Annotated in this window: 814 protein-coding genes, 14 tRNA genes, 9 rRNA genes, 7 pseudogenes, 7 riboswitches and 1 other annotated feature (2 of these 852 running past the window's edge); of the genes and pseudogenes, 491 read left to right on the top strand and 353 right to left on the bottom strand. The window is 68.8% G+C overall.

The window, feature by feature from the left end:
* The 5 genes from ABC337_RS05505 to ABC337_RS05485 form a co-directional block, all read right to left on the bottom strand.
* On the bottom strand, positions 1-389 hold the 5' end (the start) of the coding sequence (locus ABC337_RS05505) for an Lhr family helicase (protein ID WP_412884830.1). The gene continues 4,681 nt to the left of window position 1, outside the view; the window shows 389 of its 5,070 coding nt (coding positions 1-389); it begins with the start codon at positions 387-389; the stop codon falls past the left edge of the window.
* Between the two features lie 55 nt (positions 390-444).
* Positions 445-1,098 (bottom strand): DUF4232 domain-containing protein, encoded by a 654-nt coding sequence (locus tag ABC337_RS05500; protein ID WP_412884831.1) that lies wholly within the window; start codon positions 1,096-1,098, stop codon positions 445-447.
* A 118-nt stretch (positions 1,099-1,216) separates the two neighbouring features.
* Complete coding sequence (locus ABC337_RS05495) at positions 1,217-1,990, bottom strand: YcnI family copper-binding membrane protein (protein WP_412884832.1); 774 nt, start codon at positions 1,988-1,990, stop codon at positions 1,217-1,219.
* 132 nt (positions 1,991-2,122) lie between these two features.
* A complete protein-coding gene (locus tag ABC337_RS05490) occupies positions 2,123-2,743 on the bottom strand; it encodes a hypothetical protein (protein ID WP_412884833.1) in 621 nt (206 codons plus the stop codon).
* Between the two features lie 90 nt (positions 2,744-2,833).
* Positions 2,834-3,154: a DUF1905 domain-containing protein gene (locus ABC337_RS05485; protein ID WP_412884984.1), complete on the bottom strand. Its 321-nt coding sequence runs from the start codon at positions 3,152-3,154 to the stop codon at positions 2,834-2,836.
* A 182-nt stretch (positions 3,155-3,336) separates the two neighbouring features.
* Here ABC337_RS05485 and ABC337_RS05480 point away from each other — a divergent pair, with 182 nt between their 5' ends.
* Positions 3,337-3,771 (top strand): hypothetical protein, encoded by a 435-nt coding sequence (locus tag ABC337_RS05480; RefSeq protein ID WP_412884834.1) that lies wholly within the window; start codon positions 3,337-3,339, stop codon positions 3,769-3,771.
* Between the two features lie 17 nt (positions 3,772-3,788).
* Here ABC337_RS05480 and ABC337_RS05475 read toward each other — a convergent pair whose 3' ends face one another.
* The 3 genes from ABC337_RS05475 to ABC337_RS05465 form a co-directional block, all read right to left on the bottom strand.
* Positions 3,789-4,544, bottom strand: a complete 756-nt coding sequence (locus ABC337_RS05475) for a GAF and ANTAR domain-containing protein (protein ID WP_412884835.1) — start codon at positions 4,542-4,544, stop codon at positions 3,789-3,791.
* An 881-nt stretch (positions 4,545-5,425) separates the two neighbouring features.
* A complete protein-coding gene (locus ABC337_RS05470) occupies positions 5,426-5,851 on the bottom strand; it encodes a low affinity iron permease family protein (RefSeq protein ID WP_412884836.1) in 426 nt (141 codons plus the stop codon).
* A gap of 136 nt (positions 5,852-5,987) precedes the next feature.
* Positions 5,988-7,337, bottom strand: coding sequence for an ABC transporter substrate-binding protein (locus ABC337_RS05465; RefSeq protein WP_412884837.1), 1,350 nt, complete (start codon positions 7,335-7,337; stop codon positions 5,988-5,990).
* A 218-nt stretch (positions 7,338-7,555) separates the two neighbouring features.
* On the opposite strand from ABC337_RS05465, the gene ABC337_RS05460 reads away from it, so the two are divergent.
* Entirely contained in the window at positions 7,556-8,524 is a 969-nt protein-coding gene (locus ABC337_RS05460; RefSeq protein WP_290256669.1) for a carbohydrate ABC transporter permease, read from the top strand.
* A complete protein-coding gene (locus ABC337_RS05455; protein ID WP_412884838.1) occupies positions 8,524-9,483 on the top strand; it encodes a carbohydrate ABC transporter permease in 960 nt (319 codons plus the stop codon). Before ABC337_RS05460 ends, ABC337_RS05455 begins: the two co-directional genes overlap by 1 nt.
* A gap of 416 nt (positions 9,484-9,899) precedes the next feature.
* Here ABC337_RS05455 and ABC337_RS05450 read toward each other — a convergent pair whose 3' ends face one another.
* The 3 genes from ABC337_RS05450 to ABC337_RS05440 form a co-directional block, all read right to left on the bottom strand.
* The gene (locus ABC337_RS05450) at positions 9,900-10,685 is read right to left on the bottom strand and encodes a hypothetical protein (RefSeq protein ID WP_412884839.1); all 786 of its coding nucleotides are present in this window, start codon (positions 10,683-10,685) and stop codon (positions 9,900-9,902) included.
* A gap of 20 nt (positions 10,686-10,705) precedes the next feature.
* Positions 10,706-11,341, bottom strand: a complete 636-nt coding sequence (locus ABC337_RS05445) for an ABC transporter ATP-binding protein (protein WP_412884840.1) — start codon at positions 11,339-11,341, stop codon at positions 10,706-10,708.
* 62 nt (positions 11,342-11,403) lie between these two features.
* The gene (locus ABC337_RS05440; protein ID WP_412884841.1) at positions 11,404-11,952 is read right to left on the bottom strand and encodes a helix-turn-helix domain-containing protein; all 549 of its coding nucleotides are present in this window, start codon (positions 11,950-11,952) and stop codon (positions 11,404-11,406) included.
* 118 nt (positions 11,953-12,070) lie between these two features.
* Between ABC337_RS05440 and ABC337_RS05435 the strand changes: the two genes are divergently transcribed.
* Positions 12,071-14,395 carry a putative bifunctional diguanylate cyclase/phosphodiesterase gene (locus ABC337_RS05435; RefSeq protein ID WP_412884842.1) on the top strand — a complete coding sequence of 775 codons (2,325 nt, stop codon included), beginning with the start codon at positions 12,071-12,073 and terminating at the stop codon, positions 14,393-14,395.
* Positions 14,396-14,437: 42 nt separating this feature from the next.
* Positions 14,438-14,827 (top strand): rhodanese-like domain-containing protein, encoded by a 390-nt coding sequence (locus ABC337_RS05430; protein ID WP_412884843.1) that lies wholly within the window; start codon positions 14,438-14,440, stop codon positions 14,825-14,827.
* A 186-nt stretch (positions 14,828-15,013) separates the two neighbouring features.
* On the opposite strand, the gene ABC337_RS05425 is transcribed toward ABC337_RS05430, so the two are convergent.
* Positions 15,014-15,241, bottom strand: a complete 228-nt coding sequence (locus ABC337_RS05425; protein WP_412884844.1) for a DUF2188 domain-containing protein — start codon at positions 15,239-15,241, stop codon at positions 15,014-15,016.
* A 214-nt stretch (positions 15,242-15,455) separates the two neighbouring features.
* Complete coding sequence (locus ABC337_RS05420; protein ID WP_412884845.1) at positions 15,456-16,400, bottom strand: SRPBCC family protein; 945 nt, start codon at positions 16,398-16,400, stop codon at positions 15,456-15,458.
* A gap of 211 nt (positions 16,401-16,611) precedes the next feature.
* Between ABC337_RS05420 and ABC337_RS05415 the strand changes: the two genes are divergently transcribed.
* From ABC337_RS05415 to ABC337_RS05400, 4 genes are all read left to right on the top strand, one after another.
* Complete coding sequence (locus ABC337_RS05415; protein WP_412884846.1) at positions 16,612-17,376, top strand: histidine phosphatase family protein; 765 nt, start codon at positions 16,612-16,614, stop codon at positions 17,374-17,376.
* Entirely contained in the window at positions 17,360-18,247 is an 888-nt protein-coding gene (locus ABC337_RS05410) for an NAD(P)H-hydrate dehydratase (RefSeq protein ID WP_412884847.1), read from the top strand. Before ABC337_RS05415 ends, ABC337_RS05410 begins: the two co-directional genes overlap by 17 nt.
* Positions 18,248-18,367: 120 nt before the next feature.
* Entirely contained in the window at positions 18,368-20,872 is a 2,505-nt protein-coding gene (locus tag ABC337_RS05405; protein ID WP_412884848.1) for a molybdopterin oxidoreductase family protein, read from the top strand.
* Positions 20,869-21,330 carry a hypothetical protein gene (locus ABC337_RS05400; RefSeq protein WP_412884849.1) on the top strand — a complete coding sequence of 154 codons (462 nt, stop codon included), beginning with the start codon at positions 20,869-20,871 and terminating at the stop codon, positions 21,328-21,330. Before ABC337_RS05405 ends, ABC337_RS05400 begins: the two co-directional genes overlap by 4 nt.
* A 179-nt stretch (positions 21,331-21,509) precedes the next feature.
* Here ABC337_RS05400 and ABC337_RS05395 read toward each other — a convergent pair.
* Positions 21,510-21,599, bottom strand: a tRNA-Ser gene (locus ABC337_RS05395).
* Positions 21,600-21,726: 127 nt separating this feature from the next.
* Between ABC337_RS05395 and ABC337_RS05390 the strand changes: the two genes are divergently transcribed.
* The 4 genes from ABC337_RS05390 to ABC337_RS05375 all read left to right on the top strand — a co-directional run bounded on the left by ABC337_RS05390 (position 21,727) and on the right by ABC337_RS05375 (position 25,589).
* Complete coding sequence (locus tag ABC337_RS05390) at positions 21,727-22,752, top strand: dehydrogenase (protein ID WP_412884850.1); 1,026 nt, start codon at positions 21,727-21,729, stop codon at positions 22,750-22,752.
* Between the two features lie 3 nt (positions 22,753-22,755).
* Positions 22,756-23,154, top strand: a complete 399-nt coding sequence (locus tag ABC337_RS05385) for a 6-pyruvoyl trahydropterin synthase family protein (RefSeq protein WP_412884851.1) — start codon at positions 22,756-22,758, stop codon at positions 23,152-23,154.
* 6 nt (positions 23,155-23,160) lie between these two features.
* Positions 23,161-24,255 carry a glycosyltransferase family 4 protein gene (locus ABC337_RS05380; RefSeq protein WP_412884852.1) on the top strand — a complete coding sequence of 365 codons (1,095 nt, stop codon included), beginning with the start codon at positions 23,161-23,163 and terminating at the stop codon, positions 24,253-24,255.
* Between the two features lie 83 nt (positions 24,256-24,338).
* A complete protein-coding gene (locus ABC337_RS05375) occupies positions 24,339-25,589 on the top strand; it encodes a DNA glycosylase AlkZ-like family protein (protein ID WP_412884853.1) in 1,251 nt (416 codons plus the stop codon).
* A 48-nt stretch (positions 25,590-25,637) separates the two neighbouring features.
* Here ABC337_RS05375 and ABC337_RS05370 read toward each other — a convergent pair whose 3' ends face one another.
* Complete coding sequence (locus ABC337_RS05370; protein WP_412884854.1) at positions 25,638-26,141, bottom strand: nucleoside deaminase; 504 nt, start codon at positions 26,139-26,141, stop codon at positions 25,638-25,640.
* A 68-nt stretch (positions 26,142-26,209) separates the two neighbouring features.
* Between ABC337_RS05370 and ABC337_RS05365 the strand changes: the two genes are divergently transcribed.
* On the top strand, positions 26,210-27,073 hold the full coding sequence (locus tag ABC337_RS05365; RefSeq protein WP_412884855.1) for a phosphatase PAP2 family protein: 864 nt from the start codon (positions 26,210-26,212) through the stop codon (positions 27,071-27,073).
* A gap of 12 nt (positions 27,074-27,085) precedes the next feature.
* On the top strand, positions 27,086-27,721 hold the full coding sequence (upp, locus tag ABC337_RS05360) for a uracil phosphoribosyltransferase (protein WP_043478170.1): 636 nt from the start codon (positions 27,086-27,088) through the stop codon (positions 27,719-27,721).
* 120 nt (positions 27,722-27,841) lie between these two features.
* On the opposite strand, the gene ABC337_RS05355 is transcribed toward upp, so the two are convergent.
* Positions 27,842-28,594 carry an aggregation-promoting factor C-terminal-like domain-containing protein gene (locus tag ABC337_RS05355; RefSeq protein ID WP_412884856.1) on the bottom strand — a complete coding sequence of 251 codons (753 nt, stop codon included), beginning with the start codon at positions 28,592-28,594 and terminating at the stop codon, positions 27,842-27,844.
* Positions 28,593-28,775, bottom strand: a riboswitch (cyclic di-AMP (ydaO/yuaA leader). It overlaps the preceding gene by 2 nt.
* A 266-nt stretch (positions 28,776-29,041) precedes the next feature.
* Between ABC337_RS05355 and ABC337_RS05350 the strand changes: the two genes are divergently transcribed.
* Together ABC337_RS05350 and ABC337_RS05345 are read left to right on the top strand one after the other, a co-directional pair.
* Positions 29,042-29,464, top strand: a complete 423-nt coding sequence (locus ABC337_RS05350) for a transposase (RefSeq protein WP_412882304.1) — start codon at positions 29,042-29,044, stop codon at positions 29,462-29,464.
* Positions 29,428-30,474 carry an IS3 family transposase gene (locus ABC337_RS05345; RefSeq protein WP_412882303.1) on the top strand — a complete coding sequence of 349 codons (1,047 nt, stop codon included), beginning with the start codon at positions 29,428-29,430 and terminating at the stop codon, positions 30,472-30,474. Before ABC337_RS05350 ends, ABC337_RS05345 begins: the two co-directional genes overlap by 37 nt.
* Positions 30,475-30,535: 61 nt before the next feature.
* Here the strand turns inward: ABC337_RS05345 and ABC337_RS05340 are convergent, their stop codons facing one another.
* From ABC337_RS05340 to ABC337_RS05320, 5 genes are all read right to left on the bottom strand, one after another.
* Positions 30,536-32,707, bottom strand: a complete 2,172-nt coding sequence (locus ABC337_RS05340) for an ArnT family glycosyltransferase (protein ID WP_412884857.1) — start codon at positions 32,705-32,707, stop codon at positions 30,536-30,538.
* A 3-nt stretch (positions 32,708-32,710) separates the two neighbouring features.
* Positions 32,711-34,849 (bottom strand): glycosyltransferase family 39 protein, encoded by a 2,139-nt coding sequence (locus ABC337_RS05335; RefSeq protein WP_412884858.1) that lies wholly within the window; start codon positions 34,847-34,849, stop codon positions 32,711-32,713.
* Positions 34,850-36,316, bottom strand: coding sequence for a bifunctional glycosyltransferase family 2/GtrA family protein (locus tag ABC337_RS05330; protein WP_412884859.1), 1,467 nt, complete (start codon positions 36,314-36,316; stop codon positions 34,850-34,852).
* Between the two features lie 77 nt (positions 36,317-36,393).
* Positions 36,394-37,953, bottom strand: a complete 1,560-nt coding sequence (locus ABC337_RS05325; RefSeq protein WP_412884860.1) for a HAMP domain-containing sensor histidine kinase — start codon at positions 37,951-37,953, stop codon at positions 36,394-36,396.
* Positions 37,954-37,956: 3 nt separating this feature from the next.
* Positions 37,957-38,697, bottom strand: a complete 741-nt coding sequence (locus ABC337_RS05320; protein ID WP_412884861.1) for a response regulator transcription factor — start codon at positions 38,695-38,697, stop codon at positions 37,957-37,959.
* A 204-nt stretch (positions 38,698-38,901) separates the two neighbouring features.
* Here ABC337_RS05320 and ABC337_RS05315 point away from each other — a divergent pair, with 204 nt between their 5' ends.
* The 5 genes from ABC337_RS05315 (at position 38,902) to ABC337_RS05295 (ending at position 43,786) form a co-directional block, all read left to right on the top strand.
* Positions 38,902-39,936, top strand: a complete 1,035-nt coding sequence (locus ABC337_RS05315; protein ID WP_412884862.1) for a hypothetical protein — start codon at positions 38,902-38,904, stop codon at positions 39,934-39,936.
* Between the two features lie 527 nt (positions 39,937-40,463).
* The gene (locus ABC337_RS05310) at positions 40,464-41,336 is read left to right on the top strand and encodes a winged helix-turn-helix domain-containing protein (protein WP_412884863.1); all 873 of its coding nucleotides are present in this window, start codon (positions 40,464-40,466) and stop codon (positions 41,334-41,336) included.
* 47 nt (positions 41,337-41,383) lie between these two features.
* Positions 41,384-41,911 carry a SixA phosphatase family protein gene (locus ABC337_RS05305; RefSeq protein ID WP_412884864.1) on the top strand — a complete coding sequence of 176 codons (528 nt, stop codon included), beginning with the start codon at positions 41,384-41,386 and terminating at the stop codon, positions 41,909-41,911.
* Positions 41,912-42,022: 111 nt separating this feature from the next.
* Positions 42,023-42,646 (top strand): hypothetical protein, encoded by a 624-nt coding sequence (locus ABC337_RS05300; RefSeq protein ID WP_412884865.1) that lies wholly within the window; start codon positions 42,023-42,025, stop codon positions 42,644-42,646.
* 36 nt (positions 42,647-42,682) lie between these two features.
* Entirely contained in the window at positions 42,683-43,786 is a 1,104-nt protein-coding gene (locus ABC337_RS05295) for an EamA family transporter (protein ID WP_412884866.1), read from the top strand.
* A gap of 665 nt (positions 43,787-44,451) precedes the next feature.
* Here ABC337_RS05295 and ABC337_RS05290 read toward each other — a convergent pair.
* The 5 genes from ABC337_RS05290 to ABC337_RS05270 form a co-directional block, all read right to left on the bottom strand.
* Positions 44,452-45,075, bottom strand: coding sequence for a TetR/AcrR family transcriptional regulator (locus tag ABC337_RS05290; protein ID WP_412884867.1), 624 nt, complete (start codon positions 45,073-45,075; stop codon positions 44,452-44,454).
* Positions 45,072-47,117 carry a YhgE/Pip family protein gene (locus ABC337_RS05285; RefSeq protein ID WP_412884868.1) on the bottom strand — a complete coding sequence of 682 codons (2,046 nt, stop codon included), beginning with the start codon at positions 47,115-47,117 and terminating at the stop codon, positions 45,072-45,074. Before ABC337_RS05285 ends, ABC337_RS05290 begins: the two co-directional genes overlap by 4 nt.
* A complete protein-coding gene (locus tag ABC337_RS05280; RefSeq protein ID WP_412884869.1) occupies positions 47,114-47,851 on the bottom strand; it encodes an ABC transporter ATP-binding protein in 738 nt (245 codons plus the stop codon). The genes ABC337_RS05285 and ABC337_RS05280 overlap by 4 nt, the downstream gene beginning before the upstream one ends.
* Positions 47,852-47,956: 105 nt before the next feature.
* Complete coding sequence (locus tag ABC337_RS05275; protein WP_412884870.1) at positions 47,957-49,411, bottom strand: dihydrolipoyl dehydrogenase family protein; 1,455 nt, start codon at positions 49,409-49,411, stop codon at positions 47,957-47,959.
* A 209-nt stretch (positions 49,412-49,620) separates the two neighbouring features.
* A tRNA-Arg gene (locus tag ABC337_RS05270) sits at positions 49,621-49,694 on the bottom strand.
* 278 nt (positions 49,695-49,972) lie between these two features.
* On the opposite strand from ABC337_RS05270, the gene ABC337_RS05265 reads away from it, so the two are divergent.
* Complete coding sequence (locus tag ABC337_RS05265; RefSeq protein ID WP_412884871.1) at positions 49,973-51,808, top strand: phosphoenolpyruvate carboxykinase (GTP); 1,836 nt, start codon at positions 49,973-49,975, stop codon at positions 51,806-51,808.
* A gap of 87 nt (positions 51,809-51,895) precedes the next feature.
* On the opposite strand, the gene ABC337_RS05260 is transcribed toward ABC337_RS05265, so the two are convergent.
* The 4 genes from ABC337_RS05260 to ABC337_RS05245 all read right to left on the bottom strand — a co-directional run bounded on the left by ABC337_RS05260 (position 51,896) and on the right by ABC337_RS05245 (position 55,641).
* Positions 51,896-53,062 (bottom strand): globin domain-containing protein, encoded by a 1,167-nt coding sequence (locus ABC337_RS05260; RefSeq protein ID WP_412884872.1) that lies wholly within the window; start codon positions 53,060-53,062, stop codon positions 51,896-51,898.
* A gap of 224 nt (positions 53,063-53,286) precedes the next feature.
* The gene (locus tag ABC337_RS05255; protein ID WP_412884873.1) at positions 53,287-53,736 is read right to left on the bottom strand and encodes an RrF2 family transcriptional regulator; all 450 of its coding nucleotides are present in this window, start codon (positions 53,734-53,736) and stop codon (positions 53,287-53,289) included.
* 14 nt (positions 53,737-53,750) lie between these two features.
* On the bottom strand, positions 53,751-54,218 hold the full coding sequence (locus tag ABC337_RS05250; RefSeq protein WP_412884874.1) for a hypothetical protein: 468 nt from the start codon (positions 54,216-54,218) through the stop codon (positions 53,751-53,753).
* A gap of 4 nt (positions 54,219-54,222) precedes the next feature.
* The gene (locus tag ABC337_RS05245) at positions 54,223-55,641 is read right to left on the bottom strand and encodes a phosphomannomutase/phosphoglucomutase (protein ID WP_412884875.1); all 1,419 of its coding nucleotides are present in this window, start codon (positions 55,639-55,641) and stop codon (positions 54,223-54,225) included.
* 160 nt (positions 55,642-55,801) lie between these two features.
* Between ABC337_RS05245 and ABC337_RS05240 the strand changes: the two genes are divergently transcribed.
* Positions 55,802-57,958 (top strand): RecQ family ATP-dependent DNA helicase, encoded by a 2,157-nt coding sequence (locus ABC337_RS05240; protein WP_412884876.1) that lies wholly within the window; start codon positions 55,802-55,804, stop codon positions 57,956-57,958.
* Positions 57,959-58,004: 46 nt separating this feature from the next.
* On the opposite strand, the gene ABC337_RS05235 is transcribed toward ABC337_RS05240, so the two are convergent.
* Positions 58,005-58,092 (bottom strand) — tRNA-Ser (locus tag ABC337_RS05235).
* A 73-nt stretch (positions 58,093-58,165) separates the two neighbouring features.
* Positions 58,166-60,412, bottom strand: coding sequence for a prolyl oligopeptidase family serine peptidase (locus ABC337_RS05230; protein ID WP_412884877.1), 2,247 nt, complete (start codon positions 60,410-60,412; stop codon positions 58,166-58,168).
* A 74-nt stretch (positions 60,413-60,486) separates the two neighbouring features.
* Here ABC337_RS05230 and ABC337_RS05225 point away from each other — a divergent pair, with 74 nt between their 5' ends.
* A complete protein-coding gene (locus ABC337_RS05225; protein ID WP_412893214.1) occupies positions 60,487-62,490 on the top strand; it encodes an FAD/NAD(P)-binding protein in 2,004 nt (667 codons plus the stop codon).
* A gap of 114 nt (positions 62,491-62,604) precedes the next feature.
* Here the strand turns inward: ABC337_RS05225 and ABC337_RS05220 are convergent, their stop codons facing one another.
* Positions 62,605-67,149, bottom strand: coding sequence for an ExeM/NucH family extracellular endonuclease (locus ABC337_RS05220; RefSeq protein WP_412884879.1), 4,545 nt, complete (start codon positions 67,147-67,149; stop codon positions 62,605-62,607).
* Positions 67,150-67,606: 457 nt separating this feature from the next.
* On the bottom strand, positions 67,607-68,155 hold the full coding sequence (locus tag ABC337_RS05215) for a TspO/MBR family protein (protein ID WP_412884880.1): 549 nt from the start codon (positions 68,153-68,155) through the stop codon (positions 67,607-67,609).
* Between the two features lie 592 nt (positions 68,156-68,747).
* On the opposite strand from ABC337_RS05215, the gene ABC337_RS05210 reads away from it, so the two are divergent.
* The gene (locus tag ABC337_RS05210) at positions 68,748-69,440 is read left to right on the top strand and encodes a PAS and ANTAR domain-containing protein (RefSeq protein WP_412884881.1); all 693 of its coding nucleotides are present in this window, start codon (positions 68,748-68,750) and stop codon (positions 69,438-69,440) included.
* Here ABC337_RS05210 and ABC337_RS05205 read toward each other — a convergent pair.
* Complete coding sequence (locus ABC337_RS05205; protein ID WP_412884882.1) at positions 69,376-70,089, bottom strand: TetR/AcrR family transcriptional regulator C-terminal domain-containing protein; 714 nt, start codon at positions 70,087-70,089, stop codon at positions 69,376-69,378. The genes ABC337_RS05210 and ABC337_RS05205 overlap by 65 nt on opposite strands.
* Before the next feature lie 208 nt (positions 70,090-70,297).
* On the opposite strand from ABC337_RS05205, the gene ABC337_RS05200 reads away from it, so the two are divergent.
* Positions 70,298-70,555: a hypothetical protein gene (locus ABC337_RS05200; protein ID WP_412884883.1), complete on the top strand. Its 258-nt coding sequence runs from the start codon at positions 70,298-70,300 to the stop codon at positions 70,553-70,555.
* 150 nt (positions 70,556-70,705) lie between these two features.
* Here the strand turns inward: ABC337_RS05200 and ABC337_RS05195 are convergent, their stop codons facing one another.
* Both ABC337_RS05195 and ABC337_RS05190 read right to left on the bottom strand, forming a co-directional pair.
* Positions 70,706-71,416 (bottom strand): EAL domain-containing protein, encoded by a 711-nt coding sequence (locus ABC337_RS05195; protein WP_412884884.1) that lies wholly within the window; start codon positions 71,414-71,416, stop codon positions 70,706-70,708.
* Positions 71,417-71,659: 243 nt separating this feature from the next.
* Positions 71,660-71,747: transfer RNA gene (locus ABC337_RS05190), tRNA-Ser, on the bottom strand.
* 154 nt (positions 71,748-71,901) lie between these two features.
* Between ABC337_RS05190 and ABC337_RS05185 the strand changes: the two genes are divergently transcribed.
* The 7 genes from ABC337_RS05185 (at position 71,902) to ABC337_RS05155 (ending at position 78,430) form a co-directional block, all read left to right on the top strand.
* Positions 71,902-72,885, top strand: a complete 984-nt coding sequence (locus tag ABC337_RS05185) for an NAD(P)H-quinone oxidoreductase (RefSeq protein ID WP_412884885.1) — start codon at positions 71,902-71,904, stop codon at positions 72,883-72,885.
* A gap of 131 nt (positions 72,886-73,016) precedes the next feature.
* Positions 73,017-73,550, top strand: coding sequence for a PadR family transcriptional regulator (locus ABC337_RS05180; RefSeq protein ID WP_412884886.1), 534 nt, complete (start codon positions 73,017-73,019; stop codon positions 73,548-73,550).
* A 156-nt stretch (positions 73,551-73,706) separates the two neighbouring features.
* Complete coding sequence (locus ABC337_RS05175) at positions 73,707-75,998, top strand: carbon starvation CstA family protein (RefSeq protein ID WP_412884985.1); 2,292 nt, start codon at positions 73,707-73,709, stop codon at positions 75,996-75,998.
* An 11-nt stretch (positions 75,999-76,009) separates the two neighbouring features.
* Positions 76,010-76,201, top strand: a complete 192-nt coding sequence (locus ABC337_RS05170; protein ID WP_412884887.1) for a YbdD/YjiX family protein — start codon at positions 76,010-76,012, stop codon at positions 76,199-76,201.
* A 169-nt stretch (positions 76,202-76,370) separates the two neighbouring features.
* Positions 76,371-77,018, top strand: a complete 648-nt coding sequence (locus ABC337_RS05165) for a bacterial proteasome activator family protein (RefSeq protein WP_412884888.1) — start codon at positions 76,371-76,373, stop codon at positions 77,016-77,018.
* Positions 77,019-77,024: 6 nt separating this feature from the next.
* Positions 77,025-77,471, top strand: coding sequence for a hypothetical protein (locus ABC337_RS05160; RefSeq protein WP_412884889.1), 447 nt, complete (start codon positions 77,025-77,027; stop codon positions 77,469-77,471).
* Positions 77,472-77,584: 113 nt separating this feature from the next.
* Complete coding sequence (locus ABC337_RS05155) at positions 77,585-78,430, top strand: aldo/keto reductase (protein WP_412884890.1); 846 nt, start codon at positions 77,585-77,587, stop codon at positions 78,428-78,430.
* 170 nt (positions 78,431-78,600) lie between these two features.
* Here the strand turns inward: ABC337_RS05155 and ABC337_RS05150 are convergent, their stop codons facing one another.
* Entirely contained in the window at positions 78,601-78,798 is a 198-nt protein-coding gene (locus ABC337_RS05150; protein ID WP_412884891.1) for a hypothetical protein, read from the bottom strand.
* A 38-nt stretch (positions 78,799-78,836) separates the two neighbouring features.
* Positions 78,837-79,832 carry a hypothetical protein gene (locus ABC337_RS05145; RefSeq protein WP_412884892.1) on the bottom strand — a complete coding sequence of 332 codons (996 nt, stop codon included), beginning with the start codon at positions 79,830-79,832 and terminating at the stop codon, positions 78,837-78,839.
* A 72-nt stretch (positions 79,833-79,904) separates the two neighbouring features.
* On the opposite strand from ABC337_RS05145, the gene ABC337_RS05140 reads away from it, so the two are divergent.
* Positions 79,905-80,378, top strand: a complete 474-nt coding sequence (locus tag ABC337_RS05140; RefSeq protein WP_412884893.1) for a hypothetical protein — start codon at positions 79,905-79,907, stop codon at positions 80,376-80,378.
* Here the strand turns inward: ABC337_RS05140 and ABC337_RS05135 are convergent.
* Entirely contained in the window at positions 80,338-81,621 is a 1,284-nt protein-coding gene (locus tag ABC337_RS05135) for an MFS transporter (protein WP_412884894.1), read from the bottom strand. The genes ABC337_RS05140 and ABC337_RS05135 overlap by 41 nt on opposite strands.
* Before the next feature lie 104 nt (positions 81,622-81,725).
* Between ABC337_RS05135 and ABC337_RS05130 the strand changes: the two genes are divergently transcribed.
* The 3 genes from ABC337_RS05130 to ABC337_RS05120 all read left to right on the top strand — a co-directional run bounded on the left by ABC337_RS05130 (position 81,726) and on the right by ABC337_RS05120 (position 84,756).
* Positions 81,726-82,829: a hypothetical protein gene (locus ABC337_RS05130; protein WP_412884895.1), complete on the top strand. Its 1,104-nt coding sequence runs from the start codon at positions 81,726-81,728 to the stop codon at positions 82,827-82,829.
* An 89-nt stretch (positions 82,830-82,918) separates the two neighbouring features.
* On the top strand, positions 82,919-84,142 hold the full coding sequence (locus tag ABC337_RS05125; protein ID WP_412884896.1) for a coiled-coil domain-containing protein: 1,224 nt from the start codon (positions 82,919-82,921) through the stop codon (positions 84,140-84,142).
* 38 nt (positions 84,143-84,180) lie between these two features.
* Positions 84,181-84,756 (top strand): M15 family metallopeptidase, encoded by a 576-nt coding sequence (locus ABC337_RS05120; protein ID WP_412884897.1) that lies wholly within the window; start codon positions 84,181-84,183, stop codon positions 84,754-84,756.
* Between the two features lie 437 nt (positions 84,757-85,193).
* Here ABC337_RS05120 and ABC337_RS05115 read toward each other — a convergent pair whose 3' ends face one another.
* The gene (locus tag ABC337_RS05115) at positions 85,194-86,108 is read right to left on the bottom strand and encodes an Ltp family lipoprotein (protein WP_412884898.1); all 915 of its coding nucleotides are present in this window, start codon (positions 86,106-86,108) and stop codon (positions 85,194-85,196) included.
* 1,295 nt (positions 86,109-87,403) lie between these two features.
* Between ABC337_RS05115 and ABC337_RS05110 the strand changes: the two genes are divergently transcribed.
* Positions 87,404-88,609, top strand: coding sequence for a tyrosine-type recombinase/integrase (locus ABC337_RS05110; RefSeq protein WP_412884899.1), 1,206 nt, complete (start codon positions 87,404-87,406; stop codon positions 88,607-88,609).
* A gap of 365 nt (positions 88,610-88,974) precedes the next feature.
* Positions 88,975-89,394 carry a hypothetical protein gene (locus ABC337_RS05105; protein WP_412893213.1) on the top strand — a complete coding sequence of 140 codons (420 nt, stop codon included), beginning with the start codon at positions 88,975-88,977 and terminating at the stop codon, positions 89,392-89,394.
* Between the two features lie 3 nt (positions 89,395-89,397).
* Here the strand turns inward: ABC337_RS05105 and ABC337_RS05100 are convergent, their stop codons facing one another.
* The 41 genes from ABC337_RS05100 to ABC337_RS04900 form a co-directional block, all read right to left on the bottom strand.
* Positions 89,398-89,748 (bottom strand): hypothetical protein, encoded by a 351-nt coding sequence (locus tag ABC337_RS05100; RefSeq protein WP_412884901.1) that lies wholly within the window; start codon positions 89,746-89,748, stop codon positions 89,398-89,400.
* Positions 89,749-90,295: 547 nt separating this feature from the next.
* Complete coding sequence (locus ABC337_RS05095) at positions 90,296-91,255, bottom strand: LAPAL motif-containing putative phage structural protein (RefSeq protein ID WP_412884902.1); 960 nt, start codon at positions 91,253-91,255, stop codon at positions 90,296-90,298.
* A 229-nt stretch (positions 91,256-91,484) separates the two neighbouring features.
* Positions 91,485-91,802 (bottom strand): hypothetical protein, encoded by a 318-nt coding sequence (locus tag ABC337_RS05090; RefSeq protein ID WP_412884903.1) that lies wholly within the window; start codon positions 91,800-91,802, stop codon positions 91,485-91,487.
* A complete protein-coding gene (locus tag ABC337_RS05085; RefSeq protein WP_412884904.1) occupies positions 91,795-92,679 on the bottom strand; it encodes a M23 family metallopeptidase in 885 nt (294 codons plus the stop codon). The genes ABC337_RS05090 and ABC337_RS05085 overlap by 8 nt, the downstream gene beginning before the upstream one ends.
* Positions 92,676-93,326, bottom strand: coding sequence for a hypothetical protein (locus tag ABC337_RS05080; RefSeq protein ID WP_412884905.1), 651 nt, complete (start codon positions 93,324-93,326; stop codon positions 92,676-92,678). Before ABC337_RS05080 ends, ABC337_RS05085 begins: the two co-directional genes overlap by 4 nt.
* Positions 93,323-93,598, bottom strand: a complete 276-nt coding sequence (locus tag ABC337_RS05075; protein ID WP_412883276.1) for a hypothetical protein — start codon at positions 93,596-93,598, stop codon at positions 93,323-93,325. Before ABC337_RS05075 ends, ABC337_RS05080 begins: the two co-directional genes overlap by 4 nt.
* Before the next feature lie 21 nt (positions 93,599-93,619).
* On the bottom strand, positions 93,620-93,769 hold the full coding sequence (locus ABC337_RS05070; RefSeq protein ID WP_412883275.1) for a hypothetical protein: 150 nt from the start codon (positions 93,767-93,769) through the stop codon (positions 93,620-93,622).
* A gap of 12 nt (positions 93,770-93,781) precedes the next feature.
* A complete protein-coding gene (locus ABC337_RS05065) occupies positions 93,782-95,092 on the bottom strand; it encodes a hypothetical protein (RefSeq protein WP_412893212.1) in 1,311 nt (436 codons plus the stop codon).
* A complete protein-coding gene (locus ABC337_RS05060; protein ID WP_412885021.1) occupies positions 95,092-96,177 on the bottom strand; it encodes a hypothetical protein in 1,086 nt (361 codons plus the stop codon). Before ABC337_RS05060 ends, ABC337_RS05065 begins: the two co-directional genes overlap by 1 nt.
* Positions 96,178-96,188: 11 nt before the next feature.
* On the bottom strand, positions 96,189-97,235 hold the full coding sequence (locus ABC337_RS05055; RefSeq protein ID WP_412885020.1) for a hypothetical protein: 1,047 nt from the start codon (positions 97,233-97,235) through the stop codon (positions 96,189-96,191).
* 3 nt (positions 97,236-97,238) lie between these two features.
* The gene (locus ABC337_RS05050) at positions 97,239-98,120 is read right to left on the bottom strand and encodes a hypothetical protein (RefSeq protein ID WP_412893211.1); all 882 of its coding nucleotides are present in this window, start codon (positions 98,118-98,120) and stop codon (positions 97,239-97,241) included.
* On the bottom strand, positions 98,120-101,836 hold the full coding sequence (locus ABC337_RS05045; protein WP_412885018.1) for a peptidoglycan DD-metalloendopeptidase family protein: 3,717 nt from the start codon (positions 101,834-101,836) through the stop codon (positions 98,120-98,122). The genes ABC337_RS05050 and ABC337_RS05045 overlap by 1 nt, the downstream gene beginning before the upstream one ends.
* A gap of 22 nt (positions 101,837-101,858) precedes the next feature.
* The gene (locus ABC337_RS05040) at positions 101,859-102,254 is read right to left on the bottom strand and encodes a hypothetical protein (RefSeq protein ID WP_412885017.1); all 396 of its coding nucleotides are present in this window, start codon (positions 102,252-102,254) and stop codon (positions 101,859-101,861) included.
* Between the two features lie 50 nt (positions 102,255-102,304).
* Positions 102,305-102,649: a hypothetical protein gene (locus ABC337_RS05035; protein WP_412885016.1), complete on the bottom strand. Its 345-nt coding sequence runs from the start codon at positions 102,647-102,649 to the stop codon at positions 102,305-102,307.
* 31 nt (positions 102,650-102,680) lie between these two features.
* Entirely contained in the window at positions 102,681-102,851 is a 171-nt protein-coding gene (locus ABC337_RS05030) for a hypothetical protein (RefSeq protein ID WP_412885015.1), read from the bottom strand.
* A gap of 88 nt (positions 102,852-102,939) precedes the next feature.
* Positions 102,940-103,605 carry a hypothetical protein gene (locus tag ABC337_RS05025; protein WP_412885014.1) on the bottom strand — a complete coding sequence of 222 codons (666 nt, stop codon included), beginning with the start codon at positions 103,603-103,605 and terminating at the stop codon, positions 102,940-102,942.
* A gap of 53 nt (positions 103,606-103,658) precedes the next feature.
* Positions 103,659-104,066, bottom strand: a complete 408-nt coding sequence (locus tag ABC337_RS05020; RefSeq protein ID WP_412885013.1) for a hypothetical protein — start codon at positions 104,064-104,066, stop codon at positions 103,659-103,661.
* Positions 104,067-104,701: 635 nt separating this feature from the next.
* Positions 104,702-105,106, bottom strand: coding sequence for a hypothetical protein (locus tag ABC337_RS05015; RefSeq protein WP_412885012.1), 405 nt, complete (start codon positions 105,104-105,106; stop codon positions 104,702-104,704).
* A 5-nt stretch (positions 105,107-105,111) separates the two neighbouring features.
* Positions 105,112-105,411, bottom strand: coding sequence for a hypothetical protein (locus tag ABC337_RS05010; protein WP_412885011.1), 300 nt, complete (start codon positions 105,409-105,411; stop codon positions 105,112-105,114).
* Positions 105,412-105,467: 56 nt separating this feature from the next.
* A complete protein-coding gene (locus ABC337_RS05005) occupies positions 105,468-106,487 on the bottom strand; it encodes a major capsid protein (protein ID WP_412885010.1) in 1,020 nt (339 codons plus the stop codon).
* A gap of 11 nt (positions 106,488-106,498) precedes the next feature.
* On the bottom strand, positions 106,499-106,870 hold the full coding sequence (locus tag ABC337_RS05000) for a head decoration protein (RefSeq protein WP_412885009.1): 372 nt from the start codon (positions 106,868-106,870) through the stop codon (positions 106,499-106,501).
* Between the two features lie 23 nt (positions 106,871-106,893).
* On the bottom strand, positions 106,894-107,520 hold the full coding sequence (locus ABC337_RS04995; protein WP_412885008.1) for a hypothetical protein: 627 nt from the start codon (positions 107,518-107,520) through the stop codon (positions 106,894-106,896).
* 68 nt (positions 107,521-107,588) lie between these two features.
* Positions 107,589-108,326 (bottom strand): VG15 protein, encoded by a 738-nt coding sequence (locus ABC337_RS04990; protein WP_412885007.1) that lies wholly within the window; start codon positions 108,324-108,326, stop codon positions 107,589-107,591.
* A gap of 2 nt (positions 108,327-108,328) precedes the next feature.
* Positions 108,329-109,915 (bottom strand): hypothetical protein, encoded by a 1,587-nt coding sequence (locus tag ABC337_RS04985; protein WP_412885006.1) that lies wholly within the window; start codon positions 109,913-109,915, stop codon positions 108,329-108,331.
* Between the two features lie 12 nt (positions 109,916-109,927).
* Positions 109,928-111,433, bottom strand: a complete 1,506-nt coding sequence (locus ABC337_RS04980; RefSeq protein WP_412885005.1) for a hypothetical protein — start codon at positions 111,431-111,433, stop codon at positions 109,928-109,930.
* 16 nt (positions 111,434-111,449) lie between these two features.
* Positions 111,450-111,848: a hypothetical protein gene (locus tag ABC337_RS04975; RefSeq protein ID WP_412885004.1), complete on the bottom strand. Its 399-nt coding sequence runs from the start codon at positions 111,846-111,848 to the stop codon at positions 111,450-111,452.
* A 9-nt stretch (positions 111,849-111,857) separates the two neighbouring features.
* Positions 111,858-112,199, bottom strand: coding sequence for a hypothetical protein (locus ABC337_RS04970; RefSeq protein WP_412885003.1), 342 nt, complete (start codon positions 112,197-112,199; stop codon positions 111,858-111,860).
* 9 nt (positions 112,200-112,208) lie between these two features.
* Entirely contained in the window at positions 112,209-112,613 is a 405-nt protein-coding gene (locus ABC337_RS04965) for a bifunctional DNA primase/polymerase (RefSeq protein WP_412885002.1), read from the bottom strand.
* A gap of 435 nt (positions 112,614-113,048) precedes the next feature.
* The gene (locus tag ABC337_RS04960; RefSeq protein ID WP_412885001.1) at positions 113,049-113,354 is read right to left on the bottom strand and encodes an HNH endonuclease; all 306 of its coding nucleotides are present in this window, start codon (positions 113,352-113,354) and stop codon (positions 113,049-113,051) included.
* Positions 113,354-113,617 (bottom strand): hypothetical protein, encoded by a 264-nt coding sequence (locus ABC337_RS04955; RefSeq protein WP_412885000.1) that lies wholly within the window; start codon positions 113,615-113,617, stop codon positions 113,354-113,356. Before ABC337_RS04955 ends, ABC337_RS04960 begins: the two co-directional genes overlap by 1 nt.
* 369 nt (positions 113,618-113,986) lie before the next feature.
* A complete protein-coding gene (locus tag ABC337_RS04950) occupies positions 113,987-114,604 on the bottom strand; it encodes a hypothetical protein (protein WP_412884999.1) in 618 nt (205 codons plus the stop codon).
* Positions 114,601-114,816: a hypothetical protein gene (locus ABC337_RS04945; RefSeq protein ID WP_412884998.1), complete on the bottom strand. Its 216-nt coding sequence runs from the start codon at positions 114,814-114,816 to the stop codon at positions 114,601-114,603. Before ABC337_RS04945 ends, ABC337_RS04950 begins: the two co-directional genes overlap by 4 nt.
* Positions 114,816-115,193 (bottom strand): hypothetical protein, encoded by a 378-nt coding sequence (locus tag ABC337_RS04940; protein ID WP_412884997.1) that lies wholly within the window; start codon positions 115,191-115,193, stop codon positions 114,816-114,818. The genes ABC337_RS04945 and ABC337_RS04940 overlap by 1 nt, the downstream gene beginning before the upstream one ends.
* Positions 115,190-115,615, bottom strand: a complete 426-nt coding sequence (locus ABC337_RS04935; RefSeq protein WP_412884996.1) for a RusA family crossover junction endodeoxyribonuclease — start codon at positions 115,613-115,615, stop codon at positions 115,190-115,192. The genes ABC337_RS04940 and ABC337_RS04935 overlap by 4 nt, the downstream gene beginning before the upstream one ends.
* A complete protein-coding gene (locus ABC337_RS04930; RefSeq protein ID WP_412884995.1) occupies positions 115,612-115,770 on the bottom strand; it encodes a hypothetical protein in 159 nt (52 codons plus the stop codon). The genes ABC337_RS04935 and ABC337_RS04930 overlap by 4 nt, the downstream gene beginning before the upstream one ends.
* Before the next feature lie 14 nt (positions 115,771-115,784).
* Positions 115,785-116,096: a hypothetical protein gene (locus ABC337_RS04925; RefSeq protein WP_412884994.1), complete on the bottom strand. Its 312-nt coding sequence runs from the start codon at positions 116,094-116,096 to the stop codon at positions 115,785-115,787.
* Positions 116,093-116,287 (bottom strand): hypothetical protein, encoded by a 195-nt coding sequence (locus tag ABC337_RS04920; RefSeq protein ID WP_412884993.1) that lies wholly within the window; start codon positions 116,285-116,287, stop codon positions 116,093-116,095. The genes ABC337_RS04925 and ABC337_RS04920 overlap by 4 nt, the downstream gene beginning before the upstream one ends.
* Positions 116,284-116,634 (bottom strand): hypothetical protein, encoded by a 351-nt coding sequence (locus ABC337_RS04915; RefSeq protein ID WP_412884992.1) that lies wholly within the window; start codon positions 116,632-116,634, stop codon positions 116,284-116,286. Before ABC337_RS04915 ends, ABC337_RS04920 begins: the two co-directional genes overlap by 4 nt.
* Positions 116,631-116,885, bottom strand: coding sequence for a hypothetical protein (locus ABC337_RS04910; RefSeq protein WP_412884991.1), 255 nt, complete (start codon positions 116,883-116,885; stop codon positions 116,631-116,633). The genes ABC337_RS04915 and ABC337_RS04910 overlap by 4 nt, the downstream gene beginning before the upstream one ends.
* Entirely contained in the window at positions 116,882-117,298 is a 417-nt protein-coding gene (locus ABC337_RS04905; protein WP_412884990.1) for a hypothetical protein, read from the bottom strand. Before ABC337_RS04905 ends, ABC337_RS04910 begins: the two co-directional genes overlap by 4 nt.
* A gap of 202 nt (positions 117,299-117,500) precedes the next feature.
* Positions 117,501-117,989, bottom strand: coding sequence for a hypothetical protein (locus tag ABC337_RS04900; protein ID WP_412884989.1), 489 nt, complete (start codon positions 117,987-117,989; stop codon positions 117,501-117,503).
* Positions 117,990-118,047: 58 nt separating this feature from the next.
* Between ABC337_RS04900 and ABC337_RS04895 the strand changes: the two genes are divergently transcribed.
* Entirely contained in the window at positions 118,048-118,251 is a 204-nt protein-coding gene (locus tag ABC337_RS04895) for a hypothetical protein (protein WP_412884988.1), read from the top strand.
* 8 nt (positions 118,252-118,259) lie between these two features.
* Here the strand turns inward: ABC337_RS04895 and ABC337_RS04890 are convergent, their stop codons facing one another.
* The 28 genes from ABC337_RS04890 to ABC337_RS04755 form a co-directional block, all read right to left on the bottom strand.
* Entirely contained in the window at positions 118,260-119,921 is a 1,662-nt protein-coding gene (locus ABC337_RS04890) for a DNA cytosine methyltransferase (protein WP_412893210.1), read from the bottom strand.
* Positions 119,918-120,313, bottom strand: a complete 396-nt coding sequence (locus ABC337_RS04885; RefSeq protein WP_412893209.1) for a hypothetical protein — start codon at positions 120,311-120,313, stop codon at positions 119,918-119,920. The genes ABC337_RS04890 and ABC337_RS04885 overlap by 4 nt, the downstream gene beginning before the upstream one ends.
* A 26-nt stretch (positions 120,314-120,339) precedes the next feature.
* Positions 120,340-121,416, bottom strand: a complete 1,077-nt coding sequence (gene dnaN / locus ABC337_RS04880) for a DNA polymerase III subunit beta (RefSeq protein WP_412882121.1) — start codon at positions 121,414-121,416, stop codon at positions 120,340-120,342.
* A 271-nt stretch (positions 121,417-121,687) separates the two neighbouring features.
* Complete coding sequence (locus ABC337_RS04875; RefSeq protein WP_412882122.1) at positions 121,688-124,207, bottom strand: DNA methyltransferase; 2,520 nt, start codon at positions 124,205-124,207, stop codon at positions 121,688-121,690.
* Positions 124,204-124,437: a hypothetical protein gene (locus tag ABC337_RS04870; protein ID WP_412882123.1), complete on the bottom strand. Its 234-nt coding sequence runs from the start codon at positions 124,435-124,437 to the stop codon at positions 124,204-124,206. The genes ABC337_RS04875 and ABC337_RS04870 overlap by 4 nt, the downstream gene beginning before the upstream one ends.
* A complete protein-coding gene (locus ABC337_RS04865; RefSeq protein ID WP_412882124.1) occupies positions 124,434-124,730 on the bottom strand; it encodes a glutaredoxin family protein in 297 nt (98 codons plus the stop codon). Before ABC337_RS04865 ends, ABC337_RS04870 begins: the two co-directional genes overlap by 4 nt.
* Positions 124,731-124,790: 60 nt before the next feature.
* Positions 124,791-124,964: a hypothetical protein gene (locus tag ABC337_RS04860; protein ID WP_412882125.1), complete on the bottom strand. Its 174-nt coding sequence runs from the start codon at positions 124,962-124,964 to the stop codon at positions 124,791-124,793.
* A 90-nt stretch (positions 124,965-125,054) separates the two neighbouring features.
* A complete protein-coding gene (locus ABC337_RS04855; RefSeq protein ID WP_412882126.1) occupies positions 125,055-125,477 on the bottom strand; it encodes a hypothetical protein in 423 nt (140 codons plus the stop codon).
* A complete protein-coding gene (locus ABC337_RS04850; protein WP_412882127.1) occupies positions 125,474-126,688 on the bottom strand; it encodes an AAA family ATPase in 1,215 nt (404 codons plus the stop codon). The genes ABC337_RS04855 and ABC337_RS04850 overlap by 4 nt, the downstream gene beginning before the upstream one ends.
* Positions 126,685-127,299, bottom strand: coding sequence for a hypothetical protein (locus ABC337_RS04845; protein WP_412882128.1), 615 nt, complete (start codon positions 127,297-127,299; stop codon positions 126,685-126,687). The genes ABC337_RS04850 and ABC337_RS04845 overlap by 4 nt, the downstream gene beginning before the upstream one ends.
* A complete protein-coding gene (locus ABC337_RS04840) occupies positions 127,296-128,117 on the bottom strand; it encodes a YqaJ viral recombinase family protein (protein ID WP_412882129.1) in 822 nt (273 codons plus the stop codon). Before ABC337_RS04840 ends, ABC337_RS04845 begins: the two co-directional genes overlap by 4 nt.
* A 78-nt stretch (positions 128,118-128,195) precedes the next feature.
* A complete protein-coding gene (locus ABC337_RS04835) occupies positions 128,196-128,414 on the bottom strand; it encodes a hypothetical protein (RefSeq protein WP_412882130.1) in 219 nt (72 codons plus the stop codon).
* Entirely contained in the window at positions 128,411-128,815 is a 405-nt protein-coding gene (locus ABC337_RS04830) for a hypothetical protein (RefSeq protein WP_412882131.1), read from the bottom strand. The genes ABC337_RS04835 and ABC337_RS04830 overlap by 4 nt, the downstream gene beginning before the upstream one ends.
* Complete coding sequence (locus ABC337_RS04825; protein ID WP_412882132.1) at positions 128,812-129,294, bottom strand: HNH endonuclease; 483 nt, start codon at positions 129,292-129,294, stop codon at positions 128,812-128,814. The genes ABC337_RS04830 and ABC337_RS04825 overlap by 4 nt, the downstream gene beginning before the upstream one ends.
* 107 nt (positions 129,295-129,401) lie before the next feature.
* On the bottom strand, positions 129,402-129,638 hold the full coding sequence (locus ABC337_RS04820; RefSeq protein WP_412882133.1) for a hypothetical protein: 237 nt from the start codon (positions 129,636-129,638) through the stop codon (positions 129,402-129,404).
* A 58-nt stretch (positions 129,639-129,696) separates the two neighbouring features.
* Complete coding sequence (locus ABC337_RS04815; protein WP_412882134.1) at positions 129,697-130,020, bottom strand: hypothetical protein; 324 nt, start codon at positions 130,018-130,020, stop codon at positions 129,697-129,699.
* Positions 130,017-130,235 carry a hypothetical protein gene (locus ABC337_RS04810; RefSeq protein WP_412882135.1) on the bottom strand — a complete coding sequence of 73 codons (219 nt, stop codon included), beginning with the start codon at positions 130,233-130,235 and terminating at the stop codon, positions 130,017-130,019. The genes ABC337_RS04815 and ABC337_RS04810 overlap by 4 nt, the downstream gene beginning before the upstream one ends.
* Positions 130,232-130,414 carry a hypothetical protein gene (locus ABC337_RS04805; RefSeq protein WP_412882136.1) on the bottom strand — a complete coding sequence of 61 codons (183 nt, stop codon included), beginning with the start codon at positions 130,412-130,414 and terminating at the stop codon, positions 130,232-130,234. Before ABC337_RS04805 ends, ABC337_RS04810 begins: the two co-directional genes overlap by 4 nt.
* Positions 130,411-130,725: a hypothetical protein gene (locus ABC337_RS04800; protein WP_412882137.1), complete on the bottom strand. Its 315-nt coding sequence runs from the start codon at positions 130,723-130,725 to the stop codon at positions 130,411-130,413. Before ABC337_RS04800 ends, ABC337_RS04805 begins: the two co-directional genes overlap by 4 nt.
* On the bottom strand, positions 130,722-131,009 hold the full coding sequence (locus ABC337_RS04795; protein WP_412882138.1) for a hypothetical protein: 288 nt from the start codon (positions 131,007-131,009) through the stop codon (positions 130,722-130,724). Before ABC337_RS04795 ends, ABC337_RS04800 begins: the two co-directional genes overlap by 4 nt.
* A gap of 109 nt (positions 131,010-131,118) precedes the next feature.
* The gene (locus tag ABC337_RS04790; RefSeq protein WP_412882139.1) at positions 131,119-131,310 is read right to left on the bottom strand and encodes a hypothetical protein; all 192 of its coding nucleotides are present in this window, start codon (positions 131,308-131,310) and stop codon (positions 131,119-131,121) included.
* A complete protein-coding gene (locus tag ABC337_RS04785) occupies positions 131,303-131,491 on the bottom strand; it encodes a hypothetical protein (RefSeq protein ID WP_412882140.1) in 189 nt (62 codons plus the stop codon). Before ABC337_RS04785 ends, ABC337_RS04790 begins: the two co-directional genes overlap by 8 nt.
* Entirely contained in the window at positions 131,488-131,637 is a 150-nt protein-coding gene (locus ABC337_RS04780) for a hypothetical protein (RefSeq protein WP_412882141.1), read from the bottom strand. Before ABC337_RS04780 ends, ABC337_RS04785 begins: the two co-directional genes overlap by 4 nt.
* A complete protein-coding gene (locus ABC337_RS04775) occupies positions 131,634-131,906 on the bottom strand; it encodes a hypothetical protein (protein WP_412882142.1) in 273 nt (90 codons plus the stop codon). Before ABC337_RS04775 ends, ABC337_RS04780 begins: the two co-directional genes overlap by 4 nt.
* On the bottom strand, positions 131,903-132,094 hold the full coding sequence (locus ABC337_RS04770) for a hypothetical protein (protein WP_412882143.1): 192 nt from the start codon (positions 132,092-132,094) through the stop codon (positions 131,903-131,905). Before ABC337_RS04770 ends, ABC337_RS04775 begins: the two co-directional genes overlap by 4 nt.
* Entirely contained in the window at positions 132,091-132,330 is a 240-nt protein-coding gene (locus tag ABC337_RS04765) for a hypothetical protein (RefSeq protein WP_412882144.1), read from the bottom strand. The genes ABC337_RS04770 and ABC337_RS04765 overlap by 4 nt, the downstream gene beginning before the upstream one ends.
* Before the next feature lie 118 nt (positions 132,331-132,448).
* Positions 132,449-132,634: a helix-turn-helix domain-containing protein gene (locus ABC337_RS04760; RefSeq protein WP_412882145.1), complete on the bottom strand. Its 186-nt coding sequence runs from the start codon at positions 132,632-132,634 to the stop codon at positions 132,449-132,451.
* A complete protein-coding gene (locus ABC337_RS04755; protein WP_412882146.1) occupies positions 132,631-132,897 on the bottom strand; it encodes a helix-turn-helix domain-containing protein in 267 nt (88 codons plus the stop codon). Before ABC337_RS04755 ends, ABC337_RS04760 begins: the two co-directional genes overlap by 4 nt.
* Before the next feature lie 150 nt (positions 132,898-133,047).
* On the opposite strand from ABC337_RS04755, the gene ABC337_RS04750 reads away from it, so the two are divergent.
* The gene (locus ABC337_RS04750; protein WP_412882147.1) at positions 133,048-133,287 is read left to right on the top strand and encodes a helix-turn-helix domain-containing protein; all 240 of its coding nucleotides are present in this window, start codon (positions 133,048-133,050) and stop codon (positions 133,285-133,287) included.
* A gap of 367 nt (positions 133,288-133,654) precedes the next feature.
* Positions 133,655-133,867, top strand: coding sequence for a hypothetical protein (locus ABC337_RS04745; protein ID WP_412882148.1), 213 nt, complete (start codon positions 133,655-133,657; stop codon positions 133,865-133,867).
* Between the two features lie 185 nt (positions 133,868-134,052).
* On the opposite strand, the gene ABC337_RS04740 is transcribed toward ABC337_RS04745, so the two are convergent.
* From ABC337_RS04740 to tmk, 4 genes are all read right to left on the bottom strand, one after another.
* Positions 134,053-134,125 (bottom strand) — tRNA-Thr (locus ABC337_RS04740).
* A gap of 113 nt (positions 134,126-134,238) precedes the next feature.
* Complete coding sequence (locus ABC337_RS04735; protein ID WP_412882149.1) at positions 134,239-135,822, bottom strand: alpha/beta hydrolase; 1,584 nt, start codon at positions 135,820-135,822, stop codon at positions 134,239-134,241.
* Positions 135,823-135,873: 51 nt separating this feature from the next.
* A complete protein-coding gene (locus ABC337_RS04730) occupies positions 135,874-137,016 on the bottom strand; it encodes a DNA polymerase III subunit delta' (protein WP_412882150.1) in 1,143 nt (380 codons plus the stop codon).
* Positions 137,013-137,693 carry a dTMP kinase gene (gene tmk, locus ABC337_RS04725; RefSeq protein ID WP_412882151.1) on the bottom strand — a complete coding sequence of 227 codons (681 nt, stop codon included), beginning with the start codon at positions 137,691-137,693 and terminating at the stop codon, positions 137,013-137,015. The genes ABC337_RS04730 and tmk overlap by 4 nt, the downstream gene beginning before the upstream one ends.
* 87 nt (positions 137,694-137,780) lie before the next feature.
* On the opposite strand from tmk, the gene ABC337_RS04720 reads away from it, so the two are divergent.
* Positions 137,781-138,965 (top strand): trans-sulfuration enzyme family protein, encoded by a 1,185-nt coding sequence (locus tag ABC337_RS04720; RefSeq protein WP_412882152.1) that lies wholly within the window; start codon positions 137,781-137,783, stop codon positions 138,963-138,965.
* A gap of 9 nt (positions 138,966-138,974) precedes the next feature.
* Positions 138,975-139,328: a DUF2516 family protein gene (locus tag ABC337_RS04715; RefSeq protein WP_290256501.1), complete on the top strand. Its 354-nt coding sequence runs from the start codon at positions 138,975-138,977 to the stop codon at positions 139,326-139,328.
* Here ABC337_RS04715 and ABC337_RS04710 read toward each other — a convergent pair.
* Positions 139,313-140,191: a class I SAM-dependent methyltransferase gene (locus tag ABC337_RS04710; RefSeq protein WP_412882153.1), complete on the bottom strand. Its 879-nt coding sequence runs from the start codon at positions 140,189-140,191 to the stop codon at positions 139,313-139,315. The two genes, ABC337_RS04715 and ABC337_RS04710, sit on opposite strands and share 16 nt — an antisense overlap.
* 121 nt (positions 140,192-140,312) lie before the next feature.
* Between ABC337_RS04710 and ABC337_RS04705 the strand changes: the two genes are divergently transcribed.
* Positions 140,313-141,059, top strand: a complete 747-nt coding sequence (locus tag ABC337_RS04705; protein ID WP_412882154.1) for a phosphoglyceromutase — start codon at positions 140,313-140,315, stop codon at positions 141,057-141,059.
* 113 nt (positions 141,060-141,172) lie between these two features.
* Here the strand turns inward: ABC337_RS04705 and phoU are convergent, their stop codons facing one another.
* Positions 141,173-141,835 carry a phosphate signaling complex protein PhoU gene (gene phoU, locus ABC337_RS04700; RefSeq protein WP_412882155.1) on the bottom strand — a complete coding sequence of 221 codons (663 nt, stop codon included), beginning with the start codon at positions 141,833-141,835 and terminating at the stop codon, positions 141,173-141,175.
* A 206-nt stretch (positions 141,836-142,041) separates the two neighbouring features.
* Here phoU and ABC337_RS04695 point away from each other — a divergent pair, with 206 nt between their 5' ends.
* Both ABC337_RS04695 and ABC337_RS04690 read left to right on the top strand, forming a co-directional pair.
* On the top strand, positions 142,042-143,256 hold the full coding sequence (locus ABC337_RS04695; RefSeq protein ID WP_412883215.1) for a sensor histidine kinase: 1,215 nt from the start codon (positions 142,042-142,044) through the stop codon (positions 143,254-143,256).
* Complete coding sequence (locus ABC337_RS04690; protein WP_290258926.1) at positions 143,253-143,933, top strand: response regulator transcription factor; 681 nt, start codon at positions 143,253-143,255, stop codon at positions 143,931-143,933. The genes ABC337_RS04695 and ABC337_RS04690 overlap by 4 nt, the downstream gene beginning before the upstream one ends.
* A gap of 108 nt (positions 143,934-144,041) precedes the next feature.
* Here the strand turns inward: ABC337_RS04690 and ABC337_RS04685 are convergent, their stop codons facing one another.
* Complete coding sequence (locus tag ABC337_RS04685; RefSeq protein ID WP_412883216.1) at positions 144,042-144,617, bottom strand: hypothetical protein; 576 nt, start codon at positions 144,615-144,617, stop codon at positions 144,042-144,044.
* Between the two features lie 338 nt (positions 144,618-144,955).
* Here ABC337_RS04685 and ABC337_RS04680 point away from each other — a divergent pair, with 338 nt between their 5' ends.
* The 6 genes from ABC337_RS04680 (at position 144,956) to rlmB (ending at position 149,919) form a co-directional block, all read left to right on the top strand.
* Complete coding sequence (locus ABC337_RS04680) at positions 144,956-145,438, top strand: CarD family transcriptional regulator (RefSeq protein ID WP_026266570.1); 483 nt, start codon at positions 144,956-144,958, stop codon at positions 145,436-145,438.
* Positions 145,439-145,596: 158 nt separating this feature from the next.
* A complete protein-coding gene (gene ispD / locus ABC337_RS04675; RefSeq protein WP_412882156.1) occupies positions 145,597-146,397 on the top strand; it encodes a 2-C-methyl-D-erythritol 4-phosphate cytidylyltransferase in 801 nt (266 codons plus the stop codon).
* Between the two features lie 2 nt (positions 146,398-146,399).
* Positions 146,400-146,927 (top strand): 2-C-methyl-D-erythritol 2,4-cyclodiphosphate synthase, encoded by a 528-nt coding sequence (ispF, locus tag ABC337_RS04670; RefSeq protein ID WP_412882157.1) that lies wholly within the window; start codon positions 146,400-146,402, stop codon positions 146,925-146,927.
* Positions 146,928-146,967: 40 nt separating this feature from the next.
* On the top strand, positions 146,968-147,324 hold the full coding sequence (locus ABC337_RS04665) for a hypothetical protein (protein ID WP_412882158.1): 357 nt from the start codon (positions 146,968-146,970) through the stop codon (positions 147,322-147,324).
* A 42-nt stretch (positions 147,325-147,366) separates the two neighbouring features.
* Complete coding sequence (gene cysS / locus ABC337_RS04660) at positions 147,367-148,821, top strand: cysteine--tRNA ligase (protein WP_412882159.1); 1,455 nt, start codon at positions 147,367-147,369, stop codon at positions 148,819-148,821.
* 111 nt (positions 148,822-148,932) lie between these two features.
* Positions 148,933-149,919 carry a 23S rRNA (guanosine(2251)-2'-O)-methyltransferase RlmB gene (gene rlmB / locus ABC337_RS04655; RefSeq protein ID WP_412882160.1) on the top strand — a complete coding sequence of 329 codons (987 nt, stop codon included), beginning with the start codon at positions 148,933-148,935 and terminating at the stop codon, positions 149,917-149,919.
* Positions 149,920-149,995: 76 nt separating this feature from the next.
* Here rlmB and ABC337_RS04650 read toward each other — a convergent pair whose 3' ends face one another.
* Positions 149,996-150,802, bottom strand: a complete 807-nt coding sequence (locus ABC337_RS04650; protein ID WP_412882161.1) for a carbon-nitrogen hydrolase family protein — start codon at positions 150,800-150,802, stop codon at positions 149,996-149,998.
* 176 nt (positions 150,803-150,978) lie between these two features.
* Here ABC337_RS04650 and glgX point away from each other — a divergent pair, with 176 nt between their 5' ends.
* Genes glgX through ABC337_RS04635 form a run of 3 tightly spaced genes read left to right on the top strand, consistent with a single transcriptional unit; the run spans position 150,979 to position 154,029 of the window.
* A complete protein-coding gene (gene glgX, locus ABC337_RS04645; protein ID WP_412882162.1) occupies positions 150,979-153,093 on the top strand; it encodes a glycogen debranching protein GlgX in 2,115 nt (704 codons plus the stop codon).
* 12 nt (positions 153,094-153,105) lie between these two features.
* Complete coding sequence (locus ABC337_RS04640; RefSeq protein WP_412882163.1) at positions 153,106-153,666, top strand: guanyl-specific ribonuclease; 561 nt, start codon at positions 153,106-153,108, stop codon at positions 153,664-153,666.
* A gap of 6 nt (positions 153,667-153,672) precedes the next feature.
* Positions 153,673-154,029 (top strand): barstar family protein, encoded by a 357-nt coding sequence (locus ABC337_RS04635; RefSeq protein WP_412882164.1) that lies wholly within the window; start codon positions 153,673-153,675, stop codon positions 154,027-154,029.
* 9 nt (positions 154,030-154,038) lie between these two features.
* Here ABC337_RS04635 and glgP read toward each other — a convergent pair whose 3' ends face one another.
* Positions 154,039-156,657: an alpha-glucan family phosphorylase gene (gene glgP / locus ABC337_RS04630; RefSeq protein ID WP_412882165.1), complete on the bottom strand. Its 2,619-nt coding sequence runs from the start codon at positions 156,655-156,657 to the stop codon at positions 154,039-154,041.
* Between the two features lie 140 nt (positions 156,658-156,797).
* On the opposite strand from glgP, the gene ABC337_RS04625 reads away from it, so the two are divergent.
* From ABC337_RS04625 to ABC337_RS04595, 7 genes are all read left to right on the top strand, one after another.
* A complete protein-coding gene (locus ABC337_RS04625) occupies positions 156,798-158,879 on the top strand; it encodes an alpha-1,4-glucan--maltose-1-phosphate maltosyltransferase (protein ID WP_412882166.1) in 2,082 nt (693 codons plus the stop codon).
* Positions 158,876-160,672, top strand: coding sequence for a maltose alpha-D-glucosyltransferase (treS, locus tag ABC337_RS04620; protein ID WP_290258912.1), 1,797 nt, complete (start codon positions 158,876-158,878; stop codon positions 160,670-160,672). Before ABC337_RS04625 ends, treS begins: the two co-directional genes overlap by 4 nt.
* 1 nt (position 160,673) lies before the next feature.
* Positions 160,674-164,390: a 1,4-alpha-glucan branching enzyme gene (locus ABC337_RS04615; RefSeq protein WP_412882167.1), complete on the top strand. Its 3,717-nt coding sequence runs from the start codon at positions 160,674-160,676 to the stop codon at positions 164,388-164,390.
* A 523-nt stretch (positions 164,391-164,913) separates the two neighbouring features.
* Positions 164,914-166,435 (top strand): 16S ribosomal RNA (locus ABC337_RS04610).
* Positions 166,436-167,002: 567 nt separating this feature from the next.
* A 23S ribosomal RNA gene (locus ABC337_RS04605) occupies positions 167,003-170,127 on the top strand.
* A gap of 216 nt (positions 170,128-170,343) precedes the next feature.
* Positions 170,344-170,460, top strand: a 5S ribosomal RNA gene (gene rrf, locus ABC337_RS04600).
* Together the 16S, 23S and 5S rRNA genes form the textbook arrangement of a ribosomal RNA operon.
* A gap of 158 nt (positions 170,461-170,618) precedes the next feature.
* Entirely contained in the window at positions 170,619-171,107 is a 489-nt protein-coding gene (locus ABC337_RS04595) for an SRPBCC family protein (protein WP_412882168.1), read from the top strand.
* Positions 171,108-171,254: 147 nt separating this feature from the next.
* On the opposite strand, the gene ABC337_RS04590 is transcribed toward ABC337_RS04595, so the two are convergent.
* Together ABC337_RS04590 and ABC337_RS04585 are read right to left on the bottom strand one after the other, a co-directional pair.
* Positions 171,255-172,289: a LacI family DNA-binding transcriptional regulator gene (locus tag ABC337_RS04590; protein ID WP_412882169.1), complete on the bottom strand. Its 1,035-nt coding sequence runs from the start codon at positions 172,287-172,289 to the stop codon at positions 171,255-171,257.
* 2 nt (positions 172,290-172,291) lie between these two features.
* Positions 172,292-174,028, bottom strand: a complete 1,737-nt coding sequence (locus ABC337_RS04585; protein WP_412882170.1) for a glycoside hydrolase family 13 protein — start codon at positions 174,026-174,028, stop codon at positions 172,292-172,294.
* Positions 174,029-174,371: 343 nt separating this feature from the next.
* Here ABC337_RS04585 and ABC337_RS04580 point away from each other — a divergent pair, with 343 nt between their 5' ends.
* The 5 genes from ABC337_RS04580 (at position 174,372) to ABC337_RS04560 (ending at position 181,746) form a co-directional block, all read left to right on the top strand.
* A complete protein-coding gene (locus ABC337_RS04580) occupies positions 174,372-175,676 on the top strand; it encodes a sugar ABC transporter substrate-binding protein (RefSeq protein WP_412882171.1) in 1,305 nt (434 codons plus the stop codon).
* A 126-nt stretch (positions 175,677-175,802) separates the two neighbouring features.
* Positions 175,803-177,464, top strand: a complete 1,662-nt coding sequence (locus ABC337_RS04575; protein ID WP_412882172.1) for an ABC transporter permease subunit — start codon at positions 175,803-175,805, stop codon at positions 177,462-177,464.
* Entirely contained in the window at positions 177,461-178,459 is a 999-nt protein-coding gene (locus ABC337_RS04570) for a sugar ABC transporter permease (RefSeq protein WP_412882173.1), read from the top strand. The genes ABC337_RS04575 and ABC337_RS04570 overlap by 4 nt, the downstream gene beginning before the upstream one ends.
* Position 178,460: 1 nt before the next feature.
* Positions 178,461-180,329: a glycoside hydrolase family 13 protein gene (locus tag ABC337_RS04565; protein WP_412882174.1), complete on the top strand. Its 1,869-nt coding sequence runs from the start codon at positions 178,461-178,463 to the stop codon at positions 180,327-180,329.
* Positions 180,330-180,375: 46 nt separating this feature from the next.
* Positions 180,376-181,746, top strand: a complete 1,371-nt coding sequence (locus ABC337_RS04560; RefSeq protein WP_412882175.1) for an FAD-binding oxidoreductase — start codon at positions 180,376-180,378, stop codon at positions 181,744-181,746.
* A 90-nt stretch (positions 181,747-181,836) separates the two neighbouring features.
* Here the strand turns inward: ABC337_RS04560 and ABC337_RS04555 are convergent, their stop codons facing one another.
* Together ABC337_RS04555 and ABC337_RS04550 are read right to left on the bottom strand one after the other, a co-directional pair.
* Complete coding sequence (locus ABC337_RS04555; RefSeq protein WP_412883217.1) at positions 181,837-183,252, bottom strand: DUF4032 domain-containing protein; 1,416 nt, start codon at positions 183,250-183,252, stop codon at positions 181,837-181,839.
* Positions 183,253-183,372: 120 nt separating this feature from the next.
* Positions 183,373-184,455 (bottom strand): ABC transporter ATP-binding protein, encoded by a 1,083-nt coding sequence (locus tag ABC337_RS04550; RefSeq protein ID WP_412882176.1) that lies wholly within the window; start codon positions 184,453-184,455, stop codon positions 183,373-183,375.
* A gap of 247 nt (positions 184,456-184,702) precedes the next feature.
* On the opposite strand from ABC337_RS04550, the gene ABC337_RS04545 reads away from it, so the two are divergent.
* Complete coding sequence (locus ABC337_RS04545; RefSeq protein WP_412882177.1) at positions 184,703-185,113, top strand: VOC family protein; 411 nt, start codon at positions 184,703-184,705, stop codon at positions 185,111-185,113.
* 70 nt (positions 185,114-185,183) lie between these two features.
* On the opposite strand, the gene otsB is transcribed toward ABC337_RS04545, so the two are convergent.
* Both otsB and ABC337_RS04535 read right to left on the bottom strand, forming a co-directional pair.
* Positions 185,184-185,990, bottom strand: coding sequence for a trehalose-phosphatase (gene otsB, locus ABC337_RS04540; RefSeq protein WP_412882178.1), 807 nt, complete (start codon positions 185,988-185,990; stop codon positions 185,184-185,186).
* Positions 185,980-187,389 (bottom strand): alpha,alpha-trehalose-phosphate synthase (UDP-forming), encoded by a 1,410-nt coding sequence (locus ABC337_RS04535; protein WP_412883218.1) that lies wholly within the window; start codon positions 187,387-187,389, stop codon positions 185,980-185,982. The genes otsB and ABC337_RS04535 overlap by 11 nt, the downstream gene beginning before the upstream one ends.
* A 294-nt stretch (positions 187,390-187,683) precedes the next feature.
* Between ABC337_RS04535 and ABC337_RS04530 the strand changes: the two genes are divergently transcribed.
* Both ABC337_RS04530 and ABC337_RS04525 read left to right on the top strand, forming a co-directional pair.
* On the top strand, positions 187,684-188,574 hold the full coding sequence (locus ABC337_RS04530) for a DsbA family protein (RefSeq protein WP_412882179.1): 891 nt from the start codon (positions 187,684-187,686) through the stop codon (positions 188,572-188,574).
* Between the two features lie 156 nt (positions 188,575-188,730).
* A tRNA-Thr gene (locus ABC337_RS04525) sits at positions 188,731-188,804 on the top strand.
* 62 nt (positions 188,805-188,866) lie between these two features.
* Here ABC337_RS04525 and ABC337_RS04520 read toward each other — a convergent pair.
* Genes ABC337_RS04520 through ABC337_RS04510 form a run of 3 tightly spaced genes read right to left on the bottom strand, consistent with a single transcriptional unit; the run spans position 188,867 to position 191,021 of the window.
* Positions 188,867-189,430: a hypothetical protein gene (locus ABC337_RS04520; protein WP_412882180.1), complete on the bottom strand. Its 564-nt coding sequence runs from the start codon at positions 189,428-189,430 to the stop codon at positions 188,867-188,869.
* Between the two features lie 17 nt (positions 189,431-189,447).
* On the bottom strand, positions 189,448-190,200 hold the full coding sequence (locus tag ABC337_RS04515) for a FadR/GntR family transcriptional regulator (RefSeq protein ID WP_412882181.1): 753 nt from the start codon (positions 190,198-190,200) through the stop codon (positions 189,448-189,450).
* Complete coding sequence (locus ABC337_RS04510; RefSeq protein ID WP_412882182.1) at positions 190,197-191,021, bottom strand: IclR family transcriptional regulator; 825 nt, start codon at positions 191,019-191,021, stop codon at positions 190,197-190,199. The genes ABC337_RS04515 and ABC337_RS04510 overlap by 4 nt, the downstream gene beginning before the upstream one ends.
* A 253-nt stretch (positions 191,022-191,274) precedes the next feature.
* On the opposite strand from ABC337_RS04510, the gene ABC337_RS04505 reads away from it, so the two are divergent.
* The 6 genes from ABC337_RS04505 (at position 191,275) to ABC337_RS04480 (ending at position 196,531) form a co-directional block, all read left to right on the top strand.
* The gene (locus ABC337_RS04505; protein ID WP_412882183.1) at positions 191,275-192,597 is read left to right on the top strand and encodes an MFS transporter; all 1,323 of its coding nucleotides are present in this window, start codon (positions 191,275-191,277) and stop codon (positions 192,595-192,597) included.
* A complete protein-coding gene (locus ABC337_RS04500; protein ID WP_412882184.1) occupies positions 192,594-193,892 on the top strand; it encodes a CaiB/BaiF CoA transferase family protein in 1,299 nt (432 codons plus the stop codon). The genes ABC337_RS04505 and ABC337_RS04500 overlap by 4 nt, the downstream gene beginning before the upstream one ends.
* Positions 193,889-194,674 carry an enoyl-CoA hydratase/isomerase family protein gene (locus tag ABC337_RS04495; RefSeq protein WP_412882185.1) on the top strand — a complete coding sequence of 262 codons (786 nt, stop codon included), beginning with the start codon at positions 193,889-193,891 and terminating at the stop codon, positions 194,672-194,674. The genes ABC337_RS04500 and ABC337_RS04495 overlap by 4 nt, the downstream gene beginning before the upstream one ends.
* Positions 194,675-194,759: 85 nt before the next feature.
* Positions 194,760-195,248: a GyrI-like domain-containing protein gene (locus tag ABC337_RS04490; protein ID WP_412882186.1), complete on the top strand. Its 489-nt coding sequence runs from the start codon at positions 194,760-194,762 to the stop codon at positions 195,246-195,248.
* 165 nt (positions 195,249-195,413) lie between these two features.
* The gene (locus tag ABC337_RS04485; protein ID WP_056741192.1) at positions 195,414-195,716 is read left to right on the top strand and encodes a DUF4193 domain-containing protein; all 303 of its coding nucleotides are present in this window, start codon (positions 195,414-195,416) and stop codon (positions 195,714-195,716) included.
* A 254-nt stretch (positions 195,717-195,970) separates the two neighbouring features.
* Positions 195,971-196,531 carry an AMIN-like domain-containing (lipo)protein gene (locus ABC337_RS04480; RefSeq protein ID WP_459562703.1) on the top strand — a complete coding sequence of 187 codons (561 nt, stop codon included), beginning with the start codon at positions 195,971-195,973 and terminating at the stop codon, positions 196,529-196,531.
* 26 nt (positions 196,532-196,557) lie between these two features.
* Here the strand turns inward: ABC337_RS04480 and fliW are convergent, their stop codons facing one another.
* The 4 genes from fliW to ABC337_RS04460 are packed head-to-tail and all read right to left on the bottom strand — an operon-like array spanning position 196,558 to position 199,738.
* Entirely contained in the window at positions 196,558-196,947 is a 390-nt protein-coding gene (gene fliW / locus ABC337_RS04475; protein ID WP_412882188.1) for a flagellar assembly protein FliW, read from the bottom strand.
* A complete protein-coding gene (gene flgL, locus ABC337_RS04470) occupies positions 196,944-197,831 on the bottom strand; it encodes a flagellar hook-associated protein FlgL (protein ID WP_412882189.1) in 888 nt (295 codons plus the stop codon). Before flgL ends, fliW begins: the two co-directional genes overlap by 4 nt.
* 4 nt (positions 197,832-197,835) lie before the next feature.
* Entirely contained in the window at positions 197,836-199,242 is a 1,407-nt protein-coding gene (gene flgK / locus ABC337_RS04465) for a flagellar hook-associated protein FlgK (RefSeq protein ID WP_412882190.1), read from the bottom strand.
* 10 nt (positions 199,243-199,252) lie between these two features.
* A complete protein-coding gene (locus ABC337_RS04460; RefSeq protein ID WP_290258766.1) occupies positions 199,253-199,738 on the bottom strand; it encodes a flagellar protein FlgN in 486 nt (161 codons plus the stop codon).
* 293 nt (positions 199,739-200,031) lie between these two features.
* On the opposite strand from ABC337_RS04460, the gene ABC337_RS04455 reads away from it, so the two are divergent.
* From ABC337_RS04455 to ABC337_RS04315, 29 genes are all read left to right on the top strand, one after another.
* A complete protein-coding gene (locus tag ABC337_RS04455; protein ID WP_412882191.1) occupies positions 200,032-200,907 on the top strand; it encodes a flagellin N-terminal helical domain-containing protein in 876 nt (291 codons plus the stop codon).
* A gap of 179 nt (positions 200,908-201,086) precedes the next feature.
* A complete protein-coding gene (gene fliD / locus ABC337_RS04450; protein ID WP_412882192.1) occupies positions 201,087-202,415 on the top strand; it encodes a flagellar filament capping protein FliD in 1,329 nt (442 codons plus the stop codon).
* Positions 202,415-202,921, top strand: coding sequence for a flagellar export chaperone FliS (locus tag ABC337_RS04445; RefSeq protein WP_412882193.1), 507 nt, complete (start codon positions 202,415-202,417; stop codon positions 202,919-202,921). The genes fliD and ABC337_RS04445 overlap by 1 nt, the downstream gene beginning before the upstream one ends.
* A complete protein-coding gene (locus tag ABC337_RS04440) occupies positions 202,914-203,303 on the top strand; it encodes a hypothetical protein (RefSeq protein WP_412882194.1) in 390 nt (129 codons plus the stop codon). Before ABC337_RS04445 ends, ABC337_RS04440 begins: the two co-directional genes overlap by 8 nt.
* Positions 203,304-203,473: 170 nt before the next feature.
* Positions 203,474-203,815 (top strand): flagellar basal body rod protein FlgB, encoded by a 342-nt coding sequence (flgB, locus tag ABC337_RS04435; protein ID WP_400159970.1) that lies wholly within the window; start codon positions 203,474-203,476, stop codon positions 203,813-203,815.
* Entirely contained in the window at positions 203,815-204,207 is a 393-nt protein-coding gene (locus ABC337_RS04430) for a flagellar basal body rod protein FlgC (protein ID WP_412882195.1), read from the top strand. The genes flgB and ABC337_RS04430 overlap by 1 nt, the downstream gene beginning before the upstream one ends.
* On the top strand, positions 204,207-204,512 hold the full coding sequence (gene fliE / locus ABC337_RS04425) for a flagellar hook-basal body complex protein FliE (RefSeq protein WP_412882196.1): 306 nt from the start codon (positions 204,207-204,209) through the stop codon (positions 204,510-204,512). Before ABC337_RS04430 ends, fliE begins: the two co-directional genes overlap by 1 nt.
* On the top strand, positions 204,512-206,128 hold the full coding sequence (fliF, locus tag ABC337_RS04420) for a flagellar basal-body MS-ring/collar protein FliF (RefSeq protein ID WP_412882197.1): 1,617 nt from the start codon (positions 204,512-204,514) through the stop codon (positions 206,126-206,128). The genes fliE and fliF overlap by 1 nt, the downstream gene beginning before the upstream one ends.
* On the top strand, positions 206,125-207,138 hold the full coding sequence (gene fliG, locus ABC337_RS04415) for a flagellar motor switch protein FliG (RefSeq protein ID WP_412882198.1): 1,014 nt from the start codon (positions 206,125-206,127) through the stop codon (positions 207,136-207,138). Before fliF ends, fliG begins: the two co-directional genes overlap by 4 nt.
* Positions 207,128-207,814 carry a FliH/SctL family protein gene (locus tag ABC337_RS04410; RefSeq protein WP_412882199.1) on the top strand — a complete coding sequence of 229 codons (687 nt, stop codon included), beginning with the start codon at positions 207,128-207,130 and terminating at the stop codon, positions 207,812-207,814. Before fliG ends, ABC337_RS04410 begins: the two co-directional genes overlap by 11 nt.
* On the top strand, positions 207,811-209,139 hold the full coding sequence (locus ABC337_RS04405) for a FliI/YscN family ATPase (protein WP_412882200.1): 1,329 nt from the start codon (positions 207,811-207,813) through the stop codon (positions 209,137-209,139). Before ABC337_RS04410 ends, ABC337_RS04405 begins: the two co-directional genes overlap by 4 nt.
* Entirely contained in the window at positions 209,136-209,570 is a 435-nt protein-coding gene (locus tag ABC337_RS04400; protein WP_412882201.1) for a flagellar export protein FliJ, read from the top strand. Before ABC337_RS04405 ends, ABC337_RS04400 begins: the two co-directional genes overlap by 4 nt.
* A complete protein-coding gene (locus tag ABC337_RS04395; RefSeq protein WP_412882202.1) occupies positions 209,567-210,259 on the top strand; it encodes a C40 family peptidase in 693 nt (230 codons plus the stop codon). The genes ABC337_RS04400 and ABC337_RS04395 overlap by 4 nt, the downstream gene beginning before the upstream one ends.
* Positions 210,256-211,950, top strand: a complete 1,695-nt coding sequence (locus tag ABC337_RS04390; RefSeq protein ID WP_412882203.1) for a flagellar hook-length control protein FliK — start codon at positions 210,256-210,258, stop codon at positions 211,948-211,950. Before ABC337_RS04395 ends, ABC337_RS04390 begins: the two co-directional genes overlap by 4 nt.
* Before the next feature lie 18 nt (positions 211,951-211,968).
* Positions 211,969-212,412 (top strand): flagellar hook assembly protein FlgD, encoded by a 444-nt coding sequence (locus ABC337_RS04385; protein WP_412882204.1) that lies wholly within the window; start codon positions 211,969-211,971, stop codon positions 212,410-212,412.
* A gap of 30 nt (positions 212,413-212,442) precedes the next feature.
* Positions 212,443-213,612, top strand: coding sequence for a flagellar hook protein FlgE (locus ABC337_RS04380; protein ID WP_412882205.1), 1,170 nt, complete (start codon positions 212,443-212,445; stop codon positions 213,610-213,612).
* Between the two features lie 223 nt (positions 213,613-213,835).
* Positions 213,836-214,123, top strand: coding sequence for a flagellar FlbD family protein (locus tag ABC337_RS04375; protein ID WP_412882206.1), 288 nt, complete (start codon positions 213,836-213,838; stop codon positions 214,121-214,123).
* Between the two features lie 3 nt (positions 214,124-214,126).
* Positions 214,127-214,948 (top strand): motility protein A, encoded by an 822-nt coding sequence (locus tag ABC337_RS04370; protein WP_412882207.1) that lies wholly within the window; start codon positions 214,127-214,129, stop codon positions 214,946-214,948.
* Positions 214,945-215,826 (top strand): OmpA/MotB family protein, encoded by an 882-nt coding sequence (locus ABC337_RS04365; RefSeq protein ID WP_412882208.1) that lies wholly within the window; start codon positions 214,945-214,947, stop codon positions 215,824-215,826. The genes ABC337_RS04370 and ABC337_RS04365 overlap by 4 nt, the downstream gene beginning before the upstream one ends.
* 58 nt (positions 215,827-215,884) lie before the next feature.
* Positions 215,885-216,772 carry a flagellar motor switch protein FliM gene (locus ABC337_RS04360; protein WP_400159998.1) on the top strand — a complete coding sequence of 296 codons (888 nt, stop codon included), beginning with the start codon at positions 215,885-215,887 and terminating at the stop codon, positions 216,770-216,772.
* Positions 216,769-217,497, top strand: a complete 729-nt coding sequence (gene fliN, locus ABC337_RS04355) for a flagellar motor switch protein FliN (protein ID WP_290258742.1) — start codon at positions 216,769-216,771, stop codon at positions 217,495-217,497. Before ABC337_RS04360 ends, fliN begins: the two co-directional genes overlap by 4 nt.
* Positions 217,498-218,100 (top strand): flagellar biosynthetic protein FliO, encoded by a 603-nt coding sequence (gene fliO / locus ABC337_RS04350; protein WP_412882209.1) that lies wholly within the window; start codon positions 217,498-217,500, stop codon positions 218,098-218,100.
* Positions 218,097-218,966 (top strand): flagellar type III secretion system pore protein FliP, encoded by an 870-nt coding sequence (fliP, locus tag ABC337_RS04345; RefSeq protein ID WP_412882210.1) that lies wholly within the window; start codon positions 218,097-218,099, stop codon positions 218,964-218,966. Before fliO ends, fliP begins: the two co-directional genes overlap by 4 nt.
* Entirely contained in the window at positions 218,963-219,238 is a 276-nt protein-coding gene (gene fliQ, locus ABC337_RS04340) for a flagellar biosynthesis protein FliQ (protein ID WP_290258740.1), read from the top strand. The genes fliP and fliQ overlap by 4 nt, the downstream gene beginning before the upstream one ends.
* 1 nt (position 219,239) lies before the next feature.
* Entirely contained in the window at positions 219,240-219,998 is a 759-nt protein-coding gene (locus ABC337_RS04335; protein WP_412882211.1) for a flagellar biosynthetic protein FliR, read from the top strand.
* Complete coding sequence (locus ABC337_RS04330) at positions 219,998-221,080, top strand: EscU/YscU/HrcU family type III secretion system export apparatus switch protein (protein ID WP_412882212.1); 1,083 nt, start codon at positions 219,998-220,000, stop codon at positions 221,078-221,080. Before ABC337_RS04335 ends, ABC337_RS04330 begins: the two co-directional genes overlap by 1 nt.
* A gap of 40 nt (positions 221,081-221,120) precedes the next feature.
* Complete coding sequence (locus tag ABC337_RS04325) at positions 221,121-223,169, top strand: flagellar biosynthesis protein FlhA (RefSeq protein WP_412882213.1); 2,049 nt, start codon at positions 221,121-221,123, stop codon at positions 223,167-223,169.
* Complete coding sequence (locus ABC337_RS04320; RefSeq protein ID WP_412882214.1) at positions 223,147-224,604, top strand: hypothetical protein; 1,458 nt, start codon at positions 223,147-223,149, stop codon at positions 224,602-224,604. Before ABC337_RS04325 ends, ABC337_RS04320 begins: the two co-directional genes overlap by 23 nt.
* A 9-nt stretch (positions 224,605-224,613) precedes the next feature.
* On the top strand, positions 224,614-224,958 hold the full coding sequence (locus tag ABC337_RS04315; RefSeq protein WP_412882215.1) for a carbon storage regulator: 345 nt from the start codon (positions 224,614-224,616) through the stop codon (positions 224,956-224,958).
* On the opposite strand, the gene flgN is transcribed toward ABC337_RS04315, so the two are convergent.
* On the bottom strand, positions 224,955-225,476 hold the full coding sequence (flgN, locus tag ABC337_RS04310) for a flagellar export chaperone FlgN (protein ID WP_412882216.1): 522 nt from the start codon (positions 225,474-225,476) through the stop codon (positions 224,955-224,957). The genes ABC337_RS04315 and flgN overlap by 4 nt on opposite strands.
* Before the next feature lie 216 nt (positions 225,477-225,692).
* Between flgN and ABC337_RS04305 the strand changes: the two genes are divergently transcribed.
* Complete coding sequence (locus tag ABC337_RS04305) at positions 225,693-226,511, top strand: sigma-70 family RNA polymerase sigma factor (protein WP_412882217.1); 819 nt, start codon at positions 225,693-225,695, stop codon at positions 226,509-226,511.
* A gap of 122 nt (positions 226,512-226,633) precedes the next feature.
* Entirely contained in the window at positions 226,634-227,116 is a 483-nt protein-coding gene (locus ABC337_RS04300) for a Dps family protein (RefSeq protein WP_377973075.1), read from the top strand.
* A 93-nt stretch (positions 227,117-227,209) separates the two neighbouring features.
* On the opposite strand, the gene ABC337_RS04295 is transcribed toward ABC337_RS04300, so the two are convergent.
* Complete coding sequence (locus tag ABC337_RS04295) at positions 227,210-228,772, bottom strand: MFS transporter (RefSeq protein ID WP_412882218.1); 1,563 nt, start codon at positions 228,770-228,772, stop codon at positions 227,210-227,212.
* 67 nt (positions 228,773-228,839) lie between these two features.
* On the opposite strand from ABC337_RS04295, the gene ABC337_RS04290 reads away from it, so the two are divergent.
* The 6 genes from ABC337_RS04290 (at position 228,840) to ABC337_RS04265 (ending at position 237,641) form a co-directional block, all read left to right on the top strand.
* The gene (locus ABC337_RS04290; RefSeq protein ID WP_412882219.1) at positions 228,840-229,379 is read left to right on the top strand and encodes a TetR family transcriptional regulator; all 540 of its coding nucleotides are present in this window, start codon (positions 228,840-228,842) and stop codon (positions 229,377-229,379) included.
* Positions 229,380-229,759: 380 nt separating this feature from the next.
* Positions 229,760-229,857, top strand: a riboswitch (glycine riboswitch).
* Positions 229,858-230,015: 158 nt separating this feature from the next.
* Positions 230,016-232,889, top strand: a complete 2,874-nt coding sequence (gene gcvP / locus ABC337_RS04285; protein ID WP_412882220.1) for an aminomethyl-transferring glycine dehydrogenase — start codon at positions 230,016-230,018, stop codon at positions 232,887-232,889.
* Positions 232,890-232,897: 8 nt separating this feature from the next.
* Positions 232,898-234,061 (top strand): glycine cleavage system aminomethyltransferase GcvT, encoded by a 1,164-nt coding sequence (gene gcvT, locus ABC337_RS04280; RefSeq protein WP_412882221.1) that lies wholly within the window; start codon positions 232,898-232,900, stop codon positions 234,059-234,061.
* 75 nt (positions 234,062-234,136) lie between these two features.
* Entirely contained in the window at positions 234,137-234,523 is a 387-nt protein-coding gene (gcvH, locus tag ABC337_RS04275; RefSeq protein ID WP_412882222.1) for a glycine cleavage system protein GcvH, read from the top strand.
* The gene (glyA, locus tag ABC337_RS04270) at positions 234,520-235,848 is read left to right on the top strand and encodes a serine hydroxymethyltransferase (protein WP_412882223.1); all 1,329 of its coding nucleotides are present in this window, start codon (positions 234,520-234,522) and stop codon (positions 235,846-235,848) included. Before gcvH (ABC337_RS04275) ends, glyA (ABC337_RS04270) begins: the two co-directional genes overlap by 4 nt.
* A 380-nt stretch (positions 235,849-236,228) precedes the next feature.
* The gene (locus tag ABC337_RS04265) at positions 236,229-237,641 is read left to right on the top strand and encodes an L-serine ammonia-lyase (RefSeq protein WP_412882224.1); all 1,413 of its coding nucleotides are present in this window, start codon (positions 236,229-236,231) and stop codon (positions 237,639-237,641) included.
* Between the two features lie 9 nt (positions 237,642-237,650).
* Here ABC337_RS04265 and ABC337_RS04260 read toward each other — a convergent pair whose 3' ends face one another.
* Positions 237,651-238,214, bottom strand: coding sequence for a TspO/MBR family protein (locus ABC337_RS04260; protein WP_412882225.1), 564 nt, complete (start codon positions 238,212-238,214; stop codon positions 237,651-237,653).
* Positions 238,215-238,347: 133 nt separating this feature from the next.
* On the opposite strand from ABC337_RS04260, the gene ABC337_RS04255 reads away from it, so the two are divergent.
* Entirely contained in the window at positions 238,348-239,421 is a 1,074-nt protein-coding gene (locus tag ABC337_RS04255; RefSeq protein ID WP_412882226.1) for a lipid II:glycine glycyltransferase FemX, read from the top strand.
* A 32-nt stretch (positions 239,422-239,453) separates the two neighbouring features.
* Positions 239,454-240,950, top strand: a complete 1,497-nt coding sequence (locus ABC337_RS04250; RefSeq protein WP_290258720.1) for a threonine/serine exporter family protein — start codon at positions 239,454-239,456, stop codon at positions 240,948-240,950.
* A 46-nt stretch (positions 240,951-240,996) separates the two neighbouring features.
* On the opposite strand, the gene ABC337_RS04245 is transcribed toward ABC337_RS04250, so the two are convergent.
* Positions 240,997-241,839, bottom strand: coding sequence for a siderophore-interacting protein (locus ABC337_RS04245; RefSeq protein ID WP_412882227.1), 843 nt, complete (start codon positions 241,837-241,839; stop codon positions 240,997-240,999).
* Positions 241,840-241,955: 116 nt separating this feature from the next.
* On the bottom strand, positions 241,956-242,705 hold the full coding sequence (locus tag ABC337_RS04240; RefSeq protein WP_412883219.1) for a uracil-DNA glycosylase: 750 nt from the start codon (positions 242,703-242,705) through the stop codon (positions 241,956-241,958).
* 214 nt (positions 242,706-242,919) lie between these two features.
* Here ABC337_RS04240 and ABC337_RS04235 point away from each other — a divergent pair, with 214 nt between their 5' ends.
* From ABC337_RS04235 to ABC337_RS04210, 6 genes are all read left to right on the top strand, one after another.
* On the top strand, positions 242,920-243,252 hold the full coding sequence (locus ABC337_RS04235) for a DUF3263 domain-containing protein (RefSeq protein WP_412882228.1): 333 nt from the start codon (positions 242,920-242,922) through the stop codon (positions 243,250-243,252).
* 102 nt (positions 243,253-243,354) lie between these two features.
* On the top strand, positions 243,355-243,993 hold the full coding sequence (locus ABC337_RS04230) for a LytR C-terminal domain-containing protein (protein WP_412882229.1): 639 nt from the start codon (positions 243,355-243,357) through the stop codon (positions 243,991-243,993).
* Between the two features lie 166 nt (positions 243,994-244,159).
* Entirely contained in the window at positions 244,160-244,363 is a 204-nt protein-coding gene (locus ABC337_RS04225) for a cold-shock protein (protein WP_290258717.1), read from the top strand.
* Between the two features lie 17 nt (positions 244,364-244,380).
* A complete protein-coding gene (locus ABC337_RS04220) occupies positions 244,381-245,700 on the top strand; it encodes an ABC transporter substrate-binding protein (RefSeq protein ID WP_412882230.1) in 1,320 nt (439 codons plus the stop codon).
* A 286-nt stretch (positions 245,701-245,986) separates the two neighbouring features.
* A complete protein-coding gene (gene groL, locus ABC337_RS04215; protein ID WP_290258716.1) occupies positions 245,987-247,624 on the top strand; it encodes a chaperonin GroEL in 1,638 nt (545 codons plus the stop codon).
* Positions 247,625-247,785: 161 nt separating this feature from the next.
* Positions 247,786-248,835: an RNase H family protein gene (locus tag ABC337_RS04210; RefSeq protein ID WP_412882231.1), complete on the top strand. Its 1,050-nt coding sequence runs from the start codon at positions 247,786-247,788 to the stop codon at positions 248,833-248,835.
* 3 nt (positions 248,836-248,838) lie between these two features.
* Here the strand turns inward: ABC337_RS04210 and ABC337_RS04205 are convergent, their stop codons facing one another.
* The 3 genes from ABC337_RS04205 to ABC337_RS04195 all read right to left on the bottom strand — a co-directional run bounded on the left by ABC337_RS04205 (position 248,839) and on the right by ABC337_RS04195 (position 251,587).
* Positions 248,839-249,126: a WXG100 family type VII secretion target gene (locus ABC337_RS04205; protein WP_412882232.1), complete on the bottom strand. Its 288-nt coding sequence runs from the start codon at positions 249,124-249,126 to the stop codon at positions 248,839-248,841.
* A 164-nt stretch (positions 249,127-249,290) separates the two neighbouring features.
* A complete protein-coding gene (locus ABC337_RS04200; RefSeq protein WP_412882233.1) occupies positions 249,291-250,874 on the bottom strand; it encodes a sensor histidine kinase in 1,584 nt (527 codons plus the stop codon).
* Between the two features lie 2 nt (positions 250,875-250,876).
* A complete protein-coding gene (locus ABC337_RS04195; RefSeq protein WP_412882234.1) occupies positions 250,877-251,587 on the bottom strand; it encodes a response regulator transcription factor in 711 nt (236 codons plus the stop codon).
* Positions 251,588-251,771: 184 nt separating this feature from the next.
* Between ABC337_RS04195 and ABC337_RS04190 the strand changes: the two genes are divergently transcribed.
* Entirely contained in the window at positions 251,772-252,038 is a 267-nt protein-coding gene (locus ABC337_RS04190; RefSeq protein ID WP_290258710.1) for a hypothetical protein, read from the top strand.
* 1 nt (position 252,039) lies between these two features.
* Entirely contained in the window at positions 252,040-252,915 is an 876-nt protein-coding gene (locus ABC337_RS04185) for an FHA domain-containing protein (protein WP_412882235.1), read from the top strand.
* Positions 252,916-253,035: 120 nt separating this feature from the next.
* Here the strand turns inward: ABC337_RS04185 and ABC337_RS04180 are convergent, their stop codons facing one another.
* Genes ABC337_RS04180 through ABC337_RS04170 form a run of 3 tightly spaced genes read right to left on the bottom strand, consistent with a single transcriptional unit; the run spans position 253,036 to position 257,433 of the window.
* Positions 253,036-254,682: a DNA repair helicase XPB gene (locus ABC337_RS04180; RefSeq protein ID WP_412882236.1), complete on the bottom strand. Its 1,647-nt coding sequence runs from the start codon at positions 254,680-254,682 to the stop codon at positions 253,036-253,038.
* Positions 254,679-257,189 (bottom strand): helicase-associated domain-containing protein, encoded by a 2,511-nt coding sequence (locus tag ABC337_RS04175; protein WP_412882237.1) that lies wholly within the window; start codon positions 257,187-257,189, stop codon positions 254,679-254,681. The genes ABC337_RS04180 and ABC337_RS04175 overlap by 4 nt, the downstream gene beginning before the upstream one ends.
* Before the next feature lie 10 nt (positions 257,190-257,199).
* Complete coding sequence (locus ABC337_RS04170) at positions 257,200-257,433, bottom strand: hypothetical protein (protein WP_412882238.1); 234 nt, start codon at positions 257,431-257,433, stop codon at positions 257,200-257,202.
* 177 nt (positions 257,434-257,610) lie between these two features.
* Here ABC337_RS04170 and ABC337_RS04165 point away from each other — a divergent pair, with 177 nt between their 5' ends.
* The 3 genes from ABC337_RS04165 to ABC337_RS04155 are packed head-to-tail and all read left to right on the top strand — an operon-like array spanning position 257,611 to position 260,044.
* Positions 257,611-257,994 carry a cold-shock protein gene (locus ABC337_RS04165; protein WP_290258705.1) on the top strand — a complete coding sequence of 128 codons (384 nt, stop codon included), beginning with the start codon at positions 257,611-257,613 and terminating at the stop codon, positions 257,992-257,994.
* Between the two features lie 10 nt (positions 257,995-258,004).
* Entirely contained in the window at positions 258,005-258,670 is a 666-nt protein-coding gene (locus ABC337_RS04160) for a DUF3027 domain-containing protein (protein ID WP_412882239.1), read from the top strand.
* A 42-nt stretch (positions 258,671-258,712) separates the two neighbouring features.
* The gene (locus ABC337_RS04155; RefSeq protein WP_412882240.1) at positions 258,713-260,044 is read left to right on the top strand and encodes an MFS transporter; all 1,332 of its coding nucleotides are present in this window, start codon (positions 258,713-258,715) and stop codon (positions 260,042-260,044) included.
* A 25-nt stretch (positions 260,045-260,069) separates the two neighbouring features.
* Here the strand turns inward: ABC337_RS04155 and serC are convergent, their stop codons facing one another.
* A complete protein-coding gene (gene serC, locus ABC337_RS04150) occupies positions 260,070-261,200 on the bottom strand; it encodes a phosphoserine transaminase (RefSeq protein ID WP_412882241.1) in 1,131 nt (376 codons plus the stop codon).
* 253 nt (positions 261,201-261,453) lie between these two features.
* Here serC and ABC337_RS04145 point away from each other — a divergent pair, with 253 nt between their 5' ends.
* The 9 genes from ABC337_RS04145 to ABC337_RS04105 all read left to right on the top strand — a co-directional run bounded on the left by ABC337_RS04145 (position 261,454) and on the right by ABC337_RS04105 (position 271,934).
* Entirely contained in the window at positions 261,454-262,149 is a 696-nt protein-coding gene (locus ABC337_RS04145; protein ID WP_412882242.1) for an iron-dependent transcriptional repressor DtxR, read from the top strand.
* Between the two features lie 129 nt (positions 262,150-262,278).
* A riboswitch (cyclic di-AMP (ydaO/yuaA leader) is annotated at positions 262,279-262,510 on the top strand.
* Positions 262,511-262,514: 4 nt separating this feature from the next.
* Positions 262,515-263,333: a peptidoglycan DD-metalloendopeptidase family protein gene (locus tag ABC337_RS04140; protein WP_412882243.1), complete on the top strand. Its 819-nt coding sequence runs from the start codon at positions 262,515-262,517 to the stop codon at positions 263,331-263,333.
* A 147-nt stretch (positions 263,334-263,480) separates the two neighbouring features.
* Positions 263,481-263,639, top strand: a riboswitch (cyclic di-AMP (ydaO/yuaA leader).
* A 266-nt stretch (positions 263,640-263,905) separates the two neighbouring features.
* Complete coding sequence (locus tag ABC337_RS04135; RefSeq protein WP_412882244.1) at positions 263,906-264,679, top strand: NlpC/P60 family protein; 774 nt, start codon at positions 263,906-263,908, stop codon at positions 264,677-264,679.
* A gap of 255 nt (positions 264,680-264,934) precedes the next feature.
* Positions 264,935-265,435 carry an HNH endonuclease gene (locus ABC337_RS04130; RefSeq protein ID WP_364138737.1) on the top strand — a complete coding sequence of 167 codons (501 nt, stop codon included), beginning with the start codon at positions 264,935-264,937 and terminating at the stop codon, positions 265,433-265,435.
* Positions 265,436-265,471: 36 nt separating this feature from the next.
* On the top strand, positions 265,472-266,119 hold the full coding sequence (gene mobA / locus ABC337_RS04125) for a molybdenum cofactor guanylyltransferase (protein WP_412882245.1): 648 nt from the start codon (positions 265,472-265,474) through the stop codon (positions 266,117-266,119).
* 10 nt (positions 266,120-266,129) lie between these two features.
* Positions 266,130-266,414, top strand: a complete 285-nt coding sequence (locus ABC337_RS04120) for a DUF6457 domain-containing protein (protein WP_290258694.1) — start codon at positions 266,130-266,132, stop codon at positions 266,412-266,414.
* Positions 266,411-267,784, top strand: coding sequence for a molybdopterin molybdotransferase MoeA (locus ABC337_RS04115; RefSeq protein ID WP_412882246.1), 1,374 nt, complete (start codon positions 266,411-266,413; stop codon positions 267,782-267,784). The genes ABC337_RS04120 and ABC337_RS04115 overlap by 4 nt, the downstream gene beginning before the upstream one ends.
* A gap of 156 nt (positions 267,785-267,940) precedes the next feature.
* Entirely contained in the window at positions 267,941-268,810 is an 870-nt protein-coding gene (gene fdhD, locus ABC337_RS04110; protein ID WP_412882247.1) for a formate dehydrogenase accessory sulfurtransferase FdhD, read from the top strand.
* 103 nt (positions 268,811-268,913) lie between these two features.
* Positions 268,914-271,934, top strand: a complete 3,021-nt coding sequence (locus tag ABC337_RS04105; RefSeq protein ID WP_412882248.1) for an alpha-mannosidase — start codon at positions 268,914-268,916, stop codon at positions 271,932-271,934.
* A gap of 231 nt (positions 271,935-272,165) precedes the next feature.
* Here the strand turns inward: ABC337_RS04105 and ABC337_RS04100 are convergent, their stop codons facing one another.
* From ABC337_RS04100 to ABC337_RS04085, 4 genes are all read right to left on the bottom strand, one after another.
* Positions 272,166-272,900, bottom strand: coding sequence for a hypothetical protein (locus ABC337_RS04100; protein WP_412882249.1), 735 nt, complete (start codon positions 272,898-272,900; stop codon positions 272,166-272,168).
* Between the two features lie 12 nt (positions 272,901-272,912).
* On the bottom strand, positions 272,913-273,662 hold the full coding sequence (locus ABC337_RS04095) for a hypothetical protein (protein ID WP_412882250.1): 750 nt from the start codon (positions 273,660-273,662) through the stop codon (positions 272,913-272,915).
* Positions 273,659-274,378 (bottom strand): hypothetical protein, encoded by a 720-nt coding sequence (locus ABC337_RS04090; RefSeq protein ID WP_412882251.1) that lies wholly within the window; start codon positions 274,376-274,378, stop codon positions 273,659-273,661. The genes ABC337_RS04095 and ABC337_RS04090 overlap by 4 nt, the downstream gene beginning before the upstream one ends.
* Before the next feature lie 102 nt (positions 274,379-274,480).
* Positions 274,481-275,260: a hypothetical protein gene (locus tag ABC337_RS04085; protein ID WP_412882252.1), complete on the bottom strand. Its 780-nt coding sequence runs from the start codon at positions 275,258-275,260 to the stop codon at positions 274,481-274,483.
* Positions 275,261-275,493: 233 nt separating this feature from the next.
* Here ABC337_RS04085 and ABC337_RS04080 point away from each other — a divergent pair, with 233 nt between their 5' ends.
* Complete coding sequence (locus tag ABC337_RS04080; protein WP_412882253.1) at positions 275,494-277,164, top strand: ABC-F family ATP-binding cassette domain-containing protein; 1,671 nt, start codon at positions 275,494-275,496, stop codon at positions 277,162-277,164.
* Positions 277,161-279,074 (top strand): ABC transporter ATP-binding protein, encoded by a 1,914-nt coding sequence (locus tag ABC337_RS04075; RefSeq protein WP_412882254.1) that lies wholly within the window; start codon positions 277,161-277,163, stop codon positions 279,072-279,074. The genes ABC337_RS04080 and ABC337_RS04075 overlap by 4 nt, the downstream gene beginning before the upstream one ends.
* 53 nt (positions 279,075-279,127) lie before the next feature.
* On the opposite strand, the gene ABC337_RS04070 is transcribed toward ABC337_RS04075, so the two are convergent.
* The 3 genes and pseudogenes from ABC337_RS04070 to ABC337_RS04060 all read right to left on the bottom strand — a co-directional run bounded on the left by ABC337_RS04070 (position 279,128) and on the right by ABC337_RS04060 (position 280,140).
* Entirely contained in the window at positions 279,128-279,526 is a 399-nt protein-coding gene (locus ABC337_RS04070; protein ID WP_412883220.1) for an NUDIX hydrolase, read from the bottom strand.
* Positions 279,527-279,589: 63 nt separating this feature from the next.
* Positions 279,590-280,066, bottom strand: a pseudogene (locus tag ABC337_RS04065) (DUF6314 family protein); the annotation flags it as partial.
* Between the two features lies 1 nt (position 280,067).
* A tRNA-Arg gene (locus tag ABC337_RS04060) sits at positions 280,068-280,140 on the bottom strand.
* Between the two features lie 85 nt (positions 280,141-280,225).
* On the opposite strand from ABC337_RS04060, the gene ABC337_RS04055 reads away from it, so the two are divergent.
* From ABC337_RS04055 to ABC337_RS04045, 3 genes are all read left to right on the top strand, one after another.
* On the top strand, positions 280,226-280,999 hold the full coding sequence (locus ABC337_RS04055; protein ID WP_412882255.1) for a DUF998 domain-containing protein: 774 nt from the start codon (positions 280,226-280,228) through the stop codon (positions 280,997-280,999).
* A gap of 294 nt (positions 281,000-281,293) precedes the next feature.
* Complete coding sequence (locus tag ABC337_RS04050) at positions 281,294-281,704, top strand: DUF7793 family protein (RefSeq protein WP_412882256.1); 411 nt, start codon at positions 281,294-281,296, stop codon at positions 281,702-281,704.
* Positions 281,701-283,233, top strand: coding sequence for a putative bifunctional diguanylate cyclase/phosphodiesterase (locus ABC337_RS04045; protein ID WP_412882257.1), 1,533 nt, complete (start codon positions 281,701-281,703; stop codon positions 283,231-283,233). The genes ABC337_RS04050 and ABC337_RS04045 overlap by 4 nt, the downstream gene beginning before the upstream one ends.
* Positions 283,234-283,323: 90 nt before the next feature.
* On the opposite strand, the gene ABC337_RS04040 is transcribed toward ABC337_RS04045, so the two are convergent.
* Positions 283,324-283,467 (bottom strand): hypothetical protein, encoded by a 144-nt coding sequence (locus tag ABC337_RS04040; protein WP_412882258.1) that lies wholly within the window; start codon positions 283,465-283,467, stop codon positions 283,324-283,326.
* A 194-nt stretch (positions 283,468-283,661) separates the two neighbouring features.
* On the opposite strand from ABC337_RS04040, the gene ABC337_RS04035 reads away from it, so the two are divergent.
* Entirely contained in the window at positions 283,662-284,729 is a 1,068-nt protein-coding gene (locus ABC337_RS04035) for a tetratricopeptide repeat protein (RefSeq protein ID WP_412882259.1), read from the top strand.
* Here the strand turns inward: ABC337_RS04035 and ABC337_RS04030 are convergent.
* A complete protein-coding gene (locus ABC337_RS04030; RefSeq protein WP_412882260.1) occupies positions 284,726-285,367 on the bottom strand; it encodes a hypothetical protein in 642 nt (213 codons plus the stop codon). The genes ABC337_RS04035 and ABC337_RS04030 overlap by 4 nt on opposite strands.
* A gap of 57 nt (positions 285,368-285,424) precedes the next feature.
* On the opposite strand from ABC337_RS04030, the gene ABC337_RS04025 reads away from it, so the two are divergent.
* The 5 genes from ABC337_RS04025 to sucD all read left to right on the top strand — a co-directional run bounded on the left by ABC337_RS04025 (position 285,425) and on the right by sucD (position 291,924).
* The gene (locus ABC337_RS04025; protein ID WP_412882261.1) at positions 285,425-286,312 is read left to right on the top strand and encodes an inositol monophosphatase family protein; all 888 of its coding nucleotides are present in this window, start codon (positions 285,425-285,427) and stop codon (positions 286,310-286,312) included.
* A gap of 51 nt (positions 286,313-286,363) precedes the next feature.
* Entirely contained in the window at positions 286,364-288,865 is a 2,502-nt protein-coding gene (pcrA, locus tag ABC337_RS04020) for a DNA helicase PcrA (RefSeq protein ID WP_412883221.1), read from the top strand.
* Between the two features lie 44 nt (positions 288,866-288,909).
* On the top strand, positions 288,910-289,617 hold the full coding sequence (locus ABC337_RS04015) for a hypothetical protein (protein WP_412882262.1): 708 nt from the start codon (positions 288,910-288,912) through the stop codon (positions 289,615-289,617).
* A gap of 224 nt (positions 289,618-289,841) precedes the next feature.
* The gene (gene sucC, locus ABC337_RS04010) at positions 289,842-291,011 is read left to right on the top strand and encodes an ADP-forming succinate--CoA ligase subunit beta (protein ID WP_290258673.1); all 1,170 of its coding nucleotides are present in this window, start codon (positions 289,842-289,844) and stop codon (positions 291,009-291,011) included.
* A 10-nt stretch (positions 291,012-291,021) separates the two neighbouring features.
* Positions 291,022-291,924 carry a succinate--CoA ligase subunit alpha gene (gene sucD, locus ABC337_RS04005; protein ID WP_290258672.1) on the top strand — a complete coding sequence of 301 codons (903 nt, stop codon included), beginning with the start codon at positions 291,022-291,024 and terminating at the stop codon, positions 291,922-291,924.
* A gap of 119 nt (positions 291,925-292,043) precedes the next feature.
* Here sucD and ABC337_RS04000 read toward each other — a convergent pair whose 3' ends face one another.
* The 3 genes from ABC337_RS04000 to ABC337_RS03990 form a co-directional block, all read right to left on the bottom strand.
* Entirely contained in the window at positions 292,044-292,526 is a 483-nt protein-coding gene (locus ABC337_RS04000; RefSeq protein ID WP_412882263.1) for an SRPBCC family protein, read from the bottom strand.
* The gene (locus tag ABC337_RS03995; RefSeq protein ID WP_364138691.1) at positions 292,523-292,882 is read right to left on the bottom strand and encodes an ArsR/SmtB family transcription factor; all 360 of its coding nucleotides are present in this window, start codon (positions 292,880-292,882) and stop codon (positions 292,523-292,525) included. Before ABC337_RS03995 ends, ABC337_RS04000 begins: the two co-directional genes overlap by 4 nt.
* 196 nt (positions 292,883-293,078) lie before the next feature.
* Positions 293,079-293,528, bottom strand: coding sequence for a MarR family winged helix-turn-helix transcriptional regulator (locus ABC337_RS03990; RefSeq protein ID WP_412882264.1), 450 nt, complete (start codon positions 293,526-293,528; stop codon positions 293,079-293,081).
* 168 nt (positions 293,529-293,696) lie between these two features.
* On the opposite strand from ABC337_RS03990, the gene ABC337_RS03985 reads away from it, so the two are divergent.
* Positions 293,697-294,998 carry an MFS transporter gene (locus ABC337_RS03985; RefSeq protein WP_412882265.1) on the top strand — a complete coding sequence of 434 codons (1,302 nt, stop codon included), beginning with the start codon at positions 293,697-293,699 and terminating at the stop codon, positions 294,996-294,998.
* On the opposite strand, the gene ABC337_RS03980 is transcribed toward ABC337_RS03985, so the two are convergent.
* Positions 294,995-295,771 (bottom strand): gamma-glutamyl-gamma-aminobutyrate hydrolase family protein, encoded by a 777-nt coding sequence (locus ABC337_RS03980; protein ID WP_412882266.1) that lies wholly within the window; start codon positions 295,769-295,771, stop codon positions 294,995-294,997. The two genes, ABC337_RS03985 and ABC337_RS03980, sit on opposite strands and share 4 nt — an antisense overlap.
* A 74-nt stretch (positions 295,772-295,845) precedes the next feature.
* Here ABC337_RS03980 and ABC337_RS03975 point away from each other — a divergent pair, with 74 nt between their 5' ends.
* A complete protein-coding gene (locus ABC337_RS03975; protein ID WP_412882267.1) occupies positions 295,846-296,349 on the top strand; it encodes an SRPBCC family protein in 504 nt (167 codons plus the stop codon).
* A 6-nt stretch (positions 296,350-296,355) separates the two neighbouring features.
* Positions 296,356-297,489 carry an LOG family protein gene (locus ABC337_RS03970; RefSeq protein WP_412882268.1) on the top strand — a complete coding sequence of 378 codons (1,134 nt, stop codon included), beginning with the start codon at positions 296,356-296,358 and terminating at the stop codon, positions 297,487-297,489.
* 3 nt (positions 297,490-297,492) lie between these two features.
* Here the strand turns inward: ABC337_RS03970 and ABC337_RS03965 are convergent, their stop codons facing one another.
* From ABC337_RS03965 to ABC337_RS03930, 8 genes are all read right to left on the bottom strand, one after another.
* Entirely contained in the window at positions 297,493-298,452 is a 960-nt protein-coding gene (locus ABC337_RS03965; protein WP_412882269.1) for a matrixin family metalloprotease, read from the bottom strand.
* Complete coding sequence (locus ABC337_RS03960; protein ID WP_412882270.1) at positions 298,452-299,618, bottom strand: VIT1/CCC1 transporter family protein; 1,167 nt, start codon at positions 299,616-299,618, stop codon at positions 298,452-298,454. The genes ABC337_RS03965 and ABC337_RS03960 overlap by 1 nt, the downstream gene beginning before the upstream one ends.
* A 148-nt stretch (positions 299,619-299,766) precedes the next feature.
* Positions 299,767-300,618: an HpcH/HpaI aldolase family protein gene (locus ABC337_RS03955; protein ID WP_412882271.1), complete on the bottom strand. Its 852-nt coding sequence runs from the start codon at positions 300,616-300,618 to the stop codon at positions 299,767-299,769.
* A complete protein-coding gene (gene hpaH / locus ABC337_RS03950) occupies positions 300,603-301,388 on the bottom strand; it encodes a 2-oxo-hept-4-ene-1,7-dioate hydratase (protein ID WP_412882272.1) in 786 nt (261 codons plus the stop codon). The genes ABC337_RS03955 and hpaH overlap by 16 nt, the downstream gene beginning before the upstream one ends.
* A 2-nt stretch (positions 301,389-301,390) precedes the next feature.
* Positions 301,391-302,476: a 3,4-dihydroxyphenylacetate 2,3-dioxygenase gene (hpaD, locus tag ABC337_RS03945; RefSeq protein WP_412882273.1), complete on the bottom strand. Its 1,086-nt coding sequence runs from the start codon at positions 302,474-302,476 to the stop codon at positions 301,391-301,393.
* 90 nt (positions 302,477-302,566) lie between these two features.
* The gene (hpaE, locus tag ABC337_RS03940) at positions 302,567-304,102 is read right to left on the bottom strand and encodes a 5-carboxymethyl-2-hydroxymuconate semialdehyde dehydrogenase (RefSeq protein WP_412882274.1); all 1,536 of its coding nucleotides are present in this window, start codon (positions 304,100-304,102) and stop codon (positions 302,567-302,569) included.
* Positions 304,103-304,138: 36 nt separating this feature from the next.
* On the bottom strand, positions 304,139-304,819 hold the full coding sequence (locus ABC337_RS03935) for a GntR family transcriptional regulator (protein ID WP_412882275.1): 681 nt from the start codon (positions 304,817-304,819) through the stop codon (positions 304,139-304,141).
* Positions 304,812-306,293, bottom strand: a complete 1,482-nt coding sequence (locus tag ABC337_RS03930; RefSeq protein ID WP_412882276.1) for a fumarylacetoacetate hydrolase family protein — start codon at positions 306,291-306,293, stop codon at positions 304,812-304,814. Before ABC337_RS03930 ends, ABC337_RS03935 begins: the two co-directional genes overlap by 8 nt.
* Before the next feature lie 239 nt (positions 306,294-306,532).
* Here ABC337_RS03930 and ABC337_RS03925 point away from each other — a divergent pair, with 239 nt between their 5' ends.
* Positions 306,533-308,434 (top strand): FAD-binding monooxygenase, encoded by a 1,902-nt coding sequence (locus ABC337_RS03925; protein WP_412882277.1) that lies wholly within the window; start codon positions 306,533-306,535, stop codon positions 308,432-308,434.
* Positions 308,435-308,631: 197 nt separating this feature from the next.
* Complete coding sequence (locus ABC337_RS03920; RefSeq protein ID WP_364138655.1) at positions 308,632-308,865, top strand: hypothetical protein; 234 nt, start codon at positions 308,632-308,634, stop codon at positions 308,863-308,865.
* Positions 308,866-308,939: 74 nt separating this feature from the next.
* On the opposite strand, the gene ABC337_RS03915 is transcribed toward ABC337_RS03920, so the two are convergent.
* The gene (locus tag ABC337_RS03915; RefSeq protein ID WP_412882278.1) at positions 308,940-310,469 is read right to left on the bottom strand and encodes a sodium:solute symporter family protein; all 1,530 of its coding nucleotides are present in this window, start codon (positions 310,467-310,469) and stop codon (positions 308,940-308,942) included.
* 270 nt (positions 310,470-310,739) lie between these two features.
* On the opposite strand from ABC337_RS03915, the gene ABC337_RS03910 reads away from it, so the two are divergent.
* From ABC337_RS03910 to ABC337_RS03860, 11 genes are all read left to right on the top strand, one after another.
* Entirely contained in the window at positions 310,740-311,315 is a 576-nt protein-coding gene (locus ABC337_RS03910; protein ID WP_412882279.1) for a helix-turn-helix domain-containing protein, read from the top strand.
* Positions 311,316-311,947: 632 nt separating this feature from the next.
* Positions 311,948-313,039: an agmatinase gene (gene speB / locus ABC337_RS03905; RefSeq protein WP_412882280.1), complete on the top strand. Its 1,092-nt coding sequence runs from the start codon at positions 311,948-311,950 to the stop codon at positions 313,037-313,039.
* Positions 313,036-314,700, top strand: coding sequence for a thiamine pyrophosphate-binding protein (locus tag ABC337_RS03900; protein WP_412882281.1), 1,665 nt, complete (start codon positions 313,036-313,038; stop codon positions 314,698-314,700). Before speB ends, ABC337_RS03900 begins: the two co-directional genes overlap by 4 nt.
* Positions 314,701-314,896: 196 nt before the next feature.
* Positions 314,897-315,382, top strand: a complete 486-nt coding sequence (locus ABC337_RS03895) for a MarR family winged helix-turn-helix transcriptional regulator (protein ID WP_290258649.1) — start codon at positions 314,897-314,899, stop codon at positions 315,380-315,382.
* Between the two features lie 4 nt (positions 315,383-315,386).
* On the top strand, positions 315,387-317,525 hold the full coding sequence (locus ABC337_RS03890; RefSeq protein WP_412882282.1) for an MFS transporter: 2,139 nt from the start codon (positions 315,387-315,389) through the stop codon (positions 317,523-317,525).
* Positions 317,526-317,735: 210 nt separating this feature from the next.
* Complete coding sequence (locus tag ABC337_RS03885) at positions 317,736-319,469, top strand: ABC transporter ATP-binding protein (RefSeq protein ID WP_412882283.1); 1,734 nt, start codon at positions 317,736-317,738, stop codon at positions 319,467-319,469.
* A 140-nt stretch (positions 319,470-319,609) separates the two neighbouring features.
* Positions 319,610-321,550: an ABC transporter ATP-binding protein gene (locus ABC337_RS03880; protein WP_412883222.1), complete on the top strand. Its 1,941-nt coding sequence runs from the start codon at positions 319,610-319,612 to the stop codon at positions 321,548-321,550.
* 125 nt (positions 321,551-321,675) lie between these two features.
* On the top strand, positions 321,676-322,095 hold the full coding sequence (locus tag ABC337_RS03875) for an acyl-CoA thioesterase (RefSeq protein ID WP_412883223.1): 420 nt from the start codon (positions 321,676-321,678) through the stop codon (positions 322,093-322,095).
* 125 nt (positions 322,096-322,220) lie between these two features.
* Positions 322,221-322,475: a hypothetical protein gene (locus tag ABC337_RS03870; RefSeq protein ID WP_412882284.1), complete on the top strand. Its 255-nt coding sequence runs from the start codon at positions 322,221-322,223 to the stop codon at positions 322,473-322,475.
* A gap of 92 nt (positions 322,476-322,567) precedes the next feature.
* Entirely contained in the window at positions 322,568-324,799 is a 2,232-nt protein-coding gene (locus ABC337_RS03865; RefSeq protein WP_412882285.1) for an McrB family protein, read from the top strand.
* A 121-nt stretch (positions 324,800-324,920) separates the two neighbouring features.
* Positions 324,921-326,117, top strand: coding sequence for a 5-methylcytosine restriction system specificity protein McrC (locus tag ABC337_RS03860; protein WP_412883224.1), 1,197 nt, complete (start codon positions 324,921-324,923; stop codon positions 326,115-326,117).
* Positions 326,118-326,132: 15 nt separating this feature from the next.
* Here ABC337_RS03860 and ABC337_RS03855 read toward each other — a convergent pair whose 3' ends face one another.
* From ABC337_RS03855 to ABC337_RS03845, 3 genes are all read right to left on the bottom strand, one after another.
* Positions 326,133-326,390 (bottom strand): hypothetical protein, encoded by a 258-nt coding sequence (locus ABC337_RS03855; protein WP_412882286.1) that lies wholly within the window; start codon positions 326,388-326,390, stop codon positions 326,133-326,135.
* A 241-nt stretch (positions 326,391-326,631) separates the two neighbouring features.
* Positions 326,632-327,135: a very short patch repair endonuclease gene (locus ABC337_RS03850; RefSeq protein ID WP_412882287.1), complete on the bottom strand. Its 504-nt coding sequence runs from the start codon at positions 327,133-327,135 to the stop codon at positions 326,632-326,634.
* Positions 327,136-327,208: 73 nt separating this feature from the next.
* The gene (locus tag ABC337_RS03845; RefSeq protein ID WP_412882288.1) at positions 327,209-327,643 is read right to left on the bottom strand and encodes a pyridoxamine 5'-phosphate oxidase family protein; all 435 of its coding nucleotides are present in this window, start codon (positions 327,641-327,643) and stop codon (positions 327,209-327,211) included.
* 198 nt (positions 327,644-327,841) lie between these two features.
* Between ABC337_RS03845 and ABC337_RS03840 the strand changes: the two genes are divergently transcribed.
* The 3 genes from ABC337_RS03840 (at position 327,842) to ABC337_RS03830 (ending at position 330,597) form a co-directional block, all read left to right on the top strand.
* Positions 327,842-328,483, top strand: coding sequence for a DUF6318 family protein (locus ABC337_RS03840; RefSeq protein ID WP_412882289.1), 642 nt, complete (start codon positions 327,842-327,844; stop codon positions 328,481-328,483).
* Positions 328,450-329,415 (top strand): hypothetical protein, encoded by a 966-nt coding sequence (locus tag ABC337_RS03835; protein ID WP_412882290.1) that lies wholly within the window; start codon positions 328,450-328,452, stop codon positions 329,413-329,415. The genes ABC337_RS03840 and ABC337_RS03835 overlap by 34 nt, the downstream gene beginning before the upstream one ends.
* A 111-nt stretch (positions 329,416-329,526) precedes the next feature.
* Positions 329,527-330,597 carry an alkene reductase gene (locus ABC337_RS03830; RefSeq protein WP_412882291.1) on the top strand — a complete coding sequence of 357 codons (1,071 nt, stop codon included), beginning with the start codon at positions 329,527-329,529 and terminating at the stop codon, positions 330,595-330,597.
* An 85-nt stretch (positions 330,598-330,682) separates the two neighbouring features.
* Here the strand turns inward: ABC337_RS03830 and ABC337_RS03825 are convergent, their stop codons facing one another.
* On the bottom strand, positions 330,683-334,339 hold the full coding sequence (locus ABC337_RS03825) for a TM0106 family RecB-like putative nuclease (protein WP_412882292.1): 3,657 nt from the start codon (positions 334,337-334,339) through the stop codon (positions 330,683-330,685).
* A 148-nt stretch (positions 334,340-334,487) separates the two neighbouring features.
* Between ABC337_RS03825 and ABC337_RS03820 the strand changes: the two genes are divergently transcribed.
* The 5 genes from ABC337_RS03820 (at position 334,488) to ABC337_RS03800 (ending at position 341,094) form a co-directional block, all read left to right on the top strand.
* Positions 334,488-335,069: an SOUL family heme-binding protein gene (locus ABC337_RS03820; protein WP_412882293.1), complete on the top strand. Its 582-nt coding sequence runs from the start codon at positions 334,488-334,490 to the stop codon at positions 335,067-335,069.
* Positions 335,070-335,083: 14 nt separating this feature from the next.
* Positions 335,084-337,519 carry a Tex family protein gene (locus ABC337_RS03815; protein ID WP_412882294.1) on the top strand — a complete coding sequence of 812 codons (2,436 nt, stop codon included), beginning with the start codon at positions 335,084-335,086 and terminating at the stop codon, positions 337,517-337,519.
* 206 nt (positions 337,520-337,725) lie between these two features.
* Complete coding sequence (locus tag ABC337_RS03810) at positions 337,726-339,120, top strand: OFA family MFS transporter (RefSeq protein ID WP_412882295.1); 1,395 nt, start codon at positions 337,726-337,728, stop codon at positions 339,118-339,120.
* Position 339,121: 1 nt separating this feature from the next.
* A complete protein-coding gene (locus ABC337_RS03805) occupies positions 339,122-339,265 on the top strand; it encodes an MFS transporter small subunit (protein WP_412882296.1) in 144 nt (47 codons plus the stop codon).
* Positions 339,266-339,267: 2 nt separating this feature from the next.
* Positions 339,268-341,094: a gamma-glutamyltransferase family protein gene (locus ABC337_RS03800; RefSeq protein ID WP_412882297.1), complete on the top strand. Its 1,827-nt coding sequence runs from the start codon at positions 339,268-339,270 to the stop codon at positions 341,092-341,094.
* Between the two features lie 63 nt (positions 341,095-341,157).
* Here the strand turns inward: ABC337_RS03800 and ABC337_RS03795 are convergent, their stop codons facing one another.
* The 9 genes from ABC337_RS03795 to ABC337_RS03755 all read right to left on the bottom strand — a co-directional run bounded on the left by ABC337_RS03795 (position 341,158) and on the right by ABC337_RS03755 (position 348,502).
* Positions 341,158-341,673: a hypothetical protein gene (locus ABC337_RS03795; RefSeq protein WP_412882298.1), complete on the bottom strand. Its 516-nt coding sequence runs from the start codon at positions 341,671-341,673 to the stop codon at positions 341,158-341,160.
* Positions 341,674-341,824: 151 nt separating this feature from the next.
* Positions 341,825-342,562 carry a YqjF family protein gene (locus ABC337_RS03790; protein WP_412882299.1) on the bottom strand — a complete coding sequence of 246 codons (738 nt, stop codon included), beginning with the start codon at positions 342,560-342,562 and terminating at the stop codon, positions 341,825-341,827.
* Entirely contained in the window at positions 342,562-343,341 is a 780-nt protein-coding gene (locus tag ABC337_RS03785; RefSeq protein WP_412882300.1) for an isocitrate lyase/PEP mutase family protein, read from the bottom strand. The genes ABC337_RS03790 and ABC337_RS03785 overlap by 1 nt, the downstream gene beginning before the upstream one ends.
* Before the next feature lie 60 nt (positions 343,342-343,401).
* A complete protein-coding gene (locus ABC337_RS03780) occupies positions 343,402-343,791 on the bottom strand; it encodes a DUF1622 domain-containing protein (protein WP_412882301.1) in 390 nt (129 codons plus the stop codon).
* A gap of 48 nt (positions 343,792-343,839) precedes the next feature.
* A complete protein-coding gene (locus ABC337_RS03775; RefSeq protein ID WP_412882302.1) occupies positions 343,840-344,754 on the bottom strand; it encodes an SDR family oxidoreductase in 915 nt (304 codons plus the stop codon).
* 131 nt (positions 344,755-344,885) lie between these two features.
* A complete protein-coding gene (locus ABC337_RS03770; RefSeq protein ID WP_412882303.1) occupies positions 344,886-345,932 on the bottom strand; it encodes an IS3 family transposase in 1,047 nt (348 codons plus the stop codon).
* Positions 345,896-346,318 carry a transposase gene (locus tag ABC337_RS03765; protein ID WP_412882304.1) on the bottom strand — a complete coding sequence of 141 codons (423 nt, stop codon included), beginning with the start codon at positions 346,316-346,318 and terminating at the stop codon, positions 345,896-345,898. The genes ABC337_RS03770 and ABC337_RS03765 overlap by 37 nt, the downstream gene beginning before the upstream one ends.
* 140 nt (positions 346,319-346,458) lie before the next feature.
* Positions 346,459-347,364: a nuclease-related domain-containing protein gene (locus ABC337_RS03760; protein ID WP_412882305.1), complete on the bottom strand. Its 906-nt coding sequence runs from the start codon at positions 347,362-347,364 to the stop codon at positions 346,459-346,461.
* 235 nt (positions 347,365-347,599) lie between these two features.
* Positions 347,600-348,502, bottom strand: coding sequence for an MSMEG_6728 family protein (locus tag ABC337_RS03755; RefSeq protein ID WP_412882306.1), 903 nt, complete (start codon positions 348,500-348,502; stop codon positions 347,600-347,602).
* 145 nt (positions 348,503-348,647) lie between these two features.
* Here ABC337_RS03755 and ABC337_RS03750 point away from each other — a divergent pair, with 145 nt between their 5' ends.
* Positions 348,648-349,220, top strand: a complete 573-nt coding sequence (locus ABC337_RS03750) for a hypothetical protein (RefSeq protein WP_412882307.1) — start codon at positions 348,648-348,650, stop codon at positions 349,218-349,220.
* A gap of 84 nt (positions 349,221-349,304) precedes the next feature.
* On the opposite strand, the gene ABC337_RS03745 is transcribed toward ABC337_RS03750, so the two are convergent.
* Complete coding sequence (locus tag ABC337_RS03745; protein WP_412882308.1) at positions 349,305-349,958, bottom strand: transglycosylase family protein; 654 nt, start codon at positions 349,956-349,958, stop codon at positions 349,305-349,307.
* A gap of 220 nt (positions 349,959-350,178) precedes the next feature.
* Positions 350,179-352,806: an excinuclease ABC subunit UvrA gene (locus tag ABC337_RS03740; RefSeq protein WP_412882309.1), complete on the bottom strand. Its 2,628-nt coding sequence runs from the start codon at positions 352,804-352,806 to the stop codon at positions 350,179-350,181.
* A 48-nt stretch (positions 352,807-352,854) separates the two neighbouring features.
* On the opposite strand from ABC337_RS03740, the gene ABC337_RS03735 reads away from it, so the two are divergent.
* Complete coding sequence (locus ABC337_RS03735) at positions 352,855-353,964, top strand: adenosine deaminase (RefSeq protein ID WP_412882310.1); 1,110 nt, start codon at positions 352,855-352,857, stop codon at positions 353,962-353,964.
* Positions 353,965-353,988: 24 nt separating this feature from the next.
* Here ABC337_RS03735 and ABC337_RS03730 read toward each other — a convergent pair whose 3' ends face one another.
* Together ABC337_RS03730 and ABC337_RS03725 are read right to left on the bottom strand one after the other, a co-directional pair.
* Complete coding sequence (locus ABC337_RS03730; RefSeq protein WP_412882311.1) at positions 353,989-354,963, bottom strand: aldo/keto reductase; 975 nt, start codon at positions 354,961-354,963, stop codon at positions 353,989-353,991.
* 110 nt (positions 354,964-355,073) lie between these two features.
* On the bottom strand, positions 355,074-355,517 hold the full coding sequence (locus ABC337_RS03725; RefSeq protein WP_412882312.1) for a DUF2177 family protein: 444 nt from the start codon (positions 355,515-355,517) through the stop codon (positions 355,074-355,076).
* Positions 355,518-355,655: 138 nt separating this feature from the next.
* On the opposite strand from ABC337_RS03725, the gene ABC337_RS03720 reads away from it, so the two are divergent.
* Positions 355,656-356,522, top strand: a complete 867-nt coding sequence (locus ABC337_RS03720; RefSeq protein WP_412882313.1) for a DUF1295 domain-containing protein — start codon at positions 355,656-355,658, stop codon at positions 356,520-356,522.
* A 130-nt stretch (positions 356,523-356,652) separates the two neighbouring features.
* The gene (locus ABC337_RS03715; protein ID WP_412882314.1) at positions 356,653-357,522 is read left to right on the top strand and encodes a pullulanase X25 domain-containing protein; all 870 of its coding nucleotides are present in this window, start codon (positions 356,653-356,655) and stop codon (positions 357,520-357,522) included.
* 384 nt (positions 357,523-357,906) lie between these two features.
* On the opposite strand, the gene ABC337_RS03710 is transcribed toward ABC337_RS03715, so the two are convergent.
* Entirely contained in the window at positions 357,907-359,094 is a 1,188-nt protein-coding gene (locus ABC337_RS03710) for a mechanosensitive ion channel family protein (protein ID WP_412882315.1), read from the bottom strand.
* Between the two features lie 71 nt (positions 359,095-359,165).
* On the bottom strand, positions 359,166-359,435 hold the full coding sequence (locus ABC337_RS03705; protein WP_356903580.1) for a YegP family protein: 270 nt from the start codon (positions 359,433-359,435) through the stop codon (positions 359,166-359,168).
* A gap of 164 nt (positions 359,436-359,599) precedes the next feature.
* Between ABC337_RS03705 and ABC337_RS03700 the strand changes: the two genes are divergently transcribed.
* Positions 359,600-359,917: an acylphosphatase gene (locus tag ABC337_RS03700; RefSeq protein ID WP_412882316.1), complete on the top strand. Its 318-nt coding sequence runs from the start codon at positions 359,600-359,602 to the stop codon at positions 359,915-359,917.
* 40 nt (positions 359,918-359,957) lie between these two features.
* Here the strand turns inward: ABC337_RS03700 and ABC337_RS03695 are convergent, their stop codons facing one another.
* Positions 359,958-361,652, bottom strand: coding sequence for a RecQ family ATP-dependent DNA helicase (locus ABC337_RS03695; RefSeq protein WP_412883225.1), 1,695 nt, complete (start codon positions 361,650-361,652; stop codon positions 359,958-359,960).
* Positions 361,653-361,904: 252 nt separating this feature from the next.
* Here ABC337_RS03695 and ABC337_RS03690 point away from each other — a divergent pair, with 252 nt between their 5' ends.
* Entirely contained in the window at positions 361,905-363,269 is a 1,365-nt protein-coding gene (locus ABC337_RS03690) for an MFS transporter (RefSeq protein ID WP_412882317.1), read from the top strand.
* Positions 363,270-363,297: 28 nt separating this feature from the next.
* Here ABC337_RS03690 and ABC337_RS03685 read toward each other — a convergent pair whose 3' ends face one another.
* The 10 genes from ABC337_RS03685 to ABC337_RS03640 all read right to left on the bottom strand — a co-directional run bounded on the left by ABC337_RS03685 (position 363,298) and on the right by ABC337_RS03640 (position 375,961).
* Positions 363,298-364,014 (bottom strand): YoaK family protein, encoded by a 717-nt coding sequence (locus ABC337_RS03685; protein WP_412882318.1) that lies wholly within the window; start codon positions 364,012-364,014, stop codon positions 363,298-363,300.
* Positions 364,015-364,064: 50 nt separating this feature from the next.
* Positions 364,065-365,285 (bottom strand): amidase family protein, encoded by a 1,221-nt coding sequence (locus ABC337_RS03680; RefSeq protein WP_412882319.1) that lies wholly within the window; start codon positions 365,283-365,285, stop codon positions 364,065-364,067.
* Positions 365,282-366,409 (bottom strand): acetamidase/formamidase family protein, encoded by a 1,128-nt coding sequence (locus ABC337_RS03675; protein ID WP_412882320.1) that lies wholly within the window; start codon positions 366,407-366,409, stop codon positions 365,282-365,284. Before ABC337_RS03675 ends, ABC337_RS03680 begins: the two co-directional genes overlap by 4 nt.
* Before the next feature lie 25 nt (positions 366,410-366,434).
* On the bottom strand, positions 366,435-367,151 hold the full coding sequence (locus ABC337_RS03670) for a FadR/GntR family transcriptional regulator (RefSeq protein ID WP_412882321.1): 717 nt from the start codon (positions 367,149-367,151) through the stop codon (positions 366,435-366,437).
* Positions 367,152-367,247: 96 nt separating this feature from the next.
* Complete coding sequence (locus ABC337_RS03665; protein ID WP_412882322.1) at positions 367,248-368,663, bottom strand: MFS transporter; 1,416 nt, start codon at positions 368,661-368,663, stop codon at positions 367,248-367,250.
* 224 nt (positions 368,664-368,887) lie between these two features.
* Positions 368,888-369,466, bottom strand: a complete 579-nt coding sequence (locus tag ABC337_RS03660; RefSeq protein ID WP_412882323.1) for a histidine phosphatase family protein — start codon at positions 369,464-369,466, stop codon at positions 368,888-368,890.
* 89 nt (positions 369,467-369,555) lie between these two features.
* The gene (locus tag ABC337_RS03655; RefSeq protein ID WP_412882324.1) at positions 369,556-370,755 is read right to left on the bottom strand and encodes a TerC family protein; all 1,200 of its coding nucleotides are present in this window, start codon (positions 370,753-370,755) and stop codon (positions 369,556-369,558) included.
* Between the two features lie 114 nt (positions 370,756-370,869).
* Entirely contained in the window at positions 370,870-371,649 is a 780-nt protein-coding gene (locus tag ABC337_RS03650; protein WP_412882325.1) for a DinB family protein, read from the bottom strand.
* Positions 371,650-371,731: 82 nt separating this feature from the next.
* The gene (locus ABC337_RS03645) at positions 371,732-371,923 is read right to left on the bottom strand and encodes a hypothetical protein (RefSeq protein WP_412882326.1); all 192 of its coding nucleotides are present in this window, start codon (positions 371,921-371,923) and stop codon (positions 371,732-371,734) included.
* Positions 371,924-372,151: 228 nt separating this feature from the next.
* Complete coding sequence (locus ABC337_RS03640) at positions 372,152-375,961, bottom strand: 5'-methylthioadenosine/S-adenosylhomocysteine nucleosidase family protein (protein WP_412882327.1); 3,810 nt, start codon at positions 375,959-375,961, stop codon at positions 372,152-372,154.
* 350 nt (positions 375,962-376,311) lie between these two features.
* Between ABC337_RS03640 and ABC337_RS03635 the strand changes: the two genes are divergently transcribed.
* Positions 376,312-379,446 carry a DEAD/DEAH box helicase gene (locus ABC337_RS03635; RefSeq protein ID WP_412883226.1) on the top strand — a complete coding sequence of 1,045 codons (3,135 nt, stop codon included), beginning with the start codon at positions 376,312-376,314 and terminating at the stop codon, positions 379,444-379,446.
* Between the two features lie 784 nt (positions 379,447-380,230).
* Here ABC337_RS03635 and ABC337_RS03630 read toward each other — a convergent pair.
* The 4 genes from ABC337_RS03630 to ABC337_RS03615 form a co-directional block, all read right to left on the bottom strand.
* Positions 380,231-380,806, bottom strand: coding sequence for a hypothetical protein (locus ABC337_RS03630; RefSeq protein WP_412882328.1), 576 nt, complete (start codon positions 380,804-380,806; stop codon positions 380,231-380,233).
* 303 nt (positions 380,807-381,109) lie between these two features.
* Entirely contained in the window at positions 381,110-381,907 is a 798-nt protein-coding gene (locus ABC337_RS03625; RefSeq protein WP_412882329.1) for a hypothetical protein, read from the bottom strand.
* Positions 381,907-382,629 carry a hypothetical protein gene (locus ABC337_RS03620; RefSeq protein WP_412882330.1) on the bottom strand — a complete coding sequence of 241 codons (723 nt, stop codon included), beginning with the start codon at positions 382,627-382,629 and terminating at the stop codon, positions 381,907-381,909. The genes ABC337_RS03625 and ABC337_RS03620 overlap by 1 nt, the downstream gene beginning before the upstream one ends.
* A gap of 205 nt (positions 382,630-382,834) precedes the next feature.
* Positions 382,835-383,788 (bottom strand): GIY-YIG nuclease family protein, encoded by a 954-nt coding sequence (locus ABC337_RS03615; RefSeq protein ID WP_412882331.1) that lies wholly within the window; start codon positions 383,786-383,788, stop codon positions 382,835-382,837.
* 312 nt (positions 383,789-384,100) lie between these two features.
* Here ABC337_RS03615 and drmD point away from each other — a divergent pair, with 312 nt between their 5' ends.
* The 6 genes from drmD to ABC337_RS03585 are packed head-to-tail and all read left to right on the top strand — an operon-like array spanning position 384,101 to position 398,380.
* Positions 384,101-387,247 (top strand): DISARM system SNF2-like helicase DrmD, encoded by a 3,147-nt coding sequence (drmD, locus tag ABC337_RS03610; protein ID WP_412882332.1) that lies wholly within the window; start codon positions 384,101-384,103, stop codon positions 387,245-387,247.
* A complete protein-coding gene (locus tag ABC337_RS03605) occupies positions 387,247-391,329 on the top strand; it encodes an Eco57I restriction-modification methylase domain-containing protein (protein WP_412882333.1) in 4,083 nt (1,360 codons plus the stop codon). Before drmD ends, ABC337_RS03605 begins: the two co-directional genes overlap by 1 nt.
* Positions 391,326-395,042 (top strand): DISARM system helicase DrmA, encoded by a 3,717-nt coding sequence (drmA, locus tag ABC337_RS03600; protein ID WP_412882334.1) that lies wholly within the window; start codon positions 391,326-391,328, stop codon positions 395,040-395,042. The genes ABC337_RS03605 and drmA overlap by 4 nt, the downstream gene beginning before the upstream one ends.
* Positions 395,042-397,120 (top strand): DrmB family protein, encoded by a 2,079-nt coding sequence (drmB, locus tag ABC337_RS03595; protein WP_412882335.1) that lies wholly within the window; start codon positions 395,042-395,044, stop codon positions 397,118-397,120. Before drmA ends, drmB begins: the two co-directional genes overlap by 1 nt.
* Positions 397,110-397,820 carry a DISARM system phospholipase D-like protein DrmC gene (gene drmC, locus ABC337_RS03590; protein ID WP_412882336.1) on the top strand — a complete coding sequence of 237 codons (711 nt, stop codon included), beginning with the start codon at positions 397,110-397,112 and terminating at the stop codon, positions 397,818-397,820. The genes drmB and drmC overlap by 11 nt, the downstream gene beginning before the upstream one ends.
* A gap of 29 nt (positions 397,821-397,849) precedes the next feature.
* The gene (locus ABC337_RS03585; RefSeq protein WP_412882337.1) at positions 397,850-398,380 is read left to right on the top strand and encodes a hypothetical protein; all 531 of its coding nucleotides are present in this window, start codon (positions 397,850-397,852) and stop codon (positions 398,378-398,380) included.
* 72 nt (positions 398,381-398,452) lie between these two features.
* On the opposite strand, the gene ABC337_RS03580 is transcribed toward ABC337_RS03585, so the two are convergent.
* From ABC337_RS03580 to ABC337_RS03570, 3 genes are all read right to left on the bottom strand, one after another.
* Positions 398,453-399,103 (bottom strand): helicase associated domain-containing protein, encoded by a 651-nt coding sequence (locus tag ABC337_RS03580; protein WP_412882338.1) that lies wholly within the window; start codon positions 399,101-399,103, stop codon positions 398,453-398,455.
* 418 nt (positions 399,104-399,521) lie between these two features.
* Positions 399,522-399,770 (bottom strand): hypothetical protein, encoded by a 249-nt coding sequence (locus tag ABC337_RS03575; protein WP_412882339.1) that lies wholly within the window; start codon positions 399,768-399,770, stop codon positions 399,522-399,524.
* Between the two features lie 498 nt (positions 399,771-400,268).
* Complete coding sequence (locus tag ABC337_RS03570; protein ID WP_412882340.1) at positions 400,269-400,571, bottom strand: hypothetical protein; 303 nt, start codon at positions 400,569-400,571, stop codon at positions 400,269-400,271.
* Positions 400,572-400,661: 90 nt separating this feature from the next.
* Here ABC337_RS03570 and ABC337_RS03565 point away from each other — a divergent pair, with 90 nt between their 5' ends.
* From ABC337_RS03565 to ABC337_RS03545, 5 genes are all read left to right on the top strand, one after another.
* Entirely contained in the window at positions 400,662-401,057 is a 396-nt protein-coding gene (locus ABC337_RS03565; protein WP_412882341.1) for a hypothetical protein, read from the top strand.
* Entirely contained in the window at positions 401,050-401,532 is a 483-nt protein-coding gene (locus ABC337_RS03560) for a hypothetical protein (protein ID WP_412882342.1), read from the top strand. Before ABC337_RS03565 ends, ABC337_RS03560 begins: the two co-directional genes overlap by 8 nt.
* Before the next feature lie 446 nt (positions 401,533-401,978).
* Positions 401,979-402,230, top strand: a complete 252-nt coding sequence (locus tag ABC337_RS03555) for a helix-turn-helix domain-containing protein (protein ID WP_412882343.1) — start codon at positions 401,979-401,981, stop codon at positions 402,228-402,230.
* 139 nt (positions 402,231-402,369) lie between these two features.
* Positions 402,370-402,654, top strand: coding sequence for a hypothetical protein (locus tag ABC337_RS03550; protein WP_412893208.1), 285 nt, complete (start codon positions 402,370-402,372; stop codon positions 402,652-402,654).
* A gap of 75 nt (positions 402,655-402,729) precedes the next feature.
* Positions 402,730-403,902 (top strand): ATP-binding protein, encoded by a 1,173-nt coding sequence (locus tag ABC337_RS03545; RefSeq protein ID WP_412882345.1) that lies wholly within the window; start codon positions 402,730-402,732, stop codon positions 403,900-403,902.
* 343 nt (positions 403,903-404,245) lie between these two features.
* Here the strand turns inward: ABC337_RS03545 and ABC337_RS03540 are convergent, their stop codons facing one another.
* The 5 genes and pseudogenes from ABC337_RS03540 to ABC337_RS03520 all read right to left on the bottom strand — a co-directional run bounded on the left by ABC337_RS03540 (position 404,246) and on the right by ABC337_RS03520 (position 410,543).
* Positions 404,246-406,114: an ATP-binding protein gene (locus ABC337_RS03540; RefSeq protein ID WP_412893301.1), complete on the bottom strand. Its 1,869-nt coding sequence runs from the start codon at positions 406,112-406,114 to the stop codon at positions 404,246-404,248.
* 203 nt (positions 406,115-406,317) lie between these two features.
* Positions 406,318-407,574: an SIR2 family protein gene (locus tag ABC337_RS03535; RefSeq protein WP_412882347.1), complete on the bottom strand. Its 1,257-nt coding sequence runs from the start codon at positions 407,572-407,574 to the stop codon at positions 406,318-406,320.
* A gap of 1,163 nt (positions 407,575-408,737) precedes the next feature.
* A pseudogene (locus ABC337_RS03530) lies at positions 408,738-409,505 on the bottom strand (SLC13 family permease); the annotation flags it as partial.
* A 17-nt stretch (positions 409,506-409,522) separates the two neighbouring features.
* A pseudogene (locus ABC337_RS03525) lies at positions 409,523-409,881 on the bottom strand (TfoX/Sxy family protein).
* Positions 409,882-410,090: 209 nt separating this feature from the next.
* Positions 410,091-410,543: a DUF4383 domain-containing protein gene (locus tag ABC337_RS03520; protein WP_412882348.1), complete on the bottom strand. Its 453-nt coding sequence runs from the start codon at positions 410,541-410,543 to the stop codon at positions 410,091-410,093.
* Positions 410,544-410,733: 190 nt separating this feature from the next.
* On the opposite strand from ABC337_RS03520, the gene ABC337_RS03515 reads away from it, so the two are divergent.
* The 4 genes and pseudogenes from ABC337_RS03515 to ABC337_RS03500 all read left to right on the top strand — a co-directional run bounded on the left by ABC337_RS03515 (position 410,734) and on the right by ABC337_RS03500 (position 414,636).
* Positions 410,734-411,222 (top strand): SRPBCC family protein, encoded by a 489-nt coding sequence (locus ABC337_RS03515; RefSeq protein WP_412882349.1) that lies wholly within the window; start codon positions 410,734-410,736, stop codon positions 411,220-411,222.
* Between the two features lie 20 nt (positions 411,223-411,242).
* A complete protein-coding gene (locus ABC337_RS03510; RefSeq protein WP_412882350.1) occupies positions 411,243-412,472 on the top strand; it encodes an acyltransferase family protein in 1,230 nt (409 codons plus the stop codon).
* Between the two features lie 207 nt (positions 412,473-412,679).
* Positions 412,680-412,883 (top strand): cold-shock protein, encoded by a 204-nt coding sequence (locus ABC337_RS03505; protein WP_208747914.1) that lies wholly within the window; start codon positions 412,680-412,682, stop codon positions 412,881-412,883.
* Between the two features lie 143 nt (positions 412,884-413,026).
* Positions 413,027-414,636 (top strand): annotated as a pseudogene (locus ABC337_RS03500) (alkaline phosphatase D family protein).
* Positions 414,637-414,809: 173 nt separating this feature from the next.
* On the opposite strand, the gene ABC337_RS03495 reads toward ABC337_RS03500, so the two are convergent.
* Positions 414,810-415,703, bottom strand: a complete 894-nt coding sequence (locus ABC337_RS03495; protein WP_412882352.1) for a glucose 1-dehydrogenase — start codon at positions 415,701-415,703, stop codon at positions 414,810-414,812.
* A 217-nt stretch (positions 415,704-415,920) separates the two neighbouring features.
* Between ABC337_RS03495 and ABC337_RS03490 the strand changes: the two genes are divergently transcribed.
* From ABC337_RS03490 to rrf (ABC337_RS03475), 4 genes are all read left to right on the top strand, one after another.
* Positions 415,921-416,556 (top strand): hypothetical protein, encoded by a 636-nt coding sequence (locus ABC337_RS03490; RefSeq protein WP_412882353.1) that lies wholly within the window; start codon positions 415,921-415,923, stop codon positions 416,554-416,556.
* A gap of 583 nt (positions 416,557-417,139) precedes the next feature.
* Positions 417,140-418,663, top strand: a 16S ribosomal RNA gene (locus ABC337_RS03485).
* 567 nt (positions 418,664-419,230) lie between these two features.
* A 23S ribosomal RNA gene (locus tag ABC337_RS03480) occupies positions 419,231-422,355 on the top strand.
* Between the two features lie 221 nt (positions 422,356-422,576).
* Positions 422,577-422,693, top strand: a 5S ribosomal RNA gene (gene rrf, locus ABC337_RS03475).
* Positions 422,694-422,789: 96 nt separating this feature from the next.
* Here the strand turns inward: rrf (ABC337_RS03475) and ABC337_RS03470 are convergent.
* Together ABC337_RS03470 and ABC337_RS03465 are read right to left on the bottom strand one after the other, a co-directional pair.
* Positions 422,790-423,437 carry a glycoside hydrolase family 16 protein gene (locus ABC337_RS03470; RefSeq protein ID WP_412893207.1) on the bottom strand — a complete coding sequence of 216 codons (648 nt, stop codon included), beginning with the start codon at positions 423,435-423,437 and terminating at the stop codon, positions 422,790-422,792.
* A complete protein-coding gene (locus tag ABC337_RS03465; protein WP_412893206.1) occupies positions 423,389-423,739 on the bottom strand; it encodes a hypothetical protein in 351 nt (116 codons plus the stop codon). Before ABC337_RS03465 ends, ABC337_RS03470 begins: the two co-directional genes overlap by 49 nt.
* A 326-nt stretch (positions 423,740-424,065) precedes the next feature.
* Between ABC337_RS03465 and ABC337_RS03460 the strand changes: the two genes are divergently transcribed.
* The gene (locus ABC337_RS03460; protein ID WP_412882354.1) at positions 424,066-424,896 is read left to right on the top strand and encodes an SDR family NAD(P)-dependent oxidoreductase; all 831 of its coding nucleotides are present in this window, start codon (positions 424,066-424,068) and stop codon (positions 424,894-424,896) included.
* A 51-nt stretch (positions 424,897-424,947) separates the two neighbouring features.
* On the opposite strand, the gene ABC337_RS03455 is transcribed toward ABC337_RS03460, so the two are convergent.
* The 8 genes from ABC337_RS03455 to ABC337_RS03420 all read right to left on the bottom strand — a co-directional run bounded on the left by ABC337_RS03455 (position 424,948) and on the right by ABC337_RS03420 (position 436,124).
* Positions 424,948-426,756 (bottom strand): putative bifunctional diguanylate cyclase/phosphodiesterase, encoded by a 1,809-nt coding sequence (locus tag ABC337_RS03455; protein WP_412882355.1) that lies wholly within the window; start codon positions 426,754-426,756, stop codon positions 424,948-424,950.
* Positions 426,757-426,910: 154 nt separating this feature from the next.
* The gene (locus ABC337_RS03450; RefSeq protein WP_412882356.1) at positions 426,911-429,010 is read right to left on the bottom strand and encodes an EAL domain-containing protein; all 2,100 of its coding nucleotides are present in this window, start codon (positions 429,008-429,010) and stop codon (positions 426,911-426,913) included.
* Positions 429,011-429,102: 92 nt separating this feature from the next.
* Positions 429,103-430,890 carry a putative bifunctional diguanylate cyclase/phosphodiesterase gene (locus ABC337_RS03445; RefSeq protein ID WP_412882357.1) on the bottom strand — a complete coding sequence of 596 codons (1,788 nt, stop codon included), beginning with the start codon at positions 430,888-430,890 and terminating at the stop codon, positions 429,103-429,105.
* A 216-nt stretch (positions 430,891-431,106) separates the two neighbouring features.
* Positions 431,107-432,477, bottom strand: coding sequence for a UDP-glucose dehydrogenase family protein (locus ABC337_RS03440; RefSeq protein ID WP_412882358.1), 1,371 nt, complete (start codon positions 432,475-432,477; stop codon positions 431,107-431,109).
* Positions 432,474-433,643 carry a glycosyltransferase family 4 protein gene (locus tag ABC337_RS03435; RefSeq protein WP_412882359.1) on the bottom strand — a complete coding sequence of 390 codons (1,170 nt, stop codon included), beginning with the start codon at positions 433,641-433,643 and terminating at the stop codon, positions 432,474-432,476. The genes ABC337_RS03440 and ABC337_RS03435 overlap by 4 nt, the downstream gene beginning before the upstream one ends.
* Before the next feature lie 81 nt (positions 433,644-433,724).
* Positions 433,725-433,973 carry a hypothetical protein gene (locus tag ABC337_RS03430; RefSeq protein WP_290258814.1) on the bottom strand — a complete coding sequence of 83 codons (249 nt, stop codon included), beginning with the start codon at positions 433,971-433,973 and terminating at the stop codon, positions 433,725-433,727.
* A 9-nt stretch (positions 433,974-433,982) separates the two neighbouring features.
* On the bottom strand, positions 433,983-435,470 hold the full coding sequence (locus tag ABC337_RS03425) for a flotillin family protein (RefSeq protein ID WP_412882360.1): 1,488 nt from the start codon (positions 435,468-435,470) through the stop codon (positions 433,983-433,985).
* Between the two features lie 186 nt (positions 435,471-435,656).
* Entirely contained in the window at positions 435,657-436,124 is a 468-nt protein-coding gene (locus ABC337_RS03420) for a DUF4383 domain-containing protein (protein WP_412882361.1), read from the bottom strand.
* Between the two features lie 131 nt (positions 436,125-436,255).
* On the opposite strand from ABC337_RS03420, the gene ABC337_RS03415 reads away from it, so the two are divergent.
* Complete coding sequence (locus ABC337_RS03415; RefSeq protein WP_412882362.1) at positions 436,256-437,605, top strand: cell division protein PerM; 1,350 nt, start codon at positions 436,256-436,258, stop codon at positions 437,603-437,605.
* Between the two features lie 17 nt (positions 437,606-437,622).
* On the opposite strand, the gene ABC337_RS03410 is transcribed toward ABC337_RS03415, so the two are convergent.
* Positions 437,623-438,015 (bottom strand): hypothetical protein, encoded by a 393-nt coding sequence (locus ABC337_RS03410; protein ID WP_412882363.1) that lies wholly within the window; start codon positions 438,013-438,015, stop codon positions 437,623-437,625.
* A gap of 39 nt (positions 438,016-438,054) precedes the next feature.
* On the opposite strand from ABC337_RS03410, the gene purN reads away from it, so the two are divergent.
* The 3 genes from purN to ABC337_RS03395 all read left to right on the top strand — a co-directional run bounded on the left by purN (position 438,055) and on the right by ABC337_RS03395 (position 439,714).
* A complete protein-coding gene (gene purN, locus ABC337_RS03405) occupies positions 438,055-438,624 on the top strand; it encodes a phosphoribosylglycinamide formyltransferase (RefSeq protein WP_412882364.1) in 570 nt (189 codons plus the stop codon).
* Positions 438,625-438,736: 112 nt separating this feature from the next.
* Positions 438,737-438,865, top strand: coding sequence for a hypothetical protein (locus tag ABC337_RS03400; protein WP_412882365.1), 129 nt, complete (start codon positions 438,737-438,739; stop codon positions 438,863-438,865).
* 138 nt (positions 438,866-439,003) lie between these two features.
* The gene (locus ABC337_RS03395; RefSeq protein WP_412893205.1) at positions 439,004-439,714 is read left to right on the top strand and encodes a GIY-YIG nuclease family protein; all 711 of its coding nucleotides are present in this window, start codon (positions 439,004-439,006) and stop codon (positions 439,712-439,714) included.
* 100 nt (positions 439,715-439,814) lie between these two features.
* Here ABC337_RS03395 and ABC337_RS03390 read toward each other — a convergent pair whose 3' ends face one another.
* Positions 439,815-441,167, bottom strand: coding sequence for an MFS transporter (locus ABC337_RS03390; RefSeq protein ID WP_412882367.1), 1,353 nt, complete (start codon positions 441,165-441,167; stop codon positions 439,815-439,817).
* Between the two features lie 187 nt (positions 441,168-441,354).
* Between ABC337_RS03390 and purH the strand changes: the two genes are divergently transcribed.
* Entirely contained in the window at positions 441,355-443,040 is a 1,686-nt protein-coding gene (gene purH, locus ABC337_RS03385) for a bifunctional phosphoribosylaminoimidazolecarboxamide formyltransferase/IMP cyclohydrolase (protein WP_412882368.1), read from the top strand.
* 231 nt (positions 443,041-443,271) lie between these two features.
* Here purH and ABC337_RS03380 read toward each other — a convergent pair whose 3' ends face one another.
* Positions 443,272-444,273 (bottom strand): trypsin-like serine peptidase, encoded by a 1,002-nt coding sequence (locus tag ABC337_RS03380; RefSeq protein ID WP_412882369.1) that lies wholly within the window; start codon positions 444,271-444,273, stop codon positions 443,272-443,274.
* Positions 444,274-444,535: 262 nt separating this feature from the next.
* On the opposite strand from ABC337_RS03380, the gene ABC337_RS03375 reads away from it, so the two are divergent.
* A complete protein-coding gene (locus ABC337_RS03375; protein WP_412882370.1) occupies positions 444,536-446,755 on the top strand; it encodes an NADP-dependent isocitrate dehydrogenase in 2,220 nt (739 codons plus the stop codon).
* 108 nt (positions 446,756-446,863) lie between these two features.
* Here ABC337_RS03375 and ABC337_RS03370 read toward each other — a convergent pair whose 3' ends face one another.
* The 12 genes from ABC337_RS03370 to purU all read right to left on the bottom strand — a co-directional run bounded on the left by ABC337_RS03370 (position 446,864) and on the right by purU (position 460,103).
* Complete coding sequence (locus tag ABC337_RS03370; RefSeq protein ID WP_412882371.1) at positions 446,864-447,481, bottom strand: SRPBCC family protein; 618 nt, start codon at positions 447,479-447,481, stop codon at positions 446,864-446,866.
* A 139-nt stretch (positions 447,482-447,620) separates the two neighbouring features.
* Positions 447,621-448,163 (bottom strand): mucin-associated surface protein, encoded by a 543-nt coding sequence (locus ABC337_RS03365; RefSeq protein ID WP_412882372.1) that lies wholly within the window; start codon positions 448,161-448,163, stop codon positions 447,621-447,623.
* Positions 448,160-449,476, bottom strand: coding sequence for a serine/threonine-protein kinase (locus tag ABC337_RS03360; protein ID WP_412882373.1), 1,317 nt, complete (start codon positions 449,474-449,476; stop codon positions 448,160-448,162). The genes ABC337_RS03365 and ABC337_RS03360 overlap by 4 nt, the downstream gene beginning before the upstream one ends.
* A gap of 536 nt (positions 449,477-450,012) precedes the next feature.
* Positions 450,013-451,311, bottom strand: coding sequence for a hypothetical protein (locus tag ABC337_RS03355; protein ID WP_412882374.1), 1,299 nt, complete (start codon positions 451,309-451,311; stop codon positions 450,013-450,015).
* A gap of 144 nt (positions 451,312-451,455) precedes the next feature.
* Entirely contained in the window at positions 451,456-452,532 is a 1,077-nt protein-coding gene (locus tag ABC337_RS03350; protein ID WP_412882375.1) for a Gfo/Idh/MocA family protein, read from the bottom strand.
* A 145-nt stretch (positions 452,533-452,677) separates the two neighbouring features.
* Positions 452,678-453,778, bottom strand: coding sequence for a substrate-binding domain-containing protein (locus tag ABC337_RS03345; protein ID WP_412882376.1), 1,101 nt, complete (start codon positions 453,776-453,778; stop codon positions 452,678-452,680).
* 63 nt (positions 453,779-453,841) lie between these two features.
* A complete protein-coding gene (gene mmsB, locus ABC337_RS03340) occupies positions 453,842-455,110 on the bottom strand; it encodes a multiple monosaccharide ABC transporter permease (protein ID WP_412882377.1) in 1,269 nt (422 codons plus the stop codon).
* Between the two features lie 43 nt (positions 455,111-455,153).
* Positions 455,154-456,710, bottom strand: a complete 1,557-nt coding sequence (mmsA, locus tag ABC337_RS03335) for a multiple monosaccharide ABC transporter ATP-binding protein (protein WP_412882378.1) — start codon at positions 456,708-456,710, stop codon at positions 455,154-455,156.
* A gap of 130 nt (positions 456,711-456,840) precedes the next feature.
* Positions 456,841-458,031: an ROK family transcriptional regulator gene (locus ABC337_RS03330; RefSeq protein ID WP_290258833.1), complete on the bottom strand. Its 1,191-nt coding sequence runs from the start codon at positions 458,029-458,031 to the stop codon at positions 456,841-456,843.
* A gap of 109 nt (positions 458,032-458,140) precedes the next feature.
* The gene (locus ABC337_RS03325; RefSeq protein WP_412882379.1) at positions 458,141-458,659 is read right to left on the bottom strand and encodes a gamma carbonic anhydrase family protein; all 519 of its coding nucleotides are present in this window, start codon (positions 458,657-458,659) and stop codon (positions 458,141-458,143) included.
* An 85-nt stretch (positions 458,660-458,744) separates the two neighbouring features.
* A complete protein-coding gene (locus tag ABC337_RS03320) occupies positions 458,745-459,188 on the bottom strand; it encodes a methyltransferase domain-containing protein (RefSeq protein WP_412882380.1) in 444 nt (147 codons plus the stop codon).
* 54 nt (positions 459,189-459,242) lie between these two features.
* Positions 459,243-460,103, bottom strand: a complete 861-nt coding sequence (gene purU / locus ABC337_RS03315) for a formyltetrahydrofolate deformylase (RefSeq protein ID WP_412882381.1) — start codon at positions 460,101-460,103, stop codon at positions 459,243-459,245.
* A 32-nt stretch (positions 460,104-460,135) separates the two neighbouring features.
* Positions 460,136-460,221, top strand: a riboswitch (ZMP/ZTP riboswitch).
* Between the two features lie 123 nt (positions 460,222-460,344).
* Here purU and glyA (ABC337_RS03310) point away from each other — a divergent pair.
* The 10 genes from glyA (ABC337_RS03310) to ABC337_RS03265 all read left to right on the top strand — a co-directional run bounded on the left by glyA (ABC337_RS03310) (position 460,345) and on the right by ABC337_RS03265 (position 469,772).
* Positions 460,345-461,646, top strand: coding sequence for a serine hydroxymethyltransferase (gene glyA / locus ABC337_RS03310; protein ID WP_364136760.1), 1,302 nt, complete (start codon positions 460,345-460,347; stop codon positions 461,644-461,646).
* 17 nt (positions 461,647-461,663) lie between these two features.
* Positions 461,664-462,557: a bifunctional methylenetetrahydrofolate dehydrogenase/methenyltetrahydrofolate cyclohydrolase gene (locus tag ABC337_RS03305; RefSeq protein ID WP_412882382.1), complete on the top strand. Its 894-nt coding sequence runs from the start codon at positions 461,664-461,666 to the stop codon at positions 462,555-462,557.
* 252 nt (positions 462,558-462,809) lie between these two features.
* Positions 462,810-463,685: an ABC transporter ATP-binding protein gene (locus ABC337_RS03300; protein WP_290258869.1), complete on the top strand. Its 876-nt coding sequence runs from the start codon at positions 462,810-462,812 to the stop codon at positions 463,683-463,685.
* A 10-nt stretch (positions 463,686-463,695) separates the two neighbouring features.
* Entirely contained in the window at positions 463,696-464,520 is an 825-nt protein-coding gene (locus ABC337_RS03295; RefSeq protein WP_412882383.1) for an ABC transporter permease, read from the top strand.
* Complete coding sequence (locus tag ABC337_RS03290) at positions 464,517-465,368, top strand: ABC transporter permease (RefSeq protein WP_412882384.1); 852 nt, start codon at positions 464,517-464,519, stop codon at positions 465,366-465,368. The genes ABC337_RS03295 and ABC337_RS03290 overlap by 4 nt, the downstream gene beginning before the upstream one ends.
* 96 nt (positions 465,369-465,464) lie before the next feature.
* Positions 465,465-466,034 (top strand): hypothetical protein, encoded by a 570-nt coding sequence (locus ABC337_RS03285; RefSeq protein ID WP_412882385.1) that lies wholly within the window; start codon positions 465,465-465,467, stop codon positions 466,032-466,034.
* Positions 466,035-466,044: 10 nt separating this feature from the next.
* Complete coding sequence (locus tag ABC337_RS03280) at positions 466,045-466,878, top strand: exodeoxyribonuclease III (RefSeq protein WP_412882386.1); 834 nt, start codon at positions 466,045-466,047, stop codon at positions 466,876-466,878.
* A gap of 15 nt (positions 466,879-466,893) precedes the next feature.
* The gene (trpS, locus tag ABC337_RS03275) at positions 466,894-467,991 is read left to right on the top strand and encodes a tryptophan--tRNA ligase (RefSeq protein WP_412882387.1); all 1,098 of its coding nucleotides are present in this window, start codon (positions 466,894-466,896) and stop codon (positions 467,989-467,991) included.
* A gap of 112 nt (positions 467,992-468,103) precedes the next feature.
* A complete protein-coding gene (locus ABC337_RS03270; protein WP_412883227.1) occupies positions 468,104-468,673 on the top strand; it encodes a 2'-5' RNA ligase family protein in 570 nt (189 codons plus the stop codon).
* Positions 468,618-469,772: a YihY/virulence factor BrkB family protein gene (locus tag ABC337_RS03265; RefSeq protein ID WP_412882388.1), complete on the top strand. Its 1,155-nt coding sequence runs from the start codon at positions 468,618-468,620 to the stop codon at positions 469,770-469,772. The genes ABC337_RS03270 and ABC337_RS03265 overlap by 56 nt, the downstream gene beginning before the upstream one ends.
* On the opposite strand, the gene ABC337_RS03260 is transcribed toward ABC337_RS03265, so the two are convergent.
* From ABC337_RS03260 to sdhC, 5 genes are all read right to left on the bottom strand, one after another.
* Complete coding sequence (locus ABC337_RS03260) at positions 469,729-470,499, bottom strand: alpha/beta hydrolase family protein (protein WP_412882389.1); 771 nt, start codon at positions 470,497-470,499, stop codon at positions 469,729-469,731. The genes ABC337_RS03265 and ABC337_RS03260 overlap by 44 nt on opposite strands.
* A 134-nt stretch (positions 470,500-470,633) precedes the next feature.
* Complete coding sequence (locus ABC337_RS03255) at positions 470,634-471,416, bottom strand: succinate dehydrogenase iron-sulfur subunit (protein ID WP_290258846.1); 783 nt, start codon at positions 471,414-471,416, stop codon at positions 470,634-470,636.
* 1 nt (position 471,417) lies between these two features.
* Positions 471,418-473,217, bottom strand: coding sequence for a succinate dehydrogenase flavoprotein subunit (sdhA, locus tag ABC337_RS03250; protein ID WP_412882390.1), 1,800 nt, complete (start codon positions 473,215-473,217; stop codon positions 471,418-471,420).
* Positions 473,218-473,334: 117 nt separating this feature from the next.
* Entirely contained in the window at positions 473,335-473,817 is a 483-nt protein-coding gene (locus ABC337_RS03245) for a succinate dehydrogenase hydrophobic membrane anchor subunit (protein WP_412882391.1), read from the bottom strand.
* Between the two features lie 2 nt (positions 473,818-473,819).
* The gene (gene sdhC, locus ABC337_RS03240; RefSeq protein WP_412882392.1) at positions 473,820-474,200 is read right to left on the bottom strand and encodes a succinate dehydrogenase, cytochrome b556 subunit; all 381 of its coding nucleotides are present in this window, start codon (positions 474,198-474,200) and stop codon (positions 473,820-473,822) included.
* Positions 474,201-474,457: 257 nt separating this feature from the next.
* On the opposite strand from sdhC, the gene ABC337_RS03235 reads away from it, so the two are divergent.
* From ABC337_RS03235 to ABC337_RS03120, 24 genes are all read left to right on the top strand, one after another.
* Positions 474,458-475,612, top strand: coding sequence for a mannose-1-phosphate guanylyltransferase (locus ABC337_RS03235; protein WP_364136779.1), 1,155 nt, complete (start codon positions 474,458-474,460; stop codon positions 475,610-475,612).
* Positions 475,613-475,742: 130 nt separating this feature from the next.
* The gene (locus ABC337_RS03230) at positions 475,743-476,951 is read left to right on the top strand and encodes an amidohydrolase (RefSeq protein ID WP_412882393.1); all 1,209 of its coding nucleotides are present in this window, start codon (positions 475,743-475,745) and stop codon (positions 476,949-476,951) included.
* Positions 476,952-477,153: 202 nt separating this feature from the next.
* Complete coding sequence (locus ABC337_RS03225; protein WP_412882394.1) at positions 477,154-477,639, top strand: MarR family winged helix-turn-helix transcriptional regulator; 486 nt, start codon at positions 477,154-477,156, stop codon at positions 477,637-477,639.
* A 64-nt stretch (positions 477,640-477,703) separates the two neighbouring features.
* Positions 477,704-478,135: an organic hydroperoxide resistance protein gene (locus ABC337_RS03220; RefSeq protein WP_412882395.1), complete on the top strand. Its 432-nt coding sequence runs from the start codon at positions 477,704-477,706 to the stop codon at positions 478,133-478,135.
* Positions 478,132-479,157, top strand: coding sequence for an NADP-dependent oxidoreductase (locus ABC337_RS03215; RefSeq protein ID WP_412893204.1), 1,026 nt, complete (start codon positions 478,132-478,134; stop codon positions 479,155-479,157). Before ABC337_RS03220 ends, ABC337_RS03215 begins: the two co-directional genes overlap by 4 nt.
* Before the next feature lie 332 nt (positions 479,158-479,489).
* The gene (locus tag ABC337_RS03210) at positions 479,490-480,602 is read left to right on the top strand and encodes a BMP family lipoprotein (protein WP_412882397.1); all 1,113 of its coding nucleotides are present in this window, start codon (positions 479,490-479,492) and stop codon (positions 480,600-480,602) included.
* 228 nt (positions 480,603-480,830) lie between these two features.
* The gene (locus ABC337_RS03205) at positions 480,831-482,426 is read left to right on the top strand and encodes an ABC transporter ATP-binding protein (protein WP_400160482.1); all 1,596 of its coding nucleotides are present in this window, start codon (positions 480,831-480,833) and stop codon (positions 482,424-482,426) included.
* Positions 482,419-483,777, top strand: a complete 1,359-nt coding sequence (locus ABC337_RS03200) for an ABC transporter permease (RefSeq protein WP_412882398.1) — start codon at positions 482,419-482,421, stop codon at positions 483,775-483,777. Before ABC337_RS03205 ends, ABC337_RS03200 begins: the two co-directional genes overlap by 8 nt.
* Positions 483,774-485,285: an ABC transporter permease gene (locus tag ABC337_RS03195; protein WP_412882399.1), complete on the top strand. Its 1,512-nt coding sequence runs from the start codon at positions 483,774-483,776 to the stop codon at positions 485,283-485,285. The genes ABC337_RS03200 and ABC337_RS03195 overlap by 4 nt, the downstream gene beginning before the upstream one ends.
* Positions 485,282-485,725 carry a cytidine deaminase gene (locus ABC337_RS03190; RefSeq protein ID WP_412882400.1) on the top strand — a complete coding sequence of 148 codons (444 nt, stop codon included), beginning with the start codon at positions 485,282-485,284 and terminating at the stop codon, positions 485,723-485,725. Before ABC337_RS03195 ends, ABC337_RS03190 begins: the two co-directional genes overlap by 4 nt.
* The gene (locus ABC337_RS03185; RefSeq protein WP_412882401.1) at positions 485,722-487,053 is read left to right on the top strand and encodes a thymidine phosphorylase; all 1,332 of its coding nucleotides are present in this window, start codon (positions 485,722-485,724) and stop codon (positions 487,051-487,053) included. The genes ABC337_RS03190 and ABC337_RS03185 overlap by 4 nt, the downstream gene beginning before the upstream one ends.
* A gap of 79 nt (positions 487,054-487,132) precedes the next feature.
* Complete coding sequence (locus ABC337_RS03180) at positions 487,133-487,744, top strand: DedA family protein (protein WP_412882402.1); 612 nt, start codon at positions 487,133-487,135, stop codon at positions 487,742-487,744.
* A 165-nt stretch (positions 487,745-487,909) separates the two neighbouring features.
* Positions 487,910-488,632 (top strand): DedA family protein, encoded by a 723-nt coding sequence (locus tag ABC337_RS03175; RefSeq protein WP_412882403.1) that lies wholly within the window; start codon positions 487,910-487,912, stop codon positions 488,630-488,632.
* 33 nt (positions 488,633-488,665) lie between these two features.
* The gene (locus ABC337_RS03170) at positions 488,666-489,823 is read left to right on the top strand and encodes an adenosine deaminase (protein ID WP_412882404.1); all 1,158 of its coding nucleotides are present in this window, start codon (positions 488,666-488,668) and stop codon (positions 489,821-489,823) included.
* Between the two features lie 79 nt (positions 489,824-489,902).
* Positions 489,903-490,565: a MazG nucleotide pyrophosphohydrolase domain-containing protein gene (locus ABC337_RS03165; RefSeq protein ID WP_412883228.1), complete on the top strand. Its 663-nt coding sequence runs from the start codon at positions 489,903-489,905 to the stop codon at positions 490,563-490,565.
* Positions 490,566-490,707: 142 nt separating this feature from the next.
* Complete coding sequence (eno, locus tag ABC337_RS03160; protein WP_364136802.1) at positions 490,708-491,988, top strand: phosphopyruvate hydratase; 1,281 nt, start codon at positions 490,708-490,710, stop codon at positions 491,986-491,988.
* A gap of 121 nt (positions 491,989-492,109) precedes the next feature.
* Positions 492,110-492,874, top strand: a complete 765-nt coding sequence (locus tag ABC337_RS03155) for an FtsB family cell division protein (RefSeq protein ID WP_412882405.1) — start codon at positions 492,110-492,112, stop codon at positions 492,872-492,874.
* A 65-nt stretch (positions 492,875-492,939) separates the two neighbouring features.
* A complete protein-coding gene (locus ABC337_RS03150; RefSeq protein ID WP_412882406.1) occupies positions 492,940-493,674 on the top strand; it encodes a DUF501 domain-containing protein in 735 nt (244 codons plus the stop codon).
* Entirely contained in the window at positions 493,671-494,621 is a 951-nt protein-coding gene (locus ABC337_RS03145) for a Ppx/GppA phosphatase family protein (protein WP_412882407.1), read from the top strand. Before ABC337_RS03150 ends, ABC337_RS03145 begins: the two co-directional genes overlap by 4 nt.
* Before the next feature lie 51 nt (positions 494,622-494,672).
* Complete coding sequence (locus tag ABC337_RS03140; protein ID WP_412882408.1) at positions 494,673-496,079, top strand: S8 family serine peptidase; 1,407 nt, start codon at positions 494,673-494,675, stop codon at positions 496,077-496,079.
* A 34-nt stretch (positions 496,080-496,113) separates the two neighbouring features.
* Positions 496,114-497,505, top strand: a complete 1,392-nt coding sequence (locus ABC337_RS03135) for an NAD(P)/FAD-dependent oxidoreductase (protein WP_412882409.1) — start codon at positions 496,114-496,116, stop codon at positions 497,503-497,505.
* 189 nt (positions 497,506-497,694) lie between these two features.
* The gene (locus tag ABC337_RS03130; protein WP_412882410.1) at positions 497,695-498,672 is read left to right on the top strand and encodes a GNAT family N-acetyltransferase; all 978 of its coding nucleotides are present in this window, start codon (positions 497,695-497,697) and stop codon (positions 498,670-498,672) included.
* A 29-nt stretch (positions 498,673-498,701) separates the two neighbouring features.
* Positions 498,702-498,775: transfer RNA gene (locus ABC337_RS03125), tRNA-Leu, on the top strand.
* A gap of 268 nt (positions 498,776-499,043) precedes the next feature.
* Positions 499,044-500,405: an ABC transporter substrate-binding protein gene (locus ABC337_RS03120; RefSeq protein ID WP_412882411.1), complete on the top strand. Its 1,362-nt coding sequence runs from the start codon at positions 499,044-499,046 to the stop codon at positions 500,403-500,405.
* Positions 500,406-500,878: 473 nt separating this feature from the next.
* Here the strand turns inward: ABC337_RS03120 and ABC337_RS03115 are convergent, their stop codons facing one another.
* The 4 genes from ABC337_RS03115 to ABC337_RS03100 are packed head-to-tail and all read right to left on the bottom strand — an operon-like array spanning position 500,879 to position 505,031.
* Positions 500,879-501,652, bottom strand: a complete 774-nt coding sequence (locus tag ABC337_RS03115) for an ABC transporter ATP-binding protein (protein ID WP_290258566.1) — start codon at positions 501,650-501,652, stop codon at positions 500,879-500,881.
* Complete coding sequence (locus ABC337_RS03110; RefSeq protein ID WP_412882412.1) at positions 501,649-502,764, bottom strand: ABC transporter ATP-binding protein; 1,116 nt, start codon at positions 502,762-502,764, stop codon at positions 501,649-501,651. Before ABC337_RS03110 ends, ABC337_RS03115 begins: the two co-directional genes overlap by 4 nt.
* Positions 502,761-503,729, bottom strand: coding sequence for a branched-chain amino acid ABC transporter permease (locus tag ABC337_RS03105; RefSeq protein ID WP_290258564.1), 969 nt, complete (start codon positions 503,727-503,729; stop codon positions 502,761-502,763). Before ABC337_RS03105 ends, ABC337_RS03110 begins: the two co-directional genes overlap by 4 nt.
* 9 nt (positions 503,730-503,738) lie before the next feature.
* The gene (locus ABC337_RS03100) at positions 503,739-505,031 is read right to left on the bottom strand and encodes a branched-chain amino acid ABC transporter permease (protein WP_412882413.1); all 1,293 of its coding nucleotides are present in this window, start codon (positions 505,029-505,031) and stop codon (positions 503,739-503,741) included.
* 488 nt (positions 505,032-505,519) lie between these two features.
* Between ABC337_RS03100 and ABC337_RS03095 the strand changes: the two genes are divergently transcribed.
* The 5 genes from ABC337_RS03095 to ABC337_RS03075 all read left to right on the top strand — a co-directional run bounded on the left by ABC337_RS03095 (position 505,520) and on the right by ABC337_RS03075 (position 510,863).
* On the top strand, positions 505,520-506,476 hold the full coding sequence (locus ABC337_RS03095; protein ID WP_412882414.1) for a Bax inhibitor-1/YccA family membrane protein: 957 nt from the start codon (positions 505,520-505,522) through the stop codon (positions 506,474-506,476).
* A 158-nt stretch (positions 506,477-506,634) separates the two neighbouring features.
* The gene (locus tag ABC337_RS03090) at positions 506,635-507,600 is read left to right on the top strand and encodes an aldose 1-epimerase family protein (protein ID WP_412882415.1); all 966 of its coding nucleotides are present in this window, start codon (positions 506,635-506,637) and stop codon (positions 507,598-507,600) included.
* A 38-nt stretch (positions 507,601-507,638) separates the two neighbouring features.
* Positions 507,639-509,006, top strand: coding sequence for an AI-2E family transporter (locus ABC337_RS03085; protein ID WP_412882416.1), 1,368 nt, complete (start codon positions 507,639-507,641; stop codon positions 509,004-509,006).
* Positions 509,007-509,009: 3 nt separating this feature from the next.
* The gene (ilvA, locus tag ABC337_RS03080; protein ID WP_290258559.1) at positions 509,010-510,248 is read left to right on the top strand and encodes a threonine ammonia-lyase; all 1,239 of its coding nucleotides are present in this window, start codon (positions 509,010-509,012) and stop codon (positions 510,246-510,248) included.
* Between the two features lie 9 nt (positions 510,249-510,257).
* On the top strand, positions 510,258-510,863 hold the full coding sequence (locus ABC337_RS03075; protein ID WP_412882417.1) for a rhomboid family intramembrane serine protease: 606 nt from the start codon (positions 510,258-510,260) through the stop codon (positions 510,861-510,863).
* An 84-nt stretch (positions 510,864-510,947) separates the two neighbouring features.
* Here ABC337_RS03075 and greA read toward each other — a convergent pair whose 3' ends face one another.
* Together greA and ABC337_RS03065 are read right to left on the bottom strand one after the other, a co-directional pair.
* Entirely contained in the window at positions 510,948-511,442 is a 495-nt protein-coding gene (gene greA, locus ABC337_RS03070) for a transcription elongation factor GreA (protein WP_412882418.1), read from the bottom strand.
* 225 nt (positions 511,443-511,667) lie between these two features.
* A complete protein-coding gene (locus tag ABC337_RS03065) occupies positions 511,668-512,171 on the bottom strand; it encodes a DUF4307 domain-containing protein (protein WP_412882419.1) in 504 nt (167 codons plus the stop codon).
* 80 nt (positions 512,172-512,251) lie between these two features.
* Between ABC337_RS03065 and mca the strand changes: the two genes are divergently transcribed.
* The 4 genes from mca to ABC337_RS03045 all read left to right on the top strand — a co-directional run bounded on the left by mca (position 512,252) and on the right by ABC337_RS03045 (position 516,463).
* Entirely contained in the window at positions 512,252-513,157 is a 906-nt protein-coding gene (gene mca, locus ABC337_RS03060) for a mycothiol conjugate amidase Mca (protein ID WP_412882420.1), read from the top strand.
* Positions 513,158-513,235: 78 nt separating this feature from the next.
* On the top strand, positions 513,236-513,601 hold the full coding sequence (locus ABC337_RS03055; RefSeq protein WP_412882421.1) for a hypothetical protein: 366 nt from the start codon (positions 513,236-513,238) through the stop codon (positions 513,599-513,601).
* Between the two features lie 28 nt (positions 513,602-513,629).
* Positions 513,630-515,792 carry a thioredoxin domain-containing protein gene (locus ABC337_RS03050; protein WP_412882422.1) on the top strand — a complete coding sequence of 721 codons (2,163 nt, stop codon included), beginning with the start codon at positions 513,630-513,632 and terminating at the stop codon, positions 515,790-515,792.
* Positions 515,789-516,463 carry an HAD family hydrolase gene (locus ABC337_RS03045; protein WP_412882423.1) on the top strand — a complete coding sequence of 225 codons (675 nt, stop codon included), beginning with the start codon at positions 515,789-515,791 and terminating at the stop codon, positions 516,461-516,463. The genes ABC337_RS03050 and ABC337_RS03045 overlap by 4 nt, the downstream gene beginning before the upstream one ends.
* A gap of 165 nt (positions 516,464-516,628) precedes the next feature.
* Here ABC337_RS03045 and trhA read toward each other — a convergent pair whose 3' ends face one another.
* On the bottom strand, positions 516,629-517,270 hold the full coding sequence (gene trhA / locus ABC337_RS03040) for a PAQR family membrane homeostasis protein TrhA (protein ID WP_412883229.1): 642 nt from the start codon (positions 517,268-517,270) through the stop codon (positions 516,629-516,631).
* Between the two features lie 277 nt (positions 517,271-517,547).
* Here trhA and ABC337_RS03035 point away from each other — a divergent pair, with 277 nt between their 5' ends.
* A complete protein-coding gene (locus ABC337_RS03035) occupies positions 517,548-518,309 on the top strand; it encodes an isoprenyl transferase (protein WP_412882424.1) in 762 nt (253 codons plus the stop codon).
* A 238-nt stretch (positions 518,310-518,547) separates the two neighbouring features.
* Positions 518,548-519,948 carry an RNA 5'-3' helicase PhoH2 gene (phoH2, locus tag ABC337_RS03030; protein ID WP_290258550.1) on the top strand — a complete coding sequence of 467 codons (1,401 nt, stop codon included), beginning with the start codon at positions 518,548-518,550 and terminating at the stop codon, positions 519,946-519,948.
* 567 nt (positions 519,949-520,515) lie between these two features.
* Here the strand turns inward: phoH2 and ABC337_RS03025 are convergent.
* Positions 520,516-521,163, bottom strand: coding sequence for a GNAT family N-acetyltransferase (locus ABC337_RS03025; RefSeq protein ID WP_412882425.1), 648 nt, complete (start codon positions 521,161-521,163; stop codon positions 520,516-520,518).
* A 94-nt stretch (positions 521,164-521,257) separates the two neighbouring features.
* Between ABC337_RS03025 and ABC337_RS03020 the strand changes: the two genes are divergently transcribed.
* Positions 521,258-521,803, top strand: coding sequence for a prepilin peptidase (locus tag ABC337_RS03020; RefSeq protein WP_412882426.1), 546 nt, complete (start codon positions 521,258-521,260; stop codon positions 521,801-521,803).
* A 10-nt stretch (positions 521,804-521,813) separates the two neighbouring features.
* Positions 521,814-522,284 (top strand): NUDIX hydrolase, encoded by a 471-nt coding sequence (locus ABC337_RS03015; protein WP_412882427.1) that lies wholly within the window; start codon positions 521,814-521,816, stop codon positions 522,282-522,284.
* A gap of 128 nt (positions 522,285-522,412) precedes the next feature.
* Here the strand turns inward: ABC337_RS03015 and ABC337_RS03010 are convergent, their stop codons facing one another.
* From ABC337_RS03010 to ABC337_RS03000, 3 genes are all read right to left on the bottom strand, one after another.
* Positions 522,413-523,849, bottom strand: coding sequence for a class II fumarate hydratase (locus ABC337_RS03010; protein WP_290258546.1), 1,437 nt, complete (start codon positions 523,847-523,849; stop codon positions 522,413-522,415).
* Between the two features lie 82 nt (positions 523,850-523,931).
* Positions 523,932-524,546 carry a carbonic anhydrase gene (locus ABC337_RS03005; RefSeq protein WP_412882428.1) on the bottom strand — a complete coding sequence of 205 codons (615 nt, stop codon included), beginning with the start codon at positions 524,544-524,546 and terminating at the stop codon, positions 523,932-523,934.
* Positions 524,547-524,556: 10 nt separating this feature from the next.
* Positions 524,557-525,216, bottom strand: coding sequence for a DUF4245 domain-containing protein (locus ABC337_RS03000; protein ID WP_412882429.1), 660 nt, complete (start codon positions 525,214-525,216; stop codon positions 524,557-524,559).
* Between the two features lie 229 nt (positions 525,217-525,445).
* Between ABC337_RS03000 and glpX the strand changes: the two genes are divergently transcribed.
* Together glpX and galE are read left to right on the top strand one after the other, a co-directional pair.
* Positions 525,446-526,483, top strand: a complete 1,038-nt coding sequence (gene glpX / locus ABC337_RS02995; protein ID WP_290258543.1) for a class II fructose-bisphosphatase — start codon at positions 525,446-525,448, stop codon at positions 526,481-526,483.
* 79 nt (positions 526,484-526,562) lie between these two features.
* Positions 526,563-527,531, top strand: coding sequence for a UDP-glucose 4-epimerase GalE (galE, locus tag ABC337_RS02990; protein WP_412882430.1), 969 nt, complete (start codon positions 526,563-526,565; stop codon positions 527,529-527,531).
* A gap of 101 nt (positions 527,532-527,632) precedes the next feature.
* Here galE and ABC337_RS02985 read toward each other — a convergent pair whose 3' ends face one another.
* From ABC337_RS02985 to ABC337_RS02965, 5 genes are read right to left on the bottom strand one after another with little or no spacing between them, the layout of a single operon-like run.
* Positions 527,633-528,592 (bottom strand): lipid II:glycine glycyltransferase FemX, encoded by a 960-nt coding sequence (locus ABC337_RS02985; protein ID WP_412882431.1) that lies wholly within the window; start codon positions 528,590-528,592, stop codon positions 527,633-527,635.
* 2 nt (positions 528,593-528,594) lie between these two features.
* The gene (gene manA, locus ABC337_RS02980) at positions 528,595-529,848 is read right to left on the bottom strand and encodes a mannose-6-phosphate isomerase, class I (RefSeq protein WP_412882432.1); all 1,254 of its coding nucleotides are present in this window, start codon (positions 529,846-529,848) and stop codon (positions 528,595-528,597) included.
* Between the two features lie 11 nt (positions 529,849-529,859).
* Positions 529,860-531,530: an LCP family protein gene (locus tag ABC337_RS02975; RefSeq protein WP_412882433.1), complete on the bottom strand. Its 1,671-nt coding sequence runs from the start codon at positions 531,528-531,530 to the stop codon at positions 529,860-529,862.
* Between the two features lie 11 nt (positions 531,531-531,541).
* Complete coding sequence (purE, locus tag ABC337_RS02970; RefSeq protein WP_412882434.1) at positions 531,542-532,111, bottom strand: 5-(carboxyamino)imidazole ribonucleotide mutase; 570 nt, start codon at positions 532,109-532,111, stop codon at positions 531,542-531,544.
* The gene (locus ABC337_RS02965) at positions 532,108-533,253 is read right to left on the bottom strand and encodes a 5-(carboxyamino)imidazole ribonucleotide synthase (protein WP_412883230.1); all 1,146 of its coding nucleotides are present in this window, start codon (positions 533,251-533,253) and stop codon (positions 532,108-532,110) included. Before ABC337_RS02965 ends, purE begins: the two co-directional genes overlap by 4 nt.
* Before the next feature lie 200 nt (positions 533,254-533,453).
* Here ABC337_RS02965 and ABC337_RS02960 point away from each other — a divergent pair, with 200 nt between their 5' ends.
* The gene (locus ABC337_RS02960) at positions 533,454-534,020 is read left to right on the top strand and encodes a GtrA family protein (protein ID WP_412882435.1); all 567 of its coding nucleotides are present in this window, start codon (positions 533,454-533,456) and stop codon (positions 534,018-534,020) included.
* 57 nt (positions 534,021-534,077) lie between these two features.
* Here ABC337_RS02960 and ABC337_RS02955 read toward each other — a convergent pair whose 3' ends face one another.
* Positions 534,078-534,830 carry a TIGR03089 family protein gene (locus ABC337_RS02955; protein WP_412882436.1) on the bottom strand — a complete coding sequence of 251 codons (753 nt, stop codon included), beginning with the start codon at positions 534,828-534,830 and terminating at the stop codon, positions 534,078-534,080.
* 439 nt (positions 534,831-535,269) lie between these two features.
* On the opposite strand from ABC337_RS02955, the gene ABC337_RS02950 reads away from it, so the two are divergent.
* The 3 genes from ABC337_RS02950 to ABC337_RS02940 are packed head-to-tail and all read left to right on the top strand — an operon-like array spanning position 535,270 to position 541,128.
* Entirely contained in the window at positions 535,270-535,815 is a 546-nt protein-coding gene (locus ABC337_RS02950; protein WP_412882437.1) for a WhiB family transcriptional regulator, read from the top strand.
* A 29-nt stretch (positions 535,816-535,844) separates the two neighbouring features.
* Positions 535,845-539,387 (top strand): glycosyltransferase family 2 protein, encoded by a 3,543-nt coding sequence (locus ABC337_RS02945; protein WP_412882438.1) that lies wholly within the window; start codon positions 535,845-535,847, stop codon positions 539,385-539,387.
* Positions 539,380-541,128 (top strand): DUF5719 family protein, encoded by a 1,749-nt coding sequence (locus ABC337_RS02940; protein WP_412882439.1) that lies wholly within the window; start codon positions 539,380-539,382, stop codon positions 541,126-541,128. The genes ABC337_RS02945 and ABC337_RS02940 overlap by 8 nt, the downstream gene beginning before the upstream one ends.
* Here the strand turns inward: ABC337_RS02940 and ABC337_RS02935 are convergent.
* Positions 541,125-541,625: a metallopeptidase family protein gene (locus ABC337_RS02935; RefSeq protein WP_412882440.1), complete on the bottom strand. Its 501-nt coding sequence runs from the start codon at positions 541,623-541,625 to the stop codon at positions 541,125-541,127. The genes ABC337_RS02940 and ABC337_RS02935 overlap by 4 nt on opposite strands.
* 121 nt (positions 541,626-541,746) lie before the next feature.
* Between ABC337_RS02935 and ABC337_RS02930 the strand changes: the two genes are divergently transcribed.
* From ABC337_RS02930 to ABC337_RS02905, 6 genes are all read left to right on the top strand, one after another.
* On the top strand, positions 541,747-542,154 hold the full coding sequence (locus tag ABC337_RS02930; protein WP_412882441.1) for a DUF3499 domain-containing protein: 408 nt from the start codon (positions 541,747-541,749) through the stop codon (positions 542,152-542,154).
* Between the two features lie 96 nt (positions 542,155-542,250).
* The gene (locus tag ABC337_RS02925; RefSeq protein WP_412883231.1) at positions 542,251-542,496 is read left to right on the top strand and encodes a hypothetical protein; all 246 of its coding nucleotides are present in this window, start codon (positions 542,251-542,253) and stop codon (positions 542,494-542,496) included.
* Positions 542,497-542,636: 140 nt separating this feature from the next.
* Complete coding sequence (gene ahcY / locus ABC337_RS02920) at positions 542,637-544,115, top strand: adenosylhomocysteinase (protein ID WP_412882442.1); 1,479 nt, start codon at positions 542,637-542,639, stop codon at positions 544,113-544,115.
* A 166-nt stretch (positions 544,116-544,281) separates the two neighbouring features.
* Positions 544,282-545,508: a L,D-transpeptidase gene (locus ABC337_RS02915; RefSeq protein ID WP_412882443.1), complete on the top strand. Its 1,227-nt coding sequence runs from the start codon at positions 544,282-544,284 to the stop codon at positions 545,506-545,508.
* Positions 545,487-546,722, top strand: a complete 1,236-nt coding sequence (locus tag ABC337_RS02910; protein WP_412882444.1) for a L,D-transpeptidase — start codon at positions 545,487-545,489, stop codon at positions 546,720-546,722. The genes ABC337_RS02915 and ABC337_RS02910 overlap by 22 nt, the downstream gene beginning before the upstream one ends.
* Before the next feature lie 150 nt (positions 546,723-546,872).
* Entirely contained in the window at positions 546,873-548,141 is a 1,269-nt protein-coding gene (locus ABC337_RS02905; protein ID WP_412882445.1) for a TIGR01906 family membrane protein, read from the top strand.
* A 63-nt stretch (positions 548,142-548,204) separates the two neighbouring features.
* Here the strand turns inward: ABC337_RS02905 and ABC337_RS02900 are convergent, their stop codons facing one another.
* Entirely contained in the window at positions 548,205-550,034 is a 1,830-nt protein-coding gene (locus ABC337_RS02900; RefSeq protein ID WP_412882446.1) for an AMP-dependent synthetase/ligase, read from the bottom strand.
* A 62-nt stretch (positions 550,035-550,096) separates the two neighbouring features.
* Positions 550,097-551,848, bottom strand: coding sequence for a dolichyl-phosphate-mannose--protein mannosyltransferase (locus ABC337_RS02895; protein WP_412882447.1), 1,752 nt, complete (start codon positions 551,846-551,848; stop codon positions 550,097-550,099).
* Between the two features lie 149 nt (positions 551,849-551,997).
* Here ABC337_RS02895 and rsmI point away from each other — a divergent pair, with 149 nt between their 5' ends.
* Positions 551,998-552,819: a 16S rRNA (cytidine(1402)-2'-O)-methyltransferase gene (gene rsmI / locus ABC337_RS02890; protein WP_412883232.1), complete on the top strand. Its 822-nt coding sequence runs from the start codon at positions 551,998-552,000 to the stop codon at positions 552,817-552,819.
* Between the two features lie 232 nt (positions 552,820-553,051).
* Positions 553,052-554,551, top strand: coding sequence for an NAD-dependent succinate-semialdehyde dehydrogenase (locus ABC337_RS02885; RefSeq protein WP_364136874.1), 1,500 nt, complete (start codon positions 553,052-553,054; stop codon positions 554,549-554,551).
* Here the strand turns inward: ABC337_RS02885 and ABC337_RS02880 are convergent.
* Genes ABC337_RS02880 through ABC337_RS02870 form a run of 3 tightly spaced genes read right to left on the bottom strand, consistent with a single transcriptional unit; the run spans position 554,548 to position 559,601 of the window.
* Positions 554,548-557,136: a transglutaminase TgpA family protein gene (locus tag ABC337_RS02880; protein WP_412882448.1), complete on the bottom strand. Its 2,589-nt coding sequence runs from the start codon at positions 557,134-557,136 to the stop codon at positions 554,548-554,550. The two genes, ABC337_RS02885 and ABC337_RS02880, sit on opposite strands and share 4 nt — an antisense overlap.
* Positions 557,133-558,509 carry a DUF58 domain-containing protein gene (locus tag ABC337_RS02875; protein ID WP_412882449.1) on the bottom strand — a complete coding sequence of 459 codons (1,377 nt, stop codon included), beginning with the start codon at positions 558,507-558,509 and terminating at the stop codon, positions 557,133-557,135. Before ABC337_RS02875 ends, ABC337_RS02880 begins: the two co-directional genes overlap by 4 nt.
* A gap of 12 nt (positions 558,510-558,521) precedes the next feature.
* The gene (locus ABC337_RS02870) at positions 558,522-559,601 is read right to left on the bottom strand and encodes an AAA family ATPase (protein ID WP_412882450.1); all 1,080 of its coding nucleotides are present in this window, start codon (positions 559,599-559,601) and stop codon (positions 558,522-558,524) included.
* 162 nt (positions 559,602-559,763) lie between these two features.
* Here ABC337_RS02870 and ABC337_RS02865 point away from each other — a divergent pair, with 162 nt between their 5' ends.
* From ABC337_RS02865 to ABC337_RS02845, 5 genes are all read left to right on the top strand, one after another.
* Positions 559,764-560,678, top strand: a complete 915-nt coding sequence (locus tag ABC337_RS02865; protein WP_412882451.1) for a TatD family hydrolase — start codon at positions 559,764-559,766, stop codon at positions 560,676-560,678.
* Between the two features lie 293 nt (positions 560,679-560,971).
* Positions 560,972-562,174, top strand: coding sequence for a resuscitation-promoting factor (locus ABC337_RS02860; RefSeq protein ID WP_412882452.1), 1,203 nt, complete (start codon positions 560,972-560,974; stop codon positions 562,172-562,174).
* A 328-nt stretch (positions 562,175-562,502) separates the two neighbouring features.
* Positions 562,503-563,327 (top strand): 16S rRNA (adenine(1518)-N(6)/adenine(1519)-N(6))-dimethyltransferase RsmA, encoded by an 825-nt coding sequence (rsmA, locus tag ABC337_RS02855; RefSeq protein WP_412883233.1) that lies wholly within the window; start codon positions 562,503-562,505, stop codon positions 563,325-563,327.
* Between the two features lie 98 nt (positions 563,328-563,425).
* A complete protein-coding gene (locus ABC337_RS02850; RefSeq protein WP_412882453.1) occupies positions 563,426-564,388 on the top strand; it encodes a 4-(cytidine 5'-diphospho)-2-C-methyl-D-erythritol kinase in 963 nt (320 codons plus the stop codon).
* 57 nt (positions 564,389-564,445) lie between these two features.
* On the top strand, positions 564,446-566,275 hold the full coding sequence (locus tag ABC337_RS02845; protein WP_412882454.1) for an ABC-F family ATP-binding cassette domain-containing protein: 1,830 nt from the start codon (positions 564,446-564,448) through the stop codon (positions 566,273-566,275).
* Between the two features lie 546 nt (positions 566,276-566,821).
* Here the strand turns inward: ABC337_RS02845 and ABC337_RS02840 are convergent.
* Entirely contained in the window at positions 566,822-567,421 is a 600-nt protein-coding gene (locus tag ABC337_RS02840; RefSeq protein WP_412883234.1) for a TetR/AcrR family transcriptional regulator, read from the bottom strand.
* Positions 567,422-567,619: 198 nt separating this feature from the next.
* Between ABC337_RS02840 and ABC337_RS02835 the strand changes: the two genes are divergently transcribed.
* From ABC337_RS02835 to sufU, 11 genes are all read left to right on the top strand, one after another.
* Positions 567,620-567,691, top strand: a tRNA-Gln gene (locus ABC337_RS02835).
* 107 nt (positions 567,692-567,798) lie between these two features.
* Positions 567,799-569,286: a bifunctional UDP-N-acetylglucosamine diphosphorylase/glucosamine-1-phosphate N-acetyltransferase GlmU gene (gene glmU / locus ABC337_RS02830; RefSeq protein ID WP_412882455.1), complete on the top strand. Its 1,488-nt coding sequence runs from the start codon at positions 567,799-567,801 to the stop codon at positions 569,284-569,286.
* 5 nt (positions 569,287-569,291) lie between these two features.
* Positions 569,292-570,272, top strand: coding sequence for a ribose-phosphate diphosphokinase (locus ABC337_RS02825; RefSeq protein ID WP_290258513.1), 981 nt, complete (start codon positions 569,292-569,294; stop codon positions 570,270-570,272).
* Positions 570,273-570,497: 225 nt separating this feature from the next.
* Positions 570,498-571,127 carry a 50S ribosomal protein L25/general stress protein Ctc gene (locus ABC337_RS02820; RefSeq protein WP_412882456.1) on the top strand — a complete coding sequence of 210 codons (630 nt, stop codon included), beginning with the start codon at positions 570,498-570,500 and terminating at the stop codon, positions 571,125-571,127.
* Positions 571,128-571,224: 97 nt separating this feature from the next.
* Complete coding sequence (gene pth / locus ABC337_RS02815; RefSeq protein WP_412882457.1) at positions 571,225-571,812, top strand: aminoacyl-tRNA hydrolase; 588 nt, start codon at positions 571,225-571,227, stop codon at positions 571,810-571,812.
* Between the two features lie 214 nt (positions 571,813-572,026).
* Positions 572,027-574,759 carry a helix-turn-helix transcriptional regulator gene (locus tag ABC337_RS02810; RefSeq protein WP_412882458.1) on the top strand — a complete coding sequence of 911 codons (2,733 nt, stop codon included), beginning with the start codon at positions 572,027-572,029 and terminating at the stop codon, positions 574,757-574,759.
* A complete protein-coding gene (locus tag ABC337_RS02805) occupies positions 574,746-577,469 on the top strand; it encodes a helix-turn-helix transcriptional regulator (protein ID WP_412882459.1) in 2,724 nt (907 codons plus the stop codon). Before ABC337_RS02810 ends, ABC337_RS02805 begins: the two co-directional genes overlap by 14 nt.
* 291 nt (positions 577,470-577,760) lie before the next feature.
* Entirely contained in the window at positions 577,761-580,499 is a 2,739-nt protein-coding gene (locus ABC337_RS02800) for a helix-turn-helix transcriptional regulator (RefSeq protein WP_412882460.1), read from the top strand.
* Positions 580,500-580,566: 67 nt separating this feature from the next.
* A complete protein-coding gene (locus ABC337_RS02795) occupies positions 580,567-583,275 on the top strand; it encodes a LuxR C-terminal-related transcriptional regulator (RefSeq protein ID WP_412882461.1) in 2,709 nt (902 codons plus the stop codon).
* Positions 583,276-583,842: 567 nt separating this feature from the next.
* The gene (locus ABC337_RS02790; protein ID WP_412882462.1) at positions 583,843-585,150 is read left to right on the top strand and encodes an aminotransferase class V-fold PLP-dependent enzyme; all 1,308 of its coding nucleotides are present in this window, start codon (positions 583,843-583,845) and stop codon (positions 585,148-585,150) included.
* Positions 585,151-585,159: 9 nt separating this feature from the next.
* The gene (sufU, locus tag ABC337_RS02785; protein ID WP_412882463.1) at positions 585,160-585,627 is read left to right on the top strand and encodes a Fe-S cluster assembly sulfur transfer protein SufU; all 468 of its coding nucleotides are present in this window, start codon (positions 585,160-585,162) and stop codon (positions 585,625-585,627) included.
* Here sufU and ABC337_RS02780 read toward each other — a convergent pair.
* The 4 genes from ABC337_RS02780 to ABC337_RS02765 all read right to left on the bottom strand — a co-directional run bounded on the left by ABC337_RS02780 (position 585,624) and on the right by ABC337_RS02765 (position 588,219).
* Positions 585,624-585,755 carry a hypothetical protein gene (locus tag ABC337_RS02780; RefSeq protein ID WP_412882464.1) on the bottom strand — a complete coding sequence of 44 codons (132 nt, stop codon included), beginning with the start codon at positions 585,753-585,755 and terminating at the stop codon, positions 585,624-585,626. The genes sufU and ABC337_RS02780 overlap by 4 nt on opposite strands.
* Before the next feature lie 137 nt (positions 585,756-585,892).
* Positions 585,893-586,111: an SCO4848 family membrane protein gene (locus ABC337_RS02775; protein ID WP_290258502.1), complete on the bottom strand. Its 219-nt coding sequence runs from the start codon at positions 586,109-586,111 to the stop codon at positions 585,893-585,895.
* Positions 586,112-586,114: 3 nt separating this feature from the next.
* Entirely contained in the window at positions 586,115-586,612 is a 498-nt protein-coding gene (locus ABC337_RS02770) for a DUF2505 domain-containing protein (protein ID WP_412882465.1), read from the bottom strand.
* Positions 586,613-586,659: 47 nt separating this feature from the next.
* Positions 586,660-588,219 (bottom strand): SDR family oxidoreductase, encoded by a 1,560-nt coding sequence (locus ABC337_RS02765; RefSeq protein WP_412882466.1) that lies wholly within the window; start codon positions 588,217-588,219, stop codon positions 586,660-586,662.
* A gap of 240 nt (positions 588,220-588,459) precedes the next feature.
* On the opposite strand from ABC337_RS02765, the gene mfd reads away from it, so the two are divergent.
* Together mfd and ABC337_RS02755 are read left to right on the top strand one after the other, a co-directional pair.
* Positions 588,460-592,104 carry a transcription-repair coupling factor gene (gene mfd, locus ABC337_RS02760; protein WP_412882467.1) on the top strand — a complete coding sequence of 1,215 codons (3,645 nt, stop codon included), beginning with the start codon at positions 588,460-588,462 and terminating at the stop codon, positions 592,102-592,104.
* A gap of 6 nt (positions 592,105-592,110) precedes the next feature.
* Positions 592,111-592,935, top strand: a complete 825-nt coding sequence (locus tag ABC337_RS02755; RefSeq protein WP_412882468.1) for a metal-dependent hydrolase — start codon at positions 592,111-592,113, stop codon at positions 592,933-592,935.
* A 73-nt stretch (positions 592,936-593,008) separates the two neighbouring features.
* Here ABC337_RS02755 and ABC337_RS02750 read toward each other — a convergent pair whose 3' ends face one another.
* The 8 genes and pseudogenes from ABC337_RS02750 to ABC337_RS02715 form a co-directional block, all read right to left on the bottom strand.
* Positions 593,009-593,242: a hypothetical protein gene (locus ABC337_RS02750; RefSeq protein WP_412882469.1), complete on the bottom strand. Its 234-nt coding sequence runs from the start codon at positions 593,240-593,242 to the stop codon at positions 593,009-593,011.
* A gap of 61 nt (positions 593,243-593,303) precedes the next feature.
* On the bottom strand, positions 593,304-594,035 hold the full coding sequence (gene deoC, locus ABC337_RS02745; protein ID WP_364136913.1) for a deoxyribose-phosphate aldolase: 732 nt from the start codon (positions 594,033-594,035) through the stop codon (positions 593,304-593,306).
* A gap of 111 nt (positions 594,036-594,146) precedes the next feature.
* On the bottom strand, positions 594,147-595,022 hold the full coding sequence (locus ABC337_RS02740; RefSeq protein WP_412882470.1) for an FAD-dependent oxidoreductase: 876 nt from the start codon (positions 595,020-595,022) through the stop codon (positions 594,147-594,149).
* A gap of 151 nt (positions 595,023-595,173) precedes the next feature.
* Positions 595,174-596,316 (bottom strand): uroporphyrinogen-III synthase, encoded by a 1,143-nt coding sequence (locus ABC337_RS02735; RefSeq protein WP_412883235.1) that lies wholly within the window; start codon positions 596,314-596,316, stop codon positions 595,174-595,176.
* A gap of 5 nt (positions 596,317-596,321) precedes the next feature.
* Positions 596,322-597,347 carry a uroporphyrinogen-III C-methyltransferase gene (cobA, locus tag ABC337_RS02730; protein ID WP_412882471.1) on the bottom strand — a complete coding sequence of 342 codons (1,026 nt, stop codon included), beginning with the start codon at positions 597,345-597,347 and terminating at the stop codon, positions 596,322-596,324.
* 2 nt (positions 597,348-597,349) lie between these two features.
* Positions 597,350-598,087: a nitrite reductase large subunit NirB family protein gene (locus ABC337_RS02725; RefSeq protein ID WP_412882472.1), complete on the bottom strand. Its 738-nt coding sequence runs from the start codon at positions 598,085-598,087 to the stop codon at positions 597,350-597,352.
* Positions 598,056-598,175 (bottom strand) — tRNA-OTHER (locus ABC337_RS02720). Before ABC337_RS02720 ends, ABC337_RS02725 begins: the two co-directional genes overlap by 32 nt.
* A pseudogene (locus tag ABC337_RS02715) lies at positions 598,145-599,917 on the bottom strand (FAD-dependent oxidoreductase); the annotation flags it as partial. The gene ABC337_RS02720 and the pseudogene ABC337_RS02715, both read right to left, overlap by 31 nt.
* Positions 599,918-600,283: 366 nt before the next feature.
* Between ABC337_RS02715 and nirD the strand changes: the two are divergent.
* Positions 600,284-600,667: a nitrite reductase small subunit NirD gene (gene nirD, locus ABC337_RS02710; RefSeq protein ID WP_412882473.1), complete on the top strand. Its 384-nt coding sequence runs from the start codon at positions 600,284-600,286 to the stop codon at positions 600,665-600,667.
* Positions 600,668-600,689: 22 nt separating this feature from the next.
* Here nirD and ABC337_RS02705 read toward each other — a convergent pair whose 3' ends face one another.
* Positions 600,690-602,465, bottom strand: a complete 1,776-nt coding sequence (locus tag ABC337_RS02705; RefSeq protein ID WP_412882474.1) for a phospho-sugar mutase — start codon at positions 602,463-602,465, stop codon at positions 600,690-600,692.
* A gap of 181 nt (positions 602,466-602,646) precedes the next feature.
* Between ABC337_RS02705 and ABC337_RS02700 the strand changes: the two genes are divergently transcribed.
* Positions 602,647-603,120, top strand: coding sequence for an RrF2 family transcriptional regulator (locus ABC337_RS02700; protein WP_412883236.1), 474 nt, complete (start codon positions 602,647-602,649; stop codon positions 603,118-603,120).
* A gap of 10 nt (positions 603,121-603,130) precedes the next feature.
* Here ABC337_RS02700 and ABC337_RS02695 read toward each other — a convergent pair whose 3' ends face one another.
* On the bottom strand, positions 603,131-603,949 hold the full coding sequence (locus ABC337_RS02695) for a purine-nucleoside phosphorylase (RefSeq protein WP_412882475.1): 819 nt from the start codon (positions 603,947-603,949) through the stop codon (positions 603,131-603,133).
* 83 nt (positions 603,950-604,032) lie between these two features.
* On the opposite strand from ABC337_RS02695, the gene ABC337_RS02690 reads away from it, so the two are divergent.
* A complete protein-coding gene (locus tag ABC337_RS02690; RefSeq protein WP_412882476.1) occupies positions 604,033-605,448 on the top strand; it encodes an NAD(P)H-quinone dehydrogenase in 1,416 nt (471 codons plus the stop codon).
* A gap of 47 nt (positions 605,449-605,495) precedes the next feature.
* Here the strand turns inward: ABC337_RS02690 and ABC337_RS02685 are convergent, their stop codons facing one another.
* From ABC337_RS02685 to ABC337_RS02675, 3 genes are all read right to left on the bottom strand, one after another.
* Positions 605,496-606,953 carry an aldehyde dehydrogenase family protein gene (locus tag ABC337_RS02685; protein WP_412882477.1) on the bottom strand — a complete coding sequence of 486 codons (1,458 nt, stop codon included), beginning with the start codon at positions 606,951-606,953 and terminating at the stop codon, positions 605,496-605,498.
* Positions 606,954-607,081: 128 nt separating this feature from the next.
* The gene (locus ABC337_RS02680; RefSeq protein WP_412882478.1) at positions 607,082-607,948 is read right to left on the bottom strand and encodes a right-handed parallel beta-helix repeat-containing protein; all 867 of its coding nucleotides are present in this window, start codon (positions 607,946-607,948) and stop codon (positions 607,082-607,084) included.
* 231 nt (positions 607,949-608,179) lie between these two features.
* Positions 608,180-608,764 carry a hypothetical protein gene (locus tag ABC337_RS02675; protein ID WP_412882479.1) on the bottom strand — a complete coding sequence of 195 codons (585 nt, stop codon included), beginning with the start codon at positions 608,762-608,764 and terminating at the stop codon, positions 608,180-608,182.
* 160 nt (positions 608,765-608,924) lie between these two features.
* Between ABC337_RS02675 and ABC337_RS02670 the strand changes: the two genes are divergently transcribed.
* Both ABC337_RS02670 and ABC337_RS02665 read left to right on the top strand, forming a co-directional pair.
* Positions 608,925-610,189, top strand: a protein-coding gene (locus ABC337_RS02670; RefSeq protein WP_412882480.1) for an IS3 family transposase whose coding sequence is annotated in 2 segments (ribosomal slippage) — positions 608,925-609,198 and positions 609,198-610,189 — 1,266 coding nt in all. Because the reading frame shifts where the segments join, the coding sequence is not laid out codon by codon here.
* Positions 609,194-609,328: a sequence feature (AL1L pseudoknot), on the top strand. (Overlaps the previous gene by 135 nt.)
* Before the next feature lie 369 nt (positions 610,190-610,558).
* Complete coding sequence (locus ABC337_RS02665; RefSeq protein ID WP_412882481.1) at positions 610,559-610,840, top strand: hypothetical protein; 282 nt, start codon at positions 610,559-610,561, stop codon at positions 610,838-610,840.
* A 276-nt stretch (positions 610,841-611,116) separates the two neighbouring features.
* Here ABC337_RS02665 and ABC337_RS02660 read toward each other — a convergent pair whose 3' ends face one another.
* Positions 611,117-611,866, bottom strand: a complete 750-nt coding sequence (locus ABC337_RS02660) for a hypothetical protein (RefSeq protein ID WP_412882482.1) — start codon at positions 611,864-611,866, stop codon at positions 611,117-611,119.
* A 607-nt stretch (positions 611,867-612,473) separates the two neighbouring features.
* Between ABC337_RS02660 and ABC337_RS02655 the strand changes: the two genes are divergently transcribed.
* On the top strand, positions 612,474-613,454 hold the full coding sequence (locus ABC337_RS02655; RefSeq protein WP_412882483.1) for a DUF4062 domain-containing protein: 981 nt from the start codon (positions 612,474-612,476) through the stop codon (positions 613,452-613,454).
* 288 nt (positions 613,455-613,742) lie between these two features.
* Here ABC337_RS02655 and ABC337_RS02650 read toward each other — a convergent pair whose 3' ends face one another.
* From ABC337_RS02650 to ABC337_RS02635, 4 genes are all read right to left on the bottom strand, one after another.
* A complete protein-coding gene (locus tag ABC337_RS02650) occupies positions 613,743-614,669 on the bottom strand; it encodes a toll/interleukin-1 receptor domain-containing protein (RefSeq protein WP_412893203.1) in 927 nt (308 codons plus the stop codon).
* 388 nt (positions 614,670-615,057) lie between these two features.
* Positions 615,058-616,614 carry an FAD-dependent oxidoreductase gene (locus ABC337_RS02645; RefSeq protein ID WP_412882485.1) on the bottom strand — a complete coding sequence of 519 codons (1,557 nt, stop codon included), beginning with the start codon at positions 616,612-616,614 and terminating at the stop codon, positions 615,058-615,060.
* A complete protein-coding gene (locus tag ABC337_RS02640; protein ID WP_412893202.1) occupies positions 616,611-618,773 on the bottom strand; it encodes a molybdopterin oxidoreductase family protein in 2,163 nt (720 codons plus the stop codon). The genes ABC337_RS02645 and ABC337_RS02640 overlap by 4 nt, the downstream gene beginning before the upstream one ends.
* On the bottom strand, positions 618,774-620,168 hold the full coding sequence (locus tag ABC337_RS02635) for an MFS transporter (RefSeq protein ID WP_412882487.1): 1,395 nt from the start codon (positions 620,166-620,168) through the stop codon (positions 618,774-618,776). It lies immediately after the preceding gene.
* A gap of 285 nt (positions 620,169-620,453) precedes the next feature.
* Here ABC337_RS02635 and ABC337_RS02630 point away from each other — a divergent pair, with 285 nt between their 5' ends.
* Positions 620,454-621,863: an MFS transporter gene (locus tag ABC337_RS02630; protein WP_412882488.1), complete on the top strand. Its 1,410-nt coding sequence runs from the start codon at positions 620,454-620,456 to the stop codon at positions 621,861-621,863.
* Positions 621,864-621,994: 131 nt separating this feature from the next.
* On the opposite strand, the gene ABC337_RS02625 is transcribed toward ABC337_RS02630, so the two are convergent.
* The 3 genes from ABC337_RS02625 to ABC337_RS02615 all read right to left on the bottom strand — a co-directional run bounded on the left by ABC337_RS02625 (position 621,995) and on the right by ABC337_RS02615 (position 625,403).
* Positions 621,995-622,726, bottom strand: a complete 732-nt coding sequence (locus tag ABC337_RS02625; protein WP_412882489.1) for a glutamine amidotransferase — start codon at positions 622,724-622,726, stop codon at positions 621,995-621,997.
* Positions 622,727-622,759: 33 nt separating this feature from the next.
* Positions 622,760-624,592, bottom strand: coding sequence for an acetyl/propionyl/methylcrotonyl-CoA carboxylase subunit alpha (locus tag ABC337_RS02620; RefSeq protein WP_412883237.1), 1,833 nt, complete (start codon positions 624,590-624,592; stop codon positions 622,760-622,762).
* Between the two features lie 133 nt (positions 624,593-624,725).
* A complete protein-coding gene (locus tag ABC337_RS02615) occupies positions 624,726-625,403 on the bottom strand; it encodes a Maf family protein (RefSeq protein WP_412882490.1) in 678 nt (225 codons plus the stop codon).
* Positions 625,404-625,525: 122 nt separating this feature from the next.
* On the opposite strand from ABC337_RS02615, the gene ABC337_RS02610 reads away from it, so the two are divergent.
* Together ABC337_RS02610 and ABC337_RS02605 are read left to right on the top strand one after the other, a co-directional pair.
* Positions 625,526-625,819: a hypothetical protein gene (locus tag ABC337_RS02610; protein WP_412882491.1), complete on the top strand. Its 294-nt coding sequence runs from the start codon at positions 625,526-625,528 to the stop codon at positions 625,817-625,819.
* A gap of 3 nt (positions 625,820-625,822) precedes the next feature.
* Entirely contained in the window at positions 625,823-627,181 is a 1,359-nt protein-coding gene (locus ABC337_RS02605) for an HNH endonuclease (protein ID WP_412882492.1), read from the top strand.
* 182 nt (positions 627,182-627,363) lie between these two features.
* On the opposite strand, the gene ABC337_RS02600 is transcribed toward ABC337_RS02605, so the two are convergent.
* Genes ABC337_RS02600 through ABC337_RS02590 form a run of 3 tightly spaced genes read right to left on the bottom strand, consistent with a single transcriptional unit; the run spans position 627,364 to position 631,032 of the window.
* Positions 627,364-629,904 carry an MMPL family transporter gene (locus ABC337_RS02600; protein ID WP_412882493.1) on the bottom strand — a complete coding sequence of 847 codons (2,541 nt, stop codon included), beginning with the start codon at positions 629,902-629,904 and terminating at the stop codon, positions 627,364-627,366.
* A 1-nt stretch (position 629,905) separates the two neighbouring features.
* Positions 629,906-630,619, bottom strand: coding sequence for a TetR/AcrR family transcriptional regulator (locus tag ABC337_RS02595; RefSeq protein ID WP_412882494.1), 714 nt, complete (start codon positions 630,617-630,619; stop codon positions 629,906-629,908).
* 38 nt (positions 630,620-630,657) lie between these two features.
* A complete protein-coding gene (locus tag ABC337_RS02590) occupies positions 630,658-631,032 on the bottom strand; it encodes a YbjQ family protein (RefSeq protein WP_364136960.1) in 375 nt (124 codons plus the stop codon).
* 180 nt (positions 631,033-631,212) lie between these two features.
* Here ABC337_RS02590 and ABC337_RS02585 point away from each other — a divergent pair, with 180 nt between their 5' ends.
* Positions 631,213-631,782, top strand: coding sequence for a hypothetical protein (locus tag ABC337_RS02585; protein WP_412882495.1), 570 nt, complete (start codon positions 631,213-631,215; stop codon positions 631,780-631,782).
* An 89-nt stretch (positions 631,783-631,871) separates the two neighbouring features.
* On the opposite strand, the gene ABC337_RS02580 is transcribed toward ABC337_RS02585, so the two are convergent.
* The gene (locus ABC337_RS02580) at positions 631,872-633,329 is read right to left on the bottom strand and encodes a dicarboxylate/amino acid:cation symporter (protein WP_412882496.1); all 1,458 of its coding nucleotides are present in this window, start codon (positions 633,327-633,329) and stop codon (positions 631,872-631,874) included.
* 184 nt (positions 633,330-633,513) lie between these two features.
* On the opposite strand from ABC337_RS02580, the gene ABC337_RS02575 reads away from it, so the two are divergent.
* Positions 633,514-633,873, top strand: a complete 360-nt coding sequence (locus tag ABC337_RS02575; protein WP_412882497.1) for a VOC family protein — start codon at positions 633,514-633,516, stop codon at positions 633,871-633,873.
* 10 nt (positions 633,874-633,883) lie between these two features.
* Here ABC337_RS02575 and ABC337_RS02570 read toward each other — a convergent pair whose 3' ends face one another.
* The 3 genes from ABC337_RS02570 to ABC337_RS02560 are packed head-to-tail and all read right to left on the bottom strand — an operon-like array spanning position 633,884 to position 637,448.
* Entirely contained in the window at positions 633,884-635,584 is a 1,701-nt protein-coding gene (locus tag ABC337_RS02570; RefSeq protein WP_412882498.1) for a DUF885 domain-containing protein, read from the bottom strand.
* Between the two features lie 50 nt (positions 635,585-635,634).
* The gene (locus tag ABC337_RS02565) at positions 635,635-635,868 is read right to left on the bottom strand and encodes an acyl-CoA carboxylase subunit epsilon (protein WP_412882499.1); all 234 of its coding nucleotides are present in this window, start codon (positions 635,866-635,868) and stop codon (positions 635,635-635,637) included.
* Positions 635,865-637,448: an acyl-CoA carboxylase subunit beta gene (locus tag ABC337_RS02560; RefSeq protein ID WP_412882500.1), complete on the bottom strand. Its 1,584-nt coding sequence runs from the start codon at positions 637,446-637,448 to the stop codon at positions 635,865-635,867. Before ABC337_RS02560 ends, ABC337_RS02565 begins: the two co-directional genes overlap by 4 nt.
* Positions 637,449-637,694: 246 nt before the next feature.
* Between ABC337_RS02560 and ABC337_RS02555 the strand changes: the two genes are divergently transcribed.
* From ABC337_RS02555 to ABC337_RS02460, 20 genes are all read left to right on the top strand, one after another.
* Positions 637,695-638,597 carry an SDR family oxidoreductase gene (locus ABC337_RS02555; RefSeq protein WP_412882501.1) on the top strand — a complete coding sequence of 301 codons (903 nt, stop codon included), beginning with the start codon at positions 637,695-637,697 and terminating at the stop codon, positions 638,595-638,597.
* 72 nt (positions 638,598-638,669) lie between these two features.
* Positions 638,670-639,578, top strand: coding sequence for a biotin--[acetyl-CoA-carboxylase] ligase (locus tag ABC337_RS02550; RefSeq protein WP_412882502.1), 909 nt, complete (start codon positions 638,670-638,672; stop codon positions 639,576-639,578).
* Positions 639,571-640,167 (top strand): PH domain-containing protein, encoded by a 597-nt coding sequence (locus ABC337_RS02545; protein WP_412882503.1) that lies wholly within the window; start codon positions 639,571-639,573, stop codon positions 640,165-640,167. Before ABC337_RS02550 ends, ABC337_RS02545 begins: the two co-directional genes overlap by 8 nt.
* Complete coding sequence (locus ABC337_RS02540) at positions 640,157-641,521, top strand: adenylate/guanylate cyclase domain-containing protein (RefSeq protein ID WP_412882504.1); 1,365 nt, start codon at positions 640,157-640,159, stop codon at positions 641,519-641,521. The genes ABC337_RS02545 and ABC337_RS02540 overlap by 11 nt, the downstream gene beginning before the upstream one ends.
* Positions 641,522-641,823: 302 nt before the next feature.
* On the top strand, positions 641,824-647,841 hold the full coding sequence (locus ABC337_RS02535; protein ID WP_412883238.1) for an Ig-like domain-containing protein: 6,018 nt from the start codon (positions 641,824-641,826) through the stop codon (positions 647,839-647,841).
* 91 nt (positions 647,842-647,932) lie between these two features.
* A complete protein-coding gene (locus ABC337_RS02530) occupies positions 647,933-648,904 on the top strand; it encodes an AAA family ATPase (protein WP_364136980.1) in 972 nt (323 codons plus the stop codon).
* Positions 648,905-648,950: 46 nt separating this feature from the next.
* Entirely contained in the window at positions 648,951-650,282 is a 1,332-nt protein-coding gene (locus ABC337_RS02525) for a DUF58 domain-containing protein (protein ID WP_412882505.1), read from the top strand.
* Positions 650,279-652,780: a transglutaminase TgpA family protein gene (locus ABC337_RS02520; protein WP_412882506.1), complete on the top strand. Its 2,502-nt coding sequence runs from the start codon at positions 650,279-650,281 to the stop codon at positions 652,778-652,780. The genes ABC337_RS02525 and ABC337_RS02520 overlap by 4 nt, the downstream gene beginning before the upstream one ends.
* Before the next feature lie 26 nt (positions 652,781-652,806).
* Positions 652,807-654,246, top strand: coding sequence for an RDD family protein (locus ABC337_RS02515; RefSeq protein WP_412883239.1), 1,440 nt, complete (start codon positions 652,807-652,809; stop codon positions 654,244-654,246).
* Positions 654,243-655,271 (top strand): PP2C family protein-serine/threonine phosphatase, encoded by a 1,029-nt coding sequence (locus tag ABC337_RS02510; RefSeq protein WP_412882507.1) that lies wholly within the window; start codon positions 654,243-654,245, stop codon positions 655,269-655,271. Before ABC337_RS02515 ends, ABC337_RS02510 begins: the two co-directional genes overlap by 4 nt.
* The gene (locus ABC337_RS02505; RefSeq protein WP_412882508.1) at positions 655,258-657,096 is read left to right on the top strand and encodes an FHA domain-containing protein; all 1,839 of its coding nucleotides are present in this window, start codon (positions 655,258-655,260) and stop codon (positions 657,094-657,096) included. Before ABC337_RS02510 ends, ABC337_RS02505 begins: the two co-directional genes overlap by 14 nt.
* Entirely contained in the window at positions 657,093-658,805 is a 1,713-nt protein-coding gene (locus ABC337_RS02500; RefSeq protein ID WP_412882509.1) for a serine/threonine-protein kinase, read from the top strand. The genes ABC337_RS02505 and ABC337_RS02500 overlap by 4 nt, the downstream gene beginning before the upstream one ends.
* Before the next feature lie 25 nt (positions 658,806-658,830).
* Positions 658,831-659,535, top strand: a complete 705-nt coding sequence (locus ABC337_RS02495; RefSeq protein WP_400159372.1) for a hypothetical protein — start codon at positions 658,831-658,833, stop codon at positions 659,533-659,535.
* Positions 659,532-663,989: a type VII secretion EssC family protein gene (locus ABC337_RS02490; RefSeq protein ID WP_412882510.1), complete on the top strand. Its 4,458-nt coding sequence runs from the start codon at positions 659,532-659,534 to the stop codon at positions 663,987-663,989. The genes ABC337_RS02495 and ABC337_RS02490 overlap by 4 nt, the downstream gene beginning before the upstream one ends.
* 66 nt (positions 663,990-664,055) lie before the next feature.
* Positions 664,056-665,357, top strand: a complete 1,302-nt coding sequence (locus tag ABC337_RS02485; RefSeq protein WP_412882511.1) for an LssY C-terminal domain-containing protein — start codon at positions 664,056-664,058, stop codon at positions 665,355-665,357.
* Between the two features lie 87 nt (positions 665,358-665,444).
* Positions 665,445-665,711 carry a hypothetical protein gene (locus ABC337_RS02480; RefSeq protein ID WP_290257160.1) on the top strand — a complete coding sequence of 89 codons (267 nt, stop codon included), beginning with the start codon at positions 665,445-665,447 and terminating at the stop codon, positions 665,709-665,711.
* Positions 665,712-665,865: 154 nt separating this feature from the next.
* A complete protein-coding gene (gene ligA / locus ABC337_RS02475) occupies positions 665,866-668,133 on the top strand; it encodes an NAD-dependent DNA ligase LigA (protein WP_412882512.1) in 2,268 nt (755 codons plus the stop codon).
* The gene (locus tag ABC337_RS02470) at positions 668,130-668,960 is read left to right on the top strand and encodes an inositol monophosphatase family protein (RefSeq protein ID WP_412882513.1); all 831 of its coding nucleotides are present in this window, start codon (positions 668,130-668,132) and stop codon (positions 668,958-668,960) included. The genes ligA and ABC337_RS02470 overlap by 4 nt, the downstream gene beginning before the upstream one ends.
* A 64-nt stretch (positions 668,961-669,024) precedes the next feature.
* Complete coding sequence (locus ABC337_RS02465) at positions 669,025-669,528, top strand: GNAT family N-acetyltransferase (protein WP_290258445.1); 504 nt, start codon at positions 669,025-669,027, stop codon at positions 669,526-669,528.
* A 55-nt stretch (positions 669,529-669,583) separates the two neighbouring features.
* Positions 669,584-670,105, top strand: coding sequence for a hypothetical protein (locus ABC337_RS02460; RefSeq protein WP_412882514.1), 522 nt, complete (start codon positions 669,584-669,586; stop codon positions 670,103-670,105).
* Here the strand turns inward: ABC337_RS02460 and ABC337_RS02455 are convergent.
* Both ABC337_RS02455 and ABC337_RS02450 read right to left on the bottom strand, forming a co-directional pair.
* On the bottom strand, positions 670,095-670,760 hold the full coding sequence (locus ABC337_RS02455) for a response regulator (RefSeq protein ID WP_412882515.1): 666 nt from the start codon (positions 670,758-670,760) through the stop codon (positions 670,095-670,097). The genes ABC337_RS02460 and ABC337_RS02455 overlap by 11 nt on opposite strands.
* Positions 670,753-672,489, bottom strand: coding sequence for a sensor histidine kinase (locus ABC337_RS02450; protein WP_412882516.1), 1,737 nt, complete (start codon positions 672,487-672,489; stop codon positions 670,753-670,755). The genes ABC337_RS02455 and ABC337_RS02450 overlap by 8 nt, the downstream gene beginning before the upstream one ends.
* A gap of 162 nt (positions 672,490-672,651) precedes the next feature.
* Between ABC337_RS02450 and ABC337_RS02445 the strand changes: the two genes are divergently transcribed.
* The 4 genes from ABC337_RS02445 (at position 672,652) to gatB (ending at position 677,924) form a co-directional block, all read left to right on the top strand.
* Positions 672,652-674,142: a CitMHS family transporter gene (locus ABC337_RS02445; protein ID WP_412883240.1), complete on the top strand. Its 1,491-nt coding sequence runs from the start codon at positions 672,652-672,654 to the stop codon at positions 674,140-674,142.
* Between the two features lie 393 nt (positions 674,143-674,535).
* On the top strand, positions 674,536-674,832 hold the full coding sequence (gatC, locus tag ABC337_RS02440) for an Asp-tRNA(Asn)/Glu-tRNA(Gln) amidotransferase subunit GatC (protein ID WP_011691167.1): 297 nt from the start codon (positions 674,536-674,538) through the stop codon (positions 674,830-674,832).
* Positions 674,833-674,835: 3 nt separating this feature from the next.
* Complete coding sequence (gatA, locus tag ABC337_RS02435; RefSeq protein ID WP_412882517.1) at positions 674,836-676,419, top strand: Asp-tRNA(Asn)/Glu-tRNA(Gln) amidotransferase subunit GatA; 1,584 nt, start codon at positions 674,836-674,838, stop codon at positions 676,417-676,419.
* On the top strand, positions 676,419-677,924 hold the full coding sequence (gene gatB / locus ABC337_RS02430) for an Asp-tRNA(Asn)/Glu-tRNA(Gln) amidotransferase subunit GatB (RefSeq protein ID WP_412882518.1): 1,506 nt from the start codon (positions 676,419-676,421) through the stop codon (positions 677,922-677,924). The genes gatA and gatB overlap by 1 nt, the downstream gene beginning before the upstream one ends.
* Positions 677,925-677,947: 23 nt before the next feature.
* Here gatB and ABC337_RS02425 read toward each other — a convergent pair whose 3' ends face one another.
* Positions 677,948-678,856, bottom strand: a complete 909-nt coding sequence (locus ABC337_RS02425) for a LysR family transcriptional regulator (RefSeq protein WP_412882519.1) — start codon at positions 678,854-678,856, stop codon at positions 677,948-677,950.
* 144 nt (positions 678,857-679,000) lie between these two features.
* On the opposite strand from ABC337_RS02425, the gene tdh reads away from it, so the two are divergent.
* From tdh to hutI, 4 genes are read left to right on the top strand one after another with little or no spacing between them, the layout of a single operon-like run.
* Complete coding sequence (gene tdh, locus ABC337_RS02420) at positions 679,001-680,047, top strand: L-threonine 3-dehydrogenase (RefSeq protein ID WP_412882520.1); 1,047 nt, start codon at positions 679,001-679,003, stop codon at positions 680,045-680,047.
* A 57-nt stretch (positions 680,048-680,104) separates the two neighbouring features.
* Entirely contained in the window at positions 680,105-681,319 is a 1,215-nt protein-coding gene (locus ABC337_RS02415) for a glycine C-acetyltransferase (RefSeq protein ID WP_412882521.1), read from the top strand.
* A 57-nt stretch (positions 681,320-681,376) separates the two neighbouring features.
* Positions 681,377-682,492, top strand: coding sequence for an NAD(P)/FAD-dependent oxidoreductase (locus ABC337_RS02410; RefSeq protein ID WP_412882522.1), 1,116 nt, complete (start codon positions 681,377-681,379; stop codon positions 682,490-682,492).
* An 11-nt stretch (positions 682,493-682,503) separates the two neighbouring features.
* Positions 682,504-683,715, top strand: a complete 1,212-nt coding sequence (hutI, locus tag ABC337_RS02405) for an imidazolonepropionase (protein ID WP_412882523.1) — start codon at positions 682,504-682,506, stop codon at positions 683,713-683,715.
* Between the two features lie 6 nt (positions 683,716-683,721).
* Here the strand turns inward: hutI and ABC337_RS02400 are convergent, their stop codons facing one another.
* On the bottom strand, positions 683,722-684,378 hold the full coding sequence (locus ABC337_RS02400) for a histidine phosphatase family protein (protein WP_412883241.1): 657 nt from the start codon (positions 684,376-684,378) through the stop codon (positions 683,722-683,724).
* An 80-nt stretch (positions 684,379-684,458) separates the two neighbouring features.
* Here ABC337_RS02400 and ABC337_RS02395 point away from each other — a divergent pair, with 80 nt between their 5' ends.
* Positions 684,459-685,229 carry a CPBP family intramembrane glutamic endopeptidase gene (locus ABC337_RS02395; protein ID WP_412882524.1) on the top strand — a complete coding sequence of 257 codons (771 nt, stop codon included), beginning with the start codon at positions 684,459-684,461 and terminating at the stop codon, positions 685,227-685,229.
* Between the two features lie 136 nt (positions 685,230-685,365).
* Here the strand turns inward: ABC337_RS02395 and ABC337_RS02390 are convergent, their stop codons facing one another.
* Entirely contained in the window at positions 685,366-686,004 is a 639-nt protein-coding gene (locus ABC337_RS02390; RefSeq protein ID WP_290258432.1) for a VOC family protein, read from the bottom strand.
* Positions 686,005-686,196: 192 nt separating this feature from the next.
* Positions 686,197-686,313: riboswitch (SAM riboswitch) on the top strand.
* A gap of 85 nt (positions 686,314-686,398) precedes the next feature.
* On the opposite strand from ABC337_RS02390, the gene ABC337_RS02385 reads away from it, so the two are divergent.
* From ABC337_RS02385 to ABC337_RS02365, 5 genes are all read left to right on the top strand, one after another.
* On the top strand, positions 686,399-687,715 hold the full coding sequence (locus ABC337_RS02385) for a bifunctional o-acetylhomoserine/o-acetylserine sulfhydrylase (RefSeq protein ID WP_412882525.1): 1,317 nt from the start codon (positions 686,399-686,401) through the stop codon (positions 687,713-687,715).
* A 183-nt stretch (positions 687,716-687,898) separates the two neighbouring features.
* Positions 687,899-688,014: riboswitch (SAM riboswitch) on the top strand.
* A 13-nt stretch (positions 688,015-688,027) separates the two neighbouring features.
* Positions 688,028-689,176: a homoserine O-acetyltransferase MetX gene (metX, locus tag ABC337_RS02380; protein WP_412882526.1), complete on the top strand. Its 1,149-nt coding sequence runs from the start codon at positions 688,028-688,030 to the stop codon at positions 689,174-689,176.
* Positions 689,177-689,367: 191 nt separating this feature from the next.
* Positions 689,368-690,750 carry an MFS transporter gene (locus tag ABC337_RS02375; RefSeq protein ID WP_412882527.1) on the top strand — a complete coding sequence of 461 codons (1,383 nt, stop codon included), beginning with the start codon at positions 689,368-689,370 and terminating at the stop codon, positions 690,748-690,750.
* A gap of 186 nt (positions 690,751-690,936) precedes the next feature.
* A complete protein-coding gene (locus ABC337_RS02370) occupies positions 690,937-691,932 on the top strand; it encodes an NADP-dependent oxidoreductase (protein ID WP_412882528.1) in 996 nt (331 codons plus the stop codon).
* A 146-nt stretch (positions 691,933-692,078) separates the two neighbouring features.
* Positions 692,079-692,681: a TetR/AcrR family transcriptional regulator gene (locus tag ABC337_RS02365; RefSeq protein WP_412882529.1), complete on the top strand. Its 603-nt coding sequence runs from the start codon at positions 692,079-692,081 to the stop codon at positions 692,679-692,681.
* Between the two features lie 14 nt (positions 692,682-692,695).
* Here ABC337_RS02365 and ABC337_RS02360 read toward each other — a convergent pair whose 3' ends face one another.
* Positions 692,696-693,595, bottom strand: coding sequence for a LysR family transcriptional regulator (locus tag ABC337_RS02360; RefSeq protein ID WP_412882530.1), 900 nt, complete (start codon positions 693,593-693,595; stop codon positions 692,696-692,698).
* Positions 693,596-693,767: 172 nt separating this feature from the next.
* Between ABC337_RS02360 and mmsB (ABC337_RS02355) the strand changes: the two genes are divergently transcribed.
* Both mmsB (ABC337_RS02355) and ABC337_RS02350 read left to right on the top strand, forming a co-directional pair.
* Entirely contained in the window at positions 693,768-694,670 is a 903-nt protein-coding gene (gene mmsB, locus ABC337_RS02355) for a 3-hydroxyisobutyrate dehydrogenase (RefSeq protein WP_412882531.1), read from the top strand.
* Positions 694,671-694,697: 27 nt separating this feature from the next.
* Entirely contained in the window at positions 694,698-696,182 is a 1,485-nt protein-coding gene (locus ABC337_RS02350; protein WP_412882532.1) for a CoA-acylating methylmalonate-semialdehyde dehydrogenase, read from the top strand.
* Between the two features lie 18 nt (positions 696,183-696,200).
* Here ABC337_RS02350 and ABC337_RS02345 read toward each other — a convergent pair whose 3' ends face one another.
* Both ABC337_RS02345 and ABC337_RS02340 read right to left on the bottom strand, forming a co-directional pair.
* Positions 696,201-696,764, bottom strand: a complete 564-nt coding sequence (locus tag ABC337_RS02345) for a hypothetical protein (RefSeq protein ID WP_412882533.1) — start codon at positions 696,762-696,764, stop codon at positions 696,201-696,203.
* Between the two features lie 65 nt (positions 696,765-696,829).
* Entirely contained in the window at positions 696,830-697,669 is an 840-nt protein-coding gene (locus tag ABC337_RS02340) for an SGNH/GDSL hydrolase family protein (protein WP_412883242.1), read from the bottom strand.
* Positions 697,670-697,817: 148 nt separating this feature from the next.
* Between ABC337_RS02340 and ABC337_RS02335 the strand changes: the two genes are divergently transcribed.
* Complete coding sequence (locus tag ABC337_RS02335; protein ID WP_412882534.1) at positions 697,818-698,480, top strand: alpha/beta hydrolase; 663 nt, start codon at positions 697,818-697,820, stop codon at positions 698,478-698,480.
* 20 nt (positions 698,481-698,500) lie between these two features.
* Here the strand turns inward: ABC337_RS02335 and ABC337_RS02330 are convergent, their stop codons facing one another.
* A complete protein-coding gene (locus ABC337_RS02330) occupies positions 698,501-698,737 on the bottom strand; it encodes an RNA-binding S4 domain-containing protein (RefSeq protein WP_290258422.1) in 237 nt (78 codons plus the stop codon).
* 33 nt (positions 698,738-698,770) lie between these two features.
* Between ABC337_RS02330 and ABC337_RS02325 the strand changes: the two genes are divergently transcribed.
* From ABC337_RS02325 to ABC337_RS02315, 3 genes are all read left to right on the top strand, one after another.
* On the top strand, positions 698,771-699,745 hold the full coding sequence (locus ABC337_RS02325) for a DMT family transporter (protein WP_412882536.1): 975 nt from the start codon (positions 698,771-698,773) through the stop codon (positions 699,743-699,745).
* Positions 699,746-699,870: 125 nt separating this feature from the next.
* The gene (locus ABC337_RS02320) at positions 699,871-701,256 is read left to right on the top strand and encodes a glycine--tRNA ligase (protein WP_412882537.1); all 1,386 of its coding nucleotides are present in this window, start codon (positions 699,871-699,873) and stop codon (positions 701,254-701,256) included.
* Between the two features lie 2 nt (positions 701,257-701,258).
* Entirely contained in the window at positions 701,259-702,284 is a 1,026-nt protein-coding gene (locus ABC337_RS02315) for a GNAT family N-acetyltransferase (protein ID WP_412882538.1), read from the top strand.
* A gap of 71 nt (positions 702,285-702,355) precedes the next feature.
* On the opposite strand, the gene ABC337_RS02310 is transcribed toward ABC337_RS02315, so the two are convergent.
* From ABC337_RS02310 to ABC337_RS02295, 4 genes are all read right to left on the bottom strand, one after another.
* Positions 702,356-703,801, bottom strand: coding sequence for a short-chain fatty acid transporter (locus ABC337_RS02310; protein WP_412882539.1), 1,446 nt, complete (start codon positions 703,799-703,801; stop codon positions 702,356-702,358).
* A gap of 189 nt (positions 703,802-703,990) precedes the next feature.
* A complete protein-coding gene (locus ABC337_RS02305) occupies positions 703,991-704,821 on the bottom strand; it encodes a lysophospholipid acyltransferase family protein (protein ID WP_412883243.1) in 831 nt (276 codons plus the stop codon).
* Positions 704,821-705,660, bottom strand: a complete 840-nt coding sequence (locus tag ABC337_RS02300) for a DUF1295 domain-containing protein (protein WP_412882540.1) — start codon at positions 705,658-705,660, stop codon at positions 704,821-704,823. The genes ABC337_RS02305 and ABC337_RS02300 overlap by 1 nt, the downstream gene beginning before the upstream one ends.
* On the bottom strand, positions 705,660-706,406 hold the full coding sequence (locus ABC337_RS02295) for an alpha/beta hydrolase (protein WP_412882541.1): 747 nt from the start codon (positions 706,404-706,406) through the stop codon (positions 705,660-705,662). The genes ABC337_RS02300 and ABC337_RS02295 overlap by 1 nt, the downstream gene beginning before the upstream one ends.
* Positions 706,407-706,593: 187 nt before the next feature.
* Between ABC337_RS02295 and ABC337_RS02290 the strand changes: the two genes are divergently transcribed.
* From ABC337_RS02290 to ABC337_RS02265, 6 genes are all read left to right on the top strand, one after another.
* A complete protein-coding gene (locus ABC337_RS02290; protein WP_412882542.1) occupies positions 706,594-708,057 on the top strand; it encodes a YibE/F family protein in 1,464 nt (487 codons plus the stop codon).
* 47 nt (positions 708,058-708,104) lie between these two features.
* Positions 708,105-709,283 (top strand): tRNA dihydrouridine synthase DusB, encoded by a 1,179-nt coding sequence (gene dusB / locus ABC337_RS02285; protein WP_290258413.1) that lies wholly within the window; start codon positions 708,105-708,107, stop codon positions 709,281-709,283.
* A complete protein-coding gene (locus tag ABC337_RS02280; RefSeq protein ID WP_364137057.1) occupies positions 709,276-710,565 on the top strand; it encodes a deoxyguanosinetriphosphate triphosphohydrolase in 1,290 nt (429 codons plus the stop codon). The genes dusB and ABC337_RS02280 overlap by 8 nt, the downstream gene beginning before the upstream one ends.
* A gap of 25 nt (positions 710,566-710,590) precedes the next feature.
* Positions 710,591-712,594, top strand: coding sequence for a DNA primase (dnaG, locus tag ABC337_RS02275; protein WP_412882543.1), 2,004 nt, complete (start codon positions 710,591-710,593; stop codon positions 712,592-712,594).
* A gap of 81 nt (positions 712,595-712,675) precedes the next feature.
* Positions 712,676-712,748 (top strand) — tRNA-Asn (locus ABC337_RS02270).
* Positions 712,749-712,873: 125 nt separating this feature from the next.
* A tRNA-Asn gene (locus ABC337_RS02265) sits at positions 712,874-712,946 on the top strand.
* Positions 712,947-712,999: 53 nt separating this feature from the next.
* On the opposite strand, the gene ABC337_RS02260 is transcribed toward ABC337_RS02265, so the two are convergent.
* Both ABC337_RS02260 and ABC337_RS02255 read right to left on the bottom strand, forming a co-directional pair.
* A complete protein-coding gene (locus ABC337_RS02260; RefSeq protein WP_412882544.1) occupies positions 713,000-713,407 on the bottom strand; it encodes a hypothetical protein in 408 nt (135 codons plus the stop codon).
* 156 nt (positions 713,408-713,563) lie between these two features.
* Entirely contained in the window at positions 713,564-714,787 is a 1,224-nt protein-coding gene (locus tag ABC337_RS02255; protein ID WP_412882545.1) for a multidrug effflux MFS transporter, read from the bottom strand.
* Between the two features lie 264 nt (positions 714,788-715,051).
* On the opposite strand from ABC337_RS02255, the gene ABC337_RS02250 reads away from it, so the two are divergent.
* The 6 genes from ABC337_RS02250 (at position 715,052) to ABC337_RS02225 (ending at position 720,470) form a co-directional block, all read left to right on the top strand.
* On the top strand, positions 715,052-715,939 hold the full coding sequence (locus ABC337_RS02250) for a phage holin family protein (protein ID WP_412882546.1): 888 nt from the start codon (positions 715,052-715,054) through the stop codon (positions 715,937-715,939).
* A gap of 54 nt (positions 715,940-715,993) precedes the next feature.
* Positions 715,994-716,662 carry a CDP-alcohol phosphatidyltransferase family protein gene (locus tag ABC337_RS02245; protein WP_412882547.1) on the top strand — a complete coding sequence of 223 codons (669 nt, stop codon included), beginning with the start codon at positions 715,994-715,996 and terminating at the stop codon, positions 716,660-716,662.
* Complete coding sequence (locus ABC337_RS02240; protein ID WP_412882548.1) at positions 716,662-717,567, top strand: DMT family transporter; 906 nt, start codon at positions 716,662-716,664, stop codon at positions 717,565-717,567. Before ABC337_RS02245 ends, ABC337_RS02240 begins: the two co-directional genes overlap by 1 nt.
* Before the next feature lie 100 nt (positions 717,568-717,667).
* Positions 717,668-718,867: a glycosyltransferase gene (locus tag ABC337_RS02235; protein WP_364137319.1), complete on the top strand. Its 1,200-nt coding sequence runs from the start codon at positions 717,668-717,670 to the stop codon at positions 718,865-718,867.
* Between the two features lie 100 nt (positions 718,868-718,967).
* Positions 718,968-719,044, top strand: a tRNA-Ile gene (locus ABC337_RS02230).
* Positions 719,045-719,279: 235 nt separating this feature from the next.
* Complete coding sequence (locus ABC337_RS02225; RefSeq protein ID WP_377972256.1) at positions 719,280-720,470, top strand: acyl-CoA dehydrogenase family protein; 1,191 nt, start codon at positions 719,280-719,282, stop codon at positions 720,468-720,470.
* Between the two features lie 78 nt (positions 720,471-720,548).
* Here ABC337_RS02225 and ABC337_RS02220 read toward each other — a convergent pair.
* Positions 720,549-721,136, bottom strand: a pseudogene (locus tag ABC337_RS02220) (murein hydrolase activator EnvC family protein); the annotation flags it as partial.
* A 504-nt stretch (positions 721,137-721,640) separates the two neighbouring features.
* Here ABC337_RS02220 and rpsB point away from each other — a divergent pair.
* From rpsB to ABC337_RS02190, 6 genes are all read left to right on the top strand, one after another.
* Entirely contained in the window at positions 721,641-722,519 is an 879-nt protein-coding gene (gene rpsB / locus ABC337_RS02215; RefSeq protein ID WP_412882549.1) for a 30S ribosomal protein S2, read from the top strand.
* A gap of 138 nt (positions 722,520-722,657) precedes the next feature.
* Positions 722,658-723,494 carry a translation elongation factor Ts gene (tsf, locus tag ABC337_RS02210; protein ID WP_290258403.1) on the top strand — a complete coding sequence of 279 codons (837 nt, stop codon included), beginning with the start codon at positions 722,658-722,660 and terminating at the stop codon, positions 723,492-723,494.
* A 153-nt stretch (positions 723,495-723,647) separates the two neighbouring features.
* Positions 723,648-724,385 (top strand): UMP kinase, encoded by a 738-nt coding sequence (gene pyrH / locus ABC337_RS02205; protein ID WP_290258402.1) that lies wholly within the window; start codon positions 723,648-723,650, stop codon positions 724,383-724,385.
* Between the two features lie 75 nt (positions 724,386-724,460).
* Complete coding sequence (gene frr, locus ABC337_RS02200) at positions 724,461-725,018, top strand: ribosome recycling factor (protein ID WP_290258401.1); 558 nt, start codon at positions 724,461-724,463, stop codon at positions 725,016-725,018.
* Positions 725,018-725,938, top strand: coding sequence for a phosphatidate cytidylyltransferase (locus ABC337_RS02195; protein WP_364137075.1), 921 nt, complete (start codon positions 725,018-725,020; stop codon positions 725,936-725,938). The genes frr and ABC337_RS02195 overlap by 1 nt, the downstream gene beginning before the upstream one ends.
* A gap of 146 nt (positions 725,939-726,084) precedes the next feature.
* Positions 726,085-726,663 carry a DivIVA domain-containing protein gene (locus tag ABC337_RS02190; RefSeq protein ID WP_290258577.1) on the top strand — a complete coding sequence of 193 codons (579 nt, stop codon included), beginning with the start codon at positions 726,085-726,087 and terminating at the stop codon, positions 726,661-726,663.
* Positions 726,664-726,697: 34 nt separating this feature from the next.
* Here ABC337_RS02190 and ABC337_RS02185 read toward each other — a convergent pair whose 3' ends face one another.
* The 4 genes from ABC337_RS02185 to ABC337_RS02170 all read right to left on the bottom strand — a co-directional run bounded on the left by ABC337_RS02185 (position 726,698) and on the right by ABC337_RS02170 (position 730,608).
* Positions 726,698-728,164: a sodium/solute symporter gene (locus ABC337_RS02185; RefSeq protein ID WP_290258399.1), complete on the bottom strand. Its 1,467-nt coding sequence runs from the start codon at positions 728,162-728,164 to the stop codon at positions 726,698-726,700.
* A gap of 7 nt (positions 728,165-728,171) precedes the next feature.
* Positions 728,172-728,615 (bottom strand): DUF485 domain-containing protein, encoded by a 444-nt coding sequence (locus ABC337_RS02180; protein ID WP_412882550.1) that lies wholly within the window; start codon positions 728,613-728,615, stop codon positions 728,172-728,174.
* Positions 728,612-729,331: a LytR/AlgR family response regulator transcription factor gene (locus ABC337_RS02175; protein WP_290258397.1), complete on the bottom strand. Its 720-nt coding sequence runs from the start codon at positions 729,329-729,331 to the stop codon at positions 728,612-728,614. Before ABC337_RS02175 ends, ABC337_RS02180 begins: the two co-directional genes overlap by 4 nt.
* Positions 729,332-729,396: 65 nt before the next feature.
* A complete protein-coding gene (locus tag ABC337_RS02170; protein ID WP_412882551.1) occupies positions 729,397-730,608 on the bottom strand; it encodes a sensor histidine kinase in 1,212 nt (403 codons plus the stop codon).
* A 197-nt stretch (positions 730,609-730,805) separates the two neighbouring features.
* Between ABC337_RS02170 and ABC337_RS02165 the strand changes: the two genes are divergently transcribed.
* Positions 730,806-731,186, top strand: coding sequence for a DUF485 domain-containing protein (locus ABC337_RS02165; protein WP_412883244.1), 381 nt, complete (start codon positions 730,806-730,808; stop codon positions 731,184-731,186).
* Positions 731,183-732,811 (top strand): solute symporter family protein, encoded by a 1,629-nt coding sequence (locus tag ABC337_RS02160; protein WP_290258395.1) that lies wholly within the window; start codon positions 731,183-731,185, stop codon positions 732,809-732,811. The genes ABC337_RS02165 and ABC337_RS02160 overlap by 4 nt, the downstream gene beginning before the upstream one ends.
* An 80-nt stretch (positions 732,812-732,891) precedes the next feature.
* Here ABC337_RS02160 and ABC337_RS02155 read toward each other — a convergent pair whose 3' ends face one another.
* Entirely contained in the window at positions 732,892-733,365 is a 474-nt protein-coding gene (locus tag ABC337_RS02155) for an Lrp/AsnC family transcriptional regulator (protein ID WP_290258394.1), read from the bottom strand.
* A 197-nt stretch (positions 733,366-733,562) separates the two neighbouring features.
* Between ABC337_RS02155 and pdhA the strand changes: the two genes are divergently transcribed.
* From pdhA to ABC337_RS02140, 3 genes are read left to right on the top strand one after another with little or no spacing between them, the layout of a single operon-like run.
* Positions 733,563-734,741 carry a pyruvate dehydrogenase (acetyl-transferring) E1 component subunit alpha gene (pdhA, locus tag ABC337_RS02150; RefSeq protein ID WP_412882552.1) on the top strand — a complete coding sequence of 393 codons (1,179 nt, stop codon included), beginning with the start codon at positions 733,563-733,565 and terminating at the stop codon, positions 734,739-734,741.
* Positions 734,741-735,751: an alpha-ketoacid dehydrogenase subunit beta gene (locus ABC337_RS02145; RefSeq protein WP_290258392.1), complete on the top strand. Its 1,011-nt coding sequence runs from the start codon at positions 734,741-734,743 to the stop codon at positions 735,749-735,751. The genes pdhA and ABC337_RS02145 overlap by 1 nt, the downstream gene beginning before the upstream one ends.
* Positions 735,748-737,148 (top strand): dihydrolipoamide acetyltransferase family protein, encoded by a 1,401-nt coding sequence (locus ABC337_RS02140; protein ID WP_412882553.1) that lies wholly within the window; start codon positions 735,748-735,750, stop codon positions 737,146-737,148. The genes ABC337_RS02145 and ABC337_RS02140 overlap by 4 nt, the downstream gene beginning before the upstream one ends.
* 233 nt (positions 737,149-737,381) lie before the next feature.
* On the opposite strand, the gene ABC337_RS02135 is transcribed toward ABC337_RS02140, so the two are convergent.
* Positions 737,382-738,002, bottom strand: a complete 621-nt coding sequence (locus ABC337_RS02135; RefSeq protein ID WP_364137092.1) for an SACE_7040 family transcriptional regulator — start codon at positions 738,000-738,002, stop codon at positions 737,382-737,384.
* 206 nt (positions 738,003-738,208) lie between these two features.
* Between ABC337_RS02135 and ABC337_RS02130 the strand changes: the two genes are divergently transcribed.
* From ABC337_RS02130 to ABC337_RS02100, 7 genes are read left to right on the top strand one after another with little or no spacing between them, the layout of a single operon-like run.
* Positions 738,209-739,816, top strand: coding sequence for a carboxyl transferase domain-containing protein (locus tag ABC337_RS02130; protein ID WP_412882554.1), 1,608 nt, complete (start codon positions 738,209-738,211; stop codon positions 739,814-739,816).
* 8 nt (positions 739,817-739,824) lie between these two features.
* Positions 739,825-741,999, top strand: coding sequence for an acetyl/propionyl/methylcrotonyl-CoA carboxylase subunit alpha (locus ABC337_RS02125; protein WP_412882555.1), 2,175 nt, complete (start codon positions 739,825-739,827; stop codon positions 741,997-741,999).
* A gap of 5 nt (positions 742,000-742,004) precedes the next feature.
* A complete protein-coding gene (locus tag ABC337_RS02120; protein ID WP_412882556.1) occupies positions 742,005-743,180 on the top strand; it encodes an acyl-CoA dehydrogenase family protein in 1,176 nt (391 codons plus the stop codon).
* Between the two features lie 21 nt (positions 743,181-743,201).
* Positions 743,202-744,026, top strand: coding sequence for a CoA transferase subunit A (locus ABC337_RS02115; protein ID WP_412882557.1), 825 nt, complete (start codon positions 743,202-743,204; stop codon positions 744,024-744,026).
* A 2-nt stretch (positions 744,027-744,028) separates the two neighbouring features.
* Complete coding sequence (locus ABC337_RS02110; RefSeq protein WP_412882558.1) at positions 744,029-744,811, top strand: CoA transferase subunit B; 783 nt, start codon at positions 744,029-744,031, stop codon at positions 744,809-744,811.
* Positions 744,808-745,425: a MaoC family dehydratase gene (locus tag ABC337_RS02105; protein ID WP_412882559.1), complete on the top strand. Its 618-nt coding sequence runs from the start codon at positions 744,808-744,810 to the stop codon at positions 745,423-745,425. Before ABC337_RS02110 ends, ABC337_RS02105 begins: the two co-directional genes overlap by 4 nt.
* A complete protein-coding gene (locus tag ABC337_RS02100) occupies positions 745,422-746,255 on the top strand; it encodes an HpcH/HpaI aldolase/citrate lyase family protein (RefSeq protein ID WP_412882560.1) in 834 nt (277 codons plus the stop codon). The genes ABC337_RS02105 and ABC337_RS02100 overlap by 4 nt, the downstream gene beginning before the upstream one ends.
* A 227-nt stretch (positions 746,256-746,482) precedes the next feature.
* On the opposite strand, the gene ABC337_RS02095 is transcribed toward ABC337_RS02100, so the two are convergent.
* Together ABC337_RS02095 and ABC337_RS02090 are read right to left on the bottom strand one after the other, a co-directional pair.
* Positions 746,483-747,265 carry a response regulator gene (locus ABC337_RS02095; protein ID WP_412882561.1) on the bottom strand — a complete coding sequence of 261 codons (783 nt, stop codon included), beginning with the start codon at positions 747,263-747,265 and terminating at the stop codon, positions 746,483-746,485.
* Complete coding sequence (locus tag ABC337_RS02090; RefSeq protein ID WP_412882562.1) at positions 747,262-748,932, bottom strand: ATP-binding protein; 1,671 nt, start codon at positions 748,930-748,932, stop codon at positions 747,262-747,264. Before ABC337_RS02090 ends, ABC337_RS02095 begins: the two co-directional genes overlap by 4 nt.
* Before the next feature lie 172 nt (positions 748,933-749,104).
* Between ABC337_RS02090 and ABC337_RS02085 the strand changes: the two genes are divergently transcribed.
* The 3 genes from ABC337_RS02085 to ABC337_RS02075 are packed head-to-tail and all read left to right on the top strand — an operon-like array spanning position 749,105 to position 752,191.
* Positions 749,105-750,124 carry a Bug family tripartite tricarboxylate transporter substrate binding protein gene (locus ABC337_RS02085; protein WP_412882563.1) on the top strand — a complete coding sequence of 340 codons (1,020 nt, stop codon included), beginning with the start codon at positions 749,105-749,107 and terminating at the stop codon, positions 750,122-750,124.
* Positions 750,125-750,126: 2 nt separating this feature from the next.
* Positions 750,127-750,666 (top strand): tripartite tricarboxylate transporter TctB family protein, encoded by a 540-nt coding sequence (locus tag ABC337_RS02080; RefSeq protein WP_290258378.1) that lies wholly within the window; start codon positions 750,127-750,129, stop codon positions 750,664-750,666.
* Entirely contained in the window at positions 750,659-752,191 is a 1,533-nt protein-coding gene (locus tag ABC337_RS02075) for a tripartite tricarboxylate transporter permease (protein WP_290258377.1), read from the top strand. The genes ABC337_RS02080 and ABC337_RS02075 overlap by 8 nt, the downstream gene beginning before the upstream one ends.
* A gap of 105 nt (positions 752,192-752,296) precedes the next feature.
* Here the strand turns inward: ABC337_RS02075 and ABC337_RS02070 are convergent, their stop codons facing one another.
* Positions 752,297-753,793 carry a lipase maturation factor family protein gene (locus ABC337_RS02070; protein WP_412882564.1) on the bottom strand — a complete coding sequence of 499 codons (1,497 nt, stop codon included), beginning with the start codon at positions 753,791-753,793 and terminating at the stop codon, positions 752,297-752,299.
* Positions 753,794-753,867: 74 nt separating this feature from the next.
* Here ABC337_RS02070 and dxr point away from each other — a divergent pair, with 74 nt between their 5' ends.
* The 10 genes from dxr (at position 753,868) to ABC337_RS02020 (ending at position 764,849) form a co-directional block, all read left to right on the top strand.
* Positions 753,868-755,082, top strand: coding sequence for a 1-deoxy-D-xylulose-5-phosphate reductoisomerase (dxr, locus tag ABC337_RS02065; RefSeq protein ID WP_412882565.1), 1,215 nt, complete (start codon positions 753,868-753,870; stop codon positions 755,080-755,082).
* An 11-nt stretch (positions 755,083-755,093) separates the two neighbouring features.
* Positions 755,094-756,425, top strand: coding sequence for a M50 family metallopeptidase (locus ABC337_RS02060; RefSeq protein WP_412882566.1), 1,332 nt, complete (start codon positions 755,094-755,096; stop codon positions 756,423-756,425).
* 87 nt (positions 756,426-756,512) lie between these two features.
* A complete protein-coding gene (locus tag ABC337_RS02055) occupies positions 756,513-757,262 on the top strand; it encodes a MarR family transcriptional regulator (RefSeq protein ID WP_412882567.1) in 750 nt (249 codons plus the stop codon).
* The gene (locus tag ABC337_RS02050; RefSeq protein ID WP_412882568.1) at positions 757,259-757,804 is read left to right on the top strand and encodes a hypothetical protein; all 546 of its coding nucleotides are present in this window, start codon (positions 757,259-757,261) and stop codon (positions 757,802-757,804) included. Before ABC337_RS02055 ends, ABC337_RS02050 begins: the two co-directional genes overlap by 4 nt.
* Positions 757,805-757,854: 50 nt before the next feature.
* Positions 757,855-758,148, top strand: a complete 294-nt coding sequence (locus ABC337_RS02045) for a YciI family protein (RefSeq protein WP_412882569.1) — start codon at positions 757,855-757,857, stop codon at positions 758,146-758,148.
* Positions 758,149-758,196: 48 nt separating this feature from the next.
* Positions 758,197-759,363, top strand: coding sequence for a flavodoxin-dependent (E)-4-hydroxy-3-methylbut-2-enyl-diphosphate synthase (gene ispG / locus ABC337_RS02040; protein WP_412882570.1), 1,167 nt, complete (start codon positions 758,197-758,199; stop codon positions 759,361-759,363).
* Positions 759,326-760,213 carry a GNAT family N-acetyltransferase gene (locus ABC337_RS02035; protein ID WP_412883245.1) on the top strand — a complete coding sequence of 296 codons (888 nt, stop codon included), beginning with the start codon at positions 759,326-759,328 and terminating at the stop codon, positions 760,211-760,213. The genes ispG and ABC337_RS02035 overlap by 38 nt, the downstream gene beginning before the upstream one ends.
* 473 nt (positions 760,214-760,686) lie before the next feature.
* Complete coding sequence (locus tag ABC337_RS02030; protein WP_412882571.1) at positions 760,687-762,498, top strand: proline--tRNA ligase; 1,812 nt, start codon at positions 760,687-760,689, stop codon at positions 762,496-762,498.
* 12 nt (positions 762,499-762,510) lie between these two features.
* On the top strand, positions 762,511-763,305 hold the full coding sequence (locus ABC337_RS02025; protein ID WP_412882572.1) for a sulfite exporter TauE/SafE family protein: 795 nt from the start codon (positions 762,511-762,513) through the stop codon (positions 763,303-763,305).
* 107 nt (positions 763,306-763,412) lie between these two features.
* Positions 763,413-764,849 (top strand): pyridoxal phosphate-dependent decarboxylase family protein, encoded by a 1,437-nt coding sequence (locus ABC337_RS02020; RefSeq protein WP_412882573.1) that lies wholly within the window; start codon positions 763,413-763,415, stop codon positions 764,847-764,849.
* Between the two features lie 35 nt (positions 764,850-764,884).
* Here ABC337_RS02020 and ABC337_RS02015 read toward each other — a convergent pair whose 3' ends face one another.
* The 3 genes from ABC337_RS02015 to ABC337_RS02005 all read right to left on the bottom strand — a co-directional run bounded on the left by ABC337_RS02015 (position 764,885) and on the right by ABC337_RS02005 (position 767,958).
* Entirely contained in the window at positions 764,885-765,922 is a 1,038-nt protein-coding gene (locus ABC337_RS02015) for an aminoglycoside phosphotransferase family protein (protein WP_412882574.1), read from the bottom strand.
* Positions 765,923-765,945: 23 nt separating this feature from the next.
* Positions 765,946-766,677, bottom strand: a complete 732-nt coding sequence (locus tag ABC337_RS02010; protein WP_412882575.1) for a VIT1/CCC1 transporter family protein — start codon at positions 766,675-766,677, stop codon at positions 765,946-765,948.
* A gap of 102 nt (positions 766,678-766,779) precedes the next feature.
* Positions 766,780-767,958 (bottom strand): DUF4439 domain-containing protein, encoded by a 1,179-nt coding sequence (locus ABC337_RS02005; RefSeq protein ID WP_412882576.1) that lies wholly within the window; start codon positions 767,956-767,958, stop codon positions 766,780-766,782.
* 157 nt (positions 767,959-768,115) lie between these two features.
* Here ABC337_RS02005 and ABC337_RS02000 point away from each other — a divergent pair, with 157 nt between their 5' ends.
* The 6 genes from ABC337_RS02000 (at position 768,116) to trxA (ending at position 774,643) form a co-directional block, all read left to right on the top strand.
* Positions 768,116-768,730 (top strand): ribosome maturation factor RimP, encoded by a 615-nt coding sequence (locus ABC337_RS02000; protein ID WP_412882577.1) that lies wholly within the window; start codon positions 768,116-768,118, stop codon positions 768,728-768,730.
* Entirely contained in the window at positions 768,730-769,710 is a 981-nt protein-coding gene (gene nusA, locus ABC337_RS01995; protein ID WP_290258361.1) for a transcription termination factor NusA, read from the top strand. The genes ABC337_RS02000 and nusA overlap by 1 nt, the downstream gene beginning before the upstream one ends.
* A gap of 215 nt (positions 769,711-769,925) precedes the next feature.
* Positions 769,926-770,264 (top strand): YlxR family protein, encoded by a 339-nt coding sequence (locus ABC337_RS01990; RefSeq protein WP_400159431.1) that lies wholly within the window; start codon positions 769,926-769,928, stop codon positions 770,262-770,264.
* A 152-nt stretch (positions 770,265-770,416) separates the two neighbouring features.
* On the top strand, positions 770,417-773,263 hold the full coding sequence (gene infB, locus ABC337_RS01985) for a translation initiation factor IF-2 (protein WP_412882578.1): 2,847 nt from the start codon (positions 770,417-770,419) through the stop codon (positions 773,261-773,263).
* Positions 773,264-773,500: 237 nt separating this feature from the next.
* Complete coding sequence (rbfA, locus tag ABC337_RS01980) at positions 773,501-774,025, top strand: 30S ribosome-binding factor RbfA (RefSeq protein ID WP_412882579.1); 525 nt, start codon at positions 773,501-773,503, stop codon at positions 774,023-774,025.
* A 168-nt stretch (positions 774,026-774,193) separates the two neighbouring features.
* A complete protein-coding gene (gene trxA, locus ABC337_RS01975; protein WP_412882580.1) occupies positions 774,194-774,643 on the top strand; it encodes a thioredoxin in 450 nt (149 codons plus the stop codon).
* A gap of 56 nt (positions 774,644-774,699) precedes the next feature.
* On the opposite strand, the gene ABC337_RS01970 is transcribed toward trxA, so the two are convergent.
* Together ABC337_RS01970 and ABC337_RS01965 are read right to left on the bottom strand one after the other, a co-directional pair.
* Positions 774,700-774,897, bottom strand: coding sequence for a hypothetical protein (locus ABC337_RS01970; RefSeq protein WP_290258355.1), 198 nt, complete (start codon positions 774,895-774,897; stop codon positions 774,700-774,702).
* Between the two features lie 60 nt (positions 774,898-774,957).
* Positions 774,958-776,166 (bottom strand): pyridoxal phosphate-dependent aminotransferase, encoded by a 1,209-nt coding sequence (locus tag ABC337_RS01965; protein WP_412882581.1) that lies wholly within the window; start codon positions 776,164-776,166, stop codon positions 774,958-774,960.
* 135 nt (positions 776,167-776,301) lie between these two features.
* Here ABC337_RS01965 and truB point away from each other — a divergent pair, with 135 nt between their 5' ends.
* From truB to ABC337_RS01945, 4 genes are all read left to right on the top strand, one after another.
* Complete coding sequence (gene truB / locus ABC337_RS01960; protein WP_412882582.1) at positions 776,302-777,222, top strand: tRNA pseudouridine(55) synthase TruB; 921 nt, start codon at positions 776,302-776,304, stop codon at positions 777,220-777,222.
* Positions 777,223-777,224: 2 nt separating this feature from the next.
* Positions 777,225-777,578: a hypothetical protein gene (locus ABC337_RS01955; RefSeq protein ID WP_412882583.1), complete on the top strand. Its 354-nt coding sequence runs from the start codon at positions 777,225-777,227 to the stop codon at positions 777,576-777,578.
* 22 nt (positions 777,579-777,600) lie between these two features.
* Positions 777,601-778,170 (top strand): hypothetical protein, encoded by a 570-nt coding sequence (locus ABC337_RS01950; RefSeq protein WP_412882584.1) that lies wholly within the window; start codon positions 777,601-777,603, stop codon positions 778,168-778,170.
* Positions 778,171-778,732: 562 nt separating this feature from the next.
* Positions 778,733-779,161: a MarR family winged helix-turn-helix transcriptional regulator gene (locus ABC337_RS01945; protein WP_290258351.1), complete on the top strand. Its 429-nt coding sequence runs from the start codon at positions 778,733-778,735 to the stop codon at positions 779,159-779,161.
* A 39-nt stretch (positions 779,162-779,200) separates the two neighbouring features.
* Here the strand turns inward: ABC337_RS01945 and ABC337_RS01940 are convergent, their stop codons facing one another.
* Positions 779,201-779,755: an NUDIX domain-containing protein gene (locus ABC337_RS01940; RefSeq protein ID WP_412882585.1), complete on the bottom strand. Its 555-nt coding sequence runs from the start codon at positions 779,753-779,755 to the stop codon at positions 779,201-779,203.
* Between the two features lie 439 nt (positions 779,756-780,194).
* Between ABC337_RS01940 and ABC337_RS01935 the strand changes: the two genes are divergently transcribed.
* On the top strand, positions 780,195-781,676 hold the full coding sequence (locus ABC337_RS01935) for an HNH endonuclease signature motif containing protein (RefSeq protein WP_412893201.1): 1,482 nt from the start codon (positions 780,195-780,197) through the stop codon (positions 781,674-781,676).
* A 33-nt stretch (positions 781,677-781,709) separates the two neighbouring features.
* On the opposite strand, the gene ABC337_RS01930 is transcribed toward ABC337_RS01935, so the two are convergent.
* Positions 781,710-782,132, bottom strand: a complete 423-nt coding sequence (locus tag ABC337_RS01930) for a GNAT family N-acetyltransferase (RefSeq protein WP_412882587.1) — start codon at positions 782,130-782,132, stop codon at positions 781,710-781,712.
* Between the two features lie 26 nt (positions 782,133-782,158).
* Between ABC337_RS01930 and ABC337_RS01925 the strand changes: the two genes are divergently transcribed.
* The 7 genes from ABC337_RS01925 to ABC337_RS01895 all read left to right on the top strand — a co-directional run bounded on the left by ABC337_RS01925 (position 782,159) and on the right by ABC337_RS01895 (position 790,433).
* A complete protein-coding gene (locus ABC337_RS01925; protein WP_412882588.1) occupies positions 782,159-782,773 on the top strand; it encodes a P-loop NTPase family protein in 615 nt (204 codons plus the stop codon).
* A gap of 73 nt (positions 782,774-782,846) precedes the next feature.
* Entirely contained in the window at positions 782,847-783,887 is a 1,041-nt protein-coding gene (locus tag ABC337_RS01920; protein ID WP_412882589.1) for a bifunctional riboflavin kinase/FAD synthetase, read from the top strand.
* Positions 783,888-783,915: 28 nt separating this feature from the next.
* Positions 783,916-784,770 carry a tryptophan 2,3-dioxygenase gene (kynA, locus tag ABC337_RS01915; protein ID WP_412882590.1) on the top strand — a complete coding sequence of 285 codons (855 nt, stop codon included), beginning with the start codon at positions 783,916-783,918 and terminating at the stop codon, positions 784,768-784,770.
* A complete protein-coding gene (gene kynU / locus ABC337_RS01910) occupies positions 784,767-786,023 on the top strand; it encodes a kynureninase (RefSeq protein ID WP_412882591.1) in 1,257 nt (418 codons plus the stop codon). Before kynA ends, kynU begins: the two co-directional genes overlap by 4 nt.
* 186 nt (positions 786,024-786,209) lie before the next feature.
* Positions 786,210-786,479 (top strand): 30S ribosomal protein S15, encoded by a 270-nt coding sequence (gene rpsO / locus ABC337_RS01905; RefSeq protein ID WP_290258342.1) that lies wholly within the window; start codon positions 786,210-786,212, stop codon positions 786,477-786,479.
* A gap of 247 nt (positions 786,480-786,726) precedes the next feature.
* Entirely contained in the window at positions 786,727-788,958 is a 2,232-nt protein-coding gene (locus ABC337_RS01900) for a polyribonucleotide nucleotidyltransferase (RefSeq protein ID WP_412882592.1), read from the top strand.
* A 131-nt stretch (positions 788,959-789,089) separates the two neighbouring features.
* Positions 789,090-790,433, top strand: coding sequence for a M16 family metallopeptidase (locus tag ABC337_RS01895; protein WP_412882593.1), 1,344 nt, complete (start codon positions 789,090-789,092; stop codon positions 790,431-790,433).
* On the opposite strand, the gene ABC337_RS01890 is transcribed toward ABC337_RS01895, so the two are convergent.
* Entirely contained in the window at positions 790,430-790,939 is a 510-nt protein-coding gene (locus tag ABC337_RS01890) for a DUF1579 domain-containing protein (RefSeq protein ID WP_412882594.1), read from the bottom strand. The genes ABC337_RS01895 and ABC337_RS01890 overlap by 4 nt on opposite strands.
* Positions 790,940-791,240: 301 nt before the next feature.
* On the opposite strand from ABC337_RS01890, the gene ABC337_RS01885 reads away from it, so the two are divergent.
* From ABC337_RS01885 to ABC337_RS01850, 8 genes are all read left to right on the top strand, one after another.
* Positions 791,241-792,434: a substrate-binding domain-containing protein gene (locus ABC337_RS01885; RefSeq protein WP_290258337.1), complete on the top strand. Its 1,194-nt coding sequence runs from the start codon at positions 791,241-791,243 to the stop codon at positions 792,432-792,434.
* An 80-nt stretch (positions 792,435-792,514) separates the two neighbouring features.
* Positions 792,515-793,279: an ABC transporter ATP-binding protein gene (locus tag ABC337_RS01880; protein WP_290258336.1), complete on the top strand. Its 765-nt coding sequence runs from the start codon at positions 792,515-792,517 to the stop codon at positions 793,277-793,279.
* Complete coding sequence (locus ABC337_RS01875; protein ID WP_412882595.1) at positions 793,276-794,082, top strand: ABC transporter ATP-binding protein; 807 nt, start codon at positions 793,276-793,278, stop codon at positions 794,080-794,082. The genes ABC337_RS01880 and ABC337_RS01875 overlap by 4 nt, the downstream gene beginning before the upstream one ends.
* Entirely contained in the window at positions 794,079-794,954 is an 876-nt protein-coding gene (locus ABC337_RS01870; RefSeq protein ID WP_290258334.1) for a branched-chain amino acid ABC transporter permease, read from the top strand. The genes ABC337_RS01875 and ABC337_RS01870 overlap by 4 nt, the downstream gene beginning before the upstream one ends.
* A complete protein-coding gene (locus tag ABC337_RS01865; protein WP_412882596.1) occupies positions 794,951-796,204 on the top strand; it encodes a branched-chain amino acid ABC transporter permease in 1,254 nt (417 codons plus the stop codon). The genes ABC337_RS01870 and ABC337_RS01865 overlap by 4 nt, the downstream gene beginning before the upstream one ends.
* Positions 796,201-797,850, top strand: a complete 1,650-nt coding sequence (locus tag ABC337_RS01860; protein WP_364137186.1) for a class I adenylate-forming enzyme family protein — start codon at positions 796,201-796,203, stop codon at positions 797,848-797,850. The genes ABC337_RS01865 and ABC337_RS01860 overlap by 4 nt, the downstream gene beginning before the upstream one ends.
* Positions 797,847-798,527, top strand: coding sequence for a TetR/AcrR family transcriptional regulator (locus ABC337_RS01855; RefSeq protein ID WP_412882597.1), 681 nt, complete (start codon positions 797,847-797,849; stop codon positions 798,525-798,527). The genes ABC337_RS01860 and ABC337_RS01855 overlap by 4 nt, the downstream gene beginning before the upstream one ends.
* The gene (locus ABC337_RS01850) at positions 798,524-799,432 is read left to right on the top strand and encodes an alpha/beta hydrolase (RefSeq protein ID WP_290258330.1); all 909 of its coding nucleotides are present in this window, start codon (positions 798,524-798,526) and stop codon (positions 799,430-799,432) included. Before ABC337_RS01855 ends, ABC337_RS01850 begins: the two co-directional genes overlap by 4 nt.
* Before the next feature lie 15 nt (positions 799,433-799,447).
* On the opposite strand, the gene ABC337_RS01845 is transcribed toward ABC337_RS01850, so the two are convergent.
* Positions 799,448-799,714: a MoaD/ThiS family protein gene (locus ABC337_RS01845; RefSeq protein WP_412882598.1), complete on the bottom strand. Its 267-nt coding sequence runs from the start codon at positions 799,712-799,714 to the stop codon at positions 799,448-799,450.
* A gap of 7 nt (positions 799,715-799,721) precedes the next feature.
* Positions 799,722-800,852 (bottom strand): GTP 3',8-cyclase MoaA, encoded by a 1,131-nt coding sequence (gene moaA / locus ABC337_RS01840; RefSeq protein WP_412882599.1) that lies wholly within the window; start codon positions 800,850-800,852, stop codon positions 799,722-799,724.
* Positions 800,853-801,018: 166 nt separating this feature from the next.
* On the opposite strand from moaA, the gene ABC337_RS01835 reads away from it, so the two are divergent.
* From ABC337_RS01835 to ABC337_RS01805, 7 genes are all read left to right on the top strand, one after another.
* On the top strand, positions 801,019-802,647 hold the full coding sequence (locus ABC337_RS01835; RefSeq protein WP_412883246.1) for a molybdopterin-dependent oxidoreductase: 1,629 nt from the start codon (positions 801,019-801,021) through the stop codon (positions 802,645-802,647).
* 65 nt (positions 802,648-802,712) lie between these two features.
* Positions 802,713-803,942, top strand: coding sequence for a molybdopterin molybdotransferase MoeA (locus tag ABC337_RS01830; protein ID WP_412882600.1), 1,230 nt, complete (start codon positions 802,713-802,715; stop codon positions 803,940-803,942).
* Positions 803,930-804,427 (top strand): cyclic pyranopterin monophosphate synthase MoaC, encoded by a 498-nt coding sequence (moaC, locus tag ABC337_RS01825; RefSeq protein WP_412882601.1) that lies wholly within the window; start codon positions 803,930-803,932, stop codon positions 804,425-804,427. The genes ABC337_RS01830 and moaC overlap by 13 nt, the downstream gene beginning before the upstream one ends.
* Before the next feature lie 83 nt (positions 804,428-804,510).
* Positions 804,511-804,990: a MogA/MoaB family molybdenum cofactor biosynthesis protein gene (locus ABC337_RS01820; protein WP_412883247.1), complete on the top strand. Its 480-nt coding sequence runs from the start codon at positions 804,511-804,513 to the stop codon at positions 804,988-804,990.
* Positions 804,980-805,516: a molybdenum cofactor biosynthesis protein MoaE gene (locus ABC337_RS01815; protein WP_412882602.1), complete on the top strand. Its 537-nt coding sequence runs from the start codon at positions 804,980-804,982 to the stop codon at positions 805,514-805,516. Before ABC337_RS01820 ends, ABC337_RS01815 begins: the two co-directional genes overlap by 11 nt.
* Positions 805,517-805,609: 93 nt before the next feature.
* A complete protein-coding gene (dapB, locus tag ABC337_RS01810) occupies positions 805,610-806,368 on the top strand; it encodes a 4-hydroxy-tetrahydrodipicolinate reductase (protein ID WP_412882603.1) in 759 nt (252 codons plus the stop codon).
* Positions 806,368-806,862, top strand: coding sequence for a hypothetical protein (locus tag ABC337_RS01805; RefSeq protein ID WP_412882604.1), 495 nt, complete (start codon positions 806,368-806,370; stop codon positions 806,860-806,862). The genes dapB and ABC337_RS01805 overlap by 1 nt, the downstream gene beginning before the upstream one ends.
* Here ABC337_RS01805 and ABC337_RS01800 read toward each other — a convergent pair.
* Positions 806,859-808,094, bottom strand: coding sequence for a heparan-alpha-glucosaminide N-acetyltransferase domain-containing protein (locus ABC337_RS01800; RefSeq protein WP_412882605.1), 1,236 nt, complete (start codon positions 808,092-808,094; stop codon positions 806,859-806,861). The genes ABC337_RS01805 and ABC337_RS01800 overlap by 4 nt on opposite strands.
* 70 nt (positions 808,095-808,164) lie before the next feature.
* On the opposite strand from ABC337_RS01800, the gene ABC337_RS01795 reads away from it, so the two are divergent.
* The 7 genes from ABC337_RS01795 (at position 808,165) to ABC337_RS01765 (ending at position 816,153) form a co-directional block, all read left to right on the top strand.
* Positions 808,165-808,521: a hypothetical protein gene (locus ABC337_RS01795; protein WP_412882606.1), complete on the top strand. Its 357-nt coding sequence runs from the start codon at positions 808,165-808,167 to the stop codon at positions 808,519-808,521.
* A gap of 58 nt (positions 808,522-808,579) precedes the next feature.
* Positions 808,580-809,488, top strand: coding sequence for a 4-hydroxy-tetrahydrodipicolinate synthase (gene dapA, locus ABC337_RS01790; RefSeq protein WP_290258317.1), 909 nt, complete (start codon positions 808,580-808,582; stop codon positions 809,486-809,488).
* Positions 809,489-809,548: 60 nt separating this feature from the next.
* Positions 809,549-811,237 (top strand): ribonuclease J, encoded by a 1,689-nt coding sequence (locus ABC337_RS01785; RefSeq protein WP_290258316.1) that lies wholly within the window; start codon positions 809,549-809,551, stop codon positions 811,235-811,237.
* Between the two features lie 242 nt (positions 811,238-811,479).
* Entirely contained in the window at positions 811,480-814,395 is a 2,916-nt protein-coding gene (locus ABC337_RS01780) for an FtsK/SpoIIIE family DNA translocase (RefSeq protein WP_412882607.1), read from the top strand.
* Between the two features lie 25 nt (positions 814,396-814,420).
* Complete coding sequence (gene pgsA / locus ABC337_RS01775; protein ID WP_364137215.1) at positions 814,421-815,059, top strand: CDP-diacylglycerol--glycerol-3-phosphate 3-phosphatidyltransferase; 639 nt, start codon at positions 814,421-814,423, stop codon at positions 815,057-815,059.
* The gene (locus ABC337_RS01770; protein ID WP_412882608.1) at positions 815,056-815,574 is read left to right on the top strand and encodes a CinA family protein; all 519 of its coding nucleotides are present in this window, start codon (positions 815,056-815,058) and stop codon (positions 815,572-815,574) included. Before pgsA ends, ABC337_RS01770 begins: the two co-directional genes overlap by 4 nt.
* Positions 815,575-815,712: 138 nt before the next feature.
* Positions 815,713-816,153: a helix-turn-helix domain-containing protein gene (locus ABC337_RS01765; protein ID WP_412882609.1), complete on the top strand. Its 441-nt coding sequence runs from the start codon at positions 815,713-815,715 to the stop codon at positions 816,151-816,153.
* Positions 816,154-816,228: 75 nt separating this feature from the next.
* On the opposite strand, the gene ABC337_RS01760 is transcribed toward ABC337_RS01765, so the two are convergent.
* Positions 816,229-816,759, bottom strand: coding sequence for a MarR family winged helix-turn-helix transcriptional regulator (locus ABC337_RS01760; protein WP_412882610.1), 531 nt, complete (start codon positions 816,757-816,759; stop codon positions 816,229-816,231).
* A gap of 44 nt (positions 816,760-816,803) precedes the next feature.
* Between ABC337_RS01760 and ABC337_RS01755 the strand changes: the two genes are divergently transcribed.
* The 3 genes from ABC337_RS01755 (at position 816,804) to ABC337_RS01745 (ending at position 818,917) form a co-directional block, all read left to right on the top strand.
* Positions 816,804-817,040, top strand: a complete 237-nt coding sequence (locus ABC337_RS01755; RefSeq protein ID WP_290258310.1) for a DUF3046 domain-containing protein — start codon at positions 816,804-816,806, stop codon at positions 817,038-817,040.
* Positions 817,041-817,293: 253 nt separating this feature from the next.
* Entirely contained in the window at positions 817,294-818,343 is a 1,050-nt protein-coding gene (gene recA, locus ABC337_RS01750; protein WP_290258309.1) for a recombinase RecA, read from the top strand.
* Positions 818,344-818,401: 58 nt separating this feature from the next.
* On the top strand, positions 818,402-818,917 hold the full coding sequence (locus ABC337_RS01745) for a regulatory protein RecX (RefSeq protein WP_412882611.1): 516 nt from the start codon (positions 818,402-818,404) through the stop codon (positions 818,915-818,917).
* A 57-nt stretch (positions 818,918-818,974) separates the two neighbouring features.
* Here the strand turns inward: ABC337_RS01745 and ABC337_RS01740 are convergent, their stop codons facing one another.
* Positions 818,975-819,286 (bottom strand): helix-turn-helix domain-containing protein, encoded by a 312-nt coding sequence (locus ABC337_RS01740; protein ID WP_412882612.1) that lies wholly within the window; start codon positions 819,284-819,286, stop codon positions 818,975-818,977.
* Between the two features lie 43 nt (positions 819,287-819,329).
* Here ABC337_RS01740 and map point away from each other — a divergent pair, with 43 nt between their 5' ends.
* The 4 genes from map to dapF are packed head-to-tail and all read left to right on the top strand — an operon-like array spanning position 819,330 to position 823,616.
* Complete coding sequence (map, locus tag ABC337_RS01735) at positions 819,330-820,106, top strand: type I methionyl aminopeptidase (RefSeq protein WP_412882613.1); 777 nt, start codon at positions 819,330-819,332, stop codon at positions 820,104-820,106.
* Positions 820,107-820,140: 34 nt separating this feature from the next.
* Positions 820,141-821,706: a tRNA (N6-isopentenyl adenosine(37)-C2)-methylthiotransferase MiaB gene (gene miaB / locus ABC337_RS01730; RefSeq protein WP_412882614.1), complete on the top strand. Its 1,566-nt coding sequence runs from the start codon at positions 820,141-820,143 to the stop codon at positions 821,704-821,706.
* 4 nt (positions 821,707-821,710) lie between these two features.
* On the top strand, positions 821,711-822,667 hold the full coding sequence (gene miaA / locus ABC337_RS01725) for a tRNA (adenosine(37)-N6)-dimethylallyltransferase MiaA (protein WP_412882615.1): 957 nt from the start codon (positions 821,711-821,713) through the stop codon (positions 822,665-822,667).
* Positions 822,660-823,616, top strand: a complete 957-nt coding sequence (gene dapF, locus ABC337_RS01720; RefSeq protein WP_412882616.1) for a diaminopimelate epimerase — start codon at positions 822,660-822,662, stop codon at positions 823,614-823,616. Before miaA ends, dapF begins: the two co-directional genes overlap by 8 nt.
* Here dapF and ABC337_RS01715 read toward each other — a convergent pair.
* Positions 823,597-824,211, bottom strand: a complete 615-nt coding sequence (locus ABC337_RS01715; protein ID WP_364137228.1) for a class I SAM-dependent methyltransferase — start codon at positions 824,209-824,211, stop codon at positions 823,597-823,599. The genes dapF and ABC337_RS01715 overlap by 20 nt on opposite strands.
* Positions 824,212-824,705: 494 nt before the next feature.
* Between ABC337_RS01715 and hflX the strand changes: the two genes are divergently transcribed.
* Together hflX and ABC337_RS01705 are read left to right on the top strand one after the other, a co-directional pair.
* Positions 824,706-826,283, top strand: coding sequence for a GTPase HflX (gene hflX, locus ABC337_RS01710; protein WP_412882617.1), 1,578 nt, complete (start codon positions 824,706-824,708; stop codon positions 826,281-826,283).
* A complete protein-coding gene (locus ABC337_RS01705; RefSeq protein ID WP_412882618.1) occupies positions 826,276-828,366 on the top strand; it encodes an ATP-dependent DNA helicase in 2,091 nt (696 codons plus the stop codon). Before hflX ends, ABC337_RS01705 begins: the two co-directional genes overlap by 8 nt.
* Before the next feature lie 129 nt (positions 828,367-828,495).
* On the opposite strand, the gene lexA is transcribed toward ABC337_RS01705, so the two are convergent.
* A complete protein-coding gene (gene lexA, locus ABC337_RS01700) occupies positions 828,496-829,245 on the bottom strand; it encodes a transcriptional repressor LexA (protein WP_290258299.1) in 750 nt (249 codons plus the stop codon).
* A gap of 615 nt (positions 829,246-829,860) precedes the next feature.
* On the opposite strand from lexA, the gene ABC337_RS01695 reads away from it, so the two are divergent.
* The 8 genes and pseudogenes from ABC337_RS01695 (at position 829,861) to ABC337_RS01660 (ending at position 836,222) form a co-directional block, all read left to right on the top strand.
* Positions 829,861-830,166 carry a LysM peptidoglycan-binding domain-containing protein gene (locus ABC337_RS01695; protein WP_290258573.1) on the top strand — a complete coding sequence of 102 codons (306 nt, stop codon included), beginning with the start codon at positions 829,861-829,863 and terminating at the stop codon, positions 830,164-830,166.
* Positions 830,167-830,284: 118 nt separating this feature from the next.
* Positions 830,285-831,394 (top strand): histidinol-phosphate transaminase, encoded by a 1,110-nt coding sequence (locus ABC337_RS01690; protein WP_412882619.1) that lies wholly within the window; start codon positions 830,285-830,287, stop codon positions 831,392-831,394.
* 170 nt (positions 831,395-831,564) lie between these two features.
* On the top strand, positions 831,565-832,191 hold the full coding sequence (hisB, locus tag ABC337_RS01685) for an imidazoleglycerol-phosphate dehydratase HisB (protein ID WP_290258297.1): 627 nt from the start codon (positions 831,565-831,567) through the stop codon (positions 832,189-832,191).
* Complete coding sequence (hisH, locus tag ABC337_RS01680) at positions 832,188-832,958, top strand: imidazole glycerol phosphate synthase subunit HisH (protein WP_377973428.1); 771 nt, start codon at positions 832,188-832,190, stop codon at positions 832,956-832,958. The genes hisB and hisH overlap by 4 nt, the downstream gene beginning before the upstream one ends.
* Positions 832,959-833,117, top strand: a complete 159-nt coding sequence (locus ABC337_RS01675) for a hypothetical protein (RefSeq protein ID WP_290258295.1) — start codon at positions 832,959-832,961, stop codon at positions 833,115-833,117. It begins immediately after the preceding gene.
* 43 nt (positions 833,118-833,160) lie between these two features.
* Positions 833,161-833,907 (top strand): bifunctional 1-(5-phosphoribosyl)-5-((5-phosphoribosylamino)methylideneamino)imidazole-4-carboxamide isomerase/phosphoribosylanthranilate isomerase PriA, encoded by a 747-nt coding sequence (gene priA, locus ABC337_RS01670; protein WP_290258294.1) that lies wholly within the window; start codon positions 833,161-833,163, stop codon positions 833,905-833,907.
* 12 nt (positions 833,908-833,919) lie between these two features.
* Positions 833,920-834,825, top strand: a complete 906-nt coding sequence (locus ABC337_RS01665) for an SseB family protein (RefSeq protein WP_400159466.1) — start codon at positions 833,920-833,922, stop codon at positions 834,823-834,825.
* A gap of 79 nt (positions 834,826-834,904) precedes the next feature.
* Positions 834,905-836,222, top strand: a pseudogene (locus tag ABC337_RS01660) (MFS transporter).
* Positions 836,223-836,312: 90 nt separating this feature from the next.
* Here the strand turns inward: ABC337_RS01660 and ABC337_RS01655 are convergent.
* A complete protein-coding gene (locus ABC337_RS01655) occupies positions 836,313-836,699 on the bottom strand; it encodes a DUF1844 domain-containing protein (protein WP_290258291.1) in 387 nt (128 codons plus the stop codon).
* Between the two features lie 349 nt (positions 836,700-837,048).
* Here ABC337_RS01655 and infC point away from each other — a divergent pair, with 349 nt between their 5' ends.
* From infC to ABC337_RS01635, 4 genes are all read left to right on the top strand, one after another.
* Positions 837,049-838,089 carry a translation initiation factor IF-3 gene (gene infC / locus ABC337_RS01650; RefSeq protein ID WP_412882620.1) on the top strand — a complete coding sequence of 347 codons (1,041 nt, stop codon included), beginning with the start codon at positions 837,049-837,051 and terminating at the stop codon, positions 838,087-838,089.
* A 115-nt stretch (positions 838,090-838,204) separates the two neighbouring features.
* Positions 838,205-838,399 carry a 50S ribosomal protein L35 gene (gene rpmI / locus ABC337_RS01645; RefSeq protein WP_009358635.1) on the top strand — a complete coding sequence of 65 codons (195 nt, stop codon included), beginning with the start codon at positions 838,205-838,207 and terminating at the stop codon, positions 838,397-838,399.
* Positions 838,400-838,517: 118 nt separating this feature from the next.
* Positions 838,518-838,976, top strand: coding sequence for a 50S ribosomal protein L20 (gene rplT, locus ABC337_RS01640; RefSeq protein ID WP_290258288.1), 459 nt, complete (start codon positions 838,518-838,520; stop codon positions 838,974-838,976).
* Between the two features lie 70 nt (positions 838,977-839,046).
* A complete protein-coding gene (locus ABC337_RS01635) occupies positions 839,047-839,946 on the top strand; it encodes a TrmH family RNA methyltransferase (protein ID WP_412882621.1) in 900 nt (299 codons plus the stop codon).
* A gap of 117 nt (positions 839,947-840,063) precedes the next feature.
* Here ABC337_RS01635 and ABC337_RS01630 read toward each other — a convergent pair whose 3' ends face one another.
* Positions 840,064-840,330: a GlsB/YeaQ/YmgE family stress response membrane protein gene (locus tag ABC337_RS01630; protein ID WP_056740672.1), complete on the bottom strand. Its 267-nt coding sequence runs from the start codon at positions 840,328-840,330 to the stop codon at positions 840,064-840,066.
* 226 nt (positions 840,331-840,556) lie between these two features.
* On the opposite strand from ABC337_RS01630, the gene ABC337_RS01625 reads away from it, so the two are divergent.
* The gene (locus ABC337_RS01625; RefSeq protein ID WP_412882622.1) at positions 840,557-841,477 is read left to right on the top strand and encodes a cation diffusion facilitator family transporter; all 921 of its coding nucleotides are present in this window, start codon (positions 840,557-840,559) and stop codon (positions 841,475-841,477) included.
* Positions 841,478-841,540: 63 nt separating this feature from the next.
* Here the strand turns inward: ABC337_RS01625 and ABC337_RS01620 are convergent, their stop codons facing one another.
* The gene (locus ABC337_RS01620; protein ID WP_412882623.1) at positions 841,541-842,749 is read right to left on the bottom strand and encodes an MFS transporter; all 1,209 of its coding nucleotides are present in this window, start codon (positions 842,747-842,749) and stop codon (positions 841,541-841,543) included.
* A 176-nt stretch (positions 842,750-842,925) separates the two neighbouring features.
* On the opposite strand from ABC337_RS01620, the gene ABC337_RS01615 reads away from it, so the two are divergent.
* Positions 842,926-843,369 carry a (deoxy)nucleoside triphosphate pyrophosphohydrolase gene (locus ABC337_RS01615; RefSeq protein WP_412882624.1) on the top strand — a complete coding sequence of 148 codons (444 nt, stop codon included), beginning with the start codon at positions 842,926-842,928 and terminating at the stop codon, positions 843,367-843,369.
* Between the two features lie 178 nt (positions 843,370-843,547).
* On the opposite strand, the gene ABC337_RS01610 is transcribed toward ABC337_RS01615, so the two are convergent.
* Entirely contained in the window at positions 843,548-844,675 is a 1,128-nt protein-coding gene (locus ABC337_RS01610) for an Rv2578c family radical SAM protein (protein ID WP_412882625.1), read from the bottom strand.
* Between the two features lie 330 nt (positions 844,676-845,005).
* Between ABC337_RS01610 and pcp the strand changes: the two genes are divergently transcribed.
* Positions 845,006-845,647 (top strand): pyroglutamyl-peptidase I, encoded by a 642-nt coding sequence (pcp, locus tag ABC337_RS01605; protein WP_412882626.1) that lies wholly within the window; start codon positions 845,006-845,008, stop codon positions 845,645-845,647.
* 37 nt (positions 845,648-845,684) lie between these two features.
* Here the strand turns inward: pcp and ABC337_RS01600 are convergent, their stop codons facing one another.
* Positions 845,685-846,323 carry an SIMPL domain-containing protein gene (locus tag ABC337_RS01600; RefSeq protein ID WP_412882627.1) on the bottom strand — a complete coding sequence of 213 codons (639 nt, stop codon included), beginning with the start codon at positions 846,321-846,323 and terminating at the stop codon, positions 845,685-845,687.
* A 7-nt stretch (positions 846,324-846,330) separates the two neighbouring features.
* The gene (locus ABC337_RS01595) at positions 846,331-846,909 is read right to left on the bottom strand and encodes a hypothetical protein (RefSeq protein ID WP_412882628.1); all 579 of its coding nucleotides are present in this window, start codon (positions 846,907-846,909) and stop codon (positions 846,331-846,333) included.
* Positions 846,910-846,995: 86 nt separating this feature from the next.
* Here ABC337_RS01595 and pheS point away from each other — a divergent pair, with 86 nt between their 5' ends.
* Both pheS and pheT read left to right on the top strand, forming a co-directional pair.
* Positions 846,996-848,057 carry a phenylalanine--tRNA ligase subunit alpha gene (gene pheS / locus ABC337_RS01590; protein ID WP_412882629.1) on the top strand — a complete coding sequence of 354 codons (1,062 nt, stop codon included), beginning with the start codon at positions 846,996-846,998 and terminating at the stop codon, positions 848,055-848,057.
* A 2-nt stretch (positions 848,058-848,059) separates the two neighbouring features.
* Complete coding sequence (gene pheT, locus ABC337_RS01585) at positions 848,060-850,603, top strand: phenylalanine--tRNA ligase subunit beta (protein WP_412882630.1); 2,544 nt, start codon at positions 848,060-848,062, stop codon at positions 850,601-850,603.
* Positions 850,604-850,711: 108 nt separating this feature from the next.
* On the opposite strand, the gene ABC337_RS01580 is transcribed toward pheT, so the two are convergent.
* Entirely contained in the window at positions 850,712-851,677 is a 966-nt protein-coding gene (locus ABC337_RS01580; RefSeq protein WP_412882631.1) for a quinone oxidoreductase family protein, read from the bottom strand.
* Positions 851,678-851,866: 189 nt separating this feature from the next.
* Between ABC337_RS01580 and argC the strand changes: the two genes are divergently transcribed.
* The 10 genes from argC to ABC337_RS01530 all read left to right on the top strand — a co-directional run bounded on the left by argC (position 851,867) and on the right by ABC337_RS01530 (position 862,211).
* Positions 851,867-852,898, top strand: coding sequence for an N-acetyl-gamma-glutamyl-phosphate reductase (gene argC / locus ABC337_RS01575; protein ID WP_412882632.1), 1,032 nt, complete (start codon positions 851,867-851,869; stop codon positions 852,896-852,898).
* Positions 852,895-854,061 carry a bifunctional glutamate N-acetyltransferase/amino-acid acetyltransferase ArgJ gene (gene argJ / locus ABC337_RS01570; protein WP_412882633.1) on the top strand — a complete coding sequence of 389 codons (1,167 nt, stop codon included), beginning with the start codon at positions 852,895-852,897 and terminating at the stop codon, positions 854,059-854,061. Before argC ends, argJ begins: the two co-directional genes overlap by 4 nt.
* Positions 854,062-854,117: 56 nt before the next feature.
* Complete coding sequence (gene argB / locus ABC337_RS01565) at positions 854,118-855,050, top strand: acetylglutamate kinase (protein WP_412882634.1); 933 nt, start codon at positions 854,118-854,120, stop codon at positions 855,048-855,050.
* Between the two features lie 170 nt (positions 855,051-855,220).
* On the top strand, positions 855,221-856,447 hold the full coding sequence (locus ABC337_RS01560) for an acetylornithine transaminase (RefSeq protein ID WP_412883248.1): 1,227 nt from the start codon (positions 855,221-855,223) through the stop codon (positions 856,445-856,447).
* 11 nt (positions 856,448-856,458) lie between these two features.
* Positions 856,459-857,451: an ornithine carbamoyltransferase gene (gene argF, locus ABC337_RS01555; RefSeq protein WP_412883249.1), complete on the top strand. Its 993-nt coding sequence runs from the start codon at positions 856,459-856,461 to the stop codon at positions 857,449-857,451.
* On the top strand, positions 857,451-857,981 hold the full coding sequence (locus ABC337_RS01550) for an arginine repressor (protein WP_412882635.1): 531 nt from the start codon (positions 857,451-857,453) through the stop codon (positions 857,979-857,981). The genes argF and ABC337_RS01550 overlap by 1 nt, the downstream gene beginning before the upstream one ends.
* 70 nt (positions 857,982-858,051) lie before the next feature.
* Entirely contained in the window at positions 858,052-859,257 is a 1,206-nt protein-coding gene (locus ABC337_RS01545) for an argininosuccinate synthase (RefSeq protein ID WP_412882636.1), read from the top strand.
* A gap of 5 nt (positions 859,258-859,262) precedes the next feature.
* Positions 859,263-860,699: an argininosuccinate lyase gene (gene argH / locus ABC337_RS01540; RefSeq protein ID WP_412882637.1), complete on the top strand. Its 1,437-nt coding sequence runs from the start codon at positions 859,263-859,265 to the stop codon at positions 860,697-860,699.
* 173 nt (positions 860,700-860,872) lie between these two features.
* The gene (locus ABC337_RS01535; RefSeq protein WP_412882638.1) at positions 860,873-861,394 is read left to right on the top strand and encodes a pyridoxine/pyridoxamine 5'-phosphate oxidase; all 522 of its coding nucleotides are present in this window, start codon (positions 860,873-860,875) and stop codon (positions 861,392-861,394) included.
* Between the two features lie 76 nt (positions 861,395-861,470).
* Positions 861,471-862,211 carry a maleylpyruvate isomerase family mycothiol-dependent enzyme gene (locus tag ABC337_RS01530; RefSeq protein ID WP_412882639.1) on the top strand — a complete coding sequence of 247 codons (741 nt, stop codon included), beginning with the start codon at positions 861,471-861,473 and terminating at the stop codon, positions 862,209-862,211.
* A 22-nt stretch (positions 862,212-862,233) separates the two neighbouring features.
* On the opposite strand, the gene ABC337_RS01525 is transcribed toward ABC337_RS01530, so the two are convergent.
* Both ABC337_RS01525 and ABC337_RS01520 read right to left on the bottom strand, forming a co-directional pair.
* The gene (locus tag ABC337_RS01525; RefSeq protein ID WP_412882640.1) at positions 862,234-862,743 is read right to left on the bottom strand and encodes a methylated-DNA--[protein]-cysteine S-methyltransferase; all 510 of its coding nucleotides are present in this window, start codon (positions 862,741-862,743) and stop codon (positions 862,234-862,236) included.
* Positions 862,740-864,290, bottom strand: a complete 1,551-nt coding sequence (locus tag ABC337_RS01520) for a DNA-3-methyladenine glycosylase 2 family protein (protein WP_412882641.1) — start codon at positions 864,288-864,290, stop codon at positions 862,740-862,742. Before ABC337_RS01520 ends, ABC337_RS01525 begins: the two co-directional genes overlap by 4 nt.
* Before the next feature lie 131 nt (positions 864,291-864,421).
* Here ABC337_RS01520 and ABC337_RS01515 point away from each other — a divergent pair, with 131 nt between their 5' ends.
* The 7 genes from ABC337_RS01515 to rrf (ABC337_RS01485) all read left to right on the top strand — a co-directional run bounded on the left by ABC337_RS01515 (position 864,422) and on the right by rrf (ABC337_RS01485) (position 875,468).
* Positions 864,422-865,081 carry a DNA-3-methyladenine glycosylase gene (locus tag ABC337_RS01515; RefSeq protein ID WP_412882642.1) on the top strand — a complete coding sequence of 220 codons (660 nt, stop codon included), beginning with the start codon at positions 864,422-864,424 and terminating at the stop codon, positions 865,079-865,081.
* Between the two features lie 93 nt (positions 865,082-865,174).
* Positions 865,175-865,681: an adenine phosphoribosyltransferase gene (locus ABC337_RS01510; RefSeq protein ID WP_290258570.1), complete on the top strand. Its 507-nt coding sequence runs from the start codon at positions 865,175-865,177 to the stop codon at positions 865,679-865,681.
* A 159-nt stretch (positions 865,682-865,840) separates the two neighbouring features.
* Positions 865,841-868,069, top strand: coding sequence for a HelD family protein (locus tag ABC337_RS01505; protein WP_412882643.1), 2,229 nt, complete (start codon positions 865,841-865,843; stop codon positions 868,067-868,069).
* A gap of 31 nt (positions 868,070-868,100) precedes the next feature.
* Positions 868,101-869,411 carry a tyrosine--tRNA ligase gene (gene tyrS / locus ABC337_RS01500; protein ID WP_412882644.1) on the top strand — a complete coding sequence of 437 codons (1,311 nt, stop codon included), beginning with the start codon at positions 868,101-868,103 and terminating at the stop codon, positions 869,409-869,411.
* 499 nt (positions 869,412-869,910) lie between these two features.
* Positions 869,911-871,434 (top strand): 16S ribosomal RNA (locus ABC337_RS01495).
* A 567-nt stretch (positions 871,435-872,001) separates the two neighbouring features.
* A 23S ribosomal RNA gene (locus tag ABC337_RS01490) occupies positions 872,002-875,126 on the top strand.
* Between the two features lie 225 nt (positions 875,127-875,351).
* Positions 875,352-875,468, top strand: a 5S ribosomal RNA gene (rrf, locus tag ABC337_RS01485).
* 444 nt (positions 875,469-875,912) lie between these two features.
* Here the strand turns inward: rrf (ABC337_RS01485) and ABC337_RS01480 are convergent.
* Complete coding sequence (locus ABC337_RS01480) at positions 875,913-876,686, bottom strand: hypothetical protein (RefSeq protein WP_412882645.1); 774 nt, start codon at positions 876,684-876,686, stop codon at positions 875,913-875,915.
* A gap of 36 nt (positions 876,687-876,722) precedes the next feature.
* Between ABC337_RS01480 and ABC337_RS01475 the strand changes: the two genes are divergently transcribed.
* The 13 genes from ABC337_RS01475 (at position 876,723) to ABC337_RS01415 (ending at position 889,076) form a co-directional block, all read left to right on the top strand.
* On the top strand, positions 876,723-877,589 hold the full coding sequence (locus tag ABC337_RS01475) for a hypothetical protein (protein WP_412882646.1): 867 nt from the start codon (positions 876,723-876,725) through the stop codon (positions 877,587-877,589).
* A 6-nt stretch (positions 877,590-877,595) separates the two neighbouring features.
* The gene (locus ABC337_RS01470) at positions 877,596-878,588 is read left to right on the top strand and encodes an HAD-IIA family hydrolase (protein WP_412882647.1); all 993 of its coding nucleotides are present in this window, start codon (positions 877,596-877,598) and stop codon (positions 878,586-878,588) included.
* A gap of 10 nt (positions 878,589-878,598) precedes the next feature.
* Positions 878,599-878,850 carry a hypothetical protein gene (locus tag ABC337_RS01465; protein ID WP_412882648.1) on the top strand — a complete coding sequence of 84 codons (252 nt, stop codon included), beginning with the start codon at positions 878,599-878,601 and terminating at the stop codon, positions 878,848-878,850.
* A complete protein-coding gene (locus ABC337_RS01460; protein ID WP_412882649.1) occupies positions 878,847-879,653 on the top strand; it encodes a TlyA family RNA methyltransferase in 807 nt (268 codons plus the stop codon). The genes ABC337_RS01465 and ABC337_RS01460 overlap by 4 nt, the downstream gene beginning before the upstream one ends.
* Positions 879,654-879,697: 44 nt before the next feature.
* Entirely contained in the window at positions 879,698-880,696 is a 999-nt protein-coding gene (locus ABC337_RS01455; protein ID WP_412882650.1) for an NAD kinase, read from the top strand.
* 3 nt (positions 880,697-880,699) lie between these two features.
* Positions 880,700-882,439 (top strand): DNA repair protein RecN, encoded by a 1,740-nt coding sequence (recN, locus tag ABC337_RS01450; protein WP_412882651.1) that lies wholly within the window; start codon positions 880,700-880,702, stop codon positions 882,437-882,439.
* 63 nt (positions 882,440-882,502) lie between these two features.
* Positions 882,503-884,293, top strand: coding sequence for a CTP synthase (pyrG, locus tag ABC337_RS01445; RefSeq protein ID WP_412882652.1), 1,791 nt, complete (start codon positions 882,503-882,505; stop codon positions 884,291-884,293).
* A 26-nt stretch (positions 884,294-884,319) separates the two neighbouring features.
* Complete coding sequence (locus ABC337_RS01440) at positions 884,320-884,985, top strand: NUDIX domain-containing protein (protein ID WP_412882653.1); 666 nt, start codon at positions 884,320-884,322, stop codon at positions 884,983-884,985.
* Positions 884,982-886,031: a site-specific tyrosine recombinase XerD gene (gene xerD / locus ABC337_RS01435; RefSeq protein ID WP_412882654.1), complete on the top strand. Its 1,050-nt coding sequence runs from the start codon at positions 884,982-884,984 to the stop codon at positions 886,029-886,031. The genes ABC337_RS01440 and xerD overlap by 4 nt, the downstream gene beginning before the upstream one ends.
* A gap of 133 nt (positions 886,032-886,164) precedes the next feature.
* A complete protein-coding gene (locus ABC337_RS01430) occupies positions 886,165-886,668 on the top strand; it encodes an RNA polymerase sigma factor (RefSeq protein WP_412882655.1) in 504 nt (167 codons plus the stop codon).
* A gap of 2 nt (positions 886,669-886,670) precedes the next feature.
* A complete protein-coding gene (locus tag ABC337_RS01425) occupies positions 886,671-887,483 on the top strand; it encodes a hypothetical protein (RefSeq protein WP_412882656.1) in 813 nt (270 codons plus the stop codon).
* Between the two features lie 35 nt (positions 887,484-887,518).
* Positions 887,519-888,031, top strand: coding sequence for an 8-oxo-dGTP diphosphatase (locus ABC337_RS01420; RefSeq protein ID WP_412882657.1), 513 nt, complete (start codon positions 887,519-887,521; stop codon positions 888,029-888,031).
* A 133-nt stretch (positions 888,032-888,164) separates the two neighbouring features.
* Positions 888,165-889,076 (top strand): hypothetical protein, encoded by a 912-nt coding sequence (locus ABC337_RS01415; protein WP_412882658.1) that lies wholly within the window; start codon positions 888,165-888,167, stop codon positions 889,074-889,076.
* 112 nt (positions 889,077-889,188) lie between these two features.
* Here ABC337_RS01415 and ABC337_RS01410 read toward each other — a convergent pair whose 3' ends face one another.
* The 4 genes from ABC337_RS01410 to ABC337_RS01395 are packed head-to-tail and all read right to left on the bottom strand — an operon-like array spanning position 889,189 to position 893,479.
* The gene (locus ABC337_RS01410) at positions 889,189-890,328 is read right to left on the bottom strand and encodes a bifunctional 2-methylcitrate synthase/citrate synthase (RefSeq protein ID WP_412882659.1); all 1,140 of its coding nucleotides are present in this window, start codon (positions 890,326-890,328) and stop codon (positions 889,189-889,191) included.
* 60 nt (positions 890,329-890,388) lie between these two features.
* A complete protein-coding gene (prpB, locus tag ABC337_RS01405; protein WP_412882660.1) occupies positions 890,389-891,291 on the bottom strand; it encodes a methylisocitrate lyase in 903 nt (300 codons plus the stop codon).
* Positions 891,291-892,811 carry an MmgE/PrpD family protein gene (locus ABC337_RS01400; RefSeq protein WP_412882661.1) on the bottom strand — a complete coding sequence of 507 codons (1,521 nt, stop codon included), beginning with the start codon at positions 892,809-892,811 and terminating at the stop codon, positions 891,291-891,293. Before ABC337_RS01400 ends, prpB begins: the two co-directional genes overlap by 1 nt.
* A 26-nt stretch (positions 892,812-892,837) precedes the next feature.
* Positions 892,838-893,479, bottom strand: a complete 642-nt coding sequence (locus ABC337_RS01395; protein WP_412882662.1) for a GntR family transcriptional regulator — start codon at positions 893,477-893,479, stop codon at positions 892,838-892,840.
* Between the two features lie 156 nt (positions 893,480-893,635).
* Between ABC337_RS01395 and ABC337_RS01390 the strand changes: the two genes are divergently transcribed.
* A complete protein-coding gene (locus ABC337_RS01390) occupies positions 893,636-895,618 on the top strand; it encodes a propionyl-CoA synthetase (RefSeq protein ID WP_412882663.1) in 1,983 nt (660 codons plus the stop codon).
* Between the two features lie 24 nt (positions 895,619-895,642).
* Here ABC337_RS01390 and ABC337_RS01385 read toward each other — a convergent pair whose 3' ends face one another.
* Both ABC337_RS01385 and ABC337_RS01380 read right to left on the bottom strand, forming a co-directional pair.
* On the bottom strand, positions 895,643-896,362 hold the full coding sequence (locus ABC337_RS01385; RefSeq protein WP_412882664.1) for a response regulator: 720 nt from the start codon (positions 896,360-896,362) through the stop codon (positions 895,643-895,645).
* Positions 896,355-898,100, bottom strand: a complete 1,746-nt coding sequence (locus ABC337_RS01380) for a sensor histidine kinase (RefSeq protein WP_412882665.1) — start codon at positions 898,098-898,100, stop codon at positions 896,355-896,357. The genes ABC337_RS01385 and ABC337_RS01380 overlap by 8 nt, the downstream gene beginning before the upstream one ends.
* Positions 898,101-898,234: 134 nt before the next feature.
* Between ABC337_RS01380 and ABC337_RS01375 the strand changes: the two genes are divergently transcribed.
* From ABC337_RS01375 to ABC337_RS01330, 10 genes are all read left to right on the top strand, one after another.
* Positions 898,235-899,590, top strand: a complete 1,356-nt coding sequence (locus ABC337_RS01375; RefSeq protein WP_412882666.1) for a cation:dicarboxylate symporter family transporter — start codon at positions 898,235-898,237, stop codon at positions 899,588-899,590.
* Positions 899,591-899,844: 254 nt separating this feature from the next.
* Positions 899,845-900,744 carry a ParA family protein gene (locus tag ABC337_RS01370; RefSeq protein WP_364137898.1) on the top strand — a complete coding sequence of 300 codons (900 nt, stop codon included), beginning with the start codon at positions 899,845-899,847 and terminating at the stop codon, positions 900,742-900,744.
* A 5-nt stretch (positions 900,745-900,749) separates the two neighbouring features.
* On the top strand, positions 900,750-901,598 hold the full coding sequence (locus tag ABC337_RS01365; protein ID WP_412882667.1) for a segregation and condensation protein A: 849 nt from the start codon (positions 900,750-900,752) through the stop codon (positions 901,596-901,598).
* Positions 901,595-902,263 carry an SMC-Scp complex subunit ScpB gene (gene scpB / locus ABC337_RS01360; RefSeq protein ID WP_412882668.1) on the top strand — a complete coding sequence of 223 codons (669 nt, stop codon included), beginning with the start codon at positions 901,595-901,597 and terminating at the stop codon, positions 902,261-902,263. The genes ABC337_RS01365 and scpB overlap by 4 nt, the downstream gene beginning before the upstream one ends.
* A 67-nt stretch (positions 902,264-902,330) precedes the next feature.
* Positions 902,331-903,533 (top strand): pseudouridine synthase, encoded by a 1,203-nt coding sequence (locus ABC337_RS01355; RefSeq protein WP_412882669.1) that lies wholly within the window; start codon positions 902,331-902,333, stop codon positions 903,531-903,533.
* A gap of 2 nt (positions 903,534-903,535) precedes the next feature.
* The gene (locus tag ABC337_RS01350; protein WP_412882670.1) at positions 903,536-904,645 is read left to right on the top strand and encodes a prephenate dehydrogenase; all 1,110 of its coding nucleotides are present in this window, start codon (positions 903,536-903,538) and stop codon (positions 904,643-904,645) included.
* A complete protein-coding gene (gene cmk, locus ABC337_RS01345; RefSeq protein WP_290258221.1) occupies positions 904,645-905,376 on the top strand; it encodes a (d)CMP kinase in 732 nt (243 codons plus the stop codon). The genes ABC337_RS01350 and cmk overlap by 1 nt, the downstream gene beginning before the upstream one ends.
* 43 nt (positions 905,377-905,419) lie before the next feature.
* Positions 905,420-906,148 (top strand): lysophospholipid acyltransferase family protein, encoded by a 729-nt coding sequence (locus ABC337_RS01340; protein ID WP_412883250.1) that lies wholly within the window; start codon positions 905,420-905,422, stop codon positions 906,146-906,148.
* Positions 906,145-907,695 carry a ribosome biogenesis GTPase Der gene (gene der, locus ABC337_RS01335; RefSeq protein WP_412882671.1) on the top strand — a complete coding sequence of 517 codons (1,551 nt, stop codon included), beginning with the start codon at positions 906,145-906,147 and terminating at the stop codon, positions 907,693-907,695. The genes ABC337_RS01340 and der overlap by 4 nt, the downstream gene beginning before the upstream one ends.
* Positions 907,696-907,856: 161 nt before the next feature.
* Positions 907,857-907,933 (top strand) — tRNA-Pro (locus ABC337_RS01330).
* A gap of 94 nt (positions 907,934-908,027) precedes the next feature.
* Here ABC337_RS01330 and ABC337_RS01325 read toward each other — a convergent pair.
* On the bottom strand, positions 908,028-908,897 hold the full coding sequence (locus ABC337_RS01325) for an Fpg/Nei family DNA glycosylase (RefSeq protein ID WP_412882672.1): 870 nt from the start codon (positions 908,895-908,897) through the stop codon (positions 908,028-908,030).
* 205 nt (positions 908,898-909,102) lie between these two features.
* Here ABC337_RS01325 and gcvH (ABC337_RS01320) point away from each other — a divergent pair, with 205 nt between their 5' ends.
* The 5 genes from gcvH (ABC337_RS01320) (at position 909,103) to ABC337_RS01300 (ending at position 912,193) form a co-directional block, all read left to right on the top strand.
* A complete protein-coding gene (gene gcvH, locus ABC337_RS01320) occupies positions 909,103-909,489 on the top strand; it encodes a glycine cleavage system protein GcvH (protein WP_290258217.1) in 387 nt (128 codons plus the stop codon).
* A gap of 130 nt (positions 909,490-909,619) precedes the next feature.
* Complete coding sequence (locus ABC337_RS01315; RefSeq protein WP_412882673.1) at positions 909,620-910,093, top strand: FHA domain-containing protein; 474 nt, start codon at positions 909,620-909,622, stop codon at positions 910,091-910,093.
* Between the two features lie 23 nt (positions 910,094-910,116).
* Positions 910,117-910,833 (top strand): transcriptional regulator FtsR, encoded by a 717-nt coding sequence (gene ftsR, locus ABC337_RS01310; protein ID WP_412882674.1) that lies wholly within the window; start codon positions 910,117-910,119, stop codon positions 910,831-910,833.
* Positions 910,833-911,336 carry a bifunctional nuclease family protein gene (locus tag ABC337_RS01305; protein ID WP_290258214.1) on the top strand — a complete coding sequence of 168 codons (504 nt, stop codon included), beginning with the start codon at positions 910,833-910,835 and terminating at the stop codon, positions 911,334-911,336. Before ftsR ends, ABC337_RS01305 begins: the two co-directional genes overlap by 1 nt.
* A 260-nt stretch (positions 911,337-911,596) precedes the next feature.
* The gene (locus ABC337_RS01300) at positions 911,597-912,193 is read left to right on the top strand and encodes a MerR family transcriptional regulator (RefSeq protein WP_290258212.1); all 597 of its coding nucleotides are present in this window, start codon (positions 911,597-911,599) and stop codon (positions 912,191-912,193) included.
* 83 nt (positions 912,194-912,276) lie between these two features.
* On the opposite strand, the gene ABC337_RS01295 is transcribed toward ABC337_RS01300, so the two are convergent.
* Positions 912,277-913,134, bottom strand: a complete 858-nt coding sequence (locus ABC337_RS01295; RefSeq protein WP_412882675.1) for a ParA family protein — start codon at positions 913,132-913,134, stop codon at positions 912,277-912,279.
* Between the two features lie 385 nt (positions 913,135-913,519).
* On the opposite strand from ABC337_RS01295, the gene ABC337_RS01290 reads away from it, so the two are divergent.
* On the top strand, positions 913,520-916,815 hold the 5' portion of the coding sequence (locus ABC337_RS01290; RefSeq protein ID WP_412882676.1) for a pyruvate carboxylase. Its footprint extends 103 nt past the window's final position; only the first 3,296 of its 3,399 coding nucleotides appear in the window; the start codon lies at positions 913,520-913,522; its stop codon lies off the right edge, out of view.

The raw sequence follows: 916,815 nt of genomic DNA, 5'->3' as shown, positions 1-916,815 counted from the left end.
CCGATCAGCGGGGCGCGGAGGTTCCGTTCGACGTCGACGCCCAGGGCCTTGAGCGGGGAGATGTAGAGGACGCGGGTCTTGCGTTTGGGGGTCTTGCGGCGGCCCTTCTTCGCAGGCTCGGCAGCGGCAGCGGCCTCGGCGGCCGGGTCAGGGCCCGCCGGAGCGGAGACGAGCAGCCGGTCCAGCGCCCAGAGGAAGGCGGCCAGGGTCTTGCCCGACCCGGTGGGGGCCACCACCAGGGCGTGCGAGCCGGAGGAGATGGCGTTCCAGGCGCCGTTCTGCGCCGGGGTGGGCGCGGAAAAGGCCCCCAGGAACCACTCCCGGGTCGGCCGGCTGAACCGGTCCATCGCGTCGGCCGCGAGCGTGGTCGCGAGCTCCTGCCCCTTCATTCCTCCATCATGCCTTACGGCACCGACAGTCTTTGGCGGGGGCCGGACCGCCCGGTTACATCGCGGTGAAGGCGCCGATGGTCAGCAGGTTGATGCCGGCGTTGCTGCAGGCGTCCTTGGGTGCGGCGAGGAACAGGGAAGCCGTGTCCTCGGGCGGGTAGACGCGGAAACCGGCGGCCGGGGTGCGGGTGCAGTCGGGGTAGTTGCCGGCCTGGGTGTAGCGGAGGGTGGCGCTGCCGGCCTGGCCCGGGGCGAGGAGCACGTCCGTGGCCGGGGTGGAATCGTCGCGGGTGGCTGCGGCGCCGATGGGGTCGCCGTCGGCGCCGGCGGTGAGGGAGACACCGGCGAAGCCCTTGAGGACGCACGGTTCAGTGCCGGTGTTGGTGAGGATGAGCTTGCTGTAGACGCTGCCGGCGGCCCCGCCGCCGGTGGAGTCGAGGGTGCCCTTGAGGTTCGCGGCCTTGCAGAGTGCGGGGCCCGCCGCGGCGCCGGAAGCTGCCGGGGACGAGGATGCGGGCGCGGACGACGCCGAAGCGCTGGGCGCCGCCGAGGAGGTGGCCGGTGCCGCCGTCGTGGACTGAGCGGACGAGGGCGATGCGCTGGCGCTTTGAGTCTGGGCCTGGCCGCACCCGCTCAGCAGTAGGACCGCCGCAGCGGCTGCCGTTACTGAAGTGATTGCTGCTTTGCGATTCATCTGCTGAGGCCTCATGGGACCACTGTTATGCGCCGTGGTTCCCCTCGTCAACGGTGCCACGACGCGGAAACCCGATTGATGCCCGGATTGTGATTTCCGGGCATCAACCGGGGGTCAGATCACGGGGCGGGTGCTACTTGGCGGCGGGACGCCGGCCGCGCAGCAGCGCCACCCCGCCCAGCACCAGGCCGCCGATCCCGGCGGCGAGGCCGGCCCAGCTACGGGCCTGCGCTCCGCCGTCGTCGTTGCCGTGGGTGTCCGCCGACGTCGTCTCCGCCGTCTGTGCCATGCCGTCCCCGGAGGCCGCTGCGCCATGGCCGCCGTGCCCGTCGTCTGCCTTCGCCGGGGTGATGGTCACGGACGGAGCGGGGGTCTTCAGGGACTCCTCGTCCTGGCCGGCCTGCGGGATCTGAGACCAGTCGGTCTGGCCCGTCTCGCAGCTCTGCAGGGTGGGGAAGTACAGGGTCTTCCCGGCCATGTCCGGCAATTTCACAGACAGCACCAAGGTGTCGCGCAGCTCGTGGCTCAACGGCGCCTTGGCCGTGTAGACGATCTGGCTGGTCCGCTTGGTGATGGAGGAGCCGTCCGCCAGCTTTTTGGGTTGGGCGAGTTCCTCGGTGACCTTGGACGCGGTCCAGTTGGGGTTGACCGTGGGCTGCGCGTCGTTGAGTTCCTGGGGCAGCGTGATGGTCATCTTGGTGGTGCCGGCCTGGTCGCAGCCGTGCGGGATGGCGAACGTCAGCAGCGAGTAGGAGTTGGCGGCGGTGTTGTCCGGGGTGGCCTCGACGTGGGCGGAGGCGGCGCTCACCCCGGTCAGCAGCAGCGCGGCGGTGCCGCCCGCCACGGCGGCGGCGGCGGTGAAAGTGCGGCGCAGGGCGGAAGGGATGGAACTGGTGCGGGTCATCATCGTTGTGGTGCCTTTCGGGCGTGCGCGCATCAGGGCGCGCGGAAGCGGGGTGGCGCGGCGCGGGCACTGCGCAGAGGCCCCGGTTAATCCGGGGCGGACCGGCAGATTCGGCCGCGGCCGAAGAAGGGTGGGTTAGACGACGACGGCGCTCGGCGGCCCGCGGCGGCAGTCCCGCCGGAGGTTGCGCCACGGCAGCGGCAGTGCGGGCTCGTCCCGGAACGGCAGGACGGGGACCGCGGCGCGGGGCGCGGGAAGGGCTTCGGGCAGCCGGATCAGCGGACGCAGCCAGGCGGCCAGCGACCAGAGGGCGGCCTCGCCCCGGGCCAGCAGCAGCGCGCAGACGAGTGTGGCCAGGGCGTGGCCGGCGATCATCCACATCGCCAGGCCGGAGTCCAGATCGTGGTGTTCGAGCGTGCCCGCGGGGTGCGGGAGCAGCGTCGGGACCTGGTGGTGCGACGGGACGGGAGCGCCGCCGTCGGCCGCTGCGGCGGGGCCGCTGAGGGCGGAAAACGCCTCGTGCAGCACCACCTGACCGGTTCCCAGCAGCCCGGTCATGGCGGCGGCGTTCAGCTTGAGCCGGGTGGCGGCGGTGGCCGCAAGGCCGGTCAGGGCCAGGACGGCGCCGAAGATCCCCGGGATGGGAAGGTCTCCGCCGGCGATCACGTGCGCCGCGGCGGCCAGTCCCACCATGGTGGCGGCCACCAGGGCCGCGCGGAGCGCGTGGGAGGGCGCCCGGGCACGGGTGTGGCGCACGGTGACCTCCCTGACGGCATCTGGCGGGCTGCGGACGGGCCAATTCTACCGTTTGTCGAACTGGCTGCGGTGCCGCGACGGGGAGGCCCGTCACATAGTGGGACCGGTGCCGTTCGCCGCCCGGCCGTTGCGCGGCGCCACGGACAGGGACACCTCGACGTCGTCGCCTACTTCGAGCCGTTCGCCGAGCCGGACGTGCTTGCGCACGGGCAGCACGTAGCCGCCGTCACGGGGCAGGAGCGAGGTCTCCCACTCCGTGCCGCCGATGCTGACGGCCACGGGGATGGCACCCCAGCCGTAGCTTGCCTCGGCGGCCTCGGCATGGATCTCCTCGGACGCATCCGGCGGGAGGGCCAGCCAATAGAAGGGCGCCGGCCCGCGCCACTCGAAAAGCTCCGCCCGAAAGGTCATGTCCACGGCTCAGCACGGTAGTGGCCAGGGCTGCTGTTGGCAATGGTTCCCCGCGGGCTCTCCGCGTCTCCCGAGCCGCCGGATCCGCGCTGGACAATCCAATAAAGCTAGATAGACTAGTTAAAATTGCAAGCAAGCTTACTAAAGGGGTGATTCGAATGACGGCAGTAGCCAACCGGAGAATGGCAGGACCCGCGGCCGGAGTGCACGCGGAGTCGCTGCGGAGGTTCCACGAGCCGGCGCGCCCGGCCGTCCCTTCGAATCAGCCCGCGGCGGCTCCCTTCGATGCGGACGGGACGCCCATGCACTGCGGTGCGAAGATGACGTCCACGCCGAGCCCGACGACGTTGCTCCCATGGGCACAGTTCCACACCGGCGAGGGCGAGTGGGTTTGCACCTGCGGGTTCCGCCGGCCGGCAGATTCCTCATCCGACCCTTTGGCCGCGGTTCGCGCAGCGGGGGCCCGGCTGGAGAGCCTGCAGTGGGAAATCGACGCTGCGGAGGCCTCCCTGGCCGCCGCCGTTCGAAGCGCCACAGAGGCCGGCGTCGAGGCGAAGGCGCTGATGCTGGAGACGGGTCTTACATCGATCGAGCTTCTGGACCTGCAATTGCGCTGAGGAGGGTGCGGCACGGCTTAGGCGAAATGGGTCGTGATCTTGCCGCCCCCTGCCGACTCGACAATGGAGGCGGCTACGTCCCGAAGCTTGATGTTTCGGTGGTTCGAGGCTGACTTGATGATGGCAAAGGCTTCCTCCTGGGTGCAGCGGTTTTGAGCGATAACGATGCCCACCGCCATATCGATGATCGTCCGGGACGTCATCGCCAGCTTCAGGTTCTCGGCGGCTCTGCTGTGTTCGCTCAGGAGAAGTGCGAGTCGGAGGCCCTTTGCGGCCTGGGCGACAAAGGTGCGGGCCCGCTCCACCGCTCCGCCGTCCAGAGCGTGGGCGGTCTCGGAATACAGGTTGAGGCCCGCGCGCGCCGAGTTGTCCGGGAGATAAAACGGTACGGCGAGTACGGAGCGGACGCCGTGGGCCATCGCCATGTAGTTGTAGTCGGGGAACGTGGTGTCGCTGGCGAGGTCCGGTATGTGAACCACCAACTGTCTCCTGCTGGCCATCAGGCAGGGGCCCTCGTCCAGCTGGTATTGAAGCTCATCCAGCATCAGGGCCTTCTCACCGCTGCTGGCCACAGTCCCCGCCTCGCCGTGGCGTAGCAGGGTGATACCGCAAAAGACCTCGCCCTTCTGGGAGGAGAGGGTAGCCGCCGCGTAACAAGCGAGTTCGTCGAGGAAATCGGCCACATCCTGGGTTTCCAGCAGCAGGTCCTGCAGATCCAGCGCTATGGGCTCGGTGCTGCCGGTGCCCGGCTCGGGATCTTTAACGGAGGTCATGTCTCATAGTTACGCCGATCCCCGGCCGGCGCTAGGGGCAGCCGGCAGGCCGATGGTTCCCTGCGGCCGTTGTGAACAGTCTGTCCTGTGATCTGCTTAGCGCCGGCTCGAAGGTCTCCGGGATAGGGCCGCCCCCCAATGAAGCGGCCCTATCCGGAGGTCGCGCCGACGGCGCAGGATCGCGGCGAGGGGCTCCGTCCTTCCGGTCGGGGAGCGCGCCGGCCCAGTTCCTTGTCGATGTGGTCGAGAAGGTCCAGCCACAGGGAGGGTGCTTCGCTGCCACCGCCGTTCAGCGCCGCGCGGCCAGTGCCCTGAGATCGGATGAAGGCACATCGGACCAGCTTGGATGCCTAAAGAACATCCGTGCCGGCGGCCCGGGGTGGCCGCTCACGCCGCCTGCGCCTGCGTTCGCCGGCCTGCCACCTGAGGGGCGTGCCGTGGTCCGCTCACTGATGAGGTCCTAACCCCGATGTCTTTCAACAAGTCCGGGGCTTCGTCCCATGCATAGGCGAGGAAGCTGTCGTCCAGGAACAGATCGCATTGCGGGAGGGCGCGTTGTGCCCTGGCACATACCGCTTGAAGTGCCCGCACGTTATGCCGGGTGAGGACCCCGACGGGACGAATCGTGACCGACGAAGCGTCAAGGTCAACCGAAACCGTGACGCCGATTTTTCCGGTGGTCATAGAAGCAAATCTCTCTATGGAACACGAAGGGCCGCGTCTTGACCCACAAGCAGGGTACGGTGCCTGGTACTGAACGCGGAAGTAACTTAGGTCACTTTTTTGGGAGAAGGTTCTCCCGGCCATATATCCCCCGGCGGCAGATCTCCGGGCCGCAGCGCAGTTGATCCAACCTTGCGGAGGCGCCGGGGAAGGGGATGCTAGGCCAGACCCGCGCTCGCCGGCGGGCGCGACTCTCCGTCCCGGCCCGCCTGCCCGGCGGCCCCGGCGATCCGCTTCCGCTGGGCCTCAATTTCCTTCTCGCCTTCATGCTCCGCGTCGTAGAGCTTGGCATTGCCGACCTGGAGCTCGAGCATCAGGGCGTCAAGCTTCACGTGCAGGGCCGCCGTGTCGCGGTTCTGGGTGTTCTGAATGATGAAGACCATGAGGAACGTGACAATCGTCGTGCCGGTATTGATCACCAGCTGCCAGGTGTCGGAGAAACCGAGGAGAGGGCCGGTGCAGGCCCAGATGATCAGGACGACCACCGCACCGACGAAAACCCAGGCGTGGCCGAGGACTGCCGCCGTCCGGGTCGTAAACCGTGTAAAGATATCCGGGCGTTCCCGCCCCGCCTGCTGAACCATACCGTCACGCTTTCCCTTGCGGAGTGCCGGCCCGGCAGGAGTTGGACGGCCGGTTTTCCGGTTACCTTCAGTGTGGCACCAACCGGTCATTCCGCGCCGCAGTCCGTGCCTGACCGCAGCGCGGAATGACGGCAGCCTAGGAACCTGACTGGTCGTAGGCGCGCTTGGCGGCGGCCTGGGCGTCGGCAAGCGCCTTGCCCGGATCCTTGGTCCCCAGCAGGGCCGAGGCGATGGCGTTGTTCAGTTCCGTTTTGATGGTTTGCCCCGCGGGGGAGGCACCCAGGGTCTTCCCGGCCGGGAGGACGTCGTAGTACGTCTTGATTGTTTCGTCGAAGCCGGCATTGCCGCTTGGCTTGACGAAGGTGTCCCTGATCAACTTGTCGGCCGACGGGGAACCGGTGAACAGCCCGGTGTTGATACCGCCCGGCGTTGATGCGATCTTCTGTGCCCGTGCCTCCCCGGCGGCCTTCCATGCGTCGTCGGTGACCAGTGAGGTCATCCACGCGCAGGCGGCGTTGGGATTCTTAGCGTTCGCGGGGATGACGAAGGACGTTCCCCCTGCCACGGTGAACGGCTTGCCGTCCTTGTCCTTGAAAGGAACGGCGGACAAGTTCAGGGACTGCGAGTAGGGGGCCAGGACGTTGACGTACCACTGGGCGTCGACCTGGGCACCCACCTGGTTCTTGACGAACTGGTTCTGCTTACCGAACGTGTCGAAGGAATCGGAGAAGCTCTTGGCCTTGGCATAGCCGCCCTGCGCGTCATAGATCTGTTTCAGGAAACTGATCGCGGCTGCGTTGGCCGGGTCGTCCAGGATGGGGGCTCCCTTGTCGTCCACCAGCCGTCCGCCCTGGCCGAGGATCCACAGTTCGGCCTGCCCGGCGGCCACCGGGTCGAAGCCGAGCGTTGAGGGGTTACCGCCGTCGGTCTTCGACGCTTTTCCGACGGCGTCCAGCAGCTTCGTCTTGTCTGAGGTGTCAATGTCCGCAGCCGCCACGCCGGCGCCCTGGAGAACCTTCTGGTTCAGGATGATGGCTGCCGGCTGATAGAACTGCGGCACTGCCCAGACCTTGTCCTGATAGGTCACCTGTTGGGTGACGGCAGGGTAGAACTGCTTTGCCGGGTCCATGCCTTGGGCCTTGAAGCAGCCGTCCAGCGGCTTGATCAGCCCCTGGGCGGCGTAGGTCGCGACGAACGCGCGGTCCATCTGGACGACGTCGGGTACCTCACCGCTGGCCGCGCGGGTCGTGAATTTCTGCGCATCGAACGGCGTCTGATCCATCGTGATCTTCACGTTCGAGAGCTGGGACGATGCGTAGCCCATGCGTGCCTTGCCGACGTCGTCGGCGTTATCGAAGGCCCATGCCGTGATCGTCCCCGAGGCTTCCTTGGAAAAGTCCGCGCTCGCCGCCGGGGCACTGGTGCCCCCGCCGCCGCAGGCAGTCAAAGCGGTCACCGCCAGGGCCAGCACTGCGGTGTTCGTCATCTTTCGAAAATGCATCTTTGCATCCTCCCCAATCGTCGATGGTGGTGGTCGCTGCCGCGAGACCCTCGGCTAAAAGCGATTCGGGTGCAACACTGTAAGCAAGCTTCCTATTTCGAAAGCTAGCCCACGCCGCGGTGTGACGCAAGGGACCGGCCCCGATGCCGGTGCGCGGCGGGGCAGAGACCGCCGTGGAACCACGGGAGAAAGGGTGATGCCACATGACAGCCGAATCAGCCGCGCGAATCCGGCGCCCCGGGGGCAAGCCCCGGAAGGCCCGGGCACACCGGGTGAAGTACAACCGCAGGGAGGCCCTGGCTGGCTATCTGTTCATCTCCCCGTGGATCGTGGGCTTCCTCGTTTTCATGCTCGGTGCGATGGTCTACAGCCTGGTCATCTCCTTCAGCCGCTACAACCTGGCGACGAACGTGGCCAAGCCCGCCGGCGTGACCAACTACCAGCTCCTGTTTCAGGATCCGAAGGTCGCCTCCTCACTGGCCAACACGCTCTTCTACGCGGTCATGGCCGTTCCCCTGGAGATCTGTGTCGCCCTGGGGCTGGCCCTGCTCCTGAACCGCGTGGGCCGGGGTGCCGGGATTTTCCGGACCATCTACTACCTGCCCAAGATGACGCCGTCGGTGGCGACCGCGGCGGTTTTTCTGCTGCTGCTCAACGGCAACACGGGGGCCATCAACCAGGCGTTGGCGTTCTTCGGCATCTCGGGACCGCAATGGTTGATCGACCCGGCGTGGGTCAAACCCTCGATCGTGCTGATGACGCTGTGGGGCGTCAGCGGCACCATGGTGATCTTCCTGGCCGCACTCAAGAACGTGCCGCGGGAACTCTACGAGGTCGCGGCCCTGGACGGTGCCGGGCCGGTGCGGAAATTCTTCTCCATCACCGTCCCGATGATCTCGGGGGCCATCTTCTTCAACGTGATCGTCCTGACAATTGCCGCGCTCCAGGTGTTCGACCAGGCGTACCTGCTCTTCTGGCGGGACCAGACCAGCGCCTCGCCGGAGGCCTCGCTGTTCTACGGCATTTACCTGTTCCAGCAGGCCTTCCGGGAATTCAATTTTGGGTTCGCCTCTGCCATGGCCTGGGTGCTGTTCGTGCTGATCCTGCTGATCAGCCTGATCCAGGTCCGGTTGGGAAACCGGTTCGTCTACTACGAGGGGGAGAAGCGCTGATGGCCACGACCAATACCGAAACCGGCGCGACGCCGGAGGCCGGCCCGCTGCTGGCGGAAGCTGACCGTTCCGCCACTGCCACGCCTGCCCCGGCCCCGCGCCGTCGTGTCCGGCGTCCCCGCACCACGGCCAGCAAGGTGGTGCTCGGCGTCGTCCTGATGGTGATCAGTGCCGTGTTCCTGTACCCCCTCGTGTGGCTCATTGCCGCCAGCCTCAAGCCCCGCGGGGAGGTTTTCGACAACGCACTGATTCCCGCGACGTTTTCCCCGCAGAACTACGTCGAAGTCTGGGATCAGCTCCCGCTGGTGAACTGGGTGACCAACAGCTTCCTCATCGCGGTGCTGGCCGCCACCCTGGTGACGCTCTCCAGTTCCCTGGTCGCCTTCGGGTTTGCCTACTTCCGTTTCCCGGGCCGGAACATCCTTTTCGGTCTTGTGCTGGCGACGATGATGTTGCCGGGCGCCGTGACCATGGTGCCGCAGTACCTCATCTGGAAGAACCTGGGCGTGCTGGGCACCTGGATACCGCTCTTCGGGATGAATCTCTTTGGCTCGGCGTTCTATATCTTCCTGCAGCGGCAATTCTTCCTGGGACTGCCACGGGAGCTCTTCGAGGCCGCGCGGATCGACGGCGCCAGCTACTTCGGCTTGTTCCGCAGGATAGCCCTGCCGCTATCCGTTCCGTCGCTCGTAGTGATCTTCATCTTCGAGTTCCAGGCAAGCTGGAACAACCTGCAGTCCGCGCTCATCTACCTCAACGCCGGTTCTGTCCAGGGCTTCACGGCACCGCTGGGGATCGCCTATGCCATGACCAAATACAGCCCCACTAACGGCGGTCAGGGCGACTATCAGTACGTCATGGTCGCAACACTTTTGATCACGCTCCCCATGCTCATCCTCTTCGCTTTCGGACAGCGTCACTTCATTGAGGGGGTTGCCACCGAAGGCAGGAAGGGGTAGCCGGGCTGCCGTGAAAGTCGGGGGGGGGGCGGCCGCCCGCATATTGACCTTCACATAACGGGGGAACACGATGGAGTGATCGGGGCGGCGCCCGGTCACCTCATCGTCTCGCGCCGTCCCGGCAACCAAGCCTCGAAGCCTTAGGAAAGGACGCATCGTGAGTGAAACTCCGGAATCCGGCGGCCGCCTCCACAGCGAAGATCCGGCCGAGGGTGTGGACAGTGACGGCGCGGCGACACCCGCGGGTGGGCCGGATCAGGGAAGCCGCAGTCATGCTGAAGAGCCATCAGAAGGGCCCGACGCCGGGGACGACGGCGCCCGGCCCAGTGCGCCTGACGCCGGGGCGGGGGAGCCGGAAGTCCCGTAGCTCTCTTTCGAAGTGTCGGCGGCCCGAGCTCTTCTTCCCGGGTACGGGCTCAGGCGCCCAGTACTTTGCTGCTGCGGAAGCCCAGTGCCGTCACCCTGACCAGAATCGCGGAGCCGGTGAGCGTGGCGGCCAGCAGGGCACCGAGCATCGGCACTATCCATGAGGACTGCAGAAGAATCGCCGGCACGATCAGCAATCCCGGGAGTACGGCCAGGAGGCGGATAGGGCCGCCATTCATCCCGGCCTTGGACTCCAGGCTGCCGGGGTACAGCAGCGCCCCGAGGAGTGTGGCTGCGGCGGACCAGAGGCCCATCGATAAGGGCACGACAATGAGCGCAGCGGTGTAGGCGGGAGTCACCCGGACACCAAGACCTCCAGCGAAGGCGGCGAAGGCGGCTGCTCCCGCAAAGGTCACCGTCGCCACGGCCCAGGACGCCGCCGTCATCCACAATCCGGCGCCCAGGTAGGCGTCAAAGAGCCGGCGGCGCGGAATGGGGCTGGCCAAGAGCGCCTCGATGGCACCACCGCCGACGTCGTCTGCCACGACCCCCGGGATCGTCAGCGTGGCGATCAGCGCCACGAGCATTCCCAGGATGGCTGGAGTCATCGTCATCAGGTACGTCGTCATGGGTGCGAACATCCCTGCGGCGTCGTGGACGGTGACTATACCGGCCCCCGCGTCCTGCCCGATTTCGCCCGGCCACGAGGCCCCTGCCAGATTCTGCGTGCCGGCGAACACCATAACCCCCAACGCTGCTCCGGCGACGGCGGCAAGCCAGACGGCGGTACTTCGCTGCTGGCGCCAGGCCCGCCTCGCAAAAGCGAGACTTCTCATGAGCATCAGAGTTGCCGGTGTCATGCGGCTGCCCCGAAAGCGGCAAGGATCTCAGTTTCGGTAACGGGTGTGCTGCCGGGTGAGAGTTTCACCAGGCTGAACCCGTCAATAATGAGATAGGTCCGGGCAATCTGGAGCGCCTCCGGAACGCTGTGCGTCGAGTACAGCACGGTGCGGGTCTCTCCCCACTGTCGGAGCAGCTCCTGGGTCTGCGCCGCGTAGACCGGATCAAGCCCGCTGAGGGGCTCGTCGAGAACAATGAACGCCGGGTCGGTCATCGCGAGCCGGGCAAGGTCGGCCCGCTGACGCTGACCGCGGCTGAGCTGCTTTACCTTCAGTTGCATCAAGGTTCCCAGATCGAACCGTTCGACCAGCTCCGCCACGCTAACGGTGGTGGCCCCGGGGTAGGTGGCCGTCATGTCGCTCCAGAATGAAAGATTCTGCTCAACAGTGAGTGCGGACGCCAGGGCTGACTCGTGTCCCAGATACCCGATCCGTGAGCGCACCGCCGCGCCATCTTCGACAGGGTGGCCGAGGACCGTGCAGCTGCCGCCAAGCGGCGGGATGATTCCGCACAGTGTGCGCATCAGGGTGGTTTTTCCGGCCCCGTTCCTGCCAAGAAGCGCCGTCACGCCGGGTTCGAGCTCAAGGTCCATCGGCCCCACCTTGACGCTGCCCTCATAGCCAATGGTGAGGCCCGAGAGTTCCGCTGTCGCCCTCATTCCGGAGCACCGCCGTCGGTCGGGGGTACCGGTAACAGCACCGTCGTCAGCTTGTGCTTTCGCCGCCCGCCTCCCGGCCCGTTCGACCTCAAGGACGTTAACTCCTTGAGGACCGTTTGGAGGAAGGCGTCCACCTCCTTCGGGGTGGCCCAAAAGTCGGCCTGAGCGAAGTTGACCCGGTCGGCCAGGAGGTCCGGCGGGGCGCCGTGTACGTAAGCTCCAAAATCTCTGATCAGCCCGGTGCTGAAGACCGTGAAGACTGTCAGCAGTTCCTCGCTGCTCAGCGACATCAGTTCGTCCGCGGTGGGGTTCGCCACTCCCGGCGCTATCCGGTAAGTCCTCTCGATGGCGCCGCGTATCTGTTCTTCAGCAACGACGTCGATCAGGCCGTGACGCGCCAGGATGGCGATGTGGCGGTACAAGGTGGCGACGGGGACGTCGGGGATCCGCTCCCTGATGGCATGTGTGGTGAGGCCTTCCTCGCCGAGAAGGGCCTGGACAATGCGCAGTCTCACGGGATGCAGTAGCTGGGATGAGTTCGCCATACGCCCACAGTATCATTATCGATATTGATACTGTTGGACTGGGGTTCCTCGTTCCGGTTACCCCGTGCGGTCCGAGGTCGATAGTGCGACGGGAGAGATGTCTTCGATGAGGGGCCTTATGAACGATCCGACCTTGCGTGCCGTCCGCGCCGCCAGCGCGTCCCGACGGCTCCGGATCGGATTTTCGGCGGCCCTGCTGGCCGGTGCCGCGATCTACTCAACGGGGGTGTTCCTTCGGGAGTCGGACGCCTTCAGCCCGCTGGTCGATGGCTTCCTGTCGCAGCTTACGGAGTGGCTGCCGGCGGCGGTTTGCTGGTTCATGGCCCTGCGGAGGCGCGGTCGGGGACCGGAGCTCGCCTTGGTCGCCGGGGCCCTGTCGTGCCAGGCCGCCGGCGACACGTACTACATGGTCCTTTCCGCCACCGGCCAGGTCGTTCCCGTCCCGTCCCCGGCGGACATTGGGTATATCGGCTTCTACATTCTGTTTCTCGCGGCACTGTGGTCGATCGTGCGGCGACGCCTTGCATCGATGGCGTGGCCCGTCGTCCTCGATGGCATCGTGGGAGGCCTTGGTGCTGCCGCTGTGCTGGCCGTACTCATGGACCCGGTGATGGCCGAAATCATGTCTTCCGGCCAGCGGTCGGCCACGGCGGTCATTGGGGCCGTCTACCCGCTCCTCGATCTGCTACTGGCGGCGACCGTCCTGGGTATCGCCGCTACGCCCGGACGTGTCCTGGGGCGTGGATGGATCCTGCTGGTCACCGGGCTGCTGCTCTACACCGCTGCCGACGTCGTCTACATCGATCTCCAGCTCCGCGGCCTTTACGCGGTGGGGACACCCCTGGACCTTGCCTGGGCGGTCGGCACGGCGTTGATTGGGTGCTGGGCTGCTTTCCACGGCACCCCGCGGCGACGCTCGCTAAGGGACGTGTCGTGCGTGCCAGTCCAGGCAGTTCCGGGGCTGGCGACGCTGGCGGGGCTGGGTGTCCTCCTGCTGGGGACGCAGGTCCACATCATGCTGCTTGCGGTGGTGCTGGCCGGTCTGACTCTCGCCTCGGCGGCGTTGCCGTTGGTCTTCCGGCAACGCATCCGCCTGTTGGATGCGACCCGGCAAGCACGAACGGACGAACTCACTGGGCTTCCCAACCGGCGGGCTTTGTACTCCGATGTACCGGGCCGACTTGCGGATGTCCACCGCAGCAGTGCAGTGCTCCTGCTGGACTTGGACAAGTTCAAGGAAGTCAACGACGGGCTGGGTCACCATGTGGGGGATGAGCTCTTGAAGCATGTTGCCGCCCGGCTTGTGGGGACCCTGCGGCCGGAAGACTTCCTGGCGCGTATGGGCGGGGATGAGTTCCTTGTCCATCTGGCCGACTGCGGGCCGAGAGCTGCGGAGACAGTTGCCCTGGCCCTGCGGGATGCGCTGGGCGAGGCGTTTGACCTGGGCGGTGTGGTGGTACAGGTCAACGCCAGCATCGGCATTGCGAGCTTTCCCGAGCACGGCACGGAACTGGGGTTGCTGATGCGAAAAGCGGATATGGCCATGTACGCGGCCAAGTCCACGCGCAGTGGCCACGCCCTCTACACCGGTGTCACGGGCGGCCCCGGAAACACGCACTTCCACAGCGTGCAGTCCCTGAACGAGGCGCTGAGCCAGGGTCAGCTGGTGCTGCATTTCCAGCCAAAGCTGGAGCTCGGAACGGGGCAGGTCCGCGGCGTGGAGGCTCTCGTTCGATGGGACCACCCGACATTGGGGCTGCTGCAACCCGACGCGTTCCTTGACCGCTTTGAGGAGGCCGGCCTGATGCCGGCCTTGACGGAAGTTGTCCTCGGCGCGGCCCTGGACCAGGCGGCACGCTGGGAAGCGCAAAAGCTCGGAATATCGGTTGCAGTCAATCTTTCGGCCAGATCCATCATGGATTCACGCCTGCCGGCGAAGGTTGCCGCGATGGCAGACGCGCGCGGGCTCCCTGCCTCGGTGCTGGTTGTCGAAATCACCGAGGACGTCCTGGTGGCAGACAGGGCCCGCGCTACCGCTGTCCTGGCGGCGCTTCGCAGTATGGGGGTCAAGATTGCGGTCGATGATTTTGGCAAAGGCTTCAGCTCGCTGTCCTATCTGCGCGAACTGCCCCTCGACGAGCTGAAACTCGATAAGTCCTTCATTTTCACCATGCTGGACGACGCGCGTGCCACGGCCTTGGTTGTCTCGACCATCGATTTGGCGCATAGCCTCGGGTTCGAAATGACCGCTGAGGGCGTCGAAAGTGAGGAGGTGTACCGGGCGCTGGCGGAATTCGGCTGCGACCTCGCCCAGGGTTATTTCATCTCCAGACCGGTCCCGGCGGGGGAGCTGACCGCGTGGCTGGCCTCCCGCGGTTCTGACGAGATCGCGGGTTTTGCGATCGCCACAGACGTTGACTTCGCCGGATCGGCGAGGCAGTAGCCCTGCGTTCAGAGCGATGGCGGATTCGATGAGGCTTTCGCCATGATCCGTCAGTCTTTTCGTTCGATCGACGAGCTGCTGCTCGCGAGCCGCGCCAACCTGGACCGTGTGTCTGCGTCAGAGCTTGACGGGGAAGTCGCGGCAGGGGCCCTCGTCGTCGACACGCGGCCGGTGGACCAGCGGGAGCGGGACGGCGCCCTTCCGCTTGCGATCGTCATCGACCGAAACGTCCTCGAGTGGCGGCTCGATCCTTCCAGCGCGCACCGGCTTCCGATGGCACCCGACTACGATCGGCGGATTGTGATTGTCTGTGATGAGGGCTACAGCTCCAGCCTTGCCGCAGAAACCCTGCAGCAATTGGGCCTCTCAAGGGCGACCGACCTTATTGGAGGTTTCCAGGCCTGGGCTGCGTGGCGGCAGGAAGCCGGCTAGCCCGCTGCGCTGTTTTCCGAGGCTCGCCAGCGCACTGTCTTCCGAGGCTCGCCAGATGTTCGGCCCGGTTGGCTCCGGCCGGAGCGCCGCTTCGCTCACCAGACTTCCCTCGAGGTGAGGGAGGGTCCGCCACGCCGGACCCTCCCTCACCTCCTGCATGCCTTGGCGGTCAACCCGCCTCGGGCCTTAGCCCGGGACGTTTCGTGGATCGTTGCCGTAGCTGTTCTTTTCGGAGATCACACCGTCCTGGTTCTTGATGATGTGATCGACCTTGTCGCCCCGGGCGGCCTCCCGTCCTGCAACGACCGCGTCCTCTTTGGAGCTGTAGCCGGCCCCGAAGGCCCGCTGGGCACCATCGCGCTTGTTCTTCCACTGTCCGTCTTCGTAGTACGTCTCAATATCTCCCTGAGGCATTACACGCTCCTTCTGCCGTTCGGTTCAGCTGCCTGACGTTGGGTAGCGAAAAGCCCCGCGGCACTGGGGGACCACGGGGCATTTCCAAGGCATTCTCCGCCGCATGGGGGGGACGGGCGGAGAAGCTGACACCAACCTAATAGAAAGTAGGCTTATGGTTCAAGCCTCAGCGCCTTTCCGGCGCGGCGGAGGATCGGGCGAATGGCGGTCGCTTTCAGTGCTGGCCCAGGCTGCCGCCGGCCGGGGGAAGAGTCCCCTCGACGCCATTGCGTCGCTCGTCACGTTCGGCCTGGCTTGCGGTGTCGGCGGCGGCCGTGCCGTCCGAGTCGCCGTCGTCGTCGATCAGTCCGTTGGTCTGATCGAAGAGCTTGGCGACAGACCGTTCCGCAGGCCGCTCCATGGCTGAAGCGCTGCCGCTTCCGGCAGGCGTAGTTGTGTCGGTGCCGGCAGGGAAGACGCTCCCGGTGGTGCCCGTCGGTGGAACGGCGTCGGTTGCCCGTGCCGTCCCGGCATCCGCCGTAGTCGCAGGGCCCGCGCCGGTACTGTCGTGGTGTGGGGAGTCTCCGCGTCCCACGGCCGCGGCCACCCCTGCCGCAGCTGCGGCCAGCCCGACGCCGGCTATTACCTTTCCGGATACCCCCGCCGTGCCGCTGTCGCCCCGGGAGGCGGCGGCGTCTTCGATCCCCGGGGTGCCGGAGGAGCCGTGGCCTTGGACGGTACCGCGCCAAGCGCCCGTGGCGTAACCCTCGTCCTCGATGAAAGCCTTGAACCGGTCCAGGTCGTTTTCGGCCTGCCTGGCGACGACGTTGAGCTTGTCGCCCACCGTTTCAACCATGCCCTCCGGTTCGTATTCGAGGGAGAGCTCCACGGACGTCTGACCGCCGCCCAGGTCTTCAAAGGTCACCGCGCCGGCGTTGGTCGCTCCCTCCATGGCAGCCCACGCTACTTTTTGATCAGGGATCTGCTCCAGGATTCTTGCCTGCCACTGGCGGCGCACCCCGGCAATCTCCGCCGTCCATTCCAGGCGGTCGTCGCTGAGCTGCTGCACGCTCTTCACCCCGGACATGAAGTGCGGAAATTCCTCGAACTGAGTCCATTGGTTGTAGGCCACGCTCACGGGAACGTTCACCAGGATGCGTTTCTCGACTTTCGTGCTCACGGTGTCTCCTTCGACTCTGTAGGAACAAACCAGTGATCAACTGATCATCAGTATGCTTAGTTTATCGAGGATTCCGCCTTGCGGCCAGAGCAGAGGTGACTCTCTGCGGCCAACCCGGTAGCGGCGCGGGAGCCAATCCCGGGCCGTTTTTCACGGGACATCGCTGGGCCGCTGCAGTATGGTGGGCACCTTCCGACGCAAGGAGGAGCACGTGAACAGTCATCGAAGCAACGTCGCCGGGGAGGCCGGTATCACCGCGCTGGTGCTGATCCGCCACGGGGAAAGCGAGGGGAATGTTGCGGCGACGCGGGCCAGGGAGGCGGGCGCGCAGGTGATAGAGGTCCCGGCCCGTGACGCCGACGTCGATCTCTCCGAGACCGGGAGGGAGCAGGCGCTGGCCTTGGGCCGCCTGCTGGCAGGCGTCTCCGAGCAGTTCCCGGTGTGGTCCTCCCCCTACGCCAGGGCCCGGGAGACCGCCGAACTGGCACTGGAGGTCGCAGGGTGGGACCGATTGCCCCGCCTGGACGAACGGCTCCGGGACCGCGAATTGGGAATCCTTGACCGTTTGACCTCCGCCGGCGTGGAGGCCAGGTTCCCTGAGGAAGGAGAACGCCGGCGCTGGCTCGGGAAGTTTTACTACCGGCCACCAGGCGGCGAGTCCTGGGCCGACGTGGTGCTCCGGCTGCGGTCGCTGCTTTCAGACCTGGACAGGGAGCACCCCGGCCAGGAGGTACTGCTGGTCTGCCATGACGCCCTCATCCTGCTCTTCCGGTACGTTTTGCTGGGGCTCACCGAGGCGGACCTGCTGGACCTGGCCGCACGCACCACCATTCTCAACGCATCCGTCAGCCGGTTCGTCCGGGAGGGCGGCACCGGACCGTGGCAACTGGCCGGGTTCAATGAGGCTGACCATCTGCGGTCCTATGGCGCCCCCGTCACTGAGCACGCGGGAGAGTCCAATGTCCACCCGCGCTAAGCCGCCGATCCCGCTGACGCCCACGTTGCTGCGCGGCTGGCCGCTGCCCGGCGGGGGCTCCGGGAAGGCGGACCGCGGCTCGGTGCTGGTTATTGGGGGCGCGCGCAAGACCCCGGGGGCCGCGCTCCTGGCCGGTGTCGCGGCACTTCGTTCCGGCGCCGGCCGGCTGACGCTGGCGGTGGCCGAATCGACCGCCGTCCACGTGGCGGTGGCGCTGCCGGAAAGCGGCGTCCTGGGCCTGCCGGAAAGCGCCAGGGGCTCAGTGAAGGGTTCGTCCGCTTCCCTGCTCGTCGACGAATTCGCCGCGGCAGACGCCGTCCTAATCGGTCCCGGCCTGGACAACAAGGACGAGGCCCTGGCGCTTCTTCGCGGACTGCTCGTGCCGGCGCGGACGCCCCCGAGTGGCGGTCCCGCGGTCGTCCTGGATGCGTTCGCCCTCGGCTGCTTGCCCGAACTGGATGCCGACCTGGGCCCGTGGGCGGGTCGGCTGATCCTGACCCCTAACCCCACCGAGGCGGCCATCCTCTTGCAACGGGAGATCGGCGACCTTGGCCGCGATATCCGGACTATCGCGAGCCGGTATCAGGCCGTGGTCAGCTGCCAGGGGTTGATTGCGGAACCCGACGGCGAGTCCTGGGAGGTCAGCACCGGGCACAGTGGGCTGGGGACCTCGGGCAGCGGCGACGTGTTGGCCGGCGCGATCACGGGGCTGCGGGCCCGCGGTACGACGGGACCCCAGGCCGCCTGTTGGGGCTCTCACCTGCATGCCACCGCAGGGGACAGGTTGGCCAGCAGACTGGGCGGGCTGGGTTACCTTGCCCGGGAACTCTGCGATGAGTTGCCGCCGCTGATGGTGGAACTCAGCAGCTGATCAGCCGCCCGGTCGGGCTGGCTGCCCAAGCGGCCGGAAAGATCGATTCCGTAGCGCGGGAAGAGCCACAGCGCCTAGTATCCGTGGGAGAACCGGCTGTGGACTAACGGAAGGAAGACCATGGTGGACCGCATTGGCAACATTTGGGGAAGCCGCACCCCCTATCCCCGGGACGGTCTCTGGCCGGTACGGGTGGATCAGGCGCTCGCGGAGGGCGTCGCTGAAGACGACGTCGATCGCTGGGTCCAGTCCGCCTGCGTGCTCTGCAGCAACGGCTGCGCCTGCGACATCGCGGTCAAGGACGGTGCCATGGTCGGGATCCGGGGCCGGGCAGGGGACCTGGTCAATCACGGCCGGCTTGGCCCCAAGGGCCTCTTCGCCAGCTGGCAGGGCGTTTCCCACCGGGACCGGCTCACCAGTCCGTTGATCCGTAAGAACGGTCGCCTGGTGGAATGCGATTGGGACACCGCCATGAACCGCATCGTCGAACGCAGCCAACAGCTTTTGCGGGAGCGCGGTCCGCTGAGCCACGGCTTCTACACCAGCGGACAGCTTTTCCTTGAGGAGTACTACGCCCTCGCCATCATCGGGAAGGCGGGAATCGGGACGCCGCATATGGACGGCAACACCCGGCTCTGCACGGCCACCGCGGCCGCGTCGCTGAAGGAGACGTTCGGGGCGGACGGCCAGCCCGGGTCCTACACCGACATCGATAGCTGTGACGCGATATTCCTCTACGGCCACAACATGGCCGAGACCCAGACTGTCCTGTGGTCCCGGGTGCTGGACCGCATCGCCGGCCCGAACCCGCCCAAAGTCGTTTGCATCGATCCCCGCGAGACGGAGGTGGCCCGCCACGCCGACGTGCACCTCGCCGTGCGGCCGGGCACCAACCTCGCTCTGATGAACGCCCTGGTCCATGAAGTGCTGGCCCGCGGCTGGGTGGACGAGGACTACGTCAAGGCGCACACCGTGGGCCTCGATGAGCTGAAGGCCACCGTGGCGTCCTGGACACCGGAGGCTGCCGCGGCGGTCTGCGACGTCAAGGCGGCGGATATCCGGGAGGCCGCGCGGATTTTCGGCGCCTCGGAGCGGGTCCTTTCCACCGTGTTGCAGGGCTTCTACCAGTCGGCGCAGGCGACAGCCTCGTCCTGCCAGGTCAACAACCTGCACCTCCTGCGGGGACTGTTGGGGAGGCCCGGCTGCGGAATCCTGCAGATGAACGGCCAGCCGACCGCGCAGAACAACCGGGAATGCGGTGCCGACGGTGACCTGCCGGGTTTCCGTAACTGGGAAAACCCGGCCCATATAGCCGAGCTCGCCGATCTCTGGGACGTCGACCCACTGACCATCCCGCACTGGGCGCCGCCGACGCATGCGATGCAGATCTTCCGCTACGCCGAGCAGGGGTCCATCGAGTTCCTGTGGATCTCCGCCACCAACCCCGCCGTCTCCATGCCCGACCTCGCCCGGATCCGGAAGATACTGGCCAAACCTGACCTCTTTGTGGTGGTGCAGGATCTGTACCTGACCGAAACGGCGCAGGCTGCTGACGTCGTCCTGCCGGCGGCCGCCTGGGGCGAGAAGACCGGCACCTTCACCAACGTCAACCGCACAGTCCACCTCTCGGATAAGGCTGTGGACCCGCCTGGATCCGCCCGCAGCGACCTCGACATCTTCCTGGATTATGCGCGGCGGATGAATTTCCGGACGCTTCAGGGCGGGCCGTTGCTGCCATGGAACGGCCCCGAGGACGGCTTCAACGCCTGGCGGGAGTGTTCGCGGGGCCGGCCCTGCGACTACAGCGGGATGAGCTACGGCCGGCTCCGCGGCGGCAGCGGCATGCCCTGGCCCTGCAACGAGGAAAACCCCGATGGCCGCGACCGGCTCTACGCGGACGGGGTTTTCCCCACCGACGCGGACTACTGCGAAAGTTACGGCCATGACCTCTTAACCGGCGCAACCGTGGGGTCAGAGATGTTCCGTGCCACGGTACCCGGCGGCAAGGCGGTGCTGAAGACGGCCGATTACCTGCCGCCGCACGAAGAGCCCGACGGCCGGTTCCCCATGCGCTACACGACCGGACGCACTGCCTACCATTTCCACACCAGGACCAAGACCGGCAGGTCCCGGCCCCTAAACCGCGCCGCACCCTCCGCCTGGATCGAGCTTTCCCCGGACGACGCCCAACGGTACGGCATCAGTGAGGGAGACCTCACCCGCGTCACGTCCCGCCGGGGCCGGATCGAGGTCCCGGCGCGGATCAGCGACATCCGCCCGGGAACGGTTTTCGCCCCGTTCCACTACGGCTACTGGGACGACGGCGGCTCGCCCGGCGAGCACCCGAGCGCGGCCAACGAACTCACCATCACCGAGTGGGACCCGGTGTCCAAGCAGCCAGTGTTCAAGAACGCGGCAGTCAACGTCCAAAAGATCGCCGACGGCGCGGGGCCGGCACCCGCCCCCACAACGACCGCCTCCCGGCCGGCCAGCGGCGGCCCGGCGTTGCCCGCGACCACCGGCGTGGGTGGCGAGGCGAGCGAGTCCGTGGGTGCGGCGCCGCCGCGGTTCCCCCAGGCGATCAAGGGAGCCCCGGCGCCAGCCGGAAAGGACGGCACGCGATGAACATTTCCCTTTACCTGGGCATGCTGCACCGGGCCGAGGCCACCCTGGCGGAATCCTTTCGGCAAGTCGCCGACGGCCACGGCGCCGAACCGGACGTCCATTTCCTGTGCCACTCCCTGGCCAACCAGTGCGACGAGCACAGCCGGCTGTTGCATCCGCTGGTGGAGCGCTACGGCGAGGACCTCTCCGACACGGAGCCGGAGCGGTTGCACGCCGAGGGGCTCTCCGGCACCCGCAGTGGGCCGGTGGGCCTGCTCCGGGACCTGCAGGATCTCTACCTTCTGGCCAGCTTCGTCGATGTGACCTGGACCATGATCAAGCAGGCCGGCTCGGCGCTCCGGGACCGGGACATGCTGGAGGTGGTCTCACACTGTGAGGGAGAAACCGCGGTGCAGCTGCGCTGGCTGCAGACCCGGATGAAGCAGGCGGCTCCCCAGGCCCTTGTGGCCGCCAGATAGGGCGAGGTGCAAGCTGCCGGAGCTTCACCGCGTCCTCTATCTCGACGGCTGACGTGGAAAAGTCGCGGCCGTCAGGCTCGGGCGATCAGTCTTGCCAATGCGTTGCCGGGTCTCACTCCCGGGCAAAGCAAAAGCCCCTGCTTCCCTTGTAAATAAGGGGAGGCAGGGGCTTCGCTACGTGGCGGTGACGGTGGGATTTGAACCCACGTTGGCTTTTACACCAAACAACATTTCGAGTGTTGCACCTTCGGCCGCTCGGACACGTCACCAACCTGACTAGGGTACCGGAGCGCGGGGCCGAACCCCAAAACGGGCGCCGCACACCGGGGACGCCGCGCCCGGGCCGCCCCGGGAAGCTTCCGGCGACGCCCGCCCGGCACTAGATTCGACAGCACAATGACTATTTCGAACACGCCCTCCGCCCGGACCGCCGGCACCGCCACCTCCTACTGGACCGTCGGCCCCGAACAGGGGGAACTCCGCACCGAGGACCTGCCGGCGCCGGGACCCGGCGAGGCCCTGGTCCGCTCCCTCTACTCCGGCATCAGCAAGGGCACCGAGATGGTGGTGCACAACGCCCGCGTCCCCAGCTGCGTCGCCGATGCCATGGCCGCCCCGCACCAGGAGGGCAGCTTCCCCGGCCCCGTGAAGTTCGGCTACCTCTCGGTCGGCGTCGTCGAAGCCGGACCGGACGAATGGCAGGGCAAAACCGTCTTCTGCCTGCACCCGCACCAGGACCGCTACATCGTGCCCGTCACCTCCCTCACCGAGGTCCCCGCCGGCGTCCCCGCCCGCCGCGCCGTGCTCACCGGCACCGTGGAAACCGCCGTCAACGCCCTCTGGGAAGCCGGCCCGCGGCTGGGGGACCGGGTGGCCGTGATCGGCGCCGGACTGGTCGGCGGCATGGTGGCCAAGCTCCTCGCCGGCTTCCCGCTGGAACGGCTGCAGCTGATCGACATCGACCCGGCCAAGCGCGCCTTCGCGGACACCCTCGGCGTCGAGTTCAGCCACCCGGATGACGCCGCGGGCGACTGCGACATCGTCATCCACTGCTCCGCCTCGCAGGCCGGACTGGAACGGGCCCTGCAACTCGTGGGCGACGAGGGCGAGATCATCGAAATGTCCTGGTACGCGGACCGCAGCATCAGCCTGCCCCTCGGCGAGGACTTCCACGCCCGGCGCCTCTCCATCCGCGCCAGCCAGGTGGGCGTCGTCGCGCGCGCCCGCCGGCACCGCCGCACCACCGCCGACCGGCTGACCCTCGCCGTATCGCTGCTCCGCGACCCCGCCTTCGAGGCCTTCCTCACCGGGACCTCCCGCTTCGAGGAACTGCCCGACGTCGTCCAACGGCTCTCCGACGGCACCCTGGACGCCCTCTGCCACGTCATCGAATACCCGCACACCACAGAAACCACGAGGTAATCCGTGTTCAGCCTGACCGTCCGCAGCAACTTCATGATCGCCCACAGCCTGCCCCGCCCGGCGTTCGGCCCCGCGCAGGGCATGCACGGCGCCACCTTCGTTACCGAGGTGACCTTCCGACGCCGGAGCCTGAACCAGGACGCGATCGTCCTGGACATCGGCGAGGCGGGCGAGGTGCTGGGCGCCGTCCTCTCCGGCCTGAACTACAAGAACCTGGACGAGCACCCCGATTTCGCCGGCAAGCTGAGCACCACCGAGGCCCTGGCGCAGTACATCGCCGACGCCGTGGCCGCGCAGATCCGGGAGGGCGACGACGGGCGCGCGCTCGCGGGCATCGACGTCACCCTGCGCGAGACGCCGGACGCGTGGGCCAGCTACTCGCTCGAGTTCGACGCCGGCTAGCCTCCCGTGCAGCCCTCCGCAGTCCGCCTGATCCTGCCCGGCAACGTCCGCCACAACTCCGGCGGCAACGCCTACAACGCCGCCCTGGTCCGTGCGCTCGACGCGCTTGGGGTGCCCGTCTCGACAAAGACGGCCGACGGCGGCTGGCCGGTGGGCAGCCCGGAGGACCGGGAAGCGCTGGGAAACCTGCTCGCGGAACCGGCCGGGCCCGCGACGGTCACCCTGATCGACGGCCTGGCGGCCTGCGGCGCCCCGGAGCAACTGGAAGCCGCCGCCGACGCGGGAAACCCTGTGTGGATCCTGCTGCACATGCCCCTGGACGGGTTCCCGGAGCTGGAACGCCGGGCTGTGGCGGCCGCGGCCGGGGTGATCTGCAGCAGCAGTTCGGCCGCGGCGGACCTTCGCACCCGGCACGGCCTCGACGTCGGAGGCACTGGCACGGACAGCACGCCCGTCGCCGTCGCGCTGCCCGGGACCGACCCTGCAGACCCCGCAAGCGGGTCCACCCCGCCGCACCTGGCCATGGTGGCCGCGCTGCTGCCGAACAAGAGCCAGCTGCTGTTCCTCCGGGCGCTCGCCGGCCTGACCGACCTGGACTGGACCGCCGCCCTAGTAGGGGCGGACACCGCGGACCCTGAGTACGCCGCCCAGCTCCGCGCCGAGACGGAACGGCTAGGCCTCGGTGGCCGGGTCCGGATTCCCGGAGAGCTCCGCGGGGCCGCCCTGGAAACCGAGTGGGCACGGACCGACCTCACCCTTCTCATCTCGCGCGCGGAGACCTACGGACTAGCCGTCACCGAATCCCTCGCCCGCGGCATCCCCGCCATCATCCGGCGGGGGACCGGGGCACTGGAGGCGCTCACGGCCGGTACGCCGCAGGCAGGACGACAAGCGGCGGCGGACGATGTGGACGACGCCGGACTCCCGGGCGCCGCCGTCGCGCTCGCCGAGGACCCCGCACCCCTGACGGCCCTGCTGCGCCGCTGGCTCACCGAGCCGAAGCTCCGGGAGCGGTGGCGCAGCAATGCGCTCGACGCCCGGCAGCACTTGCCCGGCTGGGATGGGACCGCCCGTACAGTGCTGCAGATCCTGGGCCGCTAACGCGCCGCACGGAGCACCCGCCTGAGCCAGCGGAAAAGGCCCGCCCTGTACCGCCGACCACGGCATGGATGGACAATGGGCGCATGAGCACCCAGCCAGCCACGGTCAGCCTTCCGCCCGAGAGCCTCACCGCCGCGAACCTCCGCGCATGGTCCTGGCGCCGGCAGGGCCTGGACGGGTCGCTGGCCGGCTTAACCGCCGGGCAAGTCCTCGCGCAGGCGGGCTGGGCACGCTCCGTCGGCGGCGCCAACCCCTACCTTTCCCTGTTCGCCCGCGCCGGCCTCCGCCGCGGCGAGGTGGACGCCGACGTCGAGGCCCAGCGGATCCTGGAACTGCCGACGGCGCGCGGCTGCACCTACGTCCTGGGCATGGACGACTTTGCCTGGGCGCTGCGCCTGGGCCGCCCCGCCGCGGAGACCGCCGTCGCGGTGCTCACCCGGCTGGGCGTGGATCGCGGCGAGATCACCCTGCTCGAGGAGCAGGTCCGGCACGTCCTCGCCGAGGCCGGCACCCCGCTGGACCCGCGGCAGCTCAAGGAGGAACTCGGCGACGCGGTCCAGAGCCTGGGGGAGGAGGGGAAGAAGAAGGGCGCCGCCACCACGCTCCCCGCGGCGCTGGGCATCCTGCAGGCGGAGGGCCGGATCCGGCGCGTTCCCGCGGACGGGCGCCTGGACCGGCAGCGGTACGCCTACGAAGCTTGGGACCTGCCCGGCTCCGACCTCACCGACGAGGAGGTCCGCGCCCTGCTGATGCGCCGCTACCTCGGCTGGACCGGCGGCGCCACCGCCAAGCAGTCCCAGTGGTTCACGGGTTTCACCGTGGCGCAGACACGCACGGCGCTCGGCGCCGCGGGCGCCGTCGAGGTTCCACTCCCCGGGGACGCGGGCAAAGACAGTGCGGTGCTGTGGATGCTGCCCGACGACGTCGACCGCCTCGCCGCCTTTCAGGCTCCGGCGGAGGAACAGATCCAGCTGCTCGCCGGGACCGATTCGCTGGTACTCCTGCGGCGGAACGCGGCCGAGCTGCTGGACGAAGCGGACCACCGCAAGGCCGGGCTCAGCTCGCTGGCGCTGCAGGCGGACCTGCCGGACCACCCGATCCTGGACCGGGGCCGGATCATCGGGCTGTGGCAGTACGACCCGGCCACCGAGGCGATCGCTGCCTGGGTCTTCGGGGACCTGACGCCCGCGGTGAGTCGTCGGATCGTGGAGGTGGAGGCCTGGATCCGGGAGGACCTTGGCGACTTCCGGGCCTTCAGCCTCGACGCGCCGGCCTCCCGGCGGAAGAGGATCGACGCGCTCCGGGCCTCGACGACGGCCACCGCCGAACGGTAAGCGGGACCAGGGGACGCCGGGATTAGGGGAGGAAACAGGGGGGAGGGATCAGGCGCCGCGGTGCTCCGCGAAGAAGTCCCGCAGCAGGTCCCCGCACTCCCGCTCGCGCACCCCGCCGTAGACCTCCACCCAGTGGTTCAGCCGGCGCTCGCGGAGGATGTCGAACACGGACCCCGCGGCGCCCGCCTTCTCATCCCAGGCGCCGAACACCACGCGGGGAATGCGGGCCAGCACCACCGCGCCGGCGCACATCGCACACGGCTCCAGCGTCACCACCAGGGTGCAGTCCGCCAACCGCCAGCCGTCGTCGCGCGCCCCCTCGGAGGCACGGCGCTCGCGGAGCCGTGCGGCGGCTTCCCGGATGGCCACCATCTCGGCGTGCGCCGTCGGGTCCCCGAGAGCCTCCCGCTCGTTCCGGCCGGTGCCCAGCACCGTCCCGTCCGGGCCGATCACCACGGCCCCAATCGGCACGTCCGCGGTGGCGAGGGCCTGCCGCGCCTCGATCAGGGCGAGGCCCATCCACTCGGCATGGCGGGGCTCGGGCGATGTCATGGCTCAATGGTAGTTTCGATCCTAAGCAAGCTGTGCACCGTGGGTGCACCGGACGTCGGGAGAACGCAGTGAGCACCAGGACTGAGAGCTGGCTGATGCGGCGCTGGGGCAGATGGGTGGTGCCCTACGCCGCGCTGTGGATCACTATGCTGCTGGGCGGCATCGCCGTGGTGGCGCTGGCCCTGACCAGCGCCGAGGTCTACGACAACGTGGTGGACGACGCCGGCCTGGCCAACCTGGACAAGCCCACGCTCGCCGCCATGGAACGGCTCCGCAACCCCGGCTTGGATGCGTTCGTCACAGGGTTTACCAACATCGGCGGCGGCATCGGCATGCCCATCCTGGCCAGCATCCTCACCGCGCTGTTGATCTGGCGGACCCGGACCTGGCGCCCGCTGATCCTCATCGGCGGGGCGGCAGCCGTCTCCGTCACCGCCACCTCCCTGGGCAAGAAGCTCATCGGCCGCACCCGGCCCGACTTCGCCGACGCCGTCCCGCCCTACGAGACCTCGCCGTCGTTCCCCAGCGGCCACACCCTGAACACCACCGTAGTCATCTCACTCGTGGTGTACCTCACCTGCCTGCAGGTCCATCGCACCATCGCCCGGGTGGGATTGATCACGGCCGGGGCTCTCTTCATCATCGCGATGGGCATGAGCCGGGTGTTCCTGGGCCATCACTGGATGACCGACGTGATCTTCGGCTGGGCGCTGGGCCTGGGCTGGGTGGGCATCGTGATCCTGGCGCACCGGCTGTTCCACGTGATCAGACACCGGGAACGGACCGGCCCGGCACCCACCTTCGACAATGACCAGCACCTGCGGGAGAGGGCGCCGGACGGGCACCACGACGCCGGAACCGCGCCTGCTCGCAGGGTGGCGGACGACGCCGGGACCCCCGGCGGGCGGGGGCGGTCCGAAGCGTCCGGATGATAGTTTTGACCCATGCGCACTCTCGTTGTCGACCACCCGCTGGTGGCCCATAAGCTCACCGTTCTGCGGGACAAGAACACCCCGTCACCCGTCTTCCGCCAGCTCACCGAAGAGCTGGTCACGCTGCTGGCGTACGAGGCCACCCGCGACGTGCGCACCGAACCGGTCACCATCGAGACCCCGGTCAGCACCACCATCGGTACGGCCTTCACCAAGCCCACCCCGCTGGTGGTCCCGATCCTCCGCGCCGGCCTCGGCATGCTCGAGGGGATGACCAAGCTGGTCCCCACCGCGGAGGTCGGCTTCCTGGGCATGGCCCGCGACGAGGAAACCCTGGACATCATCACCTACGCCGAGCGGCTCCCCGAGGACCTGACCGACCGTCAGATCTTCGTCCTGGACCCGATGCTGGCCACCGGCGGCACCCTGCGCGAGGCGATCAAGTTCCTCTTCAAGCGCGGCGCCTCCGACGTCACCTGCATCTGCCTGCTGGCCGCCCCCGAGGGCCTGGCCAAGCTGGAGGAAGAGCTCTCCGATGCCAACGTCACGATCGTTCTGGCCTCGATCGACGAGAAGCTCAACGAGAAGTCCTACATCGTCCCCGGCCTGGGCGACGCCGGCGACCGGCTCTACGGCATCGCCGGGTAGCGCCCTTACGCATCCTTTCGAGGACTCGCCCGGGCTACCCGGGACACAGCAAAGGCACCGGATCTGAGAAGATCGGTGCCTTTGCTGTGTCTGCGCGACGTGGCTGCAGCTTCTAGCGGCTTAGTACCAGTTGTTCGCGTAGTGGAAGTTCAGGGCGCCGCAGGGGGAGCCGTACCGTTCCTGCACGTACTGCAGGCCCCAGTTGATCTGGGTGCGGTAGTTGGTCATGTAGTCCGCGCCGGCGCTGGCCATCTTCTCGGCCGGGAGGGACTGGACTACGCCGTACGCACCGCTGGAGGGGTTGGTGGCCGTGGTCTTCCAGTCCGACTCGCGGGTCCAGAGCTTCATCAGGCACTGCATCTCGCTCGGGGCCCAGCCGTGGGCCGGCAGCTGCGAGGCGGCGTAGGCCTGGGCGCCGGCGGGATCGTCGACGGCCACCGGCTGCGGGGCCGGGGCGGGTGCCGCGGCGGGGGCCGGAGCGGCCGGTGCGGGAGCCGGGGTGGACGGAGCGGGGGTGGACGCGGCCGGAGCCGGAGTCTCGGGGGTGACCTTGGAGGCCTGGGCTTCGACGCTGGCCGGCGCCGTGGCCGGGGTGTAGTTGCCGAGCCGTTCCAGATCGGAGAGCTGCAGGCTCGGGGCCTGGGTTGCGGTCGCGGCCGGGGCGGTGGTGCCGGTGGCCTGGCCCGCGGCGCCGGCGCCCAGCAGCACGGCAGCCGCGGTCAGCGCGACGGCGGTGAGCTTGCCCTTGGAGCCAAAGGTGGTGCGGCCTCGGGTGGCCGAGCCCTGGGCCGGGTCGGCGCGGTGGCGCGCGACGTCGGCCGAGGAGGTGCGTTTAGCGCCTTTTAGGCGCACGGGTGCCTTGTGTTCAGTCATGTTCGCCTCTCAACGCCTACGGAGTTAGCTGTCGGGTTCGGATGAGAAATCCGGCCGCTCGGATCATCAACGAGTCGGCTTAACCCCAAGGGGTGCATGGATGCAGGTGCCCGGGAACTCTGGGTTCCCCGTCTCTGCCTCAATCCATGGAATCCGGGAAGCGGCAGAGTTTGGCGTCAGACCCGGATATGCGGCCAGATCGATGGCCGCACCATAAAAACGGTACCGGACTTTCTCTCGCATGTCACATTTAGGTAACGCCGCGGTGTGGCTGGTTGCCGATTCGCGGTGGCCGGGGTCCGGTTTTCGGGCCGTTTCGACGGTTCCCTGCACGCTCGACGCCTGGACCCTGTGTGTCAGGCTGTTGTGTGACAGGTTTCCTGTCGTTCACGGTCGGGCGTTCGGGGCGGGGAAAGGTCCGTAATGGATTTTGTGATCCCTTCGCGTGTGTCTAACCGGAGCCACTTCACTCTCGCGCAGAAACACGCGATTCTCGAGGAGTACGACAAGTGCCTTGAACGCGGTTCCAGGACCGCGTTCAGCAGGGCGGTCGGCATCACCGATGGAACTCTTCGGCTCTGGGTCCGGCAGCGTGAGGCCGGGGAGTTGAGGTCCAATGCCGCGCCAGGAAGTGAGGACCAGCGCTTGAATGCCGGAGATAAGCAACAGCTCAAACGGGTCTTGAGAGAGAACGAGATCCTTAAAGCCAAACTGGCCCGGTCCGAGGCCGCGGTGGACATTCTGGGAAAAGCTTCCGCGCTCTTGGACGCGATGGCCAGGAGCGCGGCGGCAACGGACCCGCACCTTCCGGACCCGGACCCGGGCCGGCCCGAATGGTTGATCCCAAAGTCTGGAAAGGAATCGCCCTGACCTTTGCCGGGCACCTGGTCTCGGCCGGCTGGTCAGCGGTGAGGACCTGCGCCCTGCTCGGTCTTCACCGCACCACCTGGTACCGGCATCTGAACCCCGCTCCTCCCGCCGGAGTCACCCTCCCGCATAAGGGCCGGGCCTACCCGAACCGGATCAGCACGGCTGAGGCTAAGGAATTCATGGAACGGCTCAACTCCGAGGACTACGGGAACCTCTCGGTCACCCAGGCCTACTACCGGATGCTCGATTCCGGGCGCTGTTCCTTCTCGATCGCCTCAGCCCACCGGATCGTGGCCGCGCACGGGCAAAACGGGGACCGCCGGGTTCAACGCGGCGGCACCGGCTCCCGGCAACGGGTCAAACCTGTCCTGAACGCGGACGCCCCGAACCAGCTCTGGAGCTGGGACATCACGATGCTCCACGGGCCCGGGAGACACACCTACCGGCTCTACACCATCATGGATGTCTACTCCCGCAAGGTCGTCGGGCACCGGGTTGAACACACCGAAACAGCCGCCCTCGCCGCCGCCCTGATCCGGGACGCCGTCACCGGAAACCACCACAGCCCCACGGTCCTGCACGCCGATAACGGGGCCCCGATGCGGGCCGGCACAACCCTGGACCTGGCCCGGGCACTGGGCATCGAGCTCTCCTACTCCCGGCCCCGGGTCTCCGATGACAACCCGTACTCGGAGTCCCTGTTCAAGACCGTCAAATATGACCTCGACTTCCCCCGCCGGTTCCAGGACCTGGACCACGCCCGGGACCACATGGCCGCGTTCTTCACCGACTACAACACCAACCACCGCCACAGCGGACTGAACTACTACACCCCCGACACCGTCCACCACGGCCGGATCGAGCAGGCACGCAGCCAACGCCAAGCCACCCTCGACGCCTCCTACAACCGCAACCCGCACCGATACCACCGCAAACCCACCGCACCCGGAGCCCCACCCCCAGCCGGCATCAACCACAAACAAACCACCCAGCTGTCACAAACAGCTTGATACATACCGTGGAGACGTCTAAGCGGCAGGGAGCCGTCGAAACGGGGAGCGTCCGGCCCGGTTACTTCGCCAGCAGGTACACCGTGGTGCCGCCGATGCTCTGGGCGGGGTAGGTGGACGCCACCCACTCGGCGATCCTGGCGGCGTCGTCCGATCCGCTCTCGCCCTGCATGGTGCGTCCGGCGATGAAGTAGTGGATCCGGCCGTCGGCGACGTACTGCTGGAACTGCTCGAGCGTGGGTGCGGGGTCGGTGCCGTTGAACCCGCCCACGGCCATCACGGGCAGCTGCGTGGCGAGCTGATAACCCGCGGCGTTGTTGGACCCGACGACGGCGGCCGCCCAGGTGTAGCGGCCGGCGTCCGTTTCGAGGGCATTCACCAGGTCCGACGACGGCGTGGTCGCGCCGAGCAACCCGCCCATGCCGCCGCCCTGGCCGCGGCCGGTGCCAGTTGTTCCAGTCCCGTTGGTTCGTCCGAAAGGCGTGCCCTGCGCGTTGCCCATGGCTCCTCCGGTGCCGCCGAACATGGCCGGCAGGCCCGCCCTGCCACCCACGGCGGGCCCGGCGCTGACGATCGAGCCGGAATGGGCCGTCGAGGCGGTGGACAGCGAGTACGCCAGGGGACCGGCAAGGGCCGCGACGACGGCGAGTCCCGCCGTCGTTCGTGCCAGCTGCCCCGCCGTCGGTCCGGCCGGGAACAGCGGGCTGATGGTGCCGCCCGCGGACGCCCCCGCGAAGTCCCGGACGGCCGGAACCATCACGCCGACGGCGGCGGCCAGCGCCGCGATCAGCACCAGCCAGCGCAGCCACGGGACGAACGCGGGCGTGCGGCCCAGCAACTCGAAGGCCATGAACCCGGCCGCTGCCACCGCCGCGGCGAGCGTCCCGGCGGCCACGGGCTGATCCCGCCGCTGCCACAACAACACCGACCCCAGGCCGGCCAGCCCGGCGACGCCCGGCGCCAGCGCCACCATGTAATAGGGGTGGATGATCCCGGCCATCAGGCTGAACGTCAGCCCGGTGACCAGCACCCAGCCGCCCCAGACCACCACGGAGGCGCGGACCGCGTCGGTCCGTGGGGCGCGCCGGCCGAGCCACAGCAGGCCGGCGGCCAGCAGCAGCACCGACGGCAGCAGCCACGCGATCTGCCCGCCGAACTCGCTGTTGAAGAGCCGGAATAGGCCGGGGGTGCCCCAGCCGTTGCCGCCGCCGACGCTGCCGGTCTCGTCCCCGCTGAGCCGGCCCAGCCCGTTGTAACCCAGGGTCAATTCCAGGATCGAGTTGCCCTGCGAGCCGCCGATGTAGGGCCGGTCCGCCGCCGGGGTGAGCTCGACGGCGGCCAGCCACCAGCCGGCCGCCGCCACCATCGCCGCGCCCGTCGCCAGCAGGTGCAGCACCCGCCGGCCCACTCCTGCCGGTCCGGCGAGCAGGTAGGCCGCGGCGAAGCCAGGGACCACCAGCAGCACCTGCAGCTGCTTGGTCAGGAAGCCGAAGCCCAGCAGCGCCCCGGCCAGCAGCAGCCAGCGCACCCGGCCGTCCTGGATGGCCCGCAGCACCGCGTAGGCGGCCGCGGTCATCAGCAGGACCAGCAGGGCGTCCGGGTTGTTGAAGCGGAACATCAGCACCGCCACCGGGGTCAGGGCCATCACCGCACCCGCGATCAGGCCGGCGCGGTGCGCCAGCCGGGCGTCCGCCGTCGCGGGTGCCGCGGCCCGGCGGACGGCCAGATAGACCAGCCACACCGTTGCGACGCCCATCAACGCCTCGGGGACCAGGACGCTCCAGGAGCTCAGGCCGAAGATCCGCACGGACAGGCCCATGATCCAGAGCGATGCCGGCGGCTTGTCCACCGTGATGGCGTTCGCCGCGTCGGAGGATCCGAAGAACCAGGCCGTCCAGTCCTGGGACCCGGCCTGCGCCGCCGCGGAATAGAAGGCGTTCGCCCACCCCGATACGCCGAGGTTCCAGAGGTAGAGCAGCGCGGTCCCGGCCAGCAGGACGGCCAGTTCCGCCCGGTGCGCTAGGGCCTGGCGCCGGGGGACGGCAGCTTGGTGCGGGAGTCCCGGGGCCTGCGGCCCGCGGTTCTGTCGGCGGGCGCCGCGCCAGTGTGACGGGCGCTGGCCGGAGCCGGAGCCGGAGCCGGCAGCGTCGGGGGCGGGGACTGCGCCGGGCCCGGGTCGGGCGGGGGAGGCGACGGCGGACGCGGTGCTGGTGAGGTCGGTAGAGGCACTCATGGCTTAGCCCGCCAGCTTGTAGACGGTGGTGGATCCGACGGTCTGTGCCGGGTAGTTGGCGGCGACCCAGGCCGCGACCTCGGAGTTTCCGCCCCGGCCGCCGCCCATTCCGCCCATGCCGCCGCCGGCGATGAAGTAGCCGATCTCGCCGCGGTCCACCATGGCCTGGAACTGGGCCAGGGTGGGGTACGGGTCCCCGCCGTTCCATCCGCCGAGGGCAATGACGTTGGTCCCGGTGGCGAGCTCCAGGTCCGCCGCGGAGGTGGCGCCGGAGACGATCCCGGACCACTTCGCCGTCGAGGTCTTCAACAGCGCGACCAACTCCGTGGAAGCGGCACTGCCTTCCGGACCGCCGGCGCCGCCCGCGGTGAGGCCGCCCGCATTCCGGGCCGCCGAGTCCTGGCCGCCGGGGACGCCGGCGCCGTCGGTGGTTCCGGTCCCGGTGCCCCGCGTCCGGCCTGCCGCGCCGAAGCCGCCCATGGCGGAGCCCGTGGGCCCGGCGGTCGGGATCGAACCGGAGTGCGGCTGGGCCGCCGTCGCGAACGTCCACGCCGCCGTGCCCAGGCCGCCGGCCAGGAGCGTGAGCATCACGACGCCGGCGGTCGCCGCCTTGCGCAGCGCGGCGGGGATGGCCCGCAGCCGGTCAAGCTGCAGCATTAGCGCCGCCGCGGAGAGCACGCCCAGGACCACCACAGCCACGCGTAGCCCGGGCAGCCAGGACGGGTCCCGGCCCAGGAGCACCGCGGACCAGATCGACGTCGCGAGCACGGTGACGGCCAGGACCAGCCGCGCCGGCCAGAACGACCGGCCGCGCCACAGCTGCACGCCGCCCAGGCCCACGAGGGCCGCGACCGCCGGGGCCAGCGCCACCGCGTAGTACGGGTGCACGATGCCGCTCATGAAGCTGAAGATGCCGGCGGTGACCACCAGCCACCCGCCCCAGAGCAACAGGGCCGCACGGGTCCTTGAGGTCCGGGCCTCGCGCCGGGTGAACCACAGGCCTGCCAGCAGGAGGATCAGCGCCGCGGGCAGCAGCCAGGACACCTCGCCGCCGAAGCTGGTGCCGAACATCCGGGCGATCCCGGCGGCCCCGCCGAAGCTGGCGTTCCCGCCGAATCCACCCGCGCCGGCGCCACCGGCCGCACCCCCGAGGCCGGCCGCGCCGGCAGCGCTTCCAAGGTCAGATGCCCCGCCGAAGCCGGCAGAGCCACCCGGCCGGCCTTCGCCGGACCCGGTAATCCGGCCCAGGCCGTTGTAGCCGAAGGTCAGTTCGAGGAAGCTGTTGGTGGTGGAACCGGCCATGTACGGACGGGCCGACGCCGGGGTCAGCTGGAACAGCGCCACATAGCTGCCGGCGACCACCAGGATTCCGGCGGCCGCACCCAGCAGGTGCAGCAGCCTGCGCCGGAGGCTGACCGGGGCGGCCCAGAGGTAGGCCAGACCCAGCCCCGGCACGATCAGGAAGCCCTGCAGCATCTTGCCCAGGAACGCCAGGCCGATCACCGCGCCGGCCGCGGCGAGCCAGCCCCAGCCGGCTTTCTCAATGGCGCGGGTGGTGAGGTAGGCCGCGAGCACCAGGCAGAGGGTCAGCATGGCGTCGGGGTTGTTGAAGCGGAACATCAGGGCGGCCACCGGGGTGAGCGCGAGGGCGCCGCCGGCCAGCAGGCCCGCGGCGGGACCGGAGACCCGCTTCAGGGTCAGGTACAGCAGCCCGACGGCGGCCACGCCCATGAGCGCCTGGGGCACCAGCATGCTGAGCGGGGAGAAGCCGAAGATCCTGCCGGCCAGGGCGGGGATCCAGAGGGCGGCCGGGGGCTTGTCCACGGTGATGGCGTTACCGGCGTCCAGGGATCCGAACAGCAGGGCGGTCCAGTCCTTGGTTCCGGCCTGGATGGCCGCGGCGTAGAAAGTGTTGCCGTAGCCGGTGGCCGCGAGGTTCCACAGGTAGAGCACTGTGGTCCCGATGAGCACCAGGGCGGCGGAGGGCCGGACCCAGCGCGGCTGGTCACCGAACAGCAGGCGCCGGCGGCGGGAAGCCGAGGAATCGGGCGTCTCGGACGTGGCGGCCGGCAGTGGCGAGTCGGTGCGGGGGAGCGGGCCGGAAGGCCGGGTTCCGTCGGCGGGGCTGAGGGTGGCGGTCATTTATCGGGCCGTTTCTGTGGGGAGGGACGCGGTGGCGGCGGACTGCGCCGGGGTGCCGGACTCGGGGAGCGCTGAAGGCGGGGCTGCAGTTCCGGGGCGGGCCCGGAACACCACCAGCCGGAAGAGCAGGAATTTCACGGCGGTGGCCGCGAGGTTGGCCGCGGTGACGGTGGCGAGTTCCACCCAGCGGTCGGGGGTGCCGCCGGAGGCTCCGTGCACCAGCAGCAGCGCCCCGGAGGTCAGGCCGAGCCCCAGCCCGAAGACGAGCAGACCCTCGAAGTGGTGGCGGGCCGCGTAGCTGCTGCCCTGGATGCCGAAGGTGAAGCGCCGGTTGGCGGCGGTGTTGGCCACGGCGGTGATCAGCAGCGCCAGGAAGTTGGCCATCTGTGGGTCCATGATGCCGCGGCAGACCAGGAAGATCAGCAGATAGGCCAGGGTGGAGGCGACGCCGATGCTGCCGAACCGGACCAGCTGCCCGAAGAGGCTGCCGCCGGGGCTTTGTTCGGGTCCGCGGGAGGACGCCGGCAGCGGTCCGCGGGCCAGCGCGGCCCGCAGCTCCGGGACGGGGATCTTGCCGGAGAGCAGGTCACGGCTGAGGCGGGCCATGCCGCGCAGGTCCGCGGCCGCCGTCTGGACGATGTCGACGCTTGAGTCCGGATCGTCGGTCCAGTCCACCGGGACCTCATGCACCCGCAGCCCGCAGCGTTCGGCGAGCACCAGCAGCTCGGTGTCGAAGAACCAGGCGTTGTCCAGGGTGTGCGGCAGGAGTTCCTGGGCGATGTCGGCCCGGATGGCCTTGAACCCGCACTGGGCATCGCTGAAGTGCGCGCCGAGGAGCGAGTGCAGCAGGAAGTTGTAGCCGCGCGAGATGAACTCCCGCTTCGGGCCCCGGATGACGCGGGAGTTGCGGGTCAGGCGCGTGCCGATCGCCAAGTCCGAGTGGCCGGAGATCAGCGGGGCCAGCAGCGGTCCCAGCGCGGCAAGGTCCGTGGAGAGGTCTACGTCCATGTACGCCAGGACGGGCGACGGCGACGCGAGCCAGACCCGGCGCAGCGCATTGCCGCGGCCCTTTTCGGCCATGTGCACGACGGCGACTTCCGGCAGTTCGCGGGCCACCCGTTCGGCGGTCTGCAGCGTTGAATCGGTGCTGGCGTTGTCCGCCACGGTGATCCGGAACGGGTGCGGGAAGGAACCCAGCAGGTAGGCGTGGAGCCGGCGCAGGCAGGCTTCGAGGTCGCGTTCCTCGTTGAAGACGGGGATGGTGACGTCCAGTACCGGCACCGCTGACCGGGTGTCGATCGGCGATCGGCGGCGGCCGACGCCGGTCAGCGCCGCCGGGAGCGGCGCTGCCGGGGCCGAAGCTGCCGGGCCGGCGCTGGTGACGGATCCGGGCGCGGCCGACTGGGTGCCGGCGGGGGCGGGCCCGGAACGGGACAGGGTACCTGGTGCCTGGTCTGTGGAAGTCATGACTCCACTGTCCCGGCCCCCGGTATGAGGGGATTGGGGGAATGCTGTGTGCCTGCTGTGGAAGTCCGCGCGGGCGGTCAGGCGGGCGGGGCCGCCGGCAGCCGGACCGCGAATTCGGTCCGGCCCGGACGCGAGCTGACCTCCACGGTGCCGCCGTGCGCCGCCACGATCGACTGCACGATCGACAGGCCCAGCCCGCTGGTGCCCTGCACCGCCGTCGCCGTCGCGATTGCCCCGGGGGCCGAACCGGGACCCGCCGTGCCCCGGGCGCCCGCGCGTTCGGCGGGGTTGGCGCGGGAGGCGTCGGCGCGGGCGAACCGGGCGAAGACCTTGCCCAGGAATTCGGGGGCGATCCCGGCGCCGTCGTCGGTCACAGACACCACGGCGCTGCCGTCGGCGGACCGCATCACGCGGGTGACCACGGTGGTGCCCGGTTCCGTGTGTTTGCGGGCGTTGGAGAGCAGGTTCGCGAGGACCTGGTGCAGGGCCGTGGTGTCGCCGCGCACCACCACCGGCTCGTCCGGGAGGTCCAGCTTCCAACTCCGGTCCGGGGCCATGACCTTCTCGTCGCTGACCGTTTCGACGGCCAGCTGGGTGAGGTCGACGTCGGTGAGCTTCAGCGGCTGCCCCTCGTCCAGCCGGGCCAGCAGCAGCAGGTCCTCCACCAGGGCGGTCATCCGCTCCGACTGGCTCTGCACCCGGGCCAGCGATTTCTCGCCGTCGGGGGTGAAGTGCTCGGTCATCCGCATCAGCTCCGTGTAGCCGCGGATGGCGGTCAGCGGGGTGCGGAGCTCGTGCGAGGCGTCCGCGACGAACTGACGCACCTTCATCTCGCTCTCCTGCCGGGCCTGCAGGGCGTTCGAGACGTTGTCCAGCATCTGGTTCAGCGCGTGGCCCACGCTGCCCACCTCCGTGCCGGGGTGCGCGGCCGACGCCGGGACGCGGACGCCCAGCGCCACCTCGCCGGCGTCGAGCGGCAGGCGGGAGACCTTGGTGGCCACCTCGGAGAGCTTCTCCAGCGGCTCCATGGTGCGCCGGATGAGGGCGGTGCCGATCAGGCCGATCAGCACCAGTCCGCCGGCGGACACCGCGGCGAGGGTGCCGACGAGGGACCCGAGCGTGTTCTGTTTTTCCTCCAGCGGCAGGCCCGTGACGATGATGTCCCCGTACTGGGTCTGCGAGGCGATCAGCCGGTAGGCGCCTGCTGACAGTGTCCGGTCCACCGGGGCGGCGTTGGGCGTCAGCGCCAGAAGCACGGCATTGTCATCCGCCGAGAGACTCTTACGGGTAGCATCCCCGGCGAGGAAACCGGCGCTGGCAATCCTGCCGTTCTGTTCCCGGGCGTTGAGTGTGCCGATGCCTTGGCCCTTTGCCTCCAGCGGGTCCGGGCGCCCGCCGGGGCTTCCGGAGTCCGGGCGGCCAAACTCATTTGAGCGGTGGGCGGCAGCGCCGAGTTGCTCATCCAGCTGCCGGGTCAGGAACGAGTCCATTGAGACGTAGCTGAAGACGCCCACCGCCCCGCAGATGGTCACCAGCAGGGCCATGGCGACGAGCACCAGCCGGGTGCGCAGGTGCCAGGTGGAGGGGTTGCGCCAGTCGTGCCCGGGGGCGGGCGTGACACCGGAGAGAGTTGGCACGGATCAGTCCGCCGGTTTCAGGACGTAGCCCGCGCCGCGGACGGTGTGGATCATCGGGGCGTGGTTGGCGTCGATCTTTTTGCGCAGGTAGGAGATGTAGAGCTCCACGATGTTGGCCTGGCCGCCGAAGTCGTAGTCCCAGACGCGGTCCAGGATCTGGGCCTTGCTGATGACCCGCTTGGGGTTCTCCATCAGGTAGCGCAGCAGCTCGAACTGGGTGGCCGTCAGGTGCAGTTCCTCGCCGGCGCGGGTCACGTCCCGGGTGTCCACGTTCAGGACAAGGTCCCCGACGACGAGCTCGGCGGTGTCCATGGCGGCGACGCCGGAGCGCTGGACCAGGCGGTGCAGGCGCAGCAGGACTTCCTCCATGCTGAAGGGTTTGGTGACGTAGTCATCCCCGCCCGCGGCGAGGCCGGTGATGCGGTCCTGCACGGCGTCCTTGGCGGTGAGGAACAGCGCCGGCACCTCGGGCGCGAAGGCGCGGATCCGGCTCAGGAGTTCGACGCCGTCGAACCCCGGGAGCATCACGTCCAGCACCAGTACGTCGGGCCGGAAGTCCTTGGCCAGCTTGACCGCCTCCGGGCCGTCAGCGGCCACCGCCACGGACCAGCCGGCCATCCGCAGGCCCATGCTCATAAGTTCGGAGAGGCTGGGTTCGTCGTCCACCACCAGGGCACGGATGGGGGAGCCGTCCGGGTGGGTCAGCTGCGGAAGGTTGTTGGTCATGGAGTGAGACGAGGCCATGGTTCGACTCTCCGTTCTGCCGGTTAGGTGCGGCTTTGGGGATCCTGTGCGGCACCTGTGAATCCCAGCCTACCCAGCTGGGCGCCGCCGGGGCAGCACCGCGTTTGCGGGTCACAGGCGCGGCTGGAAAACCTCACAGGCCCGGCACAGCCTGCCTGCGCACGCTGGGGGAAACAGCACCGCCTTCCAGTCAGGAGAACCAGCATGAACCACCAGCAGCCCGAAGAGATCCCCCAGTCCGGCGGCGCCGGCCACAACCCGGCCACCGCCCCGCTGCCGGGGTCTGCGCCGCGTCCGGTCTCGGCCCCGCAGCCGGTGACCATGTCACAGCAGGAATCCGTGCCGCGGCAGGAGCCGGCGCATCAGCAGGAATCTGCACAGGGGTGGGGCGCGCCGTCGTACTCCGCCGGAGCCGCGCATTCCGGAGCCGCGCATTCCGGCCAGCCGGACCAGCCACGCCAGCCGGGTCCCAGCGGGTATTCCGCCCAGGCGGCGCCGTCGCCGGCAGCTCCGGGGTGGGGCGCGCCCTCCGGCCGGGCCGCCGGCGCCCAGGAGGACAAGCCGTGGACCGTCCGGCGCGGCCTCGCCGTCGGCGGCGTGGCGGCCGTTATCGCCGTCGGCGCCGGAGCCGGCGTGTACGCGCTGACCTCCAGCTCGGCCGCGGCCAGCGGGGACGGCGCGGCCGCGGGCGGCCCGCAGTTGAACGGCCAGGGCATGCCCGGAGGCCAGCAGGGCGGCCAGGCCGGGGGCTCGGCCACGGGCCGCGGCGGCTTCGGCCCGGACGGGTTGGGCGGGATGGCCGGCGGTCTCTCCGCCGCCGTGCACGCCGAATACGTCGTCCTCGACGGCACCACCTACACCTCCATGGCGGAGCAGCTGGGCACGGTGACCGAGGTCAGTTCGACGTCCGTGACGGTCAAGAGCGCCGACGGCTTCACCCGCAGCTACGCCCTGGGGGACGGGGTGACGGTCAGCGCCATGCAGCAGCGCCGCCAGCAGTCCGGCGGTACCGGTTCAACCGGGTCCCAGCTCAGTGTGGCTGACATCGTCTCCGGGGCGACCGTGAGGCTGACCGCCACCAAGGATGGGTCCGGCTACTCGGCGAAGTCCGTGATGCTGGTGGCGGCGACGGCCACCGGCGGGACCGGCGCGGGGGACCCCGGCATGGGGCAGCCGGGCGACGGACAGTCGGGCGGCGGCCAGGGCGACGGACAGGCGGACTCCGGACAGTCGAACTAGCGGTCCCAGGCGGGCGGGAAGCTCGTTTTGAGAGTGACCACTCTGTGGACATTTCGATGCGAATGCCTGCTGTGGGCGGAATGCCGTCCTCGGCCATCACTCCGAACGCAATTGGCAAATGAGAGCCTACATTCGAAGAATATTCGAATGTAGGCTCTCATTTCGTCGTTGAAGGGTTCGGATGCGCCGAATTCGGGGCCCCGTAGAATTGTGATTTGCGCGACAATCGCAGCATTCGTCTCACTATGCGGACTTTCAGGTCCATTGTTACTTGCTAGTTCGCTTTGTTACGTTGCACACTTCAACTGTGAACAAGAACTCAACAGCACCTGCAGCCGCAGTTTCCGGGATCAGCGCACCAGCTGGTACTGAGATGCGCTGTTGTCGAATGCACGCCTAACTTCTCCACCCCAGAACGTTTATAGGCATTCGCCCCCAGCCCAGAGTCGGGCGCCCTCCCCAGTTTCATTGCGGGGACCCAGCATTCGAGCCGCGATGACGGCCATTCACATTGAGGTAAGCATTCCATGTCAGTTGCATCCGGATACGTCCACATCTCCGTTCGAAACGCCGCCAAGGCCGGCCAGGCCTCCGGCATCCGCCAGGGCTTCGGCGGCCGCCCCAGCTTCGGCCCGGCGGGATCCGGCACCAGCTACCCCGCCCCCGGCTACGCGGCTCAGGGCTACAACCCCACCTCGTACGGACAGCTGCGCGCCGTCCCCGCGGCCGACTCCGCACCCGCCACCGCCCCCACCCCGGTCATCGCCGCCGGTGAGGCTGCCGTCCGCCCGGTGCCCTCCGACAACGTCGCCCGCGGCTTCGTCCTCTACATGGGCATCGACGAGGAGACCGCCGCCGCCGCCGGGACCTCCATCGCCAAGCTGGCCCAGGAGATCCGCGCCTACGCCCAGTCGCTCGTGGCCGGCGCGGAGAGCTACGCCGCCGTCGCCGTCGCCCCGGCCTCCGCTCCGGGATCCGCGCTCGACGTCGTCCGCTCCACTTTCGGTGACCCCACCGCAGGTGCCGCCCGGCAGCGCGCCGAAACCGCCCGCCTGCAGCAGGCCCAGGAACCGCGCCCGTCCGGCGTCCTGATCGACCTGGCCCGCCGTGAGGTGGCGCTCGACGGCGAATCGCTGAACCTGACGTTCAAGGAATTCGAACTGCTGAACTACCTGGTGGAGAACGGCACCCGCACCGTGGGCCGCGACGAACTCCTGGAGGGCCTGTGGCGGAACGCCGAAGAGGTCCCCAACGAGCGCACCATCGACGTGCACATCCGCCGTCTCCGCTCGAAGCTCGGCCGCCTGGCGAACACGGTCCGCACGGTCCGCGGCCAGGGCTACCGCTTCTACGAGCACCCCGAGGTCGTTGTCTGGGCCGCTCCGGAATACTCCATCTAGTGCCCCGGAGGCACCGCCGCGGCGGTGCCTCCGGCTAGGCTTGGCCCATGAGCCAGCACCACCTTCGACGCCTTGTGATCATGCGCCACGCCAAGGCCGACTGGCCGGGCGGCGTGGCGGACCACGACCGGCCTCTGGAAGAGCGGGGCCACCGGGACGCGCCCGTGGCCGGCGCCTGGTTGCTGAAGCACGGCGTCGTCCCAGACTTCATCCTCTGCTCCAGTGCCCTGCGCACCCGGCAGACCTGCACCTGGGTGTGCAGCGAGCTGGGCGACAAGGCCCCCACCCCCAAACTTGAACCGGGCCTTTATGGGGCATCGGCGCTGGGAATGCTCTCGGTGATCAACCACGTCCCGGACACCGTCTCCACGCTGATGGTCATCTCCCACATGCCCGGCGTGCAGGACCTGGCCATGCACCTGGCCTCCCGCGACTCGAACCACGACGCCTACATGGACGCGGCCACCCGCTACCCCACCAGCGGCCTGACGGTCCTGGAGACCGAGAAGCCCTGGGCCGAACTGGACGGCCAGGACGCCAGGCTGACCCACTTCACGGTGCCGCGCGCCCGCTGATTGTCGGTGCGCCGTGCCATAGTCAGGCATCAGGTGGTGGTGTTTACTGAGCCTGTCGGGGCAGTTGCACTGCGGCCGGCAGGTAAGGCAACCGAGGAAAGGTGGATCAACGTGGATTCAGGACAGCTCGTGGGGATTATCGTCGGCATTGTTGTCGTGCTGGCGATCATTGCGGTGGCGGTCAGCATCAGCCGGAAGCGCCGGACGGATGCGGACCGCAACCGTGCTGCCGAGATGCGCGAGAAGGCGGAAGCGGATCAGCTCGCCGCGAAGGAACATGAGGCCAAGGCCGCGCGCGCGGAAGCGGACGCCAAGGCCGCCGAAGTCGAGGCCGAACGCCTCCGCCAGCAGGCGCGAGGCACCCAGGAACAGGCGGCGTCGGTGCGTGCCGGCGCCGAGGAGCAGCTACGCAAGGCGGATGAGGTGGACCCCGACGTCGAGTCGACCCGCCGCGGGCACGAGCCCGCACCGGACACCGGACAGCTCCGCCGGGACCGGAGCCACCGGGGGACCGCCGATGACCGGGACGAGGCAGGCACGCACCCGAACGGCGCACACGCGGCGGCCGAGCGGGCCGCGACCGAGCGTGCCGCGGGGGAGCGCCCGGTGGGGGAGCGCCAGGTCGGGGAGCGCCCCGTCGGCGACACCGCGGGGGTGGACGCAGCCCGCGCTCCGTCGCCCGATGTCCGTCACGACGCCGGTCCGGCGCACGGCGAGCGGCCACGCAATCTCTGAGGCCAACCCGGGCACCACAGTCAGCAGGGCTGCCCGGTGAGCCCCCGGCACTCGGCCCTGGCCCTGCTGGTGGCCCTGCTCTGGGGCGTCAACTTCGTCGCCATTGACCTCGGCCTGCATCCGCCCGGCGGAACCATGCCTCCGCTGCTCTTCGTCGCGATGCGCTTCGCCCTGGTGGTGTTCCCCTGCATCTTCTTCATCCGGAAACCGGACGTCAGTTGGCGGGTGATCATTGTTGTCGGGCTGCTGATGAGCGCCGGCCAGTTCGGCCTGCTCTACCTGGGAATGGCCCTCGGCATGCCCGCCGGCCTGGCCTCCCTGGTCATCCAGGCGCAGGTCCTGATGACCGTCCTGCTGGCCGCCGGCATCCTATCCGAGCGGCCCACCCGGCGGCAGCTCGCCGGCGTGATCCTGGGCATCGTGGGCCTGGCGGTGGTGGCGGTGGGCCGCAGCCTGGTGGCCCCGCTGCTGCCCCTGCTGATAGTGCTCGCGGCCGCGCTCTCCTGGGCCGGCGGCAACGTGGTGGTGCGACGGGCGAAGGCCGCCTCCGGCCTGGGCCTGGTGGTCTGGTCCGGGGCGGTGGTGCCGCTGCCGCTGGCCGGACTTTCGCTCCTGCTGGACGGCCCGGCCGCCGTGTCAGACGCGCTGCTCCAGGTCCAGCCGGTCACCCTGATCACCGCGCTGTACACCGCGGTCTTCGGCTCGCTGATCGGGTACGGCATCTGGAACCGGCTGCTGGGGCTCTATCCGTCCTCCGCGGTGGTGCCGTTCACCCTGCTGGTGCCCGTGGTGGGGATGACGGCGGCCTGGCTGGTGCTGGCGGAGCGGCCGTCAGTGGCGGAGATCGCCGGCGGGCTGGTGCTGCTGGCCGGGGTGGCGACGGCCGTGCTGCGGGGACGAAACGGTCCGGCTCAGCGCCGGGTGGCGGACCGGCCCGGGGTGGCCGCTGACCCAGGGCGCGGGGCTGCCGTGCCTCCGCCCTTCGCCGCGGAGGGCGCCTTGGCCCCGGCCTTGGCTCCGGAAGCCCTGGGCACCGACGCGGTGGAACCGGACGATGTGGAACGTGAAGACGTGGAGCCGGCTGACGTCGGCGGCGAGGGTTTGGCGGCGGGACGGGCCGCGGGCCGGGCGGTCGACTGACGGGAGGACGTCGCCTGGCGGGCGGCAGGCTGACGGGCTGGTTGCCGTGACGACGCCGGCTGCCGAGCGGTGCCCTGCCGTGCGCCATTTAGCCCCGCCGTCGCCGGACGCGCCGTACCCTGGCGGGCGGGTGCCTGCCGCGGAACCGCCGTCGCCGGCCTCGACTGCCGCGCCGCGGGACGGCGCTGGGCCGTTCCGGCGCGGCCGGGGGTGCGCGCGGCGGGCCGGCCGCCGCGGATCCCCGGAGCGGGGCGCCGCCCGGGCAGCACCGTGCCCGCGATGAGCAGCAGCAGGGTGAAAGCGCCGGACAGCGCCGAAAGATAGAAGTACAGGTCCGGGTGGTCGGCGTCGACCTTCGTGGAGATGGCCTCCGGATCCGGGTTGAAGGCGAGTCCCCATTGGCGGAGGAATGCTATGCCGAAAGCGATGAAGAGGACACTGCCCACCCCGCTGGCCAGCAGGGTCTTGTGCCGACGTCGGACCAGCATCTCGGTCACGCACGCCACGTAGGCCAGCGCCGCGGCCGCCAGGAACCACAGCGCCACCGTCCCGTTGAGGGTGGATCCGGCGAGCACCAGCAGGGCCAGCGCCGCGAGGGCGGCTCCGATGGCGGTCTTCCCGCTTCTCCCCATGTGGCGCATGGAGTCCATCATCCCCGAGCGGGGCTACTTCAGGACGTAGCCACGCATGCTGGCCATGATTGCGGCGACGCTCTGTTCCCGGGTTCGCTCCGGGTTGTAGGTCTGCCGGTCCAGGCCCACGACGAAGCAGGCGCCGAAGATCGCGGTCTCCAGGCTGCCGCGGGAGATGTCCGGATCCACGGGGTAGCGGGCGGCCACGGCCTCGATCGAGGCCCGGATGACGCCCAGGAGGCGGCCGCGCAGCTCGGCGAAGGTGTCCTGCCACTCGCTGGGGGTGCGCCAGTTCTCGCTGACCCAAAGGCGGGCGAAGGACGGGTACTCGGCCATGAAGTCCATCGCCTGGCCGATCATCGCGTCCATCGCCAGAAGCGGGTCGTCGGCCTCGTCCTTGACGCTGAGCAGCCGCGTCATGAGGATGTCCACGCCGTACCGCAGCAGCTGCGCGATCAGGTCCGACTTGCTGCCGAAGTTGTAGTAGACCGTGCCCTTGGATACGCCCGCGGCGGCGGCGATCTCATCCACCGTCACGCCGGCCGCGCCGCGTTCGCCGATCAACTCCATCGAGGCCTCGAACAGCTTCTGCTTGGTGGCCCCGGTGCGCCCGGGCCGGAGCTTCTTGTCCCCGGCCTCGGTGGCGTTGCTGGTCATACCGCGATCTCCGGTTTCAGGGTCTTGAGCGTCCAGAACTTGTGTTTGTGGACGGCGACGGCGGACATCGCCAGTCCCAGCACAGTGTAGCCAACCAGGCCCAGCATCACGGGCACGATCCCGGCCAGGTCGGCGCCGTAGATCAGGTGCCGCATGCCGCCCACCACGTAGCCCATCGGCAGGACCTGGTGCACCAGGTGCAGCGGCTCGGGCGTGGTCTGCCACGGGAACGTGCCGCCGGAGGAGACCAGCTGCAGGACCAGCAGGATCAGCACCACCAGCTTGCCGGGGGTGCCCAGCAGCGCCACGATGCCCTGGATGATGGCGCTGAAGGCCATCGCCGCGGCGAGCATCAGCACCCACATCAGCACCGGGTGGACCGGGTTCAGGCCCAGTCCCACGTCCACCACCAGGGTGAGCAGGCTGGCCTGGACGGCCGCGACGGTCAGGAACGGCAGCCAGCCGCCGGCGGCGATCTTCCACGACGGCGCGTTGGAGGCCAGGGCACGCTGCGTGATCGGGCGCATGGCCTGGACCAGCATGAAGATGCCGATCCACAGGGCGAGGGTCAGGAAGAAGGGCGCGAGCCCGGCGCCGTAGGACCCGGCCTTGGCCTGGGAGACGTTGCTGACGGCCACCGGGTCGGCCATGACCTTGGCCAGGCTGTTCTTCTGCGAGTCGTCCGGGTTGGGGACCTGTCCCGCGCCCTTGGCGATCTCCCCGGCCAGGGTGCCGGCGCCGTCGGCCGCCTTGGCGGAGCCGCTGTCCAGCTGCGCCGCACCGTCGTCGAGCTGCGCTGCGCCGTCGGAGAGCTTGTCGGCTCCGGCCGCGGCGTTCTTTTCCCCGCTGGCCAGGGCCGCGGAGCCGCCCGCCAGCTGGTCGGCGCCGGCGGAGGCCTTGCCTACGGCGTCGGTGAGGGCCGGCGTTGCCCCGGCGAGCCGGGAGGCGCCCGCGCTGACGGCTGCCGAGCCGTCCGCGAGCTGCTGGATCTGCCCGGCGGCGCCCTTCAGTGCGGCGGCCGCGCCGGAGGGGGCGGGGGTGTTGTGGGCGTCGTAGTCGGCCATCAGCGCGTCGGCCTGGGGCTGGAGCATCAGCCCGGAGGCCACCAGACGGGCGGTCGACTCCACCACCTTGGCGCGCTGGGCCTGCGCAGCGGCCTGGTCCGCCGCGGCCATCTGCCCGGCCAGGCCCTGGACCTTGGCGTTGAGCGCGGCGTTCCCGGCGGCCACCTGGGCGGCGCCGTCGGCCAGCTGCCGCGAGTCCTGCGGCAGGGTGGCGGTCTTGTCCTTGAGCTGGCCCAGCCCGGAGGAGAGCTGCCCCGCGCCGCTGTTGAGGGCGTTGGCACCGTCGAGCAGCTTGTGCTGGCCGGCCGCGAGCTCGGCGGCCCCGCTTCGGAGCGACCCGGTGCCCTCGTGCAGGGAGGCCGCGCCGGTGTGCAGCGAGGAAACGCCGTCGGCGAGGCTGTGCGCGCCGTCGGAGGCCTTGAGCATCTGCGAGTGGATGGTTCCGAAGCCGGTCAGCAGCTGGTTGGCGGTCTCCTCACCCACCTCCTTGGCCACCGTGCCGTGGACCGCCGTCGTCAGCTTGTCCACGATGGTGCTCAGGAGGTAGTTGTTCGCGTCGTTGGTGGTGACGTTCAGCATGGCCTGATTGGCGGCGTCGAAGCTGCCGGGGGAGGCCAGGTTGGCGGAGAAATCGCGGGGGATCTTCAGGGCGAAGGCGTACTTGCCGCTGCTGACGCCCTCGTCCGCGTCCGCGGAGCTGGAGACCTGCTGCCAGTTGAAGACGTGGCTCTCCAGCAGGCTGTCCGCCACCTTGTGGCCGGCGTCCAGGCGGGAGCCGTCGGCGGTGGTGGCGCCGCTGTCCTCGACCACCAGGGCGGCGTCGATCTGGTTCAGCTTCCCGTACGGGTCCCAGTTGGCGTAGAGGTACACCGCGCCGTAGAGCAGCGGCACCAGGGTCAGGGCCAGGATGGTCAGCTTCGGGAGCAGGCCACCGGTCATGCGCTTGAGTTCGGAGCGGGCCAGCCGCAAGACGGTCATCGGATGTCCTCGGTTTCAACGACGGGTTCGGCGGGGGCCAGCGCTGCGGCGGGGTCCCCGGTGGGGAAAAGTGTTTGGGGATCTTCGGGTTCGTCGGCGGCTTCTGCGGCTTCAGCGGCGTTGCCGATCGCGGCGACTGGACCGGTCCAGCCGGCGGGGACGGCGGCGACGGTGGCGACGACGGCGAGGGGCCGGCCGGCGTCGTACGCGAGCTCCTCAAGCCGGGGCAGCCAGTCCGCCGGGTCGCCGCTGTGGCGGTCGGGGGAGTCCACCACCAGCAGGTCCGTCCGCGGGTTGGCCAACGCCAGCGCGGTCAGGAGCTCCAGTCGGCGGTCGGCGGCCAGGTCATCGGCCCAGGCGCCGGCGATGTCCTCGAACCGGTTGACCTTGAGCCACGGCGTGCTGAGCAGGGCCCCGCGGTACCGGCGGGGGACCAAGGCGAGGTCCTCGGTCACTAGGTCGCGGACGCTCAGGTGCGGCTCGGGTTCGTTCACGCCCGGGGCGTCGACGACGGCGGCGCGCTGCCGCAGCTGCTTGATCCGGCCGTGGCGGTCCCACTCGACGGTGCCGGCGGAGGGCTTCATCCGCCCGGACAGGGTCAGGGCCAGGGCGGTGCGCTGGTCCTGGCGGTCGCCGGTGACGAGCAGCAGCTCGCCGCGGGCCGCCTGCAGTGAGGTGGGCGGGAGCAGCGGGACGCGCCGGCCCTTGACGGAGACCTGGTGAACGCTGAGCACGGAAAGGAGCCTTTCGCAGAAGTTATCTGCTTCAAGGCTAACTAAACTGACCGGTCAGTTCAAATAGATGTGGGGAACGGAACAGCCCCGGTTCCCCGGGAGCGGCTACAGCCCGTAACTCTCCAGCAGCCGCAGCCACACCTCGCTGATAGTCGGGTAGGAGGGGACGGCGTGCCACAGCCGGTCCAGCGGCACCTCGCCCACGATGGCGATCGTGGCGGCGTGCAGCAGCTCGGCCACGTCCGGGCCGGCGAAGGTGGCGCCGAGGAGGACCCGGCGGTCCTCGTCCACCACCAGCTGCGCCCAGCCTTTGTAGTGCTCCGAGTGCAGGGAGGAGCCTGCCACCTCAATCGGCAGCTCCACCGTGGTCGCCGTGTAGCCGTCCTTCTTCGCCTGCTCCAGGCTGCGGCCAACGCCGGCCAGTTCCGGGTCGGTGAAGACCACGTTGGGAACGGCGTGCTCGTCGGCGGTCTGGGCGTAGCGGCTCCACGGGGCCGGGTCGTTGGTCAGGGAGCCGTCGGCGCGGGCGGCGATCGCGTCACCGGTGGCGCGGGCCTCGTATTTGCCCTGGTGGGTCAGCATCACCTTGCCGGCCGCGTCGCCCACGGCGTAAAGCCAGGGTCCGGCGGCGTTGCCTTCCGCGTCCTGGACCAGGCCGGTGGCGTCGGTGCGCAGTTTCAGTTCCTTGCCATCCCCGGCGGCCAGGCCCACGCTCTCCAGGCCGAGTCCCTCCAGTGCGGGGTGGCGGCCGGTGGCCACGAGGAGCTTGTCCACGGTGACGGTGCCGCCGCCGGTCTCCAGGGTGAGGGAGCCGTCGTCGTTGGTAGCGACGCTCTTGGTAGCGGTGTTGACGTGAATTTCGACGCCGTCGGCCCGCAACCCGGCCTTGACCAGGTCCGCCGCTTCCTCCGGATAAGACCCCAGCAGGGCGCCGCGGGCCACCACGGTCACGGAGGAGCCCAGTCGGGCGAAGGCCTGCGCCAGTTCGGTGCCGGCCACGCCGCCGCCCAGGACGCCCAGGCGCTCGGGGATCTCGTGGGCGGAGGTGGCCTCCCGCGTGGTCCAGAAGTCGACGTCGTCCAGGCCCTCGATCGGCGGAATGCTGGGACGGGACCCGGTGGCGATGACGACGGCGCGGTTGGCGGTGAGGGCATAGCTGTTGCCGTCGAGGCCGGCCACCTCCACGCGGCGCTCGCCGGTGAGCCAGCCGTGGCCGCGGATCAGTTCGATGCCGGTGTTCTCCACCCACTCGACCTGGCTGTCGTCCTGCCAGTTGGAGGTGAAGTAGTCGCGGCGTTTCAGGACGGCGTCGGTGTCCAGGACCCGGGTGACCGCCTCTTCGGCGCCGGGGACGCTCTGGGCTCCGTGCAGTGCCGTGCCTGGCCGCAGGAGGGCCTTCGACGGCATGCAGGCCCAGTAGGAGCATTCGCCGCCCACCAGTTCCGCCTCGATCAGGACCGCGGTGAGGCCGCCCTTGACCACCCGCTCCGCAACGTTCTCGCCCACGGCGCCAGCGCCGATCACGATGACATCGAATTCCCGTTCAATCTGCGCCGTCATGGCAACAGCCTAGCCCCGCGCGGTCCGCGCTACGGTTCCGGACTGGCGCGCCGCGGACCCGGGGTGCGCCGGTCCGATTCCGCCGCGGATTTCCCGGAACCTCCGCGCCCGGCACTGTGCCCGCCCTGCGCCCGGAACTCTGGGGGCACGGCTGCCTGCGGGCATAAAAAAATCCGCACCGGCGGACCGGTGCGGATTTCTTTTCTCTGTGCGCCCAAAGGGATTCGAACCCCTGACCTTCTGTTCCGTAGACAGACGCTCTATCCAGCTGAGCTATGGGCGCATCTTCGGCTCTTCGGAGTTTCTCGCTCCCCCGAACCTCGAATTACTTTACGCGAGGTGTGCCGCGAGTGCCAAATCGAGGGCGCTGTAATCTCCACGACTAGACCGGTCTATGTGACCTTGATCACAAATAAACCATCGCTTGGACTTACTATTCCGCGAAATGTCGCGGTTTTTGCTTTTGCCCGGCGCCGTCAAGACGCAATAAGTCCCGAATCTGAATCTACGCCGACCCCTAGCATTTAGGACACACCACTGAACCCGAAGAAGGGAACCGTAATGGGCGATCTGGCGAACATGCCGCTGCTTGAGAAAGCACCCACCACGCATGCCGGTCTACTGGCATGGGTTGAAGAGGTAGCCGAACTGACCCGGCCGGATCGGATCCACTGGGTTGATGGTTCGGAAGAGGAGAACACGCGTCTCACTGACGAGCTCGTTGCCGCCGGCACCCTGACCCGGCTGAACGAAAAGCTGTTCCCCAACTCCTTTGCGGCGTTCTCCGATCCCGCCGACGTTGCCCGGGTCGAGGAACAGACCTTCATCTGCTCGGAGAACGAGCGCGACGCCGGCTTCACCAACAACTGGATGGAACCGTCGCAGATGAAGGAGAAGCTGCGCGGCCTGTTCAGCGGCTCCATGCGCGGCCGCACCATGTACGTTATTCCCTTCGTGATGGGCCACCTCGACGCCGAGGATCCCAAGTTCGGCGTCGAGATCACCGACAGCGCCTACGTCGTCGCCTCCATGCGGATCATGGCGACCATCGGCACCAAGGTGCTGGACAAGATCACCGCCACCAACGCCTTCTACGTCCCCGCCCTGCACTCCCTGGGCGCGCCGCTGGAAGAGGGCCAGGCCGACGTCACCTGGCCATGCAACCCGGAGAAGTGGATCGTGCACTTCCCCGAGGAGCGATCCATCTGGTCCTACGGCTCCGGCTACGGCGGCAACGCCCTGCTGGGCAAGAAGTGCTACGCCCTGCGCATCGCCTCGGTGATGGCCCGGGACGAGGACTGGCTGGCCGAGCACATGCTCATCCTCAAGCTCACCTCCCCGGAGAAGAAGTCGTACTACGTCTCCGCGGCGTTCCCGTCCGCCTGCGGCAAGACCAACCTCGCCCTCCTCGACCCCACCATCGATGGCTGGGAGGTCGAGACCCTCGGCGACGACATCACCTGGATGCGGATCGGCAAGGAAGGTGAGCTGCGCGCCACCAACCCGGAGGCAGGCCTCTTCGGCGTCGCCCCCGGCACCGGCTGGGGCACCAACCCGAACGCCATGCGCGCCATTGCCAAGGGCCACAGCATCTTCACCAACGTCGCGCTCACCGACGACGGCGGCGTGTGGTGGGAGGGCATGACCGACGAAGTGCATGCTCACCTGATCGACTGGCAGGGCAACGACTGGACCCCGGACTCGGACAAGCCGGCCGCGCACCCGAACTCGCGCTTCTGCACCCCGATCTCCCAGGTCGACATGCTCGCCGAGGAGTACTACAACCCCGAGGGCGTCGAAATCTCCGCGATCCTCTTCGGCGGCCGCCGCAAGACAACGGTGCCGCTGGTGACCGAAGCCCGCGACTGGACCAACGGCATCTTCATGGGGTCCACCCTCTCATCCGAGACCACCGCCGCCGCCTCCGGCCAGGTGGGCGTGCTGCGCCGCGACCCGATGGCCATGCTGCCCTTCATGGGCTACGACGCCGGTGACTACCTCAAGCACTGGATCAGCGTCTCGGGCAAGGCCAACCCGGAGCGCCTGCCGCACATCTTCCTGGTGAACTGGTTCCGGCGCACCGCTGACGGCGGCTTCGCCTGGCCCGGCTTCGGTGACAACGCCCGAGTCCTCAAGTGGGCCATCGAGCGCATCGAGGGCAAGGCTGACGCCGTCGAGACTCCCATCGGCTACGTCCCCACCGGCGATGCCCTGGACCTGACCGGCCTGGACCTGACCCACGCCCACGTCGAGGACGCCGTCCGCGTGGACCGTGAGGAATGGGACACCGAGCTGGCCTCCATCGAGGAGTGGTACGCCCGCTTCGGCGACTCGCTGCCCGACGCCCTGCGAGCCGAACTTGAGTCGCTCAAGGCCCGGATGGCCTCGCACTCCTAGCCTTACGGCACCACGACGGCGGCCCCGCACCTTCACAGGTGCGGGGCCGCCGTCTGTTTAACGTTGAGCAGTCGGTCCGGCCGGGTCCTAGTTGGCGAGCCAGATGTCCGGGCCGAAGACCTCGTAGTGGATCTTCGTGGCGGGGATCCCGGCGTTGATCGCCTCGTTGCGGATGTTCTTCATGAACGGCAGCGGGCCGCACAAGTACAGGGATGCGTCCGCGGGCAGGTCCACCTCGCGCAGGCTCATGAACCCTTCGCAGGCGGGGGTTCCCGCCGCCGGGCGTTCGAGCCAGAGCTGCAGCTCAGCGCCGTCGAGGCGTTCGACGTCGTCGGTCATCTGGGAGCGCAGCGCCCAGCTCTCCAGCGTGCTTTCGGCGTGCAACACCAGCACCCGGCGGTCCGAGCCCTCGGCGGCGAGCGAGCGCAGGATGGAGGCCGACGGCGTGCAGCCGATGCCGGCCGAGGCCAGCACCACCGGGCCGTCGCCCTCCTTGAGGGTGATCTCGCCGTAGGGGTTGGAGATCTCGAGGATGTCGCCGACCTGGACGTTCCTGTGCAGGACGGGGGAGACCTCGCCGCCGTCGTCGATCTTGGTGGTGAAGGTGCGGCTGGTCCCGGCGTCGCCGGAGAGGGAGTACTGGCGGACCTGGCGCACGCCGTCCGGAAGGGTGACCTTGACGCTCACGTACTGGCCGGGCAGCGCGGCCGTGACCGGGGTGCTGTCCGCGGGTTCCAGGACAAAGGTCATGGAGCCAGTGCCGGCGGGGCGCTTGGCTGCCACCCGCCACGGGGTCCACATTGCGTCGTTGGCCTGCGCGGCGTAGAGGCCCTTCTCCAGTTTGATCAGCGCGTCGGCCATCAGCCAGTACACCTCGGTCCACGCCTCCGCGATCTCGGGGGTGATGACCTCGGCCAGATCTTCGGCGATGGCGGCGAAGAGGTGCTCGTAGACCACCTGGTACTGCGGTTCGGTGATGCCGAGGGAAGCGTGCCGGTGGGCGATGCGGGAGAGGACGGTCTCCGGCAGGGTACCGGGGTTGGCCACCAGGTGGCTGGCGAAGGCGGCGATGCTCCCGGCGAGAGCCTGCTGCTGGTTGCCGTTGCGCTGGTTGGACCGGCTAAAGAGGCCGTCCAGCAGTTCCGGGTGTGCGCCGAAGAGCCGGGCGTAGAACTTGGGGGTGATGTCTCCGATGCGGGATCCGACCAGCGGCAGGGTGGCCTCGATGACGGGGAAGGACTTGTCCGAGAGCATGTGCTGACTCCTGAGGTAGTGGTCCGGCGTCTTCAGGCGGACCCTGTGCGTCCATACTGGTATTTCAAATACAAGTATTTACATACACTTTTCTACAGCTCGTAGAAGTTCGGTGCAAATCGTGACCGGGCGGCGGGCGGCTTGGGGTTCCGGGCGCGGGACGGTTCCGTGGGCTGCGGCGCCGGGCGCTGCTTCTCAGTGCTCGGGGTGCGCAGCTGTGCCGCTTAGAGGTCGGGTCGCAGGCCGATCGAGGCGAAGACGGGGTTCATCTGCCGTTCGGTGGGCAGTGAGGAGATGACGATGTCGTCGAGTTCGCGGTAGAAGGCCTCGCGGGCCCGGTGCAGGGCGCCCCGGAGGTGGCATTCGGCGATCAGCGGGCAGGTGCCGCCGGGCACCTCGCAGTCGGCTGGATCCTGCCGGGTGTCGAGGGCGCGCAGCAGCTCGCCCACGGTGGCGCGGCGGCCGGCGGCGCTGAGCCGGGATCCGCCGTGGCGGCCGCGTTCGACGTCGATCAGCCTCATCATCCGCAGGTTGGCCATGGCTTTGCTGACGTGGTTGTACGGGGTGCCGACGGCATCGGCGACGGCCTGCGTGGTGAGCAGGCCGCCGCCGGGGGCTGCCGCCAGGACCATCATGGCCCGCAGGCTGACGTCGGCGAAGGCGTTGATCCTCATGGTCTGCTGTTGGTCTAGTCCACCCAGACGGTGGGCTCGTTGGAGTCCGCCGCGAGATCCCCGAAGTGGAGGTCCCCGCTGTCGTCGCCGGAGTAGGGAAGGACGGCGGCAAAGACGTTGCCGTCGCGGTGTTCGGCCGCGACGTGGATGGCGTCGGAGTCTTCCTCCACCAGCGTGATGTCGCAGACGATCGCCGCGGCGCGGAACTCGTCCCGGTGCTGGCGGAGGAGTTCCGTCAGGTCGGCGATCATGGCGTCGGCGTCGAAGTCCCCGTCCGTGCCGTCGGCGGCGTCGGCCGGTGTAACCGCCACCAGCCGCACCTCGTCGTCGTTCTGGACCACGAGGGCGAAGGGCAGGAATCCGCCGTTGCGCTCAAGCTGCTCCTGGGCCGCGCCGACGCCGGTACCCAGCAGGTTCTCCAGGTCCGTGGCGCTGGCTTCGGGCACGGAGCTGCGCCAGGAACCGGTGGCCGGGCTGCTCACCCGGTTAGCCCCGGACCACGGACAGCACCCGGTCGCGGATGCGTTCCATGGTTTCCTGGTCCGTGGCCTCGACGTTCAGGCGAAGGAAAGGCTCGGTGTTGGACGGGCGCAGGTTGAACCAGTAGCTGCCGTCGGCGGCGATGAAGGTGCTGCCGTCCAGGTAGTCGATCTCGACGTCCTCGGTGTGGAAATCCTGCCGGACCCGCTCCACGGCGGCGGCCTTGTCCTCGATCTCGGAGTTGATCTCGCCGGAGGACCGGTACGGCTCGTACTCGCGGCCCAGGTCGGAGAGCGGGCCGTCCTGTTCGCCCAGTGCGGCCAGAACGTGCATGGCGGCCAGCATGCCGGTGTCAGCGTTCCAGAAGTCGCGGAAGTAGAAGTGCGCGGAGTGTTCGCCGCCGAAGATGGCGCCCTCCGCGGCCATCACTGCCTTGATGAAGGAGTGGCCCACACGGGTGCGGACGGCGCGGCCTCCGTCAGTGGCGACCAGTTCGGGGACCGCCCGTGAGGTCAGGAGGTTGTGGATGATCGTGGGGGTGTCCTCGCCGTTGGCCTTGGCGCGGGCGATCTCGCGGCGGGCCACCATGCCCGTGACGGCCGAGGGGGAGACCGGCTCACCCTTCTCGTCGATCACGAAGCAGCGGTCGGCGTCGCCGTCGAACGCCAGGCCGATGTCGGCGCCGTGCTCCACGACTGCGGCCTGCAGGTCGCGCAGGTTTTCCGGTTCCAGCGGGTTGGCCGGGTGGTTCGGGAACGAGCCGTCCAGTTCGAAGTACAGCGGCACGATCTCCAGCGGCAGCTTGGGCAGCAGCGTGTCGCCGAGGACCGCGGGGGTGGTCATGCCTGCCATGCCGTTGCCGGCGTCGACCACGACCTTCAGCGGGCGGGAGCCGCTGAGGTCCACGAGGCTGCGCAGGTACTCGGAGTAGTCCTTGAGGACGTCGCGGACGCTGATCAGACCGCGGGTGCCCTGGGCGGGGATGGTGCCGGCGTTGAGGTATTCCTCGGCGCGGGCCTGGATCTCCTTGAGTCCGGTCTCGGAGGAGATCGGGACGGCGCCGGCCTTGGCCATCTTGATGCCGTTGTATTCGGCGGGGTTGTGGCTGGCGGTGAAGGTGGCGCCGGCGGCGTTGAGCTTGCCGCAGGCGAAGTAGAGCTCGTCGGTGGAGATCAGATCCAGCAGCTGGACGTTGGCCCCGCGGGTGGCGGCGCCGTTGGCGAAGGCCCGGCTGAACTCGGGGGAGGAGGGGCGCATGTCGCCGCCGACCAGGACCGTTTGTCCGCTCAGTTCGAGGACGTCGACGAAGGCGGCGCCAACTGCTTCGACGATCTCGACGGTGATCGAGTCGCCGACGATGCCGCGCACGTCGTAGGCCTTGAAGGAGGCCGAGAGGTCATAGGTCCTGGTCTGTTCGCTAGTCACGGGCACCATCTTACGGTGAACGGTCCGCCGCGCAGCCGAAACAGGTCCGCTTATGTGGATTTCCCGGGAGACGTTGTCCACATAGGGGCTGGCGGGCTTCGTCGCTGTCGGAGGGGGCTGGGATACTGAAGCAATGGCCACTTCCCAGAACGCACCAGTCATGCCCCAGGAACCAACGGCCGAGGAATCTACGACGCGGGCCCAGGCGCAGGACGTGCTGCGCGAGCTCGTCGGAAACCCGGGAGCGGACTTCCACGAGGGGCAGTTCGAGGCCATCGAGGCGTTGGTCGACGGCGGCAGGCGGGCCCTCGTGGTCCAGCGCACCGGTTGGGGCAAGTCCGCGGTGTACTTCGTCGCGTCCCTGCTGCTGCGCCGCCGCGGCGCCGGCCCCACCCTGATTGTGTCGCCGCTGCTGGCCCTGATGCGGGACCAGGTTGCCGCCGCAGCCCGGGCCGGGGTCCGGGCCGTGGCCATCAACTCGGCCAACCAGCTCGAATGGGACACCGTCCGGGAGCAGCTCGCGGCCGACGAGGTGGACGTCCTCCTCGTGTCCCCGGAACGGCTCACCAACCCCTCCTTCCGCGAGAACCAGCTCCCCGAACTGGTCCGGCGCACCGGCCTCTTGGTGATCGATGAGGCGCACTGCATCTCCGACTGGGGCCACGACTTCCGGCCGGACTACCGCCGCATCGCCGACCTGATCACCCAACTGCCGGACAGCGTTCCCGTCCTGGCCACCACGGCCACCGCCAATTCCCGGGTGGTCCACGACATTGAGGAACAGCTCGGCGAGGGCGTCCTGACCATCCGAGGCGCCCTGGGCCGGGACTCCCTCCGGCTTGGCGTCCTCCGGCTCCCGGATTCACGCGAGCGGCTGGGCTGGCTGCTGACCCACCTGCGGGACCTCCCCGGCAGCGGCATCATCTACACGCTGACCGTCTCCGCGGCCGAGGACACCGCCCGGCTGCTGGCCGAGGCCGGGCACAACGTGCTCTCCTACACCGGCAGGACCGACCCGGCGGACCGGGAACGGGCGGAGCAGCTGCTCAAGGACAACGAGGTGAAGGCGCTGGTGGCCACCTCGGCCCTCGGCATGGGCTTCGACAAGCCTGACCTCGGCTTCGTAGTACACCTGGGTGCCCCGTCCTCGCCCGTGGCGTACTACCAGCAGGTGGGCCGTGCGGGCCGTGGCGCCGCGAACGCGGACGTCCTGCTGCTGCCCGGTTCCGAGGACCGGGATATCTGGCAGTACTTCGCCACGGCGTCAATGCCCTCGGAGGAGAAGGCCGCGGCGGTGTTGACCGCGCTGGCCGAGGCCGGAACTGCCGTCTCCACCGTCGCCCTGGAAGCACGCGTGGACCTGCGCCGGACGCCGCTGGAACTGCTCCTCAAGGTCTTGGCCGTTGACGGGGCCGTGGAGCGGGTGGGCGGCGGCTGGCGCTCCACTGGCGTGCCCTGGGTCTACGACGCCGAACGGTACCGCCGGATCGCCGAGGCCCGCGTGGACGAGCAGGACTCCATCGTGATCTACCAGGACACCGCCGGCTGCCGGATGGAGTACATTACCTCCGTTCTCGACGACGAGACCGCCCACCCCTGCGGGCGGTGCGACAACTGCGCCGGCCGGTGGTTCCCGGCCGACATCGCCGCCGACGCTACCCAGACCGCCGATGCCACGCTCAGCCGCGCCGGGATCGTGCTGGAGCCCCGTCTGCAGTGGCCCAGCGGCATGGACCGCCTGGGCGTGGCCGTCAAGGGCAAGATCAAGCCCGAGGAGAGCGTGGCCAACGGCCGGGCACTCGCCCGCCTGACGGACCTCGGCTGGGGCGGCGCGCTGCGCGAGACGTTCGCCGCCGGCGCCCCGGACCGTGCCGTGGACCCGGCGATGCTGCGGGCATGCGTCCAGGTGCTGCGCGAGTGGGGGCAGGGCGATTCCCGGACCCCCGGCTGGAGCGGGGCAGGCCGGCCGGCGGGAATCGTCAGCGTCCCGTCCCGGAGCAAGCCGGAACTGGTCGACTCGCTGGCCCGCGGCATCTCGGAGATCGGCCGCATTCCGTACCTCGGCGCGCTGCAGCTGGCCCACGGCGGACCCACGGGCGGCCGCGGCGGCAACAGCGCGTACCGGCTCGCGGGCGTCTGGGAGCGACTGGTGGTGGGCCCGGAACTGGAGGCTGCCCTCTCCTCGATCCAGGGCCAGAGCGTGATGCTGATCGATGACCTGGTGGACAGCCGCTGGAGCGTCACCGTGGCGGGCCGGGCCCTGCGCCAGGCCGGCGCGGGAGCCGTGCTCCCCCTGGTGCTGGGCCAGGCCGGCTAGGACCCCGGGTACGCAAAAGGCCCCGGTCCAGGACCGGGGCCAAACGCGGAGACGGGGGGATTTGAACCCCCGGTGGAGTTGTGCCCCACACTTCATTAGCAGTGAAGCCCATTCGGCCGCTCTGGCACGTCTCCATCCGCTATCACTAGCCCACCAAGGATACGCAGAAGCGGCCATGCAGCGCAAAACGGTTGGCGGGCCGCCGGGTCAGGCGCCGCTGCCCGCCAGCGCCCGCCAGAGGAAGTGCTGGCTTCGGCTCTGCAGCGCCGCGGCCTGCCGGTTGTCCGAGGCCCCGGCGTGGCCGCCCTCGAGCGCCTCGTGGAACCACACGTTGGGGATCCCCATCGCCTGCATCCGTGCCGCCATCTTGCGCGCCTGCACCGGCCCCACCCGGTCGTCCGAGGTGGCGGTCCAGATCAGCGTCTCCGGATACTCGACCCCGTCCCGGAGCAGGTGGTAGGGCGAGAACGTCCGGATGAACTCCCACTGGCCGGCGTCGTCCGGGTCGCCGTACTCGCCGATCCAGGAATAGCCGGCGGAGAGTTTGCTGTACCGGCGCATGTCCAGCAGCGGCACACCACAGGAGACGGCGCCGAAAAGCTCCGGGTACTGGGTGAGCATGTTTCCCACCAGCAGGCCGCCGTTGGAGCCGCCCACGCAGCCAAGCCGTTCCCGCGAGGTCACGCCGCGGGAGATCAGGTCCCTGGCCACCGCGGCGAAGTCCTCGTAGGCGCGGTGCCGGTTCTCCTGGAGGGCGGCGCGGTGCCAGGCGGGCCCGTATTCGCCGCCGCCGCGGATGTTGGCCACCACGTAGACGCCGCCGCGGCTGTGCGGGGCACCGCCGTCGGCCCCGGCCATCTCCTCGGTCCGGCGTTCCAGCCAGGCGCGGCCCACCACGCCGCTGTAGGCAGGGGTGCGGGAGACCTCGAATCCGCCGTAGCCGGAGAGCTGGGTGGGGTTCTGGCCGTCGAGGACCAGGCCGCGCGCCGCGATCTGGAAGTAGGGCACGCGGGTCCCGTCCTGGGAGACGGCGAAGTGCTGCTGCACCTCGTAGGCGTCCTCCTCGAAGAACGACGGCGCCGTGCGCACCACCTCGTGGTTGCTGACCACCCCGTCGACGCCGGCGCGGGTGAGCGTGCCGCGGGTGAGGGTGGTGGGCGTGGTGAAGCCGGTGGCCACCAGCCAGAAGTCGTTGCCCCCGGAGACCCCCGAGACCCCGGCGTCCCCGGAGCCGTCCGCGCCCTCGGCGGTGTCCTCGTCGTCGACGGCGTAGGCGTTCACGTCGTGCAGCGGCGGGCAGGCGTCCAGGACCTTGACCGCCCAGGCCGAGTCGGTGCCGGGCCGCTGCGGGTCCAGCACCCGGATCTCAGAGGACACATCGCGCAGCAGGTTCAGCAGCAGGAAGTCCCGGGTCCAGCTCCAGGACTGCAGCGAGGTGTGCTCATCCGGGGTGAACAGCACGGACAGGTCGCGGCCTCCGGCGAGGAAGGAGTCGAAGTTCACGGCCAGCAGGGAGCCCGCGGGGTAGCTGGTGCCCTCCAGGGTCCAGTCCTTCTGCGGCCGGAACAGGAGCCAGTCCCGGTGCGAGCTGACGTTCACGTCCGCGGGCACATCGATCTCCACCCACTGCCCGTCCACCAGCACGGAGGTGCGGGTCTCGAAGAAGCTGACCCAGTCCACGGCGAAGGTCCGCTCGTAGCCGGGCGTCGAATCATGCACCACCAGGGCCATCATGTGCTCTTCGGGGATTTCGAACAGCGTTTCGGCGTCGGCCAGGGTCCCGCCGCGGCGCAGCACGACGCCGGTGCTGGCGTAGGAGGACGTGGTCCGCGGCAGCCCCTCGGCGGTGCTGGAGACCAGCAGGGTGTCGGCGTCCAGCCAGGACGCGTTGCCCTTGGCGGTGGGCAGGTCGAAGCCGCCCTCGGCCGGGTCCACGAAGGCGCGGCGTTCGACGTCGAACTCGCGGTAGCGGTTGGCGTCGCCGCCGTCGGGGGAGAGCGCCAGCAGCGCCCGGCGGTGCTCGCCGCCGTCGGCCGGGCGGAGGAAGTTGGCTCCGTGGAAGACCCATTCCTGGCCCTCCTCGGCTGCCAGGGCGTCGACGTCCAGGAGGACCTCCCACGCGGGCGAGCCCGCCCGGTAGCTGTCCCAGTCGGTACGCCGCCACAGGCCCTTGGGGTTGGTGCCGTCCTTCCAGAAGTTGTAGTACCAGCGGCCGTGCTTGGCGACCATGGCGATCCGGTCGGTGGAGTCCAGGACTTCCAGGATGCGCTCCTGCAGCTCCGCGTAATCCGCGTCCTCCAGCAGTTCCTCGGTGCGGGCGTTCTGCTCGCGGACCCAGGCCAGCTGTTCCTCGCCGTAGATCTCCTCCAGCCAGATGTTTTCGTCAACGGGTTCGGGCGCGGCCCCCGGGGCGGCACCGGACACGGGGAATTGCTCAGCAGCAGTGGTGGTCATGGGCCCATCCAAGCAACTGCCTCGCCGGGCAGGCAAGTCAAGCCGCCGGGCCCGATGCCGATACTCTGGATGCCGTGGCAATAACGCAGAGCATCCGGACGGCACTGATCGGCGCCGGTCCTCGGGGCACCAGCGTGTTGGAACGGCTGCTCGCCAACTGGGCCCCCGCGGCCCCCGGCGCCAGCCTGCGGATCGACGTCATCGACCCCTACCCGGCCGGCCCGGGGCACGTCTGGCGGCCGGAGCAGTCGCGGCTCTACCTGATGAACACCCAATCGTTCTACCCCACCGTGGTGCCCCAGGACCCCGGTCTCGCGCCCCCGCTGGCCGGCGGGACCTTCGAGCAGTGGCGGCAACGCCAACGCCAGGACCCGGACGATGCGCTCAGCGGCGCCGAACGAGAAGAACTCAGCGCGCTGGAGGCCACCGGATTCCCCAGCCGTGCGCTGTACGGCCGCTACCTGCGGCACACCCTCGAGGAGTTGGTCGCTGCGGCGCCCGAAGGCGTCACCGTCACCTTCCACCGGACGTCCGCGACGGCGGTCCGCCCCGTCACACGTGAGGACGAAGCCGACGGCGGGTTCGACGTTGAACTCGCGGACGGGACCTCGCTGCGGGCAAGGTCGGTGGTGCTGGCCCTGGGCCACCTGGAATCCCGGCTGAACCCCGAACAGCGCGAGCTGCAGGCGGCCGCCGGTGAACTCGGCCTGACCTACCTTCCGCCGGCCGTCCCGGCCGACGTCGACTGGTCCGCCATTCCGGCCGTGCAGCCGGTGCTGGTGCGCGGCATGGGGCTGAACTTCTTCGACGTGATGGGCCAGCTGACCGAGGGCCGGGGCGGGACGTTCCTGCCCTGGGACGACGGCGCCGGGTTCACCTACCTGCCCTCGGGCCGGGAACCGTTCATCATCGCAGCGTCCCGCCGGGGCACCCCGTACCGGGCGAAGGCCACCCTCTCCGGCTACTACCCGGCCTCGGTCAGCCTCCGGTACCTCACGGAGGAAGCGGTGGGCCGGTTCGCCGCCGCCGGCGTGGTGCCCGCCTTCGACCACGACCTGTGGCCGCTGCTGCACCGCGACGCAGTCTGGGCCTACTACTCCACCCTGGCGCGCTCGCAGCCGAACGCCGTCGGACCCGGCCCGGAACGCTTCCTGGCCCTGCTGGAAGAAGCGCTGCACCCGCACGCGCACTCCACCGCCAGGTGGGAGGACGCCGCCACCGAGGTCATCGAGGCGCACGTGGACCCCGCCTGCCGGCTGGACCTGCTGGGCCTGGCCGCGCCACTTGCCGGGCGAAGCTTCGCCTCCCGGGCGGAGCTGGACGCGGCGGTCACGGACTACCTGCTCGACGACGCCCGGCGCTCCGCTCTGGGCGAGGACGACCCGGTGAAGATGACCATCGGCGCGCTGCACCATGGACGCGCCGTGCTGAAGTCCGTGGTGGCCGACGGCGGCATCACCGACAAGTCCTGGGTGGCCGGGCTGCGCGGCTGGTTCGAGGCCTTTGTGGAGGGGCTGGCCAGCGGGCCGCCCGCCCTGCGCGCCGAGCAGCTCGCGGCGCTGGTCCGCGCCGGTGTGGTTAGCTTTGTCGGCCCCGACCCGAAGTTCGGGGTGGACCGCAAGGCCGGCGTGTTCACGGCCGCCTCCCCGTGGGTCGGCGGACCGGGAGAGACTCCGGGGTCAGCCACGGGCATCGCGCCGGCGGAAACCCCGGCCCGGGTCGAGGCATCCGTCCTGGTGGAGGCACTGGCGCCGGCGAACCGGGTGGGCGTCAACGCCTCGCCCCTGCTCGAACAGCTGCTCGCCGACGGCCTGGTCCGGCCGCGCCTGACCATGACCGCCGAGGGCATCCCGCTGCAGAGCACCGGCCTGGACGTCGTCCCGCACCCGTACCGCCCGGTGGCCGCGAACGGCGCCGTGACGGAGGGGGTCTACGTCCTCGGGCTGCAGCTCTCCGCCGCGCAGTGGGGCACCGCGATCGCCGCGGAGGCCCGGCAGGCGCAGGGCCCGGTCTACCGCAGCGGGCAACGGACCCTGCGCGACGCCGACGAGATCGCCCGGGACATCCTCGGCGGCTGAGGCCCCCAACGACAACAGGCACGCCCCGACCCCGGACCGGGCGGCGGACCCACCGCACTGGTGGTCCACCGTTCCGGCCGGGGCGGGGCGTGCCCGTTCCCGCCTGTCAGGGCATCAGCCCCGCAGGCACTTCTGGTACTTCACCCAAGCGATGCCGTACTTGACCCAGCCGGCCAGGTCGTACCACTTGGTCGGCGGCGCCGGGGCGGTGCAGACCGGTGCCGGCGGGGCGCTGGCCGCCACCTGCACCGCGGTCTTCACCACGGTGCCGGACTCGACTGCGGTGAGCACCAGGGTGCCGGTGCCCGCGGCCGCACCCGCGGGCACGGCGAGGTTGACCGAGGCGGCGCCGGCCGAGACCGGGACGGTGCCCAGCGCGGTGACCTTCCCGGCGGCGTCGGTGAACTCGGCCCGCAGCGAGGCGTTGACCGGGCTGCCAAGCGAGGTGAGGTCCAGCTTCGAGACCGCCAGGGTGATGGCCTCTCCGCCCTTGACCTCGGCCGCGGTGGTGTTGACCACGGCCACGGAACGGCGTGCGAAGTCCGGCGAGACGGGATTGTGCGCCTTCAAGTAGGCGATCCACGCGTCCCGGTCCACCAGCCCGGAGTCCTTCGTGCCGGCGCCGGCGGTGAAGATCCGGAAGTTGTCGCCGCCGGTGGCCAGGAAGCTGAACGTGCCGATCCGGTACGACTTCGCCGGATCGATCAGCCCACCGTTGACCCGGATCGCGGTGATCCGGTCCCCCGCGGCGCGGGCAGCGTCGTAGGTGTAGTTCACGTTCTTGGACAGGCCCAGCTGCTGGTAGGCGCGGCTGGGAACCGTGCCGTCCGGGTTGGTCTGCCATTGCTGCTCCAGCAGCGTCTTGAACTGCGCGCCCGTCAAGGTGGTGGTCCAGAGGTTGTTCACGAACGGCAGGACCGCGTTGGCCTCGGCGTAGGTGATGGTGCCGTCCGGGGCGTAGTACAACTCGTTGCGCAGGCCGCCCGGGTTCACGACGCCGATCTCGGCGCCCCCCAGTTCGGGTGCCTTCAGTGCGTCCACCAGCGAGTCGGCCACGAGGTTGCCCAGGGTGGACTCGCTGCTGCGGTCATCGCGGACGGCGGGGGAGCCGCCGAATGCGGTGGTGATATCCGCGGTGACCTTGCCGACCGGCTGGTTGCCGATCATGGCGGCGTCCGCGACGGCCTTGTCCACGATGGCCTTGACCGCGGCGACGCGCGGGTAGGCGGCGATCAGGTCTGCCCCCGGATCCGTGCTGCGCTTGACGTTGGCCGCCTTGTAACCGGTGACGGACATGGTCTTGGTGTCGATGGTGAGCTGGATCTGGCCGATGAACTCGCCGTAGTTGCCGGTCTGGACGATCGGGCGGGTCTTGCCGGTCGGCTGGCCCGCGGCGTCCAGGACCGGTGCGTCCCAGGCGTACTGCTTGTGCGTGTGGCCGTTAAAGATCGCGGCCACGTCCCGGCTGACCTTCTGGACCATCGCCGCGAACGGGCCGCCGGCGGCGACTTCCTGCTCCAGGGTGGCGCCTTCAGGCGCTCCGGACCCGGCGCCGTCGTGGTTTTCGACCACGATCACGTCGGCCAGCTTGTCCGCCTTGATTTTCGCGGCGGCCCGGTTGATGGCCTCGACCGGATCGCCGAACTCGAGGTCCGCGATGCCGGCAGGGGTGACCAGCGCCGGGACTTCCTGGGTGACGGTGCCGATCACGGCCACCTTGATGCCGTTCAGCTCCAGCACGGTGTACTCGGGCAGCACCGGCTCGGTGGTGCCCTTCTTGTAGACGTTGGCGCCCAGGTACGGGAACTTGGCGTTCGCGCCGCCGGCGATCACGCGGTCACGCAGGTCGGCCCAGCCGCCGTCGAACTCGTGGTTACCCACGGCAGAGGTGCGCAGTTCCAGGGTGTTGAGCACGTCGATGGTCGGCTGGTCCTTGGCCACCGCGGAGGCGAACAGGGAGGCGCCGATGTTGTCGCCGGCGGAGAGGAACGCGGTGGCGCCGGGGGCGGCGGCAGCGCGGAGCTTCTCGATGGTGCCGGCGAACTGCACGGTGTTGGAGTCGATCCGGCCGTGGAAGTCGTTGATTCCCAACAGGTTGAGTTCGACGCTGGCCGGGAGGGCCGGGTCGGCCTTCAGGTCCAGGCCCACCACCACGGGGTCGTGGTCGCTGGCGCGGAACTGGTTAGGGGCGTAGTAGTCGGTGACGTTGTTGTTGTAGCGGCTGTACTCCAGCGCCACGGATTCCACCGAGTTGATGTTCCAGATGTCCGCGCCGGTGACGGCCGCGTTGGCCGCCGGGGAGGCGAGGATGTGGTCCAGGGAGCCCACCAGGCCGCCGAAGAGATAGGAGTGCTTGGCGGAGCCGTCGGCGTTCCTGGCCTTCTCGTCCTGGTTGACGTACCCGGCGCCGGTGAGGACGTTGATCGGGTCCTCCTTGGCGTAGGAGTTGAAGTCGCCGACCAGGAAGACCTTGTCCGTGCCCTTGGACTTCTGCAGCTCGTCGGCGAAGGCCAGCAGGGACTGCGCCTGGGCGGTGCGGGCGAGGTTGGAGTTGCCCTGGCCCTTGTCCGTGTCGTCCGGGGTCGCGGCGGAGCCCTTGGACTTGAAGTGGTTGGCGATCGCGATGAACTTCTTGTCATCGGAGGCGCCGGCCGGCTTGAAGACCTGGGCCAGCGGCTTGCGGGCGCTGGCGAAGGCCACGGTGTCGTTGAGGATGATGGACTCGCCCACCGGTTCGGCGGCGGCCTTCTTGAAGATGAACGCGGTGCGGATCATGTCCTCGTCGGACAGCGGGGGCGCGTTGGCGGGGGTGCGGACGTAGTCCCAGATGCCGGGGGTGGCAACGTTCAGGGCGTCCACCAGGGTGGACAGGGCGGCGTCGCGGCTCTTGCCGAACTGGGCCGAGTTCTCCACCTCCATCAGGGTGACGACGTCGGCGCCGGACTTGGAGATCGCGGCAACGATCTTGTCCTGCTGGCGCTTGAAGTTCTCCGCGTTCGCGGCGCCGCGGACGTTGCAGCCGCCCTGGACGGTGATCGGGTTGCCGGCGCGGTCCTTGTAGAACGTGCAGCCGGCCACCTGGTCGCCGGTGGTGGAGAAGTAGTTCAGCACGTTGAAGGAGGCGAGCTTGAGGCTGCCGCCCACGGCCGCGGGGGCATCCGCGCGGGTGGCGCCGAAGCGGGCAGGCTGGACCGTGGCGGCGTTCGCCGGGGTCAGCTGGGTCAGCGGCTGGAACTTCCAGGCGTTGTTCGCGTAGCCCAGGACCACGTTGGTCGTGAACGTTACGGGGGAGCCGACGCGGACCGGGTCGGTGCCGGTCAGGTAAGGCAGCGGCTGGGCCTTGGCGGCGGCGTCCTTGAGGAAGTTGGTGGTGGCGCCGTCGTCGAGCTTGATGCCGCGTTCCGCGTTGGCCGCCACCGTGGCGGTGTAGTCGGCGGAGCCGTAGGGTGCGACGGCGGTGGGCTGCTCGAGCGGGGTGGTGCCCCCGGCCAGGCCGATCTCGCCGTACTGGTTCAGCGAGAAGTTGTCCGCCACCGTGACGGGGCCCTGCGGGGTCAGCAGCATGCCCTCGAGGGATTCACGGAACGCCTCGCTGGCAGGGAGGCTGAAGCCGGTGGCCTTGACCTCCGGGGCGGCCTCGGCCAGTGCGGCGATCCCCGTGGTGCCGGCGACGTTGAGCTGGGTCATGCCGTAGTACTCGGCGATCTCGCCGGTCACCTCGAGGTAGTCGCCGATCTTCACGGAGGCGACGGCGGCGGGGGCGTAGACGAAGATGCCGTCGGAAGCGGTGTGGTTGGCCGGGGTCAGGTCGCCGCCGGTGCCGGGGGTCTGCAGGTAGAAGCCGGAGATCCCGCCGGTGGGGTAGGCCGCGGTGACCTTGCCCCGGGTGGTGGCGGTGGTGCCGGTGAACGGGCTGGCCGCGCCGGTGCCCTGGATCTCGGCGATGGTGCGGTTCACCGGGGGAGTGCCCGGGGCCGGGTCGACAGGAGCGGCGGTGCCGTTGGTCGCGCCGGGGGTGATGACGGTGTTGAGGCCGAAGTCCGTCGCGTTGTTGTTGCTGTCCACACCGTTGGCGCGGTTGAGGCTGCGGACGTCGCCGGTGCCCGACGGGGCGGCCGCGGCCTGGCTCTCGAAGGTGTTCGAGCTGCCGTAGCCGAGGATGTCCGCGACGTTGGCGGGCTCGATCACAGAGCCGGTGCCCAGCGGGTTCAGGGCCGCCGGCTGCTTGGCCAGGATGATCGTGCCGCCGCCGACGGCGGGGTTGAACCCTGTGGCCGTGGCGTCCGCCGCGGGCAGATCCTGGCCGATGGCGCCATTGCTTCCGGCCTTGAGCAGGTAGAACCCCTTGGCCGCGATGGTGCCGGTGAGCGGCGCCGTCGAGCTGGGCGCCCCGGCGCCGGTCGCGGAGCGGTACTGGATGGACCAGCCCTCCAGGGATACGGGTGCGTCAGAGGAGTTGTACAGCTCCACGAACTTGTTCTTGTAGGCGGCTCCGGCGCTGCCGCCGCTGAGGTACGCCTCGTTGATGGTCACCGGCGATGTTCCGGCGGCAGCCGGCGAGACCTCCAGTGCTGCGGCCGGAACGGCTGTCAGCGGGGCGGCGATGAGCCCCGCTGACAGCGCGGTACCCAGCGCTGTTTTCCATGGTGTGATTTTCATTCGCTCTAACTCTCATGAAGATGCCCGGGTAAGGGCTGGGTGCGGTGTCCGGGGTTGTGGCCCCGCGGACGGGCCGGGCTGCTCCTGGTCAAGCAGGTCCCGGCACAGCAAAACAGGGGTGAATGAACACGGAGTGAATGACGTGAGCACTCGGCGGGGCGTTCCCCAGCGAAACGCCCAGCAGCCGGCGCGGAAACCCCACCAAAGGTGTCCCCGGCGACGGGTGTTGGTTGGTATTACGGTGCGTCCAGGCCTTTCCCCGGGCCCGGACACCCCAAAAGAGTACCGACCACTCTCCGCCGGGTCAGCGGGTGGCCGGTGCTGGTTAACGCAATTTTTCCAAAAGATTTACTTAGGGTTGGGACGCCGGGGCGCGCCGGAGAGCCGGCGCTCGCGGCCTGGCGGGCCGGGGTCCTGGGCGGTAAGTCCTGGTGAGGGGTCTGATGTGGCGGGGAGGTCAGTGCCGGCCGGGGTTCAGCCGGGCGATCGCGGCGGACAGGACCGTGGCGAAGCCGCACCAGAGCGGATAAGGAACCAGCGCGACGCCGGCGGTGCGGTTGAGCGTGTAGGTGCGGCGGGCGAGGTCGGCGCTGCTGAGTGCCAGCACCCCGGCCTCGGCCGCGGCCAGCCAGGGCTTCCGGGAGCGCCAGAAGAGCCAGCTCCACCCGGCGTTGAGTGCGAGATTGGCGGCCAGGGCGGCGCGGTAGGCGCGGATTGCCTTTTGCCGTTCCGCTGCGGCGGGTCTGCCGGACGGGCGGGCCTCGCCCGCCGTGGCCTCGTTGCCGTGGGCGCCCGCCGGGCCGCCGCTATTGAGGGCGACGGCGGAGGTCACCGCGATGTCCGCGTAGAGCGCGGTCCAGACAATCGGGAACGCCAGGGTGGGAGGCTGCCACTCCGGCTTCCGGAGCGTCGTGTACCAGCGGCTGTCCGGGGCCGTGGCCAGCCCGCCCAGGGCGGCGGTTGCGGCGGTGGCGGCGGCGGTCCACACCAGGGTGAGCGCTTTCATTGCGGTTCCTCGTTCCGTTGCGGGCGGCGTGGAACCAGACTAACGCCGCCGCTGCGACGGACAAAGGGACTGCGCAGGGCAGCCGGTGCGGGTTCCTGCCGGCACTACGGCGGCTCCGCGATGCACCGGCGTCGGGAGCTCAAAGATCCGTTTTAAACCCTTGGGCCGGCCGGTCCATTTTGTTACTCTGGGAAAGGTCATGCAGGCGGCCACTACCCAATGACGGGAGGGCCTGCCTGATGCGCCACTATCAACCGCGGGGCGCCGTCGTCGGCCCCGCCATCACCGGTGTCAGGTGCCGCCACGGCCCCTGAACCCTCTCTGGAATTCCCCGAACCTGTCACGCCGTACGCCCGGCGTCGGCCGTGTTTCGGATATGGGTGCGCCCCGATGCTATTGGGGGATGCATCGGGGCGCTGGTCGAAAGCATATCCCGGGGCGCATTGCAAGTCAAATGACCGCCGAGGCCCGGTGGAGGAAAGCGGAGTGTGGCCCGCAGTTATTGGGGGCGGGCCACACACCATTCCCGGTCAGGCCGGCGCCCCGGCTCCGCATCACGCGCGCCCGGCCTGGGACGAGAAGGAGGAAGGCTATGACCGAAACTCCTGGCTGCGCCTATGCCAGCGGGGTGAACGCCTCGGTTCTGCCGGCCGGGACCTTTGTGCTGGACGGGCCCACCCGGTGCATGTCCTGGTCCGATGAGCTGTACGCGATCCACGGGTATAAACGCGGCGAGGTCGTCCCCACGCTGGCTCTGACCCTGGCCCACAAGCACCCGGGGGACCTGCCCCGGATCGAGGCGGTCAGCGCCGAACTGTTCACCCATGGCGGCCATGTGGCCATCTATCACCGCATCATCGACGCCCAATCCCACGAACATCGGGTGCTGACGGCCGGCGAGGCAGTGCTCGACGACGCCGGCCGGCTCGCCAGCGTCTCGGGCGTCATGCTGGATCTCACGTCCACGATTCAGTGGGAAACCGAGCTCGCCGCGCGGGACGCCGTCCGCCGTGCCATGGCAACCCGGGGGACCATCGCCAAGGCAGAGGGCCTCCTGATGGGCAGGCTGGGCATTGGTTCCGATGAGGCCTTCAAACTTCTTACGTCCTTCAGTAATAACCGCAACGTCAAGCTCGCCGGGGTGGCGCAGGCGCTGGTGTCCCTGGCGGACAACCCTGCCGAGGCGCCGGCGCTCGGGGCCATGATCGATGAGCTCCGGCTCAGGAGGCGGGAGCCGGTTCCTGCGGCGAAAGCCGGGCGGCCAGGCCGGACAACAGGATTGTGAGCCCCTGATCCAGTTCCGCCTTGCCGTCATAGTCGACGAGGACAGCGGCCAGATTCCGGAGGTGCGGGAACTCCCGCGCCGGGAGCTGGTGGAGGCCCAGCTGCAGCAGCGCCTCGCTCTCCTCCGGGTCCACCACGAATTCCTGCAACTCGTTGAGGATGTGGCCGTAGAGGTAGCCGTAGTAGGCCCGGTACACGTGCAGGGCATCGCTCGGGGCGAACCCGGCCCCGACCAGCAGGGAGAGGATCCGCTCCAGCGGCCTGAGGGTGCCCCGCGGCCGCAGGCCCAGCGGCGTGGACAACGGCCGGGTCACCAGCAGGGGGACGACATTGGGGTGGCGCAGCGCCACCTCGCGCAGGCTATGGGCGATGCGCCGGAGGTGAAGCTGCCAGTCCGCGGTCTCGGGAAACGTTTCCAGCTCCTCGAATACCAACTCCGTCACCCCATCCAGCAGGGCGGCCCGGTTCTCCGCGTAGCGGTAGAGGCCCATGGGATCCCGGCCCAGCGCCTGGCCCAGGCGCCGCATGGTGAGCGCGTCCAGCCCCTCCTCATCGACCAGCCGGAGGGCCGCGGCGAGGACCAGTTCCCGGCTCAGCCGCGGCTTGGCGGCGGAGGACGACGGCGGGGAGGGGTTTTCCGCGGGGGGCATGGCGATCCGTTCGGATGGACCGGGAAGCCGGGGGCCACGCTGGTCCCCGGTGCTTTGCCCGGCAGGCTTGCTTCAACCCCAGTCTACGCGTACCGTCTACAGTGTAGAGAAGTTGAGGCTTCTCACCCGGGCGCCCCGTGCACGGCGGTCCGGTTCGCCGCTGCAGCCCTCGGCGGCACCACAGCACCCCAGCGGAAATGAGCCAACCATGGCAGATTCGCAATTTGACCAGTTCCTCCTCGAAGCAACCACCTCCGACGCCTCCGCAATGGCCGGCGTTGACCGTGACTGCCTTTACGGCGTCTACACCAGTTGGTGCTTCCTGACCCAGTCCGTTCCCCGGCCCGAAGACACCTTCTGGGCCGCGATGAGACAAAAACGCATCCGTCCCGGCCGCACGCCGCTCCGTATCAAGGGCCCGGCAGCCGCGGATTACATCATGTCCACCTACCCCGGAATGATCTAGGCATCAGCAGCTTGATCGATCTCCGGCGATAGCTACAGAGCATCAGAAAAGAGGGCCGCGGTCCGGCCGAATGGTCGGACCGCGGCCCTCTTTCGCGTGTACCGGCCGGTCCGAGGACGGGCGGTAGCACCTAGAGGCGCGACGGTGCTACTACGCGACGGCGGGAACCTCGTGCAGCTCGCGGACGGCGGGGAGTTCCTCGAAGGCGGGCTTGGCGAACCAGTACCCCTGGAAGAGGCGGATGCCTGCGTCCTTCAACATCCGGTACTCGGCCTCGGTTTCGATGCCCTCGGCCAGAACGTTGATATCGAGTTTTTCGGCGATGCCAACGATCCCGTCCACCACGGCCTGCCGTGCCGGGCTGGTGTCCACGTCGCGGAGGAGCTTCATGTCGATCTTGAGTAGGTCCGGCTGGAAATCCACCAGCAGGCCCAGTCCTGCATGCCCGGCACCGAAGTCGTCGATGGCGGTGGTGAAGCCGTGCTTGCGGTATTCGGTGATGATGTTCTGCAGGTGCGCGGTGTCGGCGACCTCTTCGTTCTCCGTGAACTCGAACATGATGGCCGACGTCGGGAAGTTGTTCCGCCGGGCCGCGGACAGCGTGGCACGCAGGCAGGCGGCCGGCTCATAGACGGCGTTCGGCATGAAGTTGATCGAGAGCATCAGGGGCTCGTCCGCGGGGAACAGGCGGGAGGCGAGCTCGATCGCCTTGACCCGGCAGTCCTGGTCAAAGCGGTACTTCTGTTCGGGGGAGACCTGGGACAGAACCGAGTAGGCACCCTCACCGGCGAGCCCGCGCACCAATGCCTCGTAGCCCCATACACGGCCGGCGACGGCGTCGTAAATGGGCTGAAAAGCCATGCTGAAATCGAAGTCGAGTTTCGAGGCAGTGCTGCAGCCGTCGCAGGGCATAGGGGCGTCCTTTCGTGGTTTAGGTCCACCGTAGGTCCACCGCCCCGGCTCACCCCGAAACCGGCCGTCCGCATTTTTCCGTGTCGGTGGCGTCCAAACCGGTCAAACGCCCGCCCAGGTACGGGAAAGGCCGGTGGCCGCAGCCTCTCAGCTGCGGCCACCGGCCTCGTGTTGCGCCCTGGGCGCATCCCGCGGAAGGTAAGAGATTCGAACTCTTGGTACGGGGTTACCGCACACTGGTTTTCAAGACCAGCTCCTTCGGCCGCTCGGACAACCTTCCCTCCCGCGTAGTCTTTCATAGTCGGCGGACGGCCACAAAAGTCTTGATGGTCGTCGCCGGTGTCCCCGCCGCGTCCTAGGCTGGGGGGCAGTGCACGTACGGCTGGCCGTAGCCGGCGGGCAGGCAAGACATCGGTGAAGAAGCGGAGAACTCCATGAAGGCTGTCTACATCTCAGAGCCCGGCGGACCGGAGGTCCTGGAGGTGCGGGACGTTCCCGCGCCGGTGCCCGGCCCCGGTGAGGTCCTCATCGACGTCGTGGCCGCCGGGCTGAACCGGGCGGATGTCCAGCAGCGCCGCGGGTTCTACCCGCCGCCCCCGGGTGCCTCGGAGATTCCCGGGCTGGAGGTCTCGGGCCGGATCGCGGGTTTTGGCCCGGGCGTCACCAAGCCCTTCTCCCAGGGTGACAAGGTTGTGGCCCTGCTGGCAGGCGGCGGCTACGCCGAGCAGGTCGCGGTACCGGCCGGCCAGGTGCTGCGCGTCCCCGACGGCGTCGACCTGGTCACCGCCGCGTCCCTGCCCGAGGTGGCGGCCACCGTGTACTCCAACCTCGTCATGACCGCCCAGCTGCGCGCCGGCGAGACCGTCCTGATTCACGGCGCCACCGGCGGCATCGGAACCATGGCCATCCAAATGGCCAAGGCGCTCGGTGCGCACGTGGCCACCACCGCCGGCAACGACGAGAAGGTGGGAACCGCCAAGGCCTTCCTGGGCGCCGACATCGCGATCAACTATGCCGAGGAGGACTTCCCGGCGAGCCTCAAGGCGCAGAACGGCGGCCACGGCGCGGACGTGATCCTCGACGTCGTCGGCGCCAAGTACCTGGCGAAGAACATTGAGGCGCTGGCGGACTACGGCCGGCTGGTGGTGATCGGGCTGCAGGGCGGGACCACCGCGGAACTGGACCTGGGGCAGCTGCTGCGCAAGCGGGCGGCGATCATCGCCACGTCACTGCGGCCCCGCCCGGTGGAGGAAAAAACCGTCATCATGGACGCGGTCCGCGACGCCGTCTGGCCGCTCCTGGTGGACGGGCAGATCCGGACGCTGGTGGCCAAAACCTTCCCGCTGGACCAGGTCCGGGAGGCCCACCGCTACTTCGACTCCGGCGAGCACATGGGCAAGATCCTGCTGGTGATGTGAGCGGAAACATGCCGTTCCGGGCATAGCCAGGCACACCACCGCGGGTGAATCACGATACTGTAATTCCATGCACGGTATACACGCGTCTTGGGGCGCGTGTATCCCGTCGCCCTGCTAGCGTCGGGTACACCATGTCTATCCGCCACAGCCTGCTCGCGCTGCTGCAGGACCGCCCCCGCTACGGTTACCAGCTGCGGACGGAATTTCACGAACGCACCGGCTCCGCCTGGCCGCTGAACATCGGGCAGGTCTACACCACCCTGGACCGCCTTGAACGCGACGGCATGATCTCCCGCGACGGCGACGACGGCGCAGGCCACATTCTCTACAGCCTCACCCCGGCGGGCGCCGACGAAGTGCAGACCTGGCTGCGGACCCCGGTGGGGCGCAGCAACCCGCCGCGGAACGAGCTGGCCATCAAACTCGCCCTCGCCCTGACCCTCCCCGGAGCGGACGTCGGCGGAATCATCCAGGCCCAGCGGGCTGTCTCCATCCGTGCGCTGCAGGAATACACCAGGGCCCGACGCGACGCGGCCGCCCAGCCGCGGCTCACCGACACCGCCCGGCTGCTGGTGCTCGACTCCCTGATCTTCCAGACGGAGGCGGAGGTGCGCTGGCTGGACCTCTGCGAGGCCCGCCTGATGCAGCTCACCGGCCCCGCCTGAGCCGCCGTTGGGCGCGGCGTCCTTACCGTCCGGCGATCGGTCCGGCGCGGCGTCGCCACCGGACCCCATTCGGACCGGCCCGTTGGTAGGGTGCCATGGGGCAGGTCTGACCATTGGCCTGTCCGATGGGTTTCTCAAGGAGGAGACATGGGCACCATGCCAGCTGGCAGGCCACAGACCGCTGATCCCGACGACGGCATCACGCCGGTTCCGGGGCTGCCGCCGACGGCCGTTGACGAGACCGTCCGCGAGGCGGAAGAACGCAAGTGGACCCCGGGGAAAATCGCCCTCTGGGCCGCGATCGCCCTGCTGGGCGGCGTCGCCTGGTTCATGCTGGCGATCATCCGCGGCGAGACGGTCAACGCGATCTGGTTCGTGTTCGCCTCCGTCTGCACCTATCTGATCGGGTACCGGTTCTACTCGAAGGTCATCGAGCGGTACATCACCAGGCCCAATGACCGCCGCGCCACCCCGGCCGAATACAAGGCCGACGGCAAGGACTACGTCCGCACGGACCGCAACGTCCTCTTCGGCCACCACTTCGCCGCCATCGCCGGCGCCGGCCCGCTCGTCGGACCGGTCATCGCCGCGCAGATGGGCTACCTGCCCGGCACCATCTGGATCATCATCGGCGTCGTCCTCGCCGGGGCCGTCCAGGACTACTTAGTCCTCTTCTTCTCCATGCGCCGCGGCGGCCGTTCCCTCGGCCAGATGGCCCGCGAGGAACTCGGCGTCATCGGCGGCACCGCCGCCCTGATCGCCACGCTGCTGATCATGATCATCATCGTCGCCATTCTGGCCCTCGTCGTCGTCAACGCCCTCGGCGAAAGCCCATGGGGTGTCTTCTCCGTCGGCATGACCATCCCGATCGCCCTGTTCATGGGTGTCTACCTGCGCTACCTCCGGCCCGGCAAGGTCATGGAAGTCTCCATCATCGGCTTCGTGCTCCTGATGGCCGCCATCATCGGTGGCGGCGCCGTTGCCGGTACCGAATGGGGCGCGGCGTTCTTCCACCTGGACAAGGTCACCATCGCCTGGGGCCTGATCATCTACGGCTTCATCGCCGCGATCCTGCCCGTGTGGCTGCTGCTGGCCCCGCGCGACTACCTCTCCACCTTCATGAAGATCGGCGTGATCGTCATGCTGGCGCTGGCCATCATCGTGGTCCGCCCGGAAATCACCGTCCCGGCCTTCAGCGAATTCGCCTCCCGCGACAACGGCCCGGTCTTCTCCGGCGCCGTGTTCCCGTTCCTGTTCGTCACCATCGCCTGCGGCGCCCTCTCCGGGTTCCACGCCCTGATCTCCTCCGGCACCACGCCGAAGCTGATCGAGAAGGAACGCCAGACCCGCCTGATCGGCTACGGCGGCATGCTGATGGAATCCTTCGTCGCGATCATGGCGCTGGTTGCGGCCATCTCGATCGACCGCGGCATCTACTTCGCCATGAACGCCCCGACGGCGCTGACCGGCGGCACCGTGGAAACGGCCTCGCAGTGGGTCAACAGCCTGGGCCTGGCCGGGGTCAACATCACCCCGGACGTGCTCGCCCAGACCGCCAAGGACGTGGGGGAGCAGAGCATCATCTCCCGCTCCGGCGGCGCCCCGACGCTCGCCGTCGGCCTGGCCCACATCATGCAGCAGTTCATCGGCGGCACCGCCATGATGGCGTTCTGGTACCACTTCGCCATCATGTTCGAGGCGCTGTTCATCCTCACCGCCGTCGACGCCGGCACCCGCGTGGCCCGCTTCATGCTGCAGGACTCGATCGGCAACTTCGTTCCCAAGTTCAAGGACCACTCCTGGCGGCCGGGTGCGTGGCTGACCACCGCCGTCATGGTGCTGGCCTGGGGCGCCGTGCTGCTGATGGGTGTCACCGATCCGCTGGGCGGCATCAACACGCTGTTCCCGCTGTTCGGCATCGCCAACCAGCTGCTTGCCGCGATCGCCCTCGCCGTCGTGCTGGCCATTGTCGCCAAGCGCGGGACGTTCAAGTACCTGTGGATCGTGGCGCTCCCGCTGGCTTTTGCGGCCGTCGTGACCATCACCGCCAGCTTCTACAAAATCTTCTCGCCGGTGCCGGCGGTGGGCTACTTCGCCCAGAACGCGGCGTTCGCCAAGGCCCTCGCCGACGGCAAGACCTCCTTTGGGACGGCGAAGACGACGGCGGCCATGGAGGCCGTGGTCCGCAACACCATGATCCAGGGCTGGCTTTCGGTGATCTTCGTGGTGCTGAGCATCATCGTCATCATCACAGCCGTGATCGCCGCCGTGAAGGCCTACCGCAATGCCGCCAAGGGCATCGCCAACGTCGAGTACGAGGACCCCGCGCAGCCGTCGCGCGTCTTCGCCCCGGCGGGCGTCATCCCGACCCCGGCAGAGCGGGAGCTGCAGGCCGAGTGGGACAAGCTGCCCGCCGACCGCCGGCTCGAACACTCCGCGCGGCACTAACGGAGCCGGCCATGAACGCACTCCTCACGGGCCTGCGCGGCTTCGCCGGCTACTTCAGCGGCGTCCTCGGGGCAGACGCGTACCGGAAGTACCTGGAACACCACCGGGATTCCGGGCACGCCGGAGCCCCGCTTACCGAGCGGGAATTCTGGCGGGACCACACGGACCGCCAGGACACCAACCCGCAGGGCCGGTGCTGCTAGCCCCGGGCCTGATCGACGACGGCGCCGCCGGGGAACCCCGTGTTCCCCGGCGGCGCTTTTGCGTGTCGCGGGCTTTGTTCCTGGTGGCGGGCGGCCGTGGGTGTGCGCGTGATGTGCCCCGGCGTCATGAAGCCCTTCCCAGCCCGGATCCGCGTGAGAGTATGAAGCCATGAGCGAGCCGACCGACGTGCAGCCCGGCGAGGAGACCCCCGTGGAGGGCATAGCCACCCCCGCAGGCACACCCGAGACCACGCTTCCGGACGGGTCGTCCGGCACCCAGACCCCCGAGGCGGCCGCACCCGGCCGGCCGCGCGGCAGCCACGTCCAGGATCTGGTGGACGAACCGGCGAAGGTCATGCGGATCGGGACCATGCTGAAGCAGCTGCTGGACGAGGTGAAGTCCGCCCCGCTGGACGACGCCGCCCGGGTCAGGCTCGCCGAAATCCACAAACGCTCCATCCGCGAACTCGAGGATGGGCTGGCCCCCGAGCTGGTCCAGGAACTGGAACGCATCCACCTGCCCTTCAACGAGAGCGGCGCCCCCTCTGACGCGGAGCTGCGCATCGCCCAGGCCCAGCTGGTCGGCTGGCTGGAAGGGCTCTTCCACGGCATCCAGGCCGCCATCGCCGCCCAGCACGCCGCCCGCGAACACGCAGCCGCCCAGATGCAGCTACGCCAGCTGCCGCCCGGCACCATGATCGCCCCCGGCGTCATCATCGGGGAGAACGGCGAACCGCAGCGGGCAGCGGAGCCGCGGCCGGGCGCGGATCCGGCCCAGCCCGCGGACCCGGACCACGGCCCGGGCCAGTACCTCTAGGGCGCCATGGGATTCTTCAGCGCCGCACGGCAGGGCCGCAAGGACGACGCCGAACTCGGCAAGGGCCTCTGGCGGCGCGCCCACGACCGCTTCGTCCGGGGCCTGGACCGCTACCACCAGGTCCTGGAAGGCGTCGAGGACGAAGCGCTGTACGGGGAACTCGTCGAGATCGCCAACGAACTCTCCGACCTGGCCGTCCGGGTCCGTGCGGTCTGCACCGAGGCCCAGCGCCGCTCGCCCAGCGAGGGCCTGGACATCCCGGGGAACCTCGCCGCGGTGCACCGGGCACTTTCCACGGCGGGGAACTCGCTGGCCATGACGGCGGAGGCTGCCGCGATGCTGCGCCTGGCCGTGGGCCCGGTCCCGGTCGGCGCGGCATCGGTGCGCCGGCGTGCCGAGAACGTCGTCGAACACGTCCAAGACGCCGAACGGCAGCTCGCCGCCGCCTCATAACGCGTTCCGTCTCCGCGCCAACGAAGGGGCGTAGGGATATTCCGGGTTAAGCGGCTAGCTTAGCCGCGCCCGCAACGCTGGTTTCCGGACCGAGGGCTTGGCAGGATACAACAATGACTTCTTCACCTGAACTGACTTTCAATGACGGCAACACCATCCCTCAGCTCGGTTACGGCGTGTGGCAGGTCGAGGACGACGTCGCAGAAAAGGTCGTAGGCCAGGCCTTCGAGGCCGGCTTCCGCCACATCGACACGGCCAAGATCTACGGAAACGAGGCCGGCGTCGGCCGCGCGATCGCCAGCTCCGGCCTGAAGCCGGAGGAAATCTTCATCACCACCAAGCTGTGGAACTCGGACCAGGGCTACGAATCCACCCTGAAGGCGTTCGAGGAATCCATGGACCGCCTGGGCCTGGAGACCCTGGACCTGTACCTGATCCACTGGATGCAGCCCAAGCAGCAGAAGTACGTGGACACCTGGAAGGCGCTCATCGAGCTCCAGAAGCAGGGCCGCGTGAAGTCGATCGGCGTCTCCAACTTCTCCAAGGAAGGCCTGCAGGAACTCATCGACGCCACCGGCGTCGTCCCGGCCATCCACCAGATCGAGCTGCACCCGTTCTTCAACCAGGCTGACCTGCGCGAGTTCGGGGCCGCCAACGGCATCCTCACTCAGGCCTGGTCGCCGCTGGGCCAGGGCGGAGAGCTGCTGGAGAGCGCTGTCATCAAGGAGATCGCCGCCAAGCACGATGCCACCCCGGCCCAGGTGGTCATCGCCTGGCACCTGGCCATCGGCAACGTCGTGATCCCCAAGTCCGTCACCGAGTCCCGGATCCGCGAGAACTACGCGGCCCTGGATGTCACCCTGGACGAGACCGACATCCAGGCCATCAACGGCCTGGACCGCACCGCCGAGGGTGCCGGCCGGATCGGCCCCGACCCGGCCGTGTCCGACTTCGCCTAAGCCGCGAAGCCGGCGGACCTCACCGCCTCGCAAGGCCCCTGCGGGCGTGACCACGTCACGTCCGCGGGGGCCTTTGCCGTGCCTGCTCCGCCGCTGATCGGCTGGCTCCTAAGCGGCGGGGCTCGGCCGGTGCCCAAGCGGCGGGGCTCTCCGGCGCCTGAGCGGCGGGCTTAGGCGGCGGCGCGGGCCGCCGTCGGGCGCACGACGTCGATGACCGCCCAGCCGTCCTCGTCCCGCACCTGGCGGCAGGCGAAACGCTCGGCGGATGCGGCGTCGTCAAAGGACTCGGTGCGGATCCGTCCGCAATCGCCGTCCAGATAGGTAACTTCCCAGTATTCGGCTGCTGCTGATGCCTGTTGCTGTTCCATGGAATTAAGTCTGCAACCGGCCTCTGACACTCACGCCGTTAGCCGGCCGGTGTGTCTCCCAACCGCAGGACACGCTCCCGGGCCAGGTCCTCCCGCCGGCGGTCCCGGTCCGCGGCACGGCCGGCCTGCCGGGCCGCCGTCACCGCGGACTCCCGTTGCTTCCGGGCCTCCCGCAGGCGTTCTTCCGCCGCCGCGAGTTCCTTGGCCAGCCGCGCCACCTCCGCGGACAGGGCCTCTGCCTGTTCGGCCGCTTCGTTCAGCGCCGCCGCCGTGCGGTCTTCCTCCCCGCGGCTGGTGAGTGCAGCCTCGGATGCCTCCTCCAGCGCGGCCTGGGCCCGCTCCAACGCGCTGGGGCCGGGCGGCCGCCGCTGTCCCACCGCGCGCAACCGGGGTTCAGACCGTTCCGTGGCTTTCGCCCCGGCGCCCGCCGCCTTTTCCCCCGAGGGCCGGGGCGCCCCCGTGGCTCCCTTCGGGCCGGCTTTCACCCCGGTCACGGGACCGGGCGCTCCGGGAACGGCCACGGCGCCGTCGAGGTCCACCACGTCGACGCCGTCCGCGCTCAGGGCGCGCAACAGCCGTCCGCTGCACACCGCGTCGGCCGCGCCCCGGTCCGCCGTCGCCGCCCGCAGCGTCTCCTCGATTTCCGTCGCGAGGGCGGCACTGATGGCGCGCCCCTGCTGGGCGGCGGCGTCCCGGGCGGCCTCTACGGCGGCCGCCAGCTGGGTCCGGCGCTCCCGTGCCAGGCTGCGCAGCGCGGCGGCATCGAGGCTGTCCTGCGCCCGGCGCATGGCGGTCCCCAGTTCCGCCAGGCCGGCGAGCAGCTCGGGGCGCTGGCGGGCCAGCATGTTCACCGCCCAGGCGCTGACGGAGGGCTTGGGCAGCGTCCGGACCTCCGCCGCCAGGGAGCGGCTCTCTGGGGTGCGTGCCGACGCGGCCAGCAGCTCCTTCGCGGCCGCGGCCCGCGCCGGGACAAACCCGTCGAACGCCGTGGCGTAGAGCCGCGCCGCGATGCCCGCCAGCTCGTCCGTTGACATGCAAGAATCATAGAAGCTCCGGCCCAATCGCCGGGGGCGCGCAGCGCACGTTCACCGTAGGAGAGCCCCCACGTGATTGAGATTGCCGGCCTCCCGGCCCACATCCTCCTTGTCCACGCCGTCGTCGTCCTCGGCCCCATCGCCGGCGTCGCGGCGATCGTGTACGCCGTAGCCCCCCGCTGGCGCCGGCTCCTGGCCTGGCCGCTGGCCGTGCTCTCGCTGCTGTTGGTGCCGGTGTCCCTGGTGACCGCGCAGGCCGGAGAGCAGCTGGAGAAGGCCCGCCCGGCGACCAAGTTGATCCGCGAACACGCCGAACAGGGCGACGTACTGAAGTACGTCTCGGTGATCTTCTTCGTGTTCGTCGCCGCGATGATCGTGGTCAGCTACGAACCGATCGGCCGCCGCTTCGCATTCCTGGGCAGCCTGCGGGAAAACCGCACCGTCCGGATCATCCTCCTCGTCGCTGGAGCCCTGGCCGGCGTCCTCTTCATCTACCAGACCATCGTCACCGGTCACTCGGGCGCGGTGTCCGTCTGGTCCCGCTGACCGCCGCCAGCAACAGCACCAGCGCCACGGCCTGAAGCGCGACGACGGACGCCACCAGCGCCGGCCGGAACGGGTAGAGCGCTCCGTACAGCGCCCCGCCCGCCAGCGCCCCCGCCCCCTCGAAGGCGGCGAACACCCCGTACGCCGAACCCTGCCGCGCCGCGGGGACGATGTCCGCGACCAGCGCCTTGACCGTTGAGTCCTGGATCCCGGTCGCGGCGCCCCAGACCGCCACGCCCGCCAGCGCCGGCCCGGCGGCCGGCGAAAGGGCCAGGACGGGCACCAGCGCGACGAGCACCGGCAGCACCAGCAGCACCGCCCCGCCGGCACGGTCGTAAAGGTATCCGCTGGCCAGCGCGCCGAGCGCCGCGGCGCCCATGGCGGCGGCGTAGAGCAGCGGCACCACGGCCACCGGGACATCGACCGCTGTGCTCAGGTGGAAGGAAATTACGCCGAACGCCACCAGCCCGGCGCTCCAGAAGAAGGCGCCGACGGCAAAGCGCAGGAAGACCGGCGAGAACAACGACGGCGCCACCGCGACGCCGGGACCGGCACCAGGGCCGGGTACCCGCCGGCGGAGCCAGACCAGGAGCGTCAGGGCAGCGACTGCGGGTATGGCCAGGACGGCGAACGCGGCCTGCAGGAGACCCGTCGCGGCCAGGACCGCGGCGACCAGCACCGGACCCAGCAAGGCTCCGACCAAATCCAGGGCCTTGTGGGCGGCGAACCCCCGCCCGCGGCCCACGTCCGCCGCTGCGGCAGCCAACAGCACCGTCTTGGCCGGGCTGCGGACGGCCTTGCCCACCCTGTCCGCGATGATCAGCACCGAAGCCGCGGCCAGTGCTGACGCTCCCAGACCTGGTGTCACCGCCAGCAGCGGCACGCTCACCACGGTCATGGCGTACCCGGCCACGGTGAAGCTCCAGTACCGCCGGGTGCGGTCCGCCCAGGGACCGAACACCACCCGCAGGCCCTGCGCCGCCGCCTCCGCTCCGCCGGTGACCAGCCCCACCACCAGCGCCGTCGCGCCGAGCTGGCCGAGCAGGGGGCCGGCGAGGGAACGGGCGCCGTCGGACACCAAGTCGGTGACCAGGCTGACTAGGCCGAAGCCCGCCACGGTGCCCCAGGCGCGGTTCCGCCGCGGAACGGGGCTGCCTCCCGGGGCCCGGTTCCTCGGCCGCGGGTGTGTCCCGCTCGTGGCGGCCGGTTGAGGATCCGGCGGGTCCGGTGCTGGGCCTTCCATGGCATCAGAATCGCCCACCGGGAGCCCGGCTACAAGGGCTCCCGTGCGGCGCGGCCGGGCTTACAGGTGCCGGGCCGCGGACGATGGTGAGAGTATGAGCAACGATGACTGAGCCCCAGAACCACTTTCCGCCGCCCGGGCACGATGCCGGGCCGCCGCGCGTCGCAGCCTGGCAGCTCGAGGAGATGACCGGCGGCCCGGACGGGGCAGCTTCCTGGTGGGAGGAGCAGGAGGCGCGCGCACCGCGGGAGTCCTTGGGGCGGCGGAGTTCCCGGGCCGCGGGCCGGGTGCTGGGGCTGCTGTTCCGGACCGTCGCGGTGGTCAGCGCCGCGGTCCTGATCGCCGCCGGCGCGTTGTACCTGCACGGTGACCTGTCGCCGTCCGGATTGTTGGGACGTTTCCTTCCCGGACCGGCGGGGCAGCCGCTGCCGAAGGCCGGCGCCGCACAGGGGGCCGCCCAGCCGCCCGCCGCCCCTGGAGCCGGTGCCGCTGACGGCGCGGCTCCTGCGCCGCGGGCCGTAACGGACCACCCGCCGGGAGGCCTGGAGGAAAATGCATCCCCGCTTGGTTCCCCGGCCCCGCTTGCCCGCACGTCGCCGTCGTACGCGTTCCTGCACAAGGGGGACGACGGCAAGCCCTACACCTACGACCCGTGCCGGCCGATCCACTACGTCACCCGCGCCGCCAACTCGCCCGCGGACGGGCCGGTGCTGATCCGGGAGGCGGTGGCCGCTGTCTCCCGCGCCACCGGGCTGGTCTTCATTGACGACGGCGCCACCGCCGAGGCGCCCGCGGCCGAGCACAAGTCCTACCAGCCGGAGCTGTACGGGAACCGGTGGGCGCCGGTGCTGATCGCCTGGGAGACGACGGCGGAGGAGCCGCGGTTCACGAACAAGGCCGTCGGCACGAACGTCATGGGCCTGGGCGGCAGCGAAGCCGTCAGCATCGGCAACTCGGGCTTCACGTATGTCAGCGGCCAGCTGGAACTGAACGGACCTGCGATGCAGGCCATGATCGGCCGCGAGGGTCCGGCACAGGCCCGCGGCGTGATCGAACACGAGCTGGGCCACGTGGTGGGACTGGACCACGTGCAGGATCCCTCGCAGCTGATGAACCCCACGGACTCGATCGGCGTGACCACGTACCAGGCCGGCGACCTCACGGGCCTGGCGGCGCTCGGCCAGGGTCCCTGCCGGCCTGAGATCTAGGCGGCGCAGGGCCCTCACGGAAGACGCCCAGCGCCGTCGAGTAGGCTCTGGTGCCTATGTGGGGTTCTACGTTCATGTTGAGGGTGCCGATGGGCAAAGCCTGCGCGGTGCTGACGGTCGCGCTGCTGGCCGCCGTGGCCGCCGCGCCGACGGCCGGGGCCGACGACGCGCCGCCCTCCGGCTACCCCTCGTGGGCTGACGTCCAGGCCGCCAAGGGCAATGTCGATGCGAAGGACGCCGAGATCCAGAAGATCAACGGCCTCCTGGACGGGTTGGAGCAACAGGCCTCCTCCCTGGGCGCCGCGGCGGTGCGGGCGGGACTGGACTACGCCGTGGCGCACAACAACCTCGAGGCCTCGACGGCGAAGCTGGCCTCCCTGAAAGAGAAAACCGCAGCAGCCCATGCCACCGCCGACAAGCTTCACCGGCAAACGGGTGCCCTCGCCGCCCACGACTACATGGGCGGGGCCACGGACCTCGGGCCGTTCTCGGTGATGGACACACTCCAGAGCAAGGACGGTCTGCAGAAGCTGGACGTCATGCAGTTCGTCGCCCAACGAACCACGGACCTGTACAACAACTCCCGCGCCGCCGAGGCGGCTGCGGCGTCCCTGGATGCCCAGCAGTCGGTTGAGCAGGCCGAAAATCAGCGGCTCGCCGATGACGCCCAGGCCAAGCTGGCCGCCGCGCAGGACGCCCAGCGGGCCACCCAGGAGAAAGTCGACGAGGAAACCAAATACAGCGGGACCCTCACTGCGCAGCTCGCAACCCTCAAGGACACCAGCGCCGCGGTTGAGCAGAATTTCCGCGCCGGGCAGGAAGCCCAGGCCGCCTACGAGGCCCAGCAGGAAGCCCGCCGGCAAGCAGCTGCAGCGGCAGCGGCAGCGGCGGCCAGGGCGGCTGCAGCGGCTAACGCTGCGGCGGCTGCGCGGACACCCGCGCCCGCGCCCGCACCTGCGCCGGCCCCGACAGTGGTGACCCCGGAGATTCCGGGCGGCGCCGTCAACGACCCCGCCGGTGCCCAGGCGTTCGCCTCCAGCCAGCTCGGCGCCCACGGCTGGGGTGGCGACCAGATGGGCTGCCTGGTCAAGCTCTGGAACCAGGAGTCGAGCTGGATGACCAACGCCACCAACCCTTCCAGCGGCGCGTACGGCGTAGCGCAGGCCCTGCCGCCGGAGAAATATTCGTCCACCGGATCCGACTGGCTGACCAACTACCGGACCCAGATTTCCTGGGGGCTCGGCTACATCGCCGGACGGTACGGGTCGCCCTGCGGCGCCTGGGACCACGAAGTGTCCAACAACTGGTACTGAGACGGACCGTCCCTCCGGACTCCGCCAGAATGATGAACATGCCTAGACCTGCCGAGAACCGTGTCAAGAACGTCACCGCACAGATGCTCCCGCACACGTACCGCGAGGGCTGTCCGGTAGTCCTGTCGGACCTCCGCGCGGTCAGCTTCGATCACCTCGGCTTCGACGACGCCGTCCACGAGGGCACACTCATCGTCCACCGGATGATCGCGGCGCCGATCCTGGAGGCGTTCACCGCCGCGCTGGAGATGGGCTTTCCCATCCGGCAGGCCATTCCGATCGACGATCCGGCCTTCAAAGGCGATGACTTCGTCTCCATGGCAGCCAACAACACCTCGTGCTTCAACTACCGCACGATTGCCGGCACTGACAGGGTGTCCATGCACTCGTGGGGACTGGCCGTGGACATCAACCCGGCGCTGAACCCCTACCTGGCCGAGGACGGAATCTGGTACCCGGACGACTCGAACGTGGACCGCAGCGCCCGGCCCGGAGTCTTCACTGCAGATCATCCCCTGACGGAAATCCTGCAAGGCCTGGGCTTCGACTGGGGCGGCTCGTGGGCCCAGCCGGATTTCCACCATTTTGAATGGCGCCAGGGACCGCCGGCCTGAATGGCTTCGGCCCGCAGGTCCCCGAGCTGCGGGTTACGTTCCTGCTCATTCCTAAGAATGCGCAACGGCCCACAGCACTTCGTTGTGGGGTCCCTCACCGGCGAGGCTGGCCACGAATTTGGATGGGGGAACGTGAGACAGCTTCATCGAGGACATAGCGGCTATCCATGGAGCTCGGCATTGGCCCATTCGGCCCACCTTCGTCCGGGCGCCTTCTGTGGCAGGACGTCGGACTCGATAGAGTCCACCTCGAAGCCTTCACCGTGCATCTCGGTGATCTCTTGGGCACCTGGGCCATGTGGCGGGCGGGGTGGAAGTTGGGCCGGAGTTTCACCAGATTGTCAGTGTGCCCTGCACTCATCGACGACCCTCCTGGGGGCCGCCAATGTGGCGGCCCGGCAGGAAGCAGCGGCGCTGCTGGCAGAGGTGTCCGCCCCTTAGAGGCCTGTCGTGCTGACGCCGTACTCGGCCTGCTCCGGGGTGAAGCCCTCAAAGATCAGCTGGTCGAGAAGGCTTGCCCGAGAGAACGATGTGTAGGCCAGGTAGCTCTTGGCAGATTTGGCCGCTTGTTCGTTCCAGTCGACTTTCACGCGGTCCACAGCCCAGGTCGAATCAGCGACGGAATACTTTTCAAAGACGAGCTGGTCAATCAGGCTCTTGCGGGAGAACGCCGTGTAGTCGAGGTAGTCCGCTGCTGCACGCAGGGCGTTCTGCTGGCTGAGGGTGCCGAGCTTAGCTGCAGCTTCAGCGTCGGCCTTGGCCTTCGCGGCAGCGGCATCAGCGTCAGCCTTCGCTTTGGCATCCGCATCGGCTTTCTCCTTTGCGGCGGCCGCGTCGGCGTCAGCCTTTGCTTTCGCATCAGCGTCGGCCTTGGCCTTCGCAGCCGCGGCATCAGCGTCAGCTTTTGCTTTGGCGTCAGCATCTGCTTTCGCCTTGGCAGCTGCTGCGTCAGCGTCGGCCTTCGCCTTGGCAACTGCCGGGTCCTCCGTCTTGGTCTCCACCGGGGCCGGGGCGGCTGCAGCCGCCACAGAGTTTTTCGCCGTGGCGGACGTCGTACCGGATCCGGCGCGGGCTGCAGAGTTGCCGATCAGGCTGAGCAGGATGACGCAGACGGTGATGATCAGCGCGAGCCTCTTGTGCCGGCCGTAACCCTCCAGCGGAAGCCCCTGCTTGTCCCGCGTCCTGTTGGTGAGTAGCAGGATGAGGTCGACGAGGGCCCAGATGCCAAGGCCGCCAAGGGTGACGAGCTTGAGGATGCCTGTTCCGACCTTGCCGAGGTAGAAGCGGTCGACACCAAGAACGCCCAGGAGGAGCGAGAGCAGCCATGTCGTCAGGAACGATTTCTGGCTCATTTGCGGCGGCCCGTATGAGTTCGCGGGCGGGTAGGGTGCGAGATACGGGGGCTGGCTCATAGGAGACCTTTCAGGAGACCCTTGGCCGGCGTGCTATGCGAACCGTGCAGGGTTAGTGCGGAGTTGGGCGCGCATGGACGTAGCGTCACGTGCAGTGCCGTCCGCAGTGGCGGCAGAGCGCCCCAGCCTACAGTCACAAGCATTTTGCTTCCCCCAGTAGCGTCGCGGGCGCAGGTGCCCGCAAAGCGGACAATACACTGAATCGACAAAATGGGAAGACCTAGTTCCTCAATTGGACTTTCGTCAACGGGGCCAACCCCCGAATGAATCGTAGCGCCGCGGCCTGGGGGAGCTGGCGCCGGCTGGCCGCACACATCACCCCCCCAAAATTTTGCTCCGGATCTGCTCGCCCGCGCCTTGCTATCGTCGGCGGCAAAGCTCGCATGACTCCTTTGTTCAGCGACACCTTTGAGCCCCTGCTGGGGCCAATGGGCGTCTGAATCTGGCTGGAACCCTTCAGTGGCGGCGCCAGTGCGGCCTGCACCCCCCCGCACGCCAACTGGCCCCAGCCCGGCTAAGGCGACTACCCGTCTTTGGCTGGATTGAGGCCGGACCACGTCTCACACAGCGCCGGGAGGGGCGGTAGGTGAGCGTTCCTACCTCCGCGGTTTCGCCCGTGTCATCGGGCAGCTCCGCTGCAGAGGCCCACCCGCCGTCGGCGGAGAACTAACCCGTGGGGCATCGAATTAATGGACGCCATCGGGGCTATGGCCAGCGCAATGCCGGAGCTTGCGAATCAACCTAGGACGAGCTTCCCGTGATTCGGTGGTCGCGGCCATAAGCCGCTTTAGAAGGGCCGGATCGGGCGCACAGTGGGCCCAATCACGCTCGGACGCACAGTGGACTCAATCACGAAGGATCATTACCGCGCTCTTGGGGTCCTGGGGCCCACGCATTGGGTGGGGTGTGGCGCATGGAGGACCTGAGAATTACAACGAGCGCGCCAGGCAAAAAGGGCCATAAGAGGCCCCCGGGCCGACCACCACAAAAGAAAAACCCCGCTCATTCCTAAGAATGGCGGGGTATTCAGAGCTTCCTATCAGAATCGAACTGATGACCTTTTCATTACGAGTGAAACGCTCCGGTAGACTTATGGCATGAGCTGCCCGAGAAAACCGCGGAATCTAGGGGTTTTTACATCTACGGAGTATGCACATGCATGAGCAAGGGTGCTCAGTAATGAGTACACTAATGAGTACACCCGACGTGGGTTGTCATTTCAGGGAGGAACTTCGTTGGCAAGAGGCAAGGGCGACGGCTCGCTATTCAAGGACTCCCGCGGGCTGTGGACGGTGCGGATCGAGCTGCCGCCGGGCCCAGGTGGAAAGCGCAGGCAGAAGGTCATCCGTCGGAAAGACAAGAAGGCTGCCGTGGCCGAGATGGCGGTGATCAAGAAGGAGCTCGACAAGCTCGGCGACCTGCCGACGTCGACTCTCACCGTAGAGAAGTGGCTCCGTCGCTGGATCGATGAGATCGCCCCAAACGAGATCCGGCCCAAGTCCTATGCCTCCTACAAGTCCACCGTTGACGGCTGGCTGATACCGACCCTGGGCAGCAAGAAGATCGATGCGCTCAATGCCGATCACGTGCGGCAGATGTTCAAGATCATTCAGTCCACCCCGAAGAGCCTCAAGCTGCGCGACACTGACCCGAAGGAGTGGCCGGCGGGCACAGTGATGGTCGGCGCTGACACTGCCATCAAGGCGCACGCCGTCCTGTCATCCGCACTGAAGACGGCCATGCGCGAGGGGAAGGCAACCCGCAACGTGTGCGAGATGGTCGACCCGCCCCGCAAAGCGAAGATCGAGCAGAACGCGCTCAGCACCGAGCAGGCAATCGAATTGCTCGCGCACCTCACGACACGCGACGACCGCGCACTGTGGGCGACCTACCTGCTCACCGGGGCCCGCCGCGGCGAGATCCTCGGCCTCGAAGCTGACCGGGTAACCGATCACCTTGACCTTTCCTGGCAGCTGCTCCGCATCACCGACATCAAGACGGCGCCGGCCGACTACGAGTACCGGCACCTCGAGGGCACCCTGTACCTGACGCGGCCGAAGTCGCAGTCCGGGTGGCGGATCCTGCCGGTCGTTGAGCCTCTGAAGTCGATCCTTGCGCTTCACATGCGCGGCCGGGGAGAGGGATTGATCTTCACCCGCAACGGTCGCCCGTGGGACCCGGACGGCGCCACCGAGGCGTGGGCGAAGCTCCTTGCCGAAGCGGGCCTGCCAGACGACATCGTGCTGCACGGCGCACGGCACACGGCCGTCGACCTTCTCGATGCTGCTGGCGTCGATTGGGACACGATCAAGGACATCGTCGGCCACTCCACCAAGAAGATGTCGCAGGCCTACAGGACCAAGGTCGACATGAAGCGACTGACCGGGGCCCTAGAACAGATGAGCAAGATGCTTGAGCCTGGCAAAGACGGGGGGATTTGAACCCCATCTGGAAACTCGTTCGAGAGCGCACTTCTACCGCGCCAGCAAAGGGAAGTAGGCCTTTTTGGGGCGGATAATCAAAACCGCAGAAACAGCGTGATCGGGGGTAATTCGATCCTCCATCCCCCCAATGGGGGGGACCGCCCGATCGGCGTGTCACCTGCCCGCTAGGATGGCAGTTCATCAATCAACCAGGGGGACCATTGAAGCGCGCATCCATCATTCTCGCCACCGCGGCCGCACTTTCGCTAAGCGCATGCGCGGGGGCGCCGGCACCTTCAGCGACGTCAGTCGGCACTGAGGCCGGGGACGTCGCTGGCGCCCCGGGGACGGCTACGCCCACGGCCACGCCGAGGCCAACGGCGGTGGAGGTTGACCTCTCAAAAGCGAAGACCGGCAAAACGTCCACCGGAGTCGAGGTTACGTTCACTGGTACCCGCGTAGCTGACGCCTCGGAGGTCGCGAGCGAGCCGACGGCCGGGATGGTGCCCCTTGTGATCCAGTTCGAGTACCGCAACCAGGGGGCCCAAGCTGTAAAGCTCCAGCCCGTGCCGCTCACGGTCTACTACGGACCGGACAAGTACGAGGCGAAGCAGCCCACGCTCTATCAAGGTGGGATGACCCGAACAGAGCTGCCCAAGCAGATCGCCCCGGGGTCCACCGTGCCGGTCGCGGACACGTTCCTGGTACCGGCCGAAGCAATTCTTTCCGTAGAGGTGGACCCCGGCGGCTCGTCAACGCCCGGCGCGCTTCCCGTCATTTTCGCGGGTGTGCCGGTCAAGTAATCGCTAGGCGGGAGGGAACCCGGGTAGGCGGTCGCCCCAGCGCACGCCGCGGAGGTTCTCCGGACATCTGTGGTACTCCCATATGTCCCACTCGGAGGCGGTGGCACGCTCGACTGCGGCGCCGTCTACCCAGGTCCAGTGCTTTCGACGGTCATCGTCCTCCCACTCCACAAGGATTGAATCGCCATTCCAGCGGGCGGCGAGCGCGTAGACGGACAGGGGCAGCGGCACGGTACACAGAGTGACCCTGACCTTTGGGTAGCGTCCGTACTGCCATGAGTGGGTCTCGGCCGGGCGTCCAGGTGGCTCTTGGGTGTACGTGTAGGTCACGCCGTCGAGGGTGAAGCTGGGCATACTTCAACATTACGGGCCATCTGGGGGTTTTAATTTAAGACGACGGCCGTTAAGCTCAGCGGATTAAATTCGTTGGGGGAATCATGAAGGCACAGCCTTGCACTTCACATCACTTCGTCAGAAACCTGGCCGGTCAGAGCCTCAGCGGCCAATGCGTATATTGCGGCCGCGGTCCGATCCGTCGGGCGCTGGCGAAGATCTTCAGCGGCCGAACAGCGGCACGGCCGACGACAGCCGCCCACGAACGGAACCGCGCAGAGTGGGATGCGCTCAGCACTCCCATCAGTGAGGAACGCGCCGCCCGGCCAGCTCCCGGGTCTAACGCAGCGTAGCGTCTCATAACGCAAAGAAGCGCCCCACCCCGCTTGGGGTGGGGCGCTCTGAAACGGAACCGCAGCTGCGCTACCGATAGAGCTTGGAGATCGCCAGGCATCCGATAAGAGTGGGAGCAACCAGTATGAGCGGTGTTGTCCCCCGCACTCCGATGCCGACTAAGCCTACGGCTATCGAAACGACAGCTATGAACAGAACTGCCAAGCTGAGGGTGTCAATCCTCCGGTGCCGGCTCCGGCGAGTCGGGCTCTTGTGGTGAGGAATCCTGATTGTCATCATCTGCTCCTCGTCTCTTGCGGGAAACTTTTGTGAGAGACCATTGCGTAGAATTTCGCCCGTTTTTGGTGGTGATAACTTCGTGGATCGTAACATCGAAAATGTCGTTTTTGTGGAGGGCCAAGCCGCGATCCAACTGAAGTAGAAACTCCTCGTCCTCTATCTTAGCCTTGCGAGTTCCGTGGAGAGTCTTCACGGTCCACTTCTCACCTCGCCGGAAGTCGATCGCTCGGAGTTGAGCCTCGGCCTCGAAGTCCGACTCGCGCTCTTCTACGTCGTCAATTTCTCGTACTGCGGCTCGATAGTCGTCACGACCGACGACAAGGTCCGGTGCCGCGCCCATGATTTGGCTCGTGGTCTCGGTCGCGTCACCGTCTCTCACTTCCAGCAGATCAGCGTCATCACCCAGCGGCGCCATGATCTTGCTCAACGTCTTCCGCGTGCGGCGCTTCTTGGTGTTGAGCTCCTCCCAAACCTTCCGGGGGACCTCCTCGGGGCTACCGTTCTTGAACTTGACCTTCACGTTGCCGTTGTCGAGGTAATCAAAGTCGTCGACGACGTCACCCCGCACGAGTTTCACGCCTGTGCCGATGGCCCACGTCAGGGCCGCGCCCGCTGAGCCTGAGATGCTGACGGCGCCCTCAGGGTTGGCTGCCGCCCATTGCACGACGGCCTCAATGATGAAAGAGCCCTTTTCCGGTGGACGCACGCGAATTTCCGGATGGGCCCCCTCTCCATACAGACCAGCCTTGGCCATCTGGGCGTTCAGCTCCACTAGGCCCTGAAGCGCCTCTGCCATCTCTGCGGCATTAAGGTCGTGGATGGTGCCCGCCTCATCGGAGAAGCGCAGCTGGACCAATCCATCCGTGAGCTCGCCAACCTGCTCATTCTTTTCCACGCCGAATTCCCCCAACATTTTCCTTGGTCATGCGAGAGGCAAGTCCCCTCAGCTGATCGCTCCATTATGGTCCACCGTCGCCCAGTCTCGGACGCAAGAAACGCCCCCGCGCTAGCCGGGGGCGGCTGCATGCGCAGGGGCGTTTCAGGAGGCGGCCCTCCGAATGGTTGGGGAACCGGAGAGTCACGGCAAACGTACTGGCCGTGGCCAACCAGAGTCAATAACTTGGTCAGTTCAGTTGCTGATCCTCCGGCGTGAACCAGCGGAGGATGCGGTACTTACGCAGCCACTCGTTGACGCCGGGCACGGCCAGGACGCGGGTGACGACGGCGGCCAGAGCGGTAGCTGCGATAAGCGTGCCGTTGAGGCCGATGAAGACCCACCCGGGAAGGTAGACCTCGTAGGGCTTGAGAGCGTCGATGACTGCCAGCAGGACGCCGTTCAGCAGCGGGAACGCCGCTACTGCGACGGCGAGTGCCGTGCGGAGGACTGCGGAGCGCGGGTTGCGCTCCTGGGTGGATGTGGGCTCTGCGCGGTGGTCAGCCATTGACGACCACCTTCAGCCGATCAGCCACGAGCGTTGCCATGTCGCCGCCGAAGGCATCCACGACAGCCTTAGCGATCGCGTCCGGGTCTGCGGGCGCGGACTGGCTAGCGAGGCTGGCCAGCGTCCGGCCCTTGTTGGCGAGGTCGCCACGCAGGTCGACGTCGAGGGCGGGCAGGCCCTTGACGCTGTTCTTGATCTCGTCGAGTACCCCGCGGACATCGGTCTGGAAACTGCGGAGCTTGTCAAACTCTCCGCGGGCATCAATTTCGAATTGTGCAGACAATTCATCCTCCTGGCTGATAGGTGTGACGGCGCCGCCCATAGCGGCAATCCCTTCGCCCCACACGGTTGTGGGGTCGATGCGGCCGAAGATTCGTCCGCCTCCGGTCGAGTAGGTCAGGTCCACGATGCGTTCGGTGTGTAGGTGCGGGCCGAGTTGCCCATCCTTGCCGGCGGAGCTGTCGCCGGAGAGTGCGACGAGCTGGCCTTCCGCCACCTTCTGCCCGTAGCTGACCTTCCATTGGGACAGGTGGGCGTATACGTCGTAGTCGTTTTCGGCGACCTTGATGACGAGCAGCCGGCCGCCGAAGCGCTTGTAGAAGGCGAAGCGCTGGAAGTAGCCGGATGCGGACCATGATTCGTCGCCGGGCAGGTTGACGTCCCAGTCGCAAAGCACGACGGTCCCGGCGCGGGCCGCCCGGACTGGGGTGCCTACCGGGCAGCCGACATCCGTGCCGGCGTGGCCGTCGTGCTGGTAGTCCCCGTACATGGAGACAAGCACCTGCACCATCGTCCCCTTCGGGTCCCCGACGACTCCACCCGTGGCTAGGGAGCCGAAGCCCTGGGTTATGTCGAACTCGCTGGATACGGGCCTCATGGTGTGCCTCCTGAGCAGGTGTAGGTCGATGAACCTGGCGGGTTCGGGGTACAGGTGTAGGGCATCCCGAGGTAGGTGAAGGTAAACGAGGAAGGGCCGCTGCCAGCGGGGCCTTGCTCGCCTCTCGGACCCGGCTGGCCGGCCGGGCCCGGTGGGCCTGGCACTGTGGAGTCGGCGCCCGGAGGGCCGGGTGGTCCTGCCGGGCCCGGGACGGTCGAATCGGCCCCCTTCTCACCCCGCGGCCCGGGGACCTTCGAGTCAGCGCCGGCCGGGCCGGGGACCGTTGAGTCTTTGCCTGGGTCGCCCTTTGGCCCAGCAACTGATTGGCCATCGACCCCATCAACTCCGTCGCGGCCGGGCGGCCCGGGATCACCCTTGGGGCCGGGGATCGCCTCGGTCGGGTTCTGCTGGACCTGCTCGGCCTTCGCGCAGAGGTCCCGGTCGTTGACCAGGAGCCGGCCCTGGCTGGCGCAGACGGTCTGGATGTCCTGGGCGAGGGTCTGGCTGTTGGCCTGGGCGGTGTTGCGCTCCGCCATCGCCGAGACCTGGTTGTAGGCGGTCCAGCCGACGCCCAGCGCGATGACGATGGCGAGAACGAAGAAGGCCCACCGGGGCGGGAAGGGTTTACGGTGTGTGTGCTGGCTCATGCTGTCCTGCCTCGGGCTTCGTCGCGGAGCTGGTCGATGGTTTCCTCAGCGGCCCGCAGCTCCTCGCGGGTGAGTTTGTGGTCGGCGCGTTCCTCGCGCAGCTCCTTCCGGGCCGCCTCCCGCTCGGCGTTTGCCGTGGCGATGTCGGCCCGCAGTGACTCGGCGCGTTCTTTGTCGAATCGCCGGTAGAGGAGATACCAGCCTGTGACGCCGCCGGCGGCGACGAAGGGGGCGGTGAGAGCTTTGGCCAGCTCGACGATCTGCGGGTCCACACGCGGGCCTCCAGGTTCCGGCTAGGCAGGGGCATCTTCGGTTGTGGCGCTGGTGGCGAGGATGTCGACGAGCTGGCGGGCGATGTCGACGGCCGCGGTGTCGGGCGCTGTCCCGGCCGCGGTGACCTGCGTGCCGTTGGGATTACTGATCGTGATGCTGATGTGCGGCACAGAGTCTCCTGGTTAGTCGCTGATTTTGGTGACGCGGATCGTGTAGGACATGACGCGGGTAGCGCCGCTGATTTGGACGATGTAGATGTGGAACTGCTGGCCGGCGGTTAGGCGGATGTTGGGGATTGACCCGGCGCCCTGGTCGTCGGTCTGGATCACCGGGCCCTTGCAGAACATCGGCCCGGACATGGGTTCTACCGAGATAGCTGAGCGTGAGTTCGTTGCTGTGACGCCGGACGGGAAGCGCATGCCAACACTGATCGCATAGGTCCCGGTGTCACGGATCTGGGCTACGTCCTGGCTGATCATGGTGAGCAGGCCGGTGTCCGTGGACACGTTCGGGTCTGCGGTGATGATGCCCGGGCCCCACACGGTGCTGTCTGGTGTTGAGGTCGTGCCGGAGCGTTCCCAGTGCTTGAGGATCCGCGGGCCTTTAGCGTCTAGCGCGGTCTGCGTGGCCGTGCTGATCGGTTTGGCGGTGTCAGCGGTGTTGTCAACGTTGCTGAGGCCAACGTCGGCTTTCACAAGGGTTACGGCTCCGGTCTTGCCCGCGACCGAAGACACCGCCCCGGACCCGCCGCTTATCGGGGCGCCGTTCTGGGTTAGCGCCCCGGTGGTCTGCAGGTCGATGTTCCCGGCACCATCCATGACGATGGCCGAGGCCCCCGCCGCACTGTTGGACTCCAGCCAAAGCTTCCCGCCGAGCTTGGTGCGGAGGCGGGCGAACAAGGTTGCGCGCCAGGTGAAGTGCCCGATATTCAACACGCCAGCCGGATCAGAAGAGGAATCAATCTTGAAGCGCGCCTCGGAGACAGAATCGCTATTCGTGTAGCCCAGGTCAACGCCATCAACGCGAACGTTCAGGTTAGTTGCTGTCGGGCCGGCCTGCGGCTGGACGCCAGCATTGAATGAGCCTCCGATCGAGAGGTTCGTGCTGTTATCGCCGGTCGTCCCAGAGATGAAGATGTCATTGCCGCTGCGGGTATAGATACGCGCCCCGGCGCTGTTGCCGAAGATGCCGGACCCGAATTCGATCCCTGGGGATAGGTAAGTGCCGGCGCCGCCGACATTTTCGTAGGTGCCGACTTTCGAGTACACCTCGTATGGCACACCAGCATCGGTGACGCCTTGGCCGATGACGCGGACGGTGCCGCCGGCAGAGACGTTGATGTCGCCTAGCAGGTCGAGTGTTCCGCCTGCCCCGATGGTGGAGCTTGATGCGTTGCGGGCCGATGACCGGCGTTCAGCTTCCCGGGCGTTTTCCTCTGCCCGGCGTTTAGCGTCCGTGGGGGAGAACGGGCGGGGGATGAGCGAGGTTTCCATCAGCCTCCGATCTGTGCCAGCACTGGTTTGTACACGCCGTTCTCGGGGGATAGTGACCAGCCGACGACGGGCCACACCTTGTCGAGCGTCAGTGACGGGCAATCGATGATGACGTGGGCAGTGTCGCCGAGTGCGAAGTCGCCGAGCCGGGTGAAGTCTTCGCCGAAACCCGGGTTCCGGGCCTTGAGCTCGATGACCTCTTGGCCGCCGAACAACTGCGCCGCTACCGCCATGGCATGGGAGTCGATCGTCGACTGTTCCTTGACGTTGGAGAATGATTTCCGGACCTCGATGCGCGGCCAGCCGGCAGCTTCCCGTTCGACGTCGATAACCGGCGAGGACATGACCTTGGAGTCGCCCTCACCCTCGCCGATCGCCACGACGTGGGTGGCCGCGTTCCCGGAGGACCAGTCGTCGTCGTGATCAAAGTCTTCGACGTTCTGCCCGAGCTCGAAGAAATGCGCCGGGTTCTCGTCCCGGTTGCCCAGGTAGGGGTAGCCGGTGCGGGCGATCTTGCGGACGAACGTGTGCTCGTCATCGCCCCACACGACGTCAATGGTCCAGTTGAATCCGTCGATGAGGGCGGCGAGTTCGTTCACGCGGTCGTACACGCGGGCGTTCTCGTCGTCCGCGTAGTCGTGGTCCCGCAGCCTGCCGGACGGTGGGCAGTCGTACTCCATGCCGATGCTGTCCCCGGCCACTGCGATCAGTTGCCGGAAGATCACTGACGTCTGGTCCTGCTGGCGGAAGGACATCGTGGGCACGTACCGTTCGATCAAGTACGCCTCGATCGTGCGGCAGGGGTACTTCACCATGCTCTTGAGGGTCTTCGGGCGCCGGTAGGGGATGCCGTGCCACACGATTCGGTCATCTTCGTCCACGACGAGGATGAGGGACCGCCAGGGGAGGATGTCCTGCGCCCAGTTCTCGTTCACCGGGGCGCCGTCCTCATCGAACAGGGGAAGTGAGAGGGTGCCTTCCCCGTATGCCTGTAGCAGCCGGGAAAGGTCCCCATCGAAGGTCATGGGGTACTCGTTGAGGAAGTCGCCGGAGACGAGTTCGCAGATTTTGAAACGGTACGACATGCCGCTCCTTACTACTGCCACCAGCTAGAGGTCAACGTGAAGTACCAGCCCGTGTCGGCAGCGATCGTCGCGCCGCCCGGGATGCGGAAGGCCATCGTGCCGTCTGTTCCGACGCGCACAACGGGCTCAGCCTTGCCCACCGCAGAGCCATCGTTGAGAGTGCAGAAGGAGTCGACCGGTACGACGGGGCGCCATCCGTCAGGCACGACCCCAACAAGGAGGCTCCCGAAGCTCCCGTTGATGGAGAAGTCCTTGCCGGTAGCGGTCCTGGTCACGCGGGCCACGCACTGCACAAGGGTCAGGCCGCCGGTGGTCCGTGTCTTGATGAAGCCGCCGGAAACAGTCCAGCCAGAGTCCGGCGGCAGCATCAGCACAGAATCCGCGGCGCCGATCCATGCGCCGCCGTAGCAACGCTCAATCAGGCCACCTTTGTCCATGCGCTCGACCGCGAGCCCATCCCACTTCGGGAAGGTGTCACGCTCGGCCTGGTTGCGGACCTTGACGGGCGCGCCGGCGGCTGCGGTGAAGGGCCGGCGGTCGGTAATCGTCGGGTTGCCGGTGCCGTTCTTCGGCATGTCGATGTCCGCGATGTTGAAGAACGTCGACACGCCGTCCGCGGCGCCCGGGTCGGCCGGGTAGCCGCCTCCGGTGAGTGCCGTAGGTGACGGCTGGCCGGTGATGAGCCGGAAGCGTGCCTTGCGCGCCGTGGAGCCGCCGTTATCGGGGTCCAGGACCTCGAATACGAGCCGGTCACGGCGCGGGTTGGTGCTGTCCGCCGGGGTCAGGGTGTCGACCGTGAGGACGGTCGCCGCGCCGGAGAAGTACGCTCCCTTGCCGGTGCCGGCCACACACGGGCCAGGGCCGACTTGGACGTTCTGGCCGGACAGGGACGGGACGAGTGCGCGCGGGTCCAGCACACCGGAGCGGGCTGCCGCCGCCGAGGCGCCCGCCGCTACCAGGCCGCCAAAGTCGCGCCGCAGCGTCTCGGCGTCGTAGGCAGGGCCCGAAACGGTGTCCGGGGAGTTGATGAACGTCGGGGTGAGTGCGTCAACAGGCATGGTCTACCTCCAAGCGCTCGAAGCGAAAAGCTCCATCGAGGCAATGTCGTTTTGAATGGATGAATCGAATTTGAAGGTCATCCCGTCCGCCGGGACGATCCACGGACCGACGAGCTTGTTCCGACGCGAGACGTTCCCGTTGATTCGGACCACCCGCCGGTCGAGGTCGATGTCGACGTACTGACCAGCGGGCACAGGCTCGATGTACCGCTGTACCTGGATGGCGTCCCCGAGGGTCGCTGTGATCGTGAAGTCCGGCAGTGGCCCTCGGATCCGCAATAGGGCAGGCGGTGTAGCGTTCCCTGATGTGCCGAGGACGACCTGGCCGGAGGCTACGACTGCCGCGACCCGGATGCCGCCGGGGGATAAGAGCAAACCGGGAGGAACTATCCGGAGTCCGCCTGTGACCTTTGGCAGTCCGGCCGGGCGGGCGATGAACGTCGGCCCCGAACCGTCCCCAGCCAGCAACCGAACATCAGCGGCGACGAGCTGGACAGATATGTCCACGTGATGGTCGGTGATCTGCTTTATTGAAGGTCGCCCCTCTTGCTTGACCATCCGGTGTTTCATCACGCCGCCGTCGACCAGCACCAGAGGGGCTAATGTCCGGACGGGTATGGCCGCCTTGAACGCATCTCGTGCACTGGTGGCCTCAGCCCGCGTCCGAGCCAGCAGCCGCGCCTTCAGGACGAGTGCCGGCGGCTCCAGGAACGTCGGTTCCACCCTGCCGCCGTCACCGTATACATTCGGCGTTACACCGCCCCTCGCTGCCGCAGGGTCGTCCCAGTTTTCGACATCCTTCACAAGCCAGCGGACTCCAGCCGGGTCGGTCCCTGAAAGGTCGAAACCGTTCAGGGACCAACCGATGCCTCGATCTAGCCGCATCAGACTCCTTCCATTGCCCGAGACAAGGCCATGACCCTGGCTCGGTCCGACGACATGTCGGGGATGATGATCTGGCGGGCACTCCGGACTGCCTCGGTGAGGCGGTCGAGAGCGTCACTGTCGAAGCCGGCGGACTGCGTGGCGATGCGGTGGACGTCAGCCCACTGCTGCGGGTTGAGGATCGCCTCCGGCTTGCCGGTGCGGTTGACCACCTGCGATACGCCCGGCGGCAGGATGCCGCCGAGGTCGTATAGGGCGGGGTCCCCGGCAGCAGAACCCTTCCCGCCGCCCGTGATGAGGTCCGAGACGCTCATGAAGATCTTCTTACCCACGCCGATGGCGAGGTCAGCGATCATCCCGGCGGCCGGGAAAGCGTCCCGGAATTTCGACAGCAGCCCATCGATAATCCCGGCGAGCGGGTTGAACCCGCCACCGGATGGGATGCCGGCGCCAGCCAGATATCCGTGAGGGTCGATGTCGTTCGGCCACCCCCCGGAGAAGGTGCCGAAGTGCAGGTGAGGTCCGGACGAGATGCCCGTGTTGCCTGACAGGCCGATCTGCTGGCCACCGCGGACCATATCGCCAACCTTCACCGCCATGGACGAGAGGTGAGCGAACCACTCCTGAATGCCGGATTGGCCGTCGATGTGAATCTCGTTGCCGCCCCAGACGCCCGGCGACTGAACACCAGGGCCGGACCAGGAAACACGTCCCGCCTCAGTAGCGAACACCGGAGTGCCCACGCCGGCCGCGAAGTCGACGCCCTTGTGGACCCGGTTGTAGCCCTGAGTCTCGAGTAGCTGCTTCAGCGGGCTCACGATTCCACCCTTGGCAAGGCCTTCACCGAATAGCGCCCTGGCCTCGGATGCTTTCCGGCCCATGATGGCGGCCTTGTTCATCGCGTAGAGGCGGGCCCGTTCGTACGGATCCTGCATGACTTCGGAGACGTAGACGCCCTCGCCCCTCCGCATTGGGACGAGCTGGTCATCACCGTTGCGCCAGGACGACTGGCCGGGCAGCACGCCGCCGCGGGCGAACCCTTTGGGAAGCGCCACCCGGGGCAGCTTGTCGATGCCTGGGAGGATACCGGCCACTGTGTTGAATGCGCCGATCAGGCCGTCGTTGATGACCGTGTCGATGACAAACCGAACAGGCATCTTGGCGATGTCGATTAGCTTGTCCCACGCTGTTTTGACGAAACCTACGCCTGCGTCGAAAGCATCGGGGATCGTCTTGGTGATGAAGTTCGAGAGGGCATCGAACACGGGCCGGATAACGTTTTCCCAAACCCACTTGATCGCGTTCCCGACTGCGTCGAACACCGGCTTGATGCCGTTCGAGTACATCCAGGTGGCGGCGTTCGGGATGACCACCGTGAAGCAGTTAGTCAGCATGTCGAAGACGGGCTTGAGCATGGTGGTCCACACCCAGCTCACCGCTGACCCAATCGCGTTGAACACGGGCTGGATCGCGTTGACGTAGAGCCAGTTCAGGGCTGACGGGATCACGACCGTGAGCATGTTTACCCACGAGTCGAACAGGGGTTTGACCACGAAATCCCAGACCCACTGCATGGTCGATCCGATGGCGTTGAATACCGGGACAATCACGACGTCATGCAGCCAGGTGAAGGCTGCAGCGAACACGTCCCGAATGAAACCAACGGCACCGTTGAAGATGCCGACAGCGAAGTTCCACCAGTCCGCGATCGTGTTGCCGATCCCGGTCCAGGTGGCGATCATCTGGTTCCAGAAGACCATGAAGATCGGCGCCAGTACGTAGGTGATGACCGAGGCGATGAGCTGGCCGACGCCGCGGAAGAACAGCAGGAAGCCGCCGATGATGACGGCCGCGGAATCGAAAACCGGCTTTATGGCAGATTCGTAGAAGGACCGGAACCCGTCACCCACGACCTTGACGGCCGCGGAAATCCCGCCGAAGACAGGCTTGATGACGGTGTTGTAGAGCCAGTCGAAGGCTGAGCCCACCCCGGATGATGCTTGGCCGGCGCCCTCCGACAGTGCCCCGAATGCGTCACCAACTGCCCCAACGGCACCAGCAATCCAGTCAAATACCGGCTTGATCCAATCCGTCCACAGGGAGGAGAAGAATCCGCCGATTGCTGAGATCGCCGCGTTCCATCCGGGCACGACAGTGTTGGTGAACCAGTCGGCGACGCCGCCGATCACGGACTGGATGAAGCCCCAGACGTTCTTGACGAGGTCCCGGCCCATCTCTGTCTGCGTGAAGAACCAGACCAGCGCGGTGACAAGGCCGATCACGGCGAAAACGATGATGCCGATCAGGTTGGACCGCATCGCATCGTTCAGCCGGTAGAAGGCCAAGGATGCCGCGATGGCCGTCCACGCCATAGCCGTCTGAGCAGCAGCGAGGCCCCCGGTGGCAAGGGCGTGGAGGGCGAGTGTTGTCGTGTAGATCTTGAACGCGGCGACCGCACCACCGACGCCGATGGCCAGTGATTCTAGCCAGTCCCTGTTGTCCTTTACCCACTGCCCCATGGCCTGCAGCTGGGGCACCAGATCGGTCTTGATGTAGGAACCGACGCCTTTCAGGGCTTCCTTCAGGTCAAAACCGGCCTGCATCAAGGGGTGAATGGTCCCACCGAACGAGTCCATATCCTCGCGGCTAGACTGCAGGCCCCAAGAGAACGTCTTGATGCCACCCGCGATTTCAAAGAACGCGTCTCGCCCACGCAGCAGGAAGTCCACGAACGGGGAGTCCTCAGCCCAGCCGAACGCGGCTTCGAGCTTCCCCGTATAGTCGCCCTTCACGATCAGGTCGTAGAGCCCCTGGGCGCCGACCATCGCCTGATCAACGAACTCGCCGACGCGGGCGCCGGCAACCTTCGCCCCCTCTTCGAGCGGTTTCATCCACTCGATCGCGCCCGCAAAGAAGTCGCGGATCTTCGGGTAGACGCCGCTGAGCAGGTTCGCTCCGATGCGGCTGACGGCAGCCATCGTGTTCTTGAAGGCGCCCTGCAGGGTTTCGCCCGACTTCAGTGCGGCGCCACCAAGACCAGCCTCCATCGCTTTCTGGAAGGTCTCGAAGTTGATCTTGCCCTCGGACGCGAGCTTGACCGTCTCCTCGGCAGACTTGCCGAGCTCCTTGCCGAGCAGCTGAATGATGGGGATGCCAGCATCGTTGAGCTGGGCAATTACATCGCCTTGGATCTTGTTCGACGACGCGACCTTGTTGAAGATCGCACCCATCTCGCCCATGCCGACGCCAGCGATGGTCGCTGCGTCGCCTGTCAGCTTCAGCGTGCGTTCTAGTTCCTTGCCCGGCTTCACACCGGCCGCGACCGCACCAGCTGCCACGGTCGCGGCCTCGTCCATGCCGAACGCCGTGCCCTTCACGGCGGCCATCGCGTTGTTCATGATGGCCGTTACGGACTCGACGTCGTGGCCGAGTCCAGAGAGCTTTGCCTTGGCGTTCTCGATGGCCTGCAATCGGCCGAAGCCCTTGAAGAGCGCAGTGCCGAATGCCGCCCCAACGGTAAGGCCGCCGGAGATTCCTGCGGCCTTCATCGCGCCGCCGAAGAAGCCGGTTACAGCCCCGGTGAACTTGCCGCCGAATCCCTTGCCAGCCTTATCGCCAGCTCGCTCGCCGACGCCGTCTAGCTCGCGCCCTACGTTCTCCTGGAGCCCCTTGAAAGACGGTCGGATCAGTACGTCAGCTACGCCGATCGTGGGCATGGGGCCTCCAAATGTGCAGTTATTAGATGTCGTCTGCCGTGAATCCGAACTGGCCGACGAACGCCTCAGCCCAGCTGCGTTCCGCAGATGCGATGGCGCGGTCGATCTCCGTGTACGGGGCGGGGAAGGGCGTCTCTTCGCCGGGCTTGCCGCCCGATGCCGCGATGCTGACCTGGCGCAGTCCCTTGATCGCGTGGAGAATCTCGCGCAGGATCGTGGCGGTGAGGTCGAACTCGGAAATTTTGGGGGACCACGCCTCGGCGTTGTCCTGGGTGTTCAAGCGAAGCTCGGCCAGCATGATGGCCGTTTCGGGGTCGTTCGCTATCGCCTCGTTGAGCCGGCAAGCGGTGGGCAGGTTGTCGATTAGTTCGAGCAACCCCACCCACCGCTTGGCCGCGTACCACTCCGCGAGGTCCACGCCGCACTCGTGGTGCAGGTCGTACCGGATTTGCGGGCGGTACCGCTTGATCAGCTCTTCGAGGCGGTATCTTCCCCCGGGGTGCCAACGGTCTGCTGGTAGTAGTTCATGACGCGCTCGATAAGTGCGGCGTGAACGCGGAGGGGGAGCTTCGCGGCGACGTACGCCTCGTAGTCGGCCTTGGTGAGCCACTCCTCGAGCAGCTTGAAGTCGGTGCGATCGGCGCCCTCGAACTGGTCGAAGAACGCCTTCGCCTCCACGGCCGGCATGTCGTACAGGTCGGGGAAGGTGATGCGCTTGCCCGACTTCAGGGCCAGCACGAACGGTTCCGGCTTGGCGACTTCAGCTTCGAGAGCAGCGAGGGACAGGTGAACGGTCGGCTTGTCAGCAGCCATGGTGATACCTCCGGGTGTGAGGGTTGGTGGGTTACTTGCGGGGCTTGGGGTCAGCGGGAGGCGCCGCATCGGGTGCGGCGTCGGCCTCGCGGACAGCCGCGGTCTTCGCCTTCTGCTCGGTGAAACCGTCGCGGCGAAGCTCAGCCGCCTCGGTCGGAACGGCGGTCTCGATGACCAGGCCATCCTTGATGAAACGTGGCATTGGAACTCCTAAAAAGTTGCCGGGGGTGAGTGGGTACGGTGCGCGGCGCCACACCCGGAAAACGCCGCGCACCGGGATTGAAGGGGCGTTACTGAGTCGCCGTGAAGCCGAGGACGTCCTTGTACTTCAGGGCCCCGGTACCGCCGAGGTAGTGACGGACGGGCGTGCCCGTTTCCTCGTCCACGAAGACGTCGAGGGTGAGGTCGCTCTTGACCGGGTCGGAACCGCCCCATGCTTCCTCGCCGGAGTCGGCGAGCTTCACGGAGCCGTAGCCCTTGCCCATGACCCAGTTCTCGCTGGCCGGGCCGTCATTGCCGAGGATGAGCAGCTTGTACTCTTCGCCGGAGGGCAGATCGACCTCGTCGAAGACGATTTCCCCGCTGGTCGCATCCTGGGTTACCGCGGACAGGTCCTGCCCGTACTTCAGCTCGAGGATGTGGCGACGGCCGTGCTCCAGCGGAGTGAAGGTCACCTGCCGGGCGACTTTCGTGATGTCGGAGCGGGCCGGCGTCGCGTAACCGAGCGCGTCCACGTCCTCCTTGGTGATGGACCGCGAGAACTTGTAGCCGTCCGGGGTGACGATTCCGACAGGCTTCCAGCCGAGAGCCTTGAGGTCGATGAGGCCGCCGCCGACAGCGAAGATGCTCTCCGGCAGTTCGACGTCGGACTTTCCGAGGAAAGCGACGGCCCGCTGGACCTTCCGGATTAGCTTCCGCTCGTTGGCGTCGGCCTGAATAGTTGCAAAAGTAGGCATAGCGAATAGACCCCTTCCAGGGCTCAGAGTTTTGTTGAATCCCCGAACGGGGCTTAGATCGGCCGGGTCGTGACCATGAACGTCGCGACGGCCTTGTTGAGCGTGTCCGATTGGTAGGGGACGTCCTCCGGGACGCCGTCGACCTCGATCTTGTCGATGTACCCGGACGGTGTTTCGATGTCCTCACCGCAGATGGATGACGAGATCGACTCCAGTGTGCTCACGGCTTGCTGGCCCGGCGCGTACACCTCGATGGTTCGACGGTCCACGCGGTCAACGAAGCCGGTCTTGCCGCCCGGGGCGCCGTAGATGAGCGCCAAAGGGAACGGGCCATCGAGCGCGCCGTAGTCGCCGGCCGGAAGGTGGTAGACCGCCCGGACAGTTTCACCCAAGTGCCGTGCCCCGTTGACCAGGTCGAAGAGAGCATCACGGGTGTCCGGGAAAACGAGCGCTTCGATCACTTGCCCCTGCTCTCCATGGACTCGGCAACGCGGTTTAGGATCGCGTCGCGGGTGTCTCTCCAGTCCGGTCGGGTCTCGCGGACGATCGCGCCTGCGCGCCGCTCGTTCGCCCAGCCCGCCAGGACAGTGGCCGACTGGGCGCTGTACTCGCCCCGCCCAACCGCCTCAGCGTTCCCCGCCAGCCGTTGCCCTGCGGCCAGGGTGGCTTCACCGACGGGAGCCGAGGTCCCGAACTCGCGGAGCCCTGAATCATCAGCCCGGTAATTGCGTGATCCCCGGACCCTCTGAAGCGCCATCAGGACATCACCAAGCCGATTTCCCAGCCGAGCTGCCACTCGCCGGGTCGGCCATCCACGGACCATGTCCCAGCCATACGCTTACCGGCCGGAACCCGGATCCGATCAGCGGGTAGGAAACGGAAGCCGTCATCGTGGATATCCCGGTACAAGGCCGCAGTCGAGCTCGTGACATCGGACCGGTCGACGGGATCAGCGGTGGCACGGGGTGCAATCGCACAGTCCTTGACCGGGATCTCCTGAGTAGGCAGCGGGTTGCCTTTAGCGTCTCGCCCACCACCCCGGAGAACCACGACATCCGTTCGCCAGGACTTTGGGAACCTCGAAACGATGCCCACGTCAGCCTCCCGGATGAATCGTCCACGCTTGCCGACGCGGCTTCGACTTCCCCAGCAACCTCTTGTCGGCGGCCGTTAAGTACAGGTCCCCGTCCGGGTTCCGAAGCTTCCCGCCCATCGAGAACGGGCCAGTGCCGAACTGGAATGACTCGAAACCGGCAGTTGGCTCGTCGTCGCTCACGTCCATGGCACGTTTCACCATGCGACTGACGACAAGCCTCGGAATGTCCGGATCAATGCCGCCATCCTCGACCGCCGCAGTGAGGCGCTGGTCGAGGTCCGGGTAGTTGCCCCGAACCTCGACCGACGCCTCATGGAGCTTCTGCTTGGCGACCTCGTCCGCTTCAGCGGGGAGATCCGGCCAGTGCAGCTTCAGGTCGGCCAGGGTCGCGTAATCGCTGGCCACCGGGACTACTTCCGGGGCCGGCCGCGGCGGGCCGGTGCGGGCGCAGTGAAGTTCGGCTGCTCGTCGGAGGCCTCCGACTCGGCGGCGTCATCCTCTGCGCTGCCGCCATCCTCTGTGCTGGCTTCCGCGGGATCCGCTTCGGACTCTTCCCCCTCGGCCTCGCCTTCAGGCTCAGCCCCGGGAACGAGGCAATGCTCGCCCACCCGGCTGACAGCCCAGTCCGGCAGTTCGTCACCCGGCGCCAGGACGACAAGTTCGCCGGCCTCGCCCCAGATCGACACGTGCGTTTTCAAAGTACGTGACATGCGTTCCCCTTTCGGGCCGCGTGGCGGCGGGATTTGCAACCCGCCGCCAAACACGGCTACAGGACGGTGGCGGCCAGCGTCAGGTTGGTGTTCGCCGGCACCGGCAGGGCGATGGCCGAAGCCTTGGTCCACAGGCCGACCGGGTCCTTGTCCGAGTAGGAGCCGACGACAACGCCAGGCGCCTCGGTGGCATCGATGCCGTAGTCGGAGTCCAGCGCCTCGGCCGTGACGCCCCAGAGGGTTTCGCCGAGCTTCCGGTCCGCCGGGGGCAGGAACAGCACCTTCTTGGGGTCGAGGATCGACTTTGCGGCGCCGTCGTCACCCTCCACCTGCGCTTCGTAGGTGCTGAGCGGCGGGAGGCCGAACGACTGCAGCAGGGCGTTGATCGCGTCGATCGTGACGATCTGCTGGGTCGAGCCCGCGGGAAGGGTCATCGACCGGATCGACGCGTTGCGCATCAGCGAGGACTGGACGTCCTGGCTGGTGAGTGTCGCACCCGGGCGGACACCGTTGGTGGCGACGTAGACCTTCTGCCAGGCGAGCAGGTCATCGATCGGGTTGGACCCGTCGACGTTCCACTTCGTGGCCGCGGTCTGCGTGTGGGTCGCCTTCCGGCCGAAGTCGGCCTCAAGGGTGAGGCCGTTCTCGGACAGGGTGACCTTGCCCTCGGTGAGAGCCTGGCCGCGGGCGACCTCTACGCGGGCGTGGATGCCACGCGCCAGATCGACGGCGTCGTTCAGGATCGCGTCCACGATGCCGGAGTCGAGCTTCCGCATCTTCAGCCGGTCGTACTCCGACAGGCGGCGCTTCTCCGAGATCGGGGGCAGTTCGCCGCTGATCCGGTCGATGCCCCGGCGGCCGGAGATCGGGGACTCGGTGTCCCAGGCGCGGTACTTGGCGACACGGGCGAGGCCGCCGCCGCCGACCGTTGCCCGGAAGTCGATGTCGTCGGTTTCGACGTCGGGCAGGAACGCGGACAGGCCGAACGCGTTCTGCGGCAGATCGGCGAGTGCCTCGCGGACGTATCCGGTCAGCTCCGTGGGAGTGATGTACTCACTGGAAAGAACAAGAGCCATGGTGCGCCTCCTTAGGCGAAGATGATCCGGCCGCTGGCAGAGGTCTGCCCGGCCGCGTCGACGGATACGGGCAGCTTGGCGGCGATGACTCGGCCGTGCTCAAGCAGTGCGGCGCCGACTGGCGTCGCCGGGTCAGCAGGTACGGACACCGCGGTGAAGAGGAAGCCGGCCAGCGGCTTCGTGGTTGCCCACAGGCCGTACTTGCCGTTGCCGAGCTTCTGGAGCGGCAGGCCAGACTTCAGGAAGCCGCCCGGGTAGTGGTCGGCCTTGGTGAACGTCGAAACGTCCAGGGTGATGCTCTGCGCGGCATTGGTGCCGTGCGCAGATCCGAGCCAAGACTGGTCGTCCTGACCGAAAGACGCCCGCTTGATAGCGATGTCCATGGTCCCTCCTTGGGGAAAGTTGGTTACTTTTTCTTGTTGCGGCTTGCGTACAGGTCACGGCCGGCGGCGATGGAGCCACCCGCCGCGTTGTTGTCGCCGGAGCGGTGTCCGGATCCGGGTACCGGATCCGGCTTGGGAGCTTTCCCCTCGGCCTTGGCGTACAGCTCGGAGATCTTCTTTGCCGATGCGAGGTAGGAGGCCTCGTCCGTGCCGGTAACCAGATCTTGGTATTCCGCCGGCACGGGGTGCGTAGCCAGCGCGGTCAGCCGGGCATTGGTCTTCTCCAGGTTCCGGGCTCGCTCTTCCGCCTCGGAGGCTTTCTGGTTAGCCCGCTCGATGTCGGAAAGCTTCGCGTCCTCGGCCGCCTTGATCTTGGCCTCGGCGTCCGCGGCGCGCTTCTCGGCTGCTTCCCGAGCTTCGCGCTCGGCCTTCAGAGCCTTGATGCCGCCTTCCCCGAGCTTCTCGTCGGCGGCCTTGGCTGCGGCGGCGTCGGCAACCGCTTTGGCCTCGGCCTCAGCAGCCGCCTTCGCGGCAGCCTCTTCGTCCGTCTCCATGACGGCATCGCCGAACGTTTTCCGGTGGAACGCCATCAGCGCAGTGAGCCCGCCAGGGGCGGTGATGTCGATGCCGTGGGGGAACTGCTTAGTCATGGGAAAGCTCCTTCTTGAGTGCCGCATCGCACGGCGATAAACCCTGCCCGCGTCGCACGGAAGGGAAACTAGTGGGTATGCACGCCGTCAGTGACGCGGTTAGGGAACTCGCGTCGGAATGCGGCGGCGATCTCTTTCATGTCGCCAGAGCCGGCGGAATCGCGGGCCACGGAGTACATGTCGTAGAAGTCGTCCGGGAGGTAGCCCGGCGGGTATTCGTCACCCCGCCGCAAGGGCACGGCCTGACAGTCGCAGAGGCCGTGGTACTTGGAACCATCTGCACGGTGAGAGGCGGACTTCTCGGAGAGGTAAACGGCATCCCGGGAGGCCAGGATCAGGCACCACGAACATGTCTTCGGGCCGGTAGGGACTCGGGCCCAGAGCGCACCCTCTCGGCGGGCATTCCAGACGATGGTGTCGCGGCCGTGCTGCTTCACGTACTTGTCGGTCGCCACCTTTAGAGCACCGAGCATGGCCGCCGGCTCGGGCGACCATAGCTGGCCAGCCAGATACCGGACCTTCTTCTCGATACGGTCCGTGGTGACCGAAGCAGCGGCCGGGGCTGTCACGCGAAACGATCCCGCGGCCCCCGCACGGAGCTCGTCGTACCAGTCCATGGCCAGCACCTCAGCCACCTGCCCGTACTGTGCAACCAGCACGGGCAGGAACTCCAGCAGGGCGTTGCGTACAGCCTCCGGCCTGGACAGGTCGAGCGCTGCGAAATAGGCGGCCAACTCGTCCGCGACCCGGGCCGAAAGCTCCGTGGTTACCGACCGGTACCGTTCAATCGAAGTCCGATCCACCACGGCTAAGCACCCTCACGGATCATGATTGGGTTACCCGGGATGAACTTCACCCCTGCAAGCCCGACTTGCTCGGCCGCTGAGTCGGCGTCCACGCCTGCGCGGCGGAGAGTACCCAGCGCGCCCGCCTTCGCAGCGAGCAGCTGAGCTTGTTTCAGCTGCTCATCCACAGGCCCCGCAGTGCCGTCGCTGAATACCGGAGCGTTGGACGACTTCGCAGCGGCCAGAAGGGTATCCAGGCGATTCCCTCCGGCCTGTCCTTTGCGGTAGGCGTTCATGCGTTCGATCTGGCCCTTGTCCAGGCCGTAGACCTCCATGGCCACCTCTGGATCACCGTCGGGGAACGTTTGGGTAAACTTCAAACCCGCGTCTGCCTGCGCAGCCTTCGAGGCGGTGCCCGGGTCAAGGAAATGCGCCCGAAGCCCGCGCAGTTCCTTTTCCATTGTCGGCGTCCACTCGCCGTTCCTGACCGCTAGAACGTTCCTGGCAAGGTCGATGCGGGACATCCCGATGCTCGGAAGTTCCGCCTCCACAACCGAAACAAGGTCAGACTCGTTGGCCCGGATTGCATCTGCGGAAGATGGGTTGTCGTGGATGATGCCCAGGTATCCGACTGGAATCGACGTCTCGCTGGAGACCATGAGGCCGATTGTCCGGAGCATGTCTCCATGCGGCTGCATGGTCGCCTGAGCCAGCTGCTGCAGCGTCGGCTTGACCAAATCACCGGTCTCTTCGTCGCGGGTGGCCGGCAAAGCCCAGACGCCACCGATCAGGGCATCGAGCGGGGAAATGCGCTTTCCGTTGGCGTCGGTGAAGTGCTCTTCCTCGGCGCCCAGAAGAGCGCGCTGAGGTCCCGAATAGAACTCGGCGTTCACTTCCTGCCGCAGCAAGGTCCGAACCGCCATGTCCGTGAAGCCCATCAGCGGGCGACTGATCCTCGAATATCCGAACGGGCGGTCCAAGGCGCGGCCCCAGACGTACGGGGTGCACGTGACTCGGCCGGCGATGCCAACGTAGCGTTCCGTGACAGTCCACGCCTTGCGGATGAACTGGACGCGGAGTGTTTCGCCCGGCAGGTACAGCAGCGCTTCCCAACGGCCCACAAGCTCCAGCGCCATGGTGACCCGGTTCGTGCGCGGGTCAATCTCAGCCGTAGCTTCGAGAGCCGTGCGGGCCGCGACAATGACGTCCGACTCGCCCCTGCCCGTATCGCCGGGAGTGACGAATACGAATGCAACCGAGTGCTGCAGAGAGGCTTCAATGGCCATGCGCTCCACCGCGGCGAAGTGGTTGTCACCGAAGACCTCATCAAGATCATCGAGCATTGACGACTCCCGGCCGAGAGTGAAACCGTCGGGCCGAATCCGTCGGGCCGGGACCTTCACGGCCTTGCTCGCCCACCCGATGGCGACTTGGAAGTCCTGCATGTGAGGCGGAATCGAAAACCCGATCTTGTCCAGGCGCTTCTTCGAGTCGTGGTACGACGTCCGAAGCCGGTTACGGTCAGCCTTCCGGCGGATCACCGTAAGCATCCGAGTGAATACCGAAGCCTCCGAAGCACTCAAGGGGCGAACCAGCTCCTGACCAGCCAAGCGGGCCACCTCCTAAAAAACGATTGCGCCGCGCTTCTTTTCGGCAGAGTTGGTGAAGCGTCGGGCGAACTTCTTGGCGCCGAAGAACGCACATGTGACGGCCACGATCGGGCCGAGGTCAGCATCAAGGCTGTCGCGGTTCCACTTGAACGAACCCGGACGGTTCTTCACCGTCTCCTGCACCGTGTGCCGGGCCGACTCGTCAAGATGCTCTTGGCCGAAATGCCACACCGACGGGTGTTTCTCGACCGCCTCATGCAGTAGCCCGCACGCCTGCGTGTACTCCTTGGCTTCGAGGATGAAGACCTTCATTTTCTTCTTCTTCAGCAGAGGCTCCAGGAGGTCCCGGCACGGTGAGAACGCATCGATCACGATCGGAATGCGCCTCTTGGCCCGCTCCCACAGCCACTCGACGAGGGCGGTGGTTCCGGCGTCATCGAACGGCGCCTCAGCGGCCAGCTCGAGATAGATTTCGGCGCCCTCGGTGAACTGGGAGACGCCGATTGAAACCTTCGTCCGCTCCGGGTTCATGTCAACGCCGTAAGCCGCGATCTGCCAGTCCGGATCCGGGTCATCAATGACCCGTTCGCCCCACTTCGTGAATGCCTTCTTGCCGGCATCCGTCGGCGTGGGCCACATGTTCAGCCGCTCGCGAGCGTACGACCGCGGAGAGAACTCGTTGAGCTCGTCCTGAATCGTCTCCGTCGCTATGCGGATTCCGAGCGCGGGGTTAGCTGCAGCTGCGTTGGTCAGGTCCCGGACGAACACTGCCAGCTCGGTATCCGTCATCTTGTCGACGTCGCCGCTCGCTGAGTGCTCGACCCAGGCGGCGCGCTTGTTCTTGCCCGTCACCGCGTTGTTCCGAACGCGCACGAACGGCTCGCCGCGCTCCGACAAGTCCCGCGGGGGCGTGCCCATAAAGATCGTCACCGGATCGCCACCAGGCGCGGCCGAGATGGTCGGCTTCAAAGCCTCCTGCTCGTCCTCTTCGTACTCCTGGGCCTCATCGACCACCAAGACATCGAAAGAGCTACCGCGGCCGGCGCCACCCGTGCGGGCGCCGAGCTCGATCATGCCGCCGTTGTTCAGCACGATCGCTTCCTGGCCGTTGGTCTTGCGGATCTCAACGACCATCGCGTTCAGCTCAGGAAACCGGGCATTCGGGTCATCGACCTTCTGCCCAAAGAACGACATGAGCCGCTTGAATGCCTTCCGCGCCGACGGCAGCAGGTGCGACGTGTGCAGGATCTTCAGGCCAAGGACGACCATCAGGTAAAGCTCGACAGCCTCCAGTGCGCCGTTCTTACCGTTCTGGCGAGGGACCGATATGCCCCACGTGCCGGCGCACCACTTACCCGTCGTCGTGGTCCGAAGCCAAGCCCGAACAACATTCGCCTGCCACTCATCAAGCGTCAGGCCATAGCTCTGGGCAAGATCAATCGCCGCTTCGGCGTGGTCGCAGGAATACCCACGGGGCGAAGGGGCGATGAAGAAGCGGGCATCCTGAGAACCGATCAACCCGCACCACCACCGATCAAGCCTTCTTCAAACCACGCGCCTTGATTCGATCCAGCGGGGTGACATTCGCTCCAGTCGGAACGGCAGCAGGAGCGGCTGGGGCCTTCGCAGCGGACTCGACGGGGGCAAGTTTCGAGAGGATGGTCGAGAACGCGATTGCCTGCTGGCGGGCCTCGGAAAATACGTGTTGGAACTTCACCTCGACGTTGTACTCGCCGTCTTCGCTGCCCTCCATGTGCAGACGGAACTGCATCAGGTTCAGGACGCCTTTCCCCTGGATGATGTTGTCGAGCTCATCCAGCCGGTCGGCCAGGCGCGCAGCCTCGAGCACCAGAGCATTCCGAGGGACATCGCTTCCGGACAACGCCTCCCAAACGGCGAGCCCGCGCTCACCAAGGCCAGCAGGAACGTCCACGAGCACCTCCTACAGGTAGCCGATGAACATCGGATTCTTTGAGCTGGCAAGGCAAGCCGCGATTTCGGCCGCGACATGTTCGTCTGCCAGTTCAGCCGGAACATACACTCGATCGAGCGAGAGCCCGCGGTGCCCGTGGGAGCGAACGCTTACGAATTGAACCGATCCGCCGGCGGGAGTGCGTACCGACTCTGCGCCGTTCGTCCTCCGAACCACGCAGCTTTCCGGGGCGATAGCAGCAACAGCATCAAACGCCATACGAGCGTCAGAAAGACTTGCGACGAAGAACGCCACACGGGATCCTTCCAAGGCCGCCCCCAGTGCGGTGATCGCATGCTCCTGAACGCTCAAGAGGGCCTCCTACAAGATCAGCTTGTTTCCCGTCACCGCGATGTACCGGCCGGATGTGTACCGCTCGATGTTCCTGCCGTCCCGGATCTTCCGGCCCGGCCCTTCCGGGGCCTCGATGAAGAGATGGACACCTTCTCCAGACTGCGACACTTCGGCGAAGATCACCGCCTCAGAGAAGGTCCGGATGTACTCGGCAGCCCAGTCAGCCAGGACCCCACCATCTAAGCAGTGATCCAAATCGATGCAGCCGATACCGTCACCCAGGACAAAGCCCAGACCGACACCAGCACTCGATGCTTTCGCGTCTGCGTACGAGGCCCACGTTGAAGGATCGGTCGCGCTCGCAGGCTTCCCCGCAATGGTCACCGGCCGCTTCGTGGAAGTGCGTCGCACCCACCGTGTGCGCCCCGTCATTGCCGCTGGGATAGTGCGCCGGCGGGATAGGCGCTTGCGACACCGAGCAGAGCAGGTCCGCGCCTGGGAGCGGTACAGCCTCAGCGACTCCCCGCACTCCTCGCAAACCCGATTCGACATGCTTCAATTCTATCGCAATGTCACACTTTTTCGTTGCAAACAAAGGGAAGTAGAAGCATTCGATATTGGGGCCACGCCGCCCGCGAGAGCAAAATCGACCGAGGTCAAAAAGCCCTACAAGCAGGCGGCGCGGCAGTCTCAGCGGCTCTCGAAGGCCAGCAGCGAAATGCCAGCGCCCGGCCCATGGAGCTCGGGGGGAGATATTTCGCTATGCCTGGGGAGCGAGGCGCGGGGGTGGGGGGAGGGTATCCCCGCCACCCCTTTCCCGCATGGGGTTTGGGATAAGGAAAAGCGTTATCCACCGGTTATCCACAGTCACCATTGGCGGCTGGTCTTCAGGGGTTTGGCGGCTAGGACGGTCGCGGTCTTTGGTGCTGGTCGGTTGCCTTTGGATTGGTTGCAGCGTCGGCAGCACACGCGGAGGTTTTCGAGCTTGTCTTGACCGCCGTTTGCATGGGCGTGGACGTGGTCTGGCTCTGCACTGGCCGGGGTCCTGCTGGTCTCGTAGTCGAGCTTGACCTGGCAGTAGGGACAACGGTCTATGCCTTGCGCTTGTGCGAGGTGGAGTGCGCGCTTCCGGACTTTCTTCCATTGGCTGGTGCCAGTGCGTGACGTGGCCATCAGGGATCGAGCGGGTCGTCAGGATCGTTCGTCCCGCCGCCGGCTGCGAGCCATTCGGCCTGGATCTCCGTAAGCCCAATGGATGAGTGCATTGCTCCCCGGGCTTCATGGAAGTACCCGGTGATGTTGTCGGCGAGTGGCCGGTCGAGGTTGATGAACGCTGCTGTGAGGACGTAGTCGGTGACTACCCTGCTCTCGCCACACTCGTCGGTGAGGTGGTCTTGCAACGCTTTTTCGAGGTCGGCCTTGGTCTGTTGGCTCATGCCGTTGCCTCCTGAAGTCTGCGGTTGCAGCCCCTTCTCGGATGGGGCACCCGTTCCGGCCTACTCAGTTACCGGCATCATCATCTTGACCGCGTTTCGCCCGGCTCCTACTTGTCGGTCACCGGGGTACGTATGGATCTACTTGCGAGGCCGCGGTCCGTCTGGGGTTTGCCGGCGTGCGTTCGATCGGTGGGCGAGACGGGATTCGAACCCGCATCTCTTGGCTTGTAGGCCGCGACGACTTAGCCGTTTGTCGCACTCGCCCGGCGCCGACCGGTATGGGGGTCCGGTCGGTGCCTGCTTTTGGGTAACAAAAAAGCCGCCCGGTGAGGAGCGGCTGTATTTCGAGACTTGTGGCCTCGACGGGACTCAGACTACCTGCACTTCAGTCACTTCGGCAACATGGTCTTTGGGTGTGTCGGCGGCTGCTCGGAGCCATTTGAGGTTGTCCCCGTTCCATTCGGCTCCGCACCCGTCGCATTTGGCTGTCCAGGCGGCTGGGGGCGCGATGGTTTCGGCTTCGTCGTCCCAGTAGTGGACGCTGATGCATGGTTCGCGTTCGGGTCCGTGGAAGCGTTCCGAGCAGGCTGGGCAGGGGATCGATGGGCGCCATGGTGGCCGCTTGGATTCGAGCATTTCGCGGATGTTGTTGATCCAGCCGGTGGTCACCTTTTCGAGGTAGTCCTGCCATTCTGGCGATTGGATGGACGCCCAGGAGGTGATGAGCTCGACGATGCCGCCCTGGTATTCGCGGCCGGTCATTTCGAAGTGCTCGTTGAGGGCTTCGGCTTTGAGTTCGGTTTCGATGCGGACGGCTGCGGAGTTGACGATCATCCCTGCGCCACCTGTTCCGCCACCGATTGCACCGAGGTTGGATCGGCATGCGGCCCTGAGCTCGGCGAGGAGGGGTGGCTTCTCGGTCAGGTCCCCGTCGATGAGGCTCCAGTGGGGCCGGGTTAGCTGGTGGATGTTGTCGGGCAGGGTCATGTGTAGTCCCCGATCTGTTCGATGGCTTTGGTTGCGATGCGCATCATGCCGACGGCTTGGACATGGGGGATTGGTGAGATGCCCCAGACGCAGCCGGCTCCGACGTTGTTGCCGTCCATGCGCTGGTAGGTGGCGATGATGATCGCGCCTGTCACGAATGCGTCGTCGGGGATGCTGAGGTTGACGGGTGCGCCGCCGATGTCGTGGATCATCAATCCATCACCACCCGGATTTGGCGCATGCGGGCTTCCTCGTCCGCCGGGTTCCTGTAGCTGAGAATCAACTCGATCAGATCGGCCTGATCCTGTTTGCGCTTGCCCCGGATCTGCTTCTGTTCTTCGGTCTCTTCGGCCACGCCGCACGCGGGCTTTTCTTTGACATTCCGGACCCGAGCGACATTCCAGCTGCCGTACGCCTTGATGGCCTTCTGGCAGGCCTGCGCCGAGTCCTTGGCGGCTAGCTGGATGGTGATGTCGTCAAAACCGCTGCGGTACAGCACGACGTCGAAGAGCTTGGGGCCCGTGTCTGCGTCGGCAGTGCTCTCGGGGTTCGGGGCCTTGGCGGAGTCTGCCGTTCCGCTTGTTGTCATGGTTGCTCCTTGGGGATTCTGGCGTGGTCGATGGTGATCATGACTCCGGGGTTGCCGTGGTAGGTCTTGGCGGCGGTGAAGCTGACGATTCGGGCGTCGTCGACGATCACGCCGGGGATCACAGCTTTGGTTTTCCGGTGCTTGGTGGTGCTGAGTGAATCGAAAACTGCTCGGGTGAGTTTGTCGAGGTCAGGTTTTACCGCGGGGAGTGGCCATCGTGGTCGTTGTGGCCGGCGGAGTTGGAAGACGAGGGACACGGTGATTGGCCCGTCGATTGGTGCGCCTTCGTGTTTGGCCAGGGTTGCTGCCCGGATACTGTCCCGCCATTCCTTGAGGGGTGCTTTCACTCCGACGATGCGGCCGCGGAAGACGTCGACGGATCCTTGGGGGACGGGTGCGCCTGGGACGAATACGTGGATCACTTGCGGCCACCCTGTTCCTGCGCCGTGACATTCCGAAGCATTTCGATAGTCATGATCTCGGCAGCATGTTCGCTCCACCCGGCGTTGACGTATTGGGCCTTGATCCCTGTCATGATGGAAACGAAGAGTGCGTATTCTTCGAGCTTCGCCAGCATCTCGCTACCCGTTGTCATCGTCCGCCCCACTTCCGCCGGTCACGCAGAAGGGCTGGGTCGTGTGGGAGGTTGGTCGGCGTTGCGAGTGCGTCGGCTAAGGGCTTGAAGGCTGATGCGATGGTCTCTGCGAATGACATGCCCAGCTCGGTGATTGCTTCCGCGAAGTCGGTGACGGAATCGACCAGGGGTTTCGACGCGTGGTCGAAGGTCCTGGTGTGCCGCAGCTGGTTCTCTTGGGCCCCGAACAGATCGGCGCTCGTCGGTGACGTGTAGTCACAGGCCAGGCATTCATACACCCAGCGGGCTTTGGCTTCCTTGCGGATCATCGGGTCGCCTCCGCGGGTGCTTCGGCGAGGACGAGCTCGTGCGGGCCGAACCAGAGCGGGTGCTCGTCCTGAACGCGAACACGGAACGGGTAGTGCGCGCCTGGCACGACGTCTTCGATGCTGCCGACGTCATCGAATTGACGGCACCCGCGGGCGATGACCCGGACGTGGTCGCCGATCTTGAACTTCATGGCTTCTCCTTGTGGTCGGTGTGGGTGGTGCTGAGTGGGAAGTCGTGGCCGGACTTGTGGCCGGCTGGGAGGATGCAGGGCGCGTAGATGTGCCGCCAGGTCCGCCAGATTTCGACGACGCCGTTGACGGTGCTGAATGGCTTGACGTCCACGGTTTCGGTGTCGTGGGATGGCGCAGCGCACGGCTTGGCGTCTTCGTCGAGGTACTGGGCCGGGGCATCATCGAAGACGTCGTTCGAGGCCCAGCAGAGACCGCAGTCGTGGCAGACGTACTGGTCACCGTCGTGCTCGAGGGTGGCGCCGCAGGATCCGCAGTCGATTGAGACGTTGATGGTTGGCAGGCTCATTGCTGAGCCCCACCCAGACCGATGGGCTTGCGGTAGGGGTTGTCGGCTTTGAGGATCGATGCCGATGTCGAGCCGATCTGCCAGCGTCGGTCCGCCTCGTCCACTGCTGCGTCCCAGCCAGTTGCGAGCAGCTCACGCCGGGACTCTTCGAGCCGCTCGGATGAACGCACGATCTGGTTCGCCAACCCTGCGTTGACGCGTTCGAGGTGGGCGATGCGTCCGCGCAAGTCGGTTTCGTTGGTGTCGCTCATTGCTCTCCTTTTGGAATGGAAGAAGCCGCCCCGGTTGGGACGGCTTCGTGGTCTTCGTCTTCTGGTTCGTGGTGTTTGCCGATCCGGTCGGCTGGGCGGATGCCGGCTTTGACGTCGGCGTGGCAGGAGCGGCAGCTGTAGCCCTCCTGCCCGATGTGGTCCTCGCAAGGTGGCGGCTTGGGTAGTCGGGCCCGGGCAGCTTCTGGCCAGTGCGGGCCGGGGTGGAAGATCGGGCCCGGGGTCTGGCAGGTGCGTTCCATGGCCTTGGTCGTGGCGGCGATGGTCAGGGCACCCAGGCTGACGATGTCGCGGTGCTTCTCGATGAGTGAGACCAGCGAGGCGACGGGCCAGTCCGGGCGGATCTCGTGGAGCAGGTAGGCGACGGCCCGGCTTTGCTGGTCCGTGATGGTCAATTTGGGATTTCCTTTCAAGCCAAAAAAGCACGCCCTGGTGAGTTAAGAAACAGACTTGGTTGGCACATTTAGGTGGAGGTGTGAAGGTGCAGGTGTTAGGTGCAGGTGTTACCGATGCCTTTCAAGACCCCTTCGGTAAAGCCTTTCGGGACGGCTGGCGGAACCCTTTACCGAACCCTTTCCGGAACCCTTTCGGGATGGGTTAGGAATTGTCGCCGGATACCATTTCGCGGGGGTTGATTGACCTGCTCGCCAAGGCATCCTTTAGGGCTACCCAGCTCGTCCACTCGGGGTTTTCCGCCTGCAAACGGTGCAGCTCGTGAACGACGACGCCCCGGATGCTCCTGGACGCCACGGACGCGTACGCCTTCGCCACGGCAGCGCCCATGTTCCGCTGCTTCAGGAGCCCGTCGCTCCGCATAAACGAGCGGACGAGGACCTCTTCGGTGTCCTCGTCCGCCACAATGTAGACGTTCTCGATGAGCTCCTGCGCGGCGGATTCGAGGACATCCAGGGTGAGGCCACTCGCCTTCGGGACGATGCGTTTCAGGCGCCAGTCCACGACGCCGCAGTGACTCAGGTCAGCGTGAGTGGACAGGTGGATGAAAAGCCATTGGGCCATGGGGGACAGGTCAAGGAAGTCATCATCAACCCAGATGCTCACCTTGATCTGCCCATACTGCCTAGCCATTGTGGGTCCTTTCTGGCGGGGCCGCCGTAGTGTCTGTGTCGGCTGCCATAATGGGCGGATGGGAAATTTTTCGAAGGTCTACACGCTGAGCTTTTCCGACGACGACAGCCGAGGATTCAACCTGACGCTTGGGGAGTTGAGGGAATTCGTAGAGCATGCCAAGGCTCACGGCGCGGAGGATGCTGACCCGATCTTCCCGGAGCTGGAGCGCGAGGTAGACGTCGTCGGTATGAGCATCCACATCAACCCCAACGTCCCCTAGGGACCCGGTCACGCCGCCACAACCGACCCGCTTCCGGCGAGCGACAGGGCTGCAACGATGAACAGATCCCGAGCCGCAGGAGGGGTAACCGCGTTGCCAGCTTGCTTGACCTGTTCTCGCTTGTTGCCGGTCATGATGTAGCTTTTCGGGAATGCCATGCCGGCGCTGATTTCGTAGGGTTCTAGCATCCGAAATTCGCATTCCTCGATGTCGGGGACGGTCCACTCGGTGATGCCGTGGTGCTGGCCGCCCGCACTGAAGGTCCCGAACGGGTCCGACGTAGGGGCATTGGACGCCGCCAGGTGCTCTGGTGAGGTGCCGCGCATCGTGGTGACCATCGCGAACTGGTCCGTGGTGCTTATCGTCGGGATGGCTTTGGCCACCGGGTGCATCTGCCCGTTGCCGTAGTACTCCATGAGCATGTGGCTGCCCGGTGGCGCGATGAGCGACTGGTGCCCCGCCGTCGTGATGGTGCCCATCGGCTCCGTGGCGGGCTTGGACATCTCCGCACCGGACCCGCGGCTCGAGTTGTTCCGCATGATCAGCGGCAGCGCGAGCAGGCCTGTTTCGTTGCGGGTCGTTTGCGTCCGCATGGGATCGCTGGGCAGCTGCGCAACCTTCCCGTCCCGGCCTTCCACTGGCACGAGGAGTGACCGGGTGTAGCTGGTCGTCTGGGTCTGGAACGGTTCCGAGTGGACGGGGTTGATGATCTCGGCGCCGCGGACGGCATCGATGCTCACCGCTTTCCCGTGGTAGCGCTTGAGCCCGGCAGCGATCCTGGCCATGGTCTTGGGAACCAGCGGCCTGGTACGGTCGCCGATGCGCTGACCCCGAAGCTTCCAGTCGATCGCGGAGGCAGCCGGCAGCCATCCCGGTTCGATGATGGCGTTGCGGCATTTCGTGTTCGGGCAGCGGTAGACGTACTGGGCTTTGTAGCGGCCCCACCGGTAGTTCGGGTTCTTCCATGACTGGACGCAGCGCACCGTCTCGTCGCAGGTCGCGCAGTGGGCCAGCGGCATGAGCAGGTCGAAGTTCGGCTTGGGGTTTCCCTTGAGCCAGAACATCACGTACATCCGGTCACGGGACTGTGGAGCCGGGAGGCCGCCGAGCTGGGCGTGCATCGAGTTCATGTAGACGATGTGGTGGTGGTAGCCGAGGGCGTCCATGGCCATCAGCCAGGCGTCGAACATGACCCACTTCGCCGCATCGACGACGTTTTCCGTGATGATGAGCTTGTACTTGTGCCACTCCGCGAACCGGGGCACGTCCCACATGGTCGCCCGGGAGCGGTCGGCCGCCTCGTCCGCGATGGAGTCCCCGAAGAGGTCCGCCTGGTTGGTGATCCGCTTCTTGCCCTTCGCCACTGAGTGGTTCGTGCACTCGGGGGAAGCCCACAGGATGTCCGAAGTCGCGATGTAGCGGGGGTCCGTAATCTGGATGTCAGCACAGACGTGATCCGTTTCGGGGTGATTCGCGTTGTGCGTCTCGATGGCACGGGCCCAGTGGTTCATGGCCGTCTTGATCGTGACCCCAGGAACCTCCAGCGCCCCGGTTGAGGATCCGCCGGCGCCGCAGAACATATCCGTCGCGGTTAGCTCGTTGTTCGCCTGCTGCATGTGATGCTGCAGCTCGGTCAGGATGTCTTGCCGCTCAAGCAGTGCAGTGCTCATTTGGTGTCTTTCTGGTCGATTCGGGTCTTCGCCTCGGCGGCGATCTTTTCGGGGTCGAGGCCGCGCTCAATGGCCCACTGCCACAGCACTTCGGGGTAGTAGTCGCCGCCTTCGAGCTTGTCTTCGAGGGCGTCGGCCATGGTGTCCGCCCATGCCCGGTTATAGCCCTGCACTTCGATGAGGACGTCAGCGATGACGGCGTCCAGGAGGTACGCGAAGCAGTGCATGTTGCCGCGGAGGATACGGCGCTCCTTGGCCGCCTCGTCCTCGTCGCCGGGACGGTCGCTGAGGGCCGTGGTGAAGTACTCCAGCTGTGCAACCCCCTCTTCGAGGCTGCGGCGGATCAGAATGTCCGCGGTGATTACTGGCGCCGGGAACTCGGCGGGCAGCATTTCCTGACCAACGATCTCGGCCCCCATCAGAGACGCACCGGCATGAGGAGGTGGCGGAGGCCGTCGTGGCCGCCGACGAGTGCGGGCTTCTTGATGCTGTCCTGGAAGCCGAGAACAACCTCCGTCGCCGGGGTGACGGAGAGGGACCATGCGAGGTAGGCGGGGTTGAACGCGACCTGCACGTCGTCGCCACTGACCAGGCACTGGATCGTTTCGGTTCCGGTCGCGTCCTCGCCCGTGCCGGCGTCGACGGTCATAGCCCCGTCCTTAGTGGTGAGCCGGACCGGGGTGTTGCGTTCGGCGACGAGAGCGACCCTGGCCAGCACTTCGGCGAACTCTGCCCGATCCACGGTCACGTCCGTTTCGGTGACATCCGGGAAAAGGGCTTTGATCTTGGGGAAGTCACCGTCGAGGAGGATCGCAGTGGTTGCCCTGTTGCCCGTGCGGATTCCGACGAGATTTCCGTCGGCGAGGAATGAGGCCTCCCCGGCCAGCGTCTTGACGACGTCGGTGAGCCAGGCGGCGCGGACCAGGAGGTTGACGTCCCCGCCGGAGGGCTGCCACGGGATTGTGACCTCGGCGAGGCGGTACCGGTCGGTGGTACGCATGGTGAGCTCGTTCCCTTCGGAGACCAGATGCACGCCCATGAGGACCGGGACGGAATCGTCGGTGGAGGCGGCGCCGATGACCTGGCCAACGGCGGCTGCGAACACGTCTCCGTCGATCGTCCCGGCGACCGGGGGCAGGTCGGGCATTGGTGGGAACTCGGAGACGGGCATGGCCGCCATGGTGAACACTGCGGACCCTGCGGTGAGGGTGGCGCGGCGCTCGTCAACGGTGACGGTCACGCTCTTGCGGCCGAACTTACGGATGATGTCCGTGAACATGCGCCCCTGCAGTAGGACCGTGCCGGGCTCGGTGACTTCGGCGGCGACCTGGGTGCGGGCCGACTTCTCGTAGTCGAAGCCGCTGATCCTGAGGCCGCCCTGCTGGGCTTCGATCAGGAGGCCGGACAGGACAGGAACGGGCGGGCGGGGGCTGATGCCCTTGGAAGCGTAAGCTGCGGCGTCGGCGAGGGCGTCCGCGGTGAGGGTGAACTTCATGAGGCTCTTCTTTCGGTGTGTGTGGATGATTGGACCCATTGCTGCAGGGCTACTGCGAGTTCGCCGGCGGCGTCTGTGACCTGTATTTGGACGGCCGTGATGTTGCGTTGCGCGGCCTCAGTGTCGCCGCCGTATCGTTGTGCGGCCGCGTGTTCGATGTGCGCCCGCCGTAGCCTGTGGTCCCACGCGTCTTTGATGGCGCGGGCCTCGTCGTACCTGGCTTTCAGCACCTCGGACTCGGTTGCTGGCCGTCGGTTGGGGCGCCTCTCTGTCATGACGCGTCCGGTAGCCCTTCAAGGTCGAAGAGGGTGGGCATGTCCTGTTTGCGCTCTTCGGCTTCGAGGTACTTGACGGAGTCGAGGAAGTAGCCGGGGTTGAGCTCGCTGGATCGCCCCTGCCGACCGAGCATCAGCGCCCTAAGGGGGACGGTGCCGAGGCCGCCGAAGGGGTCAAAGACTTTGTCCCCGGGGTTGGTGTACCGCTCGATGAGCCTGTCCACGATGTCGAACTGGAGTGGGCAGACGTGCATCTGGACGTTCCTGCGCTTCTGCTCCCCGTTGAGGGTGAGCATTCGGTTGACGTCATGCCAGACGTCCGGTGCCCAGGATCCTGGCATGAGGGACATGAACGTGGCCGGCAGTGCGCCCCTACCTTGGAGCGCTTCACCGATGCGGACGTGGCTCTCGTAGTCGTAGACCTCGGTCAACGTCTGCTCAGTGAAGAGCTTGGAGCGCTGCTCGACCGGGAGTCCAGCGAGCTCGTCAGGCGTGAGGTGCCGGTTGCCGCTCGAGCGCCAGTTCGCGTGGGCGTCAACCTGCCAGCGGGCCAGTGAGTAGTCCTCCTTCTCCTTGACCACTCGCTCGTCGGCGTAGCCCTTGGATCGGTCGGTCTGGGGCTTGTGGAACAGGAGGATGTATTCGGGGGAGCCGACGCCCATCTTGGTCCCGTCCTTCCGCATCTCCGTGTACCCGAGTCGGTAGGTCTGGTTGTTCTCGCGGACGACGTCGGTGACCACGGTGATCATGCCCATGTAGTCGAAGCCGTGCTTCACGCCGTGGAAGAGCGCCTCGGCGTGGAAGGGGCTGACGGTGGGGATGCCGGCGCCGGTCACGTTGCCGAAGTTGATGCGGTCTTTCACGTGGCAGGCGTAGATGCGGCCAGGCTTGAGCACCTTGAGCAGCTGCGGGGTGAGGAAGTCCATCTGAGCCCAGAAGTGGTCGTTGTCGTCGGTGTGCCCGAAGTCGCTGTAGTCCGGGGTGTACTCGTAGTGGTTGGAGAATGGGATGGACGTGACGATCATGTCCACGGAGTTCTCGTCCATGTGGTTCGTGGTTTCGTCGACGCAGTCGTTGTTGGCTAGGGTCCAGCCTTCCCCGGACGCTTCGACGCGTTCGACGCCCATGGTGCGAGTCAGGGCCTCGGTGATGGAGTTCCGGGACAGCCCGTACTTCTTGATGATGTCCGTCATGGTTGATGTCAGCTCTCTGTGCTGGGCCCATTTGTCTTTGAGGGAGGTGACGACTTCACCCTCGGATTCGGCGTGGATGAGGTGCACCGTGCAGGGCCGTGTCTGGCCGAATCGTTGGATGCGGTGGCAGGCCTGGATGGTGTCGTTGAACTTGTAGGTGACGCCGGCGAAGATCGCCACGTTCGCCTGCTGCAGGTTGAGGCCTTGGCCGAGCATCACGGGCTTCCCGATCAGGGCGTAGGTTTCCCGGTCCCGCCACTTGTCGAGTCGTCGCTCAGCCTCGTCGGTGTCCAAGGATCCGTGGACGCTGGAGTAGCTGATCCCAGCCGCCTTGAGTGCCGCCTCGATCGCGCTCTGTTCGTCGTTCAGGTCGCACCAGAGGATGATCTGCCCGTCGTCACTGGCGTGGTGGTCGGCGACCATCTCCATGAGCTTCCCGATGCGGGCAGGGAGGCTGTCACGCTTCTCCTTGGCCACGCCCTGAAGGTCTTTGGCGCCGCCCCGGAATAGCCGTGCCTGGCCGTCGCGGTCCACCCCTGCGGTGGTGTGGTCGACGGGCACTTCGACCCAGTCGATGTGCAGCGGGGGCAGGTCGTAGCCCTCGTCCGAGTAGCCGAGGTCGGAGGGCTTCTGGAGGAAGATCGACCAGCTGTTCAGCCACATGAAGAACTCGTCCCGCTTGTGCGGGTAGAGGGTGAGGTTGTTTGCCTGGGTGGAGTCGCGCTGGAACCACCGGGTGAGTGCCTGGCCGGTGTCCATGACGCCGAGGAATCCGGCGTAGTGGATGAGTTCCTTGTACCGGTTGGGGGAGGGCGTGGCGGTGGCGACGAACCGGTACGGGACGTTGGCGAAAAGGCTGAGGAAGGTCTGGTAGGTCTTCGAGCCGAAGCTGCGCAGGACGCCGGCCTCGTCAAGGCTGACCGCAGCGAACAGGTCGACGTCGAGTTTCCCGTCGCGGACCGTCTCGTAGTTGGTGATGTAGATGCCGTCGCCGGCCACTTCCTCGGCCCGGCGGATGAAGGTGACATCGATGTCGAGTTTGCGGCCGTCACGGATGAACTCGCCGCGGACGCCGAGCGGGGCGATGATCAGGGCCCTGCCGCCGGCATGGTCGATGGTGAGGCGCAGGGTCTCCAGCTGCATGATGGACTTGCCCATGCCGAACGCTGCGAAGATCGCCCGGCGTCCGCCCTCTACCGCCCACCGGACGATGTCCCGCTGGTGATCTTTCAGGATGGGGTTAACGGCCGTCGCGGTGACAGGCTGCCCGTAGTTGCGCTCGAAGTCTGCCTTCGCCTTCAGGAACTCGGTGTAATCGCTCATCGGTTCTCTTTCGGGTACGAAAAAGGCCGCTTGGTGGCGGCCTTGGGTGTGGGGCGCTGTTCGCGCATGACGTTGCGGATCGCTTCGTCTTGGGTGGGGTTTCGGTATGTTCGCCTGGCGTTGTCGTCGGCGTCTTCGGTTTGCCGGGTGATGATGTGGTGGTCGCAGCGGTAGCCGGTGAGGCATACCCCGAATGCGCCGCGGCACACGTGGCAGCAGCGGTCGCTCATGCGACTTCGGCGTCGGGGCGGGCGGTGATGTGCTGCTCGATCATTCCGATGTCGAACTGGGTCCAGTGGACGTCGCCTTCGATGGTGGAGACGTAGACGACTGGTGCGGCCGTGTAGCCCAGCTGCTTGATGAAGTTGAGGGCGGTTTCGTCCTGGCTGACGTCGACCTTCGTGAAGTGGATGCGGTGCTTCCGCAGCTTGCGTTCGGTGGCATCGCACTGGACGCAGCGGGGCTTGCCATAAAGGACCACCGCGACGCCGTCGCGGGCTTGGATGTCTTCTGCGTGGTTCATGGGTTCCTTCGGTGTTGCGCGGCGCCCGGCCGGGGAGCGGCCGGGCGCCGGGTGTGTGGGCTAGTTGGTGAAGTAGGCGAACCCGACGCGGGTCTTGTCAGTTGCAGGGTCATAAACGGCCGTGACGGCTCGGAGCGATTCGCCGAGGTTGTTCGGGCCCTTGACTTCGCCGATGATGTGGGTGCAGTCGCCCGGGTAGGTGGCGAAACGGACAGGTGCTGCTGTGGTGGTCATGGCATTCCTTTGCTTGTGGGCATGAAAAAAGCCGCTCTCTGGCGGCTTGTGGTCGGTCGGGTTGGTCCGGTAATCCCCGGGCTTAGTCGTTTACGGGTTGTCTTCATCGATGAACGATGACGCGTGGGACTTGATGTCCAGCACCTTTTCGTTGGTGATTCCGGCGATGCCACAGGAAATTGAGCCCAATCCGCCTTTGCCTTCGAAGAGGACGATGACTTGCTTGCCGGGTAGCTGTTCCCAGCGGTCGACGCCGACGGTCTCAAGGATCCGCATGATGTGGTCGAGGCCGTACGCTGTGCCGAATCGGCCGAGGTGCTTGCCGTCGTCGTCCTTGCGTGGCTCGTCCAGGGTGTAGCCGCCGACGCCAATCCCGCCGCCTTTCCACTCGATGTGCAGCATGGCTGTCATGATGCCGGGGTCCTGCGTGCCGAGTGACGTGCTCTTGATGGTGCCGATCTGACCGGAGTATGTCTTTCCTTCGTGCTCGACGGTCGTCTTGATGGTGGTCATGCCTTCACGCTCCCGTCTTCGATGATGATTCCGCGGCCGTCGCCATCACCGACCATCTCGATCCACACCTGGTAGTCGTGCTCCTTCGCCGCAGCTTCGACAAGTGCGAGGTTGTCTGAGTCGAGCAGGGAGCCGTCGGCGATGCGGATGACACGGAGCTTGGGGTTGAGTGCAATTGCCATGGCCAGCGATACGCGCAGCTGCTCGGCCCCGGATGCCTGCTTGAAGGGGACGCCACGGTAGGTGACGCCGGTTTCGTCGAAGCCGAGACCATCGATGGGGAAGGTCGCGGATTCGAGGCCGGCAGCCTTCTGAGCGTCGATCTCTTGAATGGCGTCCGTGAGGGTTTCCGCTTCCTGCTGGGCGATGAGCAGGTCGGCGCGGACCTGCTCACCCGCCTTGCGCTTGCGGACAGCGGTGTTGATTGCCTCGGCGCCGTCCACCTGGGCTTCGATCGCGTCGAGGTCGACTTTCTCCGGAGCCGAGTCCACGCGATCCTGAGCTTCCCGCAGCTGCCGCTCAGCCTCTTCCAGTTCGAGCCTGACCCGCTCCACCTTGCCGGCCCAGCCGTCCCGCTCCGTTAGGGCCACATCGATCTGGTGGTTGAGCGCCTGTCCGTCTCGGTAGGCGTTGACGAGCGCCGAGACGCTGACCTCTTCGTCCGGCAGGTCGGCCGTCGTCGTGCCGTACTCCGCGGTCCGGGCGGTCAGTTCCTTGACCTTGCGGTTGGCGTCCGTTCGCCGCTCGAAGATGTCCTTCCGCTCGGTTGCGAGCTCGTCCAGGTCGAACGGCAGGTCAACGAGGTTCAGCAGGGTGGCCAGCTGGTCTTTGTCGGAGAGCTGGGTGAAAGCGAGCGGGTCGAGAGACAGCTTGCCGAGGAGGTCATCAAGCTTGGCCTGGCCCTTGGGGTAGACGGCTCCGTCGGGGGATTTGACGGTGAGCGTGGACCCGGAAGAGGTGAACTTGCGGGTGACGATGAGGTCCTCGGTTTCGAGGACAATCTCGGCGCGTTCCTCACCTTCCCGGATTGGCTTCGGCGTGGTCTTTGCGTTCACGCCTCCGAGGGCCGCGGTGATGCTGTCGAGGATGGACGTCTTGCCCTGCCCGTTCTTCCCGGCCACGATGACGAGGTTGCCGTCCGGGTCGGGGACGATCTCGGCGGCGGTGAGGCGCTTGTAGTTCGTGGATGCGAGTCGGATGATCTTGCTCATGCGTTTGGCTCCTGGGGGTCGTTCGCTTGGATGGTGGCGAGGATGTTCTGCGCTTCCTCGGCGGTGATCTTGTTCGGGTGGGTCCATGTGGCGCCGATGACTTGCCCGGCTATGGCGAGCATCTGCTTGCCGTCGCCTTCGTGGCCAGCAGCGGTTAGTGCGCTGGTGATCGCCTGCCATTGCTCCCGCCAGGGTTCGGAGGGTTGCTGGGACTGAGCGGCTGCTTCGTCGGGCAGGGGCTGGACGGTGTAGGTCCGGCGTGTTCCGCGGGCGACGGTGATCGGAACGTTCAACGGCTTGCCCCCGATGTGGGAGAGGTGGGAGATGCGGATCCCGCCCGGCACTTCCTTGCCGAACCGGACGGTCGGGTCCTTGTAGAGCGTGACGCGCCGGCCAACCCACACTGAGGCCTGATCGCCCCACGCCTCCATGAGGACGCGGAGCATTCCCAGTGGCGGCCGCCAGACTCGGCCTTCCCCTTCAACGAGTTCGACGTCGTACTTCTGTTCGGCCGCCCCGTTCTTCACCCCTGCGACGGTGAAGATCCGCGGGCCCCCGGTGAAGTCGTCGGCGTTCCATTGGTCTGAGCGTGGCTCGGCGGTGATTTTCACAGCTTCAACTCCAGTTCTAGGTAGTGGTCGATCCGCTCGGTGTCGGGCATGTTGGCGGTGGCGTTGAGGTAGTTGCTGACCATGCCGGTGGCCGTCGTCTCGAAGTGCCTGGCAGCGTTGAGGATGGCCGCATGCCAGACCGGGTCCGGGTAGACACGTTTGGTCCAGAGCTTCATGCCGCCGCAGTAGCTGGTGTAGTCGATCCACGCCCGGCCGGAGACGAGCAACCCTGTCTGCAGCTGGGCCATGTTCTCTCCCGGCACCTCATCGGCCAGGACCGTCTTGAGCTGCGCTTTCTGGGCGCGGCTCTTGATCTCGATGAGCCCGTCTTCACCAACGAGACCATCCGGCGAGTACCCGATCTTGAAGCCGTCGTAGTGCCGGACCATGAATCCGAGTTCGGTGACGGGTGCGTGGTGTTCGGAGTAGGAGGCTCGGGCGTATGGCTCGTCGAGGGTGCCGCGTTCCATGGCCCGGGACTGTTGGGCTGGTTCGACGTGGCCGGTGATGCGTTCGGCGGCGAGGGTCATGATGAGGCCGAGCGCCGTGTCGCTGGTGACATCGGCGGCGATGACCCGATCCAGTTCCCGGGCGGCGGATGCCCGGGCTGGGTGGAGTGTTTTGAGGGGCCCGGGTGATCGTTTCCCGGTGCACGGGTCGCCAACGGTGGAACCGCATTCCGGGCAGTCGGTTTCGATGGCGGTGGGTTGGCGGGAGGTGACGAGCTGGCCGATTACGGAGGCGGTGATAATGCCGCACCGCTCCGCCAGCCATTCGTCACTGCCTTGGGCGAGGTTCTCGAAGGTTTGTAGGCTCATGTGTCCCCAATCTGGGCAATAAAAAACCGCCTATCCGGCGGTGGTTGAGTATTGGTAATCAGTCGTTCACGGCTTGGGCTAGATGCGCGTCAGTCCGGACCGCTCAGGAACAAGCGCGTGGGCCTCCGGGAACAGGTCGGACGCAGCAGCGAGTTCCGCAACGTCTTCCGCGTCGTGGGCGAAGGCATTGAGCTTGTCCGCAATTGCCTGGGCTTCGTTGATGGACGCCTGCAGCTTGTCCGCTTCTTTGCCCGCCATATCCCGTAGCCGGTAGATCACGTCTAGGAAGTCGCTCATCCCTGTGCCTTCTTCCGTTCGTGGATTCCGGCTACCAGCGCCCGGCCCTCAATGTGCGTGGCGCGCTCTTTGAGCCACCGGTCAGTGTCACCGCGACGGACAGCAAGGACGCGCTCGTACTCGGCCCGGCCATCGTCGCCCGGCTTCACGTAGGGGAGCCTGGCCAGTTCGTCCGCGGCTTCCCTGAGTGCTTCGGCCTGCGCCTCAGCGAACAGGGGCGCCAACACGGCGGCCTGATGGGCGGCGAGACCTTCGACGCCGTCAGCAGGGTTCGGGTCGCCCCATGTGTAGATCACCGCGCCGCACCCGTCGCACTTGTCAACGTATGGCTTGGCATCCGTGTGCGATGACCTCGACCAGTGCTCGGCGAGTACCTTGGCGATCTGTTCCTGGCTGATCATGAAGCCTTCCTATCCGTGTCGTTGTGGGTGTAGAGCTCATTGCGCTTTGCTACGACAGCTTTCTCGGCTTCTCGAAGATCGGTAAAGTAGCCGACGTTGTAACTGCGGTTAGCATGCCTAACGACGGCATGCCACTTTCCGACATCGGTCTTCCAGTAGACGCCTCGAACCCCGGACGAATGATTGTTCCTCTGAGCGCCGATAAGGTTTTCGCGGTTCTGCTTGTGGCTTGCTAGCCGCAGGTGCGCGGGCTTTACGCATGCTTTGTTGTGGCACCTGTGGTCGATCTGCGCTCCTGCCGGTATGGGGCCGACGTAGGTCTCATAGGAGAAGCGGTGGGCTTTCACTTGCTTACCGGACACGCACAGCGCGCCGTACCCCTTGGTGTTCTTGCGTCCGGTCCATTCCCAGCATTCCGCCGTATCGTCCACGCTTGCCCAGAATCGTTCGACCGCCGGGACGTTGTTGGCGAATGCCATATTGAGGTCCGTCAGATCCTTGCCGGCGTGCCACTGGTTGTAGTGCCCTGCACACATTCCGCGTGCCCGGAGCGGCCGCTCGCAGCCGGGAAACTTACACATTGGCGTCATTTCCCCAGCGCCTCGGACAAGGCGGCGCGGATGTTGTCGGCGGCCTTCACGGACAGGTGGCCGTTGTTCTTGTCGCCGTAAGCATCCGCGATGAGATTAATGAGTAGGTTTCGACTAGGAATCAGGTGCGGGGCCGCAGCTTCGAGCATGTGCCGGGCAACGTCTCTTGGAAACACGGCTTTACGATCTGCCCACGCGGACAGTGCCGCTTCTACCGCTTCGTCAGGGATCACTTGGCGACCTCTGCTTCGAGTCTCGCTTTGATGGGGGCGAGTGCCTGGTCCGGGGTGCTCATGCTGCAGCCTCGTCGGAGTTGTGGAGAACCGATGCGGGGAGGTTGATCTCCTCGGGGGTGAGACCGATGTCTCCGCCCCAGAGGTACCAGTAGCCTTCGCCGTCCTTCTGCGCGGAGTCTTCGCCGCCGTTGGATAGGATCACCGAACCCTCAGCCAGCGCGTCGAGTTCCTCCACGGTGGTGATCGTCCGGGGCTTCCGGTAGCCGGCGGCAAGGATGTGGTCGGCTACGTCCATGTCCTGCTGACACGGGGTTTCGCAGGCGTCCTCGCCATAGGCCTCGATAATCACGGAGGCCAGTTCGTCGCGTTCGGTGCTCATCGGGTCTCCTCTGCGGTGCGGATCTTGTCCTTGTGGTCCCGGTGCCACTGCTTCCTGGCGTTTCCCGAGGTGAGGTAGTCGGACTTAGAACCGCAAGAACAGAGCGCGAAACCCCATCCTCCGGTGCCCTGGTAAATCCTGGCCCCGCGCTTGTCGTGGGCGGCCCCTTCGCCGTGCAGCTCGTGGCCGGCGAGGCGGGTGCTGGTCTTGCTCATCGGGTCTCCTGTGCGTGTTGGGTTTCGAGGGTGTTGAGCCGGGCGCGTGCGGTTTCGGCTTCCCGGTAGGCCTGTTCGGCGCGGGCGGTGGCGTCTGCTGCGTCGCGGCGGGCTTTCAGCAACGCCCGGTAACGGGTCGCCGACTCCACCGGGGGAGTGATCGAAGCACCCGGGATCACGGGATCACCTCGATGTGTTCGGGCAGGACGTGGACGGGCTTCCGGTGCAGGTCGAACGCCACAAGAAATGCGGTGACGCGCTCCTTCGGGATGAACGTGATGGGCTCGTCGTAGCCGTTGTACTGGTTCTCGCCGTTGGCCAGGGTGCGCTTGCCGATAATGATGCCCTCGCCGGCGCCGTCCAGTTCGCCCTTGTACGTCAGCTTCGGCGTCCACTTCTTCTCCCACTGACTGGACCCTGGGATCTCTACATAGCGGCGCTCGAGGTGGGAGACGAAGTGGACGCGCTGGCCGAACACGTAGCCGCTCATGCTAGGTCCAGCCGTTCGATGATGGTCTGGTTGAGCCGCTGGGCATTGTCGGACCGGGGCTTGAGCGGCGCCTTGGCGTATGACGCCTCAACGTTCGCCTGGTAAGCGATGAGGTTGGCGGTCCGCTGTTCGTAAGTGAGGGCAAGCGTGGCTTCGATCTGCCCATCGATGGCCTCGACGAGAATGCTTGCCTCTGTCTCGCCCTCCTGTGACTGCCATTCGTGAAGGCCCTCCTGGCGGAACTTCGCCATGGCCACGTGTGTGTTGGTCGCGGTGTCGCTCATTTGCCTGCCCCGAACTGGTAGTGGCGGCCGGGGACCAACTGGGCGCCGAGGATGTCGGTGAGGCGGCGGGTGAACCGCCACGGGGACCGACGGCGGGGATTGGTTATGGTCATGCTGTCCTTCTCTCGGTTGCTGCCAGAAGCTGGCGAAGATTGCGGGTGATGCGGCGGGAGACGCGCAGAAGGATCCTGGCGTCGAGTTCGGTGGGTTTGCCAGCGTGACGGCGGGCGACTGCTTCAAGGGACGCCACCGTGGCCTCAGCGGACGCGAGGGCGGCGGCGATAGCCACAGGATCAATCACGATCCCACCGCCCGTCCTTCCGCAGCTGGTCCGCGTACTCGTCCGCCTCATCCTGGGCGATGGCGGCCAAGCACTCAGTGCACTCGTCACAGTCGCCGTCCTCGCACTGGTCGATGTCGTCCGGCGGGGTCATGTTCTCGAAGTAGCGTTCGGCCGATGCGAACCCGGGCATGCCGCTCATTTGCCCTCGCATTCAACACAGCCGGAACTGGGCCCGTGCATCAGGTGGTAGGCATCTATCCGGTCCAAGCGGATTGCCCGGGGGATGTACACGACCGCACCGAAGATCACCGCGGCGAATACGAGCATGAAGAAACCGTTGATCACTGACCTGCTCCTTGGACTTTGCGGCGCCAGGTACGGATGACCCCGTGCCGGCGCGTGGTGGTGTTACTGGTCGTGAAGCCGTCCGCTTCGATGTACCCGAGCGTCTTCGCGGCGATGAACGCGGCGCCGACATGGTTCGGGTGCGGGGCCGGGCGCATTTCCCGGCGGAGATCATCCGCAGTGACAAGACTCTGCGCGTTCACCAGACCCTCGATCGTGGCGACCGCGTCCGCAGACCAGTTGTTGTCCTCCAGGACTGCTGCCTTCACCGCTTACCCCTTCGATAGGCACTGTTGTCTTCCTCGGTGCGCTGCTCACGGGCCCGGTCGATGATGAACGCGAGCTCGTCCGGGCTGATGGGGGAGTGCTTGACCTTTTGGCCGCCAGTCGGCCGCCCCTGTATCGGCTGCCTGCTGAGGTTCCGGCGGGTGCCGCGGCGGGCGCCTGTGTCGCTCATGCCGCCTCCGCAACTCGACGGGCGGCCGCCGCTTCGTTCGCCTGCTGCATGACGTTCTTGACCGCTTCCTCGCCGGTCGGATCCTGGTGTTGCAGCACGTACGCTTCCGCGTCCTCCTGCAACCAGCCCTCGCAGCGCTTCTCGAACCGCCGGGCAGACTTCTTCATCTGCGAGAACGTGAGACCGAGGCCGTCTTCCGTGTTCTTACGCATCACGATGGGGAGCAAATTGGGCATGACGAATCGCCCTTTCTCCGGCAGTGGAACACCGGGTGAGGTAAAGAGGTGTGGGTGGGGTGCCCTGATGCGGGCGAAAGGTGGATCTGGCCGGCGCCTGGCGCTGCGGCTGGTACTGCTACTTGCTTGGCGGTTCTGCGGGGAGCTGGTCGAGCCAAGCGTCAAGGTCCGCGTGGCGGATGACTGCTTTTGTGTTCGCGTATCGGGCGAGCAGGTGGCCGTCGTATACGGCTTGCTTGATGGTGCGGATGGAGTAGCCGGTCTGCTGCGCGGCTTGCTCGTAGGTGTAGGCGATCTGGCTCATACCGCCGCCGCCATGAAGTCTGCTGGGAGGATGGTCGACGGTGCTACGTTGAGTGCTCCAGCGACTTTGCGGAGTTCTTCGACTGTGAAGCTGCGGGCGTCGTCGCGGTGCTGTTCGAGGCTGCGTCGGAGTTTGGAGTACGAGAGGCCGGTGTTCTCGGCGAGGGCCTTCCTGGTGATGCCCTTGACGATCATGGCGTGCATGATTCGGTCTGCTACGTCGGCGTCTGCCGCGTTGTTCACGTGGCGTGTTGTGGTGTTCATGTAGCCACCGTAAGTGTTCGTTCGGACAATCGCAAGTACGACACATTGGCGTGTCTCAGTAGTCCGTTTCGAAAATTGAGTAGTCCGTTTGGGCAACAAAAGTTGCCGAAGGAGTTGTTAAGTTGTCCAAATGTAGTTAAGTTTGGACACATGAACACGTTTGAGGGACTCGAAGCAGCCATTGCCACCCAGATCAAGGTGGAGCTGGTCGAGCGGTCTATGGACCAAAAGGACCTGGCCGAGGCTATCGAGATTGAGCGCGCAACCCTCAATCGCTACATGACGGGCAAGCGCTCAATCCCGATGCCGACCTTCTTTCGGATCGCCGAAACCTTCGGCTTGAGCCCGCGTCAGCTCATGGAGCGCGCCGAGGCTCGACTGTCTCGATGAGTTCTGATGGGCGCACGCCGGCGAGTTCGGCAGCGTCCACCAGGTCGCGCACCGTCTCGATTTTCCTGGCTTCTACGCCCATTCATACCCCCGCTTGTAAATTCGAATATCTGTTCGAGTAATCAACCCTATCGGCATCCGCCGACATTGTGAATGAGTACACCCACGCCAGCTAATTTAGCGCATCTACAGTGCAAAGCTGGTCGCCGGCGGGGGTGAAGCTGGGATACACCTGTGAGCACATATGTGACGACACAGCTTGTATGGGACGTTCGTGCAGGTCAGGGCGCAGTTCGGCCGAATTCTCGCTTAGATTGTTGCAATGCCCAGTGGTTCTGAGCCGACTCCCGGCGCCTTTTCGAGAGCCGTGACAGCAGAGCTCCGAGGAGTTATGGGCCGCCACGGGATCAGCGCCAGGCAGATAGCCGATGCTGCCAACCGCTCGCCCGGCTACGTGACGAAGCGGCTCCGCGACGAGGCGTCATTCACCACCCAAGACCTGGCTGACATATGCGCTGGTATCAACCTGGACCTGTTGGCCCTTCTGGTGGCCTCCGTGCGGGCCTCCAAGCGCCTCTGAGACGACGAAAAGCCCCCGCACTCGTGGATGTGAGTGCGGGGGCTTTTTTGTACGCCAGCGAGGCGGTGCGCTGCGACGCATCCGGGTGCACGACTATGAGCAATGAGTACACCGTGGAGTACACCTGAGCAATTTCGGGAAACGAAAAATCCCCCAGGACCGTTGAGTTCTAGGGGATTTCTTCGAGCTTCCTATCAGAATCGAACTGATGACCTTTTCATTACGAGTGAAACGCTCTACCGACTGAGCTAAGGAAGCACCGCGTGAGCCTCCGGCGGACCGGGCGGATCATGCAAGAGTCAACTGTAATGGAGGGTCCGCGCCCGGGTCAAAATGACCGGAACGGACGCGGACACAGCCCCGGAACGGCCCTAGCAGACGGTGTTGTCCGCCGGGGTTTTGCCGTCCACGAGGTACCCGTCCACCGCGTTGCCGATGCAACTGTTGGACCGGCCGTAGGCGGTGTGGCCCTCACCCTTCCAGGTCAGCAGCGAGGCCTTGCCCAGCTGCTTCCGCAGCGAACCGGCCCACTCCACCGGCGTCGCAGGGTCCCCGGTGGTGCCGATGACCACGATGTCCGTGGAGCCCTTGTACTGCACCGGTGCGGGGGTGCGCTGGCTCTTGTACGGCCAGTCCTTGCAGCTGGTGGCGCCGTAGGCGAAGTAGTAGCCCAGGGTGGGGGAGAGCTGGCGGAGGCGCTGGTCTTCGGCCCGCATCTCGGCGGTGTCCGCGTCCATCGGGTAGTCCAGGCAGTTGACGGCGGTGAAGGCAAAGGTGGAGTTCGCCGAGTAGGTCCCGTTCGGTTCCCGGTCCGCGCCGAAGTCGGAGAGCCGCAGCATGGGGGAGACATCGCCCTTCTTGGCGCTGTCCAGGGCCTGGGTCAGCAGGGGCCAGTTGTCGTCGTTGTAGAACGGCAGGATGAAGCCGCTAACGAACATCGAGGCGTTGACCACCCGGCCGTCCTTGGCGGTCTTCGGGCTGGCTTCGACGGACGCGATGATGTCCTGGATCTCCCGGATGGCGTCGTCGGCGCTGCCGCTGAAGGGGCAGCCGCTGTTCTGCAGGCAGTGCGTGACGTACGCGCGGATCGCCTTCTCGAACGCCTTCGCCTGGCCGGCGGTCAGCTCCTCGTAGTTCAGCGACGGATCGAGTGCCCCGTCCAGGACCATGTGGCCCACGTTGTCCGGGAACAGGGAGGCGTAGGTGGAGCCCAGGAACGTGCCGTAGGAGTAGCCAAGGTAGTTCAGCTTCGCGTCGTTGAGCACCCCGCGCAGCACGTCCATGTCCTTGGCGGCGCTGACGGTGTCCACGTGGCCCAGGACCGGGCCGGTCTTCTCCGCGCACTTGGCGGCGATCGCCTTGTTGTCAGCGAGGGCGTCGGCCAGGCCGGCGTCGGTGTCCATCTTGTAGACCTTGGCGCGGTTCGCGTCCCGCTCCTGGTCGGTGAGGCAGGTGACCGGCGCGGAACGCTTGACCCCGCGCGGGTCGAAGCCGATGACGTCGTAGTTCGCCCTGACCTTGTCGGAGATGTTCGTGGCGCCGGCGTCCCGCACAAAGTCGACGCCGGACCCGCCGGGGCCGCCCGGGTTGACCAGAAGGCTGCCCTTCTTGTTGCCGCCCTTGGCCGCCAGCTTCAGGATGGCGAGGTCGATGCTGCCGCCGTCGGGCTTGCTGTAGTCCACCGGGACCTTGACCTTGGCGCACTGGAAGTCACCCTCGCAGCGGGACCAGGTCAGCTGCTGGGTGTAGAAGCTGCGCAGTTCCGCCGGAGCCGCGGCCGCGATGGACGGATCGGCGGACGCGGGGGCCGCGGAGGACTGGTTGTTGCCCGACCCGAACAGCGTGCAGGACGAGAGCACCAGGGCCAGCACCAGGCCCAGTGCCAGGGCGCCGGCCGAGCGCAGGCCGGACCACGGGGGTCGGCTGCCGGCGGGCCGGGATGGTGCTGACGTCATGCGGTTCTCCTCGGGACAGACAACGTAAAAGAGCGGGACAGAAGCTGGGGGTCAGATGAGGCTGGCGGCCATGGACTCGACCGCCAGCAGGGGAGCGACGTTGGAGGTGGTGATCCGTTGCCGGGCGGTGTTGATGGCATCCATCCGCGCCAGCGTCGTCTCCGGGGTGGAGCGGCCGGCGAATTCCTGGAGTTCGTCGCGGAGTTCGAGGTTGACCAGGTCCACGGCGTTGCCCATCTGGATGATCAGCACGTCGCGGTAGAAGGACAGGAGGTCCGTCAGCGTGCGGTCCAGCGAGTCCGTGATGGAGCGCTTGGCCCGCCGCTTCTGGTCATCCTCCAGCTGTTTGACCTGGCCGCGCATCGCCGGCGGCAGCGGGCCGCTCTCGGGGGCGCCCAGGGTGGCCAGCAGCGCGGCCCTCTCGGCGGCGTCGCGCTCCTCGTTGGAGCTGGTGGCTTCCTCCGTGGCGATCTTCACCAGCTTGTCCGCCATCATGACGGCGGCGGTGACCCCGCGCAGGTGCAGCGGGAACCGGACCGTGTCCAGCCGGCGCTGCCGGGCGTCCGGGTCCCGGGCCAGCCGGCGGGCGATGCCCACGTGGCTCTGCGCGGCGCGGGCGGCGCGCTCGGCGACGTCGGGTGCGATCCCGTCCCGGCTGACCAGGAGTGCGGCGACGTCGGCCGCGGGCGGCAGCCGCAGGGCCACGGGGCGGCAGCGGGACCGGATGGTCACCAGCACGTCCGCGGGGGAGGGGGCGCAGAGCATCCAGATGGTCCGCGGGGTGGGTTCCTCGATGGCCTTGAGCAGCACGTTGGTGGTCCGCTCCGCCATCCGGTCCGCGTCTTCCACCACGATGATCCGCCACCGCGCCGAGGACGGCCGGTTCCCGGCGGTGGACACCAGTTCGCGGGCCTCGTCGATGGTGATGGTGACCTTCTCGGTGCGCACGAACGTCACGTCCGAGTGCGTCTCGCCGACGATCGTCTGGCAGGCGTGGCACTGCCCGCAGCCGCGCCGGCTGATGTCGTCCTGGTCGCAGTTCAGGGCCGCGGCGAAGGCCTTGGCGGCGTTGGAGCGGCCGGATCCCGGCGGCCCCGTGAAGAGCCAGGCGTGGGTCAGGCCCTCGCCCTCCGCGGCCTGCCGGAGCTGGTCGACGACGGCGGGCTGGCCCTGCAGGTCGTCCCAGACACTCATGCCGAGCTGCCTTGCCGGAGCGCCAGCAGCGCGTCCACCCGGTCCGCGATCTGCGCAGCCAGGTCATCCACCGGCAGGTGCGCGTCCAGGACCAGGTACTGGCCCGGCCGCGCCGCCGCGAGCTCGAGGAAGGCGCCGCGGATCCGGGCGTGGAAGTCGTCCGCCTCGGATTCGAGCCGGTCCTCGGCTGCATCCCCGGCGGTGCGGCGGCGGCGCCCGTCCGCGGGGTCGACGTCGAGCAGGACGGTCAGGTCCGGCCAGAGCCCGGCGGTGGCCCACTCGTTGATCTCGCGCACCCGGTCCGTGCCCAGATGCCGGCCGGCGCCCTGGTAGGCGACGGAGGAGTCGATGTAACGGTCGGTCAGGACCACGTCGCCGCGTTCCAGGGCCGGCCGCAGGACCTGCTCGGCGTGGGCGGCGCGGGAGGCGGCGAAAATCAGCGCCTCGGTCCGGCCGTCGATCTCGCCGTGGCCGTGGTCAAGCACCAGGGAGCGCAGCTTCTCGCCAATCGGGGTACCCCCGGGCTCCCGGGTGCGCAGGACGGTGAGGCCGCGTGACTCCAGCGCCGCGGCCAGCGCGGCCGCCTGCGTGGACTTGCCGGCGCCGTCGCCGCCTTCGAAGGCGATCAACAGGCCGGGGAACGGCCCGCGGGCAGGGCCGGGAGTCTGGGAAGTCACTGCTCTAGCGTACCGACAACCACGGACACTGTGCTGGTGCGCCGTAACGCCCTGCGGGTCCCGCGCCGCCCCACGTACCCTGTCAGCATGAGTCTCTCCGAAGATCAGGCCGCCGTGCTGTCCGCCGAAACCGTCGTGGTCGCGGCGGGCCGTCCGCCGCGCGAACGCGACGCCCCGGTCAACCCGCCGCTGGTGCTGTCCTCCACCTACTTCGGCACCGGGCCGCTGGGCCCCGGCGACCGCGGCTACGGCCGGTACTCCAACCCCACCTGGGACCCTTTCGAGGAGGCCCTGGCGCAGCTGGAGGGAGCCTCACTGCCAGGGCTGCTCTACGCCTCCGGGCTTGCGGCCGTCAGCTCGGCGCTCTCCCTGGTCCCGCCGCAGAGCGTGCTGGTGATGCCCTCGCACAGCTATGCCGGTTCACTGGTGATGGCTACCGAACTGGCCGAGGCCGGGGCACTGGAACTGCGGACCGTGGACATCGCGGACACGGACGCCGTCCTGGCCCAGCTGGCGCCCGCGCAGGGCAAGCCGGCCAGCGTGCTTTGGCTGGAGAGCCCCACCAACCCGATGCTCGGCGTCGCGGACATCCGCGCCCTCACCGCCGCAGCCCACGACGCCGGGGCCATCGTCATCACGGACAACACCTTCTCCACCCCGCTGGTGCAACAGCCGCTGTCCCTGGGCTCCGACGTCGTGCTGCACTCGGTGACCAAGTACCTCGCCGGGCACTCCGACGTCGTCCTCGGCGCCCTGGTGACCTCGGATGAGGCGCTGCACGCCCGCCTGCTGCACCACCGCACCATCCACGGCGGGATCGCCGGGCCGTTCGAGGCCTGGCTGGCGCTGCGCGGGCTGCGCACCTTGGCGCTGCGGATCGAACGCTCGCAGGCGTCTGCCGCCATCCTCGCGGAGCGTCTGGCCCGTCATCCCCGGGTGGGCAGCATCCGGTACCCGGGCCTTCCCACGGACCCCGGCCATCAGCGGGCCAAGGAGCAGATGACGGGCTTCGGCTCGATCCTTTGCATCGAAATGGCTCCCGCGGGCGGGCTGAGCGGCGCTGACGCGGCGGACCGGATGATCACCGGCCTGCGGCTCTGGCTGCCCGCCACCTCCCTTGGCGGGGTGGAATCCCTGATCGAACGGCGGCGCCGGCACACCGCCGAGCCGCTCAGCGTGCCGGAGAGTCTGGTGCGCCTCAGCGTCGGGATCGAAAATGTCGAGGACCTGTGGGCCGATTTGGAGCAGGCCCTCGCCACTTTGGACGGTTAGGCTTGGGACATGGACGGACGCTTGCTGATTGACTTTGCCGACAGGGGAATCTACTTCCTCCTTGCCTTGGTGGCCCTGGGGCTCGAGGTGTGGGCATTCTTCGACTGCCTGCGGCACAAGCCCAACGCGTTCGAGGCCATGTCCAAGCGCACCAAGACCTTCTGGCTCGCCCTCACCGGCGGCGCCCTGGCCATCGGCCTGCTGTCCCTGCTGGGCGGCGGCGGTGGCTTCTTCGGCCCGCTGGGTCTGTTCGGCCTCGCGGCCGTCACCGCGGCCTCCGTTTACCTCGCGGACGTCCGTCCGGCCGTCCGCGACGCCGGCCGCGGCGGCAGCCGCAATATGGGCCCTTACGGCCCCTGGTGACCCTGGCGGCCGCCCTCCGCGGCCAGTAATCCGGCAGGAGCCACCGCGGCCCAGGCCACGGACAGTTCCCCGAGCCGCCAGCGGGACGGCCCGTCCAGCACGGGCCAGCCGGCCTCCCGCAGCGCACGGCAGGTTGCCACCCAGCGCTGCCGGTGCCCGAAGGAAGCCAACGGCGCCGCCTCCAGCCAGGCCTTGTCCAGTGCCTGCAGGAAGGTGTGCACCTTCTCGCCGGGAACGTTGCGGTGGATCAGGGCCTTCGGGAGCCGTTCGGCAATCTCGGATGGCAGCTCCACGGACCCGAAGCGCAGGGACAATCCCAGGCTGATCGGACCCCCGGCGTCGAGCGCCACCCAGGTGACGTTCCGCCCGATCTCGTCGCAGGTCCCGTCGACGAAGAGTCCGCCGGGAGCCAGCCGGTCCTGGACCAGCCGCCAGATCGCCGGGACGTCGGCCTCCTCATACTGGCGGAGCACGTTGAAGGCCCGCACCAGCACGGGCCGGCCGGGCACCGGCAGTTCGAAGCCGCCCAGTTGAAAGCTCAGCCCGGGCCGTTCCAGCGCCTTCGCCTGGCGGACCCGTTCCGGTTCGATCTCGATGCCCACCACACGGACATCCGGGCGGACGGCGGAGAGCCGCTGGAAAAGTTCGACGGCGGTGGCGGGGGAGGCGCCGTAGCCCAGGTCCACCACCAGGGGGTCGGCCGCGGTGCGCAGCCGCCACGCCTGCGGCCCGGCCAGCCACCGGTCCACCCGGCGCATCCGGTTGGGGTTGGTGGTGCCGCGGGTCACGTTGCCCACCGGCCGCCCGGCGCGTGTTCCGCCCCGGGGTCCGGGGGACGCCACCCGCTCAGCCTTCTGCACCACGGCTTAACCCTAGCCTCCGGCCGGTTGGCCGGGTGCAGAAGCCCGGGTGCAGGAGCCCCTGTGCGGGAGCCCCGGTGTAACGGACGGCGCCGCCGGCGGGGGCTCGGCTAGGATGACAACCATGACTTACAAGCTGATCCTGCTGCGCCACGGGCACAGCGAATGGAACGCCAAGAATCTGTTCACCGGCTGGGTGGACGTGGACCTGAATGACCAGGGACGGGCCGAGGCGGTGCGCGGCGGCGAGTTGCTCGCGGAGAACAACGTCCTCCCGGACATCCTCTACACCTCGCGCCTGAAGCGGGCCATCAACACCGCCAACCTGGCCCTCGACAAGGCGGACCGCGGCTGGATCGACGTCAAGCGTGACTGGCGCCTGAACGAGCGCCACTACGGAGCGCTGCAGGGCAAGGACAAGGCCCAGACCCTGGCCGAGTACGGCGAGGAGCAGTTCATGACCTGGCGCCGGTCCTACGACACCCCGCCGCCGCCCCTGGCCGACGACTCCGAGTTCTCCCAGGTGGGCGACCCGCGCTACAAGGACCTCGGCGACGAGATGCCCCGCACCGAATGCCTCAAGGACGTTCTGGTCCGACTCCTGCCGTACTGGGAATCGGACATCAAGGAAGACCTGAAGGCCGGCAAGACCGTGCTGGTGACCGCCCACGGCAACTCCCTGCGCGCCCTGGTCAAGCACCTGGACGGGATCAGCGACGAGGACATCGCCGGCCTGAACATCCCCACCGGCATCCCGCTGGTCTACGACCTGGACGAGAACTTCAAGCCGCTGAACCCGGGCGGAACGTACCTTGACCCGGAGGCCGCTGCCGAGTCCATCAAGGCCGTGGCGAACCAGGGCAAGAAGTAGCCCCGGAAGTTCCCCGGAAACGTCGACGGCGGCCGTCCACCCCCAAGGTGGACGGCCGCCGTCGTTTGTTCTGAATCGTTTGCGAGGAAGCGCCGCTAGCGGTCCTAGCGCTACTAGCTGTGCTCGATGCTGTTCGGGTGCCAGGCACCGGTGACCAGGTAGGTCACCTTCTGCGCCACGGACACGCCGTGGTCTGCGAAGCGCTCGAAGTAGCGGCTGGCCAGGGCCACGTCCACGGTGGTGGCGGCGGACTCGGCCCAGTCGCCGCGGGCGATCGCCTTGAACACGGACAGGTGCAGGTCGTTGACGGTGGTGTTGGCCTTCAGGATGTCCCGGGCCACCTCCAGGTCGCGGGTCTCCAGCAGGATGGTCAGCTTTTCGGCGATCTCCAGGTCAGCCTTCGCGAACTCCCGGAACGTGTCCTGCAGCGGCGCGGGGATGACGTTGGCCGGGTAGCGGAGCCGGGCCAGCTGGGCGATGTGCCGGGCGAGGTCGCCCATCCGCTCCAGCGAGGCGCTCATCCGCAGCGAGCCGACGATCATGCGTAGGTCGCTGGCCACCGGGCCCTGGAGGGCCAGGATGTCGATGGCGCGCTCGTCGAGGCTGTTCTGCAGGAAGTCGATGCGGGCATCGGCGGCAATGACGTCCTCGGCGAGGTCGACGTCGGCACCTTCGAAAGCGGTGGTGGCCTTCTCGAAGGCCTCGCTGACCAGCTTGGAAATCTCTACGAGCTGTTCACCGACCTGGGCGAGCTCTTCCTGAAAAACCTTACGCACGGGGCGTCCTTTCCTCGTCAACGTCGCGGACGGCCGCTGGGCCGGCAACGTCTGGTTTCGCCGTAGCGGCGTTCAACCTGCCACCCTGCCACTCGTCGGTGAACTGTTGCGCCCCACTAGATGAACGTTAGCTGAACCAGCCCCGGAACCGCACACGTTTTCAATTGAGCCGCCCGCGCACCGCATAAGCTGGAGCCGTGGATCCAATGCTCATCGGTGTGATCGCGGGCCTCATCGGCTTGGCGCTCGGCGTCTTCGGCGTGCTCGCGTTCCGCCTCAGCGAACAGCAGCGCCGGATCAGCGACGTCGAAACCGACGAACCCTCCCTGCCCGAGGGCGCCGCCGAGGTCCTGGCCGTCCTGGGCCGGGCGTTCGTGGTGGTGGACGCGATCGACGGCGTCGTCCGGGCCAGTCCCGCCGCCTACGCCTACGGCCTGGTCCGCGGGCATACCGTGGTCCACCAGCAGCTGCTCGAGCTGACCGCCAAGGTCCGCCGCGACGGCGTGATCCTGGAGAAGCAGCTCGAACTGCCCCGCGGCCCGCTCGGCCAGGGGACCCTGATCGTCCAGGTCCGTGCGGCCATGCTCGGTGAGGAATACATCCTGCTCCTGGCCGATGACCGCACCGAAATCACCCGCACCGAGGAGATCCGCAACGACTTCGTCGCCAACGTCTCGCACGAGCTGAAGACCCCGGTCGGGGCGATCTCGCTGCTGGCCGAGGCGCTGGAGGCCTCCCCGGATGACGAGGAAGCGGTCCGCCGCTTCGCCAAGCGGATGCACAAGGAGTCCACCCGGCTTGCCGCCCTGGTGCAGGACATCATCGAACTCTCCCGGCTGCAGGGCGCCAACGTCGCCCAGGCCGCGCACCCGGTGGACATCAACACCGTCGTCGCCGAGGCCGTGGACCGCTCCCAGCTGCCGGCCGAGAGCAAGAACATCGAGATCGTGGTCGGCGGCCGGACCGACGCGATGGTCTACGGCGACCAGGACCTCCTCGTCACCGCCCTGCGCAACCTGATCGACAACGCCATCCGCTACTCGCCGGAGAACACCCGCGTCGGGGTCGGCGTCCGCTCCCGCGACGGCCTGGTGTCCGTCTCCGTGACGGACCAGGGCGAGGGCCTGAGCCCGGAGGACCAGGAGCGCGTGTTCGAGCGCTTCTACCGGGTGGACTCGGCGCGCTCCCGCCACACCGGCGGCACCGGGCTGGGCCTGAGCATCGTCAAGCACGTCATGGCCAACCACGGCGGCGAGGTCACGCTCTGGTCCCAGCCGGGCCAGGGCTCCACCTTCACCCTCCGGCTGCCGGAGATGGAAGGCCAGGACGCACCCGCCGTCGATCCGCGCCGGGCACCCCACAGCGAACGACCCGAACGACGCGACGCCGCCGGCGTCCATGAACAAGGAGCTAGCGCTTGAGCCGGATTCTTATTGTCGAGGACGAGGAGTCCTTCAGCGACCCGCTGTCCTTCCTCCTGGGGAAGGAAGGGTTCGAGGTGGAAGTCGTGGACAACGGCCTCGATGCAATCACCGAGTTCGACCGCAACGGCGCCGATCTGGTCCTCCTGGACCTGCAGCTGCCCGGGCAGTCCGGTACGGAGGTCTGCCGGCAGCTGCGGCAGCGTTCCTCGGTCCCGGTCATCATGCTGACCGCCAAGGACGCCGAGATCGACAAGGTGGTGGGCCTGGAACTCGGCGCCGACGACTACGTCACCAAGCCCTACTCCTCCCGCGAGCTCGTCGCCCGCGTCAGGGCCGTGCTGCGCCGGCACGGCGAACCGGAGGAGCTGGTTTCCAGCACCGTTCAGGCGGGCCCGGTCCGGATGGACGTCGAAAGGCACGTCGTCAGCGTCCAGGGCGAGCAGGTCTCCCTGCCGCTGAAGGAGTTCGAACTGCTGGAAATGCTGCTGCGCAACTCCGGCCGCGTCCTGACCCGCGGGCAGCTGATCGACCGGGTCTGGGGGTCTGACTACGTCGGCGACACCAAGACCCTCGACGTGCACGTCAAGCGGCTGCGCAGCAAGATCGAGCCGGACCCCTCCGCACCGCGGCACCTGATCACCGTCCGCGGCCTGGGCTACAAGTTCGAGCCCTAAACGAACCTACTGCGTACAGCCGGCACGGTGCAGATCGGGCCGGCATAACAAAGGAGCGGCACCCCGCGAGGGGTGCCGCTCCTTTGTTTTTGTGGTGCCTGGTGCCGGTTAGCGGCTGGCCGTCGGGGACGGCGTCGCGGATTCGGAGGCCGACGACGACGGCGAGGCCGAGCTGGACGCCGAGCTCGAGGAGGTGGCCGTCGGGGTCGGGGTCGGGATGTACTTCTTGTAATCCGTGATCGTGCCGTCCAGCACCGGCATGTTGAACTTGGCCTTCATGTTGGTGGCACTCTCGGAGAGGGTGACCTCCACCAGCGAACCGGGCTTCCCGCCGGTGGTGCTCAGGGTTGCAGAGTCGGTGCTGTCGTTGAGCAGGACGTAGGAGTTCTTCTTGACCGGCACCTGGGTCTGCGAGCCGCTGGCACCGTTGATGGTCAGCGTGACGTCGTTGGACGAGGTGTTGTACACGGCACCGAGCACGCGGCCGGGCTTGTTCTCACCGTCGGAGACGATCATCATGTTGCGCAGCTGCACCGGGCCGAGGTCCGTGCGGGTTCCGTCGGAGGCGGAGTACTGCACCGAGGTCTGCTGGGGGTTGATGTAGCCGCAACCGGAGACGGACAGCAGGCCAATGCCAAGTGCCGCCGTTGCCATTGCCAGCTTGCCGCGCCGGCCCGGGGTCATCGCAGTGAAACGCACGTCACGCACTCCTTGAGAGTCTTGAAACAGTATTCAGCCATAGCCTATCGGCAACCGGGCCCAAACGAGGATTCCTATGCCGCCCCGGTGACGCTATGAAGGGAGCCGTGCAGCGGGCCCCGGCGTCCCCGCCGTCGTCGTTGGCGGCCTCCTGAAGCACCTTGGCGCGGCCCACGCAATGCACTATTATCCGCATCCGTCAAGGGGTTTGAGCCGCCGATTGGGGCCATTTTCCGCGGAATCTCGCGGTTTCTACGCCGGAACCATGCCAGTCGTATGCCTTAATCGTGATAAACTGGTCTGCGGGAAAGGGGAATGTCCACATGGTTTTTGAGGTCGGCGAGACAGTAGTTTACCCTCACCACGGTGCAGCAAAAATTGAAGAGATCAAGATGCGCACTGTCAAGGGCGAAGAGAAAATGTATCTCAAGCTCAAGGTGGCTCAGGGTGATCTGACCATTGAAGTTCCAGCAGAAAACGTTGACCTTGTTGGGGTCCGGGACGTAGTGGGCAAGGAAGGCCTGGAGCACGTGTTTGACGTGCTTCGTGCCGAGTTCACTGAAGAGCCCACCAACTGGTCGCGTCGTTACAAGGCAAACCTGGAAAAGCTTGCCTCCGGTGACGTGATCAAGGTAGCCGAGGTCGTCCGCGACCTGTGGCGCCGCGACCACGACCGCGGTCTCTCCGCAGGGGAGAAGCGCATGCTGGCCAAGGCCCGCCAGATTCTGATTTCAGAACTGGCTCTGGCTGAGAAGACCGACGAGGAGAAGGCTGCAAGCGTTCTCGACGAGGTCCTGGCTTCCTAACTAAGAATCGAACCCCGGTGGCGTCAGGCCGCCGGGGCTTCTTTTTGCCCAAAACCGGCCCAACTGACTCGCAGTAGATGCCGTTATGGGCCCTCAAAACGGCATCAACTGCCAGCTAGTTGGGTCCCGCCCACCGGCCGGGACGTAGGCTTGAGCGCATGACTACTCCATCGGCCGCCCCCGTCACCGCGGTCATCCTCGTGGCCGCCGGATCCGGCCAGCGGCTGGGTTACGGAATGCCCAAGGCCAAGGTCCCCCTGGGCGGGGACAGCATCCTCATCCACGCCCTCCGCGGGGTCGCCGCCGCCGGGGTCGCCCGGCAGATCTGCGTCGCACTCCCGCCCGGAGACCGGGAGCTGGCCGCGCAGTGCGAGGCGTTCGCCGAGGAACTGCGGCACGGTGGCGGGGACGGGACGGAGACCCCCGAGATCACGGCCGTCGACGGCGGCGCCAGCCGCGCCGATTCGGTGCGCGCCGCCCTGGCCGCCCTGCACCCGGGCACCCGGTCCGTCCTGGTGCACGACGCCGCCCGGGCCCTGGCACCGGAGGCCGTCTTCCATCGCGTGGCCGAGGCCCTGGCCGCCGGAGCGCAGGCCGTCATCCCCGTCCTGCCCGTGGTGGACACGGTGAAGACCGTCGCCCGGACCACCGGCCCGGATGCGGACATCGCGCCGGAACTGGTCACCGGCACCGCACCCCGGGAGGCGCTGCGCGCCGTCCAGACCCCGCAGGGCTTCGGCCTGGACACCCTCCGCCGGGCCCACGAATCCGCTGAAGCATTCGACGAAGCCCAGGCGGCCGCCGTCACCGACGACGCCATGCTGGTGGAACTGCTGGGCGTTCCCGTCCACGCGGTCCGCGGCGCCAGCCAGTCGCTGAAGATCACCACACCGCTGGACCTGATCCTGGCCGAGGGCCTGCTTGAGGGTCCCCTCGGCGCCCGCTGGGTGGAAGGCTGACCATGGAACCGGAGCAACGCCCCCTGCTGCCGCGCACCGGCATCGGCATCGACGTCCACGCCTACGCCCCGGACGAGGCACCCCAGCCGCTCTGGCTCGGCGGCCTCCACTGGGAGGGTGAGCGCGGGCTGGCCGGCCACTCCGACGCCGACCCGGTGGCCCACGCCGCGGCCGACGCCCTGTTCTCCGCCTGCGGCATCGGCGACCTCGGCACCCACTTCGGCACGGACCGGCCCGAATACGCCGGAGCCTCCGGCGTCACCCTGCTGACCGAGGCGGCCCGGATCGTCCGCGCCGCCGGCTGGGAGATCGGCAACATCGCCGTACAGTTCGTCGCCAACCGGCCCAAGTTCGGCCCCCGCCGGGAGGAGTCCCAGCGGGTGCTCAGCGAGGCGGCCGGAGCCCCTGTCAGCGTCACCGCCACCACCAGCGACGGGCTCGGTTTCACCGGCCGCGGCGAGGGCATCGCGGCCACCGCCACCGCCCTGGTCTACCCGGCCGACTCCGCCGGCGGCGCCGATCTGGCCTAGGCTTAACGGACAACCCCGCCCGGAACGTCAGGAGTTTCCCGTGAAAAAGCTAGCCCCCGCCGTCGTCCTCGCCACAGGACTGCTGCTGGCCGGGTGCGCCGGATCCACCCCGCCTGCCGCCAGCCCCACGCCGTCGCGCATGAGCGTGGACGAGAGCTGCAAGTTCCTGAACACGGACACCTTCGTGCCCACGGGCAGCGACAAGGACAAGGCCGGGCAGATCAGCAAGCACTACCAGGAGGTCGCGGACAAGGTGGCCCCCGAGGTGGCCGAACCCATCCAGAAGATGGCCGACGTCATGAAGCAGGTCGCGGGCAGCTCCACCGGAGTCCGGACCACCGACCAGCTCAACCAGCTGCGCCAGAACATGGACCAGATCGGCCAGCACTGCAAGTAACGGACCAGCCGGCGGCAACCCCGCATCGGCTAGTCTGGACCGGTGACCCTGCGCTTCTATGACACTGCATCCGCCGAAGTCCGCGACTTCGTCCCCCTGGTTCCGGGGAAGGTAAGCCTCTACTACTGCGGCGCCACGGTGCAGGGCATGCCTCACGTCGGTCACATCCGCTCCGCGATCGCCTTCGACCAGCTCACCCGCTGGCTGCAGTACCGAGGCTTCCGGGTCACCACGGTCCGCAACGTCACGGACATTGACGACAAGATCCTCGCCAAGTCCGCCGAGTCGTTCGCGCCCGGCGTCGACGAGGGCGACGGCACCGTCCGCGAAGAGGAATGGTGGGCGCTGGCCTACCGCTACGAGCAGGAATTCCGTAAGGCATACGACACCCTGGGCGTCTCCAGGCCCACCTACGAGCCCCGTGCCACGGGCCACATCCCCGAGATGCACGCCCTGATTCAGCTGCTGATCGACCGCGGCCACGCCTACCCGGCGCTCGATGACTCCGGCGACGTTTACTTCGATGTCCGCTCCTGGTCCGCCTACGGGTCCCTGACCCGGCAGAAGATCGAGGACATGCAGGGCGCCCCCGACGCCGACCCGCGCGGGAAGAAGGACCCCCGGGACTTCGCGCTCTGGAAGGGCCACAAGGACGGCGAGCCGACGACGGCGAGCTGGGCCTCCCCGTGGGGCGCCGGCCGCCCGGGCTGGCACCTCGAGTGCTCCGCGATGGTCACCAAATACCTCGGCACCGAGTTCGACATCCACGGCGGCGGCCTGGACCTGCGCTTCCCGCACCACGAGAACGAAATGGCCCAGTCCCAGGCGGCCGGCCACGGCTTCGCGAACTTCTGGATGCACAACGGCATGGTCACCTACGCCGGCGAGAAGATGTCCAAGTCCATCGGCAACACCATCAGCCCGGCCGAGATGCTCGAACTAGCCCCGCCGCGGGTGGTCCGCTACTACCTCGGCCAGGCCCAGTACCGCTCTGTGCTGGACTACCAGCCCACCTCGCTGCAGGAAGCCGCCGCCGCCGTCGAACGCATCGACGGGTTCATCAGCCGCGCCGTGCGGGCCCTGTCCGACGGCGGGAACTACAGCATCTCCACCTATGGCGCCGTTCCAGAGGCGTTCGAACGCGCCATGGACGATGACCTGAACGTCCCGCAGGCCCTCGCCGTCCTGCACGAGACCGTCCGGGCCGGCAACACCGCCCTGACCGACGGCCGGACCGAAGACGCCCGCCAGGCCCTGCACCAGGTCCACGACATGCTGCGGGTCCTCGGCCTGAACGACACCGCTGCCCCCGCGGTGGACGGCCAGGCCACCACCGCGCTCGGCGTGCTGGTGGAGGCGCAGCTGGCAGCCCGGGCGCAGGCGAGGGCGGCCAAGGACTGGCCCGCCTCCGACGCCATCCGGGACACCTTGGCCGCGGCCGGCGTCGTCGTCGAGGACGGCGCGGACGGCGCCAGCTGGAGCCTCAAGCGCGGCTGAGCCCCGGCGGCCGGGCGGCCCGCCGCACCCGCGCGGTCGAGGATTTAACCCGAGTCAGTAGACTGGAGTCCAGACTTATCAACGATTCGCGTACTTCAAAGGGTGAAACTCATGGCCAATAACGGTCGCCGCTCGGTCAAACAGAAGAAGGGTCCCACCGTCGGGACCGGCGGCCATGGCCGTAAGGCCCTCGAAGGCAAGGGCCCCACTCCCAAGGCGGAGGACCGGGTCTACCACAAGGCCCACAAGAACAAGCAGCTCGCGGAACGCTCCGCCGCCAAGCGCGGTACCGGAGCCCGCAGCGCCGGCGCCCGCTCCGGCCCCAAGGGCCGCGCCACCGAGGAAGTCGTCACCGGCCGCAACTCCGTGGTCGAGGCGCTCCGCGCCGGCATCCCCGCCAAGGCCCTGCACGTGGCCATCCGCATCGAGATGGACGACCGGGTCAAGGAATCCCTGAAGATCGCGGCCGAGCGCGGCATTCCGCTGCTGGAAACCGGCAAGCCCGAGCTGGACCGGATGACCGACGACGCCATCCACCAGGGCCTGGTCCTGCAGATCCCGCCGTACGAGTACCAGGACGCCTACGAGCTGGCCGAGGAAACCGTCGAGGCGTGGAAGGTGGGCCACATTGCCAATGCCCCGCTCTTCGTCGCCCTCGACGGCATCACCGACCCCCGCAACCTCGGCGCGATCATCCGCTCCGTCTCCGCGTTCAGCGGCCACGGCGTGATCGTTCCCGAGCGCCGGTCCGTCGGCGTGACCGCCTCGGCCTGGAAGACCAGCGCCGGCGCAGCGGTCCGCGTCCCGGTGGCCCGCGCCGCGAACCTCAACAGCACGCTGAAGGCGTTCAAGAACATGGGCATCTTCGTCCTCGGCCTGGACGGCGACGGCGACGTCTCGCTGCCGGACCTGGCGCTGGCGAAGGAACCGGTCTGCATCGTGGTCGGGTCCGAGGGCAAGGGCCTGAGCCGCCTGGTCCGAGAAAACTGCGACCAGATCGTCTCCATCCCGATCGACTCCGCGATGGAATCGCTCAACGCCTCGATGGCCGTCGGCATCTCGCTCTACGAGATCTCCCGCCAGCGCGCCGCCAAGTAAATCGCATCGCGGACGCTCCCTCACCTCAGGTGAGGGAGCGTTGTGGTTTAACGCGCCGGATGTGGGGGAGCGCCAGCTAGAAGCGGTGGCGGTTGGCGAGGACCGGGAGGCTCTTGCGGGCGGCGTCGACCTCGGCGGGGTCCAGGTCCACGAACAGCAGGTCCGGTTCCGCGCCGAGTTCGGCGATCGCCTCGCCGAAGGGGGAAGCCACCAGGGAATGCCCGACGCCGGTGGGGGCGGTGCCCCGGACCTCGAGTCCGGCACTGGACGGGTCGGCCTGACCGCAGGCCACCACGAAGCTGGTCGAGTCTGCGGCGCGGGCCCGTGCCAGCAACGCCCACTGCTCCGCCTTGCCCGGTCCGCTGCCCCAGGAGGCGCTCACCAGGGTTACGACGGCGCCCCGGTCGGCGAGCTCCGTGAACAGGTCCGGGAAACGCACGTCGTAGCAGGTGGCGAGGCCCATGGTGACGCCGCCGACGTCGAACGTCACCGGCTCCGTGCCGGCCTCCACCGTGTCGGACTCGGCAAAGCCGAAAGCATCGAAGAGGTGGATCTTGTCGTAGCTGGCGGACACGCCCGGCCCGGTGGCGAGCAGGGTGTTCCGGACCCGGGGCGATCCATCCTTGGCAGATCCCGGCGTGAACATTCCGGCCACCAGCACCAGGTCCTGCTCCGCGGCGATGGCCCGGACGGCCGAGGCCCACGGTCCATCCAGCGGTTCGGCGATGTCCACCAGCGAGTTGCCGAAGGCCCGCATGGTGGCCTCCGGGAAGACCACCAAGTCTGCGCCGCCGGCCTTGGCCCGCGCGGCATACTCCCGGACAAGGTCAAGGTTCCGGTCCATGTCGCGGCCGGTGATGATTTGCGCCAGTGCTATCCGCACGGTTACCTCCAGTTCGGTGCCTGCCTCCAGTATGCCGCGCGGGCCACGCCAGGGCTCGCGCCGCCCGGACGCGCCAGCATCCGCCAGCGCCCGGACGCGCCGGCCCGGGTCATCCGCCGTCGTAACCCGACGGCGTGGAGACGGTGCGGGAGTCGGCCCCGGCTAAGCTATGACCAATGGTCAAGTCCTTTGTAGATTCCGCAACGACCGTGGATGCCTCACGGCCGCTTCCGCTGGGACTGAGCGTGCCGCGCACCGGCTCCCCGGAGACCGACGATCCGCGCGGCTCCTCGGTGAACGTGGCCGTCTATGCCCCCGCCGTCGCCACCCTCGAGGTGGTTTACCAGGCTCCGGGCCGCGGCTGGCAGGTCAAGGCGCTGCCGAACGTTACCGCCGGCGTGCACCACGGCATCGTCGAGGGTCTGCCGGTCGGCTCGCGCTACGGGCTGCGGGCGGCGCCGGAGGCCGAGGCCCTGCCCGTCCCGGTTCCCACCCAGGATTTCGACGACGACGGCGTGCAGCCGCTGTTGCTCGATCCGTATGGCCGCGCCGTGGATCAGCGGGAGAAGCTGATCACCAACGTCCGGATGGCCGGTGACTTCGACTGGGGCGTAGACCGTGCCCCCGCCACGCCGTGGCGTGACACCATCATCTACGAGGCGCACGTGCGCGGGCAGACCATGCTCCACCCGGACATTCCGGAACACCTGCAGGGCACCTACGCCGGCATGGCGCACCCGGCCATGGTCGAGCACCTGGTCTCGTTGGGCGTCACGGCGGTCCAGCTCCTGCCGGTCCACTTCCACCTGGACGAGGCCCACCTGCAGAACCTTGGCCTGACCAACTACTGGGGCTACAACACGGCCGCCTTCTTCGCCCCGCACCCGGACTACGCCACGCAGGCCGCCCGCGACGCCGGGCCGCAGGCGGTGCAGGACGAGTTCAAGGGCATGGTCAAGCTGCTCCACGCGGCCGGCCTCGAGGTGATCCTCGACGTCGTCTACAACCACACCGCGGAGGCCGGTCCGGACGGGCCTGCGCTGAGTTTCCGCGGCCTGGGCGAGCTGCAGTACTACCGCCACGACGGCCAGGGCCGCTACGTGGACACCACCGGCTGCGGCAACTCCCTGAACTTCGGCGAACCCCGGGTGGTGCAGCTGGTCCTCGATTCCCTGCGCTACTGGGTCAACGAATTCCACGTTGACGGCTTCCGTTTCGACCTTGCCGTCACGCTCTGCCGGAACGCGGCCAACGAGTTCGACCCCCGGCACCCGTTCCTGGTGGCCGTCGCCGCCGATCCGGTCCTCTCCGAGGCCAAGCTGATCGCCGAACCCTGGGATGTGGGCTACGGCGGCTGGCAGACCGGCCGGTTCCCGCCCGGGTGGGTGGACTGGAACGACCACTTCCGCGACGCCGTCCGCACCTTCTGGCTTGCGGACCGGGCCGCGATCGAGTCCGGCGGCCACGGCGGCTCCGTGGCGAAGCTGGCCGACGCCCTCTCCGGCTCCGCGGCGCTGTTTGCCGGCTCCGGCCGGAACCGGCTGGCCTCGGTTAACCTCATCACCGCCCACGACGGGTTCACCCTTGCGGACCTTGTCTCCTACGACCGCAAGCACAACGAGGCCAACGGCGAGCAGAACCGGGACGGCCACGGCGACAACCGCAGCTTCAACCACGGCTTCGAGGGCCCCACCGAGGACGAGGCCATCCTGGCCAAGCGCGCGCAGAGCAGCCGCAACCTGATGGCATCCCTGATGATCTCGCAGGGCGTGCCGATGATCACCGCCGGCGACGAGGTGGGCCGTACCCAGCAGGGCAACAACAACGCCTACTGCCAGGACAACCCGGTGACCTGGATCGACTGGACCAGCACTCCCGAATCGCACTCGATGCTCCGCAGCACCAAGCGCGTCATCCGGCTGCGCAAGGAGTTCCTCGCCGGCCAGCCGCACGACTACCCTGCCCGGGAGCGTCAGTCCTACTTCCACTGGTTCGACGTCGACGGCCGGCAGATGTCCGCCGAACGCTGGCAGGACCCCGCCCACCGGGTGGTGCAGCTGCTGGTGGGTTCCGACGTCGGCCGCGTGGTGGGCCTGGTGGTGGTCAACGGCGGCGCCGACGACGTCAAGGTCACCCTGCCGCCCGTCCCGCACGACGACGGCACCGGCCAGCGGATCTACGAGCTGCGGCTCACCACCTCGGAGTGGCACGACCGCCGGCAGGGCGTCCGGATCGCCTTCGGTGAACGCGACGTGGTCCAGGCGAACAGCATCAGCATCTACCGCATCTAGGGGGAACCGGAGATGACCACCAAACGCCTCAGCACCCTGATCGGGGCGCTCCTGACCCTGGCGGTGCTCGTGCTGGTGGTCGCCGGGATCCCGCGGACGGGCGACTCCCCGAGCACTGCAACGTCGCCGGCCCACACCAGTGCCGCCGCCAGCGCCAAGCCCTCCGCCAGCGCCGGCGTCTCTGCCAGCGCCAAGCCCTCCGCCAGCGCCGGCGTCTCTGCCAGCGCCAAGCCTTCCGGAAGCCCGGCCGCAGCGCGCCCCACGGGAACCAGCGTCGCGAACCCGTCCAGGCTGCCCGAGGTCAGGGCCTCGGAGTTGCCGGCCGAGGCGCGGCAGGTCCTGGTGCTGATCGCGCGCGGCGGTCCCTATCCGTACAGCAGGGACAACATCACCTTCGGTAACTTCAAGCGGGTGCTGCCGCAGAAGCCCTCGGGCTACTACCGGGAGTTCACGGTTCCCACGCCCGGCGAGTCGGACCGTGGCGCACGGCGGATCATCGCCGGAGACGCGGGGGAGAAGTACTACACCGCGGACCACTATTCATCGTTTTCATTCATCGCCGAAGGCAAGTAGGGACCCATGAAGATCTATTCCGCAGACACCTGGACGCCCGAGGAGCTGCAGGCGCAGGTCCGCGACGCCGGCCGCCGGACGCTGATTGTCCCCGCGGCCAACACGAAGAAAGAGGTCCTGGCGGCCTTCGGCGAGGTGCTGGATTTCCCCGAGCACTATGGCGTGAACCTCGACGCCCTCAACGATTCCCTGCACGACTTTGCCGACGCAGCCGGCGACGACGGGCACGGCCCGGTCACGGTGATCTGGCAGGTCACCGCCGCCTTCCGCGCCGACCGCGCCTTCGGCGTCATCTGCGAAATCCTGCAGGACGCCGAAAGCTACGCCGGCAAGGACCTCAAGGTCATCACCGTCTGCCTGTAGTCGACCAGCTCAGGCGTTGACGATGAGTCCGAGTTCGGCCTTCGACGCCAGGCCGGCATGCTTGGGCAGCACCCGGATGGTGTAGCCGAAGGACCCGGAGCGGTCGATCACCAGGGTGCCGCTGAACAGGTAGCGGCCCTTGCCCAGGTCCTCCACGGAGGTCAGCTCCACCACCGTGACGTCCGTGAGCTCGTCGCTGTCCTCGGCGCGGCCGTAGGCCACCTCCACGGCGACGTCCTCCGGCGGCAGGTCGTGCAGCGCGATGTAGGCGTTGACCTGCAGGTCGTCGCCGATCTGCGGGTCCTCGGAGACGCCCACGGAGTCCACGTGCTCCACCTGGATCTGCGGCCACGCGGCGCGGACCGTGGAGCACCAGGCGGCCAGCGACTTCGCCTCGGCGTAGCCGTGCGCGGACGCCTGGCGGCCGGCCAGCGCGGCGGGCCGGTACAAGACATTGACGTAGTCCTTGAGCATCCGCTCCGCGGACACCGCCGGTCCCAGGTGGGTCATGGTGTGCTTGATCATGGACACCCAGTGGGTGGGGACCGCCTGCGGACCGGACTGTGACGGCCCGGCCGCACCGGCGCCGTCGGAGACCGTGAGGCCGTAGAACTTCGGCGCCACCTGGGTCTCGAGCAGCTCGTACAGGGCGGCCGCCTCGATGTCGTCGCGCTCCTCGGGGGACGCGTCGTTGTTGGCGGTGGGGATCGCCCAGCCGTTCTCGCCGTCGTACATCTCATCCCACCAGCCGTCCAGCACCGAGAGGTTCAGGGAGCCGTTGATGGCCGCCTTCATCCCGGAGGTGCCGCAGGCCTCGAGCGGGCGCAGCGGGTTGTTCAGCCAGACGTCACAGCCGGGGAAGAGCGTGCGGGCCATCGCGATGTCGTAGTTGGGTAGGAAGACGATCCGGTGCCGCACCGCGGGGTCGTCGGTGAACCGGACCAGGTCCTGGATCATCTTCTTGCCAGCGTCGTCCGCCGGGTGCGATTTGCCGGCGATGACCAGCTGGATGGGGTGGGTCTCGTGCAGCAGGAGCGCCTTGAGCCGCGCGGGGTCACGGAGCATCAGGGTGAGCCGCTTGTAGGTCGGCACGCGGCGCGCGAAGCCGACCGTGAGGACATCCGGGTCCAGGACGGAATCGGTCCAGGACAGCTCGGCGTCGGCCGCTCCGCGCTTCTTCCACGCCGCACGGAGCCGGCGCCGGACGTCCTCCACCAGGGAGACCCGCATTTCCCGGCGCAGCGCCCAGAGCTCTTCGTCGCTGACGTTGTAGGCGAGGTCCCAGCGGCCCTCGGACTCCGCGTCGGCCCCGAACCGGTCGCGGGCCAGCTGGGAGACGCGCGGGTCCACCCAGGTGGGGACGTGGACGCCGTTGGTCACCGAGGTGATGGGCACCTCCGCGTGGTCGAAACCCGGCCAGAGCGCGGCGAACATCCCGCGGGAAACCACGCCGTGCAGCTTGGCCACGCCGTTGGCGCGCTGGGCCAGGCGCAGGCCCATGACGGCCATGTTGAAGACGAAGGGGTTGCCGTCGGCGAAGTCCTCGCGGCCCAGGTCCAGGATCTTGTCCAGCGGAACGTCCGGGGCGAGGCCGGCGGAGAAGAAGTGCTCAATCTGGGAGATCTCGAACCGGTCGATGCCCGCGGGAACCGGGGTGTGGGTGGTGAAGACGGTGGAGGCGCGGCCGGCGGTGAGCGCCTCGTCCCAGCCCAGGGCGGTGTCCCCGGACATGAGTTCCTGGATCCGTTCGACGCCGAGGAAGCCGGCATGGCCCTCGTTGGTGTGGAAGACCTCCGGCGCGGGTGCCCCGGTGAGCCGCTGGTAGGCGCGCAGCGCCTTCACCCCGCCCATGCCCAGCAGGAGTTCCTGCTGGAGGCGGTGGTCGCCGCCGCCGCCGTAGAGCCGGTCCGTGATGCCGCGGGCGGCGTCGTCGTTGCCGGCCACGTTCGAATCCAGCAGCAGCAGCGGCACGCGGCCGACGTCGGCGCGCCAGACGTGCGCCAGCAGCCGGCGGCCGTGGGGGAGCGGCAGGGAGATTTCCACCGGCCGGCCGTTGCCGTCCGGGGAGGCCTCGCGCAGCAGCGTCAGGGGCAGCCCGTCCGGGTCCAGCACGGGGTAGGTTTCCTGCTGCCAGGCGTCCCGGGAGAGGGACTGTTTAAAGTACCCGGCCTGGTAGAGCAGGCCGACGCCGATCAGCGGCACCCCGAGGTCGGAGGCGGCCTTCAGGTGGTCACCGGCGAGGATGCCGAGGCCGCCGGAGTACTGCGGCAGGACCTCGGTGATGCCGAACTCGGGGGAGAAGTAGGCGATGCAGCGGGGCGCGTCCTCGCCCAGGCTCTGGTACCAGCGGGGCTGCTCCAGGTACTGGTCCAGGTCCGCCGCGGCCTCGTGCACGCGGCGCACCACATCCTGGTCCGCGGCGAGGCGCTGCAGCTCTTCCCGGCTGACCAGACCCAGGAACGTCACCGGATCCTGCGCGCTCTCGGCCCAGATGGCCGGGTTCAGCTGCTCGAACAATTCGCGGGTGGGCAGGTGCCACGACCAGCGAAGGTTGGTGGCCAGCCGCGCCAGGGGCCGGATCGGTTCGGGAAGAACGGTTCTGACGGTAAATCTCCGGATAGCCTTCACCTGCGAAACACTAACCGACAACTCCGGACCCCGGAACAGTTCCGGGTTTCTTTCCGGTAAATGTCGGATGGCGCTTCGGATGACCCCAAAAAACGGAGCAGCCTTAGCATTCTGTGCGATTTGTAGATAACGTCGAGCCTGTGACGACTAACTCCCGAACCAGCGCCGTGTCCAAGCAAAAGCCGAAGGCCCTGATCACCGATGGGTTGAAATTCGGCAGGTTTCCGATCACCAACGTCCAGCCGTCGGTCGAGGGCGGTAAATTCCCCGCCAAGGCCACCGTCGGCGAGAGCATTGTCGTCGCCGCGACCGCGTTCCGCGAGGGCCACGACATGCTCGGCGTCAGCGCGGTCCTGCTGGACCCGCGCGGCAAGGAACGCCAGCGGATCCGCCTCGAGCCCCCGCGGGGCGACCGCGGCAAGGGTACGGATCTCTGGGAAGGCCTGCTGACCCCCACCGCCACCGGCAAGTGGTCCTACGTGATTGAGGCCTGGCACGACCGCTACGGCACGTGGCACCACAACGCCGAGGTCAAGGTCGAAGCCGGGATCGACGTCGAGCTCATGCTCGCCGAGGGCGCGGCGCTCCTGACCGAGGCGTCCGAGAATCCCAGCCGCCCGTCCGCGGACCGCCGCACCCTCCGGATCGCAGCCGCCGGCCTCGCCGACGGTTCGAAGACCCCTGAGGAGCGCCTCGGCGCAGGCTTCGGCGCGGACGTCGCCGCCGTCGTCGCCCGCCAGCCCATCCGTGAACTCGTCACCGTGTCCGAGCCATACCCGCTGCTGGTCGAGCGCGAACTCGCCGGCCGCGGCGCCTGGTACGAATTCTTCCCCCGCTCCGAGGGTGCCGTCCGCAACCACGAGACCGGCGAATGGACCTCCGGCACCTTCCGCACCGCGGCGGAGCGCCTCGACGCCGTCGCCGCCATGGGCTTCGACGTTATCTACATGCCCCCGATCCACCCGATCGGCACCCAGCACCGCAAGGGACCGAACAACACGCTCATCGCCGGACCGCACGACCCCGGCTCCCCGTGGGCGATCGGCGCGGAGGAGGGTGGCCACGACGCCATCCACCCGGACCTGGGCAGCTTCGAGGACTTCGACGCTTTCGTGGCCCGCGCCGGCGAACTGGGCCTTGAGGTGGCCCTCGACCTGGCCCTGCAGGCCGCCCCGGACCACCCCTGGGTCAAGAGCCACCCCGAATGGTTCACCACCCGGGTGGACGGCAGCATCGCCTACGCCGAAAACCCGCCCAAAAAATACCAAGATATTTTCCCGCTGAATTTCGACAACGATCCCGCGGGGCTGTCCAACGAAATCCTGCGCGTTGTTCAACTGTGGATCAGCCACGGGGTGAAGATTTTCCGCGTGGATAACCCGCACACCAAGCCGGTGTGGTTCTGGGAATGGCTGATTGCCAAGGTCAACAAAAAGAACCCCGACGTCGTCTTCCTGGCTGAGGCGTTCACCCGCCCCGCCATGATGCATGCGCTCGGCCGGGCCGGATTCCAGCAGTCCTACTCGTACTTCACTTGGCGCAATACCAAGGAGGAACTGGAGAAGTATTTCCAGGAAATCAGCCATGAATCCCCGGCCTATTTCCGGCCGAACTTCTTCGTGAACACCCCGGACATCCTGACCGAGTACCTGCAGTTCGGCGGGCCGGCGGCCTTCAAGATCCGCGCCGCCCTGGCCTCGACCGCCAGCCCGCTGTGGGGCGTCTACGCCGGCTACGAGCTCTACGAGCACGTCGCCCGGCCCGGCGCCGAGGAGTACATCGACAACGAGAAGTTCGAGTACAAGGCCCGCGACTGGGATGCCGCCACGGAATCCGGCCGCACCCTGGCCCCGTACCTGACCCGCCTGAACGCGATCCGGCACGCCCACCCGGCGCTGGGGGACCTGCAGAACCTGACCCTGCACGCCAGCACGGACAGCTCCACGGTGGTCTACTCCAAGCACAAGACGCTGGCCGACGGCACCAAGGACACCCTGATCGTTGTGGTCAACGTGGACCCGCACAGCCCCCGCGAAAGCACGGTCACCATTGACCGCGCAGCCCTGGAACTGGACCCGGACGACCTGACTCACAACGGCGGCTACGTCGTCGAGGACCTGATCTCCGGTGAGAGCTGGGAGTGGGGCGAGTACAACTACGTCCGCCTCGACCCCCACATCGAACCCGCCCACATCCTCAACGTCCGGAGGTCCCGCCCGTGAGCTTTAGTCCGAGCAACCCCAGCCAGCACTTCACGCCCAAGGGGACCTTTGAACTGAATGCCCCCGGCCTGCAGCACGACCCGCATTGGTACCGCAAGGCGGTCTTCTACGAGGTGCTGGTCCGCGGCTTCGCCGACGGGAACGGGGACGGCTCCGGCGACTTCCACGGCCTGATCGAGAAGCTCGACTACCTGCAGTGGCTGGGTGTGGACTGCCTCTGGCTGCCCCCGTTCTTCCAGTCCCCGCTGCGCGACGGTGGCTACGACATCTCGGATTACAACTCCGTGCTGGACGAATTCGGCACCATCAGCGACTTCAAGCGCCTGGTGGCCGAGGCCCACGCCCGCGGCGTCCGCGTCATCATCGACCTGCCCCTGAACCACACCTCGGACCAGCACCCCTGGTTCCAAGAGTCCCGCAAGGACCCGGACGGTCCCTTCGGCGACTTCTACGTCTGGAGCGACACGGACGAGAAGTACCAGGACGCCCGCATCATCTTCGTGGATACCGAGGAATCCAACTGGACCTTCGACCCGATCCGCCGCCAGTTCTTCTGGCACAGGTTCTTCAGCCACCAGCCGGACCTGAACTTCGAAAACCCCAAGGTCATCGACGCCGTGTTCGACGTCGTCCGCTTCTGGCTGGACCAGGGCATCGACGGCTTCCGGGCCGACGCGATCCCCTACCTCTTCGAAGAGGAGGGCACCAACTGCGAGAACCTGCCGGCCACCCACGAGTTCCTCCGCCAGCTGCGGAAAATGGTGGACGAGAGCTACCCCGGCCGCGTCATCATTGCCGAGGCCAACCAGCCGCCGGCGGAGGTCGTGGAGTATTTCGGCACCGAGGAGGAGCCGGAGTGCCACATGGCGTTCCACTTCCCCATCATGCCGCGGCTCTACTACGCGCTGCGCGACCAGAAGGCCGCGCCGATCATCGAGACCATGCGGGACACCCCGGCCATCCCGGAAGGCGCCCAGTGGGGCACGTTCCTGCGCAACCACGACGAGCTGACCCTGGAAATGGTCACCTCCGACGAGCGCGCCGCGATGCTTGGGTGGTACGCCCCGGATCCGCGCATGCGCGCCAACATCGGCATCCGGCGCCGGCTCGCGCCGCTGCTGGACAACTCCCGGTCCGAGATCGAGCTGATCAACGCGCTGCTGCTGTCCCTGCCGGGCAGCCCTTTCCTGTACTACGGGGACGAGATCGGCATGGGCGATAACATCTGGCTCGAGGACCGCGACGCCGTGCGCACGCCGATGCAGTGGAACCCGGACCGTAATGCGGGCTTCTCCAACGCCGACCCGGGCAAGCTCTACCTTCCGGTGATCCAGTCGCTGGTCTACAACTACAGCATGGCCAACGTCGAGGCCGAGGCCGCGCACTCCGGGTCGCTGCTGCGCTGGACCCGGCAGATCCTCAGCGTCCGCAAGAACCACCCGGCGTTCGGGCTCGGGTCCTTCAAGCACGTCGAGGCGGACCACGACGTCGTCCTGGCCTACCTGCGGGAGCTCCCGGCCGGGAACGCCGCCGGCGAGGACCCGGAGACCATCCTTTGCGTCTTCAACCTCTCCCAGCACCCGGTGGCCACGTCGCTCCGGGTCCCGCAACTGGCCGGCCGCGGCCTGCGGGACGTCTTCGGCGGCCAGGCCTTCCCCGGCATCGCCGAGGACGGGACCCTGACCCTGACCCTGGGCAGCCACGATTTCTTCTGGCTGCGGGTCCGCTCGGCCGCCTCCAACCCGGCGTCGCCCCACACCCAGGCGATGCCTATCCTGTCCATCGAAGGCTGACATGACCCGACCGACCCTTTCCCCCGCCCTGGACGCGCTTCTGCGCAGCTGGCTGCCGCGCCAGCGCTGGTTCCCGGTCAAGAGCGCGCACTTCAGCTTCGAACCCGTGGGCAGCGTGACCCTCGAAGCGCCCGTGCCGGCCGTGCCCTCCCGGGGTGCGCCGGCAGGAGACGGCGGTGCCCGGTTCGAGGTGCTGCTGCTGGCCGTGACCTACCCGACGGCGGACGGCGACCGGACCGACGTCGTCCAGGTCCCGCTGAGCTTCCGGACCCTGCCCCTGCCCGGTGCCGGCGCGGCCCTCCTCGGCGAGATCCAGGCCGACGGTGGCACGGCGGGCGGCTGGGTGTACGACGGCGTCCACGACGCGGCGTTCATCGCCGCGTGGCTGGAAGTGATGCGCTCCCGCGGCGCCACCGCTGACGGGTCGGCCACCGGCGAGCTGGTCGACTCCGACCACCGGCTGCCGCACGCCACCGGCAAGGTCCGGGTGCTCTCCGGTGAACAGTCCAACAGCTCGGTGATCGTCGACGACGGCACCTCCGCCGCGATCATGAAGTTCTTCCGCGTCCTCTCCGAGGGCCAGAACCCCGAGGTCGAAATCGGCGCCGCCCTGACCGCGGGGCGCACCGCCGAGGTCCCCGCGACCCTCGGCTGGGTGACCGGTGAGTGGACCGTCACTGACGGGTCGGTTCCGGATGTGGCCGGCGGCCGGGCTGCACGCGCCGAACTGGCCGTCGCCCACGAATTCCTCGCCGGCGGCCTGGACGCGTGGCGGCTCGCCGTCGACGCGGCCCGCACCGGAACCGATTTCACCGCCGAAGCGCACGCCCTCGGCGTCGCCACCGCCACTGTCCACCGCCGCCTCGCCGAGGCGCTCGGCACGGCGTCAGAAGCCGTTCCGGGCGGGGACATTGCCCCCGGCGTCGCCCAGCGGGTCCGCCAGTCCTGGGCCGAGGCGGGCACCGCCGTCGGACCCTTCGATGACGCCCTGCAGTCCCTGCTCGCCCGGCTCGCCGGGACCAGCGACGGCCAGCTGCAGCGGATCCACGGGGACCTTCACCTCGGCCAGATCCTCCGGGTCCCCGGCGCCGCCGGCCAGCCCGCACGCTGGGCGATCCTCGACTTCGAGGGCGAGCCCCTGCGGCCCGTCTCCGAACGGAACTTCCCCGACGTGCCGCTCCGCGACGTCGTCGGCATGCTGCGCTCCTTCGACTACGCTGCCGGTGCGGCCGCCCGCGAGGACGACGGCGCCGCCGTCCCCGAAGAGTGGGTGGATGACTGCGCCTCGGCGTTCCTCGCCGGCTACGCCGAGGTCACCCCCGGCACCATCGACCGTGACTCGCCCTTGTTCACCGCCCTGTGGCTGGACAAGGCGCTCTACGAAGTTGTTTACGAACTACGAAACAGGCCCGACTGGCTCGCCATCCCGGTGAATGCATCCCGTCGTCTCCTTGGCAGTACTGGCTCCGGCGCTCCCGTCGAAGCCGCAGCGGAAGGTAAGAACATGACTGGCTCAGCACGTACCGAACGGCCCGGAGCACCGCTCCCCGTCGACGCGGACACCCTCGCCCGGGTGGCCGCGGGGGAGCACCACGCCCCGCACTCCGTCCTCGGCGCCCACCTCGACGATTACGGCCACGTCACCATCCGTACCGTGAAGCACATGGCCGAATCCGTCTCAGTGGTGACGTCCGCCGGCATCACTCCCATGACGCACGAGGCCGGCGGAGTGTGGGTGGCCATCCTCGAACCGCTCGACGCCGGCCATGTCCCGGACTACCGGCTGGAGGTCCGCTACGAGGACCAGGACGCGGTCCGCACCGACGAGCCGTACCGCTACCTGCCCACCGTGGGCGAAGTCGACCTGCACCTGATCGGGGAAGGCAGGCACGAACGGCTCTGGGACGTCCTCGGCGCCCACGTCCAGCACTACAAGTCCTCCCTCGGCGATGTCGACGGTGTGTCCTTCGCCGTCTGGGCCCCCAACGCCCAGGCCGTGCGCGTCAAGGGTGACTTCAACGGCTGGGACGGCCGCGAGAACTCGATGCGCTCGCTCGGGTCCTCCGGGGTGTGGGAGATCTTCATCCCCGGCGTTATGGCAGGGGCGTGCTACAAGTTCGAGATCAAGACCCGGCACGGGCACTGGGTGGAGAAGGCCGACCCGCTGGCGTTCGGCACCGAGGTCCCGCCGCTGACCGCATCCCGCGTCGTCGAGCCCTCCTACGTCTTCAAGGACGAGGAGTGGATGAAGGCCCGGGCCGCCCGCGATCCGCACAACGCGCCGATGAGCGTCTACGAGGTGCACCTCGGGTCCTGGCGCGTCGGCCTGGACTACAAGCAGTTGGCCAAGGAACTCGTGGAGTACGTGAAGTGGCTCGGCTTCACGCACGTGGAGTTCATGCCCGTCGCCGAGCACCCGTTCGGCGGCTCCTGGGGCTACCAGGTCACCTCCTACTTCGCGCCGACCTCCCGCTTCGGGCACCCGGACGAGTTCCGGCACCTGGTGGACGAACTGCACCAGGCCGGCATCGGCGTGCTGCTGGACTGGGTCCCGGCCCACTTCCCCAAGGACGCCTGGGCGCTGGCGAAGTTCGACGGCGAGCCGCTGTACGAGCACTCGGACCCGAATCTCGGCGAGCACCCGGACTGGGGAACGCTGATCTTCGACTTCGGGCGCAGCGAGGTGCGCAACTTCCTGGTCGCCAACGCCCTGTATTGGCTGGACGAGTTCCACATCGACGGCCTGCGGGTGGACGCCGTCGCCTCCATGCTCTACCTGGACTACTCCCGCAAGGAGGGCCAGTGGCAGCCCAACCGCTTCGGCGGCCGCGAGAACCTTGAGGCGATCTCCTTCCTGCAGGAGGCCAACGCCACGGTCTACAAGACCCACCCCGGCGCGGTGATGATCGCCGAGGAGTCCACCGCGTTCCCCGGCGTCACCGCCCCCACGGACCAGGGTGGCCTGGGCTTCGGGCTCAAGTGGAACATGGGCTGGATGCACGACTCCCTGAAGTACATGGCCGAGGATCCTTACAACCGCAAGTGGCACCACGGCACTATCACCTTCTCCATGGTCTACGCCTACACGGAGAACTTCCTGCTGCCGATTAGCCATGACGAGGTGGTCCACGGCAAGGGATCGATGCTGCGTAAGATGCCCGGCGACCGCTGGCAGCAGCTGGCCAACCTGCGCGCGTTCCTGGGCTACCAGTGGGCGCACCCGGGCAAGCAGCTGATCTTCATGGGCACCGAGTTCGGCCAGGAAGCCGAATGGTCCGAGCAGTACGGGTTGGACTGGTGGCTCGCAGACATCCCTGCCCACCGCGGCGTGCAGCTGCTCACCAAGGACCTGAACGAGCTTTACAGCTCGACGCCGGCCCTCTACGAGCGGGACAACGATCCGGAAGGGTTCCAGTGGATCAACGGCGGGGACTCGGACCGCAACGTCCTCACGTTCATCCGCCGTGACGCCGACGGTAACCCGCTGGTGGTGGCGCTGAACTTCTCCGGCGCCCCGCACCACGACTTCCGCCTGGGCGTCCCGGCCGCGGGGCAGTGGCAGGAAGTGCTGAACACCGACGCCTCGGCTTACGGGGGATCGGGCGTGACGAACGACGGCGGCCTGACCGCGTCTGCCGACGGGATCGACGGCCAGCCCGCCTCGCTGACCGTCACGCTGCCGCCACTGGGTGCGGCCTACTTCAAGGCCGCCGAGTAACACTCCAGGGAAAGGCCCGGAACCCTCGCGGTTCCGGGTCTTTCTGGTGTCCGGGGGCTTGTTCGAGCCTTGGGTCGCGTGGTCTACGGGGCTGGTTCGGGGCGGGCTTTGGGCCGGCCCCCGGGCCGGCGGGGGCGTGCTCCGGGGCCCCGCTTTGTCACCGCGGCCGAGTGGTGGTAGAGTTTATTTCCGCGCTGCTCCCCGGAGTTGATCCGCTGAGAAGACCACGAAGGCCACCGCCAACTGGATCGGGACGCTGATTTGACTAGGGCGAAGTGCGCGGGTAAGTTTGAAAAGTTGCTCCGGAGCGAGTCGCGGCCCTTGTGGGTTGTGGTGGTGCCGGGTGTGTCTGTTGTTTGAGAACTCAATAGTGTGCCAAGTTTGTTGATACCGATTGTTTTATTGATTGGTTGATTATGCTGTGTTGTCCACCCCGTGGATGGCATGGTTTTCAGCTGGTTTCAAATTTTGTGCAGCGCGTTTCTGCCGTTTTCCCGGTGGTGCGTGTTGTGTCTGTTTGTTTTCAACGGAGAGTTTGATCCTGGCTCAGGATGAACGCTGGCGGCGTGCTTAACACATGCAAGTCGAACGATGATGCCAGCTTGCTGGTGGATTAGTGGCGAACGGGTGAGTAACACGTGAGTAACCTGCCCTTAACTCTGGGATAAGCCTGGGAAACTGGGTCTAATACCGGATATGACTCCTCATCGCATGGTGGGGGGTGGAAAGCTTTTGTGGTTTTGGATGGACTCGCGGCCTATCAGCTTGTTGGTGAGGTAATGGCTCACCAAGGCGACGACGGGTAGCCGGCCTGAGAGGGTGACCGGCCACACTGGGACTGAGACACGGCCCAGACTCCTACGGGAGGCAGCAGTGGGGAATATTGCACAATGGGCGGAAGCCTGATGCAGCGACGCCGCGTGAGGGATGACGGCCTTCGGGTTGTAAACCTCTTTCAGTAGGGAAGAAGCGAAAGTGACGGTACCTGCAGAAGAAGCGCCGGCTAACTACGTGCCAGCAGCCGCGGTAATACGTAGGGCGCAAGCGTTATCCGGAATTATTGGGCGTAAAGAGCTCGTAGGCGGTTTGTCGCGTCTGCCGTGAAAGTCCGGGGCTCAACTCCGGATCTGCGGTGGGTACGGGCAGACTAGAGTGATGTAGGGGAGACTGGAATTCCTGGTGTAGCGGTGAAATGCGCAGATATCAGGAGGAACACCGATGGCGAAGGCAGGTCTCTGGGCATTAACTGACGCTGAGGAGCGAAAGCATGGGGAGCGAACAGGATTAGATACCCTGGTAGTCCATGCCGTAAACGTTGGGCACTAGGTGTGGGGGACATTCCACGTTTTCCGCGCCGTAGCTAACGCATTAAGTGCCCCGCCTGGGGAGTACGGCCGCAAGGCTAAAACTCAAAGGAATTGACGGGGGCCCGCACAAGCGGCGGAGCATGCGGATTAATTCGATGCAACGCGAAGAACCTTACCAAGGCTTGACATGAACCGGTAAGACCTGGAAACAGGTCCCCCACTTGTGGTCGGTTTACAGGTGGTGCATGGTTGTCGTCAGCTCGTGTCGTGAGATGTTGGGTTAAGTCCCGCAACGAGCGCAACCCTCGTTCCATGTTGCCAGCGCGTTATGGCGGGGACTCATGGGAGACTGCCGGGGTCAACTCGGAGGAAGGTGGGGACGACGTCAAATCATCATGCCCCTTATGTCTTGGGCTTCACGCATGCTACAATGGCCGGTACAAAGGGTTGCGATACTGTGAGGTGGAGCTAATCCCAAAAAGCCGGTCTCAGTTCGGATTGGGGTCTGCAACTCGACCCCATGAAGTCGGAGTCGCTAGTAATCGCAGATCAGCAACGCTGCGGTGAATACGTTCCCGGGCCTTGTACACACCGCCCGTCAAGTCACGAAAGTTGGTAACACCCGAAGCCGGTGGCCTAACCCCTTGTGGGAGGGAGCTGTCGAAGGTGGGACTGGCGATTGGGACTAAGTCGTAACAAGGTAGCCGTACCGGAAGGTGCGGCTGGATCACCTCCTTTCTAAGGAGCGCCTACAACAACCCCGCCTGGTCTAAGTACTGGTGTGGTGGTGTTGTCAGGAGTAGGCCCGTTGCGCAGACGCAAGTTCTGCGGCGGGTGCTCATGGGTGGAATATCAATGAATAGGTGCCTGTCGGGTTTTGCCGGTGGTTAGTACGGAAGACGCGCTCCCTTGTGGGGTGGGTGTTCCTGGAACGCTTCGGTGAGGTATCCGGTGGGTAGTGTTTGGCACACTGTTGGGTCCTGAGACAACAGGACCATGGCCTGTGTCTGCCTCCTTTTGGGGGTGGGTGCGGGGTGTGGGTTTTGTGTGTTTCTGGTTTCCTGGCTGCGACGCCCTGCGCGCTGTCGACCTTCTGCTTTTGGCAGGGGGTTGGTGTGTGGGGTGTGTGGTACGGGGTTGTTGTTTGAGAACTACATAGTGGACGCGAGCATCTTTTATAAGAAGCAATTTCCAAGAATATGAACCTGGATCTGGCTGCGCTCGATGGTGTCACCCTTTGGGGTGGTGTTGTTGTGGTGTGGTTGGTTTCTGTGGTTCTCTCGAAATTACTCCTTGATCTTTTGTGGTCAAGTTTTTAAGAGCACACGGTGGATGCCTTGGCATTAGGAGCCGAAGAAGGACGTAGGAATCTGCGATAAGCCTGGGGGAGTCGATAACCGGACTGTGATCCCAGGGTGTCCGAATGGGGAAACCCCGCCAGGGGCGCGAGTTGCCTGGTGACCCGCATCTGAACACATAGGGTGCGTGGAGGGAACGCGGGGAAGTGAAACATCTCAGTACCCGCAGGAAGAGAAAACAATAGTGATTCCGTTAGTAGTGGCGAGCGAACGCGGATCAGGCTAAACCGTTCCATGTGTGATAGCCGGCGGGCGTTGCATGGTCGGGGTTGTGGGACTTTCCGTTCTGTCTCTGCCGGGACAGTGGGGTGAGAGCGTGGGCATAGGTGAACGGTCTTGAAAGGCCGGCCAGAGAGGGTGTGAGCCCCGTAACCGAAATGTTTTTACGCCGCCTGGAGAGTATCCCAAGTAGCACGGGGCCCGAGAAATCCCGTGCGAATCTGTCAGGACCACCTGATAAGCCTAAATACTCCCTAATGACCGATAGCGGACCAGTACCGTGAGGGAAAGGTGAAAAGTACCCCGGGAGGGGAGTGAAACAGTACCTGAAACCGTGTGCTTACAATCCGTCGGAGCAGCCTTGTAGTTGTGACGGCGTGCCTTTTGAAGAATGAGCCTGCGAGTTAGTGTTACGTCGCGAGGTTAACCCGTGTGGGGAAGCCGTAGCGAAAGCGAGTCTGAATAGGGCGTTGCAGTGGCGTGATCTAGACCCGAAGCGAAGTGATCTACCCATGGCCAGGTTGAAGCGACGGTAAGACGTCGTGGAGGACCGAACCCACTTCAGTTGAAAATGGAGGGGATGAGCTGTGGGTAGGGGTGAAAGGCCAATCAAACTTCGTGATAGCTGGTTCTCCCCGAAATGCATTTAGGTGCAGCGTTGCGTGTTTCTTATCGGAGGTAGAGCTACTGGATGGCTAATGGGCCCTACAAGGTTACTGACGTCAGCCAAACTCCGAATGCCGGTAAGTGAGAGCGCAGCAGTGAGACTGTGGGGGATAAGCTTCATAGTCGAGAGGGAAACAGCCCAGACCACCAACTAAGGCCCCTAAGCGTGTGCTAAGTGGGAAAGGATGTGGAGTTGCGAAGACAACCAGGAGGTTGGCTTAGAAGCAGCCATCCTTAAAAGAGTGCGTAATAGCTCACTGGTCAAGTGATTCCGCGCCGACAATGTAGCGGGGCTCAAGTACACCGCCGAAGTTGTGGCATTCAGATTTTTGCTAAGCCCTTGTGGTTCAGGCGTCTGGATGGGTAGGGGAGCGTCGTGTGGGCAGTGAAGTCGCGGTGTAAACCAGCGGTGGAGCCTACACGAGTGAGAATGCAGGCATGAGTAGCGAAAGACGGGTGAGAAACCCGTCCGCCGAATGATCAAGGGTTCCAGGGTCAAGCTAATCTGCCCTGGGTAAGTCGGGACCTAAGGCGAGGCCGACAGGCGTAGTCGATGGACAACGGGTTGATATTCCCGTACCGGCGAAAAACCGCCCATGTTGAACAGGGGATACTAACCGCCCGAGACCTGCCCGATCACCCTTGTGGTGTGAGGGTTTTGGTGGAGCGCGGGACCTGAACCTGGGAGGCAAGCGTATTAACAGGTGTGACGCAGGAAGGTAGCCGGGCCGGGCGATGGTTGCCCCGGTCTAAGGATGTAGGGCGAACGGTAGGCAAATCCGCTGTTCATGATGCCTGAGACCCGATGGGACCCCCGTATGGGGGGATCCGGTGATCCTATGCTGCCGAGAAAAGCATCGACGCGAGGTTTTAGCCGCCCGTACCCCAAACCGACACAGGTGATCAGGTAGAGAATACTAAGGCGATCGAGAGAATTATGGTTAAGGAACTCGGCAAAATGCCCCCGTAACTTCGGGAGAAGGGGGGCCCCTATCGTGATGGACACTAGCTGTCCGGAGCGTGGCGGGGCCGCAGAGACCAGGGGGAAGCGACTGTTTACTAAAAACACAGGTCCGTGCGAAGTCGCAAGACGATGTATACGGACTGACTCCTGCCCGGTGCTGGAAGGTTAAGAGGACCGGTTAGCCGCAAGGCGAAGCTGAGAATTTAAGCCCCAGTAAACGGCGGTGGTAACTATAACCATCCTAAGGTAGCGAAATTCCTTGTCGGGTAAGTTCCGACCTGCACGAATGGAGTAACGACTTCCCCGCTGTCTCAACCATAAACTCGGCGAAATTGCAGTACGAGTAAAGATGCTCGTTACGCGCAGCAGGACGGAAAGACCCCGAGACCTTTACTATAGTTTGGTATTGGTGTTCGGAGTGGCTTGTGTAGGATAGGTGGGAGACGTTGAAGCCCGGACGCCAGTTCGGGTGGAGTCATCGTTGAAATACCACTCTGGTCACTTTGGACATCTAACTTCGGCCCGTAATCCGGGTCAGGGACAGTGCCTGATGGGTAGTTTAACTGGGGCGGTTGCCTCCTAAAAAGTAACGGAGGCGCCCAAAGGTTCCCTCAGCCTGGTTGGCAATCAGGTGTCGAGTGTAAGTGCACAAGGGAGCTTGACTGTGAGAGAGACATCTCGAGCAGGGACGAAAGTCGGGACTAGTGATCCGGCGGTACATTGTGGAATGGCCGTCGCTCAACGGATAAAAGGTACCTCGGGGATAACAGGCTGATCTTGCCCAAGAGTCCATATCGACGGCATGGTTTGGCACCTCGATGTCGGCTCGTCGCATCCTGGGGCTGGAGTAGGTCCCAAGGGTTGGGCTGTTCGCCCATTAAAGCGGTACGCGAGCTGGGTTTAGAACGTCGTGAGACAGTTCGGTCCCTATCCGCTGCGCGCGCAGGAAATTTGAGAAGGGCTGTCCTTAGTACGAGAGGACCGGGACGGACGAACCTCTGGTGTGTCAGTTGTACTGCCAAGTGCACCGCTGATTAGCTACGTTCGGATGGGATAACCGCTGAAAGCATCTAAGCGGGAAGCTCGCTTCAAGATGAGATTTCCATACACCTTGCGTGTGAGAGGCCCCCAGCCAGACCACTGGGTTGATAGGCCGGATGTGGAAGCGAGGACTAAAGACTCGTGAAGCTGACCGGTACTAATAGGCCGATAACTTACACCACACACCACCCCCAAACACGTTTGGCGGGTGGGTATGAAGAACAAGACTGCTTGCGTCCACTATGTGGTTCCCAACCAACAAACCCGCCACCGGGTTGCGTTGACTGGCGAACCGAATGAATATAATTGAATACAACACCACACTGCCCTAACAAGCAGAGTTGTAACCACAAGAGATTTCCCGCCAACCCCCAGGGGTTCGGTCCGGGTAACAGGGTTACGGCGGTCATAGCGTGGGGGAAACGCCCGGTCCCATTCCGAACCCGGAAGCTAAGACCCACAGCGCCGATGGTACTGCACCCGGGAGGGTGTGGGAGAGTAGGTCACCGCCGGACATAATTTAGCGGCTCAGGCCCCGACACTTAGTGTCGGGGCCTGAGCTCTTTAACGACCACAGCAGCAACGGCGTACGAACTACTTCCGCCGTGGCCAGGGGCGGAACCGGGAGAGTGGGCGGGCTGGTGCACGGGTAGCCCTAGTAGAGTTGATGCCCATGGATAACCTCTTCAGCCACGCAGCACCCGCCCCAGAGCCAGGGCCTTCCGAGGGCCTCGACCCGCTGGTGTGCACCGTCGTCGTGCCCGGCGCCGTGGCCAGGGCGTTCGTGGGTTTCACCGAGCACACGCACCTGTGGTGGCCGCTCGATGAGCACGGCGTGTACGGGGCCGGCTCGTACGTGGAGTTCGAGGAAAACCTGATCCTGGAAACCGCGGACGACGGCCGGACCTCCATTTGGGGGACCATCGATGACTGGCAGCCGCCGCTGTCCTTCCACGCCAGCTGGCACCCCGGAACCCAGGCGCTGTGGTCCACGGAGATCCGCGTAGCGTTCCGGGCAGTGGATGCCGGTACCGAGCTCCGGCTGGTTCACAGCGGCTGGGAAGGCGCCGAGCACCCGGCAGTGACCCGTGACGAATATCAAGGGCTCTGGCCGATGATTCTGCAGCGCTATGTCCGCTTCATGGGCGGCAATCAAGGCTAACCCCGCAGGCCACGTACGCTCCTTCCCAGTTACCCGGCAGGGAGGTGCGCGATCGGCCCCCGAAAGGTCCACAATCAGCTCTCTACGGCTGAGCGGATGCTCGGCCCGCGGGAGTAACCGGGCAGGAACGTACGCCAGCCGGCGGTGCTAGCGCAGCGGAGAGGTGTCGGCCGGGGGCACGGCCGTGCTGGAGCGGATCACGAACCGGGTGGGGTATTCCATGTCCGCCGCTGCGGGCTCCCCGCCGCCGCCCTCCAGCCCCTCCAGCAGGCGCCGGACGGCCAGTGCACCCTGGCCGCGGGCATCCTGGTCGATGGTGGTGAGGCCGAAGACCTCGCCCAGCTCGTGGCCGTCGATGCCGATGACCGAGAGGTCTTCAGGAATGCGAAGCCCGAAGTCGCGGGCCGCGAGGATGGTGCCGATCGCCATCTCATCGGAGGCGGCGAAGACAGCCGTCGGACGCTCCGGGGAGCTCCCCAGCAGTTGCCGGGCGCTGGCGTACGCCCCCTGGATGGTGAAGTCGGCGGAGACCAGCCACTCCGGCCGAACCGGAAGGCCGGCGCCGTGCATCGCCGCCGTGAAACCTGCCTGGCGGGTGCCGGGCAGGCGGAAGTCCTTGTCGTAGGCGGCGTCGCCGGTCATGTGCGCAATCCGGCTGTGCCCCAGCTGGATCAGATGCCGGGCGGCGGCCTCCGCAAGGCCCGAGTCGTTGATCCGGATGGTGGGAGCACCCGGAAGGGGACCGCCGATGCCCACGATGGGCCGGTGGATGGCCAGCAGCTGCTGGATCTCCGCTTCGCTGAGCTCCAGGGACACCGCAATGACCGCATCCACCCGCTTGCGCAGCAGGAAGTCGTTCAGGACGCTGTGCCGCCGCTCCTCGCCGTCGCTGACGTTGTACAGCGTGAGGTCGTATCCGGCGTCCAGCAGGGTGGCCGAGACACCCTCCACCACTGCGGAGAAGAACCAGCGGTGCACGGACGGAACCACGACGCCGACATTGTGGTTCCGCCCGGACGCCAGGCTGGAGGCATGGTACGAGAGCACGAACCCGAGTTCCGCGGCCGCCGCCTGGGCCAGCGCGCGGCTGCGGGGGGAGACGTTGCCCTTGCCGCTCAAGGCGCGCGAAACGGTGGCGATGGAGAGGCCGGCCCGTTCCGCGACGTCCTTGATGCCGGGCATTTTCAGCTCTCCGTGTCCTCGATGTAGATTTCCAGCCAAACAGTTTCCCCTGAGCCTAACTGATGCTCCGGGGCGTTGATGCCGGCGGCCGCGGAGCTGCGGAGCAGCACGGTTCCGGCGGGCAGGTCGAGCGGTTCGTGGCTCACATTCATCAGCACCGCGACGGTGCCGTTCAGGTAGCCCAGCGAGGTGTCCGTGGACCAGTCCTCGAGCCAAGCCAGGGAGCCCTCGCCGAGGCGCAGCTGCCGGCGCAGGGCGAGCATGCTGCGGTAGAGGCTCAGGTGCGACGACGGCGAGGCGGCCTGCGTGTCCCGGGCCAGGGTTCCGAAGCTCTCCGGCTGGGGCAGCCACGGGTCAGCGCCGGAGCCGAAGCCGTTGTTCGGCTCGCCTGCCCGCCACGGTAGCGGCACACGGCAGCCGTCGCGGCCCAGCCGCTCCCCACCGGTCCGCCCGAAGGTGGGGTCCTGGCGCTGGTGGTCGGGGATGTCGATGCCGTCCGGCAGGCCAAGTTCCTCTCCCTGGTAGAGGTACGCCCCGCCGGGCAGGCCCAGCATGAACATGGTGGCAGCGGCGGCGCGGGCGCGGCCGAGCTCGGCGTTCGGCTGCGGGTCGGCCGGGCCGATGCCGTCGCCGTCGCGGGGTGCCTGGCCGTCGTAGCCGAAGCGGGTGGCGTGCCGGACGACGTCGTGGTTGGACAGCACCCAGGTGCTCGGGGCGCCAACGGCGTCCAGGGCATTCAGTGACTCGGTCACCACGCGGCGCATGCGGTGCGGGTCCAGGCCGGCGTGCAGGTACGGGAAGTTGAAAGCCTGGTGCATCTCGTCCGGGCGCACCCAGTCGGCAAGCCGGGGGAGGGGGTCCACGTTGGCCTCGGCGCAGAGGATCCGGTCCGGACCGTATTCGGCCAGGATCCGGCGCCAGGCGCGGTAGATGTCGTGCAGGGCCGGCTGGCCGAACATCGGCGCCTCGTGGCCCGGGAAGCCGTCTGAGCTGTTGCCGTCCGCGCGGCCGCCCCATGCCGGCAGGCCGGGGGCCTTGACCAGGGCGTGGGCGACGTCGACGCGGAAGCCGGACACGCCCCGGTCCAGCCAGAACCGCAGCACGCGTTCGAACTCGGCGTGGACGGCGTCGTTGTCCCAGTTGAAGTCCGGCTGGGAAGAATCGAAGAGGTGCAGGTACCACTGGCCAGCGGTGCCGTCGGGTTCGGTGATCCGGGTCCAGGCCGGTCCGCCGAAGTGCGACTGCCAGTTGTTCGGGGGAAGCTCGCCGGACTCACCGAGGCCGTCGCGGAAGATGAACATGTCCCGCTCCGGGCCGTCGGCCGGGGCGGCGAGGGCGGCCTGGAACGCAGCGTGCTGGTCCGAGCAGTGGTTGGGCACCAGGTCCACGATCAGCCGCAGGCCCAATCGCTTGGCCTCGGCCATCATGGCGTCGAAGTCGTCCAGGGTGCCGAAGAGCGGGTCCACGTCGCAGTAGTCGCTGACGTCGTAGCCGGCGTCGCGCTGCGGGGAGCGGTAGAAGGGGGAGAGCCAGACGGCGTCGACGTCCAGCTCGGCGAGCTGCGGCAGCTCCGCCGTGATCCCGGCGAGGTCGCCCACGCCGTCGCCGTTCAGGTCGCGGAAGGACCGGGGGTAGACCTGGTAAATGACGGCGGAACGCCACCAACCGGGAGTGTGGTCTGCGGCGTGCACCAGGGTCAACGGGCCGGCGACTGCGGCGGGGACTGTATCAACTGACATGCCGGTAATCGTAAGGCCGAAAACACCGAATTGAAAGCGCTTCCAGCGGTTAGGTCCCTTGGGTGTCGCTGCTGCCAAGGCGCCGCCGTCGGGCCAAGAAGCGCACATTCCCCGTAAATCCAGGAAAATTGGGGCCCAATCAGCTGCGAACGGCTATTTGTCGAGTTTCCGGAGGCCCGGGCCCACGACACGCCCGGTAAACGCCGACTTCCCAAACTACCTACTGGCGTGTAACTTGGAAGCGCTTGCAGCTGTGAGCCACATCACCGACGATGCCACCAGGCCCGACTCGATCCGATCGGGCCTCTCGTGTGGATGCAGGATCTTTATGAAAGGGACACCAATGAAGGTGCAGAACACCCTCACCACCGGCACCAGCCGCCGGGTTTTCACGGCAGGTGCCGTCTCCGTCGTGGCCGCGCTGGCCCTCAGTGCCTGCGGCGGCGCGGCAGCCACCTCCCCGGCCTCGCCTTCCGCCACCGCCAAGCCGGACCTCAAGGCCTCCGGTGCCAGCACCATCACCATGTGGGTCGACGCCGAGCGCTCCCCGGCGCTGAAGGACATCACCGCCAAGTTCCAGGCCGACACCGGCATCGAGGTCAAGCTGGTGGTCAAGGACTTCGCCGCCGTCCGTGACGACTTCATCACCCAGGTTCCCACCGGCAAGGGCCCGGACCTGATCGTCGGACCGCACGACTGGGTAGGCAAGTTCGTCCAGAACGGCGTGATCGCCCCCGTCGAACTCGGCGACAAGAAGGGCTCCTTCCAGGATTCCTCGATCAAGGCCATGACCTACGACGGCTCGGTCTACGGTGTCCCGTACGCGATCGAGAACATCGCGCTGCTGCGCAACACGGCAATCGTCTCCGAATCCGCCAAGACCATGGACGAGGTCATCAGCAACGGCAAGAAGGCCGTCGCCGACGGCAAGGCCAAGTTCCCGTTCCTGGTGGGCATGGACCCCAAGCAGGGAGACCCGTACCACCTGTACCCGCTGCAGTCCTCGATGGGTTCGCAGGTCTTCGGTAAGGCTTCCGACGGCGGCTACGACCCCAAGCAGCTACTCATCGGCGACGCCGCGGGCGTCGAATTCGCCAAGAAGCTCGCCGCCTGGGGTGACGCCGGCGAAAAGATCATCAACTCCAACATCACCGGTGACATCGCCAAGGAGAAGTTCCTGGCCGGGGAATCCCCGTACTACCTGACCGGCCCGTGGAACGTTCCGGACGTGCAGAAGAAGGGCATCAAGTTCGCTGTTGACCCGCTGCCGACCGCGGGCGACCAGCCGGCGCAGCCGTTCATCGGCGTCAACGGCTTCTTCATCAGCTCCAAGAGCGCCAACGCCCTGGCCACCAACGAGTTCGTCACCAACTACCTCACCTCCGAGGCAGCGCAGGACTCCATGTACAAGGCCGGCGGCCGCCCGCCGGCACTGAAGGCCTCCTTCGACAAGGCCGCCAGCGACCCGGTCGTCGCGGCCTTCGGCAAAATCGGCGCCACCGGCGTCCCGATGCCGGCCATCCCGGAAATGAGCGCCGTCTGGGCTGACTGGGGTGCAACCGAACTGTCCCTGATCAAGGGCCAGGGCGACCCGGCCGCCGACTGGGCCAAGATGGCTGCCAGCATCAAGACCAAGATCGGGGGCTAGCCCCCGCCCCGGATCCCGCCGCCGCGCACAGCCGCGGCGGCGGGATCCGGACAGCTCCGGGCCGGGCGGCACCACACCGCCCGGCCCGTTCCTGCATCACCTGCTTCTCCCAAGGACTGAAGAGCCATGCCAGATACAGAACTCCGCGAGGGCACCGACCCCGCCGCCGCACCGCCAACCCCGGGCGCGGGATCCCGCACGGGCAAGCGCACGGGACGGCAGGCCGGGTCAGCCCGCCGCCGCACCTCCCCGGACGGGACCAAGGGCATCATCGCCAAGATCGTCCTGCTGGGCCTGGTCGACGCCCTGGCTGTCTTCGTCCTGACCATGCTGTTCCTCAGCCATTCCTGGACCGTCCTGGTGGTCTCCGCCGTCGTGGTCCTGGCGATCAACTGGATCTACCTGCGCAAGGGCGGCCTCCCGGCCAAATACCTGGCCCCCGGCGTCCTGTTCCTGCTCATCTTCCAGGTCTTCGTGGTGGTCTTCAGCGGCTACATCGCCTTCACCAACTACGGCGACGGGCACAACAGCACCAAGGATGACGCGATCTCCGCGATCCAGCTCACCGCCCAGAAACGCGTTCCTGACTCTCCGGCCTACAAGACCTCGGTCCTGGCTAAGGGCGATTCGTTCTACCTGCTCTTCACCGACCCGGCCGGCAAGGTCTCCCTCGGCAGCACGGACAAGCCCCTCGAGGACGCCGCCGGCGCGGTCAAGGACTCCACCGGCAAGGCCAAGTCCCTGGACGGCTACCAGACCCTGAACTTCCAGGAGATCGTCGCCAACCAGCAGAAGATCCTGGCCCTGACCGTTCCCGTCTCCGCCGACCCGGCCGACGGAACCCTGCGCACCGCGGACGGCAGCAACGCCTACCAGTTCAAGCCCTCGCTGAAATACGACGCCGGAGCGGACACCTTCACGGACACGGACAGCGGCGCCGTCTACCGCGACAACGGGAAGGGCGCCTTCGCCGCTGCCGACGGTCAGACGCTCTCCACCGGCTGGAAGATCGACGTCGGCTTCGAAAACTTCTCCCGCGCCTTCACCGACCCGAGCCTGCGCGGCCCGCTCGTGGGCGTCATCCTCTGGACCTTCACCTTCGCCATCGCCTCCGTGGCGCTGACCTTCGCGCTGGGCCTGTTCCTGGCGATCGCCTTCAACCGCGAGGACCTCAAGGGCAAGAGGGTCTACCGGATCCTGATGATCCTGCCCTACGCGTTCCCCGCCTTCCTCACCGGCCTGGTCTGGTCCGGCATCCTCAACCCGGAGTTCGGCTGGCTGAACCAGACGCTCCTGGGCGGCGCCCACATCGGCTGGCTGACGGACCCCGTGCTGGCCAAGATCAGCGTCCTGGTGGTCAACCTCTGGCTCGGCTACCCGTACATGTTCCTGGTCTGCACCGGTGCGCTGCAGTCCCTGCCCACCGAACTGGACGAAGCCGCCCGGATGGACGGCGCCAGCGCCTGGCGGGTGTTCCGCTCGATCAAGCTGCCGCTGCTGCTGGTCTCGATCGCCCCGCTGCTGATCTCGTCCTTTGCCTTCAACTTCAACAACTTCAACGTCATCTTCATGCTCACCGGCGGCGGGCCGCGCTTCGCGGACACCACCCGGGACATCGGCGCCACGGACATCCTGATCACCCTGGTCTACAAGGTGGCCTTCGGGCAGGGCACCGGCCGCGACTACGGACTGGCTAGTGCCCTGGCCATCATTATCTTCATCATCGTGGCCACCGTATCGGCCATCAGCTTCAAGCAGACCAAGGCACTCGAGGACGTGAACTCATGAACGGGCCAGCACCGCGCACCGCATCGTCGGCGACCCCGACGGACCAGGCCACCGGGACGACGGCGGAGCCGGCAACGGGGGAGGGCGCCCGGGCCACCGCCGCCGACGTCGAACGCCTCAAGTCCCTGCACCGCCGCCGCCCCTTCGGCGTCTGGTTCGCGGACAAGGGCTGGCGGCACCTGGTGGGTATCGCCGTGACCATCTTCGCGGTCTTCCCGCTGCTCTACGTGCTCTCCGCCGCGCTGAACTCCACCGGCACCCTGGTGGGATCCAACGCCCTGTTCAGCAAGATCGATTTTGGCAACTTCACCGCCCTGTTCAACATCCCGTCCCGGCCCTTCGCCCGCTGGTTCCTGAACACGCTGGTGGTCGGCGGCATCACCTCCGCGGCCACCGTCTTCCTCGGCGCCATGGCGGCCTACGCGTTCTCCCGGATGCGCTTCACCGGCCGCCGGGTGGGGCTGCTCAGCCTGCTGCTGCTGCAGATGTTCCCGCAGCTGCTCGCCGTCGTCGCGATCTTCCTGCTCCTCAGCGGCATCTCCGAGGTCATCCCGGCCCTGGGCCTGGGCAGCCAGCTGGGCTTGATCATGGTCTACCTGGGCGGCGCCCTGGGCGTGAACACCTACCTGATGTACGGGTTCTTCAACACCGTGCCGCAGTCCCTGGACGAGGCGGCCAAGATCGACGGCGCCAGCCACACCCAGATCTTCTTCGGCATCATCATGCGCCTGGTCACCCCGATCCTGGCCGTCGTGGGGCTCCTGACCTACATCGCCATCTCCGGCGAGTTCGTCATCGCCTCTGTCGTGCTGACCGACCCGGACAGCCAGACCCTCGCCGTCGGCCTCTACTCCTTCGTTGCCCAGCAGCGCTCGGAGAACTGGGGCGTCTTCGCCGCCGGCGCCGTGATCTCCGCCCTGCCGGTCATGGCCCTGTTCCTCTACCTGCAGCGCTACATCGTCAGTGGCCTCACGGCCGGCTCGGTCAAGGGCTAGGGTGTCCGGCGCCGCTGCCGCCGGGCTCCTGCCGCACCACGACGGCTCCGCGCTCCACGCCCCGGACGGCGTGGAGCGCGGCGGCCCCGTCGGCCTGCGGCTCCGGATCCCCGCAGGGTGGGGCCAGGCGTCCCGCGTCTGGCTCCGCTCCCTGCACGACGGGGAACCCCGCTACGATCCCTGCGTCCTCCTCGGGAGCGCCGACGGGTGGACGTGGTGGGAGGCGGCGACGACGGCCACCAACCCCGTCCTCCGCTACCGGTTCCTGATCGAGGCCGGCGGCCGGAACTGGCAGCTTAACGCCCAGGGCCTCTCCGGCCGGGACGTCTCCGACTACGCCGACTTCCGGCTGGGCACCTACCCGGCCGGGCCGGACTGGCTGCGGACCGGGACCATGTACCAGATCTTCCCGGACCGCTTCGCCCGCTCCGCCCAGGCGGACACGCACCCGGCACCGGACTGGGCTGTCCCCGCGGACTGGCACACCACCCCGGTGGAAGGCGCCTCCGCGGTGACGCCCTACCAGTTCTACGGCGGCGACCTGCCCGGCATCACCGAACGGCTGGACCACATCCAGGCGCTCGGGGCGGACATCATCTACCTCACCCCGTTCTTCCCGGCCCGCTCCAACCACCGCTACGACGCCGCCACCTTCGCCACCGTGGACCCGCTCCTCGGCGGAGACCGGGCGCTGGTGGACCTCGTGGAGGCGGCGCACGCCCGGGGCCTCAAGGTAATGGGTGACCTCACCGCCAACCACTCCGGCGACGCCCATGAATGGTTCCGGAACGCCCTGTCCGGCCCGGACGCGCCGGAGGCCGGCTACTACTACTTCTCCCCGGACCACGGCAGCTACGAGGCCTGGTACGGCGTGCCCTCCCTGCCGAAGCTCAACTGGTCCTCGGAAGCGCTGCGCGATGCGTTCGTCCGTGACGAGGACTCGCCGGTAGCCCGCTGGCTCCGGCCGCCGTTCAACCTGGACGGCTGGCGGATCGACGTCGGCAACATGACCGGACGGCTCGGCGCCACGGACCTCAACCAGGACGTGGCCCGGCTGATCGCGGACCGGGTCCGCGGCATCAACCCGGACGCGGCGCTGCTGGCCGAGTCGACCAACGACGCGGCCCCGGACTTCAGCGGCGAGCACTGGCACGGCGCCATGACCTACTCGAACTTCACCCGCCCGCTCTGGGCCTGGCTGGCCGGCGACGCCGAGCACGTGAACTTCTTCGGCACCCCGCTGCCCGGGCCCGGCCGGATCGACGCCGCCGAATTCCTCGCCACCCACCAGGACCTGGCGGCCGCGTTCAGCTGGGACGTCCGCCGGCAGAACATGAACGCGCTGAACAGCCACGACACCGCCCGCGCCGCCACCGCCATGGTCGACGGCGGCCAGCAGCTGGGTGCGGTGCTGATGTTCACACTGCCCGGCGTGCCGGTGCTTTTCGCCGGCGACGAATTCGGCCTTACCGGGGACAACGGCGAATTCTCCCGGACTCCCATGCCCTGGGAGCGCCCCGACCGGGTCCGCCGCGACCTCCGTGGCCTTTACGCCGCACTGTCAGGGCTGCGCCGGGACCAGCCGGCGCTCACCGCGGGCGGAATCCGCTGGCTCCACGCCGACGGGGACGTACTGGCCTTCCTGCGGGAAACCGCCGGTGCGACAGTGCTGGTGGCCGTCACCCGGGCCGCCGCCGACGCGGCGCTCGACCGCGCCCTGCTGACCGCCGCACAGTGGGAGGGCCTGGGCGGCGCACCCGCGCTCGCCGTCGGGGATCTGGCGTTTGATGTCGCCGGGGCACGGCTGCGCTCCGCAGGCCCGGCCGCGGCCGTCTGGCTACTGCCGGGGGTAACCGTCCCGGACGCCTAGACTGGGTCCGACACAGAGCGGGTTCAACGGCGAACGGGAGCAGGACATGCGCGGCATCATTGGGGATCTGACGGCGGCCCTGGGGACGGACAAGGTCGTGACGGAGGATCCGGCGCTCGCCGCCTATGCCGTGGACCAGGCACCCGTCCTGGACTACCAGCTGCCGCAGGCCGTGGTCTTCGCCGAGTCCGTCGAGGACGTGCAGGCCGTGGTCCGGGCCTGCGCCGCCCGCCGGGTTCCGCTCGTGGCCCGCGGCGCCGGCACCGGCGTCTCCGGCGGAGCACACGCCAGTGAGGGCTGCGTGGTCCTCGGCCTGGAGAAGATGAACCGCATCCTGGACCTCAACCCCGATGACGAGACCGCCGTCGTCGAACCCGGCGTCGTCAACGCCGACCTCAACGCGGCCGCCGCCGTGCACGGCCTCATGTACGCCCCTGACCCTGCCAGTTACCGCAGCTCCACGATCGGCGGCAACGTCGCCACCAACGCCGGGGGCCTGCGCTGCGCCAAGTACGGGGTCACGCGGGACTCGGTGCTGGCCCTCGACGTCGTCCTGGCCGATGGAACCCTGATCCACACCGGACATCAGACCTTCAAGGGCGTGGCCGGTTACGACCTGACCGGCCTGTTTGTCGGCTCCGAGGGGACGCTCGGGATCGTCGTCGGGATCACCGTCCGGCTGAAGTACCTCCCGCGCGAGGTGCACACCATCGCCGCGTTCTACCCGGACTTCCGCAGCGCCGCGGCCGGGGTGCTGGCCGTGGGCAAGGCCCGGGTGCAGCCTGCCATCATGGAACTGCTGGACAGCGGCACCCTCGCCCAGCTCGACGCCATGCACGGCTCCACCCTCTCGGCCCGGGGCGCCTCGCTGCTGCTGCTCCAGACGGACGGTTTCGGCGCTGCCGCCGAGGCCGCCGCCATTCGGCCGCTGCTGGCCGCGGGCGGCGCGGTGGTGACCATGGAGGCGGACGCGGAAGCGGAGGCTCTGGTGGAGCTGCGCCGGCACAGCCGCGGCGCCGAGGTTGACGACGAGTACCGGGTGGGCGAGGACGTCGCCGTCCCGCGCTCCCGGCTGGTGGATTACGTGGCCGAACTCGAGGCGATGGCGGCCCGGCACGAGGTCCAGCTGAAGGTGGTGGCGCACGCCGGGGACGGCAACCTGCACCCCACGTTCTGGGTGGACCGGGACGGGGACGGCGTGGACCCGGGCGCGATGGAACGCCTGGGCGCCGCGCTGGACGAGTCGGTGACCGTGGCCCTCGCGATGGGCGGCACCATCACGGGCGAGCACGGTGTGGGCCAGTACAAGCTGCGCTGGCTGGGCCTGGAGCAGAAGGAACCGGTCCGCGGGTTGCAACACCGGATCAAGGAACTCTTCGACCCGGCCGGGATCCTCAATCCCGGCAAGGCCATCTAAGCGACGGCCGACCCAACTGACTCGCAGCCATGGCCGTTTTGGCGGCTGAAAACAGCCGTAACTGCGAGTCAGTTGGGGGTGGGGGAGGGATCAGTCGTCGGCGTCCGGGTACTCGTCTTCCTCGGTCTCGTCCTCGTCGTAGCGGGACTCCTCGGTCTCGACCTCAAGGATCTTGAGCAGTTCGGTATCCGGGTTCAGCATGATCGCGGCCTCGTCGCGCCGGTGCCGCAGCTCGGAATCGATGTAGGACTGCACAGCCTCGGCCAGTGGGATGTGCCGGTTCTCCTTCTCGGACATGTACCAGCGGTGCTCGAGGATCTCGTGGACGGCCTCCGCCGGTTCGAGTTTCCCGGACAGGTCGCGGGGGATGGCGCGGACGATCGGCTCGAAGATCTGGCTGACCCAGAGGTGGGCGCTGTACTCCTCATCCATGCCGGGGTTGTTGTCCGCGCGGAACGAGTCCATGTCGTTCAGCAGCCGCCGGGCTTGGTTCTCCTGGGCGTCCAGGCCGGTGAGCCGCAGCAGCCGGCGCTGGTGGTGACCGGCGTCGACCACCTTGGGCTGGAGCTGGATGGTGGAACCGTTCTGGGTGGTCTTGATCGCGTATTCCTCGACGTCGAAGCCGAGTTCGTTGAGCCGCCGGATGCGTGCGGCCACCCGCCAGCGCTCGCCGACCTCGAAGGATTCCTTCTCCGTCAGCTCGGTCCAGAGCCTGCGGTAGCTCTCCATGATCAGCTCGCTGGTGGCCACCGGGTCCACCTTCTCCTCGATCAGACCGCCGTCGAGCAGGTCCATCAGCTCCCCGGCGATGTTGACCCGGGCGATTTCCAGGTCGTACTCGCGCTGGCCGGTGGACAGGTCCGGGTACAGCTCGCCGGTCTCGGCGTCCACCAGGTAGGCGGCGAAGGCGCCCGCGTCGCGGCGGAACAGGGTGTTCGAGAGGGACACGTCGCCCCAGTAGAAGCCGATCAGGTGCAGGCGGACCAGCAGCAGGGCCTGCGCGTCGATCAGGCGGGTCAGGGTGTCCTTGCGCAGCATCTGCGAGAACAGGGCGCGGTAGGGCATGGAGAACTTCAGGTGCCGGGTCACCAGCACGGGGTTCAGGGGCTTGCCGTCCGGAGTGGTGCGGCCGGTGATGACCGCCACGGGCTCCACGCAGGGGACATCCAGCCGGGCCAGCTTGCGGAGCATGTGGTACTCGTGCCGGGCGATGTGCTCGGAGGTTTCCTTGATGGCGATGACCGAGCCGCCCAGGTGCGCGAACCGGACGATGTGCCGGGAGATACCGCGGGGGAGGGCGGCCAGGTACTCGGCGGGCCAGTCTTCGAGGGCGATGTGCCAGGGCAGGTCCAGCAGTTCCGGCTCGGTGGCGGCCGCGGTGATGCTCAGGGAGCTGGAGATCGCCTTGTCGTCATTGGCGCTCGCGGGCACGTACCGGGGCAGCTTGCCGATCTGGCCGTAGTCGGTGGGTTCGTCGTGCCACTGGGCACCGTTGTCCTCGCTCATGCGGTTCTCCTCGGTCATGGGGCAATTCTCCCGCACCCGGCGGCGGCGCGCCTAACCACGGGGCGGTTAACGGCCGACGGCGGCCCTCCCGCAGGAGGACCGCCGTCGGTTAAGACCGAGTCAGTCGCCGAGGCGCAGGCCGGTCTTGGTGTCGAACAGGTGCACGTGGCCGGACTGCGGGCGGACCCAGATGGTCTCACCCTTCATCGGCGGGCGGCGGCCGTCGACGCGGGCGACGATGTCGTGGTCCTTGCCGTCGAGCGTGGTGTGACCGTAGACGTAGGCGTCGGCGCCGAGTTCCTCGACGACGTCGACCTCAACCTGCAGGCCCTCGCCCTGGCCGGCGGTCTCCAGGTCCTCGGGACGGGTGCCGAGGGTGACGGTGGAGCCGGAGGCATCCTCGAGGACGTCGCGCGGCACCGGGTAAACGGTTCCGCCGAACTGGACGCCGCCGTCGACGACGGGCAGTTCCAGCAGGTTCATGGCGGGGGAGCCGATGAAGCCGGCGACGAAGACGTTCTTCGGCTTGTCGTAGAGGTTGCGCGGGGTGTCCACCTGCATCAGCAGGCCGTCCTTGAGCACGGCCACGCGGTCGCCCATGGTCATGGCCTCGACCTGGTCGTGGGTGACGTAGACGGTGGTGACGCCCAAGCGGCGGGTCAGCGACGCGATCTGGGTGCGGGTCTGGACGCGGAGCTTGGCGTCGAGGTTGGAGAGCGGTTCGTCCATCAGGAAGACCTGCGGGTTACGGACGATCGCGCGGCCCATGGCGACGCGCTGGCGCTGGCCGCCGGAGAGGGCCTTCGGCTTGCGGTCCAGGTACGGCTCGAGGTCCAGCAGCTTGGCGGCTTCGCGGACGCGCTCGGCCCGCTCTTCCTTGCTGACGCCGGCGATCTTGAGGGCGAAGCCCATGTTGTCCGCGACGGTCATGTGCGGGTACAGGGCGTAGTTCTGGAACACCATCGCGATGTCGCGGTCCTTGGGCGGCATGTCGGTGACGTCACGGTCACCGATCAGGATGCGGCCGGAGTTGACGTCTTCCAGGCCTGCGAGCATGCGCAGGGAGGTGGACTTGCCGCAGCCGGAGGGGCCGACGAGAACCAGGAATTCGCCGTCGGCGATTTCGATGTTCAGCTTGTCGACCGCGGGCTTTTCGGTGCCCGGGTAGAGCCGCGTTGCGTTGTCAAAAGTAACTGTTGCCACAGTTTTCAATCCCTTCACCGGCAGGTACGTGCCGGACGATCCGTTGTGAATGGTCTTTTTATTCAGTTGTGAGTCTTGCGCCTGCTCCCCGGCCGAAGCCGAGGAGCAGCCAGCGACGCCGCACGGTAGCTGTGCGCCACACCACATAAAGAGTATGTCAGATGGATCGAGAATGGGGGAAAAGGTTACGGATGTCACTGGTGATCCCTGCCACCCGGTGCCGTGCGGGCCTGTGTAGGCTGTGCGCATGACGGCCCTCCAGATCTACGTGAGTTTCCCCGGTACCGCGCGTGAGGCCCTCGGGTTCTACGCCGATGTCTTTGGCGGTGACCTGGCCCTGTTCACCTATGAGCAGTTCAACCGCACCGACGGGCCCGCCCAGGCGATCGCCCACGGCGAGCTGCGGGGGGACGTGCGCCTGGCGGGCTCCGACGCGGCAGAGGGCGAAGCCACGGTCCGGTGCGAGGGCCTGATGCTCTCGCTGCTGGGGACGGCCGAGCCGGCGGTCCTGCACCGGTGGTTCGACCGGCTGGCCGACGGCGGACGCGTGGTGGACCCGCTGGGCCCGAAACCCTGGGGCGCCTCCGACGGCCAGGTGGTGGACCGGCATGGACTGCACTGGCTGATCGGCTATGAACCGGAGTCCTCCCCCAACTGACTGGCAGGTAAGGCCGTTATGGGCGCTCAAAACGGCCTGATCTGCCAGTCAGTTGGGGCGCCGGCATTGCCTAGCTGCCGACCGCGGCCTTCCGCTCGCGCAGCAGCGCCTCCAGCAGTTCTGACACGTGCGGCGGGGCTTCCACCCGGAACTCCGCCTGGGTGAAGTCCAGGCCCACCTTGACGCCCAGGTCGCCTGAAACCAAGCTGCGCAGGGCGTCCTCGTCCGTGGTGTCGTCCCCGGCGAAGACCACTGCTGTCGCGCCCGTGGCCTGCCGCAGGAAGGACACCGCCTCGCCCTTGGAGGCGTGGACCACGGAGGTCTCCAGGACCCGGTTGCCGGTCTTCACGAAAACCCCGGCGCGGTCCTTCAGTGCGGACTTCGCCGCGGCCACGGCGTCCTCGGCCACGTCGTCCGCGGCCAGGCGGGTGTGCAGCACGACGCCGGCCGGCTTCTCCTCGAGCAGGGTGCCGGGTGCCACGTGGACGATCTCCTCCAGGACGGCCCGCACGTCGGCGAGGAGCCGGCGCTGGTCCTCGTCGAGCTGAAGCTCGGCCGAGCCCGGACCCATCCAGATTTCCGCGCCGTGGCTGCCGATCAGCAGGGTCTTCTCCGGCGGGGACGCGACCGAACGCAGGCTGTCCAGCGCACGGCCGGAAATCAGCGCCGTCGTGGTTCGAGGCAGGTCGGCCAGGGCAGCGAACGCGGCGGCCGAGCGGGGAAGGGCGCGGGAGTCCTCCGCGTGATCCACCAGCGGGGCCATGGTGCCATCGAAGTCCATGGCCACCAGCAGTTCCTCGGTGCCGGCGATCCGCCGCACGGCGGCCAGCAGTTCCGGCGTCAGTGAGAGCTTGGGGGTGTTGGCCTCAGGAGTCATCACGCACCACCTTTTCCTGCAGGGCCTTCAGGAAGTCCGCGGACCAGAGATCGACGTCGTTGGTCAGGATTTGCCGACGCATGGCCCTCATCCGGCGGGCGGCCTCGGCGGGCTCCATGTTCACGGCCCGCATGATGGTGTCCTTGAGCCCGTCGATGTCGTGCGGGTTCATCAGCAGCGCCTGCTTCAGCTGGTCCGCGGCGCCGGCGAACTCGCTAAGCACCAGCGCGCCGTCGTTGTTGGTGCGGGCCGTGACGTATTCCTTGGCGACGAGGTTCATGCCGTCGCGCAGGGCCGTTACCAGCATGACATCCGCGGCCAGGTACAGCGCCACCATCTCCTCGATGGGGTAGCTGTGGTGAAGGTAGCGGACCGCGGTGTTCTGCATGGTGTCGTAGGTGCCGTTGATGTGACCGACCGTGCCCTCGACCTCCTCGCGCAGCAGCCGGTACTGCTCCACCCGCTCCCGGCTGGGGCTGGCCACCTGGATCAGGGACGCGTCCTCGACCGTGACTTTGCCGTCCTCGAGGAGTTCCTCATAGGCCTTGAGCCGGTGCCGGATGCCCTTGGTGTAATCCAGCCGGTCCACGCCCAGCAGGATGGTCTTGGGGTTGCCGAGGTCGCGGCGGATCTGCTTGGCCCGCTCGATGACCTCCGGCTTCTGCGCCAGCTCGCTGATCTGTTTCACATCGATGGAGATGGGGAAGGCCTGGGCCCGCGCGATGTGGGTGGTTTCGCCGTCGGCGCCCTTGACGTGCACCTGCTGCTGCTTGACGCTGGCGCCGAGGAACCGGCGGGCGGAGCGCATGAAGTTGCCGGCGTCGCTGCTGCGCTGGAAGCCGATCAGGTCCGCGCCCAGCAGGCCGTCGATGATCGCGCGGCGCCAGGGCAACTGGGCGAAGATCTCCGGCGGCGGGAACGGGATGTGGTTGAAGAAGCCGATCTTCAGGTCCGGGCGTTGCTCCCGGAGCATCCGGGGGACCAGCTGCAGCTGGTAGTCCTGCACCCAAACCGTGGCGCCCTCGGCGGCGTGCCGGATGACGGCGTCGGCGAACCGCTTGTTGACCTTCCGGTACGTGTCCCACCAGGCGCGGTGGAACTCGGGCGGGGCGATTACGTCGTGGTAGAGCGGCCAGAGGGTCGCGTTGGAGAAGCCCTCGTAATACAGTTCGACGTCGCGGGTGCTCAGCTGCACCGGGATCAGGTCGATGCCGCCATGGCTGAACGGTTCGAGGTGCTCGTCCGGGGCGCCGTGCCAGCCCACCCAGGCGCCGTCGGTCTTGGTCATCATCGGCGCCAGCGCCGTGACCAGGCCGCCGGGGGAGCGGCGCCAGCCGTCCTCGCAGCCGGGCTCGTCCGGGGAGCAACGGTCCACCGGCATGCGGTTGGACACGACCATGAAATCGAAACGGTCGACGTCGTCCGTCCCGCCCTGGCGCCCTCCCCCCGCGGGCTGCTCGTCCGCTTGGTGTGCTGCGTGCTCGGTGCGCTGCTCGCGCTCGGTTGCTTGCATTAGTGCCCCCTGGGGTCGCTTGTGGCTTGTGTTCACCCTATCGGGGCGGAATCTTCCGGGCTATTCGTCCGTTGGGCACACGGGAAGAAACTTGAAAGCGCAAGCTCCCCAGCTTTCTCACCTAAAATGATGACCGTGCCACCCGCTGGCGCAGTCCAGGCCGATCGACACGAGGAACCAATGAGCCCCGCAAACGAACCCCGTCAGTCCAAAGCTGAGCGCACCGCCGCGGCCCGCGAGAAGGCCCGTGAGATCCGTGAGGCCCAGCTGAAGAAGGACAAGCGCAACAAGCTGCTCATTGGCTGGGGCATCGTCGCCGCCGTCGTCGCCATCATCGTGGTGGTGGCCCTCGTGGTGACCTCCAACATCAAGAACAACGCTCCCGTGGCCGATTCCGGGCCCACCCCGGCCAACGGCAACGTCCACGGCGGCGTGACCCTGCTGGCCAACACGGAGGTGGCGAAGACTGACGCCGCCACGGTCAAGCTCTCCGATGTTCCCGCAGCCCCCGCCACCCCGCCGGCGGACATCAAGGCGCCCGGCGCCGAGGCCGAGGCCGGCAAGCCGGTCAAGGTGGTCCTCTACATCGACTTCATCTGCCCGGTCTGCAAGAACTTCGAAGCGCAGTACAACGACACCCTGACCAAGCTTCGCAACGACGGCAAGATCACGGTCGAGTACCGTCCGCTGGGCTTCTTGGACACCCGCTCCACCACCAACTACTCCTCCCGCGCCGCCGCCGCCGCGGCCTGCGTGGTGAACGAGTCGCCGGAGAAGTACGCGGCGTTCGTGGATGCGCTGTTCGCCAAGCAGCCTGCGGAAGGTTCCGCGGGCCTGTCCGACAACGAGCTGAAGAAGCTGGCCACGGATACCGGGGCCAAGAGCATCGACAAGTGCGTGGATGACAAGACCTACCGGCCGTACGTGAAGTACACGACCCAGGAAGCCGCGGCCATCGGGGTCACCGGTACGCCGACCGTCTTCGTCGAGGGCAAGCAGTGGGGCAAGGGCGACAGCGCCAACACCCCGTTCGACCAGTACCTGCAGGCAGCGGTGGACGCCAAGAAGTAACCACCACTTCCGCTGGTGCGGCCCGGTCCCGGATTCCTCCGGGGCCGGGCCGCTTTCGTATGGCGGGGCGCATTTTTTACCGCCGGGCATCGGTGGGCTACCCTTATCTAGCCGTTGTCCTCCCGCGCTTTCCGCCGGATGCGACGACGGCGGATTGCCTCCTTAGCTCAGTTGGCCAGAGCACCGCTCTTGTAAAGCGGGGGTCGTCGGTTCGAATCCGACAGGGGGCCCAGCGAAACCCCTCCGTTCCGGCGATTGTGCCCGGAACGGAGGGGTTCTTTTTTAGCCGGGCTCAGGGTCCGGTGATCCGGATGCCGGCCACCGCTCCGGTCCACGGGCCGGTGGGATTTTTTCGGGTCAACTGAACGCTCACGGGGCCAGGCAGGAGGCTCACCGTCCGGGAGGTTGGGGCGGCGCAGTCCACATTGATGGAGGTGGGGCCGGCGGGTGTCTCGTCCTGGAAGATCAAGATCTGCGCGGCATCGACCCCGACGCAGGCGGCCGTGACCTGGTAGTCGCCAGCAGTTTTTACCCGCCCCGCCTTACTGAAGCCGACGCCGTTGCCGTCCGCCGGACCGGAATCGGTGAGCGCCACGGGCCCCGTCGGCCCGGCGAGCAGCCTCTCCAGTTCGGCCTCGTTCCGCTGCTGCGCGGCCAGGACATCCGGTGGTGGGCCGGCGGGGATGGTGCGGCCCGCCCTGGGGATGGCCGCCGACGTCGCTGTGGCAGGCGGCCGCTCACCGCCGTCGTCCTCGTAGGTGCAGCCGGCCAGCGATCCGGCCGCCACGCACAGCAGCACGGCCCCGGTCAGCACAGCACCGGGCCGGATGGTCTTCGTTCCCCCACGACGTGACATGGGGCCGAGTCTAACCGCTACGCGCCGGGGGAGGCCTGCCGCGGGGACACTTCCTGGGCCCGCTCGTAGAACCACTCGATGTGCTCGCGCAGCAGCCGGGCCGCGCGCTCGCCGTCCTGGTCCCGGACGGCGTCGTAGATCCCGTGGTGCTGGGCACGCAGGACCGCGAGGACCTCCGGCCAGGACTCCATTGCGTCCATGGCGCCCTTGACGTAGTCCACGATCGCGCCGCTGAGCGACTCCATCATGGTGGCGACCACCGTGTTGCCGGCCAGGGAGCTGAGCGCGACGTGGAACCGGGCGTCGAGTTCGTGGAAGGTGGGCCGGTCCAGCTCCGGATCGTCCATGGCTTCCAGGAGCTGGGCCGCCTGCTCCAGACCCGCATCGCCCTCGTCGCGGGGCCGGGTGGCGGCGGCCTGCGCCGACCAGGTCTCCAGCAGGATGCGGGTCTGCACGATGTCCTCCACCGGCAGCCGGTTGCTGGCCACGTGCAGCCGGAGGGCCGAGGACAGGCCGGCAGACGGGTTTGAAATGACGATCGCCCCGGAGGTGGGTCCGGACCCGACCGAGCTGCGCAGCACGCCCATCGCGTCCAGGATGCGGATGGCCTCCCGCACCGAGGCGCGGGAGATCCCGTAGTTCTCGGCCAGGGTCCGCTCGCCGGGCAGCCGGTCGCCGAGCTTGATCTTCCCGGACCGCAGGTCCGCCTCGATGTCCTGCAGCAGCGCGTCATAGGTACGACGGCGGGGTGCGGCGTCGGCAACGGTCACGGATGGTTCCCTTCGATGGCGAATGCTGGCGTTGAGTCCCGGTAGCCCAAGGCGGCGCTGGCTTCCCGGGCGGCGCGGGCCACCATCGGGCCCAGCCGCGGGACATCCGCCTCGCTGACCCGCTGGGTCGGGAAGCCCAGGCCGAGGACGGCCGCGAGCTGCCCGTCGTAGCGGAAGACGGGAGCGCTGATGGACCCGACGTCGCTGTTGCGTTCCCCGAACGCGGCGAAGAAGCCCTGCTCGCGGGCCTGCTCCGCCTGCGCGTCGAGCTGCTCCCAGCTGATCGGAGTGACATCGGTGAACCGGGTCAGCTCGGTGTCCTTGAGGGCCTCCCGCGCTCCCGGGTCGAAGGCCAGGAAGATCTTGCCCGGCGCACCGGCATGGATCGGCATCACCTGGCCCACCAGGAAGGGCCGCATCACGACGTGCAGGGTCTCTGCCACGGCAACCACGGTGCGGAACTGCCCGTCCCGCATGTAGACGCAGGCAGTCTCCCCGCTGTCGTCACGGAGCTGCTGGATGATCGGGTGCAGCAGCCGGACCACGTCTAGGCCCAGGGTGCCCGGCGCGGCCCACTGGACCAGCCGCAGGCCGATCCGGTAGCGGTCGCCGTCGCGGTCCAGGAAACCCTCGCGGACCATGTTCTGCACCAGCCGCTGGCAGGTACTCGCCGGCAAGCCGGTGGCCCGTGCGATCTGCTGCAGCGTCGGTTCCGGTGCATCGATCGAGAAGCAGTTCAGGATGTCGCTGACCTTGCCCAGCACAAGGATGGGGGTCGTCCGGTCACTCTGCTCTTTTGCCGCCGCGTTGCCAGCTGCCACCTGCCACCGTCTTTCTCTACGGGTGTCCATCATAGCCAGCGGGTCCGGGTGTCCCTGCGGATTCCCCGCCCCGCGAGCGTCGGCTAAACCTCCGTGTTTCCATTGACAGCTCCACACTAAACCCGCAATATGGGTTGCGAAACCATATTGTGGGTTTTGCGTCGAGGGGAGAGGGCCAAGAGCCCGCGTCCGCCCGGCAAGGCCTCCATCCAAGCAAGGGCATTGGGCCCAGCCGCGTCATAACAACGGAGTGATGATGACAGTTCAGGCAGTAACCCGAGAGCAGGCCGCACGGCGTGCAACCGTCGCCAGCGTCGTGGGCACCACCATCGAGTGGTACGACTTTTTCCTCTACGGGACGGCGGCGGCGCTGGTCTTCCCCCAGCTGTTCTTCCCCGGCCAGAACGCCTTCGCCGGTGTTCTCTTCGCCTTCGGCACCCAGTTCGTGGGCTTCGTGGCCCGCCCCGTCGGCGCCGCGATCTTCGGCCACTACGGTGACCGGATCGGCCGCAAGACCACCCTCATGGTCACCCTCTTCCTGATGGCCTTCGGCACCGTGCTGATCGGCTTCCTGCCCACCTACCAGGCCATCGGCGTCGCCGCCCCGATCCTGCTGACCCTGCTCCGGATCATCCAGGGCATCGGCGTCGGCGGCGAATGGGGCGGCTCCGTGCTGCTCAGCATGGAATGGGGCCACCAGCAGCGCCGCGGCTTCTCCGCCAGCTGGCCGCAGATCGGCGTGCCGCTCGGCCTGGTGCTCTCCACCGGCGTCGTCCGGATCACCTCCGGCATCACCGGCACCGAGGGCTTTGCCTCCTTCGGCTGGCGTATCCCGTTCATCATCAGCATCCTGCTGATCGGCGTAGGCCTCTTCGTCCGGATGCGCGTGATCGAGAGCCCCGAATTCGAAGCCATCCGCAAGTCCAACAAGGTCGTCCGCAACCCCCTGCTGGAGGTCATCAAGCGTCAGCCGAAGGAAATCCTCCTCTCGGCCCTGGTCCGCATGTCCGAGCAGGCACCGTTCTACCTCTTCATCACCTTCGTGATCACCTACGCCGTCAAGCACCTGCAGCTCAACAGCAACTCGATCCTGGACGACACCTTGATCGCCGCCGCGCTGGGCCTGGTCAGCGTCCCGTTCTTCGGCTGGCTCTCGGACCGCTTCGGCCGGCGCAAGGTCTACGGCGTGGGCATTGTGCTGACCGCCATCTTCGCCTTCCCGTACTTCGCCCTCCTGGACACCCGGGAACCCTTCATCGTGGGCGTCGCGATCGTGGTCAGCCTGATCCTGCACGACATCCAGTACGGTCCGCAGGCTGCACTGATCGCGGAGAGCTTCGACGCCGACATCCGCTACACCGGCGCCGGCCTGGGCTACCAGCTGGCCAGCGTGGTGGCCGGCGGTCCCGCGCCGCTGATCGCCGCGGCCCTGCTGGCCCAGTACGGGAACTCGACGGCGATCGCGCTGTACATCATCGGCTGCTGCGCCGTCGCCATGGTGGCCCTGATCTTCCTGCCCAAGGCCGGCCACCGCTTCCAGGCCAGCGCCGCCACCAAGACGGAAGCCACGGTATGAGCCTGACAGACACCGCACCCCGCCAAGAGGCAACGAACGAGGCCGGGGCGGCAGCCCCGCAGACGGCAGGGCCGCAGACGGCGGCCCGGCCGGAGACCACGGACGCCACCGGCCCGCTGAAGGACCTGCTGGTCCTGGACCTGAGCCGGATCCTGTCCGGACCGTTCGCCACCATGACCCTTGCGGACCTGGGCGCCGACGTCATCAAGATCGAACAGCCAGGCTCCGGCGACGACACCCGCCAGTGGGGCCCTCCGTTCCAGGGCGAGGAAGCCGCGTACTTCCTGTCCGTGAACCGGAACAAGCGCAGCCTCGCCGTCGACCTCAAGTCCCCCGAGGGACTCGAGGTGGTCCGGGAGCTCGCCCGCCGCGCCGACATCGTGGTGGAGAACTTCCGGCCCGGCACCGCCGCCCGCCTGGGCCTGGGCTACGAGGAGCTGTCCAAGGACAACCCCGGCCTGGTCTACGCCTCCATCAGCGGCTACGGCCAGACCGGTCCGGACGCGCTCCGGCCCGGCTACGACGCGATCGCCCAGGCCCGCAGCGGCATCATGAGCGTCACCGGCGAGACCGATGGGCCGCCCGTTCGGGTCGGCGTCAGCAGCGCGGACCTGGTCGCCGGGATGTGGGCAACCATCGGCGTCCTGGCCGCCCTGCACGAGAAGCAGCGCACCGGTCAGGGCCAGTGGGTGGACATCAGCCTGCTTGACGGGTCCGTCTCCTGGCTGACCTACGTCTCCAGCGGCTACTTCGCCAGCGGCGAGGTTCCGCGCCGCTACGGCTCGGCCCACCCCACGATCGCCCCCTACCAGGCGTTCGCCACCGCGGACGGCTTCGTCATGGTCGCCGTCGGCAACGACGGACTCTGGCGGCGCTTCGCTCAGGAACTCGGGGACGCGGCGCTCGCCGCAGATCCGCGGTACGCGAGCAATCCGTCCCGCGTCGCCCACCGGGAGGAGCTCATTCCCGCGATCGAGGCCATCATGCGGACCCGCACCACGGAGGACTGGGTGCTCGCCCTGGACGAGGCGGGCGTCCCGGTGGGTCCGATCCAGACGGTGGACCAGGCGCTTGTTGACCCCCAGGTCCTGGCCCGGGGCATGGTGGCCGAGCTGGACCACCCGACGGCCGGACCCATGAAGGTGGTGGGTTGCCCGGTGCGGCTGACCCGGACGCCCGCCTCGGTGCGTACCGCGCCGCCGGTCCTGGGCCAGGACACGGACCAGGTGCTGGCGTCGCTGGGCCTGGACACGGACCGGATCCAGGCCCTGCACAGCAGCGGCGCGGTGCAGTGACGGCCGCGGTGGGGCACGCCCCGGGGATCCGGCTGGATATCGACGACGACGGCGTCGCCCGCCTTGAGGTGGGCATCGGTGAACGCTTCAACGCCCTCGACTCGGACCAGTGGCGGGCGCTCGCGGCCGAGGCCCGGGCGCTCGCCGCGGACCCCGCCGTCCGTGCCGTGGTGATCCGGGGCGCCGGCGGGACCTTCTGCTCCGGCTCCGACCTGCGCGAATGGCAGGACGCCAGCGGGGACCAGGTGACCGGCGCCTTCGGTGCCATCGAGGAGGCGCTTCAGGCCGTGGAGGCCATCCCGGTGCCGACCGTGGCCCTGGTGCAGGGTGTCGCCACGGGCGCGGGCTGCCAGCTGGCGCTCGCCTGCGACCTGCAGGTGCTGGAGGAGACGGCGCGGATCGGGATGCCCATCGCCCGGCTGGGGATGCTGATCCCGCCCACCTTTGCCAACCGGATGTCCCTGCGGATTGGGCCGTCCCGGACCAAGGATCTGCTCTTCGGCGGCCGGATCCTCTCCGCCGCCGAGGCCTACGCGATGGGATTCGTCAGCACCCTGGTGGGCCCCGGCCGTGGTCCTGCGGCGGTGGCGGGGCTGACGGAACAGTGGGCCGGCCTGTCGCTGGCCTCGCTGCGGGCGTCCAAGGCGGCGGTCAACCAAGGACTGGCCCCGGTGGAACAGCCGGCGAAGGCGTTGCCGCTGGGTCCGGCCGCGGATCCGGTGGAGTTCCGGGCACGGGTAAGCCGGTTCCTGCACCGCAACCGCCGTCCCGCCGCGTCCTAGGGGCGCAGGGGAGTTGCCGGCGGGGGACCGACCTGGGGTCCAACCGGCACTTGACCGGAACCGGGGGCGCGGGGAGGGTGGCCGTATGAACGAACACCAGCCCCACGCCGCCCCGGAGATCACCGTCAGCGACCGGCAGGAGCAGCCCACCGCGGTCATCCACGAAACCGTGCCGATGGCGGACCTGCGGGACTTCTTCGACCGGGCCTACCGGTCCGTCATGACCGCGGTCCAGCAACAAAACGTCCAGCTGGCGGGCCCGCCGTTCGCGCTGTACCGGGGGATGCCCACCGACGTCGTCGACGTCGAAGCCGGCTTCCCCCTGGCCGGCCCCTACCCGGGAGGGGGTGACGGCGCCGTCGTCGCCGGAACCCTGCCCGGCGGCAGGGCGCTGGAGGCGACGCATGTCGGCCCCTACGACACCCTGCCGCAGACCTACGGCGCCGTCATGGCCAGGATGCAGGCGGACGGGCTCACCCCGGGGGAGGCCATGTGGGAGTACTACCTCACCGACCCGGCCGCGGAGCCGGACCCCGCCACCTGGAAAACGCTGGTGGTCTGGCCGGTCGCCTGAGCCGGGCAGGCAGAATAAAACCGACATTTTCCGCGCCACCACGGGGATTTTTTGCCTAAGATGTCGCCTTGCGCACACTATTCTTCAACTTCTGCGATGATGCCCTAAACTGCTTCACTGAGGTGCCTGAAATGGCGCTATGCAGCAACGAAAGTGAATCCCGTTATGGCTACCGATTACGACGCCCCACGCAAGACAGAAGAAGAATCTCCCGCTGAATCGCTGGAGGCCCTTCAGGCGTCCCGTGGCGGCGGCGCCCAGACTGCTGTTATCGATGTCGACGAGAACGACACCGCCGAGGGCATCGACCTTCCCGGCGCCGATCTTTCCGGCGAAGAACTGACCGTGATCGTCGTTCCCGAACAGTCCGACGAATTCACCTGCTCTTCCTGCTTCCTGGTCCGTCACCGGTCCCAGGTCGCCAAGGAAAAGAACGGCCTGAAGTACTGCCGCGACTGCGAGGGCTAAACAGCCTTCCCATCGGGCCGGAATCACGGCCCGAATCTATATTTACCGCTTGAGCGCCCGGCGCCGACTCCCATGGGGAGCGGCGCTGGGCGCTTTTGTGTGCCGCTTTTCTACTCCGGCGTTACCTGCGGTTGATGACGGGTCACGGTTGATGGACCGTCGGACCTTGGGCCCTCCCCGCCAGGCGGCAGCAGGCCTAAGCTGAAGGAATCCGGAGGAAGCATGGGATCCGGGTGGCTTGAGGGGTGGCAGTGATGACTCGTTTCCGTTCACAGAAACCTGCAGGCTGGCTGATGGCCTTGCTGCTCGCGGCCGGGCTGCTGTTGGCGGCTCCGGGGGCCGCCGTCGCAGCGCCCTATTGCGGGCAGGTGTGGGGCTCGCTGGCCAAGTCCGATCCGGCGATGGGCCGGGCGCCGGTGACGAACGTCCGGACGGGGCAGCACTACTGCTTCGACCGTCTGGTGGTGGATCTCAAGGGGCCGGCGGGCGGCTACACCGTGCGGTACGTCCCGCAGGTGGCCCAGGAAGGGTCCGGGTTGCCCGTGCCGCTGCGCGGCCAGGCGTTCCTGCAGATCACGGTTAATTCACCGGCCTACGACGACGCCGGGCAGGCCACGTATTCGCCGGCCAACAAGAACGAACTGACGGACGTCACCGGATACCGGACGTTCCGCCAGGTCGCCTGGGCTGGCAGTTTCGAGGGGTACAGCACCCTGGGACTCGGGGTGCGGGCCCGGCTGCCATTCCGGGTGTTCACACTGCCCGGCCCTGACACGGGTTCACGGCTGGTGATCGACGTCGGCCACTACTGGTAGGCGCTAAGCCGGGCCGGTTACGGCTTTTAGGCGGCGCCGAGGACGGCCCGGAGCGGATACTCCCTGCCGTCCAACACCAACTGGGTGCACTTACGGGCGGTCTCGTTCAGCACGATCGGCGCCATCAGGTTCACCGTGGTGCCCTCGGGGGAGTGGTTGACCACTACGAGCAGCCGGGGCGCCTCACCGTCGGAGAGCTCCAGGGCTTCCAGCGCGGGGCGCGGGAGGCGGGGGCTGTAGTCCGGAACGAAAACGGCGGCGTCGGCCAGGAACAGCCGGACGGGCGCGGACTCCGATTCGAGGGCGAAGAGGCCCGGGGCGCTGTCGATGCTGCGGAGCGCGAAGTCGTGGACGGCTTCCAGCCCCGGCATGGGGGCGGTGAAGGTCACGGGGGTGCTGCTCAGGACGGAGTTCATCGCAGGAAGTCCATCAGCGTGGGCTGCAGGACCCGCGCCGTGGCGGCCAGGGCCACCTGGTAGTTGGTTTCCTGGAGCTTCAGGTCCATGATCACGCTGCCGAGGTCAGCTTTTTCAATCCCGGTCCGCTGGGCGTCCAAGGAAGCCTCCATTCCTGTGTTGACGGTGCCGGCGCGGTCCAGTTGCGCCTGGCGCGCTCCAACGTCGGCGCGTCCGTTGACGATTTTCTTGTAGGCGTCGTCGATCTCGCTCACCCGTGGCAGGGTGTCGGCGCCGTTGCGCAGGTCCGTAGCCAGTTTATTGACAGTATCGAAGACCGAGCCGGTACCGCTGCCGAAGATCGTGCCGCCGTCGGCGTCCACCCGCACGGTCTGCGTCTCGCTGATGCGCCGTTCCACTGGGCTCGTCCCGGCGGCGACGAACGTCGGCGGCATTGCGCCGTCAAAGGGCATTGCCTTATCTGAATTGCCCGCGAAGATGTTGCGGCCGAGGTGTTTGGAATTGGCAACGTTGATGAGGTCCTGGTTCAGCGAGTCCAGTTCGTTGGCAATCGCGTCCTTGCCGGACTGCGGCAGCGTGCCGTTGCCGGCCTGGACGGTGAGGTCCTTGATCCGCTGCATCACGTTGCCGGCCTGCTGCAGGGCGGAGTCGGCCGCCGACAACCAGGTATTTCCGTCGTCGATGTTCCGGCCGTACTGGGCATTCGCAGCCTGCAGCGCGCGGGTGGCCAGCGCCTGCGCGGTGGCGGCGGGGTCGTCCGAGGGGCGCGAGATTTTGTTGAGCGTGCTCGCCTTGTCCTGCAGGTCGGCCAGCTTGGACTGCTGCGTCTGCAGGGTCCGCTGCGCCGCCGCGGTCATAGTCAGGTTTGTAACCCGGTTCAGCATGGTTCTACCTTCCTACCAGGCCGGTGCGGTTGATCAGGACGTCAAGGGCTTCGTCGACGGCGGTCATGACGCGTGCCGCCGCCTGGTAGGCGTGCTGGTTGGTGAGCAGGTTGACGTTTTCCTCGTCCAGGCTGACGGAGGTCTGGGATGCCCGGCCTGTCACCGCGGAGGCCTGGGTTGCTGCGGCGAGGTCTTCGCGTTGCTGGGCTCCCCGGGATTGCACCCCGATGCCGGTGACGATGCCGGACCAGAGCTTATCCGGGGATGTGGAGCCGGTGCCCAGCTGGGCCATGGCGTCGGCGACGCTGGTGTCGAACGCGCCGGAGCTTGACTTGCCGAGGGCCACTGCGGAGGTGGAGGCCGGTCCCTTGATACCGAGCGCGGCCGAGGGGCCGGTGATGGTGAAGAAGTCCGTGCCCGTGGTGCCGCTTCCCGTGGTGCCGGTCTGGTGGACAGCGTTGACGGCCGTGGCCAACGCCGTGGCGAGCCCGTTGTAGGAGGCGGCTGCCTCCGCGATTGCGCCTCCGTTGCCGCCGGCGGCCGGGGCAAGTACCGAGAGCGCCCCGGCGATTTCCCCACCATCTATTGAAGCGACGCCATCCGGGTTCTTCCAGAGCAGCTGCACGGGCGCGCCGAGGGCGTCCGTGGACTGCCCGGACAAGGCCAGAGGACGGACGGAGGTGCCCATGACCAGGGCGTTCCCACCGATGTGGACATCCACGGTGCCGTCCGGCTGCTCCCGGACGGTGCCGCCGGCCAGGCGGGCAATGGTTTCGGTGAGCTTTGCGCGGGCGTCGATCAGTTCGTTGGCTGTCCCGCCGGCGGCGACCGTGGAGCGGATGGTCGCGTTATAGGCCGCCACCTGGCTGGCGGCAGCATTGACAGCGTCCACGGTGTCGGAGGCCTTGGCGCGGACGCTGCTCCACTGAGCCTGCAGGGCCTGGTAGCCGGTCGAAATTTTGTCAGTGAGCGAGTTGGCAGCAGTCAGCAGCAGACCCTTGGGCCCGTCGTCGTCCGGCTGCCTGGCGGCTCCCTGCCAGGCGGCCCAAAAACCCTGCAGGGCTGTGGAGATGCCATTGTCTCCGGGCTCCTGGAGCACGCCTTCAATTCCCTGGAGTGCGGCGGAGCGGGTGCTGGCGTAACCGGCCTGTGCGCTGGCGGAGCGGACGCCGGCGTCCAGGCTGGTGTTGCCAAGCCTGGCGATGGAGTCGACGGAGACCCCCTGGCCCACCTCCGGGCGGCCCGAGCCGTTGAGGCCCTGGGCGGGCGCGGCGATGGCGGACTGCTCGACCCGCTGCCGGGTGTAGCCATCGGTCGCGGCGTTGGCGATGTTCTGGCCGGCCACCGTCATGGCCTGCTGTGCGGCAGTCAGCCCGCGATAGGCGGTATTCAGGGCGCCGAAGGTACTCATGGTCGCTTCCTTAGAATCGCTGGTCGAAGATGCGTGATCCGGCGGAGTCTCCGGTTTTCCCTTGGGCGTCGTAGGTGCCGGCCGCGGCCGGTCGCAGATCCGCCAGGGACTCCTGGGTGGAGCGGACCGCAGAGCGCAGGTACTGCTCGTTGGCGTCCCGGAGTTCCTTGATGAGGGATGTCTGTCGGGTGAGCGCGGTCAGGTGGGCCGTCAGCACCTCGGCCCAGGCGCCCTCCGGCGCGGCCGCTGCCAATTCGCTGAGCGTTGCGTCCGTCGGAAGCCCCCACGTTTCTGCGACGACGGCGGCCTCGATGGTCCGGGCCAGGCTCGCCTCGGACAGGTGTCCGAGCACCTGCTCGACTTCCTTGGTGCCGTGCGGCAGCCAGCGTGATTTGCCGGACGTCAGGAGCAATTGCTCCTCTTCGAGCTTAAACGTCAGTACGTCCAGGAGTTCACGCTCCCGCCAAAGCAAGGCAGAAAGTTCGTGGATGGCCATGATCCGGACGGCTCCCTCAGTGGTGTCGATGATGCGCGGGTGAATCGGTACCTACTGCGGCGGTGTGCAGCGTGCGGACGGTGCGGACCGCAGCAGGGTTCGTACAAACTATCGGCAGGGTTTCCGCAGGTGTTAGCAGGAATAAGGCTGATAACTGCTGGTGCGACGCCGGCGGTTGTCGCCAAAAAGAATTTTCGATTTCTCCTTACCTGCCTCCCCACCGGGGCGATAACTACTCCTGAAGGCCCACGGATGGGCCATCGCTTACAGTCCCAACTCACGGAGGAAATACCATGGGCTTCGTTATCAACAACAACCTCGCGGCGAACAACTCGTACCGCAACCTGAACGCTACTCAGAGCGACCTTTCCAAGTCCCTGGAGAAGCTGTCCACCGGCCTGCGCATCAACCGCGCCGGCGACGACGCGGCCGGTCTGGCTATCTCGGAGGGCCTGAAGGCCCAGGTGACCGGTTCGGCCCAGGCCGCCCGCAACGCGCAGGACGGCATCTCGGTCATCCAGACCACTGAAGGCGCCCTGACCGAGGTTCACTCCATCCTGCAGCGCATGCGTGACCTCGCTGTCCAGGGTGCCTCGGATACGAACAACGCCGACGCCCGCACCGCCATCAAGAACGAAGGCGATTCCCTGGGCCAGGAGCTGGACCGCCTCACCAAGGGAACCAACTTCAACGGCATCGACCTGCTGAAGGGTGCAACCGGCGCGGGCGTTACCGCCACGGCGACCCCGGGCTCCCTGGAGATACAGGTCGGCACCGGCGGCACCTCCGGCACCGACAGCATTAAGATCAAGGTCGGCGACGTGTCGACTGCAGTCGGTGCGCTGTCCAGCGCCACGACCGCCGGCGACTTCCTTGTGGACACGGCCACCAACGCCCAGACCACGATTGGCAAGATCGATACCGCGATCAAGAACATCTCCGCACAGCGTGCCGACCTCGGTGCCGCGCAGAACCGTCTTGAGCACACCATCAAGTCGCTGAACGTTGCCGGTGAGAACCTGCAGGCCGCACAGTCCCGCATCGCCGACGTCGACATGGCGTCGGAAATGGTCAAGTTCACCAAGGCGAACATCCTGTCCCAGGCAGGCACCGCGATGCTGGCCCAGGCCAACCAGTCCAGCCAGGGCGTTCTTTCCCTCCTGCGCTAGGCCTGATCCGGCAGGCTTCTAGTTCATAGGCGCCTTCCACCCTGGTCGGACGAAGAGACACCCCCGATCACCGCGAAGGGCCGGATGATGGCATAACCATCGTCCGGCCCTTACGCGCAACATCAATACTCCAAAAAATAAGCGATAAAGACGAACTTCTTCAGCAAGGAGAGGCAGCGATGGGAATTTCCCTCGACGGACTGGCCAGTGGGCTGGACACCACCGCCCTGATCAGCTCCATCATGCAGACCGAGGCGCTGCCCCAGACCCTGCTCAAGAACAAGTCCTACGACGTCCAAAATATGGTGTCGGCCCTTCAGGGGCTGAACAACAAGGTCGCCGCCCTGGCCACGCAGGCCACTGCCGCCGCCAAGCCTGCAGCGTTGGACCTCTACACCGCCACCACGACCAGCCCCAACGTCACAGCGACGACGTCGAGCGGCGCGAAGCCCGGTTCCCTCGACTTCCAGGTAACCCAACTTGCCCAGACCCAGGTCACGGTGACGCCCATGGTTAACGGCGTGACCGGTTGGCCCTATACCACCCTGACGATCAACACCGGCGGGGCGAACTACACGGTTACTCCGGCCTCCAACAGCCTGGACGACGTCGTCAGCGCGGTCAATGCCTCCGGTTCGGGTGTCACCGCAAGCAAGGTCGACGTGGGCGGCGGAAACTTCCGCCTCCAGTTCACCGCGGCCAAGTCCGGAACCGCCGGCGCCTTTACCATCACCGACCCCGGCACCACCTACACGGACGTCAAAACCGCGCAGGATGCGCAGGTGACGCTGTGGCCCAACTCAACCGTCGCGCAGACCGTGACCTCCTCGACGAACACCTTCACCAACCTGCTCCCCGGAGTGACCATCACGGCCAAGGACGTCACCACCGGAACCGCGACGCTGACGATCGCCAGCGACAACGCAGGCATCACCAAGATGGCCTCGGACCTGGTGGACGGTGTCAATGGAATCTTTTCCTACGTAGCCAGCCGGACGGCCGTCAGCACCAGCACCACGACCACCGGAACGACGACCTCCGCCGGAATTTTCTCCGGCGACAGCACGGTCCGCTCCGTGAATCAGGACATTTTGTCTGCCGCTTCGTTGCCTGTCGGCACGCCGCCGACCTCGCCCTCGGACATGGGCATCAGCATCACCAAGACCGGCACGATGGAATTCGACGCCACCAAGTTCGGTGCGGCCCTGGCCGCCGACCCGGCAGGCACGAAGGCGAAGGTGCAGGAAATCGCCGGGCGGATCGCGGCGGCGGCGACGGCTGGCTCGGATCCCTACACCGGCTCCCTGACCACCACCATCAAGGGCCAGCAGTCCGAGGTCAGTGACTTGGCGAGCCAGATCAGCGACTGGGACACCCGGCTCGCGGACCGCCAAGCGACGCTCAAGAGCACTTACTCGGCCCTTGAGGTGGCCATGAGTAACATGAAGGCTCAACAGTCCTGGCTTTCCTCGCAGCTGGCAGGCCTCTCCACCGGAAGTTCCAAGTAATGACAAGCAACCCCCTCGGCGGCTTCGGTGCCGGCTACGGCACCAGCCAGCGCAACCAGTACCTGGAGGACTCGGTACTGTCTGCACCACCGGCCCGACTGCTGACCATGCTCTACGACCGCTTGCTGCTGGACCTTGGCCGCGCCGAGACGGCGCAGCAGGCCGCCAACTGGCAAGTCGCCTCCGAGAACCTGCTCCATGGCCAGTCCATCATCGCCGAGCTGATTTCCTCTCTGAAGACCGACTCCTGGGACGGTGCCGATGGCCTGCTGGGGCTCTACAACTACGCCTTCACGGCCCTGGTCAACGCCAACATCCAGCGCAACCCCGAGCTGACCCGTGAGGCGATCGACCTCTTGGAACCGCTGCGCCAGGCCTGGCACGAGGCGGCGGCAGCGATCCCCGCCGCGCAGCCCACCCGCGCCGCGGCGCCGTCGTCCTTCGCCGCCGCAGGGTCCTGGGCTGCCTCCTCCGGAGCGGGAAGCGGGAGCCTGGGCTTTGGCTGAACAAGAGTCTCGGGGGGAGGGCCAGCTCGACGAGCACACCGATGATCCCGCAGCCGCCGCATGGCTCCTGGTGCTGGACGTCCTGGAAATGGCCGTGACTGCAGCGGAGAGAACCCTGAACGATCCGCTCGGGCCGCTCTCGGCGCCGCTGCACCAGCCGGAGTCAGCGCTGCCCGTGCAACGCTGGAGCCCGCCGGTGCTCAGCGGACCCCTGCCTCCCGAGGCCCGGCGCCGCGCCATGGCCCTCTCCGCAGCGCAGGAGCGTGTGGCCAAACGCCTGGAGGCGGCCAAACAGGACGTTTCCCGCCAGCTCCACGCGCTCAGCACCGTCCCGAGCCTGAGCTCCCCGTCACGGGCCGTGTACCTCGACGTTCAGGGCTGATTTCCGGGGACAGGCCCGGTCGCCGGCATTCGGCAAAATCCTCCCGAAAAAGTTGTTTCAAATTTCCCTAACGCGGCCCTGAGCTGTGCCGATAACCACAGTAAGAGCACGGATCGCTCGTTTCCCGGCCACGGATCGGCCAAGCCCCACCCTTTCCCAGGCAGGACTCTGTGCTCGAATCCGTGACTTCCGCCGCCCTGGCCAGCGCCCTCAACGGGTTGTCCCAGCGCCAGCGCGCGATCGCGAACAACATCGCGAACGTCAACACGCCGAATTACCATGCCCAGCGCGTCAGCTTCGAGGATGCCCTGGCCCAATCGGTGCAGTCCGGCGACGGCCGTGTGCAGGCCACGACGGCGTCCTCCCTGGAACCCACCCAGCTCAACGGCAACAACGTGAACCTGGATACCGAGACGCTTTCCAACATTGACACCGTGCTCCGTTTCCAGTTCGCCTCCCGTGCGATCGGCTACGAATTCAGCGGCGTCCGTTCGGCAATGAGGACCAACTAATGACCTTTGACGCCATCGGCATCGCCGGGTCCGCCCTCACGGTCCACCGCAAGTGGCTCGACGCTGTCTCGGACAACCTCGCCAACATGAACAACGTTTCCGCCACGTCCGGCAATGCCTTCCAGCAGAAGTACGTGGAGGCGTCCGAAAGCCCGGACGGCGAGGGTGTCTACGTCAAGAGCACACCCCTGGGCAGCGGCGCCGGGCGAATCGTTTACCAGCCGGACCACCCGCTGGCGGATGCGAACGGCAACGTGAAGTACCCGGACATCGACATGGCCGAACAGATGGGCTCCCTGATTGTCGCCCAGCGCGGCTACCAGGCCAACGCCCAGGTGGTCGACCGCGCCCGTGAGACCTACATGGCTGCCCTTGAGATTGGACGATCCTGATGCCCGTTTCCCCCATCGCCCCGGTCCAGGGCGTCATGCCCACGGACTACGTGGGCGGAGCCTCTGCCGTCTCCGGCACCGACGGTTCCGGCTTCGCGGCGTCCCTCACCGGCGCCGTCGATAACCTCCAGCAGCTGCAGACCACGTCGAACCAGCTGGCCGTCTCCGCCGTCACCGGCAACCTCAACGACATCCAGGACGCCACCATCGCCGCCACCCGCGCCCAGGTCACCCTGGAACTGGTCGCCTCGCTGCGCAACAAGGGCGTTGACGCGTTCAACGAGATCATGAGGATGCAGGCCTGATGCCTCCGCAGATCACCATCTTCTTCCAGCGCTTTGGCAACGGACTCAAAAGCTTCACCACCGGCCAGCGCACCCTGGCCGTCATCGGCGCTGCCCTCCTGGTGGTCGGCATCGTCGCGCTCTCGGCCTGGCTGTCCAAGCCGTCCATGACGCCGCTGTTCTCCGGCCTGAAGAGCGCCGACGCCAGCGCGATCGTCGACCAGCTGAAAAAGGACAGCGTCCCCTACGAGCTCAGCGACGGCGGCGCCACCGTCCTGGTGCCGCAGGAAAAGGTCTACGACGAGCGCCTTAAGGCGGCCTCCGCCGGACTGCCCACCGCGGCCGCCACCGGCTATTCGCTGCTGGACAAGATGGGTGTCACGTCCTCGGAGTTCCAGCAGTCGGTCACCTACAAGCGGGCCCTCGAAGGCGAACTCGCCAGCACCATCGGCGCCATGGAAGGCGTGAAGACCGCCGCCGTCCGGCTGGCCATCCCGGAGAAGACCGTCTTCGTCTCCAAGACCCCGGACACCACCGCCTCCGTCTTCATCGAGACCGCCCCCGGCGTGACCCTCTCCAGCGACAAGGTCCAGGCGATCGTCCACCTGACCTCCGCCGCGATTGAAAACCTCAAGCCCTCCAACGTCTCGGTCGTGGACTCCCAGGGCAACGTCCTGTCCACGGTCGGCGGCACGACGGCGGGCAGCTCCTCCAAACAGGCCACGGACTACCAGCAGCGCACCGGCGACGCCGTCCGCGCCGTCCTGGACCGCGTGGTGGGCCCGGGGAACTCCACGGTGGCCGTCGCCGCGGACGTGACCGGCGAATCCGCGCAGCAGAAGAGCGAGACCTTCTCCAACACCGCCGGCGCCCTGCCGCTGAGCGAGTCGTCCAAGACGGAGAAATACACCGGCACCGGGGGAGGCGCCGCCGGCGTCCTAGGCCCGGACAACATCTCCGTCCCCGGCGGCAGCAGCGGCAACGGCAACTTCGACTCCACCACCGAGACCAAGAACAACGCCGTCAACAAGGTCACCGAGGACCGCACCATCCCGCCGGGAGCGATCAAGCGCCAGACCATCTCCGTGGCCGTCAGCCAGTCCGCCGCCGGCGGCCTGAACATCGGCTCCCTCACGGCCCTGGTCACCTCCGCCGCCGGAGTCGACAAGAACCGCGGCGACGTCGTCACCGTCGAGGTGATCCCCTTCAGCACCGCGGCGGCCGACCAGGCCAACGCCTCCCTGGATGCCGCCAAGGCCGAGATCGAGGCGCAGAAGCAGCAGGCCTTCTTCGGCACCCTCATCACCGCCGGCAGCATCCTGCTGGGCCTGTTGATCCTGGCCCTCATCATCACGATCATCCTGCGCCGCCGCCAGAAGCGGGAACCGGTGGACCTGGGCGAACGCCTGGACCTGCTGCCGCCCGTTCCCACCGTCACCGCGCTGGATCCGGCACCGGCAACCTCCGCCATTCCGCTGATCGCCCGGCCGCTGGAGCCCCTGCCGCTGCCCGCACCGGCCCCCGAGGTCCTCGAGGCCGAGCGCCGCATGCAGGAAATCGACGCCATGGTGGCCAACAACCCGGAGAAGGCCGCGGACTACCTGCGCGGCCTGATGGATGACAGGCAGCCGGTATGAAAACCGGTGAGGCCCTGACCGGCACGCAGCGTGCCGCCGTCGTGCTGATGCAGATGAGCCCCACCAACGCAGCCCTGGTGATGGCGCAGCTGACCGACATGGAGGCCGAGGAGATCGCCGCGGAGATCGTTCGGCTCCGCAAGGTGGACCCGGAGACCGCCGAGAAGATCATGAAGGACTTCCACGAGGCCGCCCTCAGCAGCCCGCGCTCCGCCCGCGGCGGCCGGGAACTGGCCGAGGGCCTGCTGGAGGCCTCCTTCGGTTCGGAGAAGGCCGCCGGCCTGATCAACCGCCTGACCGTGAACATGGCCGGCAAGTCCTTCGAGTTCCTCGAGGACATCGAGCCGGTACAGATCCTGGCACTGATCGACGGCGAACTGCCGCAGACCATCGCCCTGGTCCTGGCCCACCTGAGCCCCCGCAAGGCCTCCGCTGTGATGTCCGGGCTGCCCGGCTCGCTGCGTGCCGACGTCGCCCTCAGCATCGCCACCATGGGCTCCGGCGCGCCCGAGGCGATCGGCATCGTCGCGGACACCCTGAAGCTCCGCGGCGGCGCCGCCGTCTCGCAGCAGGCCTCCAAGGTGGTGGGCGGCATCCAGCCGCTGCTGGAGATCATCAACCGGACCGACGCCGGCACCGAACGCTCCGTCCTGGACGGCCTCGACCTGCTGGACCCGGACCTGGCGGTAGAGATCCGCGCCCAGATGGTCACCTTCGACGACATCATCAAGCTCGAACGCCGCGACGTGCAGCTGGTGCTCCGCGGCCTGGACGCTTCGGTGCTGGCGGTGGCCATGAAGGGCGCCACCGAGCAGGTCCTGGAGACCATCACCACCAACGTCTCCGGCCGCAACCTGGAGATCCTGGAGTCGGAGATTGCCGCGCTCGGCCCGCTCCGCGCCTCGCAGATCGAGGAGGCGCGCGCCGCCGTCGTCCGCTCCATCCGCGAGCTGGTCGACGAGGGCCAGATCGTCATCCACCGCGGGGACGAAGAGGACTATGTTTACTGACGGGCGGAGCCCCGCGAGCGCGACGACGGCGGACGCCGCGGGGGAGGCTCCTGCCCGGATCGTCTTCCCGTCGCTGCGCTCCACCGGCCCCGCCAACGAGCAGGCCGGCTACACCGAGGGCCACGCCGCCGGGTACGCCGCCGGCGTCCGCGCAGCCGCCAAGGAACAGCGCCGCTGGCGTGACCGGATGGCCGCCGAACAGGCAGCTTCCCTGGCCGCCGGGCAGCAGGACCTGGACCGCGCCGTCCGAGCCCTGGCCGTCGCCCGCACCGACTTCGCCCACCGCAACGTCCAGGCCCTGCACGACGCCGAAGAGGTGCTGGCGCGTACCGCCCTGGAACTGGCCGAGGCGATCCTCGGTTACGAACTCGCCGAGGGTACCCGGACGGCCCGCGCCGCGCTGGCCCGGGCCCTCTCCGGGTCCGACGCCGCCACCGTCCTGGCCATCCGGCTGCACCCGGCCGACATCGAGGTCCTGCGCCGCGAAGGGCAGGACGAACCCGGCGGGCTGCCGCTCGTGGCGGACCCGTCCCTGCAGCGCGGCGATGCCAAGGTCGAATATCAGCAGGGCTGGCTCGACGCCAGCCTCGGCACCGCCCTGGCCCGGGCCAAGGCGGCCCTGCTCGACGACCACCAATACCCCGCCGCCCCTCCCGCTCCGGGAGGCCGGCCATGAAAACGCTGTGGCGGCCCCGTGCCGCTGACTTCGAGGCCGCCCTCGCCGCTGCCGCTCCGCAGCGCGTCGGCATCGTCACCTCCGTCATGGGCCTGGGCCTGGAGGTCTCCGGCCTGGACTGCGCGCTCGGTGACCTGCTCACGGTGGGCGAAAACCCCGGGCTCGACGCCGAGGTGGTCGCCGCCCTGGACGGTTCCGTGCGGTGTATGCCGCTGGGACGGCTCGCCGGCATTGCCGCCGGGGACCCGGTCCGTGCCAAGGGCGGAAACGTTCTGGTGCCCACCGGCGCGGGGCTCTTCGGCCGCGTCCTGGACGGCCTGGGCCGGCCGATCGACGACAAGGGCCCGCTGCTCAGCGGCCCGCGCGTGCCGATCGACAACGAGGCGCCCAACGCCATGAAACGCGCCCGGATCGACACCCCGCTGCAGACCGGGGTGCGGGTCCTGGACACCATGACCACTCTTGGCAAGGGCCAGCGCATGGGCCTCTTCGCCGGCTCCGGCGTCGGCAAGTCCTCCCTGCTGTCCATGATCGCCCGGGGCACCGACGCCCAGGTGTCCGTGATCGCCCTGGTGGGGGAGCGCGGCCGTGAAGTCCGCGAATTCCTCGAGGACGACCTCGGCCCCGAAGGTCTGGCCCGCTCCGTCGTCGTGGTCGCCACCTCCGACGAGCCGGCCCTCATGCGCATGCGTGCGGCCTTCACCGCCACCCGGATCGCCGAGTCCTTCCGCGACGCCGGGCAGGACGTGGTCCTAATGATGGACTCGCTCACCCGCGTGGCCATGGCCCAGCGCGAGATCGGCCTCTCCGCCGGCGAACCGCCCGCCACCCGCGGCTACCCGCCGTCGACCTTCTCCATTCTGGCCCGCCTGCTGGAGCGCGCCGGCACCGCCGAAACCGGGTCCGTGACCGGCATCTACACGGTCCTGGTGGACGGCGACGACCACAACGAACCGATCGCCGACGCGGCCCGCTCCATCCTGGATGGGCACGTGGTGCTGGACCGCAAGCTTGCCGTGACCGGCCATTTTCCGTCCGTGGACGTGCTCGGCTCCGTCTCCCGCGTCGCATCCAAGGTCAACGCCCGGCCGCACCTGGCCGCCGCCGCAGCCCTGCGAAAGGTCATGGCGGCCCGCAAGTCCGCGCAGGACCTGATCGACGTCGGCGCCTACCAGTCCGGCACCAACCCGCTCGTGGACGCGGCGCTGGCCAACGAAGATGCCGTGGCCGCGTTCCTGCAGCAGCCGATGGAAGAGTCAACCCCCCACCCCGAGTCCTGGCGCCAGCTGGGCCACCTCACGTCGATCCTGGGAGCCGCAGCATGAGCCGGCAATTCTCACTGGCCGGGTTGTTGCGCCTGCGCCAAATCCAGCAGGACCAGGCCGCCTCCGGCCTGGCCCGCGCCCGGTCACGGTCCACCTCGGCGCGCGCCCGGGAAGCCTCGGTGCGCCGCCAGCTGGCGGACACTGACCCGGACATCGTCAGCTCGGCGTCGATGCGTGCCGTCGCGGCGGCCCGCTCGGCGTCGCACAGCATGCTGGCGGACCTGCAGACCCTCAGCCGCGTGGCCGAAGCCGACGAGACGGCAGCACGCGAGGAGTTCATCGCCGCGCGCACCCGCTCGGTGGGACTGGAGAAGCTGGCCGCCCGGCACCACGCCGAGGTCGCCTCCGAGGAGCTCCGCGCCGAACAGTCCGCCCTGGATGAGATTTCCTCCACCATCTGGCACCGGGACGAACAGCAGGTGCGCTCATGAGCATGGCGGAGGCCCTGGGCCGGATGCAGGGCATCCAATCGATGATCGCGGAACTGACCCGTCCCGCGCAGACCGCGCAAAGCACCGCCGCGGCGCAGAAGGCCTCGGCCGTGTCAACGCTGGCGTCCGGCACCGGAACCGCAAACTCCGCTGCATTCACCGACGCGCTCACGGCGGCCCTCGGCGGCACCGGCGGCACCACGCAGACCGACCTGTCTTCCCTGACCGGTGCGGCCCCGGGCCTGGGCCTGGGCGCCCTGACCGGACTCGCCCTCCCGACCACCCCCGCAGCAGCGCCGGTCGCCGCGGGCGGCGCCACCGGCACCGACGTCGTCGCCATGGCCAAGAAGTACATCGGCGTGCCGTACGTCTGGGGCGGGACCAACCCGGCCACGGGCATGGATTGCTCCGGCTTCACCCAGCGGGTCTTCAAGGACCTGGGCGTCGACATTCCCCGCGTCGTCAGCGACCAGATGAAGGTGGGCACCCCGGTGGCTTCCCTGGCCCAGGCCAAGCCGGGTGACCTGCTGATCAGCTTCGGCGGCAACCACATCTCCATCTACCTCGGCAACGGCAAGGCGATCGACGCCCCCGTCCCCGGGAAAACCATCCAGATCCGGGACGCCTGGGAGCAGCAGTCCAACCTGACCGCGATCCGCCGGATTGTCCCGGCCGGAGCCGGCTCGTGAAGGCCCCGGTGTCGGCGGACCTGGCGTCCGCCCTCACGAAGACCACGGCCGCGGCACGCGGCGCGCAGTCGGGTTCCCGTTCCGCCGCGGGGACGGGGGAACGCTTCGGCAGTGCCCTGAACGACGCCGTCGAGGGCGCCACGCGCAGGTCCCAGCCGGAAACCACGCACGACGCCGGTGCCCGGGCAGGGCGCCCGGCGCCGACTGCCGTCGACGACCGTTCCGGGCACGACCGCGGCGCCGCAGGCCACTCGGCTGGCAAGCCAGCGCGCCGCGCCGGCACGTCCGCGCCGGCCGACGAAGCCGCCGGCGCTGCTGCCGGTGCGTCTGCCCCTGCCACTGCGATGCAGCCTGCCGCTCCGCAGGCCGTTGCGACGCAGATCGGGGCACCGCAGGCCGGTGCCGCATCCTCCGCTGCGGCCGAGCCGACGTCGGCCACCCCTGATCTGACCGGAGTGGGGACCGCCGGCACCCCGATTGCCGATCCCGGTGCCGCTCAGCTCGGCGCCGCGACCGGCGGGTCGGCAGCCACCCCGACAGCCCAGGCAGCCGTAGCCGCCGACGGCCTAAGCCGGCAGGGGGCGCTCGCGCGCACCCTTGGCCAGGCCGCAGCGCCGGCAGGAAGTCCCACCGCAACCGGAGGCCAGGCAGCCGGAACCGCAGCCGGACCTATCGCTGGCCTTGCCACTACAGCGCCCGCTGTGGCCTCCGCGGCTCAGCAGTTCGCATCAGCCGCGACCGCCGCCGCCGGTGGGGCCGGCGCCCGTCCCGGCTCCGCAGCCGCGGACCACCAGCCGGAGAGCCCAGCCGCAGGAATCGTTGCCGCGGATCCTGCCGCCGGGACCATCACCCCAACGACCGGACCATCCAGCCTCTTGCCGGGTCAGGACCGGACCGGCGTCGTGGGCGCCGCAGGCGTAGCCGCAGCCGCGCCCACCAGCGCCCAGGCAGGCGCTGCATCCGTGGCAGTGCCGGCCGTCTTCGCCTCGGCTGTGTCGGTTGCGCAGCCGGTTCCGGCGGCGGCTGCCGCCGTCGGAGCGCCCGCCACACCCGACGCCGCCGGAACCCCGGCCACCGTGGCTCCCGCCGCCGACGCCTCGGCCGCCGCTGCCTTCGCCGGTGCAACCGCTGCCCCGACCGCGCCGTCGGCCGTGCCGGCGTCGGCCGCACCCGCACCTGCCGCCCCGCCCGCCGCACCGCAGCCGCCGCTGCTGCCCCAGTTGGCGAAGCCTCTCTTCACCCTCGCCGCGGCCGCGCCCGGACAGCACATCATGACCCTGAAGGTTTCCCCTGAGGACCTGGGACCGCTCACCGTCCGCGCGCATATCGACGCGACCGGGGTGCGGATCGAGCTGTTCGCCCCGGCGGAGGCCGGCCGCGAGGCGGTGCGGGGACTCCTGCCCGAACTGCGGAAGGAACTCGCCGGTGCCGGCTTCAGTGCCAGCCTGAACCTCTCGGACCAGAACGGGCCGCCGGCAGGCGGCCAGGACGGCGGCCAGCAAAACCGGCCCGATGCCTGGCTGGACGGTGGACAGGACCCGGGCCGGGGAGGTTACGGGTCCGGCAGCGGCCAGGACGCCCCGGGCGCCCGCCGGCCGGGCCACCGCTGGGACGCCCTGGCGGACGAAAGTTTGCTCCGCACCGCCAGGATCCTGAACGGCCCCCAAACCACCCTCGACATTCTCGTCTGACACAAAGGAACGCGACTCATGACGATCCAGCCGATTGCTCCGCAGCCGGTCACCCCGCAGGCTGTCGGGGGGACCTCAACGCCGGCGTCCGCCGTGCGCTCACCCGTCCAGACTATGGACGCCAACGTGTTCATGACGCTGCTGGTGGCCCAGATGAAGAACCAGAACCCCAGCGCCCCGATGGACACCAACCAGATGATGAGCCAGACCATCCAGCTCTCCATGATGGAAAAGACCACCGAGATGACCACCAACAGCAAGGAAGCGTTCTCGCTGCAGATGCGCTCCGCCGCCGCCCAGTTGGTGGGGCACAACGTCGACTACACCCTCAGCGACGGCACCACCGGAACCGGCCTCGCCGGGTCCGTGTCCTTCGCCGGCGCGGTGCCGACCGTCAAGGTCGGCACCCTCTCCATCCCGCTCGATTCGATTTCCGGCATTACGGCGCCCGCCGCCTCCTAATCAGCTCTTCCCCGTAGAAAGGCAGTTCCCATGCTCCGCTCGCTGTACTCCGGAATCTCCGGCCTCCGTGCCCACCAGACCATGCTCGACGTCACCGGCAACAACATTGCCAACGTCAACACGGCGGGCTTCAAGTCCTCCACCACCCAGTTCCAGGACACCCTGTCCCAGATGACCCAGGGCGCGTCCGCCCCGCAGGGCCAGACCGGCGGCAGCAACCCGGCGCAGATCGGCCTCGGCGTGCGGGTGGCCGGCGTCAGCACCAACTTCTCCCAGGGCTCCTCGCAGAGCACCGGCCGCGCCACGGACATGATGATCTCCGGCGACGGCTTCTTCATCACCAACAAGGGCGGCCAGCAGCTCTTCACCCGCGCCGGGTCCATGACCTTCGACGCCAACAGCCAGCTGGTCAGCCCCGACGGCGGCATCCTGCAGGGCTGGACCGCCAACGGCGGCACCGTGGACCCGGCCGGTCCGATCGGCAACATCACGCTGAACCCGAACACCATGGTGGCCACGGCCACGAAGAAGGTCACGCTGGACGGCAACCTGCCCAGCGACGCCGCCGATGGAACCTCCCTCCAGCGTGTCGTCAAGGTCTACGACCCCAGCGGCGCCGAAAGCACCCTGACCCTGAACTTCGCGTTCGACAAAACCGCAGGAAAGTGGAACGTCGCGGATGGGACGACTCCCATCGGTTCCATGACCTTCTCCGCCGATGGGAAGCTGAGCTCCGCGGGAACCCTGACGACCGCCGGCGGCCTGACCGTCGACGTGTCCAAGGTCTCCGGCTACGCCACGATGAACTCCCTTACGGTTGCGGGCCAGGACGGCGCGCCCGTGGGCAAGCTCGAATCCTTCACCCTCGGCAACGACGGCTCCCTCATCGGGTCCTTCAGCAACGGCACCAAGCAGGTGCTCGCCAAGATCGCCCTGGCCAAGTTCACCAACCCTGCCGGCCTGGAGAAGGCCGGCGGATCCTCCTACGTCGCCACCGCCAACTCCGGCAACGTCCAGCTCGGCGCGGCCGGCGACCCCGGCATCGGCACCCTCGCCGGCGGCTCCCTGGAAATGTCCAACGTGGACCTCTCCCAGGAGTTCACCAACCTGATCGTCGCCCAGCGCGGCTTCCAGGCCAACGCCCGCATCATCACCACCTCGGACGAGGTCCTGCAGGAGCTCACCCAGCTCAAGCGCTAGCACCGCCGTCTTCGTTGCCCTATCACTCACCGCGGCCAAACCGGCCGGATAACAGCCGTGAGTGATGGGGCAACGCGCCGTGCCGGGTGATCATGCACCCGGGGGAGTGGGGCCCGGGACTGCCCCTGCCTAACGAACGGGCCCTGCCGGCCGACAGTGAAGGGAGAACACCCGTCCCGCCTGTCCGCCCCCGGCCAGGCCGTCCCCAAAGCAGAATCGGCCCATGATCGTCGTCACACGCCTCAACGGAACGCGCTTCGCGGTCAACCCGGACCTGATTGAACGGATCCACGAGAGCCCGGATACCCATCTGGTCACGCTCGACGGCGCCGCCTACGTGGTGCTGGAAAGCCTGGCCGAAGTGGTCGAACTGATCGCCGACTACCGCGCCTACGTGCTGAGCAAAGCCCGGGACTTTCCCGCAGTGACCGGCTATCCGCTGAGCCTGGTCCCGGACGCGGAGACGGACGACGACGCCGGCTTGCCGGACCCCGAAGCACCGAGGAAGTAACCCATGGATCCCGCAACAATCGTCGGAATACTCCTCGCCTTCGGTGCCGTGATCAGCATGGTCTTCATAGAAGGCGGCAACATCACGTCGCTGCTGCTGCCGGGGCCCATGGTCCTGGTGTTCGGCGCCACCCTGGCCGTCGGCCTGGCCGGCAACACGCTCAAGGACGTCATCCAGGCGTTCAAAGCCGTGCCGGCAATGTTCATGGGCAAGACCGCCAAGCCGCAGGAAAGCATCGACCAAATGGTCCGCTTCGCGGAGAAGGCCCGCGCGGAGGGCCTGCTCTCCCTCGAGGAGGAGGCCGCCAGCCTCAAGGACCCGTTCCTCGCCCGCGCCCTCCAGAACATCGCCGACGGCACCGACGCCGAAGACCTCCGCGTGCAGATGGAGGACGAGATCGACACGAAGACCCGCAGCGACCACGCGTCCTCGAAGTTCTTCGCCAGCCTGGGCGGCTACGCCCCGACCGTGGGCATCGTCGGCACCGTCGTCTCCCTGACCCACGTCCTCGAGAACCTCTCCAAGCCGGACGAACTCGGCCAGATGATCGCCGCGGCCTTCGTCGCCACCCTGTGGGGCCTGCTCTCCGCGAACTTCATCTGGCTGCCCTTCAGCTCCCGCATGGCCCGGCTCTCCGAACTGGAAATCGAACGCATGACCCTGGTGATGGAGGGCATGCTCGCCGTCCAGGCCGGCGCCCAGCCCCTGCTGCTGGCCGAACGGCTCCGCTCCATGGTGCCCGAACACCAGCTCAAGAGCGCCGGCTCCGGCAAGAAGGCCCCCAGCGGTGACGGGCTGGCCGCCAGCCTGGACGACGCGGCGTGAGTTCCCGGCGTCGCGGGCGCAAGAAGCCCGAGGCACACCACGTCGACGAACGCTGGATGGCCTCCTACATGGACATGGTCACCGTCCTGATGTGCCTCTTCATCGTTCTCTACGCCATGTCCACCGTGGACGCGAACAAGTTCGAAAAGCTCCGCAACTCCCTGGCCACCGGCTTCGGCACGGTGGCAACCCAGACCGTGGACACCGCGGAAGGCACGGTCGTGCCGCCCGACTTCGTGGACAAGAACCTCGAGGCCTTTGCCGCGGCCTCCAGCCCGGCGTCAGCCCCGGCCTCCACCCCGCCGACCACGCCGCCTTCGATTCCCGCGACCGCCCCGGCGGACCAGGCTCAGCAACTGGAGGAAGCCAAGAAGGAAGTGGACCGGCTGCGCGCCCTGCAGGAGAAGATGAAGGCCGGCCTCTCCGCCGCCGGACTGACCGAGAACGTCGAGTTCCAGATCGACCAGCGCGGGCTGACCGTGAAGCTGATCGGCTCGCAGGCGTTCTTCGCCCCGGACCGGCCCGAGCTGACCGACCGCGCCACCCAGGTCCTCAAAATCATCTCGCCTATCCTCGCCCCGGCCGGGCTTGAGATCATGGTGGAGGGCCACGCCGCCAACGGCATCACCGCCTACCCCTCCACCTGGGAGCTGTCCTCCGCCCGCGCCGTCAACGTGCTGCGCTTCATGGTGGACCGCGGCAGCATCCCGCCCGAGCGGATCGGCGCCGTCGCCTTCGGCTCGGCCCGGCAGGTCAACGACGACTCGACGCCGGAGCTGATGGAACGCAACCGCCGCGTGGACATCGTGGTCCTCTCGAACGAGCCGGAGACCGTCCGGGCGCTCATTCCCGAGGTACTGAAACTCAGCGGGAAATAGGCCGCGCCGAAGCCTTACCGGCCCGGTTCCCTTGCCGATAGTGGCATCCGTGAGTGTTATGGATGAACGGGAAGTGGCACGGGAGCGGACCGTCAGCGTCTATGACTTCCGGCGTCCCGCGACGCTGGCGCGTGAGCACAGCAGGGTCCTGGAGCTCGCCTTCGAAACCTTCGCCCGGCAGTGGGGCACCCAGCTGACCGCCAAGGTGCGCGTCAAGTCGGTGGTCCGGCTCGAGGACGTGCGGATGCAGAGCTACGACGAGTACGCCGCGTCCCTGCCGGCGGTGACCGCCATGGTGCTCTGCGCCGTCGACACCCAGGACTCCAAACTGGTGGTCCAGTTCCCCGCCCCCGCGGCCCTCGGCTGGATCAACCGGATGCTGGGCGCTTCCACGGACACGGCCATGCCGGACCGGAAGTTCACCCAGATCGAGCAGGCGCTGGTGAAGGGCCTGATGGACGAGGCCCTCGAGGACCTCGGCTACTCCCTGGGCCCGCTGCTGAGCGAGGCCATCAAGGTGGACACCGTCCAGTACAACTCCCAGTTCGCCCAGGCCGCCGCGCCGAGCGAGCTGATGATCGTCGCCGCGTTCATCATCAACGTCGGCAACATCAGCGCCCCCGCCACCTTGGCCGTCCCGGCGGCGCTGCTACTGGGCCGGTTGAAGAAGGTCAACCCCACGGACAACCGCGGCGACGCCGCCGCCCGGGTCAGTTCCCAGCTGGAACGCGTCCCGGTGGAACTGTCCGTCCGGCTGGCCACCTCCTACGTCACCCCCAGCCAGGTCCTGGGTCTCGCCGTCGGCGACGTGCTGACCCTCCCGCACCTGGAAAACCGGCCCTTTGACCTGACCCTGGACGGCACGCGGCTGGCAACGGCCGCCCCCGCCCGTAACGGGTCCCGGGCCGCTGCAGTCATTGTCACCATCGAGGAGAACCACCAATGAGCATGACCCTGACCAAGCACGAATCGTCGGCGGAACGGCTCGTCGAGGAACTGCCCAGCCCGGTGGCCCTCAAGGTAACTGCCCTCGTCCCGGCGCGGGCCGCCGCGGCGTACGCCCGGCAAGCCGTCACCGCCACCTTCGTCGGATCCGTCACCGCGGACCTGGCCCTGATGCTCAGCGACCGCACCTTCCTGGACGAGGCGGCCGGCGGGATGGCCGGCGGCCGCGGCGGCGTCGTCTCCGTCACCGACGTGCTCCGCCCCGCGATGGAGGCCGCCAGCTCGGTCTTCGGTGCCGGGGTGCTCTCCGACCTGCGCGAATCCGACGCCTCCGGCCTGCTCACGGACCCGGACACGGCCGTGTTCGAACTCTCCGACGGCACCAACCCGGCCGCCTGGTTCGCCGTACGCCTGCGCGAGCACGGCGGCGGCCAGGACCGCGGCGGCGACCTCTTCGGCGGCGGTGACACCGTGGCCGGCCGTCTGGGCCGCATCAACAACATCGAAATGGCCCTGACCGTGGAGATCGGCCGCACCCGGATGTCCGTCCGCGACGTGCTCTCCCTCGAGCCGGGCAAGATCATCGAACTGGACCGCTCCGCCGGCGCCCCCGCCGACGTCCTGCTCAACGGCCGCCTGATCGCCCATGGGGAGGTCGTTGTCCTGGACCAGGACTACGCCGTGCGCATCACCCGGATCCTCGACGTGGCCGAGGGACTTAGCTGAATGGACTCCCTGATCCTTGGGCTGCGGGTTGTTGTAGCCCTGGGCGCGGTGCTGGGCCTGATCTGGGTGCTCCAGCGCCGCCTGGGTAAAGGCCCGGGACGACGCCGGGCTGACGCCACCCTGAGCGTGGTGAGCCGCCAGAGCGTCGGCCAGCGCGCCTCCGTGGTGGTGGTCGACGCCGGCGGGCAGCGCTTCCTGCTGGGCGTCACCGACCACGCCGTCAACGTCCTGCATACCGGAGACATCCCCGAGGAACCGGTTGAAGTGGCCGACGCCGAACCGCGCCGCGGCGCCGCCGGTGCCTTCGCCCAGATCCTCGCCGCCACGGGTGCCACTGGTGCCACAGGCCCCGCCGCGGTGCCTGCCGCAACCGTGCCTGCCGCTCCCGGGGCAACCGACGACGCCGCCGCTTTCGTGCCCGGTGCCCCCGCCGCGGAGCGCCCGTTGTCCCGCCGAAGCTCCATGCACCGTGACGGCCACCCCCGCACCGCCGCCGGCCGGTCTACCCCGGGCACCACCCACCCGCCGCTGCACGGGTCGATCCTCTCCGGATCCACCTGGAAGCAGGCCGCCGCCGCGCTCAGGAGCGGACGCCGCAATTGATCCGCCCGCTCACTTCCTCCACGCTCCAGCCCGCACCTGCCGCCGTCGACCGCTTCCAGAAAATCCTGGCCCTCGGCCTGGCCGCCGTACTCCTGGCCATCCTCATCCTGTGGCTCAACGCAGCCGCCGGCCACGCCGCACCGGTGCCGCCGACGCCCCCGGCCACGCCCTCCGCCCCGGCGAGCCCTGACACCGGCAGCGTCAACATCGAGATCAACGGCATGGACGGGAAGCCCTCCAGCGCCGTCCTGACCCTGATCGGCATCACGCTGCTCTCCGTGGCACCGGCGCTGCTGCTGATGATGACCTCGTTCACCAAGATCTTCGTGGTGCTGGCGATGACCCGGAACGCTCTCTCGCTGCCCTCGATCCCGCCGAACCAGGTCCTGGCCGGCCTGGCCCTGTTCCTCTCGATCTTCGTCATGTGGCCGGTCATCAACGAGATGAACACCACCGGCGTCCAGCCCTACCTGAACGGCACCATCGACTTCAACGGCGCCCTCAACGCCGGTTCCGTGCCGCTGCAGCACTTCATGCTGGCGCACACGCGCGAGGAGGACATCGCGCTGATGACCCGGGCCGCGGGGATGGAGAACCCCGCCAACCCGGACGCGGTGCCGCTGCAGACCCTCATCCCGGCGTTCATGATCTCCGAGCTGCGCGCGGCCTTCATCATCGGCTTCGTCATCTTCATTCCGTTCCTGGTGATCGACCTGGTGGTCTCCGCCGCGCTGATGTCCATGGGCATGATGATGCTCCCGCCGGTCATGATCTCGCTGCCGTTCAAGATCCTGCTGTTCGTTCTGGTGGACGGGTGGGGCCTGATCATCACCTCGCTGATCCAGAGCTACGCGAGCACCGGATGAACGCCAACGCCGTCCTGGACATCTGCCTCCAGGCCATGATCGTCGCCGCGAAGCTCTCCGCCCCGGTGCTGGTGACCGCGCTGGTGGTGGGCCTCGCCATTTCGCTGCTGCAGTCCATCACCCAGCTGCAGGAAGCCACGCTCTCCTTCGTGCCGAAGCTCGCCGCCGTCGCCGTGGCCCTGTTGGTCTGCGGGCACTGGATGATCACCGAAATGGTGTCCTTCACCAACGACCTCTTCGCCAAGATCCCCGGACTGCTCGGGGGCATGTGAGGTGGGCATCCCGATCGACCAGACCTGGTTGGAAGTCCTTCTTCTGGCCAGCGTCCGGATGACCGCGTTCCTGGTGGTGGCACCGCCGTTCGCGCATGCCGCCTTCCCCGCGCGGATCAAGGCGATTCTGGGCGTGGGCCTCGGCCTGGCCGTCACCAGCCGCGTCTCCGGCGGCTACACCGCCAAGGACACCGCGGGGTTCTTCACGGCCGTGGTCTTGGAACTGGCCACCGGGCTGGTCCTGGGCTTCCTGGTGCTGCTGGTCTTCGCCGCCGTGCAGTCCGCCGGCAGCCTGATCGACCTCTTCAGCGGCTTCCAGATGGCCCAGGCGTTCGACCCGCAGATGATGGTCAACGGCGCGCAGTTCACCCGGCTGCTGCAGATGGCGGCCCTGGCGCTGCTCTTCGCCTCCGACGGCTACCAGCTGGTCATCGCCGGACTCACCGGCAGCTTCACGGCCCTGCCCCTGGCCGGCGGCCTCGACCTCGCCCAGCCCGTGCAGGCCATGACCTCCGCCGTGACCGGGATGTTCCTGGCCGCGGTGCAGATTGCCGGGCCGCTGCTGGTGGTGCTGTTCCTCGCCGACGTCGGCCTGGGCCTCCTGACCCGTGTGGCGCCGGCGCTGAACGCGTTCTCGCTGGGCTTCCCGCTGAAGATCATGCTCACCCTCTCGCTGGCAGCTTTCCTGTTCCTTGCACTGCCGCGGATCGTGTCCACCCTGGCCGGGCAGGCCGCCAAGACGGTGCTGGGGGTGGGCTGATGGCTGATTCACAGGAGAAAACCGAGCAGGCCACCGAGAAGCGGATGCGGGAGGTCCGGTCCAAGGGCCAGCTCTCCCGCTCCCAGGACCTCACCGCCTGGCTGGCCGTCGGCGCGGCCGCGGTGATGATCCCCGCCACCATCCAGAGCGGCGCCAACTCCGCCGTGGACCAGCTCTTCAGCGTCCGGTCCGTCATGGCGGACCCGGACCCGGCGAAGGCCCTGAAGGCCCTCACCGACGGACTCGGCTCCGTCACCGGCATCATCACCCCGATGCTGGTGGTGGTGTTCCTCTCGGTGCTGATCGGGTCCGCCCTGCAAGGCGGCATCCACGTCAAGAAGTTCCGGCTCGACTTCGAGAACTTCAACCTGCTCAACGGGCTCAAGCGCAGCTTCGGCACCCAGGCGCTCTGGGGCGGGGCGAAGGCGCTGCTCAAGGTCGCCGTCGTCGGGTTGGTGCTCTACTCCGTGGTGCAGGGACTGATCCCGGTGCTGCTGACCGCCGGAGGCCTGCCGGTCTCCGGTGTGGTCGCGGCGGCCGGCGGCGGCGTCGCCTCCCTGGTGCAGTTCGCGGTCTTCGCCGGCATCGGCCTCGCCGCGGTCGACTTCTTCGTGGTCATGCGCCGGAACCGCAAGAAAACCCGGATGTCCAAGAAGGAAGTCCAGGACGAGAACAAGAGCAGCGAGGGCGACCCGCTGATCCGCTCCCAGCGCCGGGCACGGCAGTTGGCGATGAGCCGGAACCGCATGATCGCCGCGATCAGCGACGCCGACGTCGTCCTCGTCAACCCCACGCACGTCGCCGTCGCGCTCAAATACGAGCCCGGCAAGTCCGCCCCGCGCGTGGTGGCCAAGGGCGCCGGCCACGTCGCGGCCCGCATCCGCCAGGAAGCGGAGGACAAGCAGGTGCCGATGGTGCAGGACATCCCGCTGGCCCGGGCCCTGCACGGCGCCTGCGAACTGGGCCAGGAGATCCCGGTCGATTTCTACCACGCCGTCGCCGGCGTCCTGGCCTTCGTCATGTCGCTCAAGGCCCGCGGCTCCGCCGCCGGGCTGCACCGGATGGCGGGAGCCACACTATGAACCCTCGTTGCTGCGCACGCCCCAGTGAAAGGACCGCGTCATGAACAACAGGCTCGCCCGGCTGGCGGTGCCCATCGGCATCGTCGGCATCGTGCTCCTGCTGGTGGTCCCGGTCCCGGCACCGCTGCTCGACTTCCTGATCGTCTGCAACATCCTGCTGGCGCTGCTGGTGCTGCTGACCAGCATGTTCGTGAAGAAGCCGCTGGACTTCTCCGTCTTCCCCTCGCTGCTGCTGGTGGCCACCCTGTTCCGGCTGGGCCTCAACGTGGCCTCCACCCGCCTGGTCCTGGGCAACGGCTACGCCGGCCAGGTCATCGAGGCCTTCGGCAAGGTGACCGTGGGCGGCTCCATGATCATCGGCGCCGTCGTCTTCCTGATCCTGGTGGTCATCCAGTTCGTCGTCGTCACCAAGGGCGCCGAGCGCGTCGCCGAGGTGGGGGCCCGCTTCACCCTCGACGCGATGCCCGGCAAGCAGATGGCCATCGACGCCGACCTCAACGGCGGCCTCATCACGGACACCCAGGCCCGCGCCCGCCGCGCCGAGGTCTCCGCCGAGGCAGACTTCTACGGCGCCATGGACGGTGCATCCAAGTTCGTCAAGGGCGACGCGATTGCCGGCATCATCATTATCATCATCAACTTTGTCGGCGGCATCGCCATCGGCATGCTCCAGCGCGGCCAGCAGATCGGCGACGCGCTGGGCACCTACGGCCTGCTGACCATGGGCGACGGCCTGGTCACCCAGATCCCGGCCCTGCTGATGGCCGTCTCCACCGGCATGATCGTGACCCGGTCCAACGCCGAGGCGGACATGGGCCGGACCGCGTCCACCCAGCTGCTGCAGTCCCCGAACGCCCTGATGATCGCCGGCGTGGCCGCGATGGCCATGGCGCTGATCCCCGGCATGCCCCCGCTGCCGTTCATCCTGGTGGGCGCCGGCCTGGTGCTGGCCTCGCGCCGCACCGTCGCCGCCCAGCGGCAGGCCGCCCAGGCCAGCGAGGCCGAGGCCGCCGCGCTGAGCGCCCCCGAACAGGACCCGAACGAGAAACTGCTCGAGGAGATGCGGATCCACCCCGTGGAGATCCTGCTGGCCCCGGACCTGGTGGACATGGTCTCCGGCGCCTCCGACGACCTGTTGGCCCGGGTCCGGTCCCTCCGGCACAAGATCGCCATGGACCTGGGACTGGTCATCCCGCCGGTGCGGACCCGCGACAGCGTGGACCTGCCCCCGGCCACCTATGCCATCCGCATCGCCGGCGTGGAGGCCGGGCGGGGGAGTGCCCCGGCCGGGCAGATGCTGGCCCTCGGCGACTCCCTGGATTCCCTGCCGGGTGTGGCGATGATCGAACCGGTCTTCGGCCTGGCCGGCAAGTGGATCCCCGCCGAGATGCGGCACAACGCGGAAATGACCGGCGCCACCGTGATCGACCGTGTGTCCGTGCTGGTCACCCACCTGTCCTCGATCGTCACTGCCAACGCCGCCCGGCTGCTCTCCCGCGAAGACGTCCGGGTCCTCACCGAAGGCGTACGGAAGCAGAGCCCGTCCGCCGTCGAGGAACTCACCCCCGCGCTGCTCTCCCTGGCCGAGCTGCAGCGGGTCCTCCAGGGCCTCCTGGACGAGCAGGTCCCGATCAACGACCTCGCCCGGATCTACGAGGCGCTCACGCTCCGCGCCAAGGTCTCCACCGATCCGGAATCCCTCGTGGAGGCGGCCCGCCAGTCCCTGGGCCCGGCGCTCACCGCACGCTTCATGGACGGCCCGGTGCTGAACGTGATCATGATCGACCCGCTGCTGGAGCAGTCCATGCTGGAGGACATGCGCCCCGCCGAGGGAGGCAGCCAGATCGTCATGGGCCAGGACCGCCTCGACGCCGTGCTCCGCTCGGTCCAGAACGCCATGGACGCCGCGGCGGCCGCCAACCGGCAACCCGTGCTGGTCTGCGCCCCCGCCCTGCGCCCGGCCATCCACCGCCTGATGGGCGCCCAGCCCGGGTCCCTTCCGGTGCTCTCCTACCGGGAGGTCACCTCCGCCAACGTCCGGATCGAGACCGTAGGAGTCGTGCGCCATGCCGAACCGCTATCGGCTTAAGGGAGCCTCGCTCGAGGAGATCCAGGCCAAGGCCCGGACCCAGTACGGCCCCGCGGCGCGGATCGTCTCGGCCGAACGCGTCATCAGCCCGGGCATCGCAGGGATGTTTGCGGCCAACCGCTACGAGGCGGTGGTCGAGCTGCAGCCGCGGCACGACGTCGTCACGGGTGAGGTGGTGCCCGACGCCGACGTGCTGAACGCCGACGGCGACGGCGCCCCGGTCATCATTGGCGACGGCGTCCCGGCGGCCCAGGCGGCGGCGTCCGATTCTTCTTCGCCGACGGTGCCTGCCGCTCCGTCCGTGCCGGGCGCTCCGGCCGGTGCACCGCAGCCGGCGTCGGCGGCTCAGCCGAGCGCGTCCCCGGCAGCCCCGGCTGCCGAGGAGCCCGGCCGCAAGTCCCGCCGCAAGGCCGCCAAGGCGGCCAAGGCAGGCCGGGCGGCGAAGGCTGACCCCGCTGCTTCCGCTACGCCGGCCCCGCCGGCTGGTGCCTCCGGTGGAGCCGCCCCGGGGCCCTCCGCTTCCGCTGCCACCCCCGGCGAGCAGGCCCGTGTATCCGCGCCCGGCCACGCCCTGCAGGGCGACGCCATCGCGGCCCTGCTGGCCGAGGCCGACGCCGCCGAGATGACCATGCACCGCCCGGCCCAGCCGGCACTGTCCACGGAGACGCCCGGATTCGCCGAACTGCTGAACCAGCTCGGCTCCGGGCTGCAACCGCCGTCGGCCGCCGCCGCTCCGGCACCCGCACGGGCGCCGCAACCGGCCGGCGCACCCGCAGGCGCACCCGACGGAACGGCATCCGGCGCCGCGGCAGCCGGTGCCCGCACCGCCGCCGTGAGCCTGCTCGGCCCCGCCGAACCGGCCGACAGTGTTCGCCGCACCGAGGAACGGTCCGCGGCTACATCGGTCCCGAAACGCATCTCTGCTCCGGTTCCACTGCGCGGCACCGGTGACCTGGTGGTCCTGGTGGGCCTGGGCGACGACCCGCTGGACACGGCCCTGGACATGTCCATCGCCGCCGGCGGGGCGGACGTGCGCACCGCGGGCGAGCTCAGCGCCTACGGCCACCTGCACCTGGAGGGCCGCCAGAGCGCGACGGCGGCCCGCGCCCACGCCGTGGAAACCGAACAAACGGTCATCGCGGCTTTCGGCCTCGGCAAGGGCCGGCACGCTTTGGCCCGGCTCCAGGCCCTCACGGCCCTTTCCCCGGACCAGGTCTGGGTGGTGGTGGACGCCGGCCGGAAGACCGCGGACACCGCCCGCTGGATCAACCTGGTCCGGTCGCGGCTGGAGGTCGACGCCATGGCCGTCGTCGACGCCGCGTACACCTCCTCGCCGGAGACCGTCGAGGCACTGAACATCCCGGTGGGATGGATCGACGGGAAGCCGGCCGGCAACCCGCTTCCATGGGCCGCCGCAGACGGCAGCGAAGGGTAGATTGAGAGAATGCTGGTACTCACACGTAAGCCGGGCGAACAGATCATGATCGGCGACGGCATCGTCATCACTGTTCTGGAAGGCCGCGGCGACGGCGTCCGGATCGGCATCGAGGCACCCCGCGGCGTCCCGATCCAGCGCAGGGAAGTTATCGAGGCGATCGCCGCGGCGAACCTCGCGGCCGCCCAGGCGGGCGCCGACGACGGGTCCGGCACCGAGGACGCGTTGCGCGGCCTGCTCGCGCCGGCGTCCGCCACACCGGCACCGTCCGCACCGGCCCCCTCCACACCGGCACATTCCGATTCCGCCGCCCCGGCATCCGACGCCGAACCCGCTGCCGGAGCCAACGGCTAGAGAGAGTTCGCGTCGTCCCCGAGGTACTGGGCCATCAGCGGCTGTGCGGCGCGCCGGGTGATGGCCAGTGCTCGTTCAATGTTGGCGGCCAGCGTCAGCTGGTCGAGCATCGCCGCGGGGCTCGCGGCCGCCGGCGGTTCCAGCCCCAGGAGAGCGGTTTCGTTCGTGGCGGAGGCGGCGGCGAGCCGTCCCAGCAGGGCCCGCAACCCGTCGAGGTGATCCTGCAGGACCGTGGGCCAGGCGCCGGGCGGCGCGGCGGCAATCAGCTCGACCAGGGTGGCCTGGGCCGGGAGGCCCCATTCACCGGCCACGGCCGCGGATTCGACGTTGCGGGCCAGCGCCTCGAAGCGGAGCCGGTCCAGTACGGCCTCGATTTCGGAGGAGGTGAAATTCAGCCAGGCGAGGTTGCCGGCGGCCAGATGCAGGCGCTGCGTTTCGAGCCGAAACAACAGCAGCTCAAGCTGCCGGCGTTCCTGCCACAGCGCCGCCGAAAGATCCCCCGCACCCATGGGCCCCATTCCCTTGCCATCCCGGCCGTATGGCGGCTTTCCGCATTTTCGGCCAAGCTTTTTCCTGAGGGTACACGCAGATTCCGGATCAGGTGATAGGTTTCGATCTGGGCGCTGCACCCGACCGTCGAAGACCGACTCCCATGGGGGGAGCACGGGGCCGTTTGGGGATGCGGCTTCCGCTGTTTTACAGCTCCTGAACCGGTCTCATGGGGGGACACACTATTGAATCGCGTGGAACGCAACGAGATGGTCACTCAGCACCTTCCGCTGGTTGGCTACCTCGTCTCAGATTTGTGCTCGAAGGCGTCCCACCTCTCGCGCGATGACCTGGCGTCGGCTGGTGCCGTTGCCCTGATTACCTCGGCCGATTCCTTCGACCCCGGGCTCGGGGTTCCCTTTGGCGCGTTCGCCCGCCGCCGCATCCTCGGCGCCTTTGCCGACGAAATGCGCGCCAGCGACTGGGCCACCCGCTCGGCACGCCGCCGGATCAAAGAGACCATGTCGGTGCAGGAGACCCTGGCCTCCGCCCTCGGACGGACCCCCACCGTCGACGAGATCGCCGCGGCCCTCGGTGTCCAGCAGAGCGTCGTGGAGGCCGCCCTCGCGGACGCCTCGCGCACCCTCACCCCGCTGGATGACGCCGTCGTCGACACGCTGGCCGCCGAAACACTGTCCCCGGAGAGCTCGGTCCTGGCCGACGAGCGGCTCCAGTACCTGCGCGCCGCCGTGAAGTCCCTGCCCGAGCGGATGCGCTACGTGGTCGAGGAGATCTACTTCGGCGACCGGACCGTCAAGGACCTCGCCGCTGAACTCGGCTCCACCCACGCCGCCGTGTCCCAGCAGCGCGCCGAAGCCATCCGGCTGATGCGCGACGGTCTCACGGCCCACTACGCCGACGACCCGGACCGCGGCTTCGAGCCCGAATCCCGGATCACTCCGCGGCGCCGCAACGACTACCTGGCCCAGCTGTCCGAGGCCACCGCCGGCGGGATCACGCGGGCGATATTCCCGCAGGGACCCGCGCTGAACCAGGCCGTGTAGACCCCGAATCCAGCTTAGTAAGTTCACTTACTAAGCTTATCGTGAAAACCCTCCCTGCCGTTTCCTGCCTGCGGTAGCGTCTGTGGCATCAGCCCGTCCAGACGCTCCACCAAGGAGGATTCATGAAAGCAACACCCACCCTCGCAGGCAACATGCAGGCCGTGCTCGTGGACCTGATCGAATTGCACGTCCAGGGCAAGCAGGCGCACTGGAACATCGTCGGCACCAACTTCCGCGACCTGCACCTGCAGCTCGACGAGATCATCGACGCCGCCCGCACCTTCGCGGACGAGATGGCCGAGCGCATGCGGGCCCTGCACGCCCTCCCGGACGGCCGCAGCTCCACGGTGTCGAAGACCACCGCCCTGCCCGAGTTCCCCACCGGCCTGATCAACACCAAGGACGCCATCGAGAAGATCGTGGCCGCATTGGAGGCCGCCGTCGGCACGATGCGCAAGGTGCACGACGAGGTGGACGAGGAGGACCCCACCACCGCGGACCTGCTGCACGCCTTCATCGCCAAGCTCGAGCAGTTCGCCTGGCTGGTCAACGCCGAAACCATGCGGGCCACGGCCTCCGTCACGACGCCGGACGCCGGCAAGTAAACCGAAGGACACAGGGCAGCGTCCGGCGCCGGGAGTCCCGGCGTCGGTTGCTGCTTTTTGGACTGGCGGCCGGAGTCGTCCTTTGGGCCCGGCTCAGTGTGCCCGCGGCACCCGGCGGAGGACGACGGCGGCCAGTACCGCGGCGCCCGCCATCAGGACAAGGGCAATCGCCGCGGTGATGTGGACGCCCGAGTCGAAAGCCGCGCGGGCGGCGGTCATGACGGCGTCGGCCACGGGGCCGGGCAGCGTCGCGGCCAGTTCCGCCGCCCCGGCCAGGGTCTCCCGGGCCTGGCCCGCGGCGGCCGGGTCGGCCTGCGGGAGCCCGGCGGGCAGGACCAGGTTCCGCTGGTAGGACGCCGTCAGGATGGAACCCAGCACGGCCGTGCCCAGCAGCGAACCGATCTCGTACCCGGTCTCCGAGATGGCGGACGCGGCCCCCGACTTGGCCGCGGGGGCCGCGCCGAGGATCAGGTCGTTGGAGATGGTCTCGGCCGCCCCCACGCCCAGGCACAGCACCAGCAGCGCCGCCAGCAGCATCGCCGGCCCGGAACTGTGGTCGCCGAAAGCCACGAGCGCGTACCCAGCGGCGCTGAACAGCAGTCCGCCCGCCACCACAATCCCCGGACGGACCTTCCGCACCAGCGGGACCACCAGCAGCCCGGCCGCGACGGTGGCCGCCAGCGCGGGGACCATCGCCAGCCCGGACTCGGACGGCGTCTGCCCCTCCAGGAGCTGGAGATGCTGGGCAAGGAAGAGGATGAAGCCGTTGTAGGAGAACAGCGCCAGGACGTTGGCCGTAATCGCCGTGCTGAACACCGGATTGCCGAACAGGCCCAGGTCCAGCAGGGGAGCGGTGGTGCCGCCCACGGCGAGCCTGCGCTGCCGCCGGACGAAGGCGAACCCCATGAGGAGCCCGGCGCCGAGGGCCGCCAGCGGCACCGGGGCGGCGCCCTCCACGGCCAGCATCTTCATGCCATAGACGGCCGGCGCCATCGCCAGCATGGATAGCGCGATGCTGGGCAGATCCACCGGCCCGGGGTTCGGGTCGCGGGATTCGGGGATGAAGGCGGGGCCGAGGAGCAGCAGCGGCACGATAATGGGAACCGCCATCAGCAGCACCGCACCCCACCAGAGGTGCTCTACTAGCCAGCCGCCCAGAACTGGGCCCAGCGCCGCGCCGCCGGAGAAGCCCGCGGCCCAGATGGCCACCGCCAGGCGGCGCCGGTTTGGTTCCGGGAAGATGTTCCGGATCAGGGACAGCGTGGAGGGCATCAGCATGGCCCCGAAGAACCCCAGCGCCGCACGGCCGGCCACCAGCCACTCGGGGCCGGGGGCGAACGCCGTCGCCGCGGACACCGCCGCGAAGCCTGCGGCGCCGGTGAAGAGAAGCCGCCGGCGGCCGATCCGGTCCCCGATGCTGCCCATCGCGACCAGCAGGCCTGCGAGCACCAGCGGGTACACGTCGACCATCCACAGCAGTTGGACGCCGGTGGCATTCAGGTCGCGGGCGATCGCGGGCAGGGCGAAGGTCAGGGCGGTGTTGTCGACCGCCACGAGGAGGACCGGAAATATCAGCAGCGATAACGCCAGCCAGTCCCGCCACGGCGCCCGGGGGCCCGCCGTGGGATGCGCGGCAACAGGAAGCAAGGTCTTCATCCGGATAACTGTACCGTCTGGACGGTATAGTTAAGAAATTAGACTCCCACCGGGCATGATGGGAGCCATGCCCAGGAAACCCGTCGCCCGCGAGGCCGTCCTCGACGCCTTCGAATCCCTGCTCATCGCCGAAGGGGAGCGGGCCGCCACCCTCGACGCGGTGGCAAAGCGGGCCGGGGTCTCCAAGGGCGGACTGCTGTACCACTTCCCGAACAAGGAGGCCATGATCGCGGTCCTCCTGGAACGGCTGGACCTGTTGCTGGCCGAGGACCTGGCCGCCATGGCCGCGGCGCCGGAGGGCGCGGCCGCCTACTTCATCAAGTCCTCGGTCTGGGCGGATACCGCCCTGGACCGGGTCTTCGTCGCGGCCACCCGGCTCGCCGAGGTGGCGCACGCCGAGACCCTGCGCCGCATGGCCGGCGTGCAGGCAAGCTGGCTGGAACTGCTCGCCGCCGACGTCGGACCCGGAATGGCCAAGGCGGTGCTCTATATGGGGGACGGGCTGTATTTCAACGCCATGCTGGCCCGCAGTGCCGGTGCCACGCCCCTGGCGGTGGACGACGACGTCGAGAGCCTCCTCGCCGCCGTCGACCGCCTCCGCCCCTAAGGACGCTCCCTCACGTCCGGCACCTCTCCAGCGGATGCTCCCTCACGTCCGGCGGCACTCCACGGAACTTTCCCTCACGTGCAGCAGCGTTCATTTGAGGGATGCGCCCGCATGTCGGGTGAGCGGGCGTTCTGGAAATAACCTCCGAACCTGAGGGAGCGTCGTGCATACGTGGACCGGACGTGAGGGAGTGTCGCAGAAAGTCGAGCTAGACGTGAGGGAGCGTTCCGGAAAAGTGGGCCGGATGTGAGGGAGGGTCGCAGGAAATCGCGCCGAAAGTGAGGGAGCGTCGGGCGGGGAGAAATGAAGTTTGCGGACGCGGGCTCCGGCATAGGACAATGAGTGCTGTGACCATGGTCACGAGCAACTGAATATGCCTTTGATCTGCGGCGGGAGAGTCCTGCCAGTGGTACACGCAGGCGCCGTAGGAGCAAATCCTCCCCAGGAATCTCTCAGGCCCATGTACCGCCGCGGCGAGGCCACTCTGGAAAGCAGCGCGCCACAAGTCCCCCGGGATGCCGCGCTCACCGACGGTGCAAGCGGGACCCCGCCAAGGGGTTGCGCGGAAACTCTCAGGTCCAATACAGAGCGGGGAGGAACCCGAATCACTGCGGCGTACCCTGCGCCGCCTTAGTTATGGAGTTCCTTGTGACCGTTACCTCAGCCTCCACGTCCTTCGTCGACAGGCATATCGGCGCCCGCCGCCAGGCCGACGTCGAGACCATGCTCAAGGCCGTTGGCTACGACACCGTCGACGCGCTCGTTGACACCGCCGTTCCCAAGGACATCCGTCAGGACTCCGGCCTGGCACTGACCGCCGCGCTGAGCGAGGTGGAGGTCTTGGCAGAGCTGCGCAAGCTCGCCGCCAAGAACAAGACCGCCGTGCAGATGATCGGCCAGGGCTACTACGACACCGTCACCCCCGCCGTGATCCGCCGCAACATCCTCGAGGCGCCGGCCTGGTACACGGCCTACACGCCGTACCAGCCCGAAATTTCCCAGGGCCGGCTCGAGGCCCTCCTGAACTTCCAGACCATGGTCCAGGACCTGGTGGGCCTGCCGATCGCCAACGCCTCGCTGCTGGACGAAGCCACCGCCGTCGCCGAGGCCGTGCTGATGATGCGCCGGGCCAACAAAAATAAGGACGCCCGCGACGGCAAGACCGTCATGGACGCCGACTGCCTCCCGCAGACCATCGCGATCGTCAAGGGCCGCGCCGAGGCGCTGGGCTTCGAGGTTGAGGTCGCCGACCTGTCCAAGGGTCTCCCGGAGGGCACCATCAACGGCATCGTGCTGCAGCAGCCCGGCGCCTCCGGCCGCGTCTTCGACCACTCCGCCGTCATCGCCGCGGCCAAGGAACGCGGCGCGCTCGTCACCGTCGCCGCCGACCTGCTGTCCCTGACCCTGATCACCCCTCCCGGTGAGCAGGGCGCCGACATCGCCGTCGGCTCCGCCCAGCGCTTCGGCGTCCCGCTGTTCTTCGGCGGCCCGCACGCGGCCTACATGGCCGTCCAGAAGGGTCTGGAGCGCTCCATGCCCGGCCGCCTGGTGGGCGTCTCCAAGGACTCCGCCGGCATCCCGGCCTACCGGCTGGCCCTGCAGACCCGCGAGCAGCACATCCGCCGCGAGAAGGCCACCTCCAACATCTGCACCGCGCAGGCGCTGCTGGCCATCGTCGCGTCCTTCTACGCCGTCTACCACGGCCCCGACGGGCTGAAGGCCATCGCCGAGACCGTCCACGGCCACGCCCGGACCCTCGCCGCCTCCCTCAAGGCCGCCGGCCTGGACGTCGTGCACACCTCGTTCTTCGACACCATCACCGTCTCCGTGCCGGGGAAGGCCGCCGACATCATCGCCGCCGCCGACGCCAAGGGCATCAACCTGCGCGCCATCGACGCGGACACCGTCGGCATTTCCGCGGATGAGGCCACGACGGCGGCCATCGTCGCCGACGTCGCCGCCGTCTTCGGCGCGAGCGTGGCCGACCCAGCCTCAGGCACGGATACTGCCTTCGCCCTGGACTCCGCCGTCGAACGCAGCTCCGACTACCTCCAGCACCCGGTGTTCAACACCCACCGCTCCGAGACCCAGCTGCTGCGCTACATCCGCCGCCTCTCGGACCGCGACCTGGCCCTGGACCGCACCATGATCCCGCTGGGCTCCTGCACCATGAAGCTGAACGCCACGGCCGAGATGGAAGCCATCTCCTGGCCGGAGTTCGCCTCCATCCACCCGTTCGCCCCGGAATCCCAGACCGCCGGCTGGCGCGAACTGATCGATGACCTCGAGGCCCAGCTGACCGAGATCACCGGCTACGACCAGGTCTCCATCCAGCCGAACGCCGGTTCCCAGGGCGAGCTCGCGGGCCTGCTGGCCATCCGCGGCTACCACCTCTCCCGCGGAGACGACCAGCGCAACGTCTGCCTCATCCCGGCCTCCGCGCACGGCACCAACGCCGCCTCCGCGGTGCTCGCCGGCATGAAGGTCGTCGTCGTCGCCACCGCATCCGACGGGACCATCGACCACGCCGACCTGCAGGCCAAGATCGAGCAGCACAAGGACGCCCTGTCCTGCATCATGATCACCTACCCGTCCACGCACGGCGTGTACGACGCCGACGTCCGCGAGGTCTGCGACGCGATCCACGCCGCTGGCGGCCAGGTCTACATCGACGGCGCCAACCTGAACGCCCTCGTCGGCCTCGCCCAGCCGGGCCAGTTCGGCGGCGACGTCTCACACCTGAACCTGCACAAGACCTTCTGCATCCCGCACGGCGGCGGCGGTCCCGGCGTCGGCCCGGTCGCCGCCAAGGCCCACCTGGCACCGTTCATGCCCGGCAACGCCGCGGACCCGGCCAACGGCGCGGACGGCACCCCGATCTCCGCCTCCCGCTACGGCTCCGCCGGCGTCCTGCCGATCTCCTGGGCCTACGTGAAGCTCATGGGCGGGGAGGGCCTGACCGAGGCGACCAAGTCGGCGCTGCTCGCGGCCAACTACATCGCTGCCCGCCTGAACGACTCCTTCCCGGTGCTCTACACCGGCGAGGGCGGCCTGGTGGCGCACGAGTGCATCCTGGACCTGCGCGAACTCACCGCCAAGACCGGCGTCACCGCCGAGGATGTCGCCAAGCGCCTGATCGACTACGGCTTCCACGCCCCCACCCTGGCGTTCCCCGTGGCCGGCACCCTGATGGTCGAACCCACCGAATCCGAGGACCTCGGCGAGATCGACCGGTTCATCACCGCGATGATCGCCATCCGCGCCGAGATCGACCAGGTAGCCCACGGCGACTTCACCGTCGAGACCAGCCCGCTGCGCAACGCCCCGCACACCGCGGCCGCGACCATCAGCACCGACTGGGACCGCTCCTACTCCCGCGAGCAGGCCGTCTTCCCGGTCCACACGCTCAAGCAGGACAAGTACTTCCCGCCGGTCGGCCGGATCGACGGCGCCGCCGGGGACCGCAACCTGATCTGCTCCTGCCCTCCGCTGTCCGAATTCGAAAACTGAGGCCACCGATGACTGAGAACTACACCGCCCTGTACGAAGAGCACAAGAAGCTCGGCGCCTCCTTCACCGACTTCGGCGGCTGGCAGATGCCCCTGAAGTACGGCTCCGAACTCGCCGAACACCACGCCGTCCGCGCCTCCGCGGGCCTGTTCGACCTCTCCCACATGGGAGAGGTCTGGGTCACCGGCCCCGATGCCGCGGCCTTCCTCGACTACGCTCTGGTCGGCAAGATCTCCGCCATGGCCGTCGGCAAGGCCAAGTACTCGCTGATCTGCAACGAAGACGGCGGCATCATCGACGACCTCATCACCTACCGCCGCCCGGCGGGGGCCGACGGTACCGACGCCTTCCTCGTGGTGCCCAACGCAGGTAACGCCAAGGTCGTCGCCGCGGCCCTGGCCGAGCGGGCGGGTTCTGCCCGGGATGGCGGCTTTGACGTCACGGTCCGGGACGCGTCCGCCGAGATCTCGCTGGTCGCCGTCCAGGGCCCCAAGGCCGAGGCGATCCTGCTCCGCCTGGTTCCCGCCGCCCAGCACGAACTCGTCACCGGCCTGAAGTACTACGCCGCCGTCGAGGTTCCCTTCATGGTCGCCGGCGCCGGCAAGGACCTGCTGCTCGCCCGTACCGGTTACACCGGCGAGGACGGCTTCGAGATCTTCGTGGACAACGACGACGCCGCCGTCCTCTGGCAGGCGCTGATCGCCATCGCCGAGGAAGGGGAACTGACCCCGGCCGGGCTCGCCTCCCGCGACTCCCTGCGGCTGGAGGCCGGCATGCCGCTCTACGGCAACGAACTTTCGCTCCAGGGCGATCCCTTCGCCGCCGGCCTCGGCCCCGTCGTCGCGCTCTCCAAGGAGGGCGACTTCGTCGGCAAGGCCGCGCTGGCCGCCAAGAAGGACGCAGGCGCCGGCACCACCACCGGCCGCCGCCTCGTCGGTCTCAAGGGCCTCGGCCGTCGCGCCGGACGCAGCCACTACCCGGTCCTCAAGGACGGCGCCGTCGTCGGCGAAGTCACCTCCGGCCAGCCCTCACCCACCCTGGGCTACCCGGTGGCCATGGCCTACGTTGACGTCGCCTACACCGAACCCGGCACCGCCCTGGACATCGACCTGCGCGGCAAGCCCGAACCGTTCGAGGTCGTCGCCCTGCCGTTCTACAAGCGCCAGAAGTAACACTCCGTGGGGCGCGCCCTTCGGGGGTGCGCCCCACGCGCTAGGCTTTTTACCCTCCAAACTTAGGAATTTTTCATGGCAAAAGTAGCTCCTGAACTGCAGTACTCCGACGAGCACGAGTGGGTTTCCCGGGAGGACGGCAGCGACGTCGTCTCCATCGGCATCTCCGCCGTCGCCACCGACGCCCTCGGTGACATCGTCTACGTCGACCTGCCCGAGGTCGGTTCCACGGTCACCGCGGGGGAGACCTGCGGCGAGGTCGAGTCGACCAAATCCGTGTCCGATCTGTACGCCCCCGTCACCGGCGAGGTCACCGAGACCAACTCCGCCGTCGTCGACGATCCGGCCCTGATCAACAGCGACCCGTACGGCGCCGGCTGGCTCTTCAAGGTCGCCGCCGTCTCCGACGGCCCGCTCCTCTCCGCCCAGGACTACGCCTCCAAGAACGGCGGCGAACTGTGAGCGCGGCCGCCGGCACGCACACCGCAGTGTTCGAACAGGTCGTCTCCCCGTCTCTGGACGCGGACCTGTCGGAGCTGGACCCGGAGATCGCGGCGAAGATCGACGCCGAACTTGCCCGCCAGCGCGACGGCCTGGAGATGATCGCCTCCGAGAACCACACCGCCCGCGCGGTCATGCAGGCGCAGGGCTCGGTCCTGACGAACAAGTACGCCGAGGGCTACCCGGGCAAGCGCTACTACGGCGGCTGCGAGCACGTCGACGTGATCGAGCAGCTCGCCATCGACCGCGTGAAGGCCCTCTTCGGCGCCGAATACGCGAACGTCCAGCCGCACTCGGGCGCCCAGGCCAACGCCTCCGTCATGCACGCCCTGATCCGTCCGGGCGACACCATCATGGGCCTGAACCTGGCCCACGGCGGCCACCTGACCCACGGCATGAAGATCAACTTCTCCGGCCGGCTCTACAACGTCATCCCGTACCAGGTGCGCGAGGACGACCACCGGATCGACATGGCAGAGGTCGAGCGCCTGGCGCACGAGCACAAGCCGCAGCTGATCGTCGCCGGCTGGTCCGCCTACGCCCGCCAGCTCGACTTCGCCGAGTTCCGCCGGATCGCCGACGCCGTCGGCGCCTACCTGATGGTGGACATGGCGCACTTCGCCGGCCTGGTGGCCGCCGGGCTGCACCCCTCCCCGGTGCCGCACGCGCACGTGACGACGTCGACGACGCACAAGACCCTCGCCGGTCCGCGCGGCGGCATCATCCTCTCCAACGACGCCGACATCGCCAAGAAGATCAACTCGGCCGTGTTCCCGGGCCAGCAGGGCGGGCCGCTGGAGCACGTCATCGCCGGCAAGGCCGTCGCCTTCAAGGTCGCCGCGTCCGCCGAGTTCAAGGAGCGCCAAGAGCGCGTCCTGGCCGGCGCCCGGATCCTCGCCGACCGTCTCACCCGCGACGACGTCGCCGCCAAGGGCATCTCCGTGGTCTCCGGCGGCACCGACGTGCACCTTGTCCTGGTGGACCTGCGCGACTGCGAACTCAACGGCCAGGAAGCCGAGGACCGGCTCGCCGCGATCGACATCACCGTCAACCGAAACGCCGTCCCGTTCGACCCGCGCCCGCCGATGGTCACCTCCGGCCTGCGGATCGGCACCCCGGCCCTGGCCACCCGCGGCTTCGGCGAGGCAGCCTTCACCGAGGTGGCGGACATCATCGCCGAGGCCCTCATGGCCGACGCCGACGCCGACCTTTCCGCGCTCCGCGACCGGGTCCAGGCCCTCGCCGCCGCCCACCCGCTCTACCCGTCGGTCACGAACCTGGGCTAACTCGCCTTCGTTCTCCCGCTTCCTGGGCCTGCCCCCGTGGCTGGCTTCGGGGGCGTCTCGGGGGCTGGCTCCGGGGGCGGCTCGCCCTAGTTTTCACGCGTGCTCGCTCGTTCCTCGCTTAGACGCACGCTTTCGAAAACTACGGCGATCCGACCCCTCGGGGGCCGCTTGCCGTTGGAATCACTCAATTGGCGTCCGGGACCACAGCGCGAAGGTGACGGGCCAAGGGCGATCGGGTGGGGCCCGGAAGCGTGCGTCTAAGGGAGGCGACGTCCGCTCAGCGGGCGGCGCCGACCGAGCACGCGGAGGGGCTCGCCCGACCGCCACCCAACCAAGCCCGAGGCTCCGCTCACCAAGCAGTGTTTAGTTAGGATTTAGTAATGGCTGTAGGCGTCTTTGATCTGTTCTCGATTGGGATCGGACCCTCGAGTTCGCACACCGTGGGGCCGATGCGGGCCGCTGCGGTGTTTGCCGAGGAGTTGAAGGCGTCCGGCGACCTTGAGCGGGTGGCTTCGCTGCGGGTGGACCTCTACGGTTCGCTCGCCGCCACCGGGCACGGGCACGGCACCATGACCGCCATCCTGCTGGGCCTCGAGGGCTACCACCCGGAGAAGATCCTCCCCGACGAGGTCGAGGAGCGGCTCGCCGCGATCGACGGGACCGGGACGCTGCAGCTGGCCGGCGCCGTCGGACTTCCCTACGGGGTCAAGGACATGGTGCTCCGCCCCCTGACGGTGTTGCCCCGTCACACCAACGGGATGACGTTCACCGTCTCCGACGCCGACGGCGGCACCCTGCACCAGGCGACGTTCTTCTCCGTCGGGGGCGGCTTCATTGTCCGCGAGGGCGAGGAGGAGGCGGCGCAGCAGGAACTCGACGAATCCAAGAAGGAACTGCCCCTGCCGTTCCGCACCGCCGCGGAGCTGCTTGAGCACTGCCGGAACACCTCCCTGCGGATCAGCGACGTCATGCTGGTCAACGAGGAGGACAGCCGCACGGCCGAGGACATCCGCGCCGGTCTGCTGCACATCTACTCCGTCATGGAGGAATGCGTGGCCGTCAGCCTCAAACGCAAGGGACTGCTGCCGGGCGGCCTGAACGTCCGACGCCGCGCCCCGGACTGGCACGAGCGGCTGATGAAGGAAAGCTGCGAGGAGGACCCCGACTTCCGGGACCCGAAGTACTGGCAGGAATGGGTGAACCTGATCGCCCTGGCCGTCAACGAGGAGAACGCCTCCGGCGGCCGCGTCGTCACCGCCCCCACCAACGGCGCCGCCGGGATCATCCCCGCCGTGCTCTACTACGCACTGCACTTCGCCCCCGGCATGGACAAGGCCACCCAGCAGGACCGGGACGAGACCGTGGTGAAGTTCCTGCTCGCCGCGGGTGCCATCGGTGTCCTCTACAAGGAACAGGCCTCCATTTCCGGTGCCGAGGTCGGCTGCCAGGGCGAGGTCGGGTCGGCGTCGTCGATGGCCGCCGCCGGCCTCGCCGAGGTCATGGGCGGCACCCCGCAGCAGGTGGAGAACGCCGCGGAAATCGCGATGGAACACAACCTCGGCCTGACCTGCGACCCGATCGGCGGACTGGTGCAGATCCCGTGCATCGAGCGCAATGCGATCGCGGCCGCCAAGGCCATCAACGCCGCCAAGATGGCGCTGTGGGGCGACGGGTCGCACCGGGTCTCCCTCGACGAGGTGATCGTGACCATGCGCGAGACCGGCAAGGACATGAGCTCCAAGTACAAGGAGACCGCCATGGGCGGCCTCGCCGTCAACGTGGTGGAGTGCTGAGGCGCCCGCTCAGTTGGTGACGGCCGCCCACAGGTTCAGCGTCGAGGCGAAGACCACCCACGCCAGGTAGGGGACCAGCAGCAACCCGGCCGGGCGGCTGATCCGCCGGAAGCGGACCAGCGTTGCGGCCAGGACCACGGCCAGCGCCACGATAATGGCCAGGGCAATCCACAGCGCCGGCGTGCCCAGGGCCGGGTAGAGGGCGAAGAACGCCGGCGTCCACAGCAGGTTCAGCACAAGCTGGACGGCGTACAGGGTCAACGCCCGGCCGGTGCCCTCGGCGCGGGTGCGCCACACCAGCCACGCCGCCACCGCCATGACGGTGTAGAGCAGCGTCCAGACCGGTCCGAACACCCAGTTCGGCGGCGACCACGGGGCCTTGTCCGCCCCGGCGTACCAGCCGTCGACGTTGCTGGCGGAGGCCAGGCCGCCGAGTCCGGCCACCAGCGCGGAGGCGGCGAGCAGCACGAGCAGGCCCAGCACCTGGGCTCCGGCTCCCCGGTGCGCCGACGCGCCCGGGCCGACCCGGCGGGAGACGTCCAATTCCGGCTGCGGGTCCGGCTGAGGTTTCATGCCTTCAGCCTAGCCCGGGAGCCGGTGGCGGCCACAGGGCCGGCGTCCCGGCCACCCGTGACGCCGATAGACTTGGTGGTGCATGCCAGCCATGCCGCCGAAGCTCGTCCCGCAAAGATTGGATACCGCACCCTTGCGAGAATTCACCGCCCGCTTTGCCTCCGCCGAAGAGGTCGCCACCTGGGACGCCCGCGTCACCGCGAACCCCAACGGCGGGAACCTGCTGCAGTCGGAGGCCTTTGCCGAGGTCAAGCAGCACTACGGCTGGAAGCCCCTGCACCTGGTGTACGAGACGGCCGACTACGCCAGCTACAACCTGGTCCTGGAGAAGAGCTTCCCCGTCCTGGGCAAGCTCTGGTACATGATCAAGGGACCCGACGTCGCCTCCGTCGAGGACATTCCGGGGATCGCCAAGGCCAACGCCGACTTCGTCAAGCGCGCCCGGCTGGGCGTCTTCGCGATCAAGATCGAACCCGACGTCGTCCTCACCGACGACGCCCGTCGTGTCATCGAGGGCGCGGGCCTGGTCAAGACGCACAACCTGCAGCCCAACGATTCCACCGCCCTGCTGGACATCTCCCCGGAGGAGAACCAGCTGCTGCGCAACCTGCACTCCCGCGGCCGGAACGCCGTCCGCCGCGCCATCCGCGAGGGCGTGGAAGTGCGCAACGTCGAGCCCACGGAGGAGAACTTCCGGGCCATGTATGGCCTGATGAGCACCACCGTCGAGGCCAAGTCCCAGGTCCGCGTCAGGGACTTCGGGTACTACCAGCGCTTCTGGACCAACTTCCTCAAGCGCGGCCAGGGCCGGCTCTTGTTCGTCTACGAAAACGGTGTCCCCTCCGTGGGTGCCTTCGTCATCAACTACGGCCGCAAGGGAACATACAAGGACGGCGGCTCCCTGCAGCAGCGCGGCCAGTACGGCGACTCCCACCTGGTCCAGTGGACCGCCATCAACCAGCTGAAGGAGCTCGGCTGCACCGAGTACGACTTCTGCGGCACCCCGCCGAGCGACAAGCTCAAGGACACGTCCAACCCCTTCCACGGCCTGGGCCTGTTCAAGACCAGCTTCAGCAAGACCGTCACGGACTTCGTCGGCTGCTACGACCAGGTCCTCAGCCCGTTGAAGTACAAGGCCTGGACGGCGGCGGGGGAGCGGGTTGCCCGCCAGCTCTACACGCGCCGCACCGGCCAGCAGTTCTACTAGACCGCCCAGCAAGGTGAAGTGAGATGGCCGGGATGAACAAGACCCCCGAGGGCCGCCGCGGACCGCAGACGGACGGCCTGCCCCGCACCGAACCGATGTCGGCCATGCAGGTGCGGCAGAACGCCGCCGCCCGGCGCATGCTCCGCCGCCTGGTCCAGGGGGAGAACCCCCCGACGGCGCCGCTGAGCATCGTGGACCGGCTCGCCGGAAGCCCCTACGCGAACCCGATGATCCAGGTCGGCGGCGTGGACGCGTCCGCCCGGAAAACCATCGACTTCGCGCTCAAGCTCGCGGAATCGATGTTCCGGTACGGCGCCGGCGCCCTCGAGGTGGAGACCAGCATCATCGCGGTGACCGCCGCCCTAGGGTTGAAGAACATCGAGGTGGACATCACCAACCAGTCGGTGGCGATCAACTACGCCCCGAAGGACCAGACGCCGCTCTCGCTGCTGCGCGTGGTCCGGTCCTGGACCAACAACTACGCCGGCCTCGCCGAGGTGCACCAGCTGGTGACCGACATCGTCGCCGGCGGGGTGGGCCGGGAGGAGGCCGCCCGGCGCCTCGAGGAGATCACCCACAGCGCCAAGCCGTTCCCTCGCTGGATGGTCACCGTGGCCTTCGGCGTCTTCTCCGCCGTCTTCGTGGCGGTACTCGGCGGCGGCATCGCGGCGTCCGGGATCGCGTTCCTGTCCAACCTTCTGGTCAGCCTCCTGGCCCGGCAGCTGGGCCGCTGGCGCACCCCGGACTTCTTCATCACCGCCTCCTGTTCCTTCGTCGTCACCATCGTCGCCCTGCTGCTCTGGCGGTTCGGGAGCCCGGTGGGGATCACCATCGCCCCGGCAATTGTGGTGGTGGGAGGCATCCTGCTGCTGCTGCCCACGGGACGCCTCGTCTCCTCGGTGCAGGATGCCATCAACGGCTTCCCGGTCACCGCCGCCGGCCGTTTCCTCTCCACCATGCTGACCTTCGGAGCCCTGGTCTCGGGGATCGCCGTCGGGTTCGTGGTGGGGGCGATGACGGGCATGCAATCCATCGACGTGACCGAAACATTCCCGCCAAGGTATCCCCTCTGGGTGCTGGTGCCGCTGGTGGCGATCGCCGTCGTCGCAATCGGCGTGACGGAGCAGACCTCCGCGAAGCTGCTGCTGCCGACGGCGGCGGTCGGCGTCGTCGGCCACCTCGTGCTGATCGGCGGCACGGAACTGGGCATCGGGCCGCGCTTCGCCCCGGCCCTCGCCGCCGTCGTCATAGGCCTGCTGGCCCGGGTGGTGGCCCTGAGGATGGGCGCCCCGCAGCTGGTGGTGGCCGTGCCCGCGGCGCTGATCCTGCTGCCCGGCCTGACCATATTCCGTTCCATGTATGTTTTGACCATCGAGGAGCAGGAAATCCTCATGGGCGCCGGCGGGATGCTCAACGCCGGGGCGATCGTGCTGGGCGTCGCTGCGGGCATCGTCCTCGGCGACACCCTGGCCCGGCCGCTGACCCGCAGCCTGGCCAGCAACGAACGGCGCCGGGCCCGCCGCCGCTAGTCCGTCCCCGCCCGGCGGCAGCGGCCGTCAGCGGGCTGCCGGGCACTCAGATCTTGCCGATGGGGAGTTTCTTCTCGGCTTGGAAGTCGTCCTCCACCCGGCCGCGGGCCCAGTAACCGGAGAGGGAGACCTGCCCGCGTTCCAGCCCCCGCTGGGTGAAGAACACCTCCCGCAGGGCCTTCATGGCACCCCGCTCACCATGCGCGAAGACCGAGGGGCGTCCCTCCGGCCAGTCGGCGGACCCGACGGCGTCGGCCAGGCGGCGCTCGTCGTCGGCCCCCGTGTTGTTTCCGCGGAAAAGCCAGCGCAGTTCGACGCCGGCGGGGGCGGCCAGGGCCAGGACGTCCGCCGCGGAGCCCACCTCCAGGAAGGCCAGACCGCGGGCATCGCGGGGGAGAACCGCCAAGGCCGCGCCGATGGCGGGCAGCGCCGATTCGTCCCCGGCGAAGAGGTGCCAGTCCGCCTCCGGATCCGGGTTGTAGCCGCCGCCCGGGCCGGTGAAGATCAGGGCGTCCCCCTGACGCGCGGACGCGGCCCAGGGCCCGGCGAGCCCCTCATCCCCGTGGATCACGAAGTCGATGGCCAGCTCCTGCGCCGCCTCGTCCACCCAGCGGACCGTGTAGGTGCGGGTGTAGGGCCACTGCTCCCGGGGATGGGTCTCACGGACGGCCCACAGATCCAGCGGCTGGGGGTAGTCCACGCCGGGCTGCGGGAAAGCGATCTTCACGTAGCGGTCCACGTACGCGTTGTTGCGGTAGTCCGCGAAGCCGGGGCCGCCGGCGATGATCCGAACCATGTGCGGTGAAAGCTGCTCGCGCCGCAGCACCGTCAGGGCGGTCTGGGGCCGGGAGTTCCGGTTGGCGGAGGTGGCGGCGGGTACAGAAGTCATGCGGCTAAGCCTAGCCAACCAGGCCTCCTTCTTGTCTGTCCAGGGGCGCCGGGACCGCCGTCCCCGGACAGCCGGGAAGGTGGGGTGGCGCCGGGGTCGGGAGGCTCTGGGAAGGCTTAGGGCAGCGGCGGCAGTTCCCAGTCGACGGGTTCCGCGCCCTGGGCGGCCAGCAGCTCATTGGCCCGGCTGAACGGCCGGGATCCGAAGAATCCCCGGGCGGCCGAGAGCGGGCTTGGGTGCGGGCTGCTGACGGCGGCGGTCCCGCCGAGCAGCGGCCGGACGGACTCCGCGTCCTTGCCCCACAGGATGGCGACCAGCGGGACCGGCCCGCCGTAGGCGTCCGTGCGGGCCGCCACGGCGCGGATGGCGGCGGCCGTGACCGCTTCCCATCCCTTGTTCCGGTGCGATCCGGCGGCGCCGGCGCGCACGCTGAGCGCCCGGTTCAGCAGGAGCACGCCCTGCCCCGTCCAGCGGCTCAGGTCGCCGTGGATCCGCGGCGGCAGGCCCAGGTCGGCGTGGAGCTCCTTGTAGATGTTGGCCAGGCTGCGGGGGAGGGGACGGGTGTGGCCCTCGACGGCGAAGGACAGCCCGATCGGGTGGCCGGGGGTGGGGTAGGGGTCCTGGCCCACGATCAGCACTTTGACGCCGGCGAGCGGCTGCTGGAAGGCCCGGAGCAGCCGGTCCGGAGCCGGCAGGACCTGGCGGCCTGCCGCGGCCTCAGCGGCGACGAACTCCAGGGCCCGGCGCAGCTGCGGCTCCACGGGTTCCAGGGCGGCAGCCCAGTCCGGGGCCACCAGCTCGCCCAGCGGGCGCTGGACCAGCGCGGCGAAACCGCCGCCGTCGCCGTCGTCGGAGCCCTGCGGCACCCCAACGGTTGGGCCGGAAACGGCATCCAGGGGGAACAGCGCTTCGGTCTGCGGGAATTCGCTCACCCCTTCATTCTGGCAGGTGCGAGCGGTGGCGTTTCGGGCCGGCGATCCGGGCAGACCTCCGGCGCGGCACGGCGCCGACCGAATGACAGGGCTGTTATTCGCCCGTAGCATTGGGGAGGAATCCACAACAGCGAGCAGGGAGTGAGCCGTGGCCGAAGCAGTGCCGGAGAACGCGACGGCGGATGAGGTTCCGGTCGACGCAGGACACGGGGAAGCCGGACCGGACGAGTCCGGGCTGAGCAGCCGCGACAAGGAAATGCTGGCCCTCGAACGGCAGTGGTGGAAGTACGCCGGGGCCAAGGAACAGGCCGTCCGGGAGCTCTTCGACCTGTCCGCCACGCACTACTACCAGATCCTCAACGCCCTCATCGACACCGAGGCCGCGCTGGCCCATGACCCGATGCTGGTGAAGCGATTGCGTAGACTACGTACGTCACGACAACGTGCCCGCACGGCCCGGCGCCTGGGTTCGGACGCCTGAACCCGCCGGGTACGCCCCGGGCAGAACGCGGCGCCGGAGTCCCGGAATCTGCACCGGTTCCGGCCGCGGACCACTAGAAATCAGCAAGGACAGCGCTTCACCATGACCAGATACCCACGGGATGAATTCGACCGGGTCCCGGAGACCTCCACGCGCCAAGGGGTTCACCGCACCGTCGCGGCTGCCAAGTCCCGCGGACTGGTGCCCATCCTGTCGGTAGGAGCGTTCGCCCTGGCCGTCGGCCTGGTGGCCTTCCTGCTGCTGCCCCGGCTGGGCTTTGGTCCCGCCGGCGGAACGGCGATGGCCGCGGATAAGAGCAGCGCCACGGCCGCCGCGTCCGCCACCGCGCAGCCCACCGCGGCCCCGACCGCGCAGCCGACAACGTCGCCCACCAGCGACCCGGGCAGTACGGTGGCTGCCGCTTCCTCCGGCACCACTCCGGCCCCGGCGGCAACCGCGGCCGCCGTCGACAAGACGCAGCCGGTGGCGGTCTACAACGGCACGACGACGGCGGGCCTCGCCGGCCGCGTCGGCAGCACGGTCACCTCCGACGGGTGGGTCTTGGGCCCGCTCGGCAACTGGACCGGTCCGCGGCAGCAGACCTCCGTGGTGTATTACAACGGCGCCGCGCAGAAGGCCAATGCCCAGGAACTCGCCGCCCTGCTGGGGATCGCCACCCTGGTCGATTCGGCCGATTTCAAGATGCCCCTGGTCGTCGTCCTGGGCCCCGGCTACCGCTGACCCGGTTGCTGGCCGGGCCGGTTACGCCTGCATAACGTTCCGGCCGACCCCGTGACGCGCGGACCGGCACGCCCGGGGCTGGCGGGTACAGTGGCCGGAGTTCATGACCGCTCCGCGGCGCACAGCGAGGTGCACCGCGGCCAAGCTAGCTGAAAGTGTGGAAACGATGGCTCTGGGCACCGTCAAGTGGTTCAATGCGGAGAAGGGCTACGGCTTCATCACCGTGGACGGCTCGGGCATCGACGTCTTCGTCCACTGGTCCGCCATCGCCGGCGAGGGCTACCGTGCGCTGGCCGAGGGCCAGAGGGTGGAACTTGAGGTAGGCGAAGGCGAAAAGGGCCCCCAGGCCGAGAGCGTCAGGCCCGCCTAGTGGCCCGTCCTGACTCAATGCCAACCGCCGCGGCGCGGGCCACAGCCGGCCGACGAACAGCCGGCCGTCGCACGGCCGGCGGCGCCGCCGTCGTCCTGTCCGCCCTTCTTGCCTCCGCCCTGGCCCTCACCGGGTGCTCCGGTGCCACCGGCAACGCCCGGACGGACGCCGCCGAGGCCAGCGGGGACGGAACCCTGCGGATCGGTGTGCTGCTGGACAACACCGGGGACCAGAGCTTCCTCAACGCCCCGCAACTGGCCGCGGTGAAACTCGCCGTCAAGGAGATCAACGCCGCCGGCGGCCATAAGGGCAAGCCCGTGGAACTGCTCCCCGAAACCATCAGTGCGGACACCGCCGCCCAGGCCAAGGCCCTCGTGGCGGCCAGGGCCGACGTCGTCATCGGCCCCACGGATTCCAGCCACGCCGCCGCCGCGATCGACGTGCTCTCCAAAGCCAAAATCGCCATGATCTCCCCGGCGAACGCCGCACCGGGACTCAGCAGCTACCGGAGCGGAGGCTACTACTTCCGAACCGCCGCCGCCGACGTCGCCCAGGCCTCCATCCTGGTCAAGCTCGCTAAGGACGGCGGCGCCAAGACGCTCGCCGTCCTGCACGAGGCCGGAAGCTACGGCAAGGAGGTCTCCGTGGCGGTCTCCGCCGCGGCGAAGTCCGCTGGCCTCGGCACGCCCATCGACGCCGAATTCCCGGCCGGCCAGGCACAGCAGGCGGCGACCGCGGCCAAGGCCGCCGCGCCCGACGCCGTAGTCCTCATCGCCCGGCAGGGTGCGCAGGGCGCCATCGCCGAACTCAACAACGCCGGACTCGCGGGGAAAAAGCTGGTGCTCTCCGACGGCGCGGTGGGCCAGTACGGCCAGGGCCTGGGCTCCCACGCCCTGGACGGTGCCCGCGGAGTGCTCCCCGGCACGTTCCCCAGCGCGCAGTTCCAGGCGGGCCTGGTCGGCATCGATCCCGGGCTCAAGGACATGACCTTCGCCGCGGAGGCCTACGACGCCGTCAACCTCGCCGCCATCGCAGCCGCCGCGGCGCAGGACGACGCCGGCACCTCCATCGCCTCCCGGCTCATCGCCGTCTCCGGCGGGAACGCCGCGGGCGCGCAGGGCTCCGCCGGCGGAGAGGCCGCCGACTGCCACACGTACAAGGAGTGCCTCGACGCCCTCCACGCAGGCAAGCGCCCCAACTACGAGGGCCAGTCCGGGCCCGTGAACTTCGACAGCAACGGGGACGTGACCGCCGCGGCCTACATGGTGTACACCTACGGGCCGGACAACACGGCGAAGATGACCGGCAGCGAAACGGCCCGCAGCGGCGGGTCCTGATCGCCCTCGGCGAAGCGTCCCGCGGGGACAGGCCCCGGAGCGCGAAGCCTTCTTGCACTCTCCCCGGGGGAGTGCTAATTATGGAGTTAGCACTCCCGCTCATCGACTGCTAACGCCGGGCCCCGGTCCGGGTACAGCATCGGTGCCGCGGGAGCAAAGGAAACACCTGGCTGGGTGAGATCCCGGTTCGGCGGCATACAGAGGCTGCCGGGCAGGTATCGTCCGTCGCGGGCACCGACGCCAAGGTTCATTCTTTAACGACTGTCCCGAAAGGACTACTGCCGTTATGGCCAAGATCATTGCATTTGATGAAGAGGCACGCCGCGGTCTTGAGCGGGGTCTGAACATCCTCGCCGACGCTGTCAAGGTCACCCTCGGCCCGCGTGGACGCAACGTCGTCCTCGAGAAGAAGTGGGGCGCCCCCACGATCACCAACGATGGTGTTTCCATCGCCAAGGAGATCGAGCTGGACGACCCGTACGAGAAGATCGGCGCCGAGCTGGTCAAGGAAGTTGCCAAGAAGACGGACGACGTCGCCGGCGACGGTACCACCACCGCCACCGTGCTGGCCCAGGCCCTGGTCAAGGAAGGCCTGCGCAACGTCGCGGCCGGTGCTGACCCGCTGTCCCTCAAGCGCGGCATCGAGAAGGCTGTCGACGCCGTCACCGCCGAACTCCTGGCCTCCGCCAAGGAAATCGAGACCAAGGAAGAGATCGCCGCCACCGCGTCCATCTCCGCCGGCGACAACGAGATCGGTGCCCTCATTGCCGAGGCCCTGGACAAGGTCGGCAAGGAAGGCGTCATCACGGTCGAGGAGTCCAACACCTTCGGCCTCGAGCTGGAGCTCACCGAAGGCATGCGCTTCGACAAGGGCTACATCTCCGCCTACTTCGTCACCGACGCCGAGCGCCAGGAAACGGTCCTCGAGGACCCGTACATCCTGATCGTCAACTCCAAGATCTCCAACGTCAAGGAACTGGTTGCTGTCCTCGAGAAGGTCATGCAGTCCAACAAGCCGCTGCTGATCATCGCCGAAGACATCGAGGGCGAGGCCCTGGCCACCCTGATCGTCAACAAGATCCGCGGCACCTTCAAGTCCGTCGCCGTCAAGGCTCCGGGCTTCGGCGACCGCCGCAAGGCCCAGCTGGCCGACATCGCCATCCTCACCGGTGGCCAGGTCATCTCCGAGGAAGTCGGCCTCAAGCTTGAGACCGCCGGCCTGGAGCTGCTCGGCAAGGCCCGCAAGGTTGTTGTCACCAAGGACGAGACCACCATCGTCGAAGGTGCCGGCGACGCCGACCAGATCGCCGGCCGCGTGTCCCAGATCCGCGCCGAGATCGAGAACTCCGACTCCGACTACGACCGCGAGAAGCTGCAGGAGCGCCTGGCCAAGCTGGCCGGCGGCGTTGCAGTTATCAAGGCCGGTGCCGCAACCGAGGTCGAGCTCAAGGAACGCAAGCACCGCATCGAGGACGCCGTCCGCAACGCGAAGGCTGCCGTTGAAGAGGGCATCGTCGCCGGCGGTGGCGTGGCCCTGATCCAGGCCGGCGCCAAGGCGTTCGCCAACCTGCAGCTCTCGGGCGACGAGGCTACCGGTGCGAACATCGTCCGCGTTGCCATCGACGCGCCGCTGAAGCAGATCGCCTTCAACGCCGGCCTCGAGCCGGGCGTTGTGGTGGACAAGGTCCGCGGCCTCGCCGCCGGCCACGGCCTGAACGCCGCCACCGGCGAATACGTCGACCTGCTGGCTGCCGGCATCAACGACCCGGTGAAGGTCACCCGCTCTGCCCTGCAGAACGCGGCCTCCATCGCCGGCCTGTTCCTCACCACCGAGGCCGTCGTGGCCGACAAGCCGGAGAAGAACGCTCCGGCCATGGGCGGCGGCGACGACATGGGCGGCATGGGCGGTATGGGCGGCTTCTAGCCACCCGGCCACCCGGCCCACCCAGGCCGGCAGTCCGCTGCCGGCCCCGGTACAACGGCGGCGGCGGTCCCACCTTATGGTGGGGCCGCCGCCGGCGTTTAAGCCGCCCGCGCCGGGCGTGAAGGAGCGGTGGAGGCGGGCAGGTCTGGCAGGATGGTGCAGTGACGATTACAGCTGCGGCCGACGGTTCGGCCCTTGGAAACCCCGGCCCGGCCGGATGGGCCTGGTACGTGAATGACAACTGCTGGCACGCCGGCGGCTGGCCGCACGGCACCAACAACCAGGGCGAGCTGATGGCCGTGCTGGACCTCTTCCGCTCCACGGCCCACCTCGCCGACGAGGAGCTGCACATCCTCTGCGACAGCCAGTACGTCATCAACTCGGTCACCAAGTGGATGCCGGGCTGGAAGCGGAAGGGCTGGAAGAAGTCCGACGGCAAGCCCGTGCTCAATGTGGACCTCCTGAGGGACATTGACCGGGCCCTGGTCGGCCGCAAATACCGGTTCGAGTGGGTCCGCGGCCACGCCGGCCACGAACTCAACGAGGCCGCGGATGACCGTGCCCGCGGCGCCGCCGTGGCCTACCAGCAGGGTGTCGCCGTCCGGCAAGGCCCCGGCTTCGTCCGCCCCGGCACCCCCGCGGCCCCGCAAACAACCGCCCCGGCGACCGCCCGGGCCCCGGCAACTGGCTCCGGCCGCCCAACCACGCCGCCCCCGGCGACGGCTGCTCCGGCCGCCGCAGCCGCCGCTCCGGCCGCCGCGACACCCGTGGCCTTTGACGAGCCCACCCTCTTCGGCGGCCCGGACGGGTACGCGGAACCGGACCTGTTCAGTGAGCTGGCGGACCAGACCGCGGCCGCAGCCACGGCGCAGGAACCGGAGCAGATCGTGGAGGCCCTGGAGCGGGAACTGCTGCAGCCGGAGACCAGGGCTGACCTGGGCCGGACCGGTGTGCTGCTGCACCCCGAGTTCACCGAGATCGGCAGCTCCGGGCGGCTCTGGACCCGCGACGAGGTCATGATGGCGCTGGAGGAAAACCCCGGCCCGCACGCGGCCCTGGAGACGCTGGCGGCGGACCGCATCGGCCCGGACACCGTCCTGCTCACCTACCGCAGCCGGACCCGCGCCGGAGCGGTGCTGCGCAGCTCGCTCTGGGTCCGGGACGGACACCAGTGGCGGCTGCGGTTCCACCAGGGCACCGCCGAGGCCTGATCCCTAGCCGAAGCGCTGCGCGTTGCTCAGCTCGGTCTGGTCGTAGTTCGCGGCCGCCGAGCCGAGGGCGTGGTTGATGGAGGCTAGGGAAGCCTCCACCTTGCCCTGCGTCAGGGACCACTCCACGACCAGCGCCTGGAAGTTGGTGGCGGCGGCGCCGCGCCAGCTGGATTGAAGCTCCTCCAGCCCGCGTTTCATCGCCTGGACGTCGGCGCTGATCCGGTCGACCGTGGCCTGGACGGTGGCGGACTTGAGCTGCAACAGCTCGGTATCGACGGAAAGAATGCTCACGGTGCGGCCTTTCGAGGGGCAGGCAGCCGGGCGCCGGACCGGTAGGGGCGGCCACAGGGAGGGCCGTGCGGCGGGCTCCCGGCTGCCTGCGGTGGAGGGTCCGGGCTTTCCGGACTCCTCGAGCCTACGAAGGCGCCGCCGTCGGCTTCCACGCCGCAAAGTCGCTATGTGGATAACCCGGTTCCCCGGTTGCCGCCCGCGGCGCGGTCCGCACCACCGGTGGCAGCAACTTCGTCGGCAGGCCCGCCAGCCGGTACGGCCCGTTCGGCGCCGTCCTCGGTAGCCGGACGGGTCTCCGCCGTCCGGGGCTCCTCCGACGGTGCCTCGTCCAGGTACGGCAGGCTGACCACCAGGGTGGCGCCGCCGCCGTCGGTCGGCTGGACCCGGACGGTGCCGGAGTGGGAGGCGACGATGGCCGCGACGATCGCCAGCCCCAGTCCGCTGCCGCCGGTCTCCCGGGTCCGGGAGGTATCGGCGCGGTAGAACCGCTCGAAGATCCTGGCGGCCTCCTCCTCGGAGACGCCGGGGCCGTGGTCACGCACCTCGATCACCGAGCGGCGCCCGCCGTCGGCCTCGGTCCGCACCCCCACGGCCAGTTCGATCGGGCTGCCCTCCGGCGTGTAGCGCAAGGCGTTGCCGACCAGGTTGCTGATCACCTGCCGCAGCTTGGCCTCGTCGCCCAGCACCGGCGCCGGGGAAGCGGAGCCGCCGTCCAGCCCGCGCAGCGAGACCACCCGGCTGCGGTCGGCAACCTGGGTATCCACCACGGCGTCATGGCCCAGCAGGAGCAGGTCAATGGGCTTCTGCTGCAGCGGCCGTTGCTCGTCGATCCGGGCCAGCAGCAGGAGGTCCTCCACCATGGCGCCCATGCGAATGGCCTCGCTCTCGATCCGCCCCATCGCGGTGGCCACGTCCTCGGGGGTGGCCAGGGCGCCGTGCCGGTACAGCTCGGAGAACCCGCGGATGGTCACCAGAGGGGTGCGCAGCTCGTGGGAGGCGTCGGCGGCGAAGCGGCGCATCTTGGCCTCAGATGCCATCCGCGCGGCAAACGCGGTTTCGATGTGGGCCAGCATGGCGTTGAGGGAGCGGCTGAGCCGGCCCACCTCAGTGTCCGGATTCTCGACGTCCACGCGCCGGGAGAGGTCCCCGGCGGCGATCGCGGCCGCGGTCTTCTCCACGCGGGACAAAGGACGGAAGGAACGGCCAACGGTCCAGGTGGCGATGAAGAAGGCCAGCACCAGCGTCAGCAGTCCGACGCCGACCACCACCAGGGTGGCGTGCTCCATGACGGAATCCACCGGGTAGAGCGGCAGGCCGATGACGACGACGGCGTTGCGCCGGTTGGCGTCCAGAACGTTGACCGCCACCACGCGCCAGTTCCGGCCGTCGGTGCCGCGGACCTGGAACGGTACCTCCGCACGGCTGTGGGCGTCCTCCGGGCTGATGCTGCCGATGGCCGGCCGGGGACCCTTGCCGCCCAGGACCACCGATGGCTGTCCCGGGGTGAAGAGCAACAGCGAATAGTCGGTGGGAACGTTAGGCCCCTGGTCCTGCAGCTGCTCAAAGGACTGTTGCTGGCGGGCCGTTTCGACGGCGACCTTGAGCCGGTCATCGACCTGGCCCTGCAGATAGCTGTGCAGCAGGGCCAGCGTTCCCGCGCCGGTGGCGGTCAACGCCACCAGCATCAGGGCCATCATGATGGCCACCAGCTGCGAGCGCAGCGAGGCCGCCTTCCACCGGCGCAGCAAGGTCAGCGCTTCTCGGCCGTCCGCAGCACGTAGCCGACGCCGCGCTTGGTCTGGATCAGGGCGGCGGCACCGGGGTCGGTGTCCACCTTGCGCCGCAGGTAGGAGATGTAGGACTCCACGATCGAGGCGTCGCCGTTGAAGTCGTACTCCCAGACGTGGTCAAGGATCTGGGCCTTGGAGAGGACCCTGTTGGGGTTGAGCATCAGGTAGCGGAGCAACTTGAACTCGGTGGGGGAGAGCTCAATCACGGTGCCGCCGCGGCGCACCTCGTGGGCGTCGTCGTCGAGCTCCAGGTCATCGACGCAGATGACGGCGTCGTCGTCCTGCAGCGGCTGGGTCCGGCGCAGCACCGCGCGGATCCGGGCCACCACCTCGTCGAGGCTGAACGGTTTGGTGACGTAGTCGTCGCCGCCGACGGTGAGCCCGGTGACCTTGTCCTCGGTGTCGTCCTTGGCGGTCAGAAACAGCACGGGGAAGTGCTTCCCGGCGGCGCGCAGGCGCCGGGTCACGGTGAACCCGTCCATGTCCGGGAGCATGACGTCCAGGACAGCCAGATCGGGCGAGTGCTGGTCGGCGGCTGCCAGGGCGTCGCGCCCGGTGCCGGCCGAGACAACCTCGAAGCCTGCGAAACGCAGCGAGGTGGACAGCAGCTCGCGGATGTTCGGTTCATCATCGACGACGAGCAGCTTGGCTTCGGGACCGTTCTTTTTCATGATTCCCATCTTGCTCCCAGACTCTGTGAGTTTTCTGGACGAATCGTGTGTGTTGCGTGACCATCTCCGGGTGCCGTTCCGGAGAGAACCTTGGCGGAGCCATTCCCGTCCGCCGGGTCCCGGATTAGAGTTGGCTAACGGCCCGGTTCCAGCCGGGAGCGTCACTCTACGACTGGAGTAAACGATGTCTGAAGCGACAATTCCACAGTCCGGCGGGGCGGACTCAGCGGCGAACCGGTCGATCCGGGACTGGGCGGATCTTGCAGAGGAAATGTGGTCCTACCTGACGGGTAAGGGCGCCGCGATCAACTACGAGTTCGTCGACATGACCGTGGAGGTTCCGCGTGACATCGGCCCGGATGCGCCCCGGGCCACGTGGAAGCTCAACGGCAGCCTTCGCGTGACGACCAGCGACCGCGATGCGGCGGGGTCCGACAAGAACAGACGCTGACATGGGACCCCGGTTCAGGGTCGACGCCGACCTTGAGTTCTCCGTGACGGAACCCGCCGGTGGGGGCACCTCCGGCACGGTCCAGGCGGCCGGCACCGAGGTGAAGGTGACGCTGAGCAGCCTCGATGCGTCGCTGGGCCAGCGGATGCCATCCCTGCAGCAGTTGCGCCCGCTGGCCAAAACCTTGGCCGAGCAGGGGCTCACCGTGGTGGTGGAGGGGCCGCAGGGCCTCATCGCGTCCCTGGGGGCGGTTCGGACCGGCCGGGCCCAGCGGCTGCTGACCCGGTCCCCGCACATCCGGCTCGGGAACGTGCGCACCGTGGCCCCGCTGGCCCGGCGCGGCGGCCGGGGCAAGGACGCGGGGATGTCCCTGCTCCCGCCGGAAACCCCGCTGCCGCTGCTGCCCACGGTCAAGCGGCGGATCGTCCGCAAGGTGACCACGACGCACCACACCAGGGGCAGCGGGCGTCCCCGCCTGATCTTCGTCCAGGACTCGGCCACGTGGGACGGCCAGGTGCCGCGCGAGTTCAATCTCTCCGGGGAACGGATGAGTATCGGCAGCGGGCCGGACGCGGACCTGCAGCTGGACGGCCTGGAACCTGTCCACGCCGAGATCGTCCACAACGAGCGGGACGAGTATGTCCTGGTTCGGCACGGGGTGGTCACCGGAAGCTTCGGCCCCGCGGACAGCTCCATTCTCCGCACCGGCGCCCGGCTGCAGATGGGTCCGTGGTGCCTGGCTTACTTCCGGGAGGAGTTCGCCGACCACGGACGCCCCTTCGGCGGCCGCAGCGGCGGGGAGTTCGCCTACCAGAAGCCGCAGCTCGACCCGCGGACCGGGCTGGTGGAGCAGGACGGCTCCACCGGCGTCACGTAGGCGGCGAGGCAGGGAAGGACAACGGCGGCCCGGGACCGTCCGCTGCGGCGGCGGATCCCGGGTCGTTCCGCGTCCGGACAGTGGTGCGGCATCGGGGAGTGCGACAGATAAGCCGCGGGATCAATCCCCGGCGCCGACGTCCTTGGCGTCCATGATCCGGTAGGCGTAGCCCTGCTCGGCCAGGAACCGCTGGCGCTTCGCGGCGAAGTCCTGGTCCAGGGTGTCCCGGGCCACCAGCGAGTAGAACCGGGCGGCGCGGCCGTCCTGCTTGGGCCGCAGCAGCCGGCCCAGCCGCTGTGCCTCCTCCTGGCGGGACCCGAAGGACCCGGAGACCTGGATCGCCACGGACGCCTCCGGCAGGTCGATGGAGAAGTTGGCCACCTTGGACACCACCAGGGTGCGGACCTCGCCGGCGCGGAAGGCATCGAAGAGGCGCTGGCGTTCCTTGACGGGGGTGTCGCCCTTGATCACCGGGGCCTTGAGGCGCTCGCCGATCTCGTCCAGCTGGTCGATGTACTGGCCGATCACCAGCAGCTGCTCGCCCTCGTGCTCGGCAACCAGCCGCTCCACGATCCCGGTCTTGGTCTCGGACGTGGCACAGAGCCGGTACTTGTCGGCGTCGTCGGCCATGGCGTACGCCACCCGCTCGTCGCGCGGCAGGTCCACCCGGACCTCCACACAGTCCGCAGGGGCGATGTAGCCCTGCGCCTCGATGTCCTTCCACGGGGCGTCGTAGCGCTTGGGCCCGATCAGGCTGAAGACCTCGCCCTCGCGGCCGTCCTCGCGGACCAGGGTGGCCGTGAGCCCCAGCCGGCGGCGGGCCTGCAGGTCAGCGGTCATCCGGAAGATCGGCGCCGGCAGCAGGTGGACCTCGTCGTAGATGATCAGGCCCCAGTCGTTGCCGTCAACCAGTTCCAAATGCGGGTACAGGCCGCCGCGTTTGGTGGTGAGCACCTGGTAGGTGGCGATGGTCACCGGCCGGACCTCCTTGACGGAGCCGGAGTATTCACCGATTTCCTCCTCGGTCAGGGAGGTGCGCTTGAGCAGTTCGTCCTTCCATTGCCGGGCCGAGACGGTGTTGGTGACCAGGATGAGCGTGGTGGTGGAACTGGTGGCCATCGCGGCGGCGCCCACCAGGGTCTTGCCGGCGCCGCAGGGGAGCACGACGACGCCGCTGCCGCCGGCCCAGAAGTTTTCCGTGGCCAGCTGCTGGTAGGGCCGGAGCTTCCAGCCGGTCTCGTCCAGCATGATTGGGTGCGGGGTCCCGTCCACGTAGCCGGCCAGGTCCGCGGCGGGCCAGCCGAGCTTCAGCAACAGCTGCTTGAGCTGACCGCGCTGGGAGGAGTGGACCACCACGGTGTCCGCGTCGATCCGCGGGCCGAGCAGCGGTGCGATCTTCTTGGCGCGGCTGATCTCCTCGAGGACCGGGTAGTCGGAGGTGCGCATGACCAGGCCGTGCTGGGAGTCCTTCTCCAGCCGCAGCCGCCCGTACCGGGACATGGTCTCCTCGATGTCGATCAGGAGGGCGTGCGGCACCGGAAAACGGGAGTACTTCAGCAGCGTGTCCAGCACCTTTTCGGCGTCCAGGCCCGCGGCCCGCGCGTTCCAGAGGCCCAGCGGCGTCAGACGGTAGCTGTGCACGTGCTCGGGGGCGCGTTCGAGTTCGGCAAAGGCTGCGATGGCGTGGCGCGCCTCGGTGGCCAGCTCGTGGTCGACCTCCAGCAGGATGGTCTTGTCGCTCTGGACGATCAGCGGTCCGTCATTCACGGGAGCAGTTCCTCGGTGGCCTCGACATCAATGATCCGGTGGACGGACAGGACCCGTTCGGTCTCCCGCGCGGGGTCGAACACGCGGACCCGTCCGCCACTCACAGCAAGCGGAACAACGCGCTCGCGGGTGGCATTCCCGAGGCCGTCGACCACGTTCATCATCACCGCCTGCTTCAACCGGATCGCCCGGTGCAGGGTCTCCAGTCCCAGCTGGGTGCTCGCCTCGGCGGCGGTCCCCGCGGCGCCGGGACTGCCCGGACCGTGGGGGGAGCCGGCTCCCGTGCCGCCGGCCGGGTGCCCGCCGCGGAGCACCGCGAGCTGGGCGTCGACGTCGGCGTCCTCGGGGGCCGAGCGTGGCGCCGTGTAGACGGGGCGGGCGCTCCCGGGGGCGGCGGCGCTGCGCCGCAGCCGGACGACGGCGGACGCGGCGTCGTCGAGGGAGGGCGTCATGCCCAGTCCGCGCATCACCTGGGCCGCGTCCCGGGGAGCGGCCGTAGAGATTAGGACCGTCGGGGCGAGGCGGACCAGGCCGAGTCCCGCGGCGGCGGGGGCGTTGAGCAGTTCCAGGAGCGCCGTCTCGTCCTCGCTCTGGATGAAACTGGACGCCGGTCCCACCCGCAGCCGTGCGTGGCGTGACGCGGTGTCCTCGATCAGGTACTCCAGCGGCTGCGGCACCGCGGTGGCCGAGTGCGTCCGGAGGAATTCCAGCAGGCCCGCGGCGTCCTGACCGGCGTCGAGCGCGCGCCGGATGGAGGCGACCGAGAACCGGTAGATGGTCGCCGGGCCCTGGCCCTCGGCGTCGGCCATGGCCAGCAGCTTCTCGCTCAGCTCCGGGTCCAGGTAGCCGGGTGCGACGGCGGTCAGGTCGGCCTGGAGCAGCACGTGGTTCACGGCCGCCGGCAGGTGTTCGCCGAGGATGCCGAGCGCCGTCTCCGGATGGTCGAGGGCGATCTCGGCGCCGATCTGGCTCAGCGCCCCGGAACCCACCAGGCCCAGCATCTCCGCCTCTGCCAGCACGCCGCGGATCAGCGAGCTGAAGCGGCGGGCCATGCGCGGCTGCGACCAGTCGGCCCGTTCCAGCACCGCCGCGGCGTCCAGCACCGGGGCCTGGCCGTCCGCGGCACCGGCCTCGGCGGTGAGCTCCTGCAGGATCTCCAGGATCCGTTTGCGCACCACCGGAGCGTCCGGCCGCTGGGCCTCGGCGGAGAGCGCGTTGATGGTGCCGGCGGCGCCCGCGGCCCGGCCCGCCGGGGCGGACGCGCCGCCGGCCGGCTGGCCCACGAGGGAGGGGACGCGTTCGCTGGAGAGCCAAGCATTGACCAGCCATAGCCACTGTTCCTGCCGCGGCAGGGTCAGCCATTCCAGCTGCTCGGGCTGCACCCAGGCCGAGCTGTCCACGTCGAGCCGGAGCAGCCCGGCCAGGGCGCACAGTTCCACCAGCACCCCGGCCTCCGGGAGCCCGATCCGCAGCGTGTCCGCGAGCCGCTTCATTTCCCGGACGCCGACGCCGCCGCTGCGGAGCGTGACCAGGGGCTGGGTGTGGACGGCGTGCAGCAGTTCGCCGGCGAGCCGGAGGGTCTCGGCGATCGCGCCGAGCGCCGCGTTCCGGCGCAGCGCGGCGCTGGTCAGGCCCAGGTTCGGCACCGGCGGGGCCAGAGCGAAGTGGTCGATCACGTACCCGCCGCGCAGGGCCAGCCCCACACTGTGCGGCAGTTCCACGTGCGCGGCATCCAGCGGGACCAGCAGGCCGCGGGCCAGCAGCCAGTCAACCGGCCCGGCGTCGGCGGTCTCGGTCAGCACGGACACGCGGCGCTGCGCCTGTGGAACGGCGCCCATGGCCCAGTTCCCGAACCGGTCCAGCAACGCGGCAGTCCGCTCCGGGGCGTGCGAGAGCAGGGCCTGCAGCGCCTCGGGCGAACCGGTCCAGTGCTGCAGGGCGAGGGCGGCGTCCATCGGGGTGTCCGCCGGCGCGATCCCCGCCCCGGACTGGTGCAGCTCGGCCACCAGCTGGACCACCCGCTGCGCGAACGCCGGCTGCAGGCGCACGAGCTCGGTGTAGCTGCGGCCCAGTCCCGCCGGGTAGATGCCGATGACATCCTTCAGGCTGCCGACCGGCAGGTAGTGGCGTTGCCGTGCCGCCGATGCCGCGGTGCCGTGCGGCGGGTCGGCCCGGTGCACGAGGGCCAATTCCTGGAGCGAGGCCAGCAGCCGCTCCAGCGCCGCCACGGTGGAGCCCTTGATCAGGCGTTTGAGGGTGGCGGCCGAGGCACTGTGGCCGGTGTCGGCGTTGGTGCACAGGTGCAGCGCCTCCAGCACCTGCATCTGCGGCCGGTTCAGCCGTTCCAAGGCGCGTTGGACGCTGACGCGCCCGCTGGCCCGGGCGGCCAGCGCGGCGAAGTCGGGGACGGCGGGGATCATCAGGTCCGGCCGCGCGGCGAACAGGGCGCGCAGCGACTCATCGCTGCGCGCCTGCAGGTCCTCGCCGAGCGCGCGGATCTGGGACATGGGGTCTCCGTCAGCCCCTGCCGAGGCCGCGGGCACGGCGGCGGGCGATGACGGCGTCGAGCACCAGGAGGGCCATCAGCAGGAACGCGGCTGGCAGGCCGTACAGCGCGGCCGAGGTCAGCCAGACCGGCGCCACGGCGTTGCCGGCGGCCAGGGCGATCACCGCGCCGAAGGCGGCCAGGGAAAGGACGGCGACGACGGCGGCGAGGATCAGCAGGGAGCGCCGGAGACGCTGCGGAGTCATGACAGCAACGCTAACAGTCCGCCTGCATCCGCGCCTCAAGCCGTCAAATCTGCCCGGGCACGATAACCTTGAAGGAACAGACCAACACGGTCGGGGCGGTCATACCCTGAACCCGCACATCGGTGCGGATGCGGTGACCGCCGGCCGCGTCCCAGCAGAACGAAGAAGGTTGATTACGTGCCTACCGGCAAGGTCAAGTGGTATGACAAGGAAAAGGGCTTCGGATTCCTCGCGGGCGAGGACGGCCAGGAGGTCTTCTTGCCCAAGTCCGCATTGCCCGAGGGCGTCGTCGAGCTGAAGGCCGGAACCCGGGTTGAGTTCGGTGTGGCCGACGGCCGCAAGGGCGCCCAGGCTCTGGGCCTGCGGGTGCTGGACAAGACTCCGTCGATCGCCAAGGCGAAGCGGCCCAGCGCCAAGGACCTCGCGCCCCTGGTCCAGGACCTGGTGACGGTGCTGGACAATCTCTCCGGCACCCTGTCCGCCGGCAAGTACCCCGAGGGCAACAAGGCGAAGGCTATTGCCGCCGCCCTGCGCAAGGTTGCCGACGAGCTGGACGCGTAGGGTCCGGCCGATGACTGCGGAACCTGAAGAGACCGGCTCCCCGGTGCCCGACGCCGGACGGAATCCGGCGTCCAAGGCGTCCGCCGCCGGAGCGAAGGGCACCAAGTCGGCGGCCAAACCGCGCTACGGCGTGCCCGTGTGGCGCGTGGGCAAGCCCGACGCCTTCCTGGCCGCGTCCGTCGACGTCGCCCGTGCCGCCGTGGAGGGCATCGCCGAGCCCGAGCAGGTAGGCCGCCACCTGGCGGCCAAGAGCGAGGGTGACCGCCTGGTGACCCACTTGTTCGAATCCAAGCTCCCCGGCTACGGCGGCTGGCAGTGGTACGCCGTGCTGACCCGCAACTCCCGCTCCAAGGTGGTGACGGTGGATGAGCTGGGCCTGTTGCCCTCGGAGGACTCCATCCTGGCCCCCGAGTGGGTGCCGTGGGCCGAACGCGTCCGGCCCGAGGACGCCCAGCCCGACGACGGCCACGAGGACGCCGAGGCTGAGCACCGGGACGAGGCCGACGCCGAGGGCGACCATGCCGGCAGCCCCGACGCCGCGCAGGACGGGTCAGCCCAGGACGGATCAGTGCAGGACGCAGCCCAGGACGACGCTCCCGCGGAGTCCGGGACCGACGCGACGGACGAACCCGACGAACGCGCAGCGGACGCCCGGTCCGCCGGCGGGACCGACTAGCGGTTTGGCGGCGTTCAGGGCGGAGCAGCGGGAGGACCTTCCATGAGGTCCACCTTCAAATCGCTGCACATCCTGAACTACCGCATCTGGTTCCTCGGGGCCCTGGTCTCGAACATCGGTACCTGGATGCAGCGGACCGCCCAGGACTGGCTGGTCTTCGACCACCTGAGCCACCAGGACGCCGGGGCCATGGGCATCACCATGGCCCTCCAGCTGGGACCCCAGCTGTTCCTCGCCCCGGTCGCCGGGCTGGTGGCCGACCGCTTCAACCGCAAGACCCTCCTGAACCTCACCCAGTCGGCCATGGCGCTGCTGAGCGCGCTGCTGGGCGCGCTGGTGCTTTCCGGGGCAGCGCAGCTCTGGCACGTCTACATCTTCGCCCTGCTGCTGGGCGTCGTCTCGGCCGTCGACGCCCCGGTCCGCCAGACCTTCGTTTCTGAGCTGGTCAAGGACGACTACCTGCCTAACGCCGTCGCCCTCAACAGCGCCTCCTTCAACGTCGCCCGGATGATCGGGCCCGCGGTCGCCGGTGTCCTGACCGTCGCGATCGGGCCCGGCTGGGTGTTCCTGGTCAACACCCTGACCTTCGTGGCGCTGCTGGCCAGCCTCGCCCGGATCCCCACGGCGTCGCTGCGGAAACTCCCCAAGGCGCGTGGCGGCAAGGGCCGGATCCGGGAGGGCCTGCGCTACGTGCGGTACCGGCCGGACATCGTGATCGTCCTCGTGGCGGTTTTCATCGTCGGAACCCTGGGCCTGAACTTCGTGCTGTTCATCGCAGCGATGGTGGGCACCGAGTTCGGCCTCGACGCCGGCGCCTTTGGCCTGATGAACTCGATCATGGCTATCGGCTCGGTCGCCGGGGCCCTGCTCTCCGCCGGCCGGGGGCGCCCTCGAATGCGGATGATCTTCGGGGCCGCCGGGGTCTTCGGCATCACCTCCGGGCTGGCCGCGCTGGCCCCGAACTACTTCTGGTACGGCGTGGCCCTGGTGCCGGTGGGCCTGTGTGCCATCACCATGATGACCAGCGCCAACGGCTACGTGCAGACCACCACGGACCCGGCCATGCGCGGCCGGGTGATGGCCCTGTACATGGCGATCTTCATGGGCGGAACACCCATCGGGGCGCCGTTCGTGGGCTGGGTGGCAAACGTCGCCGGCCCGCGCTGGTCGATGGGCGTCGCCGCTGCCGCCGGCGTGGGCGCGGCCCTGATCGGGATGGTCTGGATCATCCGGGCGCGCCACCTGCGGATCGCCTTCAACCGGCGGGCCGGCGGCCTGCGCTTTTTCCGGCTGGTGCCCGGCGGGGCGATCGGCACGGCAGACGACGACGGCGTCGTCCGGGCGGTAAACACCGACGACGCCGCCAGCCGCTAGGCCGCCCCGGAAGGCGGCTGCGGGCCTACTTCGCCAGCTCCGCCACGACGTAGTCGATGCACGCCAGCAGGGCCGACACGTCGTCCGGCTCGATCGCCACGAAGGTCGCGATCCGCAGCTGGTTACGGCCCAGCTTCCGGTACGGCTCGGTGTCGACGATCCCGTTGGCGCGCAGCACCTTGGCGATCGCAGCCGCGTCGACCGACTCGTCGAAGTCGATCGTGGCAATGACGTTGGAGCGGTCCGCCGGATCCGAGACGAACGGGGTGGCAACGCTGGATGCCTCGGCCCAGCGGTAGATCCGTCCGGCGGAATCGGCGGTGCGTGCAGCGGCGAAGTCCAGGCCTCCGCTGGCGTTGAGCCAGCGCACCTGCGCGTCCAGGGTCACGAGGGTGGCCAGCGCGGGGGTGTTGTAGGTCTGGTTCAGCCGCGAGTTGTCGATGGCGGTCTGCAGGTCCAGGAAGTCCGGGATCCAGCGGCCGGACGCCTTGACCCGGGCGGCCCGCTCCAGGGCCGCGGGGGAGAACAGGCCGAGCCACAGGCCGCCGTCGGAGGCAAAGTTCTTCTGCGGCGCGAAGTAGTAGACGTCGGACTCGGCGACGTCGACGTCCAGGCCGCCGGCGGCGGAGGTCGCGTCGACCAGGACCAGCGAGCCCTCGTCCGCGCCGGCCACCCGACGGACCGGGGCGGCCACACCTGTGGAGGTCTCATTCTGCGGCCAGGCGTAGACGTCCACGCCGGCCTCCGCCCGAGCCTCGGGCCGGGTGCCCGGCTCCGCCTTGATGATCGAGGACTCGGCCAGGAAGGGCGCCTTGTTCGTGGCGGCGGCGAACTTGGAGCCGAACTCGCCGAAGGAGAGGTGCTGTGCCTTGTTCTCTACGAGCCCGAAGCTGGCGATATCCCAGAACGCCGTCGAGCCGCCCACGCCCAGGACCACCTCGTAGCCCTCGGGTGCGCGGAAGAAGTCGCTGAGGCCGGAACGGACCGAGCCCACCAGGTTCTTGACCGGGGCCTGGCGGTGCGAGGTGCCGAGCAGGGTCGCCGAGGCCGATGCCAGGGCCTCCATCTGTTCCGGGCGCACCTTCGAGGGCCCGGCGCCAAACCGGCCGTCCTTGGGAAGAAGGTTCGCGGGGATGGTGATGCTGGTGTCGCTCACAATGGCTCCAATGGTCGGCTGGGTGCGAGAGGTGGCTGGTCGGCCGGTAAGGACCGCTTCCATTCTGCCCGACGGCGGCCCCGGCGCCGGAAAGCGGGCTGTCATAGTCCGGTCAGGAAGCCGGCTCTAAAATTATCCGGAGTAATTCACAATAGGCTAGGCTGTCGGGAGCGTATGGCGGATCCCGGGTGGCCGCACCCCGCACGTTGTACGGTGGAATGACGCAAGGACGGCGCTCAAGGAGCTGAGCTGGATGACGGATCTGATCGACACTACGGAGATGTATCTTCGGACCATTCTGGAGCTTGAGGAAGAGAACATCGTCGCGCTCCGGGCCCGCATTGCCGAACGACTCCGCCACTCCGGACCAACCGTCTCCCAGACCGTCGGCCGGATGGAACGGGACGGGCTGGTCGTGGTCTCCGGCGACCGCCACCTGGAACTGACCGAGGTGGGCCGGCGGCGCGCCACCGAGGTGATGCGCAAGCACCGCCTCGCCGAACGGCTGCTGGCTGACGTGATCGGCCTGGACTGGGCGTACGTCCACGAGGAAGCCTGCCGCTGGGAGCACGTGATGAGCGAACGGGTCGAGCGCCGGATCTTCGAGATGCTCGACCACCCCACGGTCTCCCCCTACGGCAACCCCATCCCGGGCCTCGCCGAACTGGGCGGCCTGCCGACGGCGGAACAGGCCGACGGCGTCGTCAATCTCCTGGACGCCATGGCGGGATATGCCGCGGGCTCCCGCATCACCGTGAGCCGGCTTGCCGAACCCATCCAGGTGGAACCCGAGCTGCTGGTGCAGCTGGACGAGGGCGGTATCCGGCCCGGGGCCACCGTCTCGCTGGAGCGGGTGGGGGAGTACATCTCCGTCCGCGTCCCGGACATTGAGGGCGCGCTTGAGCTGCCGCCCGAGGTTGCCGCCCACGTTTTCGTTACCCGGGGGTAGGGCGACGCGGAAGCATACCGTAAGTGTGCTGTTTACTAGCCGGTCTAGGAGATAACGAAATTATTACTACGGGTCTTAATCCCCTATAGTTATCGACTAGTACCGAGACTAAAGCGTTACCTGATCCGAAGCCGAGCTCTGCCAGCGGATCAGGGTGCGAATCACCTTCTGGCAGAGGCGGGGGAACCACTACCGGCCGGTAATTCCGGCCTTGGGGTGAAGTCCGCTAGCGGCAAGCGAACTCTCTGAGGACACTCTTTCCGGGTGCCTCTCTGCCTGGATGCTTGCGTCGGCGGACCGGGTCTATGAACTCTCTGACCCGAATCCGACAGCTAACTTCGCAGGCTTTTTCAGAGAGGAACCACTTGAGCACGCAGACCGTCCGCGGGCGCCGCCGCGCCGCCGGCCCCGCTCCGGAGCCGCGCCCCGCCGTCGACGTCACCGTCCCGCGCCCCCGCGATGCGCACCGGGACGAGCGCCGCGGCCGGCGCAGTCCGATCCGCCAGGTCGCGGACTTCGCCGCCGTTACCGGAATGGGCCAGAAGGCCGGAATGACCCTGGCCGCCGCCGGCATCGCACTCACCGTGGCCGTCCCGGTGACCGGCCCCGCGCTGGCCGTCGACGCCCCCACCGCGGGGTCCGTCTCCGCCGCGGCCCAGCCCGAGGTCAAGGCCGCCGCCGCCCAGATCGACTTCAACCGCACCGCCGTCACCACCAAGGGTGACCCGGACGGGAAGCTCAAGCAGCTGCTCAGCGCGCAGTCCGTTGGCTCCATCACCCGCGCCGCATCCGCGGGGACGCTCGGCGCCCCGCTGGACACCATGATCACGGCGTCGCCCTTCGGCTACCGGGTCAGCCCCATCACCGGCGCGGTCGGCGAATTCCACCGCGGCCAGGATTACGCCGCGCAGTGCGGCACAGCCGTCCATGCCGCCGCGAGCGGCACCGTAACTTTCTCCGGCTGGCACCCCTACGGGGGCGGCAACCGGATTGTGGTCGACCATGGCAATGGCCTGGAGACCACGTATAACCACTTGTCGTCATCCAGCGTCCACGTCGGCCAAAAGGTCTCCCGTGGCGATGTGATTGCGATGAGCGGAACAACCGGTGCCTCCACCGGCTGCCACCTCCACTTCGAGGTGATGGTCAACGGGGACGTCGTTGATCCGCTGGGCTGGCTCTAAAAGAGCCCACCGCAATGCTCACACTTCCGTGACACGCCGTGATCTGAATGTGACATTGAGTCCGAACTGTTGTACCGTATGAAGCACGCCAACTTCACCGAAGTTGGCGCTCTTGAGTGGATTGCCTAACTCTGCCACCGCTCAAGGTCCGTTCGCATGACATCGTCTGGCAGGGGCGGGGGAACCAATTTTGGTCTTCGCAAGAAGACCTAGGGGTTAAGTCGCAAAGCTTCCCAGGAAGCGGAGCGGCCGGGTGACTCCCATCCGAATCCGACAGCTCACCTCGTAGGCATTGGGAGAGGCTACTTTCGTGTCTTCACGCCACAATGCTGCGCGTTTTCGCGCTGGCGAGGCTCAGTCGAGCCCGCTGATGACCATGCACCGCGTTGCCCTTGCCGGCGCCCGGGATGGTTCACGCAATGCAGTTCCTGCTTTTGGCGCGTCTTCGCAGTACACCCTTCGCTAAAGAAACCCGTTTCGGGGCGATCCGGCGTACCCCCAAGATGCCGGAGCGTCCTTAGTCCCGCCTGTTCAAGAGCGCGGACACAAAGGATCACGAAAGAGAGAACTAAATGACTACTCGTGCAACCATTGCACGCCACCGCGCGGAGGTCACCAAGACCAACTCGCTGGCTGTCATTGCCAAGGCCGTCGGCGACAACGCCGGTGGCATGGGTCGCCAGGCTGCGGTTATCGCTGCTGCCTCCGGCCTGGTCCTGACCAGCGGTATCGCGGCCAACGCCGCCGAGACCAACGTTCAGCGCGAATCCACCTCTGCTTCCGCCACCGAGGTTCAGTCCACCGCTCCGGCCACCATCTCGGCGGCCTCCAGCATCGCCATCTCCTACGAGAAGCCTGCTGTGACCACCGCGGCCGCCCCCGTCGTCGAGGCCCCGAAGCCCGTCGTCAAGGTTCAGGAAGCTGACACCACGACCGCCAACACCGCCGCAGCCACCCCGGCCGCCGGCACCGCGGTCAACGCGTCCGTCGCCACCAAGGCTCCGGCCGCCACCAGCGGCATGGGCGCCTCGATCGCCGCCGCCGCTTACGCCCAGATCGGCGTGTCCCAGGACTGCACCATGCTGGCCACCAACGCCCTGGCCGCCGTCGGCATCCGCTACCACGGCTGGCCGGCAGGTTACCTGTCCCTGGGCCGCACCGTCAGCGCCGCCGAAGCGCAGCCGGGTGACCTCGCGTACTACCAGAACGGCGGCATGGGCATGGCCCACATCGCCGTTTACGTCGGCAACGGCATGGCCGTCCACGGCGGCTGGAACGGCGGCACCACCGCCCTCTACAGTGTCAACGTCGGTTCCGGCCCGGTCTTCATCCGCGTCGGCGGCTAAGACCCCCGCTTCCCGCGAAGCTTCGAGAAGGACCCCTGCCACCGGCTGGGGTCCTTCTCTGTTAACCGCGTGCCAGCGGTGCAGGAAGCACCGCTGGCACGCGGGCCCAGGATCCGCCACGGATGCCCTGCGGCCCGAAATTCGGTAATCCGGGCCACCCGTGTTTACTCTTGTGGTGTCGATCCTTAGCCTGACCATGCAGAGGGCAGCCGGCCCTCGTGCCACTGGCGGGTGCGGCCGTGAAGAGGGATGCGGATGCGCACACTCGTTCTGAATGCTGGATATGAACCGCTGGCGGTTGTGACCTTCCGCCGGGCGCTGGTGCTCGTGCTGACGGGCAAGGCCAGTGTCGTGGCCGAGGGGGACGACCCGGTGGTGGGGCCGCAGGATATCCTCGGCCGGCCGAGCGTCATCCTGCTTAACCGCTACATCCGCCCCCGCTACAACACCGTGACTGCGGTCAGCCGCCGGGGTGTGCTCCGCCGGGACGGCCACCGGTGCGCCTACTGCGCTAAACCGGCCCACACCATCGACCACGTCCAGCCGAAGTCCCGGGGAGGGGCCGACTCCTGGGAGAATCTGGTGGCCGCCTGCCTGCGCTGCAACAACGTCAAGGGCGACCACACCCCGGCCGAGATGGGCTGGAAGCTCGGGTTCACCCCCGGTCCGCCGAAGGGCACGATCTGGCAGATCAAGGAGCTGGAGAAGCCCACCCCCGCGTGGGACCCGTTCCTGCTGCCCGAATCCGCGCACTAGCACCGCCGGCCGCCCGCAGGCCGCTAGGCTGGGCGGGTGGAATTCAACGCCGTCATTCTCGCCGGGGGCAGGTCCTCCCGGCTGGGCGGAACCCCCAAGGCCGCCCTCCGCTTCCGCGGGGACACCCTGCTGGAGCGGTCGTTGCTCGCGGCAGCCGGTGCACGCGGCGTCGCCGTCGTGGGACCGGAAACCGGCAGACTCCCGGACGGAATCCTCCTGTGCCGTGAAGACCCGCCCTTCGCCGGACCCGCGGCGGCCCTTGCTGCCGGGCTCGAGGCCCTCGCTCGCGGGGGAGCGGCCGGCGGGAGCCAGGCGCCGCTGACGCTGGTCCTGGCCTGCGACATGCCGCTGGTCGCCGACGCCGTCCCCGCACTCTTCGCCGACCGTGCCAGGGCGCAGCCCGGCTCGGACGGCAGCGTCGCCGTTTCGGCGGACGGCCGGATCCAGCCGCTGGCCGGCCTTTATGACACGACCGCGCTACAACGATCGGTGGCGGACGCGGCACGGCGCGGCACGCTGGTGGGCGGATCGTTGTTCGGCCTGCTTGCTAGTCTGGACCTGCGGACGGTTCCCGTGCCGCCCGGGTCCACCGACGACGTCGACACCTGGGCGGACGCCCAGGCCCTGGGGGTCGCGCGTCCCGGCGTTGCCGGGAACGGAAGCGGCCGCCCGCACACGACATGAAAGGCCCACCGTGAAGAGCCAGGACGAAACCCTCGAGGACTGGTGCCGCGCACTGCTCCAGGCCCTTGAGCTCGACGGCGTCGACATCGACATCAACGAGGTACTGGGACTCGCCGGCGTTGCCGCGCATTCCGTGGTCCGCCCAGCCGCACCGCTGACCACCTTCATCGCAGGTTTCGCCGCCGGGCTGGCCTCCGGCACCGGCCAGGCCACCGACGAGGTTTCCATGCGGGCCGCCATGGGCGTCGCGCGGAAACTGGCCAAGGAATACGCCGCCGAGGCCCCCGGGGAATGACGTCCGAGCCACCCCGCGCCGACGCCGACGACGCCGGGACCGAGCCCGCCGCGCACCGGCACCTGGCCCACACGTGGCAGGAAGCCCGGGAGCTCTCGTTCGACTGCGCCACCCCCATCCCGCCGGCCCCGGTGCCCCTGCGCCGAGCCCTGGGACGCACCCTCTCCGCCGACGTCACGGCCCTCCACGACATGCCGCACTATGCGTCCTCGGCCATGGACGGCTGGGCGGTGAACGGCAGCGGCCCCTGGATCCTGGCCGAACCCGGGCAGCGCCTCGCCCCTCACCAGGCCAGTCCCATCGTCACGGGCGGGCTGATCCCGCCCGGTGCGAAGGCCGTCCTCCGCAGCGAGAGCGGCAGGATCGGCCTCGATGAGGACCAGCTGCCGGTGCTGAAGCTTGGCGGTGGCGCGAAGCCGGGGGAGCCCCGCAACGGCGACCACATCCGCAAAGCCGCCGAAGAAGCGGCCGAGGGCGAGGTCCTGATCCCCAAAGAGACCGTGCTCAACCCGGCCCACCTGGCCCTCGCCGCCCTCGCCGGCCACGACACCCTGCCCGTGCTGGGCAAACCGGTGGTCCGCCTGGTTTTCACCGGTTCCGAGGTGGTCGCCAGCGGCGTGCCCCAGCCGGGGGAGGTCCGGGACACCTTCAGCCCGCAGCTCTCCGCCGTCGTCGACCTGCTCGGCGGCGTCCCCGCCGGCGAAATCAAGATCGGGGACGGGGACGGGGAATGGCTCGCCGCCCTGGAGGACCCCGAACCCGCGGGCGACGACGAAGACACCCCGCCCGCCGACGTCGTCATCACCACCGGAGGGACGGGCCGGTCCGGGACCGACCACCTGCGCCGCACCGTCGAGCAGCTGGGCGGCAGGCTGCTGATCGACGGAATCGCGATGCGTCCCGGGCACCCGGCCGTCCTCGCCGAACTACCCGACGGACGCTTCATCATCGGCCTGCCCGGCAACCCGCTCGCCGCCATGATGGCGCTCTCCACCATCGGCGGACCACTCCTGGCGGCACTGGGCCACCGGCCCCCGCCGCCCGTCACGGAGGTCCCGTGCGGCACGATGATCGACGCCGATCCCGGCCGTACCCGGCTGATGCCCTTCCGCATGGTCTACGGCATGGCCTCCCCGGCCCAGCACACCGGCCCCGGCATGATGCGCGGACTCGCCGCCGCCGACGGGGTCCTGGTGGTCCCGCCGCACGGTGCGCAGCTGGGCGAACCGGTCCCGGCGTTCGCGCTGCCCTGGGGGCGGCCGCTGCCGGAGCCCGACGCAGGCAAGCCTGCACCGAAACCCGCCGCTCGACGCACCCCGAAGAAACCGGCCGGCAACGGTCCGGTCGACTGGAGCGCCCTGCTTGGCTGACACCGGCCGGCCTGAGCCCGGCGTGGCTGGCGCCCGCTTGGCTGGCCCCACGGGTGCCGGCTTGGCTGGCACCAGTGCCGAGTTCAGAATGGATCCAGAGGCGGGAACCGGCCGCAGGCCGGGCCGCCCCACCGCACCGCTGATGAGGAGTACCGAATGGGCCGCGTGACGCAACGCCGCAAAGTGCACAAGTTTGTCCTGGACGGATCGCCGCAGGCGCGTGAGTTCCCGGTCCGGTACCGCGAGGACGTCCTGGCGGTGGAGGAACCACTGGAGGTACGGCTGGGCAGCACGTCCTTCTCCGTGACCATGCGCACCCCGGGCAACGACTTCGACCTGGTGGCCGGCTTCCTGGTCTCCGAGGGGATCATCTGGTCCGCCGACCAGCTTGTCTCGCTGCGCTTCTGCGCCGGCGAGGACGAAGACGGCGTGCAGACCTTCAACGTGGTGGAAGCCCAGCTCCGGCCCGACGTCGCCCGCCCCGACACCGGACGGAACTTCTTCACCTCAAGCTCCTGCGGGATCTGCGGCACCGATTCGATCGAGGCCGTCGAGAAGTCCTCGCACTTCAGCCCCGCGGGCGACCCGGTGGCAGTGCCCGTCGAGACGCTGGCCGCGCTCCCGGACCGGCTGCGCGAAGCCCAAGCGGTTTTCGACGCCACCGGCGGCGTGCACGCCGCGGGGCTGTTCCGCATCTCCGACGACGGCGGCGCCGAGCTCCTCTGCCTGCGCGAGGACGTGGGCCGCCACAACGCCGTCGACAAGGTGGTGGGCTGGGCGCTCCGGGAGGGGCTGCTGCCCCTGCGCGGCACCGTCCTGCAGGTCTCCGGCCGTGCCTCCTTCGAACTCGTGCAGAAGGCCTCGCTTGCCGGGATTCCCGTCCTGTCCGCCGTCAGCGCGCCCAGCAGCCTGGCCGTGGAACTCGCCGAAGCCAGCGGGATGACACTGGCCGGCTTCAGCCGGGGTACCAGCCTGAACGTCTACGCCGGCCACGAGCGGATCGGCGTGCCGGCCGCCCTCAGCTAAACCGGACGGCTGGCCTAAGCCCTCGTGGCACCGTAGATTAATCCAACGACTGGATTCAGGCCTGCGCCCGGTTCCTCCGCACCAGAGCAAAAAGAGGTTCACTGTGCACGACGACCGCCGTCTCACGGAAGTCCGGCTGGACCGCTTCGTCCGCGAACGCATCGTTCCGGCCATCTATCCCCGCACCGTCCCGCTGCGCCTGAGCAGCTGGACCGCGCCCGGAGAACCCGTACCGGCCCTTGAGGCCCTGCAGCAGGACTTCACCCCGCAGGACCCCGGGGCACCCTGGGGCGGCCCGTGGTCCACCACCTGGCTGCGGCTTCAGGGCGAGGTGCCCGAGACCTGGGGCAGCGCGCCGGACACCGCCGTCGAGGTCCTCGTGGACCTGGGGTTTAGCGCGGACCTGCCGGGCTTCCAGTGCGAGGGCACCGCCTGGCGGCCGGACGGCACTGTCATCAAGGCCATCTCGCCGCGGAACCAGTACATTCCGCTGAAACTCCTCGGCAGCGGCATGACCGTCGACTTCTACGTCGAGGCGGCCGCGAACCCCGACCTCTCACAGGGCTGGACCTTTGCCGCCACGCCGTTGGGGGACAAGGCCACCGCTGGCACCGAGCCCCGCTACCGGCTGGGCCGGATCGTGATCGCCGAACTGGACCAGTGCGTCTGGGAACTGCACCAGGACATCTGGACGCTGCGGGGGCTGATGCACGAACTGCCCATGGAGCTGCCCCGCCGCCATGAGATCCTCCGCGCCCTGGAGCGGATGCTGGACACCATGGACCCGGACGACGTGGCCGGCACGGCCGCCGCCGGGCGCGCGGAGCTCGCCGAGGTGCTGTCCCGCCCGGCCTACGCATCGGCCCACCAGCTCCTGGCCACCGGCCACGCGCACATCGATTCGGCGTGGCTCTGGCCGGTCCGGGAGACGATCCGCAAGTGCGCCCGGACCTTCTCCAACGTGGTGGCGCTGATGGACGAGGACCCCGACTTCGTCTTCTCCTGCTCCTCCGCACAGCAGCTGGCCTGGATGAAGGAGTTCTACCCGGAATTGTTCGAACGGATCCGGGACAAGGTCCGCGCCGGCCAGTTCGTCCCCGTCGGCGGGATGTGGGTCGAGGCGGACAGCAATATGCCCGGCGGCGAGGCCATGGCGCGGCAGTTCCTCGAGGGCAAGAGCTTCTTCCTGGCCGAGTTCGACGTCGAATGTCGCGAGGCATGGCTGCCGGACACCTTCGGCTACTCCGGCGCGCTGCCGCAGATCGTCAAGGCCGCCGGCAGCCGCTGGTTCCTGACCCAGAAGATCTCTTGGAACCAGGTCAACCGGATGCCGCACCACACCTTCGAGTGGGAGGGAATCGACGGCACCCGCCTCTTCACGCACTTCCCGCCGGTGGACAGCTACAGCTCCGAGATCAGCGGCCGCGAACTGGCCCACGCCGAGCGCAACTACCGGGACCACGGCCGCGGCACCATGTCCCTGCTGCCCTTCGGCTACGGCGACGGCGGCGGTGGACCCACCCGGGAGATGCTGGCGGCCGCCCGGCGCACCGCCGACCTGGAGGGCTCGCCGCGGGTGCGGATCGGCTCCGCAGCTGAATTCTTCAGCGAGGCGGCGAAAGACTATCCGTCTCCGCCGGTGTGGGTGGGGGAGTTGTACCTGGAACTGCACCGCGGCACCTACACCAGCCAGGCCAACACCAAGCGGGGGAACCGCCGCTGCGAGCACCTGCTCCGGGAGGCGGAGCTCTGGTCCGCAACCGCCTCGGTCCGGACCGGCGCACCCTATCCGGCAGCCGAGCTCAAGCGGCTGTGGCGCCTGGTCCTGCTGCAGCAGTTCCACGACATCCTGCCCGGCAGCTCGATCGCCTGGGTGCACCAGGACACGGAGCGGAACTACGACGCCGTCGCCCGTGACCTTGAGGCGATCATCGCGGCCGCAGCCGCCGCCGTCCTCGGGGACGGGGACCGCGAGATCCTGCTCAACGCCGCCCCGCACACCCGCGCCGGGGTACCCGCGCTCGGCGCCGCCGAACCGGGACCTGCCGGCGCTCCCGTCCACGCCGAGGCGGCCGACGGCGGCTTCGTGCTGGACAACGGGATCATCCGGGCGGTGGTGGACGCGGACGGGCTGCTGGTCTCTCTCCGGGACCACGCCAGCGGACGGGAGGCGATCGCCCCCGGCACCGCCGGCAACCTCCTGGAACTGCACCGGGACACCCCCAACGAATGGGACGCCTGGGACATCGATTCTTTCTACCGGCGCAACGTCACCGCCCTGACCGAGGCCCGGTCCGTGGCCCTGGAGCACGACGGCGCCGACGCCGTCGTCGTGATCGAACGGATGGCGGGCGGCTCACCCGTGACGCAGCGGCTGAGGCTCGCGCCGGGGTCCTCGTCCCTGGAGATCGCCACGGCCGTGGACTGGCGTGAGCGCGAGAAGCTGCTCAAGCTCGGGTTCCCCTTCGACCTGCGGGCGGACCGGTCCGCCGCGGAGACCCAGTTCGGCCACGTGTTCCGGCCCACGCACGTCAACACCTCCTGGGAGGCGGCGAAGTTCGAGATCTGCGCCCACCGTTGGATCCACGTGGAAGAACCCGGGTACGGCGTGGCGGTCAGCAATGCGGCCAGCTACGGCCATGACGTCTCCCGTCAGGTCAGGGACGACGGCGGAACCACCACCACGGTGCGGGTCTCGCTGCTGCGGGCACCGAAGTTCCCCGACCCTGGCGCCGACCAGGGGCCGCACGAGCTGACCGTGACGGTGCGCCCCGGTGCGGCCATTGCCGACGCCGTCGAGGAGGGGTACCGCACCAACCTTGCCCCCCGTGTGGTGAAGGGGGCGCACGGGGCGGATCCGCTGGTCGCCATGAGCAACCCGGCCTTGGTGGTGGAGGCGGTGAAACTGGCCGAGGATGGCTCCGGTGACGTGGTGGTCAGGCTCTATGAGGCCCTCGGCCGGCGCTCGCGGGGCGTACTCTCGGCGAACTTCGATGCCTCCCGGGTCTGGCCCGTGGACCTGCTGGAGCGTCCTGCGGAAGCGCCCGGCGTCGAGATCCACGGGACCGATGCCGTGCTGGAGCTGCGCCCATTCCAGCTAGTGACCCTGCGACTGGGCCGCTGAGCTGCATCTTTCCGGCCGATTCGGCGGCCTGCTGGAAGCCTGCGGAGCGGAAAAGGGGCCTTAAACCAGGCTGAGTGGGAGCGGTCCTTGCGGACCGCTACCACTCATCCCCCCAATGGCGCTTGGACGACCGCCGGTCCAATCAGACTGAATCCCCATTCAAGGGACCAGGCGGCGTTTTCACACATTCATGATTCTCTCACGGTCTAATGATTTTGTGAATGCATGACGTTATTTTTCCCGGAACGTTGCCGGAGCGTTATCTTGCGGCCGGGACAGACGCCCCGATAACCAGAAGAGCAGCAGCCCCAGCACGTAGCCAAGGACCGCCGCGTAGTTCACCACGGTGCGTGCGTCGTCCCAAGCATCGGGAGTGAAGCTGGCGGGGACCGTGAGGATGGCGGCCACCGCTCCGGCGGCGGTCAGGCCCGCGCCGGTCCGTACCAGCCGGGGCAGCCGTGCCCGCACCGCGGCGAGAAGGGCGGGCAGCAGGACCAGCGAGACGTAGGCCGGGTAGACGCGTCCGAAGCCCGCGTACAGCGGCTCGAGTGCGGCATTGCGCGCCCCCCGGTCCGGCAGGGCCTCCAGGCCCGCCGAGGAGCCGCGTGTGTCCATCAGGAAGAACGTCACCGCAAGGGCCACGCACGCCGCTGCCAGGGCCAGGCGTCCCCACCGGCCCGTCACCAAGTCCCGGGTACGGTCGCCGCCCAGGGCCCGGGACAGGCGCAACCCCACCAGCAGGACCATGGCGCAGACCAGGAAGCGCAGGATGAGGTTGGTCAGGTTGATCCCGCCGAGGGCGCCGTCGACGGCGGCATAGGGGCCCGGGAGGCTGAGCAGGCTGCAGAGAGTGGCGAGGGACAGGATGCCAAAGACGGTCCGGTTCCGGCCGTGGACTGCGTCGGGCACACGGAGCAGCAGAGCCACGCCACAAACAATCAGGGTTCCCCACTCGAGCAACGTCATGATGCCTCGTTTCTAGGGGGAGATGCTGCTCTCCGATGAAGGCAGCGGATTTCGGCGCCGGGCCTGCGCCCTGAGTTTGTCCGCCCAGACGGCGGCCAGGCCCAGGACGTAGCAGAGCACGGCGGTGTAATTGACGATGAACCGGATGAAACCCATGCCCTGTGGGATGATCGGCGACGACAGGCTGAGAACCAGCCCCACCGCGCCGAGTGACAGGAATACCGCCGCGAGTCGGATCAGCGCCGGGAGGCGGCTGCGCACGGTGCGGATCATGGTCGGCAGCAGGACCACCGCGATGTAGCAGGGGTAGAGCCGGCCGAACGCGCCGTAAATTTCGACCAGTGCGGCGTTACGGGCGTCCTTCGCTGCAATAGCTTTGAGGCCCGCCGAGGACCCTTGGGTGTCCATCAGCAGGAACGTCACGACGACGGCGGCGCAGGCTAGGGCCAGCGCGGTGGCACCGGGCTTCCCGGCAATCCATGAGAGCGCCCGCCCGGCCCCGAAACCACGGGCGACGCGTAACCCGATCAGCAGAATGACTCCGAAGATGACGAACCTGAGCGCCAGGTTGGCGATGTTGGTGCCGCCCAGGACCTGGTCCACCGCGACGTAGGGCGCCTCCATGCTGAGCAGGATGGCGAGTGTCATGAGCAGGAAGATTCCGAACATGAGCCGGTTCTCCCCGCGGAGGGCACTTGGGATGCGGAACACGGCCAGAAGCGCGCAGACGCCCAGTGTGGTCCATTGCAGAGTCTCGATCACCCCAGGTTCTCCCAGATCTTCTCGGTCTGGGCCTGTTCTTGTTCCTGCCGCCGCAGGGTGCGGCCCAAGGCCTGGAGCCGGTCACCGGCGAGGGAGACGAGGTCACCGTCGGACAGGGCATCGAGGGCTTCCTGCCGGGCCGAGGGGGGCCAACCCGCCTCCGCCTCCGTGATCAGGCCGGTGGCCACAAAGCCGGCGCTGAAGCCGACGCCGGCGGCCCGGGACGTGGCAATGGCCAGTTCCGGGGACAACCGGTTGGCGGTCAGCTGCGCCGAGTAATTTTGCGGGGCTACGCCGGAGGCGGCCGAGACCCGGTGACGGAGTTCGCCGTCGTCGACGGCGTCCACCCAGTTCCGCACGGACGTGGCGTGGGGCGGGGGGCTCAGCGTCAGCCGTCCGCTCCGGCCGGAGGACCTCGCCACGACGGCCTCCAGGAGGTCCATAGTGGCGATCTGGCTTACGAGTTCCGCGGAGGTGGGAGGCTGCCTCAGCTGCTTGAGCTCGGCGTACTGATCGAAGGAGGACAGGGCTTCGGCGGGGTTGATCGCCAGTGCCCGGCTGATGCTGACCACGGAGGTCTCAGCCACCTTGCCCCGCACCAGCTGCTGCGCCAGGGTCGTCCGTTTCAGTCCCGAGATCCTGCAGATGTCTGCGGTGCTTGCCGCGGGCGCAACACCATGGAGCCAGAGTTGGAAGGCTTTGGCGGGTAAGGGCATCTATGACTTTCTGCGGATTCGTACCGGAGCGGGTTGGCAGGGCCTCACAGCACTAACGGTACGCCGCCGACGATGGCCGGCACCCCCCAATGCTGAGAACCATTATAGGTCGCTCTTGCCTGTCTTCACCGGTCCCGCCATGCGGAGTTCGCGGGAATTCTTCAGCCCGGTGCCGCCGGATCGCCGGGCGGACAGCCGTCCCAGCCAGATCAGGGCCAGTCCCAGCACCAGTCCCAGGACGGAAGCCGAGCTGATGTAGTACTGGAGGAAAGTCAGGCCGCGGGGGACGAGATCGCTGAACGGCATCACAACCATGGCGATTGAACCCAGCGTCAGGAGCGCGGCCCCTCCCCGCACCAGCCCCGGGAGGCGGGAGCGCAGCGCGTGGATGGTTGCCGGCAGGAGGCAAGCGGCCACGTAGGCGGGGTAGAGCCGGCCGGCCAGGGTGTACAGCGCGATGAGTTCCCGGTTGTGCGCACTTTGGTCCGGCAGGGTAGCAAGCCCCACGGACGTTCCGGCGGTGTCGGCCAACAGGAACGGCACCGCGGTGGCGAGACAGATCAGCGCCAATGCGGCCATGCCGATGGGCCCCCGCACAAGCCGGAGGCTGCGTTCGTTCTCGAAGCCCTTGGCGATCTTGTAACCGGCCAGCAGCACGGTGCCGTAGATGATGAACCGCAGCAGCAGGTTCGCGTAGTTTTGAGACCCCAGTAGATGGTCGATGGCGTTATAGCTTGCCTGGATGCTGAGCACCATGGCCACGGTGATGAGCAGGAAGATGCCGAAAAGGGAGCGATTCTCGCCGCGCAGCGCAGCGGGGATCCGCAACACCGTGACAATGGCGCAGACCGCCAGGACGCAGACCACGAGAGCGGTGATCACGGGGTGGTTCCTCTTTCGGCGTTTTGCACCTGCCCCCGCTGTGCCCTGTTATGAGTCCGGACCCTGACGCCGGCGATTTTGCCGGTGGGCCCGAATCAACTATGCTAGTTGCTCGAACCCGCTGGTCCGTACACCCCCCAAGTCCGGACCAGCGGGTTCTTCTATGCCCGGCCCGCTGCGAGCCGGCACATGCCCCGCAGTCCCGTGCGTGCGGGCGGTGAGAGGATGGATAAATGACGGCAACCCTTGTTGCAAAAGACCTTTCCGGCGGCCACGACCACCGCACCCTTTTCTCCAAACTCTCCCTCACGGTGGCCCCCGGCGACGTGGTCGGCGTCGTCGGCGCGAACGGTGCCGGCAAGTCCACCCTCCTCCGGCTGCTGGCCGGCGTCGACGAACCCCAGGAGGGGACGGTCAGCCTGGCCCCGTCGGACGCGTTCGTCGGCTGGCTGCCCCAGGAACACGAGCGGATCCCCGGCGAAACCGTCGCAGGCTATATCGCCCGGCGGACCGGCTGCGCCCAGGCCACGGTGGAGATGGAGTCTACCGCCGAGGCCCTCGGCTCCGGTGCGCCCGGCTCCGACGACGCCTACGCTGCCGCCTTTGACCGCTGGATGGCCTCCGGCGCCGCCGACCTGGACGACCGCATCCCGGCCGTGCTCGCGGACCTGGGACTGGAGGTTGGCGAGGACGCGGCCATGACCGGGCTCTCCGGCGGCCAGGCGGCGCGGGTGGCGCTCGCGGCCCTGCTGCTCAGCCGTTTCGACATCGTGCTGCTGGACGAACCGACCAACGACCTTGACCTGAACGGCCTGGCCCGGCTGGAGGCCTTCGTCCAGGGCCTGCGCGGCGGGGTGGTGCTGGTCTCCCACGACCGCGAATTCCTGGCCCGTTGTGTGACCACCGTGGTGGAACTGGACCTGGCCCAGAACGCCGTCGCGGTCTACGACGGCGGCTACGAGTCCTACCTTGAGGAACGCGCCGTCGCCCGCCGGCATGCCCGTGAAAAGTACGAGGAGTTCGCCGCCACCAAGGCGGACCTGGTCTCCCGGGCCCGTACCCAGCGCGAATGGAGCTCCCAGGGTGTCCGGAACGCGATGAAGAAGAACCCGGACAACGACAAGATCCGCCGCGCCGCCAGCACCGAGTCCTCGGAGAAGCAGGGCCAGAAGGTCCGGCAGATGGAATCCCGGATCGCCCGGCTGGAAGAGGTCGAGGAGCCGCGCAAGGAGTGGCAGCTGCAGTTCAGCATCGGCGCCGCGCCGCGGTCCAGCGCCGTCGTCGCCACCCTGCGCGACGCCGTCGTCCGCCAGGGCGGCTTCACCCTGGGCCCGGTCAACCTGCAACTCAACGCCGGCGAGCGGATCGGCATCACCGGCCCGAACGGGGCCGGCAAGTCCACCCTGCTGCGCCTGCTGCTGGGCGTTCAGCGGCCCGACTCCGGGGACGCCTCGATGGGCGCCTCCGTGGCCGTCGGCGAAATTGACCAGGCCCGGGGGCTGCTGGCCGGACACCTTAAGCTGGTCGACGCCGTCGAAGCCGTCCTGACCGACCAGACGCCGGCAGAGGTCCGGACCCTGCTGGCCAAGTTCGGGCTCAAGGCGGACCACACCTCCCGGACCGTCGACTCCCTCTCGCCCGGGGAACGGACCCGCGCGGCGCTGGCACTGCTGCAGGCCCGCGGCGTCAACCTGCTGGTCCTGGACGAACCCACCAACCACCTCGACCTGCCCGCGATCGAACAGCTGGAGGAGGCGCTGGAGAGCTACGACGGCGCCCTGCTGCTGGTCACGCACGACCGCCGGCTGCTGGAAAACGTCCGCCTCGACGTCCGCTGGAACGTCGTGGACGGCACCGTCACCGAACTGCTGGGCGCGAGCGCCCCGAAAGGCACCAACACATGAGCATGGACCGGGTCGCCTGGAGCTCCCTCTACAACATCACCCGCGGCGCCGACGGTTCCAGGACCTTCTCCAAGGCCCTGGTCAAGCGCGTCTTCGGCTTCGCCCGGCCGCACCGCAACCGGTTGATCGCCTTCGTGCTGCTCTCCATCGTGATGGCGGTCCTGGCGGTCGCCACGCCGGTGCTCGCCGGCCAGGTGGTCGACGCGATCATCGCCAAGTCGGACGCCGGCACGGTCATCTGGCTGGCTGTCCTGATCGCGATCGTGGCCGTGGCCGAGGCCGGCCTGGGCCTCGTGACCCGGTGGCTGTCCTCGACCATCGGCGAAGGCGTGATCCTGGACCTGCGCACCCGGGTCTTCGACCACGTGCAGAAGATGCCGATCGCCTTCTTCACCCGCACCCGCACCGGCGCCCTGGTGAGCCGGCTGAACAATGACGTCATCGGCGCCCAGTCCGCGTTCGCCGGCACCCTCTCCGGCGTGGTCAGCAACGTCGTGGCCCTGGTCCTGACCCTGGCCGTCATGCTGAACAAGTCGTGGCTGGTGACGGTGCTGGCCATGATCCTGCTGCCGATCTTCCTGATCCCGGCCCGGCGGATGGGTTCCCGGCTGGCCGAGCTGCGGCGTGAGGCGGCCGAACATAACGCCACCATGGGCACCCAGATGACCGAGCGCTTCTCGGCGCCCGGCGCCACGCTGGTGAAACTTTTCGGCCGTCCGGACGAGGAATCCCATGAATTCGCCGTGCGCGCCGGCCGGGTGCGGGATATCGGCGTCCGCACCGCGATGCTGCAGTTCACCTTCGTCACCGCCCTGACGCTGGTCTCCGCGCTGGCCCTGGCGCTGGTCTATGGCCTGGGCGGCTGGCTGGCGCTCGGGGGGCAGCTCGCCGCGGGCGACGTCGTCGTGCTGGCGCTGCTGCTCACCCGCCTCTATGCCCCGCTTACCGCGCTCTCCAGCGCCCGGGTAGAGATCATGAGCGCCCTGGTCAGCTTCGAGCGGGTCTTCGAGATCCTCGACCTCAAGCCGCTGATCCAGCAGAAGCCGGACGCCGTGGCATCCCCGCGCGGACCGCTCTCCGTGGAATTCGACAACGTCCGGTTCTCCTACCCCTCAGCCGACAAGGTATCCCTGGCCTCCCTCGAGGACGTCTCCACCCTGGACACCCGGGGTGGCGAGGAAGTGCTGCACGGCATAAGCTTCCGGGTCGAACCCGGCCAGACGGTGGCCCTGGTGGGGTCCTCCGGCGCCGGCAAGTCCACGATCGCCCAGCTGCTGTCCCGGCTGTACGACGTCGATTCCGGGGCGGTTCGCTTCGGCGGCACCGAACCGGGCAGCGGCGTCGACGTCCGTGACCTGACCTTCGATTCGATGCGCGAGACCCTGGGCATGGTGACCCAGGACGGCCACCTGTTCCACGAGAGCATCGCCTCGAACCTGCGCCTGGCGCGCCCCGACGCAACCGAGGAGCTGATGTGGGACGTTCTGCGTCAGGCCCGGCTCGAGGACATGATCCGCTCGCTGCCGGACGGCCTCGACACCATCGTGGGGGAGCGCGGCTACCGGCTCTCCGGCGGCGAACGCCAGCGCCTCACCATCGCCCGCCTGCTCATCGCCCAGCCGCGGGTGGTCATCCTCGATGAGGCCACGGCCGCGTTGGACTCGACCAATGAGGCCGCGGTGCAGGACGCGCTCGGTGCCGCGCTGGAAGGCCGCACCGCCGTCGTGATCGCCCACCGGCTCTCCACCATCCGCGCCGCGGACGCGATCCTGGTGATCGAGGGCGGCGTGGTTGTCGAGCGGGGGACGCACAGCGAGCTGCTGGCCGCCGAGGGCCGCTACGCCGAGCTGTACCGGACGCAGTTCGCCGAGGCCACCGCGGTCGCGGCCGACGCGCTGCCTGACGCCTAGCCCGGACTCAGGGGGCCCGGCCCCCGCAGGGGACCCGGGCGCGGCCCCGCGCTTTAGGAACGGCCGTCGCGTGCCGCCGTGAGCAGCGGCAGCACGTGCTCGGTCAGGAGCGGGGCCAGGTCGCCCGGGAGCTCGTCGGCCAGATCCAGCCAGCGGATCTCCGCGATCTCGGCCGACGGCGCCGCGGTCCAGGTCCCGGGCGCGGTGAAGACCGTCGCGTCGATCCGGGTGGCGGACTCGTTGGCGGCGTCGGCCAGCCACCGGCCCAGCGGCTGCAGGGCCTCGGGCGGCAGGACGATGCCGACCTCCTCGGCCAGTTCCCGGGACGCGGCCTGCGCCGCTGATTCCCCGGCCTCGGGCTTGCCACCGGGGTGCATGAACTTGTCCGTCCCGCGCTTGCGGACGGTGAGCAGCTGGCCGCGGGCGTCGTACACGCAGACGGCGGAGACCACGATGTCCGGGTTGGTGCCGGGCTGTGGCGCAGGGTCGGAAACGGGGTGTTTGCGCAGCTCCGACTCCAGCAGCAGGTCCTTGGCGGGGCCGGTGACATCCCAGGCGTAGCGGAAGGCGTCCGGGCCGAGCCGGGTGTAGCGCACCCGGTACGTGTCCGGATCGCACCAGTGGCGGTCACTGGCGGTGTCCGGCCCGAAACCCATCCGGTGGAAGGGGCGGCCGTCGGCGAAGTGCATGTCCATGACGCCGGGGGCGGCGGTGGGGCGGAGCAGGTACTCGCGGCTGGCAGGACCGGTGAAGGGCGGGGCGCCGGCCGGGTTCCAGGTCACCGTGCCCTCTTCGCGGAAGCGGAGGCCGCCGTGGTCCGTCGCGGTGAAGCGTGCGACGCCGGCAAAGGAGCCGCGGCTGCCCGTGGCGCGGTCCCGCATGGTGCGGGCCACGGTCCAGGTGCCCGCGAGGTAGGAGTGCAGGTCCTCGTCCGCCCCGTGATGACCGGTGGCGTGGCTGCCGGCAGGAGTGCCGGGGCTCTGGGAATCCACGTGCCCTCGATTGGAATCGAACCAACGACACCGGCTTTAGGAGAGCCGTGCTCTATCCACTGAGCTACGAGGGCGGGCATCCGTCGCGGCCGGCCACAGCCGACCCGTCCGAACACGGATACCAGCATACAAGGTGGGGGCGCGTACTACGCTCAAGGCATGACCGCCCCCGCACGCGCAGCAGACCGAGAGCTCCTCTACCTTCCGGATGTGGCGTCCACGCGGTTCTACGCCGGGGCGCTGGCCAAGCTCAGTGTCCTGCAATATTTCGTGGCCGAGACCGCAGTGATCGGCGCATGGGCCGGAAGGGAGGCATATAGCCGCCGCACCGGCTATATCAGCGACCTCGGCGCCCTGCACTGCGGCACCTACTCGGGCCGCGACGTCTGCTCCCCGGCCCACCTGCTGATGAACGCCTCCTTTATCGTCCAGGGCATCGGCATGATGGTGGGGGCCTTGCTGCTCACCTCCGCCGTGATCGGAGTGGCGGCCCGCGCCGGGGAACGGCTGCCCCGCACCCGTGGCCGGCGCCCGGCGTCCGTACCGGCGTTCATCGCCCGAGCCCTCACCACCATCGCCGGTGCCGGGACCGTGGTCGTCGGGCTGGTGCCCGAGGACGCCGGCTCCCCGTGGCATTACATCGGCGCCGTGGCGTACTTCTCCGCCGGGGGCCTGGCCCTGGGGTTAATTGGCTGGCTCTGGCGTCGCCGGACGCCGCTGGGCTGGTTCATCCTGGCCTGCGGCGCGGTGGGACTGGCCGCCCTGATCGCCGGCGGCATCACGGGGATGGCCGTCCCCGAGCCCGGAACCCTCGAACGGCTGATGGGCTACCCGATCACCATCGGCACCGCGGCGGTTGGTCTGGTCGTGGCCCAGCGGGTGCGGAAGGAACGGACGACGCGCAAGGCGCATGCCGCGCGTTCCGGAGGGTGAGCGGCCGGCAGGGCCCTGGTTGGCTGGGCGCTAGCTGGACGACGGGGCGGCCGGGCCGCCCCGGCGGCGGGGTGTCGTACATCTCATTTGGCCGCTGACGTGCACTATCATGGGGTTATTCGCCGGAACGCCGGGAGTCTTGTGCCGGGTTCCATTCGGCGCATGCGAATCAACGACTGAGCAGTGCTGGGGACGAATGTCTGAACCAAGGGTTGTGCCGGTCACGGCAGCGACGGCCTTTGGCGACCCCGCATCCGCCTGCGGGCGCGTATTTATTGCTCCGGAGGGATGCCCATGACGGCAGCGCCCCCGGCGGCCCCGCCGCTGGATACCTCTCCCGGGACGACGACGTCGGAGATCGCCGTCACGCTCGTCAGTCCGTCGCTCGTTGAATTGGAAATGCCGCGCGACGTCGAAATCGGCGGCCCCGAGGCGCGGCGGGCTGCCGCCGCCGTCCAGGCGATCGCCGGCCGCAACCGCGTCGGCGTCATGCTCAACATCTCCGGTGTCATCGGCGTCAGCCCGGAGGCCCGGCACGCCTACTCCGAGTCGATCGCCGCCCGCGCCGTCGCCATCGTGGGGGAGGGCCCCGTGGACCGGGTGATCGCGCACTACCTGCTGCGCTCCCGCAGCGAGAGCATCCCTGCGCAATTCTTTCTTTCCCGTCCAGCGGCCCTCGAATGGTTAAGGCAGTACACCGAGTGAAAAGTGAACCGGATCCCAGGCTCCATAACCTGGTCGAGGGCATTGTCCGGATCGCCAGCGGCGATCTGAGCACCCGCATTCCCCACTCAGGTGCGCGCGACGACGTCGCCGCCGTCATCGCCGGCATCAACCTGATGGCCGATGACCTGCAGACCATTTACCAGGAGCTGGAGGAACGGGTCGACAGCCGGACCGCCATGCTCCGCGAGGCCCAGGTGGAACTCGAGCGGATGGCCCTGACGGACCCGCTCACCCAACTCGCAAACCGCACCGCGTTGAACTCCGTCCTCAGCCACGCCCTGGCCGAGACCTCCCGCGGCGAGGCCCCGCCCGCGTTGCTGATCCTGGACCTGGACTCCTTCAAGGGCATCAACGACACGCTGGGCCACAGCGCCGGCGACGACGTCCTGCGGGTCATCGCCCGACGCCTCCAGGAGGCCGTCCGCGTGACCGATACCGTCGCCCGGCTGGGCGGCGACGAGTTCGCCGTCATGCTGCCCAAATCGAACCTGGTCCGCGCCCGCCGGGTGGCGAACCGGATCCTGAAGGCATTGAACGAAAGCCTGGAGATCGGCGACCTCCGGATCACCTGCGGCACCAGCATCGGCGTGCGGGTGGCCGAACCGGGCCAGTCCGTGGACGACCTGGTGATGGAGGCGGACACCGCGATGTACGCGGCCAAGGCCCAGCCGCACAGCGGGATCAAGGTCTTCGAACCGGCCCTGCTCTACGCCCGCCGCCTGCAGAGCCTGATGGTGACCGAGATGCGCACGGCTATCCTCGAGGACCAGCTGGTGCTGCACTACCAGCCCGTCGTGGAGCTCGCGACCGGCCGGATGGAGGGCGTTGAGGCGCTCGTGCGGTGGAACCACCCCGAGCGCGGACTGCTGATGCCCGACCAGTTCATTCCGCTGGCCGAAGAGACCGGGATGATTGTGGACCTGGGCCACTGGGTGCTGAAGACGGCAGTGCGGCAGCTGCGGACCTGGCAGGAGGAGCTCCCGCTGGACGAGGACTTCTCCATGCGGGTCAACATCTCCACCACCGAACTGCAGAACCTGGAGCTGATCGAGCACGTCCAGGACATTCTTCGCGAGACCGGCGTGGATGCGGCCAACCTCATCATCGAGCTGACCGAATCCATGGCTGTGACCGGCGGCGACGTGGACAAGTACTCGCTCAGCGGACTGCGCCAGCTGGGTGTCCAGCTAGAAATCGACGACTTCGGCACCGGCTACTCGTCCATCAGCTACCTGCGGCGACTGCCGGTGAACGTCGTCAAGATTGATCGGAGCCTCATCGACGGCCTGGGTACCGACGAGGAGCAGGGCCGGTTTGTCGAGGCCGTGCTCCACCTGATTCACGCCTGCGGGCTGCGGGCCGTGGCGGAGGGAATCGAGACGGTAGAGCAGGCCGAGGAACTGGTGCGGCTGGGCTGCTCCAGCGGCCAGGGCTATTACTTCAGCAGGCCGGCCCCGGCTGAGACCGTTGCGGACAACATTCTGTCCTGGAGTGCCGCCGCGGAGTAAGCCGCTCTCCCTCGTAGTGCGGGTAGAACAAAACAAAGGGCGGGTGCCGGATCGGAATCCGGCACCCGCCCTCAGTGGCTAACCCCAGTGTTAGTTCTTCGGGGTGGAGTTCGGCCAGTAGAATACGGCCTCAACAGAGCCCTGGTTGCCGTTGGCGGACACGGCGGAAGCCGCGGAGACGCCCGCTGCAGCCAGGGCGCCGGCGACGAGGATGGTTGCAAGGGTTTTCTTCATGGAGGGCTCCTGTTACGTAAGTGGCTGAAGTGACTCGTGTAATGCAGGTTCAGTATAGGGGTATTGGACACGCCGTACAGCATGAATTCAGGGAACTTTTGAAATGCTGTGCTAATCATGTCTCTCCCGGGACCCGGCGCGGTCACTTGCGCGCCGGGTTCACTTTTTTGCGACATCCCACGGATACTTGTTTCATGCACTCTGTATCGCCGCTGTACGCTGCCGCCGAGCTCAAGGCGCATGAGCAGAGGAGCAACCATGCCTTCGCCGAGGCTGCAGATAGCGCAGAGCAGGCCGCCTCAATTGCCCGCCAATCCGGAGATGATACTGCGTGCTGGAACATGCGCTTCCTGCAAGCGGAAAACCTGCTCGATGCAGGGCAGTTTGCCGAGTGCGCGTCATTATCCCAATCGCTTCTTTCGGAAAGCTCCCGACCCGTATGCCAAAGGGAAGTTGCCCGGACTTACATCCTACTCGCCAAGGCGCAGCAGGGTACGGGACTGCTGGCTGAGGCTGCCGAGTCTGCGCGTGCTGCAGGGGCCCTAACGGACAACGAATCTGACGTCGAACTCAACGTGAAAGCGAGGCAGGCTTTGATTGCTGCTTTAGCGGACGGGGGCCGGTTTGATGATGCCTGGGAAGAGAGCAAACGGCTTTCGTCAGTAGTTTCTGATGATGTTGAAGACCAGCTGGCGGGCAAAGCGTATTGGGTCGTTGGCAACGTGGCTTTCCTTTGTGGTCGGATTGAAGACGGGTTGCGGTACCACGAACTGGCGGCTTCGACTTTTTCGCCTACAAAAAACTTGGATGTCTGGGCCAAGTTCAACAAGGCTTCCGCGGCTATGCGATTAGCCGCGGAAATTGCAGACGCAGACACACTTCGCTGCATTGAGAGGGCAGAGTTGGCCACGGACGTGATCGGCGGCACGGACCTCGACGTATTGCTTTTGCGGCGGAACAGAGCGCACTGGAACTTTCTCGCCGGCGATCCCGAAGCGGCAGCGGCCATACTGGAGGACATTTGCCAGATGACTACAGCCCCGCAGCTTATCGGCGACGCATGGTTCCTTCTCGGCCGCTCGTACTTGGCCATGGGCAACGAGTCCGCTGCACGAACAGCCTTGACAGAGGCCGTCACGCACTTTGAGAGCGCTGGCGCTCCCCACCGCGCAGAGCAGACCCGGGAGTTCATCGCCGTCGAACTCGGCCCCGCGGCCCTCTGGTCACGTTTGTGGCGCGCGGCCGGCTTCGGCCGGCACTAGTCCCCAGCAGCTCCGCGTGCCGGGGACGACTTCCGGTTCAGGAACACGGCTGCGCCGCCGGCCAGCAGGTTGAGCAGCAACAGCACCCACCCGGCCACCGTGAGCGCGGAAGCGAGCCCCACCTGGCCGCCGTCGAGGATGCCGGCCGACATCATGCCGTCGATCGCGGCGTTCCCCCAGAGCCGCACCACGGCAAACAACAGCGGCAGGGCCCAGAACGCCCAGCGCAGCGGCTTCCTGGCCACGTTGACTCCGATCAATAGCAGCCAGGTGAAGCCAAAGATCAGCGGGAAGAGCGTCCCGGCGGTCTTATGCACATAGTTCAACTGTCCGCGGGCGTCGTTATCCATGGCCGTGCGAAGCTGGTCAACGAACCCTTGGTCAAAGCCGCCGATCAGCGAATCCGGCATTGGCAGCCCGCCGCTGAGCTGGGTCAGCTGGTTCAGTGTCAGGAGGTGCAGGTACCAAAACAGGAAGAGGCTCGCCACCACGCCGGCGATCAGGATCAGGTTGCCGTTGCTCTGCGCCTTTTGCGGCGTCCGGGAGGTGCTGGGGTTGATCACCGGAGGCAGCTGATGCTGGGGGAGGGCAGCGTTGGCGCCGTGTTTTTTGAGCCGCTGGGCGGGTGTTTTGGCCATGGACCCATTATCGCCCCTGCCCGCCGCCCCGGTGCCCGGCGCCGGTAGGCTGAACGAATGAGCGAAACAGGCAGCAACGACTTCGGCCACAGCGACCTCGGCAGGCACCGGCTCGGACGGCACAGCGCCGCGGACCTCAGCCCCGACCTCGACGACGCCGAATTGGCCGCCGCCCTGGTCCGGGAGGCGGGCAACCTGGCCCTGCTGATGCGCCACGCCGGGCTGGAAGGCCACCAGAAAACCTCCGTCTCCGACGTCGTTACCGCCGCCGACCACGCCGCGGAAGCCTACGTCCTCGAACAGCTCCAGCGGTGCCGGCCCGAGGACGGCATCCTCGGCGAGGAGGGTGCCGCCAAGACCGGTACCAGCGGACGGTCCTGGGTGATCGACCCGGTGGACGGCACCTACAACTTCCTGCACGGCTCCAGCTACTGGTGCTCCGCCCTGGCACTGAGGGACGGAACCGGCCCGCTGCTCGGGGCCATCTTCCAACCCGAGGCGGACAAGCTCTGGCTCGGCGGCACGGACCACCCCGCCACCCTGAACGGCGAGCGGCTGACCGGCTTCGCGCCCGAGGCTGGAGCCGCACCGGCGCGGGACCAGTCGCCCCTCGCTGAGCAGGGCGCAGCCACCTACATCCACCCCACCTGGCTCGCGGACCCAATGTGCGCCATGCCCTGGCACGCGGCCGCCGTCTCCGCGGCGTCGCTGCGGATGTTCGGATCAGGCTCCTGCGACCTGGCCCGCGTGGCCGACGGCGAACTCGACTGCTGGTTCCAGCACAGCTGCCCGGAATGGGACTGGCTGCCGGGCCAGGCGATCGTGCGGGCGGCCGGCGGCAGCACCGACGTCGTCCGCGTCAACGGCCTCGAGTGGTTCATCGCCGGGGGAGCGACGGCGGTGCGGGAGCTCCGCGCCGCGCTCCAGCGGGGGTCCGTGCAGTAGTCCCGAACCTCGCCGTCGGTGGCACCACCTAGACTTGTTAACACCATGGATATGTTGTTTGACCCCTACGCCGACGGACCCTTCCAAGCAGCTGCGACCCCGGGCGCGCCCGCGAAAGCGGCGGCTCACGCGGGCGCCGGCACCGGGATGCCCGCCCTGGCGCACGGCCACGGGGGCGACGGCGGGCATGGCCACGCCGACGGCGAACGGCACCGGCTGCCCAGTGCCGAGGACCTCCTCCAGGGCCTGAACCCGCAGCAGGAAGAGGCAGTCAAGCACGCCGGCGGCGCCCTGCTGATCGTGGCCGGCGCGGGATCCGGAAAGACCCGGGTGCTCAGCCACCGCATCGCCTACCTGATCGCCACGCGGCGGGCGCACCACGGCGAGATCCTGGCCATCACCTTCACCAACAAGGCCGCAGCCGAGATGCGGGAGCGGATCGAGGCGCTGGTCGGCGGCCGGGCCAAGACCATGTGGATTTCCACGTTCCACTCCTCCTGCGTCCGCATCCTGCGCCGCGAGGCAGCCAACGTGGGCCTGAACTCCAACTTCTCCATCTACGACTCGGCCGACTCGCTCCGCCTCATCACCCTGGTGGCCAAGAACCTGGACCTGGACCCCAAGAAGTTCGCGCCCAAGGCCATCCAGCACAAGATCTCGGCACTCAAGAACGAACTGATCGACGCGGACAGCTACTCCTCCAGCGCCAACCACAATGACCCGTTCGAACAGGCCGTCGCAGAGGTCTTCAAGGGCTACACCCAGCGCCTGCGCCAGGCCAACGCCATGGACTTCGACGACCTGATCGCCGAGACCGTGTACATGTTCCGGGCCTTCCCGGCGCTCGCGGATTCCTACCGGCGCCGCTTCCGGCACGTGCTGGTGGACGAGTACCAGGACACCAACCACGCCCAGTACGCCCTTGTCCGCGAGATCGTCGGCGAGGGCGAGGCAGCGGCGGAACTGACGGTGGTGGGTGACTCGGACCAGTCCATCTACGCCTTCCGCGGCGCGGACATCCGCAACATCGTGGAGTTCGAAAAGGACTACCCGGACGCGCGCACCATCAAGCTGGAGCAGAACTACCGCTCCACCCAGATCATCCTCAGCGCCGCCAACGCGGTCATCTCCCGCAACCCCAACCGGCCGGAGAAGCGCCTCTGGACGGCCGAGGGCGACGGCGAGAAGATCGTCGGCTACGTCGGCGAGAACGAGCACGACGAGGCCCAGTTCATCGCCAAGGAAATCGACCGACTGCAGGACGAGGGCAACCTTCGCCCCGGCGATGTCGCGATCTTCTACCGCACCAACGCCCAGTCCCGGTCTATCGAGGACGTTCTGGTCCGCGTCGGCCTGCCCTACAAGGTGGTTGGCGGCACCCGCTTCTACGAGCGCAAGGAAATCAAGGACGCCCTGGCCTACCTGCGCGTCCTGGTCAACCCCGACGACGACGTCAACCTGCGCCGCATCCTCAACGAGCCCAAGCGCGGCATCGGCGACCGGGCCGAGGGTGCCATCGCCTCGCTGGCCCAGCGTGACCGCACCTCCTTCATGGCCGCCGCCCGGCGGGCCGACGAGGCGCCCGGCATGGCCACCCGCTCCGTGAACGCGGTCCTCGGCTTCGTGAAGATGCTCGATGACCTGGCGGAGGTGGCCGCCGGCTCCGGTGCGGCCGCGGCGCTGGAGGCGGTCCTGGAACAGACCGGTTACCTCGCCACCCTGCGCTCCAGCACGGACCCGCAGGACGAGTCCCGGGTGGAAAACCTCGCCGAACTGGTCGCCGTCGTCCGTGAATACGAGCGCGACAACCCCGAAGGTTCGCTCGGCGCCTTCCTGGAGCAGGTCTCCCTGGTGGCGGACGCGGACCAGATCCCGGATGCTCCCGGCGCTGATATCGATGCCGCCGTGGCCGAGGCCAAGCGGCTCGGCGTGGTCACCCTGATGACCCTGCACACCGCCAAGGGCCTGGAATTCCCGGTGGTGTTCCTCACCGGCATGGAGCACGGGCTCTTCCCGCACCAGCGTTCGGCCACGGACCCCAAGGAACTGGCGGAGGAACGCCGGCTCGCGTACGTGGGCCTGACCCGGGCCCGGAAGCGGCTTTACCTCACCCGCTCCGAGGTCCGGAACATGTGGGGGCAGAGCCAGTACAACCCCGCCAGCCAGTTCATCGAGGAGATCCCGGCCGAGCTGGTCGAATGGAAGCGTGAGGGCACCAGCCGCCAGGCGGCCAGCTGGGGCGGCGGGTCCATCGGCTCCAGCCGCTACAGCGGATCCTTCTGGGGCGCGGGCACGGCCCGCGGCACCGGGGCCGACTCCGCTGCCGGGTTCAATGCGGATGTCCCGGCGGCGATCGCCCGGAACCGGGTCCAGCCGCAGAAGGAGATCGTGGCTGTCAGTGTGGGGGACAGGGTCAACCACACCAGCTTCGGCGATGGCACCGTGCTGGCCGTCGAGGGCGCGGGGGACAAGACCGTCGCGAAGGTGACCTTCGCGGTCGGCGAGAAGCGGCTCCTGCTCCGCTACGCACCGCTGACCAAGATCACGGCCTGACCGGCGCCACGGCCTGCCCCGTACCGGCCGCCCGGATTGGCATAATGAAGCCCATGCGTCGAACCCAGCAGGCCGCCCTCGCCGCCCTGATGCTGCTCGCGGCCAGCGGCTGCAGCGTCACCCGGCAGGACCCGGACTACGTCCCGCCGGCGCCGCTGCCGGTCCTCGAGCAGCTCCGCCAGGCTCCGCTGACGGACCCGGCCACCCTCGGGGCGGGCACGGACGCCGTCAGCTTCGTGACCGCGGACCACACGGTGGCCTGCAGTCTCACCTCGGCCCGGGGCACCAGCATCAACCTCCCCTACGAGCCCAACAACTTCACCGCGCCGGCCAACGCCAAGCTGGCCACCGTTCCGGTCGCGCACTGCGAACTCTCCGCCTACCCCCGCCCCGCAGCCCAGGACATCGCGGACGACTGCGCCGGCACGGGGCTGGGCTACCTTGGCGGCACGGCGCTGCTCACCCCGGACAAGGCCGCCTATGGTGAGTGCCGCTCCGGCGTCACAGCCCTGGAGGCGGAATACGGGCCCAGGGGCAGCGCCACCGGGCCGATCTCCCAGCTGGCGGTCCTGCCGGAGGGCGGCAACGTGGAGCGGAACGGCCTGCGGTGCTCCGCCTACGACGGTGGCGTGGCCTGCGGAAACGTCTCCGCGCAGGTCGCTTTCTTCGTCTCCCGCGACCGTTACGAGCTCATTAAGGGACCCGCCGCCACTCCCTCCGCGGCGGTTCCGAAGGCCTCAAAATCCCCGTAATGTAGGGGTTTTTCTACGCTCAATAGAATAGTGTCGTTACTCACATAACCTGTACTGTGGGTCGGGCTGCCCGCTCCAAAGGACTAGAGTTCCACAAGGAGCATTGCGTCGTGCGGCTCGTCTCCGGACCTGTCGCAGGGTGCCTTTAATCCGCAGCCCGGTCACCGCGAATCCGCGGCGAGCGGCTGTACAGAAACTACTTCGACGTAGAAGGACACTAAACCGTGGACCTGTTTGAATATCAGGCGCGCGATATGTTCGAGGCGCACGGTGTACCCGTGCTTGCTGGCATCGTGGCGCACACCCCTGAAGAAGCAAAGGCAGCTGCCGAGAAGATCGGCGGCGTAACTGTCGTCAAGGCACAGGTTAAGGTCGGTGGCCGCGGAAAGGCCGGCGGCGTTAAGGTCGCCAAGACCGCCGACGAGGCTCTGGAACACGCCACCAACATCCTCGGCATGGACATCAAGGGCCACACCGTCAACACGGTGATGATCGCCCAGGGTGCCGACATCGCCGAGGAATTCTACTTCTCCGTTCTGCTGGACCGCGCCAACCGCAACTACCTGGCCATGTGCTCGGTTGAGGGCGGCATGGAAATCGAGCAGCTCGCCGTCGAACGCCCGGAAGCGCTGGCCAAGGTTGCCATCGACCCGGCCGTCGGCATCGACCAGGCCAAGGCCGACGAAATCGTCAACGCCGCCGGCTTCGCCGAGGAACTGCGCGGCAAGGTCGCCGCCGTGATCCTCAAGCTTTGGGACGTCTTCAAGAAGGAAGACGCCACCCTGGTCGAGGTCAACCCGCTGGTCAAGACCGGCGCCGGCGACATCGTCGCCCTCGACGGCAAGGTCTCCCTGGACGAGAACGCCGACTTCCGCCACCCGAAGCACTCCGCCCTGGAGGACAAGGACGCAGCGGACCCGCTGGAGGCCAAGGCCAAGGCGCAGGACCTGAACTACGTCAAGCTCGACGGCGAGGTGGGCATCATCGGTAACGGTGCCGGCCTGGTCATGTCCACGCTCGACGTCGTCGCCTACGCCGGCGAGAAGCACGGCAACGTCAAGCCCGCCAACTTCCTGGACATCGGCGGTGGAGCTTCCGCCGAGGTCATGGCCGCAGGCCTGGACGTCATCCTCGGTGACGAGCAGGTCAAGGCCGTGTTCGTGAACGTCTTCGGCGGCATCACCGCCTGCGACGCCGTCGCCAAGGGCATCGTCGGCGCTCTCGCCGAACTGGGCTCCTCCGCGAACAAGCCGCTGGTCGTCCGCCTCGACGGCAACAACGTCGAGGAAGGCCGCCGCATCCTGGCCGAGGCCAACCACCCGCTGGTTACCCTGGCCGCCACCATGGACGAGGGCGCCGACAAGGCCGCCGAGCTCGCCAACGCAGCGAAGTAAGGGACGCGACATGTCTATCTACCTCAACAAGGACTCCAAGGTCATCGTCCAGGGCATCACCGGCGGCGAAGGCACCAAGCACACCGCCCTGATGCTCAAGGCCGGCACCAACGTCGTCGGCGGCGTCAACGCCCGCAAGGCCGGCACCACCGTCGTCCACGGCGACAAGGAAATCAACGTCTACGGCACCGTCAAGGAAGCCATGGCGGAGACCGGCGCCGACGTTTCCATCGTCTTCGTTCCCCCGGCCTTCACCAAGGACGCCGTCGTCGAAGCCATCGAGGCCGGCATCGGCCTGGTCGTCGTCATCACCGAGGGCGTTCCGGTTCAGGACTCCGCCGAATTCTGGGCCCTGGCTCAGTCCAAGGTGGACGCCAACGGCAAGCAGGTCACCCGCATCATCGGACCGAACTGCCCCGGCATCATCACCCCGGGTGAGGCCCTGGTCGGCATCACCCCGGCCAACATCACCGGCAAGGGCCCAATCGGCCTGGTCTCCAAGTCCGGCACGCTGACCTACCAGATGATGTACGAACTGCGCGATCTGGGCTTCTCCACCGCCATCGGCATCGGCGGCGACCCGGTCATCGGCACCACCCACATCGACGCTCTCGAGGCCTTCGAGGCCGACCCCGAGACCAAGGCGATCGTCATGATCGGCGAAATCGGCGGCGACGCCGAGGAGCGTGCGGCCGATTACATCAAGGCCCACGTCACCAAGCCGGTTGTCGGCTACGTGGCCGGCTTCACCGCCCCCGAGGGCAAGACCATGGGCCACGCAGGCGCCATCGTCTCCGGTTCCGCGGGCACCGCACAGGCCAAGAAGGAAGCCCTCGAGGCTGCCGGTGTCAAGGTCGGCAAGACGCCGTCCGAGACCGCCAAGCTGCTGCGCGAAGTGTTCGCCGCGCTCTAGGCCACACAGCTTCAACGCAACGCGGGGCCACCCCCGCCCGTCCGGTTCGCCGGGCGGGCCGGGGTGGCTCCGCGTTTGTGGTTTAAGCGGCAGGTCCTAGCCCACCAGACCCGGGTCCGTCAGACCGTGGCGCCGGCCAGCAGTTCTTCGAGCCGCTCGTAGCCCTCGCTGACGCCGCCCTCCATTCCGGACTGGGCCATGCCGTCCCGGGCCTCCATGCTGGGGTAGACGGCGTGGGCGTTCAGCCGGGTGCGGCCGTCGCCGAGATCCGTGAAGGTCATGAATTCGATACTGACCACGTCCGGGTAGCCGTCGAATTCAAAGGTCTGGATGGCGAAGTCGTTCTCCCGGACCGTGTGGAAGACGCCGCTGAAGACGTGGGGGACGCCGTCGTGCCCGGTGTGGGTGTAGCTGTAGGTGCCGCCGGTGTGGAAGTCGTAGTGGTCCACCTTCATGCTCATCCCGCGCGGGCCGAGCCACTGCACGATCAGGGCGGGGTCCTTGTGGGCGCGGAACACGTCCGCCACGGGGAAGTCGAAGTCCCGTACGAAATCGATGAAGGGCAACCCTTCCGGGACGCTGAGTTTCAGGGCGTTGCTCATGATGAGTCCTTTGCCTGGGTGCCGCGTGCTGCGGCCTGGGTGTGGAGCGCGGCGTCGAGGCTGCGGAACTGCTCCTCGCGGACCAGCCGGTACTGGTCGATCCATGCGGTGAGAGCCTCCAGCCGTGCGGGGTCCAGGTGGACGGGCCGGCGCTGGGCGTCGCGTGTGCGCGTGACGAGCCCCGCCTGTTCGAGGACCTGGATGTGCTTCGAGACCGCCTGCTTGGTGATCGCGAAGGGTTCCGCCAATTCGTTCACCGTGGCCGGACCCCGGCTGAGCCGGGCGATGATCCTGCGGCGGACGGGATCGGCCAGCGCCAGGAAAGCGGAGTCGAGCTGGTCGTCGTCGTGGACCATGAAGTGCCCCCTCAGAGTCGGAGGTGCAGCCGCGGTGCGTGGCATGCCACCGGGCGATCACCGAGGAGTAATCAACTCAACGCTTGATCAACCAGATGGTTGTTTAACGGTACCGCCGCGGGGGAGCTTGCGCCAGACCTGGAGTGGCGGATGCCTCGCGCAGGGCCGACTCTCCGGGCCGCTTAAATCCCCGGACTCAGGCGAGGGCGTGCAGCCGGGGGAGGGCGTCAACCAGCGGGGCAAGTTCCGGGATGTCCTGCGCCGCGGCCAGGGCGCGCTCCAGTGTGCTGTCGTGGACCGGCCGGGCCTGCTCCAGGAGTGCGATGCCGCTGGCCGTGAGTTCGGTGTAGATGCCGCGGCGGTCGTCGTCGCAGAGGATCCGGGTCAGCAGGCCCCGGTCCTCGAGCCGGTTTACCAGCCGGGTGGTGGCGCTCGCACTCAGTGCCGTGGCGCGGGCGAGCTGCTGCATCCGCATGTGCCAGCCGTCCTGGCGGCTGAGCGCGTCCAGAACGGTGTACTCGACCACCGAGAGTTTTGCCTCGGCCTGCAGGGCCCGTTCCAGCTCCGTCTCGATCAGTCCATGCAGGGCCGCGAGGGTGCGCCAGCCTTGTGCGCGGACCTCCACGGCGTCGTCCTTGATGCCCATTCGTGTGCTTCCTTTCCCAATCGGACCGCCCGCGGCACCATCCCGTGCCTGGCCAACCCAAAGTAGTTGCTTGCGCGCTATAGTTGCGTGTGCAACAATAAATAACGCGTCTGCAACTAATAGCTTACGCGTCCCCCACTTTCAGTACAGTTTTCGAAGGAGTCATCCATGCCTATCGGCCTGATAGCACTCGCCCTCGGCGGGTTCGGAATCGGACTCACCGAGTTCGTCATCATGGGCCTGCTGCCGCAGGTCGCCGCGGATTTCCACGTCACCGAGGCGGTCGCCGGCTGGCTCATCTCCGGGTACGCGCTCGCCGTCGTCGTGGGGGCGCTGGCACTGACCGCCGCTGTGACCCGGTTCGAGCGCAAGCCCGTGCTGGTGGCCCTAATGGTGTTGTTCATCGCCGGCAACCTCATCTCCGCCCTCGCCCCCGGCTACACCGTCATGATGGTGGGCCGGATCATCGCCGCACTGGCGCACGGTGCGTTCTTCGGCATCGGCGCGGTGGTCGCCGCCAGCATGGTCGCGCCCACCAAGAAGGCCGGCGCCATCGCCATCATGTTTACCGGCCTGACAGCCGCGAACGTCCTGGGCGTCCCCTTCGGCACCATGCTGGGCCAGGCCGCCGGGTGGCGCTCCACCTTCTGGGCCATCACCGTCATCGGTGTCCTGGCACTGGCCGGCATCCTGGCCCTGGTCCCGCGGACCGGCGCCGGCGACGCGGCACCCGGAGGCCTCCGCGGCGAGCTCCGCGCGTTCCGCTCCGGGCAGGTCTGGTTGTCCATCCTGGTCACCATCCTGGGCTACGGCGGCATGTTCGGGGCCTTCACCTACATCGCCTTCACGCTGACCGAGGTCACCGGCTTCTCCGCGGCCACCGTTCCGTGGCTGCTCATCGTCTTCGGCGTCGGTCTCTTCATCGGCAACACCATTGGCGGCAAGGCGGCGGACCGCAACGTGGACCGCACCCTTCTGGTGGTGCTGGCGGCCCTTGTGCTGGTGCTCGTGGCCTTCGCGCTCACCGCGGCCAACCAGCCGATGACCATCGCCTCCATGGTGCTGCTGGGCGGCTTCGGTTTCGCCACCGTCCCCGGCCTGCAGATGCGCGTCATGAAGTACGCGGACAGCGCCCCCACGCTGGCCTCCGGCGCCAACATCGGCGCGTTCAACGTCGGTAACGCCCTGGGCGCCTGGCTGGGCGGCGTCACCATCACCGCCGGCCTGGGCTACACCTCCCCGATCTGGGCGGGGGCGGCCACCACGCTGGCCGGGCTCGTGGTGATGGCCGTCGCCGCCGCCGGTGCCGCGAAGCGGGCACCGAACGCCGCCGCGCGGACCGCGGGTATTTACGACGGGGGCACTAACGACGGCACCTTGAACGACGACGCCATGAACGACGACGCCGCGAACGACGGCGCCGCGGCCCCTGCGGAAACCGCCGAGCCCGTGGCCGCGGGCCGGGGCTAGGCTCCCGTCCGGTCTGCCGGCACCCGCTGCCGGCAGACCGCCACGAACGCCGCGAACGGCGCCAGCCGCTCGGCCTCGGGAAGTTCGGCGGCCTCGGGGTGCCACTGCACCGAGGCCACCCAGCGCTCCGGATCTTCCACTGCCTCCACGGTCCCGTCGTCGGCGAGAGCCGTGACCATCAGGCCGTCGCCCACCCGGGCGACGGCCTGGTGGTGTCCGGAGGCAATCCTGACCCGCTCCGGATTCCAGTCCGCGTACAGGGCGGCGACCTTCGATCCGGCCACGATGTCCACGTCGTGCCAGGCCCACGGCCCGGCGTCGTGGTCCGGATCGTTGGACGGGACGGCCTCCCGGTGCGGCACCGCGCCCGGGTCCATGTCCTGGACCAGGGTGCCGCCGTAGAGCACGTTCAGCAGCTGGTGGCCCCGGCAGATGCCCAGCACCGGAACGCCGCCGGCCATCGCCTCCCGCGCCACCACGAGGTCCAGCTGGTCCTGGCCGGCGTTGACGTCGTAGCAGGTGCCGCCGTCGGTCTCCCCGTAGAGCGCCGGATCGAGGTCCCCGCCGCCGGGGAGGATGACGCCGTCGAGTCCGCGAACGGCCTCCGCGTCCGTCAGGAGCACCGGTTCGCCACCGGCCCCGCGCAGGAGCGCCACGATGTAGTCGAAGAGGTCGTTCGCCTCGCCCACCCGAGGGTCCGGATCGGAGGAACTGCTGAGTCGGACGGGCACCCCGATGCGGGGTCCTCCGGCGGATGAGGTCGGAATCTGCATGCCTCATTCTGCACTACGTTCCGGGCTCCGCCGCGGCGCCCGTCCAGCCGCGCGCCGGAGGCTAGGATTGCCGGATGAACAACCGGTACCTGGTCTCCCGCAGCCGTTTCATCGCCGCCTCCCCGGAGGAGATCTTCGAGGTGCTGGCCACCCCCGCCCTGCACAGCGAGATCGACGGCTCCGGCACCGTGAAGGGCGCCCAGCCGCGCGGCCCGGAACGGCTGGGACCCGGCGCCCGGTTCGGCATGGAGATGAAAATCGGCGTGGACTACAAGATCCTCAATACCGTCAGTGAGTTCGAGGAGGGCCGCCGCATCGCCTGGCGCCACTTCTACGGCCACATCTGGCGGTACCTACTGGAACCGGCCACCGAAGCCGGTGTCCCGGGCACCCTGGTCACAGAACAGTGGGACGCCCGCGCGGTCCGGGGACGGTTCCTGCTGCGCCTGGCCGGCTACCTCCGCCGGCACCCCGCCAACCTGGAGCAGACCCTGGCCCGGCTGGACCGGTACCTGGCCGAGCGGCCCGCCCGGGACGTCCCAGTCCGGGACCTACCCGCCCCGGACGCCCGGGGGTAGCGCCGGATGAGCGCCGCCCGCAGCCTGCACCCCAGCCCCCGCACCCTCGAGGTCGAGAGCCTGGAGAGCTTTGACCGGCTGGTATCCGGCGGCGCCCGGTCCCTGCACGGGTGGCACCTGCAGTCCCTGGACCTCCGCGGCCGGCGCGCGGCGCTGGAGTCAGCCGACGTCCAGGGCGCCGTGTTCCTGGGTTGCACCTTCGACGACGGCGTCGAGGCCATGCTCCGGTCCGGCGGCGCGCTGATCTTCCCCAAGCTGGAAAAGGTGCCGTTCAACCCGTACCGCGGGACGCTGTACACCCCGGAGGAGCTCTACGCCGGCATCGCCGACACCCGCTACGAGGACACCCCGGACGCCCGGATCTACCACTGGAGCATCCACTCCGGGCAACGCCGCCGGCTCGACGCCACCCTCGCTGCCGCCCTCCACGACCACGCAATCGGGGACGCCCTGGAGGAATTCACCCGCTCCGACGCGGCCCGGGGAAAGACCCTCGTGGGAGTGATGGGCGGCCACGCCGCCACCCGGGGGTCCGCCGGCTTCACGGAGGCCGCGCTGCTCGGACGGCTGCTCGCCGGCGCCGGGCGGCTGGTGGCCACCGGCGGCGGCCCGGGCGCCATGGAGGCCGCCAACCTGGGCGCCTACCTCAGCGGGGCCGCCGAAAACGACTTCCGGCAGGCGCTGGCGGACCTGGCCGCGGTGCCCGGCTTCCGGCCCTCCGTGTCGGCCTGGGCCCGGGCGGCCGCCGCCGTCGTCGAACGCCACCCGGACGGGACGCCATCGCTGGGCATCCCCACCTGGTTTTACGGGCACGAACCGCCCAACTACTTCGCCACCCACATCGCCAAGTACTTCGCGAACTCCATCCGTGAGGCGGTCCTGCTGGAGCTGTGCAACGGCGGGATCGTGTTCCTGCCCGGTTCCGGCGGCACCATCGAGGAGATCTTCCAGGACGCCTGCGAGAACTACTACGGTGCGCCGGAGACCATTACGCCCATGGTCCTGGTGGGGCGGGAGCACTGGCTGCGCCGCTACCCGGCGTGGCCGTTGCTGCAGAGCCTCGCCTCGGGCCGGCAGATGGAACGGCGGATCTTCCTGGTGGACACCGTCGAGGAGGCGCTGGCCGTCCTGGGCTCCTGAGCCCTAAAGGTCCTTGCGGCAGGGGACCCGGCCGAGTTCGTACAGGCCGTTCAGGTCGCCGGCGGCGAGCCCGTCCGGGGCACCGATCTCCGGATACATCAGCTGGTTCGGGTCGGTGACGTGCTCCAGGCCCATGACGTGGCCCAGTTCGTGCAGGATGACGGCGGTGGCGTAGGCGGACCCGTCGCCGCGCTGCAGTTCCTCGGTGATCTGCGGGGCGTCCAGCTCCAGGCTGCCGGTGACGTAGGTCTTGGGGCCGCCGCCGAAGCTGAAGTGGGTGCTGCCGCCGGTGCCGATCACGGGGCCCTCCAGCTGCGGCGCCTGCTCCGGCGTTGTCCAGGCGATCAGCAGGGGTGCCCAGTGGTCTCCGTAGGCGTCCTTTTGGTACGGGGCGCGGGCCTGGGACGGCAGCTCGGTGGTGGCGCCGTCGCTGACGAACCTGATTCCGGTCGCGGCGGCGACTGTCTTGATGGCGTCCTCCACCAGGGTTTCCGACCCGGCCGGGGCCAGGGCGGCGTTGACCACGTAGTGCAGCGGCCGGCAGGGCGAGTAGCCCACCGGACCGCCGTCCGCGTTGGTGGCCAGGAACGTGAAGGAGCTGCTGGCCGACGCGGGTTTGCGGGCCTGCCCGAGGGGCTGGTCCTGTTCCTCGTAGCCGGGTGGGGGGACGGCCATGGCGGTTCCGTCCGCCGGGACCCCGGCCTGCCGGGCGGGGCTGCTGGCCGTCGCATGGCCGACGGCGCCGGGCCCGGTGCCCAGCCCGGTCCCCGGCACGCGTCGGGCGGTGGCGTCGTGGGGGAGCCCCAGCAGTTCGGTCAGCCGGGGATCGTTGTAGACCAGCCCGGCAGTAGCGAAAGCGGCCACCGCGATGAACGCGATGGCCGCCAGGTTCCGGGCCGCCCGGAAGCCGCCGGCGGCACGGCTGTGCCGCGGCGGCCGGTTCCGGGAGCCCGGGTCTTCCACTAGCCGACCACCGCGCCGAAGGCCATGCCCAGCAGGTAGGTGACGGCGGCGGCGCCCAGGCCGATCGCCAGCTGGCGAAGGCCGCGGGTCACCGGGGAGGTGCCGGAGAGCAGGCCCACGACGCCGCCGGTGAGCAGCAGTGCGATGCCGACCAGGCCGGCGGAGACCACCAGGGCGGCGATGCCGGTCATGCCCAGGACGAACGGGATGATCGGGATGATGGCACCGGAAGCGAAGAAGCAGAAGCTCGACGCCGCCGCGCTCCAGGCGGTGCCGACGGCCTCGTGCTGGTCCTCGGCCTCGGGCAGTTCCGGCCGGAGCGAGAGGCTCGGGTCGCAGTCGCAGTCCAGCAGGCCCATCCGCTCGGCGACCCGGTGCTCCGCGGCTTCCCGGGACATGCCGCGGGCCAGGTAGACGAGGACGAGTTCGTTGTGCTCGATGTCCAGGGACGGCGCCGCGGCCAGGGTGATCTGGGTGGGCCGGGTGGCGGCCAGCAGCTCACGCTGGGAGCGGACGGAGATGAACTCGCCGGCGCCCATGGACAGCGCACCGGCCAGTAGGCCCGCGACGCCGCTGAGCAGCACCACGGAGCTGCCGACGCCGGACGCGGCCATGCCCATCACCAGGGAGAGGTTGCTGACCAGACCGTCGTTGGCGCCGAACACGGCGGCGCGGAAGCTGCCGGCGAGGCGGTTGCGGCCGCGGGTGGCCAGGCCCCGGACCACTTCCTCGTGGATCTGTTCGTCCGCGACCATGGCCGGGGTGGCGTTGGGGTCGTTGGCGTAGGGGGAGCGGCTCTCGGCGCGCTGGGCCAGGGCCAGGACGAACACGGAGCCGAAGTGCCGGGCCAGGAAGCCCAGGAGCTGGCTGCGCAGGGACGCGGGACGCGGCCGGCCGGCGTGCTCGCCGAGCAGCTGCAGCCAGTGCGCCTCGTGCCGGCCCTCGGCCTCGGCCAGGGCCAGCAGGATGGCGCGTTCCTCGCCGCTGCGGTTCTGGGCCAGGTCGCGGTAGACGCGGGCCTCGGCGCGTTCGTCGGCCAGGTACTGCCGCCAGCGCCGGATGTCGGCGGGGCTGTGTTCCGTCGTCGACGGGGCCGGGGCGTGGCCGGAGCCCGCTGGGGCGTCGCCGTGGGCGTGGTTTTGGTTTGATGGTGCGTGCTGGGACACGGAAAAACTCCTGGGTGGATGTGGCCTCATCGGGCCCGGATCAGCTCCCAGCGTACCCCGGTATTCCGCGGATTTTCGGCCGGTTATCCTCACCGAAAAGTTTAGGGCCGCCGTAAAATCGCGGGCTCCGACGGCCCCTCCGGGAGGGTCAGTAGCTGGCCGTCCCGCGGCCCGCAGCGGCGCCGTCGTCCGCCTCCGTTTTTCCTTCGGACGAGCCGTCCGCGCAGAACCGGGCGGCGAGTGCTTCGGAACCCCGGGCCAGGAGCGCGACGTCGGCGCCCACCAGGATGAACGCGGCGCCGGCCGCCCGGTAGCGGTCCGCCGTCGCCGGGGTGAAGGCGTTGACGCCGGCGGGTTTCCCTGCCTCCCGTGCCGCGGTCAGGCAGCGCTCGACGGCGGCGACGACGTCGGGGTGTTCCTGCTGTCCGAGCAGCCCCATCGAGGCGGCGAGGTCCGAGGGGCCCAGGAAGATGGCATCCACGCCGTCGATGGCGAGGATGTCCGCCACCGCGTCGACGGCGGCGGTTGACTCGATCTGGACCGTGACGCTGATGGTTTCCCCGGCCCGGGCGAGGTAGTCCGGAACCCGGTTCCAGCGGGCGGCGCGGGCCAAGGCGGACCCCACCCCGCGGACCCCCTGCGGCGGGTAGCGCGTGGCGGCCACCGCAGCTTCGGCCTCCGCCGCGGAGTTGACCATGGGAATCAGCAGGTTCTGCACGCCCAGGTCCAGATACTGCTTGATCAGGACGGTGTCGTTGACCGGCGGCCGGACCATGGTGTGGACCGGGTAGCCGTGGATGGCCTGCAGCTGGGCCAGGATGGATTCCAGCCCGTTGGGGCTGTGCTCGGCGTCCACCAGCAGCCAGTCCAGGCCGGACCCGGCGCAGAGTTCGGCGATCAGCGGGCTGCCGGAGCAGACCCACATGCCCGCCAGCGGCCGGGTGCCCTCGGCCCGGCGGTGGAGGGCATCGCGGAAGGTTTCTTCTAGTCGAAACGGCATGTCACGGCTCCCAGCGGTCCGTAGTCGGCGTGGACGGTGTCGCCCCGGTAGACCCAGAGCGGGCGGGTGAAGGAACCGGCCAGGATGATGTCCCCGGCTTCCAGGGCGTCCCCGTGGGCGGCGATCTTGTTCGCCAGCCAGTGCACCCCGTTGGCCGGGTGGTCCAGGACGCCGGCGGCGACTCCGGTTTCCTCGACGGTCTGGTTCTTGTAGAGGATGGCGGAGACCCAGCGAAGGTCGACGTCGCCCGGCTTCACCGGGTTCCCACCCACCACCATGGCGCCCATCGCGGCGTTGTCCGCGATGGTGTCCACGATGGTACGTCCCTCCATCTCGATCCGGGAGTCCAGGATCTCCAGTGCCGGGACCACGTATTCGGTGGCCCGCAGGACGTCGAAGAGCGTCACGCCGGGGCCCTTGAGTCCGTCCTTGAGTACGAATGCGAGCTCCACCTCCACCCGCGGGTGGGTGTACCGGTCCCAGGGCACGGAGCAGCCGGTCTCCAGCACCATGTCATCGAAGATCGCGCCGTAGTCCGGTTCGGTGATGCCGGTGGCGGCCTGCATCGCCTTGGAGGTCAGGCCGATCTTCCGGCCTACCAGGGTCCGCCCGGCGTCTTCGTTCCGGCGCCGCCAGAGCCGCTGCACGGCGTAGGAGTCCTCCACCGTCATCTCCGGGTAGCGGGCCGTCAGCCGGGGCACGGGGGTGCGGGTCCGGCCGGCGTCGACCAGTTCGTCTGCGATCGCCTCGATCGCCTCCTGCTCCATCATGGTCAGAGCTGCGCGCCGAGCTTGAACCCGGTCCGGTCGCCCTCGGGGGAGCCGTCCTTGCGGGTGTAGGAGAAGCCGTCCGCGCCGACCGTGACGGCCATCTCGGAGGCGTCGGTGCGCTCGATGACCGGCTGCGGGTTGCCGTCCAGGTCCAGGACCAGGGAGGCCTCGGTGTACCAGGACGGGACCACGGGGTTGCCCCACCAGTCGCGGCGCTGGTTGTCGTGCACGTCCCAGGTGACGGTGGGGTTGTCCGGGTCGCCGGTGTAGTAGTCCTGGGTGTAGATCTCGATCCGGTGCCCGTCCGGGTCCAGGATGTAGAGGTAGAAGGCGTTGGAGACGCCGTGCCGGCCGGGGCCGCGTTCGATCCGGTCGCTGATCCGCAGGGCGCCCATCTTGTCGCAGATCTGGATGATGTTGTGCTTCTCGTGGGTGGCGAACGCGACGTGGTGCATGCGCGGGCCGTTGCCGCCGGTCAGGGCGGTGTCGTGCACGGTCTGCTTGCGGTGCATCCAGGCGGCGTAGGTGACGCCGTCGGAGTCCTTGATGTCCTCGGAGACCCGGAAGCCCAGGTCCTCCAGGTACTTCCGGCCGCGGGGGACGTCCGGGGTGACCTGGTTGAAGTGGTCCAGGCGCACCAATTCGCCGGCGGAGTACAGGTCGTAGCGCTGGGTGAGGCGCTCCACGTGCTCCACCTCGTAGAAGAACTCGTAGGGGAATCCCAGCGGGTCCTCGACCCGGACGGCGTCGCCGATGCCCTTGGTGAAGCCCTCCTTGCGGCGCTCCACCCGGCAGCCGAGCTCCCGGTAGTAGGCCTCGGCGGCGTCCACCTCGGCGGGGGACTTCACCCGGTAGGCGAAGGCGGCGACGGCGGCCACGGGTCCCTTGCGCAGCACCAGGTTGTGGTGGATGAACTCCTCGAGGGAGCGCAGGTAGATGGCGTTCTCGTCTTCCTCGGTCACGTGCAGGCCGAGCAGGTCCACATAGAAGGCGCGGGACGCGGCGAGGTCGGTGACCACGATCTCCATGTAGGCGCAGCGGACGATGTCCGGCGCCGGGAAGGTGGGGGTGGGGATGAAGTCGGTCATGGGAGTCTCTCTTCGTTGAAAGGTGGGGGCGGGCCCAACTGACTGGCAGCTCGGGCCGTTATGGGGCCCGAAAACGGCCTCAGCTGCGAGTCAGTTGGGCTGGCCGCCGAACTTGGGCGTGTGAACCTTGCCGAGGGTGATGTGGACGGCCTGCTGGTCGGTGTAGAAGTCGATCGAGCGGTAGCCGCCCTCGTGGCCCAGCCCGGAGGCCTTGACCCCGCCGAAGGGGGTGCGCAGGTCGCGGACGTTGTGGCTGTTGAGCCAGACCATGCCGGCCTCGACGCTCTGCGAGAAGGTGTGCGCGCGGGTCAGGTTCTGGGTCCAGATGTAAGCGGCGAGGCCGTACTTGGTGTTGTTGGCCAGGGCGAGGGCCTCCTCGTCCGTGTCGAACGGGGTGATCGCGACGACGGGGCCGAAGATCTCCTCCTGGAAGATCCGAGCATCGGGGGCGACGTCGGCGAACACGGTCGGGGCGATGTAGTTGCTGTTGTCCAGGCCCTCGGGGAGGTTCTCCGGGCGGCCGCCGCCGGCCAGCAGCCGGCCCTCGGACTTGCCGATCTCGACGTAGGAGGCCACCTTCGCGTAGTGCTCGGGGTGAACCAGCGCGCCCACCTCGGTCCGGGGGTCCTGCGGGTCGCCGACGACGATGTTCTTCGCCCGGGCGGCGTACTTTTGGCAGAACTCCTCGTAGATGGGGCGTTCGACCAGGATCCGGGATCCGGCGGTGCAGCGCTCGCCGTTGAGGGAGAAGACGCCGAACAGGGCGGAGTCGATCGCGGCGTCCAGGTCGGCGTCGGCGAAGACAACGCAGGGGGACTTGCCGCCGAGCTCCATCGAGAGGCCCTTGAGGTTCTCCGCCGCGTTTCGGAAGATCGTCTGGCCGGTGGTGGTCTCGCCGGTGAAGGAGATCAGCGGCACGTCCGGGTGCTTGACCAGCGCGTCCCCGGCCTCCTCGCCCAGGCCGTTGACCAGGTTGAAGACGCCGTCCGGGAGGCCTGCGTCCTTGAAGATCGTGGCCCAGAGGGAGGCCGAAAGCGGGGTGAACTCGGCCGGCTTGAGCACCACCGTGTTGCCGGTGGCCAGGGCCGGGGCCAGCTTCCAGGACTCAAGCATGAACGGGGTGTTCCACGGGGTGATCAGGCCGGCGACGCCGATCGGCTTGCGGTTGACGTAGTTGATCTGGGCGCCGGGGACCTTCATGGCGTCGTCGAACTGGGCGACGATCAGGTCCGCGAAGAAGCGGAAGTTCTCGGCCGCGCGGAGGGCCTGGCCCTTGGCCTGGGTGATCGGCAGGCCGGTGTCGAAGGTTTCCAGCTCGGCGAGCCGGGCCTCCTGGGCCTCGACGGCGTCGGCGATCCTGTTCAGCACCCGGGCGCGCTCGCGGGGCTTCATCGTCGGCCAGGGGCCGTTGGTGAACGCCTCGCGGGCGGCGGCGACGGCGAGGTCGATGTCCTCCTTCTGGCCGGCGGCCGCGGTGGCGTAGGTCTGGTTGGAGGCCGGGTCCAGGACATCGAAGGTCTTCCCGGACACGGAGTCAACGAACCGGCCGTTGATGTAGTGCTGGATGGTGGTGGGGAGGTCCTCCGGCACGTGCCGGGTGACGGTGGTTTCTGCAGGAGTCGTCATCGTTGAAGTCCTATCTGGTGATCGGTGGTCAGTCAGTCAGTGGTTGGTCTGGGCGAGGTAGGCGTCCAGGGTGGCGCTGCGGTGCCGGCGGGCGGATTTCTCGATCTCGTCGGGATCGGCGGCGTCCTCGATCAGCCGCAGCAGCGCCTCGTGCTCCTCGACCGATTCGCTGGCCCGGCCGGGGACGAAGCGGAACGTGGAGGACCGGAGCGCGGCCAGCCGGTTCCAGCCCCGGTGCACAAGGTCCAGGATGTGCGGGTTGGGGCAGTGTTCGAACAGGACGCTGTGGAAGTCCTGGTTCAGCCGGGTGAACCGGACCGGGTCAAAATGCCGCAGGCACTCGCGCATCTCGGCGTTGACCGCCCGCGCCCGGGCCACGTCAGCGGCGCCGATCAGGGGAGCGGAGAGCGCGGTCGCCGCGCCCTCCACGATGCTGAGGGTCTGCATGGTGTAGAGGTACTCGGTGGGGTCGATCCCGGCGACGGTGGCGCCGATGTTCCGCTCGAACGTCACCAGTCCCTCGGCCTCGAGCCGCCGGATCGCCTCCCGGACCGGGACCACGCTGACGCCCAGGTCCTTGGCGATGGCGCCGAGCACCAGCCGGTAGCCGGGGGAGTAGCTGCCGTCCACGATCCTGGCCTTGACCGCGTCGTAGGCCAGCTGGGACTTGCTGGCGGCACCCGTTGATGCGGTGCCTGGTGTTGCGGTCTCAGTCACGGGGCCGCTCCGCGTCCCAGGCTTCGTACTTCGCCCGCCACGCGGCGTCGAGCGGGTAGAGGCCGTCCACGCTGTGGCCCTGGGCCACCATCTCGGCGATGAAGGCTTCCTCGCGTTCCTGGGCGATGGAGTCTTCCGCCAGTTCCGCGGCGAGGGCCGGCGGGATCACCAGGATGCCGTCGGCGTCGGCGACGATGATGTCCCCGGGCTGGACGGTGGTGCCGCCGCAGGCGATGGTGATGTCCGTGTCCCAGGGGACGTGGCGGCGGCCCAGGACGGCCGGGTGCGGGTTGGCGAAATAGGTGGGCATGTCCAGGGCGGCGACGGCGGAGAGGTCGCGGACGCCGCCGTCGGTGATGATGGCGGCCGCGCCGCGGACCTGGGCACGGAGGGCCAGGATGTCCCCGACCGTGCCGGTGCCCTTCTCGCCGCGGGCCTCCATGACCAGGATCTCGCCGTCGTTGACGGTGTCGATGGCGCGCTTCTGGGCGTTGAAGCCGCCGCCGTGGGTCTTGAACAGGTCCTCCCGGTTGGGCACATAGCGCAGGGTCCGGGCCAGGCCCACGATCCGCTTCCCGGGGCGGGTGGACTGGAGCCCGTCGATGCTGACATTGTTCAGGCCGCGCTTGCGCAGCTGGGAGGACAGGGTGGCGGTACAGACGCTCTCCAGTTTCGCCTTCAGTTCCGCCGGAAGGGACTGCGCCGTCCCTGTGGCCGGGCTCTCGGCGGCGGGGAGGCCGGCCGCCGCGCGGGAGCCGTAGGCCTCCTCGCGCTGGGTGTCGTCGGCCTTGGGGCCGGCGCCGAAGTCGGCGAACGGCGTCGTTCCCTCGGTCACCGTGGTCCGCAGCCGGCCGGTGCTGTGCGCACCGCTACTGACCTCGACCTCGACGACGTCGCCGGGCCGCGCTACGGAGGCGCCGGCGGGGGTGCCGGTGAGGATGATGTCGCCCTCCTGCAGCGTGAGCAGCTGGGACAGGTCCGCGACCAGCCGGGCGAAGGGGAAGAGCAGGTCCCCGGTGGTGTCGTCCTGGACCAGTTCGCCGTTGTGCCAGGTGCGGATCCGCAGCCCGGCGGGGTCGACGGCGTCGGCGGGGATCAGGGCCGGGCCCACCGGGGTGAACCCGTCCCCGCCCTTGGAGCGGAGGTTGGAGCCCTTGTCCGCGTAGCGCAGGTCATAGACGCCGAGGTCGTTGCTGGCGGTCACCGCGGCGACGTAGCTCCAGGCGTCCCCGATGCCGACGCGGCGGGCGTCCTTGCCGATCACCAGGGCCACCTCGCCCTCGAAGCCGAGCAGTTCGCAGCCGGCGGGACGTTCGACGCTTGAGCCGGAGAGGGCCAGGGAGGACGATGGCTTCAGGAAGTAAGAGGGCTGCTCCGGCGTGCGGCCGCGCTGGGCGGCCCGGCTGGGGTAATTGAGGTGGACCGCAATGACCTTCCGTGCCGCGGCCAGGGTGTGGTCGGTAACCTGTTCCAAGAGCTACTCCTCATCGAGTACGAAATCGTATACGATCACTGTCCCCCGGCGGTGGGACTCTGTCAACCCCGTCCCGGCGGGATATTTCGGGCCACTTGTAAGCTGCGTCATACCTGCCGTACAGTCGATGAGCAGGCATAAACGTTCTATTATCGAACGCAAAATTCTATTATCGAACACATCGGGCCGCGCATCCGGCGCCCGAAACCCAACGCCACACAACGAAGTGAGGACAGCCCGTGCATTTCCACCACCACGGATACGTTTCCGGTGACCCGCGGGTCCAGCCCGCCGCCGGCGTCGGCCTCGACCGCCCCGACGAGCTGCCCGACCGGATGGACGTGCTGATCGTCGGTACCGGTCCCGCCGGCATGCTGGCCGCCGCGCAGCTCGCCCAGTTCCCCGGTGTCAGCACCCGCATCATCGAACGCCGCCCGGGCCGCCTCGCCATCGGCCAGGCCGACGGCATCCAGGCACGCAGTGTCGAGACGTTCCAGGCCTTCGGCTTCGCCGAGCGGATCATCGCCGAGGCGTACCGGATCACCGAGATGGCGTTTTGGAAGCCGGACCCGGCCGACCCCTCCCGGATCGTCCGCTCCGCCCGCGCCCTGGACGACCCCGCCGGCATCAGCGAATTCCCGCACCTGATCGTCAACCAGGCCCGCGTCCTGGACTACTTCGCCGAGTTCATGGCCAACTCCCCGGCCCGGATGCGGCCGGACTACGGCTGGGACTTCGTCCGCCTCGAGGTGGGGGAGGGCGACTACCCCGTCGCCGTCACCCTCACCCGCACCGCCGGGCCCGACGCCGGCACCGAGCGCACCGTCCGGGCCAAGTACGTCGTCGGCGCCGACGGCGCCCGCAGCCGCGTCCGCGACTCGATCGGCTGCACCATGGCCGGGGACAAGGCCAACCACGCCTGGGGCGTCATGGACGTGCTGGCCAACACCGACTTCCCGGACATCCGCACCAAGTGCGCCATCACCTCAGGCTCCGGCGGCAGCATCCTGCTGATCCCGCGCGAGGGCGGCCACCTGTTCCGCATGTACGTGGACCTGGGCGTGGTCCCCGAGGGCGACGCCGGCGCCGTCCGGCAGACCAGCATCGAGCAGATCATCGCCAAGGCCAACGCCATCATCCACCCCTACACGCTGGACGTGCGCAACGTCGCCTGGCACAGCGTCTACGAGGTGGGCCACCGGCTCACCGACCGGTTCGACGACGTCGTCCCCGCGGACCGCGGGACCCGCACCCCGCGGGTGTTCATCACCGGCGACGCCTGCCACACCCACAGCGCCAAAGCCGGTCAGGGCATGAACGTCTCCATGCAGGACGGCTTCAACATCGGCTGGAAGCTGGGCCACGTGCTTGAGGGACGCAGCCCGGAGGACCTGCTGGCGACCTATTCGGCCGAGCGCCAGGTGGTGGCGAAGAACCTCATCGACTTCGACAAGGAATGGTCCACCCTGATGGCCAAGAAGCCGGAGGAGTTCAACAGCCCCTCCGAGCTGGAGGACTTCTACGTCAGCACCGCCGAATTCCCGGCCGGCTTCATGACCCAGTACGCCCCGTCCATCCTGATCGGCGAGCCGGCGCACCAGGACCTCGCCGCCGGGTTCCCGATCGGCAAGCGCTTCAAGTCCGCGCCCGTGGTGCGGGTCTGCGACACCAACCCCCTGCACCTGGGCCACCAGGCCACGGCGGACGGCCGGTGGCGGGTCTACGTCTTCGCGGATCCCGCCGTAGCGGGCATCCCCTCGCCCACCACGGACCTGGCGGCCTGGCTGGCCCGGGCCCCGGAATCGCCCGTGGCCGCGACGCCCGAAGGCCTGGACCGGGATGCCTGGTTCGACGTCAAGGTCATCTACCAGCAGCCCCACACGGAGGTGGACATCACCGCCGTCCCGGACGTGTTCAAGCCCCAGGTCGGCCCCTTCGCGCTGACCTACCTGGAGAAGGTCTACGGCACGGACCCGGCCGCGGACATCTTCGACCTGCGCGGCATCAGCCGGGACGGCGCCGTCGTCGTGGTCCGGCCGGACCAGTACGTCGCCACGGTGCTGCCGCTGACGGCGACGGCGGAACTCGCCGCCTTCTTCGCCCCGCTCCTTCCCCGGCAGTCGGCGCTTCCGGTCTCCTAAGAGCAGCGTCCGACGCACAGTCCCGCGAACCGCCGCCGGCGCCCCAAGGCACCGGCGGCGTTTCCTTGACCGGAAGCGCGGCCGGTGTTCGAATGAAAACGCCAGGCGGGATTCCCGGCAGGCCCGCCAGGCGCCCCCGTAAACGGGAGCGGAGCAACCGCACACCGCTGCCAGCCCAAGCGCACGGAGGTCGCACCATGGACAACACCGGATCACAGGCCGCCCGGCCGTCGAGGGACTCCGTCGAGTCCGACCCCGACTACGACTTCGCCGACGACGCCCCGGTCGAGGACTCGGAGACCGTCGAGGAGGAGCTGTTGGAGGAGGCCGACCAGCGCCTGCCGCTGGACACGGAGGACTTCCTGGGTGAGGACCAGCCCGTCGGGTCGCCGGACGCGGACGAGTTCCGCGGCCCCGAGGATGGCGGATAACCCCGGCCCCCACACAACACGACGGCGGCGCCACCAAGGGAGGCGCCGCCGTCGTTCTTAGTCCGGGCGGACCGTTAGTGCGTGAGAACCGGGACCTCGTCCGGCTCCTGCTCCGCCGAACCGCCGGCGACCCGCTGCTGCCACGAGCGCATCACGGCGGCGTCGGTCGGCTTGGTCAGCAGCGAGACCGCCACGTAGACCAGCGCCGAAGCGATCAGGCCGTAGTAGATCGGTTCGTTGGCGTAGATGCCGTCCAGCGGGACCTCGGCGTTGATCTCGAGGATGATCATGGTGCCGAGGGTGATGACCGATCCCACGGCCATGGACGCAGCGGCGGCAATACCGGTGCCGCGCTTCCAGACCAAGCCGCCCAGGATCGCCACCAGCAGGCCGCCGACCAGGATGTCGTAGGCGATGGTGAGCGCGGCGACGACGTCCTTGGTGATGATCGCGATGACGATCGCCACGACGCCCAGGCCCAGGACCCAGATGCGGTTGGCCTTGACGTCGTGCTCCGGGTTGTCCGTGTCGTCGGTGTTGACGGTCTTGCCGAACCAGCCGGCGACGAAGGGCACGACGTCGGCGCGGGCCACGGTGGCCGCGGCGATCAGTGCGCCGGAAGCGGTGGACATCATTGCGGCGACGGCGGCGGCGAGCACCAGGCCGCCGATGCCGATCGGCAGCAGGTTGGTGGCGACCTCCGCGTAGACCACGTCCTTGCCGAGGGCCTTGACATCGATGGCGGGCAGGGCCACGCGGGCGCCCAGGCCGATCAGGGCGCCGGCGGCACCGTAGAGGATGCAGTAGAGGCCGGCCGTCGAACCGCCCCAGCGGGCGACGGAGGGGGTCTTGGCCGTGAACACGCGTTGCCAGATGTCCTGGCCGATCAGCAGGCCAAGGGTGTAGACGACGAAGTAGGTGATGATCGTCTGGGTGCCGATGCCGTCGATCTGGAAGAAGCTGGCGTCCACGCGGCTGCGGATGCCGTCCAGGCCGCCCGCGGCGTTCAGGGTGAACGGGAGCATGAGCAGGAAGATGCCGACCGTCTTGATCACGAACTGGACCTGGTCCGCCAGGGTGATGGACCACATGCCGCCGATCGTGGAGTAGACCAGCACGATCGCGCCGCCGACGGCGATCGCGAGCGCCCGGTCCCAGCCGAAGAGCACCACGAAGATGGTGGCGTAGGCGCCGGTGGAGGTGGCGCAGAGCATCAGCGTGTAGGCCAGCATGACGATTCCCGAGGCCTGGGTGGCGCGGCTTCCGTAGCGCAGGGTCAGCATCTGGGAGACGGTGTAGATCTTCAGCTTCTGGATGGTCCCGGCGAAGAGGAGGCTCAGCAGCAGGACGCCGGCGCCGATCGCCACCACCAGCCACATGCCGGAGATGCCGAACTTGTAGCCCAGGCCCACGCCGCCGACGGTGGAGGCGCCGCCCAGGACGACGGCGGCCATGGTGCCGGTGTAGAGGAAGGGTCCGAGCCGGCGGCCGGCCACGAGGAAGTCGCTGTTGTTTTTGGTGCGGGACTTGCCCCACCAGCCGAACGCCAGCATGGCGATCAGGTACACCACCACGATGGCGATGTTGAGGAATTGTGCATCCATAAAGGCTCCTTGGAGCGGTTGTGGCAGCCCGCGGGCCGGCCGCGGCACTGCGAAGCGGCCGCCGGATCTGCTGGACGGAAGAACATGCGGAGGGTGCGAGGTGTAACGTTCATTGCCAAATAGGCAACACCTGTTGCCAAACGCTAGGTTGTGATGGTGCTTACAGTCAACCTGTGAACGCCGTGTGTCCCAGCGGGGAACGGCCTCGGGGCAACGGCTAGGATTGGCACCAATGCTGGGGCCGCGCGGCCGGCCGTGAAAGGTTCCCATATGAAGGCTCTCCCTGTTGAACCGAGCAACGTTCCGGTTGCCATCGGCTCCAGAATCCGCGCCGCGCGGCAGTCCCAGCGGCTCACCATCGAACAGGTAGCCGACGCCACCGGCCTGACCAAGGGCTTCCTGAGCCGGGTGGAGCGGGACCTGACCTCCCCGTCGGTGAGCTCCCTGGTGACGCTGTGCCAGGTCCTCTCCATCTCCATCGGCGACCTCTTCGCCGCGCCGGAGACGCACCTGACCCGTCGGGGGGAGGGCCCGCGGATCTCCTTGGGCGGCGAGGGGATCGTGGAGCGGCTGCTCACGGCCCGGTCGGAGCGGCGGCTGCAGATCATCCAGGCCGTGATCGAACCCCGCGGCCGCGGCGAGTCCGAGCTGTACGCCGTGGACTGCGACGTCGACGTCCTGCACGTGGTCAAGGGCAGCATTCGGCTGGTCCTGACCAACGAGGCCTTCGACCTGGAGGCCGGCGACACCGTCACCTTCCCCGGCCGCGAGCCGCATACCTGGATCAACCCCACCGACGAACCCGTCGAGGTGCTCTGGGTTCTGGTCCCCGCCGCCAGCCAGTAGCTCCTTTCCCCGTACGTTCCTGCCCGCTCACCTCCGCCCCGCCGTGGCCGTGGTTGCAGGCCAGATGATGGCTGTCCGGTGCCACGCGGAGCCAGAGCCCGTAGTGGGCCGCGGCGCTCGCGCAGGTCACCCGGGCATCGTTGAGGACAGCGGCGAGGAACTCCGGGCGGCAGTCCGGGAGGGCAAAAATGCCCCGCCGCGGTTGCCGGATGAGTGCGGCCAGCCGCGCAACATCCCGCCGGGAGTAGCCCGCGGCCAGCAGTTGCCCGGTCCGGGCCACGCCGCCGAGCTGAGACAGATAGGTGAGCGGATCCATGGGACCCAGTCCAGGCCCGAACGGGGCTGCCCGGAACGGGGGAGCGGGCCTATCTGGACAACTCCGGAGGGAAATTCGCCCGGCTAGGCGTGCGTTCCTCCCCGGTTACCCCAGCGGCCACCCGATCCCGCCCGGGCCGATCCGCGGAATGACGGGGGTCCCGCCGGCTGAACTTGAGCGCGGGCCGGAGTAACCGGGGAGGAACGCGCGGGCTCCCCGGACCCAACGATCGGAAGTAAACAACAGGTGCGCAGGAGGCAACTTCAAGTGTATGATGGCAGTCACATCCACCCCGTATCCAGAAGGAGACGCCCGCTTGGAAGAGTTGCGCATCGAGGCCAACGGAAACCTTGGCCCCATCGATTCCGCCCGTATCCCCCGGTACGCCGGCGCGGCCACCTTTGCCCGCCTGCCCCGCCTCGACCAGGTGGCCAAGGCGGACGTCACTGTGGTGGGCGTGCCCTTCGACTCCGGGGTGTCCTACCGGCCCGGCGCCCGCTTCGGCGCCAACCACGTCCGCGAGGCCAGTCGCCTGCTGCGCCCCTACAACCCGGCCTGGGACGTCAGCCCCTTCGAGAACCTCCAGGTGGCCGACGCCGGCGACATGGCGGTCAACCCGTTCAACATCAACGAGGCCATCGAGTCCATCCAGCAGAACGCACTGGACCTGACCGCCGCCGGCAGCAAGCTGCTGACCCTCGGCGGAGACCACACCATCGCCCTGCCGCTGCTCCGCGCCGCCGCCGAACGCGCCGGCCAGCCCGTGGCCATGCTTCACTTCGACGCCCACCTGGACACCTGGGACACCTACTTCGGCGCCGAATACACCCACGGCACCCCCTTCCGCCGCGCCGTCGAGGAGGGCATCCTCGACACCGAGGCGATCAGCCACATCGGCACCCGCGGCCCGCTCTACGGCAAGAAGGACCTTGACGACGACCACCGCTTCGGCTTCGGCATCGTCACCTCCGCCGACGTCTACTACCAGGGCGTGCTGGAAACCGTCGCCAAGGTCCGCGACCGGATCGGCAACCGCCCGCTCTACATCTCCGTCGACATCGACGTCCTCGACCCGGCCCACGCCCCCGGCACCGGCACCCCGGAAGCCGGCGGCCTCACCAGCCGCGAACTGATCGAGATCATTCGCGGCTTCCGCGGCATGAACCTCGTGGGCGCCGACGTCGTCGAGGTCGCCCCGGCCTACGACCACGCGGACATCACCGGCGTCGCCGGCAGCCACGTCGTCTACGAACTGGTCACCCTGATGGCGGACAACGCGGCCGACGGCGGTCCGACGTCGGGCAACGGCTACGCGGCGCAGGCGCTGGGCCGCGAAAACCGCCGCCCGGCCGGCTTCGCCGCCGCTCCCGCCCAGGCCCCGGCCGCATCGGCGGAGGCAGCCCGATGAGCGGCGTGCGCAACGGCGGCGACCTCGTCGTCGAAACCCTGGAAGCGCTCGGCGCCAAGACCGTCTTCGGCATCCCCGGCCAGCACGCCCTGGGCCTATTCGACGCCATGGGCCGCGGCAACCTCCAGTTCGTCTCCTCCCGGGTGGAAAACAACTCCGCCTTCGCCGCGGACGGCTACTCCCGCGCCACCGGTGAGGTCGGCGTGCTCTTCCTCTCCACCGGCCCCGGCGCACTGACCTCCCTGGCCGGCCTGCAGGAGGCCTACGCCACCGGCGTGCCGATGGTCGTGGTGGCCAGCCAGATCCCGCTCGAGGGACTCGGTGCCCGGCGTAAGGGCATGCTGCACCAGCTCGATGACCAAAAGGCCTCCGCCGCCAACGTCACCAAGAGCCAGCGCCTGATCCAACACGCCTCCGGCATCCCCTCGGCCATTCAGGACGCCTGGACCGAGGCCATCTCCTCCCCGCAGGGCCCGGTCTGGATCGAAATCCCACAGAACGTGCTGCTTGACCCGATCATGGTGCCCCCTGTGGAGGACGCCCTCGCCGAGGCCGCCGATAACCCGCCCCGGGTGGAGCTGGTCCGCGAGGCCGTGAAATGGCTCGAGGACGCCAAGCGCCCGGCCATCATCGCCGGCGGCGGCACCCGCCGCGGCCACGCCGAGAAGTCCCTGCTGTCCCTGGCCGAGAAGCTCCGCGCCCCGGTGATCTGCACCCCCGGCGGCAACGGCGCCTTCCCCTGGACCCACGAACTCTCGCTGCAGTCCTGGATCGAAGACCAGCACATGACCGAGCTGCTCGAGGACGCCGACGTGCTAATCGTCATCGGCTCCTCCCTGGGCGAGGTCACCTCCAACTACTTCACCTTCGAGCCGCGCGGCCGGATCATCCAGATCGACGCCGAACCCCGCGTGCTCGAATCGAACCGGCCGGGTCTCGGCATCCGCGCCGACGCCGGCCAGGCCCTTGCCGCCCTCGACGAAGCGCTGCTCGAACCGCACGGGGAACGCGCCGACTGGCACGGCACCCCGCCGGAAACCCTGGTCAAGGACACCCTCGCCAAGGTCCGTGCCCGGCTGGAGTCCCAGGACCTCGGCAAGGAACTGCAGTTCATGGCGGACATCCGCGAGGCGGTGCCCGCCACCATGCAGACCTTCTGGGACATGACCATCTCCGCCTACTGGGCCTGGAGCTGCTGGGACGCCCGCGAGGGCCAGTTCCACTCCGCGCAGGGCGCCGGCGGCCTGGGCTTCGGCTTCCCCGCAGCAATCGGCGGGGCGGTGGGCCTCGAGACGACGGGGCAGTCCGGCGCCTCGGCCCGGGTCCTGGCAGTCTCCGGTGACGGCTCGGCGATGTACTCCATCTCCGAGCTCGCCACGGCCAAGCAGCACAACGTCCCGGTCACCTGGCTGATCGTCGACGACGGCGGCTACGGCATCCTGCGCGAGTACATGGTGGGCGCCTTCGGCAAGGCCACGGCCACCGAGCTTGCGCGGCCGGACTTCGTCAAGCTCGCCGAGGCGTTCGGCGTTCCCGCGGTCCGGGTGGCCCCCGAGGACGTGGGGGAGGCGCTGAAGGCGGGCTTCGCCGCGGACGGCCCCAACGTCGTCGTCGTCGAAACCCTGCTCAAGATGTTCGCCCCGACCCACCTGGACGTCTAAACACCCGACCTCTAAAAACCCGACGTCAAAAAACCGTAGTACGAAAGGCCCCAATCCGCCCGGATCGGGGCCTTTCGCCGTATCCGGACGACCCCGGGCAAGTCTCGCGAGGCCACCCAGGAACGCCCTTAGTTTCCCAAAGCAATCAATTTCATGTATTGTTGCTTCGGGCAAGCAAATAAGGGGGCATCCTCATATGTCAGTCGCATCGACCACTGCAGCCAAGTTGGTCCACCACATTTTTGATCTTCAGCGCGCCGTCCGGTGCGTTGCCGCCGCAAGCCTGCGTGGTGACGATACCGGCGTCGCGCTTCAGGGCGTCCTCCGCTTCGTGGGGGAGGGCGAGACCCGAGCCACCCACTTGGCGGAACGGCTCGGCGTCAGCGCCCCGGTCCTCAGCCGGCACCTCTCGGAGCTGGTCGACCACGGCTACGTCGTGCGCCGGCCCGATCCCGAGGACGGCCGCGCCCAGCTGGTGGCGCTGTCCCCGGCCGGCGTGGAGAAGCTCCGCGTCATCGAGGAACACCGGGCGGCCAGCCTGCAGTCCCTGTTGCAGGACTGGAGCGAGGACGACGTCGAAGAGACCGCCCGCTCACTGAAAAAACTTGCCGAGTCCCTTCGGAACTCGGCCCGGGCAAAGACGGCCGGATCCACCGATACCACCACCTTTGTTGAGGAGTAAAGATATGGCCAGTCACGCAGCGGCCGCCGGGCCATCCCCGACAGCCACGCAGAATCCCCAGCCCGCACCGCAGGTGGTGATGTCGCACCGCCAGATCATGGAGGCCCTCACCGGCCTGCTGGCAGCGTTCTTCACCGCGATCATCAGCAGCACCATCGTCGCGAATGCCCTGCCGACCATCATGTCGGAGCTCAAGGGCACCCAGACCGACTTCGCCTGGGTGATCACGGCCGCGCTGCTGGCCAACGCGGCCACCACCCCCATCTGGGGCAAGCTCGCGGACCTCTTCGACAAGAAGTTCCTGGTCCAGCTGAGCATCGTCGTCTTCGTCGCCGGCTCCGTGATGGCGGGCTTCTCGCAGACCATCCCGTTCCTGCTCACGGCCCGCGTCATCCAGGGCATCGCCATGGGTGGCCTCACCGCGCTCGCCCAGGCCATCATCGGCTCGATGATCCCCCCGCGTGACCGCGGCAAGTACTCCGGTTACATGGGCGCCGTCATGGCCGTCGGCACCGCGGGCGGCCCGCTCCTGGGCGGCTTCATCGTGGACAGCCCGCTGGGCTGGCGCTGGACCTTCTTTGTCTGCGTCCCGCTCGCCATCATCGCCCTGATCCTGCTGCAGATCACGCTGAAGCTCCCGCACGTCAAGCGTCCCGCCAAGATCGACTGGCTGGGCTCGATCCTGCTCACCTCCGGCGTCAGCCTGCTGCTGATCTGGGTCTCCTTCGCCGGCAACCCGGACTACTACGACTGGTGGTCCTGGCAGACGGTCGCCATGGTCGGCGGCGGCATCGCCCTCCTGGCCCTGCTGGTCTTCGTCGAAGGCCGCGTCGCGCAGCCGGTCATCCCGCTCAAGATCATCTCCGAGCGCACCACCGCCCTGGCCATCCTGGCCTCCGTCGCCGTCGGCGTCGCGATGTTCGGTTCCTCCGCGTTCCTGGGCCAGTACTACCAGGTGGCCCGCGGCGCCAGCCCCACCGAGGCCGGCCTGCTGACCCTGCCGATGATTGCCGGCAACTTGATCGGCTCGGTCCTCTCCGGCCAGCTGATCAGCCGCACCGGCAAGTGGAAGCGCTACCTGATCGCCGGTTCCATCCTGCTGATCGGCGGCCTGGGCCTCGCCGGCACCATCGACCACACCACCGACCTCTGGATCACCGGCCTCTACACCGCGGTCCTCGGCCTCGGCCTGGGCCTGCTGATGCAGAACCTGGTCCTCGCCGTCCAGAACACCGTCCGGGCCACGGACATCGGGACCGCCAGCGCCTCGGTCGCGTTCTTCCGCTCCGTCGGCGGCGCGATCGGCGTGTCCGTCCTCGGCGCCGTCCTGGGCAACCGGGTCAAGGAACTCGCCACCCAGGGCCTGGCCGCAGCCGGGATCCCCGTCCAGGGCGGCTCCTCCGGCGGCAGCCTGGACCTCAAAGACCTGCCCCCGCAGATCCGCGACATCATGCGCGCCGCCTACGGTGACGCCACGGCGGAAATCTTCATGATCTCGGCGATCGTGGGCATCCTGGCGCTGGTTTCGGTCCTGTTCATCAAGGAGAAGCCGCTGCGCCGCACCGTGGACGTCCAGGCCGAGCCCGCCGCCCAGACCGCGGCGTCCGGAGCGATCACCGGTTCCGGCGCGGACATCGACGCCGGGGCTGCCGCCCACGCCGTCGCCGCGCACGGTTCTGCCGTCCAGGGTTCCGCCGAGCCGGGCACGGACACCACCCCTACCGGGATCGTGGACCTGGACCGCGAGTTCATCGAGGTCCTGAGCCGGCAACGCAACGGCGGAACCCGGTTCCCCGCCGCGGCCCGCGAGCAGGGCCCGGCCGACGACGCCGACGCCCGCGCCGAGCGTGAGGGCGCCCGCCTCCGGTCCCGGACCATGGTGGCGGACGCGAAGGCCGACGACGCCGACGTGCTCCAGCTGCTCATGCAGACCCAGCGGTTGCTGGCCGAGCAGCAGGTCCAGCTCGCTGATGCCCTGCGAGCGGTGCACGACCAGGCCGCCGAGCAGCGCGCCATCGCCGCCGAACAGGCCCGTGTGGCCGAGCAGCTCACCACGCTCCGCCGCCAGCTGGCCAAGGAACGGAAGCTGCAGCGCGCCGCCGCGGACTACATCGCCACGCACGGCCGGCACCGCGGCGAATAGCCCCGCGCACCGCCCGGCGTCGCAGCTCGGATCCGACGGCCCCGTACCTTCCCGCGAGGGGAGGTGCGGGGCCGTTGGTCTGCCTTTCCTGACGCTGTTCCGCCGGCGCCCAAGACCTCGTAGAGTTGGACGGCTAAGGCTGTCAGCCCCTGCTGCTTTACTTTTGTCATGTATTTGGATTAACCGCTTCTTCCAGAAGGACCAGTGGGCATGCTTCTCACCCTCATCAGGCGCTACTCGAGGCCGTACCTGCCGTTCATCGCGGCCGTCGTCGTCTTCCAGTTGGCCTCCACCATCGCTGCGCTGTACCTGCCCAGCCTCAACGCCCAGATCATTGACGAGGGCGTCTCCCGTGGCGACACCGACTACATCTGGCGCACCGGCGCCCTGATGCTCGGCGTCGCCCTGGTCCAGGTGGTCACGGCCATCGCGGGCGTCTACTTCGGTTCCCGGGCCGCGATGGCGTTCGGCCGGGACCTGCGCCGGGGCGTCTTCCACAAGGTCAGCAGCTTCTCCGCCCGCGACGTCAATGTCTTTGGGGCGCCGTCGCTGATCACCCGCGGCACCAATGACGTGCAGCAGGTGCAGATGCTGATGCTGATGGCGCTCAACTTCATGGTGGCCACGCCCATCATGTGCATCGGCGGCATCGTGATGGCCCTCCGCGAGGACCTGAACCTCTCCTGGCTGGTGTGGGTGTCCGTGCCGCTGCTGGTGGTGGTGGTCGGCTACCTCGTGGTCCGGCTGATGCCGCTGTTCCGCTCCATGCAGGCCAAGATCGACCGGCTCAACGCCGTCCTGCGCGAGCAGATCATCGGCATCCGCGTGGTCCGCGCCTTCGTCCGTGAACCGCACGAGGAGCAGCGCTTCGGCGCGGCCAACCAGGACCTGACCAACGTCTCGCTCAAGATCGGTTCGCTGTTCGTCCTAATGTTCCCGGCGATCGGCATGATCCTGCACATCTCCACCGCCGCCGTGCTCTGGTTCGGCGGGCAGCGGGTGGACGCGGGGGAGATGCAGGTCGGCTCGCTGACCGCGTTCCTGCAGTACCTGCTCCAGATCCTGATGGCGGTCATGATGGGCACCTTCATGGCCATGATGATCCCCCGCGCCTCCGTCTGCGCGGACCGCATCGGCGAGGTGCTCGACGTCGAACCCTCCATCCACGAACCCGGCACCCCCGTCGCGCCCGCCGCCCGGGCCGGCCGGGTGGAGTTCCGGAACGTCTCCTTCGCCTACCCCGGCGCCGAGGCCCCCGTGCTCAGCGACATCAGCTTCACCGCCGAACCCGGCCAGACGGTGGCCATCATCGGCTCCACCGGCGCCGGCAAGAGCACCCTGCTGGCCCTGCTCCCGCGCCTCTTCGACGCCGCCGCCGGCGAGGTTCTCCTGGACGGCGTCCCCGTCACCAACCTGGACCGCGCCGAGATCACCGGCCGCGTGGCCATGGTCCCGCAGCGCCCCTACCTGTTCTCCGGAACCATCGGGCACAACCTGCGGTTCGGTAAGTCCGAGGCGACCGACGCCGAACTCTGGGACGCCCTCACCGTGGCGCAGGCCGCCGACTTCGTCCGGGAGAAGAAGAACGGCCTCGACGCCCGGATCGCCCAGGGCGGCACCAACGTCTCCGGCGGCCAGCGCCAGCGGCTCTGCATCGCCCGGGCCCTGGTCACCGAACCGAAGGTCTTCCTCTTCGACGACTCGTTCTCCGCGCTCGACGTCGCCACCGACGCCCGGCTGCGCAAGGCCCTCAAGGCCAAAACCGCGGATGCCACCGTCATCATCGTGGGCCAGCGGGTCTCCACCATCGCCGACGCGGACCAGATCCTGGTGTTGGACAAGGGCCGGATCGTGGACCGCGGCACCCACGAGGAGCTCCTCGAAAGCTCCAGCACCTACCAGGAAATCGTCGAATCCCAGCTGACCGCGGAGGCCATCGCGTGAGCACCAACGAAAAGCTCGGCCGCACCGCGCCGAACGAAACCCCTCTCGACGGCACCGTGACCGGCCCGCAGGAGGGACAAGACACCGTCGACGAGGACTTCGTCGAGGAGGAATTCACCCCCGGCGAGGCCGACGGCGGCATGTTCGGCGCCGTCCCGGCAAAGAAGGCCCAGCACTTCTGGCCCTCGGCGAAGCGCCTGATGGGCCTGCTCAAACCCGAACGGACAGGCATCATCGCCGTCCTGGCAATGGTGACCGTCGCCGTCGTCCTCAACGTCGTCGCACCCCGGATCCTCGGTCGGGCCATGGACGTGATCTTCGGCGGAGTCGTCGGCAAGCAGCTCCCCGCCGGGGCCACCAAGGACCAGTTCATCGCCGGGCTCCGCGCCCAGGGCCAGGACAACTTCGCGGACATGCTCTCCCGGATGGACGTGATCCCCGGCGTTGGCATCGACTTCCAAAAGCTCGCGTTCCTCATCAGCGTGGTGCTGGTGATGTACTTCGTCGCCAACATCTTCCTCTGGCTGCAGGGTTACGTCCTCAACGTCCTGGTCATGCGGGTGGTGCGCCGGCTGCGGGATGACACCGAGAAGAAGCTCAACGCCCTGCCGCTGAACTACTTCGACACCCGGCAGCGCGGCGACATCCTCTCCAGGGTCACCAACGACGTCGATAACATCCAGCAGGCCCTGCAGCAGGCGTTCGCGCAGCTGGTGAATTCGGCGCTGACCGTGATCGGCATCGTCATCATGATGTTCATCGTGTCCTGGCAGCTGGCCCTGATCGCCCTCATCGCGCTGCCGCTCTCCGGGGTGGCCGCCGGTGTCATCGGCGCGCGCAGCCAGAAGCTGTTCGCCGCGCAGTGGAAGAACACCGGCGAGCTGAACGGCCAGATCGAGGAGTCCTTCTCCGGCCACGACCTGGTCCGGGTCTTCGGCCGCGACGCGGACATGCTGGCCCGCTTCGATGAGCGCAACGAGGAACTCTACAAGGCCAGCTTCGGCGCCCAGTTCGTCTCCGGCATGATCATGCCGGTGATGCAGTTCGTCTCCTACCTCAGCTACGTGGGCATCGCCGTCGTCGGCGGCCTGCGCGTGGCCTCCGGCGGGATGAGCCTGGGCGACGCCACCGCGTTCATCCAGTACTCCCGCGAGTTCACCCAGCCGCTGGGCCAGATGGCCGGCATGGCCAACATGCTGCAGTCCGGCGTCGCCTCGGCCGAGCGCGTGTTCGAGTTCCTCGACGCCGACGAGCAGGATCCGGAGACCGCCACCGAGCAGCTGCCGGCCAGGACCGACGGTCACGTGGAGTTCAACCACGTCACCTTCAGCTACACCCCGGACAAGCCGCTGATCGAGGACCTGTCCTTCACCGCCGAACCCGGCCACACAGTCGCGATCGTCGGACCCACCGGCGCCGGCAAGACCACGCTGGTGAACCTGGTGATGCGCTTCTACGAGCTCAACGCCGGCACCATCACCCTGGACGGCGTGGACATCACCCGGCTCAGCCGCGCCGAACTCCGCTCCAAGGTGGGCATGGTGCTGCAGGACGCCTGGCTGTTCGGCGGCACCATCTACGAGAACATCCGCTACGGCAAGCTGGACGCCACCGAGGACCAGATCATGGCCGCCGCGAAGGCCACCTTCGTGGACCGCTTCGTCCGGGCCCTGCCGGACGGGTACGACACGGTCATCGACGAGGAAGGCAACAACGTCAGCGCCGGCGAAAAGCAGCTGATCACCATCGCCCGCGCCTTCGTGGCCGACCCGTCGCTGCTGATCCTGGACGAGGCCACCAGCTCGGTGGACACCCGCACCGAGGCGCTGGTCCAGAAGGCCATGGCCGCGCTGCGGACCGAACGGACCAGCTTCGTCATCGCACACCGGCTCTCCACCATCCGGGACGCGGACACCATCCTGGTGATGGAGGCCGGCCGGATCGTGGAGCAGGGCCGGCACGCCGAGCTGCTCGAGAGCCAGGGCGCCTACTACCGGCTGTACATGTCCCAGTTCGCCGGCGAGGACGCGGAGGCGGCACTGGCCGACGCCGCGGGCGGCCCGGCGCCGGTACGCAGCTGAGCGCCGCGGCGGCCGGGGGCCCCGAGGCCTTGGGCGGAACCGACGGTCCCGTCCCCGGGAGCGCAGGCGCCGGGAGCGCAGCCTCCGGGGGAGCGGAGCCGCGACGGCTGGAGGTGCGGGTGCCGATGCGCTGGGGCGACATGGACGCCTACGGCCATATCAACAATGTCCAGCTGGTCCGGATCCTGGAGGAGGCGCGCATCGCCGCCTTCGGGCCGCCCGGCGGCACCGGACTGCCCGGCCTTGAGCCGGTGGTCCCGCTCTTCAACGAGGTTCCTGCCGGCATCCTGGCGCTGGTGGTCGAACACCGCATCCGCTACGTCCGGACCCTGGAGTACCGCAACATCCCGGCCCTCGTGCAGCTCTGGATCGGCGCAGTCAAGGGTGCCAGCTTCGACATCCACTACTTGGTCCAGGACCCCGTGACCGGCGAGGACTGCGTCAAGGCCAGCAGCCACCTGGCCTTCGTGGACGAGGCCACCGGCCGGGTGGTGCGGCTGACCCCGGAGCAGAAGGCCAAGCTGGAGCAGTTCACCGCCCACTGACGACGCGGAGCTTCCCACGGCGGAACGGGGCGGGAGGCCCTTACCGCGGCCGCCCGCCCCGCCCTAGACTGGACGCGCCCCACGGGCATCGGCAACAGAACCGACCAGAGCGAGGAGCACGGACCATGGCCAAGCGAAGCAAGGCGGCGGGCAGGAAGAAGACGTGGAAGGAACTCTCGCCGATGGCGAAGTTCGGCACCGTCACGGCGGCCCTCGTTCAGCTCTCCCTCCTGGTCGCGGCGCAACGGGACATCTCCCGCCGCCCGGCGGAGGAAATCCGTGGCAGCAAGGCGCTCTGGCGTGTGGCCACGCTGGTGAACTTCGTCGGGCCCGGCAGCTACTTCACCTTCGGCGTGAAGCGCAAGGCCGGCGGCAAGTAGCCCGCACGGGCGCTTGGAGAACGTCCCGGACGGTCCGGCGGCGGGCCGCCCCGTGATGCGGGCGTTCAGCTTAAGCCTGTAAATTGGAGGGCATGACCCCCCACAAAAAGCCTGCCATGCACCGCGCCCTCGGTATCTCCAAGGAAATCGAAGACGCGGCGTGGTTTGTGCTCGGCCCGGGTCTGCTCGGCAAGGCGTCGCCGCTGGACGGCCGCACCCGGACCTGGTCCGTGGCCGCCGCCTCGGAGCTGCTGGAGCGGCTGGAACGGGGCATCCCGGACCCCAAGGCACCCATGATGACCAACCTGCGGGAAAACCTCGAGGGGGCCACCCGCGGCGCGAAGCAGCTCGCCGTCGAACTGCTGTTCCTGCAGTCACTCCCGCTGGCCCACGAGGTGAAGTCCCTCAAGGTCAAGCGCGCCCGCGTGGCCGAGGCCGCGTCCTGGCTCGAGCCTCCCCTGGACCTGCCGGAGGAGCTCTACGCCGGCATGACGGATCACGGCGTCATCCGGGACCGCACCGCCGAGTTCAACTGGACCATCTGGGACCACCTGAAGTGGCTCTGCCGCTTCGTCCGCCACGTCGCGCAGCGTCCCGCCGGCGTCGTGCAGGCCGCCATCAAGGACCCGCTGGCGTTCCACGAGCTGACCATGGGCACCCCCGATGACCAGCCGGCGATCCGCCGCAGCATCGAATTCCTGGTCTGGCCGGCCTACTTCGAACCGATCGTGGCCGACGTCGAACGCCAGGAGATCCGGGACGCGTTCGCCTCCCTCATCGGTGGCGCCAAGGGCGACTCGGACGAGGAAATCTCCGCCGACATCCACCGCATCCGCCTGCACCTGGACGAGCAGGCCGGACAGCGGATCGACTGGTACTCCCGGCAGCTGGTCAGCCAGTGGCGCAAGGTGGGGGACCCCGGCCGCCGCGCCTGGCTGCTGCGCAGCCACCACGACAACGCCGAGCTGCTCGCCGCATGGCAGGACGAGGAAGCGGTGACGCTCGACGTCGAGCACCTCCGCCAGCTCGACCCGGGAGTCACCGCGGGCCTGGTCCAGCACGCCGTCGACGAAGACTACAAGCACCTGAGCTACGTCGAGCGCGAGGACACCAAGACCGCCGTCTTCGCCTTCCTGACCGTCATGAAGCCGGGCGACCTCACCCTCTACCAGAGCGCCGGCGCGGTGCGCGTGGGCGTGGTGCTGGGCGAGCCCGAACAGAACGAGGACAACCGCCGGCTGCGCCGCAAGGTCCGTTGGTTCGACGGCGACCACCAGCTGGCCGAGCTGCCCCGGCACGTGCAGCGGCAGCTGGCCAGCTCCGGCGTCGTCGTGGACGTCACCCGCGTCATCCAGGCGCTCGAGGCGCTGCTCCCGGCCGAGGCCGAGGGTGACACCGTCGACGGCGACGAGCCGGCCGCCGTCGTCGAGCCCGTGGTTGAAGGCTTCCGGCCCCTGACCCCGGAGTTCGCCGCGACCCTGCACATGGACCTGGAGCCGCTGCAGGAAATCGCCGAAATGCTGGAGGAGAACCGGCAGCTGGTGCTCTACGGCCCGCCCGGCACCGGCAAGACCTACCTGGCCAAGCACCTCGCCGCGGAACTGGCCGGCGATACCGGCGACGAGCGGGTCAAGCTGGTGCAGTTCCACCCCTCGTACGCCTACGAGGACTTCTTCGAGGGCTACCGCCCGGACAAGACCGACGAGGGCCAGGTGTCCTTCAAGCTGGTGGCCGGTCCGCTGCGCCGGCTGGCCGAGGAAGCCGCGAAGCCGGGCAACGAGAACAAGCCCTACTTCCTGATCATCGACGAGATGAACCGCGCCAACCTGGCGAAGGTCTTCGGCGAGCTGTATTTCCTGCTGGAGTACCGCGACGACCGGATCTACCTGCAGTACAGTCCCACCGAGCCGTTCTCGCTGCCGGACAACCTCTACATCATCGGCACCATGAACACCGCGGACCGCTCCATCGCCATGATGGACGCCGCGATCCGGCGCCGGTTCTCCTTCATCGAGCTGCACCCCAGCACCGAACCCGTGCAGGGAACGCTGCTGCGGTTCCTGCAGGCCCGAGGCCTCGACACGACGCCGGCGCTGCTGCTCGATGAGCTGAACAACGCAATCGATGAGTGGGACCGGGACCTGATGATCGGGCCGTCCTACTTCATGAAGAAGGCCGCCCAGACCCCGGCGGGGCTGCGGCGGATCTGGAAGTACGAACTGATGCCGCTGCTCGAGGAGCACTACCACGGTCAGCTGAACCGCGCCCAGCTGCAGGAGCGGTTCGGGCTCGAGCAGTTGATGGGTCGCCTTGCCCGCGTCTAGCGCCCTCCGGGACGGGTACGCGCAGCCGGGCTCCGGGCAGCCCGGCGACGGGCGGTCACCCGGGCGGGGCGACGGCGGCCACGCGGGTCCCGCCGGGCAGCCGGCCGCCCGGCACATCGCTATGGACGAGCTGTCCCAGGGCGTGGTGGAGCGCCTCGATCCCGGCAGCGCCGCGTACATCAACGGCAGCGGCCTGGCCAAGGCGTCGCCGCTGGGCATGGGCCTGTTCCGGATCGAACCGGTCGGGAAGGTCGGCTCGGTCCGCACCCCCACGGTCCAGCTGGAGGTCCGGCCCAAGGAGCGTCTGGGTCTCGCCCGACTGCTGTTCCTGCTCGGCTACACCGAGAACCAGGGCTTTCGCGATGACGCGGTTGCTGCGGTAGAGGACGCCGAACTCTGGAGTGCCCTGGCCGAGTCCCTGGCCCAGCTCGCCGACCGGGCGTTGAGCAGCGGCGTCCTGCAGGGGTACCTGAATGTGGACGAATCGCTGCGGACCGTCAAGGGCAGGATCCGGATCTCGGACCAGATTTCCCGGCGGCCCGGCATGCTGGTGCCGCTGGAGGTCTCCTACGACGAATTCACCGAGGACATTCCGGAAAACCGGATCCTGCGCGCGGCGTTGGAGCGGATGTCGCAAGTGCCGGGGGTCCGGGCGGACGTCTTGAGCCGGCTGCGGCGGTTGAAGGGCAAGCTCGACGCCGTCACCCGGCTGCAGTCCGGGGCGCCGCTGCCGCCGTGGCGGGCCAGCCGGATGAATGTCCGGTACCACCCGGCGCTGCGCCTGGCCGAACTCATCCTGCGCAACGCCTCGGCCGAGGCCGGCGACGGCAAGCAGCAGGCGGCGTCGTTCGTCGTCGACATGGCCAAGGTCTTTTCCGACTTCGTAGGCGTCGCCCTGCGCGAGGCGATGGGCGCATTCCCGGGAGAGATGCGGCTGCGGTACAACGCCATGCTGAACGAGGCGGTGGACGACGCGGACCGGATCATGGTCCAGCCCGGCGCGGTGCACCTGCTCGGCGGCCGTCCCGTGATGGTGTACGACGCGAAGTACCAGGCCGCGTCCGACGTCGGTGCCTCCCTCTCGGGGGACCATTACCGGATGCTGGCCTACTGCACGTCGCTGCGGGTGCCTACCGCCTGGCTGATCTACCCGGGGTCGGGGGAGATCAAGCTGCGCCGGATCCTGAACACGGACATCGACGTGGTGGAGTTTCCGCTTGATCTGTCCCAGCCGCCGGCGCAGATTCTCGCCTCGGTGGCAGACCTGGCTCAGCAGTCGTGGGGCGAAGTGGTGCGTCAGGCAACCATCAGCCGCTAGGCCGGTGGCCTGTGGTTAGGCCGTGCCGTCCTGAACGGTGGTGGAAACCGAGAGCAGGTGGTTCAGCAGCGCCTTCTCGGGCTGGCCTGGATTGTCCGCCACGTGCTGGCGGAGACGTTCGCGGACGAGTGCCTCTTCGGGGTTCTCGTCGGAAAGAATGGCGTCGATGATGTCGGTCACCTGCCGGCGGAGGGGATCGAGCTCCGACGCGGCCTCCGGACTGCGAACCGCGTGCAGCGGGCGGGCCTCGGTGGACAACAATAGGTGTGGCATCGTGCTTCTCCTGAGGAGTGAGTAGTACCCCCACGTACTGACCGATAGAGTCCTAGTTCCCCGAATGCCGAGTTTAGCCCAGGTGCGCAAGACTGTCTCTGGGCAGGGCCCAGATATTTCCGACGCGAGCATACCGGCACAGGTCTCTTACCCCGAAATCGTCAACGGCGCACGACGGCGGGTTGCATCAAACCGGCGCTGGGGCAGTGCCGGCGATGCCGAGATTACCGGCCGGTAGCGCCTAGGACGCGGAGGCTGCGCGCGAAGGGTTCGACGGCGTGTCGTGCGTCACGTTGGCGCCGTGCGTTGCGTTGCCGGAGCTTTCCGGGCCGAGGAAGGATTCCAGCTCGGCTTCCAAAGCGGGGAGATCGTTGATGCGGCACTCCCAGAGCGTGAGGACCTCCCAGCCCAGGTCTTCGAGCCGCTTGCGCTGTTCGGCGTCGCGGGCCTTCGTGCGGCTGCGTTTGGTCTCCCAGAACTCGGCGTTGCTCTTCGGCGCGTGCTGGCCCACGCGGCAGTCGTGGAAATGCCAGAAGCAGCCGTTCACGAAGATGACCTTGCGCCGGCCGGCGAACACGAGGTCCGGGTTGCCCGGGAGCTTGCCGCCCCGGGCGGTGCCGTGGAGGCGGTAGCGGTAGCCCTTGGCGTGCAGAAGCCTGCGGACCAGGAGCTCGGGTTTGGTGTTCTTGCCCCGGATGCGGGACATGTTCCAGCTGCGCCGTTCCGGGGTCAGACTGTCCGCCATGAGTTAAGTCTAGGCAGGGCTGCCGGCTGCGGCCGGCCGTGTTTCTGGTGGGTATTCTTCCCGCGGCTCTGCCCTAGATGTCCCGTTCCGGGTGTTCGCCGAACTGGAAGTGGCGTCCGCTGACGGCGGTGGGGGCGATCTCGACGTAAAAGTCCTTGAGCGTGGGAACCCAGGGCTTGAGCTGAAGCGCCTCCGCGGCGGCGATCTCCGCGGAGTGTTCCAGGGCGCGTGCCGTTCCGCGCACCACCACCGACCAGGCTTCTTCGGAGAGGATGCCGTCCGTTTCGAAAAGGACCTTGGCGTTGATGGTGAGCTCGGCGAGTTTGTTGCCGGGGGCGGTGCGCAGATAGAGCTTTCGGTCAGCGGCGGCGTAGTTCACCGGGAAGATGTCCGGCTCGCCACCGACGGTGACAACCAGCCTTCCGTGTTTGGTGCCTTCGATGAGTTTCCAGCATTGATCCTCGGTCAGAGTCAGGATCGGTTGACCTTCAGCGTGTTCGAACATCATGGGCCCATTCTTCTATCCGGCGTAGAAGGACGCCAGAGGCCGAAAGGAACTGTTTGCCTCGAAATTTGGGCGGTCCGAATGATCTGTGGATAACTCTTACCGGGGGCCTGCGGTTCAGTTACCCTTAGGCATTGTTTGGATTTCAGGCGTCATGATTTTCTATTGGGGGATCAGCTGAACATGCCATCTCATAGTCCAATGTCCCGCCGGCTCGGAGCCGCAGCTGCCCTCTTTCTTGCCGCGCTGATCGGAACCACGTCCTGCTCGGGCGGACAGCCGCCCCCACCGGCGCCGACGACGGCGGCCCCCGCGGAATCCTCAGCCTCGCCATCGCCGGCAACCACGTCGGCCACGGCTTCTGCCGCACCCGCCTACAAGCCGGCCGATGCCGCCGGCCGCGCCCAGAACGTCCCCGTCCCTGTCCTGCCCGAGGCCGCCAAAGCGGAGACCAAGGAAGGGCTCGAGGCCTTTGCGAAGTACTGGTTCGAGGTGCTCAGCTATGGGTACGAAACCGGAGATGTGAGCCGGTTGGATGCGATCACCTCGAGCGATTGCCAGCTGTGCTCGAATGTTGCCAAGTCCATAAGCACTAATTACCAACCCGATAGGTGGCTCGTCGGAGGAAAAATCGCGACTCCCTCGATCACCGGAAACGCTGGCCCGGATGCGAACGCCAATTATCAGGTTGTCGTGCAGGTTCGGCAGTCTGCTATCGCGTACTACAAAAGTGATGGCTCGGAATTCCGCGCTGCCACCCCGCCCTCCGACACCGGCAATGTGATGCTCGCCGTCTTTAAGGACGCAGCGTGGCGGGTGGCGGGATTGCACCCCATCCGATGAAGCCAAAACGTCGCCTATCCCGGCTGTTCATTGTGCTGGCGCTGGGCTTATCTCTGCTCTTCCGGGCTTCCGGCGCGGCGGTCGCCGACGAAGGGACGGACGCAGGATTCGGAAATCAGGGAGTCAATGTTGGTGGCTGGCGGCTGGACCCTGAAACCGGGCAATTCGCGCCACTGGGATCTGGAGTTCTCGCAAATGACCCCTACCAATACAAATACGAACTCCAATGTCATCTGGGCGGGGGAGAGTTCGACACGGTCTGCCTGGGCGATCTGGTCGACTGTAAATCCGGCCCGGACGGCAAACCCGGAATTCCTGTGGTCTGGCTCAAAGCGCCGGCTGGCGTGCCCAATCCGGTGTGGAGCTTCCACTCGGGGCCAACCTGCCTCTTCGATCCAAAACCGGCGGATCTGCTGCCGCGCATCGCCGCGATGATTCAGACCGAGTTTCAAAAGTTGCCGATCAACCCCGGGCGGGCCACCGCACAACCCAGCCCCCATACGCTCCGCGGAGCTGAAACTAATTTCTTCGCCACGTCGGCGGCTCAGCAATTCGACATCACCATCCTGAACCAGGCCGTCCATGTCACCGCCACCCCTGTCCAGTACACCTGGACGTACGGCGACGGCACCTCGCTGGGACCCACCCCGGCGGCTGGCGGCCCGCTGCCGCAAGAACGCTGGGGAGAGAAGACCGCCACCAGCCACGCCTACGCCGAGACCGGCGACTTCGGCGTCGTCCTCACCACTCATTTCCAAGGCACATACTCGGTCAACGGTGGGCCGCCGCTGCCCATCCCCGGACAGGGGCAGTTCAGCGGCCCCTCGCAGACTGTCAGCGTGTGGCGGTCCATCACCCGGAACTTCGCGGACGACTGCCTCCGCAACCCGCAAGGCCAGGGCTGCCCCGCCGGTGCCCCGCCGTCGCCCTGAACGCATTGTGACCCCAGCCCGAGCGAAAGTGATTCGAGTCTCAGCCGGAATAGTTGCACGCGCCTCCTTGCTGTTCTACGTGGACATCATCCACAGCGAAAGGAACCGCGCATGCTGTTTTCCACTTTGACCGTTGGCCAAATGGAGCTCCCGAACCGACTCGTCATGGCGCCGCTGACCCGCCTGCGCTCCGGCAGGGAAGGCGTCCCGGGCCCGCTGGTGGCTGAGCACTACCGGCAGCGCGCATCGCTCGGCCTGATCGTCAGCGAAGGCACCTACCCCAGCGAAGCCGGCCGCGGCTTCCCGGGCCAGCCCGGCCTGGTCACCGAGGAACAGCTCAAGGGCTGGGCCGACGTCACCGCCGCCGTCCACGCCGAGGGCGGACGCATCTTCGCCCAGGTCATGCACGCCGGCCGGGTCACCCACGAGGCCACCACCGGCGGCCACGAGGTCGTCGCCCCGAGCGCCATCGCGATCGACGGCGTCACCCGCACCTACGAGGGCAAGCAGTCCTTCCCGGTGCCGCGGGCCCTCGCCACCGACGAACTGCCGTCCATCCGCGACGAATTCGTCCGCGCCTCCCGCAACGCGATCGAGGCCGGGTTCGACGGCGTCGAGCTGCACTCCGCCAACGGCTACCTGCTGCACGAATTCCTCACCCCCGCCGCCAACCAGCGCGATGACAACTACGGCGGTTCCCCCGAGAACCGCGCGCGCTTCGTCATCGAGGTGGCTCAGGCCGTCGTCGACGCCGTGGGCGCGGACCGCGTGGGCATCCGCATCTCCCCGGAACACAACGTGCAGGGTGCCACCGAAACCGACGCAGCCGACGTTCGCGAGACCTACGGCATCCTGGTGGACGCCCTCTCGCCGCTCAAGCTGGCCTACCTGAGCGTCCTGCACAAGGACGCCGACAGCGAGCTGGTCAAGGACCTGCGCTCTCGCTTCGACGGCCCGTTCCTGCTGAACACCGGCTTCGGCGTCATCACCACCCGTGACGAGGCCGTCTCGCTGGTCGCCGACGGCCACGCCGACGCCGTGGTCGTGGGCCGCCCGGCCATCGCGAACCCGGACTTGGCCCGCCGCTGGCGTGAAGGACTGCCGGTCAACGAGCCGGACCAGTCCACGTTCTACGCCGACGGCGCCGAGGGTTACACGGATTACCCGTTCTACCAGAACTAAATCCCGGCAGCCCCGGCAGCCCCGGCTGCACCGGGGCGCCAGCAGGCGGCGGAGAGGAATGCCCTTCCTCTCCGCCGCCTGGCGTTTAAGCCCCGGTGCCGGTTCCGACCGATCGCTGGCACAGGGCAATGAAGCTGCCCAGTTGCTCCAGTGACGCCGGCAGCGGCGGCAGGTAGTGGGTCAGCTCCGGCGACCGGACGATGACCGCGCGCCACTGCCCCCGGGACACGGCCACGTTGATCCGGTTGCGGGAGAGCAGGAAGTCCATGCCGCGCGGTGCATCGGCCACGGCCGAGCAGGCCATCGACACCAGCACCACCGCCGCCTCTTGGCCTTGGAACTTGTCCACCGTGCCCACCCGGACACCGCCCAGACCGGCCCGGTTCAGTGCCTCCCGGATGAGGTTGACCTGGGCGTTGTAGGCGGCCACCACCAGGATGTCCGCGGTCCCCAACGGCCGGCTCTCCGCCGGGGTGTGCCACATCAGGCCGAGGTGCCGCCGGACCTGGCGGACGACTTCCGCCGCTTCCTCCGGGGACGAGGTGGTGTTGCCGGCGTGGGGGACCATGACCGTCTCGATTCCGGCCGGGACCCCGTCGAGGTGGCGCTGGTCGGCTGCCGGCGCCGACCGCAGCCGGCCGTCGTAGGCGAGCTCTGAGACGGCCCGGCAGAGCGCCGAGTTCATCCGCCACGAGTCGGCCAGGAAGTAGCCGAGCTCCGGCGGGAGTGTGGCGTGCCCCGCGGAGATCCAGCCGAGCGCCGATTCATCCACCGGCTCCGGGTGCTGGCCCTGGCTGACCTGCGGCAATTGCTGTGGGTCGCCCAGCAGCAAGAGTCTGCTGCTGGCCTGCGCCACCGCCAAGGTGTTGGCCAGCGAGAACTGCCCGGCCTCGTCGATCACCAGCAGGTCCAGGGCTCCGGCCGGGACGGTGGCGCCGGTGAGGGTCCAGGCGGTGCCGCCGATCAGCGCACCACCGCGCGAGGCGAGAAGCGCGGACACGTCCTTGGCGCTTCGGGCCTCCCAGGGGAGGGGCTCGGAGTGTTTGACGTCCTTGGCCACGAGGGCCGGGCTGACGCCGGCCGAGATGGCGGTGCTGAGGAGGTGTTCCACGACGGAGTGGGATTGTCCGACGACGCCGATTTTCCAGCCGCGCTCGACCAGCCGGGCGATGACGCGGGCACCGACGTAGGTCTTTCCCGTCCCGGGCGGGCCCTGCACGGCAAGGTAGGAGCGGTTCAGGCCCAGCACGGCGCCGGTGATGGCGTCGATGAACCGGTCCGGTCCCTCCCAGGGCTGCGGCAGGGGAGTACCTTCCGTCAGCCGGGGCGGCAGCCTGCGAACGAGGTCGAGGGCCGGGTGCCGCGTGAGAGTCCCCGACTCCAGGCCGGCGGCGACGTCGGCGGCCAACGTTTCCAGCGCCTGCTCCAGGCTCTTGGTGGCGATCGGCTGGTCTTCGGTGAGCGCAATCGGCAGGTCAGCGTAAGGCTCAATGTTCCGGTGAAGCCGGTCCCTGATGATGACCGTGTCCTTGCCGTCCTCGCCGCCGAGTTCCAGGACTTCGGTGCCAAACCAGCCGTTGCGGCCGGTCCCGCTCTTGCCGGTGCTTTCAAGTCCGGCGGGCAGCGGGTGGCCGTACATCCGGAACCACTTGCTGCCTTCGCGCAGGTCCGATCCCGGGCTGATGGTGCCGGTCAGCTTCACCCGGCGCTCCGGCAATTTCCGGCCTTCCTGCCGCCAGTCATCGAGGATCTCCGCGGACTCGACCAGGAAGACGTTCCGGTCCTCGCCATGGGTGTCCGGTCCCTGTTCGCACCGGTCGAAATGAGCCCACCAGAACGATTTCCGTTCCCTCCGGTGGTAGCTGACGGCGGCGGCCAGCATGGCGACGGCCTTGCGGTCGTCCTCGGCCAGGCCGGGCTCGGGCGCGGCGAAACGGAGGAGCGCGGCTTCGGCCGGCCCTACCGTTTCCGCGGCACCCTTCTCATCCCCGGAGCCTTCGGCAGCTGTCGCGCCTGAGGCGTCGCCCGGCCCCACAGCCGAGCCGTCGTCAGCCGTCGTGGGACCGCTCGTACTGCCCGCCGCGGGGGAGATGCCGCGTTCTTCCGCCCGCCGCAGCAACCAGTCCCGCAGTTCCAGGGTCGAGAGACAGTCGTACTCGTTGTAGTCCGAGATTCCGGCCAGGATGGCCGCCGCCTCCTCAGCCCGTCCGGCATCGCGCGCCTCGCAGTAGTGGGCGTAAGCCACCACGGAGGCGCCCGCGTCCTTCACGTCCCCGGTGCGGAGGTTGCTGCCCATGTAGAGCGGCTCGAGCCGCTTAATGCTGTAGGAGTTCTCCGAGATCCGGATGCTGTTGCGGACCGTCTGGTACAGGTCCACCAGCAGCCCGTCGCGCAGCCACTGGTCCACCGTGTCTTCGCCGGCGACGTGCTGCACCGAAAGCTTCCGCAGTGCGGTCTTCTCGTAGGGCGCGTAGTGGTAGACGTGCATGTCGGGAAACTCGCTGCGGCGCTTCTCGACGTAGTCCAGGAAGTCCAGGAACGCCTGCTTCTCCGTCTCACGGCTGTGGGCCCAGAACGGCCGGAAGACCCCCGGAGCGCCGGGCGAGGTGGGCGCCTCGATGACGCCGAAAAGGTATTCCAAACCCCACACCCCGGTGGCCGGATCCTGCCAGAGCGGGTCGCCCTCGAAGTCGAAGAAGATGTCCCCGGGGCTGGGCGGCGGAAGTTCCGCCAGTGTGTTCTGACCCAGCACGGCGTAGCGCAGCGTGTGCTCCTCGCCGTCCTTGCGGTACCGGACCTCCCCGTCCGCCGGGCCGCGCCCGCTCTGGATCCGGGCCTGGTCCTGCAGCCGCTGAAGCGTGGGGGAGGCGCCCGTTAGGTTGGCCTCCGCCAGCTCCGCCACCGTGTAGATACCCAGCGCGTGCAGGTTTTTCCGTTGCACCGCGTTCATCCGCGCCACCAGCAGCAGGTCGTCCGTGGCCGCCACCTGCTCCCGGCAGTAGTCGCAGCGGCCGCAGGCGCTGATGCCGTCCGCGCCCCACACAACGGGTCCTGGCTGGGCGGTGTGCGCCCCGGTCAGGGAAAGGAAGCGTTCGCGCCGCTCCCGGAAGACGGGGAGGATGTCCGCCAGTTGGTGGTGGCTCCGGACGTAATCGAAGCCGCCGCCGGGCAACGGCACGGTCGCGCCGAGGACCAGGGTGACGGCTGGGGCCACCTCGATGCCTGCCTTGAGCAGCTGGTCACCGTAGGCGGCCAGCTGCAGCAGGGCGGTCACCTTGGCGTGGCGGGCCAGCTTGGTATCGAACACCGCGTAGGCGCCGTCGTCCTGACGGACCAGGAAGTCGGAGCGGCCGTGAAACTGCCCGTCGAAAAAGGCGGCCTGGAAGACGACGTCGGCCCCGGCCCGCAGCGCCGCGATGGACTCCTCGTGCTTGGACACCAGGGCGGCGCGGTCCATGCCCTCGGCGGGGACGACGTCGTACACCCCGGCCCCTCGGTCCGCATCCCACGGGCCGAACTCGGCGACGAAGGTGTCCAGGACCCGGTGTTCGTGCACGTCGCCCAGCACCGCCGCGTGCTGGAGCATTTCATCGGGGCCGAAGTCGGCCTTCGCCGCCCGGCCGAGCTTCTCGTCCAGCTTGCGCAGCAGCTGATACTCGCACTCGGCGGCCACCACCAGGTCGCTCGCGGAGTAGACCAGGTCCGGGGCCGCGCCGGGTACTCCCGGTTCAAGGAAAAACACTGTGTCCCCGCCTCGTTTCTGTCCGCCTGCCTCTTTTGCCAAGCTACCAAAGCCCACTGACAAGAAAGACGTCTGGCCCCGCTCGGGAGGGCGGCGCCGCCGCCGGGTCTGGCCGCGCCGCGAGGACCGGCGTAGGGTCGGTACGACCATGACCGAACAGCAGCCCTTTGACCTGGTGCGTCGCTATCCGCACTTCGAACTCCGCCGCTACCCCGCCCACGTTGTGGCCGAGGTGCAGGTCAACGCCCGGTTCGACCGGGCCGGCAACGCGGCGTTCCGCTACCTCTTCAACTACATCAGCGGCGCCAACACCGCCGGGCAGAAGGTGGCCATGACCGCCCCGGTGCTGCAGGCCTCCGGACCCGGCCAGAAGATCGCCATGACCGCGCCGGTGCTGCAGCAGGGCCCGCTGCCGGGAAGCGACGGCCCGGCGGACTTCGCCGTGGCGTTCGTGCTCCCGGCCGGCATGACGGCGGAGACGGCGCCGGTGCCCACCAGCCCCGAAGTGCACATCCGCTCCGTACCCGGGTCCCTTGCCGCCGCCGTGCGGTTCTCCGGCGCGGGCACGGAGGACGCGTTCCGGCGCCGCCTCGAGGGCCTGCACGCGGCGCTGGCCCTGGCCGGCCTGACCCCGGTGGGGCCGCCGCGGTTCGCCCGGTTCGACCCGCCGTTCAAGCCCTGGTTTCTGCGCCACAACGAGGTGGTCCAGGACGTGCGCGAGCCCGGATAGGGCAAAATGGCTGGGTGAACTCCAGCTCCCAGCACCGCCCAGCCACCGCCATCGAGACCCTGATTGCCGAGGAGCTGGGCGTCAAAGCCTGGCAGGTCGCGGCCGCGATGGCCCTGCTCGACGGCGGCTCCACGGTGCCCTTCATCGCCCGCTACCGCAAGGAAGCCACGGGGACCCTCGATGACACGCAACTGCGCACCCTGGAGGAGCGCCTGCGCTACCTGCGCGAACTCGAGGACCGCCGCCGGACCATCCTCGAGGCGATCGCCGCGCAGGGCGCGCTCACCCCGGAACTGGAGGCCGCCGTCGTCGGCGCCGAGACCAAGTCCCGGCTCGAAGACATCTACCTGCCCTTCAAATCCAAGCGCCGCACCAAGGCCCAGGCGGCCCGCGAGGCAGGGCTGGAGCCGCTCGCGGACACGTTGCTCAAGCACCCGGACCGCGACCCGGAGCGGGAAGCGGCCCGCTACCTCAACCCCGAGCACGCCGTGGGGGACGCCGCCGCCGCGCTCGCCGGCGCCCGGTCCATCCTGGTCGAACGGGTCGCCCAGGACGCCGACTTGGCCGAGACGCTGCGCGAGCGGCTCTGGACGCAGGGCCGGATGGTCTCCCGGGTGAAGAAGGGCAAGGAGGCGGAGGGGCAGAAATTCAAGGACTACTTCGAGTTCGCCCAGGCGCCGGCCGGGATGCCCTCGCACCGGGTCCTCGCGCTGCTGCGGGGCGAGAAGGACGGGGTGCTCGAGCTGGACCTGAGCGAGGCGGCCCCGGACGACGACGCCGCCCTGGCCGCCGCCCGCGCCCGGTACGAGGCCGCCGTGGCCAGGTTCCTCGGCGTCGCCGACCGCGGCCGGCCCGCCGACGCGTGGCTCCTGCAGACCGCGCAGCAGGCCTGGCGCTCCCGCGTCCTGACCCGGCTGAGCGGTGACCTGCGCAGCCGGATGTTCGCCGCCGCGGAGGACGAGGCCGTGCGGGTCTTCGCCGCCAACCTCCGCGACGTGCTGCTCGCAGCCCCGGCCGGAAACAAGGCCACCCTTGGCCTGGACCCGGGACTGCGGACCGGCGTGAAGGTTGCCGTGGTGGACGGCACCGGCAAGGTCGTCGCCACGGACACGGTCTACCCGCACGCACCGGCCCGGAAATGGGACGAGGCGCTCCGCACCCTCACCGCCCTGGCCCGCAAACACGAGGTAAAACTGGTCGCGATCGGCAACGGCACCGCCTCCCGCGAGACGGACAAGCTCGCGGCCGAACTGATCAAGCAGCTCGGGGCCGGGGATGCCGCCCCGCGGAAGCTCGTCGTCTCCGAGGCCGGAGCGTCGGTCTACTCCGCCTCGGCGCTCGCCGCCGCGGAGCTGCCCGGCATGGATGTCTCCCTGCGCGGTGCCGTCTCGATCGCCCGGCGGCTGCAGGACCCCCTCGCCGAGCTGGTCAAGATCGAACCCAAGTCGATCGGCGTCGGCCAGTACCAGCACGACGTGACGGCCTCGAAGCTGGACCGTAGCCTGGACGCCGTCGTCGAAGACTGTGTGAACGCTGTCGGCGTGGACGTCAACACCGCCTCCCCGGCGCTGCTCAGCCGGGTGGCCGGCGTCGGGCCGCTGCTGAGCGAGAACATCGTGGCGTACCGGAACGAGCACGGCCCCTTCGCCAAGCGCAGCGAGTTGAAGAAGGTACCGCGGCTGGGTGCCAAGGCCTTCGAACAGTGCGCGGGCTTCCTCCGGATCAGCGGGGGAGCGGAGCCGCTGGACGCCTCCAGCGTGCACCCGGAGTCCTACCCGCTGGCGCGCCGGATCAAGGCCGCCGCCGGTGCGGGCAGCGTCGCGGCGCTGAACCCGCAGGACTTCGTGGACGGCAGCTTCGGCCTGCCCACGGTGCGGGACATCATCGCCGAACTGGAGAAGCCGGGCCGTGACCCGCGGCCCGAGTTCGCCGCGGCGAGCTTCCGTGAGGGGGTCGAGAAGATCTCTGACCTGGTTCCGGGCATGGTGCTGGAGGGGACGGTCACCAACGTGGCGGCGTTCGGTGCGTTCGTCGATGTCGGAGTGCACCAGGACGGGCTGGTTCACGTCTCGGCGCTGGCCAACCGGTTCGTCGCCGACCCGCACGAGGTGGTCAAGTCCGGCCAGGTGGTCCGGGTCAAGGTGCTCGAGGCCGACCCCGACCGCAAGCGCATCTCCCTGACCTTGCGGCTCGACGACGAACCCGGGCAGGGCAGGTCGGGCGGCGGGGCGCAGCGCCCGTCCGGCGGTGGTGCTCGGCGGGGTCAGTCCGACGGCGCCCAGCGCCCGTCCGGCGGCCAGGGCGGCGGCGACCGGCGGGGTGCGTCCGACGGCGACCGCCGGAGCCCGCGCGGGCCACGGCCGGCGTCGGCAGCCAAGGCGCCTGCCGCCCCGGCGCCGGGGAACACCGCGATGGCCGAAGCCCTGCGCCGGGCGGGCCTCGGGAAGTAGTCGCGTCCTTACCGTTCGTCGCGTAATTGCTACCGCTCGTCGTGAATCCGCACATCATTTGTCCGGAACCTCGACGCCGCCGTGTGATCTGCACCATGATTGCCGAAGGCAACGGCCCAAGTGAGGCCTTTCGCCTCTGTGCCCCGGGGAGGCGCAGATCAAACCGCGGGGACGGCATCGTCCCCGACTGAGCAAGGGGAGCACCAATGGGCTGGCTGGACCGTGACCGCACAATCGCCCCTCCGGGGTTCAACCGCTGGCTGGTTCCGCCCGCCGCGCTCGCCGTGCACCTGTGCATCGGCCAGGCCTACGCCACCAGCGTGTACAAGACCGCACTGGTCAAACACTTTGGCGCCAGCCTGACCGAGATCGGCATCATCTTCTCCATCGCGATCGTGATGCTGGGCCTCTCCGCCGCCATCATGGGCACCTGGGTGGACAAGAACGGCCCGCGCAAGGCCATGTTCACCTCGGCCATGTTCTGGGCCAGCGGCTTCCTGATCGGCTCCCTCGGCATCTTCACCCGCCAGCTGTGGCTGGTCTACCTGGGCTACGGCGTGGTGGGCGGCATCGGCCTGGGCATCGGCTACATCTCGCCAGTGTCCACCCTGATCAAGTGGTTCCCGGACCGGCCGGGCCTGGCCACCGGCATGGCCATCATGGGCTTCGGCGGCGGCGCGCTGATCGCCAGCCCCGTCTCCACCGCCCTGCTGAAGGCGTACGACCCCAACTCCGGCGCCCAGGGCTGGGTAGCCAGCGGCGACTCCGTCGGCAAACTCTTCCTGACTCTCGCCGTCGTCTACCTCGCCTACATGCTCTTCGGCGCGTTCACCATCAAGGTCCCCGCCGACGGCTGGAAGCCCGCCGGCTTCGACCCGTCCAAGGTCAAGGCCGCCAAGCTGGTCACCACGGACAACGTCTCGGCCAAAAACGCGGTGAAGACCCCGCAATTCTGGCTGGTCTGGGTGGCGCTGTTCTGCAACGTCACCGCCGGCATCGGCATCCTGGAGCAGGCCGCTCCCATGATCCAGGACTTCTTCCGCCAGCCCGGCGGCACCTCACTGGTCAGCGCCGCCGTCGCCGCCGGTTTCGTGGGCCTGCTGTCCATCGGCAACATGGCCGGCCGCTTCGCCTGGTCCGCCACCTCCGACGTCACCGGGCGCAAGCGCATCTACATGGTGTACCTGGGCGTCGGCGCCGTGCTGTACGTGCTGCTGGCCCTCGCCGGATCGTCCACCACCATCCTCTACGTGGCGCTGGCGTTCCTGATCATCTCCTTCTACGGCGGCGGCTTCGCAACCGCCCCGGCCTACCTGCGGGACCTCTTCGGCACCTTCCAGGTGGGCGCCATCCACGGCCGGCTCCTGACCGCCTGGTCCGCCGCCGGCGTCGCCGGGCCGCTGATCGTCAACGCGTTCCTCGACGCCCAGGGAACCCCGGGCAAGCTCAACGCCGCGTCCTACCAGCCGGCTCTGCTGACCATGGTGGCCCTGCTGGTCGTGGGCTTCGTCGCCAACCTTATGGTCAAGCCTGTCGCCGCCCGCTTCCACGAACCCCGTCCCGAGAGCAACCGCTCCACCGAACCCGCCATGGAGGCCTGAGATGAGCACCCAGCACCCGCACGGAGCCGACACCCCCGTCACCGCGTCCCCCGCCCGGCTGACCATCGCGTGGGCCCTGGTGGGCCTGCCGCTGGCCTACGGCGTCTACGAGACGCTGACCAAAGTGACGGCGCTGTTCGGCTAAGCATGACGTTTACCGCCCCGGACCAGTTCACCACCCGGCCCACCCTGCAGGGCACCTTCGGCATGAGTGCCTCGACGCACTGGCTGGCGACGGCGGCCGCGCAGGCGGTGCTGGAACGCGGCGGCAACGCGTTCGACGGCGCGGTCGCGGCCGCCTTCGTCCTGCACGTGGTCGAGCCCCACCTCAACGGGCCCGGCGGGGACATGACCGGCATCTTCGTCACCGCGGCTGACCCGGACACCCCGGTGGTGCTGATGGGCCAGGGCCCGGCGCCGGCCGCGGCCACCGCGGAGCATTACCGCAGCGAGGGCTTGGACCTGGTTCCCGGGTCCGGGGCCCTCGCCGCGGCCGTGCCCGCCGCCGTCGACGCCTGGCTCCTCCTGCTGCGCGACCACGGCACCTGGGAACTGGACGCGGTGCTGAAGTTCGCGATCGGCTACGCCCGCGACGGCCATCCGCTGCTGGGCCGGGTGGGCGCCACGATCGCGACCGTGGCCGAGTTGTTCCGCGAGCACTGGCCCAGCTCCGCCGAGCTCTGGATGCCCGGCGGCACCATCCCCGCGGAGGGGAAACTGTTCCGCAACCCGGCCTACGCCCGCACCCTGGAACGCCTGGTCGCGGCCGGGCAGGCCGACGGCGGCTCCCGCGAGGACCGGATCGACGCGGCCCGGCGCGAATGGAGCGAGGGGTTCGTGGCCAGCGCCATAGTCGCCTCCGTCCAGCTTCCGCACCGGCACTCCTCCGGCACGGACCACGCCGGCGTCCTGGCGGCCGAGGACCTGGCCGGATTCCGCGCCGGGTACGAGCCCGCCGCCACGGTCGAGTTCCGCGGCCACACCATTGCCAAGACCGGACCCTGGGGCCAGGGCCCGGCGCTGCTGCAGACGCTCGCGATCCTGGACGGGTTTGAGGACCGGTGCCTGGACCCGTCGACCGAGCTCGGGGCCCACACCATCCTGGAGGCGCAGAAACTGGCGCTGGCGGATCGTGAGGCCTACTACGGCGACACCGACGTGCCGCTGGACTACCTGCTCTCACCGGCATACTGCGCCGAACGGCGTGCCCTGATCACCGAGGAGGCTTCCCAGGAGTTCCGCCCCGGGACGGTACCCGGACGGGAACCCTACCTGCCGCCGCTGCGGACCGAATACACCCTGCCCGCCCTGGTCCACGAAGGCGCCGGGCCGGGTCCCGCGGGGCTGGGCGCCGGGGAACCGACGGTCGCCCGCACCGGGGAAACCCGCGGCGACACCTGCCACCTCGACGTCGTCGACCGCTGGGGCAACATGGTCTCTGCCACCCCCTCGGGCGGCTGGCTGCAGTCCTCCCCGGCCATCCCGGAGCTGGGGTTCTGCCTGGGCACCCGGCTGCAGATGACCTGGCTCGAGGAGGACACACCCTCGACACTCACCCCTGGGAAACGGCCCCGCACCACCCTGACGCCCACTCTGGTGCTCCGCGACGGGCAGGCCGTCACCGCCCTCGGCTCTCCCGGCGGCGACCAGCAGGACCAGTGGCAGCTGCCCTACCTGCTGCGCACGATCGTGGGCGGCTACACCCCGCAGCAGGCCGTTGACGCGCCCACCTTGCACACGACGTCGATGCCCGGTTCGTTCTGGCCGCGCACGTGGGAACCCGGCGGCGCGGTGGTCGAGGAACGGCTGGGGGACGAGGTCATCGCCGGGCTGAAGCGCCGCGGCCACGTGGTGACGGCGGCGCCGGGCTGGAGCCTGGGCCGGCTGTCCGCCGTCGCGCGGGACCCGGAAACCGGGGTACTGCAGGCAGCAGCGAACCCGCGGGGCGCGCAAGGGTACGCCGCGGGGCGGTAACCACGCTGCGGTGGTCCGGTAGGCATCGCACGGCGGGCCGGTTGGTGGGCCCGCTCCGGCCGGCTACCGACCGTGGCCGTGCTCCAGGCAGAGGGTGGAGCTGAACTGCTCGATCGTGTCCGGCGTGCCCGGCGCGCTGGTGAAGAGCGACATCGCGGCGGCGGCCTCCCCGGACGTGAAGCGTCCGCCGCCCGCCGGCAGTGTCAGTGTGACGGTCTCGGTCTCGCCCGTGCAGGGGTGCTGGCCCGTGCCTGCGCCGCCGACGACGTCGGGCCCTGGCGCTGCCGCCTGGCTGAGGACGATGCCGACGCCGGCGCTCCGGCCTTCGTCGCAACGGTAGCTGAAGCGGACCTGCACCTCCGCGCCGTGGCTGCGAAGAGTCGCCGCCTCGATACTGACCGGGTTGCCATCGTCGTCGGCGTGGGCGGGTACCGCTGCCGAAAGCAGGGCCCCGCCGAGGGCTACGCAGCCGGTCAGCGCCGCGAGCAGGTGCCTGCGCTTGCGCGGACCCTGGCGGCGCTGCGGGGGTGCCTGTCGAAGAGCCGCGGTTTTTTCTGAGGCCTGGGGGCTGTGGTTCATGAGGTGCCTGCCTTGGCGCCCGGGGTTTGGTGGCCGGGACCCCCTCCACTAGACGCCCGATGGGCGCTTCGCGGACAGGGACGAAAGACCTCCAAGCGAGATCAGGTCCGCCGCGGCCCCGGACCGCCGTGCCCGTCAGCGCCCCGACCCGTCAGCTCCGGACCGCCGTGCCCGTCAGCACCCGCGGCCGGCCGAACTGGGTCTGGACCCCGGGGGAGTACAGCACCGACTCCGGCGGCCCGGCCACCGCGATGCCAGCCGCAGCCACCAGCCCGTCCTCCAGCCGCGCGGTCCGCGCCGGATACAGCGGCCAGGGGGTGTGCGTGTTGGGGATGTACAGCGTCTGGCCGCCGAACCGGGAATGCAGCCCGAACCGCGCCGTCAGGTGGACGGAGAGCGGGTCCCCGGCGTCGCCGTCGTAGTCCGGAACCACGGCGAAGTCGCTGGCCGCACCGCCCCGGAACCGCCGCACCGTGTACCCGGTGGCGGGATCGTCCGCCGTGGGTGGCCGATAGCCGTCCCGGGACCAGACGTACGGGATGCCCGCGGCCCGCGCCGCGAGGACCACCGCCAGCCGAGAAGCGTCCAGGGACAGGAACACCACGCCCCGGGTGCCGTCCGGTTCTCGCGAGTAGAGCCGGACGTTGATCTCGGTGAAGCTGCCGAAGTACGGGATGGCGGGCCCCGTGCCGAGGCCCGCGCCCTGCATCCGGAAGCCGATCAGTCCCACCCAGGCGGACCCGTCGAACTCGTCCGGCTCCACCCCCGCGGGCATGAAGCGCGCGGCGGTGGCACGGGGGATGCGCCAGTGCAGGAACACCGCGTCCGCCCAGCGCTGGTCCATGATGACCGGGCGGGGCAGCTCCGGCGCGGCGGGCCAGGGATCCATCAGTTCAGCGGCCGGGTGCCGTCGGGGAGGGCGCCGCCGGCGAGGAGCTGGGCGGCGGTGTCGGCCAGGGCGGTCAGCGCCACCCGCTGGGTCCACGGGCCGTAGGAGATCCGGGCGACGCCGAGTTCCTGCAGCCGGGCCGGGGCGAGGGAGCCGGGGACGTTGATGACCGAGACCTTGTTCCAGCCGATCCCGTCCACCAGCGCGGCGACGGTTTCCTCGTCCAGCAGCCCGGGCACGAACACGGTGGTGGCACCGACGTCCAGGAACGCGCGGCCGCGTTCGATCGCGTCGGCCAGGACCTCACGCTGGTCCCGGTCCTTGCCCTTGAGGAACGCGTCGGTGCGGGCGTTGAGGACGAAGTCGATGCCTTCGTCCGCTGCGGCTTCGGTGACCGAGCGCATCTGGGCGACGGCGTCGGCCAGGGGCCGCATCTGGTCCTCGATGTTCGCACCGACGACGCCGACGCCGATCGCCTTCCGCACGGCCTCGCCGGGGGTTCCGTAGCCGGATTCGAGGTCGGCGCTGACCGGCAGCTCCGTGGCGGCCGTAATCCGGCCGATGGCGGCGATCATCTCATCGAGCGGGATGTTCTCGCCGTCCTCGTAGCCCAGCGACGCGGCGATGGAGTGGCTGGCCGTGGCGAGCGCCTGCGTGCCGGGCACGTCGCCGATGACCTTGGCGCTGATGGCGTCCCAGACGTTGACGACCTGGAGGATCTCGGGCGCCTGGTGCAGGCGCAGGAGTTCGGTGGCTTTGGAGGCTGTGGTTTCCGTCATTTCGCGAGCCTAACCGGGTGCGGCGGTCCCGGAACAGGGGTTTTGCTCAGGGATGAACGGTCAGGCCGCGCCGGCCTCGGCCCGGCTGCCGGAGGAGGGCTTCTGCCAGGGCCAGCGGCCGGTGATCTCCAATTCCAGGGAGAAGCTGAGGAAGGTCCGGATCAGCACGATGATGGCCAGCACGGCGACGCTCTCAAAGGTGGGGGTGATGGCCACGGTGCGGATGATGTCCGCCGCGACCAGCAGTTCCAGGCCCAGCAGGATGGACCGGCCCAGCAGCTGCCGGTAGGACCGGTACTTCGAGAGCGGCTCCGAATCGACCGGCAGGCCGCGCGGCTGGACGCCCCGCAGCGCCATGGGCAGCGACACGAGGGCGCCCACCACCATCACCGCCACCCCGGCGAAGTCCATGAAGCCGCCGACGGCCTCGATGATGCTCCTGAAGTCCATGCTGCTCCTTGGGACGAGGTGGGTGGCGTGGTTTTGCTGCTGCCTGTGTCAGGGGTGGCGGACGCCGACGCCGGCCAGTACGGCGCGGTAGCCCTCGCGGTAGCTGGGGTAGGTGAACTCCAGGCCGGTGCCGCGCAGCAGGGCGTTGCTGACCTTCTTGTTGCCGCCGCGGGACGGCTCTCCTGAACTGCGGCCGGCGGTTGGGCGGTCACCGCCGGTGCGGCCGCCGTCGTCGGGGTTCTCGGCCTGCGGGGCGGGCAGGCCCAGCTCGGCAGCGAGGAAGGTGAGGACGTCCGCCATCTCGGCCGGTTCGTTGTCGACGCCCAGGTAGAGCGGCGCCGGATCGGCGTCCATGGTGCAGAGGTGCACGATCGCGGCGGCGGCGTCGTCGCGGTGGATGCGGTTGGTGAGCTTGGAACCGGCCGGCAGCGTGGCCTTGCCGCCGCGGACCATGTCGATCAGGCGGGTCCGGCCGGGGCCGTAGATCCCGCCGAGCCGCAGCACCACCGGGGCGATGCCGGTTCCTTGGAGCCGGTCGGCCAGCAGCTGCTCGGCCTCGAGGATGATGCGGCCGGAAAAACCGCCGGGATTCGGTGCGGTGGTCTCGTCCACCCAGCCGCCGTCAGCGTCGCCGTAGACCGCCGTGGAGGAGACGAACAGCACCCGCCGCACGGGGGCCCCGGAGGCCGTGACGGCGTCGAGTACGCGGGCCAGGCCGTCCACGTACGCGGCGCGGTAGGCCTCCTCGGTGGGGGAGTCGGCGGCGACGGCCACGACGACGGCGGTGGTGTCCGCCGGGACCGGCGGCAGCTCACCGCGGGTCAGGTCCGCCGCGAAACCCTCGATTCCGGCAGGCAGCTTCTCCGGCGAGCGGCGCCAGCCCACCACGCGGTGTCCGGCGGCGGCGAACCGAAGCCCGGCCTCGGTCCCCAGGTCGCCGCATCCGGCAAGCAGAACAGTCATACCGGCAAGTCTGCCAGCAAATCGGAGCGGGCTTGGTTGCGGGGCGTCGCCGGCCGGTTGGTGCTCGCCGTTTGCTGGGACTCGGCCCGACTCGCGGGTTCGGCCCGCGCTCGCCGCATGGACGGTATGTATCAAGCTGTTTGTGACAGCTGGGTGGTTTGTTTGTGGTTGATGCCGGCTGGGGGTGGGGCTCCGGGTGCGGTGGGTTTGCGGTGGTATCGGTGCGGGTTGCGGTTGTAGGAGGCGTCGAGGGTGGCTTGGCGTTGGCTGCGTGCCTGCTCGATCCGGCCGTGGTGGACGGTGTCGGGGGTGTAGTAGTTCAGTCCGCTGTGGCGGTGGTTGGTGTTGTAGTCGGTGAAGAACGCGGCCATGTGGTCCCGGGCGTGGTCCAGGTCCTGGAACCGGCGGGGGAAGTCGAGGTCATATTTGACGGTCTTGAACAGGGACTCCGAGTACGGGTTGTCATCGGAGACCCGGGGCCGGGAGTAGGAGAGCTCGATGCCCAGTGCCCGGGCCAGGTCCAGGGTTGTGCCGGCCCGCATCGGGGCCCCGTTATCGGCGTGCAGGACCGTGGGGCTGTGGTGGTTTCCGGTGACGGCGTCCCGGATCAGGGCGGCGGCGAGGGCGGCTGTTTCGGTGTGTTCAACCCGGTGCCCGACGACCTTGCGGGAGTAGACATCCATGATGGTGTAGAGCCGGTAGGTGTGTCTCCCGGGCCCGTGGAGCATCGTGATGTCCCAGCTCCAGAGCTGGTTCGGGGCGTCCGCGTTCAGGACAGGTTTGACCCGTTGCCGGGAGCCGGTGCCGCCGCGTTGAACCCGGCGGTCCCCGTTTTGCCCGTGCGCGGCCACGATCCGGTGGGCTGAGGCGATCGAGAAGGAACAGCGCCCGGAATCGAGCATCCGGTAGTAGGCCTGGGTGACCGAGAGGTTCCCGTAGTCCTCGGAGTTGAGCCGTTCCATGAATTCCTTAGCCTCAGCCGTGCTGATCCGGTTCGGGTAGGCCCGGCCCTTATGCGGGAGGGTGACTCCGGCGGGAGGAGCGGGGTTCAGATGCCGGTACCAGGTGGTGCGGTGAAGACCGAGCAGGGCGCAGGTCCTCACCGCTGACCAGCCGGCCGAGACCAGGTGCCCGGCAAAGGTCAGGGCGATTCCTTTCCAGACTTTGGGATCAACCATTCGGGCCGGCCCGGGTCCGGGTCCGGAAGGTGCGGGTCCGTTGCCGCCGCGCTCCTGGCCATCGCGTCCAAGAGCGCGGAAGCTTTTCCCAGAATGTCCACCGCGGCCTCGGACCGGGCCAGTTTGGCTTTAAGGATCTCGTTCTCTCTCAAGACCCGTTTGAGCTGTTGCTTATCTCCGGCATTCAAGCGCTGGTCCTCACTTCCTGGCGCGGCATTGGACCTCAACTCCCCGGCCTCACGCTGCCGGACCCAGAGCCGAAGAGTTCCATCGGTGATGCCGACCGCCCTGCTGAACGCGGTCCTGGAACCGCGTTCAAGGCACTTGTCGTACTCCTCGAGAATCGCGTGTTTCTGCGCGAGAGTGAAGTGGCTCCGGTTAGACACACGCGAAGGGATCACAAAATCCATTACGGACCTTTCCCCGCCCCGAACGCCCGACCGTGAACGACAGGAAACCTGTCACACAACAGCCTGACACACAGGGTGGAAACACCGAGTGCGGACCGAACCAGCGAGTGGATGGGCTATCGCTTCGGAACGGGCTGGACCACCGTCGGTGTCGGGTGTGGAGCTGGCGGGCCTGCCGGCGCTGCCGTTCTTAGACCGGAGAGAAAGTTGAAGATGAAGGACAGCAGAATCATGAGGACGGCCAACCTGAAGAGCGCACCAAGGCAGCTGGTCTGTTGTGGGCCCCTGCGGCGGCGTTGACTCCGTGCTGGCGCCTTCGAGCGTGCCCATTGGTCTCGCCGGGAGCCCGGGTTTCGGGGTGGCACGGTGGCGGCACTGGGTGGCCGCGATGCTGTGGTGCTGGACGCGGTGAACTGCGCCGTGGAAAGCAGCTGCGGGCTGGTGGCGCCACCCAGGAGAGACTGCAGATAGGCATGGATTGTTGGAATCAGGGCCGCATCAAGGACCGGAGGCAGCTCGGCAACCGCCCGCGCAATGGTGTTGAGACCCTCGATGCGTGTGCCACCGCTCGCCGTACCGCTGAGCTCCGGCTGGCCTACCAGGCAGATCCATCCCTGCACCAACCGCCGATGCCCCGGTTCCAGTACCGCCGCCACGGCGGCCGCCTGCTGCCCGACCCCGGCAACGCTGTGGTGTCGGGCATATCCGTTTTGCCGGAGAGTTCCGCCGGAGAGACTGACCTCTCCGTTCCAGTTCTTGGCGTCCACCACCACAATGCCGCCCGGACCGATTAGGACGTGGTCAAGATTTGCCTGGGGCCGCCCCGGCCAGTGGACATCGTGGATGACCTGCCAGCCAAGCGGCTCAATCTCTCTGAGTTTCTCAGCGAGGATTGCTTCGCCCGCTGCACCCAGGGACCAGGCGTGGGCGTTCCGCTCGGCGTGCTCCAGCTCCCGTCGCAAACGTGCAACCCGTTCAGCTGCGAGCCGCGACTTCTCCGCGGCTCCTTCTCCTGCAGCCATGACTTCCCCCAAGCAGTGTCTGGCGTGATGCCCGTCGCCGAAGCGATGGGACGGTGGCAGACACCATATGTCACAGGGGCTGGTCTCACCAGTCACATCAACGGACTCACTCGCGGGTCCGGTCCGCTCTCGCCGCATGGAATCGCCGAGTGCGGTCCGAACCCGCGAGCGGAAGGCCGGCCACGAACGAGGGGCCGCCCGCAGAAACCCCGCCCCGCGGAGACCCCGCCCTCGCCTAGCGCGCCGGGACCGGGAAGAAGAGCCGGGGGTCCTGCAGCAGGGCCGGGTAGTCGAACTCCTCGCGGGCGATGACCTCGTCCACCTCGAAGTTACGGGCGAACCGGCCCTCCACCTCGATCGGACGGCCCACCACCTTGCCGACGGCGAAGGTGCGGCCGGCGTCGAACGGGACGGCCACCACGGACTTGCCCGGGAGCGTGGTGAACGCCTCCTCCTGGGCCAGGCGCTTCCGGGTGGGCTTCTTCGGCTGCGGCTTCGCGGGCCGCTTCTTGGCGTTCTTCTCCGGCCGGCGGGAGGTGGGCTCGGCGTAGACGAACTGGTACTCGCCGTCGTCCGGGGCCGCGCCCTTCCCGCGCACGGGCGGCAGGCTCACGGTCTTCAGGTCCGCAGGATCGGTGCCCTCGACGGGCAGCCGCAGGATCCACATCTTCTCGCCCTCGGGATCCTCCGGCAGCAGCTCGAGCTTGGGTTCGGGCCAGAGGTACTCCAGGTCCGGGTCCGTGCCGGGGAACACGTCGGCGTAGAACGCAGGCTCCTTGGCCAGCAGCCGGGACCGGTGGGCGAGGTGGAACCCGGGGTCGCCCAGCCAGTACGGCATCTGGATCCGGTCGGCGTAGTCCGGGTGGCCGGCCTGCGGCGCGAACTCGAGGATCCGGCCGCGGGTGGTGTCCTCGCCGCCGCGGGCCACCCATTCATCCACCATCGCCAGGCCGTACATGGTCAGCGCGGGGACGTGGCCCATCCACATCCGGACGGCCGGGTGGGTCTGCCAGCCGTACTGGGGGATGACCAGGGCGCGGAGCACCTGGAGGGCCTCGACGCGCTGCTTGCCCAGCCGGGCACGGTCCAGGGCCGCGGCGCTTTGCCGGAAATCGGAGTAGGGCAGGAAAGTTTGCATCTCTCCAGTTTGAGGCCGCGGCCCCGCATCGCCAATTGCGGGCCGCCCGGGGTGAGCGTGTTCACATGTCGGGCGCCTACAGACAGCTCCCAGCCGGGAGATTTATCATGGATCGGAATCACCCACGCTCCACGGAAGATCCGCCATGACCCCTGAAACCACGGCGCCTTTTGCGCCCAAATACGGACAGATGCTCAGCCCGGAAGCCAACGGCATCCTGGTGCTCGAGGAGTTCACCCTGGACCCGGCCGCGGCCCGCAAGGAACAGCACGGCTTCCGCGCGGCCCTGGCGTCGGTGGCGCTGACGATGCGCAGGATCCTCGCGTTCCGCATGCTGATCGCCCTGGTCGCCATCGCCAACCTGCCGCTGTTCCTGCTCTCCAGCGGCTGGGAAATCTACGTGGTGTCCGTGGCCCTGGTGGTCGCAGTTCATGCCTCGGTGACCTGGCTGAACCGGCACGAGCCGCGGCTGAAGCAGCGCCGGATGCTGGAACTGCACCTGCACCGGGAGCGCAGCGACAATTACCGCAAGGTCCGCGACGCCGTGAAGTACGTCATCGACACCCCCGCCCGGATGAACGAGCAGCTCTACCTCGAGCTCCTCGCCGCCAAGCGCGTGGCCCTGAACCTGGCCCACGGCACGGTGGCGCTGCTGGACACCAGCGACGACGCCGCGTGGAAGGTCCGCATCATCCGCGAGCTGCCCCGCACCGCCTGAGCGGCTGCAGAGACAACAGACGACGACGCCGGAGCGGCCCCCCAAGGCCGCCCCGGCGTCGTCGTTTTTTTGGTGCCCTGAAAGTTAGGCCGGAAGCTGCAGGACCTGCCCGGCGAGGACCAGGTTCGGGTCGCTGATGGTGTCCGTGTTGGCGTCGGCCAGTGCCTGCCAGCCGCCCTTGATGTTCAGGTGCTCGGCGATGGTGCTGAGGCTGTCGCCGCTCTGCACGGTGTAGGTCTTGCCGCTGAGCGCCACCGGGGCCGCGTGCCGGGCAGGAACGGGTGCCTGGACGGGTGCCTGGACCGGGGCAGACCGCGGCGCGGCCTGAACCGGGGCACTCTGAACGGGGGCGGACTGCACGGGAACGCTCGCCCCGCCGCCTCCGCTGAGGCCCAGCTGCGCGGCGCAGGACGGCCACGCGCCCCAGCCCTGGCTCGCCTGGACGTTCTGGGCGACGGCGATCTGCTGCTCGCGGGTCGCGTTGGCCGGGGAGCCGGTGCCGCCGTTGGCCGCCCAGGTGCTCTGGGTGAACTGCAGGCCGCCGGAGAAGCCGTTACCGGTATTGGTGCTCCAGTTGCCGCCGCTCTCGCACTGGGCCAGCGCATCCCAGGTGGAGGTGGACGTGGCGGCGGGGGTCGCGGCGCTGGCGGCGGTGGCGGAGAGTGCAACGCCGGCGGCGGAGATGGCGGCCAGGGCGGCGCCGCGGCGCGCGGCAGTGGTGATGGTTGAGGTCTTCATGTGGTTCAGCTGCTCCTGAGGGCCACCTGCGCTCGGCCCGTCCCCGGGCGTTGTCGCGCCACTGCCCGCCCCTGACAATAGAGGTCATCTGCGGTGTCTGCCGATCGGGCAGTTCTGGTGGAGGCAGCACCGGGCATGCGATCGCCCGATTCCGGGCATCCGCCCACGCTAGGACAGACCGCCGCAGGTTTCAACCCCGCCGCCTGACCCAGCGCTTCCCTTAGCGCCGGGCGCGGCTTCCGAGGGCGGACTTCAGGTAGGGCGCGGTGCGGCTCTTGGCGGAGCGGGCGACGGCGGCAGGCTCGCCCGCGGCGATGATCCTGCCACCTGCGTCCCCGCCGGCCGGGCCGAGGTCGATCACCCAGTCCGCGGCGGCCACCACGTCCATCTCGTGCTCGACCACCACCACCGTGTTTCCCGCGTCGACCAGGCGGTGCAACTGGGCCATCAACAGCTCGACGTCGGCCGGGTGCAGCCCGGTGGTGGGCTCGTCCAGCAGGTAGAGCGAGTGCCCGCGCTGGGCGCGCTGAAGTTCGGTGGCGAGCTTGATCCGTTGCGCCTCGCCGCCGGAGAGTTCGGTGGCGGGTTGGCCTAGGCGTAGGTAGCCCAGGCCCACCTCGCGGAGGGTCTGCAGGGCGCGGGCCGCGGCCGGCACGGGGGCAAGAAATTCGGCGGCGGCGTCCACCGTCATGCCCAAAACCTCCGCGATGTTTTTGCTCCGGTAGGTGACCTCCAGAGTTTCCGGGTTGTAGCGGGAACCGTGGCATTCGGGGCACGGGCCGTAGCTGCCGGGCAGGAAGAGCAGTTCGACGGCGACGAAGCCTTCGCCCTGGCAGGTCTCGCAGCGGCCGCCGGCGACGTTGAAGGAGAACCGGCCGGCGCCGTAGCCGCGGGCCTTGGCCTCGTCCGTCGTCGCGAAGACCTTCCGGACCGCGTCGAACAGGCCAGTATAGGTGGCCAGGTTGGAGCGCGGCGTCCGGCCGATCGGCTTCTGGTCCACCTTGACGAGCCGGTCGATCAGTTCCAGGCCGGTCACGGGCCCGACGGTCAGTGGTTCGGTGAGCTCCGCGGCATCCTCAGCGTCGTCGGGGTCGTTGGCAGTACCGGCAGCGCCGCCTCCGGAAGTGGCGTCGCCGTCAGCGCCGTCGTTGTCCCCGTGCAGCCAGCGGCCGGTCACCTCGGCCAGGACCTGGCTGACCAGCGTGGATTTCCCGGACCCGGAGACGCCGGTGACGGCAGTCAGGACGCCCAGCGGGAAGTCGGCGTCGAGGTGCTGCAGGTTGTGGCGGCTGATGTCGCGCAGCTGGAGCCACCCGGACGGTTCCCGGGCACCGCCGTCGTCGCCGCGCGAACCCGCACCGCCGTCGTCGCGCGCCCGGGAAACCGAAGCAGCCTCGGGGAACAGGTACGGCCGCGTGACCGAGGCGTCCACCCCGGCGAGTCCGTCCACCGGGCCGCTGTAGAGCACCTCGCCGCCACCCTCGCCGGCCCGCGGACCCACGTCCACCAGCCAGTCCGCCCGGCGCACCACGTCCATGTTGTGTTCCACCACGAACACCGAGTTGCCTGCGGATTTCAGCTGGTCCAGCACCGCGAGCAGGGGTTCGGCGTCGGCGGGGTGCAGGCCGGCGGAGGGCTCGTCGAGCACGTAGATGACGCCGAACAATCCGGACCGCAGCTGGGTGGCGATCCGCAGCCGCTGCATCTCGCCGGGGGAGAGGGTGGGGGTGGAGCGGCCCAGCGCCAGGTAGCCCAGGCCCAGGTCCAGCAGCACCGTGACCCGTTGCAGCAGGTCCCGGGTGATCGCAACCGCCACCTCGTTGGTTTCCCCGGACGACTGTTTCCGCGAGGCCGTCCCGGCGCCGGTCAGCTCGGTGGTGGGCCGGATGGTATCGGCGAGTTCGCTCATCGGGACCGCGTTCAGCTCGGCGATGTTCCGGCCCGCGAAAGTCACGGCCAGGGCCTCGGGCCGCAGGCCGCTGCCGCCGCAGCGCGGGCACGGACCGGTCTCCATGAACTTCAGGACTTTCTCGCGCATGGTGGAACTCTTTGAGTCGGCCAGGGTGTGCAGCACGTAGCTGCGGGCGCTCCAGAACCGGCCCTTGTACGGCTTGGCGACGCGGTCCCGCTGTGGCGTCACCTCCACCACGGGCTGCTCCTCGGTGAAGAGGATCCAGTCGCGGTCCTTTTTGCGCAGCTTCTTCCAAGGAGTGTCGATGTCGTAGCCGAGGTGGCTGAGGATGTCGCGGAGGTTCTTGCCCTGCCAGGCGCCCGGCCACGCGGCGATCGCACCGTCCCGGATACTCAGCGTGGCGTCCGGGACCAGCGAGGACTCCGTCACGGTGTGGGCGATGCCCAGGCCGTGGCATTCCGGGCAGGCGCCGGCGGCGGTATTGGGCGAGAACGCATCCGAATCCAGCGGCGCGGCACCGGCCGGGTACGTACCGGCGCGGGAGAAGAGCATCCGCACCGAGTTGGACAGCGTGGTCACCGTGCCCACGGTGGAGCGCGAGCTGGGCGTGCCGCGGCGCTGCTGGAGCGCGACGGCGGGCGGCAGCCCGGTAATCAGCTCCACCTTGGGGTTGTGGCCCTGCTGGATCAGCCGCCGGGCGTAGGGCGCTACCGACTCGAAGTAGCGGCGCTGGGCCTCGGCGTAGATGGTGCCGAAAGCCAGGGAGGACTTACCGGAGCCGGACACCCCCGTGAACGCGACGATCGCGTCGCGGGGGACATCGACGTCGACGTTGCGCAGGTTGTTCTCACGCGCGCCGCGCACCCGGACGAACCCGTCCGTGGGCGCCTCGGGCGCGAAGCCGGGGAAATCGGAAGCCTGCTGATCATTCTGCATTGTATTGACTCTATCCGGCCCTGCTCGCGGCGGGCATATCCTTACCAAATGGAAAGTTACGACGGCGGCGCTGGGGCGCCGCAGGCAGTTAGTGGGGCGCCGCAGGCGGAGCACGCAACCGAGGGCCGGCCCGAGGGCGTCCCGGACTTCGTGGAGGTCCCGGAGGAGGTCCACGGCCCGCTGCCGGTGGCGGAACTGCACCTGCACATCGAGGGGACGCTGCAGCCGGAGCTGATCTTCGCGCTCGCGGAGCGAAACAACATCACCCTGCCGTACGCGGACCTGGACGAGCTGCGCGCCCGCTACGAGTTCACGGACCTGCAATCGTTCCTGGACCTCTACTACGCCAACATGGCCGTGCTGCAGACCGAGCAGGACTACGCGGACATGACCCGGGCCTACCTGTCCCGCGCCGCCACCGCCGGGGTGCGGCACGCGGAGATCATGCTGGACCCCCAGGCGCACCTCTCACGTGGCATAGCGCTCGAAACCTGCGTCAACGGCGTTGCTTCCGTGTTGGCTACCTCGCAGGAGGAGTTCGGCATCTCCACCCTGCTGATCGCCGCATTCCTGCGGGACCTGTCCGAGGAGTCCGCCCTGGAGGTGCTGGAAAAGCTGCTGGCCATGAACGCCCCGATCGCCGGGATCGGCCTGGACTCCGCGGAGGTGGGCAACCCGCCATCGAAGTTCGAGCGGCTCTTCGCCCGGGCCAAGGACGCCGGGCTGCACCGGATCGCGCATGCCGGCGAGGAGGGCCCGCCGTCGTACATCGTCGAGGCGCTGGATGTCCTGGAGGTGGAGCGGATCGACCACGGCATCCGCTGCATGGAGGACCCGGACCTGGTGGAGCGCCTGGTCCAGGAACTGATGCCGCTGACCGTCTGCCCGCTCTCCAACGTTCGGCTCCGCGCCGTGGATACCCTGGCCGAACACCCGCTGCCGGGCATGCTGGCCGCTGGCCTGAACGTCAGCGTGAACTCGGACGACCCGGCGTACTTCGGCGGCTACGTGGACGACAACTTCACCCAGCTCAGGAGCGTGATCGGCCTCTCCGAGTTCGACTGCGTCCGGCTCGCGGCGAACTCCATCCGGTCCTCGTTCGCCAGCGAGGAGCGCAAAACCGAGCTGCTGGCCGAGCTGGCCGCCTCCGGCCGCTAAAGCCGGAGGCGGGGCGGGCGCAGCCTAGGAGTCGATGCTGCCCATGTCCGGGTAGCGTCCGCCGGCGGCAACCCCGGCCGGTGCCAGCTCCTCCAGCCGGGCCAGGTCCTCTGCGGTGAGCTCGACGTCGACGACCCCCAGGTTCTCCTGCAGCCGGTCGCGCTTCTTGGTGCCGGGGATCGGCACGATGTGCTCGCCCTGGGCCAGCAGCCAGGCCAGCGCCAGCTGCGCCGGGGTGCAGCCCTTGGCGGTGGCCAGCTCGGTCACCCGGTCCACGAGCTCCAGGTTGCGGGTGAAGTTCTCGCCCTGGAAGCGCGGGGAGTGGCGACGGAAGTCGTCCGGGGCGAAGTCGTCCTCGCTGCGCAGCTGCCCGGTGAGGAAGCCGCGGCCCAGCGGGCTGTAGGGGACGAAGCCGATGCCCAGCTCGGCCAGCACCGGGAACACCTTGGTCTCCGGCTCCCGCTCCCACAGCGAGTACTCGGTCTGCAGCGCCGTGATCGGGTGCACGGCGTGGGCCCGGCGGATGGTGTCCGCGCTGGCCTCGGAGAGTCCCAGGTGCTTGACCTTGCCGGCCTGGACCAGCTCGGCCATGGCGCCGACGGTCTCCTCGATTGGGACGGTCTTGTCCACCCGGTGCTGGTAATACAGGTCGATGTGGTCCACGCCGAGGCGCTGCAGGCTGGCGTCGCACGCGGCCCGGACGTACTCGGGCTTGCCGTTGATGCCCACCCAGGAGCCGTCCTCGCGGCGTTCGTTGCCGAACTTGGTGGCCAGCACGACGTCGTCGCGGCGGCCCTTGATGGCGCCGCCCACCAGCTTCTCGTTGGTGAAGGGCCCGTACATGTCGGCGGTGTCCAGCAGGGTGCCGCCGGCGTCGAGGAAGGCGTGGATGGTGGCGACGGATTCCTGCTCATCGCCCTTGCCGTAGAACTCGCTCATGCCCATGCAGCCGAGGCCCAGGGCGGAGACGGTAAGCGAACCAAGCGTGCGGTGTTCCATTGGGGGTTCTCCTGACACAGAGGGGAGGGCCGCGGATCGGCCCCCTGGGGAGTGGGGGTGGCGGCGATCAGGCCACTGTAGCCAGCCTGATTGCCCCGGGCAACGGGTGGTCAGTCCCTGGTGGCGGCGGTCCCGGCGCGTGGGTGGTGCAGCTTCAGGATCAGGGCCACCAGCGGGCTGACGGCAGCGCACACGGCGGCGCCCCAGGCGATGTCCGTGACGGCGACGACGGCGGGGAAATCCTTGAGCACGGCGAACGCGGTGAGCGCCCAGGTGGCGTAGGTGAAGAAGCCGAACAGCGCCCCGGACCCGGCCCGGCTCCGGAGGCTGGCTCGGCTGTCCGCCGGCCGGACACCGTAGTGGACGATCCCGGCGACGAAGACCAGATAAAAGAGGACGGCGCCGGCGGCGTTGAAGCTGGCCGGGAGCAGGTGGCCGATCTGGCTGCGGTACTGCGGGGTGGCCACGGTGAGGATCCAGACGGCGTCGACGGCGGCGAAAATCACGGCCGTCACGGCGTAAGCCAGCAGCCATTTCCTGAGCGGACGGGTCATGAGGGGCTCCTTCTAGGGGTGATGCGTGTTCAGCGGTGGGGCGCGGCCGGGGGAGCCGGAACTTTCCCCAATACTAGTTCGTAGGCTTAGTAGTCAGTGCCGGCACCGGGACCCGGGCCGCCTAGGGAAGGAACGTCCATGAAAGAGTCCGAACGCAAGGCCCTCGCCGCCATTCCGGTGGTGGTGCTGCTCGGAGCCGGGCTCGCCTGGGCCGGAAGCCAGAACGGGGCGGCGGCCGGCGGCATCCCGGTGTTCACCCTGGCCGTGGCGGCCGCCTTCATCATCCAGTGGCTGGCTTTCATTCCGGCCTACCTTCGCCAGACGGAGCGCTTCTACGACCTGACCGGGTCGCTGACCTACATCGCCGTCACCGTGATGCTGATGCTGCTCACCCCCGGGATCGACGCCCGCGGCTTCCTGCTGGCGGCATTGGTGCTCGTGTGGGCCGCCCGGCTGGGGTCCTTTCTGTTCCGCCGGATCAGCAAGGCCGGCAAGGACGACCGCTTCGATGAGATCAAGCCCTCGTTCGTCCGCTTCTTCAGCACCTGGACCATGCAGGGAATCTGGGTGGCCTTCACCGCGGCTGCGGCCTGGGTGGCTATGACCTCGGCCAACCGCGTGGGGCTGGACTGGTTCGCCCTGATCGGCGTGCTGGTCTGGATCGCCGGGTTCGGCATCGAGGCGACGGCGGACCGGCAGAAGGGCCAGTTCAGCGCGGACCCGGCCAACAAGGGCAAGTTCATTCACACCGGGCTCTGGGCGAAGTCCCGGCACCCCAACTACTTCGGCGAGATCCTGCTCTGGGTGGGCGTCGCCATCATCGCCCTGCCCGTGCTGCAGGGCTGGCAGTGGGTGGCCCTGATCTCCCCGGTGTTCGTTGCCCTTCTGATCACCAAGGTCAGCGGCGTCCCGCACCTGGAGAAGAAGGCGGACAGGAAGTGGGGCGGCCAGGCCGACTACGAGGAGTACAAGAAGAACACCCCGGGGCTCATCCCCAAGCTCTGATCCGCGTCTCTTCCACGTCACTTGGCCGCGTCATATCCGGACACGTCACCGGCCGAATCGCCGCGCCGGTCGCGGATGCCGGGGAACCTTGGCAAAATGCAGGTGGATCAATAGCTGCTAAAGGAGACCCATGGGCGCGAACGCTGCGGAAAACACTAACCTTCGCCTGAAAGCGGTGCTGGACGTCCTGACCGAGGGGGTGTGGTCCGGGGAAAAGCTGAACGCCGGCGTCGTCCTCGGCGAGGCGATCGCACGGGTCCCGCTCAACGACCACGAGCGCGAACTGCTCAGCGGCGGCATTCCCCGCGGCCACAAGGCGCTCACCACCGCGTCAGCGAAGCTGGTGAAGGCCGGATGGCTGATCAAGGGTCGCTCCGGCTGGACCATCACCGAGGACGGCCAGCGCGCCACGGTCGCCTTCGCGGACCCGGCCACCTTCACCGCCGCCCTCGACGCCGGCACCCCGGTCCCGGCCGACACCCCGCTGCCCGCGGCACCGGCCGGCCACAGCGCACCGAAGGCAGCACCGCACGGCGCGGAGAAGGCCGTGAAGGCGGTCGAAAAGGTCGCCGAGAAGGTGGCGGACACCGCCGCCAAGCTGGTCGAGGAGGCCGTGGCCCCGGTGGCGAAGGCCGTCCGCAAGCGCAAGGCCGCGGACAAGGCGGCCCCGGCCGAGGCAGCCCCCGCGGAGCCCCCCGTCGAGCAGCCCGCCGAGGTCGCCGTCGCCGGTGACTTCAACGTCCTGCTCGGCGCCCCGGCCAACTGGGCCCCGCAGTACGACGAATCCCAGATGCAGCTCGACGAGGTGGACCAGCTCTGGAAGCTCGCCGCGGACCTGCCGGCCGGCGCCTACAGCTTCAAGATCGCGATCAACCGGTCCTGGGACGAGAACTACGGCCGGTTCGGGGCCTTCGACGGCGCCAACCACGAGGTGCACCACCGCGGCGGCACCCTGGTGATCCGCTACGACCACCGCACCCGCGACATCGTCACCGACTAACGTGCAGGAATAAACAAACCGGCCGGGCCCCGCGCAGGGGCCCCGGCCGCTTCATTGAGAAGCCTAGAACCGCGTGGGGTCCGGCCCCGGCGGAATCGGCGACGGCGGCGGGACCGGTCCCGGGTCGGGGATCGGCAGCGGTCCCGGCGGGGTAGGTCCGGGCGCGGGCTCGGGACCGGGTGCCGGACTCGGCGTCGGCTGGGGGATGGGCGCCGGCGGCGTCGGACCGGGCGGCGTAGGTCCCGGCTCCGGCGGGAACGGGTCCCCGGGCTGCGGTTCCGGCGAGGTGGGGCCGGGTTCCGGCGGGAACGGATCGGGTCCGGGCGGCGGGGGGATGGTCATGCCCCCGATTATCTGCCCGCATCCCCGCGCTGGGAAGAGGCCCTAGTTTTGCGAGGCGGCGGACTTGTCCCGGTCCTCAAACACATCCTCACCGGGCCCGGCGAAGGCCTTGGAGCGCTCCACCGCCTCCAAGGATCCGGTGAACAGCTGGGAATCGTGCGGGTCGGTCGGCGTCCGGGGATCCGGTGCCACGATGGCTGCCGGGAGCGATTCGAGCCGGAAGTGCGGCAGCGCCGTCGGGTGCTTCTCCTGCAGGAAGAGCACCAGTTCCTCCCGGATCAGGCAGCGCAGGTCGAAGAGCGCGGCGCTGTCCGCGGCGCTGACCAGGATCCGGACCCGGACGTAGCCGGCGGTCGCGTCGGTGATCTGCAGGATCCCCACCCGCTGGTCCCAGAGCTCGGTGCCAGCCAGGACCCGCTTCAACTCGGACCGCATCGCGGAGACGGGCGCGCGCCAGTCCAGGTCGAACTCCACCGTGCCCATCACCTCGGACTGCCGGCGGGTCCAGTTCTCGAACGGGGTGGTGGTGAAGTAGGTCGACGGGAGGATCAGTCGCCGGTCGTCCCAGATGTGCACCACGATGTAGGTGAGGGTGATCTCCTCGATCCGGCCCCACTCCTTCTGCACCACCACCACGTCATCCACCCGGATGGCATCGGTGAAGGCCAGCTGGATCCCGGCGAAAACGTTGACTAGGGAGGTCTGCGCCGCCAGGCCGGCCACGATCGAGATCAGGCCGGCGGAGGCCAGCAGTCCGGCGCCCAGGGCCTGGACCGCGGGGAAGGTCAGCAGGATGATGCCCAGCGCCACGATCGCGATCAGGGCTGCGCCGATCCGCCGGGCCAGGATCACCTGGGTGCGCAGCCGCCGGGCCCGCCGGTTGTCCGCCACGTCCACCCGGTAGCGGGTGGTGACCAGGGTTTCGATGATCAGCAGCACGGCGATCGCCAGCCACGCGACGGAGGCGATCAGGGCGATCACCAGGCCGTGGTCAAGCGTGCGCCGCCAGTCGGCGTCGGCCGTGGTGGTGGCGAGCGCGATCCGCACGCCGATCAAGCAGAGCGCGAAGCGCAGCGGCAGCCGGGCCACGCGGGAGGTTTCCCGGAGCGCCTCCTGCTTGCGGTTGAGCCGCAGCACGATGCGGCGCACCAGCCAGGACGCGGCCAGCCCGGCGACGATGGCCAGGGCCACGGCCAGGAAGGGCATTGCGGAGGAGAGGAACTCTTGCATCTTCCAAGGTGTAGCAAGGATTCCCGCCTCCGCTGAAATCGCGGCCCTGTCAACGTGGGTCCGCTCACGGTTTAGACGGCCGGCAAGTGCCTCCGGAGGTGGTGGTGCCCGGCCCGGGCGGCCTGGCTGCTCTTGGTCCACGTGGTGCCGCCCCAGGGGGTGGCGTGCGATTCGCGGATCAGGCCGGTTCCAGCGCATTCGCGGACGGCCATGATGCCGTCGGCCGCGGAGCGCTTGTCCTCGAAGGGTTTGGAGACAGCGAGCACTGTGCCGTCCGCCCCCAACAGCCGGAACCGGACGTTCGAATCTGTGTCGGTGAAGATCTCGAATTGTCCTGCCATTGTCTTTTTCCTTTCAGGCGATCCGGCGGGTGCGCGGGACGTCGGATGGTGTCCGCGGGGCCCCGCCGGAGGGTCTTCTTCCACCCTCCGCAATGCCGTGCGGGGGCTGAAAGGGGCGAAGGTCCCGGATACCGGACGCGCCGGGGCGGGGCTAGATTGGGTCCATGGCGGAGAACACGGGGGAGCGGTCCGGGCCCGACGGCGGGGCGGGCGTGCGGCTCACGGCCCGGGTCACGGGCATGGTGCAGTCAGTCGGGTTCCGTTACTGGACGGTACGGAAGGCCGCCAAGCTGGGGCTCACCGGCACGGTCCGGAACGACGACGACGGCTCCGTGCGGCTCGTGGCGGAGGGGCCGCAGGAAGTAGTGCTGGAGCTCCGGGCCTGGTTGCGGTCCCCGGACGCACCGGGCCGGGTGGACCACGTGGAGGAGTCGGTGACCCCTGCCACGGGGGAGTTCACTGGCTTCGACGTCACGTACTGAGGTCCGGGGCTAACTTTGCGGTGCCGCGGCCGCTCCGGTGTCAGCGGGCGCGCTTCAGGAGCCCCCGTGTGAGGACGGCCGTGCAGGAGAGGGTCTTGTAGCCCTCGGAATCGAAGAGGACGGTGAGGATGTCGCCGTCGCACTGGATCACCTGGCCCGGACCCCACCCGGCGTGGACCACCGCGGACCCCACCGGAAAGCTGTCCCCGGACTCGCCGCCGTCGTCCGCCGTGCCGCTCAGTGACTTCTCCCGAGCCCGGCAGGTGTCGCAGTTGCCGCAGGGCCCGGGCAGCTCCTCGCCGAAGTAGCCCAGCAGGAACTGCCGCCGGCAGTGATGGGTCTCGGCGTAGCCGCGGATCATCTCCACCCGTGACCGGTCCACCCGCCCCCGGGTCTCAGCGAGGTCGACGGCGAGGGTCAGCGCCGCCTCCGCGTCGCCCGCCAGCCGCACGCCGTCGTCGTCGGTGTGGAGGAGTCCGGTGTCCTGCAGCTGGTTCAGTAGTGAGGTGATCCGCCGCCCCGGGAAGTGTGTCTGCGCGGCGAGCTCGGCGCGGGGGAGCGGGGCGTCCGCGGCGGCCAGGATGGCCAGCAGCACCCGAAGCGAGGGCTGGTCCGGGGTGTGGGTGGTGAAGAACCGGCGCAGGCCCAGGTCCTCGGAGCGGTAGTGCAGCACCGCCTGGGCCGGCTGCCCGTCGCGCCCGGCCCGGCCGAACTGCTGGTAGTAGCTGTCCAGGGATTCCGGGATGTCCGCGTGCAGCACGAAGCGGACGTCCGGCTTGTCGATGCCCATGCCGAACGCGGTGGTCGCGGCCACCACGTCCAGGGTTCCGGCCTGGAAGGCCTCATGGACCCGGGTGCGCTCAACCGACGGCATTCCGGCGTGGTACGCCGCCGCCCGGAGTCCGTTCCGGGTCAGCTTCGCGGCGTACTTCTCGGTGTCCTTGCGTTTGGCGGCGTAGATCAGGCCCGGGCCGCGCAGCTCCGCCACGAATGCGGCGGCCTGCGCGATCACGGCCCGGCGCTTTTCCTTGTCCTCGTGGTGCCGGGTCACGGCCAGGTGAATGTTCGGCCGGTCGAAGCCGCGGACCAGCACCAGCGGCCGGTCCAGGTGCAGCCGCCGCTGGATCTCCTCGCGGACCGGGGCAGCCGCGGTGGCGGTGAGGGCCGCCGTCGTCGGGTTGCCCAGACGTTCGCGGACCTCGCCCAGGCGCAGGTAGTCGGGGCGGAAGTCGTGGCCCCAGGAGGTGACGCAGTGCGCTTCGTCCACCACCAGCAGTGGGATGCCCAAGGCGGCGAGGCGCTCAACGGTGCTGTCCTTGGCCAGCTGCTCCGGGGCCAGGAAGAGGAAGGCCGCGGTTCCGTCCTCCGCCGCGGCCCAGGCCCGGTCCTGCTCGGCGGCGGAGTGGGCGGAGTTGATGGCGACGGCGGTTCCCGGCCCGGCGGCGTCGTTGATCCCCTCCAGCTGGTCCTCCTGCAGCGAGATCAGCGGCGAGACCACGAGGGTGGGCCCGGACGGGGCGACGGACTGGTGCAGCAGCAGGCCGGGGACCTGGTAGATCAGGGACTTGCCGTAACTGGTGGGCATCACGGCCAGCAGGTCGCGGCCGGCGGCCAGGGCGGCCATGCCCTCGAGCTGCCCGGCCCGCAGGGCGCCGATGCCGAACGTTCCGGCCGCGATCCGGCGGAGGTCGGCGTCGGGTCCCGGCGCGCCCGGGCTGGCGGGAGCCGCGGGCATGCCGGTCACGGCGGGCTCGACGGCGGGCGGCCCGGGCGCTTCGGCGGGCGGGTCTGCGGTGGCCTGGGTCATGGATGCTCCACGCTGAACGATTCCGGCGGCCGGCTGCTGCAGCCGCACTCCCAGCGTAACGCCGCCCGCAAGGGCCCCAGCCGCGACCCGGCCGGCCACGACGGAGACCGCCCGCGGCAAGGCCAACCCGCCCATGGACACGGTTTCGAATCACCCTGCCGGATGGGACAGACTGTTGCCGTGAGCAACTCTCCCCGGACCGGTCTGGCCATCGCAGGGCTCAGCCTTGGCACCGCGCTGAACCCGCTGAACTCCTCGATGATCGCCGTTGCCCTGGTGGTGCTGCAGGCAGACTTCCAACTCGACATCGCCACCGTCACCTGGGTGGTGACCTCGTTCTACCTGACCTCCGCCGCCGGGCAGCCGCTGATGGGCCGGCTCGCGGACCGGTTCGGCCCGCGCCGGCTGTTTCTGCTGGGCATGGTCCTGGTCGCGGCCACCTGCGCGCTCGCCCCGTTCGCTCCCAACTTCGCGCTGCTCTGCGTGGCCCGGGCCTTCATGGCGCTCGGCACGGCGAGCGCGTACCCCAGCGCCGTCGTCATGGTCGCAGCGCTGGCCAAGCAGGCCAACGTGCCCTCGACCCGGCCGCTGGGCCGGATCCAGATGGCCAACACCTCCGCCGCGGCGGTCGGTCCGGTGGTGGGCGGCCTGCTGGTGAGCCTGGTGGGCTGGGAGGCGCTGTTCCTGATCAACGTGCCGCTGGCCCTGGCCTCCATCCTCATCGTGCGCCGCTTCGCCGCCGCGGACCGGGAACGCGAGCGTGGCCGGGTGGCCGACCTGGTGCGGGACTCGGACCTGCCCGGCATCGGGGCGTTCATCGGCGCCCTGGCGCTGGTGATGATGGCGCTGCTGAACGTTTTGCCCGGCTACCGATGGTGGCTGCTGGGCGCCGGGATGCTGCTGGCGGTGCTGTTCACGGTGCGGGAGCTGCGGTTCAGCCCGCCGTTCCTGGACCTGCGGCTGCTGGGCCGGAACCGGCCGCTGCTGTTGGTGTACCTGGGCTTCGTGCTGTTCAGCGGCGTCTATTACTTCGCGTTCTTCGGCCTGCCGCAGTTGCTGCAGACCGCCGGGGGGTACGATCCCGGCGTCGTCGGCCTGCTGATGCTGCCGCTCGCGGCGATCTCCGTGGTGGGCACCCCGGCCGCGGTCAAGGCGATCGAACGTTTCGGCGTGCGGCGGGTGCTGATCGCCGGCGTCGTACTGCTGCTCGCGGCCTCCGGGGCCATGTGGCTGCTGACCGCGTCCCTGGCCGTTCCGCTGGTGCTGGCCATGACCGCGCTGCTGGGCCTGCCGTACTGCGTGGTCAGTATCGCCTCCAGCCAGGGCATGTACTCCTCCACCCGGCTGGAGGAACGCGGCGTCGCGGCCGGGATCTACCAGACCTGCCGGTACCTCGGCGCGATCACCGCCACCGTGCTGATCGGCATCTTCTACGGCACCGGCGTGAACCAGGCCAACTGGGGGCTGATGGTGTTGGTCATGCTGGGCCTCGGCGCCGTGGTGCTGCTGGTCTCGCTCGCCTGGCGGGAGCCGCGGACCCGCTAACGGCAGCACGGCAGCGGGCCGCAGGGGGTCAGCCCGCGGCGGGCTCCAGCTCGGCGTCGTGGACGGCGCGTTCCCGGGCGATCTCCCCGGCGAGCGCCACCAGCAAGGTCAGCGCCGCCGTCGCCATCACGCCCAGGCCCGGGTGGATGTGCAGCAGCCCCGCGCCCACGGTGGCGCCGGCCAGGATGAGTACGACGGCGCCCAGCCGTCGCCCGGTGTGTGCGCCGGTGCCGCCGCCCAGGCGGGAGTCGGCGGCCAGGCCGGTCAGGGTGGAGGTGACCACCACGGTGGTGACGTCCTTGACGGCCAGGTGCCGGGCGGTGGCGGCCTGCATGCCCATCGCCACGGCCAGCGCGCCCGTAATGGTCAGGGTGACGGGGTCCCCGGCGTGCGGGGCGTGGACCACCAGGACGACGGCGATCGCCGTCATGGTGAGCCCGACGGCGGCCAGCAGCACGGTGGTGCGGCGGCTCCAGCCCGCGGCCACGGGACGGAGCGTCCGGCCGGCGATCACGGCGCCGGCCATGAAGCAGGCCAGGGCGATGGTGGGGCCCACCACCGGCAGGTTGTCCGCGCCAATCAGCGCCATGCCCAGGATCACCACGTTGCCGGTCATGTTGCCGGTGAACACCCTGTCCAGGCCCAGGTAACCCACCGCGTCGATGATGCCGGTGGAGAACGTCAGGACCAGCATGAGGGTCAGGTTCAGCCGGTCCGGTTCGGTGGATTTCAGTCGCTTGAGCATGGGTTATCTTTCGGTGCGGTGGCCGGACGGGCGGCGTGCGGGAGGCGGTCTCAGCGGGGGCCGAGCCGGCAGGCCAGGCGCAGCAGGTCCAGGTCACGGTGTACGGGTCCCACAATACTCACGCCGCAGGGCAGCCCGCCGGGTGTGACGAGCGGGAGGGAAAGGGCCGGCAGCCCGGAGATGCCCGCGATGCAGGTCAGCTGCATGGTGGCGCGGCGGACGGCATCGATGGTGGACCCGCCCAAGGCGGAGGACTGAGCCACGTCGGTGAGCAGCGGCGCCACGGACGACGCCGACGGCAGCACCAGCAGGCCCCCGCCCACGAATTCGCGGATGCGCTGCCGGGCGGCCCGCAGCACGTCCCGCGCCGCTTCCGCCTGGCCCGCGGTGATCCGCGACGCCGTGGCGAACCGTCCGGCGACGTCGGCGCCCAGGGAGTCCGGGTGCGCCTCGATCCAGGCGCCGTGCTGCTGCCAGGCCTCGAAGCCCTGGACGGTCTGGAACGCGGCGAGCCAGCCGGGGAGCTCCTCCACCGGGAACGGGACGGTCGCCGCCGGCTGCAGTTCCGGGGCAGCGGCGACGAACTCCCGGATGGCCTCGCCGATGCCCGGTTCGGCCGTCGCCAGCAGCTCCGGCGGCACGGACATGCCGGTAAACGAGGCCGTCGCACCGTGAGTCGCGGCGTCCGGCAGCAGCACCTCACCCACGGCGGCGAGGGTGGCGGCGTCGCGGGTCAGCCACCCGACAGTGTCGAACGACGGCGCCAGCGGCAGCAACCCCTCGACCAAGACCGCGCCGTGGCTGGTGCGGATCCCGAAGAGGCCCTGGTACGCGGCCGGAACCCGGATGGAGCCGCCGGTGTCCGTACCGAGCCCCACGTCCGCCTGGCGCAGGGACACGGCGCTCGCCGATCCGGAGGAGGACCCGCCGCTAATCCGGCCCGGCGCCCGGGGGTTGGGCGGGGTCCCGTAGTGGACGTTGGTGCCGGCCAGGCTGTAGGCGAACTCATCGGTCCGGGCGATCCCGGCCACGGACGCACCCGCCGCGAGCAGGGCCGCGGGGGCGGCCGCCGTCGTCGTCTCCGGCGCCGCCCCGGCCAGCCGCGCCGGGTTTCCCGCGCCCACCGCGAACCCCTCGAGCGCGAAGAGGTCCTTGACCGCCACACTCAGCCCGTCCAGGGGCCCGGTGCCGGTGGGCGGGAGCAGCGGGGCGCCGAGGACACGCCACACGGTGGGGTCAGGATCGGAGCCGGAATCAGAAACGGACGTCACGGGCGGAAGTCCTGCACCCGGATCCGGGCGTGCACGCCCTTCACCAGGTCCACCACCTGCGAGATGTTGAAGTCCGTGGCGGCGCTCAGGTACGCGTAGGCCAGGCTGGGATCCATGCCGTAGCGGGCCTGCAGCAGGGCGACGGCGGCGCGGACGCAGTTCTGCACCGCCGTGTCCAGGTCCTCGTCCATCCCGGTGGGGACCAGGAACTCCGGGGTCTGTGCGAGCGGTCCGGCGAGGGTGCCGAAGTTCCGGACGGCCTCGTCCTGGGCGACGACGTCGAAGCGGAGCTGGACCCGCAGCGAGGCTTCCATGGCGGTGAGGGAGACCTCGCCGTCGCCCTGTGCGAAGTGCGGGTCGCCCACGTAGGCGAGGGCGTCGGCCACCTGGACGGGGAGGTAGAGCGAGCTGCCGGCGGTGAGGAGGTTGATGTCGATGTTGCCGCCGTGCGCGCCGGGCGGGACCGAGTGCGGGCGGCGGTCGCCGTCGACGGCCACGCCCATGATCCCCAGGAAGGGGTTGAGCGGGAAGTGCACGGACGGTTCGGCGCCGGGCCGCAGGGGCAGCCAGCCCGAAGGGGTACCGTCCACGTCGTCCCGGACCGTGGCGAAGGCGCTGTAGTTGCCGGCGCCGAGGGGGTACTCGCCGTTCAGCGCGCCGCGGCCGTGCCGGCTGGAGATCACGCCGTAGGGCACCCGCGGGGTGGTCTCCAGCACGGTGATCTTCAGCAGGTCACCGGGCCGGGCACCGCGGACCGCGATGGGTCCCGTGACCACGTGGGGGCCCAGGTTGGCGGAGAGCCGCTGGATGTCCGAGCCGGCCAGGCTGATGGCGTCCTCGAGGATCTGGTGTTCGGGGACCCCATGCGAGCCGAAGTAGGCCAGCGGGTCCCGGCCCTGGTCCTCTAGGATGCCCTCGTGGCTGATGGTGTCGATGGTGACGTCGGTGCCGGGGTCGATGCTGAGGACGGGGCGGTCCCCGGCGCAGGGGAGCGCGCCCCAGAGGACGTTCTCCCGGCTGGAGGGCAGGTAGGTGGTGCCGTCGGCGATGCCGTCCCAGGACTGCAGGATGCGGGCGGCGGTGGGTCCGGCGGCGGTGCCGGGTTGGAACAGTGAGGTGCTCACGGGTGGTCTCCGATGGGTTGGGGGGTTAGGGCTGGTGGTCCCGGATGAGGACGGCGACGTCGGCCAGGTGGTCGCGCATGGCGATCCCGGCCCCGGTGGCGTCCCGGGCCAGGACGGCGGCCAGGATCCGGCGGTGGCCCTCGATCGAGCAGCGCCGGCCCTCCGCAGTGGCGTGCGAGCGCAGCCGGACCTCGGAGGTCCAGGAGCTGGTGAGGGTCAGGACCGTGGCCATCAGCTGGTTGCGGCCGGCCTGGGCCAGCAGGGTGTGGAACTGGACGTCCAGCCGCAGCGCCTCCTCGGGGGAGAGGTGTTCGCTGGCCGCGGCCAGGGCGTCCTGCAGCTGGATCAGGTCCGCGGCGCTGGACCGGGCAGCGGCGAGCTCGGCCACCAGGGGTTCCAGCGAGCCGCGCAGCTCGGCCACGTCCTGCTGCGCCTGCCCGGCACCGGCGAGCCGGGCGTAGAGCTCGCTCACCGGCGCCGGGGGCTCTGCGACGATGGTTCCGCGGCCACGGGTCCGCTCCACAAGGTGCTTGGACTCCAGCTCTTGCAGGGCGGTGCGGACCGTGGCGCGGGAGACGGACAGCTGCTCCGCCAGTTCCCGCTCGGTGGGGAGCTTGTCCCCGGGGGTGAGGCCGCGGGAGGCGATCTCCCGTTCCAGGTAGGCGGCCACCTCCGCGCTCATCGAGGCGGCCCGGCGCAGCGTGGGCCCGGTGGCAGTGCGGTGAATAAGGGGCTGGCTCACGGGGGTCCTTTCGGTTGACGGGGCGGTTCCCCCAACTAGCTGGCAGTAGAGGCCGTTATGAGGTCCCACAACGGCCTCAGCTGCCAGTCAGTTGGGTCAGGCGGCGGGCTGGGGGACGGGGTCGACGGCGGGGGCAGGCTGGGAGGCGACCCGGGCCGGCGTCGTGAAGCAGAACGCTACCGCGCCCACCAGCAGCAGCACAGCGGACAGGTAGAACCCGGCCTCCAGCGCTCCGGTGGCGTCGGCCAGGGCGCCGGTGATGTACGGGGCGAAGATCGAGGAGAGCATGCCCGCGAAGTTGAAGTAGCCGTAGGCGGTGGAGTACATGGAGCGCGGGGTGTTCTCGGCCAGGAAGGCGATCAGGATGGGGTCCAGGGCCAGCTTGCCGACCAGCCCGTAGACCACCAGGCCGGCGATCATCAGGGAGTAGTTGCCGGTCATCGGGACCAGGATCTGGCAGAGGCCGCCCAGTACGGAGAGCACCACGATCAGGGGGCGGGTGTTCTTCAGCCGGCGCGCCCACATGCTCAGCAGGATCGCGCCGGGGATGGAGGCCCAGGGGACCAGGGAGGCGATGATGCCGGTCTGGGCCGGGGCCACGCCGCGGGCCTGCTGCAGGTAGGTGGGCAGCCAGGTCAGCATCGAGAAGAAGCCGTAAAGCGAGCAGAAGATCAGCACGTAGGTGAGGATGTGGTTGCGGGTGAAGAGGGCCTTGTTGGAGACCTTGGCAGCCGGGGCGCCGCCGTCGTCCGTGGCCTTGGAAGCCAAAGCCTTGTGCTCGGCGTCGATCGGGGAGAGGTAGTAGTTGATCAGGAACGCGACGATCAGGGTGGCTGCGCCGAAGATCAGGAACGAGGCGTGCCACGGCAGGCCCAGGGTGAAGGTGAAGTAGCCGGAGCCAATGAAGCCCAGCGAGATGCCCACGGCCATGCCGCTGTTGATCAGGGCGGCGGAGACCCCGCGCCACTTGCCGGAGATGTAGCTGGAGGAGATGCCGTAGACCGGGCTGTAGAAGGTCCCCTCGCCGATGCCGGTGAAGGCGCGCATGAGCAGGAACACCATGAAGCCGGGGGCGAAGCCGCTGAGGATGGTGCCGATGCCGAACACCACGTAGCCGGCCACCACCACCTTGACCCGGCCGATCCGGTCCGCGAGGTAGCCGGTGGGGATCTGCATCAGGGCGTAGGTGATGAAGAAGACCGTGGACATCAGGCCCAGCTGGCCCTTGTTGAGTCCCCACTGGTCCTGAATGACGCTCATGACGGGGGAGAGGATGTTCCGGTCCGCGTACATGAATACCCAGCCCAGGGAGAATAGCAGGGTCACTGCCACGGGGCCGGGGCGCTTGCCGCTGACGGGCAGCAGACGACGGCGGCCCGTGGTGTTGGTTGTGGGCGCGGCGGCGGAGTCTGCGGGGGAGAGGGTGGCGGAACCGGCGGCGGGGCCGGCCGCTCCGGCCGCGCCCGGCGGCACGGTGCCGGTGGCCGGCTTCTCGGCGGTGGAAACGTTCACGGGGTGCTCCTCGGGGGCTTGAGACGACTTGGTTCATTGGTCGAACCAAGGTCCAAGCTAGGACCCGAGAAGGGCGGAAAACCCTTGATATGACGGGGGTGAGGAGAGCTTTACGGGCCGGAAACCGGGTTTAACCTGCCGGTTACACGGCTGGTTTTTGGCCGACTCATAGGACCAGTTATGCGTCGGTCATGTTGCCGCCGCCCCGAGTGTGACGCGGAGGTTTAGACGATCGCGCTGAGGCGCTCGCCGTTGAAGTATTCGAGCTTCCAGCCATCCTCCGGGTGGTGGTGGGCCAGGTTGAGCGCTGCGTTCTCCACGCTGTCCAGGTGGCGTCCGGCGGCGCGGCTGAGGCTGACCCGCAGCAGGGATCCGTGCGCCACCACCAGGACGTGGCCGCCGCGGTACTCGTCGGCCAGGGCCTCCAGCGCGGCGAGCCCGCGCTCGGCGGCGTCCTCCTCGCTCTCGGCGCCGCGGAAGCCGTTGGGGATGCGCAGCGCATCCAGCTCGGGGCCGTCGGTCATGCCCTCGGCGGGGCCGTAGGCGCGTTCGGTGAGCTCGGGGACGCGGCGGGCCACGCTCAGGCCAAGCCCGGCGGCGATCAGGTCCGCGGTTTCGGCGGCCCGGCTCAGGGGCGAGGAGACAATCGCGTCCCACCGGAAAGCTGCGAGGGCGGCGACGGCGTCGCGCGCCTGGGCACGGCCGACGTCGTTGAGCGGGATGTCGGTGGACCCCTGCAGCCTGCGCTCTGCGTTCCAGTCGGTCTGGCCGTGGCGGATGAGGGCGAAGGTCGTGAGGGTCATGGTTCCATTCTGCCGCCCCGCCGCTGGGCCCGTGAAAACGATGCACGGGAAAAGCAGCCGGGAGGCGGGGCGGCAGGGGAGCGAGGAACCTACCGCAGCCCCTCCCGCTGCAGCGCCTTGTCGTGCTCCTGGTGGGCACGGTGCAGCAGGTCCTTGAACTCGGTCTCGTGGTGGACCAGGGACTTGTACTTCTCGGGCAGGGCCTGGAGCTGCTGTTCCTCGGCCACCATCTTGGCGAAGATCCGTTCGCGCTCGGTGATGTCGGTTTCGTAGTTCAGGTCCAGGTATTGGACGGCGTGCCGCTTAGCGCCGGTGACGGCGTTCTTGGCCTTGCCCTTGGGGCTGAAGATGGAGGCCAGGACCGTGATGGTGAGGACGCCCAGGATCACCAGCAGGGACGCGCCGGTGCTGACCTCGATCACGTTGACGTGTTCGCCGTCGTTGATGAACGGCAGGTTGTTCTCGTGCAGGGCGTGCAGCACCAGCTTGACGCCGATGAAGCCCAGGACGGCGGCCAGGCCGTAGGAGAGGTAGATGAGCCGGTCCAGCAGCCCATCGATCAGGAAGTAGAGCTGCCGCAGGCCCATCAAGGAGAACGCGGTGGCGGTGAAGACCACGAAGACGTTCTGGGTCAGGCCGAAGATCGCGGGGATGGAGTCGAGGGCGAAGAGGATGTCCGTGCCGCCGATCGCCACCATCACCAGGAGCATGGGGGTAAGGACGCGTTTGCCGTTCTCGACCGTGAAGAGCTTGTCGCCGTCGTAGTTGGATGACGCCGGGAGGAACTTCTTGGTGAGCCGGACGATCAGGCCGTCCTTCTCGTCGTCCTCGTGGGAGTCGGGCTTGAGCAGGTTGCCGGCGGTGAGCAGGAGGATCAGGCCGAAGATGTAGAACACCCAGGAGAAGCTGCTGATCAGGGCCGCGCCCAGGAAGATGAACGCGGTGCGGGCGATCAGGGAGAACACAATGCCGAACAGCAGCGCCTTCTGCTGGTCCGCCCGCGGCACCCGGAAGCTGGACATGATGATGAGGAAGACGAAGAGGTTGTCCACGGAGAGGGCCTTCTCCGTGACGTAGCCGGCGAAGTATTCGGTGCCCATGTCCACGCCGCCGAAGATCAGCACGCCGACGCCGAACAGCAACGCCAGGCCCACGTAGATGGAGGACCAGATGGTCGCTTCCTTCAGGGTGGGGGTGTGGGCCTTGCGGACGTGGAAGAAGAAATCGAAGGCCAGCAGGCCCACAATTCCGATGATGGTCAGTATCCAGACGGTCGTGGGAACCTGCATGTTGCCTCATTAGGTGTCGGCCGGGGTGGTCGGCGGGGGCGTGGTACCTAGGCCAACGAACGCGGTTCCCAGTCAGTGCCGGGTTTTTCTCCTGTCTTTCATCAGACTTGTTTGCTAACTCCCGCTCTCCGTATTGGTGCCGCCGGCGCCGCGTTCGACGGCGTCCAGGTCGCGGAGGGCGTAGCGCAGGTGGTCCCACTCCTCGTTGAGGATGGTGTGCAGGCAGGATCGGACGGTCACCGCGTGGTCCGGGGCCCACGGGTTCCGGCGCTCCGCGTCCAGGTCCATGGGGGTGACGGCGGCGAGGAACTCCTGGACCATTTCCTGCCTGTCTCTCCGTGCTTCGAGGACTTCTTGGTACCGCGGCGGTTCGGTGGCGAAGACGGACAGGTCGTAGCCGTCGGTTTCGAACTCCGCGTTCGGCTGCCCCAGCGGGTGGTACGGCTGCTCGACCTCCAGGATGGCCTTCCGCAGCCAGGTGTCCGTGGCCATCACCAGGTGCCGGAGGGTCTGGGCGAAGGACCATTCGCCATCCACCTGGACCTCGAAGGCGCCGTCCGGCAGCCCCTCGGCGCGCGCCAGCGCCTGCTGCCAAGCCTGCTCCAGTTGTGCCCAAGCGTTTCTTAGCCCGTCCGGGTCCCCGGCCCGGCGTTCGGCCCGGCCGGGGAAGCGGCGGTTCAGTTCGGCCTCGACCAACGGCACGACGTCCACGCCGTTGACCAGCAGCGTGCTTCCATCCTCGGCCAGCCACGGCGCGTCAATGTCCGCCCCGAGCAGATCCACGCCGCGCATCACCACACCGGACAGGTCCGCCCGGATGAACCGCGCGCCGCGCAGGTTTGTGGCGGTGAAGCTGGCGCCTTGGAGGTTATCCGAGTGATCGAAGGTTTCCATGGCGGCTACTGTGGCACGGGCTTGACCGGAGATGGAAGAGACCCCCTCGTCTCGGGTGGCGCCGTACTCAGGGTCTCAGGATCTAAGCGGCGTTGTTCGGCTGCAGCCAGTCATCCTGTTCCAGCGGGGCGGCGCCGAGCGAAACCGTCCCGGCCGGCCGCTGCACGGGTTCGTCTCCCATTGCGACGGCCGCTTGGAAGCACACATTGCGTTCGCAGACCAGCATGTTGCCGGGCTCGACGCCCCAGGTTCCGCCTTCGATAATGGTGAACAAGCTCCCCTCTACGCACTATTCGCAACTGCCGCGGCGGGGTCGAAGTGGGCACGGCCTGGTAGCCTCGGCGCTAATCAGTCTTCCGATCTGGAAGTTGGTTGTCCCCTGCTCTCCAAACGCCGCGAATGATCCGGGAAGGTCATCTATTGTCAGGATAGCGGTCGCTATACAGCCCCCGGGATGGCGAGGGGCCTCCCATGACCTCCGCGCTGATTACCAAACAAGGACTTATGTCCGGGGCTGATCCAGGAGAGCGGGATCCCAGAAGCGGGGTCCGTCATTACTGAAAGCAAGGTAACCCGAGACGAGGGCCTTTTCGTCCCGTCCCTTTTCAAGGCCAGCCCGGCTTGGAACAAAGAAGGCTTCAATGCCATGGCAGACCACAGTCCCTGCTTGTGGCCCCTTGAGTAGCTCAACACGTGCCTCCAGCCGACGCAGTAGAGAATGGTCCGACCAGAACTCGGTGCGCGGGTCCCACGGGCCTAACTCTGACTGGTGAACGAGTTTTCCTATGCCCTCGCCGTGGCCGACCCAGTCAAGGCACAGGGAGCGTTTACCGTCGCGCCTGCTGCGAGCGGAGCATTCAGCCTTGAACCTTTCGTAGTCTTCACGTCCCGACTGTAGACCGTCCAGTAAGTCCACAGCCTGAGCAACATACGAGGCGTAGAGAGCTTCGGACCCCAATTCGGACTCACGCCAATACGTCAGCACCTCATGTACTCGATCCTGTGGTATGCGTCTGCCTGAGTACCGGATAGCCCGCCACCACTGCCTGACGTCTGCCGAACTATATCCGCCTTCTTGCATGTTCTGCTCGAGCAATGACAAGACACGTTCGGATGCTTTGCCGTTGAGAGACCGCCAGTCCCTGCGGGCGCGAGCTAGCTGCGTCCAGACAATCTGTCGCCTCACTGGCAAGGGATCGACATCCCGCTTACCCAGAAGAGACTCAAAAAGTTGTAGCGCTCTCTCGTAATCGCCATAGAGCGCGGTTAGCTCACCTCGGGCGCGCTCTTCGTACCCACTCGGGTTCCTGGCGTCCCCGAGATATCGAACCCGTGCCAGCAAATCTTCGGCTACGCTGATCGACTCCACAACCAATGGGTGCGGTGCGCCCGCGAGATAAGCGGCTATGCTTCCGGAGCGCCTCACCCCATAGTCCACAACAGCTATCCGCATCTGGATCTCGCTGATATACGGATGCTGCTTACTGTTCGGAGCGCAACGACGCGATGCATCAAAGGCTGAGGCTGCGGCCTTCACCCACGGGGTAATTTCGTCAAGGCTCAGTCGCTGACCGATTGCGTCACTCACACGGGCTCGGTGGACCATTCCGACCACATGCTGAAGGACATGGTCCTCGGGGTCGAGTTCCCGCGCTTGTTCGGCGAAACGGGCCGCGGTAGCGAAATCTCGCAGTTTGAAAGCATAGTAGCGCGCCGCATGAGCAGCGAAATGAGGGTCGTCGCCCGCCAATGACGAAATCTGACCTATTAGTTTCGCCGCTCCCGTTGGAGCAGGGATATCTTCCAGGATTTTGGCGAAGGTAGCGCGCGGGCCGGCCTCACTGCCCTGCAACCCCTCACGTTCGATGAATATCGCCTCCACAATCTTCTTGAGATCGCGGTTCTGAGGAGCGCGGTCCAGACAAAACTCGCCCAACTCACGGCCCCACGTGCTTAGCATCTGATTCCATCGTTCGCCTCCACCGAGGTGGATTAGTACATGTTTCGCGACCAGAGGATGGGTAGTTCGCCATCCACCTTCGGGCGAACGCCACATGAGCTGGCGCATTTCGGGTGTCAATACGCGTGAGAAGGCCGACGCCCTCCCGGGAGGCAGGCCCACTAGAGCCGCAAGTGCATATTCAGGTATCTCAGTCTGACCGTAATAATGAGCCAGGGAGCAGTACTTAATCGCTGCTACCTGTTTTTCGGTTGCGCCCACAAGCCGGGAACCGACGTACTGGTCGATTCCCTTGAAGTCACTCTCAAAGGCGGACAGACCGAAGAAAAATGCATTGCGGCGATAGTCCCTGGAATCTCGAATTTCGCTTAGTTGTTGCACGTTCCATGGAGCACGCGCCCTGAGTGTGTCAAAGAAACCATCAGCTTCAGCGTCGTCTAGGGCTTCCAACAAGAATGTCGCCTTGGACTCCACCGGCAACGCGCTGTAGCGCCTCGACACGTAGACAACCAGCGTCGGCGTCGAGGATGCGTGTAATTCCTCCATTAGGTCGTTGACCTCGGCATCCGTTACGGAAGCCGTGTCGATGATGGCAAGAACCGGAAGTTCGGTAGTTCGGGCTATGTAGTCTAGGCGCCGACTAGTTTCTTGAGTGCGGAACCTCGCGAGGACGACGGTCGGAAAGGCGAGACGGAGGTCAAACGCAGCCCGCCTCGCAAGCGTTGTACCACCAGCCCCCGGTTCGTGGAAAAGGTTGACCCTGAGCGTCCGGCGGTTTTTCAGGACTCCTTCCAGCGACTTCCGCCAAGGACCATATGTGGTCCGGAGTACGTCGGAGTCACCCTCCAACGCTACCCAGGAGGGTATGCCTCCGCGCAAGAAATCTAGTGCCGCTGCCTCGGAGTCTCCTTTCGGGGGATGGATACCTACCAGCTCCAGGTCTTCTTCGAGCCAGGCCGCTTGATCTCTTGGGATTTCTATGGTGTTAGGTTCCGTCTTGCACGGGAGCGAAGGTGCTTCCGCCCGATGCGAGGCACGTAACAGTGTGGAAAGTCCCCGCGCTATGGCGTCGGGTTCGGCCGCAATTCGTGAGTCGACCTCGAGCTCGGTCAGTTGAGAGCCTAAGGCCACGATATTCACGGCATCCCCAAACTCCGTGAGGATGTCATCCAGGATGGGTCCCATCCAGTCGCCGCCAACTGTTGCGTCGGCCGCTACTATAACGTTTGCGTGCCGAACACCGGAAACAGCCGCAAATTCCGCGAGTGTTTCGCGGAGCCGTCGCCGGCCGCCACGTTTCCAAGACCGAAGATCCTCACATTCGTCCAGCCCGCGAACGGCTATCCACGATACAGAATTTCTTGAAGCGACCAACGGATCATCTGCGGTCATCAGGTGAACGGGCCTCTCGCCAGCAAGGGACTCGCGGCTCCGGCAGAGGAGGCCAGCACGGTCTGTCTCGGGGTCCAAATCCAGCACAAGAGTCAAAGGCAGACCAGACTGAACTACGGCTTCTGCGACCTTGCTGCCCGCCGGGGCCAGGAGCACGTAGGTCTCGTTCGGCGTGGGTCGAGGTATGCCTAGGTCTGGAGCAGTAGGGGCCGCTTCGACTTTGCTCGTAGCGTTGAGAGCCGTCGGGACTGGCTTAAAGAATCTAGCAATCACCTCGCCAACGACTGTCGCCAGGTTAATGCTCGCTCTTTCCTGTCCGCCGTCGTCATCGGCCTGTGTCTTACCCTCGATGAGGTCAGACACGCCTCGCACCATGAGATAAGCGCTCGTCGACCCCCTCAGGCAAGCCTGCATGAAACCAGCGCCCTCCATTTCGACGGCAAGCGTATCGCCGTAGGATTCCTTGAGGAGGCCGACTTGGGATGAATTCACGTCCGCAAGGACTTTCTCACCGGATGCTATAGCCCCGAAGAATACCTTGAAATTCTCGCGATCTTGATGTGCGATCTCGCGCCCGATTGTCGCAAGTCGATGCGGTGTCTGATATGCCTCGGGTCGAGGGAGGAAGCGCCCATCCGCCGTCTTCCCTGATTCGTAGTAATAAACCTTCGAGGCAATTGCTACGTCCCCGAGCGCGACGTCCTTAACTCCTCCAGCTATTCCTGCGTAAATCACAAGGGTAGGCGATAGCCGTTCGGTGGCAGCATGGGTGGCCAGACTCGCATTCGTGGTGCCCATCCCGGTTTCGACCAGGGCCACGCGGAGAACATTTCCTGCTATCGTCATGTCGCCCAGTAGGCAGGGGTCGGATAGCACCGAATCGGAGGACGTGTCAGAAATCAACGTCCTGAGAGCACGCCACTCAACCGGAATCGCACAGAGAATTAGCACATCGACCATACGGAGAAAGCTCCAATCAGCAGAGAACTGCTAGCAGTAGGTCACCTCGGGCCAAGCAGCCGACGAAGCTGAGCATAAAGACGCGCGCTCGACAGCGAAAATTGGTCACAGTTTCACACCGTCACAGCTCATCCTGCCACCCCTACGCCCATCAAGGCTGTGAAAGCGGTGTCAGATTTTTTTATCACAACCTCATCATTTGGTGATGCTGTAGCAGCACGCCAAATGCCGTGAGTGTGATGACCCTACCGGATACCCTTGCGGTGCCGGAAATAAGTACGGCTTGGATCAAGGTGGTATTTGTCGTTCTTGCCCAATACCCTGGCGCAGTGACTAACTTCGTGGGGGAAATGGCAGCGGTGGAGCTACCCGAGGGCTTGTACGAACTACTCAAAACGGATGCACTAGGCGGTTTGCTAGGACAGGAGCAGGAACTCCATCCGGTCTTCGTGGACATAAACGACGAAGACTCTACGGACATCCTCTCCCGCCACGTAGCAGGCGCAGTTCGGCGCGCCCTGGCCGCGGCCAAGCCAACCGACCGAGTAGCTCTCGCGAACAAGCTCCTCCAGGAACTGAGCACCGGAGACCGCATCGCCCCCGGTCCTACGCAGCTCCAGTCCCTTCACCGCCCGAACACCCTCAAGCGCCGCAATCTTCGCCGCCCCACCACCAAGCTGAGCGACTCCGCCCTCCTGACCAACAGCAAGGACGATCCCAACCTCGCCGCGGAACTGAGGACCGAGATAGAGTCTGCCAACACAGTGGACCTGCTCTGCGCCTTCGTTCGCTGGACCGGGCTGAGGCTTCTCGAGCCGGCCCTCGCACAGCTCAAGGAACGCGGCGCCAAGCTCCGGGTCATCACCACCACCTACATGGGTGCCACGGAACGCCGCGCGATCGACGAGCTCGTCAAGCGCTACGGCGCCGAAGTGAAGATCAACTACGAAACCCACGCCACCCGGCTGCACGCCAAGGCCTGGCTGTTCCGCCGCGACACCGGATTCGACACCGCCTACGTCGGCAGCTCCAACCTCAGCCAGGCCGCGCTTCTGGACGGCCTGGAATGGAACGTGCGGCTCAGCTCCGTCGGCACGCCCACCCTGCTGCAAAAGTTCGAGGTCACCTTCGACAGCTACTGGGAGCAGCGCGCCTTCCAAAGCTACGACCCGGAACGTGACGGTGAAAAGCTGGACGCCGCGCTGGAACGCAACGGCGGCCGGCGGACGGCCATCCCGGGGGCAGCCACCGGCCTTGAGCTCCAGCCGTTCCTCCACCAGGAGGAGATGCTTGAAGACCTGGAAGCCGAGCGGCTCAAGGGCTTCAACCACAACCTGCTGGTCGCTGCCACTGGCACCGGCAAGACGGTCATCGCCGCCCTGGACTACAGGCGTCTCTGCGAAGCGGCGGGCAAAGACCTGAAGCTGCTCTTCGTCGCCCACCGTCAGGAAATCCTGAAACAGGCCATGCGCACCTACCGTGACGTCATGCAGGACGGCGCATTCGGCGAGCTCTACGTCGGGGAACACAAACCACAGCAGTGGAAGCACATCTTCGCCTCCGTCCAGTCGCTGTCCTCCCTCGGCATCGACAAGCTGGAACCGGACTTCTTCGACGTCGTGGTCATCGACGAGTTCCACCACGCCATGGCGCCCACCTACCGCAGGCTGCTGGACTACCTGCAGCCGCAGCAGCTCCTCGGGCTGACCGCGACGCCGGAGCGCGGCGACGGCGTCGACGTCGCCCAGCAGTTCTTCGGCGGTCGCACCGCCAGCGAACTGCGCCTCTGGGACGCCCTGGACGCCGATCTGCTGGTGCCGTTCCACTACTTCGGCGTCTCCGACGACGTCGACCTCAGCCAGTTGGAATGGAAGCGCGGCAACTACGACACCGCACAGCTGAACAACCTTTACACCGGCAACGACGCCCGCGCCGCCAAGGTGATCCGCGAACTCCGCGACAAGGTCACCAGCACCGAGCAGATGCGGGCCATCGGCTTCTGCGTCTCGGTCCAGCACGCCCACTACATGGCCGAAGTCTTCAACCGCGCCGGGATCGCCTCCGTCGCCGTCGACGGCAGCACCGACGACACCGACCGGGCGGCGGCGCTGAGACGGCTCGCCGCACGCGAGATCAACTGCATCTTCGCCGTCGACCTCTTCAACGAAGGCCTGGACTTGCCGCAGGTGGACACCATCCTGATGCTCCGGCCCACCCAGAGCGCCACGATCTTCCTCCAGCAGCTGGGACGCGGGCTGCGCCGCGCCGAGGGCAAAGCGGTGCTGACCGTTCTGGACTTCATCGGCCAGCAGCACCGGGAGTTCCGCTTCGACCTGCGCTACCGGGCGCTCACCGGCTACGGGCGCAAGGAACTCGAAAAGGCTGTCGAGGACGATTTCCCCTACCTGCCGTCGGGTTCGCAGATCGTGCTGGACCGGGTGGCGCAGAAGGTTGTGCTGAACAACATCAAGGCGCAGCTGCGGTTCAACCGCGCGCAACTGGTCCGGGACATCGCCTCGTACGCGGAGAAGGAACTCGAGGCCTACCTGCAGCGGTCCGGGAACGACGTGAAGGCGATCTACCGGTCCACCAAGGATTCGTGGACCGGCTACCTTCGCCAGGCCGGCCTCATCGAAGGGTTCTCGCCGCTGGAAACGGTCCTCCGCGGCAAGATCGACGACCTCTCCGACGCTGACGAGAAGAAGCTGCTCGGCCGGATGGCCGCGCTGATCCACGTGGACGATTCGGAACGCGCCGAGGCGTATTCGATGCTCGTCGGCGCCGACGCGCTCCGCTACGCGGAGCTCGGCATGCGGGAACAGACGTTCGCGCGCATGCTGTTCTACACGCTGTGGGACGACGGCGGCGGGTTCCCGTCGTACGACGCCGGCCTGGACTACCTGCGCGGCTACCAGTTCGTCTGCAGCGAGATCCGCCAGGTCGTGAAGCTCGGCGTGGCCGCGTCCAAGCACGCCGCCAAAAACCTCGGCGCAGGCCTGCAGCATGTCCCGCTGCTCTCACACGCTACCTACCGACGAGAGGAGGTCCTGGCGGCGCTCCAGTACGGGTCGCTGGAGCTCGGTAAGAACGTGCAGCACCGCGAGGGCGTCGCCTGGTGCCCGGCGACGTCCACGGACGCCTTCTTCGTCACGCTCAACAAGGACGGTAAGAAGCACTCGGCCACGACGATGTACAAGGACTACGCCATCAGTCCGGAGCTGTTCCACTGGGAATCGCAGAACGCGACCTCGCCCGGAAGCCCGACCGGCAAGCGGTACCTGAACCGGGCTGCTCATGGCTCGAAGGTCCTGATCTTCACGCGCGACACGTCTGAGGACGAGACCGGGCTGACCGTTCCATATACCTGCCTGGGCCAGGTGGACTATGTGCAGCACGCCGGCGAGAAACCGATTGCGATCACCTGGAAGTTGCACCGGCCGATGCCGGCGGATGTGTATGCGTCGGCGGCCGCGGTGGCTCAATGACATTTCAGATCTGACGTCGCCCTTGGGTTATTGAGCACGGGCGACACTATCTCCCAATCCAGGGCGGGAGGGCGAGACGGACTCGACGCGTTATTGTTTATGGACACCTGGGTCGCTGGCGCCGCAGTTTGGATGGGCAGACGAGAATTGCGGACGTCCGCGTGATTTTGGGAAGTTTGGACTCGAGCCCTCTCAGACGACATCTCATTCCGCAGGAGCTCTAGGGAAATGGAGTGGAGGCCTGCTCCGGCTCGATGTGCCGTTGTACCTTTGTACCTTTGTACCTTTGTACCTTAAAAGGTAAGCGGATAATCAACATCCATGTCACCGAAACACCGCCAGAGTGGACGAATTACTTGCGATTGTTCAGAGTAGATTTGCGTCGGTAACATTTGAGGGCCACAGATGTCCGCCGCTTTCGTTATGGGCGCTGAGTCCTTGGACCAGCACTGACAGCCGCCCCGACCATGCGGCGAGCCGGCTAGTATTGGCTGTCCTTGGCGATGTCGCAGAGTTGTGGGTCCCCTGATACGAATGAGGGCACGACGGAATCGCCACAACTTTGCCCAAAGCAGCGGTCAGGGGAAAGCAAGCCCGGCCAACCGGACGCTCCTCGGGCTCTCCACCCAGACCGAACGGCGGTACTTATTCGACGGCTTCCACCGCGATCCTCAACGCGTGCCAGCCAGCCTGAAGTGACATGATTAAGCGGCGAGAAATGCGAAGACCTTGCGTGTTGACACGCCGAGGGCCGGGGCTGGATGCCGATGTATATCTGGACGTTTTATGGAAGCACTTCGACCATCACTGCGCTGAATTGGGTGGGAGATTTTGCGGTCTGCGGGTACAGGTCGCAGCCCATGACCCAAAGCGGTTTAATGTGGGTTACTCCGATGCGCTTTTTGCTACTCTTGTTGTCCATTGGCTTGCGAATCTCTTCCCTCACGGCCTTCGCAGTTGCGGGCGCATCCGTTCCAATCCAGTAGAGCAGCACACGCTTCAAGCCGGTCGCAGGCAGCATTCCCTGGCGGAGGCTACGAAGCTTTTCAGAGTCTTCCTTGAGTTTCTGAACCGTGAAGCGGCCAGCTTCCACAAGCATTGTCTGCCCTGACTGCGCTCCCGGCGCGGGTTCCAGCACGAGGTCTACGCGTTTCGGGTTGGTTCCACCGGTACCGAACGGTGCCTCCCACCGGATGCCATATGAGCGGAGTAACGGCGACATCAACATGTATTGGTAGAAGAACTGCACGAGGGTCACTTCGTAGAACTCTTTCTTGGTCACAGAATGGCCCGGGCGTCCATGCGTGAGAACAAAAAGATCGGTCGCGGAGCGCTGCGCCGCAGGCTCGAGGAGTTGCATCAGCGATCTTTCCAGATCGTCAGTCGCAAGTGCCGGCCTGCCGCGTTGGTAATGCTCCAAGAACCGCGCCATCAATATCCCCGTTTCGATTGTTAGTAGGGGCTTACTTCCGCCGCCAAAATGAGAATAGCCGATCGCTGCCCATATGTTTTCCAGTACTTGATTATGGCAGTTTGAGTGGGGACCGGTTTTGCAGTCTGAGTTGGGCCCACTTCGCGGCTCTCCGGTTGAGGAATCGCAGTTTCAGTTGTTCCGCCGACCGTCACCACCTGCCGGCCAATGATCAACAAACGACACGAGGCACTATGGACGTTCGGCAAATTCAACAGGATCGCTAACGACGTCACCGGAGTGCCACCGGATGGCTTGGGCCACGCCGTCAGCCGTCCGGTGGACGGATGCCGCGACGCTCGACGGCAGACCTGACAAGGCTTCTTTTTGCCGCATGACGACCACGCGGATTTCTGCCCAGGTTATCCATGCGACGCAGTCAGGAATCGCGGTTCGCAGGCGTTCATAGTCCTCGGCCGTCATGCCGGCGCGATCGCAAACGGATTTAAGACCTGCTGCAACACCTGCCTCTACCTCATGAACGCCATTGCCAGCCAGCTTGATGGGTGGGGGGCTGGCCAAGATCAGTAAGAGCAAGGGGGCGCGGCCGCCGCTGTGCGCCTGCAGACACAATAGCTCCCGGGGAAGTTGCTCGCGATTAAACGCCGCCCCCTTCTTGAAGCCTTTTGCTTCAACCAAGACCTGAACCGACGGGCCTGTCACCCAAACGTCCGGCTGTACATCTATTCCAAGGGCGGGGAGCGGCAGGGAGCCCGGCAACACGTCAACGTCACTGCGCTCAACCTCGGTGGCCGCAGTCAGCCGAGCGTCATCGGCACCGTGGGCGCAACGCAAGATTTCCCCCAGGAACATGCCACGCGGGAGGTTGGACAGTCCTTGGAAGACCTCCGCAGTGAGAGGGTTTTCCATACCCCGACCGCCATCTCGATAGAGCTTCACCTTGGAGCCCTCCCACGAGATCTCGTGCAGCAGCCGACTGATGACAGAGGGCTTGTGGCCGGCTTCTATTTCGCCACCGTACTGCTCCATCAGCTGTAGGCCGGCCGTGCCCGGCGCCCCGCGTCGTAACCCCGCTGGAATCCGTACACGTCGATGACCTTGGCCAGTGGCAGCGGTCGATCAGAGTAACTGCCACCAAAGCGGAGCGTTGTGTACTGCTCGCTGAGACTTGAGAGCTCTTCGCTATGCCGCGCGTGGAATTCGCCCAAGAGCGTCAGGGAGCGGTCGTTGACTCTCGAGAAAGCAGTCTTCTCTCCACGTTTATCCGCCAACCCCCCGAAGCCGTGGCGAAAGTAGGTGTCGAAGGAGGGCAAGCAACCCCAGACGCCCAGCATCACCTTGCCCACAAGAGTCACACGCGCGACGTTGGGCGGCACGAGTTTCTGCCCGAGATCTGAATAGGCACCAATGATTTTGGCACGGACTGACGGGTCGAGGTAGCTGTCCGCGTCAATCCCGCGCATGGTTCGATTGAGAGTCTCAATCATGCGCACCGCTTCCGCGTAGTGGTGCACGTTAGTCTCGGCGAACAAGTAGGTCGATCCGCGCAACATGCCCCAACTGGCCAGGTAATAGCCCAGTTGAAGGCAGCTCCGTTCAAGATCCTGAGTGGGCTCGGGATGGTCTTGGAAGTAGTTGTAGCAATAATCCCAACTGCGTGACCGGCTCGTTATGCTCGGCTGCTCCGGCTGGGACACATCGAGGAAATCCCGTACAACTTTGGTGATGTTACCTGGCTCCACTATGCGCATTCGATGAGCCTACGACACGTCTGCGACAGGGCCGGGATCCGCCGTTGCCTGGTCTGCCCCGTCTAATGGACTAGCCAAGCGCGGATGACATCAGAAGTGCTCGGGAAGGGGACAGGGAAACGTTCGCACGCCGGTCGATTTCCCGGTTCAGCAGGCTCTGGAGTGGGCTAACTTACGCAGTAGCCAGACTGGCACGACGTGTCGATCAGTTTCGGTTGAGGCCAAATTTCCGTGTCATCAGAGCCGACTTGTAGTGGGACTCGGCCGAGTTCACCTCTGAGGACGGCGTACTCGGACCGAACACGCGGAGGAGACTGAAAACGAAGTGCCGGGCGTGGTCTGTCTTCGTCCTTGTGCCTTCCCCGGCTGCGCTGGCGAGGGCAAGCTCGCGGAGAGCGACGTTCCCGCCGTGACCGTCACGCGCGTAGGCCGTCCACCGCCCAAGGATGCGTTCGACACCGTCGGCCTTGCCGACGTACTGCTTCCCATTAGTGGAATCTGTAATGAGATAGATCCCCTGAACCTCTGACAAGGCAGCACGCCAGTCGGTGTAGCGGGGATCTTCCACCATGTCGCGTAGTTGGTGGTAGCTGAGCAGCACGCCATCAAACCCAGGGAACTGGACCTTGTCCCGGTCGGCAATCTCCACCACAGGCATGCGCGCGGCGCTGGCAGAGGCGGCGCTTCGGTGCCAGCTGCGGGGGGTGTCCCATTCGACCACGAGCCGGTCGTTGAGGGGCGCAAGAAAGCCTGACGGGCGCAGGTCGAAGAACCGGCACGACTCGGTGCGATCTGCGGTCACTTCCCCATGGTTCTCGAAGGTACCCCACAGGCGGGAGCGGCGCTGGCCGTCGGCGACGAGGATCACCCAGTATCGGGGAGGGTCCGAGGGGAAGCGACGAGGCGAGATATCCTGCTCTCTGGTGTAGGCGAGGACCCGCTCGTCGGTCAGATCCTCCGGCCCACGCAGGGCGCCAGGGTCGGCCGGCTTGAAGGTATGGCGGATGACGTGTACGTGCTCCGGCCGGACCGTTGGGGCATAGTCCGCGCCCATGCCCGTGAGCACATGACCGAGGGTGAGGGTTGCATGGGAAGCCGGTATGGCCGAGACATCCGTCTCGGCAGCCCCGCCGAGGGCAAGGGATTGCAGATCAGACACGGAAATACCATATGCCACCGGCTCGGGCGTTCTGCGGAGACATGACTGCCTATGTTCACTGGAGGGCTAAGCGCGCCGTGGCATGGCGATCAAAATAGCCTTGGGGGAGCGTCCTACTGAGCGTGTTCCAGTTCCCTAAAGTGCCGAAAATGTGTGTCAGTTCAGAAGCCGTTTGCACCCTCGGAAGGCGGAGTTGCTCCCAAGTTACGAAGATCCCCATAAGACAATGATTAGATGGGTCCACCCCCGGGCGTCACCGTTGCATCGTGCTGGGGTTCCTATGGGGTGAAGCAACGGAGCTAGGAGCCACACGTGTCAACATCAGCTGTTGCCGCGCCGCCGTTGCCGGAGCCCGGCCAGGTTGTCGAAGTCCGCGGGTCAACCTGGGCCGTGGCCAACGTTCAGGCGCAGGGACTGCCCCGCAGCCCGGCGGACGAATCAGCGGCGCAGCTTACACACGTGGTCGATCTACAGTCCCTTGACGAGGACCGTCTCGGGGAGCAGCTGTCAGTGGTGTGGGAGCTGGAAGTAGGCCACACAGTCACCCCGGCTCAGGGTCTGCCGGAGACGATCTACGCCGAGCAGTTCGATGATCCAACCACCCTTGCCGGCTTTGTCGACGCAATGCGGTGGGGAGCCGTCACCAGCGCCGACCCCAACCGCTACCAGGCTCCGTTTTGGTCGGGCGCTAATGTTGAGGCCTACCAGCTCGAACCTCTGCGCCGTGCCCTCGGCGCGCCGCGCACCAACCTGCTGCTGGCCGACGATGTCGGCCTGGGAAAGACCATCGAGGCGGGCCTGGTGATTCAGGAACTGCTGTTGCGGCACCGTGCCCGCACCGCTGTGATCGTGTGTCCTCCGAGCCTGTCACTAAAATGGCAGGACGAGATGCGGGACAAGTTCGGGCTGGACTTCATCATCGTCAACTCCGAGCTAATGGCAGAAGTACGCCGCACCCACGGACTGCACGCCAACCCGTTCCTGATGTTCCCCCGTGTCATCGTGAGCATGGCCTGGCTGCCCCAAGTCCGCTCCCAGCGGCTGCTGCGCGACGTGTATGCGCAAGTAAAAAGCCCAAAGACGGCGAAACGCTTCGCATTCGACATCCTCGTTGTCGACGAGGCCCACCACGTCGCCCCGTCCAGTCCCCCCGCAATCGCCGGAGGCCGCGGGTACGCCGTGGACACCCAGCGCACCGTCGCGGTGAGGGATCTCGCGGAACGCTGCGAACACCGGCTCTTCCTCTCCGCGACCCCGCACAACGGACACCCGGAATCCTTTACCGCACTGATGGAAATGATCGACTCCCGGCGCTTCTCCCGCGGCGCGCTCCTGGATTCCAAAGCACTCAAGGATGTAACCGTCCGCCGCCTCAAGAGCGACCTGACCGGCAAGGACTTTAAAAAGCGCAAGGTCAGCGCCCTGCCCTACACCCCGCGCGACGACGAGCAGGAGATGTTCCAGCTCCTGGATCAGATTGTCGTCAAAAGTGCCAAGGCCAACGGCACCAAACCCAGCGGCGACATCGTCACCATGCTGCTGAAGAAGAGGTTCCTGTCCAGCCCGTTCGCTTTCGGACAGACCCTCTCGCACTACCTCAGCGCCAAGGCCGGCCGCGGTCTGGCAGACGATGACTACGATGACGTCTTCGGCGAGGGACAGTCGGATGAGGAAGAGGGCCTGTGGGAGCAGGACGAGGCCGAACGGCTACGTGAATCGAAGGGCTCCGATCCGCTGGTCGCGGCGGAGCCGGAGCAGCTCCAAGCTCTTACGGAATGGGGCCTGAGCTACGAATCCCGGGCAGACTCCCGACTCGATGAACTGTTGAAGTACCTCGAATCGGTGTGCCGTCCGGACGGCAAAGACTTTTCGACAGATCGAGTGGTTGTATTCACCGAGTACGCCCACACTGTCGACTGGCTCACCCGGGTGCTGACCCAGCGCGGATACGGGGACAGGCTCGCCGTAATCCAGGGCTCCACCCCGCCCGAGGACCGCGAGTACATCCGCTCACAGTTCACCGAGGACCCGGAGAAAGAACCGGTACGGGTTCTGCTCGCCACGGATGCTGCTGGCGAGGGTATCGATCTCCAGACGCACTGCCACCGGCTGGTGAATTTCGACATCCCGTTCAACCCGTCCCGTCTGGAGCAGCGCATCGGTCGAATCGACCGGTACGGCCAGAAACAGGAACCGCTGGTCTTCCACTTCGCCCCCGCCAGTGACTCCTCCGTCTACGCCGCAGACGCCTCCTTCATGGCCCGCGTCGCGAGGAAGGTCGCAAATGTCGAACAGGATCTCGGCTCGGTAAACCAGGTCATCGGCGACGAGATCCAGCGCCACTTTGGCAAGCGGACACCTGCGCGGTCCAAGGCGAAAGGCGTCGACACAAACGACGTCATCAACACAGCCCTGGCCGGCGGCATGGAACTCAACGCCAGGCTGACACAGCTTGAACAGGGGTACGAGGCCTCGCGCAGTGAGATGCATCTGGATCCGGCCAACCTGCGCCGAGTGGTTGATACCGCCTTGCGGATCAACCACCAGCAACCGCTCACCGCGAACCACGACTTCGAGGAGTTCACCGACGCCGAAGTGTTCGATGTGCCCAGTCTTTCGGCGGGATGGAGCGCGGCCCTCAAAGGTTTGCCGACACGTCTGAAACCTGAAATCATCCGTCCGATCACCTTCGACCCGCAGGCAGCGGACGGGCGTAACGAACTCGTGTACGTGCACCTCGGACACCCCATCGTGCAGAAGGCACAGCGTCTCTTGCGCCGCTCTTTGTGGAGCGTCGACTCGCCGCTCAGTCGCGTCACCGCCGTCGTGGTCGACGATCTGCCCGAATCATTTGTCGCCGCGGTCACCCGCATGGTCTTGGTTGGGCGGGGCGGCATCCGCCTGCACGAGGAAGTGTTCCTGGCCGGCGTCCGGTTGCATGGACGCCGCGCGATGGCAGAGGAAAAAGCCGAAACCGCACTGGACCACGCACTCGACGGCGAGAAAATCGCACCGGCGGACGAGCGCGTCCGCGACCAGCTCTGCGACCTGTGGAATATCCCGGACGCCCCGCTGCGCGTCCGGCTCGAAGAGTCCATGCAGGCCCGCGCCGGCCGACGCCACGAGCTCGTCCTTGAACAGTTGACGCGCCGCCAGGAAGCAGACGTCCAGCGGGCACGGGACATCTTCGCTGCGTTCCGGACCAACCTCCGAGACTCCCTCGCACGTCTGCGCCGAGCCGACGAAGAGGCCGCGGCAATGCTCCTGCCCGATGACCAGCAGCGCCAGCGCAGCCGGGACATCGAAGCGATGGAACGGCGCCTGGACGAACTCGACGACGAGGAAGCCCGTGAGATCGACGCGATCAAAGAGCGGTATGTCGACGTCAAGCCGCACACCACGGCGGCGGCGGTCGTGTTCGCCCTCACCCGTGAAGACGCAGAAGGATGGACCAACTGATGGCCCGACCCAAGAAGGTCACCGGTCCGAAGACCAACGCTACAGACCTGCACCGGGCGTGGCTCCAGCTCGTCGACACAGACGGGCCGTTCCTCGCCATCCCGCCGCTCAAAAGGGTATGGCCGAACGGCATCCCGGACTTCCGCGCCACTCACCCTGACCGCTTCGAAGCCCTGGTCGATGCCCGCAAGGCGTTCGAGTCCGCTTGGGAAGCCCTTGACCGCGACCCCGACAGTGACATCAGGCTGGGCGGCTACCGAACAGAACGCGACAAGTGGGTCGAGACCGTTCTGCGGGACGTCGTCGGCTGGGGTGAATCACTGGAATGGGGCATCGTCTCGGGCGTAGAGGCACAGTCGCCCAACCGGGCGGTCACCGTCACCGCGCAGGGGGCCCTTCTCAGTGTGGAGGATATTGGCGCGCTCGTGCTCGTCGTGGATCCGACGGACTCATTGCGCCAGACACCCAACGACCTGTGGGCCGCAACTCCAATCGACCGCTGCGAGGCGCTCCTGCGCGAAAACAGGGTCGAGATCGGCATCGTCACTGACGGTCGTTGGTGGGGCCTGGTCTGCGCCCGCGAGGGCAGCATGGCAGCTTCCGGCATCGTGGACGCGCTCACCTGGGTCGAAGAGCCCCGGGCACGCGACGCCTTCCTTACTCTGGTCGGGAGACAGCACATCATCGGCGGCGATCCCGCCGAGCGCCTTCCTGTGCTTTTCAACGAATCCATTGCCGCAGCCGAGGAGATCACTGAAGCGCTCGGCGCGCAGGTGCGCCGGGCCGTCGAACTGCTCATACAGTCGTTCTCAGAGTCTGCTGCCGAGACAGAACGCCGTGGCTTGCCCTACCCGCTTCCCGACCGTTCCCACGACATCTACGAGGCTGCCGTCACCTTAATGATGCGGGCGGTGTTCCTGTTGTTCGCCGAAGAGCGCGGCCTGCTGCCGTCTGGGGAGCTGTTTGAACAGGGCTATGGCATCGCCGGCGAACTTGAGCGACTCACTGGCCGGCGGAACGACGATAGCGAGGAAGCTCTCGACGCCACGTCGCTGACCTGGCACCGGCTGCTTGCGACCAGCCAGGCCCTCTACAAGGGTGCATCATTCGAGAACCTGCGCATGCCTGCCTACGGCGGATCGCTGTTCGATCCGGCACGGTTCCCCTTCCTCACGGGTACAGATGAACAGGGCGCTCTGGCCGTCACGGTCTCCGACCGGGTAATGCTCCACGTGCTGCGCTCCATTCAGGTGGCGTACGTGAAAGGGGAAAGTCGGCAGATTTCGTTCCGCGACATCGACGTCGAGCAGATCGGCTACATCTATGAAGGCCTGCTCGGCTATACCGCGACACGTGTCAGTGAGCCCACCCTCGGCATCATAGGAACCACTGGAGCGGAGCCCGAGGTCCCGCTGACCATACTTGAAGAACTGGCGACTACCCACGCCGACCCGAAGAAGCTCGCCGCGGCGGTCCGCGAATGGGTTGAGGAAGACCAGCCCTCGGCTAGCCCGTCGTCAGCGGCGACCATCGCCAAAGCCATCACCGCTGAGGCCGACCCCAGTGCAATCAGTGCCCTCGCCCAGGCCGTCGGCGACGACAACACGCTGCGCGACCGCATCAGGCCATGGCTTGGGCTCATCCGACCGGACCTGCGTGGACACCCGTTTGTAGTCGTGGCCGGTGGTCTGGTCGTGAAAGAGACCCCTTCCCGAAAGAACGCCGGCGCCCACTACACGCCCAAGTCCTTGGCTGAAGAGATCGTTCTCCATGCTCTCCAGCCGCTGTGCTACTCCCCCGGCCCACATCAGAACGCTGACGGCGAGCAGTGGAAGCTGAAGTCTTCCGACGAGCTTCTCGGCCTCAAGGTCGCCGATATCGCCTGCGGGTCTGGCGCGTTCCTCGTGGCTGCTGCCCGGTACCTCGCCGACCGCGTGGTGGAGGCATGGACTGAAGAAGACCCCGCCAACTCCCACCGCAAGGACCTGTATGGGCGTGCCATCCGCCAGGTCGTTGCTAACTGCCTGTACGGGGCAGACATCAACGACATGGCTGTCGAGATGTGCAAGCTCTCCCTCTGGCTCGTATCCCTCGATCGCGACCTTCCATTTTCCTTCGTCGACGACAAGGTCTTCCTCGGCAACTCCCTGCTCGGGCTCACCAGCCTCGACCAGCTCCGCAAACTCCACATCGACCCGACGCGCGTTTCCTCCAGCCAGATGTTCGACATCTTCGACGTCGACATCGACACAATTGTCCGTAAGGCAGTTGCACTGCGCGAACGTCTCTCCACCGAGATAGACGAAGACGATCCCGCCCGCAGCAGCGTTGCAAAGCATCGGCAATTGCGGGAGCTCCGCGAGATCACAGCGTCGCTACGCACGATAGCCGACGGTGTGATCGCCGCTGGTCTCCCGCTAGGTGGAAAGCCCGGCAAGGCACTCGATGAGGCCTACGGGAACCTGCGCGAAGCTGTAAAGCGGGCACACCCGGGCCCGCGTGACGGAGAGCCGGAGAGTAATTGGCTCGCCACCATCATTGACCGCGGCCTCAGGCCGATGGTGCAGACCGATTACGAGCGCTGGCAACCGCTGCACTGGGTGCTTGAAGCGCCTGACGTCATGGTCGATCACGGCGGCTTCGACGCGATCATCGGAAATCCCCCATTTTTGGGCGGGCAGAAGCTCTCCGGTGCGATGGGGACAAACATTCGAGATTGGCTTGTTGAAGTTCTGGCACGCGGCGTTAAGGGGAGCTCAGACCTTGTAGCGTACTTCTTCCTCCGCGCCCTTGCTGCACTCAACACCCGGGGAGTGCTTGGTCTCATAGCGACTAACTCGATTGCGCAGGGTGCATCTCGGGAGGTCGGACTCGACCAAATGGTTGCCGATGGTTTCACTATTACTCAGTCAATCCAAAGCCAGATTTGGCCTGCTGCGAGTGCAAGCTTGCAGTATGCCGCGGTGTGGGGAACCGTGTCATTCGTCCCAGACACACTTCCCCGAGTTAGTGATGGTCGGCGGGTCAAGCGAATCTCTTCACTTCTCGAACCGAGCGGTCGTGTGGACGGCAATCCAGCAGCACTAAGAGAAAACCAGGGCGTTGCATTCCAAGGCTGCACAGTACTGGGTAAAGGATTCGTGCTTGACCCTGCTCAAGCGTCTGACTGGATAGCCCGATCCGCAAAGAATGCCGAGGTGCTACATCCCTACCTTAATGGAGAGGACGTCAACTCACGCCCCGACTGCTCAGCGTCACGTTGGGCCATCGATTTTGACCATGCTCCCTTGGAAACGGCGGAGACCTATGCGTTGCCGATGCACCGCGTACGCGAGGAAGTCCTGCCCGAGCGCTTAAAGAACAACCGGAAAGTTTATAGAGACTACTGGTGGCAATACGGCGAGCGTCGACCAGCCATGAGGAAAGCAATCGCAGGACTTGAAGACTTACTGGTCATCGCGCTAACCAGCAAGTCGCTCATGCCCGTGAGGGTCACAACCAACCAAGTATTCAGTAATGCTGTGAACGTGGTGGCTACAGCGTCCTTTAGCGATCAGGCTGTTCTGTCGTCGAGCATTCATCAAGGGTGGGTGGTGAAGTACGGGTCCGGGATGAAGTCTGATCCTCGATATACCCCATCCGACGTGTTCGACACTTTCCCGCGACCACAGCCGACCGAATGGCTCGAACAGGTCGGACGAACGCTTGATGAGGAGCGCCGTGAGGTTATGTTGCGGCGCGAGCTCGGGCTGACGAAGCTCTACAACTTCGTGAACGACCCCTCAGTTTCCGACTCAGTGGATCCTGATGTCGCCAGGTTGCGAGCAATCCACGCAGAGGTGGACGACGCAGTCTTGGACGCCTACGGCTGGTCTGACATAGCACTGGACCATGGCTTCCACACCTATCGCCAGATGGAGCGGTGGACGGTGAGTCCTGTCGCCCGGGTCGAGATCCTTGACCGGTTGCTTGAAGAAAACCACCGCCGGGCGGCTGCTGAGGCCGCTGCGCTTCCGAAGAAGGCGGCGAAAGCCAGAAAAGCGAAGTCAATGTCGGATGGAATGGAGACATTGTTCTCATGAGCGAGACCACGACCACGCGACCACCACAGAAGCCTTACGAGCTCACCCATGAGCTGGATGGCTCCTCGTTCATGGTGCGCGAGAACCTGGCCGACATCCTGGAGCGGGAACTGCTCGGGCCAATCCACGGACCTGAAGAAGTTCTGCCGTTTAGCCCCCGCTCTCAGTACCTGGTGGGGCACATCGCGCCAGTGAAGCTCACAGGCAAGGCACTCAAAGATGGCGAATTCGAAAGCGCCCCGGAGCGCGGGCACATCGTTGAGGCCCGCATGGACGATGACGCTGCGCGCGAGCAGCGCGGCGTTCCGGCATTCGCCGCCGACGAGACGACGGCGGATGCGGAGGACGATGACACGGAGGATCGCACCCCAAAACAAGGGCTGATGATCCCGGCGTCAATGGGCCTGCGGTTCCAGGTGCCGGCAGACCTGACTGCGTTCGCGGTCACCGCATCATGGGGTACATACTCGACGGTCGAGACCGATCAGGTCACCAAAGCCGGCCGCCCGATCCGTCACTACCAGCGCACTCCCGTCGAAGAACCACGCACGATCAAACTCGCCGACCTGACCCCGGGGAAGACTGCGACGATAACGTTGCGGGACTCGATCTGCCTGCGGGTGGACAGGTATGACGATCCGCAGTTTGGCCGGGTTCTGGTGGAGATTGCACTGTGCAATGACCGGGAGACGCCGATGCCGATCCCGGTTAACATGTGGATGTTCCAGACCCAGCTCCGCGTTAACGCCGGCGGGGAGGAGGTGTTTCTCCCGGTGCGGGATGTCCTGGAGCAGGACTGGCCGGAGCATGACGACGAGGTCAAGCGGTTGAACCTCCAGTACCGCAACCGTTTGGAGTTCGCGATCGGTCGCACGTGCTCGGTGGATTGGGTGGCGCGCAATGGTTCACGGCGGGCAGCTGAGGTCTCTACGACGTGGCTTCCTGTCGCTGAGACGCCGCAGACACGCGCACGATCCGTGAAGGACGCGCTGCTGTCGATGGATGCGCTTTCGAAAGTGACCCCAGAGGGGCTGAAGGCTGGGCTGGCCCCCTTGGTTTCCGGCTACGGCGCGTGGCTCGACGAACAAAAAGTCACGGCGACGAATCTTCCCGCACATCTTCAGGAAACCGCCGAGGCTGTCCTGTGGGATGCGTCCCAGGCACGCCAACGGCTTGCCGACGGGCTCGAACACATCGCCAGCGATCCTGAAGCGCTGCGCTGCTTCCAGTTCATGAACCGCGTGATGCGTGATCAGCGCATCGCCTCTCAGGTAGCAGCCCTGCGGGCATCTGATCCAACAGTGACCATCGAGCAAGCACAGGCAGCAGTTGCCGCAAAGGGTCCGGGCGCAGCCTCCTGGCGTCCCTTCCAGCTTGCGTTCATCCTCATGCAGCTTGGCGCACTGACGGACCCGACAGCACAATTCCGCAGCGCCGATCACCTAGCTCGTGTGGAGCTACTGTTCTTCCCCACCGGCGGTGGCAAGACCGAGGCCTATCTCGGCCTTGCCGCCTACACGTTCGCGATCCGCCGCCGCCAAGGGCTACTCCCCTCGACAGACGGCCAGCTCGACGGGCGCGACGGCGTAGCGGTTCTCATGCGGTACACCCTGCGACTGCTGACCGCCCAGCAGTTCCAGCGGGCAACTACCTTGATGTGCGCGGCCGAGCTGGCGCGTCGCGAAAAGGAGGAGATCTGGGGAGCCGAGTCATTCCGCATCGGGCTGTGGGTAGGCACCGACGTGAGCCCGAAACGGTTCGAGGAAGCGGACGAGCAGCTCACCAAGGCCAACGAATATGGTTCCCACCGGCTAACAGTCCTCCAGATTCAGCGGTGCCCATGGTGTGGCACGCCCATTACCGCCGCCCAGGTCAAGACTGATGCGACGATGCGCCGGGTATTCGTTTACTGCGGCGACGACCTCGCCCGCTGCCCCTTCTCCATGGGCGGCCTTGTCGACGAAGGACTGCCGGTACTCACCGTCGATGAGGAGATTTACCGCCTCACCCCCGCCTTTGTAATCGCGACCGTGGACAAGTTCGCCCGGCTTGCCCGCGAGGGCGAGGCCGCCTCACTGTTCGGTTACGTCAGCCGCAGGTGCGGGCGACACGGGTACGTCCATCCGGACTACAGCAACTGCGACATCACGACGACCCACCCGGCGAGCAAGTACGGGCACCCGGCAGCGACCGTGCAGACCGTCAACCGGCTGCGGCCGCCGGACCTGATCATCCAGGACGAGCTGCACCTGATCACCGGGGCCCTCGGCACAGCTGTCGACCTCTTCGAAGCCGCCGTAGAGACCCTGTCCTCATGGGAAACCCCAGCCGGCAAACCGGTGAGACCCCTGATCGTGGCCTCGACAGCGACCGTGCGCAACGCCCAAGATCAGGTGCGGGGACTCTACGGGCGGCAGGTCGAGATATTCCCCCCACAGGTGCTCGACGTCGCCGATACCTACTTCTCCCAGGAAGTGCCGCTCAGCCGGGAGAACCCGGGACGGCGGTACCTTGGTGTCAGTGCCCAGGGCGTGCGCCTCTCCAGCGCGGAAATCCGACTCGCCGAGGTACTCCTACTGGCGAGCCAGCTCCTATTCGACAGGGCGGGGAGCGCTGCGGACCCGTACATGACGCTGGTCGGCTACTTCAATGCCACCCGTGAACTCGCTGGCATGGCCCGGTATATCGCCGACGATGTGGCAAACAGGGTCGGTAACCCGCGCAAGGACTCGGGCTTCCCGAAGCGATACGGCGCAGCGTACGGCAACCTGCACACTGCCGAGCTGACCTCCCGGATCGCCTCGGCCGAGATCGGCAGGACCCTGGACCGGCTCGGGTTGGAGTTCGACCCGAATTTTGACACGACGGCCGCGGTCCAGGGCCGTGTAGCCGCCATCCGGGAAGGCAAGAAGGCTGCCGGCAGGAAAGAGGCGCCGTTCGACGTCGTCCTAGCGACCTCCATGCTCCAAGTCGGCGTGGACGTGCAGCGCCTCGGGCTCATGCTCGTGGTCGGGCAGCCGAAGAACACCGCAGAGTACATCCAGGCATCCTCGCGCGTCGGCCGCGACCCCTCTGACCGGCCCGGTCTCGTAGTCGCCCTCGGGAACTGGGCCCGTCCACGAGACTTGGCTCATTTCGAGCAGTTCCGGAACTACCACAACACGTTCTACGCCCAGGTCGAGGCGCTCTCGGTGACCCCGTATTCGCCAACCTCGCTGGAGCGCGGTATCGACGGGCTGCTGGTCAGTGTTGCCCGGGTGCTCCAGGCTCCCGTCCCTGATGGGCTCTCCCCGGAACGCAGCGCCTGGCGGATCAAGGAGCATCCAGAGGCGCTCGAAGCGCTGGCGGACCGGCTGAAAAAACGCATCGCGGCCGCTGCTCAAAACGAGGACATCGCCAAGAAGGCAAGTGACCTTCTCGTGAACCGCATTGACCGCTGGAATCAGCGTGCGAAGCGGGCCGCGGAGATGAGCAAGACTCTGGTGTACGAACGCACCGGAGAAGGCGACAAGTACCTGCCGTTGATCATCAGCCCCGAGAATGCCAGGGCATCGGTCGGAGGGTCCTCCGAAGCGCCGTTCGTTATTGCCAATTCGATGCGTGAAGTGCAGCCGGAAATTAATGTGCTGGTCAGCCCGCTTTCTGAACGGCTGTTCTCGCGGGCACCCGAGGGAGCCCCGAAGTGGGCCCTGCCGATGGGAGAGGACGATTGATGGCCGAAACCATCTCCACCGATAAAGACAATGCGGAGCGGCTAAACAGCCTCGCCATGTTCCACGATCCCGGGCAGACGCTCGACCCGCTGACTGACGCCGAAGAGGGCAAGGTCAAGAACCGTGCAAAGGTCGGCTCCGCACGCCCCTCCTCGCTGCTCTACACCTATGGCCCAGGCGCGATCATGGACCTCCCAGGGTTTGCTGTCATGCCGGCCGGGCTCGACGACTGGGAACCGATCTGGAAGCGCCGGGAATTCACCCCGACCATCGTCGAACCACGGCTACTGAATGTCGTACGGCTTCACCTCGGGCCTCAGGTTGACTCGCTCCGCCCGTTTCCGTGGCAGCCGAAGAAGGGAGCGATGTCCAAGGAAGGATCCGACCTCGGCGTTCCGGCGCGCGTCTTCCCGCAGTGGTTGCGCTGCACAGGCTGCGACTACCTCGGACCTCTGCCGCGCTTCAGCTACACGAATACCCATCCCTTCCGCCCGGACTTGGCCCAATTCACCCACCAGAGCTGTCCGGGCCGTGGCAGGAAAGCGGCCGGAGCAGCCGGAGGGAAACGCCAGAGCCCGGCCGTTCCGGCCCCGCACCTGCTGACCTGCACCAACGGCCACCTCGACGAGTTTCCCTACACACTATGGGTGCACCGCGGCGGAATATGCCCGAAAGCCGAGGCACCCGACCTGAAGATGCGGGACGCGAACATCGGTCAGAGCATCGGCTCCGTCATCAGCTGCGCCTCTTGCGGCGCATCCCGTGGCATGGCCGAAGCCCAGGGCGCAGCCGGGCGGGACAAACTCCCGCAGAAATGCCGTGGACGACACCCGCACCTGAACGCCTTCGACGCGGAATGCGGCGCCCGTCCCACGCTGATCATGATGGGGGCATCCAACCTCTGGTTCTCCTCCACCCAGTCGGTCATTGTCATGCCCCGCACCGACGCTGAAGAAGCCGAAGCCCTCGCTGACCAATTGCGCGCTGCGGTGGGAATCGAAAAGATCGCCAAGTACGCCTCCGATCTGGACACCCTCAGGGACGTGGCAGACGGAAAGATCGACCTCAAGGATGTGTCTGACCAGAGCCTTGCGGCCGCCGTCGCGGACGTCCTCGCGCCCGTCGATCCCGAGGAGGTCCGCCAGGAGAAGCTCGCCACTTGGGACCCGGTGGAGCTGCTCGTGCCGGAATGGCGGTACCTGCAAAAGCCAGCTCTGTTCCCGCAGCAGCAAAACTCCAGCGGCCTAATGGTCACCGAGATGCAACGAGGGCAGAACCTACACGCGCGCATTGCGCGAGTCGTCGCCGTCAACCGCATGAAAAAGATCAACGCCGTTCTCGGGTTTACCCGGCTCGACGAGATGGACCGGGTGAACGACCTTGCCAGCCGCCTCGTCAAACTAACGCGCAAAGGCAGACCAGCCTGGGTGCCGGCGACCGAAGACCGCGGCGAGGGAATCTTCCTTCAGCTCGACCTGAAAGCCGTGGACGAGTGGGAAAAGAAGATCCTCGACTCCTCGCTATGGGCAGCTCACAGGCAGGCACACCGACTGAACTTCTCCCGCCGCTTCTCGGAGACCGCCGCGTCAGTCGACCCCGACACCCGGCTGCCAGGCCCGCGGTACTGGCTGCTGCACACCTTCGCCCACACGCTCATTCGGGAGATGGCAATGTCCTGCGGCTACGGCGCGGCCAGCCTCACCGAACGCATCTACGGATGGCCTTCGGGGCCGCAGCGCGAGGCGGCAGCCGGACTGCTCATCTGCACTACCGCCTCCGACAGCGAGGGAACTCTCGGCGGGCTCGTCGCACTGTCCGAGCCCGCGCGCTTGGAGGGCCTCGTTATCTCGGCTCTGCGCAGGGCGTCGCGGTGTTCCTCGGACCCTGTTTGTGCGGTGCGCACTCCCAGCGATCCGGAGGACTTCCTCCATGGTGCGGCCTGCCACTGCTGTACGTTCGCTTCGGAGACCTCGTGCGAGAAGTCGAACCGGTTCCTGGATAGGCGCTTTCTCCTGGATCTGCCGACCATCATGGGTCCGGCCGTGCCCGGGTTCTTCGGGAGCGTTGATGCCTTCTGACCCTTTTGGGGCGCTCGGAGAGTTTCTCACCGGTTCCGAAGCCGAAGGCCTGGCCGTACAGCTCGCCACCGGCCAGCACGTCACCAAGGCCCTCGGAGCGGTCAGCGCATCCCGTCGAGAAAAAGCCCGTGGACTCCTTACAGCCGCCGGGCTAGGGCACACGGAGGTTGAGCGGTCGGTTGCTGTCCTACAGGCTGTGGCCGGAGCCAAGGCCGTCCATCGAGATCTCAGACCTGTCTGGACCATGCCCGGCAACGAAGCCAAAATCGGTCACCTCACGGGCGAGTTCCACCGGCTCGTCCGCTCCGCCCGCCAGTCCGTGACCTGCGCAACGTATAACTTCGAGAAGACCTCGAAGATGTGGACAGTGCTCCGGGAAAGCGCCGAACAGCCCGGCGTCACCGTCACCGTCTACGTCGACGGGGACAAGGCCGACGCCGTGAACATCAAAGCCCATCTCGGGCGTGCGACTGTCTATAGATCCGCCGTTCTGCCAACCGGCAAACCCGTGGTCAGTCATGCGAAGTTCGTCGTCATCGACCATGAAATGCTGTTGCTGACCAGCGCCAACTTCTCCTTCAGCGCCGAGAACCGCAACATCGAATTCGGTCTTCTCTTACAAGACTCCGCTCTCGCCCAGTCTGTTGAGTCCACGATCGCCAGCAAGCACGGCACGCTCTACCAACTGGTACAGAAATAGCCCGCACGCCGACCCCATGAAGGAGGAGCATGAACGAGAGTTTGGCCGTCCCGCTCATTGCAGCAGTCCTCGCCGCCGTTGGCGTTCTGACCGCGGCGTTCCTCACTCATAGGTGGACTCTGAGGCGCGAGGACAGGAGCGATCGACGGGCGGTGGAGCGCGAGGCGGCGGCCTCCCTCTGCGAGAGACTGTATAGCCTTCAAAAGCTCGTCGTGCGATCGGAGATCCACCCCGTCCCGTCTCAGGAGATCTTTGAGGCAGTCGCGCTTTGGGAGACCACGTACCGCAGGCATGAGACTTTGCTCCCTAGCTCCTGGCGTCATGTCAGGAGAAGCGTCGCTTCCGCGCTAGGGGAGCACTTCGGTGCGATCGGAACGTCGAATCTCTTCTCCGTTCCCGAGGACTATCCTGTTGCGGCTCACGACACGGTCTGGTGGGACAACGCCTGTGACTATCTGCAATACCTCCACCATCAGCTGTCGCGATGGGGACACAAGCCGATGGACGCCCACAAGATCAAGATTCACGACTTCGATACATGGCTTTCTCAGCGTCGCTGAGATGGAGTCGCGCCCGTAGCGGCGGGTGATGTCTTGAGAGACGACTCCGCCGGCGCGGTGCAGATCTCTCGTTTACCTGCGGGGCGGGCGGCCGCGGGTCCTGCCGGTCTGCCACCCTGGGACGGCGCCGTCCAGGAGCTTGACCTTGTCGGGAGCGAGGTCGCCGCGGCGGTGTTTGTACCGCTGGGTGTGGATCCACACGCCTAGGGTATGTTCCCGCTCAGAATCGCAGTCCTTGTGGCGGGGCCAGTCGTGGCCTTTCTCGCGGTGGGCCGCGAGCTGAGCGAGGCGGCAGTGCCAGCGTTCTTCGTCCTCGGATTCCCTGCGGTTTTTCTGCCACCCTGGCATCTGGGCCAGACCGTCACGGTGGGCCGGGTCGAGGGTCCCCTCGGCTGCTTCGCGGCGTCGGTCCGAGAGCCACCGGGCCATAGACCTTTCTTTCTTGTCCTCGGAGCGGTCCCGGGGGAGCCTGCCTTCGGCCTTGATCCAGGCGATGATCTCTTCCACGCGGGCAAGTTCCGCGGGGGAGGGGCCAGCCTTGGTGCCGTAGGCGGCCAGGTGAGCTGCCTCAAGCTCCGGGTCCCTCCGGCGCGCGATGACCAAGTGATAACCGACTGTGGCGGGCTCGGCGCCAACGAGGTCAGCGATGCGTTTCCGGCTCAGCCCGAGCCGGTACATCAACACCCACTCCGCCTCAGGGGCGCGCCGCAATTTGCTGTCCATGGTGGGTGTCATCTTGCCACGGCGCCGGCTCGGAGCGGTCCACCGTTTGGGGCAATGTTTTGATGTGCACGGGTCGTGACTCTGACGCTGCGCAGGTTGTTCGGCACCACCCCGGTCCGACAGGGACCTCCGGGCCAGTCATCGTCACCCAAGCCAGCACCGCCCTCAGACACTCCCGGTCCAACTATTGCCACTTATACCCAGTTCTAGGGGCTCCTAGGGAAAACCGTAGAACCCCCTAGAACTGGGTATAAGTGCGGGTTGAACGCGGGGGAAACCCCCAGGGCCCAAGTCAGGTGAACATGGCAGTTCTGACTCGGGACCGGTGTGACGGCTGGAACGACAGATGCCACCCCCCGTCTGGACAAAGACCCAGGAACGCGACACTAGATCCGAAGGGCCCCTACTGTTGGGGCTACTACATTGCTGCAGGAATGCCGAAGCGCTTCCCAACGAGTATGCGGACGGCCGCTTCCAGGGGCTGATCTTCCAGCTCCACGCCCTCGCCCCCGTAGCGAATTCCCGTTTCGTCGCCCACCGCTTCGATGTCAAAAAGGTTGAGGACCTCGGCCACGCGCATCTGATACTCGGTGGCGGTCATTTGGCGAGACGCACGAACTGGAATTGTGCTGAGGGTGCGCGCGACTTCTGCATCGGATTCGATCATGGGCGCACTTTTCCATGACGTTCGCCATTGCACAAGGGGCCCCTTCGGATCGCATACGAGAGTATGAGGCGACGTCAGGCATTGGCTGGGTGATGATGACGCTGTAGCCGAGGCTGTGGAGCTGGCGGATGGCGGGGTTGGTGGCCTTCTGTGGGTCGCGAGCGGCTCGGGACCTTCGTCGAGGTCCTGGTATATGACTCAACTTCACACTTGACCCGTCCCGGCCTTCCTGAACTTGACCTGACACGTACGGGTCCAAGCCCACAGGTGGGTACCGTTCAAGCCGTCCTGGTGGGCTCTGATCAGGTTGACACAATCAATCACGGCGAGAATCCCGTCCCTACATGCCTAGGTCATGTCCAGATGCTGATCACGACGTCATCAGTATCGCCCGCTTGGTGAACACGCGGATACTCCTTGGCTGAATTCAATAAAGATGTGTCTGAGCACATGTACCGCCAGCTCCGCGGACAATTGCCGGTAGCAGCTGCTTGACCGTCAGGCGAACGTGTAGGAGAGCTGCTCGTTGTAGATGAATCTGATCTCGTCGGGCGCGTCGAAATCGACGACGCCCGTGACGAAGATGCAGTCTTCACCGCCGTCCATGCTAAACACGTCAGGTATCACGGCTTTGTTTGCGCCCGCAGTGCTTAGGAACCGAAGAAAGTGCTGCTTGCTGTCCAAGGTCAGGCCCAGATCGACTTTTCGACCCGTCCCCTTCTCGCGAAGGCGGGCACTCAGCTGGCCCTGCTCGTTCCTGTACTCTTCGATGTAGCACTTTGTGCTCTTTGTCTGGCTCACGCTCGTGTCCTATCTATGGTCGAGTGTTCGACCTTATCCTGAGCGTTCCGGACATCTGAGGCGACCGATGTCCGGGGGAGTAGGAACACCATGGAACAGAAACTCTGCAAGAAATGCAGCAGCGAACTCCCGAAAGACCATAAAGGTGCACGGTGCGATGACTGCAAAGCGGAAAGAATGCGCAGAATAAAAACGATTGGGCTTACAATTGGCGCCGGTGTAGTTGTTATTGTCGGAGCAGTTTTTGCGACCGCCAAACCTAAAGACGATGAAGACAGCGATGACAGCGAATCGTTCGGCTCTGATAGCAGCAAGGCTGCTGAAATGGGCATCTCGCTGTCGGATTACCTGAAATTGAGTGAGGCGATCGAGGACGGAAAGATTTCCCTCGGCTGGGCCAATTCCAACGTGGACGCGATCAGAGACGGATTACTTACAGCCAGTGAGGTCATCTACTTCGGAACCGGTACCGACGACGATGATTGATCACGCCGCCATTCTGGCCCCGCTCACCAACCATGAACTCCTGGCCACGCCATACGCACTTCTGTCCGAACTGAACCGTCGCGGCATCATCCGCACCAGCGATCTCGTTGGTGGAGTCGGTGAACACCTCGCTTGGCGAATGTACGGAGGGGTCCTCGCCTTGAACGGTAACAAAGCTTACGACCTCACCGATCCCGGGGACCGTCTTATCCAGGTCAAGACCCGGGTGGCGAATCGCAGCGAGGGACAGCTTAAAGTCACATTCAAAAGCTTAGATGGCTTTGACGCCTGTCTCGCGCTGTTGCTGGCACCGGAGACTCTTCAGCCGGTCATGGCCAGGGAAGTCAGCCGTGGAGACCTTGAGGCCATGAAGGCACGGAAGTCGTCCCTCTTTATCAGGGACTTCCGCACGGCCGGCATCGACGTCCTGGATCGCGCCTCGGAGGCATGGGCAGCTGTCGGCCGCCACGGGTGAGCACCCACCGACGGGCCGTCACTGAGGCAAGGCAATGGTGGAAGGCATCGTGTTCATGCTGGTGGCGTCGGCGTGGTTTGTCTTCCGTCGGCGGATTGCCGCGTGTCCGGTGTACCTGATCACGGAGAAGCTCAGGGTCGTGCCCGCCCGGGAAAGGATGAGCAAGCCAGGGCATGGAAGACATCGGTGTCCTGGTCTGCCTGCTGCTGTTCGGCGCCGGCGCCATCCTGACGGGGCTTCACCTCTCGTTCGACTAGCGGCTAGACAACACCAAAACCGGAAGTTTATTGCCGATTGATCTCCGAAAGCCAGGCGCGGCCCCGAGAATACGGAGATTCGGAAATATGTTGCGTATTCGCGGGGGAGGGCCCTGCGGGAGCTCGGTTCCCTCGGGCCGAGCTCGCGGCCTGACCCTGGCCCGGGCCGGGCGCACATAGGATGGCCGGGTGAGCGACGAACCCAAGCACCGTTTCCTGACGCCGTCCCAGGTGGCCGACGAACTGAACGTGAAGCCGAACCAGGTCCACGCGCTGATCAAGGCGGGCGAGCTGCGGGCCCTGCAGGTCGGTGGCCGAGGGATGTGGCGCATCGGCCGGCAAGACGTCGAGGACTACATCGAGAGGGCGTACCGGCGCACTGCTGAACGGATTGCCGCAGGCGAGATCAGCGACGACGGCGAAACTGGGGATCAGGAGTAGCTGATTCGGCGTGCATGTCGCCGCCAAACGCGGCTGCTGGTTGGCGCCCCGGCGTGATCGAATGCCTGTTCACATGTGGAGAACCCTGTGGAGAACACATGTTCGATTAAACCCCCGGGATTCGTCTTAGACTTGAGCCGTGATCAAGTCAGGCTCTCCCGAGGATATGGACCGGATTATGGCACGCCTGGACGCCGACAAGGTCCGCCCTATGGACGACAGCTCACCGATCCGGGATTTCCCGAAGTACGGCCGACCCTTGGTGTACGTCAACGGCATTTACGGCAAGGCCGTGGCCTGGTCACATAGCTACGGCCTGATTGAGTGGCTGGATGTGTCCGGCAAGTACCATCTGGGCTGGGCGCAGTCAGCGAATATCAAGCGTGTGACGGCCGACGGATGGAAGGGCAGCAGCGGACTCTAGCTCCGGTCGAAGAGTCTCCATAAGGCCTCATAACCTAATATCCATTTTTCTGGATATAGCTTTATGCTTGCGGATATGGAAAGCGCACTGAACCCGTATTCGCCCGGCTCAGGCCGGCGTCCGGCGGAGCTGGCTGGCAGGCAGGACGAGGTGGACGCGTTCGACCTGCTGATGGCTAAGGCCCGGCAGCGTCGACCGGACCGCGGGATTATCCTCCACGGGCTCCGGGGTGTCGGGAAGACCGTGCTGTTGAACGAGTTCCGGCGGCAGGCCGAACGTGCGGAATTCATGGTGGTCACTCTTGAAGGCCGCGACGCTGACGGCGGCCCGGACGCGGTCAGGGCGAAGCTGGCGAGGAATCTTCTCCAGGCGGGGCGAAAGCTCAACAACAAAAGCGCCGGAGGGACTTTGAAATCCTCCCTGGGCAGTGTGGCTTCCTTCTCCGCCAAACTCGGGGTCACCGGTATCGATATCGGCGTCGCATTGAACCGAGGCCGAGCGGACTCGGGATCCATCGAGGTTGACCTTGAAGAGCTGGTCGAGGATCTCTGCACGGCATTGGCAGAGAAACGGTCTGGCCTGGTCTTTGTGATCGACGAGATGCAGGACCTTGACGCGCCCCTGATCGCGGCGCTGCTCAGCGTGCAGCATCTGGCGAACCAGCGGGAATGGCCGTTCTACATCGCCGGCGCCGGCCTGCCCAATCTGCCCTCTGTTCTCAGCGAATCTCGCTCTTACGCCGAGCGGCTGTTCAACTACCGGAGCATCGGTCCGCTGCCGCGCCCGGCGGCGGACTCCGCCCTGACTGTGCCCGCCGCGAAATTCGGCGCATCCTTCGAGCCCGCCGCCAGAGACCTGCTCCTTAACGCTTCCGGCGGCTATCCGTACTTCCTGCAGGAATACGGCTACGCCGCATGGGAGACCGCACCCGAGAAGATCATCACTCTCAGCGACGCTCAGGTTGCCGTAGAGATTGGCCGCCAGCAGCTTGACCAGGGTTTCTTTCCGTCCCGCTGGGAGCGGGCGTCCAAGGCCGAAAAGTCGTACCTACAGCTCATGGCCGTCGACGGCGACGAGGGGTCCAGCACCGCCGACCTGGCCACGAGGGCGCAAAAGAAGCAAAGCTCGATGACCATGACCCGCTCCTCGCTGATCCGCAAGGGCATCATCTACCCGCCGGCGCTCGGTCGGGTGGCGTTCACCGTCCCCGGGATGGCGGACTACATTTCACGATTCAACGACGCCTGACCGCAACTCCGATTCGCGACCGCTCGAGGACGCTATCTGGGTCATTCCCGTAGGCGCCGGCCGAGGTCCCCGAGGATGGCTCGAACTTGGTGTCGGGTGCCCCCCACTGGAGGCGAGACCATCCTCCCGCGAAACCCGTCGACAGAAGCCTGTCGGCGCAGGTTCGGACAGGTGGGTCATCGTGCAAACACCGACAAGCTGCTGGCCAGCTTGTCGGGCCGGGAGTGCGCAGCCAATCCACAACATAATGCCTGATATGTAGTGAGAGTTGCCGGCGCCGCGCACAAGATAGAGGCCGCGCAGACTCCATGAGGCGTCCTGAACTCTTCGGCGGCGCGGCTCCCTAAGGCTTTTGCCAGTCGTCGGCGACTTGCTGCCAGGTGGCGTTTGGGACCGTCTGCCGTATCCAAGAATTCCAGAATTCAGGATCGGACGACCGCGGCCGATGATCTTCGGCCAGTTCGCGCATCTCAACTAGGACCGGCAACTCGGTAGCCCATCCCAGAAGAATCGCTTGGCGTGAGGGCAGACTTGGTAGTTCCTGAAATATGCCCCCCAGGCTATCCGGGACCATCCGCTGGACGAGATCCTGATCGCGGTCGTTCACCAAGCGGTGTAATAGAAACGTGTTGCATTGCGCCAGCACCGTGGCCGAGAGTTCAGAAGGGCGTTGAGAGGAAACAACAAGTCCGAGGCCGAACTTGCGGCCTTCGCGGGCAATCTTCTCAAACGTTTCCCGGCACAGCGTGGCGGCCGACAGTTCTCCGGAATCCTCCGACGAAGGTTTACGTATAAAGTTGTGGGCCTCTTCGAGGACCATTGCAACTGGAAGCGTCTCCTGATCAAGCCGCCGTAGGCGCTGCAACGCCTCAAAGGTGAGGCGGGCGAATGCTGCGATGCTAAGGGTCAAAACGTCGGATGGCACCAACGACAAATCTATGATGGTGATCTGCCCCTTGGGAGAGTTCACGATGCCGAGGTGGTCTTCGAGCCACTTGGCTAGGTCTCTGTCATTTTCGTGGTCAATAATGGGCTTGAGCCGTCGGTCTCCAACGATCTCATTGATTCGAAGCGTCAGGCCAGACATGTACTTTGCGTTGTCTGCCATATCGGTGGTCGTGAGCAAGGCGTTTAGCTGTCCCGGCATGTCCTCCAGCCGGAACGGGACCGGGGAGTCGATATTGATGTCGTACTGGACGGGATCTGATTCCAGATCTGCGATGATGGCGTCAATTCGAGGCAAGAATTTTGTCAACGAATCGACGGAGAAGGCTGCGTAGTAGGTGGCGCCTTTACTGACGGATTCGTGCGATTGATACAGGGTCGTGGCCGCATGCACGATCGGGAAGATTCGTTCGTCCTGCGGTTGATGTGGTTGCAGGTCCTCCGCGAGCGCCTTGAGTAGCTGACCGCAGTTCTGTTTTCCAGGAAAGTCTGCGATTAGGGCAGGCCCATTTTCGACCATTGTCCACAGCAGCTGCCGATAAGCTCTGAGCTTTGTGAACAGAGAGCGGTTAGCTGAATCGACAGTAGCTACCCCAGATCTCAGATGTCTCAGAACTTGGTGGAGCGCCGGTCGCTGTGTGGCCGACGCGGCTCCCGTGAATGTGGCCCATTCTTTGGAGTTCCACATCCAACTTGGCAGATCGAAGTGGCCTGTGGTTGCCCTTGCCGGGCCGCCCTCTTCGTGGTCAGTTGCAGCACTCTCTGGCGATACCTGAAATAGACGGACGTGGTCCTTGTCCCGGAAGGCGGTTGCGTATTCGCCGTTAGGATCCAAGACGACGAAGTGGGTGTTCGGCGGTTCGCCCTTCATCGCCGATCTGGCCGCTTCGTGTGACCACCGGATGAGACCGGCCACGGAACAGGACTTTCCGCTGCCCGTGTTGCCGAGAACAGCAAGATGGCGGCCAAATAGGCGATCGGGGTCGACCGAAACTTTCGTTGAATCTGCGAGTGGGGCAGTGCCTATGTGAACTCGACCATGACCGGACGTTCCTACGACCGCCCTAAGCTCGGCGCTGGTCGGTAGTGCCACTTCGCATCCAACCGGGGGGAACGTGGATACCCCGCGGCTTAGCCGCAATGAATTTCCCCCGTCGACGAACTGAAGCGTCCCAATAGGGCTAGCGGTTAGCCTGCGGACGGGAAACGGGAGGTCGATAATACTCTGATCTGGGTTGCGGCGCACGGGAACTGTGGCTGGGTCCATCCAAATGGCCGTCACTGTAGCGACTAGCAGTCCCGATCCAATGGGGATGACCACATAGCCGTTAATTCTTGGAAAGCGTTGAATGCTCGGGCCGAATGCGGTGGCCTGCGGCGCCTCGGTCTCGAGCAGGACTTTGATTTCGCTGGCACGAACAGATTCCACCCTGCCAATGACACGGGCCGCGGCTTCGGAGACGGGCGTATTCATGATTCCCCGCCGGGGCCTCGCGAAGAGTCAGCCAAGGCCGGCTTTGCCGCGTCGATTACCGAACGATAGTTCCCTTGCCTGCGAATCAGGGGTTCGGAAGTAAGCCTGGGTAGCCAGCCCCCAATTGCATCAATCGACGCGTATTGAGGGCCGATGAACGCTGAAACCTGCGGGTTGTCGCTGAAGTCGCCCAGGCAGGAATCGATCGACTGGGATGCGTGAAAGCTGCATACAACCAAATGCGTTGAGGGGATGGTCAACATGTCCTGGATTATTCGGTTGACATGCGAGTCACCAAAGCCGTATCCAAATGTGAATAGCACTGAGTGCGGCCGGCAGACAGCCGATGCGAAATCGCGAAAGAGCTCGGCATACGGATACAGCTGGGTTTCGATGTCCTTCGTACTTCGCGGATAGATCAGGACGTTATCAGACCCTTGGCTGGGAGAGGTGGCAAGGTCTGCTCCGAAGGGAACCATCGTTTTGTGAACGCCCTTTGATTCGGACCACTCCCAGTCCAAAGAGCCGTGGAGTTTTCCTAGATGCAGAACGCCTTCGAGGTAACGTGGCTCGCCGCGCGCCCCAGGTGGGTTGTAGTGCATATCGACGTCGAGTCGCGAGGCGCGGAACTTCGGCTCTAGCCCGCCCACGAAGCGGTCGAGGGGGCGAAGGCCTAATTGATCGCATAGATGCTCGAGGAGTCGGTCGTAATTGGTGGTGAACAGGCTCAGCCGCTCGCGGCCGCCGGGTCGGGCCGCGAAGGCGAGAAGAAATCGTGCAGCTGAGTTGAGTGCCGTTCGATACTTCTCCGTGCCGACTGCATTTCGGAGGGAACGTTCGAAACCCAAGATCGATTCCAAGAGCAGGTCGAACTGCGCTTCTACTCTGGCCCTCAGGTCTTTGGTCTCGACTTGGTCTGGCTCAATGATAGAGAGTCCATCCAGAACGGTCTGGGCGCTGCGCAGCTTGTCTTCGATGTTGGGCACGCCCCGCCCCATTTGGGAGCACGTCGCCGCCGCGTTATCCAGTATTTGCTGGGTGAACTTTCCGAACTCTGGTTCCCCGGCCATGGACGGCGCTTCCAGACCTGCGTTGAAGGCGACCCCCGTGGTCAGTCCATTTCCCGTGAGTAGCGACAAGTGCTCGCCGTCGAGCAACGCCGCCAGCCAAGACCTTATTCGTTCCGAACTCTGATCGCTGCAAGGCTCGTCGACGACTTCGCCCCCAAGCCAAACCCCCATGCTATTTCCCATTCGGTCAGACTAACGGACTGCCTCCTCGGGATCTGCTTCCGGCTGGTTGAGCGTGCCCGCGTCATGAGATCTTCTTCGAATGGCCGACGGGATGTTGCCAGGGACGCGCCGTTCGTACAGCATGCGGCCTGGGCAGGAGTCCCTTCCGCGGGGCCCGGCCAATTGATACTCAAGATGACAGGTGTATGCAAACGTTCGAGACGCGTCGCGTACTAGTGTCTGACTGAAGTGGAGGGGACGGTCATCTGTCCCGTACAGTTCAAGGGATTCGCCGCAGTGCGTTGCGGCCTCTCAGCCCCGCGGCGGCTTCTTCGGGTTCCGAGTCTCGACGCTCTTCCAAGGGCCTGGCGTCACTTTGGACGCTATGTAGTTCCCGAGACCGTCATACTTATCGAAGAGCCCCGTCCGCTCGTTTTTCTGCTGATAGCGGTCTCTAAGCTGACCATTCCGCTTGCCTTCGCCGGTGTTTTTTGCCACCGAGCACCCCCCTAAAATCGCGTCGCCTTCCCGTGAGAATCATATGTGATCCGCGGGCCAATGCCTTCTGACGGAAACGGCGGTGTGCGGTTCCCTGGTCGGTAGGGACGGCGAAGAGCCACTTCGTTCATCTATATCGCTGAACGGCCGAGTGCAGATTTATCCTCGCGCCAACTGGCAGGTGCAAAAGTTCCCCATCGTTGCTTCCGTCCGGACGTCGGAGTCGGTGGGGCCGGGCTTGCTGAATCAAGTTTTGCCAATTCCTTGCCAATGAGCCGGGCGAGGGCAAAGCAAAGGCCCCTGCTTCCCTTGTAAACAAAGGGAAGCAGGGGCCTCGCTAGTTGGCGGTGACGGTGGGATTTGAACCCATGTTGGCTTGGACACTAGAACACCGCTTCGGGTACTGCATCGTGGAGCGGGGACAAATTTGGCCAAGCAGTGGGGGCTGGCTCGAAGGTCTCTAGATGGGTCGTACCCCAGGATCGGGATTGTCCAGAAAACTCGCTCGTCCGGTGGCTAGCTACCATTCCCTCCGGGTGCGGGAGAAACGGCCTCGCCCGGGCGGGACTGCGTGGGGCTTTAGGCATTTAGGACTTATCCGCCGGGGGACCTGATCGAGGGCAACGCGCACGGCGGGCCCGGTGTCCCGGCTATGAAGCCGGCCTGCCTTTGCGCCGTGGAAGCCCCTACATAACCCCCGTCGGCACCAGCAGCGCCCAGGCCAACGCCGGAGCCACCAGGACCACACCGCCGGCGTACATCATGAGCTGGCGGTAGACGCGCTGGCGGTCGTCGTCGCGGGCGTTGGCCACCACCAGGGCGCCGTCGGTGGAGAAGGGGGAGACGTCCACCACGGTGGCGGCGATGGCGAGGGCCGCGACGGTGCCGGAGGCGCTGAGCGAGCTGGTGGCCAGCAGCGGCCCGGCCATCGGGATGAACGCGGTGAGCAGCGCCGTCGAGGACGCGAACGCGGAGCCGACGCCGATCACGTAGCAGAGCACCAGGGCGATCAGCAGCGGGGCGCCCAGCGCCAGGGCCATCTCGGCGAGAGTGTCGATGACGCCCACGTGCTGGAGCAGGGAGACGTAGGTGATCATGCCGGCCACCAGCAGCACAGTGGACCAGGAGACGCCCCCGATGAACGTCTTGTGTTCCTTGATGTTGACGAACGCCAGCAGCAGGCCGGCGGAGAGGGCCACGAAGCCGATCGGCATGTGGAAGCCCAGCGTGCAGACCAGGATCGCGGCAATCAAAACCAGGGTGAAGAGCTGCTGTCCGCTCGGGCGGCCGGTGCGGGGCGTATCCAGCCCGGCGTACTCGTTGGCGTGCTTGTCACGTAGCCTGCCCAGCACGGCGAACAGCACGATGGTCAGCGCGGACAGGATGAAGTTCAGCGCGAAGCTGGCCAGGAACAGCGAGCCCTGCGCGATCGGGAAGCCGTTCTTCAGCGCGATGAACCCCCCGCCTGCTCCTACGCCTTAGGAGCCTTCGGCGGCAGCCCGGCCACGTGCTCGAAGGCTTTCGCCACCCAAGTTCTGGCGCGCTCGCCGTCGTCGCCCTCGACGCTCCAAGTCTCCGGCAAACCGGTCCAGCCTCCCATGGGCGCTCGGCCGGCCCGAACGGAACGGTCCTCTCGGTACTTTCGAGTGCCGCCTTGTCCGCCTCGGACAGCTTCACGCCGATGGTGGGACCGAAGAGGCCGGCGAACATGTTGCCGTTCACGAACGCCCCGAGGTGCCCGAACATCGGCTTGAGGACCACCTCCGATAGGCGTGGCACCAGCGAACGGAAGCGCTCCTTGTCGGCGTCGGACGCTTTGGGCATTTCCATGGGTACCTCCGGAATGCTGCGGGCCACGAGCGGGCTTTCCTGCAGGATATGCCCGCCGCTGGGCGGGGGATAGGTTCCGGTTGGGTTAGCACCGCGCCGCCACGGTGGTGGCATTCGCTAAGGGGCGTCGGGACGCCGCCGGACAGGCTCGCATGACAAACGCGCCCACCGGAAGCCGGTGGGCGCGTTCGATGGAACTCTGCGGTTTGTTAGGCGTGGGCCTTGGCGCGGCCCTTGGTGAGGATGACTGCCAGAGCGATCATGCCGGCACCGAGCACAAGGTGCAGGAGGTTGTCCAGGCTGTTCAGCGGCACGAAGTCGCCGGCAGAATCCTCCGGGACCACCAGGCCATACACGAACAGGACCAGGTAGATGATGCCGCCGTAGAGCAGGAAGGACCGTGCGCCGGTGGCGGTGCGGGCCAGCAGCAGGCCGGCGGCGCCGAAGAGCAGGTGGACGATGTTGTGCAGGGCAGAGACCTGGAACAGGCCCAGCAGCATGGCCTCGGAGTGGTGGCCGGCGAACTGCAGCGAGTCGTAGTTGCTGGTGATGCCCGGGACGAAGCCCAGGATGCCCACCAGGAGGAACACGGCGCCTACGGCGAGGCTGGCCTTCTGGACTGTCGTGCGGGCAGTGGTGCGGGAGTGGGTTGCGGTTGCCATGCTGGGCTCCTTGGGTTCGGACTTGCGGTGACGGGCCGGCCGGGGTGTGGCCGGCCCGATGTTCATGGCAGCTATTCGGCTGGCACCGGAGTTCGGATTGCTCGCCGGATTACCAGACGTCTTTTCTACGGTCCCGGGCAGGTGCGGGTGGCCGGCTTCCGCAGGCGAAACCGTCTGCAAGGATGGACCCATGACTCAGAACCCCCGCCAGCACCAGGAATCCGTCACGGTTAACGCCTCCGCCGAGGCGCTTTACGACCTCGTCTCCGACGTCACCCGCACCGGTGAATGGAGTCCCGTCTGCAAGAGCTGCCGGTGGGACGACGAAGACAGCGCCGGCAGCGTCGGCACCTGGTTCACCGGCCGGAACGAAGTCCCCGGGCGGACGTGGGAGACACGCTCAGAGGTGGTGGCCGCGGAGCGCGGCCGCGAGTTCGCCTGGGTTGTGGGTGGCAAGTACGTCCGCTGGGGCTTCACCATGACGCCGGCCGAGTCCGGCACCGTCCTGACCGAGTCCTGGGAGTTCCTGCCCGAGGGGATCGCCATGTTCAAGGAGAAATTCGGGGACAAGGCCGACGCCCAGATCGCCGACCGCACCCAGCAGGCACTGCACGGCATCCCCAAAACCCTCGCCGCCATCAAGCAGATCGCCGAGAGCGTCCCCGCCGCCCAAATGTAACGGACTGGTAACATGGATCGATGCCCCAAAAGCCTGGATCCACCCGAGTCACGCAACTGGACGGCCTCCGCGGGCTGGCCGCCTTGGTGGTGGTCGCCTGCCACGCGCTCTCCACGCTCCCGTGGGTTGGCCGCGTCGTCTCGAACGACCGCTCCACCCGGCTCACCAGTCCCGAGATGTGGGCGGTGTTCTCTCCGCTGCACGTCCTGTGGAACGGCACCCCCGCTGTCCACGTCTTCTTCGTGCTCTCCGGCTTCGTCCTGATCCTGCCGTTTACCAAGTCACTCCCCGGTAGAAGCTGGGCGCCGTACTACGCCAAGCGGCTGCTGCGGCTCTACCTGCCGGCGTGGGCGGCCCTGGCGCTCGCCGTCGTCCTGATGCTGCTGATCCCGCGCACCCCGTCGCCGCTGCAGAGCCCGTGGGCAGACATGTACGTCACCACCGCGGATCCCGGCCAGGTCTTCCGCGACGCCCTGCTGATGCTCAACGCCAGCACCATCAACACCCCGCTCTGGACCCTCCGCTGGGAGGTCGCCTTCTCGCTGCTGCTGCCGCTCTACGTCTTCCTCGCCTTGCGCTGGCGCCGGTTCTGGCACCTCAAGCTGGTCATCGCGCTGGGCCTGGCGGTCATCGGCGGCATCTTCCACATCGAGGCGCTGACCTACATGCCGATCTTCGCCATCGGCGCCGTCATCGGGGCCGAGAGGGGACGGATCCGGGAGCTGGCCAGTTCCTGGCCGCGGTGGACCTGGCTGCTGCTGGCCGCCGTCGGGCTCTACCTGGCCAACGCCGAGTGGATCAGCCCCGAACCGCCCATCCGCGGCGTCGAGGCCGTCATCACCGTTGGCGCCACGCTGATCGTGCTGGTGTTCCTGCTCTCCGGTTCCGCCAAGAAACTGGGGGACACCCCCGCTGCCCAGTGGCTGGGCCGCGTGTCCTTCAGCCTCTACCTGGTGCACCTGCCGATCATCCTGGCCGCCGCCACCCTGATGCGCGGCGTCTCGCTCCCGCTGGGCCTGGTCCTGGGCGTGGCGGCATCCTTCGGCATCGCCGAACTGTTCTTCCGCTACGTCGAACGCCCCGCGCACCGGCTCTCGGTCGCCGCCGGCCGCGCCGTCGAGCGCCGGATCGTCAAGGGCAACCGTGCCGCCGTCGCCCCCGCCGAATCCGCTGCCGCCGCGCCGTCCGAAACCCGGGCGGGAACGGCGCCGTCGGCCGCGGACACCCGGGAAGCCCAGCCACAGGCCTAGCCGCCGGGCCGGGGCATCCGCGTCATGTGGTAATTAGCGGCGCCCAACTCCTGTAGTGTTAACTCTGTTGTTGTGTTTGCAGTTCGTAGTTCAGGCAGTACGCACGGTCGAAAGTCCGTGTTCTTCTGAAGTAGCGGTTTTGAGCACCCCACGCCGGAGGGCCCGAAAGTCGGGATTTTCCCTCCACCTTCACGAAGGACAAAAATAATGGCTACCGGTACCGTCAAATGGTTTAACGCTGAAAAGGGCTTCGGCTTCATTTCCCCCGATGACTCCTCGCAGGACGTTTTCGCGCACTACTCCGCGATCAACTCCTCCGGCTTCCGCTCCCTCGAAGAGAACCAGAAGGTCTCCTTCGACGTCGAGCAGGGCCCCAAGGGCCCGCAGGCAACCAACATCCAGGGCCTCTAATTCCTTAGAGTTCCGGGACCGTTAGGTTTCGAGCAGGGCCCGTCTCCGGACGGGCCCTGCTTTTTTGTGCCCTTAGGACGCCGCCCGCGCCCCGTTCACACCGACGCCACCAGCGGTTCATCGGGACCGGCAACGGTGGACGCATGACTGAATTCAGCCGCCGCAATGTCCTCAAGGGTGCCCTGGCCGCCGCCGGTGCCGCCGCCGTCGTCCCCGGAACGGCCGGAGCCGCCAACGCTACCGGCGTCGCCCTGGTCCGCAACCGCCTGACCCTGCCCTCCGGCATCTCCACCGGCGACGTCACCACCGGCTCCGGCGTCCTCTGGTCCCGAGCGTCCGGGCCAGGCACGCTGGTGGCGGAGTTGCTGGCGGTCGACGACGGCGGGTCCCCGCTGAGCGGCGGCCGCGCCTTCCGCCGGGTGCTGCGGGGGAGTGCCGCCACCGAGGCCACCGACTTCACCGCCCGGATCGACGCCAGCCACCTGCCCGCCGGCACCCGCTTCGCCGTCAGCATGCACTTCGAAGACGCGGACGGCCTCGCCGGCGAAACCGCGCAGGGCTCCTTCAGCACCGCGGCCGACACCGGGCTGTTGGCCAGCGGCCGCGAATCCCGCGGCCAAAGCTTCGTCTGGACCGGCGACACCGCCGGCCAGGGCTGGGGCATCAACGAAGAGATCGGCGGCATGCGCGGCTACGCGGCCATGCACGCCACCCGGCCCGACTTCTTCATCCACTCCGGTGACACCATCTACGCCGACGGCCCCATCAGCGCCCAGGTCACCGAACCCGACGGGCAGATCTGGCGCAACCTGGTCACCGAGGAGGTCTCCAAGGTGGCCGAGACGCTCAACGACTTCCGCGGCCGGCACCGCTACAACATGATGGACAAGAACATCCGCGCCCTCTACGCCGAGGTCCCCGTCATCGCCCAATGGGACGACCACGAGACGCACAACAACTGGTACCCCGGCCAGATCCTCACCGACACCCGCTACACCGAACACCGCGTGGACGTCCTCGCCGCCCGCGGCCGGCAGGCCTGGCAGGAATACCAGCCCATCGCCGGGGTGACCGCCGGCGGCACCGGGTTCGAACCCGAACGGATCTACCGCAAGATCTCCCGCGGCCCGCAGCTGGACATCTTCTGCCTGGACATGCGCAGCTTCAAGGACCCCAACACCGACGGTAAGGAAACGCACCTGACCCACATCCTGGGCCAGGAGCAGACGGACTGGCTGATCCGCGAGGTCAGCCGCTCCAAGGCCACCTGGAAGGTGATCGCCAACGACCTGCCGCTGGGCCTGGTGGTCCCGGACGGGCCGGTGAACGAGGAATCGCTGTCCAACCACGACGACGGCGCCCCACTGGGTAAGGAGCTCGAGCTCGCCGCGGTGCTGTCCGCGTTCAAGCGCAACCGGGTTAAAACGTGGTTTGGCTGACCGCCGACGTGCACTACTGCGCTGCGCACCACTACTCGCCGGACCGCGCCGCCTTCACCGACTTCGACCCGTTCTGGGAATTCGTGGCCGGGCCGATCAATGCCGGCAGCTTCGGACCCAACGCCCTGGACGGCACGTTCGGTCCCAAGGTGGAGTTCTTCAAGGCCGGCGCCTACGCCAACGAGTCCCCGCGCAGCGGCACCAGCCAGTTCTTCGGCCACGTGGACCTGGGAGCGGACGACGTCTTCACCGTCAGCCTCCGCGACGCCAACGGCACCGTGGTCTGGAGCAAGTCCCTCCCGCCGCAGCGGTAAGCTCCGCGCGCCCTGCCGCCGCCGTCGTCCGCCCCACCCAACTAGCTCGCACGTGAGGCCGTTTTCACCCCTCAAAACGGCCTCACCTGCCAGTCAGTTGGGTCCCCAGAAGGCCAGTGGGCCCCACCCGGAGAAGTCCGGGAGGGGCCCACTGGCGTTGGGCGAAGAGGACGTTACGGCGTCGGCATGCCGCCGTTGACGTTCAGCGTCTCGCCGATCACGTAGCTGGACTCGGGCGAGGCCAGGAACACGTAGGCCGGGGCGAGCTCGGCCGGCTGGCCGGCGCGGCCCAGCGGGGTCTCCTTGCCGAACTCCGGCAGGTCCTCGGTGAGCTGGCCGCCGCTGGGCTGCAGCGGGGTCCAGATGGGGCCCGGGGCCACGGCGTTGACGCGGATGCCCTTGGGCGCCAGCTGCTGGGCCAGGCCCTTGGTGAAGTTGTTGATCGCGGCCTTGGTGGAGGCGTAATCCACCAGCGTCTCCGACGGGCTGTACGCCTGGATGGAGGTCGAGTTGATGATGGTGGCACCGGCCGGCAGGTGCGGCAGGGCTTCCTTGGTCAGCCAGAACATCGCGTACACGTTGGTCTTGTACGTGTGGTCGAACTCGACGTCGGTGATGTCACCCAGGGCCTTCTGCGCCATCTGCTTGCCGGCGTTGTTGACCAGGATGTCCAGGCCGCCGAGCTCGCGGACGGCGGTCTCGACCAGTTCGCGGCACACGGCCGAATCCTTCAGGTCACCGGGGACCTTGACCGCCTTGCGGCCGGCCTTCTCGATCAGCCCGGCGATGCGGGCGGCGTCCTCTTCCTCCTCCGGGAGGTAGGACATGACGACGTCGGCCCCCTCGCGGGCGAAAGCGATGGCCGTGGCGGCGCCGATCCCCGAGTCCGCGCCGGTGATGAGCGCCTTGCGGCCCTCCAGGCGGCCGGTGCCGCGGTAGGTCTCCTCGCCAAGGTCCGCCTTGGGGGTCATCCTCGCGTCCAGGCCGGGTTCCGGCTGGCTCTGTTCCGGCGGCTCAATCTGGTCATACGCCGTGACGGGGTTCCTGAACGTGTACTGGTCAGTCATAGTTCTCCTCCGATAGGTGCGTTCGGCCCGGCCGTGATGCGGCCGGGGCTCGGGCGGCGGGTGGATCCCACGGCATGCTAAGCATGCTTATCAATCACCCTAGTAGGACGGCGGGGAGCGCGCAACGCGGGCGGAGCCGATGCCTTGGCAACCGCGGTGTGTGGGACAAAGATGGCCCTAGCGGCGGTGGCGCCGGTTGCCGGGGGAGGGGGGTGCGATGAGCGGAGTCGACGATCTCCTGAAGCGCGACGAGAAGAGGTGGGAAGCCGCACGACGTCGGGCTGCCGGCATCGAAGATCGGGGACTCGGGCCCGCGATTCGCCGCTACTACGGCCTCTATCTTCCGGCCGGCACGCTTGTTATTGGGGCAGGGGTTGCCGTGGCGGGACTGCTCGTGTCCTTGGCCGGGCCGGTGGACTGGGGGCTGATAGTGGCGCTGGGCGTCCTTAGTGCCGTCCTGGCCGCCAGCGTCGGCGGCATCATCTACAACCGGAAACGGATTGCGCCGGCGGCCTCGCCAGGCAGGGTGGACGTCATGCTGTCCTTGACCGACGAGGAGCGGAAGTCCGTCCGTCGGCAGATCCGCGGGAAGGAACAGATTGACCCTCGGCGCCTGGACGTGACCCGGGCTGTGGCGGTGCAGCTCCGGCGGGGCTTGGCCACTCAACTGATGTTGTTCCCCGTCCAAGCACTCATCCTTCTGCCCCAGGTTATCCACTGGGGCGGCCTGTTTTCGTGGCTCTTCGCGACGGCCTCGCTGCTGATGGGGGTGGGCTTGGTCTACACCTACGGGGACTTCCGCCGGGCAGGGGAGTTCATGGCGCGGACCCAGGGGAGTGCGCTCGCGGCTTAGGGCGGCCGACCGGCGAAGAGCCCTCGAGACGTGACGCGCTGCACAGAACCGGGTTCCCGTGTCTGACGGGAATTCGGCCCCTGCCACGCCCCGAAATCCCCGGGTTTCCGGGGTTTTTGGGGCGGGGGTGGGTTGTCGGGGTGCGATTTGTGTGGTTCGGTGTTCGTGTGTAAAGTTATTCGAGTCGCCGCCGCTGAAGCGGAAAGATAGCGACCGACCCCCTTGTTGAACGGCCTGAAAAATGGTGCAGAATTGTGCGCCGGTTTTTCGGGTGGGGACCCTTCCATTGCGTGGGATTCGGCGGTTACGCCGGTTTGCATTGCGGTTGGTGATCGGGTAAGTTTGAAAAGTTGCTCCGGAGCGAGTCGCGATCCTTTGATGGGGTTGTGGTGGTGCCGGGTGTGTCTGTTGTTTGAGAACTCAATAGTGTGCCAAGTTTGTTGATACCGATTGTTTTATTGATTGGTTGAAATTGCCGAATCGTGCCGCCCCTGTGGTGTGGTTTGGTGTTTTAGCTGGTTTCAAATTTTGTGCAGCATGCTGTCGCCGTTTTCCCGGTGGCGCGTGTTGTGTCTGTTTGTTTTCAACGGAGAGTTTGATCCTGGCTCAGGATGAACGCTGGCGGCGTGCTTAACACATGCAAGTCGAACGATGATCCGGTGCTTGCACCGGGGATTAGTGGCGAACGGGTGAGTAACACGTGAGTAACCTGCCCTTAACTCTGGGATAAGCCTGGGAAACTGGGTCTAATACCGGATATGACTCCTCATCGCATGGTGGGGGGTGGAAAGCTTTTGTGGTTTTGGATGGACTCGCGGCCTATCAGCTTGTTGGTGAGGTAATGGCTCACCAAGGCGACGACGGGTAGCCGGCCTGAGAGGGTGACCGGCCACACTGGGACTGAGACACGGCCCAGACTCCTACGGGAGGCAGCAGTGGGGAATATTGCACAATGGGCGGAAGCCTGATGCAGCGACGCCGCGTGAGGGATGACGGCCTTCGGGTTGTAAACCTCTTTCAGTAGGGAAGAAGCGAGAGTGACGGTACCTGCAGAAGAAGCGCCGGCTAACTACGTGCCAGCAGCCGCGGTAATACGTAGGGCGCAAGCGTTATCCGGAATTATTGGGCGTAAAGAGCTCGTAGGCGGTTTGTCGCGTCTGCCGTGAAAGTCCGGGGCTCAACTCCGGATCTGCGGTGGGTACGGGCAGACTAGAGTGATGTAGGGGAGACTGGAATTCCTGGTGTAGCGGTGAAATGCGCAGATATCAGGAGGAACACCGATGGCGAAGGCAGGTCTCTGGGCATTAACTGACGCTGAGGAGCGAAAGCATGGGGAGCGAACAGGATTAGATACCCTGGTAGTCCATGCCGTAAACGTTGGGCACTAGGTGTGGGGGACATTCCACGTTTTCCGCGCCGTAGCTAACGCATTAAGTGCCCCGCCTGGGGAGTACGGCCGCAAGGCTAAAACTCAAAGGAATTGACGGGGGCCCGCACAAGCGGCGGAGCATGCGGATTAATTCGATGCAACGCGAAGAACCTTACCAAGGCTTGACATGAACCGGTAAGACCTGGAAACAGGTCCCCCACTTGTGGCCGGTTTACAGGTGGTGCATGGTTGTCGTCAGCTCGTGTCGTGAGATGTTGGGTTAAGTCCCGCAACGAGCGCAACCCTCGTTCCATGTTGCCAGCGCGTTATGGCGGGGACTCATGGGAGACTGCCGGGGTCAACTCGGAGGAAGGTGGGGACGACGTCAAATCATCATGCCCCTTATGTCTTGGGCTTCACGCATGCTACAATGGCCGGTACAAAGGGTTGCGATACTGTGAGGTGGAGCTAATCCCAAAAAGCCGGTCTCAGTTCGGATTGGGGTCTGCAACTCGACCCCATGAAGTCGGAGTCGCTAGTAATCGCAGATCAGCAACGCTGCGGTGAATACGTTCCCGGGCCTTGTACACACCGCCCGTCAAGTCACGAAAGTTGGTAACACCCGAAGCCGGTGGCCTAACCCCTTGTGGGAGGGAGCTGTCGAAGGTGGGACTGGCGATTGGGACTAAGTCGTAACAAGGTAGCCGTACCGGAAGGTGCGGCTGGATCACCTCCTTTCTAAGGAGCGCCTACAGCAACCCCGCCAAGCCACTGTGTTTGTGTGGTGGTGTTGTCAGGAGTACGCCCGTTGCGCAGACGCAAGTTCTGCGGCGGGTGCTCATGGGTGGAATATCAACAAATAGGTGCCTGTCGGGTTTTTCACCGGTGGTTAGTACGGATCCTCTCTTGAGGGGGTCCTGGAACGCTGTGGTGGGGGTTCTGGTGGGTAGTGTTTGGCACACTGTTGGGTCCTGAGACAACAGGACCATGGTCCGTGTCTGTCCCTCCTTTTTGTGGGGGTGGGTGCGGGGTGTGGGGCTTGTGTGTTTCTGGTTTCCTGGCTGCGACGCCCTGGACACTGTTGACTTCTTACCTTCGGGTCAAGGGGTTGGTGTGTGGGGTGTGTGGTACGGGGTTGTTGTTTGAGAACTACATAGTGGACGCGAGCATCTTTTATAAGAAGCAATTTCCAAGAATATGAACCTGGATCTGGCTGCGCTCGATGATGACTGCTCCTTGTGGGTGGTGTTGTTGTGGTGTGGTTGGTTTCTGTGGTTCTCTCGAAATTACTCCTTGATCTTTTGTGGTCAAGTTTTTAAGAGCACACGGTGGATGCCTTGGCATTAGGAGCCGAAGAAGGACGTAGGAATCTGCGATAAGCCTGGGGGAGTCGATAACCGGACTGTGATCCCAGGGTGTCCGAATGGGGAAACCCCGCCAGGGGCGCGAGTTGCCTGGTGACCCGCATCTGAACACATAGGGTGCGTGGAGGGAACGCGGGGAAGTGAAACATCTCAGTACCCGCAGGAAGAGAAAACAATAGTGATTCCGTTAGTAGTGGCGAGCGAACGCGGATCAGGCTAAACCGTTCCATGTGTGATAGCCGGCGGGCGTTGCATGGTCGGGGTTGTGGGACTTTCCGTTCTGTCTCTGCCGGGACAGTGGGGTGAGAGCGTGGGCATAGGTGAACGGTCTTGAAAGGCCGGCCAGAGAGGGTGTGAGCCCCGTAACCGAAATGTTTGCACGCCGCCTGGAGAGTATCCCAAGTAGCACGGGGCCCGAGAAATCCCGTGCGAATCTGTCAGGACCACCTGATAAGCCTAAATACTCCCTAATGACCGATAGCGGACCAGTACCGTGAGGGAAAGGTGAAAAGTACCCCGGGAGGGGAGTGAAACAGTACCTGAAACCGTGTGCTTACAATCCGTCGGAGCAGCCTTGTAGTTGTGACGGCGTGCCTTTTGAAGAATGAGCCTGCGAGTTAGTGTTACGTCGCGAGGTTAACCCGTGTGGGGAAGCCGTAGCGAAAGCGAGTCTGAATAGGGCGTTGCAGTGGCGTGATCTAGACCCGAAGCGAAGTGATCTACCCATGGCCAGGTTGAAGCGACGGTAAGACGTCGTGGAGGACCGAACCCACTTCAGTTGAAAATGGAGGGGATGAGCTGTGGGTAGGGGTGAAAGGCCAATCAAACTTCGTGATAGCTGGTTCTCCCCGAAATGCATTTAGGTGCAGCGTTGCGTGTTTCTTATCGGAGGTAGAGCTACTGGATGGCTAATGGGCCCTACAAGGTTACTGACGTCAGCCAAACTCCGAATGCCGGTAAGTGAGAGCGCAGCAGTGAGACTGTGGGGGATAAGCTTCATAGTCGAGAGGGAAACAGCCCAGACCACCAACTAAGGCCCCTAAGCGTGTGCTAAGTGGGAAAGGATGTGGAGTTGCGAAGACAACCAGGAGGTTGGCTTAGAAGCAGCCATCCTTAAAAGAGTGCGTAATAGCTCACTGGTCAAGTGATTCCGCGCCGACAATGTAGCGGGGCTCAAGTACACCGCCGAAGTTGTGGCATTCAGATTTTTGCTAAGCCCTTGTGGTTCAGGCGTCTGGATGGGTAGGGGAGCGTCGTGTGGGCAGTGAAGTCGCGGTGTAAACCAGCGGTGGAGCCTACACGAGTGAGAATGCAGGCATGAGTAGCGAAAGACGGGTGAGAAACCCGTCCGCCGAATGATCAAGGGTTCCAGGGTCAAGCTAATCTGCCCTGGGTAAGTCGGGACCTAAGGCGAGGCCGACAGGCGTAGTCGATGGACAACGGGTTGATATTCCCGTACCGGCGAAAAACCGCCCATGTTGAACAGGGGATACTAACCGCCCGAGACCTGCCCGATCACCCTTGTGGTGTGAGGGTTTTGGTGGAGCGCGGGACCTGAACCTGGGAGGCAAGCGTATTAACAGGTGTGACGCAGGAAGGTAGCCGGGCCGGGCGATGGTTGCCCCGGTCTAAGGATGTAGGGCGAACGGTAGGCAAATCCGCTGTTCATGATGCCTGAGACCCGATGGGACCCCCGTATGGGGGGATCCGGTGATCCTATGCTGCCGAGAAAAGCATCGACGCGAGGTTTTAGCCGCCCGTACCCCAAACCGACACAGGTGATCAGGTAGAGAATACTAAGGCGATCGAGAGAATTATGGTTAAGGAACTCGGCAAAATGCCCCCGTAACTTCGGGAGAAGGGGGGCCCCTATCGTGATGGACACTAGCTGTCCGGAGCGTGGCGGGGCCGCAGAGACCAGGGGGAAGCGACTGTTTACTAAAAACACAGGTCCGTGCGAAGTCGCAAGACGATGTATACGGACTGACTCCTGCCCGGTGCTGGAAGGTTAAGAGGACCGGTTAGCCGCAAGGCGAAGCTGAGAATTTAAGCCCCAGTAAACGGCGGTGGTAACTATAACCATCCTAAGGTAGCGAAATTCCTTGTCGGGTAAGTTCCGACCTGCACGAATGGAGTAACGACTTCCCCGCTGTCTCAACCATAAACTCGGCGAAATTGCAGTACGAGTAAAGATGCTCGTTACGCGCAGCAGGACGGAAAGACCCCGAGACCTTTACTATAGTTTGGTATTGGTGTTCGGAGTGGCTTGTGTAGGATAGGTGGGAGACGTTGAAGCCCGGACGCCAGTTCGGGTGGAGTCATCGTTGAAATACCACTCTGGTCACTTTGGACATCTAACTTCGGCCCGTAATCCGGGTCAGGGACAGTGCCTGATGGGTAGTTTAACTGGGGCGGTTGCCTCCTAAAAAGTAACGGAGGCGCCCAAAGGTTCCCTCAGCCTGGTTGGCAATCAGGTGTCGAGTGTAAGTGCACAAGGGAGCTTGACTGTGAGAGAGACATCTCGAGCAGGGACGAAAGTCGGGACTAGTGATCCGGCGGTACATTGTGGAATGGCCGTCGCTCAACGGATAAAAGGTACCTCGGGGATAACAGGCTGATCTTGCCCAAGAGTCCATATCGACGGCATGGTTTGGCACCTCGATGTCGGCTCGTCGCATCCTGGGGCTGGAGTAGGTCCCAAGGGTTGGGCTGTTCGCCCATTAAAGCGGTACGCGAGCTGGGTTTAGAACGTCGTGAGACAGTTCGGTCCCTATCCGCTGCGCGCGCAGGAAATTTGAGAAGGGCTGTCCTTAGTACGAGAGGACCGGGACGGACGAACCTCTGGTGTGTCAGTTGTACTGCCAAGTGCACCGCTGATTAGCTACGTTCGGATGGGATAACCGCTGAAAGCATCTAAGCGGGAAGCTCGCTTCAAGATGAGATTTCCATACACCTTGCGTGTGAGAGGCCCCCAGCCAGACCACTGGGTTGATAGGCCGGATGTGGAAGCGAGGACTAAAGACTCGTGAAGCTGACCGGTACTAATAGGCCGATAACTTACACCACACACCACCCCCACGGGGGTGGGTATGAAGAACAAGACTGCTTGCGTCCACTATGTGGTTCCCAACCAACAAACCCACCACCGGGTTGTGTTGCACGGAACCGAACCATAATTGAATACAACACCACAACCTGCCCCAGGGCAGGAGTTGTAACCACAGACTTCCCACCCCAGGAAACCAGCCCCGCACAGGGCAGGTCACCGGGGGAGCGGGTAAAAGGGTTACGGCGGTCATAGCGTGGGGGAAACGCCCGGTCCCATTCCGAACCCGGAAGCTAAGACCCACAGCGCCGATGGTACTGCACCCGGGAGGGTGTGGGAGAGTAGGTCACCGCCGGAACATCATTTAGGTCGAGAGCCTCCAACCACCAGGTTGGAGGCTCTCCCACTTTAACCACCAAGGCAAGGTTCAGACAGGGCTCAGACAGGGCGCCGGCTACTCCCACACCCGAACATAGTCCACCCTCATGGCCCCGGCCTCACCGAGAATCCTGGCACCGCGCCACACCCCGATGTTCAGCAGCAGGTAGTGCGGGCTGACGTTGTCGCTGGTGGCGTAGGAGTGGACCAGTACGCCGTCGTAGTACACCTCGTTGGCACCCGGCTTACGCAGTACCCCGTACGTGTGATAGCCGCCGGCCCAGCACCCGGGAACGATCCGGCTCTTCTTCCACGCCGCGGAGTGGTACACGCTCCACATGTCCCCGGCGAGCGGTTCGGCGATGTCGATCTCCCCGGTAGAGGGATAGGCCTGGCCGGCGGTCCACCAGGCGCCCCAGTTCCTGATGCTGGTCTCACAGGTGCCCGGGAAGAAGATGCGGGCCTCCGCGTAACCGGTGGTGAACTGGAAGCCGGTGTGCCCGGCCACGCCGTCGTTGGGGTTGGTGGAGAGCAGCGCCCCCGAGGAGACGTCGCTAAGCTGCAGTACGGCCTCTCCGTTGGCGATCCGGACGTTGCTGGAACAGGTCTTCACATTGTTCTTGACCGACTTGAGGTCGCAGTCATCGAACCAGTACGGCGTCCAGGCCGCGGTGTTCAGGGAGTTGAAGTCGTCGTTGAAGACCAGGTTCCAGCTCCCGGGCACACCCACCGGATTCGGGGAGGGGGAGCGGCTACCGCCGGAGCGGCCATGGTGTCCGCCGCGGGAGCCTTGATGGCTGCGGGGGCGGGCGGCACCACGGCCGGCGCCGCGCCGACGGCCTGGGGTGCGTCCGGTCCGCCGCCGAGCGCGCCGCTCATGGGTGCGGGCGCGTTCGCTCCGGCGTCGCTGGAGACCTCCGGCGGCGGAGCCGCGGCCGGACCCGGCGCGGCGGTGGGCAGGGCACTGCTGGAGAGCACCGCGGCGGCGACCAGGCAGACGATCCAGGGGACTGAGCGGTGCTTCATGGGACCACCCTCTCGAGGGTGAGGGCAGCGACAGACAGCTGCCGGTGACGGTTTGCCCTGACGACCGGTGTCCCCCCAGTCAGACCGAGCAATGTGAGGGCTGAGCGCACGATGATCCCTTCTCTCGTGTCCGGGCGGGCCCGGTACTCCCACTAGCCTTCAGGCTATGAGCGGATCGGCCCTACGTCAGGCGTACCGACTACTTGCCCCACACGGCGGACCTCTTGGATCCACCGCCCGGACTACCTGCCCGGGAACAGCCCGGAAGCCCCGCGCGTTGACTACCCTTGAGTAACACCAGAGAGCAGCAGCCACGGGAGGCCACCTTGAGTGCACGGACCATCATCATCACCGGCGCCAGCGACGGGATCGGCGCATCCGCGGCCCGGACCCTCGCGGCGCAAGGCGAGAACGTCGTCGCCGTGGGGCGTTCCGCCTCGAAAACGGCGCAGATTGCCGGGGAAATCGGCGCCGACCACTTCGTGGCCGACTTCGCCGAGCTGGGCCAGGTCCGCCGGCTCGCCGCGGAGCTGAGGGAGAAGTACCCGCGGATCGACGTGCTGGCCAACAACGCCGGCGGCATCATGGGGGATCGGCAGCTCACCGTGGACGGCCACGAGAAGACGTTTCAGGTCAACCACCTGGCCCCGTTCCTGCTCACCACGGAATTGCTCGACGTGCTCACCGCCAGCCGCGCGAAGGTCATCAACACCTCCAGCGTGGCCAACTCGATCTTCGCCCGCTTCGACATCGACGACCTCGACGCGGAGCGTAAGTACTCCACCAACCGGGCCTACGGCAACGCCAAGCTCGCCAACATTCTCTTCACCAGCGAACTGCACCGCCGCTACCACGACGCCGGGATCTCGACCGCGGCGTTCCACCCCGGCGGCGTCGCCACCAACTTCGCGGCCGAGTCCACCAGCCCCATGCGGGTGGCGTACACCAGCTTCCTCAAGCGCTTCATGCTGACCCCGGAACAGGGCGCGGACACCCTCGTCTGGCTGGCCAACGGCACCCCGGGGACGGACTGGACCTCCGGCGGGTACTACGCCAAGCGGGCGCTCTCGAAGGCCAACAAGCTGGCGTACGACGGCGCGCTGGCGCGGCAGCTGTGGGACCGCAGCGAGGCCATGGTGGCCCCGAAGGGCAGCTGACCCGGGGCGCGGGCCTGAACCAGAAGTGGCCTAAGCCGGACCGGGGAGGGCCTAGCCGGCCGCCTCGACGGTGTCGATGGCGTCCAGGGCGCTGCCCATGGTGCCGGCCAGGTCACTGGCTGGCGCCGGCTTCGCGAACAGGTAGCCCTGCAGCGCGTCGCAGCCGAGGTCCATCAGGTACTTGGCCTGCGCCGGGGTCTCGATGCCCTCGGCCGTGACCTTCAGGCCCAGGGCCTGCGCGGCGTTGATCATGGTCCGGAAGAACGGCAGGTGCTCCTTGCCGGTCTTGATCATGGCCACAAAGGACCGGTCGATCTTGACCTGGTCCAGCGGCAGCTCCCGGAGCCGGCCCAGCGAAGAGTACCCGGTACCGAAGTCGTCCATGGCGATCCGGACGCCCGCCTCGCGCAGCTGGTGCAGCTGGCGGATGACGTCCGAGTCGGCGTCGAAGAACACGCTCTCGGTCAGCTCGAGCATCAGCTGGTGCGGGTTCACCCCGGTGGAGGCGGCAATGCCGAGCACGTCACCGGCGAAGTCGCGCTGCTGGAACTGCAGGCCGGAGACGTTCACGGCCACGCTGTAGGCGGCGTCGCCAGCCAGCCACGGGCGGATCTCGGCGCAGGCCCGGCGCATCACTTCGTCGCCGATCTCCCGGATCAGTCCGCTCTGCTCGGCCACCGGCAGGAACTGGTTCGGCGGCACCAGCTTGCCGTGCCGCTCCCAGCGGGCGAACGCCTCGAACTGGACCACGGCACCGAGGCCGGGGGAGACCACCGGCTGGTAGTGCACCGAGATCTGGCCCAGCTCCACGGCCTGGCGCAGCCCGGTCTCGCCGCCGGACTGGTGCGTGGGCGTCGCGAGCATTTCCGGCCGGAACTCCAGCCAGGTGTTCTTCCCGGCGGCCTTCGCCGCGCTCAGGGCCGAGTCGGCCTGCCGCAGCAGTTCCGCGCCATCGTGGGTCTGCGCCGTCCGGGACGCCATCCCCATGCTCACCGCGGGACGGACCGTGGACCCGCCGATCCGTGCCGGCTCGTACAGGGAGTCCGAGATCCGCTTGGCGACGGCCGAGATGCTGTGGCATTCCGTGAGCAGCACCACGAACTCGTCGCCGCCCAGCCGGGCCACGGTGTCGTGCGGGCGGATGCAGTTGCGCAGCCGGCTGGCGACCTCCACCAGCAGTTCGTCCGCGGCGGAGCGGCCCAGCATGTCGTTGTAGGTGCGGAAGTCGTCCACGTTGATGATCAGCACGTCCACGGAGTCCTTGCGGCGCAGGGCCGCGGCCAGGCGCTCGTTGAACAGTGTTCCGTTGGGCAGGCCGGTCAGGGTATCGCGGAGGACGGCGGCCTTGAGCTGGTCATCGTGCTCCACCGGGGTCAGCCGCGGCAGGACGCCCGTGGTGCCCGGCACCAGCTGGGATTCCAGGGTAGTCGCGCGGCCGGGCGCGGAGGGGCCCTGCGCCGCGCGGGACGCCGTCTGGGTTCCGGTGGTGCGGGGTGCGGCGGCCCGGGCGGAGAGTGCGACGGCGGCCGGGCCGCCACCAGGCAGCGCGGCCACGGTGATCTCCACCGGAAACTCGACGGCGTCCGCACGGCGGCCTTCACCGGCGAACAGCGGGGCCGTGCCCCCGGGCATGCCGCCGTCGTGTGATCCTGCCAGCACCCTGGAGAGGGTGGCGTGCAGGCCCTCACGCGAGGTTTCGGCCAGCAGGAGGCTGTAATCGGCGCCCAGCAGCTGCGCCCGCGGGTAGCCGAAGAGCCGCTCCGCGGCGCGGTTCAGGAAGGTGATGGAGCCGTCGGGGGCAAGCAGCAGCAACGCGTCCGGGATGTGGTCCAACACGGTGTGTGCGAATGCTGAGTCCATAGTGATGCTGTCCCCCCGGAAGCAAATGATTCGATAAATATCCGCCCCATCATATGCGCCAGGCGGCATACCGGCTTCACGCCGCGACGGATATTTCCAAAGGCCCCGAATGTGTCGTCCGGAGTCCCGGACACGCGGCCCGGGTGGTGCCCTTCTAGTACACGACGAGCGGTTCCAGCAGTGATTCGATGGCCTCCACCGACTGCGCAAGGGAAGCGTCCCGCTGCGTCCCCGGCGCGGGCCGTGAGAACAGGTAGCCCTGCAGGGCGTCGCACTCGTGCTCGATCAGGTACCGGCCCTGGGCGGGGGTCTCGATCCCTTCCGCGGTGACCCGCAGGCCCAGGCTGTGCGCCATGTGGATCATCGAGGTCAGGATGGGCAGCCGCTCCTCCCCGGTGCGCAGCATGGAAACGAACGACTTGTCGATCTTCACCGCGTCCACCGGCAGTTCCTGCAGCCGCCCCAGCGAGGAGTACCCGGTGCCGAAGTCGTCCAGCGCCACCCGGATGCCGGCCGCGCGCAGGTGGCTGAGCTGGGCAATCACGTGCGAGGCGGGATCGAAGAAGACACTCTCGGTGACCTCCAGGACCAGCTGGTGCGGGTCCACGTTGCTCCAGGCGGCGATGTCCAGCACCCGTTCGCCGAAGTCCTTGTGCTGCAGCTGCACGCCGGAGACGTTGACGGCCAGGGTCCGGCCCGGATCCTCGGCGAGCCACGGCTGGAGCTCGGCGCAGCTCTGCCGCAGCACCTCGGCCCCGATGTCCCGGATCAGTCCGCTGCGTTCGGCGGTCTGGATGAAGGTGTCCGGGGCCATGATCACGCCGTCGCGCTCCCAGCGGGCCAGTGCCTCGAACTGCACCACCTCGCGCCGGTTGGCGGAGACCACCGGCTGGAAGAACACCTTGATCTGGCCCAGCTCCACCGCCTGGCGCAACCCCGCGGTCAGCTGGGTGCGTTCCATCAGGGTGGCCAGCATCTCCGGCTGGAAGTGCACGTAGCAGTTCTTCCCGGCCTCCTTGGCCGCATACATGGCGACGTCGGCCTGCCGCAGCAGCTCCGCGGAGGACACCTTGCCCGCCGCGCGCTTGGCCACGCCCAGGCTCAGGCTGGGACGCAGCAAGGCGCCCTCGATGGTGACCGGGGCGTTGAGGGTGCTCACGATCCGCTGGGCGACGGCGTCGGAGTCCCCGCAGCCTTCCAGCAGTACCACGAACTCGTCGCCGCCCAGCCGGGCCACCGTGCCGTGGGGGCCCACGCAGTTCTGCAGCCGCCGGGCGACTTCGATCAGCATCTGGTCGCCCGCGTGGTGGCCCAGGATGTCGTTGACTTCCTTGAAGTCGTCCAGGTCCAGCAGCAGCACGGCCACGGAGCCGGGGGAGTCCAGCGCGGCGGAGGCCCGTTCGTTGAAGAGCATGCGGTTGGCCAGGCCGGTCAGCGGGTCCTGGAACGCGAGGGCCTTGAGCTGGTCCGCCTGCTGCGCCAGTTCCTGAAGTGCCCGTCGGGCCTGGTCCTCCGCGACGGCCCGGGAGGTGACGTCGCGGAAGTTCCAGATCCGGCCCACCACCTCGCCGGCCACCTTCTGCGGCCGCGAGTCCAGCTCCACCGTGCGGCCGTCCTGAAATTCCAGTACGTCCTGGCTGTGCAGCTCATGGTTGGCGTAGAGCTCGGCCACCTTGGCCTTGAAGCAGTCCGGGTGCTGCAGCTTGGTGGCGATGAACTTCACCAGCGCGTAGGCGTCGTTCTCGGCAAGGATCTCGCGCGGCATGCCCCAGAGGCGCAGGTATTGTTCGTTGACGCCGGTGATCTGCCCGGAGTTGGAGACCACCACGATGCCGTCCGCCGTCGTCTCCAGCGTCGCGTCCAGCATGGAGATGGCGTGCCGCCGCCCGGCGTCGGTATCCCGGTAGGTGGTTTCCCGCACCGCGACGGCCACCGATGTCCGGGCACCGGTGCTGACCAGCGAGCAGGTCAGCTCCAGCTGGATCTCGGTGCCGTTGCGGTGCAGCCCGATTCCGGGGAAGGGCTTGATGCCGAAGGTGCTGTCGCCGCCCAGCCGGCCGAGGATGCGCAGGAAGCCGCCGCGGTCGTCCTTGGCCAGGAGGCGGGTGTGCTCCTCGCCCACCAGGTCGCAGGACTCGTAGCCGAACAGCCGTTCGGCCGCGGGATTGACGTAGGAGATGATCCCCGAGGTGGTTAGCAGCAGTAACGCGTCCGGACCCTGCGTCAGCAGGGTCTCTGCGAGTCCTTGTTCCACGTTGATGCCAGCCCCCAGGCTTTTGATGTCAAGTGCCGCCGGCCGCGCGGTGGCCAACAACTTTCAAGCATCATAGGGCCATGAGAGCCAAATCACAGTAACGGGGACCTCCGGGGCGCGGTGTCGCCGCGCAGGGCGGCCGCCGCGGCCTCCGCCAGGGCCAGTGCCGCGGGGAGGTTTGCCGCCGGCTGGGGAGTGGAGAGCATGTAGCCCTGCAGCGAATCGCAGCCCCGCTCCACCAGGTATCGGGCCTGCTGCAGGGTCTCGACCCCCTCCGCGGTAACGGTCAGGCCCAGGCCGTGGGCCATGCTGATCATGCAGTTGAGGATGGGCAGGTGCTCGGTGCCGGTGCGGATCATCTGGACGAAGGACTTGTCGATCTTCAGGGTGTCCACGGGCAGGTCCTGCAGCCGGCCCAGGGAGGAGTAGCCGGTGCCGAAGTCGTCCAGGGCCACCCGGACGCCGGCGCCGCGCAGCTCCACCAGCTGGCGGTGAACCTGGCAGTCGTCGTCGAAGAAGACGCTCTCGGTCACTTCGACCACCAGCTGGTGCGGGTTCACCCCGCACGCGGCCGCGGTGGAGAGCAGCAGCTCCGGGACATTACCCTGCTGCAGCTGCACGCCGGAGACGTTCACCGCCAGGGACCGGGCCGGGTCCGCGGCGAGCCAGGGCTGCAGTTCGGTGCAGCCGCGCAGCAGCACCTCGGTGCCGATCTCCACCACCAGGCCGCTGCGTTCGGCGGCGGGAATGAAATGCTGCGGCGGCACTAGGACACCGTTGCGCTCCCAGCGGGCCAGTGCCTCGACCTTGACCACGCGGCCCAGCCGGGCGGCGACGATCGGCTGGTAGTGGACGGTGATTTCGCCGCGTTCGACGGCGGCGCGCAGCCCGGCCTCGAGGTCCGCGCGTTCGAGCAGGGCGGTCATCATCTCCGGTTGGAAGCGCAAGTAGCGGTTCTTGCCGGCCGCCTTCGCCGCGTACATGGCGATGTCCGCCCGGCGCAGCAGCTCGGACGCGTCGGTGGCGTCGGCGCTGATCGAGGCCAGGCCCAGGCTGAGGCTGGGCCGCAGCATGGATCCGTCCACCCAGAGCGGCTCCTTCAGCGACTCGACAATCCGGGCCGCCGCGGCGTCGGCGTCGAGGGACCCGACCATCAGCACCACGAACTCGTCGCCGCCCAGCCGTGCTACAACGTCGGAGGGGCGGACACACGCGCGAAGCCGGCGGCCCACCTCGATCAGCATCTGGTCCCCGGCGTGGTGGCCGTGGATGTCGTTGACTTCCTTGAAGTCGTCCAGGTCCAGGAGCAGCACGTCGACGGCGGTGCCGCACGGGCCGGCCAGGGCATGGGCCAGCTGGTCGTTGAAGAGCTGGCGGTTGGAGAGCCCGGTCAGCGGGTCGTTGAAGGCCAGGGAGCGCAGCTGGCCGGCCTGCGCGGCGAGGTCCGCCATGGCCTGGGTGATGCGTTCCTGGTCGCGGCGGGCCTGGCTGACGTCGCGGAAGCTCCAGACGCGGCCGGCCACCCGGTCGCCCACCTTCTGCGGGCGTGAGTAGCGTTCGAAGGTCCGGCCGTCACGGAAGGACAGCACGTCGTGGCTCTCGGCCTCCGGGTCCGCGTAGAGGGCGGTGACCTTGGCCAGGAACGCCTGCGGGTCCGCGAGCTGGCCCAGGACGAAACCCATCACGGCCTCGTCGTCGCCGGTGTCCACCAGGGTGCGGGGGACGCCCCACATGGCGAGGAACTGGTTGTTGACGGAGGTGATCCGGCCATCGCCGCTGACCACCAGGATCCCGTCCGCCGTCGATTCGAGGGTGGCCGCAAGCAGCGACATGGCCTCGCGGAGCCGGGCGTCCTCTTCGGAGCGCGTTGAAATGGTCATGCGGCCGGGACCGCGCGACTGTGAGACCGACGTTGGTGCAAAGTGATTCCTCCCCTCAGAGATCATAGGGGCCGACGCCGGTCCGGCCCGCCACGGCGGGGCCGCGGCGGGCTACGGCGCGCCGGGCGGGCGGGATGCGGCGCCGGACGGGCCTTCTTCAGCGGGCCAGGCCTTCGCGGGCGGCGTCGTAGCGACTGGGCCTTGGCGACTCGCGCCTTAGCGCGGCACGGCGGCGCCGTGGGCGGACCCGGCCCCGGCCCGGCCGAGGCCCCGCACGGTCCAGCCGGCCGCGGTCCAGGCCCCGGCGTCGAGCGCGTTGCGGGCATCCAGCAGGACCCTGCGGCGGACCCGGTCCCCGGCGGCACGGGGTTCAAGGGTCCGGTACTGCTCCCATTCGGTCAGCAACAGCACGAGCTCTGCGCCGTCGAGGGCCGCGTCCGTGCCGGTCTCGAAGCGCAGCTGCGGGTGGTGCAGCCAGGCGTTGTTGACCGCCGCGGGGTCCGTGACGGTGACGTGGGCGCCGTCGTCGGCCAGCCGGCGGGCGACGTCCAGGGCGGGGGAGTCCCGGATGTCGTCGGTGTCCGGTTTGAATGCCGCCCCAAGCACCGTGACCCGGCGCCCGGCCAGGCTGCCGCCGCACAGCTCCCGGGCCGCGGCCACCGTGCGGGAGCGCTGGTTGCGGTTGATCCCGTCCACCGTGGCCATCCAGTCGTCCACCGAGTCCACTCCCAGCTCCCGGGCCTGGACGCGGAGCGAGCGGATGTCCTTGGGCAGGCAGCCGCCGCCGAAGCCCAGCCCCGCGTGCAGGTACCGGCCGCCGATCCGCGGGTCCAGGCCCATCGCGGCGCCCAGCTCATTGACGTCCCCGCCGGCCGCCTCGCAGAGTTCGGCCATGGCGTTGATGAAGCTCAGTTTCGTGGCCAGGTAGGCGTTCGCGGCGGACTTGATCAGCTCGGCCGTGGCGAAGGTGCAGACCAGCCGGGGGATCCCGGCCGTCAAGAGCGGGGCGTAGACCGCGTCCAAGGCACCGGCGACGGCGGCCGCCGCGCTGCCCGGTTGATCCGCCGCGTCCGCGCCGCCGGGGACGCCATACACCAGGCGGTCCGGGACCAGGGAGTCCTTGACCGCGGTGCCCTGGCGCAGGAACTCGGGGTTCCAGCCCAGCAGTACGTCCGGCCTGGCGGCCAGCACCCCGCCGAGCATGTCCACGGTGCCCACCGGGACGGTGGATTTGCCGATGACCGCGGAGCCCGGGGCCAGGAAGGGCAGCAGGGCTTCGGTGGCGGCGACCAGGTAGCTGAGGTCCGCGCCGTCGGAGGTCTTGGACTGCGGGGTGCCGACGCAGAGGAAGTGCAGCTGCGCCCCGGCGGCGTCGGCGAAGCTGGTGGAGAAGGTGAGCCGGCCGTTGGCCCGCCCGTCGCGCAGCAGCTCGTCCAGTCCCGGCTCGTGGAAGGGCGCGGTGCCGCGGTCCAGCTGGGCGACCTTGGCGGCGTCGACGTCGATCCCCACCACGCTGTGGCCCATCGAGGCGAGAGTGGCGGCGTGTACGGCGCCGAGGTAGCCGCAGCCGATCACGGAAATTTTCACAGGGTTTCTCCTCTTCCGGGGCGGGTGGTGGAGGCGGCGCCGGCGGGTGCCGGTACGCCGGTGGAAGCCTCGCGGTAATGGGTGACGAGTTCCTCGCCGAGGGCGTGCCAGGTCCGGCCCTGGACCGCGGCGTGGGCGGCCTCGGCGAAGGCCCGGCGCTTGGCGCCGTCGCCGGCCAGGTCCGCGACCCGGGCACGCAGCCCGGCGAGGTCGCCGGGCTCGTACAGCCAGCCGGTGCGGGAGTTTTCCACCAGGTCCAGCGGGCCGCCGCGGCCGGTGGCGACCACGGGCACACCCGACGCCATCGCCTCCTGGATGGTCTGGCAGAAGGTTTCGAATTCGCCGGGGTGGACGAACAGGTCGAAGGAGGCCACGGTCCGGGCCAGGTCTTCGCCGCCCAGGAATCCGGTGAACACGGCGCCCGGCAGCGCCGCCTCGAGGGCGGCCCGCTGCGGGCCGTCGCCCACGATCACCAGCCGGGTGCCGGGCAGGTCCGCCAGCACTGCCAGGTCCTCCACCTGCTTTTCGGAAGCGAGCCGGCCCACGTAGCCGATGATGCGCTCGCCGGCCGGGGCGACGGCCGCCCGCCAGCCGTCGTCGCGCTTGGCCGGGTGGAACCGTGCGGTGTCCACGCCCCGGCGCCACATCTGCACCCGGGGGATACCCCGGCCGCGGAACTGCTGCAGTGCGAAGGTCGAGGGAACCAGGGTCCGGGTGGCCAGCAGGTGGATCTGCTCCACCCGGTTCCACGCCCAGTTCTCGAGGTAGGGGACGCCGTAGCGGGCCGCATAGCCGGGGACCTCGGTCTGGTAGATGGCCACGGTGGGGATGCCGAGTTGGTGCGCTGCCTGCACAGCCCGCCAGCCCAGCACGAAGGGGGAGGCGAGGTGGACGACGTCGGGCGCGTAACCGGCAAGGATTCGCTTGACCCGGGCCACGCCTCCCATCGCCACGCGAACGTTGGTGTAGCCGGCCAGGGGGAGCGCGGGGAGCCGGTGGATCCGGGCCCCGAAGACCTCGTCCGGGACGCCGGTGTCATGGCCGGAGGGGCAGATCACCAGCACCTCGTCACCGCGGGCCTGGAGATGCTCCAGGACCCGCAGGATGGAGTGGGTGACCCCGTTCATCTGGGGCAGGAATGATTCGGCGACGAGTGCGATCCTCACTCCTCCACCGTGGGTGCCGCGGCTGACGGCCCGGGGTGGCGGGCGTGGCGTGCGGGGGAAGACTGGGTTAACAGGCGGGGATCAGGGCCGGCTGCCGCCGCGGAGCACGTCGGGGAGTTCGTCCACGTAGACCGTCTGCGGCGGTTCGTAGTAGATCACCAGGACCTCCTCCCCCACCGCGAAGCTGCTCTCCTTGTCGAAGGGGTGGGCGTGGAAGGCGCTGATGCCGCCGCGGAACGGCAGCATCACCTCCCCGAGCGTCCCCGGACCCACCCGGCCGGAGACCCGGCCGATCCGCCCGGTCAGGCTCCGGTCGACGTTCCTGGGCATCCTGCGTTCCTAGCTGCCCGGGGTCGGCTGCTTCGGGGCGGTGCGGCCCTGGGGACCCGGTGTACCGTCCGCCCGGGTTCCGTCCGCCCGGGCGCCGTCGCGGCCGTTCTTCAGCGAGCTCCGCAGCGCCGGGAGGTAGTCGCCCACCTGGGCAAGGATGCCGCCGACCATCCGGTTCAGTCCTTCGCCGCCGTTGAGCACCGTCAGCTGCCCCACGTGCGCGAACGGCTCCGCGGCCGCGGCGACAATGCCGGGCATGTTCTCCGCGAGCTGCTGGGAGATGACGGCGTCCTGGTTGGTGCCGAGTGCCTCGCCCCGGGCCTTGATGCCGTCCGCCTCCGCGAGGGCCTTGGCCTTGATGGCGGACGCCGCCGCGTCACCGCGGGCCTTTGTGGCTGCGGCCTCCGCCTCGCCGGTCACCCGGGTGGCGCCGGCTGCGGCCGCCGCGGCGTTGGCGTTGGCCTGCGCCTGCAGTTCGGTGCGCCGGGCGTTGGCCTGGGCCTCGAGTTCGGTGCGCCGGGCCAGGGCCTCGGCGGCGCTGATGTCCGCGGACTTCTGGCCCTCCGCCTCGGTCCGTTTGGCGTAGGCCTTCGCGTCCGCGGGCTTCCGGATGGTGGTCTGCAGCTTCTGCTCCTCCCGGTCCGCTTCCAGCTTGGCCACCTCGGTCTCCTGCACCACCACCTGCTGCCGGGCGGTGGCGTCCGCCAGTGGGCCGGCCTGGGCGGCGTTGGCGCGGGCGCGTTCGGCGTTGGCCTGAGCCTCGGACTGCTTGATCGCGGAGAGGCTCTGGGCGTCCGCGATCTGCGCGGCGGCCTCCGCCTCCCGTTCCGCGGCTTCCCGGTTGCGGGTGGCCTCGGCGATCCGGGCCTCCATCTTGACCTGGGCGATGTGCGGCTTGGCGATGTTCTGGATGTAGCCAGTGGGGTCCTGCAGGTCCTTGATCTGCAGCGAGTCCACCACCAGGCCCAGCTTCTCCATCTCCACGCCGCTGGCGCTGCGGACCTGGGAGCCCAGCTTGTCCCGCTCGCGGATGATTTCCTCCACGGTCATGCTGCCGATGATGGAGCGCAGGTGGCCTTCGAAGACGTTGTAGACCTGGCTCTGCATCTTCGGCTGCTGGCCCAGAAAGCGTCGGGCAGCGTTGGCGATGAAGGGCGGGGCGTCGCCGATCTTGTAGATCACCACGCCCTCGACGATCACCTGGATGCCCTGGGAGGTCACGCAGGAGACCTTGAGCTCGGTCTCGTTCAGGGTCAGCGAGAGGGCCCGGACCGTCTGCAGGCCGGGCACCACCAGTGCGCCCTTGCCGGTGACGATCTTGAAGTCCATGCCGTCCCGGGTTTCCAGCGTTCCACGGGTCAGGCCGGAGATGATCAGCGCCTCGTTCGGCTCCGCCACCTTCCACATCAGCTTCACCGCCACCCAGACGAGGGCGACGACGACGATCACCCCCGCGACGACGGCGAAGAACGGGATGAGGGACGTGAGATCAGGCATGGCCAACCTTTCGCGACGGTGCGTCAGGCCAGTCTGGGGTGACGGCGCCGGGTAAGTCCAGCATTTGGGCAGAAGAAGGCTGGTGCGGGCTTCGGGACGCTGCCCGGGCCCGCACCAGCGGGTACTACGACTTATCGGATTAGTTGAACTCGCTCCTCATTCGCGGCTCCCTTTCCCGGTGGTGGTTTACCGGGTATCTGCGTCTTCGGCCAGGTGCCGTGCGAGCAGCCAGCCGGCGCCAATCATTGCCACGCCCAGCACCATGTGGGTCCAGTTATCCATGGTGTTGAAGGCCAGGAAATTGGCCGCCGAGCCGACGCCCACGATCAGCCCGTAGACGGCGAAGATGATGTACAACAGGCCAAAACCCATCAGGTAATTCCGGGCTCCCATGCTGTTGCGGGACATGACGTAGCCGGTCCCGCCGATCGCGAACTGGACGATGTTCAGCAGCATCGACACCTGGAACAGATTGAGGAACATGGCGTTTGAATCCGGTCCCAGGAACCGGAGCTCGCCGTAGTGCGTGGTGATGCCCGGAATGAATCCCAGGACACCCACGGCCATGAGGACAATACCCACACCCATGCCGACGTTCTGGACGTCTGTCCGTCCGAAATGGACGCCGTGTGCATGTGGGGATGCGGTAGTCATTTTCTGCCTCCAACCACTGATTGCGGACAGTTCAATTTTACGGCGGCGGGGCCAAAAAAGCGCCGGGAATCCGGCCCCGGACGCCTGTCGGAACCCGGGACGGACGCCGCCGCGTGGCACGATGGATCACGATGAAACTGCGCGCTGATCAGACCGGGGACCGAGGCCTTCCGATGCCGTTGTGGCTGCAGGGGGCACTCGAGTCCGCACAGGCCGCGGTGATCTCCGCGCTGGTGGTGATCGCCCCGATTGTGGCCGTCTGGGCCGGCGCCGGCTTCCGCGAGAGCGGGTTCGAGTTCCTGGCCCGCCTGGCCGGCCAGGCCTGGCTTCTGATCCACGGCGTCCCGCTGCTGCTGAACGGGGTTGGGGCCGACGCCGTCGCCCGCCCGGACTCCGGCGCCCTCACCCTGATCCCGCTGGGCCTGACCCTGATCCCGTTCCTGCTCGCCTGGCGGGCCGGCCGGCGGCTGGCCCGGGCTTCCTATACGGACCAGCTCTGGCAGGCACTGGTCGGGTCCTGGCTGACCTACGCCGCGTTCGGTTTCGCCACCGGTTTCCTCTGCCGCACCGCCGAGGTAGGGGTGAGCCTCTGGGCCGCCTCGGCCGTCCCGCTGATTCCCTACGCCCTCGGCATGGTGGTGGGCGCCCGCCGCGAGGCCGGCTCCTGGAGCCGGCTGATCGGCGTCGACGCCGTGGCCTGGATCAGCCGCACCAGCCAGCACTCGCGCTGGGCCGGGTCCTACCTGGGCTCCGCCATCAAGGCCGGGTACGTGGCCGTGCTGGCCACCCTGGCGATGGCCGCGGCGCTGCTGGCCGTGGACCTGCTGATCCACTGGAACCTGATCATCGACGTCTACGAGGCCCTTGGCGCCGGGCCGGTGGGCGGGGCGGCCCTGACCATCGCGCAGCTGGGCTACCTGCCCAACCTGGTGGTCTTCGCCCTTGCCTGGGCCTCCGGGTCCGGTTTCGCCCTTGGCGTCGGCTCCCAGGCCGGACCGCTGGCCACCGCCGTCGGGCCGCTGCCCTCCATCCCCGTGTTCGCCGCACTGCCCTCCGGCCCGCTGGACTACGCCCTCGTGGCGCTGGTGGTTCCCGTCCTGGCCGGAGCCCTGGCCGGCTGGTGGTTCCTGCGTGAGGGGGAGAACCACTTCGACGAATGGCTCTCCATCAAGGTCAAGGCCCGCTGGTTCACCGCCACCGTCTCCACCCTGGTCCTCGGCGCGCTGATCGGCGTCGTGGCCGGGGCGCTCGCGGCCGGGCTGGCGTGGCTGGCCCGCGGCTCGGCCGGGATCGGGCGACTGACCGACATCGGGCCCGACCCGGTGGCGACGGCGCTGTTCGTGGCCGCCGAAACCGGGATCGGCGTCGTCATCGGCTACGCGGCCGGACCCTGGCTGGAACGCCGCCAGCGGCTTCAGGAAGCTGACCTCTCGGCGTCGACCGCCTCGTCATCCTCGGCGCCGTCCGCCCGGAGCAACTGAGCCCGGACGCCGGTGCCCTAGCGGAGCGGGGCAGGCAGGGATTTCTCCAGCGTCACCCGGCAGGTGGACGCCGCCTGCTCGGTGAGGGCGTGCCGCGCGCACTGCTGGTAATCGCGGATCTGGGTGTAGAACACGGAACTGACCAGCAGCATCAGCACCATCACGGTGGAAACCACCAGCCCGGAGATCGTCCCGAAGAGCACCATCCGGGACTCCCGGAGTTTCAGGGCCCGCACCAGCAGGACGACGCCGAGCACCACCGCGCAGAGGGTGAGCAGCGCGGCCAGCCACAGGTAGGCGACGTCGAGCTGGAAGACGAAGAACGAGCCCAGGACCACGACGATGAAGGCGCGGAAAAGGTTCAATGTTCGCAGCCGCGATTCGGCCTTGCCGCCCTGGGAAAAACTCATGGTTTCCAGCGTACGCGAGCGGCCGCCTAAGCTAAGTCAATGCGCATCGTAGTCCTTGTTTCCGGCACCGGTTCGAACCTGCAGGCCGTCATCGACGCAGTCCGGGCCGGTGACCTGGACGTGGAGCTCGCCGCCGTCGGCGCCGACCGCCCCGGGACCTACGGGGTGGAGCGCTCGGCCGCGGCGGGGATCCCCACCTTCGTGGTGGACTTCAAGGCCTACCCGGACCGCGCGGCCTGGAATGCGGCCCTGACCGAGGCCGTCGCCGCCTATCGGCCCGACGTCGTCGTCTCCTCCGGGTTCATGCGGATCGTCAGCGCCGACTTCATCGCCGCGTTCGACGGCAAGTACCTCAACACCCACCCGGCGCTGCTGCCGGCCTTCCCCGGCGCGCACGGCGTCCGCGACGCCCTGGCGTACGGGGTCAAGGTCACCGGCTGCACGGTGCACTGGGCCGACGCCGGCGTGGACACCGGCCCGATCATCGCCCAGGAAGCCGTCACGGTGGAGGACGGCGACACCGAGGAGACCCTGCACGCGCGGATCAAGACCGTGGAACGGCGACTGCTGGTGTCCACCCTCCGCGACCTCGCCGCCGCACCCAACTAACTCGCAGCAGAGGCCGTTCTGGTTCCGGGCCGGGGATCAGGGTGCCGACGGGTGTTTCGACGGAGAGTCAACTGCTGGTCAGATCGTTGATGATCGTGACGGAGTTCCCGGTATGCGCGCACGCAACGTCGTTCCGGATCTGGAGGTTCCCGGGCCCCCGGCGGGCCTTGACCCCGGCATCGACGTCTCCCGGCCGGGCACTGTGGCCGTCGGCGCCGCCGACGAGTGGGTTATCCCGTGACCTTCAACCTTCAAACATGCCTGCCAAGAAGTGCGCACCTGCCGGCTAACGATCTGTGCCAATTCTCGATACGGCGCACCCCCGCTGTCGGTAGCATTCACGATAGGAAGATGCGCGGAACCATTGGGGGCCAGAGTTATGACGGAATCGCCACCTCAGAGCTATGTCTATGCGGGCATCCCTTTGACGCCAAACGTAATAGCTGAGCTTGCCAAGACTTTGATGCGGGCTCCGATGTTTCGGCGGGCAGAACTAGTCGCAGCAGTGCAGGAATACCACAACGCCAACGGCGGCGGACCCAGCGGCTCCAATATCACCGCGTCTACCAAAAAGGCACTCCAAGTGCTCGCGCGCGATGGTTTTCTTGAGCAGACCGGAGCATACGGGTTTTGGCGATGGGTTGTCCCTCCGGAGCCAGGGGAAGTGACTGACCTCGGTCCCGGCATGGACGAGGTAGACGAAGACGCGGAAGACCTGGAACTGACCGACCAGACCATCATTGAGGGTGAGGGATCTGGCTGTGTTTACGTCTACTACTTTCCCAGCTACAAGGCCTTGGCCGACTTACAACATCAAGGCCGGTGGCCCGTCAAGATCGGAATGAGTGCCGTCAGCGATGCGAGAATCCGGATCAGTGAGCAGCAGGGCACGAGCATGCCCGAGGCACCCCTGCTGGCATATGTGAGGCGCATAGACACCCCACACCGGTTAGAGCGGTGCATCCACTCCATTTTGTTCTACAGAGGACAGCAGCTCGAGGACGCCCCCGGGAGCGAGTGGTTCAATTCGAGCCCTCATGAGGTGAAGTCTCTGGTCGACTTGATCATGTCCCCCCACCCTCAGGACTAGCCAAATCGAGGGAACCGTTGCCACCGGCACAGCTGCGTCCATGCCCACGGTTGACGTCCCGGGTGGACCGCCTCAGCAGCGGGTCAGAAGAGGGGCTGCGTCAGTCCAGCCGGCGCTGCCTGGTCTCCGGGGCGAAGAACGCCATCCACAGCACCGAGACCAGCACCAGCCCGCCGGCCAGGGCGAACGACGTGGCCAGGCCCAGCTGCGGCCAGAGCACCGCCGCGAACAGCAGCGGCCCGAAACCGGCGCCCACCCGGGAAAAGGTCGAGGCCCAGCCGAAGCCGGTGCCGCGCAGCTCCGTCGGGTACAGCTCGGAGACGTAGGCGTACAGCACCGGGATGGCCACCTGCACTACGAAGCCGAAGAGCAGCAGCCAGAACACGGCGGCCGTGGGGATGTCCACGACGACGGCGACCACCACCAGGATCAGGGCCGAGAGCGGGCCGGTGACCGCCAGGATCCATTTGCGTCCCGTCCGCTCCACCAGCAGGGCCGCCACCACCACGCCCAGCAGTCCGACGGCGGCCATCGAGGCCGTGGTCAGGAACGCCTTGTACTCCTCGAACCCGGCGCCGATCAGGATCCGCGGCATCCAGGTCAGGGACAGGTAGTAGACCAGCAGGATGGAGAAGAACAGAGCCCAGGCCGCGGTGGTGATCTTCCAGTCGTAGCGCCACAGCGCCCGCAGCTGGGTCCAGGCGCTGCCGGCGGAGAGCCGGGGGACGTCCTGCGGCTCGGGCAGGCTGTAGGCCCGGGCCTGGCCGCCGGTGGCCGCCACCAGGGAATCGATCACGGCGGCCGCCTCCTCTCGGCGGCCCTTACGGATCAGGAACAGCGGGGACTCCGGGACGCTCCGGCGGACCCAGACCACCAGCAGGGCCGGCAGCACCATGATCAGCATGGTCAGGCGCCAATCCGCGAACGCGGCCACCAGCCCGGCGGAGACGAACCCGCAGAGCGCGGCCCCCACCGGCCACCAGCCGTCCATCGCGGTGAGGACCCTGCCGCGCTGCTTCCGCGGCGTGAACTCACCCACCAGTGCGTAGTCCACCGGGATGCAGCCGCCCAGGCCGAATCCGGCCAGGAACCGGAACACCACGAACCAGGTGAAGTCGGGGGAGAGGGCGCCGAGTACCGTGAAGATGGAGAAGATCAGCAGCGTGGCGGAGAAGGCCTTTTTCCGGCCGATGGTGTCCGCGATGGTGCCCCAGACGAAGGCGCCGAGGGCCATGCCGATGAGGTTGGAGGTGCCGATCCACGCGGCGTCCCCGGGGCCGAGCGACCAGTGCTTGGACAGCAGCGGAATGAGGATGCCGTTGAGCGTGACGTCCCAGGCGTCGAACATGAAACCCAGCCCGCCGATCAGAAAAATACGGCCCTGGACCTTCCACCGCCACGGCAGTTCCTGGACCACCTGTTCGCCGCTGGGCACCGTGGTGTACGTGTTCATATCTGGCCTCCTGCAAGAACTCTACGTGCCCGAACCGACGGTCCGGGAGGTGGGCGGCCCCGGCGCGCGGGGCGCTTCACACTCGGCCCGGGCGGCGGCCCCGGGACGGGGAAGCCGGGGGCAACGCGATAAACTGGCCGCATCCCCACCCGCCGCGGCCGCGCCGCGATATAAGACGGAGACTTTTGTGAGCTTTACGCAGCATGAGCGTGTGTCCATCGACCGTGTCCCCATTCGCCGGGCCCTCATCTCGGTTTACGACAAGACCGGCCTGGAGGAGCTCGCCCAGGGCCTGCACGACGCCGGCGTCCGGATCGTCTCCACCGGCTCCACCGCCAAGAAGATCGCGGCCGCCGGGATCCCGGTGCAGGAAGTCGAAGAAGTCACCGGCTCCCCGGAAATGCTCGACGGCCGGGTCAAGACGCTGCACCCGCGTGTCCACGGCGGCATCCTCGCCGACCGCCGCGTTCCCGCCCACATGAAGACCCTCGAGGACATGGCCATCGAGCCGTTCGACCTCGTTGTCGTGAACCTCTACCCGTTCGTGGAGACCGTGAAGTCCGGCGCCGCGCAGGACGACGTCGTCGAGCAGATCGACATCGGAGGCCCGGCCATGGTGCGCTCGGCCGCGAAGAACCACGCCGCCGTCACGATCGTGGTTGACCCGGCCGCCTACGGTTCCGTCGTGGAAGCGGCCGCCGCCGGCGGCTTCGACCTGAAGACCCGTCGCCGGCTGGCCGCGAAGGCCTTCGCGCACACCGCGGCGTACGACACCGCCGTCGCCACCTGGACTGCCAGCCAGTTCCTGGACGAGGACGGCGACGGCGTCATCGACTGGCCCGCCTACGCCGGCCTGGCGCTGGAGCGCTCCGAGGTGCTGCGCTACGGCGAAAACCCGCACCAGCAGGCCGCCCTCTACGTGGACAAGGCCGCCCCGGCCGGCATCGCGCAGGCCGACCAGGTGCACGGCAAGGCCATGAGCTACAACAACTTCGTCGACGCCGACGCCGCCCTGCGCGCCGCGTTCGACTTCGACCAGCCCGCCGTCGCGGTCATTAAGCACGCCAACCCGTGCGGCGTGGCCGTGGGCTCCGCCGACGCCGCTGACCCGATCGCCGACGCGCACGCCAAGGCCCATGCCTGCGACCCGGTCTCCGCGTTCGGCGGCGTGATCGCGGCCAACCGCACCGTCACCGCCGGCATGGCCCGGACCGTGGCCGGCATCTTCACCGAGGTGGTCATCGCCCCAGGCTTCGAGGATGAGGCCGTGGAGATCCTGTCCAAGAAGAAGAACATCCGCCTGCTGACCCTGCCCGAGGGCTATGGCCGGTACCCGACCGAATTCCGCCAGGTCTCCGGCGGCATGCTGGTCCAGGCCACGGACAAGGTCGACGCCGACGGCGACAACCCCGCCAACTGGACCCTCGCCGCCGGTGAGGCCGCCGACGAGAAGACCCTCGCCGACCTCGCCTTCGCCTGGACCGCGTGCCGCGCGGCCAAGTCCAACGCGATCCTGCTGGCCGCCGACGGCGCCGCCGTGGGCATCGGCATGGGCCAGGTCAACCGGCTCGACTCCTGCCGCCTCGCCGTCGAACGGGCCAACACCCTGGGCGTCTCCGTGGAGTCCGACGTCGACGGCGCCGGCGGGGCCTCGAACGCCGATGCCACCAACGCCCCCGAGCGGGCCCGCGGCGCCGTCGCGGCGTCGGACGCGTTCTTCCCGTTCGCCGACGGCCTGCAGATTCTGATCGACGCCGGCGTCCGCGCCGTCGTCCAGCCCGGCGGTTCCGTCCGGGACGAGGAAGTCATCGCCGCGGCCAACGCCGCCGGCATCACGATGTACTTCACCGGCGCCCGCCACTTCTTCCACTAGGAACCTCCGCCCGGGAGACCGGGCGGCTCGTGGAGCCTGCATAAAAACAGCGGTCGTGCCCTTCCCCGACGGGAAGGGCACGGCCGCTGCTTTGTATGCCTGGGGAACGGCAACGGACGCGGGAACGCGGGGTCCCGATGCCGGCCTGTCGAGGGGGATGGCCGGCCGTGGAACCCCGCGTTGCCCTGTCTTTTCCTTTCCCTAGGGCGCGGATAGTCGGGGAACTGGTACTTAGGAGGCTGCGGCGGTGCTGTAGGCCTGTTGGATGACCGAGCCCCAGTACGGGCCGTACATGGTGGTGGAGTTGCTGCCGTAGCCGTAGCTGTTGATCGAGTTCTGGTAGCCGGAAGAGCTGGTGCCGATGAACCACGGGCCGCCGGAGGAGCCGCCGGTCATGTTGCACGGGATGCCCTGGGTGTTGAACTGCGGGTTGTAGGGATCGTTCTTGGCGGTGCCGCTGCAGCTCTTGAGCGATTCGCCGTTGAACGGGGCGGCGGCCGGGTAGCCGAAGGACTTGTAGCTCAGGCCGCGGGCGGCGTTGAACTGCACCCCTGAGGCGCCGACCACGTCGGAGAGGGTCTTCCCGTTGAGGGTGTTCATCACGGCGAAGCCGGTGTCATAGGTCATGTCGCCGCCCGAGCTCCACTGGGTGGGGGTGTAGAGGGCCTTGGCCGTCCACTTCCCGTAGGGTGCCGAGCCGTTGAGGTAGGCCGGCACAAAGGTGAAGTTGGTGGCGAAGGCGCCCGGGCCCTCGTTGACGCAGTGCCCGGCGGTGGACACTGTGCTCTTGTTCGCCGAGGTCACGGAGTTGCCGGAGCAGACGTAGTTGGCGCCGGCCAGGGTGAAGAAGACCTTGCCGATGTGCGGGACGGGGTTCTCGCTGGCGTTGGTCTTGGTCTGGACCTGCTTGGACTGCAGCGTGGGGGTGGTTCCCTCCACCTTCGCCGGCGCCCCCACCTCCACCGGCTTGCCCGCGTCGGCCTTCGCGGCGCCACGGTTCACGGCCTTGGCGGCCAGCACGTCACCGGGGATCGCGTTGCGCATCCGTTCGGGCGTCCAGTAGTCCGCGCCGGCGGCCTCGGTCACGGTGTGGCTGGCCACGTCCGGAGTGCCCGAGGGGGCACGTCCGGCACCGCCGGGGGAGGCGGTGGCGCTGCCGGCGGCGACGACGGCGAGCAGGGCTGCGGCGGAGAGGCTGAGCAGGCTGGTGCCCAGGGATTTGCGTGTGCGCATGGGGATCCTTTTGCGTGCGGGATGCGGTGCGGCCCGTGGGGACGGGCCGCGGTGATGGCATCGAACCTACGGCACCATGACGGACGTGTAAAGCATCTTGTCAAAACTTGTCATATCGCTTTTCGGGCCGCGTCCGCCGTCGTGCCCGCTTCACTTGGCTGCCGCCGGCCGTCCCGAACAAGCGCCGAGGCCGCCACCTCGGGTAAGTTAGAGCCGTTGAGATAACGAAGATTTCCGCAGACTTTCAGGGAGACGCCCAAGCATGGCCAAGATTATCTATACCCACACCGACGAAGCGCCGATGCTGGCTACCTATTCGTTCTTGCCGATCATTGAGGCCTACGCCTCGACGGCCGGTGTGGAGGTAGAGACCCGCGACATTTCGCTTGCCGGCCGCATCATCGCCGTCTTCGGCGACTACCTCACCGAGGACCAGCGCATCGGCGACGCGCTCGCCGAACTCGGCGAACTCGCCAAGAAGCCTGAAGCCAACATCATCAAGCTGCCGAACATCAGCGCCTCCGTGCCGCAGCTGAAGGCCGCCATCGCCGAGCTCCAGGGCCAGGGCTACGCCCTCCCGGACTACCCGGACAACCCGGCCTCGGACGAGGAGACGGACATCCGCTCCCGCTACGACAAGATCAAGGGCTCCGCCGTAAACCCGGTGCTGCGCGAGGGTAACTCGGACCGCCGCGCGCCGCTGTCGGTGAAGAACTACGCGCGCCAGAACCCGCACAGCATGGGTGCCTGGACCCCGGAGTCCAAGACCAACGTGGCCCACATGGAGGCCGACGACTTCCGCGCCAACGAGAAGTCCGTGGTGATCCCGGCCGACACCAACCTCAAGATCCAGCTGGTCAAGGAAGACGGCACCGTCAAGGTCCTCAAGCGTGCCTTCCCGGTCCTGGCCGGCGAGGTCATCGACGGCACCGTGATGCGCGCCGCCGCCCTGGACGAGTTCCTCAAGGCCCAGGTGGCCCGCGCCAAGGAAGAGGGCGTCCTCTTCTCGGCCCACCTCAAGGCCACCATGATGAAGGTCTCCGACCCGATCATCTTCGGCCACGTGGTCAAGGCCTACTTCGCGGACCTCTTCGCCACCTACGGCGAGCAGATCGCCGCCGCCGGCCTCAGCCCGAACAACGGCCTGGCCTCCATCCTCAACGGCCTGGAGGACCTCCCCGAGGAGATCCGCGGCGACGTCGAGGCTGCCATCAAGAAGGGCCTCAACGAGGGCCCCGAGCTGGCCATGGTGGACTCCGACAAGGGCATCACCAACCTGCACGTGCCCTCCGACGTGATCGTGGACGCCTCCATGCCGGCCATGATCCGCAGCTCCGGCCACATGTGGGGCCGCGACGGCCAGGAGGCTGACACCCTCGCCGTCCTGCCGGACAGCAGCTACGCCGGCATCTACCAGGTGGTCATCGATGACTGCCGCGCCCACGGCGCCTTCGACCCCACCACGATGGGCACCGTCCCGAACGTCGGCCTGATGGCCCAGGCCGCCGAGGAATACGGCAGCCATGACAAGACCTTCGAGATCACCGCCGCCGGCACCGTCCAGGTGGTCGACGACGAGGGCACCGTCCTGATCGAACACCAGGTCTCCCCGGGCGACATCTGGCGCGCCTGCCAGACCAAGGACGTGCCGATCCGCGACTGGGTCAAGCTGGCCGTCACCCGCGCCCGTGCCTCAGCGACCCCGGCCGTGTTCTGGCTGGATAAGACCCGCGCGCACGACGCCCGGATGATCGCCAAGGTCGAGGAATACCTCAAGGACCACGACACCGAGGGCCTGCAGATCGAGATCATGTCCCCGGAGGAGGCCACCGCCTTCACCCTGGAGCGCATCCGCAAGGGCGAGGACACCATCTCCGTCACCGGCAACGTGCTCCGCGACTACCTCACGGACCTGTTCCCGATCCTGGAACTGGGCACCAGCGCCAAGATGCTCTCGATCGTCCCGCTGATCAACGGCGGCGGCCTGTTCGAGACCGGCGCCGGCGGCTCCGCCCCGAAGCACGTCCAGCAGCTGCTCAAGGAAAACCACCTGCGCTGGGACAGCCTGGGCGAGTTCCTGGCCCTGGCCGTGAGCTTCGAGCACCTGGCCACCACCACCGGCAACGCCCGCGCCCAGATCCTCGCGGACACCCTGGACCGCGCCACCGGCACCTTCCTGCTCGAGGACAAGTCCCCGAAGCGCAAGGCCGGCGAGCTGGACAACCGCGGCAGCCACTTCTACCTGGCCAAGTTCTGGGCCGACGAGCTGGCACGCCAGAGCGACGACGCCGAACTTGCCCAGGCGTTCGCCGAGGTCTCCAAGACCCTCAGCGCCGACGAGGAAGCCATCGTCGGCGAGCTGCTGGCCGTGCAGGGCTCCCCGGTGGACCTCGGCGGCTACTACCGCCCGGACGAGGCCAAGGCCTCTGCCGTGATGCGCCCCTCCGCCACCTTCAGCAAGGCCCTGTCCCTGCTGGGCTAGGCACCTGAGGCGACAAACGCCGACGGCGCACCGGGTTCCCGGTGCGCCGTCGGCGTTTAAGCTTCTCTTAAATCCGCCGCTAGTGGTCGTAGCAGCGGACGTCCGCCGCTAGTCGTCGGCGCGGCGACCGCCCGCTGCGGTGGCGTCGTCAGCGTCCGCTGCGGGTCCGGTGGCCGGCTCCGTGGCCAGGTCCGGGTCCGTGTACTGCGGGGCGCCCGTGCCGATCACGTCGTAGTCCGGGTCCGTCACCGGGGTCAGCCCGGAGTCGACCTCGCCGTTGTTGACCCGTTCCCGCCAGGCGCCGGTCTCAAAGTCGCGGTCCTCGATGAACTTCTTGAACCGCTCGAGGTCCGCGGCCACCTGCCGGGAGTCCAGCCCCACGGCGGCGCCGAGCTTCTCCACGGCACCTTCGGGCTCCCAGCTGAGTTCCACGTCGACCCGCACGGAGCCTGGCGTGAGCTCGGTGAAGCGCACCGCGCCGGCATTCCGCGGGGCGTCGATGCTCTCCCACGCCACCAGCCGGTCCGGTTCCTGCGCCGTGATCCGGGCATCGTAGGCGCGCTGGACGCCCCGGATGCTGGTCTCGAAGTGGACGGTGGTGTCATCGAGCTGCCGGACGCTGTCGACGCCTGTCATGAACTGGGGAAAATCCTCGAACTGGGTCCACTGGTTGTAGGCCTGCTTGACGGGGACGTTGACGTCGATGGATTCCTGCACTGTTGCCATGCGCTCTGTACTCCTCTGGTCGGATAAAGCCCGGCTCTCTGCGGCCTGATTCACAAGCTATCCGCAACAGGGTATCCGGCAAAGTCCGGGCACGAAGGCGGGCACGATGGCCGGGGCGGCAACGGCAAAGACCCGCGGGCTAGCCGCCGCCCTTCTTGCCGCCCTTGGCCTTACCGGGTGCCTGCTGTTGAGCCTGCTGGGCGGCGGCCTGTTGGGCCGCTTGATTAGCGGCAGCCTGGTCGGCGGCGGCTTGATCCGCGGCCGCCTTGGCCGCCGCGTCGGCTGCAGCCTGCGCCGCCTTCTCCTCCTCGGCGGCCTTGGCGGCGGCATCCTTGGCGGCCTGCTGCTGGGCGATCCGGGCGTTCAGGTCGTTCCGGACGGCGTCGATGGAGGATTTGATGCTCTGGTGCCTTTTGAAGGAGACCTTGCCGTCCGCGGCGGCGGTGTCCAGGGCGGTGGTCAGTTCATCCAGCTGTTTCAGGGCGCCCGGGGAATCGTCGGCGGCCGCGGCCTGGGTGACGGCGAGGACGCGCGACTGCAGCTGGCCGGCTGCGGCGGCATCCAAATCGGGGGCGGGGGAGGCACATCCGCCCAGCGCGCCGGCCCCGACGATCAGGGCCAACACCGCGCCGGCGACTCGGCGGTTCACGAGGCGCGCGTCGTTGGAGGACAGACCGGTCATGGGTTCACGCTCTCTTCCAGCTGCTTCAGGTGCTCGCCGATGTCTCCCGTCACGGCCGGGTACGGGACCGGCGGCGGTGCGGCGGGCGCCGCGGTCAGGGAGAGCAGCACGGCGGCGGCAACCGCGAGCAGCACGACGACGGCGAGGGTCAGCAGGAGCTTGGCCCGCAGGCCCAGCGGCCGCCGGGCGGTGGCGCGGCCCGGTGCGGCTGAGAGGCCCGGCCGGGAGGCGGGCAGTGCGGCAGTCGAGGGGATGGGCGGCAGAGCGGCGGTACCCGGCGCCGTCGTCCGGGCCGTCGAGGCTTCACCTGAACCTGCGGCGACGTCGGCACCTGAACCCGCGGCCGCAGCTCTCGTGGCATTCCGGGACCAGCCCCGGGCCGGACCCTTGGCCGACTTCGGCGGCCGGGCCGGGGGCGCGGGAAGCATGCGGGTCTGCTGCTCGGCCAGCGGGCCGGGCAGGTAATCCGGGGAGACCAGGGCCTGGCGCAGGACGGGCTCGAGGTCCGCGGCGGCCGGGCGCTCCAGTGGGTCCAGGGCCGTCATGGCCCGGATCAGGCCGGCCCAGGCGGCGGGCACGTCGTCGGGGATGGCGGGTGCCCGGTGCAGCCGGGCCACCGCCGATTCGACGGCGCTTCCCGGATACTCCACGGTTCCCTTGATGCACTCCAGGAGCACCAGGCCCAGGGAGTAGATGTCGCTGGCCGGGCCCATGTCCGCGCCGCGGGCCTGCTCGGGGCTGAGGTAGGCGGCAGTGCCCACCATGGTCCCGGTGGCGGTGAGGCGGGTCCCGTCGGCGATCCTGGCGATGCCGAAGTCGGTCAGCTTGGGCCGGAGCGGCTCGCCCGGCCGGGTCCGGACCAGCAGGACGTTGGCGGGTTTGATGTCCCGGTGGATGATGCCGAGGGAGTGGACGTACGCGAGGGCGTCGGCCAGGCCGGCGCCGATCACGGCCACCTCGTCCAGGGGCAGCGGGCTGTGCCGGATCCGGGTGCGGAGGTCCTGCCCGTCCACCAGTTCCATGGTCAGGAACGGGCGGGGCTCGTCCGGGACGCGGGTGTCGGTGCCGGCGTCGAAGAGGGTGACCAGGCCGGGGTGGTTGAGGGTGGCCAGGAGTTCGATTTCGGCCTGCTGCCGGCGCAGTTCGTCGGCATCGGAGGCCTGGGGTGCGAAGAGCTTCAGCGCCACGTCGCGGCCCAGGTTCTCATCCTTGGCGGTGTAGACCGAGGCCATTCCGCCCCGGCCAATGACCTCTCCCAGTCGGTAGCGGCCGCTGAGAATCTCGGCCGTGACCTCGTTGGGCGACGTGTCCACGGGTACCCCCTGTTGCATCCGACGCCGCGGTGGCGTCCTAAGGAAATGATACGGGTATGGGTATCGCGGTCCGACGCGGGGCGGAATGGCCCCCATGGTGGTGCTGGTACTTGACGGGTGCTGTGCCCTTGTTCCTGTTCGTGACCTTTCTGACAGGGGCGCCGCCGGGGATAGAGACTTTTCCGGCAACGGCGCCTTGCTGGCACGGGATTGAAGGGTTCCGCCGGGGCATGCACGGCCGTTGGATCCCCCAGCGGACCCAACGACCACGCCCCGGCGCTCACGAGAACCTGCGCGGGGCGGCCTGTATCACGGCGGGCGTTCCGCAGTGGCCGGGAGGACACGGCTGCGACGGCCGCCCGGGACCTGGTGGCGGCGTGGCGCGACGGCGGGACTCTGGTTGAAGCGGGAAACGGGTGCCGGGGTCCGGCGGGGGGTGGGGCACATGGAAACATCTCCTGACGAGCTGGTGGCGGGCGCAAGAGGCGGCCCGCGGGACGGTTCTCTGCAGAGCGATGCTGCAGAGGACGGTCCAGCTAGTCGGGAGAGGAGCCGGGATCCGCGGTGACGGCGCGGTAGGCGTGCTGGAGCGGGCCGCTAATGGGCTCGAAGCCCAGCGGCGGTACGACAAGGAAGGCATCCGGCAGCCAGGCGGCGGTGCCGGACGCACTGCCGGCGGTGGAACCGCCGCCGGATCCGGAGCCTGGGGCGGGCGGGAGCGCAGAGGGAGCCGGGAAGCCCGTTCCCCCGCCCCACGGGTGCGGCAGGTCGTTGTTGCCGGCGGGCGCGGCGGGGGCGCCGTCACCTGCGGGCGCGGCCGTACCGGCCGACCCTGTCGGGACGGTGGCGGGCGCGGGCGCTGGCAGATTCGGCTCCGGCAGGACCAGGACCGGGCTGAACGACGGATGCGTGGCAGCGTAACTGGTGATGCTGCCGACGTTTTGACGCACGACCACGGGGGCCGGGCTGCAGGGGAGCGCCGGGTCAACGGCGGCGACTGTCACCGCGGTGGCCGGGCTGGCGGGACCTGTGGGCTGGCCGGAGGCGGCAGGCCGGCCCGGGGAAGCTGCGGGCTCGGCGGCCGGGGGAGCGGGCGACGGGCTGGTGGGGGACGTTGCGGGGGAAGCGCCGGTGGATCCGGCCAGCGGGTCGACGACGGGCAGCACCGGAACGGGCGACCCCGGGACGGTGACTACCGGGACAGAAACCACCGGGACGGTGACGACTGGGACGGTGACCACCGGCACGGGAGCCGTGGCTGAGGGCGTCGGCGTCGGTATCGGTGCGGGCATGGTGGGGGCCGGGGCCGGTACGGGCGCGGGAGAAGGCGAAGGGGCCACCACCGGCGGCGCCGGTTCCGTGACGACGGGAACGGGCACGACGACGGGGTCCGCGGGCGGCACGGGCGCCGTGACGACCGGGGTGGGATCGGGAGCAGGGGCCGGCTCCTGCACTGGTGGATCTTGTACGGTCGGCTCCGGGGCGGCGACGGGAGCGGTGGCAGGGTCCGGCTGGGGCTCGGTGGCCGGAAGAGCCGATTCGGCGGGCGCGGGTGCCGGTGACGCCGGCGTAGCCTCAACGGCGGGCGCCGTGGCCGTTGCCGTCGGCTCCGGGGTGGGCGTCGCGGTGGCTTCCAGTGCCTCGTCGGTCATGGGCAGCTGGATCATGGTGCCCAGCGAGGTTTCCACGTGGCCGGCTGCAACGGTGATGGCGGCCGGCTCGTCGGCGCTGGCCGCGGCGGCGCTCAGCGTCAGCCAGGCACAGACCGCCAGCAGGGCCAGGAGGAGCCGCCGGAGCCGGAGACGCAGGGGAGAAGGGCCCGCCGCTTCACGCATGCGCAACACCCCTCCCCGGAAAGGCTCGATGATTGGCCTATAGCGTAGAGCCAGGGGTAGCGGCGCGTCCAGAGCGGGAGGGCACTATTAGTCCCGGATTCCGGGTGCCTGGTCAGCCGACCGGGCGTCCGCCGGGGGCGCGCCTCAGCGAACGTGCACGTCGTTCGGGTAGCTGACCCCCAGCTGGGCGCGGACGCCGTCGAACAACCGCATGGTGTCGAGGGAGTCCTGCAACGGCATCACGGGGCTCTCGGTTAGCCCCTGCTGGATGCAGCGGGTGACCTCGCGCAGCTCGTAGCTGTAGCCGCGGCCCACCGTGGTGAACTGTTCCGTCCGCGGGTCGTCGAAGCCCACCCGGACCAGTAGCTCCCGGGGGTTGTTGATGGATCCCGGGCTTTGCAGGAACCCCTTGTTCCCGGCCACGGTGGCGGTGCGCGGCCCGTGCGCCAGCAGGGACGAGGTCAGCTGCGCCTGCGCCCCGTGGTGGTAGCCGAGCGTCAGGGCGTTCTGGGCGTCGACGCCGTCGTCGTTGACGAAGCCGGCGGCGGTGACCGTCTGCGGGAAGCCCAGCGTGCCCAGCGCCCAGAGCAGCGGGTAGATGGTGATATCCAGCAGGGCTCCGCCGCCGTCCCGGGGCGCCCAGAGCCGAGAGGTGGGGGAGTAGGGGGCCGGAAACCCCAGATCCGCACCGACCCACTGGACCTCGCCGATCTCGCCGGACGCGGCGATCTCGAAGGCCCGCTGCATCGCCGGCAGGAACCGGCTCCACATGGCCTCCATCAGGAACAGTCCGTTGGCGCGGGCCAAGTCGATCAGCTCGGCCGCCTCGCGGGCATTGACGGTGAGGGCCTTCTCGCAGAGGACGTGTTTGCCGGCTGTGAGAGCGGCCTTGGCGATGGCATGGTGCTGGGCGTGCGGGGTGGCGACGTAGACGACGTCGACGGCGTCGTCGGCCAGCAGGTGCTCGTAGCCCGGTACCCCGTCCCGGTCCCCGTAGGCGCGGGCGAAACCGTAGTCCGCGGCGAAGGCATCCGCAGCGGCCTGGCTGCGGGAGGAGACCGCGTACAGCTGCGCGTCCGCGAGCAGTTCCAGGTCCCGGGTGACGGTGGCCGCGATCCCGCCGGTGGCGATGACGCCCCAGCGCAGCCGGGCTCCGGTGGCGGTCCGGGGATCCTGGTCGGGTTGGTCAAAGAGCCAGGGCCTGGCGATCGGGGCGTTCATGCTGCCATCCTCTCACCCGGGGCGCCGCCGTCGTCGTCCCTGGCCAGCCGCCGCCCCGAGCCCCCAGGCCCCCGGACGCAACAGGGCCCCGACCCTCCCGCAGCGAACTGCGGGGGAGCCGGGGCCCTGATGGTGGAGCGGAAGACTACTTGGTGATCGGTCCGAGTACCGGATCGTCAACGTAAGCGGTCTTGACGTTCTCCTTGGTCACGATGACCGGCTCCAGCAGGAACGCCGGAACGGTCTTGACCTTGTTGTTGTAGGACTTGTCGTCGTTGATCTCAGGCTTCTTGCCGGCCTGGATGTCCTTGACCATGGTGATCGCGTGCTCAACGAGCTTGCGGGTGTCCTTGTTGATGGTGGAGTACTGCTCACCGGCCATGATGGACTTGACGGACTCAACCTCGGAGTCCTGACCCGTGATAACCGGCAACGGCTTGCCTGCAGCCTTGACCGAGGTCAGGACCGCGCGGGCCAGCGTGTCGTTCGGGGACAGGACGCCGTCAAGGGTGGTGCTGCCGTAGCTGCCGCTGAGCAGGGTGTCGGCGCGACGCTGGGCGTTCTCAGCCTTCCAGCCCTGGGTCACAGCCTGCTCGAAGGAGGTCTGGCCGGAAACGACCTTGAGGGTGCCGTCGTCCATCTTCGGCTTCAGCACGCTCATTGCGCCGTCGAAGAAGACCTTCGCGTTGGCGTCATCCGGGGAACCGGCGAACAGTTCGATGTTGTACGGGCCCGTCGGCTTCTTGGCCTTCATGCCGTCCAGCAGGGCCTGGCCCTGCAGGACGCCAACCTTGAAGTTGTCGTAGGCGACGTAGTAGTCGACGTTCTCGGTGTTCAGCAGCAGACGGTCGTACGCGATGATGGTCGCGCCGGCGTCCTTGGCCTGCTTCAGCTGGGTACCCAGCTGCGCACCGTCGATGGCACCGACGATGATGACCTTGTCCCCCTTGGTGACCATGGCGCTGATCTGGTTCTGCTGCTCGGAAACGCCACCGTTGGCGAACTGAACATCAGCCTTGAAGCCGGCACCGTTGAGGCCATCGTTGAACAGCTTCTCCGCCAGGACCCAGTTCTCACTGGTCTTCTGCGGGAGAGCGACGCCGATCGGGGAGTTCTTGGGGAACGCCTCGCCGCCGCTGCTCGCGGAACCGGAGGTGCCGGTGTCGGCACGGCCGCAGGCTGTCAGCGCCAGTGCCGCAATAGCAGCGATTGCTGCTGCCTTTCCTGCTTTACCAATCATTTGCATTGCTTGGTTCACTTTCTTTTTGATGGTGTGTGGAGACTCGGTGGTTTAGGGGAAGGGATCCGGTCAGGATTCCTTGGCGATGACCTCTTTGGTGGAAGTGGTCTCGTCGGCCTTGATCTCGTTGCCGCGGCCGAAGTTTTTCATCATCATGCCGATGATCGATTTCTTGCCCTGCGACTTGTTGTAGACGTCGAACGCAACGGCGATCAGCAGGACCAGGCCCTTGATGATCTGGGTCAGGTCGGCGCCGACGCCGAGCAGCTGCAGGCCGTTGTTCAGGACTGCCATCACCAGGCCACCGACGATCGAGCCGATCACGGTGCCGACGCCGCCGGTCACGGCCGCGCCGCCGATGAAGACTGCCGCGATCGCATCCAGTTCCCAGCCGACGCCGTCGAACGGGCCGGAGGCGGTGGAGCGGCCGACGAAGATCATGCCGGCGAGGCCGGCGAGGATCGACATGTTCATCATGACCAGGAAGTTGACCTTCTTGGACTGGACGCCGGAGAGTTCGGCCGCGTGGCGGTTGCCGCCGACGGCGTAGACGTGGCGGCCGATGACCGTCTTCGAGGAGATGAAGCCGTAGAGAAGGACGAGCACGGCCAGGATCAGGCCGGGGATCGGGAACGAGGTGCCCGGGCGGCCGGTGGCGAAGAGGTACGTCGCGTAGAGAATGGCCGCGCAGATCAGGACCAGCTTGGTGATGGTGACCCAGGCCTCGGGCACGTCGGCGCCGAGGGACTTGGCCTTGCGGCGGGCGCGCAGTTCGCTGACGATCACGAAGACGGCGCCGGCCAGACCCAGCAGCAGGGTGAGGTTGTTGTAGCCGGTGTTCGGGCCGAACTCGGGCAGGTAGCCGGAACCGATGTACTGGAAGTCGTTGGGCACCGGGATGGTGTTGGACTTGCCGACGTACTGGTTGAATCCGCGGAACAGGAGCATGCCGGCGAGGGTCACGATGAAGGCCGGGATGCCGACGTAGGCGGTCCAGAAGCCCTGCCAGGCGCCGATCAGGGCGCCCAGGAGCAGGCCGAAGAGGATGCCGAGGTACCACGGGATGCCCCAGTCACGGATCATCAGGGCCACGCTGACACCCACGAACGCGGCCACGGAGCCGACGGAGAGGTCAATGTGGCCGGCGATGATGACCAGCACCATGCCGATCGCGAGGATCAGGATGTAGGAGTTGCCGTTGAAGAGGTTGATGACGTTGCCCGGGGTGAGCGTGCGGCCCTCGGTGAAAATCTGGAAGAAGACGATCAGCGCAACCAGGGCGAAGATCATGCCGAATTGGCGGGTGTTGCCGCCAAAGAGCTTCTTGAGCGCGTTCATTGTGTCAGTCCTTGTAGTCCGGATTGTTCTGGATCGCCCGGGGTCAGGCAGTCTTGCGGGCGGAGGTCATCAGCTTCATCAGGCTTTCCTGGCTGGCTTCCTCTTTAGTCAGCACGCCGGTGATGGCGCCTTCGAAGATGGTGTAGATGCGGTCGGAGAGGCCCAGCAATTCCGGCAGTTCCGAGGAAATGACGATCACGCCCTTGCCCTGGTTGGCCAGCTGCTGGATGATGCCGTAGATCTCGTACTTGGCGCCGACGTCGATGCCGCGGGTGGGCTCATCGAGGATCAGCAGGTCCGGGTCGGTGAACATCCACTTGGCCAGGACGACCTTCTGCTGGTTGCCGCCGGAGAGCTTCGCGACGCCTTCCTCCACCGACGGGGTCTTGGTGCGCAGCGACTTGCGGTACTGCTCCGCGACGGTGAACTCCTCGTCGGCGTCGACCACGTTGTGCTTGCTGATCTTCTTCAGCGCCGCCGAGACGGTGGTGGCCTTGATGTCGTCGAGCAGGTTCAGGCCGAGGGACTTGCGGTCCTCGGTGACGTAGCCCAGGCCGGCGTTGATGGCCGCCTTGACCGTCTTGAGCTGGATTTCCTTGCCGTCCTTGTAGATGTGGCCGGAGATGAAACGGCCGTAGGAGCGGCCGAAGAGGGAGCGGGCCAGCTCGGTGCGGCCGGCACCCATCAGCCCGGCGAACCCGACGATCTCGCCGCGGCGGACGAAGAAGCTGGAGTTCTTGCAGACCAGGCGGTCCTGGATCTGCGGGTGGCCGACGGTCCAGTTCTTGACCTCGAAGAAGGTCTCGCCGATGTTCGGGGTGTGGTCCGGGAAGCGGGACTCCAGGGTGCGGCCCACCATGCCCTTGATGATGCGGTCCTCGTCGACGCCGTCGGCCTTCACATCGAGGGTCTCGATGGACTTGCCGTCACGGATGATGGTGATGGAGTCCGCGATCTGCTCGATCTCGTTCAGCTTGTGGGAAATGATGATCGAGGTGATGCCGCGGCCCTTGAGGCCCAGGATCAGGTCCAGCAGGTGCTGGGAGTCGGACTCGTTCAGGGCTGCGGTGGGCTCGTCGAGGATGAGGAGCTTGACCTTCTTGTTCAGCGCCTTGGCGATCTCGACCAGCTGCTGCTTGCCGACGCCGATCTCCTTGACCGGGGTGTCCGGGTCCTCGCGCAGGCCCACGCGGGCGAGCAGTTCGGTGGAGCGGAGCCGGGCCTCGGCCCAGTCGATCACGCCGCGCTTGGTGGGTTCGTTGCCCAGGAAGATGTTTTCCATGATGGACAGTTCGGGGATCAGCGCCAGTTCCTGGTGGATGATCACGATGCCGGCGTGCTCGCTGGCCCGGATGTCCTTGAACTCCTGGACTTCGTTCTGGTAGACGATGTCGCCGGTGTAGCTGCCGTGGGGGTAAACGCCCGAAAGGACCTTCATCAGGGTGGATTTGCCGGCGCCGTTTTCACCGCAGATGGCGTGGATTTCGCCGGCCTTCACCCGCAGGTTCACCTCGGCCAAAGCTTTAACGCCGGGGAACTCTTTGGTGATGGAGCGCATCTCGAGAATTACGGGATCGCTGTGCGTGTCGAGGGACGTCATCTGCCCTTACGCCTCCAATGCATGACTTCGTTGTCCGCCCCTGCAAACCGCAGGGCCGTCTGATGGAAAAGTAAACTGGATCACGTCGTTGTCGTCAAGTCTTTAACGCAACGGACGGATAACGGTGGAGCTAGTTGCGCCGGATTCCGGCCTGCTGGAAGACCAGTGCGGTGGCCCCGAGGGCCTCGGCGCGGTCGCCCAGGGAGGACATGGTGAGGGTGGTTGTCTCGCCGATCACGGGCACGGCGTGCCGGATCAGGCCCCGCCGGATGGGGTCCAGCAGGAGCTCGCCGAGGCCCGCCAGCGGCCCACCGACGACGATCACTTCGGGGTTGATCAGATTCGCCACGTTGCCCAGCGCACGCCCGGCGGCGAGGCCGGCGTCGTCCACAACCCGCAGGGTGGCGGAGTCCTTGGCGAGGGCCTTGCGGACGATGTCCTCGCTGGTCATGGGTCGGTCGTCGCCGCGGCTGAGCAGCTCCAGCATGGTGGTGGTGGAGGCGACGGTTTCCAGGCAGCCGCGGTTGCCGCAGCGGCAAACCAGGCCGTGTTCGTGGATGGTGGCATGGCCGATTTCGCCGGTGATGCCGACGTTGCCGTAGTAGGGCATCCCGTTGATGATCAGGCCCGCGCCGATGCCCGAGCCGATCTTGAGGAAGAGCAGGTTGCTGGTGCCGCTGTGCGGTCCCCACGTCACCTCGGACAGGGCGCCGAGATTGGCGTCGTTGTCCACGAAAATCGGCAGATCAAGGGCTTCCTCGAGCCGTTCCAGGATGTTGATGCCGACCCATTCGGGGAGGATGGCGCCCTGCGCAACGGTCCCGGAGCGGCGGTCGATGGGGCCGGGGATGCCGACGCCGGCACCCACCAGGGCGCTGCGTTCGACGCCGCTGGTATCGAGCAGCCGGTCAAGGACGGCGACGGCGGCGGCGATGCCGTCCTCAGCGTGGTGGCCCAGCGGCAGGAGCACCGCCTCCTCGGCCAAAACGTGATAGCTCAGTGAGGCCAGCACCACGCGCAGGTGCCGGCGACCGAAGTCGATGCCCACCGCCACGGCACCCTGGCTGTTGAGCCGGACGTTCAGGGCCCGGCGGCCGGAGCTGGTGGTCGGTTCCGTGGAGGCGAGCCCGGCGTCCTGCATGATCTTGACGATGTTGGAGACCGTGGCCGTGGAAAGTCCGGTCTGCCGGGCCAGTTCAGCCTGCGTGGACGGGCCCGCGAGCAGGCATTCGATGATCCGTTGCTGGTTCAAATGGCGGAGCGCGGACTGCGACCCGGGGTTTTTCGTGCGGCTCCTCGTTGAGCGCGTTGGTGAGGGCATGCAAAGAAGCGTGCACCATCAGGGGTTTGTAGTCAAGAAGTTAACGCAAGCGGCGGCGCGCCCCGCCCCGGGATCAGCCCACGAACCGGCTCACGGATCAGCGCACGGATCAGCCGTGCAGCTCCCGGTGCGCCCGGGCGAGCTCCCGGTAGTGCGCGGCGTTGTGGCGGACGCCGTCGAACTCCTCCTCCGTGAGTTCCCGGCGCACCTTGGCGGGCACGCCCGCCACCAGCGAGCGGGGCGGGATGACCGTGCCCTCGAGCACGACGGCGCCTGCCGCCACGAGCGAGCCGGTGCCGATCACGGCGCCGTTGAGGACGGTGGCGCCCATGCCGATGAGGCAGTCGTCCTCGACCGTGCAGCCGTGCACCACGGCGCCGTGGCCGATGCTGACGCCGGCGCCCACCGTGCAGGGGAAGTCCGGGTCCGCATGCAGCACCACGTTGTCCTGCAGGTTGCTGCCGGCGCCGACCCTGATGGCGGCGGTGTCCGCGCGGACCGTGACGCCGTAGAAGGCGCTGGAGTACTCGGCGAGGCTGGCGTTGCCGATAATCGAGGCGCTCGGGGCAACGAAGGCGGAGTCGTGGACGGCCGGGGTATCGCCGGCGAAAGCGTAAACGGGAGTCATGGACCCCAGCCTAGGACAGCGGCCGGACCTGCGGGAGCGTCGGGCGGGTTCGCGCCGGACGTGAGGGAGCGTCGGGCGGCAGGGATCAGGCGCGGAGGATCGTGAAGCCGGGTCCGGGTCCGGGGCCGGCGTCCGGGCCGGCCTGCGGGAGGACGACGGCGATCGGTGCCCCGGGGGCGGCTACGCGCCGGAGCTCGCGGGCCGCGTCGTCGGCCGCCTCGGCGTCGAGTCCGGCCAGGGCGTCGAGGGCCCAGACGGCCGGGAAGGCGGCATCCGCGAACGGCAGGGCGGCGGCGGTTGCCACCGAGGCGGAGAGGCCGTGGGCGCGGGCGGCGTGGATGTTCTCCTCGGAGGCGTCCACGCCGGTGAAGTGGAGCCCGGCGCGGACGAAAGCGAGGCCCTCGGCGCCCGTGCCGCAGTCCAGGCCCAGCACGGCGTGCCGGCCCTCCTCCTTGAGCAGGGCCACGAAGTCGTCCAGCCGCTGCGCCCCGTCGTCCATGGTCCAGGGCCCGGTCATGGGTGTGGTCATGGCTCCAGTAAAGGGCCCCGGCCGCGCGCGCAGCAAGAGCCTTCCACGTTACGACTAGCTGAAGACGACCGTCCGGTTCCCGTCCAGCAGCACCCGGTGCTCGGCGTGCCACTGCACGGCCTGGGCCAGGGTGCGGCCCTCGACATCGCGGCCCATCTGCACGAACTGCTCGGCGGTGCGCCGGTGGTCCACGCGGATGACCTCCTGCTCGATGATCGGGCCCTCGTCCAGTGCGGCGGTGACGTAGTGCGCGGTGGCGCCGATCAGCTTCACGCCGCGGGCGTGCGCCTGGTGGTACGGCTTGGCGCCCTTGAAGGAGGGCAGGAACGAGTGATGGATGTTGATCGCCTTGCCGGTCAGCTCGGTGCAGAGCTCGTCCGAGAGGATCTGCATGTAGCGGGCCAGGACGGTCAGTTCGACGTCGTGCTCGGCCATCAGGGCGCGGAGGGCGTCCTCGGCCTGGGCCTTGGTGTCCTTCGTGACGGGGATGTAGTGGAAGGGAATGCCGTAGAACTCGGCGAGGCCGGCGAGGTCGCGGTGGTTGGAGACGATCGCGGGAATTTCGATCGGCAGGGTCCCGGAGCGCTGCAGGAACAGCAGGTCGTTAAGGCAGTGCGCCGAGGTGCTGGCCATCAGCAGGGTGCGGAGCTTCCGGCCGGCCGGGTTCAGGTTCCACTGCATGCCGAAGGCCTGCGCCACCGGCTCCAGCGCGGCGAGCAGCTCCGACTCGGGGGCCGCCGTCGTCGCCTCCACCCGCATGAAGAAGGTGCCCGTCCCCTCGCTGCCGTACTGCTGCGAGTCCGTAATATTGCAGCCCGCCACCAGCAGGGCGCCGGCCACCGCGTGCACGATGCCGGGCCGGTCCGGGCAGGAGAGGGTGAGGATATAGGAGGCAGTCAGCTGGTCGTCAGTCACGATAGAACAGCCTACCCGCGGCTGGGATAGGCTTAACCTGTCGCAACTGGCGTTGGGTGGCTTACCACCAGGGAGCGGCACGCACGCAGACCACGGATCGTACGCCTGGGCCGAGGGTCATGTTTTTCCGGTTGGCAGCCCCGCGCTGCCCTCCCGCGGCCCCGTCATCTAGGGGCGCCGGCGCGGACCAGCCGGTAACCTGACCTCACAGCAGTGACCGTTGCCAAGCCAGGAGTTCTTCGTGACTACTTCCCTTCGCCTTTCTTCAGCAGCCGTAAGCAACCAGCCCCTCGCTGAACTCGATCCCGAGATCGCCGCCGTCCTGGACCAGGAGCTCGGCCGCCAGCGCGGCACCCTGGAAATGATCGCCTCCGAAAACTTCGCCCCCCGCGCCGTCATGGAAGCCCAGGGCTCCGTGCTGACCAACAAGTACGCCGAGGGTTACCCGGGCCGCCGCTACTACGGCGGCTGCGAATACGTCGACGTCGCCGAGCAGCTCGCGATCGACCGGGTCAAGGCCCTCTTCGGCGCCGAATTCGCCAACGTCCAGCCGCACTCCGGCGCGCAGGCCAACGCCGCCGCCCTCTCCGCGATGATCACCCCCGGCGACAAGATCATGGGCCTATCCCTCGCCCACGGCGGACACCTCACCCACGGCATGAAGCTGAACTTCTCCGGCAAGCTCTACGACGTCGCGGCCTACCAGGTCGAGGAAGACACCTTCCGGGTGGACATGGACAAGCTCCGCGAGCAGGCGCTCGCCGAGAAGCCCCAGGTCATCATCGCCGGCTGGTCGGCCTACCCGCGTCACCTCGACTTCGCCGCCTTCCGCTCGATCGCCGACGAGGTCGGGGCCCTGCTCTGGACCGACATGGCGCACTTCGCCGGCCTGGTGGCCGCCGGACTGCACCCGAGCCCGGTGCCGCACTCCGACGTCGTCACCTCCACCGTGCACAAGACCCTCGCCGGCCCCCGGTCCGGCGTGATCCTGGCCAAGCAGGAGTGGGCCAAGAAGATCAACTCCAACGTCTTCCCCGGCCAGCAGGGCGGCCCGCTCATGCACGTCATCGCGGCCAAGGCCGTGGCGTTCAAGATCGCGGCGGGCGAGGAGTTCAAGGAACGCCAGGAGCGCGTCCTCGAGGGCGCCCGGATCATCGCCGACCGGCTGAACGCGGCCGACGTCGCCGAGGCCGGCGTCTCGGTCCTCACCGGCGGCACCGACGTGCACCTGGTCCTGGTGGACCTGCGCAACTCCCAGCTGGACGGCCAGCAGGCCGAGGATCTGCTGCACTCCGTGGGCATCACCGTGAACCGCAACGCCGTCCCGTTCGACCCGCGCCCGCCCATGGTCACCTCCGGCCTGCGCATCGGCACCCCGGCCCTGGCCACCCGCGGCTTCGGCGCCGAGGAGTTCACCGAGGTCGCCGACATCATCGCCACCGCCCTCAAGGCAGGCACCGGCGCCGACGTCGAGGCCCTCCAGTCCCGCGTGGACAAGCTCGCCGCCGACTTCCCGCTGTACCCGCAGCACGAGCAGTGGTGATCCGGTTGACCAACGACATGACCGAAACCCACACCGCCCGCATCCTCGACGGCAAGGCGACCGCGGCCGCCATCAAGGCCGAACTGACCGAACGCGTCGCCGCCCTCAAGGCCCGCGGTGTTGTCCCCGGCCTGGGCACCATCCTCGTCGGCTCCGACCCGGGCAGCACCTGGTACGTCGGCGGCAAGCACAAGGACTGCGCCGAGGTGGGCATCACCTCGATCCGCCGCGACCTGTCCGAGGAGACCACCCAGGAGGAACTGCTGGCCGTGGTCCGGGAGCTGAACGAGAACCCGGAGTGCACGGGGTACATCGTCCAGCTGCCGCTGCCAAAGCACATCGACCAGGACGTCATCCTCGAAGCGATGGACCCGGACAAGGACGCCGACGGCCTGCACCCGATGAACCTTGGCCGCCTGGTGGCCAACGTGTCCGGCCCGATGACCTCCCCGCTGCCCTGCACGCCCAAGGGCTGCATTGAGCTGCTGACCCGGCACGGGATCGAGCTCAAGGGCAAGCGCGTCCTGGTGGTGGGCCGCGGTGTCACCATCGGCCGGCCCGTGGGACTGCTGCTGACCCGCAAGGACGTCAACGCCACGGTCATCCTGGCGCACACCGGCACCGTGGACCTGCCGGCCGAAATCCGGCAGGCCGACGTCGTCATCGCCGCCGCCGGCCAGCCGCACATGATCAAGGCCGCGGACCTCAAGCCCGGCGCGATCGTGCTGGACGTGGGCGTCAGCCGCGTGGACGACGGCAACGGCAAGGCCGTGGTGACCGGGGACGTGGAGCCCGCCGCGGCCGGCGTCGCCGCCTGGATCTCCCCGAACCCCGGGGGAGTGGGCCCGATGACCCGCGCCATGCTGCTGGCCAACGTGGTCGAGACCGCCGAACGTCAGCTCCAGGGCTAACCATCGCAACTGACTCGCAGCTCAGGCCGTTTTCAGCACCCATAACGGCCTCAGCTGCGAGTCAGTTGGGTATCCCGGCCTGAAAAGTCCGAAGAATTTACGAAAAGACTCTTTCATGGTTTGCCCGGATGGACTAGCGTGTTTCGGGTGCCTGAACTCGCCGCAAAAGAATCGCCCGTGGAAAGCGCCGCCGGATCCGGCCCCGCCCAGTACGTCATCACCGCAGAGAACCTGACCAAGAGCTACGGCGACATGACTGCCGTGGACGGGATCAGCTTCCGCGTGCCCGCCGGCGAGGCCTTCGGCCTGCTGGGCCCGAACGGCGCCGGCAAGTCCACCACCATGCGGATGATCGGCGGCGTCTCCCAGCGCACCTCCGGCTCCCTGACCATCATGGGCCTGGACCCGGAGCAGCACGGCCCTGAGGTCCGCGCGCACCTGGGCGTGGTCCCGCAGCAGGACAACCTGGACGAGGAACTCAAGGTCCGGGACAACCTCCTGGTCTACGGCCGCTACTTCGGCCTGCCGATGAGCTACCTCAAACCCAAAGCCGACGAGCTGCTCGAATTCGCGCAGCTGACTGACAAGGCCAAGGCGAAGGTGGATGCGCTCTCCGGCGGCATGAAGCGGCGCCTCACGATCGCCCGCTCCCTGATCAACGAACCGAAGATCCTGCTGCTGGACGAGCCCACCACCGGCCTGGACCCGCAGGCCCGCCACATCCTTTGGGACCGGCTGTTCCGGCTCAAGGAACAGGGCGTCACCCTGATCCTCACCACCCACTACATGGACGAGGCGGAGCAGCTCTGCGACCGGCTGATCGTGGTGGACAAGGGCCGGATTATGGCCGAGGGCTCCCCGGCCAGCCTGATCCGCGAATACTCCACCCGCGAGGTGCTCGAGCTGCGCTTCGGCTCCGCCCGCAACGCCACGGTCGGGGCGGAACTGGAAGGCATCGGCGAACGGGTCGAAACCCTCCCGGACCGCGTCCTGATCTACGCCAACGACGGCGAGGCCGCCCTGGAAGAGGTCTCCGCCCGGGGCCTCCGCCCCGTCACCTCGCTGGTGCGCCGCTCCTCGCTGGAGGACGTCTTCCTGCGCCTGACCGGCCGGAGCCTCGTTGACTAGGGACGCGACCGTGACCGGGCGCGCCCACGCGCCGCAGGTCTCCGCGGCAAGGGCCCGCCGCTGGGGTGCGTTCTACTACGCCGAACAGGTCCTGCGGGTGATGAAGGGCTACGGCTGGACCATCGTGATGTACGGCGTGGGCCAGCCCGTCGCGTACCTCTTCGCCATGGGCGTGGGGCTGGCAACGCTGGTGGACTCGAACTCCGCGGCGGCCTTCGGCGGCGTCAGCTACCTGACCTTCATCGCCCCCGCGCTGCTGATCTCCGCCGCCGTGATGACGGCCGCGAACGAGTTCACCTTCCCGGTGATGGACGGGTTCAAGTGGCGCCGGGTCTACTACGGCCCGCACGCCTCCCCGCTGACTCCGGAGCAGATCGCCGCCGGACAGATCATCGCCGTGACGGTCAGGTTCGTGCTGCAATCCGCGATCTACTTCGGTGTGGTGACCTTGTTCGGCGCCTCACCCAGCGGCTGGGGCTGGGTCTCGATCTTCATCGCCACCCTGGCCGGCCTCGCCTTCGGCCTGCCCCTGATGGCGTATGCGGCCCGGATCAAGGAGGACAAGGGCCAGTTCGCCATGGTGATGCGCTTCATCGTCATGCCGCTGTTCCTGTTCTCCGGCACCTTCTTCCCGCTGGACACCCTGCCGCTGGGCGTGCGCTGGGTCGGCTGGATCTCCCCGATCTGGCATGGCACGGAGCTGGGCCGGGTGGTCAGCTATGGCTACCCCGAGCCGGCCTGGCTAAGCGCCGTCCACCTGATTGTCCTCGCCGGCCTCACGGTCCTCGGCTGGGTCCTGACCCGGCGCCAGTTCGCGAAAAGGATGGGTGCATGAGCACGCTCGCCACCGCCGGACAGCACGACGGCGCCCCCAGCGTCACCGACGCAGCCCGCGCCCGCCGCTTCGGCCCGCTGTACTCGCGCAACGTGCGCGCCGTCGTCGCCCGCGGGCTGATGGCCACCAAGAGCAGCAATTGGATGGTGATGCTCTCGGGCTTCTTCGAACCCGTGCTGTACCTGATCTCGATGGGTGTGGGCCTCGGCGCGATCGTCGGCTCCGTGCAGGGTCCTGGCGGCCAGGAGATCTCCTACGCCGCCTACATCGCCCCGGCGCTGCTGGCGGTCTCGGCCATGAACGGCGCCGTGTACGACTCCACCTGGAACGTCTTCTTCAAGATGAACTTCGCCAAGCTCTACCAGGGGATGCTCTACACCTCGCTGGGGCCGATCGACGTCGCCATGGGGGAGATCTTCCTGGCCCTGCTCCGCGGCCTCATGTACGCCACCGGGTTTACCGCGGTGATGGGCGTGATGGGGCTGATCACCACCCCGTGGGCCATCCTGATGATCCCGGCCTCGGTGCTGATCGCGTTCGGCTTCGCCAGCTTCGGCATGGGCATCACCAGCTTCATGAAGACCTTCCAGCAGATGGACTGGATCAACTTCATCATGCTGCCGATGTTCCTCTTCAGCGCCACCTTCTATCCGCTTAGCGTCTACCCGGGACCCATCCAGCTGCTGATCCAGGCCATGCCGCTCTGGCACGGGGTGGAGCTGCTCCGCCAGATCAGCGTGGGCGCCTTCGACGCCTTCACGCTGCTCCACATCGGCTACTACCTGGTGATGATCGTGCTCGGCGTCGCCCTCACCACCAGTCGGCTGCGCCGGCTGTTCCTGAAGTAGGGGCCCCGGCAGCGGCAGCAGGCCCGGACGACGGCGGCCCGTTCGCCGGGGGTGGAAGCGCCGCTGGCGGTGCGCGCCGTTTGCGATAATGGACCCATGCGATCCCTCGGCAACCCTTCCTCCACCACGTCCCCGTTCGCCGCCGCCGGCAAGAACCCGATGTTCCGCATCGGCGGCCTCGGCATGACGGTGTTCATCATCGCCTTCCTGGTGGCCGTGATCTTCGCGGCGAACCAGAACGACGTCGTGGGGTGGGTTGTCGCCGTCATCGCCTTCTTCTGGCTGGCGCTGGCCTCCTTCGTGGTCTTCAGCATCCAGAGGGCCGCCAAGCGCGCCGGGGCCAAGATTAACGAGGCGCAGAACGCCTTCAACTCCGCCGTGGGCCGGGCGCCGTCGGCCGGCAGCGCCGACCACGGCGGCACCCGCGTCGTCGGGGAGCGCCGGGAGGCCGATGAGGTCCGCGACATGAAGCTGGACCACTCCTTCAAGATCGTCCAGGTGCAGGTCCGCGTCGTCGAGCAGGAACGGGCCAAGGGCGAGGCGTCGGACCAGGACACCATCCGCCGTGCCCTCGAGACGATCGAAATCACCGCCACCAACGCCCGGGACATGATCAAGTCCGGCGGCGGTTCCGACGAGCCGGTGAGCGGAACCATCATCGACTAGAGTGGATCGGGTGAGCTCGGCATTGGAGAAGGACCACCTTCGCATCGCAACGGTCAACGTCAACGGCCTTCGCGCCGCCTACAAAAAGGGCATGGCGGAATGGCTGGCGGCGCGCGAGGTGGACATCCTCTGCCTGCAGGAGGTCCGCGCGCCCGACGCTGTGGTCCGTGACCTGCTCGGCGACGACTGGCACATCCTGCACGCCGAAGCCGAGGCGAAGGGCCGCGCCGGCGTCGCCATTGCCTCCCGTACCGAGCCGACGGCCACCCGGGGACACATCGGCGAGGACTACTTCGCTACCGCGGGCCGCTGGGTGGAGGCGGACTACATGGTCCGCGACGCCGCCGGGAACCCCGCCACGCTGACCGTGGTCAGCGCCTACGTCCACTCCGGCGAGGCCGGGACCCCGAAGCAGGACGACAAGTTCCGCTTCCTGGACCTCATGCTGACCCGGCTGCCGGAACTGTCCAAGCACAGCGACCACGCCCTGGTGGTGGGGGACCTGAACGTGGGCCACACGGAGCTGGACATCAAGAACTGGAAGGGCAACGTCAAACGTGCCGGCTTCCTGCCCGAGGAGCGTGCCTATTTCGACCGCTTCATGGGCGAGGAGATCGGCTGGAAGGATGTTCACAGGGGCCTGGCGGGTACCGTCAACGGCCCCTACACTTGGTGGTCGCAAAGGGGACAGGCCTTCGACAACGACACGGGCTGGCGGATTGACTACCACCTCGCCACCCCCGCCCTCGCCGCCGCAGCGGTGCAGGCCGTCGTTGACCGGGCGCCGTCCTGGGATACCCGCTTCTCCGACCACGCCCCGCTGGTAGTGGACTACCGGCTCTAGTTCAAGGCTTTCCCCATGACCTCTCCCGCCACCGCGTCGCTGATCCCCGACGCCACCCCCTCCACCGACGCCGCACCGGCGGCCGCCCCCGGCACCCGCCAGCGCATCCTCTCGGGAATGCAGCCCTCCGCCGACTCCCTGCACCTGGGCAACTACCTCGGCGCCTTGGTGAACTGGGTCCGGATGCAGGACGAATACGACGCCGTCTTCTTCATCCCGGACCTGCACGCCATCACCGTTCCGCAGGACCCGGCCGAGCTGGCGAAGCGCACCCGGGTGACCGCCGCCCAGTACATCGCCGGCGGCGTCGACGTCGACAAGTGCACCCTGTTCGTCCAGTCCCAGGTTCCCGAGCACGCGCAGCTGGCCTGGGTGCTGAATTGCATCACCGGCTTCGGCGAGGCCTCCCGGATGACCCAGTTCAAGGACAAGGCGCTCAAGCAGGGCTCCGACCAGGCCAGCGTGGGCCTGTTCACCTACCCGATCCTGCAGGCGGCCGACATCCTGCTGTACAACCCGCACGGCGTCCCCGTCGGTGAGGACCAGCGCCAGCACGTCGAGCTCAGCCGCGACCTCGCCCAGCGCTTCAACTCCCGCTTCGGCGAGACCTTCACGGTGCCCCAGCCCTTCATCCAGAAGGGGACAGCGAAGATCTACGACCTGCAGAACCCGACGGCGAAGATGTCCAAGTCGGCGGAGTCCCCGGCCGGCCTGATCAACCTGCTGGACGAGCCGAAGCTGATCGCCAAGCGGATCAAGTCCGCGGTGACCGACACCGGGACTGAGATCCGCTTCGACCGGGAGAACAAGCCGGGCGTCTCCAACCTGCTGACCATCTACTCGGCCATCACCGGCCAGACCATCGAGCAGCTCACCGAGGCCTACGAGGGCAAGATGTACGGCCACCTCAAGGTCGACCTGGCGGAGGTGGTGACGGCACACCTGAGCCCGATCCGGGACCGCGCCAACGAACTCCTGGCCGACCCGGCCGAGCTGGACCGCCTCCTGGCGGTCGGCGCGGACAAGGCCCGGGAAGCCGCGTCGGCCACCCTCAAGGACGTGTACGCCAAGGTAGGCTTCCTGCCGTACGCCGGGGCACGGGGAGACATCTAGGGCAATGTCCTCCGCCAGCAACGTCACCGCGAGCGAAACCGGCACGTCCACGGGTCTGTCCCGGGACACCGGCGGCACCGCCCCCTCGGCGGCCGCGCCCGCGGGACAGGATATGCACGCTTCGGAGGACGGCATCAGCATCGGTGTGATCCTGGGCTTCCCGCCCAGGATCGCCGAGGAGCTGCGGCGCTGGCGGGCCTCCTTCGGGGACCCGCTGGCCGCCACGGTGCCCGCCCACATCACGCTGGTCACCACCACCACTACCCGGGACTGGGAGGCCACCCGGCGGCACGTCCGCGAGGTCGCCGGCCGGCAGGAGCCCTTCACGGTCACGATTGCCGGTACCGGATCCTTCCGGCCCGTCTCCCCGGTGGTGTTCCTGAAGGTGGAGGAGGGTTTCGGCGAGTGCGTGAACCTGCACCGGCAGCTGCAGCGCGGCCCGCTGGAGCGCGAGCTGCCCTTCGCCTACCACCCGCACGTCACGGTGGCCCACGACGTCGCCCCGGAAAGCCTCGATGAGGCCGAAACGGCGCTGAAGGATTACAGGGCAAGCTTCCCGGTGGCTAGCATGGGTCTTTACGAGCACGATGACAACGGCATCTGGCAGCTACGGGAAGAACTGGACTTTGGCAGCGAACGTGACCACCACCGAGGCGAAGGCGCCCCAGAAGGCCCCCGCTAGCCCACCCGCACCCACGGACCTGCCCGGGCTGCGCTTGGAGGTCATCCACAAGCGGATGGACTGGGTCAAGGCACGCCGCTCCGGTGGCAACGTCCTGGCGGGATTGCCGCTGCTGTTCGCGAAGATCAACACCTTCCGTCCGCAGCGGGCGTTCATGCACTACAACCTCCAGCGCGGTCCGCTCCTGAGCGCTGGTATCGGCTTCCGGATGTTCTTCTCCATCACCGGCCTGCTGGCCACCGGATTCTCCCTCGCCGGGCTGATCCTCAACGGCCAGCCCGCCCTGCTGGAACAGATCATCCGCAGCGTCGCAGGCGCCGCCCCCGGCCTGCTCAAGGTCAACGGCGGCCCGGGCCTGGTGGACCCGCACCAGTTGCTCAACCCGTCCAACCTCGGCTGGACCGCCCTCATCGCCGCCGCCGTCACCGTGTTCACCGCGCTCGGCTGGATCAGTGGGGTCCGCGACGGCGTCCGCGGCATGATGCAACTGGGCCCACGGCCCATCCTGCCCGTGCTGCAGATCCTGCGCGACGCCGGAACCCTGCTGCTGCTCGGCGCCGCCCTGGTGGTCAGCGCGGGCGCCTCCTTGGTGTTCGGCACCGCCGCCGACTGGGTGGCCGGCCTGCTGCACCTGGACCCGCTGCTGGCCGGTCCGCTGACCACGTCGGTGACCATCGTGGTGCCCCTGCTGCTGGCCTGGGGGACCGCCCTGATCATGTTCCGGGTGGCGGCCGGGGTGCGGCTGTCCCGGCGGGCGCTGCTGGAGGGCACCATCATGGCCGCCGCCGGCACCACGGTGCTGCAGTTCTTCAGCACCCAGCTGCTGGCCAGCTCGGGCCGCAACCCGATCCTGGCCCCGTTCGCCATCATCATCGGGCTGCTGGTCTGGTTCAACCTGGTCAGCCAGGTCTACCTGGTCTCTGCCTCCTGGTCCGCGGTGCGCGAATCAGACCGGTCCGCCGGCCCGGCGGATAAGACCCTCGGCTGGGGTGCCCGCCAGGTCCAGCCCGGGCGGACCCCCGCCGAGCCGCGCGTCCGCCCGCGGCGGGCGCCGGCTAGTTTCCGGCGTCGAGGTATTGATCGGCCCACGCCGAAATAATTTTCGCCGCCCGTGCCGCCTGACCCTTCCCGGTGAGCAGGTGGTCCGAGCCCTCCAGGGAGACGAAGTTCCGCGGGTGCCGCGCGGTCTGGAAGATGCTGCTGGCGTTCTCGATGCCCACCGTGCTGTCCGTGGGGGAGTGCAGCACCATCAGCGGCTTGTGCAGCCGGTGGATGCAGTCGGTGAGGTCCGCGTTCTCCAGGTCCTCCACGAAGTGCCGGCGGATCTCCACCCGCTTGCCGCCCAGGTCCACCTCGGCGCTGCCCTCGCTGAGGATCCGGTCCAGGGCCGCGTCGAAGACGTGGGCCACGTGCTTGGGTGAGAACGGCGCTCCCACCGTCGCCACCGCATCCAGTTCCGGGATGCTGTGGGCAGCCGCGAGCACGGCGGCGCCGCCGAACGAGTGGCCCACCAGCAACGACACCGGCCGCCCGGAGGCACGCATGAACTCCGCCGCCCGGACCGTGTCCGCCACCTTGTGACTGAAGGACCCGGCCGACCATTCGCCCGCGGAGCCGCCCAGGCCCAGGTTGTCGAAGCGCAGCATGCCCACCCCGTTGTCCGCCAGCGCCTTGCACATCCGGGAGGCGGCCGGGCTGTCCTTGCCCAGGGTGAAGCCGTGCGAGAACACGCCCCAGCCCTTCACCGGCCCCTCGGGCAGGTCGATGACCCCGGAGAGCAGTTCGCCGGTGGAACCTTCGAAGGTGACTTTTTCGGAGCGGGACACGGGGGCCTTTCGACGGAGACAGTTGAGGGGGAGGGGGAGGGGGAGGGGGCGGGAAAACGACGACGGCGCCCCCACCCAAAGGTGGAAGGCGCCGTCGTCGTGGTGCTGCTGTGCCCGCGAGGGCTCAGCGGTGCTTAGACCTTGCGGGACAGGATGGCCTGCTTGACCTCAGCGATGGCCTGCGTGACCTGGATGCCGCGGGGGCATGCCTCGGTGCAGTTGAAGGTGGTGCGGCAGCGCCACACGCCTTCCTTGTCGTTGAGGATCTCCAGGCGCATGTCGCCGGCATCGTCGCGGGAGTCGAAGATGAAGCGGTGCGCGTTGACGATCGCGGCCGGGCCGAAGTACTGGCCGTCGGTCCAGAACACCGGGCAGGACGAGGTGCACGCGGCGCACAGGATGCACTTGGTGGTGTCGTCGAACCGCTCACGGTCCTCGGCGGACTGCAGGCGTTCCTTGGTGGGCTCATGGCCGCGGTTGATCAGGAACGGCATGACCTCGCGGAAGGACTGGAAGAACGGCTCCATGTCCACGATCAGGTCCTTTTCGACCGGCAGGCCCTTGATCGGCTCGACCGTGATGGGCTTGGTGGTGTCCAGGTCCTTGAGCAGGGTCTTGCAGGCCAGGCGGTTGCGGCCGTTGATGCGCATGGCATCGGAGCCGCAGACGCCGTGCGCGCAGGACCGGCGGAAGGAGACGCTGCCGTCCTGCTCCCACTTGATCTTGTGCAGGGCGTCCAGCACGCGGTCGGTGCCGTACATGGTGACCTGGAAGTCATCCCAGGTGGCCTCCTCGGAGACCTCGGGGTTGTAGCGGCGCACGCGCAGCGTCACGTCGAAGGACGGGATTTCCCCGCCGCCGCCGACGCCGGCGGGCAGTTCGATCTTGGAGGCTGGCTCAGCGAGTTCAGCGGTCATCTTAGTACTTCCTCACCATCGGCTCGTAGCGCGTGAAGACCACCGGTTTGGTAGCCAGCCGGATGCCGGCGATCGCCTCGGCGGAACCGTCCGCCGGAGCGTGCTCATCCTTGTACGCCATGGAGTGCTTCATGAATTTTTCGTCGTCGCGCTCGGGGAAGTCCTCGCGGAAGTGTCCGCCGCGGGATTCCTCGCGGTGCAGGGCCGCCACGGTCATGACCTTGGCCAGCTCCAGCAGGAAGCCCAGCTCCACGGCCTCGAGCAGGTCGAGGTTGAAGCGCTTGCCCTTGTCCTGGACGTTGATCCGCTGGTAGCGCTCCTCGAAGGACGCGATGTCCTTCAGGACCTGGTTCAGCGTGTCGGCGGTGCGGAACACCTGCATGTTGGCGTCCATGGTGTCCTGCAGTTCCTTGCGGATCTGGGCCACCTTTTCGGTGCCATTGGCGGTGCGGACGTGCTCCAGGAGGTTCAGCGTGTAGGCCTCCGGATCCGCGGGCAGTTCCACGAAGTCGGCGGTCTTGGCGTACTCGGCGGCGGCGACGCCAGCGCGCTTGCCGAAGACGTTGATGTCCAGCAGCGAGTTGGTGCCCAGGCGGTTGGAGCCGTGGACGGAGACGCAGGCGACCTCACCGGCGGCGTAGAGGCCCGGGATGATCGTGTCGTTGTCCTGCAGGACCTCGGCGCTGATGTTCGTGGGGATGCCGCCCATGGCGTAGTGCGCGGTCGGGAAGACCGGGACCGGCTCGGTGTACGGCTCGACGCCCAGGTAGGTGCGGGCGAACTCGGTGATGTCCGGGAGCTTGGCGTCGATGTGCGCCGGTTCCAGGTGCGTCAGGTCCAGGAGGACGTAGTCCTTGTTCGGGCCGCAGCCGCGGCCCTCGCGGACCTCGTTCGCCATCGACCGGGCCACGATGTCACGCGGTGCGAGGTCCTTGATGGTGGGGGCGTAGCGCTCCATGAAGCGCTCACCTTCGGAGTTGCGCAGAATCGCGCCCTCGCCGCGGGCGGCCTCGGAGAGCAGGATGCCCAGGCCGGCCAGGCCTGTCGGGTGGAACTGGAAGAACTCCATGTCCTCCAGGGGGATGCCGCGGCGGAACGCGATGCCCATGCCGTCACCGGTAAGGGTGTGGGCGTTGGAGGTGGTCTTGAAGACCTTGCCGGCGCCGCCGGAGGCGAACACGACCGACTTGGCCTGGAAGACGTGCAGTTCGCCGGAGGCCAGGTCGTAGGACACGACGCCGGCAACGCGCTTCTGCTTGTACGGGGTGCCGTCCTCGCGGACCGCATCTTCCTCGACCGTCAGCAGGTCCAGCACGTAGTACTCGTTGTAGAACTCAACGTTGTGCTTGACGCAGTTTTGGTAGAGGGTCTGGAGGATCATGTGGCCGGTGCGGTCGGCGGCGTAGCAGGCGCGGCGGACCGGGGCCTTGCCGTGGTCGCGGGTGTGGCCGCCGAAGCGGCGCTGGTCGATCCGGCCCTCGGGCGTGCGGTTGAACGGCAGGCCCATCTTCTCGAGGTCCAGGACGGCGTCAATAGCTTCCTTCGCCATGACCTCGGCGGCGTCCTGGTCAACCAGGTAGTCGCCACCCTTGATGGTGTCGAAGGTGTGCCATTCCCAGTTGTCTTCCTCGACGTTGGCCAGGGCGGCGCACATGCCGCCCTGTGCCGCGCCGGTGTGGGAGCGCGTGGGGTAAAGCTTGGTCAGTACCGCTGTTCGGGCGCGCTGACCGGATTCGATCGCTGCGCGCATGCCCGCGCCACCGGCGCCGACGATGACGACGTCGTACTTATGGACCTGCATACCAGATGCTCTTTCTCTCAAAATTCGCTGTGAACACCGCCGGCGAGACCAGGACGGTGGGGCGCACTGTTCCTGCCCGACGGGCAGGCGGGACTCAGCGGCCGGGGACCGGGGCGGCTACGGGGTGGGGCAGAACCCGCCGGGCAGCTGCACGCCGTCGACCACGGGGCAGGGGTTGAAGGTGAAGATCACCAGGGTGCCGAGGATGACGATCGCCGCGGCGGCCGCGTACAGCACGATCTTCAGCCACAGGCGCGTGGCGTCCTTCTCGGCGTAGTCGTTGATGATGGTGCGGACACCGTTGCTGCCGTGCAGCATGGCCAGCCACAGCATCGCCAGGTCCCAGACCTGCCAGAACGGGTCGGCCCACTTGCCGGCGACGAAGCCGAAGTCGATCGCGTGGATGCCTTCGCCGACCATCAGGTTCACGAACAGGTGGCCGAAGATGAGGACCACCAGGACGACGCCGGAGAGCCGCATGAACAGCCATGCCAGCATCTCGAAGTTGCCCTTCGAGGAACCGTTGCGGTTGTACTTCGGGGCGACGCGGCCCGCGCCGACCTTGCCGGAGCGCGGGCTCTGGATCTGCGTTGCACTCATGGCTAGTGACCTCCGAGGGCGAGGGACAGGTGGCGGATGGAGAAGCCGACCATGACGATGACCCAGAGGGCCAGGACCGTCCACAGCATCTGGCGCTGGTACTTGGCGCCCTTCTTCCAGAAGTCGACGGCGATGATCCGCAGGCCGTTGAAGGCGTGGAACACGATCGCCGCGACGAGGCCCGTTTCACCCAGGGCCATGAGGGGGTTCTTGTAAGCGCCGATCACGGCGGTGTACGCCTCCGGGGACACACGCACCAACGACGTGTCCAGCACGTGGACCAACAAGAAGAAAAAGATCACTACACCGGTAACGCGGTGTCCAACCCAGGACCACATGCCTTCACGGCCGCGGTACAAGGTGCCAGCTGGTTTTGTCGGCACTGAATAAACCTCCCTGCAACACAGCGGCGCTGGCATGGGATCCACGCGGGGGGAACGCCTGCTGCGAGAGCACTCGTAAGCTCAAGCCTAAATCTAGGCTTCGCTGTCAGCTTATTCAATTCAGGGCGGCGGTACCGAGGGGACCTTCCGCGGTTTTTGCCCGGTTTTGAGACGAACGCCACATTCGCTGGCATTCAGGGCCATTTTGAGGTCCTTGATCCGGGGCTGTGGAGCGGGTGTCAGTTAGAGTGGCCGTGATGACTACTGATAATGTGACCGGCCTCGAGCCGCATGATGCTGCCGCGGACTCGCCCCTGGACCGTTTCATCGCGGTGATCCCGGCCGGGGGTGTCGGGACGCGTCTCTGGCCGCTGTCCCGCGCCGCCGCACCCAAGTTCCTGCACGACCTCACCGGGTCCGGCAGCACCTTGTTGCGCGCCACCTATGACCGCCTGGAGCCGCTGGCCGGCAGCCGGATGCTGGTCGTCACCGGCAACGCCCACCGCGAGGCCGTCTGCCGCCAGCTGCCCGAGATCCACGACGCCGACCTGGTGCTGGAGAGCGAGCCGAAGGACTCCGGCGCCGCGATCGGCCTGGCGGCCGCCATCCTCTACGAACGCGATCCGGATACCATCATGGGCTCCTTCGCCGCGGACCAGGTCATCAGCCCCGACGAGCTGTTCCAGGAGGCCGTCCGGGAGGCCATTTACACCGCCGCCTACGGCAAGATCGTCACCATCGGCATCAAGCCGACGCACCCGTCCACCGGGTTCGGCTACATCCGCGCCGGCGAGCAGCTGAGCGTCCCGAACGCCCCCAGCGCCCACACGGTGGTGGAGTTCGTGGAGAAGCCCAGCGAGGACGTTGCCCAGCAGTACGTGGACAGCGGAGAGTACGTCTGGAACGCCGGCATGTTCGTCGCGCCCGTGTCCCTGATGCTCAAGCACCTCGAGGCCAACCAGCCGGAGCTGTTCGCCGGCCTGCAGGAGATTGCCAAGGCCTGGGACACCCCGCTGCGTGACGAGGTCACCGCCCGGGTGTGGCCCACGCTGCCCAAGATCGCCATCGATTACGCCGTGGCCGAGCCCGCCGCCGAGGCCGGGGACGTCGCCGTCGTGCCCGGCACCTTCCGTTGGGACGACGTCGGGGACTTCGCCTCTGTGGGCCGGCTCAACAGTGCCAAGGAGGTCGACGAGGTCACCGTGATCGGCGCCGGCGCCCGGGTCTTCACCGAAAACGCCAGCGGCGTGGTGGTCACCGACACCAAGCGCGTCATCGCCCTGATCGGCATCAAGGACGTCGTGATCGTGGACACCCCGGACGCCCTGCTGGTCACCACCAAGGCCCACTCGCAGCGGGTCAAGGCCGCCGTCGACGCCCTCAAGGCCAGCGGCGACACGGACGTCCTCTAGCCAAGCCGCGCTTAAACGCCGCTGACCTGCGCTTTCACTGCCGCCCGGGACCCGATGGGTACCCGGGCGGCGGTGCGTAATGCGCCGTCCGGGATGCCGCTATTTCTTGGACTGTGGCTACAGTGATTGGGTGCGCAATTACACTACCGAGGCCGAGCCCACCACCCGCGTGGAACCCTGGCTGGAGCCCCTCCTGCCGGAACTGATCGACTTCCGCCGTGACCTGCACGCGCACCCCGAGCTGTCCTATAAGGAATTCCGTACCACGGACAAGCTCGCCAGCCGGCTGGAAGCCGCCGGGCTGAAGCCTCGGCGCCTGGAAGGCACAGGCCTGACCGTGGACGTGGGGGAGGGGCCCATCGCCACCGCGCTGCGCGGTGACATCGACGCGCTGCCGATCATCGAGGAAACCGGGCTGGAGTTCGCCTCCAAGAACCACGGGGTCACCCATGCGTGCGGCCACGACGTGCACACCACCACCATGCTCGGCATCGCCCTGGTCCTGCAGCGCATGCACGAAGCCTCCCCGCTCGGCGGGACGGTCCGGATCATCTTCCAGCCGGCCGAGGAAACCATGCCCGGCGGCGCCCACGCCTGCATCGAACAGGGCGTCCTGGAGGGCGTGCCGCGGATCCTGGCCCTGCACTGTGACCCGCGGATCGAGGTGGGCAAGATCGGCACCCGCATCGGCGCCATCACCTCAGCCTCGGACACCATCAAGATCGAACTCTCCGGCCGCGGCGGCCACACCTCCCGCCCGCACCTGACCGAGGAACTGGTCTTCGCCCTCGCCCAGATCGCCATCAACGTGCCCGCCGTCCTGTCCCGCCGGGTTGACGTTCGCAGTGGCGTCTCGGTGGTGTGGGGCCACATCTCCGCCGGCGCGGCCCCGAACGCCATCCCGGCCAGCGGCTACATGGCCGGCACCATGCGCTGCCTGGACCGGGACGCCTGGCACAGCGCCGGCCGGATCCTCGACGAGGTGGTCCAGCAGATCGCCGCACCCTACGGCGTCGACGTCCACCTCGAGCACACCCGCGGCGTCCCGCCCGTGGTCAACTCCGAGCACGAGACGGCCCTGATCGAAGCCTCCGCCCGCGCCGAGATCGGCGAGAGCTCCGTGGTGCTCACCCCGCAGTCCATGGGCGGGGAGGACTTCGCCTGGTTCCTGGCCGACCTGCCCGGGGCCATGATGCGGCTCGGCACCAAGACCCCCGGGGGCGAGGAATACGACCTGCACCGCGGCGACTACATCCTGGACGAGCGCGCCCTGGGCCTGGGCATCCGGGTTCTCACCGCCGCGGCCCTGCGCACCCTCCGGGACCTCGGGCAGCAGTAGCGCCTCCGCCTCACCGTCTGACTTCCCCGCCGGAATTCCCCACCTTCGCCTCCCCGGCGCCGCGAGGCGCCGTCGGATCCTCCGGACACGCCGCACGACGACGTCGAATGCGGGGAAATTCCGCGGGGCAGCTCCGGCCCTGGCGTATTAGGTTGTGCACAACTGAGTTGCGCACAATTGAAAATGCCCGTACGGTGGAACCATGCCCACTTCCGCAGAGACTTCCGACGCCGTGAACCGGCCCGAGGCGCCCCACCTCGAGGCGCCCCGCCTCGATCGGCAGGTGTGCTTCGCCATGTACTCGGCATCCCGCGCCGCGACGGCGGCCTACCGGCCGATGCTGGAGGAGCTGGGCCTGACCTACCCGCAGTATCTGGCCATGATGGTGCTCTGGGAAAACCAGCCGCGCAGCGTCCGCGACCTCGGCGAAGAGCTCGGCCTCGACTCGGGCACGCTGTCCCCGCTGCTGAAGCGGCTCGAGGCACTGGGCTTCGTGGAACGGCGCCGGTCCGCCGAGGATGAGCGGCGGGTCGAGGTCTTCCTGACCGACGCCGGCGCCGCCCTGAGCGCCCGCGCCGCCGGGATTCCGCAGCGCCTCGCCGACGCCGCCGGACTGTCCCCCGCGGAGCTGGACCAGCTCCGCGAGACCCTGACCCGGCTGGCCGCGGCTTTGCACCCCGGCCACTGACGGCGTCCGGCCCGTTCCCAGGTCCACACCAAAGACTTTCCCCACCCCGACAGATTGGATCCCCATGAAACCCCTGTACACGGCGGAGGCCCTCGCCTCCGGTGAAGGCCGCGACGGCAACGCCCAGACCAACGACGGCAAGCTCAACGTCACGCTCGCCAGCCCGGTGGAGCTGGGCGGCAGCGGCGAGGGCACCAACCCGGAACAGCTCTTCGCCGCCGGCTACGCTGCCTGCTTCCACTCGGCCCTGCGCCTGGTGGGCCGCCAGCAGAAGGCGGACCTGACCGATTCCGCCGTCGCCGCGAAGATCCACCTCGGCGCCCTGGACGGCGGCGCCGGCTACGGCATCGCCGCCGAACTCGAGATCGCGCTGCCCGCCGTCGACCGCGAGACCGCCGAGGCGCTCGTGGCCAAGGCCCACGAGGTCTGCCCCTACTCCAACGCCACCCGTGGCAACATCACCGTAGACATCACCATCATGGAGGTCGCCGCATGAGCACCGAGAACACCACCCTTCCCACCAGCACCCGCGAGGTCCAGCTGGCCTCCCGCCCGCACGGCCGCCCCGTGCCGGAGAACTTCCGCCTGGCCGAGTCGGCCCTGCCGGAGCTGCAGGACGGCCAGGTCCTCGTCCGCAACCTCTTCATCTCCGTCGACCCGTACATGCGCGGCCGGATGAACGACGTGAAGTCCTACTCCGCGCCGTTCGCCCTGGACGCGGCCATGGAGGGCGGCGCCGTCGGCGAGATCATCGCCTCCCGCTCCGAAGACCGCAAGGTCGGCGACACCGTCGTGCACAGCCTCGGCTGGCGAGAATACGCCGTCCTGGACGCCGGCGCCACCTCGCCGGCCCGCACGGACCTCGCCCCGGCGTCGGCCTTCCTCGGCGCCCTCGGCATGACCGGCCTGACCGCCTACGCCGGCCTGCTGAAGGTCGCCGACTTCAAGCCCGGCGACGCCGTGTTCGTCTCCGGTGCCGCCGGCGCCGTCGGCTCCCTGGTGGGCCAGCTCGCCAAGGCCATGGGCGCCTCCCGGGTCATCGGCAGCGCCGGCACCCCGGAGAAGGTTGCCCGTCTGCTCGAGCTCGGCTTCGACGCCGCGTTCAACTACCACGACGGCCCGGTCCGCGACCTGCTCAAGGACGCCGCGGGGGAGAAGGGCATCGACGTTTACTTCGACAACGTCGGCGGCGAGCACCTCGAAGCCGCGCTCTCGGTGATGAACGTCGGCGGCCGCGTCGCCATGTGCGGTGCCATCGCGCAGTACAACTCCACCGAGCCGACGCCGGCCCCGCGGAACCTGATGCTGGCCATCGGCAAGCAGCTGACCCTCAAGGGCTTCCTGGTGGGCGGCTACTGGCAGTACATGGGCGAGTTCGTCGAGAAGGTCTCCGGCTGGATCGCCGACGGCACCATCCGCTACGACGAGACGATCGTGGACGGCCTGGAGAACGCCCCGCAGGCCTTCATGGACCTGCTCGACGGCGCCAACACCGGCAAGATGCTCGTCCGCATCTAAGCGGGCCACTCAGCAGACAACCGCCCCGCGCACCGCGCGCGGCTCCGAAAGGGCCCCGGACTCACCGTCCGGGGCCTTTTTGCGCACGGGGGGCAAGGTAGGGAAGGGCCGGGGCAGGGTAGGGGAGCGCGTTGGTAACAACTTCTCAACGATCTGGGAAACCGCTGTGAACTGTGTTACTTGACGTGTTGCAGGCCACTAAAGTAACTGGCATCAGTGCGCCTCGGCGCAGTGCTGCGAACGCCTCAGTGACAACAGTGTTTCGGGAGCAACACCGTAAGCGGACACTCATTGAACCCCCGTCGTAGCGCCTACCCCTTCCTGGAGGAACTTTGAAGAACTCACTGCGCGCAACTCTCAAGCGCGGTTCCATGGCCGGCGTCGCCACCGCGGGTGCGGCCGCCCTGCTGCTGACCGGCTGCGGTGCCGCCCCGTCCTCGTCCACCGCCTCGGGCTCGGCCACCAAGTCCGACTACACCGCCTGCATGGTGTCCGACTCCGGCGGGTTCGACGACAAGTCGTTCAACCAGTCCGGCTACGAGGGCCTGCAGAACGCCGCCAAGGACCTCGGCATCAACGAGAAGCACGTCCAGTCCAAGGCTGACACGGACTACGACCCGAACCTGCGCTCCATGGTCCAGCAGGGCTGCAAGCTCACCGTGACCGTCGGCTTCCTCCTCGGCGACGCCACCAAGTCCATCGCGACGGCCAACCCGAACAGCCACTTCGCGATCATCGACTACAACGACCCGACCTTCCCGAAGAACGTCAAGCCGATCGTCTACGACACGGCCCAGGCTGCGTTCCTGGCCGGCTACCTGGCCGCCGGTACCTCCAAGACCGGCAAGGTCGCCACCTTCGGCGGCATCAACATCCCCACCGTCACCATCTTCATGGACGGCTTCGCCGACGGCGTGAAGTACTACAACCAGAAGAAGAGCAAGAACGTCCAGCTCCTCGGCTGGGACAAGGACAAGCAGGACGGCACCTTCGTCGGCGACTTCAAGCAGGTCGACAAGGGCAAGGTCCTGACCCAGGGCTTCCTGGACCAGGGCGCGGACATCGTCCTGCCCGTCGCCGGCCCGGTCGGCGGCGGCGCCGGCAGCGCCATTCTGGACGCCAAGTCCAAGGGCAAGGACGCCAAGCTCATCTGGGTTGACTCCGACGGTTACCTGACCGCCGCCGAGTACAAGTCCGTGATCCTGTCCTCCGTGCAGAAGACCATGTCCACCGCCGTCGAATCCGTCATCAAGGACGACAAAGACGGCAAGTTCGACGCCGCCCCGTACATCGGCACCCTGGAGAACGGCGGCGTGGCCCTGGCCCCGTTCCACGACCTGGATTCCGCCGTTCCGGCCGACCTCAAGAGCGAGCTGGACCAGCTGAAGAAGGACATCATCTCCGGCACCGTCAAGGTCGAGTCGAAGTCCAGCCCGACCAAGTAAGCACCACACCGCGGGGCGCGCTGCCCTTCCGCCGTCACCCGGCCGAAGGGCAGCGCGTTCTGTTTTGCCGGGACCTCCCGGCACCCCGCCGGGCCGCGTTTGGGGAAGCCCGCCCGGCCACCACCCTGCCCAGTAACCACCCGTGACACTAGGCTGGGATCACCCACTGCGCTGCCGCCCACCACGGCGCCGGAGCAGTCCATTTACACAGACAGATTGGTTGGGGTTTTGAAACTCGAACTGAAGGGGATCACGAAGCGCTTCGGATCCCTGGTAGCCAATGACCACATTGACCTGGTCGTCGAACCCGGGCAGGTGCACTGCCTGCTGGGCGAAAACGGCGCCGGCAAGTCCACCCTGATGAACGTCCTCTACGGTCTCTACGACCCGACCGAGGGCGAGATCCTGGTGGACGACAAACCCGTGGTCTTCAAGGATCCGGGCGAGGCGATGGCCGCCGGCATCGGAATGGTCCACCAGCACTTCATGCTCATCCCGGTCTTCACCGTGGCCGAGAACGTGGCCCTCGGCAACGAGACCACCAAGGCCGCCGGGCTGCTGAACCTGGACGCCACGCGCGAGAAGATCCGGCAGATCTCGGACCAGTACGGCTTCGACGTCGACCCCGACGCGATGGTCGAGGACCTCCCCGTCGGTGTCCAGCAGCGCGTCGAGATCATCAAGGCCCTGGTCCGCGACGCCGAGGTCCTGATCCTGGACGAGCCCACCGCCGTGCTCACCCCGCAGGAAACGGACGAACTCCTGGACATCATCCGGCAGCTGAAGCGGGACGGGAAGTCGATCGTCTTCATCTCGCACAAGCTCCGCGAGGTCAAGGCAATCTCGGACACCATCACCGTCATCCGCCGCGGCAAGGTCGTCGGCCAGGCCGATCCCTCCGCCTCACCCACCGAACTGGCCTCCGCCATGGTGGGACGCGCCGTCAGCCTGAACCTGGACAAGGCTCCCGCCAGGACCGGCGACGTGACGTTCACGGTCCGGAACCTCACCGTGACCGACCACAACGGCCAGCACGTCGTCGACGGGCTGTCCTTCGACATCGCCAAGGGCGAGGTCCTCGCCATCGCCGGCGTGCAGGGCAACGGCCAGACCGAACTGACCGAGGCGATCCTCGGCGTCCAGCCGCACGTCACCGGATCGATCACGCTCGACGGCGAGGAACTGCTGGGCAAGAGCGTCAAGCACGTCCTCGGCGCCGGCGTCGGCTTCGTCCCCGAGGACCGCACCCTCGACGGCTTGGTCGGCACCTTCACCATCGCCGAGAACATGATCCTGGACCTCTACGACAAGGCACCGTTCGCCCGCGGCGTCGGGATGAAACCCTCCGTGATCGCCGAGAACGCGGCCAAGAAGGTCGAGGAATTCGACGTCCGCACCCCCTCGGTCGCCGCCGCCGTCGGCACCCTCTCGGGCGGCAACCAGCAGAAGGTGGTGCTGGCCCGCGAGCTCTCCCGCCCGCTGCGGCTCTTCATCGCATCCCAGCCCACCCGCGGCCTGGACGTCGGCTCGATCGAATTCGTGCACAAGCGCGTCATCGCCGAACGCGACCACGGCACCCCGGTCATGATTGTCTCCACCGAACTCGACGAGGTCATGCAGCTGGCGGACCGGATCGCCGTGCTCTACCGCGGCAAGCTGGTCGGCATCGTGCCCGCCACCACCTCCCGCGACGTGCTGGGCCTGATGATGGCCGGCGTCCCGGCCGCCGAAGCCGAAGCCAGCGCCTCCGCCCACGCCCCCAGCGGCACGACGACGACGGCGCTCCCGGAGCCTGCCGGCCACGAAGGAGAAACCCATGTCTGAGAAGACAACCCCCGAGCCCCAGGCGCCCGGCGGCACCACGCCCGGCGGGACCACCCCCGAGGCCGTCGCCTCCGACGTCGCCCTCGACACCGCCGGCGGCCAGATGCAGCCCTCGGCCGTACCCGCCGCCACCCAGCTGCACGGCGGTGACCGCGAGGGCACCGTGATGCACCGGATCTTCACCGGCAACGCCATGGTCTCCGTGCTCTCGGTCCTGCTCGCGATCGTGCTTGGCGGCATCCTGATGGCCGTCACCAACCCGAAGGTCGCCGCCGCGGCCGGGTACTTCTTCGCCCAGCCCGGAGACCTGCTCACCGAGGTCATCCGGCCCTACACCGCGCTGGTGCAGGGCTCAATCTTCAACTGGGCCGGGGCCGACCTGTCCGCCCAGCTGTACCCGATCACGGAGACCTTCACGGTCGCCACCCCGCTGATCTGCGCCGGCCTCGGCGTCGCCCTCGCCTTCCGCGCCGGCCTGTTCAACATCGGCGCCCAGGGCCAGATCATCTTCGGGGCCCTGTTCGGCGCCTACGCCGGGTTCGCCTGGCACCTTCCCATTGGGCTGCACCTGCTCGTCGTCATCGTCGCCGGCCTGGTCGGCGGCGCGGTCTGGGGCGGCGTCGTCGGCCTGCTGAAGGCCCGTACCGGCGCCCACGAGGTGATCGTCACGATCATGCTCAACTACATCGCCAACTTCCTGCTGCTGTTCCTGCTGACCACCCCGGCGTTCCAGCGCAAGGGCTCCACCAACCCGATCTCGCCGTTCCTGGACCCCAGCGCGCTGTTCCCGGAACTGCTCGGACCGCAGTTCCGCCTGCACGCCGGATTCCTGGCCGCGATCCTGGCCACCGTGTTCGTCTGGTGGCTGCTGAACCGCTCCACCATCGGCTTTGAGTTCCGGGCCGTCGGCGCGAACCCGAGCGCCGCACGCACCGCCGGCATCAACGTCGCCCGCAGCACCATCCTCGTGATGGCGATCGCCGGCGCCCTGGCCGGCCTCGCCGGCATCGCCCAGGTCTCCGGCACCGAGAAGTACCTCTCCGGTGGCGTCGCCGCCTCGATCGGCTTCGACGCCATCACCGTCGCCCTGCTGGGCCGTTCGACGCCGTGGGGAACGTTCTTCGCCGGCCTGCTCTTCGGTGCCTTCCGCGCCGGCGGCGTGGCCATGCAGGCCCAGACCCAGACCCCGATCGACATCGTCCTGGTCATCCAGTCCCTGATCGTGCTGTTCATCGCGGCGCCCCCGCTGGTGCGGGCGATCTTCGGACTGAACCCCCGTAAGAAAAAGACCACCACGAGTGGGACCGCCGGCACGCACGCCGGCGGCGTGAAGAGCGGAGCGGCAGCATGAGCGCCACCACACACTCCCCGGCCAGCACGCCGGGCACCGGGAAGGGCGGCGCCACCGCCCCCGGCGGCAAGGCCGGAACCCCGGCCGCGGCCGAGCTGGTGAGCTGGAAGGCCGGCATCGGCCTGGGCCTGCTGGCCGTCCTCGGCACCATCCTGTTCGGCTTCCTGGCCAACACCAAGTCAGCGGGCTTCCGGATCGCCGAGGCCCGCGACCCGAACGCCTCCTCCGCCGCGGCCTGGATCACCCTGGCCGTCGCCCTCGCCGCCGCGGCCTACGTCGGCTACCGCTGGATCAGCCAGCGGCGCGACGGCGGACCCGTGGACCGCTGGATCCCCGCAACCACCATCGCCGCCGTCGTCGTCCTGGGCCTGGCCGCCCTCGGCGTCGCGCAGGTGGAAAAGATCACCGTGCCCTCGATGGTGTTCGGCTGGATCTGCTCCGTGCTGCTGCTGGCCCTGGCCGGCTACACCATCTGGCTGACCCTGCAGCACCGCCGCACCCCCGGCTGGGTGGGCGGGCTCTTCGCCGTCGTCTTCCTGGTCGGCTTCATGATCTGGATCGTCGCCGGCGGCCGCGACCCCGAGCCCTCCATCTCCCTCGGCGGCCTGATGGCCGGCGCCGTCACCCTGGCCGTGCCGCTGGTCTTCGGCTCCCTCTCCGGCGTGCTCTGCGAGCGGGCCGGCGTGGTCAACATCGCCATCGAGGGCCAGCTGCTGCTGGGCGCATTCTCCGCCGCCGTCGTCGCCACCATCACCGGCAACGTCTACATCGGCCTGGTGTCCGCCGCGATCGCCGGTGCGCTGGTCTCCCTGGTCCTGGCCGTGGTCAGCATCAAGTACCTGGTCAACCAGATCATCGTCGGCGTCGTGCTCAACGTCCTGATCAGCGGCCTCACCAGCTTCCTGTTCTCCACCCTGCTCACCGCGGACCCGGAGCACCTGAACAAGCCCGGCCGGCTGCAAGCGGTCGACATCCCGTTCCTGGCCGATATCCCGATCATCGGACCCATCCTGTTCCACCAGTCCCTGGTGGGCTACCTGATGTACATCGCCGTGATCGTGGTCTACGTCGGGCTGTTCCACACCAAGTGGGGCCTGCGCGTGCGCGCCGTCGGCGAACACCCGCAGGCGGCCGACACGGTGGGCATCAACGTCAACCGCACCCGGTTCATCAATGTCCTGATGGGCGGGGCGATCGCCGGCATCGGCGGCTCCTTCTTCACCCTTGTCTCCGTGGACGCGTTCAGCAAGGACATGTCCGGCGGCCGCGGCTACATCGCCCTCGCCGCCATGATCTTCGGCCGCTGGAACCCCATCGGGGCGTTCCTGGCCGCGCTGCTGTTCGGCTTCGCGGACAACCTGCAGAGCATCATCACCATCATCGGCTCGCCGGTGCCCAGCCAGTTCATGGCGATGCTGCCCTACGCCTTGACGGTGATCGCCGTCGCCGGGCTGGTCGGACGGTCCAGGCCGCCCGCGGCCGGCGGCATACCGTACGTGAAGGGGTGACGGGCGTGACCGGAAACCCCGCCGTCGAGCCCGTGGACCTCAGCGCTGCGGTGGACTGGCCGGCCCTCGAGGCCGCCGCCATCGCGGCGATGCGGAACGCCTACGCCCCCTATTCGTCCTTCCCGGTGGGGGCTGCCGCCCTTACCGCGGACGGGCGGATCGTCAGCGGCTGCAACGTCGAAAACGCCAGCTACGGCCTCACCCTCTGTGCCGAGTGCACCCTGGTGGGCAACCTGCAGATGACCGGCGGCGGGCAGTTGCGCGCCTTCTACTGCGTCGACGCGCACGGCACCGTCCTGATGCCGTGCGGCCGCTGCCGCCAGCTGCTCTACGAATTCCGCGCCCCGGACATGGAACTCATGACCACCCAGGGCATCAAGACGATGGACCAGGTGCTGCCCGACGCCTTTGGCCCCCAACATCTGGAGGAAACCCGATGACCCCGTCCACCCACTCTTCCGCTAACACGGAGTCCTTCGACGCCGTCGACATCATCCGCACCAAGCGGGACAAGGGCACGCTCAGCGCCGCCCAGATCGACTGGACGATCGACGCTTACACCCGCGGGGCCATCGCCGACGAACAGATGGCCGCCCTGAACATGGCCATCCTCCTCAACGGCATGGACCGCGCGGAGATCTCCCGCTGGACCGCGGCGATGATCGCCTCCGGCGAGCGGATGGACTTCTCCAGCCTGCGCCGGCCCGACGGCGGCGTGAAGGCCACCTCGGACAAGCACTCCACCGGCGGCGTGGGGGACAAGATCACCCTCCCGCTGGCACCCCTGGTGGCCGTCTTCGGCGTCGCCGTCCCGCAGCTCTCCGGCCGCGGCCTGGGCCACACCGGCGGCACCCTGGACAAGCTCGAGTCGATCCCCGGCTGGCGCGCGGACCTCAGCAACGAGGAAATGCTCGCCCAGCTGCAGGACGTGGGCGCTGTCATCTGCGCCGCCGGCGCCGGCCTGGCCCCGGCGGACAAGAAGCTCTACGCCCTGCGCGACGTCACCGGAACGGTCGAGGCGATCCCGCTGATCGCCTCCTCGATCATGAGCAAGAAGATCGCGGAGGGCACCGGCTCCCTGGTGCTGGACGTCAAGGTGGGCAGCGGCGCGTTCATGAAGGACGAGGCGCGGGCCCGGGAACTGGCCGAGACCATGGTGGCCCTGGGCAAGGACGCGGGCGTGAACACCGTGGCCCTGCTGACCAACATGAACACCCCGCTGGGCCTGACCGCGGGCAACGCGATCGAGGTCGAGGAGTCCGTGGAGGTGCTCGCCGGCGGCGGCCCCGAGGACGTCGTCGAACTCACCGTCCGGCTGGCCGAGGAGATGCTGGCCTGCGCCGGCGTCAACGACGCCGACCCCCGGGCAGCGCTCAAGGACGGCCGCGCCATGGACGTCTGGAACCGGATGATCGAGGCCCAGGGCGGCGACCCGCGCGCGGCGCTGCCGGTGGCCAAGGAATCCGAAACCATCTACGCCCAGGCCGACGGTGTGCTGGTGGAACTCGACGCGATGGCCGTCGGCGTCGCAGCCTGGCGCCTGGGCGCCGGCCGGGCCCGCAAGGAGGACCAGGTCCAGGCCGGCGCCGGCGTGCGGATGCACGCCAAGCCCGGCGCCACCGTCCGCGCCGGCGAACCGCTGATGACGCTGCTGACCGACACCCCGGAAAAGTTCGACAGGGCCAAGGAAGCGCTGGAGCACGCCGCCGTGATCGCCCCCGAGGGATCCCGTCCGGCCCAGCAGCTGATCATCGACCGCATCGCCTAAGACCACCGCGGGGACCCGGCAGTACACTGGCTGCACAGCAGTCCGGGAGAAACCGGGTCCCGCCGTGCGTTAGGAAATCGTGCAGGCAATCAACGACTTCATCCTGGCAGCCGCAGGCCAGCCGTGGGTTCTCATCCTGGTCTTCGCCTGTTGCCTCATCGACGGCTTCTTCCCACCGGTGCCGAGCGAGTCGGTGGTGGTGGGCCTGGCCGCCGTCACCGCCACCGCCGGCGTCCCCAACCCGGTTCTGCTGCTCGCCGTGGCCGCCGCCGGGGCCTTCGCCGGGGACAACATTGCGTACGCCATCGGCCGTTCCGCCGGGACCGACCGCTGGCGCTGGATGCGCGGCTACCGGACCCAGCGGGCGCTGGCCTGGGCCGGCCGGGAACTGCGGAAGCGGCCCGCGTCGCTGATCATGGTGGCCCGCTTCATCCCCATCGGCCGCGTTGCCGTCAACCTCACCGCCGGGGCGACCGGATACTCCCGGCCCCAATTTGTCGGCCTCACCGCGCTCTCCGCGGTCCTCTGGGGCGCGTACTCGGTGGGCATCGGGTTGTTTTTCGGCCAGTGGTTCGATCACAACCACCTGCTCGCCGCCACCATCGCCATCATCTGCGCGGTGCTGCTCGGCGTTGCCGTGGACCTGGTCCTGAACCGGCTGCGCCGGGGAACCCCGATGAAGGCGCCGTGACGACCCCGCGCAGCGCCGTGACGAACCCGCGTAGCGCCGGGGGAGCCGGGCGTGGGACACTGGGATGCGATGCACATCACCCAGTCGACGACGGCGTGATTAGCCTCCAGTTCCGCACCCTTTCCGTTGTCCGCACCCGTTCAGTTTCCGAGGAGCACAGCCCGCGTGGAGTTCATTAATGAGGCCGTGCTCCATGCCGCCGGCCAATGGTGGATTTATCCCCTCCTGCTGGTCTTCTTCTTTGTCGACGGCTTCGCCATGGTGGTGCCCAGCGAGACCCTGATCGTGGCCCTGGCCGCGTACTCACGGCACAGCGGCGAGCCCAACCTCTGGATCCTCGGCCTGACGGCCCTGGTCGGCGCGATCGCCGGCGACAACATGGCTTACCTGCTGGGCAGCCGGATCGGGCTGGAACGCTTCCGCTGGATGCGCAAACCCAAGGTGCAGCGGGTCTTCGCCTGGGCCCGGTACGAGCTCGAAAAGCGCGGCGCCGTGCTGATCTTCACCGCCCGTTACATCCCCTGGGGACGCGTCGCGGTCAACTACGTCGCCGGCACCACGGGCTTCCCGCACCGCCGCTTCTTCCTGCTCGACGCCTTCGCCTGCCTGACCTGGGTGGTGTACTCGCTGGGCATCGGCCTGCTCGCCAGCTCGTTCCCGTGGCTGCACCACAACCCGCTGCTCAGCGCCGGAATCGCCGTCGTCTTCGCGATCGTGCTCGGCGTTGGCGTGGACCATGCGCTGCGCTGGTGGCACAAGCGCTTGGGCCGTCGCGACGAGGCCGCCGGCGAGGCGGCACCGAAGGCCGCGCACGACGGCGCACCGAAGCCTGCACACGAGGCCGCGGCCCCCGGCCGGCACGCGCCAAGCGACGCCTCGCGGAAGTAGCGCCGCGGCGCCGTCCGACCCTATGGTGGGAGCGTGACTGAGACTATTGCTGACGATGCCCCTGACCTCGAGTTCGACCTGAAGGTCCTGCCGAAGGTTTCCCTCCACGACCACCTGGACGGCGGACTGCGTCCGGCCACCATCATCGACCTGGCCGCCGAGGTCGGGCACACACTGCCCTCCACCGATCCCGTCGCGCTGGGGGAGTGGTTCCGGGAGTCCGCCGACTCCGGCTCGCTGGTCCGCTACCTCGAGACCTTCGACCACACCATCGCCGTGATGCAGACCAAGGAAGGCCTCTTCCGGGTCGCCAAGGAATTCGTCGAGGACCTCGCCGACGACGGCGTCGTCTATGGCGAGGTGCGCTGGGCGCCCGAGCAGCACCTGCAGCGGGGCCTGACCCTGGACGAGGTCGTCGAGGCGGTCCAGGCCGGCCTCGACGCCGGCGTCGAGGCCGTCTCCGAGACCGGCCGCGAGATCCAGGTGGGCCAGCTGATCACCGCCATGCGCCACGCCGACCGCAGCCAGGAAATCGCCGAACTCGCCGTCCGCCACCGCCACCAGGGCGCCGTCGGCTTCGACATCGCAGGCGCCGAGGACGGCTTCCTGCCCTCCAGGTTCAAGGACGCCTTCACCTACCTGGCCCAGCACAACTTCCCGGCTACCGTGCACGCCGGCGAGGCTGCCGGCCTGGAAAGCATCCAGTCCGCCCTGGTGGACGGCCGCGCCCTGCGCCTGGGCCACGGCGTCCGGATCGCCGAGGACGTCACCATCGAATTCGAAGAAGCTGAGAGCGACGGGACCGAGGGCGACGAGGTTCCCGACACCATCGGCATGGTCACCCTCGGCGACCTCGCCGGCTGGGTGCGGGACCGGGGCATCGCCCTGGAAATCTGCCCGTCCTCCAACCTGCAGACCGGCGCCATCTCCGGCTTCGGCGAGGGCATCGAGAGCCACCCCGTGGACATGCTCTACCAGCTGGGCTTCAACGTCACCATCAACACCGACAACCGGCTGATGAGCGGCGTGACCCTCACCGACGAGTTCGAACTGCTGGTCGAAACCTTCGACTACGACCTCGACGACCTGCTGGAACTTACCCTCAACGCCGCCGAGGCCGCCTTCCTCCCGCTGGAGGAGAAGGAAGCCCTGGTCGAATACATCAACGAGGCCTACGCCGACCTTGGCTAGGAACCCCGAGGCCGACCCTTCCGGGGCGGTGGACGCGCTGGCAGGGGTAATTGCCAGCCTGCGCGACCACTGCCCCTGGATGGGCGCCCTTACCCACGACTCCCTGGTGGAGTACCTCCTCGAGGAGGCCTTCGAGACGGCGGAAACCATCGAGGGCGGGCACGGTGACGCTGAACTCCGCGCCGAGCTGGGCGACGTGCTGCTCCAAGTGGTGCTGCACGCCCGGCTGGCCGAGGAACGCGGCGCCTTCGACTTCGACGACGTCGCCCGCGGGCTGCGGGAGAAGATGATCCGCCGCAACCCGCACGTCTTCCGTCCCGACGGCACCCTGCAGGACACCTTCCCCGCGACGGTGGAGGAGATCGTGCAGACCTGGGATGCGGTGAAGCGGGCGGAGAAGTCCGGGCTCGGCCACGCCTTCGAGGGCGTCCCGGCCGCGCTGCCCGCCCTGGCCCGGACACAGAAGCTGCTCGACCGCGCGGACCGGGCCGGCCTGCCTGCCCGGCCGCCCGCCGTCGTGCCCGCACCAGGCGGAACCGCCACCGAACCCGTCGGCGATCCCGGTCCCCATACCGAGGAGGAACTGGGCGAGGCCCTGTTCGCCATGGTGGCCGCCGCCCGGGCCCGGGGGCTGGACGCCGAACGGGCGCTCCGGGCGGCCAACCGCCGCTTCCAGGCCGCCGCCACGGGCGGGACCGCGCCGCCGGAACCCGCCGCCGGCGAGCCCCTGCCCGGGACGTAGCCGGGACTTAATAACTTTCCGTAACCCCGGCCCCTCTGGACTAGGCTAGGGGGTGACGAGGACGTCCACGACGGCTTGACCACCCCCTGAGTTTCCAGCAGTCAGATACCCAACACACCGCTTCACCCAAAGGAGCATTTCCATGGCGCTTATCGATGCCATCCACGCCCGCGAGATCCTCGATTCCCGCGGCAACCCGACCGTAGAAGTTGAAGTTCTGCTCTCCGACGGCCAGATCGGCCGCGCGGCCGTTCCCTCCGGCGCCTCCACCGGCGAGCACGAGGCGGTGGAACTGCGCGACGGCGACAAGGGCCGCTACCTCGGCAAGGGTGTCCAGAAGGCAGTCGACGCCGTCATCGACCAGATCGCCCCGGCCCTGATCGGCTTCGACGCCACGGACCAGCGCAGCATCGACCAGGCCATGATCGACCTCGACGGCACCGCCAACAAGGGCAAGCTCGGCGCCAACGCCATCCTGGGCGTCTCCCTGGCCGTGGCCAACGCCGCCGCCGCCTCCGCCGACCTGCCGCTGTACAAGTACCTGGGCGGCCCGAACGCCCACGTCCTGCCCGTGCCGCTGATGAACATCCTCAACGGCGGCTCGCACGCCGACTCCGACGTCGACATCCAGGAATTCATGGTTGTCCCGCTGGGCGCCGAGACCTTCTCCGAGGGCCTCCGCTGGGGCGTTGAGGTCTACCACGCGCTCAAGGCCGTGCTGCAGTCCAAGGGTCTGGCCACCGGCCTGGGCGACGAGGGCGGCTTCGCACCGAACCTGCCCTCCAACCGCGCCGCCCTGGACCTGATCCAGGAAGCTATCAAGAACGCCGGCTACACACCCGGCAAGGACGTGGCCCTGGCCCTGGACGTCGCCTCCTCCGAGTTCTTCAAGAACGGCTCCTACGAGTTCGAGGGCAAGACCCTGAGCTCCGCCGAGATGAGCGCCTACTACGCCGAACTGGTCGCCGACTACCCGCTGGTCTCCATCGAGGACCCGCTGGACGAGAACGACTGGGAGGGCTGGAAGACCCTCACCGACAGCATCGGCGACAAGGTCCAGATCGTCGGCGACGACCTCTTCGTCACCAACCCGGAGCGCCTGCAGACCGGCATCGACGCCAAGACCGCCAACTCCCTGCTGGTCAAGGTCAACCAGATCGGTTCGCTGACCGAGACCCTGGACGCCGTCTCCCTGGCCCAGCGCAACGGGTACACCACCATCACCTCGCACCGCTCCGGCGAGACCGAGGACACCACCATCGCGGACATCGCCGTGGCCACCAACGCCGGCCAGATCAAGACCGGCGCCCCGGCCCGCTCCGAGCGCGTTGCCAAGTACAACCAGCTCCTGCGCATCGAGGAGGAGCTCGACGACGCCGCACGCTACGCCGGCCGCAGCGCCTTCCCGCGTTTCAAGGGCTAGTACCCGCAAAAACCAGTGACCGGTGGCTATGGTGGAAAGAACCATGGCCACCGGTTCTGTTTTGGCCGGCCGTAGTTGGCCCCGGTCCGGCCAATGTGCCGGCCAGTTGTGAAGGAGTGACATGGCAACCCGCCGTCCCAAAGTTCCCAGGGCAGCTGCGCCGGCCGCCCCTGCACCGGCCGCCGGCCGGGGGGAGCCCGACGGCGGCGACGTGATCCGGGCCGACTTCGGCGGATCCCGCCAGGCCCACGCCCCCGCGCAGGTACCCGGACCGGGTGCAGGACGCACCGCACACGCCGCCGCGGGCCGGGCCGCGTCCGGCCCCACCGGCGCAACCGCCGCCGCGAAACCGGGCGCAGCTTCGTCGGGCACCGCTCCCGGCAACCCCAAAGGCCCGGCCGCCAAGGGCACCGCTTCCGGCGCCTCCAAAGGCTCGTCCGCCACGACGCCGGGCAGCAGGCCCGTCGTCGAGCGCGCCGCGGCCTCCACCGACCCCGTTCCCGCCAAGGCCTTCTCCGGCCGGATGCTGGCGCTGGCCCTGGTCATGGTGGCCATCACCATCCTGCTGGCCCCCACCGTCAAGATCTTCCTCGAGAAACGCTCCGAAATCGCCGGCCTCCAGGCGGACATCACCGCCAGCCAGGCCAAGCAGGCGGACCTGAAGCGGCAGATTTCACGCTGGCAGGACCCCAACTTCGTCAAACAGCAGGCCCGCGACCGGATTAACATGGTTATGCCCGGCGAAACCGGGTACTGGGTGTTCGGCAGCGACATTCCCGCCGACACCCCGGCCACCGGTGCCGCCGCGACAAGCGGCGACAGCCAGGAAACCCTGCCGTGGGTGGACTCCCTCTGGGAATCCATCCGCCGATCAGCAACAGACTAAAAGCGGCGCCCGCCGCCGGAGCGCCGGACCCGGTCCTCCCAACAGGGCAGGAAGGTGCCGCACCCGTGGACCAGAACCGAGTGGACGCCCCCCAGTCCGGAACCGGCGGCCCCGCCGCGGACCACCGCACCCCGACGGCCCGGGACCTCGACGTCCTCAGCCGCCAGCTGGGCCGGCCGGTGCGCGACGTCGTCGAGATCCCCGCCCGCTGCGTCTGCGGGAACCCGCTGGTCGCCGCCACCTCCCCGCGGCTGAGCAACGGCACACCGTTCCCCACCACCTTCTACCTGACGCACCCGGTCATCACCTCGGCCGTGTCCCGGCTCGAAGCGGCCGGCCTGATGAACGAGATGAACGACCGGCTCGTCGGGGACGGCGAGCTCGCGGACCGGTACCGCTCCGCCCACGAGGCCTACCTGCAGTCCCGCGCCGAGATCGGCAAACGCTCGGGCACCGGCCCGGTCCCCGAGATCGATGGCGTCTCCGCCGGCGGGATGCCCACCCGGGTTAAATGCCTGCACGTCCTGGTGGGCCACTCCCTGGCCGCCGGCCCCGGCGTCAACCCTCTCGGCGACGAGGCCATCGACGCGATCGCCGAATGGTGGACCCGGGACCGCTGCTACTGCGACGGCGCCTGGGACACCGACGGCGAGGCCCCCAGCCGGGACCTGAGCCGCCACGGCCCGCAGGGCCTGCCCGACATCGTCGGCCGGCCGGCACCCGTGCGGAAGAACCGGGCCGAGAGCTCCGACACCACCGATGCCTCCGCTGCCGGCGCGACCGACGGGGCGGCCCAGTGAGCCGCGTCGCCGCCATCGACTGCGGCACGAACTCCATCCGCCTGCTGATCGCCGACGTCGACACCAGCGATCCGGCCGCGCCCAAGCTCACCGACATCGTCCGTGAGATGCGCGTGGTCCGCCTGGGTCAGGGCGTCGATGCCACGGGGGAGTTCGCCCCCGAGGCCCTCGAGCGCACCCTCGCCGCCACCGCGGACTACGCTGAGCTGATCCGCCGGCACGACGCCACGAGCGTGCGCTTCGTCGCCACCTCGGCCACCCGCGACGCCAAGAACCGCCAGGTCTTCATCGACGGCGTGCGCGACTTGCTCGGCGTCGAGCCCGAGGTCATCTCCGGCGACGAGGAGGCCGCACTGTCCTTCGCCGGCGCCAGCAGCGTCCTGCCCTTCCGCGGGACCGACCCCGTCCTCGTCGTCGACCTCGGCGGTGGCAGCACCGAATTCGTCCTCGGCAACGCCGACGGCGTCATCGCCGCCCGCTCGGTCGACGTCGGCTGCGTCCGGATGACCGAGCGGCACCTCAAGGCCGACCCGCCCACCGCGGACCAGGTCGCCGCCGCCACCGCCGACGTCGACGCCGCCATCGACGAGGCCGCCCGGACCGTGCCGCTGGAACGGGCCACCGCCCTGATCGGCGTCGCGGGCTCCGTCACCACGATCACGGCCCACGCCCTGAAGCTGCCGGAATACTCCGCGGACGCCATCCACGGCACCGAGCTGGGACTGGACGCCGTGCGCGCCGCCTGCACCTCGCTGCTGGACATGCCGCGGGACAACCGGGCCGCGCTGCCCTACATGCACCCGGGCCGCGTGGACGTGATCGGCGCCGGCGGGCTCGTGTGGCGCCGGATCGCCGAACGGATGGCGGAGGCCACCGGCGGCGTCATCACCACGGCCGTGACCAGCGAACACGATATTCTTGACGGAATTGCCCTGAGCATCAGCTAGCGCCGCGCGCCTCGCTGGGGCTCCGGCAGTCGAAGCGCCGATTGGACCCGAATGACCAGAGCACCAGCCCGGCTGAGCCGGACCGTCTCAGCCCTGATTGCCGTGGCCCTCGCCGGCGCCAGTGCCGCAGCCACCCTGACGGTGGCCCCGGCTGCCGTCGCCGACAGCACGCGGGACAAGGAATACTGGCTCGCCGAATCCGGCATCACCAAGGCCTGGGAGGTCTCCAAGGGTGCCGGCGTGAAGGTGGCCGTGATCGACAGCGGCGTGGACGGCAAGCACGCCGACCTCGCCGGGGCGCTGGCCGGCGGAACGGACATCTCCGGTGCCGGGGCGCCCGACGGTCAGAAGAGCATCGGGGCCAAGCCCGAACACGGCACTCTCGTGGCCACCATGCTCGCCGGCCGCGGCCACCAGCCGGCCCCCGCCACCGACGCGCCCTCACCCAGCCCGAGCCCCACCGCCTCCGGGCCGGGACCGGACGGGATCGTCGGCGTCGCCCCCGAGGCCCAGATCCTCTCCGTCTCCACCTGGCTGGGCTCGGCCAACCCCGGCGGCAAGAGCGACCAGGATCAGATCCCGGCCGCCGTCCGCTGGGCCGTGGACAACGGTGCCCGGGTCATCAACATCTCCCTCGGCAGCACCTCCCCGGAATGGCCGCAGAGCTGGGACGCCGCGTTCCTCTACGCCGAACAAAAGGACGTCGTCATCGTCGCGGCGGCCGGCAACCGCGTGGGCGGCAACGTCCAGGTCGGCGCCCCTGCCACCATTCCCGGCGTGCTGACCGTGGCCGGCCTGGACCGGAAGGGCGCCGCCAGCATCGACTCCTCGTCCCAGGGCATCAGCATCGGCGTCGCCGCCCCGGCCGAGAACCTCATCGGCGGGCTGCCCGGTGGCGGCTACGCCGAGTGGGCCGGCACGTCCGGCGCCACCCCGATCGTCGCCGGCGTCGCCGCCCTGATCCGCTCCAAGTGGCCGGACATGACCGCCAGCCAGGTGATCAACCGGATCGTCAGCACCGCCAAGGACGCCGGCGCCCCCGGCAAGGACCCGCTCTACGGCTACGGCGTGCTCAATGCCGAGGCTGCACTGAAGGCCGACGTCCCCGAAACCACGGTCAACCCGCTCGGCACCATCTCCGACTGGATCCGCGTGCACCGGCGGGGCATCCCGGCGACCTCGGCGCCCGCCGCGGCGCCCCCGCCCTCCAGCGCCGCCGCGGCGCCCCCGCCCTCCAGCGCCGCCGCGGCCCTGCCGGAGCCCTCGGTTCCGGTGGCCCAGGCCCCGTCCCCGGCGGACACCGCCGTGCCCGCGATGGTGGTCCTGGGCTTCGGCGGATTGATCGTCTGCATCATCGCGGGGGCGGCCATCCAGCTCCGCCGGGCGGTCCGGGGGAGCGCCCCGGAGGCCGCCGCCACGGTCCCGGAGCCGGACGACGTCACAGCCCCGAATAGTTAGTGAAGGTTTTCACAAAGTGCGGTATTCTGGACCCATGGCAACCACTCCTCAGCTCCAGGACCGTCCCAGGGTACTCGTCGTCGGCGGCGGGTACGTCGGCCTGTACGTAGCCCTCAAACTGCAGAAGAAGATCGCAAACGCCGGTGGCATCGTCACCGTCGTCGACCCGCTGCCCTACATGACCTACCAGCCGTTCCTGCCTGAGGTTGCCGGCGGCAACATCGAGGCACGCCACGCGGTCGTTTCGCACCGCCGGCACCTGACCCAGACCGAGCTCATCGAGGGCCGCGTCCTCTCGATCGATCACGCCAACCGCACCGCCGTGGTCGCCCCGGCCGACGGCGGCGAGAACTTCGAGATGCCGTACTTCGACGTCGTCCTGGCCGCCGGTGCCATCACCCGCACCTTCCCGATCAAGGGCCTCGCGGACAAGGGCATCGGCCTCAAGACCATCGAGGAAGCCGTCGCTCTGCGCAACGGTGTCCTTGAGCGGATCGAGACCGGCTCCCTGATGACCGACCCGGCGGAGCGCGCCCGCGCCCTGACCTTCGTCGTCGTCGGCGGCGGCTTCGCCGGCATCGAGTGCATCACCGAGATGGAAGACCTGGCCCGCGCCGCGGTCAAGAAGAACCCGCGCGTCAAGCAGGAAGAAATCCGCTTCGTGCTGGTCGAGGCCATGGGCCGCATCATGCCCGAGGTCACCGCCCAGCAGGCCGAGTGGGTCGTCGAGCACCTGCGCAGCCGCGGTATCGAGGTGCTGCTGAACACCTCGCTGGACAACGCCGAGGGCGCCATCAAGCTGATCAACCTGCCGGACAAGACCCCCGCGCAGGAGTTCGAGTCGGACACCCTCGTCTGGACCGCCGGCGTGCAGGCCAACCCGATGGTCCGTTCCACCGACTTCCCGCTCGAGCCCCGCGGTCGCGTGCGCGTCCTCCCGGACCTGCGCATCGCCGGCGACGAAGGCATCATCGAGAACGCCTGGGCCGCCGGTGACGTTGCGGCCGTGCCCGACCTCACGGGCAAGGGCCTCCCTGACGGCACCTGCGTCCCCAACGCCCAGCACGCGCTGCGCCAGGCCAAGCGCCTCGCCAAGAACCTGTGGGCCTCCCGCTGGGGCAAGGAGCTCAAGGACTACAAGCACAAGAACCTGGGCGCCGTCGCCGGCTTCGGCGAATGGAAGGGCGTGGCCAACATCAACCTGATCGGCCGCATCGGCCTCAAGGGCCCACTGGCCTGGCTCGCCCACCGCGGCTACCACGGCCTGGCGATGCCCACGGTCGAGCGCAAGATCCGCGTGATCTCCGGCTGGTTCTGGCAGCTCTTCCTGGGCCGCGACACCACCCAGCTCATGGACCTGGACAACCCGCGCGGCGCATTCGTTGCCGCGGCCACCCCGGCCCCCAAGCCGGCCGACGCCAAGTAGTCCACCCGCAGTAACCACGACGGCGGCCGTTCCCCACGCAGGGGAGCGGCCGCCGTCGTCGTTCCCCACGCAGGGGAGCGGCCGCCGGCGTCGTTCCCCACGCAGGGGAGCGGCCGCCGTCGTCGTTGTCCCGCTGGTGGCGGACGCACTCCTGGCCCCGGGCCCTGCTCGCGTGCCTAGACTGGGGCCATGACCCCAGCCGAGAAAGACCTGCATGCCCTGCTCGCCACGATGCACCCGGCGGTCCGCGAAGGCGAGTACGTCTACGTCCGCTGGCCCGAGGGCAGGCCGCTGAGCGGCCACATCGCCGCCGCCGTCCGCGAGGCCGACGGGCTGACCGTGGTGCTGCCCCGCGCCGACGCCGACGCCCAGGACCTGACGTATGATCACGCGGCGGCCTGGATCACCGCCCAGGTCCCTTCCCTGGACGGAGCCGCCGGGCTCACCGCCGCCATCAGCGCCGCCCTGGCCGAGGCGAAGATCGGCGTCAAAGTCCTGGCCGGATTCCACCACGACCACCTGCTCGTCCCGGTCCCCGACGCCGAACGTGCCCTCGAGGTGCTCCACGAACTGTCCGCTGCCAGCCGGTCCGCCAGCGGCGGCACCCCGGCCCCGGAGCCGCGGCTGGTGCTGCGCGACGAACAGCCGGGGGACCGCCCCGCTCTGCTGGAGCTGACCCGCGCGGCGTTTGCGATTTCGCCGGTCACCGGGGAGCCGGTCGAGGGCGAACCCGAAGAGGTGGGGCTGCTGGCGGCCCTGTTCGAGTGTGGGGAGTACCTGCCGGCGTTCAGCGTCGTCGCCGAGGTCGACGGCGAGATCGTGGGCCACGTGATCAGCACCCGCGGCCGGGTGGGGGAGCTGGAGCTGCTGGGGCTCGGTCCGCTGGGCGTGACGCCGCGGCTGCAGCGCCACGGCATCGGTTCGGCCCTGATGAAGGAGACCATCAGCCGGGCCAACGCCGCGGGGGAGCGGGGCATCGCCCTCCTCGGCAGCCCGGAGTACTACGCCCGCTTCGGCTTCGTCCCCTCCACGTCCCTCGGCGTGCAGCCGCCGGACCCGGCCTGGGGCGAGCACTTCCAGCTGCTGCCGCTGGCGCTCTGGCCCGGGGGAGTGAACGGCACCTTCCGATACGCGGCGCCCTTCGACGCCGCCGGCGGCCACTGCTAGGGCGTGCCGGCACGATACGATTGTCCGGCGCCCCAGTAGCCCAATTGGCAGAGGCATCGGACTTAAAATCCGCGTGTTGTGGGTTCGAGTCCCACCTGGGGTACCCCGTCGCCGCCCCGGCCCTTCCTATGTGAAGGGCCGGGGCGGTTTTGTGTCATCCCAAGGGCCGCCGTTCGGCGGTCTGTCGCGGCTCCGCGAGGGGTCTGGGGGCGGTTTGGGGTCCTGATTCCCCCTAGGCAACGAGTGTTATAAGGATGTGACCGTAGTCACTTATTTTCGGGCTGAAATTGCACTAGCTTGAAGCTAAATCAGGAACACCTGATCTTTCGCGTCAAAGGCCGTTCGCACCTTTCGATCGAGGAGACCTCTCTATGACTTCACTCCCCCAGGCGGCGCCGCGCATTGCTAAGCTCACCGCGCTTAGCATCGGCGTCGCCCTTCTGGCTACGGCTTGTGGCGGTTCGTCCACGCCGTCGTCCAGCGGCTCCGGCTCGGCTTCGGCTTCCAGCCAGGCCGGCGGCATTTCCTGCCCGGCTCCCAGCTCCTCCGCGGCTGCCAGCAGCTCGGCCAGCGCCGCAGGCTCCGTGCCCGCTTCCTCGACCACCACGGATACCCCGTTGAAGATCGGTTCGCTGCTGCCGACCACCGGTTCGCTCGCGTTCCTCGGCCCGCCGGAAATCGCCGGCGTGAACCTCGGCATCAAGGAAATCAACGACGCCGGCGGCGTCCTGGGCAAGCCGGTCGAGGTCATCCACCGCGACTCCGGCGACACCAAGACCGACATCGCCACGCAGTCCACCACCGCCCTCCTCGGCCAGGGTGTCAGCGCCATCATCGGCGCCGCCTCCTCCGGTGTCTCCAAGACCGTGATCAACCAGATCACCGGTGCGGGCGTCATCCAGTTCTCCCCGGCCAACACCTCGCCGGACTTCACCACCTGGGACGACAAGGGCCTCTACTGGCGCACCGCTCCCTCCGACGTCCTGCAGGGCAAGGTCCTGGGCAACTACATGACCACCTGTGGTGCCCAGACCGTCGGCATGATCGTCCTCAACGACGCCTACGGCACCGGCCTGGCCAAGAACATCCAGTCCGCAGTTGAGGCCGCCGGCGGCAAGGTTGTGGCTCAGGAACTCTTCAACGAGGGTGACTCGCAGTTCAGCAGCCAGGTGGACAAGGTCCTCGCCGCCAAGCCGGACGCGATCGCACTGATCACCTTCGACCAGGCCAAGAGCATCGTCCCGCTGATCACCGGCAAGGGCGTCAAGCCCACGCAGATCTTCATGGTGGACGGCAACATGTCCGACTACAGCAAAGACTTCAAGGCAGGCACCCTCAAGGGCGCCCAGGGCACCATCCCCGGTACCTTCGCCAAGGACGACTTCAAGAAGAAGCTGCTCGGCATCGACCCGGCGCTGAAGGATTACAGCTACGCAGGCGAGTCCTACGACGCCGTGAACCTGGTCGCCCTGGCCGCCGAGGAAGCCAAGAGCACCAAGGGCACGGAGATTGCCAAGCACCTCAAGGACGTCTCCGAAGGCGGCGAGAAGTGCAACAGCTTCGCCACCTGCGTCACCCTGCTCCGCAACGGCAAGGACATCGACTACGACGGCCAGTCCGGCCCCGTAACGTTCTCCGACGCCGGTGACCCGACGGAAGCCTACATCGGCATCTACGAGTACCAGGATGACAACAGCTACAAGCCCGTCAAGGAAGAGTTCGGCAAGCTCTAAGCCCCGCCTCTGACCGACACACAGGAAACCCCCGTCCATCTGGGCGGGGGACACACAGGAAACCCCCGTCCATCTGGGCGGGGGTTTCCTGCGTCTGCGGGGCGGGCGCTGCCGCGGCGGTTCCGGGTCTGCGCGGCGGTTTCGGACAGGCGCACCCCGGGTCCGCGATGCGTCGGTCCGGTTCCGGCGCGGAACCTCGACGCCGGGCGGACGCAGGTGCGCGGAGAAACGGAAAGCTGAGGCGACGGGGGCAGGCGCTTGCGAAAGCGCCGTTGTTGCGCTGGGCCCACGGCGGCAAGGTTCCGTGCCCGAGCTTGCGAGGGGAGGGGCCGCCGGGGAGGAACGAGCGCAGGCGCCGAGCGAGCGGCTGCGGAGGCGCCCGCACGGCACACGTGGACCGCACACGCGCCCGGGCATGCAGAAGGGCCGCCACCGGTGCGGTGACGACCCTTCGGACGGGGCTGAGCCTGGAACTACTCGACGGTGTCGGCGAGGGTACCCAGGTAGAGCTGGATGACCTTGGGATCCTTCATCAGCTCCCGGCCGGTCCCGGTGTACGCGTCCTTGCCCTGGTCCAGGACGTAGCCGCGGTCGCAGATCTGCAGGCAGCGGCGGGCGTTCTGCTCGACCATGATCACGGAGACGCCGGCCCGGTTGATCTCGTGCACCCGCAGGAAGGTCTCGTCCTGCTTGACGGGGGAGAGGCCGGCCGAGGGCTCGTCGAGCAGCAGCACCGCCGGGTCCATCATCAGGGCCCGGCCCATGGCGACCATCTGGCGCTCGCCGCCGGAGAGGGAACCGGCGCGCTGGGCCCGCCGCTTCGCCAGCTCCGGGAAGAGGTCCGCCACGAACTCGAACCGCTTGGCGAAGTCCTTGGGCCGCTGGAACATGCCCATCTGCAGGTTCTCTTCGATGGTCAGGGCCGCGAAGACGTTGTTGGTCTGCGGGACGAAACCGACGCCCTTGGTGACCAGCTTGTTCGCCTTCAGCCCGGTGATGTCCTGGCCTCGGACCACCACGGAGCCGGAGTGGACCTTGACCAGGCCGAACATGGCCTTGAGCAGGGTCGACTTGCCGGCGCCGTTGGGCCCGATGATGCCGATCAGTTCACCCTTGCGGGCCTCGATGCTGCACCCGTTGAGGATGTTGACGCCCGGGATGTAACCGGCCACCAGGTTGGTGACCTTGACGACCGAGTCGCCGTCGAATCCGCTCTGCGCGGCCGGGGCGGGGCTCGTGGCGCTCATTCTGCGTCCTTCACTGTGCTGGGCGGCTGTTCGCCATGGTTCGGCTCCTCGGCGCTCCGCCGCCCGTGCGCCGCACCCGTAGCGGGTGCGGTGCCGGCGTCGGCGGTTTCCGTCGCGATCACATCGGAGGAGATGATGCCGGCGTTCTCGGTGCCGACGATCGATTCGTCGTCGGCCTCGAGCTCGGCGGCGAGTTCCTTGATGCCCTCGGAGTCGCCGAGGTCGACGTCGTGGTGGGCGCCCAGGTAGGCGTCGATCACGGCCGGGTTCTTCATCACCTCGGCGGGCGGGCCCTCGGCGACGATCTTGCCCTCGGCCATGACCACCACCCAGTCGGCGATGTGGCGGACCATGTGCATGTCGTGCTCGACGAACAACACGGTCATGCCCTCGGCCTTGAGGTTCTTGATGTGGTCCAGCAGCGACTGCGTCAGCGCCGGGTTCACGCCTGCCATCGGCTCGTCGAGCATGACCAGCTTGGGCCGGACCATGAGGGAGCGGGCCATCTCCAGGAGCTTGCGCTGGCCGCCGGAGAGGGACGCTGCGTAGTCGTCCTTCTTGGCGTCGAGCTTGAACTTCTGCAGCAGCACCTCGGCCTGCTCGGTGATGCGCTTCTCCTCGCCGCCCCAGATGCCCTTGAACAGCGCCTTGTAGAGCTTCTCGCCGGACTGGTTGGAGGCGCCGAGGCGCATGTTCTCCATGACGGTGAGCTTGCCCATGACCTTGGTCAGCTGGAAGGTGCGGACCATGCCCATCCGCGCCACCTTGTAGGAGGAGACGCCGGCCAGGCTGTTGCCCTCGAACTGCCACTTGCCGGTGTTCGGGGTATCGAAACCGGTCAGGAGGTTGAAGAGGGTGGTCTTGCCGGCGCCGTTGGGGCCGATCAGGGCGGTGATCTTGTGCCGCGGGATTTCCAGGTATTCGACGTCGACGGCGTTGATGCCGCCGAAGCTGCGGGTGACGTTCTCCGCCACCACGATCGGGTCCCGCTTCTTGCAGCCGGGAGCTATCTCCCCGGCCGCGATCGGACGGGAGTCCGTCATGTAGTCGATGGTCTCGGCGTCGGCCGTGGTGCCGGCGCCGGCCTTGGGTTCTTCGCTGTGCATGCTCATGCGAACGCCAGCTCCTTCTTATTGCCAAAGACGCCCTGCGGCCTGAAGATCATCAGCAGCATCAGGGCGATGCCTACCAGGATGTAGCGCAGCTGACCGGCCTGGACCGTGTTCAGCCAGGTGACGGCGCCGGACTCGATCAGTCCGTAGAGCACGCCCTGGGTCAGGGACAGCACCACCCAGAAGATCATGGCGCCGACGACCGGTCCCAGCACGGTGCCGAGGCCGCCGAGCAGCAGGCAGGTGTACAGGAAGAACGTCAGCTCGGTGCCGTAGTTGGCCGGCTGCACCGCACCGCGGGGGAGGGTGAAGACCATGCCGGCGAGGGCGCCGAGGACGCCACCGATGACCAGGGCCTGCATCTTGTAGGCGTAGACGTTCTTGCCGAGGGAGCGGACGGCGTTCTCGTCCTCACGGATGCCCTTGAGGACGCGGCCCCACGGGCTGCGCATCAGCAGCCAGACGAGGACGCAGCACACGATCACGAGGGCCCAGCCGGCGACCCGGATGAAGAAGTCGCGGTTGTTCATGCCGAAGTAGGAACCTTCGGGGAACGGGTTCATGGCGTAGAAGTCGCCCTCGAAGGCGGCCAGGCCGTTCGCCGAACCGGTGACCGAGGTCAGCTGGTTGGTGGTGACGATGTAGCGGACGATTTCCGCGGCCGCGATCGTGACGATGGCCAGGTAGTCGGCCCGCAGCCGCAGGGTGGGAATGCCGAGCAGCAAGGCGAAGATCGCCGAGCAGACGACGGCGATCAGCAGGCCCACGAAGAACGGCACGTGGAAGCTCAGGGTGGAGATGGCGAAGCCGTAGGCCCCCACCGCCATGAAACCGGCCTGGCCGAAGTTCAGCAGGCCCGAGTAGCCGAAGTGCACCGCCAGGCCGAGCGCGGCGAGTGCGTACGCCGCCGTCGTCGGGCTGAAGATTTCTCCGGCAGCGCTGGAAAGAATGAATCCGAAGTCCATGTTTGTCTCCTAACCCACGCGCTCGCGGCGGCCCAGGATGCCCTGGGGCCGGAACAAGAGGACAACGATCATGATGAAGAGGGCTCCCACGTACTTGAGGTCGGCGGCGAGGCCGAACACGGTGGTGAGCTCCACGAAGATACCGACGATGATGGAGCCGAAGAGTGCGCCCCATACGGTGCCGAGGCCGCCCAGGGTGACGCCGGCGAAGATGAGCAGCAGGATCTGGGATCCCATGTCGAACGTGACGCCCGGCCGGTAGTAGGCCCAGAGGATGCCGCCGAGGGAGGCCAGCATGCCGCCGGTGACCCAGACGATGCGGATCACGGAGTCGACGTCGATGCCGGAGGCCGCGGCGAGGGCGGGGTTGTCGGCCACCGCGCGGGTGGCCTTGCCCAGGCGGGTCTTCAGCAGCACGACGCCGAGGACGGCGATGACGATCACGCTGATCAGCAGGGACCAGAGGTTGTTCGGCGAGATGGAGATCGGGCCGATCTGGATCTCGGCGCTCTGCGCGAACGGCAGCTGCTGGGTGGCGCCGCCGAAGTAGAACTGGATGACGTACCGGACCGCCAGGGCCAGGCCGATGCTGACGATCATCATCGGAACCAGGCCGGTCCCGCGGCGCCGCAGTGGCTTCCAGAGCCCGGCGTCCTGGACGTATCCGAAGAGGCCGCCGCCGAGGAGGGCCAGGATGATCGCGAGCCAGAACGGCAGGTTCATGGCGTTGAACGCGAAGACCAGAACGGCCCCGAGGGTGACCATCTCGCCGTGGGCGAAGTTGGTCAGGCCGGTGGTGCCGAAGATCAGCGACAGGCCAACGGACGCCAGGGCCAGCAGCAGGCCGAAGCTCAGGCCGGCGACGAGGCGGTTGATCAGGTTCTGGCCGAAGTCCTGCTGCTGGACCACGATGCCCTTACCGAAGGCGAAGACCACGGAGAGGTTGGAAGTCTGGCTGAAGGTCACCTTGCGGGGGTTTTCCTGGCCCTCGGCGAGCTTGACGCCCTCCGGCAGGGTCTTGGTGTCCAGCTCGACTTCGTAGGTGCCCTGGGTGGGGACGCCGATGTTCCAGGATCCGTTGGCGGCCGACTTGGTGGTGCCGGTGAAGTTCTCGCCCTTGGCGGTGATGGTCACGCCGGCCAGCGGCGCCCTGTCGTCACCGCGGAGGAAGCCGCTGATGCTGTTCTGGAAGTTGGTGCTCGACGGGGATGGTGTCGGCGATGGGGCCGTGGCCTGCGATGCCGGCGCGACGATGAGCAGAAGGGCTGCGACGGCGGCGAAGACCGCGCCTACACCTGTCATGATTCTGCCGCGGCGCCGCGGGGGCAGGCCTCGTGTTGTGCTTCTCAAAGGTGAAAACCTCCACGTGGGGATGGTCTGGGTTGCGCCATTGCAACCGCTGCGAACGTTCGGGGGACGGGTGGAGCCGGTGGTGCGATGCGATGGAGCTGTTGGTGAAGCTGGTTGTGATGTCCGTCACCCCGTTGCGCTCATGTTACCGCCCCCGGGGGGCGCTAATTGCCGCTCCGAGCAGGTATTACGTCGCGATCACATAACAACCGTGAAGCTGGACGCAGGTATCCAATTAGTTCAGCTAATGAAAACTTTTGTTGATCTCCATGCGTCCTAAACAATCCCCGTATGGGACGTGCGGGGGAGGTCACGGTTGGGTTGCGACGCCCGACGGCGGGAACTAACCCTGCCCGCGGGCCGTGGGAATTGGTAGCGTGGAAACTACCGAGCTCCACCGCAGTTCATCACTCAACCCCCTTATTTGGAGGACACCAGCAATGGCACTTGGCGGAAATCCGATCTTCAACGGAAAGAACTTCCGTGGAGCCACCCAGGCACCGCCGGCCCCGCAGGCGTACGGCCAGGGTTATGGCCAGAACTACGGCCAGGCACCCTATGGCCAGAACTACGGACAGCCCCAGTACGGCCAGAACCAGTTTGGTCAGCCCCAGTACGGCCAGCAGGCCGGCTGGAACGCGGGCCAGCAGGCCATGAGCAGCGAGCAGCTGCAGGACCTGTACAACCGTCCGGCCGCCGGGCCTGCCGACGCGGGCCGGATGACGTTCGACGACGTCATCATGAAGACCGCCGCCTGCCTCGCCGCCGTGATCGCCGGCGCCGCCGTGACGCTGGTCGTCGCGCAGGGCCTCGCCTCGATGCTGATGCTGGTCGGTGCGCTGGGCGGATTCGTCCTGGCGCTGGTCAACACCTTCAAGAAGCAGCCCTCCCCGGCGCTGATCCTGGCGTACGCCGCCCTTGAGGGCCTGTTCCTCGGGGGCCTGACCCGGATCCTCGACGGCATGTTCCCCGGCGTCGGCTTGCAGGCCGTCATCGGCACCCTCTCCGTCTTCGCCGTGACCCTGGTGCTGTTCAAGAGCGGCAAGGTCCGCGCCACGCCCAGGGCCATGCGCTTCTTCATGATCGCGCTGATCGGCTACGCCGTCTTCGCGCTGATCAACATGGTGATGATGTGGACCGGTGCCGTGCAGTCCCCGTTCGGTCTGCGTACCTCCTTCGAGATCTTCGGCATCCCGCTGGGTGTCTTCATCGGCCTGCTGGCCATCGGCCTGGCCGCGTTCTCGCTGATCATGGACTTCACCAGCATCGAGGCCGGCGTCCGCGCCGGTGCCCCGCAGCGCTTCTCCTGGACCGCAGCCTTCGGCCTGACCGTCACCCTGGTGTGGCTGTACGTGGAAATCATCCGCCTGCTGGCCATCCTGCGCGGCGACGACTGACACGACGCCGGCGTCGGGCGACACGGTCGCCAGCCGTCGAAGTAGTTGGAAACGGGTCCCGCCTCACGGCGGGGCCCGTTTCGTTTATCGGGGGCTTTATCGCAGCACCTGAAAGGCGCGCTAGGAGGGGAGCCAGCAGGTTGGGTACGGTGGTGCTCATGGAACCGACCGCCTCCGCCCCCGCCGACACCTCCGCAGCCGCCGACTCCGAGGCCCGCCGCTATGCCACCGGCCGGCAGTATGAACTGCGGCGCGGCGACGCGCTCGCCGTCATCACCGAACTCGCCGGCGGCGTGCGGCTCTATAGCCGCGCGGGCGTGGCACTGACCGAGACCTACGCCGACGACGAGATTGCCCCGGGCGCCGCCGGCATCATGCTCGCCCCGTGGGCCAACCGGATCGAGGACGGGATCTGGTACCTCGACGGCAAGAAACTCCAGCTGGACATCACCGAGGTCAGCTACAACAACGCCAGCCACGGCCTGCTCCGGAATGCCGGCTACGCCCTGGTGGACGAGGATGAATTCTCCGTCACGCTCGAGGCCGCGGTCTTCCCGCAGCACGGCTACCCGTTCCTGCTCCGGCACCGGGTCCGGTACTCCCTCGGCGAGGACCTGGGACTGACCGTCCGGCAGACCCTCATCAACGACGGCCGGGACTCAGCCCCCTTCGTGCTGGGCGCGCACCCCTACCTGCGGATCGGCGACGTTCCCACCGAGGACCTCACGGTCACCGTCTCCGGCGGCACCCGCCTGGTCACCGACGAACGCCAGATCCCGCACGGCACCGAGCCCGTGGCCGGAGACTACGACCTTCGCTCCGGGCGCCGCGCCGGAGACCTGGACCTGGACAGCGCCTACACGGACCTTGAGTTCGACGGCGGCGAGGCCGACAGCACGCTGCACGCCCCCGACGGGCGCAGCGTCACCCTCTGGCAGGACGAGCACTGCCGCTACGTCCACGTTTTCGTCACCGACCGGCTGCCCGGGCTGAACCGGGCCGTGGCCCTCGAACCGATGACCGGCCCGGCAAACGCGTTCAACAGCGGCGACGGGCTGCGCTGGCTCGCCGCCGGCGAGGAGTTCTCCATGACCTGGGGGATCCGCGCCACGCTGGGCGGCTAGCGTTTCCTTTCCTAGGCAAGCTAGGGAATTATGGGGTAATGACGCCAGCTGATGACGCCCGCCCCACCCTCCCGACCGAGACCACCGGTCCCGACGACCGCCCCGGAAGCACCCTCCCGGGCTACGCAGATCCCGCACTGTCCGCCGCGCCGGCGGGAGTGCCGGCAACGACGGGAACTCCGGGGGAGGGGACCGCCCCGGCCGGAACCGGGCCGCGCGCCCGCACCGACCGCGAACTGGACGAGGACATCCCCTACGGCATCCGGATCGCCGCGTCCTGGGCCTGGCGGGTGGGCCTGATCCTGCTGGTCTCCGGCGCGCTGATCTGGCTGCTGAGCAAGATCAGCTTCCTCATCATCCCGATCATGGTCGCCGCCCTCCTCGCCGGGCTGCTCAGCCCGGTCACCCGCTGGCTCCGGCGGCGCAAGGTCCCCAACGGCCTCGCCGTCGCCATCACCCTGCTGGGTTTCATCGGCGTGATCGCCGGCGCCCTGGCCCTGGTGGGCCGCCAGCTGACCGCCGGCTTCGGCGAACTCTGGGGCCAGGCGCTCACCGGCGTCCAGCAGGTCCAGACCTGGCTCTCCGAGGGCCCGCTGCACCTGACCGCCGCGCAGATCGACACCTACATCGAGGAAGCCACCGCCGCGCTGCAGAAGAACAGCAGCAGCATCGTCAGCGGGGCTCTGACCTTCGGCAGCACCGCCGGCCACTTCGCCGCAGGGCTGCTCATCGCCCTCTTCGTCACCATCTTCTTCCTGCTCGAAGGCGAGCGGATCTGGCGGTTCCTGGTCCGGCTGATGCCGCGGAAGGCCCGCCCGGCGGTCAACGGCGCCGGCCGGCGCGGCTGGACCTCGATGGTCAGCTACACCCGGATCCAGATGTTCGTCGCCTTCGTCGACGCCCTCGGGATCGGCGTCGGCGCCGCGATCATCGGGGTGCCGCTCGCGCTGCCGCTGGGCGTCCTGGTCTTCATCGGCTCCTTCATCCCGGTGGTCGGCGCGCTGGTCACCGGTGCCATCGCCGTGCTGCTGGCCCTGGTGGCCAACGGCCTGGTCAACGCGCTGATCATGATCGGTATCGTGCTGCTGGTCCAGCAGCTCGAAGGCCACATCCTGCAGCCGCTGGTGATGGGCAAGGCCGTCTCGCTGCACCCGGTGGCCGTCATCCTCTCCGTCGCCGCCGGTTCCTACCTCGCCGGCATCCCCGGCGCGCTGTTCTCCGTCCCGATCCTCGCCGTAGCAAACTCGGCCGTTCGGTACATCGCGGCCAGAACGTGGGAACATGATGGAGAGCTGGCAGCCGCCAACCATCCGGGCCTTTCCGCCCCGGCCGGCGCCGGCACCACCCCGGGCGACGGGCAGGAAAGCCACCCTCGCGCCGACGCAGGAACCCTAAAAGGAGACTAGTTCGTGAATACCCTAGAGACCCTTCCCGTCACATTGGACGATGTCCTGGAGGCGCAGAAGCTGCTCGATGGGATTATTACCCGGACCCCGGTGGAGTCCTCCCGGGCCCTCGGCGGCCTGGTGGGCGGCGAGGTCTACTTCAAGTGCGAGAACCTGCAGCGGGCCGGCTCGTTCAAGGTCCGCGGCGCCTACGTCCGGATGGCCAAGCTCTCCGCGGCCGAGAAGCAGCGGGGCGTCGTGGCGGCCTCGGCCGGCAACCACGCCCAGGGCGTCGCCGTCGCCGCGAAGGCCCTCGGCATCAAGGCCCGGATCTACATGCCGCTGGGCGTTGCGCTGCCAAAGCTCGCTGCGACCCGCAGCCACGGCGCGGAGGTGGTGCTCCACGGCCACAACGTCGATGAGGCACTCGCCGAGGCCAAGCGCTACGCCGACGAGTCGGGCGCCGTGTTCGTGCACCCGTTCGACGACGTCGACGTCGTGGCCGGGCAGGGCACCGTGGGCCTGGAGATCCTCGAACAGATCCCGCACGTGGACACCATCCTGATGGGAGTCGGCGGCGGCGGGCTGCTCGCCGGCGTGGCCGTCGCCGTCAAGGCCCGCGCCAAGGAACTGGGCCGCACCATCCGCATCATCGGCGTGCAGGCCGAGAACGCCGCGGCCTACCCGCCCTCCCTCGCCGCGGACGCCCTGGTGCCGCTGAAGCGGGTCTCCACCATGGCGGACGGCATCGCCGTCGGCCGCCCCGGCCAGCTGCCCTTCAGCATCATCCGGGAGCTGGTGGACGACGTCGTCACCGTCAGCGAGGACGCCCTCGCCCGGGCCCTGATCTTCCTGCTGGAACGGGCCAAGATGGTCGTCGAACCGGCCGGGGCCGTGGGCGTCGCCGCGCTGATGGAAGGCAAGATCGAGAACCCCGGCACCACCGCCGTCGTGCTTTCCGGCGGCAACATCGACCCGATGCTCATGCTCAAGGTCATCCAGCGCGGCCTCTCCGCCGCCGGCCGGTACATGACCGTGCGGATGATGCTGGACGACCGGCCCGGTTCGCTGGCCACCATCGCCCGGATCATCGCCGAGAACGACGCGAACGTCACCGGCCTGGACCACACCCGGGTGGGCGGATCGATCAGCATGGGCGACGTCTCCATCACGGTCAACCTGGAAACCAAGGGCCACGAGCACGGCGAGCAGGTCCTGGCCGCGCTCCGGGCCGAGGGGTTCCAGCCGATCGTAGTGCACTAGGCAGCCGCCGTGCTGCAAGCACCCGAGGGGGAGCGGCGCCGGGACGCCACCGCTGCCCGCGCCCGGCAGGGATTGGCGGTGGTGGGGTCCTTCGTGGCGCTCCTCTACGCGGTGGAGTTCGTCAACACCCTGATGCTGCATTCACTGAACCGGGTGTTCGGGCTCCGGCCGCGCACGCCCGAGGGCCTGGTGGACATCCTCACCTTCCCGCTGCTGCACGCCAGCCTGGCCCACCTGTTCTCCAACACCCTGCCGCTGATCATCTTCGGCTTTCTGGTGTTCCTCTCAGGGTTGCGGGTCTTCCTCACCGCGCTGGCCGCCAGTTGGCTTGGCTCCGGGCTGACGGTGTGGCTGATCGGCGGCTACAACATCACGGTGGGCGCGTCCGGGCTGGTGTTCGGGCTGTTCGCCTTCCTGCTGGTGCGCGGCTTCCTGAACCGGCACTGGGGGCAGATTTTGCTCTCCGTGGTGCTGTTCCTGGCCTACGGCGGCATCCTCTTTGGGGTGCTCCCCACGGTGGCCGGCTACGTCTCCTGGCAGGCGCACCTCGGGGGCGCCGCCGGCGGGGTGGTGGCGGCGCTGCTGCTGCGCCGGCGCGCCACGTCGACACCCTGAACGCCTGCGCCTTAAACGCCAACGCCTTAAACGCCGACGCCGGCCCGTCCCCGGGAGGGGAGGGCCGGCGTCGTCCGTTGCTGGCTAGCCGATGTAGGGCTTCGCGGAGATGATCTCCACGGTGATGTCCTTGCCGTTCGGGGCGGTGTAGCTGAGCTTGTCGCCCTCCTTGTGGCCGACGATGGCCGAGCCCAGCGGGGACTTCTCGCTGAAGACATCCAGGTCCGAGTCGCCGGCGATCTCGCGGGAGCCCAGCAGGAAGGTTTCCTCGTCGCCGGCGATCTTCGCGACGACGATCATGCCCGGTTCGACGATTCCGTCGTCGGCGGGAGCCTCGCCCACATGGGCGTCGCGCAGCAGGACGGTCAGCTGGCGGATGCGGGCCTCGATCTTGCCCTGCTCCTCCTTGGCGGCGTGGTATCCACCGTTCTCCTTGAGGTCGCCCTCCTGGCGGGCGGCTTCGATCTTCTGAACGATGTCCGCCCGGCCGGCGCCGGAGAGGTGGTCCAGCTCTGCCTTCAGGCGGTCAAAAGCTTCCTGGGTAAGCCAAGCTGCAGTTGCGCTGTTGGTGGTCGACACGGACTTCTCCTTTGGTGGATAAACAAGCTGGTCAAACAAAACGGGTCAAACGAACTGGTCAAACAAGCAAAGACCCCGCCACGGTGGCCACTTATGGAACTCAGCAACCAGCTCAGCGGGGTTAAGGTATTGATCCATTGTAGTCAATGCTGTGGATAAACCAAAGAACCCGAGCGGCGCAGGTCACACCGTGTTACGCGTTGCGTCACACGCGTGGGTCGGGCGTTACTTGCTGGCGGAGGGCAGCCAGCAGTTGTCGACGACGGCGGAGACCGCCTGCGATTCGGTCCGCAGCGTCACCCGCTGGGCGGTGGTGTGGCCGCCGTCGGTCCCGGCCGAGGCATCGTTCGGGCCGATGGTGACGACCTTCCAGCCGACCACCGCGAACTTCGAATCGAGGGCCTTCACGGCGCAGGCGGCGGTGCTGTCCGGGTTCTTCGTGACCTGGAAGTCCAGCTGGGCGAGGGTGGCGTCCGGGGTGCTGTAGCCGATGTCCTTGAAGCTAACGGACCCGGTGGCGGCGGAGGTGGCCACCCAGGCGAGGAAGGCCACCGCGACGGCCAGGGCCGCGATCAGGAGGTTGCGCCTGCGCTTGCGTCCGTCGGTGGTGCCGGCGGTGCTCCCGGCCCTGCCGAAGCTGCCGCCAAGGGCGCGCTTTTGACCGCCGTAGCGATTGGCTAGGCTGGTGGGTGCCGGTGCGGGTGCTGCAGGCTGCTCCTCGGAAGTCACCAGTCCAGTTTAGTGTGGATCGGTCAGCCCGAAATCACCCGGCTCGAACCACCCAGAGAAGAAAGAGGAGCCGTCCGACGATGACAGCGTCCCCCAGCCCGTCCGCCCCGCTTCGGCTCCTCGCCGTCCACGCCCACCCCGACGACGAATCCAGCAAGGGCGCCGCGACCATGGCCATGTACGCCGCCGCCGGCGTCGACGTCCTGGTGGCCACCTGCACCGACGGCTCCCGCGGCGACATCCAGAACCCCCAGATGGAGTCCGCGCCGCACCCCAAGCGGGACATGGCCGGCGCCCGCCGGCTGGAGATGGCCAACGCGGCCAAGGTGCTGGGCATCCGGCAGCACTGGCTGGGCTTCGTGGACTCCGGCCTGCCCGAGGGCGACCCGTTGCCGCCGCTGCCCGCCGGGTCCTTCGCTACGCTGCCGCTGGAACGCGCCGCCGCGCCGCTGGTCCGCCTGGTCCGATCCTTCAAGCCGCACGTGATCCTCAGCTACGACGAGAACGGCGGTTACCCGCACCCGGACCACATCATGGCCCACCGCGTCGCCGTCGAGGCCTTCGAAGCCGCAGGCGACCCGGACCGCTACCCGGGTACCGGGGAGGCGTGGACCCCCAGCAAGCTCTACTACGACCGCGCCTTCAGCCCGGAACGGTTCAAAGCCCTGCACTACGCCCTGGAGGAGGCCGGCCTGCAGTCGCCCTACGCCGAGCGGATCGCCGCCTGGCTCGAGGCCGACGCCGAGGGCCACACCCCGCCGGCGCCCACCCACGAAACCACCACCCAGATCAACTGCGGGGACTACTTCGAAGCCCGCGACAACGCCCTGCGCGCGCACCGGACGCAGATCGACCCGGAAGGCTTCTTCTTCGCCGTCTCCCCGGCGATGCAGCGGCAGACCTGGCCGTGGGAGGACTACTCGCTGATCACCTCCCGCGTGCCCGCAGAACTGCCGGAAACGGACTTCTTCGCCGGGCTAAGATAGACCCAGCAGAGACTTCTATGCCGCGTAGAAAAGCGGCGGCGGAGACCTGACCCCCAGTTCCTCACAGAAGGTTTACCCGTGCACTCCTTGTTCATTGCCCTGGCCACCGCCCCGGCGCCTTCCCCGACGCCGTCATTGCGCCCCGGGCTCGACCAGGACCAGGTCAGCCCGGGCCTGCTGGGATTCGTGCTCACCGCCTTCATCGTCATCCTCAGTGCCCTGCTGATCGTGGACATGGTGCGCCGGATCCGGCGGGTCCGCTACCGGGCCCAGGTGGAGGAAGAGCGCGCCGCGGCCGAGGGCGGAGCCGACGCGGAAGCTGGCACCGAGCCCGGCTTCGAGCCCGGAACCGGCTCCGCAGCCGGAAGTCACGACGGCGGCAGGGACGGGGCCGGACCGGCCCGCCCGGAGGCCAACGGTGACGCGGGACCCGGAAGCCGCTGACACCCCCTCGGCGGGGGAGCCACCGGTAATGGGCAACGCCCTGGCCGGCGAGCCCTCCGCCTACCTGCGCCAGCACGCGGGCAACCCGGTGCACTGGCAACCCTTCGGCGACGCGGCCTTCGCCGCCGCCGCGGACCGGGACGTCCCGGTGTTCCTCTCCATCGGCTACGCGGCCTGCCACTGGTGCCACGTCATGGCCGGGGAGTCGTTCGGGGACCCGGAGACCGCCCGGTACCTGAACGAGCACTTCGTCTCCGTCAAGGTGGACCGGGAGGAACGCCCCGACGTCGACGGCGCCTACATGGCCGCCACCCAGGCGCTCACCGGCGAGGGCGGCTGGCCGATGTCCGTGTTCCTGCTCCCCGACGGCCGGGCCTTCCACGCCGGAACCTACTTCCCGCCCCGGCCCATGCCGGGCCGGCCCTCCTTCCGGCAGGTTCTGGAAGCGGTCCACGAGGCCTGGGCGGAGCGCCGGGAGGCCGTAGAAGCCAACGCCTCGGCACTGGCCCGCGGGTTAGCCGGCCTGCATGCCCGCTCGGCCGTGCGCCTGCAGCCCTCCGGCGCCGCCGGCAGTGACGCGACCGGCGTCGGGCCGGGCACCCCGGACCCAGCGGTGCTTGCCGACGCCGTCCGCGCGCTGGCGGCGGCCGAGGACGCCGGGGGCGGCTTCGGCGCCGCCCCCAAATTCCCGCCGTCGGCCGTCCTGGAATTCCTCATCAGGCACGCCGCGGTCTCGTCCGCGACCGCAGGCACCGCCCGCGGGATCGCCGGGCGCACCCTGGCTGCGATGGCCCGCTCCGCGCTTTATGACCAGCTCGAGGGCGGCTTCGCCCGGTATTCGGTCACCCGCGACTGGTCCCTTCCGCACTTCGAGAAGATGCTCTACGACAACGCCCTGCTGCTGCGCGCCTGCGCGCACTGGGGCCGGCTGGGCGGCTCGGCGGAGTACCCGGCCGCGGAGGCCGCCGAGACCGCGGCCGGGACCGCGGACTGGATGCTGGCGGCCCTGGGCCTGACCGGCCACGACGGCGGAGTGGCGGCCCTCGCCTCATCCCTGGATGCCGACACGGTAGTGGACGGCGTCCACCACGAGGGCGGAACCTACCTCTGGACCGCGGCGGAACTCGCCGATGTCCTGGGCCGGGAGGACGGCGCCGCCGTCGCCCGGCTCATGCACGTCGGCCCGTCCGAGGCTCCGCTGCACCCCGGCGGGGCCGCCGGTGCCGGCCTCACCGGGGAGGACCGCCGGCTCTGGCAGCGGGCGCGCCCGGCGCTGCGTGCGGCACGTTCGGCGCGGCCGCAACCGGACCGGGACGAGAAGGTGGTGGCCGGCTGGAACGGCCTGGCCCTCGGCGCCCTGGCCGACGCCGCCGCCGTGCTGGACGGAGCAGACCTGAACCGGCCAGACCCCCTGGCGGCCGCCGAAAGGATCGCGGAGTACCTGGAACGGGTGCACTGGACGCCGGGGACGGACGGGGAGCCGGGGCTGCTGGTCCGGGTCTCGCACGCCGGGCGGGCCCGCGGCATCGGCGGGCTGCTGGAGGACTACGCCTTCTGCAGCGAGGGCCTCTTCGCACTCTACGCCGCCACCGGACGGACCCGCTGGTACACCCTGGCCGAGGGGATCCTCCTGGCCGCCTGCGCCCGCTTCGCCGCCGGGGGCACCCTGCGTGACGCCGCCGGGGAATCCGTCCAGGTGGGCAACGCCCAGGGCGGCGGCGCCGGGGCGGACCCGTTCGACGACGCCACCCCCAGCGGCGCGGCGGCCTTCGCCGGTGCGCTGCTCAGCTATGCCGCCCTTACCGGTTCCACCGGGCACCGCAGCCTCGCCGAACAAATCCTGGCCCTCCTGCCCCCGCTGGCCCGGCAGGCGCCGCGGGCCGCCGGCGGGCTGCTCGCCGCCGCCCAGGCCGCCGTCGCCGGGCCCGTGGAAGCCGCGGTGGCCGGTCCGCCGTCGGCCGCCCGCTCCGCACTGCACCGCGAACTGCTCCGCTCACCCAGCCCGGGACTGGTCATCGCCGTCCAGGACGCCGAGCCGGGCCCTGACACCCCGCCGGGCCCGGTCCCGCTGCTGCACGGCCGGGCGACCGCAGGGGACCCGGTCGTCTACCTCTGCCGCTCCATGGTCTGCCATGCCCCGGCGGTGTCCGTCGCCCAGCTGCGGGACCAACTGGCTAGCATGGCGGAATGACACCAGCCCCCGCTCAGCCAGGTCCGTTCGATCTCGTCGTGTTCGACTGCGACGGCGTCGTGGTGGACTCCGAGGTAATCTCCGTCCACGTCGACCAGCGGGTCCTGGCGGACCTCGGCTGGGAACTGGAGCGGGAGGAAATCGTCGCCCGCTTCGTCGGCAAGAGCGAGGCAAACTTCGTCTCCACCGTCGAGAACCACCTCGGCATCGAACTGGCCGAGGGCTGGGACAGCGCCTACCAGCACTGGTACCGCGAGGCCTTCGAACGGGACCTCTCCGCGGTGGACGGTATCGAGGAGGCGCTCGACCGGCTGGAGCTGCCGCACTGTGTGGCCTCCAGCGGCAGCCACGAGAAGATGCAACGCACCCTCGGCCAGACCGGGCTGCTGCCGCGCTTCGCCGGGCGCATCTTCAGCGCCACCGAGGTCCGCAACGGCAAGCCGGCCCCGGATCTGTTCCTGCACGCGGCGAGGACCCTTGGGGTCGACCCGGCCCGTTGCGCGGTGGTCGAGGACAGCGCCTACGGGGTGCAGGCAGCCCGGGCCGCCGGCATGCACGCCTTCGCCTACGCCGGGGGAGTGACCCCCGGGGAACGGCTGGCCGGCCCCGGAACCACCCTGTTCGAGGACATGCGCCTGCTGCCGGACCTGATCGCCGCCGGCCGCCCCTGACCGGGGTTTGTCCCCGGGGCCTCGCTGCAGGTCCGGACGCGGGGCTTTTGGTTTCCGCGCGGAATTTCCCCAGCTACGACGGCGGTGCCCGGCGCGCCCGGGCCGCGAACCCGCCGTCGTGCTCCGAAGGAGGGGAGAACCGGCGGCACGCCAGGGGGAACCGACTCAGCCCAGGACGGCCATCGCGATGGCGATGTAGTGGGCCGCGAAGGCGAAGACCGTAAAGGCGTGGAACAGCTCGTGGAAGCCGAAGTGGCTGTAGCTGAAGTTGGGCTTCTTTAGGGCGTAGAACACCGCGCCGGCGATGTAGAGGGCCCCGCCCACGCAGATCAGGACGGCGGCGGGGGTGCTGGCGGCGAAGAAGTCGGGCAGGTAGAACAGGGCCGCGCAGCCCAGGGCAATGTAGATCGGCACGTAGAGCCAGCGCGGTGCGTGCGTCCAGAGCAGCCGGAACAGCACGCCCAGCACCGCCCCGGTCCAGATCAGCCAGAGCAGGAACACCGCTTTGGGCCGGTCCAGGAGGGCCCAGGCCAGCGGGGTGTAGCTGCCGGCAATGACGAGCATGATGTTGGTGTGGTCGAGACGCTTCAGGACGATCTTCACGCCCGGGGACCAGTTGCCGCGGTGGTAGACAGCGCTCACGCCGAACAGCAGCACCCCGGTGAAGGCGTAGACAGCGGAGGCGATCTTCAGCTCGGCCGTGGGGGCCAGCAGCACCAGGACCAGCCCGGCGGCAAAGGCCAGCGGGGCGGTGACCGTGTGGATCCAGCCGCGCCACTTGGGCTTGATCATCAGCAGCTCGGCGATCCGGACGGCCGCCTCGTCGACGGCGCCGCCCTTGCCCCGTGGGGCGCCTGCTTCGGGTTCCGTCCCCGCGGCACGGTCGCCGTGCGGGGACAGGCTCGGTCCGGGTTCCGCTGAGTTGCGTTCCATGCGCCAATAATATTCGACGCGCGGATAAGTTACCGACGGGTAGCAAGCGGGAGGGGTAAATCGCCCGGCCCGGGTGCGCGGCCCGGTCCGCGCGGCGGGTAGCCTAGGAATGCACTCCCGTCAGACCCAAGGAAGCCAGGTGAATCCCCGGATGGAACTGCCCGGATTCCTCTATGGCTTCTACGAGCGCAGCCTGCAGCGCTCGCTGGACCCGGAACGGATCCCCCGGCACATCGGCGTGATGGTCGACGGAAACCGCCGCTGGGCCCGGCAGTTCAACGCCCCCACGAGCCAGGGCCACCAGGCCGGCGCGGACAAGATCCACGAATTTCTCGGCTGGTGCCAGGAGCTCGGGGTCAAGGTGGTCACGCTCTACATGCTCTCCACGGACAACATGAACCGCTCCGGCGAAGAGCTTGAGCTGCTGATGGGCATCATCGCGAACACCCTGGACCGGCTGGACGAGGACGAGGACGTCTCGGTCCACGCCATGGGCGCCCCCGAACTGCTCCCGGACTACCTGGCCGAGCGGCTGAACAAACTCACCGCCCGCACCCCGGCGCACGAGAAGATCCACGTCAACGTCGCCGTCGGCTATGGCGGCCGGCGCGAGATCGTCGACGCGGTCCGCGAACTGATGCACGACGCCGTCGCCCGCGGGGCCGACATCGGCACGCTTGCCGACGAGCTCACCGTCGATGACATCTCCCGCTTCCTCTACACCCGGGGCCAGCCCGACCCTGACCTGGTGATCCGCACCTCCGGTGAGCAGCGGCTCTCCGGATTCCTGATGTGGCAGAGCGCCTACAGCGAGTTCTACTTCTGCGAGGCCCTCTGGCCCGCCTTCCGCAAGGTCGACTTCCTCCGCGCCCTGCGCGACTACGCCGGCCGGCAGCGCCGCTTCGGGGCCTGATCACGGTTCAGCCAGGGTTCACCCGATGGCCATCGGGAATCGCCGAAAAATAGGCGGCGAAAGCCCCGGTCCCGGACGTAGGTTAATCCCATCAGCGGGCAAACCGCCGGCTGATCGGGGAGGCCAGTACATGGAGCGGACGTCCGCACCGGGTGTATGGGAGGCCGCGTCCGGCCTCAGGGCCGAACCGCCTCACCACTAACCTTTCCGGGCCTGGGGGCCCGGGGCTGGAGTCGATGTGGCTATTTCCGAAGCACTGCCCACCGTCAGTTCCACCGAGGGCACGCAAGCTACCTCTCGCACCACGCGAGCCAAATCCACCGCCGGCGCGGCCGCCCCGCAGGGCGCAACCACCCGAAGCTACGTCATCGACACCTCCGTCCTGCTCTCGGATCCGCGGGCGCTGCTGCGCTTCGCCGAACACGAGGTGATCGTGCCGATCGTGGTGATCACGGAACTGGAAAGCAAACGGCACGACCCGGAACTGGGCTACTTCGCCCGCAAAGCCCTCCGCCTGCTCGACGACCTGCGGGTGGAGCACGGCGGACTGGACCGCCCGATTCCGTTGGGGGCCGACGGTGGCACCCTGATGGTGGAAATGAACCACATCTCCGCCGAGGTGCTCCCCGCCGGCTTCCGCGGCGGCGACAACGACAGCCGGATCCTGGCCGTCGCCAAGAACCTCTCCAACGAGGGCCGGGACGTCACCGTTGTGTCCAAGGATCTGCCGATGCGCGTCAAGGCCTCCGCCATGGGACTCCTGGCCGACGAGTACCGCAACGAGCTCGTCAAGGACTCCGGCTGGACCGGCCTGGCCGAGATCGACGCGGCCGAGGAGGACGTCGCCACCCTTTACGGACACGAGCCGGTCTTCATCCCCGCCGCCGGCGAACTGCCCGTCAACACCGGTCTGGTGCTGCTGTCCAGCCGCGGCTCCGCGCTGGGCCGAGTGGGCTCCGACAAGCAGGTGCGCCTGGTCAAGGGCGACCGGGACGTCTTCGGCCTGCACGGCCGCTCCGCCGAGCAGCGCCTCGCGATCGACCTGCTTTTGGACCCCTCCGTCGGGATCGTTTCCCTCGGCGGCCGCGCCGGCACCGGCAAGTCGGCCCTCGCCCTCTGCGCCGGCCTTGAGGCCGTCCTGGAGCGGCGGGAACACCGCAAGGTGATCGTCTTCCGCCCGCTCTACGCCGTCGGCGGCCAGGAACTGGGCTACCTGCCCGGCTCCGAGGCGGAGAAGATGAACCCGTGGGCCCAGGCGGTCTTCGACACCCTCGGTGCCCTGGTCAGCCAGGAAGTGGTCGAAGAGGTGATGGACCGCGGCATGCTCGAGGTCATGCCGCTGACCCACATCCGCGGCCGCTCCCTGCACGACGCGTTCGTGATCGTCGACGAGGCACAATCCCTGGAGAAGAACGTCCTGCTCACGGTCATGAGCCGGATCGGCCAGAACTCCAAGATCGTCCTCACCCACGACGTCGCCCAGCGCGACAACCTCCGGGTCGGCCGGCACGACGGCGTCGCCGCCGTCGTCGAGACCCTCAAGGGCCACCCGCTCTTCGGCCACATCACCCTCACCCGCTCCGAGCGCTCGCCGATCGCAGCCCTCGTAACGGACCTGCTCGAGGGGGCTGAAATCTAGGCTCCGTCTGCTGGGGCCCGTGGTCCGGTTCGCCGGGCCACGGGCCCTTCGTTTGTGGCCGTGGCCGGTTCGCCGGGCCGCGGGCCCTTCGTTTGTGGCCATGGCCGGTTCGCCGGGCAACGGACCCTTCGTTTGTGGGCGTGGCTGGTTCGCCGGGCCACGGGCCCTTCGCCGTCGCTTAGACACAACGACGGCGACCCGCTGCGGTCGCTGGGCGACCTTCGGGGCCGCCGCCGTCGCGATGCGCGACTACGCGAAGAGCCCGCGGCGCGGCTCGTGGGTGAGTCGCCCAAGCGTCAGTGGGACGCCCGCATCTAATCGGTGACTGCGCCGTGTTTGTGTGCCACCCCCGCGGGGCTGCGGGGGTCCGCTAAGGAGCGCATCGCCGACCAGAGCGGAGCGAAGGTCGCCCAGCGACCTCAGCGCAGCGACGGGAGGTGTCTAAGCGACGGCGGGGCGCCGCCGCACCGCACTGGACGTACCTCCAAAAGCCAGCCGCGGTATCCGCCGGCGGTGCGCCGCCGTCAAGCACCTGGATGAACCTCCAAAAGCCCGAAAACACAGAGCCTACGAGATGCCGAGGAACCGGGCCGTGGGTTCGTGGCCGTGGACCGTGAGGGTCCAGTCGGGGCGCTTGAAGGTTGCGGGGATGAGGCGGACGCGCTGGGAGTCCTGGAAGTCTCCGCCCCAGTTGACCCGGACGGTGCCGTTGAGTTCGTAGCCGAGCGAGCGGGAGACGCCCAGGGACTGCTGGTTCCAGGCGGCGGCCTCGGACTCGGCCACCTCGGCGCCCAGCCAGTCGAAGGCGTAGAGGGCGACCGCGGCGCGCATCTCCTTGCCGAAGCCCTGGCCGTGGACGCTGCGCTTCAGCCAGGAGCCGGTGCCGACGGTCTTCAGCGTGGCGAAGTCCTTGGCCGCGACGTCCTGGCAACCGATGAATTCGCCGTCGTGCCAGATGCCCAGCAGCATCGTCCATTCCTCAGGGGTCATGCCGGCCCGGCAGCGCCAGTACCACTTCGCCATATTCGGGCCCAGTTCCTCGGCGGGCTTCTCGGCCCACGGCGAGCTGAACGGGTTCCGCCCCGGTTCGTGGACGCCGGAGAGGGCCGCGTCGACGGCTGCCGGGATGTCGGCGTCCTGAATGGGGCGCAGAGTCAGGCGAGGGGTGCGGAGACTCAGGGCGAAGGGCGGCCAGAAGGCGGCGGAATCGGTCATCGGGGAAGCCTACCCACGCCGGGGGAGTCACACCAGTCACACCAATGGACCGCGCCAGCAGCGTCCGCCGGGCAGCATCGAGTAGCATCCGAGGGTGATCCAACGACTGGGCGAGCTGGGAGCGGCGGCGCCGGCCTTCTGGCTGGCGGCCTTGGCATGCCTCTATTTCCTGGTCCTGGCGGTGCGGCTGACCGTGATCGACGTCCGCCACCACCTGCTGCCCAACCGCATCGTCTTCCCCGCCTACCCGGTGGCCGGGGTGCTGCTGCTGGGCGCGGCGCTGCTGGCGGCAATGACCGGGCACGACGGCGGAACCGCCGCCGCCCTGTTCGGCGTTCCGGGCCTGCGGGTCCTGGCCGGCGCGGCCGCGCTGTGGCTCTTCTACTTCCTGTTGCGCGCCGTATACCCGGCCGGGATGGGCTTCGGGGACGTGAAGCTGGCCGGGGTCCTCGGCCTGTATTTAGGCTTCCTCGGCTGGGGACACCTGTTCGCCGCCACCTTCGCGGCCTTCCTCTTCGGCGGGCTCTGGGGCGTGGCCCTGCTGGCCTCCCGGCGCGGGACCCTGAAGTCGGACATCCCCTTCGGACCCTTCATGCTGGCCGGCGCCGCGGCCGCCATGCTGCTCCTGCCCGCAGGATAGGCTGGCAGGCATGGCCACCCCCGACTTCATCCTGACCCTGCGCGAAAAAGTCGGCCACGACATGCTGTGGATTCCCGGCGCCCGCGCGGTGGTGTTCGACGACGCCGGCCGGGTGCTGCTGGGCCAGCGCGCGGACAACGGCCGCTGGGGCCTGATCACAGGCATCCTGGAACCCGGCGAGGAACCGGCGCCCGGGATGCTCCGCGAGGTGTTCGAGGAAACGGGCGTCGTGGCCGAGGCCGAGCGGCTGGTCTCGGTGGACACCGTGGGCCCCACGGTCTACCCGAACGGGGACAGCTGCCACTTCCTGACCCTGGTGTTCCGCTGCCGTTACGTCTCCGGGGAGGCCCGGGTCAACGACGACGAATCCCTCGCCGTGGGCTGGTTCCACGCGGAAGACTTCCCGGAGTTGCTGCCGGGCCACCTGGAGGACATCGAGCGGGCCCGCGAGGCCGACGGCCCCGCTCATTTCCGCCGCTAGCCCACTTCCGCCGCTAGAACCCGGCGCTGCAGACAACGCACAGACGACGGCGGCCGGCACCTTCGCGAAAAGGTGCCGGCCGCCGTCGTCGTTCTGCCCCTGCGGGGCCCTGTTGCTGGCCCTGGGCCCTAAGCCTTGTGCGGCGGACGGGTCATGGACATGACGTCCAGGGCGGTGTCCAGCTGCTCCTCGGTCAGTTCGCCGCGCTCCAGGAAGCCCATGGCCACGACGGTCTCGCGGATGGTCAGGCCCTCGGCGACGGCCTTCTTGGCGATCTTGGCGGCGTTCTCGTAGCCGATGAACTTGTTCAGCGGGGTCACGATCGAGGGGGAGGCCTCGGCCAGGAAGCGGGCGCGCTCGACGTTGGCGGTGATGCCGTCGATCATCTTGTCGGCCATGACGCGGCTGGTGTTGGCCAGCAGGCGGACGGACTCGAGCAGGTTGGCGGCCATGACGGGGATGCCGACGTTGAGTTCGAAGGCGCCGTTGGTGCCGGACCAGGCGATGGCGGTGTCGTTGCCGATGACCTGCGCTGCGACCATGATGGAGGCCTCGCAGATGACCGGGTTGACCTTGCCTGGCATGATCGAGGAGCCCGGCTGCAGGTCCGGGATGGCGATTTCGCCGAGGCCGGTGTTGGGGCCGGAACCCATCCAGCGCAGGTCGTTGTTGATCTTCATGAAGGAGATCGCGATGTTGCGCAGCTGGCTGGAGGCTTCGATCAGGCCGTCACGGTTGGCCTGGGCCTCGAAGTGGTCGCGGGCCTCGGTAAGCGGCAGGCCGGTGTCCGCGGCGAGCAGCTCGATCACGCGCTCCGGGAAGCCGGCCGGGGTGTTGATGCCGGTGCCGACGGCGGTGCCGCCCAGGGGGACCTCGGCGACGCGGGGGAGGGATGCGTTGATCCGCTCGATGCCGTAACGGACCTGTGCGGCGTAGCCGCCGAACTCCTGGCCCAGGGTGACGGGGGTGGCGTCCATCAGGTGGGTGCGGCCGGACTTCACGACGTCCTTGAACTCGACCGACTTCCGCTCCAGGGACTCGGCCAGGTAGCCCAGGGCCGGGATCAGGTCGTTGATCAGCGCGGAGGTTGCGGCGACGTGGACGGAGGTGGGGAACACGTCGTTGGAGGACTGCGAGGCGTTGACGTGGTCGTTCGGGTGGACCACCTTGTCGCTGCCGCCGGCCTTCAGCGCGCGGGAGGCGAGCTCGGCGATGACCTCGTTGGTGTTCATGTTCGAGGAGGTACCGGACCCGGTCTGGAACACGTCGATCGGGAAGTGGCCGTCGTACTTGCCCGCGGCGACCTCGTCGGCGGCGTCGGCGATCGCCTGGGCCAGCTCGCCGTCGAGCACCCCCAGCTCCGCGTTGGCCTGCGCCGCTGCCTTCTTGACCCGGGCGAGGGCCTCGATGTGGGCGCGCTCCAGGGTCTTGCCGGAGATCGGGAAGTTTTCGACTGCACGCTGCGTCTGCGCACGGTACAGGGCGTTGGCCGGGACGCGGACCTCGCCCATCGTGTCGTGCTCGATGCGGAATTCTTCGTTGGTCAAATCTGCTGTGGAAGTCATGGGGCTAGCTTATTGGGCCGGGGCGCCGCTTCGAAAACCGTGAACCGGCGCCACCGGACCCCACAACGTGCAGGGGGAGACCCTAGAGCTCACCGATTCCGGAGACCCGGTCGGCCCGGCCCTCGGCGAGGCGGTAGGTCACGCCCAGCACCGCGGTGCTGCCGTTGGCGACGGCGTCGGAAATGGTGCGCGAGCTGTCCACCAGCCGCTGGGCGATCTGCTTGACGTTTTCCTCGACCATGTCGTTGACCTCGGTGCGGTCGTTGCGCAGCGAGGTCAGGACGGCCGGGGTGATGCGCTCGACCAGGCTGCGGACGAAGCCGCCGGGCATCTCGCCCGATTCGACGGCGTCCTTGGTGGCGATGACGGCGCCGCAGCTGTCGTGGCCCAGCACCACGATCAGCGGCACGCCGAGCACGCCGATGCTGTACTCGAGCGAACCGAGGACGGCGTCGTCGATCACCTGGCCGGCGGTGCGGACGACGAACGCGTCCCCCAGGCCAAGGTCGAAGATGATCTCGGCGGCGAGCCGGGAGTCGGCGCAGCCGAAAATGACGGCGAACGGGTTCTGGTTCTCCACCAGGGAGGACCGGCGCGAGGCGTCCTGGTTCGGGTGCGAGGATTCACCGGCAACGAAGCGCTGGTTGCCTTCCTGCAGGCGGCGCCAGGCGAGGGCGGGAGTCAGTTGAGTAGTCACCCTGCTTACTTTACGTCGAGGGTGCCGCCGTCGCAGAAACTGTTGCGGCGGGGTTGCTGTCCAGCGCCGCGACCACGGCCGCGCCCAGGGTGGAGAACTCGGCCAGGGAGGCCGGGCCGCTGAGCACCACGGTGGTGCCGCGGTAGTTCAGGACCATGCTCTTCTCGCCCTTGCCGGTGTCACGCAGTTCCCAGTCCTTGCCGCCGGCGTTCCGGGTGCCGGTCACCGGGGCGCTCTTCGTCTGGTCCCGCAGCCAGGTGGGATTGGACTGCTTGGTCTGGACCAGGCCGATGAAGGAGTCCTTGGGCGTCAGGTAGCCGACCTCCCAGGTGGCGACGCCGGTGGCGATGCCGGACTCCCAGCGGGCGTAATTGGCCCGGTACCCGTCGCCGGCCTGCGGGGCGACCGGTGTGAATCCTGCCACTCCCGCGGCGTTGGCGGCGATGCCGGCAACGTCGATGCTGGGACGGTAGCCGTCGCTCTTGGGCGCCGGGTTCATCAGCACCACCGGAAGGAACGCCGCGATGCTCAGCACCAGGGCGATGATCATGCCGATCACCGACGCGTTGGCCCGTTTCGCCGCGGCGGCGCGGATGACGGGTTTGACGGGCTGGTCCGCCGGGGCCGGCGTTCGGGGCGCCTCGGACGGCGTTTCCTGCAATTCGTTCACCCTTCTATAGTCGCCCATGGCGCACCGATCTCCCATTCCGCGGCGGCCCTCCGGCGGCCCCGGGGCGGGACCCTGCCGGGACCGTCCCGGGCCGCGGGTTCAGGTAAGGGTCCGTCATCCACTGACCGATGGACGCGCCGGTGACTATGATCGGTAAGAGACGAACGACCGTTGCGGCCGCCACCCGGCCGGGCGGGTTCGATGATTGCCACTCGAAGAAGAGGTTCACGTGTCACCTGCGTCCATCACCCAGCAGTACTCCACGCTTTCCCCGTCGCTTGCCGTCGGCATCGACGAGCCTGACCGCAACCTTGCCCTGGAACTGGTCCGCGTCACCGAAGCCGCGGCCATCGCCGGCGGCCACTGGGTGGGCTTCGGCGACAAGAACAAGGCCGACGGCGCCGCCGTCGACGCCATGCGCTCCTTCCTCCAGACCGTCCACTTCAACGGCGTCGTGGTCATCGGTGAGGGCGAAAAGGACGAGGCCCCGATGCTGTTCAACGGCGAACGCGTCGGCGACGGCACCGGCCCCGAGGTCGACGTCGCCGTCGACCCGATCGACGGCACCCGGTTGACCGCCCTCGGCATCAACAACGCCCTGGCCGTCCTGGCCGTCGCCGAGCGCGGCTCCATGTTCGACCCGTCCGCCGTCTTCTACATGGAGAAGCTCGTGACCGGCCCCGAGGCCGCCGACATGGTGGACCTGCGCCTGCCGGTCAAGCAGAACCTGCACCTGATCGCCAAGGCCAAGGGCGTCAAGGTCAACCAGCTCAACGTCATGATCCTGGACCGCGACCGGCACCGCCCGCTGGTGGACGAGATCCGCGAGGCCGGCGCGCGTACGAAGTTCATCATGGACGGCGACGTCGCCGGCGCCATCGCCGCGGCCCGCTCCGGCACCGGCGTCGACGCCCTGATGGGCATCGGCGGCACCCCCGAAGGCATCGTCGCGGCCTGCGCGATCAAGTCCCTTGGCGGCGTCATTCAGGGCCGCCTCTGGCCCACCAGCGACGAGGAAAAGCAGAAAGCGATCGACGCCGGCCACGACCTGGACCGGGTGCTCTCCACCAACGACCTCGTCTCCAGCGACAACTGCTACTTCGCCGCCACCGGCATCACCGACGGCGACCTGCTCAAGGGCGTGCGCTACTCCAAGGACAAGGTCCTCACCCAGTCCATCGTGATGCGCTCCAAGTCCGGCACCATCCGCTTCGTCGACGGCGAGCACCAGGCCAGCAAGTGGGAGGGCTACGCCCGCAAGCACTAGCGGCCACCCGCCCCGTCATTTCCTGATCCCGGTACGCGCCCGCGTGCCGGGATCAGCTTTACCCCGATAGGGTGGTGCCATGACTTGGCTTGTAACCGGCGGTGCAGGATATATCGGCTCCCACGTGGTCGCGGCGTTGCGCGCGGCCTCGATCCCTTCCCTGGTGGTGGACTCGCTCTCCAGCGGCCACCGGGAATTCGTCCCGGAGGACGTGCCGTTCGTGCACGCCAGCATTCTGGACACCGAGGTGGTGGCCCGCAGCATGGTGGACCACGGCGTCATCGGCGTCATCCACCTTGCCGGCTTCAAGTACGCCGGCGTCTCGGTGCAGGAACCCCTGCTCACCTACGAACAGAACGTCACCGGTACCGCCAACCTGCTCAAGGCGATGGAACTGGCCGACGTCGACAAGCTGGTGTTCTCCTCCTCGGCCGCCACCTACGGCACGCCGCGGGTGGACATCGTCACGGAGGACACGGCCACCTCACCCGAGTCCCCGTACGGCGAGAGCAAGCTGATCGGCGAGTGGCTGATCCGGGACCAGGGCGTAGCCCGCGGCCTGAAGCACACCTCGCTGCGCTACTTCAACGTGGTGGGCTCCGGCTCGCCGGAGCTCTACGACACGAGCCCCCACAACCTGTTCCCGATCGTGCTCCGTGCGCTGACCTCAGGTAAGACGCCGAAGATCAACGGCACCGACTACAACACCGAGGACGGCACCTGCGTCCGCGACTACGTCCACGTCGCCGACCTCGCCGCCTCCCATGTCGCCGCCGCCCAGGCCCTGGCCGCCGGCAAGCCCTTGGAGCGGGTCTACAACCTGGGCTCCGGCGACGGCCTGTCCGTCAAGCAGATCATGACCGCCATGGCCACCGTGACCGGCATCGACTTCGACCCGGAGATCGGCCCGCGCCGCCCCGGCGACCCGGACCGGATCGTGGCGGACGGCACCCGCGCCGCCCGGGACCTGGACTGGAAGATGCGGCACACCGTGGAGGACATGGTGGCCAGCGCCTACGAGGCGCAGAAGCGCGCCGGGGCTAAGTAACGGCGCCCTGCAGCCTGACGACACGCAAAAACGCCCGCGCCCCGGACATTCCGGGGGCGCGGGCGTTTTTGCGTGTCGGAGGGCTAAACCCGCCGCGGGGGCTACTGCCGCAGCCGGCGGAGCAGTCCCTTCAGGACCTGGGCGCCCTTGCGGGCCAGCTGGTAGCCGCCGTAGCGCAACTTGTTCACCGGCAGGTCCCAGGTGCCCGGGTAGGCGACCTCCCGGCCGCCGAAGGACTTCTTGAAGGCCGTGAACCCGGCCCATTTGTGCCCGGGCTGGTCCGCCGGCGCGACGCCCCAGAGGTCGACGTGCTGCAGGCCCTTGTCCTTGGCGTCCGCCATCAGCGTCACCACCAGCGGGATGCCGGCGCTGAGCTTGCGGTGGGTGTCATCCAGTGCCGCATGGGCGTAGGTGCGGGTGTCCGCCGAGTCATACGTCAGGGCCGCAGCGATCGGTGATCCCTCCAGTTCGGCGATAAACAGGGTCGCGGCGCCCGCGGGCATCAGCGTCCGCGCCACCTGGGTCAGATACTCATCGCTCTGCGGCTTGAAGCCGTTGCGGGCGGCCGTCTGGTGCAGGAATCCCAGCAGGACCGAGATCTCGGCCGGGTCCTGGCTGGTCCGGAAGGTCACGCCCTTCTTGTGGATGTTGCGGTAGAGGTTCCGGTTGACGGGCTTCATCCCGGCCAGGACCTCCTTGAAGTCCGGCTCAAGATCCACGATCCAGCTCAGCTCCGGCTGCAGGTTCGCCGGTGCCGGGCGCAGACCGCGGCTGCGCAGGACCGCGTCGGCCTCGGCGGCGGAGAACCCGGCGCTGACCGGCTCGACGCGGAGGAAGACCGCACCTGAGGCCTTGGCGCGGGCCGTCAGCGAGGCCAGGGCGGCGTCGAAGGCGGGCACCGACACGGCCACGGGGCCGTAGGGGACGTACAGGAGCTTGCCGGCCGGGTTGCTTTCCTCGATGGCGAGGTAGTTCCAGCCGTCGCCCGATTCCTCGTGGACGGTGCGGCCCAGGTCGCGCTGGACGCGGGCCCAGTCCGGGCCCTGCAGGAAGTGGTCCATGATCAGGCCTTCATTCCGGTGGTCACGGCAAAGACGACGGCCGGTTCGGCGGTGTCCCCGGCCGGGTGGACGTTGACCGGCGCCTCGGCGGCGGGCACGAAGGCGCTGCCGCCGCGGTCCAGCCGGAGGTCGCCCTTCGGCGAGTCGAGCGTCACGGACCCGGCCACCACGATCAGCACTGCCGCGCCCGACTGGGCCAGCGGAACGGCCTCGCCGCCAGGTGCCAGTTCGATGCGCTGCAGCGCAAATTCCTCGAACGGCGGCCGGTACAGTTCCTGGCCCAGCATGGTCTGCTCGGCGCGCAGCTCCGGCACGCCCACGGCTTCGAAGGCGATGGTCTGCAGCAGCTCGGGCACGTCGACGAACTTGGGGGTCAGGCCGCCGCGCAGCACGTTGTCCGAGGAGGCCATCACCTCGATCCCGAGGCCGTGCAGGTAGGCGTGCACGTTGCCGGCAGGCAGGTAGACGGCCTCGCCGGGGGCCAGGGAGATCCGGTTCAGCAGCAGCGAGATCAGCACGCCGGGGTCGCCGGGGTATTCGGCATTGAGCGTGCCGACGGTCTCGAGGGCGGTGGCGTCGGGCCCCTCCGGGGTGCCGGCGTCCAGCAGCTCGACGACGGCGGCCGTCGCGGCGGCGACATCGTCGCCCCCGCCGATCAGCCTCTCGAATGCGGCGCGCAGTGCCTGGTCCTCCTCCGGCCGGCCGAGGTCCTTGACCAGCTGGGGGAGCAGGGCCGGGACCTCGCGGCCGGCCTGCTCGAAGGCCCGTGCCAAGTCCTCGAACACGGCGCGGGACGCGGCCGCCGGCCGGAAGCCGCAGAGCGCCTCGAACGGGGTGAGCGCGAAGATCATCTCCGGCTTGTGGTTGTCGTCCTTGTAGTTGCGGGTCGCCGCGGACCGGTCGACGCCGGCGGCTTCCTCGCGCGCGAAGCCTGCCCGGGCCTGCTCCAGGGTGGGGTGCACCTGCAGGGAGAGCGGGTGGTCGGCGGCGAGGACCTTCAGCAGGAAGGGCAGCCGCGGGCCGAACGCGGCGACGCTCTCACTGCCCAGGAAGTGGTCCGGGTCGCCGGCGATCAGCGCGTCCAGTGCCAGCGGTCCGCCGTCGTCCGCTCCCACCGCGGTGGAGGGGGAGTCAGGGTGCGCCCCGATCCACAGCTCGGCTTCCGGGCCGCCGGAGGCCGGGCGGCCCAGCAGGCCGGCGATCGCGCTGGGGGACCCCCAGGCGTAGGGGCGGAGAACGTTCTCGAGTGCGTACATGGATCCTTATCCTAAAGCGGGGCGCACTGGCCGTTGGTGGCGACCAGGTTGCGGATCGACTGCTCGTCGCCCTGGCGCTTGAAGTCGTTGAGCATCTCCTCGGTGATGGGTTCACCGTCCGGTGTCGTGGTTACCGGGGTGAAGTCCGAAGACGACGCCGACGGCGCCGGCGACGTTCCGGGTACCGTGCGGGGTGCGGTCTGAGCCGGCAGCCCGGCCACGGCGCCGGCGGCGGAGAGCGGTCCGGGGACCGCGGCCGGGCGGAGCAGCTCATCGGTGCCGGCGGCCGCCTGCGGGGCCGGGCCGAGGAGCTTGTCCACGGCCCGGTGGATCCGGTCGAAGTCGGGGACGGTGGAGAAGTAGGCCTCGAAGTCCGGCGGCCCGATGGTCAGGCGGCGGACGGGCTGGCCCTTGGACTTCATGGCGAGGTCCACGAAGCTGCCCAGCTGCCCGGCGGAGACGTTGGAGTCCACCACCTTGGTGCCGGCCTTGACGATGTCCTCGAACTTTGTCAGCAGGGTGCCCGGGTCGAGCTGCTTGAGCATGGCCTGCTGGACGCACTGCTGCCGTGCGATGCGGGCGTAGTCGTCGACGAATTCGCGGGAACGGCCGTACCAGAGGGCGTGGTAGCCGTCCAGGGTGTTGTCCCCGGCGGGGATCCAGCCCAGCGGCATGCCGTGGATGCCGTTGGCCTCGTCTATGGTCTCGCCGCTGATCGGCACCCATCCGCTGGCCTTGATCCGGATCCCGCCCATCGCGTCGATGAGCTTGGCGAAGCCGTCCATGTCCACCAGGACGTAGGCCTGGACCTTGATGCCCAGCGTGCCGGAGACGGCCTCGAGCGTGGCCTGCGCGCCGGGATCCTCGACGCCGGGGTAGAGGTCCTGGTGCTCGTTGGTGACCTCGGTGTTGATCGCGTTGATCAGGCATTCGTCGCCGCAGTTGTAGCCGTCCGGGTAGATCTTCCGCATCGGCGAATCGTCGCTGAACCTGGCGTTTTGCAGGTTGCGGGGGATCGAGATGATCGCGGAGGCGCCGGTCTTGGCGTCCACGCTGATCACCGAGAGGCTGTCCGGGCGGCGGCCGGTCCGGTCCGCGCCGGCGTCGCCGCCCATCATGAGGAAGTTGTAGCGGCCCTCGGAGGGTTCCATCGCGGGGCCGTCGGCGAAGATGGTGCCGATCGCCTCGCGGCCAACATTCAGCAGGTAGGCGGTGTAGCCGAGCCCGCCGGCGCTGAGCACCATCGCGACGACCAGGCCGAGGACGACGGCGGCGCGGGTGCGGGCCGCGGGCAGCAGCACGGGCCGGATCAGCCGGAGCGTGTTCAGGAACAGGGCCGCCCAGCCGACGGCGAGGGCCGCGAGCACGATCACGAGGATCAGCGAGGTGACCGGGTTGGCGACGAGGTTGATTAGCGTGGGCCGTGCGACGGCCAGCAGGATCAGCCCCAGCAGCACCAGGGCCCAGACGGCGAGGGTGACGCGCAGGGCGGCGCGTCCCAGCCGTCGGTCGCCGGCGACCAGCTGCGCGCTGCCGGGAACCAGAAGGGTCAGCAGGATCAGCAGGATCCCGCGGCGGGTCAGGGTGGCGGGCGCGGCTCCCCGCGGATATCGGACCGGGTCCGTCAGCCGGGTCCGCCCGGGCCGGTCAGTGTCCGGCGCGCCGGCGGATCCTTCGCTCATGGTGGGAATCCTTACCGGCCGCCCCGCGGTTCGGTGTTCTCGGCGGAGAACACCTCGGCCACCTTGGCGCGCAGGCTGGCGCCCTTGGCGGTGGCGGCGTCGTTGAGGTCCTGGGCGAAGCGCAGCAGCTCGGCGCGCAGCTCAGCGGCGAACGCGTCGGTCCCGGCGGCCAGCATGCGCACGGCCAGCAGGCCGGCGTTGCGGGCGCCGCCGATGGAGACGGAGGCCACCGGCACGCCGGCGGGCATCTGCACGATCGAGAGAAGCGAGTCCATGCCGTCAAGGGTCTTCAGCGGCACAGGCACCCCGATCACCGGGAGCGGGGTCACCGAGGCGAGCATCCCGGGCAGGTGGGCCGCGCCGCCGGCGCCGGCGATGATGACCCGGATGCCGCGCTCGTGGGCGGTCTGCCCGTAGCGGATCATTTCGGTGGGCATCCGGTGGGCGGAGACGACGTCGGCCTCGAAGGGGATGCCGAACTCGGCCAGCGCCTCCGCGGCGGCCTCCATGACCGGCCAGTCCGAGTCGGAGCCCATGACGAGCCCGACGAGCGGGGCGGCGGTGGTGTCAGCGGTGGTCATTCGGTCTCCCCGGTGGTCTCGGGCGCGGCGGCCTGGGGCCGGCCGTCCCGGATGATGGCGGCGACGGCGCCGGCGCGCTGCCGGACGGAGTCGACGTCGGCGGTGGAGCCGCCGACAAGGTTGACGTGGCCGATCTTCCGGCCCGGCCGCACGGCCTTGCCGTAGCTGTGGACCTTGGCGGCCGGCTCGGTGGCCAGCGCCGCGGGGTAGGCCGAGTAAAGGTTCTGGTTGGCCCCGCCGAGGAAGTTCTTCATGACCACCACCGGGCCCAGCAGGTCGGTGGCGCCCAGCGGCAGGTTCAGGATGGCGCGCAGGTGCTGTTCGAACTGGCTGGTGACGGAGCCGTCCTGGGTCCAGTGGCCGGTGTTGTGCGGGCGCATGGCCAGTTCGTTGATCAGGAAGCCGGAGCCGACGCCGGGGGTTTCGAACATCTCCACGGCCATGACGCCGGTGACGCCGAGTTCGTTGGCGATCCGCACGGCGGCGTCTTCCGCCGCGGCGGCGACCTCCAGCGGGATCTCCAGGGCGGGGGCGATCACCTCGTCGCAGACGCCGTCGACCTGGATGGTGTGCACGACGGGCCAGGCGCGGCATTCGCCGTCCGGGGTGCGGGCCACCATGGCGGAGAGTTCGCGGCTGAACTCAACCTTGGCCTCGGCCAGCAGCGGGGACATCGACTCGAACCAGTCGGCCGATGCGGCGGCATCCCCGGCCGAGGCGATGACGCGCACGCCCTTGCCGTCGTAGCCGCCACGCGGGGTCTTCAGCACCACGGGCCAGCCGGCGTCGTCACCGAACGCGACGAGGGCGTCGACGTCGTCCACCGCGGTCCAGCGTGGGTTCGGCAGTTCCAACCGGTCGATCGCGGCGCGCATCACGAGCTTGTCCTGGGCGTTGACCAGGGCGTCGGGGCCCGGGTGGACGTTGACGCCGGCATCGATCAGGGCGCGCAGGTGCTCGGTGGGCACGTGCTCGTGGTCGAAGGTAAGGACGTCCAACCCGCGGGAGAACTCCAGCAGGTGGTCCAGATCCTTGTAGTCACCGACCGGGGCTTTCGCCACCGCGGCCACCGCGGAGACGTCCTCAGCCTCGGCGAGGACACGGAGTTCGAAGCCGAGAGCGGTCGCGGCTGGGGCCATCATGCGGGCTAGTTGGCCGCCGCCAACCACGCCGATTACTGGAAAAGTCACATCGACCAGCCTACCGAACACCGCGCCGGACGAGGCCCCGGACCCGTGATTTGGGCCGGTGAGTCCCCGCGGCGGGGCAATCTCCGGGGAAACGGCGCTAAAATAGGCCGTCGGCCACCCGGCCCCACAGACAGCAACGCCCTCGGAGGGTCATGATCACCACACTTGCAGACCGGATCCGCGGGCTCGCCTCGCTCTTTTGGCGCGAAGTAGCGAAGTTCGGAGCCGTCGGCGGTGTCGCCTTTGTCATCGACAACGGTCTGACCTACTACCTGATGCACGGCCCCATGTCCGACAGCGAGGCCAAGGCGCGCTTCGTCGGGGCCACCGTGGCCACCATCTTCTCCTGGATCGCCAACCGCTTCTGGACCTTCCGGCACCGCCGCCAGGCCAACGTGCTGCGCGAGTTCCTGATGTTCGTGCTGATCAATGGCATCGGCATCGGCATCTCCACCGGCATGACCGCCCTCGCCAAGTACGGCATGGGCATCACCGACAAGAACATGCTGTTCCTGGCCGGCGTCGTCGGCATCCTGGTCGCAACCGTGGTGCGCTTCTTCGCCTACCGCTTCCTGGTCTTCAACAAGGAACTCGACGACGAGCCGGAGTTCTCCGGCGACCACGAGATCATCGAACGCCACGCGCACCCGCACGCCGCCGGCACACTGCCGGCCGGCCGCGAAACCGGAACCCCGGGCGCGACGACGGACAACCGCTAAGCCCCGCAGGCCTGCTTCGCAGACGCGGCCGGGCGGGTCAGGGCAGGACAGGACGGGTCAGCGGTGGCTGATCCGTTCGTCGCCCAGCAGCCGCTCGGTGAGGGCGACGTCCGGGTGCACCAGCACCACCGAGCCGTCGCGGGACCAGGCCCACAGCGCCCGTGACAGGGCAGCCTCTAGGCCCTCCCCGGCCCGCACCAGCAACCGCGGCGGCGCAGCGCCGTCAGTAGCAGCTACGTCGTCCGCGCCGCTGTCGCCTGCACCGCCGGGCAGGGCCCCGAAGTCCTCGACCAGCCGGCCGTGCGAATGGTCGACGCCGGCGGCGTCCCGCAGCGCGGTCCGGTCCGGCTCCGGGTCAACGTAGGCCATAAAGAAGTCCCCGTGGCTGCGGACCTCCGCCGCAAAGTCGAGGACGCCGCTGGGGAGCTCGCCCGGCCAGCGCATCGCCAGGGCCGGCAGCGCCACGGCCAGCACGGCGTCGACTGCGCCGCCGGCCGCGGCCGGGCCGGGATCCGCCGTGGCGAGCAGTTCGGCCTCGCCGTCGGTCAGCACCACTTCCATCCCCAACTGCCAGGCGGCCAGGGCCAGCACCAGCGATTTCCAGTGCGCCGGCAGGTCCAGCCGCAGCCGCGTCCCCGGTTCGGCGTCCAGTTCGTCCTGCAGCAGGTTGCTGGTTTTCGCCACCCAGTTATCCAGTACCCGGCCGGAGAGCTCGACGCGCTCGGCGTCCGGGCCGTACCAGGTCAGGCGCGGGGCGGTGGACTGGCCGGAACGCAGGGCCGACATCAGGTCGGCGGCGGGGATGTTCATGGCGTTTATCTTGCCACGGCGGCCGCCGCGCCCCGCGTGGCGGTGCCCGGACCTGCCCCGAACATGCAGCAAGTGTTCTCGGTCACGCCGCCCCCTGCCGGGTATATCGATGCCGTCATCTGCGCGGCCATCGCGGGGGAGGGGGATGCCGCCGATCGTGCCGGAATATCGGTCGAAAGGGAGCAGAAATGGCCATTAGGCCCCCAAAGGTGGTCAGCATGCTTCCCATTTGGCGGGGACGGGCCGCAGGCCGCGCAAAAAAACACGGGCGTGGCGTGCCTCAGGAATTCCCAAGGAATTGATTATTATCCCTGCTGCCGCTTGACTCCCCGATACTTACACGCGTGTAATTAGGGAACGAAAGCCACCGCACAACAGCCGGCGCTCAACCGAGTGTCCGTGGGTCAAGCAGGGGCTGCCAATCAGAGAGGGAACGCCAATGGGGCTTGCAGAGCGTATCCATGAAGAGGAAGTTGTCGCCGGCCAGGCGACGGCCAAATACCGTTCACGCGGGGTGCCGAGCGACTGGTACGTGGACCCGGCCGATCCGGAGGCCGCGGACCGCTACAACGGCCAGACCAAGGACGCGCTGGAGGACCAGGCCACGGCCTTCCTCGCAGCCCATGAGGCTCTCCATGCGGGGAACCCGGATCTCGACGACGATCCGCTGGACCCGCCCATGGAGGTGCAGGCCCCCGACGCCGGCACCGTCACCCAGGCGATCTGGATCGGCCTCCCCGCGCAGCAGGACTTCGACGACGAAGGCGAGCTGGGCTGGCAGACGGACGCGCTATGCGCCCAGACGGACCCCGAGGCATTCTTCCCCGAAAAGGGCGGCTCCACCCGGGACGCCAAGAAGGTCTGCGGCGCGTGCAACGTCCGCTCGCAGTGCCTGGAGTACGCACTCTCCAATGACGAGCGTTTCGGCATCTGGGGCGGCCTCTCCGAGCGGGAACGCCGCAGGCTTAGGAAGCGGGCAGTCTAATTCTTCAAGAAGTACGAGTCACCGCCGTCGTGGTAGCCCACGACGGCGGCGACTACCTCCCCAGAACCCTCGCGGCCCTGGCGGCGCAGACGCGCCCCGCGGACGCCGCGATCGGGGTCGACACCGGATCCCGCGACCATTCGGCGGCCCTGTTGGCGCAGGCGCTCGGCGCCGGCAACGTCACCGCCGTCGAACACTCCCGGACCGGCATGGGCGGAGCGGTGCAGGCCGGCCTGTCCGCCCTGGCCCCGCGCCGGGAGGGCATGGCGGCCGACGCCGAATGGATCTGGCTGCTCCACGACGACGCGGCCCCGGCCCCCGAGGCCCTCGCGGAACTGCTGCACGCCGTCGAACGCGCGCCCTCTGTGACGGTGGCGGGCTGCAAGCAGCTCGACTGGCACTCGGAGCGGCGCCTGATCGACGTCGGACTCTCCATCAGCCGCTGGGCCGAGCGGCTCACCCTGATCGAGGCGGACGAGCTCGACCAGGGCCAGTACGACGGCCGCAGCGACACCTTCGCCGTCAACTCCGCCGGCATGCTGGTCCGCCGGGACGTCTGGGAGGAACTGGGCGGATTCGACCCCGCCCTGCCCGGAACCGGCGACGACGTCGACTTCTGCTGGCGCAACCGCTTGGCCGGCCACCGCGTGGTGGTGGTCCCGGCCGCGCGCATGTTCCACGTGGCGCACCGCCCGCACGGCCAGGGCACCCCCGCTGCCGCCCGTAAGGCCCAGGTCCACCTTCGGCTCAAGCACGCCTCGGCCTGGAAGGTGCCCCTGCATGCCATCGGCGCCCTGCTGGGAAGCCTGTTCAAACTTGTCCTGAGCATCGCGCTCAAGGACCCCGGCCACGGCCTGGCCCAGCTGGTTGCCACCCTCGGCGCCCTCGCCCGGCCCGCCGCCGTTCTCCGCGGCCGCCGCAACGCCGCGCGCACCCGCCGGATCCGCCGATCCGTGATCAAGGGCCTGCAGACCCACCGCCGCGAGGTCTGGGCCCACCGGCGCTCCCTGATTGAATCCCTCGGCTCCGATGAGGCCGAGGGTATTGCGGGCCACGACCCGCTGGGGGAGCAGCCCAGCGGCGACGCCGCCGACGACTTCGCCGCCCTTGCCGCTACGGACCGCGGCTGGGTGGGAGCCGGCGCGCTGCTGGCGGTGCTGCTCGCGGCCGCGGCCTCGGTGGCAGGGCTGCTCAATATCTTCCGGGCCGACGCCGTCACCGGCGGCGCGCTGATCCCGCTCTCCACCGGGCTGGGCAGGATCTGGGACCACGCCACCGGCTGGTGGGTGGAACTCGGCGCCGGGCTGCCCGGGCGCGGGGATCCCTTCGGCTTCGTGCTCTGGTTCCTGGGCGTCCTCGGTGCCGGGAACGCCAACGCCTCGGTCGTGTGGCTCCTGCTGCTGGCCATGCCGCTGGCGGCCCTGACGGCCTGGTTCGCCACGGGGGCCCTGACCCGGCGGCGGCGGCTGCGGTTCATCGCCGCGCTGGCCTGGGCCGGCGCCCCGGCGCTGCAGGTGTCCCTGAACCAGGGCCGACTGGGTGCCCTGGTGGCGCACGTGATGCTGCCGTTGCTGGTCCTGGCGCTGCTGCGCGCCACCGGCACCGTCCCCGGCCGCGGCCGCTTCGCGGTGCCCGCGCCGGGGGAGCGCCGCTTTACCGAGAAGCCCCCCATCAAACCCGGCATCAACGGGACGCCGTCGTGGACCGCCGCGGCCGCCGCCGGGCTCGCCCTCGCGGTCGTCACCGCCGCCGCCCCCTCGCTCCTGGTGCCCGCCCTGGTCCTGATCGTCCTCGCTGCGGTCCTGCTGGGCCGCCGGGGACGAACGCTCTGGTGGTCGCTGCTTCCCAGCCTGGCGCTCTTCGTTCCGTTCGCCCTCTCCGCCCTGGACCGCCCCCGCGCCCTGCTCGCCGACCCGGGCCTGCCGCTCGGCTTCGACGCCGCGCCGCTCTGGCAGCAGGCGCTCGGCCAGCCGCTGCGCTTCGACGCCGGCGCGGGCCTCTCCGGGCTGTCCCTCTTCGGTCCCGGCCCCGTGCCGTGGGCGCTGCTGCTGGCCCTGCTCGCCGGGGTCCCCGTCCTGGTGCTGGCGCTCACCGCGCTGTTCCTCCCGGGCCGCCGCGGCACCGGCCGCCGGCCCCGCCTCGCGCGCAGCCTGTGGGCCGCGGCCCTCGTACTGCTGGCCGGGAGCTGGCTCGCCGGCCACCTCGCCGTCGCCGCCAGCGCCGAGGTCCTGGTGTCCCCGTTCTCCGGACCGGCCGTGTCCGCCGCCGCCTTCCTCCTGCTCGGCGCGGCGCTGCTCGGCGCCGAAGCCCTGCTGGACGCCGCGGCCGCAGCCCGCACCCGGCCCGTCACCGCCGAGGCAGAGCCGGGGACCGAGCCGGCCGCCGACACCGCAACAGACCGGCCCACCACCTCCCGGCCGCTTCCGGCCGGCGCATCCGCGGTCCCTGCCTTCCTGGTGAAGGGAGCCGCCGCGGCCGCCGTCGTGCTCATGGTCGCCGGACCGCTGGCCGGGCTTGCCGCGTGGTCCGCGCACAACGTACTGCAGACCGCGGCCGCCCCCGCCGGAACTGCCCCTGCCGGGGCCGCCCCCGCCGGAGCCACCTCCACCGGAGCCGCGGGAACCGATGCTCCGGCCGCGGGTCCCGCCGCCGGCACCGACGCCGCAGATGCCGCCGCCGGTAACGGGGCGCTCGGCGTATCCCGGCTGCTCCAGCCGGGCCGGGCCACGGCGCTGCCCGCCACCGCCATCGACCGCGGCGAGGGTCCCGAACAGACCCGGACCCTGGTGATCTCCACGCAGGACAACGGCGGATTCGCCGCCTCGCTGATGCGCGGCTCCGGCACCACCCTGGACGCACTGTCCGCGATCGCCTCCGCCCGGCCCGTCATCGGGGCGCCGGGCGAGGAATCCGTCCGGCTGGACGACACCGTCAACGGCACGCTCCGCTCCGTGGTCGCCACCATCGTCGCCGGCCAGGGCGTGGATCCGCGCCAGCAGCTGGAGGAATTCGGCGTCGGCTTCGTGGTGCTTTCGGCCGCGGACAGCTCCGCCCAGCTGACGGCCAGCCGCATGGACGCCGTCCCCGGCCTCGTCGCCGTCGGGCAGACCGACGTCGGCTGGCTGTGGCGCATCACCCCGCTGCACCGGAGCCAGCAGGGCCCCGCCGACGCAGCGGAGGTGGCACACCGGCTGCGGATCGTCGACGGCTCCGGCGCCACCACCGGCCTGCTGCCCGCCGGACCGCTGGACGCCGAGGCTCCCGTTCCGGACGGCCCCGAGGGCCGGCTGGTGGTCCTCAGCGAACGGGCCGACGCCGGATGGAGCGCCTTCCTGGACGGCAAACGGCTCACCGCCACCACCTCGGACTGGGCACAGGCCTTCACGCTGCCGGCCCGCGGCGGACAGCTCAGCATCCGCTACGAGAACCCCTGGGCGCTCTGGACCGGCATCGGGCAGGCGGTCGTGATCGGCCTGACCGTGCTGCTGGCCATCCCCATGCCCGCCCGCCGCCGCAATGCCGGCATCTCCCGGGACGAAGCGTCCCTGCGGAAGGAACACCAGCATGCCTGACGAACAGCACCCCGCGGCCCGGCCCGAAAGCTCCGGCGAAGGGCGGGCGGACGGCAAACGGGACCGCAGCGCCCGCGGCAAGGAGCGCCAGGGAAAAGAGCGCAAGTCCAAGGAATCCCGCCCCACTGACTCCCGGCCCACAGGGCAGCGGCTGAAGACATTGGCCCGCCCGCTGGGTGGAGTCCTCGCCGGCGTGATCCTGGTGGCCGCGGGCGGTGGCCTGGTGGCCGCCACGGCACTGGCACCCCGGACTTCCGGCAGCAGCCCGCTGACGGCACCCCAGGCCGCGGTCCCGGCCGGTAACCTTGTGGCCGTGTGCCCCGCCCCGGCCCGGCTGCTCCAGGCCACCCCGGTGGGCACCGACCCGCAGTTCAGCCCCGAGTCCGCCACGGCCAAGAGCGCCGTCTCCGCCCTGGTCCTGGGCAACGGCTCCGGCGTGCTTCCCGGCAGCCGCCTCGCCGGCCTCACCGGCGGCCCCCTGGTGGAACTGGCCAAGGTCCCGGCCGCGCCCGCCACCGCGAGCCCGGCTCCGGCCCCCGCGACCACACCGCCCACACCTCGCGCCGCCGTCGCCCAGCGCGGGATCGACGCCGTAAGCGTCCTCAGCGCGGACGCTTTCGGGGACCAGCAGCCCTCCGCCGCCGCCGCCATGAGCTACGCCGCGGACGACGGCGACCTCCGCGGCACCGCCGCCGCGGCCTGCCAGAATCCCGCCAACGATCTCTGGCTGGTAGGTGCGGACACCTCCCTGGGCCGGACCGCCGTGCTGAACCTGACCAATGCCTCCGGCACCCCGGCGACAGTCAACCTGGACCTCTTCGGGGCCAAGGGCGTCATCCAGGCCCCCGGCAGCCGCGGCCTGCTGGTGGCCCCCGGCGCCACCCGCTCGATCGTCCTGGCCGGCCTCGCGCCGGGACAGGACAGCCTGGCCGTGCGGGTGCGCAGCACCGGCGGCCCCGTGGCCGCAGTCATCCAGCAGAGCGTGCTCCGCGGACTGACGCCCGGCGGCGTCGACTTCATCACCCCCGGTACCGGCCCCGCCACCCGGCAGGCCGTCACCGGGCTGGACATCCAGGACCCTGCCGCCCTCGGCCCGCTCACGACCAGGTCAGGCTTCGAGGACGCCGGCCCCGCACTCCAGATCGCCGTCCCCGGCGCCGCGGACGCCGTCGTGGAAGTCAAGATGTACGGCCGGGACGGGCAGAAGCCGCTGCCCGGCGGCGGCGTCGTCACCGCCAAGGCCGGTTCCGTCACCACCGTCCCGCTCGCGGGGGTCCCCGCCGGGCACTACACCGTCTCGGCCAGCTCGGATGTCTCCTTTACCGCGGCCGCCCGCGTCACCCGCGGCCTCAAGGCCGAGGACCCCACGGATGTCGCCTGGTCGCCGTCTGCCATCCGGCTCGGCAGCCAGCACCTGGTGCCCGTCCCGGTGGCGGGCAGCCGCTTCCTGATGTTCGGCGCCCCCGACGGGCGCGCCACCATCTCCTACACGCCGGTCACGGCGGACGGCAAGATCCGCAGCGCCACGACGGCGGATATCGCCGGCGGCACGACCGCGTCCGTGCAGATCCCCGCTGACGTGGAAGGCTCAGCGGTGGTGGGTTACCTGGTGTCCGCGGCGGGGGAGGCGGCCTACGGCGCGGTCCTGCTCGAACGCGACGGCAAGGCGGACGTGGCCACGGTGCCGGTGTCCCCGGGCGCGGCCGGCCAGGAAAAGGTCGCCGTTACCCTCGGCTACTAGTAGCGGCGGCGGTAGACGGGGTCGAGCGTCTCGGGCGGAACACCCAGCATCTCTGCGGTGCGTTCGACGACGACGTCGTGCACCAGGTCGGCGAGTTCCTCCCGGCTCCCGCACGCCTGCTCCACCACGCGGCGGTAGAGCGTGATCACCGGGCCCTCGCCCGCCGTCGCCGGCGCGTAGGCACCCATCGGCGCGGGCGAGCCCTCGGCCACGAGCTGCTCCAGCTGCGGCGGGATGTCCTCAACAGCGAACCGGACCCCATCCAGCGGCTTGCCCCAAATGTCGTGGAGGCGCTGGGCTGAATCGAGGACGAAGTCGTCGAAGCGCTCCGCCCGGGTCCGGTACCCCGGCAGCGTGGGCATCAGCAGCTCACCGCGCAGGCCACGGCCATGGCGGTTCCTGCGGCGTTCGCGGAAGCCCCGGACACGGCCGCCCTCGGCGGCGCCGGGCTCCGTGAGCCGCACCGTAAAGCCGGAATCGTGGGGCAAAGACTGCATACCTCGACTCTAAACCCGGCGCCCTGATTCCGCGATATGACGGGCCGTACGCGGGGGCGGGCCCCTCCTGTGGTGTTTCAATGCGGCCCCGGAACCGTGCGGGGGAGTAGTCTGTGGTGTCGTGGGTGCAATTCGTCTCTGTTCAAGGTCCGCCTGCCGGAATTCGGCGGTGGCGACTTTGACGTACGTTTACGCCGACTCCACCGCCGTTCTCGGCCCGCTGGCCACCTACGCCGAACCGCACTGCTACGACCTCTGCGAACAGCACGCGGGCTCCCTGACGGTGCCCCGCGGCTGGGAGGTCCTGCGCCTGGCCATGCCTGCGACGCCCGCGGGGCCCGGCCCCGACGACCTGCTGGCCCTGGCCCACGCCGTCCGCGAGGCCGCCGGACGCCCGGCCCCATCCGGACAGGGTAACGACGCGGCCCAGGCCCCTGGGCAGCGTGCCAGCCATCCCGCCCTGGAGGCCCCGGCCACCCCGGAGGGCACCCGGCGCGGCCACCTGCGCGTCCTCCGCGAACCCTCCTGAGCCTCGAATCAGCGGTAGGCTGGGGAAGAACTTTCCGTAAGCCACCGGCGCCCGACGCGGCGCCCCCAGGGAGCCTTCGCCATGCCAGGTCTTAACGTGCCATTGATCAGTTCCGAACTTCTCTCCGTGCTGCGCTGCCCGGTCACCGGCTCCACCCTGGTGCAGGAGGGCGAGGAACTCGTTGCCACCAGCCCCGACGCGCAGGGCCGCACCCTCCGTTACAGCATCGAAGACGGCATCCCGCTGCTGCTCCCGCCCGAACTCCTGGCCGCCGCCGGCTCCGCCGCGTCCGACCAGCACGACGGCGGCGCTCCCGCCGGACCCCGCCACGCCGCGGACTAGCACCTGCCCCGAGGCGTACGCGGCGCGCCAATGAGGTGCGCCCGGCCCGCTTCCCATCGGAACCGCCCGCGGCTCCGAACCCCTGACAGCCCCGTGCTTTCAACCCGACGCTTCCAACCCGGCTACTCCAAAGGATTTTCATGACCTTCGATTACAAGATTGCCGACATCTCCCTGGCCGAGGCCGGCCGGCACCAGATCCGCCTCGCCGAGCACGAGATGCCGGGCCTGATGGCCCTGCGCGAGGAATTCGGCCCCAGCCAGCCGCTCAAGGGCGCCCGGATCGCCGGCTCCCTGCACATGACGGTGCAGACCGCTGTGCTGATCGAGACCCTCACCGCGCTCGGCGCCGAGGTCCGCTGGGCCTCCTGCAACATCTTCTCCACCCAGAACGAGGCCGCCGCGGCCGTCGTCGTCGGCCAGGGCACGGTCGAGGACCCCAAGGGCGTCCCCGTCTTCGCCTGGAAGGGCGAGACGCTCGAGGAATACTGGTGGACCGCCGAGCAGATCCTGACCTGGCCCGGCGCGGACAGCAACCCGGACCTTGGCCCGAACATGATCCTCGACGACGGCGGCGACGCCACCATGCTGGTCCACAAGGGCGCCGAGTTCGAGGCCCTGGGCTCCGTCCCGGCCGCCGGCGACGACGAGTCCGAGGAGGGCCGGGTCTTCCTGTCCGTCCTGCGCGCCTCGCTCGAAAAGGACCCGCAGAAGTGGACCCGGATCGGCTCCCGCCTGCTGGGCGTGACCGAGGAGACCACCACCGGCGTCCACCGCCTGTACCAGCTCGCCGAACAGGGCAAGCTGCTCTTCCCGGCGATCAACGTCAACGACTCGGTCACCAAGAGCAAGTTCGACAACAAGTACGGCATCCGCCACTCCCTGCCCGACGGCATCAACCGCGCCACCGACGTCCTCATGGGCGGCAAGGTCGCCGTCGTCTGCGGCTACGGCGACGTCGGCAAGGGCGCCGCCGAGGCGTTCCGCGGCCAGGGATCCCGCGTGATCGTCACCGAGATCGACCCGATCTGTGCGCTGCAGGCCGCCATGGACGGCTACCAGGTGGCCACGCTCGAGAGCGTGCTCGCCGAAGGCCACATCTTCATCACCACCACCGGCAACAAGGACGTCATCCTGGCCGAACACATGGCCGGCATGCGCGACAAGGCGATCGTGGGCAACATCGGCCACTTCGACAACGAGATCGACATGGCCGGCCTGGCCCGGATCCCCGGCATCAAGAAGGTCGAGATCAAGCCGCAGGTCCACGAGTGGGTCTTCAACGAGGGCACCGACGGGGAGAAGTCGATCATCGTCCTCTCCGAGGGCCGCCTGCTTAACCTCGGCAACGCCACCGGCCACCCGTCCTTCGTGATGAGCAACTCCTTCGCGAACCAGACCATCGCGCAGATCGAACTGTTCACCAAGGCCGGCCAGCCCGAGGGTGAGAAGGAGTACGAGAAGCAGGTCTACGTGCTGCCGAAGATCCTGGACGAGAAGGTCGCCCGGCTGCACCTGGACGCGCTCGGCGCAACCCTGACCGAGCTGAGCAAGGAACAGGCGGAGTACCTCGGCCTCGACGTTGCCGGCCCGTTCAAGCCGGAGCACTACCGCTACTAGGAGTTCCCTGGGAACGTCCCCTGAGTCTCCCGGGAAGGCCCCGGACCCACGGCACCCGCCGCGGGCCCGGGGCCTTTTTGTGACCGTATCGTGCCTCGGCCCGGCCCGGTCCGGCGCCCGTTTGCCCCTATGCTGGCAAGGTGACGTCTGGAAGGACCCGAGTATCGTGACCGTCTCAAAAACCTGGAGCACCCGCCGCAAGGCCATCGTCCTGGCCGCTGTCTGCGTGCTGGGAGCCGGCGGAGGAGTCTTCGCCGCGGCCGGGCCGCTGGCCCACCCGTCCTTTGCCTCCGAGGCTTCCTCGCCGGAGCGGTCCACCCCGGGACTGGCCTACCCGGTGCTGCCGCCGGTGCAGCTGACCGCGGCCCCGGCGGATGCCGCCACGGCCGTGAACCCCGCCTCGCCGGTGACCCTGAAGGTCGGCAACGGACGGATCGACCGGGCCTCCCTGACCAGCGAATCCGGCGGCTCGGTGGACGGCACGCTCAGCGCCGACGGGTCCAGCTGGACCGCGTCCGGGCCGCTGAAGTTCAACTCCCGGTACACCTACACCTACACGGTCGTCGACGCCGCCGGCCGGAGCACTACCTCCACCCGCAGCTTCACCACGGTCTCTACCGCCAACGAGGCCGACGCCGCGATCTACCCGCTGGACGGGATGAAGGTGGGCGTCGCACAGCCGATCCAGATCACCTTCAGCGAACCGGTCCTGAACCGCGACGCCGTAGAGAAGGCCATCAAGATCACCTCCACCTCCGGCCAGCCCGGAGAGTTCCACTGGTTCAGCAACACGATGGTCCGGTACCGGCCGGAGAACTTCTGGGCCGCCAACAGCACCATCACCATGGACATGCAGCTCTTCGGCGTCGACCTCGGCAAGGGCCAGATCGGCAACTTCAACAAGAAGGTCACCATCCACATCGGCGACAAGAAGACCGCGATCGCCGACGCCACCGCCCACACCTTCAAGGCCTTCATCAACGACCAGCAGGTCGGCGAATGGCCCACCACCATGGGCGACACCCGGTTCCCGTCGGCGCGCGGCTACCTGGTCCTGATGGAGAAGTACCGGGTGGAGCACATGAGCGCCGCCTCGATCGGCCTCAAGCCCGGTGACCCGGCCTACTACGGCGAACTGGACGTCAACTTTGCCACCCGGCTGACCCCCAGCGGCGAGTTCATCCACCAGGCCACCGACTCCGCCCTGCCCTACATCGGCAAGACCAACCTCTCGCACGGCTGCATCGGGCTGGGACCCGACGGCGCCCAATGGGTCTTCGACAACATGACCGCCGGCGACGTGGTCCAGGTGGTCAACACCGAGGGCGACTTCGCCGCGTTCGACGACGGCTACGGCGACTGGAACATCCCATGGGCCCAGTACGCCAACTAAAGCGCCGGAGCAGGCTGCCCGCCGTCGCGGTCATCTGCATCCTCCTGGCTGTGGCCGGCATCGGATCCGCCACCGCCCCGGTCTGGGCCGAGGAAAAGCTGCCGTCCGAGGCGTCCGCGCCGATGCGCTCGGTCAGCGGACTCGCCGTCCCCGTGCTGCAGCCGCTGGAACTTGGAGTGACGCCGCTGGACGGCGCCACCGGCGTTAACCCGGCCTCGCTGCCCGCGGTCAAGGCCGTGAACGGCCGCGTGCTGGAGGTAACGCTGCGCCCCGAGACCGGTGGCGGCCCCGTCCCCGGCAGCCTCAGCGCCGACGGCACCACCTGGACGGCAGAGCAGCCGCTCGACTTTGACACCGCCTACAGGTACCGCTTCACCATCGTCGACGGCGCCGGGCGGACCACCGTCCGGGAGCAGCGGTTCACCACGGTGGCCGCCGCCAACGAGGCCGACGCCGCCGTCTACCCCCGCGCCGGCAGCACCCTCGGGGCCGGCCAGCCGCTCGAGATCATCTTCAGCGAACCGGTGAAGAACAAGGAAGCGCTGGAGCGGGCCGTGACGGTCACGGCATCCTCCGGCCAGCCCGTGGCCTGGCGCTGGTACTCGGACCGGCGCGCCCGGATCCGGCCGGAAACCTTCTGGGCCGCCAACGCCACGGTCAGCGTGGACCTGCGCCTCTTCGGGGTGGACTTCGGCAACGGAATGGTGGGCAACGCGGACACCCGAATCGGCTACACAGTGGGCCCGCAGCGGATCGCCGTCGTGGACGACACCACCAAGACCATGAACGTCTACATCGACGGCGCCCTCGCCCGCACCGCACCGGTCACCCTCGGCGGGGAGGACTGGCTCTCCCCGACGGGGTACGCCGTGATCATGGAGCAGGAGCGCAGCTCCCGGTTCAACGCCGGCAGCATCGGGCTTAAGCCGGGGGACAAGGGCTACTACCCGCCCCTGACGGTCGAGTACGCCAACCGGCTCACGACGTCGGGTGTGTACGTCCACCAGGCCCTCGAGTCAGCCTGGGGCGCGGTGGGCCGGGCGAACGTCTCGCACGGCTGCGTAGGGCTGCTGCCGGCGGACGCCGCGTGGTTCTTCGCCACGATGAAGCCCGGCGACGTGGTCCAGACCCTGAACACGGGCGCTCCGCCGGTGGAACCCCTCGAGGGCTTCGGCGACTGGAACATCCCCTGGAACGTGTATGCCAAGCGCTAGGGGAGTCCGGGGAGTTTGGCCACGAATCGGTGACGGTCCGGGGTGGCACCTCCCCGGGGCCGAAACCCTGACGGTAGGCTCGAGAACAGATATGAGGTGCGGCCCGGCTCGACGCCCGGACGCGCGGAATCCGACGGAAGCGAAGCAGCAGTGACTGAGAAGAGTGCCACCCCTCCGAACCGGCCGGAGCCCGACCTGGACCCCGCCGGGGACACGGACGAGCCCGTCTTCGAGTGGATGAAGCCCTCCGGCGCCGCGGCCTCGAAGCCGGCCCCGGGCAAGGACACCGTTGGAGAACCCGGTGAACGCCAGGGCCGCCGCGCCGAACGGCTCGCCGCCGAACGCCGCACCGACGAGCGCGCCGGCGGTGCCCCCGCAGGCGGCCGACCCGCCGGGGAAGAGGCCTACCACGAGGCGCTCCCCACCTCGGCCCTGCATGTGCGCCCGCCCCAGGAAGAGGTGGAGCGCCGCAACGCCGAACGCGAGCAGGCCGCCAACGCCAAGCCCGTGGCGCCCCGGGTCATGCAGGTACTGCTGGCCGTCTGCTTCCCGGTCATCCTGCTGGTCCTCGCCGTCCGCGCCGTGACCAGCCCGCTGTTCCTCTGGGCCGAATACAACCGCCCAGGCTTCCCCGGCGACGGCTACGGCTTCAACATCGACGACCGGATGACCTACGGCTCCTACGCCGTGGACTACCTGGGCAACTGGTCCGGCCCCCGCTACCTGGGCGAACTGGTGAACCGCAGCGGGGAGAAGCTGTTCAAGGCCGGCGAGGTCAGCCACATGGCCGACGTCAAAACCGTGATGCTCTCCTCCTTCGCGGCGGGGACGCTGCTGGGCATCGTCAGCCTGGTCGCCATCCTGTACCTGCGCCGCCGCAGCACCGGCGGGGTCCGCCGTGGGCTCTTCGCCGGCTCCATCGCCACCCTGGTGATCATCACCGGCCTGGGCGTCCTGGCGGTGCTCGGCTGGGAACAGTTCTTCACCGAGTTCCACCAGATATTCTTCGCCAACGGCACCTGGACGTTCTCGCTGCAGGACACCCTGATCCGGCTCTTCCCGGCCCAGTTCTGGAGCGACGCCGGGATCGCGATCGGCGCCCTGGTGCTGCTGGCCTCGCTGCTGACCCTCATCCTCACCTGGCCCACCCGCCGCCGCCGCGGCCTGCCGCCGCGGACCGGGAAGGCGAAGGACACCGTTGCCAGCGACGCATCGGCCGCCGGCGGTCCCGCCGACGCCGACACATCCACCGAGGCGGCGCTCAAGGGCCGCCGCTTCAAGCGCCGCGGCGCCCCGGCCGCGGATGCGCCCGCAGAAGCCAAAGCTGTGCCTGACACTGCGACGGAACCGGCTACGGACGCCGCCCCGGAATCGGTATCCAAGGGCGCAAGCGCCCCCGCCGGCCCCGCGCAGTCGTAGTCAGAACCTCGCGGCCGCCACACACGGCCGCAGCCTGCGGCGGGGCCCTGCCCCGCCGCAGGCTTAGCCGTAGATGCGGTCGATGTGCTCCTCGTAGTCGCGGACGACGGCGGCGCGCTTCAGTTTCAGTGACGGGGTCAGGTGGCCCGACTCGACCGTGAAGTCGGCGTCCAGGACCACGAAGCTGCGGATCGACTCGGCCTTGGAGACCAGCCGGTTCGCGTCGTCGACGGCGGCCTGCAGTGCCTCCCTGACCAGTTCGGAGGAGGCCGCCTCCGCGGCTCCCATCACGGGGATGCGCTGCGCGGCGCACCAGTTCTCCAGGCCCTCGGGGTCCAGGTTGATCAGCGCGGAGACGAACGGCCGCCCATCGCCCACCACCACCGCCTGGGCCACCAGCTGGTGCTCGCGGATCTTTTCCTCCATTGGCCCGGGCGCCACGTTCTTGCCCCCGGCGGTGACCAGCAGGTCCTTCTTGCGGCCCGTGATGGTCAGGAAGCCGTCCTCGTCCAGGGCGCCGAGGTCGCCGGTGCGGAAGAACCCGTCGGTGAAGGCCTCGGCGTTGGCCGTCTCGTTCGCGTGGTAGCCCTTGAAGACGCCGATGCCCTTGACCAGGATCTCGCCGTCGTCGGCGATCCGGATGGTGGTGCCGGGGATCGGGATGCCCACGGTTCCCACCTTGGTCCGGGACGGGGTGTTGGCCGTGCACGGGGCCGTCGTCTCGGTCAGGCCGTAGCCCTCCAGCACCGGGATCCCGGCGCCGCGGAAGAAGTGCGCGTCGTTGGCGCTCAGCGGGCTGGCGCCGGAGACGGTGTAGCCCAGCTGGCCGCCGAACGCTTGCCGCAGCCGCGGGTAGAACACCTTGTCGAAGAGCCCGTGCCGGGCGCGCAGCAGCAGGCCGGGCCCGCGGCCCGCGCCGCGGGCCTCGGCGTCGAGCGCCCGGGAGTATTCGACGGCGGTGGTGGCGGCGGCGTCGAACAGCTTGCCCTTGCCCGCCTCCGCGGCCTTGTGCGAGGCGCCGGCGTAGACCTTTTCGAAGATCCGCGGCACTACCAGCAGGAATGTGGGTTTGAAGGTGCCCAGGTCCTCGAGGAGTTCCTTGGCGCTGCCGGTGTGGCCCAGGGTGGTGCCGGCGGCCAGGCAGACCACCTGCACGGCGCGGGCCAGCACGTGCGCCAGCGGCAGGAACATCAGCGTGCGGTTGGAGGGGCTCAGTAGGATCTCGGGCAGGAACAGGACGATGTTCTTGGCCACGGTCGCGAAGTTGCCGTGCGTAATCTCGCAGCCCTTCGGCCGGCCCGTGGTGCCGGAGGTGTAGACCAGGGAGGCGACGTCGTCCAGGCCCGCCGCGGACCGGTGCCGTTCCAGCTCGGCGTCGGTGACGCCGGTGCCGGCGGCGGCCAGGCTGGCCAGGCTGGGGGCGGCGCCGTCGAAGTCCATCCTGACCACGCCGAGGACGCGCTCGGCGAGCAGGGCCGAGGAGTCCAGGACGCCCTGGACCAGGTCTGCCTTGGCCTGGTCCTCGACGAAGACGCGGCGGGCGCCGGAGTCGTGCAGGATCCATTCGACCTGGCTGGCGGAGGAGGTTTCGTAGATCGGCACGGTCACGCCGCCGGCGAACCAGATGGCGAAATCAACCACGGTCCATTCGTAGCGGGTGGCGGACATGACGGCAACGGTGTCGCCCGGGACGATGCCGCCGGCGATCAGCCCCTTGGCCAGGGACCGGACCTGATCAACGAACTGCCGGGCCGGCACATCCGTCCAGCCGTTGGGACCCTTGCGGGCATACAGGGCGCGGACCGGGTCCTCGGCGTACTGTTCCAGCAGCAGGTCCGTGACATTACTGTCCGGATCGAGCTCCACAAGCAGTCCGGTGCTGGCTTCTCTCACGTCGCGTCTCTCCCGTTCCGGGTCGGCCGGCCGGTGACCGGGTGTCCGCTAGTAATCCTGCCCTAGATCCAGGACGGCATCCACATCCGGGCCCGCCAGTCCTGGTAGGAAATCACTTCGGCCGTCCAGACCGGATAGAAGAACGCCGAGAGCAGCACCGCGCCGACGACGAAGACGGCCACCACGAGCAGACCGGAGCGCCGCCGCCACAGCGGGTCGGTCCGGCGGCCGAGCACCAGCCCCAGGCAGTAGACCAGGGCGAGGACCAGGAAGGGTTCGAAGGAGACCGCGTAGAAGAAGAACGTGGTCCGCTCCGGGTACATGAACCAGGGAAGGTAGCCCGCGCCGACGCCGGCCAGGACTGCCCCGGCACGCCAGTCACGGCGGCCGATCCACCAGAACAGCAATACGGCGAGGGCGACGGCGGCGCTCCACCAGATCAGCGGGTTGCCCACCGAGAGGATGGCCGAGGTGCAGCTGGGCAGCTCGCAGCCGCCGGTGCCCTGCTTGGGGGACTCGTAGAAGAACGACGTCGGCCGGCCCATCACCAGCCAGCTCCAGGCGCTGGCCTTGTACGGGTGGTCCGCGCTGAGGCCCTGATGGAACTTGTACGCCTCCAGGTGGTAGTGCGCCAGGGACCGCAGCGCGTTGGGGATCCAGCCCCATTGCGCGGACGGGTTGGCCTCGGCCCAGTGCCGGAAGTAGGCGTTGCTGGACTGGAACCAGCCGGTCCAGGTGGCCAGGTAGACCAGCCCGGCGACCGGGACGATGCTCAGGAACGCCGGCAGGCCGTCCTTGAGGATGCCGCCGGCGATCCAGCCGTGCACCCCGGCGATCCGGCGCGCACTGAGGTCCCAGAACACGGTGAGGAGTCCGAAGCCGGCCAGGAAGAACAGTGCGGACCACTTCGTGCCCACGGCCAGGCCTAGGCAGACTCCCGCAGCGAGCCGCCACCAGCGCACCCCGAGCCAGGGGCCGGCGGCCAGCTGCAGCCGCGTGGGGACACCGTCGGGCGAAGAGGAGGCCTGCGCGGCGAGCCGTGCCGCGAGCCGGCGCCGGCCGTCGTCGCGGTCCATTAGCAGCGCGCCGAACGCCGCCAGGATCCAGAACATCAGGAAGATATCCAGCAGCGAGGTCCGGGACATCACCAGGTGGTGGCCGTCCACCGCCAGCAGCAGCCCCGCCACCGCGCCCAGGGTCATAGACCGGAAGAGCTTCTGGGCTACGAGGGCGAGCAGCAGGATGGACAGGGTGCCGGTCAGGGCCGCGCCGAAGCGCCAGCCGAAGGAACTCTCCGGCCCGAACAGCCACATGCCCGCGGCGATCATCCACTTGCCCACCGGCGGGTGCACGACGTATTCCGGGCTGTCCAGCAGGATGCCCGGGTTGCCGGCGATGAAGGAATCGTTGGCCTTGTCCGGCCATGCCCGCTCGTACCCGCTGACCAGGTAGGAGTAGGCGTCCTTGACGTAATAGGTCTCGTCGAAGACCAGGTTGTGCGGGGTGTCCAGCCGGACGAAGCGCAGGATGCCGCCCAGCACCGCGGTGAGGGTGGGGATCAGCCAGTACCAGAGACGCAACGACGGCGGGTAGTCCCTCCAGCTGCCGAGGTCCCCGACCAGCCGCCGGGTGAGGGCGGGGAGGGTGTACGCCTCCTTCGGCCGGGCAATCCAGCGGTGCCCCTCGAGGTTCCGGCCGCCGCCGGCGGTACCCGCCGAACGTCGGCGGGATGCGGCGGGCTGCTGCGTGCTTGCGTCGGCGGGGGTCGGCGCGGCCCCGGCTGACCGCATGGGGGTCTGCGTCACGAAGCCCATGCTACCGGCGGCAGCCGGCCGGGTCGGTCCCGCGCGCCGGGCGGCAGTAGGCTGGTGCTGTGGAATCCGAGCCGAGCAGCCCCCAGTCCGATGCCCCCGCAGGCACGTCCGCCGGAGCCTCTTCCGGCAGTTATTCCGGCAAAGGCCAAGTGGTCCTCGCGGCCACCCCGATCGGCAACGTCGGCGATGCCTCCGCGCGGCTGATCGGGCTTCTGGAAACCGCAGACATCGTCGCGGCCGAGGACACCCGCCGCCTGCACCGCCTGGTCCAGAGCCTCGGCATCACGGTGGCCGGACGGGTGATCAGCTACCACGAACACAACGAGGCGGCCAAGACCGGCGAACTCCTGGACCAGGTCCGGTCCGGCAAGACCTTGGTGATGGTGACCGACGCCGGCATGCCCTCGGTCTCGGACCCGGGCTTCCGCTTGGTCGAGGCGGCCGTGGCGGACGGCATCACCGTCACCGCGGCCCCCGGCCCCTCCGCCGTGCTGACCGCCCTGGCCCTCTCCGGCCTGCCCACGGACCGCTTCTGCTTCGAGGGCTTCCTGCCGCGGAAGGCGGGGGAGCGGGCGGGCCGGCTGGCCGAGCTCGACGACGAGTCCCGCACCATGGTGTTCTTCGAGGCCCCGCACCGGCTGGAACCGATGCTGCGGGCCCTGCACGAACGCTTCGGCGCCAGCCGCCGCGCCGCCGTCTGCCGCGAACTGACCAAAACCTACGAGGAGGTTATCCGCGGAGACCTGCGCGAGCTGCTGCGCTGGGCCGAGACCTCCGAGATCCGCGGCGAGATCGCCGTCGTTGTCGCCGGGGCACCCAAACGCGAGCCGGGAAAGCCCGAAGACCACGTGGCGGACGTCAACGCCCTGGTCGCCCAGGGCATACGGCTCAAGGAGGCCGTGGCCGCGGTCGCGGAGGACACCCGGGTCAGCAAACGCGAACTCTACGCCGCCGTCCTGGCCGCACGCTGAGGTCCCCGCGGCAGCCCGCCGCACCTTGTGCAGCTGCACAGCGGTCCGCCCGGTTCCTAGTGCGCAGAAGCGTAGACACCCCCGAGAAACCGGCAGTACCGTGGGCAGTAGTTCGGCCCGGCCGCACCCGCCGGCGGGCCCGCCCCACCGGCCTGACGGAACCACCAGTGCGACGCCAGTCCCCGGGCCCGCCATCCGACCTTTTCCATCCAATGCCGACGAGGGAGTCATTGTGACTGTAACTGCCCAGCCCACCGTTACCGCCGAGCGGGAGGCCGCGCTGCTGGCCTCCGTGCCCACCGGCCTGCTGATTGACGGGCAGTGGCGTCCCGCCGCGTCCGGCAAGACCTTCGACGTCGAAGACCCCGCCACCGGCAAGGTGCTGCTGAGCCTGGCCGACGCCGGCCCCGAGGACGGCGCCGCCGCCCTGGACGCCGCCGCCGCGGCGCAGGAGTCCTGGGCCAAGGTCCCGCCGCGCGAGCGTGGCGAGATCCTCCGCCGGGCCTTCGACATGGTCACCGAGCGCGCCGAGGACTTCGCCCTGCTGATGACCCTGGAAATGGGCAAGCCGCTGGCCGAGGCCCGCGGCGAGGTCACCTACGGCTCCGAGTTCCTCCGCTGGTTCTCCGAGGAAGCCGTCCGCGCCTTCGGCCGCTACTCGGTGTCCCCGGACGGCAAGTCCCGCCTGCTCGTGGCGAAGAAGCCGGTGGGCCCCTGCCTGCTGATCACCCCGTGGAACTTCCCGCTGGCCATGGCCACCCGAAAGATCGCCCCCGCCGTCGCCGCCGGCTGCACCATGGTGCTGAAGTCCGCGAACCTGACCCCGCTGACCTCGCAGCTGTTCGCCGCTGTCATGATGGAGGCCGGCCTGCCCGCCGGCGTCCTGAACGTCATCCCCACCTCCACCGCCGGCGCCACCACCGGCCCGCTGATCAAGGACTCACGGCTCCGGAAGCTCTCCTTCACCGGCTCCACCGAGGTGGGCCGCCGGCTCCTGGCCGACGCCTCCGAGAACGTGCTCCGGACCTCCATGGAGCTCGGCGGCAACGCCCCGTTCCTGGTCTTCGAGGACGCTGACATCGACGCCGCCGTCACCGGCGCCATGCTGGCCAAGCTGCGGAACATGGGCGAGGCCTGCACCGCGGCCAACCGCTTCATCGTGCACGAGTCCGTCGCCGACGAGTTCGCCGAGAAGTTCGCCGCCAAGATGAAGGAAATGACCCCGGCGCGCGGCACCGAGCCGGAGTCCAAGGTGGGCCCGCTGATCGACGCGAAGAGCCGCGACAAGGTCCACGACCTGGTCGCCGACGCCGTCGCCGCCGGCGCCGAGACCGTCATCGGCGGCGCCGCCGTCGAGGGTCCGGGCTACTTCTACCAGCCCACCATCCTCAAGGGCGTCACCGAGGGCACCCGCATCCTGAACGAGGAGATCTTCGGACCGGTCGCCCCGATCATCACCTTCGACACCGAGGACGAGGCCGTCCGGCTCGCCAACAACACCGAGTACGGCCTGGTGGCCTACGTCTTCACCAAGGACCTCAACCGGGGCATCCGGATGGGCGAACGCCTCGAGACCGGCATGCTGGGCCTGAACGCCGGCGTCGTCTCCAACGCCTCCGCCCCGTTCGGCGGCGTGAAGCAGTCCGGCCTGGGCCGCGAGGGCGGCCTCGAGGGCATCGAGGAGTACCTCTACACCCAGTACATCGGCATCGCCGACCCCTACGCCGGCTAGTTCCGGCGAAGCCTGCGGACGGCGCCGCGGAACCCTGAACGGGTCTCCGCGGCGCCGTTCGGCGTTTGCGGGGTGGCCCGGTTGTCCGGGGCCGGCCGCGGGAGGCGGCGCAGGGGGCGCGTGAGCGCGTTGCGCCAGCGGGTGAACAACGACGGCGGCAGCCACCCGGCGCGCAGCCGGGCCGCCCAGCGGGCGTTGGCCTGCAGGCTGCCGCGGATCAGGGCGATCCGCTCCGCCGTGTCACCCCCGGACGCACTTCCGGACCCGCCCCCGTCCGCACCCGTTGACCGCCCCTCGAACCCGGGGCGGCCGTAGCGTTGCCGTTCGCGCTCCGCCGTCAGGGTCTCCACCGCGTCCCGGGCCGGTGCGTCCGCCCCGTCCGGGACTCCCAGCAGGGGAGAGCCCAGCAGCCGGGCGGCGAACAGCCGGGGTGAATCGCTGCCGCGCGGCGGCAGGCCGTAGTCCGCGGCGAGGTCGCGCAGTTCCGCCCAGGCCGGCCCCGCGGCGTCCGCCGGATCCTCCGCCGCTGCCCGCAGCCGCCGCCGTCGCAACCCGGCACGGGCCAGGGCGGGCGTGGCCAGCAGCAGCGCCGCCAGCAGCACGCCCCCGGCGCCGTAAAGCAGCGGCCAGGGGATCTCCGGGCCCGTGGCGGTTCCGCCGGCCGCGGCGGGAACAGGCACCGGGAGGGGCGCCGCCGACGTCGTGGCCTTGGGATCGGCCGAGGGAATCAGCCCGTCGTTGTTCTCGTTGGTGCTCGCCCCGCTCGGGGCCGCCGCCTCGGTCGCATAGCCCGGGACGACGCCGCGGGAGGGCGTGGGTTCGAACGGCACCCAGCCCAGTCCCTGGAAGTACAGCTCGGGCCAGGCGTGGGCATCGCGGGCATCCACCTCGTACTCCGGCAGCGCCCCCAGCCCGCCGAGCGACACCGTCGAACCGGTGGGCCGGCCCGGGGCGTACCCGACGGCGATCCGGCTGGGGATCCCCTCCAACCGGGCCATCACGGCCATGGCCGAGGAGAAGTGGATGCAGTAGCCGCTCTTCTGGGCCAGGAAGTCGGCCAGCACGGAGAGCCCGTTCCCGTCGTACCCGTTCTGCACCGGTGCCTGCAGCGAGTAGGTGAACGCGGGGGAGCGCAGGTAGGCCTGGATGGCCATCGCCTTGGCGTACTCGGTGCCGGCCCCGGCGGTGACCGTGTCCGCCGTCTGCCGCACGATCGCCGGGACGTTGCCCGGAACCCGGGTGAAGAGGTCCGGCAGGCCGCGGGGCTGCTCCGTGGCGCGGTCCAGGACGGCAGGGGTCAGCTTCGGCGCCACGGACGCCACGACGTACTGCTGGTCGCGGGAGTTCACATCGATGCCCTTGATGCTGAGCGTCGCCGGATCCCAGCTCCACCGGCCGGTGAGGCCGCTGACGGACGCCGGGGCGTACGGGACCGGCAGGTACGGGCTGGTGAACTGCCCGGTGTTGACCGCGGTGACGGTCCGGACCTGCTCGTCGGCGGTAACGTCGGTCCCCGGATCGATCGAACCGGTGCCCGGCCGGCGGGTGGCGTCCCGGTCATCCGGGGACCAGGAATCGCCGTCGAAACTGTCCACCGTGACCGAGCGGAGATAGGGCGCGGAGCCGGCGTTGCTGGCATAGGTGATCCGGCCGACGCCGGAGGGGCTGCGGAGGCTGTTGCCCAGGCTGATCATGGGGTTCAGGCCGGTGGCGCCGCCCCAGGGGGCGAGCCGGGAGCCCTGGGGGAAGGCGCCCTGGTCGAAGCCCGGCAGCACCGCCTGCACCAGCAGCGTCAGGGCCAGCGCCATCGCCCCCAGGACACCCGCGCGGCGGAGCTGCCCGGGGGTCCGCGCGGTATCCCCGCGCAGGCCCGAGCCGGGGTGGAACCAGTGGCTGCAGGCCAGGATCATCAGGTAGCCGGCGGCCGCGGCGGCGAACGCCGGCCAGCCCACGCTCTGCGGCTTGACCAGGGCGGGGACCACCAGGACCGCCAGGATGCCCAGCCCGCTGGTGGCGGGCAGCGCCAGCGGGCCGCAGAGGGTATCCACCAGGACCACCAGGAGCCCCAGCACCCCGCAGATCAGCAGCACGATGCCCGCGTTCGGCGCCACCGGGGTGCTTTCGCCAAGGATCGTCTCGTTGGCGCGGCGCAGGTAGGCCTGCAGCTGTCCCAGCGTCTCGGCCGTGGGGATGACCCCGGCGATGCTGGACGGGCGGAAGAACGTGCTGGTCAGGACAGCCGCGAGGGACAGGAAGCCGCCCAGGCTGACCACCACCCCCGGCAGCCGGAGCGAGCGCAGCGCGGCGGTGGCGAGGGCGACGGTGAAGACGGTGGTCAGCACGGGCGGGTACCAGGCCCAGCCGCGCAGCACGCCGTTCATGCCCAGGGCCGCCCCGGCCAGCGCCACGGCGACGGAGAGCGCCATGGCCCACGGTTCCAGGCCGGCGCCGCGGATGCGGCCGGCCGGCCCGCCCGGAGCGCCGCCTGTTTCGCCACGACCGGCGCCGTCGCGGCCGGCGTCGGGACCGTGTCCGGTGGGGCCGGTCCCCGCGCCGCCCCGGGCCGGCTTATCCGTCAGCGTCATCGCCGGGCCCCCGCGCCGCGGCGGGCGTCGGCGGCCGTCGCCTCCGGAGCGGTGCCGTCGTCGTCGAACGCGGACCACGCCGCGGGCAGGGAGGTGGCTGGGGAGACCGCCACCGCCCGCCAGCCGCCGCGGCGCAGTGCCGCCAGAGCCTCCTCCGTCTCCGCCCCGCGCCCGGCGGCCACAAGGGCGAAGGCGTTGGCGCCGAACGCGGCCGCCGGCGCCAGGTCCCGGGCCTCGGCCGGGGTGAGCCGGCCCAGGATGGCCAGGACGGGACCGCGCAGGCGGTGGGCGGAGAGCTTGTCCAGCAGCCGGTCATCGAAGGGCCGGGGCCCGGCGTCCCCGCCGGGATGCCGGGGGCCGGTGAGCCCGATCGCGGCCAGGCTCTCGGCGATGGACTGCAGCCCGGCCGCGCCCAGGAACTCCTCGGTGTGCGGTTCCGGGGCGGAGGGGGAGTGGAGGAAGGCGGCCTCGCCGGAGGGGTCGAGGCAGCGCAGCGCGTAGCTGCGCTCGCCGAGGTGGGCGCAGACGGACATCGCGGCCGTCACGGCCCATTCGAACGAGTCGCTGCTCACCGGCTCCAGCCCGTCCGCGGGGCCGGCGTAACCGGTGCCGTGGGAGTGGGCCAGATAGCGGTGGTCCAGGATCACGGTCGCCTCCGGGGTGGTGACCGACTCCTCCTGGCGGACCATCAGCTCCCCGTGCCGGGCTGTGGCGGCCCAGTGCACCCGGCGCATCGGGTCGCCGTGCCGGTACTCGCGGGTCATGACGTCGTCGTCGCTGGGGTTGGCCCGGCTCCGGGTGGCGGTGACGCCGTCGTGGCCCCGCGCGCCGGCGAGCGAGGTGGGCGGCAGGTAGACCGGGGTGGGCGTGACGGTGAGGACGTCGCCGGCGTCGATCGCGTGCCGGTGGACCGAGAGCCCGAACGGGTCGCTGAATTCGGCGGTGACCGGGCCGATAACGAACTGCCCGCGCGTGGCGCTGCGCAACTGGTATTCGTAGCGGCTGCTGCCGGCGGTGGCGGTGCGGGCCGGAAAGCGGAACACCGGGGACTGGCCGAACCTGGGCGGGAGCTGTTCCTCCATCAGGGCGTGCCCCGTGCCCGGTCCGGTGCGGGCCACCGCCAGCCGGACCGTGACGGCGGCGGACGTCTGGACCGGGGACGGGTCAAACTCCCGGTAAACGCTGAACCGCGGCTTCAGCACCCGGGTGCCGGCCAGGGAGAGCAACGGCAGGATCAGCAGCAGCAGAGCCAGGGAGAGCAGGTCCCGCCGGCCCAGCACCTGGGCGGCCAGCAGGCAGAGCACCCCGGCGGCCAGCAGCCCCCAGCCGCGGGTGCTGAAGATCTGCTTCGGGATCCGGTCCCATACCCCCATGGCGGCCGGGTCCTAGCGGCGCCGGCTCGCGGGCGGACCGGCGGCCCCGTCGCCCACCGGAACCTTGGCCAGGATGGAGCGGATGACCGACTGCGGAGTCTCGCCGGCGCCGGCGGCCTTCCGGTCCAGGATGATGCGGTGCGCCAGCACCGGCTCTGCGACGGCGACGACGTCGTCGGGCAGGACGAAGTCGCGGCCCTCCAGCGCCGCGGTGGCCTTTGCCGCGCGCAGCAGCTGCAGCATGGACCGGGGGCTGGCGCCGAGCCGCAGTAACGGGCTCTCCCGCGTGGCGCGGCCGAGCGCCACCGTGTACTCCTTGACCGCGCGGGAGACGTAGACCTGCTGGACCGTGGCGATCATGGCGGCCACCTGGGCGGCGGTGACGACGGCGGACACCGTGGCCAGCGGCGACGCGGACTGGTGCGTCTCCAGCATCTCCAACTCCGCCTCCCGGTCCGGGTAACCCATCGAGATCCTGGCCATGAACCGGTCCCGCTGCGCCTCCGGCAGCGGATAGGTGCCTTCCATCTCGATGGGGTTCTGCGTGGCCACCACCATGAACGGCTCGTCCAGCCGGTAGGAGGTCCCGTCGACGGTGACCTGGTGCTCCTCCATGCATTCGAGCAGGGCGGACTGGGTCTTCGCGGAGGCCCGGTTGATCTCGTCGCCGATCACGATGTTGGCGAAGACCGCGCCGGGACGGAACTCGAACATCCGCGTCGCCTGGTTATACACGGACACACCGGTCACGTCCGAGGGCAGCAGGTCCGGGGTGAACTGGATCCGGCTGACCGTGCAGTCGATGGTCCGGGCCAGGGTCTTGGCCAGCATGGTTTTCCCGACGCCGGGCACGTCCTCCAGGAGCAGGTGGCCCTGGGCCAGGAGCACCGTCAGGGCCAGCTTCGCCGCCTCGGCCTTGCCGTCGATGACCGTGTTGATGCCGGCCAGGATCCGCTCGCAGGCCCGGCTGAACTCCGCCGGATCCATCGGCTCCTGCCCGGTGCGGGCGGCGGGGACATGGCCGGCCGGCTCCGGCGCGGCCATGGCCTCGTCAACGGTCTCATCAAAGGTGGTGCGGCGGTGGAAATCCATCGGCAGCCTTTCAGCCCTGGGGCGGCCGGAACACCGCGGCAGGCAGATGCTGCCGGGCACCACGGTGGGCCGCCTGTGTGATATCAGCGTACTCACACAACTCACAGCGCAGACAGAGAGTTCCGGTAATTCTCCGATCCGGGCCGCCGCTAGGCTGGAAGTATGTCCTCCCCTTCCCTGGCCCCGGCCCCCTTCCGCGCGATCAGTGACGAGGGCACCGGTACCTCCGGTCGCAAGGCTTACCCGCCGGCACCGGAGCCGCTGCCGGTCCCGGTCATGGACAACCACACCCACCTGGACTTCCCGGACGCCGGTTCGTCCGCGGACGGGCCCGCCGTCGGCATCAAGGACGCCCTCGACGCCGCCGCCGCCGTCGGCGTGCAGGGCGCCATCCAGGTCGGCTGCGACCTGGAGTCCTCCCGCTTCACCGTCGAGGCCGTCGACCTCGACGCGCGGCTGCTTGGCGCCGTCGCCCTGCATCCGAACGACGCGCCCGAGTACGCCGCCCGCGGCGAGTTGGAGGCGGCGCTGGCCGAGATCGAGGCGCTCGCCGCCCACCCCCGGGTCCGGGCCATCGGGGAGACCGGCCTGGACTTCTTCCGCACCGAGGGGGAGGGCCTGGCCCACCAGCGGTACTCGTTCCGCCGGCACATCGACATCGCCAAGCGGCTGGGCCTGACCCTGCAGATCCACGACCGGGACGCCCACGACGACGTCGTGCAGGTGCTGCGCGAGGAGGGCGCCCCCGAGCGGGTGGTCTTCCACTGTTTCTCGGGCGGCGAAGAGCTGGCGAAAACCTGCAACCGGCAGGGCTGGTACATGTCCTTTGCCGGGACGGTGACCTTCAAGAACGCCGCTGACCTGCGCAGCGCGCTGGCCATCGCCGAACCGGAGCTGCTGCTGGTCGAAACCGACGCGCCGTTCCTGACCCCGCACCCGCACCGGGGCCGCCCCAACGCCAGTTACATGGTCCCGTACACGGTGCGCGGCATGGCCGAATTGACAGGCCGCGACCTCGCCGGACTCTGCGCGGGACTGGCCGAAAATACCGTGCGGGCATACGGATCCTGGGACTGACGCCAAGATTTTTCACGCTCTCCGATGTGTCGGCCCATGAATACCCGGTATGCATAATTTCTTGGCCGCTTTATAACGCTCCGGTTACAGTGGTCAACTATTAGCCGGGGTCGGGGAAGGCCTTCGGATAATTTCACTCCTTGCGGACGCGCGCTCCAGTGGTTGATCCACGTGCGCGCTCTCGTTTGGTGGTGTGGCGGTGCCCGCGTTTTCCGCAAGCATCCGGACCCGGTCCGGACCAGCCCTCGAGGGTGTTTGATGGGACACGCCTGTGCACTTTTCCCCGTGCCCGGATGGTCCAAGAGATTCGGGCAATCGTGGTCAAGTTCTTCACAACGGACGGCAAGGTCAGCGTCGTCAAGGTCGGTTCACAGCTGGTGGTCCTCATGGCCCTCGTGCTCGGCCTCGTCGCATTCGTCGGCAACAACAAGACAGTCACGCTCAACGTTGACGGCAAGGTTAGCTCCGTGCAGACCTTCGGCGGCACCGTAGGCCAGGTTGTTAAGGCCGCCAACGTCGAACTGCAGTCCGCGGACAAGGTCACGCCCGCCGCCGACGCCCATGTCCAGGACGGCTCCGTCATCAACGTCAACCTCGCCAAGGCCGTCAAGGTCAGCGTGGACGGCGCCGAGCGGACCGTGACCACCACCGCCCCTACCGTCGAGAGCCTGGTCTCCGAGCTCGGCGTCGCCAAGGCCTCGGAGGTCTCCGTCCCCAAGGACGCCCAGCTGGCCGTCTCCGGTTCCTATGTGAGCATCTCGACGCCGAAGACCGTCACCCTCGTGGCCGACGGCAAGGACACCAAGACCACCACCACCGCCGCCACCGTCGGTGAGCTGCTGAACGGTGCCGGCATCAAGCTCGGCGCCAGCGACCGTCTCTCCCAGCCGGCCAACGCCCCCGTCGTCAACGACATGGTGGTCAAGGTCTCCCGGGTGGACACCACCAAGACCGACGAGACCACTGAAGCCGTCCCGTTCGAGAGCCTTAGCTCCGACGACGCCACCCTGTTCAAGGGCGATTCCAAAGTCCTTCAGGCCGGCGTCAACGGCAGCATGAGCAAGAGTTTCAAGCTGATCCTGGTTGACGGCCGCGAAGCCTCGCGCACCCTCGTCTCGCAGAACGTCACCCTCCAGCCGGTCACCGAGAAGATCGCGGTCGGAACGAAGGAAAAGCCCAAGCCGCAGGCCGCCGCAGCCCCGGCCGCCCCGGCAGCTTCGGGCAACACCGGTGCCGCCGCCCCGGCCATGATGAACGAGGCCATGTGGGACAAGATCGCCCAGTGCGAGTCCGGCGGCAACTGGTCCATCAACTCCGGCAACGGCTACTACGGCGGCCTGCAGTTCGACATCCCGTCCTGGCTCGCCAACGGCGGCGGGGCATACGCCCCCAACGCCAGCCAGGCCAGCAAGGCCCAGCAGATCGCCGTCGCGAACACCTACTACGCCAAGGCCGGCCTCGGCCCGTGGGGCTGCGGCTGGGCGGCCTCGCGCTAACCTGACCACGTAGACCACCCGCGTAGAACCGACCGCGCTGCCGACCACCGCGCGATCGAATTCAAAAGGATCGAATACTGCGGGATCCCGCGAAGGCCGGCCCCGGCTCTGTCCAGCACAGAGCCGGGGCCGGCCTTCGCCGTTCCCTGCGACATTTCCTGAGCCGTCTCCCGCGCCGTTCCCCGTCGGGGGTGGCGACACCGCGGGATAGGATACCTAGGTGACTGAACCGACCTCCGCCGGGCCTGACGCGGCAACTCCCGCGACCGCCGCGACGCCTCCCGTGACCGCCCCGGCACCCCTGCTGGGCGCCACCGACATCCGCCGGATGGCCGAGGAGATCGGGGTCCGTCCCACCAAGACGCTGGGCCAGAACTTTGTCATCGACGGCAACACCATCCGCCGCATCGTCTCCGTAGCCGACATCGCCCCGGACGAGACCGTCCTCGAGGTCGGCCCCGGCCTCGGGTCCCTGACCCTGGGCCTGCTGGACGCCGCCAAAACCGTCGTCGCCGTCGAAATCGATCCGGTCCTCGCTGCGAAACTCCCCGCCACCGTCGAACGCTGGCGCCCCCACGCCGCGCAGGACTTCCACCTGGTCCTCTCCGATGCCATGAAGGTCACCGAGCTGCCGGTGGAGCCCACCGCGCTGGTGGCCAACCTGCCCTACAACGTGGCCGTTCCCGTGGTGTTGCACCTGCTCCAGCACTTCCCGAGCCTGCGCCACGGGCTGGTCATGGTCCAGGACGAAGTGGCGGACCGGCTGGCCGCGGCGCCCGGCTCCAAGACCTACGGCGTCCCCTCCGTCAAGGCCGCCTGGTACAGCGGGATGCGCAAGGCCGGGGTCATCGGCATGAACGTCTTCTGGCCCGCGCCGAAGATCCACTCCGGCCTGGTGGCCTTCACCCGCCGCGAACCCCCGGCCACGACCGCCACCCGGGAAGAGGTGTTCGCCGTGATCGACGCAGCGTTTGCCCAGCGCCGGAAGACCCTGCGCGCCGCCCTGGCCGGCTGGGCCGGAAGCGCCGCCGAGGCCGAGCGGTGCCTCCGCGCCGCGGGCGTGGACCCTACGGCGCGCGGCGAGGTGCTGGACGTGACGGCCTTCGCCCGGATCGCCGAGGCGCGGAACGCCACCATGCCCGCGGACGCCTGAGCCCTGGGCCGCAGAGCGCGGTGCGAACCCCCGGGCCGCGTGGATATCACCTGCGCCCGCGGCTTGGAACCGCACCGCCCATGCCATAGCGTGGAGCCATGAACGCAGTGAGAGGGCGCTTCCCGGCGCGGACCGTGAGGGTCAAGGCGCCAGGCAAGGTGAACGTCTCACTGGATGTAGGGCCGCTGCGGCCCGACGGGTACCACTCGGTGGCCAGCGTCTACCTGGCCGTCTCGCTCTATGAAGAGGTGGCCGCCACCAGCACGGACACGGGTGAAATCACGGTCGGCATCAGCCCGGCCAGCACCCTGGACCTCGACAGCGTCGACATCCCCCTCGACGAACGCAACCTGGCCTACAAGGCCGCAGCCATTATGGCCGACGTCTCCGAACACTCCACCGGCGTGCACCTGGAAATCACCAAACGCGTCCCGGTCGCCGGCGGCATGGGCGGCGGCTCCGCGGACGCCGCGGCCACGCTGCTGGCCTGCGACGCGCTCTGGAACAGTGGCCTCTCCCGCGAGGAACTCGCCCACCTCGCTGGCGAGCTCGGCGCCGACGTGCCCTTCTCCCTGCTCGGCGGCACCGCCGTCGGCCTCGGCGTCGGCGACGAACTCTCGCCCGCGCTCGTCAAGGCCCAGACCGACTGGGTGCTGGTCACCGCGGACTTCGGCCTCTCCACCCCCGAGGTCTTCCGCACCCTCGACCGGCTCCGGGCCGAGAGCGACGAGGCCATCGAGGAGCCAACCTCCGTCGATCCCCGGGTCCTCGCGGCGCTGCTCAGCGGCGACGCCGACGCCCTGAGCCGCGTCCTCGTCAACGACCTGCAGCGCGCCTCGATCGAACTCGCCCCGGAGCTGCGCGATGTTCTTGGCCTCGGCGAATCCTGTGGCGCCATCGCCGGGATCGTCTCCGGCTCCGGTCCCACCGTGGCGCTGCTGGCCCACAACCCCTCGGCCGCCGACGGGCTCGCCACCGAGCTGCGCCACCACGGCCTGGACGCCATGGCCGTCCATGGCCCGGTGCACGGCGCCCGCATCATCTCCGATACGCTCCTTTAAGAACGTTCGCAGTACGGACCCCGGCGGGGTCCTTCAGATCCAGGAAAGCAGTTCCCCGTGGCACACCTGCTCGGCGGCGAAAACCTCACGGTTTCGTACGCAACCCGCACCGTCCTCGACGGCATCACCCTCGGCCTCGAAGAAGGGGACCGGATCGGCATGGTGGGCCGCAACGGCGACGGTAAATCCACCCTGATGCGGCTGCTCGCCCTGCGTTCCACCCCGGACTCCGGCCGCGTCACCAAGCGCGGCGACGTCAACGTCGGCTACCTGGACCAGAGCGACGTGCTCGACGGCGACCTCACCGTCGGCGCCGCGATCGTCGGCGACCAGGCCGACTACGAGTGGGCCCGCAACCCGCAGATCCGCGAGATCATGGGCGGACTGGTCTCCGACGTCGACTGGCACGCCAACGTCCACTCCCTCTCCGGCGGCCAGAAGCGCCGCGTGGCGCTGGCCAAGCTCCTGATCGAGGACCACGACGTCATCATGCTCGACGAGCCCACCAACCACCTCGACGTCGAGGGCGTCGCCTGGCTGGCCCGGCACCTGAAGTCCCGCTGGCGCGCCAACCAGGGCGCCTTCCTGGTGGTCACCCACGACCGCTGGTTCCTCGACGAGGTCTGCACCAAGACCTGGGAAGTCCACGACGGCATCGTCGACCCTTTCGAGGGCGGCTACGCGGCCTACGTCCTGGCGCGCGCCGAGCGTGACCGCTCCGCCGCCGTCGTCGAATCCAAGCGCCAGCAGCTGGTCAAGAAGGAACTCGCGTGGCTGCGCCGCGGCGCCCCCGCCCGCACCGCCAAGCCGAAGTTCCGGATCGAGGCCGCCAACGCCCTGATCGCCGACGTCCCCGAGCCCCGCGACACCACCGCGCTGAGCAAGATGGCCACCGCCCGGCTCGGCAAGGACGTGCTGGACCTGGAGAACGTCTCCCTCGACCTGCGCGGTGACGAGTCCGGCCGGAAGCTCTTCGACAACATCACCCTGCGCCTGGCCCCGGGGGAGCGGCTGGGCCTGGTGGGCGTCAACGGCGCCGGCAAGACCACGCTGCTGAAACTGCTCAACGGCGAGATCGAACCCACCACGGGCAAGCTCAAGCGCGGCAAGACCGTCGTCACCGCCGTCCTGACGCAGGAGGTCAAGGAGCTCGACGACGTCTCCGACCTGCGCGTGATCGAGGTCATCGAGCGGGAGAAGCGCTCCTTCAACGTCGGCGGCAAGGAATTCACGGCCGGCCAGCTCGTTGAGCAGCTGGGCTTCACGAACGAGAAGCAGTGGACCCCGGTCAAGGATCTCTCCGGCGGCGAAAGGCGCCGCCTGCAGCTGCTCCGCCTGCTGGTGGGGGAGCCGAACGTGCTCATGCTCGATGAGCCCACCAACGACTTGGATACGGACACCCTCGCCGCCGTCGAAGACGTCCTCGACGGCTGGCCCGGCACCCTCGTCGTGGTCAGCCACGACCGCTACCTGCTCGAACGCGTCACCGACCACCAGATGGCATTGCTGGGCGACGGCAAGCTCCGTGCCCTGCCGCGGGGCGTGGACCAGTACCTGGAACTGCGCGAGGCAGCCCTGGCCGGCTCCACGGTGTCCGGCGGCGGCAACCCGGTCACCTCCGGCGGCGGCACGGCCGCGTCCGCGGCATCCGGCCCGTCCGAGGCGGAGAAGCGCGAGGCCCGCAAGGCCAAGAACCGGATCGACCGCCAGCTGGGCAAGCTGCAGCAGCAGGAGGACAAGATCCACGCCCAGATGGCGGCCGGCGCCGGCGACGCAAGCAAGTTCGACGAACTCGCCGCCCTGAACGCCAAGCTCCAGGAACTCGCCACCGAACGCGAAACCCTCGAACTCGAATGGCTTGAAGCCGCAGAAACCCTCGGCGAGTAGCTCCGGGCCGTTTCTCCGCGGTTGGCGTGGGTGCCGAAGACGGCCCTTCCGCGTCGCTTAGACACAACGCTCCGGAGTCCTGCGGTCGCTGGGCGACCTCCGGACCCCGGAGCGTCGCGATGCGCTCCTTTCGGAAGGACCGCCTCCGGCGACGCGTCTCACCCCAGTGCGTGGCGAACGACAGCGCGACGTGCTCTAGGTGCGCCAAGTGCCGCGTGGTGTATCCGCGCGCGACGCGTCGCGCCGATCGCGCGTGGCTGGGAAGAAGCCGTTTTGCCGCGAGCGGTGCTGTGGTTCTTCGCGTAGTCGCGCATCGCGGTGCAACGGGCCCCGAAAGGTCGCTCAGCGACCGCAGGGGCCTGTTGCGGCGAAGCGTGTCCCGAGGGCCCCGGCGCGAGCTTGCGAGTGCTGGGAAGGGACTAAGCGCTAAGCGACGGCGAAGGGCCACCGCGCCGCGAAGGTGACAACACCAGCGAACGGCCACCGCGCAGCGAAGGCGACCACGCTACCGCGAAGGGCCACCGCTCCGCGGAGGCAACCACAAGCTCAGCCGTCGATCTGCAGGCCCGGGTCCTTTTGCAGGCCGGTGAGACCGTTCCAGGCGAGGTTCACCAGGTGCGCTGCCAGCTCGTGCTTGTTCGGGGTACGGGTGTCCTGCCACCACTGGCCGGTCATCGCCACCATCCCCACCAGCATCTGGGCGTAGATGGCGCCGTCGGCGGCGCTGAAGCCGCGGCGGGAGAACTCGTCGGCCAGGATGTGCTCCACCCGGGTGGTGACCTGGGCAAGGAGAGCGGGGAAGGCTCCGCCGGGCTGGGCCGGGGGAGCGTCTCGGACCAGGATCCGGAAACCCTCTGCCCGGTCCTCGATGTAGCCCAGCAGTGCCAGGATCGCCCGCTCCACCAGGACCCGGGGCTTCGCGTCCGCGGACAGTGCCCCGCCGACGGCACCCAGCAGTATCCCAAACTCGTGGGAGACGACCTGGCTGTAGAGGCCCTCTTTGGAGCCGAAGTGCTCGTAGATCACCGGTTTGGAGACACCGGCGGCCGAGGCGATCTCCTCGATGGTGGTGGCGTCCCGGCCGCGGGCGGCGAACAGAGCGCGGCCGACGTCGAGCAACTGCAGCCGCCGCGCGGCGCCGGTCATCCGGGGCCGCGGGATATGGCCGGGCGCCCGCCCCGGCATGCCGGTGCGGTGGTCCGCCCCTCCGGACCCGCCTGCGTTCTCACTCACAGCATCCATCATGCCCTAATCCGCGCGGCCGCCGCGGACCGCCGAGTCGCACGAGCAACATGCTTCGTGGCAGAATTGGCTCTCGTGCCAGGGCCTAACCGCCGGGCATGGTCCGCTCTGGTGTAATGGCAGCACCCCGGCCTTTGGAGCCGTGGAGTATAGGTTCGAGTCCTATGGGCGGAACTGCGGCAGCGGGTGGGGGCCCTGTGGATTCCAGTAGGATGGACAGGATGCCGAGATCCACCGAGCAGCGGCCACGAGTCAGGCCGCTGAGCAAGGAGAGCCCGTACGTGAGCCCCGAGAACACCGGCCCAGCCGCCGTCATAGTCCTTGCAGCAGGCGCCGGTACCCGGATGAAGTCCCGTACCCCCAAGATTCTCCACGAGATCGGCGGCCGTTCCCTGGTCGGCCACGCCCTGAACGCCGCGCGCGCCCTGCACCCGGAGGAACTGGCCCTCGTGGTCCGGCACGAACGTGACCTCGTCGCCGCGCACATCGCCGCGCTGGATCCCGAGGCGCTGATCGTGGACCAGGACCACATCCCCGGCACCGGCCGCGCGGTCGAGGCAGCCCTCGAGGCGCTCGATGCCCGGCATGCCGGCGGCCCGCTGACCGGCACCGTCGTCGTCACCTACGGCGATGTCCCGCTGCTCACCGGCGGCCTGCTCGCCGAACTGGTGGCCGCGCACGAGGCCGGCGGCAACGCCGTCACCGTGCTGACCGCCGTGCTCGACGACGCCACCGGCTACGGCCGCATCCTCCGCGCCGAGGACGGCACCGTTACCGGCATCCGCGAGCACAAGGACGCCTCCGAGGCCGAACGCGGCATCCGCGAGGTCAACTCCGGCATCTACGCTTTCGACGCCGCCGTCCTCCGTGACGCGCTGGCGCACGTCACCACCGACAACGCCCAGGGCGAGAAGTACCTCACCGACGTCCTGGCCCTGGCCCGTACCGCCGGCGGCCGTGTCGCCGCCGTCGTCACCGAGGACCGCTGGCAGGTCGAGGGCGCCAACGACCGCGTCCAGCTCTCCGCACTCGGCGCCGAGCACAACCGCCGCACCGTCGAGGCCTGGATGCGCGCCGGCGTCACCGTCGTCGACCCTGCCACCACTTGGATCGACGCGACCGTTACCCTCGACGAGGACGTCCGCCTGCTCCCGAACACGCAGCTGCACGGCACCACCCGTATTGCCCGCGACGCCGTCGTCGGCCCCGACACCACGCTCACCGACGTCGAGGTGGGGGAGGGTGCGAAGGTCATCCGCACCCACGGCTCCGGTTCGCGCATCGGCGCCCGCGCCTCGGTGGGACCGTTCACCTACCTCCGCCCGGGCACCGACCTCGGCGAGACCGGCAAGATCGGCGCGTTCTACGAAACCAAGAATGTCACCATCGGCCGCGGCTCCAAGCTCTCCCACCTGGGCTACGCCGGCGACGCCGAAATCGGCGAGGACACCAACATTGGCTGCGGCAACATCACCGCCAACTACGACGGCGAGAAGAAGCACCGCACCATCATCGGCTCCGGCGTCCGCACCGGTTCGAACACCGTCTTTGTCGCCCCGGTCCAGGTCGGCGACGGCGCCTACAGCGGCGCCGGCGCGGTGATCCGCAGCGACGTTCCCGCGGGCGCCCTGGCCCTCTCGCTGGCCAAGCAGCGCAACGCCGAAGGCTGGGTCGCGGCGAACCGCCCCGGCTCCATTTCGGCCACCCTGGCCGAGGCGGCCGGCACCACAACTTCCTCCACTACTCCGGCACCAACAGAAGAGGGCTAGCAAACATGAGCGAAATTACGGCACACGGCGAGAAGAAGCTGGTGCTGGCCGCCGGGCGGGCGCACCCGGAGCTTGCACGCGAGATCGCCAAGGAGCTGGGCACCGAACTGCTGCCGCTGGACGCCTACGACTTCGCCAACGGCGAGATCTACGTCCGCGCCGGTGAGAGCGTCCGCGGCACCGATGCCTTCGTCATCCAGGCGCACCCGGCACCGCTGAACAACTGGCTCATGGAACAGCTGATCATGATCGATTCGCTCAAGCGGGCCTCCGCCAAGCGCATCACCGTGGTCTCCCCGTTCTACCCGTACGCCCGGCAGGATAAGAAGGGCCGCGGCCGCGAGCCGATCTCCGCCCGCTTGGTCGCCGACCTCTACAAAACCGCCGGCGCCGACCGGATCATGAGCGTTGACCTGCACACCTCGCAGATCCAGGGCTTCTTCGACGGCCCCGTGGACCACCTGATGGCCATCCCGCTGCTGGCGGACTACATCCGCACCCGGGTCGGCTCCGACAACATCACCGTCGTCTCCCCGGACACCGGCCGCGTCCGGGTCGCCGAACAGTGGGCCGAGCGCCTTGGCGGCGCCCCGCTGGCCTTCGTGCACAAGAGCCGCGACCTGACCGTGCCGAACCAGGCCGTCTCCAAGACCGTCGTCGGCCAGATCGAGGGCCGCACCTGCGTGCTGATCGACGACATGATCGACACCGGTGGAACCATCTCCGGCGCCGTCCAGGTGCTGAAGAACGCCGGCGCCAAGGACGTCATCATCGCCGCCACGCACGCCGTTTTCTCCGACCCGGCCGCCAAGCGGCTCTCCGAGTCCGGTGCTCGCGAGGTCGTCGTGACCAACACCCTGCCGATCGCCGCGAACAAGCACTTCCCGCAACTGACCGTGCTCTCGATCGCGCCGCTGATTGCCCGCGCGATCCGCGAAGTGTTCGACGACGGCTCAGTCACCAGCCTGTTCGACGGCAACGCCTGACCGCTCGCTCCACCACGGCAGTGCCGGGCCCCGTTTAGCACAACGGGGGCCGGCACTGCTAGACTTTTTCCCGATACCTTGGCGAGGGAGAGCGCCGGCAGGATTGCCGGTCTCCGTTATCGACTGGGTCTGAATCTCCTTCTGAAGTGGGCCACGCGCCCGGCGTCGAAGGTCGCTGACAGACCTCCGCCCTTGCTGAACCACCATTCCACCAGAGGAGACACTATGTCTGAGCAGAAGCTCGCAGCAGAAGTACGCACCGAATTCGGCAAGGGCTTCGCCCGCCGCGCCCGCATGGCCGGCCTCATCCCCGCCGTCATCTACGGCCACGGCGCCGAGCCGATCCACGTGACCCTGCCGTCGAAGGCCACCACCCTGGCCGTCCGCACCCCGAACGCCCTGCTGAACCTGGACATCAACGGCGAATCCCACCTCGCCCTGGTCAAGGACATCCAGCGCAACGCCGTCAAGCAGATCGTCGAGCACCTCGACCTGCTGACCGTCCGCAAGGGCGAGAAGGTTGCCGTTGACGTCCCCGTCACCGTCACCGGCGAAGTTGCCCCGGGCAACGTCCACAACCTGGAACTGACCACCGTTCCGCTCGAGGCCGAGGCAACCCACCTGCCGACCGCCATCGAGGTCAGCGTCGAAGGCCGCGGCGCCGGCGAGCACGTTCTCGCCTCCGACCTGGTCCTGCCGAAGGGCACCACCCTGCTGGCCGACGCCGAGACCCTGGTCGTCAACGTCTCCGAGGCCGTCGAGCTCGAGCTCGAGGAAGAAGAGACCGGCGAAGAGGCTCCGGAAGCCGGCGAGGAAGCTGCCGAGGAAGAGTCTTCCGAAGCTGCCGCCGAGTAATTACGGCGAATCTTCCGGCGGCCGGGTCCCACAGGGGCCCGGCCGCCGTCGTCTGTGCCCACCCCGCCCCGGCGGGCCGCCCTGAAAGGAACCACCCATGAGCGAAACCTGGCTGATCGTCGGCCTCGGCAACCCCGGCGCCGAATACGCCCGCAACCGGCACAACGTCGGCCAGATGGTCCTCGACGACCTTGCCGCACGGGTGGGCGGGGGCTTCAAGTCGCACAAGGCGGCACGGGCCCAGGTGCTGGAAGGCCGCATGGGCATCGGCGGCCCCCGCGTGGTGCTGGCCAAGCCGCTGACATATATGAATGTCTCCGGCGGCCCGGTCTCGGCGCTGACGAAGTTCTACGACATCGATCCCGCCCATGTCATCGCCGTCCACGACGAGATCGACATCCCCTTCGACACCATCAAGCTCAAGCTCGGCGGCGGCGAGGGCGGCCACAACGGCCTGCGCGACATCTCCAAGGCCCTCGCCACCAAGGACTACCTCCGGGTGCGCGTGGGCGTGGGACGGCCGCCGGGCCGGATGGACACCGCCGACTTCGTGCTCCGTGACTTCGCCGGACCCGAAAAGAAGGAGCTGCCCTTCCTGGTGGGCTCCGCCGCCGACGCCGTGGAGGACCTCATCCGCGAGGGCCTGCTCGCCGCGCAGCAGAAGTTCCACCCCGCGAAGGCCTGACCTCTGCCCCTCCCGGCCATAGCCCCGCCGTCCCAGGCTGGCAAGGGCCCTAGTCTCCTTCCCGGACCGTCCGGCGCGTCGATATGATCGCCATACTTCCGTGTCGCGGGGTAGGGTTACGCTACTTCCATGCCGACGGCACGGGATAAGCCGTCCGCAAGCGGTAAGAGGGGGCTTGATGTCGAGGGATACGCTGAATTGGGGGGACGTCTCCGTGACGGGGCCACCCACGCCGGCCCGGGCCGGCGCAGCCAGCGGCAACGACCGAAGCGCGGCCGTGCCATCCGCCGGGCGCCATTCCTGGTCCGGCCTTGCACGCGGGGCCGACGCCGACCGTGTGGTCCGCGCCCTGACCGCGCCCGAGGGCATGGGTGTGGTTATCACCGGCGACCGCGGGGTGGGCAAGTCGCTCGTCGGACGGAGCGCCCTCGCCGCCTTCGGCCCGGATGTCTACACCCTCCAGCTCCGAAGCCCCGGCAACGGCACCGCCACCCCCTACGGCTGCCTGTCCTTCACGCTGGCCCGCCTTCCGCAAAGCTCCCTGGGCTCGCCGACGGCCATCCTGCATGGGATCACCTCGTTGATCCGGGATGACGCCGCCGGCCGCAAATGCGTCATCCTGCTCGATAACGCCGGCGCCCTGGACGAGCAGAGCACCGGGGTCCTGTTGAACCTGCTGCAGACCGGCACCGCCCGCCTGGTCGCCACCGCCCAGCGCACCACCGACCTCCCGCCGGACTTCTACTGGCTCATCACCTCAGGCCAGCTGGCCGAGGTCAGGCTCTCCGCCATGACCGAACTGGAGACCCGCAAGGTGCTGCAGGCAGCCCTGGGGCACCGGGTGTCCACAGCGCTGGCCAGCCAGCTGCACGAACTGGTCGGCGGCAGCCCCACCCTGCTGCAGGCCGTGGTCTCCGAACAGATCGAGCGCGGCAACCTGGTCCTCGCCGGCTCCGTGTGGACCCTGGTGGACGAGGTGGTCCTGGACGGCCGCACCGCCCTGGAGGATATCGTCCGGGCACGCTATGCCCGCGAGTCCCCGGAGGCCCGCGAGGTGATCGAGGTGCTTTCCTGCGCCCGGAGCATGTCACTGTCCCGGCTGGCCCGGATGTACGGCCCGTCCCTCATCGCGGACATGGAGGAGGCCGGCCAGATCGTCGTCGACCATACCGACCGGCACTTCGTCACCCTCGGCGACCGCTATCTGGGGGACATCGTCCGGAACTGGCTCAGTGTGGAACGCCGCCTGGAACTGCGGGACAAGGTCCCCGGTCACCGGGAAGAGGAGCTGGACGAGCTGACCGTCCAGGACCTGCTGGCGTATGCCGCCTGGACCCACGACTGCAACGCCGAACTGGCGCCCGCCCACGCCCTGGCCGCGGCGAAGGCCGCCGTGCGGCTCTTCGACCCAAAGTTCGCGCTCAAATGCGCCGGCAGCATCCGCTCCCGGGACCGCGAGTGGGCCGAGGGTCAACAGCAAAAGGCCGCCGCCTATCTCCAGCTGGGCCTGCCGCTGCAGGCAATGTCCGCCCTGGACGACATCTCCGAGGCCCAGCTGATGTCGCTGCCGCCGCGGGCGTTCGCCGACTTCATCGCCTCCAAGGCCGACTGCATGGCCTGGCTCGAGGACCGCTCCGGAAAGGTCCCGGAACTGCTCCGGCAGGCCCGGCTCCGGCTCCAGGAGTTCGGCCCCGACACCGACGACGACGGTCTGGCCTGCGCGGGCCTCTGCCTCGAGTTGTGTGAGTTCAACTACCTGTCCTTCATCGGCGACTACGTGCCCATGATGCAGCGCCTCCGGGACGCCGCCGAGAACACCGCGGCGGATGCCGTCGACCGCGACTTCCGGCTCCGGGCCGCCATCATCCTGATGGAGGCGCTTGGCATGACCGGCCGGGAACTCGAGGCCCGGTCCGTGATGCGGGACATCGCCGGCCAGCTGGGTGAGCGGGCCAACGTCCCGCGGCTCCGGGAAAACTTCGCCTGGCGGTCCTTCAACGTCCTCCTCCTGGCCGGACAGTGGCGCCAGAGCATCGACATGCTCAAGGATGCCAGCGGCCGGGCCGGGCACGGCCTGCACTCCGGCAGCGCCGCCACGGACCTCGCCGTCGGGCTCGCCTACGTCTACGCCGGCCGCGGCCACCTGGCCCTGGACCCGCTGCTGGCCGCGATCGCCCAGCTGGAGGTCCGTCCCAGTCTGCAGTCGCTGCGCCAGGCCTACGCCGCCGCGGCCTTCGCCTACGCCCAGATGGGTAACTCGGTCCAGGCCACGATCTACCTGGACCGGGCACGCTCCGCCGACGGACCGGGCCGGTTTGTCGTCAGCAGCTCAGCGGACTTCTGCATGGATATGGCTTCCCGCTGGCTCGGGGACCCTGACGCCAAGGACCGCCTGGTCCGCGCGGCCGAACGCTACGACCGGGACGGCCTCTACACCCTGGCCGGCATCAGCATGCTGGGCGCCACCGTCAACGGCACGGTCAAAGACTTCCTGTTCATGGAGGAAATCGCGGGCCGCCGGCAGGGCCAGCTGGCCGAACTGTCCCGGGTGGTGGCCGTCGGGAGCCGGACAAAAGATGCCGAGACCATGCTCGACGCCGCCGCACTGGCCGCCGCGCTGGAGCTCGACGCCGTCCAGGCCCGCTGCGCGGCGCTGGCGTTCGACTTCGCCCGGGGCGCCGGCCAGGCCAGCCTCGCCACCGCGGCGCACAGCATGCTGGAGTCCCTCACCGACTCGGTGCCGTCGCTGCCGGTGGTGCCCAGGAACAAGGGGCCGCTGCTGACCGACCGGGAACGGCAGATCGCGTCCCTGGCCGGCAACGGCGTCACAAACAAGGACATCGCCCAGGACATCGGCATCTCCGTCCGCACCGTCGAAGGCCACCTGTACCAGGTCTTCACGAAGCTCGGGGTGTCCTCGCGGAGTGATCTGCTTGGACTCATCTAAGGCCGCCGCCGGCTCCCGGGAGACGCGGGGCGCGGGCCTGACCGGCAGGGCCGAAGACCTGCGCGCCGCGGCCGAGGCCCTGCGGGGCGGCATGCACGTGGCCGTGCTGCTGGTGGGCGAACACGGGATCGGCAAGTCCACCCTGATGGAGGCCGTCGCCACCGAGCTACGGGACGAGGTCACGGCCGTGCGCCTGCACGGGAGCCCGGCCCTGGGCAACGTCCCCTACGGTGTCCTCGCGCCCTACATTGTGGAGCTTCCGGTGGAGGAAGCCACGTCGCAGCTGGCCGTGCTGCGGACCTTCTGGAGCCACCTGGAGGCCCAGCGGCGGGTCACCGGCCAGCCGCTGCTCCTGATCGTCGACGACGCCCACGACCTGGACGAGGCCACCGCCTCGGTGCTCGTGGAGCTCGCGGCGGCGGGCTGGGCGAAGCTGCTGGTCAGCGCGGCCGTCCGACCGGGACTGCCCACCCCGCTGCTGGAGCTCTGGTTCGAGGGAATCGCGGAGCGGCACGACCTGCGACCGTTGACCCTCGAACAGACGCAGGACTTCCTGGCCGAGCGGCTCGGCCCGCAGGTGCTGCCGAGCGCCGCGGAAATGCTCTGGCACGCCTCGGCCGGGAACCCGCTGCTGCTGACCTGCCTGATCGACGACGCCCGGAACGACGGCACGCTCAAGCAACACAACGGCGTCTGGCTCCTCACCCGGGTCCTGAACAGCCACGGCGAGCGGCTCACCGACGTCGTGCGCCGGCAGCTGCTCCGCCTCTCAGCGGACGAGCGCACCGCCCTGAACCTGGTGGCACTCTCCGAGCCGGTGTCCCGGAAACTCGTCGAGGCCATGGTGGACGAGGACACGGTCGCGGGACTGGTCGAACAGGAACTGCTCCGGGTGACCGACGCGGCAGAGCCGGAGCTGCGGCTCTGGCACACCACCTACGGCGACACCCTGCGAAACCTCGTCTCGCCGGCCCGCAGCCTCCAGCTCCGGCAGGGCCTGCTCCGCCTGATGGACCGGGAACCGGCCAGTGCCGAGGGGCTGCTCCGCCAGGTGAGCTGGTCGCTGGAGTGCGGCATGGAGGTCGGCGACCGTCAGCTGCTGCGCGCCGCCGCGCTGGCCAGCGGACTCTTCGAGGACGACCTCGCCCGCCGGGCAGCCGGCCAGGTGAAGGACCCGGACCTGCGCATGGCGGGACGGGCGATCGTCGCACGCACGTACTACAACACCGCAAACCACGCCGCCGCCCGGGACATCCTGGAGGCGGACTTCGGCCGGGGCGGCACCGTCACGGGCCTGCTCTCCGGCACGTTGCTGTGGGCGGCCGTCCTCACCGCCCTTGGGCATAAGCCGGCCGAGATCGTCCGGCGCTCGGAGGAGTTGCTGGCCGCGGGGGAGCGGCTCGCCGGGGAGCGCCCGGCGGAGGCGGACGGCATCCGGGCCGCGACCGCCGCGCGGGTCCGCTCCCTGCGTGCGCTGGCGCGGGCGCTGGCGGGCGAACGCGAGGACGACGGCGGCGCGGAGCCCGGCGGGTCCTTCTCCGCCACGGCTGCGGCGGGTGAGGAGCTCCCGGACAACCACCTGGAGCGCGCCTTCGAGCTGGCCCTGGCAGCCGAGCAGCTGCTGGTCCGGGGAAAAACCGAGGACGCCTACGCGGCCGCGACCCAGGGGATCGAGGCCGCCGGGAGAGCCGACGAGGAGGTGTCCTTCCTCACCGACTTCCTGGCCGTCCGGGCCGCCACGCCGATGGTCCACGGGGGAAACTGGAGCGGCGCCGAGGGACTGCTCGGCGGGTTCTCGGCCAGCTACGGGGCCAGCCTGATCGCCTTCGGCGGCGGCGTCCACACCGCGGCCGGGATCATGCTGCTCTACCAGGGCCGTGCCGCCGAAGCGAAGAAGACGCTGCGGGTAGGCCTTGAGGCCCTGCGGATCGCCGATGCCCAGCAGCTCTTCGCCCTGACCGCGGCCATGGCGTTCGCCGCCGCGGCGGAGGTGGGGGCCAAGAGCAAGGCCGCGGGGCTGCTGGCGGACTACGAATCCGCCAGGCCGCCGGCCTCCCGCTACCTGCGCACCCTCGCCGCGATGGCGGTGATCTACGGGAAAGGCAGGCTGGAAGACCACCCGGATGCCATCGGCGAGCTCCGGAGGCTTGGGGAGTCCACGGGACCCGAGGGCGCCGGGCTCGAGTTCGAGTCGCTGGCCTGGCGGCTGGCCCTCGGCGACAAGAGCGCCGCGGCACGGCTACGGGAACTCGAACCGGAACTGGACGGCCCGCGCCCGGCGGCGGTCTGCGCCTACGCCGCGGCGCTGGGCACCGGGGACGCCGGCGAGCTGCTGACGGCTGCCAAGGGCTGCGAGGAGGCCGAGCTGTGGGGTTTCGCGGCGCAGGCCTACGACGACGCCGCCGCCGCGTACCGCGAGACGGGGGACACCCTGCGGGAACGGGTCGCGGCCGCGCAGCGCCAGCGCTGCCGTGACCGCGCTTCCAGCACTCCGGGTCAGGAAGCGGAGGCGCAGGACGGTGCCCTGGCACTGCTCACACGGCGTGAACGGGACATCGTCGCCCGCGCCGTCCGCGGCCTGAGCGACCGCCAGATCGCCGCCGAACTGCAGGTCTCCGTCCGCACCGTGGAGGGCCACCTCTACCGCAGCTATGCCAAGCTGAACATCAAGGGCCGCGAGGACCTGCGCCGCCTCTCCGCCGACGACTGACCCGGAATCCGCCACAGTTTCGCGTGCGGCCCGCCGGGCCCCGCAACTACTGGACCTAGCACCGGACAGGCCGCCGGACCCGCCGACAACCGGATACGTACCCGGTGACGCGGCCCGGCGGGGGACTACTTGGTCCATCCCGGGGCCTCCGGTCAACGAATTGAGTACACCCAAGTAAGGGCCTCCGAATACCTGCCTTCCAATCGGGTACTACTTACGGGTGTCATCGTTGGGGCTCATCCATACGGTGGAGCTATCACTGGCTATCCATTGATTGCGAAGGTCTCTCCCATGTTTCAGCATGACACCGGCGTGCCCGCCGGCAGCGGTAAAACAGATGTGATTCCACCCGCGCTCCATGCCGCCGGCGGGCGGCCCGACAAACAACAAACCCGCCAGCACATTATTGACGACGTCGTGGAAACCTTGACCTCCGGGTCCGGTTGCGGCGTCGTTTTGGTAGGCGAGCACGGCGCCGGCAAGTCCTTCATCGCCCAGCGTGCGCTGGAGCAGCTGGGGGAGGACTACCTGGTGGTCCAGGTCCGCGGCAGCTCAATCTCCTCGAAGCTGCCCTATGGGGCGCTCAGCGTGCTGCTCAACGACCTCGACTCCTCCCACCTTGAACACCCGCTCATGGTCCTGCGCGGCCTGACCCAGCTGCTCCACGCCAAGGCCCAGGGCCGCACCATCGCCCTGTTCGTGGACAACGCCCACGACCTGGACGACCTCTCCTGCATGATGGTGGCCCAGCTTAGCGCCGGCGGCCACGTGACCCTGCTGGCCGCCTGCGTCGACCTGCCGCATGTCGGCGGCGACATCATGGGCCTGTGGAAGGACGACCTCCTGCGCCGCGTGGACCTGGAGCCGTTCGACTTCGCCGAGACCACGGCCACCCTCAACCAGGAGTACGGCGGCCAGTTCTCGCACGCCGCGGCCCGCGCCCTCTGGACCGCCAGCGGCGGCAACGCACTCTTCCTGCACTCCCTGGCCCGCGAACAGATCAAGCTGGGTGCGATCGCCAAGCAGGACGGCACCTGGGTCCTCGGCCGCCGTCCGATCTCGCTCACCGGCGAGGTCCGGGACGTGGTGAAGGCCCGCCTGAACCGGCTCAGCCCCGGCCAGCGGGACGTCTTCGAGCTGCTGGCGCTCGCCGGTGCCGTGCCCCTGCAGACGCTCATGAGCATTTTCAACCCCCACGACATGGACACCCTCCAGGAACGCGGCCTGATCCAGGTCAGCCACGAGCACCCGCCGACCGTTCGGGTCTCCAACACCGTGACCGCAGCCATCGTCGGAAGCGTCGTCCCCCCGGGCCGCAGCGCCGAACTGCGGCGCCGCCTCACCGCGGTGCAGGAAACCGCCAACAGCCTCGAACCCGGTGGCCCCACCGGAGTGGCCTGGGCTCTGGACTGCGGCGAACAAATCAGCCCGGAGCTGGCCCTCGCGGCGGCCCGGCGCGCCAACGACTCCTCCGATCCCGCCGCCGCCCTGCGCTTCCTGCATGCGGTCGAGGAACTGGCGGAGATGCCCGCGGCCGTCATCGAGGCCGCCAGGGCCCATCTGGGCCTTGGCAACGACGAGGCCGCACGCCGGCTGCTGCACCCGCTGGTTAGCGGCCAGGGGTCCGACCTGACCGCGCCGGAGTGGGTGGGCGTCAATATCCTGCTCGCCGAGCTGGAACACCGCAGCCCCGGGACGGCCCCCGCGGCCTCCGGACGGGTGCTGGACCTGCGTCCGTCGCTCGCGGCCCGGCCGGACGCGGACACCGACGCCGGACACCGCGCGGCGGCGCAGCTTCGACTGGCCGAAGCCCGGCTGGCCGTCCACGAGGGCCGGTACACCGACGTGCTGGCCATGCGCGAGGACCTCGACGTCGCAGACCTCGGCACAGAATCGGGCGTCGTCGCCGGCGGACTGCTCTGCGAGGCCATGGCGGTGACCGGCAACGTCCTGGGCGCCAGCGGCCTGGCCAAGCAGGTCCTCTCCGCCGCGGCCGCGGTCCCCATGACAGACCGGAACCTGCGCGAACTCCGCGGCCGGATGCTCCTGCTGATGCTGCTCTCCGCCCGGTTCAAGGAGGCCGGCGAGTTCCTGACCCTCACCTCCGAGGTGCCGGACCCGCATTGCCGCCTGGGCGGCATGTTCGAGATCGGCCAGGGACTCATCAGCCTGCACGCCGGCCGGCTCGAGGAGGCCCTGCACAGCCTCGAAGCCGGGCTCTGGCAGCTGCGGACCAACGACCGGGACGCCTTCACCGGGCTCGCGACGGCAGCCTGCGCCTACGCCAACGGCCTGCACGGCAACGCCGACGAAGCAGCGATCCAGTTGGCGGAACTCTCCGCCCTGGAGCAACCGGCTCCCTGGCTCACCGCGCGGCTCACCCGCTACTTCGAGCTGGGCGCCACCGCGGAACTGGGCCAGCGGGCCGCGGCGATCCGCTCCCTGGGCGTCGAGGCGGACGCCGACTTCGAGGCGGGAGCGGTGGCCACCGCGCTGTTGTTCCAGTCCGCCGCCGCGCGGCTCGGCGACCGCCAGGCCAGCCAGAAGCTCGGCGGCCTGGCCGGCAGCGTCACGGGCCAGTTCGCGATGCTCTGCCTGCGCCTGGCCAACGGCGTCAAGGACGCCGCCAGCGAGGCGCTGCTGACCGTGGCCAAGGACGCCGACGCCGCGGGAGACGCAGTCTTCGCCCGGGACGTGGCACGCAAGGCCGTCACCTGCGCCAACGACGCCGGCAACCGGATCGCCCTCCGGGTCGCCCAGCGCACCGAGCACATGCTGGACGAACGCTTCGGCGGGCCCCGCAACGGCGTCCAGGCCCTGACCTCGTCCATCCTCACGGCACGCGAGTGCGAGGTCGCGGTCCGGGCCGCGGCCGGGACGTCGAACCGCAAGATCGCCGAACAGATGCAGGTCTCGGTCCGGACCGTGGAAGGCCATCTCTACCAGGTGTACGCCAAGCTGCACCTCGCGAGCCGGTCCGAACTCAAAGATGCCATCGCCGGAACCACCGGCAACGCCCGCATCGGCTAGCGGGGCGCCACAGCTCATCGGGCCTGGCGGCCGCCAGCCGCCAGCCGCCAGCGGGGAAAGGACCTGGGTGGAAAGCCTCACGGACCAGATGGCGCTCATCGGCAGGTCCGGTGTCGTCCGGGACGCCGTGGCGTGCCTGCGCGACGAGGAACGCTCCGGGGCGCTTCTCGTCGGCGTCGCCGGGTCCGGGAAAACCGCCGTTGTGCGGGAGATCCTGCGTGAACTTCCCGTCCGCGGCGAGGTGATCCGGCTCGCCCCGACGGCGATGCTCTCCGCCGTGCCGTTCGGCGCCCTCGGCCCCGTCCTGACCGACCTTCCGGTGCACGACCTCGATTCCTCTGCCGCCGTCGCGCGGGCCTTCACGAAGCGCCTGAAGGGCAGCCCCGCCCCGCCCCTCTTTGTCATCGACGACGCCCAGGACCTGGACGCCGGGACGGTGCGGCTGATCGCCCAGGCCGTGGCGACCGGGGCCGCCCGGCTGTTGGCCGCCTGCCGGACCGGCCCGTCCACGCCTGAGGAATTCCTGGCCCTCTGGGACGACGGCTTGATCGCCAAGTACGACCTCGGCCCGCTCACCCGCTCCGAGGTGCACCAGTTCTGCGAGCAGGCGCTGCGCGCGGACGTCTCGCCCTGGCTCAGCGAACTCTTCGGCACGGTGACCGCCGGGCTACCGGCCCTGCTCATGTCCCTGCTCCGGCACGCCCAAAAAACCGGCTCCATCGGGCTGCGCCGGGGTACCTGGATCCTCCTGGCGCCCCCCGATCTGGCCCAGGTGCCGGCCGCGGACCTGGTGGACCACCGGGTGCGGTCCCTGCCCGCCGAGGAACAGACAGTGGCCGCGATCGTCTCCCTCGCCGGACCGCTCTCGCTCGGAGAGATCCTGCGCTTCAGCAACCCCAAGACCGTCGACGCCCTCGAAATGGCGGGGATCATTGCCGTCTCCCGGGACCAGGAGCGGCTGGTCCGGCCGGCAAGCCCCATGGTGGGCGAGATCGTCCGCGGCCGGGTCCCCGCCGGACGGAGCGCCGGGCTGCGGGCCAGCCTGCTGCAGCTGCCGGGCTTCAGCGACGGCCATCCCGAGGCCTACCTCAACAGGTTGCGCTGGGCGCTCGACGCCGGCGCCGAGCTCGCCCCCGGAGACCTGGTGTACGGCGCCGCGAGAGCGAACGCCGCCCTCGACGCCGTCACCGCGCTTCGTGCCGCCACCGCTGCCGTCGGGGGTGACCGCGCGCCGGAGGCGAAGATCCAGCTGGCCTACGCGCAGTATCTCCTGGGCCGGACGGAGGCCGCCGCCGGGCAGCTGAGGTCCGCCGGGGCCGTTCCCTACGGCCGGCCCTCCTACCTGGCGGCCCTCCTCGCCGCGCGGCTGGGAGGAGCCGCCCCGGAGACAGGCACGGCAGGCCCGGCAGGCGACGGCGACGTCGCAAGGGAGAAGGACACCTCGGGGGACCGGGGCACCGCCGGGGAGTGGTCCGGTTCCGAGGCGCCCGGTCTCGCCGCACAGTTGCTGCTGGGTCCGGACGACGACCCCGCCGGGGAGCTGCAGCGCCGCTGGACAGCCCTGGCCAACCTCCCCGGCGTGCCGGAGGAGCTGGGCGTCCCGGCTGCGTTCCGGGTGGCGGAGCTGCAGTCGGTCCGGGGGCTGGTGGTGACAGGGCTCGGGACGGACCGGCAGGCCTGGCCGCAGGCGGGCCCGGCGACGGCTGCGTTGCCCCTCGTGCGTGAGGATTTGCTCGCCCGGCATTGCCTGAACCTGGTCCGGGCGGGGGAGTGGGACGAACTCGCCGCCGCCGTCGACGGCTACGCCGCGGCCCTGCCCTTCCGGCTGCTCTACAGCGGCGGTCTGCTGCACCTGGTGCGCGGCTTCTCCCGCCTGCGCCAGGGCCGGTTCCCGGAGAGCCTGGCCGAACTGCTGATCGGGGTCGAGGAGCTGACCGTCGCCGACCCGTGGCGGCTGCGTCCGCTGGCCCACGCGCTCGCGGCCTACGCCGCCTTCGTCGTCGGCCGGAACGACGACGCCGCCGCCAACGCGCGCGCCTACCGTGCGGAACCGCTGGGCGGTCCGGCCCCGCTGCGGCTGCTCGCCGACGCCTACTGCACCGCCGCGGACGACGCCGGCGCCGGCCCCGCCGCGCGGCAGCACCGGCTGGACCGGCTGGCGGACGGTGCCCGGGACCGTGGCCTGTTCGGCGTCGAGACGGAGGTCCGGCGCCTGGCCGTGCGCGACGGCGACCCGGCCGCCGCGGAGGCGCTGGCCCGCAGCAGCGCCGCGATCGAGGGTCCCGAGGGCTCCCTGCTGCGTGCCTTCGCCCGCGCCGTGGCCGACTCGGACACCACCGCGCTCAGTTCCCTCAGCGACGAGGCGCTGGCGGCCGGCTACCTGCTCCTGGCCCTGGAGGCCGCCCAGCAGGCTGCCCGCTGCCTGGAAAACGATCCGCACAAGTGGAAGCTGACGGTGGTCCAGCGCAAGGTCCACCACCGCATGGTCGCGGCCGGGATGTCGGAGAGCATCAACATTGTCCACGGGGACCACCACGCGGACCTGACGGCCCGCGAGGCCGAGATCCTCCGGTTGGTCAGCCAGGGCGCCAGCAACGTCGAGATCGCCGCCGCACTGACCCTCTCCACCCGCACGGTGGAAGGGCACCTGTACCGGGTCTTCGCCAAACTTGGTGTCAGCCGGCGCTCCGAACTCGTCGACGCGGAACCGGACATCCTCACCCCTCCGGGATCCGGATTCGGGCCGGGGACGAGGCCGCCGGGAGGTCCTGCGTAGTTCCCGGCCGGCGCTCCGGCCGGCCGGGAGTACGCCTAAGTAGTTCGGCAGGGTAGCGGCCGAGGGAAGTCGGGTAAGTCCTACTCGTGTGGAGCACCGCCGGGATTTGATTAACTTGACTCAGTCAAGGGAACGGCCCGAAAGGACAACGCTCCACAAACTTGGCTTTCGCTTCATCCGGCTTCCCTCGATGGAACCGTACGGTGCCCGCAAACGGCAGCCGTACCCCTCAGACGGAGCCGGCGGCGTCAGAGCCTTCTGAGACCGAGGCTCTCCCCCCAGCCGCCGCCGGCTCCCTTTACGGTCTCCCGCCAGGTTCATCCGGCGGCAGACGCAGGAATCAAACGCCCCGCCCGGGAACCCAAGGCCCGCCGGCGGGGCGTTTGGCTGCCCGGGAGTGCCCCGCGTTCCGACGGTCAGTTCCGGCGGTAAGGGGGCCCTCCGTGGGGCATCCGGCCGGGCCGTGGAATAATTAGGCTAAATCTGTGTAACGTAATCGGCCCGCCCACGCCGCGCTCACCCGCCGGGCGGACCCGACGCAGCGACTGCCGATCAGGAGTTCCACCCATGGTTGCACCACCAGCCCACCTGCCCAGCCCGGCCCCGGCCCTGGGGAACGACGAGGTCCTGAGGATCCGCAACGACTTCCCGATCCTCAACCGGCCCGTAAACGGCCAGCCGCTGGTGTACCTGGACTCCGGGGCCACCTCGCAGAACCCCATCAGCGTCCTCGAGGCCGAGCAGGAGTTCTACGAGCAGCGCAACGCCGCCGTGCACCGCGGTGCCCACCACCTGGCCGTGGAGGCCACAGACGTCTTCGAGGACGCCCGGGAAACCGTTGCCGCGTTCATCGGCGCCGGCGACGACGAACTGATCTGGACCTCGAACGCCACCGAGGGCCTGAACCTGCTCAGCTACTCCTTCCTCAACGCCTCCCTGCCCGGCGCCCCCGCGGAGGCTGCCCGGTTCGCCCTGGGGACCGGTGACCGGATCGTCGTCACCGAGATGGAGCACCACGCCAACCTCATCCCGTGGCAGCAGCTCGCCGCCCGGACCGGCGCCACCCTGGACTACATCCCCGTGGACGACGCCGGTGCCCTGGACCTGGAGGCCGCCGCCCGGCTGATCGGCCCCCGCACCCGGGTCCTGGCCTTCACCCACGCCTCCAACGTCCTCGGCACCATCAACCCCGTCGCCGACCTCGTCGCGCTGGCCCGGGCCGCCGGCGCGCTTGTGGTCCTCGACGCCTGCCAGTCGGCCCCGCACCTGGAACTGGACGTCAAGGCCCTGGACGTGGACTTCGCCGTCTTCTCCGGCCACAAGATGCTTGGGCCCACCGGGATCGGCGGCCTCTACGGGCGCTCGGAGCTGCTCAACGCCATGCCGCCGTTCCTCACCGGCGGGTCCATGATCACCACGGTCACCATGGACCGCGCCGGCTTCCTGCCCAGCCCGCAGCGCTTCGAGGCCGGCACGCAGCGGATCTCCCAGGCGGTGGCGCTCGCGGCCGCGGCGAACTACCTGACCGAGACCGGCCTGGCCCGGATCCATGCCTGGGAGGCCACGCTCGGCCAGCGGCTCGTCGAGGGCCTCGAGGCGATCCCCGGTATCCGCGTGCTCGGCCCCGCCGCCGGCCGGGAACGGATCGGCCTGGCCGCGTTTGACGTCGCCGGCGTCCACGCCCACGACGTCGGGCAGTTCCTGGACAGCCGCGGCATCGCCGTGCGCGTGGGCCACCACTGCGCCCAGCCGCTGCACCGCCGCCTGGGCCTGACGGCGAGCACCCGCGCCAGCACCTACCTGTACAACACCACCGACGACGTCGACGCGTTCCTGGACGCCGTCGCCGGCGTCCGTCCCTACTTCAAAGCCTGAGGACCGCCCGTGAGCCTTGACCAGCTGTACCAACAAATCATCCTCGAGCACGCCAAGGAACGGCACGGCAACGGCCTGGACGCGGGGGCGGAGTACCCCGCGGGTGCCGCGTCCGGCCAGTCACACCAGCTGAATCCGACCTGCGGCGACGAGATCACCGTGCGGGTGTCCGTGGCCGGCGGGAAGGTCAGCGACCTCCGCTGGGACGGTGAGGGGTGCTCGATCTCGATGGCGTCCGCCTCGGTCCTGACCGAGCTCGCCGAGGACCTGGACACGGCCGAACTGCAGCGAATCATCGACAGCTTCCGTGAGGTGCTGCGCTCCCGCGGCAAGGTGGCCGCGGATCCGGAGATCCTCGGCGACGCCGCCGCGTTCGAGGGTGTGTCCCGCTACGCCGCGCGGGTCAAGTGCGCCATGCTCTCCTGGGTTGCCGCCGAGGACGCCCTCACCCAGGCGCTGGGCCGGCAGGAGAGCTAAGGCACGTAGCTGGCGATGATGCCGAAGAGCAGGGCGACCATGGCCAGCGCGGTGTACATCGACCAGTTCCGTCCGCCCGGCTTCCGGTGGCTGCCGTGCCAGACGCGTTCCATTCCATCCATGTCCATAGCACCATTGGACGGCGGGCCGGCGGCCGGAAACAGCGTGCGGTCCACGCAATAAAAGACCCGGCCGCCGCTTACGTGAGCGGGTTACCTACTCACATTTCGCGACGGCCGGGTGGAGGCCTGAAGGGACCGCGGAATCAGAAGAGACCGGCGATCCCGATCCCGGCCGTGGCCGCGCCGAGCACCATCGAGATGCTGACCAGCACCACGTGCACGGTCAGGAACCGGGTGGCCTTGCCGTTGGCGTCACGGGCCCGCGGATCGTTGCGCACGCGGCGCAGGAACTGCGGCCAGACCACCAGCGACCAGATGCCGGCGATGATCAGGACGACGGCGGCGAGGACGGGAAGCTCCATGGCCTAGTGGCTTTCGAGCCAGGCCTGCGCCTGGGTGGCCTGGATGTTCAGGGCCTTGCCGACCATCGGCTCGGCGGCGTCAGCGATCTTCCCGCCGAGGAACGGCACGGAGGAGGACACGGTGCCCTCCAGTTCGATCCGGGTGCTGCCGCCCTCGGCCACGAGCCGCTGCACGGCGTTGACGTCCAGCGGGGCGCCGGCGACCTTGAGGGAGATGTTGCTTTCGCGCGAACCGTCGGCCGCCGGGGCGCCCCAGCTCTCGAGCTGGGTGACCTTCAGGCTCTCGCCGACGAACTTCCGGGCGATGTCCGGCATCCGGGTGGTGGGGATGGTGCGCACCGTGGTGGTGTTGAACGCGCCGGCCGGATCGCCGTCGACGGCGAACGATTCCAGGGTGCCGCCGACCAGTTCACTGGTGTGGCGCAGGAAGTCCTCGTTGGCGAAGACTGCCGTGACACTCTCGACGGTGTGGGGAAGGGTGGTGGATGCGCTCAGGGCCATTAGGGTCCTCCAGGGGGTGGAAGGGGTCGTTTCGGGCTCCCAACATCTTACGCGTTGGGTCCGGCCGGTTCCGATTCGGCCTTCGTTTCCCGCTCCGGTTGGGTCCCGGGGTCCGTCCCGGGCTCTGTCTCTGCGAGGCGTTGGGCCGCGGCCGCGATGTTCCGCGACATGGCGGGGAAAATGAGGCTGTGGAACGGCAGCACGGCCAGCCAGTAGAGCTTGCCGCTGAGGCCCTTGGGGAAGAAGATGGCCCGCTGCCGGTAGAGGCTGCCGTTGCCCTCCGGTTCCACCATGAGCTCCAGCCAGGCCCGGCCCGGGGCGCGCATCTCGGCGCGGAGGCGGAGCAGCCGGCCGCGGTCGATCCGCTCGACCCGCCACCAGTCCACCACTTCGCCCTCGGCCAGCAGCCGCGGGTGGCGCCGGCCGCGGGCCAGCCCTGCCCCGCCGGTCAGCTTGTCCAGCCAGCCGCGCACGCTCCACGCCAGCGGCAGGGAGTACCAGCCGTTCTGCCCGCCGATGCCCTCGATGATGGTCCAGACGTGCTCCGGGGCCGCCGGGCTGGAGTAGCTGCGCTCGTCCACGTAGACCCGGTGCCCGGCCCACTCCGGGTCGCTTGGCAGCGGGTCGGCGTCGGCGCCCGCGTTCGCCCAGGTGGTCTCCACCTGCCCGTCGCGTTCCCGGCCCAGGGCCAGGGCAACGGCGCGGCGGTAGGGGGTCAGGCCGCCCTCGGGCAGCGGGATGTAGTCATCGATGTCGTGTTCGCGCGCCACGGCGTCGTGCTGCAGCGATTCCACCAGCGGCAGCGACATGGACAGCGGAATCGGGGTGGTCAGGGCCACCCACATGCCGGCCAGCTTCGGGGCCGGGACCGGCAGGGCCAGCACCATCCGGTAGGGCAGCCCGGCCTCCGCGGCGTACTCCTGCATCATCCCGGCGTAGCTGAGCACCTGCCGGGAGCCGATGTCGAAGGTGCGGTTGATCGGGCCGTCCAGCGAGGCGGCGCCGACCAGGTAGTAGAGCACGTCGCGCACGGCGATGGCCTCGATCTTGTTCCGGACCCAGCTGGGGGCGGGCATCAGCGGCAGCGTCTCGGACAGGTGCCGGATCATCTCGAAGGACGCGGAGCCGGAGCCGATCACCACGCCGGCCTGGAAGACGACGGCGTCCACGGGGCTGTCCAGGAAGATCTTGCCCACGGCCTCGCGGGAGCGCATGTGGGTGGAGAGTTCGGCTCCGGAGGGGTGCAGGCCGCCGAGGTAGACGATCCGGTCCACGCCGGCGGACTCGGCCGCCTCCGCGGTGAGGGCCGCCATCTCCTTTTCCTTGGCCTCGAAGCCGGAGCCGCCGGCCATCGAGTGGACCAGGTAGTAGAGGACGTCGACGCCGGCCAGGGCTGCCCTGAGTGCCGCGCCGTCGTCGAGGCTGCTCTGCACCACCTCCACCTGCTCCAGCCAGGGAACGCCCGCGATCTTCGCCGGCGTCCGGACCAGGACCTTGACCTTGTGCCCGGCCTCCAGCAGCCGGGGGACCAGCCGGCCGCCGATGTAGCCGGTGGCGCCGGTGACCAGGACCGTCTTCGGGTGCGGGGTAGGGGGGATGCCGGTCATTGCGGGTGGCTCCTTCTCGTTGCGGATATTAGCCATTCGGAGCGGCGGGGCCGCCGGACGTCCCTGCTGCCATGGGACAGGCGTGGCAGGGAGCCGGAACGGGCCGGGCCCGTCCTGCCAGCTTAGCCCCCGGGTGCCCGGTCGGCTCCGGTGGCGGTAGGCTGGAATCACCCGGGATTCTTGCGAATTCCGGGTATTCGTGTTGCCTGCACGTCAGCGATCAGTTCAGGAGTTTCCGCCATGAGCCTTCCCGGCCCCTCACTTTCCGGCCTGCGGCGCGTCCTCGCCCGGGACTCAACCTTCGCCCGGGTGCAGGCCGAGGCGTCCCGGCCGGTCTCCGCCCGCAGCGAGGGCTACCAGCTCAGCGCCCCGGCCGGGCTGCGCGCGGCCCTGCTCGCCGAGGTATCGGACGGCCTGCTCGCGTCCGACGCCGCCGGCGCAGAAGGCGCGGCTGCCCCCGTCGTGTTGGCGGTGACCGCCACCGGGCGTGAGGCGGAGGACCTGGTGCAGGCCCTGGACGCGTTCCTGCCCGCCGGCAGCATCGCCGAGTTCCCCAGCTGGGAGACCCTCCCGCACGAGCGGCTCTCCCCGCGCTCGGACACCGTCGGCCGCCGCCTCTCCGTGCTGCGCCGGCTGGCCCACCCGGAGGCCTCCGGCACGCCGCTGCGCGTCGTTGTCGCCCCCGTCCGCGCCGTCGTGCAGCCGATCGTGGCGGGGCTCGGCGAGCTGGTGCCCGTGACCCTGACGGTGGGCCAGGAGGCCCCGTTCGGGGACGTGGTGAAGAACCTCGCCGCCGCAGCCTACGCCCGGGTGGACATGGTCACCCGGCGCGGCGAGTTCGCCGTCCGCGGCGGCATGCTGGACGTCTTCCCGCCCACCGAGGACCACCCCATCCGGGTGGAGTTCTTCGGCGACGAGGTCGAACAGATGCGCTGGTTTGCCGTCGCCGACCAGCGCTCGCTGACCGCCCCCGGCGTGCACCACCCCACCGAACTGCACGCGCCGCCGTGCCGCGAAATCCTCATCACCCCCTCCGTGATGTCCCGCGCCGCGACGCTGAAGTCCCAGCTGCCGGCCGCGGCGGACATGCTGGAGAAGATCGCCGGCGGCATCGCCGTCGAGGGCATGGAGTCCCTCGCCCCGGTGCTGGTGGACTCGATGGTTCCGTTCGTGGACCAGTTCCCGGCCGGTTCGATCACCGTCGTGATCGAACCCGAGAAGGTCCGCACCCGCGCCCACGACCTCGCCGCCACCAACGAGGAATTCCTTGAGGCGGCCTGGTCCACGGCCTCCGACGGCGGGGCCGCGCCGCTGGATCTGAGCGCCGCCGCGTCCGAGGCGCTGCACTCGGCCAGCTTCCGGTCCCTGGCCGAGACCCGTGCCACCGCGCTGGAGCACCAGGTGTCCTGGTGGTCGATCAGCTCCCTGGCCAGCGACGAGGAGCTGCTGCCGGACATCGACGTCGTGAACCTGCACGCCCGCGAACCGCGCGGCTACCAGGGCGACGTCGCCGAGATGATGGACTTCATCGGCTCGCACGTGCGCGACCAGTGGCGGATCGTCGTCGCCACCGAGGGCCCCGGCCCCGCCCAGCGTCTCGCCGAACTCTTCCACGACAACGACATCCCCTGCGCCCGGGTCGAGACGCTGGAAGCCGAGCCGCAGCCGGGCCTGATCGAGGTCACCACCGCGTGCGTGGGCCGCGGCTTCGTCCTGGACGGGCTCAAGACCGCGCTGCTGACCGAGGCGGACCTGCTGGGCCGCACCTCCGCCGGGTCCACCAAGGACATGCGGAAGATGCCCTCCAAGCGCCGCAACGCCGTCGACCCGCTGCAGCTGCTCGCGGGCGACTTCGTGGTGCACGAACAGCACGGCATCGGCCGGTTCGTGGAGCTGATCCAGCGCAAGGTCGCCGGTGGCGGCGACGGCGTGCGTGAGTACCTGGTGCTCGAGTACGCCCCGTCCAAGCGCGGTGCCCCCGGCGACCGGCTCTTCGTCCCCACCGACCAGCTGGACCAGGTCACCCGCTACGTCGGCGGCGACACCCCGGTGCTGAGCAAGATGGGCGGCTCCGACTGGGCCAGCACCAAGTCCAAGGCCCGCAAGGCGGTCAAGGAGATCGCCGGCGAACTGATCCGGCTTTACTCCGCCCGGATGGCCTCCCGCGGCCACGCCTTCGGCCCGGACACGCCCTGGCAGCGTGAGCTCGAGGAGGCCTTCCCCTATGTGGAGACCCCGGACCAGTTGACGACCATCAACGAGGTCAAGGCGGACATGGAGCGGGAGATCCCGATGGACCGCCTGGTCTCCGGCGATGTGGGCTACGGCAAGACCGAGATCGCCGTCCGGGCCGCGTTCAAGGCCGTCCAGGACGGCAAGCAGGTGGCCGTGCTGGTGCCCACCACCCTGCTCGCGCAGCAGCACTACGAGACGTTCACCGAGCGGTTCTCCGGCTTCCCGCTGCGGGTCCGCCCGCTGTCCCGTTTCCAGGCCGCCAAGGAGGCCAAGGAGACGGCCGAGGGCGTCAAGACCGGCGCCGTCGACGTCGTGATCGGCACCCACCGGCTGCTGTCCAAGGACTTTGAGTTCAAGGACCTGGGCCTGGTGATCGTGGACGAGGAGCAGCGCTTCGGCGTCGAGCACAAGGAGGCGCTGAAGAAGATGCGCACCAACGTGGACGTCCTGGCCATGAGCGCGACGCCGATCCCGCGCACCCTGGAGATGTCGCTCACCGGCATCCGCGAGACCTCCACCCTGGCCACCCCGCCGGAGGAGCGCCACCCGGTGCTGACCTACGTGGGCCCGTACACGGACAAGCAGACCTCCGCCGCGATCCGCCGCGAGCTGATGCGCGAGGGGCAGGTCTTCTTCGTGCACAACCGGGTCTCCACGATCGAGCGCACCGCCGCGAAGATCCGCGAACTCGTGCCGGAGGCGCGCGTGGAGGTGGCGCACGGCAAGATGTCCGAGAGCCGGCTGGAACAGATCATCGTGGACTTCTGGGAGAAGCGCTTCGACGTCCTGGTCTGCACCACCATCATCGAGACCGGCCTGGACATCTCCAACGCCAACACCTTGATCGTCGACGGTGCGGATAAGTACGGGCTCTCCCAGCTGCACCAGCTGCGCGGTCGCGTGGGCCGCGGCCGGGAACGCGCCTACGCCTACTTCCTCTACCCCTCGGAGAAGCCGCTGGGCGAGGTGGCGCTGGAACGGCTCAAGGCCGTCGCCACCCACAACGAGCTCGGCGCCGGGATGCAGCTGGCCATGAAGGACCTCGAAATCCGCGGCGCCGGCAACCTGCTCGGCGGCGAACAGTCCGGCCACATCCAGGGCGTCGGCTTCGACCTCTACATCCGGCTGGTGGGCGAGGCCGTGGCGGACTACCGCGGCGAGGCCGAGGAGAAGGCCGCCGAGATGAAGATCGAGCTGCCGGTCAACGCGCACCTGCCGCACGACTACGTCCCGGGCGAACGGCTGCGCCTCGAGGCCTACCGAAAGCTGGCCTCCGCCCTGACCAACGAGGCCATCGAGGAGGTCGAGGCCGAGCTGGTGGACCGCTACGGCGAGCTGCCGCTGCCCGCGCAGAACCTCGTGGCCGTGGCCCGATTCCGGGTCGGGGCGCGCGAGGCGGGCTTGACGGACGTCGCCCTGCAGGGGAACTTCATCAAGTTCTCGCCCGCCCAGCTGCCCGAGTCCAAGCAGATGCGGCTGGCCCGCATGTACCCGGGCTCGCAGACCAAGCCGGCGCTGGACGCGGTGCTGATTCCCAAGCCCAAGACCGCCCGGATCGGCGGCCGCGACCTGCAGGACGCCGAGATCCTGGCCTGGGCCAACAGCGTCATCGAGTCGATCTTCACCGACGCCCCGCCCGCCGCGGGCTAGGCCGTGATGGGAGGACACCACGCCGCGTCAGGTGCCGCGGCGTGGGTGGCTATTGCCTCGACCGGGCCGTACACGCTCGGCTGGTACCCGCTGGACCCCGCCGGGATCGTCATCGGCGGGATGGCGACGGCGGGGACGGCGCTGATCTGCGACTGGGACCACCGCTCGTCCACGGTGGCGCACGCGCTGCCGCCGCTCTCGAACCTGATCGCCGTGGGGATCGAGAACGCCTCCGGCGGCCACCGCCAGGGCACCCACTCGGTGCTGGGGGCCGCGTTCTTCGTGCTGCTAGCCGCGCTGGCCGGGAAGATCCAGCTGCAGACCGACTGGGGCCTGCTCTCGGTGGGCGCCGGACTGCTGTGCATGTTCCTGATCAACATCGCCGCGAAGGCCCTGAAGCTCTTCCCCAAGTACGGGGTGGTCAGCAACTGGATCTTCGCGCTCACCATGGCCGGGCTGGTGACCTGGTTCGCCCCGCACCAGTGGTCCTGGCTGCCGGTGTCCATGCTGACCGGCGTGCTGGTGCACATCATCGGGGACATGATCACCACCGGGGGAGTGCCGCTGCTGTGGCCGATCGTGGTCAAACCGCCGAAGTTCCTGCGGAGGCTGCCGCTGGTCAAGGACGTCTGGAAGGCCAACGGGGCGTTCTCCATCCCGCTCCTGGGCCGGGCCGGTTCGCGGCGCGAGTGGCTGGTGCTGATCCCCGTCGGCGCCTACGCCATGGTGGGAATGTGCGTCGCCGCCGTCGACGTCGCCCGCGGGCACTTCCCGGCGGCGGTCGCCTTCGGCTCCGCCGTCGTCGGCCGTCTGCTCGGCACGGGAAGCTAGCCGCGCCCGTCCGGAACCGGCCGTTAAACGACTGAAGCCCCGGCGGACCGGGGCTTCAGTTGTTGAACGAGGCTTAGTGTTCGCCGGCCGAGTCCGAGCGGCCGGTGATGGTCTGCGGGATCCAGAACGCCAGGGCGAACAGCACCAGGCAGGCAAGCATCGGCCAGGGGTTGCCCAGGGTCAGGAACGACAGCGAGTACAGGGCGCCGAAGAAGAGCGCCATCATGATGATAAACAGCACCACGCTGGATGCCAGGTTGTTCTCGCCCCGACGGGTTTTGGCGGTCTTACCGTTGTTGCTGGACATTCGTTCCTCCTCGGCCCCGCGGGGCTGTAAAAACTGTGGCGGCGTGCTTCCGGTGCGGCGCTCAGTACGCGGACGAACCCTGTTCGCCCTTGACGATCGCGATGCCGGAGCTGGCGCCAATACGTGTTGCACCAGCAGCTATCATAGCCTGCGCGTCGGCGAGGGACCGCACGCCGCCGGAGGCCTTGACGCCCAGGTCCGGTCCCACGGTGCGGCGCATCAGGGTGACGTCCTCGACCGTCGCGCCGCCGCCGTTGAAGCCGGTGGAGGTCTTGACGAAGTCGGCGCCGGCCTCGACGGCGGCCTCGCAGGCGAGGACCTTCTGCGCGTCGTCCAGCAGGGAGGTCTCGATGATGACCTTGAGGATGGCGCCGCCGGCGTGGACGGTCTCGGCCACGGCACGGATGTCATCGACCAGGGCGCCCTTGTCGCCGGCGCGGGCGGCGGCGATGTTGATCACCATGTCGATCTCGTCCGCGCCGTCGAGCACGGCGCCGCGGGCCTCGAACGCCTTGACGTCGCTGGGGGTCGCGCCGAGCGGGAAGCCGATCACGGAGCAGGTCAGCACGCCGGAGCCCTTGAGGGCGGTCTTGACGGTCTTGACCCAGATCGGGTTCACGCAGACGGACTTGAACTGGTACTCGGCGGCCTCGGAGCAGACCTTGAGCACGTCGGCCTCGCCGGCCTCCGGCTTGAGCAGGGTGTGGTCGATGAACGCGGCGATGTTGCCGGTGCCGTGGTGGAGGTCCTGGCCGGTGCCGGAGGCCCCGGCCGTGGTGGCGTCGTTGCTCATGGTGGTCCCTTTCCTGACGGGACGGATCATGGCCGGCCCGGCTGCTGACGCGGCGCGCGTCGTGGCTTCTCAGTGCACCATCTTGCCATATGGGAACACGCCGGCCGGGGCTCAGGCGGCGGCAGCGACGGGGATCTGGAGGCAGGCCTGCACGAGCCCGGCGGCGCAGATGCTGGCGGCTGACCCGGCGGCCACCAGCAGGCCCAGCCGGACGCCGTCGAGCGCCGCGGCGTCGCCGATCGCCCAGATCCCGGGCACGGAGGTGCGGTAGTCGGCGCCCACCAGGATGCCGCCCTGGGCGGCGGTGGCCAGCCCGGCGGTGCGGGCCAGCGCGTCCCGGGAGATCCGCTCCTCGGCGAGGACCACCAGGTCACCGCTCATGCTCGAGCCGTCCTCGAAGACGATCCCGGAGGCCGGCAGTACGGACCCTGCGAGGGTGGGGACGACGGCGGCGGGCCGCAGCGTGGTGCGGACTGGGCGGACGCCGCGGGCCCGCAGCACCGCCTCGGCCTGGCCCGCTGCCGTGCCCGTGCCCACCAGGATGCCCAGCGGCCGCCGGCCCAGGACCCGGGTGACGTCCTTGACCGCGTCGCCGAGGGTGCCGGCGTCGTCGATCGTGGAGTAGCTCAAGCACCGGCCCGAGCCCTCGATCGGGGCCAGGGCCGGGGCCGAGCCGGTGGCGATGACCAGCTGGTCGTAGCCGAATTCGAGGCCGTCCGCCGTCGTCACCCGCCGCTGCTCGGCGTCGATGAAGCTGGCGGGCTGGCCGAACCGGACCGAGACCTGGGGGAGGACGGCCAGCTCCAGCAGTTCCGCCGGGGCGTCGTCCCGGTTGCTGAGGACCGTGATGGCGCCGCCGAACGGGGTGCGGGTGAGCTGGCGGACCAGGGCCTGCGCCGCCGGACCGGCCCCGGCGATCACGATCCGCGGCGAGGAGGCCACGGTGGTTGCGGCGGTGCTGGCGGCGGAGGATTTCGGTGCGGACATGTGCTGGCCCTTTCGCTGGCGGGCCTGCTGGTGTGGCCCCTGTTTCTGTTGTTCCCCAGCGTAGGAGGCCGGTTTTTCGCGCACGTTTCTTCGGTGTTGCGGTATTTTCGCTCCCTGTTCGCCAATTGTTACCAGCTGGTAATGGCGTGGCTCACACCCGGAGCCGGTAGCCCCGTTTCACCACAGTTTCCACCAGCGAGGCGTCCGGCAACGCGGACCGGAGCCGGCTGACCGTCATGTCCAGCGCGTGCACCGAGCCGCGCAGTTCCAGCAGTTCCGAGAGCGACTCCCGGGACAGCACGGCGCCGCCGGCTCCCAGCAGCGCCCGCATCAGCAGCAGCGGCGCGGGTGCCAGTTCCACGGGGTCGCCGTCGATCCGCAGCGACCGGCCGCGCAGCTCCACCGCGCCGGCGGCGGTGTCCAGCCGGCGGACGTGGTTCAGGGCCAGGTGTTCGCAGACCAGCCGGATCAGCGCGCCCATCCGGAACCGTTCCGGCACCAGCGGCTGCACGCCGGCGTCGACCAGCGGCTGGGCGGTGATGGGGCCGACGACGGCGGTGGCCACCGTGGTCTTCAGCGCCGCGACCAGTTGCTTGTACAGGCCCATCTCGTGCGCGGTGCTCCACAGCGCATCGACGGCTGGGGCGGAGGTGAACGTCAGCACGTCGAGGCTGCCGTTGCAGGCGGCCTCGATCAGCTTGGGCAGCCGGCCGGCGCCCTCGGGTTTGACCCAGCGGTAGGGGGTGACGGTCATGACGTTCGCCCCGGACATCCGGAGCCGCTCCAGCTGCCGGACGTCGGTGTAGCCGTGCAGCTGGACGGCGACGGTCTTGCCGCGCACACCCTCGGCCAGCAGCATGTCCACCAGGGTGGCGGTGGTCTCGTCGCTGCTGATCCCGACGTCGGCCAGGCCGGCCGCGCGCACGGCGCCGCGGGCCTTGGGCCCGCGGACGAACATCCGGGTGGCGCCCAGGGTCTCCAGCAGCTGGTCGCCGATGCCGAAGCTGTCCGCCGCCTCGCACCAGCGGCGCATGCCGTAGGCGGTGGTGGCGATGCACAGCTGCGGCCGGGCCTCGATGATGGCGCGGCTGTCCTCGATCAGCCGGTGGTCCTCCTGCACCGGGGCGATTTTCAACGCCGGGGCGTGCAGCACCTCGGCGCCGCGGCGTTCCAGGGCCTCGATCAGGTCCTGCGAGCGGCGGTGCGAGGTGACGCCGATCCGGAAGCCTTCCAGCGGCAGGTCGGCGGATCCGGCGGCGTCGGTGGCGGTGCCGGCCAGGCTGTTCACGGTCACGGCGCTCACGCCCCGACCAGGGACGCCGCGAGGCGGTCCAGTTCGGCAGCGGCGGCGTCGCAGCCCCGGTTCGCCTCCGCGACCCGGACCACCTCGCCGATCACCAGGACGGCGGGGTTGCCGCAGCCGGCGGCGGCCGTGGTGATGCCGCCCAGGTCCGCGATGGTGGTGCGCTGGCCGGGCTGGTAGCCGCGCTCGATCACCGCCACCGGCATATCCGCGCGCATCCCGGCCCGGCGCAGCCCGGCCGCCAGCTGGTGCAGCGTGCCGATGCCCATCAGCACCACGATGGTCCCGCCGAGCCCGGCCAGGTGCCGGTGCTCGTCTTCGGTCAGCGGGGCATGGCCGGAGACCACCGTGAACAGGCGGCTGACCTCGCGGTGCGTGACCGGGATGCCGGCGGCGGCCGGGACGGAGACGGCGCTGGTGACCCCGGAAATGACCCGGACCGGCAGCCCGGCGCGCACGCAGGCGGCCACCTCCTCGCCGCCGCGGCCAAAGACGTACGGGTCGCCGCCCTTGAGCCGGACCACGTTCGCGCCGGCCAGGGCGGCGGCGACCATCAGCTCCTCGATGCCGGCCTGGCTGACCTTGTGGTGGCCGGGGGTCTTGCCCACGTCCACGAGGTCAGCGGTGGTCAGGGACGGCAGGTCCTGGTGCGGTGCCAGCCGGTCGTAGAAGACCACGTCGGCGTCGCGCAGGGCGGCGACCGCGGCGACGGTCAGCAGCTCCCCGGCTCCGGGGCCGCCGCCCACCAGGGTGACGTGCCCTGGCGGGCCGGCCGCGGGTTCGGCGGCGACCGGCACCCCGGCGGCGCGGAACCGGTCCAGGCGGGCCGGCCAGCCGGGCTGGCCGTCGTCCACCGCGGCCACCAGGAAGGGCAGCGGACCCGCGGCAGTCGGGGCGTCCGGGCCGGTGAGGCGGCTGACGACGGCGCCGGCGGCCCGGTAGCGCAGGACGGCCTGCCGGGCGGCGGCGTCGGAGCCGGCGACCAGGACGGTCCGGCCGGTGAGTTCGATGCTGAGCTGCATGCTTAGACCCTGCTTTCGGTGGGTTCGCCGGCGGCGGGGCCGGCCGACCTGACGGGGATGGTCGTGGCGATCAGCCGGGAGCGTTTCTCTTCCGCGGTGGCGGGCCGCATCTGGCCGCGCTCGTCGGGGACGAGGGTGATGGAGTCGTCCTTCTGGTCCGGGGCGTTGACGAAGGAGCGGAAGCGGCGCAGCCGGTCCGGGTCCTGCAGGGTCTCGGCCCACTCGTCGACGTAGGTGTCCACGTGTTTGGCCATGGCGGCCTCCAGGTCCGCGGCGATGCCCAGGCTGTCGTGCACCACCACGTCCTCGACGTGGCGGATGCCGCCGTCGAGCTCCTCCTGCCAGCGGGCGGCGCGCTGCAGCCGGTCGGCGGTGCGGATGTAGTACATGAAGTAGCGGTCGATGTAGCGGATCAGCGTCTCGTCGTCGAGGTCCTTGGCGAGCAGCTGGGCGTGCGCCGGTGTGGCGCCGCCGTTGCCGCCGACGTAGAGGTTCCAGCCGTCCGCGGTGGCGATCACGCCGACATCCTTGCCGCGGGCCTCGGCGCATTCGCGGGCGCAGCCGGAGACTCCCATCTTCAGCTTGTGCGGGCTGCGCAGGCCGCGGTACCGGAGTTCCAGGCGGATGGCCATGGCCACCGAATCCTGCACCCCGAAGCGGCACCAGGTGGACCCGACGCAGGATTTTACGGTGCGCAGGCTCTTGCCGTAGGCCTGGCCGGATTCGAACCCGGCGTCCACCAGCAGCTTCCAGATCTCCGGGAGCTGTTCCAGCCGGGCCCCGAACATGTCGATCCGCTGGCCGCCGGTGATCTTCGTGTACAGGCCGTACTTTTCGGCGACGGCGGCGATCACGCCGAGTTTCTGCGGCGTGATCTCGCCGCCCGCGATCCGCGGCACCACCGAGTAGGTGCCGTCCTTTTGCATGTTCGCCAGGGCCCGGTCGTTGGTGTCCTGCAGGGTGCCGCGGCCGGCGTCGAGGACGTAGGCGCCGTGCTGGCTGGCGAGGATGTTGGCGATGGTGGGCTTGCAGATATCGCAGCCCTCCCCGCTGCCGTAGCGGGCCATGACGTCCTCGAAGGAGGTCAGTGCCAGCACCCGGATGGCGTCGAAGAGTTCCTGGCGGGAGAGTCCGATGTGTTCGCACAGCGCCGTGGAGACCTCGACGCCGGACTTGGTGAGTTCGCCGTCGAGGAGCTTCTTGAGCATCGGGACGCAGGACCCGCAGCTGGTGCCGGCGCGGGTGCAGCCCTTGAGCCCGGGGAGGTCCCGGACCGGTTCGCTGCCCTCGCAGGCGCCGCAGCCGTTAACGGCATCGCGGATGGCCCCGGCGGCCACGTTGTTGCAGGAGCAGAGGACGGCGTCGTCGGGCAGCTCGGCCGCGAGGGCGTCGACCCCGCCGCCAGCCGCGGTGAGGTAGGCGCCGGGTTCGGCCGGCAGTGTCCGGCCCAGCAGCGGCCGCAGCGCGGTGTACGGGGCGGCATCGCCGACGAAGATCCCGCCGAGCAGGGTGGTGGCGTCGTCGGTGGTGACGATCTTTTGGTAGACGCCGCGGGCCGGGTCCGCGTAGACGATCTCCAGCGCGTGGCCGGTGCGGGCGAAGGCGTCGCCGAAGCTGGCGACGTCGACGCCGGAGAGCTTGAGTTTGGTGGCGGTGTCGAAGCCGGGGAAGGTCGCGGCGCCGCCGTGTAGCCGGTCCGCGACGATTTCCGCCATCGTGTTCGCCGGCGCCACCAGGCCAAGGCACATGCCGCCGAAGTTGGCCACCTCGCCGATCGCCCAGATCCCGGGGACCTCGGTGCGGCAGTCCTCGCCGATGACGACGCCGCCGCGCGGGCCGAGCCGGAACTGCTGCGGGCCGTCGTCGCCGGGGCGGAACAGCTCGTCGCGGGGCCGCACGCCGACGGCGGTGATGACGATGTCGGCGTCGACCACGCGCCCATCGGCCAGCAGCACGCCGGTGACCTGTCCGGCGTCGTCGGAGAGCACCTCGGCGGGGAAGACGCCGCCGTGGACGGTGAAGCCCTTGGCCTCGATCAGCCGGCCGAGGGCCTGCCCGGCGCCCTCGTCCAACTGGGTATTCATCAGCCAGGGGGAGCCGTTGATGACGATCGGATTGGCGCCGAGCTGGGCGGTGCCGGCAGCCGCCTCAAGGCCCAGCAGCCCGCCGCCGACGGTGACGGCGTTGACAGTGCGGCCCAGCGCCGCGGTGAGGTCCGCGATTTCCTGGTTGATGGCCCGGACGTCCTCCAGGGTGCGGTAGACGTGGGTGTGTTCGGCGCCCGGGATGGGCAGGCGGGCCGCGTCCGAGCCGGTCGCGACCACCAGCTCGTCGTAGGGGTAGACGGTGCCGGCGGCGGTCTGCACGGTTTTCGCGGCGGTGTCAATGCCGGTGGCGCGCTCGCCGGTCCGGAGCGTGAGCGCCTCGTTCTCCCACAGGGAGGCCTCGCCCAGGGTGAGGTCCACGCCGGTATCGGTCAGCGCCTTGCTCAGCGCCACCCGGTCGTAGGGCAGGTGGGCCTCCTCGGTCAGCACGGTGATCTGCCAGCCGGCCAGGCCACGGGCGTGCATGGCCTCCACGAAACGGTGCGCTGCGGGGCCGCCGCCGGCGACGACGACGCGGCGCGCCGCGGCGGGTGCGGGGGAGGAGGAAGGGCGGGGGCTGGCGGTCTGTCCGGTCACGGGTGGCCTTTCGTTGGGCCGCAGGCGGTGTGCTGCAACATCTCCGGCCAGCCTAGGCAGCGGCAGTTTCGCGTCAGTTTCCCGATTGTTTCGTGGTCTTAACTTCTGCATCACGGACGGGTTTCGGCCCGGGTGAGGTCTCTTTTACCGGCCGGACACATGGGCTGTATGCGGCCGTTACACGACAGTCCTAGCGTGGGGGAATGGCCGCAGTGGCGGCCGGAAAACCGGACAGCAAGCAGGGAGGAGCCCCGGATGACTGCCGTACTGGATGACGCGGCCCGCAGTTTTGCGGAGCAGATGGCGGGAACGCACGGGACCGGCTGGCACCGGATCTGCGCGGTGCAGGACCTGGAGCCGGGCTGGGGTGAGGCGGCGCTGGTCGCGGGGCGGCAGGTGGCCGTGTTCCGCACGGCCGGCGGTGAGGTCTACGCCGTCGACCACGCCGACCCGGCCACCGGAGCGCACGTCATGGCACGGGGGATCACCGGGTCCCGGGGGACCCGGCGGACCCTGGCGTCCCCGTTGCACAAGGAGGTCTACGACCTGCTGACCGGGGAGTGCCTCGGCAACCCGGAGCTGCGGCTGGCCACCTACCCGGCGCGCGCTGCCGACGGTTTCATCGAAATCCGTCTTTAGCCCCGCACGGCAGCCCGAGGGTTTAGAGGCCCAGGGCCTCGCGCACGTCGGCCAGCACCGCGTCCAGCGCGGCGCGGGCCTCCTGCCGGGCCTGGGGCAGGCCGGCGGCGGATTCCACGCCCCGGATCACCTCCAGGTAGCACTTGAGCTTCGGCTCGGTGCCGCTGGGCCGGATGATCACGCGGCTGCCGTCGCGGGTCAGGTAGAGCAGGCCGTCGGTGGGCGGAAGCTGTTCGCTGCCCTCGGCCAGGTCCGCGGCGGTCTCCACGGCGGAGCCGCCGAAGGATTCCGGCGGGCTGACCCTCAGCCGGTTCATCATGGCGTCCAGCAGGCCCAGGTCCGCCACCCGGATGCTGAGCTGGTCGCTGGCGTGCAGGCCGTGCACCAGATACAGCTCGTCGAGGGTGTCGAAGATGGTCCGGCCGGCGGCCTTGGCCGCGGCGGCGAGTTCGGCGATCAGCACGGCGGCGGAGATGCCGTCCTTGTCGCGGACCAGGGACGGGGCCACGCAGTAGCCCAGGGCCTCCTCGTAGCCGTAGAGCAGGTGCGGGACGCGGGCGATCCACTTGAAGCCGGTGAGGGTTTCCTTGTGCTCGTAGCCGGCGGCGGTGGCCACACGGGCCAGCAGCCGGGAGGAAACGATGGAGTTGGCGAACACGCCGGCGGTTTCGCCGTCCTGCGCGGCGCCCGCGGCACCCGCGGCAGCCCCGCCGTCGGCCGCGAGCCGGGCGGCCACGTGCGCGCCCAGCAGGGCGCCCACCTCGTCGCCGCGCAGCATCCGCCAGGCGCCGGTGTCCGGGTCCTTGGCCGCCACCGCTGCGCGGTCGGCGTCGGGGTCGTTGGCGATCACGATGTCCGCGTCCACCCGGGCCGCGGTCTCCAGCGCCAGGTCAAGGGCGCCGGGTTCCTCGGGGTTGGGGAAGCTGACGGTGGGGAAGTCCGGGTCCGGTAGGGCCTGCTCGGTGACCAGGGTGACGTCCGCGAAGCCGGCGGCGTTCAGCACGGCGACGGCGGTTTCCCCGCCCACGCCGTGCATGGGGGTCAGGACGATCTTCAGGTCGCGGGCCGGGAAGTGCTCCGGCATCACCAGCGCCGCGACGGCGGCCTGGTAGTCGGCGGCGATGGAGGGCTCCAGGACCGTCCAGCCGTCCCCGGCGAGGGCGATCGACTCGAGTGCGCCGACGGCGTCGATCTCGGCGGCGATCCGGGCGTCGTAGGGTGCCACGATCTGGGCGCCGCGGCCGGACTCCTCGACGGCGTGCCGGCCCAGGTAGACCTTGTACCCGTTGTCCTGCGGGGGGTTGTGGCTGGCGGTGACCATCACGCCGCCGTCGCAGTCCAGGGCGCGGACGGCGTAGGCCAGCAGCGGGGTGGGCAGCGCGGCGGGCATCAGGAACGTCTCGATGCCGGCGGCGGTGAAGATGGCGGCGGTCTCGCGGGCGAACACGTCCGAGTTGTGCCGGGCGTCGTAGCCGACGACGGCGCGCGGCCGGGTGCCGGCGGCGGCCCGGCCGACGGCGCCGGTGAGGAAGGCGGCGAGCCCGGCGGCGGCGCGCCGGACCACCACGCGGTTCATGCGGTTCGGGCCCGGGCCGAGGGCGGCGCGCAGGCCGGCCGTGCCGAACTCCAGGGTGCCGCTGAAGCTGTCCGCGAGTTCCTGGCGGGCGCCGGGAGCGCCTTCCTCGGTGAGGCGGATGAGCTCGGCCAGGGCGGCGGCGGTGGCCGGATCCGGGTCCTGTCCGGCCCAGGCGCGGGCTTCGCCCAGGAGAACATTCAGTGCGGCATCGGAAGACGTCATGGATACCAAACTAGCGGCAAACCGGGGGCCGGCGCGCCGCGACAAGCGCGCGCGGCCTTACAGTTCCATCACGTCCGGACCCTCCGCAGGGCTTGCTCAGGATTGCCGCAGGAGAGCCCCACCGGGCCCCTTGGCCCGTTGACACCCCAATTTCCGGACACATAGCGTCTGGAATGTGAGGATGGGGCGAGGGGTGGAGTGGGCGCTGCACGCGTGCGTCGCCATGTCCTGGACCCCCGCGGGCGAGGCCGTCAACAGCGGCCGGCTGGCGGCCCTGTACGGCCTGCCCGCCGCCTACCTGAACAAGCAGCTGCAGGCGCTGGTCCGGGAGGGCATCCTGGTCTCGGTCTCGGGCCCGCGCGGCGGGTTCGCGCTGGCCCGGCGGCCGGATGCCGTCACGGTCCTGGACGTGGTGCTGGCGGTCGAGGGCCAGGAACCGGCCTTCCGCTGCGAGGGCATCCTGGGCAACGTCCCGGGCGCCGGGGAGCGGGACGATTTCACCCGGTCCTGCCTGGTCGCCCAGACGATGCGGCAGGCGGAACTGGTGTGGCGGCAGACCCTGGCCCGGCAGACCATCGCCGGGATCGCCGACTCGATGGAGCGGCGGTTCCCGGAGGACCGGGCCAGGACCGTGGCGCGGCTGGCGGCAGGCTGAACCGGACTGCCTAGAGCTTGGCGATGATTTCCGCGAGCAGCTTGGAGATGCGCGGTCCCGCGGCCTGGCCGGCCTCGAGGACCTCTTCGTGGCTCAGCGGAACCGGGCTGATGCCGGCGGCGAGGTTGGTCACCAGTGAGATGCCGAAGACCTCCATGCCGGCGTGACGTGCGGCGATGGCCTCCAGCGCGGTGGACATGCCCACCAGGGAAGCGCCGATCCGCTTGGCGTACTGCACCTCGGCCGGGGTCTCGTAGTGCGGGCCGGTGAACTGCGCGTAGACGCCCTCGTCCAGGGTGGGGTCCACCTCGCGGGCCAGGCCGCGGATCCGGGAGGAGTAAAGGTCGGTCAGGTCCACGAACGTGGCGCCCTCCAGCGGGGAGGTGGCGGTGAGGTTGATGTGGTCGCTGATCAGCACCGGCGTGCCGGGAGCCCAGTCCTCGTTCAGGCCTCCGCAGCCGTTGGTCAAAACCAGGGTCTTGCAGCCGGCGGCGGCGGCGGTCCGGACCCCGTGCACCACGGCGCGGACGCCCTTGCCCTCGTAGTAGTGCGTGCGGGCGCCGAGCACCAGGGCGCGCTTACCCTCGCGGGTGAGCACCGAGCGGATGGTGCCCACATGGCCCACAACCGACGGGGCGGAGAAGCCAGGGACCTCGTCCGCGGACAGGGTGGCGGTGGTCTCGCCGATCAGTTCGGCGGCGTCCCCCCAGCCCGAGCCCAGCACCAGGGCGATGTCGTGGCTGTCGACGCCGGTCTCCTCCGCGATGTAGTCGGCGGCGGCGCGGGCGGCGTCGAAGGGGTCAGTGTTCAGGAATTCCGTGTTGCTCACTGGAACAAGCTACCCTGCCGCCCCCGCGCTGCCCAGCACCGTGGCTTGGTGGCGCCGGTCCGGATGATGGACAATGGATGATTGTGACTACGCATCCCGATTTCAGTGCACCCCGTATCGCGATCCTCGGCGGAGGGCCGGGTGGCTACGAGGCGGCCATGGTCGCCGCCTCGCTGGGAGCGCAGGTCACCATCATCGAGCGCGCCGGCCTCGGCGGCTCCGCCGTACTCACCGACGTCGTTCCCTCCAAGACCCTCATCGCGACGGCGGACCTGATGACCCGCGTGGGCGAGGCGGGGGAGCTGGGCGTGAAGTTCGACGTCGACGGCGGCGACTGCATCCCCACCATGCGCGCGGACCTCAAGCACATCAACGACCGCCTCCTGGGCCTGGCCCGGCAGCAGTCCGCCGACATCCAGCGCGGCCTCGAGGGCCAGAACGTGCGCGTCATGCTCGGCTCCGGCAAGATGCTCGACAACCACACGCTCGAGGTCCTGACCGCGGACGGCGTGGAGACGGTCGAGGCGGACGCGATCCTGCTCGCCGTCGGCGCCCACCCGCGCGAACTGCCCACCGCCCGCCCCGACGGGGAACGCATCCTGAACTGGGCGCAGATCTACAACCTCGACGAGCTGCCCGAGGAACTGATCGTGGTGGGTTCCGGCGTCACCGGCGCCGAATTCGCCTCCGCGTACAACGGCCTGGGTTCCAAGGTCACGCTGATCTCCTCCCGCGACCGGGTCCTCCCCGGCTCCGACGCGGACGCCGCCGAGGTCCTCGAGGGTGTCTTCGAACGCCGCGGCGTCACCGTGCTGTCCCGGGCCCGCGCCGAGACCGTGGAACGCACGGACGACGGCGTCGTTGTCACCCTGGCGGACGGCTCCACCGTCCGCGGCAGCCACTGCCTGGTGGCCGTCGGATCCATCCCTAACACCGCCGGCATCGGGCTGGAGGAGGCCGGCGTCGCGCTGACCGAGAGCGGCCACATCAAGGTCGACGGCGTCTCCCGCACCACGGCCCCGAACATCTACGCCGCCGGCGACTGCACCGGCGTCCTGGCGCTGGCCTCCGTCGCCGCCATGCAGGGCCGGATCGCCATCGCCCACTTCCTCGGCGACAGCGTCGCCCCGCTGAAGCTGCACCAGGTGGCCTCCAACATCTTCACCTCGCCCGAAATCGCGAACGTGGGCGTGTCCGAGGCGGACATCGACTCCGGCAAATACCAAGGCGACGTCGTCAAGCTTTCGCTGCGCAGCAACGCCCGCGCCAAGATGCGCAACCACCGCGACGGCTTCATCAAGATCTTCGCGCGCAAGGGCTCCGGCACCGTGATCGGCGGCGTCGTGGTGGGCCCGAACGCCTCCGAGTTGATCTTCCCGATCTCGCTGGCCGTGACGCAGAAGATGCACGTCGACGACGTCGCCAGCACCTTCACGGTCTACCCGTCCCTCAGCGGATCGATCTCAGAGGCGGCCCGCCGCCTGCACGTGCATATGTAGCACCGCGCCGCCCCCGGTCCGGACGCCGCCGCGCGGGCGGCCCGCTCCTAGAAGGGGTAGGGCGCGATGTCCGGTCGCATGGTGAGCCACTGGATCTCGGTGAAGGACTCCATGTTGGCGTGATGGCCGCCGATCCGTGAGCCGTTGCCGGAGTTCTTCGTGCCGCCGAAGGGGGAGTTGGCCTCGTCGGAGACTGTCTGTTCGTTGATGTGGACCTTGCCGGAGTCCAGCCGGTCGGCGATGGTCATGGCCAGGCCCACGTCGCCCAGGATGCCGATCGAGAGGCCGTATTCGTTGTCGTTGGCCAGCGCCACGGCCTCGTCCACGGTGGAGAACTTCATCACCGGGGCCACCGGGCCGAAGATCTCGTCCTTCCAGGCGGGGCTGTCCGTGTCCAGGTCCACCAGGACGGCCGGCTGGTAGAAGCGGCCGTCGTGGGTGCCGCCCGCGGCGAGCTTCGCGCCGGCAGCGACGGCGTCCTGGACGATCCCGTCCACCCGCTGCAACTGGCGTTCGTCGATCACCGGCCCGAGCGCCACGGTGCCGCTCTTCGGGTCGCCCACGGGCAGGTGGGCGGCCTTCTCGGAGAGGGCTGCGACGTAGTCGTCGTAGATGTCCTCGTGCACGATGTGCCGGCCGGCGGCCATGCAGATCTGGCCCTGGTGCATGAAGGACCCGAACGCCGCGGCGGAGGCCGCCTTGGCGATGTCCGCCCCGGGCAGCACGATCAGGGCGTTGTTGCCGCCCAGTTCCAGGTGGGCGCGCTTGAGCAGCCGGCCGGCGGTCTCGCCGATCTTCCGCCCGGCCGCCGTCGAACCCGTGAACGCGATGACGCTCACCTCCTCGGCCTCGACGACGGCGGCACCCACCTCCGCGCCGCCGGGCAGGAGCGAGAGAAGCCCCGGCGGGAGCCCGGCCTCCTCGAAGATGCGGATGACGCTGACGCCGCCGCACACCGTGGTCCGCGGGTCCGGCTTGAGCAGCACGGCGTTGCCGAGGGCCAGGGCCGGGGCGACGGCGCGGATGGAGAGGATCAGCGGGAAGTTGAACGGGGCGATCACGGAGACGACGCCGACGGGCCGGCGGCGGGCAAAGGACCAGCGGTTTTCGTTGGAGGTCAGGACGTCACCGGCCGGCAGCGAAGGCAGTGCGGAGGCCTCGTAGCATTCGTTGGCGGCGATGTGGGTTTCCAGGCCGGCCTTGGGAGGGATGCCGCCGGATTCGCGGACGATCCAGTCCTGGATGTCGGCGGCGTGCTCCTCCCAGAGCTGCCCGGCGCGGCGCAGGACGGCGGCGCGCTCCTCCGGGTTCCGGGCGGCCCATTCCTTCTGCGCCTTCGCCGCCGTGGCGGCGGCCTCCCGGACGTCATCCACCGAGGCGACCCCGTAGCTGCCCAGCTCCTCGCCCGTGGCCGGTTCGACGGCCGTGCCGGTCCCGCCGCCCCCGTCGCGCCAGCCGTTGAGGTAGATCTTGCCGTTCCAGAGGGCGGAGTCGAGCAGGGACATTCGTTGTCCTTTCGGCGTTCCGGACGGCGGGCGTCCGGCAGATGGGTGGTCCGGGGTCGGTTCCCGTCCATCACATGCTGTCCGGACACCGCCGTCAAGAGCCGTTTCACGCTAGGTGCGCGGTGCCGTCAGCCGGCGTTGACGAACTTGATGCACTGCCCCTGGTTCTTGAATGACGGCAGGAAGGACTTCCAGCCGTCGTCCTTGCAGGCCTGTGCCGAGAGGGGGACGACCGCTTTCTCTCCGGTCCGCTGGTCCCAGGCGCTCATGCCGTTGTTCGCGGCGCTGAGGGCGGCCATGGACGGGTAGCGGCCGGCCTCCGTCGATCCAAAAACGACGAAGCCCCACTCGCTCGGTTGGGCGGCGTCGCCGGGGCGGTTGCCATGGAAGGTGAAGTTGGCGTTATCGATCAGGAAGTCGCCCTTGGTGTTGTAGAGGGTGTTCCCCTCGATCAGGCCGCTGCCGTTCGGGTTCAGGTAGGCGCCGCTGCGGAGGGAGTGGAAGGTGTTTCCGCTGACGGTGAGTCCGGGGATGCCGCCCTGGGTGACGAGTCCGCGGTTGGTCACCCAGCCGCTCATGGGCAGCGCCTGGGCCGGTCCGAACACGGTGTTGCCGGAAATGGTGACGTCCGCGGCGCCCACCTGGATGAATTCCTTGGGGTAGGGGACGTCGCTGGTGATGGTCAGGTTCGTCAGGGATGCGCCCGCCCCGGTGACCAGGACGGTCACGGCGTTTGCGGTCTGGGTCAGGGTGGCGCCGCCCGAGCCGGTGACGGTGACGTCTTTGGTGATCACCGTGGTGCCGGCGACGGTCAGCGGACCTTGGACCTGGATGGTGTCGCCGGGCGCCGAGGCGTCGACGGCGGACTGGATGGTGCTGAAGTCGCAGCCGGCGGTGCAGACGGTGCGCAGTTCGGCGGCGGTGGCGGCGGGTGCGCCGACGCCGGCTCCGACGACTCCGGCGGACAGCAGCAGGGCAAGAAGTGGCTTTTTCAAAGGTTCCCCCAGTGATGGAATGGCCGGCGCCGTGCTCGACGTCGGCGGGCCCGGCGCAAGCACCTGAGCGGTTCCGGCGGCGGGAGTTCAGGCAACCCTAGATCACGCCCGCGGCGGGATACGGAAAGCCGGGTACTTGTTTCTCACGGCTTCACTACTTGGTTTTCTCCGCCGCCGGGACTTAGGCCGCGGCGGCCCGCTTGCTTTCCGGCGTCGACTTTCCGCGCGTCATCAGGGACGCCACGAGGTAGATGGCTCCGGTGACCAGAGGAACACACTGGCCGCGGCGAGCGAGGCCGCCGGGCCGGACCTGGCCAGGACCGTGATCAACAGCGGGACGGCCCCCAGCGCCAGCAGCAGCCAGCCGGCCGTGCGGGTCCGTTCCAATCCCAGGACGGCGGCAGCGAACGCGAGCACGACGACGCCGATGGCGAGCACCGGACCATGAGCATTCTGGATATCGCGTGCCGCCGCCGGATCGAGGGCAAACCATATACAGACGGCGACGAGAACCGCCGTCAGCGCCACCAGCAACGGAGCGCTTCCGGCCGGCCAGAACCAGGCGAGGGCAGCGAGGACCAGAGCCGGTGCCGCCCAGGACAGGATCATCATCAGACCGGCCTGGCCGCCGGGCTCGTCCATCGCGTAGCCGCAGATGAACGCTCCGGCCACAAGGGTGAAGATCGTCATGAGCCCCAGGCCGGTTTTCATCAGGGTGCCGGCCCTCCGCTGAGGGTTTTTCTGCCGCCCGATGGCGACCCCCACCACGACCGCGAGGACGACGACGGCGATGGCCAGGATGATGGGGACGGACATTGTGCCTCCTGTCGAGGTGGCCTGTGACCATTGAAACGGTGCGGCCTAATGCAGCCAAGGGGAGGAAGCCCCGTGTTGCGGGGAGAGCCTTCAAGAACCCCCGACTAATTGAACCGTACCGGGTTTGATGCCGCTTCCTTTTTTGTGAAGGATGGCGATCATGCCCAAGCGATACCCCCAGGATCAGCGTGAGCGTGCCGTGCGGATGGTCCTGGACCACCTCAGTGAGTACGACTCCGTTTTCGCCGCCTGCTCCGCCATCGGACCCAAGCTGAACATCGGCAGGGAGTCCCTGCGCCGGTGGGTTCTCCAGGCCCAGATCGACGCCGACGAACGTCCCGGCGTCACCAGTGCCGAGCAGACCCGGATCAGGGAGCTGGAAAGTGAGAACCGGGAACTGCGGGAGGCCAACGAGATCCTGAAGAAAGCCTCGATTTTCTTCGCGAGGGAGCTCGACCCTCGCCGCCGCAAATAGCCGGATTCATCGACGAACTGCGTGCCGATGGCCACGGGGTCGAGCCGGCCTGCAAGGTCCTGCGTGAGCAGGGCGTTCAGGTCGCCCCGCGGACTTACCGGTCCTGGAAATCCAAAGCACCCGCTGCCCGGACTGTCACGGACGCTGCTATCGTCAACGCGCTGAAAGACACCGCAGAGAAACCCGAGTCCCTGTACGGACGGCGGAAAATGACAGCCTGGCTGCGCAGAGAGGGCCACGAAGTGGCCAGATGTACCGTCGACCGGCTCATGCGGGATGAAGCCATGAACGGCCTCGTCCGGGGCCGGAAACCCAAAGCCGTCGCGCCAGCGAAGGACTCCCAGCGGGCCCCGGATCTACTGAACAGGGACTTCACCGCGGCCCGGCCGAACGCCGTGTGGGTCACCGACTTCACCTATGTCAGAACGTGGGCCGGCTTTGCGTACGTGGCCTTCGCGATAGATGTCTTCTCCCGGGCGATCGTGGGCTGGCACGGCTCCACAATCAAGGACACGGACATGGTGCTCACCACCTTGAAGATGGCGCTCTGGCGCCGGGACCAGGCCGGAACGCCGGTCCCTGCTGGCATGGTTCATCACAGTGACGCCGGCTCCCAATACACCTCGATCCGGTTCGGAGAGGCACTGCTGCTTGAAGGCTTGGCGGCTTCCGTCGGCAGCGTCGGCGACGCGTACGACAACGCCCTCGCGGAATCCACGATCGGTCTGTACAAGAACGAATGCGTCCGCAAAGGCAGTCCCTTCATGACAGGCCCGCTAAAGCAGTTGGCGGATGTGGAGAAGGCGACCATGAACTGGGTCCACTGGTACAACACAGAGCGGCTGCACAGCACCTTGTCCATGATCCCGCCCGACGAGTTCGAGCAGAACTACTATGCTCAAATAGACGCCTCATCAGACGACGAGGCCACCAGCAAGAAGACGGCCTAAAACCCGGTACGGTTCAAATTGCCCTGAAGCCTGGCGTTCCCGGTGTAAGACGAAACGCAACACACTGTCGACTTCTCGGATGGCCTCACCATCTCGTCGCACACCGGCGGTGAGCAGGTCGGTAACCTGCTGGTCGGTGTCCTGCGCCTTTGTGGATACTCGGGCGCATTCCAATCAGCTTTGCCGTGTCATGCTGCCTATGTCTCGCAACGGTGTTTTGCTACTCCGAAATTTGTAGGAAGTAATGAGACATTCAGGTGAGCCACTTATCAGGGGTGCAGGACCGTTTATGTGTCTCGCAAGAGAGGTGTCCTTTATGCCTTGGGTTGTAAGACAGGGGTGCCGGAAGCGACTGCCATACTCAAGACCATGAAGACGCTGCTTGTAATCATAAATGTCCTGGCATTTGTCGTTTCCTTCGGTGCGATCCTCTGGGCGTGGTACATCGTCCGCAAGGACATGCGGGAGAATGCGGCGCTATTGATTCGGTTGAAAGAGATTGAGCGGGCGTATGCCAGCGAGCCAGCCGCGATCTTCGGCGGCGGTTCGCGCACCGATGAAATGCGGGCCGAGCAGCAGGCTGCCGGAAAGACCATGTTCACCTACGGCGACATAGATAACATGCCCGAGCTGGTCAAGCACCTGATCTAGAGCCATGCCGCCAGCGGCCTTGCCTTGCAGGTCTGGCTCGTCGGTGCTGGCTTGGCGCTAGGGGCGGCAGCGAATATCTGGTCGCTGTTCGTTCCAGTCGAGTAGTGCCGCCGCCGGTGGCCGCCGCTACTGCCCGCCAGGTCCCCGGGGACCCCCCCCCTTGAAGGGCCGGCCCCGGGTCCGGTTGTACATAGCTCCTCATTGGGCGCACGGGTTAGGAAGCCGCCATTTTGCCGAATTCCCCGCCATTGCTGTGGCATGGGTCCATTGAGGCGATCAGCTCTGGCGTGTCCGGTGCTGATGGCCATTCTCACTCGGCGGGGCTTTCAGAACACCCACCTTCCGAAGGTCCTCTACAGTTCCATCTCTACCAAACGGGGCTTCCTTGCCGAAAGGAAGCTGGTTCTGGAACGCCCACAGGCCAAGCGTGATCGGCTCGTGCAGTCCCTTGGCATCTTGCCAGTAGGAGAGCGAGCCTCCAAAGGCTCCGTCCTGGCGCAGCTTGATGTTCAGGGTGTTGCTGATCGCCCACATGTGGTCCGGCCGGACGCAAAGCTTCCGGTTGCAAATGTGATCCAAGACTTGCTTGGGCTTGTGGCCGCCGTAGAAGTAGACGTAACCAAAGCGGTGAGAGTACCAGCGGTCCCGGCCGATCCACATCATGCCGTAGCCGTCCTCGTTGGGCGTCTCCTTCCAAATCCAACAGCCGGTAACCCAGTCCGGACAGATGCCCTCCAGAAAGCGCGCCAGCGTCTTTTCCTGGGCGGCCTTCGTCCTCGTGGTCAGCGCCCGGCCCTCCTGCTGACGGCAGTATCCATGCCGTCTGGCTTGAAGACCGTTGCACCCCGCGAGCAGACACTTAGGTTGCTTCCGCCACCACTGCTGATAGTGCGTGGTGCACCGGTCCTGCGCCTTGTACGGCCGGCCGGTGGTGCAAGCTATCGGGTTGCCGTCGCGGTCCTTGCTACAGACTTTTTTGGGGGCCAACGGCCATCCAATCGTGTAGCGGATTTTCAACCACTCCATGGTACCGGATGCTTCGATCCGCCTTGTAAGTGGGCTGTTTGCTACTGTCGCATCCGCTTCGTCCGCCGCTATACCCTGTATGTGTTTGCGGCGGTGGCCCGGACTGTAGGCCGCGTAGCCCCAGCGGAGCGGCCCACTCGGTGACGCAGCAGGCATGATGGGCCATCTGGACGCAGTCGACAGGCGTGCGGTGTTATGGTGACCCCATCGCAAACCGCATCATATTTTCATGGGGGGAAAGTGCTTGATTGTCCCGGTGCTGCCGCGCGACCAAGGCGCCGCAGTCATCACCGGGACGTCTTTCCGGGTCGTGGCGGCAATGGTGCTGCTCGTGATCTTCGCTGTGGTCAGGGGTCTCGACAGCGTTCTCGGAATCCCGGCCGTGCCAACTCGGCTGTCTGCTCTGCTCGCCTTCACTGGCAGAACCATGGTCTTTGCCCCCCCCCGAATCATGGGAGGTTGCGCTGGCAGGGAGCCAGGCTCCGCATCCGACCGGCACCCCTGTGCTCATGCGTACCCCACCGGCGGCCCCCAGGCCCGTCGGTGGCGGGAACGAAGCGAAGACTACTAAGCCACAATTAGCTTCATCGTCCAGAAAGATAAGAACATGGCCATTCCGACAGTCTTTGTTAGTTCGACCTTTTATGACCTTAAATATGCGCGCGAAAGTCTGAAGCGTTTTATTGAGAACCTAGGGTATTCTCCTGTCCTCAGTGAGGCGGGCGCAGTGTTTTACGACCCGAAGACAACGGCTGCAGAGTCGTGCCTGAAAGAAGTATCAAATGTCGACATATTTGTACTACTGATCGGCGGCCGTTACGGTATGGAGCTCCCGGCATCGGGGCAGTCGGTAACGAATGCTGAGTTCCAAGCTGCGGTGGAAAAGAAGATACCTGTTTTTGCTCTGGTTGAACAGGGAACCTATAACGACTATGCCCTTTATCGTGCAAACGTTAGCAAACCCGAGCTTATTAACAACATGTCATTTCCTAACGCGGATAGTCCCAAGATTTTTGAGTTTATTGAGTCTGTCCAGAAGCGGGCGAATAACAATGCTCTGGTACCTTTCTCATCCACAAGCCAGATTGAGACATATCTACGAATGCAGTGGGCTGGGATGATGCACAGCTTTCTGACGCAAGGGAGTAGCGAAGCGCAGGTGGTAGACACTCTCGCGGTTCTGACAAATGTGAATGAGCGCGTTGAAGTAATCGCAGAGCAGATTCTGCGGACTGTTGGCACTTCGACCGATCGGCTCTACGTCCGACTGCTGCAGGATATGGTCCAGTCTTCAGCTGTATCTGACCTCCGATACATGAATGGGAGGCCCACCCCGGGTATTGTGCTAAGCAACGAAACGGTGGAGGACTGCGCGTCGGAGTTGGGAATCGATTTGAGAATCGCAGAACATGAAGATGCAGAATATGCCAACACCATCAGTGTAGATGGAAGTGTCTCTTCAGTGAGAATGGAGGAGCTGCAGAGGCGGTACGAGAATCTGAGGACTCGTCTCGTGGAAGCTGTCCACGAACACAGTTCAAGTACCGAAGATATTTTGCTCTATGAGAAAGCTCAGACTGAAGCGTGATCTCTACGTGGCGGGTCTTCCGGGGGTTGGGCCGACCCATGGATTAGCGGCGTGCGTCCTTCTTATTCTGACGTTGGGTGCCTACGCCTCCATCGCCAGGGAGTAGTGGGAGTCGGTCCCCACTGGCAAGGGCCCCCGACGCACCGCGTGCAAAGAGCCGGAAGCTCGCCATGTTTCCTGTCAGCGGGATTTGCACTGCCTCGACGATGTCCGGCCTTGCCGGGCCTGCGGGCAATAAGCCCGTTGTCGTACTTACGACGGCTGCCAGGCTGAGCCTGAACCACTATTTCACTCACTCACGGACTGCTCCTCGGGTGCATTCACACGGCTCTCGATTCCGGCGGAATCGTAGGCGACAGAAGCCCCGTTCTGACGCACGATCGTGACGGATGAGCTGTTCCTTCGAGCTGCCTCCTGAAGCCTGCGCAGGACGACACCGCTTAGGACTCCTGCATCATCAGGCAAGTCGACGGTGATCCCTCCCGTTTGGTCGTGTGAGAAAGAGAGCGAGTTCAAGCTCAGGCCCTTCATGAGGATGTCCGCCACTTCGTCTGTGAAGTCTTCCCGAGATGCCCGGGTCGAGAGCTCCATCATTTTCTGCATGCGTCCCACGTCACGTTGTAGGGACCTCACGGTGGTCAGTACTTCGTCAAGCAGATCAGACTCTGCACGGGGTTTCTGCGGTAAAGCGCTGGCGTCATTGGGCGCGCCTGAGATCGCAGCTGCCATCTCCTGCCAATGCGCTTCGAAGAGAACCTCTACAGTGCCGTCTCCGAGCGGATCTTTTAGAGCCTTGTTGAGGGAACGAACGAGGCTGAGCACTGCCTTTTTGTCAGAAGCCGCTGAGTTCTGAAACTGTTTAATAGGCCCTTTTACATCGCTGTCGGTCAGCCCTACTAGAAGTGGTGCCACCCTTGCGTCACTGACGGACTTACCGAGTGCTCCAGCTTCGAAGTTGATCCATGGCGAGTCTTGATTGGAGGGCGTCACTACCACAATGCCGTAGCTTGATCCCTCAAGCTCTTCGGCAATCTTGTTTAGGCCCCGGTCGCCCTTATCTATGTCCTCGGAAGAGACAAAGGGCTTGACTTTTCCGTCAAGTACTTTTGGCAGCCAAATTCTGAGGGCTGTTGCAACGTGCTCGGATTGTCGGCCTGACCAACTAATGAATACCTGCAATGTGGCGCCTTTCGGGAATAGGGAATCAGTCTGCATGACGCACTATCGCCACCCAGTCTCGTTCAAGGATAGTTAGGTGTCTGCATTCGCGCGAGGACTGACCCGCCGGTCACCGGTTCCATGCTGCGGCTGCGCCGCCGGGGGCTGTGCGACAGCGAGCAGCTGCTGGGATGGCGATCAATTGCTTGGATATGTGATCAGCAGCCTGCGCCCCACATGGACACATAACGGGGATGCGACGGGTCCTAAGCTAACCGGCTGAGCAGCCCTAGGGGGAGGAGATCTAATTGTGCACTGTGCTTCAGCGATTTCCGGGCTACCGGAAATCACAGGCTCACCAGCTCCCCAGGACGTGTAGCCGTTCTCCAGTTTGTATTGCGTTTGAGGAGAGTTCGGCCTCACCGGCTTCAGGGCACCCAGACCCCTACGTCACGGCCGCCTGGAAGTGCTTTTCGATCAGGCCCCTGATTTCGTCGTGGCAGCTGCCGCAGCCGGTGCCGGCGCGGGTGGTCCCGGAGACCTCGGCAACCGTCGAGCAGCCGGAGGAAACGGCTGAGGCAATTGCAGTGCCGCTGACCCCGGCGCAGCGGCACACGGTCCGCGCCGGGTCGGCCACGGACTGCGAGGCATCAGCCTCCGGCCCGTCCAACCGGAGCAGCAGTGACCGGTCAGCCGGCAGTTCCGCACCGCGTTCGAAGAGCTGCACCAGCTCGGCCGCCGTGCGCGGCATCCCGACGGCCACCAGGCCCTCCAATACCCCGGCACGGGTGGACATCTTGACGTAGCGGCCGTGCTCGGGGTCGGCCCATTGGGAGACCTGCAGCCGCGGCCGGCCGGCGGCCGACCCGGAACACAGCGCCTCCTCGTCCCACGGATCAGCGGTGACGTCGCCGGCCACGGCCATGGTCAGCCCCCGCGCCTTGAGCACCACCACGGCCGGCTGTTCAGGGGGCAGCGGTGGCATCGCCTCGGCTGCGTCAGGGGAACCCGCGGCCAGCAGCGTGAGGTAGCCGGCCAGCCACTCGGCCTGCCGCCATCCGGGCCCCACCAGTCCGGACGGCCCACGGGAAGTGCGGCAGTCCACGCAGTCCGGTTCGGGGCACCGGACCTCCGCGCAGTCGCCGACGGCGAAGACATGCGGCTCGTGGTGCGTACGGAGCCGGTGGTCCACCAGGATGCCGGCCGCCGTCGGCAGCCCGCAGCCCTCCGCGAGCTCAACGCGGGGCCGCACGCCGCAGGACAGCACCAGCAGGTCCCCGTCGATCGCGGAGCCGTCGTCCAGGAGCAACGCCGAGAAGCCGCCGTCGTCGTCTGTCTCCACGCCCACGGACCGCGCATTGCCGGCCATCCGCACCCCGCAGTTCCGCAGCGATGCCGCCAGCACGGCCCCGCCGCCGCGGTCGATGCTGCGGCCCAGCGGGAACGGGCCGTTGTGCAGTACGGTCACGGTGGCACCCTCCTCGGCGGCGGCCAGAGCGGTTTCCAGGCCCAGGAAGCCCCCGCCCAGGACCACCACGCGTTTGCCGCCGGCCACCGCGGCGTGCAGCGCCGCCGCGTCCGCCAGGTCACGCAGCGCGGTCACCCCGGGCGGAAGCGTGGGCCGGCCAGGATCCGGGTTCAGCCCGGTGAGGTTGGGAATCACGGGCCGGGCGCCGGTGGCGAACACCAGCCTGTCATAGCGCGGGGCGGTGCCGTCACTGAGCAGGAGCCGGCGCCGGGCCCGGTCCACCCGGCGGACCCGCACGCCCAGCCGGACATCGACGCCCGCGGCGACCAGGGACGCCGCGTCGGCAAGGGCCAGGGCGTCCGCGCTGGTCCGGCCGACGCCCAGGTCCGCCACCAGGACCCGGTTGTAGGCGGCAACCGGTTCCTCGCCGATCACGGTCAACTCCACTACCCCGGACGCCACCGCCGGCAGTAGTTCATCGATCAGCCTCGCCGCAACCGGTCCGAAGCCCACCACCACAACACGCTCGCTCATGAGGAACCTTCACTCTGCAGGGCCGCGGCGGGCGCACCGGCAGCAACCGGCCGCACCCATACCTGGCTGGTCTTGAATTCCGGCATCCCGGAGACGGGGTCCGTCGCGGCCTCCGTAAGCCGGTTCGCGCTCTCCACACCGGGGAAGTGGAACGGCAGGAATACGGTCTCCGGGCGGATGTCCGGGCTGATGTCGGCGCGGCACAGCACCTCGCCGCGGCTGTTCGCCATGAGCATCAGGGCGCCGTCGTCGATGCCCTGCGCCGCGGCGGCCGAGGGATGCAGCTGCAGCCGCGCCCCGGGCCGTGCATCCACCAATGCAGGCACACGCCGGGTCTGGGCGCCCGACTGGTAATGCTCCAGCCAGCGTCCGGTCACCAGGGTCATCGGGGCACCGCCGTCGCCGGAACCTGCGGAACCACCGGAATCGGCGGACGGCGCACGACGGCGGGGCGTCACCGGCGTGAACACCGCACGCCCGTCCGGATGCGCGAAGGCCTCCAGGAACAACCGCGGCGTCCCAGCGCTGCCCGCGGGATACGGCCAGTAGGCCTCCTCGCCGCGGTCCAACATCGCGTAATCGATCCCGGAGTAGTCCGCCGGTCCGCCGGCGGAGGCACGGCGGAGTTCCTCGAACACGGTCTCCGGGTCCTCGCTGAAGGTGGACGGGGCATCCAGTAACTCGGCCAGCCGAGCCATGATCCACAATTCGCTGCGGACCCCGGGCGGGGGAGTCACGGCCCGGCGGCGGCGCAGCACCCGGCCCTCGAGGTTGGTCAACGTTCCCTCCTCCTCGGCCCACTGGGTCACCGGCAGGATCAGGTCCGCCTCGGCCGCGGTCTCGGAGACGAAGAAATCGCAGACCACCAAAAAATCCAGCCGGCGCAGGCCCGCGATCACGGTGTTCGCATCCGGGGCGGACACCGCCACGTTGGCGCCGTGCACGAACAGGCAGCGGACGCCGTCGGGCTCTCCCAGCGAGGCAAGGAGTTCGACGGCGGGGACCCCGGGTCCCGGGATCAGCGCCTCGGGAACTCCCCAGACGCCCGCGACGTGGGCGCGCGCCGCAGGGTCGGTGATCTTTCGGTAGCCGGGCAGCTGGTCCGCCTTCTGGCCATGTTCCCGCCCGCCCTGGCCGTTGCCCTGGCCGGTCAGCGTCCCGTAGCCGCTCCGGGCCGACCCCGGCAGGCCCAGCAGCAAGGCCAGGTTGATCGCGGCGGTGGCGGTGTCCGTCCCGTCCACATGTTGTTCCACGCCGCGGCCGGTCAGGATGTAGCTGCCGCCGCGGCGCGCACCGTCGGCCAGCCGCCGGGCGGTCTCGCGGACCAGGCCGGCCGGCACACCGGTGAGGGACTGCACGCGCTCAGGCCAGAAACCGGCCACGCTGCGGGCAAGGGCCTGGTAGCCGGCGGTGCGCCTGTCGATGTAGGCCTGATCCGCCAGACCCTCATGGATCACCGCATGCGACAGCCCCAGCAGCAGGGCCAGATCACTGCCCGGCAGCGGCTGCAGGTGCAGGCCGGCGCCGTCGGAGGTCAGAGCGGCCGTCGCGGAGCGCCGCGGGTCGACCACGATCAGGCCGCCGGCGTCCCGCGCCCCGCGCAGGTGCTGCACGAAGGGAGGCATCGTTTCCGCCACGTTGGAGCCCAGCAGGAGCACGGTGGCGGCGCCGTCCAGGTCGGCCACCGGGAACGGCAGCCCCCGGTCCAGGCCGAACGCGCGGATCCCGGCCGCCGCGGCGGAGGACATGCAGAACCTGCCGTTGTAATCGATCCGGGAGGTCCCCAGCCCAAGACGAGCGAACTTGCCCAGCTGGTAGGCCTTCTCGTTGGTCAGGCCGCCGCCGCCAAACACGCCGACGGCGTCCGGGCCGTAGGCGGCCCGGGTCTTCCGGACCGCCGTGGCGATGAGGTTGAGTGCGGTGTCCCAGTCGACCGGCCGGTGCACGCCGTCGGCGCCCTTGAGCAGCGGTTCGGTGACCCGCCCGGGGTGTTCAAGCAACGACGTCGAGGTCCAACCCTTCGGGCAGAGCCCGCCACGGTTGGTGGGAAAGTCCCTCCCGGTCACCTCGAGTGGGGCCTCCGCGGCCGCCGGCGCGGTCAGCGTCATGGCACACTGCAGGGCGCAGTACGGGCAGTGGGTCGCGGCGCCGTCGGCCATCTAGACGTGTCCCTTGCCGTGCCCGGCGGGGCGCAGGTAGCAGGCCCAGCACACGGCCAGCATCAGGACGTAGGCCGCGACGAAGCCGTAGAAGGCCGGCGTGTAGGAGCCGGTGGCGGTGTTCGCGGCATTGAGCACCTGCGGGATGACGAAGCCGCCGTAGGCGCCGATCGCCGAGATCAGCCCCAACGCCGAGGATGCCAGTTTCTGCGTGGCTGCCGGAGCGGCCCCGGTGCGGGCGGCCCGGCTGTGCAGGGCGAAGATCACCGGGATCATCCGGTAGGTGGCGCCGTTGCCGAAGCCGCTGGCCGTGAAGAGCGCCAGGAACAGGACCAGGAAGAGCCAGAAGTTCTTCAGCGGCAGCGTCCACACCACGGTCAGGGTGATCGCGGCCATCGCCGCGAACGCGGCCACGGTCATCCGCGCACCGCCCAGCCGGTCGGCCATGCGTCCGCCGTAGGGCCGCGCCAGGGATCCCACCAGCGGACCGAGGAAGGCCAGGGAGAGCGCCACGGTTCCGACCCCGAAGGTGGAGAAGGCCGGGAAGTAATCCTTGATCAGCTTCGGAAAGACGCCCGCGAAGCCGATGAACGAGCCGAACGTGCCGATGTACAGCAGCGCCATCACCCACAGGTGCGGTTCCCGGACCGCGGCGAGGGACCCGGCCACGTCACCCTTGGCGCTGGTGAGGTTGTCCATGTACTTCCAGGCACCGAATGCTGCCACCAGGATCAGCGGAACCCACATCAGCCCGGCCACGGGCAGGTTGACGGTGCCGGCGGCCAGCAGGGTGACGGCGACCGGGACGGCCAGCTGGGCGACGGCGGCGCCCAGGTTTCCGCCGGCGGCGTTGAGGCCCAGCGCCCAGCCCTTTTCCCGGGCCGGGTAGAAGAAGCTGATGTTCGCCATCGAGCTGGCGAAGTTGCCGCCGCCGAAACCGGCCAGGGCCGCCACCAGCAGTATGACGCCGAACGGGGTGCCCGGGTTGGCCACGCAGAACGCCAGCCCGGTGGAGGGGATCAGCAGCAGCAGCGCCGAGACCACCGTCCAGTTCCGGCCGCCGAAGCGCGGGACCATGAAGGTGTAGGGGATGCGCAGGGTTGCTCCGACCAGGCTGGGCATCGAGATGAGCCAGAAGATCTCATTGGTGGAGAAGCGGAAACCGGCCGCGGGCAGCTGCACCACCACGATCGACCAGAGCTGCCAGACCACGAAGCCCAGGAACTCCGCAAAGATGGACCAGTTCAGGTTCCGCCGGGCGATGCCGCGCCCCACTGACTCCCATTGGGCGGTGTTCTCGGCGTCCCAGTTGGCGATCCACCGGCCGGGCCGGTGTTCCAGCGCGGGAACGGTTGGGGGAGTGAGGGTGGCGGTGTCTGCGATGCGTTCTGTCACGGGGACCTCCTTGGGGATGTTCCCTCAAAGCTAGGGATGCCGCATTTCCGGAACGCTCGCCGCATGTAAACGTGCTGTGACGTTTGCCTATCCGGGGCTCAGCCGGGGCGTGAGGCGGCGGCGGCATCCCGGGCGATCCGACCCCTGATCCGGGCGACACGCGGATGTCCAAATAGTGAAATAAATGTCCAACTCGTGGACAGCGCCGCGTAATATGGCAGATATATTCCACTCCTTTGCCGGACGGCCCCCGCGGGTCGCCGGTCTTGATGAAAGCGTTCTCACATGTCACCCACCGCCATGTCGACGGAGCATGGATCCGCCAAGCAGGTGAACTCGCGCGGCCGCGTGATCGTTGCCAGCTTGATCGGCACCACCGTCGAGTTCTACGACTTCTACGTCTACGCCACGGCCGCCGTCCTGGTCTTCCCGAAGCTCTTCTTCCCGGGCCAGAACGAGACCACCCAGCTCCTGAGCTCCTTCGCCGTCTTCGGCGTCGCGTTCGTCGCCCGTCCGCTCGGCTCGATCGTCTTTGGGCACTTCGGTGACAAGTTCGGGCGCAAGGGCACCCTCGTGGCCTCGCTGCTCACCATGGGCATCGCCACCTTCCTGATCGGCTGCCTCCCCACCGCACTGGTACCGGGCTGGGAATTCTGGGCGCCGGCACTGCTGGTGGTCATGCGCTTCGCCCAGGGCCTGGCCCTCGGCGGCGAATGGAGCGGCGCCGCGCTGCTCGCGACGGAGAACGCCCCGGCCAACAAACGCGCGATCTACGGAACGTTCCCGCAGCTGGGCGCGCCGATCGGCTTCATCATCGCCAACGTCCTCTTCCTGGTCTTCAGCTACACCCTGACCCCGCAGGCCTTCAGCGACTGGGGCTGGCGCGTGCCGTTCCTGGTCAGCGCCGTCATGGTCATCATCGGCCTGTACGTCCGCCTGAAGCTGATCGAAACCCCCGCCTTCACCAAGGTCCTGGAGACCAACGAGGTCGCCAAGCTGCCGCTGGGCCGGGTCTTCAAGACCAGCTGGCGCCCGCTGATCCTGGGCACCTTCATCATGCTGGCCACCTACGTGCTCTTCTACCTGATGACCACGTTCACGCTGACCTACGGCACCAAGCCGACCCTGGCCGGCGCGCAGGCCGCCGCGGAGAAGGCCGGCAAGCCGATGAGCGAGGCCGCCGCGGCCGCGTTCGTTCCGGGCCTGGGCTACTCCCGTAACGACTTCCTCTGGATGCTGATCGCCGGCGTCGTGTTCTTCGGCATCTTCACCCTGGTCTCAGGCCCGCTGGCCGAGAAGTACGGCCGCCGCAAGATGCTGCTGGCCGTCACCGCGGGCATCTTCGTCTTCGGCTTGCTCTTCGTGCCCCTGTTCAGCGCCGGGTTCGCCGGTACCATGGGCCTGCTGATTCTCGGCTTCTCCCTGATGGGCCTGACCTTCGGCCCGATGGGTGCCCTGCTGCCGGAGCTCTTCCCGACCAACGTCCGGTACACCGGCTCGGCCATCAGCTACAACGTCTCCTCCATCCTGGGTGCGGCCGTGGCTCCGTTCATCGCCGTCTGGCTGTGGGAGTCCGCCAAGGGCAGCCCCGTCCTTGTGGGCGTCTACCTCTCGGTCATGGCCGTGCTGACGCTGATCGCACTGTTCATCAGCCGCGAGACCCGCGATCTGGACTACGAGAACAACGTGGCCTGACGCTCCTTCCCGGTTACTGCAGCAAATGCCCGGCGTGTGCACCTGACACGCCGGGCATTTCCGTGTCCGGGCATGGTGCGGCCGGAAGTAACCGGGGAGGAGCGTACGACGGCGGGGGCTTGCCTGCGGGGCTAGCGCGCGTACCGCTCCACGAAGTTGCGCAGGATGGTCATCGGCTCGCTTACGTTGTGGCTCCGGGCCTGGGCCATGAGTTCCTCGGCGGATTCGGGCGGGAAGTAGCCTGCGTGCCGGTAGATATCGATCCGGGTGGTGAGGCCGTCGGCGTCGAGCTCCGGATGGAACTGGGTGGCATAGAGGTTGGACCGGATCCGGAACATCTGCACCGGGCAGGTCTCCGAGCTGGCCAACAGCACGGCCCCGCCGGGCAGTACGGTGCAGGCTTCCTTGTGCCCGACGAACGCGGTGAACTGCTCCGGTAATCCGCGCAGCAGCGGGTCCTGCAGGCCTTCGTCGGTCTGGCTGACGGTCACGCCGCCCAGCCCCTCGCCGTAGGTCCGGTCGATCACCGCGCCCTGATGCAGGCCCAGGGTGCCGACTCCGTAGCAGGCGCCCAGGAACGGGAAGTCCTCGGCCACAATCCGGTCCAGCAGGGCGAATAGGTCCTTTTCCACCCGGTGCTGGACGTCGGTCTTGTCCTCCGCGGGGTCGCTGGAGGTGAAGGGGCTGCCGCCGACAATCACGCCCGAGTACCGCTCAAGGTCCAGCTGGGGCAGCGGCGCGGCCTCCATGCGGATCCGGTGCAGCCCGGACTCGGCCAGGCCGGTGTAACGCAGGTAGGCGAGATATTCGTCGTCGGCGGCGGCGTCCTCCGCGCGGGAGGCGAGCAGCAGGAAGGGCTTCACAGACCTAAGTCTGCACCGCCGCCGACGCGGCCGCTATTCGGCGCTCTCGCCGTCCTCGATCATGGCGATCACGGCACCGGCGGAGACGGTCTCTCCGGCGGAGGCGGACAACCCGATCACGATGCCGGCGCGGTGCGCGGTCAGCGGCTGTTCCATCTTCATGGCTTCCAGCACCACCACAAGGTCACCCTCGGCGACGCGCTCACCCTCGGCGACGGCCACCTTGACGATGGTGCCCTGCATCGGGGAGGTCAGGGCGTTCCCGCCGGCGGCCGCGGCGGGACCGGCGGCGCTGCGGGAGCGCTTCTTGGCCTTGGCGGGCTTGCCGCCGCCGCTGACGGTACCCAGCGATGCGGGCAGCACAACTTCCATCCGCTTGCCGCCGACCTCGACGACGACGCGCTGGCGTTCGCCGGCGTCGGCCGCCTCAGCGGTGGTGCCGCCGGGGGTCCAGGCGGGAATGTCGTTGACGAACGCGGTCTCGATCCAGCGGGTGTGGACCTTGAACGGTCCCTCCGCCGGGGCGAAGTCGGGGTTGGTGACGACGGCCAGGTCGAACGGGATGACCGTGGGGATGCCCTCGACCACCATTTCCTCGAGGGCGCGGCGGGAGCGCTGCAGGGCCTGCTCGCGGGTGGCGCCGGTGATGACCAGCTTGGAGAGCATGGAGTCGAAGTTGCCGCTGATGATGTCGCCCTGCTCCACGCCGGAGTCGATCCGGACGCCGGGGCCGGTGGGGTTCTTCAGCGCGGTGATGGTGCCGGGCGCGGGCATGAAGTTCCGGCCCGGGTCCTCGCCGGTGATGCGGAATTCGATCGAGTGTCCGCGGACCTCGGGATCGCCGTAGCCGAGCTCCTCGCCACGGGCCAGCCGGAACTGTTCGCGGACCAGGTCGATGCCGGTGACTTCCTCGGAGACGCAGTGCTCCACCTGGAGGCGGGTGTTGACCTCGAGGAAGGAGATGGTGCCATCCTGGCCGACCAGGAATTCGCAGGTGCCCGCGCCGAGGTAGCCGGCCTCTTTGAGGATGGCCTTGGAGGATTCGTAGAGGCGCTGGTTCTGCTCGTCGGTGAGGAACGGTGCGGGGGCCTCTTCGACCAATTTCTGGTTGCGGCGCTGCAGCGAGCAGTCGCGGGTAGAGACGACGACGACGTTGCCGTGCGCGTCGGCCAGGCACTGGGTTTCGACGTGGCGGGGTGCGTCGAGGAAGCGTTCGATGAAGCATTCGCCGCGGCCGAAGGCTGCGGTGGCCTCGCGGACGGCGGATTCGAACAGTTCGGGGATCTCCTCGCGGGTTCGGGCGACCTTGATGCCGCGGCCGCCGCCGCCGAAGGCCGCCTTGATGGCGACCGGGAGGCCGAACTTGTCGACGAACTCGAGGATTTCCTCGGCGGAGCTGACGGGGTCCGCGGTGCCGGGAACCTGGGGCGCGCCGACCTTTTCGGCGATGTGCCGGGCCTGGACCTTGTCGCCCAGTGCGGAGATCGCCTCGGGGGAGGGGCCGATCCAGGTGATGCCGGCGGCGATGACCTTGGCGGCGAACTCGGCGTTTTCGGCCAGGAAGCCGTAGCCGGGGTGGACGGCGTCGGCGCCGGAGCGCAGGGCCACCTCGATCAGCTTGTCCATGACCAGGTACGACTCGGCCGCGGTGTTGCCGCCGAGCGCGTAGGCCTCGTCGGCGAGCTTGACGTGCAGCGCGTCGCGGTCCGGGTCTGCGTAGACGGCCACCGAGGCCAGGCCTTCGTCACGGGCGGCGCGGATGATGCGCACCGCGATCTCGCCGCGGTTGGCGATCAGCACCTTGCTCAGGCGGCGGGTGCCCGGCTGGGTTGAGGCGGGCGCGGACTGGACGGACTGCTCCGAAATAGCTGACAAGGCGTCTCCTTCTTTCCTCCACGGAGCCTAGCGCGGTTTTGTGGGTTCCGCCGAGATTCCTTGCGGATCCCGCGCGTAAACCGCTAGTCCTTTGTGGGGTTCCTACAAGGCCGTGCGAATTGCCTCACTCGGCGCGGACCTCGGCGGGATTCGCGGCGCCGGAGGTCCACAGCTGTGTGACGTTCACTCCCGCCTGGGCCAGGAGACCGCGGAGGGTGGAGATGGAGAGCCCGACGACGGTGTGCGGGTCGCCGTCGACCTTGCGGATGAACGCTCCGCCGTAGCCGTCGATGGTGAACGATCCGGCGCACAGGAGCGGCTCCTCGGTGGCGATGTACGTGTCGATTTCCGCCTCGCTCATGTCCATGAAGTGCACCTCGGCCGAGGCGACGGAGCCCAGCGTCGCACCGGAACCCGTGGCGCCGTCGTCGTCCGAGTCGTCGGTGTCCCGGCAGTCGACCAGCCAGTGGCCGGTGTGCAGGACGCCCATGCTGCCGCTCATCCGGAGCATGCGTTCCTTGGCGACCTCGGGAGTGTAGGGCTTGCCGTGGGCTTCGCCGTCGAATTCGAAGACGGAATCGCAGCCGATCACCAGGGCGCCCTCCGCCTCGGGCAGCGACGCGACCGCTTCGGCCTTGGCGCGGGCCAGGAGCAGGGCGGTGTCGTGCGGGTCGGTCACGCCGTAGCGGGCCTGGACGGCGTCCTCGTCGACGTCCGAGACGAGGACGGAGTGCGCGATGCCGGCATTGCTGAGCAGCTTGGTGCGGGCGGGGGACTGGGAAGCGAGGATCAGGCGGGTCACGGAACCAGCGTAGTTCCTCGGGCTGACAGTGTGGCGGGTTCGGTGTGCCAGGGTGCTCCGCCTCGGAGGCGTTGCACCGTCTCATGCGCCTTGTTGTCGGAGGTCGCTGGGAGAGTCAATTCATGGATCAGAATCAAGGAGCTAAAGGCGATCTTCGCAGCGTCATTGCGTTGTGTTATCGCACGCTTGTCGACATGCGCCTGCCCGAAAGTCGTGAGAGCCTGATCGAGTCGGAGGTGCGGCTGGAGGAGCTGGAGTCCGCATTGGGGACGGTTCTGACCCGGCTGCGGGTGGCAACGGCGCTAGGTAACGGGCCAGTGTCGGCATTAGACGTAGGAAGTTCTCCGGCCGCAGCCGCAGCTGTGGACCGCCTCCTGCTTGCTCTCAAAAATGTCGTAGCCCTGCGGGAAACTTGAGCCATGGACGGCAACCAGTCGGCGAGGACGCAAGCAGCGGTAGACGCGGCGGCGATCATCGATGAGCTCCGCGCCCTCGAGGACCGGAAGTCCGCGATCGCGGCCCGGCAGGCACGGTTGGGGGTGGCGTTGGATCTTGTCCGGCGGCGTGAACAAGCCGCTCTCGGCTTGCCCCCGGACCAGCTCGGCGCCGGGGTCGGGGCGGAGGTTGCGTTGGCGCGGCGGGAATCCCCGGCCAATGGCTCACGGTTACTGGGTTTGGCCCGTGCACTGGTGACCGAGATGCCGCACACCCTCGCCGCGCTCGACACCGGGCTCCTGAACGAATGGCGTGCCACGCTCCTGGTCCGCGAGACCGCCTGCCTGGACTCCGCCGACCGGGCCGCCGTGGACGAAGAACTCGCGGCAGACACCGGCACCTTCGACGGCGCCGGCGACCGGGCCATCATCTCCGCAGCCAAGGCCGCCGCGTACCGGCACGACCCACGCTCGGTCACCCAACGGGCCGCCCACGCCGAGACCGAACGCAGTGTCAGTCTCCGCCCGGCACCGGACACCATGTGCTACCTCACTGCGCTGCTTCCCGTCGCGGCAGGAGTCGCCGCCTACGCGGCCCTGACCCGGCACGCCGACACCGCCCGCGCCACCGGAGACACCCGATCCCGCGGCCAGGTCATGGCCGACGCTCTGGTCGAACGCGTCACCGGGACACCTGGGGGGATCACCGGCATCGAAGTCCAGCTCGTCATGACCGACCGGACCCTGTTGGCCGGGGATAGCGAACCCGCTAGGCTCGCGGGCTATGGCGTGGTCCCGGCCGGGTGGGCCAGGAAACTCGTGGCCGGCAAAGGCGACAATCCTGGGCTCAAAACGTGGATCCGGCGGCTTTACACCGCGCCCGGCACCGGTGAACTGATCGGGATGGACTCACGGGCCCGGCTTTTCCCGGCAGGGCTGCGCCGGTTCATCGAAGCCCGCGACAATACCTGCCGCACCCCATATTGCGACGCACCCATCCGGCACCTGGACCACATCGTTCCCTGGTACCGGGGCGGAGAGACCACCGCAGCCAACGGCGCCGGACTCTGCGAAGCCTGCAACCACACCAAAGAAGCCCCAGGATGGACCGCACGGCCGGTCAACCGAACCGATTTCGCGATCCGCCACATTCTGGAACTCACCACTCCGACGGGCCACGCCTACTTCTCGGTCCCGCCGCCGCTTCCCGGGGTGCGGTTGAAGCCCCGGCTACTCATACGGGAGGGGCAGACCTTGGTCCTGAGGGGAGTCCCCGGAAGTCTGAGCCGGCGAAAACAACTCAAGAGGCGCATCGCAACCGACGCCGTCCCCCGAGCCGGATAGAAATCTCTCCCGGCCGGGTGCCGGCACTGCGGGTCTGGACAAGACAGGGCCATCAAGAAGAAACAACCCAAACGACCACTGCCCGCCGATCACAGGGATCGACGGGCGGCGTCTAGGGGAGTTCGGCGCGGGGGTGCGGTGCCGGGTTCGGCGCGCAGCCCGGGAAGCGGCGGAAGCAATCCTTACCGGGCGGCGACTCCGGCCGGCTCGGACTCGGCGGCCCCGCCGTCGGCGTCTGTCTTGCGCAGCTTGGCACCTTCGACGTCGACGTCCGGGAGAATCCGGTCCAGCCAGCGCGGCAGCCACCACGCCTTGCTGCCCAGCAGGTACATGACCGCAGGGACGATCGTCATCCGCACCACGAACGCGTCCACCAGCACGCCGAACGCCATGGCGAAGCCCAGCGGCCGGACCATGTTCAGGTGCGAGAAGATGAAGCCGGAGAACACGCTGACCATGATGATGGCGGCGGCGGTCACCACGGCGGCCGCGTGGCTGAAGCCGGCCCGGACCGCGTGCTTGGCCGTCTCGCCGTGCATGTACGCCTCGCGCATCCCGGAGGCAATGAACACCTGGTAATCCATCGCCAGGCCGAACAGCACGCCGATCAGGATGATCGGCAGGAAGCTCAGCACCGCGCCCGGGTTCTCCACACCGAACACGGACCCCAGCCAGCCCCACTGGTACACGGCCACCACGGCGCCGAACGCCGCGGCGAGCGAGAGCAGGAAGCCGCCGGTGGCCAGCAGCGGAACCACCACGGAGCGGAACACTAGCAGCAACAGGATGAGCGAGAGCCCCACCACGATCGCCAGGTACGGCGGCAGCGCGTCGCCCAGCTTGGTGGAGACGTCCACGTTGCCGGCGGTCTGGCCGGTCAGGCCGATGGACACCCCGGTCTGGTCCTTGATCTGGCCCTTCTCGGCCCGCAGATCGGCGACCACCTGGACGGTGCTGGCGCTGGCCGGACCCTCCTTCGGCAGCACCTGGAACACGGCGGTCCGGCGGTCCTCACTGAGGGCCAGCGGCACGGCGGCGGCCACGTTGTCGGTCTTCCGCAGGATGTCGGCGACGTCGAACTGCTTGGCCTGCGCGGCGGCCGCGTCCAGGCCCTCGGGGAGGTCGCCCACCACGATGATCGGTCCGGTCATGCCCTCGCCGAAGCTGCGCTTGGTGACGTCGTAGGCCTTGAATGCGGTGGAGGCCACCGGTTCGGAACTGGCGTCCGGCAGCGCGAGCCGCAGCTGGCTTGCCGGCAGTGCCACGACGCCCAGCAGGATCACGCCGGCCACGAGTGCCAGCCACGGGTGTTTGGTGACGACGCCACCCCAGCCGTGGCTGCCGCGGTACTCGTCGCGCTCCCGGTCCTCCGAGTCGTGCCCAGGGTCGGCGTTGTGCCGTTCGGCCTTGGCCCAGGCCCGCTTCGAAATCAGCTTCCGGCCCACCAGCGACAGGATGGCCGGGGTCAGCGTCAGGGCGACGACGACGGCGACCGCCACCGTGGCGGCGGCGGAGAGGCCCATCACGGCCAGGAACGGCAGCCCGGGCACTACCAGGGCGGCCAGGGCGATGATCACGGTCAGCCCGGCGAACATCACGGCGTTGCCGGAGGTGCCGGTGGCCAGCGCCACGGACTCCTCCGTATCCATGCCGGAGAGCAGCTGGCCGCGGTGCCGGTTGACGATGAAGAGCGAGTAGTCGATGCCGACGGCGAGCCCCAGCATCAGGGCCAGCATCGGCGAGATGGAGCTCATGTCCACGGCGCCGCTGAGCGCGAAGGTACCGCCGACGCCGACGGCCACGCCCACGATCGCCATCAGCAGCGGCAGGCCGGCGGCCACCAGGGTGCCGAGCATGACGATCAGGACCAGGGCTGCGACGGCGATACCGATGACCTCCGCGGTGCCGAAGATCTCCGAGATGTCCTCGCTGATCTCCTTGCTGGGCAGCGCGGTGACGTTGGCGGCGGAGACCTCGTTGACGATGTCCTGGACCTGCTGGCGGACCTCCGGCTTCAGGCCGTTGATCGAGGTCTTGAACTGCACCTGGGCGATCGCGGCCTTGCCGTCTTCGGAGACGAACCGCAGCCCCTTGGAGGCCTCAAGCTGGCGCTTGCCGAGCGCAAGTTTGGCGTCGCCGGCGGCGAGGTCCTTGGTGCCGGCGTCGAGCTTCGCCTGCCCGGCGGCGAGGGCCGCTTTCTGCTGGCCGAGCTGCGCCTCGATGGCGGCATCCGGCAGGCCGGCGGCCTTCATCTGAGCCTCGGCTGCGTCCAGCTTGGCCTTGCCGGCTGCGAGGTCGGCGGCGGACTTGTCCAGCTGCGCCTTGCCTGCCGCGGCCTGCTGCTCGCCGGCGGCCAGGTCGGTGCCGGCCTTGTCCAGCTGGGCCTGGGTGGCGAAGGGGTCCACGGTTCCCTGCACGTCGGGAATGGTCTTGAGCTTGGCCAGGGCGGCGGACACAGCGTCCTTGCCGGCCTGGCTGAACTGCGCGTCGTTGGCCTCGAAGACCACCGTGGCGGACCCGCCGGAGGACGACGGTAGGTCCTTCTTGAGCTTGTCCGCCATCTGCTGGGTCTCGGTGCCCGGGATCTGGAAGTTGTTGCTGAGGGTGCCGTGGAAGGCGGCGGCGGCCCCGCCGACGGCCACCATGACGGCGAGCCACAGCGAAATGACCAGCCAGCGGTGGCGGTAGGAGAACTTGCCGAGGCGGTACAGCAGGAGTGCCATGTCAGAACCGATCTGGGGAAGGGGTGGCGGTGGAAGCGGCGGCCGGGGCGGCCGCCGGGGAAGCGAATCCGGATCCCAGCAGGCTCATCGAGTCGATGAGGAGCTGGCGGAGGGTGGACAGCGAGGCGGGGGAGAGGTCGCCGTGGCAGCGGTCGAACCAGAGGTCCATGGCGGCCTTGCCGCACGCGATGACCGAGCCGGCCAGCGCCCGCAGATACAGCTCATCGAGCGCGCCGGCAGGGCCGGTGAAGCGGGACCGGGCGGCCTCGATGATCTCGGCCGTGCAGTGGTCCCAGGCCTCCAGCTCGGAGCGGTTCAGCTGCGGGTTGGACTGGCCCAGGGTGTACAGCTCGGCCAGCGGGGCGATGGTCATGGGATCGGCGAGGGCCATGAGCGAGGCCCGGGCCGCCTCCAGGATGGGTTCGGTGACCGGACGCAGCCGGAACTGCTGGAGCGCGGTGTCCAGAAAGCCGTGCGTGACCGAGGCGATGACGGCGTCGGTGCTGCCGAAGTAATTGAAGAAGGTGCGGCGGGAGATTCCGGCGGCGTCGGCGATTTCCTCGACCGTGAAGTTGCCCGGGCCGTTGGCGCGCAGGAGGCCGAGGGCGGCGTCGATGATGGCCTGCCTGGTGGCGGCCTTGTTCAGTTCACGCCGGGAGGGCGCGGCTGAGGGTGCGGCCGCGGGGGCGCCGGGACCGGTCGCGGAGGAGGGCATGGAATTACACTATGTGCATCTTTGCACTCCGGGCAACTTTATGACGGCGTCGTTAGCTGGATCGACTGTCCGGTGGCTCCCGGCTCGCCGCTGGTCAGCGGAATCGCGTAGACCGCCGTCCCATAGGCGCAGATCTCTGACCAGTTGTTGGCCATGTGGGCGGTGTCGAAGCGCATCGCCACGATCGCGTTGGCGCCGCGCTGGGCCGCCTCGGCCACCATCCGGGCCATGACCTCCTGCCGGCTCTCGTAGAGCACGTCGGTCAGTTCTCGCAGTTCCCCGCCCGCCAGCGACCGGAAGCCCGCCACCACCTGGGCGCCGACGTCGCGCGAGCGGACGGTGAGGCCCATGACCTCCCCGAAGACGGCGTCGATGCGGTGGCCGGGGATGTCGTTGGTGGTGACGATCAGCATGCCCTGAGCCTAACCAGTGATCAGCATTCACAGGAAGCTAAAAGGTTCCCAACAGCCCACGCAGAAACGGGCAGTACAGACTGGAAGAGCGGCCGGTCCGTCAGCCACCATGGTTTCCGGGCCGCCGCACACCGTAAGACTGACACCGCCGTCGCTGACGGCAGATCCAGGAGACATCGCATGTCACGTACCAAGAGAATCACGCTCGGCGTCTCGGCCACCGCCCTGGCCCTGGGCGCAGGCCTCGGGGTGGCCGGGATGGCTTCCGCCACCACCACTCCCGCCCCCAGCCCGAGCGCCAGCTCCAGCGCGCCCGCCAACGGCAGCACCGCCAAGGGCGACGGCGACGGGATGCGCGGCGGCCACGGCCGCGGCGACCGCGAAGGCATGGCGGGCGTCAAGGCCGCGGAACTCGCCACCAAGCTGGGCGTTGACAAGACCAAGGTGGTCGATGCCCTGAAGGCCTTCCGTGACGCGCACAAGCCGTCCACGCCGCCGGCCCAGGGTACCAAGCCGGACCGCGCCGCCATGGAAACGGAGCTGGCCAAGTCGCTCGCCTCCTCGCTGGGGATCGACGAAGCCAAGGTCACCGCGGCGCTGGATGAATTGAAGTCCGAGGCCCAGGCCAAGCACGCGGCCGCGCTGAAGACGAAGCTGGACAAGGCCGTCAGCAGCGGCACCCTCACCCAGGCCGAGGCGGACGCCGTCACCAAGGCCGTCGAGAAGGGCGTCATCGGCGGCGGACGCTGACCGAAAGTCAACGACGCCGATCAGGCGAATTTAAACGAAAGGTCCCCGGGAGACGTATCTCCCGGGGACCTTTCGTTGTGGCGGGTGGGTCAGGCGTTGCTGCCCACCAGGCGGCCGCCCTCGAACTCGTCGGCGTCGGCCTCGCGGCTGCCGGCCGCGGCGGTCGGGTCGGAGCCCTTGGACTCGGCGTCGTCGTCGGCGAACGGGTCACCGTTACGAGGGGCGTTATAGAGTGCCTCATCCAGGATGCCCTGGCGCTTCGCGACGATCGTGGGGACCAGCGCCTGGCCCGCGACGTTGACCGCGGTGCGGCCCATGTCGAGGATCGGGTCGATCGCCAGCAGGAGGCCAACGCCGGCCAGCGGCAGGCCCAGGGTGGAGAGCGTCAGGGTCAGCATCACGACGGCGCCGGTGGTGCCGGCGGTCGCGGCGGAGCCCAGGACCGAGACCAGTGCGATCAGCAGGTACTGGCTGAAGTCCAGCTGGATGCCGAAGAACTGGGCCACGAAGATCGCGGACACGGCCGGGTAGATCGCGGCGCAGCCGTCCATCTTGGTGGTGGCGCCCAGCGGCACGGCGAAGGAGGCGTAGGCGCGGGGGACGCCCAGGGACCGTTCGGTGACGCGCTGGGTCAGCGGCAGGGTGCCCACCGACGAGCGCGAGACGAAGGCCAGCTGCACGGCCGGCCACACACCGGAGAAGTACTGCTTGATGGACAGGCCGTGGCTGCGGATCAGGACCGGGTAGACGACGAACAGGACCAGGGCCAGGCCCAGGTAGATGGCGACGGCGAACTTGCCCAGCGAGCCGATGGTGTCCCAGCCGTAGACGGCCACGGCGTTGCCGATCAGACCGACGGTGCCCAGCGGGGCGATCCGGATGATCCACCAGAGGACCTTCTGGATGACGGCCAGGGCGGAAGCGTTAAGGTTCAGGAACGGTTCGGCGGCCTTGCCCACCTTGAGCGCGGCGATGCCGACGGCGATCGCGATCACCAGGATCTGGAGGACGTTGAAGCTCACGGCCGTGGTGGCGGTGCCGTCGGCGACGGTGGTGCTGGCGCCCAGGCCTAGGAAGTTCTTCGGGAAGAGGCCGATCAGGAAGGCCCACCAGTCGCCGGACTTGCCGGTGTACTTGGCTTCCTGGGTGATGCCGGTGCCGGCGCCGGGCTGCAGCAGGACGCCCAGGCCCATGCCGATCAGCACCGCGATCAGCGAGGTGATCGCGAACCAGAGCAGCGTGTTCCAGGCCAGCCGGGCCGCGTTGGAGACGGCGCGGAGGTTGGAGATGGAGCTGACGACGGCGGTGAAGATCAGCGGGACTACGGCCGTCTGCAGCAGCGAGACGTAGCTCGAGCCGATGGTCTGCAGCGTGGCGCCGAGGGCGTTCGGGGCCGCCTTGGTGCTGCCCGTGTACTTCGCGAGCAGGCCGAGGCCCAGGCCGACGATCAGCGCGGCGATGATCTGGAAGCCGAACGAGCCGGCCCAGCGTGGCAGCCGAAAACCGGGCTTGCCTGCGGTTGCGGGGGTACTTGTCTGAGTGGTCACCCGAATACGCTAGGACCACGGCCTTTACCACGGCGAATGAATGTTGAGAAATGTTACGCGGTAGATTTTGCAGGGCACTCCGGAAAATCGCGCAGAGACGCCGAATGACTGTCGCTTTGTGAAGTTATTCCGGCCCGCGGTGTGGTGATTGTCTCTCCCGGGCCGGCGGCCTAGAGTGGGCGCCATGGCTATCGCACGCTTCCCCGCCGTCGTCCTCGACTGCCCCGACCCCCGGGCCCTGGCGCGGTTTTACGGCGCCCTGCTCGACTGGACCATCGAGCAGGACGACGAGGGGTGGAGCTCCATCCGCGCCGAGTACGGCGACTCGATCAATTTCCAGAAGGTGGAATCCTTCGTCCCGCCGCAGTGGCCAGGCCAGGAGATGCCGCAGCAGATGCACCTGGACCTGACCGTTGACGACCTCGACGCGGCCGAGGCGGCGGTGCTCGGGCTCGGTGCGACCCGGCACGAGCACCAGCCGGGGGAGACCTTCCGGGTCTTTCTGGACCCGGCCGGCCACCCCTTCTGCCTCTGCCTGAGCTAGCCCCGAAAAGCTAGCCCAGCAGCGCCCGCTTCAGCGTGTCCAGCCCCACCGACCCCATGTTGAGCGCCTTGGTGTGGAACGCCTTGAGGTCGAAGCCGGGGCGGGATTCCAGCTCGGCCCGGATCTGCTCCCAGAGCCGCTGGCCCACCTTGTACGACGGTGCCTGGCCCGGCCAGCCCAGATAGCGGGTGAACTCGAACTTCAGCTGTCCCTCGCTGATGGGCAGGTTGGCCTTGAGGAACTCGAAACCCTTCTCCGACGTCCAGGTGCCGCTGCCCCAGCGTTCGGGGACCTCGAGCTCCAGGTGCACGCCGATGTCGAAGACCACGCGGGCTGCGCGCATCCGCTGCATGTCCAGCATGCCCATGTGATCGCCCGGATCCTTGAGGTAGCCCAGCTCCTGCATCAGCTTCTCGGCGTACAGCGCCCAGCCCTCGCCGTGGCCGGAGGTCCAGCAGACGCTGCGGCGCCACTTGTTCAGCAGCTCGCGGCGGTAGACGGCGGTGGCCACCTGCAGGTGGTGGCCCGGGACGCCCTCGTGAAAGACGGTGGTGGTCTCGGCCCAGGTGGTGAAGGTGTCCTCGCCGGCGGGTACGGACCACCACATGCGGCCCGGGCGGCTGAAGTCCTCGGACGGGCCGGTGTAGTAGATGCCGCCCTCGTCGGTGGGGGCGATCCGGCATTCCAGGGTCTTCATGATGTCCGGGATCTCGAAGTGCACGCCGGCGAGGTCCGCCACGGCTTTATCCGAGAGTTCCTGCATCCAGGCCTGGAGCGCGTCGGTGCCCTTGAGCTGGCGCGCCGGGTCATTGTTCAGGATCTCCTTGGCCTCCTCGATGCTGGCCCCGGGGCGGATCTGGTCCGCCACGCGCTCCTGCTCGGCGATCAGCCGGTCCAGTTCCTGCACGCCCCAGGCGTAGGTTTCCTCGAGGTCCACGGCGGCGCCGAGGAACTGGCGGGAGGCCAGGGCGTAGCGTTCGCGGCCCACGGCGTCCTTCTCCGGGGCGACCGGCAGCAGCTCGGATTCGAGGAACCCGGCCAGGCGGGAGTAGGCGACGCGGGCGTCCGCGGCACCGGCATCGAGGTCCGACTGCAGGTCCGCCGGGAGCGGGCCGTCGTCGGTGCGGGCGCCGGCGGCGAGCTTGGCGAAGAAGCCGTCTTCGGCGGCGTACTTGGTGGTCTGCTCGATGACGATCCGCACCTGGCGTGCGGCGGAGACCTTGCCGTCGGCCTTGGCCGCGCGGAGGGATTCGATGTAGCCGTCGATGGCGCCGCCGATGTTGTGCGCGCGGCCGGCGATGTGCTGCCAGTCCGTGGTGGTGGCCGTGGGCATCAGGTCGAAGATGGCCCGGATCTGCTGGGCCGGGGATTCGATGTTGTTCAGCTCGGCCAGGCCCCAGCCCGACTCGTGGATTTCAAGCTCCAGGCCCAGGCGCTCGCGCATCGCGTCCAGGGTGACGGCGTCGACGTCGTCTTCCGGCTCCAGCCCGTCCAGGGCGTCCAGCGCCTCGCGGGCCGCCGCGGCGAACGCGTCGTGGCCGGCGGGGGAGAAGTCCGGGTACTCGGTCTCGTGGCCGGGCAAGCCCAGTTCGGTGGCGAAGCTCGGGTTGAGCCGGATCAGGGTGTCCGTGTAGGCGTCGGCGACGGCGTCGATCCGGGTCTGCGGGCGGGCCGGCGTGCCGGCGGCGGGGGTGTTGGTTTCGATAGTCACCCGACCGACACTAGCCCGGCCCGCGCAGTTATGAAAGGGTTACTGAACTTTTAGCCGCGGCTGCGTTTCCACGAGCCGGGCCCGGGCTTCGGGGCCAGCTGCAGCTGCTGCCGGCGGATCCAGTGCCGGGCGCTGGGCTGCTTCGCCTCGGCGGGCGCGCCGCTGCCCAGGGACAGCACGACGGCGGTGAGCGCGGCGAGTTCCTCCGCGGTGGGATCGCCCTTGACGACGGCCAGCAGGGGCTGCTCCTCCGGGGCGGCGGCCGGTTCCGGTGCGTTCGTCACAGCGGGATGTTCCCGTGCTTCTTGGCGGGCAGGCTGGCGCGCTTGTCCCGCAGCGCCCGCAGGCCCTTGATGATCTGCAGCCGGGTCTCCGACGGGGCGATCACGGCGTCGACGTAGCCCAGCTGGGCCGCCTGGTACGGGTTGAGGAGCTCCTCCTCGTACTGCCGGATGACCTCGGCGCGCTTGGCCTCGACGTCGCCGCCGGCCTCCGCCTCGGCCGCCAGCTCGCGGCGGTACAGGATGTTGACGGCGCCCTGGGCGCCCATGACGCCGATCTGCGCGGTCGGCCAGGCGAGGTTCAGGTCCGCGCCGAGCTTCTTGGAACCCATCACGATGTACGCTCCGCCGTAGGCCTTGCGGGTGATCACGGTCAGCTTCGGCACAGTGGCCTCAGCGTAGGCGTAGAGCAGCTTGGCGCCGCGGCGGATGATGCCCTGGAACTCCTGGTCCTTGCCGGGCAGGAAGCCGGGCACGTCCACGAGGGTGATGATCGGGATGTTGAAGGCGTCACAGTGCCGGACAAAGCGGGCGGCCTTCTCCGAGGCGGCGATGTCCAGGGTGCCGGCGAACTGCATCGGCTGGTTGGCCACGATGCCCACGGTGTGGCCCTCGACCCGGCCGTAGCCGATGATGACGTTGGGCGCGTAGAGGGACTGCATCTCCAGGAAGTGCGCGTCGTCGACGATCTGCTCAATGACCTTGCGCATGTCGTACGGCTGGTTGGCCGAGTCCGGGATGAGCGCGTCCAGGGCGAGGTCCTCGTCGTCGAGCTCGAGTTCCTGGGCGTGCTCCAGCACGGGGGCCTCGGCCAGGTTGTTCGAGGGCAGGAAGTCCAGCAATTCGCGGACGAACTCGACGGCGTCGGCCTCGTCGGCGGCGAGGTAGGTGGAGGTACCGGTGTTGGCGTTGTGCTGGCGCGCCCCGCCCAGGGTCTCCATGTCCACGTCCTCGCCGGTGACGGTCTTGATCACGTCGGGGCCGGTGATGAACATGTGCGAGGTCTTGTCCACCATGACCACGTAGTCGGTCAGGGCGGGGGAGTAGGCCGCGCCGCCGGCGGACGGGCCCATGATGAGGGAGATCTGGGGGACGACACCGGAAGCGTGGACGTTGTTGCGGAAGATATCCGCGAACATGGCCAGGGAGGCGACGCCTTCCTGGATGCGGGCGCCGCCGCCGTCGAGGATGCCGACCACGGGGCAGCCGTTGCGCAGCGCGAATTCCTGGACCTTGACGATCTTCTCGCCGTTGACCTGGCTGAGGGACCCGCCGTAAACGGAGAAGTCCTGGCTGTAGACGGCGACCGGCCGGCCGTCGACGGTGCCGTAGCCGGAGACCAGGCCGTCACCGAGGGGCTTCTTCTTCTCCATGCCGAACGCGGTGGAGCGGTGCACGGCCAGGGCATCGAACTCGACGAAGGAGCCGGCGTCCAGCAGCAGGTCGATGCGCTCGCGGGCGGTGTTCTTGCCGCGGGCGTGCTGCTTGGCGATGGCTTCGGGGCCGGAGGGCTGCTCGGCACGGGCCTGGCGGTCGCGGAAATCGGCAATCTTTCCCGCAGTCGTGGTCAGATCGTGGCTCATCAGGTGTGTCTCCGGCTCTGTTGTTCTGCTGTCGGTTGTGGCCGCTGGCCCGGCCCCGTGCGGGGAGTTCGCCATTTAGGTGAATCCACACAAAAGCAGGGCCGTTGTGGCAAGTCTAGTAACGGTATTCGTGCTTGCCGCTGTAGAAACCCTACAATTTTCGGCCCGATCCGCGGCGGGTGGGGCTGTACGGCACACCGGGAAAAGGGGATGTTACTGGCGGGTAACATCGGTTAGGGTAGTGCCATGACTTCCAGCAATGACGCTTTGGACACCTCCGCCGCCCAGCAGCCGGGCCCCTACCGGGCCACCGGGTCCCTGGCCGGCCGCACCATCCTGATGTCCGGCGGCAGCCGCGGCATCGGCCTGGCCATCGCCCTGCGCGCCGCCCGGGACGGGGCCAACATCGCGCTGCTGGCCAAGACCGGCCAGCCGCACGCCAAGCTGGAGGGCACCGTCTACACCGCCGCCGAGCAGATCGAGGCGGCCGGCGGCCAGGCGCTGCCGCTGGTGGGGGACGTGCGCAACGACGCCGACGTCGAGGGCGCGGTGAAGTCCACGGTGGAGCGGTTCGGCGGCATCGACATCGTCATCAACAACGCCTCCGCGATCGACCTGTCCAAGACGGACGCCGTGGACATGAAGCGCTACGACCTGATGCAGGACATCAACGTACGCGGCACGTTTCTGCTGAGCAAGCTGTCCCTGCCGGCACTGCGCGAGTCCGAGGCCGGCCAGATCCTGACCCTCTCGCCGCCGCTTAACCTGGACCCCAAGTGGGCCGGCCTGCACCTGGCCTACACCATGGCCAAGTACGGGATGAGCCTGACCACGCTGGGCCTGGCCGAGGAGCTCAAGGTGGACGGCATCAGCGTCAACTCGCTCTGGCCCTGCACGCTGGTGGACACCGCCGCTATCCGCAACATGCCCGGCGGGGACCGGATTGTCCGCGGCGCCCGCGGCCCGGAGATCATGGCCGACGCCGCGCACGCCATCCTTACCGCGGGCAACGCCATCCCGGAATCGGGCAGCTGGAGCGGGAACTTCTACACCGACGAGCAGGTCCTCAAGGCCGCCGGCGTCACGGACTTCACCCCTTACAGCATGGGCGCCCCGGAAGATCAGCTGGTTCCTGACATTTTCCTCTGAGTTCCCCGACCATGCCGCCGGTGACGGGCTGTCACCGGCGCCGGGGAGGCCGCAACTCGGTAGGATTCAAGCATGGAAGCCGAGCAGCGAAACCCTGACCGTCCGCCGCTGGACCGGGCGGCCCTGACCGATCCTGCTTTCCTGGCCGGCAACGGGCTCGCCGGGGTGAGTGTGGTCGACTCCACCGGCTCCACAAACACGGACCTGCTGCGCGGCGTGACCGTGGACCCGGCCGCGTATCCGGACCTGTCCGTAATGACCGCAGAGCACCAGAGCGCGGCCCGCGGCCGGCTGGACCGCCACTGGGAGGCCCCCGCCCGCAGCTCGATTTCCGTCTCGATCGTGCTCCGCCCGGTCAACGCCGACGGCCGGCCGCTGCCCACCGACTCCTACTCCTGGCTCTCGCTGCTGGGAGCGCTGGCGCTGCGCGAGGCCCTGCTGGAAACCGCCGGGATCCCGGCAGAACTCAAGTGGCCCAACGACGTGCTGGTGCGCGGGAAGAAGATCGCCGGCATCCTCGCCCAGCTGGGACCCATGGGCGACGGCACCGTCCCGCCGGTGATCCTCGGTACCGGCCTGAACGTCACCCTGACCGACGCGGAGCTGCCGGTGCCTACCGCCACGTCCGTGCTGCTGGAGAACCCCCGCACCGTGGACCGGACCGAGCTGCTCAAGAGCTACCTGTCCCGATTCTGCACGCTGTACCGCGGCTTCTGCAATGCCGACGGCGACCCCTCCGCGGGCCTGGCCGGCGGACCCGCCCTGCACAAGCGGGTGGAGCACGTGCTCACCACCCTCGGCAAGCAGGTCCGGGCGCAGCTGCCCGGCGACCACGAGATCATCGGCCACGCCAGCCGGCTGGACGAGTACGGCTCGCTGCTGGTGGTCGACGAGCACGGCCGCGAGCACGTGGTGACCGCCGGCGACGTCGTCCACCTGCGCCCGTGGAGCCCGCCCGGCACCGAAAGCGGCTATGCGTAAAGAGCTGTTCCCGGGCGAGCAGGTCATCGTGACCACCCGCCCGCAGCCCCGGACCCTGATCGGCCCGGCGCTGCTCCTGATCGTCATCGCGGCCCTCACCGCCTATGCCTGCGCCTGGATCACCAAGGGCGGACCGGGCAAGCTGCTGCCGCTGGTGACCGCCGAATGGACGCCTTGGCTGACCGGGGCGTGCCTGGTGGTCGCGGCGTGGGCCGTGCTCTCCTACGGGCTGCCCCGGCTGGTGGCCTGGCAGGGCAGCCGCTACATCCTCACCAGCCGGCGCCTGGTGGCCCGCAACGGCATGCTCCGCCGCCGCGACCAGCAGGTTCCGCTCGTCGCAGTCCGTAATGTGTTTGTCGATCAGTCGTTGCTTCAACGGAGCCTGCGGTCCGGGAATATATCCTTGGACACCGGGTACCCCGCGAACACGGTGATTCCCGACGTCCCGGAAGTCATGACCTTCCGGCGCTTCATCCTCGAGGCGATGGAAGAGCTTCCGGAGGGCGAAGTGATGAACGACGGCGGTACGGAGGACGGCTCCGACGAATGGCCATGGGAGATGAGGGAAGGTGGACGAGATGACCGCTGAGAACGCGCACCCGGACACCGGACTCCTGGCGCCCGAGCCCTCCGACGTGCCCGACGCCGTCGTTGACCCCGCCGCCCTGGAGGCCGCGGTGCTGGACACGGCCGACGACGACGCGGCCCGCGGCGCTGCTGTAGGGACTGTCGATCCCGAAACCCTCACCGACGACGCCGCCGATGCCGGTTCCGACCCGGCCGACGCCGACGTCCCCGATGCGGCGGAACCGCCCGCGGAAGACCTGTCCGAGGCAGACCGGTCGGCGGAACAGACCGCACGCGCCCAGGCCGTCGCCGCGCATCCCGCCACCGGCACCATGTCGCCCGAACGGCTGGCGATCAAGGCCCTCGAACAGCGGCTGCTCGGCGGCGAACGCAAGCTGCGCCGCCGCGAGGTGGCCGCCGGGGCCGGCCTGTCCCTGCTCTCCGCCCGGAAGCTGTGGCGCGCCCTCGGCTTCCCGAACCTGGGCGATGAGGACGTGGCCTTCACCGAGGCGGACCTGACCGCCCTGAACACCGTGGTGGACCTGGTCCGCACCGGCACACTTACCGAGGAAGCGGCCATCTCCGTCACCCGCGCCATCGGCCAGATGACGGACCGTATGGTGGTCTGGCAGATCGAGGCCCTGGTCGAGGACATGGTCCACCAGCAGGGCGTCAGCGACGCCGTCGCCCGCAAGCAGCTGGTCGGCCAGCTGCCCGCCCTGGTGGACGCCCTCGAGGAGGTGCTCGTCTACTCCTGGCGCCGGCAGCTCAACGCGGGCGTGCAGCGCCTGGCCGTCCGCGCCGAGGCCGGGCTGGCCTCCAGCGAGGAGGGCCGCGAGGGCGACGAGGACGACGCGCCGCTGCCCCTGGCCCGCGCCGTCGGCTTCGCCGACCTGGTCTCCTACACCAGCCTCTCGCGCCGGATGAACGAGAAGACCCTGGCCCAGTTGGTGCAGCGGTTCGAAAACAAGTGCGCGGAGATCATCTCCGTGGGCGGCGGCCGGCTGGTCAAGACCGTGGGCGACGAAGTCCTCTATATTGCCGAGACCCCCGCCGCGGGCGCCGAAATCTCCCTGGCCCTATCGCAGGCCTTCAACGACGACGAGATCCTGCCCCAGGCCCGGGTGGCGATGGTCTGGGGCCGCATCCTGTCCAGGCTGGGCGACATCTACGGTCCCACCGTCAACCTGGCGGCCCGGCTGACCGCGCTCGCGGACCCCGGCACCGTGCTGGTGGACTCCATGACCGCTGCGGCCCTGGAGCACGATGAACGCTTCGTCCTGCTGCCCCGGGAAGCCGAAAACGTGCGTGGTTTCGGCGAGATCCTGCCGGTGGAACTGCAGCGCGGACAGGGCAAGGGCCTGGTCCTGGACTAAGTCCCGGGGTTTCTAAAGTCGCCGGTCTTATGTCATAGTCGTGGAGGCCCAGCCGGGCCGGAGCCCACGGGGGGAGCCGCCGGCGGGCAGAGCTCCCCATCGCGCCGCCGCGGGCCGTTCGGTAGGCTGTCGCGGGGCGTCGAGCCCTGCCCGGGGCATCCGCCCGGAACCCAATGCCGCATTTTTCTTGAGGGACTACTGACGCCGTGACACGACTGCTGAGCACTCTGAAAGCCAAGAAACCGGGCTCCCTGCTGCCCCGTTTCCGGCGCCTGAGCCGTGCCCGGCGCCGGGCGCTGTCGGTGGTGGGGTTCGTGGTGTCGCTGGCCGTCCTGGTGGTGGCCGCGGTGCTGTACCCGGGGTTCAAGACCACCGAGGTGGATTTGAACGACGGCGGCGTCTGGGTGGTCTCGAAGTCGAAGAATGCCGTGGGCCGGCTGAACTACCCGTCCCGCGTGCTCGACGGCGCCGTGACGCCGGCGTCGACCTCTTTCGACGTCCTGCAGGATGCCGGCACCGTGTTCGTCGACGACGCCAACGGGGCGACGCTGAACCAGGTCTCGGCCGCGCAGATGCGCCTTGGCGGGGACCGGAAGCTGCCCGGATCCGCTGAGGTCAGCTTCGGCTCGCGTGTCATTGCCGTGACCGACCCGGCGAAGGGTTCGGTCTGGGCGCTCTCGCCGTCTTCGTTGAACAGTTTTGACCCGGAGAACGTGGAACCGGTGCTCCAAGGCGGCCAGGGCGTGGTCTCCGTCGTCGGCTCCGACGACCGGATCTACAGCGTCGACCCGAAGTCCGGGAAGGTCACGGTCACCGGTGTCGACACGGCCGGGAAGCCCACGGCGGACTCGCAGTCCGCTACCTGGGACGGTCTGAAGGGCGCCGGAACGGTGCAGCTGACGGTTGTGGGGGACCAGCCTGTGGTGCTCGATGCCGGCCGGTCCAAGCTGTTCCTGCCCGGCGGCCGGGAACTGGCGCTGGCGGATGCGAAGGATGCCAAGCTGCAGCAGGCCGGTCCGGGCTCGGATGCAGTGGCCGTGGCCATGCCGAAGGCGTTGCTGGAGGTTCCGCTGGATGGTTCGACGGCGCGGACGGTGACGTTCGGCGGGCAGGGTGTGCCGGCGGCGCCGGTGCAGTTGGGTGGTTGTGTGCACGCGGCCTGGTCGGGGGCGAATAAGTACGTCCGCGACTGCGTGAACAACGCGGATGACAAGACCTCGGACGTGCCGAAGGCTTCGGCGTCGCCGAGCTATGTTTTCCGGGTCAACCGGGACCTGGTGGTGCTGAACGACGTGAACTCCGGCAACGTCTGGCTGGTGAACCAGAACATGCAGCTGGTGAACAACTGGGACGACGTCATCCCGCCGAAGAACCAGTCCAACGACCAGGACCAGGAATCCGCGGACAACAACACCATCAACATCCTCCCGGACCGCACCAAGCCGAACCGGCCGCCGGAAACCAAGCCGGACAGCGTGGGCGTGCGGCCCGGCCGCACCACCGTGCTCTCGGTCCTGGACAATGACTCCGACCCCGACGGCGACGTCCTCACCGCCTCCGTGGCCGGCAACGGCCCCAAGTCGGGCAGCCTGGAGAGCATCTACGGCGGCACGGCCTTCCAGATCACCGTCCCGCCGGACGCCAAGCCCGGCACCGAAACCTTCGGCTACAACGCCGCGGACGGCCGCGGCCTCTCCGCCGGCGGCACCGTCACGCTCAGCGTCGTCGGCCCCGACGAGAACAAGCCGCCGCTCTTCAAGCGCGGCGAGCCCACCACCATGCTGGTGGAGCAGGGCAAGTCCGTGAGCCAGAACATTCTCACCGACTGGACCGACCCCGACGGCGATGACCTGGTGCTGCTGGACGCCAAGGCGGACAACGAGCAGGACCAGGTCAAGGTCCGCCGCGACGGCCTCCTCAGCTACCAGGACTCCGGCGCCGCGCCTGGCAAGAAGACCGTCACCGTCACTGTGTGGGACGGCCGCGCCACCACCACCGGCAAGGTGATCGTCAACGTCCAGCCGCCCGGCGCCCTGCAGCCGGTGGTCAACGCGGACCACGTCACCGCCGTCGTCGGCCAGGACCTGGTGATCGCGCCGCTGAAGAACGACGTAGACCCCAACGGTGGCGCCCTGCGCCTGGCCCAGGTGGAGGCCGCCGGCCCCGCCCAGCTGGGCCCGGTGACCGACGGCGGAACCTTCACCTTCCGCAGCGACACCGCCGGTCCCGTCTACCTCACCTACATCGCCAGCAACGGTCCGCAGAGCACCCAGGGCCTGATCCGGGTGGACGTCGAATCCGGCAAGGACACCGGCAACCCGGTGGCCGTGCACGACGTCGCGCTCATGCCCACCGGCGGCAGCGTTCTGGTGGACCCGCTGGCCAACGACTCCGACCCGGCCGGCGGTGTCCTGGTGCTGCAGTCCGTGCAGGTGCCGGAGAACTCCACCGCCTCGGTCAGCGTGATCGACCACAGCGTCCTGCGCGTCACCGACATCGTCGGCACGCGGGAACCGTTCACCTTCCGCTACACCATGTCCAACGGCAGCAAGTCCGCCACCGGCAGCGTCTCCGTGGTCCCGGTGCCCGCCCCGGCCGTGCTCGAGGCCCCGCAGCCGAAGCCGGATGAGGTCAACGTGCGTGTCAACGACGTCGTCACGATTCCGGTGCTGGCCAACGACACCCACCCGCAGGGCCAGAAACTCACCGTGGACCCGGTGCTCCCGCAGCCCGTCCCCGAGGCCGATGGCAAGAGCTTCGTCTCCGAGAACACCCTGCGCTTCATCGCCGGACCCGTTCCGAAGACCGTCCGCGCCATCTACAACGCCGTGGACCCGCAGGGGCAGAAGAGCGCCGCCGCGGTCACCATCCACATCCTGCCGCTGGAGGGGGCGCAGAACTCCCGCCCACAACCGAAGAACCTGACCGCCCGCGTGGTGGCCGCCGGCACCGTCCGGATCCCGGTGGAATTGGACGGAATCGACCCCGACGGCGACTCGGTCCAGCTGACCGGGATCGACAGCTCCCCGTCGATGGGCACGGCCACCGTGGGAAGCAACTTCATCGACTTCACCGCCGCCGGCGACGGCGCGGGCACCGACACCTTCCGCTACAAGGTGGTGGACCGGCAGGGTGCCGTGAACACAGGCACCGTGACGGTGGGTATCGCCCCGCGCGGGGACGTCAACCAAAAGCCCACCCCTGTGGATGACGAAGTCAAGGTCCGGCCCGGCCGGCAGATCGCCGTCGACGCCCTGGGCAACGACACCGATCCCGACGGCGACCCGATCAAGATCCTCGCGAACGAGATCGAGGCCCCGCAGGAGCTGCAGGCCACCGTCAGCAAACAGAGCGGCCGGATCATCGTGCTGGCACCGGGGGAGGAGGGCACCACCAACGTCCGCTACACCGTGGCGGACGACCGCGGAGCCACCGCCCAGGCCTCGATCGCCGTGAAGGCCATGAAGGACGTGCCGCTGCAGGCACCGATCGCCCGCGACGACCGGGTCACCTCCGCCCAGACACTGGGCAAGACCGCCGTCGACGTGCCCGTGCTCAAGAACGACGAGGACCCCGACGGCGTCGGCGAGAACCTCAAGATCTCCACCGAGTCGCCCACCGCCCGGCCCGGCACCGACGGCAACGTGATCGTCGAACTGACCGAGGGGCCGCAGCTGATTCCCTACACCGTGGAGGACGTGGACGGGCTGAAGTCCACCGCCATCATCTGGGTGCCCGGCATCGGCCAGCAGGTTCCCACCCTGGCCAAGAACGACGTCATTGAGGTGGTCGCCGGGCAGTCCGTCACGGTCGATCTCAAGGAATGGGTCAAGGTCCGCGACGGCCGCTCACCGCGGCTGACCCAGACGGACCGGATCAAGCTGATCGGCGCGGACGGCTCCGACCCGGTGGCGGGCGACGGCACCGCGCTGAAGTACACCGCCGGCCAGGACTACGTGGGCCCCGGTTCGCTGAGCTTCGAGGTCACCGACGGCGCCGGCCCGGACGACCCGGCCGGCCTGAAGTCCACCCTGAGCATCCGCACCAAGGTGCTCCCGGACCCCAACCGGAACAACCCGCCGGTGCTGCTGGGCAGCCAGGTGGACGTGCCCAAGGGCGACACCGCCAGCACCGACCTGGCCAAGCTCACCACCGACCCGGACGACGGCGACGTGGACGCCATGAAGTACGAACTCGTCGGCAACGCGCCCGCCGGGTTCGACGCCTCGATCGACGGCAAGACGCTCAAGGTCACGGTCAAGGACGGCACCGCCTCCGGCGCCACCGGCGCGGTCCAGGTCAAGGCCAAGGATCGCCGCGGCCTGGAGTCCACCGCCACCTACCAGCTGACCGCGACGGCCTCCAACCGGCCCAAGCCGGTGGCCAACGACGACGTCGAGGAAAACGCCGCCGTCGGCAAGCCGGTGACGGTCAACGTGCTGGCCAACGACGCGAACCCGTTCCCGGAGACACCGCTGAAGATCCTCTCCGCCACCGCGGAGACCGGCTCCGGTAACGTCTCCGTGGCCGGGGACAGCGTGCAGATCACCCCGTCCGCGTCGGGCACCATGGTGGTGTCCTACACGGTGGCGGACAAGACCGGCGACCCGTCCCGGAACGCGACCGCCCGGATCAGGCTGACCGTCAAGGACAAGCCGCTGGCCCCCGGAACCCCGCAGGCCCAAAGCGTGGGGGACCGGACGGCTCTGCTGACCTGGACCCCGCCGGCGGACCGCGGCTCGCCGATCACCAAGTACACGGTGACGGGGGAGGGCGGCTTCAGCCAGGACTGCCCGGCCAACTCGTGCACCCTGAACGGGCTGACGAACAACACCAAGTACCACTTCACCGTCACGGCCACGAACGCCATCAACACCTCCGACCCGTCCCCGGCCTCCGCCGAGGTGCGCCCGGACGTCAAGCCGGACACCCCTGCCGCGCCGACCCTGAAGTTCGGTGACAAGCAGCTGGCCGTGGCATGGACGGCGCCCGCCTCCAAGGGATCGGCGATCAAGTCCTACGACCTGGAGATTTCACCGGCCCCCGCGGGCCAGAATGCCCAGATTCAGAACCTGACCACAACCAGCTACGTCTGGAAGGGCCTGAAGAACGGCGTGGCCTACACGGTGCGCGTGCTGGCCAGGAACGACGCCAAAGACCCCTCCGAGTGGAGCCCCTACTCGGCTGCGGAAACCCCCGCCGGCGTGCCCGTCACCCCGGCGGCGCCGAGCGCCAGCCAGGCCGGCTCGGTCGGTTCGCAGAGCCAGATGAAGGTCTCCTGGGCGGCGCCGAACAACAACGGCGACGCGATCTCCGCCTACACCCTCACCACCCTGCGGGGCGGATCCGTGGTGAACACCCAGCAGGTCTCCGGCACCTCGCAGAACGTGACCGTCGATAACTCGGAGGCGGACTACACCTTCACGGTGGCGGCCACCAACAAAGCCGGCACCTCCGGTACCAGCCCGTCCTCGGCCCCGGTCCGCGCGGCCGGCAAACCCGGCATGGTGAGCAGCGGCACCGTGGCCGCTCCCGGCAACAGCGGGGAACTGAAGGTCACCTTCACCCCGCTGACGCAGGCGCAGCGCAACGGCTCGCAGGCCTCCGAGATCGCCTACCGCTGGAGCACCGCCTACGGGTCCGGTCCGATTAACGCGCCCGGCGGCACCATCTCCGGCCAGCCCAACGGAAAGAACGTCACGGTGAACATCATCGCCGTGTCCACCAAGAACAACGTTTCCGGCGATGCCCAGGCCATCGGCTCGGCAGTTCCCTATGGCCCGCCCGGGGCACCCAGCGTCAACGGCGGCACGTCCGCGAAGGGCGACGGACAGGTGCACTGGACCTGGAGCCAGCCGAACGACAACGGCAAGCCGATCGTCCGATACGAGGTCAGTTACGACGGCGGCGGCTGGACCGGCGTGGGGCTGAACCGAAGCTACGACCACAACGCGGGCGGCTGGGACAAGCGGCACACCCTGGCCGTTCGGGCCTGCAACGACACCAGCTGCGGCGGCTCCGGCAGCGCCGCCTCGACCTCCGGGTCTGACCCGGCGCCGCCGCCGGTGCTGTCCCAGATCCAGGCGCACAACAGCACCTGCCCGGGCAAGCCCGGGGAGCCGGACACCTATAACCCGAGCGGCCCCACCTGCGGCGTCGGCTGGGTGCAGCGGGCCGAGGGCAAGCTGAACGTCAACTGCACCAAGGACATCTACGGCAACGGCACACCGTGGTACCGCGTGACCGAGGGCAGCCACCCGGGCTGGTTCGTGAAGTCCACCACGGTAGACCTGTACGGTCCGAAGCCCGGCGGCTGCTGATGGCCGACACCGCCTCGAACGCCGGCCGCCGCCGGGAATCCCTCCCGGCGGCCCCACCCATGAACCAACCGATCCAGAAGAGGACCACGCCATGACCATGACCACCGAACAGGCCGAGTGGTTTGCCGGCACTTTCGAAAAGCTCGTCGCCAACGTCGGCCAGGCCGTCCTCGGCAAGGAACACGTCATCCGGCTGACCTTCACGGCCATGCTGGCCGAGGGGCACGTGCTCTTCGAGGACGCCCCCGGCACCGGCAAGACCTCCCTGGCCCGGGCCCTCGCCGCCACCGTGCAGGGCTCGAACAGCCGCATCCAGTTCACCCCGGACCTGCTGCCCTCCGACGTCACCGGCGTGACCATCTACGACCAGAAGACGCAGAAGTTCGAGTTCCACAAGGGCCCGATCTTCAGCAACATCGTCCTGGCCGACGAGATCAACCGCGCCTCGCCGAAGACCCAGTCGGCGCTGCTGGAGGTCATGGAGGAGTCCCGCGTCACCGTGGACGGCACCACCTACGAGGCCGGCCGGCCGTTCATGGTGATGGCCACCCAGAACCCGATCGAGCAGGCCGGCACCTACCGGCTGCCGGAGGCGCAGCTGGACCGCTTCCTGATCAAGACCTCCATCGGCTACCCGGACCACGCCTCCACGGTGCAGCTGCTCGGCGGCGCCAACCTCAAGGACCGGTCCAAGGAGATCACCGCCGTGATCACCACCCAGGCCGTTGCGGATATGGCCGACCTGGCCGCCACCACCCACGTGGACACCGCCGTGCTCGAATACATCTCGCGGCTCTGCGAGGAGACCCGCAACGCCGCGGAGACCCGCCTGGGCGTCTCCGTCCGCGGCGCCCTCGCGATGGTCCGGGCGGCCAAGGTCTGGGCCGCCGCACAGGGCCGCAACTTCGTCCTGCCCGACGACGTCAAGGACCTCGCCGCCGTCGTCTGGACCCACCGCCTGGTCATGGACCCGGAAGCGGAATTCTCCGGCGCCACCGCCGACGCCGTGCTCACCCGGGTGCTGGCCGACGTCGCCGCCCCGCAGCAGCGCGCCGCCGTCTAACGTCCCGCTTCACCCCGCACTTCCCGCACGAACGAAGGCCACCCCTATGTCCACCGGCACCCCGCTGACCCGGCTTGCTGACCGCCTGAAGCAGCCCTTTTCCCGGGCTGCCGTGCCCGCCCGGCTGCACCCCTCCGCCGTCTGGGCCGAGGCCCGCGGCACCGCCGCCATGGCGCTGGCCCCGGCCGGCCGGCTGGTCCGCGACCGTTTCCGGCGGCACGTCCAGCCGGTCCTGGCCGTGGTCAGTGTCCTCGGCTGGGCCGTGCTGGCCGGCTCCGTGCTGCTCTGGATCCTGGGCCAGGCCTACGGCTGGCAGGAGGCGCAGGCGGCGGCGATCGCCGCGTTCGTGCTCTTTGTGCTGGCCGTCGGGTTCATCCTGGGCCGGTCCTCCTACGGCGTCCTGCTGGACCTCGCCCGGATGCGGGTGGCGGTGGGGGACAGCGCCGTCGGCAGCATCGCGGTGTCCAACACCTCGGCGCGGCCGCTGCTGCCGGCCGCCCTGGAACTGCCGGTGGGGTCCGCGACGGCGGTGTTCCACCTGCCGCGGATGAAGCCGGCGCAGGTGCACGAGGACCTCTTCACCATCCCCACCGCCCGCCGCGCCGTGATCGTGGTTGGCCCGGTCCGTTCAGTGCGCGCCGACCCGTTGCATCTGCTGCGCCGCCAGGTGCTCTGGACCGAACCGCGTGACCTGTTCGTCCACCCCCGCACCGTGCCCCTCGCCGGGTCCGCCGCGGGCTTCATTCGCGACCTCGAGGGCATGCCCACCACCGAACTCTCCAGCGCCGACGTGTCCTTCCACGCGCTGCGCGACTATGTGCCGGGCGATGACCGCCGGCACATCCACTGGAAGACCACGGCCCGGACCGGCAAGCTCATGGTCCGGCAGTTCGAGGAGACCCGCCGCGCCCACCTGGCGATCTCGCTCTCGACCAACACGGACGAATACGCCTCCGAGGAGGAGTTCGAACTCGCCATCTCCGCCGCCGGCTCCATCGGCCTGCAGGCCATCCGGGAACAGCGGAACCTTGACGTCCTGACCCAGCAGGGCCCGCTGCGCTGCGAGACCGGCCGCAACATGCTCGATGACATGACCCGGATCGTCGGCGCGTCGCAGCGGAAGACCGCCGTCGACCTCGCCCGGACGCTCGCCGATACCGTCCCGAACGCCTCGGTGGTGTTCTTCATCGTCGGCAGCAATGTCACCCCCACCCAGCTGCGCTCCGCGGCCGCGTCCGTGCCGCCGGGCGTCCGCAGCCTCGCCGTCCGGGTCCAGGCCGGGGCCGCCCCCTCCCGCGCCAACATCGCGGACCTGACAGTCCTCACCCTCGGCGACCTCGCCGAGCTCGCCATCGTGCTCCGAAAGGCGGCCGCATGAGTGCCACCCCGCTGCGCCGCGACCGCACCCCCGCCAGCCGCAAGCCCGCCCCTCGTCCGGCAGCCACGATGTCGGGATTCAGCGACGGGCAGCCGGCCTGGCACTACCTGCTCGACGCCGGCGTCCTCACCGTCCTGCTGGGCCTCGGTGTCCTGGGGTTCAGCCTCAGCTTCGGCGGCGACCCGTACTACCTCGTGGCCGGCCTCGGCGGCGTCCTGCTGGGCCTCGGCGTCGCCGCCGCCTCCGCGTACCTGCGCCTTGGCGGCCTCGCCACCGCCGCGCTGACCCTCGCCGCCTACCTGGTCTTCGGCACGGCGCTGGCCGTCCCGGGCGCGGCCCTGGCCGCCGTGCTGCCCAGCCTGGAATCGCTCCGGACCCTGCTGACCGGCATCGTCTTCGCCTGGAAGGACATGCTCACTGTGGGCGTGCCGGTGGGAACCGCGGGGGGCACCCTGATCGTGCCGTTCCTCAGCTCGCTGCTCACCGCCCTTGCCGCGGGGCTGTTGATCTGGCGGCTGAAGAACCCGTACTGGCCGCTGCTGCCGGTCCTGGTGTTGTTCATCACGGGGATCGCCTTCAGCACCAACGCCGCGTTCCTGACCGTGGAGCGCGGCACCGCTCTGACCGTGATCGCGATCGCCTGGGCCACCTTCCGCCGGGACGCCCTGCGCCGCAACAGCACCCGCACCGTCGCGGTGAACCGGCCGGACGCGGACCCAGCCGCGGCCCGTGCCGCCCGGTTCCGGCGCCTCGGCACCGCCGCCAGCGTGATCGCCGTGGCGATCGGCGCTACCGCCGTGACCTCCCCGCTGCTCACCGGCGGGGACGACCGGCGGGTGCTGCGCAACGCCGTCGTCCCGCCGTTCGACCCAAAAGACTACGTCACCCCGCTGGCGAGCTTCCGGAACTTCGTCAAGGACAAAAAGGACGACAACCTCTTCCTGGTCAAGGGCCTGCCCAAGGACGGCCGGGTCCGCCTGGCCGCGCTCGATTCCTTCAACGGCACCAACTACTCCATGGACCCCAACGGCTCCGGCAGCTTCAGCAAGGTGGGCGACGCCAAGTCCCTGAACACCCTGGCGGACTCCTCCGGCGTCGTGCCCACCCGGGACTACACCCTCGACGTGACCATTGAGGACTACCAGGGCTACTTCCTCCCCGGCGGCCGGAAGACCACCGGCATCAGCTTCAGCAGCGACGGCTCCGGCGCAGCGTCCGGACTGTACTTCAACTCCGGCACGGACACCGCCGTCACCACCCGCGGCCTGGCCAAGGGCGACTCCTACAGCGTCCAGGTGGCCGACCCGGTGATGCTCGAACACGGCCAGCTCACGCAGTACGACTTCGCCAAGGACACCCTGCCTGACCCCGAGGAAGTCCCGCCCGTGGTGGGGTCCCAGGCCAACGACCTCGCCGCGGACGCACCCACCGCGATCGACCGGGTCCGGCAGATCGAGGCCCACTTCCAGAAGAAGGGCGCCTTCAGCAACGGCCTGATCGACGACGGCCAGCTGCCCAGCGTCTCGGGCCACAGCTCCAACCGCATCCGCGCCCTGCTCACCGCCAAGCAGATGCTCGGCGACGACGAGCAGTACTCCGTGGCGATGTCCCTGATGCTGCGGCACCTGGGCATCCCGTCCCGCGTGGTGATGGGCTTCTACCCGGACCCCAAGGGCCCGGAAAACGGCGCCGGCCAGGTGCAGATCACCGGCAAGGACGTCCACGCCTGGGTGGAGGTGGCCTTCGACCGCGTCGGCTGGGTGGCCTTCGATCCCACCCCGCCCAAGGACAACGTCCCGATCCCGCCGGATCCGGAGAACAAGTCCAAGCCCAAGCCGCAGGTGCTGCAGCCGCCGCCCCCGCCGCAGGAGCCGGCCGAGCTGCCGCCGGACTCCTCCCCGGACGCGCTCGACGCGGACGAGAAGAAGAACAACCCCTGGCTGTTCTGGGGACCGCTGCTCTCCGCGATCGGCGTCGCCCTCATCCCGGTGGCCGTGATCGCGCTGCCGCTGCTGCTGATCGCCCTGCTGAAGTCCCGGCGGCGGAAGGCCCGCTTCACCACAGGCAACCCCTCCCAGCGCGTGGGCGGCGGCTGGAGCGAGGTGCTGAGCCTGGCCACCGACCTGGGCGCCGGCGTGGACGGCCGCGCCACCCGGCGGGAAACCTCCGTGGTGCTCGGCGAGGCGTTCCCCGCCAGCAAGGGCACGACGACGCTGCTCGCCCACCGCGCGGACGCCGCCATCTTCGGCGCGGGCGAACCCAGCGAGGACCAGGTGCGCCAGTACTGGGAGATCGTGGACGGTTCGCTCAAGGAAATGACCGGGACGATGGGCTTCTGGCGGCGCCAGCAGGCGAGGTTCTCGCCCCGCTCGCTGCTGGCCGAGGGCCGCGCCGCACTCACGCTGCGCAGCCTCAGGCCCGTGCTGCCCGGCAGAAAACGGCCCGGCCGGAAGCCAGCTAGTACAGTGGAGCCCGGTCCGCCCCAGGAACCACAGTGACGCTTCAGGAAGACCCGCACCGAGCCATGACCGACGCCGACCGCTGCCCGCGCTGCCAGCAGCCGATCCGCCCGGGCGCCACATTTTGCCCCGCCTGCGGGACGCCAGTGGCCAACCGCGCCGCCCACTCCGCCCCGCGGAGCGTCCCCGGACCCGGTACTATCCCGGTAGCGCCAAACAGTCCGGGCGGCGCGACATTACGGGACGCCCGGCCGGCCGGCGCGGTCGTCCACGGACCAGGGGGAGGTACCGCGTTGCCGAACAAGCTTGAGCTGGTTCCAGCGACCGCGCAGCGGCGTCTGGGGGCCGCGGTGCTGGACTGGACGGGCCCGGTGGCGGTCCTGGCGATCCTCTTCGCCGTCGGGTTCTCGCAGGTCACCCGCACCCGCAGCAACGGAACCATCATCTACAACACCTCCTCGCTGGTGCTCTTCGGCGGCATCGGCCTCGGCATCGCCGCGGTGTACGTGATCGTCCAGGCGGTGCTCGAGTCCCGTTCCGGCGTCACCCTGGGCAACCGAGTGCTGGGCCTCCGGACCGCCGACGCCGACGGGTACGCCCCCGGCGGCGGCGCGGTGTTCCTGCGCGGGCTGATCACCGGAGCCGGGGTGCTGCTGGCCGCCGTGGCCGCGGTCCTGGTGGTGGTCTTCCAATGGTTCGGCGCCGCGCAGTGGATCCTCGGGGCCGCCGTCGTGATCGCCGCCGTGTGGGCCGTCCTGGTGGTCATCTCCAACCGGTGGGACAAGAACAACGGGCTGCGCGGCTGGCACGACGCCGCCGCCAAGACCCTGGTGTTCGACGTCGCCGCCGGACGCAACCCCATCGCCACCGGCGGGATCCAGGGCCCCTACAGCTTCGCCCCGCTCGACCTGCCGCCGGTGCAGCAGGTCGCCTCGCCCGTCGCGGGTGCCGCCCGGCTGGATGGCCGGCCTGCGACTGCTGCTCCCGCCCCGGCCCCGGCGGCCGAACCTGCTGCCGTGGCGCCCGCCCCCGCCGTCGTCCCCGCCCCCGCCGGGTTCGCGCCGATCGAGGCCGTCCGCAGCACCCCGGCGAACAACCGCGCCTTCGGCGTCCACCCCGACGACGACCATGACCGCACCCAGGTCCGCGGCGACTCCTCCGCGCCGATCACCCTCGCCATGCTCCGGATCCGGATCGACGACGGCCGGGAAATCGAGCTCGACCGCGCCTCGCTGATCGGGCGCAACCCCGCCGGCCACCCCGGGGAGGACGCCGTACAGCTGATCCCGGTGGCCGACCCGGGCCGCTCCATCTCCAAGACCCACCTGCACCTGCAGGCCGGCGACGGCGGCATCTGGGTGACCGACCGGAACTCCACCAACGGCAGCGCCGTCACCACCCCGGACGGCATCCGCACCGCGCTGGCCCCCGGAGAGCCCACCCACGTCCGCCCCGGCTCCACCGTGCACTTCGGTGACCGCTCCTTCTACCTAGGACAGGCATGACAACACAGCCGTCTCCCGTTCCCTCCGCCGCAGCCCCCGCGGGTGCCGCCAGCAGCGCAGCCGGCAGCACCCCCAGCGGTGCGGGCAGCAGCGCCCCCAGCCTGCGGCTCAACTGCGGCTACGGCACGGACCGGGGCCTCCGCCGTGAAATGAACGAGGACTCCTACATCGCCGCGGACCCGGTCTTCGCCGTCGCCGACGGCATGGGCGGACACGAGGCCGGCGAGATCGCCAGCGGCATCTGCGTCCGCACCCTCGCCGGCATCCCGCAGCTGGCCACCGGGGAACGCGACGCCACCGCGGCGGGCCTCCAGCAGTATCTGGTCCAGGCCGACGCGGACATCCGCGAGGCCACCGGCTCCCGCGCCGGCACCACCCTCACCGGCGTCGTGGTGGTGGAGCAGCGCGGCGTGCCGTACTGGCTGGTCATGAACATCGGCGACTCCCGCACGTACCGGCTCAGCCAGGGCACGCTGAGCCAGGTCAGCGTGGACCACTCCGAGGTCCAGGAACTCGTCGACGCCGGCGAGATCACCAAGGCCGAGGCCGCCGTGCACCCCCGCCGCCACGTGGTCACCCGGGCGCTGGGCACCGGCGACGAGACCGAGGCGGACTACTGGCTGCTGCCAGTAGAGGAAGGAGACCGGATGCTGGTCTGCTCCGACGGACTGAACGGCGAGCTCAACGACGAGCAGATCGCCGGCATCCTTGCCGGCGAGCCGGACCCGCAGGCAGCGGTGGACCAGCTCATCCAGGCGGCGCTGCGCAGCGGCGGCCGCGACAACGTCACCTGCATCGTGGTGGACGCCAGCAACGTGGCCGGCGACGGCGGCGCCCACACCGCCCCGCGCACCCCCGGCGAGGCCGAGGACGAAAACACGCTCCCGCGGCCCGAACTGGTCGACACCGACGTGCTCCCGGCCGAGGACATCACCGCCGACTCCGCCGCGACCGAGGTCCTGGACGTGGCCCCCGACGCCGCGGTGGCCGACGCCCCGGACCGGGACAGCCATGGCAAGCGCTGACGCCGCGGCAGCTCACGCTGCTGAGGAACGGGCACAGCTGAGCTACCTGCCGGGGGACTGGCTGGGGATCATCCGCGGCGGCACCGTCGTGCTGCTGCCGCCGGACACCGGACGCTCCCTGGTGGAGCCGTTGTGGGCGCTGCTGGGCCGGTCACCGGAGATCCACGAGGTGCTCGACGCCGTCACCGCGGCCTCGGGCGGGTCGCTGTTCCGGCTGCCGTGGTTCGGCGTGGTGGGCCTGACGGCGCCCCTCCGGGTGTTCCTACGCGGCGAGATCGACCTGACCGTCCGGCTCGACGGCGGCGCCACCACTGAACTCAGCGGCCGCGACGTGACCACCTGGACCGAGCGCCGGCTGCCCGCCGCCGAGGGTTTCGAAGCCGTACTGCCCGCGGCCGCGGGCGACCCGGCTGCGGCCGCGGCGGGGGACCTGCTGCCGCTGGCCGAGGGCGTCGTGATGCTCCGGGGGCTCGTCTGCACGTTCGACGGCGGTACGCCCTCGACGGTGCAGACCCCGGCAGCGGTAGAGACCTCCGCAACGGGGGCCCCTGCGGCTGCGGCACCCCGCGACGACGTGCTGCTCGCCGCCGCGGCGGCGGATGTCGAGGCTGAGCTGGCCGACGAGGCCGCCGCCGAGACCTCCGACGAGACCTCGGACGAGACCCAGATCGAATCCGGCGACGCCGGCAGCTCTGCCGACACCATGCTGGAACTGCCGGAGGACCTGGCACCGGCGGAGCCCGAAGCGGCAGAGCCCGAAGCCGCCGCTTCGGAACCTGCCGCATCCGAACCCGCGGACCAGGACGTACCCGAGCCGGCCGAGACCCCCGAGCCGGCCGAGGCCGAGCCCACCAGCAGCTACGACCATCTCTGGGAACAGACTGTGCTGCGGACCATCGAGGACGCCGCCGTCCGTGAGGACCCGGACGCCGACGGGGAACCCGCAACGGCCGCGGCCGAACCCGCAACGCCCGCCGCCGAGCCGGAGCCCGCGTTCGAACCGGAGCCGGTTTTTGCCCCGGAACCGGAGCCCGTGCCCGCTCCTGCTTCCGCGCCGCGCGCCGTGCCCGGTGGCCTGATCGATTCGGTTCCCTGGGCCACCGGCGGCGACCGTGCGGCCGCCGCCCCCGCGCCGGCTCCTGCCGCCGCGCCGCCTGCCCAGCAGGGTCCGCCGTCGTTGATCCACGCCTTCGCCCGGCCGGACGCGGCCCCGGAAAGCCCCGCACCGTCGTCGCAGGCATCACCAGCCTTATCCCAGGGCGCAGCCGACGATGCCGACCACGACGGCCAGACCATCATGAAGAGCGCGCTGCCCGGCAGGGGAGGGGCCCCGCTGCAGGCGCCCCCGGAGCCGGCTCCCGGCACGGGACCCATGGTCCTGGCCCGGGTCTGCCCCCAAGGCCACGCGAACCCGCCAACCAGCGCCGCCTGCGCCTACTGCGGCGAGGCACTGCCCGGCGACGGCGTGCAGGTCCGGCGCCCGCGCCTCGGCCGGGTCCGGCTCTCCACCGGCGAGCTGATCGACCTGGACCAGTCCCTGATCATCGGCCGCCAGCCCTCGGTGTCCCGAGTCCAGGGCGCGGTCATGCCTCGCCTGATCCAGGTGGCCAGCCCGGGCGGGGACATCTCCCGCTCGCACGTGGAAGTCCGGCTGGAGGGCTGGCACGTGATGCTCTGCGACCTCAAGGCCACCAACGGCACCGTGCTGCTGCGCGAGGGCCAGGCCCCGCGCCGGCTCGCCCAGGGCGAGATGGCGATCGTGTTCGACGGCGACATCGCCGAACTCGGCGACGGCATCCAGCTACGCTTCGAGGAGCTGCTGTGAACGCCAAACGCCCCGCCGCCCCGCCGCCCACCATCCCCGGCTTCAGCTACGTCAGCCTGCTGGGCTCCGGCGGCTTCTCCGACGTCTACCTTTACGAACAGGACCGCCCGCGCCGCAAGGTGGCGGTCAAGGTACTGCTCTCGGACTTGAAGACCGAGGGCGCCCGCCGCCGGTTCGAGTCCGAGGCCAACCTGATGGCCCAGCTCTCCTCGCACCCCTACATCGTCACGATCTTCGAGGCGGAGATCACCGACGCCGGCCACTCGTACCTGGCCATGGAGTACTGCTCCCGGCCCAGCCTGGACGTCCGCTACCGGCGTCAGCGCTTCAGCGTGGACGAGGTCCTGGCCGTCGGCATCCAGGTGGCCTCCGCCGTCGAGACCGCGCACCGCGCAGGGATCGCCCACCGGGACATCAAGCCCGCGAACATCCTGGTCACCGACTACAACCGGCCCGCGCTGACGGACTTTGGGATCTCCGGCACCCTCGCCGGGGACCAGGACGAGGACGCCGGCATGTCCATCCCGTGGTCCCCGCCGGAACAGTTCAGCGATCGGCAAGTCGACGGCGTCCTGGTGGACGTGTGGGCGCTGGGCGCCACCCTTTACACCCTGCTGGCCGGCCGGTCACCGTTCGTCCTGCCGGGCGCGGATAACTCCCAGCGCGAGCTGATTTCCCGGATCACCAGCATGCCGGTGCCCAAGCTTGGCCGCGCGGACGTGCCCGAGTCCCTGGAACTGGCGCTGGCGACCGCGATGGCCAAGGCCCCGGCGTCGCGGTACTCCTCGGCGCACGCCTTCGCCTTGGCCCTGCAGCGGATCCAAGCCGAACTGAACCTCTCGGTGACCCCCTTCGAGGTCCTCGAGGAACCCCGCGCCGACGAACCGCACCCGGACGACAGCTTCGAGGAGACCCGGGTCCGCAGCATCGCGGCGATCGACCCGGACGCCACCGGGCACGGGCCCACGTTCCCCACCCGGTTCGGCGGGGCAACGGCACCGAACACCGCCGGAACGGCTCCCGCGACGGCTCCCCAGCAGGTTCCGCAGGGTGGGTCCGGAAGCGACACCGTCCGCCGCCCCGCCGGTGCGCCCGCCGCACGGCAGGGGGCCGACACCGTCCGGAAGCCGGGCACGGTGCCCTCCTTCACGCCCGCCGCCCCCGCGGAGGACGACGACGTCGCGGCCACCGTCAGCCGTTCCAGCCGGACCGCGGCCGCGGGGGACACTGACGCCGCCGCAGCCGACGCCGCGGGTGACACCGACGCCGCCCCGGACCACCGCCGGCGCAACCTGGTGCTCGCCGTCGTTGCCGGCGCCGTCCTGGTGGTGGCCGCCGTCGTCGGCGTCGTGGCCGGAACCACCCGCCCGGCGCCCGCCGCCAAAGCGTCCGAACAGGTCAGCCGTCCGCCCGCCGACGCCCTGGACAACGGCACGGTCCCGGACGTGGAGAACCTCGCCGGAGCCGTGGACGCGGCCGGGAAGGTCACCTTCACCTGGAAGAACCCGCAGCCCAAGCCGGGGGACAAGTACAAATGGCGGACCTACTCCCTCCAGGGCACGGGGGAGTTCCAGGCGGCCGCCGAACCCAAGGTGCAGGTGGAACCGAATCCCTCGGGGGAGACCTGCATCCAGGTGATGATGGTCCGCGCCGACGGGGCCTCCTCACCGATGGAACAGCCGTCCATCGGCTGCGCCAAGAAACCGTGACCACCACCCGAGAAGGAGAAGCATCATGGGGGACCTAGCGATCGATTTCTGCGGCGAATGGCACGAACCATCCGACGAGGACATCTTCAGCATCGGCCGCGAGGGCGACCTGGAAGTCGATGACAACCCGTACCTGCACCGGCAGTTCCTGCAGATCGCCCGCTACGACGGCATCTGGTGGCTCAGCAACGTCGGCAGCATGCTCTGCGCCACCATTGCCGATGCCTCCGGCGGCATGCAGGCCTGGCTGGCCCCCGGCGCCCGGATCCCGCTGGTCTTCAGCCACACCAACGTCATCTTCACCGCCGGCCCCACCACCTACGAGTTCGCCGTGCACCTGCGCACCCCGTCCTTCCGGCAGGAATCCCGCGGCGAGGACAGCGGCGGCGACACCACCATCGGGCCCGTGGTCTTCACCGACTCGCAAAAGGCCCTGATCGTCGCCCTCGCCGAGCCCATGCTCCGCCGCGAGGGCACCGGCTTCAGCGCCATCCCCTCCTCCGCGGAGGCGGCCAAGACCCTGGGCTGGACCCTGACCCGATTCAACAGAAAGCTGGACAACGTGTGCGACAAACTTGACCGGGTGGGAGTCGCCGGACTGCGCGGCGGCGGCGGCAAGCTCGCCACCAACCGCCGGGCCCGGCTCGTCGAGCACGCCGTCACCTCGCACCTGGTCACCCCCGCGGACCTGGTGCTGCTGGAGACCCAGCGCGGAAGCGGGGACGCATGAGGATCCGGCTGACCCTGCGGCGCGACCCCGCCGAGGCCAAGGACCTGGCCGTCACCGTCGACGGTCTCGCCACCGTGGCGGACATCGCCACCGAACTCTGGGCCGCGGACCCGGCCCGGCGCGGCACCCCCGCGCCGGCGAACCTCTCGCTCCGGATCGAGGAGGCCTTCGCCGCCGGCGGCTCCACCGGCACCGTCCTGAACCGGGAAGACGGACTGCTCGAATCCGGCCTCCGGCCCGGCTCGATCATCTCCCTCACCCAGGTCAGCGAGCAGTTTGCCGTCCCCGGGGCGAACCGTGGCCCCGCGGCGGCGACCCTGCGGATCCTCTCCGGGCCCGACGTCGGCCGCGAATTCCCGCTGCCCTCGGGCACCAGCTACGTGGGCCGGGACCGCGACGTCGACATCCGGCTGACCGACCCGCTGACCTCCAAGCGGCACGCCCGGATCACCGTGGGCGAGAGCATCGAGATCGTGGATACTAACTCCGCCAACGGCCTGCTGATGGACGGGCTGCCTGTCACCCGCGCCACCCTGACCTCCTCGGACACCGTGACCCTGGGCGACACCACGGTCTCGGTGGTCTCGCTCGGCGGCAGCCAGGGAGCCGCCCCGAGCTCCCCGCTGATCGACTTCAACCGCTCGCCCCGCGTGGTGCCCCGGTTCGAACCGCGCAAGCGCACCGTGCCGTCCGGGCCCACCCGCCAGGAACGCCAGCCCTTCCCGTACATCATGCTGATCGCCCCGCTGATGATGGGCGCCGTGGTTTTCGCGGTCACGCAGAACATGATGTCCGTGATCTTCATGCTGATGATGCCGCTGTTCGTCGTGGGCCACTACATGGACCAGAAGATGCAGTCCCGGCGCGAACGCAAGGAACAGCTCAAGTCCTTCCGCGCCGCCATGGCCGCGTTCCAGGCCGACATCACCGGGCTGCAAAAGGTGGAACGGGCCGTCCGGCTGCAGGAGGCTCCCTCCGTCAGCGACACCCTGGACTCGATCTACAAGCTGGGGCCGCTGCTGTGGACCCACCGCCCCGAACACACCGGCTTCCTGGGCCTCCGCTTCGGCCTGGGCACCGCCCCCTCCCGGATCCAGTTCGAGGAACCGCAGAACAACGAGACCGATCCCGAGTTCATGGCCGAGATCCAGGAGTGCCTGCACCGGTTCGCCGAGGTCGAGGGCGTGCCGATCGTCTCGCAGCTGCGCACCGCCGGCTCCTTCGGCCTGGCCGGCTCCCGCGGTTTGGTGGACGACGTCGCCCGCGGCATGGTGCTGCAGCTGGTGGGCCTGCACTCGCCGGCCGAGGTGGTCCTCACCGCGATCACTTCCGCCCAGTCCCGGGACCGCTGGGACTGGCTGCAGTGGCTCCCGCACGCCGGCTCCGGCCACAGCCCCCTCGCCGGGGACCACCTGGCCGCCGGTCCGGCCGGCGGCACCGCCCTGCTGTCCCGGCTCGAGGACCTGATCGACCAGCGCGAGGCCGCCTCCCGCGAACCCGCCCCGGCGCTGCGCCCCGGCTTCACCGACCGGCCCGGCGAAACCGCCGCGGAGGTCCCCGCCCCGCAACTGCCCACCGTGCTGCTGGTGGTCGAGGACGACGCCCCGGTGGACCGTGGCCGGCTCACCCGCGTCCTGGAGCGCGGCCCCGACGCCGGCGTCCACGTGATCTGGGTGGCCGCCTCGGTGGAACAGCTCCCCGCCGCGTGCCGGGATTTCATGGCCGTAGACGGCGAACACGGCACCACCACCGGCCAGGTCCGCCTGGGCCGGCACACCTTCCCGGTCTCCTGCGAGAGCCTCGACGCCGGCCTCGCCGCGCAGCTGGCCCGCATGCTGGCCCCCGTCGTCGACGTCGGCAAGCCGCTCGAAGACGACTCCGACCTGCCCCGCGCCGTCTCCTACGCCACCCTGATCGGCAAGGACTTCCTGGACAACCCGCAGGCCGTCGCGGACCGCTGGAGCGAGAACAACTCCGTGCACGCCTCCGCCTCGCCCAACCGCAAGGACAACGGCTCGCTCCGCGCCCTGGTGGGCTCCAAGGGCATCGAACCGCTCTACCTGGACCTGAAGAACGAGGGCCCGCACGCGCTGGTGGGCGGCACCACCGGCGCCGGCAAGTCCGAGTTCCTGCAGTCCTGGGTGATGGGCATGGCCGCCGCATACAGCCCGGACCGGGTCAGCTTCCTGTTCGTGGATTACAAGGGCGGCGCCGCGTTCGCCGACTGCCTGCAGCTGCCGCACACCGTGGGCCTGGTCACCGACCTGTCCCCGCACCTGGTCCGCCGCGCCCTGACCTCGCTCCGGGCGGAGCTGCACCACCGCGAGAAGCTGCTGAACCGCAAGAAGGCCAAGGACCTGCTGGAACTGCAGCGCCGGGCCGACCCGGAGGCGCCGCCGTACCTGATCATCATCGTGGACGAATTCGCCGCCCTCGCCACCGAGGTGCCCGAGTTCGTCGACGGCGTCGTGGACGTCGCCGCCCGCGGCCGTTCCCTGGGTCTGCACCTGATCCTCGCCACCCAGCGCCCCGCCGGCGTGATCAAGGAGAGCCTGCGCGCCAACACCAACCTGCGCGTGGCGCTGCGGATGGCAGACGAGGACGACGCCGTCGACATCCTCGGCGTCCCCACAGCCGCCTACTTCGATCCCTCCATCCCGGGCCGCGGCGCGGTCAAGACCGGCCCCGGCCGGATCCAGGGCTTCCAGACCGGCTACGCCGGCGGCTGGACCACGGAGAAGCCGCAGCGGCCCCGGATCGACGTCGTGGAGATGGCCTTCGGCTCCGGCCCGGCCTGGGCCGCCCCGGCCGAGGCGGATCCGGCAGCCGAGCAGCCCGCCGGCCCGAACGACATCGCCCGGATGACGCAAAACATCCTGCGCGCCGCGGACGTGCTCGCCATCGAGCCTCCCCGCAAGCCGTGGCTGGACGAGCTGGCCACCACCTACGACTTCTCCCTGTTGCCGAACCCGCGCACCGACGAGCGGCTGCTCCTGGGCGTGGCGGACGACCCCGCGCACCAGGACCAGCCCACCGTGTTCTACGAACCGGACCGGGACGGGAACATGGCCATCTACGGCACCGGCGGCTCCGGCAAGTCCGCGGCGCTGCGCGGTATCGCGATCGCCGCGGCCGTCACCCCGCGCGGCGGCCCGGTGAACGTCTATGGCATCGACTGTGGCTCCGCCGGATTGCGGATGCTCGACGAGCTGCCGCACGTGGGCGAGGTGATCGACGGCGACGACGTCGAACGCGTCGGCCGCCTGCTGCGCTGGCTCCGCGACCTGGCCGACGACCGGTCCGCCCGCTTCGCCGAGGTCCGCGCCAGCACGATCGTCGAGTACCGCCGGCTCTCCGGGATGGCGGACGAGAAGCGCATCTTCATCCTGGTGGACGGCATCTCCGCCTTCCGGGAGACCTTCGAGTACAGCAAGCTCTCCGGCCTCTGGGACATCTTCCTGCAGCTGGCCACCGACGGCCGGCCGCTGGGCATCCACCTGGTGGTCACCGGTGACCGGCCCAACGCCGTCCCGGCCTCCCTGCTGGCCTCCATCCAGCGCCGGCTGGTGCTGCGGCTGTCCTCCGAGGAGGACTACCTCTCCATGGACGTCCCGCGCGACGTCCTGGGCGCCGGCAGCCCGCCCGGCCGCGGCCTGCTCGGCGGCCTCGAGGTGCAGCTGGCCGTCCTCGGCGGCAACTCCAACCTGGCCGTCCAGGCCCGCGAGGTGCACAAGCTCCGGGAGGCGATGCTGCGCCAGGGTGTCGAACGCGCCCCGCAGATCGAGCGCCTGCCGGACTCGGTGGACCTGGACCTGCTGCCCGCCGGCAGCCCGGACCTGCCCGTGATCGGCGTCGACGACGAGACCCTGCAGCCGGCCGAAATCCTGGCCAAGGGTCCGCTGCTGCTGGCCGGCCCTCCGGGTTCCGGCCGCACCGTGGCCCTGGTGACCCTGGCCCACGCCCTGCGCCGCTCCAACCCGGGCGTGGAGCTGATCTACCTGGGCTCCCGGCGCTCCGCGGCCGCGTCGCTGAAGCTCTGGGACCGGTCCGTGGTGGGCGCCGACGACGTCGACGAGGTGATCGACGAACTGGTCGACTACAGCACCGGAACCCCCGGCAAGCTGGCGATCTTCATCGAGGGCCTCACCGAGTTCACCGACACCCTGGCCGAATCCGGCCTGGCCCGGCTGGTGACCGCCTCGATCAAGGCCGAGCAGTGGGTGGTGGGCGAATCCGAAACCTCCACCTGGTCCTCCGCCTGGTCCCTGGCCCAGCCGTTCAAGTCCGGCCGCCGGGGCCTGCTGCTCAACCCCGGAGACATCGAGGGCGACAGCCTGCTCAACACATCCCTGGGCCGGGTCAGCGGGGACTTCATCCCGGGCCGCGGTTACATCGTGGGCCGCGGCAAGGTCCGCAAGCTCCAGGTCGCCCTGCCGCCCGAAAACCGGGCCTAGGAGCTACGTCCGGGTTTTCGCCCTACCGCCGGGACGCAGTGTCGTCTCCGGCGGTAGGGTGTGGGCATGACCCGGGTACGGAATCGGGCGGTGGCCGCGCGGAGGGTGGCCCCCGACGGCGACACGGCACTGGACAACACTCTCTTCGTCTTCAGCGGTGTGGCTGCCCTGTGGCTGGCAAGCATCCTGTTTGAGGCGAGCCTGGACTGGAGCCGGGCTTGGTTCGCCGTCGTCTTCTGGGCCGCGCTCGCGTACCTGGTGCTGCCCCGGCTGCACCGGATCCTCACCCGCATCTACCTGCCCGACTACTTCATCGGCCGCGCCCGGACCAGCGACGGCCTGCTGGGGGATCCGGTGAACGTGGCGCTGCTCGGCTCCCCGGCACAGGTCCACACCGCCATGCGCCGGGCCGGCTGGACCCTGGCCGACCCCGTCGACCTGGCCAGCAGCCGGCGCATCATCACCGCCACCCTCACCCGCCGCAGCTACGACGAGGCGCCGGTCAGCCCGCTGTTCCTCTTCGGCCGGCAGCAGGACTTCGCCTACCAGCAGGAGGTGGACGGCAACCCGGGCAAGCGGCACCACATCCGGTTCTGGCGCTGCCCGCCCGGCTGGGTCCTGCCCGGCGGCGCCGCCGTGGACTGGGTGGCCGCCGGCACCTACGACCGCTCCGTCGGCCTGTCCCTCTTCACCCTGCAGGTCACCCACAAAATCGAGGAGGACATCGACCGGGAACGGGACTTCGTCCTGGCCAGCCTGCGTGCCGCCGACCCGGCCGTCGGGGTGCGGATCCTGCGCGACTTCTCCTCCGGCTACCACTCCCGCAACGGCGGGGGAGACACCATCTCCACCGACGGGCACCTTCCCGTCGTCGACCTCACCGGGGTCACGGCCGACGCCGGGGCGGCGCCGCCGCCCGCCGTGACGCCCGCACGGCCGCCCGCGCCCACCCTCTTCGGCGTCGGGCTCGCCGTCCTCCGCGGCCTGGCCGCCCTGGCGCTCGCGGCCCTGATGGCCGTCTCGGACCCGGGCTCGCTGCCGCTGGCGGACCGCGCCGGGGAAAAGTTGCCGGTAGTCGTCGCGGTGATCGCCGTGTTCGGCCTGGCCGAGCTCGCGCTGGGCTGGTTCGTGCTCCGCGGCGGCAACCGCGCCCGCGTGGCCACCATGCTGCTCAGCGCCCTTGCCATCATCGCCCAGGCCGTCGACGTGCTCACCGGCGGACCCGCCGTGACCTTCCAGACCAACCTGGTGGGCCTGTCCCTGGACATCCTGCTGATCATCGCCCTCACCAGCCGGCGCTCCCTCACCTACGCCCGGAGGGTCCATGGGCAGGGGTCCCCATCGACGCTCGCGGAGGCGGCAGGGTAGGTTCTTGGCATAGGAACTTCCGGATCAGCCGGGGGCCGCTGGGGACGCCGAGAGGTTCGGGTCCGACGATCTAAGGAGATTTTTCGCATGGCTATTTGGGGTGCAGATGTTGATCAGCTGAAGGCGCTGGGGTCCAAGCTGCAGGCCGGGTCGCAGGAAATCGATAACCAGAAGTCGATGCTGACCAAGGTCCTGGCCGGTACGCAGTGGATGGGTCCGGACGCGGAGAAGTTCCGCAGCGAGTGGAACGGCGAGCACGTCGCGGCCCTGACCCGGGTGTCCCAGGCGCTGCAGCAGGCCGGCCAGCAGGCGGTCCGCAACGCCACCGAGCAGCAGAGCGCCTCCGCCCGCTAACAGCTCTCGCGGGCACGGCCCGCGTAGGAAGTACCGTCAGGCCCGGACGCACCCGCGTCCGGGCCTGACGCATCCCTGGGCCGGACGGCTTTTCCGGGGCCTGACAATTTTTCCAGGCCGCCACAATGTCAGTGTTCTAAGGCAGGATAGGTCTGTGAGCACAGCGAAGACCGCAGCAGACAGCGAATCCACGGCCACCGCCCCCGGCAGCGACGGCGGCGCCGTCCCGTCCGAGGCCATCCGCGAGGAGTACGAGCAGCTGGTCGAGGAGGTCCGCAAGCACCGCTTCGCGTACTACCAGGAGGACGCCCCGGTCATCTCCGACGCCGAGTTCGACGAACTCTACCGGCGGCTGGAGACGCTCGAGGCCACCCACCCCGAGCTGGTCGCCAACGACTCGCCCACCCAGGAGGTGGGCGGCGAGGTCTCCGCCGCGTTCACCGCCGTCGAGCACCTCACCCGCATGTACAGCCTCGAGGACGTCTTTTCGGTCCAGGAAGTGGAGGCCTGGATCGCGAAGGCGGAGGCCGGCATCGCCAAAATCGGCAACGGCGGCACCCCGCCGCAGTGGCTTACCGAACTCAAGATCGACGGCCTGGCCGTCAACCTGCTCTACCGCGACGGCGTCCTGGTCCGCGCCGCCACCCGCGGCGACGGCACCACCGGCGAGGACATCACCCATAACGTCCTGACCATCAAGGAAATCCCGCAGCGGCTCACCGGCACGGACTTCCCCGCGGAGATGGAGATCCGCGGCGAGGTGTTCATCCCGTCCAAGGATTTCGCCGCCTTCAACGAGGCCCTGATCAACGAGGGCAAGGCCCCGCTGGCCAACCCGCGCAACGCCGCCGCCGGGTCGCTGCGGCAAAAGGACCCGGCCGAGACCGCCAAGCGGCCGCTGAAAATGTACGTCCACGGCATCGGTGCCCGCGAGGGCCTGCAGACCCGGAGCCAGTCTGACACCTACCGCCAGCTCGCAGACTGGGGCCTGCCCACCAGCCCCTACTTCGAGGTCCTGCCCGGCCTGGCCGAGGTGCTGGACTTCATCAAACGCTACGGGGACAAGCGGCACAGCCTCAGCCACGAGATCGACGGCATCGTCGTCAAGGTCGACGACCTCGCCACCCAGCGGGCGCTCGGCTACACCAGCCGCGTGCCCCGCTGGGCGGTGGCGTACAAGTACCCGCCCGAAGAGGTCAACACCAAGCTGCTGGACATCGCCGTCAACGTCGGCCGCACCGGCCGGGTCACCCCGTTCGGCATCATGGAGCCGGTCAAGGTCGCAGGCTCCACCGTCAGCATGGCCACCCTGCACAACCAGGACGTGGTCAAGGCCAAGGGCGTCAAGATCGGCGACATCGTGGTGCTTCGCAAGGCCGGTGACGTGATCCCGGAGATCGTCGGCCCGGTCCTGGCGCTCCGGGACCAGCAGGACCCGCCGGTCCGGGACTTCGTCATGCCCACCGAATGCCCATCCTGCGGCACGCCGCTGGCCCCGGGCAAGGAGGGCGACGTGGACATCCGCTGCCCCAACGCCAGGTCCTGCCCCTCGCAGCTGCGCGAGCGCGTCTTCCATGTCGCCAGCCGCGGCGCCTTCGACATCGAGGCGCTCGGCTGGGAGGCCGCCGTCGCGCTCACCCAGCCAACCGAGCCCGAGACCCCGCCACTGACCAGCGAGGCGGCCCTGTTCCGCCTCACCCCCGAGGATCTCGCGGACGTCCGGATCCGGCGCGAGAAGCGCAGCAAGGGCGTGGGCACCGGCGAATACGAACTGGTTCCGTACTTCTACACCAAGGGCACGGCCAAGAACCCGTCCAAGCCCACGGCCAGCACCGTCAAGCTCTTCGCCGAGCTGGAGAAGGCCAAGTCCCAGCCGCTCTGGCGCGTGCTGGTGGCCCTCTCCATCCGGCACGTGGGGCCCCGCGCGTCCCGTGCGCTGGCCACCGCGTTCGGCAGCATGGACGCGATCCGGCAGGCCTCCGAGGAGGAACTGGCCGGGGTGGACGGCGTGGGACCGGTGATCGCCGTGGCGCTGAAGGAATGGTTCGCCGAGGACTGGCACCGCGAGATCGTGGACAGCTGGGCCGCGGACGGCGTGCGGATGGAGGACGAGGTCGACGACTCCACTCCGCGCACCCTGGAAGGCCTGACCGTGGTGGTTACCGGCAGCCTGGAGGGCTTCAGCCGGGACGAGGCGAAGGAAGCCATCCTGATCCGCGGTGGCAAGGCCGCCGGCTCGGTCTCAAAGAACACCGACTACGTGGTGGCCGGGGAGAACGCGGGCACCAAGCTGGACAAGGCCGAGCAGCTGGGCCTGCCGGTGCTGGACGAGGACGGCTTCCGGGCACTGCTGGCCGAGGGACCGGCAGGCGTCGGCGGCGAGGCCGTTGCGGAGGCTGACGCCGGGGCCGACGCCGAATGAGCGGGGCGGACGCGAACTTCCCCGACCCGGAGGCGTTCCTCGCCCTGGCCCGGGAGGCGGCCGCCGCCGGCGCCGCCGTGCTGGCCGGCCGCAGCTCGGCGGACCTGGGCGTCAGCAACAAGGGCGACGCGGGGGACTGGGTCACCGACTTCGACCTCGCCGCCGAGGCCGCGGTCCGGGGCGTCATCACGGGCGCCCGGCCCACGGACACCATCACCGGCGAGGAGGGCGGCACCGTGCTGCCCGCCGACTCCAGCGGCTACCGCTGGTCCGTCGACCCGCTGGACGGCACCACCAACTTCATCCGCAACATCGTCTACTACGCCACCTCTGTGGCGGTCGCCGGGCCCGACGGCGCCTGGCTGGCCGGCGTGGTCCACGCCCCGGCACTCGGCCGGGTCTACTACGCATCCCGCGGCCAGGGCGCCTGGCTCGAGGAGAACGGCCGCCGGACCGCGCTGAACGGACCCGTCCAGGGCAGGACCGGCCAGATCCTGGCCACCGGCTTCAGCTACGACCCGGCGGTCCGCGCCGAGCAGGCCGCCGGCCTGGCGCACCTGATGGGCGGCTTCGCCGACGTCCGCCGGCTGGGCTCCGCCGCGCTGGACCTCTGCCTGGTGGCAGACGGAACGCACGACGCCTACGGCGAACGCGGCCTGAACGAGCACGACTTCGCCGCCGGCGCCCTGATCGCGGAGGAGGCCGGTTGCTGGGTCCGCCGGCCGCGGCTGACCAGCGTGCTGAACGGCGGGCCCTCGGACGAGGAACGCCTGGGTGCCTGGACCTGCGCCGGGCCGCTGGAGCTCTCCGGCACCTTCCCGCTCTGATACCTCAGTCACGGAAAGGGGCGTTTGGCCGGGTGGCCCGCACGGCTGCCCGTACCATTGTCAGGTGCCTTCGCAGATCCTCATCCGGCCCGCCGTCCCGGCCGACTTCGACGCCGTCGCCCGCATCACCACCGACGCCTACCTCGCCGCGGGGTACTTCGACGACGCCGACCACCCCTACATGCGCCAGATCCGGAAGGTCGCCGAGCGCAACGACAATGCCGTCATCTGGGTGGCCGAACGCGCCGGCGAGGTCATTGGCTCCGTCACCCTGGCCGTCGCGGGGGAGCCGTACGCGGACATCGCCCTGCCCGACGAACTGGAATTCCGGATGCTGGTGGTGGACCCGGCCGTGCAGCGCAGCGGCGCCGGCAAGGCCATGGTCGAAGCCATCATCAACCACGCACGGACCCTGCCCGGCGTCACCGGCGTGGCCCTCACCACCGGCCTGACCTGGGAAAGCGCCCACGGCCTTTATCAAAAGACCGGCTTCCAGCGGGTTCCGGAACGGGACTGGTTCGTCCCGGACACCCAGATCAAGCTGCTGGTCTACCGCCTCGATCTCTGACTCGGGATCTCCAGCACTGGACCTCTGCCGGCCGCCCTCGGGTAGGGTGGCCAGCATGGCACCCCGCATCCCCGAGACCATCGACCGGAAGCTCCTCGGCATCTACCTCTCGGACCACCTCACCGGCTCCACGGCCGGGCTGGGCCGGCTGGAACGGATGGCGAAAGACTTCACCGACACCCCCTTTCGTACCGAGCTCGCCCGACTGGTGGACGAGGTCAGCCGCGAGCGGGAGCTGCTCCGGAACCTTATCCACGAGCTCGGCGTCCCTCAGCGCCCGCACCGGCAGGCGGCGGCCTGGCTGGCCGAACACGCCGGCCGGCTGAAGCTCAACGGCCGGATCGTGGGCCGTTCCCCAATGACCCTGGTGCTCGAGTCCGAACTCATGCGCGCGGCCGTCCTCGGCAAGATCGGCGGCTGGCAGACCATCCTGGAACACGCCGCCGAGCTCGGCCTCGACCCTGCCACCTACGAGCGGCTGATCGAGGACGGCCACGCCCAAATGGAGATCCTGGGCCGCATTCACGAACACGCGCGGAAGAATGCCTTCCGGGCCGGCGGCAGCATCAGCGGCTGACGGCCACCCCGTAGCGGTGCTCCGGGCGGCCCGTGCTGCCATAGCGGAGCTGGATCTCGACGGCGCCGTCGTCCGCCAGTGAGGACAGGTAGCGCTGCGCCGTGGCCCGGGAGACGCCCACCCGGGTGGCCACCTCCGCCGCCGAATACTGCTCGCCGGGCTCGAGGGAGTCCAGCACGGCGGCCTCCGTCGCGGACCGCGGCCGGGCCGAGGCGGTGACGTCTCCGGGCATGAGGGCCCGTGTCGCCCGCTCCACGGTTTCCTGCGTCACGGCGCCCGGCTGGGTGAGGATCCGGCGGTACCGGGCGTAGGAGCGCAGCTGCTGGGAGAGCGACTCCGATGTGAACGGCTTGAGCAGGTAGCCCAGCGCCCCGCGCCGGAACGCCACCCGCAGCGAAGCGGTGTCCGCGGCGGCGGTCAACATGATCGTGTCCACATCCAGCTGGTGCAGCAGGTCCAGGCCGGAGGCGTCCGGGAGGTACACATCCAGCAGCACCAGGTCCGGGCGGAGGCTGTGGATGGCCTGTAGCGCCTGGGCCGCCGAGCCGGCCGGCGGCAGGGCCAGGAAGCCCGCCACGGAGTCCACGTAGGCGGCGTGCAGTTTCGCGACGTGGAAGTCGTCGTCGACGATCAGGACGCGGAAGTCCTCAGGCATCGTCCCCTCCTTCGGGGTTCGGGGTCATGGCGGTAGTGCCGGGCAGGGTGGCGAGGAAGACGGCGCCCGGGCCGCCGTGGCTGCCGCGGTCCAGGACGGTGACGTCCCCTCCCCGGCGGCGGGCCAGCTGCCGGGCCAGGGCGAGTCCCAGCCCCTGACCGGCACCGGCACGTGCCGGGGCCCGGGCGGTGGTGAAACCCTCGGCGAAGACCCCGTCCGAGCCAGCATCGGCCCCGCCGTCGGATGTGGGGAGCCCGTCGCCGGAGTCGGCCACGATGATATGCAGGGTTCCGGCGGCGCCGTCCGCACCCGGGCCGTCCAGCACCTCCACCTCCACCCAGCGGTCCGGGCCGGACCCGGCGACGGCGGCGTTCACGGCGTTGTCGATCAGGTTCCCCAGCACAGTGGTGACGTCCTGCGGCTCCACCACCTGGCCGCGGACCAGGGTCTCGGGGCCGAGGCGTAGGCTGACCCCGCGCTCGTCCGCCTCCACGCCCTTCGCGCCCAGGAAAGCTTGGAGGTAGGGATCCTGCAGCAGCTCGGCCTGGTCCACCGGGAACTTCAACGGGCCGGTGGCGGCCAGTCTGGCCAGATAGTCGCGGGCCTGCTGGTGCTGGCCGATGCTCATGAACCCGGCGATGGTGTGCAGCTGGTTGGCGAACTCGTGCCGCTGCGCCCGGAGCGCGGTGGAGAGGGTGCCGACGGCGTCCAGCTGCCGGGTCAGGTGCTGGAGCTCGGTGCGGTCCCGCAGCATGACCACCCAGCCCAGGTCCTCGCGCCCGTGCAGGGCCTTGCGGGCGCTGGCCACGAGGGACCGGCCCCCGGCCACCACCTCGACGGCGTCCGCCTCGGCCGCGTCCGCGCGGGTCAGCGCGTGCAGGGCGCCGGGGACGGGGGCGTCCGCCCAGGCGGTGCCGGCCAGGTCCGGCTGGTCCAGCATCCGCCGGGCCGCCGCGTTGAACACGCTGATCCGGCCGTCGGCGGAGATGCCGATGACGCCGTCGTCCACGCCCTGCAGCACCGCCACCTGGTCGTGGACCAGGGTGCTGATTTCCTCCGGCTCCAGGCCCAGGGTCAGCCGGCGCAGACGGTGCCGCAACAGGAAGGAGGCCAGCACCCCGGCCAGCAGGGCGCCGGCGGCGGTGAGGAGGATCGGGGCGATGTCCCGGCCCAGGCTCTGGCCGATTGATTCGGTGGAGTAGCCCACGCTGACCTCGCCCACCACCTGGCCCGTCGGCGCCCCGGCGCCGGGAGCGTAGACGGGGACCTTGGCGCCGGCGGAGGGGCCCAGGGTGCCGGTGTTCCGGGTGGTGACCTCCTTGCCGGAGAGCGCCTCGGACGGGTCGGTGCTGACCCGCTCGCCCAGCCGGTCCGCGTCGGGGTGGGCCAGCCGCAGGCCGGTCTCGTCGGTGATGACCACGAAAAGTGCCCCGGTCCGGGCGCGGGCGCCCTCCGCGGCGGCCATCAGCGGGCCGGTGAGCAGTTCGGCCGGCGGCGGGGTGCCGGGCTGGGCGCTGATCTGCTGCACCTCGGATCGGACGCCGGGGTCGGAGGCGACCGTGCGGGCCAAGGTCAGGGCCTGGTTTTCGGCCTCGCGGCCCAGCCGGTCGTAGGTCAGCCAGGCATGGACGGCGCCGCTGAGCAGCACCACCAGCGCCACGACGCCGAGCTGCAGCAGCAGCGTCTGCGTGCTGAAGCGCAGGGGAGTGCGGCCCGTGAGGGGTCCCATGGCGGCCTCCTGGGGCGGTCCGGCGTCGTCGATCGGGTGGTGAGCAAAATGAGCACAATGCGTCCAACAAGCAGTATGCCAATCAAATGCGGCAAAGGCATCACCGTGACGCACGCCACCCTAACGTCTGTAGTGCGCATCACAGCGGAGTGGTGCGGACCACTGAAGAAGGAGCCGGCTGTGCTGGTAATACTCGGATTCGCCATGATCGCGGTGTTCATGGTGCTGATCATGACGAAGAAGCTGACGCCGGTGCTGGCGCTGATCATCGTCCCCACTATTTTTGGACTCTTTGCCGGCGCGGGCCTGGGCATCGGTCCCATGGTGCTCGACTCGATGAAGTCGATGACCTCCACCGCCGCGCTGCTGATGTTCGCCATCATCTACTTCGGCCTTATGATCGACGTCGGGCTCTTCGACCCGCTGGTGCGGTTCATCCTGCGCAAGCTCGGCAATGACCCCGCCAAGGTGGTCCTGGGCACCGCGATCCTCGCCGCGGCCGTCTCGCTCGACGGCGACGGTTCCACAACCTTCATCCTGACCACCGCGGCGATGCTGCCGGTGTACCTGCGGCTGAAGATGAGCCCGGTGGTCCTCACCTGCGTGGCCGGCCTGGCCAACGGCACCATGAACATCCTGCCCTGGGGCGGTCCCACCGCCCGCGCCGCCACCGCGCTGAAGCTCGACGTCAACGACGTGTTCGTCCCGATGATCCCCTCGCTGGTTGTCGGCCTGGCCGTGGTCATGGTCTTCGCCTGGCTGCTGGGCCTGCAGGAACGCAACCGCCTCCGCGCCACCGCCCCGGAGATCTGGGCCGAGGGCGTTGAGTTCGGCGGAACGGCCGACGGCGGCACGGGCACCACTGGTTCCGGCACCTCCGGCCGCCGCGCCGGCCGCAACGGCACCCCGGCCGGCGGCGCCCCCGCCCCCGCCGGTGGCTCCGGCGTCGCCGTCCTGGAGCGCACCGAGGACCTCGTGGACGAGCGGGACTCCGCCATGGCGGACACCGCCCTGGACCCGAACCGGGCCACCCTGCGGCCGAAGCTGTTCTGGTTCAACCTGGCCCTGACCGTGGCCGTCATGGTGACCCTCGTGGCCAACATCATGCCCCTGCCCTTCGTGTTCATGGTCGGCTCGGCCGTGGCCTTGCTGGTCAACTTCCCGAAGATCAAGGAGCAGAGCGCGCAGCTGATCGCCCACGCACCCTCGATCGTCGCCGTCGTCAGCATGGTCATGGCCGCCGCGGTCCTCACCGGCGTCCTCAATGGCACCGGCATGGTCAAGGCCATGTCCGAGTGGCTGGTGCAGATCATCCCGTCCGACATGGGGCCGCTGATGGCCGTCATCACCGGCATCCTGAGCATCCCGATGACGTTCTTCATGAGCAACGACGCCTTCTACTTCGGTGTCCTCCCGGTCCTGAGCGAAACCGCCGCCCACTACGGCGTCGGCGCAGCGGACATGGCCCGCGCCTCCATCACCGGCCAGCCGTTCCACCTGCAGAGCCCCCTGGTCCCGGCCATCCTCCTGCTGGTCTCCCTGGCCAAGGTGGACCTGGGCGACCACCACAAGAAGGTCCTCTGGCGCACCGCCGTCATCTCCCTGGTCATGCTCGGAGTAGGCATGGCCACCGGAGCCATCGGCATCGGCTGAAACTCTCCGCGGCATCACGCGGACATTCTCCGCGTGCTCGCTCGTTCCTCGCTTAGACGCACGCTTCCGAATGCCCCCGCGCTGCCGCTGGCAGCGGACGACGACAGGCGGGAAACCCACCAACGATATCCAGGCTGCCTGGTTCGGAAATTCTCCGGGCCGGGCAGCCGTCGTTGGTGAGTGCGGCACTCCGGTGGTGGGACGGACATCCTGCCGGCTGCGTCTAAGCGAGGCACGAGCGAGCAGCCAAAGGATCGTCCGGCCCACCAACGGAAGGCGAGGCGGCGGGAAGGAGGGAAGGTGAGGCGGCTGAGGCTCGACGCCCGACGGCTGGAGGGCGTGGGGACACGTAGACTGGGACGGAAAATAATCCGAACCTTGCAGGGGAGATCCATGGCTGCGATCAACCGCGACGACGTCGCGCATCTCGCGCGTCTCGCGCACATCGAGATGAGTGCTGAAGAGCTGGACAGGATGGCCGGCGAGCTCGCCGTCATCGTCGAATCGGTCAAGTCCGTCAGTGAAGCCGCCGGGGACGACGTCCCCGCCACGTCCCACCCGATCCCGCTGACCAACGTGTTCCGCGAGGACGTCGTCGGCCACACGTTCACGGCCGAGCAGTCGCTCTCCGGCGCCCCCGACGCGTACGAGGGCCGCTTCAAGGTCCCGGCCATCTTGGATGAGGACTAAGACATGACTGACACCAACGAACTGATCCGCCTCTCCGCCGCCGCGCTCGCCGAGAAGCTGGCCGCCCGCGAGGTCACCGCCGTCGAGGTCACCCAGGCCTACCTGGACCGCATCGCCGCCGTCGACGGCCAGGTCAACGCGTACCTGCACGTCAATGGCGAGGAAGCCCTCGCCGTCGCCGCCGAGGTGGACGCGATCCGCGCCGCCGGCGGCGCCGAAGCCGAGGCCCTGCACGTGCTCGCCGGCGTCCCGATCGCCGTCAAGGACCTGATCGTCACCATCGGCCAGCCCACCACGGCCGGCTCGAAGATCCTCGAGGGCTGGCACAGTCCCTACGACGCCACCGTCGTCGAGCGCCTGCGCGCGGCCAGGATGCCGATCCTGGGCAAGACCAACCTGGACGAATTCGCCATGGGTTCCTCCACCGAGCACTCCGCCTACGGACCCACCCGCAACCCGTGGGACCTGGACCGCATCCCCGGCGGTTCCGGCGGCGGCTCCGCCGCGGCCGTGGCCGCCTTCGAGGCCCCGCTGGCCCTCGGCACGGACACCGGCGGCTCCATCCGCCAGCCCGGCGCCGTCACCGGCACCGTGGGCGTCAAGCCCACCTACGGCGGCGTCTCCCGCTACGGCGCGATTGCCATGGCCTCCTCGCTTGACCAGATCGGCCCGGTCTCCCGCACCGTCCTGGACTCGGCCCTGCTGCACCAGGTGATCGGCGGCCATGACCCGCGCGACTCCACCTCGCTCCCGGACCCGCTGGAGGACCTGGTGGCCGCAGCCCGCACCGGCAACGTCGAGGGCATGAAGATCGGCATCATCAAGGAACTCCACGGCGAGGGCTACCAGGCCGGCGTCGAGAATCGCTTCAACGAGGCCCTCGAGCTGCTCAAGGGCGCCGGTGCGGAGATCGTCGAGGTCTCCTGCCCGAACTTCAAGTACGCCCTGGGCGCCTACTACCTGATCATGCCCTCGGAGGCCTCCTCCAACCTGGCCAAGTTCGACGGCGTCCGGTTCGGCCTGCGCGTGCTGCCCGAAGAGGGTCCGCTGACGATCGAACGCGTCATGGGCGCCACCCGCGCCGCCGGCTTCGGCGACGAGGTCAAGCGCCGCATCATCCTGGGCACCTACGCCCTGAGCGCCGGCTACTACGACGCCTACTATGGCTCGGCCCAGAAGGTGCGCACCCTGATCCAGCGCGACTTCGACGCCGCGTTCGCCCAGGCCGACGTGCTGATCTCCCCGACGGCGCCCACCACGGCGTTCAAGCTCGGCGAGAAGCTCGACGACCCGCTGGCGATGTACCTCAACGACGTCGCCACCATCCCGGCGAACATGGCCGGTGTCCCCGGCCTGTCCCTGCCCGGCGGCCTGGCGGATGAGGACGGCCTGCCCGTCGGCGTCCAGCTGCTGGCACCGGCCCGGCAGGACGCCCGCCTCTACCGCGTGGGCGCCGTGCTCGAGTCGCTGCTCGAGGAACAGTGGGGCGGACCCCTGCTGGCGAAGGCCCCCGACCTGACCGACGCTTCTTCTTCGGCTGATTCTTCTGCGGCTGGCGCCGCCCTGAGCCACGGAGGTTCACACTAATGACTGACGCAACCCTCAGCTTCGAAGAAGCGATGGAGAAGTACGATCCCGTCCTCGGCTTCGAGGTCCACGTCGAGCTGAACACCAAGACCAAGATGTTCTCCTCCGCGCCGAACGTCTTCGGCGACGAGCCGAACACCAACGTCAACGAGGTGGACCTGGGCCTGCCCGGCGTCCTGCCCGTGGTGAACAAGACCGCGATCGAGTCCTCGATCAAGATCGGCCTGGCGCTGAACTGCAAGATTGCAGAGACCTGCCGCTTCGCCCGGAAGAACTACTTCTACCCGGACACCCCGAAGAACTTCCAGACCTCCCAGTACGACGAGCCCATCGCGTACGACGGCTACCTGGACATCGAGCTCTCCGACGGCACCGTCTTCCGGGTCGAGATCGAACGCGCCCACATGGAGGAGGACGCCGGCAAGCTGACCCACATGGGCGGCGCCGCCGGCCGCATCCAGGGCGCGGACTACTCCCTCGTGGACTACAACCGCTCCGGCGTGCCGCTGGTCGAGATCGTCACCAAGCCGATCGAAGGCGCCGGCAGCCGCGCCCCCGAACTGGCCAAGGCCTACGTCGCCGCGATCCGCGAGATCGTCAAGAACCTCGGCGTCTCGGACGCGAAGATGGAACGCGGCAACGTCCGCTGCGACGCCAACGTCTCGCTCCGCCCGCACGGCCGCGAACGCTTCGGCATCCGCTCCGAGACCAAGAACGTTAACTCGCTGCGCGCCGTCGAACACGCCGTCCGCTATGAGATCCAGCGGCACGCCGCCGTCCTGGACTCCGGTGAACCGGTCATCCAGGAGACCCGGCACTGGCACGAGGACACCCGCTCCACCACCTCGGGCCGGCCCAAGTCAGACGCGGACGACTACCGCTACTTCCCGGAACCGGACCTGGTGCCGGTGGTCGCCTCACGCGAATGGGTCGAGGAGCTCCGGGCCACCCTGCCCGAGCCGCCGGCCGCCCGCCGCAAGCGCCTGCAGGCCGACTGGGGCTACTCCGACCTGGAGTTCCGCGACGTCGTCAACGCCGGCGTCATGGACGAGATCGAGGAAACCATCGCAGCCGGCGCCACCCCCACGGTGGCCCGCAAGTGGTGGATGGGTGAGATCGTCGGCCGCGCCAAGAACGCCGACGTCGACCCCGGCCAGCTGGGCGTCAACCCGGCCACCATCGTGGAACTGAACACCATGGTGGAAGCCGGCAAGATCAACAACAAGATGGCCTCCGAGGTCCTGGACGGCGTCCTCGCCGGCGAGGGCACCCCGGCGGAAATCGTCGAGAAGCGCGGCCTCGCCGTGGTCTCCGACGACGGGCCGCTGCTCGAAGCCATCGACGCTGCCCTCGCCGCGCAGCCGGACGTCGCGGACAAGATCCGCGGCGGTAAGGTCCAGGCGATCGGCGCGATCGTCGGCGGCGTCATGAAGGCCACCCGCGGCCAGGCCGACGCCGGCCGTGTCCGTGAGCTGATCCTGGAACGCCTCGGCGTCGAGAGCTAGGTCCCGGCTACCAGTTAGTTGGCTCAACCACCCACCAGATCGGTCATGATCGTCTGCAGCGCCTCGCAGACCATCATGACCGATCGGCGTTTAAGGTTCTCCGGCCGGGCCAGCAGGTCGATCCGGCGCCGGGTGCTGATCCCCTCCAGCGGCTTGAGCACGATCGAGGGGTTCAGCACCGGCCGGGCGGTGTGGCGGGGGAGCAGCCCGATCACGCTGCCCGCGGCAACCAGCGCCGCCACGGTCGAGTAGTCGTTGATCCGGTGCACGATGTTCAGCTCCCGGCTGGCCACGGCCGCGACGGCGGAGAGCACGTCCGCCGGGGAGTACCCGGCGTGGCTGGTCACCCAGGGCTCGCCGACGACGTCGTCCGCGCTCACCGCCCGCTGCCCGGCCAGCCGGTGGCCCGCCGGCAGGGCCACATCCAGCGGTTCGTGCGCCAGCGGAATCACCGCCACCCGCTCCTCGGGCCAGCGCGGGCTGTGGTCCATCCGGTGCGCCATGACCAGGTCGTAGCGCGCCGTCAGGGCCGGGAAGTCCTGCTGGGCGACATCCTCGTCGGAGAGCCGCACCTCCGGCCGGCCCGGCCCCGCCAGCAGCCGGGCCAGCGGCGCGAACAACGCCTGCCCCGCGCTGTGGAACCCGCTCAGGGTCACCGGCGCGGCGGGGGAGCCGTGGTACTCGCCGATCGCTGCCCGCGCCTCGGCCATGGCGCTGACGACGGCGGCCCCGGCGTCGGCGAGCACCTGCCCGGCCTCGGTGAGCACCAGGTTCCGGCCCTCCTTGCGGGTCAACGGCACCTCCACGGAGCGCTGCAGCGCCGCCAGCTGTTGGGACACCGCCGAGGGGGTGACCAGCAGGGTTTCGGCGACGGCCTTGACGCTGCCCAGGGCGCCGAGTTCGCGGAGCATTTCGAGCTGGTGGATTTCCATGCCCACCATCCTATGGCTAAGGAAATGCTAAATCGTCGATTGAGAAATTTTCGGTTGTGCTAATGCATTTAGGCGGCTGTAATGGGGTGAGTTGACCCACACTTCGCCATCTCCCCGGCGGCAACAGCACAGTAAGGCAGGCCCATGAAGGCTCTCTACAAGTCCGGCGCGCACGCCGGATTCGACCTCGTTGACCGGCCGGAACCGGAGACCGGGGCCGGGGACGTCAAGATCCGGGTGATGACCACCGGAATCTGCGGCACGGACCTGCACATCCAGTCCTGGGACGCCTGGGCCCAAGGCATGATCAACGCCCCGCTTATCGCCGGCCACGAGTTCTACGGCGAGGTGGTGGAGGTCGGCGAGGACGTCCTGGACGTGAAGGTCGGCGACCGCGTCTCCGGCGAGGGCCACATCGTCTGCGGGATCTGCCGCAACTGCCGCGCCGGCCGCAAGCAGATGTGCATCAACACCGTCAGCGTCGGCGTCCAGCGCGACGGCGCCTTCGCCGAGTACGTCGTCATCCCCGAAACCAACGTCTGGGTCCACCACGACCCCTCCGTCACCCCCGAACTCGGCGCCATCTTCGACCCGTTCGGCAACGCCGTCCACACCGCCCTGAGCTTCCCGCTGGTCGGCGAGGACGTCCTGATCACCGGCGCCGGACCCATCGGCCTAATGGCGATCGCCGTCGCCCGCCACGCCGGCGCCCGCAAGATCGCCATCACCGACGTCTCCGCCCCGCGCCTGACCCTGGCCCGCACGCTCGGCGTCGACCTCGCGATCGACGTCTCCACCACCCGGGTCAAGGACGCCCAACGCGAACTGAGCATGCGCGAGGGCTTCGACATCGGCATGGAAATGTCCGGCCACCCCACCGCCCTGCCGGAAATGATCGAGAACATGAACCACGGCGGCCGGATCGCCATGCTCGGCCTGCCCAGCCAGTCCATCGACATCGACTGGGGCAAGGTGGTCACCCACATGCTCACCATGAAGGGCATCTACGGCCGCGAGATGTTCGAGACCTGGTACGCCATGAGCGCCATGCTCTCCTCCAACCCGGTACTGCACGCGAACATCTCCGCCGTCGTCACCGACACCCTGCCCGCCGCCGACTGGGAAAAGGGCTTCGAGATTGCCCGCGCCGGCGTCGGCGGCAAGGTCGTCCTCGACTGGACCGCCTTCTAGGCCGCGGCCCTTTCCGGTACCGTACAACCACCCACCCAGCCCAGGAGCGCACCGACCATGTATTCAGCCATCAAGGACCAGTTGCAGCACGAACTCGATGAGATCCGCAGCGCCGGCCTGTTCAAGACCGAACGGCACATCGACTCGCCGCAGGCCAACCGCATCACGGCCGGCCAGCTCGGCCAGCCCGGCACGGACGTGCTGAACTTCTGCGCCAACAACTACCTGGGCCTGGCCGACCACGCGGAGATCATCGCCGCCGCCAAGGACGCCATGGACTCCCGCGGCTTCGGCATGGCCAGCGTCCGCTTCATCTGCGGCACCCAGGACCTGCACCTGGCCCTGGAGGAGCGGGTCTCGGCGTTCCTCGGCACAGAGGACACCATCCTCTTCTCCTCCTGCTTCGACGCCAACGGCGGAGTCTTCGAGTCCCTGTTCGGCCCCGAGGACGCAGTCATCTCCGACGCCCTGAACCACGCCTCCATCATCGACGGGATCCGGCTCTGCAAGGCCCGCCGCTTCCGCTACGCCAACCGGGACATGGCCGACCTCGAGGCCCGCCTGATCGAGGCGGACAACCAGGAAAACCCGGCCCGCCGCAAGATCATCGTCACCGACGGCGTCTTCTCGATGGACGGCTACCTCGCCCCGCTCGAGGCGATCTGCGACCTGGCCGACAAGTACGACGCCATGGTCATGGTGGACGACTCGCATGCCGTCGGCTTCATGGGCTCCACCGGCGCCGGCACCCCGGAACACGCGGGCGTCTCGGACCGGGTGGACATCTACACCGGCACCTTCGGCAAGGCCCTGGGCGGCGCCTCCGGCGGCTACGTCTCCGGCCGCCGGGAGGTCGTCGCCATGCTCCGGCAGAAGGCCCGCCCGTACCTGTTCTCCAACTCCCTGGCCCCCGCGATCGTCGCCGCCACCCTGAAGGCTCTGGACCTGGTGGAGAACTCCGCGGAGCTGCGCGGGAAGCTCTTCGCCAACGCCGGGCTGTTCCGCCGCCGGATGGCCGAGGAGGGCTTCGAGCTGCTCGACGGCGAACACGCGATCGTCCCGGTCATGTTCGGCGACGCCGTGATGGCCGCCAAGGTGGCCGACGCCATGCTCGGCCACGGCGTCTTCGTCACCGCCTTCAGCTACCCCGTGGTCCCCAAGGGCGCCGCCCGGATCCGCGTCCAGCTCTCCGCCGCGCACAGCACCGACGACGTCGAACGCTGCGTCCAGGCATTCGTGGCCAGCCGCGCGGAGGCCGCCGCCGCCGCGTAGCAACCCGGTCCGCAAGACCTGCTGACGGATGTCCCTGCGGGTGCGAGGATGGGGGACATGTCAGCTCAATACGATGTTGTGATTGCCGGCGGCGGCATCGCCGGACTGTCCCTGGCCTCGGCGCTGGCCGGCAAGTGCAGCGTGGCGCTGGTCGAGGCCGAGCAGACGCTGGGGTACCACACCTCGGCGCGCTCGGCCCGGCAGCTCATCCCCAGCTACGGCCCGCCCGTGGTCAGGGACCTGACGCTGCGCACCCTGGAACTGATCGGCACGCACGAGGGCACCCGCCCGGAACCCGTCCTCTCGCCCCGGCGGTTCATGCTGATCGGCGACGAGGACGCGGTCCGCGAGCAGGCCAGCGGCTTCATGCACCTGATCGGCCACGACGAGGCGCTCAAGCTCTGCCCGGCGCTGAAACCGGAGAGCTTCACCGCCGCCGGGCTGGACTCCGGCTCCTTCGCCTGCAACGCCTCCCTGCTGCTGGAGGACCACCGGGAGCGGGCCGTCGCCGGCGGCGTGGACATCATCACCGGCGCCCGCATCCACTCCGCGCAGCGCACCGGCTCCGGCTGGGAACTGGGCGCCGGGCAGGAGGCGCTCTCCACCGCCGTCGTGGTCAACGCCGCGGGCGCCTGGGCGGACGAGCTGGCCGTCCTCGCCGGCGTCGAGAAGCTGGGCCTGCAGCCCTACCGCCGCACCGCGGCGATCGTCGACGTCGAGAATCCGCTCCCGCCCGGCTGCCCGATGGTGGCCGCCACGGACAGCTTCTACTTCCGCCCGGAAGGCCGGCATCAGGTGTTGATCTCGCCCTCGGAGAAGGTCCCGAGCGGTCCCGAGGACGCCCGGCCGTACCCGGGAGACGTGGAGGCCCTGATCGCCCGCCTGAATGAGGTGACCACCCTCGGCATCAACGCCGTCAGCCGGGCCTGGACCGGGCTGCGCACCGAGGCCTCCGACGGCATCCCGGTGGTGGGGTTCGACGCCGAGGCGCCGGGCTTCTTCTGGCTCGCCGGCCAGGGTGGCTACGGCTTCCAGACCTCTTCCGGGATCGCCGAACTGGCCGCCGAATTGATCCTCGCCGGGCAGGCGGCGGGGGCGCCGTTCCCGGCCGATAGTCCGGCATCCCGGACAGCGGCGGCGTTGGCGGCGACGCGGATGTCCATCCGGGCCTGAAGAATGGACCCATGAGCACCCTGATCACCAATATCGGCGAACTGATGACGCAGGACCTTGAGTACCGGGTCCTGCACGATGCCGCCGTGGTTATCGAGGGCGAACGCATCGCCTGGCTGGGCCCCGCCGCGGACGCCCCGGCCGCGGACGACGCCGTCGACGCCGCGGGGCGCGCGTTGCTGCCCGGCTGGGTGGACTCGCACACGCACCTGGTCTTCGCCGGGGATAGGACGGCGGAGTTCGAGGCGCGGATGGCGGGGGAGGAGTACAGCGCCGGCGGCATCGCCGTGACCATGGGCGCGACCCGGGCCACCGGCGACTTCGACCTCACCCGCCTGGCGCTGGGCCGGGTGGCGGAGGCCGTCTCGCAGGGCACCACGTACCTGGAGACCAAGACCGGCTACGGCCTGGACGTGGACAACGAGGCCCGCAGCGCCCGCATCGCCTCCACGGTCGCCGACGAGGTCACCTACCTCGGCGCCCACCTGGTCCCTGCCGGCATGGACGCCGAGGAGTACACGGACCTGGTCTGCGGGCCGATGCTCGCCGCCGTCCGGCCCTACGTGCGCTGGGCCGACGTCTTCTGCGAACGCGGCGCCTTCACCGAGGAGCAGTCCCGCCGCGTGCTGGCGGCCTGCCGGGAGGCGGGCCTGGGCCTGCGGGTGCACGGCAACCAGCTTGGCGAGGGCCCGGGCGTGCGGCTGGCGGTGGAGTTCGGGGCCGCCAGCGTGGACCACGTGAACTACCTGTCCCGGGAGGACGTGCGCGACCTCGCGGACAGCTGGTCCGGCTGGGAAGCCGCGGCCGGCGCGGGGGAGCGCGGCACGGTGGCCACCTGCCTGCCCGCCTGCGACCTCTCCACCCGGCAGCCGCTGGCTCCCGGCCGCGAACTGCTCGACGCCGGCGTGCAGCTGGCCCTGGCCTCCAACGCCAACCCCGGCACCTCCTACACCAGCTCCATGGCCTTCTGCGTCACCACCGCGGTGCTGCAGATGCGGCTCAGCGTGCACGAAGCGGTGCGCGCCGCGACCTACGGAGGGGCGCTGGCGCTGGGCCGGGAGTCGGGCAACGACGTCGACGGCGAACGCGCGGTGGGGTCGATCGCCGTCGGCCACCGGGCGGACCTGCACCTGCTCAACGCCCCCTCGGCCACCCACCTGGCCTACCGGCCGGGCATGCCGCTGACCCACGCCGTCTGGCGCGCCGGGGTCCGCGCCCGCTAGCGCGTCCTAGAACACCATGGGCGGGGCGTGCAGCACCGTCTCGTCCACGCGCCGCTCCACCCACTGGCTGAACGGCTTGTCGAGTTCATATTTGCCGTCCCCGGTGCGGTGCAGGGTGCGCAGCTCGGCGTTGTCCGGGTTGTTTAGCGACTCGAAGTACTCCACGGACCAGTGGAACCAGCGCATGCAGAACAGCCGCATGGTCAGCCCGTGCGTGACGAACAGGGCGTTGGGCGCGTAGTCCGGCTTGGACCAGTGCCGGTACAGGGTCTCCATGAACGAGGAGATCCGGTCGTAGACATCGGACCCGGACTCGCCCTCGCGGAACCGGTAGAAGAAGTGCCCGTAGGCGTTCCGGAGCTCCTTCTGGTCCTCGATGTCCCCGGCGATCTGGAAGTTCGCCCAGTCCTGCTCCCGCAGCCGGGGCTCCTCGATCACCCGCTCGGTCAGGGTGCCCAGGCCCAGCGCCTCGAGCGTCTGGTAGGCCCGCAGGTACGGGGAAACGTAGACGCAGACCTGCTGCCCGTCCAGCTGGCGGCGGAGTTCGGCGCCGGCGGCCCGGGCCTGCTCGACGCCCAGTTCGGTCAGCGGGATGCGGTAATCGGGCACCCGGTTGTAGATGGAGGTATCGGCATTGGCGGCGGACTGGCCGTGCCGGATCATCAGGATTTTCCCGGGCGCGCTCACAGCCCCAGCATAGGCGCGTCCGGCCAACTCCCGGCAACGGCAGGCAAGATAGGACCATGCTGGTTACCTCCCCCCGCCGCGTGCGGTTCGAAGTATGGATTGTGCTGGGACTCTCGCTGGGGCAGTCGGCGGTGTACTCGGTGGTGCAGCTGCTGGACAAGCTCTCGCAGGCGCCGCTGGCCGAGGGGACCTCCACGCTGAACCGCTCCCAGAGCAGCCGCGAGTACTTCGACCTGACCTACCAGCTGCTGGACATCATCTTCGCGCTCGTCCCCGTGCTGCTGGTGCTCTACTTCCTCACCGGTCCCCGCGAGCCGGGGACCCCCGGCGGCGGCTCGGCATTCCGGAAGCTCGGGTTCGATTTCGCCCGCCCCGGAAAGGACCTGCTGCAGGGTGTGGGCCTGTTCCTGCTGATCGGCATCCCGTCGCTGGGCCTCTACGCCGCCGGCCGGGCCCTGGGCATCACGACGGCGATCATCCCGAGCGCGCTGGGCACCTACTGGTGGACCGTGCCCGTTCTGATCCTCTCCGCCATCCGGCATGGGATCGTCGAGGAGGTGATCGTGGTGGGGTACCTGCTGGACCGGTTCGGCAAACTCGGCTGGCGGCTGCCGGCGGCGATCGCCGCGAGCTCCATCCTGCGCGGCAGCTACCACCTGTACCAGGGGTTCGGGCCGTTCATCGGCAACGCCATCATGGGCGTCATCTTCGCCCTGGTCTACACCCGGACCCGGCGGGTGATGCCGCTGGTGATCGCGCATGCGCTGCTGGACATCGTCGCGTTCGTGGGCTTCAGCCTGTTCGGCAAGGCGGTCGGCCTGGGCTGAGGTGTCCTGGGGTCTCCTGCGGTGCCGTCACCTGCCTTGACGAGTCGGGGATCGGCTTAAAGAGTTTCGGCCCCCGGCGGCGGGTGGCGTCATTGACACCCGCGGCCGGCGGCCGAAGTTGTGGCGGGCCGGAGCCCTAGATGGTGACGGCGCCGGAGGCGGTCTCGAAGGTGACCGAGAGGATGCCCGGCGTGCCGTGCGGGGCCTGCCAGTTCACGGCCACGTCCTCCAGCGGCTTCTCCACCGGTTCGCCCAGCCATTCGGTGACCCGCTGCGCGGAGCCGGCGATGGTCAGCTCGGACATCTTCACCGAGCTCTCGTAGGCGTTGGACGGGTGCAGTGCCGGGTCGCCCTCCCACTTGAGCATGTACGGCACCTGCGGATCCGCGATGAGGCCCAGGATGCCGATCTGCTTCCAGACCAGTTCGCGGCCATCGGGGAACTTGCGGTTGCCGTTGACCGCGGCGCGGCCCAGGCGTTCCTCGAAGGGTGCCAGGTCGTCGACCTCGACGCACCAGCCCATCCAGCCGCCGCCGGCGGCGGAGCGGGCGCGGACCGCCTGGCCGAACGGTGCCTTATCCGACGCCGGGTGGTCCAGGACCTCCACGACCTCCAGGTACTTGTGCCCGGCGAGCGGGATGATCATGTTGCGGGTGCCGAAACGGGGGTGCACGCCGCCCTTGACGGCCTCGACCCCGAGGGCCGTGGCGATACGGTCGGTGGTGGCCGCGAGGCCATCCTTTTCACAGGCGTAAGAGACGTGATCCATGCGCATGCCCTCATCTTGGCACTTTGTGATGGACCTCTCAGCTTAGGCTGTCCTAACCTCGCCGGGACCGTCCGGCGGACCCCCTTGCCGCCCGGCGCGGCCGCGGAAATCCGCCGGACAAGCCGTCCCGGGGATCGGTTTCTTCATCTTTGTCACAAAGCTATCCGGGCCGGTTTCCGGCTTCCTACACTGGGAGCAGGTCATGAGTGCCAGCGACAAGCCCCGGCTCGCTGGCCGGCAACCCTCCTTGCGCGGTGGGGTGCCCCGGGTGAAGACCTGGCCCTCCGGCGCCCGCCGGCGGGGCAAGCGCGGCGCCAGGGCCGTGCCGATTGTCCGGGACCTGCCAGCAGTGCTGGACCCGGGAGCCGGTGCCGTCCTGAGCCCAGTCACAGGAGACGCCATGTCCAACGCCTGGTCCTTTGAAACCCGCCAGATCCACGCCGGCCAGCAGCCGGACGCCGCCACCGGCGCCCGCTCGCTGCCGATCTACCAGACGACGTCGTTCGTCTTCCCGAGCGCCGAGAGCGCCGCGAACCGGTTCGCCCTGGCCGAGCTCGCCCCCATCTACACCCGGATCGGCAACCCCACCCAGGACGCCGTCGAACAGCGCATCGCCAGCCTGGAGGGCGGCCTCGGCGCGCTGCTGCTCAGCTCCGGGCAGGCGGCGGAAACCTTCGCCATCCTCAACATCGCCGAGGCCGGGGACCACGTGGTGGCCAGCCCCAGCCTCTACGGCGGCACCTACAACCTGCTGGCCCACACGCTGAAGAAGTTCGGCATCTCCGTGACCTTCGTGGCGGACCCGGACAACCTGGACCAGTGGCGCGAGGCGGTGCAGCCGAACACCAAGCTGTTCTTCGGCGAGGTGGTCTCCAACCCGCGCCAGGACGTCCTGGACCTCGAGGGCATCTCGGATGTGGCCCACCAGGCAGGGGTGCCGCTGATCGTGGACAACACCCTCGCCACCCCGTACCTGATCCGGCCGCTGGAATGGGGCGCGGACATCGTGGTGCACTCGGCCACCAAGTACCTGGGCGGCCACGGCTCGGCGATCGCCGGCGTGATCGTGGACTCCGGGAAGTTCGACTTCGGCGCGGACCCGGAGCGGTACCCCGGCTTCAACACCCCGGACCCGAGCTACAACGGGCTGGTCTACGCCCGGGACCTGGGCGCGGACGGCGCACTGGGGGCCAACCTCTCCTACATCCTCAAGGCACGGGTGCAGCTGCTGCGCGACCTCGGCTCCGCCGTCGCGCCCTTCAACGCCTTCCTGATCGCCCAGGGCATCGAGACGCTGAGCCTGCGGGTGGAGCGGCACGTCGCCAACGCCACCCGGGTGGCCGAATGGCTTGAGGGCCGGGACGACGTCGAATCGGTCGCCTACGCGGGACTGCCCTCGAGCCCCTGGTACGAGCGCGGCAGGAAGTACGGTCCGCGCGGCACGGGCGCCGTCGTCTCCTTCGTCATCGCCGGGGGAGTGGAGGCCGGCAAGCGCTTCGTCGACGCCCTGGAGCTGCACTCGCACGTGGCGAACATCGGCGACGTGCGCTCACTGGTGATCCACCCGGCGTCGACCACGCACAGCCAGCTCACCCCGGAGCAGCAGGCGGTGGCGGGCGTCCACCCGGGCCTGGTCCGGCTCTCGGTTGGCCTGGAGCACATCGACGACATCCTGGCGGACCTCGACGCCGGCTTCCGCGCCGCGAAGGCCGGCTAGTCCCGGGACCCCTGCCGGATTTCCCCACCTTTGCGGGCCCGACGGCGGCCGGCGCGGCGTGTCCGCGGCGACCCGCCGGCCGCGGCGCCCAAAGGTGGGGAAACGGCGCGGCCGGGCGGGCGGCTGTCACATGCAAGTCACAATCTTGGCCACGGCACCGCCCTCTTTCGTACACTCGGTGCAGGTCATGAGTGCCAGCGACAGCCCCGGCTTGCTGGCCGGCAACCCTCCTTTTGCGGCGGGGTGCCCCGGGTGAAGACCTGGCCTGCCGGTCAACTGACGGCAGGCAAGCGCGAAGTGAGGTCTTTTAACATGACGATTGCCGTCACCCGAACGGGTGTACCCGCCACCAGTCCCGCAGCAGGAAACACCGCCGTCCCCGACGGCACCGTGCAGTACGTGTCCGTCGGCGCTTTGGAACTCGAATCCGGGGCCGTCCTGCCGGAGGTGGTGCTGGCCTACGAGACCTGGGGCACCCTGAACGCGGACGCCTCCAACGCCGTCCTGATCGAACACGCCCTCACCGGGGACACCCACGTCACCCGCGGCGCCGGCGGGGAACCCGGCTGGTGGGAACAGCTCGCCGGCCCCGGCGCGCCCGTGGACACGGACCGGTACTTCGTGGTGTCCATCAACATCCTCGGCGGCTGCTACGGCTCCACCGGCCCGTCCACGCCGGCACCCGACGGCCGGCCCTGGGGGTCCCGTTTCCCGCTCGTCACCCTGCGGGACAGCACCGCGGCCGAGGCCCGGATGGCCGACGCGCTGGGGATCAACCGCTGGCACGCCGTGCTCGGCGGCTCCCTCGGCGGCGCCCGGGCACTGGAGTGGGCCGTCAGCTACCCGGAACGCGTGGGCCGCTGCGCCGTGATCGCCGTCGGCGCCTACAGCACCGCCGAGCAGATCGCCTTCGCCCAGGCCCAGACCCTCGCGATCCGGCAGGACCCGCGCTTCAATGGCGGCGACTACTACGGCGGGCCCGAGCCGCACGAGGGCCTGGCGCTGGCCCGGCGCATCGCGCACATCACCTACCGCTCCGCTGCCGAACTGGAGGGCCGCTTCGGCCGGACCGGGCAGGACGGCGAGACCCCGCTCGCACCCGGCCCGCTGTCCGGCCGCGGCCGCTACCAGGTGGAGAGCTACCTGGACCACCAGGGCAACAAACTGGTGCAGCGCTTCGACGCCAACAGCTACATCGCCATCACCGAGGCGCTGATGAGCCACGACGTCGCCCGTGGCCGCGGAAGCCTGCAGCAGGCGCTCGCCGGGGCCACCGCCGAGTTCTTCATCGCCGCCGTGGACTCGGACCGACTGTACTTTCCCGAACAGTCCCGGGAGCTCGCGGCGGCCCTGCCGGGGGAGGTGCCCGTGCACGTCATTTCCGCCCCGATCGGCCATGACGGGTTCCTGACCGAGATCGGCCAGCTGGGCGGCGTCCTCCGGGAGGCGTTCTTCGCCTGAGCCTTACGGCTTCTTCGCAGGCTCTTGCCGGGGACTGATGTGCAATTTTGCAGATAGGCTCTGCGCGATTGGTCGTTGAGGCTCCGGCGGTGACGCTCCATACTCGTGGAGAATGACCGCGTGTGGTCCAACTCACACGGAGTCAGCCCAGTAAGCCGCAGGGTGTCGATGGCGACACCGAAGGAGTTCTTATGAGCACGGAAAACGCCGCCGCGAGGCGCGCAGAGGAAACCGACGTTAAGGCGTCCGGCCTCAAGAAAGTCGTCGCCGCCTCCATGGCCGGCACGGTGGTGGAGTGGTACGAATTCTTCCTCTACGCCTCCGCCGCCACCCTGGTCTTCGGCAAGGCCTTCTTCCCCAATTCCCAGACTGAGTTGGACGGCATCCTGGCCGCCTTCCTGACCTACGCCGTCGGCTTCGTCGCCCGCCCCATCGGCGGCATCGTCTTCGGCCACTTCGGTGACAAGTTCGGCCGCAAGCAGCTGCTCCAGCTGAGCATCATCCTGGTGGGTGTCTCCACCTTCCTGATGGGCTGCCTGCCCACCTTCGCCCAGATCGGCTACTGGGCCCCGGCCCTCCTGGTCTTCCTGCGCTTCGCCCAGGGCTTCGCCGTCGGCGGTGAGTGGGGCGGCGCCGTCCTGCTGGTCGCCGAGCACAGCCCCAGCAAGTCCCGCGGCTTCTGGGCCAGCTGGCCGCAGTCCGCCGTGCCGCTGGGCAACCTCTTCGCCACCGCGGTGCTCTTCGTCCTCTCCTCCACCCTGTCCTCCGCCGACTTCCTCGGCTGGGGCTGGCGCGTGGCGTTCTGGCTCTCCGCCGTGATCGTCCTGATCGGCTACTACATCCGCACCAAGGTCAACGACGCCCCGATCTTCCTCGAGGCCCGTAAGGAGGTCGAAGCCGGCCACAAGGGCTACGGCGTCGCCGAGGTCTTCCGCCGCTACCCCCGCGGCGTCTTCACCGCCATGGGCCTGCGCTTCGCGGAAAACATCCTCTACTACCTCGTGGTGACCTTCTCCATCACCTACCTGAAGACCGTGGTCCACGCGGACACCACCCGCATCCTGCTCCTGCTGCTGGTGGCGCACGCGATCCACTTCTCCGTGGTTCCGATGGTGGGCCGGCTCTCCGACCGCCTGGGCCGCCGCCCGGTCTACATGGCCGGCGCCGTCCTCGGTGCCACCTGGGGCTTCTTCGCCTTCCCGATGATGGATACCGGCAACGACTTCATCATCCTGGCCTCTGTCATCATCGGCCTGCTGTTCCACGCCCTGATGTACGCCGGCCAGCCGGCCATCATGGCCGAGATGTTCCCGACCCGGATGCGCTACTCCGGCGTCTCCCTCGGCTACCAGGTGACCTCGATCGTGGCCGGCTCGCTCGCCCCGATCATCGCCGTCGCGCTGCTGGGTCAGTACAAGTCCTCCGTCCCGGTTGCCATCTACCTGGCGATCGCCTGCGCGATCACCGCCGTCGCGGTGCTCTTCCTGAAGGAAACCCGCGGCATCTCCCTGCACGACGTCGACGCCGCCGACGCCCAGGGCACGGCCGACCTCCTCGCCGCTGGCAAGAGGTAACAGGCAAGAAGTAACAGGCAAGAAATAGCAGGCAAACGCTACAACGCTTCACCGGCAGCCCCCGTCACCGCACCGCGGAGACGGGGGCTGCCCTTGTGTGGGCCTTGGCAATAATACTGAGTGCACTCAATATTGAGAGTGCTCGGTAAATATTATCCGGGCCTTCACGACACCAAGGGATCAGCCATGAAAGCGTTTGCCGTCAGCAAGTACAAGGGCCCGGTGCAGGAAATCGAGGCGCCCGAACCCGCCGTCGGCCCTCGGGACGTCCTCATCCGGATGCAGGCCGTCGGCGTCAACGCGCTGGACGAGAAGATCCGTGCCGGTGAGTTCAAGCAGATCCTGCCGTACCGGTTGCCCCTGATCCTGGGCAACGACGTCGCGGGCACGGTGGTCCGGGTGGGCGCGGAGGTGCGCCGCTTCGCGACCGGCGACCTCGTCTACGGACGGCCCGACGCCCGCCGCATCGGCACCTTCGCCGAAGTGGTCGCCGTCGCCGAGGCGGACCTGGCGCCGTCCCCCGCCACGGTCAGCATCGAGGAGGCCGGATCGCTGCCGCTGGTGGCCCTCACCGCATGGCAGGCGCTGGTCGAGAGGGGTGGCGTCCAGCCGGGCCAGAAGGTCCTCATCCACGCCGGCGCCGGGGGAGTAGGGGCCATCGCTATCCAACTGGCGAAACACCTCGGCGCGACCGTGGCCACCACCGCGAGCGGCGGGAACGCGGACTTCGTGCGCGAACTGGGCGCCGACATCGTCATCGACTACAAGACCGAGGACTTCGAGGACACGCTCAGCGGCTTCGACCTGGTGCTGGACAGCCTCGGCGGGGCGAACCTGGAAAAGTCGCTGCGGATCCTCGCCCCGGGCGGCAAGGCCATCGGCATCGCCGGGCCGCCGGATCCCCGGTTCGCCCGCGAGGCCGGACTGAATCCGGTGCTGCGCCTCGTGATCGCCGCGCTGAGCCGAAAGGTCCGTGCCCAGGCCAGGAAACTCGGCGTCAGCTACGAATTCCTCTTCATGCACGCCGACGGCGCCCAGCTGGGCCGGATCACCGAACTGGTGGAACGCGGCGTCATCCGCCCCGTCGTGGGGCGCGTCTTCCCCTTTGACCGGACGGTCGAGGCGGTGGCCAGCGTGGAGCAGGGCGGCATCCGCGGCAAGACCGTCATCAGCAACCCCTGATGCCGGGCGGCCGCCCCGGGAAGCTCCCGGCGGCCGCCCGGCCGGGGAGTAGCCGTGGCGTGCCGGGGAGCGGGGCGCCCCGCATCGTCGTCAGTGAATATACTCAGAGCTGAGCGCAGTCAGACCACATTCCCGAAGGACGCACCATGCCCACTGCAGCCCCGCGGCCCGGCCGTCGCGAGCGCAACAAGCAGGACAAACTCGACCGCATCACCGCCGCCGCCCGCGAACTCTTCACCGAATTCGGCGTCGACGACGTGACCACCCAGCAGATCGCCGACAAGGCCGACATCGGGACCGGGACTTTGTTCCTCTACGCCAGGACCAAGGCCGAGCTGCTTCTGCTCGTGCAGAACTCCGCGTACGCCGACGCGCTGGTGCGCGGGACGGCCGCGGCGGAGCGGGCCGCCGGAACGCTCGACGCCGTGATGGCGATCCTGCGTCCGGTGGTGGAGTGCAACCGGGTCCAGGTCGACAACGGCCGGACCTACCTGCGCGAAATCGTCTTCGGCGACCCGGGGGAACCCCACCACCGCGATGCCCTGGGCTACACGATCGAGACCGAGAAGGCCGTGGCCGGGGTCCTGCAGCGGCGCGAGGGGCTCGGCCCGGACGCGGCGGCCACCCTGGCCCACGTCGTCTCCGCGGTCATGTTCGTCACCCTGGCCGTGACGGCCAACGCCGCCAAGGGCGTCGAGGAGCTCCTCGCCGAGATCACCGCCCAGCTCCGCGCCATCCTCCCCGGCTGAGGCCCCGTTCCGGTTTACCCAGTCAGCACGTCCTGGCGCTCGGCGATCTCCGCCCGGAGGGCGGCCAGCACGGCCTGCACCGGCGCCGAGCGGAGCGACTCGGCCCGCGCCGCGGCCCAGATGGGGAGCTGGCGCTGGAAGTCGGCCGGCAGGACCGGCACGAACCCCTCCTTGCCCACCACCAGGAAGTTCGGCAGCAGCCCGATCCCGGCCGCCCGCCGGACCGCCTCCACCTGGGCAAAGATGCTGGTGGCCTGGAAGCTGGAGCGGGGCATCGGCAGCTGCGTGGACCGGTGGCCCAGCTCCGCCACCTGCAGGGCGGACTCGACATAGGAGACGAAGCCGTGCCGGCGCACGTCGTCGAGCGTCTCCGGCGTCCCGTGCTCGCGGACATACTGCGGGCTGGCGTAGAGCCGCAGGAAGTAGTTGGCCAGGAAGATGGTCTGGGCACTGCTGACCTCCAGGTTGCCCACCACCACCTCCAGGTCCACCCCCGAGCGGTTCTGGCTGACCTTCCGGGTAGCGCTGAGCACCTCCACGTTCAGCTGCGGGTGCTCGCGCTGCAGCCGGACCAGCGCCGGCGTGACGAACTCGGCGCCAAAACCATCGGGGGTGCTGATCCGCACCAGCCCGGCCAGCACGTCATCCCGCCGGGCGATCCGGCCGCTCAGCGCGCCCAGGGTGCCCTCGATCGCCTCCGCCGCCGCCACCGCCTGGCCGCCCAGTTCGGTCAGTTCCCAGCCCTGCGGGGTGCGCTCCAGGGTCCGGCCGCCCAGCTGCTTGTCCAGCGCCAGGATCCGGCGCGAGATCGTGGTGTGCGTGGTGCCCAGGGCCTCCGCGACGGCGTTGAAGCGGCCCAGCCGCGCCACGGTCAGCAGGATCAGCAGGTCATCGGGGCTGGGCAGGCGGTTCACGGTCCGGGCCTCTCGGTGCTTACGGTCGCCATGTGCATGGCTGCACATGGCATCTTCACTTTTTTGTCTTGATTGCACTGTAACAGGGTGTGATGGTGGACACAGTGTCCCGCCGAAGCGCGGGGAGTTCCGCACGGAACGATCAGCCACACCAAGCAAAGGAGCTTTAGCCATGGCAGTTGTCGCCTGGATCGGACTGGGAAACATGGGCGGATTCATGTCCGTCAACCTCGCCAAGGCCGGACACGAGGTCCGAGGATTCGACCTCAACCCGGACGCCGTCGCGGCCGCCGAGGCCGGGGGAGTGACCCCCGCCGGCAGCATCGCGGAGGCTGTCAAGGGCGCCGACGTCGTCTTCACCATGCTGCCCAAGGGCGAGCACGCCCGCGCCGTCTACCTCGGCGAGGACGGCGTCCTTGCCCACGCGGACACCACAACCCTGCTGGTGGATTCCTCCACGATCGACATCGCCTCCGCCCAGGCCCTGCACGACGCCGCGGCCGAGGCCGGGTTCCGCTTCGTCGACGCCCCGGTCTCCGGCGGCATCAGCGGCGCCAAGGCCGCCACCCTCACCTTCATGATCGGCGGCAAGCCCGACGCCGTCGCCGACGCCACCGAGTTCATCCGCCCGATGGCCGCGAACATCATCCCCACCGGCGGCGCCACCACCGGCCAGGCCGCCAAGATCTGCAACAACCTGATGCTCTTCATTAACCTCGCCTCCACCGCCGAGGGCGCCGTCCTGGCCGACCGGCTGGGCCTGGACAAACAGGTCTTCTGGGACATTGCCTCCGTCTCCTCCGGCGACAGCTGGGCGCTGCGCACCTGGTACCCGGTGGCCGGCGTCGTCCCCACCGCCGCCTCCAACAACGACTTCGCCCCCACATTCACCGCCGAGCTGGCCAACAAGGACATCGGCCTGGCCATCAGCGCCGCCCAGGACACCGGCACCCCGCTGGAGATCGGCCAGCACGTCCAGCAGCTCTTCCAGCGTCTGATCGACGGCGGCCAGTCCGGAACGGACTGCTCCGCGATCGTGAAGCTCGTCGACGGCTCCTTCGAAGCCGCCAAATAGCGCCGGACCCCGAGAAAGAGAACCCCCATGGAACGCATTCCCCACGTCATCAACGGCGAACTGGTCTCCGACGCCGAGCGCTACGGCCCCGTCTTCAACCCGGCCACCGGCGAACAGGAGAAGGAAGTCGCCCTCGCCTCCGCCGCCCGGGTCGAGGAAGCCATCGCCGCCGCCCGCGCCGCCCTGCCCGGCTGGCGCGCCACCAGCCTGGCCCGCCGCACCGCCATCTTCTTCCGGGTCCGCGAACTGCTGATGCAGCGCCGGCCGGAGCTGGCCGCGCTGCTGACCAGCGAGCACGGCAAGGTCCTCTCCGACGCCGAGGGCGAGATCACCCGCGGCCTCGAGAACATCGAGTTCGCCACCGGGCTCTCCCACGCCCTCAAGGGCGAACGCTCCGAGCAGGTCTCCGGCGGCGTCGACGTCCACTCCGTCCGCCAGCCCGTCGGCGTCGTAGCCTGCATCACCCCGTTCAACTTCCCCGCCATGGTTCCGTTGTGGATGATCGGCAGTGCCCTGGCCTGCGGCAACACCGTGCTGCTCAAGCCCAGCGAGAAGGACCCGTCCTCCGCCGTCTTCATCGCCCAGGTCTTCGCAGAGGCGGGTCTGCCCGCCGGCGTCCTGAACGTGGTGCACGGCGACAAGGAAGCCGTGGACGTGCTACTGGAACACCCGCACGTAAAGGCCGTCAGCTTCGTCGGGTCGACCCCGATCGCCCAGTCCATCTACAAGCGCGCCGCCGACCACGGCAAGCGCGTCCAGGCCCTCGGCGGCGCCAAGAACCACATGGTGGTCCTCCCCGACGCTGACCTGGACATGGCCGCCGACGCCGCGGTCTCCGCCGCCTACGGCTCCGCCGGTGAGCGCTGCATGGCCGTCAGCGTGCTGGTGGCCGTCGGCAACATCGCCGACGACCTGGTCGGCGCGATCAAGACCCGGATGGCCACGCTGAAGATCGGCCCCGGCACCGACCCGGCCTCCCAGATGGGGCCGCTGATCACCGCCGAGCACCGCGACAAGGTGGCATCCTACGTGGCGGGCGCCGCGGACGAAGGCGCGTCCGTGGTGGTGGACGGCCGCGAGCAGGAGTTCAACTCCAACGGCTTCTTCATCGGCGTCAGCCTGATCGACCACGTCAAGCCCGGCATGAAGGTCTACGACGACGAGATCTTCGGCCCCGTGCTCTCCGTGGTCCGGGTCGAGACCTACGCCGACGCCGTGCAGCTGGTCAACGACAACGAGTTCGGCAACGGCGTGGCGATCTTCACCCGCGACGGCGGCGCGGCGCGCCAGTTCGAGTTCGACGTCGAGGCCGGCATGGTGGGCGTCAACGTTCCGATCCCGGTGCCGGTGGGGACCTTCTCCTTCGGCGGCTGGAAGAACTCGCTCTTCGGCGACACCCACATGTACGGCCCGGAAAGCATCCGCTTCTACACCCGCGGCAAGGTGGTCACCACCCGGTGGCCGGACCCCTCCACCTCGGTGATCGACCTGGGCTTCCCGCAGGTCGACTAGGGTGACGGCCCGTTCCGATCAGCCCTTCATGATCTCCGCGCGCCGGGCCATGTAGTCCTCCATCGCAAGCTCGCCGTTGCTGTACATCTGGTCCAGCTCGGCGAGCTTGCGGGCGCGGTAGCCCTGCGCGTTCGACGACGGCGGCAGGACCGGCGGCACGTCCTGCGGGCTGTTTGAACCCTGCGGCTGCGGGGCGGGCCGGGGCGGGTTGTTCCGGTACTGCTCGCTGTCCTCGTAGGGGACCGGCGGCTGCGGCGCGGGGAACTGGTTACTCTGGGCAGGATTCCCCGGGTACTGGTTTCCCGGGTAGGGCTGGCCGGCGGGGTACTGGTTTCCCGGGTACTGCTGGCCGGTGGGCGGCTGCGGGGGATTGAGCTGGCCGAAGCCGCCGTAGTAGTCCCGCTGGGTGAAGCCGTCCCGCGGCTGGTTGCTCTGGCCGGGACCCGGGCCGGTGCCCGGGAAACCCCCGAAGCCGCCCGGCATGCCCTGGTCCCGGTTCTTGTTCTGCACCGAGCGCCGGTAGTAGCGCATGGCGGCAGGAATCACGAGGGACAGGATGATGATCCAAAAGAAAATACTCACGGTACCGGGCCTCTCAGAAGATGATCTCCCAGCTTAACGCCCGGCACCCGCAGCCGGTGCCGGGTTCAGGACCGCAGGGCGTCGGCGGCGTCCGCGCTGCCGGCCGAGCCCCCGGCGGCGCCGGTCCCGGTGCCCTTGGGCCCCTCACCGGAGCCCAGCGGCACGCCGGGACCGAACACCGGCCCGGCCAGCGGACGCTTGGCGGTGATGCCGTCGCCGGAGGAGCGGTGCCGCAGCCGGCGCACCACCCAGGGCACGAAGTGCTCCCGGGCCCAGATCAGGTCCCCGGTGCGCGCCTCGCGCCAGGTCTGCGGAGGCAGCGGCTTGGGGGAGAGCGGTTCCAGGGTGTGCTGGACATTCAGGGAATCGAGCACCATCGCGGCGATCGTGTGGTGGCCCAGCGGGGAGAAGTGCAGCCGGTCCGCGTCCCACATCTGCGGGTCGCTCAGCTGCCGGAGGGACCACATGTCCGCGATCACCGCGTCATGCCGGGCCGCCACCGTGCGGAGGTTCTCGTTGTAGATCGCCACCTTGCTGCGGATCCTGCCCAGCACCGAGGACCCCGTGTCGGGGCCATTGAACAGCACCACCGTGGCGCCGTTCAGGCTCAGGATCTGCACCACCGAGTCCAGCCGCTCGGCCAGCACGTCGGGGTCGCCGCCTGGGCGGATGAGGTCGTTGCCGCCGGCGGAGAGGGTGACCAGGTCCGGCTTCAGCGAAAGGCAATTGGCGAGCTGCTGGTCCACGATCTGCTGGAGCAACCGGCCGCGCACCGCCAGGTTGGCGTACGCGAAGTCATCGTGCCCCCGGCTGAGCTCCTCGGCCACACGGTCCGCCCAGCCGCGGTGGCCGCCGGGGCTCGCGGGTTCCGGGTCGCCGATCCCCTCGGTGAAGGAATCGCCCATCGCCACATAACGGGTCCAGGGGTGGTTGACCGTGCGGTCCGGATCGTTCTCCGTTGCTTTTGTTTCGCTCACCGTTCCATCCTGCCCCTTGCCCCGCAAATCGCGCCACCGTCGCATGTTACTGATTGGTAACTGTAAGAATGGAGCCATGACTGACGCCGCCGGCTACCCCGCAACCTTTCCCGAACCCGTCGTCCTCTGGTCCCGGCCCGAATCCGAGCGGGCCGGGCGGCCCCTGCTGGTGCTGCTGCACGGCTACGGCGCCAACGAACAGGACCTCATGAGCCTCGCGGATATGCTGCCGCAGGACTTCGTCGTGGCCTCGCTGCGGGCACCGCTGCCCACCGGCCCCGGCTTCACGTGGTTCCCGCTGACAGCGTCCATCGAGTACTCGCTCGACGCTGTCAAGGAAGCCGCCGCCTACGCCGAGCACTGGATCGACTCGGTCCGTGGGGAACACCCGTCGGTGACGCTGCTGGGCTTCTCGATGGGGATGGCCCTGGCGACCACGCTGCTGCGCCGCCGCCCGGGGGCCTACGCCGCCGTCGTCGGCCTCTCCGGCTTCGCCGTGGACGCCGCCGGTGACCCCACCTTCCACGACGCCGAGCTGGATGGCACCGTGCCGATGTTCTGGGGCAGGGACCAGCAGGACCCGGTGATCACCGCGGACAAGATCGAATTCACCATGGGCTGGGTGCGCAGGCACGTCAAGCTCACCAAGGTGCTCTACACGGGCATGTGGCACGGGATCAACCAGCAGGAGGTGGGCCATGTGGGGGAGTTCCTCACCCACGAGGTACTCACCGCCTAGGGGCCTGCCGTGACGCTCCGCTAGGCTCCCGCGGGGGTGCTGATCCGGACGGACTCGCCGTTGACCGTGACCACGTCGCCGTGGTGCAGCTGCCGGCCGCGGCGCTCCTCGATCTCCCCGTTGACCTTCACGAGCCCGTTCTTGATCAGTTCCGCCGCTTCCACCCCGTCCTCGACCAGGCTGGCCAGCTTCAACAGCTGCCCCAGCCGGATCATCTCGTCGCGGATCGGGACCTCATCAATTTCCGGGTTGCTCATACAAGCAATAATGCCTGACCAAAGGTGCCACCAATGACCCACACACCCCGGCTGCCGCTGCCGCTCGGACTCCTCGCCGCCGTCATCGCCGGCCTCCTGGTTCCCGTCCAGGCCCGCGTCAACGGCGCCCTCGGCATGGCGCTGGCCGACGGCCTCGCCGCCGCGGTGGTGAGCTTCACCACCGGCCTGATCCTGATGATCGCCATCTCCCTGGCGCTGCCCAGGGGCAGGGCGGGGCTGGCGGCGGTGCTGCCGGCCCTGCGGGAACGCCGCTTCCCGCGCTACTACGTGCTGGCCGGGGCCATCGGCGCGCTCTTCGTCTTCGCGCAGTCCTTCACCGTGGGCCTGCTCGGCGTGGCGCTCTTTACCGTCGCGGCCGTCACCGGCCAGACCCTCAGCGGCCTGCTGGTGGACCGGATGGGCATCGGCCCGGCGGGCAAGCGGCCGATCACCGGCATCCGGGTCATCGGCAGCGTCCTCACCGTCGCAGCCGTCGCCTGGGCCGTCTCGCCCCGTTTCTCCGGGGGCGCAGGAGCCTCGGACCCGCTGCAGCTCATCCTGCCGGTGCTGCTGCCCGTGCTGGCCGGGTTCCTGATGAGCTTCCAGCAGGCCATGAACGGCACCGCTACCGTCCACTACGGCACCCCCATCACCGCCACCCTGGTGAACTTCATCGCCGGCAGCGTGCTGCTGTGGCTGGCCTGGGGCATCAAACTGGCCATCGCCGGGGCCGGCAACGGCCTGCCCGGACAGTGGTGGTACTACCTCGGCGGCCCCATGGGCTGCATTTTCATCGCCGTCGCCGCGTTCCTGGTCCGCAGCCTGGGCGTGCTGGTCACCGGCCTCGGCATGATCGCCGGGCAGCTCCTCGGCTCGCTCGGCCTGGACCTCGCGCTGCCGGCCCCCGGCACCGTCGTCGCCCTCCCCACCGTGCTGGGCACCCTGCTCACCCTTGCCGCGATCGTCCTGGCCAGCCTGCCCTGGTCCCGGAACGCGCTGAAACGGTAGGGGCCACACGGGTAGGCTAGGACCTTGAATCACCCCGTTCGTACCACCCCGCCCGGCAACCAGCCGGTGACCCGGGGCCAACCGCGCGGACCGCACCCAGCGGCCCTGTAGAAAATGGAGTTCCCATGGCAGCAAAATCCGTACTCGACCAGATCATCTCCCTCGCCAAGCGACGGGGATTCGTCTTCCAGGCCGGCGAAATCTACGGAGGCTCACGCTCTGCCTGGGACTACGGTCCCCTCGGTGCCGAGCTGAAGGAAAACATCAAGCGGCAGTGGTGGCAGTCGGTCGTCCGCGGCCGCGAGGACGTCGTGGGCCTCGACTCCTCCGTCATCCTGCCCCGCCAGGTCTGGGAAGCCTCCGGCCACGTCGAGGTCTTCTCCGACCCGCTGGTCGAATGCCTCTCCTGCCACAAGCGCTACCGCGCCGACCACCTCGAGGAAGAGTACGAGGAAAAGAAGGGCCGCCCGGCCGAGAACGGCCTCAAGGACATCGTCTGCGCCAACTGCGGCACCCGCGGCCAGTGGACCGAGCCGCAGGAATTCTCCGGCCTGCTCAAGACCTACCTGGGCCCGGTCGCCAGCGAGGAGGGCCTGCACTACCTGCGCCCCGAAACCGCCCAGGGCATCTTCGTGAACTTCAACAACGTGCTCACCACCTCCCGGAAGAAGCCGCCGTTCGGCATCGGCCAGATCGGCAAGTCCTTCCGCAACGAGATCACGCCGGGCAACTTCATCTTCCGCACCCGCGAGTTTGAGCAGATGGAAATGGAATTCTTCGTCGAGCCCGGCACCGACGAGCAGTGGCACGAGTACTGGATGAAGGAGCGCATGGCCTGGTACACGGGCCTGGGCATCCGCGAGGAGAACCTGCGCTTCTTCGAACACCCCAAGGAAAAGCTCAGCCACTACTCCAAGGGCACCACGGACATCGAGTACCGCTTCGGCTTCTCCGGCTCCGAGTGGGGCGAGCTCGAGGGCATCGCCAACCGCACCGACTTCGACCTCTCCACCCACTCGAAGGCCTCCGGCCAGGACCTGAGCTACTTCAACCAGGCCACCAACGAGCGCTACACCCCGTACGTGATCGAGCCCGCCGCCGGCCTGACCCGGTCCTTCATGGCGTTCATGATCGACGCGTACGTGGAGGACGAGGCCCCCAACGCCAAGGGCGGCGTCGACGTCCGCACCGTGCTCAAGCTGGACCCGCGCCTGGCCCCGGTCAAGGCCGCCGTCCTGCCGCTGAGCCGCAACGAGGACCTCTCGCCCAAGGCCAAGGACCTCGCCGCGCAGCTGCGCAAGAACTGGAATATCGACTTCGACGACGCCGGCGCGATCGGCCGCCGCTACCGCCGCCAGGACGAGATCGGCACCCCGTTCTGCATCACCGTGGACTTCGACACCCTCGAGGACCAGGCCGTCACCATCCGCGAACGCGACACCATGAGCCAGGAGCGCGTCGCCCTGGACAAGGTGGAGGGCTACCTCGCCGCGCGGCTGATCGGCGCCTGAGCATGGCGATCGAGTACCGCCCCTGGCGCGACGGCGACGACCTGGCGCTGCTGGAAATCTGGGGCGGCCCGGAAACGGACCAGGCCCGGCAGTTCCGCGCCGCCCTGGCGCCCTCCAGCAACACCCCGTGGCGCCGCTGCATCGTGGCCGAGGACGTCGTCGACGGCGTGGCCATCCCGGTCGCGGCCGGCGTCGTGCACGAGGCCACGCTGCACCCGGAACGTCTCTGGGTGTACGTCGAGGTGGCCCGGGACCACCGCCGGGCCGGCATCGGCTCGACGCTGCTGGCCATGCTCCGGCACGAAGCCCAGCAGTCGCCCTCCGGCGTGACCCGGCTGCGGACCAAGGTCGAACCCGGCACCCCCGGCGCCGGCTTCGCCGAGGCCGCCGGTCTAACCCCCATTCAGCGCTCCCGCCTGGTGGTGGTCGAACCCGGCTCGCTGAAGCTGCCCGTCTTCGGCGACGGCTCCGAGGCCGCGGCCTCCGAGCAGATCGAGGACCTGGCCACCGGTTCGGTGGAACTGAGCGACGTTGTGGGCCGGTACTACACCGCCGTCCACCACTGGGACACCCCGGGGGAGCTCAGCATCGCGACGGTGCAGCGGCTCTTCCTGGATGACCTGACCGGGGCCCGCGGCGCTATCGTGCTGCGCGCGCCCAAGGCCAGTGCCTTCGGCGCCGGCGTCCCGGCCAGCAAGAAGGGCAAGCTGCAGGCCTTCGCCGTCAGCTATGCGCAGGGCGCCCTGGAGACCGGCGCCCTGGAGACGGGCACCCCCGACGCCGGTGCGGCCGCTGCGGGCGGGGCCGAGCCCTCGGACGTGTTCCTGGGCCACGACCCGGAGCTCTCCGCTGAGGACGCCCGGGCCGCGGTCCGCGACCTGCTGGCCCTGATCGCCTACCAGTACCCCGTGCTGCTGGAACTGGACGATTCGATGGAGGCGCTGACCGCCGTCGTCGAACCCCTGCTGGAGGCCGGCACCGCCCGGCTGGCCGAGGCGGACACGCTGATCCTCTCCGACCCCGCCTAAGCCGCCTTAAACCACGCTGACCCGCAGCTGTTGTCGTGATGACAACAGCTGCGGGTCAGGTGGTTTAAGGGCTACTTCCCGGGGATCACCGGCGGGACGAAGTCGAACGTCATGCCCAGCAGCCAGACGAGCAGGAGCACCACCGGGAGGTGGAAGAGGAACTGCAGGAAGGTGAAGCCCACCAGGTCGCGGGCGCGGAGCTTCAACACCGCGAGCAGCGGCAGCATGAAGAACGGGTTGACCAGGTTCGGGAGCGCCTCGGCGATGTTGTAGATCTGCACCGTCCAGCCCAGGTTCATCTGCACATCCGTGGCGGACTGCATCACGTACGGGGCCTCCACCAGCCACTTGCCGCCGCCGGAGGGGACCAGCAGCCCCAGCAACGCGGTGTAGAGGGCGATCACGACGGCGAACCCGCCGCCGCTGCCGATCTGGGCGAAGAACTCGGACAGGTGCCCGGAGATGGACATGCCGCCGGCGCCGGTGGCCTTGGTCAGGATCGCGGCCATCGCGGCGTAGAGCGGGAACTGGACCAGGATGCCGGCGGTGGCCGGGACGGCCTTGGTGACCGCCTGCAGGAAGTTCCGCGGCGTGCCGTGCAGCACCAGGCCCAGGATGAGGAAGACCAGCAGGTAGCCGTTGAGGCTGCTGACCACGGACAGGAACGGCTTGGTCAGGAACTGGGAGACCAGCCAGCCCAGGGTCAGGAGCCCGGCCAGGATCGGAAGGATCCGGCTGTATTCGAGCCACTCACCCGGCCGGGACCGGGGCGCCGGCTCGGTCGGGGCGTCGTCGAGGTCAACGCCCAGGTCCTGCGCGGTGCGGATCGAGCCGCCCTGCGGTGCCGAGAAGTGCGCGATCACGGTGGTCAGCAGCATCAGGATGGCAAGGGTCAGCAGCGACTGCCAGGTGAAGATGGTGGTGCCGAAGTCCAGAACGCCTGTGATCTTCAGCAGCGCCGGCGGCAGCGAGGCCGGGGTGGCCTGCAGCTGGGCTGCGGAGGAGGACAGGCCGAGGGCCCAGACGGCGCCGAGGCCCATGAAGGCGGCCGCGCCGAGGGCCCGGTAGTCGACGGTCAGGTCCTTGCGGCGGGCGATGGCACGGGCCAGCAGGCCGCCGAAGATCAGGCTCAGCCCCCAGTTGAGGAAGGACACGGACATGGACATCAGGGCCACGAAGCTGACGGCGGTGCGCGCGGTGGCCGGGACCATGGCCAGGCGGTTGATCAGGCGCGCCACCGGCGGGGACGTTGCCACGACGTAGCCGGTGAGGACCACCATGGCCATCTGCAGGGTGAAGGCGGTCAGGTCCCAGAAGCCGTTGCCGAAGGAGTCGGCGATCGACTGCGGGGAGGCGCCGATGGCCAGTGCGGCGAGGGCGATGATGATGACCCCGGCGAGGGCGAAGATGTAAGCATCCGGGAACCACTTCTCCGTCCAGGCGGCCATCCGTTGGGCGATGCGGGCGAGACCGCGTTCCTCGCCGATAGTGCTTGTGGTCAGGGCTGTGTTTGCCACCGGGGGTGTACCTCTCCATTGAGTGCGTTTTTCTACCCGATGGAGTTTAGCCAGCACGCCGCCCCGTCCCGGGTTCATCGGCGCGTGTTGGCCCGGCCCTGGGCCGTCAGGCCGCCAGCGGAGCGCCGAGCGGTCGGTATGCGGCGTTTAGTGGCGGCGAAGTTCGGCGGCGGAGCTCACCGGTGGAGCTCAGCGGCGGCGGGCGCGGGCTCGGCGGGGGCCCTCGGCCTCGTCCAGCCGGCGCCGCTGTTCCTCCGTGGGAGCCCCGCCGCCCTGGTCGGCGGGCATCCACCAGGCCCCGGGTGCGGGGCGCAGGGGGAAGTCGGCCATGGCGACGTCGATCCCGTTTTGGAGCACCGTCCGCAGCGCCTCGGTGGCGGAGGCTACGTCGACCCCCGGGCCCGGTGTGAGGGCTTCGCCCACGTGCACCCGCACGGGGGCGCGCCAGGCCCGCAGCGGCGAGAAGCCGTGGTGCCGGGTCATGATCCGGTGCGCGCCCCAGACCGAGACCGGGATGATCGGCACGCCCGCCTCGGCGGCCATCCGTACGGCGCCGGTCTTGCACTCGCGGACCTTGAAGCTGCGGCTGACGCCGGCCTCGGGAAGGATCGCCACGTACTCTCCGGCGCGCAGTTTCTGCACGGCGGCGTCGTAGGCGTGGGAGCCGGTCTCGTAGCCGACGACGACGTGCCCGGCGGCGCTGACGGCGGGGCCGGCGAACCAGTGGTCCGCCGCGCCCTGGGTGATGAGGAAGCGCATCTGCGCCTTGTTGCGCGCCCACAGCAGGAGCTCCGCGGCGGCGAAATCCAAGTACCCGAAGTGGGTGATCGCGACGACGGCGCCGGAGCCGGGAACCGGGGTGCGGGAGGCGGTGCCGCGGTGTTCCGGGGCCGGCAGGTGCTCCTGGCCGGTGACGATGATGCGGATCTGGAACAACCAGCGCAGGGCCTGGCCGGTGCGCACGATCGAGCGGTAGAACCGGTCGTTGGGCGCCGGGCGCCAGTGCGGGAACCGTTCCATCAGTGCCCCGTGCCCGTTGCCGCGCGCCGGGTCCGCGGCGGCCACGGGAGGAACCCGGAGGTCGCCTCGACGTATTCCTTGTAGCCCGGGCGGCCGGCCATTGCCTTCTCGGTCAGGGGTTTGCCGGTCTTGCCGGCGAGCGTCCAGATCATCAGGGCGGGGGAGAGGACGGTGAGGATACCGGGCCAGGAGTCCGCGGCCACCAGGAACAGCCCCGCCCAGACGGCCGCGTCGCCGAAGTAGTTCGGGTGCCGGGTGTAGCGCCAGAGGCCGGTGTCCAGGACGGTGCCGCGCCGGGCCGGATCGGCCTTGAACTGCGCCAACTGCCGGTCGCCGACGGTCTCGAAGACGAAGCCCAAGGCCCAGAGCAGCGCCCCGGCAAGGGCCAGCCAGCCCAGGGGAGCGGTGGCGAACATTCCCACCTGAACGGTCAGCGAGACGAAGAACAGCACGATGCCCTGGGGCAGATAGACCCGCCTCAGCGCGTACACATCCCGGGAGCCGGGCGCGCCATCGAGCATGGCGGTGTAGCGCGGGTCCTCGTGCCCGCCGCGGGCCCGGACACCGATGTGCACGCCCAACCGGAGGCCCCAGACGGACACGAGCGCCAGCAGAAGGAGCCGCCGGCCGCCGTCGCCGTGCCCGGCCGAGAGCAGCCACGACACCGCCGCCACGACAACGAAGCCGGGCCCCCACACCACGTCCATCACCGAGTGCCGGCGCTGCCGGACGGCGACGGTGAACGTCACGGCCAGCAGAGCCACGATGCCCGCCGCGGCCCACGGCAGGCTTGCCAGGAATGCTGCCAGCGGGAAGTCCACCGGCGGGAAAGCCTGCATCAGAGGACCACCGGCAGCGCCGCCGTGGCCGGCAGCACCTGGCGGAGCGCGTCGGTGCCAGCCGGTTCGGCGCCCGTGCTGGCGGCGAAGGAATCCAGGATGAAGCCGTTGGCCAGGGAGTTCCAGAGCCCCACGCGGCGGAACATGAAGTGCCCGGCGCCGGTGAGTGAGACGTAGTCGATCGAGGCGGCAACGCCCTCGGCGCGGCGGGCGTAGGCCAGGGAGTTCACCGGGCTGGTCCAGCGGTCCTCGTCGCCGTGGACGATCAGGACGCGGCGGCCCGCCACGCGCTCCACCGGCGTCGCGTCGGTCAGCCAGGGGGCGAGGGCGACGACGGCGGCAACCTGCGGATCGTCGGCGACGCAGAGGGCCGTGAGGCCGCCCATGGAGTGGCCCAGCAGGAAGACCGGGACGCCCGGGTGTTCGCGCGCGATCTGCGACAGGGCCCAGCGGGCGTCCTGCACGGGGGACATGTCCGGGCCGTTCCAGCCGCGGTACCGGTTCCGCATGGTCCAGACCGCCAGGCCATGCGGTCCGCCCTGGCTGCGCAGGGCCTGGGCGAAGGGCAGCATCCGGGCCGGGCTGAGGTGCCGGGCACGGACTTGGTCGAAGCTGTCCGCCCGTCCACCGTGCAGCACCAGTGCGACGCCGCGGGTCTGCCCCGCGGCGTCGGCGACGCTCAGCTCCGCCCGGGCCTCCGGGCCCGGGCCCGTGTGTTCGCGCTCGTCTGCAATTCGCCTGGCCACGATAGTGTCCTCCACCCTGCTTGTCCTGCCCATACCAACACCGGGCCCGCGGGCGAAGTTCCCGCACGCCGAGTTTATGTTCCGCGGTGATTCGGAACCCGCCACGACGGGGATGGGTGCGCCGTGCCACCGTGCCCGGGCGGCAACGTTCTCCCCGTAGGATTTTCGGCATGGAGATCTCCTGCTGATGGGCGCCGGACACTCGCACGCCCCGCACCCGGCCGACCCGCCGTCGCCTCGTGCCCTCGCCGCGCGTCGGAAAGCCAACTGGATCCTGGCCGCGGTCCTGGCGCCACTGACCGTCCTGACCATCGTGGCGATGATCCTCCTCTGGCCCTCCGGCAGCAAGGAAGGCCTCACTCTCGCCAGCCCCTACGCCGCCGCCCCCGGCGTCACCTTCGACACCGGGAAGATTCAGCGCGTCGTCACGGGCAACTGCATGGACGCCACACAGGGTCAAACGCCAGCGCAGGGGCAGCCGCAGGCGCAGCAGCAGGGCCAGCCCGCCGACGGGCCGTCCCCCCAGCCGCAGGCACCGGGAACGGGCTCGCAGTGCACCTTCGCCTGGACGGAACCGGACCAGGGCGGCAACCCGGTCAAAGTGGTGATCAACCCCGACGTCGCCAAGTCCCACGGCGTCAAGGTCGGCGACAACATCCGCTACCTCAACCTCTCCCGGGTCCAGGGCGCCGACGCCGGCGGCTCCCCGGCGTTCGTCTTCGTCGACTTCGTCCGGACCCTGCCGATCATCCTGCTCGCGGTGCTCTACGCCGTCGTCGTCATCGCCGTCGCCCGCTGGCGCGGCCTGCGGGCGCTGATCGGCCTCGTGGGCGCCTACGCGGTGCTGGTCTCCTTCATGCTGCCCGGCCTCGTGGAAGGCAAACCGCCGCTGCTGCTGGCCCTGGTCGGATCCACCGTGATCATGATTGGGGTGCTCTACTTCGCGCACGGCTTCACCGCGCGGACCTCCACGGCGCTGCTGGGCACCATCTTCGGCCTGGCGATCACCGCCGCGCTCGCAGCCTGGGCCACGGACGCGGCGAACCTGGCCGGCGTCGGGAACCACGACGCCGCAACGCTCGCCAACGTCTCGGACCACATCTCGATCTCCGGAATCATCCTCTGCGGGCTGATCATCTCCGGCCTCGGCGTCCTCAACGACGTCACCATCACCCAGTCCTCCGCCGTCTGGGAGCTCTGGGAACTGGCGCCGGAGACCTCGGCACGGAAGCTCTTCGCCTCGGCCATGCGGATCGGCCGCGACCACATCGCCTCCACCGTCTACACCATCGCGTTCGCCTACGCGGGCGCGGCGCTGCCCATCCTGATCATCGTGATGCTCTACGAGCGCCCGCTCGGGGACGCACTGACCAGCGCCGAACTCTCAGAAGAGGTGGTCCGCACCCTGGTCGGGTCGATCGGGCTCGTCCTGGCAATCCCCGTGACCACCCTGATCGCCGTGCTGGTGGTCAAGGCCACCGGCCTCCGGGGCGCAGGGCCCGCGGCGCCGGTTGCAGGCAGTCCGGGACCCGCGGACAACCGGGACCCGCGCCCCGCCGCCGGCCGGGAACCGGCCCCGGCCGTCGACGCCGGTCCGGATGCCCCGCCGGAGAAGCGCCGGGGACGGCGCGCGGCCCCGGTTTCCACATAGCGGGCACGGCGCGGCCTCGATTTGTCCGGCTTTGAGACAATGGAGGGGTGACTGTTGTAGCAACCCCTCCCGCCCCCAAGCTGGAACTGCCGCCCCTGAAGCTGGGCCCGATCACGGTGGACACGCCCGTGATCCTCGCCCCGATGGCAGGCATCACCAACTCCGCCTTCCGCAGACTCTGCCGTGAATACGGCGGCGGCCTCTACGTCGCGGAGATGGTCACCTCCCGTGCCCTCGTCGAGCGCACCCCCGAATCGCTGCGCATCATCTCTCACGACGACGACGAAAAGGTCCGCTCCGTCCAGCTCTACGGCGTGGACCCGGTCACCGTCGGCGCGGCCGTGCGGATGCTCGTCGAGGAGGACCGCGCGGACCACATCGACCTCAACTTCGGCTGCCCGGTCCCCAAGGTGACCCGGCGCGGCGGCGGCTCCGCCCTGCCCTGGAAGATCGACCTGTTCACCTCGATCGTCCAGACCGCCGTCAAGGAAGCCTCCAAGGGCAACATCCCGCTGACCATCAAGATGCGCAAGGGCATCGACGATGACCACCTGACCTACCTCGACGCCGGCCGGATCGCCCGCGACTCCGGCGTCGCCGCCGTCGCCCTGCACGGGCGCACCGCCGCCCAGTTCTACTCCGGGCAGGCCGACTGGTCCGCCATCGCCCGGCTGCGCGAGGCCCTCCCGGACATCCCCGTCCTGGGCAACGGCGACATCTGGTCCGCCGAGGACGCCGTCCGCATGGTCCGGGAAACCGGCGTCGACGGCGTCGTCGTGGGCCGCGGCTGCCAGGGCCGGCCCTGGCTCTTCGGCGACCTGATGGCCGCATTCGAGGGCAGCGACGTCCGGCACAAGCCCGGACTGCGGCAGGTAGCCGAGGGTATCTACCGGCACGCCGAACTGATGGTGGAAACCTTCGGGGACGAGGGCAAGGCCCTGCGCGAGATCCGCAAGCACATGGCCTGGTACCTCAAGGGCTACGTGGTGGGCAGCGACCTGCGCCACCGGCTGGCCCTCGTTACCAGCCTGGAGGTGCTCCGCGGCACCTTGGACGAGTTGGACCTCGACTCGCCGTACCCGGGGGTCGACGCCGAGGGTCCGCGCGGCCGCGCCGGCTCGCCGAAGAAACCCGCCCTGCCCAAGGACTGGCTGCTGGACCGCCGCCTGAACGCGGAGCAGTCCCAGGAGATCGCCGCCGCCGAACTGGACGTCTCCGGTGGCTGAGACCCGGACCGCCGCCCCCGTGCTGGACGGCTACGTGGAGAGCGACACCGCCCGCTGGGTCGAGGAGCCGCCGAAGAGCACCTACCGGTCCGACTTCGAACGGGACCGTGCCCGGGTCCTGCACTCCTCGGCGCTGCGCCGGCTCGGCGCCAAGACCCAGGTGGTCGCCCCGGATACCGACGACTTCGTCCGTACCCGGCTCACGCACAGTCTCGAGGTCGCCCAGGTGGGCCGTGAATTGGGCCGTGCCCTGGGCTGCGATCCCGACGTCGTGGACACAGCCTGCCTCAGCCACGACCTGGGCCACCCGCCCTTCGGGCACAACGGCGAGTCCGCCCTGAACGAGGTGGCGCACGCGATCGGCGGCTTCGAGGGCAACGCCCAGACCCTGCGCCTGCTGACCCGGCTGGAACCGAAGGTCCTCGCCGCAGACGGCCGGCCGGCCGGGTTGAACCTGACCCGGGCCAGCCTCGACGCCGCCGCCAAGTACCCCTGGTCGGCGGAAAACGCGCCCGTCATCCACGGCCAGCGCACCAGCAAGTTCGGCGCCTACGAGGACGACCTGCCCATCTTCGACTGGATCCGGGAGGGGGCCCCGGAGCGGCGCTCCTGCCTCGAGGCCCAAGTCATGGACCTGGCCGACGACATCTCGTACTCGGTGCACGACGTCGAGGACGCGATCGTCGCGGGGCACTTCCAGTTGCGCTGGATGGACAACCCGGACCACCGCGCCCGCGTGGTCGGCTACGCCAAACAGTGGTACCTGCCGCACAACGACCCGGCCGCGATCGACGCCGCCCTGGCCCGCCTCGAAGCCACCAGCGTCTGGGTCCGCGAGGCCGACGGCAGCCGCAAGTCCATGGCGGCCCTGAAGGACATGACCAGCCAGTTGATCGGCCGGTTCTGCCAGAGCGCCCTGGAGACCACCCGCGCCGTGTACGGGCCGGAGAACCTCACCCGCTACAACGCCGAACTGATCGTCCCGGACGAGACCGTGATGGAGATCGCGGTGATGAAGGGCCTGGCCACCACCTTCGTGATGACCACCGAACACCGGCAGCCGATCTACGAACGCCAGCGCGAGGTCCTGCACGCCCTGGTGACGGCACTGAACGCCACCGGCGACCGGCACCTCGAGCCGATGTTCGCCGCGGACTGGCGCGCCGCCGCCGACGACGGGGCGCGGCTGCGCGTCGTCATCGACCAGGTCGCCTCGCTGACCGACGGCTCCGCGCTGGCCATGTATGAACGGCTGGTCGGCAGCCTACCGTCACTGTGGTGACAGCGGGAGTGACTAGGATGGCTCCGTGGCCGGCCTGATCAAACGCGAAGACATCGACGAGGTGCGCCAGCGCACCGACATCAAGGAAGTCGTCGACGGCTACGTCACGCTCAAGGGCGCCGGCCTCGGCTCCTACAAGGGCCTCTGCCCGTTCCACGACGAGCGTTCCCCCTCCTTCACCGTCCGCCCCCAGGTGGGCCGGTACCACTGCTTCGGCTGCGGCGAGGACGGGGACGTGATCTCCTTCGTGCAGAAGCTGGACCACACCACCTTCCACGAGGCGGTCGAGAAGCTCGCCGCCCGGATCGGCTACGAGCTCCGCTACGAGGACGGCGGCTCCGGCCCCAACCGCGAGGAGATCGGCCGCCGCCAGCGGCTCCTGGACGCCCACAAGATCGCCGACGAATTCTTCCGCGCCCAGCTCCTGACCCCGGGTGCCGCCGAGGGCCGGAACTTCCTCTACGGCCGCGGCTTCGACCGGGCGGCCTCCGAGCAGTTCGGCGTCGGCTACGCCCCGCAGGGCTGGGACTCGCTGCTCAAGCACCTCCGCGGCCGCGGCTTCACCGATGCTGAACTCAAGCTGACCGGGATGTTTTCCGAAGGCAACCGGGGCATCTATGACCGCTTCCGCGGCCGGCTGATCTGGCCTATCCGCGACATCGCGGGGGACACCATCGGCTTCGGCGCCCGGAAGCTCTACGAGGACGACCAGGGCCCCAAGTACCTCAACACCCCGGAGACGGCGCTCTACAAGAAGTCCCAGGTCCTCTACGGCATCGACCTGGCCAAGCGCACCATCGCCAAGGACCGGCAGTTGGTGGTCGTGGAGGGCTACACCGACGTCATGGCCTGCCACCTGGCCGGCGTGACGACGGCGGTGGCCACCTGCGGCACCGCCTTCGGCACGGACCACATCAAGATCGCCCGCCGGCTGCTCTCCGATGACGGCAGCGGAGGCGAGGTCATCTTCACCTTCGACGGCGACGCCGCCGGCCAGAAGGCCGCCCTGCGCGCCTTCGAGGAGGACCAGCGGTTCGTCGCACAGACGTACGTGGCGGTCGAACCCACCGGGGCCGACCCCTGCGACCTGCGCCAGGCCAAGGGCGACGCCGCCGTACGCGACCTGATTGGCACCCGCCGGCCGCTCTTCGAATTCGCCATCCGGGCTACCCTGCGCCGGCACAACCTGGATACCGTGGAGGGCCGGATCTCGGCGCTGCGCGAGTCCGCGCCCGTCGTGGCGCAGATCCGCGACGCAGGCATGCGCCCGGCCTACGCCCGCGAGCTCGCCGGCTGGCTCGGGATGCCCGTGGAGGACGTCAGCCGGGCCGTGGGCGCGGCCATGAAGCGCGGCACCCAGGGCGGTCCCGGTCAGCAGGGCGGCCGCGGGGGAGCGGGCCAGGGCAACGGCTTCGGTTCCGCCGGCCAGCAGGGCGGCTACCAACAGAACCAGCAGGGCTACCAGAATCAGGGTGGCTACCCTCAGCAGGGCCAGAACCCGGGTGCACCGGGGGTGGCGCCGCTGCCGCCGTCGGCCGCGCTGCCCGCGTTCAACCGCCCCGATCCCCGCGACCCCGTTGCGGCGATGGAACGGCAGGCGCTGGAAGTGGTGCTGCAGCAACCCTCGATGCTGGAGGGGACCACCTGGGAGCGCTTCTCCGAGGCGCGGTTCTCCACCCCGGCCTACCTCGCCATCCACGAGGCCATCCGCGCCACGGGCCTGGCCTCGGCCGCGAATCCGGCCCGCTGGGTCGCCGAGCTGCTCCAGGAGGTGCCCGAACCGCTCCGTCCGCTCGTCTCCGAGCTCTCGGTGGTGCCGTTGCCGGCCAGCACCGAGGAAGCCGTGCAGCGCTACTGCCGGGACATCCTGGCGCGGCTGTTCGAACTGCAGATCACGCGGGTCAAGGCGGACAAGATGGGCCAGTTGCAGCGCCTCGACGCCGCCGCGAACCCGGAAGAGTTCCAGCGACTCAACCGCGAGCTGATGGAACTGGAGATGCAGCGGCGGTCCTTGCGCGCCGATTCCTGAGGCCTTGCCCCGCAACCGGGGCCCGGCGGCCGTCGATTTCGCTTCCGGGCCGCGGGTTTGCTAGGCTAGTACCCGCTTCATTCCTCCTTAGCTCAATTGGCAGAGCATTCGACTGTTAATCGAAGGGTTGCTGGTTCAAGTCCAGCAGGAGGAGCGCACAGTCCCCGTTCCGGTCCGCCGGAGCGGGGACTTTTTTATACCCGGCGGGGGTATCTGCCGAGGCGCCGGGGGCCGATTTCCTTAGCGGTAAAACCTTTGCTAATGTCATACCTGCTTCATTCCTCCTTAGCTCAATTGGCAGAGCATTCGACTGTTAATCGAAGGGTTGCTGGTTCAAGTCCAGCAGGAGGAGCGGACAGGCCCCGCGGCCGGCGAACAGCCGGCTGCGGGGCCTTTTTCTTGCGCTCAGACGAAGAACATTTCCACCTGCAGGAAGCGTTCCGCCTCGCCGACGGCGGCCTGGAAGGCCTCTTCCTCGGTGGGGGACTGCCGGGGTTCGCGGGGATGCCATTCGTGGGCGCCGGAATGCACCCGGGTGAACCCGCCGCGCGGCGGTGCGTAGAAGATGCCGAAGCGCTGAACCGGCCATTCCGGGGACGTCTCGGGGGCTACCAACAGGGCGGCGTCGACGGCGGGGTTGTACCACTGCGCGATCGGCCGACGGCGGTCCTCCGTGAAGAGCCCGGCCGCGTAGAGCGCCGCAGATTGGGGGCTGGTCTGCGAACACAACCGCTCCCACCACAGGGGCAGGATGCCGTCATCGCACCGCTGCCACGTGGCCGGGAGGGGAGGGAGGTCCTGCCGTTCGGGCACACCACAACCTTATCGCCCGCCGCCGGGCGGGAACAGGGCCGGGACCGGCCCCGAGCGGGCGCCCAGAGCGTCCCGGCGAACACCAGGGACGGACCCGGGCGGGCCGCCGGGCGGGACACCCTCGCGTAGCCGGAGAGTCCCCCGAGGAGCGCCGGATCAGTGGATGGAGGGTACCGTCCGCGGCCGGACCACGAGCCAGAGCGCGGCCGCCGCCAGCAGAATACAGCCGGCCTGCACGGCGCCCATCGGCGTCGCCGACTCGACGCCCAGCCAGCCCACGACGGGGGAGATGATCCCGGCCATGAGGAAGGTCGCGGCACCCAGCAGGGACGCCGCCGTGCCGGCCTGGGCGCCGTGGTTGGCCAGCGCCAGGACCTGGACGCACGGGAAGGTAAAGCCGGCCCCCAGGATGTAGAACCACAGCGGCACCATCACGCCCCACAGCCCCAGGCCGCCCCGGTCGAAGACGACGATCAGCAGGGCCATCAGGAACATCCAGGCCGTTGAGCAGGCCACGATCCACTGGGGCGGGACGCGCTTGATCAGCCGGGCGCTGGTCTGCACCCCGGCCACGATCCCCAGGGAGTTGATGCCGAAGAGCAGGCCGTACTGCTGGGCCGAGAAGCCGAAGACGTCCTGGAAGAGGAAGGGCGAGGCCGAGAGGTAGGTGAAGAGGCCACCGAAGTTCATGCCGCCCAGCAACAGGGTGCCCACGAAGATGCGGTCCGCGAACAACACCCGGTAGCGCTGGCGCATCGTCATGCCAGAGGCGCCGCGCAGGTGCGCCGGCAGCGTCTCGCGGACCAGTAACAGCGCCGCGCTGATCACGCAGCTGCCGTAGCCGGCCAGGAACAGGAAGATGCCCGGCCACGCCGTCAGCAGGAGCAACTGCGAGCCGATCACCGGCGCCAGGATCGGGGCCAGGCCGTTGACCAGTGCCATCCGGGAGAACATCCGCACCATGGCGTAGCCGCTGAACAGGTCGCGCACCATGGCCATGGCGACGACGCCGCCGCCCGCCGCGCCGATGCCCATGAGCACCCGGAACAGGCCGAGGGTCCCGATGTCCGTGGCCGAGGCCGCCCCCAGGGACGCGCCGATGTGCAGGGCGGTGGCGAGGATCAGCGGCATCCGGCGGCCGAACCGGTCGCTGAGCGGTCCCACCACCAGCTGGCCGAGCGCGAAGCCCACGGTGGTACCGGTCAGGGTCAGCTGGACCGCCGCCTCGCTGACGCCGAGGCTGGCCTCCAGGGCCGGGAAGGCCGGCAGGTACAGGTCCACCGTGAAGGGTCCCAGTGCCGTCAGGGCGCCCAGCATGAGGATATAGAGAAGCTTGCGGCGGCGGGTCAGGGAATCGCCCGGATTGCTGGGTGTCTGCACAGAGGTCAATCCTAGGGCCGGGGCGGCGGCACGGACAGCGCCGCCGTCCGCCGCCGGGCACGACGCGCGGCACGACGCCGGGCACGACGCCGCGCAGGACGCGGCGCGCGTCGCCTAAACCCGACGCGCAGGCGCCCGCGCCCTCCGCTGGCCGCCGTCGGCGCCCCGAATGATAGTTTTGACACCTGGGCGTGCAATCAGCCGCGCAGGCCCGGGCATTTCAGCGGAAGCAGAACGACAGATGGCACCAGTTAGGCGGAACCGATGAGCGGACGGCACACCGGCAGGACCGGCGGGGGGCTGCGCCTTTCCGCGTTGCCCAAGACCTTGAAACTGATCTTTAAGCTGGCACCGCGGCAACTCAACGATGAGATTGCCTTCGCCAAGGCCGAACTCAAGCGCAAGGGCATCCAGCTCGGCATCGCGGCGGCCTTCGCCGCCGTCGCCCTGATTTTCGTCCTGCTGCTGGTCATCGGACTCGTCGTGGCGGCCATCATGGGCCTGGCCACGATCATGCCGGCCTGGCTCGCGGCCCTGCTGGTCTGCGCCCTGTTCCTGGTCATCGCCCTGATCGTGGGGCTGATCGGCGTCAGTCGCTTCAAGAAGGCCATGCCGCTGGTCCCCGAGGAGACCATCCGCGGGCTTAAGTACGACCTCGGCATCGCCAAGGAGGGCTCCTCCTTCGACCCGGCTGTGCTCGACCCGAACACGCCGCAAGCCAAGGCCGCGAAGGCCGCCAAGGAAGCGGCCGCAGCCCGGGCGAAGGCGGAGAAGGAAGCGAAGAAGGCGGCCGAACAGCCCGACCTCGGCCCCGCCCCCTCCGAAGATGAGCTGCGCCGCCGGCTGGACCAGCGCCGCCGCCACCTCACCGGCGTCCGCGACGAACTCGGCGAGGAACTGGACCTCAAGGCCCAGGCGCAGATCCTCCTCGCCGCCGGCCAGCAGCGCGTCGAAGAGGGCAAGGAACTGGTCGACGACCGGATCGCCGCCCTCCGCGGCCCCTCCGCCACCACTCCCGGCGCCCGGCCCTCCACCGGCAGCTCCGGCTCGGCTCCGGCCGCCGAACTGGCCAAGCGCTGGAAGCCGCTGGCAGCCTTCGCGGCGGCCGCCACCACCTTCGTCGTCCTGCTGCGCCGCCTGCTCAAGGGCTGATAGGACCGAAAACCCCGACGACGAATGGACACCGGCAGCGGAAAGGGAGGCCGAATGAGGTTCATCGGCGCTGGCGCGCGTCCCGGCCAACCCCAAATCCATTCGGATGTGGTCTTCACCGTCCCCAATCTCCTCACCGTGGTGCGGTTCCTCGGCGTTCCGCTGTTCATCTGGCTGGTCCTCGCGAAACAGGAGTACGGTGCCGCAGCCCTGGTCCTGGCCCTCATGGGCAGCACCGACTGGGTGGACGGCTACATCGCACGCCGCTTCAACCAGATGTCCAACCTTGGCCGGATCATGGACCCGATTGCGGACCGGCTGGCCCTGATCGCCGTCGCGGTCACCCTCGTGATCGCCGGCGTCGTCGAGTGGTGGTACCTGACCGCCCTCCTCGTGCCCGACCTGATCCTGATGGCCATCTCGCTCTACTACTTCCACAGCCACCCCGACCTCCCGGTCAGCCGGGTCGGCAAGATCCGGACCGCGCTGCTGCTCCTCGGCACGCCCCTGCTGGTGCTCTCGAAGCTGCAGCTGCCCGGCGCCGAGGGCTACTTCGTGGCGGCCTGGGTCTGCCTGGGCCTCGGCCTGATCGGGCACTGGATCGCCGCCTACAACTACTTCTGGGCCATCATCCGCAAGGGCCGCGGACAGCGGCCCGCCGCAGAAAGCAGCACCGCCGTGAACCCGCAGGAACGTTCCAACGACGACGGCGGGCCCCGCTGATGGTCTGGCTGGCAGTCGTGCTGGCCGTCGCCGGCGCCTTCTTCCTCGCTTTCGGCGCGCAACGGCAGGGCAGTGCGGTCAAGGCAGACACCGGGGGCCTGGCTCTGAGCTCCAACGGCCTGCTGCGGCTGATCCGCAACCGGCGCTGGATCCTCGGGCTCCTGCTGCTGTGCGTCGGCACGGCCATGAACGCCATCGCCCTCGTGTCCGCGCCGCTGACGGTCGTGCAGCCGATCGGCGCCATCGCGCTGGTCATCACCACGGTCATCAACGCCAAGGACCAGGGCCTGAGCATGAACCGGGCCACCGTGGTGGCGATCAGCTGCTGCGTCACCGGCTCCGCCCTGTTTGTGATCCTGGCCGTCACGGTCACCCAGGAGAACCACCACGTCAGCGCCGCGGACGAGCTCACGGTGGTGCTGCTGCTGGCCCTCGTCGTGGCCCTGTTCGGCACCCTGGCCCTGCTCTTCAAGCACCGGATGAGCGCCTTCGTTTACATCATTGGCGCCGGCATGCTGTTTGGCTTCGTTGCCGTCCTGACCCGCATCATCGGCCGGCACCTGCTGGACCCCAACGGGCTGTTCCTGCTCAACGTGCAGTGGTACACCCTGCTGGCGATCCTCGCCGCCGGCGGCCTCGGGTCGTGGTTCGTGCAGAGCGCTTACTCGGGCGGTCCGCCGGACCTGGTCATCGCGGGCCTGACCGTGATCGATCCCATGATCGGCATCGCGATCGGCGTCGTGATCCTTGGCGAACTGCGCCCCGATGTCCACGCCGTGACCGCGATCGCCATGGGTGCCGCGGCTCTCCTTGCTATCGTGGGAGTGATCGCCCTGTCCAGGCACCACCCCGAGGTCACCAAGCGCAAGAAAGACGCGCGAAAGGCCGCGGCGCGGAGACCCTAGGGCGACGCCACAGACTTCAGGCGCCGGCTGGCCGCGCCTGCGCCGGCGGCCGGCCGGCCGCCGCTACCCACCGTGACCACCAGGAGCCATCCCCGTGACCATGCCCCAGACCGACAACCCCGGCAGGAAACTGACGATCCTGATCGCCGCCGAAACCTACCCGCCGGACGTCAACGGAGCCGCCCAGTTCGGCTACCGTCTCGCCAAGGGCATGACCGGGCGCGGCCACGACGTCCACGTCCTGGCCACCCGCCCCAGCAAGGGCAAGAGCTACAGCGAGTTCCGCGACGAGGCCACCGTGCACCGCGTGCGCTCCCACTCCGTGCCCACGCACGAGAGCTTCCGGATCACCTTCCCCTGGGAGATCAAGAAGGAGATCGCGCTGCTCTTCGACCGGGTCAAGCCTGACGTCGTGCACATCCAGAGCCACTACATGATCGGTGAGCACGTCCTCTACGAGGCGGTGCGCCGTGGCGTGCGGATCGTGGCGACCAACCACTTCATGCCGGAAAACCTCAACCCCTTCCTGCCGTTCCCGCAGTGGTTCAAGGACATCGTGGGCCGCGTCTCCTGGCGCGACATGGGCAAGGTCATGGGCCAGGCCGACGTCGTGACCACCCCTACCCCGCTCGCGGCCAAGGCGATGCACGACCACGCCTTCCTTCGCAAGGTGCTGCCGCTCTCCAACGGCATCGACGCCGCCGCCTACGAGCTGAAGCCCGGGGAGGAAGTTCCCGTCAACGCCAGCCCCACCGTGCTCTTCGTGGGCCGCCTCGCCGAGGAAAAGCACATCGACGTCCTGATCGACGCCATCTCCAAGACCCCGGCCAACCTCGACGTCCACCTGCAGGTGGTTGGCGGCGGCGAGGTCCGACCGGCCCTGGAGGCCCAGGTCAAGCGCCTGGGCCTGGGGGACCGGGTGCGCTTCCTGGGCCTGGCCAGCGACGAGGAACTGCGCCGCGCGTACCTCGGCGCCGACCTGTTCTGCATGCCGGGCACCGCGGAGCTGCAGTCCCTGGTGACCCTTGAGGCCATGTCCGCCTCCACGCCCGTGGTCCTGGCCGACGCGATGGCCCTGCCGCACCTGGTGCGCGACGGCGAGAACGGCTACCTCTTCACCCCGAACGACAGCGACGACCTGGCGGCCAAGATCACCGCGGTGCTGTCGCTGCCGGCCGACGAGCGCGCCGCCATGGGCAAGGTCAGCCGCAGCATGGTGGAGAACCACAGCATCGAGCGGACCCTCCAGACGTTCGAGGACATCTACCGCGGCGCCAGCTACGACGACCTGGTGGTCTAGCACTCCCGCACGGGCCGTGGCGCCCGGCCGGTGCGACTACTATTGCTAGAGTGTTTTGCCCCGGGGGCCGCCGTGACACGGCCGGTGCCCCGGGTCCCACGGGGCTATAGCTCAGCTGGTTAGAGCGCGGGACTCATAATCCTAAGGTCCTCGGTTCAAGTCCGAGTAGCCCTACCATCGACCGGTCTCCTGGCCGGTCCGCATCACCTCCCCGCATCAGACGCCGCATTCCCAAGTCGCGTCCGGAAGCCCGCCTCCCGGACGCGGCTCTTTTTGTATGCCGTGGCCCCCGCGGGTGGGCCAGGTCACTTGCGGCACCTCTCCGCGCACGGTAAGTTACTGCCCAGTAACATATCGGTGCGGATCTCCCCGCGCCGTTCTGGTCGCCGCTGATCACAAGTGAGGGAACACCATGTCCAAGGCTGCAATCGACGTCAACAACCTCCCGTACGCCGACGGCGACTTCTTTGCCTTCGAGCAGTTGCTCAGCGCCAAGGAGCGCGACCGGCTGGCCGAGGTCCGCGAGTTCCTGGCCCGCGAGGTCAAGCCGATCGCCGTCGACTGCTGGAACCGTGCCGAGTTCCCGATGGACCTGATCCCCAAGCTGGCCGAAATCGACCTGGTCAGCCCGGTCAAGCGCCAGGGTTACTCCAACCTCTTCGCCGGCATCCTGCACGCCGAGACGACCCGCGCCGACACCTCGATCGCCACCTTCATGGGCGTCCACGACGGACTGTTCACCGGCTCCATCGAGGCGCTGGCCTCCGAGGAGCAGCAGGAGGCCTGGCTGCCGGAGATCTACTCGATGAAGAAGATCGGCGCCTTCGGCCTGACCGAACCGCTGGGCGGCTCCGACGTCGCCGGCGGCACGCGCACCACCGCCCGGCGCGAGGGCGACCACTGGGTCCTCAACGGCGCCAAGCGCTGGATCGGCAACGCCACCTTCTCCGACTGGGTGGTCATCTACGCCCGCGATGTCGAGGACAACCAGGTGAAGGGCTTCCTGGTGGACACGAAGACCGAGGGCTACGGCGCGACCAAGATCGAGAACAAGATCTCGCTGCGCACGGTCCAGAACGCGGACATCACGTTGGAAAACGTCGTGGTTCCCGACTTCTTCAAGCTCGCGAACGCCAACAGCTTCCGCGACACCAACAAGGTCCTGAAGGTCACCCGCCTCTCCGTGGCCTGGCAGGCCGTCGGCCAGCAGCTGGCCGCGTTCGACGTCGCCCGCCGCTATGCCGTCGAACGCAGCCAGTTCGGCCGGCCGATCGCCTCCTTCCAGCTGGTGCAGAACCAGCTGGTCCAGATGCTCGGCAACACCGTCAGCTCGATGGGCATGATGGTCCGGCTCTCCCAGCTCGAGGACGCCGGCCAGGCCAAGGACGAACAGTCTGCCCTGGCCAAGGCCTTCACTACGGCCCGGATGCGGGAGACCGTGGCGATTGGCCGCAGCCTCCTGGGCGGCAACGGCATTGTCTCCGACTACGAGATGGCGAAGGTCTTCTCCGACGCCGAGGCCATCTACTCCTACGAGGGCACCCACGAGATCAACACCCTGGTCACGGGCCGGGCCATCACCGGAATCTCTGCGATCGTCTAAACCCGACGCCGGCGCCCGGACCGGCGGCAGCAGCACCGAGGGCCGCAGGTCCAGGACGAACCCGAGGGGGTTCAGATACTCCTCACCGCGGCGGACGCCCCAGTGCAGGCAGGGCGTGCCGCTGCAGTGGCCGGGCGGTCCGGACTGCGCGGCTGCCACCGCACCCACCGGGGATCCGGCCGCCACCGGGTCCCCGGCCCGCAGGCTCGTCTCGACGGGTTCGAAGCTGCTCCGGAGACCGTCCCCGTGATCGATGGTCAGCACCGGGCGGTCCACCACCATGCCGGCGAAACTGACCCGTCCCGGAGCCGGTGCGCTGACCACAGCCCCGGCCTCGGCCCGCAGGTCCACCCCGCGGTGGCCGCTGAGCCACGGCCGGTCCGGCGGATCGAAGCCGCGCACCACCGCGGGCCTGGGGGAGAGCGGCCAGGCCCAGCCCCGTGCCGGCGCCGCGCGGGCCGGAACCGCCCGCGCCCCGCGGGCCGAAGCCCCGCCGCCCGCCGTCGACTTGGGGCCAGAAGCCAACGCCGTCGCGGCTCCGAAGGCTGCAGCACGGACGGCCGCCTGGCCGGAAAACGCTGCCGAAGGGCGCGGCGGTGGCGCCGGCGCAAGGGAACCGGCCAGCGCAACGGCGAGCAGCAGCGGGAGCACAGGGAACAGGGTCATGGTTTCAGCATGGGGACCGGGGCCGCGCCGGAACAGGCGCCCGGGACGCCATGTGGACAACCCCACCGAGGCCCCCGGATTCGCCCTTCAAGACACCGCAGTCGGCGCCCCGTCAGCACCCCGAAGCACCCCCCGCCCGGCGCCCCGAACGCGTCCGTCGGGCGGGGCCCGCTGTAGTACACTAGGTGGAGCAGTTTGCTGTTCCCTCATGCCCCGATTCGTTGCGCTGTCCTTCCCGGACGTGCCGCGGAAGGCAGCACATCTCATTCAGGAGTGCGGGAATGCTTGCTGACTACGCGTATCCAGCCCTCTGCCGCCGAAGCACCGCTCCGGCCTACGAGGACTGCGCCCCTTGCGGTCCGGACCCCATGGTCCGGATGAGGAGCGCGGTGGATACCAGGAGGAGCTCCCGGAACCGGGAGCTGCTAATCAACCGTCAACTATTGGCAGGGTAAGAGTGCCTCACGGCTCTCTCATGAATGACCTGCCGGAAGGAGCGTCGGCATGCCCGTCGTAACCATGCGCCAGCTGCTTGACAGCGGCGTCCACTTTGGACACCAGACCCGTCGTTGGAACCCGAAGATGAAGCGCTTCATCTTCACGGAGCGCAACGGCATCTACATCATTGACCTGCAGCAGTCGCTGTCCTACATCGACCGTGCCTACGAGTTCGTGAAGGCCACCGTCGCACACGGCGGCACCGTCCTCTTCGTTGGTACCAAGAAGCAGGCACAGGAAGCCATCGCCGAGCAGGCCACCCGCGTCGGCCAGCCGTACGTCAACCAGCGTTGGCTCGGCGGTATGCTGACCAACTTCCAGACGGTTTCCAAGCGCATCCAGCGCATGAAGGAACTCGAAGAGATCGACTTCGACGACGTCGCCGGTTCCGCTTACACCAAGAAGGAACTGCTGCTCCTGCGTCGCGAGCTGACCAAGCTGGAGACCAACCTCGGCGGTATCCGCAACCTCACCAAGGCGCCTTCGCTCCTGTGGGTTGTCGACACCAAGAAGGAACACCTCGCCGTCGACGAAGCCAAGAAGCTGAACATCCCGGTTGTGGCCATCCTGGACACCAACTGCGATCCGGACGAAGTTGACTTCCCGATCCCGGGTAACGACGACGCCATCCGCTCCGTGAACCTGCTGACCCGCGTCGTTGCCGACGCCGTTGCCGAGGGCCTGATCGCCCGCAACCAGCGCGCCACGGGCACCACGGAAGCCCCGGAAGAGCCGCTGGCCGAGTGGGAGCGCGAGCTCCTCGAAGGCAACAAGGCCGAAGAGGCTGCCCCGGCCGCCGACGCTGCTCCGGCTGCCGACGCTGCTCCGGCCGCCGAAGCTGCTCCGGAAGCCGCCGAGGCCCCGGCCGCGGACGACGCCAAGTAGTCACCCCGGCATAGCCGCACTTCCCCGCGCGCTGCCCGCAGCGCGCGGGGGTACCGACAGGATGGCCGCTCACTCTGCGTGAGCAGCCGTCCTGTCGGTCCGTACACCAGACAAAATTTTCTAGACAGAGGGGTTCACATGGCGAACTACACTGCTGCTGACATCAAGGCCCTGCGCGAGCGCACCGGCGCTGGCATGATGGACGTCAAGAAGGCTCTCGACGAGGCCAACGGCGACGCCGAGAAGGCCATCGAGATCATCCGCATCAAGGGCCTCAAGGGTGCCACCAAGCGCGAAGGCCGCTCCACGGCCGAGGGCCTGGTTGCCGCCAAGGTCGCCAATGGCGTCGGCGTGATGGTCGAAGTCAACTGCGAGACCGACTTCGTTGCCAAGGCTGACAAGTTCATCCAGCTGGCCGACAAGGTCCTGACCGTCGCCGTCGAGTCCGGCGCTGCCGACCTCGAGGCCTTGCTGGCCACCGACGTTGACGGCAAGCCGCTCTCCGAGGTTGTCGTCGAAGAAGGCGCCATCCTGGGCGAGAAGGTCGTCGTCCGCCGCATCGCCCGCATCGAGGCCCCGACCGTCGACGCGTACCTGCACAAGACGTCCAAGGACCTCCCGGCCCAGGTCGGCGTCCTCTTCGCCGTCGACGGTGAAGGCGAAGCCGCCACCGCCGCCGCCCACGACGTCGCCGTCCACATCGCCGCCATGGCCCCGAACTACCTGACCCGCGAGGACGTCCCGTCCGAGCTGGTCGAGTCCGAGCGCCGCATCGCCGAGGAAACCGCAAAGGCCGAGGGCAAGCCCGAAGCTGCGATGACCAAGATCGTCGAAGGCCGCGTCACCGGCTTCTACAAGGGCGAGGTCCTGGTTGACCAGGCATTCGCCAAGGACGCCAAGAAGTCCGTCGCCGCCGTCCTCGAAGAGGCCGGCGTGAAGGCTACCGGCTTCGCACGCTTCCGCGTCGGTTCCTAACCGGCAACGCCAGGGGGTGGTCACTTCGGTGGCCACCCCTTTTGCATGCGCAGGAGACCCCCGGGCGCCTGCGCCGGGACCCGGGCGGCGGGGAATGCCGCCGCCGGGCCCCGGCACGATAACCTTTTGAGAGCTCACCAACGGGAAGGCACCATGGATACCGTCAACAATTCCGCCCAGCCAACGAAGACGCGGCGCCGCGTCCTCCTCAAGCTTTCCGGCGAGGTCTTCGGCGGCGGCAAGCTGGGCGTCGACCCGGATACCGTCCGCGGGGTCGCCAAGCAGATCGCCGCGGCCGTCCCGGACGTCGAGGTCGCGATCGTCGTCGGCGGCGGCAACTTCTTCCGCGGTGCCGAGCTCTCGCAGAGCGGCATGGACCGCTCCCGCGCCGACTACATGGGCATGCTCGGCACGGTTATGAACTGCCTGGCGCTGCAGGACTTCCTGGAGCAGGCCGGCGTCGAGACCCGCGTGCAGAGCGCCATCACCATGGGCCAGGTCGCCGAGGCGTACATCCCGCGCCGCGCCATCCGCCACATGGAGAAGGGCCGCGTTGTGATCTTCGGCGCCGGCGCGGGGCTGCCCTACTTCTCCACCGACACCGTCGCCGCGCAGCGCGCCATGGAGGTGCACGCCGACGTCGTCCTGATGGCCAAGAGCGGCGTCGACGGCGTCTACACCGCCGACCCGAAGAAGGATCCCACCGCGGAGAAGCTGCACAAGCTCAGCTACGACGAGGCCCTGCGCCGCGACATCCGCGTCATGGACCAGACCGCCATGACCATGTGCAAGGACAACAACCTCACCATGGTCGTCTTCGGCATGGAGGGCGAGGGCAACGTCACCCGCGCGATCCGCGGCGAGGACCTGGGCACCGTGGTCACCCCCTAGCTCCGGCTAGGATGGTTTGAGGACAGTTCAGCTCCCCGGGCTCTGGGGCGCGCACCAAATTTCTGAGGAGAGAACGTGATCGAAGAGACCTTGCTCGAAGCCGGCGACAAGATGGACAAGGCGGTCGAGGTTGCCAAGGAAGACTTCGCCTCGATCCGCACCGGCCGCGCCACCCCGGGCCTGTACAACAAGGTCATGGTGGAGTACTACGGCTCGCCGACCCCGCTGCAGCAGCTGGCGTCCTTCGCGGTGCCGGACGCCCGCACCATCCTCATCACCCCGTTCGACAAGACCGCGCTGCGGGACATCGAACGCGCCCTGAGCGACTCCGAGGTGGGCGCCAACCCCTCCAACGACGGCAACGTCATCCGGGTCACCATCCCTGAGCTGACCAAGGAACGCCGCAAGGAATACGTCAAGATCGTCAAGTCCAAGGGCGAGGACGCCAAGGTGTCCATCCGCAACATCCGCCGCAAGGCCAAGGAAACCCTGGACAAGCTGGTTAAGGACGGCGAAGCCGGCGAGGACGAGGGAACCCGTGCCGAGAAGGAACTGGACGCCCTGACCAAGTCCCACGTCGACGGCATCGACGAGCTGCTCAAGCGCAAGGAAGCCGAGCTGCTCGAGGTCTGATGACAGGCGAACAGCAGGCACCCGGGCCGCGCGTCCGGGTGAGGGGGAAAGAGCGGAAGAACCCGACGCCCAAGGCGGGCAGGAATCTTCCCGCCGCAACGGCCGTCGGCCTCGCCATGCTCTTTGCGGTGCTCGGCGGCCTGCTGTTCCTGCCCCTGGCCTTCGTCCTGATCGTCACCGCCTTCGCGGTCTTCGGCGTCTGGGAGGTCTACCGGGCCCTGGAGGCCTCCGGCACCCGGCTGCCGATCATCCCCGCGATGACCGGCACCGTGGCGATGCCGGTCTCCGCCTACTTCGGCGGCCCGGAAAGCCTCATGTTCGCGTTCCTGCTCAGCAGCGTCGCGGTGCTGCTGTGGCGGTCGCTGGAGGGCGCCGCGGGCTCGGCCCGCAGCATCTTCGCCGGCGTCTTCACCATGGCGTGGGTACCCTTCCTGATCAGCTTCGCGGTCCTGCCGCTGCATGCCTCCGGCGGGATCACCCCGGTGGGCTTCTGGCCGAACGGCGTGGTGCCCGTCGGGGCCTGGCAGATCGGCACCCTGCTGCTGCTGGTGGTCTCCAACGACACCTTCGGCTACCTCGTCGGCGCCTCCCTCGGCAAGCACCCGATGGCGCCCAAGATCAGCCCGAAGAAGTCCTGGGAGGGCTTCGCCGGGTCCGTGGGCGGGGCCGTCGTCGTCGGCGTTTTGGCCTCGATCTTCGTCCTCGGCGAGCCGTGGTGGTTCGGCGCCGCCCTGGCCGTGGGCATGGTGGGAGCCGCGACCGCCGGCGACCTCGCCGAGTCCATGGTCAAGCGGGAGCTTGGCATCAAGGACATGGGCAACAGCCTTCCGGGCCACGGGGGAGTGATGGACCGGCTGGACTCCATCGTCTTCGCCTCGCCGGTGGCCTTCATGATTTTCTCCGCCGCCGCGGGTGGCTGAGCGGGCGGACGACCCCGCCCCGGCGCCTACAATGGTGCCCGTAAAAAGCGCCGTACACGGATCCGGCACAGCCGGACAAACCAGTGCCGCACAACAAGAGCCGCACGGCCTCGAAGGATAAGAAGTAAACAGTGGACAGCAACCGAGTGGACCTCAACCGGCAGATCCCTGCCTCCTTTGACCGCGTCCAGCGCAACCAGTACGGCTACAACGCCAAGCAGGTGGACCAGTTCCTGCGGCAGGCCCGGGTGTCCTTCGAGACCCCGCAGGCCGCCGAGCGCGTGGTCAAGAGCGCCGATGTCCGCGCCGTCACCTTCGACCCGGTCAAGGGCGGCTACGCTGCCGCCGCCGTGGACGCGGCCCTGGACCGGCTCGAGGACGCCCTGGCCCGCCGGGAACGCGACGAACTGGTCGGCGAACGCGGCGAGGATGCCTGGCTGCGCGAGATCGGCCGGCTGGCCGGGCTGCTCCGCGGCCGGCTGCACCGCCCGGACGGGCAGCGCTTCCGCCGGCCGGCAAAGGCCAAGGTCCGCAGCTACAACATCGCCGACGTCGACGGCCTCTGCCACGAGCTGATCGGCTACTTGGACGAGGACCAGCCGCTCAGCGTGGACAACGTCCGCCGCGCCACCTTCCGGCCCGCCGTCGGCCGCGACGGCTACGAGGAAACCCAGGTGGATGCGTTCCTGGACAAAGTGGTCGAACTCATGGCGGCGATCGACTGACCGGCTCTAGCGACCGGCCGCTAGCTGACCCGCGCTAGCGCTCCGTCACGAGCGGCCGCTCGGGGGTGTGCAGCCGGGTCATCAGCCGGGTGATGCTGCGCGGCACCCGGTCCCGGGTGGCCCGGGACACCAGGACCATGACGGCGAACGCGGCCGGCACCGTCCAGGCCGCGGGCTGCGCCAGCCACGACGGCGTCCCCGCCGCACCCAGCACCGCGCCGGCCAGCATCGAACCGCCGCAGGCCAGCGCCCCGGTCAGCATTCCCGCGATCGCCCCGGCGTCGGTCAGGCCCCGCCACCAGATCCCCAGCAGCAGCACCGGGCAGATGGTCGAGGCGGTGAAGGCGAACACCAGCCCCACGCTCCCGGCCAGCGCCGTCGAATCCGTCGTCGCGGCGATCCCCAACGGCACCACCGCCGAGAACAGCGCCGCGAGCCGAAACCCGCGGACGCTGCCGCCCAGGATGTCCTGGCTGATCACGCCGGCCAGCGAGACCACCAGCCCGGACGTGGTGGACAGGAACGCCGCGAACGCCCCGGCCACCACCAGGGCGGAGAGCAGGTCCCCGGCGAGGCCGCCGATCATCCGGCCCGGCAACAGCAGCACCAGCGCGTCGGCCTGGCCCGCCCCCGCGGCGCCGGGGGCGAAGACCCGCCCGATCAGCCCGTACGCGGTGGGGAAGAGGTAGAACACGGACAGCAGCCCCAGCACGATCAGGGTGGTCCGCCGCGCCGACTGGCCGTCCGGGTTGGTGTAGAAACGCACCAGCACGTGCGGCAGGCCCAGCGTCCCGAAGAGCAGCGCCACCAGCAGCGAGATGTTCTGGTACGGACCCGCCGGCGGCAGCCCGGTGGGGTTCACCGGCGCCTCGGCCACGGCGGGGGTGCCGGTGCCGGCGAGCACCAGCAGGAGGAACAGCAGCGGCACGGCCAAAGCGGTGAGTTTCAGCCAGTACTGGAAGGCCTGGACGAAGGTGATGGAGCGCATCCCGCCGGCCATCACGGTGACGCAGACGACGGCGATCACGGCCACCTGGCCCACCCAGGCCGGCAGCCCGGTGGTGATCCGGATGGCCAGCGCCGCGCCGTGCAGCTGCGGGACGATATACAGCCAGCCCACCATCACCACCACCAGGCTGGTGACCCGGCGGACGGCCCGGGATTCCAGCCGCGCCTCGGTGAAGTCCGGGATGGTGTACGCGCCGGAGCGGCGCAGCGGGGCCGCCACGAACAGCAGCAGCATCAGGTACCCGGCGGTGTAGCCCACCGGATACCAGAGGGCGTCGGTGCCCGAGAGCAGGATCAGCCCGGCCACGCCGAGGAAGCTGGCCGCGGAGAGGTATTCGCCGCCGATGGCCGAAGCGTTCCACCAGGGCCGGACGGTGCGGGAGGCGACGTAGAAGTCCCCGGTGGTGCGGGAGATCCGCAGGCCGTAGAAGCCGATGACGGCGGTGGCGAGGGTGACGGCGGCGAAGGCGGCGACGCCGACCACCGGGTTCATGGCCGCCTCACCGCTCGCCGGCGAGGTCGCGGTAGCGGGCCTCGTTGCGGGCCGCGGTCCGGACATAGAGCCAGGCGCTGAGCCCGATCACCGGATAGATCCCGGCGCCGAGCAGCACCCAGTCGAAGGGCAGGCCGGCGATCCGCAGCTCGGCGAGTCCCGGCACCAGGCCCAGCAGGAGCGCGAAACCGAGCATGATCAGCAGGAACCCGGCGGCCACCACAATCCCGAGCCGGAGCTGGGACCGGATCAGGGCGCGGACGAAGACCTGCCCGGCGTCGGTCTCCTCCGCCGCCTTGCGTGCCTCGCCCGCGGCTCTGCCCAGCGCGGAACCGGCGGCGCCTGCGGTGCCCGACCCCGCAGTGCCGGAACCAGCGGACCCGGCCCCCGAAGCAGCGGCGCCGGCGCCCGTGGTGACGCGGCGCGGGGCGGTGACCCTGACCCGGGTCATGCCTGCGGCCGGATCCGGGTGGCCTCCAGCTTTTCCCGGACCGGGGGCAGATGCCGGCGGCTGATCGGCAGTTCGGCGCCGGCCACCGCCACGCTGGGCCGGCCCGCCGCCAGCTTCAGGTGCCCGACGTGGGCCAGCGACACCAGGTAGGAGCGGTGGATGCGCAGGAAACCGGCCTCGGCCCACTGCTGCTCCAGGTCCGCCAGCGGCACCCGGATCAGGTAGCTGGCGTCCGCGGTGTGCAGCCGGGCGTAGTCGCCCTGGGCCTGGACGTAGGTGACGTCGTCGCGGCGGATCATCTTGGTGGTGCCGCCGAGGTCCACGGTGATCATTTCCGGGGCTGGTCCGCCGTCGCGCAGCAGCTCGCTGATCCGGCCCACGGACCGGGCCAGCCGCTCGGCGCGGACGGGTTTGAGCAGGTAGTCCACGGCCGCGAGCTCGAAGGCCTCCAGCGCGCAGTCCTCGTCGGCGGTGACGAAGACGACGGCGGGCGGCCGGGCGCTGCGGGCGATCACCCGGGCGATGTCCAGGCCGGAGAGGGCGGGCATGTGGATGTCGAGGAAGACGGCGTCTACGTCGGCGCTCTCCAAAGTGCGGAGCGCCTCGGCGCCGGAGGAGGCGCGGTGGATGGTGCCGATCCGGTCGTCCCGTCCCAGCAGGAACGCCAGCTCCTCCACGGCGGGCAGCTCGTCGTCGGCGACGAGGACGTTAATCATGGTCCTAGGGTACCGCCGTGCCGGCGCCCCGACGGGCGCCATGGCGGCGTGGGCCGGGCGTCGGTTCAGGCGTCGTGGCGGGGCTGGGACTTCGGGACGCGCAGGGTGATCAGCGTGCCCTCGCCGGGCGCCGTCTCGATCACCAGGCCGTTGTCCTCGCCGTAGACCTGCCGCAGCCGGGCATCCACGTTGTGCAGGCCCACGTGGTCGCCGCCGCTGTGCCCGGCCAGCACCGAGCGCAGCTGCTCCGGGTCCATGCCGACGCCGTCGTCCTCGATCGTCACCTCGGCGAATGCACCCGAATCGTTGGCCGTGATGCTGATGTGTCCGGGCCCCTCCTTGGCCTCCAGGCCATGCCGGACGGCGTTCTCCACCAGCGGCTGCAGGCTCAGGAACGGGATGACCGTGCTCAGCACCTCCGGCGCGATCCGCAGGCTGACTTGCACCCGCTCGCCGAAGCGGGCGCGCTCCAGCAGCAGGTACCGGTCGATGCAGCGCAGCTCCTCGGCCAGGGTGGTGAAGTCCCCGTGCCGGCGGAACGAATAGCGGGTGAAGTCGGCGAACTCCACCACCAGCTCCCGCGCCCGCACCGGATCCGTGTTGATGAAGGACGCGATCGCGTTCAGCGAGTTGTAGATGAAGTGCGGGCTGATCTGGGCCCGCAGCGCCCGCACCTCCGCCTCCATCAGAAGTGTCCGGGAGGCGTCGAGTTCGGCCAGTTCCACCTGGGTGGCCACCCAGTCCGCCACCTCGCCGGTGGCCCGGACCAGGCCGGACCCCGCCTCGGGTGCGAACGCGGCCACCGCGCCCGCCACCCCGGACCCCACCCGGATGGGCGCAATGACCGCCGCGTAGCCGGACCCGGGCGCGCCGGCGGGGGCGCGGCCGCCCGGGGCCCGCAGCTCCCCGGCGGGGATCACGGCGGTGTGGCCGCCCGCCAGCACGCTCGCGGCCACCTCCATCAGGACCGGGCGGAGTTCCTCGGCGGCGCCGTCCCAGGCCAGGACGCCCGTGGTGTCCGTGATGGCGAACCCGTCGCAGCCGAGCAGCCCGCGCAGCTGCCGGCTGGCCTTGCCCGCACCGGCGGGGTTCAGGCCGGTCCGCAGGTGCTGGCCGGCCCGGGATGCGGCGTGCAGGGTCTTATAGGTGGCGCGTTCGGCGTCGGTGCCGAGGTCGCGGAAGGAGCGCAGGACCTTGAGTCCGACGGCGATGACGACGGCGATCGCCAGCGCGATCACGGCGACGGCCGCGGCGCTGACCAGGGGGGAGTCCGGCATGCTGCCAGCGTAGCGCCCGGCCGGGCGGTCCGCCGTTTGTCGCAGCGCGGCGACCGCTGGGCGATGCCGCCCGCGCCGGTGCTGGAATGTAGCGCACGTCACGTTGCACAGTGATTCCAGTCACACAATGCCGGAGGAGTGTTGTCCGGAAGCCGGAGTGCCCGGCGGTGACTCGCCAGTCTCAATGAGGAGGAATGATGGGTCACGACGCCCAGCATACGGACGCAGCGGCGTCCGTGGACTTCAAGCAAGTCCAGTCGACGGAGCGGTTCCAGGAACTGCGCAAACGTCACCGCAGCTTCGTCTTTCCGATGGCCATCGCGTTCCTGCTGTGGTACTTCGCCTACGTCCTGCTGGCCGACTATGCGGTGGGCTTCATGTCCACCAAGGTCTGGGGCAACATCAACATCGGCCTGATCCTGGGCCTGCTGCAGTTCGTGTCCACGTTCGCAATCACGGGCTGGTACGTCAGCTACTCGAACCGGAAGCTGGACCCCATCGCCTCCGAGATCCGCCAGGAGATCGAAGGCCACGAGTTCGACAAGCACGGCAACCGAGTGAGCGGAACGGCCCAATGACACTGCACGCATCCCTGACGGTCCCCGCGGTCAACGTCGCCGCGCTCAAGGACACCACCCTCCTGAACATGGGCATCTTCGCCCTCTTCGTCGCGGTCACCATGGTGATCGTGTTCCGCGCCAGCCGGAACAACAAAACCGCCGCGGACTACTACGCCGCCGGCCGGTCCTTCACCGGTTCGCAGAACGGCACCGCCATCGCCGGCGACTACCTCTCCGCCGCGTCCTTCCTGGGCATCACCGGCGCGATCGCCGTCAACGGCTACGACGGCTTTATGTACTCCATCGGCTTCTTGGTCGCCTGGCTGGTGGCGCTGCTGCTGGTAGCCGAACTGCTCCGCAATACGGGCAAGTTCACCATGGCCGATGTGCTCTCCTTCCGGCTCCGGCAGCGTCCGGTCCGGATCGCCGCGGCCATCTCCACCCTGGCCGTCTGCTTCTTCTACCTGCTCGCCCAGATGGCCGGCGCCGGCAGTCTGATCTCCCTGCTGCTGGGCATCAGCGACTGGGGCGGACAGGCGCTGGTGATCATCGTCGTCGGCGCGCTGATGATCATGTACGTCCTGATCGGCGGCATGAAGGGCACCACCTGGGTGCAGATCATCAAGGCCATGCTGCTGATCGCCGGCGCTGCCGTGATGACCTTCTGGGTCCTCGCGATCTACGGCTTCAACCTTTCGGACCTGCTCGGCGGCGCCGCGGAGACGGCCAAGAACCCGGCGGTCCTGAACCCGGGCCTGCAGTACGGCAAGTCGGACACGTCCAAGCTCGACTTCATGTCCCTGGGCCTGGCCCTGGTGCTCGGCACCGCGGCCCTGCCGCACGTGCTGATGCGCTTCTACACGGTCCCCACCGCCAAGGAGGCCCGCAAGTCCGTGGTCTGGTCCATCTGGTTGATCGGCATCTTCTACCTGTTCACCCTGGTCCTCGGCTACGGTGCCGCGGCCCTCGTGGGCGCCGACACCATCAAGGGCGCCCCCGGCGGCGTGAACTCCGCCGCCCCGCTGCTGGCCTTCCACCTCGGCGGACCGCTGCTGCTGGGCTTCATCTCGGCGGTGGCGTTCGCCACCATCCTCGCCGTCGTCGCCGGCCTCACCATCACCGCGGCGGCCTCCTTCGCCCACGACATCTACGCCAACGTGATCGCCAAGGGCAAGGCCGACGCCGAGACCGAGGTCAAGGTGGCCCGCCGTACGGTGATCGTCATCGGCATCCTCGCCATCGCCGGCGGCATCTTCGCCAACGGCCAGAACGTCGCCTTCCTGGTGGCCCTGGCCTTCGCCGTCGCCGCCTCCGCGAACCTGCCCACCATCGTGTACTCGCTGTTCTGGCGCCGGTTCACCACCCAGGGCGCGATCTGGAGCATGTACGGCGGCCTCGCCGCCGCCATCATCCTGATCGCCCTCTCCCCGGTGGTCTCCGGCACCAAGACCTCGATGATCGCCGGCGCGAACTTCGCGATCTTCCCGCTCAGCAACCCCGGCATCGTCTCCATCCCGCTCGCGTTCTTCCTGGGCTGGCTAGGCACCGTGCTGGACAAGCGGCGCGAGGACACCACCAAGCAGGCCGAGATGGAGGTCCGCTCCCTGACCGGGGTGGGCGCCGAGAAGGCCACCAACCACTAACGCACCACCGCATAGCTGCATCACCCAACGACACAGGACCCCCGCGCCGCCCGGCGCGGGGGTCCTTTGTGCGTGAGGGGTCAGCCCTCGGCCGGGCCCCGTTCGAGCAGCGGCTGGATCCGGAACGGAATCATCTCGCTCATCGCCAGCGCCGTGTCCGTCCGGTCCACCCCGTCGCAGGAGAGGATCTTGCCGTTGATCCGGAACAGGTCCTCGGCGTCGCGGGCCACCACACGCAGCAGCAGGTCGGCCGATCCGGTCAGGCCGTAGCCCTCCAGGATCTCAGGGACCGCGGCCAGCTCCACCGCCAGCCTGCCTAGCTTCTGCTGCTGGACGTGGACGGAGATGAAGGCCATCAGCGGGTAGCCCAGCGTTGCCGGATTGATCCGGCGCTCGAAGGAGAGGAACACGTGCTTTTTCTCGAGCTGCGCCATCCGGGCCTGCACGGTGTTGCGGGACAGTCCCAGCTTCTGCGCCAGGGCCACGACGGTGCCGCGGGGGTCCCGTGCCATGGCCGAAAGCAGGCGGGTGTCTGTGCCATCCAAGGGTTGCATAGTGCGCAAGGTTAGCACGGTCTGGGAGGTGCGAACCGGGCAGGATGCTCAAAATATTGACGGGTGGTTGTACCCAATGGCACTTGTGAGTAGGGTCACAATTATCCGGGGCAACGGCGCCCGGGTGGCCGCCGCGCGCTGGGATCACGAGTCCCGCGGGCAGGGGTCAGACGACGTCAGAAGGTTGCGGACAAACTGTGTTTACCGACGACGCGGGCCAGGGCGGCGCAGCCCCCGGCGGCCCCGGAAACAGTGCAGGATCGAACAGGCGCACGGGCGGGGATCTCGTCCAGCTCATCACCCCGGGGGGTGAACGCATCAGCCATCCCGAGTTCGACCCCTGGGTCCAGGACATCGGCGACGACGTGCTGACCTCCCTCTACGAGGACATGGTGGCCATCCGGAGGATCGACGCCGAGGCCACCGCCCTGCAGCGCCAGGGCGAACTCGCCCTCTGGCCGCCGCTGCTGGGCCAGGAAGCCTCCCAGATCGGCTCGGCCCGGGCCCTGCGCGAGGACGACTTCGTCTTCCCCAGCTATCGGGACAACGGCGTCGCCTACGTCCGCGGGGTCAAGCCGGCGGACATCGTCAAGGCCTGGCGCGGCAACGCCCTCGCCGGCTGGGACCCGTACACCGTGAACGTCGCCACCCAGCAGATCATCATCGGCGCGCAAAGCCTGCACGCCACCGGCTACGCCATGGGCATCCAGAACGACGGCGCCGACTCGGCGGCCGTGGCCTACTTCGGCGACGGCGCCACCAGCGAGGGCGACGTCAACGAGGCGATGGTCTTCGCCGCCAGCTTCCAGGCGCCCGTCATCTTCTTCTGCCAGAACAACCACTGGGCCATCTCCGAACCCGTGATGCTCCAGTCCCACATCCAGATCGCTGACCGGGCCTCCGGCTTCGGCATCCCCAGCATGCGGGTGGACGGCAACGACGTCCTCGCCGTGCTGGCCGCCACCCGGATCGCCCTGGACCGGGCGCGCCGCGGAGGCGGCCCCACCTTCATCGAGGCCGTTACGTACCGCATGGGCCCGCACACGACGGCGGACGATCCCACCCGGTACCGGGACGCCAACGAGCTCGAGGACTGGGCCGCCAAGGACCCGATCCACCGCCTCAAGGCGCTCCTGGAGCGCAAGGGCCTGCTGACTGCGGATGTGGAAACCGCCGTCGCCGCCACGGCCGACGTCGTGGCCAAGGAACTGCGCTCGGGCACCATCACCATGCCCGAACCGCAGCCGCTGCAGATCTTCGAGCACGTCTACAGCACCCCGCACTCCTGGCTGGACCGCCAGCAGGACCACTACACCCGTTACCTGGCCTCCTTCGGCGATCCCGCAGGTGCCCCCTCCGAAGAAGGTGCTCGCTGATGACGCAGATGACCTTTGCCCGGGCGATTAACTCCGGCCTCCGCAAATCCCTCGACAACGATCCCAAGGTGATCCTCATGGGCGAGGACATCGGCACCCTCGGCGGCGTCTTCCGCGTCACCGACGGTCTGCAAAAGGACTTCGGCAAGCACCGCGTGGTGGACACCCCGCTCGCCGAATCCGGCATCCTCGGCACCGCCGTCGGCCTCGCCTACCGCGGCTACCGCCCGGTGGTGGAAATCCAGTTCGACGGCTTCATCTACCCGGCCTTCGACCAGATCGTCAGCCAGGTCGCCAAGATGCACTACCGGACCATGGGCGCCGTGAAGATGCCCATCACAATCAGGGTGCCCTTCGGCGGTGGCATCGGTTCACCCGAACACCACTCCGAGTCGCCCGAGGCCTACTTCACCCACACCTCCGGCCTGCGCGTGGTCAGCGTCTCCAACCCCCAGGATGCGTACACGATGATCCAGCAGGCCATCGCCTGCGACGATCCGGTCCTCTACTTCGAGCCCAAGCGCCGCTACCACGACAAGGGCGAGGTGGATGAGTCCCTGGACCTCTCCGCCGCCCCGTCGATGGAAAAGGCCCGGGTGGTCACCGAGGGCACCGACGTGACCCTCGTGGCTTACGGTCCGCTGGTCAAGACCGCCCGCGACGCCGCGCTCGCCGCCGCCGACGAGGGCGTCTCCGTCGAGGTCATCGACCTGCGCTCCCTCGCCCCGGTGGACTTCGCCACGCTGGAGGCCTCGGTCCGCAAGACCGGCCGCCTGGTCATCACCCACGAGGCCAGCCAGTCCGGCGGCCTGGGTGCCGAGGTCGCCGCGAGCATCACCGAACGCTGTTTCTACCACCTCGAGGCCGCCCCCGTCCGGGTCACCGGCTTCGACGTCCCATACCCCTACTCCAAGCTGGAAATGCATCACCTGCCCGGGCTGGACCGGATCCTCGACGGCGTGGACCGGGCCCTGGGCCGCCCCAACTCCCTGAGCGGGCTGGAAGGATGAGCGCCACCATGATCAAGGAATTCCGCCTCCCGGACCTCGGCGAAGGCCTGACGGAATCGGAAATCGTCGCCTGGAAGGTCGGCGTGGGGGACACCGTCACCCTGAACCAGATCATCGCCGAGGTGGAGACCGCCAAGGCCGTCGTCGAGCTGCCATCGCCGTTCGCCGGCGTCGTCACCGCGCTGCACGAACAGCCCGGCACCGTGGTGGAGGTCGGCAAGCCGATCGTCTCCTTCGAGATCGAGGGCGACGACGGCGGCGGTTCCGGTGCGGCTTCGGGCGAGGCGCCCGCCAAGCGGGAACCGACGCTTGTGGGGTACGGCGCCATGCCGGAAGGCTCCGGCCGGCCGGCCCGCCGGGCACGGACTTTCGCTGCCGCTGCTGCACCGGCTGCTGCTTCCGCGCCTGCTCCGGCTCCTGCTCCCGCCGCTGCCGCCGCGCCTGCCCCGGCACCCGCCATCGCCGCGCCTTCACCGCAGGATGGCGCCCCTGCTGCCGAGCGGCCCCGCTCCACCCCGCCGGTCCGCAAGCTGGCCAAGGACCTCGGGGTCGACCTCGCCGCCGTCACCGGCACGGGGGAGCACGGCCTGATCACCCGGGAGGACGTGCGGAACTTCGTCGGCGGCGGGGACCTCCCGGTCGCCCCGCAGGAACTGGCCGGCGCGCAACCGGCCGCCGTCACCGCGGCGTCGGGCGAGCGGGAAACCCGGACCCCGATCAAGGGCGTCCGGAAATTCACCGCCGAGGCCATGGTCTCCAGCGCGTTCACCGCGCCGCACGTGACCGAGTTCCTGACCCTGGATGTCACGCCCACCATGGAACTGCTGGCCAGGCTCAAAGAGAGCCGGGCCTTCGCCGGGTACAAGCTCACCCCGCTGACCCTGGTCTCCAAGGCCGTACTGATCGCCCTGCGCAGCCACCCCACGCTCAACGCCCGGTGGGACGAGGCCAACCAGGAGATCGTCCAGTTCAACTACGTCAACCTCGGCATTGCGGCCGCCACGCCGCGCGGGCTGACCGTGCCGAACATCAAGGACGCGGACCGGATGTCGCTGACCCAGCTCTCCACCGCGCTCACCGAGCTGACTGAGACCGCCCGCGCCGGAAAGACCGCCCCCGCGGACCTCTCCGGCGGGACCATTTCGATCACCAACATCGGCGTCTTCGGCATCGACGCCGGGACCCCCATCCTCAACCCGGGCGAGGCCGCCATCCTGGCAGTCGGCGCGGTGCGGAAGATGCCGTGGGAGTACCGGGACGAGGTGGCACTGCGCCAGGTCATGACCCTCAGCCTCTCCTTCGACCACCGGCTGGTCGACGGCGAACAAGGCTCCCGCTTCCTGCAGGACGTCGGTGCGCTGCTGTCCGACCCCGGCATGGCACTCGCCATGGCCTAGGTTCATCAGCCCACGGGGCCGGGTATCCCTTCCTTGCCGGAGGGGTGCCCGGCCCTTTGTCGTTCGAGGGCAGGGCCGTCCGGGGGCACTTTGAGACTGAAGAACGACGGCGGCGCGCCGGACGCCGGCGTGTCCGTGTCAATCCGCCCCCGGGCGGCGGCTGACCTGCTGTCGGCGGAGGGCTCGCGCGGGGGAGGGGTGTCCGGGGGAGCAGGGCCGTCCGGGGAGCGGGCCTAGCGCGTGCCGTTGCCCGGGGCCGTCAGGGCGGCCAGGGCCATGCCCTCCAGCAGCGGCCGGGCACGCTTGAGTGCCATCCGGCGGCCCTGGGTGCGGACCGAGTGCGGGGTGGAGTTGATCAGGCCGAAGGTGGCGTGGGCGCGCATCCGCAGCTCGGCCGGGTCCGTGTCCGGGTGCAGGCCGGACAGCACGTCCACCCACAGCTCCACGTAGTTCCGCTGCAGGGTCCGGACCTCAGCCTGATCCTCGTCGGCGAGATTGCTGAAGTCCTGGTCCTGGACCCGGATGACGTCCGGGTGGCTGAGGGCGAAGTCCACATGGAATTCCACCAGCCCGGCGAGGGCGGTCTCTGCGGTCCCGGCGCCGGCCACCACGGCCCGGCCGCCGTCGAGCAGGTCCTGGCTGACGCTGAGCAGCATGGCCCCCAGCACCGCCTGCTTGCCGGCGAAGTGCCGGTAGACGGCGGGGCCGCTGACGCCGGCCGCGGCGCCGAGATCCTCCAGGGAGACCCGGTTGAAGCCCTCGGCGGCGAAGAGCGCGGCCGCGGCCTGCAGCAGCGCCTGCCGGCGGCTCTCCTTGGCCCGGCTGCGCTGCGTTGGCTGGCTGGACTCGGTCACCGGCTCGCCCTTCTTCTCGGCTGGTCTGGGTATTCACTGTGCTGCATGGGCTCCGTACACCGGGCTGCAACCCGCCGCACCGGCGCTCCTGTGTTGGACATCACAGTTAGTAGAGACTAACCTAAAACTCAGTTATGCGTTACTAACCGAAATGGCCGGACCGGCCGCCCTCAGGGCCCCGGTCCGGCCGGGGATGGAAGCAGTCAATGGAGACAATCGCCAGCCTGGTGGATCCGGGCAGCGCAGGCTTCGCCGCCAACCGGGAGGCCCAGCTGGGCCTGGCCCGGGAACTGAAGGAGCGCCTGGCCGCCGCCGCACTCGGCGGGCCGGAAAAGTCCCGCGAACGCCACGTCGCCCGCGGCAAGCTGCTGCCGCGCGAGCGCATCGACCGGCTCCTGGACGACGGCAGCCCCTTCCTGGAAATCGCGCCGCTCGCCGCGGACGGCATGTACGACGGCGATTCGCCCGGCGCCGGGGTGATCGCCGGCATCGGCCTGGTCCACGGTCGGCAGGTACTGGTCATCTCCAACGACGCCACCGTCAAGGGCGGCACCTACTACCCGATGACGGTCAAGAAGCACCTCCGCGCCCAGGAGATCGCGCTGGAGAACCACCTGCCCTGCATCTACCTGGTGGACTCCGGCGGGGCGTTCCTGCCCCGCCAGGACGAGGTCTTCCCGGACAAGGAGCACTTCGGCCGGATCTTCTACAACCAGGCGCAGATGTCCGCGGCGAAGATCCCGCAGATCGCCTCCGTCATGGGCTCCTGCACCGCCGGCGGCGCCTACGTCCCCGCTATGAGCGACGAGACCGTGATTGTCCGCAACCAGGGCACCATCTTCCTCGGCGGCCCGCCGCTGGTGAAGGCCGCGATCGGTGAGATCGTCACGGCCGAGGAACTCGGTGGCGGCGACGTGCACTCGAAGATCTCCGGCGTCACCGACCACCTGGCCGAGAACGACGAGCACGCCCTGCAGATCGTCCGCGACATCGTCTCCACCTTGCCGCGGCCGGCCGCCCCCGCCTGGGAGATCGACACCGTCGTCGAACCCGAGGCGGACGAAGCCGAGCTCTACGGCGCCGTCCCAACCGACGTCAATGCCCAGTACGACGTCCGCGAGGTCATCGCCCGGCTGGTGGACGGCAGCCGTTTCCACGAGTTCAAGAAGAACTACGGCACCACCCTGGTCACCGGCTTCGCCAAGCTGCACGGCCACCCCGTCGGCATCGTGGCCAACAACGGCGTCCTGTTCAGCGAGTCCTCACTCAAGGGTGCGCACTTCATCGAACTCTGCGACCAGCGCGGGATCCCGCTGATCTTCCTGCAGAACCTCTCCGGCTTCATGGTCGGCAAGGACTACGAGCAGGGCGGCATCGCCAAGAACGGCGCCAAGATGGTCACCGCCGTCGCCACCGCCCGGGTGCCCAAGCTCACCGTGGTGATCGGCGGCTCGTTCGGCGCCGGCAACTACTCCATGTGCGGCCGGGCCTACTCGCCGCGCTTCCTGTGGATGTGGCCGGCCTCCCGGATCTCGGTCATGGGCGGCAACCAGGCCTCCAGCGTCCTCGCCACGGTCAAGCGCGACCAGTACGAGGCCCGCGGCGAGGAATGGTCCGCCGAGGACGAGGAAGCCTTCAAGGCCCCGATCAAGCAGCAGTACGAGGACCAGGGCAGCCCCTACTACTCGACCGCCCGCCTGTGGGACGACGGCATCATCGACCCCGCGGACACCCGCACCGTCCTGGGACTGGCGCTCGACGTCGTCTCCCGCACCCCGCTGCCGGAGACCTCCTTCGGCCTCTTCCGGATGTGAGCCCCGCCGTGACAGTAACCACCAGCACCCCCGCCGCTTCGACCCCGGCGCCGCTCTTCGGCACCGTCCTGGTCGCCAACCGCGGCGAGATCGCCTGCCGTGTGATCCGCACCCTGCGCGCCCTCGGCATCCGATCGGTCGCCGTCTACTCCGACGCCGACGCCGACGCCCGCCACGTGCGGGAGGCCGACGCCGCCGTCCGGATCGGCCCCGCCGCGGCCACCGAGAGCTACCTCAAGATCGAGGCCATCATCGACGCCTGCCGCCGCAGCGGCGCCGAGGCGGTGCACCCCGGCTACGGGTTCCTCAGCGAGAACGCCGACTTCGCCCGGGCCCTGGAGAAGGCCGGCATCACCTTCATCGGCCCCGGCGTCGAATCCCTGAACATCATGGGCGACAAGATCCGCTCCAAGAACCACGTCACCGGCTACGGCGTCCCCGTGGTCCCCGGCGTCGCCGAACCCGGTATGAGCGACGCGCAGCTGATCGAGGCCGCGACCTCCGTCGGCTACCCGCTGCTGATCAAGCCCTCCGCCGGCGGCGGCGGCAAAGGCATGCACGTCGTCGAACGGCCCGAGGACCTCGAAGCCACCCTCGCCACCGCCCGCCGGGTCGCCGCCAGCGCCTTCGGCGACGACACCCTGTTCCTGGAGCGGCTGGTCACCACCCCGCGGCACATCGAGGTCCAGGTCCTCGCCGACAACCACGGCAACGTCATCCACCTCGGTGAGCGCGAGTGTTCGTTGCAGCGCCGCCACCAGAAGGTGATCGAGGAAGCGCCGTCCCCGCTGCTCGAAGGCCTGCCCGACGGCGCCGCCATCCGCGCCCGGCTCGGCGAGGCCGCCTGCAACGCCGCGCGCAGCGTCAACTACTCCGGCGCCGGCACCGTGGAGTTCCTGGTCTCGGACGACGCCCCGGACGAGTTCTTCTTCATGGAGATGAACACCCGCCTGCAGGTCGAGCACCCGGTCACCGAAATGGTCACAGGCATCGACCTGGTTGAATGGCAGGTCCGCATCGCCGCCGGCGAGGAGCTGACCGTCGCCCAGGACGACGTCGTCCTCACCGGCCACTCCGTGGAGGCCCGGGTCTACGCCGAGGTCCCGGAGAAGAACTTCCTGCCGTCCACGGGAACGGTGCTGCTGCTCGACGAACTCCCCGGCCCCGCCCAGCGCCCCAGCGCGCCGGCCCGCACCGAAACCGAAACGGCCCACGGCCGCGTGCGCGTGGACTCGGCCCTGGTCCACGGACTCGAGATCTCCTCGAACTATGACCCGATGATCTCCAAGGTCATTGCGTGGGGTGAGGACCGCACCGCGGCCCTGGACACCCTGGATGAGGCACTCGCCGGCTACACGGCGCTGGGCATCGATACCAACGTCGAGTACCTGCGGCTGCTGATCAACGACGCCGACGTCCGCGCCGGACGGCTCGACACCGGCCTGATCGAACGCAAGATGCCGGACTTCAGCTTCCGGCGGGTGGGCGACGCTGAACTGGTGGTCGCGGCTCTGTATGCCGTGGCCATGGCGGAGGAGGCCAATCCGGCGGATCGTGACGGCAGCCCGTGGCAGCGCCGCGACGGCTGGCGGCTCGGTGCGCCCGCGCCGCGCCGGATCAGCCTCGGAACCGCCGACGGGGGCGTTGCCACCGTGGAGGTGAGCGGGCGGTCTGCCGGGGAGCAGGTCACGGTGAGCGTGAACGGAGGGCCGCAGCTCACGGCCCACCTGCAATACAACGCGAGGGACCGCCCGATGCTCACACTCGAGGGCGCGACCAGCAGTTACGCACTGGCACCCGTTCGCACCGGTCCTCCCGCCCAGAGCTGGATGGCTCCCGATCCCCGCGTTCTGTCAGAGCTCTTCCTCGGCAACGACGGCTGGTCGTGCCGCCTCGAGGTACTCACCCGCGAGGCCCGGCTCGCCCGGGTGCTGGCCGCCGTCGAACGCGAAGAAGGCGCCGCCGACCCGGCGGTGCGCTCGCCGATGCCCGGCACCGTGGTGTCCGTCTCCGTGGCCCACGGCGACGCCGTCACCGCGGGCCAGGCCCTGGTGGCCGTGGAGGCCATGAAGATGGAGCACCAGCTCAACGCACCCCTGGACGGCACCGTCCACCTCAGCATCACCACCGGCGACCTGGTCAAGGCAGACCAGGTCCTCGCCACCATCCACCCACAGGAGTGATCCCCATGCCCGATTTTGAACTCAGCGAGGACTACCAGGACCTCTCCGACACCGTCCGCGACTTCGCCGACCAGGTGGTGGCCCCGGTCTCCGCCAAGCACGACGAGGAACACAGCTTCCCCTACGAGGTCGTCTCCCAGATGGCCGACATGGGCCTCTTCGGCCTGCCGTTCCCGGAGGAATCCGGCGGCATGGGCGGGGACTACTTCGCCCTGGCCCTGGCCCTGGAGCAGCTCGGCCGGGTGGACCAATCGGTCGCCATCACCCTGGAGGCCGGCGTCTCGCTCGGCGCCATGCCGATCCACCGCTTCGGCACCGAAGCGCAGAAGGAGGAGTGGCTGCCGCTGCTGGCCTCCGGCAAGGCGATCGCCGGCTTCGGCCTGACCGAACCCGAGGCGGGTTCGGACGCCGGCGGCACCAAGACCACCGCCCGGCTGGAAGGCGTCGGAGACGCAAAAAATTGGGTGATCAACGGCAACAAGGCGTTCATCACGAACTCCGGCACCGACATCACCAGGCTCGTCACCGTCACCGCGGTCACCGGCCAGCAGGAACGCCCGGACGGCAGCGTCAAGAAGGAAATCTCGACCATCCTGGTGCCCACCAGCACGCCGGGGTTCACGGCGGAGAAGGCCTACAACAAGGTCGGCTGGAACGCCTCGGACACCCACCCGCTGACCTTCGACAATGTCCGGGTCCCGGAGGCAAACCTGCTCGGTACCCAGGGACGCGGCTACGCCAACTTCCTCTCCATCCTCGACGAGGGCCGCATCGCCATCGCGGCGCTCGCCGTCGGCGCCGCCCAGGGCTGCGTGGACCAGTCCGTGAAGTACGCGAAGGAACGCAGCGCTTTCGGCCAGAACATCGGCAAGTACCAGGCCATCGCATTCAAGATCGCGCGGATGGAGGCCCGGGCCCACACCGCCCGCCTGGCCTACTACGACGCGGCCGCACGGATGCTCGCCGGCAAGCCGTTCAAGACGCAGGCCGCCATCGCTAAGATGATCGCAGGCGAGGCAGCCATGGACAATGCGCGGGATGCCACCCAGGTGTTCGGCGGCTATGGCTTCATCAACGAGTTCACCGTGGCGCGCCACTACCGCGACTCCAAGATCCTGGAAGTCGGCGAGGGCACCACGGAGGTCCAGCTGATGCTGATCGCCCGCGAACTGGGCCTGTAGCCGCACGGAAGGATCCTTTCGATGATCGACAAAGTTGTTGCCAGCGCCGCCGAGGCCGTCGCGGACATTCCCGACGGCGCCTCGCTGGCCGTCGGTGGCTTCGGCCTCTGCGGCATCCCGGTGGCGCTGATCGAGGCCCTGCACGAGCGCGGCGCCACGGACCTGGAGACCGTCAGCAACAACTGCGGCGTGGACGACTGGGGCCTGGGCATCCTGCTCAAAGACGGCCGGATCCGCCGCACCATCAGCTCCTACGTGGGGGAGAACAAGGAGTTCGCCCGGCAGTACCTGTCCGGCGAACTCGAGGTGGTCCTCACCCCGCAGGGCACCCTGGCCGAGAAGCTGCGCGCCGGCGGGGCCGGGATCCCCGCGTTCTACACCCCCGCCGGGGTCGGAACCCAGGTGGCCGAGGGCGGCCTGCCGCAGAAGTACGACGCCGACGGCACCATCGCGGTCGCCTCCGCGCCCAAGGAGGTGCGCAGCTTCCACGGTGCCGACTACGTGCTGGAGGAGGCGCTGACCCCGGACTTCGGCCTGGTCCACGCCTGGAAAGGCGACCGGCACGGCAACCTGGTCTTCCACGCCGCCGCGATGAACTTCAACCCGCTCTGCGCCATGGCCGGAAAGATCACCATCGCCGAGGTGGAGGAACTCGTGGAACCGGGCGAGCTGGATCCCGGACAGATCCACGTCCCGGGCATCTTCGTCCAGCGCGTGGTCCTCGCCCCGGAGGCGGAGAAACGCATCGAGAAGCGCACCGTGGCCGCAGCATCCGGCGCGCCAGCGACGGCGTCGCCCGCCTCAGCCGCCGCTCCCGCGGCGCCCGCCGGAACGACAGGAGCCTGACCGTGGAGAGCACCCAGACCCCGGACGGCCCCGCCCGGCCTGAAACCGTCCGGCACGAATACCGGCCGCCCGCCGTCGAACACGGCGCCGTTCCCGGTGGCGCAGACTCCGGCGCGCCGGCCAAGGGCTGGACCCGGAACGAGCTCGCCGCCCGCGTGGCGCGGGAGCTGCACAACGGCCAGTACGTCAACCTCGGCATCGGCATGCCCACGCTGATCCCGAACTACATTCCGGACGGCGTCGAGGTGGTACTGCACTCGGAGAACGGGATCCTCGGCGTCGGACCCTACCCGGCCGAGGACAAAGTCGACCCCGACCTGATCAACGCCGGCAAGGAGACCGTCACGGTCAACAAGGGTGTCGCGTTCTTCGACTCGGCCGCATCCTTTGGGATGATCCGCGGCGGCCACGTCGACGTCGCCGTCCTCGGAGCCATGGAGGTGGCGCAGAACGGGGACCTGGCCAACTGGATGATCCCGGGCAAGATGGTCAAGGGCATGGGCGGGGCGATGGACCTGGTCTTCGGGGCCAAGAAGGTGATCGTGATGATGGAACACGTTGACCGCAACGGCAACCCGAAGATCGTGGAACGCTGCACCCTGCCCCTGACCGGCAAGGGCTGCGTGGACCGGATCATCACCGACCTCGCCGTCATCGACGTCGTCACCGAGGGAGGAACCTCGCGGCTGGTGTTGCGGGAACTGGCGCCGGACGTGACCGCGGAAGAGGTGGCCGCGGCCACCGGCGCCGAACTTTTCGAGGAAGACCAGGAACTCTCCGTATGACCACCAGCCACTCCCACGTGGACGCCGCCGCAGCCGGCCGCCGCGTCATCGAACAGCGCGGCCTCTACTTCGACGAGCTCGAGGAGGGCGTCGCCTACGCCCACCGGCCCGGCCGGACCGTGACCGAGACGGACAACGTCCTGTTCACCACCATGACCATGAACACCCAGTCGCTGCACCTGGACGCCGCGTGGAGCGCCGGGCAGCCCTTCGGCCAGCGGTTGATGAACTCTATGTTCACGCTGGCCACCATGGTGGGCCAGTCCGTGCCGCAGCTGACCCAGGGGACCATCATCGCCCAGCTGGGCCTGACGGATGTGTCCTTCCCGCACCCGCTCTTCCACGGGGACACGCTCTACACGGAGACGGTGGTGACCGGGAAGCGGCTCTCCTCGTCCCGGCCTGGCCAGGGCATCGTGACCATGGAGCACACCGGCCGGAACCAGGACGGCACCGTGGTGGCCCGTGCCACCCGGAGCTGCCTGATGTGGACCCGCGACGCGCACGCTGCGCAGCAGTCGGGGACGCCGGCGGCGCAGCCGGGGTCGCAACAGAACGGGCCGCGGGAAGCCGCGTCACCGGAAGCCGCCGAAAAGGGGAGAATCGAGGCATGACCTTTCTGATGGGCCCCGCCCTGCTGTTCTGCCCTGCCGACCGCCCCGAGCGTTACCAGAAGGCGGCCGAGCGTTCCGACGCGGTCATCGTGGACCTGGAGGACGCCGTCGCGCCGGCCGACAAGCAGCGCGCCCGCGGGGCGATCCTGGCCCAGCTCGGTTCCGCCGGGGACGTTCCCGAACTGGATCCCAGCCGGACCATCATCCGGATCAACCCGGCCGGGACCGAGGAGTTCGAGAAGGACCTGCACTGCCTCAAGCACACCCCATACCGGCACGTGATGCTCGCCAAGGCCGAAAGCGCCGCCCAGCTCCGGGAGCTTGAGGGCTTCAGCGTGATCGCCCTGTGCGAGACGGCGGCCGGGATCGTCAACGCCGCGGCCATCGCCGCCGAACCCAATGTGGTGGGCCTGATGTGGGGCGCCGAGGACCTGATCGCCTCCCTCGGCGGGACGTCCAGCCGGACCGACGACGGCGACTACCGGGCCGTCGCCCTGCACGCCCGCTCCACCGTGCTGCTGGCCGCCCGCGCCGCCGGCAAGGAAGCAGTGGACTCGGTCTACGTCAACATCCCGGACCTGGACGGCCTGGCCGCCGAGTCCCGTGACGCCGTCGCCTCCGGCTTCGGCTCCAAGGCCTGCATCCACCCAAACCAGGTGGCCGTGGTCCGGGAGGCCTACGCCCCGTCCGAGGAGGAGGTGGCCACGGCGCGCGAGCTGCTCGACGCTGCCGCTGCCGCCGGTACGGGCGTGTTCCAGCACCAGGGCAAGATGATCGACGGTCCCATCCTCAAGCACGCAGAGGCCACCCTCCGCCGCGCCGGGCACTGACTCCCAAGCTTTCGGGACTGTTCGGGCTCTCAGCCGGGCGGCCTCCTGGGCACTCTTCGCCTCCCTGGCACTCTGGCCACCTCGGCCTACTGATCGTCGCCGAATGGCCACAGATGGCCGCTATGGAGAGTTCCATAGCGGCCCTTTGTGTCCAATGGGTGGTGCCGTACCGGGTGGTCCGGAGTCATGGCGGGCCGGGGATCGTGAATCCGTGCAGAGACTGTTGCTTAGCGGCGCCAGAGGTAGCGGTTCTCGGGCCGGCCGGCGGCGCCGTACCGCGGGGTGAGCCGGGCGAAGCCGTTGACCACCAGGTACTCAAGGTACCGCCGGGCGCTGACCCGGGAGAGGCCCAGCCTCAGCGCCAGCCCGGCCGCGGACACGTCCTCGGGACTGGCCCGCAACGCCTCGATCACCGCGTCCAGGGTGGGCCGAGACAACCCCTTGGGCAGTCGCACCCCGTCGGAGCCGGCGCCGGCACCGGCCCCCGCAGCGCTCCCGCCGCCGTCGGCCTCTGACGCCTGACCTGCCGCGTGACCTGCCCCTGCCCCGGCGACGGCCCGGCGGGAGGGTGCCACCAGCCGGTCGATCCGGTCCTGGTCCAGCGGCCCGGCCGAGGACCCGGCGGCCAGCTCGTCGCGCAGCGCCACGTACTCGTCCAGGCGCTCGTTCAGGGCCTGCGAGGTGAACGGCTTCACCAGGTAGTGCAGCACCCCGCCGGCCATCGCCGCGCGGACCGTCTCCAGCTCCCGCGACGCGGTGATCACCAGGACGTCCGTGGGCTGGTGCGAATGGTTCCGGAGCTGCCGCAGCACCTCCAGCCCGGACATGTCGGGCAGGTGGATGTCCAGCAGGACCAGGTCCGGCAGCAGCTCGGCGACGAGGTCCAGCCCCTGCCGTCCCGAGTGGGCGGTGCCGACGACGTCGAAGCCGCCGCGGGCCAGCAGGAACCCGTGATGGATCCCCGCCACCGCCACGTCATCGTCGATGATGAGGGTGCGTATGCCGCTCATAGCCGTTCCAGTGCCGCCTTCCGTGGGGCTTCGGGCCCCGCCGGGGGAGCCGCCGCGGCGCTCCCCGCCGTGTGTGAAGTAACCGTGTGTGAAGTAACCGTGTTTGAACTGGTCGTGCTGAACGTGACCGTAAACCGCGCCCCGCCCAGATCCGAACGGCTTACCACCGCCGTCCCGCCGCGCCGCCGGGCAACGCGCTGGACCAGGGCCAGCCCGAACCCGCGGGTGTTCACGCCGTCGGACTCCTTGCTCGTGACCCCGGGCTCGAACACCGCCTGCCGGTCCTCGTCCGGCACGCCCGGGCCGTCGTCCTCGACGGTGAGCACCCGGCCGCCGCCCGGGGTTTCGGCGAGGGCGACGGCCACGGTGCTGTCATAGCCCGCGGCGTCCACGGCGTTGTCGATCAGGTTACCCAGCGCGGTGATGACGTCGTCGGTCCCGTCCGGGGAGCAGACCGAGTCCTCCGCCACCTCGATGTCGATCCCGCGCTCGGCGCACACCGTGGACTTGGCGATCAGCAGGGCCCGGACGCCGTCGTCGGTGATGCCCGCCGCCAGCGGTCGGTTCACGAACCCGGCGTCGGCAGCACTGCGCCCCAGGAACTCCACCGCCTTCGACTGCTGGCCCAGTTCCAGCAGCCCGGAGACGACGTGCAGCTTGTTGGCGAACTCGTGCGCCTGGGCCCGGAGCGCCTGCGTCACGTCCAGGGCGCCGTCCCGGTCCCGCAGCATGGCGTGCAGCTCGGTCCGGTCCCGCAGGATCAGCACCTTGCCCACCTCCCGGCCGTCCACTGTGGCGGCGTTGACCTTGCCGAGGAGGATCCGCTCGCCGGAGAGGACCAGTTCCTCGGTGCTGGACCCGGCCGCGAGGAGCCGGTGGATGCCCGGCTCCAGGGAGGCGGTGGCGGGGGAGCCGAGGATCTCCTCGCCCACGCCCAGCAGCCGCCGGGCCTCGTCGTTGACCAGGACCACGGTGCCGTCGGTGTCGACTGCCACCAGCCCCTCGCCCAGGCCGTGCAACATCGCGTCCCGGGTCTCCAGCAGCGCCGCGATGTCCTCCGGTTCCAGCTTGTAGATCCGCCGCCAGACCAGCTTGGAGATGTACATCGCGCCGAGGGACCCCAGCAGCGCGGCGCCCACCAGCCAGCCGAAGAGCTGCGGCAGGTCCTCGTAGAGGTCGGCGGCGAGGGTGCTCTCGAGGACCCCCACGGACGCCGACCCGATCACCGCGCCGTTCCGGTCGAAGATGGGCACCTTGACCCGCCAGGACTCGCCCAGCGTGCCGGTCTGGGTTCCCACGTAGATGTCCCCGGACAGCGGGACGGACGGGTCCGTGGAGACGTGCTTGCCGATCTCCTCCGGGTTGGGGTGGGACTGCCGCACCCCGAACTTGTCCGTCACCACCACATAGGTGACGTTCGAGGCCTGCCGGATCACCTCGGCGATCGGCTGGATGGTCTCCGCGGGGGCGGGCGTGCCGAATGCGTTGACGACCGACGGCAGCCGCGCCACGGACTCGGCCACGCCGATCAGCCGGCTCTTGTACGCGTCGCGCAGCTGCGCCTCCTGCATGCGGATGGTCACGACGCCGACGGCGGTGAGCACGGCCAGGACGATGGCCAGCTGGAGGGCCACCAGCTGGAAGCGGAGCGGGACGCTGTGAAACACCTCACAAGTCTGCCACCCGGCACCGCCGCCCGGCGCCGGAAGCCGGCCACGATCCGTGACCAATATGACCACTACTACCTCTACGTCCTAATACTGTCCCGCCACCGTGGCCGCTCCTAGGGTCGGGGAAGTGATTCCAATGATGTGCATCACATGTGTCCAAGGAGAGATCATGACGTTCCACCACACTTTCACCCGCCGCGCCGCCCTCACCGCCGGAGCGGCCGGGCTGGCCCTCACCCTCGCGGCCTGCGGCGGCAGCACCGGCACCGGCAGCGCCGCCGGCAACGGATCCGCCTCCGAACCGGTCAAGAAGCTCAGCATCATCGTCCCCGCCAACCCCGGCGGCGGCTGGGACCAGACCGGCCGGGCCATCCAGGCCGACCTGCAGTCCAACAAGCTCGTCAGCTCCGCCCAGGTCACCAACATCGGCGGCGGCGGCGGCACCAACGGCCTGGCCAAGCTGGCCACCGAAAAGGACGCCAACACCCTGATGGTGATGGGCTACGTCATGGTCGGCGCCGTCGAGACCAACGGCGCCAAGTCCCGCCTGGAGGACACCACCCCGATCGCGCGCCTCACCGAGGAGCCGCTGGTCCTGGTGGTCCCGGCCTCTTCGAAGTACCAGTCCGTCAAGGACCTGGTGGACGACATCAAGGCCAACGGCAAGGGCGTGGCCATCACCGGCGGCTCGGCCGGAGGCGCGGACCACATCCTGGCCGGGCAGATCCTCAAGTCCCAGGGCGTCGGCTCGGATAAGCTGAACTACATCGGCTACTCCGGCGGCGGCGAATCCATTGCCGCGCTGCTGGGCAACAAGGTCCAGGCCGGCATCTCCGGCATCGGCGAATACGCCGAACAGGTCAAGGCCGGCAAGGTCCGCGCGCTCGCCGTCTCCGGCAAGGGCGAGGTCCCGGCGCTGCCCGGCATCAAGCCGCTCACCGAGCAGGGCATCGACGTCGTGCTGACCAACTGGCGCGGCGTGGTGGCCCCCGGCTCCATCGACGACGCCCAGAAGACCAAGCTGACCGAACTCGTCACCAAGCTGCACGAGACCGAGGCCTGGAAGTCCACCCTCAAGAAGAACAACTGGGACGACGCATTCCTGGCCGGCGACGGCTTCAAGACCTTCCTGGGCGAGGACATCACGAAGGTCAAGACCACGCTGACCGAGATCGGCCTGGTCAAGTAACAGTGTCCGCCCCAACAACAGAGTCCACCCACGTGGAGGCGCCCGCCAAGCGGCCTCTCGGGGAGATTCTCTTCGCCCTCCTGTTCGTCAGCATCGGCGCGGCGGGACTCCTGACGGCGGGATCCATCCCGATCCCGCCGTCGGAGACCGGCATCGGCCCCCGTGCCTTCCCCTACATCGTCTGCGGCACCCTCGTGGCCGTCGGCACCGGCATCGTCATCCAGGTCCTGCGCGGCAAGGTGGGCCAGGCCGAGGAGGGCGAGGACCTGGACGCCGACGCCTCCACCGACTGGGTGGCCCTGGCCAAGCTGGTCGGCTTCGTGGTGCTGCACATCGTCCTGATCGAACCCGCCGGCTGGCCCGTGGCCGCGGCGGTCCTGTTCAGCGGGGCGGCCTGGACCCTCGAGGCCAAGCCGCTCTGGAAGGCGATCGTCGTCGCCGTGATCATGGCCCTGCTCCTGCAGTACGTCTTCGGCGGCCTGCTGGGCGTGTCCCTGCCCCCGGGCCCGCTGTTCGAGGGGGTGCCGTTCTTCCATGGATAGCATTACGTTCCTGCTTGACGGCTTCGCCAACGCCCTCCAGCCGGTCTACCTGCTCTACGCCCTGGGCGGCGTCTTCGTCGGCACCGCCGTCGGCGTCCTCCCGGGCATCGGCCCGGCCATGACCGTGGCACTGCTGATGCCCATCACCTATGCCCTGGATCCGGCCGCGGCGCTGATCGTGTTCGCCGGCATCTACTACGGCGGCATGTACGGCGGGTCGACGACGTCGATCCTGCTCAACACCCCCGGTGAATCCGCCTCGATCGTCACCGCCCTCGAGGGCAACAAGATGGCCAAGGCCGGCAGGGGAGCGGCGGCGCTGGCGACGGCGGCGATCGGTTCGTTCATCGCCGGCACCATCGCCACGGTGCTGCTGTCCTTCCTGGCCCCCGTCGTGGCGGAATTCGCCGTCGGCCTCGGCCCGGTGGACTACGTGGCACTCATGGTGGTGGCCTTCCTCACCGTCGGCGCGCTGCTGGGCGCCTCGGTGCTCCGCGGGCTCGCATCCCTGGCCCTGGGCCTGTTCATCGGCCTGATCGGCATCGATGACAGCACCGCCCAGCAGCGCTTCACCTTCGACAACCCCAACCTGGTGGACGGCATCGACATGGTGCTGGTGGCCGTGGGCCTTTTCGCCCTGGGCGAGGCTCTCTACGTCGCCTCCAAGCTCCGGCACGGTCCGGTGGAGGTCATCCCGGTCAGCAAGGGCAAGAACGCCTGGCTGTCCAAGGAGGACTGGAAGCGGTCCTGGAAGCCGTGGCTGCGCGGAACGTTCATCGGCTTCCCGATCGGCACGGTCCCCGCCGGCGGTGCGGACGTCTCCACGTTCCTGTCCTACGCGGCGGAACGGCGGCTGGCCAAGGGCGAGAACCGGCGCCAGTTCGGCAAGGGCGCGATTGAGGGCGTCGCCGGTCCCGAGGCGGCCAACAACGCCGCCGCCGCCGGTGTCCTGGTGCCGCTGCTGACCCTCGGCATCCCCACCACCGCCACCGCGGCGATGATGCTGACCGCGTTCCAGCGCTACCAGATCCAGCCCGGGCCGCTCCTGTTCGAAAACCAGGGCGCCCTGGTGTGGACCCTCATCGCCTCCTTGTACGTGGGCAACCTGATGCTGCTGGTGCTGAACCTGCCGCTGGTGGGCCTCTGGGTGAAGATCCTGCAGATCCCGAGGCCGTTCCTCTACGCCGGCATCCTGGTCTTCGCGGCCCTCGGGGCGTTCTCGGTGAACTTCTCGCCGATCGACGTCGGGGTGCTGCTGGTGGTGGGCATCCTGGGCTACTTCATGCGCCGCTACGGCTACCCCGTGGCGCCCATGGTGGTGGCGATGATCCTGGGGCCGATGTTCGAGGTGCAGCTGCGGCGCTCGCTGCAGCTCTCCCAGAACGACCCCACCGCGCTGTTCTCCACCCCGTTCGCCGTCGTGGTCTACGCGACCATGGCGCTGATCTTCCTGGGTTCCTGGTGGCTGCGCCGCCGGCAGGCCGCCCTGGAGGCGGTCACCGAGAAGGAATCCGTGTCCGTCTAGGGCGAAAGCATTAGCCAGGCCACCGCGCCTGTTTGCCACGAATGGCCGGAATGGTACCCACCATTCCGGCCATTCGTGTCAGATCGCTGCGTTCCCGGCGGGCACTCAGTCCTCCGGCGGCAGGGACAGCGGCGGGATGGACTCCTGCAGCAGGATCCGGACCCAGCGCTGGCCGGTGGCGCGGAACTCCGCCCGGGTGGCGAAGCGGTAGTGGAAACTCCGGGCCCGCACCCAGCGCGGCCGGGCGCCGTCGAACGGGTCCTCCCGCAGCAGCCGCAGCGTGGGCCGGTCTGCCTCCAGCAGCTTCGCCAGGAACGCGTAGAACCACTGCTCGTGCACGCTGCGCAGCGGCAGGAACCACATCAGCCAGTCCAGCCGCAGGTGGTACGGCGCCCACTGCCGCGGCAGCCGGCGGACATCTCCGGGCTTGCCGCGGAACCCGTACTCCCGCCAGTCCGCCGTCTCGTCCGGCTCGGCGTCCAGGGTCCCCTCCACCACGATCTCGATCCGCTGCTTGGTCACCGAGCCGAACGCCCCGTAGGCATTGACCAGCTGCCAGCGGTTGAACGCGGCATTCATCAGCTGGTACGACGAGACCAGGTTCGCCGCCGGGCGGTAGCTGAGCACCAGCAGCAACACGGTGGCCAGGCTTACCAGCACCAGCCAGGGCAGCGGCGCGTGCGAGCCCTCCGTTGACACGACACCTCCCGCCGGCACTGCTCCCTCCGCCGCACCCGGGGGCCGCCAGCCGGACGGCAGGCCGGGGAACAGGGCGTGCAGCACCGGATCGCTCACCGCCGCGAAAGCCAGCAGAATCGCCATCCAGTTCAGCCACGCGAAGTTGCCGCTGGCCACCAGCCACAGCTGGGTGAACACCACGATCCCCGCGGCCACGGACGCCAGCGGCTGCGGGGCGAACAGGAAGAACGGCACGACCAGCTGGGCGCCATGGTTGCCCAGGACCTCCAGCCGGTGCCAGGCCTTCGGCATCAGGTGGGCCTGGCGGCTCAGGGGCCCGGGCATCGGCTGGGTTTCGTGGTGGTAGTACAGCGCGGTGAGGTCCCGCCACTCCCGGCCGCCGCGGATCTTGATCATCCCCGCCCCGAATTCCAGCCGGAACAGCAGCCACACCAGCAGGAGCAGGACGGTCCGCGGCGGGGGAGTCTGCTCCGAGCCGAGGAACCCCACGGTGAACCCAGCCTCCAGCAGCAGCATCTCCCAGCCGAACCCGTAGAGCGTCTGGCCCACGTTCACGATCGACATGTACAGCAACCAGAGCGCCAGGAAAGCCAGCAGCGGCAGCGACGGCGGCCCCTGCTGCGGCAGGCCCAGTACCAGGGCGGCGCCGATCAGCATCCCGACGGCGCAGACCGCGCGCAGCAAACGGTCCGAATAGTGCCAGGCGAACAGGGTGGGTCGAAGCGGGCGCCGGGCGCGGGCCAGGAGCGAGGGGACCGGGAGTAGTCCGCGCTCGCCGAGGAGCGCCGGAAACTGGTTCAGCGAGGAGAGGAACGCGACCACAAAAACGGCCGCGACGCCGCGCTGCAGTACCTGCCGGGCGAATCCGTAGTCCGGCGCGTCAAACCAGGCCGTCCACTCCACGATTCCCACGGTACGCCGCCGCCGGAGGGCGTCAAGGCGCGGCCGGGGCAGTGCCGGTGCGGGATACTGGAGGCATGAAGCCGCGCAGTATTGTCCTCCTCGGATCCACCGGGTCCATCGGTACCCAGGCCCTCGACGTCGTCGACGGGGCGCCCGACCGGTTCGAGATCGTGGCGCTCAGCGCGGGCGGCGGCAACCTTGAACTCCTGGCCCGGCAGGCGGTCCACACCCGGGCCCGCGCCGTCGGCATCGCCGCCGGTGACCCTGCCGGGCTGCAGCGCCTGATCGACGACGCCGCGCGCGCTGCCGGTGTGACCGGCTACCGGCCGGAGATCCTCGCCGGCCCGGACGCCGCCACCCGGATCGCGGAGATCCCCGCCGACGTCGTCCTCAACGGCATCACCGGCTCGATCGGCCTGGCACCCACCCTCGCCGCCCTGAAGGCCGGCGCCACGCTCGCCCTGGCGAACAAGGAATCCCTGATCGTCGGCGGCGCCCTGGTCAAGGCCGCCGCCCGCGAGGGCCAAATCGTCCCGGTGGACTCCGAACACTCCGCCATCGCCCAGTGCCTGCGCTCCGGCACCGCCGCCGAGGTGGACCGCCTGGTCCTGACGGCCTCCGGCGGTCCGTTCCGCGGCCGGACCCGGGCCGAGCTGCTGGACGTAAGCCCGCAGGACGCCCTGGCCCACCCCACCTGGGACATGGGCCTGATGGTCACAACCAACTCCGCCACCCTGGTCAACAAGGGCCTGGAAGTGATCGAGGCGCACCTGCTCTTCGACATCCCGCTGGAGAAGATCGACGTCGTGGTCCACCCGCAGTCCGTGGTGCACTCGATGGTGCAGTTCACCGACGGTTCCACCATCGCCCAGGCCTCCCCGCCGGACATGCGCCTGCCGATCGCCCTGGGCCTCGGCTGGCCGGACCGGGTTCCCGGCGCGGCGTCCCCGTGCGACTGGACCCGGGCCACCAGCTGGACGTTCGAGCCGCTGGACGCCGGGGCGTTCCCCGCCGTCGGCCTGGCCAAGGACGCCGCCCGCCGCGGCAGCACCTACCCGGCGGTCTTCAACGCCGCGAACGAGGAAGCCGTGATGGCCTTCCACGCCGGCCGGATCCGCTTCCCAGACATCGTGGACACCGTCGAGGCCGTCCTCAGCGAGCACTCAGGTTCCTCCGGGCTGACGGTCGAGGCCGTGCTGGATGCTGAAAAGTGGGCACGCGCGCGGACCCTCGAGCGTTTGGCCGTAGGAACCCCCGCCACCCCCAGCCAGTCCGTGCCCAGGAAGTAGCAAGACCCAGCATGAGCCCCGTTCTCCTCTTCATCCTCGGAGTCGTCTTTGTCGTGATCGGCATCGCCGTGTCCATCGCCCTGCACGAGGTGGGCCACCTGGTGCCGGCCAAGCTGTTCAAGGTCCGCGTCACCAAATACATGATCGGCTTCGGCCCGACCCTCTGGTCGCGGCGCCGCGGCGAGACCGAATACGGCGTCAAAGCCATCCCGCTCGGCGGCTTTGTCTCGATGATCGGCATGTACCCGCCCAACCCGGAGGACGGCACCGTCCGGGCCTCCAGCACCGGCATGTTCCAGTCCCTGGCCGCCGACGCGCGGTCGCTGGCGCACGAGGAGATCGGCCCCGAAGACCGGGACCGGGTGTTCTACCGGCTGCCGGTCTGGAAGAAGATCATCATCATGCTCGGCGGCCCGGCCATGAACCTGCTGATCGGCCTCGTGCTGACGGCCGTGCTGCTGATGGGCTTCGGCGTGGCGGGCTCCACCACCACGATCGCCGACGTCTCGAAGTGCCAGGTCAAGGCCGGGGAGACCGTGGACCCGAACTCGCAGGACTGCAAGCCCACCCCCGCGGCCGCCGCCGGGCTCAAACCGGGCGACACGATCACCTCCTTCGACGGCAAGCAGGTCACCAACTGGGACGAGCTCACCGGCTGGATCCGGGCCTCGGCAGGCAAGACCGTCAGTGTCACGGTCCAGCGCGACGGCGCCCCGGTCACCACCACGGTGACCCCGGTGCTCTCCTCCCGCCCGGTGGTCGGCGCCGACGGCCGCCAGGCCAAGGACGCTGACGGCAAGCTCCGCTACCAGGACGTCGGCTTCCTCGGCATCGGCCCGCAGTCGGCGCTGGTGCAGCAGCCGGCGTCGGCGGTGCTCCCGATGGCGGGGGAGAACATCAAGCAGATCGCCGGCGTCGTCCTGAACCTCCCGGCGCGCGTGGTGGGCGTCGCGCAGGCGGCCTTCAGTTCGGAACCCCGGGACCCCAACGGCCCGATCAGCGTGGTGGGCGTCGGCCGGGTGGCCGGCGAGGTCGCCGCCATGGAACAGGTGCCCTTGCAGAGCCGGCTCGCCACCCTGGTGGGCCTGCTCGCCGGGCTGAACTTCGCCCTGGCCGTCTTCAACCTCGTCCCGCTGCTGCCGCTCGACGGCGGCCACGTGGCGGGCGCCCTGTACGAGGGTGTCCGGCGCCGGATCGCCAAGCTCTTCGGCCGGCCTGATCCGGGGGCGTTCGACATCGCCAAGATGCTGCCGGTGACCTACGTGGTGGCGGCGCTGCTGATGGGCATGTCTGCGCTGCTGATTTACGCGGACATCGTCAAACCGGTGAACCTTTTCGGCTGATTTCTGCTTCTAAGCCATTTTGAGCTGATTTATGATAATCAGCTGTTGATGGTTGATCTTTGCAAATCAGCCGCCTAGGGTTGCGGTATGTACGTCCTGACGATCGACCAGCGCGGCAGCAGCACCGATGTGGACCGGGTTCCCGGCCTGCTGGCGGAGCTGACCCGGCTGCTCCCCGGAGCCACCTTCGAACGCTCCGTCGGCGATGAGCTGCAAGGGGTGCTGCGGTCGCCGGCCGAGGTGGTGGACACCGCCCTGCATGTCCTCCGGGACGGCCACTGGTACGTCGGAATCGGCGTCGGGGCCGTGGACCGGCCGCTGCCCGCCAGCCCCCGTGAAGGCTCCGGGCCGGCGTTCGTGGCGGCCCGGCTCGCCGTCGAGCGGGCCAAGGCTGCCGGGCACGTTCCCCTCGCCGTCGCCGCCGGTACCGCGGGGACCCCGCGCCGCGGGGCAGCCTCCCGCCCGGCCGGATCCGGGGACGGCGCCGCCGGGACGCCGGCAGCCGCGCCGCCGGGGGAGCGGGAGGCGGCCAACGCCGAGGCGGTCCTGCGGCTGATCGGCCGCCTGGTCCAGGACCGGACCACGGCCCAGTGGAAGGTGGTGGACGCGCTGCGCGGCGTCCGCGACGGGCGCGCCGGCACCCACGGCAGCCAGAAAGCCGCCGCCGCCGCGCTGGGAATCACGGAGCAGTCGGTGAGCCGTGCCCTGCTTCGCTCCGCCTGGCAGGAAGAATGGGCGGCACGGCCCGCTGCGGAAATGCTGCTGGCCCTGGCCGACGGCCAGACCACGGGCGCGGACGGCCACGCCGCGCGCACCCCGAGCGAAGGAGACCGGTGAACGCCCTCTGGATCACACTGGCGCTGCTTGTTGCGGGCTTTGCCGGCTGGCCGGTCACCGCCCTGGTCTTCCGCCTGGCCCGCACCATCGACGACAAGGCCGACGCCGGGCAGGCGGCCGACGCGGACGCCGACGGCGGTCCCGGCTGGAGCGACGACCCCTCGGACGGCGCGGCAACCACGGCCGCCGAAACCCCGGCGCCCCTGGCCGCAGCAACCCCCGAGACAGCAGCAACCCCGGAAACCCCGACCCCCGCCCCCGAAAGCCCGGCCCCCGCGCCCGTCCCGGCGGCCGCCGTCGGCACCCGCATCCTGCGCGGCGGGGCGATCATCGGCGTGCTGGAACGACTCGCCGTCGCCCTGGCCATCCTGGCCGGCCAGCCCGTGGCCATCGCCTACGTGGTCGCCATCAAGGGTCTGGGCCGGTTCGCTGAACTGAAGGAAACCCCGGTCGCGGCCGAGAGATTCATCATCGGCACCCTCACCTCCATGCTCTGGGCCGCCGGTGTGGCCGCGCTGGCGAGGATTCTGCTGCAGGCCTGAAAGCGGGCCGATGGATGGGAACCCGGCAGGCTGGGGGATAGGGTAGCGGTATGACTGTTTTTGCTGTTGAGTACGTTTACGACGCCGAGTCCGCCGAATCCCGCGCCGCTGCCCGTCCCGCCCACCGGGAATGGACCGCCGGCCTGGCCGAAGACGGCACCCTGCTGGCCAGTGGCCCGTACTCCGACGGCGCCGGCGCGTTGCTGATCCTCAAGGCAGCCGACGAGGAAGCCCTGAGCGAGCTGCTCAAGCAGGACCCGTTCGCCGCCGCCAGCGCCATCTCCGGTATCCGCACCACGGCCTGGGCGCCGGTGACCGGCCTGCTGGCCGGCCACTCCGCCTAAGCGGCCCGCCCGCCCTTCGCTCAACGCTTCGATCCCAGAGGAGTCCCCGTGACCTCGGTCAGCCTCGGAATGCCGTCGGCACCGCCCCCCGTTCTTGCCCCGCGCCGGAAAACCCGCCAGATCAAGGTCGGCTCGGTCGGCGTCGGCTCCGACTTCCCGATCAGCGTGCAGTCCATGACGACCACGCCGACCACGGACATCAACGCCACCCTGCAGCAGATCGCCGAGCTCACCGCCTCCGGCTGTGACATCGTCCGCGTGGCCTGCCCCTCCGCCGACGACGCGGAGGCGCTGCCCATCATCGCGAAGAAGTCGCAGATCCCGGTGATCGCGGACATCCACTTCCAGCCGAAGTACGTCTTCGCCGCGATCGAGGCCGGCTGCGCCGCGGTCCGGGTCAACCCTGGAAACATCCGCAAGTTCGATGACCAGGTCAAGGAAATCGCCCGCGCCGCCAAGGACCACGGCACCTCCATCCGGATCGGCATCAACGCCGGTTCGCTGGAGCCCGGCATCATGAAGAAGTACGGCAAGGCCACCCCGGAGGCGCTCGTCGAGTCCGCCGTCTGGGAAGCCTCGCTGTTTGAGGAGCACGGCTTCCACGACTTCAAGATCTCGGTCAAGCACAACGACCCCGTCGTCATGGTGGCCGCCTACGAGATGCTTGCGGAAAAGGGCGACTGGCCCCTGCACCTCGGCGTGACCGAGGCCGGCCCCGCCTTCCAGGGCACCATCAAGTCCGCCACCGCCTTCGGCGCCCTGCTCTCCCGGGGCATCGGCGACACCATCCGCGTGTCCCTCTCCGCCCCGCCGGTGGAGGAGGTCAAGGTGGGCAACCAGATCCTGCAGTCGCTGAACCTGCGCCCCCGCAAGCTCGAGATCGTCTCCTGCCCGTCCTGCGGACGCGCCCAGGTGGATGTCTACACGCTCGCCGAGGAAGTCACCGCCGGCCTCGAGGGCATGGAGGTGCCGCTGCGCGTCGCCGTCATGGGCTGTGTGGTGAACGGACCCGGCGAGGCCCGCGAGGCGGACCTCGGTGTGGCGTCCGGCAACGGCAAGGGCCAGATCTTCGTCAAGGGCGAGGTCATCAAGACCGTCCCCGAGAACCAGATCGTTGAAACACTGATCGAAGAGGCAATGCGCCTCGCCGAAGAGATGGGGGAAGCCGATGGCGAAGATGCTGTCAAGGGTGGCCCCGTGGTTAGCGTTTCGTAAGGACGGTACCCAGGCCGGTGCCGCCGTCCGCCTCCTGGGCGCCGGCGACACCGGCACCCTCCGCGATCTTGCGCGGCGCGACCCCGTCGCGAACGTCTTCATCCTGTCCCACCTCGAATCCACCGGTAGCGCCGCGCCAACTGCAGGCGGCGCCAGCATCCTCGGCGTGTTCGACGGCGGGACGCTCGTCTCGGCCTGCTGGGCCGGGGCCAACCTGGTGCCGGTCGAACTGGACACCGACCTAGCCCCCCTCGTCGCGGCCGCCGCACACCGCGCCGGGCGCCGCTACGCCTCCATCTTCGGCCCCGCCGAAGCCGTGCTGGCGCTGCACGAGGCCATGGAGGACCTCGGGCATACCGCCCAGGAAATCAGGGCCGACCAGCCGCTCATGACCATCAGCGGCGCGCCGCTGATCGAGCCCAACCCGGCGTTGGGCTTCGGGCAGATGGCCGACTTCGACCGCATCCTCCCCGCCTGCGCCGCCATGTTCGAGGAGGAGGTGGGCTACTCGCCCTACCTCGGCGGCCGCGAGTTCTACAGCCGGCGGGTCAAGGGACTCATCCGGGCCGGGCACTCCATGGTCCACCTCGGCCCCGACGGCGAGGTCATCTTCAAAGCCGAACTCGGCGCGGTCACATCCGCCGTCACGCAGGTGCAGGGCGTCTGGATGAACCCCACCCACCGCGGGCTCGGCCTCAGCGCCGGATACATGGCCGCCGTCGTGCTCCTGGCCCAGCGGCTCGCACCGGTGACCAGCCTCTACGTCAACGACTTCAACGTCCGCGCCCGGGCCAGCTACGAGCGGGTGGGCTTCGAACAGACCGGCAGCTTTGCGACGGTGCTGTTCTAAGACGGTGCTGTTCTAAGCCGGCGCCCTTCTAAGCCGGTGCCGTTCCACCCCGCCCGAGACACGTCATGTCACCGACTTGTGACAAAAATATAAGGGCACACTCTTGTTTTGGCGACGGGGATCACATAGGTTCTAGCTAGCCGCGCCGAGAAGGCGCGAGCGGTCTCAGGGGGAAACCACCAACTGGCCCCGCAGCCGCCCGGAAGGGCAGGCTCGGGCCAGGGTTAACAGCCTTGATAAAAGCGGCACTGGGGTCGCGGGGCCGCGCCACGACGGATGACCAGCCGGAAACGGCCAGGGGCTTCCACGCCGGGGCGCGGCCCTTCCCATTCCCGGACGTCTGCCGCCCGGACATGCCGCCCCGGGAACCCGCCGCACCGGGACCCTGCCCCGCGGCGAGGCGGTAGATTGGTAGCTGGACATTTCGTGCCTCCCCGGAGGCCCCGCATTTCTCAGAAACGGATACCTCTCCAGTGGTCCTTCGACTCTCCCAGCTGTTCCTGCGCACCCTGCGTGAAGACCCCGCCGACGCCGAGGTGGCCAGCCACCGGCTGCTGGTCCGGGCCGGCTACATCCGCCGCGCGGCCCCCGGCATCTACACCTGGCTGCCGCTGGGCCTGAGCGTGCTGCGCCGGGTGGAGCAGATCATCCGGGAGGAGATGACGGCGATCGGCGCCCAGGAGGTCCACTTCCCGGCGCTGCTGCCGAAGGAACCCTACGAGGCGACCAACCGCTGGACCGAGTACGGCGAGGGCATCTTCCGGCTCAAGGACCGCAAGGGCAACGACTACCTGCTGGCCCCCACGCACGAGGAAATGTTCACCCTGCTGGTCAAGGACCTGTACTCCTCGTACAAGGACCTGCCGCTGAGCATCTACCAGATCCAGAACAAGTACCGCGACGAGGCACGCCCCCGGGCAGGCCTGCTCCGCGGCCGTGAGTTCATCATGAAGGACTCCTACTCCTTCGACGTCGACGACGCCGGCCTGGACGCCAGCTACGCCGCGCACCGCAGCGCCTACCTGAAGATCTTCGAGCGCCTCGGCCTCGAGGTCATCCCGGTGACCGCGACGGCCGGCGCCATGGGCGGGTCCAAGAGCGAGGAATTCCTGCACCCCACCGAAATCGGCGAGGACACCTTCGTCCGGTCCGCCGGCGGCTACGCGGCCAACGTCGAGGCCGTCACCACCGTCGTTCCCGCGGAGATCGACTTCACCAACGCCCCCGCCGCCGAGGTGCGCGACACCCCGGACACCCCCACCATCGACACCCTCGTGGCGGCCGCCAACGCACTGGCACCCCGCAGCGAGGCCGACGGCGGCGCCTGGACCGCCGCGGACACGCTGAAGAACGTCGTGCTCGCCGTCACCCTGCCCACCGGTGAGCGCCAGCTCGTCGTCATCGGCGTCCCCGGCGACCGCGGCGTGGACCTCAAGCGCGTCGAGGCCACCATAGGATCCTTCCTGCCGATCGCCGGCGAGATCACCCTGGAGGCCGCCAACGAGGAGGACCTCAAGAAGCAGCCGCCGCTGGTCAAGGGCTACATCGGCCCGGGCCTGTCCCTGGACGCCCCGCTGCTCGGTTCCGAGGGCGCGTCGAAGCTGCTCTACCTGGTGGACCCCCGCGTCGTCAGCGGCTCCGCCTGGATCACCGGCGCCAACGAGGCCGGCAAGCACGTCTTCGGCCTGGTGGCCGGACGCGACTTCGGCTGGGACGGCGTCATCGAGGCCACCGAAGTCCGCGCCGGCGACCCCGCCCCGGACGGCTCCGGCCCGCTGGAAACCGCCCGCGGCATCGAAATGGGCCACATCTTCCAGCTCGGCCGCAAGTACGCCGAGGCCCTGGACCTCAAAGTCCTGGACCAGAACGGCAAGCAGGTCGTCGTCACCATGGGCTCCTACGGCGTCGGCGTGACCCGCGCGGTGGCGGCCCTGGCCGAATCCAACCACGACGAGAAGGGCCTGGTCTGGCCCCGCGCCGTCGCCCCGGCCGACGTGCACGTCGTCGCCGTCGGACGCGGCGAGGAGATCTTCGCCGCCGCCGAGAAGCTCGCGCTCGAACTGGAGGCCGCCGGCCTCCAGGTCATCTACGACGACCGACCCAAGGTCTCCCCGGGCGTGAAGTTCGGCGACGCCGAACTCGTCGGCGTGCCCACCATCCTGGCCGTCGGCCGCGGCCTGGTGGACGGCGTCGTCGAGATCAAGGACCGCCGCAGCGGCGCAGCCGAGAACATCGCCGTGGACCGGGCGGTGGACTACGTGGTCAACGCCGTCCGCAACGCCTGACCCGGCCCGGGGATGCTTTCGGGTCTTGAATCAATCCAGCTCACCACCCTGATCCTGGTGGTGGTGGCCGGGTTCGCCGCCGGCTGGATCGACGCCGTCGTCGGCGGCGGGGGACTGATCCAGCTGCCGGTCATGCTCCTGGTGCCGGGCATCAGCCCGGTGCAGGCGCTGGCGACCAACAAGATGGGCTCCATCTTCGGCACCACCACCAGCGCGGTGACGTTCTACCGCCGGGTGCGGCCGGACCTGCGCACCGCCATCCCGATGGCGGTGATCGCCCTGGCCGGCAGCTTCGGCGGGGCGATCCTGGCCGCCACCCTGCCGGCGAGCGTCTTCAAGCCGATCATCGTGGCCGCGCTGGTGGCCGTGGCCCTGTTCACGGCGCTGCGGCCCAACGTGGGCGAGCTGACCAAGCTGCGCCACGACGGGCACCGGCACTATCTGATCGCCTGCCTGATCGGCGGCGTCATCGGGTTCTATGACGGCATGATCGGCCCGGGGACGGGGTCCTTCCTGATCATCGCGCTGGTCTCCGCCATGGGCTACGCCTTCCTTGAAGCCAGCGCCAAGGCGAAGATCGTCAACATGGCCACCAACGCCGGTGCGCTGCTGTTCTTCCTGCCGCACGGGTCCCTGCTCTGGGGCCTCGGCCTGGTCCTCGGCGGGGCCAACATGGCCGGTGGCTACCTCGGTGCCCGGACCGCCGTCAGCCGGGGCAGCAAGTTCATCCGGATCGTGTTCCTGGTGGTGGTGGGCGTGCTGATCATCAAGCTCGGCTCCGACGTCTGGCACGACACCCTCGGCTAAGACTCATGTGCCGGGCTCCGGTATTCGCCGGGCTCCGCGTTTTGTTGGAGCCCGCCCGGACCGCAGGACCCTGCCGCTGCGTCGGCGCCCGGGCGTACCATGCAGCTATGTCCGCACCCGGTGAGCGCTACCGCGACGCCCTGGCCGCTGCGGCCGGGCACGCCCGGCGGTGGCTGGAGAGCCAGCAGTCCCGTCCCATCGGCCCCGCCCGGAGCGCTGCCGAGCTCGCCGCCGACTTCGGCGGCCCGCTCCCGTCCGGCGGCACCCCCGCGGCCGAGGTGGTGGACTACCTCGCGGAAAAGGCCGAACCCGGGCTGATGGCCATGCCCTCCGGCCGGTTCTTCGGATGGGTGATCGGCGGGACGCTGCCCGCCGCCCTGGCCGCGGACTGGCTGGTCAGCGCCTGGGACCAGAACGCCGGGCTTCGTTTCGCCACTCCCGCCACCGCCGCCATCGAGGAGGCCGCGGGCCGATGGCTGCTCGAGCTGCTGGGCCTGCCCCAGGAGTCGGGGGTGGGGTTCGCCACCGGCGCCACCATAGCCAACTTCACCGGCCTGGCCGCCGCGCGCTGGCGCCTGCTGCACGACGCCGGCTGGGACTCCGACGCCGACGGACTCTCCGGCGCGCCGCGGATCCGCTGCTTCGCGGGCGCCGAACGCCACGACACCATTGACCTGGGCCTCCGCTACCTCGGGCTCGGCCGGCCCGCCGCCGTACCCGCGGACGCGGAGGGCCGGATCGACCCGGCGGCCCTGGACCGCGCCCTCGGGGCGGCGGTTGCGGAGGGTGGTCCGGGTACCGGATCCGTGCCGCTGCTGGTCTGCCTGCAGGCCGGCAACCTGCACTCGGGTGCCTTCGATCCGTTCCGGGAGGCCATCGCCGTCGCCAAATCCCACGGCGCGTGGGTCCATGTGGACGGGGCCTTCGGTCTCTGGGCCGCCGCCGTGCCGGAACTGGCCGCCCTGACCGACGGGCTGGACGGGGCAGACTCCTGGGGGACCGACGCGCACAAGACCCTCAATGTGCCCTATGACTGCGGGATCGCGGTGGTCCGGGACGTCACCGCGCTCCGGGCGGCGATGGGCCTGCACACCAGCTACCTCATCCAGGCCGCGGACGGGGCCGCCGATCCGTTCGAGAGCGTACCGGAGCTGTCCCGGCGGGCCCGGGGCGTGCCGGTCTGGGCCGCGCTGAAGTCCCTCGGCCGTGACGGCGTCGCCGCGCAGGTACGCGGTCTGGTGCTCCGCGCCCGCCAACTGGCCGAGGCGCTGGCCGCACTCGAAGGCGTCGAGGTGCTTAACGACGTCGTCTACACCCAGGTCTCCCTGGCCTTCGGTGACGACGCCACCACCCGGGCCGTGACTGACCGGATCATCGCCGACGGCCGGGTCTGGATGTCCGGTTCGCGGTGGCGGGGCCGGGACATCCTGCGGATCTCGGTGAGTAACTGGAGCACCGACGACGGCGACGTGGCCACCGCCGTTGCGGCGGTCCGGGACGCGCTTGCCGCCGTCCGGGGCGTCCCGGAGCAGGCGGGCACCTAGCGCGGTACCTAGCGCGGCAGCCTCGTCATGGTTGCCTAGCCGCGGGAGGGGCCGGAGGCGCCCGGGACCGGCAGGTCGGCTGGCATCGGCAGCCCGTCGAGGGTCTGCCCGGCGAGGGTGCTGGCGACCCAGAGTGAACGCGTCCGGCCGCCGTCGTTCCGCTCCTCCGCGTACCAGAGCGCGTTCTCGACTTCCCGCCCCAGGGCCCATTGCCGGGCGACGTCGCCGTCCAGGCCCGCGGCGGCGCTGAAATCGTGGCAGCGCTCCAGCAGCGCCGCGGCCGGATCGGCGGCGGACAACTCGGCCAGCCGGTTCCAGAGCAGCGGCGCCACCGCGAACTCCGCCTCGCCCACCAGCGGGTGCGGATCGATGGCACGGTAATCGTCCGGATCCCCGGACCCGGCCGTTGTCCCGGGACGGGCCAGGATGTTCAGGAAGTGCAGGTCGGCGTGGACCAGGACGTCGACGCCGGAGCGCCGGCCCACCACGCCCCGGGTCTGGCAGACCTCCAGGGCGGCTTCCAGGAGCCAGCGGGGGAAGGGCCGGCCCAGAGCCTCCCAGCGCTCCGGGAACTCGTCGCTCCACCGCTCGGCCAGGGCGGCCACCTGCTCGAAGCCGTGCCACGCAGGTCGGCCGTCCGGGGCGATCGAGAGCTCGCGGACCAGGCCGCCCCACACCGCGGCGGCCGCCGCCAGGGGCACCTCCTGCAGCGAGCGAGCGGCCTCCAGCCGCTCCAGCACCAGCACGCCCGCGTCCGGGTCGGCGGCGACCAGCCGGACCGCGCCCCGGCCCTCCCAGAGCCTCAGAGCGACATGTTCCGTCCGGGATTCCTCGTGCGGGTAGGCGGCCTTCAGTACACCGGGCGTGCCGTCGTTCAGCCGCACCGGGACGACGACGGCGCCGTGGCCGATCCACGGTTCCGCGCCGGCCGCCAGGTCCGGGACAAGCGAAAACGTCCCAAGGGCGTCCGCGATCACGCCGGGCAGGGACGCCAGCCAGGCACGGCCCGCGGCGGTCCGGGAATACCTGCGGGTTAGGGCGGCGGGGATCGGAACGGGGCTGGGCGGGGTCACCGTCCCAGCGTAGTGGCGGCCGGTCAGCCGGCGAAGCCGCTCGCGCCCAGCCAGTTGCCGATCAGGAAGGTGGCCAGCAGCGCCGCGGCGCCGCCGATCACCACGCGGATCGCGGCCTTGCCCTTGGAGCCGCCGCCGATCCAGGCGCCCACGGCACCCGTGGCGGCCAGGGCGACCAGCACCGCGGCGAAGGTGAGCGGCACGCGGATGTTTTCCGGGGGCAGCAGAATCGCCAGCATCGGGAGGATCGCTCCGACCAGGAAGGCGATGGCGGACGCTAGGGCGGCGTGCCAGGGGCTGACGATGTCGGTCTCATCGATGTTCAGTTCGGCCGCGAGGTGCGCGCCGAGCGCGTCGTGGGCGGTCAGTTCCCGGGCCACGGCGCCGGCGGTCTCCGGGCTGAGGCCCTTCGCCTGGTAGATGGCGGTGAGCTCGGCGAGCTCCTCCTCGGGCTGTTCGGCCAGCTCGCGGCGTTCCTTCTCGATCAGCGCCTCCTGGCTGTCCTTTTGGCTGCTGACGGACACGTATTCGCCCAGGGCCATGGAGATGGCACCGCCGACGACGCCGGCGGCACCGGCGATCAGGATGGGGCCGGAGTCGGTGGTCACGCCCGCGACGCCCACCACGATCGCGGCGACCGAGACGATCCCGTCATTGGCACCGAGGACACCGGCGCGCAGCCAGTTCAGCCGGTGCGCGAGGTCGTTGCGGTGCGGTTCATTGTCTTGAAGGACGGGTGCCTGGCTGGTTTCCATGCGTACAGCCAACCACCACGGCCGCAAACCCGGCCAGTATCCGGAGGCTAAGCAAAGTAAGCCGCGCCTACCCTGATCCCGCGGCTATCCGGCCGGCGCTGACTAACCGGCAACAGCAGCCGGAAGCGTGGGCAGTTCCGCGGGGTCCACCGACAGGCCCGGGGTCGGCTCCGGTGCGGCGCCCCAGGCGGCGGCGCGGCGGCCGGCCTCCAGCAGTCCGGACACGGCCCACTGGCGGGTGCTGCCGTCGCTGAGGCCCACCAGGTCGGCGTAGGCCGCCAGCGAGCCGGACTCCAGCGCGCGGAGCCCGGCCGCCGGAGAGGCCAGGAACGCGGGGTCCAGCGCGTAGCCGGCCTGGCGCGGGGGAGCGGCGGCGCAGTGCTGCCGGGAAAGTGCCTCGGCGGCCGCGGCGAGGGCCTCGTGGCGGGTCAGCCGGGTGGCCGCCGCGGCGGCCCCGGGGCCGTCCAGACGCGTCAGCGCCACCTGGTAGGCGTAGACGGTTTCCCGTTCGGTGCTGATCACCTCGGCGAGGGCGTTCGCCAGGTCCGCACGCGCCGGTGACGCCGACGCGGACGGGGCGGCCCAGGGGGAGTCCGTAGCGGACGGGCAGGCCGAGGGGGACGGGGTCGCGGAACCGGTGGCTGGGGCAGCGCTGGTCGGGGCCGACGCCGGGGCGCCCGTGGTTGACGGGTCCGGCGTGCCGGTCGCGGCGGCCAACGCGGAGGCCTGCAGCAGCTGGCCGGTGCCGACCGAGGCGAGCAGGCGCGCCGTCCCGGGATCCGCCGCGGCGGCGTCGGCCAGGCGTTGCCGCCCGCTGGCGTCCAGTGCGGTGACGAGCGACGCGGCCGTCACCGAAGCGGGAGACGGGGACGCCGAAGCGGGAGACGGGGACGCCGAAGCGGGAGACGGGGACGCCGACGAGGGGGACTGGCCCGGGGACGCAGCGCCGGAGGGCGCCAGGGACGTGGAAGCCGGTGTGCTGGCCGACCCGGGCCGCCAGAGAGCCCGGGCCTGGGTTGTCAGGAAACTCACAGTGCCGTCCGCGGCGGTCCCCGCTCCGGTGAGCCGTTCTGCGGCGGAACGGAGCTCCAGGGTGTCGGTGAGGGCGGCGGCCAGGGCCCGCTCGGACGCGGTCGGCGGAGCCGGTTCCGCGGGCTTTCCGGGGCGCACCACCAGCCCCAAAGTCAGCACCACCACGGCGAGGACGACGATCAGCGCCAGCCGGGGAAGGTTCCGGGGCAGGCGGGCCCGCCGTCGTTCTCCGCTGGTCTCCTCGTTCACAACAGACCATTTTGGCACGGCCCACACGCGAGCCACCGCCGTGGGGCCCCGGGGAGGCCCGACGGCGGTGCGCGGGCCGGAACTGGAGTGCGCCACCGGCCGCGATTGTCGCTACGCTAGTACTCACAACATCATCTAGCAGGAGGCGGGCGGCATCATGACCAACGCAGAAGCCACGACTTCGACAGACCGGACCGGGACGGGGAAGGCTGACGCCGCCCCCGCGCACAACCTGGAGGCCGAGCGGCTTTACGCGCTCCTCGCCCCCGCGGTCCAGGCCAACCGGCTGTACCTGGAAGATGTCTCCATTCACATTGCCGGCGCCAACCGGGTGGTCCACGTCGTCGTCGACCTGCCCCAGGAGGAAACCGGCGGCGTCAGCCTCGACGTGATCGCGGAGATCTCCAAGACCCTTTCGGACATCCTTGACGAGGATCCCAGCACGGATTCCCGGCCGTATGAGCTCGAGGTGTCCTCGCCCGGCGTCGGCCGCCCGCTCACCGAAGAGCGGCACTGGCACCGCGCCCGCGGACGGATGGTCACCGTCAACGTCATCCAGGGTGACAACGTCACCGGCCGGATCCAGTCCGTGGACAGCTCCGGCGTGACGCTGGTCCCCGAACTGGCCGTCAAGAAGGGGATGAAGCCCAAGCAGGGCGACCCCGTGAAGCTTCCTTTCGACAGGATCCGCAGTGGAAAAGTCGAGATAGAGTTCAGCCACCTCGAAGAGGCGCCGCTGGAGAACGACAATGGACCTTCCGAGGAGGCCTAATGGATATTGACATGAGCGCGCTGAGACTCCTGGAGCGTGAGCGTGAAATCCCGCTGGATCTCCTGATCCCCACCATCGAACAGGCCCTCCTGGTCGCCTACCACAAGACGCCGGGCGCCTTCGAGAAGGCCCGCGCCGAGCTGGACCGCAAGAGCGGCCACGTGACCATCTGGGCCACCGAGATCGACGACGACGGCGAGCCCGTCGGCGAGTTCGAGGACACCCCTGCCGGCTTCGGCCGGATCGCCGCCAGCACCGCCCGCCAGATCATCCTGCAGCGCCTGCGCGACGCCGAGGACGACAACGTCCTGGGCCAGTTCAAGGGCCGCGAGGGCGAACTCGTCGCCGGCACCATCCAGCAGGGCAACAACCCGCACATGATCCAGGTGAACCTCGGCACGGTGGAGGCGCTGCTGCCGCCGCCCGAACAGGTCCCCGGCGAGAAGTACATCCACGGCAACCGGCTCCGCGCCTTCGTCATCGACGTGCACCGCGGCACCAAGGGCCCGTCCATCACGCTGTCCCGGTCCCACCCCGGCCTGGTCCGCAAGCTCTTCGAACTCGAGGTCCCGGAAATCGCGGACCACTCGGTCGAGATCGTGGCGCTGGCCCGCGAAGCCGGACACCGCACCAAGATCGCGGTCAAGGCCAACATCCCGGGCGTCAACGCCAAGGGTGCCTGCATCGGCGAGATGGGCTCCCGCGTCCGCGCCGTGATGACCGAGCTGAACGAGGAAAAGATCGACATCGTCGACTACAGCGACGATCCGGCCACCTTCATCGCCAGTGCGCTCTCGCCCTCGCGGGTGAATTCGGTCACCATCACGGACGAGGCCACCCGGTCCGCCCGCGTGGTGGTCCCGGACTACCAGCTCTCCCTCGCCATCGGCAAGGAGGGCCAGAACGCCCGCCTGGCCGCCAAGCTCACAGGCTGGCGGATCGACATTGTCTCGGACGCAGCGGAGAACAAGGACAAGTAGTCCCTCCCGCATCCCCACGTTCGGCCCCGGCGCAGCCCCTGCCCGGGGCCGAACGGCGTTTCCCCGGCCCCGCCCGTTTCGGGACCGGGGCGCCGGAGGGCTAGAATAGACAGTGACCGCGCCTTCGGGCCGGCGTCCTTGTGCCCTCGGCGCGTGCGGCTTTCCCAGCGGACGTGCCCGGGCCGGCAGGTGGTTACGGCAGGAAGATACTCGCAGTGGCAGAAACTCAGCAGCTCGGGAATCAGCCGCAACGTACCTGCATCGGGTGCCGCAAGAAGGGAACGCGGTCGGAACTGCTCCGGCTGGTCGCCGGCGCCGGCGGGTCAACCGCCGTCGTGGTCGACGAACGACGCCGGATGGCAGGCCGGGGAGCATGGTTGCACCCCAGCGAAAAGTGCCTGGCACTGGCGGTCAAGCGCCGTGCGTTCGGACGCGCCCTCAACGGCGCCGCCGGAACGGACGACGTCGAACGCCGGATCCTGGCAGGCACGCTGCAGACACCTCCGGTGGCCGCAGCAACAACCGTCCAACCTGAAAGCGGGTCAGAAAACTGATGGAAACCCGATGAGTTCCCAGCGATGAGTACGCAACGATGACAACTTTGTTGCGCTCTGCAATGGGCCTTTCAGCTGCACCCGCGGCGGAGGCCCGCAGTAAGAAGTAGACGGTTCGTGCCTGGCTCGGTGCGGACCGAGACAGGAGAAATGTGGCCAAGGTCCGCGTACATGAGCTCGCCAAAGAGCTCGGTATTACTTCCAAAGATGCAGTGACAAAACTGCAGGAACTGGGCGAATTCGTTCGCTCCGCCTCTTCCACCATTGAGGCACCGGTGGTGCGGAAACTCCGCAACGCCTTCCCCGACGCGCCTGCCGCTTCCAAGACCGAAGCGCCCGCGTCCGCCCCCAAGGCCAGCCCCGCCGCCAACCGCCCGGCCCCCGCGCCGGCTCCGGCCGCGCCGAAGGCCGAAGCTCCCGCAGCCCCCGCCGCCGCTCCGGCGCCGTCGGCTCCTGCCCCGGCAGCCCCCGCTGCCGCTCCGGCCGCCGAGGCTCCCGCCGCGCCGTCCACCGCTGCCAAGCCCGGCGCACGCCCGGCCCCCAAGGCTGAAGCGCCCGCCGCTCCGGCCCGCCAGGGTGGCTCCGCGCCGCGTCCCGGCGGTCCCCGTCCGGGCAACAACCCGTTCGCCACCTCGCAGGGCATGCCCCGCGGCCGTGGCGGCGACAACGAACGTACCGCCCGTCCGGGCAACAACCCGTTCGCGCCGTCCCAGGGGATGCCGCGTCCGGGTGGCAGCCAGGGCGACCGCCCCGGCGGCCCCCGCCCCGCAGCCGGTGCCGGTGGACCCCGTCCGGGTGCACCGCGTCCCGCCGGTGCTGCAGGTCCCCGTCCGGGCGCCCCGCGTCCGGCCGGTGCCCCCGGCGCCCGTCCGGGTGCCGGCGGAAACCGCCCGACCCCGGGCATGATGCCCAACCGCACCGAGCGTCCCGCACCCACCGGTGCAGGCCGTCCCGGCGGCGGCCGCGGCCCGGGCCGTCCGGGTGCTCCCGGCACCGGCGGTCCCGGTGGCGGCGGCGCCCCGGCCGGCGGCGGTTTCGGCAAGGGTGGCCGCGGACGGGGTGGCACCCAGGGTGCCTTCGGTAAGGGCGGCGCAGGCCGCGGCAAGCAGCGCAAGTCCAAGCGCGCCAAGCGCCAGGAACTTGAACAGATGAGCGCTCCGTCGCTGGGTGGCGTGAGCGTACCCCGCGGCGACGGCAACACCGTGGTGCGCCTGCGCCGCGGCTCGTCCATCACGGACTTCGCCGACAAGATCGAGGCAAACCCCGCCGCACTGGTGACGGTCCTCTTCCACCTGGGCGAAATGGCCACGGCCACGCAGTCCCTGGACGAAGAGACCTTCGCGCTGCTCGGCGAGGAGCTTGGCTACAAGCTGCAGGTCGTCTCGCCGGAAGACGAGGAGCGCGAGCTGCTCTCCGGCTTCGACATCGACTTCGACGCCGAGCTTGAGGCCGAGGGCGACGAGGAACTTGAGGCACGTCCTCCGGTTGTCACCGTCATGGGCCACGTCGACCACGGTAAGACCCGCTTGCTCGATGCCATCCGCAAGTCCGACGTCATGGCGGGCGAGCACGGCGGCATCACGCAGCACATCGGTGCCTACCAGGTCACGCACAACCACGAGGGCACCGATCGCAAGATCACCTTCATCGATACCCCGGGCCACGAGGCGTTCACCGCCATGCGTGCCCGTGGTGCGAAGGTTACCGACATCGCCATCCTGGTGGTCGCAGCGGACGACGGTGTTATGCCGCAGACCGTTGAAGCCCTCAACCACGCTCAGGCGGCCAATGTGCCGATCGTCGTGGCCGTGAACAAGATCGACAAGGAAGGCGCCAACCCGGACAAGGTCCGCGGCCAGCTGACCGAGTACGGCCTGGTTCCGGAAGAGTACGGTGGCGACACCATGTTCGTGGAGGTCTCTGCCCGCCAGAACCTCAACATCGACGAGCTGCTCGAGGCCGTCCTGCTCACCGCGGACGCAGCCCTGGACATGCGCGCCAACCCGAACAAGGACGCCCGCGGTATCGCGATCGAAGCGAACCTGGACAAGGGCCGCGGTGCGGTTGCCACCGTCTTGGTCCAGTCCGGTACCCTGCACGTCGGCGACACCATCGTGGCAGGCACGGCCCACGGCCGCGTCCGTGCGATGTTTGACGACGACGGCAGCGCCCTGACCGAGGCCGGTCCGTCCCGCCCCGTCCAGGTGCTGGGTCTGTCCAACGTCCCGCGCGCCGGTGACACCTTCTTCGTGACCGCTGACGAGCGTACCGCCCGCCAGATCGCCGAGAAGCGTGAAGCCGCCGACCGCAACGCCGCCCTGGCCAAGCGCCGCAAGCGCATCAGCCTGGAAGACTTCGACCAGGCCGTCGCCGATGGCAAGATCGACACCCTCAACCTCATCCTCAAGGGTGACGTGTCCGGTGCCGTGGAAGCCCTCGAAGACGCGCTGCTCAAGATCGACGTCGGCGAGGGTGTCCAGCTCCGCGTCATCCACCGCGGTGTCGGTGCGATCACGCAGAACGACGTCAACCTGGCAACGGTCGACTCTGCCGTCATCATCGGCTTCAACGTCAAGCCCGCCGAGCGGGTTGCCGAACTGGCAGACCGCGAAGGCGTGGACATGCGCTTCTACTCCGTCATCTACGCAGCCATCGATGACATCGAGGCAGCCCTCAAGGGCATGCTCAAGCCGGAGTACGAAGAGGTCCAGCTGGGCACGGCCGAGGTCCGCGAGGTCTTCCGTTCGTCCAAGTTCGGCAACATTGCAGGCTCGATCGTCCGCTCCGGCATCATCCGGCGCAACGCCAAGGCCCGCATCAGCCGCGACGGCAAGATCATCGGCGACAACCTCACCGTTGAGACGCTCAAGCGCTTCAAGGACGACGCCACCGAGGTCCGCACGGACTTCGAGTGTGGTATCGGTCTTGGCTCGTACAACGACATCACCGAAGGCGACATCATCGAGACCTTCGAGATGCGCGAGAAGCCGCGCGTCTAACGTGTTGCTTCAGGTGGGGCCGTCGGAATTTTCCGGCGGCCCCGCCCCTTCGCTGGGCGGCAAAGGATCTGCGATCCTTTGCCGCCCAGCTTCGGCAGGCCCGATGCCACTCCCAGGCCGCCGGAAAGATTCCAACGGCGTCCGTCGTTGACTCACCGCGGTGCGTGGCAGAAAACTGAAACGAGCGACCCCGCCTGGTAGGCGCCGTCGTACATCCAAAATTTTTTAGGAGTGGAAATGGCTGATCCCGCACGGGCTGCCAAGTTGGCGCAGCGGATCAAGGTTGTGGTTGCGGAGGCTTTGGGCCGACGGGTGAAGGATCCCCGGCTCGAGGGCGTAACCGTGACCGATGCGCGGGTGACCAACGACCTGCAGCACGCCACGGTGTACTACACCGTGTTCGGCGACGAGACCGCCCAGGCCGACGCCGCGAAGGGCCTGGAGAAGGCCAAGGGCGTGCTCCGGCAGGAAGTCGGCCGCAACATCACCGTCCGGCTGACCCCGACCCTGGAGTTCGTCGCCGACCAGATCCCCGTGGTGGCCTCCAACCTTGAGGAGCTGCTGCGCGAGGCGAAGAAGCGCGACGCCGAGGTGGCGGCCCTCGCGGCCGGCGCCAAGCACGCCGGCGACGCCGACCCGTACAAGAGCGACATCCCCGACGACGTCGAACCTGACGACGAGGACTTTGACGAGGACGACTTCGACGAGGAGAACCACGATCTCCGCGCCGGCGGCGACATCGACGAGGACAGCAACAAGTAGTCCCGGCACGCCCCGGATCTCCGGCCGGACCCGTTCGCGGGTCCGGCCGGAGGCGTATCCGGGGCAGGCCGGCCGCCGCCCGCGGGGCCTTTGGACCCTAGGCGCTCCGGCGCCCGGAGGGTCCCATGGAACCATGACTCCGGGGCACCCGAACGACGGCGGCAGGCCATGACCACGGCGCTCGTGACGTGCCCGAACTGCGGCGCCACCAACCGCATCCCCGCCGCCGTGGCCGGCCACCCCCGCTGCGGCAAATGCCGGCAGGACCTGCCCTGGATCGTGACCGCCGGGGACGCGGACTTCGCCGCGATCGCGGAGCAGTCATCGGTGCCGGCGCTGGTGGATTTCTGGGCCGCCTGGTGCGGGCCCTGCCGCATGGTCAGCCCGGTGCTGGACCGGCTGGCGCGCGAGCGGGCCGGGCAGGTCAAACTCGTCAAGGTCGACGTGGACACCTCCCCGGCCCTGTCCCGGCGCTTCGACGTGCAGGCCATCCCCACCATGCTGGTCATCATCGACGGCACGGTGGTGGCGCGCCAGGCCGGAGCGCCCCCGGCGGCCGCGCTGCGGTCCTGGCTGGACGGGGCGCTGGCCGCCCGGAACCAGGGGAGCCGGCGGTGACCGGGATCCTTCGCTAGGCGGTGGGCAGCAGCTGGGGCGAGCTCAGGCGCGCCGCGTCAGCGACGCCGTCGGGCTCCCAGTCGGCCCAGCAGCGGCGACCCCATGCCGAGCAGGAAGCCGAAGTCGTACCAGTTGCCGGCGCGGGCCGTGTTGTAGAACGGGAATTCCTTCCACGCCCCGAAGACGTGGGCGATCAGGATGATCCAGGCCGTCAGCCCGTTCCAGATGCCCCACAGCAGGTCCTGCCACCACATGGACGCCTCCGTTTTCCTTGTCGTTGTCCGCCGCCCGCAGCTGGGACGTGTCGGGTCAGGCTACTGCCTGGCCGCATCCCGCGGTAGGGACTCCGGGGCCGTGTCGTCCCCGGACTGGCCCCTGCCGGGCAGCCGCTCCAGCCCCTCGACCAGTTCAGCGGTGCCGCCGCAGAGGGCGATCCGGATCCAGCCCTCGCCGATCGAACCGAACGCGGTACCCGGGGCGAAGGCCACTCCCGACTCGGCGAGGAAACGCCGCACCCAGGCCCGGACGTTGCCGCCGCTGACGTGGGACATATCCGCCCACAGGTAGAAGGCCCCCTGGGCGGTCAGGAAGGGGATGCCCTTCGCCTCCAGGACCTGTGAGGCGGAGTCCCGGTTGGTCCGGTAGTGGGCGTGGGCGTGGGACACGTAGTCCTGCGGGCCGGTGAGCGCGGCCAGGGCGGCGTACTGCGAGGGGGAGGCCACGCAGGAGACGATCGCCTCCATGACGTTGTTCATCTGCTGCTCCAGGCCGGGAGGGCAGATCAGTGCGCCGATCCGCAGGCCCGTCAGTCCGTAGGTCTTGGACAGCGTCAGCGACGTGAAGACGCGCGCCTCGCCGGGGACGTCGCTGTCGAACCGGGCCGGGCTGACGTGCGGCACGTCGTAGGTGAAGGCCTCGTAGCATTCATCCGAGATGATCCAGAGGTCGTGCTTCCGGGCCAGTTCCACCAGCCGCCGCGTGAGGTCCTCGCTGAGCACGGCACCCAGCGGGTTCGAGGGCGAGTTGAGCACCAGTACGCGGGTCCGCGGGGTGATCAGCTCCTCAATGTCCTCGATCCGCGGCTGGAAGGCGTGGTCCGGGTACAGCGGGTAACGGACCGGTACGGCGTGCAGCAGGCTGGAGGTCATGGCTAACGTAGGGTAGCCGGGGTTGGGCACCAGGATCTCGTCGCCGGGGGAGAGCAGCAGGCTCATCGCGAAGTGCAGGCCCTGCTGGGCGCCGTCGACGACGTACACGCGGTCCGCGCCGACGTCGACGCCGTTGTGCTCCCGGAAGCGGGCTGCAAACGCCTCGCGCAGTGCGGGAATCCCGGCGTTGGGCGTGTAGTTGGTTTCGTCCCGGTCCAGACACGCCATACCGGCCTCCAGGACGTGGCGGGGGAGTGCGAAACCCGGCTCGCCGATGCTCAGCACGATCGCGCCGGGGGTGTGCCACGCGGCCTCGGTGATCTCGCGGATCTGGTTGACGGGAACATCGCGGACATGGGCGGCTAGCTCTGGCATGGTTGCCATCCTAGCCGCCGGCCCGGCGAGGGGCCGGTGCCTGCCGGCTATGGCTTCCCGGTCCTGTGATGGCGCCTCCGGGCGGGTGCCTTCACGGCGGCGGGAGGCCGGTGTGCCGCGGATATACTGGGAGGCGTGCTTTCTGGACTGGTGATAGTAGACAAGCCGCAGGGTTGGACCAGCCACGATGTGGTTGGGCGGATGCGGCGGATTGCCGGTACCCGAAAGGTGGGCCATGCCGGGACCCTGGACCCGATGGCCACCGGTGTCCTGGTCCTTGGTGTCAACAAGGCCACCCGCCTCCTGACGTACATCGTGGGTACGTCCAAGACCTACACCGCCACGATCCGCCTGGGCGAGTCGACCATCACGGACGACGCCGAGGGCGAGGTGGTCAGCCGCACCAGCGCCGCCGGGGTCACCGAAGACGCCGTCCGTTCCGGCGTCGCCGCCCTCACGGGGGAGATCCAGCAGGTCCCCAGCAGCGTCAGCGCCATCAAGGTCAACGGCGAGCGGGCCTACGCGCGCGTCCGCTCCGGCGAGGAGGTCAAACTCGCCGCACGGCCGGTCACCATCCACCGCTTCGACATCCACGAATTCCGGCGCAGCGCCGACGGCGCCGTGCTGGACCTGGACGTCACCGTCGAGTGCTCCTCCGGCACCTACATCCGCGCCCTCGCCCGCGACCTGGGCGCCGCCCTCGGCGTCGGCGGCCACCTCACGGCCCTGCGCCGCACCCAGGTGGGACCCTACGGCCTCGACCAGGCCCACAGCCTGGAGGAGTTGGCCGAGGAGCTGGACCTGCTCGAAATGTCTCAGGCCGCCCGGGCGCTGATGCCCAACCGCGAACTCAGCGCCGAGGAGACCGTCGAGCTTTCCTTCGGCCGGCGGATCGCCGCCGGCGCGCCGGCCGGTTCACCGGAGGCTGCGACGGCGGAGAACCCGGCGGCGGCCTTTGCCCCCGATGGTTCCCTCGTCGCATTGCTTTCCGACGCCGGCAACTACGCCAAGCCGGTGCTGGTCTTCGCCCCGGACTCCGGAAAGCCGGGTGCCTGAGGGTGGACGCGTATTTCTACATCATCCTGGTGGTGGGGCTGGTTTCCACCGTGCTCTGCGCCGGCGCCGGCATCCTGAAGAGGGCCCCGAACGACACCACCATCCTCTCCGTGGCCGCCGTGGAGCTGGCCCTGCTGGTCTACCTGGTGGGCTCGATCATCCGTGTTGTCTCGGGCGAGCACATCGCGGGCGAGCCGTGGGAGTTCTGGGGCTACCTGTTCACGGCGCTGCTGTTGCCGGTGGGAGCCGTGTACTGGGCCATCGCCGAACGCACGCGATGGAGCAACTTTGTGCTGGCGGCCGTGGGCATGACCGCCCTGGTGATGGCCGCCCGGATGAATCAGATCTGGTACTGACGTGAAAGAGGCAGGGAAGAACATGGCGGCTTCAGAGCGGGGCACCGGCACGACGGACAACGGCGGGGCATCGGACGCGCCCAACGCCCCCGGGGCCCTTGGGGCATCTGGGGCCCGCGGGGGTCGGCTCGGTGGGCTTGGCCGTTCGGCCGGGGCGGGTCGGTCCAACCGGCCCGCGAAGGACACCCGCAACACCGGCCCGGGGCGGCTGCTGATCGCGGTGTACGCGATCTTCGCCCTGTCCGCGACCGCGCGGGCCGGCTACCAGATCCTCACGAAGTTCTCCGAGGCGCCGCTGGCGTACCTGCTGTCCGCCTTCGCCGCCGTGGTCTATATCGTGGCGACCATCTCCCTCGCGAAGCCCGGGCCCACCTGGTTCAAGGTGTCCGTCACGGCCGTGGTGGTGGAACTGGTCGGCGTGCTCGTGGTCGGGGCCCTGAGCCTTTTCGACGCCGTGAACTTCCCGCACGAGACGGTCTGGTCACTGTTTGGCCGGGGCTACGGGTTCATCCCGTTGCTGCTGCCCATCCTTGGCCTGATCTGGCTCTACCGCCGCCGCCCCTCGGCACGGGTGGCTCCTTCCGCCGACTGAGGCGGAGCGGGCTCGTTCGGCCGGCGGCGGTTTCGCTCCTGGAAGCGTGCGCCACGACTTTAGGCGCTTCGAGCGTGCCGGCCGACGTCGGTCCCGCCGCTGATACCGGGCGCTCCCGACTCCAGGTGGTCTGAGGCTGGATGCCGACGGCTGCCCGTCGTTGAAAATCGCCCGCTCCCCGAGCGTTGCGTAGGCGCGCTGGTGAGTCTGACTGACCTCATGAACCCCGAGGCCCCGTGCCGTCGCCGGGCGGCCACGGCCGCCGTCGTCGTCCGTCATTTCCCGCGACCCCACCCCGATCCCTTCCCGCCGATCGGCCTGCTTGGCGCCCCGCCGCAAGCCCGCGATAATAAGTAAACTTGCGATTCATAGTAAGCATGCTTATTGTGGAACTCGGATGCGGGCAATGACGGTTTCGCTTCCTGCTGGTCAACCGAAGCGAGGGAGGCATCATGGGTACTATGAACGCCATTCCCGGAGCGACATGGGAATTTGAGGGCGCAGCCACAGGCGAAGCGCCGGTGGGCGAGGTCAGTTTGCGGCCGCTCCCGGGGTGCCTGGCATGAGCGCCGCCCCCGATTCTAGAAAATGGCGGACCGACCAGTTGCTGTCCATGGCAGCCAGGGTTGTTGAACGCCGCAAGGACAACGCGCTGGCCGCATTGGGGCTCACCCACGCCGGCGTCATTGCTCTCCAAGGCCTCGCGGCCGGACCGCTGAACCAGGAGCAGTTGGCACGGCGCATCGCCGTGCAGAGCCAGACCCTAGGACGTGTCCTGGGGCGGCTGGAAGACTCCGGTCTGGTCACCCGCACTCGCGACGAACGCGACCGCCGCCAATTCTCCGTGGCGCTGACGGACGCCGGCACCGCCGCGCTGGACGCGGCACACAAGATCGAGCGCGAGGCGTTGCCGGAAGATCTGGAGAACTGGACCCACCTGCAGCACGACCTCGGCCGCATCCTCTCCGCCTTCGAGACTCCCGGGCGCTAAGGCTGCTCTTCCAGTCGTTCGCCTAGTCGTTCGCCGGTTTTAGGACGCTTGTTCCAGCCGTCGGCGCAGTTCCGGCCAGGCGGCTGCGAAACCGGGGTGCAGCTCATGCTCATCGACGTTGGCCGGTTGAATCCACTGCAAGTCCAGGCTTTCCGGATCGCTGATCGCCGGGTCGAAAGGGTCGATCACTCGCGCGGCTACCGTCGTGTACGTCCAGTAGCCGACGTCGAACACGGACGTGAACAGCACCTCCACCGACTCGGGTGGCACCGCGGCCTCCTCGTTTGCTTCGCGGAGGGCCCCGTTGACGGCGTCCTCGCCCTGGTGCAAGGCACCTCCGGGCAGGCCCCAGGTCCCACCCTGGTCACTCCACGTGGCACGGTGCTGCAGGAGAATGCCTTTGCCTGCGTCGTGGACCAATAGCCCGGCTGAACCGAACCGGCCCCAGAAGCGGCCCTTGTCGCCCTCCACCCAGGCGTCGCCCGGATCGCGGGGGCCGTGAGGCCTGCGCGGCCCGAAGTAGGGGTTTTCCTGCACCTCCGGCGTGGGGGTTGGCTGCGGGGCGTCGGGCAGGGGAGCGGCTGAGCTGTCCATGTCGCTAGTCTGCCACGCGGGCAGTACGGCGTGACCCCGGGGAGGCGCACGCGAGGTCATCGGGAGTCACGCCCCCGGGTTTCTTCTGCGGGTCCTTGAGGCACGGCTAATTGTCGGAGGTCGGCGAGAGTATTAGGTCATGGAAGCACTGGCTGCGCATTCGTTTCTACCGGCTCACTGGCCGGAGGGTGACGGGCGCATGCGGGCGGCCTACCCGAGGTTAATTGTCAGTGGTCGGCGGCAGGGTTAACCCATGAACGCAACGGCTGCGGTTTCGGTATTACCGGTTCACCGGCCGGTCTGTGACGGGCATATTCGGTTCACCGGCGCGAACTTAAATGTCAGTGGTCGGCGGCAGGATTAACCGATGAACGCAACGGCTGCGCTTTCGTTTCTACCGGTCCCCGGACCGGTGGCTGGCGGGTGCGGCGGTATTGCATTGGGGGATATCGCCGCCTCGCTGCGGGGATTTTGCGCGTCCGCGGTCGACGACGCCGGGCTCCTGAGTTTCACTGAGGCCGCGGCTTTCGCCGGGGACGTGGAAGAGCTCGCCCGAGCCGTGGAGTTCCTGCAGGTTGTTGCGGCGGGCGCTGTCGACCGGACGCGAACCCAGGCCTCAGCAGCCGATGCTTCTGATCGCTCAAAGCCCGGGCCGGAGGGGGACGGGTACCGGCGGACCACGGACTTCCTGCGCGACCGCCTACGGATCAGCACCGCCGAAGCCCACCGGCGCCTCTGCCTGGCCGGGGATCTGCTGCCCCGAGTGGGGCTGACCGGCCAGCCGATCCCAGCCGTTCACGAGGACCTCGCCACGGCGTTCGCTGAAGGGGAGGTCCCGTCCCGGTCCGCGACCATCATCACTCAAGCACTCGACCGGGTGCGGGTTCTGACGGACACCGCCACCGTGACCCGGATGGAAGAGGCCCTGACCACGGTCGCGGCGGTTCACGACCCGGACTTCCTCACCCGGGTCGCGCGCCGCTGGGTCGACGGCCTCGACCAGGACGGCGCCGAACCCACCGAAGAGCTCCTCCGCCAGCTACAGGGCGCATTCATCCGCCGACCCCGGCACGGACTCCAGCACCTGGAAATCTTCGCGACCACCGACCAGTTCGAACACCTCCTCACCGTCATGAACACCGCGACCAACCCCCGCACTGCCGCGACCGGTTCCGGCGAGGTGGATGCCAGCGGGACCACCTCGGCCGCTGCTGACAAAGTCGCTGCCGAAGGCTGCACAGTTTCGGCGGAGGAGGCCTTCGCCACCGAACCGGGAGTCTCCGACGAGCGGCTCGATCTCCGGACCCGGCCCCAGCCCCTCCTCGACGGCCTTGTCGGCGCCTGCAAAGCCGCCCTCGCGAGTGGCGGGCTCCCCGCCGCGGGCGGCCTCCGCCCGCAGGTCATGGTCACCATCGACTACCGCGACCTCCTCACCCGCCTCACCACAGGTCACGCACCAACCTCACAAGACATGACACCTTCCGGGCCCCTAGGCCTGGCCGGGACCGGGTCGCTGGCCTTCACCGGACCCGTCACCGCCGCGACCATCCGGAAGATCGCGTGCGACGCGGACATCATTCCCGTCCTCCTCGGCAGCGAGGGCCGGATCCTGGACATCGGCCGGACCAGCAGAATCTTCCCGCCACACATCCGCAAAGCCATCACCGCCCGCGACAAAGGCTGCACCTTCCCCGGCTCCACCATCCCTGCCCCATGGTGCGAAGCCCACCACATCGACTACTGGTCCCACGGCGGCGCAACCAGCACCGATAACGGTGTCTTGTTGTGCTCGCACCACCATCACCTGATCCACAAAGAACAATGGACCATCCAAACCCGGGCCGGGACTCCCTGGTACATCCCGCCACCCCACCTCGACCCCCACCAAAAACCCCGACAAAACCACTACTTCAATCAGTGACTTCGGGAGGTAGGGGAGTGGGTGCAGGTCCCGCTATCGGAACAGTATGAACAATCGCAGGGCGTGAGGCTTCGAGTCGCCGCCCTCGATGAAGCCCTGCGACTCGTAGAAGGCCCGTTGTCCCGGTTCGTCGTCGGTCAGAAGGACGGTTTGCCGCACATGGGCGAACCGGTCCATGACCGCGGCCAGCAATTGCCGGCCGACACCCGAACGATCGAAGGAGGGTTGCACCAGGATGTCCTGGACGTAGCAAATAGTCTCGTCGTCGGACATAGCCCTCGCGAGGCCCACCAAGGCGCCGTCCACCCGGGCCGTGACGATAAAGGAGGACTTCCGAACCGCCCGTTCCAATACGTCGGGTTCGTTGGTGTAGGCGGCCCAGCCCACGGAGTCGTAGAGGGCAAGCAGCTCCGACCGGGAGACATCGCGGCTCGCTGAGAGGCTGAACTCGGGCATCCGCCCAGTGTGGCATGCTGGGGCGAATGAACTCACCCACCCCGGCCCCGGGCCCTTCGCGTGTGCTCTTCTACGGTGTCACCGGAAGCGGAAAATCGTCGGCCGCCCGGGCCTACGCCGCACGCACCGGGCTCCCGGAGTACTCCGCGGATGACGATATTGGCTGGCTGCCCGGATGGCAGCAACCCGGCGACGACGAGCAACGCGAGACAGCCGCACGGATCGCCGCCCTGGACGAGTGGGTACTGGACAGCGCCTACGGCGTATGGCGGGATTTGATTGTTCCCCGGGCTGAACTCATCGTCGGGCTGGACTACCCCCGGTGGCTCTCCTTGCTCCGCCTCGTGCGCCGGTCCATCCGACGGGTCGTCGCCAAGGAGGAGGTCTGCAACGGAAACCGGGAGACGCTTCGCCGCCTGTTCGCCAAGGATTCAATCATCGCCTGGCACTTCCGGTCCTTTACCCGCAAGCGGCAGGTCATGCGCTCCCTCAGCAGCGCCGACGGGTCCGCCGAGGTCTTGATCTTCCGGCGCCCGCGGGAACTGGAGGCCTGGCTGAACGGGTTGCCATCCGCGCCACCGGCGGCGACCGCCCCTTCGGGGACCCGGCCGGCGTCGGGGGCGCCGGAGGAATGCGGGTAACCTAGGAGAGTTCCGGAGCCGGCCCTATCCCTCCGGGAAAAGTGTTCTGGCAGGCAGCAAAAAGGCGAGGTAGATGGTCCACATCTGGAACGATCCGTCCGAGGTCCCCGCGGACTTCGGCCCGACCGTCGTCACGATCGGCAACTTCGACGGCGTTCACCGCGGTCACCAGCAGGTGCTCTCCCAGCTCATCCGCACCGCCCGCCTGAACCACGCCCGCGCCGTCGTGATCACCTTCGACCCGCACCCCGCCCAGGTACACCGCCCGGAGTCCGCACCCGAGCTGATCATGGGGCTCGAAGACAAGCTCGTCGCACTCGGCGAGGTGGGCCTGGATGCCGTCCTGGTGATGAAGTACTCGCTGGAACTGGCCAGCCTCACGCCCGAAGAATTCGTCTCCTCCATCATCGTCGACACGCTCAAGGCCAGCCACGTCGTCATCGGCCACGACACCCGCTTCGGCCGCGGCAACTCCGGAGACCTGGACACCATGAAGGACCTGGGGGAGAAGCTCGGCTTCGAAGTCCAGGTCATCAGCGAGTTCGGCGCCGAGGGCTTCCCACTCCACAGTGCCGGAACAGATGGTGCCGGAACGCACGACGCCGGAACCCACGACGGCGCGGCCGAGCACGGCACCGGTGACCGCCGCTGCTCTTCCACCTGGGTCCGCGAGGCGCTGCGCGAGGGCGACGTCGCCACGGCCGCCACCGTCCTCGGCCGCCCGCACCGGATGCGCGGCACTGTGGTGCACGGCGCCGCCCGCGGCCGCGACCTGGGCTTCCCCACCGCGAACCTCGCCGCCGACGCCACTGGCTACATCCCCGCGGACGGCATCTACGCCGGCTGGCTGGTGGATGAGGCCGGAACCCGCTGGCCCGCGGCGATCTCCGTCGGTTCCAACCCCACGTTCGACGGCGTCAGCCGCCAAGTGGAGGCACACGTCATTGACCGGCCCCAGGAAGCCGTCGAGGACTTCGATCTGTACGACCAGACAGTCGTCGTCGAATTCGTGGCCCGGCTGCGCGGCATGGTCGCGTACCGTGGGCCGGAGGCTCTGATCGAGCAGATGCGGCTGGACGTCGTCCAGACCCACCAGATCCTGTTCGCCGGCTGACACCCTGCCGGCGGGGAAGGCACCAGACGTGACACTTGAGAAGAACACCCGGGAGTTGGACAAGGACATCGTCCGCGACTTCAGCACCCGGATGAGCTACGCCTCGTACCTGCAGCTGCCCACGCTGCTCAGCGCGCAGCAGCCGGTCAGCCAGCCGGAGCACCACGACGAGCTGCTGTTCATCATCCAGCACCAGACCACGGAGCTGTGGCTGAAACTCGTGCTGCACGAACTGCGCAGCGCCGCCGCCTGGCTCCGGACCGACGACCTCGGCTCCGCCCTCAAAGCCATCGCCCGGGTCAAGCACATCCAGAAGACCCTCACCGAGCAGTGGTCCGTCCTGGCCACCCTGACGCCCACCGAGTACTCCCAGTTCCGGGGCTTTCTCGGCAACTCCTCCGGGTTCCAGTCCAGCCAGTACCGGGCCGTGGAGTTCCTGCTGGGAAACAAGAACCGCAAGATGCTGCCGGTCTTCGAATCGGACCCGGAGGCGCACGCGATGCTGCAGGAGCTGCTCGAGGCGCCCAGCATCTACGACGACTTCCTCGCCTACCTCAAACGCCAGGGCTTCGACGTGCCCGAGTCGGTGCTGAACCGGGACGTCACCCAGGCCCACGAGTTCTCCGCCGAGCTGGTCCCGGTGTTCAAGTACATCTACGAAAACGCGGCGGACAACTGGGGAGCCTACGAGGCCTGCGAGGAACTCGTGGACCTTGAGGACAACTTCCAGCTGTGGCGCTTCCGCCACCTCCGCACCGTGCAGCGGACCATCGGCATGAAATCCGGCACCGGCGGCTCCAGCGGCGCCGCGTTCCTGCAAAAGGCCCTGGAATTGACCTTCTTCCCCGAACTTTTCGCCGTACGAACGGAGATCGGCCAGTGAGCGAAAACCAGCAGGTGCACAGCGGCGCCGACCCGTTGTGGCAGCGCGCCCTCGACCTCGACGCCGCCGATCCGCTGGCTGGCTACCGGGACCAGTTCGTCGGCGCGGAATCCGAGCTTTCCTACCTGGACGGTAACTCCCTGGGCCGGGCGCTCAAGCGCACGGTCACGGACATCTCCTCATTCATCGAGCAGGGGTGGGGCGGCCGGCTGATCCGCGGTTGGGACGAGGAATGGCTGGACCTTCCGCAGGCCATCGGCGACCAGCTGGGCCGGGCCGCGCTCGGCGCCGCGCCGGGACAGACCATCATCGCCGACTCCACCACGGTGGTGCTCTACAAGCTCATCCGGGCCGCCCTCGCCGCCGTCACGGACCCGGCCCGCACCGAGATCGTGCTGGACACCGAGAACTTCCCCACGGACCGGTACCTCGTCGAGGGAATCGCCCGCGAGGAAAACCTGACGATCCGCTGGATCCAGGCGGACCAGGCCTCCGGCGTCACCGAGGACCAGGTGCGCGCCGCCACCGGCCCCGCCACCGCCGTCGTGGTCCTGAGCCAGATCGCCTACCGCTCCGGCCACCTGGCCGACCTGCCCGGGATCACGGCCGCCATTCACGACGCCGGCGCCCTGGTGGTCTGGGACCTCTGCCACTCCGCGGGCTCGGTGGAGATCGCCCTGGACGCCGCCGACGTGGACTTCGCCGCCGGCTGCACCTACAAATACCTCAACGGGGGACCGGGCTCGCCCGCGTTCGCCTATGTCAACGCCCGGCACCTGCCCGGTCTGCAGCAGCCCATCTGGGGCTGGATGGGCCGCAAGGACGCCTTCGAAATGGGGCCCGGCTATGAGGCGGCCCCGGGCATCCGCGGCTTCCTCAGCGGCACCCCCGCGATCTTCGGCATGCTCGCCATGCGCGGCACCCTGGACCTGATCGAGGAGGCCGGCATGCCGGCGATCCGGCGCAAGTCCGAGCTGCTGACCGCCTACGCCCTGGAACTCTTTGACGCCTGGCTGGAACCCTCCGGCGTCAAGCTCTCCACCCCCAGGGACCCGGCGCGGCGTGGCAGCCACATCACCGTGGACCACCCGGCGTTCCGGGAAATGACCGCTGTGTTGTGGAACCAGGACGTCATCCCGGACTTCCGTGCCCCGCACGGCATCCGGCTGGGCCTCTCGCCGCTGAGCACCTCGTTCGCCGAGCTCTACCGCGGCGTGCTGGCCATCCGCGGGCTGCTCGCCGACGCCGCCTAAGAAACGCAGTGGCGGGGCCGGTTTAGACAACGTCCGCGGCGTGCCCGTAAACTAAACGGTGGGTCCGGCTGCAGTCCGTGGTTGCTGGGCCCTGCCACGCGCTTCCGCTCCGGCGGAAAAGCGCGTCCGGCATCCCCGGCAGTGAATTACTGATTCGGGCCTCACGGCACATCTCAAGGAGTTATTGTGGCACTTGAAGCCGCTGTAAAGCAGTCCATCATGAAGGATTTCGCAACGTCCGAGGGCGACACCGGTTCGCCGGAGGTCCAGGTTGCAGTTCTGACCCAGCGGATCAAGGATCTGACTGAGCACATGAAGGTGCACAAGCACGACTACCACACCCAGCGCGGTCTGCTGGCCATGGTTGGTCGCCGCAAGCGCATGCTCACCTACCTCAAGAACACTGACATCAACCGCTACCGTGCGCTCATCGAGCGCCTCGGCCTGCGCCGCTAGTCAGCTTTAGGGGCGGCCCCTTTCCCTCGGAAAGGGGCCGCCTCCTTCAAAAAAACTCAACAGGAGGATCAACCGCATCACGCATTCGCGGTCCTCGGTAGTGACCTCCGGGAAGGGCTTCAAGGAACCGAAGCCCGGGCCCGTGGGTCTCGATCGATGACCGGGTGCAGTGCAGTCCAGGTAGACAGATGCCGGACTGGGTTGATGCGGCTGGACTCCGTGACACAAGAAACGGAGGTGACTCTCTATGGAGGGTCCCGAAATCCAGTTCTCGGAAGCCGTCATTGACAACGGCCGCTTCGGCAAGCGGGTCATCCGCTTCGAAACCGGCCGCCTTGCCAAGCAGGCCGCCGGTGCCGCGATGGTTTACATCGACGAAGAAACCGCTCTGCTGTCGGCCACCACGGCCGGCAAGCACCCGCGTGAAGGCTTCGACTTCTTCCCGCTGACCGTCGACGTCGAAGAGCGCATGTACGCCGCCGGCCGCATCCCGGGCTCTTTCTTCCGCCGCGAAGGCCGCCCGTCCACCGAAGCGATCCTGGCCTGCCGCCTGATGGACCGCCCGCTGCGCCCGGCCTTCATCAAGGGCCTGCGCAACGAGGTCCAGATCGTCGTCACCGTGCTCTCCATCAACCCGGACGAGCTCTACGACGTCGTCGCGATCAACGCGTCCTCGATGTCCACCCAGCTCTCCGGCCTGCCGTTCTCCGGCCCGATCGGCGGCGTCCGCGTTGCCCTCGTCGCCGACGAGCAGGGCTCCCAGTGGGTTGCCTTCCCGAAGCACTCCCAGCTGGAGAACTCGGTCTTCAACATGGTCGTCGCCGGTCGCGTTGCCGGTGACGACGTCGCGATCATGATGGTCGAGGCCGAGGCCACCGACAACTCCTGGAACCTGATCAAGGAACAGGGCGCCACCGCCCCGACCGAAGAGGTCGTGGCCGAGGGCCTCGAGGCTGCCAAGCCGTTCATCAAGGCTCTCTGCGACGCCCAGGCCGACCTCGCCGCCCGGGCCGCTAAGCCCACGGTCGAGTTCCCGGTCTTCCTGGACTACGAGGACGACACCTACGCCGCCGTCGAGTCCGCCGCCGCCGAGAAGCTTGCCGCGGTCTTCCAGATCGCCGACAAGCAGGACCGCGACGCCGCCTCCGACGCGCTCAAGGACGAGGTTCTCTCCTCCCTGGCCGGCCAGTTCGAGGGCCGCGAGAAGGAACTCTCCGCAGCCTTCCGCTCCGTCACCAAGCAGGTCGTGCGCCAGCGCATCCTCAAGGACCAGGTCCGCATCGACGGCCGTGGCCTGACGGACATCCGCCAGCTCACCGCCGAGGTCGAGGTCCTGCCCCGCGTCCACGGTTCGGCCATCTTCGAGCGCGGCGAGACCCAGATCATGGGTGTCACCACGCTGAACATGCTCAAGATGGAACAGCAGATCGACTCGCTGTCTCCGGTGACGCGCAAGCGCTACATGCACAACTACAACTTCCCGCCGTACTCCACCGGTGAGACCGGCCGCGTCGGTTCGCCGAAGCGCCGCGAAATCGGCCACGGTGCCCTGGCAGAGCGCGCCATCGTGCCCGTGCTTCCGTCCCGCGAGGAGTTCCCCTACGCCATCCGCCAGGTCTCCGAGGCTCTCGGATCCAACGGTTCGACGTCGATGGGCTCCGTCTGCGCCTCCACCCTGTCGCTGCTGAACGCCGGTGTGCCCCTGAAGGCCGCCGTCGCCGGTATCGCCATGGGCCTGGTCTCCGACCAGGTTGACGGCCAGACCCGCTACGCCGCCCTGACCGACATCCTCGGCGCCGAAGATGCCTTCGGCGACATGGACTTCAAGGTCGCCGGTACCTCCGAGTTCGTCACGGCCATCCAGCTGGACACCAAGCTCGACGGCATCCCGGCCTCCGTGCTGGCAGCGGCCCTCAAGCAGGCCCGCGAAGCCCGCCTCCACATCCTGGACGTCCTGAACTCCGCGATCGACACCCCGGACGAGCTTTCCGAGTTCGCTCCGCGCGTTATTGCGGTCAAGATCCCGGTGGACAAGATCGGCGAGGTCATCGGCCCGAAGGGCAAGATGATCAACCAGATCCAGGAGGACACTGGCGCGGATATCTCCATCGAGGACGACGGCACCGTCTACATCGGCGCCACCAACGGCCCGTCCGCGGACGCCGCCCGTTCCGCGATCAACGCCATCGCCAACCCGCAGGTCCCGGAAATCGGTGAGCGCTACCTGGGTACGGTCGTCAAGACCACCACCTTCGGCGCCTTCGTTTCCCTGACCCCGGGCAAGGACGGTCTGCTGCACATCTCCGAGCTGCGCAAGATCGCCGGTGGCAAGCGCGTGGACAACGTCGAGGACGTCGTCTCCGTCGGCCAGAAGATCCAGGTGGAAATCACCAAGATCGATGACCGCGGCAAGCTCTCCCTCTCGCCCGTCGTGGCCGAGGAAGAGGGCGCCGACGCCGCCGCGGAGTCCGCGGAGTAGTCCCACCCGATCAACGGCAGCGGGGCCGGTGGATTCGTCCACCGGCCCCGCTGCCGTTAACTGCCGCCGCCGCGGGTAGGATGGCAGGCAGATTTGGCACCCTTCCAACACGGTTTTTTTGAAAGGCCTTAATGACTCTCGTCCCGCTGCCGCTCGAGCAGAACCAGCACGCCGACACCCTGATCCACGGGGCCGACGGCGGTTCGGAGGTGCGGCGTTCGGTGCTTCCCGGCGGCGTCCGGGTGCTGACCGAGGCGATGCCCGGCCAGCGCTCCGCCACCATCGGTTTCTGGGTCGGCGTCGGGTCCCGGGACGAGGCCCCGGGCCAGCACGGCTCCACCCACTTCCTGGAACACCTCCTCTTCAAGGGCACCCGGAAGCGCACCGCCCTGGAGATCGCCTCCGCCTTCGACGAGGTGGGCGGCGAATCCAACGCGGCCACCGCCAAGGAAAGCACCTGCTACTTCGCCCGGGTCCTCGACACGGACCTGCCGATGGCGATCGACGTCATCGCCGACATGATCACCGGCGCCGTCCTGGACCCGCAGGAGATGGAGCAGGAACGCGACGTCATCCTCGAGGAGATCGCGATGGACAGCGACGACCCCACCGACGTCGCCCACGAGCATTTTGTCGCCGCCGTCCTCGGCTCCCACCCGCTGGGCCGCCCCATCGGCGGCACCCCGGAGGCCATCCGCGCCGTCGCGCGGGACTCCGTCTGGGATCACTACCGCCGCTACTACCGCCCGGACGAGCTCGTCATCACCGCCGCCGGGGGGCTGGACCACGACGTCGTCTGCCGCCTGGTGGTGGGCGCCCTGGAGACCGCGGGCTGGGACCTGGAGGCCGACGCCGCCCCGGTGCAGCGCCGCGCGACCGAACGCGCCGTGATTACCGGCACCGCCGGGCTGCACGTGGTCAAGCGCCCCGTGGAGCAGGCCAACATCATCATGGGCTGCCCCTCGCTGGTGGCCACCGACGACCGCCGCTTCGTCATGAGCGTCCTCAACGCCGTCCTGGGCGGCGGCATGTCCTCGCGGCTCTTCCAGGAGGTGCGGGAGAAGCGGGGCCTGGTCTACTCGACCTACTCCTTCGCCTCCTCCTACGCGGATGCCGGCTACTTCGGCATGTACGCCGGCTGCACGCCCTCGAAGGTCCGCCAGGTGCTGGACCTGCTGGGCGCGGAGCTGGACAAGCTTGCCGAGGGCGGCATCACCGAAGAGGAACTCCGCAAGGCCGTGGGCCAGCTCAGCGGCGGGATCGTCCTGGCGCTGGAGGACACCGGTTCGCGGATGTCCCGCCTGGGCCGGGCCGAACTGGTCTCCGGCGAATACCAGGACATCGACGAGACCCTGCGGCAGATCCAGGCCGTCACCGCCGCCGAGGTCCAGGAACTCGCCCGCGAACTCGCCGCCGCACCGCGAACCGTCACCGTGGTGGGACCCTTCGAGGAAACCGAGACCTTCGGGCTCTAAACCGGCGCCGCCGCCGGGGCCCGGCGGCACACCGTCGTCATGAACGGGGTGAATTCCCCGGCGGCTCCCAGCCGCAGCCCGGCGGAGTGGATGAGCTCGCCATCGCGCACCTGCAGCGTGTGCCGGGCCGTGCCCCGGGCGCTGCGGCGCTCGATGGTCAGCACGCCGTCGTCCCAGCCCGCCCGCGCCGGCGCGTCCGGTGCGCGCCCCGCCAGCGGCAGGCCCACGACGCCGGCGCGTGCGCCGTGAATTTCGTATAGGAGCGCCCCGGGGTGGCGCGGATCCTCGGTGAGCACCCCCGTGACGGTGGCGACGCCGCCGTCGGCCTCGGCGTGCCGGAACGCCACCGTGACCGCCAGCCCACCCGCCGCCCGCGCGAACTCCACCTCCGCCGCCGCGCTCCTTGCCGGACCCCACGCGGTGGCCTCCCAGCGGGTGGTGCCGCTCCAGCGCCCCAGGAAATCAGCCAGGGCGCCGAGCGTGGCGCCCGTCAGGCGTCGATTCATGCCGCACCACCCCGCTCCTTCTCGGTCCTTCCCTGTCTTTCCCCGGACCGCGCTGCGGCCCCGGGATCATCTTCACGCGGGCCGCACCGGGAGTAAAGGGCGGCCGCGGGGAGCCGCTAAGGCGCAGTTGGTCGAAGCGGGGGAGAGGCAACTTCGTTGCCATTTCGTTGCACAGCCGGCACCGGAATCCGTTGACAGCGTGTGAGTCGCGCCATAGATTGACTGTAATCTGAATCACCTTTCAGGTTGGACTCAGATCTCCTCTGCTCCCACTCCTCGGATTTTCACCGAAAGGCATCCCGTGAAGGACACAAAGAAGTTCCTGATGGCAGCCGTGATGGCCTCCGGCCTGGCCCTGAGCGCCTGCGCGCCCACCGCCGGCTCGGCAGCCCCCGCGGGCTCCGGCAAGGCCGCCGAGCCCGTCAACGTCGGCATCATCTACTCCAAGACCGGGGCCCTGGCGGCCTACGGCGCCACCTACTACCAGGGCCTACAGGCCGGCATCGACTACGCCACCGGCGGCAGCGGCGAGGTCAACGGCGCCAAGATCAACCTGACCTACACCGACGACGCCGGCGACCCGGACAAGGCCGTCGCCGCCGCCAAGGACATGATCGGCAAGGGCTACAAGATCATCGGCGGCACCGCCTCCTCCGGCATCGCCGTCAAGCTCGCCGAACAGGCCCAGCAGAACAAGGTCCTCTACATTTCCGGCCCCGCCGCCACCGACGCGATCCAGGGCGTCAACAAGTACACCTTCCGCTCCGGCCGGCAGAGCCTGCAGGACGTCGCCACCGCGGGCACGTTCATCGACACCAAGGGCAAGAAGGTCGTCGTCTTCGCCCAGGACAACGCCTTCGGCCAGGGCAACGTCGCCGCGGTCAAGGCCGTGCTCGGGGCCAAGGGCGCCAACGTCAGCTCCGTGCTGGTCCCGGAGAACCAGGAACTGACGCCGTTCGCGCGCCAGCTGCTGGACGCCAAGGCAGACCTGGTCTTCGTCGCCTGGGCCGGTGCCACCACCGGAACCATGTGGCAGGCCCTGAGCCAGCAGGGCGTCTTCGACTCCGCTCCCGTGGTCACCGGCCTCGGCGACGCCTCCAGCTTCAATGCCTACGGCCCGGCGAGCTCCAAGATCAGCTTCCTCAACCACTACTTCCCGGGCGCCTCAGGCACCGACGTCGAGAAGAAGATGATCGCCGGCGTCGAGAAGGCCGGCGGCAAGGCCGACCTCTTCACCCCGGACGGCTTCGTCGCCGGCCAGCTGATCGTCCAGGCCATCAAGCAGGGCGGCGGCACCGACCCTGACGCCATGGTCAAGGCCCTCGAGGGCTACAGCTTCGACGGCCCCAAGGGCAAGGAAACGGTCCGTGCCTCAGACCACGCCCTGATCCAGGACATGTACCAGGCCAAGCTCGTCCAGAAGGACGGCGCCTGGACCCCGCAGCTGATCAAGGCCGTGCCCGGCGACACCGTCGCCCCGCCGGAGAAGAAGTAGCCAGCGGCGGCCGGGCCGGGCGCGGAGAATTCCGCCCCGGCCCGGCCGCACCGGCCTTCGAGCCAGAACAAAGGACCCGTATGACTACCCCAGCCACGCCCGCCCTTGAGGCGGACGGCCTCGGCCTGCAGATCGGCGGCGCCCGCATCCTCCAGGACGTCGGCTTCACCGTCAACGCCGGCGAGATGATCGGCGTGATCGGCCCAAACGGCGCCGGCAAGACCACCCTCTTCAACCTGATCTCCGGCGTGCTGCGCCCCACCGCGGGCAGCATTGCCCTGAACGGACGGCCGATCACCAACGAGCCGATCCACCGCCGCGCGAGGGCGGGGCTGGGCCGGACCTTCCAGACCTCCAACCTCTTCCCCCGGCTCTCCGTCCTGGAGAATGTCCGGCTCGCCGCGCAGGCCAAGCTCGGCGGAAGCCTGAACATCCTGCGCTTCCCCGGCTCCTCGGACGAGGCCACCCGGATCGCCCTGGGCACCATCGCCGAGGTGGGACTCAGCGGCCAGCTCACGACGGCGGCCGGGGACCTCTCGCACGGCGAGAAGCGCAAGGTGGAGATCGCCGTGCTGCTGGCAACGGATCCCGCCGTCGTCCTCCTCGATGAGCCGATGGCCGGGGTGGCGTCGGGGGACGTCCCGTCCCTCACCGCCATCATCCGGGGGATGCACCGGGACCGCGGCTGCACGGTCATGATGGTCGAGCACCACATGGACGTGGTGCTGGGCCTGGTGGACCGGGTGGCCGTGATGCACCACGGCAGCCTGCTGGCCCTGGACAGCCCCGACGCCGTCATGGCCAACCCCACCGTGCAAAGCGCCTACCTCGGAGAACCAGTATGAGCCCCGCCGCGGACCCCCGCCCCGAAACCCCGGGCGCCGCCCCAGGCCCCGCCACGCCGATCCTCACCGTTGACCGCCTCAGCGCCAAAATCGCCGGCCAGCAGGTGGTGGAGGACGTCTCGTTCTCCGTCCCCGCCGCCGGGATCACTGCGCTGCTGGGCCGCAACGGCGTCGGCAAGACCAGCACCATCAAGGCCATCATCGGCCTGATCGATCGCTCCGGGGCAGTCACGCTCGACGGCGAACGGATCGACAAGGACCCCACCTACCGGATCATCCAGCGCGGCGTCGGCTACGTCCCCGAGGACCGCGAGGTGTTCTCCAAGCTCACGGTCGCCGAGAACCTGCGCCTGGCCGAACGCGACGCCGCGCCGCGCCGCCAGCTGGTCGAGGAGCTCTTCCCGGACCTGCTGGCCCGCGCCGGCCAGATGGCCGGGACGCTCTCCGGCGGCCAGCAGCAGATGGTCTCGCTGGCCCGCGCCCTGCTGAACACGAACAAGGTCCTGCTGGTCGACGAACCCACCAAGGGCCTGGCCCCCAAGATCGTCGGCGAGGTCGCCGAGACCCTGGCCGAGGCCGCCCGGACCGTGCCGATCCTGTTGGTGGAACAGAACCTCCAGGTGGTCCGCCAGCTCGCCGGCGACGCCGTCGTCCTCTCCGGCGGCCGCGTGGTCCACACCGGCCCGGCACAGGAATTCCTCGACGACGCCGCCCTGATCCAGCGCCACCTCGGCGTCTCCAACGACCCGCACCCGGGTGCGGACCAGGCCTCCCACGCTGCCGTGAAAGGCGCCGCCCAGTGAGTACCGTCATCCTCCTGCTCTTCACCGGCCTCGGCCTCGGGGCGCTGTACTTCCTCGTCGCCGCCGGCCTGTCCCTGATCTACGGCCTGATGGGCGTGCTCAACTTCGCCCACGGGGCTTTCCTGACCCTCGGCGCCTTCACCGGCTGGGAGATCGCCCGCCGCGCCGGGTCGGACAACTGGGGGATCTTCCTGGTCTCCCTGCTGATCGGTGCCGCCGCCGGCGCCGCGTTCGCGGCCTTCACCGAGTTCGTCCTGATCCGGCGCCTCTACCAGCGCCACATCGAACAGGTCCTGGTCACCCTTGGCCTCTCGCTGGCCACCGTCGCCCTGTTCGACGGCATCTGGGGGACCGACCCTGTCTTCATCCAGGGACCGGCCTGGTTCAAGGACACCACCGACATCCTGGGCGCCCGCGTCCCCAACGACCGGTTCGTCTGCATCCTCGCGGCGGTCCTGGTGCTGCTGGCCCTGGTCTTCTTCCTGAAGAAGACCCGCTACGGCATGATCATCCGCGCCGGCGTCGAGAACCGCTCCATGGTCACCGCCCTGGGCATCGACGTCCGCAAGGCCTTCACCCTGGTCTTCACCATCGGCGGCGCCGCCGCCGGACTGGGCGGTGTCCTCGCCTCGCACTACTTCGGCTACGTCTCACCGATGCTCGGCGGCTCGCTGCTGATCTTCGCCTTCATCGTCACGGTGATCGGCGGGCTCGGCTCGCTGACCGGCGCGGCCATCGCCGCCGTCGCCGTCGCCGTCCTCCAGCAGTTCGCCAACTTCTACCTCGGCGGCACCGGCGACTTCGTCGTAGTGCTGGCCCTCGGCGTCGTACTGCTCGTCCGCCCCACCGGCCTGCTTGGGAGAACCGCATGACCACCACCGGCAGCAACACCGAGACCACCACCGGCGGCGACGCCGGGACCACCGCCGGGACCGGCGCAGTCCGCCGGGCCCGCCGCCAGGGCGCCACCCACGACGACGGCGCACGCACCGCGGGCACGCCCGGCGCCGGCCGCGGCAGGGGAGGCCGCCCCGTCACCGGCCGCCGGATTGCCGGCTGGGCCGCGGGCCTGGCCGGGGTACTGCTCCTGGTCCTCCTGCCGCTGCTCAACCTGTCCCTGCCCGGGATCCTGCCCGGTCCCAGCTACACCCCGGGATCGCTGCAGCTGCTGGCCATGAGCATGCTGATGGCCGCGGCCGCGCTGACCTACCACCTGCTCCTCGGCGTCGCGGGGCTGCTCTCCTTCGGCCATGCCCTCTATTTCGGCGCCGGCGTCTACGGGCTCGCGATCATCCTGAAGAACCTGGAGATTCCGCTGCTGCCGGCCATGGGGCTGACCCTGCTGATCGTGATCGTGCTGGCGCATGTGGTGGGCAGCATCAGCCTCCGCGTCGGCGGCATCCCGTTCGCCATGGTCACCCTCGCCTTCGCCCAGGCCGGCTCGGTGATCGTCGGCCGCAACCCGGACGGCCGGACCGGCGGCGACGAGGGCCTGACCCTGCGCACGGACAACCTGCCCGAGGCCCTGGTGGGCGTGGTGAACACCCGGAACCTCTACTGGCTGGCGCTGGCCGTGCTGGTGGTTGTCTTCATCATCGTCACCTGGGTGCAGTCCTCCCGGGCCGGCCACACCGCCGCCGCGGTCCGCGAGAACGAACTCCGTGTCCGCGTCCTGGGCCTGCAGCCGTACCTGGTGAAGCTGCTGATCTTCGTGGTCTCCGCGATCCTCGTGGGTGTGATTGGCATGGTGTTCCTGCTGCTGCAAAGCGGCGCGGTGCCCCGGGCCATCTCCTCGGACCTGACCATCACCCTGCTGGTCATGGTGGTACTCGGCGGCGTGGGCTCACGCTGGGGCGCCGTGATCGGCGGCGTCTTCTACACCATCCTGGACCAGCGGCTCACCGCGCTGGCCAACTCCGAGGCCGTCAAGGGCCTTCCGGACATCCTGCGGGTACCGTTGTCTGAACCGCTGTTCATCCTCGGCACGCTGTTCATCCTGGTGGTGCTCTTCCTCCCGGGCGGCATCGCCGGGACCGCGGAGCGGCTGGCGCAACGGCGCCGCGGCCGGGCCGGCAACGGCACCACCGAGACGCCGCGGGAAATTCTGGAGGACGCAGCATGACCACCGACACGGCTTCCGCCGCGGTCCACATCGCAGGCTCTGTTCGCGGGGACGGGCTCCACACCCTGGGCCGCTGGACCACCGACCGCAGCCACGCCACCCCGCACCGGGTCGCGATCGATGACCGGGGCTGCGCCCTGACCTACCTCGAACTGGAGCGCCGCGCCGCGGCCCTGGCCGAGGGGTTCCGCGAAGCCGGGTACCGGGTGGGGGACCGGGTGGCGAGCCTCACCGGCAACAGCACCGACCACGTGGTGGCGTTCTTCGCCTGCGCCAAGGCCGGCCTGGTGCTGGTGCCCCTGTCCTGGCGGCTCTCGCCCCGGGAACTGGCCGTGCAGCTGGAACTCGCCGAACCGCACCTGCTGCTCGTCGAGGCGGACCTGGACTCCCTGGGCGCCGCCGCCTGCGCCCTGCTGGCGCACCGGCCACGGACCGCGGCGCTGGGTCCGGGCGGGGTGGAGAAGTCCGTCCCGCCGCCTACCCGGGTCACCCCGGCGCCGGCCGAGCTGCCGCGGCAGTCCGTGCAGGACGACGACGCCCTGCTGATGATCTTCACCTCCGGCACCGAGGGGCCCAGCAAGGCCGCCGTGCTGACCCACGCCAACTGCTTCTGGAACAACCTCTCGCTCTCCCGCACCCTGGACATGGGCAGCAGTGACGTGGTCCTGGCCGTCCTCCCTCAGTTCCACGTGGGCGGCTGGAACATCCAGCCGCTGCTGGCCTGGTGGGTGGGGGCCACGGTGGTGCTGGAGCGCGGCTTCGATCCCGGCCGGGTGCTGCAGCTGATCGACGAACGCGGCGTCACCATGCTGATGGGCGTGCCCACCCAGTACCTGATGCTGGCCGAGCACCCCGACTTCGCCGCCGCGGAACTCGGCGGCCTCCGGCACGCCGTCGTCGGCGGGGCGCCCATGCCCGCGCCACTGCTGCGGATCTGGCACCGCAAGGGGGTGGCGCTGAGCCAGGGCTACGGCCTTACCGAGGCGTCCCCAAACGTGCTCTGCCTGCCCAACCAGGACGCCGAGCGGATGGTCGGCTACTCCGGCAAGCCCTACCCGCACGTCGAGGTGGCGGTCGCCGATCCCACCACCGGGGAGATCCTCGACGGCGCGGCCGCCGGCGAGCTCCTGGTGGGTGGCCCCGGCGTCTTCGCCGGCTACTTCCGCGACCCGGCCGCCACGGCGGCGGTCCTCGCCGGCGGCTGGCTGCACACCGGTGACCTGGTCGAGCGCGACGCCGACGGGTACATCAAGGTGGTGGACCGGCTCAAGGACATCTACATCTCCGGCGGCGAGAACGTCTCGCCCTCCGAGGTGGAGGCCGTCCTCCTGGCCCACCCGGCGGTGGCGCAGGCCGCCGTCGTCGGCGTCGAAGATCCCCGCTGGGGCGAGACCGGGCAGGCGTTCGTGGTGGTCCGGCCCGGGATGGCCACCGACGAGCAGGACCTGCTGGACCACTGCGCCGGCCAGCTGGCCCGCTTTAAGGTCCCGTCGCGGGTGGAACTGGTCGCCGGGCTGCCGCGCACGGCGCTGAACAAGGTGCTGCGCGCCCGGCTCCGGCAGGATCTCGCCGCCCGTCACTCGGACGGCGCCACCCCGACCACCGCATCAACCACCACTGCATCGACCCCCGGAGGCCGGCGATGAGCACCGCACCCCGCACCGCCCGCGGCACCCGCACTCGCGCCAAGCTGCTCGAGGCCGCCGAGGCCGTGTTCGCCTCGGTGGGCTATCACGACGCCTCGATCGTCAAGATCACCGAGGCCGCCGGCGTCGGACTCGGCACCTTCTACCTTTACTTCGACGGGAAGCAGACGATTTTCGACGAGGTGGTGGAGGACCTCAACCGCCGGGTCCGGCACGCCATGACCGACGCCGCCCGCAGCGCCGGCAACCGGATCGACGCCGAACGGGCCGGCTTCCGGGCGTTCTTCCGCTTCACCGCCGAGCACCCCGCGCTGTACCGGATCGTCCGCCAGGCCGAGTTCGTCTCGCCCGGCGCCCTCCGCCTGCACTACACCCGGATCGTCAATGGCTACATCGAGGGCCTGAAGTCAGCCCAGCTCGCGGGGGAGGTCCGGGACATGGACCCCACCGTCGCGGCCTGGGCGTTGATGGGCATCGGCGAGCTGATCGGCATGCGCTGGGTGCTCTGGGACGAGGAAGGCGCCGAACCGGCCGCCGGCGCCAGGCCCGAGATTCCCGAGCACGTCTTCGAGGAAATGATGCAGTTCATCGAACGCGGGCTGGCCCCGAACCCCGGCCTTCCCGCCCCCACTACCGCCGCGAACCCCACCCCGCCCCAGGAAGGGACGAACCCATGACCCAGACCACCAGCCAGCAGACCTACCGGACCGTCGAGGTCCCCGTGCGCGGCGGCACCATGCACACCGCCATCTGGGGCCCGGAGGACAGCTCCGACGCCCCGACCATCCTGGCCGTCCACGGCGTCACCGCCTCGCACAAGTGCTGGGCGTACCTGGCCGAGGCGCTGCCCGACGTGCGGATCATCGCCCCGGACCTGCGCGGCCGCGGCCGCAGCAACGCCCTGCCCGCCCCGTACGGCATGACCTCGCACGCGGAGGACCTCACCGCTGTGCTGGCCGAACTCGCCCCCGGCCCCGTCGTCGTGGTGGGCCACTCCATGGGCGGCTTCGCCTCCGTGGTCCTCTCGGACCTGTCCCCGGAGCGGGTCCGGTCCCTGGTGCTGGTGGACGGCGGCCTGCCGCTGCAGGTCCCTGAGGGGCTCTCCGACGCCGAGATCGTCTCCTCCATCCTGGGCCCGGCGGCGGAGCGGCTCAACGCCACCTTCACCAGCCGCGAGGTCTACCGCTCCTTCTGGCGCAAGCACCCGGCCTTCGCCTCCGACTGGGGCCCGTTCGTGGACGACTACGTGGACTACGACCTCACCGGCGAGGCCCCGGAACTGAAGCCGGCCACACGGTACGAGGCGATGGCGGAGGACACCGCGGACCTGCACCGGGGCTCCTCGCTGCTGAAGGCGCTGGCGGACCTCACGGTGTCGACCCAGGTGCTGCGGGCGCCGCGCGGGCTGCTCAACGAACCCGCCGGCTTGTACGCGCCGGGCTACCTCGAGACCTGGGCGGAGAAGCTGCCGTCCCTGCAGGTCCGGGATGTCCCGGACGTGAACCACTACACAATCATCATGGGCGAGCGCGGCGCGGCCGCCGTGGCGGACACCGTCCGGGCCGCCCTCGCGGGGGAGTAGTTTCCCGGCGGGTTCCTAGCCGCCGGCGAACGGCGGCAGGACGTCGACGACGTCGTCCGAGGCCAGCGCCGTGGCGCGGTCCCGGACGGCCACCTCGTTGAGCAGGAAGCTTGAACGGGACAGCAGCCGGGCCAGCGGGGGAGTGCCGGCGGGCGGGACCGGACGGTCGACGGCGAGCACGGCTTCGAGCAGGCCGGCGACGTCGGCGCCCTCGGGCAGCTGGAAAGTTTCCTCGTCGACGCCGGCGGCGGCGCGCGCGGCAGCGAAGTAACGGACGATCACGGGTTGGTCAGCCTCCGATGGCGCTCATGCTGCGGTCCGGCTGGACGAAGTCGGGGGCGTCGAGGCCCACGTGGTTCATGCCGTGGGCCTTGGGCTTGGCCCACATGGCGTCCTGCCAGCGTTCGGCGAGCTGTTCGTCGGTGGCGCCGCTGCGCAGCAGCCCCAAGAGGTCCGTCTCCTCGTGCGAGAAGAGGCAGCTCATGATCTTGCCCTCGGCGGTGATCCGGGTGCGCCGGCAGTCGGCGCAGAACGGCTCGGTGACCGAGGCGATGATGCCCACGGTGCCCAGGACGGGTCCCTCCGCGGTGTCCGTGCCGGGGACCCGGGCGCGGACCTCGAAGCGTTCGGCCGGGGCGCCGTCGCGTTCCCGCGGGTCGGCGGACAGGACATAGTCCACGGACAGCAGGTCCCGGATCTCGGCGGCGGTGATCATGTTCCGTCGGGTCCAGCCATGGTCGGCGTCCAGGGGCATCTGCTCGATGAAGCGGAGCTCGTAACCGCGGCCCAGTGCCCAGGCCAGCAGGGAGGGAGCCTCGGCGTCGTTGATGCCGCGCATCAGGACAGCGTTCAGCTTCACCGGTCCCAGGCCCGCGGCCCAGGCGGCGTCGACGCCGGCGAGCACCTTGTTCAGGAACGGGCGCCGGGTCAGCTGGGTAAAGGTCTCCTCGTGCAGCGAGTCCAGCGAGACGTTGATCCGGGTCAGGCCGGCGTCCTTCAACGCCTGGGCCTTTTTGTCCAGGCCGACGGCGTTGGTGGTCATGGAGATCGGCAGGTCCGGGTGCGCGTGGCGGAGGGCGGCGATGATCTCCAGCAGGTCCGCGCGGACCAGGGGTTCGCCCCCGGTGAGCCGGAGTTCGCGGACGCCCAGGCTGTCCACACCGATCCGGACGATCCGGACGATCTCCTCTGCGCTCATCACGGCCGCCTTGGACAGCCATTCGAGGCCCTCGGCGGGCATGCAGTAGGTGCAGCGGAGGTTGCACTTGTCCGTCAGCGACAGGCGCATATCGGTGGCGACGCGGCCGTAGCGGTCCACCAGGCCCGCGGGCAGCCCGGCCGGGCGTCCGGCAGGCTGCGGCGCCTGCGGACCGGTGCCGCCCTCCGGGCGGGGCTGGGGCATGCCAAGCTGAACAGTCATAGTGTCAGGCTACGCCACCTGCGCCGGGGCATCACCGCCCGGCCGCCGCGACCTGCCGGGAACCCACGCTGTGAATCCTGCAGGGAACCCACACCGTGAATCCGGACAGCGAATCTATGCTGGGAGGATGAAGACCCCGCAGCAGCCGTTGGCACAGCGACCGGGCATGTCCGGGCCGGATTTCGTGGGCCCGCGCGTGTCCCGCTGGGCGGCGGCCTCCGGGCTGGCGGCGGTAGGAGCCGGCGTGGCCGCCGGGGAGCTCGCGGCCGGGTTGCTGAGTCCCTCGGTCTCTCCCGTGACGGCCGTGGGCGGCGCCGTGATCGACGCCGTCCCGCCCGGCGTCAAGGAATGGGCCATCTCCCTGTTCGGCACCGCCGACAAGCTCGCCCTGCTCACCGGCATGGGTCTGGCGATCGCCATGCTGGCCGCCGTCGCCGGGGTCCTGGAACTGCGCCGACGCTTCGCCGGGGCCGCCGTCGTCGCGGTGTTCGGCCTCGCCGGACTCGCCGCGGTGCTGGGCCGGCCGGAGGCGGACGGGGCTGCCGTGCCCGCCCCGCTGCTGGCCGCCGCCGTCGCCGTTGTGCTGCTGCGCTGGCTGATCGGTGCGCTCCGTGACTGGCGGACGACGGCGGGGGAGACGCGCGGTACGACGGCGTCGGAGAGATTGTCGGCGTCGGAGACATCAGTGGCCGAGACATCGCCGGCACCGGACACGCGGTCTGCGGCCACCCGACGACGGTTCCTCCGCAGCTTCTCCATCACGGCGGGAGGCGCGGCCGTCGGCGGCGTCCTCGCCGGCACGCTCCGCGGCGCCACCGCCGCTGTCACGGGCTACCGCAGCACCCTGGCGCTTCCCGCCCCCGCCTCGGCCGCCCCGCCCGTTCCCGCCGGCGCGGACCAGCAGCTGCTTGGCCAGGGCCCTCTGGTGACCCCGGCGGACGACTTCTACCGGATCGACACCGCCCTGCGCGTCCCCGTGGTGGACCCCCGGACCTGGAAACTCACGGTCACCGGGATGGTGGATCGGCCGGTGGAGCTCGACTTCCAGGCGTTGCTCGCCAAACCCCTGATCGAACGGCACATGACCATCGCGTGCGTGTCCAACGAGGTGGGCGGGGACTTGATCGGCAACGCCCGGTGGCTGGGCTGGCCGGTCCGCGAGCTGCTGGCACAGGCCGGCCCGCAACAGGGCGCGGATATGGTGCTCTCCCGCAGCGTGGACGGCTGGACCGCCGGGTCGCCACTGGAGGCCCTCACGGACAACCGGGACGCGATCCTGGCTATCGGCATGAACGGCGCCCCGCTGCCGCTGGAACACGGCTTCCCGGTGCGGCTGGTGGTCCCCGGACTCTACGGCTACGTCTCGGCCACCAAGTGGCTCACCGAGCTGAAGGTCACCCGCTTCGCCGCCGACGAGGGCTACTGGACCCCGCGCGGCTGGAGCGAGCGAGGTCCGATCAAGACCTCGTCCCGGATCGACGTGCCCCGCGCGGGCCGGAAGGTCCCGGCCGGGACGGTGACCTTCGGCGGGGTGGCCTGGGCCCAGCACCGGGGGATCCGCGGCGTGGAGGTGCGGGTGAACCGCGGCGACTGGAAGGCCGCCGAGCTGGCCCCCGGCATCTCCGCTGACACCTGGCGGCAATGGAAACTGGCCCTGCCGCTGGGGCCGGGCAGCTACGAGGTGCAGGTCCGCGCCACGGACGCCACCGGAGCCGTTCAGGTGGAGGCGCAGGCCCCCGTCGCGCCGGACGGAGCCACCGGATACCACACGGTTACAGTTGACGTGACCTCCTAGCCGGAGCGCCGCCAGACCCCTGCCACACCAGAACCCCAGTCCGCCGAACCGAAGGACACGCACCCATGCACTCCCGACCCCAGCCCGCCGCGGCGGGACCGGCCAGCGTCGAGGCGCACCGGGACAAGGTCCGCGCACTGCTGGCAGGCCTCGCCGTCCGCACCGACCTCGTGCCGCTGGCCGAAGCGCTGGGCCGCGGACTGGCCCGCGACATCACCGCGCCGCTGGACCTCCCGCCGTTCGCCAACTCGCAAATGGACGGATACGCAGTGCGCAGCGCGGACGTCGCCGAGGGCGGAGCTGAGCTGCGCGTCACCGACCCGGTGCCCGCGGGCGCCCAACCCGCCGCCCTGGCCGCCGGGACCGCGGCTCCGATCATGACCGGGGCGATGATCCCGCCGGGCGCGGACGCCGTCGTACCGATCGAAGCGGCCGAGCCGGACGTCTTCCCCGAACCGGGCAGCCCTGCCACCGTCCGGCTGCCCGGCACGGCCGCGGGAAGCTACGTCCGCGCCGCCGGCAGCGACATCGCCACCGGCACCCGGGCACTGGCCGCCGGCACCTACCTGGGACCCGGGCAGCTGGGACTGCTCGCCGCCCTGGGCCTCGCCGAGGCGCCGGTGCACCCCGCCCCGACCGTGCTGCTGGTCACCACCGGCGACGAGGTGGTGGCACCGGGCGACCCGCTGGAGGCCGGCAAGATCTACGACGCCAACTCCACCCTGCTCGACTCCGGGCTGCGGCAGGCTGGCCTGGCCGTCACCCGCGCCGGCATCACCGCCGACGACCCGGACACCCTCGAGCGGCTGCTCCGCGCCCACGCGCCCGCGGTGGACCTCATCATCACCACCGGCGGCGTCAGCAAGGGCGCCTACGAGGTGGTCCGGCAGGCCCTGGAGGGCCACGGCGTCGAATTTGGTTCCGTCGCCATGCAGCCGGGCGGGCCCCAGGGGCTGGGCACCTTCGACGGCGTCCCGGTGCTGTGCTTCCCCGGCAACCCGGTCAGTTGCCTGGTCTCCTTCGAGATGTTCCTCCGTCCCGTCCTCACCGGACTGCTCGGCAGCCCCGCACCCCGGACCGCCGTCCGCGCCCGGCTGGCCGCACCGCTGACCTCGCCCGCTGCCAAACACCAGGTCCGGCGCGGCACCCTCAACCCGGACGGCACCGTGCACCTGGAGGGCGGCGCAGGCTCACACCTGGTGCATGCCCTGGCCCTGTCCAACGCCCTGGTGCACGTCCCGGCCGGTACCGCGGACCTCGCCGCCGGCGATGAGGTGGAAGTATGGGTGCTGTGAACGACGCAGAACTCTCCCCGCCCGCGCTGACCCATCTCCGCCGGGACGGCACCGCCCAGATGGTCGATGTCTCCACCAAGGCCGAGACCACCCGCGAGGCCACCGCCACCGCCACCGTGCACAGCACCGCGGAGGTCCTCTCGCTCCTTGGGTCGGGGGACCTGCCCAAGGGCGACGCGCTCGCCGTCGCCCGGGTCGCCGGCATCATGGCCGCCAAGAAGACGCCGGAGCTGATCCCGCTGTGCCACCCGCTGCCCATCAGCAAGGTCACGGTGGACTTCGAGCTCGGCACGGACACCGTCACCGTCTTCGCCACCGTGAAGACCCGCGGCGTGACCGGGGTGGAGATGGAGGCCCTCACCGCGGTCTCGGTCGCCGCCCTGAGCGTCTACGACATGATCAAGGCAGTCGACAAGCACGCCGTGCTGACCGACATCAAGGTGCTGGCCAAGAGCGGCGGCAAGAGCGGGGACTGGACCCTGTGAGCAGCCACGAATCCCACCAGCACCCCGAACCTCACACCCACGGGGAACCCCACACGCACGGGGAGCCCCACACCCACGGCGAAGTGACCGGCCGGAAGGCCGGCATCGTGATCGCCTCCACCCGCGCCGCGGCCGGAGTCTACGAGGACCTCACCGGCCCCGTCATCGCGGACTGGCTCACCGAGCACGGCTTCGAGACCTACCCGGCAATGGTGGTCCCCGACGGCGAACCGGTTGGCGCAGCCCTGCGCGCCCTGCTCAGCCAGCGCCCCTCGGTGATCATCACCAGCGGCGGCACCGGCCTCAGCCCCACCGACGCCACCCCGGAACAGACCCTGCCGCTGCTGGACCGCGAGATCCCCGGCATCATGGAGGGGCTGCGGGCCGTCGGCGCCGCCAAGACACCCACCGCGCTGCTCAGCCGCGGCCACGCCGGCGCCGCGGGCACCACCTTCATCGTCAATTTGCCCGGATCGCCCAAGGGCGTGATGGACGGCCTGGGCGTCCTCGACCCGATCCTCGGCCACCTCTGCGACCAGCTGGAAGGCACCCATGGGCACTGACGCCACCAACCCCAACGCCACCGCAGCCGACAGCACCACTTCTGGCAGCACCACCTCCAACGGCACCGTCGGCGGCGCCAGCTTCGACATCGTCCACGCCGTCCTCAGCGCCGAGCCCATCTCCGTCGACCAGGCCATCGCCGCCGTGGAGTCGGACACGGCCGGCGCGGTGGTCAGCTTCAGCGGCGTCGTGCGCAACCACGACGGCGGCAAGCCGGTGGACCGGCTGAGCTACAGCGCGCACCCCACCGCCCACCAGGTGATGGCCGACGTCGTCGCCGGGCTCGTCGCCGAGCACGCGGCCGCCGGCACGGACTCCAAGCCGGTCCGGATCTGGGCCGCGCACCGCACCGGCATGTTGGAAATCGGCGACCCGGCCCTCGTCTGCGCCGTCTCCGCCGCGCACCGCGGACGGGCCTTCGACGTCTGCGCCGAACTGGTGGACCGGATCAAGGAACGGGTTCCGATCTGGAAGGAACAGTTCTTCAGCGACGGCACCGTCGAATGGGTGGGGGCGGGGGAGTAGCGCCACCCGCGGCTTGTGCCCCCGTTACGCGGGGCCGCCGGTCCGGGGGTAACGGTTCCGGCCGGTCATCGCCCCGGCGGTAGGGTTGATGGCATGACCGAACAACTCGCCGTCGCCGTCCTGGGCGCCAACGGACGCATGGGCGCGGAGGCCGTCAAGGCCATCGACGCCGCCGAAGACCTCACCCTCGTCGCGGCCCTGGGCCGGGGCGACTCCCTCGAGACCCTCACGGAGGCCGGCGCGCAGGTCGTCGTCGACCTGACCGTTCCCGAGAGCACCGAGGCCAACGTCCGCTTCGCCGTCGAGAACGGGATGCACGCCGTCGTCGGCACCACCGGCTGGGACGCCGGGCGCCTGGAGCGGCTCACCTCCCTCCTCGCCGGCCGGCCGGAGACCGGGGTGCTGATCGCCCCCAACTTCGCGCTGGGCTCGGTCCTGGCCTCCGCCTTCGCCGCCAAGGCCTCCCGCTACTTTGAATCGGTCGAGATCATCGAACTGCACCACCCGGACAAGGTGGACGCCCCCTCCGGCACCGCCGTGCGCACGGCCCAGCTCATCGCCGCCGAGCGCGACGCCGCCGGTGTCGCCCCCAGCCCCGACGCCACCACCAGCGAGCGCCCCGGCGCCCGCGGCTGCGACGTCGACGGCGTCCGGGTTCACAGCGTACGGCTCCGCGGCCTGGTGGCCCACCAGGAGGTCCTGCTCGGCGGCCCCGGCGAGCAGCTGACCTTCCGCCACGACTCGTTCGACCGCGCCTCCTTCATGCCCGGCGTGCTGCTGGGTGTCCGCAATGTCGCGGCGCACCCGGGCCTCACCGTGGGCCTGGACGGCTACCTGGACCTGGGCCTCTGATGGCGAACGTCCTGGCCGCCTTCAAGGCAAACCGCACCAAGATCTGGGTGGGCGCGGTGACGCTCCTGCTCGTCTTCTATTTGGTGGTCTCGCTGCAGCGCTCGGTGCTGCTGCTCGGCGACCCCAACGTGGTGGCCAAGGCCCTGGGCCTGGCCTACCTGCTGCTGCCCGTCGTCGGGGCCTGGGCGCTGGTGCGGGAACTGCTCTTCGGCGCCCGGACCGAACGCCTGGCCAAGATCCTCGAGGCCGAGGGCGGCCTGCCGGAGGACACCCTGCCGCGCACCCCCGCCGGGCGGATCATCCGCGAGGCCGCGGACGCCGAATTCGAGAAGTACCGCATTGAGGCGGAAGCCGCGCCGGAGGACTGGCGGTCCTGGTTCCGGCTCAGCTGCGCCTACGACGCCGCCGGCGACCGGAAGCGCGCCCGCGCGGCCATGCGCGACGCCGTCCGCCTGTACCGCGACGGCGGGAACACCGGGGAACGCCCGGCCTAGCGGCCGGCGAGTGTCCGGCCCCGGCCCAGCAGGTTCGCGCCGTGGCCGGCCCACTCCAGCGGTCCGCGCCAGGACAGCGTCGCGAAGACCCAACCCAGCGCCAGGACGGCCAGCGCCTGCGCCCAGAAGACGCAGTCGGGGCTCCATCCGGACGGCAGCGGGTGACCGTGCAGGGACGCCATGACGCACACGTGCGCCGTGTACAAGCTGAGCGTCATCGCGCCGGCGCCGCGCAGCGGGCGGAGCAGGTCCAGCTCCACCCAGTCCGCCAGGCGGGCCAGCAGCAGGCACGCGCCCAGCACGGCGGCTGCGACCCCGGAGGTGTGCAGCAGGTCCAGGCTTGTGCCCGAGTGCGGGGCGGCGGTGGCCAGCCACCAGGCCGAGCCCGACTGGTCCACGCCCGCCAGATTGACCTGCAGCAGGGACGCCAGCGGATAGTCGGGGTCACCGATGGCCGCCTGCAGCGCCGCCCGGCCGCCCCGGTCCTCCATCAGCACCCCTGCGAACCACTTCGCGAACACGGCGGCGGCCGTGCCGGCGGCCACCAGACTGACCTGCAGGCCGGCCCGGCCCAAAGACAGGCGGCCGAGCGCGAGCCCGATCAACAGGTACGTCAGCCACTGCACCACCGGGTAGTAGCCGGTGAGTAACAGGTCGCCGGCCACCCGGGCGGGCTCCGCGAGATCGGCCCAGCCGGAGTTGTGCCCCAGTTGAAGCGGCGGCTCCGGTGCCAGCAGCCACGGGCGCAGCAGGTAGGCGAGCACCGGGCTGGCCAGCAGCCACCCGGCGGCGAACGCCAACAGGCGCCCGGGCCGCATCCCGAGGAAGGGCAGGATGCAGAGGAACAGGACGGCGTAATGCACCAGGATGACGGCGATGTTCACCTCCAAGGCCCCGAGGCTGAGCCCGACGGCGGCCACCACCAGCGCCCGCAGGGCCACCCCGCGCCGTGCCGCCCACAGCTCTCGCCCGGCGTACGGCTGCTCCTTGCCGGTCGACAGCGCCAGTCCCACCCCGGCCAGGACCGCGAACAACGCCGCCGCCCGGCCCGAGAACGCCAGGCCCACCCAAGTGGGAGTGAGCGCCGCGTCGGCCTCGAAGGTTGGCAGGATGTGGGTGGCCATCATCCCCAGCAACGCCAGGCCCCGGGCGGCGTCGACGCCGGTCAGGCGGGGCGTCCGGGGCGTTCCGCCGGCGGTCCTGGAACGGGCAGCGGTACCGCGGGAGGTCATGCCTCGATGGTCTCACGAGGGGCGGTCGCGACTCTTGTATTAGAATATATGTTCGAATAGGATGGGCGGCATGAACCATCCACCCGAACCGCAGCCGTCCGGGTTCGGGCCGTCCTCCGGGGTCCTCAAGGCCATGAGCCCCGGCGTCGTCGATTTCCTGTTCCGCCGCCTGGTGGCCGGGGAGGCCGCGGAGGACCTCACCTGGCACAACGAGGGAACCGCCCTGTCCGCCCAGCAGCCCGGCGCCGAACTGGCACGCCGGCTCGCCGAAACCGATGTCGAGGCGCTCACGCCGATCGAGCTCTTCCACTACGTCCGCGCGGCGCAGCGGCTGGCCGCCTGGGCGGAGTCGCTGCGGGAGCAGGCGGTGGGCCGCTACTGCGCCGCACCCGGCGCCGCGGCGGGCGCCGCGCCCGAACGAGGATGATGCGCGTCACGTTGCCGTTATTGTCCTAACACTGCGGGGACAAGGTAACGTTTTTGCCATGGCTGACTCTGACATTCGCTCGTACACGTTTGGAACCCTCGTGACCGCCATGGTCACGCCGTTCACGAACGATGGTGACGTCGATTATCAGAAGTCCGCCGAACTGGCCTCCAAGCTCGTCGACGACGGCAACGACGCCCTCGTCATCTCCGGCACCACCGGCGAGACGTCCACCCTGGAGGATGACGAGAAGGAAAAGCTGTTCCGCGTCATCGTCGAGGCGGTGGGGGACCGGGCCAAGGTCATTGCCGGCACCGGCACCAACCACACCTCGCACTCGATCGAGATGGCCAAGCGGGCCGCCAAGGCCGGCGCCCACGGCCAGCTGATCGTCACCCCGTACTACAACAAACCCAGCCAGGCCGGCATCCAGGCTCACATCGAGGCGGTCGCCGACGCGGCGGACCTGCCCGTCATGGTCTACGACATCCCCGGCCGCGCCGGCGTCCCGATCCTTCCTGAGACCATGATCCGGCTGGCGGACCACCCCCGGATCGTCGCCCTCAAGGACGCCAAGGCCGACTTCGCCGCCGTCACCAAGGTGCTGGCCAACACGGACCTTGACGTCTACTCCGGCGATGACGGCCTCACCCTGCCCTGGATGGCCGCCGGCGCCGTCGGGCTCGTCAGTGTTTCCGCGCACGTCGCGACCCGGCAGTTCCGGGCCATGATCGACGCCGCGCTTGCGGGCGACTTCGCCACCGCCCGCACCCTACATTTCGAACTGGACCCCGTGGTCCGTGCAGTGATGACCCACATTCAGGGCGCTGTAGCTGCGAAGCAAGTTCTCAAGTGGCAGGGAGTCCTGCCCAACTCGGTTGTCCGTTTGCCCCTCGTGGAGCCGGGCGAAGCCGAGATCGAAACAATCCGCGAGGACTTGGCGGAGGCCGGGCTCGTCTACGCCTGATCCGGCCCCGCGCCGCATCACGCCCCGACCTGCCATGCCCCGCCTGGAAAGTAGTGCACTATGACCCAAACCGCCCTCCCCGGCCTCGTCACGCCGCCGAAACTGGCCGCCAATACCCTGCGGATCGTCCCGCTGGGCGGCCTCGGCGAGATCGGCCGCAACATGACGGTCTTCGAAATCGGCGGCAAGCTGCTGATCGTTGACTGCGGCGTCCTCTTCCCCGAGGAGACCCAGCCCGGCGTCGACCTGATCCTCCCGGACTTCTCCTACATCGAGAAGCGCCTGGACGACGTCGTCGCCGTCATCCTCACCCACGGCCACGAGGACCACATCGGCGCCGTCCCGTACCTGCTGCGCCTGCGCAACGACATCCCCCTCGTCGGCTCGCAGCTGACGCTGGCGCTGATCGAAGCCAAGCTGCAGGAACACCGGATCAAGCCGACCACCATGATCGTCAACGAAGGCCAGGTCGAGAAGTTCGGCCCCTTCGAGTGCGAGTTCGTGGCCGTCAACCACTCCATCCCGGACGCCCTCGCGGTCTTCCTGCGCACCGCCGGCGGCACCGTGCTGCACACCGGTGACTTCAAGATGGACCAGCTGCCCCTCGACGGCCGCATCACCGACCTGCGCCACTTCGCCAAGCTCGGCGAGGAAGGTGTTGACCTGTTCCTCTCGGACTCCACCAACGCCGACGTTCCCGGCTTCACCACCGCGGAAAAGGAGATCGGCCCCACCCTGGACCGCCTCTTCGGCCAGGCGTCCAAGCGCATCATCGTCGCCTCCTTCTCCTCGCACGTGCACCGCGTCCAGCAGGTGCTCGACGCCGCGGCCAACCACAACCGCAAGGTCGCCTTCGTGGGCCGGTCCATGGTCCGCAACATGGCCATCGCCGCCAAGCTCGGCTACCTCGAGGTGCCCGCCGGCATCCTGGTGGACATCAAGAACATCGACAACCTGCCGGACAACCGCGTGGTGCTGATGTCCACCGGTTCCCAGGGCGAGCCGATGGCCGCGCTGTCCCGCATGGCCAACGGCGACCACCGCGTCGTCGTCGGCCAGGGCGACACCGTCATCCTGGCCTCCAGCCTGATCCCGGGCAACGAGAACGCCGTCTTCCGCATCATCAACGGCCTGCTCAAGCTCGGCGCGGACGTGATCCACAAGGGCAACGCCAAGGTGCACGTCTCCGGCCACGCCGCCGCCGGCGAGCTGCTCTACTGCTACAACATCCTCGAGCCGCTGAACGCCATGCCGGTGCACGGCGAGACCCGGCACCTGATCGCCAACGGCAAGATCGCCCTGGACTCCGGCGTGCCGGAGGAAAGCATCCTGCTGGCCGACAACGGCACCGTGATCGACCTGCGCGACCACGAGGCGGACATCGTCGGCCAGGTCGAGGTCGGCTTCGTCTACGTCGACGGCTCCAGCGTCGGCGAGGTCACCGAGGCGGACCTCAAGGACCGCCAGACGCTCGGCGACGAGGGCTTCATCTCGATCGTTACCGTCATCCACCGCGCCACCGGCAAGGTCGTCTCCGGCCCGGAGATCCACGCCCGCGGCGTTGCCGAGGACGACTCGGTATTCGACGAGATCATCCCGAAGATCAACGCCGCGCTCGAGGACGCCGTCAAGAACCGCGACCACACCACGCAGCAGCTGCAGCAGGTCGTCCGCCGGGTCATCGGCACATGGGTCAACCGCAAGCTGCGCCGCAAGCCGATGATCATCCCGGTGGTCCTCGAGGCGTAGGCCCCGGCAGCACCAGAAGCACCAGAACGGCTCCTCCCGCCGGTTCCGCCCCCGCGCGGCCCGGCCGGGGGAGCCGTCCGGCGTTAACCGGCCCCTCCGTGCCGTGAGCCCGCTGTGCCGTGAATCCGCCGGGGACGGGGGAGCGCCGAGCCGTGAGCCCGCCGGGCCGGGGAGCGCCAACATGGCCCGCTCCGCCCCGGAAATCCGGGGCATCCGGCCGGTCCTCGGGTACCGTGGCAGGTATGGCGACACGAACTACTTCCGCGCCTAGAGGCAACTCAAGCGGCAGCCCGCGGGGCAAATCAGGCACATCTTCGGCCAAAGGCTCCGGCGCAGCCGCGTCCAAATCCCGCACGCAGGGGACGGCCCGTACCCGGCAGATGGCCGCCGTCGAACCGCACCAGCCCTGGCTGGTCCGCGTCGTCGCGGGCGCCTGGCTCGGCGTCGGGCACGTCCTGGGCGCCGGGATCCGCCGCATCGGCTCCGACGTCAGCGACCTCCACCCCGAGGACCGCCGCGACGGCGCCGCCCTGTTCAACCTGGTCCTCGGCGTCTTCGTGGCCACCTTCGCCTGGTGGGGCTTCCGCGGCTGGTTCCCGGACCTGGTCTACGGCATCGTCAACGGCACCTTCGGCTGGATGACCCTGCTGCTGCCGCTCATGCTGTTCGTCTGCGCCTTCCGGCTCTTCCGCCAGCCGGTGGACGGCCGCGGCAACAACCGCGTCGGCATCGGCTTCCTCATCATGACCTTCGCCGGCTGCGGCCTCGCCCACATCATCGGCGGCCAGCCCGGCGTCGCCGAGGGCTTCGACGGCCTCCGCCGCGCCGGCGGCATGCTCGGCTACCTCGCCGCCGCGCCGCTGGCCACCATCCACCCCGCGGTCCCGGTGGCCCTCTACAGCCTGCTCGCGTTCACTTCCTTGTTGATCGTCACCGCCACGCCGTTCGGCGCCATTCCCTCCCGGATCCGCGGCGCCTACGAACACCTCATGGGCATCGACCTCCGGGACGAACCGGAGACCGACGCCCACGACCGCAGCTACCTCTACGAGAACGACGCCCCCGCGCCGAAGAAGCAGCGCAGGCGGCTCTTCGGCAAGGACCAGGACGCCGCCGACGCCCGCCTCGAGGGCTACGTCGGCGACGAGGCCTTTGAGCACGCCGTCGTCGACGACGAACCCGACGACGCCCACGACGACGGCGGCCGCCGCGGCCGCAAGGCACCCGCCGTCGCGCCCGGCGTGCGCCGGCCCACCCAGGCCGAGATCGCCGTCGAGAAGATCAAGGCCGCCCAGGGCCTGGGCACAGCGGCGGACAGCGCCGCCGCTCCGGAGAACGCCACCGAAGCCATCCCGCAGATCACCCCCGGCATGATTGCCGCCGGGTCCGTCACCCCGGGCGCCGCGGCCGCCGCGGCCAAGGTGCCGGCCAACCCCGTCGCCCCCGTGCCGCAGCCCACCCCGATCCCGCAGCGGACCGAGCAGCTCTCCCTCGCCGGCGACGTCACCTACACGCTGCCGGCCTCGGACTTCCTGACGCCGGGCTCCATCCCCAAGGAGCGCACGGAGGCCAACGACGCCGTCGTCGCCGCCCTGACCGACACCCTGCAGCAGTTCAACGTGGACGCGACCGTGACCGGCTTCAGCCGCGGCCCCACCGTCACCCGGTACGAGATCGAACTCTCGCCCGGCACCAAGGTCGAACGTGTCACCGCCCTGTCCAAGAACATCTCCTACGCGGTGGCCAGCTCCGACGTCCGGATCCTCAGCCCCATCCCGGGCAAGTCCGCGATCGGCATCGAGATCCCCAACACGGACCGCGAGACGGTCTCCCTGGGCGATGTCCTCCGCAGCCAGAACGCCCGCCGCACGGACCACCCGATGGTGATGGGCGTCGGCAAGGACGTCGAGGGCGGCTACGTCGTGGCCAACCTCGCCAAGATGCCGCACCTGCTCGTGGCCGGTGCCACCGGTGCCGGTAAGTCCTCGTTCGTGAACTCGATGATCACCTCGATCCTGATGCGTTCCACCCCGGACGAGGTGCGCATGGTCATGGTCGACCCCAAGCGCGTGGAACTGACTGCCTACGAGGGCGTCCCGCACCTGATCACCCCCATCATCACCAACCCCAAGAAGGCCGCGGAGGCGCTGCAGTGGGTCGTCCGCGAAATGGACGCCCGCTACGACGACCTGGCCAACTACGGCTTCAAGCACATCGACGACTTCAACAAGGCCGTCCGCGCCGGGAAGGTCCACCCGCCCGTGGACTCCAAGCGCGTCATCCGCCCGTACCCGTACCTGCTGGTGATCGTGGACGAGCTCGCCGACCTGATGATGGTCGCCCCGCGCGACGTCGAAGACTCGATCGTGCGCATCACCCAGCTGGCCCGCGCCGCCGGCATCCACCTGGTGCTCGCCACGCAGCGGCCCTCGGTGGACGTCGTCACCGGCCTGATCAAGGCCAACGTCCCGTCCCGGATGGCGTTCGCCACCTCATCGGTCACCGACTCCCGCGTCGTCCTCGACCAGCCCGGCGCGGAGAAGCTGATCGGCCAGGGCGATGCGCTCTTCCTGCCGATGGGCGCCTCCAAGGCCATGCGCGTCCAAGGCGCCTGGGTCACCGAATCCGAGATCCACAAGGTGGTCGAGCACGTCAAGGGCCAGCTGCAGGCCGTCTACCGCGAGGACGTCGCCCCCGAGGCGGAGAAGAAGCAGATCGACGACGACATCGGAGACGACCTGGAGGTGCTGCTGCAGGCCACCGAACTCGTGGTCACCACGCAGTTCGGCTCCACCTCGATGCTGCAGCGCAAGCTCCGCGTCGGCTTCGCGAAGGCCGGCCGGCTCATGGACTTGCTCGAATCCAGGGGAGTGGTGGGACCCTCCGAAGGTTCCAAGGCCCGCGACGTGCTGGTCAAGCCGGACGACCTCGCGGCCGTGCTGGCGGCCATGAAGGGCCAGGACGCCCCGGCCGCGGCCGACTCGCAGACCGCAGCGCTGAGCGATAACGCCAACGCCAACATCGCCCAGGGCGGCTACGCCGAGGACCTGGTGGCGGCGGACCTGGACAATCGGGCCCAGAGCGTCGAATACTACGACGGCGCGGACGGCGGCGAGGACGAGGGCTCCGAGGACGCCTGGTCGCTCACCGGCCGGTAACCGGTGCAGACGGTAGCCTAAGAGAGTGACTAGCGCAGAGAACAACCCGGGGTCCGCCCCGCAGATCTGGAACCTGCCCAACATCCTGACGATGCTGCGGATCGCGCTGGTGCCCTTCTTCATCTGGTGCCTCGTCGCGGACGCCCCCGGCCTGCACGCCGGCAACGGGCCGTGGCGCTGGGCCGCCGTCGCCGTCTTCGCCGTCGCGATCTACACCGACAAGCTCGACGGCGACATCGCCCGCAGCCGCGGCCTGGTCACCGACTTCGGCAAGATCGCTGACCCCATCGCGGACAAGCTGCTGATCGGCTCCGCCCTGGTGATGCTCTCCCTGCTGGGCGAGCTGCCCTGGTGGGTGACCGCCCTGATCCTGATCCGCGAGTGGGGCATCACCGCCCTGCGCTTCTTCGTCATCCGCTACGGAGTGATCCCCGCCTCCCGCGGCGGCAAGCTCAAGACCGTGGTGCAGACCGCCGCGATCTTCCTCTACGTCGTCCCGCTCGCCGCGATCGCCCCGTGGCTGGGCGTGCTCGGCTTCATCGTGATGCTCGCGGCCCTCGCCATCACGGTCTGGACCGGCGCCGAGTACGTCATCGAGGCCATGAAGCTCCGCGCCCGCGGCATCAAGGCACAGCAGCAGAAGATCCAGGAGGGCGCCCCGTGACCGGCCCCCTGCACCCGGAAGCACACCCGAACTTGCACCGCCTTGCCGGCGAAGCCGTGCAGCGGTCCGTGGCCGCCGGGCTGACGGTGGCCACGGCCGAGTCGCTCACCGCCGGCATGGTCGCCGCCGTCCTCGCCGACACCCCCGGCGCCTCCGCGATGCTCCGCGGCGGCGTCGTCGCCTACGCCAACGAGGTCAAGGCAGCGCTGCTGGGCGTCCCTGAGGCCCTCCTCGACACGGCCGGATCGGTCGACGGCGACGTTGCCGCCGCCATGGCCGCGGGCGCCCGCCGCGCGTGCGGCGCCGACGTCGGCGTCTCCACCACCGGCGTCGCCGGCCCCGACGCCCACGACGGCAAGCCCGTGGGCACCGTCTTCATCGGGGTCGCCACGGCGGAGGGAGCGGCGTCCTACCCCTACCGCTTCGAAGGCAGCCGGCAGGAGATCCGGGCGCTCTCCTGCGGCGCCGCACTCGAGCGGCTGCTCGACGCCGTCGGCGGTGCTACCGGCCCGTAAAGTAACGGGGAACAAAACGTGATTTCGAATAGTTGTTACATTGTGTCGCCATCGAAGAAGGGCGGCGCATAGGATGAAGTCACCGAGACGTTCGCACCGAAACGGCGAACCGACCAACGAGGGAGCAAGGCGATACAGATGGTAAAGCAGCCCGTATCCGTTAACGGCGTTGTCCGCTGGAAGGATGTGGGCCTCGCCGATCAGGCTAAGAGCGAACAGAAGGAGCGCAAGATGGTTGTACTTCGTCACGAAATTGGCGATGTCCTGCGCGACGTCCGCCAGCGCCAGGGCCGTACCCTCCGCGAAGTCTCGCACAGTGCCCGAGTATCCCTGGGCTACCTGAGCGAAGTGGAGCGCGGCCAGAAGGAAGCCTCCTCGGAGCTGCTCTCCTCGATCTGCACGGCCCTCGATGTTCCGCTCTCCAGCATGCTCCGCGAGGTCAGCGACCGTGTCGCCGTGGCCGAGGGCGTGGCAGTGCCGGACACCGTTCCGCAGGAATTCTCCCAGCGGTACGGCCGTGACCTGGACACTGAACTGAACGACGAACTGGGAACCGGACTGCTCTCGGGCGCCCGCTAAACCCAGCGTCACCACAAGCATAGAAAAGGTCCCCGGCGGTGTGCCGGGGACCTTTTGCGTGCCCCTGTAGGTCTTTTAGAGCTCTTCGTCGCGCGGGAAGCCGTCCCGTTCGTAACTGGCGTTGAGCCGGGCCATGTACCCGGCGAAGGCCGCCAGGTCTCCGGCGGGCCACTCCGCCAGCCGGTCCCGGAACACCTCGCGCCGGGCGTCCTGCACCAGGTGCATCTTCTCCTCGCCCAAGGCCGTCAGGCTGATCGCCTGCGCCCTGCCGTCCAGCGGGTCCGCGGCCTTGGACACCAGGCCGAGTCCCTCCAGGAACGCCACCTGGCGGCTGACCGACGGCTTGCCCACGCCCAGCCAGGCCGCCAGCTCGGTCAAGCGGATCGGACCCCTCGTCCGGAGCACCGAGAGCAGGCCGTACGCGGCGGGTTCCATGTCCGGGTGCACCTCGCGGGAGAGCCGCTGCGAGACGGAACGGGCGCGCCGCCACAGCAGGCTCAGCTGGTGTTCCACCTCGGCAATGGACTCGTCGGGGGAGGCCGCGCCGGCCCCGGAACCCTGCTCCGGCGTGGTCTCGGCGTGGTCAATGGTGCTCATAGCAACCATTCTAGGGTCCGCACCGGGGTCCCCTTCCGTGAGAGACTTGTGCGGTGCGAATCAGCGACTTCTGGCGGCTCATGGACGACGAGTTCGGTGCCGGCTACTCCCGCGTCCTCAGCAGCTCCCTGGTCCTGGCCGGCGTCGGAGGACGCACCGCGGACCAGGCGCTGAGCGCCGGCATTCCGCCCAAACAGGTGTGGCTGGCCATGTGCGACGTCCAGGACGTGCCCGCGGAGCGCCGGCTGGGCCGCGACATCAAGCCCCGCGACCAAGGCCCGCTGAACTAGGCCCGGCGACGTTGGCCCGCTGACGTTGGTCTGGTGAACCAGGCCCGCCCCGTGGGCGCCCGGCCTCCCGGGGTAGCTGACACGCCGGGGGATTGTTCGAATATCTGTTCGGGTCGGGCTATGCTTTTTTCAGAGCGTTTTCCACATACGCGACGACGGCGGCAACTTTGTCAGTGGCTGCCCCTAACGTCGGTGATGACAGCAACGGCCGTGACGGCCACTCTCCAATGAGAAAGTTTTTGAGGTGTGAATCATGGCCGCAGCCCCGGATCGCCAGAAGGCGCTCGACGCAGCACTCGCCCAGATTGACAAGCAGTTCGGCAAGGGCTCGGTCATGCGCCTGGGCGATGAAGTCCGCGCCCCCATCGAGGTCATTCCCACCGGCTCCATCGCCCTGGATGTCGCCCTTGGCATTGGCGGCCTGCCCCGCGGCCGCGTCGTAGAGATCTACGGCCCCGAATCCTCCGGTAAGACCACCGTGGCGCTGCACGCCGTCGCCAACGCCCAGCGCCAGGGCGGCATCGCGGCCTTCATCGACGCCGAACACGCCCTGGACCCCGAATACGCCGCCAAGCTGGGCGTGGACACGGACGCGCTGCTCGTCTCGCAGCCGGACACCGGTGAGCAGGCCCTGGAAATCATGGACATGCTGGTGGGCTCCGGCTCGCTGGACATCGTCGTGATCGACTCCGTCGCCGCACTGGTGCCCCGCGCCGAAATCGAAGGCGACATGGGCGACAGCCACGTCGGCCTGCAGGCCCGCCTGATGAGCCAGGCCCTGCGTAAGATCACTGGCCGGCTGAGCCAGACCAAGACCACCGCCATCTTCATCAACCAGCTCCGCGAGAAGATCGGTGTCTTCTTCGGCTCCCCGGAAACCACCACCGGTGGTAAGGCGCTGAAGTTCTACGCCTCCATCCGCATCGACGTCCGCCGGATCCAGACCCTCAAGGAGGGCGCGGACTCGGTCGGCAACCGGACCAAGGCCAAGATCGTCAAGAACAAGATGGCCCCGCCCTTCAAGATCGCCGAATTCGACATCATCTACGGCCAGGGCATCTCCCGCGAGGGCGGCATCATCGACATGGGTGTCGAGCACGGCCTGATCAAGAAGTCCGGTTCCTGGTTCACCTACGACGGTGACCAGCTGGGCCAGGGCATGGAGAACTCCCGCCGCTTCCTCCGCGACAACCCGGAGCTGGCAGCGGAGCTCGAGCGCCTGATCAAGGAAAAGCTCGGCGTCGGCGTCAAGGCAGCCGACGCGGAAGAGTCGCCGAAGCTGAAGGCCGTTGACGGGTTCTAAGCCACGGGCTTCTCAGCCACCGGCGCCGGAGCTGGACGCCGACGCGGATCCCGCGTCGGTGGCCCGCACCATCATCTTGCGGCAGCTGACCGGCTCCGCCAAGAGCCGGCACCAGCTCGAGCGCAAACTCGCCGAGCGGAACATCCCCGAGGATGTGGCCGAGGCCGTGCTGGACCGCTTCGAGGCGGTCCGGCTGGTAGACGACGCGGAATTCGCCCGGACGTGGGTCAGGAGCCGCTCGGAGAACCGGAAGCTCGCCAGGGGAGCGCTGCGCCGGGAACTGGCCGAGAAGGGCGTCGCGGAGGACGCGGCGGCCGAGGCGCTCTCCCAGGTGACCGACGAGCAGGAAGACGCGGCCGCCCGCCAACTGGTGGAGCGGAAGCTCCGGTCCCTGCACGGCCTCGAGGACCGGGCGGAACGGGACAAGGCCGTCCGGCGGCTTGCGTCCATGCTCGCCCGGAAGGGTTACCAGCCCGGCCAGGCCTTCCGGATCGTCAACGAGGTCATCGACGCGTCGCTGCAGGATGGCGGCGCGGGTGACGGGCCGCCCTTCGATGATGGAGCCTGGCCCTAAGGCGGCGTTTTCCTCCGGAGCGCGCCGGCCGCGGCAGGTTTCGGTACGTCCGAGGTCCTAGGACGCCGCGCGCACGTCCGTCGCTGGCGCGTCCGTCGGGCGGCCGGCTGCTGACAAGTCGGGCTCGGCATCCCTGACGCCCTCCCACAGCCGGTCCAGGGACATCCCAAGGACCTCGGCCAATGCGGCGATCGTCGGGAAAGCAGGGGTGGCGATCCGGCCGGTCTCGATCTTCCGCAGCGTCTCGGGGGAGGCTCCGGCGGCCAGGGCCACCTCCAGCATCGACCGGTCGCCGCGGGCCTCGCGCAGCAGCGTGCCCAGGCGTTGGCCGCGGCGGACCTCGTCGGGGGAGAGTGGGAGTCTGACCATGACACCCAGTGTACCGGGATAATATGGACGGTATAGTTATTGGATGATCGAGATTCTCAACGCCGCCGAACTGGACCGGGCCCGCGGGTCCGGTGCCCTCGTCGCGGGCATCCTGCAGACCGTCAAGAGCCGCACCACCGTCGGCACCAACCTGCTGGACGTTGACCGCTGGACCAAAGAACTCATCGCCGCGGCCGGCGCCGTATCCTGCTACGTCGACTACGCGCCCTCCTTCGGCCGCGGACCGTTCGGCCACTACATTTGCACGGCCGTGAACGACGCCGTCCTGCACGGACTGCCCCACGACTACCGCCTGGCCGACGGTGACCTGCTCACCCTTGACCTCGCCGTCTCCAGGAACGGCATCGCCGCGGACTCGGCCATCAGCTTCCTCGTCGGCGAAGCGCGCCCCGCCGCGAGCGTCGCGATGATCGAGACCACCGAACGCGCCCTGGCCGCGGGCATTGCGGCGGCGAGACCGGGCGCCCGGATCGGCGACCTCTCGGCCGCCATCGGCGGGGTCCTCACCGCGGCCGGCTACCCGGTCAACACCGAATTCGGCGGCCACGGCATCGGCTCCACCATGCACCAGGACCCGCACGTGCCCAACACCGGCCGGCCCGGCCGCGGCTTCACGCTCAGGCCGGGACTGCTGCTGGCGCTGGAGCCCTGGATCATGGAGGACACGGCCACCCTGGTGACCGACGCCGACGGCTGGACGCTCCGCAGCGCCACCGGCTGCCGGACCGCCCACAGCGAACACACCATCGCCATCACGGAGAGCGGGGCCGAGATCCTCACCCTCGCCCCGCCCGCGTAGTCCGCGCCCCGGGCAGAGCCGGTACCCTTAACGGGTGAGTTTGACCATTCCCTCCCCAGCCGACAGCCCCTCGACGGACGCCGATTCCTCGGCGTCGGACGCGGCGGCCTCCGCGCCCGCCCGCACGTACCAGGTGCGCACCTTCGGGTGCCAGATGAACGTGCACGACTCCGAGCGCATGTCCGGCCTGCTCGAGGCCGCCGGGTACGTTCGCTCCGAGGGTGATCTTGCCGACGTCGTGGTCTTCAACACCTGCGCCGTGCGCGAGAACGCGGACAACAAGCTCTACGGCAACCTCGGCATCCTCCGCCCGGTCAAGGATGCGAACCCGGGCATGCAGATCGCCGTCGGCGGCTGCCTGGCGCAAAAGGACCGAGAGACCATCCTGAAGAAGGCGCCGTGGGTCGACGCGGTGTTCGGCACCCACAATGTCGGCGCCCTGCCGGCCTTGCTGGACCGGGCCCGCCACAACGACGAGGCGCAGCTGGAAATCCTCGAATCCCTCGACGTGTTCCCCTCCACGCTGCCCACCAAGCGCGACTCCGTCTACGCCGGCTGGGTCTCCATCTCCGTCGGCTGCAACAACACCTGCACCTTCTGCATCGTCCCGGCCCTGCGCGGCAAGGAAAAGGACCGCCGCCCCGGCGACATCCTCGCCGAAATCCAGGCCCTCGTGGACGACGGCGCCATCGAGGTCACCCTGCTGGGCCAGAACGTGAACTCCTACGGCGTCGAATTCGGCGACCGTCAAGCCTTCTCCAAGCTGCTGCGCGCCTGTGGGGAGATCCCCGGACTGGAACGCGTCCGGTTCACCAGCCCGCACCCCGCCGCCTTCACCGACGACGTCATCGAGGCGATGGCGGAGACCCCCAACGTCATGCCGCAGCTGCACATGCCCCTGCAGTCCGGCTCGGACAAGGTGCTCAAGGACATGAAGCGCTCCTACCGCTCCACCAAGTTCCTGGGCATCCTCGACAAGGTCCGGGACAAGATCCCGCACGCGGCGATCTCCACCGACATCATCGTCGGCTTCCCGGGGGAGACCGAGGAGGACTTCCAGGCCACCCTGGACGTCGTGGAACGCTCGCGCTTCGCCACCGCCTTCACCTTCCAGTACTCCAAGCGGCCCGGCACCCCCGCCGCCGACCTGCCCGAACAGCTGCCCAAGGCCGTGGTGCAGGAACGCTTCGAACGGCTCACCGCCCTGCAGGACCGGATCGCCGCCGAGGAAAACGCCCGCCAGGTAGGCCGCCGGGTCGAGGTCATGGTCACCGCCCAGCAGGGCCGGAAGGCGGGGGAGACCCACCGCCTCTCGGGCCGCGCGCAGGACCAGCGCCTGGTGCACTTCTCCGTGCCCGACGGCGCCGAGAGCCCCCGCCCCGGCGACCTCGTCACCGTCACGGTCACGGAAGCCGCGTCCTTCCACCTCATCGCTGACCCCGCGTCGCCCGAGGACTACCAGCTGCGCCGCTCCCGCGCCGGCGACGCCTGGGACCGGTCCCAGGCCGACTCCTGCGGCGCACCCGGCCCCGCCGCGGCCGGCGGTGGCAAGACCGGGGTGTCCCTCGGCATGCCCGCGCTGCCCGTGCGCGGCCGCTGACGCCGTGACCGGAGCCGAACTGTCCGCCGCCCCGCCGCCGGTAATCGCCGTCGTCGGCCCCACCGGCTCCGGGAAGTCCGACCTGGCAGTCGACCTCGCATTGGCGCTCGACGGCGAGGTGGTCAACGCGGACGCCATGCAGTTCTACCGCGGCATGGACATCGGCACCGCCAAGATCACTGATGCCGAGCGACGCGGCGTCCCGCACCACCTGCTCGACATCATGGACGTCACCAAGGAGGCCAGCGTCTCGGACTTCCAACGGCAGGCCCGGGAGGCCATTGACGGCATCCACGCCCGCGGGAAACGTGCCATCCTCGCCGGCGGATCCGGGCTCTACGTCCGGGCCGTCCTGGACGTCCTGGACTTCCCCGGCACGGACCCGGCGGTCCGTGCCCGGCTCGAGGCGGAGGAGGCGGCGGAAGGCCTGGCACCGCTGCGGGCCCGCCTGGAGCAGGTGGACCCGGTCTCGGCCGGGCGCCTGGGCGACGCCCGGCGGGTCATCCGTGCCCTCGAGGTGTACGAACTGACCGGCCGGCCCTTCAGCTCCTTCATGCCGGACCGCACCTACCACCGCCCGGCCGTCCAGATCGGCCTCGAGGTGGACCGGGAGCAGTTGCGCGAACGCCTCGCCGCCCGGGTGCACGCCATGGTGGACCGCGGCCTGCTCGAGGAGGTGCGACGGCTGGACGCCGAGGGCCTGCGCCGGGGCAAAACGGCCTCCCGCGCCCTCGGCTACGCCCAGTTCCTGAAGGTCCTCGACGGCGAATCCGACATCGCGCACGCCGCCGAGGACACCATCGCAGCCACCCGGAAGTTCGCCCGCCGCCAGCTCACCTGGTTCCGCGCCGACCCGCGGATCGCCTGGCTCGACTGGCAGGACCCTGACCTCGTGGCGAAGGCAACGCAACTGGCGTTGGTCCCGGCGGGAGGCGGCCCGGTAGCCTTGGACCATGGATGACACTCTCGCCGGAACTGCCGCTTCCACGGCCCACGCCGACACCACAGCACTGTCCGGGCTCGCCTTCTCCAAGGGCCACGGCACCGGCAACGACTTCGTCCTGATCGCGGACCCGCACGGGGCACTGGAAGTGACCGCCGAGCAGGTCGCGGCCCTCTGTGACCGGCACCGCGGCATCGGGGGCGACGGGCTGATCCGCGCGGTCCCCTCCCGGTTCCTGCCCGAGGGCACCGAACTGCTCGCGCAGCACCCGGAGGCGGAGTGGTTCATGGACTACCGCAACGGTGACGGATCGCTGTCGGAAATGTGCGGCAACGGCGTCCGGGTCTTCGTCCACTTCCTGGTCCAGCAGGGCCTCGTGGACCTGCCCGCCGGGGAATCCCTCGTGATCGGCACCCGCGCCGGCATCAAGACCGTCGTCCGCACCGCCTCCGGCTACGCCGTGGACATGGGCCCCTGGGAATTCATCTTCCCCGGCGAGGCCACCGCCCGGGCCATGGACTCCCTCGTCAGCGCCCACGGCCTCGACGTCGCCCGCCCCGCCCTCTCGGTCAGCATGGGCAACCCGCACACCGTCGTCGCCCTCGCCGAGCAGGCAGAACTGGACGCCACCGAACTGTTCGCCGCACCGCGCGTGGACCCGGAGCCGCCGCACGGAACCAACGTCGAGTTTGTCGTCCCCGCCGAGCCGCTGGTCCACGACGGCGTCGGCGCCATCAGCATGCGCGTCCACGAACGCGGAGTGGGCGAGACCCTCTCCTGCGGCACCGGCGCCTGCGCGGCCGCCGTCGCGATCCGGCACTGGGCCGGTCAGGGCGCGCCCGACGCCTGGAACGTCACGGTGCCCGGCGGCGTCGTCGGCGTGAAGTTCTTCGTCGCCCCGGACGGACACGAGCACGTCGAGCTCAGCGGCCCGGCCGTGATCGTCGCTAGCGGGACGCTTTCCTGACCCGAAGGATCCGGAACGACTTCGAGGTGCTCTCCCGGGTCACCGTGAAGCTGCTGTCCAGCTCCGTGCCCAGCCAGCGCTGCAGCGAATCCGAGCCGAGGTTCTTCTGCACCACCAGCCACGCCGACCCGCCCGGCGCCAGCCGCGGCAGCCAGAGCAGCAGCAGGGAATGCAGCTCGTCCTTGCCGATCCGGATGGGCGGGTTGGACCAGATGGTGTCGAAGCGCAGCTCCGGGTCCACCTCGCCGGGGGTGCTGGCCGTGACGTTCTCCAGGCCCAGCAGTGCCGCGTTTTCGTTGGTCAGGGCCACGCAGCGCTCGTTGACGTCCACGGCGTAGACGTGCGCGTGCGGGGCCTTCAGCGCCATCGTCAGCGCGATCGGACCCCAGCCGCAGCCGATGTCCAGCAGGTTTCCCTGCGGGGCCGGGGCAGGGACATCCGCCAGCAGCACCGCGGTGCCCTTGTCGACGCCGTCGGGACTGAAGATTCCGCTGGAGGTCTGCAGCTGCCGCGGCGCGCCGGCCAGTTCCACGGTGAGGGGCTTGCGGGTGAACGGCCCGGCCGGCTGGGCGCTGAAATAGTGTGCAGACTCCATAACGTGCCAGAGTAGTTGGCCGTCCGCGGGCTTGGGAAACCGGAAAGGTGCGCTCTGGTAAACTTGGAGGCATGTTCCTGATCTTCGAATAGCCGGCCACCAGGCACCGGCACGGGCGCCCCGCCTCAGCGGGTGATCCGCCCTCCAGCGACGCAGGCCCCGCCCTCCGCTGGACCCCTCCGGCCGCGGCGACCCGCGGCCTGTTCCGGCACTCATTCCAGCAATGCCGGAAACTCCACGCCTCGAAGATCCCACCGCACGGCCCCGCCGTCACCCGCGGAACCGACCGGCGTGCAGCACCGCCCGTGAGGAAACCTTCCAGGACCCACGGACCCCACCCGCCGCTCCGCCGAGGAGCCCGCCCGTCCGCGGCACCGCCGCCGCAGGACAGCCAGGAGGCACGGATGACCCCACATCGTCAGCCCAGCGCGAATTCCGCACCGCACCGCACCGATCAGCATTATTCTGAAATGGCAGACCCTTCAAAGGAGACCATGACCAGTCAGCCCAACACCGGACCCGATTCAGCAGCCCAGGACATGAGTCCTGCCGAGATCCAGGCTGTGATCGACCGGATTCTTTCCAAGGATTCCCCCGCCAAGGACACCGGCGCCGCCGACGCGGACACCGCCGAACCCCGCGCGGTCCTGGGCCGGGCCCAGGCCATCTCCGGCCTGGCCACCGAGCACGGCAGCTACGACGGCGACCAGCAGGACCTCGAAGAGCGCCGTGCCCTGCGCCGCACCGCCGGGCTGTCCACCGAACTCGAAGACGTCACCGAGGTCGAGTACCGGCAGCTCCGACTGGAGCGCGTGGTGCTGGCCGGCCTCTGGTCCGAGGGGACCCTGGCCGACGCCGAGAACTCCCTCCGCGAACTCGCCGCGCTGGCCGAGACGGCCGGCTCCGAGGTGCTCGACGGGCTGGTCCAGCGCCGGGCAAAGCCGGACCCGGGAACCTTCCTGGGCTCGGGCAAGGCCCAGGAGCTCAAGGACATCGTGATGTCCACCGGCGCGGACACCGTTGTGGTCGACGCCGAACTGGCGCCCTCCCAGCGGCGTGCGCTCGAGGATATCGTCAAGGTCAAGGTGATCGACCGGACCGCGCTGATCCTGGACATCTTCGCCCAGCACGCCAAGAGCCGCGAGGGCAAGGCCCAGGTGGAACTGGCCCAGCTCGAGTACCTGCTTCCCCGCCTCCGCGGCTGGGGCGAGTCGATGTCCCGCCAGGCCGGTGGCCAGGTGGGCGGCGCCGGCGCCGGCATGGGCTCCCGTGGCCCCGGTGAGACGAAGATCGAACTGGACCGCCGGCGGATCCGCACCCGGATGGCCAAGCTGCGCCGCGAAATCGCGGCCATGAAGCCGGCGCGTGAGACCAAGCGGGCCAACCGCCGTCGTAACGCCGTCCCGTCCGTCGCGATCGCCGGCTACACCAACGCCGGGAAGTCCTCGCTGCTGAACCGGCTGACCGACGCCGGCGTGCTGGTGGAGAACGCCCTGTTCGCCACCCTGGACCCCACCGTGCGCAAGGCCGAGACCTCCGACGGCCTGGGTTACACCCTGGCCGACACCGTGGGCTTCGTCCGCTCGCTGCCCACGCAGCTGGTGGAGGCGTTCCGGTCCACCCTGGAGGAGGTCGCCGACTCGGATCTGATCCTGCACGTGGTGGACGTCTCGCACCCGGACCCCGAGGGCCAGATCGCGGCCGTCCGGTCCGTCTTCAGCGAGGTCGACGCCCGCAAGGTGCCCGAGATCATCGTCCTGAACAAGGCCGACGCCGCGGACCCGTTCGTGGTGGAGCGCCTGAAGCAGCGCGAACCGCGCCACGTGGTGGTCTCCGCCCGCACCGGCGAGGGCATCCCCGAGCTGCTGCGGGCCGTCAGCGAAGGCATCCCGCGGCCCAGCGTGAAGCTGGAACTGATGATCCCGTACAGCCGCGGCGACGTGCTCAGCAAGCTGCACGAGACCGAGGCGGAGATCGTCAGCCTGGACCACGAGGAGACCGGCACGCGCGCCGTCGTCATGGTGCGCGAAGGCCTGGCGGCCGAGCTGGATCCCTTCATCCGCAATGACTGAACCGGCCGTGGCGGAAGCGGACAGCGACGCACGCCCGGCCCCCAGCGGCGCCACCGGCGAGGAGCTCGTGATCGAGCTCCTCGACCGGGCGGTCGCCGCGATGGGCGGGCAGAGCCGTGACGGCCAGCACGAAATGGCCCGCCAGGTGGCCCGCGCCATCGACACAGGCGACCACCTGCTGGTCCAGGCCGGCACCGGCACCGGAAAGTCCCTGGCGTACCTGGTCCCGCTGATCGCCCACTCGCTGGACAGCGACAAGCCCACCCTGGTCTCCACGGCCACCCTGGCCCTGCAGACCCAGATCGTCGGCCGGGACCTGCCGCGACTGCTCAAGGCCATCACCCCTGCCCTGAAGCGGCCCGTCAAGATCGCCCTGGTCAAGGGCCGGTCCAACTACGTGTGCCGGCACAAGCTCGAGGGTGGGTTCCCGTCCGAGGAACCCGCCGAGGGCCAGCTCTTCTCCCTGGGTGAGGACACCTCGGTCCCGCACTTCGCCGCCGCCATGGGCGGCCCCTCCTCGCAGCTGGGCCGGGAAGTGGTCCGGCTCCGGGAATGGGCCGAGGACACGGCCACCGGCGACCGCGACGAACTGCTCCCCGGCGTGACCGACCGCGCCTGGCGGCAGGTGTCCGTCACCGCCATGGAATGCCTCGGCGCGCAGAAGTGCCCGTCGGCCGCCGAATGCTTCAGCGAACTGGCGCGCCAGGACGCGGCGGACGCCGACGTCGTGGTCACCAACCACGCCATGTTGGCCGTGAGCGCCTTCGAGGGCCTGGCCGTGCTGCCCGAATACGACGTCGTCGTCGTGGACGAGGCGCACGAACTCCAGGACCGGGTCACCGGGGCCGTCTCCGGCCAGCTCTCCGTGGCCATGGTCCACGCCGCCGCCTCGGGCGCCCGCAAGCACACCGGCATCACCGTGGACGCGCTGAACAACGCCGCCGCGAACCTTGAGCTCGCCGTTGCGGGGGTGCCCGGCGGACTGATGCCCAATGGCCTGAACAGCGAACAGCTCGACTGCGTGGACCAGCTCCGGGACGCCTGCCGTGCGGCGCTCTCCGACTCCAAGGGAGACGGCTCCACCACGGCCGACGGCGGCCGGCAGCTGGCGCGCTCCCGGCTGATGGTGATCCTGGAGCTCTGCGAACGCCTGCTCGCGGCCCGCGAGAACCGCGAGGTGGTGTGGTTCTCGCGGCAGAGCACCTTCGACCCGCAGCAGGGCTACTCGCAGCCGGATGATTCGGCGCCCGTGCTGATCAACATCGCCCCGCTCAGCGTGGCCGGGCGGCTGCGGGAGGGCCTGTTCGCGGACCACACCGTGGTGCTGACCTCGGCCACCCTCGCCATCGGCTCGGCCTTCGAACCGGCCGCGGGGGGCCTGGGCCTGGTGGGCCCCGGCGCCCCGAGCTGGACCGGCGTCGACGTCGGGTCGCCGTTCGAATACCCCAAACAGGGCATCCTCTACGTCGCCAAGCACCTGCCCAAACCGGGCCGGGGGACCGCGCCCGAGGCCCTGGACGAGCTCGAGAAGCTGATCCGCGCCTCCGGCGGCGGCGCGCTCTGCCTCTTCTCCTCCCGGCGCGCCGCGGAGGAGGCCGCCGACGCGCTCCGGCCGCGGCTGGGCCTGAGCATCCTCTGCCAGGGCGAATCCACCATGACCGCGCTGGTCAAGCAGTTCGCGGACGAACCGGACACCTGCCTCTTCGGCACCATGTCCCTGTGGCAGGGCGTTGACGTGCCCGGCAACTCCTGCCGGCTGGTGGTGATCGACCGGATCCCGTTCCCGCGGCCGGACGATCCGCTGATGACGGCCCGCTCCCGGGCCGTGGCGCAGGCCGGGGGCAATGGCTTCATGAGCGTCTCGGCCACGCACGCGGCGATCCGGCTGGCGCAGGGCGCGGGCCGGCTGATCCGTTCGACGTCGGACCGCGGCGTGGTGGCGGTGCTGGACTCACGGCTGTCCACCGAGCGTTACGGCGGCTTCCTCCGGGCCGCGCTGCCGCCGTTCTGGGCCACCACGGACCCGGCGGTGGCCGTGGCGTCGCTGGAGCGGCTCGCGAAAGAGGCCGCGCAGGGGTCGTAGGCCCCCGGGGCAGGGACGTTTTGGCGGGGGTTGGCGGCGCTCACGCCTCGGCGTTCGGCCGGGGCGTGGGGCCTCAGGTCCGGGCGTTCAGCGCGTTCAGCCGGTCCCTGGCCGGCGGCGTTGCCCGCGCTACAGGGAGCGGAGGACCGAGACGACCTTGCCCATGATGACGGCGTGGTCGCCCAGGATCGGTTCGTACTGGGTGTTCTGCGGCAGCAGCCAGGTGTGGCCGTCGCGCTGCCGGAACGTCTTGACTGTGGCTTCGTCATCGAGGAGGGCGGCCACGATGTCGCCATTGACGGCGTCGTTCTGCCGGCGAACCACCACCCAGTCCCCGTCGCAGATCGCGGCGTCGATCATGGAATCGCCCGCGACCTTGAGCATGAACAGCTCACCGTGGCCCACGAGCTGGCGCGGCAGGGGGAGGACGTCCTCCACCACCTGGTCGGCCAGGATCGGGCCACCGGCGGCGATCCGGCCCACAAACGGGACCATCGCCGTGTCCGTGGCGCTGGCCAGTTCCGACACCGCGAGTCCGCCGACGGCCTTCAGCCCGCGGGGCTGTTCGACGCCGGAAATCGGGGTGGACCCCTCGTCCAGGGTCAGCGGCATCAGGACTTCCATGGCGCGGGGACGCTTGGGGTCCCGGCGCAGGTAGCCCAGCTTCTCCAGCTGGGAGAGCTGGTGGGTCACACTGGAGAGGCTGGCCAGCCCCACCGTGTCCCCGATCTCGCGCATTGACGGCGGATAGCCGTTGTCCGTCACGGACCGCTGGATGGTTTCGAGGATCTTCTTCTGACGGACGGTGAGGCTCTTGGGCGCCCGGGCAGGCTGGGCGCCGCGCCGGGTTGCCCTCCCGCCGGTGGCTTGTGCTGCCATGGTCGCCGTGCCTTCCGTTCGTGGTGCGGATCCGTGGCCAGCGGACCGAGTGAAGCGGCCCGATTGCTGCGAATCCTAAAAATGTCAGTGCCTGCCGTTTGACTGCTCTTGATCACCGCTGGCGGGTGTTCGACAGGTTTCAGACTGCAGGTGCGGAGTGCGGGTCCCTCGAGGGACCGGTTCCGTGCTTCAAAAATAGGTCAGCCGTCGGTGTTTTTCAAACATTTGTTCTAGCGAGTCTCGACAGAGTTCGTTCATAGGTGCTAAAAAGAGAACAGCAAGATTCGAAGATGTGTTCGAAGATTGCGAGTGGAGAACCACGGCCGGTTTCGGCTTTGTGTTCGAAGCGAATGATGGTTCAGCCGGTTGGCGGCAGGTACGAGGAGTACGCCGGGCGGCAACGACAAGTCCAGGAGGGCTCAGTTCATGTCAGCAAGAAGCGCTTTCGCCGGTTCGCAGTTTTCCGACGCCGGAAGGCCGGCACTGTATCTCGTGCCGGATACTGCCACGGCCTTCTCCGGGGCGGTGGCTCCGTTCGCTGCCCCGGCCGACGCTTACGCGACCGCCGGGAGCGCGTCAGCTGTACGCCGGGCCCACTCTTCGGCCCAGGCTCCCTTGCGGCTGACCCGGCGGGGACGCTTCGTCTTCTTCGGACTGCCCCTGATCCTGCTCGCGGCCCTGCTGCTGTCCCTGGCCGGCTTCCTGACCGCCCCGGCGAAGGCCGCCGACTCCCCGGCATCGCTGGCGACCACCCCGACGGTCACCGTGACCGTGCAGCCTGGGGAGTCCCTGTGGACCATCGCCGGCACCGTCGACCCGAAACGGGATCCGCGGGACGTGGTCGCCGAGATCGTGCAGCTGAACAACCTCGACGCCGCACCGGTCCTGCCCGGCCAGCAGCTCTTCGTTCCGACCCCCTGAGCTGAATCCCCCGGGACGGAGCGTCCGCCGACCTCGCGATGGCCATTCGCCGGCCGCGGGATGGGCCATCGTTGGTCACGGTTTCGGGCCAGACAGTCCTCTCACTTAAACTGGGGACGTGACTGACCAGCTTGAGCGACTCAACCGACTTCCCCTCCGGACCAATCTGCGGGGCCTGCGCCCCTACGGTGCTCCCCAGCTGGACGTTCCGATTCTCCTGAACGTCAACGAGAACACCCATGGTGTCCCCGCCGACGTGCGGGCAGCGATCGCGGAGGCCGTCACCGAGGCGGCTGCCGGGCTCAACCGCTATCCGGACCGGGAGTTCACCGAACTCCGCGGGGCGCTGGCCGAATACCTTGGCCACGGGCTGGACGCCACGAACATCTGGGCCGCCAACGGTTCCAATGAGGTGCTGCAGCAGATTCTCCAGGCCTTCGGCGGTCCGGGCCGCAACGCCCTCGGTTTCCCTCCCACGTACTCCATGTACCCGCTGCTCGCTGCCGGAACGGACACCGGCTACGTCGCCGGCGTCCGCGGCGAGGACTACAGCCTGACCGCCGAGTCCGCCGCCCGGCAGGTCCGCGAGCTGCAGCCGAACATCGTCTTCCTCTGCTCGCCCAACAACCCCACCGGCACGGGCCTTGGCCTTGATGTCGTCGAAGCCGTCTACGAGGCGGGGGAGGCCAGCCAGGCCATCATCATCGTCGACGAGGCGTACCACGAGTTCGCCCACGAGGGCACCCCGAGCGCCCTGACCCTGCTGCCGGGCCGGGAACGGCTGATCGTCTCCCGCACCATGAGCAAGGCCTTCGCCCTCGCCGGTGCCCGGATCGGCTATATGGCCGCGGCGCCCGAGGTCACCGACGCGCTGCGCCTGGTGCGCCTGCCGTACCATCTCTCCGCCATCACCCAGGCCACCGCCCTCGCCGCCCTCCGGCACCGCGAGGCGCTGATGGCCGACGTCGAGGACATCAAGCGGCAGCGCGACCGGATCGTCACCGAGCTGACCCGAATGGGCCTTACCCCGGCGTCGTCGGACTCGAACTACGTCTTCTTCGGCGGGCTCACGGACCCGCACCGGGTCTGGCAGGAACTACTCGACGCCGGCGTTCTGGTCCGCGACGTCGGCATCCCCGGCCATCTCCGGGTCACCGCCGGAACCGAGGCGGAGACCACCGCCTTCCTGGAGGCCCTCGAACGGATCCTCACCGCCCACCGCGGCTGAGCCCGCGTCCACCCCCACCTTCCGCACCGCCGGGTCAGCCCCGCCGGCCCCGCGCGACCGCCCCTGCGACCGCCGGGCGTCCCGGGCGTGCCGGGCCCTAGACTTGATCCAGGACCCGCGCGCCGCCGTCACAGGCCGGGCGACCGCCACCTAGCCAAAAGGACACCCATATGAGCACCACCGGATCAGCCGCTGCCCGGGCCCGGACCGCCCGCCTGGAACGGACCACCAGCGAATCCTCCGTCCTGGTCGAGATCGACCTGGACGGCACCGGCGTCTCGGACATCAGCACCTCGGTGCCGTTCTACGACCACATGCTGACCGCCCTGAGCAAGCACTCGCTGATCGATATGACCGTCAAGGCCACCGGTGACACCCACATCGACGTGCACCACACCGTCGAAGATGTCGCCATCACCTTCGGCGAGGTCCTCAAGACCGCACTGGGCACCAAGGCCGGGATCCGCCGCTTCGGCGAGGCCACCGTGCCCCTCGACGAGGCCCTCGCACACGCCGTCGTGGACGTCTCCGGCCGTCCCTACCTGGTCCACGCCGGCGAACCCGCCGGGCAGGAATACCACCTGATCGGCGGCCACTTCACCGGCTCGCTGACCCGCCACGTCTTCGAGGCCATCACGCTGCACGCCGGAATCTGCCTGCACATGAACGTCACCGCCGGCCGCGACCCGCACCACATCGTCGAGGCCCAGTTCAAGGCGTTCGCCCGGGCGCTCCGTGCCGCCGTCGAGCCGGACCCCCGCGTCGAGGGCATTCCCTCCACCAAGGGTGCACTGTGACCGGGAAGGTGCTGCGCGACGGCGCCATCATCGATCCGGAGGCCGGCCGCAAGCCCGCCTCCCCGGAGGGCAAGCCCACCGTCACCGTCCTGGACTACGGCTCCGGCAACGTCCGCTCCGCCGTGCGCGCCCTCGAGCGCGCCGGCGCCGAGGTCATCCTCAGCTCCAAGCCCGAGGACGTCCTCAACGCCGACGGCCTGGTGGTCCCCGGCGTCGGCGCCTTCGAAACCGTCATGAACGAACTGAAGGCCGTCGATGCCATCCGGATGATCGGCCGCCGCGTCGCCGGCGGCCGGCCGGTGCTGGCCATCTGCGTCGGCCTCCAGGTCCTCTTCGAGGCCGGCGTGGAGCACGGCACGGTCGCCGAAGGCATGGGGGAGTGGCCAGGCAAGGTCGAGCTGCTGCCCGCCGACGTCGTCCCGCACATGGGCTGGAACACCGTCGACGTGCCGGAGGGCTCGCTGCTGTTCGACGGGGTGGAGAAGGAACGCTTCTACTTCGTGCACTCCTACGGCGTCCAGCACTGGGACTTCGACGTGATCCAGCCGCGGATGGCAGCACCGCTGGTGACCTGGTCCGAACACGGCGCCCCGTTCATCGCGGCGGTGGAGAACGGCCCGCTCTGCGCCACCCAGTTCCACCCGGAGAAGTCCGGGGACGCGGGCGCCCGCCTGCTGCGCAACTGGGTCGGGAGCCTGCGCCCCGCCCGCAACGCCGGCACAGGCACCACTGCGGAAGCCCCGGCTACCCCGGAAGCGACCGCCTGAATGTGGTCCCTGGTACTGATGGGCCTCGCCGGGCTGCTGGTGGGCGGAGCGCTCTCCTTCCGCCAGCAGAAGAGCCCGCTCTGGGTCCAGATCGTCTTCTACATCCTGGCCGGCATGTCCCTGCTGGCCGCCTACCTGCTGACCCTGCCCGGCGCCTGACGCCCCGCGCCGCCCCCGCCACCTACCTTGTGAGGACTTCACGATGACCACCGAAAACCCGCTGCCGATCCTGGAACTGCTCCCCGCCGTCGATGTTGTCAATGGCCAGGCCGTGCGCCTGGTCCAGGGCGAGGCCGGCAGCGAAACAAGCTACGGCACCCCCCTGGAAGCGGCCCTGAACTGGCAGGAACAGGGCGCCGAGTGGGTCCACCTGGTGGACCTGGACGCTGCCTTCGGCCGCGGTTCGAACGCGGAGCTGCTGCGCGAGGTGGTCGGACGGCTGGACATCAAGGTGGAACTCTCCGGTGGCCTGCGCGATGACGAATCCCTCGAACGCGCCCTGGACCTCGGCGTCGGCCGCGTCAACCTCGGCACCGCCGCGCTGGAGAACCCGGAGTGGACCGACCGGGTGATCGAACGCTTCGGCGACAAGATCGCCGTCGGCCTCGACGTGCGCGGCACCACCCTCGCCGGCCGCGGCTGGACCAAGGAGGGCGGCGACCTCTGGGAAGTCCTCGGCCGCCTCGAAGAAGCCGGCTGCGCCCGCTACGTGGTCACCGACGTCACGAAGGACGGCACCCTGCAGGGCCCCAACGTGGAACTGCTGCGCCAGATGGTCGAGAAGACCGGCAAGCCCGTCGTCGCCTCCGGCGGCATCTCCAGCCTCGAGGACCTCAAGGTCCTCCGCTCCCTTGTCCCGCTCGGGGTCGAAGGCGCGATCATTGGCAAGGCGCTCTACAACGGCAACTTCACGCTGCCCGAGGCCCTCGACGTCGCCGGCCGCCGCTAGGCCGGTCCCTTCATGCCGCAGGAACCAGTGCCGCAGGAACCCCAGCCCGGCCACCGCGCCCTCCCCGGCCACATCGCCGCCGCCCTCGCCGGCGCCGGGGGAGCGACGGACTCCGCCGGGCAGCCCTGGGCAGGACGCAGCCTGGCCGGCGACGGAGCGACCATCCATAACTTCGAGGACGACGACGGCGCGGCCGACGCCGGCTACCTCGCCGCCGTCGCGGCCCTCGCGGCAGGCACCGGGGACGAAGCCGGTGTCGTCGCGGCCCTCGCCACGGCCCGGGTCTTCGTGCCGATCGTCGCCAGCCTCGCGGAGGAGGGCGACGCCGTGGCCGGGGCCCACGGGACCGAGCTGCACGGGGACAAGCAGGCCGACATGGCGCTGGTGACCCTCAAGGCGCCGGACGGCCGCACCGCCCTGCCGGTCTTCACCTCCGCGGAGAACCTCACCGCCTGGCACCCCGAGGCCCGCCCGGTGGCCGTCTACGCCGCCCGCGCCGCGCTCTCCGCCGTCGCCGAGCATGCCGAACTGCTGGTCCTGGACCCCGGCTCGGCCGCCACGTTCGTGGTGCGCCGCCCGGCCGTATGGGCGCTGGCCAAGCAGCACGGCTGGGTCCCCAGCTACCGGGACCAGACGGTGGCCGACGCCGTCGTCGCCTCCGCGGCCGGGGTAAGGGCGCTGCGCCGGGTCGAACTGCGCCCCGGCGGGGGAGTGGCCTCGGCGCAGGCCGACGGGACGCAGCTGCCCGGCGGCGGTGCCGGGCCGGAACTGCGCGTGGTGCTGTACCTTGAAGATGGGCTCAGTGCCGCCGAGGTGCAATCCCTGGTGGCCGGCCTGAACGAGGACTGGGCCCGGAATGAAGCTTTCGCCGAGCGGGTTGACTCGATCGAAATCAAGCTGCAGCGCGCAGCACCCTGACCGGGCGGCCCGCCTCTCCCGCGGTGCCGGTCACGGGCCGCGCCACCGAGAGAAATGCAAGGCAAAGGAACGCCGTCCCGTGAACTTCGCGCTTTACCGTGAGCTGCTGGCAGTGCGGCCCATCAGGAACCTACTGATTGTCGGGATGGTGGCCCGCATCCCGCACTCGGCCGCGGGCGTGCTCCTGACCCTGCACATCGTCCTCACCCTGGGCCAGGGCTACGCCGCGGCCGGGACCGCCGCCGCCGTCATGACCATCGGCATCGCCGTCGGCGCCCCGTGGCGCGGCCGCCGGGTGGACACCGTGGGCCTGCGCCGGGCACTGATCCCGTCCGTCCTCTCGGAGACGGTGATCTGGACCATCGCCCCGCACGTCAGCTACCAGTTGCTGTTGCCCCTGGTGTTCGTCGGCGGCCTCTTGACCCTGCCGATCTTCAGCGTGGTCCGGCAGTCCCTGGGCATCCTGGCCACCGGGGACCAGCGCCGCACCGCGTTCGCCCTGGACGCCATTAGCACCGAACTGGTCTTCATGATCGGTCCGGCCGCCGGCGCGATCGTCGCCACCGCCGGCTACTCCGTGCTGGGCCTCGGCATCGTGGGCGTTGCCACCTCACTCTCCGGGCTCTTCCTGATGTGGATGAACCCGCCCACGCGGTCCGTCGCCACCGACGCCGAGCCCGAGGCCGCCTTCGAGGCGGATCAGCAGCAGGGCGCCGAGGCCGCCGTCGTCGCGGCCGCCCCCGCGCACCTGCAGGAGGCAGCGGCGGAACTGGCTCCCCTCGCCGCCGCCGAGCACCGCCGTCAGGATCGGCTGGGACTGCGGCACAAGGTGCGGCACAACTTCGCCTGGTTCACTGCCTCGGTCGCCGCAGTCTTCGCCGTCGCCGCCGGCTCCGGCATGGTCCTCAGCGGCACCGACGTCGGCATCGTCGCCGCCTTGCAGACCGGCGGCCACCAGGCCGAGATCGGCATCGTCTTTCTGTTCTGGTGCGCCGCCTCGGTGATCGGCGGCGTGGTCTACCATGCACCGGCCCGTTTCCCCGGTGCTCCTGCTGCTCGGCATGTCCGCCCTGACCCTGCCGATGGCGTTCGCCCACGACACCTGGGCCCTGGCGTTCCTGTCCCTGCTGCCGGGCGTGCTCTGCGCCCCGGTACTCTCGGCCGCCTCGGAGAAGGTGGCCGACCTGGTTGACGAGGAACGACGTGGCGAGGCGATGGGCTGGTACGGCTCGGCCCTGACCGGCGGTGTGGCGCTCGGCGCTCCGCTGGCCGGGCTCTTCATCGACGGCGTGGGCGCCGGGGCGGGCTTCGTCTCGGTCGGCGCGGCCGGGGTGCTGCTCTGCCTCGTGGGTCTGGTGCTCCAGCGGCGGCGCAGGCGCCGGCTCGCCGCCGCCTGACGAGGGCCCAGTGCCTCCCGGCCTTAACGACGACGGCGGGCGGACCGCACTGGTCCGCCTGCCGTCGTCGTTACCGCCGTGTAATTGTGGTCAGTTGACCGCGCCGGTGTACTTCTCGCCCGGGCCCTTGCCGGGAGCGTCCGGAATGACGGACTCCTCGCGGAAGGCCAGCTGCAGGGAGCGCAGGCCGTCGCGCAACGGTCCGGCGTGCTGGGAGCCGATCTCCGGCGCCGCCGCGGTGACCAGGCCCGCCAGTGCGGTGATGAGCTTGCGGGCCTCGTCGAGGTCCTTGAGTTCTTCGGCATTGTCCTCGGCGGCGAGGCCGAGCTTCACGGCGGCGGCACTCATCAGGTGCACGGCGGCGGTGGTGATGACCTCGATCGCGGGGACCTCGGAAATGTCGCGGATCTGCTGGGAGACGTCCGCCTGCTCGCCCGCCGGCTGGAAGACGTGCGAATTACGTTCTGGTGTACTCATGCTGGTAAGCTTGTCACAGACCGACTGGATGTCGTTATTTTGCCGGAATCGCACAGATTCCAGTGAAGACGGCGTCCAGTTTGCAAGCGGAGATCTCTCCCACCCGCGTCAGCCGCGCGAATTCCTTCGGGAGTCAAGGTTGCCGGGTACCTGGTCGGGCGCTTGACCCACGCACTGCGTGCCGGACAAGCGCATGTTGCCCCACAGGGCGGCAGTTCCGATCTTCGAGGCCTTCGATTGCTACCGGCAATGGGAGGCCTTCTTCTTTTGCCGGAGAAGTACCCCCCCCGATCACAGGAGCTTTAACATTAGCGAGCCAAGAATCAATGAGCGTATCCGCGTCCCCGAGGTGCGGCTGGTCGGCCCTGCAGGTGAACAGGTAGGAGTCGTCCGTATTGAGGATGCCCTGCGTCTGGCTGCCGAGGCTGATCTGGATCTCGTTGAAGTTGCACCGCAGGCCAAGCCTCCGGTGTGCAAGCTGATGGACTTCGGCAAGTACAAGTACGAAGCCGCCGTCAAGGCACGCGAGGCCCGGAAGAATCAGACCAACACGGTCCTGAAGGAAATCCGTTTCCGCCTCAAGATCGACAAGCACGACTACGAGACCAAGCGTGGACACGCGCTGCGGTTCCTCGGCGCCGGCGACAAGGTCAAGGCCATGATCCAGTTCCGCGGCCGTGAGCAGCAGCGCCCCGAGATGGGCATCCGTCTGCTGCAGCGTTTCGCCGAGGACGTCGCCGAGGTGGGCGTGGTGGAATCCAGCCCCCGCATCGACGGCCGCAACATGGTCATGGTGGTCGGCCCGCTCAAGAACAAGGCCGAAGCCAAGGCGGAAGCCCGCCGCGCCACCCAGCGCGCCGAGGCTAAGGCCGAGAATGAAGCCAAGGCGGCGCGGGTCAACACCAACGGCGGCGAAGCCCCCCTGACGCAGTCCCTCGCGGACCTGCTGCCGGAGGGCTACCAGGTCCGGACCGAGGCTGCGGAACCCGAAGAGGCACCCGCTGCCGAGGCGCCGGCCACCGAGGCCCCCAAGGCTGAGGCTGCCACGGAAGCCGCTCCGAAGGCCGAAGCCCCCAAGGCTGAGACCCCGAAGGCTGCGGCTCCGAAGACGGAAGCTCCGAAGGCTGAAGCTCCCAAGGCTGCGGCTCCGAAGACGGAAGCCCCGAAGGCGGAAGCTCCCAAGGCCGCGGCTCCGAAGGCACCCGCTCCGAAGGCTGCGGCACCCAAGGCTCCGGCCGCGAAGCCGGCCGCCGAGGCATCCGCCGCGAAGCCCGCTCCGAAGCCTGTTGCCACGCCCAAGCCGGTAGCACGGCCCGCGGCTCCCAAGCCGGCGGCACGGCCCGCGGCCCCCAAGGCCGCGCCGAAGCCTGGCAGCAAGAAGACCAACTGATTCACGGCCGCCGGACCGCAAGGTCCGGTGGCAGTCAACCAGCACGCCGCCCCGAGGGGCGGCTGCCCGAAAGACTGCAGACCCGTTCTGCGGATACGTAAGGAGATCGGTTCCCATGCCGAAGATGAAGACCCACAGCGGTGCTAAGAAGCGCTTCAAGCTGACCGGTAGCGGCAAGCTGCGCCGCCAGCAGGCCAATCGCCGCCACTACCTCGAGCACAAGTCCTCCAGGCTGACCCGCCGCCTCGCCGGCGACAAGATCGTCTTCAAGGGCGACGCCAAGGTCATCCGGAAGATGCTCGGCATCTAAGTTCCAAGTACCCGGACCGATTGCCGCCGGCAACGGTCCACCTACCACTAAGGCTTCTCAGGCCAGCCGGGATTTCCGGCAGTAGACGCTTGGGATCAGATTTTGAAGGAGTACGCACGTGGCACGTGTGAAGAGGGCGGTAAACGCCCACAAGAAGCGCCGGGTTGTTCTTGAACGCGCAAAGGGTTACCGCGGTCAGCGTTCGCGCTTGTACCGCAAGGCCAAGGAACAGCTGCTGCACTCGTTCGTGTACAGCTACGGCGACCGCAAGAAGAAGAAGGGCGACTTCCGCCGCCTGTGGATCCAGCGCATCAACGCTGCATCCCGCGCCAACGGCCTGACCTACAACCGCCTGATCCAGGGCTTGAAGGCCGCTGAGGTCGAGGTTGACCGCCGCATGCTGGCCGAGCTGGCCGTCTCCGACGCCACCGCCTTCGCCGCGCTGGTCCAGGTCGCCAAGGACTCGCTGCCCGCCGACACCTCCGCGCCGGCCGTGCAGGCCGAGGCTGCCGCCGCCCCCAAGGCTGCGAAGAAGCCGGCTGCCAAGAAGACCGCCGCCGAGAAGGCTGCCAAGTAGTACCGGAGCTCCGCTCCGAGCCTCGCGGCTCAGTTCAGGAACCGCTCTTCGGAGCAACTAAGGTTCTTATATGAACGAAACCGGGCGCCCGCACGCTGAACCACTGTCCAATCCCCGAGCCGATCGGGTCAGGAAGGTGGCGCAGCTTGCCGGGCGCCCGGCGCGTTTAAAGCGCCGGGAGTTCCTGGCCGAAGGCCCGCAGGCGGTCCGCGAGGCCCTGACCCTGCACCAGCAGCGGCTCGCCGACGGCAGGGACGGCGTCGTCCTTGAGGTCTACGCCAGCGAGGACTGCCTGGACCGGCACCCGGAACTCGAAACCCTCGCGGAGGGCACCCGGGCGTTCCTCGCCACAGATGAGGTCCTCGCGGCCATGGCGGACACGGTCACCCCGCAGGGCATCCTGGCCGTCTGCCGCTTCCTCGACGTCGAACTGGCCGACGTCCTCGATGCCGGACCCCGCCTCCTGGCCGTCCTGTGCGAGGTCCGGGACCCCGGCAACGCCGGTACTGTGCTTCGTGCCGCCGACGCCGCCGGAGCGGACGCCGTCATTCTCAGCTCCTCCAGCGTGGACATTTACAACCCCAAGGCGGTGCGGTCCACCGCGGGCTCGATCTTCCACCTCCCTGTGGTCCTCGGCGCAGACATCGCCGAGACCGTCGCAGCCTGCACGGCACGCGGCATCGGAGTCCTCGCAGCGGATGGCTACGGACAGCTGAACCTGGACCGGCTGCAGGACGAGAGCGCCGCCCGGCGGCTCGGCGGCGCGGACACGGGATCGGACTACGACCTGGCCCACCCCACCGCCTGGCTGTTCGGCAACGAGGCCCAGGGCCTGTCCGAGGAGCAACTGGCGCTGGCCGGCCATCGGGTAGCGGTGCCTGTCTACGGGTCGGCGGAGAGCCTCAACCTCGGGACCGCCGCCACCGTCTGCCTGTACGCGAGTGCGCGCTCCCAGCGCGCCGCCGGCTGACGGAACTTTTCTTCCTCCAACGACGCGAACAAACGACGGCGGGGGCCCACCGTGTGGTGGGCCCCCGCCGTCGTTTGGTGTCCCGCGGGGCTCGGCGGCCCGGGCGGGGGATAAGAGTTACGTAGTCCGGTTCCGACCGGTGATGGCGCCGTAGATTCCGGCGACGACGAGGCCGCCGACGATGGCCAGGATCCAGGAGCCGAGGTTCCAGAATTCCATCTTGCCGCCACCGAAGAGCAGGTCGCCGATCCAGCCGCCGACAATGGCACCAACCACACCGAGAACGAGGCTGGTGACCCAGCCGCCGCCAACCCGGCCAGGCATGATTGCCTTAACGATTGCACCTACAATGAGTCCGAGAATGATCCAGCCTAGAAAGCCCATGTCTCCTCCTACATATTCGTCGGCATTCACCTTAGGAATCCCGATTATGGCTTCAAGCTAACACACGGCCCACGGCCTGTCAGCAGTCCCACCCCCAATCGTTATGTGCCCTCCTTGGCCCCGCCAGCACGCGGAAACGGGGCCCCTGCCGGTACGGGTGATCATCTGGTCCGGGGACTCAAAAACGCCCGGCGGCACCGATCATTTGTCTAAAGGAGAACGTCCCGTGGCTGCTAATGGCGGTACCAAGGCGATTGTGGCGGCGCTGACCGCCAACCTCACGATCGCCGTCCTCAAATTCGTCGCCTTCCTCCTGACGATGTCCTCGTCCATGCTGGCGGAGGCGATCCACTCCGTCGCGGACTCCGGCAACCAGCTCCTGCTGCTCCTGGGCGGGAAGCGCGCCGCCAAGCAGGCCAGCCCGGAGCACCCCTTCGGCTACGGCCGGGAACGCTACGTCTACGCCTTCATCGTCGCCATCGTGCTCTTCAGCGTCGGCGGCCTGTTCGCGCTGTACGAGGCGTGGGGCAAGCTGCAGCACCCGCACGGCATCGAGGGCGGGTTCTGGTGGGTTCCGCTGGCCGTCCTCCTCGGCGCCATCATCGCGGAGTCGTTCTCCTTCCGCACGGCCATCCGCGAGTCCAACCCCCTGCGCGGCAACCAGAGCTGGGTCCGGTTCATCCGCAACGCCAAGCAGCCCGAGCTGCCCGTGATCCTGCTGGAAGACTTCGGCGCGCTGCTCGGCTTGTTCTTCGCCCTCCTGGGGGTGGGGCTGACCCTCATCACCGGCAACGGCATCTGGGACGCCCTGGGCACCGGCATGATCGGCCTGCTGCTGGTGTCGATCGCCGCGGTACTGGCCATCGAAACCAAGTCGCTGCTGCTGGGCGAGTCGGCCACAAAGGGGGACGTCGCGAAGATCCGCGGCGCGATCGAGTCAGACGGCACCGGCATCATCCACCTCAAGACCATGCACCTGGGACCCGAGGAACTCCTGGTCGCGGCGAAGATCAGCGTCGGCGCGGCCGACTCCGGCCGTGAGATTGCCGCCGCGATCGACGCCGCCGAGGCCCGGATCCGCGAAGCGGTCCCCACCGCCCGGTTGATTTACCTGGAACCGGACCTGCAGCGCGGCGCGGCCGTCTAGGCCGCGCCGCACCACGGAATCACCGGTCAACCCGGAGGCAGCGGGGCCGGACTGCGGTCGCGGTTACCGGACCAACGGCCTCCGGCGTTCCACGGCCCCGCTGAGGACGGCGACGCCGAGGCCCAGCAAGGCCAGCACCGCACCGACCAGGGCAGGGGCCACATAGCCCCAGCCCCAGGCGATGACCAGGCCGCCGAGGAAGGCCCCGAGGGCGTTGGCCACGTTCAGGGCGGCGTGGTTCAGCGAGGAGGCCAGCGACGGCGCATCGGGGGAGGCGTCCAGCAAACGGGTCTGCAGGGCCGGGACCAGCATGGAACCCGCGCCGCCGACGACGAAGACCATCAGGTACGCGGACCACGGCCAGTGCACCGCCACGGCGTACACCACGAGGGCCACGGCGACGCCGGGGAGTACCCAGTAGATGGTGCCCATGACGGACTTGTCGGCGATGCGGCCGCCGACGATGTTGCCCACCACCATGCCGACACCGTAGAGCGCGACGACCAGGGGCAGCCATTCGGCGGGGATCCCGGCGACGTCGGTCATGGTGTGGGCGATATAGGTGTAGGTCGCGAAGAAGCCGCCGAAGCCGACGACGCCGATCAGCACCGCCAGCCAGACCTGCAGGCGCTTGAGGGATGCGAGTTCCCGGCGGATGCTCGCGTCAGCGTGGGGTGCCTGGTACGGGACGAACTTCCACAGCATGGCCATGGTGGCGATTCCGATGATGCCGACCAGGAGGAACAGCAGCCGCCAGCCGAAGTTCTGGCCCAGCCAGGTGCCGAACGGGACGCCGATGACATTGGAGACTGTCAGGCCGGCCATCACCATCGAGATGGCCCAGCCGCGGCGGGTGGGCGCCACCAGCGAGGAGGCGATCACCGCGGCGACGCCGAAGAACGCGCCGTGCGGCAGGCCGGCCGCGAAGCGGGACACCAGCATGGTGCCGTAATCGGGGGCGATGACCGAGCTGAGGTTCGCGAGGCTGAAGAACATCATCAGGCCCAGGGCCAGGTACTTGCGGGGGAGCTTCGCGCCGACGGCGGCGAGCAGCGGGGCGCCGACCACGACGCCGAGCGCGTAGGCGGAGATCAGGTGTCCGGCCTCCGGGGTGCTGATGCCCAGACCGTGCTCGACCTCCTTGAGCAGGCCCATCATCGTGAATTCCGTGGTGCCGATGCCGAAGCCGCCCATGGCCAGCGAAATGATGGCGAGAGTTAGGTTGTAGGAGCCGGCCCGGTGTGTGGTGGGGGCGTCGTTAGTTAAAGTCATCCATCTGCTTTTCGCTCAGTGAGTGGTCAGTGCCCGGCCGTGGCCGTGGATCAGGGGTCTGCGCTCAGTTCCGTGAGTGCCAACGCGTGGCGGGCGGCCCGCTATTCCGGATCCGGACTGCGCGGCCGTTCCATTCTCTCCCGGGGCGGGGGTGCGGCGGGACCTAGACTGGGGTCGTGACTGAACTCATCAACGTCGTCGGCGGTGCGATCGTCGATTCCCTGGCCCGGCCGCGGACCCTGCTGGTGGCGCGGCGGACCGCGCCGCCCCGTTTCGCGGGCATGTGGGAGTTTCCCGGCGGCAAGGTGGACCCGGGGGAGACGTCGGAGCAGGCGCTGCACCGGGAACTGTCCGAGGAACTCGGTGTCCGGGTGGTACTGGGCCCGGAACTGACCACACACGGGCCGGAGGGCTGGCCGTTGAACCCGACGGCGGTGATGCGGGTCTGGTTCGCCGAACTCGACGGCGGGACCCCTCAGCCGCTGCAGGACCACGACGAGCTGTTGTGGGTACCCCTGACCAACCCGGAGCAGGTGCTGGCCCTGCCTTGGATCCCCGCGGACCTGCCGATCGTCGAGGCTCTGCTCGCGGCCGTCGCCGCGCAGGCCTCAACCAGCTAGCCGCGACCCGCTGGCCTCAACCCGCTAGCCGCGACCCACTGGCCTCAACCCGCTAGCCGCGACCCGCTGGCCTCAACCCGCTGGCCTCAACCCGCTAGGCCCAACTCGCCAAGCCCAACTCGCCGGACCCACCCCGCCGGCCCCCTCCCGGACGCAGGCCTACACCGGCAACCGGGCCTCAGAACAGTGTGGGCTGGGCGGCCACCGGTTCGGTGGCCGACTCTCCGGTATCGGAGTGCCCTCCGCTGCCGCTGCCCGCGGTGCCCCGTCCGTGCCTGATGCGCGCCGAGCCCGGCAGGCTGCCCGCCGGGTACCGGGCCTCTTCATCGCGCGGGTCCTGGTCAATGTCCTCGTGACTGAAGCCCGTGGAGCCAATGAAACCGTGGCGGGCCTTGAAGAAGCGGACCCGGCCGGCCAGCCATGCGCGGTATTCCTTGGACGCGTAGGACCCGCCGCCGTACAGCCGGCGGTACTTTCCGGCGAGCTGGGGGTGCTCCCTGGCAATCCACTGCATGAACCATTCCCGGGTCCCGGGCTTGAGGTACAGGGCGCCGGCGCTGACTCCCGTGGCCCCGGCCGCCGCCAGCGAACCGAAAAGGGAGTCAAGGGCCTCATCCGAGTCGGAGAGCCACGGCAGGATCGGCATCGCCATCACGCCGCAGGGCAGGCCGGCCTCGCGCAGCCGGGAGATCAGCTTCAGCCGGGCCCGAGGGCCGGGCGTTCCGGGTTCCACCGCCTCGGACAACTGCTCGTCCGTCATGGCCAGGGAAATACCCACGCCCACGGGTACCTGGGTGGCCGCGTGCTTCAGCAGCGGGATGTCGCGGGCAAGCAGGGTGCCCTTGGTGAGGATGGAGAGGGGCGTGCCGGAGTCGGCAAGGGCGCGGATGATGCCGGGCATCAACTGATAGCGGCCCTCGGCGCGCTGGTAGGGGTCCGTGTTGGTGCCCAAGGCCACCTGGTGCCGTTGCCATGAGGGTTTCGCCAGCTCACGTCGCAGCACCTCCGCGGCGTTGACCTTGACCACCACCTGGCTGTCGAAGTCCGGGCCGGCGTCGAAGTCGAGATAAGTGTGGGTCTTCCGCGCGAAGCAGTAGACACAGGCGTGGCTGCAGCCGCGGTAGGGGTTGATGGTCCATTCGAAGGGCATCCGGGAACCGGCGGCCACCTTGTTGAGCACCGATTTGGCGGTGACCTCGTGGAAGGTGACCCCGGCGAACTCCGGGGTGGTGACGGAGCGGACCAGGCCCGCCAGCGGCAGCAGCGCCGGTGCGGGCAGCGCGGAGGGGGACCGGTCAGCCGTCACGGACGTCCCGGCCGGGCTGGAGCCCGCACCACTCGGGGAAGTGACGGCTTCCTTGCCGTCGGTCCTCCCATCGAGCCCATCAGGGAGGAGCGGAGCCGTGTGCCCGTCAAGGGTCTGTGACCCGGACGGCCGGCGGCCGGTCGCTTGTGGATTGAGTGCCTGTGCGTCCCACCTCATGACCTCATTCGAATATATGTTCGATATTAAGTCAAGGCTGGCGCGGCCCCGTCTCGCCCGGCGCCGGGCAAGCATCGGCCAGGCTGCCCCGGCTGGCGGTACCCACGGGTACCGACCCTCAGTGGCCGCCGCGGCGGTTGCTAGGCTGGCCCCATGATCCTCCTCACTGGCTTCGAACCCTTCGGCGGCGAAACGACCAACCCCTCCTGGACGGCGGTGCAGCACGCGGCCGACGTGCTTCGGGCCGAGGGCCTGGAGGTGGCCACCGTGGAATTGCCATGCGTTTTCGGCGATTCGCTGGCTGCGCTGGACGCGGCGCTTCGGGAACACCGCCCGGACCTGGTGGTATGCGCGGGGCAGGCCGGCGGCCGGACCGGCATCTCCCTGGAGCGCGTCGCCATCAACTGTGACGACGCGCGGATCCCGGACAACGCCGGGAACGCTCCGGTGGACGAGCCCATCCTGCCCGATGCCCCCGCCGCCTACTTCGGCACCTTGCCGGTCAAGGCCGCGCTGCAGGAACTGCGCCGCCGCGGAATTCCCTCCGAGGTGTCGCAGACGGCGGGAACCTACGTCTGCAACCATGTCTTCTTCGGCCTGATGCACGCCCTCCGCAACGAGCCCGGGGTGCGCGGCGGATTCGTCCACGTTCCCTTCGGCCCGGATCAGGTGCAGCCCGGAAGCGGCGCGGCCTCCCTGCCGCTGGCGCAGATGGGGGAGGCGCTCGCCGTCGTCGTCCGGACGTCCCTGGCGACCACCACCGACCTTGAGCTCGCCGCCGGCGCCATCCACTGACGCCGGGGAGCCGCGCCGGATACCGCGCTGCGGCGGCTCAGTCGAGGAGCTCCCAGACGACGCCGACGGCGGCGGTGACCGCGACGCTGCCCGCCTCCACCGCGACGGGCTGGGCCGCGGCCGTGCGCTGCAGCGGCACCGGCGGCAGCGCAGGTGGAGAGGCCGGATTCTCGGTGACGGACAGGACCTTGCCCAGCCGCGCCCCCGCCAGGGCGGCGAACTGCCCCGCCCGCGTCAGTGCGTCCTCCCAGGCCGCCTGCCGGGCCGCGGACTCCAGGGCCGCCGGATCAGCGAAGCCGAGGCCGATCCCGTGCAGCCGGGCGTCGTCGGTCCCGGCCCTCACCGCGTCGGAGATGACGGACGCTGAACCGGCCAGGTCGCGTAGCCGGACCCGGAGCGTCCCGGTCGCCAGGTAGCCCGTCACGCGCTGGCCCTGGCCCTCCTGCCAGGTGACCTCGGCGCGCAGGGACAGGCCGGTGCCCGTGATGTCCCCATCTTTCACGCCGTGGCCCCGCAGTGCATCCGTGATGGCGGTCGCGGCGGCACCGGCGTCGCGGTAGGCAGCCTCCACGCCCGGGCGGCGGGACTCGACGCCGATCGTGAGGGTCAGCAGGTCGGGCGCGGACTCGGCGGTGCCGGTGCCCGTCACGGACAGGGTCCTGGGGGAGTCGCTCATGGTGGTCTCACTTTCCGTCGTGCCGGCCGGGGAGGCCGCGGCTGATGGGATCGTCGCGGAAACCGGGGAAACGCCGCACCACCCGGGGCCGCGCGTCGACGTGTTCCGGGTAGCCGCCGGCGGCCAGGCCTGCGTGCCGTTCGAAGGGGTTTGCCGTGCCGGGGTTCCCGGCACGCCACAGGGACCAGCCGGCCGCGGCGAAGTACAGGGGAAGGAACGGGATTCCGCAGCACAGCGCGTACTGGGTGCTGTGCCGTTCCTCGTGGCCCAGCAGCCAGGGTAAGCCCGCCCCGTCAGGGACGGCCCAATCAGGGGAGGAGCTAGAAGAAGGGGAGGACGACGAAGGGGAGGGAGGCGGCGCAGAGGCGGCGTCGAAGACCCGGTCCGCGTCGGCCCTGAAGAGCACGACATTGCCCACCGTGAATGCCGCCGCATGGGGCAGTCTCCAACGATAGCCCGCGGCGAGGATCAGGCCGCGCGGCCCGGACGCCACCCGGCATCGGGCAGCCGCTGCCAGCAGCAGGCCCAGCAGGGTGCTGCCGTTGAGCAGGTTGGCCAGTTGCCGCAGCCTCGCTCCGGTCCCCATGGGGCCATGCTAGACCCCGGCCGGGGCTCCGGCGCCGTCAACTAGACTGGTTCAGACACCACCCGACTCGTAGCGAAGAACAGTAGATGACTGACACCTTGCCGGGCGCCGCCGTCCCGAACCCTCTGGATGAAGCCGCCATCAACGCCGCCGTAGAGCAGGCCGTCGCCGCCATCGCCGCGGCCTCCACCCTCGAAGAGCTCAAGGCCGCCCGCCTCGCGCACACGGGCGAGAAGTCCGCCCTGAGCCTGGCCAACCGCGAAATCGGCGGCCTGCCCAAGGACCAGAAGGCCGCCGCCGGCAAGCTGATGGGGGCCTCCCGCGGGCGGGTCAACAAGGCGCTCGCGGACCGCACCGTCGAACTCGAGGCCGAGAACGACGCCCGCATCCTGGTCGAGGAGACCGTCGACGTCACGGCCGCCCCGCGCCGTCGTCGTGCCGGTGCCCGCCACCCGCTCTCCACCCTTCAGGACCGCGTCGCGGACATCTTCGTCGGCATGGGCTGGGAGATCGCTGAGGGCCCCGAGGTCGAATCCGAGTGGTTCAACTTCGACGCACTGAACTTCAAGCCGGACCACCCGGCCCGCGAAATGCAGGACACCTTCTTCGTCGAGCCGCCCGAGGCGCACCTGCTCATGCGCACCCACACCTCCCCGGTGCAGGTCCGCTCCATGCTCGAGCGCGAGGTCCCGATCTACGTCCTCTGCCCCGGCAAGGTGTTCCGCACCGACGAGCTGGACGCCACCCACACCCCGGTGTTCCACCAGTTCGAGGGCCTCGCCATCGACAAGAAGCTGTCCATGGCGGACCTGCGCGGCACCCTGGAGCACTTCGCCCGGCAGATGTTCGGCGACGAGGCCCAGATCCGGTTGCGCCCGAACTACTTCCCGTTCACCGAGCCCTCCGCCGAGCTGGACATCTGGCACCCCGGCGCCAAGGGCGGCCCCCGCTGGATCGAGTGGGGCGGCTGCGGCATGGTCAACCCGAACGTGCTCCGCGCGGCCGGCATCGACCCGGACGTCTATTCAGGTTTTGCCTTCGGCATGGGCATCGAGCGGACCCTCATGTTCCGCAACGAGGTCGGCGACATGCGCGACATGATCGAAGGCGATGTACGTTTCAGCGAGCACTTCGGGATGGAGATCTAACAGTGCGTATCCCCCTTTCCTGGCTGCGTGAATTCGCGGCCGTTCCTGCCGGTGCGAGCGCCGAGGACGTCATGGCCGACCTCGTGAAGGTCGGCTTCGAAGAAGAGGCCGTGCACCGGCCCACCGACACCCTGCAGGGTCCCATCGTCGTCGGCCAGGTGCTGTCCCTGGTCAAGGAACCGCAGTCCAATGGCAAGACCATCAACTGGTGCCAGGTCCGCGTGGTTCCCGAGGGCCAGGAGCAGACCCTCACCGGCGAGGGCATCGACCCCTCCGGCGTGCAGGGCATCATCTGCGGTGCGCACAACTTCGTCGAGGGCGACAAGGTGGTGGTCACCCTTCCGGGCGCCGTGCTGCCCGGCGACTTCCGCATCTCCGCGCGCAAGACCTACGGCCACCTCTCCGCCGGCATGATCGCCTCCGTGCGGGAACTCGGCATCGGCGAGGACCACGACGGCATCCTGGTGCTCTCCCGCATCGGGCTTGACCCGGAGATCGGCACCGACGCGATGGAGCTGCTCGGCCTCTACGACCAGGCCGCGGAAATCAACGTCACCCCGGACCGGGGCTACGCGTTCTCGATCCGCGGCGTGGCCCGTGAATACGCGCACGCCACCGGCACGCCGTTCACGGACCCGGCGTCGAAGGTCACCGCCCCGGCGGAACTTTCCGGCGGCTTCGACGTCAGGCTCAACGACGACGCCCCGATCTACGGAAACGCCGGCTGCGACCGGTTCGTGGCCCGCACAGTCCGCGGCGTCGACGCCACGAAGCCGACCCCGCCGTGGATGGCCTCCCGGCTGCGGCTCGCCGGCATCCGGTCCATCTCGCTGCCGGTGGACATCTCCAACTACGTGATGCTCGAGCTGGGCCAGCCCACACACTGCTACGACCTGGATACCCTCACCGGCGGCATCGTGGTCCGCCGCGCGGCCCAGGGCGAGAAGATCACCACCCTCGACGACAAGGAGCGCACGCTCGACGCCGAGGACCTGCTGATCACGGACGGTTCCGGCGCGATCGGCATCGCCGGCGTGATGGGCGGCGCGGCGACCGAGGTTTCCGACGCCACCACCAACATCCTGGTCGAGTCGGCGCACTTCGACGAGGTCTCGATTGCCCGGTCCCGCCGCCGCCACAAGCTGCCGTCCGAGGCGTCCAAGCGCTTCGAGCGCGGCGTTGACTGGTACGTCGCCCCGGTGGCCGCCCAGCGCGTGGTCGACCTGCTGGTGGAGCTCGCCGGCGGAACGGCCGACGCCGAGGGCACCGACGTGGGTACCGCACCCGACGCCGTCACCGTGGACCTCCCGGCAACCTTCGCCTCGGAGCGGATCGGCATCGACTTCACCGAGGAGCAGATCCTCACCTCGCTCCGGGACCTCGGCGCCGACGTCCGGATCACGGACGCCGGGTACGCCGTGACGGCCCCGAGCTGGCGGACGGATCTGGAGACCAAGGAAGACCTGTCTGAGGAAATCGCGCGGTTGGTGGGCTACGACAAGATCCCCGCCACGCTGCCGGTGGCCCCGCCGGGCCGCGGCCTGACCCGGGTGCAGCAGCAGCGCCGCCGCCTGGTCCAGGCCCTCGCCGACGCCGGGCTCACCGAGGTGCTGGCCTACCCGTTCGTCTCCAAGGCCGCCAACGACACCTTCGGCACCCCGTCCGCGGAAACCCCGAGGAGCGGACTCAAGCTGGCCAACCCGATCAGTGAGGAGCAGGGCTTCCTGCGCACCTCGGTCCTGCCCGGCCTGATCGAGGTGGCGAAGCGGAACCACTCCCGCGGCTTCCGCGACCTGGCCCTCTTCGAGACCGGCCTGGTCTTCCTGCCGGGGGAGACCCTCGGCACCGCCTCGATTCCGCCGCTGGGCGCCCGCCCCGCCGAGGAGGTCCTCGACGGACTGTTCGACGGCGTCCCGGACCAGCCGCTGCACCTGGCGGCCGTGCTGACCGGCCACGACACCCCGGCCGCCCCGGCCCACACCCCGCGGGCCTGGGATTACGCCGACGCGCTGGACATCGCCCGGCTGGCCGGCGACGTCCTCGGCGTCGAACTGGTCGTCAGCCAGGGCAGCCACCAGGCGTTCCACCCCGGCAGGGCCGCGCAGCTGGCGCTGCGCACCGGCGAGGTGATCGGCTACGCCGGTGAACTTCACCCCAAGCTGCTCGCGGCGCACGACATGCCCGCCCGTTCGGTGGCGCTGGAACTGAACGCGGACGCCCTGTTCGAGGCGGCCGCCGACGTGATCGTCGCCCGGCCCATCTCCGGCTACCCGGTGGCCACCCAGGACGTCGCCCTTGTGGTGGCTGCCGACGTGCCGGCCGAGGATGTGCTGGAGGCGCTCCGTGAGGGCGCCGGCGATCTGCTGGAGGAGGTGTCCCTGTTCGACGTCTACGCCGGCAAGGGCATCGAGGACGGCAAGAAGTCCCTGGCCTTCAACCTGCGCTTCCGCGCCGACGACCGCACCCTGACCGCGGACGAGGCCTCGGCCGCCCGTGATCTGGCCGTGGCCGCCGCGCACGAACGCTTCGGCGCCGTCCAGCGCTAGTAGGGCTCAGCGGTAACAGGGTCCGTCGGTACGAACCGGCACAACGAAGAGCTCCCCGCAACCTGCCGGTTGCGGGGAGCTTTTCGTTGGGGCTGGATAACGCGGGCGTTAAGGGACCAGCAGGACCTTGCCGGTGGTACGCCGCCGTTCCAGGTCCGTGTGCGCGGACGCCGCGTCCGCCAGGTCGTACTTCGCGCCGATCCGCACCTTGAGGCTGCCGTCGGCGACGGCGGCGAAGAGCTCGTCGGAGCGCCAGCGGCGTTCCTTCGCGTCCCGCAGGTAATGGACGATGGTAGGCCGGGTCAGGTAGAGCGAGCCGCCGGAGTTCAGCCGCTGCGGATCCACCGCCGGGACCGGGCCGGAGGCGGCGCCGAAGAGCACCAGGGTGCCGCGGACCCGGAGCGCCGCGAGCGAATCGTCGAAGGTGTCCTTGCCGACGCCGTCGTACACCACGTGCGCGCCCTCGCCGTCGGTGAGTTCCCGCACCTTGGCCCCGAAACCCTCGTACCGCAGCACGTAGTCTGCGCCGGCCCCGCGGGCCAGCGCCTCCTTCTCGTCGGTGGAAACGGTGGTGATGACACGGGCACCCTTGGCCTTGAGCAGCTGGATCAGCAGCAGGCCCACGCCGCCGGCGCCGGCGTGCAGCAGCACGGTCTGGCCGGACTCCACCTCGAAGGTCGAGTTGATCAGGTAGTGCGCGGTGATGCCCTGGAGCGGCAGGGCAGCGGCGGTGAAGTCGTCGACGCCGTGGGGCACCGGCAGCGCCTTGTCCGCGTCCACCAGCGCGTACCCGGCGTAGCAGGCGACGCCCTCGGCGGTGGCCACGCGGTCGCCCGCGGAGAAGCCGGTCACGCCGTCGCCGGTTTCCTCGACGGTGCCGGATGCCTCGGAGCCGGGAATGAAGGGGTAGTCCACCTTGTAGACGCCGCTGCGCTTGTACGTGTCGATGAAGTTCACCCCGACCGCGGCGACCTTGATCAGCAGCTGGCCGGGGCCGGGGACGGGCCGGTCGATGGGGGAGAGCTCAAGGACTTCCGGGCCGCCGGCCTGCCGGGCGACAATAGCGTGCGTCATGTGACTCCTTCGTGTGGGCCTTCCGGGCAGGGCGGTCCGTGCCCGGGGTGCTGTGACCATCCTAGGGACCGGCCCGGGCTCCGCCCAGCATCCATGACGGGGCGGACGGCCAGGACCGGCCAGGCAGGGGCTCGCGACGGCGTGCATAAATATCAGCAGCGATGCATAGTCTTGCTGTATGCTGGGGCTATGACTATTTCTGTTGCCGTTTCCGGGGCCAGCGGTTACGCCGGCGGCGAGGTGCTCAGGCTGCTTGCCGGCCACCCGGACGTCACCATCGGGGCTATCACGGCGCACAGCAACGCCGGTTCCAGACTAGGCGAACTCCAGCCGCATCTCCATGGTTTGGCAGACCGGATCCTCGAAGACACCACGGTGGAGAACCTTGCCGGGCACGACGTCGTCTTCCTCGCCCTGCCGCACGGCGCCTCCGCCGCGATCGCCGCGCAGCTGCCCGCGGGCACGGTCGTGATCGACGCCGGCGCGGACCACCGGCTTCAGGACGCGGCGGCGTGGGAAAAGTTCTACGGATCCCCGCACGCCGGCACCTGGCCCTACGGCCTGCCCGAGCTGCCGGGCCAGCGGGAGGCCCTGCGCGGCGCGACCCGCATCGCCGTGCCCGGCTGCTACCCGACGTCGGCGTTGCTGGCGTTGACGCCCGGCTTCAGCAACCACCTGCTGGAGGCCGACGACGTCGTCATCGTCGCCGCCTCCGGAACCTCCGGGGCCGGCAAGGCCGCCAAGGTGAACCTGATCGGCTCCGAGGTCATGGGCTCCATGAGCCCCTACGGCGTGGGCGGCGGCCACCGCCACACCCCGGAGATCGAGCAGGGCCTCTCCAACGCGCTGAACGCCCCCGTAACGGTGTCCTTCACGCCCACCCTCGCGCCGATGAGCCGGGGCATCCTCACCACCGCCACCGCCAAGGTGCGGCCGGGCGTCACCGCCGAGGAGCTGCGCCGGGCCTGGGCCGCGGCCTACGACGAGGAGCCCTTCGTCCACCTGCTGCCCGAGGGCCAGTGGCCCACCACCAAGTCCGTCCAGGGCTCCAACCACGCCGCCATGCAGCTGGCCTTCGACGAGCGGATCGGCCGCGTGATCGTCACCTGCGCCATCGACAACCTCACTAAGGGCACCGCCGGCGGCGCCGTCCAGTCCATGAACATCGCCCTTGGCCTGGCGGAGACCGCCGGCCTCAACCTGCAGGGAGTCGCACCGTGAGCATCACCGCACCGAAGGGTTTCCGCGCCGCCGGCGTCAAGGCCGGCCTCAAGGCCTCCGGCAACCCGGACCTGGCCCTGGTGGTCAACGACGGCCCGGCCAAGGCCGCCGCCGCGGTCTTCACCTCCAACCGTGTCGCCGCCGCCCCCGTGCACTGGTCCCGCGAGGTCATCAAGGACGGCCGCGTCGACGCCGTCATCCTCAACTCCGGCGGCGCCAACGCCTGCACCGGCCCGCAGGGCTTCCAGAACACACACACCACCGCCGAAAAGACCGCCGAGGCCCTCGGCGCCTCGGCGACGGACATTTTCGTCTGCTCCACCGGCCTGATCGGTGAACAGCTGCCGATGGACAAGCTGCTCCCCGCGATCGGTACCGCCGCCGCGGAACTGAGCGCCGACGGCGGCCCGGCCGCCGCCACCGCCATCATGACCACCGACTCGGTCTCCAAGCAGGCACTCTTCACCGGCACCGACGCCGAGGGCCGCGAGTTCACCATCGGCGGCATGGCCAAGGGCGCCGGCATGCTGGCCCCGGGCCTGGCCACCATGCTCGTGGTCCTCACGACCGACGCCGAGGTCCAGCCCGAGATGCTCGACGTCGTGCTGCGCGACGCCACCCGCGTCACCTTCGACCGGACCGACTCGGACGGCTGCATGTCCACCAACGACACCGTGGTGCTCCTGGCCTCCGGCGCCTCCGGCTCGGTCCCCTCCGCCGCGGCGTTCGGCGCGGGCCTGACCCAGGTGTGCGCGGACCTCGCCCGGCAGCTGATCGGCGACGCCGAGGGCTCCAGCCACGACATCTCCATCCGCACTTTCAACGCCGCTAACGAACGCGACGCCGAGGTGGTCAGCCGCGCGGTCGCCCGCTCCAACCTCTTCAAGACCGCGATCTTCGGCAAGGACCCCAACTGGGGCCGCGTGCTTTCCGCCGTCGGCACCACGGACGCCGCCTTCGAACCGGACCAGCTCAACGTCGCGATGAACGGCGTGCAGATCTGCCGCAACGGCAGCATCGGCGAGGACCGCTCCCTGGTGGACCTGGAACCGCGCGAGGTCCTGGTCGAGATCGACCTGCAGGCCGGCGAGGCCGAGGCCACCATCTGGACCAACGACCTCACCCACGACTACGTCCACGAGAACAGCGCCTACTCCAGCTGACCGGCCGCCGGACACCACCCGACGAACCCCCCACCACCCGGAAGGGACCACCGACCATGAGCACCGAAGCCCGCGAGACCACCTCCATGGCGGACGCGCAGGACAAGGCAGGCACGCTGATCGAGGCGCTGCCCTGGATCCAGCGCTTCGCCGGCACCACCATGGTGATCAAATACGGCGGCAACGCCATGGTCAACGACGAGCTGCGCCGCGCCTTCGCCGAGGACGTGGTCTTCCTGCACCACGTCGGCATCCACCCCGTGGTGGTGCACGGCGGCGGCCCGCAGATCAACGCCATGCTCGGCCGGCTCGGGATCGAATCCGAGTTCAAGGGCGGGCTGCGCGTCACCACGCCGGAGGCGATGGACGTGGTCCGGATGGTCCTCACCGGCCAGGTGGGCCGCGAACTCGTGGGCCTGATCAACTCCCACGGCCCCTACGCCGTCGGCATGTCCGGCGAGGACGGCGGCCTGCTGCAGGCTGTCCGGACCGGCACCGTGGTCGACGGCGAGGACGTGGACCTGGGCCTGGTCGGCGAGGTCGTCGGCGTGAACCCCGAAGGCATCCTGGACATCATCGCCGCGGGCCGGATTCCCGTGATCTCCACCGTCGCCCCCGAAATCGAAGAGGACGGGTCTACCACCGGGCAGGTCCTGAACGTCAACGCGGACACCGCGGCCGCCGCCGTCGCCTCCGCCCTGGGCGCCTCCAAGCTGGTCATCCTGACCGACGTCGAGGGCCTCTACGCGAACTGGCCGGACAAGTCCTCGCTGATCTCCTCACTGACCGCCTCCGAGCTGCGCGGGATGCTGCCGCGCCTGGAGTCAGGCATGATCCCGAAGATGGCGGCCTGCCTGAAGGCGGTCGACGACGGCGTCGAACGTGCCCACATCGTCGACGGCCGGCTGGCCCACTCGATGCTCCTGGAAACCTTTACGACCGCCGGCATCGGCACCCAGGTCGTCCCCGATGAGGAAGTGAACGCATGAACGAACCCCTGAACGCGGCGCCGACCGGCGATGGGGCCCCCGCCCGTCCCCAGTCTCACCCCGTCCTCGCAAGCTCGGACGGGGACCCCGGAGACCGTGGCCCCATCGCGGTGCCCGACCACACCCGGGGCCCCATCGCCGGCTCGGCTCCGGCGCCCTCAGCGGCCGTCATGACCGGAGAGGGTAGCGGTGCGCAGTGGCTCTCCCGCTACTCCTCCTCGCTGCTGGGCGTCTTCGGGGCACCGCAGCGGGTGCTGGTACGCGGCGCGGGCTGCCTGGTCTGGGACGCCGACGGCAAGGAATACCTGGACCTGCTCGGCGGCATCGCCGTCAACGCCCTCGGCCACGCCCACCCCTTCGTCACCTCGGTGATTTCCAGCCAGCTCTCCACCCTGGGCCACGTCTCCAACTTCTTCACCAGCCCCACGCAGGTGGCCCTGGCCGAGAAGCTGCTGGAGATCGCCAAGGCCCCCGCCGGGTCCAAGGTGTTCTTCGCGAACTCCGGCACCGAGGCCGTCGAGGCAGCGTTCAAGCTCGCCCGCCGCAACACGGGCGCCGGTCCGGACAGCGGGGAGGCCCCGCGCACCAAGATCATCGCGCTGGAGGGTGCCTTCCACGGCCGGACCATGGGGGCGCTGGCGCTGACCTACAAGGAGGCCTACCGGGCCCCCTTCGCGCCCCTGCCCGGCGGCGTCGTCCACGTCCCGTTCGGCGACATCGACGCCCTGCTGGCCGAGATCGACGAGACCACGGCCGCCGTCATCCTCGAACCCATCCAGGGTGAGGCCGGCGTCCGGCCCCTGCCGGCCGGCTACCTCAAGGCCGCCCGCGAGGCCACCGCCGCCGCCGGCGCCCTGCTGATCCTGGACGAGGTCCAGACCGGCATCGGCCGGACCGGAAAGTGGCTCGCCAGCGAAGACGCCGGGATTGTGCCCGACGCCGTGACCCTCGCCAAGGGACTCGGCGGCGGCTTCCCGATCGGGGCCCTCATCACCTACGGCCCGGAGGTCTCCGCGCTGCTCACAGCCGGCCAGCACGGCACCACCTTTGGCGGGAACCCGGTGGCCACCGCTGCCGCCCTGGCCACCCTGCACGTCCTCGAAAACCAGCAGGTGCTCGGGCACGTCAAAGACGTGGGGGAGCACCTGCGCGCCGGCCTCGCCGGGATCGACGGCGTCACCGAGGTCCGCGGCGAAGGCCTGCTGATCGGCTTCGACCTCGACGCCGACGTCGCCCCCGCCGTCGTCGCCGCCGCCCTGGACGCCGGGTTCATCATCAACAGCCCCGGCCCGCACACCATCCGCCTGGCCCCGCCGCTGATCCTCACCGAGGCGCAGGCGGACAGCTTCCTGGCCGCACTGCCGGCCCTCCTCCAGACCGCAAAGGACGCCCAGTGACCGAGACTGCCATGTCACAGCCGAAGACCCGCCACTTCCTCAAGGACACGGACCTGACCCCGGCCGAACAGGCCGAGGTGCTGGACCTGGCCGTCCGGATGAAGGCCGCGCCGTACAGCGTGCAGCCCTACGCCGCCGAGGCCAGCGGCCGGAAGACCGTCGCCGTCATCTTCGACAAGACCTCCACCCGCACCCGGGTTTCCTTCGCCACCGGCGTCGCGGACATGGGCGGCAACGCGCTGATCATCAACCCCGGCGAGGCCCAGATCGGCCACAAGGAATCCGTCGAGGACACGGCGAAGGTCCTCGAACGCATGGTCTCCACGATCGTGTGGCGCACCGGCGCGCACGACGGACTGGTCGCCATGGCCGCGAACTCCGCCGTCCCCGTCATCAACGCCCTGTGCGATGACTACCACCCGTGCCAGCTCCTGGCCGACCTGCTGACCATCAAGGAGCACAAGGGCTCGCTCGCCGGCCTGACCATGAGCTACCTCGGCGACGCGGCCAACAACATGGCCAACTCCTACCTGCTGGCCGGGGTCACGGCCGGCATGCACGTGCGGATCAGCGGCCCTGAGGGCTACCTGCCGGCCGCCGGGATCGTCGCCGCCGCCGAGGAACGCGCCGCCGAGACCGGCGGCTCGGTGCTCATCACGGCCGACGCCGCCGAGGCCCTGCGCGGCGCCGACGTCGTCGCCACGGACACCTGGGTTTCCATGGGCCAGGAGGACGAGAAGGAAGCCCGGATGCAGCTGTTCCGGGATTACTCCGTTGACGAGGACGCGATGACCCTCGCCGCGCCGGACGCCGTCGTGCTGCACTGCCTGCCCGCCTACCGCGGCTACGAGATCTCCGCCGGCGTGATCGACGGCCCGCAGTCCGTGGTCTGGGACGAGGCCGAAAACCGGCTGCACGCCCAGAAGGCCCTGATGGCCTGGCTGATGCACCGCTCCGGCCTGGCCGTCGTCGAGGGCCTGGCACCGGTCGACGGGGCGGACTGATGTCCGCCCAGCCCGCCGCGCAGGGGGCCAGCCCGGCCACCAAAACGGCCCGCCAGGCCCGGATCGCCGCGATCCTGACCGGCGAATCCGTCCGCTCCCAGGCCGAGCTGGCGGCCCTGCTGGCGGACGATGGCGTGCAGGTCACCCAGGCCACCCTGTCCCGGGACTTGGTGGAACTCGGCGCCGTCCGGGTCCGCGGCAAGGAAGGTGTCCTGGTCTATGCCGTCCCCGGCGAGGGCGGCGAACGTGGCGCCAAGAGCGGCGTCACCCAGGAAATCCTGGACGCGCGCCTCGCCCGGCTCTGCGGCGAACTGCTGGTCACCGCCGAGGCCTCCGGAAACCTCGTCGTGCTCCGGACCCCGCCGGGCGCGGCGAACTTCCTCGCCCTGGCGATCGACCACTCGGTGATGCCGTCCATCCTGGGCACCATCGCCGGGGACGACACCGTCCTGCTGGTCACCCGCGACCCGGCCGGCGGGGCCGACGTCGCCGCCCGCTTCCTCGCCATGGCCGACGAAACCGGCCAATAGCCCGGCCGTCCGTGGCGCACACTTGTACCAACGACCCAACAGAATTCCCCCAACATAAGGAGCATTTGAAGTGACTGAGCGTATTGTGCTGGCCTACTCCGGTGGCCTCGATACTTCCGTGGCCATCGGCTGGATCGGCGAAGCGACCGGCGCCGAGGTCATCGCCGTGGCGGTCGACGTCGGACAGGGCGGCGAGTCGCTGGAGACCATCCGCCAGCGCGCCCTCGGCTGCGGCGCCGTCGAAGCCTACGTTGCCGACGCCTCCGACGAGTTCGCCAACGAATACTGCATGCCCACCCTCAAGGCGAACGCCCTGTACCAGGGCCACTACCCGCTGGTCTCCGCGATCTCCCGCCCGGTGATCGTCAAGCACCTGGTCAAGGCCGCCCGCGAATTCGGTGCCACCACGGTGGCCCACGGCTGCACCGGCAAGGGCAACGACCAGGTCCGCTTCGAGGTCGGCATCCAGACCCTCGGCCCCGACCTGAAGTGCATCGCCCCGGTCCGCGACCTGGCGCTCACCCGCGACAAGGCCATCGCCTTCGCCGAGGAAAAGGGCCTGCCGATCGAGACCACCAAGAAGAACCCGTACTCGATCGACCAGAACGTCTGGGGCCGCGCCGTCGAGACCGGCTACCTCGAGGACATCTGGAACGGTCCCACCAAGGACATCTACGACTACACCGCCACCCCGGAATTCCCCCCGGCCCCGGACGAGGTCATCATCTCCTTCGAAGCCGGCGTCCCGGTCGCGATCGACGGCGTCAAGGTCACCCCGCTGCAGGCCATCAAGGAACTGAACCGCCGCGCCGGCGCCCAGGGCGTGGGCCGCATCGACGTCGTCGAGGACCGTCTCGTCGGCATCAAGTCCCGCGAGATCTACGAGGCCCCCGGCGCCATGGCGCTGATCACCGCGCACAAGCACCTCGAGGACGTCACGATCGAACGCGAGCAGGCCCGCTTCAAGGCCACGGTCGGCCAGCGCTGGTCCGAGCTGGTCTACGACGGCCAGTGGTTCTCCCCGCTCAAGCGCTCCCTGGACGCCTTCATCGAAGACACCCAGAAGTACGTCTCCGGCGACATCCGCATGACCCTCCACGGCGGCCAGGCCGTCGTCACCGGCCGCCGCTCGGACACCTCGCTGTACGACTTCGACCTCGCCACCTACGACACCGGCGACACCTTCGACCAGTCCATGGCGCGCGGCTTCATCGAGCTGTGGGGCATGTCCGCCAAGGTCGCCTCCGGCCGCGACATCCGCGTCGCCGGAAAGTAGCCCGCGTGGCTGAGTCTGCAACCACCAAGGCTGGCGCGACCAATCAGGGCGCGCTGTGGGGCGGCCGGTTCGCCGGCGGCCCCGCGGACGCCCTCGCCGCGCTGAGCAAGTCCACGCACTTCGACTGGCGGCTGGCCCGCTACGACATCGCCGGGTCCAAGGCGCACGCCCGCGTGTTGCACAAGGCCGGGCTGCTGGACGACGGCGAGCTGGCCGGCATGCTGGACGCCCTGGACCGGCTGGACACGGACGTCGCCTCCGGCGCGTACACCCCGGCCGAATCCGACGAGGACGTGCACGGTTCGCTCGAACGCGGCCTGATCGAGCGGGCCGGGCCCCAGCTGGGCGGCAAGCTCCGCGCCGGCCGGTCCCGCAACGACCAGGTGGCCACCCTGGGCCGGATGTTCCTGCGTGACCACGCCCGGATCATCGCCCGCGGCGTGCTCGCCACGATCGACGCGCTGGTGGACCAGGCGAAGGCCCACCACGGTGTGGCGATGCCGGGACGGACGCACCTCCAGCACGCCCAGCCGGTGCTGCTCAGCCATCACCTGCTGGCCCACGCCTGGGCGCTGCTGCGCGACGTGCAGCGGCTGGCCGACTGGGACAAGCGCGCCGGCATTTCGCCCTACGGCTCCGGCGCCTTGGCCGGGTCCTCGCTGGGACTTGATCCGGAGGCCGTCGCCGCGGACCTGGGCTTCTTCTCCGCAGCGCACAACTCGATCGACGGCACCGCAGCGCGCGACGTCTTCGCCGAGTTCGCCTGGGTTTCCGCCATGATCGGCGTGGACCTGTCCCGGGTCTCGGAGGAAGTGATCCTCTGGGCCACCAAGGAGTTCTCCTTCGTGACCCTGGATGATTCCTACTCCACCGGTTCCTCGATCATGCCGCAGAAGAAGAACCCGGACGTGGCCGAGCTGGCCCGCGGCAAGGCCGGCCGCCTGATCGGTGACCTGACCGGGCTGCTGGCCACCCTGAAGGGCCTGCCGCTGGCGTACAACCGGGACCTGCAGGAGGACAAGGAACCGGTCTTCGACGCCGCCGACACCCTGGAGCTGCTGCTCCCGGCCGTCTCCGGCATGATCGCGACGCTGACGTTCAACACTGAGCGGATGGAGTCCCTGGCACCCCAGGGCTTCGCCCTGGCCACGGACATCGCCGAATGGCTGGTCCGCCAGGGCGTGCCGTTCCGCGAAGCGCACGAGCTCTCCGGTGCCGCCGTCAAGCAGGCCGAAAGCCGCGGCGTCGAACTCTGGGACCTGACCGACGAGGAATACGCGGCCATCTCGGAGCACCTCACGCCGGAGGTCCGCACGGTCCTGTCAACGGAGGGGTCGCTGAACAGCCGCAACTCCCAGGGCGGCACCGCCCCGGCCGCCGTCGAACGCCAGTTGCGGGCGCTCGAGGCCGAGCTGGAAGGCGTGCGCGCCTACGCCGGCTAGCCCGTCCGGACGCGCCCTCACTTCCGGTCGTGTTTCCACCGACGCTCCCTCACCTCTGGTGGCTTTCCCGCCGACGCTCCCGTACTCGTTGGGGGAGCGTCGGCGGAATTCCTGCCAAAGGTGAGGGAGCGTTCTGCGTTGGACGCCGGAGTTTCCCGCTCTAGCATGGCGGAATGAGCGAATCCTTCCGGCGCATGCTGCGCGCCCTGCCAGACTTCCCGGCCGAGCTTCCCGATTTCGATCCGGAGCGGGCCCCGGAGGACCCGGACCAGCTGTTCCGGCAGTGGTTCGACGAGGCCCTGGCCGCCGGGGTGCCGCAGCCCAATGCCTGCAGCCTGGCCACCGCCGACGCGCAGGGACGCCCCTCGGCCAGGATGTTGATCCTCAAGGACATCGACGACGCCGGCTGGCACTTCGCCACCTCCTGCGAGTCCCGCAAGGGCCGGGAACTGGCGGCCAACCCCAACGCGGCGCTCAATTTCTTCTGGCAGCCGCTGGGACGCCAGGTCCGCGTCGCCGGCGAGGTCCTGGAACTCTCCGCCGAGGCCTCCTCCGCGGACTGGGACGCCCGGCCCGGCGCCGACGGTAGCACCAACCCCGCGTGGCAGCTCTACGCGCTGCGGCCCAGGGAGCTCGAATTCTGGCAGGCCCGCCACGACCGGCGGCACATCCGGCACCGTTACGGCCCGTTCTAACCGCCGCGCATCACGTTTTCGGCGCAGTGCCCCGGTTAATCCGGATTAATCAAAGTGCTCCGTTAGGATGGGCGCCATGACTTCCATCACCCCCGAAAACCTCCTGGCAGAACTCCGCCGCGCCGCCGACGTCGTGACCGGAATCGCCACCGGCCTGGACGACGCCGCGGTGGCCGCGCCGTCGGAACTGCCCGGCTGGACCCGGGGCCACGTCCTGGCCCACATCACCGGGATCGCCAACGCCATGGCCCGCCAGGTGGAGTACGCCACCCGCGGGGAACGCGTCGAGCTCTACGACGGCGGCTTCGAAGGCCGCAACCGCGCCATCGAACTCGCCGCCGGCCACGGCGCGGACCAGCACCGCGCCGCCGTGGGCGCGGCCATTGACCGGGCGCTGGCCGCCTTCGGGCCGCTCGACGAGGCGGGCTGGCGGGCGCCCATCACGTTCCGGGACGGCGTCGTCCTCGACGGCGGCCTGGCGCTTTGGCGCGAGCTGACCATCCACGCCACGGACCTTGGGACGGGCCGCGGCCCGGAGACCTGGAGCCGGCCGTTCTGCGAGCACCTCTTCGACTTCCTGGCCGCACGGGTGCCCGGGGGGCAGCGGTTCGTGCTGCAGCCGCTCGGCCTGCCCTCGGTGGCCATCGGCGCGCCGGGCGGCCGTTCCACCGCCATCAACGGAATGCTGACCGACATCGCGGCCTGGCTGGCCGGGCGCACCCCCACCCTGGGCAGTCTGCGTGCCACCGCCGCGGCCGACGGCGTCGACCTTCCGGCCCTGCTGCCCTGGCCGGCGGGAGTCCCCGTTACCAAGTAGCAATCAAGGCCCGGGGGGGCACCTAACCCCGAGGCGCCTGCCCGGCCTCGCGGGCCAGCAGGCTTTCCTTGACGGGCAGGCCCCAGCGGAAGCCGCCCAGGGTCCCGTCGGTGCGGATGACCCGGTGGCAGGGGACGAAGAGCGCGGCGGCGTTGAACGCGCAGGCGCTGGCCGCGGCCCGGACCGCCTTGGCGTTGCCGGCGAGTTCCGCGTACTCGGTGTAGGTCACCGGGTGGCCGGCGGCGACGGTCCGGAGCATGTCCCAGGCGTGGGCACGGAACGGGCCCGATTTCTGCAGCACCGGCACCGCCATGGCCGTCTGCGGGCTGCCGGCGTAGAACTCCTCGACCGCCGCCGAGATCGCGCCGAGGCCGGACACATCCTGGTATGCGGTGGGCCGCAGGGTCGGGTGGATCTGGCCGGTGAGGGCGCCCGGTTCCGCCGTCCAGCCCGAGGCCAGGACGGCGCCGTCGCGGGCGATGATGGTGAAGGGACCGTCCGGGGTGGACAGGGTCAGGAGCTGGGCCGTCATGTCGTTGCTTTCTTTCGTGGCTTGGTGGCGGGCCGGGCTGCGGCCGCGGCGCGCCAGAGGTGCATGGTGGCGTAGGAACGCCACGGGCTGACCTCGCTGAAATCGGGGGACAGTGTGGGGGAGTCCGGGACGGAGCCGGATCCGGGGCCGGGGGCGGGCGAGGGCGCTGCCCCGGAGCCGGCGGCCGCGGCGAGCGATCGGACGCCGTTGCGGACGGCGGCGTCGTTGGCCAGGAACACGTCCGGGGCGCCGAGTACGCGCATGGACACGTACCCCACCGTCCAGGGGCCGACGCCGGCGAGCGGCAGGAGCTTCGAGCGTAGGCTCTCCGGGTTGTCGCCGTAGCCGAAGTCCAGGCTGCCGTCCGCCATGGCCGCCGCGGCCCCGAGGATCGAGTCGATCCGCCGTTGTGGTCCGCGCAGCAGTTCCCGGCCGCCCTCGGCGATCTCCGCCGCGGTGGGGAACATCCGGTCCAGCCCGTCCCCGGGGACGGTGCTGTCCTGCCCGCAGGCGGACAGCTGGGCCAGGGCGGTGCGGGCCGCCGCGACGGTGATCTGCTGGCCGATCATGGCGCGGACCAGCAGTTCCTGCGGATCGATCGCACCCGGCATCCGCATCCCTGGCGCCTCGGCCACCGAGCCCCGCAGCCGGAGGTCCGCCCCCAGTGCGGCGTCGATCGCCGACGGGTCCGCGTCGAGATCCAGCAGCCGGCGGACCCGGCTGAGCAGGGCCGGCAGGTCCCGCAGGTCCACCGCCCCGATCGTGAGCCGCAGCGGCAGGCCGGGCTCGTCCGCGGCGTACTCCACCCGGAACCGGGCATCCCCGTGGGCCAGCCGCAGGGTGCGGGCGTAGGCGCGGTCCGTGCCCTCCTCGATCCCCGGCAGGGCGCGGACGGCCAGGAAACCGAAGACCCCGGGGTCGAACGGCGCGCGGTACGGCAGGCTCAGGGTCAGGGCCGTCGAGCCCGGTGCCGGGCGGGCCGGACCGTGGTGGCGGGCGGTGGCGCGCAGCGCCGACGGCGTCATGGCGAACACCTCCGCGATGGTGTCGTTGAACTGCCGGACGCTGCTGAAGCCGGCGGCGAACGCGACATCGGTGGCCTTCATCGGCGTCGAGACCAGCAGCGTCCTGGCCGTCTGCGCGCGGCTGGCCCGGGCCAGGGCCAGTGGGCCGGCGCCGAGTTCGTGGCTGAGGATCCGGTTCAGCTGCCGGGCCGAGTAGCCCAGCCGGGCGGCGAGGCCCTCGACGCCGTCGCGGTCGATCACGCCGTCGTTGATCAGCCGCATCGCGCGGGCGGCGACGTCGGTGCGCACGTTCCAGGCCGGGGTGCCGGGGACCGCTTCGGGCAGGCAGCGCTTGCAGGCGCGGTAGCCCGCCTCGTGGGCGGCCGCGGACGTCTCGTAGAAGGTGACGTTGCCAGCCTTGGGCGTCCGGGCGGGGCAGGAGGGCCGGCAGTAGATGCCCGTGGTGCGGACCGCCGTGTAGAACTGCCCGTCGAACCGGGTGTCCCGCGCGTCGATCGCCCGGTAGCGCTGCCAAAAATCCATTCCTCAATCCTGCCAGCCGCCGGCCGGCCAAGCTAGCGGAAATCGGACACGGACGTGAGGGCTCCCCGGCAGCGTCCGGCCGGAGCCACCCGGCAGACCCGGCCCGGGGACGTGTTTGCTACGGTCGGAGCATGGACTCCTCGCTGACGCCCGCGGCCGTGCGCGCCCTGCTGTCCGGGGACGCCCGGACCGTCGCGCCGCTTGTGCTCGGCGCCGTCCTGACCCACGTCAGCCATGCCGGGCCGGTGGCCGTCCGGATCACGGAGGTGGAGGCCTACCTCGGCCCGGAGGACTCACTGCACCCGGACCCAGGGTCGCATACGTTCCGGGGACAGACCCGGCGCAACGCCCCGATGTTCGGCCCGGCCGGGCACCTCTATGTCTACTTCACCTACGGCATGCACCACTGCACGAACATCGTCTGCGGCCCCGAGGGCACGGCGTCCGCCCTGCTGCTGCGCGCCGGCGAGGTGGTTGAGGGGGAGGAGCTGGCCCGTTCGCGGCGGCCGACGTCGAAGAGCCCCGCGGACCTGGCCAGCGGGCCAGCCCGGCTCGCCACTGCGTTGGGACTGACGACGGCGGACAGCGGCCGGGACGCACTGGCCGAACCCTTCCGGCTCGAACTGCCCGCCGGTCCGGCCGCGGGCATCAGCTCCGGGCCGCGCGTCGGCGTCTCCGGGGCGGGCGGCACCACCGACTATCCGTGGCGGTTCTGGCTCAGCGGGGACCCGACCGTCTCCCGCTACAAGGCCGCGAAACCCCGGCCCCGCGGCACGGCTACCGGCCGGTAGAATTATTCGGTGAATTCCACCGAGCAGCCCACCAGTACGTCCACCGGCGCCAGCGCAACCGGCACCACCGAGACCGGCCCCGCCGTCGAGCACCTGATCGACAGCCTCTGCGCCACCGTGCCGGACTATCCCAAGCCCGGCATCACCTTCAAGGATCTGACCCCCGTCTTTGCCGACCCCGCCGCGTTCAAGGCCGTCGTCGACGCCCTGGTCCGGCCCTTCCTTGGCACCTTCGACGCCGTCGCCGGCGTCGAAGCCCGTGGATTCCTGCTGGCCGCCGCCGCCGCGTACGCCACCGACACCGGCGTCATCACCGTCCGCAAGGCCGGCAAACTGCCCCGCGCCGTGGTGTCGGAGGACTACGCGCTGGAATACGGCACCGCCACCCTCGAACTGCACACCACCGACCTTGCCCCGGGCAGCCGCGTCCTCATCCTCGATGACGTGCTGGCCACCGGCGGCACCCTTGGCGCCGCGGCGCGGCTGTTCGAACGCTGCGGCATCACCGTCGCCGGCGTCGGCGTCGTGATGGAGCTCGAGGACCTGGCCGGCCGGGCCGCGCTGGGACAGCAGCAGATCCACTCCCTGCTGCGGCTCTAGCCACGCCGCCGGGGCCACCGTCCGGGTCACTGGACGGGCGGGGCCGCGTCGGTAGAATGCCTGCAAAGTCCGGCCGGAAGAAAACCGACATATTTCGGGAGAGATTGCCGAAATTGCCGTAGAATGGTTGGTCTGTCTTTTTCGATAGGGGAACGTTCCATGCACGACGCTGATTTGGCCCACGAGCGCGACTACGTGGCCGGCCTGTACGCCCGGTTGGATGAACTGCGGGCCGAAAAGCGGGCCCAGCTGGCCCAGGTCCGGCGCGCTGGCGCCGTCGGCACCATGCAGAACGTCTCCGAGCGCGACGCGTTCGCCGCCCTGTACGAGGACCGCCTGGCCCAGCTCGACGCCGTCGACGACCGGCTGGTCTTCGGCCGCCTCGACCTCGACTCCGGCGAGGAGCAGTACATCGGCCGCATCGGCCTCACCACCGAGGACCTGCAGCGGCTGATGGTCGACTGGCGTGCCCCCGAGGCCGGCCACTTCTACCAGGCCACCGCGTTCGACCGGCAGGGCGTCCGCCGCCGCCGGCACCTGATCCTGCAGGGCCGGGAGGTCAAGGCGATCGAGGATGACGTCCTCGACGCCGACATGCTCGCCGACGACGACTCGCTCCAGGGCGAGGGCGCGCTGCTGGCTGCCCTCAACTCCAAGCGCACCGGCCGGATGTCCGACATCGTCAGCACCATCCAGTCCGAGCAGGACCGCATCATCCGTTCCTCGATCTCGGGCGCCCTCGTGGTCCAGGGCGGTCCGGGCACCGGCAAGACCGCCGTCGCCCTGCACCGCGCCGCCTACCTGCTCTACACGCACCGGGACCGGCTGAAGACCGCCGGCGTGCTGCTGGTCGGCCCGTCGTCGTCGTTCATGAACTACATCGAACGCGTGCTGCCCTCCCTCGGCGAGACCGGCGTCGTGATGGCGAGCCTGGGCCGGCTGATGCCCGGCATCCACGCCGTCGCGGAGGAGAACTCCGACGTCGCCGCGCTCAAGGGCCGCCTGGACATGGCCGGGGTGATCGCGAACGCGGTCGCCAACCGGCAGCGGATCGTCCCCGCCAACCGCACCCTCGAGGTGGACGGCCGCAAGCTCGTGCTCACCCCGCGGCAGGTCCGCCGCGCCCGGGACAAGGCCCGCGCGACCGGCAAGCCGCACAACGAGGCGCGCGTGACGTTCGTGAAGATCCTGCTGCGCGAGCTGACCGAGCAGATGACCGAGCTGGTCGAAGCCGGCAGCATCGGCAACAATGCTGACCGCTCCTACCTGGCCGAGGACGTCCGCTCCGCCCGCGACGTGCGCGTGGCCCTGAACCTGTGCTGGATGCCGATGACGCCGGAGAAGCTCGTCAGCGAACTCTTCTCCAAGCCCGCGATCCTCGAGGCCTGCACCCCGAACCTCACCGCCGAGGAGCGGGCCCTGCTGCTCCGCCCCGCGGACGCGCCCTGGACCGAGGCCGACGTGCCGCTGCTGGACGAGGCCGCCGAGCTCCTGGGCGAACTGGACCCGGCGGCCGGACGCGGACTGGCCCAGCAGGAGCACGACCGGGCCCGGGACCTGGCCAACGCCAAGCAGACCCTGGTCAACATGGAGGCGGCCGGCGTGGACGCCCTGTTCACCGCCGAGGAGCTGGCCGACCAGAACCAGGAACGCGAGGCCCGGCAGACCGCCGCCGAGCGCGCCACCACCGACCGCACCTGGGCCTTCGGGCACATCGTGGTGGACGAGGCGCAGGAACTCTCGCCCATGCAGTGGCGGCTGCTGGTCCGCCGCTGCCCGCTGAAGTCCTTCACGATCGTCGGCGACATCGCCCAGACCAGCTCCGTCGCAGGGGCCAAGTCCTGGCAGAGCGCGCTGGCACCAATGTTCGGGGAGCGCTGGCAGCTCGAGGAGCTCACGGTCAACTACCGCACGCCCGCCCAGATCGCCGAGGCCGCGGCCCGAATGGCCAACGCCGCCGGTCTGGTCGTGTCCGCGCCCAAGGCCGTCCGCGAGGGCCGTTGGGCCCCGCTGATCGACCAGGTCGCCCCGGGTGCCGTGGTGGAGCGGCTGGTGGAGGTCCTGCCCGAGGAGATCGAGGCGCTCGAGGGCGGGCTGCTGGCCGTCATCGCCGACGGCGCGCTGTTGGGCGAGGCGACGGCGGCGCTCCGGTCCGTCTACGGCCGCCGGATCGGCACCGGGGCGGGCAGCTACGAGCAGGACATCGTGGTGATCAGCCCCCGCGAGGCCAAGGGCCTGGAGTTCGACGGCGTCGTGGTGCTGGAGCCCTCGGCCATGCTCAACCACGAGCACGGCCGGGTGGGGGACCTCTACGTCGCCATGACCCGGCCCACGCAGCGGCTGCGGCTGATCGCCGCCGCCGGGGTTCCCGCCGGTATCGAGGAGTAGGCAGGGGCGCGCCCCTGCTACCTTTGATTCCGTGTCCCAGCAAATTGATCTTCAGTCCCAGCAGAACGACCCGGGCTTCGCCAACATCTGGCAGGAGCTCACCTGGCGCGGCCTCGTCCACGTCTCGACCGACGAGACGGAGCTTGAGAAGCTCCTCGCCGGCGACCCGATCACGTACTACTGCGGCTTCGATCCCACCGCGCCGAGCCTGCACCTGGGGAACCTGGTCCAGCTGCTGCTGATGCGACGGCTCCAGCTGGCCGGACACAAGCCGCTGGGCCTTGTGGGCGGCTCCACCGGCCTGATCGGCGACCCGCGGCAGACCGCGGAACGGGTGCTCAACACCCCCGAAACCGTGGCCGAATGGGTGGGCCGGTTGCAGGGGCAGGTGCAGCGCTTCCTCAGCTTCGAGGGGGAGAACGCCGCCCGGATGGTGAACAACCTCGACTGGACCGCACCCCTGAGCGCCATCGACTTCCTCCGCGGCATCGGCAAGCACTTCCGCGTCGGCACGATGATCAAGAAGGACATCGTCGCCACCCGCCTGAACTCGGAAGAGGGCATCAGCTACACCGAGTTCAGCTACCAGATCCTGCAGGGCATGGACTACCTCCAGCTGTTCCGCGACTACGGCTGCATGCTGCAGACCGGCGGTTCGGACCAGTGGGGCAACCTCACCAGCGGCACGGAATTGATCCGCAAGGTGGAGGGCAAGCACGTCCACGCCCTCGGCACGCCACTGATCACCAACTCCGACGGCACCAAGTTCGGTAAGAGCGAGGGCAACGCCATCTGGCTGGATGCGGAGATGTGCAGCCCGTACGCCTTCTACCAGTTCTGGCTCAACACGGCCGACGCCGACGTTGCCGCCCGGCTCAAGGTCTTCACGTTCCTGAGCCGCGCTGAGATTGAGGCGCTGGAGGCTTCTGTCGCCGAGCGTCCCTTCGCCCGGGAGGGCCAGCGGAAACTCGCCTACGAGGTGACCTCCCTGGTACATGGCGTCGAGGCGACCGAAAAGGTCATCGCCGCTTCCGCCGCCGTCTTCGGCGGCGGCGAGCTGGCCGGGCTCGACGTCGACACCCTGCGCGCGGCGACGGCGGAACTTCCGTCCGCCACGGTGCCGGCCTCGGGCCTGGGCATCATCGACCTGATGGTCGCCACCGGACTGGCCGACAGCAAGTCGGCGGCCCGGCGCACCGTGGGGGAGGGTGGCGCCTACGTGAACAACGTCAAGGTCACCGATCCCGACGCCGTGGTGTCCGACGCCGAACTGCTCCACGGCCGCTACCTGCTGCTGCGCCGCGGCAAGAAGAACCTCGCCACGGTGGAGGTTTCGCGCTAGCCGCTTCGGCCGCCGGTTCCTCCTGCACGCTCCTCTCCAGACGTCCGTCCCCCGCGGGATTTGCACGTCCGGAGGGGAGCGTGTAGTGTTTTCTGAGTCGCCGCCGCTGAGCGGTGACCAACCCCCAACATTGAGAAGCAATTCTTCCGGCGCTGGACGCTGGGAATCGAAATTGCTCTTCTTTTGCTGGGCGGATTCACTTTTACAGATGAATTCCGGATGAAAATGCGGATTTGCAAAGTAGAAATGAATGAAATAAGCTGTAAACATCGCAGCGAAGAAATGTGAAACAAAAGAATTTGTTTCAAAAAGTATTCGAATGCTTCTGTTGTTTGAGAACTCAATAGTGTGCCAAGTTTGTTGATACCGATTGTTTTATTGATTGGTTGATTATGCTGTGTTGTCCACCCCGTGGATGGCATGGTTTTCAGCTGGTTTCAAATTTTGTGCAGCGCGTGTTTACCGTTTTCCCGGTGGTGCGTGTTGTGTCTGTTTGTTTTCAACGGAGAGTTTGATCCTGGCTCAGGATGAACGCTGGCGGCGTGCTTAACACATGCAAGTCGAACGATGATCCGGTGCTTGCACCGGGGATTAGTGGCGAACGGGTGAGTAACACGTGAGTAACCTGCCCTTAACTCTGGGATAAGCCTGGGAAACTGGGTCTAATACCGGATATGACTCCTCATCGCATGGTGGGGGGTGGAAAGCTTTTGTGGTTTTGGATGGACTCGCGGCCTATCAGCTTGTTGGTGAGGTAATGGCTCACCAAGGCGACGACGGGTAGCCGGCCTGAGAGGGTGACCGGCCACACTGGGACTGAGACACGGCCCAGACTCCTACGGGAGGCAGCAGTGGGGAATATTGCACAATGGGCGGAAGCCTGATGCAGCGACGCCGCGTGAGGGATGACGGCCTTCGGGTTGTAAACCTCTTTCAGTAGGGAAGAAGCGAAAGTGACGGTACCTGCAGAAGAAGCGCCGGCTAACTACGTGCCAGCAGCCGCGGTAATACGTAGGGCGCAAGCGTTATCCGGAATTATTGGGCGTAAAGAGCTCGTAGGCGGTTTGTCGCGTCTGCCGTGAAAGTCCGGGGCTCAACTCCGGATCTGCGGTGGGTACGGGCAGACTAGAGTGATGTAGGGGAGACTGGAATTCCTGGTGTAGCGGTGAAATGCGCAGATATCAGGAGGAACACCGATGGCGAAGGCAGGTCTCTGGGCATTAACTGACGCTGAGGAGCGAAAGCATGGGGAGCGAACAGGATTAGATACCCTGGTAGTCCATGCCGTAAACGTTGGGCACTAGGTGTGGGGGACATTCCACGTTTTCCGCGCCGTAGCTAACGCATTAAGTGCCCCGCCTGGGGAGTACGGCCGCAAGGCTAAAACTCAAAGGAATTGACGGGGGCCCGCACAAGCGGCGGAGCATGCGGATTAATTCGATGCAACGCGAAGAACCTTACCAAGGCTTGACATGAACCGGTAAGACCTGGAAACAGGTCCCCCACTTGTGGTCGGTTTACAGGTGGTGCATGGTTGTCGTCAGCTCGTGTCGTGAGATGTTGGGTTAAGTCCCGCAACGAGCGCAACCCTCGTTCCATGTTGCCAGCGCGTTATGGCGGGGACTCATGGGAGACTGCCGGGGTCAACTCGGAGGAAGGTGGGGACGACGTCAAATCATCATGCCCCTTATGTCTTGGGCTTCACGCATGCTACAATGGCCGGTACAAAGGGTTGCGATACTGTGAGGTGGAGCTAATCCCAAAAAGCCGGTCTCAGTTCGGATTGGGGTCTGCAACTCGACCCCATGAAGTCGGAGTCGCTAGTAATCGCAGATCAGCAACGCTGCGGTGAATACGTTCCCGGGCCTTGTACACACCGCCCGTCAAGTCACGAAAGTTGGTAACACCCGAAGCCGGTGGCCTAACCCCTTGTGGGAGGGAGCTGTCGAAGGTGGGACTGGCGATTGGGACTAAGTCGTAACAAGGTAGCCGTACCGGAAGGTGCGGCTGGATCACCTCCTTTCTAAGGAGCGCCTACAACAACCCCGCCAGGCCGCATGGTTTGTGTGGTGGTGTTGTCAGGAGTAGGCCCGTTGCGCAGACGTTTGTTCTGCGGCGGGTGCTCATGGGTGGAATATCAACGAATAGGTGCCTGTCGGGTTTTTGCCGGTGGTTAGTACGGAAGACGCGCTCCCTTGTGGGGTGGGTGTTCCTGGAACGCTTCGGTGGGGTTCTGGTGGGTAGTGTTTGGCACACTGTTGGGTCCTGAGACAACAGGACCATGTTCTGTGTCCGTCTCTTTTTGGGGGTGGGTGCGGGGTGTGGGTTTTGTGTGTTTCTGGTTTCCTGGCTGCGACGCCCTGCGCGCTGTCGACCTTCTGCTTTTGGCAGGGGGTTGGTGTGTGGGGTGTGTGGTACGGGGTTGTTGTTTGAGAACTACATAGTGGACGCGAGCATCTTTTATAAGAAGCAATTTCCAAGAATATGAACCTGGATCTGGCTGCGCTCGATGGTGTCACCCTTTGGGGTGGTGTTGTTGTGGTGTGGTTGGTTTCTGTGGTTCTCTCGAAATTACTCCTTGATCTTTTGTGGTCAAGTTTTTAAGAGCACACGGTGGATGCCTTGGCATTAGGAGCCGAAGAAGGACGTAGGAATCTGCGATAAGCCTGGGGGAGTCGATAACCGGACTGTGATCCCAGGGTGTCCGAATGGGGAAACCCCGCCAGGGGCGCGAGTTGCCTGGTGACCCGCATCTGAACACATAGGGTGCGTGGAGGGAACGCGGGGAAGTGAAACATCTCAGTACCCGCAGGAAGAGAAAACAATAGTGATTCCGTTAGTAGTGGCGAGCGAACGCGGATCAGGCTAAACCGTTCCATGTGTGATAGCCGGCGGGCGTTGCATGGTCGGGGTTGTGGGACTTTCCGTTCTGTCTCTGCCGGGACAGTGGGGTGAGAGCGTGGGCATAGGTGAACGGTCTTGAAAGGCCGGCCAGAGAGGGTGTGAGCCCCGTAACCGAAATGTTTTTACGCCGCCTGGAGAGTATCCCAAGTAGCACGGGGCCCGAGAAATCCCGTGCGAATCTGTCAGGACCACCTGATAAGCCTAAATACTCCCTAATGACCGATAGCGGACCAGTACCGTGAGGGAAAGGTGAAAAGTACCCCGGGAGGGGAGTGAAACAGTACCTGAAACCGTGTGCTTACAATCCGTCGGAGCAGCCTTGTAGTTGTGACGGCGTGCCTTTTGAAGAATGAGCCTGCGAGTTAGTGTTACGTCGCGAGGTTAACCCGTGTGGGGAAGCCGTAGCGAAAGCGAGTCTGAATAGGGCGTTGCAGTGGCGTGATCTAGACCCGAAGCGAAGTGATCTACCCATGGCCAGGTTGAAGCGACGGTAAGACGTCGTGGAGGACCGAACCCACTTCAGTTGAAAATGGAGGGGATGAGCTGTGGGTAGGGGTGAAAGGCCAATCAAACTTCGTGATAGCTGGTTCTCCCCGAAATGCATTTAGGTGCAGCGTTGCGTGTTTCTTATCGGAGGTAGAGCTACTGGATGGCTAATGGGCCCTACAAGGTTACTGACGTCAGCCAAACTCCGAATGCCGGTAAGTGAGAGCGCAGCAGTGAGACTGTGGGGGATAAGCTTCATAGTCGAGAGGGAAACAGCCCAGACCACCAACTAAGGCCCCTAAGCGTGTGCTAAGTGGGAAAGGATGTGGAGTTGCGAAGACAACCAGGAGGTTGGCTTAGAAGCAGCCATCCTTAAAAGAGTGCGTAATAGCTCACTGGTCAAGTGATTCCGCGCCGACAATGTAGCGGGGCTCAAGTACACCGCCGAAGTTGTGGCATTCAGATTTTTGCTAAGCCCTTGTGGTTCAGGCGTCTGGATGGGTAGGGGAGCGTCGTGTGGGCAGTGAAGTCGCGGTGTAAACCAGCGGTGGAGCCTACACGAGTGAGAATGCAGGCATGAGTAGCGAAAGACGGGTGAGAAACCCGTCCGCCGAATGATCAAGGGTTCCAGGGTCAAGCTAATCTGCCCTGGGTAAGTCGGGACCTAAGGCGAGGCCGACAGGCGTAGTCGATGGACAACGGGTTGATATTCCCGTACCGGCGAAAAACCGCCCATGTTGAACAGGGGATACTAACCGCCCGAGACCTGCCCGATCACCCTTGTGGTGTGAGGGTTTTGGTGGAGCGCGGGACCGAAACCTGGGAGGCAAGCGTATTAACAGGTGTGACGCAGGAAGGTAGCCGGGCCGGGCGATGGTTGCCCCGGTCTAAGGATGTAGGGCGAACGGTAGGCAAATCCGCTGTTCATGATGCCTGAGACCCGATGGGACCCCCGTATGGGGGGATCCGGCGATCCTATGCTGCCGAGAAAAGCATCGACGCGAGGTTTTAGCCGCCCGTACCCCAAACCGACACAGGTGATCAGGTAGAGAATACTAAGGCGATCGAGAGAATTATGGTTAAGGAACTCGGCAAAATGCCCCCGTAACTTCGGGAGAAGGGGGGCCCCTATCGTGATGGACACTAGCTGTCCGGAGCGTGGCGGGGCCGCAGAGACCAGGGGGAAGCGACTGTTTACTAAAAACACAGGTCCGTGCGAAGTCGCAAGACGATGTATACGGACTGACTCCTGCCCGGTGCTGGAAGGTTAAGAGGACCGGTTAGCCGCAAGGCGAAGCTGAGAATTTAAGCCCCAGTAAACGGCGGTGGTAACTATAACCATCCTAAGGTAGCGAAATTCCTTGTCGGGTAAGTTCCGACCTGCACGAATGGAGTAACGACTTCCCCGCTGTCTCAACCATAAACTCGGCGAAATTGCAGTACGAGTAAAGATGCTCGTTACGCGCAGCAGGACGGAAAGACCCCGAGACCTTTACTATAGTTTGGTATTGGTGTTCGGAGTGGCTTGTGTAGGATAGGTGGGAGACGTTGAAGCCCGGACGCCAGTTCGGGTGGAGTCATCGTTGAAATACCACTCTGGTCACTTTGGACATCTAACTTCGGCCCGTAATCCGGGTCAGGGACAGTGCCTGATGGGTAGTTTAACTGGGGCGGTTGCCTCCTAAAAAGTAACGGAGGCGCCCAAAGGTTCCCTCAGCCTGGTTGGCAATCAGGTGTCGAGTGTAAGTGCACAAGGGAGCTTGACTGTGAGAGAGACATCTCGAGCAGGGACGAAAGTCGGGACTAGTGATCCGGCGGTACATTGTGGAATGGCCGTCGCTCAACGGATAAAAGGTACCTCGGGGATAACAGGCTGATCTTGCCCAAGAGTCCATATCGACGGCATGGTTTGGCACCTCGATGTCGGCTCGTCGCATCCTGGGGCTGGAGTAGGTCCCAAGGGTTGGGCTGTTCGCCCATTAAAGCGGTACGCGAGCTGGGTTTAGAACGTCGTGAGACAGTTCGGTCCCTATCCGCTGCGCGCGCAGGAAATTTGAGAAGGGCTGTCCTTAGTACGAGAGGACCGGGACGGACGAACCTCTGGTGTGTCAGTTGTACTGCCAAGTGCACCGCTGATTAGCTACGTTCGGATGGGATAACCGCTGAAAGCATCTAAGCGGGAAGCTCGCTTCAAGATGAGATTTCCATACACCTTGTGTGTGAGAGGCCCCCAGCCAGACCACTGGGTTGATAGGCCGGATGTGGAAGCGAGGACTAAAGACTCGTGAAGCTGACCGGTACTAATAGGCCGATAACTTACACCACACACCACCCCCGCCAGCATCGACTGGAACACAGCGGGGTGGGTATGAAGAACAAGACTGCTTGCGTCCACTATGTGGTTCCCAACCAACAAACCCGCCACCGGGTTGTGTTGACTGGCGAACCGAATGAATATGATTGAATACAACACCACACTGCCCTAAAAGAGCAGAGTTGTAACCACAATAGATTTCCCACCAACCCCAGGGTTGGCCCGGGTAACAGGGTTACGGCGGTCATAGCGTGGGGGAAACGCCCGGTCCCATTCCGAACCCGGAAGCTAAGACCCACAGCGCCGATGGTACTGCACCCGGGAGGGTGTGGGAGAGTAGGTCACCGCCGGACAACCATTAGGTCGAGAGCCTCCAACCACACGGTTGGAGGCTCTCCCACTTTAACCACCACCACAGGCCGGACCTAGGGTCGGTGGGCGCCATGGGAAGGCCGGCACTGAGCCGGGGTTCCGGTTCCGGAGCCTGAACAGATGCAGCCACCCGGCCGCCCGTCGTCGTGGTTGTTCACGTCGTCGCCCTAGCGGGTCCAGACATTCTGAAGTCTCCGGCCCGGTGACCGCCGTTTCCGCGAGGGGAAGTCCTGGGCGGGCCTGCTTGCTTGGACAGTCCTGTGAGGCTTGCCACCGCTGAGCCCACGGGGTCGCCGACAGTTAGCCGGGGGAGTGCTCCTCGCCTAGAATTGGATGAGATGTACGGACTTCGAAGCGCTTGATTTCGGGTTGCGTAGGAACGAAACACGAAAAACAGAGCGGCTGCGATTGCGCCAGTGGTCGGCTCACAACAGGAGGAATCCAGCATGGCTGATCACAACGACGGTAACCGCGGCCGCGACGACCGCGGCAACTTTGGCGGGGGTCGGAACGCCGGCGGCGGCGGATTTCGAGGGGCCAACAACTCCGGCGGCGACCCCCGCGGCTTCCGCGCCCGGGACGATCGTGACCGTAAGCCTTTCGGTGACCGTCCGGCCCGTGATGGTGAGCGCCGCAGTTTCGGTGGCGATCGTGACCGCAAGCCGTTCGGTGACCGTGACCGCAAGCCCTTCTCGGGTGGGAACGATCGTAAGCCGTTTGGTGATCGTCCGGCCCGTGATGGTGAGCGCCGCAGTTTCGGTGGCGATCGTGATCGTAAGCCGTTTGGTGATCGTCCGGCTCGTGATGGTGAGCGTCGCAACTTCGACGGTGACCGTGACCGCAAGCCGTTCGGTGACCGTGACCGCAAGCCCTTCTCGGGTGGGAACGATCGTAAGCCGTTTGGTGATCGTCCGGCCCGTGATGGTGAGCGCCGCAGTTTCGGTGGCGATCGCGATCGTAAGCCGTTCTCCGGCGGAGACAACCGCAAGCCCTTCGGCGACCGCGAGGACCGCCCTGCCCGCAGCTTCGACCGCGGCGACTCCGGGCCGCGCCAGTTCGGCCGCGACCGCGCGGAGGACCGTCCGGTCCGCCAGCCCAACGCCGCCGACCTGCGCAGCGCCAACCGCCCCGACCGGGACCGTTCGCCCGAAATCGACGAGGACGTCACGGGCAAGGAACTGGACCGCGCCACGCAGCACCAGATCAAGACCCTCGAGGACAACAGCGCGTCTTGGGTGGCCCGCCACCTGGTCATGGCCGGGCGCCTGATCGACGACGAACCGGAGCTGGCCTTCCAGCACGCCCTCGCGGCCAGCCGCCGCGGCGGCCGTCTCGCCGCCGTCCGCGAGGCCGTGGGCCTCACCGCCTACTCCGCCGGACACTACGGTGAAGCCCTGCGCGAGTTCCGCACCTACCGCCGGATCAGCGGCTCCAACACGCATCTGCCCGTCATGGCCGACTGCGAACGCGGTCTGGGCCGTCCGGACCGGGCCCTCGACATGGCCCGCTCGGAGGAAGCCAAGGACCTGGACGCCCCTGGCAAGGTGGAGCTGGCCATCGTGGCCGCCGGTGCACGGACCGACCTCGGCCAGCTGGATGCCGCCGTCTCCGAGCTGGAGATCCCGCAGCTGGACATCAACCGCGCCTTCTCCTACAGCCCCCGCCTGTTCCGCGCCTACGCGGACGCGCTGACTGCCGTGGGCCGCGAAACCGAGGCCGCCAAATGGCAGCGCCAGGCCGTCGTGGCCGAGAACGCCCTGGGCCTCGGCGTCGACGAGGAACCGGACATCATCGATCTCGGCTGGGACGAGGAAGAAGAAGCCCGCGAGGAACAGCGCCGCCGTCGCCTCCTGAAGGAGCAGGCGGACCGCCAGGCAGGAATCACCGCTGACGAGGCTCCTCGGGCCGCCAGCGCCGCCGCGGTCGCCGGCTTGCCGGAGAACGCCGAAGGCCGGGCCGACGACGTCGACGCAGGTTCCGACGACGAGGAAGCCGGCTTCTTCGAGTCCGACGACGCCGAATCCGACGAGGATTCGGTGGAAGCCGACGAGCTGCCCGGCCACGAGGACCACGCCGGCAACCGGGACCACACGGAGGACTAGGCCTCGATGGACCAGAACTGGCTGATCTCGCGCTTCGACGCGCTCCTTTCGGACCTCGACGGGGTCGTCTACGCGGGGCCGCACGCCATCCCCGGTGCCGTCGAGGCGTTGGGACGGCTTGCGGGGATTGGCGTCGGGCTGGGCTACGTGACGAACAACGCGTCGCGCAGCCCCGCCGAGGTCGCCGCCCACCTGCGTGAACTGGGCGCGCCCGCCGAGGATGAGCAAGTAGTCAGTTCCTCGCAGGCCGCCGGTGAACTGCTGGCCGCCAAGCTGCCCCCGGGTTCCCGCGTCCTCATCACCGGTGGTCCCGCCCTGGCCCGCGAGATCGAACTCGCGGGCCTGGTGCCGGTCCGCAGCCAGGCCGACGAGCCCGTGGCCGTCGTCCAGGGCTTCCACCCGGACTTGGGCTGGAAGGACCTGGCCGAGGCGGCTTATGTCGTCGCCGCCGGCGCCCTCTGGGTGGCCACCAACACGGACCTGTCGATCCCGCAGGCCCGCGGCATTGCCCCCGGCAACGGCACCCTCGTGGCCGCCGTCGCCTCCGCCACCGGCAGCACGCCGCTGGTCGCGGGCAAACCCGAAGCGCCGCTCTTCCACACCGCAGCCAAGCGGCTTGCCGCAGACCGGCCCCTGGTGGTCGGCGATCGCCTGGACACCGACATCCTCGGCGGCAACAATGCCGGATTCGCCACCGTGGCGGTCCTGACCGGCGTCGACACCCGCGAGAGCATCCTCGCCGCCCGGGCCGCCGAACGCCCCGGCTACCTGATCGAGGACCTCAACGGACTCTTCCAGCCCTACCCGGATATCGAGCACGACGGCGGGGCAGGGTTCCGCTGCGGCGCCGCCACCGCCGTCGTGGACGGCACGGTCCTGCGCATCACGGGGGACCCCGCGGACCTCGATGCCTGGCGCGCCGGGTGCGCCGCGTGGTGGGCCGCCACCCCGGAGGCCGCCACCGCCCATGCGCCGGAGCTGCACTGGACCGGTCACTAGACTGGAAGGCATGATCGAATCGCCCCGCCCCGCCGAGCCCGCACCCGCGGGCACACCCGGCGACGGTGACACCCGCCCGGACTGGCCCGAGCGCACGGCGGACGCACCGCTGGCCGCCGACCCCGCCGTCGAGGCGCTGCTCGAACCGCTGGACACCCTCCCTCAGCTCCCGGTGGCCGACCACGGCGACGTCTACGCGGCCCTGCACGACGCGCTGGCCGACGCCCTGAATGAGGACGTGACGGGGGAGGCCCGCGCATGACCCGGCTGGATCAGGCGCTGGTCAGCCGCGGACTCGCCCGCTCCCGCACCCACGCAGCCCGGCTAATCGCCGACGGCAAGGTCAGTTCGGCGGGCACCGTCCTGGCCAAGGCCTCGCAGCAAGTGGATGACGCGACCGGCCTGGACGTCGCCGCCACACCGGGGGACGACTACGTCAGCCGCGCCGCGCACAAGCTCGCCGGCGCCCTCGACGCCTTCCCCGCCGTCGCCGTCGACGGGAAGCGCTGCCTCGACGCCGGCGCCTCTACGGGAGGCTTCACCGAGGTGCTGCTGCGCCGTGGCGCGGCGCACGTGGTGGCGGTCGACGTCGGCCACGACCAGCTGGTCCCGCAGATCCGCAACGACCCGCGGGTCTCCGTGCACGAGGGCCTGAACGTCCGATACATGACCCCGGAGACCATCGGAGGGCCGGCCGTGCTCACCGTCGCGGACCTGTCCTTCATCTCCCTGACCCTGGTGGTGGCACCCCTGGCCGCCTGCACCGAACCCGGCGGGGACCTGGTCCTGATGGTCAAACCGCAGTTTGAGATCGGCAAGGACCGGCTGGGCCGCACCGGCGTCGTCACCTCCGAGCGGGAACGCCGGCTCGCCGTCGAAAAGGTGGCCTCCGCGGCCCTGGACGCCGGACTGGAACTGGCCGGGCTGGCGCAGAGCCCCCTGCCCGGGCAGGACGGAAACGTCGAGTACTTCCTGTGGATAAAACGCGCGATCCGGGCGGACCTGCCTAAGATCGAAGAGCGGGACGCGGCCCTGACCGCGCTCCTTGGAACCATCTGGACCTAACCAGCAGCCCATGCAGCAATCAAAGCAGTAGAAGGCGGAACCTGATGAGCAGGCGTGTCCTCATCCTTGCCCACACCGGCCGCGAGGACTCCCTCAAGGCCGCCTGGGACGCGTGCGCCATGCTGCACGCCGCAGGCATCGTGCCCGTGATGCAGAAGTCCGAACTCGGCGACATGGTGCGTTTCTACGGCCGGCTGGACCAGCCCGTGGAGGTCCTGCACGACCATGTGAAGCTGCACGACGTCGAACTCGTCATGGTGCTCGGCGGTGACGGGACCATCCTGCGCGCCGCGGAACTGGTGCGCGAGGTGGACGTGCCGATGCTGGGCGTGAACCTCGGGCACGTGGGCTTCCTGGCCGAGAGTGAGCGCGCAGACCTCGCCCAGACCGTGGACTGGATCGCCAGCCGCCAGTACACGGTGGAGGAGCGGATGACGATCGACGTCCAGGTGTGGGTCCGGGGCCAGAAGATCTGGCACACCTGGGCGCTGAACGAGGCGGCGATCGAGAAGGGCAACCGCGAGCGGATGCTGGAGGTGGTCACCGAGGTGGACGAACGCCCCCTGACGTCCTTCGGCTGCGACGGCGTCGTCCTCGCCACGCCCACCGGCTCCACCGCCTACGCCTTCTCCGCCGGCGGCCCCGTGGTGTGGCCCGAAGTGGAGGCCCTGGTCATCGTCCCGATCAGCGCCCACGCCCTGTTCGCCAAGCCGCTGGTGGTCTCGCCCCGCTCCCGGCTGGCCGTCGAGATCCTCGGCCGGACGGACGCCCAGGGCGTGCTCTGGTGCGACGGACGCCGGTCCGTGGACCTGCCGCCGGGAGCCCGCGTGGAGGTCACCCGTTCCGCGACCCCGGTCCGGCTGGCACGCACCCACCAGACCCCGTTCTCCGGCCGCCTGGTCAGGAAGTTCGAGCTCCCCATCCAGGGCTGGCGCGGCCCGGTGCCCCAACCGGACGCCGTCCCCACCGGGCCGATGCCGGTGGTGCGCACGCCCCGGCCGATGCCGCTGCCCGACCCCACCGATCCCTCGACTGCGAAGTGACCCATGCTTGAAGAACTGCGAATCCGCGACCTCGGTGTCATCACGGACGCCACCCTCCCGCTCGGCCCCGGCCTGAGCGTGGTGACCGGCGAGACCGGTGCCGGGAAGACCATGGTCGTCACCGCCGTCGGCCTGCTCCTCGGTGCCCGGTCCGACGCCGGAGCCGTGCGCAGCGGCGCCAAAAGCGCCTCCGCCGAGGCGGTCCTCAAACTCGACGCCGGCCACGCCGCCGTCGAACGCGCCCGTGAGGCCGGCGCCGAGGTCGAGGAGTTCGACGGCGGCGCCGAACTGCTCCTGGCCCGCAGCGTCGGTGCCGACGGGCGCAGCCGCGCCTACCTGGGCGGCCGGACCGCCCCCGTGGGGGTACTCGCCGAGATCGGTGGCGCCCTGGTGGTGGTCCACGGACAGTCCGACCAGATCCGGCTGAAGAGCGCCGTGGCGCAGCGGGAGGCGCTGGACAAGTTCGCGGGGGAGCCTCTCGCCAAGACGCTCGCGGCGTACCAGCAGCTCTACACGCACTGGAAGGGCAGCCAGGCCGAGCTGGACGAGCTGCGCAACGCGGCGCGGGAACGGCTCCGCGAAGCCGAATCGCTGGAGGCCGCCCTGGCCGAGATTGACGCCGTGGAGCCGCAGCCCGGCGAGGACGAGGCGCTAAAGGCCGAGGCGGTCAAGCTTGCCAACGTCGAGGAGCTGCGGATCGCCGTGAGCACCGCGCACCAGGCCTTGATCAGCGAAGACTTCGGCGAGGAAGCCGACGCCACCACCCTGGTGGACGCCGCCAAGCGCACCCTGGAACACGTCGCCGAGCACGACGCCGAGCTCGGTTCGGCGGCCGCCCGGCTGTCCGAGGTGGGCTTCCTGCTCAACGACATCGCCGGCGAGCTGGCCAGCTACCAGGCCGGCCTCGACACCGAAGGCCCCGAGCGGCTCGCCCAGATCGAGGACCGCCGCGCCGCCCTGGCCGCACTGGTGCGCAAATACGCGCCGAGCATCGACGAGGTGCTGGTCTGGGCCGACCAGGCGCGGGAACGCTTCACCGAGCTGCAGGACGACTCGACCCGGATCGAGGCCCTGGAGGCCGACGTCGTCCGCTCCGAAGCCGAACTGACCAAGCAGGCCGCGGCGATCAGCAAGGCACGCAAGAAGGCGGCCAAGGACCTCGCCGCCCGCGTCAGCGCCGAGCTGACCGCCCTGGCCATGGCCGACGCCACGCTGGTGATCAACGTCGAAGCCGGGGACGGCCTCGGGCCCTACGGCGCGGACGAGATCGCATTCCTCCTCCAGCCGCACTCCGGCGCCCCCGCCCGCCCGCTCGGCAAGGGCGCCTCGGGCGGTGAGCTCTCCCGGGTGATGCTGGCCATCGAGGTGGTGCTCGCCGCCGTCGACCCGGTCCCCACCTTCGTCTTCGACGAGGTCGACGCCGGGGTGGGCGGCCGTGCCGCCGTCGAGATCGGCCGCCGGCTGGCCATGCTCGCCCGGCACGTCCAGGTCCTGGTGGTCACCCACCTGCCCCAGGTGGCGGCCTTCGCCAACCAGCACATCCGTGTCACCAAGACCTCCGTCCGGGGATCCGACGGCGCCACCGCCACCGGCTTCACCTCCAGCGACGTGCAGCTCCTGGATGAGTCCGAGCGCGTCCGCGAACTCGCCCGCATGCTGGCCGGCCAGGAGGACTCGGAGTCGGCCCGCGCCCACGCCCAGGAACTGCTCGACGACGCGAAGCTCCTGCCGCAGCAGGCGTGACCCCGCGCCCCGCTGGGATGACTATCACAGCGGCGCGATTCAGACCCTCAGAAGACCGATTTGATGATAGGCTCAAATTCCGTGGTGCAGCGATCAAATTCCCGTGTAAATTCCCGGTTCCCGGGCTCGTCCAAGACGACCAAACACATCTTCGTCACCGGCGGTGTGGCGTCCTCGCTCGGAAAGGGTCTGACGGCTTCGAGCCTCGGCCACCTCCTGCGGGCACGCGGCTTGTCTGTAACTATGCAAAAGCTCGATCCCTATCTGAATGTGGATCCGGGCACGATGAACCCCTTCCAGCACGGCGAAGTCTTCGTGACCGACGACGGCGCCGAGACCGACCTCGACGTCGGGCACTACGAGCGCTTCCTCGATGAGAACCTCGAGGGTTCCGCCAACGTCACGACCGGCCAGGTCTACTCCACCGTGATCGCCAAGGAACGCCGCGGCGAGTACCTCGGCGACACCGTCCAGGTCATCCCGCACATCACCGACGAGATCAAGCGCCGTATGCGGCTGCCCGCCGAGGGCAAGAACGCCCCGGACGTCATCATCACCGAGATCGGCGGCACGGTCGGCGACATCGAGTCCCAGCCGTTCCTCGAGTCCGCCCGCCAGGTCCGCCAGGACATCGGCCGGAACAACGTCTTTTTCCTGCACGTCTCCCTGGTCCCGTACATCGGACCGTCCCAGGAACTGAAGACCAAGCCGACGCAGCACTCCGTGGCTGCGCTGCGCTCCATCGGTATCCAGCCCGAGGCGATCGTCATCCGCTCGGACCGCGAGGTTCCCCAGGCGATGCGCGACAAGATCGGCCGGATGTGCGACGTCGACCTCGACGCCGTCATCGGCTGCCCGGACGCCCCGAGCATCTACGACATCCCCAAGACGCTGCACTCCCAGGGCTTGGACTCCTACATCGTCCGCGCGCTGGACCTGCCGTTCAAGGACGTCGACTGGACCAGCTGGGACACCCTGCTGGAGGCCGTGCACAACCCTAAGCACGAGGTTGAGATCGCCCTGGTCGGCAAGTACATCGACCTGCCGGACGCCTACCTGTCCGTGACCGAGGCGCTGCGTGCCGGCGGCTTCGCGAACAACACCAAGGTCAAGATCCGCTGGGTCCCCTCGGACGAGTGCGACACCGAAGCCGGCGCCAAGAAGGCCCTGGCCGGCGTCGACGCCATCTGCGTTCCCGGCGGCTTCGGCATCCGCGGCCTCGAGGGCAAGCTCGGCGCGCTGAAGTTCGCCCGCGAAACCAAGCTCCCGGTCCTGGGCCTGTGCCTGGGCCTGCAGTGCATGGTCATTGAATACGCCCGCAACGTCGTCGGCCTCGAAGGCGCCTCCTCCTCCGAGTTCGAGCCGGACTCCAAGTACCCGGTCATCGCCACGATGGAAGAGCAGTTGGACATCGTTGACGGCAAGGGCGACCTGGGCGGCACCATGCGCCTCGGCCTGTACGAGGCCAAGCTGGAAGAGGGCTCGGTCGTGGCCGAGACCTACGGCACCACCACGGTCAGCGAACGTCACCGGCACCGCTTCGAGGTCAACAACAAGTACCGCGACCAGATCGCGGCGCAGGGCCTGGTCTTCTCCGGTACCTCCCCGGACGGCAAGCTGGTGGAGTACGTGGAGCTTCCCCGCGAGGTGCACCCGTACTACGTCGCCACGCAGGCCCACCCGGAGCTGAGCTCCCGGCCGACCCGCCCGCACCCGCTGTTCGCGGGCCTGGTCCGGGCCGCCCTGGACCACCAGCACGGCGCCGGCCAGCAGGACGCAGCTCAGCCTGCCGCCGAGGCCGGCAAGGGCACGGACGGCAAGCCGGCGGCAAAGGCCGCGGCGCAGGCCAAGTAACACCAACTACATCAAAGGACGGCGCGATGCCCGGAATGTCTGAGACCCATGATGCTGCACGGCAGGTTTCAGATGAGCCGAGCCCGCGCCGTCTTTTGTCGTCCGAGAAGGTCTATGAGGGCCGGATCTGGGACGTGGTCAGCGACAGCTTCCAGCTGAACGAGGACGGCGACGCCCTGACCCGCGACTACATCGATCACCCCGGCGCGGTGGCCGTGCTGCCGATGAACGACGACGGCGAGATCCTGCTGATCAAGCAGTACCGGCACCCGGTGGGCATGGCGCTGTGGGAGATCCCGGCCGGGCTGCTCGATGTCGAGGGCGAAGACTTCGTTGCGGGCGCCGCCCGGGAACTGGCCGAGGAAGCCGATTTGGTGGCCGCGGAATGGAACGTGCTGGCCGACTTCTTCAACTCGCCGGGCTCCTCCAGCGAGGCCATCAGGATCTACCTGGCCCGCGGGCTGAGTGACGTGCCCGGCCACGAACTGCACGTCCGCACCGACGAGGAAGCCGAGATCGAGCTGCACTGGCTGCCGCTGGATGCGGCCGTCTCGGCAGTGCTGGAGGGGCGCCTGCACAACCCGTCCGCCGTCGTCGGCATCCTCGCCGCTGCCGCGGCCAAGGCCGACGGCTTCGACCGGCTCCGGCCCGCGGACGCGCCCTGGCCCGCGCACCCCAGCCAGCGCGGATGACCGGCCTGCTGGCGGCGGAGCCTCCCGCGGCGGCCGCCTCCGCTACCGACCCGGCGGCACCGGCAACCGGGGCCGCGACGGCTGACCCGCCCCGGCCGCCCACCGCCGTCGACCGTGCCATCACCGACTACCTGCAGCACATGGGGGTCGAGCGCGGACTGGCCGCCAACACCCTGTCCGCGTACCGGCGGGACCTGGCCCGCTACGCCCGCCACCTGGCGGCCGCCGGGCGCAACCGACCCGAGGACATCACCCGGCGCGACGTCACCGCCTTCGTCCAGGCCCTCTCCGACGGCTCCGACGGCGGGACCGCGCTGGGCGTCCGTTCCGCCGCCCGAACCGTCGTCGCTGTCCGGGGGCTGCACAAGTTCTGGGCCCTCGAGGGCCTTACCCCGACCGATCCCGCCAGCGACGTCCACCCCCCGATGCCCGGCAAGCGGCTGCCCAAGGCCATCACGGTGGACGAGGTGACCCGCATCCTGGAGGCGGCGGGCACGGACACCGCCACGGGTTTGCGCGACCGGGCGTTGCTGGAATTCCTCTACTCCACCGGGGCCCGCATCAGTGAGGCGGTCGGACTGGACGTGGACGACATCGCACTGGCCGGGAGCGCTCCCGACGACGGCGGAGGGCCGGCGATCGTGCGCCTCTTCGGCAAGGGCTCCAAGGAACGGCTGGTGCCGCTGGGGTCCTACGGTGCCCGCGCGCTCGACGCCTACCTGGTCCGGGGGCGGCCTCTCCTGGCGGCCAAGGGCAGGGGCACACCCGCTTTGTTCCTCAACGCCCGCGGCGGCCGGATCAGCCGCCAAAGCGCCTGGACCATCCTGAAAACGGCTGCCGAGAAGGCCAACATCACCAAGGACGTTTCCCCGCACACGCTGCGGCACTCCTTCGCGACCCACCTGCTGGAGGGCGGTGCCGACGTCCGCGTGGTGCAGGAACTGCTGGGGCACGCCTCCGTGACCACCACGCAGGTCTACACCCTGGTCACCGCCGACACGCTGCGCGAGATCTACGCCGCCGCTCACCCGCGCGCCCTCGGGTAGCCGCCGGCGCTCTCCCGGCGCGTTCCCCAGACGTTGCGGCACCTGATTTTCGACACGCCCGTGTGTAAGGATCCGGGCATCCCGGGACACTGATTGGGTAGAACCACGTCATCGATTGTTCGGGGGAAACATCATGTTGGCTGCGAAGGAGCAGGCATTCATTGAGCTGCATGACCAGCACGCCGCCCGTGTCTACGGCTACATTGCCCGCCGCATCAACGACGCCCACCGGGCCGAGGAGCTGGCCGCGGACGTCTTCCGCATCGCCTGGGAGAAACAGTTGCCTGAACCGCCCGGCATCGGCTGGCTCCTGGCAACCGCCCGGAACGTCCTCGGCAACGAATACAAGGGCCGCCGCCGTCGGCAGGAACTGTTCGAACGCCTCGCCGAGGAGGCGCGCACCGAGGACGCCACCACCGCCGGTGACCAGCGCTCCGTTGTGGCCGCCGTGCTGTTGAAACTCCGGGACAAGGACCGCGAAATCCTCATGCTGACGTACTGGGAGGACCTCAGCGGCGCCGAACTGGCCGCGGCCCTCGGCTGTTCGGTATCGGCCGCCGGCGTCCGGCTGCACAGGGCCCGGCGTGCCTTCGCGAATGCCGCACCCGCCAACCTGATGACAGAACGGAGAGACTAGCCATGGACCGCATCGAACAGCTCATGAAGGACATCAAGCCGTCGGTCACGGTCCCGGACCACCGGGTCCTCCGCTCGGAGGTGACGTCCACGGACCCGAACGTGGTCACCATGCCGCGGACCCATCGGGCCCGGGGCGCTTCGGCACTGAGCAGTCCAGGGCACCGCGAGCGGACCCGGAAACGCCGCACCAGGATTGCCACCGTGGCTGCCGCCGGCCTCGCCGCCGCCGCGGTTGCGGGCGCCGTCGTCGTGGGCGGGAACTTCCCGACGGCCCCCGGACCCGCGCAGCCGGTACCCGCCGGGCCGAACATCACGATCAGTGAGAGCGCCCCGCCCCCGGCCCCGGCGTCGCCGTCAGCATCGCCGTCGTCCGCTCCCGTGCAATCCGGGCAGCCCTCGCACAGCCAGTCCGTGCCGCTCAGCACCGGGGGCGTGGCCTGCACCATGGCAAACGTCGACCAGCAACGCAACGACCAACAGCGGGCGATCATCCCCGTGCCCGCCAACCAGCAGCAGTACTACACCGTGCTGGGCTGCGCCGACGGCTGGCTCGCCTACTCCACCTCGGAGGAAGGGGCGATGGCCATGAAACTCGACGGCGGCAATGTCTGGTTCCACCTCGCCAAGCTTCAGAACGGGCGCTTCCTCTGTGACTACCGGCAAGTCTGGTCGAGCGTATTTGACTGGGACTTCCAGGCGCTGAACAACCAGGGGTTGACGGCGCAGCAGGCCATGGACAAGGAGTTTGCCGAGAAGGGTATTCCGGTCACTCTGCGGCCGCAGCTGGTCGGCGAAGGCCCGGCCGGCAAATAGAGAGGCGCCCGGACGGCAGCTACTAGGCTGAAACCATGACAGCCGCACCCGTGACCCTCTGCTTCGCCCTCCGGGACACGCCCGACGGGACCGAGGTGTTGCTCGGCCTCAAGCGAACCGGGTTCGGGCTGGGAAAAATTGTGGGCATCGGCGGCCACGTCGAACCCGGGGAGACCGACGCCCAGGCGGTCGTCCGTGAGGTGTTCGAGGAAACCGGGCTGATCGTCGCCGAACCCGACCTCAGCCACGCCGGCCTCGTGGAGTTCATCTTCCCGGCCAGGCCCGAGTGGAACATGTCCTGCCGGCTCTTCACCACCCGGCGCTGGGACGGCGAACCCGCCGAAAGCCGCGAGATCACCCCGGAATGGTTCAGCACCACCGCCCTGCCCCTCGAACGCATGTGGCAGGACGCCGAACACTGGCTGCCGCCGACGCTCTCCGGCGAGACGATCGACGTCGTCGTCGTCCTGAATGACGACAACGAAACGGTGGCCTCCGTCCGCTACCCCGATGAGCAAGGGAAGGGTACGAAGGGGACCGGCGCGTAGCGCCAAGGCGCTTCGCGCCGGGAAACGATACTAACCGGCGGGGCGACACCTGCAGTCATTCCCCAGGCCGGTAGCCTAGGCGTGAAAACGCCGGATCCGCCGGCACCCGATCCGCGCACCCTGGAGGTCCGGCATGAGCGGCAACAACCTTCACCTCCCCGGCGACGACGACGGCGACTATCCCGACTCTGCCGACCGCGGAGACACTTCGGGAGACGCTCGACGGCGCTGGCCCCTGGCCGCCGCCGTCGTCGTGCTCGCCCTGGCGGCGGTGGGAGGCGGCGTAGCCGTCGCGGCAACCATGGGGTCCAAGGCGCCCGCGGCAGCCTCATCACCGACGCCCTCCGAAACCCCGACGACGCCAGCCGTGGCGCCGTCGACCAGTGCCGCGGCCGCCCCGTCGCAAACGGCAACACCCACCACCACCGCCACGACCCCGGCCGCCGCCAACACTCAGCCGCCCACCGACGCCGCCGCCGAGTGGCGGACATTCACCAGCGCCGACCGCCGGATCAGCTTCGAGTACCCCGCAACCTGGACGGCGACCCAGGCCCCGCCCGCCAACACCGGGTCGACGGACGTGGAGGTCGCCGACGAATCCGGCGTGATCGTGGCATCCCTGCACTCCGGACCGTCGGGCGGCGTCGGGGGAGCCTGCGAGGGACCGGTGCCCTACACCGTCCTCGACTCGGTCAACGTCGACGTCCCCTACCAGCCGACCAAGGGCTCCGTGAGCCCGAGGTTCGCCTTCCGCGCACTGCAGGAAGCCGACCACGTCACGGCGTCCTACGGACTCACCAGCTCCCCGGCCGGTCAAAACGGCAGCACCTGCATGTTCTACAACATTGTCAGCGGGCCCTCCGACTCGCCGCTCTTCTCCTTCGCGGACGCCTACCAGGTGACCACCGGAGTCCAGCAGCAGATCCCCGGCCACAAGGGTCCCAAATCATTCCCCTCGATGGCCGATGCCCGGGCCTACATGCAGAGCGCCGAGTACCTCAACGCCAAGCGCATGATCACCTCGCTGAAGGTCATCCAGGGCTAGCCCCGGCGCGCTACCCGAAACCCCACCAAACACAGCGGCCCGGCCACCCACAAAGGGGTGGCCGGGCCGTTGTCTTTGCTTTACCGCCTGAGGCGGGGAAGCGAGACGGGAGTTACGGCACGTGCCGCTCTTCCACGCCGTTGTACTCACTCAGCGGGCGGATCAGGGAGTTCGAGTCGAGCTGCTCCATGATGTGCGCCGTCCAGCCGGTGATCCGGCTGGCGACGAACAGGGGAGTGAACGTCGGGGTGTCGAAGCCCATCAGGTGGTAGGTCGGTCCGGCCGGGTAGTCGAGGTTCGGCTTGATGGCCTTGGCCTCGTCCATGGCGGTTTCCAGCCCGTTGTACAGCCCCAGCAGCTCGGGCCGTCCGTAGTGCGCGATCATCTTGTCCAGCGCCGCCTTCATGGTCGGGACGCGGGAGTCACCGTGCTTGTAGACGCGGTGGCCGAAGCCCATGACCTTCTTCTTCTTGGCCAGGGCGTCCTCCATCCAGGCCTTGGCCCGGGCGGCGGCCTCCTCGAGCGACTCTTCCTGCCGGATGCCGATCTCGTCGAAGGTGTGCATGACGGCCTCGTTGGCGCCGCCGTGCAGGGGTCCCTTGAGCGCACCGATCGCCCCGGTCACGGCCGAGTGCAGGTCAGAGAGCGTCGAGGTGATCACCCGCGCGGTGAAGGTCGAGGCGTTGAAGGAGTGCTCCGCGTACAGGATCATCGAGACGTTGAACGCCTCGACGACTTCCTGGACCGGCTCCTCGCCGAACGCCATCCAGAGGAAGTTGGCCGAGTAGCCCAGGTCGTCGCGGGGCTCCACGACGTCCTGCCCGTGCCGCCGGCGCTGGTCGTACGCCACAACAGCGGGCATAGCGGCGAACAGGTCCACGGCCTTGGCCATATTGGCCTCCCGGGAGGAGTCCTCCGCCAGCGGGTGCCGGGCGCCCAGCACCGACGCCGCCGTCCGGCAGACATCCATCGGGTGCGCCGTGACGGGAAGGGCGTCGATGACGGTCTTCAGCACCGGGTCCAGTGCACGTCCGGCGCGCTCCTTGGCGGTGAACTCCGCCAGCTGCCCGTCGGTCGGCAGCTCGCCGTTCCAGAGCAGGTAGGCCACTTCCTCGAAGCTGCACTTGGCGGCCAGCTCCTGGACGGGGTAGCCGCGGTACAGCAGCGAGTTGGTTTCCGGGTTGACCTTGGACACCGCGGTGTAGTCCACCACGACGCCGGCAAGGCCCTTTTTGATCTCGTTGTCAGCCATGCTGAACTCCTTTGTTCCTAACGCCTGTTGTCCGGCCGGGGCCGGCGGTCCGGTGGGGTGTCAGATGCCGGGGATCTGGAAATTGAACACCCCGGTGTCAAAGCGGTTATAGGCCTCGTAGTCCACGAGGTCGTACAGCCGTGCACGGGTCAGCATGTCGGGAACCTGTGCCTCCTGGGTGCCGTCTGATTTGATCGTCTCCAGAGTACGCTCCGCCGCGCCCATGGCACTACGAAGCAGGGTCACCGGGTAGATGATCATGTTGACGCCGACGCCGGCCAGCTCGTCCACCGTGAACAGCGCGCTCTTGCCGAACTCGGTCATGTTCGCCAGGATCGGTACGTCCACGGCGTCGCGGATGGCCTGGAACTCGGAGAGATCCTTCATGGCTTCCGGGAAGATCGCGTCCGCACCGGCCTCCACCAGGGCCTTGGCGCGCTGCTGGGCAGCTTCCAGGCCGTCGGTTGCGCGGATGTCGGTGCGGGCCATGATCAGGAAGTTCGGGTCCCGGCGGGCGTCGGCCGCGGCGCGGATCCGCTTGGTGGCGGTGTCCAGGTCCACGACGTTCTTGCCGTCGAGGTGCCCGCAGCGCTTCGGGTTGAACTGGTCCTCGATGTGCAGGCCGGCCAGGCCGGCGTTCTCGAGTTCCTGGACGGTCCGGGCGACGTTCATCGGCTCACCGAAGCCAGTGTCAGCGTCCACGATCGACGGCAGGTCCGTCATCCGGGCGATCTGCCCGGCCCGGGTGGCCACCTCGGTGAGCGTGGTCAGCCCGATGTCCGGCAGGCCCAGGTCGTTGGCCAGGACGGCGCCGGAGATGTACACCCCGGCGAAGCCCTTTTCCTCGATCAGCCGCGCCGAGAGCGGGCTGAACGCGCCGGGGAACTGCGCGATGGTGCCGGAGGAGAGCAGCTCACGGAAACGGATCCGCTTCTGCTCCGGCGTGGTCTTCGAGTACAGCATTAGAAGAGTCCCTTCGGTGCGGCCGTCAGGTCGATCACGCCGTCGGCGGCCTTGATGTTCAGCTGGTCCAGCTCACCGGCGGCGAGCTCGGGCAGGCGGGCGGCTGCGGTGAGGAAGCGCTCGATCTCTTCCTCGGCCACGAGGCCCGCGGCGAGGGTGCGGAACTTGTTCACGTACTGCTCGCGGGCGAACGGCCGGGCGCCGAGCGGGTGGGCGTCGGCGACGGCGATCTGGTCGGTGATGACGGTGCCGTCCTTGAGCGTGATCTCCACCGAGCCGCCGAAGGCCTTCTCGGCGATGTCCAGGCTGTGGTAGCGGCGGGTCCATTCGGGATCCTCCACCGTGGTGACCTTGTGCCAGAGTTCCACCGTGTCCGGCCGGCCTGCGCGCTCGGGGGAGTAGGAGTCCACGTGGTGCCAGCGGCCGTCCTGCAGGGCGACGGTAAAGATGTAGGGAATGGAGTGGTCCAGGGTTTCCCGGCTGGCGGTGGGGCTGTACTTCTGCGGGTCGTTCGCGCCGGAGCCGATCACGTAGTGCGTGTGGTGGCTGGTCTTGATCAGGACGGACTCGACGTTGGCCGGGTCCGTGACCTCCGGGTGCTCGCCGTGCAGCTTGCGGGCCAGGTCGATCCAGGCCTGCGCCTGGTATTCGGCGGAGTGCTCCTTGGTGTAGGTGTCCAGGATCGCGCGCTTGGCCTCGCCCTCCTCGGGCAGCGGTACCAGGTAGTCCGCGGTGGGGCCGTCCAGCATCCAGGCGATGACGCCGTCTTCGCCTTCGTAGATCGGCACAGGGGAGGTCTGGCCGCGCATGGCGCGGTCTGCGGCCTCGACGGCCATCTTGCCGGCGAACGCCGGGGCGTGTGCCTTCCAGGTGGAGATCTCGCCCTTGCGGGACTGCCGGGTGGCGGTGGTGGTGTGCAGGCCCTGGCCGACGGACTGGAAGATGGTCTCGACGTCGAGGCCCAGCAGGGTGCCGATGCCGGCGGCGGCGGAGGGGCCCAGGTGGGCGACGTGGTCGATCTTGTGCTTGTGCAGGCAGATGGCCTTAACCAGGTTGACCTGGATTTCGTAGCCGGTTGCGATGCCGCGGATCAGGTCGCGGCCGCTGGAGCCGACGTGCTGGGCGACGGCCAGGATCGGCGGGATGTTGTCGCCCGGGTGGGAGTACTCGGCGGCCAGGAAGGTGTCGTGGTAGTCGAGTTCGCGGACGGCCACGCCGTTGGCCCAGGCAGCCCATTCGGGGGAGACGCGTTCCTCGATGCCGAAGACCTTGGAACCCTTGCCGCCGGTGCTGGGGCCGTGGGTGAGGGCCTGGGCGCGGGCGGCCACGATCGGCGCGCGGTTCAGCGAGGCGATGGCCACGGACGCGTTGTCGATGATGCGGTTGATCACCATGTCGGTGACCTCGTCGGTGACCTCCACCGGGTCAGCGGCGACCTTGGCGATCTTGTAGGCCAGCTGGTCCTCGCGGGCCAGGTTTTCCTCGCTCTTGTAGACGCGGACGTGGTGTTCCTTGACCATGGTGCTCCTTCTGAGGGGGTCCGTACCTAGTGCGGTACGTGGGTTGCTTTGACGTGGGAAAGACTGCGGTGCAGGTGAAGCGTGGTGGCGGCCTCGGCCAGCCGGGGGTTGCCCGCCGCGATGGCCTCGGCGATCGCCGCGTGTTCGGCGGCCGCGGCGGTGAGGCGTGCGGCGTCGTCGGCGGCGAGCCGGCGCACCCGGACCAGGTGCACGCGCAGGCTGCGCATCGCCTGGGCCAGGTAGGCGTTGGAGATGGCGGCGTCGACGGCGGCATCGAGCCGGCCGACGAGGTCGTAGTAGTCGTGCCGGGCGGGGTCGGCGCCGTTGATCAGCTCCGGCGCCCGCAACAGCTCGCGCTGCAGTCCGGCGAAGACGGCCGGGTCGCCGCGTTCTGCCGCCAGCGCCGCGGCCTTGCCTTCCAGGGTTTCGCGGAGCTCGAAGAGTTCGTCGATGTCCTCCAGCGAGATGTCGGTGACGACGACGCCGCGGCCGCCCGCCGTCGTCGTCAGCCCCTCCGCGGTGAGCCGGCTCAGCGCCTCCCGCAGCGGGGTCCGCGAGACGCCCAGGCGCTCGGACTGTTCCACCTCGGCGAGGACCGTGCCGGGAGCCAGCCGCCACTCGATAATGTCGTCGCGGAGTGCCGCATAGGCCCTGTCGCTGGCGCGCATGGTGCTCTCCTTCCTCGCCGAATCCCCACCAGTGTATACACAGACTGCTTCGCATCCAAGTAATCCGGCAGAAAAACCTAGATAGGCCTACCTCGTGTATACAAAGCCCTTGTGAGCGTCGGAGCATCCGTCTAGCATGGTCTGCATCACAACGTCGTGGAACGGGAGAACGCCATGGGCAACGCCGGCAACCGGGAGACCTCGGAACGCAGCTCCGACACCAACAGCTTTGAAGAACGCAGCACCGCCAGCTACGGGAGCAGCTATGCGCGCAGCATCGACCAGCCGGAGGGCTTCTGGCTCGACGCGGCCCGCAAGGTCGACTGGAGCGTCCCGCCCACCCGCGCCCTGGATTCGAGCCGCGCCCCGCTCTACGGCTGGTTCCCCGACGGCGAACTGAACACCTGCTTCAATGCCCTGGACCGGCACGTGGCAGCCGGCCACGGCGACCGGACGGCGCTGATCTACGACTCCGCCATGCTGGGCCTCCGGAAGAGCTTCACCTACGCAGAGCTGACGGACCAGGTGGCGCGGTTCGCCGGCGTCCTCCGCGCCCGGGGCGTGGGCCGCGGCGACCGGGTGGTCATCTACATGCCGATGATCCCCGAGGCGGCCATCGCCATGCTCGCCACGGCGCGGCTCGGCGCCGTCCACTCGGTGGTTTTCGGCGGCTTCGCGCCCAAGGAGCTCGCCGCCCGCATCCGCGACGCCGGTCCGGCCGCCGTCGTCACCGCCTCGGGCGGCATCGAGCCGGCCCGACGGATCGAATACCTGCCCGCCGTCGCGGAGGCGCTGGAGCTCGCCGGAACCACGGACACCCCTGTGCTGGTCAGGGGGCGGGACGGCTTCGCCGACACCGCCGCGAACCACGACGGCTGGCTGGACTGGGACACCGAGATGGCGGCCGCCGAACCGGCCGCCCCGGTCAACGTCAAGGCCACCGACCCGCTGTACATCCTCTACACCTCCGGCACCACCGGCACCCCCAAGGGCGTGGTGCGGGACAACGGCGGCCACGCCGTGGCGCTGACCTGGACGCTGGAGAACATCTACGACGTCGGCCCCGGCGACGTCATGTGGACCGCCTCCGACGTCGGCTGGGTGGTGGGCCACTCTTATATCGTCTACGGTCCGCTGCTGGCCGGGGCCACCACAGTCATGTACGAGGGGAAGCCGGTGGGCACCCCGGACGCCGGCGCCTTCTGGCGGGTGATCCAGGACCACAAGGTCAACGTCCTCTTTACGGCCCCGACGGCGCTGCGGGCCATCCGCAAGGCCGACCCGGAGGCGGAGCTGCTGAAGAACTACGACATCTCGAGCCTGCGGACCCTGTTCGCCGCAGGGGAGAGGCTGGACACGGACACGTTCCACTGGGCCGCCCGGGTCCTAGGGGTGCCGGTGGTGGACCACTGGTGGCAGACCGAGACCGGCTGGGCCATTTGCGCGAACCCGCGCGGCATGGCGGAACTGCCCATCAGGGCCGGATCCCCGAGCGTTGCGATGCCTGGCTTCCGCCTGCAGGTCCTGGACGGCTCCGGGGAGGAAGTGGAACCGGGAACGGAGGGAAACATCGTCCTGGGCCTGCCGCTGCCGCCGGGTACCCTGGCCACCCTCTGGCGCAACGACGAACGCTACGTCTCCTCCTACCTGCAGGCGTTCGAGGGCTACTACGCCACCGGCGACTCCGGCTACCGGGACGAGGACGGCTACCTGTTCGTGATGGGCCGCACCGACGACATCATCAACGTGGCCGGCCACCGGCTTTCCACCGGGGCGATGGAGCAGGTGATCGGCCAGCACCCCGCGGTCGCCGAGTGCGCCGTGATCGGCCTGGCCGACCCGCTCAAGGGGCAGCGGCCCAGCGGCTACGTGGTCCTCAAATCCGGCGTCGACGTGCCGGCGGAGGTGCTGGCCAAGGAGCTGGTGGCTCTGGTCCGGCGCGACATCGGCGCCGTGGCCGACTTCAAGCACGTCACCGTGGTGGAGGCGCTGCCCAAGACCCGCTCGGGCAAGATCCTCCGCAAGACCATGCGGCAGATCGCCGACGGCGAGGACTACGTGGTGCCCTCCACCATCGAGGACGCGGGCGTGATAGAGCAGTTGCTGGACACCCTGCGGCCCGACACCGCGCGGCCCTGAACTGCGGTTCCTGGAAAGCGCGTCCTAGGACGCCGGCCGGCTCCAGCGGTATTCGTTCTCCGGCCGGCCCGGCGCGCCGTAGCGGGCCGTGCGGGCCACCGTCCCGGCGTCGGCCAGGTACTCCAGATAGCGGCGGGCGGTGACCCGCGACATGCCCAGGGCCTCCATCACCTCGCTGGCGGACACGGCCCCGGCCTGGCGCTTCATGAACTCCTGCACCGACTCCAGAGTGGAGGAGGAGAGCCCCTTGGGCAGCGGCAGCTCCGAGGGGGCGCGCAGGCTCGCGAACGCCTGGTCCACGTCGCTCTGCGACGCGCCGCTCCCTGGTCCGCCGCCACCGGGGGAGGCCAGCTGCTCACGGAACTGCCGGTAGCTGCGCAGTTTGTCCGCGAACGTTGCGAAGGTGAAGGGCTTGATCAGGTACTGGACGACGCCGGTGGCCACGGCGCTGCGGACAATGTTCAGTTCACGCACGGCGGTGATGGCGATGATGTCCGCGAAGAGCCCGGCGGTGCGCATCCGGCGGGCGATGTCCAGGCCGTGCAGGTCCGGCAGGTTCATATCCAGCAGGACCAGCTCCACCGGCTGGCCCGCGGCGTTGAGCTCGGTCAGCAGGCGCAGGGCCGACTGCCCGTCCGGGGCGGACCCGGCGAGGGTGAAGCCCTCCAACCGGCCGATGTACGCGGCGTGCGCGGCGGCCGCGATCGGCTCGTCCTCGACGACGAGCACACGGATCTCATTCATGGTGTCCCTCTGCAATACCGGCCGCCGCGTTCCCCGCGGCCTGCCCCGTCGGCAGGCTGACCCGGAACAGTGCCCCGGCCGGGCTGGTGATTGTCATGGTACCGCCCAGCCGCCGGACCGCCTGCCGGACCAGCGCCAAGCCCAGCCCGCGGCCGAAGGGCCCGGACTCCTTGGTGCTGAAGCCGTGCCGGACGACGTCGTCCACCGCCGCCGGGTCGATGCCTGGCCCGCTGTCCTCCACGGTGATCTCCAGGCCTTCCGGCGGGGCGGTGACGCTCAGCTCCACCAGCCGCGGCGGGGGAGCGTCCGCAGCGGCGTCGATCGCGTTGTCCAGCAGGTTGCCCAGGATTGTCACCAGATCCTGCACGGCCAGGCCGGTCACGGAGGTGGAGCCGGCTGTGGTGAGAATCAGCTCCACGCCGCGTTCGTGCGCCTGGGCGGACTTGCCCATCACCAGGGCCGCCAGGACCGGCTCCTCGATGGAACCCACCAGGTCATCGGTGAGCCGCTGGGACAGCTCCAGGTCCTTGGTGGCGAAGTCCAGCGCCTCGGCGTCCCGGCCCAGCTCCATCAGCGACACCATGGTGTGCAGCCGGTTGGCATGCTCGTGCGTCTGTGCCCGCAGCGCGTCCGAGAGCGTCCGCATGGTCTCCAGCTCGCTGCCCAGGGACTCGATCTCGGTCCGGTCCCGGATGGTGGCCACCGTCCCGAAGACCGGCCGCCGCGACGCCCCCCGCTGCCGCCGGGCCGGTCGCGGGCCTGCCAGCGGCCCCGGCGCGGGACCCACCGCGGGGCCCTGATTGACCACCAGTACGCGCTCGCCGGTGAGATGGATTTCGTCCTGGGCCACCCGCCCGGACCGGAACAGCTCCCGCAGGCTCGGCGCCAGCGGCAGCTCCGCCAGCGTGGGGGCGTCGGCCGGGCGGCCGACGCCGCCGCGGTTTGCGCCTCGGGCGGCACCGCCGTCGGCGTCCACCGCCGCATCCGCGGGCCGCGGCGGCACGCCCAGCAGCGCCGCCGCCTGGTCGTTGTACATCACCACCCGGCCGCGCGGGTCGATCAGGATCACGCCCTCACGCACCGAGTGCAGCACGGACTCGTAGTAGGCAAACAGCTGGGCAAGCTGCTCCGGGCCCCAGCCGCGGGTCACGCGCCGCAGGTACCGGCCCAGCAGCCAGGACGCCACCGACCCGCCGGCCAGCAGCGCCGCCGCGATCACCAGCAGTGCCGGCAGTCGGCCGGAGAACGCCACGTCCACCGTCCCCACGGTCACACCCGCGGCCACCAGCGCTTTGACCGTGCCGTTGGCGTCCTTGACCGGGGCGATGGTGCGCACCGAGGGGCCCAGCGTCCCGGCCATGATCTCGGTGAAGACCCGGCCCTGCAACGCCGCATCAATCGACCCGATGTACGGTTTGCCCAGCTCCTCGTCCCGGGGGTGGGTCCAGCGGGTCCGGTCCGGGGCCATGATCGTGATGAAGTCAGCCTGGGCGTCCCGCATCACTTCCATGGCGTACGGCTGCAGCAGCGCCGACGGGTTCGGCGCCGCGGCGGCCTGCAGGACCAGCGGGTTGTCCGCCACCGAGGTGGCGATTCCGGCCATCCGCCGCCCGGCCTCCTGGTACGCGTGGTCCCGTGCGTCCACATAGGTGGCGGTGCCGACGACGGCGGTCAGCGCCAGCATGAACAGCAGATGGGCCACGAAAAGGCGCCGGGCGATGCTCCAGTGGTGGATCAAAGTGCACCCTCCATGACCAATATGAACGCAACGGTGATGCGCGTCACTCCGTACCCAATGATGGAGGAACACGCAGAAAAGACGGATGCGTCCACGGACAGCATCGACGTCCAGCCTATCCAAGGAGAAATACCATGGCCTCTCAACGAGGAGAGTCAGCGGCAACGGCCGCGGCGCCGGTCAAGCGCAAGGGGCTGGACAAGTCCCACTACCTGTACATCGCGGTCATCGTGGCCGTCGTCCTCGGCGCCGTCGTTGGCCTGATGTTCCCCGAGGTTGGCAAGTCCCTCAAGCCGCTCGGCGACGGCTTCGTCAAGCTCATCAAGATGTTGATCGCCCCCGTCATCTTCTGCACCATCGTGCTGGGCATCGGCTCGATCGCCAAGGCGGCAACGGTCGGCAAGGTCGGCGGCCTGGCCCTCGGCTATTTCATCGTCATGTCGACCTTCGCCCTGGCCATCGGCCTCGTCGTCGGCAACCTGATCCACCCGGGCACCGGCCTCAAGCTGGCCCCCTACGACCCGAACAAGAAGGCCGCGACAGACAGCACCGTCGACTTCCTGCTTGGCATCATCCCGGGTGACATCCCCGTACTGCCCACACTCTTTGCGGCCATCCTCATTGGTTTCGCACTGCAGAAGATGGGCGCCCAGGGCGCCCCGATCCTCAAGGCCATCGGCCACGGCCAGACCCTCGTGTTCCGCCTCCTGATCATGATCATGTGGCTGGCCCCGGTGGGTGCGTTCGGTGCCATCGCCGCCGTCGTCGGCGCCACCGGGGTGCAGGCCATCATCAGCATGGCCACGCTGATGGTCGCCTTCTACATCACCTGCGCCGTCTTCATCATCGTGATCCTCGGCGGTGTGCTCAAGGTGGTCTCCGGCGTCAGCATCTTCCGGCTGATGAAGTACCTGGCCCGCGAATACCTGCTGATCTTCTCCACCTCCTCTTCGGAGTCTGCCCTGCCCCGGCTGATCGCGAAGATGGAACACCTGGGTGTCTCCAAGCCGGTCGTCGGCGTTACCGTCCCCACCGGTTACTCGTTCAACCTGGACGGCACGGCCATCTACCTGACGATGGCGTCGCTGTTCGTCGCCAACGCCATGGGCACCCCGCTGGACCTCGGTGCGCAGATCTCGCTGCTGATCTTCATGATCATCGCTTCCAAGGGCGCCGCCGGTGTTACCGGCGCCGGCCTCGCCACCCTGGCCGCCGGCCTCCAGGCCCACCGCCCCGAGCTGCTCGGCGGCGTCGGCATGATCGTCGGCATCGACCGGTTCATGTCCGAGGCCCGCGCGCTGACCAACTTCACCGGCAACGCCGTCGCCACCATCCTGATCGGCACCTGGGTCAAGGAGATCGACGGCGGCCAGGTCGAGCGTGTCCTCTCCGGCGCCCTTCCCTTCGACGAGCAGACCATGATCGCCGGTCACTCCGCCGTTCAGCCCGCCGTCGAGCCGGCACACCAGCCGGTCCCGGCCAACGCCTAAGGAACGCCCCGCACCATCCCGAAACCGCCCGGAGGCAGCCGCTGCGTCCGGGCGGTTTTCTGCGCCCGGGCGGACCGCCCAAAGACAACCCTCGACCTCTACCAGAAGGTCAAGGCGCGCAAAACGGCGGTTGTCAAGGTCCGTCGAATACCGTGTCGGGGGCTGTAACCTTGGGAGGAATAACGATCGCCGCCGACGAACTGCGGCGGGATCGGGCAGCAAATATCACCGTCATCGAAAGTGTGGATAGATACGTGAGCAGCGAACAGGGGTCAGCCACCCTGGAAGGCACCGGACTCGACCTGGACGACGCCGTCATGGGGCCCACCGGGCGTCCCCTGCGGGAGTTCCCTGAGCCCGCGCCGCTGTCCTCCCACGGCCCGGCCCGCGTCATCGCCATGGTGAACCAGAAGGGTGGCGTCGGCAAGACGACGTCCACCATCAACCTGGCCGCGGCCCTGGCCGAGTACGGCCGCCGCGTCCTGCTGGTGGACTTCGATCCGCAGGGTGCGCTGTCCGCCGGCCTCGGCACCAATCCGCACGAGCTGGACCTCACGGTCTACAACGTTCTGATGGACCGCAAGGTGGACATCCGCGACGCGATCCAGAAGACCGGCGTCGAGAACGTGGACCTGCTCCCGGCCAACATCGACCTCTCCGCTGCCGAGGTGCAGCTGGTCAACGAGGTGGCCCGCGAACAGGTCCTGGACCGGGCGCTCAAAAAGGTCGAGGACGACTACGACGTCGTCCTCATCGACTGCCAGCCCTCCCTCGGCCTGCTCACGGTCAACGCCCTCACCGCCGCGCACGGCGTCATCATCCCGCTGATCTGCGAGTTCTTCGCCCTCCGCGCCGTGGCCCTGCTGGTCGAGACCATCGACAAGGTCCAGGACCGGCTCAATCCCCGCCTGCAGGTCGACGGCGTCCTCGCCACCATGTACGACGCGCGGACCCTGCACGGCCGCGAGGTCATCGCCCGGCTGGTCGAGGCCTTCGGCGACAAGGTCTTCGAAACCGTCATCAAGCGCTCCATCAAGTTCGCCGACGCCACCGTCGCCGCGGAACCGATCACCAGCTACGCCGGGAACCACGCCGGCGCGGACGCCTACCGCCGCCTGGCCAAGGAACTCATCTCGCGCGGCGGCGCGCCCTAGGCACCGTGACGGCGACGCTCACCGCGCCGGAGGAGCTGTCACCGGCGGCGAAGAAGCCCGGCTTCGAGGTCCGGCTGGCCAACTTCACCGGCCCCTTCGACCTGCTGCTGGGCCTGATCTCCAAGCACCAGCTGGACATCACCGAGGTGGCGCTGGCCACCGTCACCGACGAGTTCATCAAGTACACCCGGAAGCTCCAGGAGCAGGGGGAGGACTGGGCCCTCGACGAAGCCAGCGAGTTCCTGGTGGTGGCCGCCACCCTGCTGGACCTCAAGGCCGCCCGGCTGTTGCCCGCCGGCGAGGTCGAGGACGCCGAGGACGTGGCGCTGCTTGAGGCCCGGGACCTGCTGTTCGCCCGGCTGCTGCAGTACAAGGCCTTCAAGCACGTCGCCGGCCTGCTCGGCGCCACACTGGAACAGGAGGCGCAGCGCTACCCCCGCCAGGTGGCCCTCGAGGAACACTTGGCCGCGCTGCTGCCCGACCTGGTCTGGAAACACACGCCGGCCCAGTTCGCCGCCCTCGCCGGCGCCGCACTGACCCCCAAGGCCGCCGCACCCACCGAGGTGGGCCTGGCGCACCTGCACGGCAGCCCCGTCAGCGTCCGGGAGCAGGCGGAGATCCTCGGGCTGCGCCTGCGGCAGGGCCGGCCGCTGACCTTCCGGGCCTTGACCGCCGACGCCGAATCCACCCTGGTGGTAGTGGCCCGCTTCCTGGCCCTGCTGGAGATGTTCCGCGACAAGGCGGTCTCCTTCGACCAGCTGCAGCCCCTCGGCGAACTCTCCGTGCACTGGACGGCCGCCGACCCCGAATGGAACAGCGCGGCCCTGAGCGAGGAATACGAGGACCAGCCATGACCACCGGACCAGACCCGCGCCCCGGACCGGCGGGCACCCCCGCCGGGCAGGCGGACCCGGGAACGCCCGACGTCGCGGATCTTCCCGGCGGCGTCCGCGCCGCGCTGGAGGCCGTGCTGATGGTGATCGACGAACCGGCGACCGCGGAGCAGCTCGCCGTGGGCCTCGGCCAGCCCGTCGACGTCGTTGAGGACCTGCTCGAGGACCTGCGGCGGGAGTATGACGGCTATACTGGAAGTTCCCCGGATGTGGCCACAGCCCCCCGGGGTTTCGAATTGCGGAACATCGCCGGTGGCTGGCGGATCTATTCCCGGGCCGAATTCGCCGACGTGGTTGGCGGATTCGTCCTCGAAGGCCAGACGGCCAGGCTGACGCAGGCGGCGCTCGAAACGCTCGCCGTGATCGCCTACCGGCAGCCCGTATCCCGGGCCAGGGTCTCGGCAATTCGAGGCGTCAATGTCGACTCCGTGGTGCGGACGCTCGTGCAGCGCGGACTGATCGAGGACTCGGGACATGATCCCGAATCCGGAGCAGTCCTCTACCGCACCACCTCGTATTTCCTGGAACGGATGGGAATCGGGTCGGTGGCGGAACTGCCCCAGCTCTCCCCGCACCTTCCCGGACTCGAGGGCATCGCGGAGTACTACGACGCCGGACGCATGTAACAGCACCACACACCAGCGGGCAGCCACGCAGCCTGCACACAGATTTCACCACAACGAAGGACGGGTCATGACACAGGCGGGACGCCAGGGTTCACCACGTAACGGTTCAGGACGAACCGGAGCCGGCAACAAGGCCGGACACAACACACCGCGCAGCCAGGGGGCCGGCGGCGCCGGCCGCGGCCAGCGCGACGGCGGCAAGGGCGGCTTCCCCGGCGGTGCGGACCGCGGCTTCAAGCGGCCCAAGCCGCGCGAGGAAGCCTTCATCGACCCGGACCTGAACCCGGGTCCGGTGGAGCCGGCACAGCGCGGCGGCAGGCCCGCGGCGAAGAAGCCCGGAGCCCGCAAGCCCGGCGCGGGCAAGGCCCCGGGCACTCCCGGCGCCCTGAAGCCCAAGCCCCGCATCGGGGCCGGCGCCGCCAAGGCCACCGGCTCGAAGGCCTTCGGCAGCGAACGCTTCGGCCAGAACCTCGGCCCGGTCCGCAAGCCCACCCGCAAGCGCGGCCCCCGCGGCGCCGTGCCGCAGTCCGAGCTGCACGACGAAGACGGTATCCGGCTGCAAAAGGTCATGGCCTCCGCCGGCGTCGCCTCCCGTCGTGTCTGCGAGGAGATGATCGCCGAGGGCCGCGTCGAGGTGGACGGCCGCGTCGTCACCGAACTCGGCATGCGGGTGGACCCCGCCACCTCCGTGATCCACGTCGACGGCCTGCGCATCCAGCTGGACGAAAACATGGTCTACATGGTCTTCAACAAGCCCAAGGGCGTTGTCTCCACCATGGAAGACCCGGACGGCCGGCCCTGCATCAGCGACTTCGTCCGCAACCACCACGGCGAGCGGCTCTTCCACGTGGGCCGGCTCGACGTCGCCACCGAAGGCCTGCTGCTGCTGACCAACGACGGCGAACTGGCCAACCGGCTCACGCACCCCTCCTACGAGGTGCCCAAGACCTACCTGGTCCAGGTCCGCGGCCCGTTCCCGCAGGGCGTCGGCGCCCAGCTGAAGGCCGGCGTCGAGCTCGAGGACGGCATGGCCTCGGTGGATTCCTTCCGGCTGGTCGACTCCACCCCGGGCCACGTGCTGATCGAGGTGGTCCTGCACTCGGGTAAGAACCGGATCGTGCGCCGCCTCTTCGACGCCGTCGGGTTCCCCGTGCTGCGCCTGGTCCGCGTCAAGGTCGGCCCCATCGGCCTGGGCGACCAGCGCCAGGGCAGCATCCGCAACCTCGGCAAGCAGGAAGTCGGCCACCTGCTGGCATCCGTGGGGCTGTAGGCATGTCCGCTTTCCGCACCCACGGCCGCGGGCACCTCAACGGCCCCGTGGTCGTCGTGGGCACCGGGCTGCTGGGCACCAGCGTCGGGCTGGGACTGCGCGGCCGCGGCGTCCCGGTGTACCTGACCGACCCCTCGCCGACCAACCAGGCCGTCGCTGTCGACATCGGCGCCGGCCTGCCGCTGGAGCGGCTCGAGGGGGAAGCGCCGGAGCTCGTCGTCGTGGCGGCCCCGCCGGACGTGACGGCCGACGTCGTCGCCCGCGCCCTGGCGGACTACCCGGACGCCACCGTGGTGGACATCGCCAGCGTCAAGGCAGGCATCCAGGCCGAGCTCCGCGACCGCGGGGCCGACCTGGGCCGCTATGTCGGCACCCACCCGATGGCCGGCCGGGAGAAGTCCGGGCCGGTCGCCGCGCGCGGTGAACTCTTCACCTCCATGCCGTGGGTGCTGTGCCCGACGCCGGAGACCCGGCCCGAGGCTCTCACGACGGCGCGCGCGCTGGCGGGCGACCTCGGCGCCGTCGTCGCCGAATTCGGCGCCCAGGAACACGACGACGCCGTGGCGCTGGTCTCGCACCTGCCCCAAGTGATGTCCTCGCTGCTGGCCAGCCGGTTGCAGGGCACGCCCCTGCACGCGCTGTCCCTCGCCGGGAACGGGCTCCGGGACACCACCCGGATCGCCGCCAGCGACCCGACGCTGTGGGTGCAGATCCTCGGCGCCAACGCCGGGCCCATGGTGGGTTTGCTGCACAGCGTCCGGGAGGACCTGAACCGCCTGATCGGCACCCTGGAGAACCCCACCGCGCCCGGCGCACGGCTGGACCTGGCCCAGCTGATCAGCGAGGGCAACGCCGGCCAGGCCCGCATCCCGGGCAAGCACGGCGGGCCGCCGCAGGCCTACTCCTGGCTCACCGTCCTGGTGGACGACACGCCGGGGCAGATCGCCCGGCTGCTCACCGAGATCGGCGAGATCGGCGTCAACCTCGAAGACCTGCGCCTGGACCACTCGTCCGGCCAGAATGTGGGCATGGTGGAGATCTCCGTCCTGCCCAACAAACACGAAATGCTCATCGAAGCCCTCAACGACCGCGGATGGCGGGTACTCCAGTAATGACCCAGGAAACAGCAGCAGTAGCGACGGACGTGGTCCGTCCCGGCAAGAGCCTCGTCGTCGCCATTGACGGGCCCTCCGGGTCGGGCAAGTCCAGTGTCAGCAAGGAGGTAGCCCGCCGGCTCCGGCTGGCCTACCTGGACACCGGCGCCATGTACCGGGCCCTGACCTGGTACTGCCTCGACGCCGGGACCGACTTGGCCGACGGGCAGGCCGTCGAGGACGCCGCCGAGGTCCTGGACCTGGACATCAGCACCAGCGCGGGGGAGGAGTACGTGCGCGTGGGCGGCGTGGACATCACCGACGCCATCCGTGAACCCTCCATCTCCGCCGCGGTCAGCGCCGTCGCCACCAACCTGGGCGCACGCACCGAACTGATCCGCCGCCAGCGCGCACTGATCGACAAGCACCACCGCCGCATGGTGGTGGAGGGCCGGGACATCACCACCGTCGTCGCGCCCAACGCCGAGGTGCGCATGCTGCTGACCGCCAGCGAGGAGGCCCGGCTGCGCCGCCGCGGCCTGCAGCTGGGCGGCACCCAGAACGCAGAACAGCTCGCCGCGCAGGTCACGGCGCGGGACGCCAAGGACTCCACCGTGGTGAACTTCACCCGGGCCGCCGACGGCGTGGTCACCCTGGACTCCTCGGACCTGGACTTTGAGCAGACCGTCGACGCGGCCCTCGGGATCGTGCGCCGGGTCGTCGAGCACGCGCCCTTCACCCGTGACTGAGCGCGCGGCCGCGGGCCCCGGACGCTTGTTCCTCACCGGGACCATGGCCTGGAGCCGACCCGTGGGCTGGGCGCTTGACCACCTCGTCTACCGGACCACCGTCAGCGGACGGGCCAACGTTCCGCAGGCCGGCCCGGTAATCTTCGCCGGGAACCACATCAGCTACCTCGACGGGCCGGTGATGTTCGGTGCCGCCCCGCGGTCGATGCACATCCTGGTCAAGCAGGAGATGTTCGGCGGCATCCTGGGCCGGGTGCTCACCGCCGCGGGCCAGCTGGCCGTGGACCGGTCCGGGGACCGCGCGGCGCTGCAGCGCGCCAAGGCCATCCTCGACGCCGGATCCTGCGTGGGCATCCTTCCCGAAGGCACCCGGGGGAGCGGCCAGGCGGCGGCGATCAACAACGGGGTGGCCTGGCTGGCGCTGAACTCGGCGGCCACCGTCATCCCGGTCGCCATCCTCGGAACCCGCACCGGCGACGAACACCTCAACACCGTGCCATGCCCGGGCCGCCGGCTGCACGTCAGCTTCGGCCCGGCGCTGACCGCGGACCGCAGGCCGGGGGAGACCGGGCGTGCTTCAATGGACAGGGTGGGAACCGGGATCCGTGCTGCGCTGGCGCGGCACGTCCAGGACACCATCCAGGCCAGCGGACACCGCCTGCCCGACGCGGAAACAGAAACCGCGGCACCCGAACCACCAAAAACACAGCATGAACGCCAGACAGCAGTAGCCGGAGAGCCGGCAGATCACCACCTAAGGAAAGTGCAATGAGCGATACGACTCAAACCTCCGGCAACTTCGGCGCCGGCGAAGACGAATACACGCCCACCGGCACGGACCAGGTGGCGGAGAACCTCGCCGCCCTGGACGACGACGAGGCCGATCTCCGCGCCGCGTCGTTGCGCGCCGGCCTCGAGGACTACGAGCTCGACGAGGACGACGCCGCGCTGCTCAGCGGCGACTTTGAGGACGAGGACTTCGACGGGCCGCTGAAGCTGGACCCGGTCCTGGCTATCATCGGCCGGCCGAACGTGGGCAAGTCCACGCTGGTCAACCGCATCCTGGGCCGCCGCGAGGCCGTCGTCGAGGACACCCCCGGCGTGACCCGCGACCGCGTCATGTACTCGGCGCACTGGAACGGCCGCAACTTCACCCTGGTGGACACCGGCGGCTGGGAGCACGACGCCCGCGGCATCCACGCCCGCGTCGCCGAGCAGGCCGAGATGGCCGTGGAACTGGCCGACGCCGTCCTCTTCGTGGTGGACTCCGCCGTCGGTGCGACCGCCACCGACGAGGGCGTCATGAAGATGCTCCGCAAGTCCAAGAAGCCGGTCATCATGGTGGCCAACAAGGTGGACGACTTCGCCCAGGAGGCCGACTCGGCCGCGCTCTGGGGCCTCGGCTTCGGCGAGCCCTACCCGGTCTCGGCCCTGCACGGCCGCGGCGTGGCCGACCTGCTGGACCACGTCATGGACACCCTGCCCGAGTTCTCCACCATCGAGGGCCTGGAACGCAGCGGCGGCCCCCGCCGCATCGCGCTGATCGGCCGCCCGAACGTGGGCAAGTCCTCGCTGCTGAACAAGCTGGCCGGCTCCGAGCGCGTCGTCGTCGATAACACCGCCGGCACCACCCGCGACCCGGTGGACGAATTCATCGAACTCGGCGGCCGCACCTGGCGCTTCGTAGACACCGCCGGCATCCGGCGCCGCCAGCACATGGCCCAGGGCGCCGACTTCTACGCCTCCCTGCGCACCCAGAGCGCGCTCGAAAAGGCCGAGGTCGCCGTCGTGCTCCTCGCCGTGGACGAGGTCCTCAGCGAGCAGGACGTCCGCATCCTGCAGCTGGCCATCGAATCCGGCCGGGCGCTGGTGCTGGCGTTCAACAAGTGGGACCTGTTGGACGACGAACGCCGGATCTACCTCGAGCGCGAGATCGACCGCGACCTGGCCCACGTGGCCTGGGCCCCCCGGGTGAACATTTCCGCCAAGACCGGCTGGCACAAGGACCGCCTGGTCCCCGCCCTGGACACCGCGCTGGAAAGCTGGGACAAGCGCATCCCCACCGGCCGGCTCAACGCCTTCCTCGGCGAACTGGTCGCGGCGCACCCGCACCCGGTCCGCGGCGGCAAGCAGCCCCGCATCCTCTTCGGCACCCAGGCCTCCAGCCGCCCGCCGAAGTTCGTCCTCTTCACCACCGGGTTCCTGGACCCGGGCTACCGCCGCTTCATCACCCGCCGCCTGCGCGAAACCTTCGGCTTCGAGGGCACCCCGATCGAGGTCAACATGCGGGTCCGCGAAAAGCGCAGCAAGAAGCGTTAATTCGGACACACCGGAGGGAAAAGTGCCCGTGGCGGCGGCGAAATGTCACGGGCACCCTCCGGGATCGTGTAAGCTTTTCAAGGTGGTTCGGCCGGACTGCTCAGTGAATACGGCAGGGAGAAATCCCTCCGGAGGCACGAAGCGGAGAACGACGGAACCAGCGGGCTGTAGCGCAGCTTGGTAGCGCACTTGACTGGGGGTCAAGGGGTCGCAGGTTCAAATCCTGTCAGCCCGACCAACAGAAAAAACCCCGTCCTTGCCGGAAACGGCAGGGGCGGGGTTTTCTGCTTTCGCGGGAATTCTGCCGCGGCGCAGACTGCTCCGGGGACCGGTTACTTCAAGAAGCGCGAGGTGCGCCGGTCCGCCAGGATCTTCCCCTTCGTCTGGCAGGTGGGGCAGTACTGCAGGGCCGTGTCCGCGAAGGAGACCTCCCGGACGGTGTCCCCGCAGACCGGGCAGGCCTCGCCGGCGCGCCCGTGCACCCGCAGGTGGGTCCGCTTGGTGTCCTTGAGCTCGGCCGGCGGCTTCCCGGCCGCCTCCGCCACGGCCGCGCCGAGCACCGCATGGATCGCCCGGTAGAGGCGTTCGACGGCGTCGCGGTCCAGGGACGCGGCGATCGCGAACGGGGAGATCCGTGCCGCGTGCAGGATCTCGTCGCTGTAGGCGTTGCCGATCCCGGCCATGACGCTCTGGCTGCGCAGCACGCCCTTGACCTGCTGGGAGTGGCCGGCCAGGATCGCGCTGAGCGAGTCGACGTCGAAATCCGCGCCCAGCGGATCCGGCCCCAGCGCCGCGATCCCGGGTACCTCGGCCGGGTCCCGGACCAGGTACACGGCCAGGCTTTTGCGGGTCCCCGCCTCGGTCAGGTCCACGTCCGCGGGACCGGCGCCGCCGGTCAGGGACAGCCGGACCGCGATGTGCCCGCCGCCGCGCTTCAGGACTGCACCGGTGGGCGCTTCCGTCACCCTGACCCAGCCGGCACGGGCGAGGTGGAAGACCAGGAACAGCCCGCCCGCCTCCACCGCCACGAACTTCCCGTACCGCCGGACGCCCGTCACCGTGCGGCCCTCGAGTGCGCTGATCGGGGGATCGGCGGTCTTCAGCACGGCGAAGGAGACCACCTGGATGCCGGCGACCTCGCAGCCGGCCAGGCGGGCCGCGAGGAAGTCCGCCAGCGCCGCGACTTCGGGCAGTTCAGGCATGGGCAAACACGTTCCGTTCCGGTGCGGGGGCGGCCATGGCCCCATCATGCCAGAGACCTCCCGGGCCGGTGCCGATATGCCTATACTTTCAGCGGCGGCCCGTTCCTCCGGCCGCCGCATCTCCAGCGCTGGACCCCAACGTATGACCCCAATGATTCGCCCGCAGTGCTTGACCTGTAGTGCTTGACCCGACGAAAGGCCCGTCATGAGCATCATCCCCGAAGACCTCTCCTACACCGCCGAACACGAGTGGGTCACCGCCCCCAACGCCGACGGCGTCGTCCGGGTAGGCATCACGGATTTTGCCCAGGACGCCCTCGGTGACGTGGTCTACGCCCAGATGCCGGAGGTGGGCACCAAGCTGACCGCCAACGACGTCGTCGGCGAGGTCGAATCGACCAAGAGCGTCAGCGACATCTACGCCCCGGTCAGCGGCGAAGTGGTGGCCCGCAACGAGGCGCTGGACACCGATTCGGCCCTGATTAACTCCGATCCCTACGGCGAGGGCTGGCTGCTGGAAATCAAGCTGGCCGAGGCCGACGCGGTCGAGTCGCTGCTCAGTGCATCGGAGTACGAACAGCAGGTAGGCTAAAGGCAAGGCCGCCCGGCCCTGCCGCTGGAGACAGCTGCCGGACGGCGGACCGACTACCGGATCTGCCAGGCTTTTCCGGACGGCATGCGTTGTTTGCAGGGGGGAACCTGCAACGAATCAGGAGGATTCAATGGCTGGGCACGGACAGAACGACACCGGTGAATACGGCACGGGTGGAGTGAAAGCCTCGGAGACCACCTCGATCCACCTCACCCCGGTCCGCGACGAGCCGACGATCGCCCCGAAGGTTTCCTCCGAGGAGCGCACCGCGATTGAATCGCTGCCGGCAGGTTCGGCGCTGCTGATCGCGCACAGCGGTCCCAACAGCGGTGCCCGCTTCCTGCTGGACTCGGACGTCACCACCGCCGGCCGGCACCCCGACGCGGACATCTTCCTCGACGACGTCACGGTGTCCCGCCGCCACGTCGAGTTCCGCCGCACGGCCCGGAGCTTCGAAGTGGTGGACACCGGCAGCCTGAACGGCACCTATGTCAACAACGACCGCGTCGACGCCGTGGAACTCAAGTCCGGCAACGAGGTGCAGATCGGCAAGTTCCGCTTGACCTTCTACCTGAGCCCTGTCCGCACCGCAGGCAACGTCTGATATCGGAGTACTTTCCGGTGGCCATGGCACAAGCCGAACGGCGCGGACCCCAGGTTTTGAACATCGGGGAGGTCCTGGGGCAACTCAGTGACGACTTCCCGTCCATGACCGCGTCGAAAATCAGGTTCCTTGAGGAAAAGGGACTCATCAACCCGCAGCGGACCCCCGCCGGGTACCGGCAGTACTCGGAGAACGACGTCGAGCGCCTCCGCTTCGTGTTGGCCCTCCAGCGCGACCAGTACCTGCCGTTGAAGGTGATCAAGGACTACCTCGACGCGATCGACCGCGGCGAACGCCCGGACAACCTTCCGCCCGGCGTCACCGTCTCGCCGCGGATCGTCTCCGACGAGCTCGCCTCCGAGTTGAACAACCGGGTGCGCCGGCTCAGCGAGGAACAGCTCCGGACCGAATCCGGGGCCAGCGTCCCGCTGCTGGAATCCCTGTTGAGCTACGGGCTGATCGGCCACGTCAACGGCCACTTCGACGAGCACGCCCTGCAGGTAGCCAAGGCCTGCGTCCAGCTGGAAAGCCACGGCCTCGAACCCCGCCACCTGCGCCCCTTCCAGGCCGCCGCGGACCGCGAGTTCGGCCTCGTGGAACGCGCCGTCGCCACCCTCACGTCCCGGAAGGACGCCGCCTCGCACGCCCGCGCCGCCGAGGCGGCCCGGGAAATCAGCGACCTCTGCCTCTCGCTGCACCGGGCTCTGGTCCAGGACCGCATCTCGAGGATGGACATCTGATGATTGAGGTCGAGATCGTAGGCGTTCGGATCGAACTGCCCTCCAACCAGCCGCTCGTGCTGCTCAAGGAGATGCACGGCGAACGGCACGTGCCGATCTGGATCGGCACCCCCGAGGCCAGCGCCATCGCCCTGGCCCAGCAGGGCGTCGTCCCGCCGCGGCCGATGACCCACGACCTGCTGATCGACGTCGTCGAGGCGCTTGGCCACACAATCGTCAGCGTCAACATCGTCGCGGTGGAGGACAACGTCTTCTACGGCCAGCTGCAGTTCGAGGACGGCACCACCGTAAGCTCCCGTGCCTCCGACGCCCTCGCCCTAGCGCTGCGCGCCAAGTGCCGGATCTGGTGCGCCGACGCCGTCATGGACGAGGCCGGCGTGCGGATCACCGAACACGACGAGGGCGAGGACACCGAGCCGGGTCCCGCCGTCGACGAAGAGGGGGAGATGCGCCGCTTCCGGGAATTCCTGGACGACGTCGAACCCGAGGATTTCGCGGGCTGACCCCGCCGAAGTCTCAAGTTGAGGTCGAAACTTTCGACACGCCCCGGCTATAGCCCCAACGTCTTTGACCTGAGGGGCCGGTCAGCCTAACGTCAGAGATACAAGTTCCCATTGCAGACAACAGGTGCGCACGTCACACTGGACTGAGCAGCCGGACCCGAACGGCGCGGATCACTCCCGCGCCGGGACGGCCCGACGGCGGCAGGAAAGCGCGCTAAGGCTGCAATTCCCCGCGGGAGCTCAGAATGAGGAGGATCCACGTGAGTCCGAAAGGCGACGCAGGCGAGCTCAAGCAGGCCTCGACGGCAGGTGTTGCCGTGCCCGCTACCGGCGCGCAGGGCCTGCTCTTCACCGAGGACCTCCCCGTCCTGGACGAAGATGCCGGCTACCGCGGACCGACCGCCTGCAAGGCCGCCGGTATCACCTACCGCCAGCTGGACTACTGGGCCCGCACCGGACTGGTGGAACCCGCCGTCCGCGGCGCCGCCGGCTCTGGCTCGCAGCGGCTCTACGGCTTCCGCGACATCCTGGTCCTCAAGGTCGTCAAACGTCTCCTGGACACCGGAGTTTCCCTGCAGCAGATCCGCACCGCCGTCGAACACCTGCGCGAACGCGGTGTGGAGGACCTGGCCCAGATCACCCTGATGAGCGACGGCGCCAGCGTCTACGAATGCACCTCCGCCGACGAGGTCATCGACCTGGTCCAGGGCGGCCAGGGCGTCTTCGGCATCGCCGTCGGCCGGGTCTGGCGCGAGGTGGAGGGCAGCCTCGCGGCCCTTCCGAGCGAGCACGCAGCCGACCAGTCCTTTCCCGACGACGAACTGAGCAAGCGCCGGGCGGCCCGCAAGACCGGCTGATTCTTTCACTTGATACACAGAAGCGCGGGGCCACCAGGTGGCCCCGCGCTTCTGTCGTTTGATCGGCCCCGGCGGGGAAGGCGTCAGCGGCTGCTGCGGTCCCGGACCCGGCCCGCGCCGACGAGTTCGCCGCGGTTGCCCAGCAGGTTCGCCAGCAGCTCGTCGAAGAGGCCGGCGGCGTTCTTCGCCGAGTCGCCCGGCCAGGAGTGCACGGCGTGGGCGGCACCCTGGATCTGCTGCCAGTTGGCCTGTTCCGGGATGTGCGGGGTAAGCAGCAGCTCGCCGAACATCGAGTCCATCTCGGAGAGGCGGAAGGCGTGCTCCGCCGAGCCCGTGCGGACGCGGTTGGCGACGATGCCGGCCGGCATCAGCCCGGGGGCGAACTCCTGGCGGAACAGCTGGATGGCGCGCATGGTGCGCTCGGTGCCGGCCACGGAGAACAGTCCGGGTTCGGCCACCAGGGCCACCTTATCGCTGGCGGACCAGGCCATCCGGGTGAGGCCGTTGAGGGACGGCGGGCAGTCGATCAGGACCAGCTCGTACCGGGTGGCGCCCGCCAGGACGGTGGAGAGGCGGCGCAGATCGCGGCGGCCCAGGTCCGGGCGGTCGTAGATGCCGGTGTAGGCGGAGCCGACGGCGACGTCCAGGATGGATTCTTCGCTGTTTCCGGCGCGGGTTCCGGCGGTGGAGTTGCCGCGCTCCAGCCAGCCGCTGGGGACCACGTTCTCGGCCAGGCGTGCCCGGCGCGGGGACTTCAGCATGCGGCCGATGTCCAGCTGCTCGCCAGCGCGGACGCCCAGGGCGGTGCTGGCGTCGGCGTGCGGGTCAAGGTCGACCACCAGGGTGGGGATGCCGGCGGCGAGGGCGGCCGAGGCCAGTCCGGTGGTCACCGATGTCTTGCCGACTCCGCCTTTGAGGCTGCTGATGCTGACTACGTGCACTTGAAAACCAATACCTAACGCCGGTTGCCGAGACTGGGTCATGCCGGCCCGTGCGTTCCTCCGGGCCGGGGCGGACATGCGCCACCCACCCATCCATCATAGGCGGCGGCGCACGATAAACCCGCCTCATCCACCCCGGCAGAGGCGGAAGTCCGGTTCCTCGGGCCGGGCCGTCGCCCGGGAAGGAGATCGTGCCCCGGCCGGGTCTATGCCTACGCCCGGCCGCGGGACAACCCCGCCCCGGAGGGCGGAGGACGCCGCCTGCCGCATCCCGGGCACATGACGGATAATTCTGTGATGACGGCCACAATGATTTGTGTTGGCCGCCACCGTCTTAGAAACTGTGACCACTTACCGAACCGCCCGCGAAGATGCAGGGAGAAGTATGTTTTCCAAGATTCTGGTGGCTAACCGCGGCGAAATCGCGATCCGCGCCTTCCGTGCCAGCTACGAGCTGGGAGCCAAGACCGTTGCGGTGTTTCCCACCGAGGACCGCAACTCGATCCACCGCCAAAAGGCCGACGAGGCGTACCTGATTGGCGAGGAGGGCCACCCGGTCCGTGCCTACCTCGACGTCGACGAGGTAGTCCGGGTCGCCAAGGAGGCAGGCGCCGACGCTATCTACCCCGGCTACGGCTTCCTCTCGGAAAACCCCAACCTGGCCCGGGCCGCCGCGGACGCCGGAATCACCTTCGTGGGCCCGCCCGCCGAGGTCCTGGAACTGGCCGGCAACAAGGTCGCCGCCCTCGAGGCCGCCCGCAAGGCCGGCGTCCCGGTCCTGAAGTCCAGCAAGCCGTCCAAGGACGTCGACGAACTGATCGCCGCCGCGGATGAGATCGGCTTCCCCGTTTTCGCCAAGGCCGTCGCCGGCGGTGGCGGCCGCGGCATGCGCCGCGTCGACACCCGGGAAGCGCTGCCCGAGGCCCTGCAGGCCGCGATGCGCGAGGCGGACGCCGCGTTCGGCGACCCCACCATGTTCCTGGAGCAGGCCGTCCTGCGGCCCCGCCACATCGAGGTGCAGATCCTGGCCGACGCCGAGGGCAACGTCATGCACCTGTTCGAGCGCGACTGCTCCATCCAGCGCCGCCACCAGAAGGTCATCGAGATCGCCCCGGCGCCGAACCTGGACGAGGGCATCCGCCAGGCCCTCTATCGTGACGCCGTGAAGTTCGCCAAGGCCCTGAACTACGTCAATGCCGGCACCGTCGAATTCCTGGTCGACACCGTAGGGGACCGGGCCGGCCAGCACGTCTTCATCGAGATGAACCCGCGCATCCAGGTCGAGCACACCGTGACCGAGGAAGTCACCGACGTCGACCTGGTCCAGGCCCAGCTGCGCATCGCCTCCGGCGAGACGCTCGCGGACCTCGGACTCTCCCAAGACACCGTCCGGCTGCGCGGCGCCGCCCTGCAGTCCCGCATCACCACCGAGGACCCGGCCAACGGCTTCCGGCCCGACGTCGGAAAGATCACCGGTTACCGCTCCGCCGGCGGCGCCGGCGTCCGGCTCGACGGCGGCACCGTTTACTCCGGCGCCGAGATCAGCCCGCACTTCGACTCCATGCTGGTCAAGCTCACCTGCCGCGGCCGCGACTACCCGACCGCCGTCGCCCGCGCCCGCCGGGCCCTGGCAGAATTCCGCATCCGCGGCGTCTCCACCAATATCTCCTTCCTCCAGGCCGTGCTGGACGACCCGGACTTCATCGCCGGGAACGTCGCCACGTCCTTCATCGATGAGCGTCCCGAGCTGCTCAAGGCCCGCGTGTCCGCGGACCGCGGCACCAAGCTGCTGACCTGGCTGGCCGACGTCACCGTCAACAAACCCAACGGCGAACTGACCGTGCACACCGACCCCGCGGACAAGCTGCCCGCACTGCCCGACGCCGAGGCCCGCCCCGGCTCGCGCCAGCGGCTGCAGGAACTCGGGCCGGAGGGCTTCGCCCGCGCCCTGCGCGAGCAGAACGCCGTCGCCGTCACCGACACCACCTTCCGCGACGCGCACCAGTCGCTGCTGGCCACCCGGGTGCGCACCCGCGACCTCGTCGCCGCCGCCCCCGCCGTGTCCAAGCTGCTGCCCGAACTGCTCTCGGTCGAGGCCTGGGGCGGGGCGACCTACGACGTCGCGCTCCGCTTCCTCGGCGAGGACCCCTGGGACCGGCTGGCCGCGCTGCGCAAGGCGCTGCCGAACGTCTGCCTGCAGATGCTGCTCCGCGGCCGGAACACGGTCGGCTACACCCCGTACCCGGAGGAGGTGACGGTGGCGTTCGTCAACGAGGCGGCAAAGACCGGCATCGACATCTTCCGCATCTTCGACGCCCTCAACGATGTCAACCAGATGGCCCCGGCCATTCGCGCCGTCCGCGAGACCGGGACCGCCGTGGCCGAGGTGGCGCTCTGCTACACCTCGGACATGCTCGATCCCGAGGAGAAGCTCTACACCCTGGACTACTACCTGGAGCTGGCGCAAAAGATCGTCGACGCCGGGGCGCACATCCTCGCGATCAAGGACATGGCCGGCCTGCTGCGTCCGGCGGCCGCGGCGAAGCTGGTCGCCGCGCTGCGGGAACGCTTCGACCTCCCCGTCCACCTGCACACCCACGACACCGCGGGCGGCCAGCTGGCCACCCTGCTCTCCGCCGTGGACGCCGGGGTCGACGCCGTCGACGTCGCGTCCGCCTCGCTGGCCGGCACCACCAGCCAGGTGGCGGCCTCCGCCCTGGTCGCCGCCCTGGCGCACACGCCGCGGGACACCGGCCTGGACCTGGACAGCGTCTGCTCCCTGGAGCCCTACTGGGAGGCCGTCCGCCGCGTCTACGCCCCCTTCGAGTCGGGCCTGCCCGGCCCCACCGGCCGGGTCTACCAGCACGAGATCCCCGGCGGCCAGCTCTCCAACCTGCGCCAGCAGGCCATGGCGCTGGGCCTGGGTGAGCGCTTCGAGGCCATCGAGGACATGTACACCGCGGCCGACCGCATCCTCGGCCGGCTCGTGAAGGTCACGCCCTCCTCGAAGGTGGTCGGCGACCTCGCCCTGCACCTGGTGGGCCTCAACGCCGACCCGGCGGACTTCAACGAGAACCCGCAGAAGTACGACATTCCGGACTCGGTGATCGGCTTCCTCTCCGGCGAACTCGGCGACCCGCCCGGAGGCTGGCCGGAACCGTTCCGCACCAAGGCCCTGCAGGGCCGCAGCGTCAAGGTCAGGGACGTGGAGCTCAGCGCCGAGGACAGCGCAGCGCTCAAGGGTGACTCCAGGACGGTGCAGCAGACCCTCAACCGTCTGCTCTTCGCCGGGCCCACCAAGGACTACCAAAAGAGCGTGGACACCTACGGCAACCTCTCGGTCCTGGACACCCGCGACTACCTCTTCGGCCTGCAGCGCGGCGCCGAGCACGAGATCGAGCTGGAGAAGGGCGTCCGCCTGATCGCCTCGCTCGAGGCCGTGTCCGAGCCCGACGAGAAGGGCATGCGCACCGTGATGTGCACCCTGAACGGCCAGTCCCGGCCCGTCGTGGTCCGCGACCGGTCCGTGGTCAGCAACGTCAAGGCCGCCGAGCGCGCCGACGCCGCCCAGCCGGGCCAGGTGGCCGCGCCGTTCGCCGGCGCCGTCACCCTGACCGTCAAGGCCGGGGACAAGGTCAACGCCGGCGACACGGTGGCCACCATCGAGGCGATGAAGATGGA

Origin of the sequence: Arthrobacter phoenicis, assembly GCF_047238215.1 — a bacterium.
Taxonomy (GTDB): domain Bacteria; phylum Actinomycetota; class Actinomycetes; order Actinomycetales; family Micrococcaceae; genus Arthrobacter.
This window is presented reverse-complemented; position numbering and strand designations above follow the sequence as displayed.

Excerpts from the sequence above, each read along its gene's own strand:
- ABC337_RS04920 (WP_412884993.1), bottom strand. The coding sequence starts at position 116,287 with ATGAAGTTCAAGATCGGCGACCACGTCCGGGTCATCGCCCGCGGGTGC.
- ABC337_RS03845 (WP_412882288.1), bottom strand. The coding sequence starts at position 327,643 with ATGATGTTCGAACACGCTGAAGGTCAACCGATCCTGACTCTGACCGAG.
- ABC337_RS03700 (WP_412882316.1), top strand. The coding sequence starts at position 359,600 with ATGGCGGAGAACACGGGGGAGCGGTCCGGGCCCGACGGCGGGGCGGGC.
- ABC337_RS03755 (WP_412882306.1), bottom strand. The coding sequence starts at position 348,502 with ATGCAAACTTTCCTGCCCTACTCCGATTTCCGGCAAAGCGCCGCGGCC.
- ABC337_RS03130 (WP_412882410.1), top strand. The coding sequence starts at position 497,695 with ATGACCCCAGCCGAGAAAGACCTGCATGCCCTGCTCGCCACGATGCAC.
- ABC337_RS03430 (WP_290258814.1), bottom strand. The coding sequence starts at position 433,973 with ATGCCCAGGAACGTCGACCGGAGCCTGACCGGGCGGATCGGCCGGGTC.
- ABC337_RS04830 (WP_412882131.1), bottom strand. The coding sequence starts at position 128,815 with ATGATCAGCCAGGAACAGATCGCCAAGGTACTCGCCGAGCACTGGTCG.
- dxr (WP_412882565.1), top strand. The coding sequence starts at position 753,868 with ATGAAGCCGCGCAGTATTGTCCTCCTCGGATCCACCGGGTCCATCGGT.
- ABC337_RS05330 (WP_412884859.1), bottom strand. The coding sequence starts at position 36,316 with ATGACTTCCACAGACCAGGCACCAGGTACCCTGTCCCGTTCCGGGCCC.
- ABC337_RS04705 (WP_412882154.1), top strand. The coding sequence starts at position 140,313 with ATGACTTACAAGCTGATCCTGCTGCGCCACGGGCACAGCGAATGGAAC.
- ABC337_RS05265 (WP_412884871.1), top strand. The coding sequence starts at position 49,973 with ATGGGCGATCTGGCGAACATGCCGCTGCTTGAGAAAGCACCCACCACG.
- purN (WP_412882364.1), top strand. The coding sequence starts at position 438,055 with ATGCGCATCGTAGTCCTTGTTTCCGGCACCGGTTCGAACCTGCAGGCC.
- ABC337_RS05290 (WP_412884867.1), bottom strand. The coding sequence starts at position 45,075 with ATGACCAGCAACGCCACCGAGGCCGGGGACAAGAAGCTCCGGCCCGGG.
- ABC337_RS03420 (WP_412882361.1), bottom strand. The coding sequence starts at position 436,124 with ATGACTACCGCATCCCCACATGCACACGGCGTCCATTTCGGACGGACA.
- ABC337_RS02170 (WP_412882551.1), bottom strand. The coding sequence starts at position 730,608 with ATGCCGGACTCCCCCCTGGTCAGCGCCGCGGCCGTCGCCGTGATCGCG.
- ABC337_RS02385 (WP_412882525.1), top strand. The coding sequence starts at position 686,399 with ATGTCCAACGCCTGGTCCTTTGAAACCCGCCAGATCCACGCCGGCCAG.
- ABC337_RS03110 (WP_412882412.1), bottom strand. The coding sequence starts at position 502,764 with ATGAGCATGCACAGCGAAGAACCCAAGGCCGGCGCCGGCACCACGGCC.
- ABC337_RS05220 (WP_412884879.1), bottom strand. The coding sequence starts at position 67,149 with ATGAAAATCACACCATGGAAAACAGCGCTGGGTACCGCGCTGTCAGCG.
- ABC337_RS03350 (WP_412882375.1), bottom strand. The coding sequence starts at position 452,532 with ATGAACGCCCCGATCGCCAGGCCCTGGCTCTTTGACCAACCCGACCAG.
- ABC337_RS02880 (WP_412882448.1), bottom strand. The coding sequence starts at position 557,136 with ATGACGCTGACGGATAAGCCGGCCCGGGGCGGCGCGGGGACCGGCCCC.
- ABC337_RS04490 (WP_412882186.1), top strand. The coding sequence starts at position 194,760 with ATGAACGAACACCAGCCCCACGCCGCCCCGGAGATCACCGTCAGCGAC.
- ABC337_RS03730 (WP_412882311.1), bottom strand. The coding sequence starts at position 354,963 with ATGGAACACCGCACGCTTGGTTCGCTTACCGTCTCCGCCCTGGGCCTC.
- ABC337_RS04400 (WP_412882201.1), top strand. The coding sequence starts at position 209,136 with ATGAGCCGGCAATTCTCACTGGCCGGGTTGTTGCGCCTGCGCCAAATC.
- ABC337_RS05450 (WP_412884839.1), bottom strand. The coding sequence starts at position 10,685 with ATGAGAAGTCTCGCTTTTGCGAGGCGGGCCTGGCGCCAGCAGCGAAGT.
- ABC337_RS02950 (WP_412882437.1), top strand. The coding sequence starts at position 535,270 with ATGGGGCTTGCAGAGCGTATCCATGAAGAGGAAGTTGTCGCCGGCCAG.
- ABC337_RS05080 (WP_412884905.1), bottom strand. The coding sequence starts at position 93,326 with ATGAGCCAGCACACACACCGTAAACCCTTCCCGCCCCGGTGGGCCTTC.
- ABC337_RS05445 (WP_412884840.1), bottom strand. The coding sequence starts at position 11,341 with ATGGACCTTGAGCTCGAACCCGGCGTGACGGCGCTTCTTGGCAGGAAC.
- ABC337_RS03465 (WP_412893206.1), bottom strand. The coding sequence starts at position 423,739 with ATGAAGCACCGCTCAGTCCCCTGGATCGTCTGCCTGGTCGCCGCCGCG.
- sdhA (WP_412882390.1), bottom strand. The coding sequence starts at position 473,217 with ATGCAGGTCCATAAGTACGACGTCGTCATCGTCGGCGCCGGTGGCGCG.
- ABC337_RS03575 (WP_412882339.1), bottom strand. The coding sequence starts at position 399,770 with ATGATCGAATCCGATGCAGAAGTCGCGCGCACCCTCAGCACAATTCCA.
- ABC337_RS03365 (WP_412882372.1), bottom strand. The coding sequence starts at position 448,163 with ATGACCGGTCTGTCCTCCAACGACGCGCGCCTCGTGAACCGCCGAGTC.
- ABC337_RS01440 (WP_412882653.1), top strand. The coding sequence starts at position 884,320 with ATGCCCGGAATGTCTGAGACCCATGATGCTGCACGGCAGGTTTCAGAT.
- ABC337_RS03095 (WP_412882414.1), top strand. The coding sequence starts at position 505,520 with ATGGCACTTGGCGGAAATCCGATCTTCAACGGAAAGAACTTCCGTGGA.
- ABC337_RS05160 (WP_412884889.1), top strand. The coding sequence starts at position 77,025 with ATGGGATTCTTCAGCGCCGCACGGCAGGGCCGCAAGGACGACGCCGAA.
- ABC337_RS01420 (WP_412882657.1), top strand. The coding sequence starts at position 887,519 with ATGACAGCCGCACCCGTGACCCTCTGCTTCGCCCTCCGGGACACGCCC.
- ABC337_RS05125 (WP_412884896.1), top strand. The coding sequence starts at position 82,919 with ATGGGCAAAGCCTGCGCGGTGCTGACGGTCGCGCTGCTGGCCGCCGTG.
- ABC337_RS01880 (WP_290258336.1), top strand. The coding sequence starts at position 792,515 with ATGACTACCCCAGCCACGCCCGCCCTTGAGGCGGACGGCCTCGGCCTG.
- flgL (WP_412882189.1), bottom strand. The coding sequence starts at position 197,831 with ATGCTGAACCGGGTTACAAACCTGACTATGACCGCGGCGGCGCAGCGG.
- ABC337_RS04835 (WP_412882130.1), bottom strand. The coding sequence starts at position 128,414 with ATGAGCGACTTCCTAGACGTGATCTACCGGCTACGGGATATGGCGGGC.
- eno (WP_364136802.1), top strand. The coding sequence starts at position 490,708 with ATGGCGCTTATCGATGCCATCCACGCCCGCGAGATCCTCGATTCCCGC.
- ABC337_RS05320 (WP_412884861.1), bottom strand. The coding sequence starts at position 38,697 with ATGGCCTCGTCTCACTCCATGACCAACAACCTTCCGCAGCTGACCCAC.
- ABC337_RS03540 (WP_412893301.1), bottom strand. The coding sequence starts at position 406,114 with ATGGACCCAGCCACAGTTCCCGTGCGCCGCAACCCAGATCAGAGTATT.
- scpB (WP_412882668.1), top strand. The coding sequence starts at position 901,595 with ATGACCACCGGACCAGACCCGCGCCCCGGACCGGCGGGCACCCCCGCC.
- ABC337_RS04945 (WP_412884998.1), bottom strand. The coding sequence starts at position 114,816 with ATGATCCACGACATCGGCGGCGCACCCGTCAACCTCAGCATCCCCGAC.
- ABC337_RS04960 (WP_412885001.1), bottom strand. The coding sequence starts at position 113,354 with ATGGCCACGTCACGCACTGGCACCAGCCAATGGAAGAAAGTCCGGAAG.
- ABC337_RS02870 (WP_412882450.1), bottom strand. The coding sequence starts at position 559,601 with ATGGATTTCCACCGCCGCACCACCTTTGATGAGACCGTTGACGAGGCC.
- ABC337_RS03750 (WP_412882307.1), top strand. The coding sequence starts at position 348,648 with ATGACCCCTGAAACCACGGCGCCTTTTGCGCCCAAATACGGACAGATG.
- ABC337_RS02415 (WP_412882521.1), top strand. The coding sequence starts at position 680,105 with ATGTATTCAGCCATCAAGGACCAGTTGCAGCACGAACTCGATGAGATC.
- ABC337_RS02195 (WP_364137075.1), top strand. The coding sequence starts at position 725,018 with ATGACAGGCGAACAGCAGGCACCCGGGCCGCGCGTCCGGGTGAGGGGG.
- ABC337_RS04370 (WP_412882207.1), top strand. The coding sequence starts at position 214,127 with ATGGATCCCGCAACAATCGTCGGAATACTCCTCGCCTTCGGTGCCGTG.
- rlmB (WP_412882160.1), top strand. The coding sequence starts at position 148,933 with ATGGCCAATAACGGTCGCCGCTCGGTCAAACAGAAGAAGGGTCCCACC.
- ABC337_RS04735 (WP_412882149.1), bottom strand. The coding sequence starts at position 135,822 with ATGACGTCAGCACCATCCCGGCCCGCCGGCAGCCGACCCCCGTGGTCC.
- ABC337_RS03415 (WP_412882362.1), top strand. The coding sequence starts at position 436,256 with ATGAAACTGCGCGCTGATCAGACCGGGGACCGAGGCCTTCCGATGCCG.
- ABC337_RS05465 (WP_412884837.1), bottom strand. The coding sequence starts at position 7,337 with ATGACGAACACCGCAGTGCTGGCCCTGGCGGTGACCGCTTTGACTGCC.
- fliW (WP_412882188.1), bottom strand. The coding sequence starts at position 196,947 with ATGAACTCCGTCCTGAGCAGCACCCCCGTGACCTTCACCGCCCCCATG.
- ABC337_RS02060 (WP_412882566.1), top strand. The coding sequence starts at position 755,094 with ATGAGCCCCGTTCTCCTCTTCATCCTCGGAGTCGTCTTTGTCGTGATC.
- recN (WP_412882651.1), top strand. The coding sequence starts at position 880,700 with ATGCTTGAAGAACTGCGAATCCGCGACCTCGGTGTCATCACGGACGCC.
- rsmA (WP_412883233.1), top strand. The coding sequence starts at position 562,503 with ATGGCCGAGGAGATCGGGGTCCGTCCCACCAAGACGCTGGGCCAGAAC.
- ABC337_RS01525 (WP_412882640.1), bottom strand. The coding sequence starts at position 862,743 with ATGACGGCCCAGCTCCTGACCCTGTCCACCCCGGACGGTCCCTTCACC.
- ABC337_RS02605 (WP_412882492.1), top strand. The coding sequence starts at position 625,823 with ATGGACGGCAACCAGTCGGCGAGGACGCAAGCAGCGGTAGACGCGGCG.
- ABC337_RS03185 (WP_412882401.1), top strand. The coding sequence starts at position 485,722 with ATGACCCCGTCCACCCACTCTTCCGCTAACACGGAGTCCTTCGACGCC.
- ABC337_RS03720 (WP_412882313.1), top strand. The coding sequence starts at position 355,656 with ATGAAAGAGTCCGAACGCAAGGCCCTCGCCGCCATTCCGGTGGTGGTG.
- ABC337_RS05165 (WP_412884888.1), top strand. The coding sequence starts at position 76,371 with ATGAGCGAGCCGACCGACGTGCAGCCCGGCGAGGAGACCCCCGTGGAG.
- ABC337_RS04795 (WP_412882138.1), bottom strand. The coding sequence starts at position 131,009 with ATGAGCGACACCGCGACCAACACACACGTGGCCATGGCGAAGTTCCGC.
- ABC337_RS01340 (WP_412883250.1), top strand. The coding sequence starts at position 905,420 with ATGGCCTGGAGCCGACCCGTGGGCTGGGCGCTTGACCACCTCGTCTAC.
- ABC337_RS02370 (WP_412882528.1), top strand. The coding sequence starts at position 690,937 with ATGAAAGCGTTTGCCGTCAGCAAGTACAAGGGCCCGGTGCAGGAAATC.
- dapF (WP_412882616.1), top strand. The coding sequence starts at position 822,660 with ATGGATGACACTCTCGCCGGAACTGCCGCTTCCACGGCCCACGCCGAC.
- ABC337_RS01895 (WP_412882593.1), top strand. The coding sequence starts at position 789,090 with ATGACTCTCGTCCCGCTGCCGCTCGAGCAGAACCAGCACGCCGACACC.
- ABC337_RS05215 (WP_412884880.1), bottom strand. The coding sequence starts at position 68,155 with ATGAAAGCGCTCACCCTGGTGTGGACCGCCGCCGCCACCGCCGCAACC.
- ABC337_RS05115 (WP_412884898.1), bottom strand. The coding sequence starts at position 86,108 with ATGAGCCAGAAATCGTTCCTGACGACATGGCTGCTCTCGCTCCTCCTG.
- ABC337_RS02145 (WP_290258392.1), top strand. The coding sequence starts at position 734,741 with ATGACGCAGATGACCTTTGCCCGGGCGATTAACTCCGGCCTCCGCAAA.
- ABC337_RS03710 (WP_412882315.1), bottom strand. The coding sequence starts at position 359,094 with ATGCAAGAGTTCCTCTCCTCCGCAATGCCCTTCCTGGCCGTGGCCCTG.
- ABC337_RS04225 (WP_290258717.1), top strand. The coding sequence starts at position 244,160 with ATGGCTCTGGGCACCGTCAAGTGGTTCAATGCGGAGAAGGGCTACGGC.
- ABC337_RS02045 (WP_412882569.1), top strand. The coding sequence starts at position 757,855 with ATGACTGTTTTTGCTGTTGAGTACGTTTACGACGCCGAGTCCGCCGAA.
- ABC337_RS02520 (WP_412882506.1), top strand. The coding sequence starts at position 650,279 with ATGAGTGCCACCCCGCTGCGCCGCGACCGCACCCCCGCCAGCCGCAAG.
- ABC337_RS01630 (WP_056740672.1), bottom strand. The coding sequence starts at position 840,330 with ATGGGCTTTCTAGGCTGGATCATTCTCGGACTCATTGTAGGTGCAATC.
- ABC337_RS05030 (WP_412885015.1), bottom strand. The coding sequence starts at position 102,851 with ATGCCACGTTTCATCAAGGATGGCCTGGTCATCGAGACCGCCGTTCCG.
- ABC337_RS04915 (WP_412884992.1), bottom strand. The coding sequence starts at position 116,634 with ATGAGCCTGCCAACCATCAACGTCTCAATCGACTGCGGATCCTGCGGC.
- ABC337_RS02185 (WP_290258399.1), bottom strand. The coding sequence starts at position 728,164 with ATGAACCCGGTGGTCGGCGTCGCCGCCTTCGCCGCCGTCACCCTCGCC.
- ABC337_RS05345 (WP_412882303.1), top strand. The coding sequence starts at position 29,428 with ATGGTTGATCCCAAAGTCTGGAAAGGAATCGCCCTGACCTTTGCCGGG.
- ABC337_RS03870 (WP_412882284.1), top strand. The coding sequence starts at position 322,221 with ATGGCCAAGCGAAGCAAGGCGGCGGGCAGGAAGAAGACGTGGAAGGAA.
- ABC337_RS03900 (WP_412882281.1), top strand. The coding sequence starts at position 313,036 with ATGAGCGGCGTGCGCAACGGCGGCGACCTCGTCGTCGAAACCCTGGAA.
- ABC337_RS02575 (WP_412882497.1), top strand. The coding sequence starts at position 633,514 with ATGGCTATCGCACGCTTCCCCGCCGTCGTCCTCGACTGCCCCGACCCC.
- fliE (WP_412882196.1), top strand. The coding sequence starts at position 204,207 with ATGCCCGTTTCCCCCATCGCCCCGGTCCAGGGCGTCATGCCCACGGAC.
- ABC337_RS01470 (WP_412882647.1), top strand. The coding sequence starts at position 877,596 with ATGGACCAGAACTGGCTGATCTCGCGCTTCGACGCGCTCCTTTCGGAC.
- ABC337_RS01830 (WP_412882600.1), top strand. The coding sequence starts at position 802,713 with ATGCACTCCCGACCCCAGCCCGCCGCGGCGGGACCGGCCAGCGTCGAG.
- ABC337_RS03955 (WP_412882271.1), bottom strand. The coding sequence starts at position 300,618 with ATGCCGTTTCGACTAGAAGAAACCTTCCGCGATGCCCTCCACCGCCGG.
- dapB (WP_412882603.1), top strand. The coding sequence starts at position 805,610 with ATGACCGAACAACTCGCCGTCGCCGTCCTGGGCGCCAACGGACGCATG.
- ABC337_RS03085 (WP_412882416.1), top strand. The coding sequence starts at position 507,639 with ATGACGCCAGCTGATGACGCCCGCCCCACCCTCCCGACCGAGACCACC.
- ABC337_RS03050 (WP_412882422.1), top strand. The coding sequence starts at position 513,630 with ATGGGCAACGCCCTGGCCGGCGAGCCCTCCGCCTACCTGCGCCAGCAC.
- ABC337_RS02395 (WP_412882524.1), top strand. The coding sequence starts at position 684,459 with ATGCTGGTTACCTCCCCCCGCCGCGTGCGGTTCGAAGTATGGATTGTG.
- ABC337_RS04405 (WP_412882200.1), top strand. The coding sequence starts at position 207,811 with ATGAAAACGCTGTGGCGGCCCCGTGCCGCTGACTTCGAGGCCGCCCTC.
- ABC337_RS01800 (WP_412882605.1), bottom strand. The coding sequence starts at position 808,094 with ATGACCTCCCGCGGTACCGCTGCCCGTTCCAGGACCGCCGGCGGAACG.
- argB (WP_412882634.1), top strand. The coding sequence starts at position 854,118 with ATGAGCACCGAAGCCCGCGAGACCACCTCCATGGCGGACGCGCAGGAC.
- argC (WP_412882632.1), top strand. The coding sequence starts at position 851,867 with ATGACTATTTCTGTTGCCGTTTCCGGGGCCAGCGGTTACGCCGGCGGC.
- ABC337_RS04320 (WP_412882214.1), top strand. The coding sequence starts at position 223,147 with ATGCCGAACCGCTATCGGCTTAAGGGAGCCTCGCTCGAGGAGATCCAG.
- dapA (WP_290258317.1), top strand. The coding sequence starts at position 808,580 with ATGGCTGACTCTGACATTCGCTCGTACACGTTTGGAACCCTCGTGACC.
- ABC337_RS01785 (WP_290258316.1), top strand. The coding sequence starts at position 809,549 with ATGACCCAAACCGCCCTCCCCGGCCTCGTCACGCCGCCGAAACTGGCC.
- ABC337_RS04080 (WP_412882253.1), top strand. The coding sequence starts at position 275,494 with ATGACGGCAACCCTTGTTGCAAAAGACCTTTCCGGCGGCCACGACCAC.
- hpaE (WP_412882274.1), bottom strand. The coding sequence starts at position 304,102 with ATGACGACTCCTGCAGAAACCACCGTCACCCGGCACGTGCCGGAGGAC.
- ABC337_RS03855 (WP_412882286.1), bottom strand. The coding sequence starts at position 326,390 with ATGCCACACCTATTGTTGTCCACCGAGGCCCGCCCGCTGCACGCGGTT.
- ABC337_RS04040 (WP_412882258.1), bottom strand. The coding sequence starts at position 283,467 with ATGAAGAAAACCCTTGCAACCATCCTCGTCGCCGGCGCCCTGGCTGCA.
- ABC337_RS02250 (WP_412882546.1), top strand. The coding sequence starts at position 715,052 with ATGAGCGGACGGCACACCGGCAGGACCGGCGGGGGGCTGCGCCTTTCC.
- ABC337_RS03865 (WP_412882285.1), top strand. The coding sequence starts at position 322,568 with ATGACCCCCCACAAAAAGCCTGCCATGCACCGCGCCCTCGGTATCTCC.
- ABC337_RS03225 (WP_412882394.1), top strand. The coding sequence starts at position 477,154 with ATGCCCACTTCCGCAGAGACTTCCGACGCCGTGAACCGGCCCGAGGCG.
- ABC337_RS03090 (WP_412882415.1), top strand. The coding sequence starts at position 506,635 with ATGGAACCGACCGCCTCCGCCCCCGCCGACACCTCCGCAGCCGCCGAC.
- ABC337_RS02510 (WP_412882507.1), top strand. The coding sequence starts at position 654,243 with ATGACAACACAGCCGTCTCCCGTTCCCTCCGCCGCAGCCCCCGCGGGT.
- ABC337_RS02590 (WP_364136960.1), bottom strand. The coding sequence starts at position 631,032 with ATGCTGATCGTCACCACCAACGACATCCCCGGCCACCGCATCGACGCC.
- hpaD (WP_412882273.1), bottom strand. The coding sequence starts at position 302,476 with ATGACCGACTTCATCCCCACCCCCACCTTCCCGGCGCCGGACATCGTC.
- ABC337_RS02035 (WP_412883245.1), top strand. The coding sequence starts at position 759,326 with ATGCTGTCAAGGGTGGCCCCGTGGTTAGCGTTTCGTAAGGACGGTACC.
- ABC337_RS04570 (WP_412882173.1), top strand. The coding sequence starts at position 177,461 with ATGAACGGGCCAGCACCGCGCACCGCATCGTCGGCGACCCCGACGGAC.
- ABC337_RS01860 (WP_364137186.1), top strand. The coding sequence starts at position 796,201 with ATGACCACCGACACGGCTTCCGCCGCGGTCCACATCGCAGGCTCTGTT.
- gatA (WP_412882517.1), top strand. The coding sequence starts at position 674,836 with ATGACTGACACCAACGAACTGATCCGCCTCTCCGCCGCCGCGCTCGCC.
- ABC337_RS02800 (WP_412882460.1), top strand. The coding sequence starts at position 577,761 with ATGTTTCAGCATGACACCGGCGTGCCCGCCGGCAGCGGTAAAACAGAT.
- ABC337_RS03840 (WP_412882289.1), top strand. The coding sequence starts at position 327,842 with ATGTCCCGCCGGCTCGGAGCCGCAGCTGCCCTCTTTCTTGCCGCGCTG.
- ABC337_RS04930 (WP_412884995.1), bottom strand. The coding sequence starts at position 115,770 with ATGCTGGCGAAGCTCGAAGAATACGCACTCTTCGTTTCCATCATGACA.
- ABC337_RS03025 (WP_412882425.1), bottom strand. The coding sequence starts at position 521,163 with ATGACCGATTCCGCCGCCTTCTGGCCGCCCTTCGCCCTGAGTCTCCGC.
- ABC337_RS04265 (WP_412882224.1), top strand. The coding sequence starts at position 236,229 with ATGGCTGTAGGCGTCTTTGATCTGTTCTCGATTGGGATCGGACCCTCG.
- ABC337_RS03760 (WP_412882305.1), bottom strand. The coding sequence starts at position 347,364 with ATGGCTGCAGGAGAAGGAGCCGCGGAGAAGTCGCGGCTCGCAGCTGAA.
- ABC337_RS02480 (WP_290257160.1), top strand. The coding sequence starts at position 665,445 with ATGGCTATTTGGGGTGCAGATGTTGATCAGCTGAAGGCGCTGGGGTCC.
- ABC337_RS04815 (WP_412882134.1), bottom strand. The coding sequence starts at position 130,020 with ATGAGCACCGAACGCGACGAACTGGCCTCCGTGATTATCGAGGCCTAT.
- ABC337_RS03920 (WP_364138655.1), top strand. The coding sequence starts at position 308,632 with ATGGACAACACCGGATCACAGGCCGCCCGGCCGTCGAGGGACTCCGTC.
- ABC337_RS02140 (WP_412882553.1), top strand. The coding sequence starts at position 735,748 with ATGAGCGCCACCATGATCAAGGAATTCCGCCTCCCGGACCTCGGCGAA.
- ABC337_RS04895 (WP_412884988.1), top strand. The coding sequence starts at position 118,048 with ATGGGAAATTTTTCGAAGGTCTACACGCTGAGCTTTTCCGACGACGAC.
- mmsA (WP_412882378.1), bottom strand. The coding sequence starts at position 456,710 with ATGACGTCCCTCGACACGCACAGCGATCCCGTAATTCTCGAGATGCGC.
- ABC337_RS04595 (WP_412882168.1), top strand. The coding sequence starts at position 170,619 with ATGGATAACCTCTTCAGCCACGCAGCACCCGCCCCAGAGCCAGGGCCT.
- fliD (WP_412882192.1), top strand. The coding sequence starts at position 201,087 with ATGGGAATTTCCCTCGACGGACTGGCCAGTGGGCTGGACACCACCGCC.
- ABC337_RS04850 (WP_412882127.1), bottom strand. The coding sequence starts at position 126,688 with ATGAGCAAGATCATCCGACTCGCATCCACGAACTACAAGCGCCTCACC.
- ABC337_RS04950 (WP_412884999.1), bottom strand. The coding sequence starts at position 114,604 with ATGACCCTGCCCGACAACATCCACCAGCTAACCCGGCCCCACTGGAGC.
- ABC337_RS03320 (WP_412882380.1), bottom strand. The coding sequence starts at position 459,188 with ATGACCACACCCATGACCGGGCCCTGGACCATGGACGACGGGGCGCAG.
- gatB (WP_412882518.1), top strand. The coding sequence starts at position 676,419 with ATGACTGACGCAACCCTCAGCTTCGAAGAAGCGATGGAGAAGTACGAT.
- ABC337_RS04160 (WP_412882239.1), top strand. The coding sequence starts at position 258,005 with ATGACTGCGGAACCTGAAGAGACCGGCTCCCCGGTGCCCGACGCCGGA.
- ABC337_RS03685 (WP_412882318.1), bottom strand. The coding sequence starts at position 364,014 with ATGCTCAAGCGACTGAAATCCACCGAACCGGACCGGCTGAACCTGACC.
- ABC337_RS04760 (WP_412882145.1), bottom strand. The coding sequence starts at position 132,634 with ATGAGCCAGATCGCCTACACCTACGAGCAAGCCGCGCAGCAGACCGGC.
- hpaH (WP_412882272.1), bottom strand. The coding sequence starts at position 301,388 with ATGATGGAGCAGGAGGCGATCGAGGCGATCGCAGACGAACTGGTCGAC.
- xerD (WP_412882654.1), top strand. The coding sequence starts at position 884,982 with ATGACCGGCCTGCTGGCGGCGGAGCCTCCCGCGGCGGCCGCCTCCGCT.
- ABC337_RS03505 (WP_208747914.1), top strand. The coding sequence starts at position 412,680 with ATGGCTACCGGTACCGTCAAATGGTTTAACGCTGAAAAGGGCTTCGGC.
- ABC337_RS04090 (WP_412882251.1), bottom strand. The coding sequence starts at position 274,378 with ATGCCCTTACCCGCCAAAGCCTTCCAACTCTGGCTCCATGGTGTTGCG.
- ABC337_RS04330 (WP_412882212.1), top strand. The coding sequence starts at position 219,998 with ATGGCTGATTCACAGGAGAAAACCGAGCAGGCCACCGAGAAGCGGATG.
- ABC337_RS02955 (WP_412882436.1), bottom strand. The coding sequence starts at position 534,830 with ATGAACATCCCCGCCGCCGACCTGATGTCGGCCCTGCGTTCCGGCCAG.
- ABC337_RS05335 (WP_412884858.1), bottom strand. The coding sequence starts at position 34,849 with ATGACCGCCACCCTCAGCCCCGCCGACGGAACCCGGCCTTCCGGCCCG.
- ABC337_RS02700 (WP_412883236.1), top strand. The coding sequence starts at position 602,647 with ATGGGGCGAGGGGTGGAGTGGGCGCTGCACGCGTGCGTCGCCATGTCC.
- ABC337_RS01505 (WP_412882643.1), top strand. The coding sequence starts at position 865,841 with ATGCACGACGCTGATTTGGCCCACGAGCGCGACTACGTGGCCGGCCTG.
- ABC337_RS04770 (WP_412882143.1), bottom strand. The coding sequence starts at position 132,094 with ATGAGCGACACAGGCGCCCGCCGCGGCACCCGCCGGAACCTCAGCAGG.
- ABC337_RS02025 (WP_412882572.1), top strand. The coding sequence starts at position 762,511 with ATGCTTTCGGGTCTTGAATCAATCCAGCTCACCACCCTGATCCTGGTG.
- ABC337_RS04785 (WP_412882140.1), bottom strand. The coding sequence starts at position 131,491 with ATGAGCGGCATGCCCGGGTTCGCATCGGCCGAACGCTACTTCGAGAAC.
- ABC337_RS05480 (WP_412884834.1), top strand. The coding sequence starts at position 3,337 with ATGGCAGGACCCGCGGCCGGAGTGCACGCGGAGTCGCTGCGGAGGTTC.
- ABC337_RS03195 (WP_412882399.1), top strand. The coding sequence starts at position 483,774 with ATGAGCGCCACCACACACTCCCCGGCCAGCACGCCGGGCACCGGGAAG.
- gcvH (WP_412882222.1), top strand. The coding sequence starts at position 234,137 with ATGGCAAAAGTAGCTCCTGAACTGCAGTACTCCGACGAGCACGAGTGG.
- ABC337_RS03395 (WP_412893205.1), top strand. The coding sequence starts at position 439,004 with ATGACGGAATCGCCACCTCAGAGCTATGTCTATGCGGGCATCCCTTTG.
- fliO (WP_412882209.1), top strand. The coding sequence starts at position 217,498 with ATGGACTCCCTGATCCTTGGGCTGCGGGTTGTTGTAGCCCTGGGCGCG.
- ABC337_RS03890 (WP_412882282.1), top strand. The coding sequence starts at position 315,387 with ATGGCCAGTCACGCAGCGGCCGCCGGGCCATCCCCGACAGCCACGCAG.
- ABC337_RS02390 (WP_290258432.1), bottom strand. The coding sequence starts at position 686,004 with ATGCGCATGGATCACGTCTCTTACGCCTGTGAAAAGGATGGCCTCGCG.
- ABC337_RS02115 (WP_412882557.1), top strand. The coding sequence starts at position 743,202 with ATGATCGACAAAGTTGTTGCCAGCGCCGCCGAGGCCGTCGCGGACATT.
- ABC337_RS03300 (WP_290258869.1), top strand. The coding sequence starts at position 462,810 with ATGACTGCCGTGGACGGGATCAGCTTCCGCGTGCCCGCCGGCGAGGCC.
- ABC337_RS04375 (WP_412882206.1), top strand. The coding sequence starts at position 213,836 with ATGATCGTCGTCACACGCCTCAACGGAACGCGCTTCGCGGTCAACCCG.
- ABC337_RS05375 (WP_412884853.1), top strand. The coding sequence starts at position 24,339 with ATGAGCACCCAGCCAGCCACGGTCAGCCTTCCGCCCGAGAGCCTCACC.
- ABC337_RS02235 (WP_364137319.1), top strand. The coding sequence starts at position 717,668 with ATGCCCCAGACCGACAACCCCGGCAGGAAACTGACGATCCTGATCGCC.
- ABC337_RS03715 (WP_412882314.1), top strand. The coding sequence starts at position 356,653 with ATGGGCGCGAACGCTGCGGAAAACACTAACCTTCGCCTGAAAGCGGTG.
- ABC337_RS04680 (WP_026266570.1), top strand. The coding sequence starts at position 144,956 with ATGGTTTTTGAGGTCGGCGAGACAGTAGTTTACCCTCACCACGGTGCA.
- mca (WP_412882420.1), top strand. The coding sequence starts at position 512,252 with ATGACAGCGTCCCCCAGCCCGTCCGCCCCGCTTCGGCTCCTCGCCGTC.
- ABC337_RS02305 (WP_412883243.1), bottom strand. The coding sequence starts at position 704,821 with ATGGAACGGTTCCCGCACTGGCGCCCGGCGCCCAACGACCGGTTCTAC.
- pyrG (WP_412882652.1), top strand. The coding sequence starts at position 882,503 with ATGATAGGCTCAAATTCCGTGGTGCAGCGATCAAATTCCCGTGTAAAT.
- ABC337_RS05455 (WP_412884838.1), top strand. The coding sequence starts at position 8,524 with ATGGCCACGACCAATACCGAAACCGGCGCGACGCCGGAGGCCGGCCCG.
- ABC337_RS04575 (WP_412882172.1), top strand. The coding sequence starts at position 175,803 with ATGCCAGATACAGAACTCCGCGAGGGCACCGACCCCGCCGCCGCACCG.
- ABC337_RS03520 (WP_412882348.1), bottom strand. The coding sequence starts at position 410,543 with ATGGCAACCGCAACCCACTCCCGCACCACTGCCCGCACGACAGTCCAG.
- rpmI (WP_009358635.1), top strand. The coding sequence starts at position 838,205 with ATGCCGAAGATGAAGACCCACAGCGGTGCTAAGAAGCGCTTCAAGCTG.
- ABC337_RS02740 (WP_412882470.1), bottom strand. The coding sequence starts at position 595,022 with ATGTCCGCACCGAAATCCTCCGCCGCCAGCACCGCCGCAACCACCGTG.
- ABC337_RS04190 (WP_290258710.1), top strand. The coding sequence starts at position 251,772 with ATGTCTGAAGCGACAATTCCACAGTCCGGCGGGGCGGACTCAGCGGCG.
- ABC337_RS05310 (WP_412884863.1), top strand. The coding sequence starts at position 40,464 with ATGTCAGTTGCATCCGGATACGTCCACATCTCCGTTCGAAACGCCGCC.
- ABC337_RS02490 (WP_412882510.1), top strand. The coding sequence starts at position 659,532 with ATGAGGATCCGGCTGACCCTGCGGCGCGACCCCGCCGAGGCCAAGGAC.
- ABC337_RS02460 (WP_412882514.1), top strand. The coding sequence starts at position 669,584 with ATGGCACCCCGCATCCCCGAGACCATCGACCGGAAGCTCCTCGGCATC.
- ABC337_RS02790 (WP_412882462.1), top strand. The coding sequence starts at position 583,843 with ATGGTTGCACCACCAGCCCACCTGCCCAGCCCGGCCCCGGCCCTGGGG.
- ABC337_RS02155 (WP_290258394.1), bottom strand. The coding sequence starts at position 733,365 with ATGCAACCCTTGGATGGCACAGACACCCGCCTGCTTTCGGCCATGGCA.
- ABC337_RS03325 (WP_412882379.1), bottom strand. The coding sequence starts at position 458,659 with ATGACTCCCGTTTACGCTTTCGCCGGCGATACCCCGGCCGTCCACGAC.
- ABC337_RS05000 (WP_412885009.1), bottom strand. The coding sequence starts at position 106,870 with ATGGACATCGCTATCAAGCGGGCGTCTTTCGGTCAGGACGACCAGTCT.
- ABC337_RS04100 (WP_412882249.1), bottom strand. The coding sequence starts at position 272,900 with ATGACGTTGCTCGAGTGGGGAACCCTGATTGTTTGTGGCGTGGCTCTG.
- ABC337_RS01355 (WP_412882669.1), top strand. The coding sequence starts at position 902,331 with ATGACACAGGCGGGACGCCAGGGTTCACCACGTAACGGTTCAGGACGA.
- ABC337_RS02875 (WP_412882449.1), bottom strand. The coding sequence starts at position 558,509 with ATGGGGGTATGGGACCGGATCCCGAAGCAGATCTTCAGCACCCGCGGC.
- ABC337_RS03620 (WP_412882330.1), bottom strand. The coding sequence starts at position 382,629 with ATGCGCATAGTGGAGCCAGGTAACATCACCAAAGTTGTACGGGATTTC.
- ABC337_RS02940 (WP_412882439.1), top strand. The coding sequence starts at position 539,380 with ATGCCTGACGAACAGCACCCCGCGGCCCGGCCCGAAAGCTCCGGCGAA.
- ABC337_RS01430 (WP_412882655.1), top strand. The coding sequence starts at position 886,165 with ATGTTGGCTGCGAAGGAGCAGGCATTCATTGAGCTGCATGACCAGCAC.
- ABC337_RS04590 (WP_412882169.1), bottom strand. The coding sequence starts at position 172,289 with ATGCCCGGCATCAAGGACGTCGCGGAACGGGCCGGCCTCTCCATCGCC.
- ABC337_RS01415 (WP_412882658.1), top strand. The coding sequence starts at position 888,165 with ATGAGCGGCAACAACCTTCACCTCCCCGGCGACGACGACGGCGACTAT.
- fliF (WP_412882197.1), top strand. The coding sequence starts at position 204,512 with ATGCCTCCGCAGATCACCATCTTCTTCCAGCGCTTTGGCAACGGACTC.
- ABC337_RS04245 (WP_412882227.1), bottom strand. The coding sequence starts at position 241,839 with ATGACTTCTGTACCCGCCGCCACCTCCGCCAACCGGAACTCCCGGCCC.
- ABC337_RS05200 (WP_412884883.1), top strand. The coding sequence starts at position 70,298 with ATGGCAGATTCGCAATTTGACCAGTTCCTCCTCGAAGCAACCACCTCC.
- ABC337_RS03650 (WP_412882325.1), bottom strand. The coding sequence starts at position 371,649 with ATGGAAACCTTCGATCACTCGGATAACCTCCAAGGCGCCAGCTTCACC.
- rpsB (WP_412882549.1), top strand. The coding sequence starts at position 721,641 with ATGCCCGTCGTAACCATGCGCCAGCTGCTTGACAGCGGCGTCCACTTT.
- ABC337_RS04615 (WP_412882167.1), top strand. The coding sequence starts at position 160,674 with ATGACCCGACCGACCCTTTCCCCCGCCCTGGACGCGCTTCTGCGCAGC.
- ABC337_RS03410 (WP_412882363.1), bottom strand. The coding sequence starts at position 438,015 with ATGAGTTTTTCCCAGGGCGGCAAGGCCGAATCGCGGCTGCGAACATTG.
- ABC337_RS03015 (WP_412882427.1), top strand. The coding sequence starts at position 521,814 with ATGGCCACCCCCGACTTCATCCTGACCCTGCGCGAAAAAGTCGGCCAC.
- ABC337_RS05100 (WP_412884901.1), bottom strand. The coding sequence starts at position 89,748 with ATGCCCAGCTTCACCCTCGACGGCGTGACCTACACGTACACCCAAGAG.
- ABC337_RS04250 (WP_290258720.1), top strand. The coding sequence starts at position 239,454 with ATGAACAAGACCCCCGAGGGCCGCCGCGGACCGCAGACGGACGGCCTG.
- ABC337_RS04535 (WP_412883218.1), bottom strand. The coding sequence starts at position 187,389 with ATGGTCGTGTCCAACCGCATGCCGGTGGACCGTTGCTCCCCGGACGAG.
- ABC337_RS05315 (WP_412884862.1), top strand. The coding sequence starts at position 38,902 with ATGAACCACCAGCAGCCCGAAGAGATCCCCCAGTCCGGCGGCGCCGGC.
- ABC337_RS05230 (WP_412884877.1), bottom strand. The coding sequence starts at position 60,412 with ATGACCACCACTGCTGCTGAGCAATTCCCCGTGTCCGGTGCCGCCCCG.
- ABC337_RS02560 (WP_412882500.1), bottom strand. The coding sequence starts at position 637,448 with ATGAGCCACGATCTGACCACGACTGCGGGAAAGATTGCCGATTTCCGC.
- ABC337_RS02245 (WP_412882547.1), top strand. The coding sequence starts at position 715,994 with ATGAGGTTCATCGGCGCTGGCGCGCGTCCCGGCCAACCCCAAATCCAT.
- ABC337_RS04870 (WP_412882123.1), bottom strand. The coding sequence starts at position 124,437 with ATGAGCGACCGCTGCTGCCACGTGTGCCGCGGCGCATTCGGGGTATGC.
- fliG (WP_412882198.1), top strand. The coding sequence starts at position 206,125 with ATGAAAACCGGTGAGGCCCTGACCGGCACGCAGCGTGCCGCCGTCGTG.
- ABC337_RS02330 (WP_290258422.1), bottom strand. The coding sequence starts at position 698,737 with ATGAGCAACCCGGAAATTGATGAGGTCCCGATCCGCGACGAGATGATC.
- ABC337_RS05275 (WP_412884870.1), bottom strand. The coding sequence starts at position 49,411 with ATGACGGCGCAGATTGAACGGGAATTCGATGTCATCGTGATCGGCGCT.
- priA (WP_290258294.1), top strand. The coding sequence starts at position 833,161 with ATGACCACCGAAAACCCGCTGCCGATCCTGGAACTGCTCCCCGCCGTC.
- ABC337_RS04000 (WP_412882263.1), bottom strand. The coding sequence starts at position 292,526 with ATGAGCAACGCCCTGAAACTCAGCGTCCCGGAAGGGTTGCCCTTCATC.
- moaA (WP_412882599.1), bottom strand. The coding sequence starts at position 800,852 with ATGACTGTTCAGCTTGGCATGCCCCAGCCCCGCCCGGAGGGCGGCACC.
- ABC337_RS03880 (WP_412883222.1), top strand. The coding sequence starts at position 319,610 with ATGTTCGGCGCCGTCCCGGCAAAGAAGGCCCAGCACTTCTGGCCCTCG.
- ABC337_RS05340 (WP_412884857.1), bottom strand. The coding sequence starts at position 32,707 with ATGAGTGCCTCTACCGACCTCACCAGCACCGCGTCCGCCGTCGCCTCC.
- ABC337_RS05400 (WP_412884849.1), top strand. The coding sequence starts at position 20,869 with ATGAACATTTCCCTTTACCTGGGCATGCTGCACCGGGCCGAGGCCACC.
- ABC337_RS05425 (WP_412884844.1), bottom strand. The coding sequence starts at position 15,241 with ATGCCTCAGGGAGATATTGAGACGTACTACGAAGACGGACAGTGGAAG.
- ABC337_RS01665 (WP_400159466.1), top strand. The coding sequence starts at position 833,920 with ATGCCGCAGGAACCAGTGCCGCAGGAACCCCAGCCCGGCCACCGCGCC.
- ABC337_RS05120 (WP_412884897.1), top strand. The coding sequence starts at position 84,181 with ATGCCTAGACCTGCCGAGAACCGTGTCAAGAACGTCACCGCACAGATG.
- ABC337_RS03895 (WP_290258649.1), top strand. The coding sequence starts at position 314,897 with ATGTCAGTCGCATCGACCACTGCAGCCAAGTTGGTCCACCACATTTTT.
- ABC337_RS01425 (WP_412882656.1), top strand. The coding sequence starts at position 886,671 with ATGGACCGCATCGAACAGCTCATGAAGGACATCAAGCCGTCGGTCACG.
- ABC337_RS04325 (WP_412882213.1), top strand. The coding sequence starts at position 221,121 with ATGAACAACAGGCTCGCCCGGCTGGCGGTGCCCATCGGCATCGTCGGC.
- ABC337_RS04810 (WP_412882135.1), bottom strand. The coding sequence starts at position 130,235 with ATGAGCAAGACCAGCACCCGCCTCGCCGGCCACGAGCTGCACGGCGAA.
- ABC337_RS04230 (WP_412882229.1), top strand. The coding sequence starts at position 243,355 with ATGACCAGATACCCACGGGATGAATTCGACCGGGTCCCGGAGACCTCC.
- ABC337_RS05085 (WP_412884904.1), bottom strand. The coding sequence starts at position 92,679 with ATGAGGCCCGTATCCAGCGAGTTCGACATAACCCAGGGCTTCGGCTCC.
- ABC337_RS02325 (WP_412882536.1), top strand. The coding sequence starts at position 698,771 with ATGACCCACACACCCCGGCTGCCGCTGCCGCTCGGACTCCTCGCCGCC.
- ahcY (WP_412882442.1), top strand. The coding sequence starts at position 542,637 with ATGACCTTCGATTACAAGATTGCCGACATCTCCCTGGCCGAGGCCGGC.
- ABC337_RS04315 (WP_412882215.1), top strand. The coding sequence starts at position 224,614 with ATGCTGGTACTCACACGTAAGCCGGGCGAACAGATCATGATCGGCGAC.
- ABC337_RS01835 (WP_412883246.1), top strand. The coding sequence starts at position 801,019 with ATGTCCGGGCCGGATTTCGTGGGCCCGCGCGTGTCCCGCTGGGCGGCG.
- hisB (WP_290258297.1), top strand. The coding sequence starts at position 831,565 with ATGAGCACCACCGGATCAGCCGCTGCCCGGGCCCGGACCGCCCGCCTG.
- ABC337_RS02750 (WP_412882469.1), bottom strand. The coding sequence starts at position 593,242 with ATGTCCAGCAACAACGGTAAGACCGCCAAAACCCGTCGGGGCGAGAAC.
- fliN (WP_290258742.1), top strand. The coding sequence starts at position 216,769 with ATGAGCATGACCCTGACCAAGCACGAATCGTCGGCGGAACGGCTCGTC.
- ABC337_RS04485 (WP_056741192.1), top strand. The coding sequence starts at position 195,414 with ATGGCTACCGATTACGACGCCCCACGCAAGACAGAAGAAGAATCTCCC.
- ABC337_RS04900 (WP_412884989.1), bottom strand. The coding sequence starts at position 117,989 with ATGGCTAGGCAGTATGGGCAGATCAAGGTGAGCATCTGGGTTGATGAT.
- ABC337_RS02485 (WP_412882511.1), top strand. The coding sequence starts at position 664,056 with ATGACCCGGGTACGGAATCGGGCGGTGGCCGCGCGGAGGGTGGCCCCC.
- ABC337_RS01375 (WP_412882666.1), top strand. The coding sequence starts at position 898,235 with ATGGCCTCTCAACGAGGAGAGTCAGCGGCAACGGCCGCGGCGCCGGTC.
- ABC337_RS01635 (WP_412882621.1), top strand. The coding sequence starts at position 839,047 with ATGAACGAAACCGGGCGCCCGCACGCTGAACCACTGTCCAATCCCCGA.
- ABC337_RS03705 (WP_356903580.1), bottom strand. The coding sequence starts at position 359,435 with ATGGCAGGACAATTCGAGATCTTCACCGACACAGATTCGAACGTCCGG.
- ABC337_RS01460 (WP_412882649.1), top strand. The coding sequence starts at position 878,847 with ATGACCCGGCTGGATCAGGCGCTGGTCAGCCGCGGACTCGCCCGCTCC.
- ABC337_RS03800 (WP_412882297.1), top strand. The coding sequence starts at position 339,268 with ATGACGTTTACCGCCCCGGACCAGTTCACCACCCGGCCCACCCTGCAG.
- ABC337_RS04220 (WP_412882230.1), top strand. The coding sequence starts at position 244,381 with ATGCCAACCGCCGCGGCGCGGGCCACAGCCGGCCGACGAACAGCCGGC.
- ABC337_RS02640 (WP_412893202.1), bottom strand. The coding sequence starts at position 618,773 with ATGGCCGACGGCGCCGCGACCCACTGCCCGTACTGCGCCCTGCAGTGT.
- ABC337_RS02705 (WP_412882474.1), bottom strand. The coding sequence starts at position 602,465 with ATGACGTCTTCCGATGCCGCACTGAATGTTCTCCTGGGCGAAGCCCGC.
- ABC337_RS02985 (WP_412882431.1), bottom strand. The coding sequence starts at position 528,592 with ATGGACCACTTCCTGCAGGGCCCGGACTGGGCCCGCGTCCAGCGCGAC.
- ABC337_RS01950 (WP_412882584.1), top strand. The coding sequence starts at position 777,601 with ATGGCGGCTTCAGAGCGGGGCACCGGCACGACGGACAACGGCGGGGCA.
- ABC337_RS01940 (WP_412882585.1), bottom strand. The coding sequence starts at position 779,755 with ATGGACAGCTCAGCCGCTCCCCTGCCCGACGCCCCGCAGCCAACCCCC.
- ABC337_RS01740 (WP_412882612.1), bottom strand. The coding sequence starts at position 819,286 with ATGGTCAGACTCCCACTCTCCCCCGACGAGGTCCGCCGCGGCCAACGC.
- pth (WP_412882457.1), top strand. The coding sequence starts at position 571,225 with ATGAGCGAAACCTGGCTGATCGTCGGCCTCGGCAACCCCGGCGCCGAA.
- ABC337_RS04865 (WP_412882124.1), bottom strand. The coding sequence starts at position 124,730 with ATGAACCACGCAGAAGACATCCAAGCCCGCGACGGCGTCGCGGTGGTC.
- ABC337_RS05145 (WP_412884892.1), bottom strand. The coding sequence starts at position 79,832 with ATGTCAACGGACGAGCTGGCGGGCATCGCGGCGCGGCTCTACGCCACG.
- ABC337_RS05005 (WP_412885010.1), bottom strand. The coding sequence starts at position 106,487 with ATGGCTCTTGTTCTTTCCAGTGAGTACATCACTCCCACGGAGCTGACC.
- ABC337_RS03400 (WP_412882365.1), top strand. The coding sequence starts at position 438,737 with ATGCGCGCACGCAACGTCGTTCCGGATCTGGAGGTTCCCGGGCCCCCG.
- mmsB (WP_412882531.1), top strand. The coding sequence starts at position 693,768 with ATGGCAGTTGTCGCCTGGATCGGACTGGGAAACATGGGCGGATTCATG.
- otsB (WP_412882178.1), bottom strand. The coding sequence starts at position 185,990 with ATGACTCCTGAGGCCAACACCCCCAAGCTCTCACTGACGCCGGAACTG.
- ABC337_RS01780 (WP_412882607.1), top strand. The coding sequence starts at position 811,480 with ATGGCGACACGAACTACTTCCGCGCCTAGAGGCAACTCAAGCGGCAGC.
- ABC337_RS05210 (WP_412884881.1), top strand. The coding sequence starts at position 68,748 with ATGACCGAAACTCCTGGCTGCGCCTATGCCAGCGGGGTGAACGCCTCG.
- ABC337_RS03255 (WP_290258846.1), bottom strand. The coding sequence starts at position 471,416 with ATGACCGCTGAACTCGCTGAGCCAGCCTCCAAGATCGAACTGCCCGCC.
- ABC337_RS02425 (WP_412882519.1), bottom strand. The coding sequence starts at position 678,856 with ATGGAAATCCACCAGCTCGAAATGCTCCGCGAACTCGGCGCCCTGGGC.
- ABC337_RS03605 (WP_412882333.1), top strand. The coding sequence starts at position 387,247 with ATGGCCCGACCCAAGAAGGTCACCGGTCCGAAGACCAACGCTACAGAC.
- ABC337_RS02100 (WP_412882560.1), top strand. The coding sequence starts at position 745,422 with ATGACCTTTCTGATGGGCCCCGCCCTGCTGTTCTGCCCTGCCGACCGC.
- ABC337_RS02400 (WP_412883241.1), bottom strand. The coding sequence starts at position 684,378 with ATGATCCGGCACGGCCAGTCCGCCGCCAATGCCGATACCTCCATCTAC.
- ABC337_RS04290 (WP_412882219.1), top strand. The coding sequence starts at position 228,840 with ATGCCCAGGAAACCCGTCGCCCGCGAGGCCGTCCTCGACGCCTTCGAA.
- hflX (WP_412882617.1), top strand. The coding sequence starts at position 824,706 with ATGACCAGTCAGCCCAACACCGGACCCGATTCAGCAGCCCAGGACATG.
- ABC337_RS04480 (WP_459562703.1), top strand. The coding sequence starts at position 195,971 with ATGACTCGTTTCCGTTCACAGAAACCTGCAGGCTGGCTGATGGCCTTG.
- ABC337_RS02765 (WP_412882466.1), bottom strand. The coding sequence starts at position 588,219 with ATGACCGGCATCCCCCCTACCCCGCACCCGAAGACGGTCCTGGTCACC.
- ABC337_RS01455 (WP_412882650.1), top strand. The coding sequence starts at position 879,698 with ATGAGCAGGCGTGTCCTCATCCTTGCCCACACCGGCCGCGAGGACTCC.
- ABC337_RS04360 (WP_400159998.1), top strand. The coding sequence starts at position 215,885 with ATGGATGAACGGGAAGTGGCACGGGAGCGGACCGTCAGCGTCTATGAC.
- ABC337_RS04765 (WP_412882144.1), bottom strand. The coding sequence starts at position 132,330 with ATGCCCAATTTGCTCCCCATCGTGATGCGTAAGAACACGGAAGACGGC.
- ABC337_RS03695 (WP_412883225.1), bottom strand. The coding sequence starts at position 361,652 with ATGCCCGCGGCTCCCGCCAGCCCGGGCGCGCCGGGACCCGACGCCGAC.
- ABC337_RS03425 (WP_412882360.1), bottom strand. The coding sequence starts at position 435,470 with ATGCCTGATCTCACGTCCCTCATCCCGTTCTTCGCCGTCGTCGCGGGG.
- ABC337_RS02495 (WP_400159372.1), top strand. The coding sequence starts at position 658,831 with ATGGGGGACCTAGCGATCGATTTCTGCGGCGAATGGCACGAACCATCC.
- ABC337_RS04875 (WP_412882122.1), bottom strand. The coding sequence starts at position 124,207 with ATGAGCGATTACACCGAGTTCCTGAAGGCGAAGGCAGACTTCGAGCGC.
- ABC337_RS01530 (WP_412882639.1), top strand. The coding sequence starts at position 861,471 with ATGACTTCCATCACCCCCGAAAACCTCCTGGCAGAACTCCGCCGCGCC.
- moaC (WP_412882601.1), top strand. The coding sequence starts at position 803,930 with ATGGGTGCTGTGAACGACGCAGAACTCTCCCCGCCCGCGCTGACCCAT.
- ABC337_RS04185 (WP_412882235.1), top strand. The coding sequence starts at position 252,040 with ATGGGACCCCGGTTCAGGGTCGACGCCGACCTTGAGTTCTCCGTGACG.
- ABC337_RS03100 (WP_412882413.1), bottom strand. The coding sequence starts at position 505,031 with ATGACAGGTGTAGGCGCGGTCTTCGCCGCCGTCGCAGCCCTTCTGCTC.
- ABC337_RS02675 (WP_412882479.1), bottom strand. The coding sequence starts at position 608,764 with ATGTCCGTCCCCATCATCCTGGCCATCGCCGTCGTCGTCCTCGCGGTC.
- ABC337_RS02975 (WP_412882433.1), bottom strand. The coding sequence starts at position 531,530 with ATGAGCGAAGGATCCGCCGGCGCGCCGGACACTGACCGGCCCGGGCGG.
- drmC (WP_412882336.1), top strand. The coding sequence starts at position 397,110 with ATGCCTTCTGACCCTTTTGGGGCGCTCGGAGAGTTTCTCACCGGTTCC.
- tsf (WP_290258403.1), top strand. The coding sequence starts at position 722,658 with ATGGCGAACTACACTGCTGCTGACATCAAGGCCCTGCGCGAGCGCACC.
- ABC337_RS01675 (WP_290258295.1), top strand. The coding sequence starts at position 832,959 with ATGTGGTCCCTGGTACTGATGGGCCTCGCCGGGCTGCTGGTGGGCGGA.
- ABC337_RS04505 (WP_412882183.1), top strand. The coding sequence starts at position 191,275 with ATGATGACAGTTCAGGCAGTAACCCGAGAGCAGGCCGCACGGCGTGCA.
- ABC337_RS04520 (WP_412882180.1), bottom strand. The coding sequence starts at position 189,430 with ATGTCACGTCGTGGGGGAACGAAGACCATCCGGCCCGGTGCTGTGCTG.
- ABC337_RS04995 (WP_412885008.1), bottom strand. The coding sequence starts at position 107,520 with ATGACTAAGCAGTTCCCCCACGGCATCGACATCACCGCCCCTGGCGGG.
- ABC337_RS01315 (WP_412882673.1), top strand. The coding sequence starts at position 909,620 with ATGGCTGGGCACGGACAGAACGACACCGGTGAATACGGCACGGGTGGA.
- ABC337_RS03915 (WP_412882278.1), bottom strand. The coding sequence starts at position 310,469 with ATGGATGCACAATTCCTCAACATCGCCATCGTGGTGGTGTACCTGATC.
- mmsB (WP_412882377.1), bottom strand. The coding sequence starts at position 455,110 with ATGAACGCGCTCAAGAAGCTCTTTGGCGGCAACACCCGCCAATTCGGC.
- ABC337_RS05495 (WP_412884832.1), bottom strand. The coding sequence starts at position 1,990 with ATGATGACCCGCACCAGTTCCATCCCTTCCGCCCTGCGCCGCACTTTC.
- ABC337_RS02895 (WP_412882447.1), bottom strand. The coding sequence starts at position 551,848 with ATGGGCTTCGTGACGCAGACCCCCATGCGGTCAGCCGGGGCCGCGCCG.
- ABC337_RS02840 (WP_412883234.1), bottom strand. The coding sequence starts at position 567,421 with ATGACCGGCGCCGCGCGGCGGCTGCAGTTGCTCGACGTCGGCCGCGCT.
- ABC337_RS01620 (WP_412882623.1), bottom strand. The coding sequence starts at position 842,749 with ATGACTTTAACTAACGACGCCCCCACCACACACCGGGCCGGCTCCTAC.
- ABC337_RS02505 (WP_412882508.1), top strand. The coding sequence starts at position 655,258 with ATGGCAAGCGCTGACGCCGCGGCAGCTCACGCTGCTGAGGAACGGGCA.
- ABC337_RS02010 (WP_412882575.1), bottom strand. The coding sequence starts at position 766,677 with ATGGAAACCAGCCAGGCACCCGTCCTTCAAGACAATGAACCGCACCGC.
- ABC337_RS03165 (WP_412883228.1), top strand. The coding sequence starts at position 489,903 with ATGGGCGCCCTTACCCACGACTCCCTGGTGGAGTACCTCCTCGAGGAG.
- ABC337_RS05010 (WP_412885011.1), bottom strand. The coding sequence starts at position 105,411 with ATGTCACGTACTTTGAAAACGCACGTGTCGATCTGGGGCGAGGCCGGC.
- ABC337_RS01465 (WP_412882648.1), top strand. The coding sequence starts at position 878,599 with ATGATCGAATCGCCCCGCCCCGCCGAGCCCGCACCCGCGGGCACACCC.
- ABC337_RS02645 (WP_412882485.1), bottom strand. The coding sequence starts at position 616,614 with ATGAGCGAGCGTGTTGTGGTGGTGGGCTTCGGACCGGTTGCGGCGAGG.
- ABC337_RS03135 (WP_412882409.1), top strand. The coding sequence starts at position 496,114 with ATGGCAACCACTCCTCAGCTCCAGGACCGTCCCAGGGTACTCGTCGTC.
- mfd (WP_412882467.1), top strand. The coding sequence starts at position 588,460 with ATGAGCCTTCCCGGCCCCTCACTTTCCGGCCTGCGGCGCGTCCTCGCC.
- ABC337_RS03990 (WP_412882264.1), bottom strand. The coding sequence starts at position 293,528 with ATGGGCATCAAGGACGACGCCGTGGAGGTCCGCGCACAAGGCTGGCGC.
- ABC337_RS04910 (WP_412884991.1), bottom strand. The coding sequence starts at position 116,885 with ATGAGCGACACCAACGAAACCGACTTGCGCGGACGCATCGCCCACCTC.
- upp (WP_043478170.1), top strand. The coding sequence starts at position 27,086 with ATGCGCACTCTCGTTGTCGACCACCCGCTGGTGGCCCATAAGCTCACC.
- ABC337_RS03775 (WP_412882302.1), bottom strand. The coding sequence starts at position 344,754 with ATGACTGTTCTGCTTGCCGGATGCGGCGACCTGGGGACCGAGGCCGGG.
- ABC337_RS02555 (WP_412882501.1), top strand. The coding sequence starts at position 637,695 with ATGACTTCCAGCAATGACGCTTTGGACACCTCCGCCGCCCAGCAGCCG.
- gcvT (WP_412882221.1), top strand. The coding sequence starts at position 232,898 with ATGACTGAGAACTACACCGCCCTGTACGAAGAGCACAAGAAGCTCGGC.
- dnaN (WP_412882121.1), bottom strand. The coding sequence starts at position 121,416 with ATGAAGTTCACCCTCACCGCGGACGCCCTCGCCGACGCCGCAGCTTAC.
- ABC337_RS02935 (WP_412882440.1), bottom strand. The coding sequence starts at position 541,625 with ATGCAGTCTTTGCCCCACGATTCCGGCTTTACGGTGCGGCTCACGGAG.
- ABC337_RS04460 (WP_290258766.1), bottom strand. The coding sequence starts at position 199,738 with ATGGCCATCCACGAACTTTCTGCCTTGCTTTGGCGGGAGCGTGAACTC.
- drmB (WP_412882335.1), top strand. The coding sequence starts at position 395,042 with ATGGCCGAAACCATCTCCACCGATAAAGACAATGCGGAGCGGCTAAAC.
- ABC337_RS02530 (WP_364136980.1), top strand. The coding sequence starts at position 647,933 with ATGACCATGACCACCGAACAGGCCGAGTGGTTTGCCGGCACTTTCGAA.
- ABC337_RS04635 (WP_412882164.1), top strand. The coding sequence starts at position 153,673 with ATGAAGATCTATTCCGCAGACACCTGGACGCCCGAGGAGCTGCAGGCG.
- ABC337_RS03220 (WP_412882395.1), top strand. The coding sequence starts at position 477,704 with ATGAAACCCCTGTACACGGCGGAGGCCCTCGCCTCCGGTGAAGGCCGC.
- hutI (WP_412882523.1), top strand. The coding sequence starts at position 682,504 with ATGAGCACCCTGATCACCAATATCGGCGAACTGATGACGCAGGACCTT.
- ABC337_RS04300 (WP_377973075.1), top strand. The coding sequence starts at position 226,634 with ATGAAAGCAACACCCACCCTCGCAGGCAACATGCAGGCCGTGCTCGTG.
- ABC337_RS03975 (WP_412882267.1), top strand. The coding sequence starts at position 295,846 with ATGAACAACCGGTACCTGGTCTCCCGCAGCCGTTTCATCGCCGCCTCC.
- ABC337_RS02660 (WP_412882482.1), bottom strand. The coding sequence starts at position 611,866 with ATGGAGTGGTTGAAAATCCGCTACACGATTGGATGGCCGTTGGCCCCC.
- ABC337_RS01850 (WP_290258330.1), top strand. The coding sequence starts at position 798,524 with ATGACCCAGACCACCAGCCAGCAGACCTACCGGACCGTCGAGGTCCCC.
- ABC337_RS02650 (WP_412893203.1), bottom strand. The coding sequence starts at position 614,669 with ATGCAGACTGATTCCCTATTCCCGAAAGGCGCCACATTGCAGGTATTC.
- ABC337_RS02240 (WP_412882548.1), top strand. The coding sequence starts at position 716,662 with ATGGTCTGGCTGGCAGTCGTGCTGGCCGTCGCCGGCGCCTTCTTCCTC.
- pheS (WP_412882629.1), top strand. The coding sequence starts at position 846,996 with ATGACTGACACCTTGCCGGGCGCCGCCGTCCCGAACCCTCTGGATGAA.
- ABC337_RS01535 (WP_412882638.1), top strand. The coding sequence starts at position 860,873 with ATGAGCGAATCCTTCCGGCGCATGCTGCGCGCCCTGCCAGACTTCCCG.
- ABC337_RS03735 (WP_412882310.1), top strand. The coding sequence starts at position 352,855 with ATGGAAAGTTACGACGGCGGCGCTGGGGCGCCGCAGGCAGTTAGTGGG.
- ABC337_RS05065 (WP_412893212.1), bottom strand. The coding sequence starts at position 95,092 with ATGGAAACCTCGCTCATCCCCCGCCCGTTCTCCCCCACGGACGCTAAA.
- ABC337_RS02595 (WP_412882494.1), bottom strand. The coding sequence starts at position 630,619 with ATGCCCTCCTCCGCGACCGGTCCCGGCGCCCCCGCGGCCGCACCCTCA.
- ABC337_RS04585 (WP_412882170.1), bottom strand. The coding sequence starts at position 174,028 with ATGTCAGTTGATACAGTCCCCGCCGCAGTCGCCGGCCCGTTGACCCTG.
- ABC337_RS01855 (WP_412882597.1), top strand. The coding sequence starts at position 797,847 with ATGAGCACCGCACCCCGCACCGCCCGCGGCACCCGCACTCGCGCCAAG.
- ABC337_RS05405 (WP_412884848.1), top strand. The coding sequence starts at position 18,368 with ATGGTGGACCGCATTGGCAACATTTGGGGAAGCCGCACCCCCTATCCC.
- lexA (WP_290258299.1), bottom strand. The coding sequence starts at position 829,245 with ATGGCAGCACAAGCCACCGGCGGGAGGGCAACCCGGCGCGGCGCCCAG.
- cobA (WP_412882471.1), bottom strand. The coding sequence starts at position 597,347 with ATGCAGCTCAGCATCGAACTCACCGGCCGGACCGTCCTGGTCGCCGGC.
- ABC337_RS05390 (WP_412884850.1), top strand. The coding sequence starts at position 21,727 with ATGACTATTTCGAACACGCCCTCCGCCCGGACCGCCGGCACCGCCACC.
- nusA (WP_290258361.1), top strand. The coding sequence starts at position 768,730 with ATGGATATTGACATGAGCGCGCTGAGACTCCTGGAGCGTGAGCGTGAA.
- ABC337_RS02320 (WP_412882537.1), top strand. The coding sequence starts at position 699,871 with ATGGCAGCAAAATCCGTACTCGACCAGATCATCTCCCTCGCCAAGCGA.
- ABC337_RS05305 (WP_412884864.1), top strand. The coding sequence starts at position 41,384 with ATGAGCCAGCACCACCTTCGACGCCTTGTGATCATGCGCCACGCCAAG.
- fdhD (WP_412882247.1), top strand. The coding sequence starts at position 267,941 with ATGGGCCGCGTGACGCAACGCCGCAAAGTGCACAAGTTTGTCCTGGAC.
- ABC337_RS04855 (WP_412882126.1), bottom strand. The coding sequence starts at position 125,477 with ATGACCACCATCAAGACGACCGTCGAGCACGAAGGAAAGACATACTCC.
- ABC337_RS05090 (WP_412884903.1), bottom strand. The coding sequence starts at position 91,802 with ATGGCTGACCACCGCGCAGAGCCCACATCCACCCAGGAGCGCAACCCG.
- ABC337_RS03910 (WP_412882279.1), top strand. The coding sequence starts at position 310,740 with ATGAAGGCTCTCCCTGTTGAACCGAGCAACGTTCCGGTTGCCATCGGC.
- ABC337_RS03270 (WP_412883227.1), top strand. The coding sequence starts at position 468,104 with ATGCACGCTTCGGAGGACGGCATCAGCATCGGTGTGATCCTGGGCTTC.
- ABC337_RS05500 (WP_412884831.1), bottom strand. The coding sequence starts at position 1,098 with ATGAGGCCTCAGCAGATGAATCGCAAAGCAGCAATCACTTCAGTAACG.
- ABC337_RS01325 (WP_412882672.1), bottom strand. The coding sequence starts at position 908,897 with ATGCCTGAACTGCCCGAAGTCGCGGCGCTGGCGGACTTCCTCGCGGCC.
- ABC337_RS02525 (WP_412882505.1), top strand. The coding sequence starts at position 648,951 with ATGTCCACCGGCACCCCGCTGACCCGGCTTGCTGACCGCCTGAAGCAG.
- ABC337_RS02120 (WP_412882556.1), top strand. The coding sequence starts at position 742,005 with ATGCCCGATTTTGAACTCAGCGAGGACTACCAGGACCTCTCCGACACC.
- ABC337_RS02775 (WP_290258502.1), bottom strand. The coding sequence starts at position 586,111 with ATGGAGCTTCCCGTCCTCGCCGCCGTCGTCCTGATCATCGCCGGCATC.
- ABC337_RS03980 (WP_412882266.1), bottom strand. The coding sequence starts at position 295,771 with ATGCAGATTCCGACCTCATCCGCCGGAGGACCCCGCATCGGGGTGCCC.
- ABC337_RS04135 (WP_412882244.1), top strand. The coding sequence starts at position 263,906 with ATGACTACTCGTGCAACCATTGCACGCCACCGCGCGGAGGTCACCAAG.
- ABC337_RS04130 (WP_364138737.1), top strand. The coding sequence starts at position 264,935 with ATGCGCACACTCGTTCTGAATGCTGGATATGAACCGCTGGCGGTTGTG.
- ABC337_RS02545 (WP_412882503.1), top strand. The coding sequence starts at position 639,571 with ATGCGTAAAGAGCTGTTCCCGGGCGAGCAGGTCATCGTGACCACCCGC.
- ABC337_RS03115 (WP_290258566.1), bottom strand. The coding sequence starts at position 501,652 with ATGAGCGCCACGAGCCCCGCCCCGGCCGCGCAGAGCGGATTCGACGGC.
- flgN (WP_412882216.1), bottom strand. The coding sequence starts at position 225,476 with ATGGGGCCCATGGGTGCGGGGGATCTTTCGGCGGCGCTGTGGCAGGAA.
- nirD (WP_412882473.1), top strand. The coding sequence starts at position 600,284 with ATGACTGCCGTACTGGATGACGCGGCCCGCAGTTTTGCGGAGCAGATG.
- ABC337_RS05410 (WP_412884847.1), top strand. The coding sequence starts at position 17,360 with ATGTCCACCCGCGCTAAGCCGCCGATCCCGCTGACGCCCACGTTGCTG.
- ABC337_RS04750 (WP_412882147.1), top strand. The coding sequence starts at position 133,048 with ATGAACACGTTTGAGGGACTCGAAGCAGCCATTGCCACCCAGATCAAG.
- cmk (WP_290258221.1), top strand. The coding sequence starts at position 904,645 with ATGACCCAGGAAACAGCAGCAGTAGCGACGGACGTGGTCCGTCCCGGC.
- ABC337_RS05440 (WP_412884841.1), bottom strand. The coding sequence starts at position 11,952 with ATGGCGAACTCATCCCAGCTACTGCATCCCGTGAGACTGCGCATTGTC.
- gatC (WP_011691167.1), top strand. The coding sequence starts at position 674,536 with ATGGCTGCGATCAACCGCGACGACGTCGCGCATCTCGCGCGTCTCGCG.
- pyrH (WP_290258402.1), top strand. The coding sequence starts at position 723,648 with ATGGATACCGTCAACAATTCCGCCCAGCCAACGAAGACGCGGCGCCGC.
- recA (WP_290258309.1), top strand. The coding sequence starts at position 817,294 with ATGGCCGCAGCCCCGGATCGCCAGAAGGCGCTCGACGCAGCACTCGCC.
- ABC337_RS02450 (WP_412882516.1), bottom strand. The coding sequence starts at position 672,489 with ATGGGACCCCTCACGGGCCGCACTCCCCTGCGCTTCAGCACGCAGACG.
- ABC337_RS03725 (WP_412882312.1), bottom strand. The coding sequence starts at position 355,517 with ATGACCCGTCCGCTCAGGAAATGGCTGCTGGCTTACGCCGTGACGGCC.
- ABC337_RS05035 (WP_412885016.1), bottom strand. The coding sequence starts at position 102,649 with ATGGCTGCTGACAAGCCGACCGTTCACCTGTCCCTCGCTGCTCTCGAA.
- ABC337_RS03625 (WP_412882329.1), bottom strand. The coding sequence starts at position 381,907 with ATGGAGCAGTACGGTGGCGAAATAGAAGCCGGCCACAAGCCCTCTGTC.
- ABC337_RS01410 (WP_412882659.1), bottom strand. The coding sequence starts at position 890,328 with ATGGCTGACAACGAGATCAAAAAGGGCCTTGCCGGCGTCGTGGTGGAC.
- ABC337_RS03660 (WP_412882323.1), bottom strand. The coding sequence starts at position 369,466 with ATGACCCTCACGACCTTCGCCCTCATCCGCCACGGCCAGACCGACTGG.
- galE (WP_412882430.1), top strand. The coding sequence starts at position 526,563 with ATGACTTGGCTTGTAACCGGCGGTGCAGGATATATCGGCTCCCACGTG.
- ABC337_RS01875 (WP_412882595.1), top strand. The coding sequence starts at position 793,276 with ATGAGCCCCGCCGCGGACCCCCGCCCCGAAACCCCGGGCGCCGCCCCA.
- ABC337_RS03585 (WP_412882337.1), top strand. The coding sequence starts at position 397,850 with ATGAACGAGAGTTTGGCCGTCCCGCTCATTGCAGCAGTCCTCGCCGCC.
- ABC337_RS04965 (WP_412885002.1), bottom strand. The coding sequence starts at position 112,613 with ATGACGGGGCGCACACGGTGGGTGCGACGCACTTCCACGAAGCGGCCG.
- ABC337_RS03580 (WP_412882338.1), bottom strand. The coding sequence starts at position 399,103 with ATGGACAGCAAATTGCGGCGCGCCCCTGAGGCGGAGTGGGTGTTGATG.
- ABC337_RS03780 (WP_412882301.1), bottom strand. The coding sequence starts at position 343,791 with ATGGACTTCAGGAGCATCATCGAGGCCGTCGGCGGCTTCATGGACTTC.
- ABC337_RS02180 (WP_412882550.1), bottom strand. The coding sequence starts at position 728,615 with ATGACCCGGGTCAGGGTCACCGCCCCGCGCCGCGTCACCACGGGCGCC.
- ABC337_RS02085 (WP_412882563.1), top strand. The coding sequence starts at position 749,105 with ATGACGTTCCACCACACTTTCACCCGCCGCGCCGCCCTCACCGCCGGA.
- ABC337_RS01400 (WP_412882661.1), bottom strand. The coding sequence starts at position 892,811 with ATGGTCAAGGAACACCACGTCCGCGTCTACAAGAGCGAGGAAAACCTG.
- ABC337_RS04840 (WP_412882129.1), bottom strand. The coding sequence starts at position 128,117 with ATGAGCCTACAAACCTTCGAGAACCTCGCCCAAGGCAGTGACGAATGG.
- ABC337_RS05130 (WP_412884895.1), top strand. The coding sequence starts at position 81,726 with ATGACTGAGCCCCAGAACCACTTTCCGCCGCCCGGGCACGATGCCGGG.
- ABC337_RS03105 (WP_290258564.1), bottom strand. The coding sequence starts at position 503,729 with ATGGACTTCGGATTCATTCTTTCCAGCGCTGCCGGAGAAATCTTCAGC.
- ABC337_RS01805 (WP_412882604.1), top strand. The coding sequence starts at position 806,368 with ATGGCGAACGTCCTGGCCGCCTTCAAGGCAAACCGCACCAAGATCTGG.
- ABC337_RS02610 (WP_412882491.1), top strand. The coding sequence starts at position 625,526 with ATGGATCAGAATCAAGGAGCTAAAGGCGATCTTCGCAGCGTCATTGCG.
- ABC337_RS03515 (WP_412882349.1), top strand. The coding sequence starts at position 410,734 with ATGACTCAGAACCCCCGCCAGCACCAGGAATCCGTCACGGTTAACGCC.
- tdh (WP_412882520.1), top strand. The coding sequence starts at position 679,001 with ATGAAGGCTCTCTACAAGTCCGGCGCGCACGCCGGATTCGACCTCGTT.
- ABC337_RS03305 (WP_412882382.1), top strand. The coding sequence starts at position 461,664 with ATGACCGAAACCCACACCGCCCGCATCCTCGACGGCAAGGCGACCGCG.
- ABC337_RS01395 (WP_412882662.1), bottom strand. The coding sequence starts at position 893,479 with ATGCGCGCCAGCGACAGGGCCTATGCGGCACTCCGCGACGACATTATC.
- ABC337_RS02585 (WP_412882495.1), top strand. The coding sequence starts at position 631,213 with ATGTCACGTACCAAGAGAATCACGCTCGGCGTCTCGGCCACCGCCCTG.
- ABC337_RS03805 (WP_412882296.1), top strand. The coding sequence starts at position 339,122 with ATGAGCACCCAGCACCCGCACGGAGCCGACACCCCCGTCACCGCGTCC.
- pcrA (WP_412883221.1), top strand. The coding sequence starts at position 286,364 with ATGTTGTTTGACCCCTACGCCGACGGACCCTTCCAAGCAGCTGCGACC.
- ispD (WP_412882156.1), top strand. The coding sequence starts at position 145,597 with ATGACTACTCCATCGGCCGCCCCCGTCACCGCGGTCATCCTCGTGGCC.
- ABC337_RS04800 (WP_412882137.1), bottom strand. The coding sequence starts at position 130,725 with ATGAGCGGCTACGTGTTCGGCCAGCGCGTCCACTTCGTCTCCCACCTC.
- ABC337_RS03740 (WP_412882309.1), bottom strand. The coding sequence starts at position 352,806 with ATGCAGAATGATCAGCAGGCTTCCGATTTCCCCGGCTTCGCGCCCGAG.
- ABC337_RS05355 (WP_412884856.1), bottom strand. The coding sequence starts at position 28,594 with ATGACTGAACACAAGGCACCCGTGCGCCTAAAAGGCGCTAAACGCACC.
- ABC337_RS01305 (WP_290258214.1), top strand. The coding sequence starts at position 910,833 with ATGATTGAGGTCGAGATCGTAGGCGTTCGGATCGAACTGCCCTCCAAC.
- ABC337_RS02960 (WP_412882435.1), top strand. The coding sequence starts at position 533,454 with ATGATCACCACACTTGCAGACCGGATCCGCGGGCTCGCCTCGCTCTTT.
- ABC337_RS05025 (WP_412885014.1), bottom strand. The coding sequence starts at position 103,605 with ATGCCTACTTTTGCAACTATTCAGGCCGACGCCAACGAGCGGAAGCTA.
- ABC337_RS03560 (WP_412882342.1), top strand. The coding sequence starts at position 401,050 with ATGATTGATCACGCCGCCATTCTGGCCCCGCTCACCAACCATGAACTC.
- ABC337_RS01865 (WP_412882596.1), top strand. The coding sequence starts at position 794,951 with ATGACCACCACCGGCAGCAACACCGAGACCACCACCGGCGGCGACGCC.
- ABC337_RS03850 (WP_412882287.1), bottom strand. The coding sequence starts at position 327,135 with ATGGCGGACAGTCTGACCCCGGAACGGCGCAGCTGGAACATGTCCCGC.
- ABC337_RS03140 (WP_412882408.1), top strand. The coding sequence starts at position 494,673 with ATGACCAGAGCACCAGCCCGGCTGAGCCGGACCGTCTCAGCCCTGATT.
- ABC337_RS03970 (WP_412882268.1), top strand. The coding sequence starts at position 296,356 with ATGAGCGCCGCCCGCAGCCTGCACCCCAGCCCCCGCACCCTCGAGGTC.
- ABC337_RS04530 (WP_412882179.1), top strand. The coding sequence starts at position 187,684 with ATGAGCCCCGCAAACGAACCCCGTCAGTCCAAAGCTGAGCGCACCGCC.
- ABC337_RS03795 (WP_412882298.1), bottom strand. The coding sequence starts at position 341,673 with ATGAACCACAGCCCCCAGGCCTCAGAAAAAACCGCGGCTCTTCGACAG.
- fliQ (WP_290258740.1), top strand. The coding sequence starts at position 218,963 with ATGAACGCCAACGCCGTCCTGGACATCTGCCTCCAGGCCATGATCGTC.
- ABC337_RS03995 (WP_364138691.1), bottom strand. The coding sequence starts at position 292,882 with ATGGTCCACGACGACGACCAGCTCGACTCCGCTTTCCTGGCGCTGGCC.
- manA (WP_412882432.1), bottom strand. The coding sequence starts at position 529,848 with ATGTACGCACTCGAGAACGTTCTCCGCCCCTACGCCTGGGGGTCCCCC.
- ABC337_RS04890 (WP_412893210.1), bottom strand. The coding sequence starts at position 119,921 with ATGAGCACTGCACTGCTTGAGCGGCAAGACATCCTGACCGAGCTGCAG.
- ABC337_RS04555 (WP_412883217.1), bottom strand. The coding sequence starts at position 183,252 with ATGAGCGAGGACAACGGTGCCCAGTGGCACGACGAACCCACCGACTAC.
- ABC337_RS03885 (WP_412882283.1), top strand. The coding sequence starts at position 317,736 with ATGCTTCTCACCCTCATCAGGCGCTACTCGAGGCCGTACCTGCCGTTC.
- ABC337_RS03355 (WP_412882374.1), bottom strand. The coding sequence starts at position 451,311 with ATGCGTGAAGCGGCGGGCCCTTCTCCCCTGCGTCTCCGGCTCCGGCGG.
- ABC337_RS02630 (WP_412882488.1), top strand. The coding sequence starts at position 620,454 with ATGTCACCCACCGCCATGTCGACGGAGCATGGATCCGCCAAGCAGGTG.
- ABC337_RS04170 (WP_412882238.1), bottom strand. The coding sequence starts at position 257,433 with ATGACTCCGCAGCGTCTCCGGCGCTCCCTGCTGATCCTCGCCGCCGTC.
- ABC337_RS03285 (WP_412882385.1), top strand. The coding sequence starts at position 465,465 with ATGCGATCCCTCGGCAACCCTTCCTCCACCACGTCCCCGTTCGCCGCC.
- ABC337_RS04295 (WP_412882218.1), bottom strand. The coding sequence starts at position 228,772 with ATGAAGACCTTGCTTCCTGTTGCCGCGCATCCCACGGCGGGCCCCCGG.
- ABC337_RS02600 (WP_412882493.1), bottom strand. The coding sequence starts at position 629,904 with ATGGCACTCCTGCTGTACCGCCTCGGCAAGTTCTCCTACCGCCACCGC.
- ABC337_RS03510 (WP_412882350.1), top strand. The coding sequence starts at position 411,243 with ATGCCCCAAAAGCCTGGATCCACCCGAGTCACGCAACTGGACGGCCTC.
- ABC337_RS02095 (WP_412882561.1), bottom strand. The coding sequence starts at position 747,265 with ATGAGCGGCATACGCACCCTCATCATCGACGATGACGTGGCGGTGGCG.
- ABC337_RS03235 (WP_364136779.1), top strand. The coding sequence starts at position 474,458 with ATGACTACTGATAATGTGACCGGCCTCGAGCCGCATGATGCTGCCGCG.
- ABC337_RS03785 (WP_412882300.1), bottom strand. The coding sequence starts at position 343,341 with ATGACGGAAACCACAGCCTCCAAAGCCACCGAACTCCTGCGCCTGCAC.
- ABC337_RS02685 (WP_412882477.1), bottom strand. The coding sequence starts at position 606,953 with ATGTCCCTGCTCGACTCCGCCCTCTGGAACGGCAAGATCTACCTCAAC.
- ABC337_RS02350 (WP_412882532.1), top strand. The coding sequence starts at position 694,698 with ATGGAACGCATTCCCCACGTCATCAACGGCGAACTGGTCTCCGACGCC.
- ftsR (WP_412882674.1), top strand. The coding sequence starts at position 910,117 with ATGGCACAAGCCGAACGGCGCGGACCCCAGGTTTTGAACATCGGGGAG.
- ABC337_RS04860 (WP_412882125.1), bottom strand. The coding sequence starts at position 124,964 with ATGACCACCACAGCAGCACCTGTCCGTTTCGCCACCTACCCGGGCGAC.
- ABC337_RS02820 (WP_412882456.1), top strand. The coding sequence starts at position 570,498 with ATGTCTGAGCAGAAGCTCGCAGCAGAAGTACGCACCGAATTCGGCAAG.
- ABC337_RS03215 (WP_412893204.1), top strand. The coding sequence starts at position 478,132 with ATGAGCACCGAGAACACCACCCTTCCCACCAGCACCCGCGAGGTCCAG.
- ABC337_RS01760 (WP_412882610.1), bottom strand. The coding sequence starts at position 816,759 with ATGGTTGCTATGAGCACCATTGACCACGCCGAGACCACGCCGGAGCAG.
- ABC337_RS05050 (WP_412893211.1), bottom strand. The coding sequence starts at position 98,120 with ATGCGGCTAGATCGAGGCATCGGTTGGTCCCTGAACGGTTTCGACCTT.
- ABC337_RS03035 (WP_412882424.1), top strand. The coding sequence starts at position 517,548 with ATGGAACTGCCCGGATTCCTCTATGGCTTCTACGAGCGCAGCCTGCAG.
- ABC337_RS05170 (WP_412884887.1), top strand. The coding sequence starts at position 76,010 with ATGAACGCACTCCTCACGGGCCTGCGCGGCTTCGCCGGCTACTTCAGC.
- ABC337_RS02375 (WP_412882527.1), top strand. The coding sequence starts at position 689,368 with ATGAGCACGGAAAACGCCGCCGCGAGGCGCGCAGAGGAAACCGACGTT.
- ABC337_RS05155 (WP_412884890.1), top strand. The coding sequence starts at position 77,585 with ATGACTTCTTCACCTGAACTGACTTTCAATGACGGCAACACCATCCCT.
- ABC337_RS04430 (WP_412882195.1), top strand. The coding sequence starts at position 203,815 with ATGACCTTTGACGCCATCGGCATCGCCGGGTCCGCCCTCACGGTCCAC.
- ABC337_RS01515 (WP_412882642.1), top strand. The coding sequence starts at position 864,422 with ATGGACTCCTCGCTGACGCCCGCGGCCGTGCGCGCCCTGCTGTCCGGG.
- ABC337_RS02300 (WP_412882540.1), bottom strand. The coding sequence starts at position 705,660 with ATGCAGGCTTTCCCGCCGGTGGACTTCCCGCTGGCAGCATTCCTGGCA.
- ABC337_RS03010 (WP_290258546.1), bottom strand. The coding sequence starts at position 523,849 with ATGACTTCCACAGCAGATTTGACCAACGAAGAATTCCGCATCGAGCAC.
- ABC337_RS03370 (WP_412882371.1), bottom strand. The coding sequence starts at position 447,481 with ATGGCAACAGTGCAGGAATCCATCGACGTCAACGTCCCCGTCAAGCAG.
- ABC337_RS04940 (WP_412884997.1), bottom strand. The coding sequence starts at position 115,193 with ATGACAACAAGCGGAACGGCAGACTCCGCCAAGGCCCCGAACCCCGAG.
- ABC337_RS03490 (WP_412882353.1), top strand. The coding sequence starts at position 415,921 with ATGAGCGGAGTCGACGATCTCCTGAAGCGCGACGAGAAGAGGTGGGAA.
- ABC337_RS03630 (WP_412882328.1), bottom strand. The coding sequence starts at position 380,806 with ATGCAACTCCTCGAGCCTGCGGCGCAGCGCTCCGCGACCGATCTTTTT.
- ABC337_RS02780 (WP_412882464.1), bottom strand. The coding sequence starts at position 585,755 with ATGGACATGGATGGAATGGAACGCGTCTGGCACGGCAGCCACCGGAAG.
- ABC337_RS01765 (WP_412882609.1), top strand. The coding sequence starts at position 815,713 with ATGGTAAAGCAGCCCGTATCCGTTAACGGCGTTGTCCGCTGGAAGGAT.
- ABC337_RS03745 (WP_412882308.1), bottom strand. The coding sequence starts at position 349,958 with ATGAAGACCTCAACCATCACCACTGCCGCGCGCCGCGGCGCCGCCCTG.
- gcvH (WP_290258217.1), top strand. The coding sequence starts at position 909,103 with ATGAGCATCATCCCCGAAGACCTCTCCTACACCGCCGAACACGAGTGG.
- ABC337_RS05430 (WP_412884843.1), top strand. The coding sequence starts at position 14,438 with ATGATCCGTCAGTCTTTTCGTTCGATCGACGAGCTGCTGCTCGCGAGC.
- ABC337_RS04445 (WP_412882193.1), top strand. The coding sequence starts at position 202,415 with ATGACAAGCAACCCCCTCGGCGGCTTCGGTGCCGGCTACGGCACCAGC.
- ABC337_RS03860 (WP_412883224.1), top strand. The coding sequence starts at position 324,921 with ATGGACGAGCTGTCCCAGGGCGTGGTGGAGCGCCTCGATCCCGGCAGC.
- flgK (WP_412882190.1), bottom strand. The coding sequence starts at position 199,242 with ATGAGTACCTTCGGCGCCCTGAATACCGCCTATCGCGGGCTGACTGCC.
- ABC337_RS04825 (WP_412882132.1), bottom strand. The coding sequence starts at position 129,294 with ATGGCATTCGCCAACAACGTCCCGGCGGTCGAACGATTCTGGGCAAGC.
- ABC337_RS05470 (WP_412884836.1), bottom strand. The coding sequence starts at position 5,851 with ATGGTTCAGCAGGCGGGGCGGGAACGCCCGGATATCTTTACACGGTTT.
- ABC337_RS01970 (WP_290258355.1), bottom strand. The coding sequence starts at position 774,897 with ATGTGGTGGCAGGACCTGCTGTGGGGCATCTGGAACGGGCTGACGGCC.
- ABC337_RS05285 (WP_412884868.1), bottom strand. The coding sequence starts at position 47,117 with ATGACCGTCTTGCGGCTGGCCCGCTCCGAACTCAAGCGCATGACCGGT.
- ABC337_RS03155 (WP_412882405.1), top strand. The coding sequence starts at position 492,110 with ATGGCAACCCGCCGTCCCAAAGTTCCCAGGGCAGCTGCGCCGGCCGCC.
- ABC337_RS02550 (WP_412882502.1), top strand. The coding sequence starts at position 638,670 with ATGGAAGCCGAGCAGCGAAACCCTGACCGTCCGCCGCTGGACCGGGCG.
- ABC337_RS02755 (WP_412882468.1), top strand. The coding sequence starts at position 592,111 with ATGGGAGGACACCACGCCGCGTCAGGTGCCGCGGCGTGGGTGGCTATT.
- ABC337_RS01890 (WP_412882594.1), bottom strand. The coding sequence starts at position 790,939 with ATGAATCGACGCCTGACGGGCGCCACGCTCGGCGCCCTGGCTGATTTC.
- ABC337_RS01350 (WP_412882670.1), top strand. The coding sequence starts at position 903,536 with ATGTCCGCTTTCCGCACCCACGGCCGCGGGCACCTCAACGGCCCCGTG.
- ABC337_RS03495 (WP_412882352.1), bottom strand. The coding sequence starts at position 415,703 with ATGACTGACCAGTACACGTTCAGGAACCCCGTCACGGCGTATGACCAG.
- der (WP_412882671.1), top strand. The coding sequence starts at position 906,145 with ATGAGCGATACGACTCAAACCTCCGGCAACTTCGGCGCCGGCGAAGAC.
- ABC337_RS04885 (WP_412893209.1), bottom strand. The coding sequence starts at position 120,313 with ATGCTGCCCGCCGAGTTCCCGGCGCCAGTAATCACCGCGGACATTCTG.
- ABC337_RS01520 (WP_412882641.1), bottom strand. The coding sequence starts at position 864,290 with ATGGATTTTTGGCAGCGCTACCGGGCGATCGACGCGCGGGACACCCGG.
- ABC337_RS02105 (WP_412882559.1), top strand. The coding sequence starts at position 744,808 with ATGACCACCAGCCACTCCCACGTGGACGCCGCCGCAGCCGGCCGCCGC.
- ABC337_RS04380 (WP_412882205.1), top strand. The coding sequence starts at position 212,443 with ATGCTCCGCTCGCTGTACTCCGGAATCTCCGGCCTCCGTGCCCACCAG.
- ABC337_RS02770 (WP_412882465.1), bottom strand. The coding sequence starts at position 586,612 with ATGGCCCTGAGCGCATCCACCACCCTTCCCCACACCGTCGAGAGTGTC.
- ABC337_RS05255 (WP_412884873.1), bottom strand. The coding sequence starts at position 53,736 with ATGAGGATCAACGCCTTCGCCGACGTCAGCCTGCGGGCCATGATGGTC.
- ispF (WP_412882157.1), top strand. The coding sequence starts at position 146,400 with ATGGAACCGGAGCAACGCCCCCTGCTGCCGCGCACCGGCATCGGCATC.
- ABC337_RS05460 (WP_290256669.1), top strand. The coding sequence starts at position 7,556 with ATGACAGCCGAATCAGCCGCGCGAATCCGGCGCCCCGGGGGCAAGCCC.
- ABC337_RS05060 (WP_412885021.1), bottom strand. The coding sequence starts at position 96,177 with ATGTCGTACCGTTTCAAAATCTGCGAACTCGTCTCCGGCGACTTCCTC.
- ABC337_RS04455 (WP_412882191.1), top strand. The coding sequence starts at position 200,032 with ATGGGCTTCGTTATCAACAACAACCTCGCGGCGAACAACTCGTACCGC.
- ABC337_RS02175 (WP_290258397.1), bottom strand. The coding sequence starts at position 729,331 with ATGATTAACGTCCTCGTCGCCGACGACGAGCTGCCCGCCGTGGAGGAG.
- ABC337_RS01920 (WP_412882589.1), top strand. The coding sequence starts at position 782,847 with ATGGTCCACATCTGGAACGATCCGTCCGAGGTCCCCGCGGACTTCGGC.
- pcp (WP_412882626.1), top strand. The coding sequence starts at position 845,006 with ATGATCCTCCTCACTGGCTTCGAACCCTTCGGCGGCGAAACGACCAAC.
- ABC337_RS01965 (WP_412882581.1), bottom strand. The coding sequence starts at position 776,166 with ATGCCAGAGCTAGCCGCCCATGTCCGCGATGTTCCCGTCAACCAGATC.
- ABC337_RS01550 (WP_412882635.1), top strand. The coding sequence starts at position 857,451 with ATGTCCGCCCAGCCCGCCGCGCAGGGGGCCAGCCCGGCCACCAAAACG.
- ABC337_RS01655 (WP_290258291.1), bottom strand. The coding sequence starts at position 836,699 with ATGAGTACACCAGAACGTAATTCGCACGTCTTCCAGCCGGCGGGCGAG.
- ABC337_RS02340 (WP_412883242.1), bottom strand. The coding sequence starts at position 697,669 with ATGGGCGATTCCTTCACCGAGGGGATCGGCGACCCGGAACCCGCGAGC.
- ABC337_RS02315 (WP_412882538.1), top strand. The coding sequence starts at position 701,259 with ATGGCGATCGAGTACCGCCCCTGGCGCGACGGCGACGACCTGGCGCTG.
- ABC337_RS02965 (WP_412883230.1), bottom strand. The coding sequence starts at position 533,253 with ATGATGGCCCCAGCCGCGACCGCTCTCGGCTTCGAACTCCGTGTCCTC.
- trxA (WP_412882580.1), top strand. The coding sequence starts at position 774,194 with ATGACCACGGCGCTCGTGACGTGCCCGAACTGCGGCGCCACCAACCGC.
- ABC337_RS04195 (WP_412882234.1), bottom strand. The coding sequence starts at position 251,587 with ATGAAAAAGAACGGTCCCGAAGCCAAGCTGCTCGTCGTCGATGATGAA.
- ABC337_RS02515 (WP_412883239.1), top strand. The coding sequence starts at position 652,807 with ATGACCGACGCCGACCGCTGCCCGCGCTGCCAGCAGCCGATCCGCCCG.
- gcvP (WP_412882220.1), top strand. The coding sequence starts at position 230,016 with ATGGAGTTCCTTGTGACCGTTACCTCAGCCTCCACGTCCTTCGTCGAC.
- ABC337_RS04155 (WP_412882240.1), top strand. The coding sequence starts at position 258,713 with ATGAGGTCCACCTTCAAATCGCTGCACATCCTGAACTACCGCATCTGG.
- ABC337_RS05205 (WP_412884882.1), bottom strand. The coding sequence starts at position 70,089 with ATGCCCCCCGCGGAAAACCCCTCCCCGCCGTCGTCCTCCGCCGCCAAG.
- ABC337_RS03445 (WP_412882357.1), bottom strand. The coding sequence starts at position 430,890 with ATGACCATTTCAACGCGCTCCGAAGAGGACGCCCGGCTCCGCGAGGCC.
- rbfA (WP_412882579.1), top strand. The coding sequence starts at position 773,501 with ATGGCTGATCCCGCACGGGCTGCCAAGTTGGCGCAGCGGATCAAGGTT.
- ABC337_RS03545 (WP_412882345.1), top strand. The coding sequence starts at position 402,730 with ATGGAAAGCGCACTGAACCCGTATTCGCCCGGCTCAGGCCGGCGTCCG.
- ABC337_RS02910 (WP_412882444.1), top strand. The coding sequence starts at position 545,487 with ATGGGCCCAGTACGCCAACTAAAGCGCCGGAGCAGGCTGCCCGCCGTC.
- ABC337_RS04640 (WP_412882163.1), top strand. The coding sequence starts at position 153,106 with ATGACCACCAAACGCCTCAGCACCCTGATCGGGGCGCTCCTGACCCTG.
- purE (WP_412882434.1), bottom strand. The coding sequence starts at position 532,111 with ATGACCACCGCTGACACCACCGCCGCCCCGCTCGTCGGGCTCGTCATG.
- ABC337_RS04395 (WP_412882202.1), top strand. The coding sequence starts at position 209,567 with ATGAGCATGGCGGAGGCCCTGGGCCGGATGCAGGGCATCCAATCGATG.
- ABC337_RS03635 (WP_412883226.1), top strand. The coding sequence starts at position 376,312 with ATGGCAGCGGTGGAGCTACCCGAGGGCTTGTACGAACTACTCAAAACG.
- ABC337_RS04175 (WP_412882237.1), bottom strand. The coding sequence starts at position 257,189 with ATGTCCCAGATCCGCGCGCTCGGCGAGGACCTGCAGGCGCGCAGCGAT.
- ABC337_RS02055 (WP_412882567.1), top strand. The coding sequence starts at position 756,513 with ATGTACGTCCTGACGATCGACCAGCGCGGCAGCAGCACCGATGTGGAC.
- ABC337_RS03375 (WP_412882370.1), top strand. The coding sequence starts at position 444,536 with ATGGCCAAGATTATCTATACCCACACCGACGAAGCGCCGATGCTGGCT.
- ABC337_RS04385 (WP_412882204.1), top strand. The coding sequence starts at position 211,969 with ATGACGATCCAGCCGATTGCTCCGCAGCCGGTCACCCCGCAGGCTGTC.
- ABC337_RS04730 (WP_412882150.1), bottom strand. The coding sequence starts at position 137,016 with ATGAGTGTCTGGGACGACCTGCAGGGCCAGCCCGCCGTCGTCGACCAG.
- ABC337_RS03810 (WP_412882295.1), top strand. The coding sequence starts at position 337,726 with ATGGGCTGGCTGGACCGTGACCGCACAATCGCCCCTCCGGGGTTCAAC.
- ABC337_RS02365 (WP_412882529.1), top strand. The coding sequence starts at position 692,079 with ATGCCCACTGCAGCCCCGCGGCCCGGCCGTCGCGAGCGCAACAAGCAG.
- ABC337_RS05055 (WP_412885020.1), bottom strand. The coding sequence starts at position 97,235 with ATGCCTGTTGACGCACTCACCCCGACGTTCATCAACTCCCCGGACACC.
- ABC337_RS05485 (WP_412884984.1), bottom strand. The coding sequence starts at position 3,154 with ATGACCTTTCGGGCGGAGCTTTTCGAGTGGCGCGGGCCGGCGCCCTTC.
- ABC337_RS01815 (WP_412882602.1), top strand. The coding sequence starts at position 804,980 with ATGGGCACTGACGCCACCAACCCCAACGCCACCGCAGCCGACAGCACC.
- ABC337_RS03770 (WP_412882303.1), bottom strand. The coding sequence starts at position 345,932 with ATGGTTGATCCCAAAGTCTGGAAAGGAATCGCCCTGACCTTTGCCGGG.
- ABC337_RS02020 (WP_412882573.1), top strand. The coding sequence starts at position 763,413 with ATGTCCGCACCCGGTGAGCGCTACCGCGACGCCCTGGCCGCTGCGGCC.
- ABC337_RS04720 (WP_412882152.1), top strand. The coding sequence starts at position 137,781 with ATGAGTCTCTCCGAAGATCAGGCCGCCGTGCTGTCCGCCGAAACCGTC.
- argF (WP_412883249.1), top strand. The coding sequence starts at position 856,459 with ATGTCACAGCCGAAGACCCGCCACTTCCTCAAGGACACGGACCTGACC.
- ABC337_RS01715 (WP_364137228.1), bottom strand. The coding sequence starts at position 824,211 with ATGGAGTCTGCACACTATTTCAGCGCCCAGCCGGCCGGGCCGTTCACC.
- ABC337_RS03290 (WP_412882384.1), top strand. The coding sequence starts at position 464,517 with ATGAGCACGCTCGCCACCGCCGGACAGCACGACGGCGCCCCCAGCGTC.
- trpS (WP_412882387.1), top strand. The coding sequence starts at position 466,894 with ATGACCTCTCCCGCCACCGCGTCGCTGATCCCCGACGCCACCCCCTCC.
- ABC337_RS04580 (WP_412882171.1), top strand. The coding sequence starts at position 174,372 with ATGAAGGTGCAGAACACCCTCACCACCGGCACCAGCCGCCGGGTTTTC.
- ABC337_RS01595 (WP_412882628.1), bottom strand. The coding sequence starts at position 846,909 with ATGGGGACCGGAGCGAGGCTGCGGCAACTGGCCAACCTGCTCAACGGC.
- ABC337_RS04035 (WP_412882259.1), top strand. The coding sequence starts at position 283,662 with ATGCACTCTGTATCGCCGCTGTACGCTGCCGCCGAGCTCAAGGCGCAT.
- ABC337_RS03200 (WP_412882398.1), top strand. The coding sequence starts at position 482,419 with ATGTCTGAGAAGACAACCCCCGAGCCCCAGGCGCCCGGCGGCACCACG.
- ABC337_RS05240 (WP_412884876.1), top strand. The coding sequence starts at position 55,802 with ATGCCCCAGGAACCAACGGCCGAGGAATCTACGACGCGGGCCCAGGCG.
- map (WP_412882613.1), top strand. The coding sequence starts at position 819,330 with ATGATCGAGATTCTCAACGCCGCCGAACTGGACCGGGCCCGCGGGTCC.
- ABC337_RS02290 (WP_412882542.1), top strand. The coding sequence starts at position 706,594 with ATGGGCGCCGGACACTCGCACGCCCCGCACCCGGCCGACCCGCCGTCG.
- ABC337_RS01900 (WP_412882592.1), top strand. The coding sequence starts at position 786,727 with ATGGAGGGTCCCGAAATCCAGTTCTCGGAAGCCGTCATTGACAACGGC.
- ABC337_RS05475 (WP_412884835.1), bottom strand. The coding sequence starts at position 4,544 with ATGACCTCCGTTAAAGATCCCGAGCCGGGCACCGGCAGCACCGAGCCC.
- ABC337_RS03655 (WP_412882324.1), bottom strand. The coding sequence starts at position 370,755 with ATGCAGGTTCCCACGACCGTCTGGATACTGACCATCATCGGAATTGTG.
- ABC337_RS02825 (WP_290258513.1), top strand. The coding sequence starts at position 569,292 with ATGAGCGAAATTACGGCACACGGCGAGAAGAAGCTGGTGCTGGCCGCC.
- ABC337_RS03565 (WP_412882341.1), top strand. The coding sequence starts at position 400,662 with ATGGAACAGAAACTCTGCAAGAAATGCAGCAGCGAACTCCCGAAAGAC.
- ABC337_RS04025 (WP_412882261.1), top strand. The coding sequence starts at position 285,425 with ATGAGCGAAACAGGCAGCAACGACTTCGGCCACAGCGACCTCGGCAGG.
- ABC337_RS03330 (WP_290258833.1), bottom strand. The coding sequence starts at position 458,031 with ATGCCCTCACCAACGCGCTCAACGAGGAGCCGCACGAAAAACCCCGGG.
- ABC337_RS01600 (WP_412882627.1), bottom strand. The coding sequence starts at position 846,323 with ATGAGCGACTCCCCCAGGACCCTGTCCGTGACGGGCACCGGCACCGCC.
- metX (WP_412882526.1), top strand. The coding sequence starts at position 688,028 with ATGACGATTGCCGTCACCCGAACGGGTGTACCCGCCACCAGTCCCGCA.
- ABC337_RS03345 (WP_412882376.1), bottom strand. The coding sequence starts at position 453,778 with ATGCAAATGATTGGTAAAGCAGGAAAGGCAGCAGCAATCGCTGCTATT.
- ABC337_RS04050 (WP_412882256.1), top strand. The coding sequence starts at position 281,294 with ATGACGGCAGCGCCCCCGGCGGCCCCGCCGCTGGATACCTCTCCCGGG.
- ABC337_RS01925 (WP_412882588.1), top strand. The coding sequence starts at position 782,159 with ATGAACTCACCCACCCCGGCCCCGGGCCCTTCGCGTGTGCTCTTCTAC.
- ABC337_RS04715 (WP_290256501.1), top strand. The coding sequence starts at position 138,975 with ATGGACGGACGCTTGCTGATTGACTTTGCCGACAGGGGAATCTACTTC.
- ABC337_RS04015 (WP_412882262.1), top strand. The coding sequence starts at position 288,910 with ATGAAGCCCATGCGTCGAACCCAGCAGGCCGCCCTCGCCGCCCTGATG.
- ABC337_RS02865 (WP_412882451.1), top strand. The coding sequence starts at position 559,764 with ATGTCCTCCCCTTCCCTGGCCCCGGCCCCCTTCCGCGCGATCAGTGAC.
- ABC337_RS02540 (WP_412882504.1), top strand. The coding sequence starts at position 640,157 with ATGACCGCTGAGAACGCGCACCCGGACACCGGACTCCTGGCGCCCGAG.
- ABC337_RS02665 (WP_412882481.1), top strand. The coding sequence starts at position 610,559 with ATGAAGACGCTGCTTGTAATCATAAATGTCCTGGCATTTGTCGTTTCC.
- ABC337_RS03535 (WP_412882347.1), bottom strand. The coding sequence starts at position 407,574 with ATGGGAAATAGCATGGGGGTTTGGCTTGGGGGCGAAGTCGTCGACGAG.
- ABC337_RS05175 (WP_412884985.1), top strand. The coding sequence starts at position 73,707 with ATGCCAGCTGGCAGGCCACAGACCGCTGATCCCGACGACGGCATCACG.
- glgX (WP_412882162.1), top strand. The coding sequence starts at position 150,979 with ATGGTCAAGTCCTTTGTAGATTCCGCAACGACCGTGGATGCCTCACGG.
- ABC337_RS04075 (WP_412882254.1), top strand. The coding sequence starts at position 277,161 with ATGAGCATGGACCGGGTCGCCTGGAGCTCCCTCTACAACATCACCCGC.
- ABC337_RS05185 (WP_412884885.1), top strand. The coding sequence starts at position 71,902 with ATGAAGGCTGTCTACATCTCAGAGCCCGGCGGACCGGAGGTCCTGGAG.
- ABC337_RS02850 (WP_412882453.1), top strand. The coding sequence starts at position 563,426 with ATGAACGCAGTGAGAGGGCGCTTCCCGGCGCGGACCGTGAGGGTCAAG.
- ABC337_RS02335 (WP_412882534.1), top strand. The coding sequence starts at position 697,818 with ATGACTGACGCCGCCGGCTACCCCGCAACCTTTCCCGAACCCGTCGTC.
- ABC337_RS03390 (WP_412882367.1), bottom strand. The coding sequence starts at position 441,167 with ATGAACACGTACACCACGGTGCCCAGCGGCGAACAGGTGGTCCAGGAA.
- ABC337_RS02160 (WP_290258395.1), top strand. The coding sequence starts at position 731,183 with ATGACACTGCACGCATCCCTGACGGTCCCCGCGGTCAACGTCGCCGCG.
- sucD (WP_290258672.1), top strand. The coding sequence starts at position 291,022 with ATGTCTATCTACCTCAACAAGGACTCCAAGGTCATCGTCCAGGGCATC.
- ABC337_RS05180 (WP_412884886.1), top strand. The coding sequence starts at position 73,017 with ATGTCTATCCGCCACAGCCTGCTCGCGCTGCTGCAGGACCGCCCCCGC.
- ABC337_RS02470 (WP_412882513.1), top strand. The coding sequence starts at position 668,130 with ATGAGCGGGGCGGACGCGAACTTCCCCGACCCGGAGGCGTTCCTCGCC.
- ABC337_RS02655 (WP_412882483.1), top strand. The coding sequence starts at position 612,474 with ATGGCCATTCCGACAGTCTTTGTTAGTTCGACCTTTTATGACCTTAAA.
- ABC337_RS02455 (WP_412882515.1), bottom strand. The coding sequence starts at position 670,760 with ATGCCTGAGGACTTCCGCGTCCTGATCGTCGACGACGACTTCCACGTC.
- ABC337_RS04925 (WP_412884994.1), bottom strand. The coding sequence starts at position 116,096 with ATGATCCGCAAGGAAGCCAAAGCCCGCTGGGTGTATGAATGCCTGGCC.
- ABC337_RS03820 (WP_412882293.1), top strand. The coding sequence starts at position 334,488 with ATGACCGAACAGCAGCCCTTTGACCTGGTGCGTCGCTATCCGCACTTC.
- ABC337_RS05195 (WP_412884884.1), bottom strand. The coding sequence starts at position 71,416 with ATGGCTTTTCAGCCCATTTACGACGCCGTCGCCGGCCGTGTATGGGGC.
- ABC337_RS05045 (WP_412885018.1), bottom strand. The coding sequence starts at position 101,836 with ATGCCCACGATCGGCGTAGCTGACGTACTGATCCGACCGTCTTTCAAG.
- ABC337_RS04055 (WP_412882255.1), top strand. The coding sequence starts at position 280,226 with ATGACCGCCCCCGCACGCGCAGCAGACCGAGAGCTCCTCTACCTTCCG.
- ABC337_RS04955 (WP_412885000.1), bottom strand. The coding sequence starts at position 113,617 with ATGAGCCAACAGACCAAGGCCGACCTCGAAAAAGCGTTGCAAGACCAC.
- ABC337_RS03120 (WP_412882411.1), top strand. The coding sequence starts at position 499,044 with ATGACTTCACTCCCCCAGGCGGCGCCGCGCATTGCTAAGCTCACCGCG.
- ABC337_RS04685 (WP_412883216.1), bottom strand. The coding sequence starts at position 144,617 with ATGACCCCGGGCCGGCGCGGCAAGCTGGCAATGGCAACGGCGGCACTT.
- ABC337_RS02130 (WP_412882554.1), top strand. The coding sequence starts at position 738,209 with ATGGAGACAATCGCCAGCCTGGTGGATCCGGGCAGCGCAGGCTTCGCC.
- ABC337_RS03455 (WP_412882355.1), bottom strand. The coding sequence starts at position 426,756 with ATGGACTCAGCATTCGCACACACCGTGTTGGACCACATCCCGGACGCG.
- ABC337_RS04115 (WP_412882246.1), top strand. The coding sequence starts at position 266,411 with ATGACGTCCGAGCCACCCCGCGCCGACGCCGACGACGCCGGGACCGAG.
- ABC337_RS05370 (WP_412884854.1), bottom strand. The coding sequence starts at position 26,141 with ATGACATCGCCCGAGCCCCGCCATGCCGAGTGGATGGGCCTCGCCCTG.
- ABC337_RS02410 (WP_412882522.1), top strand. The coding sequence starts at position 681,377 with ATGTCAGCTCAATACGATGTTGTGATTGCCGGCGGCGGCATCGCCGGA.
- ABC337_RS04560 (WP_412882175.1), top strand. The coding sequence starts at position 180,376 with ATGCGCGGCATCATTGGGGATCTGACGGCGGCCCTGGGGACGGACAAG.
- ABC337_RS03045 (WP_412882423.1), top strand. The coding sequence starts at position 515,789 with ATGACACCAGCCCCCGCTCAGCCAGGTCCGTTCGATCTCGTCGTGTTC.
- ABC337_RS01560 (WP_412883248.1), top strand. The coding sequence starts at position 855,221 with ATGACCGGAGAGGGTAGCGGTGCGCAGTGGCTCTCCCGCTACTCCTCC.
- ABC337_RS01945 (WP_290258351.1), top strand. The coding sequence starts at position 778,733 with ATGAGCGCCGCCCCCGATTCTAGAAAATGGCGGACCGACCAGTTGCTG.
- ABC337_RS04145 (WP_412882242.1), top strand. The coding sequence starts at position 261,454 with ATGACGGATCTGATCGACACTACGGAGATGTATCTTCGGACCATTCTG.
- ABC337_RS02075 (WP_290258377.1), top strand. The coding sequence starts at position 750,659 with ATGGATAGCATTACGTTCCTGCTTGACGGCTTCGCCAACGCCCTCCAG.
- ABC337_RS04500 (WP_412882184.1), top strand. The coding sequence starts at position 192,594 with ATGAGCCTGACAGACACCGCACCCCGCCAAGAGGCAACGAACGAGGCC.
- groL (WP_290258716.1), top strand. The coding sequence starts at position 245,987 with ATGGCCAAGATCATTGCATTTGATGAAGAGGCACGCCGCGGTCTTGAG.
- ABC337_RS02860 (WP_412882452.1), top strand. The coding sequence starts at position 560,972 with ATGGTCCAAGAGATTCGGGCAATCGTGGTCAAGTTCTTCACAACGGAC.
- ABC337_RS01930 (WP_412882587.1), bottom strand. The coding sequence starts at position 782,132 with ATGCCCGAGTTCAGCCTCTCAGCGAGCCGCGATGTCTCCCGGTCGGAG.
- ABC337_RS03875 (WP_412883223.1), top strand. The coding sequence starts at position 321,676 with ATGCGCTGGGGCGACATGGACGCCTACGGCCATATCAACAATGTCCAG.
- ABC337_RS04410 (WP_412882199.1), top strand. The coding sequence starts at position 207,128 with ATGTTTACTGACGGGCGGAGCCCCGCGAGCGCGACGACGGCGGACGCC.
- ABC337_RS02000 (WP_412882577.1), top strand. The coding sequence starts at position 768,116 with ATGACCAACGCAGAAGCCACGACTTCGACAGACCGGACCGGGACGGGG.
- ABC337_RS01580 (WP_412882631.1), bottom strand. The coding sequence starts at position 851,677 with ATGACGCACGCTATTGTCGCCCGGCAGGCCGGCGGCCCGGAAGTCCTT.
- ABC337_RS04695 (WP_412883215.1), top strand. The coding sequence starts at position 142,042 with ATGCTCATCGGTGTGATCGCGGGCCTCATCGGCTTGGCGCTCGGCGTC.
- ABC337_RS03245 (WP_412882391.1), bottom strand. The coding sequence starts at position 473,817 with ATGAGTGCAACGCAGATCCAGAGCCCGCGCTCCGGCAAGGTCGGCGCG.
- ABC337_RS03640 (WP_412882327.1), bottom strand. The coding sequence starts at position 375,961 with ATGGTCGATGTGCTAATTCTCTGTGCGATTCCGGTTGAGTGGCGTGCT.
- ABC337_RS05260 (WP_412884872.1), bottom strand. The coding sequence starts at position 53,062 with ATGCTCTCGGACAAGTCCTTCCCCGTCATCGAGGCCACCCTGCCGCTG.
- prpB (WP_412882660.1), bottom strand. The coding sequence starts at position 891,291 with ATGCTGTACTCGAAGACCACGCCGGAGCAGAAGCGGATCCGTTTCCGT.
- ABC337_RS03830 (WP_412882291.1), top strand. The coding sequence starts at position 329,527 with ATGCTGTTTTCCACTTTGACCGTTGGCCAAATGGAGCTCCCGAACCGA.
- ABC337_RS01795 (WP_412882606.1), top strand. The coding sequence starts at position 808,165 with ATGAACCATCCACCCGAACCGCAGCCGTCCGGGTTCGGGCCGTCCTCC.
- ABC337_RS05150 (WP_412884891.1), bottom strand. The coding sequence starts at position 78,798 with ATGGAACAGCAACAGGCATCAGCAGCAGCCGAATACTGGGAAGTTACC.
- ABC337_RS04260 (WP_412882225.1), bottom strand. The coding sequence starts at position 238,214 with ATGAAACCTCAGCCGGACCCGCAGCCGGAATTGGACGTCTCCCGCCGG.
- ABC337_RS03380 (WP_412882369.1), bottom strand. The coding sequence starts at position 444,273 with ATGCGCACACGCAAATCCCTGGGCACCAGCCTGCTCAGCCTCTCCGCC.
- ABC337_RS03790 (WP_412882299.1), bottom strand. The coding sequence starts at position 342,562 with ATGGATCCCTGGCCCGCCGCGCCGGAGCTGCCCCGCCCGGTCATCATG.
- deoC (WP_364136913.1), bottom strand. The coding sequence starts at position 594,035 with ATGAGCAACGACGCCACCACGGCCGGGGCCTCCGGCACCGGCCAGGAC.
- ABC337_RS04545 (WP_412882177.1), top strand. The coding sequence starts at position 184,703 with ATGACGGCCCTCCAGATCTACGTGAGTTTCCCCGGTACCGCGCGTGAG.
- ABC337_RS03985 (WP_412882265.1), top strand. The coding sequence starts at position 293,697 with ATGCCTATCGGCCTGATAGCACTCGCCCTCGGCGGGTTCGGAATCGGA.
- ABC337_RS04030 (WP_412882260.1), bottom strand. The coding sequence starts at position 285,367 with ATGGCCAAAACACCCGCCCAGCGGCTCAAAAAACACGGCGCCAACGCT.
- ABC337_RS04755 (WP_412882146.1), bottom strand. The coding sequence starts at position 132,897 with ATGAACACCACAACACGCCACGTGAACAACGCGGCAGACGCCGACGTA.
- ABC337_RS05435 (WP_412884842.1), top strand. The coding sequence starts at position 12,071 with ATGAACGATCCGACCTTGCGTGCCGTCCGCGCCGCCAGCGCGTCCCGA.
- drmA (WP_412882334.1), top strand. The coding sequence starts at position 391,326 with ATGAGCGAGACCACGACCACGCGACCACCACAGAAGCCTTACGAGCTC.
- ABC337_RS01705 (WP_412882618.1), top strand. The coding sequence starts at position 826,276 with ATGACTGAACCGGCCGTGGCGGAAGCGGACAGCGACGCACGCCCGGCC.
- ABC337_RS02225 (WP_377972256.1), top strand. The coding sequence starts at position 719,280 with ATGTCCAAGGCTGCAATCGACGTCAACAACCTCCCGTACGCCGACGGC.
- ABC337_RS02165 (WP_412883244.1), top strand. The coding sequence starts at position 730,806 with ATGGGTCACGACGCCCAGCATACGGACGCAGCGGCGTCCGTGGACTTC.
- ABC337_RS05135 (WP_412884894.1), bottom strand. The coding sequence starts at position 81,621 with ATGGAAGGCCCAGCACCGGACCCGCCGGATCCTCAACCGGCCGCCACG.
- ABC337_RS01385 (WP_412882664.1), bottom strand. The coding sequence starts at position 896,362 with ATGAATGAGATCCGTGTGCTCGTCGTCGAGGACGAGCCGATCGCGGCC.